This is a genomic window from Mucilaginibacter ximonensis (assembly GCF_042686265.1).
Lineage (GTDB): Bacteria > Bacteroidota > Bacteroidia > Sphingobacteriales > Sphingobacteriaceae > Mucilaginibacter > Mucilaginibacter ximonensis.
The window spans coordinates 115343-1038088 of the sequence record NZ_JBHUPD010000002.1 but is presented as its reverse complement, the minus strand read 5'-3'; the positions used below and the strand labels follow the sequence as shown (position 1 = coordinate 1038088).

Annotated in this window: 800 protein-coding genes, 7 tRNA genes, 1 pseudogene and 2 riboswitches (3 of these 810 cut by a window edge); of the genes and pseudogenes, 435 read left to right on the top strand and 373 right to left on the bottom strand. The window is 44.0% G+C overall.

Annotated features, from left to right (window positions below):
• Nucleotides 1-3, bottom strand: the start of a protein-coding gene (locus tag ACFS5N_RS12205) for a hypothetical protein (RefSeq protein ID WP_377185765.1). 1083 nt of this gene lie to the left of the window's left edge; 3 of the gene's 1086 nt are visible here — the first part of the coding sequence; it begins with the start codon at nucleotides 1-3; its stop codon lies off the left edge, out of view.
• On the bottom strand, nucleotides 1-604 hold the 5' portion of the coding sequence (locus tag ACFS5N_RS12200) for a DNA cytosine methyltransferase (RefSeq protein WP_377186549.1). Its footprint begins 20 nt before the window's first position; only the first 604 of its 624 coding nucleotides appear in the window; the start codon lies at nucleotides 602-604; its stop codon lies off the left edge, out of view. Before ACFS5N_RS12200 ends, ACFS5N_RS12205 begins: the two co-directional genes overlap by 23 nt.
• A 223-nt stretch (nucleotides 605-827) precedes the next feature.
• Complete coding sequence (locus ACFS5N_RS12195; RefSeq protein WP_377185763.1) at nucleotides 828-1577, bottom strand: DUF3667 domain-containing protein; 750 nt, start codon at nucleotides 1575-1577, stop codon at nucleotides 828-830.
• Between the two features lie 385 nt (nucleotides 1578-1962).
• Nucleotides 1963-2364, bottom strand: coding sequence for a winged helix-turn-helix transcriptional regulator (locus ACFS5N_RS12190; RefSeq protein ID WP_377185761.1), 402 nt, complete (start codon nucleotides 2362-2364; stop codon nucleotides 1963-1965).
• Between the two features lie 168 nt (nucleotides 2365-2532).
• Between ACFS5N_RS12190 and ACFS5N_RS12185 the strand changes: the two genes are divergently transcribed.
• The 7 genes from ACFS5N_RS12185 to ACFS5N_RS12155 all read left to right on the top strand — a co-directional run bounded on the left by ACFS5N_RS12185 (nucleotide 2533) and on the right by ACFS5N_RS12155 (nucleotide 9008).
• The gene (locus tag ACFS5N_RS12185) at nucleotides 2533-3573 is read left to right on the top strand and encodes an NADP-dependent oxidoreductase (protein ID WP_377185759.1); all 1041 of its coding nucleotides are present in this window, start codon (nucleotides 2533-2535) and stop codon (nucleotides 3571-3573) included.
• Nucleotides 3574-3577: 4 nt separating this feature from the next.
• Nucleotides 3578-4009, top strand: coding sequence for a nuclear transport factor 2 family protein (locus ACFS5N_RS12180; RefSeq protein WP_377185757.1), 432 nt, complete (start codon nucleotides 3578-3580; stop codon nucleotides 4007-4009).
• 14 nt (nucleotides 4010-4023) lie between these two features.
• On the top strand, nucleotides 4024-5007 hold the full coding sequence (locus tag ACFS5N_RS12175; RefSeq protein WP_377185755.1) for a helix-turn-helix transcriptional regulator: 984 nt from the start codon (nucleotides 4024-4026) through the stop codon (nucleotides 5005-5007).
• Nucleotides 5008-5104: 97 nt separating this feature from the next.
• Nucleotides 5105-6184, top strand: coding sequence for an alkene reductase (locus ACFS5N_RS12170; protein WP_377185753.1), 1080 nt, complete (start codon nucleotides 5105-5107; stop codon nucleotides 6182-6184).
• A gap of 64 nt (nucleotides 6185-6248) precedes the next feature.
• The gene (locus tag ACFS5N_RS12165; protein ID WP_377185751.1) at nucleotides 6249-7139 is read left to right on the top strand and encodes an NmrA family NAD(P)-binding protein; all 891 of its coding nucleotides are present in this window, start codon (nucleotides 6249-6251) and stop codon (nucleotides 7137-7139) included.
• A gap of 173 nt (nucleotides 7140-7312) precedes the next feature.
• Nucleotides 7313-8074 carry an SDR family NAD(P)-dependent oxidoreductase gene (locus ACFS5N_RS12160; protein WP_377185749.1) on the top strand — a complete coding sequence of 254 codons (762 nt, stop codon included), beginning with the start codon at nucleotides 7313-7315 and terminating at the stop codon, nucleotides 8072-8074.
• A gap of 73 nt (nucleotides 8075-8147) precedes the next feature.
• Complete coding sequence (locus ACFS5N_RS12155) at nucleotides 8148-9008, top strand: AraC family transcriptional regulator (protein WP_377185747.1); 861 nt, start codon at nucleotides 8148-8150, stop codon at nucleotides 9006-9008.
• Nucleotides 9009-9184: 176 nt separating this feature from the next.
• Here ACFS5N_RS12155 and ACFS5N_RS12150 read toward each other — a convergent pair whose 3' ends face one another.
• The 4 genes from ACFS5N_RS12150 to ACFS5N_RS12135 form a co-directional block, all read right to left on the bottom strand.
• Entirely contained in the window at nucleotides 9185-10111 is a 927-nt protein-coding gene (locus ACFS5N_RS12150; RefSeq protein ID WP_377185745.1) for a helix-turn-helix domain-containing protein, read from the bottom strand.
• 12 nt (nucleotides 10112-10123) lie between these two features.
• Entirely contained in the window at nucleotides 10124-11050 is a 927-nt protein-coding gene (locus tag ACFS5N_RS12145; protein ID WP_377185743.1) for an NAD(P)H-binding protein, read from the bottom strand.
• Nucleotides 11051-11941 carry an SDR family oxidoreductase gene (locus ACFS5N_RS12140; protein ID WP_377185741.1) on the bottom strand — a complete coding sequence of 297 codons (891 nt, stop codon included), beginning with the start codon at nucleotides 11939-11941 and terminating at the stop codon, nucleotides 11051-11053.
• Between the two features lie 263 nt (nucleotides 11942-12204).
• On the bottom strand, nucleotides 12205-12900 hold the full coding sequence (locus tag ACFS5N_RS12135) for an OmpW/AlkL family protein (RefSeq protein ID WP_377185739.1): 696 nt from the start codon (nucleotides 12898-12900) through the stop codon (nucleotides 12205-12207).
• 161 nt (nucleotides 12901-13061) lie between these two features.
• Here ACFS5N_RS12135 and ACFS5N_RS12130 point away from each other — a divergent pair, with 161 nt between their 5' ends.
• The 3 genes from ACFS5N_RS12130 to ACFS5N_RS12120 all read left to right on the top strand — a co-directional run bounded on the left by ACFS5N_RS12130 (nucleotide 13062) and on the right by ACFS5N_RS12120 (nucleotide 15595).
• Entirely contained in the window at nucleotides 13062-13694 is a 633-nt protein-coding gene (locus tag ACFS5N_RS12130) for a hypothetical protein (RefSeq protein ID WP_377185737.1), read from the top strand.
• A 90-nt stretch (nucleotides 13695-13784) separates the two neighbouring features.
• Complete coding sequence (locus tag ACFS5N_RS12125) at nucleotides 13785-14408, top strand: hypothetical protein (protein WP_377185735.1); 624 nt, start codon at nucleotides 13785-13787, stop codon at nucleotides 14406-14408.
• Between the two features lie 59 nt (nucleotides 14409-14467).
• Complete coding sequence (locus ACFS5N_RS12120) at nucleotides 14468-15595, top strand: glycerate kinase family protein (RefSeq protein ID WP_377185733.1); 1128 nt, start codon at nucleotides 14468-14470, stop codon at nucleotides 15593-15595.
• A 97-nt stretch (nucleotides 15596-15692) separates the two neighbouring features.
• On the opposite strand, the gene ACFS5N_RS12115 is transcribed toward ACFS5N_RS12120, so the two are convergent.
• Nucleotides 15693-16925 carry a hypothetical protein gene (locus ACFS5N_RS12115; protein ID WP_377185731.1) on the bottom strand — a complete coding sequence of 411 codons (1233 nt, stop codon included), beginning with the start codon at nucleotides 16923-16925 and terminating at the stop codon, nucleotides 15693-15695.
• Between the two features lie 39 nt (nucleotides 16926-16964).
• Nucleotides 16965-18476, bottom strand: a complete 1512-nt coding sequence (locus ACFS5N_RS12110) for an alpha-L-fucosidase (protein ID WP_377185729.1) — start codon at nucleotides 18474-18476, stop codon at nucleotides 16965-16967.
• A gap of 90 nt (nucleotides 18477-18566) precedes the next feature.
• On the opposite strand from ACFS5N_RS12110, the gene rlmF reads away from it, so the two are divergent.
• The 5 genes from rlmF (at nucleotide 18567) to infB (ending at nucleotide 24858) form a co-directional block, all read left to right on the top strand.
• The gene (rlmF, locus tag ACFS5N_RS12105; RefSeq protein ID WP_377185727.1) at nucleotides 18567-19529 is read left to right on the top strand and encodes a 23S rRNA (adenine(1618)-N(6))-methyltransferase RlmF; all 963 of its coding nucleotides are present in this window, start codon (nucleotides 18567-18569) and stop codon (nucleotides 19527-19529) included.
• Between the two features lie 54 nt (nucleotides 19530-19583).
• Nucleotides 19584-20006: a hypothetical protein gene (locus tag ACFS5N_RS12100; RefSeq protein WP_377185725.1), complete on the top strand. Its 423-nt coding sequence runs from the start codon at nucleotides 19584-19586 to the stop codon at nucleotides 20004-20006.
• Nucleotides 20007-20138: 132 nt separating this feature from the next.
• Entirely contained in the window at nucleotides 20139-20609 is a 471-nt protein-coding gene (locus tag ACFS5N_RS12095; protein ID WP_377185723.1) for a ribosome maturation factor RimP, read from the top strand.
• 1 nt (nucleotide 20610) lies between these two features.
• Nucleotides 20611-21846 carry a transcription termination factor NusA gene (gene nusA, locus ACFS5N_RS12090; protein ID WP_377185721.1) on the top strand — a complete coding sequence of 412 codons (1236 nt, stop codon included), beginning with the start codon at nucleotides 20611-20613 and terminating at the stop codon, nucleotides 21844-21846.
• A 63-nt stretch (nucleotides 21847-21909) separates the two neighbouring features.
• Complete coding sequence (gene infB / locus ACFS5N_RS12085; protein WP_377185719.1) at nucleotides 21910-24858, top strand: translation initiation factor IF-2; 2949 nt, start codon at nucleotides 21910-21912, stop codon at nucleotides 24856-24858.
• Nucleotides 24859-24946: 88 nt separating this feature from the next.
• Here the strand turns inward: infB and ACFS5N_RS12080 are convergent, their stop codons facing one another.
• The 3 genes from ACFS5N_RS12080 to ACFS5N_RS12070 form a co-directional block, all read right to left on the bottom strand.
• Nucleotides 24947-25621 carry a metal-dependent hydrolase gene (locus ACFS5N_RS12080; RefSeq protein ID WP_377185717.1) on the bottom strand — a complete coding sequence of 225 codons (675 nt, stop codon included), beginning with the start codon at nucleotides 25619-25621 and terminating at the stop codon, nucleotides 24947-24949.
• Between the two features lie 106 nt (nucleotides 25622-25727).
• Nucleotides 25728-26033, bottom strand: a complete 306-nt coding sequence (locus ACFS5N_RS12075) for a YbaB/EbfC family nucleoid-associated protein (RefSeq protein WP_377185715.1) — start codon at nucleotides 26031-26033, stop codon at nucleotides 25728-25730.
• A gap of 38 nt (nucleotides 26034-26071) precedes the next feature.
• A complete protein-coding gene (locus ACFS5N_RS12070) occupies nucleotides 26072-27397 on the bottom strand; it encodes a serine hydrolase domain-containing protein (RefSeq protein ID WP_377185713.1) in 1326 nt (441 codons plus the stop codon).
• Between the two features lie 141 nt (nucleotides 27398-27538).
• Between ACFS5N_RS12070 and ACFS5N_RS12065 the strand changes: the two genes are divergently transcribed.
• The 3 genes from ACFS5N_RS12065 (at nucleotide 27539) to ACFS5N_RS12055 (ending at nucleotide 30193) form a co-directional block, all read left to right on the top strand.
• Nucleotides 27539-28534 carry a tetratricopeptide repeat protein gene (locus tag ACFS5N_RS12065; RefSeq protein ID WP_377185711.1) on the top strand — a complete coding sequence of 332 codons (996 nt, stop codon included), beginning with the start codon at nucleotides 27539-27541 and terminating at the stop codon, nucleotides 28532-28534.
• A gap of 78 nt (nucleotides 28535-28612) precedes the next feature.
• The gene (locus ACFS5N_RS12060; protein WP_377185709.1) at nucleotides 28613-29491 is read left to right on the top strand and encodes a tetratricopeptide repeat protein; all 879 of its coding nucleotides are present in this window, start codon (nucleotides 28613-28615) and stop codon (nucleotides 29489-29491) included.
• 75 nt (nucleotides 29492-29566) lie between these two features.
• A complete protein-coding gene (locus tag ACFS5N_RS12055) occupies nucleotides 29567-30193 on the top strand; it encodes a CatA-like O-acetyltransferase (protein WP_377185707.1) in 627 nt (208 codons plus the stop codon).
• Nucleotides 30194-30280: 87 nt separating this feature from the next.
• Here the strand turns inward: ACFS5N_RS12055 and ACFS5N_RS12050 are convergent, their stop codons facing one another.
• From ACFS5N_RS12050 to ACFS5N_RS12030, 5 genes are all read right to left on the bottom strand, one after another.
• Nucleotides 30281-30790, bottom strand: a complete 510-nt coding sequence (locus ACFS5N_RS12050; protein WP_377185705.1) for a C40 family peptidase — start codon at nucleotides 30788-30790, stop codon at nucleotides 30281-30283.
• A gap of 223 nt (nucleotides 30791-31013) precedes the next feature.
• Nucleotides 31014-32096 carry an efflux RND transporter periplasmic adaptor subunit gene (locus tag ACFS5N_RS12045; protein WP_377185702.1) on the bottom strand — a complete coding sequence of 361 codons (1083 nt, stop codon included), beginning with the start codon at nucleotides 32094-32096 and terminating at the stop codon, nucleotides 31014-31016.
• 6 nt (nucleotides 32097-32102) lie between these two features.
• Complete coding sequence (locus ACFS5N_RS12040) at nucleotides 32103-35351, bottom strand: efflux RND transporter permease subunit (protein ID WP_377185700.1); 3249 nt, start codon at nucleotides 35349-35351, stop codon at nucleotides 32103-32105.
• Between the two features lie 7 nt (nucleotides 35352-35358).
• Complete coding sequence (locus ACFS5N_RS12035) at nucleotides 35359-36741, bottom strand: TolC family protein (protein ID WP_377185698.1); 1383 nt, start codon at nucleotides 36739-36741, stop codon at nucleotides 35359-35361.
• 97 nt (nucleotides 36742-36838) lie between these two features.
• Nucleotides 36839-37216, bottom strand: coding sequence for a hypothetical protein (locus ACFS5N_RS12030; RefSeq protein ID WP_377185696.1), 378 nt, complete (start codon nucleotides 37214-37216; stop codon nucleotides 36839-36841).
• Between the two features lie 149 nt (nucleotides 37217-37365).
• On the opposite strand from ACFS5N_RS12030, the gene ACFS5N_RS12025 reads away from it, so the two are divergent.
• Nucleotides 37366-37830 carry a DoxX family protein gene (locus tag ACFS5N_RS12025; protein WP_377185694.1) on the top strand — a complete coding sequence of 155 codons (465 nt, stop codon included), beginning with the start codon at nucleotides 37366-37368 and terminating at the stop codon, nucleotides 37828-37830.
• Here the strand turns inward: ACFS5N_RS12025 and ACFS5N_RS12020 are convergent.
• Nucleotides 37823-38593 (bottom strand): SDR family NAD(P)-dependent oxidoreductase, encoded by a 771-nt coding sequence (locus tag ACFS5N_RS12020; RefSeq protein WP_377185692.1) that lies wholly within the window; start codon nucleotides 38591-38593, stop codon nucleotides 37823-37825. The genes ACFS5N_RS12025 and ACFS5N_RS12020 overlap by 8 nt on opposite strands.
• 150 nt (nucleotides 38594-38743) lie before the next feature.
• On the opposite strand from ACFS5N_RS12020, the gene ACFS5N_RS12015 reads away from it, so the two are divergent.
• Nucleotides 38744-40300: a sulfatase family protein gene (locus tag ACFS5N_RS12015; RefSeq protein WP_377185690.1), complete on the top strand. Its 1557-nt coding sequence runs from the start codon at nucleotides 38744-38746 to the stop codon at nucleotides 40298-40300.
• Nucleotides 40301-40384: 84 nt separating this feature from the next.
• On the opposite strand, the gene ACFS5N_RS12010 is transcribed toward ACFS5N_RS12015, so the two are convergent.
• Nucleotides 40385-41632 carry a PQQ-dependent sugar dehydrogenase gene (locus ACFS5N_RS12010; protein ID WP_377185688.1) on the bottom strand — a complete coding sequence of 416 codons (1248 nt, stop codon included), beginning with the start codon at nucleotides 41630-41632 and terminating at the stop codon, nucleotides 40385-40387.
• Nucleotides 41633-41841: 209 nt separating this feature from the next.
• Nucleotides 41842-44274 carry an alpha-L-arabinofuranosidase C-terminal domain-containing protein gene (locus ACFS5N_RS12005; protein ID WP_377185686.1) on the bottom strand — a complete coding sequence of 811 codons (2433 nt, stop codon included), beginning with the start codon at nucleotides 44272-44274 and terminating at the stop codon, nucleotides 41842-41844.
• Between the two features lie 512 nt (nucleotides 44275-44786).
• Between ACFS5N_RS12005 and ACFS5N_RS12000 the strand changes: the two genes are divergently transcribed.
• From ACFS5N_RS12000 to ACFS5N_RS11975, 6 genes are all read left to right on the top strand, one after another.
• Nucleotides 44787-46829: a glycoside hydrolase family 127 protein gene (locus ACFS5N_RS12000; protein WP_377185684.1), complete on the top strand. Its 2043-nt coding sequence runs from the start codon at nucleotides 44787-44789 to the stop codon at nucleotides 46827-46829.
• A 176-nt stretch (nucleotides 46830-47005) separates the two neighbouring features.
• Nucleotides 47006-47869: an AraC family transcriptional regulator gene (locus tag ACFS5N_RS11995; protein ID WP_377185682.1), complete on the top strand. Its 864-nt coding sequence runs from the start codon at nucleotides 47006-47008 to the stop codon at nucleotides 47867-47869.
• A gap of 228 nt (nucleotides 47870-48097) precedes the next feature.
• Complete coding sequence (locus tag ACFS5N_RS11990) at nucleotides 48098-48526, top strand: CBS domain-containing protein (RefSeq protein WP_377185680.1); 429 nt, start codon at nucleotides 48098-48100, stop codon at nucleotides 48524-48526.
• 178 nt (nucleotides 48527-48704) lie between these two features.
• Nucleotides 48705-49946 carry a DEAD/DEAH box helicase gene (locus tag ACFS5N_RS11985; RefSeq protein ID WP_377186546.1) on the top strand — a complete coding sequence of 414 codons (1242 nt, stop codon included), beginning with the start codon at nucleotides 48705-48707 and terminating at the stop codon, nucleotides 49944-49946.
• A 2-nt stretch (nucleotides 49947-49948) separates the two neighbouring features.
• Nucleotides 49949-50941 (top strand): glycoside hydrolase family 43 protein, encoded by a 993-nt coding sequence (locus ACFS5N_RS11980; protein WP_377185678.1) that lies wholly within the window; start codon nucleotides 49949-49951, stop codon nucleotides 50939-50941.
• A 96-nt stretch (nucleotides 50942-51037) separates the two neighbouring features.
• Nucleotides 51038-51739, top strand: coding sequence for an alpha/beta family hydrolase (locus ACFS5N_RS11975; RefSeq protein WP_377185676.1), 702 nt, complete (start codon nucleotides 51038-51040; stop codon nucleotides 51737-51739).
• A gap of 55 nt (nucleotides 51740-51794) precedes the next feature.
• On the opposite strand, the gene ACFS5N_RS11970 is transcribed toward ACFS5N_RS11975, so the two are convergent.
• From ACFS5N_RS11970 to fumC, 4 genes are all read right to left on the bottom strand, one after another.
• On the bottom strand, nucleotides 51795-52235 hold the full coding sequence (locus ACFS5N_RS11970; protein WP_377185674.1) for a low molecular weight protein-tyrosine-phosphatase: 441 nt from the start codon (nucleotides 52233-52235) through the stop codon (nucleotides 51795-51797).
• 110 nt (nucleotides 52236-52345) lie between these two features.
• On the bottom strand, nucleotides 52346-53140 hold the full coding sequence (locus ACFS5N_RS11965; RefSeq protein WP_377185672.1) for a S1/P1 nuclease: 795 nt from the start codon (nucleotides 53138-53140) through the stop codon (nucleotides 52346-52348).
• 4 nt (nucleotides 53141-53144) lie between these two features.
• Nucleotides 53145-53645, bottom strand: a complete 501-nt coding sequence (locus ACFS5N_RS11960) for a fumarate hydratase (RefSeq protein WP_377185670.1) — start codon at nucleotides 53643-53645, stop codon at nucleotides 53145-53147.
• Between the two features lie 104 nt (nucleotides 53646-53749).
• Entirely contained in the window at nucleotides 53750-55147 is a 1398-nt protein-coding gene (gene fumC, locus ACFS5N_RS11955) for a class II fumarate hydratase (protein ID WP_377185668.1), read from the bottom strand.
• 214 nt (nucleotides 55148-55361) lie between these two features.
• Between fumC and ACFS5N_RS11950 the strand changes: the two genes are divergently transcribed.
• The 3 genes from ACFS5N_RS11950 to gap all read left to right on the top strand — a co-directional run bounded on the left by ACFS5N_RS11950 (nucleotide 55362) and on the right by gap (nucleotide 57965).
• Nucleotides 55362-55763, top strand: coding sequence for a hypothetical protein (locus ACFS5N_RS11950; protein ID WP_377185666.1), 402 nt, complete (start codon nucleotides 55362-55364; stop codon nucleotides 55761-55763).
• A 65-nt stretch (nucleotides 55764-55828) separates the two neighbouring features.
• Nucleotides 55829-56890 (top strand): GlxA family transcriptional regulator, encoded by a 1062-nt coding sequence (locus ACFS5N_RS11945; protein WP_377185664.1) that lies wholly within the window; start codon nucleotides 55829-55831, stop codon nucleotides 56888-56890.
• Nucleotides 56891-56987: 97 nt separating this feature from the next.
• A complete protein-coding gene (gap, locus tag ACFS5N_RS11940; RefSeq protein ID WP_377185661.1) occupies nucleotides 56988-57965 on the top strand; it encodes a type I glyceraldehyde-3-phosphate dehydrogenase in 978 nt (325 codons plus the stop codon).
• An 87-nt stretch (nucleotides 57966-58052) separates the two neighbouring features.
• Here the strand turns inward: gap and ACFS5N_RS11935 are convergent.
• Nucleotides 58053-58124: transfer RNA gene (locus ACFS5N_RS11935), tRNA-Cys, on the bottom strand.
• A gap of 220 nt (nucleotides 58125-58344) precedes the next feature.
• Between ACFS5N_RS11935 and ACFS5N_RS11930 the strand changes: the two genes are divergently transcribed.
• Complete coding sequence (locus ACFS5N_RS11930) at nucleotides 58345-59523, top strand: redoxin domain-containing protein (protein ID WP_377185659.1); 1179 nt, start codon at nucleotides 58345-58347, stop codon at nucleotides 59521-59523.
• A 153-nt stretch (nucleotides 59524-59676) separates the two neighbouring features.
• On the opposite strand, the gene ACFS5N_RS11925 is transcribed toward ACFS5N_RS11930, so the two are convergent.
• Complete coding sequence (locus ACFS5N_RS11925; protein WP_377185657.1) at nucleotides 59677-60279, bottom strand: peroxiredoxin; 603 nt, start codon at nucleotides 60277-60279, stop codon at nucleotides 59677-59679.
• A gap of 279 nt (nucleotides 60280-60558) precedes the next feature.
• Here ACFS5N_RS11925 and ACFS5N_RS11920 point away from each other — a divergent pair, with 279 nt between their 5' ends.
• Nucleotides 60559-60993 carry a VOC family protein gene (locus ACFS5N_RS11920; RefSeq protein ID WP_377185655.1) on the top strand — a complete coding sequence of 145 codons (435 nt, stop codon included), beginning with the start codon at nucleotides 60559-60561 and terminating at the stop codon, nucleotides 60991-60993.
• Between the two features lie 91 nt (nucleotides 60994-61084).
• Here ACFS5N_RS11920 and ACFS5N_RS11915 read toward each other — a convergent pair whose 3' ends face one another.
• Nucleotides 61085-63535 carry a TonB-dependent siderophore receptor gene (locus tag ACFS5N_RS11915; RefSeq protein WP_377185653.1) on the bottom strand — a complete coding sequence of 817 codons (2451 nt, stop codon included), beginning with the start codon at nucleotides 63533-63535 and terminating at the stop codon, nucleotides 61085-61087.
• Between the two features lie 325 nt (nucleotides 63536-63860).
• Here ACFS5N_RS11915 and ACFS5N_RS11910 point away from each other — a divergent pair, with 325 nt between their 5' ends.
• On the top strand, nucleotides 63861-65912 hold the full coding sequence (locus tag ACFS5N_RS11910) for a PAS domain-containing protein (protein ID WP_377185651.1): 2052 nt from the start codon (nucleotides 63861-63863) through the stop codon (nucleotides 65910-65912).
• A 37-nt stretch (nucleotides 65913-65949) separates the two neighbouring features.
• Here the strand turns inward: ACFS5N_RS11910 and ACFS5N_RS11905 are convergent, their stop codons facing one another.
• The gene (locus tag ACFS5N_RS11905) at nucleotides 65950-66924 is read right to left on the bottom strand and encodes a hypothetical protein (protein WP_377185649.1); all 975 of its coding nucleotides are present in this window, start codon (nucleotides 66922-66924) and stop codon (nucleotides 65950-65952) included.
• The gene (locus tag ACFS5N_RS11900) at nucleotides 66875-68050 is read right to left on the bottom strand and encodes a hypothetical protein (RefSeq protein WP_377185647.1); all 1176 of its coding nucleotides are present in this window, start codon (nucleotides 68048-68050) and stop codon (nucleotides 66875-66877) included. The genes ACFS5N_RS11905 and ACFS5N_RS11900 overlap by 50 nt, the downstream gene beginning before the upstream one ends.
• Before the next feature lie 175 nt (nucleotides 68051-68225).
• Here ACFS5N_RS11900 and ACFS5N_RS11895 point away from each other — a divergent pair, with 175 nt between their 5' ends.
• Together ACFS5N_RS11895 and ACFS5N_RS11890 are read left to right on the top strand one after the other, a co-directional pair.
• A complete protein-coding gene (locus ACFS5N_RS11895) occupies nucleotides 68226-68531 on the top strand; it encodes an ArsR/SmtB family transcription factor (RefSeq protein WP_377185645.1) in 306 nt (101 codons plus the stop codon).
• 49 nt (nucleotides 68532-68580) lie between these two features.
• Nucleotides 68581-69075, top strand: a complete 495-nt coding sequence (locus tag ACFS5N_RS11890; RefSeq protein WP_377185643.1) for an SRPBCC family protein — start codon at nucleotides 68581-68583, stop codon at nucleotides 69073-69075.
• 67 nt (nucleotides 69076-69142) lie between these two features.
• Here the strand turns inward: ACFS5N_RS11890 and ACFS5N_RS11885 are convergent, their stop codons facing one another.
• The 4 genes from ACFS5N_RS11885 to ACFS5N_RS11870 all read right to left on the bottom strand — a co-directional run bounded on the left by ACFS5N_RS11885 (nucleotide 69143) and on the right by ACFS5N_RS11870 (nucleotide 73578).
• A complete protein-coding gene (locus tag ACFS5N_RS11885) occupies nucleotides 69143-69607 on the bottom strand; it encodes a hypothetical protein (RefSeq protein WP_377185641.1) in 465 nt (154 codons plus the stop codon).
• A 37-nt stretch (nucleotides 69608-69644) separates the two neighbouring features.
• Nucleotides 69645-70904, bottom strand: a complete 1260-nt coding sequence (locus tag ACFS5N_RS11880; RefSeq protein WP_377185639.1) for an alpha/beta hydrolase — start codon at nucleotides 70902-70904, stop codon at nucleotides 69645-69647.
• 55 nt (nucleotides 70905-70959) lie between these two features.
• A complete protein-coding gene (locus ACFS5N_RS11875; protein WP_377185637.1) occupies nucleotides 70960-73113 on the bottom strand; it encodes an outer membrane beta-barrel protein in 2154 nt (717 codons plus the stop codon).
• A 108-nt stretch (nucleotides 73114-73221) separates the two neighbouring features.
• The gene (locus ACFS5N_RS11870) at nucleotides 73222-73578 is read right to left on the bottom strand and encodes a DUF6249 domain-containing protein (protein ID WP_377185635.1); all 357 of its coding nucleotides are present in this window, start codon (nucleotides 73576-73578) and stop codon (nucleotides 73222-73224) included.
• A 133-nt stretch (nucleotides 73579-73711) separates the two neighbouring features.
• Between ACFS5N_RS11870 and ACFS5N_RS11865 the strand changes: the two genes are divergently transcribed.
• Nucleotides 73712-74278, top strand: a complete 567-nt coding sequence (locus ACFS5N_RS11865) for an RNA polymerase sigma factor (RefSeq protein WP_377185633.1) — start codon at nucleotides 73712-73714, stop codon at nucleotides 74276-74278.
• The gene (locus ACFS5N_RS11860) at nucleotides 74265-74735 is read left to right on the top strand and encodes a hypothetical protein (protein WP_377185631.1); all 471 of its coding nucleotides are present in this window, start codon (nucleotides 74265-74267) and stop codon (nucleotides 74733-74735) included. Before ACFS5N_RS11865 ends, ACFS5N_RS11860 begins: the two co-directional genes overlap by 14 nt.
• 66 nt (nucleotides 74736-74801) lie before the next feature.
• On the opposite strand, the gene ACFS5N_RS11855 is transcribed toward ACFS5N_RS11860, so the two are convergent.
• The 3 genes from ACFS5N_RS11855 to ACFS5N_RS11845 all read right to left on the bottom strand — a co-directional run bounded on the left by ACFS5N_RS11855 (nucleotide 74802) and on the right by ACFS5N_RS11845 (nucleotide 78286).
• Nucleotides 74802-75947 (bottom strand): lactonase family protein, encoded by a 1146-nt coding sequence (locus ACFS5N_RS11855; RefSeq protein ID WP_377185629.1) that lies wholly within the window; start codon nucleotides 75945-75947, stop codon nucleotides 74802-74804.
• A gap of 72 nt (nucleotides 75948-76019) precedes the next feature.
• Nucleotides 76020-76715, bottom strand: coding sequence for an SGNH/GDSL hydrolase family protein (locus ACFS5N_RS11850; RefSeq protein WP_377185627.1), 696 nt, complete (start codon nucleotides 76713-76715; stop codon nucleotides 76020-76022).
• Nucleotides 76716-76957: 242 nt separating this feature from the next.
• Nucleotides 76958-78286, bottom strand: a complete 1329-nt coding sequence (locus ACFS5N_RS11845) for a hypothetical protein (protein ID WP_377185625.1) — start codon at nucleotides 78284-78286, stop codon at nucleotides 76958-76960.
• 233 nt (nucleotides 78287-78519) lie between these two features.
• On the opposite strand from ACFS5N_RS11845, the gene ACFS5N_RS11840 reads away from it, so the two are divergent.
• Nucleotides 78520-79869: a glucoamylase family protein gene (locus ACFS5N_RS11840; RefSeq protein ID WP_377185623.1), complete on the top strand. Its 1350-nt coding sequence runs from the start codon at nucleotides 78520-78522 to the stop codon at nucleotides 79867-79869.
• Between the two features lie 136 nt (nucleotides 79870-80005).
• Nucleotides 80006-82186, top strand: a complete 2181-nt coding sequence (locus ACFS5N_RS11835) for a hypothetical protein (RefSeq protein ID WP_377185621.1) — start codon at nucleotides 80006-80008, stop codon at nucleotides 82184-82186.
• A 51-nt stretch (nucleotides 82187-82237) separates the two neighbouring features.
• Here the strand turns inward: ACFS5N_RS11835 and ACFS5N_RS11830 are convergent, their stop codons facing one another.
• Nucleotides 82238-82912: a GNAT family N-acetyltransferase gene (locus ACFS5N_RS11830; RefSeq protein WP_377185619.1), complete on the bottom strand. Its 675-nt coding sequence runs from the start codon at nucleotides 82910-82912 to the stop codon at nucleotides 82238-82240.
• A gap of 90 nt (nucleotides 82913-83002) precedes the next feature.
• Between ACFS5N_RS11830 and ACFS5N_RS11825 the strand changes: the two genes are divergently transcribed.
• On the top strand, nucleotides 83003-83479 hold the full coding sequence (locus ACFS5N_RS11825; protein WP_377185617.1) for a hypothetical protein: 477 nt from the start codon (nucleotides 83003-83005) through the stop codon (nucleotides 83477-83479).
• A gap of 3 nt (nucleotides 83480-83482) precedes the next feature.
• Here the strand turns inward: ACFS5N_RS11825 and ACFS5N_RS11820 are convergent, their stop codons facing one another.
• Both ACFS5N_RS11820 and ACFS5N_RS11815 read right to left on the bottom strand, forming a co-directional pair.
• Nucleotides 83483-83638 (bottom strand): hypothetical protein, encoded by a 156-nt coding sequence (locus tag ACFS5N_RS11820; protein WP_377185615.1) that lies wholly within the window; start codon nucleotides 83636-83638, stop codon nucleotides 83483-83485.
• Between the two features lie 29 nt (nucleotides 83639-83667).
• Nucleotides 83668-85674, bottom strand: coding sequence for a PKD domain-containing protein (locus ACFS5N_RS11815; protein WP_377185613.1), 2007 nt, complete (start codon nucleotides 85672-85674; stop codon nucleotides 83668-83670).
• Nucleotides 85675-86046: 372 nt separating this feature from the next.
• Between ACFS5N_RS11815 and ACFS5N_RS11810 the strand changes: the two genes are divergently transcribed.
• From ACFS5N_RS11810 to ACFS5N_RS11800, 3 genes are all read left to right on the top strand, one after another.
• A complete protein-coding gene (locus ACFS5N_RS11810) occupies nucleotides 86047-86592 on the top strand; it encodes a peroxiredoxin (protein ID WP_377185611.1) in 546 nt (181 codons plus the stop codon).
• Nucleotides 86593-86657: 65 nt separating this feature from the next.
• Nucleotides 86658-87242, top strand: coding sequence for a carboxymuconolactone decarboxylase family protein (locus tag ACFS5N_RS11805; protein WP_377185609.1), 585 nt, complete (start codon nucleotides 86658-86660; stop codon nucleotides 87240-87242).
• A gap of 118 nt (nucleotides 87243-87360) precedes the next feature.
• Nucleotides 87361-87825, top strand: coding sequence for a response regulator (locus tag ACFS5N_RS11800; protein ID WP_377185607.1), 465 nt, complete (start codon nucleotides 87361-87363; stop codon nucleotides 87823-87825).
• On the opposite strand, the gene ACFS5N_RS11795 is transcribed toward ACFS5N_RS11800, so the two are convergent.
• From ACFS5N_RS11795 to ACFS5N_RS11775, 5 genes are all read right to left on the bottom strand, one after another.
• On the bottom strand, nucleotides 87822-88250 hold the full coding sequence (locus ACFS5N_RS11795; protein ID WP_377185605.1) for a response regulator: 429 nt from the start codon (nucleotides 88248-88250) through the stop codon (nucleotides 87822-87824). The genes ACFS5N_RS11800 and ACFS5N_RS11795 overlap by 4 nt on opposite strands.
• A 6-nt stretch (nucleotides 88251-88256) precedes the next feature.
• Nucleotides 88257-89342 carry a hybrid sensor histidine kinase/response regulator gene (locus ACFS5N_RS11790; RefSeq protein ID WP_377185603.1) on the bottom strand — a complete coding sequence of 362 codons (1086 nt, stop codon included), beginning with the start codon at nucleotides 89340-89342 and terminating at the stop codon, nucleotides 88257-88259.
• Nucleotides 89343-89410: 68 nt separating this feature from the next.
• Nucleotides 89411-91546 (bottom strand): sensor histidine kinase, encoded by a 2136-nt coding sequence (locus tag ACFS5N_RS11785; RefSeq protein ID WP_377185601.1) that lies wholly within the window; start codon nucleotides 91544-91546, stop codon nucleotides 89411-89413.
• A gap of 3 nt (nucleotides 91547-91549) precedes the next feature.
• Nucleotides 91550-92314, bottom strand: coding sequence for a methyltransferase domain-containing protein (locus tag ACFS5N_RS11780; RefSeq protein ID WP_377185599.1), 765 nt, complete (start codon nucleotides 92312-92314; stop codon nucleotides 91550-91552).
• Between the two features lie 14 nt (nucleotides 92315-92328).
• On the bottom strand, nucleotides 92329-93138 hold the full coding sequence (locus tag ACFS5N_RS11775; protein WP_377185597.1) for a hypothetical protein: 810 nt from the start codon (nucleotides 93136-93138) through the stop codon (nucleotides 92329-92331).
• A 403-nt stretch (nucleotides 93139-93541) separates the two neighbouring features.
• On the opposite strand from ACFS5N_RS11775, the gene ACFS5N_RS11770 reads away from it, so the two are divergent.
• From ACFS5N_RS11770 to ACFS5N_RS11760, 3 genes are all read left to right on the top strand, one after another.
• Nucleotides 93542-94672, top strand: a complete 1131-nt coding sequence (locus ACFS5N_RS11770; protein ID WP_377185595.1) for a hypothetical protein — start codon at nucleotides 93542-93544, stop codon at nucleotides 94670-94672.
• A gap of 9 nt (nucleotides 94673-94681) precedes the next feature.
• Nucleotides 94682-95254, top strand: a complete 573-nt coding sequence (locus tag ACFS5N_RS11765; RefSeq protein ID WP_377185593.1) for a Crp/Fnr family transcriptional regulator — start codon at nucleotides 94682-94684, stop codon at nucleotides 95252-95254.
• Nucleotides 95255-95326: 72 nt separating this feature from the next.
• Entirely contained in the window at nucleotides 95327-95773 is a 447-nt protein-coding gene (locus ACFS5N_RS11760) for a carboxymuconolactone decarboxylase family protein (RefSeq protein WP_377185591.1), read from the top strand.
• A gap of 70 nt (nucleotides 95774-95843) precedes the next feature.
• Here ACFS5N_RS11760 and ytxJ read toward each other — a convergent pair whose 3' ends face one another.
• The 3 genes from ytxJ to ACFS5N_RS11745 form a co-directional block, all read right to left on the bottom strand.
• A complete protein-coding gene (gene ytxJ, locus ACFS5N_RS11755) occupies nucleotides 95844-96173 on the bottom strand; it encodes a bacillithiol system redox-active protein YtxJ (protein ID WP_377185589.1) in 330 nt (109 codons plus the stop codon).
• 261 nt (nucleotides 96174-96434) lie between these two features.
• Complete coding sequence (ribH, locus tag ACFS5N_RS11750; protein ID WP_377185587.1) at nucleotides 96435-96929, bottom strand: 6,7-dimethyl-8-ribityllumazine synthase; 495 nt, start codon at nucleotides 96927-96929, stop codon at nucleotides 96435-96437.
• Between the two features lie 85 nt (nucleotides 96930-97014).
• Nucleotides 97015-97692 carry a tetratricopeptide repeat protein gene (locus ACFS5N_RS11745; protein ID WP_377185585.1) on the bottom strand — a complete coding sequence of 226 codons (678 nt, stop codon included), beginning with the start codon at nucleotides 97690-97692 and terminating at the stop codon, nucleotides 97015-97017.
• 142 nt (nucleotides 97693-97834) lie between these two features.
• Between ACFS5N_RS11745 and recF the strand changes: the two genes are divergently transcribed.
• Together recF and ACFS5N_RS11735 are read left to right on the top strand one after the other, a co-directional pair.
• The gene (gene recF / locus ACFS5N_RS11740) at nucleotides 97835-98935 is read left to right on the top strand and encodes a DNA replication/repair protein RecF (RefSeq protein ID WP_377185583.1); all 1101 of its coding nucleotides are present in this window, start codon (nucleotides 97835-97837) and stop codon (nucleotides 98933-98935) included.
• A complete protein-coding gene (locus ACFS5N_RS11735) occupies nucleotides 98928-99218 on the top strand; it encodes a DUF721 domain-containing protein (RefSeq protein ID WP_377185581.1) in 291 nt (96 codons plus the stop codon). Before recF ends, ACFS5N_RS11735 begins: the two co-directional genes overlap by 8 nt.
• Here ACFS5N_RS11735 and ACFS5N_RS11730 read toward each other — a convergent pair.
• A complete protein-coding gene (locus ACFS5N_RS11730; RefSeq protein ID WP_377185579.1) occupies nucleotides 99205-99402 on the bottom strand; it encodes a hypothetical protein in 198 nt (65 codons plus the stop codon). The genes ACFS5N_RS11735 and ACFS5N_RS11730 overlap by 14 nt on opposite strands.
• A 166-nt stretch (nucleotides 99403-99568) precedes the next feature.
• A complete protein-coding gene (locus ACFS5N_RS11725) occupies nucleotides 99569-99988 on the bottom strand; it encodes a nucleoside-diphosphate kinase (RefSeq protein ID WP_377185577.1) in 420 nt (139 codons plus the stop codon).
• 171 nt (nucleotides 99989-100159) lie between these two features.
• On the opposite strand from ACFS5N_RS11725, the gene ACFS5N_RS11720 reads away from it, so the two are divergent.
• Genes ACFS5N_RS11720 through ACFS5N_RS11710 form a run of 3 tightly spaced genes read left to right on the top strand, consistent with a single transcriptional unit; the run spans nucleotide 100160 to nucleotide 103189 of the window.
• Nucleotides 100160-101170: a DHH family phosphoesterase gene (locus tag ACFS5N_RS11720; protein ID WP_377185575.1), complete on the top strand. Its 1011-nt coding sequence runs from the start codon at nucleotides 100160-100162 to the stop codon at nucleotides 101168-101170.
• Between the two features lie 6 nt (nucleotides 101171-101176).
• Nucleotides 101177-102148 carry an FKBP-type peptidyl-prolyl cis-trans isomerase gene (locus tag ACFS5N_RS11715; RefSeq protein WP_377185573.1) on the top strand — a complete coding sequence of 324 codons (972 nt, stop codon included), beginning with the start codon at nucleotides 101177-101179 and terminating at the stop codon, nucleotides 102146-102148.
• Between the two features lie 57 nt (nucleotides 102149-102205).
• Nucleotides 102206-103189, top strand: coding sequence for an FKBP-type peptidyl-prolyl cis-trans isomerase (locus ACFS5N_RS11710; RefSeq protein ID WP_377185571.1), 984 nt, complete (start codon nucleotides 102206-102208; stop codon nucleotides 103187-103189).
• 73 nt (nucleotides 103190-103262) lie between these two features.
• Here ACFS5N_RS11710 and ACFS5N_RS11705 read toward each other — a convergent pair whose 3' ends face one another.
• Nucleotides 103263-103628 carry a response regulator gene (locus tag ACFS5N_RS11705; RefSeq protein ID WP_377185569.1) on the bottom strand — a complete coding sequence of 122 codons (366 nt, stop codon included), beginning with the start codon at nucleotides 103626-103628 and terminating at the stop codon, nucleotides 103263-103265.
• Nucleotides 103629-103749: 121 nt separating this feature from the next.
• The gene (locus ACFS5N_RS11700; protein ID WP_377185566.1) at nucleotides 103750-104151 is read right to left on the bottom strand and encodes an OsmC family protein; all 402 of its coding nucleotides are present in this window, start codon (nucleotides 104149-104151) and stop codon (nucleotides 103750-103752) included.
• Between the two features lie 153 nt (nucleotides 104152-104304).
• Here ACFS5N_RS11700 and lipA point away from each other — a divergent pair, with 153 nt between their 5' ends.
• The 3 genes from lipA to ACFS5N_RS11685 are packed head-to-tail and all read left to right on the top strand — an operon-like array spanning nucleotide 104305 to nucleotide 106591.
• Nucleotides 104305-105183, top strand: coding sequence for a lipoyl synthase (lipA, locus tag ACFS5N_RS11695; protein ID WP_377185563.1), 879 nt, complete (start codon nucleotides 104305-104307; stop codon nucleotides 105181-105183).
• A gap of 26 nt (nucleotides 105184-105209) precedes the next feature.
• A complete protein-coding gene (locus tag ACFS5N_RS11690; protein ID WP_377185560.1) occupies nucleotides 105210-105758 on the top strand; it encodes an RNA polymerase sigma factor in 549 nt (182 codons plus the stop codon).
• An 8-nt stretch (nucleotides 105759-105766) separates the two neighbouring features.
• Complete coding sequence (locus ACFS5N_RS11685) at nucleotides 105767-106591, top strand: anti-sigma factor (RefSeq protein ID WP_377185558.1); 825 nt, start codon at nucleotides 105767-105769, stop codon at nucleotides 106589-106591.
• Between the two features lie 153 nt (nucleotides 106592-106744).
• On the opposite strand, the gene ACFS5N_RS11680 is transcribed toward ACFS5N_RS11685, so the two are convergent.
• Nucleotides 106745-108250, bottom strand: a complete 1506-nt coding sequence (locus ACFS5N_RS11680; protein WP_377185556.1) for an NAD(P)H-hydrate dehydratase — start codon at nucleotides 108248-108250, stop codon at nucleotides 106745-106747.
• Between the two features lie 111 nt (nucleotides 108251-108361).
• Here ACFS5N_RS11680 and ACFS5N_RS11675 point away from each other — a divergent pair, with 111 nt between their 5' ends.
• Entirely contained in the window at nucleotides 108362-110773 is a 2412-nt protein-coding gene (locus ACFS5N_RS11675) for a prolyl oligopeptidase family serine peptidase (protein WP_377185553.1), read from the top strand.
• Between the two features lie 50 nt (nucleotides 110774-110823).
• Here ACFS5N_RS11675 and ACFS5N_RS11670 read toward each other — a convergent pair whose 3' ends face one another.
• The 4 genes from ACFS5N_RS11670 to ACFS5N_RS11655 are packed head-to-tail and all read right to left on the bottom strand — an operon-like array spanning nucleotide 110824 to nucleotide 118667.
• A complete protein-coding gene (locus ACFS5N_RS11670; protein ID WP_377185551.1) occupies nucleotides 110824-112245 on the bottom strand; it encodes a rubredoxin in 1422 nt (473 codons plus the stop codon).
• Nucleotides 112242-115763: a molybdopterin-dependent oxidoreductase gene (locus ACFS5N_RS11665; RefSeq protein WP_377185548.1), complete on the bottom strand. Its 3522-nt coding sequence runs from the start codon at nucleotides 115761-115763 to the stop codon at nucleotides 112242-112244. The genes ACFS5N_RS11670 and ACFS5N_RS11665 overlap by 4 nt, the downstream gene beginning before the upstream one ends.
• 56 nt (nucleotides 115764-115819) lie before the next feature.
• Nucleotides 115820-117112 carry a NarK family nitrate/nitrite MFS transporter gene (locus ACFS5N_RS11660; RefSeq protein WP_377185546.1) on the bottom strand — a complete coding sequence of 431 codons (1293 nt, stop codon included), beginning with the start codon at nucleotides 117110-117112 and terminating at the stop codon, nucleotides 115820-115822.
• 13 nt (nucleotides 117113-117125) lie between these two features.
• Nucleotides 117126-118667 carry an alginate export family protein gene (locus tag ACFS5N_RS11655; protein WP_377185544.1) on the bottom strand — a complete coding sequence of 514 codons (1542 nt, stop codon included), beginning with the start codon at nucleotides 118665-118667 and terminating at the stop codon, nucleotides 117126-117128.
• Nucleotides 118668-119114: 447 nt separating this feature from the next.
• Here ACFS5N_RS11655 and ACFS5N_RS11650 point away from each other — a divergent pair, with 447 nt between their 5' ends.
• Entirely contained in the window at nucleotides 119115-119807 is a 693-nt protein-coding gene (locus ACFS5N_RS11650; protein WP_377185542.1) for a Crp/Fnr family transcriptional regulator, read from the top strand.
• Here the strand turns inward: ACFS5N_RS11650 and nirD are convergent.
• Both nirD and nirB read right to left on the bottom strand, forming a co-directional pair.
• The gene (nirD, locus tag ACFS5N_RS11645; RefSeq protein WP_377185540.1) at nucleotides 119804-120148 is read right to left on the bottom strand and encodes a nitrite reductase small subunit NirD; all 345 of its coding nucleotides are present in this window, start codon (nucleotides 120146-120148) and stop codon (nucleotides 119804-119806) included. The genes ACFS5N_RS11650 and nirD overlap by 4 nt on opposite strands.
• Before the next feature lie 222 nt (nucleotides 120149-120370).
• Complete coding sequence (gene nirB, locus ACFS5N_RS11640) at nucleotides 120371-122863, bottom strand: nitrite reductase large subunit NirB (RefSeq protein ID WP_377185538.1); 2493 nt, start codon at nucleotides 122861-122863, stop codon at nucleotides 120371-120373.
• 279 nt (nucleotides 122864-123142) lie between these two features.
• On the opposite strand from nirB, the gene cobA reads away from it, so the two are divergent.
• From cobA to ACFS5N_RS11625, 3 genes are read left to right on the top strand one after another with little or no spacing between them, the layout of a single operon-like run.
• Nucleotides 123143-123871, top strand: coding sequence for a uroporphyrinogen-III C-methyltransferase (gene cobA, locus ACFS5N_RS11635; protein ID WP_377185536.1), 729 nt, complete (start codon nucleotides 123143-123145; stop codon nucleotides 123869-123871).
• A gap of 11 nt (nucleotides 123872-123882) precedes the next feature.
• Nucleotides 123883-124233, top strand: a complete 351-nt coding sequence (locus tag ACFS5N_RS11630; RefSeq protein ID WP_377185534.1) for a DUF7009 family protein — start codon at nucleotides 123883-123885, stop codon at nucleotides 124231-124233.
• Between the two features lie 13 nt (nucleotides 124234-124246).
• Entirely contained in the window at nucleotides 124247-125398 is a 1152-nt protein-coding gene (locus ACFS5N_RS11625) for a sialidase family protein (RefSeq protein ID WP_377185532.1), read from the top strand.
• A 93-nt stretch (nucleotides 125399-125491) separates the two neighbouring features.
• Here ACFS5N_RS11625 and ACFS5N_RS11620 read toward each other — a convergent pair whose 3' ends face one another.
• The 5 genes from ACFS5N_RS11620 to ACFS5N_RS11600 all read right to left on the bottom strand — a co-directional run bounded on the left by ACFS5N_RS11620 (nucleotide 125492) and on the right by ACFS5N_RS11600 (nucleotide 134287).
• Nucleotides 125492-126784, bottom strand: coding sequence for an FGGY-family carbohydrate kinase (locus ACFS5N_RS11620; RefSeq protein WP_377185531.1), 1293 nt, complete (start codon nucleotides 126782-126784; stop codon nucleotides 125492-125494).
• Nucleotides 126784-128052, bottom strand: coding sequence for an L-rhamnose isomerase (locus tag ACFS5N_RS11615; RefSeq protein ID WP_377185529.1), 1269 nt, complete (start codon nucleotides 128050-128052; stop codon nucleotides 126784-126786). The genes ACFS5N_RS11620 and ACFS5N_RS11615 overlap by 1 nt, the downstream gene beginning before the upstream one ends.
• Nucleotides 128053-128196: 144 nt before the next feature.
• Nucleotides 128197-130317 carry a bifunctional aldolase/short-chain dehydrogenase gene (locus ACFS5N_RS11610; protein ID WP_377185527.1) on the bottom strand — a complete coding sequence of 707 codons (2121 nt, stop codon included), beginning with the start codon at nucleotides 130315-130317 and terminating at the stop codon, nucleotides 128197-128199.
• A 134-nt stretch (nucleotides 130318-130451) separates the two neighbouring features.
• Entirely contained in the window at nucleotides 130452-131582 is a 1131-nt protein-coding gene (gene rhaT, locus ACFS5N_RS11605) for an L-rhamnose/proton symporter RhaT (RefSeq protein WP_377185525.1), read from the bottom strand.
• 11 nt (nucleotides 131583-131593) lie between these two features.
• Complete coding sequence (locus ACFS5N_RS11600; RefSeq protein WP_377185523.1) at nucleotides 131594-134287, bottom strand: glycoside hydrolase family 78 protein; 2694 nt, start codon at nucleotides 134285-134287, stop codon at nucleotides 131594-131596.
• A 243-nt stretch (nucleotides 134288-134530) separates the two neighbouring features.
• Here ACFS5N_RS11600 and ACFS5N_RS11595 point away from each other — a divergent pair, with 243 nt between their 5' ends.
• On the top strand, nucleotides 134531-135556 hold the full coding sequence (locus ACFS5N_RS11595; RefSeq protein ID WP_377185521.1) for a GntR family transcriptional regulator: 1026 nt from the start codon (nucleotides 134531-134533) through the stop codon (nucleotides 135554-135556).
• Between the two features lie 228 nt (nucleotides 135557-135784).
• Nucleotides 135785-137530 (top strand): PQQ-dependent sugar dehydrogenase, encoded by a 1746-nt coding sequence (locus ACFS5N_RS11590; RefSeq protein WP_377185519.1) that lies wholly within the window; start codon nucleotides 135785-135787, stop codon nucleotides 137528-137530.
• Between the two features lie 37 nt (nucleotides 137531-137567).
• Here the strand turns inward: ACFS5N_RS11590 and ACFS5N_RS11585 are convergent, their stop codons facing one another.
• Complete coding sequence (locus ACFS5N_RS11585) at nucleotides 137568-138122, bottom strand: RNA polymerase sigma-70 factor (protein ID WP_377185517.1); 555 nt, start codon at nucleotides 138120-138122, stop codon at nucleotides 137568-137570.
• Between the two features lie 132 nt (nucleotides 138123-138254).
• Here ACFS5N_RS11585 and ACFS5N_RS11580 point away from each other — a divergent pair, with 132 nt between their 5' ends.
• The 5 genes from ACFS5N_RS11580 to ACFS5N_RS11560 all read left to right on the top strand — a co-directional run bounded on the left by ACFS5N_RS11580 (nucleotide 138255) and on the right by ACFS5N_RS11560 (nucleotide 146753).
• Complete coding sequence (locus ACFS5N_RS11580) at nucleotides 138255-139343, top strand: FecR domain-containing protein (RefSeq protein ID WP_377185515.1); 1089 nt, start codon at nucleotides 138255-138257, stop codon at nucleotides 139341-139343.
• A gap of 200 nt (nucleotides 139344-139543) precedes the next feature.
• Nucleotides 139544-142915, top strand: coding sequence for a SusC/RagA family TonB-linked outer membrane protein (locus ACFS5N_RS11575; protein WP_377185513.1), 3372 nt, complete (start codon nucleotides 139544-139546; stop codon nucleotides 142913-142915).
• A gap of 18 nt (nucleotides 142916-142933) precedes the next feature.
• Nucleotides 142934-144442: a RagB/SusD family nutrient uptake outer membrane protein gene (locus ACFS5N_RS11570; RefSeq protein WP_377185511.1), complete on the top strand. Its 1509-nt coding sequence runs from the start codon at nucleotides 142934-142936 to the stop codon at nucleotides 144440-144442.
• Between the two features lie 20 nt (nucleotides 144443-144462).
• Nucleotides 144463-145515, top strand: coding sequence for a LamG domain-containing protein (locus tag ACFS5N_RS11565; protein WP_377185508.1), 1053 nt, complete (start codon nucleotides 144463-144465; stop codon nucleotides 145513-145515).
• Between the two features lie 86 nt (nucleotides 145516-145601).
• Nucleotides 145602-146753, top strand: a complete 1152-nt coding sequence (locus ACFS5N_RS11560; RefSeq protein ID WP_377185506.1) for a glycoside hydrolase family 130 protein — start codon at nucleotides 145602-145604, stop codon at nucleotides 146751-146753.
• Between the two features lie 47 nt (nucleotides 146754-146800).
• Here ACFS5N_RS11560 and ACFS5N_RS11555 read toward each other — a convergent pair whose 3' ends face one another.
• The 10 genes from ACFS5N_RS11555 to ACFS5N_RS11510 all read right to left on the bottom strand — a co-directional run bounded on the left by ACFS5N_RS11555 (nucleotide 146801) and on the right by ACFS5N_RS11510 (nucleotide 156005).
• Nucleotides 146801-147427 (bottom strand): hypothetical protein, encoded by a 627-nt coding sequence (locus ACFS5N_RS11555; protein WP_377185504.1) that lies wholly within the window; start codon nucleotides 147425-147427, stop codon nucleotides 146801-146803.
• A gap of 84 nt (nucleotides 147428-147511) precedes the next feature.
• Nucleotides 147512-147886: a DMT family transporter gene (locus tag ACFS5N_RS11550; RefSeq protein WP_377185502.1), complete on the bottom strand. Its 375-nt coding sequence runs from the start codon at nucleotides 147884-147886 to the stop codon at nucleotides 147512-147514.
• Nucleotides 147862-148749 carry a sterol desaturase family protein gene (locus ACFS5N_RS11545; RefSeq protein WP_377185500.1) on the bottom strand — a complete coding sequence of 296 codons (888 nt, stop codon included), beginning with the start codon at nucleotides 148747-148749 and terminating at the stop codon, nucleotides 147862-147864. The genes ACFS5N_RS11550 and ACFS5N_RS11545 overlap by 25 nt, the downstream gene beginning before the upstream one ends.
• A 2-nt stretch (nucleotides 148750-148751) precedes the next feature.
• Complete coding sequence (locus ACFS5N_RS11540; protein WP_377185498.1) at nucleotides 148752-150194, bottom strand: N-acetylneuraminate synthase family protein; 1443 nt, start codon at nucleotides 150192-150194, stop codon at nucleotides 148752-148754.
• Between the two features lie 12 nt (nucleotides 150195-150206).
• Nucleotides 150207-151010, bottom strand: a complete 804-nt coding sequence (locus ACFS5N_RS11535; RefSeq protein WP_377185495.1) for an SDR family oxidoreductase — start codon at nucleotides 151008-151010, stop codon at nucleotides 150207-150209.
• A complete protein-coding gene (locus tag ACFS5N_RS11530; RefSeq protein WP_377185493.1) occupies nucleotides 151010-152353 on the bottom strand; it encodes an aminotransferase class III-fold pyridoxal phosphate-dependent enzyme in 1344 nt (447 codons plus the stop codon). Before ACFS5N_RS11530 ends, ACFS5N_RS11535 begins: the two co-directional genes overlap by 1 nt.
• Nucleotide 152354: 1 nt before the next feature.
• Nucleotides 152355-153293 (bottom strand): transketolase family protein, encoded by a 939-nt coding sequence (locus tag ACFS5N_RS11525; RefSeq protein WP_377185491.1) that lies wholly within the window; start codon nucleotides 153291-153293, stop codon nucleotides 152355-152357.
• Nucleotides 153293-154141, bottom strand: a complete 849-nt coding sequence (locus ACFS5N_RS11520) for a transketolase (RefSeq protein ID WP_377185489.1) — start codon at nucleotides 154139-154141, stop codon at nucleotides 153293-153295. Before ACFS5N_RS11520 ends, ACFS5N_RS11525 begins: the two co-directional genes overlap by 1 nt.
• The gene (locus ACFS5N_RS11515) at nucleotides 154138-154962 is read right to left on the bottom strand and encodes a cytidylyltransferase domain-containing protein (protein WP_377185487.1); all 825 of its coding nucleotides are present in this window, start codon (nucleotides 154960-154962) and stop codon (nucleotides 154138-154140) included. Before ACFS5N_RS11515 ends, ACFS5N_RS11520 begins: the two co-directional genes overlap by 4 nt.
• On the bottom strand, nucleotides 154959-156005 hold the full coding sequence (locus ACFS5N_RS11510; protein WP_377185485.1) for a hypothetical protein: 1047 nt from the start codon (nucleotides 156003-156005) through the stop codon (nucleotides 154959-154961). The genes ACFS5N_RS11515 and ACFS5N_RS11510 overlap by 4 nt, the downstream gene beginning before the upstream one ends.
• A 302-nt stretch (nucleotides 156006-156307) precedes the next feature.
• Between ACFS5N_RS11510 and ACFS5N_RS11505 the strand changes: the two genes are divergently transcribed.
• Complete coding sequence (locus ACFS5N_RS11505) at nucleotides 156308-157591, top strand: sensor histidine kinase (protein WP_377185483.1); 1284 nt, start codon at nucleotides 156308-156310, stop codon at nucleotides 157589-157591.
• Nucleotides 157592-157685: 94 nt separating this feature from the next.
• Here ACFS5N_RS11505 and ACFS5N_RS11500 read toward each other — a convergent pair whose 3' ends face one another.
• Entirely contained in the window at nucleotides 157686-160004 is a 2319-nt protein-coding gene (locus tag ACFS5N_RS11500; protein WP_377185481.1) for a PVC-type heme-binding CxxCH protein, read from the bottom strand.
• Between the two features lie 239 nt (nucleotides 160005-160243).
• Between ACFS5N_RS11500 and ACFS5N_RS11495 the strand changes: the two genes are divergently transcribed.
• The 4 genes from ACFS5N_RS11495 (at nucleotide 160244) to ACFS5N_RS11480 (ending at nucleotide 165341) form a co-directional block, all read left to right on the top strand.
• Nucleotides 160244-162532 carry a GH92 family glycosyl hydrolase gene (locus ACFS5N_RS11495; protein WP_377185479.1) on the top strand — a complete coding sequence of 763 codons (2289 nt, stop codon included), beginning with the start codon at nucleotides 160244-160246 and terminating at the stop codon, nucleotides 162530-162532.
• A gap of 213 nt (nucleotides 162533-162745) precedes the next feature.
• Complete coding sequence (locus ACFS5N_RS11490) at nucleotides 162746-162940, top strand: hypothetical protein (protein ID WP_377185476.1); 195 nt, start codon at nucleotides 162746-162748, stop codon at nucleotides 162938-162940.
• Nucleotides 162941-163029: 89 nt separating this feature from the next.
• Nucleotides 163030-164040 (top strand): glycoside hydrolase family 43 protein, encoded by a 1011-nt coding sequence (locus ACFS5N_RS11485; protein WP_377185474.1) that lies wholly within the window; start codon nucleotides 163030-163032, stop codon nucleotides 164038-164040.
• Nucleotides 164041-164294: 254 nt separating this feature from the next.
• Nucleotides 164295-165341, top strand: coding sequence for a glycoside hydrolase family 43 protein (locus ACFS5N_RS11480; protein WP_377185472.1), 1047 nt, complete (start codon nucleotides 164295-164297; stop codon nucleotides 165339-165341).
• On the opposite strand, the gene ACFS5N_RS11475 is transcribed toward ACFS5N_RS11480, so the two are convergent.
• From ACFS5N_RS11475 to ACFS5N_RS11465, 3 genes are all read right to left on the bottom strand, one after another.
• Nucleotides 165338-165958, bottom strand: coding sequence for a helix-turn-helix domain-containing protein (locus ACFS5N_RS11475; RefSeq protein ID WP_377185470.1), 621 nt, complete (start codon nucleotides 165956-165958; stop codon nucleotides 165338-165340). The two genes, ACFS5N_RS11480 and ACFS5N_RS11475, sit on opposite strands and share 4 nt — an antisense overlap.
• A 705-nt stretch (nucleotides 165959-166663) precedes the next feature.
• Nucleotides 166664-168016 carry a hypothetical protein gene (locus ACFS5N_RS11470; RefSeq protein WP_377185468.1) on the bottom strand — a complete coding sequence of 451 codons (1353 nt, stop codon included), beginning with the start codon at nucleotides 168014-168016 and terminating at the stop codon, nucleotides 166664-166666.
• Nucleotides 168017-168066: 50 nt separating this feature from the next.
• Nucleotides 168067-170847: a TonB-dependent receptor gene (locus ACFS5N_RS11465; RefSeq protein WP_377185466.1), complete on the bottom strand. Its 2781-nt coding sequence runs from the start codon at nucleotides 170845-170847 to the stop codon at nucleotides 168067-168069.
• Nucleotides 170848-171030: 183 nt separating this feature from the next.
• Here ACFS5N_RS11465 and ACFS5N_RS11460 point away from each other — a divergent pair, with 183 nt between their 5' ends.
• Together ACFS5N_RS11460 and ACFS5N_RS11455 are read left to right on the top strand one after the other, a co-directional pair.
• Nucleotides 171031-171363 (top strand): ArsR/SmtB family transcription factor, encoded by a 333-nt coding sequence (locus tag ACFS5N_RS11460; RefSeq protein ID WP_377185464.1) that lies wholly within the window; start codon nucleotides 171031-171033, stop codon nucleotides 171361-171363.
• A gap of 111 nt (nucleotides 171364-171474) precedes the next feature.
• On the top strand, nucleotides 171475-171858 hold the full coding sequence (locus ACFS5N_RS11455; protein ID WP_377185462.1) for a hypothetical protein: 384 nt from the start codon (nucleotides 171475-171477) through the stop codon (nucleotides 171856-171858).
• A 13-nt stretch (nucleotides 171859-171871) separates the two neighbouring features.
• On the opposite strand, the gene ACFS5N_RS11450 is transcribed toward ACFS5N_RS11455, so the two are convergent.
• Complete coding sequence (locus tag ACFS5N_RS11450) at nucleotides 171872-172246, bottom strand: hypothetical protein (RefSeq protein WP_377185460.1); 375 nt, start codon at nucleotides 172244-172246, stop codon at nucleotides 171872-171874.
• 188 nt (nucleotides 172247-172434) lie between these two features.
• On the opposite strand from ACFS5N_RS11450, the gene ACFS5N_RS11445 reads away from it, so the two are divergent.
• From ACFS5N_RS11445 to ACFS5N_RS11425, 5 genes are all read left to right on the top strand, one after another.
• Nucleotides 172435-175023: a glycoside hydrolase family 38 C-terminal domain-containing protein gene (locus ACFS5N_RS11445; RefSeq protein ID WP_377185458.1), complete on the top strand. Its 2589-nt coding sequence runs from the start codon at nucleotides 172435-172437 to the stop codon at nucleotides 175021-175023.
• A 116-nt stretch (nucleotides 175024-175139) separates the two neighbouring features.
• A complete protein-coding gene (locus tag ACFS5N_RS11440) occupies nucleotides 175140-175922 on the top strand; it encodes a carboxylesterase family protein (RefSeq protein ID WP_377185456.1) in 783 nt (260 codons plus the stop codon).
• Between the two features lie 91 nt (nucleotides 175923-176013).
• A complete protein-coding gene (locus tag ACFS5N_RS11435) occupies nucleotides 176014-177522 on the top strand; it encodes a PAS domain-containing sensor histidine kinase (RefSeq protein WP_377185453.1) in 1509 nt (502 codons plus the stop codon).
• Between the two features lie 87 nt (nucleotides 177523-177609).
• Complete coding sequence (locus ACFS5N_RS11430; RefSeq protein WP_377185451.1) at nucleotides 177610-179439, top strand: glycoside hydrolase family 35 protein; 1830 nt, start codon at nucleotides 177610-177612, stop codon at nucleotides 179437-179439.
• A 7-nt stretch (nucleotides 179440-179446) separates the two neighbouring features.
• The gene (locus ACFS5N_RS11425; RefSeq protein WP_377185448.1) at nucleotides 179447-180976 is read left to right on the top strand and encodes a glycoside hydrolase; all 1530 of its coding nucleotides are present in this window, start codon (nucleotides 179447-179449) and stop codon (nucleotides 180974-180976) included.
• Between the two features lie 4 nt (nucleotides 180977-180980).
• Here ACFS5N_RS11425 and ACFS5N_RS11420 read toward each other — a convergent pair whose 3' ends face one another.
• Nucleotides 180981-182279, bottom strand: coding sequence for a hypothetical protein (locus tag ACFS5N_RS11420; RefSeq protein WP_377185446.1), 1299 nt, complete (start codon nucleotides 182277-182279; stop codon nucleotides 180981-180983).
• Nucleotides 182280-182389: 110 nt separating this feature from the next.
• Between ACFS5N_RS11420 and ACFS5N_RS11415 the strand changes: the two genes are divergently transcribed.
• Complete coding sequence (locus ACFS5N_RS11415) at nucleotides 182390-183130, top strand: YdcF family protein (RefSeq protein WP_377185444.1); 741 nt, start codon at nucleotides 182390-182392, stop codon at nucleotides 183128-183130.
• Between the two features lies 1 nt (nucleotide 183131).
• On the opposite strand, the gene ACFS5N_RS11410 is transcribed toward ACFS5N_RS11415, so the two are convergent.
• The 3 genes from ACFS5N_RS11410 to ACFS5N_RS11400 all read right to left on the bottom strand — a co-directional run bounded on the left by ACFS5N_RS11410 (nucleotide 183132) and on the right by ACFS5N_RS11400 (nucleotide 187491).
• On the bottom strand, nucleotides 183132-185138 hold the full coding sequence (locus ACFS5N_RS11410; RefSeq protein WP_377185442.1) for a KUP/HAK/KT family potassium transporter: 2007 nt from the start codon (nucleotides 185136-185138) through the stop codon (nucleotides 183132-183134).
• A 184-nt stretch (nucleotides 185139-185322) separates the two neighbouring features.
• Nucleotides 185323-186678: a sigma-54-dependent transcriptional regulator gene (locus ACFS5N_RS11405; protein WP_377185440.1), complete on the bottom strand. Its 1356-nt coding sequence runs from the start codon at nucleotides 186676-186678 to the stop codon at nucleotides 185323-185325.
• Nucleotides 186679-186771: 93 nt separating this feature from the next.
• Nucleotides 186772-187491: a 3-keto-disaccharide hydrolase gene (locus ACFS5N_RS11400; protein WP_377185438.1), complete on the bottom strand. Its 720-nt coding sequence runs from the start codon at nucleotides 187489-187491 to the stop codon at nucleotides 186772-186774.
• A 200-nt stretch (nucleotides 187492-187691) separates the two neighbouring features.
• On the opposite strand from ACFS5N_RS11400, the gene ACFS5N_RS11395 reads away from it, so the two are divergent.
• The 13 genes from ACFS5N_RS11395 (at nucleotide 187692) to cysM (ending at nucleotide 201033) form a co-directional block, all read left to right on the top strand.
• Nucleotides 187692-188876 (top strand): DUF5009 domain-containing protein, encoded by a 1185-nt coding sequence (locus tag ACFS5N_RS11395; RefSeq protein ID WP_377185436.1) that lies wholly within the window; start codon nucleotides 187692-187694, stop codon nucleotides 188874-188876.
• A 432-nt stretch (nucleotides 188877-189308) separates the two neighbouring features.
• Nucleotides 189309-189833, top strand: a complete 525-nt coding sequence (locus ACFS5N_RS11390; RefSeq protein ID WP_377185434.1) for a YceD family protein — start codon at nucleotides 189309-189311, stop codon at nucleotides 189831-189833.
• A gap of 16 nt (nucleotides 189834-189849) precedes the next feature.
• Nucleotides 189850-190038 (top strand): 50S ribosomal protein L32, encoded by a 189-nt coding sequence (gene rpmF / locus ACFS5N_RS11385; protein WP_345102741.1) that lies wholly within the window; start codon nucleotides 189850-189852, stop codon nucleotides 190036-190038.
• A 16-nt stretch (nucleotides 190039-190054) separates the two neighbouring features.
• Entirely contained in the window at nucleotides 190055-190990 is a 936-nt protein-coding gene (plsX, locus tag ACFS5N_RS11380) for a phosphate acyltransferase PlsX (RefSeq protein WP_377185432.1), read from the top strand.
• Nucleotides 190991-191002: 12 nt separating this feature from the next.
• Nucleotides 191003-191992 carry a beta-ketoacyl-ACP synthase III gene (locus ACFS5N_RS11375; RefSeq protein ID WP_377185430.1) on the top strand — a complete coding sequence of 330 codons (990 nt, stop codon included), beginning with the start codon at nucleotides 191003-191005 and terminating at the stop codon, nucleotides 191990-191992.
• A gap of 200 nt (nucleotides 191993-192192) precedes the next feature.
• Complete coding sequence (accB, locus tag ACFS5N_RS11370; RefSeq protein WP_377185428.1) at nucleotides 192193-192666, top strand: acetyl-CoA carboxylase biotin carboxyl carrier protein; 474 nt, start codon at nucleotides 192193-192195, stop codon at nucleotides 192664-192666.
• 150 nt (nucleotides 192667-192816) lie between these two features.
• Entirely contained in the window at nucleotides 192817-194151 is a 1335-nt protein-coding gene (accC, locus tag ACFS5N_RS11365) for an acetyl-CoA carboxylase biotin carboxylase subunit (RefSeq protein WP_377185426.1), read from the top strand.
• Between the two features lie 48 nt (nucleotides 194152-194199).
• Complete coding sequence (gene tatC / locus ACFS5N_RS11360) at nucleotides 194200-195054, top strand: twin-arginine translocase subunit TatC (protein WP_377185423.1); 855 nt, start codon at nucleotides 194200-194202, stop codon at nucleotides 195052-195054.
• Between the two features lie 23 nt (nucleotides 195055-195077).
• On the top strand, nucleotides 195078-195512 hold the full coding sequence (rpiB, locus tag ACFS5N_RS11355; protein WP_377185421.1) for a ribose 5-phosphate isomerase B: 435 nt from the start codon (nucleotides 195078-195080) through the stop codon (nucleotides 195510-195512).
• 90 nt (nucleotides 195513-195602) lie between these two features.
• Nucleotides 195603-196988 carry a LutB/LldF family L-lactate oxidation iron-sulfur protein gene (locus ACFS5N_RS11350; protein ID WP_377185419.1) on the top strand — a complete coding sequence of 462 codons (1386 nt, stop codon included), beginning with the start codon at nucleotides 195603-195605 and terminating at the stop codon, nucleotides 196986-196988.
• 276 nt (nucleotides 196989-197264) lie between these two features.
• Nucleotides 197265-199241: an alpha-ketoacid dehydrogenase subunit alpha/beta gene (locus tag ACFS5N_RS11345; RefSeq protein ID WP_377185417.1), complete on the top strand. Its 1977-nt coding sequence runs from the start codon at nucleotides 197265-197267 to the stop codon at nucleotides 199239-199241.
• 105 nt (nucleotides 199242-199346) lie between these two features.
• The gene (epsC, locus tag ACFS5N_RS11340) at nucleotides 199347-200159 is read left to right on the top strand and encodes a serine O-acetyltransferase EpsC (RefSeq protein WP_377185415.1); all 813 of its coding nucleotides are present in this window, start codon (nucleotides 199347-199349) and stop codon (nucleotides 200157-200159) included.
• Between the two features lies 1 nt (nucleotide 200160).
• On the top strand, nucleotides 200161-201033 hold the full coding sequence (gene cysM, locus ACFS5N_RS11335; RefSeq protein ID WP_377185413.1) for a cysteine synthase CysM: 873 nt from the start codon (nucleotides 200161-200163) through the stop codon (nucleotides 201031-201033).
• Nucleotides 201034-201246: 213 nt separating this feature from the next.
• On the opposite strand, the gene ACFS5N_RS11330 is transcribed toward cysM, so the two are convergent.
• From ACFS5N_RS11330 to ACFS5N_RS11320, 3 genes are all read right to left on the bottom strand, one after another.
• Entirely contained in the window at nucleotides 201247-203466 is a 2220-nt protein-coding gene (locus ACFS5N_RS11330) for a transferrin receptor-like dimerization domain-containing protein (protein ID WP_377185411.1), read from the bottom strand.
• Nucleotides 203467-203782: 316 nt separating this feature from the next.
• Entirely contained in the window at nucleotides 203783-204256 is a 474-nt protein-coding gene (locus ACFS5N_RS11325) for a ribonuclease H-like YkuK family protein (RefSeq protein WP_377185409.1), read from the bottom strand.
• A gap of 141 nt (nucleotides 204257-204397) precedes the next feature.
• Nucleotides 204398-204931: an OmpA family protein gene (locus tag ACFS5N_RS11320; RefSeq protein WP_377185407.1), complete on the bottom strand. Its 534-nt coding sequence runs from the start codon at nucleotides 204929-204931 to the stop codon at nucleotides 204398-204400.
• A gap of 201 nt (nucleotides 204932-205132) precedes the next feature.
• Here ACFS5N_RS11320 and ACFS5N_RS11315 point away from each other — a divergent pair, with 201 nt between their 5' ends.
• Entirely contained in the window at nucleotides 205133-205864 is a 732-nt protein-coding gene (locus ACFS5N_RS11315) for an FkbM family methyltransferase (RefSeq protein ID WP_377185405.1), read from the top strand.
• 245 nt (nucleotides 205865-206109) lie between these two features.
• Here ACFS5N_RS11315 and ACFS5N_RS11310 read toward each other — a convergent pair whose 3' ends face one another.
• From ACFS5N_RS11310 to ACFS5N_RS11290, 5 genes are read right to left on the bottom strand one after another with little or no spacing between them, the layout of a single operon-like run.
• The gene (locus ACFS5N_RS11310) at nucleotides 206110-206550 is read right to left on the bottom strand and encodes a Rieske 2Fe-2S domain-containing protein (RefSeq protein WP_377185402.1); all 441 of its coding nucleotides are present in this window, start codon (nucleotides 206548-206550) and stop codon (nucleotides 206110-206112) included.
• Between the two features lie 30 nt (nucleotides 206551-206580).
• Nucleotides 206581-207498, bottom strand: a complete 918-nt coding sequence (locus ACFS5N_RS11305) for a DUF5777 family beta-barrel protein (RefSeq protein WP_377185400.1) — start codon at nucleotides 207496-207498, stop codon at nucleotides 206581-206583.
• A 24-nt stretch (nucleotides 207499-207522) separates the two neighbouring features.
• Nucleotides 207523-208065 (bottom strand): YceI family protein, encoded by a 543-nt coding sequence (locus ACFS5N_RS11300; RefSeq protein ID WP_377185398.1) that lies wholly within the window; start codon nucleotides 208063-208065, stop codon nucleotides 207523-207525.
• A 3-nt stretch (nucleotides 208066-208068) separates the two neighbouring features.
• On the bottom strand, nucleotides 208069-209355 hold the full coding sequence (locus ACFS5N_RS11295; protein WP_377185396.1) for a hypothetical protein: 1287 nt from the start codon (nucleotides 209353-209355) through the stop codon (nucleotides 208069-208071).
• Complete coding sequence (locus ACFS5N_RS11290; RefSeq protein ID WP_377185394.1) at nucleotides 209352-209990, bottom strand: RNA polymerase sigma factor; 639 nt, start codon at nucleotides 209988-209990, stop codon at nucleotides 209352-209354. The genes ACFS5N_RS11295 and ACFS5N_RS11290 overlap by 4 nt, the downstream gene beginning before the upstream one ends.
• 296 nt (nucleotides 209991-210286) lie before the next feature.
• On the opposite strand from ACFS5N_RS11290, the gene ACFS5N_RS11285 reads away from it, so the two are divergent.
• Both ACFS5N_RS11285 and ACFS5N_RS11280 read left to right on the top strand, forming a co-directional pair.
• The gene (locus ACFS5N_RS11285; RefSeq protein WP_377185392.1) at nucleotides 210287-211111 is read left to right on the top strand and encodes a glycosyltransferase family 2 protein; all 825 of its coding nucleotides are present in this window, start codon (nucleotides 210287-210289) and stop codon (nucleotides 211109-211111) included.
• 4 nt (nucleotides 211112-211115) lie between these two features.
• Nucleotides 211116-212516, top strand: coding sequence for an oligosaccharide flippase family protein (locus ACFS5N_RS11280; protein ID WP_377185390.1), 1401 nt, complete (start codon nucleotides 211116-211118; stop codon nucleotides 212514-212516).
• 90 nt (nucleotides 212517-212606) lie between these two features.
• Here ACFS5N_RS11280 and ACFS5N_RS11275 read toward each other — a convergent pair whose 3' ends face one another.
• From ACFS5N_RS11275 to ACFS5N_RS11255, 5 genes are all read right to left on the bottom strand, one after another.
• A complete protein-coding gene (locus tag ACFS5N_RS11275; RefSeq protein WP_377185388.1) occupies nucleotides 212607-213236 on the bottom strand; it encodes an ABC transporter ATP-binding protein in 630 nt (209 codons plus the stop codon).
• 88 nt (nucleotides 213237-213324) lie between these two features.
• A complete protein-coding gene (gene lpxA, locus ACFS5N_RS11270) occupies nucleotides 213325-214110 on the bottom strand; it encodes an acyl-ACP--UDP-N-acetylglucosamine O-acyltransferase (RefSeq protein WP_377185386.1) in 786 nt (261 codons plus the stop codon).
• Nucleotides 214107-215519, bottom strand: coding sequence for a bifunctional UDP-3-O-[3-hydroxymyristoyl] N-acetylglucosamine deacetylase/3-hydroxyacyl-ACP dehydratase (locus tag ACFS5N_RS11265; RefSeq protein ID WP_377185384.1), 1413 nt, complete (start codon nucleotides 215517-215519; stop codon nucleotides 214107-214109). The genes lpxA and ACFS5N_RS11265 overlap by 4 nt, the downstream gene beginning before the upstream one ends.
• 86 nt (nucleotides 215520-215605) lie before the next feature.
• Nucleotides 215606-216643, bottom strand: coding sequence for a UDP-3-O-(3-hydroxymyristoyl)glucosamine N-acyltransferase (lpxD, locus tag ACFS5N_RS11260; protein WP_377185382.1), 1038 nt, complete (start codon nucleotides 216641-216643; stop codon nucleotides 215606-215608).
• Nucleotides 216644-216740: 97 nt separating this feature from the next.
• On the bottom strand, nucleotides 216741-217988 hold the full coding sequence (locus ACFS5N_RS11255; RefSeq protein ID WP_377185380.1) for an HD domain-containing protein: 1248 nt from the start codon (nucleotides 217986-217988) through the stop codon (nucleotides 216741-216743).
• Nucleotides 217989-218185: 197 nt separating this feature from the next.
• Here ACFS5N_RS11255 and porX point away from each other — a divergent pair, with 197 nt between their 5' ends.
• Nucleotides 218186-219739, top strand: coding sequence for a T9SS response regulator signal transducer PorX (porX, locus tag ACFS5N_RS11250; protein ID WP_377185378.1), 1554 nt, complete (start codon nucleotides 218186-218188; stop codon nucleotides 219737-219739).
• A gap of 115 nt (nucleotides 219740-219854) precedes the next feature.
• Here porX and ACFS5N_RS11245 read toward each other — a convergent pair whose 3' ends face one another.
• The gene (locus tag ACFS5N_RS11245) at nucleotides 219855-222329 is read right to left on the bottom strand and encodes a glycoside hydrolase family 95 protein (protein ID WP_377185375.1); all 2475 of its coding nucleotides are present in this window, start codon (nucleotides 222327-222329) and stop codon (nucleotides 219855-219857) included.
• A gap of 538 nt (nucleotides 222330-222867) precedes the next feature.
• On the opposite strand from ACFS5N_RS11245, the gene ACFS5N_RS11240 reads away from it, so the two are divergent.
• The 3 genes from ACFS5N_RS11240 (at nucleotide 222868) to ACFS5N_RS11230 (ending at nucleotide 226756) form a co-directional block, all read left to right on the top strand.
• Complete coding sequence (locus ACFS5N_RS11240) at nucleotides 222868-224583, top strand: IlvD/Edd family dehydratase (protein ID WP_377185373.1); 1716 nt, start codon at nucleotides 222868-222870, stop codon at nucleotides 224581-224583.
• Nucleotides 224584-224695: 112 nt separating this feature from the next.
• Nucleotides 224696-226012, top strand: a complete 1317-nt coding sequence (locus ACFS5N_RS11235) for a gluconate:H+ symporter (RefSeq protein WP_377185371.1) — start codon at nucleotides 224696-224698, stop codon at nucleotides 226010-226012.
• Between the two features lie 30 nt (nucleotides 226013-226042).
• The gene (locus ACFS5N_RS11230) at nucleotides 226043-226756 is read left to right on the top strand and encodes a 3-keto-disaccharide hydrolase (protein ID WP_377185369.1); all 714 of its coding nucleotides are present in this window, start codon (nucleotides 226043-226045) and stop codon (nucleotides 226754-226756) included.
• A gap of 143 nt (nucleotides 226757-226899) precedes the next feature.
• On the opposite strand, the gene ACFS5N_RS11225 is transcribed toward ACFS5N_RS11230, so the two are convergent.
• Nucleotides 226900-227724: an alpha/beta fold hydrolase gene (locus tag ACFS5N_RS11225; protein WP_377185367.1), complete on the bottom strand. Its 825-nt coding sequence runs from the start codon at nucleotides 227722-227724 to the stop codon at nucleotides 226900-226902.
• A 112-nt stretch (nucleotides 227725-227836) separates the two neighbouring features.
• Here ACFS5N_RS11225 and ACFS5N_RS11220 point away from each other — a divergent pair, with 112 nt between their 5' ends.
• Together ACFS5N_RS11220 and ACFS5N_RS11215 are read left to right on the top strand one after the other, a co-directional pair.
• The gene (locus ACFS5N_RS11220) at nucleotides 227837-229507 is read left to right on the top strand and encodes an ATP-binding cassette domain-containing protein (RefSeq protein ID WP_377185365.1); all 1671 of its coding nucleotides are present in this window, start codon (nucleotides 227837-227839) and stop codon (nucleotides 229505-229507) included.
• Nucleotides 229500-230579: a glycosyltransferase gene (locus tag ACFS5N_RS11215; RefSeq protein WP_377185363.1), complete on the top strand. Its 1080-nt coding sequence runs from the start codon at nucleotides 229500-229502 to the stop codon at nucleotides 230577-230579. The genes ACFS5N_RS11220 and ACFS5N_RS11215 overlap by 8 nt, the downstream gene beginning before the upstream one ends.
• On the opposite strand, the gene ACFS5N_RS11210 is transcribed toward ACFS5N_RS11215, so the two are convergent.
• From ACFS5N_RS11210 to ACFS5N_RS11200, 3 genes are read right to left on the bottom strand one after another with little or no spacing between them, the layout of a single operon-like run.
• Complete coding sequence (locus ACFS5N_RS11210) at nucleotides 230555-231652, bottom strand: glycosyltransferase family 4 protein (RefSeq protein WP_377185361.1); 1098 nt, start codon at nucleotides 231650-231652, stop codon at nucleotides 230555-230557. The genes ACFS5N_RS11215 and ACFS5N_RS11210 overlap by 25 nt on opposite strands.
• A 6-nt stretch (nucleotides 231653-231658) precedes the next feature.
• Nucleotides 231659-232777, bottom strand: a complete 1119-nt coding sequence (locus ACFS5N_RS11205; protein ID WP_377185359.1) for a hypothetical protein — start codon at nucleotides 232775-232777, stop codon at nucleotides 231659-231661.
• Entirely contained in the window at nucleotides 232764-233543 is a 780-nt protein-coding gene (locus tag ACFS5N_RS11200) for a class I SAM-dependent methyltransferase (RefSeq protein ID WP_377185357.1), read from the bottom strand. Before ACFS5N_RS11200 ends, ACFS5N_RS11205 begins: the two co-directional genes overlap by 14 nt.
• A gap of 209 nt (nucleotides 233544-233752) precedes the next feature.
• On the opposite strand from ACFS5N_RS11200, the gene ACFS5N_RS11195 reads away from it, so the two are divergent.
• The 5 genes from ACFS5N_RS11195 to ACFS5N_RS11175 are packed head-to-tail and all read left to right on the top strand — an operon-like array spanning nucleotide 233753 to nucleotide 239328.
• Nucleotides 233753-235255, top strand: a complete 1503-nt coding sequence (locus ACFS5N_RS11195) for a B12-binding domain-containing radical SAM protein (protein WP_377185355.1) — start codon at nucleotides 233753-233755, stop codon at nucleotides 235253-235255.
• Nucleotides 235256-235266: 11 nt separating this feature from the next.
• Entirely contained in the window at nucleotides 235267-236001 is a 735-nt protein-coding gene (locus ACFS5N_RS11190; RefSeq protein ID WP_377185353.1) for a class I SAM-dependent methyltransferase, read from the top strand.
• 1 nt (nucleotide 236002) lies between these two features.
• Nucleotides 236003-237040: a radical SAM protein gene (locus ACFS5N_RS11185; RefSeq protein ID WP_377185350.1), complete on the top strand. Its 1038-nt coding sequence runs from the start codon at nucleotides 236003-236005 to the stop codon at nucleotides 237038-237040.
• A gap of 3 nt (nucleotides 237041-237043) precedes the next feature.
• The gene (locus ACFS5N_RS11180) at nucleotides 237044-238507 is read left to right on the top strand and encodes a B12-binding domain-containing radical SAM protein (RefSeq protein ID WP_377185348.1); all 1464 of its coding nucleotides are present in this window, start codon (nucleotides 237044-237046) and stop codon (nucleotides 238505-238507) included.
• A complete protein-coding gene (locus tag ACFS5N_RS11175; RefSeq protein ID WP_377185346.1) occupies nucleotides 238507-239328 on the top strand; it encodes a class I SAM-dependent methyltransferase in 822 nt (273 codons plus the stop codon). The genes ACFS5N_RS11180 and ACFS5N_RS11175 overlap by 1 nt, the downstream gene beginning before the upstream one ends.
• 98 nt (nucleotides 239329-239426) lie before the next feature.
• On the opposite strand, the gene ACFS5N_RS11170 is transcribed toward ACFS5N_RS11175, so the two are convergent.
• From ACFS5N_RS11170 to ACFS5N_RS11160, 3 genes are all read right to left on the bottom strand, one after another.
• Nucleotides 239427-240350, bottom strand: a complete 924-nt coding sequence (locus ACFS5N_RS11170) for a nucleotidyltransferase domain-containing protein (RefSeq protein WP_377185344.1) — start codon at nucleotides 240348-240350, stop codon at nucleotides 239427-239429.
• Between the two features lie 145 nt (nucleotides 240351-240495).
• Nucleotides 240496-241077, bottom strand: a complete 582-nt coding sequence (gene ruvC, locus ACFS5N_RS11165) for a crossover junction endodeoxyribonuclease RuvC (RefSeq protein ID WP_377185342.1) — start codon at nucleotides 241075-241077, stop codon at nucleotides 240496-240498.
• A 146-nt stretch (nucleotides 241078-241223) separates the two neighbouring features.
• Nucleotides 241224-242135, bottom strand: coding sequence for a hypothetical protein (locus ACFS5N_RS11160; RefSeq protein WP_377185340.1), 912 nt, complete (start codon nucleotides 242133-242135; stop codon nucleotides 241224-241226).
• A 277-nt stretch (nucleotides 242136-242412) separates the two neighbouring features.
• Between ACFS5N_RS11160 and ACFS5N_RS11155 the strand changes: the two genes are divergently transcribed.
• The 3 genes from ACFS5N_RS11155 to ACFS5N_RS11145 are packed head-to-tail and all read left to right on the top strand — an operon-like array spanning nucleotide 242413 to nucleotide 244804.
• Nucleotides 242413-243999: a glycoside hydrolase family 10 protein gene (locus ACFS5N_RS11155; protein WP_377185338.1), complete on the top strand. Its 1587-nt coding sequence runs from the start codon at nucleotides 242413-242415 to the stop codon at nucleotides 243997-243999.
• Nucleotides 244000-244015: 16 nt separating this feature from the next.
• Nucleotides 244016-244474, top strand: a complete 459-nt coding sequence (dtd, locus tag ACFS5N_RS11150) for a D-aminoacyl-tRNA deacylase (protein ID WP_377185336.1) — start codon at nucleotides 244016-244018, stop codon at nucleotides 244472-244474.
• Nucleotides 244475-244477: 3 nt separating this feature from the next.
• Nucleotides 244478-244804, top strand: coding sequence for a nucleotide pyrophosphohydrolase (locus tag ACFS5N_RS11145; RefSeq protein ID WP_377185334.1), 327 nt, complete (start codon nucleotides 244478-244480; stop codon nucleotides 244802-244804).
• Nucleotides 244805-244903: 99 nt separating this feature from the next.
• Here ACFS5N_RS11145 and ACFS5N_RS11140 read toward each other — a convergent pair whose 3' ends face one another.
• From ACFS5N_RS11140 to ACFS5N_RS11095, 10 genes are all read right to left on the bottom strand, one after another.
• Nucleotides 244904-245644 (bottom strand): 2-phosphosulfolactate phosphatase, encoded by a 741-nt coding sequence (locus ACFS5N_RS11140; RefSeq protein ID WP_377185332.1) that lies wholly within the window; start codon nucleotides 245642-245644, stop codon nucleotides 244904-244906.
• 132 nt (nucleotides 245645-245776) lie between these two features.
• Nucleotides 245777-246859: a glycine cleavage system aminomethyltransferase GcvT gene (gene gcvT / locus ACFS5N_RS11135; protein WP_377185330.1), complete on the bottom strand. Its 1083-nt coding sequence runs from the start codon at nucleotides 246857-246859 to the stop codon at nucleotides 245777-245779.
• Between the two features lie 157 nt (nucleotides 246860-247016).
• Nucleotides 247017-248219 (bottom strand): glycosyltransferase family 4 protein, encoded by a 1203-nt coding sequence (locus tag ACFS5N_RS11130; RefSeq protein WP_377185328.1) that lies wholly within the window; start codon nucleotides 248217-248219, stop codon nucleotides 247017-247019.
• A gap of 86 nt (nucleotides 248220-248305) precedes the next feature.
• The gene (locus ACFS5N_RS11125) at nucleotides 248306-248914 is read right to left on the bottom strand and encodes a ribonuclease HII (RefSeq protein WP_377185326.1); all 609 of its coding nucleotides are present in this window, start codon (nucleotides 248912-248914) and stop codon (nucleotides 248306-248308) included.
• Between the two features lie 163 nt (nucleotides 248915-249077).
• Nucleotides 249078-250316 carry a PP2C family protein-serine/threonine phosphatase gene (locus tag ACFS5N_RS11120; RefSeq protein ID WP_377185324.1) on the bottom strand — a complete coding sequence of 413 codons (1239 nt, stop codon included), beginning with the start codon at nucleotides 250314-250316 and terminating at the stop codon, nucleotides 249078-249080.
• 42 nt (nucleotides 250317-250358) lie between these two features.
• Complete coding sequence (locus tag ACFS5N_RS11115) at nucleotides 250359-251468, bottom strand: ABC transporter permease (RefSeq protein WP_377185322.1); 1110 nt, start codon at nucleotides 251466-251468, stop codon at nucleotides 250359-250361.
• Between the two features lie 144 nt (nucleotides 251469-251612).
• Entirely contained in the window at nucleotides 251613-252743 is a 1131-nt protein-coding gene (locus ACFS5N_RS11110) for a glycosyltransferase family 2 protein (RefSeq protein WP_377185320.1), read from the bottom strand.
• Nucleotides 252727-253704 (bottom strand): hypothetical protein, encoded by a 978-nt coding sequence (locus ACFS5N_RS11105; RefSeq protein WP_377185318.1) that lies wholly within the window; start codon nucleotides 253702-253704, stop codon nucleotides 252727-252729. The genes ACFS5N_RS11110 and ACFS5N_RS11105 overlap by 17 nt, the downstream gene beginning before the upstream one ends.
• 104 nt (nucleotides 253705-253808) lie before the next feature.
• On the bottom strand, nucleotides 253809-256652 hold the full coding sequence (gene uvrA, locus ACFS5N_RS11100) for an excinuclease ABC subunit UvrA (protein ID WP_377185316.1): 2844 nt from the start codon (nucleotides 256650-256652) through the stop codon (nucleotides 253809-253811).
• 302 nt (nucleotides 256653-256954) lie between these two features.
• Complete coding sequence (locus tag ACFS5N_RS11095; RefSeq protein WP_377185314.1) at nucleotides 256955-257743, bottom strand: lytic transglycosylase domain-containing protein; 789 nt, start codon at nucleotides 257741-257743, stop codon at nucleotides 256955-256957.
• Between the two features lie 232 nt (nucleotides 257744-257975).
• Between ACFS5N_RS11095 and ACFS5N_RS11090 the strand changes: the two genes are divergently transcribed.
• Complete coding sequence (locus tag ACFS5N_RS11090; protein WP_377185312.1) at nucleotides 257976-259334, top strand: pseudouridine synthase; 1359 nt, start codon at nucleotides 257976-257978, stop codon at nucleotides 259332-259334.
• 79 nt (nucleotides 259335-259413) lie between these two features.
• Here ACFS5N_RS11090 and pdxA read toward each other — a convergent pair whose 3' ends face one another.
• On the bottom strand, nucleotides 259414-260466 hold the full coding sequence (gene pdxA / locus ACFS5N_RS11085; RefSeq protein WP_377185310.1) for a 4-hydroxythreonine-4-phosphate dehydrogenase PdxA: 1053 nt from the start codon (nucleotides 260464-260466) through the stop codon (nucleotides 259414-259416).
• A gap of 159 nt (nucleotides 260467-260625) precedes the next feature.
• Here pdxA and rsmA point away from each other — a divergent pair, with 159 nt between their 5' ends.
• The 5 genes from rsmA (at nucleotide 260626) to ACFS5N_RS11060 (ending at nucleotide 263757) form a co-directional block, all read left to right on the top strand.
• Nucleotides 260626-261408: a 16S rRNA (adenine(1518)-N(6)/adenine(1519)-N(6))-dimethyltransferase RsmA gene (gene rsmA, locus ACFS5N_RS11080; protein WP_377185308.1), complete on the top strand. Its 783-nt coding sequence runs from the start codon at nucleotides 260626-260628 to the stop codon at nucleotides 261406-261408.
• A 6-nt stretch (nucleotides 261409-261414) separates the two neighbouring features.
• Nucleotides 261415-261573, top strand: coding sequence for a hypothetical protein (locus ACFS5N_RS11075; protein WP_377185306.1), 159 nt, complete (start codon nucleotides 261415-261417; stop codon nucleotides 261571-261573).
• Complete coding sequence (locus tag ACFS5N_RS11070) at nucleotides 261570-262505, top strand: NAD(P)-dependent oxidoreductase (protein ID WP_377185304.1); 936 nt, start codon at nucleotides 261570-261572, stop codon at nucleotides 262503-262505. Before ACFS5N_RS11075 ends, ACFS5N_RS11070 begins: the two co-directional genes overlap by 4 nt.
• A gap of 282 nt (nucleotides 262506-262787) precedes the next feature.
• Nucleotides 262788-263261 carry a transcription elongation factor GreA gene (gene greA, locus ACFS5N_RS11065; RefSeq protein ID WP_377185302.1) on the top strand — a complete coding sequence of 158 codons (474 nt, stop codon included), beginning with the start codon at nucleotides 262788-262790 and terminating at the stop codon, nucleotides 263259-263261.
• A gap of 103 nt (nucleotides 263262-263364) precedes the next feature.
• Nucleotides 263365-263757 carry an HIT family protein gene (locus ACFS5N_RS11060; RefSeq protein WP_377185300.1) on the top strand — a complete coding sequence of 131 codons (393 nt, stop codon included), beginning with the start codon at nucleotides 263365-263367 and terminating at the stop codon, nucleotides 263755-263757.
• Nucleotides 263758-263803: 46 nt separating this feature from the next.
• On the opposite strand, the gene ACFS5N_RS11055 is transcribed toward ACFS5N_RS11060, so the two are convergent.
• From ACFS5N_RS11055 to ACFS5N_RS11035, 5 genes are read right to left on the bottom strand one after another with little or no spacing between them, the layout of a single operon-like run.
• Complete coding sequence (locus ACFS5N_RS11055; protein ID WP_377185298.1) at nucleotides 263804-265081, bottom strand: O-antigen ligase family protein; 1278 nt, start codon at nucleotides 265079-265081, stop codon at nucleotides 263804-263806.
• A complete protein-coding gene (locus ACFS5N_RS11050) occupies nucleotides 265062-266186 on the bottom strand; it encodes a DUF1972 domain-containing protein (protein WP_377185296.1) in 1125 nt (374 codons plus the stop codon). The genes ACFS5N_RS11055 and ACFS5N_RS11050 overlap by 20 nt, the downstream gene beginning before the upstream one ends.
• Nucleotides 266183-267265 (bottom strand): glycosyltransferase family 4 protein, encoded by a 1083-nt coding sequence (locus ACFS5N_RS11045; RefSeq protein ID WP_377185294.1) that lies wholly within the window; start codon nucleotides 267263-267265, stop codon nucleotides 266183-266185. The genes ACFS5N_RS11050 and ACFS5N_RS11045 overlap by 4 nt, the downstream gene beginning before the upstream one ends.
• Nucleotides 267265-268224 carry a glycosyltransferase family 2 protein gene (locus ACFS5N_RS11040; protein WP_377185292.1) on the bottom strand — a complete coding sequence of 320 codons (960 nt, stop codon included), beginning with the start codon at nucleotides 268222-268224 and terminating at the stop codon, nucleotides 267265-267267. Before ACFS5N_RS11040 ends, ACFS5N_RS11045 begins: the two co-directional genes overlap by 1 nt.
• 3 nt (nucleotides 268225-268227) lie before the next feature.
• On the bottom strand, nucleotides 268228-269877 hold the full coding sequence (locus ACFS5N_RS11035; RefSeq protein ID WP_377185290.1) for a hypothetical protein: 1650 nt from the start codon (nucleotides 269875-269877) through the stop codon (nucleotides 268228-268230).
• 320 nt (nucleotides 269878-270197) lie between these two features.
• Between ACFS5N_RS11035 and ACFS5N_RS11030 the strand changes: the two genes are divergently transcribed.
• Together ACFS5N_RS11030 and efp are read left to right on the top strand one after the other, a co-directional pair.
• The gene (locus ACFS5N_RS11030) at nucleotides 270198-271241 is read left to right on the top strand and encodes an NAD(P)-dependent alcohol dehydrogenase (protein ID WP_377185288.1); all 1044 of its coding nucleotides are present in this window, start codon (nucleotides 270198-270200) and stop codon (nucleotides 271239-271241) included.
• 270 nt (nucleotides 271242-271511) lie between these two features.
• Nucleotides 271512-272075, top strand: coding sequence for an elongation factor P (gene efp, locus ACFS5N_RS11025; protein WP_377185286.1), 564 nt, complete (start codon nucleotides 271512-271514; stop codon nucleotides 272073-272075).
• Nucleotides 272076-272302: 227 nt separating this feature from the next.
• Here efp and ACFS5N_RS11020 read toward each other — a convergent pair whose 3' ends face one another.
• From ACFS5N_RS11020 to ACFS5N_RS11010, 3 genes are all read right to left on the bottom strand, one after another.
• Complete coding sequence (locus ACFS5N_RS11020) at nucleotides 272303-273508, bottom strand: DUF1501 domain-containing protein (RefSeq protein ID WP_377185284.1); 1206 nt, start codon at nucleotides 273506-273508, stop codon at nucleotides 272303-272305.
• 169 nt (nucleotides 273509-273677) lie between these two features.
• Entirely contained in the window at nucleotides 273678-275066 is a 1389-nt protein-coding gene (locus tag ACFS5N_RS11015) for a DUF1800 domain-containing protein (RefSeq protein ID WP_377185282.1), read from the bottom strand.
• Nucleotides 275067-275078: 12 nt separating this feature from the next.
• Entirely contained in the window at nucleotides 275079-276458 is a 1380-nt protein-coding gene (locus ACFS5N_RS11010) for a DUF1800 domain-containing protein (RefSeq protein ID WP_377185280.1), read from the bottom strand.
• Nucleotides 276459-276549: 91 nt separating this feature from the next.
• On the opposite strand from ACFS5N_RS11010, the gene aat reads away from it, so the two are divergent.
• From aat to ACFS5N_RS10995, 3 genes are all read left to right on the top strand, one after another.
• Nucleotides 276550-277188 carry a leucyl/phenylalanyl-tRNA--protein transferase gene (gene aat, locus ACFS5N_RS11005; protein ID WP_377185278.1) on the top strand — a complete coding sequence of 213 codons (639 nt, stop codon included), beginning with the start codon at nucleotides 276550-276552 and terminating at the stop codon, nucleotides 277186-277188.
• 93 nt (nucleotides 277189-277281) lie between these two features.
• Nucleotides 277282-279147: a M61 family metallopeptidase gene (locus tag ACFS5N_RS11000; RefSeq protein ID WP_377185276.1), complete on the top strand. Its 1866-nt coding sequence runs from the start codon at nucleotides 277282-277284 to the stop codon at nucleotides 279145-279147.
• 6 nt (nucleotides 279148-279153) lie between these two features.
• The gene (locus ACFS5N_RS10995) at nucleotides 279154-280455 is read left to right on the top strand and encodes a M28 family metallopeptidase (RefSeq protein ID WP_377185274.1); all 1302 of its coding nucleotides are present in this window, start codon (nucleotides 279154-279156) and stop codon (nucleotides 280453-280455) included.
• Between the two features lie 49 nt (nucleotides 280456-280504).
• On the opposite strand, the gene ACFS5N_RS10990 is transcribed toward ACFS5N_RS10995, so the two are convergent.
• The 4 genes from ACFS5N_RS10990 to ACFS5N_RS10975 all read right to left on the bottom strand — a co-directional run bounded on the left by ACFS5N_RS10990 (nucleotide 280505) and on the right by ACFS5N_RS10975 (nucleotide 284604).
• Nucleotides 280505-280999: a GNAT family N-acetyltransferase gene (locus ACFS5N_RS10990; protein WP_377185272.1), complete on the bottom strand. Its 495-nt coding sequence runs from the start codon at nucleotides 280997-280999 to the stop codon at nucleotides 280505-280507.
• Nucleotides 281000-281040: 41 nt separating this feature from the next.
• Nucleotides 281041-281778, bottom strand: a complete 738-nt coding sequence (locus tag ACFS5N_RS10985; RefSeq protein ID WP_377185270.1) for an ABC transporter ATP-binding protein — start codon at nucleotides 281776-281778, stop codon at nucleotides 281041-281043.
• A gap of 2 nt (nucleotides 281779-281780) precedes the next feature.
• Nucleotides 281781-283259: a DUF5687 family protein gene (locus tag ACFS5N_RS10980; RefSeq protein WP_377185268.1), complete on the bottom strand. Its 1479-nt coding sequence runs from the start codon at nucleotides 283257-283259 to the stop codon at nucleotides 281781-281783.
• Between the two features lie 64 nt (nucleotides 283260-283323).
• On the bottom strand, nucleotides 283324-284604 hold the full coding sequence (locus tag ACFS5N_RS10975) for a replication-associated recombination protein A (RefSeq protein ID WP_377185266.1): 1281 nt from the start codon (nucleotides 284602-284604) through the stop codon (nucleotides 283324-283326).
• A 66-nt stretch (nucleotides 284605-284670) separates the two neighbouring features.
• On the opposite strand from ACFS5N_RS10975, the gene ACFS5N_RS10970 reads away from it, so the two are divergent.
• Nucleotides 284671-285306 carry a DNA-3-methyladenine glycosylase family protein gene (locus ACFS5N_RS10970; RefSeq protein ID WP_377185264.1) on the top strand — a complete coding sequence of 212 codons (636 nt, stop codon included), beginning with the start codon at nucleotides 284671-284673 and terminating at the stop codon, nucleotides 285304-285306.
• Between the two features lie 15 nt (nucleotides 285307-285321).
• Here ACFS5N_RS10970 and ACFS5N_RS10965 read toward each other — a convergent pair whose 3' ends face one another.
• Nucleotides 285322-286440 carry a DUF4407 domain-containing protein gene (locus ACFS5N_RS10965; protein WP_377185262.1) on the bottom strand — a complete coding sequence of 373 codons (1119 nt, stop codon included), beginning with the start codon at nucleotides 286438-286440 and terminating at the stop codon, nucleotides 285322-285324.
• 122 nt (nucleotides 286441-286562) lie between these two features.
• Here ACFS5N_RS10965 and ACFS5N_RS10960 point away from each other — a divergent pair, with 122 nt between their 5' ends.
• The 7 genes from ACFS5N_RS10960 (at nucleotide 286563) to ACFS5N_RS10930 (ending at nucleotide 292021) form a co-directional block, all read left to right on the top strand.
• Nucleotides 286563-286877: a rhodanese-like domain-containing protein gene (locus tag ACFS5N_RS10960; RefSeq protein WP_377185260.1), complete on the top strand. Its 315-nt coding sequence runs from the start codon at nucleotides 286563-286565 to the stop codon at nucleotides 286875-286877.
• A gap of 9 nt (nucleotides 286878-286886) precedes the next feature.
• On the top strand, nucleotides 286887-287072 hold the full coding sequence (locus ACFS5N_RS10955) for a DUF6358 family protein (RefSeq protein WP_377185258.1): 186 nt from the start codon (nucleotides 286887-286889) through the stop codon (nucleotides 287070-287072).
• A gap of 112 nt (nucleotides 287073-287184) precedes the next feature.
• Complete coding sequence (locus ACFS5N_RS10950; protein ID WP_377185256.1) at nucleotides 287185-288528, top strand: MFS transporter; 1344 nt, start codon at nucleotides 287185-287187, stop codon at nucleotides 288526-288528.
• 121 nt (nucleotides 288529-288649) lie between these two features.
• Nucleotides 288650-289375, top strand: a complete 726-nt coding sequence (locus tag ACFS5N_RS10945) for an L-lactate permease (protein WP_377185254.1) — start codon at nucleotides 288650-288652, stop codon at nucleotides 289373-289375.
• Nucleotides 289317-290405, top strand: a complete 1089-nt coding sequence (locus ACFS5N_RS10940) for an L-lactate permease (RefSeq protein ID WP_377185252.1) — start codon at nucleotides 289317-289319, stop codon at nucleotides 290403-290405. Before ACFS5N_RS10945 ends, ACFS5N_RS10940 begins: the two co-directional genes overlap by 59 nt.
• Before the next feature lie 2 nt (nucleotides 290406-290407).
• A complete protein-coding gene (locus ACFS5N_RS10935; RefSeq protein WP_377185250.1) occupies nucleotides 290408-291367 on the top strand; it encodes a D-2-hydroxyacid dehydrogenase in 960 nt (319 codons plus the stop codon).
• A gap of 72 nt (nucleotides 291368-291439) precedes the next feature.
• On the top strand, nucleotides 291440-292021 hold the full coding sequence (locus ACFS5N_RS10930; protein WP_377185248.1) for a DUF4142 domain-containing protein: 582 nt from the start codon (nucleotides 291440-291442) through the stop codon (nucleotides 292019-292021).
• Between the two features lie 359 nt (nucleotides 292022-292380).
• On the opposite strand, the gene ACFS5N_RS10925 is transcribed toward ACFS5N_RS10930, so the two are convergent.
• The 3 genes from ACFS5N_RS10925 to ACFS5N_RS10915 all read right to left on the bottom strand — a co-directional run bounded on the left by ACFS5N_RS10925 (nucleotide 292381) and on the right by ACFS5N_RS10915 (nucleotide 296622).
• Complete coding sequence (locus ACFS5N_RS10925) at nucleotides 292381-294594, bottom strand: ATP-binding protein (RefSeq protein WP_377185246.1); 2214 nt, start codon at nucleotides 294592-294594, stop codon at nucleotides 292381-292383.
• Nucleotides 294595-294746: 152 nt separating this feature from the next.
• Nucleotides 294747-295559 carry an MBL fold metallo-hydrolase gene (locus ACFS5N_RS10920; protein WP_377185244.1) on the bottom strand — a complete coding sequence of 271 codons (813 nt, stop codon included), beginning with the start codon at nucleotides 295557-295559 and terminating at the stop codon, nucleotides 294747-294749.
• 49 nt (nucleotides 295560-295608) lie between these two features.
• Nucleotides 295609-296622, bottom strand: a complete 1014-nt coding sequence (locus tag ACFS5N_RS10915) for a dipeptide epimerase (protein ID WP_377185242.1) — start codon at nucleotides 296620-296622, stop codon at nucleotides 295609-295611.
• 233 nt (nucleotides 296623-296855) lie between these two features.
• Here ACFS5N_RS10915 and ACFS5N_RS10910 point away from each other — a divergent pair, with 233 nt between their 5' ends.
• Nucleotides 296856-297845 (top strand): hypothetical protein, encoded by a 990-nt coding sequence (locus ACFS5N_RS10910; RefSeq protein ID WP_377185240.1) that lies wholly within the window; start codon nucleotides 296856-296858, stop codon nucleotides 297843-297845.
• Here the strand turns inward: ACFS5N_RS10910 and ACFS5N_RS10905 are convergent.
• Genes ACFS5N_RS10905 through ACFS5N_RS10890 form a run of 4 tightly spaced genes read right to left on the bottom strand, consistent with a single transcriptional unit; the run spans nucleotide 297814 to nucleotide 301310 of the window.
• On the bottom strand, nucleotides 297814-298446 hold the full coding sequence (locus ACFS5N_RS10905; protein ID WP_377185238.1) for a rhomboid family intramembrane serine protease: 633 nt from the start codon (nucleotides 298444-298446) through the stop codon (nucleotides 297814-297816). The genes ACFS5N_RS10910 and ACFS5N_RS10905 overlap by 32 nt on opposite strands.
• Nucleotides 298443-300188, bottom strand: coding sequence for a M14 family zinc carboxypeptidase (locus ACFS5N_RS10900; RefSeq protein ID WP_377185236.1), 1746 nt, complete (start codon nucleotides 300186-300188; stop codon nucleotides 298443-298445). The genes ACFS5N_RS10905 and ACFS5N_RS10900 overlap by 4 nt, the downstream gene beginning before the upstream one ends.
• Nucleotides 300189-300224: 36 nt before the next feature.
• The gene (locus ACFS5N_RS10895; RefSeq protein ID WP_377185234.1) at nucleotides 300225-300584 is read right to left on the bottom strand and encodes an MmcQ/YjbR family DNA-binding protein; all 360 of its coding nucleotides are present in this window, start codon (nucleotides 300582-300584) and stop codon (nucleotides 300225-300227) included.
• On the bottom strand, nucleotides 300585-301310 hold the full coding sequence (locus tag ACFS5N_RS10890; protein WP_377185232.1) for a hypothetical protein: 726 nt from the start codon (nucleotides 301308-301310) through the stop codon (nucleotides 300585-300587). It abuts the gene before it with no gap.
• A 70-nt stretch (nucleotides 301311-301380) separates the two neighbouring features.
• Between ACFS5N_RS10890 and pepT the strand changes: the two genes are divergently transcribed.
• Complete coding sequence (pepT, locus tag ACFS5N_RS10885) at nucleotides 301381-302634, top strand: peptidase T (protein ID WP_377185230.1); 1254 nt, start codon at nucleotides 301381-301383, stop codon at nucleotides 302632-302634.
• A 6-nt stretch (nucleotides 302635-302640) separates the two neighbouring features.
• Here pepT and ACFS5N_RS10880 read toward each other — a convergent pair whose 3' ends face one another.
• Nucleotides 302641-304227 carry a carboxypeptidase-like regulatory domain-containing protein gene (locus ACFS5N_RS10880; RefSeq protein ID WP_377185228.1) on the bottom strand — a complete coding sequence of 529 codons (1587 nt, stop codon included), beginning with the start codon at nucleotides 304225-304227 and terminating at the stop codon, nucleotides 302641-302643.
• Nucleotides 304217-304786 (bottom strand): RNA polymerase sigma factor, encoded by a 570-nt coding sequence (locus ACFS5N_RS10875; protein WP_377185226.1) that lies wholly within the window; start codon nucleotides 304784-304786, stop codon nucleotides 304217-304219. Before ACFS5N_RS10875 ends, ACFS5N_RS10880 begins: the two co-directional genes overlap by 11 nt.
• Before the next feature lie 96 nt (nucleotides 304787-304882).
• Here ACFS5N_RS10875 and ACFS5N_RS10870 point away from each other — a divergent pair, with 96 nt between their 5' ends.
• Complete coding sequence (locus tag ACFS5N_RS10870; RefSeq protein ID WP_377185224.1) at nucleotides 304883-306955, top strand: vWA domain-containing protein; 2073 nt, start codon at nucleotides 304883-304885, stop codon at nucleotides 306953-306955.
• A gap of 158 nt (nucleotides 306956-307113) precedes the next feature.
• Here ACFS5N_RS10870 and ACFS5N_RS10865 read toward each other — a convergent pair whose 3' ends face one another.
• The 3 genes from ACFS5N_RS10865 to ACFS5N_RS10855 all read right to left on the bottom strand — a co-directional run bounded on the left by ACFS5N_RS10865 (nucleotide 307114) and on the right by ACFS5N_RS10855 (nucleotide 310851).
• A complete protein-coding gene (locus ACFS5N_RS10865) occupies nucleotides 307114-307905 on the bottom strand; it encodes a succinate dehydrogenase/fumarate reductase iron-sulfur subunit (RefSeq protein ID WP_377185222.1) in 792 nt (263 codons plus the stop codon).
• A gap of 135 nt (nucleotides 307906-308040) precedes the next feature.
• Nucleotides 308041-309975 carry a fumarate reductase/succinate dehydrogenase flavoprotein subunit gene (locus ACFS5N_RS10860; RefSeq protein ID WP_377185220.1) on the bottom strand — a complete coding sequence of 645 codons (1935 nt, stop codon included), beginning with the start codon at nucleotides 309973-309975 and terminating at the stop codon, nucleotides 308041-308043.
• A 99-nt stretch (nucleotides 309976-310074) separates the two neighbouring features.
• Nucleotides 310075-310851 carry a succinate dehydrogenase cytochrome b subunit gene (locus ACFS5N_RS10855; RefSeq protein WP_377185218.1) on the bottom strand — a complete coding sequence of 259 codons (777 nt, stop codon included), beginning with the start codon at nucleotides 310849-310851 and terminating at the stop codon, nucleotides 310075-310077.
• 206 nt (nucleotides 310852-311057) lie between these two features.
• Between ACFS5N_RS10855 and ACFS5N_RS10850 the strand changes: the two genes are divergently transcribed.
• Both ACFS5N_RS10850 and ACFS5N_RS10845 read left to right on the top strand, forming a co-directional pair.
• The gene (locus ACFS5N_RS10850) at nucleotides 311058-312200 is read left to right on the top strand and encodes a TlpA family protein disulfide reductase (RefSeq protein ID WP_377185216.1); all 1143 of its coding nucleotides are present in this window, start codon (nucleotides 311058-311060) and stop codon (nucleotides 312198-312200) included.
• Between the two features lie 106 nt (nucleotides 312201-312306).
• Nucleotides 312307-313455 (top strand): TlpA family protein disulfide reductase, encoded by a 1149-nt coding sequence (locus tag ACFS5N_RS10845; RefSeq protein ID WP_377185214.1) that lies wholly within the window; start codon nucleotides 312307-312309, stop codon nucleotides 313453-313455.
• Here the strand turns inward: ACFS5N_RS10845 and pdeM are convergent.
• Both pdeM and ACFS5N_RS10835 read right to left on the bottom strand, forming a co-directional pair.
• Entirely contained in the window at nucleotides 313445-314110 is a 666-nt protein-coding gene (gene pdeM / locus ACFS5N_RS10840; protein WP_377185212.1) for a ligase-associated DNA damage response endonuclease PdeM, read from the bottom strand. The two genes, ACFS5N_RS10845 and pdeM, sit on opposite strands and share 11 nt — an antisense overlap.
• Nucleotides 314111-314221: 111 nt before the next feature.
• On the bottom strand, nucleotides 314222-314761 hold the full coding sequence (locus ACFS5N_RS10835; RefSeq protein ID WP_377185210.1) for an ExbD/TolR family protein: 540 nt from the start codon (nucleotides 314759-314761) through the stop codon (nucleotides 314222-314224).
• A gap of 265 nt (nucleotides 314762-315026) precedes the next feature.
• Between ACFS5N_RS10835 and ACFS5N_RS10830 the strand changes: the two genes are divergently transcribed.
• From ACFS5N_RS10830 to ACFS5N_RS10820, 3 genes are all read left to right on the top strand, one after another.
• On the top strand, nucleotides 315027-317516 hold the full coding sequence (locus ACFS5N_RS10830; RefSeq protein WP_377185208.1) for a S9 family peptidase: 2490 nt from the start codon (nucleotides 315027-315029) through the stop codon (nucleotides 317514-317516).
• Nucleotides 317517-317797: 281 nt separating this feature from the next.
• Nucleotides 317798-318508: a glycosyltransferase family 2 protein gene (locus ACFS5N_RS10825; RefSeq protein ID WP_377185206.1), complete on the top strand. Its 711-nt coding sequence runs from the start codon at nucleotides 317798-317800 to the stop codon at nucleotides 318506-318508.
• A gap of 3 nt (nucleotides 318509-318511) precedes the next feature.
• Nucleotides 318512-318856 carry a DUF2304 domain-containing protein gene (locus ACFS5N_RS10820; protein WP_377185204.1) on the top strand — a complete coding sequence of 115 codons (345 nt, stop codon included), beginning with the start codon at nucleotides 318512-318514 and terminating at the stop codon, nucleotides 318854-318856.
• Between the two features lie 107 nt (nucleotides 318857-318963).
• Here the strand turns inward: ACFS5N_RS10820 and ACFS5N_RS10815 are convergent, their stop codons facing one another.
• Entirely contained in the window at nucleotides 318964-319506 is a 543-nt protein-coding gene (locus ACFS5N_RS10815) for a hypothetical protein (RefSeq protein WP_377185202.1), read from the bottom strand.
• Nucleotides 319507-319740: 234 nt separating this feature from the next.
• Between ACFS5N_RS10815 and ACFS5N_RS10810 the strand changes: the two genes are divergently transcribed.
• Both ACFS5N_RS10810 and ACFS5N_RS10805 read left to right on the top strand, forming a co-directional pair.
• Complete coding sequence (locus ACFS5N_RS10810) at nucleotides 319741-321345, top strand: hypothetical protein (protein WP_377185200.1); 1605 nt, start codon at nucleotides 319741-319743, stop codon at nucleotides 321343-321345.
• A gap of 273 nt (nucleotides 321346-321618) precedes the next feature.
• Nucleotides 321619-321984, top strand: coding sequence for a response regulator (locus ACFS5N_RS10805; RefSeq protein ID WP_377185198.1), 366 nt, complete (start codon nucleotides 321619-321621; stop codon nucleotides 321982-321984).
• A 33-nt stretch (nucleotides 321985-322017) separates the two neighbouring features.
• Here ACFS5N_RS10805 and ACFS5N_RS10800 read toward each other — a convergent pair whose 3' ends face one another.
• From ACFS5N_RS10800 to ACFS5N_RS10785, 4 genes are read right to left on the bottom strand one after another with little or no spacing between them, the layout of a single operon-like run.
• Entirely contained in the window at nucleotides 322018-322524 is a 507-nt protein-coding gene (locus ACFS5N_RS10800) for a shikimate kinase (protein ID WP_377185196.1), read from the bottom strand.
• Nucleotides 322521-323579, bottom strand: a complete 1059-nt coding sequence (locus tag ACFS5N_RS10795; RefSeq protein ID WP_377185194.1) for an ABC transporter permease — start codon at nucleotides 323577-323579, stop codon at nucleotides 322521-322523. The genes ACFS5N_RS10800 and ACFS5N_RS10795 overlap by 4 nt, the downstream gene beginning before the upstream one ends.
• The gene (locus tag ACFS5N_RS10790) at nucleotides 323576-324727 is read right to left on the bottom strand and encodes a BT_3928 family protein (protein ID WP_377185192.1); all 1152 of its coding nucleotides are present in this window, start codon (nucleotides 324725-324727) and stop codon (nucleotides 323576-323578) included. Before ACFS5N_RS10790 ends, ACFS5N_RS10795 begins: the two co-directional genes overlap by 4 nt.
• Nucleotides 324724-325206: a DUF1599 domain-containing protein gene (locus ACFS5N_RS10785; RefSeq protein WP_377186543.1), complete on the bottom strand. Its 483-nt coding sequence runs from the start codon at nucleotides 325204-325206 to the stop codon at nucleotides 324724-324726. The genes ACFS5N_RS10790 and ACFS5N_RS10785 overlap by 4 nt, the downstream gene beginning before the upstream one ends.
• A gap of 135 nt (nucleotides 325207-325341) precedes the next feature.
• Between ACFS5N_RS10785 and folP the strand changes: the two genes are divergently transcribed.
• From folP to ACFS5N_RS10760, 5 genes are all read left to right on the top strand, one after another.
• Nucleotides 325342-326202 (top strand): dihydropteroate synthase, encoded by an 861-nt coding sequence (gene folP, locus ACFS5N_RS10780; protein WP_377185190.1) that lies wholly within the window; start codon nucleotides 325342-325344, stop codon nucleotides 326200-326202.
• 48 nt (nucleotides 326203-326250) lie between these two features.
• Complete coding sequence (locus tag ACFS5N_RS10775) at nucleotides 326251-327639, top strand: sulfatase-like hydrolase/transferase (RefSeq protein WP_377185188.1); 1389 nt, start codon at nucleotides 326251-326253, stop codon at nucleotides 327637-327639.
• Nucleotides 327640-327645: 6 nt separating this feature from the next.
• The gene (locus ACFS5N_RS10770; RefSeq protein ID WP_377185186.1) at nucleotides 327646-329088 is read left to right on the top strand and encodes a sulfatase family protein; all 1443 of its coding nucleotides are present in this window, start codon (nucleotides 327646-327648) and stop codon (nucleotides 329086-329088) included.
• A gap of 194 nt (nucleotides 329089-329282) precedes the next feature.
• Complete coding sequence (locus ACFS5N_RS10765) at nucleotides 329283-330998, top strand: arylsulfatase (RefSeq protein ID WP_377185184.1); 1716 nt, start codon at nucleotides 329283-329285, stop codon at nucleotides 330996-330998.
• Between the two features lie 122 nt (nucleotides 330999-331120).
• Nucleotides 331121-332155, top strand: coding sequence for a formylglycine-generating enzyme family protein (locus ACFS5N_RS10760; protein ID WP_377185182.1), 1035 nt, complete (start codon nucleotides 331121-331123; stop codon nucleotides 332153-332155).
• Here ACFS5N_RS10760 and ACFS5N_RS10755 read toward each other — a convergent pair.
• On the bottom strand, nucleotides 332152-332925 hold the full coding sequence (locus ACFS5N_RS10755; protein ID WP_377185180.1) for a TlpA family protein disulfide reductase: 774 nt from the start codon (nucleotides 332923-332925) through the stop codon (nucleotides 332152-332154). The genes ACFS5N_RS10760 and ACFS5N_RS10755 overlap by 4 nt on opposite strands.
• Before the next feature lie 144 nt (nucleotides 332926-333069).
• Between ACFS5N_RS10755 and ACFS5N_RS10750 the strand changes: the two genes are divergently transcribed.
• Nucleotides 333070-333465 (top strand): VOC family protein, encoded by a 396-nt coding sequence (locus ACFS5N_RS10750; RefSeq protein ID WP_377185178.1) that lies wholly within the window; start codon nucleotides 333070-333072, stop codon nucleotides 333463-333465.
• Nucleotides 333466-333736: 271 nt separating this feature from the next.
• Here ACFS5N_RS10750 and ACFS5N_RS10745 read toward each other — a convergent pair whose 3' ends face one another.
• Together ACFS5N_RS10745 and ACFS5N_RS10740 are read right to left on the bottom strand one after the other, a co-directional pair.
• Nucleotides 333737-333922 carry a hypothetical protein gene (locus tag ACFS5N_RS10745; protein ID WP_377185176.1) on the bottom strand — a complete coding sequence of 62 codons (186 nt, stop codon included), beginning with the start codon at nucleotides 333920-333922 and terminating at the stop codon, nucleotides 333737-333739.
• A gap of 153 nt (nucleotides 333923-334075) precedes the next feature.
• Nucleotides 334076-335449 (bottom strand): sensor histidine kinase, encoded by a 1374-nt coding sequence (locus ACFS5N_RS10740; RefSeq protein WP_377185174.1) that lies wholly within the window; start codon nucleotides 335447-335449, stop codon nucleotides 334076-334078.
• 119 nt (nucleotides 335450-335568) lie between these two features.
• Between ACFS5N_RS10740 and gpmA the strand changes: the two genes are divergently transcribed.
• Nucleotides 335569-336258 carry a 2,3-diphosphoglycerate-dependent phosphoglycerate mutase gene (gpmA, locus tag ACFS5N_RS10735; protein WP_377185172.1) on the top strand — a complete coding sequence of 230 codons (690 nt, stop codon included), beginning with the start codon at nucleotides 335569-335571 and terminating at the stop codon, nucleotides 336256-336258.
• Between the two features lie 130 nt (nucleotides 336259-336388).
• Entirely contained in the window at nucleotides 336389-337231 is an 843-nt protein-coding gene (locus ACFS5N_RS10730) for a universal stress protein (RefSeq protein WP_377185170.1), read from the top strand.
• A 46-nt stretch (nucleotides 337232-337277) separates the two neighbouring features.
• Here the strand turns inward: ACFS5N_RS10730 and ACFS5N_RS10725 are convergent, their stop codons facing one another.
• Both ACFS5N_RS10725 and ACFS5N_RS10720 read right to left on the bottom strand, forming a co-directional pair.
• Nucleotides 337278-337640 (bottom strand): response regulator transcription factor, encoded by a 363-nt coding sequence (locus ACFS5N_RS10725; RefSeq protein WP_377185168.1) that lies wholly within the window; start codon nucleotides 337638-337640, stop codon nucleotides 337278-337280.
• Complete coding sequence (locus tag ACFS5N_RS10720) at nucleotides 337609-338787, bottom strand: PAS domain-containing sensor histidine kinase (protein WP_377185166.1); 1179 nt, start codon at nucleotides 338785-338787, stop codon at nucleotides 337609-337611. The genes ACFS5N_RS10725 and ACFS5N_RS10720 overlap by 32 nt, the downstream gene beginning before the upstream one ends.
• Nucleotides 338788-339323: 536 nt before the next feature.
• Here ACFS5N_RS10720 and ACFS5N_RS10715 point away from each other — a divergent pair.
• The 7 genes from ACFS5N_RS10715 to ACFS5N_RS10685 all read left to right on the top strand — a co-directional run bounded on the left by ACFS5N_RS10715 (nucleotide 339324) and on the right by ACFS5N_RS10685 (nucleotide 343328).
• Entirely contained in the window at nucleotides 339324-340286 is a 963-nt protein-coding gene (locus tag ACFS5N_RS10715) for a hypothetical protein (protein WP_377185164.1), read from the top strand.
• Nucleotides 340253-340738, top strand: coding sequence for a sigma-70 family RNA polymerase sigma factor (locus ACFS5N_RS10710; RefSeq protein ID WP_377185162.1), 486 nt, complete (start codon nucleotides 340253-340255; stop codon nucleotides 340736-340738). The genes ACFS5N_RS10715 and ACFS5N_RS10710 overlap by 34 nt, the downstream gene beginning before the upstream one ends.
• A gap of 93 nt (nucleotides 340739-340831) precedes the next feature.
• Nucleotides 340832-341317 carry a hypothetical protein gene (locus tag ACFS5N_RS10705; protein ID WP_377185160.1) on the top strand — a complete coding sequence of 162 codons (486 nt, stop codon included), beginning with the start codon at nucleotides 340832-340834 and terminating at the stop codon, nucleotides 341315-341317.
• 2 nt (nucleotides 341318-341319) lie between these two features.
• Complete coding sequence (locus ACFS5N_RS10700) at nucleotides 341320-341808, top strand: hypothetical protein (protein ID WP_377185158.1); 489 nt, start codon at nucleotides 341320-341322, stop codon at nucleotides 341806-341808.
• A gap of 276 nt (nucleotides 341809-342084) precedes the next feature.
• Nucleotides 342085-342537 (top strand): pyridoxamine 5'-phosphate oxidase family protein, encoded by a 453-nt coding sequence (locus tag ACFS5N_RS10695; protein WP_377185156.1) that lies wholly within the window; start codon nucleotides 342085-342087, stop codon nucleotides 342535-342537.
• A gap of 103 nt (nucleotides 342538-342640) precedes the next feature.
• The gene (locus ACFS5N_RS10690; protein WP_377185154.1) at nucleotides 342641-342886 is read left to right on the top strand and encodes a hypothetical protein; all 246 of its coding nucleotides are present in this window, start codon (nucleotides 342641-342643) and stop codon (nucleotides 342884-342886) included.
• 28 nt (nucleotides 342887-342914) lie between these two features.
• Nucleotides 342915-343328, top strand: a complete 414-nt coding sequence (locus tag ACFS5N_RS10685; protein WP_377185152.1) for a hypothetical protein — start codon at nucleotides 342915-342917, stop codon at nucleotides 343326-343328.
• Nucleotides 343329-343404: 76 nt separating this feature from the next.
• Here the strand turns inward: ACFS5N_RS10685 and ACFS5N_RS10680 are convergent, their stop codons facing one another.
• Nucleotides 343405-345186 (bottom strand): hypothetical protein, encoded by a 1782-nt coding sequence (locus ACFS5N_RS10680; protein ID WP_377185150.1) that lies wholly within the window; start codon nucleotides 345184-345186, stop codon nucleotides 343405-343407.
• A 54-nt stretch (nucleotides 345187-345240) separates the two neighbouring features.
• The gene (locus tag ACFS5N_RS10675; RefSeq protein WP_377185148.1) at nucleotides 345241-346164 is read right to left on the bottom strand and encodes a DUF542 domain-containing protein; all 924 of its coding nucleotides are present in this window, start codon (nucleotides 346162-346164) and stop codon (nucleotides 345241-345243) included.
• A gap of 225 nt (nucleotides 346165-346389) precedes the next feature.
• Between ACFS5N_RS10675 and ACFS5N_RS10670 the strand changes: the two genes are divergently transcribed.
• The 8 genes from ACFS5N_RS10670 (at nucleotide 346390) to ACFS5N_RS10635 (ending at nucleotide 354736) form a co-directional block, all read left to right on the top strand.
• Nucleotides 346390-348774, top strand: coding sequence for a heavy metal translocating P-type ATPase (locus ACFS5N_RS10670; RefSeq protein ID WP_377185146.1), 2385 nt, complete (start codon nucleotides 346390-346392; stop codon nucleotides 348772-348774).
• Nucleotides 348771-348932 carry a cbb3-type cytochrome oxidase assembly protein CcoS gene (ccoS, locus tag ACFS5N_RS10665; RefSeq protein ID WP_377185144.1) on the top strand — a complete coding sequence of 54 codons (162 nt, stop codon included), beginning with the start codon at nucleotides 348771-348773 and terminating at the stop codon, nucleotides 348930-348932. The genes ACFS5N_RS10670 and ccoS overlap by 4 nt, the downstream gene beginning before the upstream one ends.
• Before the next feature lie 87 nt (nucleotides 348933-349019).
• On the top strand, nucleotides 349020-351146 hold the full coding sequence (gene ccoN / locus ACFS5N_RS10660; RefSeq protein WP_377185142.1) for a cytochrome-c oxidase, cbb3-type subunit I: 2127 nt from the start codon (nucleotides 349020-349022) through the stop codon (nucleotides 351144-351146).
• Nucleotides 351147-351152: 6 nt separating this feature from the next.
• Nucleotides 351153-351341, top strand: a complete 189-nt coding sequence (locus ACFS5N_RS10655; RefSeq protein ID WP_377185140.1) for a hypothetical protein — start codon at nucleotides 351153-351155, stop codon at nucleotides 351339-351341.
• A gap of 1 nt (nucleotide 351342) precedes the next feature.
• Entirely contained in the window at nucleotides 351343-352218 is an 876-nt protein-coding gene (locus ACFS5N_RS10650; RefSeq protein ID WP_377185138.1) for a cbb3-type cytochrome c oxidase N-terminal domain-containing protein, read from the top strand.
• 28 nt (nucleotides 352219-352246) lie between these two features.
• Nucleotides 352247-353623, top strand: a complete 1377-nt coding sequence (gene ccoG, locus ACFS5N_RS10645) for a cytochrome c oxidase accessory protein CcoG (protein ID WP_377185136.1) — start codon at nucleotides 352247-352249, stop codon at nucleotides 353621-353623.
• Between the two features lie 4 nt (nucleotides 353624-353627).
• Nucleotides 353628-354047, top strand: a complete 420-nt coding sequence (locus ACFS5N_RS10640) for a FixH family protein (RefSeq protein ID WP_377185134.1) — start codon at nucleotides 353628-353630, stop codon at nucleotides 354045-354047.
• Nucleotides 354044-354736 (top strand): sulfite exporter TauE/SafE family protein, encoded by a 693-nt coding sequence (locus tag ACFS5N_RS10635; protein WP_377185132.1) that lies wholly within the window; start codon nucleotides 354044-354046, stop codon nucleotides 354734-354736. The genes ACFS5N_RS10640 and ACFS5N_RS10635 overlap by 4 nt, the downstream gene beginning before the upstream one ends.
• 60 nt (nucleotides 354737-354796) lie before the next feature.
• Here the strand turns inward: ACFS5N_RS10635 and ACFS5N_RS10630 are convergent, their stop codons facing one another.
• Together ACFS5N_RS10630 and ACFS5N_RS10625 are read right to left on the bottom strand one after the other, a co-directional pair.
• Nucleotides 354797-355054 carry a hypothetical protein gene (locus ACFS5N_RS10630; RefSeq protein ID WP_377185130.1) on the bottom strand — a complete coding sequence of 86 codons (258 nt, stop codon included), beginning with the start codon at nucleotides 355052-355054 and terminating at the stop codon, nucleotides 354797-354799.
• An 18-nt stretch (nucleotides 355055-355072) separates the two neighbouring features.
• Nucleotides 355073-355513 carry an Hsp20/alpha crystallin family protein gene (locus ACFS5N_RS10625; RefSeq protein WP_377185128.1) on the bottom strand — a complete coding sequence of 147 codons (441 nt, stop codon included), beginning with the start codon at nucleotides 355511-355513 and terminating at the stop codon, nucleotides 355073-355075.
• A gap of 152 nt (nucleotides 355514-355665) precedes the next feature.
• Between ACFS5N_RS10625 and ACFS5N_RS10620 the strand changes: the two genes are divergently transcribed.
• The 3 genes from ACFS5N_RS10620 to ACFS5N_RS10610 are packed head-to-tail and all read left to right on the top strand — an operon-like array spanning nucleotide 355666 to nucleotide 356905.
• The gene (locus tag ACFS5N_RS10620; RefSeq protein WP_377185126.1) at nucleotides 355666-355827 is read left to right on the top strand and encodes a hypothetical protein; all 162 of its coding nucleotides are present in this window, start codon (nucleotides 355666-355668) and stop codon (nucleotides 355825-355827) included.
• A complete protein-coding gene (locus ACFS5N_RS10615; RefSeq protein WP_377185124.1) occupies nucleotides 355824-356672 on the top strand; it encodes a universal stress protein in 849 nt (282 codons plus the stop codon). Before ACFS5N_RS10620 ends, ACFS5N_RS10615 begins: the two co-directional genes overlap by 4 nt.
• An 11-nt stretch (nucleotides 356673-356683) precedes the next feature.
• Nucleotides 356684-356905, top strand: a complete 222-nt coding sequence (locus ACFS5N_RS10610; RefSeq protein WP_377185122.1) for an SHOCT domain-containing protein — start codon at nucleotides 356684-356686, stop codon at nucleotides 356903-356905.
• 62 nt (nucleotides 356906-356967) lie between these two features.
• Here ACFS5N_RS10610 and ACFS5N_RS10605 read toward each other — a convergent pair whose 3' ends face one another.
• The 3 genes from ACFS5N_RS10605 to ACFS5N_RS10595 form a co-directional block, all read right to left on the bottom strand.
• Complete coding sequence (locus tag ACFS5N_RS10605; RefSeq protein ID WP_377185120.1) at nucleotides 356968-357786, bottom strand: phosphatidate cytidylyltransferase; 819 nt, start codon at nucleotides 357784-357786, stop codon at nucleotides 356968-356970.
• Complete coding sequence (locus tag ACFS5N_RS10600) at nucleotides 357779-358645, bottom strand: universal stress protein (protein ID WP_377185118.1); 867 nt, start codon at nucleotides 358643-358645, stop codon at nucleotides 357779-357781. The genes ACFS5N_RS10605 and ACFS5N_RS10600 overlap by 8 nt, the downstream gene beginning before the upstream one ends.
• A gap of 72 nt (nucleotides 358646-358717) precedes the next feature.
• Nucleotides 358718-359467, bottom strand: a complete 750-nt coding sequence (locus ACFS5N_RS10595; protein WP_377185116.1) for an SDR family NAD(P)-dependent oxidoreductase — start codon at nucleotides 359465-359467, stop codon at nucleotides 358718-358720.
• A 43-nt stretch (nucleotides 359468-359510) separates the two neighbouring features.
• On the opposite strand from ACFS5N_RS10595, the gene ACFS5N_RS10590 reads away from it, so the two are divergent.
• From ACFS5N_RS10590 to ACFS5N_RS10575, 4 genes are all read left to right on the top strand, one after another.
• Complete coding sequence (locus tag ACFS5N_RS10590; RefSeq protein WP_377185114.1) at nucleotides 359511-359660, top strand: hypothetical protein; 150 nt, start codon at nucleotides 359511-359513, stop codon at nucleotides 359658-359660.
• A gap of 18 nt (nucleotides 359661-359678) precedes the next feature.
• The gene (locus ACFS5N_RS10585) at nucleotides 359679-361328 is read left to right on the top strand and encodes a L,D-transpeptidase family protein (RefSeq protein WP_377185112.1); all 1650 of its coding nucleotides are present in this window, start codon (nucleotides 359679-359681) and stop codon (nucleotides 361326-361328) included.
• A gap of 324 nt (nucleotides 361329-361652) precedes the next feature.
• The gene (locus tag ACFS5N_RS10580) at nucleotides 361653-362312 is read left to right on the top strand and encodes a hypothetical protein (protein WP_377185110.1); all 660 of its coding nucleotides are present in this window, start codon (nucleotides 361653-361655) and stop codon (nucleotides 362310-362312) included.
• A gap of 36 nt (nucleotides 362313-362348) precedes the next feature.
• On the top strand, nucleotides 362349-363017 hold the full coding sequence (locus tag ACFS5N_RS10575) for a BON domain-containing protein (protein ID WP_377185108.1): 669 nt from the start codon (nucleotides 362349-362351) through the stop codon (nucleotides 363015-363017).
• Between the two features lie 42 nt (nucleotides 363018-363059).
• On the opposite strand, the gene ACFS5N_RS10570 is transcribed toward ACFS5N_RS10575, so the two are convergent.
• On the bottom strand, nucleotides 363060-364535 hold the full coding sequence (locus tag ACFS5N_RS10570) for a hypothetical protein (protein WP_377185106.1): 1476 nt from the start codon (nucleotides 364533-364535) through the stop codon (nucleotides 363060-363062).
• A 210-nt stretch (nucleotides 364536-364745) separates the two neighbouring features.
• Between ACFS5N_RS10570 and ACFS5N_RS10565 the strand changes: the two genes are divergently transcribed.
• The 6 genes from ACFS5N_RS10565 to ACFS5N_RS10540 all read left to right on the top strand — a co-directional run bounded on the left by ACFS5N_RS10565 (nucleotide 364746) and on the right by ACFS5N_RS10540 (nucleotide 369475).
• Nucleotides 364746-365582 (top strand): universal stress protein, encoded by an 837-nt coding sequence (locus ACFS5N_RS10565; protein WP_377185104.1) that lies wholly within the window; start codon nucleotides 364746-364748, stop codon nucleotides 365580-365582.
• A 324-nt stretch (nucleotides 365583-365906) separates the two neighbouring features.
• On the top strand, nucleotides 365907-366338 hold the full coding sequence (locus ACFS5N_RS10560) for a thioredoxin family protein (protein ID WP_377185102.1): 432 nt from the start codon (nucleotides 365907-365909) through the stop codon (nucleotides 366336-366338).
• A complete protein-coding gene (locus tag ACFS5N_RS10555; RefSeq protein WP_377185100.1) occupies nucleotides 366325-367278 on the top strand; it encodes an FAD:protein FMN transferase in 954 nt (317 codons plus the stop codon). Before ACFS5N_RS10560 ends, ACFS5N_RS10555 begins: the two co-directional genes overlap by 14 nt.
• Before the next feature lie 4 nt (nucleotides 367279-367282).
• Nucleotides 367283-367510, top strand: coding sequence for a DUF4266 domain-containing protein (locus tag ACFS5N_RS10550; RefSeq protein ID WP_377185098.1), 228 nt, complete (start codon nucleotides 367283-367285; stop codon nucleotides 367508-367510).
• Nucleotides 367511-367526: 16 nt separating this feature from the next.
• The gene (locus ACFS5N_RS10545) at nucleotides 367527-368780 is read left to right on the top strand and encodes a DUF3570 domain-containing protein (protein WP_377185096.1); all 1254 of its coding nucleotides are present in this window, start codon (nucleotides 367527-367529) and stop codon (nucleotides 368778-368780) included.
• Between the two features lie 5 nt (nucleotides 368781-368785).
• A complete protein-coding gene (locus ACFS5N_RS10540) occupies nucleotides 368786-369475 on the top strand; it encodes a VIT1/CCC1 transporter family protein (RefSeq protein WP_377185093.1) in 690 nt (229 codons plus the stop codon).
• A 1-nt stretch (nucleotide 369476) separates the two neighbouring features.
• Here the strand turns inward: ACFS5N_RS10540 and ACFS5N_RS10535 are convergent, their stop codons facing one another.
• Nucleotides 369477-370148 carry a cytochrome b/b6 domain-containing protein gene (locus ACFS5N_RS10535; protein ID WP_377185091.1) on the bottom strand — a complete coding sequence of 224 codons (672 nt, stop codon included), beginning with the start codon at nucleotides 370146-370148 and terminating at the stop codon, nucleotides 369477-369479.
• A 115-nt stretch (nucleotides 370149-370263) separates the two neighbouring features.
• Between ACFS5N_RS10535 and ACFS5N_RS10530 the strand changes: the two genes are divergently transcribed.
• The 7 genes from ACFS5N_RS10530 to ACFS5N_RS10500 all read left to right on the top strand — a co-directional run bounded on the left by ACFS5N_RS10530 (nucleotide 370264) and on the right by ACFS5N_RS10500 (nucleotide 376860).
• Complete coding sequence (locus ACFS5N_RS10530; RefSeq protein WP_377185089.1) at nucleotides 370264-370941, top strand: response regulator transcription factor; 678 nt, start codon at nucleotides 370264-370266, stop codon at nucleotides 370939-370941.
• On the top strand, nucleotides 370938-372191 hold the full coding sequence (locus ACFS5N_RS10525) for a sensor histidine kinase (protein ID WP_377185086.1): 1254 nt from the start codon (nucleotides 370938-370940) through the stop codon (nucleotides 372189-372191). The genes ACFS5N_RS10530 and ACFS5N_RS10525 overlap by 4 nt, the downstream gene beginning before the upstream one ends.
• Before the next feature lie 87 nt (nucleotides 372192-372278).
• On the top strand, nucleotides 372279-373055 hold the full coding sequence (locus tag ACFS5N_RS10520) for a hypothetical protein (protein WP_377185084.1): 777 nt from the start codon (nucleotides 372279-372281) through the stop codon (nucleotides 373053-373055).
• A 93-nt stretch (nucleotides 373056-373148) separates the two neighbouring features.
• Entirely contained in the window at nucleotides 373149-373715 is a 567-nt protein-coding gene (locus ACFS5N_RS10515) for a DUF4142 domain-containing protein (RefSeq protein ID WP_377185082.1), read from the top strand.
• Nucleotides 373716-373816: 101 nt separating this feature from the next.
• Complete coding sequence (locus ACFS5N_RS10510) at nucleotides 373817-374683, top strand: universal stress protein (protein ID WP_377185080.1); 867 nt, start codon at nucleotides 373817-373819, stop codon at nucleotides 374681-374683.
• Nucleotides 374684-374853: 170 nt separating this feature from the next.
• Nucleotides 374854-375903 carry a response regulator gene (locus ACFS5N_RS10505; RefSeq protein ID WP_377185077.1) on the top strand — a complete coding sequence of 350 codons (1050 nt, stop codon included), beginning with the start codon at nucleotides 374854-374856 and terminating at the stop codon, nucleotides 375901-375903.
• 93 nt (nucleotides 375904-375996) lie between these two features.
• Nucleotides 375997-376860 (top strand): universal stress protein, encoded by an 864-nt coding sequence (locus tag ACFS5N_RS10500; protein WP_377185075.1) that lies wholly within the window; start codon nucleotides 375997-375999, stop codon nucleotides 376858-376860.
• A 30-nt stretch (nucleotides 376861-376890) separates the two neighbouring features.
• On the opposite strand, the gene ACFS5N_RS10495 is transcribed toward ACFS5N_RS10500, so the two are convergent.
• The 10 genes from ACFS5N_RS10495 to ACFS5N_RS10450 form a co-directional block, all read right to left on the bottom strand.
• Nucleotides 376891-377898 carry a zinc-dependent alcohol dehydrogenase family protein gene (locus tag ACFS5N_RS10495; protein ID WP_377185073.1) on the bottom strand — a complete coding sequence of 336 codons (1008 nt, stop codon included), beginning with the start codon at nucleotides 377896-377898 and terminating at the stop codon, nucleotides 376891-376893.
• 13 nt (nucleotides 377899-377911) lie between these two features.
• Nucleotides 377912-378793: a universal stress protein gene (locus ACFS5N_RS10490; protein WP_377185071.1), complete on the bottom strand. Its 882-nt coding sequence runs from the start codon at nucleotides 378791-378793 to the stop codon at nucleotides 377912-377914.
• 56 nt (nucleotides 378794-378849) lie between these two features.
• Nucleotides 378850-381405 (bottom strand): magnesium-translocating P-type ATPase, encoded by a 2556-nt coding sequence (gene mgtA, locus ACFS5N_RS10485; RefSeq protein WP_377185069.1) that lies wholly within the window; start codon nucleotides 381403-381405, stop codon nucleotides 378850-378852.
• 31 nt (nucleotides 381406-381436) lie between these two features.
• Nucleotides 381437-382261 carry a hypothetical protein gene (locus tag ACFS5N_RS10480; protein ID WP_377185067.1) on the bottom strand — a complete coding sequence of 275 codons (825 nt, stop codon included), beginning with the start codon at nucleotides 382259-382261 and terminating at the stop codon, nucleotides 381437-381439.
• Between the two features lie 83 nt (nucleotides 382262-382344).
• Entirely contained in the window at nucleotides 382345-383991 is a 1647-nt protein-coding gene (glgP, locus tag ACFS5N_RS10475) for an alpha-glucan family phosphorylase (RefSeq protein ID WP_377185065.1), read from the bottom strand.
• Entirely contained in the window at nucleotides 383992-384162 is a 171-nt protein-coding gene (locus tag ACFS5N_RS10470; protein ID WP_377185063.1) for a hypothetical protein, read from the bottom strand.
• Nucleotides 384163-384416: 254 nt separating this feature from the next.
• A complete protein-coding gene (locus ACFS5N_RS10465) occupies nucleotides 384417-385142 on the bottom strand; it encodes a YoaK family protein (RefSeq protein WP_377185061.1) in 726 nt (241 codons plus the stop codon).
• A 119-nt stretch (nucleotides 385143-385261) separates the two neighbouring features.
• Nucleotides 385262-385945: an ABC transporter ATP-binding protein gene (locus ACFS5N_RS10460; RefSeq protein ID WP_377185059.1), complete on the bottom strand. Its 684-nt coding sequence runs from the start codon at nucleotides 385943-385945 to the stop codon at nucleotides 385262-385264.
• A complete protein-coding gene (locus tag ACFS5N_RS10455; protein ID WP_377185057.1) occupies nucleotides 385942-387195 on the bottom strand; it encodes an ABC transporter permease in 1254 nt (417 codons plus the stop codon). The genes ACFS5N_RS10460 and ACFS5N_RS10455 overlap by 4 nt, the downstream gene beginning before the upstream one ends.
• A gap of 5 nt (nucleotides 387196-387200) precedes the next feature.
• On the bottom strand, nucleotides 387201-388298 hold the full coding sequence (locus ACFS5N_RS10450) for an efflux RND transporter periplasmic adaptor subunit (protein ID WP_377185055.1): 1098 nt from the start codon (nucleotides 388296-388298) through the stop codon (nucleotides 387201-387203).
• 106 nt (nucleotides 388299-388404) lie between these two features.
• Between ACFS5N_RS10450 and ACFS5N_RS10445 the strand changes: the two genes are divergently transcribed.
• Both ACFS5N_RS10445 and ACFS5N_RS10440 read left to right on the top strand, forming a co-directional pair.
• Entirely contained in the window at nucleotides 388405-389151 is a 747-nt protein-coding gene (locus ACFS5N_RS10445) for an LOG family protein (RefSeq protein ID WP_377185053.1), read from the top strand.
• Nucleotides 389152-389181: 30 nt separating this feature from the next.
• Nucleotides 389182-390246: a PAS domain-containing sensor histidine kinase gene (locus tag ACFS5N_RS10440; RefSeq protein ID WP_377185051.1), complete on the top strand. Its 1065-nt coding sequence runs from the start codon at nucleotides 389182-389184 to the stop codon at nucleotides 390244-390246.
• A 48-nt stretch (nucleotides 390247-390294) separates the two neighbouring features.
• On the opposite strand, the gene ACFS5N_RS10435 is transcribed toward ACFS5N_RS10440, so the two are convergent.
• On the bottom strand, nucleotides 390295-391563 hold the full coding sequence (locus tag ACFS5N_RS10435; RefSeq protein WP_377185049.1) for an NRAMP family divalent metal transporter: 1269 nt from the start codon (nucleotides 391561-391563) through the stop codon (nucleotides 390295-390297).
• 363 nt (nucleotides 391564-391926) lie between these two features.
• Between ACFS5N_RS10435 and ppsA the strand changes: the two genes are divergently transcribed.
• Both ppsA and ACFS5N_RS10425 read left to right on the top strand, forming a co-directional pair.
• Complete coding sequence (ppsA, locus tag ACFS5N_RS10430; protein ID WP_377185047.1) at nucleotides 391927-394326, top strand: phosphoenolpyruvate synthase; 2400 nt, start codon at nucleotides 391927-391929, stop codon at nucleotides 394324-394326.
• Nucleotides 394308-394880 (top strand): HdeD family acid-resistance protein, encoded by a 573-nt coding sequence (locus tag ACFS5N_RS10425; protein WP_377185045.1) that lies wholly within the window; start codon nucleotides 394308-394310, stop codon nucleotides 394878-394880. Before ppsA ends, ACFS5N_RS10425 begins: the two co-directional genes overlap by 19 nt.
• A 75-nt stretch (nucleotides 394881-394955) precedes the next feature.
• On the opposite strand, the gene ACFS5N_RS10420 is transcribed toward ACFS5N_RS10425, so the two are convergent.
• The 3 genes from ACFS5N_RS10420 to ACFS5N_RS10410 are packed head-to-tail and all read right to left on the bottom strand — an operon-like array spanning nucleotide 394956 to nucleotide 397465.
• Entirely contained in the window at nucleotides 394956-395948 is a 993-nt protein-coding gene (locus tag ACFS5N_RS10420; RefSeq protein WP_377185043.1) for an MlaD family protein, read from the bottom strand.
• Between the two features lie 4 nt (nucleotides 395949-395952).
• Nucleotides 395953-396690: an ABC transporter ATP-binding protein gene (locus tag ACFS5N_RS10415; protein ID WP_377185041.1), complete on the bottom strand. Its 738-nt coding sequence runs from the start codon at nucleotides 396688-396690 to the stop codon at nucleotides 395953-395955.
• A 4-nt stretch (nucleotides 396691-396694) separates the two neighbouring features.
• Nucleotides 396695-397465: an MlaE family ABC transporter permease gene (locus ACFS5N_RS10410; RefSeq protein WP_377185039.1), complete on the bottom strand. Its 771-nt coding sequence runs from the start codon at nucleotides 397463-397465 to the stop codon at nucleotides 396695-396697.
• Nucleotides 397466-397513: 48 nt separating this feature from the next.
• Between ACFS5N_RS10410 and ACFS5N_RS10405 the strand changes: the two genes are divergently transcribed.
• On the top strand, nucleotides 397514-397651 hold the full coding sequence (locus ACFS5N_RS10405; protein WP_377185037.1) for a hypothetical protein: 138 nt from the start codon (nucleotides 397514-397516) through the stop codon (nucleotides 397649-397651).
• Here ACFS5N_RS10405 and ACFS5N_RS10400 read toward each other — a convergent pair.
• On the bottom strand, nucleotides 397623-398003 hold the full coding sequence (locus tag ACFS5N_RS10400) for a hypothetical protein (protein WP_377185035.1): 381 nt from the start codon (nucleotides 398001-398003) through the stop codon (nucleotides 397623-397625). The genes ACFS5N_RS10405 and ACFS5N_RS10400 overlap by 29 nt on opposite strands.
• A gap of 115 nt (nucleotides 398004-398118) precedes the next feature.
• Between ACFS5N_RS10400 and ACFS5N_RS10395 the strand changes: the two genes are divergently transcribed.
• The 5 genes from ACFS5N_RS10395 (at nucleotide 398119) to hemN (ending at nucleotide 403652) form a co-directional block, all read left to right on the top strand.
• Nucleotides 398119-399420: a hypothetical protein gene (locus ACFS5N_RS10395; protein WP_377185033.1), complete on the top strand. Its 1302-nt coding sequence runs from the start codon at nucleotides 398119-398121 to the stop codon at nucleotides 399418-399420.
• A gap of 128 nt (nucleotides 399421-399548) precedes the next feature.
• Nucleotides 399549-400736, top strand: coding sequence for a PAS domain-containing sensor histidine kinase (locus tag ACFS5N_RS10390; RefSeq protein ID WP_377186540.1), 1188 nt, complete (start codon nucleotides 399549-399551; stop codon nucleotides 400734-400736).
• Complete coding sequence (locus ACFS5N_RS10385; protein WP_377185031.1) at nucleotides 400733-401785, top strand: response regulator; 1053 nt, start codon at nucleotides 400733-400735, stop codon at nucleotides 401783-401785. The genes ACFS5N_RS10390 and ACFS5N_RS10385 overlap by 4 nt, the downstream gene beginning before the upstream one ends.
• Before the next feature lie 82 nt (nucleotides 401786-401867).
• Nucleotides 401868-402278 (top strand): lactate dehydrogenase, encoded by a 411-nt coding sequence (locus ACFS5N_RS10380; RefSeq protein WP_377185029.1) that lies wholly within the window; start codon nucleotides 401868-401870, stop codon nucleotides 402276-402278.
• A 6-nt stretch (nucleotides 402279-402284) separates the two neighbouring features.
• Complete coding sequence (hemN, locus tag ACFS5N_RS10375) at nucleotides 402285-403652, top strand: oxygen-independent coproporphyrinogen III oxidase (protein ID WP_377185027.1); 1368 nt, start codon at nucleotides 402285-402287, stop codon at nucleotides 403650-403652.
• Nucleotides 403653-403728: 76 nt separating this feature from the next.
• Here the strand turns inward: hemN and ACFS5N_RS10370 are convergent, their stop codons facing one another.
• Nucleotides 403729-404121, bottom strand: coding sequence for an Arm DNA-binding domain-containing protein (locus tag ACFS5N_RS10370; protein ID WP_377185025.1), 393 nt, complete (start codon nucleotides 404119-404121; stop codon nucleotides 403729-403731).
• Nucleotides 404122-404371: 250 nt separating this feature from the next.
• Nucleotides 404372-404445, bottom strand: a tRNA-Asp gene (locus ACFS5N_RS10365).
• An 836-nt stretch (nucleotides 404446-405281) separates the two neighbouring features.
• On the opposite strand from ACFS5N_RS10365, the gene ACFS5N_RS10360 reads away from it, so the two are divergent.
• Together ACFS5N_RS10360 and ACFS5N_RS10355 are read left to right on the top strand one after the other, a co-directional pair.
• Nucleotides 405282-406421: an acyl-CoA dehydrogenase gene (locus tag ACFS5N_RS10360; protein ID WP_377185023.1), complete on the top strand. Its 1140-nt coding sequence runs from the start codon at nucleotides 405282-405284 to the stop codon at nucleotides 406419-406421.
• 45 nt (nucleotides 406422-406466) lie between these two features.
• Nucleotides 406467-407696 carry a peroxiredoxin family protein gene (locus tag ACFS5N_RS10355; protein ID WP_377185021.1) on the top strand — a complete coding sequence of 410 codons (1230 nt, stop codon included), beginning with the start codon at nucleotides 406467-406469 and terminating at the stop codon, nucleotides 407694-407696.
• 293 nt (nucleotides 407697-407989) lie between these two features.
• Here ACFS5N_RS10355 and ACFS5N_RS10350 read toward each other — a convergent pair whose 3' ends face one another.
• On the bottom strand, nucleotides 407990-408841 hold the full coding sequence (locus ACFS5N_RS10350; RefSeq protein ID WP_377185019.1) for a hypothetical protein: 852 nt from the start codon (nucleotides 408839-408841) through the stop codon (nucleotides 407990-407992).
• 239 nt (nucleotides 408842-409080) lie between these two features.
• Complete coding sequence (locus tag ACFS5N_RS10345; protein WP_377185017.1) at nucleotides 409081-409674, bottom strand: methyltransferase domain-containing protein; 594 nt, start codon at nucleotides 409672-409674, stop codon at nucleotides 409081-409083.
• A 55-nt stretch (nucleotides 409675-409729) separates the two neighbouring features.
• On the opposite strand from ACFS5N_RS10345, the gene ACFS5N_RS10340 reads away from it, so the two are divergent.
• From ACFS5N_RS10340 to ACFS5N_RS10325, 4 genes are all read left to right on the top strand, one after another.
• Nucleotides 409730-410515: a M90 family metallopeptidase gene (locus tag ACFS5N_RS10340; protein WP_377185015.1), complete on the top strand. Its 786-nt coding sequence runs from the start codon at nucleotides 409730-409732 to the stop codon at nucleotides 410513-410515.
• A 49-nt stretch (nucleotides 410516-410564) separates the two neighbouring features.
• Nucleotides 410565-411926 carry a sulfatase family protein gene (locus tag ACFS5N_RS10335; protein ID WP_377185013.1) on the top strand — a complete coding sequence of 454 codons (1362 nt, stop codon included), beginning with the start codon at nucleotides 410565-410567 and terminating at the stop codon, nucleotides 411924-411926.
• A gap of 434 nt (nucleotides 411927-412360) precedes the next feature.
• The gene (locus tag ACFS5N_RS10330; protein WP_377185011.1) at nucleotides 412361-413728 is read left to right on the top strand and encodes a Gfo/Idh/MocA family protein; all 1368 of its coding nucleotides are present in this window, start codon (nucleotides 412361-412363) and stop codon (nucleotides 413726-413728) included.
• Between the two features lie 126 nt (nucleotides 413729-413854).
• Nucleotides 413855-414892, top strand: a complete 1038-nt coding sequence (locus ACFS5N_RS10325) for a DUF6807 domain-containing protein (RefSeq protein WP_377185009.1) — start codon at nucleotides 413855-413857, stop codon at nucleotides 414890-414892.
• A gap of 16 nt (nucleotides 414893-414908) precedes the next feature.
• Here the strand turns inward: ACFS5N_RS10325 and ACFS5N_RS10320 are convergent, their stop codons facing one another.
• The 4 genes from ACFS5N_RS10320 to ACFS5N_RS10305 all read right to left on the bottom strand — a co-directional run bounded on the left by ACFS5N_RS10320 (nucleotide 414909) and on the right by ACFS5N_RS10305 (nucleotide 416828).
• Nucleotides 414909-415571: an NAD-dependent epimerase/dehydratase family protein gene (locus ACFS5N_RS10320; RefSeq protein ID WP_377185007.1), complete on the bottom strand. Its 663-nt coding sequence runs from the start codon at nucleotides 415569-415571 to the stop codon at nucleotides 414909-414911.
• Nucleotides 415572-415717: 146 nt separating this feature from the next.
• Nucleotides 415718-416170 (bottom strand): DUF1569 domain-containing protein, encoded by a 453-nt coding sequence (locus ACFS5N_RS10315; RefSeq protein WP_377185005.1) that lies wholly within the window; start codon nucleotides 416168-416170, stop codon nucleotides 415718-415720.
• A gap of 133 nt (nucleotides 416171-416303) precedes the next feature.
• Nucleotides 416304-416435: a hypothetical protein gene (locus ACFS5N_RS10310; RefSeq protein ID WP_377185003.1), complete on the bottom strand. Its 132-nt coding sequence runs from the start codon at nucleotides 416433-416435 to the stop codon at nucleotides 416304-416306.
• A 195-nt stretch (nucleotides 416436-416630) separates the two neighbouring features.
• The gene (locus ACFS5N_RS10305) at nucleotides 416631-416828 is read right to left on the bottom strand and encodes a hypothetical protein (RefSeq protein ID WP_377185001.1); all 198 of its coding nucleotides are present in this window, start codon (nucleotides 416826-416828) and stop codon (nucleotides 416631-416633) included.
• A 151-nt stretch (nucleotides 416829-416979) separates the two neighbouring features.
• Between ACFS5N_RS10305 and ACFS5N_RS10300 the strand changes: the two genes are divergently transcribed.
• Both ACFS5N_RS10300 and ACFS5N_RS10295 read left to right on the top strand, forming a co-directional pair.
• Entirely contained in the window at nucleotides 416980-418203 is a 1224-nt protein-coding gene (locus ACFS5N_RS10300) for a glycosyl hydrolase family 8 (protein WP_377184999.1), read from the top strand.
• Nucleotides 418204-418266: 63 nt separating this feature from the next.
• The gene (locus tag ACFS5N_RS10295) at nucleotides 418267-419145 is read left to right on the top strand and encodes a PfkB family carbohydrate kinase (RefSeq protein WP_377184997.1); all 879 of its coding nucleotides are present in this window, start codon (nucleotides 418267-418269) and stop codon (nucleotides 419143-419145) included.
• On the opposite strand, the gene ACFS5N_RS10290 is transcribed toward ACFS5N_RS10295, so the two are convergent.
• Nucleotides 419142-420440: a flavin monoamine oxidase family protein gene (locus ACFS5N_RS10290; RefSeq protein WP_377184995.1), complete on the bottom strand. Its 1299-nt coding sequence runs from the start codon at nucleotides 420438-420440 to the stop codon at nucleotides 419142-419144. The two genes, ACFS5N_RS10295 and ACFS5N_RS10290, sit on opposite strands and share 4 nt — an antisense overlap.
• Before the next feature lie 200 nt (nucleotides 420441-420640).
• Between ACFS5N_RS10290 and ACFS5N_RS10285 the strand changes: the two genes are divergently transcribed.
• From ACFS5N_RS10285 to ACFS5N_RS10270, 4 genes are all read left to right on the top strand, one after another.
• Nucleotides 420641-421075 carry a hypothetical protein gene (locus tag ACFS5N_RS10285; RefSeq protein WP_377184993.1) on the top strand — a complete coding sequence of 145 codons (435 nt, stop codon included), beginning with the start codon at nucleotides 420641-420643 and terminating at the stop codon, nucleotides 421073-421075.
• A 309-nt stretch (nucleotides 421076-421384) separates the two neighbouring features.
• The gene (locus ACFS5N_RS10280; RefSeq protein ID WP_377184991.1) at nucleotides 421385-422833 is read left to right on the top strand and encodes a circularly permuted type 2 ATP-grasp protein; all 1449 of its coding nucleotides are present in this window, start codon (nucleotides 421385-421387) and stop codon (nucleotides 422831-422833) included.
• Between the two features lie 155 nt (nucleotides 422834-422988).
• Nucleotides 422989-423921 (top strand): alpha-E domain-containing protein, encoded by a 933-nt coding sequence (locus ACFS5N_RS10275; protein WP_377184989.1) that lies wholly within the window; start codon nucleotides 422989-422991, stop codon nucleotides 423919-423921.
• Between the two features lie 47 nt (nucleotides 423922-423968).
• Complete coding sequence (locus ACFS5N_RS10270; protein ID WP_377184987.1) at nucleotides 423969-424946, top strand: transglutaminase family protein; 978 nt, start codon at nucleotides 423969-423971, stop codon at nucleotides 424944-424946.
• A gap of 8 nt (nucleotides 424947-424954) precedes the next feature.
• Here the strand turns inward: ACFS5N_RS10270 and ACFS5N_RS10265 are convergent, their stop codons facing one another.
• The 3 genes from ACFS5N_RS10265 to ACFS5N_RS10255 all read right to left on the bottom strand — a co-directional run bounded on the left by ACFS5N_RS10265 (nucleotide 424955) and on the right by ACFS5N_RS10255 (nucleotide 427137).
• Complete coding sequence (locus ACFS5N_RS10265; RefSeq protein WP_377184985.1) at nucleotides 424955-425455, bottom strand: TlpA family protein disulfide reductase; 501 nt, start codon at nucleotides 425453-425455, stop codon at nucleotides 424955-424957.
• Nucleotides 425456-425469: 14 nt separating this feature from the next.
• A complete protein-coding gene (locus tag ACFS5N_RS10260; RefSeq protein ID WP_377184983.1) occupies nucleotides 425470-426486 on the bottom strand; it encodes a Gfo/Idh/MocA family oxidoreductase in 1017 nt (338 codons plus the stop codon).
• A 75-nt stretch (nucleotides 426487-426561) separates the two neighbouring features.
• Nucleotides 426562-427137 (bottom strand): DUF4142 domain-containing protein, encoded by a 576-nt coding sequence (locus tag ACFS5N_RS10255; protein ID WP_377184982.1) that lies wholly within the window; start codon nucleotides 427135-427137, stop codon nucleotides 426562-426564.
• Between the two features lie 137 nt (nucleotides 427138-427274).
• Between ACFS5N_RS10255 and gcvH the strand changes: the two genes are divergently transcribed.
• Nucleotides 427275-427655: a glycine cleavage system protein GcvH gene (gene gcvH, locus ACFS5N_RS10250; protein ID WP_377184980.1), complete on the top strand. Its 381-nt coding sequence runs from the start codon at nucleotides 427275-427277 to the stop codon at nucleotides 427653-427655.
• Between the two features lie 149 nt (nucleotides 427656-427804).
• Nucleotides 427805-427960 (top strand): hypothetical protein, encoded by a 156-nt coding sequence (locus ACFS5N_RS10245; RefSeq protein ID WP_377184978.1) that lies wholly within the window; start codon nucleotides 427805-427807, stop codon nucleotides 427958-427960.
• A gap of 67 nt (nucleotides 427961-428027) precedes the next feature.
• Here ACFS5N_RS10245 and ACFS5N_RS10240 read toward each other — a convergent pair whose 3' ends face one another.
• Genes ACFS5N_RS10240 through ACFS5N_RS10220 form a run of 5 tightly spaced genes read right to left on the bottom strand, consistent with a single transcriptional unit; the run spans nucleotide 428028 to nucleotide 434112 of the window.
• On the bottom strand, nucleotides 428028-429017 hold the full coding sequence (locus ACFS5N_RS10240; RefSeq protein WP_377184976.1) for an L-histidine N(alpha)-methyltransferase: 990 nt from the start codon (nucleotides 429015-429017) through the stop codon (nucleotides 428028-428030).
• A 23-nt stretch (nucleotides 429018-429040) separates the two neighbouring features.
• Nucleotides 429041-430189 (bottom strand): ergothioneine biosynthesis protein EgtB, encoded by a 1149-nt coding sequence (gene egtB, locus ACFS5N_RS10235; protein WP_377184974.1) that lies wholly within the window; start codon nucleotides 430187-430189, stop codon nucleotides 429041-429043.
• Nucleotides 430190-430193: 4 nt separating this feature from the next.
• On the bottom strand, nucleotides 430194-431765 hold the full coding sequence (locus tag ACFS5N_RS10230) for an ABC transporter permease/substrate-binding protein (protein ID WP_377184972.1): 1572 nt from the start codon (nucleotides 431763-431765) through the stop codon (nucleotides 430194-430196).
• Nucleotides 431762-432721: an ABC transporter ATP-binding protein gene (locus ACFS5N_RS10225; RefSeq protein ID WP_377184970.1), complete on the bottom strand. Its 960-nt coding sequence runs from the start codon at nucleotides 432719-432721 to the stop codon at nucleotides 431762-431764. Before ACFS5N_RS10225 ends, ACFS5N_RS10230 begins: the two co-directional genes overlap by 4 nt.
• On the bottom strand, nucleotides 432721-434112 hold the full coding sequence (locus tag ACFS5N_RS10220; RefSeq protein WP_377184968.1) for a mercuric reductase: 1392 nt from the start codon (nucleotides 434110-434112) through the stop codon (nucleotides 432721-432723). The genes ACFS5N_RS10225 and ACFS5N_RS10220 overlap by 1 nt, the downstream gene beginning before the upstream one ends.
• Before the next feature lie 197 nt (nucleotides 434113-434309).
• Between ACFS5N_RS10220 and ACFS5N_RS10215 the strand changes: the two genes are divergently transcribed.
• A tRNA-Glu gene (locus ACFS5N_RS10215) sits at nucleotides 434310-434381 on the top strand.
• Nucleotides 434382-434488: 107 nt separating this feature from the next.
• Here ACFS5N_RS10215 and ACFS5N_RS10210 read toward each other — a convergent pair.
• Entirely contained in the window at nucleotides 434489-434995 is a 507-nt protein-coding gene (locus tag ACFS5N_RS10210) for a hypothetical protein (protein ID WP_377184966.1), read from the bottom strand.
• A gap of 278 nt (nucleotides 434996-435273) precedes the next feature.
• Here ACFS5N_RS10210 and ACFS5N_RS10205 point away from each other — a divergent pair, with 278 nt between their 5' ends.
• The 3 genes from ACFS5N_RS10205 to ACFS5N_RS10195 all read left to right on the top strand — a co-directional run bounded on the left by ACFS5N_RS10205 (nucleotide 435274) and on the right by ACFS5N_RS10195 (nucleotide 438981).
• On the top strand, nucleotides 435274-435660 hold the full coding sequence (locus tag ACFS5N_RS10205) for an HYC_CC_PP family protein (RefSeq protein ID WP_377184964.1): 387 nt from the start codon (nucleotides 435274-435276) through the stop codon (nucleotides 435658-435660).
• A 413-nt stretch (nucleotides 435661-436073) separates the two neighbouring features.
• Nucleotides 436074-438284, top strand: a complete 2211-nt coding sequence (locus ACFS5N_RS10200; RefSeq protein ID WP_377184962.1) for a transglycosylase domain-containing protein — start codon at nucleotides 436074-436076, stop codon at nucleotides 438282-438284.
• A gap of 67 nt (nucleotides 438285-438351) precedes the next feature.
• Nucleotides 438352-438981 (top strand): NAD(P)H-dependent oxidoreductase, encoded by a 630-nt coding sequence (locus tag ACFS5N_RS10195; protein ID WP_377184960.1) that lies wholly within the window; start codon nucleotides 438352-438354, stop codon nucleotides 438979-438981.
• Nucleotides 438982-439121: 140 nt separating this feature from the next.
• Here the strand turns inward: ACFS5N_RS10195 and ACFS5N_RS10190 are convergent, their stop codons facing one another.
• The gene (locus tag ACFS5N_RS10190; protein WP_377184958.1) at nucleotides 439122-439832 is read right to left on the bottom strand and encodes a LytR/AlgR family response regulator transcription factor; all 711 of its coding nucleotides are present in this window, start codon (nucleotides 439830-439832) and stop codon (nucleotides 439122-439124) included.
• 119 nt (nucleotides 439833-439951) lie between these two features.
• On the opposite strand from ACFS5N_RS10190, the gene ACFS5N_RS10185 reads away from it, so the two are divergent.
• The 3 genes from ACFS5N_RS10185 to ACFS5N_RS10175 all read left to right on the top strand — a co-directional run bounded on the left by ACFS5N_RS10185 (nucleotide 439952) and on the right by ACFS5N_RS10175 (nucleotide 444975).
• Nucleotides 439952-441064, top strand: coding sequence for a sensor histidine kinase (locus ACFS5N_RS10185; RefSeq protein WP_377184956.1), 1113 nt, complete (start codon nucleotides 439952-439954; stop codon nucleotides 441062-441064).
• Between the two features lie 119 nt (nucleotides 441065-441183).
• On the top strand, nucleotides 441184-442011 hold the full coding sequence (locus tag ACFS5N_RS10180; protein WP_377184954.1) for a hypothetical protein: 828 nt from the start codon (nucleotides 441184-441186) through the stop codon (nucleotides 442009-442011).
• A 27-nt stretch (nucleotides 442012-442038) separates the two neighbouring features.
• On the top strand, nucleotides 442039-444975 hold the full coding sequence (locus ACFS5N_RS10175; RefSeq protein ID WP_377184952.1) for a TonB-dependent receptor: 2937 nt from the start codon (nucleotides 442039-442041) through the stop codon (nucleotides 444973-444975).
• 50 nt (nucleotides 444976-445025) lie between these two features.
• Here ACFS5N_RS10175 and ACFS5N_RS10170 read toward each other — a convergent pair whose 3' ends face one another.
• The 3 genes from ACFS5N_RS10170 to ACFS5N_RS10160 all read right to left on the bottom strand — a co-directional run bounded on the left by ACFS5N_RS10170 (nucleotide 445026) and on the right by ACFS5N_RS10160 (nucleotide 447976).
• Nucleotides 445026-446753 carry a sensor histidine kinase gene (locus ACFS5N_RS10170; protein WP_377184950.1) on the bottom strand — a complete coding sequence of 576 codons (1728 nt, stop codon included), beginning with the start codon at nucleotides 446751-446753 and terminating at the stop codon, nucleotides 445026-445028.
• 86 nt (nucleotides 446754-446839) lie between these two features.
• A complete protein-coding gene (locus ACFS5N_RS10165; RefSeq protein ID WP_377184948.1) occupies nucleotides 446840-447493 on the bottom strand; it encodes a YceH family protein in 654 nt (217 codons plus the stop codon).
• Nucleotides 447494-447523: 30 nt separating this feature from the next.
• The gene (locus tag ACFS5N_RS10160) at nucleotides 447524-447976 is read right to left on the bottom strand and encodes a 3-oxoacyl-ACP synthase (protein WP_377184946.1); all 453 of its coding nucleotides are present in this window, start codon (nucleotides 447974-447976) and stop codon (nucleotides 447524-447526) included.
• 295 nt (nucleotides 447977-448271) lie between these two features.
• Here ACFS5N_RS10160 and ACFS5N_RS10155 point away from each other — a divergent pair, with 295 nt between their 5' ends.
• From ACFS5N_RS10155 to ruvX, 5 genes are all read left to right on the top strand, one after another.
• Complete coding sequence (locus ACFS5N_RS10155) at nucleotides 448272-448490, top strand: FeoA family protein (protein WP_377184944.1); 219 nt, start codon at nucleotides 448272-448274, stop codon at nucleotides 448488-448490.
• Complete coding sequence (feoB, locus tag ACFS5N_RS10150; RefSeq protein WP_377184942.1) at nucleotides 448491-450605, top strand: ferrous iron transport protein B; 2115 nt, start codon at nucleotides 448491-448493, stop codon at nucleotides 450603-450605.
• Between the two features lie 56 nt (nucleotides 450606-450661).
• A complete protein-coding gene (locus tag ACFS5N_RS10145; protein WP_377184940.1) occupies nucleotides 450662-451273 on the top strand; it encodes a SprT-like domain-containing protein in 612 nt (203 codons plus the stop codon).
• A gap of 421 nt (nucleotides 451274-451694) precedes the next feature.
• A complete protein-coding gene (locus tag ACFS5N_RS10140) occupies nucleotides 451695-452138 on the top strand; it encodes an Hsp20/alpha crystallin family protein (protein ID WP_377184938.1) in 444 nt (147 codons plus the stop codon).
• A 126-nt stretch (nucleotides 452139-452264) separates the two neighbouring features.
• The gene (ruvX, locus tag ACFS5N_RS10135) at nucleotides 452265-452672 is read left to right on the top strand and encodes a Holliday junction resolvase RuvX (protein ID WP_377184936.1); all 408 of its coding nucleotides are present in this window, start codon (nucleotides 452265-452267) and stop codon (nucleotides 452670-452672) included.
• A gap of 225 nt (nucleotides 452673-452897) precedes the next feature.
• Here the strand turns inward: ruvX and ACFS5N_RS10130 are convergent, their stop codons facing one another.
• Entirely contained in the window at nucleotides 452898-453269 is a 372-nt protein-coding gene (locus ACFS5N_RS10130) for a GxxExxY protein (protein ID WP_377184934.1), read from the bottom strand.
• 221 nt (nucleotides 453270-453490) lie between these two features.
• Nucleotides 453491-453982, bottom strand: a complete 492-nt coding sequence (locus ACFS5N_RS10125; protein WP_377184932.1) for a molybdopterin-dependent oxidoreductase — start codon at nucleotides 453980-453982, stop codon at nucleotides 453491-453493.
• 95 nt (nucleotides 453983-454077) lie between these two features.
• Between ACFS5N_RS10125 and ACFS5N_RS10120 the strand changes: the two genes are divergently transcribed.
• The 9 genes from ACFS5N_RS10120 (at nucleotide 454078) to ACFS5N_RS10080 (ending at nucleotide 463358) form a co-directional block, all read left to right on the top strand.
• Nucleotides 454078-454716 carry an O-methyltransferase gene (locus ACFS5N_RS10120; RefSeq protein ID WP_377184930.1) on the top strand — a complete coding sequence of 213 codons (639 nt, stop codon included), beginning with the start codon at nucleotides 454078-454080 and terminating at the stop codon, nucleotides 454714-454716.
• Between the two features lie 3 nt (nucleotides 454717-454719).
• Nucleotides 454720-455283: a glucosaminidase domain-containing protein gene (locus ACFS5N_RS10115; protein ID WP_377184928.1), complete on the top strand. Its 564-nt coding sequence runs from the start codon at nucleotides 454720-454722 to the stop codon at nucleotides 455281-455283.
• Nucleotides 455284-455299: 16 nt separating this feature from the next.
• Nucleotides 455300-456190, top strand: a complete 891-nt coding sequence (locus ACFS5N_RS10110) for a glucosaminidase domain-containing protein (RefSeq protein WP_377184926.1) — start codon at nucleotides 455300-455302, stop codon at nucleotides 456188-456190.
• 63 nt (nucleotides 456191-456253) lie between these two features.
• Nucleotides 456254-456994, top strand: coding sequence for a hypothetical protein (locus tag ACFS5N_RS10105; protein ID WP_377184924.1), 741 nt, complete (start codon nucleotides 456254-456256; stop codon nucleotides 456992-456994).
• 73 nt (nucleotides 456995-457067) lie between these two features.
• A complete protein-coding gene (locus tag ACFS5N_RS10100; protein ID WP_377184922.1) occupies nucleotides 457068-458093 on the top strand; it encodes a DUF3078 domain-containing protein in 1026 nt (341 codons plus the stop codon).
• Between the two features lie 96 nt (nucleotides 458094-458189).
• Nucleotides 458190-459515 carry a signal recognition particle protein gene (gene ffh, locus ACFS5N_RS10095; RefSeq protein WP_377184920.1) on the top strand — a complete coding sequence of 442 codons (1326 nt, stop codon included), beginning with the start codon at nucleotides 458190-458192 and terminating at the stop codon, nucleotides 459513-459515.
• Between the two features lie 106 nt (nucleotides 459516-459621).
• Nucleotides 459622-461205, top strand: a complete 1584-nt coding sequence (locus ACFS5N_RS10090; protein ID WP_377184918.1) for a M1 family metallopeptidase — start codon at nucleotides 459622-459624, stop codon at nucleotides 461203-461205.
• 5 nt (nucleotides 461206-461210) lie between these two features.
• Nucleotides 461211-461729, top strand: coding sequence for a GNAT family N-acetyltransferase (locus ACFS5N_RS10085; protein WP_377184916.1), 519 nt, complete (start codon nucleotides 461211-461213; stop codon nucleotides 461727-461729).
• A 90-nt stretch (nucleotides 461730-461819) separates the two neighbouring features.
• The gene (locus ACFS5N_RS10080) at nucleotides 461820-463358 is read left to right on the top strand and encodes a YifB family Mg chelatase-like AAA ATPase (protein WP_377184914.1); all 1539 of its coding nucleotides are present in this window, start codon (nucleotides 461820-461822) and stop codon (nucleotides 463356-463358) included.
• 127 nt (nucleotides 463359-463485) lie between these two features.
• On the opposite strand, the gene ACFS5N_RS10075 is transcribed toward ACFS5N_RS10080, so the two are convergent.
• The 7 genes from ACFS5N_RS10075 to ACFS5N_RS10045 all read right to left on the bottom strand — a co-directional run bounded on the left by ACFS5N_RS10075 (nucleotide 463486) and on the right by ACFS5N_RS10045 (nucleotide 470856).
• Complete coding sequence (locus ACFS5N_RS10075; RefSeq protein ID WP_377184912.1) at nucleotides 463486-464976, bottom strand: hypothetical protein; 1491 nt, start codon at nucleotides 464974-464976, stop codon at nucleotides 463486-463488.
• Between the two features lie 268 nt (nucleotides 464977-465244).
• Entirely contained in the window at nucleotides 465245-466060 is an 816-nt protein-coding gene (locus ACFS5N_RS10070; protein ID WP_377184910.1) for a hypothetical protein, read from the bottom strand.
• Between the two features lie 191 nt (nucleotides 466061-466251).
• Nucleotides 466252-467061 carry a hypothetical protein gene (locus ACFS5N_RS10065; RefSeq protein WP_377184908.1) on the bottom strand — a complete coding sequence of 270 codons (810 nt, stop codon included), beginning with the start codon at nucleotides 467059-467061 and terminating at the stop codon, nucleotides 466252-466254.
• Between the two features lie 48 nt (nucleotides 467062-467109).
• Nucleotides 467110-468108 (bottom strand): PorP/SprF family type IX secretion system membrane protein, encoded by a 999-nt coding sequence (locus tag ACFS5N_RS10060; RefSeq protein WP_377184906.1) that lies wholly within the window; start codon nucleotides 468106-468108, stop codon nucleotides 467110-467112.
• Nucleotides 468105-469073, bottom strand: a complete 969-nt coding sequence (locus tag ACFS5N_RS10055; protein ID WP_377184904.1) for a T9SS type B sorting domain-containing protein — start codon at nucleotides 469071-469073, stop codon at nucleotides 468105-468107. The genes ACFS5N_RS10060 and ACFS5N_RS10055 overlap by 4 nt, the downstream gene beginning before the upstream one ends.
• A 40-nt stretch (nucleotides 469074-469113) precedes the next feature.
• Nucleotides 469114-469821, bottom strand: coding sequence for a hypothetical protein (locus ACFS5N_RS10050; RefSeq protein ID WP_377184902.1), 708 nt, complete (start codon nucleotides 469819-469821; stop codon nucleotides 469114-469116).
• Nucleotides 469822-469842: 21 nt separating this feature from the next.
• Nucleotides 469843-470856: a hypothetical protein gene (locus ACFS5N_RS10045; protein ID WP_377184900.1), complete on the bottom strand. Its 1014-nt coding sequence runs from the start codon at nucleotides 470854-470856 to the stop codon at nucleotides 469843-469845.
• 471 nt (nucleotides 470857-471327) lie between these two features.
• Here ACFS5N_RS10045 and ACFS5N_RS10040 point away from each other — a divergent pair, with 471 nt between their 5' ends.
• From ACFS5N_RS10040 to rmuC, 7 genes are all read left to right on the top strand, one after another.
• Entirely contained in the window at nucleotides 471328-472656 is a 1329-nt protein-coding gene (locus tag ACFS5N_RS10040; protein ID WP_377184898.1) for an APC family permease, read from the top strand.
• A gap of 164 nt (nucleotides 472657-472820) precedes the next feature.
• Nucleotides 472821-473495 carry an OmpA family protein gene (locus tag ACFS5N_RS10035; RefSeq protein WP_377184896.1) on the top strand — a complete coding sequence of 225 codons (675 nt, stop codon included), beginning with the start codon at nucleotides 472821-472823 and terminating at the stop codon, nucleotides 473493-473495.
• Nucleotides 473496-473717: 222 nt separating this feature from the next.
• Nucleotides 473718-474863 carry a DNA polymerase III subunit gene (locus ACFS5N_RS10030; RefSeq protein WP_377184894.1) on the top strand — a complete coding sequence of 382 codons (1146 nt, stop codon included), beginning with the start codon at nucleotides 473718-473720 and terminating at the stop codon, nucleotides 474861-474863.
• A 3-nt stretch (nucleotides 474864-474866) separates the two neighbouring features.
• On the top strand, nucleotides 474867-476306 hold the full coding sequence (locus ACFS5N_RS10025; RefSeq protein ID WP_377184892.1) for a PSP1 domain-containing protein: 1440 nt from the start codon (nucleotides 474867-474869) through the stop codon (nucleotides 476304-476306).
• 3 nt (nucleotides 476307-476309) lie between these two features.
• Entirely contained in the window at nucleotides 476310-476792 is a 483-nt protein-coding gene (locus ACFS5N_RS10020; protein ID WP_377184890.1) for a gliding motility lipoprotein GldH, read from the top strand.
• A 47-nt stretch (nucleotides 476793-476839) separates the two neighbouring features.
• Nucleotides 476840-477100: a hypothetical protein gene (locus tag ACFS5N_RS10015; protein ID WP_377184888.1), complete on the top strand. Its 261-nt coding sequence runs from the start codon at nucleotides 476840-476842 to the stop codon at nucleotides 477098-477100.
• Nucleotides 477101-477224: 124 nt separating this feature from the next.
• A complete protein-coding gene (rmuC, locus tag ACFS5N_RS10010; RefSeq protein WP_377184886.1) occupies nucleotides 477225-478622 on the top strand; it encodes a DNA recombination protein RmuC in 1398 nt (465 codons plus the stop codon).
• A 63-nt stretch (nucleotides 478623-478685) separates the two neighbouring features.
• Here rmuC and ACFS5N_RS10005 read toward each other — a convergent pair whose 3' ends face one another.
• From ACFS5N_RS10005 to thiL, 3 genes are read right to left on the bottom strand one after another with little or no spacing between them, the layout of a single operon-like run.
• Entirely contained in the window at nucleotides 478686-479534 is an 849-nt protein-coding gene (locus tag ACFS5N_RS10005; RefSeq protein WP_377184884.1) for a hypothetical protein, read from the bottom strand.
• A 25-nt stretch (nucleotides 479535-479559) separates the two neighbouring features.
• Nucleotides 479560-480417 carry a hypothetical protein gene (locus tag ACFS5N_RS10000; protein WP_377184882.1) on the bottom strand — a complete coding sequence of 286 codons (858 nt, stop codon included), beginning with the start codon at nucleotides 480415-480417 and terminating at the stop codon, nucleotides 479560-479562.
• 17 nt (nucleotides 480418-480434) lie between these two features.
• On the bottom strand, nucleotides 480435-481499 hold the full coding sequence (thiL, locus tag ACFS5N_RS09995) for a thiamine-phosphate kinase (RefSeq protein ID WP_377184880.1): 1065 nt from the start codon (nucleotides 481497-481499) through the stop codon (nucleotides 480435-480437).
• A 344-nt stretch (nucleotides 481500-481843) separates the two neighbouring features.
• On the opposite strand from thiL, the gene ACFS5N_RS09990 reads away from it, so the two are divergent.
• Nucleotides 481844-483310 (top strand): DNA/RNA non-specific endonuclease, encoded by a 1467-nt coding sequence (locus ACFS5N_RS09990; protein WP_377184878.1) that lies wholly within the window; start codon nucleotides 481844-481846, stop codon nucleotides 483308-483310.
• A 356-nt stretch (nucleotides 483311-483666) separates the two neighbouring features.
• On the opposite strand, the gene nadA is transcribed toward ACFS5N_RS09990, so the two are convergent.
• Nucleotides 483667-484659, bottom strand: coding sequence for a quinolinate synthase NadA (nadA, locus tag ACFS5N_RS09985; protein WP_377184876.1), 993 nt, complete (start codon nucleotides 484657-484659; stop codon nucleotides 483667-483669).
• Between the two features lie 411 nt (nucleotides 484660-485070).
• Between nadA and nadB the strand changes: the two genes are divergently transcribed.
• Entirely contained in the window at nucleotides 485071-486663 is a 1593-nt protein-coding gene (nadB, locus tag ACFS5N_RS09980; protein WP_377184874.1) for an L-aspartate oxidase, read from the top strand.
• A gap of 101 nt (nucleotides 486664-486764) precedes the next feature.
• Here the strand turns inward: nadB and ACFS5N_RS09975 are convergent.
• The 3 genes from ACFS5N_RS09975 to ACFS5N_RS09965 all read right to left on the bottom strand — a co-directional run bounded on the left by ACFS5N_RS09975 (nucleotide 486765) and on the right by ACFS5N_RS09965 (nucleotide 487924).
• Nucleotides 486765-486837 (bottom strand) — tRNA-Gly (locus ACFS5N_RS09975).
• 7 nt (nucleotides 486838-486844) lie between these two features.
• Entirely contained in the window at nucleotides 486845-487345 is a 501-nt protein-coding gene (locus ACFS5N_RS09970; protein ID WP_377184872.1) for a hypothetical protein, read from the bottom strand.
• A gap of 15 nt (nucleotides 487346-487360) precedes the next feature.
• Nucleotides 487361-487924, bottom strand: coding sequence for a hypothetical protein (locus ACFS5N_RS09965; protein WP_377184870.1), 564 nt, complete (start codon nucleotides 487922-487924; stop codon nucleotides 487361-487363).
• 53 nt (nucleotides 487925-487977) lie between these two features.
• Here ACFS5N_RS09965 and ACFS5N_RS09960 point away from each other — a divergent pair, with 53 nt between their 5' ends.
• On the top strand, nucleotides 487978-488490 hold the full coding sequence (locus ACFS5N_RS09960; protein WP_377184868.1) for a gamma carbonic anhydrase family protein: 513 nt from the start codon (nucleotides 487978-487980) through the stop codon (nucleotides 488488-488490).
• Here the strand turns inward: ACFS5N_RS09960 and ACFS5N_RS09955 are convergent.
• The 5 genes from ACFS5N_RS09955 to ACFS5N_RS09940 all read right to left on the bottom strand — a co-directional run bounded on the left by ACFS5N_RS09955 (nucleotide 488480) and on the right by ACFS5N_RS09940 (nucleotide 494992).
• Nucleotides 488480-490126, bottom strand: coding sequence for an Ig-like domain-containing protein (locus ACFS5N_RS09955; protein WP_377184866.1), 1647 nt, complete (start codon nucleotides 490124-490126; stop codon nucleotides 488480-488482). The two genes, ACFS5N_RS09960 and ACFS5N_RS09955, sit on opposite strands and share 11 nt — an antisense overlap.
• A gap of 112 nt (nucleotides 490127-490238) precedes the next feature.
• Complete coding sequence (gene mnmG / locus ACFS5N_RS09950; RefSeq protein WP_377184864.1) at nucleotides 490239-492101, bottom strand: tRNA uridine-5-carboxymethylaminomethyl(34) synthesis enzyme MnmG; 1863 nt, start codon at nucleotides 492099-492101, stop codon at nucleotides 490239-490241.
• Between the two features lie 115 nt (nucleotides 492102-492216).
• On the bottom strand, nucleotides 492217-492456 hold the full coding sequence (locus tag ACFS5N_RS19690) for a CBU_0592 family membrane protein (protein WP_449289010.1): 240 nt from the start codon (nucleotides 492454-492456) through the stop codon (nucleotides 492217-492219).
• An 8-nt stretch (nucleotides 492457-492464) separates the two neighbouring features.
• Nucleotides 492465-494339, bottom strand: coding sequence for an ABC-F family ATP-binding cassette domain-containing protein (locus ACFS5N_RS09945; protein ID WP_377184862.1), 1875 nt, complete (start codon nucleotides 494337-494339; stop codon nucleotides 492465-492467).
• Nucleotides 494336-494992: an NAD(P)H-binding protein gene (locus ACFS5N_RS09940; protein ID WP_377184860.1), complete on the bottom strand. Its 657-nt coding sequence runs from the start codon at nucleotides 494990-494992 to the stop codon at nucleotides 494336-494338. The genes ACFS5N_RS09945 and ACFS5N_RS09940 overlap by 4 nt, the downstream gene beginning before the upstream one ends.
• A gap of 94 nt (nucleotides 494993-495086) precedes the next feature.
• Here ACFS5N_RS09940 and ACFS5N_RS09935 point away from each other — a divergent pair, with 94 nt between their 5' ends.
• From ACFS5N_RS09935 to ACFS5N_RS09920, 4 genes are all read left to right on the top strand, one after another.
• Complete coding sequence (locus ACFS5N_RS09935) at nucleotides 495087-495797, top strand: pirin family protein (RefSeq protein ID WP_377184858.1); 711 nt, start codon at nucleotides 495087-495089, stop codon at nucleotides 495795-495797.
• A gap of 85 nt (nucleotides 495798-495882) precedes the next feature.
• Nucleotides 495883-496662: an MlaE family ABC transporter permease gene (locus tag ACFS5N_RS09930; RefSeq protein ID WP_377184856.1), complete on the top strand. Its 780-nt coding sequence runs from the start codon at nucleotides 495883-495885 to the stop codon at nucleotides 496660-496662.
• 5 nt (nucleotides 496663-496667) lie between these two features.
• A complete protein-coding gene (locus ACFS5N_RS09925; RefSeq protein WP_377184854.1) occupies nucleotides 496668-497534 on the top strand; it encodes an ABC transporter ATP-binding protein in 867 nt (288 codons plus the stop codon).
• On the top strand, nucleotides 497531-498280 hold the full coding sequence (locus ACFS5N_RS09920) for an MlaD family protein (RefSeq protein WP_377184852.1): 750 nt from the start codon (nucleotides 497531-497533) through the stop codon (nucleotides 498278-498280). The genes ACFS5N_RS09925 and ACFS5N_RS09920 overlap by 4 nt, the downstream gene beginning before the upstream one ends.
• A 72-nt stretch (nucleotides 498281-498352) precedes the next feature.
• Here ACFS5N_RS09920 and ACFS5N_RS09915 read toward each other — a convergent pair whose 3' ends face one another.
• From ACFS5N_RS09915 to ACFS5N_RS09900, 4 genes are read right to left on the bottom strand one after another with little or no spacing between them, the layout of a single operon-like run.
• Nucleotides 498353-498865 (bottom strand): glutathione peroxidase, encoded by a 513-nt coding sequence (locus tag ACFS5N_RS09915; RefSeq protein WP_377184850.1) that lies wholly within the window; start codon nucleotides 498863-498865, stop codon nucleotides 498353-498355.
• 43 nt (nucleotides 498866-498908) lie between these two features.
• Nucleotides 498909-499340 carry an rRNA maturation RNase YbeY gene (gene ybeY / locus ACFS5N_RS09910; RefSeq protein WP_377184848.1) on the bottom strand — a complete coding sequence of 144 codons (432 nt, stop codon included), beginning with the start codon at nucleotides 499338-499340 and terminating at the stop codon, nucleotides 498909-498911.
• Complete coding sequence (locus tag ACFS5N_RS09905) at nucleotides 499340-499759, bottom strand: ATP-binding protein (RefSeq protein WP_377184846.1); 420 nt, start codon at nucleotides 499757-499759, stop codon at nucleotides 499340-499342. Before ACFS5N_RS09905 ends, ybeY begins: the two co-directional genes overlap by 1 nt.
• Nucleotides 499760-499761: 2 nt before the next feature.
• Complete coding sequence (locus ACFS5N_RS09900; protein WP_377184844.1) at nucleotides 499762-503118, bottom strand: DUF4175 family protein; 3357 nt, start codon at nucleotides 503116-503118, stop codon at nucleotides 499762-499764.
• Between the two features lie 336 nt (nucleotides 503119-503454).
• On the opposite strand from ACFS5N_RS09900, the gene ACFS5N_RS09895 reads away from it, so the two are divergent.
• The 4 genes from ACFS5N_RS09895 to ACFS5N_RS09880 all read left to right on the top strand — a co-directional run bounded on the left by ACFS5N_RS09895 (nucleotide 503455) and on the right by ACFS5N_RS09880 (nucleotide 507153).
• Nucleotides 503455-503883 carry a MarR family winged helix-turn-helix transcriptional regulator gene (locus tag ACFS5N_RS09895; protein WP_377184842.1) on the top strand — a complete coding sequence of 143 codons (429 nt, stop codon included), beginning with the start codon at nucleotides 503455-503457 and terminating at the stop codon, nucleotides 503881-503883.
• Between the two features lie 35 nt (nucleotides 503884-503918).
• A complete protein-coding gene (locus ACFS5N_RS09890) occupies nucleotides 503919-505187 on the top strand; it encodes an MFS transporter (protein ID WP_377184840.1) in 1269 nt (422 codons plus the stop codon).
• A 73-nt stretch (nucleotides 505188-505260) separates the two neighbouring features.
• Nucleotides 505261-505989, top strand: coding sequence for a hypothetical protein (locus tag ACFS5N_RS09885; RefSeq protein WP_377184838.1), 729 nt, complete (start codon nucleotides 505261-505263; stop codon nucleotides 505987-505989).
• An 852-nt stretch (nucleotides 505990-506841) separates the two neighbouring features.
• Nucleotides 506842-507153: a hypothetical protein gene (locus ACFS5N_RS09880; RefSeq protein ID WP_377184836.1), complete on the top strand. Its 312-nt coding sequence runs from the start codon at nucleotides 506842-506844 to the stop codon at nucleotides 507151-507153.
• Here ACFS5N_RS09880 and ACFS5N_RS09875 read toward each other — a convergent pair whose 3' ends face one another.
• Nucleotides 507154-508005, bottom strand: a complete 852-nt coding sequence (locus ACFS5N_RS09875; RefSeq protein WP_377184834.1) for a sugar phosphate isomerase/epimerase family protein — start codon at nucleotides 508003-508005, stop codon at nucleotides 507154-507156.
• Nucleotides 508006-508043: 38 nt separating this feature from the next.
• A complete protein-coding gene (locus ACFS5N_RS09870; RefSeq protein WP_377184832.1) occupies nucleotides 508044-510734 on the bottom strand; it encodes a PQQ-dependent sugar dehydrogenase in 2691 nt (896 codons plus the stop codon).
• Nucleotides 510735-511112: 378 nt separating this feature from the next.
• Here ACFS5N_RS09870 and ACFS5N_RS09865 point away from each other — a divergent pair, with 378 nt between their 5' ends.
• The 4 genes from ACFS5N_RS09865 (at nucleotide 511113) to ACFS5N_RS09850 (ending at nucleotide 516449) form a co-directional block, all read left to right on the top strand.
• The gene (locus tag ACFS5N_RS09865; RefSeq protein WP_377184830.1) at nucleotides 511113-513995 is read left to right on the top strand and encodes a glycosyl hydrolase; all 2883 of its coding nucleotides are present in this window, start codon (nucleotides 511113-511115) and stop codon (nucleotides 513993-513995) included.
• 101 nt (nucleotides 513996-514096) lie between these two features.
• Complete coding sequence (locus ACFS5N_RS09860; RefSeq protein WP_377184828.1) at nucleotides 514097-515056, top strand: glycosyl hydrolase; 960 nt, start codon at nucleotides 514097-514099, stop codon at nucleotides 515054-515056.
• A gap of 121 nt (nucleotides 515057-515177) precedes the next feature.
• Nucleotides 515178-516284, top strand: coding sequence for a PAS domain-containing sensor histidine kinase (locus ACFS5N_RS09855; protein ID WP_377184826.1), 1107 nt, complete (start codon nucleotides 515178-515180; stop codon nucleotides 516282-516284).
• Between the two features lie 90 nt (nucleotides 516285-516374).
• A tRNA-Val gene (locus tag ACFS5N_RS09850) sits at nucleotides 516375-516449 on the top strand.
• Nucleotides 516450-516579: 130 nt separating this feature from the next.
• On the opposite strand, the gene ACFS5N_RS09845 is transcribed toward ACFS5N_RS09850, so the two are convergent.
• From ACFS5N_RS09845 to ACFS5N_RS09830, 4 genes are all read right to left on the bottom strand, one after another.
• Complete coding sequence (locus tag ACFS5N_RS09845; protein WP_377184824.1) at nucleotides 516580-517869, bottom strand: hypothetical protein; 1290 nt, start codon at nucleotides 517867-517869, stop codon at nucleotides 516580-516582.
• Nucleotides 517870-517898: 29 nt separating this feature from the next.
• On the bottom strand, nucleotides 517899-519350 hold the full coding sequence (locus ACFS5N_RS09840; protein WP_377184822.1) for a hypothetical protein: 1452 nt from the start codon (nucleotides 519348-519350) through the stop codon (nucleotides 517899-517901).
• Between the two features lie 223 nt (nucleotides 519351-519573).
• Nucleotides 519574-520497, bottom strand: a complete 924-nt coding sequence (locus ACFS5N_RS09835; protein ID WP_377184820.1) for a DUF6624 domain-containing protein — start codon at nucleotides 520495-520497, stop codon at nucleotides 519574-519576.
• Between the two features lie 289 nt (nucleotides 520498-520786).
• Complete coding sequence (locus tag ACFS5N_RS09830) at nucleotides 520787-521974, bottom strand: hypothetical protein (protein WP_377184818.1); 1188 nt, start codon at nucleotides 521972-521974, stop codon at nucleotides 520787-520789.
• Between the two features lie 564 nt (nucleotides 521975-522538).
• On the opposite strand from ACFS5N_RS09830, the gene ACFS5N_RS09825 reads away from it, so the two are divergent.
• Nucleotides 522539-522955 (top strand): DUF3830 family protein, encoded by a 417-nt coding sequence (locus ACFS5N_RS09825; protein WP_377184816.1) that lies wholly within the window; start codon nucleotides 522539-522541, stop codon nucleotides 522953-522955.
• A gap of 82 nt (nucleotides 522956-523037) precedes the next feature.
• Here ACFS5N_RS09825 and ACFS5N_RS09820 read toward each other — a convergent pair whose 3' ends face one another.
• Nucleotides 523038-523439, bottom strand: coding sequence for a hypothetical protein (locus ACFS5N_RS09820; protein ID WP_377184814.1), 402 nt, complete (start codon nucleotides 523437-523439; stop codon nucleotides 523038-523040).
• A gap of 77 nt (nucleotides 523440-523516) precedes the next feature.
• Between ACFS5N_RS09820 and ACFS5N_RS09815 the strand changes: the two genes are divergently transcribed.
• The 3 genes from ACFS5N_RS09815 to ACFS5N_RS09805 are packed head-to-tail and all read left to right on the top strand — an operon-like array spanning nucleotide 523517 to nucleotide 525895.
• A complete protein-coding gene (locus tag ACFS5N_RS09815) occupies nucleotides 523517-524560 on the top strand; it encodes an acyltransferase family protein (RefSeq protein ID WP_377186537.1) in 1044 nt (347 codons plus the stop codon).
• Between the two features lie 29 nt (nucleotides 524561-524589).
• The gene (locus ACFS5N_RS09810; RefSeq protein ID WP_377184812.1) at nucleotides 524590-525465 is read left to right on the top strand and encodes an AraC family transcriptional regulator; all 876 of its coding nucleotides are present in this window, start codon (nucleotides 524590-524592) and stop codon (nucleotides 525463-525465) included.
• The gene (locus tag ACFS5N_RS09805; protein WP_377184810.1) at nucleotides 525458-525895 is read left to right on the top strand and encodes a DUF983 domain-containing protein; all 438 of its coding nucleotides are present in this window, start codon (nucleotides 525458-525460) and stop codon (nucleotides 525893-525895) included. Before ACFS5N_RS09810 ends, ACFS5N_RS09805 begins: the two co-directional genes overlap by 8 nt.
• Here the strand turns inward: ACFS5N_RS09805 and ACFS5N_RS09800 are convergent.
• Genes ACFS5N_RS09800 through ACFS5N_RS09790 form a run of 3 tightly spaced genes read right to left on the bottom strand, consistent with a single transcriptional unit; the run spans nucleotide 525890 to nucleotide 528109 of the window.
• A complete protein-coding gene (locus ACFS5N_RS09800) occupies nucleotides 525890-526675 on the bottom strand; it encodes a molybdopterin-dependent oxidoreductase (protein WP_377184806.1) in 786 nt (261 codons plus the stop codon). The genes ACFS5N_RS09805 and ACFS5N_RS09800 overlap by 6 nt on opposite strands.
• Nucleotides 526656-527348 carry a cytochrome b/b6 domain-containing protein gene (locus ACFS5N_RS09795; protein ID WP_377184804.1) on the bottom strand — a complete coding sequence of 231 codons (693 nt, stop codon included), beginning with the start codon at nucleotides 527346-527348 and terminating at the stop codon, nucleotides 526656-526658. The genes ACFS5N_RS09800 and ACFS5N_RS09795 overlap by 20 nt, the downstream gene beginning before the upstream one ends.
• A complete protein-coding gene (locus tag ACFS5N_RS09790; RefSeq protein ID WP_377184802.1) occupies nucleotides 527345-528109 on the bottom strand; it encodes a DUF1223 domain-containing protein in 765 nt (254 codons plus the stop codon). The genes ACFS5N_RS09795 and ACFS5N_RS09790 overlap by 4 nt, the downstream gene beginning before the upstream one ends.
• Nucleotides 528110-528238: 129 nt before the next feature.
• Between ACFS5N_RS09790 and ACFS5N_RS09785 the strand changes: the two genes are divergently transcribed.
• From ACFS5N_RS09785 to ACFS5N_RS09770, 4 genes are all read left to right on the top strand, one after another.
• Complete coding sequence (locus ACFS5N_RS09785; RefSeq protein ID WP_377184800.1) at nucleotides 528239-528814, top strand: sigma-70 family RNA polymerase sigma factor; 576 nt, start codon at nucleotides 528239-528241, stop codon at nucleotides 528812-528814.
• A gap of 1 nt (nucleotide 528815) precedes the next feature.
• Nucleotides 528816-529088 carry a hypothetical protein gene (locus tag ACFS5N_RS09780; protein WP_377184798.1) on the top strand — a complete coding sequence of 91 codons (273 nt, stop codon included), beginning with the start codon at nucleotides 528816-528818 and terminating at the stop codon, nucleotides 529086-529088.
• 66 nt (nucleotides 529089-529154) lie between these two features.
• A complete protein-coding gene (locus tag ACFS5N_RS09775; RefSeq protein WP_377184796.1) occupies nucleotides 529155-529364 on the top strand; it encodes a hypothetical protein in 210 nt (69 codons plus the stop codon).
• Between the two features lie 46 nt (nucleotides 529365-529410).
• Nucleotides 529411-529989: a peroxiredoxin-like family protein gene (locus tag ACFS5N_RS09770; protein WP_377184793.1), complete on the top strand. Its 579-nt coding sequence runs from the start codon at nucleotides 529411-529413 to the stop codon at nucleotides 529987-529989.
• 158 nt (nucleotides 529990-530147) lie between these two features.
• Here ACFS5N_RS09770 and ACFS5N_RS09765 read toward each other — a convergent pair.
• The 6 genes and pseudogenes from ACFS5N_RS09765 to ACFS5N_RS09740 all read right to left on the bottom strand — a co-directional run.
• Nucleotides 530148-530640 (bottom strand): annotated as a pseudogene (locus ACFS5N_RS09765) (ATP-binding cassette domain-containing protein); the annotation flags it as partial.
• A complete protein-coding gene (modB, locus tag ACFS5N_RS09760; protein WP_377184787.1) occupies nucleotides 530637-531308 on the bottom strand; it encodes a molybdate ABC transporter permease subunit in 672 nt (223 codons plus the stop codon). The gene modB and the pseudogene ACFS5N_RS09765, both read right to left, overlap by 4 nt.
• 15 nt (nucleotides 531309-531323) lie before the next feature.
• Complete coding sequence (gene modA, locus ACFS5N_RS09755) at nucleotides 531324-532103, bottom strand: molybdate ABC transporter substrate-binding protein (protein ID WP_377184784.1); 780 nt, start codon at nucleotides 532101-532103, stop codon at nucleotides 531324-531326.
• A 155-nt stretch (nucleotides 532104-532258) separates the two neighbouring features.
• Nucleotides 532259-533320 (bottom strand): DUF6515 family protein, encoded by a 1062-nt coding sequence (locus ACFS5N_RS09750; protein ID WP_377184781.1) that lies wholly within the window; start codon nucleotides 533318-533320, stop codon nucleotides 532259-532261.
• A 134-nt stretch (nucleotides 533321-533454) separates the two neighbouring features.
• Nucleotides 533455-534024 carry a thiamine pyrophosphokinase gene (locus ACFS5N_RS09745; RefSeq protein WP_377184778.1) on the bottom strand — a complete coding sequence of 190 codons (570 nt, stop codon included), beginning with the start codon at nucleotides 534022-534024 and terminating at the stop codon, nucleotides 533455-533457.
• 49 nt (nucleotides 534025-534073) lie between these two features.
• Nucleotides 534074-535147: a metallophosphoesterase gene (locus ACFS5N_RS09740; RefSeq protein WP_377184776.1), complete on the bottom strand. Its 1074-nt coding sequence runs from the start codon at nucleotides 535145-535147 to the stop codon at nucleotides 534074-534076.
• A gap of 411 nt (nucleotides 535148-535558) precedes the next feature.
• On the opposite strand from ACFS5N_RS09740, the gene ACFS5N_RS09735 reads away from it, so the two are divergent.
• Complete coding sequence (locus tag ACFS5N_RS09735; RefSeq protein WP_377184773.1) at nucleotides 535559-536629, top strand: PA0069 family radical SAM protein; 1071 nt, start codon at nucleotides 535559-535561, stop codon at nucleotides 536627-536629.
• Between the two features lie 90 nt (nucleotides 536630-536719).
• On the opposite strand, the gene ACFS5N_RS09730 is transcribed toward ACFS5N_RS09735, so the two are convergent.
• The 6 genes from ACFS5N_RS09730 to ACFS5N_RS09705 all read right to left on the bottom strand — a co-directional run bounded on the left by ACFS5N_RS09730 (nucleotide 536720) and on the right by ACFS5N_RS09705 (nucleotide 540678).
• Complete coding sequence (locus ACFS5N_RS09730) at nucleotides 536720-537118, bottom strand: ribosomal maturation YjgA family protein (protein ID WP_377184770.1); 399 nt, start codon at nucleotides 537116-537118, stop codon at nucleotides 536720-536722.
• Nucleotides 537119-537211: 93 nt separating this feature from the next.
• Nucleotides 537212-537961, bottom strand: coding sequence for a zinc ribbon domain-containing protein (locus tag ACFS5N_RS09725; RefSeq protein ID WP_377184768.1), 750 nt, complete (start codon nucleotides 537959-537961; stop codon nucleotides 537212-537214).
• Between the two features lie 189 nt (nucleotides 537962-538150).
• Nucleotides 538151-539248 (bottom strand): Nif3-like dinuclear metal center hexameric protein, encoded by a 1098-nt coding sequence (locus ACFS5N_RS09720; RefSeq protein ID WP_377184765.1) that lies wholly within the window; start codon nucleotides 539246-539248, stop codon nucleotides 538151-538153.
• Between the two features lie 169 nt (nucleotides 539249-539417).
• Complete coding sequence (locus ACFS5N_RS09715) at nucleotides 539418-539783, bottom strand: TM2 domain-containing protein (RefSeq protein WP_377184763.1); 366 nt, start codon at nucleotides 539781-539783, stop codon at nucleotides 539418-539420.
• A 189-nt stretch (nucleotides 539784-539972) separates the two neighbouring features.
• Nucleotides 539973-540275, bottom strand: a complete 303-nt coding sequence (locus tag ACFS5N_RS09710) for a DUF2752 domain-containing protein (protein WP_377184760.1) — start codon at nucleotides 540273-540275, stop codon at nucleotides 539973-539975.
• Nucleotides 540268-540678 carry a DUF4199 domain-containing protein gene (locus ACFS5N_RS09705; protein ID WP_377184757.1) on the bottom strand — a complete coding sequence of 137 codons (411 nt, stop codon included), beginning with the start codon at nucleotides 540676-540678 and terminating at the stop codon, nucleotides 540268-540270. The genes ACFS5N_RS09710 and ACFS5N_RS09705 overlap by 8 nt, the downstream gene beginning before the upstream one ends.
• Nucleotides 540679-540846: 168 nt before the next feature.
• Between ACFS5N_RS09705 and ACFS5N_RS09700 the strand changes: the two genes are divergently transcribed.
• Both ACFS5N_RS09700 and mfd read left to right on the top strand, forming a co-directional pair.
• Complete coding sequence (locus ACFS5N_RS09700; protein WP_377184754.1) at nucleotides 540847-541512, top strand: tetratricopeptide repeat protein; 666 nt, start codon at nucleotides 540847-540849, stop codon at nucleotides 541510-541512.
• A gap of 46 nt (nucleotides 541513-541558) precedes the next feature.
• The gene (gene mfd / locus ACFS5N_RS09695) at nucleotides 541559-544912 is read left to right on the top strand and encodes a transcription-repair coupling factor (RefSeq protein WP_377184751.1); all 3354 of its coding nucleotides are present in this window, start codon (nucleotides 541559-541561) and stop codon (nucleotides 544910-544912) included.
• A 122-nt stretch (nucleotides 544913-545034) separates the two neighbouring features.
• Here mfd and ACFS5N_RS09690 read toward each other — a convergent pair whose 3' ends face one another.
• Together ACFS5N_RS09690 and hpt are read right to left on the bottom strand one after the other, a co-directional pair.
• The gene (locus ACFS5N_RS09690) at nucleotides 545035-545367 is read right to left on the bottom strand and encodes a GIY-YIG nuclease family protein (protein ID WP_377184748.1); all 333 of its coding nucleotides are present in this window, start codon (nucleotides 545365-545367) and stop codon (nucleotides 545035-545037) included.
• 121 nt (nucleotides 545368-545488) lie between these two features.
• Nucleotides 545489-546028 carry a hypoxanthine phosphoribosyltransferase gene (gene hpt, locus ACFS5N_RS09685; RefSeq protein WP_377184745.1) on the bottom strand — a complete coding sequence of 180 codons (540 nt, stop codon included), beginning with the start codon at nucleotides 546026-546028 and terminating at the stop codon, nucleotides 545489-545491.
• A 122-nt stretch (nucleotides 546029-546150) separates the two neighbouring features.
• Between hpt and ACFS5N_RS09680 the strand changes: the two genes are divergently transcribed.
• Nucleotides 546151-547386: a M16 family metallopeptidase gene (locus ACFS5N_RS09680; protein ID WP_377184742.1), complete on the top strand. Its 1236-nt coding sequence runs from the start codon at nucleotides 546151-546153 to the stop codon at nucleotides 547384-547386.
• A 121-nt stretch (nucleotides 547387-547507) separates the two neighbouring features.
• Complete coding sequence (gene def / locus ACFS5N_RS09675) at nucleotides 547508-548080, top strand: peptide deformylase (RefSeq protein WP_377184740.1); 573 nt, start codon at nucleotides 547508-547510, stop codon at nucleotides 548078-548080.
• A gap of 106 nt (nucleotides 548081-548186) precedes the next feature.
• On the opposite strand, the gene ACFS5N_RS09670 is transcribed toward def, so the two are convergent.
• The 4 genes from ACFS5N_RS09670 to ACFS5N_RS09655 all read right to left on the bottom strand — a co-directional run bounded on the left by ACFS5N_RS09670 (nucleotide 548187) and on the right by ACFS5N_RS09655 (nucleotide 551157).
• Complete coding sequence (locus ACFS5N_RS09670; RefSeq protein ID WP_377184737.1) at nucleotides 548187-548819, bottom strand: hypothetical protein; 633 nt, start codon at nucleotides 548817-548819, stop codon at nucleotides 548187-548189.
• Between the two features lie 109 nt (nucleotides 548820-548928).
• Nucleotides 548929-549207, bottom strand: coding sequence for a NifU family protein (locus ACFS5N_RS09665; protein ID WP_377184735.1), 279 nt, complete (start codon nucleotides 549205-549207; stop codon nucleotides 548929-548931).
• 25 nt (nucleotides 549208-549232) lie between these two features.
• The gene (locus ACFS5N_RS09660) at nucleotides 549233-550321 is read right to left on the bottom strand and encodes an Mrp/NBP35 family ATP-binding protein (RefSeq protein WP_377184732.1); all 1089 of its coding nucleotides are present in this window, start codon (nucleotides 550319-550321) and stop codon (nucleotides 549233-549235) included.
• Between the two features lie 128 nt (nucleotides 550322-550449).
• Nucleotides 550450-551157, bottom strand: coding sequence for an FISUMP domain-containing protein (locus ACFS5N_RS09655; protein ID WP_377184730.1), 708 nt, complete (start codon nucleotides 551155-551157; stop codon nucleotides 550450-550452).
• Nucleotides 551158-551254: 97 nt separating this feature from the next.
• Here ACFS5N_RS09655 and ACFS5N_RS09650 point away from each other — a divergent pair, with 97 nt between their 5' ends.
• Nucleotides 551255-552325, top strand: coding sequence for a DUF5700 domain-containing putative Zn-dependent protease (locus tag ACFS5N_RS09650; protein ID WP_377184727.1), 1071 nt, complete (start codon nucleotides 551255-551257; stop codon nucleotides 552323-552325).
• Nucleotides 552326-552367: 42 nt separating this feature from the next.
• On the opposite strand, the gene ACFS5N_RS09645 is transcribed toward ACFS5N_RS09650, so the two are convergent.
• The 5 genes from ACFS5N_RS09645 to ACFS5N_RS09625 form a co-directional block, all read right to left on the bottom strand.
• Nucleotides 552368-552646 (bottom strand): hypothetical protein, encoded by a 279-nt coding sequence (locus ACFS5N_RS09645; protein WP_377184724.1) that lies wholly within the window; start codon nucleotides 552644-552646, stop codon nucleotides 552368-552370.
• A 51-nt stretch (nucleotides 552647-552697) separates the two neighbouring features.
• Nucleotides 552698-553471 carry an HNH endonuclease gene (locus ACFS5N_RS09640; RefSeq protein ID WP_377184721.1) on the bottom strand — a complete coding sequence of 258 codons (774 nt, stop codon included), beginning with the start codon at nucleotides 553469-553471 and terminating at the stop codon, nucleotides 552698-552700.
• A gap of 9 nt (nucleotides 553472-553480) precedes the next feature.
• On the bottom strand, nucleotides 553481-553633 hold the full coding sequence (locus tag ACFS5N_RS09635; protein ID WP_377184718.1) for a hypothetical protein: 153 nt from the start codon (nucleotides 553631-553633) through the stop codon (nucleotides 553481-553483).
• A gap of 65 nt (nucleotides 553634-553698) precedes the next feature.
• Nucleotides 553699-553962 (bottom strand): hypothetical protein, encoded by a 264-nt coding sequence (locus tag ACFS5N_RS09630; protein WP_377184716.1) that lies wholly within the window; start codon nucleotides 553960-553962, stop codon nucleotides 553699-553701.
• A gap of 120 nt (nucleotides 553963-554082) precedes the next feature.
• On the bottom strand, nucleotides 554083-554541 hold the full coding sequence (locus ACFS5N_RS09625) for a hypothetical protein (protein WP_377184714.1): 459 nt from the start codon (nucleotides 554539-554541) through the stop codon (nucleotides 554083-554085).
• A gap of 578 nt (nucleotides 554542-555119) precedes the next feature.
• Between ACFS5N_RS09625 and ACFS5N_RS09620 the strand changes: the two genes are divergently transcribed.
• Nucleotides 555120-555485: a hypothetical protein gene (locus ACFS5N_RS09620; RefSeq protein ID WP_377184711.1), complete on the top strand. Its 366-nt coding sequence runs from the start codon at nucleotides 555120-555122 to the stop codon at nucleotides 555483-555485.
• Between the two features lie 163 nt (nucleotides 555486-555648).
• On the opposite strand, the gene ACFS5N_RS09615 is transcribed toward ACFS5N_RS09620, so the two are convergent.
• The 5 genes from ACFS5N_RS09615 to ACFS5N_RS09595 all read right to left on the bottom strand — a co-directional run bounded on the left by ACFS5N_RS09615 (nucleotide 555649) and on the right by ACFS5N_RS09595 (nucleotide 562622).
• Complete coding sequence (locus tag ACFS5N_RS09615; RefSeq protein ID WP_377184709.1) at nucleotides 555649-556779, bottom strand: acyltransferase family protein; 1131 nt, start codon at nucleotides 556777-556779, stop codon at nucleotides 555649-555651.
• 428 nt (nucleotides 556780-557207) lie between these two features.
• Nucleotides 557208-558143 carry a hydrogen peroxide-inducible genes activator gene (locus tag ACFS5N_RS09610; RefSeq protein ID WP_377184706.1) on the bottom strand — a complete coding sequence of 312 codons (936 nt, stop codon included), beginning with the start codon at nucleotides 558141-558143 and terminating at the stop codon, nucleotides 557208-557210.
• Nucleotides 558144-558404: 261 nt separating this feature from the next.
• Nucleotides 558405-560240, bottom strand: coding sequence for a glutamine--fructose-6-phosphate transaminase (isomerizing) (glmS, locus tag ACFS5N_RS09605; RefSeq protein ID WP_377184703.1), 1836 nt, complete (start codon nucleotides 560238-560240; stop codon nucleotides 558405-558407).
• 132 nt (nucleotides 560241-560372) lie between these two features.
• Nucleotides 560373-561779 carry a DUF4270 family protein gene (locus ACFS5N_RS09600; RefSeq protein ID WP_377184700.1) on the bottom strand — a complete coding sequence of 469 codons (1407 nt, stop codon included), beginning with the start codon at nucleotides 561777-561779 and terminating at the stop codon, nucleotides 560373-560375.
• Nucleotides 561780-561797: 18 nt separating this feature from the next.
• Nucleotides 561798-562622, bottom strand: a complete 825-nt coding sequence (locus tag ACFS5N_RS09595) for a glycogen/starch synthase (protein WP_377184698.1) — start codon at nucleotides 562620-562622, stop codon at nucleotides 561798-561800.
• A 147-nt stretch (nucleotides 562623-562769) separates the two neighbouring features.
• Here ACFS5N_RS09595 and panC point away from each other — a divergent pair, with 147 nt between their 5' ends.
• Together panC and panD are read left to right on the top strand one after the other, a co-directional pair.
• Nucleotides 562770-563606 carry a pantoate--beta-alanine ligase gene (gene panC / locus ACFS5N_RS09590; protein WP_377184695.1) on the top strand — a complete coding sequence of 279 codons (837 nt, stop codon included), beginning with the start codon at nucleotides 562770-562772 and terminating at the stop codon, nucleotides 563604-563606.
• A 198-nt stretch (nucleotides 563607-563804) separates the two neighbouring features.
• Entirely contained in the window at nucleotides 563805-564155 is a 351-nt protein-coding gene (panD, locus tag ACFS5N_RS09585; RefSeq protein ID WP_377184692.1) for an aspartate 1-decarboxylase, read from the top strand.
• A 67-nt stretch (nucleotides 564156-564222) separates the two neighbouring features.
• On the opposite strand, the gene ACFS5N_RS09580 is transcribed toward panD, so the two are convergent.
• Nucleotides 564223-566592 (bottom strand): TonB-dependent receptor domain-containing protein, encoded by a 2370-nt coding sequence (locus tag ACFS5N_RS09580; RefSeq protein ID WP_377184689.1) that lies wholly within the window; start codon nucleotides 566590-566592, stop codon nucleotides 564223-564225.
• A 210-nt stretch (nucleotides 566593-566802) separates the two neighbouring features.
• On the opposite strand from ACFS5N_RS09580, the gene ACFS5N_RS09575 reads away from it, so the two are divergent.
• The 6 genes from ACFS5N_RS09575 (at nucleotide 566803) to carB (ending at nucleotide 574073) form a co-directional block, all read left to right on the top strand.
• Nucleotides 566803-567369: an RNA polymerase sigma factor gene (locus ACFS5N_RS09575; RefSeq protein ID WP_377184686.1), complete on the top strand. Its 567-nt coding sequence runs from the start codon at nucleotides 566803-566805 to the stop codon at nucleotides 567367-567369.
• Nucleotides 567366-568169, top strand: a complete 804-nt coding sequence (locus tag ACFS5N_RS09570) for a HEAT repeat domain-containing protein (protein ID WP_377184683.1) — start codon at nucleotides 567366-567368, stop codon at nucleotides 568167-568169. Before ACFS5N_RS09575 ends, ACFS5N_RS09570 begins: the two co-directional genes overlap by 4 nt.
• A gap of 11 nt (nucleotides 568170-568180) precedes the next feature.
• Nucleotides 568181-568984, top strand: coding sequence for a DUF4097 family beta strand repeat-containing protein (locus ACFS5N_RS09565; RefSeq protein ID WP_377184681.1), 804 nt, complete (start codon nucleotides 568181-568183; stop codon nucleotides 568982-568984).
• Nucleotides 568985-569203: 219 nt separating this feature from the next.
• Nucleotides 569204-570148: a TonB family protein gene (locus ACFS5N_RS09560; RefSeq protein WP_377184678.1), complete on the top strand. Its 945-nt coding sequence runs from the start codon at nucleotides 569204-569206 to the stop codon at nucleotides 570146-570148.
• A gap of 101 nt (nucleotides 570149-570249) precedes the next feature.
• Nucleotides 570250-570912 carry a DUF4397 domain-containing protein gene (locus ACFS5N_RS09555; RefSeq protein WP_377184675.1) on the top strand — a complete coding sequence of 221 codons (663 nt, stop codon included), beginning with the start codon at nucleotides 570250-570252 and terminating at the stop codon, nucleotides 570910-570912.
• A 341-nt stretch (nucleotides 570913-571253) separates the two neighbouring features.
• The gene (gene carB / locus ACFS5N_RS09550) at nucleotides 571254-574073 is read left to right on the top strand and encodes a carbamoyl-phosphate synthase large subunit (RefSeq protein ID WP_377184673.1); all 2820 of its coding nucleotides are present in this window, start codon (nucleotides 571254-571256) and stop codon (nucleotides 574071-574073) included.
• A gap of 67 nt (nucleotides 574074-574140) precedes the next feature.
• On the opposite strand, the gene ACFS5N_RS09545 is transcribed toward carB, so the two are convergent.
• The gene (locus tag ACFS5N_RS09545; RefSeq protein ID WP_377184670.1) at nucleotides 574141-574602 is read right to left on the bottom strand and encodes a DUF4920 domain-containing protein; all 462 of its coding nucleotides are present in this window, start codon (nucleotides 574600-574602) and stop codon (nucleotides 574141-574143) included.
• A 320-nt stretch (nucleotides 574603-574922) separates the two neighbouring features.
• On the opposite strand from ACFS5N_RS09545, the gene ACFS5N_RS09540 reads away from it, so the two are divergent.
• Nucleotides 574923-576317, top strand: coding sequence for a hypothetical protein (locus ACFS5N_RS09540; protein ID WP_377184667.1), 1395 nt, complete (start codon nucleotides 574923-574925; stop codon nucleotides 576315-576317).
• 97 nt (nucleotides 576318-576414) lie between these two features.
• Here ACFS5N_RS09540 and radA read toward each other — a convergent pair whose 3' ends face one another.
• Entirely contained in the window at nucleotides 576415-577857 is a 1443-nt protein-coding gene (gene radA, locus ACFS5N_RS09535; RefSeq protein WP_377184664.1) for a DNA repair protein RadA, read from the bottom strand.
• 219 nt (nucleotides 577858-578076) lie between these two features.
• Here radA and ACFS5N_RS09530 point away from each other — a divergent pair, with 219 nt between their 5' ends.
• Together ACFS5N_RS09530 and ACFS5N_RS09525 are read left to right on the top strand one after the other, a co-directional pair.
• Entirely contained in the window at nucleotides 578077-578802 is a 726-nt protein-coding gene (locus tag ACFS5N_RS09530; RefSeq protein ID WP_377184661.1) for a zinc metallopeptidase, read from the top strand.
• 60 nt (nucleotides 578803-578862) lie between these two features.
• Nucleotides 578863-580041, top strand: coding sequence for a YXWGXW repeat-containing protein (locus ACFS5N_RS09525; protein WP_377184659.1), 1179 nt, complete (start codon nucleotides 578863-578865; stop codon nucleotides 580039-580041).
• Between the two features lie 261 nt (nucleotides 580042-580302).
• Here ACFS5N_RS09525 and apaG read toward each other — a convergent pair whose 3' ends face one another.
• Both apaG and dusB read right to left on the bottom strand, forming a co-directional pair.
• Entirely contained in the window at nucleotides 580303-580689 is a 387-nt protein-coding gene (gene apaG, locus ACFS5N_RS09520) for a Co2+/Mg2+ efflux protein ApaG (protein WP_377184656.1), read from the bottom strand.
• Nucleotides 580690-580806: 117 nt separating this feature from the next.
• Nucleotides 580807-581817: a tRNA dihydrouridine synthase DusB gene (gene dusB / locus ACFS5N_RS09515; RefSeq protein ID WP_377184654.1), complete on the bottom strand. Its 1011-nt coding sequence runs from the start codon at nucleotides 581815-581817 to the stop codon at nucleotides 580807-580809.
• 42 nt (nucleotides 581818-581859) lie between these two features.
• On the opposite strand from dusB, the gene ACFS5N_RS09510 reads away from it, so the two are divergent.
• The 4 genes from ACFS5N_RS09510 to ACFS5N_RS09495 all read left to right on the top strand — a co-directional run bounded on the left by ACFS5N_RS09510 (nucleotide 581860) and on the right by ACFS5N_RS09495 (nucleotide 584608).
• Nucleotides 581860-582786, top strand: coding sequence for a CPBP family intramembrane glutamic endopeptidase (locus ACFS5N_RS09510; RefSeq protein ID WP_377184652.1), 927 nt, complete (start codon nucleotides 581860-581862; stop codon nucleotides 582784-582786).
• Entirely contained in the window at nucleotides 582786-582992 is a 207-nt protein-coding gene (locus tag ACFS5N_RS09505; RefSeq protein WP_377184650.1) for a hypothetical protein, read from the top strand. The genes ACFS5N_RS09510 and ACFS5N_RS09505 overlap by 1 nt, the downstream gene beginning before the upstream one ends.
• A gap of 3 nt (nucleotides 582993-582995) precedes the next feature.
• Nucleotides 582996-583805, top strand: coding sequence for a phosphatidate cytidylyltransferase (locus tag ACFS5N_RS09500; RefSeq protein ID WP_377184648.1), 810 nt, complete (start codon nucleotides 582996-582998; stop codon nucleotides 583803-583805).
• 140 nt (nucleotides 583806-583945) lie between these two features.
• Nucleotides 583946-584608, top strand: a complete 663-nt coding sequence (locus tag ACFS5N_RS09495; RefSeq protein ID WP_377186534.1) for a phosphatidylserine decarboxylase family protein — start codon at nucleotides 583946-583948, stop codon at nucleotides 584606-584608.
• A gap of 255 nt (nucleotides 584609-584863) precedes the next feature.
• On the opposite strand, the gene rplS is transcribed toward ACFS5N_RS09495, so the two are convergent.
• The 5 genes from rplS to ACFS5N_RS09470 all read right to left on the bottom strand — a co-directional run bounded on the left by rplS (nucleotide 584864) and on the right by ACFS5N_RS09470 (nucleotide 588054).
• Nucleotides 584864-585211 carry a 50S ribosomal protein L19 gene (gene rplS, locus ACFS5N_RS09490; protein ID WP_377184646.1) on the bottom strand — a complete coding sequence of 116 codons (348 nt, stop codon included), beginning with the start codon at nucleotides 585209-585211 and terminating at the stop codon, nucleotides 584864-584866.
• A 201-nt stretch (nucleotides 585212-585412) separates the two neighbouring features.
• Nucleotides 585413-586090 carry a tRNA (guanosine(37)-N1)-methyltransferase TrmD gene (trmD, locus tag ACFS5N_RS09485; protein WP_377184643.1) on the bottom strand — a complete coding sequence of 226 codons (678 nt, stop codon included), beginning with the start codon at nucleotides 586088-586090 and terminating at the stop codon, nucleotides 585413-585415.
• A 98-nt stretch (nucleotides 586091-586188) separates the two neighbouring features.
• Nucleotides 586189-586605 (bottom strand): VOC family protein, encoded by a 417-nt coding sequence (locus ACFS5N_RS09480; protein ID WP_377184641.1) that lies wholly within the window; start codon nucleotides 586603-586605, stop codon nucleotides 586189-586191.
• A gap of 129 nt (nucleotides 586606-586734) precedes the next feature.
• Entirely contained in the window at nucleotides 586735-587262 is a 528-nt protein-coding gene (rimM, locus tag ACFS5N_RS09475; protein WP_377184639.1) for a ribosome maturation factor RimM, read from the bottom strand.
• A 228-nt stretch (nucleotides 587263-587490) separates the two neighbouring features.
• A complete protein-coding gene (locus tag ACFS5N_RS09470) occupies nucleotides 587491-588054 on the bottom strand; it encodes a 30S ribosomal protein S16 (protein ID WP_377184637.1) in 564 nt (187 codons plus the stop codon).
• Nucleotides 588055-588205: 151 nt separating this feature from the next.
• Here ACFS5N_RS09470 and ACFS5N_RS09465 point away from each other — a divergent pair, with 151 nt between their 5' ends.
• A complete protein-coding gene (locus ACFS5N_RS09465; RefSeq protein WP_377184635.1) occupies nucleotides 588206-588490 on the top strand; it encodes a hypothetical protein in 285 nt (94 codons plus the stop codon).
• A 62-nt stretch (nucleotides 588491-588552) separates the two neighbouring features.
• Nucleotides 588553-589083, top strand: a complete 531-nt coding sequence (locus ACFS5N_RS09460) for a 5' nucleotidase, NT5C type (RefSeq protein ID WP_377184633.1) — start codon at nucleotides 588553-588555, stop codon at nucleotides 589081-589083.
• Nucleotides 589084-589267: 184 nt separating this feature from the next.
• On the opposite strand, the gene pfkA is transcribed toward ACFS5N_RS09460, so the two are convergent.
• From pfkA to ACFS5N_RS09435, 5 genes are all read right to left on the bottom strand, one after another.
• Nucleotides 589268-590254, bottom strand: coding sequence for a 6-phosphofructokinase (gene pfkA / locus ACFS5N_RS09455; protein WP_377184631.1), 987 nt, complete (start codon nucleotides 590252-590254; stop codon nucleotides 589268-589270).
• Between the two features lie 78 nt (nucleotides 590255-590332).
• A complete protein-coding gene (locus tag ACFS5N_RS09450; RefSeq protein ID WP_377184629.1) occupies nucleotides 590333-592042 on the bottom strand; it encodes a protein-disulfide reductase DsbD family protein in 1710 nt (569 codons plus the stop codon).
• A 17-nt stretch (nucleotides 592043-592059) separates the two neighbouring features.
• Nucleotides 592060-592512 carry a protein-disulfide reductase DsbD domain-containing protein gene (locus ACFS5N_RS09445; protein WP_377184627.1) on the bottom strand — a complete coding sequence of 151 codons (453 nt, stop codon included), beginning with the start codon at nucleotides 592510-592512 and terminating at the stop codon, nucleotides 592060-592062.
• 59 nt (nucleotides 592513-592571) lie between these two features.
• Nucleotides 592572-593024 carry a protein-disulfide reductase DsbD domain-containing protein gene (locus ACFS5N_RS09440; RefSeq protein WP_377184625.1) on the bottom strand — a complete coding sequence of 151 codons (453 nt, stop codon included), beginning with the start codon at nucleotides 593022-593024 and terminating at the stop codon, nucleotides 592572-592574.
• Nucleotides 593024-593797: a biotin--[acetyl-CoA-carboxylase] ligase gene (locus ACFS5N_RS09435; RefSeq protein WP_377184623.1), complete on the bottom strand. Its 774-nt coding sequence runs from the start codon at nucleotides 593795-593797 to the stop codon at nucleotides 593024-593026. The genes ACFS5N_RS09440 and ACFS5N_RS09435 overlap by 1 nt, the downstream gene beginning before the upstream one ends.
• A 54-nt stretch (nucleotides 593798-593851) precedes the next feature.
• On the opposite strand from ACFS5N_RS09435, the gene rsfS reads away from it, so the two are divergent.
• The 3 genes from rsfS to ACFS5N_RS09420 all read left to right on the top strand — a co-directional run bounded on the left by rsfS (nucleotide 593852) and on the right by ACFS5N_RS09420 (nucleotide 597133).
• Nucleotides 593852-594226: a ribosome silencing factor gene (gene rsfS / locus ACFS5N_RS09430; protein ID WP_377184621.1), complete on the top strand. Its 375-nt coding sequence runs from the start codon at nucleotides 593852-593854 to the stop codon at nucleotides 594224-594226.
• A gap of 43 nt (nucleotides 594227-594269) precedes the next feature.
• Nucleotides 594270-596387: an ATP-dependent zinc metalloprotease FtsH gene (ftsH, locus tag ACFS5N_RS09425; protein ID WP_377184619.1), complete on the top strand. Its 2118-nt coding sequence runs from the start codon at nucleotides 594270-594272 to the stop codon at nucleotides 596385-596387.
• Between the two features lie 107 nt (nucleotides 596388-596494).
• Entirely contained in the window at nucleotides 596495-597133 is a 639-nt protein-coding gene (locus ACFS5N_RS09420) for a LutC/YkgG family protein (protein ID WP_377184617.1), read from the top strand.
• Between the two features lie 129 nt (nucleotides 597134-597262).
• Here the strand turns inward: ACFS5N_RS09420 and ACFS5N_RS09415 are convergent, their stop codons facing one another.
• From ACFS5N_RS09415 to ACFS5N_RS09395, 5 genes are all read right to left on the bottom strand, one after another.
• Nucleotides 597263-598069, bottom strand: a complete 807-nt coding sequence (locus ACFS5N_RS09415) for a helix-turn-helix domain-containing protein (RefSeq protein ID WP_377184615.1) — start codon at nucleotides 598067-598069, stop codon at nucleotides 597263-597265.
• 119 nt (nucleotides 598070-598188) lie between these two features.
• Complete coding sequence (locus tag ACFS5N_RS09410) at nucleotides 598189-599067, bottom strand: oxidoreductase (protein WP_377184613.1); 879 nt, start codon at nucleotides 599065-599067, stop codon at nucleotides 598189-598191.
• Nucleotides 599068-599246: 179 nt separating this feature from the next.
• Nucleotides 599247-600797 carry an Rne/Rng family ribonuclease gene (locus tag ACFS5N_RS09405; protein ID WP_377184611.1) on the bottom strand — a complete coding sequence of 517 codons (1551 nt, stop codon included), beginning with the start codon at nucleotides 600795-600797 and terminating at the stop codon, nucleotides 599247-599249.
• Nucleotides 600798-601038: 241 nt separating this feature from the next.
• On the bottom strand, nucleotides 601039-601896 hold the full coding sequence (locus ACFS5N_RS09400; RefSeq protein WP_377184609.1) for a tetratricopeptide repeat protein: 858 nt from the start codon (nucleotides 601894-601896) through the stop codon (nucleotides 601039-601041).
• Between the two features lie 12 nt (nucleotides 601897-601908).
• A complete protein-coding gene (locus ACFS5N_RS09395) occupies nucleotides 601909-602208 on the bottom strand; it encodes an HU family DNA-binding protein (RefSeq protein WP_377184607.1) in 300 nt (99 codons plus the stop codon).
• Between the two features lie 176 nt (nucleotides 602209-602384).
• On the opposite strand from ACFS5N_RS09395, the gene mutY reads away from it, so the two are divergent.
• The 3 genes from mutY to ACFS5N_RS09380 all read left to right on the top strand — a co-directional run bounded on the left by mutY (nucleotide 602385) and on the right by ACFS5N_RS09380 (nucleotide 605544).
• Nucleotides 602385-603428: an A/G-specific adenine glycosylase gene (gene mutY / locus ACFS5N_RS09390; RefSeq protein ID WP_377184605.1), complete on the top strand. Its 1044-nt coding sequence runs from the start codon at nucleotides 602385-602387 to the stop codon at nucleotides 603426-603428.
• A gap of 35 nt (nucleotides 603429-603463) precedes the next feature.
• The gene (locus ACFS5N_RS09385) at nucleotides 603464-603871 is read left to right on the top strand and encodes a single-stranded DNA-binding protein (protein WP_377184603.1); all 408 of its coding nucleotides are present in this window, start codon (nucleotides 603464-603466) and stop codon (nucleotides 603869-603871) included.
• Nucleotides 603872-604011: 140 nt separating this feature from the next.
• On the top strand, nucleotides 604012-605544 hold the full coding sequence (locus ACFS5N_RS09380; protein ID WP_377184601.1) for a serine hydrolase: 1533 nt from the start codon (nucleotides 604012-604014) through the stop codon (nucleotides 605542-605544).
• Between the two features lie 105 nt (nucleotides 605545-605649).
• Here ACFS5N_RS09380 and ACFS5N_RS09375 read toward each other — a convergent pair whose 3' ends face one another.
• The 5 genes from ACFS5N_RS09375 to ACFS5N_RS09355 form a co-directional block, all read right to left on the bottom strand.
• Nucleotides 605650-606132: an FKBP-type peptidyl-prolyl cis-trans isomerase gene (locus tag ACFS5N_RS09375; protein ID WP_377184599.1), complete on the bottom strand. Its 483-nt coding sequence runs from the start codon at nucleotides 606130-606132 to the stop codon at nucleotides 605650-605652.
• A 36-nt stretch (nucleotides 606133-606168) separates the two neighbouring features.
• On the bottom strand, nucleotides 606169-606639 hold the full coding sequence (locus ACFS5N_RS09370) for an FKBP-type peptidyl-prolyl cis-trans isomerase (RefSeq protein WP_377184597.1): 471 nt from the start codon (nucleotides 606637-606639) through the stop codon (nucleotides 606169-606171).
• 144 nt (nucleotides 606640-606783) lie between these two features.
• Nucleotides 606784-608529: an aspartate--tRNA ligase gene (aspS, locus tag ACFS5N_RS09365; protein WP_377184595.1), complete on the bottom strand. Its 1746-nt coding sequence runs from the start codon at nucleotides 608527-608529 to the stop codon at nucleotides 606784-606786.
• Between the two features lie 131 nt (nucleotides 608530-608660).
• Nucleotides 608661-608954, bottom strand: a complete 294-nt coding sequence (locus ACFS5N_RS09360) for a type II toxin-antitoxin system RelE/ParE family toxin (RefSeq protein ID WP_377184593.1) — start codon at nucleotides 608952-608954, stop codon at nucleotides 608661-608663.
• Nucleotides 608939-609178, bottom strand: a complete 240-nt coding sequence (locus ACFS5N_RS09355; RefSeq protein WP_377184591.1) for a hypothetical protein — start codon at nucleotides 609176-609178, stop codon at nucleotides 608939-608941. The genes ACFS5N_RS09360 and ACFS5N_RS09355 overlap by 16 nt, the downstream gene beginning before the upstream one ends.
• Before the next feature lie 342 nt (nucleotides 609179-609520).
• On the opposite strand from ACFS5N_RS09355, the gene ACFS5N_RS09350 reads away from it, so the two are divergent.
• The 4 genes from ACFS5N_RS09350 to pafA all read left to right on the top strand — a co-directional run bounded on the left by ACFS5N_RS09350 (nucleotide 609521) and on the right by pafA (nucleotide 615694).
• Nucleotides 609521-611911 carry a TonB-dependent receptor gene (locus ACFS5N_RS09350; protein ID WP_377184589.1) on the top strand — a complete coding sequence of 797 codons (2391 nt, stop codon included), beginning with the start codon at nucleotides 609521-609523 and terminating at the stop codon, nucleotides 611909-611911.
• 143 nt (nucleotides 611912-612054) lie between these two features.
• Nucleotides 612055-612690, top strand: coding sequence for a nicotinamide riboside transporter PnuC (pnuC, locus tag ACFS5N_RS09345; protein ID WP_377184587.1), 636 nt, complete (start codon nucleotides 612055-612057; stop codon nucleotides 612688-612690).
• Nucleotides 612691-612693: 3 nt separating this feature from the next.
• On the top strand, nucleotides 612694-613803 hold the full coding sequence (locus tag ACFS5N_RS09340) for an acyl-CoA dehydrogenase (RefSeq protein WP_377184585.1): 1110 nt from the start codon (nucleotides 612694-612696) through the stop codon (nucleotides 613801-613803).
• Between the two features lie 229 nt (nucleotides 613804-614032).
• Nucleotides 614033-615694: an alkaline phosphatase PafA gene (gene pafA, locus ACFS5N_RS09335; protein ID WP_377184583.1), complete on the top strand. Its 1662-nt coding sequence runs from the start codon at nucleotides 614033-614035 to the stop codon at nucleotides 615692-615694.
• A gap of 13 nt (nucleotides 615695-615707) precedes the next feature.
• Here pafA and ACFS5N_RS09330 read toward each other — a convergent pair whose 3' ends face one another.
• Complete coding sequence (locus ACFS5N_RS09330; protein ID WP_377184581.1) at nucleotides 615708-617024, bottom strand: UDP-N-acetylmuramoyl-tripeptide--D-alanyl-D-alanine ligase; 1317 nt, start codon at nucleotides 617022-617024, stop codon at nucleotides 615708-615710.
• A gap of 234 nt (nucleotides 617025-617258) precedes the next feature.
• A complete protein-coding gene (gene recQ, locus ACFS5N_RS09325) occupies nucleotides 617259-619415 on the bottom strand; it encodes a DNA helicase RecQ (RefSeq protein WP_377184579.1) in 2157 nt (718 codons plus the stop codon).
• 434 nt (nucleotides 619416-619849) lie between these two features.
• Here recQ and ACFS5N_RS09320 point away from each other — a divergent pair, with 434 nt between their 5' ends.
• Nucleotides 619850-622384: a M14 metallopeptidase family protein gene (locus tag ACFS5N_RS09320; RefSeq protein WP_377184577.1), complete on the top strand. Its 2535-nt coding sequence runs from the start codon at nucleotides 619850-619852 to the stop codon at nucleotides 622382-622384.
• Between the two features lie 96 nt (nucleotides 622385-622480).
• On the opposite strand, the gene ACFS5N_RS09315 is transcribed toward ACFS5N_RS09320, so the two are convergent.
• From ACFS5N_RS09315 to ACFS5N_RS09305, 3 genes are all read right to left on the bottom strand, one after another.
• On the bottom strand, nucleotides 622481-624919 hold the full coding sequence (locus ACFS5N_RS09315; protein ID WP_377184575.1) for a TonB-dependent receptor domain-containing protein: 2439 nt from the start codon (nucleotides 624917-624919) through the stop codon (nucleotides 622481-622483).
• A gap of 378 nt (nucleotides 624920-625297) precedes the next feature.
• Nucleotides 625298-626935 carry a PspC domain-containing protein gene (locus ACFS5N_RS09310; RefSeq protein ID WP_377184573.1) on the bottom strand — a complete coding sequence of 546 codons (1638 nt, stop codon included), beginning with the start codon at nucleotides 626933-626935 and terminating at the stop codon, nucleotides 625298-625300.
• A gap of 25 nt (nucleotides 626936-626960) precedes the next feature.
• Nucleotides 626961-627293, bottom strand: coding sequence for a PadR family transcriptional regulator (locus tag ACFS5N_RS09305; RefSeq protein ID WP_377184571.1), 333 nt, complete (start codon nucleotides 627291-627293; stop codon nucleotides 626961-626963).
• A 186-nt stretch (nucleotides 627294-627479) separates the two neighbouring features.
• Between ACFS5N_RS09305 and ACFS5N_RS09300 the strand changes: the two genes are divergently transcribed.
• Together ACFS5N_RS09300 and ACFS5N_RS09295 are read left to right on the top strand one after the other, a co-directional pair.
• A complete protein-coding gene (locus tag ACFS5N_RS09300; protein WP_377184569.1) occupies nucleotides 627480-630713 on the top strand; it encodes a SusC/RagA family TonB-linked outer membrane protein in 3234 nt (1077 codons plus the stop codon).
• Nucleotides 630714-630735: 22 nt separating this feature from the next.
• Nucleotides 630736-632292: a RagB/SusD family nutrient uptake outer membrane protein gene (locus tag ACFS5N_RS09295; protein ID WP_377184567.1), complete on the top strand. Its 1557-nt coding sequence runs from the start codon at nucleotides 630736-630738 to the stop codon at nucleotides 632290-632292.
• 84 nt (nucleotides 632293-632376) lie between these two features.
• Here ACFS5N_RS09295 and ACFS5N_RS09290 read toward each other — a convergent pair whose 3' ends face one another.
• A complete protein-coding gene (locus tag ACFS5N_RS09290) occupies nucleotides 632377-633279 on the bottom strand; it encodes a S66 peptidase family protein (RefSeq protein ID WP_377184565.1) in 903 nt (300 codons plus the stop codon).
• Nucleotides 633280-633397: 118 nt separating this feature from the next.
• Between ACFS5N_RS09290 and metG the strand changes: the two genes are divergently transcribed.
• From metG to ACFS5N_RS09270, 4 genes are all read left to right on the top strand, one after another.
• A complete protein-coding gene (metG, locus tag ACFS5N_RS09285) occupies nucleotides 633398-635464 on the top strand; it encodes a methionine--tRNA ligase (RefSeq protein ID WP_377184563.1) in 2067 nt (688 codons plus the stop codon).
• Nucleotides 635465-635551: 87 nt separating this feature from the next.
• Nucleotides 635552-635623 (top strand) — tRNA-Arg (locus tag ACFS5N_RS09280).
• A 273-nt stretch (nucleotides 635624-635896) separates the two neighbouring features.
• Nucleotides 635897-636748: a helix-turn-helix domain-containing protein gene (locus tag ACFS5N_RS09275; protein ID WP_377184561.1), complete on the top strand. Its 852-nt coding sequence runs from the start codon at nucleotides 635897-635899 to the stop codon at nucleotides 636746-636748.
• A gap of 63 nt (nucleotides 636749-636811) precedes the next feature.
• A complete protein-coding gene (locus tag ACFS5N_RS09270) occupies nucleotides 636812-637648 on the top strand; it encodes an NAD-dependent epimerase/dehydratase family protein (protein WP_377184559.1) in 837 nt (278 codons plus the stop codon).
• A 106-nt stretch (nucleotides 637649-637754) separates the two neighbouring features.
• Here the strand turns inward: ACFS5N_RS09270 and ACFS5N_RS09265 are convergent, their stop codons facing one another.
• The 6 genes from ACFS5N_RS09265 to ACFS5N_RS09240 form a co-directional block, all read right to left on the bottom strand.
• The gene (locus ACFS5N_RS09265) at nucleotides 637755-638033 is read right to left on the bottom strand and encodes a hypothetical protein (protein ID WP_377184557.1); all 279 of its coding nucleotides are present in this window, start codon (nucleotides 638031-638033) and stop codon (nucleotides 637755-637757) included.
• A 253-nt stretch (nucleotides 638034-638286) separates the two neighbouring features.
• Nucleotides 638287-638733 carry a hypothetical protein gene (locus ACFS5N_RS09260; RefSeq protein WP_377184555.1) on the bottom strand — a complete coding sequence of 149 codons (447 nt, stop codon included), beginning with the start codon at nucleotides 638731-638733 and terminating at the stop codon, nucleotides 638287-638289.
• Nucleotides 638734-638744: 11 nt separating this feature from the next.
• Nucleotides 638745-640673, bottom strand: coding sequence for an RHS repeat-associated core domain-containing protein (locus ACFS5N_RS09255; protein ID WP_377184553.1), 1929 nt, complete (start codon nucleotides 640671-640673; stop codon nucleotides 638745-638747).
• A gap of 180 nt (nucleotides 640674-640853) precedes the next feature.
• Nucleotides 640854-641303, bottom strand: coding sequence for a hypothetical protein (locus ACFS5N_RS09250; protein WP_377184551.1), 450 nt, complete (start codon nucleotides 641301-641303; stop codon nucleotides 640854-640856).
• A gap of 1 nt (nucleotide 641304) precedes the next feature.
• On the bottom strand, nucleotides 641305-645012 hold the full coding sequence (locus tag ACFS5N_RS09245; protein ID WP_377184549.1) for a DUF6443 domain-containing protein: 3708 nt from the start codon (nucleotides 645010-645012) through the stop codon (nucleotides 641305-641307).
• Nucleotides 645013-645017: 5 nt separating this feature from the next.
• On the bottom strand, nucleotides 645018-650741 hold the full coding sequence (locus tag ACFS5N_RS09240) for a DUF5977 domain-containing protein (RefSeq protein WP_377184547.1): 5724 nt from the start codon (nucleotides 650739-650741) through the stop codon (nucleotides 645018-645020).
• 609 nt (nucleotides 650742-651350) lie between these two features.
• Between ACFS5N_RS09240 and ACFS5N_RS09235 the strand changes: the two genes are divergently transcribed.
• The gene (locus ACFS5N_RS09235; protein WP_377184545.1) at nucleotides 651351-651668 is read left to right on the top strand and encodes a hypothetical protein; all 318 of its coding nucleotides are present in this window, start codon (nucleotides 651351-651353) and stop codon (nucleotides 651666-651668) included.
• 1 nt (nucleotide 651669) lies between these two features.
• On the opposite strand, the gene ACFS5N_RS09230 is transcribed toward ACFS5N_RS09235, so the two are convergent.
• Entirely contained in the window at nucleotides 651670-652338 is a 669-nt protein-coding gene (locus tag ACFS5N_RS09230) for a DinB family protein (protein ID WP_377184543.1), read from the bottom strand.
• 123 nt (nucleotides 652339-652461) lie between these two features.
• Here ACFS5N_RS09230 and ACFS5N_RS09225 point away from each other — a divergent pair, with 123 nt between their 5' ends.
• The 3 genes from ACFS5N_RS09225 to map all read left to right on the top strand — a co-directional run bounded on the left by ACFS5N_RS09225 (nucleotide 652462) and on the right by map (nucleotide 654965).
• Complete coding sequence (locus tag ACFS5N_RS09225) at nucleotides 652462-653442, top strand: GlxA family transcriptional regulator (RefSeq protein ID WP_377184541.1); 981 nt, start codon at nucleotides 652462-652464, stop codon at nucleotides 653440-653442.
• A gap of 62 nt (nucleotides 653443-653504) precedes the next feature.
• A complete protein-coding gene (locus ACFS5N_RS09220; protein WP_377184539.1) occupies nucleotides 653505-654116 on the top strand; it encodes a trimeric intracellular cation channel family protein in 612 nt (203 codons plus the stop codon).
• A gap of 84 nt (nucleotides 654117-654200) precedes the next feature.
• On the top strand, nucleotides 654201-654965 hold the full coding sequence (gene map, locus ACFS5N_RS09215) for a type I methionyl aminopeptidase (RefSeq protein ID WP_377184537.1): 765 nt from the start codon (nucleotides 654201-654203) through the stop codon (nucleotides 654963-654965).
• A 3-nt stretch (nucleotides 654966-654968) separates the two neighbouring features.
• Here the strand turns inward: map and ACFS5N_RS09210 are convergent, their stop codons facing one another.
• The 3 genes from ACFS5N_RS09210 to ACFS5N_RS09200 are packed head-to-tail and all read right to left on the bottom strand — an operon-like array spanning nucleotide 654969 to nucleotide 658301.
• Entirely contained in the window at nucleotides 654969-657173 is a 2205-nt protein-coding gene (locus ACFS5N_RS09210) for a hypothetical protein (protein ID WP_377184535.1), read from the bottom strand.
• Nucleotides 657174-657182: 9 nt separating this feature from the next.
• On the bottom strand, nucleotides 657183-657791 hold the full coding sequence (locus ACFS5N_RS09205) for a hypothetical protein (RefSeq protein ID WP_377184533.1): 609 nt from the start codon (nucleotides 657789-657791) through the stop codon (nucleotides 657183-657185).
• 12 nt (nucleotides 657792-657803) lie between these two features.
• Nucleotides 657804-658301 (bottom strand): CinA family protein, encoded by a 498-nt coding sequence (locus ACFS5N_RS09200; RefSeq protein ID WP_377184531.1) that lies wholly within the window; start codon nucleotides 658299-658301, stop codon nucleotides 657804-657806.
• Nucleotides 658302-658478: 177 nt separating this feature from the next.
• Between ACFS5N_RS09200 and ACFS5N_RS09195 the strand changes: the two genes are divergently transcribed.
• The 16 genes from ACFS5N_RS09195 to ACFS5N_RS09120 all read left to right on the top strand — a co-directional run bounded on the left by ACFS5N_RS09195 (nucleotide 658479) and on the right by ACFS5N_RS09120 (nucleotide 670437).
• On the top strand, nucleotides 658479-659363 hold the full coding sequence (locus ACFS5N_RS09195; protein ID WP_377184529.1) for an isocitrate lyase/PEP mutase family protein: 885 nt from the start codon (nucleotides 658479-658481) through the stop codon (nucleotides 659361-659363).
• A gap of 96 nt (nucleotides 659364-659459) precedes the next feature.
• Nucleotides 659460-659834: a VOC family protein gene (locus ACFS5N_RS09190; protein ID WP_377184527.1), complete on the top strand. Its 375-nt coding sequence runs from the start codon at nucleotides 659460-659462 to the stop codon at nucleotides 659832-659834.
• Between the two features lie 14 nt (nucleotides 659835-659848).
• The gene (locus ACFS5N_RS09185) at nucleotides 659849-660661 is read left to right on the top strand and encodes a helix-turn-helix domain-containing protein (protein WP_377184525.1); all 813 of its coding nucleotides are present in this window, start codon (nucleotides 659849-659851) and stop codon (nucleotides 660659-660661) included.
• A 42-nt stretch (nucleotides 660662-660703) separates the two neighbouring features.
• The gene (locus tag ACFS5N_RS09180; protein ID WP_377184523.1) at nucleotides 660704-662227 is read left to right on the top strand and encodes an FAD-dependent monooxygenase; all 1524 of its coding nucleotides are present in this window, start codon (nucleotides 660704-660706) and stop codon (nucleotides 662225-662227) included.
• Nucleotides 662228-662318: 91 nt separating this feature from the next.
• Nucleotides 662319-663290, top strand: a complete 972-nt coding sequence (locus ACFS5N_RS09175) for an aldo/keto reductase (protein WP_377184521.1) — start codon at nucleotides 662319-662321, stop codon at nucleotides 663288-663290.
• A gap of 171 nt (nucleotides 663291-663461) precedes the next feature.
• Nucleotides 663462-664271: a helix-turn-helix domain-containing protein gene (locus ACFS5N_RS09170; protein ID WP_377184519.1), complete on the top strand. Its 810-nt coding sequence runs from the start codon at nucleotides 663462-663464 to the stop codon at nucleotides 664269-664271.
• A gap of 144 nt (nucleotides 664272-664415) precedes the next feature.
• Nucleotides 664416-664745 carry a metalloregulator ArsR/SmtB family transcription factor gene (locus ACFS5N_RS09165; RefSeq protein ID WP_377184517.1) on the top strand — a complete coding sequence of 110 codons (330 nt, stop codon included), beginning with the start codon at nucleotides 664416-664418 and terminating at the stop codon, nucleotides 664743-664745.
• A 3-nt stretch (nucleotides 664746-664748) separates the two neighbouring features.
• Nucleotides 664749-665216 (top strand): SRPBCC family protein, encoded by a 468-nt coding sequence (locus tag ACFS5N_RS09160; protein WP_377184515.1) that lies wholly within the window; start codon nucleotides 664749-664751, stop codon nucleotides 665214-665216.
• Nucleotides 665217-665222: 6 nt separating this feature from the next.
• A complete protein-coding gene (locus ACFS5N_RS09155) occupies nucleotides 665223-665606 on the top strand; it encodes a DoxX family protein (protein WP_377184513.1) in 384 nt (127 codons plus the stop codon).
• Nucleotides 665607-665624: 18 nt separating this feature from the next.
• Nucleotides 665625-666218 (top strand): YdeI/OmpD-associated family protein, encoded by a 594-nt coding sequence (locus tag ACFS5N_RS09150; protein WP_377184511.1) that lies wholly within the window; start codon nucleotides 665625-665627, stop codon nucleotides 666216-666218.
• Nucleotides 666219-666362: 144 nt separating this feature from the next.
• The gene (locus tag ACFS5N_RS09145) at nucleotides 666363-667004 is read left to right on the top strand and encodes a hypothetical protein (RefSeq protein WP_377184509.1); all 642 of its coding nucleotides are present in this window, start codon (nucleotides 666363-666365) and stop codon (nucleotides 667002-667004) included.
• Complete coding sequence (locus ACFS5N_RS09140; protein WP_377184507.1) at nucleotides 666991-667290, top strand: winged helix-turn-helix domain-containing protein; 300 nt, start codon at nucleotides 666991-666993, stop codon at nucleotides 667288-667290. The genes ACFS5N_RS09145 and ACFS5N_RS09140 overlap by 14 nt, the downstream gene beginning before the upstream one ends.
• A gap of 55 nt (nucleotides 667291-667345) precedes the next feature.
• On the top strand, nucleotides 667346-668719 hold the full coding sequence (creD, locus tag ACFS5N_RS09135) for a cell envelope integrity protein CreD (protein ID WP_377184505.1): 1374 nt from the start codon (nucleotides 667346-667348) through the stop codon (nucleotides 668717-668719).
• Nucleotides 668720-668729: 10 nt separating this feature from the next.
• On the top strand, nucleotides 668730-669188 hold the full coding sequence (locus ACFS5N_RS09130; protein ID WP_377184503.1) for a hypothetical protein: 459 nt from the start codon (nucleotides 668730-668732) through the stop codon (nucleotides 669186-669188).
• Between the two features lie 31 nt (nucleotides 669189-669219).
• The gene (locus ACFS5N_RS09125) at nucleotides 669220-669606 is read left to right on the top strand and encodes a ribosomal maturation YjgA family protein (protein ID WP_377184501.1); all 387 of its coding nucleotides are present in this window, start codon (nucleotides 669220-669222) and stop codon (nucleotides 669604-669606) included.
• Between the two features lie 3 nt (nucleotides 669607-669609).
• On the top strand, nucleotides 669610-670437 hold the full coding sequence (locus ACFS5N_RS09120; RefSeq protein ID WP_377184499.1) for an oxygenase MpaB family protein: 828 nt from the start codon (nucleotides 669610-669612) through the stop codon (nucleotides 670435-670437).
• Between the two features lie 3 nt (nucleotides 670438-670440).
• Here ACFS5N_RS09120 and ACFS5N_RS09115 read toward each other — a convergent pair whose 3' ends face one another.
• From ACFS5N_RS09115 to ACFS5N_RS09105, 3 genes are all read right to left on the bottom strand, one after another.
• Nucleotides 670441-672486 (bottom strand): tetratricopeptide repeat protein, encoded by a 2046-nt coding sequence (locus ACFS5N_RS09115; protein ID WP_377184497.1) that lies wholly within the window; start codon nucleotides 672484-672486, stop codon nucleotides 670441-670443.
• Between the two features lie 189 nt (nucleotides 672487-672675).
• The gene (locus ACFS5N_RS09110) at nucleotides 672676-674868 is read right to left on the bottom strand and encodes an alpha-galactosidase (protein ID WP_377184495.1); all 2193 of its coding nucleotides are present in this window, start codon (nucleotides 674866-674868) and stop codon (nucleotides 672676-672678) included.
• Nucleotides 674869-675089: 221 nt separating this feature from the next.
• On the bottom strand, nucleotides 675090-677429 hold the full coding sequence (locus ACFS5N_RS09105; protein ID WP_377184493.1) for a glycoside hydrolase family 95 protein: 2340 nt from the start codon (nucleotides 677427-677429) through the stop codon (nucleotides 675090-675092).
• 223 nt (nucleotides 677430-677652) lie between these two features.
• On the opposite strand from ACFS5N_RS09105, the gene ACFS5N_RS09100 reads away from it, so the two are divergent.
• Nucleotides 677653-678270, top strand: a complete 618-nt coding sequence (locus ACFS5N_RS09100) for an HAD family hydrolase (protein WP_377184491.1) — start codon at nucleotides 677653-677655, stop codon at nucleotides 678268-678270.
• 153 nt (nucleotides 678271-678423) lie between these two features.
• Here ACFS5N_RS09100 and ACFS5N_RS09095 read toward each other — a convergent pair whose 3' ends face one another.
• Nucleotides 678424-679140 (bottom strand): GntR family transcriptional regulator, encoded by a 717-nt coding sequence (locus ACFS5N_RS09095; RefSeq protein ID WP_377184489.1) that lies wholly within the window; start codon nucleotides 679138-679140, stop codon nucleotides 678424-678426.
• Between the two features lie 505 nt (nucleotides 679141-679645).
• Between ACFS5N_RS09095 and ACFS5N_RS09090 the strand changes: the two genes are divergently transcribed.
• From ACFS5N_RS09090 to ACFS5N_RS09030, 13 genes are all read left to right on the top strand, one after another.
• Nucleotides 679646-680476 carry a class I fructose-bisphosphate aldolase gene (locus ACFS5N_RS09090; protein WP_377184487.1) on the top strand — a complete coding sequence of 277 codons (831 nt, stop codon included), beginning with the start codon at nucleotides 679646-679648 and terminating at the stop codon, nucleotides 680474-680476.
• 34 nt (nucleotides 680477-680510) lie between these two features.
• On the top strand, nucleotides 680511-680681 hold the full coding sequence (locus ACFS5N_RS09085; protein WP_377184485.1) for a hypothetical protein: 171 nt from the start codon (nucleotides 680511-680513) through the stop codon (nucleotides 680679-680681).
• Between the two features lie 53 nt (nucleotides 680682-680734).
• The gene (locus ACFS5N_RS09080; RefSeq protein ID WP_377184483.1) at nucleotides 680735-681883 is read left to right on the top strand and encodes a Gfo/Idh/MocA family protein; all 1149 of its coding nucleotides are present in this window, start codon (nucleotides 680735-680737) and stop codon (nucleotides 681881-681883) included.
• Nucleotides 681880-682452 carry a D-lyxose/D-mannose family sugar isomerase gene (locus ACFS5N_RS09075; RefSeq protein WP_377184481.1) on the top strand — a complete coding sequence of 191 codons (573 nt, stop codon included), beginning with the start codon at nucleotides 681880-681882 and terminating at the stop codon, nucleotides 682450-682452. The genes ACFS5N_RS09080 and ACFS5N_RS09075 overlap by 4 nt, the downstream gene beginning before the upstream one ends.
• A gap of 3 nt (nucleotides 682453-682455) precedes the next feature.
• Complete coding sequence (locus ACFS5N_RS09070; RefSeq protein ID WP_377184479.1) at nucleotides 682456-683469, top strand: carbohydrate kinase family protein; 1014 nt, start codon at nucleotides 682456-682458, stop codon at nucleotides 683467-683469.
• A gap of 22 nt (nucleotides 683470-683491) precedes the next feature.
• Nucleotides 683492-686317 (top strand): FAD-binding and (Fe-S)-binding domain-containing protein, encoded by a 2826-nt coding sequence (locus tag ACFS5N_RS09065; protein ID WP_377184477.1) that lies wholly within the window; start codon nucleotides 683492-683494, stop codon nucleotides 686315-686317.
• 632 nt (nucleotides 686318-686949) lie between these two features.
• The gene (locus ACFS5N_RS09060) at nucleotides 686950-687627 is read left to right on the top strand and encodes a response regulator transcription factor (protein ID WP_377184475.1); all 678 of its coding nucleotides are present in this window, start codon (nucleotides 686950-686952) and stop codon (nucleotides 687625-687627) included.
• Nucleotides 687628-687633: 6 nt separating this feature from the next.
• On the top strand, nucleotides 687634-689004 hold the full coding sequence (locus ACFS5N_RS09055) for a sensor histidine kinase (RefSeq protein WP_377184473.1): 1371 nt from the start codon (nucleotides 687634-687636) through the stop codon (nucleotides 689002-689004).
• A 57-nt stretch (nucleotides 689005-689061) separates the two neighbouring features.
• Nucleotides 689062-690339: a TolC family protein gene (locus ACFS5N_RS09050; protein ID WP_377184471.1), complete on the top strand. Its 1278-nt coding sequence runs from the start codon at nucleotides 689062-689064 to the stop codon at nucleotides 690337-690339.
• Between the two features lie 24 nt (nucleotides 690340-690363).
• Nucleotides 690364-691467 (top strand): efflux RND transporter periplasmic adaptor subunit, encoded by a 1104-nt coding sequence (locus ACFS5N_RS09045; RefSeq protein ID WP_377184469.1) that lies wholly within the window; start codon nucleotides 690364-690366, stop codon nucleotides 691465-691467.
• A gap of 112 nt (nucleotides 691468-691579) precedes the next feature.
• Complete coding sequence (locus tag ACFS5N_RS09040; protein ID WP_377184467.1) at nucleotides 691580-694714, top strand: efflux RND transporter permease subunit; 3135 nt, start codon at nucleotides 691580-691582, stop codon at nucleotides 694712-694714.
• 118 nt (nucleotides 694715-694832) lie between these two features.
• Nucleotides 694833-696569, top strand: coding sequence for an arylsulfatase (locus ACFS5N_RS09035; protein ID WP_377184465.1), 1737 nt, complete (start codon nucleotides 694833-694835; stop codon nucleotides 696567-696569).
• Between the two features lie 734 nt (nucleotides 696570-697303).
• Complete coding sequence (locus ACFS5N_RS09030; protein WP_377184463.1) at nucleotides 697304-698074, top strand: reverse transcriptase family protein; 771 nt, start codon at nucleotides 697304-697306, stop codon at nucleotides 698072-698074.
• Nucleotides 698075-698116: 42 nt separating this feature from the next.
• Here ACFS5N_RS09030 and ACFS5N_RS09025 read toward each other — a convergent pair whose 3' ends face one another.
• Nucleotides 698117-698845, bottom strand: a complete 729-nt coding sequence (locus ACFS5N_RS09025; RefSeq protein ID WP_377184461.1) for a GntR family transcriptional regulator — start codon at nucleotides 698843-698845, stop codon at nucleotides 698117-698119.
• 171 nt (nucleotides 698846-699016) lie between these two features.
• Here ACFS5N_RS09025 and ACFS5N_RS09020 point away from each other — a divergent pair, with 171 nt between their 5' ends.
• The 3 genes from ACFS5N_RS09020 to ACFS5N_RS09010 are packed head-to-tail and all read left to right on the top strand — an operon-like array spanning nucleotide 699017 to nucleotide 704602.
• Nucleotides 699017-700837: a class I mannose-6-phosphate isomerase gene (locus ACFS5N_RS09020; protein ID WP_377184459.1), complete on the top strand. Its 1821-nt coding sequence runs from the start codon at nucleotides 699017-699019 to the stop codon at nucleotides 700835-700837.
• Between the two features lie 9 nt (nucleotides 700838-700846).
• A complete protein-coding gene (locus ACFS5N_RS09015; RefSeq protein ID WP_377184457.1) occupies nucleotides 700847-702241 on the top strand; it encodes a sugar porter family MFS transporter in 1395 nt (464 codons plus the stop codon).
• Nucleotides 702242-702247: 6 nt separating this feature from the next.
• Nucleotides 702248-704602, top strand: a complete 2355-nt coding sequence (locus ACFS5N_RS09010) for a GH92 family glycosyl hydrolase (RefSeq protein ID WP_377184455.1) — start codon at nucleotides 702248-702250, stop codon at nucleotides 704600-704602.
• Nucleotides 704603-704729: 127 nt separating this feature from the next.
• On the opposite strand, the gene ACFS5N_RS09005 is transcribed toward ACFS5N_RS09010, so the two are convergent.
• Nucleotides 704730-705308, bottom strand: a complete 579-nt coding sequence (locus ACFS5N_RS09005) for a DUF1543 domain-containing protein (protein ID WP_377184453.1) — start codon at nucleotides 705306-705308, stop codon at nucleotides 704730-704732.
• A 193-nt stretch (nucleotides 705309-705501) separates the two neighbouring features.
• Between ACFS5N_RS09005 and ACFS5N_RS09000 the strand changes: the two genes are divergently transcribed.
• Nucleotides 705502-707007, top strand: a complete 1506-nt coding sequence (locus ACFS5N_RS09000; RefSeq protein ID WP_377184451.1) for a glycoside hydrolase family 76 protein — start codon at nucleotides 705502-705504, stop codon at nucleotides 707005-707007.
• Between the two features lie 171 nt (nucleotides 707008-707178).
• Here ACFS5N_RS09000 and bshA read toward each other — a convergent pair whose 3' ends face one another.
• Entirely contained in the window at nucleotides 707179-708318 is a 1140-nt protein-coding gene (gene bshA, locus ACFS5N_RS08995; RefSeq protein WP_377184449.1) for an N-acetyl-alpha-D-glucosaminyl L-malate synthase BshA, read from the bottom strand.
• Between the two features lie 138 nt (nucleotides 708319-708456).
• Here bshA and ACFS5N_RS08990 point away from each other — a divergent pair, with 138 nt between their 5' ends.
• Nucleotides 708457-708879 carry a VOC family protein gene (locus tag ACFS5N_RS08990; protein ID WP_377184447.1) on the top strand — a complete coding sequence of 141 codons (423 nt, stop codon included), beginning with the start codon at nucleotides 708457-708459 and terminating at the stop codon, nucleotides 708877-708879.
• A gap of 131 nt (nucleotides 708880-709010) precedes the next feature.
• Here the strand turns inward: ACFS5N_RS08990 and ACFS5N_RS08985 are convergent, their stop codons facing one another.
• Both ACFS5N_RS08985 and ACFS5N_RS08980 read right to left on the bottom strand, forming a co-directional pair.
• The gene (locus ACFS5N_RS08985; RefSeq protein WP_377184445.1) at nucleotides 709011-710801 is read right to left on the bottom strand and encodes a serine hydrolase domain-containing protein; all 1791 of its coding nucleotides are present in this window, start codon (nucleotides 710799-710801) and stop codon (nucleotides 709011-709013) included.
• The gene (locus ACFS5N_RS08980) at nucleotides 710788-712419 is read right to left on the bottom strand and encodes an amidohydrolase (protein ID WP_377184443.1); all 1632 of its coding nucleotides are present in this window, start codon (nucleotides 712417-712419) and stop codon (nucleotides 710788-710790) included. Before ACFS5N_RS08980 ends, ACFS5N_RS08985 begins: the two co-directional genes overlap by 14 nt.
• A 230-nt stretch (nucleotides 712420-712649) precedes the next feature.
• Between ACFS5N_RS08980 and mutL the strand changes: the two genes are divergently transcribed.
• The 6 genes from mutL (at nucleotide 712650) to ACFS5N_RS08950 (ending at nucleotide 719830) form a co-directional block, all read left to right on the top strand.
• The gene (gene mutL, locus ACFS5N_RS08975) at nucleotides 712650-714545 is read left to right on the top strand and encodes a DNA mismatch repair endonuclease MutL (RefSeq protein WP_377184441.1); all 1896 of its coding nucleotides are present in this window, start codon (nucleotides 712650-712652) and stop codon (nucleotides 714543-714545) included.
• 29 nt (nucleotides 714546-714574) lie between these two features.
• The gene (locus tag ACFS5N_RS08970; RefSeq protein ID WP_377184439.1) at nucleotides 714575-715300 is read left to right on the top strand and encodes a rhomboid family intramembrane serine protease; all 726 of its coding nucleotides are present in this window, start codon (nucleotides 714575-714577) and stop codon (nucleotides 715298-715300) included.
• A gap of 16 nt (nucleotides 715301-715316) precedes the next feature.
• Nucleotides 715317-716183 (top strand): rhomboid family intramembrane serine protease, encoded by an 867-nt coding sequence (locus ACFS5N_RS08965; protein ID WP_377184437.1) that lies wholly within the window; start codon nucleotides 715317-715319, stop codon nucleotides 716181-716183.
• Nucleotides 716183-717301, top strand: coding sequence for an endonuclease/exonuclease/phosphatase family protein (locus ACFS5N_RS08960; protein WP_377184435.1), 1119 nt, complete (start codon nucleotides 716183-716185; stop codon nucleotides 717299-717301). Before ACFS5N_RS08965 ends, ACFS5N_RS08960 begins: the two co-directional genes overlap by 1 nt.
• Before the next feature lie 109 nt (nucleotides 717302-717410).
• Complete coding sequence (cysS, locus tag ACFS5N_RS08955) at nucleotides 717411-718871, top strand: cysteine--tRNA ligase (protein WP_377184433.1); 1461 nt, start codon at nucleotides 717411-717413, stop codon at nucleotides 718869-718871.
• A gap of 89 nt (nucleotides 718872-718960) precedes the next feature.
• Nucleotides 718961-719830: a DUF4440 domain-containing protein gene (locus ACFS5N_RS08950; protein ID WP_377184431.1), complete on the top strand. Its 870-nt coding sequence runs from the start codon at nucleotides 718961-718963 to the stop codon at nucleotides 719828-719830.
• 142 nt (nucleotides 719831-719972) lie between these two features.
• Here the strand turns inward: ACFS5N_RS08950 and ACFS5N_RS08945 are convergent, their stop codons facing one another.
• Together ACFS5N_RS08945 and ACFS5N_RS08940 are read right to left on the bottom strand one after the other, a co-directional pair.
• Nucleotides 719973-720935, bottom strand: a complete 963-nt coding sequence (locus ACFS5N_RS08945) for an AAA family ATPase (protein ID WP_377184429.1) — start codon at nucleotides 720933-720935, stop codon at nucleotides 719973-719975.
• Between the two features lie 15 nt (nucleotides 720936-720950).
• Complete coding sequence (locus tag ACFS5N_RS08940; RefSeq protein WP_377184427.1) at nucleotides 720951-722345, bottom strand: peptidylprolyl isomerase; 1395 nt, start codon at nucleotides 722343-722345, stop codon at nucleotides 720951-720953.
• A gap of 175 nt (nucleotides 722346-722520) precedes the next feature.
• Here ACFS5N_RS08940 and ACFS5N_RS08935 point away from each other — a divergent pair, with 175 nt between their 5' ends.
• Nucleotides 722521-723192, top strand: a complete 672-nt coding sequence (locus tag ACFS5N_RS08935) for a hypothetical protein (RefSeq protein ID WP_377184425.1) — start codon at nucleotides 722521-722523, stop codon at nucleotides 723190-723192.
• Nucleotides 723193-723194: 2 nt separating this feature from the next.
• Nucleotides 723195-723773 carry a non-canonical purine NTP diphosphatase gene (locus ACFS5N_RS08930; protein WP_377184423.1) on the top strand — a complete coding sequence of 193 codons (579 nt, stop codon included), beginning with the start codon at nucleotides 723195-723197 and terminating at the stop codon, nucleotides 723771-723773.
• Nucleotides 723774-723917: 144 nt separating this feature from the next.
• Here the strand turns inward: ACFS5N_RS08930 and ACFS5N_RS08925 are convergent, their stop codons facing one another.
• Complete coding sequence (locus ACFS5N_RS08925; RefSeq protein ID WP_377184421.1) at nucleotides 723918-726791, bottom strand: OstA-like protein; 2874 nt, start codon at nucleotides 726789-726791, stop codon at nucleotides 723918-723920.
• A 47-nt stretch (nucleotides 726792-726838) separates the two neighbouring features.
• Between ACFS5N_RS08925 and tilS the strand changes: the two genes are divergently transcribed.
• Together tilS and ACFS5N_RS08915 are read left to right on the top strand one after the other, a co-directional pair.
• On the top strand, nucleotides 726839-728176 hold the full coding sequence (gene tilS, locus ACFS5N_RS08920) for a tRNA lysidine(34) synthetase TilS (RefSeq protein ID WP_377184419.1): 1338 nt from the start codon (nucleotides 726839-726841) through the stop codon (nucleotides 728174-728176).
• A 1-nt stretch (nucleotide 728177) separates the two neighbouring features.
• Nucleotides 728178-728666: a hypothetical protein gene (locus tag ACFS5N_RS08915; protein ID WP_377184417.1), complete on the top strand. Its 489-nt coding sequence runs from the start codon at nucleotides 728178-728180 to the stop codon at nucleotides 728664-728666.
• Nucleotides 728667-728740: 74 nt separating this feature from the next.
• Here the strand turns inward: ACFS5N_RS08915 and ACFS5N_RS08910 are convergent, their stop codons facing one another.
• Complete coding sequence (locus ACFS5N_RS08910; RefSeq protein WP_377184415.1) at nucleotides 728741-729706, bottom strand: isopenicillin N synthase family dioxygenase; 966 nt, start codon at nucleotides 729704-729706, stop codon at nucleotides 728741-728743.
• A 52-nt stretch (nucleotides 729707-729758) separates the two neighbouring features.
• Between ACFS5N_RS08910 and ACFS5N_RS08905 the strand changes: the two genes are divergently transcribed.
• Together ACFS5N_RS08905 and ACFS5N_RS08900 are read left to right on the top strand one after the other, a co-directional pair.
• Nucleotides 729759-731246, top strand: coding sequence for a S41 family peptidase (locus tag ACFS5N_RS08905; RefSeq protein WP_377184413.1), 1488 nt, complete (start codon nucleotides 729759-729761; stop codon nucleotides 731244-731246).
• A gap of 115 nt (nucleotides 731247-731361) precedes the next feature.
• Nucleotides 731362-733212, top strand: coding sequence for a DUF6600 domain-containing protein (locus ACFS5N_RS08900; protein ID WP_377184411.1), 1851 nt, complete (start codon nucleotides 731362-731364; stop codon nucleotides 733210-733212).
• 567 nt (nucleotides 733213-733779) lie between these two features.
• Here ACFS5N_RS08900 and ACFS5N_RS08895 read toward each other — a convergent pair.
• The 7 genes from ACFS5N_RS08895 to ileS all read right to left on the bottom strand — a co-directional run bounded on the left by ACFS5N_RS08895 (nucleotide 733780) and on the right by ileS (nucleotide 741075).
• A complete protein-coding gene (locus tag ACFS5N_RS08895) occupies nucleotides 733780-734142 on the bottom strand; it encodes a hypothetical protein (RefSeq protein ID WP_377184409.1) in 363 nt (120 codons plus the stop codon).
• An 86-nt stretch (nucleotides 734143-734228) separates the two neighbouring features.
• A complete protein-coding gene (locus tag ACFS5N_RS08890) occupies nucleotides 734229-734390 on the bottom strand; it encodes a hypothetical protein (RefSeq protein WP_377184407.1) in 162 nt (53 codons plus the stop codon).
• Nucleotides 734391-734481: 91 nt separating this feature from the next.
• Nucleotides 734482-735789: an ammonium transporter gene (locus tag ACFS5N_RS08885; RefSeq protein ID WP_377184405.1), complete on the bottom strand. Its 1308-nt coding sequence runs from the start codon at nucleotides 735787-735789 to the stop codon at nucleotides 734482-734484.
• Between the two features lie 61 nt (nucleotides 735790-735850).
• Entirely contained in the window at nucleotides 735851-735997 is a 147-nt protein-coding gene (locus tag ACFS5N_RS08880) for a hypothetical protein (protein WP_377184403.1), read from the bottom strand.
• Between the two features lie 704 nt (nucleotides 735998-736701).
• Entirely contained in the window at nucleotides 736702-737307 is a 606-nt protein-coding gene (locus tag ACFS5N_RS08875) for a lipoprotein signal peptidase (protein ID WP_377184401.1), read from the bottom strand.
• Nucleotides 737308-737691: a TraR/DksA family transcriptional regulator gene (locus tag ACFS5N_RS08870; protein ID WP_345105510.1), complete on the bottom strand. Its 384-nt coding sequence runs from the start codon at nucleotides 737689-737691 to the stop codon at nucleotides 737308-737310.
• Nucleotides 737692-741075, bottom strand: a complete 3384-nt coding sequence (gene ileS / locus ACFS5N_RS08865; RefSeq protein WP_377184398.1) for an isoleucine--tRNA ligase — start codon at nucleotides 741073-741075, stop codon at nucleotides 737692-737694. It lies immediately after the preceding gene.
• Between the two features lie 282 nt (nucleotides 741076-741357).
• Here ileS and ACFS5N_RS08860 point away from each other — a divergent pair, with 282 nt between their 5' ends.
• The 3 genes from ACFS5N_RS08860 to recO all read left to right on the top strand — a co-directional run bounded on the left by ACFS5N_RS08860 (nucleotide 741358) and on the right by recO (nucleotide 744466).
• The gene (locus ACFS5N_RS08860) at nucleotides 741358-743259 is read left to right on the top strand and encodes a hypothetical protein (protein WP_377184396.1); all 1902 of its coding nucleotides are present in this window, start codon (nucleotides 741358-741360) and stop codon (nucleotides 743257-743259) included.
• 126 nt (nucleotides 743260-743385) lie between these two features.
• Entirely contained in the window at nucleotides 743386-743751 is a 366-nt protein-coding gene (locus ACFS5N_RS08855) for a diacylglycerol kinase (RefSeq protein WP_377184394.1), read from the top strand.
• Entirely contained in the window at nucleotides 743741-744466 is a 726-nt protein-coding gene (recO, locus tag ACFS5N_RS08850) for a DNA repair protein RecO (RefSeq protein WP_377184391.1), read from the top strand. The genes ACFS5N_RS08855 and recO overlap by 11 nt, the downstream gene beginning before the upstream one ends.
• Here recO and ACFS5N_RS08845 read toward each other — a convergent pair whose 3' ends face one another.
• The 5 genes from ACFS5N_RS08845 to recJ form a co-directional block, all read right to left on the bottom strand.
• The gene (locus ACFS5N_RS08845; protein WP_377184388.1) at nucleotides 744467-744718 is read right to left on the bottom strand and encodes a hypothetical protein; all 252 of its coding nucleotides are present in this window, start codon (nucleotides 744716-744718) and stop codon (nucleotides 744467-744469) included.
• Nucleotides 744719-744942: 224 nt separating this feature from the next.
• Nucleotides 744943-745536, bottom strand: a complete 594-nt coding sequence (locus ACFS5N_RS08840; protein WP_377184385.1) for a hypothetical protein — start codon at nucleotides 745534-745536, stop codon at nucleotides 744943-744945.
• Nucleotides 745537-745547: 11 nt separating this feature from the next.
• Nucleotides 745548-747068 carry a GH3 auxin-responsive promoter family protein gene (locus ACFS5N_RS08835; RefSeq protein WP_377184383.1) on the bottom strand — a complete coding sequence of 507 codons (1521 nt, stop codon included), beginning with the start codon at nucleotides 747066-747068 and terminating at the stop codon, nucleotides 745548-745550.
• 16 nt (nucleotides 747069-747084) lie between these two features.
• Nucleotides 747085-747843, bottom strand: a complete 759-nt coding sequence (lptB, locus tag ACFS5N_RS08830; protein ID WP_377184381.1) for an LPS export ABC transporter ATP-binding protein — start codon at nucleotides 747841-747843, stop codon at nucleotides 747085-747087.
• Between the two features lie 76 nt (nucleotides 747844-747919).
• On the bottom strand, nucleotides 747920-749620 hold the full coding sequence (gene recJ, locus ACFS5N_RS08825; RefSeq protein WP_377184378.1) for a single-stranded-DNA-specific exonuclease RecJ: 1701 nt from the start codon (nucleotides 749618-749620) through the stop codon (nucleotides 747920-747922).
• Nucleotides 749621-749807: 187 nt separating this feature from the next.
• On the opposite strand from recJ, the gene ACFS5N_RS08820 reads away from it, so the two are divergent.
• Nucleotides 749808-750578 carry an MBL fold metallo-hydrolase gene (locus ACFS5N_RS08820; RefSeq protein WP_377184376.1) on the top strand — a complete coding sequence of 257 codons (771 nt, stop codon included), beginning with the start codon at nucleotides 749808-749810 and terminating at the stop codon, nucleotides 750576-750578.
• A 192-nt stretch (nucleotides 750579-750770) separates the two neighbouring features.
• Here ACFS5N_RS08820 and ACFS5N_RS08815 read toward each other — a convergent pair whose 3' ends face one another.
• The gene (locus ACFS5N_RS08815; protein ID WP_377184373.1) at nucleotides 750771-751190 is read right to left on the bottom strand and encodes a response regulator; all 420 of its coding nucleotides are present in this window, start codon (nucleotides 751188-751190) and stop codon (nucleotides 750771-750773) included.
• 242 nt (nucleotides 751191-751432) lie between these two features.
• Between ACFS5N_RS08815 and ACFS5N_RS08810 the strand changes: the two genes are divergently transcribed.
• The 4 genes from ACFS5N_RS08810 (at nucleotide 751433) to ACFS5N_RS08795 (ending at nucleotide 756102) form a co-directional block, all read left to right on the top strand.
• Entirely contained in the window at nucleotides 751433-751867 is a 435-nt protein-coding gene (locus ACFS5N_RS08810) for a MerC domain-containing protein (protein ID WP_377184371.1), read from the top strand.
• Nucleotides 751868-751957: 90 nt separating this feature from the next.
• Complete coding sequence (locus ACFS5N_RS08805) at nucleotides 751958-752383, top strand: Fur family transcriptional regulator (protein WP_377184369.1); 426 nt, start codon at nucleotides 751958-751960, stop codon at nucleotides 752381-752383.
• Nucleotides 752384-752401: 18 nt separating this feature from the next.
• Nucleotides 752402-753226 carry an N-acetylmuramoyl-L-alanine amidase family protein gene (locus ACFS5N_RS08800; protein ID WP_377184367.1) on the top strand — a complete coding sequence of 275 codons (825 nt, stop codon included), beginning with the start codon at nucleotides 752402-752404 and terminating at the stop codon, nucleotides 753224-753226.
• An 80-nt stretch (nucleotides 753227-753306) separates the two neighbouring features.
• Nucleotides 753307-756102 (top strand): T9SS type B sorting domain-containing protein, encoded by a 2796-nt coding sequence (locus ACFS5N_RS08795; protein ID WP_377184365.1) that lies wholly within the window; start codon nucleotides 753307-753309, stop codon nucleotides 756100-756102.
• A gap of 265 nt (nucleotides 756103-756367) precedes the next feature.
• Here ACFS5N_RS08795 and ACFS5N_RS08790 read toward each other — a convergent pair whose 3' ends face one another.
• A complete protein-coding gene (locus ACFS5N_RS08790) occupies nucleotides 756368-757504 on the bottom strand; it encodes an FAD-dependent oxidoreductase (protein ID WP_377184363.1) in 1137 nt (378 codons plus the stop codon).
• 103 nt (nucleotides 757505-757607) lie between these two features.
• On the opposite strand from ACFS5N_RS08790, the gene ACFS5N_RS08785 reads away from it, so the two are divergent.
• The 10 genes from ACFS5N_RS08785 (at nucleotide 757608) to ACFS5N_RS08740 (ending at nucleotide 764636) form a co-directional block, all read left to right on the top strand.
• Nucleotides 757608-758030 (top strand): cobalamin B12-binding domain-containing protein, encoded by a 423-nt coding sequence (locus tag ACFS5N_RS08785; RefSeq protein ID WP_377184361.1) that lies wholly within the window; start codon nucleotides 757608-757610, stop codon nucleotides 758028-758030.
• Between the two features lie 10 nt (nucleotides 758031-758040).
• On the top strand, nucleotides 758041-758823 hold the full coding sequence (locus tag ACFS5N_RS08780; RefSeq protein WP_377184359.1) for an enoyl-CoA hydratase/isomerase family protein: 783 nt from the start codon (nucleotides 758041-758043) through the stop codon (nucleotides 758821-758823).
• 171 nt (nucleotides 758824-758994) lie between these two features.
• Nucleotides 758995-759576, top strand: coding sequence for an outer membrane beta-barrel protein (locus ACFS5N_RS08775; protein ID WP_377184357.1), 582 nt, complete (start codon nucleotides 758995-758997; stop codon nucleotides 759574-759576).
• Between the two features lie 235 nt (nucleotides 759577-759811).
• Nucleotides 759812-760435, top strand: coding sequence for an outer membrane beta-barrel protein (locus tag ACFS5N_RS08770; protein WP_377184355.1), 624 nt, complete (start codon nucleotides 759812-759814; stop codon nucleotides 760433-760435).
• A 146-nt stretch (nucleotides 760436-760581) separates the two neighbouring features.
• Nucleotides 760582-762030, top strand: a complete 1449-nt coding sequence (locus ACFS5N_RS08765) for a sigma-54-dependent transcriptional regulator (RefSeq protein WP_377184353.1) — start codon at nucleotides 760582-760584, stop codon at nucleotides 762028-762030.
• A gap of 6 nt (nucleotides 762031-762036) precedes the next feature.
• The gene (locus ACFS5N_RS08760; protein ID WP_377184351.1) at nucleotides 762037-762237 is read left to right on the top strand and encodes a hypothetical protein; all 201 of its coding nucleotides are present in this window, start codon (nucleotides 762037-762039) and stop codon (nucleotides 762235-762237) included.
• Nucleotides 762238-762287: 50 nt separating this feature from the next.
• Nucleotides 762288-763331: an AI-2E family transporter gene (locus ACFS5N_RS08755; RefSeq protein ID WP_377184349.1), complete on the top strand. Its 1044-nt coding sequence runs from the start codon at nucleotides 762288-762290 to the stop codon at nucleotides 763329-763331.
• A gap of 134 nt (nucleotides 763332-763465) precedes the next feature.
• Nucleotides 763466-763732: a YtxH domain-containing protein gene (locus ACFS5N_RS08750; protein WP_377184347.1), complete on the top strand. Its 267-nt coding sequence runs from the start codon at nucleotides 763466-763468 to the stop codon at nucleotides 763730-763732.
• A gap of 93 nt (nucleotides 763733-763825) precedes the next feature.
• Entirely contained in the window at nucleotides 763826-764203 is a 378-nt protein-coding gene (locus tag ACFS5N_RS08745; RefSeq protein WP_377184345.1) for a hypothetical protein, read from the top strand.
• Nucleotides 764184-764636 carry a hypothetical protein gene (locus ACFS5N_RS08740; protein ID WP_377184343.1) on the top strand — a complete coding sequence of 151 codons (453 nt, stop codon included), beginning with the start codon at nucleotides 764184-764186 and terminating at the stop codon, nucleotides 764634-764636. Before ACFS5N_RS08745 ends, ACFS5N_RS08740 begins: the two co-directional genes overlap by 20 nt.
• A gap of 123 nt (nucleotides 764637-764759) precedes the next feature.
• On the opposite strand, the gene ACFS5N_RS08735 is transcribed toward ACFS5N_RS08740, so the two are convergent.
• Both ACFS5N_RS08735 and ACFS5N_RS08730 read right to left on the bottom strand, forming a co-directional pair.
• Nucleotides 764760-765521: a phosphosulfolactate synthase gene (locus ACFS5N_RS08735; protein WP_377184341.1), complete on the bottom strand. Its 762-nt coding sequence runs from the start codon at nucleotides 765519-765521 to the stop codon at nucleotides 764760-764762.
• A gap of 92 nt (nucleotides 765522-765613) precedes the next feature.
• Nucleotides 765614-767017: a tetratricopeptide repeat protein gene (locus ACFS5N_RS08730; protein ID WP_377184339.1), complete on the bottom strand. Its 1404-nt coding sequence runs from the start codon at nucleotides 767015-767017 to the stop codon at nucleotides 765614-765616.
• 459 nt (nucleotides 767018-767476) lie between these two features.
• On the opposite strand from ACFS5N_RS08730, the gene ACFS5N_RS08725 reads away from it, so the two are divergent.
• On the top strand, nucleotides 767477-769114 hold the full coding sequence (locus tag ACFS5N_RS08725) for a S8 family serine peptidase (RefSeq protein ID WP_377184337.1): 1638 nt from the start codon (nucleotides 767477-767479) through the stop codon (nucleotides 769112-769114).
• A 490-nt stretch (nucleotides 769115-769604) separates the two neighbouring features.
• Here ACFS5N_RS08725 and ACFS5N_RS08720 read toward each other — a convergent pair whose 3' ends face one another.
• Nucleotides 769605-770753 (bottom strand): TlpA family protein disulfide reductase, encoded by a 1149-nt coding sequence (locus ACFS5N_RS08720; RefSeq protein ID WP_377184335.1) that lies wholly within the window; start codon nucleotides 770751-770753, stop codon nucleotides 769605-769607.
• 178 nt (nucleotides 770754-770931) lie between these two features.
• On the opposite strand from ACFS5N_RS08720, the gene ACFS5N_RS08715 reads away from it, so the two are divergent.
• The 36 genes from ACFS5N_RS08715 (at nucleotide 770932) to ACFS5N_RS08540 (ending at nucleotide 815407) form a co-directional block, all read left to right on the top strand.
• Nucleotides 770932-771915, top strand: coding sequence for a pyruvate dehydrogenase complex E1 component subunit beta (locus ACFS5N_RS08715; protein WP_377184333.1), 984 nt, complete (start codon nucleotides 770932-770934; stop codon nucleotides 771913-771915).
• A 205-nt stretch (nucleotides 771916-772120) separates the two neighbouring features.
• Nucleotides 772121-773224 (top strand): acyltransferase family protein, encoded by a 1104-nt coding sequence (locus ACFS5N_RS08710; RefSeq protein WP_377184331.1) that lies wholly within the window; start codon nucleotides 772121-772123, stop codon nucleotides 773222-773224.
• Between the two features lie 76 nt (nucleotides 773225-773300).
• A complete protein-coding gene (locus ACFS5N_RS08705; protein WP_377184329.1) occupies nucleotides 773301-774065 on the top strand; it encodes a GDSL-type esterase/lipase family protein in 765 nt (254 codons plus the stop codon).
• Between the two features lie 268 nt (nucleotides 774066-774333).
• Nucleotides 774334-774404, top strand: a riboswitch (Fluoride riboswitch).
• Nucleotides 774405-774458: 54 nt separating this feature from the next.
• Entirely contained in the window at nucleotides 774459-775844 is a 1386-nt protein-coding gene (locus tag ACFS5N_RS08700; protein ID WP_377184327.1) for a voltage-gated chloride channel family protein, read from the top strand.
• Between the two features lie 167 nt (nucleotides 775845-776011).
• On the top strand, nucleotides 776012-776389 hold the full coding sequence (locus ACFS5N_RS08695) for a transmembrane 220 family protein (protein ID WP_377184326.1): 378 nt from the start codon (nucleotides 776012-776014) through the stop codon (nucleotides 776387-776389).
• A gap of 10 nt (nucleotides 776390-776399) precedes the next feature.
• Nucleotides 776400-777230, top strand: coding sequence for an EboA domain-containing protein (locus ACFS5N_RS08690; RefSeq protein WP_377184324.1), 831 nt, complete (start codon nucleotides 776400-776402; stop codon nucleotides 777228-777230).
• 15 nt (nucleotides 777231-777245) lie between these two features.
• The gene (locus tag ACFS5N_RS08685; RefSeq protein ID WP_377184322.1) at nucleotides 777246-778232 is read left to right on the top strand and encodes a TatD family hydrolase; all 987 of its coding nucleotides are present in this window, start codon (nucleotides 777246-777248) and stop codon (nucleotides 778230-778232) included.
• 6 nt (nucleotides 778233-778238) lie between these two features.
• On the top strand, nucleotides 778239-779129 hold the full coding sequence (gene eboC, locus ACFS5N_RS08680) for a UbiA-like protein EboC (protein WP_377184320.1): 891 nt from the start codon (nucleotides 778239-778241) through the stop codon (nucleotides 779127-779129).
• A 597-nt stretch (nucleotides 779130-779726) separates the two neighbouring features.
• Complete coding sequence (locus tag ACFS5N_RS08675) at nucleotides 779727-780893, top strand: 3-dehydroquinate synthase (protein ID WP_377184318.1); 1167 nt, start codon at nucleotides 779727-779729, stop codon at nucleotides 780891-780893.
• A 449-nt stretch (nucleotides 780894-781342) separates the two neighbouring features.
• Nucleotides 781343-782545 carry a metabolite traffic protein EboE gene (gene eboE / locus ACFS5N_RS08670; protein WP_377184316.1) on the top strand — a complete coding sequence of 401 codons (1203 nt, stop codon included), beginning with the start codon at nucleotides 781343-781345 and terminating at the stop codon, nucleotides 782543-782545.
• 12 nt (nucleotides 782546-782557) lie between these two features.
• A complete protein-coding gene (locus ACFS5N_RS08665) occupies nucleotides 782558-783904 on the top strand; it encodes an alkaline phosphatase family protein (RefSeq protein ID WP_377184314.1) in 1347 nt (448 codons plus the stop codon).
• Nucleotides 783905-784064: 160 nt separating this feature from the next.
• The gene (locus ACFS5N_RS08660; RefSeq protein ID WP_377184312.1) at nucleotides 784065-785255 is read left to right on the top strand and encodes a DUF4932 domain-containing protein; all 1191 of its coding nucleotides are present in this window, start codon (nucleotides 784065-784067) and stop codon (nucleotides 785253-785255) included.
• A 386-nt stretch (nucleotides 785256-785641) separates the two neighbouring features.
• A complete protein-coding gene (locus ACFS5N_RS08655; protein ID WP_377184310.1) occupies nucleotides 785642-787780 on the top strand; it encodes a glycoside hydrolase family 31 protein in 2139 nt (712 codons plus the stop codon).
• 100 nt (nucleotides 787781-787880) lie between these two features.
• Complete coding sequence (locus ACFS5N_RS08650; protein WP_377184308.1) at nucleotides 787881-788681, top strand: polysaccharide biosynthesis/export family protein; 801 nt, start codon at nucleotides 787881-787883, stop codon at nucleotides 788679-788681.
• An 11-nt stretch (nucleotides 788682-788692) separates the two neighbouring features.
• Nucleotides 788693-791056: a GumC family protein gene (locus ACFS5N_RS08645; protein WP_377184306.1), complete on the top strand. Its 2364-nt coding sequence runs from the start codon at nucleotides 788693-788695 to the stop codon at nucleotides 791054-791056.
• A gap of 18 nt (nucleotides 791057-791074) precedes the next feature.
• Nucleotides 791075-792358, top strand: coding sequence for a nucleotide sugar dehydrogenase (locus tag ACFS5N_RS08640; protein WP_377184304.1), 1284 nt, complete (start codon nucleotides 791075-791077; stop codon nucleotides 792356-792358).
• On the top strand, nucleotides 792345-793355 hold the full coding sequence (locus tag ACFS5N_RS08635) for an SDR family oxidoreductase (protein WP_377184302.1): 1011 nt from the start codon (nucleotides 792345-792347) through the stop codon (nucleotides 793353-793355). Before ACFS5N_RS08640 ends, ACFS5N_RS08635 begins: the two co-directional genes overlap by 14 nt.
• Nucleotides 793356-793376: 21 nt before the next feature.
• A complete protein-coding gene (gene neuB, locus ACFS5N_RS08630) occupies nucleotides 793377-794396 on the top strand; it encodes an N-acetylneuraminate synthase (RefSeq protein ID WP_377184300.1) in 1020 nt (339 codons plus the stop codon).
• A gap of 88 nt (nucleotides 794397-794484) precedes the next feature.
• Complete coding sequence (locus ACFS5N_RS08625) at nucleotides 794485-795333, top strand: sugar phosphate isomerase/epimerase family protein (RefSeq protein ID WP_377184299.1); 849 nt, start codon at nucleotides 794485-794487, stop codon at nucleotides 795331-795333.
• Nucleotides 795323-796774: an aminotransferase class I/II-fold pyridoxal phosphate-dependent enzyme gene (locus ACFS5N_RS08620; RefSeq protein WP_377184298.1), complete on the top strand. Its 1452-nt coding sequence runs from the start codon at nucleotides 795323-795325 to the stop codon at nucleotides 796772-796774. The genes ACFS5N_RS08625 and ACFS5N_RS08620 overlap by 11 nt, the downstream gene beginning before the upstream one ends.
• A gap of 1 nt (nucleotide 796775) precedes the next feature.
• Complete coding sequence (locus ACFS5N_RS08615) at nucleotides 796776-797495, top strand: acylneuraminate cytidylyltransferase family protein (RefSeq protein WP_377184296.1); 720 nt, start codon at nucleotides 796776-796778, stop codon at nucleotides 797493-797495.
• Nucleotides 797496-797505: 10 nt separating this feature from the next.
• Entirely contained in the window at nucleotides 797506-798807 is a 1302-nt protein-coding gene (locus tag ACFS5N_RS08610; protein ID WP_377184294.1) for a glutamate-1-semialdehyde 2,1-aminomutase, read from the top strand.
• A 4-nt stretch (nucleotides 798808-798811) separates the two neighbouring features.
• Nucleotides 798812-799549, top strand: a complete 738-nt coding sequence (locus ACFS5N_RS08605) for an oxidoreductase (RefSeq protein WP_377184292.1) — start codon at nucleotides 798812-798814, stop codon at nucleotides 799547-799549.
• A gap of 7 nt (nucleotides 799550-799556) precedes the next feature.
• Nucleotides 799557-800966: a capsular polysaccharide export protein, LipB/KpsS family gene (locus ACFS5N_RS08600; protein WP_377184290.1), complete on the top strand. Its 1410-nt coding sequence runs from the start codon at nucleotides 799557-799559 to the stop codon at nucleotides 800964-800966.
• Complete coding sequence (locus ACFS5N_RS08595; protein WP_377184288.1) at nucleotides 800953-802347, top strand: oligosaccharide flippase family protein; 1395 nt, start codon at nucleotides 800953-800955, stop codon at nucleotides 802345-802347. The genes ACFS5N_RS08600 and ACFS5N_RS08595 overlap by 14 nt, the downstream gene beginning before the upstream one ends.
• Nucleotides 802348-802390: 43 nt before the next feature.
• A complete protein-coding gene (locus tag ACFS5N_RS08590) occupies nucleotides 802391-804124 on the top strand; it encodes an asparagine synthetase B family protein (protein ID WP_377184286.1) in 1734 nt (577 codons plus the stop codon).
• 20 nt (nucleotides 804125-804144) lie between these two features.
• Nucleotides 804145-804942 (top strand): glycosyltransferase, encoded by a 798-nt coding sequence (locus ACFS5N_RS08585; protein ID WP_377184284.1) that lies wholly within the window; start codon nucleotides 804145-804147, stop codon nucleotides 804940-804942.
• The gene (locus ACFS5N_RS08580) at nucleotides 804939-806096 is read left to right on the top strand and encodes a hypothetical protein (RefSeq protein WP_377184282.1); all 1158 of its coding nucleotides are present in this window, start codon (nucleotides 804939-804941) and stop codon (nucleotides 806094-806096) included. Before ACFS5N_RS08585 ends, ACFS5N_RS08580 begins: the two co-directional genes overlap by 4 nt.
• An 11-nt stretch (nucleotides 806097-806107) precedes the next feature.
• Entirely contained in the window at nucleotides 806108-807562 is a 1455-nt protein-coding gene (locus ACFS5N_RS08575; RefSeq protein WP_377184280.1) for a right-handed parallel beta-helix repeat-containing protein, read from the top strand.
• A gap of 16 nt (nucleotides 807563-807578) precedes the next feature.
• Nucleotides 807579-808745 carry a glycosyltransferase family 4 protein gene (locus tag ACFS5N_RS08570; RefSeq protein WP_377184278.1) on the top strand — a complete coding sequence of 389 codons (1167 nt, stop codon included), beginning with the start codon at nucleotides 807579-807581 and terminating at the stop codon, nucleotides 808743-808745.
• Nucleotides 808732-809343: a sugar transferase gene (locus ACFS5N_RS08565; protein ID WP_377184276.1), complete on the top strand. Its 612-nt coding sequence runs from the start codon at nucleotides 808732-808734 to the stop codon at nucleotides 809341-809343. The genes ACFS5N_RS08570 and ACFS5N_RS08565 overlap by 14 nt, the downstream gene beginning before the upstream one ends.
• A complete protein-coding gene (locus tag ACFS5N_RS08560) occupies nucleotides 809340-809954 on the top strand; it encodes an acetyltransferase (RefSeq protein WP_377184274.1) in 615 nt (204 codons plus the stop codon). The genes ACFS5N_RS08565 and ACFS5N_RS08560 overlap by 4 nt, the downstream gene beginning before the upstream one ends.
• On the top strand, nucleotides 809944-811086 hold the full coding sequence (locus ACFS5N_RS08555) for a DegT/DnrJ/EryC1/StrS family aminotransferase (protein WP_377184272.1): 1143 nt from the start codon (nucleotides 809944-809946) through the stop codon (nucleotides 811084-811086). The genes ACFS5N_RS08560 and ACFS5N_RS08555 overlap by 11 nt, the downstream gene beginning before the upstream one ends.
• Before the next feature lie 149 nt (nucleotides 811087-811235).
• Nucleotides 811236-813167: a polysaccharide biosynthesis protein gene (locus ACFS5N_RS08550; RefSeq protein ID WP_377184270.1), complete on the top strand. Its 1932-nt coding sequence runs from the start codon at nucleotides 811236-811238 to the stop codon at nucleotides 813165-813167.
• 241 nt (nucleotides 813168-813408) lie between these two features.
• Entirely contained in the window at nucleotides 813409-814833 is a 1425-nt protein-coding gene (locus tag ACFS5N_RS08545) for a glycoside hydrolase family 125 protein (RefSeq protein ID WP_377184268.1), read from the top strand.
• Nucleotides 814834-814906: 73 nt separating this feature from the next.
• Nucleotides 814907-815407, top strand: a complete 501-nt coding sequence (locus ACFS5N_RS08540; protein WP_377184266.1) for a hypothetical protein — start codon at nucleotides 814907-814909, stop codon at nucleotides 815405-815407.
• Between the two features lie 51 nt (nucleotides 815408-815458).
• Here the strand turns inward: ACFS5N_RS08540 and ACFS5N_RS08535 are convergent, their stop codons facing one another.
• A complete protein-coding gene (locus ACFS5N_RS08535; RefSeq protein ID WP_377184264.1) occupies nucleotides 815459-818200 on the bottom strand; it encodes a carboxypeptidase-like regulatory domain-containing protein in 2742 nt (913 codons plus the stop codon).
• 856 nt (nucleotides 818201-819056) lie between these two features.
• Between ACFS5N_RS08535 and ACFS5N_RS08530 the strand changes: the two genes are divergently transcribed.
• The 12 genes from ACFS5N_RS08530 to ACFS5N_RS08475 all read left to right on the top strand — a co-directional run bounded on the left by ACFS5N_RS08530 (nucleotide 819057) and on the right by ACFS5N_RS08475 (nucleotide 840480).
• Nucleotides 819057-822086, top strand: a complete 3030-nt coding sequence (locus ACFS5N_RS08530) for a SusC/RagA family TonB-linked outer membrane protein (RefSeq protein ID WP_377184262.1) — start codon at nucleotides 819057-819059, stop codon at nucleotides 822084-822086.
• Between the two features lie 49 nt (nucleotides 822087-822135).
• Nucleotides 822136-823722 (top strand): RagB/SusD family nutrient uptake outer membrane protein, encoded by a 1587-nt coding sequence (locus tag ACFS5N_RS08525; RefSeq protein WP_377184260.1) that lies wholly within the window; start codon nucleotides 822136-822138, stop codon nucleotides 823720-823722.
• Between the two features lie 21 nt (nucleotides 823723-823743).
• Complete coding sequence (locus ACFS5N_RS08520) at nucleotides 823744-825042, top strand: hypothetical protein (RefSeq protein ID WP_377184258.1); 1299 nt, start codon at nucleotides 823744-823746, stop codon at nucleotides 825040-825042.
• A gap of 5 nt (nucleotides 825043-825047) precedes the next feature.
• On the top strand, nucleotides 825048-826244 hold the full coding sequence (locus ACFS5N_RS08515) for a DUF5007 domain-containing protein (protein ID WP_377184256.1): 1197 nt from the start codon (nucleotides 825048-825050) through the stop codon (nucleotides 826242-826244).
• Nucleotides 826245-826271: 27 nt separating this feature from the next.
• Nucleotides 826272-829451 (top strand): SusC/RagA family TonB-linked outer membrane protein, encoded by a 3180-nt coding sequence (locus ACFS5N_RS08510; protein ID WP_377184254.1) that lies wholly within the window; start codon nucleotides 826272-826274, stop codon nucleotides 829449-829451.
• 22 nt (nucleotides 829452-829473) lie between these two features.
• A complete protein-coding gene (locus ACFS5N_RS08505) occupies nucleotides 829474-831105 on the top strand; it encodes a RagB/SusD family nutrient uptake outer membrane protein (protein ID WP_377184252.1) in 1632 nt (543 codons plus the stop codon).
• Between the two features lie 13 nt (nucleotides 831106-831118).
• Complete coding sequence (locus tag ACFS5N_RS08500; RefSeq protein ID WP_377184250.1) at nucleotides 831119-831934, top strand: fasciclin domain-containing protein; 816 nt, start codon at nucleotides 831119-831121, stop codon at nucleotides 831932-831934.
• Nucleotides 831935-831995: 61 nt separating this feature from the next.
• Nucleotides 831996-833615 (top strand): DUF5008 domain-containing protein, encoded by a 1620-nt coding sequence (locus ACFS5N_RS08495; protein ID WP_377184248.1) that lies wholly within the window; start codon nucleotides 831996-831998, stop codon nucleotides 833613-833615.
• 92 nt (nucleotides 833616-833707) lie between these two features.
• The gene (locus tag ACFS5N_RS08490) at nucleotides 833708-835573 is read left to right on the top strand and encodes a DUF4983 domain-containing protein (protein ID WP_377184246.1); all 1866 of its coding nucleotides are present in this window, start codon (nucleotides 833708-833710) and stop codon (nucleotides 835571-835573) included.
• A gap of 71 nt (nucleotides 835574-835644) precedes the next feature.
• Nucleotides 835645-837135, top strand: coding sequence for a hypothetical protein (locus tag ACFS5N_RS08485; RefSeq protein ID WP_377184244.1), 1491 nt, complete (start codon nucleotides 835645-835647; stop codon nucleotides 837133-837135).
• Between the two features lie 85 nt (nucleotides 837136-837220).
• Nucleotides 837221-838363 carry a PKD domain-containing protein gene (locus tag ACFS5N_RS08480; protein WP_377184242.1) on the top strand — a complete coding sequence of 381 codons (1143 nt, stop codon included), beginning with the start codon at nucleotides 837221-837223 and terminating at the stop codon, nucleotides 838361-838363.
• Nucleotides 838364-838896: 533 nt separating this feature from the next.
• The gene (locus ACFS5N_RS08475; protein ID WP_377184240.1) at nucleotides 838897-840480 is read left to right on the top strand and encodes a CotH kinase family protein; all 1584 of its coding nucleotides are present in this window, start codon (nucleotides 838897-838899) and stop codon (nucleotides 840478-840480) included.
• Between the two features lie 37 nt (nucleotides 840481-840517).
• On the opposite strand, the gene ACFS5N_RS08470 is transcribed toward ACFS5N_RS08475, so the two are convergent.
• The 9 genes from ACFS5N_RS08470 to ACFS5N_RS08430 all read right to left on the bottom strand — a co-directional run bounded on the left by ACFS5N_RS08470 (nucleotide 840518) and on the right by ACFS5N_RS08430 (nucleotide 856836).
• Nucleotides 840518-841963 (bottom strand): TolC family protein, encoded by a 1446-nt coding sequence (locus ACFS5N_RS08470; protein WP_377184238.1) that lies wholly within the window; start codon nucleotides 841961-841963, stop codon nucleotides 840518-840520.
• Nucleotides 841964-841965: 2 nt separating this feature from the next.
• Nucleotides 841966-842643 carry an ABC transporter ATP-binding protein gene (locus ACFS5N_RS08465; RefSeq protein ID WP_377184236.1) on the bottom strand — a complete coding sequence of 226 codons (678 nt, stop codon included), beginning with the start codon at nucleotides 842641-842643 and terminating at the stop codon, nucleotides 841966-841968.
• Between the two features lie 125 nt (nucleotides 842644-842768).
• Nucleotides 842769-845183, bottom strand: a complete 2415-nt coding sequence (locus ACFS5N_RS08460) for an ABC transporter permease (protein WP_377184234.1) — start codon at nucleotides 845181-845183, stop codon at nucleotides 842769-842771.
• A gap of 12 nt (nucleotides 845184-845195) precedes the next feature.
• Entirely contained in the window at nucleotides 845196-847619 is a 2424-nt protein-coding gene (locus ACFS5N_RS08455) for an ABC transporter permease (protein WP_377184232.1), read from the bottom strand.
• 15 nt (nucleotides 847620-847634) lie between these two features.
• Nucleotides 847635-850004, bottom strand: coding sequence for an ABC transporter permease (locus ACFS5N_RS08450; RefSeq protein WP_377184230.1), 2370 nt, complete (start codon nucleotides 850002-850004; stop codon nucleotides 847635-847637).
• A 12-nt stretch (nucleotides 850005-850016) separates the two neighbouring features.
• Complete coding sequence (locus ACFS5N_RS08445) at nucleotides 850017-852374, bottom strand: ABC transporter permease (RefSeq protein WP_377184228.1); 2358 nt, start codon at nucleotides 852372-852374, stop codon at nucleotides 850017-850019.
• A gap of 12 nt (nucleotides 852375-852386) precedes the next feature.
• The gene (locus ACFS5N_RS08440; RefSeq protein ID WP_377184226.1) at nucleotides 852387-854753 is read right to left on the bottom strand and encodes an ABC transporter permease; all 2367 of its coding nucleotides are present in this window, start codon (nucleotides 854751-854753) and stop codon (nucleotides 852387-852389) included.
• A gap of 110 nt (nucleotides 854754-854863) precedes the next feature.
• The gene (locus ACFS5N_RS08435) at nucleotides 854864-855541 is read right to left on the bottom strand and encodes an ABC transporter ATP-binding protein (protein WP_377184224.1); all 678 of its coding nucleotides are present in this window, start codon (nucleotides 855539-855541) and stop codon (nucleotides 854864-854866) included.
• A gap of 38 nt (nucleotides 855542-855579) precedes the next feature.
• Nucleotides 855580-856836 carry an efflux RND transporter periplasmic adaptor subunit gene (locus tag ACFS5N_RS08430; protein ID WP_377184222.1) on the bottom strand — a complete coding sequence of 419 codons (1257 nt, stop codon included), beginning with the start codon at nucleotides 856834-856836 and terminating at the stop codon, nucleotides 855580-855582.
• Between the two features lie 264 nt (nucleotides 856837-857100).
• Between ACFS5N_RS08430 and ACFS5N_RS08425 the strand changes: the two genes are divergently transcribed.
• The 4 genes from ACFS5N_RS08425 (at nucleotide 857101) to ACFS5N_RS08410 (ending at nucleotide 862396) form a co-directional block, all read left to right on the top strand.
• A complete protein-coding gene (locus tag ACFS5N_RS08425; RefSeq protein WP_377184220.1) occupies nucleotides 857101-858459 on the top strand; it encodes a sigma-54-dependent transcriptional regulator in 1359 nt (452 codons plus the stop codon).
• Nucleotides 858449-859789 carry a sensor histidine kinase gene (locus ACFS5N_RS08420; protein WP_377184218.1) on the top strand — a complete coding sequence of 447 codons (1341 nt, stop codon included), beginning with the start codon at nucleotides 858449-858451 and terminating at the stop codon, nucleotides 859787-859789. Before ACFS5N_RS08425 ends, ACFS5N_RS08420 begins: the two co-directional genes overlap by 11 nt.
• A 465-nt stretch (nucleotides 859790-860254) precedes the next feature.
• A complete protein-coding gene (locus ACFS5N_RS08415) occupies nucleotides 860255-861793 on the top strand; it encodes a carboxylesterase/lipase family protein (protein ID WP_377184216.1) in 1539 nt (512 codons plus the stop codon).
• A 114-nt stretch (nucleotides 861794-861907) separates the two neighbouring features.
• On the top strand, nucleotides 861908-862396 hold the full coding sequence (locus ACFS5N_RS08410; protein ID WP_377184214.1) for a DinB family protein: 489 nt from the start codon (nucleotides 861908-861910) through the stop codon (nucleotides 862394-862396).
• A gap of 308 nt (nucleotides 862397-862704) precedes the next feature.
• Here ACFS5N_RS08410 and ACFS5N_RS08405 read toward each other — a convergent pair whose 3' ends face one another.
• From ACFS5N_RS08405 to ACFS5N_RS08365, 9 genes are all read right to left on the bottom strand, one after another.
• Nucleotides 862705-865248, bottom strand: coding sequence for a family 20 glycosylhydrolase (locus ACFS5N_RS08405; protein ID WP_377184212.1), 2544 nt, complete (start codon nucleotides 865246-865248; stop codon nucleotides 862705-862707).
• 80 nt (nucleotides 865249-865328) lie between these two features.
• On the bottom strand, nucleotides 865329-867248 hold the full coding sequence (gene nagB, locus ACFS5N_RS08400; protein WP_377184210.1) for a glucosamine-6-phosphate deaminase: 1920 nt from the start codon (nucleotides 867246-867248) through the stop codon (nucleotides 865329-865331).
• Nucleotides 867249-867343: 95 nt separating this feature from the next.
• Nucleotides 867344-868957: a SusD/RagB family nutrient-binding outer membrane lipoprotein gene (locus ACFS5N_RS08395; RefSeq protein WP_377184208.1), complete on the bottom strand. Its 1614-nt coding sequence runs from the start codon at nucleotides 868955-868957 to the stop codon at nucleotides 867344-867346.
• Nucleotides 868958-868986: 29 nt separating this feature from the next.
• On the bottom strand, nucleotides 868987-872334 hold the full coding sequence (locus tag ACFS5N_RS08390) for a SusC/RagA family TonB-linked outer membrane protein (RefSeq protein WP_377184206.1): 3348 nt from the start codon (nucleotides 872332-872334) through the stop codon (nucleotides 868987-868989).
• 145 nt (nucleotides 872335-872479) lie between these two features.
• Nucleotides 872480-873466, bottom strand: coding sequence for a FecR family protein (locus ACFS5N_RS08385; protein ID WP_377184204.1), 987 nt, complete (start codon nucleotides 873464-873466; stop codon nucleotides 872480-872482).
• Between the two features lie 128 nt (nucleotides 873467-873594).
• Nucleotides 873595-874155, bottom strand: a complete 561-nt coding sequence (locus tag ACFS5N_RS08380) for a sigma-70 family RNA polymerase sigma factor (protein WP_377184202.1) — start codon at nucleotides 874153-874155, stop codon at nucleotides 873595-873597.
• Nucleotides 874156-874249: 94 nt separating this feature from the next.
• Entirely contained in the window at nucleotides 874250-875458 is a 1209-nt protein-coding gene (locus ACFS5N_RS08375) for a GDSL-type esterase/lipase family protein (RefSeq protein WP_377184200.1), read from the bottom strand.
• A 72-nt stretch (nucleotides 875459-875530) separates the two neighbouring features.
• Complete coding sequence (locus ACFS5N_RS08370; protein WP_377184198.1) at nucleotides 875531-875893, bottom strand: glyoxalase; 363 nt, start codon at nucleotides 875891-875893, stop codon at nucleotides 875531-875533.
• 113 nt (nucleotides 875894-876006) lie between these two features.
• Complete coding sequence (locus ACFS5N_RS08365; RefSeq protein WP_377184196.1) at nucleotides 876007-876672, bottom strand: FAD-binding oxidoreductase; 666 nt, start codon at nucleotides 876670-876672, stop codon at nucleotides 876007-876009.
• A gap of 151 nt (nucleotides 876673-876823) precedes the next feature.
• Between ACFS5N_RS08365 and ACFS5N_RS08360 the strand changes: the two genes are divergently transcribed.
• Both ACFS5N_RS08360 and ACFS5N_RS08355 read left to right on the top strand, forming a co-directional pair.
• The gene (locus tag ACFS5N_RS08360; protein ID WP_377184194.1) at nucleotides 876824-877843 is read left to right on the top strand and encodes an SDR family NAD(P)-dependent oxidoreductase; all 1020 of its coding nucleotides are present in this window, start codon (nucleotides 876824-876826) and stop codon (nucleotides 877841-877843) included.
• A 33-nt stretch (nucleotides 877844-877876) separates the two neighbouring features.
• Nucleotides 877877-878686: an AraC family transcriptional regulator gene (locus ACFS5N_RS08355; protein ID WP_377184192.1), complete on the top strand. Its 810-nt coding sequence runs from the start codon at nucleotides 877877-877879 to the stop codon at nucleotides 878684-878686.
• Nucleotides 878687-878690: 4 nt separating this feature from the next.
• Here the strand turns inward: ACFS5N_RS08355 and ACFS5N_RS08350 are convergent, their stop codons facing one another.
• The 3 genes from ACFS5N_RS08350 to ACFS5N_RS08340 are packed head-to-tail and all read right to left on the bottom strand — an operon-like array spanning nucleotide 878691 to nucleotide 880346.
• Entirely contained in the window at nucleotides 878691-879548 is an 858-nt protein-coding gene (locus tag ACFS5N_RS08350; RefSeq protein ID WP_377184190.1) for an alpha/beta fold hydrolase, read from the bottom strand.
• A gap of 11 nt (nucleotides 879549-879559) precedes the next feature.
• On the bottom strand, nucleotides 879560-880024 hold the full coding sequence (locus tag ACFS5N_RS08345) for an SRPBCC family protein (RefSeq protein ID WP_377184188.1): 465 nt from the start codon (nucleotides 880022-880024) through the stop codon (nucleotides 879560-879562).
• On the bottom strand, nucleotides 880005-880346 hold the full coding sequence (locus tag ACFS5N_RS08340) for an ArsR/SmtB family transcription factor (RefSeq protein ID WP_377184186.1): 342 nt from the start codon (nucleotides 880344-880346) through the stop codon (nucleotides 880005-880007). The genes ACFS5N_RS08345 and ACFS5N_RS08340 overlap by 20 nt, the downstream gene beginning before the upstream one ends.
• Before the next feature lie 164 nt (nucleotides 880347-880510).
• On the opposite strand from ACFS5N_RS08340, the gene ACFS5N_RS08335 reads away from it, so the two are divergent.
• The 3 genes from ACFS5N_RS08335 to ACFS5N_RS08325 all read left to right on the top strand — a co-directional run bounded on the left by ACFS5N_RS08335 (nucleotide 880511) and on the right by ACFS5N_RS08325 (nucleotide 884182).
• A complete protein-coding gene (locus tag ACFS5N_RS08335; RefSeq protein WP_377184184.1) occupies nucleotides 880511-880861 on the top strand; it encodes a VanZ family protein in 351 nt (116 codons plus the stop codon).
• Between the two features lie 295 nt (nucleotides 880862-881156).
• Complete coding sequence (locus ACFS5N_RS08330) at nucleotides 881157-882719, top strand: ATP-binding protein (RefSeq protein WP_377184182.1); 1563 nt, start codon at nucleotides 881157-881159, stop codon at nucleotides 882717-882719.
• 14 nt (nucleotides 882720-882733) lie between these two features.
• Nucleotides 882734-884182 carry a PAS domain-containing sensor histidine kinase gene (locus ACFS5N_RS08325; RefSeq protein ID WP_377184180.1) on the top strand — a complete coding sequence of 483 codons (1449 nt, stop codon included), beginning with the start codon at nucleotides 882734-882736 and terminating at the stop codon, nucleotides 884180-884182.
• 78 nt (nucleotides 884183-884260) lie between these two features.
• Here the strand turns inward: ACFS5N_RS08325 and ACFS5N_RS08320 are convergent.
• Nucleotides 884261-884348 (bottom strand) — tRNA-Ser (locus ACFS5N_RS08320).
• 356 nt (nucleotides 884349-884704) lie between these two features.
• On the opposite strand from ACFS5N_RS08320, the gene ACFS5N_RS08315 reads away from it, so the two are divergent.
• The 5 genes from ACFS5N_RS08315 to ACFS5N_RS08295 all read left to right on the top strand — a co-directional run bounded on the left by ACFS5N_RS08315 (nucleotide 884705) and on the right by ACFS5N_RS08295 (nucleotide 890079).
• A complete protein-coding gene (locus ACFS5N_RS08315) occupies nucleotides 884705-885676 on the top strand; it encodes a polyprenyl synthetase family protein (RefSeq protein WP_377184178.1) in 972 nt (323 codons plus the stop codon).
• Nucleotides 885676-886731: a TerC/Alx family metal homeostasis membrane protein gene (locus ACFS5N_RS08310; RefSeq protein WP_377184176.1), complete on the top strand. Its 1056-nt coding sequence runs from the start codon at nucleotides 885676-885678 to the stop codon at nucleotides 886729-886731. Before ACFS5N_RS08315 ends, ACFS5N_RS08310 begins: the two co-directional genes overlap by 1 nt.
• Nucleotides 886732-886736: 5 nt before the next feature.
• Nucleotides 886737-887216, top strand: a complete 480-nt coding sequence (locus ACFS5N_RS08305; protein ID WP_377184174.1) for a group II truncated hemoglobin — start codon at nucleotides 886737-886739, stop codon at nucleotides 887214-887216.
• A gap of 78 nt (nucleotides 887217-887294) precedes the next feature.
• Nucleotides 887295-888086 (top strand): diadenylate cyclase CdaA, encoded by a 792-nt coding sequence (cdaA, locus tag ACFS5N_RS08300; RefSeq protein ID WP_377184172.1) that lies wholly within the window; start codon nucleotides 887295-887297, stop codon nucleotides 888084-888086.
• Between the two features lie 679 nt (nucleotides 888087-888765).
• Nucleotides 888766-890079, top strand: a complete 1314-nt coding sequence (locus tag ACFS5N_RS08295) for a sugar MFS transporter (RefSeq protein WP_377184170.1) — start codon at nucleotides 888766-888768, stop codon at nucleotides 890077-890079.
• A 6-nt stretch (nucleotides 890080-890085) separates the two neighbouring features.
• On the opposite strand, the gene ACFS5N_RS08290 is transcribed toward ACFS5N_RS08295, so the two are convergent.
• Together ACFS5N_RS08290 and ACFS5N_RS08285 are read right to left on the bottom strand one after the other, a co-directional pair.
• A complete protein-coding gene (locus ACFS5N_RS08290; RefSeq protein ID WP_377184168.1) occupies nucleotides 890086-890442 on the bottom strand; it encodes a hypothetical protein in 357 nt (118 codons plus the stop codon).
• Between the two features lie 89 nt (nucleotides 890443-890531).
• On the bottom strand, nucleotides 890532-891752 hold the full coding sequence (locus tag ACFS5N_RS08285; protein ID WP_377184166.1) for a TlpA family protein disulfide reductase: 1221 nt from the start codon (nucleotides 891750-891752) through the stop codon (nucleotides 890532-890534).
• Nucleotides 891753-891925: 173 nt separating this feature from the next.
• Between ACFS5N_RS08285 and ACFS5N_RS08280 the strand changes: the two genes are divergently transcribed.
• Nucleotides 891926-892705: a 3-keto-disaccharide hydrolase gene (locus tag ACFS5N_RS08280; protein ID WP_377184164.1), complete on the top strand. Its 780-nt coding sequence runs from the start codon at nucleotides 891926-891928 to the stop codon at nucleotides 892703-892705.
• A gap of 315 nt (nucleotides 892706-893020) precedes the next feature.
• On the opposite strand, the gene ACFS5N_RS08275 is transcribed toward ACFS5N_RS08280, so the two are convergent.
• Both ACFS5N_RS08275 and ACFS5N_RS08270 read right to left on the bottom strand, forming a co-directional pair.
• On the bottom strand, nucleotides 893021-895510 hold the full coding sequence (locus ACFS5N_RS08275) for a M1 family aminopeptidase (protein WP_377184162.1): 2490 nt from the start codon (nucleotides 895508-895510) through the stop codon (nucleotides 893021-893023).
• A gap of 274 nt (nucleotides 895511-895784) precedes the next feature.
• Nucleotides 895785-896195 carry a BrxA/BrxB family bacilliredoxin gene (locus ACFS5N_RS08270; protein ID WP_377186531.1) on the bottom strand — a complete coding sequence of 137 codons (411 nt, stop codon included), beginning with the start codon at nucleotides 896193-896195 and terminating at the stop codon, nucleotides 895785-895787.
• Nucleotides 896196-896391: 196 nt separating this feature from the next.
• On the opposite strand from ACFS5N_RS08270, the gene ACFS5N_RS08265 reads away from it, so the two are divergent.
• The 3 genes from ACFS5N_RS08265 to metH all read left to right on the top strand — a co-directional run bounded on the left by ACFS5N_RS08265 (nucleotide 896392) and on the right by metH (nucleotide 901761).
• A complete protein-coding gene (locus ACFS5N_RS08265) occupies nucleotides 896392-897258 on the top strand; it encodes a M23 family metallopeptidase (protein ID WP_377184160.1) in 867 nt (288 codons plus the stop codon).
• Between the two features lie 9 nt (nucleotides 897259-897267).
• Nucleotides 897268-897648 (top strand): bactofilin family protein, encoded by a 381-nt coding sequence (locus tag ACFS5N_RS08260; RefSeq protein WP_377184158.1) that lies wholly within the window; start codon nucleotides 897268-897270, stop codon nucleotides 897646-897648.
• Nucleotides 897649-897770: 122 nt separating this feature from the next.
• Nucleotides 897771-897883, top strand: a riboswitch (SAM riboswitch).
• Between the two features lie 191 nt (nucleotides 897884-898074).
• On the top strand, nucleotides 898075-901761 hold the full coding sequence (gene metH / locus ACFS5N_RS08255) for a methionine synthase (protein WP_377184156.1): 3687 nt from the start codon (nucleotides 898075-898077) through the stop codon (nucleotides 901759-901761).
• Between the two features lie 116 nt (nucleotides 901762-901877).
• Here the strand turns inward: metH and ACFS5N_RS08250 are convergent, their stop codons facing one another.
• Nucleotides 901878-902261 carry a hypothetical protein gene (locus ACFS5N_RS08250; protein ID WP_377184154.1) on the bottom strand — a complete coding sequence of 128 codons (384 nt, stop codon included), beginning with the start codon at nucleotides 902259-902261 and terminating at the stop codon, nucleotides 901878-901880.
• Nucleotides 902262-902331: 70 nt separating this feature from the next.
• Between ACFS5N_RS08250 and ACFS5N_RS08245 the strand changes: the two genes are divergently transcribed.
• Entirely contained in the window at nucleotides 902332-903978 is a 1647-nt protein-coding gene (locus ACFS5N_RS08245) for a M28 family metallopeptidase (protein ID WP_377184152.1), read from the top strand.
• A 47-nt stretch (nucleotides 903979-904025) separates the two neighbouring features.
• Here the strand turns inward: ACFS5N_RS08245 and ACFS5N_RS08240 are convergent, their stop codons facing one another.
• The 6 genes from ACFS5N_RS08240 to ACFS5N_RS08215 form a co-directional block, all read right to left on the bottom strand.
• On the bottom strand, nucleotides 904026-904442 hold the full coding sequence (locus ACFS5N_RS08240; RefSeq protein ID WP_377184150.1) for a type II toxin-antitoxin system VapC family toxin: 417 nt from the start codon (nucleotides 904440-904442) through the stop codon (nucleotides 904026-904028).
• Entirely contained in the window at nucleotides 904432-904674 is a 243-nt protein-coding gene (locus tag ACFS5N_RS08235) for a DUF6364 family protein (protein WP_377184148.1), read from the bottom strand. Before ACFS5N_RS08235 ends, ACFS5N_RS08240 begins: the two co-directional genes overlap by 11 nt.
• Nucleotides 904675-904710: 36 nt before the next feature.
• Complete coding sequence (gene thrC, locus ACFS5N_RS08230) at nucleotides 904711-906021, bottom strand: threonine synthase (RefSeq protein WP_377184146.1); 1311 nt, start codon at nucleotides 906019-906021, stop codon at nucleotides 904711-904713.
• Between the two features lie 110 nt (nucleotides 906022-906131).
• The gene (locus ACFS5N_RS08225) at nucleotides 906132-907112 is read right to left on the bottom strand and encodes a homoserine kinase (RefSeq protein ID WP_377184144.1); all 981 of its coding nucleotides are present in this window, start codon (nucleotides 907110-907112) and stop codon (nucleotides 906132-906134) included.
• Between the two features lie 14 nt (nucleotides 907113-907126).
• Nucleotides 907127-909580, bottom strand: coding sequence for a bifunctional aspartate kinase/homoserine dehydrogenase I (gene thrA, locus ACFS5N_RS08220; protein ID WP_377184142.1), 2454 nt, complete (start codon nucleotides 909578-909580; stop codon nucleotides 907127-907129).
• A gap of 241 nt (nucleotides 909581-909821) precedes the next feature.
• Nucleotides 909822-910610, bottom strand: coding sequence for a carbon-nitrogen hydrolase family protein (locus tag ACFS5N_RS08215; protein ID WP_377184140.1), 789 nt, complete (start codon nucleotides 910608-910610; stop codon nucleotides 909822-909824).
• Nucleotides 910611-910702: 92 nt separating this feature from the next.
• Between ACFS5N_RS08215 and rsgA the strand changes: the two genes are divergently transcribed.
• Nucleotides 910703-911623, top strand: coding sequence for a ribosome small subunit-dependent GTPase A (gene rsgA, locus ACFS5N_RS08210; RefSeq protein ID WP_377184138.1), 921 nt, complete (start codon nucleotides 910703-910705; stop codon nucleotides 911621-911623).
• A 2-nt stretch (nucleotides 911624-911625) separates the two neighbouring features.
• Here rsgA and ACFS5N_RS08205 read toward each other — a convergent pair whose 3' ends face one another.
• Nucleotides 911626-912726 (bottom strand): SBBP repeat-containing protein, encoded by a 1101-nt coding sequence (locus tag ACFS5N_RS08205; protein WP_377184136.1) that lies wholly within the window; start codon nucleotides 912724-912726, stop codon nucleotides 911626-911628.
• A 125-nt stretch (nucleotides 912727-912851) separates the two neighbouring features.
• Between ACFS5N_RS08205 and ACFS5N_RS08200 the strand changes: the two genes are divergently transcribed.
• Nucleotides 912852-913841, top strand: coding sequence for a Kelch repeat-containing protein (locus tag ACFS5N_RS08200; protein ID WP_377184134.1), 990 nt, complete (start codon nucleotides 912852-912854; stop codon nucleotides 913839-913841).
• A 341-nt stretch (nucleotides 913842-914182) separates the two neighbouring features.
• Here the strand turns inward: ACFS5N_RS08200 and ACFS5N_RS08195 are convergent, their stop codons facing one another.
• The 5 genes from ACFS5N_RS08195 to ACFS5N_RS08175 all read right to left on the bottom strand — a co-directional run.
• On the bottom strand, nucleotides 914183-915802 hold the full coding sequence (locus tag ACFS5N_RS08195; protein WP_377184132.1) for an ATP-dependent DNA ligase: 1620 nt from the start codon (nucleotides 915800-915802) through the stop codon (nucleotides 914183-914185).
• Nucleotides 915799-916920, bottom strand: a complete 1122-nt coding sequence (locus ACFS5N_RS08190) for a ligase-associated DNA damage response exonuclease (protein WP_377184130.1) — start codon at nucleotides 916918-916920, stop codon at nucleotides 915799-915801. Before ACFS5N_RS08190 ends, ACFS5N_RS08195 begins: the two co-directional genes overlap by 4 nt.
• 220 nt (nucleotides 916921-917140) lie before the next feature.
• Nucleotides 917141-919279: a carboxy terminal-processing peptidase gene (locus tag ACFS5N_RS08185; RefSeq protein WP_377184128.1), complete on the bottom strand. Its 2139-nt coding sequence runs from the start codon at nucleotides 919277-919279 to the stop codon at nucleotides 917141-917143.
• A 198-nt stretch (nucleotides 919280-919477) separates the two neighbouring features.
• Nucleotides 919478-920092, bottom strand: coding sequence for a hypothetical protein (locus ACFS5N_RS08180; RefSeq protein ID WP_377184126.1), 615 nt, complete (start codon nucleotides 920090-920092; stop codon nucleotides 919478-919480).
• Nucleotides 920093-920201: 109 nt separating this feature from the next.
• Nucleotides 920202-922746, bottom strand: partial view of a sensor histidine kinase gene (locus tag ACFS5N_RS08175; RefSeq protein WP_377184124.1) — the 3' portion only. The gene runs 1169 nt beyond the window's last position; only the last 2545 of its 3714 coding nucleotides appear in the window; the start codon falls outside the window, past its right edge; the stop codon is at nucleotides 920202-920204.

Here is a 922746-nt window from a genome sequence, read left to right as displayed (position 1 = left end):
CATAGCTTTTTGAATTGCTTTTTTTTACGTTGTGCTCTAAGAAATCGTAAATATTTAAAGCCAGGCCCTTTGCCGCGACAAACGGAACTCCATTTCCTATCGTCTTAAACATATCAGTAAGTGAAATATTAGACGGAATAACAAAGTCTTTTGGTAAAGATTGTATAGCCAGGGCTTCTGCTACGGAGATTCGTCTTGCTTTATACGGGTGAAGATGTACTTCATTATTTCCGTATGCTGCGGTTGGTGAGTATCTCCAGCGGTGAAGTCTTTTATATGATTTTTTAAGATCATCGCCTTCCTGAATAGTCAAAAATTTATTCAGACCACTTCTTGGAGTAAAATAATGATTCCCGTTCGGATGATTAGTAACGTCATTCTGGTCAAACCAATGTTGGACTGTTAAGTCCTTTATAATTTCAGCCGGTGCTTCCTTTATAGCATCTTCGAGGAAAGTCTCAGCCTTTGGCCAATTGCCGGAAAAGATATCTTTTGCCTCGTAAAGTTTGTTATTATCCCAGTTGAAATTACTTAGTTCCTGTTCTTTACTTTTATCCTGACCGCTACCTTTTAAAATACTCTTATGGAAGCCGATCAAAATAATCCGTTGTCGCTCACATAAGTTCTGCCAGCCCTTATAGGGCTATATTCTGGCCTTCGGCCGCCAAAAACCATTCATATTTAAATAATATTTCCAATCAATTCTTGTACAATGGGGGTTTGCAAGCCAATTACCAAACAGCGGGATTGTTGTTGCTTTCCATACAATTAAACCCAAAAGCCAGGGTATGACCTTAGATAAGAGTGAAGAACTATTTTAAAATATTTTATTCGCCTATGCTATGCATAACAATAAAGAATAACAACGTGCGATAAACAAACACGATCAGCGCAAGCGTGGTGCAGCTCAAAATAGCTGCATGTAACCAACTTATCCACCACGCGCGCGCATAAACCTTTTTTAAAGCAAAGCCCAGGTAAAACAGGCAGACTAACAGCAATATCCCGCTAAAACCCGTTTCGGTATTTAGTACGGCGCTGCTGCGGGGGATGAACCTTAAAAGCGAAGCGATCCACGGAATAATGATCAGGAAGGCAATCAAAAAGGCATAGTAGTTGAGCGCAAAAATCAGATGCAGCGCGAAATAACGGGGCCGTGTCCATTGCAGACACCATAGCACCAGCGCGAATACCGGTACCATCACAATAAAATATTCTTTTTGCTCAAAATGCATGGCCGTATTAAACCGTTCGGCCAATACCTGTACCGACAAATGCAACTCAGCGCTTTTAGCCAGTATCTGTGGCCCAAAGCGCTCGCGATAAGCCTCCAAAGAATATTGGAAAATACCCCGGGCTTTAACGATAAAAAACAGGAAATTAAGGAACACGAATAAGGCAAAAGGGCGTACATAACGGGTTTGCCCGGGTTGTAAAGAAGCTACAGTCAGTTCGCCTGGTTTAAAAAGCAGCGCCGGCAGCGTTCTAAACACGCGGCTATCAAAATGCATCAGGTCATGCAGCGCCTCATGGGCTATGTTTTTGAGGCCAACGGGCTCTTTTTCAGGGTTAGTCATAGTTTAAAGATAATGATCAGACCACGTTCTTCAAAACCGCAAAACGAACCAATAACCAACCAAATAACAGTATAACGGCCGATAGCCCCACCACAACAGCTTAACTGCGGGTGGTATTGCCCACTGCGCTAAAAGACACTAATATTCGATCAGCAGTAAGGGATGAAAGAAATAAACCCACAAAACCGAACCCGACAGCGCAGCGGTAAATTTTATTTAAAGACTTGCCAGATCGTGTTGCAAAATAAAATACAACAGTGTCACGGTAAGGCTGATGCCAAAATGCCAGCCGCCATTGAATGGGTGCTACATGGATGGAACAGGTGCAAGCCGGCGATTTTTGATTAATGGAAAATAAACTCCGCCGGTAGCCACCCCAGTTAAATCACGCTTGCTGGTCTGTATTGCAGACCGTCCGGCAAATACTTGCAGTTCGTTCATCTTTTTGTATACCACTGCTATTCATCTCCAGTTCAATTTGTTTTTTTCCCCAATTATGTAAATGAGCGATGAAAGGTATCAGTTCCTGTCCGGTCTCGCTAAGCGAATACTCTACCTTAGGAGGAACTTCATGATACATCCGCCGGATAATCAATTTGTCCTGCTCAAGTTCGCGCAAGGTCTGCGTAAGCATCTTTGTAGTAATGTCAGGAAGCGTCCGGGTTAGTTCTCCGTATCGGAGTACTTTTTTCATGTCCAGATACCATAAAATACGGGCCTTGTATTTACCACCTATCCGTTTGAATGCATAATCCACAGCACATAGCTGGGTTTCATTCGTCACCATTTGATCATTTTTCATTTCTTGCAATTATGTAAACCACTGATAATTAGCAATAGATACTTTTTAGTATATAAGATACTAAAAAGTACATACTTGCCAAAAGTAGCTATTTATTCGACAATTGCATCATCATTAACAAGTCATTAATACGCAACAAAATTAAGTTAAACAATGAAAGAGTTATTAAATACAAAAATTCATGCCGAAGGCGTTATGAAAGCAGTAAGATTACATGAATTTGGCGGCCCTGAGGTACTTCGTTACGAGGATGCACCAATGCCGCAGCTAAAAGCCGGGGAAGTACTGGTAAAAGTTTATGCCTCAGCTCTTAACCCGCCCGACTGGTATCTGCGCGATGGATATCGTTCGCTGCCGCCGGAGTGGCAACCAAAAGGTGAGTTTCCAATGATTCTCGGCACTGATATTTCAGGCGTTGTAGCCGATGTGGCAGATAGTGTAAAAGATTTTAAAGTAGGCGATGAGGTTTATTCGATGGTCCGCTTTTTCAGCATCGGGGAAAGTAAGGGATATGCTCAATATGTGAGCGTACCTGTATCCGACCTTGCAATTAAACCTGCCGGTATTGACCACGTACACGCTGCCGGAGCGCCAATGTCGTTATTGACTGCCTGGCAATTTTTGGTGGAGGTTGGCCATGATCAGCCGAATCCATTACAACCTCATCCGCATGTTCCGGTCTCGTTAAAAGGCAAGACTGTGTTGGTAAATGGCGCCGCTGGCGGTGTGGGACACTTTGCGGTTCAGGTAGCTAAGCTTCACGGAGCCAAAGTAATAGGTGTAGCTGCCGGGCAGCATGAAACAATGGTACGAAACTTGGGTGCAGACGAATTTATTGATTATACGCAAGCACCTGCTGACGAATTTGTACAGAACATAGATTTGGTGGTGGATACCGTTGGCGGTGCGTCATCAGCTAGATTTTTAAAAACCTTAAAACGCGGTGGTGCATTGTTCCCGGTTTATCCGTTAGGTTTTGCGGGTTACGAGGAAGCAAAAAAACTCGGCATAACGGTATCATCAGTCCAAGTCCGCTCCAGCGGGGTACAACTTGCGCAGCTGGCTAAATTACTAAACGATGGAAGCATTAAGGTACTTATAGACAGCATATTCCCGCTGTCTCAAGCGCGCGAAGCACACGAGCGGGCCGCCAAAGGTCATATCCAGGGAAAGATTGTACTCACCGTAGCCTAAAATCATGAATATACAAGAACTATCAGATCGCCTCGAGCTTAGAGCATTGGTTGATCAAATTTCTATATTGGCAGATAAAAAGGATTTTTCTTCGCAGGTTGAGCGGTTTACCGAAGATGCCATTACGGAGATCACCGTTGATGGAGCCATCATTATGCAGCTGCAAGGGCGGCAAGCCATGGCCAATGCTTTCAAAGAGTTTAACAGAAATTTTGAGGTTGGTTTTCATCTCAACGGACAGCATACAGTTTTTATAGAGAACGACAATGCTGAGGGTACGTTGTACAGTCAAATAACAATGATCAGCATTAAAAACGGAGTCAAGGTTAAATCGACTATCGGGGCCATTTATCATGACCATTACATACGGGTAAATGGAAAGTGGTTTTTAAGTGCAAGGCGGGGAAATTTTGTTATTGCTGATGATGCCTTTTAAGTTTAACTTCGGTCATGATCTTCAGCTTTTCGTCCACACCCGATTTTGATTTTCTGACGCATTTCGCACGCCATCTTGGTGCAGCGGTGGAAAACAATTTATTGCAGATACCAGCTGCAATAGGCGAAGGTTATATACGTAAGCTGACCTTCGGGCCAGATTTTAAGGTCACCCTGCACCATTATACATTGAAAGAAGACCTGGTGATTAAACGCAACTCGTCCGGACTGGGGAATGAACTGATCACCATCTTTTTTTACAGCAATGAAGACGTGCTGGAGATCGCTTTTAACAACGGGCAGCAAGTGCGTTTTTCTGAACGGGAAGATGCCGCTATACAGGTTACTTCTAACGACCTGAATTCGACTATCCGTTTTCCCGCGGGGCATGCTGTTCATTACATTGTTATTGCCATCAAACCGGCCTATCTGAAAGTGCTGTTGAATATTAGTGAGCCTAACACGGTCATTCAAACCATTACGGACAATGGCAGCTCTTTTCTGTATTTTGAAAGCATGACGGCGGAAGCGAAGAACATGCTGAAGCACATGGCCGCAGTGAATATGCGGGACGATCTGAGCCACTTTTATATACAGGTTAAGATACAGGAACTAATTTATCTTTTATTCCGGCAATTGACCTTGCGCGAGAACACCCACCATTATAGTGTAAACAGCGCCGATGTAGAAAGATTGTTGTTTATCCGTAACGAATTATTAAAAGACTTGAGCGTTCCACCTGTCCTGAATGAACTGGCGCAGTTAGCGGCCATGAGCGAGACCAAACTCAAGCAGCTTTTTAAACAAACCTTCGGCGACACCGTCTACAATTATTTCCAGAGGGCCCGGATGGAAGAAGCCGCCTTTTTGTTAAAGCAAGGTAAACGTTCAGTTGCAGAGACCGGTTACGAACTGGGCTTTTCCAACCTCAGTCATTTCAGTCGCCTGTTTGAAAAGCATTACAGTATTACGCCCAAGCGCTACTCTACCCAAACCTAAATAACCTCTGCCGGATTGGACTGATTTTACGTCCTTTTGCGCTATTATCACCTGAGCATAAGTACCACCTTTGCTATGTCAATTAAAACATAGCAACATGAAAAAGTTATTTGAGCCATACAATAAAGGCAGTTTAAAATTAAAAAACCATGTGGTGATGGCGCCCATGACCCGCAGCCGCGCCATTAATAATGTGCCCAATGCATTAATGGCCACCTATTACAAACAACGCTCAGGCGCAGGGCTAATTATAACCGAAGGTACCTCCCCCAGCCCCGAAGGTTTAGGCTATCCGCGTATTCCCGGTATTTTCTCTGATGAACAGTTAGCGGGCTGGCAACTGGTAACAAATGCGGTACACGAAGGCGGCGCCAAAATATTTTTGCAACTGATGCATACCGGCCGTATCGGGCACAGCAGCAATTTGCCCCAAGGTTACCAACTGGTGGGTTTGTCAGACCTGAAAGCCGCCGGTGAAATTTATACCGAAACCGGTATGCAGGAATTTTCGGCTCCCCTTGCGCTTGACAAGCAAGGCATCGCCCGCATTATCGCCGATCACGTAAAAGCAGCGCAGAATGCTATAGCAGTCGGCTTTGATGGCGTAGAACTGCATGGCGCACACGGTTACCTGCTGGAGCAATCACTAAATCCGCTGGTGAATAACCGCACTGATAATTATGGCGGGTCGGTTGAAAACCGCAGCCGCCTGCTGCTGGAGATTACGCATCAAATTGCCGCCGTTATCGGTGCAGATAAAGTTGGCCTGCGTATTTCGCCCTACTTAACCTCTAACGATCTGCCGGCTTACGACAGTGCCGAAGTACACAATACTTACGTGTACCTGGCCCGGGAGATGAACCGCCTGGGTATTGCTTACCTGCACATTTCCAACAACCCCGGCATCCCTGAACAAACACATCGCGCTATTCGCGACGCATTCAAAAACACGATTATCTACTGTAACGGCTTTACGGCAGAAACCGCCGAAACGAAATTGCAGGGTGGTTCGGCAGACCTGATAGCTTTCGGCAGAAGTTTTTTAGCCAACCCCGATTTTATCGGGCGGCTGGAAAAAAAAGCGCCGCTAAACGACCTGGATTATAACACCCTTTATACACCGGGCGAAGCAGGTTACATCGACTACCCTGTATTAGAAGAATCATTCACTTTTTAAAACATACAACTATGAAACCGCCGGCTAAACTGGCAGCTTCATCACCACTTAAAACAATACAACAATGAAAATCACCACCACAGGGTCATTAGGTAATGTAGCCAAACCCTTAGTACAAAAACTGATCGCTGCCGGGCACGAAGTAACCGTGATCAGCACCAAAGCAGACAAAGCAAGCGAGATCGAAACTCTAGGCGCTAAAGCGGCCATTGGCTCTATCAGCGACACAACCTTTTTAACAGAAGCTTTCAAGGGCGCTGATGCCGTGTACACCATGATGCCGCCATCGATGGGGCCAGCCAACATGATCGAAAACATTGCTGCTGCCGGGAAAGCCTATGCCGACGCCATCAAAGCTGCCGGCGTAAAACGCGTCGTGATGTTAAGCAGCGTAGGCGCTGATGCGCCCGCAGGAACCGGCCCGGTTGGCGGCGTGCACCGCGTAGAGCAGATCTTTCAGGAACAGTTAACGGATGTTAATGTGACCGTTGTGCGTTCCGGCTTTTTCTACGTTAACTTTTTCAGGGACATTCCGCTGATCAGGACCAGGGGCATCTTCGGCAATAACTACAGCGGCGATGATAAAATCGGGTTTACGCACCATGACGATCTCTCTACAGCCATCGCTGCAGAATTGCAGCGCGAAGGGAACGGTTTTGAGGTAAAATATGTGGTAAGCGATGTATCAACCGGCAATCAACTTGCCTCATTGTTTGGCCGGGCCATTGGTAAGCCAGAATTAACCTGGACCGAGATACCCGACGAGCAATTGAAGCAAGGCATGTTATCTGCAGGATTGCCCCCAGAACTGGCCGGCTTGATCACCGAACTGGGCCAGGGAGTAAGAGCTGGTATTGTGATGAATGACTTCTTTGCCAAAGGCGGAGCAATAACCGGAAAGATCAAACTTGAACAATTCGCAGGCAATTTTAAAGCGGTCTATTTTAACAATTAAAGAACGGGCACAATGATGTTAACACCATAGTACACGCTGGAGAATCTGGAGCCTTAAGCGGCTCTGAAAACGCTGCCAGCACAGGTGCTTTGATTTAGTTACAAATCTCCTTGATTTGGTTAAAAGCATGCTGGCTGTAGTAATGACCTTTGTGTAAATAAATCATTAATTGTATGGAAAATAGAAATCACAATCAACTCATCGCACTGGTAACCGGCGCTAATCAAGGCGTCGGTAATGAAATAGCTAAGGCGCTGGCTGCAAACGGCTACCTTGTTTATCTGGGTTCTCGTAAACTGGCTAATGGAGAAAAGGCAGCTGCCGAGATCGGCAATAACGCCAAAGCAGTGCAGTTGGATGTTACCCGGCAAGAAAGTATTGATGCGGCGATAGCCAAAATAGCCGGTGAATATGGGCGCCTTGATCTGCTGGTGAATAATGCGGGCATCTCTCATGGCGGGCCTGCGCCCAAGGACCCGGAAGAATTGATGCGCACCGGCCGCGCCGTCAACGTATCTCTGGACGAAGTGCGGATCGTTTGGGAGACCAATGTATTCGGTGTGATTGCAGTAACCCAGACAGCATTACCTTTGCTACGAAAATCATCAGCGGCACGCATTGTTAATGTATCCAGCGGACTTGGCTCGCTGACCTGGATTTCGGACCCCGAATGCTGGGCACGGGAAAACTTTGGCATCGTTTATGCGGCTTCCAAAACCGCTTTAAATGCCGTTACCCTGGCTTTTGCCCTGGAGCTGGAAAAGGAAGGCATCAAGGTAAATGCGACCAGCCCCGGTTATACCGCTACCGCACTTAACAACTTCCACGGAACCGATAGCCTGGAGGTTGGCTCCCGCGAACCGATCCGCGTAGCACTTGAAACTGACGGGCCGACCGGCGGTTTTACCGGCCCGGATGGTAAACTACCCTGGTAATTACTTACTTTTAAAAATGAAAACGGAAAAGCCCAAAATTCCCAAACTCGAGTCTATTAATGAAATTCACCGAATGCTGGGCCTGCCTGGACCGAAGCATCCTCTGGTCACCTTATTTGATACACGTGATGAGCTTATCAATCTGAGCCGATTGCCGGTTAGTTATGTGACCACGCTCTATAAGATATCCTTTATCGAGAAACTGGGGGGCAAATTCAGGTATGGGCAGGGCTATTATGACTTTGATGAAGGAAGCATGGTCTTCACCGCGCCTAACCAAGTGGTAGGAAGCACTTCGATATACAAGGGAAATGAGGGTTATTCGTTGATATTTCATCAGGATTTTTTGCAGGGCTTTCCGCTTGCTGCCAAGATCAGACAGTATGGATTCTTTTCTTATTCGTCCAACGAGGCGCTGCACCTTTCTCAACAGGAAAGGGCCACCATTTCTGCTATTTTCAGAATTATCGAAGAAGAACTTAACAGCCGTATCGACGATTTCAGCCAGGAAGTGGTCATCGCCCAGATTGAGCTGCTGCTGACGTATGCCAAGCGCTTTTACAAGCGCCAGTTCCTAACCCGGTATGCAGCCACCAGCGACCTGCTTCAGCAGTTCGAAGCAGTACTTAAAAGTCATTTCCAAAACCATAATCCAGTTAATCATGGCCTGCTTACCGTACAGCGGCTGGCCGACCAATTGAATTATACGCCAAATTATCTGAGTGATATGCTGCGCTCGCTTACCGGGTTAAGCGCGCAGCAGCATATTCATATGCAGCTAATTGAAAAATCAAAGGAGTTACTGGCGACAACGACATTAAGCGTTAGCGAAGTGGCCTATCAATTGGGGTTTGAGCACCCGCAATCTTTTAGCCGTTTGTTTAAGATTAAGACGCAGTTGTCTCCGGCTCAGTTCCGTTCATCAATCAATTAGTATGTATTTCGGTTTGCTTTAGCGCTTTATTTAAAAAAAAGACAAATCAATCACCCCTGGAATTAAGGCAGTCTTTTAATTGACCGTCCCACACAAATCACTAATCCGCTTACATTAAAGCTATAAACCAAGTCAATTTAACACCCATGTCGCTGGCTGGGCTTAGCGAGCCGGCTTCAATTGAACGACTGCCTGAATTCAAGCGGCGACAGGCTGGTCTTGGTCTTAAAAAGTTTACTAAAAGACTGCAGGTGCTCAAACCCGAGCTCATAAGCTATCTCGCTTACCGAGAGGCTGGTCGTGGAAAGCTTTTCCTTAGCCAGTTCAATCAGTCTATGGTGCAGGTGCTGTTGCATATTTTGCCCCGTCAGCGTTTTGAGCAGGCTGCTGAGGTACCCCGGCGAAATATTCAACGTTTGGGCAATTTGCGTCACGCTGGGCAAGCCCTGCTTCGCTAAGGCGCCGCTGTTAAAATAATTACCCAGGTAGTCTTCCAGACGCGTTAGCAATTCATGGCCCGCTTTTTTACGGGTAATGAACTGCCGCTGATAAAACCGCTCAGAATAGGTAAGCAATAACTCCAATTGTGCTATGATTACGCTTTGGCTGAAACGATCAATAGCTGTGTTATACTCCTGTTCTATCTGGTCGACAATAGCGGTAAGCAGCCCTTCTTCTTTTTCAGAAAGATGCAGCGCTTCGTTCACTGAATAGCTAAAGAAATCGTATTGCTTAATATTTTTGGCGAGCGGTGTATTCCACAAAAAATCGGGGTGAACCAGGATCATCCAGCCTTCCAGCTTTTTCAAGTCCGCTGAATGCTCTACGCTTTCCACACCAAACAGTTGACCGGGCGACATAAAGAATAAAACGCCTTCATCAAAGTCGCTGGTTTGCTGACCGTAGCGGAATTTGATGTGCCGCATTTTTTTCATGGATATCCAGTAAAAGTCACCCACCAAACTGAAAGGTACTTCAGCAATCGGCAGGTTAATATTTTCCATGCGGACCACACTGATCAGCGGATGCGCCGGCTTAGGCAGGCCGGCCGCACGGTGATAGTCGCCGATGGTGCTGAAACGGAAAGGTGTCGAACTGCTCATGGTACAATGTACTTATTTTTGATGGTATACGCGGGCAAACTCCTGTGCAAAATCCGCGAGTTTGACCTTACCCATTTTCGGGTTATTGCGATGGAAATTTTCCAGCGGTTTACCGCTGTGCATGGCGGCCTGCATCTCCACCAAAGTTTCGGCCAGTTTTTCAGGCACTTTAGCCATTTTTAATCCTTGCAGCATGGCTTTATCGGTGAGCAATACCCATTTCAGCCAGGGCTTACCCACCGCTGTGCCGATAATCCGGGCTGCTTCATTACAGGTCAATTCCTCGCTGCCTACATAACGGATGGTGTTTTGTTCAGGCCTCAGCAACAGTTCTTCTGCCACTGCTTCGGCAATATCTTTGGGCGAAACGAAAATTATCCGGTCCTCCCCGCCACAATTCCCCATCAGCAGTCCGGTCTTCCCGGTTATCAACGCCCAAAGGCCGGAGTAACGCAGTGTAAGCAGTTTACCCATCAGGCCCCTTCCTTTGATCAGGTCGATATGCTGATAAAAGTTCGTGTAGAATGATCCGGGCCGCATGAAAGTGAGGGTGGCTTCCAGACCGTCAAAGTCGTGTTCCAGGTTTTCGCTTTTGATAAGGTCCGCCACCCAGCCACTCATCACCACCACACGCTTAACTTGGGTGGCTCTTAAAGCGTGCACGTAGTTCTTGGCCATCCGGCGCATATAATCGCCCAGGTCAGGCTCCGTAAAGCTGAGGGGAATCATGGCGTAGACCGCATCAGCACCTTGAAAGGTGAACCTCAGAAATTCATCGTCGGCAATGGAGCCAATAGCCGCAGAAGCTCCTAAGGCCTGAATGGCCGCCTGTTTATTCACATCACTGCTCACAACGGTTACGTCATGCCCCCGGGCTACTAATATTTCAGTAAGTGGTTTACTGATGTTGCCTAAAGAACCGGTTACAATAAACTTCATTTATTTAGTGTAAACGCCGTTTTCAATATCAGTTAATAAATATGGATGCGATGGCCGCCAGTTTAAGTGTTCCTGAGTCCACTTGCTTGAAGACGGGCAATCGATGGCGGCCATTTGGGCAAACCAGCTAAAATGCCCGGCTGCTTCTTCAGCGTTAATAGATTTAACCGGCAAGTTTAGTTGCTTACCGATGGCCTCGGCGATGCTTTTAACCGTAATACCTTCCTCGGTACTGGCATGGAAGCGCGCTCCAGGCGTAGCTTGCTCCAAAGCCAAACGATACAACAACGCCGCGTCCAGACGGTGACCGGCGTTCCAGCGGTTCTGGCCTTCGCCTATATATGCTGAGAAACCTTTTTCCCGCGCCAAATTCACCAGGATTGGAATAAAACCATGTTTATCCTCATCGCCATGTACCGAAGGCGGCAAACGCACAGTGGCGGCACGTACACCCGCAACTACAGCAGCTTGTGCGGCACGTTCTGAAGCACGGGGCCAGGCCGGATTAAAAGGTGATGGCATATCTTCGGTAGCCAGACTACCAGGATTTACTAACGCTGTTCCTGAAGTAACGATCAAAGGACGGTTTGAACCGGCCAGTATGTTGGCTATCGTTTCTATAGCCTTCTCATCGACAGCACAAACTTCCGCAAAGCGGCTGAAATCATGAATAAAACCGCAATGGATCACTCCTTCGCTTTCGGCTGCGCCCTGTCGAAGGCTATCCAGATCTTCCAGATCGCCGTAGTGAACTTCAGCCCCGGCCGCTTTTAATTTAACTGCGGACGCTTCAGAACGCGCCAGCCCCAGTACCTGATGGCCAGCCTTTAATAACTCCTGCACAACGGCAGTACCTACAAAGCCAGAGGCTCCGGTAACAAATACTTTCATATTAATTGCTTTATGAGATACAAAGAACCAAGGTAACGGGCAAAAAGATTTATCCAAATCCATGTTTGGCTTAGCCGAAATGATGATATAAAAGTTAGTCTGTGACGGCGCCTTTATAATCTTTAATTACATTCAACAGTGCTGATAGCCGGCGAGTTGATGCCGCACGGCCCGCCACGGTGCGTTATTAACCGATTGTTCAACAAACAAAAGCCCCCGTACCATCAAGGGTGCCGGGGGCTTTTGCTATTATATATCGGCCATTAACGCAGGCGCCAGCCAATGCCCACACCTATAAGCCAAGGGTTGATCTTAACATCAGCAGGAATGTTGGCTAGTGTAGATGCTAAGCCCGGATTATTAGCCGGCGTAAGGTTTGAAGCATCTACCTTTACATTTGTTTTCAGAAATATCTTTTTCAGGTCAATGTTAACGAACATTTTTTTGGTTATGTCCACATCAACACCGGCCTGGCTGGCAAAGGCAAATTTATTTTTGTAGTCTATACCATTAACTACCGGCCCTTTATTGGCGCTATAAAAAATAGTATAATTTGCTCCGGCCCCCAGGTAAGGTTTTATTACTTTGCTAACTGGGAAATGATACTGAAAGTCCAGGGTAGGCGGTAACAGCCACACGCTGCCCAGTTTCACATCGGCAGAGGCAGGTCCGCCAATTGGCGTAAGGTTAGAGCCCGTGGTGCTTACGTTATGCTTGGTAGTTCCTAGTATCAGTTCGGCCGAAAAGTTTTTGGCGATAAAATAAGTAAAATCAACTTCTGGAATAAGGGAGTTAGATAAACTGATACCACCGCCTATAACGCCGATGGTTGCGCTCTCTTGCGGAACGACACCTACGGCGCGAACACGGATGTCCCATTCGTTTTTTTCCTGGGCAATTGATTTCATAACTGGGATGGTTAACAGTAAAGCAAGAATGAATAATCGTAAAGTTTTCATATTTATTTAGAATTTTGTTGCCCAAAAGTATGTATGGCTTTACGCATCATTAATGACGTCAGGCAGGCTGTTTCATGATCGTTATCAGTTTGATATAACTACTTCCAGATATCTTAAAACAATTGTATATTTAATCTAAACCAATTAACTAATGCCTTGTCATGAAAAAAATCTTTGTTTTTGCAGTATTGCTATCTGTTTCGGCAGCGGTACATGCGCAATCTGCTGTTGATAGCACCGAAACAAAATTTAATAAACTTGTTGAGCAAACCGGTATGGTGTTTAATAAGCCAACCGGTTCACTTAGCACTCCCATCGTAAAAAACAGGCAGATCCATTATGATTATGCGGTTAACTATCCTGACAAAAACATGGAGGTGCGTTATACCATTGTGCCTATGGCAAACCGGGTGAAAGAATACCAGGAATTTCAAAAAAACCACGCACCCGGAAGCTCTATGATAGACCCTAACAAAATGCTTACAGGCTTAATTTACGCAACCATTATAAATGCAGGCGGCGGTATACCCGATTCTACTATCAGGGGCCGCATGTTTGCACCAACTGATGTAAAAAGAGAGTTTGGTGCAGATGCCGGAGGTTTTTTTATGGTATCAGTTAAAAACAATTCTTTCGGTACCGACTATAAATTTTGCAGCATGACTGCCTTACAAAAAGATAATGTGGCCAATGTTTACATTTTTTATTTATGTAACTCAATGAAAGAACTGTTTGATAATTACCAGGCTATAGGTCCACAAAATATTTACTATGCGCTAAAGTTCAAAGATTGACGTTATCAACAGGTTGTCATTAGCCAGGTTGCAACAATTAAAAATCCTTGTTATGTTAGCGCAATTAATTATAAACTTTAATGTTCTTCAATGAAAGTATTTAATGCTTTTATAGTACTGCTGCTTGTGGCTGCAACAACCCGTGCACAATCAAACAAACCGAAAGTTAATGCTGAATTTGGTAAAGCACTTAATGCCGCCGGCATGACTTTTATGGTGCCCAAGGGTTCAATACCTGCAGCTATTGTAAAAAATCAAGTCGCTTCTTACCAATATGCGGTTAAATATCCTTCACGCAGTTTAGAAATCCGTTACCTTGTTATGCCTAAGGCGGGAGTTGGCGTGTCCGTACAACCCAAACCTGTGACAAAAAATGGTCAGCCTGCGCCAACCGACGATCCTTTTGATACCTTTTGTTATAACCTGGCTATAAAAATTACCGGCGGCACAAAGGACCCCAAAATGCAAATAGGTGGCTTTGACCCCAAAGCAGCAAAAAAAGAGTTTAATGCCGACAAAGGCACCTATTGGATGATCCCTATCAATAACAATAACTTTGGCACCCCCTATAAATTTTGCAACATGGTAGCCTTGCGTAAAGACAACGGCGCTTACGCCTTTATCTTTTATCTGTCAAACTCATTGCAAGAAATAGTGAAGGCGTTTAACGAAGTAGGTCCTTATAATATTTACTACACACTGAAGTATAAATAGTCGCCAATTTTACCTCGGTTGCCTGATGTATCAATCAACCGGGCTTCAACAAATAGACTATGAATATCGTAATAGCACCAAACGCCTTTAAAAATGCACTTGATGCTAGAAGTGCTGCCGATGCTATTGCCGAAGGCCTGCTTAAAAGTAAACCTCATGCGCAATGTCGTATTTTTCCGGTTGCTGATGGCGGCGATGGCACCGGCGATTTATTGATTAAACACTTAAAGGGCGAGCGCATTGAAGCGCGGGCCCACGATGCACTGGGACGACCTATCACCACACACTTTGGTTTAGCAGATGCCGGTAAGACTGCCATTATCGAAATGGCTGATGCTTCAGGGTTAAGACAACTAAAACCCACCGAGCTTAATCCACTGAAAGCAAATAGCTATGGTACAGGCGAGCTGATAAAAGCAGCATTGCACAAGGGTGTAAAAAAAATCGTCATTGGTATGGGTGGTTCAGCAACAATTGATGGAGGCATAGGTATACTAAGTGCTTTGGGCATTAAGTTTATAAATACCAAAGGTGACGAACTGATGGCAACTCCCGGCACATTAGATGACCTGGTATATATTGATACTTCGGGTTTAGATAAATGTATTCAAAACTGCGAGATTGTGATTTTGTGCGATGTCGATAATCGATTATTGGGCAATAAGGGAGCTGCTGCAGTTTTCGGTCCGCAAAAAGGAGCCGCGTCCGGCGATTTGCCTAAGCTCGAAGGCTTTCTAACAAAGTTAGCCGACATTGCCCTGAAACAGACGGGCAAATATATGGCGGGTATCAAACATAGTGGCACAGCCGGCGGTGCCGCTGCCGCCATGTATGCCTTTTGCAATACCAAATTGGTTGCTGGGGCTGATACGTTTTTACAGCTAACCAACTTTAATGCAGCGCTCAAAGATGCCGATCTGGTAATAACTGGCGAAGGCAGTATTGATGAACAAACACTGGGTGGCAAAGCACCGGTGGCCGTCGCGATAGCTGCAAAACAAAAGGGTATTAAAGTTATCGGCGTCGCCGGCAATGTACCAACGCAACCAAATACCGGCCTGAATCAACTTTTCGACCAGCTTATCAATATCAACAAAACGCCGGTCGATTTGGAAACAGCGCTTAAAAACACCCGCCAAAACCTAATTTTAACGGCCGAACAGATCGGCAATGGGTTGGGCGGCTAATTAAGTGTGCTATTTGGTAGAGCGTGCGGGAAGATCTTGCCTATTATTATATACCTATTTGTTTGCGCTGCCTTAACTACAAGTTCTGTACCGGGCTTTAATTCAGCTTACTTTTATCATTGGCGGCCCAAATATCGCGGATAGTATCCTCATCACCCTGACCTTCAGGCACGGCAGTACTTTGATGATTTGCGTAGTACCAGCGTTTTTTGTCTATAGGCGATGTTGTTTGCCGACCTCCGGGCATCTCAACATGACCATTTGGGTCAGTTTTTTTTATCCAATCAAAAGCGTAATACAGCCATTGACGGCGGTAGGCTGCAGGCTGATGGGCAAACCAGCTAATCTCGTCATAACCCCAAACCCAGATATTTAAACCGGCGGCGTGTGCCTGGCTGGGTTGTTTGCTGACGCCGTAATTATCAAATTCAACCAGGTAAGGCAAATGCTCGCAGCTCCAGCCGCTCGGGGTTATACCTCCCTTGCTGCGCAGAAATAATGCATCGGTATGTCCAACTTCCAGCTTGGCTTCTTCGGGTTTGTCGGGAGTCTCTTCGATACGCAACGGAAATGCATGTACATCCATTAATAAATGGCCGTCTTTCACAAAGCCACCGCTTGGTACATGCGAGTCGCATATAACCATTTTGCGGCGGGCGTGTTTATGAGCATATTCGCGAATCAAACCCAGAACCTGCGCATAATGGTCCAGGTTCCTGTCGTTTTTGTTCATCAACTCTACCTGGCCAAAGTGCAAGCCCTCAATTCCTGCATCGATATATGATGCACCCAGGTAATAAAAAAACAACTTGGTTTCATTCCGACTTATATCAGGCACAGAACCGCGCCCCCATTGTCCTTTGAATTTGCCATCGGGATATAACATCAAATCGTAGTTAAAATTTCGATGTTCTACAGGTAAACTCAAGGCCCTGAAGGCCCAATCAGGTATGGCCAATTGATTTACCCGCGGCGTAACAATCTCAAAAATGCAGGCCTGTAAAATGATATCCGGATCTATATCATGAACCTTGATGGCTAGCTCTTTTTCTTTAATTAAATTCTGAGGGATATCAGCTTCCTGCCCCCACTGGCACACTGCACGGCCAATAAACTTAGCCCCTATATTTTTAATCATCCGTAAATTATCGTCAAAATTTCCCTGGCCCACCAAAAGGCTTTGCATAGTAATTGCCCTGTCGAGGTAGTTCTCTAACACATTGCGCGATATTGTGCCTTTGAATTTATAGTTGGGTTGCTTAGCAGCTGCTGTAGCTAATGCCGCTGTGCTGACTAAACAAAAGATGACGAATTTGGATAATTTCTTCATGTTCTTACATTATCTGATTTTGACGCCGATAAGCAGGCATTAATCCAACTCGATCTCAAAGCCTTGAACTGCCCAATCAGGAAATGTTGCCGGTTTACTAATCACCAATGCATCATCGGTTAATCTCCATTTTAATTTTTGCTTACTGCCCAGCAGGGATATTTTGGTTATCTTCTTATCATTTAGTTTAGCGTTTTTACCCAGCGAGGTGATACGGATATCGCCATCAGGTTTCGCCATACAAAATGCGTAAAGCTTGTTGCCTTTGGTTGTAAAACGGATGTCGGCAGACGTGAAAGGGCGCGTATCGCTTAAACCAGCAAACTGACCTTTTTTCATGTTTGATTTTACGGTCGACGGCCCTTCGCCATAAATTTTCCAGGGGCGGGTGCCATAAATGCCCGCACCGTTTTGCGGCATCCAACCGGCTATTTCATTCACTATTTTCAGCACATCGGGTTCCAGATCGCCCTCGGGTGTTTGCACAATATTGATTAACAAGTTGCCGTTTTTACTGACGATATCAACCAGCATTTGTATAATCTCGGTACCGGTTTTGTATTGCTGACCTGTTTGATAAAACCAATCGCCTATAGAGGTATCAGTTTGCCATGGGTATGGGTTAATACCCTCCTGAATACCGCGCTCCAGGTCTTCAACCCAGGCACCATTTGAGGTTTGTTTACACGTATAAATAGCTGTTAAATTGCCATTGTTGGCGGTTAAGTTACCATTATAATAATTAGCCACCATAGCCCTGCCGGTATCACCAAATGGGAAGCCGCTGTCAGAATATAGCAAGTCGGGGTGATAATTGTCAACCAGTTCCTTAATACAGCCATACCACTCTTTCGCCCATTCAGGGTTTTTACTTAGCCAGCCCCGGTCATCGGGTGCGGCTTTGGGGTGATACAGGTCGGCATATTGCGGTTCGGCCCCATCGTAAGGCACACCGGCATACTCGCCGGTTTTATCGGCTCCATGCGAAGGCTGGAACCAGGTATAGCTTGCGCCCAAATGCTCAGACACACCAAATTTCAAACCTTGTTTACGGGCTGCTTTTTCCCATAGTCCCACCACATCTTTATGTGGCCCCATGTTGTAGGCGTTCCATTTATGCAGGGCCGATTTCCACAAAAAGAAATTGTCATGATGCGTACCCATGCTCACAAAGTACTTGGCACCTGCTTTTTTATAAAGCGCCATCAGCTTATCGGGGTCCCATTTTTCAGCCTTCCAAAGCGGGATGATATCCTTATAACCAAATTTTGAAGGCGTGCCGTAATGCGCCACGTGCCATTTATTTTGACGGCTACCCTGCTCATACATATTGCGGGCGTACCAATCGCCCTGGCGCGGCACAGCCTGGGGGCCCCAATGCGCCCAGATACCAAACTTGGCATCTCTGAACCAGGTTGGGTACTGATATTGCTTCAACGATTCTTCGGTGGGTTTGTAAGGGCCGGCATTAATGGGCAGGTTTTGCGCTTGCGCGATAGACGCACCGATAGTTAGTGTGCCCCATAGCAGCAGTTTAACGTGGAGTTTCATATTGGGTTAATTGGTAATTTAAAGGTAGGGACAAAACATTATAAAATTCACCATAGTCGGAAAATTGTTATTTATACCGACCTTAGCGCCATGAAAGCAGAGCAGCCACAAAAACCAGCCGAAAAGGAAAACATGCACCCGCGCAATATTCACCGGGCGGGTTATGATTTTAAATTGCTATGTCGCATTAACAGCGAATTAAAGGATTTTTTGGGCATGAATAAGTTTGGTACCGAGTCGATTGATTTTAGCGACCCATTAGCGGTAAAAACGCTGAATAAAGCTTTGCTGAGGCAATATTACGGGGTGAGAGATTGGGATATCCCCGAAGGATATCTATGCCCCCCTATTCCGGGCCGGGCAGATTATTTGCATTACGCTGCCGATTTACTGGCCGAAACTAATGACGGAAATATCCCGAAAGGGAATTATATTGAAGTGCTTGACATTGGCGTCGGCGCCAATCTGGTATATCCGCTCATTGGTAACAGCGTTTATAATTGGAAATTTACAGGCTCGGACATTGACCCGGTTGCCTTACAAAATGCGAACAAGATATTGTCGGCCAATAAAGAATTTCAAAGCCGTATTACCCTCAGGATGCAACATGATTGGGGTAAAATATTTGCCGGTATCATTAAACCCGCCGAACGTTATGATTTGACTATGTGCAACCCGCCTTTCCATGCGTCGTTTAAAGACGCAAAGGAAGTAACTGCCAAAAAATGGAAGAAGTTGGGTGTGATGACTAAACCAACATTGTTGAATTTTGGCGGTCAAAAAAATGAGCTTTGTACAAAGGGCGGCGAAGCCGGCTTTCTTCGCCGTATGATTGAAGAAAGTGCCGGGTTTGGTAAACAAGTGCTGTGGTTTACCTCGTTGGTTTCAAAAAAAGAAACGCTGCCAACCGTTGAAAGCAGCCTGCGCTGGGTAAAGGCTACCGATGTACGTATCATCAGCATGGCGCAAGGACAGAAAAACTCGCGTATGGTTGCCTGGACATTTATGTCTAAAGATGAACAGCTGGCCTGGACGGCTGAGCGGTTTAAATAAACTTATATTCTGTCACCAGTCATTAATTTAATTACATTAATTATTTCAGGTTGCATGAGAAGATGGTGTATATATTTATCAGCATTAATTATGTTGGGTTGTGCTAAAAACAAGCATGCTATTTATACTATACACATCAGCCTGACGAATAATAACCGTTCCCTCAAAATAACAGGGGTTGATTCTGTAATACTAAATGATATCGATCGGGATACGGCTAAAAATTGGGAAAGTTTGTTTGCTATATCGCGCCTGCCGGCAGACACTGATCTGAAGGACTACCAGCCTACACAGCCCGGCAAATATCGGGTTAGCCAAGGCTCCGTGGTTTTTACGCCCGATACACCCTTTGTGAAACAGCAGGTTTACTTTCTGCGCTACTATAAGCACGGGGGCGATAAAGACATCTGGGATTATGTACGCAGAGGTACCAAACCGGGGCAATTGCGTTATACCGATTTGATTTTTAAGCCATAGCGTTTGGCTTTTTAAAAAATTTAGCTATATTTGCATCACTGAACACGAGGGAGGGGGCCATTTGCCCCCTCTTTTATTTACCGATATTTTCTGATCAGGAAATATTGGCAACAGAAAAAGCGAGGTTGAATAATGAATATCGAACAAAGAGTTGCTGAACTGGTAAGCGAAAAGATAGCCGAAATTGGCCGTCCGGACGTATTTCTGGTAAGTGCTAAAATGCGCAGCAATGGCAAATTGATCATCTTGATTGACGGCGATAAAGGGGTGGGCATTGACGAGTGCGTACAGATAAGCCGTTATGTAGGTTTTAAACTTGAAGAAGAGGACGCGGTTAAAACGGCTTATAACCTGGAGGTATCGTCGCCGGGTATTGATACCCCGTTGTTAAACCCTAGACAGTACACTAAAAACATTGGTCGCAACCTATCTATTAAAATGGCCGATGGCACCAAAAGAGAGGGTATACTTTCGGGTTTAACTGAAGACGCTATCCAGATTGAAGAAAAAATAAAAGAAAAAGGGAAAAAGGCTGAAATTATTGAAAGCATTATCCCGTTAGAGCAAATATCAGAAACTAAAGTTTTAATATCATTTAAGTAAAATGAGCAATATCAATTTAATTGATTCATTCCAGGAGTTTAAGGACTTCAAAAACATTGACCGCCCAACAATGATGAGCGTGCTGGAAGACGTTTTCAGAAGCATGATCCGTAAAAAATATGGAACTGATGAAAACTGCGATGTGATTGTGAACACAGATAACGGTGACTTGGAAATTTGGCGCACGCGTATCGTTATGGAAGATGGGTTTAGTGAGGATGATGACCTGGAAATTGAGCTGGCTGAAGCAAAAAAATATGATGAGGATCTGGAAGTGGGCGACGAGTTCATTGAGCAGATTACGTTAGAGAGCTTCGGCCGCCGCGCTATATTAGCAGCGCGCCAAACCCTGGTATCAAAAATCCTGGAGCTGGAGAAAGACGAGATCTTTAAGAAATATAAAGACCGTGTGGGTGAAATTGTTACGGGTGAGGTTTACCAGGTTTGGAAAAAAGAAACTTTGGTACTGGATGACGAAGGTAACGAGTTGTTGCTGCCGAAATCAGAACAGATACCGGCCGACTACTTTAAAAAAGGTGATAGCGTTAAAGCTATTGTTTACAAAGTGGATATGATGAACAGCAACCCTAAGATCATTATTTCTCGTACAGCGCCTGAGTTTTTACAGCGCTTATTTGAGCTGGAAGTGCCGGAGATCTTTGATGGTTTGATCACTATTAAAAAGATTGTTCGCGAGCCGGGTGAGCGTGCCAAAGTAGCTGTTGAATCGTACGATGACCGTATTGACCCGGTAGGCGCCTGCGTTGGTATGAAAGGTTCGCGTATTCATGGCATCGTTCGTGAATTGAAAAACGAAAACATCGATGTTATAAACTATACTAACAATACGCAGTTATATATTCAGCGTGCTTTATCGCCGGCTAAAATCACTTCAATTAAATTGGACGATGAGAAAAAAACAGCTGCGGTATACTTGAAACCAGATCAGGTGTCATTAGCTATTGGTCGCGGTGGACATAACATCAAACTGGCAGGTAAATTGACAGGTTACGAAATTGATGTTTATCGTGAAGCTGACGAGCATGATGAGGATGTGGATATTGAAGAATTCTCAGACGAGATTGATGGCTGGATAATCGACGAGTTTAAGCGCATTGGTTTGGATACAGCGAAATCAATTTTAGCGTTATCTGTAGGCGAATTGGTAAAACGTACCGATTTGGAAGAAGAAACCGTAAAAGAAGTTTTATCAATATTGCAGGCAGAATTTGAATAAAAAAAATTAAGCAAAATTAAAATCGTATTTTTGCATAAATAGCAAGGAAAGAAAATTTAATAAATGTCAGAAGACAAATCCATAAATTTAATTAAAGCTGCAAAAGAGCTGAACATTGGCACAGGTACAATTGTCGACTTTTTAGCTTCCAAAGGGTACAAGATTGATAAATCTCCGATGGCAAAGCTAAATGGAGAAATGTATGGTGTGCTATTGAAGGAGTATGCTGCCGATAAAAGCATAAAGGAAGAAGCTAAGCAAATCAGTATCGGTAAGATACGTAAAGATGAAGCTGCTTCTATTCCTGAGAAGCCGGTAGAGGCTCGTCGTTCAAGAGATTTCGAGAATGAAGAAATCCTGATAAAGAACGCCGGAAACTTTACTGCGCCGCCAGCGCCTGAAAAGCCGAAGCCTGCTCCCGTACCAGAACCTGAGAAGGCCGAAGAGAGCAGCGATGGTTTGCGTGGTGTGAAAATTGTAGGAAAAATTGACCTTAACAATTTAAATACTAAACCCGCTACTCCTCCTAAGGAAGAACCAAAGGCGCCAGAGCCGGCTGCACCAAAAGTTGAGGCCCCAAAGCCAGAAGCTAAAGCACCTGAACCGGTTGCCGAGGTTAAACCGGTTGCTGCGGTACCGACACCAGCACCTGTGCCTGAAGCGCCGAAAGTTGAAACGCCGAAAGCACCTGCTACCCCTCCGCCAGCCAACACAGCTAACGCTGAAGGCGACGAAAACGAAGAGGTAATCAGAGCCAGAGCGGAGCGCTTAAGCGGTCCAAACATTGTAGGTAAGATCACATTACCGGTTACGCCTAAACGTAACCCGGTAGCATCATCATCAAATACCAACAATGACCATAAGCGTAAACGTAAACGTAAAGACGGTACACCAGATGGTGGTAACACAGGCCAGCAACAGGGTGACAATCAACAAGCCGGTAATCAGCAAGGGGGCCAGCACGGCGGTAATCGTCAAGGTGGCGGAGGTTATCAGGGAAATCGCCCTAACAACAATCGCCCGGGCGGAGGTTATCAGGGAAATCGTCCTAACAATAACTTTAACAGAAATGCTCCGGCTACGCCAAAAGAGGAACCTTCTGAAAAAGATATACAAGACCAGATTAAGGCTACACTTGCCCGTTTAAGCGGTGCAGGTAAGTCGGGTAAATTTGCACAGCGCGCCAAATTACGTCGTCAAAAACGTGATGATGTAGCGGCAAGTGCAGAAGAGCTGGCAATGGAACAGGAAGCACAATCAAAAGTGCTTAAGGTTACCGAGTTTGTAACAGCGAACGAGTTAGCTTCGATGATGGATGTACAGGTTACGCAGGTTATTTCAACTTGTATGGCTTTGGGCATGTTCGTATCGATCAACCAGCGTTTGGATGCCGAAACATTGAGCATTGTTGCTGACGAGTTTGGTTACCAGGTTGAGTTTGTGAAACCACAGGATGAAGAAGCAAACTTAGACCAACCTGATGAGCCGGAAGACCTTAGACCTCGTGCGCCGATAGTTACCATCATGGGTCACGTTGACCACGGTAAAACCTCTTTGCTTGACTTTATTCGCAAAACCAATGTTATTGGTGGCGAGGCAGGTGGTATTACCCAGCACATTGGCGCTTATGAGGTGACTTTACCAGACAACAGAGGTAAAATAACATTCCTGGATACTCCGGGTCACGAAGCGTTTACTGCTATGCGTGCCAGAGGTGCCCAGGTAACAGATATTGTGATCATCGTGATAGCAGCGGACGATGCAGTGATGCCGCAAACCCGCGAGGCTATAAACCACGCACAGGCTGCGGGCGCTCCTATCATCTTTGCCTTTAACAAAATAGACAAACCGGGAGCAAACGCCGACAGAGTGCGCGAGCAATTAGCTGCTATGAACATTTTGGTTGAAGAATGGGGCGGTAAATACCAGAGTCAGGAAATATCAGCCAAAAGCGGCTTAAACGTTGATAAATTATTAGAGAAAATATTGTTAGAGGCCGAAATGCTTGAGCTGAAGGCTAATCCTAACAAACGCGCAGTAGGTACCGTTATTGAGGCTGCTTTAGATAAAGGGCGCGGTATTGTGACCACCATCCTGGTACAAGCAGGTACGCTACGTGTGGGCGATCCGATTTTGGCCGGTTGCTACAGTGGGCGTGTTAAGGCTTTAACCAATGAGCGCGGCATGCGTGTAGAGGCTGCCGGTCCATCAACACCGGTACAGGTGTTGGGTATGCAGGGTGCGCCTACTGCAGGCGATAAATTCAATGCCCTTGAAAGCGAGCCTGAAGCACGCGAAATTGCCAACAAACGCTTGCAATTGCAACGCGAGCAAGGTTTACGTACACAGAAACACATTACGCTTGATGAGATTGGCCGTCGTTTAGCGGTAGGTAACTTTAAGGAGCTGAATGTGATTGTAAAAGGTGACGTGGATGGTTCAATAGAGGCTCTATCAGACTCATTATTGAAACTGTCTACCGAGCAGATCCAGGTGAACATTATCTCTAAAGGCGTTGGTCAGATCTCTGAATCGGATGTGTTACTGGCTACAGCTTCCGACGCGATCATTATCGGCTTCCAGGTTCGTCCATCAAGCGGTGCACGTAAACTGGCCGAGGCTGAACAGATCGATATCCGTCTGTACTCAATTATCTATGACGCGATCAACGAGATCAAGGCTGCGATGGAAGGTATGTTGGCACCAGAGTTTGAAGAGAAGATTGTTGCAAATGTTGAAATACGTGAAACCTTCAAGATCAGCAAGGTGGGTACCATTGCAGGTTGTATGGTGTTAGACGGTAAGATTACCCGTAACAGCAAGATCCGCATTATCCGCGAAGGTGTGGTTATCCATACCGGTGAACTGGCTTCATTGAAACGTTATAAAGACGATGTTAAAGAAGTAAACGCGGGCTATGAGTGCGGTCTGAACATTCAAAACTTCAATAACATTGAAGTAGGCGACATTGTTGAAGCTTATGAAAATGTAGAAGTTAAGCGCAAGCTGTAACAGCTTTTTTAAACATAAAGAAGGCTCTCAGGATTTGTTCTTGAGAGCCTTTTGTTTTTGTTGTGAGTTGGATGATATTCTTTTTGTTTTACAATTCTATACTTTCCTCCAAAGCCAGCAACTTAATATTTACGCCTGCTTTTACAAACTTCTCTATTGATTCGTCCTTATTGATGGCTATAACCGGAAAGGTATCATAATGCACACCGATAACATTATTGCAATTAATAAATTTAGTGGCCTTGATAGCATCGTCAACACCCATGGTATAGTTGTCACCTATAGGAAGTATGGCCCAGTCAAGATTCTCGTCCTCCAGTAACTTCATGTCGTAAGTTAAGGCGGTATCGCCCGCAAAATAGATTTTTTTGCCGCCCGAGTAGATCACAAAGCCTGCCGGGTTACCACCCGCAGCCCCGTCAGGCATGGTGCTTGAGTGAATGGCATTCACCATTTTAACCCTGCCAAAATCAAAGTTAAAGCCACCGCCAATGTTCATACCATGTGCCTCAATATCGTGTTTGCCTAACCAGGTAGCAATCTCGGCTATGCAAATAACTTTCGCATTGCTGCTTTTTTGTATCGCGATTAAGTCGGCCACATGGTCGCCATGACCGTGGGATACCAAAATATAGTCGGGTTTTAAACTGTGAATATCGATATGCTTAGCCGCCGGATTTGGCGAGATAAAGGGATCGAATAATAATTTCTTCCCTTCAGTTTCAATCATAATGGTTGATTGGCCGTAGAATGTTAATTTCATATTTGCCCCCTCTAATCTCCCCCGGACGGGGAGACTTTTTAGTGATTTTATTTTAAACTTTTATTAAAGCCCTCCCTGCCGGGGAGGGTTTGGGTGGGGTCGCCGCTTATTGCCCAAACATGCCACCCAGATTACCAAACATCTGTTGGGTAACTGCCGCCATTTCGGCCTGGCTCACGTTTTCAGCCTGTTCAATAGCTTTATTTACTGCCAGCGCAACCAGCTCTTCAATCTCTTCGCGATCTGCTCTCTTAAAAAACTCCTCGTCGATGTTGATCGACTTGATAACCTTATTGCCGTTAGCTGTCACGCTGATCTTGCCACCCTCGGCGGTGCCGGTTACGGTAATGTTGTCCAGGCGCTGTTTAGCCTCGCCTGCCTTTTGTTGTGCTTCAAATAGTTTGTCGAACATGTTAACTCCTTTCCCTTTTACCAAACAGTATTTACAACTTAATGTTTATGTGCTTTGTGCTTTTTAACGTTGCTGTGTTTGGCAGCCGTTTTTTCCTTTTGCTTTTTAGCGGGTTTCTGGCTCTTTTTAGCCACAGGCGCTTGTGCCTGCTCGTCCTCTTCCTCACCGTCGCGGCCGTAAGCCCCTGCACGTATTACAGGCATGCCGGTCATTTTGAACAGATCATCAAGGTGCAGCAGGCTACCGTTGGTCATGTTATCTAACAATATAATTACAACGTCTTCCTTCATATCGCGCAAAAAATTGTGCCTGAAGCCGTGCCACCAACCGGTATGGTAGACCACCTTCTCGTTGGGCGCCTCAAACAAATGCCAGCCGTAACCGTAACCAAAATGACCGTTCTTTAACGGGACACGGTTGGTATAGGCCGAATCTTGCGTGGCCTGTTTAATGAGCAAGCCGGCGCGCAATGCACGGTCAAACAAGAAAAGATCGCCTACGGTACTGTAAATGCCTTTATCGCCGACAGGGCCGTCCAGGTAGTTCTGCGCTACCGAGTAGCGCCAGCTGTTACGATCATGTCCTAATACCTTGGTAGGTATCTTGTCGTAAGTAGCCTTGGAGTATACATTCGTATGCTTCATGCCCGCCGGCAAGAACACGTTCTGCATCATATAATCTGCATATGGCATATGCGCAACCTTCTCTATGATAGAGCCCAACACCATAAAGTTGGAGTTGTTGTAATGATAACCTTTATCAGGCACATTATAACGTGCAGGCTTGTATTGCGCCAGTAAATCCATCATTTGCTGGTTGGTGACACCTTTTTTCTGGTCGCGATGTTCTTTGCGAAAAATATCATCAATAGCATATACATAGTTGGGAAGGCCTGAGCGGTGCGTAAGCAACATACGGATAGTCACGCCATGATATGGGAAATTAGGAAAAAACTGCTGAACAGAATCGCTAAGGTGCAGCTTGCCGCGCTCCATTAACTGCAAAATAGCGGTCGAGGTCATAGTTTTGCTGATGGATGCCAGTTCAAATTGAGAGTTTAGCGTCAGGCTATCCTGGTTTGGGTAGTTGGCCCAACCAAAAGCGTTTTCGTAAACTATCTTTCCTTTTTTTGCCACCAATACGTTACCGTTAAACCCTGCAACTTTGTGCAGGCGTTGCATAAAAGCATCTATCTGTTTATCGGCATTTTTGGGGTTGTAGGCCAACAACGCTTTAGTATCTAACGGTTTGCTTTTTTCTGGCGGACTAAAGATCGAACCTCCTTTATCGCTGCCTGACGAACATGATGCCAGCATCAGCATTGAAACACTAAACGTTAGTAGACGTTGTTTTATAAAACTCATAAGCAAATAACTCTTTTGGGGTAAATGAACTGCGAAAATTGCAAAATATAAGCCTTGCTGAAAGTAAAGTTTTAAACATTTTTATTGTTTTAGTTAATAACCCTAACTATTTTTAAACAAACCTTTCAAACCAGTATAAATATGAAAACCTATCGCAGTTTAGCATTGATCATAATTTTATCGTTAAGCGTAAACGCACTATTTGCACAAAATAAACCATCGCATACAGACTCTTTGATGAAGGCAGGTATAGCGCTAACCGATGCAGGTAAATTTGCAGAAGCCGTGGCGATATATGATGAAGTGCTCAAGGCTTCGCCTGATTCCAAACCGGTGCTTTATGAAAAGGCGATAACGCTTAACATTATGGGAAAGCATGACGATGCGATAATTATTCTTGAAAAATTGCTTACCAGTATCAGTACGCCAAATGTGTACGCTGCACTTGGAGACGCTTACGATATGAAGGGTGATTTTGATAAAGCCACCAGCTACTACACCAAGGGTATCTCACTTTGGCCAAAAGACCGTAATCTCTGGCTAAATTTAAGCGTGTCATATTCACGACAGAAAAAGTATCCACAAGCACAAGCAGCGGCGGCAGAGGCAATAAAAGCAGATCCAAGGCATGCCCGGAGTTATCAAAACTATGCGGTTGCCGCCTACCTTCAGGGAAAAAATGCCGAGGCTTTGTTAGGCTTATCTAACTATTTGATGTTTGGCTCAAATAACCAGTCGTTAGGTGCTTGCAATGTTATCAAATCAATATTATATGCAAAACCAAATACCAATGCCGACCCTGTTGCCAAATTGGAGCAGGAGACAATTGCAGGCGCAGTTACAGTTGCCACTGCCGGCAAAACCGGCCTTGCACCAATTGATTCGTTAGTGTTGCAGTTAACAGCTTCTTATAAAGCAATACAGTCACAGGAAAATCAATTCGGATCATCATTCTTTGCCAGGTATTTCGGCGATTTTTTTGGCGCCATTGCAACTACAAATTATATGGATACCTATACTCGTTTTATAGCGGTAAGTTTATCACCACAAGACAACATCGCGTGGTTAAAAGCACACAACGATGATGTTAAAGCTTTTAACATTTGGCTAAATACTCAAAAAAGGCAAACCGAATAGACTTAAATACATGTAAGCACCCCTACTTAACAAACCTTATATTAGTCTGCCCGTTAATAAATAAGAGGATAAACACCTATGAAAACCACTTGCTTACTGCTTATTGCTGCTTTTAGTTTATTTTTTACAAACGGATCATTTGCCCAATCGGATGACCCGGCAGTTAATTATAAAGCCGCCCTGGAGCTGGTAAATAATAACAAAGGCGTCGATGGTATTCCTTATTTGCAAAAGGTTATCAAAACTAATTCAAATTACACTAATGCTGCCTATAGTTTGTTGGGAAGCATTTATGATAAAAGTAATGAACCGCAAAAAGCTATAGCAACCTATAAAGAGGGCTTGAAAGCTTTTCCGCAAGATCAAAACCTTAATTTTAACCTGGGGATAGCTTATTTTCGCGACAAACAATATGCGCAGGCCGAGCTTTCAGCAATCGAAGCTATCAAGATCGATCCAAAACATGCCAACAGTCAGCGTTTGTACGGACTGGTAACTTTTCACCAAAATAAACGTGCTAACGCGTTACTGGCCTTTTGTAATTTCTTGCTGCTTGATCCTAATAGCGACAAAAGTGATGAAGCAGTCACCAACATGAAAAGCATACTGAAAGGCGGCGTTTTAAAAGCCGATGGCGCGGCGAACAAACTTACTGCTGCCGATGTTAAAGAGAACGCCAAATTAAACGCTATTATAACAGCCAGTATAACATCAGGCAGAGCAAAAAAACTAAGCGGCGATGCGTTGCTGGAATATCAGCTTAAAACTATTTTTACCCAGGTAGGGCAATTGTCGGCTGCAAAAAGTAGTAAAAACTTTTTTGATACTTTTTATGCCGACTATTTTTATAAACTGGCTCAAAGTGGTAATGTGCCGCTGTTAGTGAAGATGATAAACACCAAAAGTACCGACCCGGCCTTAAGTAACTGGATAGCCGCTTTTGAGCACAAGTATTAGTCTGGCTCGCCTGATATATTCCAAAAACGATTGATGGTTGCTAAGCATTTTGTCTGCGAAAGCTAAAAAATACCGATGAAAAAACTTATCAATTTAAACGCCTGGAACCGTAAAGACCATTTTAACCTTTTCTCAAAATTTGAAGAACCGTTTTGGGGTGCGGTAATCTCGATCGATTGTACGCAAGGTTATAAAAACGCCAAGACCAAAAGTCAGTCGTTCTTTTTGTATTATTTGTACCGCGCCTTAAAAGCTGCTAACGAGGTCGAGAACTTTAGATACCGCATTATCAAAGGCGAAGTATATTTGTATGATCAGGTAAATGTGGCTACAACCGTTAACCGCCCCGACGAAACTTTTGGATTTGCTTATTTCAATTATTTTGAAGACGAACAGCAATTTATTGCACAAGCCAAAGCCGAAATGGAAAAAACAAGCCGCTCAACTGGTTTAATCCCTTCAGCAGAGGGAGCGAATGATATTCATTTTTCGGCGCTGCCATGGTTAGATTTTTCTTCGATATCGCATGCCCGTGCTTTTGGTTTCCCGGATAGCTGCCCTAAAATATCGTTCGGCAAAATAAAAACCGTACATGGCAAAAAGACGATGCCGGTTTCTGTACATGTACATCATGGACTGGCCGATGGCTACCATGTGGGCTTGTTTGTGGAACGGTTTCAGGCGCTGATGGATGAGGCATAATTAGAAGTTGGTGATCTAGAACTTAGTGACTTGCAAAGCGCATAAGATGTTTCGCTATGCTCAACATGACAAATTCGATAATTCCACCTACCGGCCGTCATCATTCTGCTTAAAAACGCGGATAGTTTTTACATAACGTGTGCTATAATAAGAATCATAGTATGATGTCTCGACAACGCCGTACGCTTTGCCGGATGTAGAGTGGATAAATTTTAATTTTTCGCCCGGCAAAGAGGATATAATGCCCATGTGGCCTACAACTTTCTCAGTGCTGTCGGTTCCGGTGAACAGAATCAGGTCGCCCCGTTTTGCATCTTTGATGTCAATGGGGTGATTTACAGGGGTAAAGTCGACCGACGTGCGTGGCACCGCAATATTAAAATGGTTGAATACATAAGTGACAAAGCCCGAACAGTCAAAACCCTTTTTAGGGTCAGACGAGCCATAGAGATAGGGTATGCCCTCTAGCGAACAGGCGAAAGTTACCAGTTCGTCGGGCGTAGTTTTGCCGGTGTTAATGTCGGTGATATGTTCTTGTGCATAGGTTTTGGGGCAAGATCTGCAGGGGTGTTGGCCGACTTGTGAGGGTGTTCGCAAGAAACAGCGGCCATAATGAATAAATAACAGATACCTATAATGCGCATATAAAAGGGCTATAAAAATCAGTTCCTTGTAAAAAGCATGTTTGGTGTGGTTTTGTTTGGCATTTAAAAAAGAGGTGTCACGCTGAGCTTGTCGAAGAGCTCAGTTTGACACCTTCCTTTTTATCATCAAAAATTAAGATAAAAAAGCCGCCCGGTACCACGCGGGCGGCCAACAATTACCGGATGGCATCGCCATCCTTCACCTCATCATTGGCATTGTTGAGAACTTTATCGCCCGGCTTTAAATCGCCGAACACTTCGGTCTCATCTTTTCCTACGAGACCTTCTTTTACATCAATAAGTTTAGCTTTGCCGTCAACAACGGTAACTACATAACGGCGCTCGGTTGAGCGGATTATCGCGCTGGTTGGCACCAGCAGCGATTTAGCGCCGGAGAGCATCGGGATTTTAACTTCGGCATACATACCTGGCTTTAGCTGGCCGTGATCATTGGTTACATCTATCTCGATTGCTTCTGAACGCATATCATTCAAACTATTTGCCGAGCGGCTGATTTTAGCCGAATGCGTAACGCCCGGCATGGCATTAAAGGTGAAAGAAACTTTTTGTTTCAGATCTACCTTGTCAACATAATCCTCAGGTATGGCTACTTCCAGACGCATTTTGTGGGTATCCTGAAGAATCAGCATAGGCTGGTCGGTTGATTTGCCCGGTGCCACCAATGCCCCCGGCGAAACATTACGCTGCGTTATAGTACCGTTAAAAGGCGCGTATACTCTTAAGTAACCCTGCATGGTTTTTACCGACTGTACGTTTGATTTTTCTGCTTGCGCAATGGCATTGTCGGCACGCATGCGGGCAGCGGCATTATCCAGCTCAAGCGGCGACACCGAGCCCGGCTCTGATGCCGCTTGTTTTAAACGATTGTACTTTTCTTTAGTAGCAGTAGCCGTTTCCTGGGCCTGCAAGTAGCGTGAATTGGCTGCCTGCAATTGCGATTCCATTTCCGGCGCTTCCAGCACTAACAGCAATTGGCCCTTGCTAACTTCGGACCCGCGGTCGACAAAAATTTCTTTTACAAAGCCGTTTACTTTAGGAAAAATGTTAACCTCATTAAATGGCGCCAGCTGGCCCGGCAGGCGTGCCGCGCTTGAGAGCGCCTTTTCGGTCACTATAGCCAGGTCGGCTTTTTGTTCTTTAGTGGTTTGTTTGTCGGTTAGGTCCACCGGTTTTTCATTGCCGCCGCACGCCGCCAAAAAACAGCTGAATAGGCTTAATATGATTAATTTACTTTTCATGTGTTTTTAAATAGTTGAGGGTTCAAGAATTTTTGTTTGTTCTTCGTCTGCCGGCATCAGGTCAGGCGACTCATAAGTGGTTTTCTCCTGTATCCAGGCAAATACCATCGGTAGGATAAATAAGGCTGCCAGGGTTGAAGCGAACAAACCTCCAATTACCGCCCGACCCAGCGGCGCAGACTGTTCACCGGCCTCGCCCAAGCCTGAGGCCATCGGGATCATACCGGCAATCATAGCCATACTGGTCATCAAAATGGGCCTTAGCCTTATAGCGGCGCTGGTAATAGCGGCGCGGGTAGAGTCTCTGTAATCTAACCTGAGCTTCTCGGCGTTGGTAACAATCAATATCGCATTAGCGACTGATACCCCAGTGGACATGATCATGCCCATATACGATTGAAGGTTAAGTGTTGACCCGGTGGCTAATAACATCAATAACGAGCCCAAAATTACCGCCGGCACCGTCGACAAAACTGTAAGCGATAATTTAAACGACTGGTAATTAGCCGCAAGTAACAAGAAGATCACCAATACCGCGAAACCTAAGCCGCTTTGCAGACTGCTCATAGTTTCGGTTAACAAAGTGCTCATGCCTTTCAGCTCGGCAACCAGGCCCTTTGGCGGGGTGCCCAGGCTTTTCATTACTTTCTGTACGTCGGCGGTTGCGGTACCCAAATCCTTTTTGTAAATATTTGCACTAACCGTCAGGAAACGTCGCGGGCCGCTGCGGTCATACTCGCCGGGAGCATAGGTGGTGGTAAAGGTGGCTACGTCGGCCAGGGTTGGCGTGCTTTGGCCTTTAAGTAGTGGTATTTCCTTAAGCTCGTCCATGGTATTCATGGTGTATTCGGGTATTTGCACCTGCACCTGGTAGGTATATTGCTTATCCTCATCAAGCCATTGATTTTTTTCGGTGAAACGGCTGGATGATGTGCTGGCTGTTACAGATCGGGCTATATCAGTTACATTGAGCCCAAATTGCGAGACTTTCTCTCTGTCTAATTTCACGGCAATAACCGGTATGCGCAAAGGTTGGGTAATTTGCACATCGCGCAGGTAGCTTATTTTTTTAAGACCTGCTACGGCGCGGTTAGCATAATCTTCAATCTGCTGCATGTTTTTTCCTGCAACCCGTATTTCAATAGGTGTGGCAGCGCCCTGGCTCATGATCTTTTCAGTCATATCAATAGGCTCAAAGGTGATGCGCAAGTCGGGCATTTCATGAGCGATGTTTTTGCGCAGCGCATCTTTCAGCTCGTCCATGTTGACATGGTAACTATCATCTAACTTAACCTGTAATACCGCCTCATGGGTGCCTGTATTAAAAATGTATAAGTTACTGCTGCCGTAGCTGCTTGGTATAATGCCAACATAGCCCGAGCTGATTTCGATATGATGATCAACCGTGCGGTCAATGATGTTTAGCACCTCTTTAAACTTATCTTCGGTACGTTCTAAACGGGTACCATCGGGCGCCTTGATACGGATAAGGAACTGCCCGTTATTTAACTTAGGCATCATGTCCTTGCCAATAATGGCAAACCCTATACCTGCCAGCAACACAACGCCAACTAAGTAAATTGGAATAATTAACTTCTTTCGCGGCATCCAACGCGTGATAATGCGCCTGAAACGCATTTTTATACGCTCGAAGAAGTCATTCTTTTCAGGTTCATCTTCTTCTTGTTGCATGTGATGATTAACCTGATCATGCTCCGGCCGGTCTAATGATTCGCCGGCGTGCGCATGCAATTTGCCGTGTTCATAATGCTGGTAGCGTTCGGCCTTGATCATCCAGTTACTCAATATAGGCACCAGTGTTTGTGCCAGAAAGTACGACACGATCATGGTTAAACCGATAGATAATGACAAAGGCAGGAACATGGCTTTGGGCACCCCGGTCATGAGGAATGAAGGCGCAAATACAGCCAGGATACACAGTAAGATCAATAACAACGGAAACGATATTTCCTCGCAGGCGTCATAAATGGCCAGCTTTTTAGACTTTCCCATTTCCAGATGCTGATGAATATTTTCAATCGTGACCGTCGCCTGGTCGACCAGGATACCGATAGCGAGGGCCAACCCGCTCAATGTCATGATGTTGATGGTTTGCCCAAAAGCTTTTAATAACATCACCCCCAATAAAATAGACACGGGGATAGTAATCACCACAATTAAGCTGCTGCGCAAATCGCGCAAAAATAATAGCACCATTAAACCCGTAAGCAAAGCGCCTAAGCCGCCCTCGGTCATCAAACTTTTTACGGCGTTAATTACCGCTATAGATTGGTCAAACTCGTACGATACCTTTACATCATCAGGTAATAAGCTTTGCATTTCGGCAAGCTTGCTTTTTAAACCCTGTACCACGGCCCAGGTAGAAGCATCAGCAGTTTTAACTACCGGGATGTACACGGAACGTTTACCGTTAATCAGGGCGTAATCGACGGTGATATCTGACGCATCGGCTACCCGGGCAACGTCTTTAACAAATACAGACACCCCATTTTTAGTTTTAATGGGGATATCGCCAAACTCGTCGGCTTTTTGTACCAGCGAGTTAATGGTAGTAGTAAACATCGTATTATCTATACGCAAGTTACCCGATGGCGACATGGCGTTGAATTTTGCCAGCGCTTCAACTACTTCATCAGGTGTTAAATCATAACTTCTTAACTTGGCCGGGTCTACGTTTACGGTTATTGATCTGGAGTTTGCACCAAATGGTGGTGGCGCCGACAGCCCCGGTACAGTGGCAAACATAGGCCTGATACGGGTTGCTGCCAGGTCATAAATCTCTTTTAAGCTACGTTTTGGGGCAGAAAGTACTAATTGTCCTACAGGCAATGAGGACGCATCATAACGCACTACCTGCGGAGGCAAAGCTCCCGGCGGGAAAAACTTCATGGCGCGGTTTACCTGCAACGCTACCTGCGCCTGGGCTTCGGCCATGTCTGTACTTTCATAAAAACTGATCTTGAGCATGGTTAGCCCCTGGATGTTTTTAGTAGTTATGCTTTTGATACCATTTACATACAAAAACTGATCTTGCAAACGGGTAGAAAAGAAACCCTCCATTTGCTGCGGCGACATACCGCCGTACGATTCTATTACATAAATGGTAGGCAGGTTTAGCTGTGGGAAAATATCTATAGGGATATTAAGAGCGCTTAAAACGGCAAATATTAAAAGGCTTAAGGTAATTACTACTACCGTTATTGGCCTTTTAAGCGCTGTTGAGACCATTGACATAGTTAAATTAATTTAAAAGGTTTAAAACTGATGGTAGTTGATTACCGGTGATAGCTTTTTGAAACAATGCGCTGGTATAAGCGTATCGGGCCTGTGCATAATCGGTTTCGGCACGGTACAGGATGTTTACCGCAGCGTTCAACTCAATAATGTCTGTTAACCCGCTCTTATAAAGCGATAGTTTTTGACGATAGCCTGCGGTAGCCGCTTTCAATTGGTCAGGAATTTCCTGTAGGCGCTGTCTGGCAGTATTCAGTTCAACATTGGCCTGGTTAATGCTTAGCTCGAGTAACGATTTTTGCTCGTTAAGCTGTTTTGAGGCATAGTCGGTTACTGTTTTCTGCGTACGAAGTTTAAGCTGTTTACGGCGCAGATCAAACAAGTTATAAGACACACCCACACCTACCAGGTAGTTATTACGGTCAAAACCCCAGCCGTTGGATAGCGGCCCAAATTTATCATTCTCTATACTTGAACCCCGGCCCCAGCCGGCAGCCTCTAAAAGGATTTTTGGATTGTATTGCTTGCGCACCAGATCCTCGCGTTGCAGGCTGTTTTGTACTACTGATTTGTAATAGTTAATGTAAGGATGATTGGCGGTGTCGGCGTTGATGAGCGCAGGCGCTCCTATATTGTCGCTTAGTTTATCGCCCATTAAAGTGTCGGGAACAATAGCCTGTGACGGTATACCGCTAATGGCCGAAAGCTGTAACTGAACCTGTTTAAACCGGTTGTCCAGCTCAATATAATTCAGCCTGGCTTTTGATAGTTCGGCCTCGGCAATACTGGTATCAACACCGGGGCGTATGCCACTTTTGGCTAACGACTGGATGGATTTTCTGATCTGGTCGTCACGCTGAATGGTACGGGCTTGTATCGCCAGAAAATCCTGCAACCGCATCAATTCCAAATAGCCGCCAATAGCATATGCCTGCAGGCGATATCTGGAGTTTTGAAAGTTATTTCTTTCAACAGCTACATCAGAGTTAGCCACTCGATTTTGAGCAGCATATGCGCCAAAGTTATAGGCCTCCCAATCAAACGATGCGATGCCCAGATTGGTTAGGGCTGAGCTGGTGTTATTTTGCGCCCTAACGCCGCTTGAGTTGGATGGTACAATACCAAAGCCAAAATAACCGCCGGCTACATTGTTATTGGTACCTACATCGGCCTGGTAATTTAACTTAAAGTTTGGCAGCCAGTTATTGCGTACCTCGTTGGCTTGCGCCAGTTTAATACTGATGGCTGCCGAGTCGGCCAGTAACGCAGGTGCTTTTTGGTCAACGGTATTTAGCAACACCTTTAAACTCAGGGGAGCGGGTTGCTGTGCATACACAGATATTGTAAAAAAGCACAATATCAGCATGCACTTATATTTTAGATAGTGCATTATTAATAGTTTAAAAAAAAATTAAAAATGATATAATCGGGCATGACCATGCCTGCCGGCATTCATGCTAAATGTGAGTAATCAGAAAAAAAGGAAATCAGATAGTCAATTTGCCGCCAAGCAAGTAGAGTGGTTGCGGCGGATGTAAACTACAGGTAATTGCCGCAAGGTCGCTATAGGTAAGCGTTTTTGACTGTCGGAAACGACTGGATAAAAAGATATTCAGGGCGCAAGCCAGTAACATGATTGTTGGTAACACCGGGGTTGCCAGTTTTTTGGCTATGGTGACCATACTGAATTCGCTGTCTTCAGACACCTCAAGTTTCCGTTTGGCAAATGATTTTACCAGGATATTTGGCTTGCGATGATGCAATACCCTGAAATAATGTTCATACCGTAAACTAAACCCTACAAATGGCTTAGCCACAAACATAAGCAGGGCTAAAAACATCAGGTATTTAATTTTATGGGGCATGTTGCGTTAACGTGTTTCTAACCCCAAAGTTGCTGATGATATGACGAATAATGTAGTTTGTAACGGAAAAATTGCATTCTTAGCGGCAAATCAAACCACTTTATCAAAAGCAACGTGTAAGGAATTTTGAAATAGCCCGTCAAAGCGGTATGACAAAACGATATCAACACTACGCACCGCTTTTGCTACGCCTTATTATTGGTTACGGTTTTATGGCTCATGGTTGGGTAAAGCTAAGCAGAGGGCCGGCCGGCCTTGAAAAGTTATTGACACTAACCCACGTCCCTTTTCCGCATATAAGCGCCTGGCTAGTGCCATTTGTTGAATTAATTGGCGGTTTAGCAATATTTACCGGCACTTTGGTAACCATAGTAAGCATTCCACTAATTTTAACTATGGTAGTAGCCATAGTAACCATAAGCTATAAATTTGGATTTAGCTCTGTAAACACTATCGGCTTGACCGCGCAGGGGCCTAAATTTGGTCCGCCGGGTTATGAGATCAACCTGCTGTATATAGCGGGTTTAATATCATTAATCTTATCGGGAGCCGGCGCCGGGTCTGTTGACTTGTGGCTAAGCAACCGTAAAAAAGCTGCAAAACAAATTACTTAATGCCGACAGGCAAAGTGCTTATGGCCGACCAGCCACCGTCTATCACAAGGCTTTGCCCGGTAATCTGCCTGGCTTCTTCAGACACCAGAAACAATACTGCATGAGCAATATCGCTTACATAAGACGGCCGGCCCATCGGGGTAATTTCAGACCAAACCCTTTCGTAGTCAGCTTCTAGCATGGTGCGTTCTGTAAGCGTAGCGCCGGGGGCAACGGTGTTTACATTTATTTTATACTGCGAAAGCTCAATAACCAGGTTTTTAGCCAGCATTTCTAAAGCTGCTTTGGTCATGGCATAACAAGCCAGGTCTTTCAAGGCCTGATGCCCAACTACTGATGATGTAAATAATATGGACCCGCCATTTGCTTGCAGCTTCATTTTGTTTGCTGCCGCTTGTGCCAAGAAGAATGTGCCACCCAGGTTAACTTGTAATACTTTATAGAATGACTCGGGCGAATAGGTAAAGAAATCGCCATATAGTGTGATACCGGCATTAGCTACGACTATATCCAGGCGCTGATAATCTGCTATTGCAGTATCAACCATATGGTTAATAAAATTGATGTTGCTGGAATCGCCGGCAAAGGCTATGCAGCTTTTTGAACCGGCCGAATTAATTTTTTGAGCTGCAGCGTTAGCCAGGTCGGCATCAACATCATTTAACAACACTATAGCCCCCTCAGCCACCAGTTGGCGGCAAACTTCAAAACCAATGCCTTGCCCGGCGCCAGTAACAATGGCAACTTTATCTTTAAATTTCATACAGCAGGTTTATAAAAATGTGGTCAAGAATTAAAATTCCATGGACCACCAAAGTAGAAAATTTCGTTCAAAACAAATCATTTTTTGTAGGTTAGTATTCATTTGTTGTATATACAACCGTCAATTTATTAACCTAATTAAATAATTACTATGCAAAAAGGGCACTTTATAGCTGCAATGTTTTACCTGTCGGTAATTTTTAGTGCCAATGCGCAAAACGCGCCTGTGCGTCAGTCAGATGGGTCACTAACACTCATACATATCCCCAATACCAAGCCACGCAATATTGTTTTTATTTTGGCCGATGATCATCGTTATGACGCTTTAGGTTTTTTGCATACGCAAGATTTTATCGAAACACCTAGCCTCGACCGCATAGCCCACGAAGGCGCTTACCTGCCCAACGCTTTTGTCAATAATTCGCTTTGCTCGCCATCAAGGGCGTCAATTTTGACAGGCTTATACTCGCATAAACATAAAGTTATTGATAACGAACATCCGGTATCGCCCGATCTGATTTTCTTCCCGCAGTATTTGCAGAAAGCAGGCTACCAAACCGCTATGGTGGGTAAATGGCATGCCGGAAACGACAGCGACGAGCCAAAGCGCGGATTTGATTACTGGTTATCATTTAAAGGGCAAGGCTCATATTTGCCCTCAAAGAACGGGCTTAACCTGAATGGCAAACATATAGCCCAAAAAGGCTATATAACCGATGAATTGACCGACTACGCGCTCGACTTTCTGAGTCATCGCGACAAAAAACGCCCCTTCATGCTTTACCTGGCTCATAAAGGGGTACATGCCGACTTTATTCCGGCCGACCGCGATAAAGGCCGCGCAGCTAAATACGAATTTAAGCCCCCCTTTACTATGGACTCTAAAAATGTACAGGGCGCACCAATGTGGGTACAGAACCAACGTAACTCATGGCACGGTGTCGATTTTCCTTACCATAGCGATCTGAACATTGGCGAGTACTATAAACGCTATGCCGAAACTTTGCATAGCGTAGATGAATCGGTAGGTAAGGTAATGGATTATTTGAAGAAGGAAGGTCTGCTGGAATCTACCCTCATTATTTATATGGGCGATAACGGCTTCCAGTTTGGCGAGCATGGTTTAATTGACAAGCGCACCGCCTACGAAGCTTCTATGCGTGTGCCGATGCTGGCTTACTGCCCTGAACTAATTAGACCGGGGACAGTAGTTAAACAGGTTGTAGCTAATATCGACGTAGCCCCAACCCTGCTTGAAGCTGCCGGATTGAAAGCTCCGGCATATATGGACGGCATGAGCTATTTACCATTGCTTGAAGGTAAAACGGTGGAAAACTGGCGCCAGGGCCTGTTATATGAATATTACTGGGAACGGTCTTTCCCGCAAACACCTGCCATGCACGCCTTGCGGAACGATCAATTTAAATATATACGGTATTACGGTATTTGGGATACCGACGAGCTTTACGATATACAGGCCGATCCGCTCGAGACCAAAAACCTGATACGCGACCCAAAATACGCTGCCACTGTAAAATCGATGAACAAGGAGCTTTTCCAAGCCTTGGAGGACACCAAAGGCATGTATATCCCGCTGACTAATGATGTAGGCGGGCAATCAAACCTGCGCAACAAATACGGCGCTCCTGAAGCCAGGTTTCCGGAATATTTGATTAAGGATATGAAGTCGGGAAAAAAGATTAAATGAATTTGTCATTCTGAGTGTAGCGAAGAATCTTATCAAAGCGTATAAGATCCTTCGCCATGCTCAGGATGACAGGTCGTGGATGGTTTATTGCTTATAAATAATCTTAAAAATAGTACCCTTCAAGTCATCGGCTACATAGAGTGCGCCATCAGGGCCTTGCGCCAAACCCATTGGGCGGTATTTAAGCGGACCTGTCGGATGAGCCAGGTCGCTGCCGGCGAAGTTATCGGCAAAAACCTCCCAGTTTGATGACAGCTTTCCATTAACCATCGGTATAAACGCCACTAAATAACCTTGTACCGGGTTAACCGAACGGCCATGCAACGCCACAAATGCTCCGTTTTTGTACCGTTTAGGAAACATGTTGCCGGTATAAAAAAGCAGGTCGTTTGGCGCCAGGTGACCCGGGAACGCAACCGCCGGATTGGCGTATTTGTCGGTTTGGGTTTTGCCGTCGCCGCCATACTCAGGTGATACCATTTTCTTTTGCTGTTCTTGGTCGTAATAAGCGTAAGGCCAGCCCGCGTCAGTACCCTGGTGGAGTTCATAAATGGTTTCGCCTGGTAATTCAGTCCATTTTGCAGGTGTGAAAAATGCGGGAGACAATTTGTCAAAACTACGTCCATGCTGCGTGGCAAATACGCTTTTGGTAGCAGGGTTATAGTCGATACCTACCGCGTTTTTGATGCCGGTAGCGTACCGCACGCCGTCGCCGAAATTTTGATTCAGCTTATCGGCTTTAAATTTCCATACCCCGGCAGCCGAGTCTAATATCGGGCAGCCCGGCATACCTTCGGCCGAGTTTTGCTGACGGCAGGCGTCAGACCACGAACCGATAGTTACAAACAGGTTATCCTGATCGTCTAACGCGATAGATTTTGAATTGTCACGCTGATGATCTACCAGGCCCTTAACAATAGTTTCAGGCTGATCTGGAGAAATTATCTCGTCATCAGCATTCAGTTTATAGCGGAACACGCCGGTATTTGAGGTTGAGTACAGGTAATGATCTTTGATCTTGATGCCGGTGCCCGGATAATCGGCAAAGGCCAGCTTTTTATCCAATTGACCGTCGTGGTTTACATCGCTCAGAAAATAAATACCCTTGCCGCCGCTGCGACGGGTAGAGTTCAGTTTGGCATAAATATCGCCCTTGCCGGTAACTACAATATGACGCAATGCGCCCAGTGAGTCGGCAACTATAGTGGCGGAGAAACCAGCAGGTAATTTAAGTTCGGCAGGTTTTGCGCCAGTCATTTTACTACCAACAAATGCGCTCAAACCAAGCATGGCAGCCATTACCCCGGCCGACCAAAGAATTTTTTTATTCATTTTAGTGATGATAAATAATTGATGACTGCCAAGATACGCATTAGGCGCAGCCAGTGGGTTATCTAACGGAATAGTTACAGCCCTGGTGACGGCATTTTGCAATTCCCTTTTGAAGGGATAGAGGGGGAGTGTCTTTTCGGTCGTTTAACACACCCCTGCAGCCGCACGCCCGCCATGCCCCCTCTCAAGAGGAGAATTTGGCCGGCGGTCTATTTTTCAAACCGTAAAATAGTATATGAGTTTGCCGCGAAGGTATATGTCAATGAATTTCCGCTGCACGGGATGATCGTTTCTTTGGTTGATATAGCCGTTGGATGCTCAGGCGTATTTTCCGCCTTTAAATCGCCTTTAAGTGTGTATACTTTAACTTTACCTGCACCTGCGAAGCCCTTCAAATCGACTTTAGTTGTCACTGCTTTGCCTTTAGTATTTACCGCATGCAGCACCAGGGTGTTGCCTTGCTCGTCGCGGGTGGCGGTGACGTCGAGGTCGCCCTCCACATTGGTTTCGACGCGTAATGGTTCGTGGTTTTTAGCAGCCATTTGTGTAGCATAAAACGGAGGCATGCCCCACACTTTCGATGGTGTAAAAAATATCTGACCCTGGTCCCAGCCATTGTCGTTTTGCCCTAGTGCCTGCAGGCCGTTGGCCGCGCATGAGGTGAGCACAAAATCGCCGTGCCGACGCACCGCGTTTAGGGTTGTGGCGTGCCCCAGCGCGCGTTGCAGGTTATGCAGCCCGCCATTCTCTTCAAAAATGGTGACTTTCATTTTAGTGTTCGGGTTCCATTTCAGAAACAGGTCTTTCATATTTTGCAGGTCGTGGTCAACCTTGGTGCCAGCGTCGGCATTGTCGGCATCGGTATGCAGGTCCCAATAGTCGGCGCGGCCGTCAATCGCTTTAAAAACCAGCTCCATGTTATCCAGCGAGCGTGGGCGCCACCAGGCGGCGCAGATGACCTTGATATCCGGATTGTTTTTGTGGATCACGTCGTACAGCAAATTAAAGCGCTCGGCGTAGTGTTGGTAGTCGTTTTTAAGGTCGCCCCAAATTACTTCCTCATTACCCAGCTCAATGTATTTTAAGCGATAAGGCGCCGGGTGACCGGCCTCGGCACGTTTCTTACCCCAAGAGGTATTTACACCGCCGGTAAGGTATTGCAGCATATCGGCAATATCCTCAGGTTTTTCTTCGACATTGATGGCAAAAGCCGGATCATAGCCTGCCGCATTGCAATAGTCTACAAACTCGGCTATACCGAAGCCGTTGCTGGTGTAGGGGTACCAGTGGCCCTCGTATATCGGGCGCTTATCGCGCGGACCAACCATGTTTTTCCATTTATAGTCGGGGGCGTTTACCATGGTACCGCCGTAGCGCACAAAGTTCAGGCCCTCTTCCTGCATTTTATGGGCAATATCGGCACGTAGTGGCTGGCCCTCAAATTGCGAGGCGCCGGTACTCATCAGCGTGGCCTGATCTATAGTCAATTTTCCCTTTTTATCGATAGAAATCGAAAAGCGCGCATGGGGGTCGGTAGCATTAGTAGTCAGCGTAAACGGATATTTTTTCCAGGCCGATGTTATGCCCTTAATTTGCTGTGCAGCACAGGTTTTGGTACCCGCTGCGTTTTGCAGGGCTATGGTAACCGGCCCTTTCAAGCCATTGGCCTTAAAGAATACCGAACCCTGAAATTTCTGACCTTGTTTAATACCAATGCCCCAACGGTTCAATCCTTTGTTAGCAATACCCACTTTGCCGGTGCCGCCAACAAACTCAACCACTTGCGCCTGCTTGCTATTGTAAGGATCATTCCTGTCCAACTCAAAATTAGCTTGCGCCGCTGGACTGACTACCGCATCCCAAACCTGGCTCACCTGCAATACAGGTTTACCTATAAAATCGCTTTTAATGGTCTCGGCGCCTTGCTTGATGGTCACATTTTTAAATGTCGCCCCTAAATGAAACGTACGCAGACCTATCTTACCGGTCAGCAATGGTCTGTCGGTATCAGTGTAAGTGAGCGCCGGACTAGATTCATTATTCAGATAGATGCTGAGCTGACCATCGTAAGCCTCAACCTTTAAATGTGTCCAAGCATCCTCGTCAAAACTAACTTTGGTTTCTTTCAATAATTTGAAATTATGAACGTGTTTACCTAGTACCAAAATTTGCCTGTCCGGGTTTAAGCTTACCTCGTAACCATCAAAATCGTCCAGTCCTTTTTGCTCGTGGCTAACCCGCATAATAAAGCCAGCATTATCGCCACGGCCTGTAAATTTAATATCGGCCTCAATGCTGCCGTTTTTCACAATAGGGTTCTCGCGGATTAGCTTATCACCATCACCGGCTTTTACCTCTATGCCGCCATCGACAGCGGTCCATTGGCCTCCTAATGTTTTCCAACCCTGATAGCTAATTGCGGGTGCAGGCTCCTCAAAACTTTCGCCATACAGGCGTTGATCGTACAAGCCCCCGTATATTTCATGGTTAACATCCTCAATACATGAACCGTACATTTTTGCCGGGATCTTGTTGAGCACTTTAGCGGCATCAACAGTGATTTTTGCCTGCTGTGCAGTTGCAGTTAATGCAAAAAGCGCCAGGCTGGCTGTACTGAGGGCTATACGGGTAAAAGGGTTCATACGTAAAGGTTTTATGTTTGAGGGCTTGTATCAAATATCGCCCAAAAATCTTTTATTGCCTAGCATGATGCTTGAACGCATTTGACCTGTTTTAGGTCGATTTTGACAAATGCGGAGTAATAGTTTAATTAGAAACATTCCATCGCGCGTCATTGCGAGGTACGAAGCAATCTCTGCGCGATAGTTACGCCTTGCACGACCTCTCACTGGTTGAAGTTTAGCGTAGCGTAACTTCGTCCCAACATGGCGCAAGCATACTGCTTGCAATGACTATGCGCCTCGCAAGTTGAAAACTTGCTGCATTTTAGGTCGAAGTTAAAAACTTCGACCAGCGTTGAGTGTAGAGATTGCTTCGTACCTCGCAATGACGAGTTAAAGAAAAATTCATCTAACCAAATCAACTCCGTACAAAAACAGGCCAAAATTGTGCAAAAACAGAATCGGCCAAAGTCGCAACTTAGCGTTGCGTAAAAGCGTATTGAAAAACCATCTGTTTAATAGTAAATCAATAAATGATCTCTATAAAAAAGCCATTAGTAGCGCTAGCCTTAAGTCAGCTGATATTTGCAGCGCAGCAAGGAGTAGCGCAACAGCATACTATAAAGCCTTTAACCCTGCAATCAGTTAAGGTAAATGATTCATTCTGGAGCCCCAAGATCAAGGTTTGGAACACCGTGACAGTATACGACGTGCTGGACAAGCTTGAAGGCAAGTACGAACCCGACCGCCCGGATATCAAGGCCGAGAAAGAAAAGCTAGGCCACACCCGCAATGCCTTTCGCAACTTTGACTTGGTAGCGCAGGGCAAAAGCAATATTAACCAGCATGATGGCCCGCCCTGGTATGACGGACTTGTTTACGAAACCATCCGCGGCGCGGCCGATATCCTGGCTGAATACCCCGACGCCAAACTGGAAAAGAAACTGGATGCCTACATTGACCGCATTGCCGCCGCGCAGGCTGTCGACAAAGATGGCTACCTGAATACTTATACCACCCTTACCCGTCCTAGCGAACGCTGGGGCATGAACGGCGGGCAAGACCGCTGGCAGCACGACGTTTATAATGCAGGTATGCTGGTTGATGCCGGTATACATTACTACAATGCCACCGGTAAAACCAGGTTACTAGCCGTTGGCGTAAAGCTGAGCAATTATATGTTTAAGGTGATGGGCCCGGCGCCTAAAAATAATGTGGTGCCCGGCCACGGCGGACCGGAAGAAATAGAGCTGCGTCTGTACCAGCTGTTTAAAAAACATCCGGAACTAAAAAGCAAGATGGATGTGCCGGTACATGAGCAGGATTATTTGACCCTGGCCAAATTTTGGATTGACGACCGTGGTAACCACGGCAATGCCGACGGCACCTACAAACGCGCCAGCGACGGCGCGTATAACCAGGATGCCATCCCGGTAGTACAACAACAAACCATTGAGGGCCACGCAGTGCGCGCTACTTTGCTGGCCAGTGGCGTTACGGCTACGGCTCTGGAGACTAAGGACCCGGCTTATATTGCCACCGTTAATCGCTATTGGGACAACATGGTGGGCAAGCGCATGTTTATTACCGGCGGCGAGGGCGCTATTGCCGACGACGAGCGTTTTGGCCCGAATTACTTTCTGCCTGAGCATGCTTACCTGGAAACCTGCGCCTCCATAGGTTCAGGCTTTTTTAGTGAGCAGATGAATGAGCTTGAGGCCGACGGTAAATACATGGACGAGTTTGAACGCGTGGCTTATAATAACCTGTTGTCGGGCGTGTCATTAAGCGGCGACCATTATTTTTATGAGAACCCTTTAATAGCTACCGACCATAACCGCTGGGCCTGGCATGATTGCCCTTGCTGCCCGCCTATGATATTGAAAATGGTATCGGCCCTGCCGCAGTATATTTACGGGTATAGTAACGATGGCAATGTTTACGTGAACCTTTTCATCAGCAGCGAAGGCAAGATCAAACTAAGCGGCAGCAACATCACCCTGAAACAAACTACCGCTTACCCTTGGAAAGGCAACAACCGTGTTGAAGTGATTACCGACAAAACAACAACTTTCACGATGAACGTGCGTATTCCGGGCTGGGCTGAAAAGAAAGAGAACCCGTTCGACCTTTACTCATCTGGCGTAAAGGGTAACGTGACACTTAAAGTTAACGGAAAGCTCATCGCACTGAATCAAACTAAAGGCTACGCCACCATAAACCGCACCTGGAAAAAAGGTGATGTGGTTGAGCTGAGCCTGCCGGTACAACCGCGCATAGTTTCGGTTAACGACTCGGTGCAGACCATTAAAGGCAAAATTGCGATTGCCGCCGGCCCCATAGTGTATGGTTTTGAGAATATTGATAACCCGGGCGTGCAGGACTATACCCTGAACCCTCAGGTTAAAATGACAATGAATTACCAACCCGACTTACTCAATGGGGTGAACATAATAACCGGCGAGACGGTGAATAAAGAAGGCAAGCCGGTTAAATTTACCGCGATACCTTTTTACAGCCTGGGTAATCGCAAACCAAGCACCACCTACCAGGTTTGGATGCCGGAGGGGAAGTAGGGGTTTGTTCTCTCTTTTGTCATCCTGAGCAAAGCGAAGGATCTTATATAAGCGATTAATGCGTGGCGTATAAGATTCTTCGCTTTACTCAGAATGACAACATTGTTTATTCCCCTTCCCATTATCCCCAAAAAATCACTAGCTTTAATCCGCATCCGTAATACGGCGCCGCAGCTATGAGAATTTTTCGCGAAAATATTGTAAGTCCCGACAACCTGTTTGTTGTGAAGGAGGAGCAATTTAAGTATAACGATTTTCCGTTCCATGTTCACCCAGAGTTTGAGATCATTCTGATTCTGGAAGGCTCGGGCCAGCGCATGGTGGGCGACAGCGTGACAGAATTCAGCGGCCCCGATCTGTGTATGTTCGGTGCCGACCTGCCCCATACTTTTTATACACGCGGACTGAGTAAAGATGAATCTATCAAGCAGATCGTCATCCAGTTTCATGAAAACTTTTTGGGCCCCGGCTTTTTTGACCGCAAGCATTTTAAGCAGATCAAGGATTTGCTTCAACGCTCATCGCAAGGTATAGTATTTGATGAGATGACGACAGCTGTAATAGCTCAGAAAATGCGCTCACTGGTTACCAAAAACCCCACCGAAACGGTGATTGGTTTACTCGACATCCTGAATATTTTATCTGTTGCTACTGGTTATTCGCTGCTTTCAAGCCCGGGCTTTTTGCATGGTTTGAATATGGAAGAATCAACGCGTATGAGTAAGGTATATGATTATATACTGGATAATTTTAGGCGCGATATCTCTTTGGATGAAGTGGCTTCAATAGCGTACCTGTCACCTTCGGCTTTTTGCCGGTATTTCAAAAAGTTTACCCGTAAAACACTGTCAGCGTTTTTAACCGACCTGCGTATTGGCTATGCCTGCAAACTGCTACAGCATAACAACCTGGGTATATCGCAGGTGAGCATGGATGCCGGTTTTAATAACGTATCGTACTTTAACCGGAAGTTCAAGGCTGTTAAGGGGCAGACGCCCATGGAGTATCAAAGACAGTTTTTGATTAAGCGGGCTAATTAATTTCTTTCCCAATCCCATTTATTGAGTTGTCATTCTGAGCAAAGCGAAGAATCTTATACGAGTTGCTAGTCGCTCATACAAGATTCTTCGCTTTGCTCAGAATGGCAAGACGGTTATATCCACACCCATAATTCACAAATGTTAATATAAATGCCTCATATCGAGGATTTTTTCATTTCTGAATGATTATATTTGATATAATCCGTTCACACTCAACCCTAAATTATTATGCGAAAAGTTTCAGATATGCTTGCCCGCAAAGGAGCCAATGTTGTTACTGTTGATGCCGCTACTTTAGTTTTAGACGCCTTAAGAATCATGGCCGACCGCAATATCGGCTCGATCGTGGTGACCGAAAATGACGCTTACGCCGGTATACTTACTGAAAGAGATTATGCCCGTAAGGTAATTCTTGAAGGGCGTTCGTCTGACCATACAACGGTTGGCGAGATTATGAGTACGAGTTTACCCAGGCTGCTGCCCGACAACACTGTTGATCATTGCATGCAGGTGATGAGTGAAGGGAAGATACGCTATTTGCCGGTATTTAATTATAATGAACTGGTTGGTATTATTTCCATGAGCGATGTGGTTACCGAAACCATCCTTTCGCATGTAGATACCATTGAGCAATTGAAGAGTTATATACAGTCGTAGCGTATTCGTTCACCTATTTGTCATCCCGACCAGCGGGAGAGATCTATACATATTCTTAGCATTTTAAGTACGAACTTATATATAGTTTTCCCGCTATCGCTCGAAAATGACAAGGTGGTTATTTGTGTGTTTTAACTAACACAACAATTTGCGTATCTTGTTCCGCAAATACACAGCATTGACATTTAACGATTTTAACTTTAACGACGAGCTAAGCGAAGGCATTTCAAGCATGGGGTATAGCACCCCGACACCCATACAGGGCATGGCCATCCCGCTTATTTTACAGGGGAAGGACCTGATAGCCTGCGCACAAACCGGCACTGGCAAAACCGCCGCCTTTTTACTGCCGATACTGGAAAAAGTGGGGCGCTCAGAAAAAAAACATACCAGCACCTTAATACTTACTCCAACCCGTGAGCTGGCACAACAGATCGACCAGCAGGTTGAAGGGTTGGCTTATTTTACCGGCATCAGCTCAATAGCCGTATTTGGCGGTGGCGACGGGCACGTTTATGAACAGCAGCGCCGTGGGATACAGAATAACGTCAACATCATCATAGCCACGCCGGGGCGTTTAATTGCCCATTTGACGTCGGGGGTATTAAAACTTAATCAGGTAGATTACCTGATACTTGACGAAGCCGACCGTATGCTTGACATGGGTTTTTATGACGACATTATGCGCATTGTGAGCTATCTGCCTAAAGAACGTCAAACCCTGCTTTTCTCAGCTACCATGCCGCCACGTATCCGTACGATGGCTAACAAAGTTTTGCATAATCCGGAGCAGATTAACATCGCCATATCAAAACCTGCCGAAGGGATAGACCAGCAAGTATATCGCCTGCATGATGCGCAAAAGACACCGCTGTTGCAGCATTTATTGAAAGATGGCAATTTTTTAAGTACTATCATTTTTGCCTCGCGCAAGGAAATTGTTAAATCGCTTTATAAGGAGTTAAAAGCCATCGGGCTGAAGACCGAGGCCTTCCACTCTGATCTGGAGCAACGGGAGCGCGAAGAGATTTTGCTTCGCTTTAAAAATAAACAGCTGCCTATTATTATTGGTACTGATGCTCTATCGCGTGGTATTGATGTGGAAGGGATTGACCTGGTGATTAATTATGATGTGCCTGCCGACGCTGAGGACTATGTGCACCGTATTGGCCGTACCGCCAGGGCTGCTACCACGGGCACTGCAATCACTTTTGTTAATCATCGCGATGAGCGAAGGATCAAAAATATTGAGTCTTTGATAGAGCGCAAGATAGCCCAGCACCCATTGCCTGAGCATTTGCTGAGCATTACCGAAGTAAAACACGAGAAGAAACCGGAGCAAAGACGCGACAACCATACCCGCAATAAAAAACGCGTCTGGAAAAAGAAAAAACCAACCAATAATAACAATAGCCAATAAATATGAGTATTAGTAAAACCTTAAAATTAGCAGCTGCTTTGGTGGCGCTGTCGGCAGGTGCGACCCTCGCGCAGAACGCTGCTAAGGTAACCTCAGGCAACCCGATTTTTCCGGGGTGGTATGCCGATCCTGAAGCAAAGATCTTTGGTAAAACTTATTGGGTTTACCCAACCTACTCGGCCAGGTATGAAGATCAGGTTTATTTGGATGCCTTTTCGTCAACAGATTTAGTGCATTGGACCAAACACCCCCATGTGGTAGATACTGCTGCGGTTAAATGGGCGCATAAAGCTATGTGGGCGCCTGCTGTTACTGAAAAGGATGGCAAATATTACATCTTCTTCGGCGCCAATGATATCCAGAACAACCAGGAGGTTGGCGGTATTGGCATTGCTGTTGCAAAAAAACCCGAAGGTCCTTTTAAAGATTATTTAGGTAAGCCGCTTATCGGCCAGTTTGTTAATGGGGCACAGCCTATTGATCAGTTTGTTTTTAAAGATGACGACGGCCAGTACTACATTGTTTACGGCGGCTGGCGCCATTGTAATATCGCCAAGTTAAACAAAGACTTTACAGGTGTTGAGCCTTTTGCCGACGGCGAAACCTATAAATCTATCACCCCGAAAGATTACGTTGAAGGCCCTGTAATGTTTAAACGTAAGGGCAAGTATTATTTGATGTGGAGCGAAGGCGGCTGGACAGGCCCTAATTATCGCGTGGCTTATGCCATAGGCGACTCGCCGACTGGCCCGTTTGAGCGAATAGATGTAATTTTAAAACAAGACCCGACTATTGCAACAGGTGCGGGCCACCACTCGGTGATCAATATCCCTAAAACTGACGAATGGTATATTGTTTATCACCGCCGGCCCTTAGGCGATCATGACGGTAACCATCGCGTTACTTGTATTGATAAAATGTATTTCGACGAGAACGGTCATATCCTGCCGGTTAAGATTACCAATGAAGGTGTGGCATCAAGGAAGATAAAATAGGGTGTTGGTATAAAAACAGCGACCAAAAAGCTTCTGTTGTATTTGTCCAAAAACTAAACGATGGAGATAATCTTTATCGCTTAGTCCTTTTATCTGATGAGGAAACCTAATACCAAAAATATTTTACTTGTAGTACAGCGCGATAACTTTAAAAAAGATATACCTTTTTTAAGTGGGCTCACTGATGAGTTTAAACGTTTGGGGTATGAAATACATTTGCATAAACCTGTTGCGCTGGGCTTGAGATCAATGCTTGATTCAAAGGGTAGATTTTATAAACTTCCGTTCCCGCTTAGGTTTCTATGTAAAACGTTTGTTTTTATAACCAAGCCTTCGCTATGGAAGCGTTGTTTTAAACGCCAATGGAGCGAAAGTCTACTTATTGCAGACAGATGCCGGCGACTTAAAAAGCACATTTCACGCTTTGGCAGCAATGTCAATCTGATAGTGCTGGCCAGATCGGCCGGCGCCCGAGTTAGTTCGCTTATTGCTAACGAAACCAATATAAATAAATTGATATGCCTCGGTTACCCTTTTAAACATCCAGAAAAGCCGGCCGAGATTGAAAGGTATCAACACTTGCCTTTTATAAAAGTGCCATTTTTGATAATACAGGGTACTGACGATGTTTACGGGGGAAGTGAAATAGAATCACTATATCATTTTGCGCCAAATACTTCAATTAAATTTATTGAAGCTTCGCATGAGTTTAAAATCACCCGCGACCAATTAAGTATTGTGCTGTATTATATTAACGACTTTATTTCGGTCGAAAAAATGGAGTCTGTTTATCCTTAATATTTACCAATTGACCAGGTGACTTACCCCTGAATGATGAAGTATAGCGAGAACACTACTTATTTTTTTGCTTTTCAATAAAAGCCTTACATCCATCCTCAATCAATTTAAATACCGGCTCGAACTGGCTATCATCATGGTACGGATCGGGCACAATCCTATCGCCCAACAGCAGGTTAACTTTATTCCGCTCATGTACATTGCGGGCCATTGCCAGCACGTTGCTTAAATTGCTCTTATCCATCACCAGGATATGGTCAAACTCATAAAAGTCTGTCTGCCTAAACAGGCGGCATACCTGTTTGCTGATATCAATGCCGTATTTATGCGCAACGCGTACCGAACGGCGATCTGGGCCTTCGCCTATGTGCCAGTTGCCGGTACCCGCCGAATCAATCTTCCAGTTTAAACCTTTTTTATCGGCCAGTTGCTGCATTATTCCCTCGGCCAGTGGCGAGCGGCAAATGTTGCCCAGGCAAACCATTAGTATTTTCATGGATGTAAGTTGATTGGGTTGAATGGCTGATTAAGTGAATGGTTTATTGAGTAACAAATAGCGGTTTATTGACCACTCACCCAATCAACTCAACCAACCATTCACCTATATTACCCAAATATCTCATTCAACAAGCCCGCTAAACGGATACCACCTTTAAGTAATTGCTCGTTCAAGATGTCAATATGGGTGAAATTATATTTGTAGTTCAGTGTGTCGCCTGGCTTTATTTCAGTATAGAACTGTTCAGCCAGTGTAGCCGACTCAAATACCCATTTGCTTACCGGCGCAGCTTGCCAGGCTTTAATTTGAGCAGTTGTTGGGTGGTCAATCGCTTTTACATATTCGGTATAGCTTAGTTCCTGAAAGTTGATCAGCTCAGTATCCCAAATCGAATGCAGGTTAGTTGGCTTGCTGAACCAGTTTACTTTAAAATCATTACCGCCTTTGTCGCTGGCATGTGCAGTATGCATTGGCTGGTGAATATCTTCAGTAATATGAATGAGCATGCGCAGGTACAGCAGCTTATTTTCTTTAGTGGTCGATGGCTTTTTTAGCTCCGCGATCAAAAACTCCAGCTTATTATAAGCATTTGGTTCGGTGTCGTGATTCAGGTACTCCGTCATCTCGGGGTAGCTCATCGGGCGCTCAAAATCAACAAAATGCCAGTTATACAGATAATTGTAAGCCGGGTCTGACTTGATGAAATCGGCCCAGTTGCTGGCCATAGCAATTGACTCAGTGCCCAGTATAGCTTTTACTGCGGCCAAAGCTTTTGGTGTTAAATGGTTTTCAGCAATCTGGCCAGAAATGCGGTGGCCATTAGTGCCCCAGGCCATGCTTTGCAGCGGTGCGTAAATAACTGCCACAGCGAGAGCTAATTTTTTTACAAAGTTAAATTTCATATAGCTATAATGGTTTGGGCGTGCAAGACGTCCGTTTAATTAAATGTAAATTAATAGGTATAACGTTTGATGTGCTTAAAAATTGAACTACTGAATCAGTTTTTTTACTCACTTTAAAAAACTCCTCGTACGGGCCCGAGCGGAAACAGCCTTTCTGTGGCTTCAAACTATAATCGGCATTACAAAAGTTACCGCGAATATGCAGCGTATCGTTACGCTGGCTGTAGGTACCCCGAATATACTCTTGCCAGTGCCCGCTAAGCATACAGCTGTCCATGCCTGCATTCACCTTACTATATTCGCTCAGCTCCATATAAACCGAGTCGCACGTAATTTTAAACCGATACAGCGAGTAACTGAGCAATTGCTTTTGTTTAGGCACACTGTCTTGTTTCCATTCGCCCTGCAAGTAAGATTCACCCCTACCCTGCAGGTTGGGGTTGGGCGAACAAGCGGCGGCTAATAAGTAAAAAATAAAAATTAAAAAGGCAAAATGCTTTTGCATTATCTAAACGATATTGTCATTCTGAGCATAGCGAAGAATCTTATACACTTTACTATATCGCTTATATAAGATTCTTCGCTATGCTCAGAATGACAAAGGGTTAATTATTTCAAACTACCAATCATATCTTCTGGCCGTACCCATTCGTCAAACTGCTCGTTGGTCAGATATCCCAGACTGATAGCCGCTTCGCGTAGCGACGAGCCGTTTTGCAGTGCGGTTTTAGCAATTTTGGCGGCTTTCTCGTAGCCAATGTGGGGGTTCAACGAGGTAACCAGCATCAGCGAATTCTCCAGGTGCTTTTTAATGCCCTCGTAGTTTGGCTCGATGCCTTTAGCGCAATGATCATTGAATGATACACAGGCATCGCCAATTAAGCGTGCCGACTGCAGAAAGTTTGCCGCCATAACCGGTTTAAAAACGTTCAGCTCGTAATGGCCGTTTGAGCCACCTATAGATATCGTCACATCGTTACCCATAACCTGCGCAGCCACCATGGTGACAGCCTCGTTTTGGGTTGGATTAACCTTACCTGGCATGATAGACGATCCGGGCTCATTATCCGGAATATGGATCTCGCCGATACCTGAACGCGGACCAGATGCCAGCATGCGGATATCGTTAGCAATTTTCATCAAAGAAACCGCTATCTGTTTCAGCGCGCCGTGCGACTCCACAATAGCATCGTGCGCAGCCAGGGCCTCAAATTTATTTTCGGCGGTGATAAACGGCAGCCCGGTAAATTTGGCTATGTATTCGGCAACCTTCACATCATACCCTTTTGGCGTGTTAATACCTGTACCTACAGCAGTACCACCCAAAGCCAGTTCAGAAAGGTGTGCCAATGTATTTCTTAAGGCTTTCAAGCCATGATCTAACTGTGATACATAACCAGAAAACTCCTGCCCTAAGGTTAACGGTGTAGCATCCATCAGGTGGGTGCGGCCTATTTTCACCACGCCTTTGAAAGCTTCGCTTTTTGCTTTCAGCGTGTCTCGCAGTTTTTCAACACCAGGAATGGTTACCTCAACCACCATTTTGTAAGCAGCAATGTGCATGGCAGTAGGGTAAGTATCGTTTGATGACTGCGATTTGTTAACGTCATCATTCGGGTGGATAAAGGTTTTGCCTTCGCCCAATTTATTACCGGCAATAACGTGTGCCCGGTTTGCCACCACCTCGTTAACGTTCATGTTTGATTGCGTGCCTGAGCCCGTTTGCCAGATCACCAGCGGAAACTCTGCGGCCAGTTCGCCAGCTAATATTTCGTCACACACCTGTGCTATCAAATCGCGTTTTTCGGCAGGTAAAACACCCAGGTCAGTATTGGTAAAAGCCGCAGCTTTTTTCAGATAAGCAAAGGCAGCAATGATCTCTTTGGGCATCGATGCCTCCGGACCAATTTTGAAGTTATTACGAGAGCGCTCGGTTTGTGCGCCCCAATATTTTTCGGCAGGTACCTGTACCTCGCCCATGGTATCGTGTTCGATTCTGAAACTCATGCTAATGCAGTATAATTTTAAGCCGCAAAGGTAGGGCTAAAACAAGTGCGATGCAGAATAATATTTAAAAAGTTACCAGCGATTAAGTGAATAACCAGCGCTGAATTGAATAATGAATTATGGAACACTTTCCATAAGTAAATCCAGAACCCTGTTATTAATGGCAACCACTGTAACAAACGCATCGTAATAAATGTCTAATCGTATTTATTAAATGAAAAAGCTGTTTATCCTCTCTATCACAACGCTTGCTATTGCAGGCAGTATCACCTCATGCAAAAAAGAAGGCGCACCCTCTAAATCATTAGACGCACGCACTGTAAAATTCAAACTTTATACCGACAAGGATTTTTCAGGCGACGAGCACAACATTACCTTTTCTATATTCATTAAAGACGGCAGCACGCATCTGTTTGATTCGACCTACGCCACGATGAAGATTAAGGATATCCCGAAGGCAGCTAATGCCATTATTACTCAAAAAACAATTCATGCCAGTAATAACACTTTGACCGTCGGCTTTATTTATGAGATACAAGGCATTGGCGTTTCGTGGCACCTTGATACACTTACCGCGGGCCAGAAAAGTAAAGTGGTCGATTACAATTTCCAATAGCATATGGCCCAAATTGTATAATTTATGTCCTTTGCGACAAGTTAGCATATTGCTAACTTTGATATATGAATCAGGATGTTGAACATCAGGACAATGGTAAAAAGCAGGTGGTCATTGTAGCCATGAGCGGCCAGATGTTGCTCAATTTTGCCGGCCCGGCTGATGTATTTACTACCGCAGGAAATATCCTTCAAAGTTTTGGTATTACCGACGGTTACGATGTGATGATCGTCTCGCCAACTTCTACAAAAAAGGTGGATACAAATATCGGTATCACCATAAATTGCCGGTTGTCTGTAACTGATATAAGCGGCCCTATTGATACATTGATCATCGCCGGGAATGATTTAAGGGAAGAAAGTCAACCTGCACTTGCTACATTTTATGATTGGTTAGTTACCCGAACCGAACATAATACCCGCCGCATTGCCTCAATTTGTGGAGGAGCCTTCGCGCTGGCGAAAGCCGGGATTTTAGATGGCCGCAGCGCAACTACCCATTGGGAGCGAAGTGAGAAACTGAGCAAAGCTTATCCGGCGGTGAAGGTTAATACCAATCCTTTTTTTACAAACGACGGGCATGTATATACATCGGCTGGTGTGTCGTCAGGCATAGATCTGGCTTTGGCCATGGTTGAAGAAGATTATACGAAAGACATCGCCATCCGGGTGGCCCGTAAACTGGTGTTTTATTTGAGCCGGCCGGGTTTTCAATCACAGTTTGGCGCCCTGCTGCCGTCTTATGAAAACGAGCACATCGGCCAGAAAACACAAAACTGGCTCAATGAGCATTTGCATGAAAAGTTGGATGTAGACCAGATAGCCGACCATATGAATATGAGTAAGCGCAATTTTACCCGTGTGTTTCATAAACAAACCGGTATGCCGCCTGCTAAGTTTGTAGAGAAGCTAAGGGTTGAAGCTGCGCGGAAACTTTTGGAAGATACCGATACACCTATTGAGCGCATAGCAGAGCAATGCGGTTTGGGTGGCCTGGTAACTATGCGCCGGATATTTTTACGCCACTTTATGACCACCCCTTCTGATTATCGCCGGGCTTTCAGAACCTCCCTCAAAGCAGCCGGTATGAACGAGTTGCTGGCGCCGAAACTGGCTAACACAGCCTAGCATTTTTTGATCAGTACGGAGCAAAACACCCGGTAAAGCCCCTGGTGTTAAGGATAGTCTATGTCTAAAAAATTAATAACCTATAAATTTTAACAATATGAAAATTGCAATTAATGGATTTGGCCGCATAGGTAGAATGACACTGCGCGCCTTACAAAATAAACCAAACGTAGAGGTGGTAGCCATCAACGACCTTACCGATATCCATACCCTGGTACACCTGCTTAAATACGACACCGCGCATAGTCGCTTCCCCGGTGAAGTATCTGCCGAAGGCGATAACATCATTGTAAACGGCAAAAGTATTAAACTCATCAGCGAAAGGGACCCTGAAAAACTGCCATGGGCAGCGTTAGGTGTTGAGCGTGTTATCGAATCGACAGGAAGGTTTACCGATAAAAATGCAGCCGAAGCACATTTACGGGCAGGGGCCCAAAAAGTATTGATCACGGCCCCGGCAACTGGCGGTGTAAAAACCATAGTTCATGGTGTAAACAATGAGCTTGTGGGCGCCGAACATATCTATTCGACTGCTTCATGTACCACCGGCAGCATTGCCCCGGTTTTGCAGGTACTGGACAAGGAGTATGGTATTGAATCGGGCTATATGGTTACCGTCCACGCCTTTACAGCCGACCAGAATTTGCAGGACGCCCCGCACCGCGACCTGCGCAGAGCGCGTGCTGCGGCTTATAACATTATTCCAACAACAACCGGCGCAGCCAAAGCAATAGGCGATGTATTGCCAAATTTAAAAGGTAAACTGGACGGCTACTCATACCGGGTTCCGGTTATAGATGGCTCTATTGTTGATCTTTCCATCAACCTGCAAAAAGAGGTATCCGCGACAGATATTAACTCAGTACTTAAAAAGTATGCTGCGGGCGCATTAAAAGGCGTGATGGAATATACTGAAGAGCCGTTAGTGTCGTCAGATATTTTGGGAAACACGCACTCGTCTATTGTTGATGGCAGTATGACCAAAGCCATTGGAAAAATGGTGAAAGTTGTGGCGTGGTATGATAATGAGGTAGGTATATCAAACCGTATCTCCGAATTGATATCAGAACTATAATAAAAGCGAAGCCCCTGATGGGCAGGGGCTCGCTAACCAATTATAAACCTAATTATGAGAGATGAGAAGTTCTAAGCATTAAGCCAGAGGTGTGAGAACGGATTCGAACCGTTGTATAAAGTTTTGCAGACTCTTGCCTCGCCACTCGGCCACTCCACCTGGTATTATATCCTATTACGTTAACCAAAACGTCATGATTAAAAATGATGCTTTTGCTTTCGTTTTTCCTTTGTGACGAAGCAAAAGTAAACAGGAAAAGTATAATTTCAAAATAAATCTATAAATTCTATAGATTTAATAGTTAATAAATATTTTTGCTGACAATGACCAGGTAAATTGCTATATTTACTTTCCTGTCACGTGATAATAATTGGCACTTATGAAAAGATACATCTTTACTGCCCTGTTGTTGGCCCCCGCCTTATTAAAGGCTCAAACGCTCAACTATATTATAAAGGGCAACGTTGCAAACGTAAATACTGCGGCAAAGGCTTTCCTGGTTTATCGTACAGATAAAGGCAACACCATTGACTCTGCTATGGTGCAGGGTGGTAAGTTTGAATTCAAAGGTTCTGTTGCTGACCCAACGAAAGCGACACTTTATCTGGCTCATAACGGCGAGTCGCTTAAAACTATCAGGAAACCCGATCAGCTGATGGTATACCTGGAGGAGGCAACAATAGATGTCAAGGCGAGTGATTCTGTTAAAAATGCAACAGTAACCGGTTCAGCGCTTAACAAAGCTAATCAGGAACTGGAAGCTACCGAGCGCCCATTTAATGATAAGATAAGGGCCATAGAGGCCGCATACATGGCGTTGCCCAAAGAGCAACGCACCGAGCAGGCCATGAACGACCTGGAAAAAAAAGAGAACAGCATTGAAGTTGAGCAAAAAGTTGCCTTAGCCAAATTCATCAAAAACCATCCTAACACTTTATTAAGCCTGGACGCTTTGGGTACTTATGGCGGTTATTTCCCTGAAGCCAGCCAGATTGGCCCCATGTTTAATTCTTTAAGCTCAAAGGTAAAAAACAGCAAGGCAGGTAAAGCGTACAACAAGTTGTTAAACAGCTGGAAATTGACAGCTTTGGGTGCAACTGCCCCCCAATTCAGCCAAAACGACAAGGACGGGAATGCTGTTAGCCTAGCTTCATTTAAAGGAAAATATGTATTGATTGATTTTTGGGCATCATGGTGCGGGCCCTGCCGCAGAGAAAATCCCAATGTAGTAAAAGCTTTTAACCGCTTTAAAGGTCAAAACTTCACCATTCTGGGAGTATCACTGGATAGCAAACGCGAAAACTGGCTAAAGGCTGTGGCAGACGACCATTTAGATTGGACACAGGTATCAGACCTTCAGTATTGGAAAAATGCAGTAGCTGCTCAGTACGGTGTACGTGCTATACCGCAAAATTTCTTGCTTGATCCAAATGGTAAAATCATTGCAAAAAATCTGTCGGGCGAGGCACTATCAGCTAAACTGGCCGAATTATTTCCAAATGTTGCCAATGTGAGTGGTGCAGAAAAAAAGGGCGGTCAAGCAGCCGGCGACAGGTAAAGAACTTCGGTACGCACCACAATATTAATAATTATACATTTTGTTGGGATATGGCCGCCTTACTATAAATGATGGTAAAAAGTGCTATAGAGCCGGATACAAATCTGCTAAACGGTGTACGTGCGCAACTCAAGTTGCATCCGGCTGTATAAATTATGCACCTTTAATAATTGCCAGTGCTTTTTCGACGTGGTCGGTAGGCGAAATGTGATCGGTTGCTGAAGAAAAAACCGCAGTGATTTTGCCGTCTTTTCCAATAACATAAGTAGTGCGGGGGATAAAACCATGGTTAAGTTCCATGCCGCGTACATCCTTCATTCCAAGCTTTGGGGGCGACATTATAAGGCCATAACTTTCGGCTATTTTCCCGGCCGCGTCTGATGCTACCGCAAACTTACCTGCACAATAATTCGGATCGGCAGAAAATGTATTCAGTCGCTGAATATCGTCGCCGGATACCCCGATAATCGTAGCGCCGGCAGCGGTAAATTTATCTTTTTGCTCGGCAAAAGCATGTGCCTCAGCATCGCATCCACCGGTGTAAGCCGAAGGGTAGAAATAAACTACGACGGGCCCTTTAGCCAATGCATTTTTTAAAGAAAATTTAAATTCGCTGCCGGCCAAACTGGCTTGTGCGCTAAATACCGGCGCTACATCTCCTTTTGACAGCATCTTAGACTGGGCAAAGCCGGGACGACCCGCCAGCACCGAAAAACCAAAAATTAAAAACGACAGGCAATGATATTTCTTTAACATAATGAGATTGTTTTGATTTAAAAACGTGTTTATACCAAAGCTACGACAGAAGTTGGTATTAGGTTTACTGTCATTAAAATTTTACTGCAATCAAACCTGCCCAGAAATGACCCAATATTTTCGACCGGAGCGTCAACTTAATTAAAAGCTGAATAGTCCGGTTAAAATTCAGAAAATATTTATAACCAATTGAAAGTGGCTACATTTCATTAATTTAGCTCTTGAACGATAAGCGCGGCTGACCAGATAAGCAGAAAATAAATCATTAAAACAATCATTATGAGAGCAATTAATCCATGGATCAATTTCAATGGCAATGCCGAAGAAGCATTCACTTTTTATAAAGCGGTTTTTGGCGGAGCGTTTACAAAGATCGTCCGTTTCAAAGATCTCGCGAGCGATGAGTTCCAGATCGCAGACGAAGATGCGAACAAGATCATGTACATAGCTTTGCCTATTGGAAAAAACAATGTTCTGGTTGCCAACGACATTCCAGGATTTATGGGCCGGGTAGATGAAAACGAAAATCGATCTAAAATATATGTCGCTACCGGAAGCCGTGAAGAAGCTGATCAAGTATTCGCAGGATTATCAGCCGGTGGCTCTGTCGAAGGGCCCATGGGCGATAGCCCCTGGGGCACCTATGCGGGCATGTTCAGAGATAAATACGGTATTGAATGGATTATAGAGTTTGATCCTGACTATCACGGGTAAGCGGAGTTAAATACCAAACGTCACCAGAAATTAAACAGCGAAGGCTATATCTTATTGAGATATAGCCTTCGCTGTTTTTAAAATCTATGAGTTAAAACTTATAGGCTAAAGTGGTTAGCAATTGTCTTGGCGGTATTGGTGTTATGCTATAATTATCATGTATCAGATAATTGAGCGTATTGGTTAAATTGGTTACGCTTACCAGCAATGATAGTTTTTTATAAGCGTATCCGCCGGTTACATCAAGCGTAGCGAAGCCGCCAACCGGTACTAAGCGGCTGTAAGTTTGCGATTGACCCACTGTATTGTTATATCCCGCAAGCCGCGAACCGGTATAAAATGCCGAGGCGCCGATTTTAAAGCCTTTAAGGGCATTATTACTAAAAGTGTAAAAGGCGGTTGCGTTGGCTGTACGTACTGGGTTTATAACCAATTGCTCGTTCAATATCGGCGATCCCTTTAAGCCTGAAGTTTTAGTATAGCGTGCGTGGTTATAGGCATAGCCAACAATAAAATAAAAATTCTTTGACAGGTTGGCAGTAACATCAATATCAAAACCATCGCTGGTTGTTTGCCCGTTTAATTGTTTAATGGTATTGTCGCTGTTAACAGTTCCGTCGGCTCTAAAAGGGGCAACTACAGCCAGGTTGCTATTAATAATTCGGTATACGCTTGCGTTGGCAACTACCTTGCCGTTAAACAATTCATTTTTTGTGCCTATCTCGTATTGGTTCACTAATGATGGTTTCAAACCCTGACCAGTGCTAACATCGGTACCGGTATTAGTGATAAAGTTGTTGCTATAGCTGGCATAAACAGATGTGGTTGGTATTGGCTGATATATCAATGATGCTTTCGGCGAGAATGCGCGGTCATACCGGGTAATAGCGGTGCCTGCTCCGGTTGCTTGCCTTAAAAGATATTGGATATTTGTTTGATTAGTTTGCTGCCATGACCAACGGATGCCCGCTAAAACTTTCAATTTGTCGGTAAGGCTAACCAGATCTTGCGCATACGCACCAAAACGATAAACAGGTGCGTGGGTGCGGGCAGTATCTACCGCGTTTGGTATATCGGTGCGTTGCACATATTTGTTTAAATCAATTGTGTTTATCTGATCATAAATATAATTGCTTATAGGGGTAGCGGCGTTGTTGATGCCGTAGGCGTTACTGATGTTGAGTATTTTGGTAACATCAGTACCAACTAACAATTGGTGCCGGATACTGCCGGTGGTAAACTTGCCGTTAAGGTTTATCTGGCCGGTATAATCATCCTCAGTAGTATTGGCACGGGCTAAACCGCGGCTCCATTCGCCGGCAGCACTAACCTTGTTTGGCAGGCTGGCCTGGTACGAATCAACTTGTGTACCCTGTGCTGACAGGATAGTATTAAGGCGCCAATCAGAATTAAACTGATGATTCAAAGTAACTATGCCCGAGAACTGGTTCATATGGGTATACGCCCATAAAGTATTGATGTATTGCGAGCGCGGAACCATAGTAGGGATAGTTTGCCCATTATTTAAAGAGCCGATACCAAAGTCGGGAGTAATGCTTTCACGCAGATAGTCGCCCTCGACCAATAAGGTGGTGTTTTTATCGAGATTGAACAGTAAGGACGGATTAACAAACTTGCGCTCGGTATAAACATGGTTGCGGTAGCTGCCATCGTTTTCATATACGCCGATAAGTCGGAATGCCACATTTTGGCTAAGCGGGCCATATAGATCAACCGACGGTTTGAACATATTATAGCTGCCATAACGCATAGAAACTTCACCACCGGCCTCAAACTTGGGTTTCTTTGTCACCATGTTGATGATCAAACCACTTGAAACGTTGCCGTATTCAAGAGCAGCTGTACCTTTCAATATTTCAATAGATTCTAAAGTGCTCGCTTCGGGGAAACCGGTGGTGTTCACTAATACGCCGTCTTTAAATATACTGCCGGCACCGCCGCCAATGCCTATGCTATAGCCGCGTGCCGAAAATGTTTCGCCCACGCCACCGCGGGTTTGGGTTAATGATACCCCGCTAACATTTTTAACCGCATCGCCCATGCGATTTATTTGCTGGTCTTGTATCACCTGATTGGTAACTAAACCTGTGCTTTGCGGCAAATCCAAAGCCCTGATACCGGCTTTGTCGGCTGTTAACGGCTCGTTTTTTTGTTGTCTGATAAAGTTGATAGTTACCTCGGTTAGCTGCGAAGCGTTCTCTTTCAACACAAATTCAACCAAGGTGGTTTTGCCCGGCTGAACGGTTACTTTTTTTTCTTGTTTCTCTGTGCCCACAAATGAAACACGCAACAGGTAAGTGCCCGGCTTTATGTTGCTGATGATAAAACTTCCATCATCTTTGGTAACCGTCGACCGGTTTAGTTCAGACAGGGCCACGGTTACCATTGCAGCTGGTTTGCCGTCTGAAGTGGTAACTATGCCTGATATTTTTCCGTTGGTGATATCATCGGCCTTAACAAAGCTGCAGGCTACCAGCATTAATAAAAATAATTTGACAGTGGTGAGGTATATGGTTTTCATTTTTTATTTAGATTAAGTCTAATTAAGCGCAAAAATAAAAATACAAATCTTAAATCAAACCATTATTTTAAATTATTCTAAATAAGGATTGGCGTCGAAGCTACAAGGCCTTTAAAAATGTGGAGATTTCTTTGTATCGAGGTAGATTTTACAGCACTACGATTAACATTTCGAAGCATTTGCAAAATTTAGTCCCATCTATCCTGCCCTATTTATTTGCTGGAGCTGATAAACATCGTGGGCCGGACATACTATTCAATGTAAAAGTTATGTATATTTATTTTAACAGATAAACCTCTGACGCTTACAAACCTGAATTGTTCTTATGAGCAGCATATTCCGGATACCTGATAAGGAAAAGAACTATCAAAGTTATATGGTCTTTGCATTGACCATTATTTGGTCGTTGGCTGCCGGTCTGGTCGTTATTATAGGTTTTTTCTACTTTCCATCATTATGGTCACGTTGGTTGATCTTGTTAAGTACCGCCATCATTATAGCCATAGCTAATCTCACTTTAAACTATTTTGGTTATCCCCGCACTGCCAGCTGGTCGCTTTGCACCATGCTTTGGCTCTATATTACGCTACCCTGCATCACCGCGGGCGGAATATTTGCCCCGGGTATCCTTTCGCAGACGGCCATAATTCTTACCGCAGGATTTTTACTGGGCCGGCGCGGCGGGTTGGCCATTGGATTGATAACTATAATGGCTGACCTGGCGCTCGCCTGGCTCGATGTGAAGGGACTGTTACCTGCAGCAGTAGTACGGCACGATCCGATAAGCCGCTGGATCAGCGCAATTATTCCCTTCGGGACCGTGATGGTTTTACAATATTATGCGATCGACAACCTGCGGTCGGGTCTGACTTCTATGCAGCGGGAGATCGTCAGGCGGAAACAAGCTGAAACCACAAAGGACGAAACCCTTCGCGAGCTTTCGGAGCGTAAAAACGAATTGCAGGATTATAAATATGCTTTAGATATCTCAGCAATTGTTGGTATTTCAGATGTAGACGGGAACTTTACCTATGTCAATGAAAATTTCTGTAAGGTGAGCAAATACACTGCTAACGAATTGGTTGGCCAGCCGCATACCATACTCTGGTCTGGGGTACACCCTCCGGAATACTTTACGGAGCTGGGTAATTCCATGCAGGCGGGCAAACCTTACCAGGGAGAGTTTTGTAATAGAGCAAAAGACGGCTCTTTATACTGGGTGGATTCTACGGTGGTACCGTTTTTGGATGACAAAGGCCAGGTTTATCAATACATTTCCATCAACCGGGACATTACTCAAAAGAAGGAAGCTGAAGAACTATTGCGGGCCAGCGAAGAACGTTACAAATCAATCATCACGGTTTCCAATACCGGTGCCTGGGAATATGACCACGAAACGCAACGGGTATGGTATAGCGCTCAATACTTTGCGATGCTGGGTTATGACGAGCCGGAAGGCGTTTGGGAAGATACAGAAAGCCTGTCCTGGGTTTCCCGGCTGCATCCGGAAGACCGTGAGCGTGCTGTCGGTATCTTCGATGATTTCCTCCAGGGTAACGCTACGGATATCTATGAAAACTTTTTCCGTATGCGCCACCAAAACGGCAGCTGGGTCTGGATCTTGTCGCGTGCGAAACGCCTGCAAGATAAAGACGGTGCGCTAACCAATATCTGTTTAGGTACTCATACCGATATCACCGAACGGGTTAAAGCGGAAGATAAAATAAGAGAAACCGAACATTTGGTTAAGAAGATCACCAGCCAGGTGCCTGGAAATACCTATATGTTTGAAATAGAAGAGAATGGTATTCCTAACATTCTGTTTGTTAACCGCGGGTCGGAAGAATTCAATTTCGCGGCTGATTTGAAGGATATTTCCAGCAATGCTAAAAAATTCTTAGAAGTTTGGCATCCCGATGACCGGGCACTTTTTACGGAGAAGATGAAGGAAGCGTACCGTACCGGGGCCAGTATAAGTTTCCAATACCGCGTTATTTTTAATGGTGTGGTTCGCTGGCGCTGGCTGCAGGCAGTACCTGAAAAAAATAAGGAGGGAAAAGTGATCTGGTATGGCGCCACGCGTGATGTCACAGACCTGGTGGATTATATCGCCTCGGCTGAACAGATTCTGTTTGACATTTCGCATGTGCTTCGCCGGCCTGTTTCTTCAATGCTCGCTATCACCACCCTTATCAGCGAAGGAGGCCTGGATCAGGATGAACTATTGCACTTTGTGCGCCAGTTACATCCGGTGGCGCTGGAAATGGACAAGTTTATGCTGGAGCTTAACCAGGTTTATGAACAAAAACGGCAAATTAATTCACTTAATGTTGATTTTCCTTCACTGGTAGACAAGCGGAATTCCTTGTTTAAATAAGGGCCTGCAATAATAGCTCAACATAATGAATTAAAAATTAATTCACCCAAACTGTCTGCGTAAATGCGCCATTGACTGCCGCGTCCCAAATTTCAAGACGAACCCATGTTTTATTTTTAAGATTAACCGGTATATGAAAGGTTTTCGAACCAAAGGCCGTGGTATTTTTAAGATTGATACGCTGCCGGTAAACCCCATTACCGTCGCCACTAACAATCTCTGCGAAGTTGAGCGGGAAGGTCCACCTAACCGTAAAATCTATTATTGATTTTGTAGTCGGTGTAACTTTAATAGTTGAGCCGGCATCAGCGCCATTCACTTTAAAATCCGGAATCAGCACCTCGCCGGTGGTTGAAAAGAAATTACCATTCTTGAGTACGTCCAGCACCGGCTGCCAGCCATTTTTAAAATCGGGCAGGGTGTTTAGTTTAAGGTAGTTTACATTGACGTGTGCATACATTTCATTCGCTTGGGTAATGCTGAAAATATCCGATTCGGCCAATACTTTTTTCTTTAGTCCCCAGTTGTTCATATCGTCCATTAAATCAAAAATACGTTTGCCCATACGCTCGGTCGACAGGTCGGCCGGAATGTTCTTCCAGGCAGCGCCATTAAAACGGTCTGATTTATAAAAAGCTTCATCCTTATAGGCATCAGGAAAACCGGTTGAGCCTTTGGTACGGGCATGTGCCGTCCAGGCCAGGCCGTTTTCATCTTGCAGTAATTTCAGCATTTCGTCTTTATTGCTAATGTGATAAACCTTACCGTAGCGGTTATCATCAGTTACATAAGGCTCCCCGGCTTTACGCGACATTACCCAATAAACCGGCTTCGGGAAAAACTCCAGCCAGTGCCCGCCAAAAAACTCATTGGGTTCTTCGCCCGGCAGCAACATAAAGTTTCCGTGCGATTCTTTTTCACATTCTTTAAACAGCGTATTCAATTCTTTCAGGCGCAGCTCGTCAGGCCCCCTCGGATGGCCCGTGCCGTGAAATTCGGGCCAGATGCACAATGTTTACACCCAGACCTTTAAATACACGCACATACTCAGGCTCTGCTTCAACCGGCTTATTTTCAAGCAGTACCGAAGTAACATACTCATTATGAAAATGGCTGGACATGGTTTTATAGCCCGGTAGCGGGATAAATTTGTCGTTGTGGGTAAAGGGCTTTACTTTTTCGAGCAACGCCTGCCCGTTACCGGCACCTATCATGCAGAAAAAGTTAAGCCGCTGCTTTGTTCCCGGCGGGGCATTAAACCAGGGAACGTAACGGTGGTCGCCATACAAATCCTGCCGGATACCGATACCGTAACCCGGCAACATTTTACGGTAGTTATTGCCGTACCAGGTAAATTTAAGGTTGAAAGCCTCGTCAAGCGGATAAAAATATTGATGCGGCGCGGGGAAAACAGCCAGGCTGCCTTTGGCCGTTTCGGCGATGATGGTACGGTATTTTACTTCGACGGCCCTGGCGGTATCTGCGGCACTTGATGTCGCCGTGGTAAACTCATCATTGGTTTTAGCCCAGCTCATTTTTATCCATTGGGGATTTTGACTAACGAGGCCGGCGTCATACAAAATAGCTGTGGAGTCGACCTGTGTCGCCATCACAGCAGCCACATTAAAAAGCGGACTACCGTTATAAAACGTAACTTCCAGATGCCCGCTGAAATTATGCGAGCTGATGCCATTGATACTCACTACCGTACGCGAACCATCACTTTTTACAGATGCCCGCCCTTTGTCAAAATTTACATTATAAGATTTGAAAGGCTTTTGCGGCACCCGGTCGAAAAATATATTCCAACCGTTTTGCGAGATCAGGTCGCGCTTGCCTATCGTGAGGATAAACTGGGGATCGAGCCCGCTTGCTACTTCTTTATATTTTCCGGAAGACGTTACCTGAATGCTTTTAAACAGCGGATTGCCCTTTGCCAGATCAAACACCACACGCCCATGCGCTGTACCACCCACCGGCCAGGTAAGTTCAACTATCGATGCCTTTTGAGCTACAGTGACACCATTTTTCTTATTCAATCCTTGCAGATCGACGCTTTGCGCAAATATCGCGTTAGCAAAAAATAAAGACGCAACAATAAATAAGCCGGTAGCTTTTACAGTTTTTAAAATAGGCATAGCGTTGTGGTTTACTGGGTTACTAAAAGTGCAATTTAATGTGCAGATATACAAACCGTTGATTCACCTTTTAAGGAAGCGAACAGGCGTCTTTTAAAATTTTGAGATTTTTTTGCCGAAAATTTGCGCAACCGAACAATTGCATATATATTTGCAATCACTCAGTTGCAAATATATGAGACGAGATATTTTTCAAGCCATAGCCGACCCCACCCGCAGAGCTATTTTAGCTTTGCTGGCTATTCATGCCATGACACCTAATGCCCTTGCCGAGCATTTTAACACCAGCCGCCAGGCAGTATCCAAACACATACAGATACTGGCAGAATGCGAAGCGGTGACCCAAAAGCAAAGCGGGCGGGAAATTTACTATCATGTTAATGCCAATAAAATGAAAGAAGTAGACCAATGGCTGGATACTTTCCGTAAGATATGGGAAGACCGGTTCGATCAGTTAGACGATTTGCTAAAAGATCTTTAAAAAACTAAATCACTCTAAAACAATCATCACCCTTAAAACAAGAAGTATCATGACTAATCAAACAGAAATTCTCAAAGACCTCGCTAACCGAAGGCTAAACATTACCCGGGCTTTTAACGCCCCGGTTGAAAAAGTATGGCGAGCCTGGACCGAAGCCGAACAATTAGACAAATGGTGGGCGCCAAAGCCCTGGAAAGCTATTACCAAAAGCATGAACTTTACACCCGGCGGCTTTTGGTTATATTGCATGGCCGGCCCCAACGGCGAAAAAGCCTGGTGCCGTGTAGATTTTAATACCGTTGCAGCCGGCGAAAGCTTTACGGCTACCGCAACTTTTTGCGACGAGAACGGCAACACCGATAAATCATTCCCTGCGATGCATTGGAATAATCTCTTCAGGCCAACCAACACGGGCTCTGAAGTAGTAATTGCGATATCATTTGACAACGATGAGGATCTGGAAAAGATCATTCAAATGGGTTTCGAGGCCGGCTTCAGCATGGGCTTAGGCAATCTGGACGAATTACTGGCCGAATCTATATAAGCTGCATTAAAGAAAAGCAGCTATGAGGCTGCTTTTCTTTATTTAAAGGTGCCCTTTTAACCCCGTATTAAAAGGGCCTGTAATATGGCCTGCTGGTTAAAGGAGAAAAAGCCCAGGGGATAGATAAAAAAATAATTACCAGGGCAATGGTATACCAAATGGCCCATGTTTTAAACTTTTGCTCGTCTGTAAGTTTACGTTTGGCTTTAGCAGAGCCGATGGTAATAAGTACAATAGCTATGAGCATCATAGTAATATGTTCCATTCCGAAAAAGCGAATGGAACGCTCATGGACCGCTGCTTTAAAATTATGCAGAAAATAATTTACTATGGGACTTATAAAGTACAGTACCAAACCCAGTACTAATTGCAGATGCGCGACTGTGGCCGACACGATACGGACAATGTTGTCTGTCCTGGAAAACGTCTTTTTAAGTATCCATCCGCGGTAAGCGCAAAATAAAGCTAAGGCAAGGCTTCCTAAAACCAGCCATCGGGTTAGGGAATGTAAGGCTAATAAGGTATTGTACATATTAACGCTGACGATTAGCCGCTCAAAATCTTTTAAATTATTTGATTGTTTTTATAAAATTTATCAAGGTCGGCATCAACTCAGGGTGCAGCGGCAAATCGCTTTTTAAATAAGTTTCGGCATTTTGCTTCCGGTCTTCAGGGCCAACTTTCATGATATGGCTCATGCCCTTAATTACCTGCACTTCGGCATCTTTTTTTCCGCTATTTAAACTATACGCGTCTGGCACGCCTACCTGTATATCGGTACTGCCCTGAACAATAAGCGTTGGCACGTTTACTTTACCAATTTCTTTTTGTGGATCATACTGAAAAAGAGAATGCATATAATTTTGTAGCGAAGCATCAAACAGGTTTTCAAAACCGGGATCTAATTTTTGTCTGATCTTTTGCCCAGCTTTAATACTGTCAATTATCAAAATGGCTTTACTATAAGCGGCCGGCGGGGCGTTAGCTTTTAATTGTTTTTTCAAAACTTCGTCCACCGGGAAACCGGCACCAGCCAGCGATATAAACCCATTTACCTTTTCGCGCTGACAGGCCAACATGCCAATTAATGAGCCTTCGCTATGACCGGCAATAATTACCTTTGAAAACCGGGTGTCCGCTTTTAAAAATTTGATGCAGGCCACGGCATCATTAACCATATCCTCAAAGGTGGTTTGAGACTGGCTTTTTGTCGACGTGCTTTGACTTATCATACGTTTATCATAACGCAGCGTAGCAATACCGGCTTTTTTAAAGGCTTCGGCCATCATCAAATAGGTGTTTGGCTTCATGTCAAGCGACATGGTGTTGCCATTACGGTCGGTTGGACCAGAGCCGGCAATAATCAATACTACCGGCATTTTTGCAGCGCCATCGGGAACTGTCAAGGTTCCTTTTAATTCAGCATCGGGCGTTTTTACGGTAACAGATCCCGGAGTTTCCCGTTTATCAACATTGGTGAAAAAGCCGGTCAATTTATTTTCCTTATTAAAGCTCAGATACAGCACAGGTCCCGACTTTTCGAAAACAGCGACGTAGCTGTCACCACCGTTTTCAGTAGGCTCATAGTACTCTTCGCTTACCAATTTGCCCAATGCACCTTTTAATTGTGATACCGCACTCGCTACCCCTAACATAGGCACTTTTGCTTTGCCAGCCGGGCTTAACAGGGTGTAAATGCTATCAGGCCTGTAAGCGTTATAATACTTTACAAATTTAGCTGCCTGAGCATTATTTACTGCATGGCTTTGCGCCGTGGCTGCAATTGCTGTTAGCTGAACAAACAAGGCTAATATTATTCTCTTCATCATTACTGCGGTAATATCCGACGACCAAGATAATAAATCGCGCTGTTAAAACTTACGGCTATCTGGCACCGTCATCATTATTAATACCACGCTTAGTTTTTTGCACCGCATTTTTTAGTTTGCCAAAGGTATAATTCAGGCTAAATGTAAAATTTCTGAAATAGCTTTGATCGGTTTGGGTTTGGGTAAAGCCGGCGCTGGTAGTTTGGGTTTGCGCATAGCGGTATTTGGTAAACGGATTACGTACCGCTGCCGAAAACACCAACTGGTTTTTAATGATCTGTTTATTAACGCTTAAGCCGGTATTTACCACACCGCTGCTAAAGCCTTGCAGCCCGGTAGGGTTTTTACCATTAATATCGACATTGACATTAGCACGCCAGCTGTCATCAAACGTGTATCCCAGGGTATTGTATATCCCTATGGTGTGTAAATGCACGGTCTTGATGGTACCATCTACCTGCCCGGTAACACTAAATATCATAATGTTACTGTTTATGCCGATGCTGAGCTGTTTGGTAAGAGGATAGTTAATGTTGATGAAATTGCCGAAGCCTTTAAAATCACCATTATTTTCGTAGGTGGTGTAGGTAATTTTCGTAGTCGGGTCATAATGCGATAACGGTAGGTCCAAGCCGCTGCCAAAATCGTAAAACACCCCCAGGTTTAAGTTTCCTTTGCCGGACAGGCTGTAGCCTATGCGCGTGTCAGAAATTTCCACCTGCTTTAAATCAGGGTTACCATAACTCTGAAAATTTGGATTAGAACGATCGACAAATGGATTGAGTTTGTAAAGCCCGGGGCGTTTTAACCGTTGCGAAAACCCGGCGTTAATGCTACTCAGTTTATTGATGGGGAAATTAAACGCGACAGATGGCAAAATATCCAGGTAGCGTTGGTGCGCCACTGTCGCGGTGGACACAAAATCAGCATCGGTAAAAGTTCTTTCGATGCGTAAGCCAGCCTTTACACTAAAAGCGTCGGTATTATATCCCCAGGTATTATAAGCCGCTAAAATATTTTGTTTGCTATTATATTGGTTTGATAAAACCGGATCATTTTCAAAACGATTCAAAGAGTCAACAAAAGCGCTATAATTAAAATCGCTTGTATTGTCTCTGAAGATGCCTTTAATACCCGCCTCAACGGTCCACCTTTTAAACCCTTCAACAAAATCAAGCTGTACGGTTTGCTCTGAGGCCGAGGTAACGTTTTCTTGATTGTAATCCGGGAATGTGTAACTGACCCGGTTAGCAGTTGTAATATTGGCCGCTGAGTTGTTGTTATACTTAAAGTAGCGATAAGAGAATGTAAGCAGTTTATTCTTGTTGTTTTTAAACCCAAGCTGGTAATTTACAGCCGCATCAAAGCCATTGCCACCCGAGCTGTTATTATTTTGCAGATGATAACCATTGATGACACCCCCGGGCCCCGTTAGCAAAGTTGTTTGATTACTTAAACCGCTGGCATTGCTGCCGCTAATATTGAAATTGCCGGAGATCAGGTTAAGTGAATCGATCTCATAACTCAGCTCAGTACCTGCATAACCATTCTTCCCGTGCGATTTGTTAACGCCCTCCTGGTCCAAAAAACTGGGACTGGCACCCGTAGTAGTGCGCTGCATGCCACTGGTGGTTTGCGGGTTATCATTCAAATTGCCCCCGCCAAAAGCCGAGATACCAAACTTACCGACCTTGGCCGAGAAGGAAGCACCAACGCCAGGCCCGCCGGGAAAGCGGGTGTTCAGGTTAACGGTACCGTTATAACCGTCTACCAGTTTTTTATTGGTGATGATATTAATGACACCACCCAACCCCTCAGCATCATATTTTGCAGGCGGTGTTGTATAAACCTCAATACGCAAAATGGTTGACGCCGGGATGCTTTTTAAAATGGTTTTAGGGTCGCGCTCCATCAGGCTGGAGGGTTTACCATTAATTAATATTTTATAGCTTGAATTACCCTTAAGCATGATGTTTTCGTTGGCGTCAACAGTAACGTACGGCACCTTGCGAAGCATTTCAAGCAGGTTGCTGGTTTTGCTTTCCGGGTCGGCCTGCATATCGTAGCTCACCCGGTCGGCCTCCTGCTTAATGGCCGATTTCCGGGCTTTTATTGATACTTCTTTCAGGTCTTGTTGCTGCCCAAAAACTAAGCTGCTGCAAATCATCAGCGGTAATAATAATATGGATTGAATACTAAGCTTTTTCATAAAATTTGGACAAAAGGATTCCCTTAAGCACCTGTAAGGCGCTTTTAGATAGCGTAAATAAATTTTTGTTTAATTAATGGCTGCAGGTTTGCAGCCGATGGGTGCAGATTATTCTTTGTTCAGGCCCTGTTTTCTGACGATAATATAGTTTAATATCAAACTCATTCCGCCGAAAAGGCAAACCATGGATACAATACTTACGCTGTGGCTCACCCCGTAATAGTTATACAATATCCAGCCCATAAAATACCCTACACCAAAACCTACCAGCAGCATACCGTATTTAAGCGATAGCAAACCATAATCTGGCCGACTAGTAGGACGGTTAAAAGGATTTTCGATGAGGTTACGGTCTAACATGGTCATACGTTCGCGGTGGCGGGTCATAAAAAAAACATATGCTATACCGAATATCGCGGCAAAGGCCGCTAGTGATACGATACAATCTCTGGTTACTTCTTGCATGATTTCTAAATTTAAAACCGCAACCATTTTTTGGCTGCTTGCTCATATGACCGTAAATTACATCATCTGGATACAAAATATTTAAAATAAATTTATTGTAACCAACCAAAGAGAAATTCACTCTCATTAGGCGATGGAATCTGCAGACGACCGGTATTATATCGAAAAAGTTAAAAATGGCGAATCGGCTTCGTATGCATTCCTTGTGAATAAATATAAGGATATGGTTTACAGCATCGGCCTTAAAATTTTACGCGATGCCGATGAGGCACAAGACCTGGCGCAGGAAAGTTTTATTAAAGCCTATCAACAGATCCATACGTTTCAGGGTAATTCCAAATTCTCGACCTGGCTGTATACCATCACTTACCGAACGGCGGTAACCCGCCTGAAAGAAAACAAGGTAAACACCATAACACTTAACGAGGAAACGCATGAAGTGCCCGACATGCTACCCGGCCAGTTTGAGCAACTGCACGCCAGGCAAATAAAACAACAGGTACAGGCAGCCATTCAAAAACTGCCCGAGGTTGATGCCGTACTCATAACATTATATTACATCAACGACCTACCCATTAAAGAGATCGAAGAGATTACCGGCCTCAGCAAAGCTAACGTCAAAATAAAACTACACCGGGCACGCAAACTATTAGAGAAAGATTTAAGTTATTTGTTGGAGGAAAAATATGAAGGCCGATAAAGACGAAAAACTAAAGGCCCTGCTTAAGCAAGCCGGCTCTGATAAACCCGCTGAACGCTTTACAGACTCTGTTATGCAAATAATCGAGGCTGACGCCGCACGCGAAGCAGCCTTACGGTCTGTCCTGAAACAACATTTTGCCGAAGGTCCTTCGTTTGATTTTACTGCTAATGTAATGCGGGGGCTTAATACACAACGCAAGCCGGTGGTTATCAAGCCGGTTATTTCAAAAAGGGCGTGGTATGCCATATGGGCGGTTTTAGCGGTAATGTTGATTGTGGCTTTTTTAGCGGGCGGGACAAATCAGCAAGCGGTGGTTGATAACAGTGAAATATCCCACCTGGTTAATCAATTGCAAACCGTATCGCCAACTGTGGTGTTAGCCTTTGTTTTGGCTGCTATATTATTATTGGGCGATTATTGGTTTAGCGAGCGAAGGAAAGCTGTTGTGAACTGACCCAAAAAACAAAAATGTCATTTCGACCGTTGGTAGAAATGACATTTGGGTATATTACAGTGGAGCTTATTCTACCGGCACCAATTTTAAACAAACCGCCGATGCCACATCAATAGCCTCACGGTTTTGCATTAAGCGCCCTGTTGCTTTATCAATACTGAAGACAAAGATTTTTTTACTTGTACCCACCAGTAAAAAATTACCTGTAGGATCAATAGCAAAATTGCGCGGGGTTTCACCGATAGTAGAATACCCGCCTCTGTAAACCAGCTTACCGGTTACCTGATCTATCGCAAAGCAAGCAATTTCATTAGCCGTGCCGCGGTTTGAGGCGTACAGGTAGCGCCCGTCAGGCGTTATGTGGATATCGGCTGCGCCGTTTGTGCCGATAAAAGATGGCGGCATCATGTTGATCACCTGAATTTCGGTTGCCTTTCCGTTGTTGTAAGCATAAACAGTAATTGTAGCCTTCATCTCCTGCACGTTGTACATAAACTTACCATCGTTAGAAAAAGTAGTATGGCGCGGCCCGCTGCCCGGAGCCGTACTTACAAAAGCCGGATCGGCGGGAGTTAATGAAGGTACTTTTGATGATTTATAGCGGTAAAAATTGATCTTATCCAAACCCAGGTCTGACACTACCAGATATTTTTCATCAGGCGATAAAAAAGCTGAGTGTACATGCGGCTCGCTTTGACGATCAGGGTTAGTACCCCTACCCACATCCTGTATAGTTTGGTTAGCCTGACCTAATGAGCCATCTTTATTTATCGGAAAAACCTGCAGGTTACCGCCGCCGTAGTTTGATACAAAAACGTTTTTCTGATCTTTATCTACGCTGATATGTGCCGGCGAACCCTTAGTTTTTTGCTGATTAATAAGATCGAGCTTGCCGGTTTGCTTGTCAAATTTAAACGCACTAACTCCCCCGGTACCATCGGGGTTATTTTCGTTTACGCAGTAAACAAACTTCCCATCGCCAGTAACGGTCAGGAATGACGGATTGCTGGTTTCAACCTCGTTCAGGTAGGCAGATTGCCCTCGCTCGGCATAAAAACGATATACATAAATGCCTTTGCTAGCCTTTTCATCGGCACCGGTATAGGTGCCAATTACCAGGTCAAAAACCTTCGGCCCTGTTTTAGCACCCTTTTTCTGAGCCGAAACAAACATCGGCGCAGCTAGTAACACAATCAATAATATTTTTTTCATAGTAATATAATTTTATAGCAATGATCCCTGTTCTTATAATCTTCGGGAAGGAGAAATTGCCTATTGTTAATCTTATTTAGCCGTTCCTTCCAGCCTCGCCACAATATAAGGCGCGATGATCTTTTTAGATGCTTCAACTCCCGGATGCAGGCCATCAGGCACCGCTTTAAGGTAAGCATCGCGGCCTTTATCCAGTAGCGCTTTCCAATGCGGATAATGATCTATCAATAACAAGCCGCGGGCTTTGGCCACCTCGCGGTACATCTGGTAATAATTAAGCAAATCAGGGCGTTGCTCACCGTGAACATCTAACGCTATATCCATCGTTTGTAATATCACCTCGCAGTCAGGGTTGTAAAGCTTAATACGGTCTATCATATAGTTCAGATTCAGCCTGGCCAGTTCTACGCTGGTTTTGTAATTCAAAAAAGCATCGTTCATGCCAAACTCAATTAACACTGCATCGGGCTTTTTGCTGATTACGCTGTCTTCCAAATGCTGTACGCCCCAGGTCGACCACATGGCGCTTTTAGCTGAATTAACGGTTGTTAAGTGATTATTGTATTTTTTATTAAGCGCATGAGTGACCGAATCAACCCAGGCATGACCGCCTGCTGCCGCTGTTAAACTGGTGCCATAGGTCACCAAAGTCTGTTGCTTTCCGGCAGCAAGATTTTTCACTAATCTGGACTGCGAACGCGCCGAAACTGAGATCGCCATCAGCACAATAAACAGCGAAAAGCTTTTTAATATCTTATTTTTCGGCATGAGTTGTTTTATCGGGTTCAATACAAATATGCGAATTTGTGATTCAAATGTACTTTTTACCGATTTATCTCAGACGTATTTTTCAGAATTAATACACAAATTTATTTACTAAGAATATTTAAAACTTTTAGGAATATTTATAACTTTATGTATTAGTTATCAATAAATTAATGGGCGAATTTGTTGACTTAACTAAACAGCAATGGGCTCTTTGCCTTGACGGGTAAAGAGCTTTTTACGTATTAAAACGACTCGTTCAGGTTAAGAAAGAAACCCCGATTACCATAGCGGCCAAAAGCATAGTCGAGCGCGAGGTTAGTACGGGTGGCCTTATTAAACAATACCCTAAAGCCGCCGCCATAACCGGGTTGAAATACCTGGAACAGCTTGGTTCCGTGCTCGTCGTTAGCGCTTTGCAGGCTGCCAAATACCACGCCGCTTATAAATTTGTTGGTCAATATCGGGAACCGAAACTCGGCTTCAGTATCATTAAACTGCGTGCCTTTAAAATATTGGGCTGTATAGCCACGGCCGCTTCTGAAGGCGCCGTCGCGGGCCGTGCCGGGTAGCTCAAGGTACGGGATATTACCACTAACCAAGTAAGACCCCCAGTTCCAGAATGCCAGTACCGTTTCAGGATTAACATCAGACAAACTGATGTATTTGCGCAGGTCGCTGGTTATTTGTACAGAGTTTTTGGTACTGCCCACCCAGGTTTGATTTACGCGGATGCCCGCATCAAAATAAACCCCTTTGTAGGCCCGGTTGGGGTTATCGCGGGTTGTATAAGCCACATTAAACAAGAAACCATTGGCCGAGTAATGATCTTGCGGGAAACCATGCTCTGTGTTATAAACCCCCGACGGGGTAGACATACCATTTGAGTCGCGTGCGTTTATGTTTCTTCTGATCTCAAATGACATTCCCGCACCTACAAAGAAGTTCTTACCAATGTTTTTATATACCTTTTCGCGAATGTTATAATAGTTTGAGTGAATAGCGTAACCTTTATGCGTGCCGTCGGCCAGTATTTTTTGCGTGGTTGTTCCGGTTGGGAAGGCCTGGCCTATCCCCAAACCAAAATCGGGCGATACCGTTTTTGCCGCCACAATATTGCCTTGAAAGTTCCATTTATTGCCCGGCGTAAATACGTTATGGTTCAGGTAGAAATAAATGATGCCCTTTGTAGTGATAGATGCCGACGTGGCAGCAACTGACAATAAAGTTTTAGGGTCATTGCCTAATCTGCGGCCTGCTACCGCTTTTATACCTAATTGCCCGCCGATGGTAGGGTTAGCCGCTACATTAGGCACTACGGTAATCCCGGAGCTTTTATGCAGGCTATCCGGCTTTTTATGCGGATGCAGGATGGCGTGGGTCAAGTCGCCAAAATCATATTGACCGCGTAAGTTGTCGACCGGTTTAATATTGAGTTTCTTTTCGCGGAGAGAATCGGCCTTTAAAGAATCGGCAGGTGCGCCCGCCTGGCTAAATGCCACAGCCGGAAATGCCAGCAACACAACCACCAGCAGGTGTTTTAAAAATTTATTATGGATTTTGTTAAAATGCATTATAATCGATTTATGACTAACCTGCCATATAGCCGGCTTTTGTCTCTTTTTATGCTTAGTAAGCAATATTTTGCGCTTTTTGTTTTAAGCACAATTTCAGTGAAATGTAAAACTGAAGAGATTTTGAAGTTGCAACCGCTATGACAATAACATCGACAACCAAACCTTTCGTTGCCTTTTTAATGCTTATTGTGTAAACTTGCATATACCAGTTGTATCCACATACGCAAACGATGAACTTCAAAATACCTGGCTTATTGGCTTGTGCTGCTGCCGTGCTTTTTTATGCAAAAACAAAGGCGCAAACACCAATACCTGCGGACATAACTATCCACAAAAACCTGACAGATAACCAACTGCTTGACCTGGTACAAAAACAAACCTTCAGGTATTTCTGGGATATGGCTAACCCCACCAGCGGCATGGCCTGCGAGCGCAGCACCGCCAGCCTAAACTTTGGCAATAATGTGGTGACTACAGGCGGCACTGGTTTTGGTATAATGGCAACGGTGGTAGCTGCCAACCGCAAGTTCATATCACGCAAAGAAGCAGCAGCGCATATACTCAAAATCGTCAACTTCCTCTCCCGGGCCGACCGTTTTCATGGAGCTTTCCCGCATTGGTTAAATGGCGCAACCGGCAGGGTTATTCCTTTTAGTAAAAAAGATGATGGGGCAGATATTGTAGAAACATCTTACCTGTTTCAAGGCCTGTTAGTAGCACAGCAGTATTTTAATGCCAACAACCCGACTGAAAAGCAACTGTGCGCCAAAATCAGGCAGTTATGGGGCGACGTTGAATGGGACTGGTTCACCCAGGGCAAAAATGTATTGTACTGGCACTGGAGCCCTGATTATAACTGGGATATGAACTTTGCCATACACGGCTGGAATGAATGCTTGATTACGTATGTCATGGCTGCCTGTTCGCCAACGCATAGTATTGAGAAATCTGTTTATACGCAGGGCTGGGCAGTAGGTAATACATTCATTAACGGAAAAACGTATTATGGTAAATATACGCTGCCTTTAGGGCCTGACTACGGCGGCCCCCTGTTTTGGACGCAGTATTCATTTACCGGGTTAAATCCGCGCGGTTTAAAAGATCAGTATGCCGATTACTGGCAGCAGTGCGTTAACCATACGTTGATTGACCGCGAGTATTGTATAGAAAATCCGCTTAAAAATAAAGGCTATGGCGCTAATTGCTGGGGCCTTACCGCAAGCGATAGCTGGAAAGGCTACTCGGGCCATTCACCTACCAATGATCTCGGCGTTATCTCACCGACAGCCGCGTTATCAGCATTTCCCTATGCACCAAAATATGCCATGGAAGCCATGCGCCATTTTTATGAAGACCTGGGCAATAAGCTGTGGGGAGAATATGGTTTTGCAGATGCCTTTAGCGAGCAGCATGACTGGTACGCTAAATCATACCTGGCGATAGATCAGGGACCAATCATTGTTATGATTGAAAACTATCGCAGCGGGTTGATCTGGAAGTTATTTATGAGCGATGCCGATGTTAAACGGGGATTAGTAAAATTAGGATTTAGCACATCCGCAGTAAAAAAGAAGTTTTAACCCGTCTGTAAAAATACTGTAGCACTACAAAGTCGATATTAAAACTTATTAACTTGCAAGCACCAATCAAACATAATAAACCAATAGTCAACGCATTTTCAGGCGGATATAAATGCCGCCAAAAAACATTAATAGCATGAAAAAAACCTTACTTCTGTTAAGTTTTATCAGCGCCGCAACGGCTGCTTTTGCGCAGGTTAAACCGGCGCCGGCATTGCCGCAAAAAACAGCTTTTCAAACAGGCAGCCCGTGGATACCGCAAATAGATGTTCGCTCTGATATGGCGATTGTTTATGGCACCAACGATAGACCTGACATGACGTTTGAACAGCGTGTACAGTCATGGCGTGACCATGGTTATCAAACCGCTTTCATGACCGGGATTGCCTGGGGCAATTATGCCGATTACTTTTTGGGTAAATGGGATGGCCAGAACCACCTCGACGTAGCACAGGTGGAGCAAAATGGCCAGCCTATTATGCACGGGCATAATATCCCCTATGTGGTGCCCGTTCCGTCATACATCGAGTACATGAAAACTGCAGTAATGAAACGTGTAATTGACGCAGGTATTAAAGAAATATTCCTGGAGGAGCCTGAGTTTTGGATGCGTGGTGGCTACAGCGTACACTTTAAAGAGGAGTGGCAAAAGTATTATAACTTCCCATGGAAGGCACAGGATGAAAGCCCGGAAAACACTTACCTGTCCAATAAGCTGAAATATCATTTATATTATGAAGCTATTAAACAGGTGTCGGACTATGCCAAGGCTTATGCTAAAAGCAAGGGTATTGATGTGAAGGTTTATATCGCCACACACTCATTGGTTAACTATTCTTCATGGAGGATTGTTAGTCCGGAGGCTAGTTTAGCATCGTTACCGGGTATAGATGGTTACATTGCCCAGGTATGGACAGGCACCGCACGCGAGGCGACTTATTTTAATGGCGATAGAAAAGAACGTGTATTTGAAAATGCATACTTAGAATACGGTTCGATGGTATCAATGACCGCCCCAACCAAACGCAAGCTGTTTTTCCTAACCGACCCGATTGAAGACGCACGTCGCGACTGGGCCGATTACAAACGAAACTATCAGGCTACTTTCACCGCTAAATTGCTGTACCCGGTAGTTGCTAATTATGAGGTTATGCCATGGCCAGAGCGCATTTACACCGGTAAATACAAAATGGCTAACAGCGATTCAAGCGTGTATATCCCTAAGTATTATTCAACACAGATGCAGATTATGGTGAACTCGCTGAACAGCATACCCGTATCTGCCAATAAAGTAAGTGGTGTAAATGGTATTGGCGTGCTTATGAGCAACTCGCTGATGTTCCAGCGCTTTCCTACGCATAACGGGTTTGAAGATCCGCAGTTTTCTATTTTTTACGGACAAACATTACCGCTGGTTAAACGCGGTGTGCCGGTACAAACCGTCCACATGGAAAACTTAGGTTATCCGGCTACTTTAAAAGATATCAAAGTGCTGGTGATGAGCTACTCTAATATGAAACCGGTTTCAGAACAAGTGCACGAGCAACTAGCCGCCTGGGTTAAAAAAGGCGGCGAGCTGATTTATATCGGCAAGGATGATGATCCATATCAATCAGTAATGGAGTGGTGGAACTCCAAAGGGAACAGTTATACAGCACCGTCGCAGCAATTGTTTAAACTGCTGGGTATCGATCAGCATAGCGGTACTAAAAAATATAAAGTTGGTTTAGGGCATGTATACGTAATGCGTGAAAACCCTAAAGACTTTGTGATGCAGGCTAACAATGATGGAAACTATCTTAATACAGTAAAAGAGGCTTACGAAACCGATGCCAAAGCGGGCAAGCTTGCATTTAAAAATAGCTTATACCTTGAACGGGGCCCGTATGACGTTATCGCGGTGCTGAATGAAAACCCGGATACCAAGCCCTACATCGTTAAAGGCCCGGTAATTGATCTGTTTGATCCGCAATTGCCGGTATTGGCTGAAAAAGTTGTCAACCCAGGCGAACAGTCATATTTGTTTGATGTTAAACGTGTGGCTAACAAATTAAAGCCCCAGGTGCTGGCGTCAGCTTCAAGGGTAACTAATGAGCAGCGGTTAACAGGCAGATACAACTTTGTGGCTAAAAGTCCGGTTAATACCCAAAATGCGATGCGTATTTTATTGCCCGCCGCAGTAAAAAATATCGTAGTGACCGATGCTAAGGGACAAGTTATAACCGATGTACAATCATCGTGGGACGCGTCTTCAAAAACGCTGTTCCTGGGTTATGCCAACAGCCCGGAGGGAATACATGTAAATATTAACTGGTAGAAGCTACTGTTTGGAAGTAGGGATTGGTAATTGGATAGTAACCACCAATCACTACTTTTTAATCACATTAAAGTTAACCTGGCTGCGTATTTCAAAACCAAGGTCTTTGTAAACGCCGATGGCTCGGTCGTTATCAGCCCTGACGTGTAAAAACGGGATGTTTCCTTCGGCTTTAATGCGGTTGATATGATAAGCCAAAAGCTGACGGGCATAGCCTTTACCGGTACAATCGGGGTGAGTACATACTGCGCTTATCTCAGCATAGGGTATGGGATTGATACGCTGGCCGGCCATGGCGGCTAATTTATCGCCCTCAAATATCCCTGCATAATGCCCAAAGTCAATAGTGCGCTGGGCAAACGGACCAGGGTTGGTTAGCGATGTTAGCTCTAGCATCTGAGGGATATGCTCATCAGTTAATTGCGTAACTATACGGGCATCAAAATCGAGGTTATCCCCCTTATAAATCATCTGGTAACCTGGTATTGTTGCCAGTACCTGCCACGGCGAGGGAATATCCGTTTCATTTATTGACACAAAAACAAAAGGGCCATCATGAGGCAAAAGCTTATAAAGTTCTATAAACTCCTGGACAGCGTTATTTTTCAGCCCTACAAATGGTGCAACTTCTTTACTAAAGTATTTAATTTGCGTATTGCCATTGCTCAGTTGTTGGTTACCTGTAGTTAAAGCATTAAATATAGGGTTGTCCAGTAGATGTTCCATCGACAGCAAACCTATAAAAAAAGAAATCTAATATATCTATCAGTAATGGCGACATTGAAATTTTACTATTTAATTACTGTTTAAACTATTATGAAATATTTGCCCCTTGCCTTAATTGCTTTATGCTTAGCAGCTTGTTCGTCGCCACAAAAAAAAGCCGGTAATGCTGACACTGTAAAAAAAGACACCGCCGCAGCAACTGCTGGCAAAGCACCTTCAATATCAACTCACAGTTTTATACACCATATAGGGCAAGATACTACCTTGATTGATTTCACTCTGATAAACGACCGGGCACAAGGTATAATGGATTGGATGCCGCACGATGGTACAGAGGGCCATAGCGGGGTAATACAGGGGACCTTAAAAAATGATACGATACATGCAGTATGGGGCTACGCCGTCGGCCGCTCAACCGATACTATGAGCGTAGAGCTTTTGTTTAAAGACTCAGCCGACTTGCGCCAAAAACCGTTGATCAAGAACGCGAAAACCGGTCGGCTGCAAACAGATGAAAACGCCGGCTTTACTATTCTTTATAAACCGGGCAGCCGCAAACATCGTTAAAAACTAATAAATGCGTTTATCGTAAATTTCGCGGAGGGCCAGGGCTAGTATCAAGCCAAATGCAACACCCAGGCCGTGGCGGTGCAGCACTATACCCGCCGCAAAGCCAAGTACAAAACCTATAACAGAAATAATATTCTTTTTACGCTTTATATCCACGCGGCAAAAGTAATAGAATAGTGTAAGTTTTATTTTATAATAGTTACACTGCCGGCCATTGCGCCGCGCCCGCTTTTAGGATTAATGACATAATAATAAACGCCGAACGGTAACTGCTTGCCCCACATTTTACCATCCCAGGGAACAGCGTAACCTACCGAAGTAAAAACGCGCGCACCATTACGATCATATACATCTACAGTTGCGTTTGGATAGCTATCAATATATTTTATTTCCCAGGTATCATTAATGCCGTCACCATTGGGTGTGAAAGCGCTTGGTATTACCGGCGTCTTGAGCACTGATATAGCCACCTGCGCTATTCCTGAACAGCCGCCCTTAGTTGTTACGGTCAGCGTGTAAGTAGTATTTACCTTTGGGCTGAATAATGGATTCAAAATATCAGGATTGCTTACACCTGTTGATGGCGACCAATTATAAGTTAAACTGTCACCGCTAACCTTTGGGTTTAGGCTGATGGGGCTCCCTTCTAAAGCTAGGGCATTTGATACCAAATTAATAGTTGGGCTTTTGTAAACCGATACGCTCATAGAATCAACATAGGTACAACCACTTGATGCCGTGAAAATATAATGGATTGTATGTTTGCCAATACCTGCAACCTGCGGATCAAACTGTCCGGTGAGCGATACGCCCGGTCCGCTAAATTCGCCGGTACCTGTATAGCCGTTTTTATTTTCGACAATTTGTTTGGCGCCCGACTCAATACAAACCGAATTTAATGGGGTTAAGCTAATGTGTGGATTGGCAAATACTTCAATATTGTCAGCTTGCGGAACCCGGCAGGTAGAGGTTTCGCCCGAAGACGCAAAAAGTACAATATGATAGGGCTTTGAAATTACCCCAGCAGGCAGGTTGTATAAATGTTTAAACTGATTATTGGCCGGTATCTGGTTGGCCGACCGGTAATAAACACTACTGGTGTTGGGTGCACCATTGGCGTCCCAAAATATTTCGACTTTAGTAATGTTTCCGAAGCTAACTGACGAGGTATTAGTAAGTGTTACGCTATCTGATGCGCAAAGCGGTTTACTTATGGTAAATCCAGGTGTTGGGTTATCCCCGTTTACCGTAAACAAATGCGTGGTGGTTGCTGAGCAACCCGAAGGAGAAGTTAACGTTAATGAAACGTTATACGTCCCTGTACCAGAATAATGATGCTTCGGGTTTTGCAGAGATGATGTTTGATCAGCAGCCAGAGCATATTGGTCGTCGAAATTCCATAAATAGCTGTAGCCGCCGTTGCCATTAGTATATGTTGTGGCGTCCATAAATTGGGCATATTGGTCGTCCTGGCAAACGTCGGGCAAAGTAAAGGCCGGCGTTGCCGCCGGTTGCACAATAATAGATTTTGTAGCTGCATCGCTGACACACGACGTGGAAGAAACTACTTGTAACGAAACAGTATATTTGCCAGCCGTTGTATAAATATGTTTTACCGGCCTGTTGTCAGGATAAGACACCTCAGAACTACCATCGCCAAAGCCCCATTTCCATTGTACTATGGTGCCATTTTGAATGCTTGAGCTATCTGTTAAAGTTACCTCCTGACCGGGGCAGCTTTGTGTCTGCATGCCAAATTTGGCCAAGAGTTTAGGGCTTACATTAACCTGGTGTTGAACTGTTGACTTATCGCCGCTTAGTGAGGTGACAGTCAATATTACCGCGTAATTGCCATAACCATTGTAAGTGTGCGTGGGATTTGATAGCCCCGATGTTTGCCCGTCGCCAAAATCCCACTCCCATTTAGTTATGGCGCCCTTTGGGGTGGATTGATCGGTAAAATTGACCGTTTTAGATATACAGCTTATGCTGTTGTCGATGGCTGCATCAAATTCAGCTACCGGCTGGTCAGTAATAAGTCCCGGCCCATTTAATACCGTCAAATAACTGTTGTGAACGGCTTTACCTGTTTTTGAACTTACCATTCGGGCATAGCCTTTATTGCCTACACCCATAAGCAAGCTTAAGAGTAATACCAGTAATGATATTGGCAGTTTAGGTAAATTTTTCACACTGTGAAGGGACATAACATTTATGGCTCAAGCCGTTTAAACAAGCGCTCGATGATGATTTAAGGTTATTATTTGCTATTGCAAGATATCCATATTGAAACATTAATATCTAATTAATAATACAGGCATCTTAATTTTTACAACTCTGCTTAAAAATAGGGGGCTGCTTTTAAACCTGCAATGCATTATAAGTATGATTTTATTTAACAACATTTTGAATATCAAATAACTATAAAAATAACTATCAGGCATTTATAAAACTTATTACATATAGTTGCTATTATAGATATTAACTATAGCACATCTATAATTATGATAAAGACTGTGTTTGTTTTACACTATATTTGCAACAGATTTAAACAATAAAACATTATGCTTACCATAGGACAAAAATTCCCATCATTCTCAAAAACTGCTGTAGTTAGCCTTGAAAAAGGTAAAGAATTTGAAACATTAACCTCTGATTATTTGGTTAACGACGATAACGTTTGGACAGTTATGTTTTGGTGGCCAAAAGACTTTACTTTTGTTTGCCCTACCGAAATAGCCGAGTTCAATAAAAGTTATGGCGAGTTCCGCGATCGCGAAACCCGTTTGATCGGCGCTTCAACCGACTCTGAGTTTGTGCACCTGGCCTGGAGAAACAATCATGACGACCTGCGTGATCTGAAATTCCCTATGCTGGCTGATACCTCAAAATCCTTGGCTGAAGAGCTGGGTATTTTGGAGCCGAACGAAAAAATTGCTTATCGTGCTACTTTCATTATCGATCCGCAAGGTGTCATCCGCTGGGTATCAGTTAACGACCTGAGCGTTGGCCGTAATGTAAAAGAAGTTATACGTGTGCTTGACGGTTTACAAACTGATGAGCTTTGCCCTTGTAACTGGGAAAAAGGCCAGGAAACTTTAAGCGTTTAATACATAAAAAATCCCCGGCCTAAACCGGGGATTTTTTTATAAATGATATTTACACTATACATATTATGAGCGAAAGCACTGAAACCATAAATGATTTTTTGCAAAGCCTGGGCCTGGCTACTGATTACCGAACTGCAAGCCTTTCATTATTAGAAAATGGCGAGTCGCGCTATTTACGCGACTTAAAATTAAATTTTACAAGCACGTTAACTTCTGAACAGCTAAGTACCAAAGAGTGCGGCTTGCTGGGCTTAAGCGTTGCCATAAACAACAATAACCTGCCGTTAACCAACTTTTATACTAAATATGCAGCCGAACAAGGCGCTACGGCCGAAGAAATTGCCGAGGCGGCTGCGTGCGCATCGTTACTTGCGTCGAACAATGTTTTTTACCGCTTCAGGCATTTTACACAAAAAGAAAAATACAGCCAGATACCCGCTCGTATACGCATGCAGATTATGATGAAACCCGTAACTGGTAAAGAGTTTTTTGAGCTGATGAGTCTCACTATATCTGCCGTAAACGGCTGCGAAATGTGTGTAAATGCGCATGAGGATTCATTAATAAAATTAGGCGCAACCGAAGAGCGTATTTTCGATGCAGTGCGTATAGCGTCCCTGGTTACATCAACCGGAAAAATTATATTCTAATTTTGTTTTTGTTGAAATTTATCACTAATTTGTAATAAATGGGGTTATTGCTTATCTAATGAAACGTAATGACCCTATTTTACGTTAACACAGCAATAAAATTAAGTGTCACCCTCAAATGGCCGACAAAAAGATAGCAGTATTGTATGTTGATGATGAAGAAAACAACTTGTTTTCTTTCAAGGCGGTATTTCGTATAAAATACCAGGTATATACCGCGATAAGTGGCGACGAAGCACTTAAAATTCTTGCTGAAAAACCTGTGCAGGTTATTATTACAGATCAGCGCATGCCCGCTATGACAGGCGTTGAGTTTCTGGAAAAAGTTATTCCTCTTTACCCCGATCCAATACGTTTGCTGCTTACCGGCTATGCCGACATGAATGCCGTGGTCGATGCGATTAATAAAGGCAAAATATTCCATTACCTCACTAAACCATGGAACGAGGACGAACTGGATATAGCTATTACCCGTGCTTACGATGCTTATTTAGAGAAGATAAGGCTGAAAGAAGAAAACGAAAAGCTGGGTGTATCAAATGATCAGCTGGAATTCTTATTAAGACAGAGGCTGCTTTCTTAGTTATCGTCAGGCATCGTTAAACCAAACTCAGCGCTTACTTTAGTTAATAATGACCGCAGACCGTCAACCGTAATAGGTTTGGTTATACGCGCTTTAAATGAACGGTATGAACCCATGCGGTTTATGTCAGATATCTCGATCGAAGAGGTTAGTGCTACGATATAGTATTTATCTTGCAAGGCCTGCTCAAGTTTTTCAAACTCCTCTATAAACTCAAAGCCATTCATCATCGGCATATGTATATCCAGGAATACGAGTACGATCTTGATGTTGGTATCGTGTTCGGCTTCTATAATATGTTGCAGGGCAGAAGATGCGTCCAGAAAGCTCTTAATTTTGTAGGCGCTGCTTACATTGCCAATCATTTTACGGGCGATAAAATGATCGAGTTCGGTATCATCAATAATTATGAATGATAAATGCATGTAAACTTATTTGCTCGGAATAATTACTTTAAATGTTGTTCCCTTGTTTAACACGGAGTTAACCTCAATTTGGCCGTTAAGTTTCAGTAAAGCGCTTTTAACGTTATATAAGCCAAAACCAGAACCCGCCTCCTGCGAACTGGCGCGATAAAACAAGTTAAAGATCTCGCCTAAATGATTCCCTAAGATACCGATGCCGGTATCGCTCACTGTAATTGTGGCAACGCCCTTGGCTACTTCAATGATCAGTTCGACCATTTTGGCATCGGTATTTTTGTTTTGATACTTAAAAGCGTTTGAAAGCAGATTGTTGAGAATGAGTTTCAATGGCACCGTATCACTTCTAAATGGCTCGCGCTGGTTAATGCTTACTTTGAAGTTGATATTGCTATTGCTGGCATTGATACGATAGATATCCTTAAATTCATCCACCATCTTCTGAAAGTCAACTTCAGTAATGCTCAATTCGCCGCGCTGAAGGCTGTAATAGTCATGCATACTTAAAATATAAGTATCAAGCTTCTTTAATGACTTCTCCATTAAAAAAAGCATCTCTTTCATCTCAGCGATATCGTGCATATCGCGCGCTACATCTATCGCACCTAAAATTCCTGATAACGGACCGCGAATATCATGACTAACGCTGTACGCAAACTTATCTAGCTCATTATAAGCACGCTGCAGTTCGTCATTTTTGATGGCCAGCATTGAATTGGCCTGATAAAATTTATTAGCTTCCTCTATAGCCGAGACAAGTTCAGCTTCCATCCACGGTTTCTTTACAAAACGAAAGATATTACCCCGGTTTATAGAGTCAATTACCGAGTCGATATCTGTATAGCCGGTTATCAGGATACGCATAGGAAGCGGATGGGTAGCGCGGATATCCTCGAAAAATTCGACACCGGTTTTACCAGGCATACGCTGATCGCAAAAAACAACCCTGATATCCGGATGCTTCTCCAGGTGCTCAAGCGCCGCCGGCACAGTTACTGCAGTAAAAACCTGATAATCCAGCCTTAAGGTTGCTTTAAAACCTGTCAGATTATCCATTTCATCGTCCAGATACAGTATTTTAATTTTCTCGGCCATTTTAATCAGTTTTATAATCGGTAATTGTGATTTGTCAAATTAGTTAGTCAAGGTGCTTTATACGCACATTAAGCAGCTTTAGTGTCATAAACTGCCGGAATTTTTAAAATAAATTCAGTACCCTTGCCAACTTCTGAGTTTACCAGAATTTGACCATTGTGCTTTCTGATAGTATTGTAGGCAATGCTCATGCCTAAGCCGGTACCTTCACCAACATCCTTAGTGGTAAAAAATGGCTCAAATATTTTTTTCATGGTCTGCTCACTCATACCAATGCCGTTGTCTTCAATTGATATTTCAACACTGTCGTTTACCAGCGCCGTGCTTACCTTAATTTCTCCGCCGCCTGCGTCACCAAATTTTTTATCGACAGCATACGCTGCGTTTGATATAATATTTAAAAATACCTGGTTAAGCTTACCTGCATAACACTCTACCAAAGGCAGCTCGCCATAGTTTCTGACAACCTTGGTTTTGTTACCGATAAGATTGTTGGCAATAACCAATGTCGATTCAAGGCCTTCATTTATATCGGCGCGCTTCAAATCGTCCTCATCAAGTCTGGAGAATATCTTCAATCCCTTAACAATTTCTGCCGTGCGTGATGCGCCTTCATAAATGCCTTTTATCAGGTGGCGAATCTCCATAACCAGATAGTCAAAGTCTATCTCCTCCTTATATTCATCAATTTGCTTTTTCTTTTCTTCAGGTGATGCGTCAGACTGGCTTACGTTTTCAACGGTGTTCATCACATCAAGTATCATTTCCACGTCGCGCTTAAGCGGATTGATGTTTGAAGTTACAAAATTGATCGGGTTATTGATCTCATGCGCTATGCCGGCAGTTAATTGACCCAGCGAAGCCATTTTTTCTGAATCAACCAATTGCGATTGAGCTTGCTTTAAATCTTCAAGCGACTGGTTTAACTCTTGTGTACGTTCAGTTACCTTGGTTTCTAATATAACGTTTTGCTCTCGGATGATCTGTTCGTTCTCCATCGCTCTCCGTAAAGCCTCAGCTTGCGACGCTTCTTTCTCGCGTTTTAAAATATTGATCCTGTCGGCCAAACCGAAGGATAGTAAAGCCATTTCAATAACCGTAGCGCCCTGCATGGAGTAGCTGGTAAATGTAGTATAAGGTAATACACCTGCGTCCTTAAGCGCAAATATTACCGCACCTATCAATAAACTTAGCCACGACAAGAACACAAACCGTGCAGGCCGGTAGCCGCCATACATTACAATAAGCGATACAATAATTAAACTAAATGCAAATAGCGTGGTAAACATTTGCATGAGTTTAAAGCCCAGTTGTATCTGCCCGGACAGGGTAACGACAAACGCAATAGCCATCAATACTATAATGGCAGAAAGCACCTTGTCAAACCTGCGTGCACGTATGCTTGTTGACAGAAATATCTTAGTAAATAATAAGGCGGCTATTGGCCCGATACAGGCAAACAAGATTACACTTTTTAACTCAAAGCCTGTTGCGCCCGGCCAGAGGTATTGGAATGTAAAGCCTTTGATACCGATTTGAACAAGACCTACAGAGGCCACATAGATCACATAGTACAGATAGCTCCTGTCTTTAACAGAAAAGTAGATGAACAAATTGTACAAAAACATGATCAGAATTGCACCTATAAACAATCCTGACAGTAAGTCTTCGCGACTCAGAACCTGCCATAAGGCCTCGGGCCTGTTCACTGAAATAGGTAAAATCAGTTGCTCTGCACTTTTTATACGCAAATAATAAGTTTTGCTGTTATTTTGAGGAATGTTAAGATCGAAGATATAATCTGGATGGTTATATCTTCGGGTATTAAAAGGCCTTACCTCGCCCATTAAACTTCCATGGTAAACGCCCTGGGCGTCAGGCTCAAAAAGTTCAACCTCATCCAGTATAGGATATGCGACATCAAGCAATAAACTCTTATTGGCCGATTTGTTATCAATGGTAAAACGTAACCATGTACTACAAGTTGAAAACCCTAGGTTAGGAACCTCTTTATCATATTTCTTAAAATCTGCCGATTTGATCACATCATTAATACCCTGTTCTTTGTTAGACTGCAAGATGTAGACGCTTTTGCCTATTAATGTGCGATTGGTGTTGTCATCAATCACCACCTGCGCGATAGCCTTAGAGCTAAATACTGCAAAGGCAATGAAAATCAACGTTTTATAGAAATACTTTCCCATTTTTTATTTAATACAGGTAGCAACCACCAGATTAATTGAGCATGCAAAGTAGCCCGCAGCGTCTGCTTCTTTTAACGCCCCGTAAAGCTCTTCAAATTCTTGTGGTGTAATAAAGCCATGTTCGGCGGTTTCCTGAATCATTTTTTCTATCCAAAGGTATTGGTTCGCATCCTCTAAACTAGTAAGAATAAAGGGATGTATTTCAAATTTAATGTCTTTGAAACCACTTTGTCTTAAATAATGTGTTAGTTTACGCGCAGCAAATCCATTGTTAATTTTAGTATCAGTAAGATATGCGGTTAGCTTTTTATGAATATCCATAAATGGAGTATAAAGCGCCAAACTATGCCAATCGGTTTCGATAATTACAAACGGACTGCCGGGTTTTAATATTCGGGCTATCTCATCGGCCACCCGCTGTGGTTCTTTTAAATGTTGAATAACCCGTTCTGTACGTAAGCCATCAATGCTCTCGCTGTCAAATGATAACGGATAAGCTTCTGAAAGGATAAATTCGACATTATTCAGATTTTTAGCGTCTGTACGGCCCTGCTCCAGCATAACCGGGTCATGATCAACACCAATAACTTTTACATTTTCGCCTACTATTTTTGCAATTTCTATTACGTCCTTACCTGCACCGCATCCAAGGTCAATAATGGCGCCGCTGTTTATTTTCTCAAAATAGGTGTATGAGGCTTCTTTGAGATTAACTAATAATCTTCTTGAATTTTGCAGATAGTTAATGTCGTAATGCTTTTCTGACATGGCTTTAGTATTGATTATAAAAAATTAATATCGCGTTCGTTAAGATCGGTTTGAACAAAATCCTGATTGGCTGATTGTATGTAATCTTGCAAATTCCATTTTTCCAGCTGTGGAACAGTTAATGCACAATGAATGGTAATTTTTTTTTGCTTTAGTTCTGTAATAGTCCAGCTATCGGGATTTTGGCGCATTTTCATGATCTCTTCGCGATCTTCCTGCTGTGCCAGGCTCATCTTATCCAAATCATTCAAAACCATAGCTGTGGCTATTAAATCAAGTTTAGGGTAGTAAAATGTGCCTTTATTGCCAATATTGCTTACCAGTTCCATTCCGCAATTTACTACTGGTTTAACGGTATAGGGTGCGCATAACGCAAATAGTGTTTTCAAACCAACTTGCGAGGCCAATGCCACACCTGTCCGAATAAGCAAGGGTGTGCCAATGCCGTAGCCCTGAAGTTCGGCCGAATTCCAAAGACCGCAAACCTCTCCGGTTCCGCGCCGGCTATATTCCCAAACCAATTTATGAATTGAAGGGTCAAGCAAACTAACTGCTTGCTCAATAGGTAGTGGCTCAGAGCCCCCCGATACATGTACGCGCGCGCCTCCAAAAACACGGCTACCGTCCATTGATTCTACAACGATTACAAAAACCGCGGGATTGGTTGTCCAGCCGTTTTTAGAGGAAGTGACCTTTTTAACCCCAATACTTGTTAATACATTAGTGTGTCCCTCAACAAATAATGCACAGGTATCGGGTTCATCAATGGCCCTAAAAGCTCTGAGGCGAACCTCAGGTATCGCTTTACTCAAATTTTCATCCATCCGTTGTTCTTGTTGTATAGCTTATCAACAATTAAAATATTAAAAAGGTAAGCCTTAAAACGGCAATTTAAATAACTATGTTACATCACAACCCGTTAAAAATCAAAGGTGTCAATCGTCTGACACGACAATCGATTGCTTATAGGTTTAATTACCGAAAAGTAATAAAATAATTCCTAAAAAGAATAATCTCGCAAAAACATTAAACAGGGAACATAATCGTCTATTTAATGCTTAAATAAAATATTGGGACGAGGGGCATTAAGTTAAGTATTAATTAATTCGCAAAAGCTATAATTTTAAAAAAATAAATTAAAAATATATTTTAAACAGCTATTATACCGCAAGTTGTAAATTTGCGTTATTGCCCTGATTGTTTTAAAGCAACCATAAGACACGTTAGATGAAGAAAAGTTACCCCAAAAACTATTATAAATTTTTAACATTTTTAATTGCTTGCTTTTTTGCAGCATCCTGTAAAAAGGATGCTCAAGTTGCGCCTAACAATGTTAATCCAGGTAGCACTACCAATTATGCTACTTTGGGATTGTATGAACAGATAAGCAGCACTAGTGGCGCCCGACGTATATTTATTGCATGCCCTCAATTGGGTGATGTGGTCACTAAAAACTATGGGCTGATATTTGACACCGGTTCAACCGGATTGACTATTGACGCTACTGACATTATTCCGGCCTCAATGATTACTGACAACGGCTTTCAGTTTACCGGAGACACCACCGTAGTAAGCGGTATAACCATTACTTCGCAAAAGATAGTTTTAAGCTATGGCGGTGTTGACGGGGCAATATCAGAGTACGGAAATCTGGCTTATGCTAAAGTAACGCTTGGCGACGGCCACGGGAACATTGTGACGCCACGCATACCTTTCTTTTTGTATTATAAAGTGGTTAATTTAACTACAGGAGCAAAATTAGCGTCCCACTCGGCCGACGTGTTTGGTGTAGGGCCGGGTGTTAGTGGTTCCAGCGCGCCTAGTCGCCTTATATCCAGTCCGCTTAGTTATTTTAGTTTGAATAGTGGCCAAACCAATGGATTTAGATTATCTGTACTGAATAGTAATAATTTTTTAAGCAGCGCTACTTATACTGATGCTTTACTACACATCGGGCTTACTTCTAACGACTTAAATTCATCTGGGTTTATTATGCACCCGCTTAGCTATAACGCAATAACCGGATATTCACCTAATATTCCATCAACGATAACTTATAACGGCAAAACAGTGTCAGGTACTATTTTATTTGATACCGGCACACCGGTTACTACCATTATTGAGGATCCATCGGCAGCCAGCAATTCAGCAGCATTGCCCACTAACAGCTCGGTGTCTATATCTACCTCGCAAGGGTTCAACTATAACTACACAACTACATCAAACTTCAACCTCACGCAGATTGAGAACCCGTCGTATACCAAAGATAACCGGACCGTGTTTAGTATCGATTTCTTTTTATCTAACGAATACCTGCTTGATTATGCCAACCATCGTATCGGTTTAAAAAATAACTAAGGTAAATTTATGTACAGTGTGCTGCTTGACCATATCCGCAGGTATATAACCTTAAATGATGATGAAGCTGCATTGATTTGTTCAAAACTGAAAATTACACCCGTTAAAAAGAAAGACTTCCTGTTATCGGCCGGGAAGGTGTGCCGGGCAAATTATTTTGTGAGCACAGGGCTGCTACGTTTATACTTCATTAATAAAAAAGAGCAGGAACAAATTACCCAGTTTGCTTTGCAGGGCTGGTGGATAACCGATTATGACAGTTTTGATAGTCAAAAAGCCTCGCGTTTTTATATACAGGCTGTTGAAGACACTGAGGTAATTGCCTGGAGTGCCGAGGTGCAGGAAGAGTTGATAAAAGATATTCCGCAGCTTGAACGGTATTTCCGTTTGGTATTACAGCGGGCTTACGCCGCCACACAGCGCCGCATTGAGTATATTTATTCTTACACCGACGAGGAACGTTATCGGCATTTTAGTAAACTGTTTCCAGAATTTTTGCAGCGCGTACCCCAATACATGCTGGCCTCATATCTGGGCTTTACTCCGCAATTTTTGAGCAAAATAAGAGCTAAGAAGGATTGATTTTCTTAATCTCGATTAACTTTTTCAATAGTGTTTACTGCCGACCTTTGGCTTATCAAAACACAAAATATCATGAACAAAAGAGTAAATATTTTGCAACTGGAGCCGGAAAGCTACAAAGCAATGTCAGGTCTTGAACAATATGTGACTAATAGCGGTATTGATAAGTTACATTATGAGCTGATCAAGCTTCGCGCATCGCAAATCAATGGGTGTGCCTATTGCCTTGATATGCATAGCCGCGACGCCCGAAAACTGGGCGAAACCGAGCAGCGTATTTATGTATTAAGCGCCTGGCGTGAAACTGACTTTTTCACACCCGAAGAACAGGCTATTCTCACGCTTACAGAAGAAGTGACTAATATTTCACATGGCGGGGTTTCAGATCAGACCTACCAGCAAGCCGCTGCATTTTTTGACGAGCATTACCTGGCCAAGATCATTATGGCGATAACTGTTATAAATGCATGGAACCGTATTGCTATCAGTACCCATATGAAACCTAAGAAGGTTGAGTAACGCTTCTTACCATTCAGAGCATAGCAAAGCGGCCGGCGCAATTGCGCCGGCCGCTTTGCTATATTTTTAATTAATTAATTTCTACCAAGGTGTCCTCGACAGATATCTCGCCGTGCGACTGGTCAAGTATGCATTCGCCGTCTTTGATCAACAGTAATTGCGGCGATTCATGATGTATATGGAATACTTCTGCTACCTGATTGGATAAATCGCGATATTGAATCAGGTCCAGAAAATAAAGTGGCATTTCTTTTGGCAGATCCTCCCAATCAAGCTCAAACCGGCGTTTGGCCATCATGCTGATTGAGCAACGGGTGCTGTGTTTGAAGATCAGGCTGTAGCCCGGCTTTTGTTTAAGTTCGTTAAGTTGTTGTGCCGATGTTAATTGTATCCACGTCATATATTACAAAGATAAAACCGGTTAACGGTTATTAGGTAATTACAACGTCAAACAATGATTTGTTTTGAGGATAGATGATTGAATTTTGTTAAAAAATGCAACCGGTTGATTATCTGCGGGCTCTTGGGGGATAAGAAGCATAAGCAGGACAAAGCCTGTTAGCGCATGAAGACAGCATGCTTCCTAGTGTTATTGCCAGCAACGTTATATATACAATCTTTCTCATACCCTAATATCTATAATATAACTCTTATACGCAAGTTAAGCTTCTAAAGTTTTAGCCAGTTCGGCCATTTTTATTGCTGTAAACGCAGCTTCATCACCTTTATTGCCATGCTTACCGCCGGCACGGTCAATAGCTTGCTGCTGATTATCGGTAGTTAATACACCAAAAATAACAGGTTTTGAGTATTTGACAGAGACATTGCTTATGCCGTTGGCTACCGCATTACAAATGAAATCAAAATGTCTTGTTTCTCCCTGTATAACGCAGCCCAGGCAAATAACTGCATCAAAACGACCGGTCTTTAGCAAAATATCAGCCCCCGATGTAAGCTCAAAGCTACCAGGAACGGGGTAGGTCTCAATATTACCGGCCGCTGCCCCGTTTGCAATTAAGCTGTTATAGGCCCCCTGGTACAAAGCATTGGTAATTTCGGCGTTCCATTCGGCTACCACAATACCGAAGCGGTAAGGCGCTGCCGAAGGAATCTCGCTTCCAGAAAAATCTGATAAATTTTTTAGATGTGTAGCCATTTGGAAGATTGGAGTTTAAAGATTAAAGATTAGAAAACACCAGTCGGTTATTCTAATCTTCAATCATTAATCTTTAGTAACTAGCTTACAGCTTCGCTTCTACGCGTGCAATGTACTCGTCAATATTTTGTGCTTCGGCGCTGTTAGGGTAATCAGTTTTGATAGATTTATAAGCGTCGACAGCAGATTTGTTATCGTTTTGAGCTTCGTAAACTAAACCTAATTTTTTCAGATATATCGGCGATAAGAAGCCGTTGCCTGCTTTGTCAGAAGCTTTTTTGAAATATGAAGCAGCATTGCTATAGTCTTTCAGTTCTACATAAGCATCGCCTGCATCGCCGAACGCTTCGGCAGCAACCATCACGTCATCGCCATGATAGTTGTTAAGGCTCTCTATCGCTTTGCGGTACTCACCTTTATTTAAATAAGCTACACCTAAGTAAAAAGATGCCAGGTTAGCAGCTTTGGTATTACTAAATTCCGAAACGATTTTTTCGAAACCAGGATAGCCGGCGTCACCTTTAATGGCTTTATCCCAATCTTTTGAAGCCCAGAATTGCTGAGCTACATACATTTGGTCGGCAGCTTTTTCTTCTCTTGGAGCTAAATATAATTTTTGGTAAAGCACATATACCAATATCATGGCCACTATAGCTGAACCTATAAATATCAGGCTTTTTTGATTCTCGCGTGTAAATTTACCCACCTGCGCAAAATTATCTGTATTGGCATGCGCTGTTGTATTCTCCTGGTTTTTCGACATTTCTATTCTAAATTAAAGTTTGCAAAACTACATTTTTTAAAAAGTTTTAGCAATAACATTTTTTTATAATAAGCCGACATTTTTTTAAATCAGCTATTGACGGTTAAAGCATAGGCTTTAATTACTAAATTTGAACTCGCTTATGTATTTAGAACGCCTGTCTGTAATTAACTTCAAGAACTATCAAGAGGCCGAACTCGTCCTTAGTGAGGGCGTGAATGCATTTTTGGGCAACAACGGCGCCGGCAAAACCAATTTACTGGATGCAATACACTACCTGTCGCTTTGTAAAAGTTATTTTAATCCCATTGATAGTCAGCAGATAAAACAAGGCGAAGATTTCTTCATTATTACCGGACAGTTTAACAAAAACGGAAATAATGAAGCGGTGGCATGCTCGGTGAAGCGTAACCAGAAGAAACAATTCAAGCGGAATAAAAAAGACTATCAGCGCCTGGCCGATCATATTGGCCTGTTGCCATTGGTAATGGTTTCGCCTTACGATATAAGTATTATCATTGACGGTAGTGAAGAGCGCCGCCGGTTTATTGACAACGTGATCTCACAAACCGATAATCAATACCTTGATGAACTGATTGCTTATAATAAAGTACTGGCCCAGCGAAACGCCTTTTTGAAGCAAATCGCCGATACCGGCAGGTATGACCCGGGATTACTTGAGGTGATTGACGATCAGCTGGCAGCATCTGGCAACCGTATTTTTGAAAAGCGCCGCGCTTTTATGGAGGTTTTTACGCCCATATTTAACAGGCACTATCAGTTTTTGAGCGATAACGCTGAGCATGTGGAGTTGCTGTATGAGTCGCAATTACTGAGCGAAGGCTTTGAAAATTTGCTTAAAAAAACGGTAGAGAAAGATAGGGCATTAGAGCGTACTACAATGGGCATTCATCGCGATGAGCTTCAATTTGCAGTTCATGGTATGCCAATGAAAAAATTCGGTTCGCAGGGGCAGCAAAAATCTTTCCTGATCGCGCTAAAGCTGGCCCAATACAGTTTCCTTGATCAACAAAAAGGGTTTAAGCCACTATTATTATTAGACGATATCTTTGATAAACTTGATGATAACCGTGTAACCAAATTGATGGAAATGGTATCAAACAATGATTTTGGCCAGGTATTTATCACCGATACCAGTGACGTGCGCGTACGTAATATTTTTGACGGGATGCAGGTACCTATCCGTATATTTAAAGTAAAGGGAGGCGAAATAAATGCGTAAAGCCAACGACAAATCTATCAAAGAAGCCATTGAGCAAATGATGCAGGTTTATAAGATTAAACGAAAGTTTGATGAGACCGCTATAATAGCGCACTGGCCTAATATAGTAGGCAAAGCCGTAGCCAGCCGAACCAAGGAGATCTTTGTATTGGACAAGAAATTATTCTTGCGTATTGAATCATCCGTAATAAAAAATGAGTTGATGATGATCCGTGATCAGATTATAGATCGTATCAATACAGAAGCAAATACTTTATTAATTCAGGAAGTTATCTTTCTCTAGCCCATCGCATAGTTGGCCTTTTATAAAGGTCATCGCGAATAATGGAATAAGCCAGCAAAGTTATACCCGGGGTCAGAAATGCCAGCTGCACCTCTGGCGGGTGGTGAATAAAAAACAAGGTATGAACCAGCACCACTACGCCCACAACGAGCACATACAGAAGTATTCTTAGGATCGGCTTCATAATGTCTAAGTTTAATGTTACTGTTAAATGGCAACTATCGGGCCACATATGATAACATTAGGATGTAAATGTAACAAAGAAACTATCAGATAACAAAAAAAGTTTCTAAAAAGCCCGCTAAAAACGAAACCTTTAGAAACTTTTTACGTAGAACTGAAGTTTTTATTTAAATGCGTTCAAAAGCAGAGAAAAAGAAATTTCCTTCGATTTCTGCATTTTCATCAGAGTCTGAGCCGTGAATAGCGTTTGCATCGATTGATTTCGCGAACAGATTACGTATAGTTCCAGGTTCAGCTTTAGTAGGATCGGTAGCGCCAATAAGCTTGCGAAAATCATCAATCGCATTGTCTTTCTCAAGTATTGCAGCTACAATGGGGCCTGAAGACATAAACGCAACCAGGTCATTATAAAAACCACGCTCTTTGTGAACAGCGTAAAATTCGCCCGCTTTTTCTGCACTTAAAGAAGTCTGTTTTAAAGCAATTATTTTAAAGCCGCTTTTAGTAATTTTATCTAAAATTGCACCGATGTGTCCGTTGGCAACGGCATCGGGTTTAATCATTGTAAAAGTTCTGTTACTTGCCATTTGTGTTGTTGATTTGGGGTTACAGCCGCAATAAAGCAGCCAAAAAATTACCCGTTTTGTAAAATATTTTGCAAAAGTAGGGTTTTAGCGCCACACCCTAAAGCTTTTTTAATTTAATTGTTAAGCTGTTACATTTATTTACATAGCTTTGCAACTCTTTTTTAAAAATAGATGTTGGATACAGCTGCGCTTAAAGACCTATTAGCCCACCCCAAGAAAATAGTAATCACCACGCACCATAAACCGGATGGCGATGCTATGGGTTCATCTTTAGGCTTATATAATTACCTGATACAGCAAGGGCACCACACCACGGTGATCACCCCGACCGACTATCCCGACTTTTTAAGCTGGATGCCGGGCAACCCCGAGGTAATTATATACAATGAAAAAACAGAACAAGCTGATGTTTTAATTGAAGATGCCGACATTGTATTTTGTCTTGACTTTAATAACCTGAGCCGCATTAATGAAATGGGCGAAAAGGTGCGCAAGTCTAAATCATATAAGATTATGATCGATCATCACCTCGAACCTGAGGATTTTGATGATTTTCGTCACTGGGATATTAATGCCTGTGCGGCCGCGCAGTTGGTTTACAGCTTTATTGTTGATGTTTTAGATAACAAAAAACTCATTAATAAAGATGTGGCCACTTGTCTGTATACAGGTATTATGACTGATTCAGGCTCATTCAGATTGCCAAATACAACCTCGGCAGTACATCGTGTAGTAGCCGACCTTATTGATGCCGGGGCTGTTAACTACCGCATACATGAGCTGGTTTACAATAGCGCATCTGAGAATCGCCTGCGTTTTTTGGGCCACTGCCTGCTAAACTGCCTTGAGGTATTGCCTGAGTTTAATACGGCAATTATTGTAGTAAGCAAACAAGATTTAGAAAAATATCACGTTAATACCGGCGATACTGAAGGCGTTGTGAACTATGCCTTGTCAATGGCAAGCATACGCCTGGCAGCCTTTATAGTTGAGCGTAAAGACCAGGTTAAACTTTCGTTACGATCAAAAGGCGATTTTCCTGCAAATGAGATTTGTAAATTGTATTTTAGCGGCGGCGGCCATAGAAATGCTGCCGGCGGACAATCTACTGCAAGTTTGCAAGATGTTGTAAATCAATTTAAAACAATTTTACCCGAATACAAAAAACTGTTAATTCAATAATTTAAAATGAAAAAAAATCTGATGTATTTAGCCCTTGCCACCATTGGGCTGGCAAGTTGTAATGGCGGATATAAGCAAGGAGATGGTGGTTTCTTATACAACTTTTACACCAGCAACTCCGGAACCAAAATAAAAACCGGCGACTTTTTGCTGGCTAACCTGATCATTAAAAACGATGCAGATTCTGTATTGATGAGCACTTACGATCAAGGTCGCCCAAGCCCGCTTGTTTTACCGAAATCTACTTACAAAGGCGACATTTTTGACGCGCTTACACTGTTTGCTGAAGGAGACAGCGCTTCAGTAAAATTACCTGCTGACAGTGTGTTTAAAAGAGGAGCTAAACCACCGGGCTTTAAAGGTAAATACTTAAACTATACCATTAAAGTGGTTAAAGTAATTCCTAAAGGTAAAATGACCGATCAGGAGTTCAACGAGGCGATCAATACGTATATGAAAGCGCAACTTGAAACTGAAAAAAATGCTGAACCAGCTAAAATCAAAAAATACATTGATGCCAGCGGTCAGAAATTCAATAAAACCGACTCAGGTTTGTACTATGTAATCACTAAACCAGGTGCAGGTGCAAATGTTGCTGTTGGCGATACTGCGGTTATCAATTACGTTGGTAAATTGCTTAACGGCAAGGTGTTTGATACCAGCATTAAAGCTGAAGGTATTAAAGCAAAATTAGGTAGCCTGGATCAGCGTCCGTTTACACCAATTCGTGTGGCTATCGGCCAGCACAAGGTTATCGCCGGCTGGGATCAAGGCATACAATTGTTAAATAAAGGCGCAAAGGCAACTATACTTGTGCCGTCTAGCTTGGGCTATGGCGCAGCAGGCGCAGGCCCTATCGCTCCTTTTACACCGGTTATTTTTGATCTTGAAGTGGTTGACATTGTTCATCCAAGAGCAGGTTCAGTAGTTCCGCCGCCACCAGCTGCAGCTCCTGCAGTTAGCTTCGGGAAAAAATAATTATAAAATAAAATTTATACAGCCTCTCTTTTTTACAAAAAGGGAGGCTTTTTAGTTATGAAAAGATATCTTTTAATTTTGTTGGCAGTAGCATTTGGCCTTAATGCCAATGCGCAGGCCGATTTTCAACGTACCGCAAAGGGTACAACTTATAAACTACTTAACCATAATGCCGGCGACCGCATCAGGGTGGGCGATATTGTAACCTTTAACGTAATTCAAAAAACCGATAAAGACTCGGTTCTTTACAGTAGTTATGCGGCTAACAAACCGGCTATGATTAAGGTTGAAGAAACCGGCGACATGATGGACATATTCCCGATGCTGACCTTACACGACAGCGTATTGGTGAAGGTACCTACCGACACTATCTTCAAAAATCAGGAAGCCTCACGTCCTCCTTTTTTCCCTAAAGGCAGTAGTTTATTGATTGTGTTGCATATTGAAAAAGTACAACCATTTGAAAGCTTCATGGCCGAGCGTAAGGCAGCTGAAGAGCGCCTCGCCACAGACGAAGTGGAGCGCGCCAACAAATACATCGCCGACAAAAAATTAAACCTGACCACCACAGCTTCAGGGTTAAAATATAAAGTCACCCAGGCGGGCACTAAACCCAAACCGGTTATAGGCGATACCGTGTACGTAAACTATGTTGGCCGTAACCTGGATGGTAAAATATTTGACAGTAGCTATGAAGCCATTGCTAAAGGCGCAGGTTTACAACAGCCGGGCCGCACTTATGAACCAATTAGCTTTACTTTAGGTACTGAAGGCATTATTCCGGGATGGCAAGAAGCTATTTTGCTTTTAAATGTCGGCAGCAAGGCAACGTTGGTTATTCCGTCAAAACTGGCTTATGGCGCAAATGGAGCCGGAGCCGACATACCTCCATACAGCACGTTGGTGTTTGATATTGAGTTAGTAAAAGCTGTGCATCCTAAAGGAGCAGCGTCAGCTAAAAAGCCAGCGACCAAAAAAATAGTCAAAAGGGCAACCACAACCGCAAAGAAGTCGGTCGGTAACTCCAGGAAGAAGCAATAAGTTAAAGGATTTTCAACAAGATGTTTAAGCGCCCTCGTGTTTGCGACGGGCGTTTTTTATGCAGTATTTTTTATTACGCCACCGAGCTGATCACACGCTCCAATTCGTCCAGATCGAACGGTTTCGCCAGGTAAGTTTCTGCACCGGCGTGATCGGCCAGCAATTGAATATCGCTGTTTGCCGAGAAATAAATAACAGGAATACGCTTCAGTCTTTCGTCTTTTTTCAGCGTTTGCGTGGCTATTATACCACCGCCGTCAGGTATCCAGTTATCCATTAATATTACATCAGGCATTATACCCGAAACACGTTCGGCTATTAAGTTGCAATCCGTAAAGGTATGTACCTCCCAGCCTTTCTCTTCTAAAATGTAATTGCAGATAGAGAGTATATCCTCGTCATCGTCAAATACAATGATTTTCCGTTTGCTGTCACTCATTATATAGTTGGTTCAAAAATAATTATTGGCGCGAAGCTATGTATAAACAGTAATCCCCCACAAAATGTTTTATTGAAAAACAATAAAAGCTTAACCCTTTCTTAATCTAACGATGAGACAACTACCAGCCAAAGTTTACCGTCTTGATCACGTCCGGATGTAAGCTTACCGCGACTGGGCAGCCTAATGCAGCTTTGGTTAGTATTTCCTGTTCTTTTTCAGCGTATGTTTTCGGGAACTTGAAGTTGATCACCACTTCGGCCACACGGCGCGGATTAGCAGCCATTATCTTAGTTACCTCGGCTTCCGTACCGTCCATGTTAATGGCATGAATACCGGCAGCTATGCCCATGGTAGTCAGCATGCACCCTGCTAATGACTCAGCCAGCAGATCGGTTGGCGAAAAGGCTTCGCCTTTACCTTTATTGTCGGTAGGCGCATCAGTAATAATTTTTGTCCCAGATTGTAAATGTGTCGCCTCGGTGCGCAAACCGCCCAGATAAGTGGTATGTATAGTTGCCATAATGCCTTCTAGCCCCCTACGGAGGAATTTTAAGTTAAATGAGTAACAAATTTAAAATCTTTCATTAACTTACTTGTATCAATTAACTGTAATATCTTTCTCAAAACTGTCAGCCTTTTTTGGGTTAGGCCGTTTTTACTTACTTTTGTTGTTATGATTGAATTGCCGGTAGTACCTGTTGAGCAGAAACCACGCAAGCCAGACTGGTTGAGAGTGAAGCTTCCTGTTGGAAAAGAGTATGCGCATGTGCGTAGTTTGGTTGATACGCATAAGCTTCACACTATTTGTGAGAGCGGCAATTGCCCTAATATGGGCGAGTGCTGGGGTGCAGGTACGGCCACCTTTATGATATTAGGTAACATCTGTACCCGCTCGTGCTCGTTCTGTGCGGTAGCAACCGGCAGGCCATTGGCTGTTGATACTGATGAGCCAAATCGTGTAGCTAATTCGGTTAAGCTAATGCAGGTAAAGCATTGCGTAATCACATCTGTTGACCGGGATGATTTGAAAGACGGGGGCTCAACCATTTGGGCCGAAACTATCAATGCTATTCGCAGGGAAAGCCCCGAAACAACTTTAGAAACTTTGCTGCCCGATTTTAGAGGCCAGTGGGATAACCTGGCCCGTGTGCTGGAAACCCGCCCGGAGGTTGTATCACATAACCTGGAAACCGTGCGCCGACTCACCCGCGAAGTACGCATACAGGCTAAGTACGACCGTAGCCTGGAAGCGTTGAAACATGTTTCAGAAGCCGGCTTGCGCACCAAGTCAGGTATTATGCTGGGTTTAGGTGAGAAAGAAGAAGATGTTTTGGAAGCTATGGACGATTTATTGTCGGCAGGGGTACACATCCTTACATTAGGGCAATATTTACAGCCAACTCGCAATCATCACCCGGTAGTTGATTGGATACATCCGGATCAGTTTGCTTTTTACAAACAAATTGGGTTAGAAAAGGGTTTTAGGTATGTTGAAAGCGGACCACTTGTTCGTTCTTCTTATCATGCTGAAAAACACCTGTTTGAAATTTGACATTTCCTTTTTATCTTCACCCACTAGTGAGTAAGAAAAAACTGACCCTTTCTGAAGACGAGCTGATTCTTGCATTAAGAAATCGCGAGAAAACGGCTATCGAGGCATTGTACGATATGTATTCGGCCTCACTTTTCGGTGTTATTTCGCGCATCGTAAACGACCAGGCAACTGCCGAAGATGTTCTGCAAGAAACCTTCGTAAAGATATGGCACTCTTTTTCGAGCTATAGTGCAGATAAAGGCCGCTTGTTTACCTGGATGGTGAATATAGCGCGAAACTTATCGATAGATAAATTAAGATCGAAAGATTTTAGGAACCACAGCAAAAACCAAGAGCTCGAAAATAACGTAACTTCCGTAGACGAACAAAGGAACACTGTTTACAAACCTGAGCTGGTGGGTATAAAAGAGCTCGTGCAAACCCTAAAGCCCGAACAAAAGTCTATCCTCGATTTGGTTTATTTTAAAGGTTACACGCATGTGGAAGCAGCTGACGAACTCGGCATTCCGCTGGGGACGATCAAAACCAGGTTACGAATGGCTATAATGGAACTCAGGAAGTATTTTAATTGAGCCGAAAAGTGGAAGACATCAAACAATTTATTGAATCGGGCATACTTGAACTTTATGTTTTAGGTGACGTATCGGCTGCCGAACGACGGGAGGTTGAGGCCATGATTCAAAAATATCCGGCGGTGAGGGCTGAAGTTGAGGAGATTGAGCGTGCGCTGGAGTCTTACGCAATGGATAACGCCATCGAGCCATCTGAAAAACAAAGAGCAAAAGTATTAAACAGTTTGGTGGTTAATCTTGCAGATGATAGAATTTTCACCAAAAAAGAAACCGTTACTGAGCCAACCGTTATTAGCATGAGGCCACCGGCCACTAATAATTTTTATAAATATGCCTTTGCCGCCAGCATAACGCTGTTTATAGCAAGCCTGGTGGTTATTTATAGCCTAAACAGTAAATTACAGGAAAAAACTCAGCAATTAATAGCGGCTAATGTGCAAAATCAACACATAGCGAAAACTGTAAATTACATGAATGAACAACTGGGGGTATTCAGAGACACCAGTTTTAAAATATTGCACCTAAAAGGCACTAAAAATCTACCGGACGGTAATATGGTAGTGGCCTGGAGTTCGGCCAAGAAAAAAGTCATGATCGATCTCAAGTCGTTGAATATGCCTGTTAACGACAAAGCCCATCAATACCAGCTGTGGGCATTGGTAGGCGGCAAACCTGTCGACTTAGGCGTATTCGATAAAGTTGAAGGCGATAGTTTGACGATGAAAGAAATGAAACCGATAGCTTTAGCTCAGGCCTTTGCCGTAACCCGTGAGCCAAGGGGTGGCAGCGTTAACCCAACCATGAGCGAGATGATGGTAATTGGTCAGTTTTAACAACAGATTTCAAAAATTTCTGATAAAAATCACTTAAGCTGTAACGAACAGCTATATGACGACGTCTTATAAGTACAAAATTAGAGTATTTGTTCTTTATAAGATCAGTTAATAAGTAGGAAAAACGGACGTATAATACTTGCGGCCGTTTTTTTATGCCATCAACTTTGCCATAGTTAAAGGCAGCTGCTGTGCCAGCCGGCCGGGCATGATCACATTCATCCGGTTGGGCATCGCAAGCTCATCGCCGGCTTTGCCGTGAATATAAACCCCAATAATACAAGCATCTGCCGGCGAATATTTTTGCGCTACCAATGCAGTCACAATGCCCGTTAAAACATCGCCCATGCCGCCTGTTGCCATCGCGGGGTTGCTGGTTGAGTTAAAATAAGCCTTTCCGTCAGGCGTCGCTACAATGGTATAGTCGTTTTTAAGTATGATGTTGATATTGCGCTTTTGTGCGTTTTCAAGAGCGCTTTGCAGTCGCTGCCACCAGTTGGCATGATCACCGAATAAACGGTCGAACTCTTTCATGTGCGGGGTGATAATACTGCCCGGGGGCACGCTATCCCAAAGGGTTGGATTAGCTGCTAGCAGGTTCAAGGCATCGGCATCAATTACCACCGGTTTTTTAAAATCCTCTAAAACTTCAGTTAGTAATTTCAACGCGTCATCATCCTTTCCCAAACCGGGGCCTATCCCTATGGTGTCAAACTTATCCCAGTCAATATTTGGTAGTTCATTTTCTTTACGAACAATAGCCATCACTTCGGGCTGATAAGTATTTAAAGCTGTTAGCCCACTTTCGGGTACACAAGCAGTAGTGAGGCCCGCCCCTGCATAGGCGCAGCCCGCCGAGCTTAATAAGGCAGCCCCCATGGTTTTAGCCTGCCCAGCGATGATAAGCGCGTGCCCATAAGTGCCCTTATTACTAAAGCGATGTCGGGGTTTTAACAATTTACGGATATCTTTCTCTTCCAGAAACTGATAAGGTGATTGCAGCGATTGTATAAACGCTTCATCCAACCCAATATTTACGGCTTCCCAGCACTTAATATGCGGCGCCGATTCTGGCAGCAGAAAATTGATTTTGGGCTGTTGAAAAGTGATGGCCAAATCTGCATGCATAACAGTTGCATTCGCAGGGATTTCGCCGTCGATGTAAAAACCGGTTGGTACGTCAACAGCTACTACCGTTTTATGCAGCTCATTGATAAAGTCAGCAAGGCGTTTATAATCGCCGGCCAAAGGTTTGTTAATACCGCTACCCAGCACGGCGTCTACAATAATATCAGCTTCTTCTGTCGGGAAGGGAGCGTCGGGTTTCAAGTCCCGTAAGTCAAGCCCCATATTCATAACACGGCTCAGGTTCACCTCAAAGTCGGGCGTCGCCTTTTCTGAGAAACGGACTACTTTAACATTGATGTTCAAATACTTGTGGTTATACAGCATACGGGCAATAGCCAGGCCGTCGCCGCCATTGTTGCCCGTGCCGCAATAAACAGCTATTTGCTGACTCCTATCCGGAAAATGATTCACAAACCAACCCACAAAAGCCTTTGAGGCCCGTTCCATCAAATTTAAAGAACTAATGGGTTCGTTAGCTATGGTATAAGCATCCGCTTCGCGAATTTGAGGGGCAGTGATTAGTGGCAGCATAGTTTATAAATTTAAGGTTTCAGCGTTTTGTTTTACAATAGTTTTTTTGACGATTTTACAGTAGCTGAATATTGCAGGCAAACAGTTAAATTGCGTTTACAATTCAGCAACATGAAACGCCTTTTAACTGCTCTCCTTATCCCGATCTGCACCGCAACGTACGCTCAGCAACTGGGAACCCTCAGTGTCGAAAAAATAATGCGCGACCCGAAATGGATAGGAGTAGCGCCCTCCAACTTCCGCTGGAGCGATGACAACAGGAAACTGTATTTTAATTGGAATCCTGACAATACTGATCGCGATGAGTTATTTGCCATTACCCCCTCCAATATCAAACCGGCAAAGGTAAGTATTGACGAGCAGCGTGCCTTTATCCCCGAAAATGGCGACTGGAATAAAAGCCGAACCACCAAACTGTATGAAAAGAATGGCGACCTGTTTATGCTGGATCTTAAAACCGGTAAAACTCGCAGGCTTACCAGCACCACAGAACGCGAAAGCAACCCCGCGTTCAACATCGACGGAAGCAAGGTAATCTTCACCAGGTCTGAAAATCTATATTCTTTAAATTTAAATACCGGCGAGTTAGTTCAGATCACCAATTTTACACATTCGGCCGCTAACGCGGCTATGGCGCAGTCAGGCGCTGGCCGTCGCAGCGGCGGCGCAAGAACCAGCCGCGAACCAATGCTCTCAGGCAACGAGCAGGACCGATGGTTAAAGGCTGAACAATTGGAGTTGTTTGATATCATTAAAGTAAGGGACAAAGACCGTAAGCTCGATTCAATCGAAAATAAAGAATTTGAATATAAAGGGTTAAAAGAAATTGGTTTAGGCGATCAGTTACTTAGCAGTGTTACACTTAGCCCGGATGGCCGTTTTGTAACTTATACATTGGTGAAATTAGCTACAGATGCCAAGCGCGTAAACGTACCAAACTACGTAACAGCCTCTGGCTATACCGAAGATATCCCCAACCGTACTAAAGTAGGTGCGGCGCAGAACAGTTACGAAGCTTATGTTTTTGATACCCGAAAAGATTCAGTTTACCGCATATCCACGGCTGGTATACCGGGCATTAAAGATATTCCCGCTTATTTTAAAGATTACCCCAAAGAGCTTGAACAATTTACCAAACGTAATGAAGACCGTAAACTAAATATTCGTGGCGTGCAATGGAGCCCGGATGGCAAGTATGCGGTGATGATGATCACAGCACAGGACAACAAAGACCGCTGGATCATGAAATTAGACCCAGCCACCGGCGGTCTGTCGCCGCTTGACCGGGAGCATAATGATGCCTGGGTTGGCGGCCCGGGGGCCTATGAGTTGGGCTGGCTTGATAATACCCATATCTATTTTGAAAGCGAAGATTCAGGTTATGCACATATTTATACCGCAGATGTAACCAACGGCAAAAAAAAGCAAATAACCAATGGCAAATGGGAGGTGCAGACCTTGCAGCTATCAAACGATAAAAAGACTTTTTACTTTACCGCCAACATTGAGCATCCAGGGATTACGCATTTTTACCGTATGCCGGTTACGGGCGGCGAACCGGTTAAGCTGACTACTATGAAAGGCACCAACGCCGTAACGCTATCGCCCGATGAAAAATGGCTGGCTATTGATTATGCATACACTAATAAACCGCATGAGCTTTACATCCAGGACAATAAACCGGGAGCCAAACCGGTGCAGGTAACTAATTCATTAACCGACGAATTCAAATCATACCGATGGCGCGACCCGCAGATGGTGACCTTCAAAAACCGCTATGGCAGTGATGTGTATGCACATTTGTATCTGCCTGCAAAGATAGACCCCGCCAAGCCGGCCGTTATTTTTGTACATGGCGCGGGCTATCTGCAAAATGTAACCTACGGCTGGAGCGATCATTATTTCCGCGAATACATGTTTAATAATATGCTGGCAGACAATGGTTATACTGTATTAGACATTGATTATTCAGGCAGTGCAGGCTACGGACGTGATTGGCGCACCGCCATTTACCGCCATATGGGCGGCAAAGACCTGACCGACCAGGTTGATGGCGTGAAAATGCTGGTTGATAAGTATGGCGTTAATCCTAAGCATGTAGGTATGTACGGCGGCTCATACGGTGGTTTTATGACTCTGATGGCCATGTTTACTGAGCCTGATGTTTTCGCTGCAGGTGCGGCTATCCGCTCGGTTACAGATTGGGCGCATTACAACCATGGCTATACATCTGATATTTTGAACGAGCCATTTACCGACGAGAAAGCATATCGGGCCAGCTCGCCCATTTATTTTGCTGACGGATTGAAAGGCAACTTGCTGATGCTGCATGGTATGATAGATCAAAATGTGAACTACCAGGATATCGTTCGTCTTAGCCAAAAGCTGATAGAGCTGCATAAAGAAAACTGGTCGCTGGCTTCATATCCGGTAGAGGATCATGGTTTTGTACAGCCCAGCAGTTGGACAGATGAGTATAAGCGGATTTACAAGCTATTTGAAGAAAACTTAAAAGGCAAATAGCCGCTATTAGTCGCTGTGTTGAAGTAAATTGAAAATAAGATAAAGATAGCTTAACCCATCACTAAACTAAACTCAGACATTGGCGCCTCGCAAACCGGGCAGCTATAATCTGCCAGCGATGTAAACGCTGTTCCTTTTTCAATGCCCTGAGCTGGGTCGCCGTACGCTTTGTCATAGCGGCTTAAGCAGCAATTACATTGATACAAGGTTGGGCGCTCCTGTTCGGCTGGCGCGTCGGGAAAGTTTATAACAGGAAGGGAATTGCTTTGCGCATCGTAAAAAGCATGGCATAACGCTATAAGGTGCTTACTCAAATCGCGCGGCCTTACTTGCTGGCGATATAAAACTTCATCCTTCAGGTTCGGGTTAAAATCGCGGGTATGTAAGATATCATACAAGCCGGCAGCGTGCTTGCGTAAAACAATCGAGCCTTGCAAGCCAGTCTTCGGCTGCGTTTTTATCGCGAAGCAAAGCTGATAGGTGCGCAAGTCGGCCTCTTCAAACTGACGGACCAACTGTTGTTTAAGCTCCAATCCCTCAGGGCAAATATCCTCGATCTGCCAGTTCAACTCATTGGCCGCATGGCGTACGTTTAAATGATATTTGCTTAGGATTAAACCCCACTGTGCGCGATCTGCCTGCTCAATGCCTTTAATAATGATAGACTTCCAGGGGGTGGTATAAATTTGCCCGATGCGGGTTTTAAGACAAAGCAAGCAGGCTTCCTTCAAAAAATCTAACGGAAATAATTCATTGCGCCGATAAATGCCCAGCCAATATTTGTTGCCGTATTTATTAAAACCCTCATAATACGGCAGGTAAAAATCGGGCAGTTTCAGTGTCTCGGTAATGGGTCTGAAAGCCAGACTTACACCTTTAGTCAACGTTTTATAAAACAAATTCGCGTCAATATCTGGCCGACCGTAATATAGCTGCCTCTGCTTCAAAATAATATCCTCAATAGCCTGCGCCAATACCGGGATATCTTCCGAATAAACCAATTCAGGCAAACAATACAATTGATCGGTCTTTGGAAACCGAACATAGGTGTACCAATAATTATTAGTAGCTGATGCTATGAAGTTGATATTTCCACTAAAAAAAGAAACCAAAGTCTGATTGCTGTCTACCAGGTTCACTTTTAGCGTCGGCTGGTGATCAAAGGCATCAAAAATATCTTTATAAACACCCTCGCGCAGCCAGCCGTCCGTATGGTTAAAAATGCTGTCGGCAACGTAACTGCTAATGATGTTTGGATACTGTTCGTCGTCAATCTCAAAGTTAATCTCCGTTTTCAGCATTTCCAGTTCCAGATCTTCTAACCTGTCGGCATCTATCTCGAAATATAGTTGTTGCCGGTTGCCAAAGCGAATAGCGACCGCGCTTACACTCTCTGCTATGAGCAATATCTCATACAAGTCGCCGGCGGAAATAAAACCGCCGGGAAGATTAACTTTGATCAGTTGTTTCATGCGCTTTTGGCTTCAGTTAGGGCGGCCAATGTTTCTTCTAAAATACGTTTCACCTCCGGGCGGCATGATCCGCAGCCCATGCCTGCACCGCTTTTGCTGCATAGCTCGGGCAGGGTATCGCAGCCGTCAGTAATTTTTTGGCGGATGTTTTCGCTGCCTACATTATTACAGCTACATACCAGTTTGCCTAATACCGGGTCGGGCTTATTGCCGCTGCGCAGCAATTGTAGGCGCTTTTCGCTCAACTCTGTTTGATTGGCAATCAAGTCTCGGTATTCCAAAAATTCATTCTTGTCGCCAATCAATATGGCGCCGACTAATCTATCCTGGGTGATAATACATTTTTTATAGTAACGCTTGGCCTTGTCAGTAAAAACAACCTCCTCATAATTATTATCATCAGGGCATTCAGACAAACCAATGCTGCACAAATCAAACCCATGAATCTTGATGATATTCATAAACAAGCTGCCTTTATAATAGGCCGCGATGTCGCCATTCATATAAGTAGCTACTACGTGCGCTTGTTGCTCGGCAGCGGCGGTAATTCCGTAAAGTGTGCCGTTAAATTCGGCTATCTCGCCAATGGCATAAATGTTCGGGTCGCTGGTTTGCAGGCGCTCGTTTACGATGACACCACGGCGGCATTCCAGTCCGCATTCCTTGGCCAGCTCATGGTTCGGCGTAGTGCCAATGGCCAGGATCATGGCGTCACAATTAATTTTGCGACCGCTTTTTAAACCGATGCCGGTCAGTTTCGACCGGCCATAAAACAGTTGTATCTCATCGTCATAATAAATATCACAACCCTGATCAACCATTTCCTCATGCAAAAGCTGGCTGCCCAATGCATCCAGTTGGCGGTTCAGGAATCTTGATGTACGCTGGATGATAGTTACCCTCTTACCTATTTCACGCAGCGAGGCTGCCATCTCCAGGCCCAATAAGCCACCACCCACAATTACTACATGGCCATCTGCCGGGATATGCTTTTTAAAGGCATCGGCATCATTGCGGTTACGCATAGTGAAAATACCCGGTAGCGAGGGCACGTGTTTGGGAACCGCCGCCCTGCTTCCCGTGGCAATCAACAAAACATCGTAAGGCGTTTTCACACCCCGCGAATCCGTTACATATTTATTAAAGCGGTCTATCTTTTCGACCCATACGCCGCGCAATAGCCTAATTTTATATTCAGGTTCTTCCTCGTCAGTCATTTTAACCAGTTGCTCCCAAGCCTGTTCGCCACTAATGTAGTCGGGCAGCATAACGCGGTTGTAGAAGGGGTAATTCTCTTTACTAAAGATGGTGATCTCATCGTCTTGGTTCAGCTCGCGGTATGATTTTACAAAACCGTAGGCCCCTGCCCCCGCGCCGATAACCACAATACGTTGAAAAGGCTTTTTAAACTTAGCAACTTGTACGGCACAATATTTAAAGTCGGGCTCTTTGGATATCGGGTCCACCAAATCGCTGGTTACATTATTGGCACGGTTCAAATCGCTGCCCAGAATCTTACCCCAGTGCATGGGCAAAAAGATCACGCCTTTTTTTATTTGTGCCGATATTTTGGCCTTAACTTGCACCGATCCGCGTCGCGAGGTAATAACGGTAACGTCGCCTTCTTTAATTTTTAATCGTTCCGCATCCGCGGGATGTATCTCGACAAAAGCTTCAGCATAATGCTGGTTGAGTTTGTTCACCTTGCCGGTTTTGCTCATGGTATGCCATTGGTCGCGAATACGACCTGTGGTCAAGATAAACGGATAGTCGCCATTCGGCTGTTCGCTGGTCAGCGCATCGGGTACGGCGTGTATACGGGCTTTTTGCGTCGGAGTATAAAATTTCCGGTCGGTAAACAAACGCGGCGTACCGCCAGGTGCGCTTTTCTTTTTATAAGGCCATTGCACCGTTTTGCGCTCCTTCAGTATCTCGTAACTTAATCCGCTGATGTCAATATTAGTCTTTGCGGTAAGCTTGGCGTGCTCTGCGTAAATGGCGGCGTTATCCTTAAAATCAAAGCCCTTATAGCCCATTTTACGCGCAAACCGACAAATGATCTCCGCATCGGGCAAAGCCTCGCCAGGAGCATCCAAAACCTTGTTCAGGTAACTAATTCTGCGCTCAGAATTGGTCATGGTGCCTTCCTTTTCGGCCCAGGCAGCGGCAGGTAATATCACATCGGCATATTCCAAGCATTGTGATTTGTTGGTAATCTCCTGCACCACCACAAATTTGGCTTTCTTCAACGCCTCCTCTACCAGCCGTACATTCGGCATACTGGTAAGCGGATTGGTACACATGATCCAGATAGCTTTTAACTTGCCATCATTCAGCGCCGCAAACATTTCTGTTGCTGATAAGCCCGGTTTTGGATTAATAGTCGTCCCGCCCCAAAACTTTTGTACTTCTTCGCGATGTACCGGATTACTCAGATCGCGGTGCGCAGGCAGCAAGTTAGCTAATCCACCCACCTCGCGGCCGCCCATAGCATTCGGTTGTCCGGTCAACGACAACGGGCCTGAACCCGGCTTACCAATGTGCCCGGTAATCAAATTCAGATTAATGAGGCTCAGGTTTTTGTTGACACCGATGGCGCTCTGGTTAAGCCCCATTGTCCACATCGAAATAAAACCTTTGGCCTCGCCTATATATTTTGCCGCCAGCATGATATCAGCTTCGCTTACACCACAAATGCGGGCGGCTTCATTAACCGTCTTTTCAAAAACCAATTTGCTGTACGCCTCAAAGCCCTCGGCATGGTTGGTTACAAAATCCAGGTCGATATCGCCATTCTCGATCAAAACACGACCGATAGCATGGTTCAACGTGATATCAGTACCCGGATTAATTTGAAGGTGCAAATCAGCAACGCTTACGGTATCCGTAGCGCGCGGATCGACCACTATAATTTTAACATTAGGGTTTGCGGCTTTGTGGGCCTCTACACGTCGCCATAAAATAGGATGGCACCAGGCCGGGTTGGCGCCGGTGACAAAAAAAAGATCGGCCAGCTCAATGTCCTCATAACAAAGCGGAACAGAATCCTCGCCTAAAGCGAGTTTATAAGCAGCTACAGCGCTGCTCATGCACAAGCGCGAGTTGGTATCGATATTATTACTGCCGATAAACCCTTTGAGGAGTTTATTCACGACATAATATTCCTCAGTCAGGCATTGCCCTGAGGCATAAAAAGCTACCGAGTCGGGGCCGTATTTATTAATGAAAGTTTTGAAGACCGCAGCGGTACGATTCAATGCTTCATCCCAACTCACACGCTGCATCGGCATGCTTTTGTTGTACCGCATCTGCGGATATAACAGGCGGTCGCTTTTGTCATTAACTGTATGGTGCAGGTTAAGACCTTTACTGCACAGCGCGCCCTTGTTTACAGGGTGATCTTTGTTACCCTGCAGGCTTACCGTGCCGTTTTTTTCTTTATTTAAAAGCACACCGCACCCAACCCCGCAGTAACAACAGGTGGTGCTTAATTGAGTATCGGTGTGCTTTCTTGGCATTTGTTTTATTCTTTGTTATTTAAACGATGTCCTTTCGACCAACGGGTTTTATTACTTTATACTGCTCCCGCTAATTTGCTATCAATAGCCGCCTCTTCGGTCGGTTGTTTTTGAAAGCGGGTAATTAATACAATCACAGAAACTGCAATAACTGTGTACCCGATGTAAGTAAATGCCTCTACATAAGTGATGGTTGACGACTTAAACAGGAAACCAAACAGCATGCCGCCCAGGTTACCACCTGCGCCAACAATACCGCTTACCAAACCCACATTTTTAGTATTGACGAAAGGCACAATACCATAAGTAGCACCGTTTGACATTTTCAGAAACAGCGCGAATGTCAGCATGCAGACAATAGCCATAACTAATGAACCGGCTTGTGCAAATAATATCAGGCCCGCGCCTTCCAGTAGCAGCACCCCGGCCAGTAAGAATCCCTTACCACGCATACCGAATTTTTTGCCCACTTTGTCAGAAGCAATACCGCCCAAAGCGCGGGCAAACAGGTTCATAAAGCCGAAGATGCCTGCCCAGAAACCGGCAGCGCTTTGCGTTAAATGGAAGGTATCTACAAAATGAAGAGAAGCGACATTATCAAAAGTTAGCTCCATACCAAAACACATGGCATAGGCCAACATGAGCGCCCAGATGCGCCAGTCGGCCAGTACGCTCCAGTCGGTTTTAGCGCCGGCTGTTTTTTTATGGCCTATTTCATCGTAATTGCCCTCCGGAGTATCTTTAGTGAATTTGTAGTACAGTAACGCAATAATCAGCATCATCACACCCGGTACGATCATGGCATAGCGCCAGGCTTCAGCTTTAGTGTAACCGAAGCCAACAATGGCTGCAAATATCAATGGCATTACCATGTTAGTTACGCCGCCGCCCAGGTTGCCCCAGCCACCGGTTACTGCGTTAGCGGTACCTTTAATATTAGGCGCAAACATCATGGAAGTATGAAATTGGGTTATCACAAACGAGGCTCCGATGATCCCTATCGCCAGGCGGAAAAGGATAAATGTGGTATAATCGTGCGCCAGGCCTACCAAAAACACAGGGATAGCGCCAACTAATAATAAGCGCACAGCGGTAATACGCGGGCCCCAGGTATCGCAAAGTTTACCTATTAACAAGCGGGCAATGATGGTAGCGGTTACCGATGCAATGATAGTATTACCTACCTGTGCTTTAGTTAAATGCAGCTCGGCGCGGATAGTTGGCATGAGCGGGGCCAAACCAAACCATCCGAAGAAACAAACAAAGAACATTAACCAGGTGATGTGAAAAGTGCGCATCTGCACGCCTTTCAACGAGAATATATTAAGTTTGGTGAGTTGATTTTTCATGATTTTGAAGATGTTATTTGTTCAAAAAATCAGGTTTGATATTTAGTTGCAGGTACGCCCAAAGCGGATGCAGCGAGGTAGTGTTGGGGGCAATGCCTTTTGCATATTCCATACTACGTGTGGCGGCCATATAACATATACCCAGGTCGACCATGGTAACTTTGCTCAGTTTATAGCTATTCGTGAGATCAAACTCGGTACCTATATACTTGTCAATAGTAGCGCCGGCTGTATTTTTCTGGTTGTTTTGCAGCATAAAATAATGCCCCGCCAGCTCGCTGCTAAAGCGAGTGTTGGCAGTTGTGTATTTAAATTTCAGGTAAGGGTCTGTCAAACCACCGGCAGGCGATCCGCTCGAAGCATAAAAGAAATCCATCAGTCCCCAAAACTTATGTGGTGTGCCATATAAAGGGTCGAAACGATGGTTAACGGTTGAGTTAGATGTAGCGTCTTTACCTGACAATACGTCCAGCCCTGCAGTGTATGCCCAGTTAATATCTTTATAAGCGACGGATGCGGTATAGGTATAGGCACTCAGTTTAGCGCCGTCGCGATCATGTCCACCCTGGTAGTAGTAGCCGGCAGTTGCCGCCCATTGGTTTTTATCACCAAAAACAGGGTTAACCAATAGGCCTGTAGTAATGCGTGTGTTTACACCTGTTTGATTATAACGACGGCCATATAAATAGCCGATATCAGTACCTGAGGTGTTTTTAACAGAGTCGATAATATATTTACCGAACTCGTCAGAAAGAAACAGACCTGATATTCTGGTTTTGCCAAACTTTCTAGCCGCATATAAATATTGCAATGACTTGTAATCGGCGGTGAGCCCGTTAGTGCCCGGTGGATTCAGGAATGATGGTGAGCCATTTTTGGCGCTTACACCTGAAGCATTTAATAATGGTATATATCCTGCAGGGGTATTCATTAAATTACCTTTACTGTCTTTGACAGTGGCGGGTACGTTGGCCGGTGTATAGAATGTGCCATTGTAACCAATAGCATCGGTGTTTTGGTTAAAGGCTGCGCCGAGGTCAACCTGCCAGCCTTGCTGTATCAGTTTGAAAACTATAGCGTCGTGGCGGCGGGCCTGTGTTATCCAGTCGGTCGCACCTAACAGGCGCTCGTCGTCGTATGATATTTCCTGGCGACCAACCTTAATTGCAAAGTAGTCAAATGGGGATACCTTGAAGCCCGTATCTTTTTTGTTAGACAGAACGATCTCTGCCCAAGCTTCGTGAACAGCTATTTTAGCGCCGTCTGCGGGGCTAATAGTTGAAGCATCCTGGCCCCATAACCTTACATCCTGAATGGAAGTTTGAAAAATAAGTCGGCTCGATTTGTAGTTGAAGTTGAGCCGCGTTCGCTGCCCGATAATGGCAGCGGCTTTTGCGCCAATGGGTTCTAAGGTGCCGTAGCCGTCCCGCAGTTCGCCCCGGGTACGTAGTTGCCCGGTTAATGAAAGCTGTGCATTTGCATTTTTTGTAAAAAAGCATGACGTGCACAATAGAATTACCGCAACAATGCGCAGATTTAATTCCTTTTTGTACATTTGAGTTGGTTTTTTTTGTTAAAGCGATTAAAACTGTCTGGCCTTGCCTGGGAATGCGACCTCCCGGCAAGGTTTTTTTATTTTACTACTGTCTGTTTCTCTCCATATTTACTTTTTTAAAAGTTTGCGACCTTTTTATTTGTAAATATATCTTATTTAATGTAAAAATTGAAGTTATACAGATATTTATATTGATTTTTATGATTTAATTAATCAATTATTTAATTTTTTAATAAAGTTTTAATTGAATATTTATATAAACCAAGTTAAATATGATTTTTATAAAAATTTACATGATGAATTTTATACAATTTTGAAAAAATGGTAAGTTTATATACACTTAGCAATAAAATTTTTCAATAAAAAATTGAAATCGTTAAAAATTTATGACCAAAGTCAATTTAAAATTGATTATTATTGTATAATTAACTGATCTTATTATCTCAAATGAAGAAAGTATCCATAATTGATAATGAAGAATCTTGTTTTTTGTGCAAAAATTGCCTCAAGGAATGGATTCCGGCGATATTAGCACACAAAAAGAACTATAAAGTAAAAAAAGGTGAGGTTATTTTCAGAGAAGGCGATCCTGTTAAGGGTGTTTACTTTGTAAATAGCGGCGTTGTAAAAGTGCATAAGCGCTGGGGCGCCGAAAAAGAACTGATTCTGCGTTTCGCTAGCGCGGGAATGATCTTTGGTCACCGGGCTTTGGGTGGTGATGGCATTTATACCATATCTGCCACTGCGATACAAGAGAGCATCATTGGCTTTGTGGATACGGACTTCTTTGAGACTACCTTAAGGGTAAATGCTGATTTTACCTACAAACTGGCTATGTTTTTAGCTTACGATTTACGGGTATCCGAACGCAAAACACGCAATCTGGCACACATGCCGGTTAAAGGCCGTGTGGCGGAAGCCCTGATCGATCTGAAAAATCAATTCGGGATATCCCCGAAAGGCTTTATTAACATTGAACTGAGCCGTCAGGATCTGGCTTCATTCTCAGGCGCTACCTACGAGACAGTATTTAGGGTGATTAATGAATTGGTTAACGATGGCCTGCTTGAAGTATCAGGCAAGAGTATAAAGATAGCCAATTACAATGCTTTGCTTAAACTTACCGAAGAAGCAGCCTAAAGGCTGATAAATACCATCCCTTCCTCCACTTTTATCCCATACGTTTTTATTGACAGCGCTTCGTCAGTCAGACATTCGCCGCTTAACAACGAAAATGTGTTTTTATGAAACGGGCAAGCCACCTTCGGTTCGCAGTTTTCGCCTGTGCTGCCAATCATTCCCCGAGACAAAACCATTTGCTGTTTATGCGGACATAAATTTTGCGTAGCAAACCACTCGCCACGGCGGGTAAAGTTGTATACAGCAATTTGCTCATCACCTAACTTAACACAAGCGCCGCCATTTTCGGGGATATCAATGGTGCGACAGGCCAATACCCAGTTATCTACTAATGCTTCCATGTTGAAAATTCTTTATTGTTATAACCTTTATTGATTGCCATTTCTCGCTATCCTCGAAATGACAATGGTTTTATGGATGAAACAAGAAAATGACTTTAGTCCAATTTCTTGTTTCATTTTGTTTCACTGTGTTTTTGTAATTATTTGCAATTCAATTACTTGATTGAAAATCCTGTTTCGCTTGTTTCATTTGATTCACATTCGCGTGAAACAAACCATCCGTTACCACGAGGCTTTTACCTGATCGCGCATAGGCTCGAACTTTACGGTCGGGTCCTTCTCTTCAGGTGCGTTCACAAAGTGACTAAAGCGCTTGCGTAATTCCGGGTCCTCAATTACTTCTTTCCATTCGCAGTGGTAGGTATTAACCAACGTTTGCATCTCTTCTTCCAGTTGTTCGCAAATACCCAGGCTATCATTGATCACTACGTTTTTAAGATAAGCCAGGCCGCCGTCCATTTTGTTTAGCCATGTTGCGGTGCGCGATAATGGCTCAGCTGTCTTGATGTAAAACATCAGGAACCTGTCCAGGTATTTTACCAATGTTTCTTTATCAATATCACTAGCAAATAGCTCTGCATGTTGCGGTTTTGAGCCACCATTGCCGCACACATACAGGTTCCAGCCTTTTTCAGTAGCAATGATGCCAAAGTCTTTTGATTTGGCCTCGGCGCATTCGCGGATACAGCCACTCACCCCGCCTTTTAGTTTATGCGGTGCGCGGATGCCTTTATATCTGTCTTCAATCTCGATGGCAAACGATACGCTATCATGCAAACCAAACCTGCACCAGGTGCTGCCCACACAGCTTTTAACGGTACGCAGGGCCTTGCCGTAAGCATGTCCGCTTTCAAAGCCTGCATCAATCAACTCTTCCCAAATAGCAGGCAAATCATTCAAATGTGCACCAAACATATCAATGCGCTGGCCGCCGGTTATTTTAGTATATAAATTATAACGTTTAGCAACCTGGCCGATAACGATCAGTTTATCGGGAGTGATCTCGCCGCCCGGTATGCGCGGCACTACCGAGTAGGTACCGCCTTTTTGTATGTTGGCCAAAAAGCGGTCGTTACTATCCTGGATAGTATCTTGTTTTACAATAACATCATTCCAAAGGCTCGACAAAATGCTGGCTACTGCAGGTTTGCAAACCTCGCAGCCGTCGCCGTGGCCAAAATGATCGAGCGCCAGGTCATAGTTTTTGATGTTATTGATCTTAAGCAGATCGTAAAGCTCCTGGCGCGAGTAGTCAAAATGTTCGCAAATAACATTTTTGATATACTGGCCATTTGCTTTCATGGTACCGGCAATCAAATCTTTAACCAACGGCACGCAGCCACCACAACCGGTACCAGCCTTGGTGCACTTCTTGATACCATTAATATCAGTAATACCTAAATCAGCAACCGAGGAGCAGATGGTTGCTTTGTTTACAGCCTCGCACGAGCAAATTAATGCATCGTCGGGCAAATTCATCACGCCGGCGCCTTCGCTTTCCGCACCGCCTCTGGCTCCAAGAATCAAGTCCTCGGGATTTGGGGGCAACACCAATTTATTATTGACGGTTTGCAGCAGCATGTTATAGGCGTCGGCGTCACCAATCAAAATGCCGCCTAACAGGTATTGACCGTCGGTGGTAATGTTAATGCGTTTATATATGCCTTTATGGGTATCTTCAAAAACAATGGTGCGGCAGTCGGGCTCCGTTATAAAAGCATCGCCAAAGCTGGCTACGTCAACACCAATAAGTTTAAGCTTGGTGCTCATGTCGAAGCTGTAAAACAGCTTGCTGCCGCCGGTAATTTGCGAAACAACCACGTCGGCCATTTCATAACCCGGCGCAACCAGGCCATAAATCATGCCTTCGTACAAAGCGCACTCGCCAATGGCGAAGATGTTTTCATCGCTGGTTTGCATTTTGTCATTAACCAGGATGCCGCCGCGGGTGCCCACTTCAAGTCCTGCCAGTTTAGCCAATTCGTCGCGCGGGCGGATGCCTGCGGATATTACCAGCATGTCTACAGGTAATGAAGTTTCATCATTAAAATGTAGTGCATCGATCTTGCCCTCGCCAGCAATATGCGAAGTGCTTTTATTTAAATGGACATTTAACCCAAGCGATTTTAGTTTGGATTTCAGCATCTCGCTGCCTGCTGAGTCAATTTGCCTTGGCATTAGTCGCGGAGCAAATTCAATAACATGGGTTTCTTCAATGCCTAGATCTATCAGTGCCTTTGCAGCCTCCAGTCCTAACAAACCGCCACCCATCACCGCGCCGGTTTTAGCTTTGGCGGCGTAGTCTTTGATCAGGTCGAGATCCTCAATTGTTCTGTATACAAAAACGCCATCTTTTTCAACGCCCGGAACATCCGGCACAAAAGCTGACGAGCCGGTGGCTAAAACCAGGTAATCATATTGTATACTTACACCTAAAAGGGATCGGACGGTTTTATTGCGGCGGTCTATCTCCTGGATTGGGTCACCCAGGCGCAGCATAATGCCTTGTTCGTCATACCATGAAAGGGTTGACATGGAAAGATCATCAGCTGTTTTGCCGTTAAAATATTCGCTAAGATGAACTCTGTCGTAAGCGTGGCGCGGCTCTTCACCAAAAACAATGATGTTGAAGCCTGACGTTTTGGATACAAGCTTTTCGCAAAACTTGTATCCAACCATGCCATTGCCAACTACAATAATGGTAGGTTTTGTCATGACGGTTATTTTTATGTTAAAGCGTTTTTTATTTCAGTAAATACATTAAAGCGCGACCAGAACTGTATTTACAATAGCAAGTTTAGATAAAAGAATTGAAAAATCAAATAATTTTCCTATTTTAGTCATACAAATCACAAACAAATCAAACTATAATTGATAAATAACATGATTTACATCAGTAAAAAATTAAAAATTGATAAAAAATCAACTTTACATTGAAAATTTACAAGGATTTCTATTTCAAAAGCACCTATTTTTAATAATATACTAAAAACAATGCCAGATACTTTAAAAAAACCGGTGTTATATGTTTTGGGAGCCGGCCCCGGCGACCCGGAATTGATAACTGTTAAAGGATATCGCCTTTTGCAGCAGGCAAAAGTGGTACTTTATGATAATTTGGCCAATAAAGACCTGCTTAATTTAACACCGAAGGAATGTGAGCATATATATGTTGGCAAACAACCGTATGGTACCTACACTACCCAGGACGAAATTCATAAACTCATTAAGTATTTCGCCTTTGAAAAAGGCAGCGTAATCAGGCTTAAGGGTGGCGATCCATTTATCTTCGGTCGTGGTTTTGAGGAAATATTGTTTGCACGCCAGCAAGGCATCGATACTTATTATATACCCGGCGTAACCAGTATGCAGGCGTCTGGCCTTGAAGATATTCCGCTTACGCACCGCGCAATCAGTGAGGGTATTTGGGTGGTAACGGGCACCAAAAAAGATGGATCGCTTTCCGGTGATTTAAAACTGGCCATGCAAAGCAACGCCACCGTAGTTATTTATATGGGGATGAAACAGCTGGCATCTATAGCGAGTACCTATATAGATGCGGGGCATGGCGACACACCTGCTTCTATTATTCAGCATGCCTCGCTTCCACAGCAAAAATCGGTTAAGGGAATGGTGAAAGACCTGGTTGCTATGGCTGACAGCAAACAATTAAAACATCCGGCTATTATAATTATAGGCGGTGTAACCAACCTGGCTGTTTAAACCAAAATCTTATGAAAATCAGAATCAAAGGCAATGCCATACGTTATCGACTAACTAAAAGCGATGTCAACCTGCTTTATAAAAACCTTGATTTACAGGACAGCACCAGTTTTGGCAATCGCAGCTTAATCTATCAGCTTAAGGCCGCAGAACAAAAAAGCCTGACTGCCTCATTTGTTGATGATACCATAACTGTAATTATTCCTTCTGAAAAACTGGATGAATTGGCTCAAACCGATAGGGTAGGTTTTGACGGTAATGACGGCACTTTATATATATTGGTAGAAAAAGATTTTCAATGCCTGGACGATGTAGCTGAAGATCAAAGCGACAATTATCCTAATCCATTGGCTGCAAAATAGGTATATTGCATTTATGAAAATGCATTGGTTTAAATACCTCTTAATACTTATAGCAATTGCCGGCACCACTGTTTACGCAGCGGGGCAGTCTGTCCAGCCATCAGAAAACACTCAACTCAACTACATCTATAAACCCGGCGATGCAGGCTATAGCTGTTTCCGCATACCGGCGATGATTGCAACTGAAAAAGGCTCATTGCTTGCCTTTGCTGAAGGCCGCAAGAATGACTGCGGCGACTCGGGCGACATAGATTTAGTATTACGGCGATCAGAAGATGGCGGTAAAACCTGGAGCCCCGTACAGGTAGTTTGGAGCGATTCGACTAATACATGCGGTAATCCGGTACCCATACAGGATATCAGTACAGGAAAGATCTGGCTTGTCAGTACCTGGAATAATGGCCAGGATCATGAAAAACAGATCCGCACGCAGACCGGCAGGGACGGCAGGCGGATTTTTATTTTATCGTCGGATGATGAGGGCCACTCATGGTCCAAACCCAAAGAGATCACCCAAGAAGTAAAATTACCTGATTGGACCTGGTACGCCACCGGGCCGTGTCACGGCTTGCAAATAGCGAATGGTAAATTTAAAGGCCGCCTGGTAGTGCCGGTAAATCATGTCGAGCTGCCGTCCAACAAGAATTTCGTACATATTATTTATTCTGACGATCACGGCGCAACCTGGAAATTAGGTAACAATACCCCACAAGATGGAACTAATGAAGTTACTGCGGCCGAACTAGCCGGCGGTAATATCATGCTCAATATCCGCAATGCTGATCGTAAGAAGCATACGCGACTGTATACCACCAGCACAGACGGTGGCCAAACCTGGGCCAACCTGCAAACAGATACCACACTGATAGAGCCTATTTGTCAAGGAAGCTTGCTTAACCTTTCGCCCTCAAAAAATAAAAATATACTGCTGTTTAGTAACCCGGCCGATGTAAAAAAGCGCGCTAATTTAACCCTGCGTGCCAGCCTTGACGATGGCAAAAGCTGGCCGTATAAGCAGGTGCTTTTCGCCGGCCCTTCGGCCTATAGTGATATCGCGATTTACAAGAAAAAGCAAGTAGCTTGCTTGTATGAGGCTGGAAATGCTAAAGCTTATGATGGGATTGCGTTTCAGGTGGTAGGATTGAAAGGTTTGCTGAAAAATTAGGAAGGGTGTCATGCTGAGCCCGTCGAAGCATGCGAGCAAAGGCCAATGCTCGCCCTTCGACAAGCTCAGGGTGACAGCTATCGTTGAATGGAATCAAACCGTATGGCTCGTCCCCGAATAATACTTCAACGTAATCAAATCATTAGGCACGGGCTTATTGTTCCAGTTACGATGGATAGCCAGGGCTGTGCCCATAGCAGTGGCCTGTGCCATTGAAGCGGCATATACTTCAATATCCGGAAAAGCAGCAGCTAATAAATGCATAAACACCGAGTTTTTGCTAAAACCCCCGTCTACGAAAATCCTCTTTACCGGAGCACCCTTTAGTACATAGCTGGTGGAGATTTTTTGTTTATCAACAAGTTGATGCATTAGTTCATAATAAGCTGCTATGTCATCGCCTGGTATATTCGGGTCGTACGGTATATTACGGTATTTGATCGCGTCCGTGTTAAATTTTTGGGCGATGGCTTTAATGCCCTGATCATATTCATGCCCGCTAAACAGCCGCGAGGCTTTCACTGGCTTACCTTTGTATTGAATATAGTTGAGGCAATCGTTTTTTAATTCCTCAATGGTTAGCGGCGATTGATTAAAAGGGTTTAAACTGATAGACCAGGTACCTGTTGAAAGCAATACAAACGGCTCATTAAAACTGGCTAAATAGGGTATTAAAGCCGCCGAGCTGTCATGCAAGCCAATACCGGCCTGATACCACCGCCCGTTATAATATGACGGGATCCTTTCATCCGCCGGAGCTATCGGGGCGAGTATTTTATCCAAACCTTCCTGCTTCACCCAGTAATGGTAGTCATTCTTTTCAAAGTCCCATAAAGCAGTGTGGCAGCCAATGCTGGTAAGATCAGAAAAGGCCTTTCCCGTAATCAGATAGCTCAGGTACTGCGGCAAGTGCAAAGCGTATTTAATCAGCTTAAACAGTTCTGGTTTTTGATGTTTAATGCGATACAATTGCAGGCCCGAGTTCAAACTCTCCAAAGCTGGCGATGCTGTTTTGAATGCTATCTCCGCCTCGTCACCGTAGGTATCATAAAACTTCTTTTTGATATCCTCGGGATAAGGCTTCAGGTAATTGTATAACGGCGCTATCGGGTTACCCGCTTCGTCTAGATAGACAAAACTAGCACCGTAAGCTGAGAAGTTAACCGACTTTACATCATATTGATCCAGGCGGCTAACTTCATTCAGCGCATCAAAAACAGCTTTTTTAAGCGCATCGAGATTTTCGCAGGCAAAACCATCCTCGTCAGTGATTTCATTGAATCGCGCCGAACGTTCAAAAACAATGTTATAGCTTTCGTCAAAAAGAAAAAGCTTCTTATTGGTTTTGCCGACGTCAAAAACCGCTATGACAGGTATGGGTTCCATTATAAACCGGTTGCCTGAGTTTTGTCGCCTCGTTGTTTAATTAAACTTTTGCGCACTTCCTGCTCGCGAAAAACCGCGATTGGATCAAGCGCACCACCCTCTCGCAAACGTGCCTCGGCAATAAGCGGGCGCACATCTGTACGATAAGCGGCTTGTAATGTCTCTTGCGCTTTGGCTACATCGTTATTTAATTGAGCATTTACCAACGCTTTGGTATCAACCAATAAAGCCTGGGCGTATGCAATCTTGATGGCTTCTACTGATTGTAACAGATCCTCGATCGGGTCCTTCACATTGTGCGAAGCATCGATCATCCAGCCTATACCATTGGCATGGCTCAAACCGCGCGCATCCATACCCTCAACCAGTTCATTAAAAATCAGGAACAGTTGGTACGGATTGATGCTGCCTACGGTAAGGTCGTCATCGCCATATTTTGAATCGTTGAAATGAAAGCCGGCCAGTTTTTCTTCCATTAACAGTAAAGAAACAATTTGCTCAATATTGGTATTGGGCAAATGATGGCCAAGGTCGACCAGCGTCAGGGCCTTTTTGCCCAGTTTAGAAGCAAGCAAATGCGACTGTCCCCAGTCGCCTATAGTAGTCGAGTAGAAATTAGGCTCGAAAGGTTTGTATTCAATCCACATTTTCCAATCATCCGGCAGGGCTTCATAAATTTGCTGCAAACTATCCAAAGTATTCTGAAATGCTTTGCGGAAATTTAGCTGCCCCGGAAAGTTTGATCCATCAGACAACCAAACCGATAGCGCATTCGAGCCTAGCTGCACACCGTACTTGATCACGTCGATATTATGCTGAATAGCCTGATCGCGCACCGCTTTATCAGTATGATGCAGCGAGCCAAATTTATAGCTCAGTTTCTGATCTTTCTGATCTTGAAAGGTATTGGAGTTTACTGCATCAAAGCGCAAGCCATATTGTGCTGCATGAGCTTTAATGGCCGATGCGTTTTCCGGAATGTCCCAAGGAATATGCAGCGAAATCGAATTGCTTGAGCGGTTCAAGGCATGAATAGTACCCACGTCGGTGATCTTTTCTTCTAACGTGCGCGGCTCGCCACCGCCGGAAAATCTGCCGAACCGTGTACCGCCGGTGCCTAAAGCCCAGCTGGGTATCGCGATATTGAATGCACGCAGTTTTTTCAAAACGTCGTCAAGATCCTTCACATCCTCGGCCACAAAATCAAACTTGCGTTTGTGCGTGGCTAAATGCTGCCGATTATATTCATCAATTTTATGTTGTTCCATAATGTTGGTGTTTTTAGTCCATAGTCGATAGACGATGGTTCATAGTTGTTATTAGTTCGCAGGCGATAGACGATAGTGCATGGTTGTAATTCATAGTCATCTTATCACTATGGTCCATGGACTATGGTCTATCGACTAAAAATATTATCGCACAAAGGCAGCGGCCACACCGCCATCCACATTTAATACATTGCCGGTCGATTTATTCAATAATCCACCAGCAAAAACGAAGCAGGCGTTAGCGATATCATCCGGAAGAATTGTTTCGTTTAATAAAGTGCGTTTGGCGTAGTAAGCCGGCAGTTCTTCAACGGTAATGCCATAAGCTTTTGCGCGCCCCTCGGCCCAACCACCGGCCCAAATGTTACTATCGCTGATCACAGCGTCGGGGTTAACCACATTGACACGAATTTTATCGCCTCCCAATTCAGCTGCGTTCAATCTGCTCAGATGCAGTTGTGCGGCTTTGGCGCTGCCGTAACCTGCGTTATTTGGTCCGCTTACCAATGCGTTCTTGCTGACGATGTTGATGATGTCGCCGCCGATATCCTGTTTTTTCATCACCGCGGTAGCCGCTTGTGTTACCATAAACTGACCTTTCACCAATACGTCATACAACAGGTCCCAATCTTTTTCGGTATGCCCGGCTATGTCTTTAGAAATTGACAGGCCGGCATTGTTCACAATCAAATCCACACCACCAAAAGCCAATGTAGCTTTGCCAATAGCGTCTGCAATCTGGTCGGCCTTGGTTACGTCCAGAATCGCGGTAGTGTAGGCGTCTTTACCAAACAGTTTTTTAAACTCTTCGCCGGCACCTTCTAAACGTTCGGCATTCATATCATTCAATACAACTACGGCACCCTCTTGCGCAAACTTTTTGGCGATAGCCTTGCCAATACCCCCCGCGCTGCCCGTAACCAAAGCAATACGACCCGACAAAGCTTTTGGCTTAGGCATACGTTGTAATTTGGCTTCTTCCAGCAACCAGTATTCAATATCAAATGCTTCCTGGCGAGGTAGCGAGGTGTATTCAGATATAGCCTCGGCGCCTTTCATCACATTGATGGCGTTAATGTAAAACTCGGCAGCTACACGGGCGGTTTGTTTGTCTTTAGCAAAGGTGAACATACCCACGCCTGGGTACAAAATCACCACCGGGTTAGCGTCGCGTATAGCCGGGCTGTTATCGTGTTTGTGGGTGTTATAATACTCAGTATACATGGCGCGGTACGCCTCAAAAGCAGGCTGCAAACGGATTTTTAAGGCCGTGGCGTCGCTTAAATCTTCGTCCTTACCTAAATCGAGAACCAGCGGACTGATCTTTGTCCGCAAAAAGTGGTCGGGACAACTGGTACCTAGTGGTGCCAGGCGGTAAAGATCATTCGAGTTGGTAAACTCCAAAACCCGGGTATCATCTGTAAAATGCCCGATCATGTTTTGTTTTGACGAGCAGAAACCGCGCAGTATCGGCGCTAAAGCTATGGCCTGTTTTTTACGGCCTTCTTCGTCCAGGCTTTCAATTCTGGCACCGCCGAAGATTGGCCCCTTTTTACCATAGTTTTGCTCCAAGTACCCGGCGCATTGCTCAATTACCTCCAATGTATTCACATAGCTTTCGTAAGCGGTATCGCCCCAGGTAAATAAACCGTGCGAACCCAGCATAATGCCGCGGATACCCGGATTAGCATCCAGGCAAGCTTTCAATTGTAAGCCCAGGTCAAAACCCGGACGCTGCCATTCTACCCAGCCAATTTTGCCGCCAAAAAGTTCTTCGGTTATTTTTTTACCATCTTTTGCTGCCGCGATAGCGATAGCTGCGTCGGGGTGCAGGTGGTCTATATGTTTAAACGGAAGGAATCCGTGCAGGGGTGTGTCAATAGACGGTGCTTTTGAAGCCAGATCATAAATGGTATGGTTAAACAATTCCACCATTTCGTCTTCATATTGCAGGTCTCGGTAAACGTTTTTGAGGTTACGCAATCTGTCAACATATAGTGCTGCCAAACCGCTTTTGGTTAACGTACCTATGTCGCCACCTGAACCTTTAATCCACATTACTTCGACTTCTTCGCCGGTAAGCGGGTCTTTCGCCATGGCTTTGCATGAGGTGTTGCCGCCACCGTAGTTGGTGAGGCGCAAATCGGCCCCTAACAGGTTTGAGCGATATATTAACAGCGCTACTTCATCACCGGCAAGCCTGGCAGCCGCCTCGTCATCCCATAAGTAGCTTACGTGCTTAAAATTTGTTTCTTTGACAGACATTGTTGTACTCTTTATATGTTGTTGTTGGTTATTTCATTACAAGTTTTAAAAGGGTGTCATGCTGAGGCTCTCGAAGCATGCGGGCAAAGGCCTTTACGCTCACCCTTCGAGAGCCTCAGGGTGACATCCTCTTTTTATTTCTTCAATTCCAGTTGTGCCGTAGGCTTCGCCTCTTTATCCTTCAAATTATTACCATAGCCCACTATAATTACTGATAGTATGATAGTTACTATACCGGCAATCAAAACACTCTTGGCCTTTTTGCTAACGCCTTGCCATTCCTTCAAAACCAAACCCCACATGTTAGCAATGAGGATGATGAAGGCCATGTGCAAGATCCACGAGCTGGCGCCGTTGCCCAACTTGCTCTCGCCCATGCCATAAAAGAAAAACTGCAGGAACCAGGTGGTACCCGCCAATGCCGAAAAAACGTAGTTTTTTAACAGGGGAGTTTTAGGGTTGGTATAATCGCCGAAGGTTTTGTTGCGGGCATTCAAAATCATGCACCAAACAAAGTTAGTGGTTAAACCGCCCCACAAAATCACCACATAGGTAACGTTGTTTTTGTACAGAAAATTTTGGCTAGGGTCGGTTATGTGGTGCGATAATCGCCAGGCGTTGTTAGCCGCATTAGCCATATCGGCACCGGCATCAATACCAAAAGCAAAGCAGGCACTCAATACACCGGATACGATGGCTACCGCGATACCCAGCCCGAATTTATAATCTTTATTGTCGACATTGGCATTGCCCTCTTTAGCCAGATCACGCTCTTTCAGGGTACCTGCACGTCCGCAGATAATGATGCCTATCACGCAGATCAATATCCCCAGTAAAACCAATTGGCCCCATTGGTGCGAAGCTAAAATACCGATGCTGTCCTTTCCCTCTTTTGGTGCAAATTCATAATAAACCGCCGGCACCAAAGCGCCAAAAACCGAGCATAAACCCAGGATGATGGTGCTACCTAAGGACACACCCAGATAGCGCACGCCCAGGCCGTAGGTCAAACCGCCAATGCCCCATAGTAAACCGAAGAAATAGGTTAATGCCAATATGCCGCCATTTGTTGCCGAAATGATATCGCCGAAATGCGGAATGGTTAACCAGGCGGCTATAGGCGGAACGATGAGCCACGAAAATAAACCGCCCACAATCCAGAAACTTTCCCAGGCCCAGCCTTTAACTTTTTTGTAGGGGATGTAAAAACTTCCGGACGCAAACCCGCCGATGAAGTGAAATATAACACCGAATATTACTTCCATTGTGTTTAGGTTTAGTTTGCTGTGGTGAAATGATAGGTGCCCGAGCCTACGTTAACCGCGGTGTAGCCTGCAATCTGATCGCCGGCCCTGGTTACTGCTTTGCCGCCCTCGGTAACTGCATTATCGGCTTTGGTTGGTACGTAGACAGTGGCGGTTGTATTAGCCGGAATGATAACATCCAGCACAAAATTGCCGTTTTCAACCTTCCAGTGCGAGCTGGCTTTGCCGTATGGGGTTTCATAATCAGCCCTTACGTCGGTTAAATTACCACCAACAGTTGGCTTTATAATGATACCTTTATAGCCCGGCTGTTCGGTTTTGGTATCGATACCAGCTACAGTGCGATACATCCAGTCGCCAATAGCACCGTAAGCATAATGATTGTAAGAGTTCATTGACGGCACTTCCAGTTCGCCGTCAGGCTTAATACCATCCCATCGCTCCCAGATAGTGGTTGCGCCCATTTTAATAGGGTATAACCATGATGGGTAATTCTCTTGTAATAACAATCTGAACGCTGCATCGGTATGGCCATATTTGCTCAGTACGTTACACAGGTAAGGCGTACCCAAAAAGCCGGTAGTTAAATGGTTGCCATAGCGGCGGATGTTATCAGCTAAACGGCCTGCCGCTTGCTCTCTCAAATTCTCAGGCAGCATATCAAACTGCAGCGCAAGTGCATAAGCAGTCTGTGTATCTGATGATATCAAGCCATTTGGCGTAACGTACTCTCGCATGTAGGCATCCTTCACATCGGCCAATAATTTAGTGTAGGTTTCTACATCTTCAGTTTTCCCTAACACTTTAGCCGCATTGATCACCAATTGCGTTGAGCAAGCATAAAAGCATTGCGCAATTAAATATTTACTGGTGATAGCGGCGGTGCCGTCGTTATCGTCGTTACGTGTGTAAAACAACCAGTCGCCAAAATGCCCGCCGGTGTTCCACAGATTGTTGTGGCTGCGGCTTTTCATAAATCCTACCCAGGCTTTCATGCTGTTGTATTGATTTTCGAGAATCTGTTTATCGCCATAGGCCAGGTACATGTTCCAGGGAATAATGGTTGTTGCATCACTCCAGCCTGCACTGCCGCCACCGCCGGTAGGATGCCCATTGTCAAAAGCATCAGGAATAACGTGTGGCAGGCTGCCATCAACAAACTGATCAACAGCTACATCTTTCAACCATTTGGTAAAGAAGGCATGCACGTTCATGTTAAAAGTCGCTGTGCGCGAAAAAACTTCTGCATCGCCGGTCCAGCCCAGGCGCTCGTCGCGCTGCGGGCAGTCGGTCGGGATATCCAGGAAGTTGCCTTTTTGTCCCCATTGAATATTGTGCTGCAGTTGGTTGATCATTGGGTTTGAGCAGCTGAAGGTTCCGGTAGGCGCCATATCCGAGTAAACGGCGGTTGCGGTAAAATCCTCCGGGTTAATATCGCCCGGATAACCCTCAATACGGATGAAACGGAAACCCTGCCAGGTAAACTGCGGTTCGAATATTTCTACGCCATTCCCGCTCAAAATAAAGGTATTTTGTGCCTTGGCATCGCGCAGGTTATCGGTATAAAAATTGCCAGCTTTATCCAATACCTCGGCGTGCGAGATCACAATTTTATCGCCTGCCTTGCCGCGCACATTAAACTTCACCCAACCCACCAGGTTCTGACCAAAGTCTATCACCTTTTCGCCCTTTGGCGTGGTGAATAGTTTGATGGCTTTAAAGGTTTCGTGTTTGCGTACCGGTTCGTTTTGAGTGGCAATCAGGTCGTCTTTTGGATAGTTACCTATAACGGCATTTTTCCAGCTGCTATCGTTAAAACCGGGCTTGCTCCAGCCCTTTTGTTCCATACGGGCGTCGGTGGTTGAACCCATATAGATCTCTGCATAACGCACCTCGCCGGTTGATGTTTTCCAACTATCGTCGGTAGCAACAACAGCCGTGCTGCCATCAGTGTAAGTGATATTGATCTGCATCAGCAAAGAAATATCCTTACCATAAATTTCATGGCGGGTACCAATACCATAAATACCGCGATACCAACCGCTGCCCAGACTCGCACCTACGGCATTTGCCCCCGGTTGCAGCAAGTCAGTCACATCATACGCCTGATATTGCAAGCGTTTATTATAGCTGGTATAACCGGGCGTTAAATAAGCATCGCCTACACGTTTGCCATTAATATGGGCCTCATACAAGCCATGTGCAGTAATATAGGCTGTAGCTGATCTTACTTTTTTGCTGACATTAAATCCTTTTCTGAATAAGGGGCTGGGTCTTGAAGCCTCTTCCTGTCCCGGGCCTATCCATTGCGCTTTCCAGTCATCGGGCTTTAATAAACCCATGCGAAACATCGCACTGCCCTCGGCCGACTTGCCGTGATTGTCCCAAACCTTTAGGGTCCAGCTATATTTCTCGCCTGCTTTTAAGGGGCTGCCCTTGTAGTAAATATAAAGGGATTGGTCGCTGTTTACCTTGCCTGACGACCAAACCACGTGCTTGTTATCGTCGGTAACTTTAATCTGGTAAGCGGTTTGCATTTCGTTACGGGTGGCTCCGGCATTCAACTGCCAGCCGAAACGAGGGGATTGAGCATCGATGCTTAGCGGGTTGACCAGGTTCTCGGTCATAAGCTTTTGCACCTTAACTTGCGCCATACTGATTTGTCCCGCAAACAGGCCAATAAATAAAAAGAAAGCTTTTCTCATTGTTTATTTAAAAAAGGATGTATAATTGGTTATGGCAAGTTAACAAAATTCAATTGGGTTAACTATCCCCTACTGTCCTAAGCTGAAGCGTTTCGTTGACAGTAGTTACAGCGAAGAATGACTTTCGCTTTTATAAAAATGTCATCTCGACTGAAAGGAGAGATCCATACACATGTTTTTGAATTACGCGTGTATAGATTTCTCGCTATCGCTCGAAATGACAAAGTTGTTTATGACTGCACAATGAAAAATTACCTAAAGGTCATTCAGATCGACGAGCATTCTATCACGCCAAAATATCTGCAGATATGCAACTCCATACTGCGCGGCATCGAGGATGGCTCGGTAGAGAAAGACGATATTCTGCCATCCATTAACGATTTGAGTATTGCCCTTGAAGTTGCCCGGAATACCATAGAGCGGGCTTATAAGGAACTGAAGAAATACAACGTTATTAACTCGGTAGCTGGCAAGGGATATTTTATTAGCAATGTCACGTTTGACCAGCCGGTAAAAGTGTTGTTGTTATTTAACAAATTGAGCAGCCATAAAAAGATCATTTACGATGCCTTTGCCGAAGTGTTGGGCAGCAACGCGGCAATTGACTTTTACATTTATAATAACGACTTCAACTTTTTCAAAAAGCTGTTAACCGGCAACATCGACCATTATTCCAAACTCATCATCATTCCGCATTTTATTGAAAATTCAAGCAGTGCCAGAGCGGTAATTGACCAGTTGCCAAAAGACAAGCTGATACTAATGGATAAATTGCTCGAAAACATCAGCGGCGAGTTTGGGGCGGTTTACGAGAATTTTGAAAAGGATATTTATAATGCGCTGTCACAACTGCTGGATAAGCTGAGCAAGTATCATACATTAAAAATCATTTTCCCCGAAAACAGTTACTATTCAAAAGAGATATTAACAGGCTTTGTCAACTTTTGCCGTCAGTATGCCTTTGAGTACGAAACCATCCATAAGCTTAAAAATGAAACCTTACAGCCCGGCACCGTCTATATTAATTTAATGGAGGACGACCTGGTTGAGCTGGTTGAAAAGATAATAAGCGATAAACTGAAAATTGGCCAGGACATTGGCGTGATATCCTACAACGAAACACCGCTTAAAAAGATAATTCTGAACGGTATTACTACCATATCCACAGATTTTAAAATGATGGGGGCTAAAGCTGCTGAGATGGCGCTGAATAATACCAAGGAGCATGTGGCCATTCCGTTTAAGGTGACGTTGAGGGATAGTTTATAAGACCTCTCCCCGGCCCTCTCCAAAGGAGAGGGGGAGAGGCCAGCAGGTTTAAAAATGAAGACCAAAATCAAACATAAATAAGAAGATAGGCCAGCGAGCGAGCGCACCCTCTCCTTTGGAGAGGGTCGGGGAGAGGTCTTTGTATCTAATTTGATACTTATCATTCAAAAACCCACACACTTATTTATATTAGTTGACGAAAGATCAACACCAATTAGATTAACCTTTATGAAGCGAAAAACAAGCGGTTTGTTATGGCCGGTGCCACGTTATGCGTTTACGGTGCTGGCGCTATTGGCCAGCGTCAATGTTTACGCGCAAAAAAAAACGGGGACCTACTCCACCGATAAAGCGATTATTGACAAAGGCGAGGCACTGTTTCAAAAAAATTGTACGGAGTGCCATAACTTCCGTCAGCGTGGTATTGGGCCTGATCTGGCGGGGGTAACCGGCGAGCAAACGTATACCTATTTGAGCCGTTTTATTAAAAATTCGCAATTGGTAATTAAAACTGGAAATAAGCATGCGGTAGCGCTTTTCAATGAATTTAATAAGGTGCCGATGCCCTCACATCTGCAATTTACCACTACTGATCTGAATGCCATTCTGTCGTTCATCAATACACATAAAAAGGTTGTAGCGGTTGAGCAAGACCTGGGCGATTTAGGCCCGAAGATAACCAACCCGCAACCCGAAAAAATTGCCAAAGCGGGCTTGACTTTAAAGTTAACTGAGTTTGCCACGGCGCCAGCTACATCAACAAAAAATCCGCTTACGCGAATTAACCAAACCTTTGTGCTGAAAGGGCCGGGAGGTGACCGTTTATTTATGCTTGACCTGCGTGGCAAGTTGTATGAAATTAAAAATAAACAGTTTACCACAGTAATGGATATGGCCAGGCTGAAGCCAGATTTTATCAGCGAACCGGGTCTGGCAACGGGTTGGGGCAGCTATGCTTTCCATCCTGAATTTTATAAAAACGGCTTATTATATACTACTCATACCGAAAGAAAAGGATCGGCCCCGGCTGACTTTGCTTACGCAGATTCCATCCCTGTGGCGCTGCAATGGATAGTGACCGAATGGAAAGTTAAAGACCCTAGCGCATCAACCTTCGAGGCCACACCGCGCGAATTGTTTCGGGTAAACATGCCGTCGCCTATGCATGGTATGCAGCAAATTACATTTAACCTGCAGGCTAAACCTGGTACAGCCGACTATGGTTTGCTTTATATCGATATTGGCGATGGGGGCTCGGCCGAGAACGGCTATTTACAGCTCTGCGATAATCCGACACAAATCCGGGCTTCGGTACTGCGCATTAATCCGGCAGGTCGCGATAGCAGGAATGGCAAATATGGCATTGTAAAGGCTAACACCTGGGCGCATGATGCAGACCAAAATACGCTGGGAGAGGTTTATGCCCGCGGTTTTCGAAACCCCAACCGTATAACCTGGGCGCCCGATGGCAAGGTGCTGGTGTCTGAGATCGGTTTTAATAACCAGGAAGAGATCAATATCCTGAAGCCCGGGCTGGATTACGGCTGGCCTTATCGCGAAGGCACGTTCAAGTTGGTTTTTGCGGGTAAGAAAAGCGGGATTTATAACCTGCCCGTGCATGATGATCCGAAATACACTTATCCGGTAGCCGAATACGATCATGACGAGGGTAATTCTATCTCGGGCGGATTTGTTTACACCGGTAATATCGCAATGTTAAAAGGCAAATACATTTTTGGCGACATTGTGAAAGGCCGTGTTTTTTTTGTGGATTATGCCGATTTAAAGCTGGGCAAGCAGTCGACTATTAAAGAATTCGATCTGCAATTTGGGGATCAGAAATCGACTTTTATTGATATGGTCAGGAACAAAAAGGCCGACATGCGCTTTGGTTTGGGCGAAAACGGTGTATTGTATATATGGGCAAAAACAGATGGCAAGATTTGGCAGGTAACTGACTGCGTGACTAACTGATCAAAACTCAGCGGTTTGCAAAGTGCGCCCCCCTGTGCTATTTGCTTCCGGCAGTATCTTTTATAGCCGCCGATATTTTTTTGAGTGCAATAATCAATTGATTTTCGACAGTTTTTACGGATATATTGAGCAAAGCCGCTACTTCTTTATATTTCATGCCATCCTCCTTAATAAGCTTGAATATTAGCTTACATTTAACAGGCAGGTTATTGATCAGGCCATCCAGCGCCTCTACCTTTTCTTTGCTGATAAGCACACTTTCCGGATCTACAGAACAGTAAGCAGCTTTGTCGTATAAAACCTCTTCGTCTACATAAACGCGATTGCGCTGGCTGCGCAAATAATTAAGTGACAGGTTTTTTACCGATACAAAAAGGTAGGTGTTCAAATTTTCAATTTCGTGGAAGGCGCTGCGTTTTTTCCAGAGGTTGATGAGTACGTCATGGACAATCTCTTCGGCAGCTTCGCGGCAATGCACCAGCGACACAGCAAAACGATACAGCTTTACAAAATATTCCCTATACAGTTCTTTAAAGACCTGCTCATCCTGCAAGGCAGCATGGTTCAATTCTTCATGAAGGATAATCTGCATAGGTACAGAAGGTTGTTTACAATGGTTTAATAAAGGTATGGTATTTAGTTTATAACCATTGCTCAAAAAAATCGTTTTAAAATATTTTTTTTCCTTTTGGGGGTATTGTGACTTTTCTGTGTCTTAAACCATATGACATCAGAAGAAAGGGCCTGGTTTTTAATTGCACGTTCGGTTTCGGGCGATATTACACCTCTCGAAGCAGAAGAACTTGATCATATTCTGGCGGCTCATCCTGAGCTGAAAGCAGAGTATGATCAGCTTATGCGTTTAAGATTAGATGCTCCGGTGGCTCCTTCTTTTGACGAACGCCAGGCTTTGGAACGCGGCCTGCACAAACTTGAACATGCGCTTGTAAATGAAGATCGCTCTATGGAACGCTTGTTGTTTAACCATGAGCCTGAACCATTGCATAGCCGCTATCCAAAATGGTGGATGGCTGCGGCGTCTATTGTTGCTTTGTTTGCTGTGGCGGCCATTATGATGCATTATCTAAAAAATCAAACCATAAATCATACTCAACAACAACTGGCTACTACTTACGGTAAACGTATCCATACGGTATTGCCTGATGGCACTTCGGTTTGGCTGAATGCCGGTTCAACTATTAAATATGCCGACAACCTGGTGGTTAACGGTAAGCGCGAAGTAACGCTAAACGGCGAGGCGTATTTTGACGTAAAACATGATACCGTACAACCGTTTATAGTACATGCCGGTAAAATGAGCGTAGTAGTATTAGGCACAGCCTTTAATGTACGCGCCTACCCCGGCGATACTTATATGGAAACCACCCTGATACGCGGTAAAGTGCAGATAATTAACGAGAACAAGCCTGCACAAAACATCGTGCTTTACCCTAACGAGAAAGTGGTACTGGCTACACATTCAGAGCTTACCCAAAAATTAAAACTTGCGGTGAAAACTGTCGCGCCTGCTGATTCGATGTCGACAGAGAAAATAACGCTGCCTGACGAGGCCATTACTGAAACCGGCTGGGTTAACAATAAGCTAAGCTTTAAAAACGAAAACTTTACCGATCTGTCGCAACAACTTGAACGCTGGTATAATGTACAGATCACCTTTGATAATGACACTTACATCACCAAAGAATTTACCGGAACATTCAAAAACCAATCCATTGACGAGGTAATGAGCGCCCTGCAAATTATCGAGCCGTTTCATTATAAACTGAAAAACAACCAAATACACATATGGTAACCAACCAATTAAACACAAAACTTAAAAGGAGAAGAAAGGAAGACACTGCATGACCTAAGAAAAAACTACAGCATATTAACCCCAAAAAATAAGGAAGTGCTGCAACACTTCCTCTGATAGTTGGGGTTAGCTCCTACAACCAAATATCTGACTGGATACCAGGCTTTTTAAGATTTTATTAACCTCAACAATTCAAAAGTATGAAAAAAACTTTAAGTTCTTTCATTGACCCTGCTATTGGCAAAAAACTACTATTGTTTGTGAAACTAACAACTCTATTTATACTGGTTGCTTTATTACATGTTTCGGCAGCTGTTCGTTCACAAGAGAAACTCAACCTAACCGTAAAGGACGTGAAGCTGGAGAAATTTCTTGACCTGCTCGAGAAAAAAAGCAGCTACACCTTTTTATATAGCAACGGGGCCGTGCGGGGTAACAGCGTAAGCATTGACGCTAAAGATGTTACCGTTCCGCAATTATTAGGCACAGCCTTGAAAAATACCGGCTTAGCCTTTCGTATTTTACAAAACAACCTCATTGTAATTACTAAATCATCGGCGCCTCCGGCGGCCGATCTTAATATTAAGGGCCACGTGGTAGATAGCAAAGGCGAGCCCTTACCTGGGGCAACCATCGCCATAAAAAACGGCGCTTCGATAACGCAAACCGACGTCAACGGCAACTTTACAGCTACCGTGCCCGACAATACCGTGCTCGTGGTAAGCTACATCGGCTACAAGACGCAGGAGGTGGAAACCGCCGGCCGGTCAGAAATTACGATTACTTTAATTGAAGACGCCGGTAACCTGAATGAGGTTATTGTAACCGGCTATGGCACCCAACGCAAAAAAGACCTGACAGGTGCCGTATCGGTAATCAGTACTAAAGATCTGGCAGGCATCCCTGTCGGTGGCGTGGCACAGATCATCCAGGGCAAAGCTGCGGGTGTTACGGTAACACAGAACACAGGCGCTCCCGGCGCCGGCATAGCCGTACAGGTGCGTGGCTTAAATACCATTAACGGTATCACTCCGCTTTATGTAGTTGACGGAGTACCCGTAACCGATGGCATCAGCCAGTTAGCGCCGGACGATATTGAAAATATCAATATATTGAAAGATGCGTCTTCGGCAGCCATTTATGGTGCGCGCGCCGCAGGTGGCGTGGTTATCATCACTACCAAACATGGTGCACAAGGCAAAGCCAAACTAAGTTTTAACGCTTATACGGGTGTACAGTCGGCTACACACTTAATAAAAATGGCCGATAATGCCCAGTATGTAAGCGCTTACAATACTGCAGCCAGGAATGACGGTCGCCCGATCATTTCTGATAGCTTAGCGCGCACACTATCTGATGTAAACTGGTTGAAAGAATTGTTAAGGCCAGCCCCCATAACCAATATCAATTTATCGGTAAGCGGTGGCAATGAAACATCAAACTATATTGTTTCGGGCAATGTATTTAGCCAGAATGGGTTAATCCAAAACTCATCTTACAGACGCTACAACCTGCGTACCGCTATTAACAGCAACCCTACCAAATACCTGAAGTTTGGAACCAACATCAATCTTAGCTATGAGAAAAACCGGCAAGTAGGCTCATCAGGCGATGGTTATACCGGTGCCGCCGCCAGCGTGGTTCGTTATGCTTTGTTCCGCACGCCGGGTACGCCGGTCTATGGTGCTAACGGACAATTTGTTGACCTGCCTAAACAAGATGCCGTATTGGGTAATTTTTTGGGCGACGGTATTAACCCTATCCAGTTAGCCGCAAATACCGATAACAATAACTATAACTATACCGTTTTAGGTAACGTTTTTGGAGAGTTAACGCCGGTAAAAAATCTGCGTATCCGATCAGATTTGGGTTTAGACCTGATATTTACCGATTACAAGCAATTTTACGGAACCTACGGCGCTGACAGGCATTTCAACACACCTTCGTCGCTGGCGCAATCGCACAATCAGAATCTGAATTATAACTGGACCAATACGGCCACTTACGATCTGAACCTGGATAAGCATGCGCTTACTTTCATTGCCGGTACAGAGATTATCCAGCGCCAAATGCAAGGCATCAGCGCTTCGCGTACCAATTATGTAAACCAGACCCCTCCTTTTCAATACCTGGACAACGGCGCTTTAACCGGCTTGCTTAACGGTGGCGGCGAAAGCTCACGTAGTTTGTCATCGTTTTTTGGCCGTATCAACTACCAGTACAACAACAAGTATTTAGCAAGTTTTAACTATCGTTGGGATGCTTCCTCAGTACTTGATCCACAAAATCGTTCCAAATCAGTTTACTCAGGTTCATTGGGCTGGCGCATTGATCAGGAAGACTTCATGAAGGATATCAAACCTATTTCAAGCTTAAAACTGCGTGTTGACGTTGGGCAGTTGGGTAATGAGCAATCTTTAGGCTATTATCCTTACCTGTCGCTTTTGGGCGGAACAAGCTTTTATCCGTTTAATGGCGTAACCAATCAGGGTTATACTATTAACTCCATCGGCAATCCTAAAATTACCTGGGAGGTTACTACGCAAGAAGATATAGGTTTAGATATTGGCCTATTCAATAACGCACTGCAGGTTACTGCCGATTATTATATTAAAAATACCAATAACGTGCTGTTGCCTTACCCAATGCCAAGCAGTGCGGGCCAGGCAAATGTACCCTTCATCAACGCCGGCAAGGTGCGCGATCAGGGTTTTGAACTGGACATTTCCTATCGTGGTAAAATTAATAACGATTGGAACTTTAGCTTAAACGGCAACCTGGCGACAGAGAAAAATACCGTGGTTTCGTTAGCAGATGCGCCTGTGATTAATGCCGGACGCATTGATAACAATATTTTTGCAACCCGTACAGCAGTTGGTCATCCAATCGGCTCGTTCTTCCTGTTACAACAGGAGGGTATATTCCAGAATGCCCAGCAGGTTTTCACGCATGCTTATCAGGGGCCAGGCATTCGCCCGGGCGACGTAATGTATAAAGATGTTAACGGTGATGGCGTTATTAACCAGGACGATCGTGTATACGCTGGTAGCGCCATTCCTAAGCTAACTTATGGCCTAACCGCCGCAGTGTCTTACAAAAACTTCGACCTGAGCGCGTTCTTCCAGGGTGTTTATGGCAATAAACTGTATGACCAGGTAAATACTGAGCTTGAAGGTTTCTACCGTCCGTTCAATATTACCGAGGCTACCGCAACACAAAGCTGGAGCGGGCCGGGCACAAGCAACTCGATGCCGTTGCTGTCATGGTCTGACGCAGCAAACAATAAGCAGGCCTCAACCCGCTTTTTGGAGAGCGGCTCATACCTGAAATTGAAAAACCTGCAGTTGGGTTACAAACTGGGTAAAGATGCGTTGAAAGTACTGGGCATGTCGTCTGTACGGATATTTGTAAGCGGGCAAAACCTGCTCACGTTTACCAAGTACAAAGGGCTTGATCCGGAGTTGTACACCAATGACAATAATGCGGGCGACGGTGTTAAAGCCGTAGGCATTGACTGGGGTACCTATCCATCGGCAAAAATTTTCACTGCCGGTATCAACGCTAATTTCTAACCTATAAACTACAGAAAAATGAAAGCAAAAAACAAATCATATATATTTCTGGCTGCCGCGTTGTTTGTAACCGTTATGGGTTGTAAAAAAATCCTGGATCAGCCGGTAAGAGGTCAGTATACCGATAAGGATTTTTTTACTAATGATGCCAACACCACACTGGCCGTTAATGCTGCTTACACTTCGGCAACCTTTACAGACGCGTCATCAAATGCGCTGTGGGTTTTAGGCGACGTTGCATCTGACGACGCCATTAAGGGCGGCAGCGCCGGCGACCAGGCCGATTTTCAATTGATCAACGATTTCAATATTAACCCTAATAACTCAGCTGTCGAAGCCGTATGGAAAAGATATTTTCAAGGGGTATTTACCTGTAACGTAGTTACCGACGGCTTGTCAGGCAATACACCCGGCATATCAGCTACAGTAAAGGCACAAGCTTTGGCACAAGCCAAATTTCTAAGAGCCTATTATTATTTTATACTGACAACTGCTTACGGTAACATCCCTTTGCACTTAAAAGTTGAAACACCGACCGAGGCTCAGAAACCGGTATCGACCCAGGCAGTCATTTACGCACAAATTGAGAAAGATTGCACCGAAGCAGCCGCCGACCTGCCAACCAGTTGGAGCGGTGCCGACTTAGGCCGTGCTACCAAAGGTGCTGCGCTGGCTCTGCTGGCAAAAACCTATCTGTTTGAACAGAAATGGGCATTAGCTGCGTCGACTGCAAAAGCAGTAGAAGATTTGAACGTGTACAGCCTGTTGCCAGTTTTTGCTGATAACTTCCGCGCAGCAACAAAAAACAATGCTGAAGCTGTGTTTACCGTATGGCACCAAAGCGGCCTGACACCATATCAGGGTAACAACCTGAACCAATGGTTTGCACCGCGTACCTTGAACGGCTACGGTTTCTTTTATCCAACCCAAAGTTTGGTTGACAATTTTGAGAAATCGCCGGGTGGCGTTGATGACCCGCGCTTGGATTATACCGTTGCCCGTGCCGGCCACCCTTACTTTGACAGTGCGTTTGACCCAACCTGGACCAGCACCGGTTATCTAAGCAAAAAGGATTGCCAACCGCTCTCTGAGATACCGGCAACTATAAAAGGCGACGGCAATCTGAACTATCCGGCAATTCGCTTTGCTGATGTGCTTTTGATTGAAGCCGAAGCTTTAAATGAATCGGGCAATAGCGCTGCTGCGTTAGTACCGCTCAATAAGGTTAGAAAACGTGCGCGCGAAAGCTATCTGTATGATAATACTTTGCCAGGTTTTGGTACTGTGCCGGCCGGCTTACTGCCCGATATTACCACAACCGATCAAGGGTCGCTACGCGATATCATTCGCAAGGAAAGACGCTCAGAACTGGCGCTTGAGTTCCATCGCTTCTTCGACGTTATACGTTATGGGCAGGCTTATGCGCAATCGGCTTTGTCTGATGTGCCGTTATTTAACTATAACAAAAATAAGTTTTTCCCGATACCGCAAAGCGAGCGGGATGCTAATCCAAAATTAGGTTTATAAACTTTTAAGTACAGTAAAAGATGAAAAGACTAACCCAATTGGTGGCAGCTGTCGCAATGCTGGCGGCTGTGATAATAATGGTTCAATCGTGTAAAAAGAACGATCAGGCACGCGATACCAATTCAGATAAAACAAAACTAAGCATGCAGATAGACTCGGCCAACATGCTGTATAACAGCGCTACAGAAGGCAAGCAGGCCGGCCAGTATGCTGTAGGCTCAAAAGCGACGTTAAAAATCGCTATTGACCTGGCTACGCAGGTTAAAGCCGGGGCATTTACCCAACAGGAAGTGAACAATGCGACGGCCAACCTGTCGCGTGCCGAAAGTGATTTCAAGGCTAAGCTGATACAGGACGTATCGCCAGAAAACCTGGTAGCTTACTGGAAATTTGACGGCGACGTTACCGATGCGTCAGGCAACGGCCACAATGGTACCTTAAAAACCAACTATATCGGTGCAACTGCCGCTACGGCTGTTGACGGAGCTACCCTGCCCGTGTTAACCACCGACCGCTACGGCGCTGCCAATAAAGCTTATGCTTTTGATAAAGGCGCTTATGTAGAGGTGCCTTATACTACTGCGCTGTATCCTGCTAATTTTTCCATCAGCGTTTGGGTAAAACCAACAGTAGCCAGCAACGGCAATTATATTTTTTCTGTCGATCATTACTTTGGTTATAAGTTCCAGCTACAGGGCAATAACTTTCCGTTCCTGACAGTATCTACCGATGCCGGTATCCACGACGTGGATGACAATCCGGGCGCGGTACAATTGAATACCTGGAGCCAGCTTATTGTTACTTACGGCGGCGGCAATATCACCTTCTACATTAACGGAAAACTGATAAAAACCGTTGTCACAACCGGTAATTTGATTCCGCCCAAAACTATTGTGAATGTTTGTATTGGTAATGAGCTGCCAAAATCGGCCTATAACTTGTTCGATAACTCTGACCCTAACTATTTCTGGGGGCCAAGTTACTTCCAGGGATCGCTGGATGATATACGCCTGTACAACAAAGTATTGAGCGCAACCGAGGTAAACTCGCTTTATGTGATGGAACAACCGTGAAACAATTGATTGATTAGTTTATAAAAAGGAATATAGCGTGCTGTAAAAAGCCGCTATATTTATTTTGTTTAAAACCTATTTACATTATGAGAAAAAACCGGATAAGTATTTGGGCAGCGGCCCTGCTGTTGATCTCGACAAGCAGCATTGCACAAAAAACTGAAAACAGGCTACCAGAATGGGCGCTGGGCGGCTTTGTACGCTCGGAGGCTATTGACCCTATCATATCGCCAAATAAAGACTCACGCTTTCTGGACCCCGTGAGCAAAAAAGAAGTTGCGTGGGAAGCCAATGACACTTTTAACCCCGGAGCGGCTATTAAAAATGGTAAGATCGTGGTGTTGTATCGTGCCGAGGATTTGTATGGTATCGGCATCGGCTTTCGTACGTCCAGGTTAGGTTATGCCGAAAGTGCCGACGCCATTCACTACACACGTCGCCCTAAACCGGTGTTATACCCGGATAATGATATTGCCAAAGCCTACGAATGGCCAGGCGGCTGCGAAGACCCCCGGGTAGCAGTAACTGCAAACGGCACTTATGTGGTATTTTATACCGAATGGAACCGCGATGTGCCGCGTTTAGGGGTTGCACATTCAAAAGATCTGATCCACTGGACCAAATACGGACCGATATTTAAAAAAGCTTATGGCGGTAAGTTTTTTAACATAGCCAGCAAATCGGCATCGATATTAACACAGGTGGTGAAGGGAAAACAAATTATTATTAAAACCCATGGCAAGTACTGGATGTATTGGGGCGAGCATCATGTGTATGCCGCTACCTCGACAGATCTGATCAACTGGGAACCCGTTGTTAATGATAAGGGCGGACTAAAGGAACTCATGTCGCCACGAAAAGGGTATTTTGATAGCGATTTGACAGAATGCGGTCCGCCGGCATTAATGACCGACAAGGGCATCATTCTGTTTTACAACGGTAAAAATAAAGGTGGCGAAGGTCGTGACAGTCGCTTCAACGCTAACTCTTATTGCGCAGGCCAGGCATTGTTCGATAAAAACGATCCCTCAAAAAACATAACCCGCCTTGATCTGCCATTTTTACGCCCGATGAAACCGTTTGAAAAAAGCGGCCAGTATGTAAATGGCACCGTGTTTATTGAAGGCATGGTTTATTTTAAAAAGAAATGGTACCTATATTACGGCTGCGCCGATTCAAGGGTAGCTGTTGCGGTTTATGACCCGGCACGCCCGTCGGCGCCTGACCCGGTGGAATAGTTAAGATAATTATCAAAAAGGGCCAGCTTGCATAAAGCTGGCCCTTTTTATTCGTCCTTTTCATTAAGCAAGTACCGCATCAGCTCGGGTAGCTCAATCTCTTCGGTACGGTTAATGTCTTTTTTCTGATTACCGAAAATATCGGTACTATGTTTAATAGAAAGCACTTCGCGACCTTCTTCGTCAGTAAATGTTTTGGTTGTATTTCCAAAAACATCTTCGCGCTCCTTTATCGTAAGGGTGGCCACACCGTCGCCGTTACGCACGGTGGTGGTTTTATTGCCGTTTATATCTTCTGTCCAGCTTATTGAGCCCAGGCTTTCGCCATTGCGGCCGGTAACTTCTTTGCGTTTATTCCCTAAAATATCGGTATCATATTTAACACGATAAATAACATAATTATCGCGGTCGAGGAAAGTGACCGTTTTATTGCCCATCAAATCTTCAGATGTTTTGATGGTACGTACCTGGTGGCCTTCATTGTTAACAACCGTTTTAACCGGGTGGCCAAAAATATCGCGCCCTATAGTTACCTCCGATTTAATATGGCCGTTATGGTCGCGATAAGTTTCGACAGTGTCGCCAAAAAAATTGGTGCTGCGTTCTATTGTTTGCGCTTTGGCCAAAGAGCCCGAAAGCAACGCCGCAAACAGCAGGTAACGTTTAATTTCCATAGGGGATTTTGTTGGAGTATCCCCGCTATGACACCAGCCATTACCGAAGGTTTAATTGCTTTCAAAAATTTACGATTGCCAGATTTATTTATCGGCGGCATAAAACTTCATGCCCAATATTCCGGTCATGATCATCAGCATAAAAAACACCTCTGCCCATGTGGTGCGCTGTTTTAAAAAGAAAACCTCGGTGAGTTTAATCAACACCAGCGTTACGGCAGTCCAGGCTGCATAAGCGGTAGCGGTAGGTAAACTTTTTATGGCCAGCGAAAAGAAGTAAACGTTACCTACTCCAAACACCACATAGCCCACAAATGGGAAGACAACCGGCAAACCGACTGATGGCAAAAAAGCTGTGGCCCAGCGGAGATTTTTAAGCGCACTAAAGGCCATGAACTTTACGCAAAAGGTCCAGGCGGTTTCAAAAGCGGCCGCTATGATGAGGTAGATCCAGGCCATTTTTTTGGTCTAATTTTAGAGATGATGCGCGGCCGAAGATTATAATACTTTTCAAACCATTTGTATTTGAGCAGAGACTGCTCGTTAAAACGCTTTACTGAGAAGGCATGCTGCAGGAAATAATCCCGTGGGAAATCATACGGCAGACCCCAGTTTTCGGGCTTGTCGCCGGGTGGGTGGCCGGGGTCGTAAACAGTGCCCAAAAGGTAATCCCACAGGGCAAACTTGGTAGAGAAATTGGCGTGGAACACCTCCTGGTAATTAGCATGGTGCCAAAGGTGCAGCTGCGGCGTGTTGATGATGTATCTCAACTTGCCCAACTTTACCCGCACATTGGCATGGATAAACATACCGAATATGGCGTCGAGCAAAGCTTTTATGGGTATCACTTCGGGTGCAGCGCCCAGCAAAATTATCGGTGCAAACTCAATGGTTTGGTTAATGATAATTTCGACGATGTGAGATCGCGAGCCTGCCAGAAAATCAATTTCCTTGCCCGAATGGTGCGCCTCATGCGTACGCCAAAATAGCTTGCTGGAGTGCTGGAAGCGATGAAAGAGGTAGATGTACAGATCGTGCGTAATCAGAAAGAAAAGCACCTGCACGGCTACCGGCCAACCCTTTATAAACTGGATGTTTGACAAGTCCAGGTGATGACTCAGCGGGGCAATGATGTAATCGAAGATCAAGATCTTCAAAAAATAGCTCTGGATGATGGTATACCAAACCAGGTCGACCCAAAAGCCTTCACGAAAAAAAGGTAATCCCTTTCGGCAAGGCCATATTCTTTCGCATGCGATGACAATGGCAACGCATGCAAATAAAATAATGGTTGTGATGGTGACTACCTTTTCCTGAGGCATTATTAGTTTAGCTGCGACTTCTCTATAAACTCGTCGCTGATATTTACGCGCAAGCGGCGCATCGGCGCAAGTTCTGATTCATATACCTTTTTGATGCCGTCGCCGGCGGCTATTTCCAGGTCGCGGATATCGCGCACCAGGCGCTGAAAACCCTGCGGTTCAACAGATGCTGCGTGGTCTGAACCCCACATGGCCCGGTCAAGCGTGAAATGACGTTCAACAAACGTCGCGCCCATTGCTACGGCTCCAACAGTGGTGCCTAAACCAGTCTCATGGCCTGAATAACCTATTGGGATACCGGGCAATTTATTGATTAGCGTTTCAATCATTTTCAGGTTCAGCTCTTCGGGCCTGCATGGATAGGCTGAGGTTGAGTGTGCCACAAACAGCGGATAGTTTGCATCAAACTGGTTAATGAACACCAGTGCAGCTTCGATCTCTTTCATGGTCGACATACCGGTTGACAACATCAGCGGCCGGCCGGTTTCCAATATTCTTTGGATCAAAGCAAAATCGGTCAATGAGGCTGAGGCCAATTTGTACATCACGGTATCAAACTGCTCCATGAAATCAACCGAAGGCACATCCCATGCCGAAACGAACCAGTCAATACCTACTTTTTTGCAGTATTGGTCGATAGTGGCATATTCGGCGATGCCAAACTCAGTTTTACGTTTGTAGTCGATGTAGCTCATACGACCCCAGGGGGTATCGCGCATAACTTCCCATTGGTCCTTTGGCACGCAGATCTCCGGCGTACGTTTCTGGAATTTTACCGCATCAACGTTAGCAGCAACGGCTTCGTCGATCAATTGCTTCGCGATCTCTAATGAACCATTATGATTGATACCAATCTCAGCAATCACATAGCATTTTTCGCCTTTACCAATACGACGACCGTTACTTAAGGTTATCACACCTGTTTTAGCCGAACTTAACTGCACGTATGAAGTTTTAGCCTCGATAATCAGCTCGGCAAATTCGCGGAAAGAACCGTCGCCGCCCTTGGTCTGGCAGGTGTAATCGGCTATAGCTTTGATTCCAGGGAGCGCATCGGCCGGGCAGGCGGTCAGGCCTACCAGCTTCATTACCGCTGCATCATTATAATCGTCGCCAATATAGGCTACTTCTTCGGCACTCAGGTCGTATTTGCGGATCAACGAGTCCAGAACAGATACCTTGTCTTTGATAAACAAATGCAGCTCTTCGATCTGTAATTTTTTAGCGCGGTTTACCAACGATGGCGATTTTTCGCCGGTTATGATTGCGGTCTCCACACCGGCTAGTTTGCGCAGGCGCTCAACGCCCATGCCGTCGCGTATATTGAATTTTTTAAGGTCTTCGCCCTGGTCGCCGTAATAAACGCCGCCGTCGGTTAATACACCATCGCAGTCGGTAATCAGTAATTTGATGCGTACTGCTTTTTGTTGCAAAATTTCTTTCATGGTTTTGAGGTTTTAAATAGCGGTCCATCCACCGTCAACCACCAGGTTGGCGCCGGTCATATAAGCAGAGGCGTCGCTGGCTAAAAAAACCAGTGCCCCCTGATAGTCGTTCGCTGCCGCCATACGGCCTAATAATGTTCTTGCTGAATAATTTTGTATAAAAAAGGCATCCTGCCCGTTCTCTACGCCGCCCGGCGACAGGGTATTGACCCTTACACCTTTTGCCCCCCAATAAGCAGCCAAAAAGCGCGTAAAATTGATTACCGCGCCTTTGGTGACGGGGTAGGCAGCCGACTTATAAAAGATCTGTTCGCCTTGCTCGTTCTTGTAGATACTTTGATCCGGACCAACCATGCCATAGGTTGAAGCCACGTTGATGATGCTGCCGCTGCGTTGTTTAGCCATGACATCGCCAAAAACCTGCGAACACAGAAACACACCGGTAATATTGACATCCAGCGAACGCTGAAAAACTTCGACCGGGTAATTTTCGAATGCTGAGAGATCCTTAGCCAAAGCCGGGTTCTCGAACATGTCGTTAATGGCGGCATTGTTAACCAAAATATCAATGGCATTATATCTGTCGATGATTATCGCGCGGGTGTTTTCAAGCGCAGCTTTATCGGTTACATCAAAGCCCAGGCCCAGGTGCTGCCCGCCCAATTGCGCGGCAAAGGCAATGGCTTTATCGCCATTTACATCAGCCACCACCACATTAGCGCCAGCGTTTGCCAGAGCCTCGCAATGTTTTTGGCCGATGAGCCCCAGCGCCCCGGTAACAATGGCGGTTTTTCCCGAAAGGTTAAATAGGTCCATTACAACGCCGATGCTTTGGGTTTGATGTTGTAGTTATTCACTTTTCTGAATACGGCTTCCAATACTTCGCCCTTCAGGTAGCTTTTTATATCGGCTGATTCAATGGCTTCTTTCACGACAGGCAACACATCGCGATAGGTTGATAATGTATATTCAATATCCTCGTCGCTATGGCTAAAGCACATGTTGTGGAAGCCTGCCCACAAAATGCCGCGTTTAATCATCTCCTGCTGCATCAAAGTTTTTACCTCCAGAGCGTTACCGGCATCGGGCGTAAAGGTTACCATGCTGCGGCAGTTAAAGCCTATGCAGCGGGTGTATTTGTCCATGCCCAATTCAATAGCCAGCTGATTGTAGCCGTCTTTTAATAAGGCACCTTTTTCATCTAAATATTGAGGGACATTATTATCAATTAACTGATTGATGGTAGCAATACAAGCCGCCAGCGATAAAGCCTCGCCACCAAAGGTGGTGTAGCTAAATACCTGCGAGTTGAAAAGTTCCATTACATCGGCACGGCCGGTTAACAGGGCTATCGGCATACCGTTGGCGCAGGCTTTTGAGTAAACTGCCAGATCAGGCTTTACGCCAAAATATTCCTGCGCGCCACCTACGGCAATACGAAAGCCGGTCCACATTTCGTCGAAGATCAGCAGCGTACCGTTTTCGCGGCAAACTTCGGCCAGCTCTTGCAGATAACCTGGCTTTGGCGCTTCAAAGATGAAAGGCTCTAAAATCAAAGCCGCCACGGTTTCGTCCAGCGCGGCTTTTACCGATTCGATATCGTTATACTCAAAAGTATAGGTCATTTCCTGTATAGCGTCCGGAATACCGGCATTACGACTAGTAATACCAATATACCAGTCATGCCAACCGTGGTAACCACAGCAAAACACTTTGTCGCGGCCGGTAAAGGCACGCGCAACGCGGATGGCAGCTGAACAAACATCAGCACCGGTCTTTGCTATTTTGACAGCTTCGGCATTGGGAATTACTTGTTGAATCAGTTCAGATAGTTCAACCTCTAACGGGTGCATTAAAGAGAAGGTGATACCGTCTTTTAATTGCTCGCGGATGGCCTGATCAACCGCCGGATAAGCGTATCCCAATGAAACCGGACCAATAGCTGCGTTAAAGTCGATATACTCGTTTCCGTCAGCATCCCAAACGTGGCTACCCTGACCCTTAACGAGGTATTTTGGTGCCACGCCATTAGTCCACTGACCGGGGCCTTTCGCCAAAGTCTGTGTTACAGGCTTTTGCACTTTAAGTGCGCGTTGATATAACTTGTCTGACTGTGTGATATCAGGATAGTTTTCGTTAAATTTTACGGTATTAGGCATATTAATCTTCTAGTTGAGGGTATAATAGTTGTGACGGATTTTTCCCTTTGGTAAGGTGGGCGAAAATGCGATCGGCAATTTGTTTGCCGGTAAAGCCTTCGTGCTGCAATACATCAGGCAGCAAACCCGGTCGAAACCATTTTTCGGACAGCGAGACCGGCAATACATCGGCAGTTTGCTGATGTTTCAACAGTACCTCGGCTACTATGGTATACAAACCACCGGTTACAAAATGATCTTCGACCACCACAACAGCCGTGCTTTTTGCAGCCTTTAAAATAACTTGCTCGTCGACCGGTTTCAGGCTGCGCATGTTGACCAAACCGATAGACAGACCTTCGGCTTTTAAAAGCTCAGTTGCTGCAAACGCCTGCTCAAATAGCAAACCGTAGGTGAGTATAGTCACATCAGCACCTTCGCAAATGGTTTCAGCTTGTCCCGGTGTGTATTCGCTGTGCTGATAAACCGGTTTGCGTATGTTGATGCGGGTATAAGCCGGAGCCGGCGAGCTCCAGATGCAGGGTAGCATTTTAATCAGATCGTCCTCGTCGGCAGGGGCATAAACCGTCATGTTGGGTATGCCGCGCAGCAGTGAAATATCCTCAATGGCCTGGTGCGTAGGGCCATTGGCGTCAGACAGTAAGCCAGGGATAAATCCGCTCAGTTTTACCGGAAGCGCAGGTATGCCCACATCCGTACGGATAAACTCAAAGGCGCGCATAGTCAGGAACGCGGCCAGCGCATGTACCACAGGGATACGTCCGCGAAGCGCCAAACCGGCCGCAGCGCCAATCATGGTTTGCTCAGTAATGCCGGTATCAATAAACCTTTTGCCTAAAATGGCCGGCAAGTTGCGTACCAGGGCCCGGTTTTCGGCAGTCATAACTACCACCTGCTCATTAGCCTGTGCGGTTTCGGTGAGTAATTCCTCGTAACTCATTATCTAACAATTAAGGTTTCAGAAGTAAGTTGGGTAGTTGTATCGCCATGCAGTTCAACCAGCAATTGTTCTACTTCTTCGGCAGAGAAATTGCAGAACCAGCGGTCAGCACGTTCCTGTATACTTGGCAAGCCTTTGCCCCGCACGGTATCGGCAACTACCACATTCAGGCGGTCCTTGCTGAATGGGAAGCGCGAAAAGGCGCGGTGCAGATCATCAAAATCATGGCCGTTAATGCGGGTAACTGCAGCCCCAAAAGCGGTAAATTTATTATGAATCGGTTCCAGCGGAATCAGGTCCTCGGTGCGCACATTGGCCTGGAAATGATTTCTGTCGATGACATACACCAGGTTATCCAGTTCATAAGCATTGGCTACCAACACAGCTTCCCAGCACGAGCCCTCGTTCAACTCGCCATCGCCCAAAATACAAACCACCTTGTTGCTGGCCTTGCGCATTTTCAGGTCCATGGCCACTCCTAAGGCCACCGAAGGCAGGTGCCCCAACGAGCCTGAGTGAAACTCAATACCCGGAATTTTGGTATTAGGGTGCCAGTAAATATGATCGTCAATACTCAGGTGATTAGCCAGACGCTCTTTTTCAAGGATACCTATTTCGGCCAGCGTGCCGTAAAGCGCAGGCACATCATGACCTTTTGATAGAAACAGGTAATCGCGGTCCGGATCGTCAAGGTTATCGGCAGTTATATTTAAAAAGTTGTTGTACAGGTAAACAATCAGGTCGACCGCCGACAGCGACGCACCAGTGAAGCAGCCGCCGCCGGTGGACATGCGGATAACATGCTCCCTGACGTTCAGCGCTTGTTGTTCAAGTAATTGCTTATTCATATCTTTTGCTTTAAAAGCTGTTTGGTTTGGTTGGCGTTTACTGTTTTTAATTCATCAAGGTGATGACGGTACCAGTTTACGCCGGTAAATTGCTGGTTGATGTGGCAGATCTCAGGTTTAGCCTCCAGAAGCGCCACGATATCCTCGCAGCTAAAAGCCGGATCAACCGGATACAACTCCTGATACACCCTGCTGATAAACAGGTAATCTTCCAGGTAATCTATGGTAAAACGGTGGCTCATGGAATAATCCTTCCCGGTTTCCCAGGCTACATTGGCAATTGCAAACTGATCCGGGTTTTCCCAGATGTAAGGGGTGGTATGTTCCAGCTCCATAGGTTTGGCGGCCTTGAGCCAAACCCTTTCCAGGCAGGCCATGGTCATTACCTCTACGTCATTACCATCGGGCCAGGTGGCGGGATGAAGGTTACTCACGAAGTCATACCGACCGTCGTTTTCGAAGAAAACATCAAGCACGCGATCGACAGCTTTGGGATCGATCAGCGGGCAGTCTGAAGGTATTTTTAATACCACATCGGCATTAAATAATTTGGCTGCCTGATAGTGGCGATCAAGTAAATTGTTCAGATCGCCCCGAAAGCAGTCTATTTGTAGACTCTTAGCTTCCTGTTCAATCAGGTCATCGTCGTCAGTTACCGAGGTGGCGATAACCAGTCGCGCCGCATATTTAATTTGCTGCAGGCGCTCAATCATCCGCGCCAGCAAACTTTTATCCAGCAAAGGCATCAACACCTTGCCCGGCAAACGGCTCGACGACATGCGCGCCTGTATTATGATAACGATATTGCGGTTGTTGCTCATGCTACGGCGAGTTCTGCTACTGATTCTTTGTTGGGGTTGCGCTCCGGCTCAATTACCGACAATGCAGCAGTATCCAAAATATGCTGACGGCAAATGGCCGCTATTTTTGCGGCCGACGATCCTCCGTTTTGTTCAGGCATGCGGCGACGCAATTCGGCCACATCAAACCAGGAATAAACTTTCTTACCCAGCACAATACCAGTATAAACTACGGTTGAGTATTGGGTAATGAGCTCACTGCAATTGGCTATCATTTCGTTAGTATTGCCACTATCAAAGACAAGCGTGCCCGCAGGTGCGTATTTTTCAATTTCGGCTTTGGCGCGTTGGGTATTTTCGTTAGGATGCAGTTTAAACAACAGCTGCCTGCCCACAGCTTTTTTTACCGCCTCTTTAATAAAGGCGGGGCGGTTTTCATATCTGAAGGTCTCACGCATATCGGTAGTTGCTACCATTACATAATCACGATGCGGAAAACTGTTCTTTTTAAATTTTTGGAGGTTATCATAATTGGGTATGCCGGTTACCACCAGTTTGTTATGATCAGTGCCGTTAGCCGCAAAATGCTCCAGGTAACCTTGCGACGCGGTGCAATAGATATCGCATATGTTCGAGGCACCGTTAAGCGAGGTATTGCCTGCCAGCCAGGCGGGTAAGCCCAACTTTTGTATCAAACGGGCAAACCGGGTAATCCTGTCGGTCATGCCTTCCTGTACCCAAATGGTTTTGTATTGGCGCATACGCTTAGGCACTACCATGTCTGAGCAGTATACCACCAGGTCATATTCATTCAGCTTAGCGCCGTAGTCGGTGTTTAGCCCATGCTCAATAAGGTATCTCTCGGTATTGGCCCTAAATTGACCCGCCAGAACGGTTCGGTCAAGTAAGCGGGTATGTTTGATCAAGAAATTAACGACCGGCGAGTCGGTAAATAATTGGCTGAACCAGCAATCAAAATCTTCCAGTTCAGCAGCGATCTGGTGCATTTGCGAGGTCTGGTTTAACGAGCCTGTGATGAATAAAATCTTCTTCTTACAATCCATAAATCTGACGGATTTTGCCAAACTTAAAGAATGCTTATTATCAGATTATGCGGGATTAATAAACTTCACGAACATTTAATACAGACGGAACTTTAGCTTAAAAAAGACGGCGCTAATGTTAAATTTAATTAAAACTAAACGCGCAGCGGCATTAAAATAATTTAAACGCCCTATGGGGATATGAGCAGCATAGGATTGATTATTATTGAATAACTTATTACAATAGCAAGCATGACATGCTCCAAGGTAATCTCACCATACTTATTTACGTATCTTAGCCATTAAGACAGCTTTTTGCTCGTATGATTAACCTCTTTAAAACTATTACCAATGTTTTCAGCTCGCGCTGGCGCCTGCTTATCGGCAAACCGTCCGACTTTGTTCTGGAAGCACGTGTTTTTCACTCTATTAGCCTCGGGATAGCTGTCCTTATAACCTGTTACATACCCTACGATGCTTTTGCAGGAATGTATATTGCGTCTGTTTCGTCTGCAGTAGTTGCAGCCTTTTTTGGGTATGAGTATTACCGTTCCCGCTTTATGAGGCGGCCGCACAGAAGCCTCGCTTTTGGCCTTTTCGGGCTGGTTATACTACCTGTTAATTATTTTGCCAACTCGGGTATCCAGGGGTCTACAGATTTGATGTGGCCGGTATACCTGCTCATGCTGCTTACCATCTGCCCTCTGCGCAATCAGCTGGGCTGGGTTGCTTCTTATTTAGTCATTTTCGGATTAGTTCATGTGGCCGAATATCAACATCCTGAATGGGTTCGTTATCCTTTCAGGCCCGGGCTTGGCCAGTTCACTGATCGTATCACGGCTTTTCCGATACCGGTATTGAGTATGGCTATCATCATCGGCTTATTTCGTCGTAGCTACGAAAAAGAAAGAAACACTGTAGCTCAACGCGATACTGAAAAAGGCCGCTTGCTTTCTATCCTTTCGCACGATCTGAGGACGCCTTTTATACAGGTAAAGCAATACCTCGAATTACTTGGTGAAAACAGTTTAACTCAGCAAGAGCGCATAGATATGGAACAATCACTCCGTGATTCTAATAATCAAACACTTGATCTGGTGACCAACTTATTGTATTGGTCGCGCTCACAATTAGATGGTTCTACAGTACATCTGGCTGAGTTACCGTTAGCAGATACAATTGATAACACGCTGGCCATGGCCCGGGTTACAGCCCGGAAAAAAGGTATTACACTCGAAACAAACATTGAACCCACTATCCGGGTACTTGCCGATGCAGATATGCTGCAACTGGTAGTTCGCAATTTGCTCCAGAATGCTATTAAATTCACCTCGGCAGGCGGAGTTATCAAGATAGCTGCTATTTTAACAGAAAACTGTTGCTGCCTCAGCATAAACGACACCGGAGGCGGCATGGAACCCGAACAATTGGCAACCCTATTTACCGGTACAGCTGCGCCTGCCCATGGTACCGCCAACGAAAAAGGTGTTGGTTTGGGCCTGCAGCTTTGCCACGAATTTATGGAACGGCAAGGCGGCACTATTAGCGTTGAAAGTGAAATAGGTAAAGGCTCGAAATTTAGCATCGAGCTGCCCATCGCGATATAATATTTCAATAATAAACCCTCTTTGCTTTTGGCAAAAGAGGGTTTATTATGAGGCGGCCTAACAACAAGTAACCGCTTATTTTGCGCGGCTTGCGCTAGTTCGTTTTAATATTTGGATTTTGCGTAGCCGGTTGCTGCAGTTCGTCAATTGTAAAGTTTTTTTGCCGTGATGCCAGTTTTGCACGCAACGCTTTTACATCGGCGGCATTAATTTTACTGCCTTTGTTTTGCCATGAGCGCCGTACAAAGTTCATTACCTGGGCCAGGTCGTCATCACTAAAATCTTTATTATCGGCAAAGCCCGGCATCTCGCCGCTTATTTCGGGAGCCTTGTACACATGGCCATTAATTTTTACCGGGCCTGTCAAACCTTTAAGCAAAATAGAAATCATGACGGTTTTATCACCGTTAACAATTTCTGATTTATTTAGCGGCGGGGCCAGCGCTGTTACACCGTTACCATCTTCGCCGTGACAGGTTTTACAAACGGTACCAAAAATAGCCACACCACGCGGGTAATATTTAGCCATCAGCGCGGGGTCGCTGTTTAATTTAGAATCCTCGATGGCGGCAACTACCCGGCCAATTCGCTTGTTAATTGCCAATGCGGTATCGGGCACAACTTTCAGCATTTCTTTTTGAAAAGCTTCTTCACGACCCTGAACGTTAGACACTATGGCATCGGCCACATAGTTGTTTTTGGGATATTTCTTAGCCAGGCTAAACAGAATAGCATCGCCCGCTTTACGGTCATATTTTTGAAGAGACGCGGTCACGAAACCTACGTAAGGTGCCTCGGTAGTGTCGTTGGCAGCTACCAGCTGCGACAGCACAGGCGTAAACCTGCTGTAGTTATCATTATTGATAATATTCGGCGCTACAGTTAAAGCCTGCATTCTGATCTTCCAATCAGCCGATTGCAACAGCGCCAATACCTGGTCTGCCTTTAATTCACCAAAACCTTCCAGCGTCCACAGTGCATGCGTAACAAGAAGCGGATTGCCTGATTTAAGCGCCTCGCGCAAAGCGGGTAAGGCTTGTTGTGGTTTGGTATCGACTAAAATACGCTGAGCCTCGTCGCGCACATAGCCGTTTGCATTGCCTAACAATGCAACCAATTTAACCGGATCGTCAGGGAAAGTGACATTAATCAGTTTCTTTCCTGCCGGATATATTTTATACAACCGGCCGCATGACAGTGGCTTGGTCAGATTTCGTTTGCCAATCTCGCCTGCAAGATAAGGTGTCAAATAGGTTTTATGCTGAATAATGCCGCGGTACATGTCGATCACATACAAAGCACCATCCGGGCCATTATATAAACTTACCGGGCGAAAACGTTCATCAACACTCGCTAAAAACTCGCGGTGCAGATAGGCTTCGCGGCCTTTTACCAAGTTACCTTTTTCGGCCAGTATATCGCGCTTGATCAGGTTACCCGCCGGTTCGGCCACGAAGGCGTTCATCTGGTAATCTGGCCCGAATAATCCGCCGCGATAAATCATAGGTCCGCAGGCTGCGGTGAAGTTTACCAGGCGCAGGCTGTCATCCAAAACACCTTTCATATAACCACGGTTCACACCCGTTGTAGGGCGAATAGGGAACGTACGATTATCAGCAACTGTACGCTCATTAAAACCTGCCAGACCCCGCTGGTTTTTATTTGTCAAGCCCAGGCTTGGCGGAAAGTAATCGCCCTGAAGATTAGTCGAGTTATCATTGGCATACATGCGCCCCTCGTCGTCCTGAGTTATACCCCATTGGCCTTTCTCGTGTGCCGGTTCAATCAGCCATTTCTCGCCCTGTTTACGATAGCGTTTTGGTGAATTGGCGTTGTATATCCAGTTATCAAGCGCGCGATACAAACCATTGGGCTGGTGCTCTACATTACCCCCGTCGGTATATTTGGCATCAACCAGGGTGCGCTTAACCACCTTGTCATTTTTAAGTTGATAGTAATAGAGGCGAGGCGGCTCGGCCACCAGGATACCATCTTCAATTAAACACAAGGCACGCGGCATTACCAGCGAGTCAATAATGATCTTACGATCATCATACACACCGTCTTTATTTTTATCACTTAGCAAAACAACTTTGCCTAAGGGTTCATTTTCGCCTTTGCCCGTGGTGTCGGGCATGTAGTCTTCCATTTCTATCACCCAGATACGATTGTACCGGTCGAAAGTCATGGCGACCGGTGTACTGATCAATGGCTCAGACGCGATTAGCTTAATAGCCATGCCCGGCTCCAGTTTCATTTTGCTGATCGATTCAGAGGCCGGCACAACGGGCGATGAATTTGGGTCGGCTTTTGGCGGATTGTTTGGCGACGTAGCCAGCATTTTATGAGCAGTGCACTGGTATAAACCAATAACAGCACCCAGCAAAAGGAGTATATAAGCGTACTTTTTCATTCAGGATAATTGGCAAAGTAAACAGCAAATTTGGTATGTACTTACTGATAAGATCAAAGTAAACCTTAATTTTTTAGAAAAACGTCGACATTTTAAAAACATTGAACCTGCTTTACAGGTCGGCATCGTTTGCGTAATAATTATTTTACTTTGCACGATGGGAATTTTACAGTGGTTGCGTTAGTTTATTTTAACGAAATTAGCCGCTCAATGTCATCCACATTTAACCAATTATACTGATGAAAAGATGGATATTTTGCGCGCTGGCCCTGGCCGGTGCATCGCAATTATCGGCACAAACCAAAACACCTGCCGACTATGTTGACCCATTTATAGGCGCCAGCACCAGCGCTGCTGATGCGCACGTGTTTCATGGGCTTGGCAAAACTTTTCCGGGTGCGGCTACACCATTCGGACTGGTGCAGGTTAGCCCCAACACCATAACCGGCGGCGACAACGGCCCGGGTTATAGCTACGAGATGAAATATATTGAAGGCTTTGCCTTTACCCAAATGAGCGGCATTGGCTGGTACGGCGATTTGGGTAATTTCCTGGTTACGCCAACCACCGGCCCGCTGCATGTAGTGGCCGGGCGTCATAAGGAACTAGCGGGATACAGATCGTTATACAGCAAAAAAGATGAAATAGCGCAGGCAGGATATTACGCCACTACACTTACCGACTATAATATTCGCGCCGAAATGACAGCGGCGCCACACAGCGGAATTATGCGTTTTACATTTCCGCAGAATAAGCAATCGCGTATACAAATTGACCTGGCGCGACGCGTTGGCGGCACATCTACCGAGCAATACATTAAGGTGGTGAACGACCATACCATTGCCGGCTGGATGAAGTGCCCGCCCGAAGGAGGAGGCTGGGGAGATGGTGACGGAAAGGCAAACTACACCGTTTACTTTTATGCCGAGTTTAGCAAACCTTTTAAAAACTACGGCGCCTGGTCGGCAGAGATACCCGATGGCATATCGCGCAAGCGCGAAAGCGTAACCAGCCTGAAATATGATTCGCTGATTGCAAAGGCGGCCATCATTTCAAAGTTCACCACACTGCAAGGCAAACACCTGGGTTTTTTTACTGATTTTGATACGAAGGATAAAGAAGTAGTGCTGCTTAAAAGCGGTATATCGTTTTCAAGCATGGAAGGTGCGCGCTTAAATTTGAATACCGAAATACCGGGTTGGGATTTCCAGGGCGTTCGCGCGAAGACCAAAGCAGCCTGGAACAAAAGCTTGTCTGAGATTAGCGTGAGCGGTGGTACTGAAGATCAGAAAAAGGTATTCTATACCGCGCTCTATCACACCATGATAGACCCGCGCGCCACTGCCGACGTAGACGGCACGTATATGGGGGGCGATATGAAACCTCATAAAACCGACAAGTTTGTAAAACGCTCGGTATTTAGTGGCTGGGATGTTTTCAGAAGCCAGTTTCCGCTGCAAACCATTATCAACCCTGATATCGTGAGCGATATGATCAATTCGCTCGTTGAGCTTGCCGACCAAAGCGGCAAGGAATACCTGGAGCGATGGGAGTTTCTAAACGCTTACTCCGGCTGTATGGTAGGTAACCCAGCGGTCCCCGTTATTGCAGACGCTTACATTAAAGGCATACGCAATTTTGATGAGCAAAAGGCTTATAAATATGCGCGCAACACAGTAGAAAAATTTGGCAACACGCCTGAGCGTAAGCAGATGGATATCTCGACCACCCTTGAATATGGCTTTGACGAATGGTGCCAATCGCAACTGGCTAAATGGCTCGGGCATCCGGACGATGTAAACCTGTACGCCGAGCGCGGGCAGACCTACAAAAAGATATGGGACCCTGAGAAAGGCTGGTTTCGGCCTAAAAAGGCCGATGGCACCTGGCAGCCGTGGCCAAAAACCGGCAGATTACAACAGGATTATGGCTCGGTTGAAAGTAACCCGTATCAACAAGGCTGGTTTGTGCCGCATGATATAGACGGGCTGGCCAACCTGATGGGCGGTAAAGACAAAATGATTGCCGATCTGAACTCATTTTTTGAGAATACACCCGATAATTTCAACTGGAACGACTACTACAATCAGGCCAATGAGCCTGTTCATTTAGTGCCGTTTATGTTTAACCGGTTGGGCACTCCATGGCTAACTCAAAAATGGGTACGTAAGATTTGCGCCAACGCCTACAAAACTGGCGTAGAAGGTTTGGTGGGTAATGAAGATGTGGGCCAGATGTCGGCCTGGTACGTGTTAGCGGCAAGCGGCCTGCATCAGGCTACGCCGGGCAACCCGCGATATGAATTATTTAGCCCTATGTTTAACCGGGTGGCCATTCGTGCCGGCGCTACCGGCAAAGTGTTTACCATCATCGCCAGAAATAATTCGCCGGCTAATGTTTATATACAATCGGCCACATTAAATGGTAAACCCTACAATAAATGCTTTATCAATCATGAGCAGATATTGGCCGGCGGCATCTTAACATTGGTAATGGGCCCGCAGCCCAATAAAAAATGGGGTATATAGCACACATGTACAGCGGGGGTAGGTTAAAGGTTTAGCAAAGCGTTTGGAGCCCCAAAATGATATTTAACCCTACCATTTTGGGGCGATGCTTGTCATCAGTAAAACATATTTTAAAATATAAAATACCTAAATACAACCAATTAAGCGTTTGTTGGTTACGCCTATCTTGTACAGGCACGAGTTTAGCCGGGCCGGTATTAAATTCAAGATAAAATGTTACTCACTACCTTAGAAATACTATTGCTGCTGGGCGCTATATTGCTGCCATTGGTACCGCGCAAGGCGAATAGCAAATTGAACCGTAAGCCTAAACAAGCAGCCAGGGCTGAACTGTCAGATTATGTAGTTACCGAAACCGGCCAGCTGGAAGAAATAGTAAGACCTCACAATAGTCCGTTATCGCAATAGTAACCCTTACAATTTGTATCGATAATAATACTTTTGCAGAGTAGGTCAACGGCATATTTTGTGTTTATTTGGGTTTCCAATTATTCATCATGAAAAAAGCACTCTTACTGGCCGCCTTTAGCCTGATTTTGAGCAGCGCTTTTGCGCAGACATTTACTAATCCGGTTTTGCCGGGCGGCGCCGATCCCTGGAACATCTATAAAGACGGCTACTATTATTACACCAACACAAGCGTACATAACCTGGTAATCTGGAAAACCAAAGATTTAACTGAACTGCGTTCGGCCGAGCGTAAAGTAATTTGGACCCCGCCGCCGGGTACCATGTATTCTAAAGAAATATGGGCGCCTGAGCTGCATTTTCTTCGCGGCAAGTGGTATATGTATTTTGCTGCCGATGACGGCAAGAATGACAATCACCGTATGTATGTGGTCGAAAACCCGTCGGCCGACCCTACGCAGGGCGAGTGGACCTTTAAGGGCCAGGTGGGCGACGAAACAAACCAATGGGCCATTGACGGTACGGTTTTCGAAAACAAAGGTCAGTTGTACATGCTATGGTCGGGCTGGGAAGGCAATAAAAACGGCATGCAAAGCATTTACATTGCTAAAATGAGTAATCCGTGGACCATAAGCGGCAAGCGCGTGCGGTTGTCAAGCCCGCAATATGACTGGGAGAATAACAGCGGCATTGGCGTGCGGGTTAATGAGGGCCCTGAGATACTGAAGCACAAAGACAAAATATTCCTGATCTACTCGGCCAGCGGCTGCTGGACAGACTTTTATGCCCTGGGGATGCTGAGCGCCTCTGCAAATGCCGATTTGATGGACTCACTGTCCTGGACCAAATCGCCGAAACCGGTGTTCTCCCAGAACCCCGAAAACCAGATCTACGCACCCGGCCATAACTCGTTCTTTAAATCGCCTGATGGGAAGGAAGACTGGATACTATATCATGCCAACAGCCACCCTGGCGATGGCTGCGGCGGCAAGCGGGCCCCGCGTATGCAAAAATTTACCTGGCGAAAAGATGGAACGCCCGATTTCGGCGTGCCCTTGAAAGACGGTGTGGAGATGCAGAAACCGTCGGGGAGTAAGTAAAAACGTCAGGTACTAAAACCGCCAAAGTGTTTCACAAAAAAGTGAAACACTTTGAAACACTAAAAACATACAAATAGCTGAATATCAGAGTTTTGACAAATAGCACTGAAACACTTTGAAACAGTAGTAATACTTTAGGCATATTGAACTAAACAGTTAAATAACAACACATTAAGCCATTTTAACCCAATTTGATTTTTTAGGGTGAAACACCTGAAGTGAAACACCCTATTTAAAATATTAAGCCATTCATCATGAAAAAAGTCCTCTTACTGGTAGCTTTCGGTGCCTTAACGCTAGCCAATGCACATGGCCAGGTAAATACCAATAAGGATGTTTGGATGTTAACCTATTTTCGCCAGCGGTATCCTACCAAAATAGAGATAAACGATAAGGGCCAGCCGGTAGAAATACCTCTGCCCAACCCTATGCTGGTGGCGCAAATGCACGTCGCATTATCAAACGACGGCAGGCATTGGACGCCCATTAATGACAACAAGCCTATATGGGACCAAAACATGCGCGACCAGTTTGTACACCGCTGCCCTGATGGTTTATGGCGGCTGGTAGCTACCGGCGGCGGCCGGGGCGCCGGCGATCGGAAACTGGTTGGCCCAAGCTGCTTGTATGCCAGCTCGAAAGACCTGATACACTGGCAGGTTGAGGGCCACCTGGCTTTGATGAAAGATGTTAAAGACGAAAACGGCCAGTTTGTAAAAAACATCTGGGCGCCGGAGTTTTTTTATGACGAAGCACAAAAGGACTATGTGCTGTTCTGGTCGTCAACCTTTAAGCCTGAGGGCTGGCAGGAAAGCCGGTTGTGGTTTTGCCGCACTAAGGACTGGAAAACTTTTACCCCAGCCAAAGTGCTGTATGCGCCCGGCTATTCGGTAATAGATGGCACTATGCTTAAGTATAAAGACACTTACTACCTCATCCACAAAGAAGAAGAATTTAGTCCGCGCACCGGCGAACGGCGGGCTATTCGTCTGGCTACCTCAAAAAATATTGAGGGCCCGTACACTGTTTATCAAGGCGCTTTAAACAATGGGCAAATAGCGCCTACTATCACTGAAGGGCCCAGTGTAATGGCCGATCCGATGCATCCGAAAGGCTGGCTGTTGTATTATGATTACCCCATGGCAGATGATTATGGGATATCGTCGTCGACCGACTTATACCACTGGACTATAGAAAAAGACGTGAAACTACCTGAAAACGCACGTCATGGAAGCCTCTCAAAGTTAACTAAAGCAGAAGCAAAAGCGCTGTTAGCTGCTTTTCCCAATAACAATAATTAATCGCGCAGGCTCTCTAAAGTTAGCTCATTGATCTTGTTTTGATAATAGAGCTGACGCAGTTCGGTGAGCGGGGCATTTAAGGCTTCGGCAAGCACGCACAGCTTTTCTGCACGTACCGGATGCTTATTAGTTTCTAATTTGCTAATCAGGGCGCGGTCCATCTGTATGCGTTCGGCTAGTTCTGCTTGCGAAAGACCTGCCGCTTTGCGCCGTTGGCGCACATATTGGCCAAAAGGCAGCATTTGTGTTGCAGGTTTTTTTACAAGGGGCTTTTTAACTTTAGGCGTTGAAGATACTTCCTGAACGTTTTGCCGAATGGGCTCGAACAAATTCAGGAAATATTTTGACATCTTAATAAACACCGGCTCATTTACTGAGTAAGTTATTTCGCGGTTTTGGGTTTGGCTGTTAAGTATTCCCAAATGCTTAAGTTCATTTACATGCTGGTTAACCGTAAGCAGATTATAAGGTATTTCGGCTAATTGCTCGCGTTTCACGGCATTACCGTTTTCAATAATATACCTGACAATGCAAATGCGTACAGGTAAAGCCAGTGCCTTAACAAAATTGGAAAGCGCCAGGTCATCAGGTAAAATATACGGGTTATTTGAGTTCATGGAGATTTAAAACAAACGCAGGTACGCTAACAGCACCGGCAATTAAACAGATGCGTTGAACGCTCTGAGTTGAAACATTAATTTAACTTTAGCATTAAATTCGGCTAAGGGCGCCGGTACATTGTTTCAAATTCGCCACATACAGAGCCAGCGCACCCGGGAGCGGGTTACAGCGCAATAATTGACATGCGGCCCTATGTTATAAACAGCTTTTTTATAGCTGCCGGGGAGGTAAAGAAAAACGAAATAAACAGCCGAAGCGATGCTGATTTTTTTGCTGACAGCCAGACGCGGGTGATGCAAAAATTTTTTTGCCAAAGGCGACTGTTTCTTTTCTAATATAGTAAGGCGGGTGTTTTTGTTAAACTGTGCGAGGGTTTTCTCATTAGAAAAAACCACATACCCGCATGAAAATACAAGGATGATCCATGCGAGGCTCAACACTACTACCCTACTAAAAAAAAGCCTGGTTAACATCAACCTGAATTTAATTTGCTGCAACAGATGATACCGTTTATAAATTCAAAAATACCCCGGCGGCGTTATGGCTACATTTAAGATTGATTAATTAATTGTTAAGGATAGTATTCTGATGATAATTAACACAATACCCGGCTTAACCATGGCCACCTGCACCAGTATAAATGCCAAAGCCCCCGAAAAAAACCGGGGGCTTTGGCATAAACAAAATTTTTAAAAAGATTATTACAAACCCGGAGCCTTAGTGGCGAAGTCGTAGCTTGTCCAGGCGAACGCTGATTTATCAGCACCGGTGTTAGCGGTGTCGTTGAATACCAGTTTAGCAAAATCAGTAAATACATATCCAGGGTAAGTACCGGTAGCATTAAAGTTTGCACCAGGAATAGGGCTGCTGGCAGATGTTGTTACACCGCTGGCACCAATAAAGCTCGGACCTGTGTAGTTCATGTCGATTTTCACGTCGGCAGCAAGAGCAGGGCCGGTACCATCGTTAAATTTAATCAAACCGTTTGTTGGATTGGCAGCTGTGGCAGCCCAAATAACTTTGGCATTGTTGATGGTTACTTTACAACCTGTACGGTAGGTAAAACCTGCACGAAGTGAATAAGCAGGGCTACCTGAAGTGCCCGAATCATTACCGTTTGCATTATAAACGCCCACAGAAAGATTGGTGAAAGTTGGGTTTGACAGATTAGTTGTAATAGCAGGAGTAGAAGCAAGGTCAGAGAAACCACCGTCGCCTTCCATCATACCAGAACCATTGGTAATGTCGGTAAATCCGGCTTCACGTACCTCGACAACGTTGGTGGCAGTACCATTCCAACCTAAGCACCAGTCAAAAGTATCATCGGCAGAGTTTACTACCAAAACGTTACTAACATTTACCGTACCGCCAAAAAATTCGATGTTGTCATCAGAACCGTCGTGCAACCAAAGGTTTTTAAGTATAGTGCCTGTGCCCTGTGCATATAAAGAGAGGTTGTTACCCTCTTTTGTAGCATTAATACGTGCACCTGCATAAGCAATTTCTACATACTCTAAATCGCCTGAGCCGTCAGCATTGTTGCTGCCGCCATAAAGTGCGTCACCAATCTCAGTTGTTTGTGTGTAAGAACCATCTCTGGTACCGGTAGCAGCATTTACAAGCGTAGCTTTACCGCACAAGAAAACGCCCATCCAGTCACCCGGTTTTTTGTTTGCAGAAACAAAGCGGATCGGCGCAGCAGCAGTGCCCACCGCGTTCAGTTTACCACCTTGATTTACTTCTACAGATATGCTGGTAGCAGCAGTTCCGGCCGGAGCAGTAGCCGTAACGGTAGTACCAGGGCTCATAGTTAATGTGGCGCCATCAACTATAATCAAACGCCCGGTAAGAGTGTAATTACCGGCAGGTAAAGTGAAACTGCCGTTTACTTTGCCTTGCAAGTTTTTGGCGTCAAAATCAGGATCTGTCAGCGATGAGATATAGCCGTCTTTTTTCCCGGTAGGAGTAGTACCACCGTCACCGTTGTTGTTGTCTTTCTTGCTACAAGACGTAAGCGCTACCGCAAATGCAGCTGCTAAAAACACTTTTTTCATGGTTTTTATTGTTTTAAAATTGATATTAAATACTTGTTTATGTTAAATGATTATAAATGCCAGCCAAGCCCTAAAAACAATGTTATACCTCTTTTATAGCTGCTTATCAGCACGTCGGTTGTTTTGCCGGTTACGTTTGATGTAGATTTCTGCGTTAGCTGAAACTTAGGGTCCAGGATGTTTCTTCCGCCAAGGCTTATTGTTAACTTAGATTTTTTCAAGCCAAAGCTGTTAATAAAATCAAGCGTAGGCACCGCTTTTTCAAGCACGTTTTCACGCCCGGTTGTTCCAACAGAAAATACTTTGTCGTAAGCGTAGTTAAATACCAGGGTCGATAAAAACGATGATTTATCGTTGTCCATGCTATAGCTCAAATCAGAGTTGATAAGCAAGGGAGAAGCGCCCTGCATTTTGCCCTTTGGGTTAGTAAACGTTGCCGATACAAGCCCGGTTGTTACGTCTGTCTGGTCTTCCTGGCTGTACAGGTAAGATGCGTTGAATCCGAAAGAGAGATCGCTGTTACCATTTTCGCGTTTAAAAGTGTACAGGGTTTTCCTTAATTCAACCTCTGCACCTGCAACATTAGCGTTTTTGGTATTGACATATGAGTAATCAAGCCCCGGTGTATTCATGATCATTCGCACAATGGGGTTTTGTATTTTCTTGTAAAAAGCGCCTACCGAAATAATTTCTTTTCTCGACAAATAATAGTCGTATTTCAAATCGGCATTATAATCGGTTGAAGGAACCAGATACGGGTTTCCGCGTTCATTGAAGTTAATGTCGTTGTACAGAAAATTTGCCATCTCCTTAAACTGCGGCATGGTGTAGGTTTCGCTTGCCGCAAAACGCACCGCGTTTTTGTCATTGATGCTGTATTTAATATTTAAGCTGGGCAACAAATAATTTTTGTCGATAAGCGATGGCGGTGTGGTCAAATCTGTTACCGTACTTGTAATGTTGGTGTTCCAGGTAATGGTTTGTTTTACATTTTCGTTCCGCAAACCAACCTGAAATATCAGGTTTTCGCTTGCAGGATAGAGTAACTGTGCGTAGCCGACCGCAATTTTGCGATGTCCGATATAAAACATCGGGTCTAAGTTGGTATTGTTCCACAAAGTGATCAGTTTAAACGCACCTGCGTTAAGGTTTTGCTGATTTAGTGCGGCGTCAGGGTTGTTCGGGTCGACGCTTAATCCGCTTTGCTGGTAATCAAACTCCGTAAAATTGAAAGTCCGGTCTGTCTTTCTGTAATTACCACCCAAAGTCAACACTACAGGCAAATTCGCTTCCGGGTTAAATGTGTAATTTACCTCTGCTTTAGCGCCCAGGTCATTTTCATCGAGTATAGAAAAAAAGCGATTGTTGTCTCCCGGCGAGTTTGCACTTAAAATGTAGCTTCCGGAGCTGGTCATGGCATAAGCATTGGTCTTTCTGTCAGGTTCGGTTCCGCGCAAAGTGCTGTATACGGCACCAATGTTTGCATTGATTTTACGGCTGAATTTATAGTCGGCCAATAATTGGTTAGAGAATAAATTGTTACTGTTATTTTGCTGACGAACGATGAGCGAGTTTTGTGCATCAGCCGAGCCCAGGTTGTCATTAATATCTTTGTTATATCCCAGGTAATTTCCTACAAACTGCGCATCGCTGTGAATAAAAAGCGAGTTCAGGGCAACGCTGCCTTTAGTGTGCCTGAATTTCACGTTCCCGAGCAAAGACTGGGTAGTTCTGTAATCGTAGCGCTTCACGTCCATAGCCTGCTGGTAATCGCCGGTGTTTGTAGCCTGCCCTATAAAGCCGGTTCTGTACGAATAATCGCTCATGTTGCTGGCTACACCGAATAATGAAAGCGTGTTTCTGCCTTTGCCTACATTAAATTTGCGGCCACCGGTAATATTGAAGTTTGTATTTATCGGCGTTAAAGCCTTCTCTGTTTGAAAACCCGATTTAAAGGTATACTGGTTCAAATCCGTAATCGGCGAATTTCTTCCGTTTTTAAGAAAACCAAAATAACTGAAAGCGCCGTCTGCAACCGCAAACCTGCTTACCGAAACGGCATTGGTGTTAACGCCGCCCTCTATATAAACACTGAAAAAACTGCGATCATCCAGTTCTTTTGAAGCAATATCAATGTTCGCTCCGGCATTATCGCCGTATATGGTTGCGCTGAACGTTTTATTGACATTGATGTTTTTGATGATATTGGACTGGAAAAAATCCAACGAAATATTTTTATACAGGGGGTCTTCTGACGGAAGCGGCAATCCGTTTAGCGATGTAGAGTTATACCTGTCGCCAAGCCCGCGAACAAATACGTTTTTGGCGCTTTCTAATTTAACAATCCCGGCAGTTTTGGTAACAGCAGTCGCAGCATTGGAGGCTCCTTTTTTAGCCATTTCCTGCGAACCGATGGCCTGTTTCATTTCGACAGACTTTTTCTGCTCTGCAAGCAAGGCGGTTTCTTTTTCACGACTTGCCTTTTGCTGCACTATCACTACTTCGCCCAGCTGCTTGCTTCCAGAGCGTAATGCTTTATCAATAACAAGCGTTTCACCGGCTTTTATAGTGACATTTTCCTCAACACTATCATATCCTACCAGGCTAAACAGCATGGTGTAAGTGCCCGGCGCTACACTGATGGTATATTTACCTTTTTCATCAGAAGCGATTGCCACCGTTGTGCCTTTTATTTTTACGCTCGCTAACGGCAAAACATGGTTTGAGGCCTGGTCTGTTACCGTGCCTGTTACAACGCCTTTGTTTTGTGCTAAAACCGCGGTTACATTTAAAATAATCAGGGGGAAGAGAAAAGCAAATCTTTTGAACATATGGTTATATTACCTTTGGCCAAAAGTATCCTCACCGAATTAAAACTATGTTAATTCAACGTTATCAAATCTAATAAATTAGATATTAATTATATAGTTAGATAATAAAGAATCTTTTAGCAGATTAGAAAATTCTAATACGGTGATTAAACACAAGCCATATATTAGCATCGTAAAAATCAGATGGCAATTCATAAGACAGATCAATTTAGTGTTACCGATCAGCAGATGTCTGCATTGGCCAAGGCAATGTCGCACCCTGCGCGCATTACAATATTGCGGATATTGTCAGAGCGCCAGCGCATGACCTGCGGCGAGATAGTAGATCAGCTGCCCCTGGCGCAGGCAACGGTATCGCACCATTTGAAAGACCTGGTTGACGTATCGTTACTCAACCTTATTCATGAAGGCAAGAAATCACTCTACGAGTTAAACTGGCGTACTTGGGAGTCTTTCACCAATGAATTTAACTTTTTGCTAAGCCTGCTCAATAACGAAGGCAAACACGCACACTAATTTGACTAAATGCGCCTGATTATCAGTGCACGCCGGCTCCAAACAAACGGAATACTGTAGCTGGTTTTTAGATTAATATTTTGCATATTCGCCGGCCTAAAGCTTATCCCTATGATAAAATCAACCTACATCGCAGATGTTGTAGATCTGTTATTAGACGGCGCTGAAGACGGTGCGGTATGCCGTCAGCAAATTGCCTTAATTTCTGATACGATTTATGGTTATACATCCAGCGGTGCGTTTGTATCATTCTCGCATCCTGACGATATTGACCAATATAAAAGTGCTAATGAAGACGGTATACTGAATGGTGTAAAAATCACCTCGCCTACGGCCGACTTTGAAGCTGAGGCTACCTTATATTTCCGCAAAGGCGTTGTTCACAACCTCGAAATTTCATGTGCCCGGGGCAATTATCCACGCCGCGATCTGACTGAATACACGCTGACCTATATTGACAATGATATACCGGGAAGGCAAATACCAAACATTTAACTTTAGAAATGCTTTATTGCGGCAACGAAAAATCCCAGGTATCACTTATTGAATAAGTCTCGGTTTGCGCTGTCCGGGCTATTACATACCACGAAAATGAAGTTTTATTTGGCAAAATAATCCAGTTATCATTAGTACCAGTGGTTTTTGTAATGATTAAGCCTGTAGATAAGTTTTTAATAATCAAATCATAAGTGTAGGCATTTTTAACCGTACTCCATTTAAATTCTGTGTACGTTTGACTATTTGGGAGACTATTTCCTCCAGTATAAATTTGATCTTTTGCAGGCAATATTAAAGTTGCAGCTAAAAGCTTATCTGTACTTTTATCCTTTTTGCATGCCGCAAATAAAATTATAATCCAGATTAGTAATATTGATGATTTCAATGGAATGTGATAGGAGATAATTTTTTTGTTTTTTGTCTCAAATATATAAAATTTCCATATAAAACAATTAAGTGTAACAATAACGCTTTCTATTTCCCCAGGTTAATTTAGTAAGTTAAATTTAACGCATCAATTGTATTTCGAGCGATGGGTCGGCCAATTAACACACATCCGCAAATAATAGCTGTATGCGCAAAATTAACCTGACTAAACGTACTATCGGGGCTGCTTTAGCTTTGTTTTTAGCTATTCCGGCCATGGCGCAGCAAACCGCCTATTTTATGGACGGATACCATGGCGGCGTTTGGGGTCATTATCCATCCAACTACACCAGCTTTATAACCGGGCAATTGCGGGCGCATGCTGACTGGAAGATAAACCTCGAAATTGAACCCGAAACCTGGGATATGGTTAAAACGAAAGATGAGGCCGGCTACGAGGCGCTTAAAGCTATGTTCGCCGACCAATCTATCGCGGGCAGAAGGGTTGAGTATGTAAACCCCGCCTATGGCCAAAGCTATTTATATAATATTAGTGGCGAAAGTATTATCCGCCAGTTTGCTTATGGTATGGAGATGGTAAGAAAACATTTCCCGTCGGCCGTATTTACCACCTATTCGTCAGAAGAACCCTGCTTCACCAGCGCCTTGCCGCAGATCCTGAAATCGTTCGGTTATAAATATGCTGTGCTTAAAAATCCGAATACGCTGTGGGGTGGCTATGCCCGAGCACACGGCGGCGAACTGGCAAACTGGATAGGCCCCGACGGTACCACGTTGGTTACGGTGCCGCGCTATACTATCGAGGCGTTAAAACCCGGCTCAACGTGGGAAACTATTGGCAACAATAATAACAAAGCATTTATTGATGCGGCTTTTGCCGCTGGCATAAAACACCCGGCGGCTTATACCTTGCAGGATGCCGGCTGGAAAGGCGGCCCGCTGATGGGCGACAAACAAGGCGGTTATCAGCCTACAGAGTACAGAACCTGGACAGACTATATCACCAACGTCTCTATAAAAACCCCGACCGGCAACTGGAAGTTCTCGCAGGAGGACGTACTTACCAGCCTGGTGTGGGGCTCACAAATATTACAGCGTATTGCACAGCAAGTTCGGGTATCTGAAAACAATTTGGTGAAAGCCGAAAAATTAGCCGCGATGGCTGCAGTTTATAAAGATTTTGTATGGCCCAAAGCGGCACTTGATGAAGGTTGGACACGCTTATTGTTATCACAACATCACGATTGCTGGATTGTGCCGTATAACGTAGGGCAAGGCAATACCTGGGCCGATAAAGTGGTAAAATGGACCGGCATCAGCAATCATAATGCCGATAGTATTATATCGGCCGCTACTGCGCTTCTTTCGGGCGGCTCAGGCAGCGGGCGGTATATTCGCGTGTTTAATACGCTGGGCGTGCAACGAAATGAAATGGTTACGCTAAACCTGCCGGTTGGGTTAGGCACTAACCTCAGCGTGTATAACAACAAAGAACATGAGGTACCAAGCCAACTAGTTAGCAACGGTAGTGGCGGACAGGCTATGCTGTTTAAAGCCGATGTGCCCTCAATGGGCTATGCTACCTATCGGGTTAAAAAACAAAAACCGGCGGTAGTTGCCGGCGCCAGCGTTATTACGCTACCTGATGGCAAATTAAGCGTTGAAACAGATTTGTATCGGGTTATTATAAACCCGGCAAAAGGCGGTACCATCCAAAGCCTAGTTGCCAAACAGCTAGGCAGCAAAGAATTTGCAGACCAAACCAACCCACGAAAATTCAATGAGCTGAGAGGCGATTTTTTTAAAGACGGAGGCTTCTATTCAAGTACCGAACGACCTGCCGCCGTTACGGTGGTTGAAAATGGGCCGGTACAGGTTAAATTGGAAGTTAGAGGCACGGTAGGCCACCATCCGTTTACGCAACTGCTAACTTTTACACAAGGGCAAAAACGTATCGATATACATTTAAAAATCGACTGGCAGGGCAATCCCGGTATCGGCAGCCCCAATGGGCAAACCGGTAAATATCAGGCAACTTCGCTCCAAAAAGCTTTTTATGATGACCGGCGTAAATTGCTGGCATTGTTCCCGCTGAATTTGAAAAACCAGAAGGTTTACAAAAACGCCCCTTTTGATGTAACCGAAAGCAAGTTGGATAATACTTTCTTTACCCGCTGGGATAGCATCAAAAACAATGTGGTTTTGAACTGGGTAGATGTAACGGATGCCAATAATACTTATGGCATGGCTTTGCTTACCGACCATACCACCAACTATACTCATAGCGAAAACTTTCCGCTTGGCTTAGACATTGCATACTCGGGCATAGGTTTGTGGGGACGTAACTATACATTGAAATATCCGACAGAAATGGATTATGCACTGATACCGCATGCCGGCAAGTGGGATAAAGCCTCGATATGGACAGAAAGCACGCGGTTTAACGAGCCGCTGTTGGCCACCTTAATGGATAAAGCCCCGGCAGCGGGCGTTTGGTCGCGCTCGATGATAGGTGCCATGGGGTCGGGGTTTGAAGTATCGTCGGTAGTTATGCAGGGCCATGACCTGCTGGTGCGCTTGTTTAATGCAGAGGGAAATGACCGGCCGAAGAAAATAACGTTGAATGCAAGGACAGATAAAGCCGGATTGATAGAATTAGATGGACGGCTAAAAGGGCAATTAACTTTAAGCCGGGAAAAAGCAGCCACCAGTTCGGTAAGCGTTGCCATGCCACGCTTTGGCATCCGAACCATAAAATTTACCAACGTCAAATAGACAAATACCAGGTAAATTCATTAAAAGCAGGCGGCACAGTAAATAATTTGATACGCAGGCTTTCTTAAATTAATAATAGCGTAGTTTTATATAAACCACACATTAAAACCGTTAGTATGAAACTTTTTACACACCTGTTGCGTGCGGCACTTTGCATTGTGCTTTGTTTATTAGCTACGGGAAGCTTTGCTCAGCGCGACCGTTTTTCGAAAAAAAGATTTATAGACAAGGCCGGCGACACGCTGCGTTATGAGGTGCTGGACCCTGATAGGGACACCTTACGCAGCACGCCTTTGGTAATATTTTTACACGGCAGCGGCGAACGCGGGCTGGATAATGAGGCACAATTAAAATGGGGAGTACAAGCCTTCGCTTCAGACTGGATGATGTCGCAGCACCCGGCACTGGTAATAGCGCCGCAATGCCCCCCGGGACAGCAGTGGGCCAATGTTGAACGTAACAAAAACAGCAATACAGGTAAGCTTAACGAAAAGCCAGGCAAACAAATGCAGGCCCTGCGCGAGCTGATAGATCAGCTTGTTAAAACACAACATATCGACCCAAAACGTATTTATATTACCGGCTTAAGTATGGGTGGCTTTGGCACTTTTGACGCCGTTGAACGTTATCCGGATCTGTTTGCTGCTGCATTGCCCGTTTGCGGCGGCGGCGACGCTTCAAAGATCAGTATTGCAGCTAAAATACCTATGTGGATCTGTGCCGGTGCTGACGACCCGACCGTGAACAACCAATACTCGGTAGACATGCTATTGGAGCTGCGTAAGGGCGGTGCGCGGCCTGGCTTCACGTTATATCCCGAAACCGGGCATTTATCATGGATAGCGGTTTACAGCGACCAGCATATCATGAACTGGTTATTTGCCCAGCACAAGCAATAAATAATAGATGATGTGTTTTTAGCAGGATAATCGAACTTTTGCCAATATTTTACGTTGTAATATAGATTCAAAAAATCTATATCAACCTGCTATGACCGAATCTGAACCTGCGGACAGAATTAAACGACTACCTGATAGTGAAGAACGCTTTCGCGCATTGGTTACGGCCACGTCGGATGTAGTGTATCGCATGAGTCCTGACTGGAGCATTATGCACCACCTGGAAAGCAGCGACGGCTTTTTATCAGACACGGGCGAACCTATTGCCGATTGGATTGACAAATACATTCACCAAACCGACCAGCAGACGGTTAAGGATGCCATTCGTCAAGCTATTATTAATAAAAGCATTTTTCAGTTAGAACATAGAGTTTTAGCGGCTGATGGCAGCATTGGCTGGACCTACTCGGTTGCTGTACCTTTATTAGACGAAAAAGGTGAGATCATTGAATGGTTTGGCTCTGCCCGGGACGTTACTGATCGTAAAAAGACCGAAGAAGCGCTTTTACACTCGCGCGGCGAAACGGAACAGCAAAAGAGGCTGAATGAGATTATAACCACAGCTACGCCAGACCTTGTTTACATGTTTGATCTGGATTATAAATTCACCTTTGTGAACCCGGCGCTGTTAACCATGTGGGGAAAAACCTGGGATGAAGCTGTAGGAAAAACCTTGCTTGAAAATGGCTATGAGCCCTGGCACGCCGAAATGCATGAACGCGAAATAGATGAGGTGGTGGCTACTAAAAAACCAATACGCGGCGAGGTGTCATTTCCGCATGCGGTGTTAGGCCGGCGTGTTTACGACTATATATTCACTCCCGTATTTAACGCACAGGGCGAGGTTGAATCTATAGCCGGCACTACCCGCGACATATCGGACATCAAAGAAAACGAGCAGCGCAAAAATGATTTCATCAGCATGGTGAGCCATGAGCTTAAAACACCGCTGACATCAGTAATAAGTTACGTACAGATATCAAAAAAACGTGCCGATCAAAGCAAGGACACCATAGCCGCAGGTATGCTGGAGCGCGCCGGTAAACAATTGAGCAAAATGACGCGCATGATCAACGGCTTTTTGAATGTATCGCGACTGGAATCGGGCCGTATACAAATAGATCATAAACCCTTTGATCTGGCTGTTTTAATGAAGGAAGTATATGAAGATACGCTGGCCACCATATTTAGTCATGCCTTTGAATTTGAACCTTGCCCGGAAACCTGGGTTAATGCCGACCGCGATAAAATAAACCAGGTTTTTACAAACCTTATCAGCAATGCCGTCAAATACTCTCCTACAGGCTCCACAGTGCATGTGGCTTGTGAAGTTATTGGTGGTAAAGCCAGGGTGAGCGTACGCGACGAAGGCATGGGTATAAACAAGGAAGACCTTCCAAGGTTATTTGAGCGCTATTACCGCGTTAAAGAAGCTGAAATTAACCATATTTCAGGCTTTGGCATTGGGTTGTACCTGTGCGCCGAACTTGTAAAACGCCATGGCGGCGATATCTGGGCCGAAAGCGAACCGGGACATGGCAGTACATTTTATTTCACACTGCCGGTGATGCAGGCAGGCGAGCAGCACGAAATGTTATAATCGCAGAATGCTTCGTATAATTTCCTGATAATATCCTGCTTGATAAAGCCTACATTTACGGTGATAAAACCCTTTATAACCTGTTTTATGTATTTTAAAAAGACTTTATTGCTATTGTTACTGGCATCGGTGCTTTTGAGCTATCAACCGGCATCGGCACAAGCTAAACATACTTTTGCGCTGGGCAACACGCAGTTTTTACTGGATGGCAAACCATTCCAGATGATTAGTGGCGAAATGCATTATCCCCGCGTACCGCGCGAGGCCTGGCGGGCCCGAATGAAAATGGCCAAAGCTATGGGCCTGAATACTATTGGCACTTACGTGTTTTGGAACGTGCATGAGCCCGAAAAAGGCAAGTTTGATTTTACCGGCGGCAGCGATGTTGCCGAGTTTGTAAGAATAGCGAAGGAAGAGGGCCTGTGGGTTATATTACGCCCCAGCCCCTACGTATGTGCCGAGTGGGAGTTTGGCGGCTACCCTTACTGGCTGCAAAATGAAAAAGGGCTTACCGTACGCAGCAAGGAGCCAAAATATCTGTCCGAGTACAAAAAATACATAATGGCAGTAGGCAAGCAACTGGCACCGCTGCAAATAAACCATGGCGGCAATATTTTGATGGTTCAGATTGAAAACGAGTATGGATCGTATTCGGACGATAAAGAATATCTGAAGATCAACGAACAGATGTTCAGGGAAGCCGGTTTTGATGGCCTTTTATATGATTGCGACCCGGCGCCCGACCTGGCCAAAGGGCACCTGGCTGGTTTATTGCCGGCAGTGAACGGCCTGGATAACCCACAACAGGTTAAAAAACTTATTAATGCCAATAACAATGGCAAAGGGCCATATTATATTGCTGAGTGGTACCCGGCATGGTTTGACTGGTGGGGAACGCAGCATCATACCGTACCGTCTGAACAGTATACCGGCAGATTAGATTCTGTACTGGCGGCAGGCATCTCTATAAATATGTATATGTTTCATGGCGGCACCACCCGGGGTTTCATGAACGGCGCCAATTACAACGATATAAGCCCTTACGAGCCGCAGATAAGCAGCTATGATTACGATGCACCTTTGGACGAAGCAGGCAATGCAACGCCCAAATTTATAGCTTTCAGAAATGTGATAGAGAAACATTTGCCGGCAGGCGTTAAGCTACCGGCGGTACCCGCGGCAAAACCGTCTATAGCGATTGCAGATATTAAGCTTAAACAGTCAGCCTCCGTTTTGAATAATTTGCCCGCGGCGAAAAGCAGCGTACACCCGTTAACTTTCGAGGATTTAAACCAGGCATATGGTTTTGTATTATACCGCAGCACGTTAACCGGCGGCAAAACAGGCCTGTTAAAATTAAACGGGTTGCGCGACTATGCTGTAGTTATGGTGAATGGCAAAACTGTGGGTACTTTAGACCGCAGGATAAAAAAAGACAGCCTCGAGTTAAAACTGCCGGCAGGCAAAGTACGCCTGGATATTTTAGTTGAGAATTTAGGCCGTATCAACTTTGGTAAATATTTGTTGCAAAACAAAAAAGGGATAACCGATAAGGTGACCTTTGAGGGCAAAGAGATTTTAAACTGGCAGATGTATAGTTTACCGTTTAAAGCGCCTGCTGTCATTAAATCGGCGGGAGCAGCCAACCAAACATCGCCGCAGATAAAACAGGGAACCTTTATGTTAAACAAGGTAGCCGACACCTACCTGGATATGCGTAAATGGGGTAAAGGGATGGTTTGGATAAACGGACATAATTTAGGCAGATATTGGAGCATAGGCCCGCAGCAAACTTTATACGTGCCTGCCGAGTGGCTAAAAAAAGGCGCCAACACCATCTGGATGGTGGAGCTGTTAAAGCCACAGGCTAATTTGGTTTCTGCATTGGATAAACCGATATTAAACCAGCTGCAATAATTATACAATGGTAAAGCGGGTTGTTAAGACTACTTTATTTGCCGCCGTTGGCTTGAACCTGGCAATGTCATGCTTTGCCCAAACCAAACAAATTAAACTAAGCATCAACCCAGCGAAAACCTACCAGACTATTGAAAACTTTGGTGCTTCGGATGCATGGGCCTGCCAGTTTGTGGGTAACTGGCCAGACGATAAGAAAAATAAAATAGCCGACCTGCTTTTCAGCAATGAAAATAATGCCGACGGCTCGCCCAAAGGCATCGGTTTGTCCATGTGGCGTTTTAACATAGGCGCGGGCAGTGCAGAGCAGGGCGAGAATAGCGGCATCAGGGATGAATGGCGCCGTGCCGAATCATTTTTAAATATTGACGGCACTTACAACTGGCAGAAACAAGCCGGACAGGTTTGGTTTTTAAAAGCCGCCAAACAGCGAAATGTACCACAGTTTTTGGGCTTTGCCAACAGCCCGCCGGTACAGCTTACCACTAATGGCAAAGCCTACGCAAGCCAGGGTAACGTTAATATTAGCCCCGAACATTATACTGAGTTTGCCACATACCTGGCTAAGGTGGTAAAAGGTTTGGAACTTACAACCAAGATTAAAATAAACTATATAAGCCCGGTAAATGAACCCCAATGGGACTGGAGCGATGGCGGTCAGGAAGGCTGCCCATACACCAACACGCAAATTGCGGACGTGGTAAAGGCCCTTAACAAAGTTTTCGTTGCTGATAACATCGACTCAAAGATTATTATCGGCGAGGCTGGCGAGATAGATTATTTATATACAAAAAGTAATAAGCCGGCCAAAGCCTATCAGATCAATGATTTCTTTAATTCCGCTTCACCAAATTATTTAGGCAACCTGGCAGCGGTTGCACACAGCATTTCCGGACATAGCTATTTTACGACCTCGCCAATGGCGAGATCCATTAAAATGCGGACGGCGTTGGCAGATAGCGTAGCCCGAATAAAAAACCTGAGCTTCTGGCAATCTGAATATTGTATATTGGGAGATAATGCCGGGGAGATTAATGGCAGTCGCCGGGACCTGGGCATTGACGCCGCTTTATATCTGGCCTCGGTGATCAGTACTGACCTGACTGTCGCAAATGCTTCAGCCTGGCAGTGGTGGACGGCGATATCAGCTTACAACTACAAAGACGGTCTCATCTACATCGACAAAAAAAAAACTGATGGCAATTTTTACACCAGCAAGATGCTGTGGGCGCTGGGTAATTACAGCCGGTTTGTAAAACCGGGAGCAGTACGGGTTGATGTAACTTTGCCGGACGATAACCTGCCACGGCCGTTACAGGTATTGGCTTTTAAACGTGGTAAAGATGCGGTATTGGTGATAGTTAATTCAAACACAGATGATGTAAATATTGCATTGGAAACCCAAGGCGCCAAAATAAAATTTGCAACCAGCTATACGACTTCTGCAAATGACGAGCTGAGGCCAGGCCCGGTAAAGGGTAATACCGTAAAGGTTAAAGCACGGTCGGTTATGACAGTAGTTGGGAAAGCGAAATAACAGTTTATTTCTGCTTCGCTGCCCAGGCTCTTAACTGGATAATAGCATCATACAAAACACCGGCTTCGCCTCTGAAACTGCCCGAGCCGCTTGGCGCACCCGTTTGCACATTATACCACTCAAAGAAACCTTTATTGGCTATAGTGCGATCTGTCATTGGCTTCAGGTCGTTGTAAGCTTGCTGGGCAAGGCCGTATTGAAGCAGGGCCTCAGGCATGCGGCCGCCAAACCAGGTCCAGTCGCCGCCATTTTGGTAGGTATAGGCAGCCATGTTTGGATATTGCTCTTTAGGGTAAGGCGGATATACCGTCAAGCCAATAGTGGCGTGAGGCGCTTTGGCCGCCGCGGCGAGCATTTGCCGGTTAATTGCTATAACTTCTGCTCTGGTATTAAATCCGGCCAAAATTGCGCAAACCGAACCGCCGGTATATAAAATCTCGCGCTCATTAAAGTCCTTAGTAAACGGGCTGCCATCCAGGTATAAATGTGGTATATACTTCTGCGCCCCGGCATCCCACAAATATTTACGAACATTAGCTTTCAGATTAGCAGCAACTGTTGCCCAATTTCGGCTGGTTTTATACGTTTTGGGCTTGATCTGCATAAAATCGTGTATCGCTATAGCAAACATGGCGTTGTCATAAATATCAATGGCCCACTTGGTTTTTTGATTAATGGCCACGCCCCAACCGGTTTCGGGCTGCACATCGCCCCAGTCGATAGTGGTGGCGCCGGTAACCATGCCATATTTGGCAGACCAACGGTCTTTCATGATATAGTTCAAAGCATCCTCCAACCGGCTAATCACCGACTTGCCGCCAATTTGCTCGTCCAGAATAGAAGCGTCGCCGGTAACATCAATATATTTAAACACCGCTTGCACCAATGATGATTCCTGATCGGTCTCAACGGTATTTTTGTGCGCCTCCCACCCTGGCAGCAGGTCGGAGTGGCGATAGTTATAGCCAACGTTAGCCTTTTTGCTTTCAACCACACCATCAACAATATTGCCGTCACTGCCCTGTATTTTAAAAAACATGAGCAGCGTAGCTTTCACTTCTTCTTTGGGGTGTGCTTTTAATGAGCCTTTTATAAAAGTGTTAAAATCGCGTATCCAAACCTCATTATAGGATGTCCCGGCCGAAAAGCCGGATAATAATTTGACAGCGCGCGCTTGTACGGTATCAAATGATGTGTTATGCAGGATGGCTCGTGCAAGTGCTTTGTTTTCTGCAGTTTGCGCATGGGCAGAAAGCCCAATAATCAAGCTGGCGAGGCCTATAAACAGATATTTTTTTCTCATAGCGCTTATAATGGTTATCGCGAATATACCCATAAAGTACATATGTATGTACATTTAGTTAACATTAAAACAACTCATAAATTGATATCTTAGCTTTAAATTAAGCTGCTATGTATTTTGTACTTTCAAAGGTCCTGTTGTTTTTTATACTGCCCATATGGTGGATCATTGCGTTTATTGTAATTGGCCTCATCGCTAAAAATAAGCGCACCAAAAAACGGTGGTTTATTGCAGCTGCAGTAATATTCTATCTGTTTTCAATCCCGCTGCTGATGAACGCTTTTCAAAATGCCTGGGATATAAGGACGCCGGTTAATCATAAAAAATACAGCTGCGTTATTGTTTTAGGTGGATTTTCGGGCGAGGGCGGCGAGGACGGCGGCCATTTCACTGATGCGTCTGACCGCTTTATACAGGGCCTTAAATTAATTACTACACACCAGGCATCGCACATTTTAATTTCAGGAGGTAGTGGCATGCTTAGCCCCGGTGCCTTTAGAGAAGGTGCGTACGTTAAAACTCAACTTGAAAAACTCAATATCCCGGACAGTTTAATATTGATTGAGAATAACTCAAAAAACACTTATGAAAATGCAAAGTTTACCAAAGTAATTTTGGACAAATCGGGGCTTAAGGGACCGTATTTACTGGTGACCTCTGCGTTTCATATGCGCCGCTCATTAATGTTATTTAAACATGCCGGATTAGAGGTTGACCCATACCCCTGCAATTTCCTCACCTATACCCCCCAATTGCTTATAGGCTACCTCCTCCCTGATGCAAATGTGCTAAGCCGCTGGGAAATCTACCTCAAAGAGGTGGTAGGCTACGTTGTAAATTACTTTAAATAATTTATAGATGAACTAACTCGGGTACCAGTTCGCCGGTACTGGGGTCGATACGCCTTAGGTTAACATTAGTAACCGGGTTTACTACCAGCGGTATTTTTTCTACGTGTATTTCACTGGTATCTAAACCAAAAGTCTTGGCGTCGCTTTGTGCAAGCTTTTTAATATTAAAGTAGCTGTTGAGTATAAAGCTTTCGGCTACGCTGAATATGTTATTGTACGATAAAAATTTCTCTAGAATCACAAACCTGAAATCAGATATCACGTTAAACTGGCTTAATGACGGGTATTTACTGGTAATGTCCAACTCGTTACGTCGCAACATATCTTCAATTACCTTACGGAACAACACATTCACTCTTGGTTGTATTCTGAAACCTAAACGGAAATCGACACGGATGATCTTGCCCTTTTCAATCTGGTCGACACTATATTCCATGGTAAACGGCTCATAAGTAGTATCAATGTGGATGAACCAATAGGTGTCGGCGCGTTTAGGACTACGGCTCATGATAGAATACATAATCTTTTCTTCTATCTGCCGGCTGTTGTTGGCCTTGGTTAAATAAATAAGCTGACCCGCATATTTGGCTATAGATTCATCTGCGCTTAAAGCGTTCAGCATCGGGATATAATCATTAATGCTTACAAAGTTCAGGAAACGGTTATTGATCTTACGCGCTTTATACCAAACGTACATGGTAAATATCAGCCCGCACTCAAACACCAGGAAGAACAAACGTTTCAAAATTTTAACCGCATTAACCACAAAGAAGCTAAATTCGACAGTAAGGAATACGCATAAAATAACGGTCACCAACCAAACCGGCCAATGCTTTACATAGCGCATAAAGTAATACATCAAAATGGTAGTCATGAGCATGGCAATGGTGATAGAGAAACCATAGGCCGCCGTCATGTGCTCAACAGTGCGAAAGTACAGCGTTACTGCTATACAGCCGAAACACAATATCCAGTTGATGCTTGGTATATAAATCTGCCCGCGAATGTTTGAGGGATATTTAATAGTAATGCGGGGCCAAAAATTCATGCTCACCGCTTCGCTGATCAACGTAAATGACCCGCTGATTAAGGCCTGGCTGGCAATAATTGTTGCCAAAGTAGCCAGCGCCACACAAGGTATCATCAACAATTCAGGATGCGGAACAATTTGGTAAAAAGGGTTAATTGCGCTGAAGTTAGTATGTTCGGGCTGTGTCAGCACCCATGCGCCCTGGCCAAAGTAGTTTAACAACAAGGCTGTTTTTACAAACAACCAGCTTACCTGGATATTTTTACGGCCGCAGTGACCTAGGTCAGAGTATAAGGCTTCGGCACCGGTTGTACACAAAAATACCGCGCCTAATAACCAGAAACCCTTAGGGTGATCCATCAATAGCCGGGCGCCATAATACGGATTAATAGCCTTAAAAATGCCCGGGTTGTGTATGATCTGGAGGAAACCAAAAACACCAATAGTTAAAAACCAAACCAACATAACCGGACCAAAAGATGTGCCCACTACCCTGGTACCAAACTGCTGAAAGAAAAAAAGCAGCAAAATAATGCCGGTAACAATGCCCATAATTAGCCAGCAACCCGGTATAAATGACGAAGCCAAAGCCGGCACATTGCTCAAACCCTCAATAGCTGAGGTAACAGATACCGGGGGCGTGATAATACCATCGGCCAATAAAGTACCGGCACCGATAATAGCCGGGATAGCCAGCCATTTGCCGTAACGGCGAACCAAGGCATATAACGAGAATATACCGCCCTCGCCTTTATTGTCGGCTTGGAGGGTGATGAAGATGTATTTAAAGGTAGTTTGCAGGGTAAGCGTCCAGAATATGCAGGACAATGAGCCCAGCACGAACGACTGATTAGCCGAGCCGCCCTCAATCAGCAGTGATTGAAAAACATATAAAGGCGATGTGCCGATATCGCCAAAAATAATTCCAAGAGTGATGAGTAAGCCGGCGGCCGAAACGGTTTTTAAGTGAGAGGTCATTAAGCAGTAAGGGGGATAATAGTATTAAACATTACCTGCCATTATGAAAAAGCCATGCCATAATGAAAGGGCAAGCACCTAACTGCTTAAATTATAGACAATTAACTTGTGTACTAAATACACTATACATGTGATAAGCCTATCATTTTGATAGGGTTTTATCAAAATGGAATTTTTGGAGCGGTTATTCTATACCGTATTCTTTCAGTTTACGATACAGGGTGGCTATACCGATATTTAAAAGCCGGGCGGCTTCGGCACGATTGCCCTGGGTGTGCGCCAGCGTACGTTTAATATGCTGCTGCTCCATGACTGAAAGGTCAAATGTAGATGCCTGGTTATAGTTGTTACCAGGCGATAACTTATCAAACTCGTAAGGTAAAACGTCGGCGTCAAGCTCTTTGCCATCGCAAAGAATCACGGCACGTTCAATGACATTTTTTAATTCGCGGATGTTGCCCGGCCAGTTATAGGCCTCCAATTTTTCGATAAACTCCGGCGTGTATCCATTAATATGTTTGCCTACTTTAATTGCAAATTGCTTAATAAAGCTTTCAGCAAGCGGGCCTATATCTTTTCGTCTGTCGCGCAGTGACGGTAATACAATTTGAAATACCGATAACCGGTAAAACAAATCAGACCTGAAACGCCCTTCATTAACCTCAACCTGCAGATCGCGATTGGTAGCGGCCAATATGCGCACATTTACCTGGGTGGCTTTGGTATCACCAATTTTAATGAACTGCTGCGATTCCAACACACGCAGTAGTTTGGCTTGCAGATCGTGATCCATTTCACCTATTTCGTCCAGAAAAATGGTACCCCCGCTGGCTTCTTCAAACAAACCCTTTTTATCTTTTATAGCCCCGGTAAATGAGCCGGCTTTGTGCCCAAACAATTCGCTTTCCAACAGTTCGCGGCTAAAGGCGCTGCAATTAATAGCTATAAAAGGTTTGTTATTGCGCAGGCTGGAGTAATGTATGGCTTCGGCAAAAACTTCCTTGCCGGTGCCAGTCTCGCCCAGCAATAAAACCGTCGTATCTGTAGCTGCAACTTTTTGGGCAAGTTTAATAGCGTTGGTAATACTTGGCGATGTGCCGATGATGCGTTCAAAACCAAATCTTCGGCTCAGTTTACTTTCCAGTTCAAGCACCCGGCGCTGCAATAAGGCTTTATCCATGGCTTTACTCACCAATGGTATAATTCTTTCGTTGTCATCGCCCTTGGTGATATAGTCGAACGCGCCGTTTTTGATGGCTGTTACCCCATCGTTTATCGTACCATAGGCGGTAAGCATAATAATCTCAACCGCTGGGTAGGCAGTTTTAATGGTTTTACTCAACTCAATGCCATTGGCATCGGGCAGCTTCACGTCGCACACTACAACATCAATGGTTTGGTTATCCAGCTGGCGCAACCCCTCCTTTGCGGTTGTAGCCTGAACAATGGTATAACCTTCCAGTTGCAGAATGCGGGCCAGCAATTGCCGCAGACGTTCTTCGTCATCAATAATTAAAAGTTTGCCGGCTGCTGAAGTCATGTTTTACAAATCTGGATAATTTAATTGTGATTATAAACAAAAAACCCGCTAAGCTATACGCTCAACGGGTTTATTATTTACACTAACGGTTAATTAGTCTTTAATTTCACGGATTTTAATGTTTTTCCAACCACTGGCGCCCGGGTGTTTTTGCACAGCGATGTGACCTTTCTGAACTTTCATAAATTCAGCAAAAAATGGGTCTTTAAATTTACTTGATGCAAGCGCTTTGTCCCACTCAGGGCTGCCAATTTGTACATCAACAGTTTTGGTACCGTTTAAGTAAAACTGCAAGTGACCTTTGTTTTGGATCAATCTTACCTGGTTCCAGCCGCCTGGTTCAACCGGATGCGATACGGTTGCGTCGCCCATCATGTCGTACAAGCAACCAGCCAGGTGATTTTGTTTTTTATTGTCGTCAGCACCAACATTGTCTAATACCTGCATCTCTGCACCGGTTTGGTAAGTAGCATGGTATTTAGGGCCTTCCTGTACGTCAAAAATAATACCGCTGTTACCACCCGGAGTAATTCTCCATTGTAGTTGCAGTTCGTAATTTTCATATACGCCATCAGTAACTAAGTCATCACCGGCACGGTCACGCTCACGGTTGTATTGAATTTGGCCGTCTTTAACAATCCAGTTAGCAGCAACAGTATCTCTGTTAAATGAGTGCCAGCCTTTAAGGTCTGTGCCATCAAACAGCAATTTCCAACCTTGTTTAATTTCTTTTTTAGTTAAAGTATTGTCTTGCGCTTTTACTGCTGTTGACAAAACCAGGCAGGCTGCAAAGCCTAATAATATTTTTTTCATATTTAATTTAAAAAATGGTTAGGGTAAAGCTACAATAATTTTCAGTGTTGATATATTTTTTGGAAAAATATCAGGTAAATAATGAGTTACAATTAACTTCCCTCAAATAACATCGATTGCACATACGTAAAGGTCTTTTTTAACAAAATTTAACACCTGCACCGCAAACATTTCATAGTTTGCGGCTATTAAATACCGTGATGAATAGTGAGCCGAGCCGGGTGCGGTCGATAGATGCCTTTCGCGCCGTCACCATGTTTTTAATGATTTTTGTGAATGATCTCGATGATGTGCCTAATACCCCTCAATGGATACATCACGCTAAAATGAATGCCGATGCCCTGGGACTTGCCGATACCATTTTCCCGGCTTTTTTGTTTATAGTAGGTTTATCAATACCCTTTGCCTTCCAAAACAGGATAAAGCGCGGCGACTATCATGCCCCATTCCGTATCATCATGCGCTCGTTCGCGCTGATTTTTATGGGCTTCTTTTTCTCCAATATCGACAGTTATAGCGAAGCCTACGGCGTATTGCCCAGGCCCGTTTGGGAAAGCTTGCTGGTGTTCAGTTTTTTCTTCATCTTCCTTAATTATACCAAAAACACGTCGGCCCTCAAGAAATATTTGCTGCAGGGCTTTGGCTGGGCGCTGCTTATCACGCTGTCGGTATTGTATAGAAGTAAGGACCCCGAGCACCATTGGCTGCACTTTACCTGGTGGGAAATTTTAGGACTGATAGGCTGGTCATACCTGGTATGTGCGCTTATTTACTACTATTCTAAAGGTATATTGTGGATCCAGGCCGCCGCCTGGATATTCTTCATGTTTTTTAATCTCGATTTCCATTTCGGCATGTTGCATTTTTTAGACCCGCTGCGCGACTATATATGGCTGTCGGGCAACGGCGCTATGCAGGCTTTTACCATGGCCGGGGTGTTTGTAGCCGTTTTATATATGCGCCTGCGTGAGAGCGGCGAGCTGCGCCTGTTATTAACAGGTATGCTGCTCATGGCCGTGATCTTGCTTAATCTGGGCTTTATTGTGCGGTATTTTAGCGGCGGCATATCTAAGGTGCGCGATACGCCATCATGGGTATTGATCTGTACCGCCATAAGCCTGGTGGTGTATGCTATATTTATATATGTAGTGGATTTTAAAAATAAGTTTAGCTGGTTCAAGATCATAAAACCGGCCGGCGACAATGCCTTTACCTGCTACATTGTGCCCGGCTTGTTTTATCCGTTGTTTGAAATGACCAATCTGCAATACCCCGGTATTATCAGCGAAGGAACAGGCGGGTTAATTAAATGTTTTGTATTTGCTTTCGCGATGGTGTGGTTAACGGGCCTGTTGGAAAAGGTAAATATTAAGTTGAAGATATAGCATCGACTACCTGGTGCTAGATATTAAAAGCGAAGGCTGGTGCGATTCCCTCCCAAGGGAGGGGCAGGGAGGGGTTTCTGAAATTGGTTAGGCACTAAACCCCTCCCTGCCATTGCGCTCAATGCCACCGCCCCCCTCCCAAGGGAGGGAATTAAACAGGTGGATCTCTCTTGCATAAAAAATTTAAACATTCTCTCTCCATTGTAATAGTTGACACGTACCTTTGCGCCCGGGAATTTAATTGTCTGCGATAAAGGAAGCGTTGTTTTGAGCATTGCGTTAGCAAACTATCTAACCGCTTGTTAAAGTAAAACACGCTAAGTGCTCTCAAAATCAGGTTCATGGTGTAAATAACATACCTAAAACGCATTTAAAAAAAACCTTTTTCGGTATTCGATTTTTTCCCTACATTTGCAGGCTAATTGTTGCTCATTGAAATCGCTACGAAATTATTCGATTCCTTTTTCCGGTTTATCGCTGGGAAAGCATCATTTTGATTTTGATGTTAAGGATGATTTTTTTGACGAGTTTGATTACTCGCTGGTAAAAAAAGCTGATTTGAAATGCGCTGTTGAGCTGGAAAAACAAGAAACTATGCTGATTCTTGATTTCCGTATCACCGGCACCATTCAGGCTACTTGTGATACCTGCCTGGCTGAATATCCCGAACAGGTGGACATTCGCGAACAGCAGATAGCCAAGTTTGCAAACGAGGAAATTGACGAGGATGACGAGATCGTCACCTTAAGCAAGAACGACCACGAGCTGGTACTTGCAGGTTTGATCTACGAATATATTAACGTTGCAGTGCCGTTTGTGGCTGGCTGCGGCGACGCGGGAAATACCCCGTATTGTGATAAAGAGATGCTCGATAGAATTAACAGCCTGTCGGGAGGTAATGAACAAAGTGATGATAGTGCAGACCCAAGGTGGGATGCATTGAAAAAAATTAAATAATAATAACTATAAGGTTATGCCACATCCAAAACGTAAAATATCAAAATCAAGAAGAGACAAGCGTAGAACTCATGACAAAGCTGTCGCTCCAACGTTAACTACTTGCAAAGTTACCGGTGCTGTGCACTTGCCTCACAGAGCTTATACTGTGGACGGTAACGTTTACTACAACGGTAAATTACTTATCGAAAAAGCAGTAGCTTAACAACTAATTTTCTAACATGAAGATTGGCTTAGATATTATGGGCGGAGATTACGCCCCCAAAGCGACTGTTTTAGGGGCTATCGAGGCTTACAAAGTATTACAAGGCCATAAACTGGTGCTTATAGGCGACAAAGAGGCGGCTATAGGCATTCTTCGTGAACACAACTTTGATCCGGACAACTTCGAGTACGTGCACACTACCGAAGTTATCGGCATGGGCGAACATCCCACCAAAGCGGTAGTTCAAAAAGCCGATTCAAGTATCAGCGTAGGTTTCAGAATGTTGAAAGAGGGGCAGATCGATGCTTTCTCATCAGCAGGCAATACCGGCGCCATGCTGGTTGGTTCCATGTTTAGTGTTAAAACCATCCCGGGCATTCTTCGCCCGGCCATTACTACCATAGTACCACGCCTCAACGGCGGTATCAACATTTTGTTAGATGTTGGAGCCAATGCTGATTGCAAACCTGAGGTACTGGTGCAGTTTGGCGTGCTGGGCAGCTTGATGGCCCAAAGCGTTTATGGTATTGAAAACCCTCGCGTAGCGCTGATGAACATCGGCGAAGAAGAAGAAAAGGGTAACCTGCTTTGTCAGGCCACTTATCCTTTAATGAAAGAAACATCCCAGTTTAACTTTATTGGTAATGCTGAAGGACGCGACCTTTTTGGGGACGCAGCCGATGTTTTTGTTTGCGATGGTTTTACCGGAAATATAATTTTGAAACTTGCTGAATCGTTCTATGTAATAACCCGCAAAAAAGGGTTAAAAGATGAATTTTTTGACAGGTTTAACTATGAGCAATACGGAGGCAGCCCAATTTTGGGAATAAATGCCCCTGTTGTTGTTGGCCACGGTATATCAAGCCCTGAAGCCATCAAAAATATGGTTCTTTTATCTAAAGATATGGTTGAAAGTGAACTTGTTGCGAAAGTGACAGAAGCCTTTCAATAAATAATTATAGCTATGAGTAAAATTACTGCAGCCATTACGGCTGTCAATGGTTATGTACCTGATTATGTGTTAACTAATCAGGAGCTATCTACCATGGTAGATACTAACGACGAGTGGATAACCACACGTACCGGTATCAAAGAACGCAGAATTTTAAAAGGCGAAGGGCTGGGCACATCAGACCTTGCCGCCCCTGCGGTTGAAGGCCTGCTGAAAAAACGCGGCATAGGCCCCGAAGAAATTGACCTGATTATTTTTTGTACTACTACCCCTGACATGCCTTTCCCGGCTACGGCTAACCTTTTTGCACACAAAATTGGTGCTGTTAATGCCTGGGGATTTGATATGCAAGCCGCCTGCTCAGGCTTTGTGTTTGGTTTAGCTACCGGCGCACAGTTTATTGAAACCGGTATGCACAAAAAAGTATTGGTAGTTGGCGCCGACAAAATGTCGTCAATTGTTGATTACCAGGACCGCGCCACCTGTATCATTTTTGGCGATGGCGCAGGCGCAGCGTTGCTTGAGCCAAACTACGAAGGCTATGGCATTAAAGATTCTATCCTGAAAAGCGACGGTTCGGGCATTCCGTTCCTGCATATGAAGGCAGGGGGCTCTGTTAAACCGGCCAGCCATGCTACTATTGACGCCCGCGAGCACTTTGCTTACCAGGAAGGTAAAACCGTATTTAAATTTGCGGTTACCAGCATGGCCGATGTTGCTGCCGATGTGATGGAGCGTAATAACCTGCAATCAGAAGATATTGCATGGTTAGTGCCGCACCAGGCTAACAAACGTATTATTGATGCTACTGCTGCACGTTGTGGCATAAGCGACGACAAAGTGATTGTTAACATTGAGCGTTATGGCAATACTACCAATGCCACCATACCTTTGTGTTTATGGGAGTGGGAAAGCAAATTTAAAAAAGGCGACAACCTGATCCTGGCAGCTTTTGGCGGCGGCTTTACCTGGGGATCAATGTACCTTAAATGGGCTTATTAATTTGATGTGCAGGTGTACGGATATGCGGATGTGCGAATGAATTGATTTTCTTTTTGTTAGTGCGTTAAAAATAAAAACCATACCATACATTACACGTTAAACCATAATAGCCATCTGCATATCTGCAGATTTGCACATTATAACATTATAACTAACTTAGATTAATACATATTATCCAATAAACCCTATAATCTGCAATAATGGATATTAAACAAATACAGGATCTTATCCGCTTTGTTTCCAAATCGGGAGTAAACGAAGTATCGATCGAGCAAAAAGATTTTAAGATTACTATTAAAACCGCTCAGGAGCCAACTGTAGTTCACGCTACTATTCCGAGCGCTGCGCCTGTGGCTGCAGCACCGGTTCAGGCCCTGCCTGCTGCCGCGCCTGCCGCTGCTACCCCCGCTGCTCCGGCTGCCGATACATCAAACTATATTACTATCAAGTCGCCAATGATCGGTACATTCTACCGATCTGCCGGCCCTGATAAACCGATGTTTGTAAACGTAGGCGACGAGGTGTCAACCGGCTCAGTAGTTTGCATCATTGAAGCCATGAAATTATTCAACGAGATCGAATCAGAAGTATCAGGCCGTATAGTAAAAATATTGGTTGATAACGCTTCGCCGGTTGAATATGACCAACCGTTATTTTTAGTAGAACCTATGTAACAGTGAATAGTAATTGGTTGATTAGGTGAGTAGTTGCCTGTCAATTGATTAATATCACTCAACTTAGTATTTAAAGTTTGTGGTTAATTAAGAGAGTATTAAAACTCAATCACTTAATCAACTCAATCAACCCAATCAACTTTAAAAAACATGTTTAAAAAAATATTAATAGCTAACCGTGGAGAGATTGCCTTACGCATTATCCGTACCTGTAAAGAAATGGGTATTAAAACGGTTGCTGTATATTCTACTGCCGACCGCGATAGTCTTCACGTTCGCTTTGCTGACGAGGCTGTTTGTATTGGCCCGCCGGCAAGTAAAGATTCTTATTTAAATATTCCTAATTTAATATCAGCTGCCGAGCTAACCAATGCCGACGCCATCCATCCGGGGTATGGTTTCTTGTCAGAAAATGCAAAGTTCTCAGCTATCTGCGCCGAATACGGTATCAAATTTATTGGTGCTACAGCCGATCAGATTAACTCAATGGGTGATAAAGCTTCGGCCAAAGACACCATGAAAAAAGCCGGCGTACCAATTGTACCGGGTTCTGATGGTTTGTTAGAGAGCGTAAAAGAAGGTATCGCGATAGCTAAAAAAATCGGTTATCCTGTAATCCTTAAAGCTACTGCCGGTGGTGGTGGCCGCGGTATGCGTATTGTTTGGAAAGACGAGGAGTTTGAAAATGCCTGGGATTCGGCACGTGCCGAATCGGGTGCTGCATTTGGTAATGATGGCATGTACTTGGAGAAATATGTTCAGGACCCGCGTCACATTGAGATACAGGTAGTAGGCGACCAGTATGGTAAAGTTTGTCACCTGTCTGAACGCGATTGCTCTATCCAGCGTCGTCACCAAAAACTGGTTGAAGAGGCTCCATCGCCTTTCATGACCGAGAAACTGCGTAAAAAAATGGGCGAGGCTGCTATTAAAGGCGCCAAAGCCGTAAAATACGAAGGCGCTGGCACCGTAGAGTTTTTGGTTGATAAGGACCGCAACTTTTACTTCATGGAAATGAATACCCGTATCCAGGTGGAGCACCCGGTTACTGAAGAAGTGATCAACTTTGACCTGATCAAAGAACAAATTAAAGTTGCCGCCGGCATTCCTATCTCAGGTAAAAACTACGAGCCAACAATGCACGCTATTGAGTGTCGTATCAATGCCGAGGATCCGTTTAACAACTTCCGTCCATCGCCGGGTAAAATAACCAACTTCCACTCGCCGGGTGGTCACGGTGTACGTGTAGATACACACGTTTACAGCGGCTATACCATACCGCCAAACTACGACTCAATGATTGCTAAGGTTATATGCGTGGCTCAAACCCGCGAAGAAGCTTTAAGCACTATGGAGCGCGCTTTAGGCGAGTTTATTATTGAAGGTATTAAAACTACTATACCTTTCCACTTAAAACTATTGAAAGATCCAAACTTCCGTGCCGGTAATTTTACCACCAAGTTCATGGAAACGTTTGAGTATTAATACAGACCTGTTAATTTCCGTGAGTCAAGCTCTCCCGGAACTATTTCAATGAGCGACGAAAAGAACTTAGTAAAAGCGATAAGAGAGAAGGGGAAAAACCTTGAAGCCGAAATGTCATTCTTTGACCACCTGGAGGCTTTAAGATGGCATTTGATACGCGCTGCTATAGCCGTCGTTGTTTTTGCACTGGTAGCTTTCCTGAACTACCGCTTTATTTTCAAAAACTTTATTATGGGGCCGTTTAGCCCCGATTTCTGGACTTACCGCATGATGTGTAAGCTGGGCGAAGGTTTTTGTATCACCAAGTTCAATGCCGAGATCATTAACACCGATGTTGCCGGGCAATTTATGTTGCAGATCAACTCGTCAGTGCTTATCGGTATTATACTGAGTGTGCCTTACATTTTGTGGGAGATATGGCGCTTTATTAAACCTGCACTTTTAGAGAAGGAAAGGAAAGCAGCCAGCGGTTTTGTATTTTGGGCATCGTTGCTGTTCATTATCGGTATTCTGTTTGGTTATTATGTAATTGCGCCCGAGTCGATTGCCTTCTTAGCCAACTATAACGTAAGCGATACCATCAAAAACGAGTTTACGGTAAGTTCATACTTGTCTATGGTAGCAACTATTACGCTTATCATCGGTATTGTATTTGAGCTCCCTATATTCATCTATATCCTGGCGTCGATTGGTATTTTGACTGGTACTTTCATGAAAAGAACCCGCCGCTATGCGGTAGTTATTTTATTGATCGTAGGTGCTATCATTTCGCCGTCGCCAGATTTTATGACCACCATGATTGCTACCCTGCCACTATTTGTTTTGTATGAAGTAGGCATAGTAGTAGCTTCGGTAGTTGAAAAACGCCGTGCCAAAGAACACGACGAACTGATGAAATCGTAAACCAATTATCATCACCCAATAAAATGATTGAAGGATTAAAAATTGCTATCGGTGCTGACCATGCAGGTTTTGAGCTCAAAAACACATTGCTTACTTTTCTGGGTGAGAATGTGAAAGATTTTGGCACGTTCTCAAAAGACTCATGCGATTACACTGATTTTGCGCATCCCGTTGCTACCGCTGTTGAAAACGGTGAGTTTGATTATGGTATACTGATTTGCGGCAGTGCTAACGGCGTGGCTATTGCAGCCAACAAGCACCAGGGTATCCGCGCGGCGTTGTGTTATAACGAAGCGGTAACCGAGCCTGCCCGCAGCCATACGGATGCTAATGTACTTTGCATTCCGTCAAACTTTGTGACTGTTGATCAGGCTAAAAAGATTTGCGAGATATTTTTCAGCACCGAATTTGAAGGCGGCCGCCATGCGCGCCGTGTCGGTAAGATAGCTTGTGCTTAATTTGTAAGCAATATTGACATAATATTCAAAAAAAGCGGCAGGAAAACACCCTGCCGCTTTTTTTATGGTGTAAATTCATAAATTAGCAGCATGACTAGTATCGCTGAGGAATTTCTGACCGACTCAGAAAATAAATCATTTGATATCGACCACCGTCGCATCATCAACTACAATATCAATAAGTACGATACTGCGGTTGACCGCGGCTTGTCGCGCATTATTAACCTGGAAAACGCCAAACGCCGTGGCCACGTATTAAAGTGGAAAATGATGGAGAACCTGGATAAGATATTACCCGAGTTCGAGGCAAATTTCCAAAAACGCGGCGGCAAGGTGATCTGGGCTAACGACGCCGAGGAAGCCAATCGCGAGATACTAAACATCATTCAAAAAGCCGGAGCCAAAATGATCGTTAAATCGAAGTCAATGGTAACCGAGGAAATCGAACTGAACGAGTACCTCGAGCACAACAACGTTGAATCGATTGAAACAGACTTAGGCGAATATATTGTGCAATTATTAGGGCAAAAGCCTTATCACATTGTAACACCGGCCATGCACCTTTCAAAAGAGGACATTGCCAAACTATTTAACGAAAAATTTGGCACCCCGCTTGATTATACACCAGAGCAACTTACCCAAAAAGCCCGCGAACTGCTGCGCGAAAAATATGTAACTGCCGAAGTTGGCATAACCGGCGGTAACTTTTTAATTGCTGATACCGGCAGCATAGCACTATCTGAAAATGAAGGCAATGCCCGCTTAAGCACATCGTTCCCACGGATACACATTGCGGTGGTGGGTATAGAGAAAATTATCCCCTCGCTAACTGATCTTGATTTATACTGGCCCATGCTGGCAACACATGGTACAGGCCAGAATTTAACTGTATACAACACTGTGCTTAGCGGCCCGCGCCAACCCGGCGAGACCGATGGCCCGGAAGAAATGTACGTGGTATTGCTTGACAACGGCCGTACCAATTTGCTTGCTCAAAAAGAACAGCGCCAGGGCTTGTACTGCATTCGTTGCGGTGCTTGCTTAAATGGCTGCCCGGTTTATAAAAACGTAGGCGGTCATACTTACGGTACACCATATAGCGGCCCAATAGGTTCTATCATTACCCCGCACTTAAAAGGCATGGAAAACTTTAAGCACCTGAGCTACGCTTCAAGCCTTTGCGGTAAATGTACCGAGGTTTGCCCGGTTAAGATAGATATACATAAAATGCTGCTGCTTAACCGCCGTGATGCTGTAAATGAGGGTTATGTACCGACTGCTGAAAAATGGGGCTGGTTTGCCTGGAAAAAGGGTATGCTGAGCCGTAAGCTCGAAGATTTTTTGAGCGGTAATACCAAAAACAAATTGTTAAGAACCTTCTTCAAAAAAAGCTGGGGACATTATAAGGCGATGCCGCACGTCGCGCCAAAATCATTTGCTGAACAGTGGAAAGACCAGCATAAGAATCAGAGCTAAGAAAGATATTTCTATTTTCTATAGCGTCATCGCGAGCGAGGTACGAGCGTGGCGATCTCCGGATAATCGGAAGGCCGCTCGCCTACAGATCGCCACGCTACGCTCGCGATGACGTGACGGAGTTTGTTTAGGTTTCTTTGCTATAGTCTGAAATAGCAAGTTTTTGACCTAAAATCCACCTTTCAGATTTTGCATCCGCAATTATCTTCCTTAAATTAGGTGCCCCCCGACCGACAACAGTTCAGGGCGCACATAAGATTCACTTTAGTTGGGTACATGATTTTTGACCGGAAAAACCTGGACGATAATGCATTAATAGCAATCTACAAAAAGTTGCTGTATCCGCGTGTTGTAGAGGAAAAAATGCTGATTCTGCTCAGACAGGGCCGCATTGGCAAATGGTTTTCCGGTATTGGTCAGGAAGCTATCGCTGTGGGCGCTGCCCTGGCCATGCATCCCGACGAATATATCCTGCCCATGCACCGCAACCTGGGTGTATTTACCACCCGCGGCGTACCTTTTAACCGATTAATGGGCCAGTGGACAGGCAAGGCATCAGGTTTTACCAAGGGGCGCGACCGCTCATTTCATTTTGGCACGCAAGAGCATAAGATCATCGGGATGATATCGCACCTGGGCCCTCAGATGGCTTTGGCCGATGGTATTGCATTAGCCGATGTGTTGAGCAAAAATAAAAAAGCAACCTTAGTTTTTACCGGTGAGGGCGGCACCAGCGAAGGCGACTTCCACGAAGCCGTAAACATTGCCGCAGTATGGAACCTGCCGGTTATCTTTTTGATTGAAAACAACGCTTATGCATTGTCTACCCCAACGCATGAACAATATCGCGCCAAAAAACTGGTTGACAAAGCCATTGGCTACGGCATTGAGGGCAGGCAGTTAAATGGCAACAACATACTGGAAATGTATTATGCCATTAGTGAAATAGCACACAGTATACGCCAGCGGCCACGGCCGGTTTTAGTAGAGTGTAAAACCTTCCGCATTCGCGGCCACGAGGAAGCATCCGGCACTAAATATGTACCGCCCGAGCTGATAGCCGAATGGCAGGACCGGGACCCGGTACGTAGTTTCGAGAATTACCTGATAAGCCAGGGGGCGTTACGGCCCGAATGGATTCCGTTTTTGCGCGACGAGATTTTAAAAGAGATTGACCCGGTGATAGACAAGGTGCTGATGGAAAAAGATATCCGGCCGAATGTATTTACCGAACTGGGTGATGTCTATAAACCCTTTACCAGGCCATCGTTTAAGCTATCGCCTAAATCACAAGTGATCAGGTACATTGATGCGCTGCGCGATGGCTTATTGCTATCAATGGAACGCTACCCCAACCTGGTACTCATGGGGCAGGATATTGCCGAATATGGCGGCGTATTTAAAGTCACCGAGAACTTTCATGAGTTTTTTGGCAAGGAGCGCGTACGCAATACCCCGCTGTGCGAGTCGGGGGTTATTGGTGCAGCTATGGGCTTGTCACTAAATGGTTATAAAGCTGTTGTGGAGATGCAGTTTGCCGATTTTGTAAGCAGCGGCTTTACCCAGGTGGTCAATAACCTGGCTAAAACGCATTATCGCTGGGGGCAAAATGTGGACGTGGTGATCAGGATGCCTACAGGTGCAGGTACCGCAGGCGGGCCGTTCCATTCGCAGAGCAACGAGGCCTGGTTTACTAAAACTCCGGGCTTAAAGGTGGTTTACCCTGCCTTTCCGGCTGATGCAAAGGGGCTCATGATGTCGGCCATTGCCGACCCTAACCCGGTAATGTATTTTGAGCATAAATACCTGTACCGGAACCTTACCGGCGAAGTACCCGACGGCGAAATTTTTGTAGAAATAGGCAAGGCACGCGTTGTTAAAAAAGGCACACAGGCCACTATCATAGCCTACGGCTATGCTGTGCACTGGGCACTGGAATATCTGAGCAATCACCCTGAACTATCCATCGAAATTATAGACCTGCGAAGCTTACAGCCCTGGGATTGCGCAACCGTAATGGCCAGCGTGAAGAAAACCAACCGCGCCCTGGTGCTGCACGAGGATACCTTGACCAGTGGCTTCGGCGCCGAAGTAGCCGCTACCATCAGTGAAAAATGTTTCAAAGAACTGGCGGCCCCGGTAATGCGCTGCGCAAGCCTGGATACGCCGGTACCTATGGATAAAGGCCTGGAAAGTCAGTTTTTGGGTAAATCGCGACTAGAGAAAGTAATGCAGCAGCTGCTGGCATATTAAATTTTTCATGCCTTTTTAAAATCTATCAAAAAGATAGTTTTTACATACAAACAACATTTTTTTGTCTAAACTTGCAGTACACCAAATAATTGTGGGCGTATTGCAATGAATGACGAATTTTTCCGGCAGATTTTAAACAAACAGCAACTAGCTGAGGCTGTGCCTTCAAACAAGGAGATCACCGCCTGGGCCATGGAGGTAATTCGTTTGTTGTTTCCTGAGCAATCAAAAAAAGTATTTTTATCGGTTGGTCAGCTTAAGGATGAGTTTGCCAAACTGGAGCAGGAGTTATCGCACATTATGGATGCAACAAAAGCCTGTTGCGAGGGTAATAATCCAAAGCGTGCGCAAAACTTTTTTAATTCATTACCAGAGCTGTATCGTATTCTGAATACCGATATTGAAGCCATATTTAATGGCGACCCGGCCGCACGCAGCGAGTTTGAGGTAATACGCACTTATCCCGGTTTTTTTGCCATCTCATTTTATCGTTTGGCGCATAGTTTATATGTCAATGATGTGCCGCTGATACCACGGATACTGACCGAGTATGCGCATTCAAAAACCGGTATTGATATACACCCGGCAGCCGATATCGATGAATATTTTTACATAGACCATGGCACCGGCATTGTGATTGGCGAAACCACCCGCATTGGTAAAAATGTAAAACTATACCAGGGTGTAACTTTAGGTGCGCTGAGCGTAGCTAAATACATGGCTAACACCAAACGCCACCCAACGGTTGAGGATAATGTGGTTATTTACTCTGGCGCTACCATTTTAGGTGGCGAAACAGTTGTTGGGCATGACAGCGTGATAGGCGGTAATGTTTGGTTAACCAAAAGCGTAGAGCCCCACTCGAGGGTTTTCCATGCGCCAACCGTAAAGGTTTTAAAAAAGAGCGAAGAGAACTAAAATGGCAACATTAATTGAGCTGATAGGTAATACGCCGCTGGTTGAAATACAAAGATTAAACCCCAACCCTAAGGTTAAAATATACGGCAAACTAGAGGGTAACAACCCCGGTGGTAGTGTAAAAGACCGTGCGGCGCTAAACATGATCAGAAGCGCTTTAGAGCGCGGCGATATTAAACCCGGCAGTAAGCTCATTGAAGCTACCAGCGGCAATACCGGTATTGCGTTAGCAATGATAGCCAGCCTTTACGGTATTGAAATTGAATTGGCCCTGCCTTCAAACTCAACCCAGGAGCGCGTGCTCACCATGGAAGCCTTCGGCGCCAAAGTGACCTTGCTGGACGGTATTGAAGCCTGCCGGGACTATGCCGAAGACAAAGCTGCCAATCAGGGTTACTTCATACTGAACCAATTTGCCAACCACGACAATTACATGGCCCATTACAAAACTACCGGCCCTGAAATTTGGCGTGATACCGACCGTAAGATTACCCACTTTGTAAGTGCCATGGGTACTACCGGTACTATCATGGGCTGCTCAAAATATTTAAAAGAAGTAAATCCGGATATTCAGATTGTAGGCTGCCAGCCTACCGAGGGTTCATCCATCCCCGGAATACGCCGCTGGCCGCAGGAATATCTGCCCAAAATATTCGACCCTTCAAGAGTTGACCGGGTGATGGACATTGCCGAGGCCGATGCAACTGCCATGGCCCGCCGCTTTGCCCGCGAAGAAGGCGTTTTTGCCGGTATGAGCAGCGGCGGCGCACTATTTGCCGCGATTGAGCTGGCTAAAGAGCTGAAAGAAGGTGTTATTGTATTTATCTGCTGCGACAGAGGCGATAGGTACTTGAGTAGTAATTTGTTTGGGTAAGCAAGATTACAGAATTGATGAGATAAGGCAGGGTTTTTTCTTTGCCGTTTCACTGGTTTCATACGTGTATAAATACGACACAGAAAACGCGGCCCTATAGGGTCGCGTTTTCATTTTTGTTACGGGTGTCACCCTGAGCTAGTCGAAGGGCAAGCGCTGGCCTTCGCCCTTATGCTTCGACAGGCTCAGCATGACACCCGTTCTTTATAGGCGCTACATTGCCGCTTTATCCAAATAAACCGCCAAAGCATTAATACTTGCTGCGACGGCGGCAATCTGCTCCTTCGCTTCTTCCCAGTTTCTTTGTTCTATCGCTTCGCGGATGCCTGGCATGGTTTTTACCCCGTAGCCTGTATAAAAGCCCGGTGCATAAATGCTGTGCTTGTACCATGGGCGGCGCGGCAGGCCATTCGGCGACAGCAACTGCTGTTCGGCTTTGTAAACCGTTTCATTTAACATTTTATGGTCTGCTGCCAATGCTGGTGCGGCGGCCGTTTTATCAGCCAGTTTAGCTGCACTGGCTTTCAATGCCAGTAGCGATGTATTCAATGGTGTAAAATCAATCGCAGGTACTTCTGCTTTGGCTATCGGGGCATCCATATGCTTGGTTGGATCGGCCGATAATTGGTAGGCGTTGGTTTTGAGCAGTTGATTTTGCTGAGCGGTTGTCTCGCGCATATTGTTTGCCAACTCCACCAGTTCTTTACGATAACCATCCAGTGTGGTATACAGGTTCCTGAAATCAAACGGCAATACATCAGCATCTGCCATTCTTAAAACCGCATGACCGACAGTTTTAGCCAGCACCCCGCTGTAAACCGAGCCGGGGTCTTTAAATTTATTATAATCGGCATACGAGTCGAAAATAGAATGATACTCGCCGCCCGGGCCTTCACCGCCATAACCAATATCCAACGTAGGCACGCCGGCATGCTGCAGGAAGGACGAAAAGTCTGAACCAGACCCCAGAGCCTCGATCGGAGCAATCTTGCGCTCCATGATCTCTTTGCGGGCCTTTACCGAACCGGCGGTTACCAGTTCATGCGCTTTGGCGCGGTCGCCCACCGTTGCTTTTGTTTCAGGGTCAATCACGCTTTGCGAAACCTCGCCCATAAAGCTTTCCAAAGCATGCGAGCCTCCCGCGTGATAAAATCCTCTTGATATATCATCCGAGTTAATATAAACCACCGCTTTTTGCTGCAGCTCCCTGTCATGATCCTCCACAAACTCGGTCGACCCTAACAGGCCCGGCTCCTCTCCGTCCCAGGCGCAGTACACGATGCTACGTTTGGGTTTCCAGCCGCTTTTTACCAGGTCGCCAATGGCTTTGGCTTCATCAAGCATAGCGGTTTGACCGCTTAGCGGGTCGTCTGCCCCATTAACCCAGGCATCGTGATGATTACCGCGCATTACCCACTCGTCAGGATAAGTAGAACCTTTTATTTTGGCGATCACATCATACGCGGGCACCAGATTCCAGTTAAATTCCAGCTTCAAGTGTACAGTTGATTTCCCTGGACCAACATGGTAAGTAAAAGGCAAGGCTCCGCGCCATTCGGCAGGTGCTACCGGCCCGTCAAGCGATTGCAGCAACGGTTGCGCATCTTTATAGCTTATAGGCAGTACGGGTATTTTTAATATGGTGGTAGCATCTTTACGGTCCAGTCGCTGCGCCTTGTCTGTAGCACCCACGCCGGGTGTCAGCGGGTCTCCGGGATAGATCACCATATCCATCACCGAGCCTCGTTGTACGCCGGTTTCATTTTTATAAGCGCCTTTGGGGTAAACATCTCCCGCAAAGTAGCCATCGTCTTTAGGGTCTGAGTAAATGATACAGCCAATTGCCCCATGCTCAAAAGCAACCTTAGGCTTAATGCCGCGCCATGATTTGCCGTATTTGGCAATCACAATCTTCCCCTTCACATCAATGCCCATCGCGGCCAGCATGTCATAATCATCAGGCAAGCCATAGTTTACAAACACCAGCTGGCCGGTAACGTCGCCATCGGCACTCCACGCGTTATAAGTAGGCAACTGCCCATCCTGGTTTGAGGTTGGGTCCTCAGCCAGCGGGTTTTCCTTCAGGCTTGCTGTAAACGGCGTCGGGCCGGTCATTTCCAGCAGGCGGGTTTTCGGCGTCGGGAACAACACTTTATAAGTTTGTATATGGGCATCAAAGCCGTACGATTTAAACTTAGCCAAAATCTTGTCTGCAACCACTTTACCACCAGGCGAACCGATATGGTGCGGATAAGCCGACAGATCCTTCAAAGCCGCGCTGATACGGTCGGCACTGATGGCGTCGTCAAACTTTTGTTCGGTTTGCAATTGTTTAGCTGATGTTGCAGGGGTGAAACCCATCAATGGTTTTTGCTGGGCCTGGGTGCAGACAGTGGCCATGGAGAGGGCGCTGAAGGCAAGGATTTTCTTCATGAGATAACAGATCAGTTGTTGTGCGCCATTAAGATAGTAAGATTTAAGGGGATGCGCAAGAAGCGTACAGCAACAAGTATTTGTCATTTCGACTAAAGGGAGAAATCTATACATATGCTTAGCAAGCATAAATACTCGTGTATAGATTTCTCGCGATGCTCGAAATGACAGACTTGATTAATCATAAAACGGCTTGATTAGGGGTGACGACGTCTTCTCCGGCAAAATCGGGGCTTACCGGGCAGCCTCTTGTTTAGGGGCAAGAGTTTAAGAACGCCTGCGCTATTAGTAGTTTATAGCGGGCTATCCGATGGCTTTATTGAACCATCTTGTTGGCGCAGCATGAGCTGGCAAAGGCTTCGGGTTTGGCTTTAAACACAAATCCCATGCTTAAAATGTAACCCATTGCTTCATGCAGCGCCTGGTTTGATTTAAACATAGGATTGGTGTTAATATCAGCGTGTACCTCCAGATCGACATCATACAGGTCGAGCAAATCGCAAAGTTTGTAGGATATGTCGATCGACTTTTGTACCTCGGTAAGCATACGCTCCTTGATACTCATTTTTTGAGAGCTGCGCTCCTGGTGAATGTACATAAAGCCGCCGCGGCCCTCGCGTAAAAAAACAATAACAGTAGCAAAATCAATTACCGCGCCTTTTACCTGCGAGTCGGTGCCGATGCAAACTTTGAGCTTATTGCCCGCAAGGGTTTCGCGCTCAATAGCACTTTCAACTTCGGTCATAATAGGCGACTGGATGACTTCTCCGCTAAATTTTCTCCATGTCATAAAGTACGTTTTTAGTAGCTGGTGAATACCTATATCTAAAGATAAAGCACAACACGCCATAAAAACGTTACCTTACGATGATTTATTTGTTAACATTGCCCTATATATCAACAGGTTAACCAACAAATAAAGCCATAGGCCCTACAGCTTTTTGATCTCAACGCGGCGATTCTTCACACGGCCGGCCTCAGTGCTGTTATCGGCAATAGGTTTTTTGTCGCCATAGCCTTTAACAACCAGATTGTCGGCACTTACGCCCGAGTTTACCAGGTATGTTTTTACAGAGGTTGCTCTTTCAACAGACAATGCCATATTATGCGCGTCTGTACCTTCGGCAGATGCGTGGCCGTTTAGCACAAATTTTACTGAGGCGTCTTTCTTCATTTCGGCAGCAGCCTTATCAAGGCGTGGATACGATTCTGTTTTCAGAATGCCTGAGTTAAATTCAAATTGTATGTTGGCAAAGTTGTAATCTGGTTTTTCAGGAACGGGGGCAAGCGCAGGGGCCGCAGCCGGGGCTTCTTGTTTTGGAGCCGGGGCAGGTGCTGGTGCCGGGGTTTCGGTTTCAACAGGGGCTGCTGCAACCGGTTTTGGTTTTTTAGCCTTACAGGCGTTTAATAAAATTACAGTTGATAATACAGAAACAGATAAAGAAAAAACTTTTAGAAATTTCATAATTGTTGTGGATTGTTTAGTTTAAAACGAGGTTTGGGAATGGATATTGTAAATAATACACGGTTAGTTAATTGGCGGCTAAGATATTTTAATAATGTTTGAAGCTATAGACAACGTTATCAACAAATAAACATTTTGAGGCAATTGATGAAATAGTTTATATTGAGCCCGTATTACTTGAATGACTCAACCAACAACAAAGTGAGATTACGAACCAGAATAAAATTAATATTGCAAAACCTGCTAGGGTTTGAGAATTACCAGTTTTATGCCTCCAGGTTTATTATAAACCGCTTACGCTCAATTGAAGTAGAAGCTGATTTTGTACGTTTTTTAGATTTGATACCCGCTGGTGGGCTGATACTTGATGTGGGTGCAAATTTTGGGGTCATGACGGTTTCACTTGCAAAAAAAGCCGGCACTGGTAAAGTTTATTCGTTTGAACCTATACCTGAAAACTCGAGGGTGATAAAACGACTGTTGAAGCATTATAAATTAAACAACGTCACGCTGTATGAATGTGCCGTAGGCGATAAATCGGGCGAATTAAAAATGGTAGTGCCTGTTATTGATCACGATAAAATACCTGGGCTTAGCCACGTGGTTGATGATAACAACAATGATGAGGGCGAGTTTTTTACCGTGCCTGTAAAGCGTCTTGATGATATACCCGAACTTAAACAGGCAGATAATATAGGCGCAATAAAAATGGACGTTGAGAATTTTGAGTTTGAAGCGTTAACCGGTGCTAAAGAGTTATTGCTTAAACATAAACCTATTATATTTTGCGAGATCTGGAATACCGAAAAAAGCAAGGCCACCTTTAATTTTCTGAAGAACGAAATTGGCTATACCATTAATGTATTGGTAGATGGCAAATTGGTTCCGTATACCAACCAGGACGCGTTGAACTATTTTATGATTGCTCCATAGTACGGCTTTGGATTTGGGAAAGTTTAACCTCTGCCTGCCGAACACATCAAAATTTGCGGTTGCTGCAACAGATAGTGAGCTTCCCTAAATAAATTCAACAGAGCGCTGCCGGGTCGGCCCATTTATTAACGTCACCGGCGGTTAAGAGAAGGTATCGTACTTACTACGGTGGATCGTCGTAATTCAGACCGATATTAAGATATACACCACGGTTAGCGCTACACCCCTCTCTTTAATGACAAACCTTATACCGTAACCGTTAACGTAGTCCCGCTTACTACTACGGTATATTCTTTCAGCGAGCGCGTGGCCGGGCCCTGTAATAAAGCACCGGTTTTGCTGAATTCGCTACCGTGGGCCGGGCAAATAAATATACCCTGACTGTTATTGTAGTTTATTGAATTACCCTCGTGCGTGCAGGCCACCTGCACCGCGGTAAATGAACTGACGGTGTTGCCACTGGCTAAGCGCACAATAATAATACCGTTGCTAACCGTCTGGTCGCCTACATTCTTGATAGATGAGTTTAAATCCAACGTAACAGTAGTTCCTGCCGCCGGGGCATTGTTATTGCTGCCCGAAGGGCCCGGGCTACCGCTTTTACTGCAAGATACCAGTCCGCAGCCCATACCACATGCAGCGAGTGTGCCTATACCCAGCTTCGCTAAAAATTCGTGACGTTCCATATTATAAATCGGGGTTAGCTATATTTTTAATTATTCTTTCATTTTTTTGTGACTGCCATTAAAGTCAAACATACGCGAAATGGTAAATCCAATACGGTACTGACCTCTTGAATAACGTTGTTGCGAACGTGCCAGCATATTCATCTCAGAAATTGAATTTGCGTTGGTAATATTCACGGTAAACACGTGGCCCCCGGTCTCAACCTCATAGCCGAAGCCCAGCGGATCCTGGAAATCGTAGGTATTTTTTCTAAAATCAGAAAAAGGATGCGCATAATCAACAATAAAACCGGTATGGTTTGTTAATTTAATGCGTGCAGCGGCCTGCAAAGCAAAAAAGGATTGCTCGGTATTAGCCGGACTAATTGGGAACGCCGTATTTTGACGCAGGTAGGTGGGCGACACCTGTAATGATAAGGCTCCGTTAAAGCTATGGGCAATTATAGCCTGCGCTAAATAGGACATACGGCTGCTCATAGTGGTAAAAGTTGACTGTTGATACGGCTGTACACCCGCCTCGCCCAATAAAGTTACAGCCAGTGGCGAGCTGCCATCAGATGTTTGGTGCACAAGCGCGTATTTCAGCTCAAGCTGTATAAGCTGGCCAATAGTGCTACGACCCAGGTCAACGTTAAAATTGTCGCTCACGCCATATTCAAATCCAAAAAACACATCATTAACACGGTCAATACCAAAAGCGGTTTGCCCGCCGCCATTTGAGCCGGCAATGTCGCCGAAACGGTGGATGATCTGGAAGTTAAACTCATTTTTTTTAACCATCTCAGTAGTTTGAGACAGCACTAAGCGGGTTGATTTAAAAATAGCTACCGGTACCGGTTTCTCGTCCTTGCTCATGGCGCTCATTAAAGAATCAGCTGCCGATTTTTGCTGCGCCTTTGCACCAACAGTTAGTGCAAATAAGGCTACGATTAAGAGGTGTTTTTTCATTGTCGTGAGATAATTGTATGTTATTTATTTGGTTGCCGTATACGTGGCGGTAACGTTCATTTTTATGCTTTCGGCAATATTGTGAAATACCAGGCGCGGTATCTCGATGTGATGATCGGCGCACTTAACCATAAATTCTGATTTCATGGTGACCACGCCGTTACTCACAGTAATGGTGCCCGGGATGGTACGATTCTGGCTTACATTGTGCACGTTAAGCACGCCAATGGCTGTAACCTGGTAGGTACCGTCCTTGCTCAGATCAGGATGTTCCTGGATCTTGCCTTTAAAGGTGGCATGCGGGTACTTATCGCTTTCCAAGTAATCGCTGTTAAAATGCTCCTGCATTAACGATTTACGAAACTTGAAGGTATTGATGGCTACACTAAAAACCAGATCGCCGGTAGCTGCATTATAGACCGACTGGCCAGAACTGGTTTTGGCCGAAATATCCTCGATTGGGGCGCTTGAGAACAAGCTTATTTCGGCATTTTTACACATGTAGAGTCCCTGTCCCGTCTGGAATATGCTCATCCAGGCGAGTAAAATAATACTGATATGTTTCATGTTTTACTTAGGTTTTGTTAGCGAATTGATGTTCCAATTTAGTCCTACCGCTACCCCGAAGGTTTGCACTTTCACCTGGCTGTAACCAATATCAGACAACGGCAGCTTTAGATACGGTGTCACACTCAGACCGATATTTGACGCTACTTTGCGTTCATAACTTGCCTGCAGGTTCATGATGCTGAAAAAGTACTTGCCTTTTCCTTTTACGGTGTACGATGTCGGGCCCGGATACGGGTCGTTACCATAATCATAAGCATAACTTTCATGCATCATAATATATGATGATATGCCTGTACCGATACTAATCTTGTTAAGCGATTTATTATACAGCTGATAACCGATATTTATCGGGATATCCAACACCCTACAATCAGCAGTTACACTTTGCGGGTTTGTTTTAAACTGGTAAGCCGTATGGTAACTGCTAAACGGCAACGAGTATGGCTTGGTTGAATATGTGGCGCCCGTACTGGCGCTAAACCTATTCAAGCCAACGGTAAACAATAAGCCTACGTTGGTACCCGAGCTGGTGGAGTTAAATGACCCAACGCCATTAACCTCCGGCGCAGCCAAAAATCCCAGAGTATACTGCGGTCTGAAACCAGTGCCCGCTGTTGTAGCTTTTATCTTTGGTTTTGGCAATACAATAGCCACCGCATCAATACCCGTTTTGCTTTGTCTGCTCAGCTCAGGCGTGCTTACGCCCTGCGTTTGGTCGATAGTTACTGCATCGGCTTTAACCGGCACCATAGCCAGATAAGGTTTAGCTGTATCAACCGCAGTCAGGTTGTTATTAAACGCAGGTGCATTCAATTGCTGTTTTTTAACCAGCTGCGGCGTAGCAGTACTGCCATTAGCTTTATTAGCGCCAGCTAAATACTGTTGTTGAGCCTTAGTTTGTTGCGTAGTTGTTTTCTCAATAGCTGCTGTGTTTGCGGGTTTAACAGTTGTTGCAATGCGGGTTTCGGTTTGGCCGGCTGTCGCTGCTTGTTGTGGCTGCACAGTTACGGCAGGCGCCTCTGTTTTTGTTGTTTTGTTGGTAGCTACCTGTTGTGTTTGCTGCACGGCAGTACCGGCTTGAGGTTTAAAAATCCACCAGCCAATAAATGCCAGCAATACCGCTGCAACGCTGCCTAAAATTGGCAACCAGAAAACTTTCCCCCCGCGCTTACCTTCATCAAGCATGTTCTCGAAGTTATCCCAATCGCCTTCTCTGAACGCCGGTTCATTCGCCGGGTCCTCGAGAGCGCTCCTGAAGATATCATCTATGCTCTTTTCCTTTTTCATTCTCTAATACCTTTGTTACTATAAAATACCGGCGAAACAGGAGCCCCATTCATGGCCACTACCGGATTAAAACTTACGCCATTAGCATAGTTACCTGACGAGTCAGCGTCAAGGATCATCTGCTTTAATTTTTGCCGGGCCTTAAACAAATTTGATTTTGAGGTACCAATGTTGATATTCAGCATTTCAGCAATTTCTTCGTGCGAGTACCCGTCAATCGCAAACAGGTTAAATACCGTGCGATAGCCTTGCGGTAACTTTTGCACCATCGCCAGCAGGTCGGCATAATTTAGATTATTGTCTGTCGCTACGCTGGCATCATGCAGGTGTTCGGCTTTCTCCAAATCTTCGGCATAGGCCATCTTGAGGTTTGCCCGGTAGTAATCAATAGAAACATTAGTCATGATGCGCCCCAGCCAGGCTTTAAACGGCCTGGATGGATCGTACGATTCTATCTTGGTAAAAACCTTCAAAAAACCCTGATTCATCACCTCTGCAGCCTCGTCCCTGTCGCCGGCATATCGCAAACAGATAGCCATAGAGAAGCCGTAGAATGCTTTGTAAAGCATTTTCTGACATTTCCTGTCCTGTTTCAAACAGCCTTTAATCAGTTGGTGTAACTCTTGTTCGCCCATTTGGGTTATTAAATCGTTGTTGCCTTGGGTGATAAACCTCCGTTAATTATTTGCATCACGAAGATTGCGCAATAAAGGTTGCCCCGTATGATAAATTTATTTAAAAAAATTGAAATACCCCTCCTCCAGATCTCCACTAACGCAAACTTTCTTGTTATTGTGGTGCATGTTTGAGTCCGGCCACCTTGTCAGGATACAGACAGGGCTTTTTTACGACTTCAAGGCAACCTTTTGTTAACAGGGACCGTGTTCCTTGTAATCAACCTGTGGTCGACAACGAATAAAGAGATATTACGATGGTTCCATTATCGGTAGTTATTATAACCAGAAACGAAGCTGAAACAATAGCTGAATGTATTGCAGCAGCGAAACTCATCACCGACGATATTATTATCATAGATAATTACAGTACCGATGAGACCTGCAGTATTGCGTTAAGCGAAGACTGCCGCCTTTACCAGTGCCCATGGGAGGGCTACGGCGCTAATAAAAATAAAGGCATCGCGCTGGCTAAATATGATTGGATTTTAAGTGTGGATGCCGATGAAATTGCCGACCTGGAACTGGTGCTGTCGCTACACACCCTCAAGCTGAACGACCCCACCATGGTTTACGATATTCGCTTTAAATCATACTTTGGCAAAAAGCTGATACGCTATGGCGCCTGGGGCCGCGACCACCATATCCGGCTGTTTAACCGCACGCGTGTAAAATGGTCTGAGTCGTATGTTCACGAAACCCTGCAGCTACCCGTCGGCACCCAAATACAGCACCTCGACGGCTATGTACACCATTACTCGGTTAAAGACGGGCGCGAGTGTTATGCTAAAGCGCTTTTCTATGCCCAATTAAGTGCAGGCAAGTACCTGCAAAGTGGTAAAAAAGTAAACCTGGTTAACTTATATCTGTCGCCTGTATTTAGTTTTATCAAAAGCTATATTTTATTCGGCGGCTTTCTGGACGGTAAAGAGGGGCTGGTTATCGCCCAGATTACTTACAAAAATAAGTGGTTAAAATATCGTTATCTGCTCAGACTGGAAGGCAGTAAATTAAAAAATAAATACTCAAAAACCCCGGCACCAAAAGCGGAGCCAGGACTGGCGGTAGAATACTCACATTAAGCTCATGCCAGCCACAGGTCATTTAAAAAACTTCTCGGCTAATGTGCTGCAACTGGTGGCCAATAACATTTTCGGCCTGTTAATTTTTTACCTGCTTTCAACCACTCTGAGCAAAGCAGATTTTGGCGAATTAAACTTAGCGCTGGCTATTTTACTGGCGGCTTTTAATATCCTGTCATGCGGTATTGATCAACTTATTATCAAAAAAATAGCGACTTACCAAGACCGCGAATCTGCACTTTCGCTTTACATCATTCACACCCTCATTACCGGCCTTGTTTTTTATGGTTTACTGGCAATAGGATATCTGCTTGTTCCAAACGCTACCATTTACCAACTCTTGCTGCTCGTTGGCATCGGTAAGTTCATGATCTATCTTTCCACCCCATTTAAACAAGCCGCCAACGGACTGGAAAATTTCAAGTTAATGGCCTGGCAGTCGGTAATCTCCAATTTTGCACGATGTGCCGGTTTATTAGTTTGCTTTTTGCTGCATTGGCTCAATTTGACGATAGCGATAGCTATTTTTATAACCGGCGATTTTTTAGAGTTTACAATTGGCTTGATCTTATTCAAGCGTTCGGCCGGCATTCGTATAAATATTAAATGGAACAAGGTGGCTTACTTTGCCCTGCTAAAAGAGGCCCTGCCCCAAATTGGGGTGGTCATCATCACTTCGTCACTAGCGCGGTTTGACTGGATCTTTATTGGCTTCATGCTATCGGCCGCAAAACTGGCAGAATATAGCTTTGCCTATAAGGTGTTTGAAATTGCTTTGTTGCCGCTGTCGGCCATCTCGCCGCTCCTAATCCCGCGCTTTACTAAAATGTTTAAGCAGGGTGATGTTGACATAGCAGGCATGAAATTACTGATCAGGACAGAAGCTATTATCGCCGGTCTGTCAATACTGCTCATCAATATCTATTGGGCGCCAATTATTGATTGGATAACCCATAACAAATACGGGGCGGTCAATCAGCATACCATATTTCTCCTCTCCCTTTGCCTACCGTTCTTCTATCTCGAAAACTTGTTGTGGACGATAGCATTTGCACAAGGCCGTTTAAAAATGATACTAAATGCATTTATAGTAACGCTTGTGGTAAATATTGCGGGCGATGTAATATTGATTCCGCTTTATCAAAACGAGGGGGCTGCGGTGGCCTTCCTGCTGGCTTGCGTGACGCAGGTAGGTTTTTATTTGAGTAAAAACAATATTGCTACGCTAGGTAAGGTATGGCAACCCGTTGCCTTATGTACTTTTGGTGCGGTCGCAGCCGGATTTACAGCGCGCTTAATAACCGGCGATGGTTGGTTGGCGATCCCGGTTTCTTTGATTTTTTATGGCGGATTGCTGATTACCGGTCAGGTTATTTCTAATACCCCCGTGTCATTTCGACGGTAGAGAGAAATCTTATACGAGCGGTTTTGACAAGGCTTATAAGATTTCTCCTCGTGCCTCGTCGAAATGACATATCTTTATGAGTTACGACTTCTAAATCTTATAATCGGTAATACTCAACCTATGTTCGCAAAAACTATACTCATGCTCCTGGTTTGAACAGATTACAGTGAGGCGGCCGGCGGCAAACTGCTGTACTAAGCTCAAATACCATTCAACCCCTTGGGCATCCAGGTTTGACGTAGGTTCGTCAAGCATTAAAACCGGGGTATCGGCACAAAAAGCCAGCGCCAGCTTCAAGCGCTGTTTCATGCCGGATGAAAAATATTTAATCAGCTTATTAGCATTCCCGGGTAAATTTAACAGCTCAATGATAGCAACTTTGTCCAGGCCCGGTTTATAATTTTTAAACCTGAAATGGAAGTCTATCATCTCATTTAAAGAAAACTCTTCAATAAGCTCCAGGTACGGCGCGGCAAGGCTTAAGTATTTGAATACATCGCTTACTTCAATTTTGGTACCCTCCCTGGTGTACTCAATCTCCCCTATAGAAGGGCCTAAACTACCATTCAAAACAGAAAGTAGCGTAGATTTTCCCGAGCCGTTGGACCCTAGGATGGCGTAGCTACACCCCTGGCTAAACGTATAATCAACCCCTCTGAAAATCCAGTCGCGGTTAAAGCGGCGGCCGATGTTTTTAAGGGTGATTGTGAAATTTGTCATTGGGTCATTAGCGTCATCAAGTCATTGGTGTCATTAGGTCATTACTTAATAAAATGACCCAATGACTTAATGCCTCAATGACAATAAATTATGAATTACCAAACCCCTTCATGATACCACGTTGCGAGCTTGATACGAAGTTAATGATCTCATCGCGTTCAACGGTTGGGTTAAATTCAGCCTCGATGATATCAAGCGCTTTGGTAATGTTGTATTTTTTCAGGAAGATAACGCGGTAAATTTCCTGTATCTCGGCAATCTTTTCGTTAGTAAAACCCCGGCGACGTAAACCTACCGAGTTAATGCCGATATAAGACACCGGCTCACGCCCAGCCTTAGTATATGGTGGTATGTCTTTACGCACCAATGACCCGCCTGATATCATACTGTGCGCACCAATTTCAACAAATTGGTGTACCAATGAACCACCACCGATGAAAGCAAAGTCGTACACATTAATATGACCGGCTAATTGTACCGAGTTGGCTACAATCACATTATCGCCAATAATACAATCGTGCGCTACGTGTACGTAGGCCATCAGCAAGCAATTGCTGCCAATGGTAGTTGTATTTTTGTCAAGAGCGGTACCGCGGTTAAGGGTTACGCATTCGCGGATTACCGTATTATCGCCAACGGTTACCGTACTTGGCTCACCTTTGTACTTCAAATCCTGCGGCGGGGCCGAAACAACGGCACCCGGAAAAATACGGCAGTTCTTCCCAATACGCGCACCATCCATAATGACCGAGTTTGAGCCTATCCAAGTACCTTCGCCAATCTCAACGTCTTTGTGAATGGTCACAAATGGCTCAATCACTACGTTATCGGCTATTTTGGCCTGCGGATGTATGTATGCTAAAGGCTGGATCATGCTTCTTCAGTTTTTGTTTGTTTTACAATTTGTGCCATTAACTCGGCCTCAACAACCACACGCTCACCAACCATACCCACACCTTTCATTTGGGCAATGCCACGGCGGATAGGTGCAATCAGATTACAATGGAAAATTATGGTATCTCCCGGCACCACTTTGTCTTTAAAGCGGGCATTCTCAATTTTCAGGAACAAGGTAATGTAATTCTCCGGGTCAGGCACTGTATTTAGTACCAGGATACCGCCGGTTTGCGCCATAGCCTCAATCTGCAATACACCCGGAAATAGAGGCGTACCCGGAAAATGGCCCTGAAATATGCCTTCATTCATGGTCACATTTTTCAAACCTACTACATGGCTTTTGGTCAGCTCCAGGATCTTGTCGATCATCAGCATCGGGTAGCGGTGCGGTAATATCTTCATGATCTGTTCGGTATCATAAACCGGCTTCATGGTTGGGTCATACACCTTAAAGTGCTTGCGGCTGCGCTCTTTTTTAATGAGCGTTTTTATTTTTTTAGCAAAAGCTACGTTTGCCGCGTGGCCCGGCCTTGCTGCCATAATATGGCCGCGCAATGGTACGCCTACTAAAGCCAGGTCGCCTATCATATCCAGCAACTTATGGCGTGCAGGCTCGTTCTGGTGGCGCAGCTCTATATTATTCAGGATACCCTGAGGGGCAACTTTAATATCTTTACGGTTAAATAATTTAGCCAGGTGGTTCAGTTCTTCCTCGTCAACGTCCTTGTCAACCACCACAATGGCATTGTTCAGGTCGCCCCCCTTAATCAAGTCGTGCTTTAATAGCATTTCCAGCTCGTGTAAAAAGCAAAAGGTTCGGCAAGAGGCAATATTGTCAACAAACTCAGTGATTGATGATATACTGGCATGCTGGCTACCTAAAACCTGCGAGTTGTAATCAACCATACAGGTAAAACGATAGTCGTCATCCAAAGGCATAGCAACCATTTCAACCTTACGGTCGGGCTCTGAATAGTGAATGTTGTAAGGAATGTGATAATATTCACGATCTGCATCTTGCTCTACAGTACCTGTCTGTCTTAAAACCTCAACAAATTGTATTGAGCTGCCGTCCATGATCGGCGTTTCAGGGCCGTCCATATCAATCAGCACATTATCAATCTCCAAACCAACTAAAGCTGCTAAAACGTGCTCAATAGTGCTTACGCTGGCGCCATTTTGCGAGATCGTGGTACCACGTGAGGTATCAGTAACATTATCAACATCGGCATCAATAATCGGTTGTCCCGGCACGTCAACTCGTCTGAATTTGTAACCGTGGTTTTCCGGTGCCGGATTAAAGGTCAGCGTTACCTTCTCGCCCGTATGCAAGCCCGAACCTGAAATAGAAACGGGCGCCTTAATAGTTCTTTGTTTAATGTTCATTTATTATTTTGTCATTGGTCATCGAGTCATCAGTCATTTTTGTTGGTCCAGATTTAAAAAACTAATGACCAATGACTATTGACTAATTAACCATTTTTCAATTCTTTGATGATCTTTTCGAGTTCGTAAACTTTCTTGTCCAGTTCGGGCAGTTGCTTTAGTTTGGCATGAGCTCTAAGGTAATCTTTATAAGGCATATACGGCGTACCGCCCCAAGCCTGGCCCTCTGTTTTAATTGAGCTGTTTATGCCGGTTTTTGCTGATAACTGTGTTTTATTGGCGATGGTTAAGTGCCCGGCAATACCAACCTGCCCGGCAATCATTACGTTGTTACCAATTTTGGTACTGCCTGATATACCCGTCTGCCCGGCAATAACCGTATCGGTGCCCACTTCAACATTGTGGGCTATTTGCACCAGGTTATCAATCTTGGCACCCTTGCGGATGATAGTCGAACCCATTGTAGCCCTGTCAATGGTCGTATTTGATCCAACCTCGACATCTTCCTCTAAAATAACATTACCTATCTGGGCAATTTTTTTGTAAGTACCATCTGCTGATGGTGCGAAGCCAAAACCGTCGCTGCCAATAACCGCGCCTGAGTGCACAATAACGTTATTGCCCAGTACACAATCGAAGTATACCTTAACCCCGGCAAACAGGGTTACATTGTTACCTAATGTTGCGTTGTCGCCGACATAACTGTTAGGGTAGATCTTGCATTTGTCGCCAACCTTTGCGCCCGGACCAATATAGGCAAAAGCGCCTATGTAAACATTTTCACCAACTTGCGCGGTAGGGTGGATAAAGCTAGGTTGCTCAATGCCGCTTTTATCCAGTCGGATGGTGTTATATGCATCTAACAGTACAGAAAAGGCACTATAAGCGTCTTCAACACGTATTAACGTCGATTTAACCGCTCCTGACAGCACCTGCGTGTTGTTTACTATAACAATTGATGCATTGGTTGTATAAAGATATTGCTCATACTTAGGGTTGGCCAGAAAAGACAGGGAGCCTTCGCCTGCTTCCTCTATTTTGGCGAGGGTACTAACCGCTGCCTCAGGATTTCCCTCGACGGTTCCGTTAAGTAATGAAGCTATTTGCTGTGCCGTAAATTGCATTGGCGCAAATTTAATGTTAAAATTATATTATTAGTGATTAGTGATTGGTTAATTAGAGATTAGTGCTTCCTGATTGTTACGAACAGTCAACAAACCCTCAATCGTTAGCCTCACTGATCTCAGCTCTCAAGTCCTTGCTATAGCAGATGATATACTTCTCGACTGTTTTAGCCAGGGCCTGCAGGTTCGAATAATCGCTGGCTGTTGCAATATCTGTAACGTTGCCGTTTTTCATTAGTATACCGATGTTCTCGTTATCTAAACGATAGGCATTGTTTTGGATAGAATCTGTAAATACAAAATAGCGCACCTCATCTTGTTTAATGCCATACTTTTGCACAGCTATGTTACCCAGCTTTTCAACCAACTGATCATCTGCAGGCTCATTAGTTATTTCGACCTGAAAAAGCTTGCGGTTCACAAAATTTTTGCACAGCAGCGCCAGTACAAAATCATCTGCAGAAGCCCAAACCTTTACAGCCGACAGGATATCAGTATCGTCCAGATGCGTAAATATTTCAAGGTGCCCGTCTTTAACAAACTCGTCGTGTGTTAAGGTGCGATGCAGAAAATGAGCAAGCGCCGGTGTAGCAAACAGTTCCTTTCCACCTAAAACCAATGAGCGGGCCCGCTCCAGTATTTTAACCAGTAGTTGCTCGGCTGCTATTACCGTTTTGTGCAGGTAAACCTGCCAGTACATTAACCTGCGGGCTATCAAAAATTTCTCAACCGAGTAAATGCCCTTTTCTTCAATAACAATATGATCATTCTTTACATTCAGCATTTTGATGATGCGATCATAACTTACCACGCCCTCGGATACCCCGGTAAAGAAACTGTCGCGGTTCAGATAATCCAGCCGGTCCATATCCAATTGGCTCGATACCAGTTCATGCAAGAATTTTTTCGGATAGGTGTTTCTGAATACGCTAATGGCTTTGCTTAGCTTACCTTTAAACTCCTCATTCAGCTTATTCATCAGCATAATCGAGATATCCTCGTGCGATACACCTTTAACAATAGTATGCTCCAATGCATGCGAGAATGGGCCGTGGCCAATATCATGCAATAAGATAGCTATAGTCAGGGCTTCTTCCTCTTCAGCTGTGATTTCATGGCCTTTAGCGCGCAACGTTTCAATGCTCATGCGCATCAGGTGCATGGCGCCCAGGGCATGGTGAAAGCGTGTATGCAGGGCGCCGGGATATACCAAATGGGTCATACCCAATTGCTTGATATAACGCAGGCGCTGAAAGTAGGGATGCTCGATCAGGTCGAACACCAACTCGGTTGGAATACTGATGAATCCGTAAACCGGGTCGTTTATTATTTTCTTTTTATTCAATGTGCCGTTTATACGCTGCAAAAGTCAGAAATTATGGCATAGGTTGCACCACCTAATTGTTAATTTTTGTTAATACTGTGCCATAAAGCGTAACAAATAACTGCCTTTGGGGTTATATGCCTATGTTTGGTGTAAATTGTGCTATAACAGCCTGAATTACTGAACTACTTTTTATTTATAGAATACTACAACATATTATGCAGGATACTAACATATTATGGGCTGATGATGAAATTGACCTGTTAAAACCACATATACTTTTCCTGAACGAAAAGGGCTATAAAGTGACAACTGTTACCAATGGCAACGATGCCGTTGAGGCGTTTAAAAACGGCTACTTCGACCTGGTTTTCCTGGATGAGAATATGCCGGGTCTAACCGGTATTGAAACATTGGCACAGATCAAAAACATCAATAACGATGTGCCTATTGTGATGATCACCAAAAATGAGGAAGAATACCTGATGGAAGATGCCATCGGCTCAAAAATTGGCGATTACCTGATTAAGCCGGTACATCCGAAACAGATCCTGTCGACCATCAAAAAACTAATTGAGAATAAACGCCTGGTGACCGAAAAAACCACTATGGCCTATCAGCAGGATTTCAGGAACCTGGGCATCACGCTTAACGATAATCTCGATTTCCAGGAGTGGGGCGATGTTTATAAAAAACTGATATACTGGGAGCTTGAGCTACAGCAGCTGGAAGATGCCGGTATGCACGAAATATTAACGCTGCAAAAAGCCGAGGCCAACATGCAGTTCTGCAAGTTCGTAGAGAAGAACTATCTTAATTGGTTAAAGAACCCCGAAAACGCACCCACTATTTCACCTCAGCTATTTAAAAAGAAGGTGTTTCCCAAACTCGAGGCAAATGTGCCGGTTTTCTTTATACTGATTGATAATTTGCGTTACGATCAGTTTAAGATCATTAACCCAATTATATCACAATATTTTAAGCTCGAGGAAGAAGATAGCTACTACAGCATCCTGCCTACGGCTACCCAATATGCCCGTAACGCTATTTTTTCGGGACTGATGCCACTGGAAATGGAGAAACGCTTTCCCGGCATGTGGCAAAATGACGAGGATGAGGGCGGCAAAAACCTGTATGAGGCCGATTTTGTGGCCGATCAGATCAGTCGCGTTTACCGTAAGGACATCAAGCACTCATATCACAAGATTCTGAACCTTGACGAGGGCCGTGCGCTGAACGATTCGGTAAGCAACCTCATGAAGAATGACCTGAACATTGTTGTCTATAACTTCGTTGATATGCTGTCGCATGCGCGTACCGATATGCAGATGATCCGTGAGCTGGCCAGTGATGATGCCGCTTATCGCTCATTAACGCTGTCGTGGTTTGAACATTCGCCTTTATTCGATCTGTTGAAATTCCTGGCTAATAAACAGGTTCGTGTGATTATCACCACCGATCACGGCACTATTCGTGTTAAAAAACCAAGCAAGATCATCGGCGACCGTAACACCAACACCAACCTGCGTTACAAACAGGGCCGCAACCTTAATTTTAACGCTAAGGACGTATTCCACATCCGCAATCCGCACGATGCAATGCTGCCTAAATTGCACGTAAGCTCAAGCTTTGTATTTGCTAAGGAGGACACCTACTTTGTATATCCAAACAACTACAATCACTTTGTAAATTTCTATAACGAAACTTTCCAGCATGGCGGTATTTCGCTCGAGGAAATGATTATCCCGGTGATTACCTATGGGCCCAAATAACATTAATAGGATAAAACAAAAAGGCTCGCTGATTAGCGAGCCTTTTTGTTTTATCCATTAGTTGACTGTCTGGCGGTAGAGACGCGATGCTTCGCGTCTCAAATCATACATTCATTTAAACACCCACCAAAGTATATGTCTTGCCCGCAACAGTACCAAAATCATACAACAAAGTCGCTTTCTCACCAGTTGGTTTCAACTGCGCTTTTTCGGAAATGATCGGCTTAGCTGTTTCTTCATTCTGGTAGAAGAAATTGCTGTTAGCGCCTTTGGCGGTTTTGATAGCTCCACCTACCAGCTTTATACTATTGGGTACACGCAGGCGACAATTACCACCTAAAGTCGACTTGATTTTTACTTCACTTAACTTACCATTGGCCCATTTCATACTTACAATTTCAAAACCACCGCGTGCGCGCAGGCCACTTATGCTGCCGGTAGGCCACGCATCTGGCAGGGCCGGTAAAAGGTTAAGCGCCCCGTCATCGCTTTGCATCAGCATTTCGCAAATACCGGCTGTGCAGCCAAAGTTACCGTCAATCTGGAACGGGGGGTGCGCATCAAACAGGTTGGGATAGGTGCCGCCGCCATTGTTGGAAACACCATGATTCTTGCCCACCGGCGTCAGTTGGTTTTGAATAAGTTTATAAGCATGATTGCCGTCCAGCAACCTGGCCCAAAAGTTTACCTTCCACCCCATCGACCAGCCGGTTGATACATCGGTACGGAAAATCAGCGACGTACGTGCGGCATCAAACAACTCAGGCGTACGGTAAGGCGAGATCTGGTTGCTTGGATATAAACCATAAAGGTGCGATATATGCCGGTTATGATCGTTCGGGCTATCCAGGTCATGCAACCACTCCTGCAATTGGCCGTACTGGCCAATATGCATAGGCGGCAGCCGGTCGCGGGCAGCTTTTAGCCTGGCTGCAAAGGCCTGATCTATGCCCAGAATTTTAGCCGATGCTATCACCTCGTTAAAAATATCAAACACAATCTGGTTATCCATGGTAACACCGGCATCGATAGATACATTGCCATATGCCTGTGGGTTATTCTCCGGCGACATGGACGGCGATATCACCAGCCAATGATGCTCAGGTTCTTCGATCAGGTCTTCCAGATAAAACTGAGCGACGCCCCGTAATGCGGGGTAAACGGTTTTCAGATAGTTTTTGTCGCCGCTATACATATATCTGTCCCAAAGCTGGGTGCTCAGCCACGCACCGCCCGAAGGCCACAGCCCCCAGTAAATACCATCCACAATACCGTTGCTGCGCCATATGTCGGTATTATGATGCGTAACCCAGCCGCCTACGCCGTACATGTCTTTGGCAGTTTGGCGGCCGGTTTCTGAAAGATCTTTTACCATTTGCACCAAAGGTTCGTGCATCTCGGCCAGGTTGGTTTCCTCGGCCGGCCAGTAGTTCATTTCGGTATTGATGTTAATGGTGTATTTGCTGCCCCACGGCGGGCTCATTTCTTTGTTCCAGATGCCCTGCAGATTGGCCGGCTGGCCGCCCGGTTGCGATGAGGAGATCAGCAGATATCGCCCAAACTGAAAATATAGCTCCACTAATTGCGGGTCGGTACCAGTAGCGAAATCGGCCACACGCTGGTCGGTTGGTTTCTTGGCGGCCTCGGTGCTGCCCAGGTCAAGCTTAACGCGGTTAAAGAATTTTTGGTAAGCGGCAATGTGCCTGCTTACCAGTATAGTGTAAGGTACAGGCCAGGCTTTGTTCAAATATGCATTGGCACGGGCGGCTTCATCCGCACTTACATCGTTATATTTTACAAAGCTGGTAGCCATGGAGATGAATAGCGTAGCACTGTTAGCTTTGCTGATGTTGACCGAGGTGTCAGACGCTGCCATAGTGCCCCCATCCAGCTTTACTTTTATCAATGCCTGGAATTTATCTTCGCCTTTAACGCCATCCCTGTCGCCGGAAATACCTGATAGTTCCAGTTCATTATTACCCCTGGTTACAATTTTTGATTTCTGCGGACTGGACATTGCTGCCGAAAAAGTTAAACTGCCCGGTTTGCTGGCCGTTAAATGCACCACTATAACCTGGTCGGTATTTGATGCAAATACTTCGCGTTTGTAAGTCACGCCGTTTACCGTATAGCTGGTAGTAGCGATAGCTTTGGTCAAATCAAGATCGCGATAGTAGTCTTGAAAATTTTCATGACCCGGAAAGTTTAGATATAAATTACCCACTGGCTGATAACACATGCCGTTATTGCGGTTGGTTTTCATGGTTTTGGTAGCCAGGTCGGCGGCTTCTTTGTGCTTGTTTTCAAAGATCAGCTTCCTTATCTCAGGCAAGGCGGCCAATGAGGTCGGGCTGTCGTTACGGCTAGGGCCGCCGCTCCATAGCGAGGTTTCATTAAGCTGAATGGTTTCGCGGCCGGGGTTGCCGTACACCATGCCGGCTATGCGGCCATTGCCAACAGGCATTGCGCGCTCCCATACCGGGTCCGACGGCTGGTTATACCAAAGCTTTAAATCGTTTTTTTGCTGTGCAAACAATTGGGTAGCCGCGCCTGCAAGCGCAAACACCAAAAGGTTCTTCTTCAGAATCATGGCAAATTTGGTTTATCGTTTAGATAGTCCTAAACTTTCAACCAAGGTAATCAATAAAATATAAAAATTGCAATCGATTGCAATTGTAATCAGATAAATACATTTTCCATAATAAGTTTGTATTGAATGCCGATGCGGGGAGGTCATAAAACAAATAAACCGGAGCAGCTTTTTCAGCTACACCGGTTATTAACCAACTCAAACTAAATAAATGTAGTGCCAACCCCCTAATTAGCCTACCATTAGTAGTTGCATTTGGTGATATGGTTAAGGTTAATTGAAGGTAAAAATTATATTGACGAAATTTGTTGTTCATTTTGTTCACATTTTTAAAACGATATATCTGATTGATATTTAGAAGCTTATGACTATACGGCATATAATAAGCGAAACTTATTGTTCAGGTAAACTTTGTTTGATGAGCTATTATCCGTTATATATTTTTTAGCGCTTTATTTAAAGATTTACTACTTTGCATATCATACACCAATTCATAACTATATCGGTGCCTAAGTAAGCGCCGGCTCATCATTATAATATGTCTAAATTTCGAAGTGCAGACTGGTTTGGTAAAAAAGATAAGATGGGCTTTATATACCGTAGCTGGATGAAAAACCAGGGCATGCCTGAGGATATGTTCGACGGCCGCCCGGTTATCGGTATCTGCAATACCTGGTCTGAGCTTACCCCTTGCAATGCCCACTTGCGCGATATTGCCGAAAGTGTACGGCGCGGCGTATTGGAAGCCGGTGGTTTCCCTGTCGAGTTCCCTATCATGTCGCTTGGCGAAACACTGTTAAAACCCACCGCCATGCTCTTCAGAAACCTGGCCAGCATGGACACCGAAGAGTCTATCCGCGGTAACCCTATTGATGGCGTGGTGCTGCTTACGGGTTGCGATAAAACTACGCCTTCCACCTTAATGGGCGCAGCCAGCGTAGACCTTCCAACTATTGTTGTACAAGGCGGACCGATGCTGAACGGCAAATATAAAGGACACGATATAGGTTCAGGCACCAACGTGTGGACCTTTACCGACGACCTTAAAACCGGCAAAATGAGTTATGCCGAATTTACTGAAGCCGAAAGCTGCATGTCCCGCAGTCCCGGCCACTGCATGACCATGGGGACGGCTTCGACGATGGCTTGTATGGTTGAGTCGCTGGGTATGTCATTGAGCGGCAGCGCGGCTATTCCGGCTGTTGATTCGAGGCGTAAGCGCATCGCGCAGCTATCAGGCCGCCGCATTGTGGAAATGGTTAAGGAAGATTTGAAAATGTCAAAGATCCTTACCCGCGCCGCTTTTGAGAATGCTATAAAAGTAAACGCTGCTGTTGGCGGCTCATCCAATTTTGTGATACACCTTACCGCCATTGCCGGCCGCATGGGCGTACCTCTGGATATTGAAGATTTTGATAAGCTGGGCAGTAAAATGCCGCTGCTGGTTAACCTGATGCCGTCGGGCAAGTTCCTGATGGAAGATTTTTATTATGCGGGTGGTTTGCCTGCAGTACTCAAACAAATGAGTAGCGAGCTGGATATGGACGCGCTGACGGTTACCGGTAAATCGCACAAAGAAAATATTGCCGATACCGGCACCATCTATAACGAAGCAGTAATTTATAATTATAACCAACCTATTATTGAGCAAGCCGGCATTGCTGTATTAAAGGGTAATCTGGCTTTAAATGGCGCGGTTATCAAACCATCGGCAGCAACACCCGGCCTGATGCAGCATCGTGGCCGTGCCGTAGTGTTTGAAAATATTGAAGACTACCACGCCCGTGTTGATGACCCTGATCTGGATATTGATGAAACCTGCGTAATGGTGCTGAAATGTGTAGGGCCGGTAGGTTACCCGGGCATGCCCGAGGTTGGCAACATGACACTGCCCAAAAAGATCCTGGCTAAAGGTGTTACGGATATGGTGCGCATATCTGACGGCCGCATGAGCGGCACAGCCTTCGGGACAGTGATTTTGCATGTGTCTCCAGAGTCGGCCATTGGCGGTAATCTGGGCCTGGTACAGAACGGCGACATGATCAAGCTGGATGTGCATAACCGTCTGATAGAATTGGAGGTATCTGACCAAGAACTGGCCGAGCGCCGTAAAAATTGGGTGGCGCCGCCGCAGGCTTCAAACCGGGGATACGTAAACTTATATATAAACCACGTTCAACAAGCCGACAAGGGCGCTGATCTTGATTTTCTGGTAGGGAAATCGGGCAGCGATGTGCCGAGAGATTCGCATTAAAATATAAGACTAAATATGTCATCTCGAGCATAGCGAGAGATCTATACACGTGCAAATCAAAGTATGTGTATAGATTTCTCGCTATGCTCGAAATGACAAACGTTATCAAACTATGGTAATCCTCATCCTTCTTCTCTGCATCATTACGCTCATTTTGCTCATTACCTGGGCAAAGCTCAATACTTTTTTAAGTTTCCTGGTGATATCATTGATGGCGGCGCTATTGCTGGGTATGCCGCTAAATAAAATCGTCCCCACCATAAATAAGGGTTTGGGCGATATGCTGGGCTCATTGGTAATTGTAATTGCACTGGGCTCCATGCTTGGTAAACTGGTTGGTGTAAGCGGTGCTGCGCAAAAAATAGCCAGCTCAATGCGCAACGCCTTTGGCGAAAAGTACATTACCTGGGCTATGTGTTTAACCGGCTTTATTGTGGGTATACCGCTTTTTTATAATGTAGGCTTTTTTTTACTGATACCCATCATCTTTTCGGTAGGCAACCGGTACAATTTGCCTTTGGTTTATGTGGGCATACCCATGTTGGCCTCGCTGTCGGTAATGCATGGCTTTTTACCGCCGCATCCGTCGCCCATGGCCTTACAGATACAGTTTCATGCAGACATTGTGAAGGTGTTCGTTTACGGTGTCATTATTGCGGTACCGACAATCATTATTGCCGGCCCGCTGTTTGCCCGTACGCTACGCAACATGAAAACAAACTCGGTTATAGCCATGGCCGTACAGGATATTCAGGAAGATAAATTGCCGGGCTTATGGAACAGTATACTGTCGTCGCTTTTGCCGGTGATATTGATTGGTGTGAGCAGCCTTGCTATTAAACTGGTTGGTGCCGATACTACTATAGGCCGCGTGGCAGCTTTTCTGGGCGATGCTAATGTCGCCATGATGGAGACCATCGCTATCGCCACTTATACTTTGGGCGTTCGGCAGGGGATGAAACTCACCGAGGTAATGAACGTTTATGCCGACGCCATCCGCGAGGTATCTATGATCCTGCTCATCATCGGCAGCGCCGGTATTTTGAAACAGATATTTTTAGACAGCGGCGCCAACGCGCAGATTGCTACTATTCTGCAAGGGCTGCACTTGCCGCCTTTAGTACTAGGCTGGATAATTGCAGCTATTTTACGTTTGTGCTTAGGCTCGGCTACTGTAGCAGGCCTCACGGCGGCAGGCATTATTTACCCATTGATGCAACAAACCGGCGCCAACCCTAATTTGATGGTGCTTTCAGTAGGCGCCGGCAGTTTATTCTGCTCGCATGTTAACGACACCTCATTTTGGGTTACCATGGAATACTTTGGCCTGAGCATGAAACAAACCTTCCTCTCATGGTCGCTGATGGAGACCCTGGTTTCTGTAACAGGTTTGATAGGTGTGCTGATACTGAATACAATAGTGCGGTAATTTGATATCTTTGAGTAGACCAATAAAACCATGAAAAAACTTATTTTAACCTTTGCGCTGGCTGTTGTTATATGCCCCGCCTTCAGCCAAAAAACAAAAGACAATACATTAACTAAAAAAGAGGCCGCCCAGCATTGGAAACTGCTGTTTGACGGCACCACCACCAGCGGGTGGACAAAAGCGGACGGCTCGGCGGTAACCGCAGCACCCGGTGCCTGGGAAATTGACAACGGCGCCCTAACCCTTAAAAAAGGCGCAAATGGTGGCGACATTTATACGGCCGACGAATATGGCGACTTTGAGTTTACCGCCGATTTTAATATTGAACCGGGAACCAATACCGGTATCAAATACTTCTGCCATAAATACGACAAGGGCGGCAACCTGGGCTGCGAGTTTCAAATCATTGACGATGTTAACGGCGAGGACAATAAACAGGCCAATCACTTGCTGGGATCATTATACGATGTGCTGGCGCCTGTAGAAGCCAACAAAAAAGTAAACCCTCCAGGCCAGTGGAATACCATCCGCATAGTAGCTAAGGGCAAAAACGTACAGCACTGGGTAAACGGCAAAAAAGTATTGGAATATAGCCGCGGCAGCGACGAATATCTTGCCGGCATAGCTAAAAGTAAATTCAGCAAAGTTGAGCCGGTATTTGGCATGGTTGAAAAAGGTCGCATCCAATTACAAGATCACCACGGACCGGTTGCATTTAAAAACATTAAGGTAAGGGTACTTTAAAAAGAAAAAGGCTTATGATTATAAGCCTTTTTCTTTTTACCAACACATAGGGTGTCATACTGCGCAAGTTGAAGCTTGCGCGCAGGGCTGCTGAAATGCAAGCCACGAGTGACAGCCCATTTTATAGGGATTAAAACATATCACTATCCACGCTTCTTAAATGGCTTACTAAAAAAGTCGTCCACCAGACGATTAAACTCGTCGCTGTGTTCGATAAGCGTAGCATGGCCCGAGTTAGGTACAATCCATAATTGCGCGTTTGGGATATTTTGGTAAATATCTACGGTGTGATGTACCGGTATCAAATCATGATCGCCGCCGATAATGAGCGAAGGCGCTTTAATAGCCCGCAAAGCAAGCAAGGGGATATTAGGCTGATTAAAATCAAGCATAAATATTTTATAGGTATTTCTCGCAGCGGCGTCTTTTAGTGGCAGGCGTTTTTGCCATTTGGCGTAATCAACCTGCTCGCCTTTCCAGTAAGAGGGTATCAACCCGGTTGAATCAGGCCAAAGGTTTGCGCCGGTCGAAGCCAGCTTAATTACTTTATCAGGATGCCGCATGGCCAGAACCAATGCATTGATGGCCCCATCGCTCCAGCCCAAAACATAAGCTGAATCAATGTGCATGGTGGTGAGCAGCGCATCAAAATCATCGGCCATCATCTCAAAGCTAAGCGAATCCTGGTCGTCTTTAGTACGGCCGTGGGCACGGCTGTCAACCGCTATTACTCTATATTTTTGGGCGAAGTAAGGGATGGTCTTACTAAAGGCGGCCATACTGCCGCCGTTGCCGTGAATCAGCAACAAGGGTTTGCCACTGCCATAAACTTCGGTGTACATTTTAATGCCCCGCACATCATAAAACTTGCCCGCTGTATCATTGTGCCCGTATGGGACGGGGTTACTTTGTGCGAAAGCCTTAACAATAAATAACGTCAGTAACAGTACAAGGGATGTTTTTTTCATGCAAGGTTGTTATTTGTTTGATAAAGTTAATAATCTTTTAGCAGGAATAAACCGCAGCAGGGGCAACGCATAGGGCGCACTACACGTATTCGCTAAAAAGTTAACAATACGCTTGAAAAAGATTATCAACGGCATACTGGCTATCCTTGAACCCCGCGAAAAAATGAGGCTTATACAGCTCATTTTTGCCGACCTGATCATGGGTATTCTGGACGTCGTTTTTTTAGGCGGAATGTTAGTCGTCATCAACTTCTATTTAAAAAATCAGGAGCCAGCAGTGCTGTCGTTTCTGCCATCTGCTTTGCTAAACCGCAATTCGCTTTTATTTGTAGGTATGTTTCTTGTGCTTTTCGGGCTCAAGAACTGGATAGGTTACCGCAACACCAGCGCACAACAAATTTTTTTTTACGGTATTGCTTCGCGATTATCTGAGCGTAACATCCGCACTTACTTAAAAGATGATTACCTGCGTTTTATTCATACCGACTCATCAGTGCTTATTCGCCGCATCAGCAATCAACCTATTGAGTTTAGCAACTACATTCTAACCAATGTGCAACAGGTAGTTTCACAGGCGATATTGATTTTAGCCACCATGGCCGGCGTGCTGCTTTGGCACCCAAGCCTGTTTTTTATGCTGCTGTTGCTCTTGTTGCCCCCGGTGATATTGCTGGCTAATTTTATCCGGAATAAGCTTAAGGTAATCCGCCATGATAACCGCGCGGTAAGCCAGAAGGTAATTCAGCATTTAAAAGAATCATTAGACGGCTACATCGAGAGCAATGTTTATCGTAAAGACGACTTTTTTGTAGAGCGATACCATCAACAGCAATTACACCTTAATAACAATATCGCCACACAACAAACGCTGCAGGGATTAACCTCAAGGTTAGTTGAGGTTTTTGCCATTTTAGGTTTTTTTGTGCTCATAGCTATCAATAAATTTTCGTCGGGCACACCTGCGGTGAGTTTGCTCACCATAGGTGTATTTATGGCTGCAAGCTATAAGATCATCCCCGGTCTTATCAAGATACTGAATAGTACCAGTCAGATTAAAACCTATTCCTTTAATATTGACGATCTGCAGCCCGTGGCTAATCAAATCCCTATTGTTGATGAAAAACAGCGCCTGCAATCAATTGTATTTGACCGCGTTAAATTCAGATACGACAAGCCCTACGTTTTAAACAACCTGAGCTTTGAAATTAATTGCGGCGATTTTGTGGGATTATCATCCGCATCCGGTAAAGGCAAGACTACAGCTATACAACTAATGCTGGGTTTTTTAAAACATCATAAAGGGCATATTCTGTTTAACCATTCGCGGACCAACTGGATAAAACGGCAAGAGTTTTTAAGCCGCATATCGTACGTTAAACAACAGGCATTTATCATCAATGATACGCTGGCCAAGAACATTGTGCTGTCCGACGAATTATATGATAGTCATAAACTTAACGAAGTAATCAGTTTTTGTGGATTGGGCGATTTGCTGCTGACTTATGAAAATGGTGTCAATGATTTCATCCGCGAAAATGGTAAAAACATAAGCGGCGGTCAGCGGCAGCGTTTAATGCTGGCGCGGGCGTTATATCATGATTTTGACCTGCTGGTGTTAGACGAGGCTTTTTCTGAGATGGACGAGCAATCAGAAAGGGAGATTCTTGGTCGCTTAAAACAGCTTACCCGCCAGGGCAAAATGATCATTCTTATAACACACAATACCGCAAGCCTTGATTTTTGCGACAAAGTAATAACTCCAGAAATAGCTGCCTATGCGTAGCACGCTCATAATACTGACTCCAGGTTTCCCCGAAAACGAGGCTGATACCACCTGCCTGCCCGACAGGCAGATTTTTATCCGTGTGCTGCGCGATACTTACCCGCATCTGAATATTATTGTGCTGTCGTTTCAGTATCCGTTTCAATCGCGCGAGTATTATTGGGACGGGGTGCGGATAATTGCTTTGGGCGGCAAAGGTAAAAGCGGTTTACCAAGGCGTGTTGTCTGGTTTAGGGCCTATCAGCAACTAAAGCAGCTGAATAAAGACAATGAGGTTATCGGCCTGCTGAGTTTTTGGCTGGATGAATGCGCCTTTATTGCCCATATGTTTGCCAAAAAACACGGGTTGCAAAATTACGCCTGGATGTTAGGCCAGGACGCCCGCGCGGGCAACCGGTATGTAAGCCGGATAGTTAATAAAGACGGCAGCAATCTGATCGCACTGTCGCAGTTTTTGATCGACCAGTTTGAAAAAAACTACGGAATAACTGCACAACATTTGGTGGCCAGCGGTATCAACCCCGCCATGTTTGATACCGAAGTGAAAGAACGGGATATCGATATTTTAGGTGCCGGTTTTTTGATCCCTTTAAAGCAGTATCATTTGTTTATTGAAGCAGTTAAGATAGTTAAACAAAGCCTGCCAAATGTGCGCGTGGTACTTTGTGGCAAAGGCCCTGAGTTAAACAATCTGCTGGCCCTGGCGGCGCAATACGGTTTACAAAACAATATCGAATTTAAAGGTGAAATATCGCATGCGGAAATGCTGGTTATGATGCAACAGGCCAAAGTATTTTTGCATCCTTCCAGCTATGAGGGCTTCGGTACCGTATTACTGGAGGCCTTGTATGCCGGCGCTCATGTTATCTCTTTTTTAAAGCCAATGAAAAAATCTTTCAGGCATCATTATGTGGTTGCTGATGCTGAGGAGATGGGCAAAACTGCGCTTGATATTTTGATGGACGAAAGCCGCGATCACGAACCGGTGTTGGTACAAAGTGTTACCCAAATGGCGCATGATATTATGGCCTTATATCAGCCGGTACTTCATAACGAAGACGCCACGGCATGAATTTTTTGAGCGATAGCTTCAAAAGATAAATTTGATTTAAAGTAGGCCAGCGCATTTTCGCGCTGCGCATTCAAATCAAGTTCCTGGCTTTTGTTCAGACACAGTAGCAATTCATCTTCTTTTCCCGGCGAAAACAGCAGCCCGATTTTACCACTATCGGTGATCATTATGAAAGAAGGTATATCAGAAACTATCGGCACACATCCGCAGGACAAAGCCTCACACAAAGCCGTCCCGCTACCTTCATAATAAGAGGCCGCCACAAAAAAATCAGCACTGTTAAACCAATATTGCATGTCATCATGGGGGAGCTTGCCAATCAGTTTTACAGCGTCAGGGTTTGGCGATTCACGTAGCAACTTTTTTATTTCCGTAAGCAGTTCTTCAGTATGATAGAGCATATAAAGGCACGCCTTAGTATTTACCTCAGCAAATTTTATAAAAGCTTTTACCACGGTAAGGGGGTCTTTATTTGCGTCCAGCCGCCCTACCCACAAATAAACCATGTCTGCATCGACACCTGTTTTTGCCCGCGCGATTTGCTTATCTGTCTGATAAAATACTGATGAAAGCTCCATCACCTCGTGGATTTTTTTTGGTGATGCAATATTGCCCTTCGCCACCCAATCCAATCCCATGGTTGTTGATGCAAACAGGTAGGCATCTACCCATTTATCGGCCAGGCGCTGCAAAACTTTACGCATGCCGACAGCTGGTTTCTCTGCATGGTTTTGTACAATGATTTTGACTTGATTTGGTAAAACCAGGCGCAGCTGAACAACCTGCAGCGGGTGATTAAAGCTATGAACCAGCACCACATCAGGCTTAAGGCTTTTGATGAATCGGTGAAGTTTATAAGGAAACAATTCCTGCTCATCGCTACAACTCACAAAATGGTAGTTGACGCCGTTCTCTATAAGTTCTCCTTCATAGTTTATTTGCGCCACGTGTGTCACCTTGCTATGCAAAGCCAGCGCTTCCAGCACACCACCATATGGCCGTACCCGCTGTAACCAGGGGTGCGGCAAACTGTAGCTGCCATCGCGTTGATAGATCAGTGAAACATAATGCATATCAAATCAGCCGGATATGGGGAATGCTGCCCCGGGATAATAAGTTTTGATTTGTTTGATCAAAGCTGGCAGATTTCCGTCGACATATTTAAAACTTCCGTCGATCTCTAGCTCACTAAAATTGCTCAAATCACGATGCTTCAATTGATCGAATAAAGAAGCGTCAAATAAACGGATATGACCATGATGAACTACTAAAAGGATATCAGCCGGGTCGGTGTCAAAATAAGCGTCAAATGGGCTTGTATCGGCTTTGCGTTTGGCAACCACAATCGTTCCGTCATCGTCTGCATGATTAGCCCGGCACAGCACGCCACCCAGGTAAATAGAGCTGTACAATTCGGCATCCGTCAGCATTTGGGTTTTGCGGGCCAGGCGTATATGGTCCCAAATGTTCCAATTGCCGGTTAGGGTTGAATCGGTACCAAAAAGTATTGTTGTATGTTTTTTAAGCTGATCGATTTTAGCGGTCCTGTTAAACAAAAAGTAGTTAGACTCGGGGCACCAAACCAGCGCCTCAAAGTTTTTGGCTTGCTCTTCAGTCATAGCAATGCCGTGAATGCCGATGAGTTTTTTTTTGAGTAAATTCCAATAGCATAACTGGTTGATCTCTTTGTTAGATAGCTCATCCTGCCCCTCACCGATATGGATCATTACCGCCCGGCTTTTAAACGGATTATTAAGCTTTAATTTCCATCGTTTTTCAAATTGTACCGAGTGGATGCTGTGCCCTTGCAGAACAGTTATTGGCGGATTGTTGAGGGCTAAATGTTCACCGTGGTTAATAACTGTAGTTACCCCGCAAAGCAGGTTTTTAAATATCCCCCAGCTTGTTCTCAAATGCAGGGGTACTTTTAATACCGCCGCAATCTCTGCTTTGTAGTTAGCGTGAATGTAATTACCCCACTCGGTGTAGTTATTATAGATGCGGTCGCCCAGTTGCGGGAAAAGATTAAAATCCAGATGATCATGCGAGTTTACCAGGCCCCGGAAAGCCAATGCGCCACCCATATCCAGCTGTAACGCGCCAACCGTACTGCCGGCAGACGGCGACCTGTTATTGCTGCTTAGCTGGATATTGGTGGGGCCGTTACCTGTTATGGTAGTAACGTTATTCAGTATCATAGCCCCGGGTTAAATGAATGCCGTAAATGATACGTGCATCCTTAAATTTTTCATAAACGTGCAGGGCATTTTGTTGCTCGTAATAGTGTTTTACTGATTCATCAATGGTTTTTTCGAGCTTGTTAACTGATTTAAAACCATGACTTTGCAGTATACGCTCAACGTCGTACACATAATGAACAAAATTTTGGATGGATATACTTCCATTGTCGTGCCTGAAAGTGCGTTTGCCGCCGTGTGCCAATGCGTTGGGATGAAAATCGGTAATGATAATCTCTGCCTTTGGCTTAACCATGCGACACCACGCATTTAATGCCTCTTCGAGGTTTTCAATATGGGCCACCGTTAGTGTAGATATCACTACATCATAACTGGCATCAGCAATATCTTTAAATAAATTATCGGCGATCTGTTGCGTTTTCGCCCCGGGGAATTTCTGTTCCAGGCGACGAAGCATACCCGCCGATACATCAAAGCCCGTTAAGCTTTCCGGCTGCCCCGCAAACAATTTGGGCCAGTGACGGCCAGTGCCACAACCAATATCGGCTATTTGTTTGCCTTTAACGTCGATTGCCGAGAGCAGGCAGCCAAATACTTCCTCGTCCATATCCAGCATTAAATTGCCGGGTTGTACATCATAGTTCCCGGCCCAGATATCATAAGCCTCGGCCGATCCTTTTTCAATTAACGGATTACTGTTTATGACCTTTTTGAAGGCCGATACCAGGCCGCTGAACGGATTGCCGGTTGCTATGGCTGTACTCATGACAAAATGGAGCTTTTAATAATTATCATATAGATTAATTACGATTGATAAGTGCATCAGGTTGCCTTAACGATTTTTTCAAAAACACGGGCAACCTTTATTTTCTGCGCGGCGTAACTCTGTTGATAATTGTGTAATTGTAGAATTAGTTTCTCTTTAATGGTGATGGGTTGCAGGGCCCATTGCCATTATTCATCTGCCCTTAGCCTATGAATAAGATATTATTGTTTAACCCCAAAAGCGCTAACGCCAAATACCGGATACCCAACTCCATCATGAATATTGCGGCCTCTGTGGAGGGTAGGTATGATTGGGTGATTGTAGACGGTAATTGCGAAGCCGACCCGGTGCAAAAGATAATGGGCTATGTAGATACCGGCGAGTACAAGTACCTGGGCTTTTCGGTAATGCCTGGCCCGCAGTTAAAGCAGGCAATCGCCGCTGCCAGTGCGGTAAAACATAAATATCCACATGTCAAAATGATTTGGGGCGGATATTTTCCTTCAAATCAACCTGAATCTGTTTTGTACTCGCATTTGGTAGATTTTATTATCAATGGTCCCGGCGACAATGCTTTTCCGAACCTGATTGATGCGCTGGAAAATAACAAGCCATACGAGTTTATTAAAAACCTGATTTACCAGGGGACGGATGGGCGCATTGTAAAAACGGTGAAAGAGGATCTGATTGATCAGGATTCGTTACCGCCATTACCTTACGATAAGCTGAATACCATGTACCCCATACCCAGGTTTTTGGGCAAAACATATCTGGGCGAAAAAACATTAGCTTATCATTCCAGCATTGGCTGCCCGTTTACCTGCTCATTCTGCGCGGTGGTGCCAATTTATGAGGCCAGATGGAAAGGCAAATCGGCGCAAAATATTTATAAGGATGTAAAATATATTAAGGACAAATGGGGAGCTACAGCTATTGAATTCCACGACAACAACTTTTTTGTATCCGAAAAACGTGCCGTTGAGTTCGCCAAACTCATTGAGCCCGAAAATATGACCTGGTGGGGGATGGCCCGTATTGATACTATGAGCAAGTTTAAGGATTCATCGCTTGAAGCTATCCGTCGCGGTGGCTGCAAAATCATATTCTTCGGTGCCGAAAGTGGGAACGACAGCATTCTGGAGCAGATGGACAAGGGCGGCACGCAAACGGGAAAACAAATCCTTGAATTTGCCGGGCGACTGAAGAAGTTCGACATCATCCCTGAATACTCATTTGTATTGGGCACACCGGCGCCGACGCCCGAAAAGGTAATGGCGCAGATTGATTTTGAGATAGATTTTATCAAAAAGGTAAAGGCCATTAACCCAAAAACAGAGATCATTATTTATACCTATAGCCCGGTGCCTACTGAGGGTTCAGAAATGTACAAACAGGTACTGGAGAGCGGCTTTAAATTCCCGCAAACGCTGGAGGATTGGATAAGCCCCGCCTGGGAGAATTTTGATTTACGCAAGAACCCGCTAACCCCATGGTTAACTGCCGAAATGATAGACAAGATCAGAGATTTTGAAGTGGTACTTAACGGCGTTTTCCCTACGGAAACCGATATCCGCCTGAATAGCCTGAAACGCGCGGCCATTAAAGCCATATCGACCTTTCGTTACAAGATCAACTTTCATAAATATCCATACGAGATTAAATTATTACAACGCATGTGGAAGTATCGCCAGCCCGAGATACAGGGGTTTTAATTCATTGAACAGTGAGCATCAGTGCACAACATAAGGCCATCACACATCAAAAACCGCGCATACCGGATTTTGAGGAACTGTACAGCGCCGTGCGTACATACGAACAAAAAATGTACACTGACGCGCAGCTGGCGGCACTGCCTGATTTTAGCATACACTCAAAAGAATGGGAGATACGCAGGCGTTCAAGTAACCGCTTGCTGACCTATTTGGCAAGGAAGCGCCGGTTTTTGAAAATACTTGAGGTAGGTTGCGGCAATGGCTGGTTATCGGCAAAAATGGCCGGTTTGCCCAAAACTTATGTCACCGGGCTGGATGTGAATATGGCCGAGATTAACCAAGCCAGCCGGGTTTTCAAAATACCCAACCTTGACTTTACGTACGACACCTTTAACGAAAATACTTTTGATAAAGAGCGTTTTGACGTAATTGTATTCGCCGCCTCGCTGCAATATTTTTCGTCGGTAGTATCGGTGTTGCGGCAGGCTGAACGTTTGCTGAACCGCGGTGGCGAGATTCACATCATCGATACGCCATTTTATGATGCCGACGCAGCTGCCAGCGCAGCCGAGCGTTGCCGTAACTATTACAAAGACATGGGTATCCCTGAAATGGCCGATCATTATTTCCATCACTCCATCAGCGAGTTTTGGGGTTTTAAATACAAGATTATGTTCGACCCGACGAGTTTGCTGAACAGGCTGTTTAAAAAAGATCCTTTCTATTGGGTCGTTATTACCAAATGATATGCAATCAATAGCACACACCTACAAGCGTTACCTCACGCTGCAAACGCATCGCATATCGGCATTGCCGGTAGTGATACTAATGCCGCATAGCGCCTGTAACTGCCGTTGCGTAATGTGCGATATCTGGAAAGACAACAAAAACCTTAAACAGTTAACGCCGCAGCATATTAGCGGCTTGCTAAGTTCGCTCAAAGATTTTGGCACAAGGCAGGTGGTGATGTCGGGAGGTGAGGCGCTGCTGAATGCCAACTTCTTTGAGCTTTGTAAAATGCTGAAGCAACAAGGCATTAAAGTGAGCCTGCTTAGCACCGGCCTTTCACTAAAAAATAATGCCGACGACCTGTTAAGGTGGGTGGACGATATCGTGATCTCGCTGGATGGAGACGAACCGATGCATGATGCCATCCGCAATATCCCCAATGCCTTTAAAAAGCTGAAGGAGGGTGTTGAGCATTTGAAAACGTTGAACCCGGCTTACAGAATTACAGCGCGTACCGTAATTCATCGCATCAATTTCAGGAACTGGCCCAATATCATCGCGGCAGCCAAACAAATGGGTATCGACCAGATCAGCTTTTTACCGGCCGATGTAAGCAGCCATGCCTTTAACCGCCAAACCGCCTGGGCCGAACCGCGCCAGCATGAAGTAATGCTTAGCGAAGGTGAACTGCCCGAATTGCAGCAGGTGGTGAATCAGGTATTAGGCAATATCGCCGATTTTGAAAATCGCTACATTGCCGAATCGTCGGAAAAAATTCAGGACATCTACAAGTACTACGCAGCTTTTTACAAGCTGAATCCTTTCCCCTATAAAAAATGCAATGCGCCGTGGGTATCCACTGTAATTGAGGCAGATGGCAGCGTGCGGCCTTGCTTTTTTCATGACACGATAGGCAATATACACCAAAACTCATTAACTGAGATATTAAATACCAACCAGGCGATAGACTTTAGGCGCAAGCTCAATATGGGCACAAACAGCACTTGCGTAAAGTGCGTTTGCACGCTTAACCTTTCGCCGCGGGCTACTTTATAGGATATGAATAAAATACTGTTTTCACATTCCTACTTTTTACGGTTCGACCCCAAACAGTGGTCGATAGGGCAGCCTTATGCGCCCTTAGGTACGCTTTACGCGGCCTCACTCATGCGAAAACACGACTACAACGTATCGCTATTTGACACCATGTTTGTTGCCACCCCAAAAGAGATAGAGCCGGTGCTTGACGATACCCGGCCCGACTTCTTTGTATTGTATGACGATGGTTTTAACTACCTCACCAAAATGTGCCTTACCAATATGCGCGAAGCAGCCTTTGATATGTTCAGGATGGCGAAAGCGCGGGGTTGCAAGGTCATCGTCTCCAGCTCAGACTCGACCGACCGCTATGAGGAATATCTGAAAGCGGGCGCCGACTATGTTTTAATAGGCGAGGCTGAGCATACTTTACTGGAGCTTTGTAATCATATCCAGTCCGGCAGTACGAATATTACCCAAATAGCGGGTGTTTCTTATTTAGGTGCCGACGGCCGCCCACAGAAAACCATATCACGCCCGGTGCTTAAAGATCTGGATACCCTGCCATTACCCGCCTGGGATTTAGTGGATATAGAACCCTACCGCGATAGCTGGCTAAAAAATGCGGGATACTTCTCCATCAATATGGGTACCACCCGTGGGTGCCCGTTTAAGTGCAATTGGTGCGCCAAGCCTATTTACGGTAACAGGTATAATTCGCGCAGTCCGCAGAATGTGGTTGATGAGCTGAAATTATTAAAAGAGCGTTTCCCAGTTGATCATATCTGGTTTTGCGATGATATCTTCGGACTGAAACCCGGCTGGGTAATAGAGTTTGCCGAACTGGTAAAAAAAGAAAATCTGCGAACCCGGTTCAAGATACAATCGCGTGCCGATTTGCTGATTGAGGAAGACCTGGTACAAGCCCTGGCCGATGCCGGGTGCGAAAACGTGTGGATTGGCGCCGAAAGCGGCTCGCAAAAAATACTGGATGCGATGGATAAGGGTACTACGATTGACCAGATCCGCATTGCAACACGAAACATGAAAAAGGCAGGTATACAACCCTCGTTCTTTATTCAGTTTGGTTACCCGGGCGAGGATAAAGCCGATATTGAAAAAACCATAGCCATGATCAATGAATTATTGCCGTTTGAAATTGGCATTTCGGTATCGTACCCGCTGCCCGGCACCGTATTTTACGACCGTGTAAAAGCCGAATTGAAAAAGAAAACCAACTGGACCGACTCGGACGAAATGGCGCTGATGTTCAGTAACACTTTCCCTGCCGGTTTTTATAAACAGTTACACAAGTACGTCCACAAAAATTATCATAAACATCTGGCTAAAAACAGCCTAGCCAAATTGTTTAAAGAGCCGCAGCATGCTACTGCCAACAGCCTGAAAAAAGCCCTGTCAGTACTTTATTATACCCCGGCTGCTTTTATTGAGCGATTAAAACTAAATCAACTGGAAAAAGCCTGATGCAAACCCTTGCCCCGCATATCAACGAGCAAAAGGCCGCCGAAGCATTTTCGGCCCAGTCGGCCATTTTTGATGAGATCTACTCCTCAAATACCATCGTGAACTATAAGCGTGAGCGGGTGAGGGCACATGTGCTGAAGTATTTAAAACCTAACTCATCCATTCTGGAACTAAATGCAGGCACTGGTGAGGATGCTACTTATTTCGCTAGCCTGGGTCACAAGGTGCACGCTACCGATATCGCCGAAGGCATGCAACAAAAACTACGTGAAAAAGCGGCGCAGTACGGTTTAAGCAATTTAATATCGACAGAAATTTGCTCATTTACACATCTGGCTGAACTTAAAAGCCGAGGCCCATATGAGCAGATATTCTCCAACTTTGCCGGCCTGAATTGTACCGGCGAGCTGGACAAAGTACTGCGCTCGCTCCCTGATTTGCTGACTGATGATGGCGTAGCTACACTGGTTATCCTGCCCAGGTTTTGCCTGTGGGAGTCATTGCTGCTTTTTAAAGGGTTGTTTAAAACGGCCACCCGCCGCTGGTTTAGTAAAAATGGCGTGAGGGCACATGTTGAGGGGACACATTTTACCTGCTGGTATTATGATCCGCAGTACGTGATAGAACAGGTTAAGGGTAAGATGGATGTCTTGTCTATTGAAGGGCTGTGTACCATTGTGCCGCCATCGTATATCGAGCATTTTGCAGCGCGTTATCCTAAGGCTTATCGCTTTTTGATGAAATGGGAGGGAAAGCTGAGATTTAACAGGTTTTGGAGAAGGGTTGGCGATTATTATATAATTTCGTTGAGGAAGAAGTAACAAATTTCATATTATTTGTCATCCTGAACGTAGTGAAGGATCTTATGCGCTTTGATAAGATGCTTCGCGTTGCTCAGCATGACAAATTCTATAAATATTCAATTCGCTAGCAAATCGCCCTGCGGCTCAATCATTACTTGCGATATCCGTTTTTCATACTGCCCCAGCAACCTTGCCTGGAAATTTCCCGGGTCAGGCTTGGCGAAGTGTTTCCCCGTTTCCATGGCCATTACAGCTCCTTTGGAATTTGTTTTTTTCTGTTCAGTTTTTTTGCGCCAGCGGCCCGAGGTGATGTTCATTAGTAAGGTGTCAATTAAATTACCCAGGCGGTTATTGAGACACTTTTCAAATACCGTCTTAAATATGGATGGCTTCAACGGCTTGGCAGACGAAATACGCATAATCTTATTAGGCAAATATTCGCGGGTCCAGCTATTGGCGGTGTAAAACTGTTCAATCACGGTATCGCCCTGCAACGGAATCAGTGTTACCACTTCAATGGCGGTATAAATGTTTTTTTCGCGAATTTCCAGTTGCTCTTCATCGATGTAATAATTCATGCAGAAGTAATCTTGCTTACCAACCAGAAAAGTTAACTTTTTGAAGACGTGCATTATCGTCCGTGCTATCCACAGCCTGTTTTTGGCGGTGATGATAAACAGATCGATGTCTGAGTTTTCATCAGCATAATTCTTAGACAGTGAACCTGAAACAGCGATACCACGCACGTAAGGAAAACGAATCAGCCAGTCGCCAATTTTATGGGCAATTTTAACAAGCTCAGCCGCCTTTTGATTGCCGTTAAAACGACGCGTCACTAATGAATAATCGTTTTTGAGCGAGTACAAATTGCCAAACTGGTAAACAGATTGGTGGGCAACCAAATATCTTAGCGCCAAATCAAAGTCAGATTGATGGTATCGGTTTTTTAAAAACACGAATATTTCACCGCTGGTGAGTGGGTATTTGAAGATGTCGAAATACGCCAGTGTTGCTAAAATATTTTCTTTTACCTCGTACACGTCTGATAGTTATGGGCATCAATTACTATCATGACGAAGTGCTTTGGCATTAGGTTGCCATTGCGCAAAATAAATTTGATACGGTAGGTGGATTAAGTGATTGAATTAAGAACCATCAAATCATGATCGTCGTTCAATCGTGAAATTATTTCACAATGCGTTTGGCATTGTCTTTTACAAATGTATCCCAGCCCGAGTAACTTTTTCTTGAGGCTCCACCCTTTGCGGCCGGTACTTTTTGAAATGAGTGGCAAACAGCCACTGCAAGTCCGTCAGTAGCGTCAAGAAACTCTGGTGTTTCTTTAAAACTGAGCAGGCGCTGCATCATAGCGGCCACCTGTTCTTTGGTAGCATTACCATTGCCGGTGATGGATTGTTTGATTTTACGCGGAGCATATTCGGCAACATCAATATTTCTGGATAATGCTGCTGCAATGGCCATACCCTGAGCACGGCCCAATTTTAACATAACCTGTATGTTTTTTCCGTAGAACGGCGCTTCAATAGCCAGGCAATCCGGGTTATAATTATCTATGAGGGCTACCGTTTTTTCAAAGATACGCTGCAGCTTAAGCATATGATCGTCAAGCTGCTCCATTTTAACCACGCCAAGGCTAATAAGCTCGATTTTTGTACCGGTTTCTTTAACCAGTCCGTAGCCCATAACCTGGGTGCCGGGGTCAATGCCTAAAATTATACGTTCTTTGTTGTTGGATAATTGCTGCATGAATTTATAACCTGCTGTTTTTTAAGCATACAGAAGTTTGTGTGTACCCAGTTATCATTCAACTATGGTGTGCATAAAAATAACCTATTGTTTGGGTAAAAAAAAAGCGGCCTTGAAAAAAGCCGCTTTCTTGTTGTTTCTGTCTGTTATTTAAATGTCACACTTGTTTTACCCATGGTAAAACCGTCTGAATATAATAATACGGTATAAGTGCCTTTTTGGAACGGTTGATCATAAACCCAATCAACTGTATACACTACGCCATTGTCTTCATAATCAATTGATGTTTTGTAGGTCGATTGCAGGTCCTGCCCATCTGCAGTAAAAGTGCCGCTATCAGTACCGGTGATCAGGTTGCCAATCGGATCAATGATCCGGATGTAAACATCATGCGATCCTTTAGTAGCAATGGCATTACTGGCCACCGTGAAATTGATTTTTAACTTGTTAACATTTTTGGCTTTGGTTTCGTCAACCTCTTTACCGTTCTTTTTAACTTTATACCCCACTACGCTGGCGGTAGCAGTTTTAAGTGCAGAGCCCACCTTTACTTTGTTATCCAGATCCTGATTTTGTTTTTCAAGGGTGGTTGCCTTTTCGCTAACGGTGGTCAGGTTGCTTTTTAGGGTGTCTCTTTCATTGCTTAAAGAAACATTCTCTTTCTTCAACTCCTCAATATCCGCAGTATATTTAGTTACGAAGTAGCGTAGTTGTTTTACATCTTCTTGCGCCTTGCTCAGCTCGGCTGCGGTTAAGGTACCTTTTGCCAGTTCGCTTCTAAGTACTCTGATCTTAGCGCGCAATGAATCGTTTTTGGCTTGCAGGTCTTTAGTCATCTTTGTCTTACCTGCATTTACTTGTTCTATCTGTGCTTCCAGGCTATCAAGTTCGGTTTGTAAGCGGGTTTTCTCGTCGCTTTGTATAATAATTCGTTGATCTGAATTATTTTTCTTCATGTACAAATACACGTCAGTGCCTAATAAAGCCACGATAACGACCACTAAGAAATAAATGACGTTCGAATTCTTTTTCGGCTCTTGTGTCGATTGGTTCTCCATAAAAATTACTCGTTTGGTGCTAAAATAACAGTTAAATTTTATCGGCCACCGGCGCGAAATAGCTGTAGTTTGGGCCCGAATTTAACTATTGTTAACTATTTACTATACGTAATAATGAAATTTTTATGATAATGTTTTTTTAAAAAACGTTAAATAATTGGCTTTGCGGCTTTAAAAATAGGCACAAGATAAATAATACGCAACAATTATGTATCATAATAAACTGTCGTAATAAGGAGTTTATATCTTTGCACTTCTTGTATAAAATCCCTTTTAAATGTATCAATTACGCCTGTTTATATATCTAATACTATTATTAATTGCTACCAATGCCAATGCCCAACCGCTTGTTGACACCGTAAAACTTAGCGCTGCCGATAGTGTGGCATTAAAAAAATTACAGGAGGACCCAAAGCGCGAATTTCGTGGAGTATGGGTAGCAACAGTGGGTAATATTGACTGGCCGCAACCGCGCTCAACTGTTGAGCAGCAAAAACAGCAATTGATCAATATTCTGGATTTTCATCAGCGCAACGGCTTAAATGCTGTGGTGTTTCAGGTACGCCCGGCGGCAGACGCCTTTTATGCCAAAGGGTGCGAACCATGGTCAAAATGGTTGATGGGTAAACAAGGGCAGGCACCGGTGCCATTTTACGACCCGCTTGAATTTGCTATTACCGAGGCACACAAACGCGGCATGGAACTACATGCCTGGATAAACCCGTACCGTGCTACTACCGATGCCAACTACGGTGCGTTAAGTGCCGACCATATCACGCGACAAAATCCCGGGTGGTTTTTTACCTATGGCGGATTGAAAACCTTTAACCCAGGTTTGCCTGAAGTGCGCGAATATATTACGCGGATAGTTTTAGATATCGTTGAAAATTATGATGTGGACGGCATTCATATGGACGATTATTTTTACCCGTATCAAATAGCCGGGCAAAAAATAAATGACGCGACTACCTTTCAACAATATGGGGCCGATTTTAGCGATATACGCGATTGGCGCCGTGACAATGTAAACAAGCTCATTAAAATGCTGAGCGATAGTATTCACGCTCACAAGCCAAGGGTAAAATTTGGTGTCAGTCCGTTTGGTATATGGGCTAATAAATCGCAAAATCCCGAAGGTTCAGATACCCGCGGCGGCGACTCATATTATGAACTATATGCCGATTCGCGTAAATGGGTGCAGGAAGGTTGGGTAGACTATATTAACCCCCAAATGTATTGGCCCATTGGCGACCGCCTGGTGCCCTTTGATAAACTACTACCCTGGTGGAGTAATAACACCTACAATCGCCATTTATATGTTGGACAGGCTCCTTACCGTATGTACGAACGCCGGCAAAGTGGCTATTTAAACCCGGCTGAACTGCCTAACGAGATCAAGTTACTACGCACCAACCCAAGGGTACAGGGAAGCGTTTACTTTAGCTCGCAATCGCTGGTTAATAATAAGGAGGGGTTTGCCGATTCTTTGAGGCTTACCTATTATAAACATCCGGCTCTGCCGCCGCCAATGTTGTGGCTAGATTCAGTGCCACCAAATGTGCCGATGAATGTCAGGGCGGCCATTATGCCTGGTACCACAAAAGTGCAGGTTAGCTGGGCAGAACCGGTAGAAGCGAAGGACCTTGAAGCAGCTTATGGTTATGTGGTTTACCGTTTTGAAGGAACCGAAAAAATCGACATTTCGACTCCTGATCATATCATACATGTACAGTACGACCCGACGACCTCATTTGTAGATACTACCGCACAACGCGGCAAAACTTACCTGTACCTGGTCACGGCCATCGATAGAACAAAAAACGAAAGCGACCGCAGTCCCGCTATTGCAGTAACCATACCTTAATTGTTATATTGCCGCTATGAGAGCCGTAATACAACGTGTAACCAGTGCCTGTTGCAAAGTAAACGATAACATAACCGGCGAGATAGCGCAGGGTTTTTTGGTTTTGCTGGGCATTGAGGATGCCGACACTGATGATGATTTACAATGGCTGGCGCAAAAAATTGCAGGTCTTCGGGTGTTTAGCGATGAAGAAGGATTGATGAACAAGGCCCTGGCCGATGTTGACGGAAGTATCCTGCTGATATCGCAATTCACGCTGTTTGCACAAACAAAAAAGGGAAACCGGCCTTCATTCATCCGCGCAGCAAAGCCTGATAAAGCTATACCGCTTTATGAAAAGATGATCAGTACCCTTGAATTGCTTACTGGTAAAAAAACGGCGACCGGCATTTTTGGCGCCGACATGCAGATCAGCTTGTTAAATGACGGACCGGTTACCATCATTATGGACACCAAAGACAAAGACAATCATTAAGCCATGACTATAGAAGAAGCACAGCGACTGGTTGACAACTGGATAAATACTACCGGCATACGCTATTTTAATGAACTAACCAATACCGCCATTTTAATGGAAGAGGTTGGCGAGGTAGCACGTATCATGGCGCGTCAATACGGCGAGCAATCCTTCAAAAAATCAGACCATGAAGTTAACCTGGCCGATGAGATGGCCGACGTATTGTTTGTATTGATTTGCCTGGCTAATCAAACAGGCATTAATCTTACCGAAGCTCTGGAAAAAAATCTGGTCAAGAAAAGCATCCGCGATGCCGACAGGCATCAGAATAATGAGAAGCTGAAGTAGTAGTTACCCGGCGTCAGAAAGCGTTGTCATGCTGAGCTAGTCGAAGCATAGCGGGTAAAGGCCTTCGCTCGCCCTTCGACGGGCTCAGGGTGACACCATTTACTGGGCTAACCTCACCAGCCGCTCACCTTCCAAAACCGGGATAGCGGTTGTTAAATCAACTTTTAAACAAAACTCAATGTCCGCCTCGATACCCAGTTTCTTGAGGCGTTCGCTGTGCGACGTTTTTTTGAGGTATTGATTGAGGTCGTCTTTAGCTAATTTAAAAAGATCATTGGCGGCAATAGCCGGGTCATCCAGCCTAAAACCGGCATCTTTTAATTGTTCAACTACCGCACCGGCAAAAAGGGTGTCCTCCAGGTTAAAGTTATTTTTCCAGCCTGAGCAAACCAGCAAAATGTTTTCATTTTGTTGTTTAAGCCAGCTACAAACAGAAGTTAAATTTATAAATGCGCCGATCACTATTTTTTTTGCTGCACGCGATAAATGCAAGGCGTGCGTGCCATTGGTAGTGGTTAATACAATGGTTTTGCCTTCAACTTTATCTTGGGTATAAGAAAATGGCGAGTTCCCAAAATCAAACCCTGCAACAACTTCGCCGTTTCGCTCGGCCGCCAGCAGGTAGTCAAAGCCTTTTTCAAGGTAAGCGCTGCATTCTTCAACCTGCGATACCGGGATAATGGCCTCGGCGCCGTTTTCAATGCCATAACAAATAGAGGTGGTAGCACGAAAAATATCAATTACCACAACAATATAATCCTGTACGTTATACAGCGGTATCAATGCCGGTGTAAGGCAAACTTCGAGGCGGGGCAGGGTTGATGGTATGTTTTGTTTCATTACTGATTTCATTCCTCAATTAAAAATATTGTCATTTCGACGAGGAACAAGGAGAAATCTATACATCGCTTAGATTGGGTGTGGATAGATTTCTCGCTATGCTTGAAATGACAGCTCTTGTACAGAATGAGTTTACGCTTTATAAAAAGGTGGCTTCACAACCTTTGCTTTAACGGCATTGTCCCGAATTTTTACAAATATCTCGGTACCCTCCTTGGCAAATTCGGTTTTTACATAACCCAGGCCAATAGCTTTTTGCAGTGATGGCGATTGGGTGCCAGAGGTCACTTTGCCAATATTGTTGCCTTCGGCATCAACAATTTCATAATCATGCCGCGGGATGCCACGGTCTATCATTTCAAAACCAACTAATTTTTGGTTAACGCCCGCCGCTTTCTGATCGGCCAGCGCTGTTGAGTTGGTGAATTCTTTATTAAATTTAGTTACCCAACCCAAACCGGCTTCGAGCGGCGAGGTTTTATCATCAATATCATTACCGTACAAGCAAAAACCCATCTCCAGACGCAGCGTATCGCGTGCGCCCAAACCAATCGGCTTGATACCGAAAGCATCGCCGGCTTTAAACACTGCATCCCAAAGTGCTTGTGCATGTTCGTTATCTACATATAATTCAAAGCCACCGGCTCCTGTATAGCCTGTTGCCGATACTAAAACATTGTCAATACCCGCAAATGTCCCTTTTTTAAACGAATAATATTCCATTGAGCCTAAGTCGATATCCGTCAGAGTTTGCAACGCTTCGGCAGCTTTTGGGCCCTGTACCGCTAACAATGATGTACGGTCTGAAATATCTTTCATAGATACGCCTTCTGTATTGAACTGGCTAATCCAGTTCCAGTCTTTTTCAATATTTGATGCGTTTACTACCAGCATATAGGTTTGCTCATCAAGTCGGTAAACCAGCAGATCGTCAACAATACCACCATCGTTGTTGGGCAGGCATGAGTATTGCACTTTGCCATCATATAACTTTGAGGCGTCATTGCTGGTAACACGCTGAATCAAATCAAGCGCTTTATCGCCTTTTAATATAAATTCGCCCATGTGGCTTACATCAAAAACGCCTACGGCTTTACGCACGGTTTCGTGTTCGGCATTAATACCTGCATATTGCACGGGCATGTTATAGCCTGCAAAAGGCACCATCTTGGCGCCAAGATTGATATGTGTTTGTGTAAGCGCTGTGTTTTTCATTACTGAATGTTTTAAACCGGGACAAAATTTATTGTAATCGCATGATATGATTACAATAGTGGTACAAAATTTTATTTGGCCTAAAGGTAGTAAAAATGCAACAGGCCGCGCATTTTATTAGCGATATTTTTAGCAATCAGCTATAATTTGAGGATTATTATTTGCAACAATTTTGATAAAAAGTCACCAAATTTTTAATAACCACATTAATGTCATGCTCCTTTTCGGCGAGCAAACGGGCGTTTTTGCCTAGCTGAATACAAAATTCCTCATCGCGAATACATTGTTGGATGGCATCATAAAACTCATCGCGATTGTTAGCTATCATGATGTCGTGCCTGTCGGTAAAATTAATACCCTCGGCACCTAAAGAGGTCGAGATGATACATTTTTGCATGGCCATGCCTTCTACAATTTTAACCCGCATACCGCCGCTTGATAACAGTGGCACGATCATAATCGACTTACTATTTACAAATTCGAGGGCATCATCCACTTCGCCTTGTATAAATATCTTGCCCAAGGCTTCATAATCATCAAAACGTTCAGGTATATCGTTCCCGGCCACATACAACTTCACGGGCAAGTCGCCACTGGTTATATCGCCTATAAACGATTCCAGGAACCACTCCATACCCTCACGGTTTGGCAGCCAATCCAGCGAACCTAAAAAGAACAGGCTCGGAAACTCAGTTTTACTGATATCGGGCTTGTACTTTTCCAGTCGCAAGCCAACAGGCAATATTTCAATAGGCACTTTAATGCCATATTCAAGCAGGGTTTCTTTGTCCTGCCGTGTAAATACGGTAATAGCGTCAAACATGTCTAATCTTAGCCGCTCATAGTTTTTAATACGGCGGGCGTGCATGCGCAGGTATGACTTTTTAAACGGATCGATTTTTTGCTGTGACAATCGCCACCAGATCTGATTTTCAAGGTTGTGTGCCCGGTAAATAAGCCTGGCTTTTGATGCCTTACGCACTGCAGGCATATACAGCGATACAAATAAGCCCTCAAACTGGATGATATCGTAATTGTTAGTACGTACCTCGCGTAGCAACAAGGTTTCAAATTCGGGGTCGTAATAACGGTCGATATTAAATGATGTTTTTTTGAACAAATTCAGGGCCACACCCAAAATGGTAACCGTGGTGTCTATATCATAAGCCCGGTAGTTGATTTTGCCCATTAAATCCTCATCGGGCAGGTTGCTTTCGTGGCTGTTGCGCTTAGCGTTAAGGGCAACCAGCGAAACGTCATGCCCTTCATTGACCAATCCCTTGATAGTATTGGTCACCACGATAGCATATCCACCATTTTGTGGAAACGGAACGCGATGGCTTAGTATAAGGATTTTCAACAGACAAACGGATTTTACCAAAAATAACATTCTGCACTTACAGTAGCAAGGTACTGTTTAGCCGGGAGGATAATATTAAAGTAATATTATAATACCTGAACAAGCAGCCCATCTTCTTCAAAACTTACGCTAAATGAGCGGCGGTGGTAGGGCGTGTAGCCATTTTTGAGGATGCTTTTGCGGTGTTTTAAGGTGCCGTAGCCTTTGTTATTGTGCCAATCGTACTCCGGGTGCTCAGCTGCTATCTGCTTCATGTAATCGTCGCGATAGGTTTTGGCCAGGATAGATGCAGCTGCAATACTTAAATATTTACTGTCGCCTTTTACTACACAAGCATGCGGTATTTTATGATGTTTGTTAAAACGATTGCCATCAATAATTAAAAACTCAGGCTGCAGGTGTAATTTTTCAACAGCGCGGTGCATAGCCAGGAATGAGGCATTTAAAATGTTGATTTCATCTATCTCCATGTTATCGGCCCAGGCCACAGCATAAGCTATTGCGCGTTCCTCTATTTCGGCACGTAAGGTATATCGTAAATCTTCAGCAATTTGTTTAGAATCGTTTAACAACTCATGCTCAAAATCATGGGGCAAAATAACAGCAGCGGCAAACACGGGGCCCGCCAGGCAACCACGACCGGCCTCGTCGCAACCCGCTTCTAATAGTTCATGCTGATATCTGGCTAATAACATTGACTTTTAAACGATAATTACAAAGCTATTATTTTGATAAACGGGTTTTTTAAGGAGTTATCAACACACCCCTAGCTGCCTCTCCAAAGCAGAGAAGCTTTTAAAGAGTCGAATAATAAAATGCTAATTATCCCTCTCCTTTGGAGAGGGCCGGGGAGAGGTCTTAAAATATCCTCAAGGTCAAGATTGTAATGTCGTCAATGGGCTTACCCTTGATGCCGATATTCAAATGATCCATTAACGATTGATTAAATCTATCGGGCGATAGGTCACCGTTATCAGCAATAAAATCTATCAAGGCTTCTTCGTCCCAAACCTTGTCGCCGTAAGGCTCAAAGTCAAGCAAGCCATCGGTATAATTTACCAGCAAGGTGCCCGGCTCAATATCTATTTCGCCTTCATTTAAAAACGGCAGCTGGTCAAACGCGCCGATCATGGTAGTACCCAGTTTGAGCTGGATAACCTGGCCTTCTGAATATAATACAGTAGCATTATGGCCGGCATTAATATAATTGAGTTTGCGTGTTTTTTCGTTGTATTTGGCAATGAAGAGTGTTATAAAACGCTCGCCCTGGGTATTGGAAATTACCTTTTTGTTAAGGCGATCGATAATGTTAGTCAAATCGTCTTCTACCGCAGCCCAGGCGTGCAAGCTGGCTTGAAAGTTAGCCATCAGCAAGGCAGCTGATACGCCCTTGCCCGACACGTCGGCAATGCACCACAAAAACTCATGGTCATTAAGGCGAATAAAATCATAATAATCGCCGCCAATGTTTTGGTGAGGCAAATATTTGGCGCCAATCTCCACACTTTCATCCTTGTGTACGCGCAAGGGAATAAGCATATTCTGCACTTCGGCAGCCAGCTCCATTTCACGTTGCAAACGCTCGGCCTGCAGGCGCTCACGAAATAACTTTTTATTCTCCAGCGCCACTACCACCACGTTGATCATTGTCTGAATAAAGTTCAGATCATTATTCAACATTTCGCCAGAGGTATTGAAATCGCCGATCAGCGCAAAGGCCAAAGCTTTGCTTTTATGGTAGATGGGAATAAAGTAATCGTATTTTTTTAAGATGGGATCCTGGTTTCCGGCCAGCGATTCGGGCGATTTAATTTTATGGAGCGACAGGCATGCTTTGTTCAAGGTACCCACCGGCTCAAATTCGCCGCCGTATTTAGATATACAGGCATAGTTACCGTCCTTCTCGATCAGGAATCTGAAAGTGCCCACCTGCAGGTAGTTTTGCAAGATCACTTCGAGCATCTGTATCAATACAGGCGTCGCTGCGTTCTTATTTATAGCGCGAGTCACCTCCAATAAGGAGTTCAACTCTGACTGCCTTTTTAACAGTAGCCGGATTAGTTCGTCCTCGCCTGACGAGGGTACATTGTTCTGCATTATTGGGTCTCGGAGAGACCAAATTAGAGAAAAAAAATAAAATTAAAGACGGGTACTTGCCGATTTTATATCAAAAGCATCGCGCAAACCCACTGTCACCAGGTTAAATGCGTAGACTATCAGCATGATAGCTAATCCGGGAGTTATAGACAAGTAGGCCGAATCCATGATGATATACCCGTAATGTTCTTTGATCATGCTGCCCCAGGTGGGCATAGGGGGTTGTGCACCAAACCCCAGGAAGCTTAAACCGGCTTCAAGCAAAATAGCCGAGGCAAAGTTTGAAGCCGCCATTACCAAAATAGGCCCTGCTATATTTGGTAAAATATGCTTACCGATAATTCGGAAATTGTTGTAACCTAAAGATCGCGCAGCTTCAATATATTCAGCTTGTTTAATGCTGATCACCTGGCCGCGCACCAATCGCGCAACCTCAACCCACATGGATAGTCCTACGGCTACATAAATTTGCCACAAGCCTTTTCCTAACGCAAATGAAATAGCAATAACCAGGAGCAAAGCCGGCAAAGCCCACAAAATATTCATTAACCAGCTTAAAACACCATCTATCCAACCACCAAAATAACCAGCCACTGCGCCAACCGTAACACCAATAAATAAACTGATCAATACTGCCATTAAGCCAACGGATAGCGAGATACGCGCACCCAAAATCAGACGGCTTAACATGTCGCGGCCGTATACATCGGTGCCCAGCCAAAATGTTTTATGTATAATATATGATGAGAGCCGTTGATTGATCTGTGCCGAAGGCAACTTGTAGCTTTTAACCTCGGGCTTATCTTCGTCACCAATATATTCAGCAACGGTAATGCTGTCGCCGGTTATTTTGTAGTTTTTTATGGGGATGTCCTGATAAGGTGCCGGTTGCCCATACAGCATTTTATTGAACCAGTTAAGCGTATCTACATGCTCAGTTTTATTAAGCCGCAGCATCATGAAAGTGGCTCCGGGTTTTTTGATACCGAGCTGGATTGTTTGGCTGTTAGCCTGCGGAGTAGAATCTGGCATGATCAGATAACCTAACACCGCCACCACCACACAAAGCGCAATAAACCACATTGCGGCGAGCGCAAATTTATTGCGTTTAAAAGCACTCCAGGTGCGTTGTGTGGGGGTTAAATCTGCCAAGCAATTAGTATTTGGCTAAAGATAATACGATTGCGGAATTTATTGAATGTTCTGGACTTAAGTTGACATGATTTAAACACGATTGCACGATGCAACTCGATTTCGGCATTACCGTCCCTGCTAAATCATTACTTAAGTTACGTATTATTTAACCAATCTGCCCTTCCACTGATATTTGCGACTTGGCCCCATCAATCCAACATAGGCCATATAAATAACATGTAACGGCGCAACAATCAGGTATAAACGCAATAGTTTGGTACGATTAAAGAAATTGCATATCGGAAATAAGTAAATTACCTCTATAAAACATTTCAATACAAATTGTACTAAGAAGATATCCAGAAAACTATGGCTAAAAATACCTAATATTAAGTTCAGCAACATCGACATATTAAAAAACCAGATGAGCAGCGCAAAACCCACTACCTTTTTGTCTTTATACCTGGTTGACTTGGATGCCCAGCGACGACGCTGCCGTAAAAACGATTTCAGGGAATGCTTGGCGTGGGTGTAAACTATGGCATTTCTGTTATTTAAAAACCCAATTTTGCCGGGGAAATATTCAGTTACTTTTTGCAGTAATAACTCATCATCACCTGAAGCCAGTTCGTCAATACCATTAAAGCCGCCCACGTTATAAAAAATATCTTTGCGGTAAGCCAGGTTAGCGCCGTTGCAGGTCCACGCACGTTTGTTGCCTATAAACGAGGCGCCAACGCCTATCAAAAAAGAAAACTCAAGCGATTGTAAACGCTCAAATAACGATTGCTCCTCAAAATAACCTACCGGCGATGAGATCATAACTGGTTGCTCGGCTTCAAAGTAGCCAACGATTGTTGATAGCCATTTCTTGCCCATGCGGCAGTCAGCATCAGTAGCAACCATTAAATCGCCGGTTGACATTGCAATAGCTTTTGAAATAGCTTTCTTCTTGTATGAGTTTAGCGGTTCGGCTTCGTTGAGTTGCAGTAGCGTTACGCCGCGGTCGGCGTAGCTGGCAATTATTTGGGCCGTATCATCAGTAGAGTGGTCATCAACAATAATAATTTCGGTAAGTTCCTTCGGATAATCCTGCGCCAGAATATCTTCGATAGTTAAATGAATCCGCTCCGCTTCATTACGCGCGGCAATCATGATGGTGACTTTTGTATTAAGGTCAACCGTTTTAATTTGCGGGCGCTTCAAGCTAAACCATCCTTTAATAAGATAAAATACCAGCAGCAGGTAACCAGCTGTAAGCAATGCACAAATTGAACTATAGATTACGATCAAAGAATTTTAAGTTAAAGATAAAAACGGAGCCTAAAATAGCGGGAATAATTAAATTAATAAGCCAGATAGAAGTAAAAGCCGCTATTACTGCAATCTGCGGTGCGTTTACGTAAGCAAAAAGGGTTGCTGATGCCGTAGCACGAACCGGCACATCCAGCAAATCAAGCGATGGCAAAGCCGACTGTATAAAAAATACCATAAAAACCAGCAACATTACCTCAACAAGCGGAATTTGGGGTATCAACAAGTGAATAACCAAATAGTATTGTAATGAAAATATAAAAAACCGTGTCAGGCAAAACCACATAATCTTTAACAGTTCGGCAAACTGATATGCGGCCATGATGTCAAAAAACCGGTGATACTTGCGTAAAAACGATATGCTGTTTAACAACTTCACTAACCATTTGATGTTAAAAAACGCTATGGCAAAAAATATCATAAACACCACTGCGATAATTGTAATGAGAACGAGAAGCCACCAACTTAAATGTAAAAAGGTAAAACAAAACCAAATGAACGCCGCGGCGCCTAAAATGTTGGTGATTACCATCTGGCCGAAAGAGCCCACCGCCATTGCGAATACACCGTGGATGCGCTTTCGTGGTGGCAAAAACATTACACGGCCGCCATATTCGCCTATACGGTTGGGCGTAAATATGGCCCAGGTTAACCCGCAAAAAACCCCCTCTATACATTTCCACAGGCTGATTTTAACCAATTTTTGAGTAAGATACCGCCATTTAAAACACTCGACCAGCCAGTTAGCAAACATCAATAATACCACGGCCGACATAACTATGATAACCTGTTGATGCCTTAAATGCTGTATGGCTATCTGAAACTCTTTGAGATTGTTGCCCTTAACCAGGTACTGATGATAAATAAACAAAAATGCCAGTACAAGTATCACCGCTTTAAGCAGATATGAGAAAAACTTTTTGGCGACAGATGTTAACAACAGGAGTAAAATTTGTGCAATGTTACAAAAAAACCGGGCAAGCGTTTGCCTGCCCGGTGTAACTATACAAAATAGATAATATTATTGTTTTAAGCCGCGACTTATTACAGCCCCATCTCCTTTTTCAAAAATTGGCCCGTAAAGCTGTTCTTCACCTTGCACAAACCTTCAGGAGTGCCATTGTAGAGAATAGTACCACCCCCTGAGCCGCCTTCAGGCCCCAGGTCAATTACGTGGTCAACCACCTTAACTACGTCTAGATTGTGTTCAATAACCAGTACGGTATTGCCTTTATCAACCAATTGATAAAGTACGCCCAGTAAAACATTGATGTCTTCAAAGTGTAAACCGGTTGTTGGTTCATCGAGGATGTAAAAGGTATTACCGGTATCTTTTTTAGAAAGCTCGGTAGCCAGTTTAACCCGCTGCGCTTCGCCGCCTGATAGCGTGGTTGACGATTGCCCCAGGGTGATATAACCCAGGCCTACATCCAACAAAGTCTTTACCTTGCGGTAGATAGATGGGATATGCTCAAAAAACGGCACAGCGTCTTCAATACTCATATCCAGCACGTCGCTTATAGATTTGCCTTTATAGCGCACCTCCAGTGTCTCCCGGTTATAACGACGGCCCCCGCATTCCTCGCAAGGTACCTGAACGTCAGGCAGGAAATTCATTTCAATAACTTTCATCCCGGCGCCCTGGCATGTCTCGCAACGCCCGCCTTTTACGTTGAACGAGAAGCGGCCCGGCTTATAGCCCCGTATCTTAGACTCAGGCAATGCCACATACAGGTTACGGATATCTGAAAACACCCCGGTATAGGTAGCCGGGTTTGATCGCGGTGTACGGCCAATTGGTGTCTGGTCAATCTCTATTACTTTGTCGATATGCTCCAGGCCCTCTATTTTTTCGTAAGGCAGCGGTTGCTTTTTGGCTCTGAAAAAGTGATGATTCAAAATTGGGTATAAAGTCTCCGTAATTAAACTTGACTTACCACTTCCGGACACCCCGGTTATACCTATTAACTTACCTAAAGGAAACTCAACACTTACTTTCTTTAAATTATGTCCCGTCGCTTTTTTGAGCGACAGCACTTTGCCATTACCCTCGCGGCGTTTTTTGGGAATCTCGATTTCCTTTTTACCGTTGATGTACGATGTGGTCAACGTAGTATGCGCCATCAACTCTTTTGGAGTACCCTGAGCTACCACCGATCCGCCATGTACACCCGCCGCCGGACCCATATCTATCACATGGTCGGCTTCCAGGATCATGTCCTTATCGTGCTCCACCACCAAAACGGTATTACCTAAATCGCGCAGGTTTTTCAGGGCATTGATCAGTCGCTCGTTGTCGCGCTGGTGCAAGCCAATGCTCGGCTCGTCCAGGATGTACATTACGTTCATCAGTTGCGAACCAATCTGCGTAGCTAAACGGATACGCTGCGCCTCGCCGCCCGAAAGGGTTTTCGCAGTACGGTCTAGCGTCAGGTAGCTCAAGCCCACATCCATCAAAAACACAATGCGGGCACGTATTTCTTTCAGTATTTCTTTGGCGATGACGTTCTGCCGCTCGCTCAATCTTTCTTCCAGGTTCTCGAACCAGTCTTGCAGGGTACGGATATCCATACAAGCCAGCTCGAATATATTTTTACCGTCGACTTTAAAATTCAGCGACTCCTTTTTCAACCGTGCACCATTGCAAACGGGGCAGGTTTTAAGTACGCGATAGTTTTCCATATCGTCCATACCCTCGTCGCCGCGGCGTTCCTGCTGCTCTTCGAGCATGCGGATGATGCCATCAAAGGTAATCTGGTAGTTCTGGACGTTCCATTTATTATATTCGACAGAAACGGTTACCATTTCCTGCGTACCATTCAAAATGATATTCAGTTTGTCTTTCTCCAGCTTATCCAGCGGGGTGGATAATGAAAAGTCATATTTCTTAGCCAGCGCCTTCAATACCTGAAAAATCCAGGTTTCGCGATATTCGCCCAGCGGAGCCAGGCCGCCGTTCAATATGCTCAGTTTTGGGTTTGGGATAACAGAAGCTTCATCTACCTCAAAAATATACCCTAAACCGTTACATTTCTCGCAGGCGCCATAAGGCGAGTTGAACGAGAATGTATTTGGTTGCGGTTCATCGTATGAGATGCCCGAAACCGGGTCCATCAGGTATTTACTAAAGTAGGATACATTGTTATCCTTATCGGCAATACGGATAATGCCTTTGGCTATTTTCAGTGCCGACTGGATAGAGGTATATAGCCGCTTGCTGTTATCTTCGTTGATTTGCAAACGGTCGACAACAATATCGATATCGTGAATTTTGTAGCGATCAAGCTGCATTTTAGGTTCAACATCGGCTATAGCCCCGTCTACCCAAACTTTAAGATAACCCTGTTTGCGAATTTGTTCGAATAGTTCGCGATAATGACCTTTACGGGCCTTTACTACCGGCGCCAGGATATTTACCGGCTCATCTTTAAACTTTTCGGTAATTGTTTTCAGGATCTGGTCCTCACTCATGCGCTCCATCTTCTCGCCGGTTACGTACGAGTAGGCATCGCCGGTACGGGCGTATAGCAAACGCATAAAGTCATATATCTCTGTAATAGTTCCTACCGTCGACCGCGGGTTTTTGCTGGTTGTTTTTTGCTCAATGGCGATAACCGGGCTCAGGCCTGAAACTTTATCTACATCGGGGCGTTCCATACCGCCCATAAACTGTCGCGAATAGGCCGAAAATGTTTCCATATACCGGCGTTGACCTTCGGCATAAATGGTATCAAACGCCAGCGACGATTTACCACTGCCGCTCAATCCGGTAATTACCACCAGCTGGTTACGCGGAAAAGAAACATCAATGTTTTTTAAATTATGTACCCGCGCGCCGTAAACTTCAACTTCACTTTGTTCGCCCAGATCTATATGTTTTTCGCTCATGTAATTTAATTAGTGATTGAGTGGATGAGTAATTGAGTGAATGATTTTTCTGTCTGATTTATTGTGTTCTGTCATTTCGACCGACGGGGGAAATCTTATACGATTATCATGCCGAAGCGCTTCGTGAGCTCCAATAAGATTTTCTATCTGTTAAAATGACGACGCGGACTGGAATCATTCACTCGATCACTCATTCACTAATTCGCTCATTCCAAAAGCCCAAAGGTAATTAAAAAAGCCCGATTCTGCAGGTGTGCAGATCGGGCTTAAAGTGCTCCGTTATAAAATTTTACCCTTACATGTTAGTTGTAAGCGATAAATGATTTTGGCTGTAAATAAGCGTAGTAATTATCGTAACCATATTTTCGTGGGTGATCAATAACCGCTTTCATGGCAATTAAATTATACACGTAACTACCGGTTTCGCGGTTTAGTTTCATTTTGTAATAATTGTCCTCATTTTGTTTTCTGATGGCTTTTGCCAGCTTGATCGAACCATTGTTATAAGCGGCTGCCGCCAGGGTCCAGCTGTTAAACTCCTGATGCAGGTCGCGGATATAGCGACAGGCAGCAATGGTAGCTTTACGCAGGTTAAGGCGCTCATCAGTATTGTGGTTAACCTTTAAGCCATAAGTACGGGCAGTACCAGGCATAAACTGCCACACGCCTGCTGCGCCTCTTATTGATGTTCCTTCTTTCAAGCCAGATTCAACCAGTGGCAAGTACTTAAAATCAAGCGGGATACCATAGGCTTTTAAAATAGGCTCAATGATCGGGAAGATCTTGTCGGCCTTAATTTGTAAAATGTGCGATTGAATTTTTTTGTAAGAATGTTTACTCAGTGTATACTCCATTTTATGGTACACCCTGTTGCTTACAGGTAATGTTTCGTTGGCAAAGCTATACTCGGTTTTATCAGTGGCACCATTATTGATATTGATATATGAAACAAATCTGGTGTTATTCGCGGCCGCAACAGGGGCCGGTTTTACAAAGTTAACGCTGTAAATGTTTAGCTTTAAAATGACTGCCAGCACAAGGATTACGGAGCACGTAAAACGGTGTTTTTTAATCATTTTTACTCTATTCATAGAACTATCCATTTTGGTAAATGTTGTACAAAGGTACGGTGTATGAGTCAGATTGTCAAACATTTACCACCCCCTTAGTGTTTTGAGAATTTTAAAAAAGTCCAAAAATCGGCCTTTAAAGGTGTTTAAACGCTGTTTTTGAACCGGTAAAAAAAGTTGAGATTTTAAGCGTACGGATGCCTAAAAACCGTACCTTTGCCCCTCACGCTGCGAAAGCGCTAATTAAAAAACTATGGTATTTAAAAGACCAGAAAACAACCGCGACGACCGCCCTAAACGAGGCGCCGGCGCATCAAGAAATGGTGACAGCAAAAGATCATCGTCACCCCGCGGAAAAGATTCAAAAGATGCGGATAAACCCTACAACAAAACGTCCGGAAAAAGATACGGTAGTGGCCCGGGTGCTGAACGCAGTTCTTTTTCATCCGGCGCAGCCGATAAAAAAGGCTTCGCACCGCGCAAGCCGTACAGCGGACGCCCAACCGATAGCGACGATAAGCCAAAAAGAAATTACGGTGAACAAGCCGGTGCAAGAGGTGGTAAAAGTAAACCATACTCTGGCCGCCCGGGCTTTGACAGCGACCGCCCGAAAAAGAGTTTTGGCGACGATCGCCCGAAAAGAAGCTTTGATAGCGACGCTCCGAAAGACCGCAAATTTGCCGGAAAGCCAGATGGCGATTTTAAGAGAGCCGGCAGCGACTTTAAAAAACGCGAAGGCGACTATAAAAGAACAGGTACCGATTTTAAGAAACGTGATGACGAAAGGTCATTCCGCAAAACTTATGACAAGCCGGCCAGAGAGTTTCGTAACGACGACGCTCCGAAAAAGCCAACACTTCGCCCTAAAAAATCAAGCCCAAAGAAAGAAGACGACGGCCTGATCCGTCTGAATCGTTATATAGCCAATGCCGGTATTTGCTCGCGCCGTAAGGCCGACGAATTGATTACTGCCGGAGTTGTATCAGTAAATGGTGTAATCGTAAACGAGCTGGGCCTTAAAGTTGATCCGGCCAAAGACGAAATTCGCTACAATGGCGAAACCCTGAAGCGCGAAAAAAATGTTTACGTGCTGCTTAACAAGCCGAAAGACTATATTACCACAACCGACGATCCGCAGGAGCGCCGCACCGTGATGCACCTGGTTGAAAAAGCCAGCCGCGAGCGTATTTATCCTATCGGCCGTTTAGACCGCAATACAACCGGTTTGCTGCTCATGACCAATGATGGCGACCTGGCCGACAAACTTTCACATCCGCGCAGCAATGTTACTAAGATATATCAGGTTGAACTGAGCAAAAGCCTTTCGCAAGGCGATTTAAACAAACTACAGTTTGGTGTTGAGCTTGAAGACGGTGTGATAAAACCCGACTCGGTACAATATGTAACCGGTGGTACTAAAAAAGAGATTGGTGTACAAATACACAGCGGTAAAAACCGCATTGTACGCCGTATGTTTGAGCACCTGGGTTATGAGGTAGTGAAGCTGGACCGTGTAGTTTACGCTAACCTCACCAAAAAAGATCTTCCCCGCGGCCGCTGGCGCTATCTCGACGAAAAAGAGATCATCCAGCTAAAGCATTTGATTAAATAAAAAAGGCCCTGCGGTTGCAGGGCCTTTTTTATTTAATACATCACCGGATAACTGCTGCCGACAAAACCTACCGGAGCTATTAATCTCTATCGCGCTGCAGCTTGGTAAACTGTAGCGGGTTCTCGCTCAGTATAGCACCCTCTTTGCGGTTACGTGCAATATGCAAGGCGGTAAACAACGCCTCGCGGAATGATATCTCAGAAGCCTGGTTTTTACCGGCGATATCGTAAGCGGTACCATGATCTGGCGAAGTGCGTACAAATTTCAGTCCCGCAGTAAAATTAACGCCCGACTCAAAAGCAATCTGCTTGAACGGGATTAAGCCCTGATCGTGGTACATGGCCAGTACAGCATCAAACTGCATGTAGCTGGCGTTAGCAAAAAAGCCGTCGGCCGGGTAGGGACCAAAAGCCAGGATGTCGTTAGCCCGCGCTTCGTCAATGGCCGGTATTATCACATCTTGTTCTTCGTGACCAATCAGTCCGTTATCGCTGGCATGCGGGTTCAGCCCCAATACCGCAATCTTTGGTTTACGGATCCAGAAATCCTGCTTCAAGCTATTATTCATCAGCTTTAGCTTAGCCAGTATTTTTTCAGTAGTTATACTTTGTGATACCTGGTTAACCGGGATATGACCGGTGACCACGCCCACGCGCAAAGTATCGCTCACCAAAAACATTAACGACTCTGCAGCACCGTCACGGTCTTGCAAATACTCGGTGTGGCCAGGAAAATTAAAGTCTTCGCTCTGGATAGTATCTTTATTGATCGGCGCCGTCACCAGGGCGTCAATGTCGCCATTAATCAGGTCGGCAGTTGCCCGTTCAAGCGACGAAAAAGCAAATTTACCAACTTCTTTATTGGGCAATCCCGGCTCAATTTTCACATCCTCTTCCCAGCAATTTATCATGTTGGCACGTTTGTGCTGCGCTTTTGACGGATGATCGATTACGTTAAAGTTAAGCTCGCTTACCTCAGTTACCCGGCGGTAAAACGAAGCCACTTTGGTATGCCCGTAAACAATGGGCGTGCAATAGTTATAGATCATGCTATCGGCAAGGGTTTTGATAATGATCTCAAGTCCGATACCATTTACATCGCCTATACTAATGCCTATTTTAAGTTTATCCATATTATTTTTTGATGATTACACCGATGCTTTTTTATGGCACGATGGTTCCTTTTACCTTTCACCTTTTAGCTTTTACCTTATAAACTAAAAGATTTTAGGCTCAGAGTTCCTGATTAAAGAACAAATATGCCGTAATTTGCTCAAATATTTATTTTAATAATGACATTAGTAAGGGCAAAAAAACATCTGGGGCAACATTTTCTGACCGATAAAAACATTGCTACCAGGATAGTTGACAGCCTGCGCCCCGAAGGCCGCTTTAAGCAGGTGCTTGAGGTGGGGCCCGGCATGGGCATCCTGTCGGATGTTTTGCTGGAACGCCCGAATTACGAAGTTTCGCTGATTGATATCGACACCGAATCGTACGATTTCCTGAAAAAGAAATATCCCGCCCTGGGCGACCGCCTTATTAATGCCGATTTCCTGGAGCTTGATTTTGCGGCGCGATTTAACGGCCCGCTGGCTATAATTGGCAATTTCCCTTACAATATTTCTTCGCAGATACTTTTTAAAGTGCTTGACAACCGTCAGCAGGTGGTTGAGGTTGTTGGCATGTTTCAAAAAGAAGTGGCCGAGCGTTGCGCCGCCAAAGCGGGAAGCAAAGAATACGGCATACTGAGTGTGTTTTTGCAGGCCTATTATAAAGTTGAATATCTGTTCACGGTGAAGGCCGGAGTGTTTAATCCGCCACCCAAGGTCTTGTCGGCAGTAATACGCTTAACGCGTAATGAAACCAGTCAGCTGGATTGCGACGAAAAACTATTTTGGCAGGTGGTAAAGGCCGGATTTAACCAGCGCCGCAAAACTTTGCGTAATGCACTGTCATCGGTAATCCCTAAAGATAAAATGGTGAGCGACGAGCCGCTGTTAGAGCTGCGTGCAGAGCGATTGACGGTGGCTGATTTTGTGAAGATTACACAGCAGGTGAGCGCTAATAGGTAAGCACGAATGGAAACAAAAGATTTAAAAGACTTTTACAACAAACTGCCCCAACACGTCAAAGACGGTATTGAGCAGGGGTTACAAGACATCGAAAACGGCAATTTATACGACCATGAAGAAGTAATGGAAGCTGCCAGAATAAAATATAGTTTAATAAGTAAATGAACAACAATATCCTCATCGTCGACGACATACACCCTATATTTATTGAACAAGTTGAAGCCCTGGGCTACAAATGCGATTATCAGCCAACCATTAAACTGGCCGAAGCCTTAGAGATTATTGGTAATTATGCCGGGCTGGTTATCCGCTCAAAGTTTAATGTAGATAAGCCGTTGATTGACGCGGCAACCAACCTGCGTTTTGTATGCCGCGCCGGTGCCGGTATGGATAACATAGACGAAGCTTACGCCGCCGAAAAGAAACTGACATTGATCAATGCATCCGAAGGTAACATGGACGCTGTAGGCGAACATGCGGTAGGTATGCTGCTGTCGCTTATGAACCATTTTAATACGGCAGACGCCGAGATACGCAACGGAGAGTGGAAACGGGAAGCCAACCGCGGCTTTGAGTTGAAAGGCAAAACGGTGGGCATTATAGGGTATGGTTTTATGGGTAAAAGCTTTGCTAAAAAGCTTTCAGGTTTTGAGGTTGAAGTGATTGCTTACGATAAATATAAAACCGGCTTTAGCGACCGCTATGCCCGCGAAGTGAGCATGGAAGAAATAGTGAAACATAGCGACGTATTGAGCGTTCACGTCCCCCTTACCAAAGAAACTAACGGACTAATTGACGACGAACTGCTGTTCCACTTTAAAAAGCCGATTTTCTTTATTAATACCTCGCGGGGTAAAGTAGCCAAAGTGCGTGCAGTGCTCAACGCTATCCGCGATGGTAAAATATTAGGCGCGGGGCTTGATGTGCTGGAAACCGAAAAATTCCCGGCTTTGGCCGAGCAGGAATGGTTCGATGACCTGAAACGTTCAGGTAAAGTATTACTCACCCCGCACGTTGCCGGCTGGACGTTTGACTCGTACCGTAAAATCAGCGAGGTGATGGCGGGGAAACTCGCGGCTGCGAGTTTAGTCGAATAAGTAATTGGTTGATTAGAGATTAGGTTGTGATATAGCTCATTAATCTCTAATTAACCAACCTCCAATCACTAAATTTCAATCTCCAATTTTTTGCAGGGGCGCAACAAAAATTTGGAGATTAAAATTTAAATAGCTTATCTTCGTTTTACACAAAACAAGACTATAAGGGCAAGCCTCTATAGTCTTGTTTGTTTTTAAAGTCATCACGTCCTTCTATAAAAGGGAGGGCGGTTTTTTTTTGACAATAATCTAAGGACATAAAAAGAATTTAAATAGTGAGTTATGGCAGAGGTAGCATACTTTACCAAAGAAGGTTTAGAAAAATTAAAACAAGAGTTACAAGAGTTAAAAACAACCGGCCGCGCTAATATATCAAAGGCCATTGCTGAGGCACGCGACAAAGGCGACCTTTCTGAAAATGCCGAGTACGATGCTGCAAAAGAAGCACAGGGCTTGCACGAAGCCAAAATAGCGCAGATACAGGAAACTCTGGCTACGGCGCGTTTGTTAGACGAATCGAAGATAGATACTTCCAAGGTATTGGCGCTTTCTATAGTTAAGATCAAAAATGTAAAAAACGGTGCTGTAATGACCTACCAACTGGTAGCTGAAACAGAAGCCGATATGAAGTCGGGTAAGATATCTGTTACCTCGCCTATTGCCAAAGGCCTGCTGGGGAAAAAAGTAGGCGAGATTGCCGAAATTACCGTCCCGGCCGGTAAAATGGAGTTTGAAGTATTGGAAATTTCGCGATAGTTCGAAATTTCAGAGATTAGTGATCAGAGACCAGAGATTATTATCTTTGGTCTCTGATCATTTAACAGCTCACCTAATCTACTAACCCCTAATCTCTAACTACATGTCAAGTATCTTCTCAAAAATCATAGCCGGCGACATCCCATCCTATAAAATAGCCGAGGACGAAAACTACTATGCCTTTCTGGATATTTTCCCGTTGGTTGAGGGACATACTTTGGTAGTGCCAAAAAAAGAAGTTGACAAGCTGTTTGACCTTGATGACGAGACTTACGCTGGCTTGATGATGTTTGCTAAAAAGGTAGCGGCAGGTATTGAGAAAGCCATTCCCTGTAACCGGATAGGTGTAACGGTAATTGGTTTAGAAGTGCCTCATGCTCATGTGCACCTGATTCCGCTTAATGGTATGGGCGATATGAACTTTGCCAACCCGAAGCTGAAATTTACACCTGAAGAGTTTCGGGTTACTGCCGATAAAATTAAGGCCTGTTTGTAATCGCTCTAAAAGGAGACACAAAATATTGTGTCTCTACAAATCGCGGTCAGGCGAGAGACGCAACATTTTGCGTCTCTCGCCTGACGCGGTCTACCGGCCATCCCGAATAAAAGAAAAACGAAAAGAAGAACGCGTAAAATATCACGCCTTTATCCACATCCAGCAAGTTCTCGACAAAGGAAACAGCGGTTATCAGCACCATAAAGCTAAAAAAGAGCAGGTCCTTGTTCTTCAATGCCTGCCTGAAGCCAAAGGTCAGCGTCGCCAGGTAAATTGATAATCCCCAAATTCCGGACTTTAGCCAAAAACTCAGGTATTGGTTATGTGCATTTAAATAGTTTATAAACGAGTTATAATATCGTCTTGTATAGAAATCATCATGTAATAACGCTAATTCTGAACCTGCGCCATAGCCTATTGCCGGCGATTTTTCGATTAACCCAAAAGCAGAGCGCCAGCGGTCAAGCCGCGAGTCAAAACGTTGGTTTTTGGTAGTTAAAGCCAGGTCATAACTCAGCGCCGATACATAACGGGTGCGTAATGATTTGGTGGCAAATATACCCGCCAAAGCAATAATCGACACAGAAGAGGCTACCATTATAAAACCCAAGCGCTTTTTACCCTTTAACAAAAACAAAGGCACTGCTACAATGATTAAAATCACCGTTGGTACAAAAACCGATTTGGAGGAGAGCTGCACCAGTCCTGCCAGTAAAATCGAGCTGCACAAAATCTCGAATAATCGCCAGTTTCTATTGTGTTCTTTAAGAATGGCAGACAGCATGAATATTAAGGCAATAGCCACCTGTAACGAAAAAAACGTGGCGTGCATGTCAATCGGCAAAGCAAAGTTATGGTTAGTAAACGCCGAACTTAACAGGTAAGACATCGGCAGGCCATAATAGCTAATGTTACGCAGCGCATCAAGGTATAAAAAGCAAATTACCAGCGTACAAACTACCGAAAAACCAAACAGCAATTGGTCGCGGTATCTCCGGACGTTGAAAGACGTCAGGCAAAACAACAACGGGAACAGTAATATGGTTATGTGTTTACCCCACTCATTAAACGCCTGCGGGCGGTTTACAGCATAGATGGTGCTCACCATCGTCACCAAAAAAACCGATTGCAGCGCCAGGTTATTCAGCGTGAAAACAGGTTTGACCGCCTTAAAGTTTAGCTGTATCAGCGTATGCAGACAAAAACTGATGAGAATAAGGTGGCTGTAAAAAAAATCAAACGGCAGGCTGGCTAAAAATGCCAGCAGGTGGTAATAGCTGATCCTGGTTGCGGTCGACGCTTCTTTAAGAAATAATCTTTCCATTGTTAAAGTCCAGGTAACACTCCATAGCGTATTGCTCATAACCGTCGACAACGCTTTCCCAGCTAAACAGGTTCTTTATTTTTTGTACATTGTTACTCACCATCAGTTTTTCTGTATCGCGGCGCTGTACGGTTTCAACCAGCTCCTTAACTTCGGCAGGGCTTGAGAAGTAATAGGCATCTTTACTTAATACCGCCTGGTTAAACGGGTTGTTATGGGCCGCAATCAATGCCTCGCTGGCCATGGCTTCTAATAACGACGGGTTGGTACCGCCCACGCTATGGCCATGAAAATACAGGTACGAGTTATTTTGTAAAGCACGTACTTTGGCGGTGTCATAAATAGACCCTTTAAACTCAATACGGCTATCGTTTTTAAATTTATGGGCAATATATTTACCAAAGCGATTATCGGTACTACCCAATACCTGGAAAGGTTTCTCTGAGTTACTTTGGTTATAGCCTTCCAAAATCGTCTCAATATTATTCTCAGGCTCCATGCGGGCCATCAGCAAAAAGTAGTCTTCTTTCCGGGCCTCATGCGGGGTAATCTGCTCACGCTCGGCAGGCGTAATGGTATCGGCGCCATAAGGAATATACCGGCTGTTTACAGCATATTTACGCGCCAGGTACTGCTTGATCACCATGGAGTCTGACACATAATATTGGCTGTACTTTACTGCCAGCCTCTCGGCATATTTCAGGAAGTTTTGTACCGGTTTGGAGTACTTGCTGCGCTTCCATTCCAGCCCGTCCATATTGGTGATAATGGCGCTGTTTTTTGGATACATACTCCCCCAAACAGAACTGCTGGTGTAACCCATCACAATAATCACATCAAAATTGCGCTTGCGGGCATCGCGAATGCAGTTAAGATCATACACAAACTGCCCGGCCGGGCCCAAAAAATACTCGGGATCATAGCAGTGGATAATGCTGACACCGTTCCAGTTATCATCCTTATACGGATGGTTATGCGAGTTATAAACCGACACCTCGTGCCCGCGCCTCACCAGCCCGGTTGATACGTATTCTGAAATATGCTCAAACCCGCCGTAATGGTTGGGTATGCCGCGGGTTCCTAAAATGGCTATCCTGAGTTTCATAAGCTTTGTACTATTTGCTGATACGCGGCTAAGGTGCAATTGGCTGCCTGGGCCCAGGTGTATTTTTGTAAAATTTTTTCGCGCAAATTTGGCTTATGCCCGGCCGCACAGGCTTGCTCTATAGCTTTTCTGATACTGTGAGCATCCGCCGGGTCGGCATAAAAAGCATCGTCTCCAAAATACTCACGGGTATCGCCTTTATCAGTGATTACTACATTGCATCCCATAGCCGCTGCTTCTAACGAACTGAGGCCGGTAGTCTCGAACCAACTGGGCAGTACATGTACACCAGCCCGGCTGTAATAATCCACCAATTCGGGCTGGGGTAAATGGTCAATAAATTCAATATTTGCTGCTGCGATGTTTCGGCATTCATAGTAATAACCGGCCTGATTAGGGCTATGGTTGCCAATAAGGATTAACTTAAACCGCGTATTATTTAAGGCCCTGATCAGGTTCAATTGGTTCTTGATACCCTCTATCCTCGCTACACAGATCACCAGGTTATTGTCGCGCTCAGCATTGCCATCGTACTGAAACAACTGCGGGTCGATACCATTTGGCACTACCTGATATTTTACATCACAAGGGTAAGCTTTCATTAGCCGGCGATATTCGGACCGAGAATTTGGCAGTATCATTTGCGCACGATCAAGGATGTGTAAAATACTCCTGCGCTGCCCGCGCCACAGGTAAGACGGACTGGTTAACGTATCTTTTCCTAACACGCAGCGGGCAATAGTTTTAACATACTCAACCCCGTCCGGTGATAAATGACCCAATAACCGCCCGAGGCCGTCACGATGCTGCTGATCGTATTCACTATAATCAACCAAAATAGTTGATACTACATAAGGCTTTTTCGCTTTACGGATATGAAACAAAATATCAGCCGGCCTGATGATGTTGAAAAAGTGCAGCAAATCATACAGCTGATATTGAATAGTCTCGCTGCTTAGTTTGATATCTACGCAAACGCCCAATTCAGTCAGCTGCCTGGCTGTTTGCACCGCTTGTACCGTGTCGCCACCCGGGACGGTATACAAGGTTGACCGCGATATGATGGCTACACGCAGCATTACAGTCGGTTAGGGCTAAATTTGTGCAACCAGGTAACAAAGCCTTCGGGGAAATAGCTTAGCGCATAAAGCAGGTAGTTTTCAAGCCGCAGGGGATATATTTGAATGGCCCTATTAAAATGTACGCGAGCTTTTTCTGGCTGATGGTTATTGATTAAATATTTCTTACCGCACAGCGCATTATAAGCCGCCTCTTTAATATGCCGCACATCCTGATCTTTGATGATGGCCAACAGCTCGTTACCCTCGGCGGCGGTAATGGTGCCGCGGAGTACGATCTCGCGCTTTAACTCACGAAACCTGCGTCCGCGCCATTTTTCGTCAATAGTTACTGATGTTGAGTTAAGGCGATATTTGATGAGCGGTTCGGTAAGGTTACACAGCCGGCCCGAACCGGCCAATGCCGTCCATAGCAAATAATCCTCAAAATTATGAGCGTGGCCCGGGTAGCCGCCAGCTTCAATCACGGCATCCTTACGGTACATTACCGTTGGATGCACAAAAGGGCAATAAAAATAAAGCTTATCAATAATCTGTTCATGCGAGTAGGCTATACAATGAAAATCGAACAGAAAATCGCCATTTTCTAAAATATATTTAGCTTCGCTTCCTACCAGGATATAATCCGGGTTATCCTGCAAAAAACGGATCTGCTTTTCAAGGCGATAAGGGTAGCAAATATCGTCGGCATCAAAACGGGCTATGTATGGTGCACGTGCATGTTTAAGTCCGGTATTCAACGCCTCGGCAACCCCCCGGTTGGCCTGGTTAATAACCACAATACGCTCGTCAGTAAAAGTGTTGATAAGCTCGGGTGTGTTATCTGTCGAACCATCATTTACTATCAGCAGCTCAAAGTCTGCAAATGTTTGCTGCAATACCGAACTAATAGCTTCCTCAATAAAGCGCGCTGCATTATAGGCGGGCATTAAAACGGTTATAGCGGGTGTCTTAGTCATATTCTATACAGATCTTTGAGCAATCAGGTGCTCGCTCTCTTTGATATTCAAAAACATCATCAGCTCAAAAAACACTATCACCGATAGCTGTTCGAACCAGTAATCAATCAAAAAAATAAACACCACAAACAACAGCAACGGGATGCCATAAGTAAGCAGCTTGTATTTTCTGGCAAAAAATCCGGCATAAAAAACAAGCAATGCCAGCAGCCCCAATAAACCATATTCAGACAGCAGCTGGTCATATACTGAAAACGGACTGTTAGCGAGCGAATGCGAAGCCGCTGAGCGGGTAAAAAAACTCAGGTAAACGTCAAGATGATTATGCAGAAAATCAGTATTGATATAAACGAATTTTTTTGGATACCCGCCGGTGAACCTTAAGCCTGTAGCCCTGAAGGCCAGTTTTGACGAAAAATTGCCGATGCCGGCCCCGGTCAATACTTTAGCCGGATGCGTTTTTAAATAATTGAAAGTTTGCTTAAACCCAATAATTTTACCCGGCATGGTTGACGGCCGGGGCTCACTGGTAAGCGGCAGATCGGCGCAGTGCAGCCAGGCAAAATCAACCAGCTGTTTTTGCTCGGGGGGTGTAGTGGTAAGCCATTGGTACTGGGGTGCATTCAAATCGGCCGCGGGCTTTTCTATCCGTCCGGCACCAATAGTCGTGACGCCTTTGGGCAGCGGCTCGCGCCGGGTTTGATTGGCTGACAACCCCGCAATGCTGTCCAGGTACAGTGTTGCACGCTTGACGCGCTTTTCATCAAAGGTTAAAATGCTGTCGGGCTTTAATGTTATAGGCGTATGGTCATATTGCGGCCATGGCGAAACAATCTGCTTTTTATAAAAGGCGGTTTTCACCACATTTTGCACGTAGTCGCTGTTTTGGGGCGATACTTTTGCCATAAATAAAAACAGCATGGCGGCACACACCACAATGATGCTTTTTTGATCTCGCGTACTGTTAAATACAAATAGGAACGCCAGTACCGCCAGGGTAAACACATTGGTAAAATTACTGGCCGTCAGCAGCATTACGGCCATGCAAACCAAAGTCATACCCATGTTTTTTTTGATGATGAAATACATCACGCCGAAAGCGTTCAACACGGCATTGGTAGTCGAGGTATCAAAAGTTATCCCTTTAATAAAGTCGCCGGTACTGATAAAATATTTCTGGTACTGACCCTGATAAGTGTAGGGGTTTAAGGCATGTGTCTCTAAGATAATGCAGCCGATGTTTGCCAGCGACGCCGCAGTATTGATCACAAAAAACAGCAGGATGGTTTGGTGGATTATCTCGTGGCTATTCCGCTCGACAGCCAATTTTATTTGATGCACAGCCAGAATGCAAAACACCCAAAACATAATCCCTGTCAGGAAAACCAGGTTGTAGTTCAAATCGGTATATCGGCCGTTAATGAGAAAGCCGATTATCCCTATGACAATAATAAACGGATAAAATAAGGGTAGCCTTGAACCTTTAAGTTTAAAGCCAAACTTAAAATCAAAATTGAGCAGGTAAATAAGGGCTAATGCCGGTATTTTAACGGCCATTTTTACATCAAGAAACAGCAGCAAAAAAAGCAGCAGCTTCCAATCGGCATAGCCTCTCCATTTTTGGAAATTAATAGCAGATAACAGTCGGCTCATGTAATGCACCGGTTGGGCTTAAGAGCTTGATGCCGGCGTTGAGATTACGTGGGGAGTTGGGATGTGGTTGCCTTGCTTTGTCAATATAGCGCGTTCATGTTTGCAATAGCGACTCACCCGGTTGTAGCTTCGCTCGACCACCCTCTCTGCTGCGCAAAGAGGGTCGACAAGTGAAACGATGTCCGGGTGAGTCAAGCGTCGCTCATCCGTGAGTTAACCTTCCCTTAACCAAATTATTGCAATCAGCTTACAATTGGCCGAAGACATTCCCCTTAATTATACTCTACCTTTGCGTCAACTACAAACAAACCACACCACTTATGATACCAGTAAAAGGATATGCGGCTCAAACGCCAACAACCGACCTTGCTCCATGGAATTTTGAAAGACGCGAAGTAGGCCCGCACGACGTACAGTTTGACATTTTATACTGCGGTGTTTGCCACTCAGACCTTCACCAGATAAAAAATGACTGGTTTGAAGGTATTTTCCCGATGGTTCCGGGTCACGAAATTGTAGGCCGCGTAGTGAAAGTGGGAGACCATGTAACTAAATTTAAAGTAGGCGACTTAGCCGGTACCGGCTGTTTGGTTGACTCATGCCGTGTTTGCGACAACTGTAAGCAAGACCTGGAGCAATATTGCTTAAACGGCTGTTCATTCACTTACAACAGTGTTGAACAGGATAAAAAAACGCCGACCTATGGTGGCTATTCAAACAGCATTGTAGTACATGAGGACTTCACGCTGCACATATCTGATAAAGTTGATCTGGCTGCTACCGCGCCATTGCTGTGCGCGGGTATTACCACCTATTCGCCGCTAAGGCACTGGAAGGTTGGCAAGGGCCATAAACTGGCGGTTTTAGGTTTAGGCGGATTAGGCCACATGGCGGTTAAGTTTGGGGTTGCCTTTGGCGCCGATGTTACCGTACTAAGCACATCACCAAATAAAAAAGCCGATGCAGAGAAACTTGGAGCACATCACTTTGTGGTAACTACCGACCCTGAACAGCTGGCCGCAGCACAAGGCAGTTTTGATTTTATTTTAGATACGGTTTCTGCTCCGCATGATTTTAATGCGTATCTTAACTTATTGAAAACAGATGGCACCATGATTTGCGTAGGTGTACCTGCCGCCCCGGCCAGTATCGCTGCGTTCAGTATTATTGGCGGTCGTAAAAGTTTGGCAGGTTCATCAATTGGCGGCATAGCCGAAACTCAGGAAATGCTTGATTTTTGTGCCGAGCACAATATTGTGTCTGATATTGAGATGATTGATATTAAAGACATCCATAAGGCTTACGAGCGCATGCTGAAAGGCGATGTGCGTTACCGTTTTGTGATTGACATAGCGACGCTGTAAGACGGTCGACAGTTATTTTCAAATTGTCATGCCGAGCATAGCGAAGCATCTTATTAAAGCGATTATAGCAAAGCGTATAAGATCCTTCACCTACGTTCAGGATGATAAAAAGAAAAACAAAGAGCTGTCATCGAAATAAAAAACTAATATTAATACCCACCGGGATTTAAGCCGAAAGCAGTATATCGCTTTCGGCTTTATACTTTTGGCTTAAAGCTCAAATTTGCAAGTTTGCGCATAAGTGGCTAAGTTTGCGCCTCATTAAAAGTTATGGCAAAAGCATCAGATATAAAAAATGGCAACATTCTTCGCTTTAACGGAGAACTTGTTCAGGTAGAAGAATTTATACACCGTACACCGGGCAACCTGCGTGCATTTTATCAGGCACGTATGCGTAACGTTAAAACCGGCAAATTGGTTGAATACCGTTTCCGTACTGACGAGGAGGTTGATATTGCCCGCGTTGAAACCAACGATTACCAGTATTTATATGAAGATGGCGATGCTTTGGTGATAATGGATAATACCACTTACGATCAGCACAATGTACCAAAATCATTATTCGGCCCGGCGGTAAAGTTTCTGAAAGAAGGCATGAATGTAATTGTTGCTTTTGAAAGTGAAGAACCAATCATGGGTTCAATTCCGCAGTCGGCCGAGTTAGAGATTACTTATACCGAGCCAGCGGTAAAAGGTGATACTTCAAGCGGCGCCTTGAAAAAAGCCACCGTTGAAACTGGCGCCGAAATAAACGTACCATTGTTCATCAACATTGGCGACAAAGTAAAAGTTGATACAACCAGCGGCTCATACGTTGAGCGTGTTAAAGGATAATAAATTAAGTTCGTTTTAATTTATAAAGCAAACGCCTCCCGGTTTATCGTGGAGGCGTTTGTGATTTTATACCTTCCCTATTCCGGACATCCACCTTGTCATCCTGAGCAAAGCGAAGGATCTTATACGATTGATAAGTCGCTTTAATAAGATCCTTCGCTTTGCTCAGGATGACAAATTATTCAATGCAGGTGTTTCACAAAAAAGTGAAACACCTGCATTGGCTTTTATACACTAATCAGGTCCAGCCCAGCAAAATTCTTATTGAGCACCTGGCTGTTGTTTACATCCAGCCATTTATCAAGCAGTGTAGCATAAATATCGCGGAAGTCGACCTGGTATTTCAAATCACCGTTGTCAAGCGTAGTCAAATCAGGCGAATCATTAAATATGCCCTGTTTTTTTAACTTACCGCCAAATACAAACACGTTGTTGGCTGTGCCATGGTCGGTACCATTACTTGCATTTTGCTCAACCCGGCGCCCAAACTCAGAGAAAGTCATCACCAGGGTGTCGTCAAGTTTACCAGTAGCCTTCAAATCTTTGATAAATGCAGCAACCGCATCACCATAGATTTTTAACTGCCTGCCTTGTTGCGCCTGCTGGCCAACGTGGGTGTCGAATCCGCTCAGCGACACGTAGTATACCCGCGTATCCAAACCTGAATTAATGAACTTAGACACGTTTTTTAATTGATAACCCAGTTGCGTATTGGGGTACTCGGCAGTTACGTTATAGGTCTTTGAGGTTTTCTGTATATAATCCGCTGATGAATAGGTTTCGATCATCGTTTTATACAAATAGCCCAGATTATCCTCATTCAGGTTGGCGGTGCCGTGGTCGTGCACCAGGTCCTTAAAAAATGGTTCGCGTGTAGTCTGGTATAACTTATTCGGATCCTGCACCGCGATGCCTTTCATGCTGTTACCCTTCATAGCCAGCGATAAGGTGTCATCAACCTCGATAGCGGTGTATGGATTTTTGCAGGTTTGGCAGTTGGAGTCCAGGTAACGGCCTATCCAACCGGTACTTAAAAACTGGTTGGAATCACTGGCCGTTTGCCAGATATCCATCGACCGGAAGTGCGACCTGTCCGGGTTTGGATAGCCCACAGAATTGATGATTGACATCCAACCCTGGTCATAAAGCTCCTTCAAGGCAGACAGATTGGGGTTTAAACCCTGCATATCGGTCAACGTAACAATATCGGGTTTATTAATGGCGATAGTCTTTCGTTTTTGATAGTAAATATCGTTACCGTAAGGTATCACGGTATTCAAGCCATCATTACCGCCGGATAGCTGTATGATCACCAAATTTTTGTGCCCCGTTAAATCGCCCTTTGCAATTGCCTCTAACGGTTTCAAAAAGGCCGGCACCAAAAACGCGCCCGACACTAATGCGGTATTTTTTAAAAAATCTCTACGTTCCATCGCTGTTATAATTAGTGAATGAGTGATAGCGTGAATGAGCGAGTTATTAGCTTAACTCAAACACCGATTATCCTTCATTCAATTCATAATTCTTTTATTTATTCATTTAAACCTTATCCCAATCAAAACATTCGCTCAATCAATCATTCACTCACTCGTTCATTAAGCCTTAGCAAAGCTGATACTCCGGCGTCGAAGTAATTTGTATTGCCAGCGTTTTAATATCGCCCGGTTGCTTTACCTCATCAATAACCGTTTTGTCTAACTCGGGCTCCAAAAGAAAGCGGGCCATTTCTTCGTGACTGATGTCCTTTGGCAACTCCTTTAAAAACTTGTCCCAATCAGGCGTTGCCTGTACACGTTTAATCACATTAAGTTGTTGCTTGCGCTGTGCCGCCAGGTAAGCCTCATCTTCGGGAGTAGCTTTGCCAGTAAAGTCTATCAGCCCGGCATTCAATATGGTTGATGGAATCTTCATGCGGTACATCAATGATGAGCTGTCTATCCAACTGCGCCCTCCCGGCCAGCCTGCCACGTTTGGCGGTCTGAATAATACCTGCCCCAGCGTACGCTGAAACTGCATCAGCACATCCGGGTTTTGGTAATTGATGTAAAACTGACGATTCAATCCCACCAAAAACTCAACCGGCGATTTTACCAGGTTACCTATATTTTTTTCATCATAAAACCAATCTGCCTGGAAAACGAATTTTAGAAGCGGTGTTATCTCGTAGTTGTTTTTGTAAAACACATCAGCCATTTCAGCTATGTGCGCGTCGTCTGGCACCTCATTAACCAAGTAACGGTAAAGTTTGGTGCAGATAAATGTCGCCGTTTGTTTATTACTGACGATGATGTTGATAATGTCCTCGCCGCAAAAATTGGCTGTCTGGCCCAAAAAGGTCTTTATACCATTATCGTGTACGTACTGGTTAAAACGGAAAGCACCATCTTTTCCATTATAGGCCCAGCCGGTAAACGAGCGCGCAGATTCTTTAATGTCCTGCTCTGTATAATGGCCGCGGCCCAATGTAAAAAGCTCCATCAGCTCCCGCGCGAAGTTTTCGTTTGGGTGATTCTTTTGGTTTTGCTGGTTATTTAAAAATTGCAGCATGGCGGGCGTTTGCGAAACCTGCAGCAGCATGGTCTTGAAATTACCTAAAGCATTTGCCCGCTCAATGTTATTAAGTTCCTGTTCGTAGTAAGAGTTACCTACATTACAGGCAAAATGATTATGCCAAAACAGGGTCATCTTTTCACGCAGCTGTGCATCGGTAGTGCTCATTTGCTTGATCCAGGCGTCATTCAGGGCTTTCTCCTGTTTATTACGATCCTGGTTCAGCATACGCTTCTCGTCGTCAGTCAGATCTTTGAAAGGTTTTGGCCGCAGATCGATATTCTCTGTAACGGCCGCAATGGGCTGTACTTTTTCTGAAGCTTTAAAAAGCTTGCGTACACTCTTCTTGATCGACCAGTTTTCTTTATCGTGCAGGTCCTCAAACGTAATGCCGAAGCCCGCCCTGGCGTACAAATGCTTTATCTGTTTTGAGTTATTCATAATTACCACCTCCTAAGCCAGTTGATACTCTGGCGATGAAACCAGTTCTATCACCATTGCTTTAATATCGGCCGCGCTGTTTATACTATGAGTAAGCGCAGCACTAATCTTTGGTTCTAACATGAACTGTGCTATGCTTGTTTTACTTAAGCTTTTCGGGATACTGCTTAAAAACTTATCCCAATCGGGCCTGGTTTGTACCCGCAAGTGGACGTTTTCCTGTTGGTTATGCTGCGTCGCCAAAAATGCTTCGTCTTCCGGATCGGCTTTGCCGGTAAAGTCAATCACACCACCGTTTAAAACGGTTGATGGTATTTTGATACGATACATCAATGACGAACTGTCAATCCAATTACGCCCTCCCGGCCATCCCGCCACGTTTGGCGGGTGAAACAAAACCTGCCCCAATACACGCTGAAACTGCATGATCACTGCCGGGCGGTCATAATCGATACTAAACTGCCGGTTTAAGCCCACAATAAGCTCTATAGGCGATTTTACAAGGTTACCGATGTTCTTATCATCATAAAACCAATCGGCGTTAAACACATACTCTAATAAAGGTTTTATCTCATAATTGGCATTGTAAAACACATCGGCCATGGCGTTAACATGCGCCGGGTCTGGTGTTTCGTTTACCAAATATTTGTACAGTTTATTACTGACGAAGTATGCTGTCTGTTTTTTTTCGAATATGATATTAATAATGTCATCGCCGGTAAAATTGCCGGTTTGACCCATGAAGGTTTTCGGCCCATCGTCATGCGCAGCACGACGAAAACGAAATTCCCCGTCTTTATCATATCCCCAACCCGTGAAAGCCCTGGCCGATTCTTTGATGTCCTGCTCCGTGTAATGACCTCGCCCTATGGTAAATAGCTCCATCAGCTCGCGTGCAAAATTTTCATTAGGATGCCCTTTAAGATTTTGCTGATTATTCAAAAATTGCAGCATAGCGGGAGCCTTACTCACTTCAACACACATAGTCTTAAAATTACCTAAAGCATTACGGCGTTGTATATCCAGCATTTGCTGGTCGTACATACTTTGGCGGGCACGGCAGGCAAAATGGTTATTCCAGAACAAAGCCATTTTTTCGCGTAATTGTCCTTTGGCGGTACCCATATAGTCTACCCAGGCCAGGTTTAGCTGGCGTTCCTGCTGCCGCTGTTTTTGGGCTGCCATCTTACGGGCCCCAGGGTCGCCTTTTACGGCCATCACATAATCAAAATTTTCTTTAATAGGTGTTATGGGCTGATAATCTGCAGAATCTTTAAACAGGCTTGCCACAGCCTCTCCTGTAGATAAATGCGCTGCAGCTTTAAGGTCTTCAAAACTCATCCCGAAGCCTGCCCTCGACACTAAATGTTTGATTTGCTTCAAATTGGCCATGTGCGGTAGTGTTAAAACCTTATTGACAAGCAATTTAACAAATAGTTTAAAGCTGCAGATTTAAATAAGATTAAAATTAAATTTGGCGCAGATGATATTCAGGCTCGATGAACGTTTAATTTTCCCAGACCCCGCGCTGGCTGAACCGGATGGCCTGCTGGCCGTAGGCGGCGATCTGTCGGCCGGGCGATTGCTGTTAGCCTATGACGAAGGCATTTTCCCATGGTATAGTGATGATTCGCCCATACTTTGGTTTTCGCCGCACGAAAGATTCGTGTTATTTCCGACAGAACTGAATATTTCGTCAAGTATGCGCCGGGTACTAAATTCAAACCGTTTTAAAGTAACGGTTGACACCTGCTTTGCCGACGTAATTGAGGCCTGCTCGGCAGTGCCGCGCAAAGGCCAGGACGGTACATGGATAACCGCAGATATGAAAGCTGCTTATATTAACCTTCATCAACTGGGGCACGCTCATTCAATCGAAATTTGGCAAGGCAATGATTTGGTGGGCGGCATGTATGGTGTTGCTGTAGGCGGCGTTTTTTGTGGCGAAAGCATGTTCAGTAAAGTCAGCAATGCATCAAAGGTGGCGCTCATTAGCCTCATTCAATCAGGTAAATATAAGTTGCTGGATTGCCAGGCACATTCTGACCACCTCGAATCAATGGGTGCCCGGATGATAAGCCATATAGAATATATTGAAATTTTACGGGCTAACAGGTATTGATCAGCTTGTATTGAACCGCTTTTTGCCCTTTCAACTAACAGGATATTTTTGTTGAGCAGATTAATTTGTATTTTGAGCACAATTACTGATCTGATGAAAAAACAATTCCTTGCCGCCGCTTTTGCCTTAGCTATGGCAGGCGCCAATGCGCAAAGCGCTCAACAAGCCATTAACTACGCTATTACTTTTCCAAACGCACAGCACCACGAGGCTGAAATAGCCATGACCATTCCGGCTGCACCTGCCGGTGCACTGGAGCTGCATATGAGCCGCTCGTCGGCAGGCAGATATGCTACGCATGAGTTTGGTAAAAACGTTTATAATGTAAAGGCGATGAGTGCCGATGGCAAACCGCTTGATGTTAAGCAAATTGCCGGCGATGTGTACCAGATAGCTAACCACGGCGCTACTGTAAAAGTAAGCTATACCCTTTATGCCGATTGGACAGATGGCACTTACGCCGGTATTGACAGAAGCCATGCACATTTAAATATGCCGGCGGTAATTATGTGGTTAGCCGGTGCCGATAAACGCCCGATACATATCGACTTTGCGGATGTAAAACACCACGAATGGCTGATTGCTACGCAGTTAAAGCATGAAAATGGCACCGTTTACTCGGCGCCCAATCTGCAATATTTGATGGACAGCCCAACCGAACTATCGAACTTTAAGGAAACGCATTGGGACGTCAAAAATACAAACGGTAAATCTGAACGTATTAACCTTACCATTCACTCTAACGACGAACAGGCCACAATAGATAATTTTGGTAAGATGGTACAAACGGTGGTATTGGAAGAGAAGGCCGTGTTTGGCGAACTGCCCGTTTACGACTATGGTGAATATACTTTTCTGGATGATGTTTATCCTACTAATGCCGGCGATGGTATGGAGCACCGAAACTCTACGTGCATAGTTGATCAAAACGAGAAAGTGGCCGGTAATGAAGTAGATTTATTAAGCACATTTGCGCACGAGTATTTTCATAGCTGGAACGTAAAACGTATCCGTCCAAAAGCATTGGAGCCCTTTAACTTTACCCATGCCGACATGAGCAATGAGCTTTGGTTTGCCGAAGGATTTACTCAGTATTATGGCGAATTGTTGCTGGTTCGTTCTGGTTTTCATAATGTAGATGAATACGGGAATACCTTGTCGGGCTTAGTAAATGCAATCTTAAATACTCCCGGGGCAGCCAAATATCCGGCGACTGAAATGAGCCGCAAAGCTGTATTTACCGATGCCGGTATAGCTATCGACCCAACAAACTATCAGAATAATTTTACTACTTACTATTATTACGGCGGAGCCATAGCCCTGGCGCTTGACCTGCGCCTGCGCAGCGAATTTAATTTAACGCTTGATGATTTTATGCGTACCGTATGGCTTACCCGCGGCAAGGTAATGAAACCGTATACCGTTGCCGACTTGCAGACCGATTTAGGGACCGTAACCAAAAGCCCGAAATTTGCTGCTGAATTTTTTGACAAATACATAACCGGTATTGAAAAAAACAATTATGAGGCACTATTGGCCAAGGCTGGCCTGGTGTTGCGTAAACGCGCAGCAGGTAAACCATGGATAGGTTTACCGCCACTTATTACAGGCGGCCGTATGGCTACTGTACATGGTTTAGGTGCCGGATATCCTGTTGTTATTACACCATCGATGTTTTCGCCGGTTTACAAGGCGGGTGTAGATGCCGGCGACGTAATTACGGAAATTGATGGAAAAAAGGTTAACGACGCGGCCACTATAAATACAATAATCGCTGATAAAAAGCCGGGGGATAAAGTGTCTATAGTATTTAATAGCCGTAGCGGAACGCATTCCGGGAGCTTATTAATCGAAGAAAACCCGGCCTTAGAGATTGTTACTTTCGAGAAAGCCGGCCTGGCGCCATCGGCCGACCAAAAAGCTTTCCGCAATTCATGGTTATCATCAAAAGTAAAATAGAAGCATATGAAAAAGATTTTTATAGCAGGTATATTATTGGCGGCATCATCCACAGGTTTTGCGCAGGATGTAGATAAGCTGATCAGCAAAGATTATGTGACCAAGGTTATTAAAACACTTTCGGCTGATGATATGCAGGGCCGCGGCACTTTTACACCGGGCATTGAAAAAGCCGCGCAGTTTATTGAGGGCGAATATAAATCCATTGGTCTTAAACCAATGGAGGGGCAAACCGGCTACCGCCAGAATTTCACCATGGTGCGCACCACGCCGGTAAACTCGGCAGTAAGCGTTAACGGAACAGTCGTAGCTCCTGAAAAAGTAGCTATCATTTCAGCAACATCATTCAACTGGTCAAAACCCGAGGATGCCCAAATTTCTAAAGTAACTGCGGATATGGATTTTGCTAAAGAATACCGTTCTTTCTTGGGCAAAGGCAATGGCCAGATTGTATTCGTCGACCCGAAATTCGAAGAGTTTTTTAAACGCCTGCAACGCTATACCCGCAGCCGGACGGCTTTTAAGGATGCACCGCCAACGCCCCCGGTAGTATTCATTTTAGGCAATTACGATGCCGTGAACTCATTCAATATCGTCAATCAGGTAAAAAGCGAGGAGCTGCCCTTGTTTAACATTGCAGGTATCATCCCTGGTAAAAGCAAACCCAATGAGTACGTGGTTTTCTCGGGTCATTATGACCACCTGGGCATTTTAAAAGGCGCCGAGGTAATGCAGGGCGATAGCATTGCCAATGGTGCAGATGATGATGCTTCGGGCACTACAGCAGTGATCACCCTGGCTAAATATTTCAAAAAGCTGAATAACAACGAGCGCACATTGATATTTGTAGCTTTTACTGCTGAAGAGATCGGTGAATACGGCTCAGCTTACTTTGCCAAAACCGTAGACCCGGATAAAGTGGTGGCTATGTTTAATATCGAGATGATAGGCAAGCCGTCTAAATGGGGAACCAACTCGGCGTTTATTACCGGTTTTGAGCGATCAAACTTTGGCACTATACTGCAAAACAACCTGACGCAAACCAAATTCAAGTTTTACCCTGACCCATACCCCGACCAAAATTTGTTTTACCGTAGCGATAATGCTTCGCTGGCTGAAGTAGGCGTACCGGCGCACACTATATCTACTGATCAGATTGACAGCGACAAACTCTACCATACCGTAAAAGATGAACTAAGTTCGCTGGATGTAGACAACATCACGGCCACTATTAAAGCGATTGCGCTAAGTTCGAGGACAATTGTGTCAGGACAGGACACACCGACCAGGGTGCCGAAGGTTAAGTAGCACTCCGACTGTCATACCGTCCGTCAGCCGACGGATGGTATGACTTAAATTACAACTCCTTCCGCATGATATAATCGTTCAACACATATTTGTTAAACGGTATATCAATCTCATAAGCAATCACAAAGCCCATTTTCTGATAAAACCCAAGTGCCGGGTTTTGACGATGCACATTCAGCTCAAGTGCTTTAGCTCCCAGAGCTTTCACCTTATCAAAAATGGCATGCAGGAAAGTTTTGCCGATGCCCTTACCCTGGGTGGCCGGCAGGCTGTACAGCTTATGCAGACGATAAACATCCGTATCTTTTTCATGGGGCGAATAGGCTGCAAAAGCCAGTGGCGTTTCGCCTTCGCTAAGTAGTAAAAAGGTTTGTTCGCCGGCAGCTATCTGTTTAGTCAGGGCTTCTGTCGAATACCGGTCGCCCAACATAAACTCAATCTGATCTGTGCTTAAAATAGGCGAGTATGTTGGCCACCATATTTCGTGGGCCAGTTGTTTTATTGTCTCAACGTCGTCAATCGTTGCTTCTCGTATGGTATACATGGAAAATCCTATCCTGATCAACCAATCTTAATCACTAACCTTTAATGATTTTCTTCAGGGTCGATATTTACCGACGCCTCAACTTCACCAATGGCAAAATAGCTTTCCAATTCATCCAACGTTGATGAGTTGGTAGCCATGTCTTTAATGATCTTGCCTTTTTCCATTAGCAGGATACGGTCGCAAACATCAGTAATGTGATTCAGATCGTGACTTGATACAATGGTAGTAACCCCTTTGGCTGTTTGCTCTTTGATCAGATTTTTAAGGCGAAACTGTGTAGTAGGGTCAATGTTAGCAAAAGGCTCATCCAGCATAAACAATTCGGGCTGTTGCAGCAGGCAGGAAACAATGCCTACTTTAGCCTGATTACCTTTTGACAAATCGCGAATGTATTTGCCGCGGTTCAATATTTCCCCGTTAAAAAAGTCGGCATATTGGCTTAGAAAATCATCTACATGAGCACGTGATTGCTGGTGCAACCCACCAATAAAGTAAAAGTATTCTTCAGGCGTCAGGTAGTCAATCAAAAAACCTTCGTCAAGGTAGGCACCTGTGTAGTCTTTCCATTTTTCACCACCGGCTACGGGCTCTCCGTTTAAGGTAACCGTACCGGTATCCGGCCGTATCAGATCGAGTATCATCCGAAACAGGGTGGTTTTACCAGCGCCATTATTTCCTACCAGGCCAATGCTTTCGCCTCTGTTTATCGTTAACTCGGGGATGTTAACTACAATAACACCGCTATATGCCTTTTTAAGGTTATTTACTTGTATCATTCTTATTTGTTTCTAAAGCCTTCTAAAATGGAAAATTTACGTTTGTGAAAATCAGCTTCCAGAAATTTCATCCAGAAGCCGCGGGTTAAAATACCAGCCAGGCCAATAGCGCCCAGAACGGTTAAAGCCACTTCTTGCAGCCCCAGCCATTTTAATGGCAGATAAATAATAAACGGCGGCACCATTAATACCAGTGACAATATCCATTGCGACGCGCCAACGCCTTCCCAGTTGAATGATGCGCCTTTGCTCAAATCAATACGGCGCGCGTTTCGGTTAGCAAAATAAAGTACAATAGTGGCGGTTACACCCATATTCCACAAATACATCATTAAATGGATCACCAATATCCTCCAGCCAAAATAGGCATAAGGCGTGGTCAGGATAAATGCAGTGGTGGCCGCAACGCTAAACATTAAGTATTTGGCTTTCAGGAAATCGTTGAAGCTGATCTTGCTAACCATCAACCCGTCAAAATGCGCGGCCTGCCAGCTATACATAAACTGGCCGTAGTTGATGATAAAAATGCCGGTCATAAACATCCCCGCAAAAACTTTAATGCCATCGCTGCTTTTAAATGCCGGGTTAGTATAAAAAAGCAAACCGTAAAACATAAACATTAATGACATTACCAGAGCTGATCGTGGCCGTTTATTACGCAGGATAAGCTTAACTTCGTTAGCTACCAAATCGCCAACCGAACCAAAACTACTTAACAGCGGTATTTCGGTGCTGCTTTTAAACTTATCCTTTTTAGCGCTTAGCTCTTCAAGATACAGGTTTTGTTTAAGGTAAGTGAAGTTAACATAAAACATCACCGCGCCTAAAAGTAAAGGCAGTACCGACAGCGCCGGGTATTTTAAAACATTCCCAAAAAACAGGTATGATATATTGCGAATAGAATACAGGCGCCATTCCAAATCGCCCATGATCAATAAGATCATCACGGCGCTGATTGTCAAAAATATCCAGCCATTTAGGTTTGATTTACGTTTAATGTATAGCGCCAGGTAATTGTTAAACACCGATAAACCAAAAATGGCCACTATAAAACTAAACGCCGCCAAACCACCCGACTGAGGTAGCAAACTTCTGAAAATATATGGCCAGAACAGCAGGAAGGGCCACAGGTTAAATACTGAAAATAAACCGGTGAGCGTTAAGTAGCCTACAATAGTATTACGCTTGATAGGCAATTGCAAATACGGCTGTACCCTAAGCGTTGGCAGCTCCTGCAGTTGTATCCTCGAAAATAGTTCAAAGAAAAAGTATACCAGCATAAAGCCGCAAAAAGAGTAGATAACGGCGTCATGCGGGAAAACTTTTTTCAGTATCGGCCCCATAAAGAACCCGGCAGCCACCACATACAGCATCAGCAGTAAAATAATAAGCGCCATGAAGATGCGCAACGCCAGACCTCTGCCTGCATTTTTTGAGCGCCAAAAGGCTTTTAACTCGTGTTTAAGGAAAGTTTTTATCATACGCAACCGATATAAGGTTAAGTCAATATCGGAATTATTAACTAAAGATTACAACCTGGGGCGATTAATATTTATACCGGTTACCCCAAAGTTTTTTTAGTTTCTCTTTTGACTCATGCTCCCGCGGGTTGTTACCGGGTTCGTAAATTTTTGTTCCGCGGATGGCCTCGGGCAGAAAATCCTGGTCGACAAAATTATTATCGTGGCTGTGGGCGTATTTGTAGTCTTTGCCGTAGCCTATGTTTTTCATAAGTTTAGTTGGGGCATTACGCAAATGCAGGGGTACCGGCAGGTCGCCGGTTTGTTTAACCAGGCTCATAGCCGCGCCGATAGCCGTGGTTGCCGAGTTGCTTTTGGCTGACGTAGCCAGGTAAATAGCCGTTTGCGACAGGATCAGTTGTGACTCGGGCATCCCGATTACATTTACCGAATTAAAACAAGCTTGCGCCAGTAACAAGGCATTGGGGTTTGCATTGCCTATATCCTCAGATGACAGGATCAGCATCCGGCGCGCAATAAACAGCGGATCTTCGCCGCCGGCAATCATTCGCGCCAGCCAATAAACTGCGCCATTGGGGTCGCTGCCCCGCATAGATTTGATAAAGGCCGATATGATATCATAGTGTTGTTCGCCGGCTTTGTCGTACAGGGCCATATTTTGCTGTACATGGTCAAGCACTATTTTGTTATTGATAGAAATACTTTTACCGCCCAGTGCATTCACCAGCAGCTCGAAAATATTGAGCAGCTTTCGGGCATCGCCGCCCGAGAGACGCAATAGTGCTTCATACTCTTTAATTTCAATCTTTTTTTCTTTCAGGATGACGTCATCCTCCATAGCATTTTGCAACAGGCTGATCAGATCGCTCTCGTCCAGGTGCTGTAAAATATAAACCTGGCACCGCGACAGCAAAGCCGAGATTACTTCAAAGGATGGGTTTTCAGTAGTAGCGCCTATTAAAGTCACAATACCGCGCTCAACGGCGCCCAACAATGAATCCTGCTGCGATTTCGAGAAACGATGGATCTCATCAATAAACAATACGGGAAGGTTGTTACCGTCTTCTTTTAACCGCGATGCGGTTTCAATCACCTCGCGTACATCCTTAACACCCGAGTTAATGGCACTGAGCGAAAAAAAGGGCCTGTCTAATGTTTGCGAGATGATATAAGCCAATGTAGTTTTACCTACACCGGGCGGCCCCCAAAACAACATTGATGGCAAATTACCCGACTCGATAGCTTTACGCAGCACCGCGCCTTTGCCCACCAGGTGTTTCTGGCCAACATACTCGTCAAGATTTTTGGGGCGCATGCGCTCGGCTAAAGGCGGCAAATTGTTCATGTAGTAAAAATCTGAAAAGCCAACGGCAAATCCTAAATATTTTAGTAATTTTAAGATAACAATTGTATGATTAACAAGTTTGCTGAATCCAACTTCAAAGCAATTTGCGACGAGTTAAGCGCCCGCGACACCGACCTTAAATGGGTAATTGATACGTACGGCTATCCACCTATGTGGTCGCGCCCCAATAACTTCGATTCGCTGGTGCATATTATTCTGGAGCAGCAGGTATCACTGGCATCGGCATTAGCGGCCCTTTACAAGCTGCGCGAACGGCTGCAGGAAATAACCCCGACGCGTGTGCTATTATTAACTGACGAAGAATTTAAAGCTTGTTATTGCAGCCGGCAAAAGACGGCCTACATCAAATATCTTGCAGAAGCAATTGTAAACGGAGACATCAATCTCGAACATTTTGCAGAGATGCCGGACGAGGAAATACGCATTAAGCTGACAGCACTAAAAGGCATTGGCAATTGGACAGTAGATATTTACCTGATGTTTGTACTGCACCGGGCAGGTTATTTCCCCATTGGCGACCTGGCGCAGGTTAACGCCTTAAAACGATTAAAAAACCTACCCGCCTTAGCCACACGAGCGGATATGATCGCGGTAGCAGAACATTGGAGCCCTTATCGTACAGTTGCATCAATGATACTGTGGCATTTTTATTTGTCAACGCCCAGAAAATTTAAGCGATAGTTTATTAGTATCCGTCTAATCGTAGCGGTGCCGGTCGCGGTCATGGCCGGTGCGGTTGCTGAGCGTGCTGCGTCGCCGTTTTATGTCTTCATCTACATGATCTTTGTAGACGCTGTCAATCACCTCAATATCGCGCTCCTTATCACGGTCGGCATAATACACGTTAGCTTCGTAGGTTTTGGCCATTGCCACATCATACGGTCCTTTTGGCGACATTAACTTCACAAACACGGGCAAACATTCAAACAAGATAAACAGGTAGCCTATAAATGATATCGCCAGGTATGTGTCCAGGTCGCGCGTCCCGTTTTCATTATAGGTAAGCTGCCCCAGGGCCCAGTTACGGTCGGCAAAACCGGCCACTTTAGCCAGGCTGTCCAGTTGGTGGTCGCTAAACATCTTCATATCGTTTACACCTTCAAAACTTTTGCGTTTTTCCAGGTAAGCATCCATATTGTCAGCGTTATTGGTCACTAACTTTAGCCGGTCTTCTTTTTCCTGTAATACCTGCTGTTTTTGTTTGGCATAAGTACCATAACCCACAATACCGGAGGTTTGACTGTTTTTTTCGCCAAAAACTTCTTCATTTAATTGAGTACGTGAACGGTTGATGTCTTTTTCAAGCGAGTCTTTTTCCTTTTTCAGATCGGCCATTTTGCTTAGCTCCATGGTATACTTCTGGTTATAGGTTTTTTGCAGCGTATCTATCTTGCTGTGCTGGCCCTTCAGGTAGGCCGATTTTAATTTCTGGCGAATTTCTTTATCGAATATTTTAAGCTCCAGCGGCCTTGATATTACTACGCCTATCATAATAGCCAGTAAAATACGTGGCGACGCCTGTAAGATCTGCTGGTTGGTACTGCCTTCTTTGTTAATACTTGATACTATGTATCGGTCCATATTAAAAATGGCAGTACCCCAAAGCAAACCAAACAATATGGCAAAACCTACGGCAAAAGCATCGCCGTTAAATACAAAATACATGGCGTAGCCGCCAGAAAGCGAAGCAAAAAGAGCAGTAAAAAATATAGTGGCACCTATACCTACATATTTATTATGCTCGATAGGATACTTTTTTAGTGTATCAATGTGTGCGCCCGAACAGAACCAGAAAAACCGGGTTACCTTATCCATTTATAGTGTCGTGATCTGATAAAACAAATATGAAACGCCCTAAGGCCCTAATTGTTACAAAATAGAGACGTAATTATTACATATAAGCCCTACATTTGACACACAATCAATATTAAATTATCATGCAAGAGATAACGGTACAGGAACTTAAAGAAAAATTGGATAACAAAGAAGACTTCCAACTGATTGACGTTAGAGAAGATTTTGAGTACGAAACCTCAAATATTGGCGGCCAACTGATACCACTTGGCGGCATTGTAATTGAGGCCGACAAAATAAGCAAAGACAAGCCTGTAGTAATTATGTGCCGCAGCGGTAAACGCAGCGCCGCAGCCATTGCTCAGCTAGAAGCATTGGGTTATACCAACCTGTCAAACCTGCAAGGCGGCATTTTAGCCTGGGCGTCAGAGATTGACCCTGATATGCAAGTTTATTAATCTGCCACAATGAAGAAAAAGATTTTTCTGAATTCGTTTTTTACACTCTGCCTGTTTGCCTGCCTTATTTTGGCGTGGACAGGGTTTAACAACAAAAACTACGGATTTTTAGCAGCAGGTATTGTAGGGGCGATATTATTTGGCGTGCTCAAAGCACGCCTTATTAAAGACGTCAGGAATACCATGCGGCCCTGACAAATATTTAAAAAGCCCGGCACGCTCATCGTTCCGGGCTTTTTTATTGCTTACAGGTACAACCATTTTATCAAAAATGCATTTATCTCTTATCAGTATATTGCAATAAGAGATGTCCGTAAAAAAATTTCCGTTCAATAAACAACTGGCTTATACCTGCGGGATGATAGGCTGGAGCATGATGACCAATACTATTATTGTCATGCTGCCTTATTTCTATCTGCCACCTTCAAACTCGGGCCTTATTCAGTATGTACCTCAACTTTTGCTATTCGGGGTTTTTAACATTCTGTCAATTATAGCAGCCTCCGGGCGTTTTGTTGACGCCCTATTTGACCCATTTATTGCCTCACAAAGCGACAAAAGCACTAACAAGAGCGGGCGACGTATTCCGTTTATGAAATGGGCCATTTTGCCGGCCATGTTGTTTTTTTGCCTTACATTTTGCCCGTTAGTAAACGGCCCAAGCATGTACAACGCTACCTGGCTCGCTGTTAGCACCATCTTTTTTTTCATGGGTGCTACCACCTACATTATTCCCTATAACGCCTTGTTGCCTGAGCTTACTGATACCGCGGCCGAAAAAGTGCGGTTAGCTTCCTTTCAACAAGTAGGCTTTATCATAGGCATAATCTTCTCGGCCTGTATAAACAATTTTGCCGATCTGTTACAGAAGTTTGTCCACATTACTGAGCGCGATACGGCCTTACAATATACCATCTGGGCTATGAGTATAATAGCGGGAATATGCATGCTGATACCTGTATTATTTATCAACGAAAAAAAATACTCCGACAGCAAGCCGTCGCGCCTTAAATTACTGCCGGCCATCAAGAAAACATTTAGTAACGACAATTTTAAGTACTACCTGGTATCTGACTTTTCATATTATATGGCGCTTAGTATCATATCAAGCGGGTTGTTGTATTTTGTGAAAGTACTGCTGCACCTGCCCGAGTCGCGCGGTGGAGAACTGATGGGAGCAATGGTATTGTTTTCACTGGTTTTTTATCCGCTAATTAATTATTTATCGAAAAAAATCGGCAAGAAACCCATCGTGCTGTTCTCCTTTGCCTTATTAAGCTTAATTTTTATAGCGATATTTTTCCTGGGGAAATTTCCATTCCCACCTATTGTACAGGCGTATATGCTGGTGCTGTCGGCATCTATACCCCTGGCTTCGCTTGGCATACTTCCCAACGCCATTCTTGCCGAAATAGCCCAGCGCGATGCCGACCAAACCGGCGAAAACCGCGAAGGGATGTTTTTTGCGGTAAAGTACCTTTTCGTAAAACTTGGACAAACGCTCGGCATAGCGCTATTTGCTTTCCTGACCGTATACGGTAAAGACCCCGGTCATGATTTTGGTTTGCGGCTAAACGGTATTTGCGGATGCGTTTTATGTGTAATGGCATTTGTCGTATTTAGCAGGTTTAAAGAATTAAGGCGGGGGTAAAACTCTTCCTTAAAGATACAGGGAACAACTTTTATATTGCACAAGGTAAACTACTGCTGCAACCGCCTCTCTTTAAGATTATTCCAAAAAATATTCTAAATTTATCTGCAACCAATTCTGCATGGCCTGGATTCAACCTGTCGACCCATTACATAATCTGGCGCTATCGGCCCTTGTTGCGCTGATACCCGTATTGGTTATATTTTGGGCACTAATTATCAAAAAAACCAAAGGCTATAAAGCCAGCCTGATGGCTTGTGCTGCTGCTTTTGTAATTGCGGTAACCGTTTTCCGGATGCCGTTAAAACTTGCGGCGCTATCAGTAACCAACGGGGCCATTTATGGTTTCTTTCCTATCTGCTGGATCGTAATCAGCGCGGTATTTTTGTTTAACCTGGCAGTAAAGAGCGGTAAGTTCGAGATCATCAAACACTCTATGGCGGCTATCACCGCCGACAGGCGATTGCAAGCTATACTTATTGCATTTTCTTTTGGCGCATTTTTGGAGGGAACCGCAGGCTTTGGTGCGCCGGTGGCTATTACCGCGGCTATGCTGGTTGGCTTAGGGTTTGACCCAATGTATGCTACCGGTATTTGCCTGGTTGCCAATACTGTTCCGGTAGCGTTTGGTTCGGTAGGGATACCTATCGCGGTATCATCGCAGGTTTCGGGTTTAGCCGAAATGCAGATCTCGCAGATGATCGGCAGAACATTGCCCTTGTTGTCGTTCATTACGCCATTATATCTGGTAGCACTTATGGCTGGTTTAAAAAAAAACTTTAGAAGTGTTGCCCGCCATTTTGATTTCGGGTGGCTCATTTGCCTTACTCCAGTTTTTGACGGCTAATTTTGTAGGCCCCGCTTTGCCGGATATTATAGCGGGCATAGGTTCTATAATTTGTTTGGTGACATTTTTAAAGTTTTGGAAGCCCCAAAATAGCTGGCGCTTTGCCGGAGAAAATACTGCGATCAAAGAGGTGACAGAACGATATACCGCAAATCAGGTTATTACCGCATGGTCGCCTTTTTTGTTTTTAACTATAATTATCTTAACCTGGGGAATCCCATCTGTAAAAAACCTTTTGAATACATATGGGCAGCTGCAATTTGCATTTCCGGGTCTTAATAATACCATTGCCGATCATAAAGGAGTCGCGATTGCTCATATTTTTAAGTTCAATTATCTCTCGGCTGCGGGTACCGCTGTATTTTTGGCCGGCCTGGCAGCCGTTCAGGTAATTGGCCTCAGCTATCGTGACGCGTCCGTCGTCTTTCGCGATACAATTAAGCAACTCAAATTCCCTATAATTACCATCATGTCCGTACTCGGTTTTGCTTATCTGGTAAATGATTCGGGTATAACTACCACAATTGCTTTATTGCTGGCTAACACCGGGCCGGTGTTTCCGTTCTTCGCACCTATATTGGGCTGGCTGGGTGTTTTCATCACCGGATCGGACACTGCCTCAAACGCGCTTTTTTCAAAATTACAATATGTTACTGCCCAAAATATTAACGTAGCCCCTGTAGTTACCGTTGCGGCTAATTGCTCAGGCGGCGTAGTCGGAAAGATGATCTCTCCTCAATCTATCGCAGTAGCGGCGGCGGCAGGTCATCTGGTGGGCAAAGAGTCTGCATTATTCAGATTTACGGTGAAGCATAGTTTTATTTTGCTGCTGGTTATCAGTTTATTGGTTTTAGGGCAAGCCTATTGGTTAAAAGAGATCATTCCCTTGCCCCCCGCAAGTAAAATAAATGGCGTAACTTTAAATTCGGGTGTGCCCGGCTATATCTGGTTACTCACAACAGTTATTATTCTGATTGTCATTGTCACCACTATCAAGATCAACAGCAAAAAGGCAAACCCACACGTTTAATTATGAAAATTGTAGTTTTAGACGGTTATACGTTAAATCCCGGCGATTTGTCGTGGGATGCATTGAACAAATTAGGCGATGTCAAGATATATGAGCGTACACCTTACGAGCAGATTGTTGAGCGCTGCCGTGGTGCCGAAGCGGTGCTAACCAACAAAACGCCATTGGACGCTGCTGCCCTCTACCAGTTACCAGACCTAAAGTATGTGGGCGTGCTGGCCACTGGCTATAACATTGTCGATACAGCAGCTTGCCAACAAAAAGGCGTGCCGGTAACTAATGTGCCCGGCTATGGCACTAACGCTGTGGCACAATTTGTTTTCGCTTTTATGCTGGAGCTTGCGTTACATGTGCAAAAGCATAGCGACGCCGTATTAGCAGGCAAATGGAGTAAATCCGCCGATTTCTGTTTTTGGGATTATCCGCTAATTGAGTTGGCGGGAAAAACCCTGGGCATAATCGGTTTTGGTACGATTGGGCAAAAAGTGGCCGACATAGCTGCTGCCTTTGATATGCAGGTTATTGCGCAAAGCCGTACCCAAACTGATCAATCTCAGCGAAAAAACTTTAAATGGGTTTCTTTGGATGAGTTGCTGGCTACGTCAGATTTCATCAGCATCCACAGCCCTTTAACGCCGCAAACACAAGGGCTGATCAATGCTGATAATCTGCGTAAAATGAAGCCCGCAGCTTTCCTGATCAATACTTCACGCGGTCCGATTGTTAACGATGCCGATTTGGCCGATGCGTTGAATAATGACGTTATTGCCGGCGCGGGTATTGATGTGCTGTCTCAGGAGCCGCCACCTGCAAATAATCCGATCTTTAAAGCAAAAAATTGCATCATAACACCGCATATTGCCTGGGCAGCTCAAGAAGCCCGCGCCCGTTTAATGGATGTAGTGGTTAGTAACCTGAAAGCTTTCATTGAGGGGAAAGCGGTAAATGTCGTAAATGCCTAAAATTCAAATTTCTGAAACATAATATTTCCTGAACGGTTTATTTAAAAAGCAAAAATTAAACCTATGGAAATTATGAAAAAACTAAGTTATGTAATGATGCTTGCGGCCGCCGGGATGGTATTTCAGGCCTGCCACAGCAATACTAAAGACAGCACAGCGGCTGCCGATAGTGTAAACAAAGTAAAAGATACTACAACAACTGCAGCTACCGGTATAGCTGTGGTAGCAGACGATGCCAAATTCGCTGTGGATGCCGCGAACGGCGGTATGACTGAGGTTGAACTTAGCAAGCTGGCCACCACCAAAGCCACCAATGCTGACGTGAAGAAATTTGCCGACATGATGATTATGGATCATACTGCGGCGGGTGAGCAATTGAAAGCAATAGCCAAAACAAAAAATATCACCCTGCCTGATTCAGTAAATGCCGATTCAAAAAAGGCAATTGCCGATCTGTCCAAAAAATCAGGTCCTGACTTTGATAAGGCTTACGTTGACAAAATGGTCTCTGATCATAAATCAACTGTTGATATGTTTGAAAGCGCTTCAAAAAACCTGAAAGATCCAGATCTGAAAGCATTTGTTGACAAAACTCTGCCAACCATTAAAGGTCACCTGAACAATATCCAAAAAATCAAAGCCGGCATGAAATAAGCCGCAAAGAAATATCTTTTAATAATAAAAAAGCACACCCCGCAGCAAACCTTGGGTGTGCTTTTTTATTAAGACGAAATTAAGTCGGCAATAATTGGAAAACTATTTAATTTGGGTATTAAAAGTTTGGCAGAATAAGATTTCGAAAAATTAAAAATAAATTATTTTAAAATTTATTCTAGTTAGTACATAGGATTTTATATTTTTGTGAAACTTGTTACAATCGGACTAAACCAATTCGTTCTTTATGAGAATAATGAGATCAGTTAATTTTAGGGAGAAGTTTTAGCGGACTTCTCCTTTTTTAACGCTCATGTTTTCATAACGACCGGACAGACTGCCAACCCCCACCACTAATCTCATAAGGAAATGACGCTTACCAAAGCATCATAAAGCTTGTCTGTTTCTACAGGTTTTCTTAAAAATCCGTTAAAGTATGAATGATATTCGCTCTGATATTCGGCAGTTACGTCGGCGGTTAAGGCAAAAATGGGCGTTTTGTAATTTACGTTTGTATTGTCTGTAATGATGGTTTTAGTAGCCTGAAAGCCGTCCATCTCAGGCATATGAATATCCATCAATATAAAATCAAATGGCTTTTGTTTCGATTTGGCAACGGCCTCCAGCCCGTCTTTGGCCAGCTCCACACTCAGTTTCCAGTTTTTTAATAACTTGCCTATAACCATGGCATTGATCACGTTATCCTCGGCTAATAAAACCGAACGGCCCACTAAGGTATCGTCATATTTAGATTGAATTTTATCAGGCTTGCCGGAACGTTTGAGCCGGATTTCAAAATAAAAGCTTGAACCCAAGCCCTCCTTACTCTTTACGTACACATCGCTGTTATACAGCTGTATTAGCTTTTTTACAATGGCCAGGCCTAAACCCGAGCCCCCCTGCTTACGCGTGCGGATGGATTGCGGCTGAGAAAAGCTTTCAAAAATTTCTTCCAGATGCGCCTCTGGGATGCCTATACCGGTATCATTGACAGTGAAGCGTAAGGTATCCTCATCCGCCGATGATGCTTTCTTTTCTACCAGTAAATCTACCTTGCCGAAATAGGTGAACTTAATGGCATTGGTTATCAGGTTACCCAGTATCTGTGCCATCTTGTTTTCGTCCATTTGGTACGAATCGGCAATGCCTTCATCAATAACTAAATTAAGCTCCAATCCTTTTTCGTTCGCTAAGCTATCATAGGTCTTTTTAATATTGTCCAGCAACTGTATTAAATTGGCCGGGCGCATCTCAAGCGTAGTTTTCCCTGCATCCAGCTTAGTAAAGTCTAAAATGTCGTTAATAAGCATTAACAAACTATTGGAAGCAAAGCGCAGGGCATGAATCATCTCCTGCTCTTCAGGATCAGTACGGTCGGCCAATAACGATGATATGGTAATCACGGCATTCAGCGGTGTGCGTATCTCGTGGCTCATGGTTGAGAGGAACTCCTGCTTTACCTGTGCAGACTGTTCGGCAACATTTTTCTTTTCGAGAATTTCAGCCTTTTCAAGCTGTAACTGGGCTTCCTTTTTAACAGCCTCCATTTTATTAATGAGCTCGTAGTTTTCAATAACTTTCACAGTTTGGGTATTGATCACACTTTCACGCTCTTTCATGTGCAACTCAAGGTATTTGAGCGCATTTACCGGGTCGTTTTCCAGCTTGTATATCTCGTACAACAAATGGTAGCACTCAAATTTAACCATCGACAGCTGGTACTCAGTACTAAAATCAAGGCCTTTTTTTATCTCGACTTTGGCTCGATCCAATTCACCCATAGCCACATATAACGATGCCAGCTTGCGATAGGCCATGCCCAAACCCAGGGTTTCACCCATTTCAAGGTGAATTTTAATAGCTTCTTTAAAATCCGCTTCAGCTTCGCCGAATTTTTTTTGAGCCATATATACTTTGCCGCGGCCGTAGTAGGCAAATGCAATACCCCGCACATCACCGGTTTGCTTTTTAAGTTCAATGGAGCGCTCAATAAGTTGCAACGCTTTCTCTATATTACCCTGTTTAAGATAAATACCTGAAAGCGGGTTGTAAGCGTTTGATTTAAGATCAAAATCGCCGACGGTTTTTGCAGATGTTATAGAATCTTCATAAGCAATCACGGCATTTTTCTCATCGCCCAGGTACTCATAAATAGTGCCCAGCGATTTAAAGGAACGTGCCAGATTATGATGATCATTATATTTGCGGTATGTGGTAATACAATCAACCAGATTTACCAGCCCCAGGTGATAATTAGTTGTTTTATAGTATACACCGGCAATATTGTATTTAGCATCTGCTATACCCTTGTCATCAGCCAGTTTCTCGTACAATACAATGGCCTTGTTAGACATTCTCACTGCCTGCTCATATTCGCCGGTAATCATGGCGAACAGCGCGAAATGGCTTAAGCTTTTGGCAATCAAGCCAGGGTCATTTATGTTTTCAGCAAGGGTGAGTGCGTTTTGTGCCAGTTCAATACTGCGTTTCAGGTTATGGGTCCGGCAGGCATAAGCGTCGTCTAATAACGACAAGATCTGCGCTTTGTGATTATGCTGCGGGTTTAGCTCCATACCTACATTACGGCCAATTAGCCGCTGGGGTTTATTTTACTTAAATAACTAAGGGAATAAATGGTATAATACTAAAAGTACAACTAATTTAAATAAATGTTCTAACTCAAAGTAAATTATTATAACAATTAAGATACCAAAACCGATAAGGCTTAAAACAGGCTGGTTTGCAGGTTTACCAGTGGAGCATTTGTTACTATAGTATCGCCGCTGATATGGTACAATGCCGATTCGCGGTATCGCGAAGCTACCACAATCTCAGTTTTACCGGCGTGGGTACTAAACAGATTATAAACCAACTCTGGGTCGTTATTGTCTTTTGATAAGTGTGACAGAAACAAATGGCTCATGTAAGAAGGCTTGTAATGCATAAACAAAGCCAGCGCCTGTTTATTGGACAAGTGCCCTTTGCCTCCGCGGATACGGCGCTTTAAATGATAAGGGTATCGCCCCCGCTCCAGCATCTCCTCATCATAATTAGCCTCCAGAAATGCGGCATGACATTGTTGGAAATGCTGTACCAGGTTTTCGCAAACGGCGCCAAGATCTGTAAACACACCCACCTTTATACCTGCATAAGCAATAGTAAAACTATGCGGGTGTGCAGCGTCATGTATTTTCAAAAACGGGGTAACCGTTAGTTCACCAATATTTATTGGACTTTCGGCTATAAAATCTACTGCTGCCTCAAACGTAAGGTCGCCGTTAAGCCTGGTTAGTGACGTAATATAAACCGGCAGCTTGTATTTTTTTGCTAAAACAGCTACGCCGCGTATATGGTCTGAATGCTCATGTGATATAAAAATAGCCTTCACTTTACGCATGGTGAGCCCCAGGCGAGCCATACGCGTCTCGGTTTCTTTACAGGATATGCCTACATCAACCAACACAGCCTCCTCGTTGTTACCTACATAGTAACAATTTCCATTACTGCCAGAATTTAAGGAGGCTACAAACAAAGACATTTTACAAAGTAACCGGTTTTGCACCGATGATAAAAGTTTAACTCTAAATTTATTTTAGCTGTAATCCTAAACCGGGCGCCATGCTTAACTGATATTTTCCATCAATCAACGTTGGCATTTGGTATGGGTTATTCGTGGTTAAAAACGGGCCATCGATATCCGCCCAATCGCATTGCGGAGCAAGCGCTGCCGCCGCCAGCGAGGCGCAGCTGGTTTCGCTCATGCAGCCTATCAGTATCTTCATACCCAGTTTGAGGGCCTTATTGATCATCTGCCTGGCTTCGTACATACCGGCGCTCTTCATAAGCTTCACATTAATACCATGATAAACTCCAAAGGCTTTCTCCACATCTGCCAAACGCTGCACCGCCTCATCGCCAATAATAGGCAGCGGGCTATTTGCTGTCAGCCAGGCATTCCCCTCAATATCCGTCTTTGCCATCGGCTGCTCAATTAACACAACACCCTGCTCCTGCAGCCAGTAAATCATATCCAGGCTTTGCGCGCGGTCTGTCCAGCCCTGGTTAGCGTCTACGTAAACCGGCACGTCCGTTACCGAGCGGATAATTTGAATCAGCTCCTTATCATTATCGCGCCCCAGCTTTACTTTAATTGCTTTGAAACCGGCAGCTTCCTTTATCTTTTGCAGCACCACTTCGGGCGTATCAATCCCAATGGTATAACTGGTTGGAGGCATTAAATTTAGATTACTACCCAAAATCTCCCAGCAAGGTTTAGCTAACACTTTCCCTTCCAGATCGTGCAGGGCAATATCAATAGCCGCTTTAATAGCAGGATTACCTGGCGCCAAACTGTCCAGGTAATCAACTATCGCCGCAAAATCAAAAGGAAGTTTAAGTTGGCTCAGGTCAACGCGACTTAAAAATGCGGTCGCACTTTCATAGCTTTCGCCCATGTATGGCACCATTGAAGCCTCGCCGTAACCTGTATATCCCCCATGTTCCAGTTGCACCAGCATAACCGGCGTGAACGTACGCGAGAATTTAGCAATAGTGAAAGGGTGGCGCAGCGCCAGTTCGAAGGGTTGATAAGTCAGCTTCATGTTATAATCCAAAAGCTAAAATACTCTTTTTAAAATGATGGTTATCTTTGACGCCATAAAAGTATAACGGTGAGGACTCACTCCGACATTGCTGCGCTCGTCGACCCTCTCTTCCGCGGGCGGGACAGAAGATTGCGAAAAAAGAAAAACAGACCCTCTTTCCGCCGCAGGCGAAGAGAGGGTGGTCTGGCGAAGCGCAGGCCGGGCGAGTCTACGCGTTCAATAAATACAATATGCCAGTAACACCATACGAGCCCTTTAAGGGGGCCAACTTTAGTAATAAATACTGTTTCCTGACCGGAGCAACGCTTAACAGCCCTGAAGAAACCATCCAGGTTTTTCCGCAATGGCTAATGAGCATGTACGAATTGGAAGAAAAGCCCTTTAAAATGCTTGATGAAAGTATGGCTACCTATAAAGATATCAAAATGCCCTGCTCGGCGGCGGTAAATGAGGCATATCTGGAACCATTAGAGAATGAAATTGCGCAAGCTTTCAACTCGGGCTATGATGCTTTAAAAGCTGTAGACGAACTGAAACTTTTCCAATGGGCGGGCAAATTGTTGTACGGGATTATTTTCAATGAGATACAAGCCGGCATACGCCAGCAACATGCGGCAGGCGAGGAGTTTAATATCTCGCAGTCTATCATCCATAAATTTAGCAACCTGCACCTGATGCTGCAAACGCTGAATCTGCCCATCATTTTGGATGATTTTACACCTTACAGCGTCTTTTTATTTAGGGTGGATAATAACGACCAGGAGTTTGGCTATCGCGATGAGATCAATACACTGACCTTTTCATTACGCATCAAAGATTTCGGACTGATCATCTGTTTCCAGGACAACGGCTCAAACAAGCAATATCACAAAGAGATTTTAAATAAAATAGGGAACAATACGCTGCACCCCATACAGTTTGAAGAGTTTAGCGGGCGGGTGTTTTACTCGGCCTATTTGTTTAACCGTTTGCCTGAGTACACTCTGCTACCGGTTAATGAAGAACTTTATATTGAAGCCGAACCGCTGCGCGGAATGAGCAGCAAACCGCTGTTTGACGACTGGCTCAACAAAATATACGGTCAGGTGCTTGAAAACTTCTGGAAAAACTGGGGCTTTTTGTTGCTCGAAATCATCAAAAACCCCGAAGAGCCTATGAGCTTTTTATTTGATGCCGATGGTAACTTTATCAATGCAGCAACGATCGCACTCCCTCGCTAACCTGGTGTATAAACATGGGTGCAACACCGGGGTTTAAAATGAGCGTGATGCCTATGCCGCAGAATGCGCCGAATAAGTGCGCATCATGGTTGATATTGTCGCGCGCATGTTTTGAGGCAAAGTGGCAATAAACCAGATAAATCACGCCAAAGACAATAGCGGGTATTTGAAACGGCAAAGGCAAGATCAGCATCATAGCCATTGGGGCGTACATAATAAAGCTGAACACCACCGCGCTGATGGCGCCCGATGCACCGAGACTGTAATAGTTCCAATCATTTTTATGTTTAACAAGCGATGGCAGGTCACTAACTATCAGGCTAACCACATACAATAGCCCAAACTGCCAGTGCCCGATGATCTGTTCAAGCATAAAAGCGAAGCTGTAAAATGATATCATGTTAAATGCCAGGTGCATGTAATCATGATGAATAAGACCGCTGGTAATGAAGGTATGAACTTTCTCCCTGCGATAAACGCTGTAAGGATGAAACATCATTTTACCAAACCAATCAGGGTTACTGAAGGCCATGATAGAAGTAAACAACGTTATAGCAAATATAAAACAGGCAATAGGCGCCTGGTGCAGTATTTCAATCATTTCAAGTCGAGTTTAGCGTCCGTTAACAAACGGGCTACCGGGTAACGAAGATAGGTTTTTTCGAAATAGGGCGAATTGCGATACACGAAATTTAACTGCGCCGATGCACTTTTAGCCAATACAGGGTCCTTGGCCCTGGCATCTTCCAGTTTTTGACGTAGTTCGGGCTGTTTCTTCAGTAGCCCGGCAGCTACATCCTCAAACACATAAGCCGAATAGTATTCCTTTTCGTCAAATATCGAATCAAAAAAGTTCCAGGCAAAGTAGGAGTCCACGCCCTGCGGCTCCAGCGTCTCCACAATAAAACGGTTAAGCGGCTGGTTAACGTAAACCACATAATCGCCGGCATAAAACTTAATTTTCATATCTGCAGGGTTAAGCTTAACATTACTGTGCAGATAATGTCCCTCGTAAGGCCTGTTAGGTGTCTTTGAATCGGCGATATAATACATCTGCACATCCAAGGTCGTATCATGAGCTAAAGGGCGCATAGCCACTTTGTTAAGTTTATATAGCTCGATCACCTTACCCCAGGCCTGCGGAATAATGTAAGCTACCGGCTTCTCGACGCTTATCGTCGGTAAATAATTATCATAGTATTTGATAGGCTTGGTGTACGGCTTGCTGCGGTCGTAATACAGGCGGGGCATTCCGCTCACTTCGCTGGTTTTATAGCCCGCTGTAAAACCGTTGAACATCAGTGTGTCGTAATGCTGCATATCAGGTTTCCAGCCTAAAGCGAAAGTTTTTTGAGCGCTTACTTGGGCATCCGCTTTGGCTTTAACTTCGCCTATCAGTTTGGCGTCGCGCTCCACAATATCAACAAGGGCCTGCATAAAATCATAGGTCGCGTAAACGCGTTTGTCAAATGCTTTAAGCATGTGCGTTTCGGTAATATAGCTGATAATGTTATGTTGCGATGTATAGCCGGTGGCAAAACGCGGTGTTTCTAAAAAGCTTACAATGCCAGAGTCGGGCGTGTTATCCTCAGCCTCAACATAAGGCGTCATCTCAAAGCCGCTCTTCTTCATGCGGCGGTATAGCTCAGGCGATAATTTCTCAGATGTATACTTAGCCAGCGTTGGGTTTTGTTTGTCTTTTTGCGTCTCGATCAGCGTCATCACATATTGGTAATCAGCGCCGTCGCTGGTATGGTTGTCTAAAAAAACTTCAGGCTGCCAGGTGTTGATGATGGTTTCAAGCGCCCAGGTATTGCGGCTATCGGCTTTAATAAAATCCCGGTTTAGGTCCAGGTTGCGCGAGTTACCACGAAAACCGTATGAGGTTGGTCCGTTTTGATTAATGCGGCTTACGCCCCGGTTAAAACTACCGTCGATGTTGTATAATGCGACAATACAGATCACTACATCTTTAGGCAGGCCTCTCTTTTTTAGTAAATCGCGGGCAAACATCATACTGGCGTCAATGCCCTCCGGCTCGCCGGGGTGAATGCCGTTGTTAATAAGCAATACGCGTTTATGTTGTTTTTTGGCTGCCGCCGGATCAAAGATCCTGTCTCTCGACAAAACCACCAGCGTCAATGGCTTGCCAATATCAGTAATGCCATAGTTGATTAGTTTCATCTGCGAATTAGTTTTCGCCAATGCTGTATAATAGCTGATAACCTGGCTGTAAGTAGCCGTATAATTTTTATCCTTACTTAACTCAAAAGGGGTTAACTGGGCCCGGGCCATACTAACAGAAAAGCAGGCGGCTAAACCGAGCATCATTTTTTTCATCATACCAAACGGGCAAAAACAGATGGTTAAGATAGCGAATTATTCAGACGCGGTATTGATCTCGGCCTGGGTTTTTTTAGGCAGCCCCTTTACCACCTCACTGTACGAGTGGTCAATCATATCGAGTAGCTGCCGGCGGGTAAGGGTGCCGTCCATATATACAGTGTTCCACATTTTTTTGTTCATGTGGTAGCCCGGCTGCACTTCCGGGTGGCGCTCACGCAGTTCCTGGGCCAGTTCAGGGTCGCACTTTACGTTGAAGCGATTAGCTTCTTCCAGGCCTATCAGCAAAAACAACTTACCGGCAACTTTAAAAACCAGCGTTTCTTCTCCAAAGGGAAACCCCTCGGTTACGGCCGGTTTTTGCAGGCAATAATCGCGCAGTTCTTCAATATTCACTTAATTAATTCTTTTGGTATAAGGAACAGAATCGCCAAAATTAACTTTCAGCCCCACCTGCAGCAAACCATATTGATCGGGCGAGTTGTTTTTGAAAACACTAGGCGGGTCTCTGTACCCATCAAGTTCCTCATTAAAGGTAATGGTATGTACATATTGTATATTGAGCCCGATGAACGGCTCGCCATAAGTATTATAAATTTTAAATTCGTACCCAAAACGGATAGGCACTGCAAAACTAAGGCTTTTGTCTTTGCCGGGGTAACGGTAAGTAAGCAGCGGGTATTGATAAGTTACCAGGTTATAGCGCTGTATAAATTTCATATTATTAGCAATAACCCCAAAGCCGGTGCCTATATAAAAATCTTTAACAATGCTGCCAAATACACTACCCTCATAATCTAATATTTCACCCAACGAATAATCGCCGTGAACAAAAACAGCTTTATACTGATTGTCAAACTGGCGCTTACTCGGGTCGGTAACGATACTGCCGCCCGATAGGTCGCCTGTTTGAACTTCAAGCCCCAGCGGTACGTAAGGTGTTAGGTTATAATAAACAGCCGCACCAAATGACTTGCCCTGATTGGCTTGTCTCAGATCGACAAAAGGGCGATTTACTCCACCAAAAACGCCAAGGCCCCAATGCGAGTAATTGTAACTATCCTGGGCATTTGCTGTGGCTACGGCAATAACTAACGTGATAAAAAGTATAAGCTTTCTCAAAAATTAAATATTAAGCAATCCCTACAAGTGTTACTTTAGTTAAATATATTGAAATAACGTTGTAAATATAATGAACTTTAATTTGACTACCGATTTTACTGTTACAGAGCGCTTTTTGCGTTACGTAAGTATAGATACGCAATCAGACCCGGCCTCGAAAACGCAGCCTTCAACCGCAAAACAAAAAAACCTGGGCAACTTGTTAGTTAAAGAGCTTTTAGAAATGGGCGTTGCCGATGCTCACCTGGACGAGTTTGGCTATGTTTATGCCACCGTGCCGGCCAATACCGCTAAACCCAATATCCCGGTGATTTGCTTTTGCTCACATATGGACACCTCGCCCGACTGCAGCGGCGAAAATGTTAAACCCATTATCCACAAAAATTATGATGGGTCTGACCTGGTTTTACCCGATGACCAGACGCAGGTACTACGTATACATGAGCATCCTGATTTAAAAAACCAGCTGGGTAATGACATCATCACAGCGAGCGGCACTACTTTGCTGGGAGCTGATAATAAAGCCGGAGTAGCCGAAATCATGGATGCCTGTTATCAGCTGATCAATAATCCACAAATTAAGCATGGCAATATCAGAATATTGTTTACACCTGATGAAGAAATTGGCAGAGGCGTAGATAAAGTTGATATTAAAAAACTGGGTGCTTATGCAGGTTATACCATCGATGGTGAAAGCGCCGGCAATATGGAGAACGAAACCTTTAGCGCGGATGGCGCCCGGCTAATCATTAACGGCGTAAGCTCGCACCCCGGCTTTGCCAAAGGTAAGATGGAGAGCGCTATTAAAATAGCCGCTATTATTGTTGCTATGTTGCCCTTTGACAAGTCGCCGGAAAATACGGAGGGCATGGAAGGCTTTATACATCCTGTAGGCATAAACGGCCATGTAGAGCAAGCCACCATTGATTTCATTCTCCGCGATTTTGAGGCAGAAAATCTGGAAAGATATGCCAATGAGCTTCGCCGTATTGCTGATGAAGTTTTGGAGGATTTTCCCGGCTCTACATACGAATTGAAAGTGAGCGAACAGTACCGTAACATGAAACAAAAGCTTGACGAGCATCCGGAAATTGTAGCGTACGGTATGGAAGCTATCAATCGCGCAGGCATGAACGCTAAGCTATGCAGCATCCGCGGCGGTACCGACGGCTCGCGATTATCATTCATGGGCCTGCCTTGCCCCAATATTTTTGCCGGCGAGCACGCTTTTCATGGCAAGCAAGAGTGGGTATCAGTTCAAGACATGCAAAAAGCTGTAATGACCATTTTGCACCTGAGCGCTATTTGGGAAGAAAATGCTTAACCAGGCTTACTTAAGATTATTGCATTTATTAAACTCGTACCAGTGCAGCCAGCGCTCTTTGTTTTGGGCAAACACTTTTAAATCGGCATAGCCATAAGCGGTTTTGTCGGCTGTTATAGTGGTTGGGGCTCGTTTGGCGATAAACTTCAGGGCGCGTAAAAACCTGCCGTCCCGTACGGTAGTAACCGAGTCGCCGTTGGCATGCTCGGTTACATACCGCTCTGCAATGGCTATTTTACTAAAGAAACGTTTTTTAAATCTTAAGTTCTCCTTGCACTCTTTACCCGTTATAATATATGATGCGCCGGTAGTTTGGTCGCGTGTGCGTTTAACGTAGCCGCGTATACTTACCTCGGCCAGTGCCTGTGAACCGGGTTTTAGCTTAACATCAAGCTTTGATTGCCCGGGTTTCACCATGATATTTTGCGCCTGATATCCCAAACCTGTAACCAGCATAGCGGTATCCCGGTTAACCAGGACATGATACCTGCCATTAGCATCGGTAGTGGTTGTAGCGGCGTTTGCACCGTGAATGGTAACACCAGCTAAAGGCTTACCCGCCGTATCGGTTATTTTACCTGATATTAGATGGTCAGATAAGTCCGGAGCGGCTGATAACCCTTTGATATTAACCGAGCCGCGCATACCAGGTGCACCGATATTGTTTTGAATATTTAACCCGGCTACTTTGCCCTGTAATAATTGTTCCTGTGTACCTACCGGATTGTCCTGAACCTCTTTGCTGGTAATAATATAACTATCGTTTTTAGGCCGGTTTATTTTAACATAACCTCTTATTACGGAGTCGGGCGGTATCTTAGCCTGTACTTTGCCAAAATAATCGTCCCCGTTAATACGCGGGTTTTTGCTTGACCTGGCAACTGCCAGGTTGGTATTAAGATATCTGGCTGCATTGGTGTCTTTGCCCTTGTGTAAATTAGCATTGCCATAGACGCCTTTAGTTTGATTAATTGAAGCCGATTGATAAGCGTAATCCTGTTTAACCTGAGCTTTTTCCAGCTCCTGTAACGACCTGTTTTTCAAAGCCGATTTAACATCGCCACCCACTTCTCTTACGGCAACCAAATTATTTTTTGCAGGGCCGCTGTTATTGGTATCAATCGGTTTAATTTCTGTTTTTGACGATGATTGAATATATGCCGGATGATTTTTGGCCAAGTGTTCGACACTATCAACCGGTTTCTTTATAAGACCAGGGGCCGATGTTTTAACCTGGTTTTTAATAACCGGCGTTTGATGTTTAACGTTCGAAAAGTTATGGATAGGTTGTTGGGTAGGTGTTTCAAATAGCCAGTAACCACCTATTAATAACAGTAAACAAGCCGCGATTGGTAAAACACGCCACAATAAAACATTACGTTCTTTTTTCTTTACAACGCGATTGGCCAAACGGGTTTTTAGCTCGTCCAAGTTGGCGCTTTGATCAGTACCGATGATTTCAAAACCGTCAAGTGCATCCATCAAAAACGGGTCGTCCTGGGTGTTACGCTCCAGCTCATACATGGCCCGCGCGTCAAGCTTACCCTTCAGGTAGTTGTTAATTTGCGATATGTCGTTTCTATTAGTGCTCACGGTTCTTCTCCAAACATATTTTTAAGTTGCGTTTACCATTCTGGATATAGCTTTTCACCTCATTCAGCGTATATCCGGTGTCGTCGGCTATTTCTTTATAGCATTTCTCGTCAATGTAAAATAGTTGTATGCTTAATTTCTGCGCCGTGGGTAATTTCTCCTTACACCGCTCCAACTGCTGTATGTCGCCCTCTTTTTCTTCATAATGATGCGCCTCGTCAGCAAATTCCATAAAATCGGGCATTGATTCTGTTTGCAGCTTTTTGCCGGCACGCAGTTGCATCAAACAAAAATTACGGCACACCACGTGCAGCCAGCTTTTAAAGTTTTTTACCTCGTGGCGGCGGGCTTTATCAATCAGCTCCTCAAATAGTTGCATTACGGCGTCTTTGCTCTGCTCTTCGTCACGCAAATATTTCAGACAGACTCCATAAATCAGGTGCATGTATTTTTCATAAAGGGTAGCCAGGGTGCCAAGGTTGCCCGTTTGCTTATACTCCAGCAACAGCCGGTCGTCGGTCAGGTCAATAAGGTTAGACTGGCTTTTTAAGAAGTTCATGCAGTGCAAACAAAATAATTTTTTTCGACGATTTATGGAAATCATACTAATGATGCATCATACTCCCAAAATCCATAAATCTTTAAAAAATAAATTATGAAAAGGTATTTGATTTTGCTGGCAGCGCTTATAAGTGTTTGCGGCATAGCAACATCGGCCACAAAAACAGCCGCAGTAATTAACAGCAAACCAATTAAATATGTAACGGTTAAAGGTACCGTAACCGACACGGCAAACAACCCCATAAACGGTGTAAGTGTTGGCATAGCAGGCAAAACTTTTGCGCGCACCGCATTTAATGGTTGCTATACCATCAGGGTCAAAGACGGCGAGGCACTTACTTTTGTAGCCATAGGTTATATCAATCAAACCATTAAACTTAAACACGGGCAATCAGAGCTTAATGTTTGCATGCACAGCTACACCCAGCCATTAAACGAGGTTGTAGTTCGCGGCTACATTAAACGCTCCCGTGACCAAACTACCGGCGCCTCATACATCATCACCGGCAAAGAAGTTCAGGATAACCCGGTGGCAACCGTGCCGCAGTTATTGCAGGGCAAAGTAGCAGGCTTGAATATTCGTAATAATACAGGTGCGCCAGGTGTGCGAGGCACCGCTAATATCAGAGGGATGTCCGTTAGCCCGGTTTATGGAAAATCGGCATCTGTTAACCAGGTACAAGGCTTGCGATATCCATCTTCATACGCCTTTTCGATGCCATCTAACGAATCGTATGTGGAGCTTAATGAAAACTCATTTTATAACCCATTAGAAAACCCGCTGTCAACCTTTTCTACCGATGTTGACGCGGCATCATACGCCAACGTGCGCCGCTTTATTAACAATGGCCAGCTGCCGCCTAAAGACGCTGTACGTATTGAAGAACTAATCAATTATTTTAAATATAACCTGCCTGAACCTGACCATGGCGACCCGGTGGCTATTCAAACTGAATTGGCAACCGCCCCGTGGAACCCTAAACATCAGCTGGTAAACATCGGCCTGAAAGCCAAAAATGTTGAAGCTGATAAACTGCCGCCATCTAACCTGGTGTTTTTAATTGATGTTTCAGGGTCAATGATGGAACCTAACAAGTTGCCACTGGTAAAAACATCGCTCAAAATGCTGGTGGACCAGTTAAGGCCAATTGATAACGTGGCTATTGTGACCTATGCGGGTTATGTAAGTACTCCGCTTGAATCTACTAAGGCCAACGACAAACAAAAGATCAAGGACGCTATTGACGGACTAGGTGCCGGCGGCAGTACCGCCGGGGCCGCAGGCATTCTAATGGCCTATAAAATTGCCAGGGACAACTTTATTAAGCATGGCAACAACCGCATTATTTTAGCTACCGACGGCGATTTTAATGTAGGCCCGTCAAGCGATAAAGACATAGAGCAAATTATAGCCGAAGAAAGCAAAAGCAAAGTGAGCCTGTCAATATTGGGCTTTGGCATGGGTAATTTTAAAGACAGTAAAATGGAACTGCTGGCTGATAAGGGACATGGTAATTATGCCTATATTGATAACATTACCGAAGCCACCAAAGCAATGGTGAACGAATTTGGCGGTACATTATTTACCGTTGCTAAGGACGTAAAGTTGCAGGTGGAGTTTAACCCCGCTAAAGTTCAAGCCTATCGATTGCTGGGTTATGAGGACAGATTAATGGCTAAGGAAGATTTTAACAACGACAATAAAATGGGCGGCGATATGGGCGTGGGCCATACGGTAACCGCACTTTATGAAATTATTCCGGCTGGTTTAAAAGATGATGATATGATGGGCAGTGTCGATCCGTTGAAATATCAGAAAACGACCGAAAACAAAGCTATCAACAACTCGCCAGAGATTATGACCATTAAATTCAGGTACAAAAATCCGGAGTCTGACAGAAGCAAAATGGAGCAGGTTGCGGTTGCCGGCGGGGCGATGCAAACTGACAAAGCGTCGGATGACTTCAGATTTGCTGCCGCCGTAGCTGAGTTTGGCCTGTTGCTGCGCGATTCGCAATACAAGCAAAATGCCAAATACGAGCAGGTGATCGCGTTAGCAAAAAGCGCAAAAGGTAAGGACGATGAAGGCTACCGCGCCGAGTTTATCCGTTTGGCTGAAAGTGCGATGAATATGGCCAAGAGTGGGACGGTGAGTGCGGCTAGATAGTTGGAACGCCTACGAGTCATCCTAAACTTGTGACCCTGGGGTTATAATAAAGGCCCGGATGATCGTCCGGGCCTTTTATTTGCAGAGACGCGATGCTTCACGTCTTAAACATTATGCACATGAGACGCGAAGCATCGCGTCCCTACAATAAATATATTTTATGCAGCACCGCCACCATCATGTTCAATGGCCTGTTCTCTGAACAGTTTCGCGCTGAAAAAGTCGTTATTCATGCGGCTAATGTTGGTCAGCGTGATTTCTTTAGGGCACTCGGCCTCGCAGGCGCCTGTGTTGGTACAGCTGCCAAAGCCTTCGGCGTCCATTTGCGCCACCATTGCTTGTACGCGGCTCCAGCGTTCTGGCTGACCTTGCGGCAACATACCTAGTTGTGATATTTTAGCCGAAGTAAACAGCATAGCCGAAGCATTTTTGCAAGCGGCCACACATGCCCCGCAACCAATACAGGTAGCCGAGTTGAAAGCCTCGTCGGCAATAACTTTCGGGATTGGTATTACGTTGGCATCGGGTACACCACCGGTATTAACCGATACGTAACCACCGGCCTGCTGTATACGGTCAAAAGCAGAGCGATCAACCGCCAAATCTTTGATAACCGGGAAGGCCGCCGCACGCCATGGTTCGATAATAATGGTCTCGCCATCATGGAAGCTGCGCATATGCAGCTGGCAGGTGGTAATAGCACGTTTCGGTCCGTGAGGACGGCCATTAATGTATAATGAGCACATACCGCAAATGCCTTCGCGGCAGTCGTGATCAAAATGGATCGGCTCTTCGCCCTTTTTGGTCAAACTTTCGTTCACCACGTCAAGCATTTCCAGAAATGACATATCAGGCGAGATATTCTCAGCCTTGTAAGTCACCATTTTACCGCTGCTGTTAGCATCTTTTTGACGCCATACTTTCAGCGTCAGGTTCATATTTCCACTCATGTGTTTTAAGTTTTGAGTTGATTGGGTTGATTAAGTGAGTGGTTGTACACTTTACCTACCTGGTCAACTATTCACATATTATGTTTTGAGGCGATGGGATAACCTATTAGCTTAATCAACCCAATCAACCATTCCCTATTTATAACTTCTTTGCGAAGGATGAACAAATTCAAAGTTCAACGCTTCCTTGTGCAACTCTTCAGGTTGGTTATCGCCTTTATATTCCCAGGCGCCTACAAAGGCATAAACCTCGTCATTACGCAGGGCTTCACCTTCTTCAGTTTGCGATTCAAGGCGGAAGTGGCCACCGCATGATTCATTACGCATTAATGCATCATCAACCATGAGCTCGCCCAGTTCCAGGAAGTCGGCCACGCGGCCGGCTCTTTCCAATGAGTTGTTTACTTCGTCGTTTGCACCAACTACCAAAGCATTTTTCCAGAAATCTTCGCGCAGCTCTCTGATCAGGCCTTTAGCTTTAGTTAATCCTTCAGCGGTGCGGGCCATACCACAGTATTCCCACATAATGTGGCCCAGATCGCGATGGTATTCATTAACCGTTTTGGTGCCTTTAAGCGCCAATAGCTTTTCTATACGATCAGTTACGTCCTTCTTAGTTTGTGCGAACGCCGGATGATTTGTATCAACCGGTTTTGGGCCGATAGTAGCCAGATAATCGCCGATAGTGTATGGGATTACGAAGTAACCGTCGGCCAAACCCTGCATCAGGGCCGAAGCACCCAGGCGGTTAGCCCCGTGGTCTGAGAAGTTACACTCGCCCAAAGCATACAAGCCTGGTATATTGGTGCTCAGGTTATAGTCAACCCAAAGGCCGCCCATAGTATAATGTACCGCAGGGTAAATGCGCATGGGTTGGGTATAAGGGTCCTCATTGGTAATTTGATAATACATATCAAAAAGGTTGCCATACTTAGCCGATACAGTTTCTTTACCCAGGCGTTTAATCGCGTCAGCAAAATCCAAAAATACAGCGATACCTGAACCACCCACACCTCTGCCATCGTCAACCATTTCTTTGGCGTTACGTGAAGCCACGTCGCGCGGAACAAGGTTGCCGAATGACGGGTATTTACGCTCCAGAAAGTAATCTCTGTCAGCCTCAGCCACCTGCGCAGCAGTTAGCTGTTTAGTACGCAGTTTTTCTGCAACTTCCTTAGTTTTTGGCGCCCAAACACGTCCGTCATTACGTAACGACTCAGACATCAATGTCAATTTAGACTGATGGTCGCCAGTTACGGGGATACAGGTTGGGTGAATTTGGGTATAACAAGGGTTTGCAAAGAAAGCCCCGCGTTTGTGCGCGCGCCAGGCGGCCGTAACGTTTGATCCGATTGCATTGGTTGACAAATAGAATACGTTACCATACCCACCTGTACAAAGCAATACCGCATGGCCGCTGTGTGTTTCAATTTGCCCGTTAACCAGGTTACGGGTAACGATACCTTTTGCATGGCCGTCGATAGTCACCACGTCAAGCAACTCGGTACGTGTATACATTTTTACTTTGCCTTTGTGTATCTGACGGTTCAGGGCAGAATAAGCGCCTAATAATAATTGTTGCCCCGTTTGGCCCCGTGCATAAAATGTACGCGACACCTGCGAACCACCGAATGAACGGTTATCCAGCAAGCCGCCATACTCGCGGGCAAAAGGTACGCCCTGCGCCACGCATTGGTCTATAATGTTTACTGATACCTCAGCCAGGCGATAAACATTGGCTTCGCGGGCGCGATAGTCGCCCCCTTTAATAGTATCATAAAATAAACGGTAAACGCTGTCGCCGTCATTCTGATAATTTTTGGCAGCATTAATACCACCCTGTGCAGCGATAGAGTGTGCACGACGCGGGCTATCCTGAAAGCAAAATGCCTTAACGTTATAACCTAGCTCGGCCAGCGATGCTGCAGCCGACGCACCTGCCAAACCGGTACCCACCACAATGATGTCGTACTTACGTTTGTTGGCCGGGTTTACCAGCTTTAAGTTAAATTTATGCTTGCTCCATTTTTCGGCTAATGGGCCCTGCGGAATTTTAGCATCTAAACTCATTCTTATTTACGATTTTAGAATTTAGAGTTACGATTTAGAGATTTTTGAATTGACCGGCAATTCGTAATCCGTAAATCGTAATTCGTAAATCAATTTCAATTATCTACAGAAAAAATATACAATTGGCATCAGCGCAAATCCTACCGGAATAATCACGGCAAAAAGCCAGGTACCAATAAACTTAACAACCGGGCTGTATTTACGATGCGTCCAGCCCAGGGTTTGGAATGCACTCTGGAAACCATGCAGTAAATGGTATGATAAAGCAATCATTGCAATTACATAAATAATCACATACCAAATGTTATGAAAGCTGTTTGAAACTACAGCATGCAGATCTTTTACGCGGATGATCTCATGACCAAACTCATTAGTAACAGAGTGTTCAAAATCCGGGGTTTTAGGTGTATAGTCCATCGCCAGCGTTTCGTTGGTTGACAGATCTGTACTATACTGTTTAAAGCCTACGCTGTGTGTAAACTTGTATTTATACCAGAAGTCGCCCATGTGCACCACGATAAAGAAAAACAGGATAGCACCCAGCAGCCCCATATTTTTTGATGACCACGATGCCGGCGACTTTGGCTCAGAAGCGTATCTTACCGGGCGTGCTTTGCGGTTTTTAATGGTTAATATCAAACCATACAAAGCGTGTAACAGGATGCAGAAGTACAGCAGGTAGGCTATAACCTCAATAGGCGGAAAATGTGTCAGAAAGTTGGCATACACATTAAAGCCAAAACCTTCGTCGTCTTTAAAAAGAAACAGGTTACCCGCCAAGTGTACTATAATAAATGTACACAAAAACAAGCCTGTTAAAGCCATAAGCAGCTTCTTGCCCAGCGATGAGTTTAAGGTTTGTTTAAATTCGCTCATTATTTTAAAGTAAATGAAATTTCAGGCAAAAGTATCTATTAAAAGCCAAAAGATATAAATGGTTTCGGGTAATTGGCTGTCAATTGGTTATTTAGAAACAGTCTAAAAAAAATTCATATTCCTGTAAATTTTATTGTGGTTTTTGCACCTGCTTGTAAATGTGCTAATTTAGCAACCCAGAATAGCTGCAACTATTTAAAAATAACATGAAAAACTTCAACCTGATTTTACTTATCACCATATTTTTTGCCTCATGCAAAAGCAGCCAGGGTAATTTTACCATTACCGGCACTGCGCCGGGGGTTTTGTATGGCAACCTGCTCATTAAAGACCTGGCAGGCAACACCATGATTAGCTCAAGTATTGATAACGGTAAATTCAATATCAAAGATTATATCCGTGTCCCGGGGTTTTATAAAATGCAATACTCGTTCAAAGAAACCAAGGGCACAATGCGCGAGGTTGAGCTTTACCTTGAACAAGGAGACTATAATATAAAGATTGACCCGACAAAAATTAACGATTACCCGCAAGTTACTTCCTCATCGCAACTGCAAACCCAGCTATCTGAATATAATGCCATTAATGACACATTCAGGCATCAGTCCCGCGAAAAGGTATTGGCAATTAATAAACAGATCAAAGAGATCAATGACGCCGAAATCAAAACGATGGATCAGTTAAGCTCTATAAATAAATTGCAAAGCGAAGAAATGAAGTTTAATCAAAATGATGGTTTTCCGGCGTTTAAGGCTTTCATGGATAAATATCCCGACAACAGCATTGCGGCCCACATCATGAAATCGCTTGATTATCAAAACGATCCGGTTACTTATTATAAAATTTTCAGAGAATTCAGTTCGGCCGCCAAAAGCACAGATGATGGTAAAGAACTGGAAAGCAAGTTAAGTACGCTAAGCCAATTGGCGCCCGGCAGCCCAGCTCCTGATATAGCCGGCAATACCCCGGATGGCAAATCACTGAACTTTAAAGCACTGGACAGAAAGCTTATTCTGCTTGATTTTTGGCGTTCAAGCAATGGCTCAAGCAGAGATAATCATGCGCAAATCATTGCTCAGCTATTGCCCTTAACTAACAAGGGGCTGGGTGTTGTAAGCGTTTCATTTGATACCGATAAAGACAAATGGCTGGATGCTATTAAAAGAGACCGCATGAACTGGCCCCAGGTATCTGACCTGAAAGGCGATGACTCAGCTAACGGACCAACCTGGGGCATTAAAAGCATCCCGGCATATTACCTTATTGACGGGCAAGGCAAGATAGTGGCCCGCATCGCCGAGTTTGCAGATGTGCCTGATGCAGTAAACCAATATTTGAATAAGCATTAATCATACTATATTAAATTTATTTGTCATTTCAACCAAATAGAGAAAAGGCAACATTCGTTATTCCATAATTTATCTTTAATTTGGTGATACAATTTGCCTTATCACCATGAAATATTTTTACCTGCTACTAATTGCGCTGGTCTTCGCCAGTTGCTCCAATAATCAACTAAAAATTACCGGGACTACAGACGGGCTAGAGGAGGTTACCATGAGCTTAAAAGACGGCTCGGGCCAAACATTAACCGCGGTCAATGCCAAAGACGGCCGGTTTGAGCTGGAATGTAACCTAAACGGTGACGATTACGGTACGCTGACCTTATCACGCCCCGGGAAACCCGATATAATTACAGACCTTTATCTTGAACCCGGCGAGTATACAGTTGCTTATAATAGTGCCGATGTAGCCACAGCCGGTCAGGAAAAGTATCCTAAAATAGTATCTACATCAGCCATACAAAATCAGCTATCGGCTTATCATGCTACATATGAGCATATGGCTAAAGTGGCCGGGCGAAAAATAAGAGAGCTGGATGCTAAATATGTGCAAGAGCGAAAATCAAAGATTTGGGATGATAGCCTTACGGCCCTGGCCACTAAAACCGAAAAAGAACGGACCAAATTGCTGGATGTGGGCAGAATGGCTTTGGCTGACTTTGTTTCTAAAAACCCGGACAATCAAATTGCGGTACATATATTTCAGGATCTGAACTACGAGGCCGATCCGGTAGGTTATTACGTGCTTTTTTTGCAGTTAAGCCGTGAGCAGCAAAAAAGCGAAGAAGGTAAAGGCATTGGCGTAAAACTAAACGCCCTTATACACCTGGTGCCGGGTGCGCTGGCCCCCACCATCGTTGGGACAATGCCAGACGGCAAAAAACTCGACTTGAAAACGATGCATAAAAAGCTTATCCTGGTTGAGTTTTGGCGCGCCGCAAATTACCAAAGCCGCTTAAACCATCAGGAAATGATCAAGAAGCCCTGGAAAGCTTTTACCGATGGCCAACTTGGAATAACTAGTATTTCCTTCGACAAAAAACGCGATTGGTGGCTCGGCTCAATGCGCGACGACAAATTGACCTGGCCACAGGTGTCTGACCTGAAAGGTACCGACTCGCCAAACTTTGATAACTGGGCCATTAGCAGTTTCCCGGTTTATTATTTGTTAGATGGGAATGGCCGTATTGTGGAGCCCGATCTGCAATTTTCAGAGATACCTTTAGTTGTCGACCGGCATTTGAAAGCGGCTAAGCTATAGCCATTACCTTGTCTTTTAAAACGGCGAAAATCTTATCCGTCTCCAGGCTGCGTATAGCCACGCGGCCCGTAAACCGCCCAAACGATGGCAAAATAGCCTGACGTTTACCAAAAGCAAAACAAGGCAGGGTCAAGCTTTGCCGCCCCTTGCCGCGCAGGTTCACACCGGGATGTATGTGCCCGCAAAACACATAGCCATCTAGTTTTTCTAACTTCTCATCAGGTTGCGGGTGGTGCAGCATTAAAAACGGACCCATGGCCAGTTCATGATGTAGCTCGACATTGAGTTGCAGGTAATGGTCGTCGTGCACAATGTCATGGTTTCCGCGTATTAAAATAATCTGTAGTTTGGGGAACTGCAACCGCCAAAGCCTGAACCATTCCCAATCGGCATTCATATCGCTATGAAAAAGATCACCTAAAAATATGATTTTTTCAGGGCGGTGTTCATGGATCAGGTCAGACAGCACCGCCAGATCATCCTGCTCCATATCGCGCGGAACGGCAATACCCGCCTTTCTGAAATGGCCCACTTTACCTAAATGAACGTCGGCTGCTATCAAGGCTTTCTCCTCTTTCCAAAAAATCGCCTTTTGTGGTAATAATAAAAGATCTTGATTCAGTAAATTAAAAGGAGTAGCCGCACGCATCATCATAATGGGTACAAAACTACTAAAATGCGGAGATTATTGTGAGAGATCATCAGAACGTAGGTGAGGCCTCTTATAATCCTCTTTATAAGAGGCCTCACCTACGTTTAGCTCAAATCACTCCTCTATATGATCTCGCTTTAACAAATTCACTTCGTCCGGCGTAATATCTACCAAAGCGCGCTTCTGTATGTTAGCAATGTTAAGCTCATCCATTATACCTACAATATTAGCATAATTGGAGTGTGCCCCTGCTTTAATCAGTACAATCATATCCTCTCCATTAGAGGCTTGCTTAACGCGCTCGCTTTGCGCTAACAGCGCTTTGCGGATACCATCTTTACCAAACCCATCTACCACAGGTGTGCTTAACGGTTTAGCCGGCGAACCCATAAACCATTCCAGTTTGTCTTTGGCACCAATTAGCACCGTCATAGTACGGCTTTCTGGCACGGGCATGGTATGATCGCCCTCTTTGTCGGGCATTACCAGGTCCATGGTTTTAGGCTTTTGCAGGGTAGTTGTAAGAATAAAAAAAGTAATCAGTAAAAATGCCAGATCAACCATGGCGGTTAAATCTACACGGATAGATTTTTTATTGGTTTTGGTCCTGGTGCCTTTTTCGGCGGCAGCAGGTTTAGCATCTAGTTCTGCCATAATTTTAGGTTTTGTGCCTTGCGGCTGATGAGCAATTAGGGTTCTTTAATTATTAAACGCAATATAGTTGCATTTGTTGCAGTTTTCAAAAAATATTTTTTTCGATGGTTCCCCTCTCGAGAGTAATCGCCCATCAAAAGGGGATTACGTGATCGGTGTCAATTGTAACAACACTCATACAAAACCAGCACTAAATAGCACTTGCTTTTTTATAAATTAGGCTGCAATTTTTGCTCAACTGATCTCAACATCGCTATTTAGTTTTATGAAACACTTTTATTTATCAGCGCTGGCTGTATTGTGCATAATGCAGGCCAAAGCGCAAACGCCTGTTGCAGCCCAGGCAAAAGGCAATTACCAACTAGCTTCTAAATTTTCGGCCGATAAAATCAAGAAAATGGTTTTTTCGCAGTCGGTTGACGCGCATTGGTTAAAGCTGAGCAATCGTTTTTGGTATGTATATGAAACCAGTGAAAACAAAAACTGGTACATTGTCGACCCAGCGGTGCATTCTAAGAAAAAAATCTTCGATAACGACAAATTGGCCGCAGCCATTACGGTTATTGTAAAAGACCCCTTTGATGCTCAACACCTGCCCATTCAAAACCTGAAATTTACTAAAGACGAAAAGTCTATTCAATTTGAGCTGGTTAGCACCATTGACCAGATAAAAAAAGATCGCAAAGACAAAAAAGCAGCCGACTCGCTTGAAAAGAAGACTTTCTATTTCATCTACAACCTCGAAAACGGCAAACTCGCCGAGTTGAAAGATTACGTCAAAGTAAAACCAAAACCAGTTTGGGCATCAATAGCGCCCGATAGCTCGGCCGTAGTTTTCTCTAAAAATTTCAACTTGTGGTGGATGGATAAAGAGAACTACAAAAAAGCCATCAAAGGCGAAAACGACAGCACCATTGTCGAACATCAACTAACTAAAGAAGGAATAGAGTTTTACAGTTTTGGCGCAGGCCGCAGCGACGACGATGATAATGGCGACAAAGCTAAAAACCGTAAGAAAAGAAGACCTGCCGGTATTGTTTGGTCGCCCGACTCCAGACATTTTGCCATGGAGCGTGTGGATGAGCGTAAGGTGAAAGACCTATGGGTGATCAACAGCATTGCTGATCCTCGCCCCACGCTGGAAACCTACAAATACCATTTGCCAGGCGAAAAAGAATCGCCATTGAATGAAATGGTATTGTTTGACTTTACCGCCAAAACTTACAAAAAGCTAAATACTGCCTTGTTTAAAGACGAGGATCTGGGCATTTGGGGGGCGCCGCAGCTGGCTAAGAATCGCGACGACGAGTTTCGCCCTTCAGTTTGGTTGGGTACTAATAGCAAGTTCTATTTCTACCGCACCTCACGCGACTTAAAACGCATTGACGTTTGCAGTGTCGATATTAATACCGGCGTTGTAAACGTGCAGGCGCAAGAACGCTTAAATACCTATGTGGAGATTGCAACACCGGGATTGATTAACGGCGGCAAGGAGCTGGTTGAGTGGAGTGAGCGCGATGGCTGGGCACATTTTTATTTGTATGATGATAAAGGCAACGTCAAAAACCAGATCACATCGGGCTCCTTCCATTGTGATGATATTGTGAAAATTGATGAGAAAGCACGCGTTCTATATTTCACCGCATCGGGCCGTGAGCCCGGCGAAAATCCGTACTACACTCACCTTTACCGTGTAAACCTGGATGGCAGCGGATTAAAACTGCTGGATGCCGGCAATTTTAACCACACCGCCAGCATGAACGATGCGCCCAGCTATTTTGTAGATAATTACTCCAGAGTAAACACTGCACCAAAATCTGCGCTGTTTGACAACAGTGGCCGTAAGATTATGGACCTGGAAACTACCGATCTGGGCAACCTGATGGCCGCAGGCTATAAATTCCCTGAGCCGTTTAAAGTAAAGGCAGACGACGGCCGCACAGACCTGTACGGTGTAATGTATAAACCCTACGACTTTGACCCGAATAAAAAATACCCGATCATTGAGTATGTATACCCGGGGCCGCAAACCGAGGCAGTTAACTTCTCCTTTACGTCAAGCATGAATTATGTTGACCGTTTGGCACAGCTTGGCTTTATCGTGGTTAGCGTGGGAAACCGCGGTGGCAGCCCTGAGCGTTCAAAATGGTATCATAACTACGGCTACGGCAACCTGCGCGACTACGGCCTGGCCGATAAAAAAGCCGCTGTTGAGCAATTGGCGGACCGCTTCCCGTTTATAGATATTACTAAAGTAGGTATTACGGGTCATTCGGGGGGTGGTTTTATGAGCTGCGCCGCTATGCTGGTTTACCCGGATTTTTTTAAAGTAGCCGTGTCTGAATCTGGCAATCATGACAATAGCGTATACAACCGCTGGTGGAGCGAAAAGCACAATGGCGTAAAAGAAGTAGTGACCGCCAAAGGCGATACCACTTTCCAATATACTATCGACAAAAACCCTGACATAGCTAAAAACCTGAAAGGTAACCTGATGCTGTCAACCGGAGATATTGATAACAACGTAAATCCGGCCAACACCATCCGTGTGATCAACGCACTGATCAAAGCCAACAAACGTTTTGAGTATGTGCTATTGCCAGGCCAGCGCCATGCTTACGGCGACATGACCGAATATTTCTTCTGGCGCAAAGCGGATTATTTTGTTCAGCACTTACTGGGCGATTACTCACAGCCGGTTGATATTTTGGAAATGGATAGAGAGATTGAGATGAATGGCAAGAGAGGGAGATAAATAACCTGCATTCTCCGCTTGTCATTTCGACCAACAGGAGAAATCTATACACACGCAAGTCTAAGCAATGTATAGATTTCTCACTTCGTTCGAAATGACAGCATCATAAAAAGGCAGCCTCTTGGCTGCCTTTTTATCCCACCACGTCATCGAGCGTAGTGTGACGATCTTCGGATAGGCGGAATAGTAGATCGCCACGCTCGTAACTCGTTCGCGATGACGTGAGGGGGAGAGTTGTGGCCAGCTCATATTTTACTACTTTTACTGTTACACAAATCTCAATGGCTCAAAAGCTCCTCATCATACTCCCCTGCTATAACGAGCAGGCGTCACTGCCTGTTTTGCTGACGGAGTTGAAGGCGCTCAACCTGCCGGGATATGATATCACGCCACTGGTAGTGAATGATTGCTCGAATGATGATACCGTCGCTGTTGCCCGTCAACAAGGTACAAAAGTGCTTGATCTGCCCGTTAACCTGGGCATTGGAGGCGCTGTACAAAGCGGATTACTTTATGCCGCCAGCAATAATATTGGGCTGGCCATACAAATGGATGGCGACGGGCAACATCCGCCTAAAGAATTAATTAAACTGCTTAACTGTCGCGAAGCAACAGGCGCTAACCTGGTGATTGGCTCGAGATTTATTGAGAAACAAGGTTTTCAATCGTCATTTACCCGGCGTTTGGGTATCGGCTATTTTTATTGGTTAAATAAGTTTTTTACCGGTCGGCGCATATACGATAGTACCTCAGGATACCGGTTGTTTGATCACAAAGCCATCGCGTTAGCTGCCGATTATTACCCTGATGACTATCCCGAACCCGAGTCGCTGGTGTACTTTGCAAAAGCGGGATTAACTATTCAGGAAACACCGGTAATTATGGCCGGCCGGGCGGGCGGGCAGTCATCTATCCGTAATCTTACTTCTTTGTATTATTGTATAAAAGTGACTATCGCCATGCTGTTTTCGGCGATACGTAGCATTCATTAAATTATGGCACGTATACAAATCATTACAATTATTACCAGTTTATTGTTCCTGGCATATATCGCCAGGCTTATTGTTAAAGGCAAACTGCGCGAGGAGTACAGCATTGTTTGGTGCGTTTGTACGCTGATTCTGGTAATTTTTTCCTTTTGGCGCAGCGGACTGGAGGTGATGTCTAAACTATTTGGTGTATATGAAGCCCCCAACCTGGTTTTCACGGCCTGCATTTTTGCCATGCTGATTTACCTGCTGCATCTTAGCGTGGTAGCGTCAAAACTGCACAAGCAAAACAAGCAACTGGCTCAGGACATTGCTTTGTTGAAAGAGAAGGTTTATGGTAAAGACGAATAAATGACTGTTTTGTAGAGACGCGAGGCTTCGCGTCTAACGTGGGTAGTTTTAACATAGGTGTATAAAAAGACGCGAAGCATCGCATCTCTACGGTACCATTGTCTTACCTAATCTTTTACCCCATCAACAATCAACGAAGTATAACCCAGTTTACCATTTTGGTTGCGTGTGTCATATCGGCGCGAGCGTCTGATGTGGCCGCCATCGTCTGTCCAATCAACGTAATGGAACTGGCCATTTTCATCCCAGTATTCCAACAGTTCTACGCGGAAGCCGGCCTTTTCAAGGCGGCTTTTCATCACGTCATAAGTGTATAGTATTTTATGATCATCGGCCCCTATGCCGGTGCCGCCAACACGAACCCATTCTATGTATTCTTTGTCAGGATTGTTACCGTCGGGCACTGCAATGCGCAATCTGCCACCCTTGGCCAGCCAATCATAACAATTTTGGTTTGACAGGCGGGTCTCCTCGTCGGGTATATGTTCCCAAACATGCTCGGCCATGATGTTGGTGAGCTGATTTTTTTCGCCGAAAAGACGCTGCCAGTCAGATGCTTTACTGGCATCAAGGGCATCATATTCAGATAACATCCACTCGGAGCCCGAATTTACCTTCGACGCGCCAATAGCCAGCTTTCTCTTTTTCATCAAACGAAAGTTGAACCAAATATTTAATGACCCTTTTAATCGTAACAAAAGATGCTTTATCATACAGGAATGATACTTTATTTAGTTGCAAATTTGCAGCTTCAATTATAGGCATTTTAAGCGGATTATTCAGCGCCTGCAACCAGACACTTAAATTTTGAGACACCTGTTGGCAGAAGGTTAACCATTAGTATATTTGTGGCCAAGCCGGCCTTATAATCGCCTCTTATCTAAATGCTTAAACAACACCTGTCCAGATACTTGCTATTAGCCACATGGCTAATTATCAGCCTGCCGGCCTGCCGGCGAGATAGCGACTCTTTAACTGAAAGTAAAAATCAGAACAGCCTGCAGATAAAGGCGCTGATAGTAAAAGCAAGGCAAGCTGAAAATGGCAATAACGATACACTCAAAAAAATCGTCAATCAGCTATATAAACTCAGCGCACAGACCGGCAATAAAGAGGGTTTTGTTTGGGCCGAGATGATGGACGCAGATTACTACTGGCAAAATGCTGACCACAAACGCGCTATGCAAATGGCCATGTTATGTTTAGCCGATGCGGAGAAATATCATATTAAAGAGGTTAATATCCAGGTATATGGCACCATAGCTAATTTATTTAAAGAAACCGGCCAGTATCCGCAGGCATTTAAAAATGCCGATCTGGGCCTTAATCTTGCTACGGTTAACAAAGACACCGCCCATATTATAGCGTTGTTAGGTTTAAAAGCCATGTTTACCCGGTCCTGGCATTTATACAATCACCAACCCGGTCCGGATAGCAGCATCTATTTGAATTTGGCGGCGCTGCAAATTGCCGAATCCAACCCCCGGCAAGCCAAAATGTGTACCCGGTTTTACGATAATATCTGCCAGTATTATAAAGATCAGAAAGACTATCAAAAAGCTTTTTACTACGGCAACAAAGGCGTTGAAAACGCCCTTAAGTTTAAACAGCAACGATCGCTCACTTACTCCTATGCCTGGCTGGGACAGTCATATTATTTTAACGGTGACCATGTAAAGGGCATTGACTACATGAATAAAGCGCTTCAAACAGCCCTTAATTTAAAAGAGCCGTACCGCGTAATGGAGATACACGGGCATATGTATGATTGCTATTTATCAACCGGCGATTATAAAAGTGCGCTTATGCATTATCGGCGTATGTGGACCATGCGAGACTCGCTAAAAGTACTGGACAATGCCAATAAGCTTACCGAACTTCAAGCTAAATATGATACCGTTAAGAAAGATAAGCAAATAAACGAACTTAACGCCAAAGCGCTGCAACGAGGCGCCATGGTAGTGATTTTGACATTGTTGATTGCCATTGTAGTGCTTTTTTACAACAAGGAGCGCAAGAGCAAAGAACTTATAGCGTCTGAAAAGCGCAGAGTTGACGAAGAGCTTAAAAATGCCGGGCTCGAACTGCAATATTTTACCGAAAATATGCGACAGAAAAACGAAATCATCGAAGAGTTTAAAGCCGAAATTGAACAATTGCAAATACAACACATTTCCGTCGCCGACAGGGAAGGCCTTGATACCCTGATCAACGCCCATATCATGACTGCCGATAATTGGGATAGCTTCCGCAAATTATTCGGTAAAGTACATGCCGGGTTTTTCGACAACATCAAAAAGCGATATCCAAATCTTACCGCCAGCGATGCGCGTATTCTGTCTTTGATTAAGCTTGAGCTTAGTAATAATGAAATGGCTAATATGCTGGGGATAACCATTGAGGGTATCAAGAAATCAAAACAGCGCCTGCGTAAAAAAATGGAGCTGGGTAAGGATGACAGCCTCGAGGAGATTGTAGCGGGGATGTGACTAAAGAAGTTATTATCAGGAGCGGCATAGAAGACATGCTCTCTGATGCGCAGTGAAGGATTTAGCACCCAAACATAACGCATGTCCACGATTCTTAACAGAAAACAAGGCGATTGTCCACCTTTTTACTGCTTTTATTTGTCCATCATTTGTCCCCCTGTGAGCGTACAGGCATCAACTAAAAGTATTTAACTTTACTTTTAGTTAACCATAGGCGATATCCCTAACAATGCCATTACAGGCGCGTCTATGGTAAAACCAACCGGCTTTACTATGAAACTAAAAATTTATATCGTCGAAGATTCCCCTATCATCGCGGCTGCCCTTAAAAAGATGGTCACAGTTATGGGACATTCGGTGGCCGGGATAGCTGCATCATACGAAGATGCGATTACTGAAATAATGAAAATGGACATTGATACCGTGATAACGGATATTATGCTGGCCGGACAAAAAAACGGAGTTGATTTAGGGGCCTACGTGAAAGAGCATCTGAATGTGCCGGTTATCTACCAGTCGTCCATTACCGACGCGCACCTGATACTCAGGGCCATGTCGACCGAGCCGCTGGCTTATCTTATTAAACCAGTGACCCGGATGGAACTCACTAACGCGCTGTTAAGCGTAGACGCTGCCTGATTAGCCCTAATAATATATTATTTTCCAACTCTTTTAGCTGGCTGATGAAATCACGTCGGCCAGCATTTCTACAGACATATCGATGCCATTCACGATATGTGTGGCCCGTTTATAAAAGCCCTCGCGCTCGGCAAGTTTTTCAGCAATAAAAGCCACCAGTTCATCACCATGTTTGCCGGCTATGAGCGGCCGGGTAGTTTTGCCCTTGTCCAGGCGCTCGGCCAGCGTTTTGGGTGTTAGTTGGATATATAAGGTTTGGCCATGCGCGTTCATCCAGTCGAGGTTGTCAAAAAAGCAAGGCAAGCCGCCGCCGGTTGATATAATGGCATTCTCGGGGTAGTCGGTTTCTTTTAAAACCTGCGATTCGAGCAAACGGAAAGCGTCCTGCCCGTGCTGTTCGAAATATTCGGCAATGCTCATGCCCGCCTTGGCCTCCAGGATATGGTCAAGGTCCAAAAACTCATAGCCTAAATGGTTGGCCAGCTTGCGGCTCCAGGTGGTTTTACCGCAGCCCATAAATCCTATAAAGAAAACTTTCATTTTAATTTTACCCGCGGGTCAATCCAAACATAAACGACATCAACCAAAATATTGATCACTACAAATATAAAGGCTATAAATAAAATGGCGCCCATCACTACCGGGAAGTCTGACATTTCCAAAGCATTGACGGTGGTTTTACCGAGCCCGTTATAGCCGAATATATACTCCACAAAAAATGAACCGGCCAGCAGCGAAGCAAACCAGGTGGCAATAGCAGTTATTACCGGATTAAGCGCATTCTTTAAAGCATGGCGATAAATAATGGTGTGTTCGCTCAGGCCCTTGGCCCGGGCTGTACGGATATAGTCCTGCCCCAAAACATCAAGCATGGCATTACGCGTGAGCTGCACAATAATAGCCAGCGGCCTGAAGCCCAAAGTCACCATAGGCAACAGCAGATTTTTCCAGATAATAACCTGGCCTTTAAACGGGTCATAACTATACAAACTACCCGACATATTGAGGCCGGTGTATTTGCTTAAAACAAAACCAAATATCCAGGCGATGATGATGCCCGCAAAGAATGACGGCGCTGAGATACCCAGCGTTGAAAAAGCCAGTGCTGAGCGATCTATCCAGGTATCTTTATTAATAGCGCTCGCTATCCCCAAAAACACCCCGATCACGATGGCAAACAGCATAGCCGTTGTAGCCAGGATAAGAGTATTGGGTACCACCTCCATAAGCAGCGACGCGACACCTTTACTGGTTTGATATGACCGGCGCAGGTAGGGCCACTTCAACGCCAGTACTTTCTGATTTGAAATGTGCATTAACGACACATAACGGTACTTTTGGCGCTCCTGAGGTGTATTTAAGTGAATACCAAGTGGCGATAAATCGTTGATGTAATATAGAAACTGTACCGGTACGGGCTTATCAAGTCCAAATTCTTTGCGTACCGCCTGCAGCGACTGTACATCGGCGCGCTGGCCTTGGGTCATGCGGGCCGGGTCAACCGGCAGGATGTTAAAAAGGAAGAAAACTACTACCACAATCCCCAGCATTACTGCCGAGCCATAAAGGAACTTGCGGATGAGGTAGCTGATCATTTTTGCTGAAAATAATCTTTCACCATGTGGTCATAATCAGGCACGGTATGGTAATGCCATTTGTTGACAATGGTGCCGTTTTTGATTAACATGATACCGGGATTTGAACGCACCATTTCTTTTAACGGCACTCCGTCAGCATAAAACACCTCACTGATTAAGTGATATTTAGCAACAAAAGCCGCCGCTTCCGCCGGCGATGCCGACGTCAATAAAATAGTACGGGTATTGAAATTTGTAGTAAGGTTAGTGGCCAGGGCGTTGAGCCGGTTAATGGCTGCGCCGTCGGTTTTTTTCAAATCGTAAGCTACAATCCAAAGGCTATAAAATGGGTTAGATAACAGCTCATTGGTGTAATCGTTACGCTGAGCGTCGCTGATTTGCAGGTCAACTATCTTGGGGGTAAAGCCTTTTTTAACCAGCTTACTTTCAGGGTCGCCAACCACCTCCCAGTTATTATCCTTCCAGATATTGCTGCTCAGGTACTCTTTGTCTGTCATATCCCTGGCCTCGCCGGTTTTTTTGTTTTTGAGGTGGTAAGTTAGCTCAAACTGATCGGGCAAGGCTCCCGGCGGGGTTTTCATTTCGTCAGGAATATTCGCACCGACCTTGTAAGGTAAAAAGTCGATAAAAGGTGCAAAACTATAGGTAAAAAAGCCCAAACCCACTGATATTGCTATCGAAGCCAGGAACAAGCGCTCGCCGGTTTTAGGTGCAAACAGCGGCTTGATATGTTCTTTATTTTTAAAGATGACAATGATCAATAATAATAACACAAGGTCTTTACCAAATGATTGCCAAGGCGTTAGTGGTATAGCATCGCCAAAGCAACCGCAGGTTTGTACCACCTTAAATGCTGCCGAGTAAAAGGTCAGAAAGGCAAAGAAAACTATGAGTAATAATAAGCCCCACGCAACCTGTTTGGCACGCACGCCTATCACCAAAGCAAAGCCCAGAATAATCTCCATCGCACAAAGCAGAATGGAAAAACATACGGCCAGGTCATTCAAAAACATGATATGAAAAACCTCGAAATACTCTTCAAGCTTATAAGAAAAACCCAGCGGGTCGTTAATCTTTATAAGCCCCGAAAAGATAAAGAGCAGCCCTACAAATATCCGGCAAAACCAAAGCAGCCCGTTTTTCATTTCACACCTAATTTAATCAACGCAAATACCGAATAGTTCAAAATATCCTGGTAGTTAGCTTTAATCCCTTCAGAGGCAAGGGTAATGCCTTCGTTATCTTCAATCTGCTTTACACGCAATAACTTCATTAATATCAGGTCGGTTAATGAGCTGATGCGCATATCACGCCAGGCCTCGCCATAGTCATGGTTTTTGGCAAACATCAGTTCCTGGGTTTCTTTCACTTTTTCGTTAAACAATTGCTCCACATGAGCAGGCGACAGTTCGACAGGCGTATCAGCGGCGCACTCCAGCTGCATCATAGCTATAACACAGTAATTTACTATGCCGATGTACTCGCCGGTGATATCCTCACCAACTTTCGAGATCTTTTTCTCCTCCAGCGTACGGATACGCTGGGCTTTGATAAAAATCTGATCGGTAATTGACGCCAGGCGCAAAATGCGCCAGGCGGTACCATAATCATGGGTTTTTTTCATGAAAAGGTCCTTGCAAACATTAATTACTGCGTCGTATTCGGCTGCTGTGTTATTCAAGAATTAAAGATTAATAGTTGTAAATTTGACCTGTTAAATTTTGCACACATGCTGAAGTAAAAAGATCAGCACAGATGAATGGCTAAAGATACATTTTTTCATACAAAGGCAACGCTAAATGCGCGGGGTAAACTCATTGATCTGAGCGTACCTAAGGTTATGGGCATCATCAACCTCACGCCCGACTCGTTTTACGCCGGCAGCCGAAAAAATGCTGTGGACGAAGCCCTTGCACAAGCCGAAAAAATGCTGGCTGAAGGGGCCGATTTTCTTGATTTAGGCGCCTATTCATCACGCCCAAACGCTGATGATATTTCTGTACAGGAAGAAACAGACCGATTGTTACCTGTAGTCGAAGCCATCGTTCAAAAATTTCCTGAAGCCGTTTTATCTATAGATACTTTCAGAAGCAAAGTCGCCGAGACGGCTATACAAGCCGGAGCACATATCATCAATGATATTTCAGGCGGGCAATTGGATGAAGCCATGTTTGAAACCGTCGCGAAGCTAAAAGTACCATACATACTGATGCACATGAAAGGCAACCCAAAAACAATGAACCAATTAGCGGTTTATGACGATGTTTTTGGCGAAGTGTACGATTATTTTGCCGATAAATATCAGCGGTTAAAAAAGCTGGGCGCGACTGATGTTGTGCTCGATCCCGGCTTTGGTTTTGCTAAAACGCATCCGCAGGGTTATACTTTATTGAACCGGCTGGAAGAATTTCACGCTCTTCAACTGCCCCTGCTGGTTGGTGTATCGCGCAAGCGGATGATCTATGCCCAATTGGATACTACAGCCGAAGAGGCACTGAATGGAACTACCGTATTAAACACCGTTGCCATAACCAAAGGCGCAAGTATATTGCGCGTGCACGATGTAACACCTGCGATACAAGCCGTTAAATTGCTGCAATGTTTGCGTAACAATAGCTAACTTAGCCAAACGCCTAAGGCAAAGCCTTTAATAAACCTTCTTGACGCTATGAGAAAACTAAGTCTGTACGGTGGGCTGATAATGGCCTGTGCTGCTTTTATTGTTTCGGCAGGGTTTAAACCCACCCGCGTAAAAACGCCTGCACCCCAGCATCCTAATATTATTATTATTTTAACTGACGATATGGGTTACAGCGACGTAGGCTGTTTTGGCGGCACATTTGTACCTACGCCAAATATTGACCGTATTGCTGCCGCCGGACGAAAGTTTACGCAATATTACAGTGCCGCACCTATCTGTTCGCCGTCAAGGGTTGGTATGCTAACAGGTATGAACCCCGCACGCTGGAACTTTTCAACGTTCCTGGATAATCGTAAACATAATAAGGCTGCCGAACAGGCCGACTGGCTCGACCCGAAAGCGCCATCCATTGCCCGTTTTTTCAAAAACGCCGGCTATGCAACCGGTCACTTTGGTAAATGGCATATGGGAGGCGGCCGCGATGTTAAAAATGCGCCGGGTTTTGAGCAGTATGGTTTTGATGAACATAACAGTACTTACGAAAGCCCCGACCCCGATCCGCTATTGACGGCTACCGACTGGATCTGGTCGAACAAAGACAGTATTAAGAGATGGGATCGGACAAAATATTTTGTGGACAAGACCCTGGATTTTATGGAGCGCCATAAAGGCCAGCCTTGTTTTGTAAACTTGTGGCCCGACGATGTGCATACTCCCTGGGTGCCCCGCGTGGAACATGAGTATACCGGCAAGTTTCCGATGAATCCCGAGGAAGAAGCCGCTTTCAAACTAGTATTAAAGGAATATGACGTGCAGATTGGTCGCCTGTTAGATGGCTTGAAAGCTATGGGGCTTGATAAAAACACGATTGTAATATTTACCAGCGACAATGGTCCGTTGCCAAGTTTTAGGGGTAGCCGGGCTATGGGCCTGCGCGGTTCGAAGCTTTCCTTATATGAAGGCGGCACCCGCATGCCGTTCATTATCAGCTGGCCGGGACGTGTCCCTGCGGGGACCGTTGACGAAAGCTCGGAGCTCTGCTCGATCGACCTGATGCCAACGCTTACCAAATTTGCCGGCATTAAACTACCAGCCAGCTACAAAGGCGACGGGATTGACCGCGGCGATGTGCTGCTTGGCAAGCCGTCATTAAGAGGCAAAGACCTGTTTTGGGAATATGGGCGCAATGCTACGGCATTTAACTATCCGCGCCCTATTGATAAAAGTCCGAATCTGGCTGTTCGCTCGGGCGAATGGAAATTGTTAATGAATGCTGATGGCACGGATATTCAACTTTATGATTTACTGAAAGACAGAAAAGAGTCAAACAACCTGGCCGCGCAGGAGCCCCAAAAAGTTGACGACCTAAAGGCTAAACTAATGGCCTGGTGGCAAACCATCCCGCATTTAAAATAACAGGGCATGAACAAATTTAAGCTATATACTTCATTACTGGCCGCCGGTGCAGCGACTGTAGGGTTGTTAAGCTGGACCCACAAACAGCCAAAAAAGGTCCAATCAAAGAAGCCGAACATTGTATTCATCATGGCCGACGATTTGACCATGACGGATATCGGACCTTATGGTAGCACGCAGGTGCATACGCCCAATATGGACAAGTTAGCCTCAGACGGCATGTGCCTGGATAATATGTTCAACATGGTGCCGGTTTGTTCGCCTACACGGCAGTCTATACTAACCGGACTAGGGCCGGTGCGCAGCGGGGCATACCCAAACCATACCATGATTTACAAAGGCATTAAAACCTTACCGGTATATCTGCAGCAATTAGGCTATAACACGGCTATCATTGGTAAGCGGCACTATGCACCCGATGAATCATATCCCTTTGATTTTTTAGGTGGACGAGAGGACGATAACGGCCAGGGTATTGATGTCGATCTAAGCAAAGCCGAAGATTGGCTGAAAATCAAAGCCTCAAGCGGTAAGCCTTTTTATTTGATGTTTACCAGCAACCAGCCGCACGAACCGTATACCCGTGGCAACCAGGCAGCTTACGATCCGGCGAAAGTCAAACTGGGGCCCAACATGGTGGACACCAAATTAACGCGCAAGCGCATGGCGAAATATTTTGCCGAGATTACTTATTTGGATAGTTTGATTGGCGTTTGCCTGAATATTATTGATCGTACCGGACAAAAAGATAACACGGTGATTATGTTTGCTACCGAACAGGGTAACTCGTTTCCATTCTCTAAGTGGACCTTGTATGATCAGGGGTTGCATTCGGGTTTTATTGCCAAATGGCCGGGCAAGATCAAGCCGGGCACCCGCAATCCGGCTATGTCTGAGTATATCGACATTTTGCCAACCATGATAGACATCGCCGGAGGCGATCCAACCAAAATAAACACCGGCTCAAAGGATGGTAACGGCAACATGGGTTTTGATGGCATGAGTTTCAAAAAGGTATTATTAGGCCAGGAAAACCACCTGCGTGACTATGTTTTTGCCGAGGAAACCACCCGTGGTATTATCCAGGGTAGCGATGCTTATGCTATTCGCTCGGCGCGAGATAATCATTACCTGTACATCCATAATCTGAATTATACCGGGAAATTTAAAAACACAGTAGTAAGGATGCCTTTCTTTAAAGAGTGGCAGGAGGCTAACCCAACCCGCTCCGATTTTTACCAGGTGCGCCCCGAGGAAGAATTGTACGATATTGTAAATGACCCGTATGATCTCAACAATTTAGCCGCCGATCAGAAATACGCATCGATCAAGGCTAGCCTAAAAGGCAAGCTGGAAGCATTCATGCACCAACAAAACGATAAAGGAATCGAGACTGAAATGCAAGCATTAACACGTCAGCCTAAAAATAGCGAGGGAAATAATGACTAGGGAATAGTAAAAGCGCAAAAGAGTGAGGTGTCACCCTGAGGCACTCGAAGGGTGAGCGAAAGCCAGACGCCTTTTTGCTAGCGCTCATGCTTCGAGTGCCTCAGCATGACACCCTTTTTTAGGTGTGCTTAGATGACAAACTTTAAATGTTTGACGAATAAATAATAAATTTAGACCCACGACAAACTTATACCATGAGATATAATAAGCTGTTTGTAACGCTACCCCTCGTGGGTGCTGCACTTGCCGGCATTTTGGCCTGGAAGGTTAAATCAAAGCCGGCTAAAGCTGCGCCGCCGCGCCCAAACATCATTGTTATATTGGCCGATGATATGGGCTTCAGCGACCCGGGGTGTTTTGGTGGCGAGATCAACACACCCAACATAAATTACCTGGCACAAAACGGTATCCGTTTCACTAATTTTTATAATACCTCTCGCTGCTGCCCTACACGTGCTTCATTACTTACAGGTTTATATAACCACCAGGCCGGTATTGGCAAAATGACCGATGCCGAAGATGAACCTGGCTACCTGGGACACATCACTACCAATGCCGTTACCCTGGCCGAGGTTTTGAAAACAGCGGGTTATCATACCGCCATGTCGGGCAAATGGCATGTGTCGAACACTAACGGACAGCCCAATCCCAAAGAACAGCTGGCCTGGTTAGATCATCATAAAGAATATCCCGAGTTTTCACCTATCGATCAATACCCTACCAGCCGCGGATTCGAGAAATATTTTGGCACCATTTGGGGTGTGGTTGATTATTTTGACCCGTTTAGTTTAGTGAGTGGCACCAAGCCTATCACATCAGTACCAAAAAATTATTATCATAGCGATGCTATTAACGATACGGCTGTAACTTATATTAAAGAGTATGCCAGGCAAAAGCAGCCCTTCTTTTTATATGTGGCCGAAAATGCGCCGCATTGGCCGCTAATGGCTAAGCCGCAAGATATCGCCAAATATAAAGACACCTATAAAGGCGGCTGGGATGCCATCCGCGAGGCACGGTATCAAAAAATGATCAAACTCGGCCTCGTCGACCCAAAAACAACCAAACTTTCAGAGCGCTGGCACAGCGACCTGAAATGGGAAAACAACCCTGACAAAGATTGGGACGCACAGGCTATGGCTGTTCACGCTGCTATGGTTGATTGTATGGATCAGGGTATAGGCAGAATTATCGCTGCTTTGAAACAAACTGGTCAGCTGGATAATACCTTAATTGTTTTCCTGTCAGACAATGGCGCGAGCGCCGAAAGCGCCGCGGGGTATGGGCCAGGCTTCGACCGCCCGAGCGAGACGCGCGACGGCCGCAAGATTGATTATTCAACTAAAAAAGATAATATACCAGGATCGGAAACCGTATACGCATCTATTGGGGAACGCTGGGCAAATGTGGCCAATACACCATACCGTTTGTGGAAAGCGGAATCGTACGAAGGTGGGCTGCATACACCCATGATTGCTTTTTGGCCAAAAGGTATCACCGCGCCTAAAGGCAGCTTTAGCAAACAAGTAGGGCATGTAATGGATTTTATGACCACTTTTGCAGAGTTGGCCGGCGCCAAATACCCTAAAACATATAAGGGCCATGATATTCCGCCTACGCCGGGCGTTAGTTTAGTGCCGGCTTTTAAAGGTCATGCAATGGTCGGCCATACCGAGTTATTCAATGAACATTTCCAGGCTCGCTATGTGCGCGAGGGCGATTGGAAAATGGTGTCGACCAATGACCATAACTGGCATTTATTTAACCTGGCCGATGACCGCACAGAAACCATTGACCTGAAAGCGCAATATCCTGACAAGGTAAAACAAATGGATAGCCTATGGCAAAACTGGGCACATACACACAACGTGTTGCCTAAGCCAAGAGCAAAAAAAAATAGTTCAAATTAATAAAGAAACGGATGCCAAAAGGGAGATCGATATTTCTAGTGGGGGCAGCTTTGTTAGCCAGTATTACAGCGTGTAAGCAAAAAGCTAATACACCTGCTGCACAGATAAAAAAACCGGCAGCAATGAATAAATCCGCCGTGTGTTGCGAGTCGAATATACCGGCGCGTTTCCCGGGGCTGTCTGGTCCGGGTAGCGGCAACCTTAAAACTATCGGCGATCATTCGCATAAAGGGATGGTTTGGATAAAAGGCGGCACCTTCGGTATGGGCGGCGACAACAAACAAGCCGGACCTGACGAATACCCCAAACACAAGGTTACTGTAACCGGGTTTTGGATGGACGCTACCGAAGTGACCAACGCTGAGTTTGCCCAATTTATAAAAGCTACCGGCTACATTACCACGGCAGAGCGCAAACCCGATTGGGAAGAATTGAAAAAGCAAGTCCCTCCCGGTACGCCAAAACCTGATGAAAGCTTGCTGGTACCGGCGTCGCTGATCTTCAATCAACCTTCGCACCCGGTTAATCTGAATGATTACAGCCAGTGGTGGAGCTGGGAAAAGGGTGCGGACTGGAAACATCCGCACGGACCTAAATCAAACATCACAGGTAAAGAAAACTACCCGGTAGTACATGTGTCATGGTATGATGCTGTGGCCTATTGTAAATGGGCCAACAAACGACTGCCTACCGAAGCCGAATGGGAGTGGGCCGCGCGGGGTGGATTGAGCGATGAGATTTATCCCTGGGGTAACGAGCCGGTAGATGCCGGGCAGCCAAAAGCCAACACCTGGCAAGGCGATTTTCCGAATAAAAACACCTTGAAAGATAAATTCTTTTTTGCCGCGCCTGTAGGTTCGTTTAAGCCAAATGGCTATGGGCTTTATGATATGGCCGGTAACGTATGGGAATGGTGCTCAGATTATTACCGCAGCGACTATTACCAAGCCATCAATAAACCTCAGGGCGTTACCAATCCGAAAGGCCCTGCCGATAGCTATGATCCGGATGAGCCTTATGCTAAAAAGCGTGTGATACGTGGTGGATCTTTCTTGTGTAATGACAGTTATTGCTCAGGTTATCGTGTTGCCCGCCGGATGAAAAGTACCGAGGATAGCGGCATGGAGCATTTGGGCTTCAGAGCGGTACAGGATTAAATACCCGCTAGCCGGCCAACCGCTTCAATCATTACGTCGGGTTCGTTGGTCCGTTTAACAATCTTGCCATCTCTGTTAATGATCCAATGAGTGGGATACATATTGGTGTTGAGTTTCTGTTCTATATAAGTTTCAGGCACTGATGCGATAGCATATTTAAAGCCCTTGCGTTTGTTAAACTTTATCAGGCTGGCTTTTGAGTCGAAAGCGATACTTACAAAAAGGATATCTTTTCTATTACGATATTTATCTACAACAGTATTTAACTCTGGCATCTCCAAATTGCAGGCCTGGCACCGTATAAACCACGATTTGAGTACCAATATTTTGCCTTTTGTATTGGCGTTGGTATAGACGTTACCGTTAAGATCGGTAAACTTAAATGCCGGGAATTTCCTGCCTTCGCATTTATAATGGTCTAGCTCATAGCCTGCAAATTGCGCAGTGATATCGGCGACTTCTTTGTCATAGTGCCCCTTAAATGGATATAACTTGTATGCCCAGGAGCCTGGAGCCGAGGTTAAATGCAGCGGCAGATATTTAGCCGACGTTAATGCTTCCAGAAACTGTAGTTTACTTATTTTTTTATTGTGCTCGTTGTAAGCGGTGAAATCTTCGGACAGGCGGACATGATCGCGGTTATAATACGAAAAGTTGGTTCCAAGTTGCATCACAGTCGAAGGATCAACCTGCGGGCGACCGGGCTTTTGTGCAGCAGCGCTCCAAACTAAGGCGAATGATAAAATGAATACTAAAAAACGACTTCTCATAGGCATGCCTGGACAGACGGGTTCGGTTAATTATAAATATACTTTACCGGGTTGACATAACAAATTATTTTCACGCTGATTTTTACTGTTGACATAGGGTTGTCATTACCGCACTTCAACTTTGCCTAATAAAACCCACGCTATATGCAATTTACTTCAGTAAGAATCATTAGCCAGATAATCGACCCAATGGTTGAATTTTATCAAAACGTTATCGGTATACCGGCAGTTATTTACACACCCGACTTTGCCGAGATAAAAACCCCGCTATCAACTTTAGCCATAGGCAGCGTCAATACGCTGGCTTTTTTTGGCGATGAAAATATGGCGCAACCAGGTACAAACAGGTCGGCTATTATTGAGTTTATGGTAGATGACGTCGATGCCAAATACCAGCAAATTAAAGATTTTGTTAAAAATAACCTGGTGCAAGAGCCTACCACCATGCCCTGGGGTAACCGCTCGTTACTTTTCCGCGATCCTGACGGCAATCTGATTAATTTTTTTACACCCCAGGCCAGGCCGCAACCGCAGAGTTAATCATTTATAAAATGATTTTATCAGTCATATTCATTAGTTTTTATTTAAAATGGAAAGACTAATGAGTTTACCACTTTTGTTTAAAGTTGTAGGTTTTGTTTTTGGCTATGAACGGCCAATACGATAAAAGGTACGATTACAACGAAAGCACACGTAACGCCTGAGCGGCAACCACCATAAAAACGTCTTAACGAACAGGCCACGCGGTATCCGGGCGTCACAATGAGCGTGACACTTACGGCAAACCGGTAACGGGCGCGCGTGCTCAGTGTTATGCAAAACGGCCGCCATGTTTATAATTTAACAGTTCGAGCACCTTGTAAAGAACCAGGGCGGGCCAGAAAACAGCTTTGAAAAAGCCCAGGACACCGCCCCAAAAGGTAGTTGAATGTTGTATAAAGTAAACTAAAGCGCCTAAAAAAGCTATTCCGTAAATAGCACAGGTTTGATTTCTCATTTTCTTAAATTGTTCGTTCATGTCGTAGTTATTTGGCCCCGGTAGCAATATAAAATTGCCCTTAATCTTCATAAATCTACATGACATTCGTCACCAATCTAGCTGATGCTTCTCAATTGCCTTTATGCCATTTCCGTCTTAAGGAGGATGTAGCTATTGAGTTACCGGAAAAGTCATCGTAAAACAAGTTTCTTCATAAGGCACACTTGAAAACTCAAGGGAACCGTTCATTAAGTGCACATAGCGTTTAACAATGTTTAGCCCGAGCCCGGCACCGGCAATTTGGCCGGTATTATTAACGCGGTAAAAAATCGTGGACAACTTCTTTTGATCTTCGTCAGCAATCCCAACGCCATTATCTTTAACACTGATTACCACACGGTTTGGAGTAACTTCCGTTTTGAGCCAGATGCAGGCTTCATCGCCGGCATATTTAATCGCGTTAGATAATAAACCGCTTACCGACTTCTCAATAAGCGTGCGATCAAGCTTTACCACCTGCGGTTTAGTCGGCAAAACATAAATAAGTTGCTGCCGGGCTTTAGCCATTACATTATAAGCTGCAATGATTTCCTCACAAACTGCAACCAAATCAAAATAGGTGAATTCGGCCCTTACCAATCCTTCTTCCAGTTTTTCCAGAGAAAGAAAATCCTCGAGGATACACTCCAGACTATGCACTACTTGCTTAATTTTTGTAACATGTTTCATCACCTGCTCCTTTTCATCGCGCTGCATATACCGCTCAATCAGCGTAGCCGACAATAGTACTGAACTGAGTGGAGTTCGAAACTCATGCGATGCCAGGGTAACAAAGCTACTCTTTAATTGGTTCAATTCATGTTCTTCCTGGTAAGCCCTGATCCGGTTTTTTAGTTCAGTAAGTATCACATAGATCAGCCAGGATACAATCAGCAGAATCAGTAACGATCCGATCACCACAATAATTTGCGTTTGCCTGCCAGACAGTTTATATGCATTTTCTCTATCAAATAAAAGAGCCTCTTCATCTTGCTTAATACGTGTCAGTGATGCTTTGATTTTGCTGATTTCGGAACGTAATTGCCGGCTGTCTTTGTTAGCGTATGAGCCCAGGCTATCAATTTGCCGGCTTAGTAAATCAATGTCGTGTAATTGCAAACTATTGTCTTTAACTAATGCGGTCAAATTACTGATCTGCCGCTTTAGGTTTTCACGCTCGCTAATTTTGAACCAAGCAGCCGTCGCGCGATCAGGCGTACTCATATAATTGCCGGGCAACAGGGTCTGGTTGAAATACATGTTTATCGAGTCCGTTTTCCTCAATACATTATAAGTATGTTCTACCCATTTTTCCAGCTTTTGCTGCCGGTTCAATGCCTCGTATGATACTATGCCAACTACCATGACCAGTAAAATTGACGTTGCACAACCGAGATAAAATAACAGCCGGAAGCCTTTCAGCATTTTTGGCGACAGCTTCTTTTCTGGAATCCATTGACCCTCATTTAAAGAGCTTTGGCTGGGGCGACCTGAGGGAGAATTCATTCTGTTTATATTTAACCCCAAGGATAGGGCAATTGTAAGCCGCGAAAAATGACCTGAAACACCTTTTAGGCAAATATTAGACACAGTGATACCGCTGGCACCTGCTTAGGTTTGTATCTATGCAAAAGCTGGTTTTATTACGTCACGGTGAAAGTTTATGGAACAAAGAAAATCGGTTCACCGGCTGGACGGATATCGACTTGTCTGAAGATGGGTTTCGCCAGTCTGAACAAGCAGGCAGGTTGTTTAAAAAACACGGATTTGAATTCGATATAGGTTTTACATCTGTTCTGAAACGCTCCATCAAAACGCTGCATGTTGTTTTAGACCAAATGGATATGCTTTGGATACCGGTACAGAAATCCTGGCGGCTTAATGAACGTTTTTATGGCGCATTACAGGGTCTTAACAAAGAGGCTATAACACAGCAGTATGGCGAAGAGCAAGTGCATAAATGGAGGCGCGATCCGCATGAGCATCCGCCGGCAATTAACGAGACCGATGAACGTTTTCCGGGGCATTACTTACGGTATTATGACCTTACCTATCGGGAATTGCCTTTAACCGAAAACCTGAGTGAGACGATGGACAGGGTATTGCCTTTCTGGCACGAGGCAATTGTACCGGCTTTGCGGCAAAATCAAAAGGTAATTATTTGCGCCCATGGCAACAGCCTGCGGGCATTGATACAATATATTGAAAATTTAAGTGACGAAGCGGTAACCAGCCTGGATATCCCCACCGCTATTCCCTTGATATATGAACTGGATGAAAAATTGGATTGTATTAAGCATTATTACCTCTCATAAACTTAAGTCACAATTCAACCTTGGTTTGCAGAATAAGTGCTTAACATCAGTTTTTTTGCTATCCCCCGTCAATTTATCTGCTGCCTCACCTTGTTAAATTGGCAATATTATTTCATATCAATTAATTATTATGGAAACCATATTAATTGCTACCGACTTTTCAAAATCTGCCGAAAATGCGACGATCTATGGTTTAACACTTGCAAAAGCGCTGAAATTGGATTGCAAACTTTTTCACGCTGATAACGACGCAGCTGATGAGCCCGCATCTAATGGCCAACTATCTAGGCTGGTAAAGCGGTTGACAAAAAAAGACACACAACCGGTGGAAGGTAAATTTACCCCGCTGATCAAATTTACTTCGCACACTGGCCCGCTCGCTGAAGTGGCCAACGCATTGTCTGAAGAAAGATCAGCCGCGATGATTATTTTAGGTACCAGCGGAGCGGGTGAGCAACGATCAGCGTTCTCAGGCAGGGGGAGCAGGCAATTGATTGCCGGCTCTAAAGTGCCGTTATTATTAGTACCTCCGGTTGCTCAAAAACATCTGCCTCAAACGATTGCTTTAGTTACATCATTAAATGAAGCCGATATTCCCGTAGTATATTCTGTGGCCACATTGGCCCTTGACTTGCATGCAGAAATCATCATCGTTCATATCGATTCGGGTAGCGGCGATCACGAAACCCATAAAAATCAGCTGCATAAATTTTTAGAAAAGGTGCGCGAAGAAATCCGTTTTACCGCTTTTTCTTACCGCAATATAGAAAGCAAGAACATTGCGTCTGAATTGAGCCGTTTTACCGCCGAGTCGCTAACCGGTATGCTGGCGATGAGCCATGGCAGGTACCAGCAGCTTGAATCCTTATTAAAAGAAGAAAACACTTATGTAATGGAAATGGCGCGCCAATTACGTATACCTTTATTAATCTATCCTAATCGCCCAGGGAAATCAGGCTATCCTGTTTATTAAACCCAGGTAGTATGTTACTACTTCATCGTTAGCTTTATTAAACAGCTCATTTTAAAGATTGCCTGATAGCTTCAAAAAGCTCTTCGGGTTCAAAGGGTTTCCGAATGTAGCCACTGGCACCCATTTCCAAGCCTGCCGCTACTTCTTTTTTTTCTGCACTCGCGGTTAAAAATATAAAAGGAATGGCCCTGGTGGCCGGCGCGGCCTGCAAGCCTGCAAATACTTCATAGCCATTAGCCTCAGGCATCATAATATCGCAAAGGATAAGGTCGGGCAGGTGTTGACTGGCCAAAGTCAAACCTGTCTTTCCGTTTAATGCAAAAATGACATTATAACCTTCAAGTTCCAGCAACTCGCAGGTGTTTTCACGAATGTCGTTATTGTCTTCTATCAGTAAGATCGTTCTCATAAACTTGGTTTAGCGAAAATTCAACCATAAAAGTTGTCCCGCGGTTAGGTTCACTGATAAAACTGATATGCCCCTTCAATAACTCTACATATTGCTTTACAATCGTCAAACCGAGCCCGGTGCCCTGAATATTGGTGGCATTTTTTGCCCTGTAAAATTTGCTGAACAAATTATTTTGTTCTTCTGGCGGAATGCCTATGCCTTCATCCCTAACCTTGATAATTACTTTTCGGGCATTGGTTCTAGCATCAATGTCTAAATAAACCGTTTGTTGATCTGCCGAATACTTGATAGCGTTTGATAGCAGGTTAAGTAAAATATTCCGCAGGATCTTTTTGTCCTCATTGATATAGCGAATGCCATCGTATTTAAACCGGATTTGCTGCCCTGGTTTAAGCATGCCGCCAACCTCTTCTATAATGTCTTCGGCAAAGTCGTAAAGATCAAACGCTTCTTTTTCTATCTCCACTTTGCCCTGTTCGACTTTGTCCAGCGACAAAAATTCATCAAGTATTATGGTGAGATTTTTTACCGATGCCCGTATACGGCCAATATGCCGTTGGCGTTTATCTTGCTGCTCTGCCTTGTCATAAGATTCGGCCAATGTTAAACTTGACAAGATGGCGCTTAAAGGTGTACGAAATTCATGAGATGCCATAGCGACAAAACGTGATTTCATATCATTGAGCTCTTTTTCGCGTTCAAGTGATCGGGTAAGCTCAAGCGTACGTTCTTTTACCTTTGATTCAAGTTCGTCGTTGAATCGTTGTCGCTCAGTAATATCGGTGATAAAAGCAACAGCTAAGTTTTCGTCAAATAATCGATAATGCCCCAGACTTATCTCTACCGGAAATTGACTGCCATCTTTTTTACGGGCAAATAAATTTAACCCATAGCCCATGGGGCGCGCTTTAGGCCGCTTAAAATAGCCCTCCCTGTAATTAACATGATTTTCGCGAAATACTTCAGGTATCAGTATTTCAACAAGCCGACCGGTTAGCTCGGCTTTTTCATAACCAAATAATTTCTCGACGCATGGGTTGGACAATTCAATCCTTCCCCCGCTGCTAATCACCAAGATGCCAACAGTTGCATATTGAAATAAAGCCTTGAAGCCGGCTTCATTTTCAAGAGATAAGGCACTCATCTCATTCATAATACAAGGATAAAATGCGATGTTCAGCAGTGTGATGATAAAGTTAGAAAAATTATTCCTAATAGTGGTAAAACAATTTGTACGATTATTTAAGCCATGAGGTTACGCTTTTCCTGTTTTATAGTCAGATCGCCTTATTGGGGAAAAATAAAAAAAGCAGTAAGCCAATGATGGTCAATATTGCAAATACGATTAAAACTATAAATAGCCAATGATGACGGCTCCAGACCGACGACTTTCTTTTCGCGATCATACTACGTATCAAATTCCGCATTAACTGCGGGCCCGGGCGTTGATGCGCGCCTTAAACCGGGCTTGCCAGCTGCAGATGCGAAGATCATTGCAAGTCGGCTACGGTATTGAATTGGCACATATTACCGATGTGCTATAAAAACGGGAAGACTATTGAGTTTCAGCACCAGGTCGGCAGTATTTGTTCTGAACAAATTTGACACCCAGCTGCGCCCATATGCTCCATAACCAAAAAGGCATTGGCCTGGCGCACGCAATAGTCAAATAATTCGTCTTTGGTCTATTATGCAGGTGCATCAGTTGGGGTGCTGGCCATCACGCTGTCCTTATTCTTCGCCAATCGTGTAGTCTTTTCGAGGTTAGAAGCTACGCGAGCCTCATTACGTACGGCAGATCGAAAAAAAAATAATTTTTTGCGGGATTTGCCTGATAAAAGGAACCTACTTCAAAAGCAAAGTAAAATGAATGAACGACCATACAGCGAAAGACTACAAATTTTGGCTAAGCAATATTTGCGCGGGGAGTTAAATCCGAAAGAACAGCAAGAGGTTGACGAATGGTTTTTGAGTGATGAGGGTGCTGATTTCCTAAAAAGTGAAATGAGTAAAGACGAATACAGCAAACTGCTTCTCAGGCGCATTCATAAGCAAGCAGGCATCCGAAAAATTGCTACGCGCCCAAAACGAATTTATCTTCGCGTTGCGGTTGCTGCTTCGCTTATACTAGCAACCACGTTAGGCACTTACATTGCCCTCAACAAAACTCCCATTAAACAACAGGATCATGAACTCGCAGCAACCCAGATAAAACCTGGTGGGGCCAAGGCAACATTGATACTGGCTAATGGCAAAAGCGTAACATTAATGTCCCGCAACCCTGGATTGCTTGCCAGGCAGGGTAATGTACAAGTCTACAAAAATCAGAACGGCAGCCTGAGCTACGCAACAGATAGAGGTGATATTGCAAAGGCGGCAACATTATACAACATGGTTACTACTCCTCGTGGCGGGAAATATAGCTTAACCCTTTCAGACGGCACGATCGCCATTCTTGATGCAGCCTCCTCGATCCGGTTCCCGGTTTCATTCGACAAGGAAAGAAATGTTACCATTACGGGGCAGGTGTATTTTGAGGTCATACATAATGCTGCCAGACCTTCGATGATTCAAAATTACTGGAGGACAGTAATACGAATGCATTTGACGTGCTCTACAATCGTTATTGGGACCGGGTATTAAGTTTGGCATATCGAAAAACCGGCGACCGTATGGAAGCCGAGAATATTGTTCAGGATGTTTTTGTTTCACTTTGGAAAAGGAGGGAAAGCCTGAGAATAAAGGGAGACTTTTCCCACTATCTTTTTGTTTCTGTAAAGTATAGGGTCTTGAAAGTGTTGGCTAAACAATCGGCCGTGCGTTCGGTTAGCCTGGATATGGCCACTGAGATTTTGGACGATTCTACACAACAATATCTGGATTTTGAAGAGATTCGCGAACGGCTTGAAGTGCTTGTAGGTAAACTACCGGTAAAGAGCCGGTTGGTTTATCAAATGAAAAACGAAGACAAATCTTACAAAGAAATTGCTGCCGAACTCAAAATATCGGAAAAGGCTGTAGATGCTCATTTGTTGCGCGCGCGGAGAAAGCTACGAGTGGAACTTGGCAGTTTTTTAGGCAGTTTCTTACTTTAACCTCACCTTCAGAAAACGTTCGATCGAGAATCATTAGCGTAAAATTTCATAAACAAAAACGCTTCCCGCCCGTTAAAAAATTTACTAAACGCTATGAAACGATTATTGTCTGTTCCGATATTCGCAATTTTATCCTTGTCAGTAATACTACTATCATCCTGTCATACCAAAACTAAGCCGGCAGAAAATGCTGCCAAATCTGCTCCCAATATCAAGGCTCCTCAGCGTGTGCCGGATTCACTAGCTGGCATTGTCGGCAACTACCGGTGCAAATGCCAAACCGGTAATAACTACATTGAACTAACTGTTGAAAAAGTAAATGACGGTTTTAACGCTAAAGTTTCTTACTTCCCGGACAAATTTAAAGCAAGTGGCGTTTTAAAACCTGATACCAACAATTTTGACCCTGATTTCCGGGCATGGTCATTTACCACCGGTAAGGACATTTACGGTTTTCAGTTTTCACGAACCCAGGATAATAAATGGCATTTGGTAATGATTAATGAAGACTATAAAAAAGTATTTAAAGAATGCAGTGACGCTAAAGTAATCGTTTTTGAAAGCACAAATAATCTATAATTATGCAATATAAATTAATATTAGTCTTTTTAATATTTTGCCTGCCTATAGGCTTAAAAGCTCAAAAATCGAAACCGTTTCCGTATATCATAAGCCAAGCTGACGTTCCTGCCGGCTTTTTCCCCGCCGGACCTTTTACTAAAGAAGAAAAAGCAACATCTTTATCGGCTAACCAGGGGTTGGTTACTGATAAAAAATTGATCAGCACGATATATGATCACGCAAATATTGCAGCAATCCAAAAAATATATGCCGCAGTCTTTGTTCCAAAGGTGCATGCCGAAGATGCCTTGGAATGCTATGTTATAGAATATAAATCCCAGGCTATCCTAAACCAGGAACAGGCAAAGCAGACTCGACAAAGCGGCAGCCGGTTTCTTAAAAAAGACCGATATCTCTTTATTGTATGGTCCGATGGTTATTATGCAGCTGTTAATACCACGGCACAAAATTTAATAAAAAAATGGGCGCTAACTGATATATCTAAGTAGCTCATTACCAGGTTGATGGTTGTTTAAGGCAGATCAATCCAATAGCGTATAAAAATCATGAAAAATTGGGCGAAACTCATTTAAAGCCACTAAGTTACGCGTCAATACGATTGCGCCATGCTTGGATGCTACATAGGCCGGTATACCCGCAAACTACCCGCCCGGCTATATGAGCATTGTTAACAAAAGTGATTAAAATCACTTTTTAGATAGTTTTCCATCATCCTTCACTGCTTAAGGCGGCTGTATTTTTACAACGAATTAAAAATCAGAGCTATGTTAGGAAAATTGAGCGAAATGGAGATAGACCGCCTGTTGAAAGAGCAGGTAGTGGGCAGAATTGCCTGTCAATCAAACGGGGAGATTTACCTGGTGCCCATTAATTACGTTTACCGTGACGGTTACGTTTACGGGCATTCAGCCGAGGGAAAGAAAATACGCATGATGCGTGAGAATCCGCATGTATGCTTTGAAGTCGATGAAATCAATAGCATATTCCAATGGAAAAGTGTAATTGCCAACGGTAAGTACGAAGAGATAACCGACTTTGACGAAAAACAGCAAGCCATGCAGGGTATTATTCATCGCATTATGCCACTGGTGACCAGTGCCGAAGGGCATCCTTCACATGGTATAACAGAAAAGGACAGCGATGTGGGGACTTTAGTAGAGTTAGTGGTTTATCGAATTAAGCTGGAAGAAATAACCGGACGTTTCGAACAAGGGTAAGAAGTGTCAGAAATATAACAGGCTATCTATATCAGCACTTTTAGTGCCTGATATCATTTTTCAAACTAACATTCCGGATAACTTTAGGCATTAGTCACACCTCATGATTTCGTTACGGTATAATTTTAAGCACCCCTTTAAAGGCAATGTTATTTTGCGTAAAACAGGTTTTGCGCAAGGCTGGCGCCAGACGATGTCTTTTGACAGTGGTAGCGAAAATGACTTCGATATCCATTTGCAAGTTAACGAGGACGGGGATTACCAGGTTATTCTGAACTGGGAGTTTGAAGGTCGTTCGTTTTCGCACGAATCAGATATAACTGTAAAAAACGGGCAATTGATTTTTTAACAGCTTATTACATTTTAATCATAAAAACATGAACTATTCATCACCCGATAGCGAACTGGAGGCAGAGCTCCAGGAGATATACCTTCAGGCCAGCCATTGGTTAAATGACATTTCGTTTTTAGAAACAGAAACACAGTTTTTCCGAAATGTTATCGACCGCTATCCATCTGCTCCGGGCGCAGATATGCGCAGCGATGAATTTAAGGCTAAAATTGAAGCTCAGTACCAACGGCTCGAATCTTTAAAAGCGAAAATCCCCAATTTTTTGTCGTTTGTTGAGCCTTTTATTGGCGATTTAAAAAAGCCAATGGATATGGATTTTCTTAACCGATACAATACATTGCACCTGGAGTTGATCAGTCTGTTCAACAGCTACCGTTTAACCAAAAGCGAGTTGTTTCAGTATACAGAGTCTCTGATGGCGCCTAAAAATCCCGCATAAATTTTCCTGCTATACCAAAACCTGGTTTTAAAAAGACAGGCAGCATAGTTAAGCTATGCTGCTTGTCTTTGCCATATTAGATACTGATCTCGGCCAGTTGGGCTTCTGAACTTGCCAATTGGCTGACCCAATCCTGAAGAGACAACGACGTTTGGCCTGCAGAATAGCTGAAGAGTGTTTGATAATAGGCGATACCCTCTATTAGTTGTGATTTGAATTTGGCTAATTGCTTTTTCTTCTTATCGTTTATTTCTCTTAATTGTGATTGAAGATCGCGCTGCAGATATTCAATATAAAGATTCAATTCTTTGATGAACATGTGCGGGCGTTTGATCTTTTCAAGCAAGTCTGTTGCGCCGTAAATGTGTCGCACCATTTCGTCGAGGCTATAGCTCCGCGAAAAATAGGCCAGGTTAGGGCCCGGACAAATAGCCACTGCTTTATTTTCGCGCGGCTTTAAAATGTCATATTTGATGTAGGCCGAAGCACATAAACCCTCGCACAGGCAAACTTTTTCTACTACGGTTTGCCGCGCCTTTTCGTATTCGTCTTCTGCAAGGCCGCCGGTGGCTAATTCTTTTAACTTCAGACGCTGGTATTGGCGCGAGGCGGTGCAAATGGGCGTTTCGGTAAATTCGGTATTGGTACACAGATACTTCTTGGTGCATGGGCTGCCGGGACGATCATTTAGCAGCCGTTTTAAACGTAGAGATTCTGCAGTACTTTTTTTAAAGTTATTAAACAATATGCCCAAAGGTGATGCCCCGCTTACATAATAGTCTGCTTCAGACGCAGATTCAAGATCATGCAGTGTTTCGTTATCAACATTCGTAACTTCAGGTACCAGTAAAAATGGGCTACCCCAGCCTGTTGCGTCTACCTGGTAGTGATCAAACAGGAACTGATTTTCTGACGCTGTGCCAATACCACCCTGTACACTTAATTTTTGGGCAGGCTGATAGTCGCACCTGAAACCTTTTTCCTCAACGGCCGTGCGGTAAACACTAAATAGCTCGGCTACCATTTCATTTCGTTTTTGTTTAAACTCTTCCAGGATAGGCCCTAACAGAAACCCTTCGGTGGCAAAAGCGTGGCCGCCACAGTTCAGGCCGGATTCTATCCTAAATTCAGAAACCCAAAGGCCTTTTTTAGCGAGAAATTTAGCTTGTATAAAAGCAGAACGGAAATCGCTTACTTTTAATATGATTTTTTTATTGAACTGGCCGTCTGTTGACGGGTAGAAATCTTCAAAAGATTCCAGGTAACTGTATAAGCGGGGGTTCATACCTGCAGATAAAATCACAGAAGACTTAAGCCGGCTGCCGGCAAAGCCACGTAAAGCGGCTAGTGCATCCGTATTTTGATCGCCGGTAAATTCGCCGTCAGCCGTAAAGTTCATTTTGTCAACCTTAGACATGATATTGACATCGATTGCGCCCGCAACCATTTCACTTTTCAACCATTTTTGAAAGTATTTTTTCTGACTTCCTTCGGGGAAATCACACATCAGGTCGTAGCCCTGTTTAAGTCGGCTGCGCTCGGGCAACAATTCAAAGTACCGGCATAAATCGTTTCCTGATTCAAATGGCATTGCTTTAAGCGCTTCAAATTGTTTTTCTACCAGGCTGAGAATAAAATTCAGATATTTTGTAATGCGTCTTGCCCGGGCATCTGTTTCATTTTTGCCAATCGGCGTATAAGGCTCCCCATTTAACTGCGCGTGATATTGACGCATGCGCTCTATTAATTCATCGTCAACGATAGATATCGTAGATGTGATGCCATAGCGGGCGACCTTTAACGGTGTGTCTATAGAATAACCTAATCCTAACACAGGTATGTGAAATGTATGACTCATATTTTATTTTACTTAGAATGCTTTTGATACTGAGTTATTTGGCTCGCCACTCGATTACATATTTCCTGACAAGAGCACTTTAGGAAACAATATGTTGTTTTCTAAGTGAAAATGTAGTAATGCATCTTTTTCATAATCGGCTAAAAGCTTATAAAGGATTTTACAGGCACTTGAGGTGTAAACAGGCGCCGTATAGTGGTTGGTTAACAGGCGAATTTGCCTCAGTTTGTTCACGATATCCTTGCCTTCGGTCAAAATAGCGTCGTTAAGCCGGCGGGCTTCTTCATTTAAATCTTTTTCCTCCCCAACAAGCTTCGCCCCGGCCAGCGTCTGGATAGCCGGAAAATACGCTTTCTCCTGTGTTTCGACATGATGTTCGAATAGTTTTCCCACGGACGAAAATATTTCCGCGACATTTTTGATCTCCGGATGCCGGCTGCTATTTGACGCTGCAACTTTGAATGCCATATCAGTTATAAATGCCGTTTGCGTTATTACGAAATTATGATGGATCTGGCTAATGTACTTGCTCAGCAAAGTCAGATTCCAGCCCTGGTAATTCAATCGCCCTTCGGCAGGGAGCTGATCAACGGCTTTCCATTGTTGTAAAATTTCTTTTATGGCACCTTCCTGTCCGCCAAGTGCTTGTGATAAGGTTCTGTTGCCACCACAGCTGAAATCTACATCATATTCTATCAGTGCCTGAGATTTGCGGTAATCGCGGGCAACGATCGCGCCGATGGTTTCCGTGTCGCTTTCCGGCGATCGTTTAATTATTTTAATCATCCATTTTTCCGGCCCCTGTTCCATAGGCTCCCAGTCAAAATTAAGGCCGCGCTGATTCGACAGCAGGTGGTAATAAGCCGTTAAGTTTGCATCATTAGCCAGCATAAAGCTTTGTCCCGGCTTTAATGCATCATATTTTTCTATAAGGGCAGCATTTTTAAAAACAGGTGCAACAGCACTTATATCTAGCATCTCCGTATTTCTGTTAACATTAATCCCGCAAAGCTAATGCGTAGCTAATACTCAATAAATGACCGTCGTCATAAACAAACTATTACTGCCAAATTTTATTCGATGCCAAGAGGTATTATTTAAAAAACATTCAACAAAAAAATGACGGATATCATTTTTTTTCAGGTCTAACCATCATTCTGGAGCTAAAGCCGATAGCAGACTTTTGAATAAAAAAAAGAAAATATGCCCGAAATCGAAACGCCGGTCAAAACCCATTGTTACCATTGCGGCGAAGAATGCCATACCACCGATTATCAAAATGATGGCCGGCAATTTTGCTGTCAAGGCTGCCAGAGTGTTTATACGATACTTTCAGGTGCCGGCTTGTGCAGCTATTATCAATATAATGACCACCCCGGCACCACCCGGGCCCGGACCGACAAACGTTTCGATTATCTGAGTGACCCGGCTATTATGGCTGAGTTGTTAGATTATGCCGACGACCATATACAGATCATTACGCTGTATATCCCGCAAATACATTGTAGTTCATGCTTATGGTTGCTGGAACAATTAAACAGGTTTAGTCCGGCTATTTACTATTCGCGGGTCGACTTCCTGAAAAAGCAGCTGATCGTCCGTTATGATGCTGAAAAATTCACGCTTCAGCAGTTGGTTGAATTATTGAATGATATTGGCTATGAGCCCTTGATTAGTTTGCAGGATATTATCAAAAAGCAAAATAAGGCTGTAAAAGGCAATCTGGTTCAAAAGATAGCCGTTGCCGGTTTTTGTTTTGGCAATGTAATGCTGCTGAGCTTCCCTGAGTATTTCGGATTGGCTGAAGTTGAGCAGTCTTTTAAACATTTCTTCGGCTGGTTGAATGTATTGTTTAGCCTGCCTGTAGTGTTTTACAGCGGCCGCGATTATTTTATTTCGGCCTGGCACAACTTGAAAAACCGGGTGTTGAATATCGACTTTCCGCTGGCGCTGGGGATTGCCGTATTGTTTTTGCGGACTACAGTTGAAGTTGTTACCCATACGGGCGCCGGTTTTGCAGATACACTATGCGGACTGGTTTTCTTTTTGCTGGTTGGCAAATTTGTACAGCAAAAAACGTATCATCATATTTCTTTTGAGCGGGATTACCGGTCATTTTTTCCGGTGGCAGTGCAAGTTGTTGTCGACGGAAAGGAAAAGCCCCTGCCCCTATCAGAAATTAAAACTGGGCACCGCATGGTGATCCGGCACAACGAGATCATTCCGGCAGACGCCATTTTACTAAAAGGAGAAGCCCTGATTGATTTTAGTTTTGTAACTGGGGAAGCAGTACCGGTGAATAAGACCCTTGGAGAGATTGTTTATGCCGGAGGCCGGCAAACCGGCGAAGCCATAGAGCTGGAGGTGGTAAAAGCGGTGTCGCAAAGTTACCTTACTCAACTTTGGAATAATGAGGCTTTTACCCGCAAGCAGGATAACCGGATCAAGACTTTTAACGAACGCGTTAGCAAATATTTTACCATTGTACTGGTTACTATCGCCCTGGTTTCGTTAATAGCCTGGTTGCCGTTTGATTACCGCCGCGGGATCAATGCCTTTACCGCAGTGCTTATTGTGGCTTGTCCCTGTGCGCTGGCATTAAGCACGCCTTTCACCATGTCTGCGGTGTTAAGCATTTTCGACAGGAACCTGTTTTATCTGAAAAACACGGCTGTGGTAGAGCAATTAGCCAACATCGATACCATAGTGATGGACAAGACTGGTACGATCACTACAGGCAGTAAGAACGTTGATCTTGAAGCGAGTTTAAATAGTGACCAACGCCGGCTAATCTATACCGCCTGTGCAAATTCCATCCACCCCCTCAGCCGGATGATTTGCCAGTATTTGGGCGACCTGGAAAAAAATAACGTGACAGATTACCGGGAGGTCCCCGGAGAAGGTATCATGGCTATCATAGATGGGCACCGGGTGCTGGTTGGAAATAGTAAGTTGATTTTCAGACAAACGCAGGACAAACATCTGACCACGCGGGTACACCTGATGATCGACGGACATTATGTAGGGCATTTTGGTTTTTACCATGAATATCGGCAAGGAATGAAACAAGTTGCTGAACTGGCCCCCCCTTACGGGCTTTATCTCTTGTCTGGCGATCAGGACCATGAACGGACAGAACTGCTTGCTTATTTCACTGATAAGCATATGTTTTTTGAGCAGTCGCCACAGCAGAAGTTGGACCATATTAAAACCCTGCAGCAGCAAGGCCATCAGGTAATGATGCTAGGCGATGGTTTGAATGACGCTGGTGCATTGATGCAAAGCAATTTGGGCATAGCTGTTACAGATAATGTAAACAATTTCTCGCCGGGTAGTGACGCGATTCTGGACGGGCATTCTTTTCATAAAATACCCGCGTTTTTACGCTTTTCTAAAGATGCAGTGGGAATAATTCATTGCTCCTTTTTTATCTCGCTAACCTATAATCTGGTAGGGCTTAGTTATGCGGTTAGCGGAACGCTATCGCCCCTGGTTGCGGCAGTTTTAATGCCGTTAAGTACCGCTACTATTATTTCATTTACAACGCTTGCAACACATTTTATGGCAAAAAGGAGGAATTTATTATGAGTATTATTTATCTGCTGATTGGTTGCAGCGTACTGCTGGCACTGATTTTTTTGGGTGCTTTTTTTTGGGCACAACGCAGTGGCCAGCATGACGATCTGTACACGCCATCCATAAGGATACTACTGGATGATGAAAATGAATCTTCAAATAAAAAATGATTCTTGTCACCATTCCAACCAATTACAATCATTCTGTAATTATCGGCCCCGCAATAGTTTTACACCCATAAACAGCAAATATATTTTATGCAGCCTGAAAAATTTTACTACGACAACAAGATCGTCCGCAACTTCGGTATCGCAACCGTAGTTTGGGGTATTATCGGTATGACGGTTGGCTTAATCGCAGCTATCCAGTTGTACCACCCGGGTGCTAACATGCACAATCAATTTACCACATTTGGCAGGATACGGCCGCTACATACAAATGCCGTGATTTTTGCATTTGTAGGTAATGCCATATTTATGGGCGTTTATTATTCCCTGCAACGCCTGCTCAAAGCGCGTATGTTCAGCGACTGGCTGAGTAACATCCACTTCTGGGGCTGGCAATTGATCATTGTTTCGGCGGTAATTACCTTACCGTTGGGTTTAACTACGTCTCATGAATATGCCGAATTAGAATGGCCCATTGATATTGCCATAACTATTATATGGGTGGTTTTTGGATGGAACATGTTTGGCACGATTTTCAAACGCCGCGAGCGCCATTTATATGTGGCTATCTGGTTCTATATCGCAACGTTTGTTACCATAGCCGTACTGCACATTGTTAATTCATTTGAATTACCTGTTTCTGCATTTAAAAGCTACATGGTTTATGCCGGGGTTCAAGATGCGCTGGTGCAATGGTGGTATGGGCATAATGCGGTGGCCTTTTTTCTCACCACGCCCTATTTGGGCATGATGTATTATTTCCTGCCTAAAATGGCAAACCGCCCAATCTATTCATACAAACTAAGTATCCTGCACTTTTGGGCGCTTATATTTATTTATATCTGGGCCGGGCCTCACCACTTATTATACACCACGCTGCCGGGCTGGGCGCAATCATTAGGTGTCGCCTTTTCAGTAATGCTTATTGCACCAAGCTGGGGCGGAATGATTAATGGTTTATTGACGCTGCGTGGCGCCTGGGACAAAGTGCGCGATGATGTTATCCTGAAATTTATGGTGGTGGGTTTGACTGCTTACGGCATGGCCACTTTTGAGGGCCCCATGTTATCGTTAAAACAAATCAATAGTATTGCCCACTTCAGCGACTGGATCATTGCTCACGTGCATGTGGGTGCCTTAGGCTGGAACGGCTTTTTAACTTTTGCCATTTTATACTGGCTAATTCCGCGCATTTATAAAACAGAGCTTTATTCTAAAAAGCTGGCATCGTTTCATTTCTGGATTGGTACGCTGGGTATTATCTTTTATGCTGTGCCGATGTATTGGGCCGGCTTTACCCAAAGCCTGATGCTTAAAGAGTTTACAAGCGAGGGTATGTTAAAATATCCAAACTTTTTGGAAACAACTTTACGTATCATCCCAATGCACGTAATGCGTTCTGTTGGTGGCGGCATTTATCTGTTAGGCGTAATTGTGATGGCGTACAACCTGATACGGACCGCTAAACAGGGCAGCCTGGTGGCTAATGAACCCGCACAAGCGCTGCCGCTTGAGCCAATACATACAGTTGCCAAAGAGGCAGCCTGGCACCGCAGGCTTGAACGCAAACCTATACAGTTTATGGTAGCGGCCCTGGTTGTAATATTGATTGGTTCGGTGATTGAACTGATGCCGACGCTGACTATTTCGTCAAATATCCCGACGATTGCCAGCGTCAAACCTTACACGCCGTTGGAATTACAGGGACGCGATCTTTATATCCGCGAGGGTTGTTCTAACTGCCATTCGCAAACGGTAAGGCCGTTCCGCTCAGAGACCGAGCGTTATGGCGAATACAGCAAAGCCGGCGAGTTTGTTTATGATCACCCTTTCCTGTGGGGATCTAAACGTACCGGCCCCGATCTGGCCCGTGAGGGTGGAAAATACGGCAACGCCTGGCATTATAATCACCTGATGGATCCACGCTTAATGTCGCCGGGCAGTATCATGCCTGAATATGGTTGGCTACTTACTCAAAAACTGGACACCAGTACAACAGCCGCTAAAATAAGGGCAATGCAAACTTTAGGGGTGCCATATCCCAAAGGTTATGATAAGGTAGCAAATGCCGATCTCGAAAAACAAGCTAAGGGAATCGCAGACAACTTAAGCATTGACCACATTAAGGTTAAAAAAGATAAAGAGATCGTTGCCATTATTGCATATCTGCAAAGACTCGGAACTGACATCAAGGCCAATAATACTGCTAAAAACTAAATTATCATGTTTAAACAATTTACTGAAAACATATCCGGGCATGAGGTATACCTACTGTCTTCACTGGGCATATTCCTGGTATTTTTTATCGTGGTTACCGTATTGCTGATACGGCTCAGAAAAGCACATGTTCAATATATGAGTGATTTACCGCTGGAAGATGGCAGCGAAATTCAACCTTCAAATCTTTCTTAATATGAAGAAGCTACTTATTATTCCAATGCTGTTCCTGGCGTTCCAAAGCGCCAGTGCGCAAGATGACAGCCTTATCAGCGACGAAATGAAGAACTATATAGCCTACGGCGCCATCGCGGTGATGCTGATAGTGTTCATAATTGCGTTGCTGGTTTTAATGCGGGCATTTAAAGTTATTTCACAAACTGTTTTGCGGTTACAGGGATATTCGCCGGAAGATATCTATAAAATAGAACATCCCGCTAAAAAGGAAAAATTGGCCCCGGCTGCAAAGGACAATAAAAAGCTATTGAAACTGCTGTCGCTAAAACCGATGTCAGAAGAAAAAAGCATCTTGATTGAACATGACTATGATGGTATCCAGGAGCTCGACAACCCCACACCAGCCTGGTTTATGTGGCTTTTTTACGTTACAATAACTTTCGCGGTATGTTATCTGCTTATCTACCATGTTTTTGGCATTGGTCAGTTGCAATACGATGAGTATAAGACCGAGGTGGCGCAGGCAGAGATCGCCAAAAAGGAATATCTAAGCAAAGCCGCTAACCGCGTAGACGAAAATACGGTGAAGCTGGTTAATGACCCTGCTGTATTAGCTTCGGGCAAGGCTATTTTTAAACAAAATTGCGCGCCATGCCACGGTGAAAATGCACAAGGAAATGTGGGCCCTAATTTAACCGACGAGTACTGGTTACACGGTGGTACCATCAATAATGTTTTTAAAACTATTGAATACGGCGTGCCGGCAAAGGGAATGCCTACCTGGGAAAAACAACTATCACCAAAACAAATTGCAGATGTTGCCAACTATGTCAAATCTTTAAAAGGAAGTAACCCGGCCAACCCGAAAGCTCCACAAGGACAAAAAGAAGTATAAGCAGAACAAACTAGCCTAAAATTAAACGATGATGAGCGGATTATTAGCAGCGAAGGAAACAGGTGAACGGAAGTGGATTTACCCGCTCATACGCAAAGGTGTTTATTATAAATGGCGTTCGGCCATCAGCTATGTATATCTGATATTCTTTTTTGCAGGTCCTTTTATCCGCATTGGCGGGCAGCCTTTGTTACTGCTCAATTTTATGGAGCGGCACTTTGTGATATTGGGTCAGGTTTTTTGGCCGCAGGATATTTTCCTGTTTATGCTGGCGTCGCTGGTGTTCCTGGTTTGTGTGGTTTTATTCACCATCGCATTTGGTCGCATTTTTTGCGGCTGGATTTGCCCGCAAACCATTTTTATGGAGATGGTTTTCCGGAAAATTGAAGAATGGATTGAAGGTGACGCGCATCAAAGAAAGAAACGCGACGCAGGTCCCTGGACTAATGCAAAAATCGGCAGGAAGATTGCCAAACACGTCGCTTTTATCCTGGTGTCTTTTTTAATCGCCAATACCTTCCTGGCCTATTTGATTGGTAGCGAAAACCTGCTGAAAATTATAACCGAGCCGATAACGCACCACGCCATTGGGTTTGCCAGTATTTGGGTATTTACCATTGTGTTTTATCTGGTTTATAGCCAGGTTAGAGAGATTGTATGCACGGTGATCTGTCCATATGGACGCCTGCAAACAGTGCTGATTGATGAGCACACACTTGTGGTTGCATATAACGATGTCCGGGGCGAGCCAAGAGGTAAACTTCAGAAAAATGCTGATCCCGATATTCCCAAAGGAGACTGTGTAGACTGTGGGCTGTGTGTGTCTGTATGCCCTACCGGGATAGATATTCGAAAAGGTACGCAGCTTGAATGTATAAACTGTACTGCTTGTATTGATGTGTGCGATGAGGTAATGGGCAAGATCAATAAACCCAAAAGCCTGATTGGGTTTTATTCTGAAAATATGGTCAGGGTTAAAGAAAAACCATCTTTCACGCTACGTATGAAGGGCTACGCAGCCGTTATAACAGTGATGATTGGCGTGCTCTGCTATTTCATTTTTACCCGGAGTGATATGGATATGACTGTTATGCGGGGCGCCGGTATGCTTTATCAGGAACAGCCCGGAGGATATATCAGTAATATTTACAACGCAGAGATTGTAAATAAAACCAACGTAGATGCAGCGGTGGCTATTAGGGCCGACGACCCGGCAATTAAAATTAAATACATACAGGCGCCAGGCAAGGTAGCTAAAGGCGGAATGGCTAAAGCTATGTTTTTTATTGAGGTACCAGCCTCACATCTGCACGCGGCAAAAACAGATATTAACCTGCAGCTTTACAACGGGAAGCAATTAAAACAAACTATCAGTACCACTTTTGTTGGGCCTGTTAACGATTGAAGATATGAACTGGGGAAAAGGATTAATTACGGGCATGGCTATTTTCATGCTTTTTATATTGAGTATGTGCTTTTATATGTTCCGCATACCGGCAGATGAATATGACCATCAGTATTACGAAAAAGGATTGAGCTTTAATGCAGATTTTGCCAAAGAGCAACAAGTTTTAAAAGACCACGCCCAGCCGCAAATATTGTTGGATGGGGAAATAGTAAATGTCAGCTTTACGGGGCCGGCCTTCGGGACAGCAAAATTTATCCGGCCGTCAAGCGCTGCCCAGGATAAAAGTTTCGCTATTGAAACCGGCAATCAAACTTTGGCAAAGCTACCGGTTAGCGGTTTGGCAAAGGGCCGCTGGCATTTGTTGCTGCAGTGGCAAAGCGGTAAAAAACAATACCTGTATCAGCAGGAGTTGAATTTATGATGTCTGCAAACCAAATAGCTTTTTATATAGGCCTTTTTGGTAGTGTTCATTGCATCGGCATGTGCGGGCCCCTGGCTTTTGCCATCCCCGGTTTGCGTAACCGAGGATGGCTTTTGATTGCCGATAAATTCATTTACAACGTCGGACGTTTGCTTAGCTATACTTTGCTGGGTTACCTTATCGGTTTGCTTGGCAGGCAATTGTGGCTTGCCGGACTACAGCAAGGTGTTAGCATCATTAGCGGCCTGCTCATTATCCTTGCCGGATTCGCTCGTCTGTTCAAAATCAAACTCAGTCAAAATAGTTTCCTTGCCGGCGCAGTGTTGCCTGTGCAGCGCACAATAAGCTATGGGCTTAGCCACCAGTGGGGGCATTTTTTTATAGGCATGCTAAATGGGTTTTTGCCCTGCGGTTTCGTTTATCTGGCACTGGTAGGCGCCGTCAATACGTCGTCGCCCATTGCTTCCGCACAATATATGTTCTGGTTCGGAGCAGGCACCTTCCCCCTCATGCTTATAGCCGCTATTGGTTCAAGTTATATCGGCCCGGTTTTTCGCCGCCGCATCAACAAGGGCATGCCCTTGTTAATGATTTGCCTGGGATGTTGGTTTTTACTCCGCGGTTTGAGTCTAAATATCCCTTATTTAAGCCCTGCTAAACAGCAACAGGGTGTGGCTATTTGTCATTGATACCTCGCTCGGTGCAAACAATGTAGCACATATATCCGACGTTAGTTTCTCCTGGTTTTATCATGTTTTGCGGATAAAGTAAGCTTCCTGTGAGCAGAGGTTTAGCTGGTTTTTAGCATCACTTAGCTCAGGCAACAGGTAGGTAAATTGTTTAATGGAAAACAACGCAGACGAACTGCCGTCAAAAGCGAATAAGACCTTGTTGATAGGTTGGGTATGATGTGGCGCAATAATTACCGGACATTCTGCACTATTTAAGATTTTATTATCAGAGTTATTAGCTTTAAGAATAGCCCCCTCACGAGCAAAAGGGGGCATGAGTTGCATTTAATTGGGTTAACTTACAGCGATTTGCTTCGTTGAAGAGCTTTTTATCTTCCCGTTAAATGGAATATTGACCTTAAGTATGCCATCTTCATATTTAGCAGAAACCTTTTCTTTATTGGCTTCTTCCGGAAGTGTAAAACTTCTGCTAAATGATGCATAATTATATTCATGACGGGTATACTTGTCGCCTTTTTCTTCTTTGCTGTCTTCTTTTTCGCTGCTTATTGTTAACACATTATCGTCTACATCAATCTTGAAGTCGCTTTTCTTTAGTCCGGGAGCCGAAAGTGACAGTTGATAATGGTCCTTGTTCTCGATAATGTTTACTGCCGGAACAGTCATTTCCCGTTTAAAAAAGTGGCCGTCAAACAGCTCGCTCCAGGGTTTGAAAAGCTCCTCAAATACTGCAGGCACTTTTTCATTGAATTTGGTTACACTTTGATTTTTCATGATAATAATAATTATAAATAAATTTTAATCAAATATAAAGTCACAACTCACTGTAAATCAAAGACGGCAGTCACGTAGCTGGATGATATAAATCAATACTAATCCTGCAACCAATCATTTATCCGGGCAAGAACATCAGCTAATTTTAGCCTATGAACAACAGCTCGAAAACAAGCAGCAACCCAGGGAAGCTCCTGAAAACTGAATACCCGTTGTGCGAAAAAGACGAACAGGCGTGGCAGTTTGAAAAAAATCGAAAACTGCAGGTAAATGCACTGCGAATATGGCGCACCTTAAAAAAGAAATTGAAATGAAAAAATTGTTGGTACTCACAGACTTTTCAGCCAATGCGGCGCATGCAGAGGCTGCCGCCCTACAGCTTTCGGCAAAACTTAATGCTGATATTACATTATATCATATACTGCCCTACATACCCATGATCTTAAGTAACAGCGCAGGGCCTTTAATGACCGAATCAACGGATATACTTTTTGAAGACAGCATAGAACACTTGAATAAAGAGGCTAATGAGTTGCGTCAACTTTGCGATAAGATAACCGGCTGTCATACGCGTATAGATTGCCTGAGTGGCGATGGCAGCCTGGCCGATAACGTTCGTGAAATGAGTGGAGCTATAGATATGGTAATTATGGGCGGCAGATCAGGAAGCGCTATCAGCCATTTACTGGCCGGTAGCGAAACATCCGCAGTGATTAGTAAGGCACGCAAACCGGTTTTTGTAATTCCGGCGGGAGCAAACTGGGACATACCTAAAAAAGTTGTCTTCGCAACCAATTTCCAGGCGGCCGACCTTGCAGCGATGGACTTTTTGCTGAGTCTGGCCGAAGCACTTAATTTTCAGCTGGACATTATTCATATATCCCGCCCCGACGAAGTAATTACCGAAATAGGCCCGGAGATTGCCTTTCGCAAGTACCTGGCACATCGCGGGCTGAGTTGTGTACGGATTTTCAGCGAAGACATGCAACCGGCTTTACAGCAATATTGCCAGGAACACGATGTTGAATTACTTGCAATGACACATCAGCATCATTCTTTTATCTCCAAACTTTTTGGCCACAGCGAATCAAAAGCAGTTATAGCTCACCAGCAAGTGGCCGCGCTGATATTTCCACCTGATTTTAATCAATCACTTTAAATTTTTTAACCATGACACATTTTTTTGTAAACTATTATTACTGGGGCATGCACCTGATCTGGTGGTTCCTTTGGATCTGTTTATTAATCTGGATATTTGCGACCCCATACGATATTCCGGGACAGCGCACCCGAAAAGATTCTCCGCTGGATATTTTAAAAAAACGTTTTGCGTCGGGCGAGATTACTAAAGAAGAGTATTACGAACAAAAAAGTATTCTGGAGAAGGACTGAATAAATTCTTTAAATATTCAGATACGGACATTAGGCTAAAGCTGTACAGCAAGCTGGGCCATTCAGCGCCAAATAATAGTTAGATAAATTAAAATAAACGGCGCTGCCCCAAGCAAACTGTCAAACCGGTCCAGTACACCGCCATGCCCCGGCAGTATTGTGCCGGTGTCTTTAACCCTCACGCTTCGTTTCAGCATGGATTTGACAAGGTCGCCATAGGTCCCAAAAACGATGACGATCAAAGCAAGAGTTTCCCATTGCGAAACAGATAACAGGTTGACGTATCGGGACAGGACGTATGCCGTAATTAAAGCAGCGAAAGCTCCCCCCAAACTTCCTTCCCAGGTTTTATGGGGAGATATCCGCTGAAACAACGGGTGTTTACCAAACAAGTTTCCGCTGAGGTAGGCGCCGGTATCACCCGACCATAGCAACAAAAAAATGCCTGCCGGAATCTGGAAATGATACACGCCGCCCGCCTGCAGCAGGAAAGGCGGTACCAGAAAAAAACAAAGCGGTAAACTAATATATATTATACCCAAAAAGGTGTTAGCTAACCCTTGAAATGGCTTGGCTCTTCCCTGGTAAAGCGCAATAATAAAAATGCTAAAAGCAATTGGCAAATTGACAAGCAACCATTTCCAACTCATACCACTGCTTACCATGAGGCTGGAAAATATCAATGAGGCAGATAATATATATACCGCTATTTTGACTGGCCGGTTAGGTGAGGTCTCCAGCATTCGGTAAAACTCATGCAAGCCAAGCAGATTAATCAGCAGCAATAAACCTGCAAAACAGAACGCGCCCAGCCAAACAGCCGTCAGCACAACTACAATCAAGCCAATGCCGGTTAAAGTACGCTTTGTAAAATTACTCATGACGTGCAGTAATTTCAGGAAAGATTAACAATGGAGTTTTGCCTTCCACCAGAAAATCTTTTAACGGATTTTGGTTAAACATGTGGTACCAGAACGGATGCTTACGATAACGCAGTGCGATCAAATCAGCATGCTTTTCTGAACTTACCTTTTCAAGGGCATCAAATGTCTTTGATGCCCTTGTATTTGTGTATTCAATTTGCGGATACAACCTGCTCAGCCTTTCGCTAAAAGCAGAAGAACGCCTTTCTTCAGCAAAATCTGGTATAAGAACGGGCGGTGATACATGCCCAACAGTAAGGCGAGTTTTAAGACGCGCAGAAATGCCAACCAGTTCGCTAATCGCCGGTTCATCTTCGGCTTCAAGATCAGTAGCAAATAAAATATGCCGGATGCCTGGCCTCTCCCCATCTGCGGGCACCGCAAAAACCGGGCAGCGTACCTGTTGCAACACATCCCAGACGTCGCCTTTAAACAGCACATCGCCATAAGATTTTTCGGATATGCCCATTATGATGAATAAGCTTTTTTTCCGATGTGCCAATGCGGCAGTACGGTCTGCAAGCTGGCCTTCGAGCGCAATTGGACGAACAACCGGGCGCAGCCCTGAAGACACTGCTAATTTGATGTTTTCCAATCGTCTTACTTCATCATTAAGTTTACCCATACTTTCGTGCCGTTTCTGCGCTGCTGTAATTTCCGGCAAAACCAGGTTACCTACCCGAGGTAAATACGGCGTAATAGGATATACGTTTACCAACCAAGCCTCTGCCCCTAACTGCGTTGCGATAACCAGCGCCAACTCTGCAGCGCACCTGGCGGCTGCAGAGAAATCCGTTAGTACTATAATACTTTTCATTTAACTAAGTTCGGGATGATACAAGTCTGATGACATGACGCCGGTCATTTACAGGTATGCCGCATATCGTTATTATTGCGCCAGATAACCGCCATCTACATTATAATATGAACCGGTAACAAACGAGGCCTTGTCTGAGTTTAACCATAACGACAGCTCAGCCACTTCTTCAGGGTTTCCCAGCCGGCCCATCGGATGCAGCGCTTTCAATATATTAAGCGTATTTTCATCCAGGGCGTTTAATAGTGGTGTGCGGATATAACCAGGACCAATAGCATTAATGCGTACGCCCTTATCGGCATATTCAAGCGCCGCCGCCTCTGTCAATCCAATTACACCATGTTTGGCGGCTACATAAGCCGGCGAGCCCTTCGTGCCAACCTTACCCAATATAGAGGCCATATTTACAATACTCCCACCCCCGGAATTGATAATGGCTGGGATCTGGTAATGCATGCCATAAAATACACCCGACAGGTTAATATTGATCACTTTATTCCATCCCTCTAGCGGGTAATCGGCCACCGCGGCTAACTGGCCGCCAATACCTGCATTATTCACCGCTATGTGCAAAGCGCCGAAGTGTTGTAATGACTGCTTTACAAGGTTTTCATGCGCTGCGGGTAAAGATGTATCCGCCTGGATAAAGACCGCCTCTGCCCCTTTAGCTTTGATTTCGGCCAAAACTGATTCACCGCCTTCTGTGTTGATGTCCGAAAGCACAACCTTCGCACCCTCTGCCGCATACAATAGAGCGATTGCCCTGCCTATACCTGAACTCGCGCCGGTGATTAGCGCCACCTTGTCTGCTAAATTTTTCATTCGTCTGTTCTTTTTGCTATAGCGAAGATAGGCCGGGAGTTTTATGGCAGAAATGACCTTGATCATTTGCTTTGGTGATGAACAGATGCTTTCCAAAAACAGCGATCATTTTTCATATGGACCAGAACGGCCACTTTTAACTATGAAAAAACCAATATCGCCCGATAAAGAAAAAACTGCCGCTCGGCATTAAATTATGCACGTTCAATCAATGAGAAAAAATATTAAAAAGATGGTACAAAAATCAGACAATAGCCTGAGGGCAGTTACCTTTTTTCTGCTAGTGCTTTTATCATCATCTGCCTGCAGTCAGCAACATCCTGCAAAAACCAACAAGGCAGATACGCTTGATCAAAAGTGGGATCAAACCATACCGGGCAGTTTCAGTGGTCAAACCCAGGCTACTTTTGACAGCACCCGGGTCAATAGGTTTTTACGAATTTATCCGGCGTTCAAGCCTTATACGCAGGCGATACAAATCTTTTATCGTCACCGGCATTATGCCTATGCCTGGTTTGAGCATGGTCGGCTCATTGAACAAGCTTCCAATTTGGTTAATCGCATGCTCAATCTAAAATTGGAAGGACTAAACAAACACGCACCGTATGAGCGACAGCTCGATTCATTAATGTTTGCCGGCAATACGCTTGAAACGACGACGGAGCTTGAATTAATGCTGACGGCGCAATATTTCGTATTTGCCAAACTTGCGTGGACCGGCCAGGACGAGGCGTTCAGCCGTGCGGCAGATTGGAATTTGCCGCGCAAAAAGATCAATTATGAACAATATCTGGACACTTTAACCGGCAGGCCGGCAACAGATCTTAGCAACAGCGGCCCGGTTTACCGTCAATACGAACTTTTACGCCAATACCTGGCCAAATACCAACTTTTGGCAACTCAAAATTGGCCCATCATCCGTTTATCTGCTAACCTCCAGCCCGGAGCCAGGTCATACCTTGTTCATGAAATTAAGATTCGGCTTTGGCAGCTGGAAGATTTTTACGGAGATACCACAAGTTTACTTTATGATGCCAGCCTGAAAAAAGCAATTGCCCGCTTTCAGGAACGGCATGGACTATCGGCCGACGGATTACTAAACAAAGCAACCTTGACAGAACTAAATATCCCTATTAAGCAACGTGTCGATCAATTAATTGTAAATATGGAGCGCAGCCGATGGCTGCCTGTAAAACTTGAAACAGATTACCTCGCAGTAAATATTCCTGAATTTAAACTTCATGTTTATCATGGCGATAGCCTACTTTGGAGTTGTAATGCCGTAGTGGGTAAAACAATGAACAGGACCACGGTATTTTATGGGGAACTCAAACAAATTGTTTTTTGCCCTTACTGGAACGTGCCACCGGGCATACTTCGTAATGAAGTGTTGCCAGCCATAAAGCGGCAGCCAGATTATCTGGCAACGCATCATATGGAAGTTACGGGCTATAATGACGGCCTGCCTCAAATCAGGCAAAAACCCGGCCCGGATAACCCATTGGGATTGATCAAGTTTCTTTTTCCCAATAGTTATAATATTTATTTACATGACACACCGTCCAAATCACTGTTCAACGAAAACCAGCGAGCCTTCAGCCATGGTTGTATACGCATCAGTGAGCCGGCGCGGCTGGCGGCTTTTTTATTAAAGGATCGGCCTGACTGGTCGTCAGACAAAATCAATAACTACATGCATGCGGGTATCGAAAGATCCATTAACCTTCGTAAGGCTACGCCGGTGTTTATTGTTTACTTCACCGCTTTTGTCGATCGTTCCGGGCGGTTGAATTTTCGAAAGGATATTTATAAGCTCGATACGCTCCTGCTTCAAGCCTTACTCATTGCCGGGAGGGAGTGATTTGGTCATACCCATTATTAACCACCGTCATTTTAAAGCTATAACAGCGTGTTTAGTTTATAAAAATATTGGAATCTGTAAATCGCTGGGGCAGGTTGACAATAGACATTGTTAATAATAAAAATCGGAGCCGGACTTTGCCGGCTCCGCAATACAACCAATGCTGCATTTGGCTGAAACAGGATTAGTATCCATCCATCAGTTAATCAAAAGTAAGTTATAATTAATGCTGCCGGAATGATCCGAATCAGCGATCTCCCTGATCTGGATCACGCTCGCCCCGCCGTTTCGGGTTAATTTTATTACAAATTAAAACTGTCTGTCATGAAGTCCATCAAACATTTAAAAAAGTCCGCTGTCGGTGGGTCGCTGCTTAGCCTGGCGCTTGTTCTGCTCGCTCTTGCGATTACACTAAACGGACTAAATACCGGGCAAGTATTGACCCGCCAAATTAGCACACAAGTTAAAACCCGTGAACGGCTACGCGATTTATCCAGATCAATGGGGCAACTGGACCTCCTGCATCTCCGTTACAGGACCACCGGCCTGGCGGTATTTCAGGTAGGTTGCGATCAAATTACAGATAGTGTTGCAAAACAACTGAATGATTTGCACTCGCTGATAAAGAATGATCCTTCCAAAACAAAACAACTACAATTGGTTATTGCAGGTATAGATACCGTTCAACGTTACTGGCGTTCTGCCGACGATCATGCTGTAAAAATTAATGCTCAGCAAACCGCATTAAAAGAGGAACAAAGGCTCGATGTAGTCAGATCAGCTATTGCAGATTTCGACGAATTGGCGCGTTTACAGTTAAAAAACTTACAACAGCGGCAGGATAGCACTTTTATGCAGCTGCGCTTCTGGCTTATCCTCCTGGAAATACTGATTGCGGTCATTTTGTTGATCGTCAGCTTGCAATCCGGACTGACCAGAATCAGCACACCAGGTGCCCCAAGTCATGGCAGCCTGCACGAATAAGCGTTTCCTTTGTTTAACAAATTAAATAAAGAGCATATGAAAACAGATGTTGAAATCCAAAAAGACGTAATGGCCGAGCTTAAATGGCAGCCATTCCTGCATGCGGCAGAAATTGGGGTGAGTGTCAAAAATGGGGTGGTGACCCTTTCGGGACAAGTAGATACTTATGGCAAAAAATTAGCCGCCGAAAATGCAGCCAAAAAAGTAGCTGGTGTAAAAGCGATAGCCGAAGATATTCAAGTTGGCGTATCGCCTGCGTACCGTAAAACGGATGCTGAGATTGCTGAGGCCGTTCTGAACGTCTTAAAATGGCATACGGCAATCCCTGACGACCGTATAAAAGTAAAGGTAGAAGACGGAATGGTTAAATTGGAAGGCGAAGTGGAATGGGCATTCCAGCGTGCCAGCGCTACAACTGCCATACAAAATCTCAATGGCGTACGCATGGTAAGTAACCTGATTACCGTGCGCCCAAAAATAAACGCAGACGACCTGGAAAGAAAGATCAGTGCAGCTTTTCACCGCAACGCAACAATAGATGCCGCCAACATCCAAGTATCGGTTGCAGGAAACAGAGTTACCCTGACGGGCAAAGTACGCTCATTCGCAGAAAAAGATGAAGCCGCAGATGCTGTATGGGCCGCTCCGGGTGTTTTCGGCCTGGATAACAAATTAACCATTGAGGAACCTGAACTGGTATTTTAAGCTTGCACAATAGGGCTGCAGTTATCGCCATAATTGCAGCCTTTATGCCGGCCCTCCCGGCTGGTCGTCAAGCTTTGCAGTTATTTCGCGAATGCTCTGATCAAGATCTGTTGCAGCGCAAAGTAAATAAGGCTCTGCTTCAACATAAGTGGTATAATGATTTTCGGCATGTTTTATCGTGTCAACAATACCTAGAATATTAGCGACATGCCTTCTTAAATGGTGTGAGTTTAAATAAGACAGCTCATTTTTTTGTGTCTCAAACAATAGGCGTTCAATATGGCGTTTTTGCCGGATGCTGCGGTAGAGGATTGCTCCGGCTATCAATATCAAGCCAATTGTAACTACACTGAAGATCAGCCATAAGCGTTCGCGTTTAAACCCTTCTTCGCGTAAAAGATAACCACTTTCCAAGTCATCCAATTTAAGGCGCGTAGCGATAGTATCTACTTCGGCCAATCGGACGAGTTGATGCTTTGCCATTTGCAATGCCGCATCAAAGCGCTGTACTGCCAGATCTTTCTCTTGTTTGATCATGGCGATACGTGCCAGCATTTCATAAATTGATAAAGTTACTTCCGGATGATTTCGCTGAAATGTATCTGCGATTAACTGCCTGCCAATTGCACGGGCAGAATCAAGTTGACCGGCATGGTAAAAAGCATCAGCCTGATTTTTTTTATCTGCGACATCGTAGTAATAGCGTTTATCCTTTTTTAATCCAGCCAGGTAAAGCAATGCCTGTTTGTACTGTCCGCGAAGTAGTTGTAAGGTGTATAAACTGCGCTGTTGATAGGTGTATAGCCTGTCGCTTTTAAACCGCATGGCGCACAATTGGCGGCTATACTCAGCAAGCGAATCAACTTGCCGCATTTGAAAATAATTCTCGGCCTTATTGACGCGGATCATCATCACGAAATTTGGTTCATGCAGCCTTTCGTCCGTTAGCAGGCGCTGCGCCTCATCCAGGAAATGCAGCGACTGGCTATGTAATTTGTTTTGGTAATATATATCTGAGATATTAATATCAATTAACACTTGCAGATACGGATCATTAAGTTGGATAGCTTCATGCCGTGCCAGACGAAAGCTATTGATCGCTTCTGTTGTCTTTCCCTGCAAAGTTTGTATAAAAGCAAGCTGCGTAAAACAGGTATATAATAAGTACTGATCGTCGGCCTGTGAAGCGAGGTTGATACTCTTTACTAATATTTTTTCGGCGGCGATATACTTTTTGAGCTCCATGAGATACATAGTCTCTACCAATAATTTAACGGCCTCAACATCAGTTGTAGGATATCTGCTCAGTAAGCTATCGATCTGGTGTTTTGCAAAATTTAAATTACCGGCCGGCCGGCCAGTAAAGTAATACCGGACAGAAAGTACCAGGCGCTTATGTTGGTTACTATCTTTTTGTCGCAAAATAGTTAGTATGCTATCGGCGCTGACATGATCTGATGCCCGGGACCAGTTGCAATAAAGCAGCAATAAAAAGATCAGAATAACTTTCTTTTTCATAAGTATAACGCTAACGAGTCTATGTATTGCAAATTAAAAATCATTTTCTTAAAAGTTAAAGGAATGGGTGGTTATTAGAAAATCCCTTGCTATTTGTTACAGTTCAAATAAATTGAAGATACGATGTCGCACATCACAAAATCTTTTGACGGGCGTCATCATGTATTATTTATACACTGATACATTTGCTAAACAGTTAATTATAGCCAAATGAAAAAGATCATAGCAGCCTTTGACGGCCTGAAATTCTCCGCAGCAACGCTTAACTACGCAATTGAAATTGCTGCCCGGAACAAATCCATTTTAACCGGCGTATTCCTGGAAGACCTTCTTTACCATAGTTTTAATCTTTTTGATATGGTTGGCAGCCATGGCGTATCCCAGGCTAAATTGAACCGCCTGATTAAAAAAGATCAGGATACCCGGCAACAGGCCGTCGCATTATTTGAAAAAATCTGCAATAAAAAATCAGTTGATTATCTGGTGCATCAAGACAAAAGTTTTGCGATTACCGACCTGATTAAAGAAAGCGTTTACGCCGACCTCACCATCATCGGGGCTGCTGAAACGCTGAATCATTATGAGCAGCCTAAACCTACACCTTTTGTGAAAGAATTGCTGGCGGGCGCACAAAGCCCGGTACTGGTAGTACCAGCGACGCACCAGCCAATAGAAAGGATTGTTATGCTTTATGACGGGCACCCATCTTCAGTATTTGCCCTCAAAATGTTTACTTACCTGTTTTCCTGGACTGTTAAGTATCCTATTGAAATAGTTTATGCCGCAGAAAAAAAATTGGCGTTGTTGCCAGAAAGTAACCTAGTGGGCGAGTATATACGTTGCCATTTTGACGATCCGGTGTTTACCGAACTCACAGGAGAACCAGAAGAGGCCCTCATCGCGCATCTGAAGCAAGCTTCGCCGGGGACTGTAGTAATCATGGGGGCCTATGGTCGCGGAGCAGTTTCACGAATGTTCAGCAGCAGCATGGCCAACAGGCTAATGGAAACATTAGATCTGCCTTTGTTTATTGCACACAACAGGTAACCTGTCAGCTATTTTTTACTACTGTTCAGCAAGTGGTGCTAACCAGCGGCGCTATATCATTAGTCAGTTGCTAATGCTGCGCTTCATGGGCAGTAATCCACGAGGAGCTCGCCTGATACAGGTATCTGCTTATTGCCATCACCTGAAAGCACCGTCGAATTCTGTAGAAATACTGAAGTCGATTTTGACAATAAAATTGCAGCTGCATCCCTCATTTTCATCACAACTACAGATTTGAACAATAACATTGTAGCAATCATTTCTTATTAGAGTAAGTTCGGAAATAACGACGACGGCTAAAATCCATCGGTAATAAAACATGATATGAAACTTTTGCTGTTTACCCTCCTATATCTGCAAATTGCGGTAACCTGGTCAGGGAATTTTAACGCAGCTTCGGACGAGGCGGCCAAATCACATAAACTCATTTTGGTCAATTTTTCCGGCTCTGACTGGTGCGGGCCGTGTATTCGGTTACGTAAAGAAATTCTGGAAACTGCCAGCTTTACCGATTATGCATCACAGCATCTGCTATTGGTACGCGCCGATTTCCCCCGGCAAAAGAAAAATCAGCTAAGCAGGGAGCAGGTGAAGTTGAACGAAACGCTGGCCGACCGCTATAACCCTGACGGGAAATTTCCTTATACTTTGCTTATTGACGAACATGGCAAGGTACTAAAGGCATGGGATGGTTATCCTAATGAAACGCCCGATCAGTTTGTCAATCAAATAAAGGCTTACGATGCCGCACATTGAAAACGCAACGCAGCTGCTGGTACACAAGCGTGTGCTGAAATTGATGGGCAACCGGTTTGAAATAAGTGTGGTTTGCGACGATACCTACCGGGCTAATCAATGTATTGATTCGGCAATAGCAGAAATTAGCCGGATAGAAAAATTGCTGACTACCTTCAGCGATGATAGCCAAACCAACCAAATTAATGCAAATGCAGGTATAGCTCCCGTAAAGGTGGATGAAGAGGTTTATCAACTGATTGCCAGGTCACTTAAAATATCTGAACTGACACAGGGCGCTTTTGATATTACTTATGGCTCGATTGACAAGAGGCTCTGGAACTTTGACCAGCAAATGCAAGCTCTGCCTGACCCAGCAACAGCAAAAAAAGCGGTCAGGCTGATTAATTATAAAAATGTGCTGCTGAATGAGGAAGAGACCACCGTTTTTTTACGTGAAAAAGGAATGCGGATAGGGTTTGGGGGTATTGGCAAAGGATATGCTGCCGAACGCGCCAGGATTGTGCTGCAAAACGCAGGTATTACAAGCGGTATCGTTAATGCAGCCGGCGACCTGGTAACCTGGGGAACCCAACCTGATGGCAAACCCTGGACGATTGCGATAGCCGATCCGGATCAATGCAATACGCCATTCTCTACCATGGACATCAGCAACATGGCAATAGCTACCTCCGGAAATTATGCCAAGTTTGCCATTATCGACGGTAAAAAATATTCTCATACCATTGACCCCAAGACAGGTTTACCTGTCAGCGGCATAAAAAGCGTCAGCATCATTTGCCCTAATGCAGAATTTGCCGACGCGATGGCCACTCCGGTGACTGTAATGGGTGTACGCGTTGGCCTGAATCTGATCAATCAGCTGCAACACGTCGCCTGTATCATTATAGATGACCATAATCAACTTTACACTTCCAATAATATCAACGTTAAAAACTGATCCTATGAAAAAACATCCCCTTGCATTGGTCATAATACTGGCGCTTATCACAACTGCCGGTTTAACTTCCTGTGTATCTGTCAAAGCATATCAAAAAAACCGGCTTAACGATACCGAAATGGATTTGGCAGCCCGAAAATCACAAAAATTTGAACAGAGCTTTCAACTGTACCGCGAAGCTGGATCAGGGGCTAACGGCGGTAAAAGCGGCGGTGGTTGCGGTTGTAATTAAGATAGACTAGATAACTATGAGGAAAATATATACCTGCATTGCCGCGCTCTATCTAGGAATTGCCGCGTCGCACGCACAAACCAAACCAGCCAGAGATTCCAGCAACTACGAAGCCCGTAAGTTAAAGGTAGACGAGGTGAATATTATATCTGCCTATTATCACCAAAACGGAAATAATTCGGCAGTTACGGGTGGCATCGGTTCTGAGAAATTAACTGATTTCGCCAATACATTTGACCTGCAATTGTCAAAATACGGTATCGGCGGCAAAAAGCACACATTTGCTTTTGAATTGGGCGTAGATCATTATACCTCTGCCTCGTCCGATAAGATCGACCCAAATACCATTTCGTCAGCTTCAATGCATGATACAAGGGTTTATCCCTCGCTCAACTGGACAGTATCCGATGACAAAACCGGTCGTGCGTTTGGACTGACAGCTTCATATTCGCACGAATTTGACTACCAATCTTTCGGGGGCGGATTGAACCTTACTTTACTTTCTAAAAACAAGAATACCCAGTTTGATTTTAAGGCTCAGGCTTTTTTAGATACCTGGAAAGTTATTTTACCAGTGGAGCTCCGCCCCCTGGGCTATGGGTCTGGATCTGAACATGAAGACAGACGCCCTGTTGACCACCGGCCCCGAAATTCATTCAGTACATCATTTTCATTGTCGCAAGTACTCACGCAGCGCCTGCAAATGGCGCTGATAGTGGAGCCTTCATATCAGAAAGGCTTACTGGCTACCGAATATCAACGGGTGTTTTTCAATAGCAATTTCGCCACAGGCGTAGGCCCAACCAATAGTATTTTTAATGAGCGTATAGAAAATCTGCCTGGCAGTCGTTATAAACTTCCAATAGCTGTAAGACTAAATTATTTCCTTGACGACCATTTTATAATCCGGACATTCTATCGTTATTATACAGATAACTGGGGTATCAGGGCTCATACCGCCGAACTGGAGATACCTGTCAAGCTAACTTCATTTGTCTCGATTAGCCCTTACTACCGTTTTAACCATCAACAGGGTACACGTTATTTTGCGCCTTACGGACAACACAGCCCAACTGAGATTTATTATACCAGCGACTATGATCTTTCGACGTTAAACAGTAATTTCATTGGTGGGAACATCCGGCTGTCGCCGCCAAATGGTGTGTTTGGCTGGCAGCATTTTAACTCGTTAGAGATAAGAGCCGGGCACTATATGCGTTCTACCGGCTTAAATTCTAACATTGTAACTTTAGCGATGAAATTTAAATAACAACTATGCACGCTGAAAATCATGTAACAAGTTCAGAAACCATCAGAGATATCGTAATTGGTATGTCTGATGGTTTGACCGTTCCTTTCGCGCTGGCCGCAGGATTAAGCGGGGCAATCAGTTCGTCGACCCTGGTAGTGACGGCGGGTATCGCTGAAATCGTAGCCGGTTCCATTGCCATGGGCCTGGGCGGTTACCTGGCCGGCAAAACTGAGGCAGATCATTATAACTCTGAATTGAAACGCGAGTATGACGAAGTAGAGCGCGTTCCAGAGCAGGAGAAGATAGAGGTAAAAGAGGTTTTTGCCGAATTTGGTTTGTCGGAGGCACTACAGCAGCAAATTGCAGATGAAATGGCTAAGGATAAAAAGAAATGGGTAGATTTTATGATGCGCTATGAATTAGGATTAGAAGAACCTAACGCCAACCGCGCTACTAAAAGCGCTATCACTATCGGGTTGTCCTATATTGTTGGCGGCATCATACCCTTGTCTCCATATATCTTTATCGACCACGCACACGTAGCCTTAGGCTATTCATGCATTGTTACGTTAATTTGCCTGTTTGTATTCGGTTATTTTAAAAGTAAAATGACGGGCCAGCCGGCATTAAGCGGAGCCCTCAAAGTGGTTGTGATTGGTGCGCTGGCAGCCGGTGCGGCGTTTATGATGGCTAAGCTTATTAATGGTAAATAAACTATGGCCTACCTCCATTTATCATATCTGAAATTATGCCCGGGCTGTCCTTGCGTTCGGCTAAAAACACACCAGCAAGGTGAACAGCGATAAACGCCAGCACCAGATACATGCAAAAACTATGTACTTCTTTAACACTGTGACGAATGGCCTTAAACGGGGCCAGCAAATCCTCAAAAGCCAGAAATAGCCCGGTAATTACCATCACACCCAGCAAGACATAGAACATTGCGTAAAGGCTCTTGACCACCAATTCATGACGGGCTAATTCGCGGTTTTTCTTAGTGACCTCAAATTGATGATATGCCGAACGGAGCCTGCGCAAAAATTTCTGATCGGCAAGTTGAAATGCCTCCAGAACCAGGCGGAACAGGAACAAACCTGCAAGTACATATCCAATATACGTGTGTATTTCCCATACTTTGTCTTCTAATGCGTGCCCTATACTACCTGCCTGCCGGGCTGTAACCGTTACATTACTTTTTGCAAATTCAGCCTGAACCACCGGGGCGACAACGCTGCGATCATTTAAGGTAGCGTTGATTAATACCGTAAGCAACGAGCCGCTTATCGTTAGCGCACTTGCCCAATGCCAGAAACGCAAACCTGCGGAGTTTTTCTTGATTTGGTCAGGATGTTCGATGTTTTTTCGGGTAGGGTCTATAACGGTCATAAAAATTCTATTTAATACAGTGGAAATTAGCGGTTAATTTAGGAGAAAATCTGAAGCAAATGCTGCCACTTCAGATTTTCTCCATTTTATCTGTTTATTTTTATTAAAAAAAGTATTGAAGCTACTGGTTATTGAAGACGAACAAAGTTTGCGGCAAAACATTACAGATTATCTGAACGCTGACGGCAATATCTGCGAAAGCTGCGACAACCTGCAAGAAGCTTTGCGTAAACTTGCTGACTATCATTACGATTGCGTATTGCTGGATATAGGCCTGCCTGACGGCGATGGCTTTGCAGTGCTTGAATATTTGAAAGCGCAGGGTAAAATGGAAGCGGTATTGATCATTTCTGCGCGCAATTCGCTGGATGACAGGCTAAGCGGATTAAATTTAGGTGCTGATGATTATCTGACCAAACCCTTTCACCTGGCCGAGTTAAAAGCCAGGCTTATGGCGGTGTTTCGGCGCAAAGCTCTTAATACCAATAGTAAATTGGTGTTTAACGAAATCGTTATTGATGTTTTAGGCAGATCTGTTTATGTAAATAACGAGCCCATTATTCTCACTAAAAAAGAATACGACATGCTGCTTTATTTTTTGGCTAACAAGGGGCGCATTATTTCAAAAAATGCTATAGCAGAGCATCTATGGGGCGATGAGATGGACCTGCATGATAATTTTGATTTTATTTATACCCATATCAAAAATCTCCGCAAAAAACTTGTAGATGCCGGTGCCAGGGATTATGTAAAATCCATATACGGGGTTGGCTACAAATTCATTGCGCCATGAAGCTTTCGGCACATTATACAAAAGCTAGTATGCTTATCAGTCTGGCGGTTCTGTTTTCCGGAGCTGTCATTTATTTTTTTGCAATCAACTATATCGCTAATGTTCAGCTGGACAAAAACTTGTCGCAGGCGCTCAATGAGGCAGAAGATTATGTTAGGTCAACTGCTTCACAACCTCAGCAATATGACCTCGATAAGGACCATGCCATATTTACAAAAACAGAACAGCAGGTTTTTAGGCGCAGGTATTTTGATACGGTTTATCACAATTTTAAAGAAAACCGAACCGAAGCCGGCCGGGCTGTAGAGGACATAGTCAAAGCTGCCGATAATAAACACTATAAGGTAGTTATAACCATATCCAGGGAGAGCACACGCTCATTGGTAGAAGTGATTAGTTTGATCACCCTCGTTTTAATTGTCGGATTGTTGCTTGTTTTGTTTATCACTAACAAATATGTTTTAAATGGCCTTTGGAAACCCTTTTATGTCACCCTTAGCCAAATCAAGTCATTCGACGTAACGGGCAATAACCCGCTTTTATTTAAAAGCAGTGAAGTAGACGAGTTCAGCGAGCTAAATGCTGCTATTCACGAAATGTCTGTCCGCGTGAAAGCGGAATACGGAAATTTAAAGCTTTTTACCGAAAATGCTTCACATGAGTTGATGACTCCACTGGCGGTTGTAACTACCAAATTAGACACTTTAATACAAGACGAAACTTTACGGCCAGACCAGTTGGAGCAAATTAATGACATTTATAAATCGATCAGTAAATCGACACGCCTCAATCAGGCCTTATTGCTGTTGATTAAATTGGACAATGAATTAATTAGAGACGACGAGCCGGTAAATCTGAAAGAGGTGATTGCCGAAAAGATCCAGCAGTTTCAGGAAGTGGCCAAATCCAAAGAGCTTGTTATCGACTATCAACTGACAGATAAACAGATCTGTGCCAGTAAATACCTGGTTGATATTTTGTTAAACAATCTGTTCAGCAATTCAATCCGGCACAATGAACGGCACGGCCAGATCAAAATTGAATTGGACGATGAAAAATTGGTAATCAAAAATACCGGCCAGCCGATAAAACTGAATAGTGAACAAATGTTTGAGCGTTTTCAAAAAAGCAAACAGTCAAGCGGGATGGGGCTGGGGCTGGCTTTGGTAGAAAATATCTGCAGGCAATATGGCTTTAATATCAGGCATGACTATGCCGAAGGCTGGCATAGTTTCACCATCACGTTCTGATTGGCCAGGTGCCATCGGTATTTCTCCAGATTGTCTTCAGAATTGCCCGTTAGCTTCGATTATATCTTTTCCTTTAGCTATTTGAAGATGCCGCCCTTATCTGTCAAGAAATTCTGCCTGTTGTTGTTCACTGCTTTATGTGCCCTTAGTGTAAAAGCACAGGACAATTATGAAATCCAGGTGTATGGTTCCCCAACCGTTGAAAAAGACCATACTATGCTTGAACTGCATAGTAATTTCACGATTAACGGCAGTAAATTCAGCTCGGGCACGGAGTTACCCTCCAATCATGTGGTGCATGAAACTATAGAACTTACGCATGGCTGGTCAACCTGGTTCGAGACAGGTTTTTATATTTTTACTTCGATAGGAAATGATGGCCGTACCGCCTATGTAGGATCGCATATCCGGCCGCGCGTAGCTGCGCCTGAGGAATGGCACTGGCCTGTCGGCGTGAGCTTATCCACAGAGTTTGGATATCAAAAGGCGGCCTTTGATGCTAACACCTGCTCGCTGGAGATCAGGCCTATCGTTGATAAGACCTGGAACAAATTATACCTGGCTATCAACCCCACGCTGGACAAAAGCTTTGCAGGCCCTGACGCAAATACCGGGCTTATTTTTTCGCCAAATGTTAAAGGCAGTTATGAATTAAGCAAACTACTTGCGCTGGGCTTAGAATACTATGGCAGCACCGGTCCCTTCTTTCATTACTATACCTACCAACAGCAAGAACATCAATTGTTTGCAGCGGGTGATTTCAATTTCGGGCCAAATTGGGAATGTAATGCCGGTATTGGTTACGGATTTACCTCTGCTACCGACAAACTAATTGTTAAATTGATCCTGGGGCGCCGATTTTAGGTATCTGTTGCGTGTGCGGGCAAAAATTACAATAACGTAGGCTATACTTAGCTGGCATATTTTTTGACTGTTTTCAATAAAAATATCAAGATTATGCTGCGGAAAGAATTACTCATTTTGTGCCTGATATCAGTTATAGCAGGTGCATGCCATCAAACTCATGACAGCGAAAAAATGGCTGATCACCAAAATAATCAAAAAGCTGACCGTGACACATCACTTAAAAATATTGAACCGGATAGCAAGTTTGTTGTAAAAGCAACCAGTGGTGTAACTATGGAGACCGAACTAGGTTCATATGCTGCAAAAAACGCTGTTACTCCCGGAGTAAGAAACTTTGGCCAGACCATGGTAACCGACCACACTAAGGATAAGGAAGAGCTTGCCAGGCTTGCTTCGAAAAAAAACATTACTATCCCCGCTCAAACAGGCGCAGATTTCCAGAAACACATAAACGAAATTACCAGTAAACAAGGGTTAGCGTTTGATAAAGCCTATATTAGTTTTATGGTAGACGATCATAAAGAAGACATCAGTGAGTTTGAAAAAGAAGCCAAAGATGGAAAAGATCAGGAAATTAAAACCTTTGCTGCCAAAGGGGTGCCCATACTTCAACATCATCTTCAAATGGCGGAGGATTTAAATACTAAATTGAAGTGAGTATTGAGTAGATTATGCTATACCGTGATCACTATCATCCGCTGAGGTGATATAGCGCAGTCAGGTTGCGACGGCAATCAGTGAACTTTAAATCAAAAAAGATGAAAAGAATACTGGTTGCAACGGATTTGACCGCAAATGCAGAACATGCGGTGGTTTATGCCTATAAATTAGCACAAAGTTTAGGTGCAAAACTATATATCTGTCATTCCCTTAATGTACCGGCCGAAATTCCGCAGAGCGGGACGGTAGCGTGGCCCCAGGAAGTTTATGACGACATGGACCGGGACAGTAAAACTGAGCTCAGCAAATTAAAGCACAAATTAACTGCAGCCGGCGCCCCGGACACTTTTACGCCTGAAATTATCTGCGTACAGGGAACGGGGGTAGTAACAGATGTCGTTAATGCAGAAGCTGCCCGGCACAAAGCCGACCTGATAGTCCTTGGCACTCATGGCAATGATCGTCTGGGGACCTTGCTCATAGGTAATCACAGCCGCAAAATGATTGAAGCAGCAACTTGCCCGCTCCTGTTGGTACCCGATGGCAGCGTATTTCGCCCCATTAAAAAAATAGCATTTGGGAGTGATTTTAAACACGCGGAACTGGAGCTTAATGCTATTAGCCGCCTGGTTACACTTGCAAAGACACTAAATGCAGAACTTGTGTTGGCTCATATTCAAAAAAGCAATGAAGACGCAGCAGGCAACTCGATTATCAAGGAACTGTTAACCGAGTTGGTGCGCAATCACGGCCACCAGCAGGTGAGTGTAAAGGTGGTTAAAAGCGAACATATTGCGCGGGGGCTGGTATGGCTCGCACGTAACACACATATTGACCTACTTGCTATGGTTCATAAACGCCATAACTTTCTTGTAGAATTGCTGCATGGCAGCCGCACACAACAGCTTGCCGCTCAAACACCGGTTCCGCTATTGGTATTTAACGCCCATCAATACGAGTCTTGATATAGATGTTAAGCCATACTCGATTAACCGGTTTGAGATCAGGCAGTATAGCCGCGCTATGCTAAAAAAGTAACGAGTATCATAAATTCATATGACGCCGATACTGGATTCAGGGTTAAGCCCAAGAGATATTTGTGATAAATATCATTGACGTTCAGTTAATAGCAACCATGAAAAAGATCCTTATCATCGAAGACAATAGCGATATCCGTGAAAGCACTGCCGAGATTCTTGAATTGAGCAATTATCAGGTACTTAAAGCTGAAAACGGGAAAATAGGTGTAGACCTGGCGGTTAGTCAGCGGCCCGACCTTATTTTATGTGATATTATGATGCCGGAACTGGACGGATATGGCGTTCTGTACCTGTTAAGTAAAAACCCCGAAACCGCCGCCATAGCCTTCATATTCTTAACGGCTAAGGCTGAAAGGCTTGATCTGCGTAAAGGGATGGAAATGGGCGCCGATGATTATTTGACCAAGCCTTTTGATGATATGGAGCTATTACATGCTATTGAATGCCGTTTACAAAAACAGGAGAAACTGGCCAATTATTATAGTCGTTCTTTGTTCAACCTGGAACGGTTAGCTACAGGACAACTACGTGGAAGCGCCGAGCTAAAGCTTTTAATTGCCGGGCGTAAGGTCAGGCAGATCAAAAAGAAACAAGTACTTTATTATGAAGGCGACGAACCTCAGGGCATTTACCTGGTATTGGAGGGCGTAGTTAAAACATTTAAACTAACTGAAGATGGCCGCGAGCTAATGACCGGCCTCTACAAAAATGAGGATTATGTCGGTATCAACGGCCTGCTGATAGCCGACACCCAAGCAGAAACGGCCGAAGCATTAGAAGATTCGGCGGTATGCCTGCTACCTAAAGAGATGATTATAAATCTGCTTACCCGCTATCCGGATATCAGCCAGCAATTTCTGAAAACATTAGCCAATGATATTCGGGCGAAAGAAGAGCAACTTTTGCAATTTGCTTACCAGTCGGTACGCAAAAGAATGTCGCAGGTATTGTTACGCTTGCAAATACAATTTGCTCCGGTTGAAGAATTTAAGATATCGCGTGACGAACTGGCGGCTATGTCCGGCATGGCAACTGAGACTGTAAGCCGAACCTTAACGGATTTTAAGGATGAAGGCCTGATTGAAAGAAAGGGCAGCCAAATCAAGATATTGGATACAGTACGTCTCCAAAAAATGAAAAATTGATCTCCTGCTTGCTATCAGGCCATTTGCTGACAGCGGTCATATTTTATAAAGGTCGCTGCATCTATCTTTACTTTATTAATACGTAAAAATATCATGAAAAAGATCCTGGTACTTACTGATTTTAGCGAAAACGCCCGCCGGGCCGCCGAGGTAGCGGTAACCCTTGCCGGTAAATTACATGCCAACATTATATTATTTAATACATATATCAGCGAGCCGGTAATGTCTGAATATGGAGGCACACCCTGGCCGGCCGAGCAACTACTGTGGGCCGACGAAAGCAAGGAAAAATTGAAGCTTTTGAAAAAAGATCTTGAACAACTCGTCCGCCAACTGCCCGCAGGCGACCATCATCCTGGTATTGATCAACGCCATGATATCGGCAACCTGGGCAAACAAGTAAAAAACCTTTTGCAGCAGGAACAGATAGAGTTAATTGTTATGGGTGCACGAACAGGCAGCACATGGGAGCACTTGCTGATAGGTAGCGAAACTTCGGCCGTTATAGAGCATACAAACCGCCCGGTACTTATTATTCCTCAAAGCCGGCCGATGAGAAAATTACAGAAGGTAACCTTAGCTACAGATTTTGACCAGGCTGATCAAAAAGCAGTGCATTATCTTACTCACCTGGGGCGCGTATTTGGTTTTAGCCTGGATATTGTCCATGTTTCATTATGGGGCGATAAGCCAGTGCACGATTCATTAAAAACCGCATTTAAATACCAGGTAGCCAAGTATAATTTTCAGGCAATTAATTACCTGGAGGTGGGTGGAAAAGATCTGGTAAAACGCTTGAACCACTTGTGTGCCGCAAACAAAAGCGACTTGCTGATACTGGTGCACGATCATCATAATTGGTTTAACCGCTTGCTGAAACAAAATCAAGCCCAGGCTTTGCTGGATGATCAACAGTTGTCGGTAATGATCATTCCGGCTACTATTGCCGATAAATAGCAAATAGCGGCAGTAGATCCAAAACTGTCGCTATTTTTCATCCATTACTAATACCGCAGCTCCTTTAAGCTGTCCTTTACGCAGTTGCTGAAGGGCCTCATTGGCCTCACTCAATTTAAAAATAGTTGTTTGCGTTTTTACCGGAGATAGCTCCAATTGTTTGAAAAATGCCAGCCCGTCCTCGCGGGTAAGATTTGCTACGGAGCAAACAGAGCGCTCACCCCACAAAATCGAATAAGGAAAAGCTGGAATATCACTCATATGAATGCCCCCGCATATCACTTGCCCTCCTTTATTAATATCTTTCAAGGCCTTAGGCACAAGTTCGCCGGAAGGGGCTAATATAATGGCAGCGTCAAGCAGTTCTGGTGGCGTGTCGAGGCTACTACCGGCCCAGCCGGCTCCCATCCTGATTGCAAACAATTGCGCTTCTGTATCGCCGTCACGCGTAAAAGCAAAAATTTGTTTATGTTGCGCCCTAGCTATCTGTGTTAGAATATGCGCAGCTGCGCCGAATCCGTAAAGCCCCACTTTAACCGCTTTTTGACTAAGCATGCGGTATGAGCGAAAGCCAATGAGACCTGCACATAGGAGCGGTGCAGCCGGGGCACCCTGATAACCTGCAGGCATTAAAAAACAGGACCTTGCGTTAGCAACCATATATTCTGCATAACCGCCATCAAGCGTATAACCGGTAAAACATGCATTGTCACACAAGTTCTCCTGGCCAGACAAACAAAAACGACACTTTCCGCAGGTGTAACCTAACCAGGGAACGCCCACGACGTCGCCAGTATTAAAACCAGTTGCTTCGCTGCCGCAGCCGATTACAGAAGCAACTACTTCATGGCCCAGAACCAGCGGCAACTTGGGAGCCGCCAACTCCCCGTCAACGATATGTAGGTCTGTACGGCAGACGCCGCAAGCAATTACCCGCAATAATAACTGGCACGGCCCGGGTTGTGGAATTGGTATTTGCCTATAAACCAGCGGCTGACCCGGCCGATCCAGCAACATCGCGTTCATTTGACCTTCCATAACAGCATTCTATTCAAAAACAAACATCGTGTGCATCTGGCGGGAACACCAGTAATGGGATATCGATGTGTTTTGCGAGGCGCTGGGTGTGACTGCCTTTAAGTAGCTGCTCAAATACCGGATGCGGACGGTGTACCATCGCCAGCATATCAATCAAACCATGCTCACTCAGCCAATCAAGGCCGTGGTCAACGTCTATACTTTTTATATGACGATAATAAATCTTATTGTAATTGGCCTTTGAGGTTACTTCGCTCAGAAACCGGTCAACCAGATGTTGATGCGCAGCCGGGTCATACTTAGCATCAGTTACATGAGCAATCAGAATCTCGGCGCTAAAAGGACGAGCCAAACTGACCAGTGAATGGATGAGTTCAATATCGCTACTGCTCAGGTCGGTAGCAAAGGCAATTTTTCGTAACTGATAAGTACTTGGGCGATTAGGAATCAGCATCACCGGAAATGTGGCCTTGTCAATCAGTTCCCGGCTGTTGCTTCCTAATAGCAGGCGATGCAGTTGTCCGGCTCCCGACATACCCATAACTACCAATGGAGAACGAAAATGGTCAACCAGATTGCGTGTCATTGTAGTCACGTCGCCCATTTCGGCCGTACAAGAAATACGGCTTATGTAATCGCGCGCCGACGTGGTAGCAATATTTACCAATTCCAGCTGATGGCGTAATTTATCCAGCTCTGTTTCGCTATCGTGCTTAACCTGTTCATAGTCATCGAGTGGCCAGGCAGATTGCGCGGCGGCCCGAGCCTCTGCAGGCACCTTGAATGCATGGATAAGTTGCAGATCAGCCTTCAGGTGGTGAGCCAAATATAAACCATAGCGCGCAGCATGTGTCGCAGTTTCAGAAAAATCAGTTGGTATGAGAATGGTTTTCATCAGATTTGTTTTGATTTAAATTTGCACAAATGGGCCGGCCTTTATAGTGACGAGCATCATACCTGCCCGTGAGATTGGGCAAATGGAACGTATCTTTTATTGATATGGGTATATACCCTGCGATAAAACCAATGTTTAAGCAATTCAGCAGTGAACATATATGCAGCGATCAGCACGGTTGTCCAACCGTACAAGGCCAGCGGCAATGGCGCGAAGCCAAACCACATGGCGAGCGGGGAAACCGGGATAAGGCAAATCATAACGACAACAGCACTACTTGCGGCCAGCAAGGCATTACCAGGCAGGCTGCGAAAAAATGCTTTTTGCGTACGCACTACCAATACAATTAACACCGCCGAAATGACGGACTCCGTAAACCAGCCAGTTTGAAACACCCGTTCGTCGGCATGAAAAATAAGGATGAGACACGCAAAGGTCAAGTAATCAAACACAGAGCTGAGCAATCCGAAAGTAATCATAAACCGCCGAATAAATGTCATATCCCAGCGTTGCGGAGCGCTAAGCTGCGTTGCATCTACTTTATCGCTGGCAATGGCCATTTCAGGAAAATCTGTGAGGAGGTTGGTGAGCAGCACCTGCTTGGGTAATAAAGGCAGAAATGGCAAGAAAAGTGAAGCTCCGGCCATACTAAACATATTACCAAAATTGGCGCTGGTGGCCATAAAAACATATTTCATGGTATTGGCAAAGGTTTTGCGGCCCTCTTCAACTCCATCTAATAGCACTTTTAATCCGCCGTTAAGCAGAACTATATCGGCCGCTTCCTTGGCAACATCAACTGCAGTGTTGACCGACACACCCACGTCGGCCGCGTGTAGTGCCGGTGCATCATTGATACCATCGCCCATAAAACCAACTACGTATCCTGCTTTTTTCAATAACAGAATGATCCGCTCCTTTTGGTTGGGTTCAACCTCGGCGAAAACGTCAGTACGCGGGGCGGCATGTAATAAGGCCGATTGGCTCATTTGACGCATTTGGCTACCGGTTAGTATCCGGTTATCAGTTAAGCCCAATGAATCGGCGAGATGCTGTGCTATCAAAGCGTTATCGCCAGTAATGATTTTTAGACGGACTCCGGCTGCCTGTAATCGTAAAAGCGTGGCAGCACTGTCTGGTTTAAGCGGATCAAACAATGTAATAAAGCCCAAGAAGGTCATCCCCGACTCATCATCACGGTTGATCTTGTGCTGGTCGGGGATTATCTTATAAGCTAACCCCAGGGTTCGGTATCCGTTTTGGCTTAACGCGCGGTAACGCTCCATCAACCCTGATTTTAACTCAGCAGTAACCGGTACAACCTTATCGCCGCTTTGCAGATTAGTGCATATCTCCAGAATGGAGGTAAAGGCACCTTTAGTAATTAATTGGCTCTCGCCTGATTCATGAACCTGGATGCTCAATCGCTTGCGAAAAAAATCGTAAGGAATTTCTGCCACTGCCGGTGGACGGTCGTCTTTACCGGAGTAAGCATTACAAATGGCCTCGTCTATGGGGTTATGAAAACCCTGTTGCAACCCTGCATTTAACCAGGCGTATCGTAAAACGTTGTCACTGGGCTTTCCGTCACTGTCAAGTGCATCTTTTAATACAACCTTTCCCGCGGTGATTGTGCCCGTCTTATCTGTACAGAGCACATTCATGCTGCCGAAATTCTCAATGGCCGAAAGTCTTTTAACAATAACCTGCTTTTTGGCCATTTTTTGTGCGCCTGTAGCCAGGTTAACACTAATTATTGCGGGCAGCAACTGAGGCGTGAGCCCTACCGCCAGCGCCAGGGAAAATAAAAAAGAGTCAAGCACCGGTTTATGCAACCAAACGTTCAGGGCAAAAATGATAATGACCAACAATAAAGTTAATTCCATAAGGAGGTAGCCAAACTTGCGGATACCCCTTTCAAAATCCGTTTCAGGTATGGCGTTTTGCAGCCGTTCAGAAAGTTTACCAAATTCGGTGGCTACACCCGTATAGATTACCAGGGCGCTCGCAGTTCCGCTGACTACGTGGCTACCCATAAATAAGGCATTTGACCTTTTGGCTATCGGCGTGTCTGCAGCTACTGCGCCACAGGACTTTTCGACAGGAAAAGTTTCGCCGGTAAACGCCGCCTCGTCAACAAAAAGCGCTGCCGAAGACAGAAGCAGGCTATCTGCCGGAATTATATCACCGGCCGATAATTGAATAACGTCTCCGGGCACGACAGCCGTCACCGGCAACGTTACCGGCTTGCCATCGCGCATTACTGAGCAATTGAGCTGCACCATCCTTAGCAAACCTTTTACGGCTTGAGCAGCGCCTTTCTCCTGCCAAAAGCCCAGCAAGCCACTTAACAGCACAATTCCAAGAATAATACCTGCGTCGGCGGTATCTTTTAAGCCCGCGGCTAACAGCGATGCTATGATCAGCAGAATAGTGACAGGGCTTTTAAATTGAGCCAGGAACAAGAGCAAGCCCCGGCTTTTTATGTTTGATTTCAGGGTGTTTGGCCCATACTTATCCAACCGCGCCCTGGCTTCAAGATCAGTAAGGCCTTCGGCATTAGTACCAAGTTGGCTAAATGCCTTAGATACATCCAGGGCCCAAAAGAGCATTGGCGCTTTTGGTTTTGTTGTCAACATCGGCTCAGAGAGGAAAAAATAACAATGGGATACCCAAATCTTCGGGTAATTTGTCGGTCAAACGGTCGCCGATAATCTCTTTAAAATGATATCGCCTGTTAACCAATACAAAAAGGTCGCTGTGCAAACCATTAATCAGCACATCAGTCGCCTTGTGAATATCGGGGTCCCTGATATTATTAAACGTTAGTGAACAGGCGGGTAACTGACGCACTATATCTGCAAATAAACCCAGCCCATAACTTTCAGCAATTGGCGGCAAGCCATTTTTGCTGAAATGAGCAAGAGAAAGACCCGCTTTAGAAGCTATAGCCCAATTGGCCAGATAACGCATAATATTTACCTGGCAATATCTAACATCGGCCATATAAGTGATGCGGCGAATAGGATGAGTCGCCCAGCCCTCAGGCACCAACAACAGCGGGCAACGCAGCCGGTCAAGAAGACTTTGAAAATCAAGCGACGCCTGGCCAGCAGGCATTTGGCCGCAGCCCCGGATGATTAACCAGCAATTGGTGCGCAGCGCCAGCTCAGCCATGCCAGCTGCATCTGTAAGTTTCAGCGAAGTTGCAGAGATCGATGGTTGATAGCCGTGGCGCCCTTCGTTAACGTACTGCAGCATGCGTACTAATCTATTGGTTTCAGTTTGCGTATCTCTGACGGCTGCAGTGCGTAAGCCGGCCAGCATCTTTACAGCAGATGTTTTACGTTCGTTGTAAGTTTGCACAATCAAGATTTCAGCTTGCATATCCCCCGCTATCTGAAATGCCATTTTTGCCGCCGCGTCTACGGCGGTGGAGCCGTCATTAATGAGAATGATTTTTTTCATAACCTTGATCGCCATTTTAGGTAAAGTTGGCAAACCGGGGCCGCCAAAAACATGATCTCAGTCATCAAGCTTCATGAGCCTGCTCATCCGTAAAGATCCTGGTAATACTGACTGGCCAGACGATCGCTGTCGAAAGCCGGACAAATGTCTTCAAAAGCCGTGGCCACTATTTTGGCCCATGCTTCGGGTTTTTCATAATACATTGGCAATACGTGTTGATTGAGGATTTCCAGCAAAGCTTTATTTTCCCATTGATCCTTCTCAGCTTCAGTGAGGTGTTGAGGCGCGGTTGGGATACAAAAACAATTGATCTGATCGCGGGCAAATTCCGGAACCCAGCCATCGGGAATAGTCACGTTGACAGTTCCATTCATAGCTGCGGTCATCCCGCTGGTACCCGATGCTTCATGATATAATCTTGGTGTATTCAGCCACACATCCGCGCCACGTTTTAAAGTGGCCGAGAGTTGCAATTCATAGCCGGTTAAAACTGCGCAGTTCGCAAAATCACGGGTACGATCAATCAACCGGTTAAACTGGGCCTTACCAATTTCATCGCCGGGATAGGGTTTCCCCGCCCAGATTAACTGTACCGGAAATTTTGTCTGTGAAACCAATTGAACAAATCCGGCCCAATCTTCCATTAGCAATTCAGCGCGTTTGTAGCCGGCGAAACGTCGAGCCCAAACGATAGTTAATACATCCTCGCGAAACAATTTGCCGCATTGATCTGCCACTATGCCTAACAAATTGCGTTTTAATATTTTTTTACGGGTTGTGAATTCCCCGGTGTTTTTCGCCCGTAAGGCTTCGCCTATCTGGCTATCGGCCCAATAGGCTTCATTTTGTGCATTGGTAATGGCGATAATAGGGCAAATCCCCGCGTTATTACTCCACATCTGCCGGGCCACCTGTGCGTGAAGTTGTGAAACGCCATTGGCTTTGCGGGCAAATTTGAGTGCGGCAACTGTATAATTAAATTGGTCGCCACTTAACTGGAGCAAATCCCTTACTTGCGCCCCGTTTAAATGATAAAAAAAAGACATCGTATCCAGCAATGCAAAACTGTGCGCTTCATTTCCTGCCATTTCGGGTGTATGTGTTGTAAAGACCACCCGCTTTTTTACATCTTCAAGATTCTTGAATTTGTCATATAAATAAAAATTCAAGGCTACTGCATGACCTTCATTCATGTGATATACGTCCGGCGTTAGCCCCAGGATGTCCAGTAGCGTAGCGCCACCAATTCCTAAAACAATGCTTTGCGCAATGCGGGTCGCTTCGTTCGAGTCGTACAACCGATAGGTGATAGACCGGGATAAGCCATCATTTTCGGGGATATCCGTAGTTAGTAAAAAAAGCGGCGCGCAGTTAAAAGTCGACGGTGGCAGCAAGTAGGCCCTGACATAAACAGGAGCCTGGTGGACCGTAACTGTAAAAGTGACACCGATATCTTTCAAAAAAGAATAATTTTTCTCCATAAACATCGGTACCATGTGGTTGCTTGTGTCACGAACCTGGTCGTAGTAGCCATATTTCCAGAGCAACCCAATCGCTATGACATTCTGCTGCAAATGATGGGCGCTACGCAGGTGCGAGCCTGCCAGGAAACCCAAACCACCCGCATATATCTTAAGTGATTGATCGATTGCATATTCCATAGAAAAATAAGCAACCGCAGTACGGTAAGTTTCTGCTGGTGTATAGCCGAATAATTCCGTTTTATTCATTTAATGCCTTTCGTTATTTATTTTGGTTAGCTCAACTTGCAGCCTTTGAGGTATTGGCCGGCAACCGCAATTTTGCTGATGTTCCAGGTGCCAGGCTATCCGCTGTTCCAGGCTTGGGTTTGCGGGCATAGGGTGCGCCTTATGCCAGCTCTTATTTATCTTTTTCATCATTTTGTTAAACTGAAATGTATAGCTGACGCTGTTAGCGTATTGCCGAGACATGAGTCGGCTCCAATATAAACGCGTCTTTTGTTGTTATCCCTGGACGAAATTATCACTTCATTACAGGTGAAAACATGACCGCGCGCATCAGCACAGGTGATTTGCGAGCGCTTTTGAGAAAGATATCTATAGATGATCTCTGGTCGCCTGTTTGCCGTAGTTATCAGCGATGCCGCTTTTCGCTACGTTACAGCTATTATGCGTTATGAACGTATTTTGTGCCGGATGACCTGCTTAACCCGAATGCGGAAATAATCATAAAATAAAACAACCAGCAATAAGGCCGGGGGGACATAAAATGCCTTGAACCGGATATTTAAAAAAGTTAAACCGCCAATTAAGCCGCCCAGCAAAAAGAATATAATAATTGTCAGTCTAAGCAAAATACGGCGCTTATGCACCGCGCTCAGCTTATTACCAGACAGTAATGCTCCCGAAAGGTCGATACCAAGATCTGTAAACATGCCGGTTAAATGAGTGGTACGCACCACAGAGCCCGATATCATGGACACCAACGCATTTTGCATGCCCATAGCAAAAAGCAAGCTACCGGCAAAATATTCTGTCTCTGGCAGAGTGTGGCGATATTGCGGACCGAAGATTGCAACCAATAATATCAGTATAATAATTATAACAACCGGCGCTGTATAGGCGAATGACCGGTCGCGGCCAACCTTGCCGATATACAGGCTAGATGCAAAGGCCCCGGCAAGAAATAGCAACAGCCACAAAGCCACCATACGTACAGAGCGCCACTGCCCGGTACTAAGGTTTACCGCAAGCAAAGCGGCATGCCCGGTTACATTTGTTGTCAACACGGCGAAACCCATAAACCCCGCGGCGTTGATAAAGCCCGCATTAAGGCATAACAGGATTGCAAGTCGCAAGTTATGCGCAAAGCTTCTTCGTTCACCGGTGTGTCGCAGCATGTTTAAAATTATAAAAAATTAATCAATCAATAGTCTGCCCGATGGGCATCTGGCCTGTTATTATGGTTAATAATATGGTTTAATAGCCAGAATGGCATCTGTCAGCAACATTGCCGATATCAGATATTTGGAGAAATAATATGACCATCTTTCATCTCGATAACCCGGTCGGCATGCTTGGCAAAATCAAGATCATGTGTCACAGCCACAACAGCGATATTTTTTTCGTGAGCCAGGCGGCTAAAGATATCGAATACCAATTTGGTATTACCACTGTCCAGATTCCCTGTGGGCTCATCGGCCATGACAATCATGGGGTCATTAATCAACGCCCGTGCAATAGCAATCCGCTGTTGCTGCCCGCCGGAAAGCTTCCCTGAAATTTTATGAGCGAAGGGTTCCATTTCCAGTTGCCGCAATTGCTGTAATGCCCTATCTTCGATCTCGGTTTTACTCCATCGGCCCAATTTCATAGCCGGAAGCATCACGTTTTCCAGGGCAGTGAATTCAGGCAGTAAAAAATGGAATTGAAAAACAAAGCCGATGTGCTTGTTCCTGAAAACTGCCAGTTCGTTCTGAGATAGTCCGGTAACCCGTTCGCCATTAATCGTAATTAAACCGGTATAGTCGGTATCCAGGGTGCTGAGCAGGTAAAGCAGGGTTGATTTACCACAGCCAGACTTACCGATAATTGGCACAAATTCGCCCCGATTGATGCTGAAAGAGATATCCTGCAGTACCCGGAACTCCTCGGGTTCATGAAAATATTTGTTTACTTTTTCGGCGACTAATGCTTCGTTCATCCTCTTAATATTATTACCGGGTCAATTTTTGCAGCCTTGAGCGACGGTATTAGTCCAGCTGCGAGTGGGGTGATAAAGCCGAATAACAAGCCAAAAAAATAATGCGCCGGCTCAAAGGCTACAGGGAAATATTTAAGTGCAACATAATCATTAGGCGGAAACGGAACTTTAGATAAGGCATAAGCCAGCAGAAAGCCAAGCAGCATCCCGCTGAGCGCTCCCAACAGTCCAATAAATACCGATTGACTTAAAAAAATCTGCAAGATGTCGCGACCGGCAAACCCCTGCGCCTTTAAAATAGCTATATCTTTCATCTTATTATTGATGGTCATACTCATGATGTTATATATGCCGAAGCCCGCAACAATCAACAGCGTCACGCTAACTACATAGGTTAGCGTATCTCTGACCAGGTTTGACGTCTTTACCGAAGCATTGGCCGCCTCCCAATCATCCGCTTTATATCCATATTTCCTGGCTAAGGCAGCTGCTTCCGGGGTAGCACGGCCATGGTCATGCAGCTTTATGCTGATATCGGTGATATAACTTTTATCCCTACCCAACAGTTGCTGCCCGCTGGCCAGTGTCACATAACTGCGCACGTTATCAATGGCGCTAATGCCGATGCGAAACAAACCAACTACCCTGAAACGCAGTAAAGTACCATTGGGGGTAGCCAGGCTTACCAGATCGCCCAGGCGCACATTTAACTTTCCTGCCAGGCCACTGCCCATTAAAATGCCTTTATCTGCAGACAGGAGATTTTCTGGCTTGCCGCTCACCATTTTATCTTTGAGTGCAAACATCTGCGCCTCGTCCTTGATATTTACCCCATTAATATTACCGTTAATTTGCACCGGGCCATAATTATAAAACACCAGGGTGCTTACCATAGGCGAAATCCCCATAACCTCCGGATCTTTTCGAAGCCCGGCCATTATGCCGGCCGCGTTTTTTAAATTGAGTTTAATTTGACGTGGTTTGGGATGCGCGACGCTGATCATTACCGGCTGGCCTTTAAAGTAATCGCTTGCTACCGAAAAACGAAAGTCGGTGCTGATGTCATTATACAGGTGTACATCCGGAGTAAACGACAGCATGGTACTTTCCATAAATTGATTTACACCAATCATAAAACTAATCATCAATATAAACATGGCTATGCCAAACGTAACACCCAGCATAGCAACAAGCGTTTGTTTTTTGCCGGCCATCAGGTGTCTTTTTGCGATGAGAAGATTAACAGACATCTTAGCTATTGATTTAAGGGAGCAACGATTGCTGTATGTGGGGTGACACCATGGGTAATTTCTACTTCGTCGACAGTGCGCAGGCCGGTTTTTACCGGCTTGGTAATAACCCGGCCATTTTCACGCACATAGATACTGTCGCCGGGCAGAAGCATTGTCACTGGTATTGTCAGACAGTTATTTTTTTTCGCTATGACAATGTTGGCTTCAACAGAGCTGTGAATGTAAACCGGGTCAGCCCCGCCGGTAAACAGAGCGTCAACCTGGAAGGTTTGGTCAGCTTCGTTCATCACCGGATAGATCCGGCTTACCTTTGCCTGGTAAATACGCTCGCCGCTGGCGTCTGTCTTTAACAAAACCAGCTGATCAGTTTTAATTTGACTAATGTCCTCCTGGTCCACCGACAAGCGGATGATCCGCCTCCCCGACCTGCCCAAAAGCGCTACAGGTTCATTCATTTTAACCGCTTCTCCCTGCTCTTTTAATAACTGGTATACGGTGCCACTGCTTTCGGCACGAATAAAGTAGTTTTCGAGCTCAGTCCTGGAGCCTGCCGCCAGGCTTTGTGCATTTTTCATGGTCACCTGCAGGTCGTTCATGGTAGACCGGTATTTTTCGCGGGCCGACCTTTTCTGATTGTAGGAAAGCTCATACTGCGTACGCGCATTATCCAGGTTCATTTTAGTGCCGATGTTTTGCGCCCATAGGTTTTCATAACGCTTATATAGCAGCGAGTCATTGCTAAATTTCAGATCAGCATTTTGTACCGCTATTTTAAGGTCACTCAAAACACGTGAGTTTACCGAGACGTTCTCTCTGGCATTAAGCAAGGTGGTGCTGGCCGCTTCCATTTTTGCGGATGGTGCGGTATGGCGCAATATATAGATAACTTGTCCTTTATGTACCTGGTCACCTTCGCGCACCGCCTTACGGACGATCGTACCCGAAACCAGGGCACCAACGGTATATTCACTATCAGCCATGACTTTGCCTGAAGCATAAACTGTTTGCACAATTGCTATGCGTCTGGGATAGGTAATGCGCTGTTTTTTACAGGCAATGAGCGAGATCAAACTCAGTAATAGCAATAACTTTTTTAACATAACTACAAATAATAAGGCTTGCAAGCTGCTTTTGTAAAAATGGCGCTGGCAGCCCTATCATAGAATGATCAAGATCAATTTTTCTGTTGTTATTGGTCAGTAAAGCATGAAAAAGTACCATCGATATTTGAACATGAATGAATCTGAAATTGTCTTTCTGAGCGGACCGCAGTCGCGCTGGAAAGAGCTAAAGTTTGCTTTTAAGACCCTGCGGGAAATGATTGTCGGTTTCAGGGCACTGCATTTTATTGGGCCCTGTATCACCGTCTTTGGCTCTGCCCGGTTTAAAGAAGACCACCCGTATTATGCATTGACAAGAGAAGCGGCAACCGCTTTCGCCCGGCTGGGGTTCACAATCCTAACCGGTGGTGGCCCCGGGTTAATGGAAGCGGCCAACCGCGGCGCCAAAGACGTAGGCGGCCGGTCTGTAGGCTGCAACATTCAGTTGCCGGTAGAACAGTCTCCAAACCCCTACCTGGACAAATGGATCAAGCTGGAACATTTTTTTGTACGGAAAATTCTGCTTGTCAAATATTCTTACGCTTTTGTTGTGATGCCCGGAGGCTTTGGCACTCTTGACGAATACTTCGAGGCACTAACATTAATACAGACCCGTAAGATCCAGGATTTTCCGATCATTATTTTAGGCAAATCATATCATCAGGAATTAATGGCGCATATTGAGTTTATGCAAAAGGAAGCCACTATTGGCCCGGCAGATACGCGACTGTTTCTGGTAACAGACAGTATTGAAGAGGCAGTACAGTTAATTATAGAGAAAAGCATCAAACCATTCGGTTTGCGGCCCAAAAAGGACATCAAACCGTTTAGCTTTCTTTTTGAACATCGTTGACATTGTTCACCATACCTTAATCTTTTCACAATGAACAGAACAACAATGCTTGAAACTTTATTTGACGGTGCGTCCGAAGGCCTTATGGTGGCCGATAGCGAGGGAATTATCCAGCTGGCCAACCCCGCTTTCTGGACGCTGTTTGGCCTGGATCTCCAAAACAGGGGCGGTATTAGCATTGGCCAATTGCTTGATACAGAAAACACCCATCAGCTCCTGGCAAACCTTGTTGAGCGCGAGTTATCCGGGCGAAAAAAAGATGGTAATTTGTTCCCACTATTGCTATCCCTGGTTAAAGTAGTGGATAATGGTAAGGTTTACTATACGGGGCACGTACATGACCTGAGCGCGGAAAAGAGCAATGCAAATTCATTAGCCAAAGAGCAACACATGGGCAGGCTGAAAAGCCGGCTCGTTTCTATGGCCTCTCATGAGTTCCGCTCACCATTAAGCCAAATTCAGCTTTCCGCTTCTCTGGTAGAACGTTATTACCAGCGACTTGATGAGGACAAGATAATGGGGCATCTGAAAAAAATACGCATGGCCGTTAATGACATGACTGATACGCTTGACGATTTCCTATCCCTTGAGCGTATTGACGCAGGAATTTTCCAGCCGGAATTAAGATCATTCGACCTGGGCATTTTAGCAGAGGAGGTTTGTACCCAGATGCAGCCTATCGCCGGGGGCCTTGAATTGATTTACCAGCCTGGCGGGAAAGAGCAAATCATATTTTCTGACCGCAACCTACTAAAACATTGCGCTATTAACCTGTTATCCAACGCCATAAAATATTCGGCAGAGCCCGGTAAGATAATACTCAAAACCGATGTCAGTGCTGAAGGTTATACCCTGTCGGTTAGCGACAGGGGGATGGGTATACCCGCAAACGAACAACGAAAACTTTTCGAGCCTTTTTTCAGAGCCTCTAATGCAGCAGAAGTATCCGGAACCGGATTGGGTTTGCACATTGTTCAAAATTATGTGCACCAGTTGCATGGCCAAATCACTGTAAAAAGCAAGGAAAACAAAGGAACAACCTTTAACTTGTCTTTTCCTTTATTAATGCCTCAAACGTCAGCACCGCATATCTGAAGCACGACGGATAAATTGAGATCTGGCTGATCCTTATTCATTCCTTGTTTACGAGTAAAATTCCAGGTAAAGCATAGCTATTGCGGCAGATGCCATAACTACAAAGGTTAACCAGCCCAAAATGTTAGACCATCGCCCGTTAACTTCATTGCCCATTACAACCCGGTTATTGCTGATATGTAAAACAACCAAAATAATGACGGGAGCTGTTAGTCCGTATAAGATGGCCGCATAAAGCAACCCTTGTACAGGATTTACGCCAACCAGATTTAACAATACCCCAATAACCAAAGAGAGAATAATAACGCCATAGAAGGGTTTTGCCTGGAAAAACTTTTTATCAAGCCCCTGTTTCCAACCAAATGTTTCTGCAAACATATATGACAAAGAGCCGCTAAGAACCGGAATGGCCAAAAAACCTGTACCGATGATACCGATAGAAAACAACCAATAGGCCATGTCGCCTGCAATAGGCCGCAATGCTGCCGCTGCCTGCTCCACTGTCTGGATACTTTTCACCCCATGCGGGTGAAGCACACTGCCGCAGGTAAGGATGATAAAGAACATCACTATGTTTGAAAATAGCATTCCGCTATCCACATCCCCGCGCATTTTGGTAATCATTCGTTTATCAACAACCAGCGTACCTCCTTGCTGTCGTATGTCTTCCGCCTCCATAGTGGCCTGCCAAAAGAAAAGATATGGCGATATCGTTGTTCCCAATATCGCAACAAGCGCATTAATATAATCTTTACTCCAGGTAATTTGAGGAATAAAAGTAGATTTCAATACCGCTTTCCAGTCGACAGCAGTAAAAAACGGCACCGCTATATAAACCAAAAGTGTAATGCAAAACCATTTCAATATACCCGCCACTTTTTGATATGGAAAAATAATAATAGCCGCAAGTATAAGCCCTGTAAAGATGATGCTGAAGGCAAATGACGGCACCTTTGGTACAATCAGATTTGCCGCTGCACCCATTCCGGCAATGTCCGCACCGATGTTCAGAATTATCGCCGGAAAAGAAAAAATGATCATCACCCAAAGCGTCCATTTTGGATAGTGGTTCCTTAGGTTTGAGGTAAGGCCTTTTGTCGTAACCAGGCCAATACGCGCGCACATCTCCTGAATGGCCGCCATAAGAGGGAAAGTTACCAGGGCGGTCCAGAGCGCAGCAAAACCAAATTGAGCGCCAACCTGTGAGTACGTAGCAATACCGGAAGGGTCGTCATCACTGGAACCAGTTACCAATCCCGGACCCAAGGTCTTCAGGCCTGCAGTTACTTTTTGTAAAAGCTTTTTTGAGCGTTTCATACCCATACTCACATATATAAAGCTGAATATATCTTTATCCCTTCAAATATAAACTTATAAAACACAAGTTATGCGCCCGCAAATTAAACTTTAATAAGCCCAAACAAGGTCGGTCACCCGGCTTTTCCAATACAGCATATTGGTGTTGCCGACGATCAGGTAAATTCATGACGCCCGTCATGTGCATTGGTCTGTCAGTTAACGACCTTCGGTATTAAAAAAACATGTTTTTATTGAAAAACAAGGAGCTGGCGCTGTATCTGACGACAGACCATCAGTGTTTATCATCGGCGCGGTCATGGTTGCCAATGGTGGATGAACCGCTTACTGATCTGTAATCAATTTAACATTAGACAAACCGACATGGAACAATATATCAAAAAATTCAGGGATATCAGCCTCGGGCATATAGCGGAGGTTGGCGGCAAGAATGCGTCAATCGGCGAAATGTTCACCCATTTAGTACCTAAAGGTATTTTTGTGCCTGATGGGTTTGCAGTAACCGCTGCCGCTTACCGGTATTTTCTGAGCAGCAACCATTTGCAGTTGCCTCTGAAAAAGCTTATGCAGGAGCTGGACCGAAAAGAATTTGCCAATTTAGCTGAGGTTGGTCAAAAAGCACGTACATTAATTATGGATGCCCCGATGCCAACCGACCTGCAACTGGCCATAGCTGACGCATATGATTATGCGTTTAACTTTCAGGAGCAGGCCGTTGCTGTGCGCAGCAGCGCCACCGCGGAAGACCTGCCCGACGCCAGCTTTGCAGGTCAGCACGAATCCTATTTAAACATTAAAGGGCATCAACCTGTAGTTGAAGCCGTAAAACAATGTTTTGCTTCATTATATACAGACCGGGCCATCAAGTACCGTGAAGATAAAGGATTTGCCCATGATAAAGTCTACTTATCGGTTGGGGTACAGGAAATGGTGCGGGCCGACCAGGGTTGCTCTGGTGTGGGCTTTACACTTGAACCAGAAAGCGGCTTCAGAGACGTCATCCAAATTTCGGGCGTGTGGGGACTAGGGGAAAACATGGTTCAGGGTACGGTAGTGCCGGATGAATATTTGATTTTCAAGCCTACCCTGCGTTTGCAAAAAGAGGCAATTATTCAAAAAACACTGGGAAGCAAAAGTAAAATGCTCGTTTATCCTCAGGACGAGGATGAGTCGCACGACACCATAAATATGGATACGCCCTGGGAGCTTCGCGAAAAATTTGTGCTGGACGATTCGGATATTTTGAAGCTTGGGGCGTGGGCTTTATTAATAGAAACACATTATCAAAAGCCCATGGATTTCGAATGGGCAAAAGACGGGCACAGCGGCCGGCTTTATCTGATACAGGCACGGCCTGAAACCGTTCATAGTCAAGACAAAAAATTACTGGTTAAAACATGCCGGATTGCCGAGCGCGGTGAGTTGATTACCAGCGGGGCCGCCGTGGGACATCAAATAACCAGCGGCACAGCGAGATTATTAAGTTCGGCGGCCGAGATCAGCAAACTGCGGCCCGGAGATATCCTGGTTACTGATACTACCAGCCCGGATTGGGACCCTGTATTGAAAAAAGTAGCCGGTATTGTTACCAACAAAGGCGGACGGACCAGCCACGCAGCTATTATAGCGCGCGAACTGGGTGCTGTAGCTGTTGTAGGCACAGAGAACGCAACTTTTAATATCAGAGATGGTGAGGTGATAACCCTTAGCTGCGCCGAAGGAAAAACCGGCAACGTTTATCGGGGAAAGCTTAACTGGACAGAAATTGTTACTAATGTGGCTTCAATTCGGTTACCGCAAAAACCAAAAGCTCAATTAATAGTTGCCGATCCTGAACAGGCGTTTGAATTATCTTTCTTTCCCAATCACGGCGTCGGTTTAATGCGCCTGGAGTTTATCATCACCCGCAAAGTGCGGGTGCACCCAATGGCATTAGCGCATTTTGACCAGGTAACTGATGAAACTGACCGGATCAGGATACAAAATCTGACTAATAATTATCCGAAAAAAGAAGATTATTTTATAGACCAGCTTGCACAGGGCGTAGGTACAATAGCCGCTGCATTTTACCCTAAAGAAGTAATTGTTCGCATGAGCGATTTCAAAACTAATGAATATGCCGGCTTGCTGGGCGGCAAATATTTTGAACCCAAAGAAGAGAATCCGATGATCGGTTTCCGGGGAGCCTCCAGATATGATCATGAACGCTACCGCGACGGTTTCCGGCTGGAATGTGAAGCTATGAAAAGGGTACGGGAAAATATGGGACTGACCAATGTCAAGCTCATGATACCATTTTGCCGCACTATTGCCGAAGGTAAACGTGTCCTTGAGCTTATGGCCAAAAACGGCTTAAAACAAGGTATTGATGGGCTGGAGATATTGGTGATGGCCGAAATTCCGAGCAATGTATTGCTGGCTGAGGAGTTTGCCAAACTATTTGACGGCTTTTCAATCGGTTCCAATGACCTGACTCAATTAACCCTCGGTATCGATCGCGATTGCGCACTTATTGCCAATGAGTTTGATGAGCAGGACCCGGCCAGCCTGCAGCTCATCCGGATGATGATTGAAAAAGCAAACCATCTGCATAAACATATCGGACTGTGTGGTCAGGCCGCCAGCGATTCGGAAACTTTTGCGCGTCTTCTTGTTGAAACAGGCATTGACAGCATTGCCTTTAATCCCGATGCGCTTCTTAACGGAATCAATAATATTAACCGCGTTTTAGCTCATCAAAAAACATGTCAGCCTTCGGTTTAAAAAATAATGTAACGCCAGATATCAGGCATTGGTGGTTGTTTCCGCTAAGTGGCTTAGTTTTGATAGCGCTGGGCATCTGGATATTTACCGGGCAGATGATTGCTTATCTCTCAATCTCGCTCATGTTTGCCATTGCAATTCTTGCAACGGGATTCATGGAATTGACATTTGTGATATTCACCAAACTTGCTTCCGGTTTTACCAGGAGGGCTCTACTTGGCGCTTTCATAGATCTTTTTATAGGCATCTATCTTTGGTTTTACCCGCTCATCTCGCTTATCGTAGTCCCGGTGGCTCTGGCTCTCTGGCTCATCCTGCGGGGGATATTAGCTATTACCAGTGCCTGGCACCTGCGCAGGCAAAATCAGGAGGGCTGGAAGTGGTTGTTAGTCTGCGGGGCACTTATCCTGCTTACGGGCATTATTTTGCTCGCTGATATGATCTGGGGAACTGAAGATATCATTTTACATACTGGAGCCGGGTTTCTTGTTGCCGGCTTATTTCGGGTTTATCTTGGGTATAGATTGCGCAGTTTTAAAGTAACTCGTACGTGAAAATAAAAGTTACCCAAGGCAGCGGGAGGGGTATTTGTTGCTTGTGATCATTAAACCTCAGAAATTTATAGTCTATCAAGGTTTTACTGCTGAGCTCGCAGTCTTCTTTTTGGCCTGATCTTTAAAATACCCTCTGAAAAGGAAGTTATGTTTTAATGCCTCCATATTCTGATTAAAGCCGTCCGTTCCCTGCTCGATGTTTTTCAGACTCTGCCTGATGTGACCCGCCGTAGTTGAATCTCTCAGTAATAAATGCAAAGTGCCTTTCCCTCCAGCCAGGTCATTATTAATTTGGCTCACAAGTCCGTCCAGGTCAACTGCCATCTTTTGGGTTTTAGCCGTTGCCTGCCGAATATTTATCATAGCTGTACGCAAGTTAGTGGTCATGCCCGTATCGCTTAATAGCGCCCCGGCTAAACCCTTACCGCCTCTTACGTCAAGCACCACTTTGTTAAGGTTTCCTGCAAAGTGGCTTGCCTGGTAAGCCGTACGGTCTATATTTTTAAGCGCCGACTTTAAACTGTTGCCGATAGACGGATCATCAAGCAACGCCATCAGTTTACTTTGGTTAATATGTAATACTGAGATTTTCAGCGCTTCTGAAATACCTGCAATGTTTTGATTGGTCCGGGATAATGTTTGTAGCATCTCATCTGTATTGACTACCTGCCTGGCAGAAAGCAGATCTCCGTCGTTTACCAACGGAAAATTACCTGTTGCCGGCGTAATATTCACAATTTTATTGCCCATTAGTCCTTCAGTACCTATAGAGGCTACAGCACGCTGATGGATATGTGGCCTTATCGCTTTATCTATCAGCAGCGTTACTTCAATTGTTGTATCATTGATGAGTGACATGGAACTAACAGTTCCCGCCTGGATTCCTGCATATAGCACGTTATTCCCTTCAAGAAGGCCATTGAGGTTTGTAAAGCGTGCACGCAGTTTAAATTTAGTGCCAAAAATATGCTGATTCTTACCAATAAAATAAAAGGAAAGGATGAGCGCAAATAAACCAGTCAGAATAAATGCGCCTAATTTTAAATTATTAATGCTTTGCTTGCTCATGTATCTATTCAAAAAATTGTCTCACTTGCGGATCGTCAGCGTTTTTAAGGTCGCTGTAGCTACCTTCTGTATATACCCGGCCATCCAATAGCAGCGCCACATGGTCTGCCGTATTTTTTACGCAGTGCATATCATGTGTAATAATGATTGATGCGGTATGAAATTTTTTTTGCAACTGCACAATCAGGTGGTCTATCTCCCGGGCCGTAACCGGGTCTAGACCGGTAGTTGGCTCATCATACAGAATGATGTCGGGCTGCAGGATCATAGTACGAGCCAGCGCTACCCGTTTTAGCATACCGCCCGAAAGCTCTGACGGCATCATATCCACGGTATGTGGCAGGCCTACGTTTTCCAAGGCGTCCATCACCAGCCGGTCTACCTCTGCCTGGGTTTGATTCAAGCGGTGACGCCTGAGCGGAAATTCCAGATTCTCTCTAACCGTCATAGAATCATAAAGCGCGTTCCCCTGAAAGAGAAACCCTATTCGCACCCTTACCTCGTCAAGTTCTTCTTCACTTAGGTCGGGGATATCCTTTCCAAAAACCTTTATCCGGCCGCGATCAGGCTTTAGCAAGCCGATGATACATTTAATAAGCACAGACTTGCCCGAGCCTGACTTGCCGAGCACCACAACATTTTCATTGGCGTGAACGGTGAGGCTGAAATCCTTCAGTACCTTATTTTTACCGAAACCTTTATAAAGGTGTTCAACAATAATAACGGGTTCTCTGGCTTCCATATCTTCAATTTAATCCAAGGACGTCTGTTAACTGAACAGCCAGCAGGTCGATAATAAAAACAACTACTGAGGCTAATACTACCGCTGAATTAGCCGAATTACCTACACCACGGGTACCCTTACTGGAAAAGTAACCTTTATAGCTACCTATAACACCAACTGCAAAACCAAAAAAGAAAGTTTTGATCACAGCGGGCAACACGTCTCCAAAACTTAAACTGGCAAACACCTGGTCAAAAAACAATTGGAAACTGGTTACCGAGCGAATGTTGACCCCTATATAAGCCCCAATGAGCGATATTGCGTCTGCAAGTATTGTAAGCACCGGCAGCATTAAGGTGCATGCCAATACTCGTGTAGCTACCAGATATTTAAACGGATTAGTTCCGCTCACTTCCATTGCATCGATCTGCTCGGTCACGCGCATAGAACCCAGTTCGGCGCCAATGCTGCTGGCAACCTTGCCTGCAAAAATTAACGCAGTAATTACCGGGCCGATTTCGCGGACGATGGCAATACCTACCATAACCGGAAGTTGAGATTGTACCCCGTATTCGACAAGGCTGGGTCGTAACTGCATTGTCAGTACCAAACCCATGATAAATCCTGTCAGCCCGACAAGTGTTAAAGACTGGTAGCCGATAATGTAGCACTGTGCTAAAAATTCACGGAACTCATAACGCGGTTTTAGTCCGGCGGAGAAGAACCGCCCCGTGAACCGCCCGATCAAGCCGGTTTGCTCCAGGAAAGAAGTGATATCCTTACTTAATGCCATATGTGGTGCTTTACGTCATAAAATTAGCGGAGCAGAATACATCGCTCTATGACGCCCGGCATCTATGTGAGTGATGAGGATCATGCTTTGCAAACCGTTCAAAACAGGCGCGATCCAGGGTTTCGCGGTGGTTTGGATGTGCCGGTGTCTTTCATGACTACATCCATTCCGCAGCGAAACGATTAAAATCTTGTCGGAGTGTCTTAAACAATTGCTCCTCCTGCTCATAATCAACACCAATCTGTTCGGCTGCTTCGACTGTCGCCTGTTGAATATAATTTTCAGATTGCTTCAATTCAGCAGTTACCTGATCGAGGTTCACCCTGATGCGGTGTTTCAACTGATCGATCTGATTACGATGAATGATCAATTGATTCTGAAAATGCTCGATACGCTCAGAAACCTCATGCCCGGTATTGTCGCCGGCAATTTCATCCAGCCTTTCCTGTAGAAAAGTTATTTCTATTTCATAAAACTCCAACCCGCGCAGGCAGGCATGATGTGAGAATGTTAAATGTTTGATACTTGTCTTTTTCATGCTGCAAGTTTAATAGGACGCTCCTCGGTAAAAAATGACTTGAGGCATTTTCAGCATTGATGACCATCATTGGATCAACACCTTAAATAACGGTTTTTTGTTAAAAAAACTAAAGATGAATACCATTTATCATTGGCTAAAAACGATCTGGCGACTTAAGGCATATATTATATTGCTTTTATTGTCGACACATTATAGTACAATTGTGGCTGCCCAACCAGATACCGCGCTTGCCAGCCAGATACGGATGGAGTTACAATCAAGAAAAACCTTGCCTTTGTATTTCCCCAAATCCGTCAAAAGATTTTACACCAGCCGTAATTTTAAGCCGGTTTGGCTAATTAGTGAAAAAGGCGAGGCGGGGCACGCCTGGCAAGCAATGGTAATGCTTGACTGTGTATTACAGTATGGACTTTCACATGCCGATTACCATCCTGATGAATTAAACTATGGCGTTTTACATGATATTTTGCAACAACAAGGTAAGGTAAGCTTAGAGCAACAGTCGCGCTTTGAAATCATGCTGACCGACGCGATGCTGACACTGATGGTACATTTACATTACGGGAAGCTCAATCCTGAACTACCTGCCACCAAGATAGATGCCGGCTACGGCGACATGCGAATGGAAGCCGTTTTAACGCAGGCGGTAAGACAACCGAATATTGAGGCAACATTATTAGCCGTTCAGCCCAAAGGAGAAGCTTATACAGAGATGCAACATTGGATGCACAAGTGGAAAGGCCAATATCTTGATGATTGCTACGAGATACCAGAGGCGAATGTTAGAAAAGTTGCCATTAATATGGAAAGGCTGCGCTGGGCAGCAATAGGCGCAGGTAAGTACATGCAGGTTAACATACCCTCGTTCAGGCTGTCTTTATTTCTGCCTGATAAGACATATCAATTTAAAGTGGTTACCGGCAAGCCCAGTACGCCCACTCCATTATTGCACAGCAGGGTAGGTGCTATTGATATGCAGGCCAAAATGATATGGCCAGATCAGCTTCAAACGGTCACGCTGGTTCCGCAAAATACCGAAAGCTCAATGCTCAGATTCGCGTTTTCAAGCCGGTATAAGGTGGCACTGACAGAGATAAAAGAAACTAACTGGTTTAATCAAAAGCAACGAGCCTTAACCACGGGAGACATAGGCGTTGAAAAAGCTGAAAGGCTGGCTATGTTGCTTTTACAAGCAGATCATCAGCAAAATAAAACAATGGCGCTGCGTCAGGGTCGTTTAACCGGCAGTGCCGTATCGGTTAAATTACGTGTACCCATTCCTATAAAAGTCACCTACATTACCTGTTGGTTCCAGGATGCACAATTAATGACCTATCCCGATATTTATCAATTGGATAATCAGTTGGAGCAAGCCATTTATCATGAACGTCCTAAAAAATTGTCAGAGCGCTGAAATTCCAATTAGTAATCTTCACTACCTAACACTCGAAAATAAAAAGTGACCCGGATCACTTTTTATCCTGAATTTTATTACATTTTGTCTTCGTTATAATAACCATATTTGTGATTAAAATCACCCATATGGAAAATGCGGCGCTACTTAAAGCAATTATTGACAACGCTATTGATGGCATTATCACAATAGATGGGCGCGGTATTGTAGAAACTATAAATCCTTCGGCTTGTAAACTTTTCCTGTATGCTCCTGAAGAAGTTATTGGAAATAACATTTCGATGCTCATGCCAACGCCTTATAAAGAAAATCATGACCATTATATCGGGCGTTACCAGCAAACACGCGAAGCGCACATCATTGGCATTGGCCGCGAGGTAACGGGGCTTCGAAAAGACGGAACAATGTTCCCTTTTCGCCTGGCGGTGAGCGAGGTACAGTTTGCCGAGCGTAAGATTTTCACCGGGTTTATCCATGACCTGTCACGCGAAAAAGAAGCCGAGGAACAGTTAAGAGATTATGCCGCCCATTTGGAAGACCTGGTAGAAAGCCGCACCGCGTCTTTAAAAGAATCTGTAATGGCTCTTGAGCAGGCCAAAGAAGAGGTAAGTTCTTCGCTGGTTAAAGAAAAAGAACTGGGATCATTGAAAAGCCGGTTTGTATCCATGGCCTCGCACGAATTCCGCACACCTCTTAGTGCTATTCAATTGTCTGCGGCACTGATCGAAAAATATGCGCAGCCGTATGACAATGACAACATCCGGAAGCATGTGAGTAAGATAAAAGGGTCTGTTGGTATCCTCACCGGCATCTTAAATGACTTCCTGTCGCTTGAGAAATTGGAGGCCGGTAAAATAGACGCGGTGTGCAGTCCCTTCAACCTGGTTACGTTTGCTGAAGAGATTACAGATGAGCTGCAACTGGTGGCTAAACAAAATCAGCATATCATTTATCAGCATACCGGCACAGCCAATATCGTTAATCTTGACCAAAATTTGCTAAGGCATTGTGTCACCAATCTGATTGGCAACGCTATCAAATACTCAGGCGAAAACACCTTTATAGAATTTAATACCGAGATAGCTCCCGGACAGTGCGTAATTAATATCCGGGATAATGGCATCGGCATTCCTGAAACCGACCAGAAGCATTTATTTGAAGCCTTTTTTCGGGCGCATAATACTGGCAATATACCCGGAACAGGCCTGGGCTTGAATATCGTTGCCCGTTACGCCCATTTGATGAATGGCCGGATTGATTTTAAAAGTGATGTCAACCAGGGCACATCATTCACCATCACATTTCAAACTGTATGAAAAAGAAAGTATTGATCATCGAGGATAACGACGATATCCGCGAAAATGTAGTTGAGATTCTCCAACTAGCCGATTATGAGGTAACCGCGGCAAATAATGGAAAAACAGGGGTAGAGCTTGCGCAGCAACATTTGCCTGACGTAATTCTTTGCGATATTATGATGCCCGAATTAGACGGCTACGGCGTGCTTTACATGCTAAACAAAAGCGCCGAAACCGCTGCTATTCCTTTTATCTTCCTGACCGCTAAAGCTGAAAAAGTAGACCTTAGGAAAGGAATGGAAAAGGGTGCAGACGACTATCTAACCAAGCCATTTGACGATATGGATTTGCTGAACGCTATTGAGATGCGCTTAAAGAAAAAGGCTTTCCAGAAAGAATTTTATAGTAACTCGCTCGACCGGCTGAATACGCTGATTGGCAGGAACGAGGGCTTAACCGAACTGAAAAAAATTATCCAGGAACGTAAAAGCCGTCAGTTTAAAAAGAATCAGGTTATTTATTATGATGGCGATCATGGCACCGGAATTTATCTTGTTATTAGTGGAAAAGTAAAAACCATACGCCTTGCAGAGGATGGACGGGAACTTATGACAGGTATTTTTGGGAGCGATGAATACCTTGGAGTAAATGCCCTGCTTTCTAACGAGCCGTATAGCGACACCGCCACAGCGCTGGAAGATAGTGTAGTTTGTCTTATCCCCAAAGACCAATTGGAGCGCTTACTTTTTCGTTACCCCGATGTTGCCCGTGAATTTATCAAGTTACTGGCTAACAATATCAGAGTAAAAGAAGAGCAGTTAATACAACTTGCATATCACTCGGTAAGGAAACGCATGGCCGAAGCAATGTTGCGACTGCTTAAGCAGCCAACTCTTGTCAATGAAAGTTTTAAAATAACCCGTGAGGATCTGGCTGCTATGGCCGGCATGGCTACCGAGACCGTAAGCCGTACTTTATCTGATTTTAAAGAAGAAGGCTTGATAGATAAAAAAGGCAGCACAATTACCATTTTAGATGCCAACAGATTGGCAAAGATGAAAAACTGATAAAGGTCATTTTTCTTCCTGACTAAACGCATCCCTCCTGTCTAGGAGGCTCCCTACCTTTGCTTAAAAACATTAGAAGCGGATGAAAGTAATAGCGTATAGTATCACCCCTACGGAAAAAGAATACCTGGCAAAAGCCAATCAAAAAAAACACGACATCACGCTGATTTCAAACCCGCTGGGGATGGAGACGGTGGCCTATGCGGCTGGGAAAGATGCCGTAATTATATGGAATCATGATGATGTATCAGCTGCAATCATAGACCAGCTGGCCGCTTTGAATGTTCGTTTTATCATCACCGGATCAATAGAAACAAATCATATAGATAAAACTGTTGCGGCAAAATATGGCATTAAACTATCTAATGTTTCTACCGGATCACCCCAGGAAATTGCCGACCAACTCATTCAAAATCTTGATTTATATCAGCAAAACAAATGCTTAGGCGATGCTTGCGTTTGCGCCAAAAGCTGCAGGGCCGCAAAAAATTAAAAATACATGATGGATCAATACCAGCATCTTGTCGGCAAATATAATATACCGGCCCCGCGCTACACCAGTTATCCTACCATGCCTTATTGGGAAGCCCAGAGCTTCACCGGGGAAAGTTGGAAAAAAACTGTTAAACAAGCTTTTGATGAAAGTAATCAAGTGTCTGGCATCAGCCTGTATATTCATCTGCCATTTTGCGAAAACCTGTGTACCTATTGCGGTTGCAACACGCGCATTACTAAAAATCATGGTGTTGAAAAACCTTATGTCGATGCCGTATTAAAAGAGTGGGCAATGTATAAAGCGGTTATTGATGATCAGCCGGTTATCCGGGAGATTCATCTGGGTGGCGGGACACCTACTTTTTTCAGCCCTGAAAACCTGGGCCAACTTATTGCCGGCCTGCTGGAAGGTTGCAAAAAACACCCTGAAGCAGAGTTTAGCTTTGAGGCTCATCCAGCAAATACAACATCGGCCCATTTACAAACTTTGTACAACCATGGTTTCCGCCGGCTGAGCCTAGGCATTCAGGATTTCGACCCGAAGGTGCAATTCATCATCAACCGACATCAAACCTTTGAACAGGTACTTGCAGTTACTGAAGAAGCGCGGCGTATTGGATATACGTCTATTAACTATGATTTAATCTACGGGTTGCCTTTGCAAAATCTGGAAGGCCTGGTTAATACAATGAACATGGTTAGCGATTTGAAACCCGAGCGCATTGCCTTTTATAGTTATGCGCACGTGCCCTGGGTTAAGCCCGGACAACGACATTTTACTGAAGCCGACCTACCGGCACCTGAATTAAAAAGCAAGTTGCATGATACCGGCCGGAGCTTATTAACCAGCTATGGCTATCAGGAAATAGGCATGGATCACTTTGCATTGCCCGGCGATGAATTGCTTAAAGCGGCAGAACAGGGTACTTTGCACCGAAATTTTATGGGATATACACACCAGCACACGCAACTGCTTATTGGACTTGGTGTATCTTCCATCAGCGACTCCTGGTACGGATTTGCTCAAAACGTAAAAACGGTAGAAGAATACCTGGCTAAAACCTCGGCTGCTGAGTTTCCATTACTAAAAGGACACATTTTATCTGTAGAAGACCTTTTATTGCGTCGTCACATCCTTGATATCATGTGCAAGGGAGAGGCCCGCTGGGAAGCGTCGGGAGAGGCCCCGGTAATACAAGCGGCATTGGAACGGCTTAGGGCGCTGGAAGACGACGGCTTAGTGAGCGTGCTCGACACCGGCCTGTTGGTTACCGATTTAGGCGCGCGCTTTTTGCGCAATATTTGCCTGTGCCTGGATGCACGCCTCTGGGCCGCCCAGCCAACAACGCAACTGTTTAGTATGGCTGTGTAGCCTTACTGCCCAAGCTTATTATGACATCTGAAGCAATATAATAGATGGCTTAATGCCTTTTTTTTATTTCAGATCTTTATAATTTTAAATAATTGGCGGTAATAGGCCAAGATCCTAGCAGGTGTAAACCATGCTTGAAGCAATAGCCAAAGCAATTTTTTGATGCCGCGTCGCCCATAGCGGCAATAATGTTACGATTATTTAGATACAAAGTTGGATTTGGTGCTTCAAAGCCAGACACCAACATAACTTGTAGGGTGTCGAGATAAGCGTTTAGGGTGCGAATATCTTCTTTGGTGCCGATAGCACGGCCAACTTGTACATTCCAGCGAGAAGGTTCGCAAGTTTTACCTGTTGAAGCTTCTGCTCTTTGGCCGTCAACAGTAAACCGCAGATAAATGGCTACGGGGTCATTTTTGTAGGTAGAGCGCTTCTTTAAATAAAAAAGCAGATTGATGTTAGTTCTCATTACAAATGAATTAAATAGTGAAACAAAATTGATTATTCCATCATTTGCAATCAAGATGCTCACTCGCTGAACATCTTATAAATCAGTTACTTATCGTGCTGTTGGTGAGCATTTTTTCAGCTTTAATATGCTCACCGAATTGCTCACCTTTTTTATGCTAAAACATGCATAACTTGGTTTTTTCGGTAAACAAAAAAGCCTGTAAATCGATGATTTACAGGCTTTTAGGCAATTTTGACATTGTTTTCTGCGGAATGGACGGGACTCGAACCCGCGACCCCATGCGTGACAGGCATGTATTCTAACCAGCTGAACTACCACTCCTCCCGTTTGGGAATGCAAATATACGCTTCGTTTTATTCTTAACAAGATATTTTTTCAAAAAAGTTTTAAGTAGCAAATAATCACTCTATTATATTTTAGCTCCGCTTAGAATTAGCTATATGTATAGGCAATGGTCTCGAGCTGGATTGTCCGCAAAAACAAACAGACGTTGTCTAAAAAAACAGAATTATGTGGCTTTTTTGACACACAACTATTTCGTTTTTAATAAATGCCCCTGAAAAACCCCGACAAAGAGACGTCAAAGTAATAGCAAACTTTGCGCAAAGTTTCTATCCGGATATCTATTTTACCGGATTCAAGGCGTGCGATATTAATATTTGTATCAGAATAAAATTTCTCTTGGGTAACCTGGTTTTGCCTGCGTAATCGCTTTATTTGAAGCGAAATTTTGCGTTTAAAGGCATTATCAGAATTATCAAGATATTCAAAATCAGTTAACAGCATAGCAATTTGGTAATTGTAAGGTTACGTATAAAATTATGCTTTTTGTTTCTTTCCTGCTAAGATAAAATAAAATTAGAAAATTTTTATTTTCAAAAACTGACGAATAAGTAGTTGCCAGTCCGCTTAGATGGCAATACATTTGTTCTATACAAACCGGCCCTGCGTTTACCTATGAAAAAATAATCGCTCGTACGGCCATTTGATAGTGAATTCTCAGACACCCAAGCTGAGGTTTTTTGTTCTTTGTTTTGGGTTTAATCAATAGTTTAAATTAATTAGGGGAAAGGGAGCTTCAAAAGAGCTCTCTTTTTTTTTGCCCGGCATTTGCTATGCGTGCATAATAAACTATCTTTACTATTTAACCTGTAAATATGCTTTTCCAATTATCTGAAGAACACTTAATGATACGCCAGGCTGCTCGTGACTTTGCTCAAAATGAACTTAAACCAGGTGTGATAGGCCGCGATGAGCATCAAAAGTTTCCGGCGGAGCAAATTAAAATGATGGGCGAATTGGGTTTTATGGGAATGATGGTATCGCCAAAATATGGCGGAAGCGGTCTTGATGCCATATCATACGTACTGGTTATGGAAGAGCTTTCTAAAATCGACGCTTCGGCATCGGTAGTCATGTCTGTCAACAACTCACTGGTATGCTACGGGCTGGAAAAATATGGCAGCGAAGCGCAAAAGCAGCAATACCTCATCCCTTTGGCTAAGGGCGACGTTATTGGAGCATTCTGCCTTTCTGAGCCCGAAGCCGGCTCTGACGCCACAGCGCTGTCGACCACCGCCATTGATATGGGCGATCACTATTTATTAAATGGCACTAAAAATTGGATCACCAGCGGTAACTCAGCCACTACCTTTTTGGTCATTGCGCAAACAGATACTAACAAAAGGCATAATGGCATTAATGCACTGATTGTAGAGAAAGGTATGCCGGGTTTTACCGTCGGCGCTAAAGAAAATAAAATGGGTATACGTGGCTCAGATACGCACTCACTGCACTTTAATGACGTAAAAGTGCCGAAGGAAAATCGTATTGGCGACGAGGGTTTTGGCTTTAAGTTCGCTATGCGTGTTTTGGAGGGCGGACGTATTGGTATTGCTGCTCAGGCATTAGGTATTGCCTCAGGCGCGTACGAATTGGCGCTAAATTATGCTAAGGAGCGTAAAGCTTTTGGCAAACCTATAGCCGATTTGCAGGCTATTCAATTTAAGCTTGCTGATATGGCCACAAATATCGAAGCCGCGCGATTACTTTGTTTAAAAGCCGCCTGGTTAAAAGACAACGATCAGCCATATGCGCATGCCAGCTCAATGGCTAAGCTTTTTGCCTCTGAAACCGCCATGAAAGTTACTACGGAAGCCGTACAAATTCATGGTGGTTATGGCTATGTAAAAGAATATCATGTAGAACGACTGATGCGCGATGCCAAGATAACCCAGATCTACGAGGGTACCTCAGAAATTCAACGCATTGTCATATCGCGCTCGGTGCTGAAATAAGTCGGGCAGATTTGCTTAATTTTGATCAACATCAAATTTTTAGAGATGAATATCAGATATTTTCTGGCATTGGCGACGCTGGCTATGACCTACCATACCGCAAATGCACAGACCCCATTAAAACCCGGCGTATGGCGCGGCGCAACCAAAACCGCAACCGGTATTGAAATACCATTTAATTTTGAAGTGACTAACACCGGCGCCAAAACGCAAATAGCTATTATTAACGGTTCTGAACGCTTTAAAGTAACCGACGTAAAATACAAGGGCGATTCGGTATTTATACATATGCCGCTATTTGATTCAGAATTCAGGTTAAAGCATAAGGGGGGTAACCTAACCGGGCACTGGATCAAAAATATAGGCGTAAAACTGGTAGCGATGGATTTTGAAGCGACCCCTAACACCACATGGCGCTTTAAAATACCTCAAAAACCTGCGGCTAATATTACGGGCCGTTGGTCGGTACCATTTGTGGACGAAGGGAAGACCGACTTAACCGTAGGTGAATTTAAACAGGTGGGCGCCAAAGTAACCGGCACTTTCCTGTCAACCACCGGCGACTACCGTTTCCTGGAAGGCGTGGTCTCAGGAAATGATCTGTCTTTATCGGCCTTTGATGGCGGGCACGACTACCTGTTCACCGGCAAAATTGTTGGCGACAAGATAGTTGATGGCAAGTTCTACGCCGGCTTAACCAGTGTTGAAACCTGGAGCGGCGTCAAAGATGCCAATGCTAAATTGCCTGATGCCTATTCGCTTACCGAATTGAAACCCGGCTATAAAAAACTGGCCTTTACTTTCAATGACCTGAGCGGTAAAAAGGTATCGCTTACTGACGCCCGCTTTAAAAACAAGGTGGTTATTGTGCAGATATTAGGCTCATGGTGCCCTAATTGTATGGATGAAACCAATTACCTGGTTGACTATTACAAACGCTTCCATCCAAAAGGCGTTGAAGTAGTGGGATTGGCTTACGAGCGCACCAAAGACTTTGCAAATTCACAACGTACGGTTAAGCAATTGAAATCGCGCTTCAATATCCCTTATCCATTATTAATTACAGGCTATACCCCGTCAAACGGCGACCCGGCCAAAAGCCTGCCTATGCTGGCTAAAGTGGTTGGTTTCCCTACTACCATCATCATCGACAAAAAAGGAGACGTTCGCAAAATACACACCGGCTTTAGCGGCCCGGGTACCGGCGAGCACTACAAAGAATTTATAGCCGAATTTGAAAAGCTAACTACCAATTTGTTAGCAGAGCGCAGCTAGTGCAGGTGTTTCACTAAAAAGTGAAACACTTTGAAACACCAATTTGTGTTATTGACCTGATAGTCAATTTATTAGCAAATTGCAGTGAAACACTTTGGAACAGCAGCAATGGTTTAACTACCCACTGTTAAACTGATGTTAAACAACGCTTTATGCTATTTTTAGCTATTTAGGCCGAAAGGGGGTGAAACACCTGGTTGGAACAGCATTATGGAAAAAACATATCATAAATGATTAAAAAAACAAAGGCCCGGAACCCCCGGGCCTTTGTTTTGTCTGAGACCAAGGGAGCGCTACAGTCTGATCAAATAATTATACGCCGAGCCTTTGTATTTATAGGCGATGCTGAACGAACTATCGTTCATGCTGGCCAGTTGAAATTTGAATACATTCTTTTCTCCTTTCAAATTTCCTTCTATCATGGTTACACCATTCTCGTTGCTGATATTACTGATGGTGAATGCTTTATCTGAAGCCTCTACCTGTACATCGGCGTCGCTGGCGTCAAGCTCAAAACGGGTGTACGTAATAAAGTCTTTTTTGTCGCCGATTAGTTTTTTGAAGGCTTCGTTATCCGGCACCTGGTTAGAATAGGCTATGCCGGTAAGATTAGTCTCTGTGGGCGAACCGCTTTGATAGTATCCGCCATACTTATTTCCCTCGGTACGCTGATTTGTCAGCAAAATGATATTAGCGCCAAACATAGCCGCCTGTATTTTTAGTTTACGATAAGCCCTGTCTTTAACGCGCTCCTGGCTTGAATAAACAGTAGTGCCTTTAGCTTTCGAGCTTACATCGCTTAGCTTATATAAACCTTTAACCTCGCCTTCCAACGATGTCATGGTGACGTTTTCAAAGTCCATTACCTTGGTTACCGGCTTGTAAGAAGTCGATTCTGCAAAAGTTTGCACGCGGCCATTTTTAAAAACGATTTTTTGAACCGTGTTTTTATAAACACTGTTTACTACCTCTTCGCCGGGGAAGATGTATTTAACCGCATCGGGCGTAATTTCTTTTACCGTGCAGGCTATTTTTTGATTGTTGGAATAAACGGTGTCAACTTGTGCGTGGGCAGACAGGACGCCTAGCTGAAACAGGGCCATTAGCGCAATGCCCTTTTTTAGATTTTTAAGGTTCGGTAACATGTTTTACGGGTGTTTAGAACCAAATATATACCCGGCAGGTTAAGCCAATGTTACCTCAAATAAATTGACAATGTAGAGACGCAATATTTTGCGTCTTGGCGCGCGTTCTATGAAAAAAACGCCGGATGTCACCCTGAGGCTCTCGAAGGGCGTGTATCGGGCTTACCATGCGTTCAGGCCTTTGCCCTCATGCTTCGACGGGCTCAGCATGACACCCTGTTAACTGTCCAATAACAAGGTCAATCCCTATACACAAACACTGTAAAATCCTCCCGGTCATAATCATCCTTCAAAACCACATGGTCGCTCAGCGTTTGGCAAAAGGCAACAATATCATCCGGGTCATAAGCAGACAGCATGTCGCCGCGTGATATAAATCGCAATAAATTAAAACCCAATCCGCATCGCGACAGCTGAAATAAATGACTGATGGCCCTATAGATATAATCGGGCTCGGAGGTAGCATAATTAAGCGAGCCGCTGGCCAAAACATAATCTGCCTGCGGCAAAACGGTCGACATGAAACTAACTGCCCAGAAATTGGCTTTGGGCGATATGATCCTGTCGCGCGCCTCGTCTATCATTTCGGGGATAAAGTCGACACCTACATAGCTCGTCAGGTCGGGATAGCGGGTCATCAGGAAATTAAACAGATCGCCGGTGCCGCACCCTGCTTCTAAAACAGAGCGGCCATTCAGGTCGGCAATATTCATCAAGGCATCAAAACGTACCAGCTGGCTGCGTTTGTCACGCCAGCCAAGCGAGATATTGCTATCCGGCCCGAAGCGGGCCAGCATTTCACGGTGATATTTAAATACCCTTGATGAGTCCATTATCCAAATTTACGGCGATGTAAACTTATCTGCATAAAAATCTGTTTATTTAAACATGTATTTTGTCATCGTCGTTCCTATACTGATCATTTTAGCCGTGATCATCTTTCGTAAAAAAAGCAAGCCCGATCTGTCGCTTACTCATTTGCAATCTCTGCAACCATCGCTCAAAAAACTGCTGGACAGCCATATCGACTACTACCACCGCTTAACACCACGTGATAAAAAACGTTTCGAATCGCAGGTAGCCGGCTTCTTGAACTATGTACGCCTGGAAGGCGTCGGGACAGAAATTTCTGATCTGGATAGAATCATGATCGCCTCGGCCGCCATTATCCCCATTTTTGGTTTGGGCGAATGGGAGTACGGTAACCTTACCAGCGTGATTCTTTATCCGGATACGTTCGATCATAAATACCGGTTTGAAGGGAATGAGCGCAGCATTCAAGGCATGGTAGGCTCGGGCTATATGAACGGACAGATGATACTGTCGCGGCCGTCTTTGGAAAAAGGGTTTTCGCCTATGTCAGGCAAAGAAAATACCGCTATACACGAGTTTGTGCACCTGGTTGACAAGTCGGACGGCGCAACCGACGGTGTGCCCGAAAACCTGATAGCACATGAATATGCCTTACCCTGGCTTAAACTGATGCACCAGGAAATGCATCGCATTGAAAAAGGCCATTCAGATATTAACCCCTATGCGTTAACTAATGAGGCTGAGTTTCTGGCGGTAGCGTCCGAATACTTTTTTGAGAAGCCAGATCAGTTTAAAACCAAACACCCCGAGCTATACGCACAATTAAGTAACATCTTTAGGCAAAAACCGGCAAATAGTTAATCTATAGCCTATAAATCATTATGTTAGCTGTGCTATTATAAACCATTTCATGAAAAAAATATTTATAACTGCCATTTTGCTGGCTGCAGCTGGTTTTGGTTTAACTGCTTATACCAAAAAGCAGGCCCCCAAACGCCCAAATGTTATTGTTATTTATACTGATGATCAGGGTTATGCCGACTTGAACATTTATGGCTCAAAAGATCTGCAGACACCCAACATGGATGCTTTGGCCCGCGGCGGTGTACGCTTCATGAACTTTTATGCAGCTGCGCCTATATGCTCGCCTTCGCGTGCCTCATTATTAACCGGCAGATACCCGCAACGAGCCGGCTTGCCGGTAATGGCCTCGTCAAAAGAAGGCGGCGATTTGAGTATGCCCGGTTCGCAATATACTATGGGCGAGTTGTTTAAAGATGCGGGTTACAAAACGGCGCACATAGGCAAATGGCACGTAGGCTATACCAAAGATACCGAGCCAAACGCACAGGGTTTTGACTACTCGTTTGGTTTTATGGGCGGATGTATTGACAACTACTCCCACTTTTTTTACTGGGACGGACCTAATCGCCATGACCTTTGGCGCAACGGCACCGAGATATACGAGCCGGGCAAATTCTTTGCCGACATGATGGTTGACGAGGCCGCTAAGTTTATGGCCGAAAATAAAAACGGTCCGTTTTTTATGTATTGGGCCATTAATAATCCGCACTACCCGCTGCAAGGCAAAAAGAAGTGGCTTGACTATTATAAAAATCTGCCATCTCCCCGCGATAAATATGCCGCCAGTATTTCTACCATGGACGAAAACATCGGCGCTTTGTTAAAGAAAGTAGATGAGCTGGGCCTGCGCGATAATACGATTATCGTTTTCCAGTCGGACCAGGGCTTTTCGCGCGAGGATCGCACCTTTGGTGGCGGCGGCTCGGCCGGGCAATACCGTGGTTCAAAATTTAGCTTATTTGAGGGCGGCGTTCGCGTACCGGCGTTCATCAGCTGGCCAAAACATATCGACGCCAATGGTGTACGTAACCAGGTGGCCACCAATATCGACTGGTACCCTACACTGGCCGAGTATTGCGGCATCAAACTACCTTCAAGAAAATTAGACGGTGTGAGTTTAGTGCCGATCATTAAATCGACCGAAGCTAAAACAGAACACCCGGTGTTTAACTGGCAAAGCGGCGGCGGCAAAAACAACCCGCAATGGTCTGTGTTGGATGGCGATTGGAAACTGATGCACAATCCGTTCGAAGCACAAAAAGAAGAGTTGAACGCGCAAGGCTATTTCCTGGTGAACCTGAAAGACGACCCCTCAGAGCGCCATAACATAGCCGACCAGCACGCTGACATTGTGCAGCGATTGGAGGCTATACATAAGAGTTGGATTGAGGAGGTGTTTAATCAGTAGACAACTTCTGCAAATTTTGTCATCCTGAGCATAGCGAAGGATCTTATGCGCTTTGCCAGGCCGCTTTGATAAGATTCTTCGCTATGCGTAAAGAGGGTTTAAAATTAAAGTCAAGGCCACGAGCGATTCCCTCCCTTGGGAGGGGCAGGGAGGGGTTTCTACGATTAGCTAAGCGACGAAACCCCTCCCCGCCTTTACACTCAGGCTACCGCACCCCTCCCGAGGGAGGGATTTAAAAAACCGCGTATCTGAAAACCCCCTTTACTCGCAGCGCAGCAAAGTCGGGTGAGCCCTGCGGAGCGATTCATCTTCCGCAATCGTGTGCACACTTTTTAAAACATACCTATAGCTGTTTCATTTATTTTAACTGATATTTGAGTAAAGCCGGTTAAACCAAGCCGGCTATTGACCAATTACCTTTTAATAAAATCCTTATGGAAGAATCTCGTCGTACCTTCATTAAGCAGGCATCGTTGGCCGGTGCCGGATTGATGTTTACCAGCGGCCTTAGCGCCAAGAATTATAAACGCGTTATGGGCGCCAACGACAGGGTGCGTGTGGGCGTTGTCGGTTTTTCTGACAGGCATAAAAGCTCGCACATGCCCTGCTTTATGAATCATTATAAAGAGCTGAATTTTGAGGTTGTAGCCGTTTCTGACATCTGGAACCGCCGCCGCGAAGAGGGCGCCGCAGCCTGGAAACAGAAAATGCAGAACGACGTAAAGGCTTACCGCAATAACGAGGAGCTTTACGGCAGCAAAACTGTCGACGCAGTATTTGTCAGCACAGCCGATTTCCAGCACGCGCGTCACTGCGCTGAAGCTGTCCATGCCGGTTGCGATGCTTACGTTGAGAAACCATTTGCCGAAACGATGGAGGATGCCCGTCTGGCGCTGAAAGCCGTGAAGGATACCGGTAAAATCGTTCAGATAGGGTCGCAGCGCCGTAGTGGTGCCAACTATCATGCAGCTGACGAGTTTATTAAGTCAGGTAAGTTTGGCCCGATTACGATGGTTGAACTAACCTGGAACGTAAACCAACCTGGTCGTTGGAGACGTCCTGAACTTTTAGGTTTACTTAAAGAGCAGGATACCGATTGGAAACGATTTATCATGAATCGCCCTTATGAGGCGTTCGACCCGAGAAAATACCTGGAGTTCCGTTTATTCTGGCCATACTCATCGGGCCTGGTTGGCCAATGGATGAGCCACCAGATTGACACCGTACACTGGTTTAGCGGCCTCAAACATCCGCGCAGTGTAACTGCAAACGGCGGCATTTATATGTGGAAAGACGGTCGCCGCAACTGGGATACGCTAATGGCTGTGTTTGATTACGGACCAGAGAATGACCCTAAATCGGGCTTCCAGGTAACGTTCGGTTCGCGCATGCACAACGGGGCTGATGACCCGTCAGAGATTTACTACTCAAACGGCGGCGAGCTGAATCTGATCACTAACGAAATATCGCCTAAAGGCGGTCTGCACGAAAAAGAAGCAGCGGCCATGGGTATGAAAGCAAACCTGTTGCCTAAATTAAGCCTGGCCAATACCGAAAAGGTAGTAACATCGGCCAATACCGGCGGCGACATACTTACCTCAAACCACGTACGCAACTGGATGGAGTGCGTGCGCAGCCGCAAAACACCAAACGCCCCGGTTGAGGCGGGTTACAGTCACGCCATAGCCAACATTATGGCTAACGCGGCAATACACACCGGTTATAAAGCCACTTTTGACGAAGCTACACAAGAGGTTATGGCAAACGGCAAAGTATTTAAGTGGGGCGAGATAAAGGCGTAGAATTCTTTAATAATAAGCTAATGTCATTTCGACCAACGGGAGAAATCTATGCACGTGCAATTCTAAGCAGTGTATAGATTTCTCCCTGCGCTCGAAATGACAAGAATAAATAAGGCAGACTTAACCATGAACAGCAAACTACTAACCCTCGGCATACTGATAACAGGCACAACAGCGGCCATTGCGCAAAAAGCACAAACCGTAACGGTTACCCCATCGGCCAACCATAAAAAAGTTGACATTATGATCGGCGGCAAACCCTTTACCAGTTTTTTGTATCCCGACACATTGGAAAAACCTGTTCTTTACCCTATTCGCGATGCGGCGGGAACAGTAGTGACGCGCAGTTTTCCGTTAGATAAACGTGAGGGCGACCCAACCGATCACCCACACCATATTGGCCTTTGGTTTAATTATGAAAACCTTAACGGATTGGATTTCTGGAACAACAGCTATGCTATCCCCGCATCCAAAAAAGCACAGTACGGCTGGATCAGAACTGAGGAAGTTACTGAAACCAAAAGCGGCGCCACCGGTGTGCTGGCCTATAAAGCCAACTGGACCAATCAGGCTAAGCAAATCATCCTGAAAGAAAACACCCGGTTTGAGTTTAGCGGCACGGCCGGTCAGCGCATTATCGACCGTATTACCACGCTAACCGCCGATCAGGATGCCAAATTTACCGACGCCAAGGATGGTATGCTGGGCCTGCGCCTGGTACATGAGCTGCAAATGCCAGCCAAAGAAGATCAAAAATTTACTGATAACAAAGGCATTGTAACCGTAGTAAAGGGGGGCACCGACAAACTGGCCAACGGCAACTACTTAACCAGTGCCGGTAAAACCGGCGACGATGCCTGGAGTACACGGGGTGTTTGGTGTAAAGTTTATGGTAAAATTGGCGCCGATTCGGTAAGCATCGCTATCATTGATCATCCTAAAAACCCTAACTACCCAACCTTTTGGCATGCGCGTGGCTACGGCCTGTTTGCCGCTAACCCTCTGGGCGAAAAGATTTTTACCAATGGTAAATCTGAAAAGATGCTGACGTTGAAAAAGGGCGAGTCAGTTACGTTTAAATACCGTATTGTGATCAATAATGGTACGCAAACTTTATCAGCAGCTGCTTTAAATAAAGAGGCTGCCAACTTCGCCAAAAAATAAGAAATCAGAGGGGTTATTATTCCCTTGACGCTTCGCGTATGTCAGCTATTTCCAGTATTGGTTTGTTGTAGCCCTTTGTGACGCAGTTAATCATAGCCTGGCCCACCTGGTGCAGGGTTAAGGTTGATTTAGGCGCCAGGAAATTCACCACCGGATATAACCACATAAACCAGCGATAAGTCCCGTTCAGGCTAATTTGGCCGTCCACAGGTTTCATAATGCCGGGGCGAAAGGCGTAAGCTTTTTTATACGGCAGTCTGAACAACGCATTTTCGGTACGTCCTTTTACCCTTGCCCACATAGTTGAGCCTTTTTCAGTACTGTCGGTATGGCTGCCCGAAACGTATGTAAATATTATATTGGGGTTTAGCTTCGCGATAGTTTCGGCAAAACTGAGCGTGACATCGTACGTAAGGCGTGTATACTCGTCTTCTTTCTTACCTACAGATGTAACACCGGCGCAAAAAAAGCAGGCATCATAGCCCACCAGATGGTCGGCTACCGCGCTAAGGTTCATAAAATCAGGCACAATAAGTTCTGATAGTTTGGGATGCGTGCCCTCGTAATGCTTGCGGTTAACTATAAGTACTTTTTCAACATCCGGGCTTTGCAGGCAATGTAGCATTACACCTTCGCCAACCATCCCGGTAGCACCTGTTATGATAACTTTTATTCCCATGGCAAATTGTGATTGATCTGTATTTTTTATGGTAGACGATTATGAATATAAAACATTTTAAATCACTTTGTTTTATTGTGCGACTTTTTGCAGGGCTTATATTTACAGCCGTTACATGCGCCTGGGCTATTTAAGGTATTAAACCACTAAACACCAAACTGGGTAAGGTGATGATCAAGATGCTTATAAAATAGCACGTTCCATTCACCGGCAGTCAACTTGCCAAACGAATGTGATGGCTTTTTATGAAAATATTCTTGACCCAACTGCAAGGTTTGGTTAAGATGGCTAAGCAGTCGCGTTTTCTCCAGCTCAAAATTTCTGGCATCGCCTATCATAAAAGCTGGCGCGGTACGCTCGTTGTGCTTGTAGGGTTGTGGGCCAACCACTTTGTTTTTTACCAATAACTTTAACAGCAGGCGTGTAAAGGCATTTGGCCGGGGGTGTTTATCTGTAAAAACCATCTCATAGCTTACATTAACATGGGCCAGCATTTGCGCTACACTCATTTTACCCCAAAGCGCCTGGCTCTCTGGCGTTAGTTTGTTAATGCGGTAGATCAACTCTACAACATCGGCAGGGTTAAATACACTTTTCATGCAAGATGGTTTACAAATTAAAGATGGCGATTTTTAACTAATGCTCAAAAATTAACCCATAAAAAAGGCCCGGAAGTGATTACTTCTGAGCCTTCGGGGCATTTCAATAGTTACAATTAGGGGTTGTATATCTTCAAGACTCTTTGGCCGTAGCTTCGCGTGCAATTACCGATGCTGTAAAAGCGAATAAGCACACCAGCATCAATATACCTTCATACACAGTTCTACTGGCTTTATCGTCGTTATTAATTGTTAATATCACCATCGTTGTTAACACAATCAGGCATATTGCCAAAATTGTTGTTATAGTTGAGTACTTTGTTTCCACCTTCTCAGTCAGTTAATCTGATTTAACTATTACAACAGCGGTGCCAGAACTTTTTATGGTTAAAATTTACCAAAGCAACCCGGTTAAACGTGGTGCGTTGTGGATATTTGAGGAAGAATTGTAACACGCGCGTTACAATTCTTCATTTTGCACCTCACCGCCAAAGCTGCGCATTATAGATATGGCAATAGACAGAAGGCAAACCGTTAAAACCGTAGCTGCTAATATATTGCGCGTGTGCTCATCATCCATAAAATTCATCGTTATAAGTGTTATTACTACCAATGATAATATCACCCAGGCCGGATCGAAGCTAATTCGCTTTTTCATAATTTTTCCACTTGTGATATGAGTTACACAAATACACGGCCAGCCGTCAACTAAGTTCAACCGGCTAAAACACAGCGCCCTGGTTGTTGACCTACGCCCTTATAAATGGGAAATAATACCCCGACCCGTCTGAAAATCGTAACTTTGAAACGTGAGCTTAAAGGTTTGTCTTTTAATGGTGATGATATTGCTGACAGCGCGTATAAACGCACAGCCACCGCTTAAACCATATCCTCAGCACGTACGATACTTTGCCGGCGTTATTAGGCCCAATCATATTAGCCAACAAGCGCTTGACCGAACAGTTACCAGGTTTTACGACAAGTGGAAATTGCGCTATATCAAAAATGTGCCCGGTAAGCTGCAAAGCTTTGTTTGGTTTGAGGGCAAGGGCGGCAAGCAATGTGTTTCTGAAGGGCAGGGTTACGGTATGGTAATAATGGTATTAATGGCCGGGCATGATCCGCAGGCTAAAGTAACTTATGATAACTTATGGCGATACGTACGCGCGCATCCGGGTAACCGCAGTAAATACCTGATGGCCTGGGCCCAAAAAAATAACGGGCAAGACCTGGACAGAACCACAGCCAGCGACGGCGACATGGATATTGCGTACTCTTTGCTGCTGGCCGCCAAACAATGGGGGAATAACGGCTCGATCAATTATCTGAAAGAAGCCCGGGCCACTATTAACGAGATTATGCGCTTCGAAGTGAACCCCAAAACCTGGACGATTTTATTGGGCGAAGGGCTTGATGACGACAGTGGGGATTGGTTTGCTACACGCACCTCTGATTTTATGCCGGCGCATTTCAAAGCTTTTCAGCAAGCTACAGGAGACATACGATGGAAGAAAGTTATTGATGCCGAATACCGGCTTTTTAGCTTTATGCAAAACGCCTATAGCCCTGACGCCGGCTTGCTGCCTGACTTTATCGTCCATACCAATAAAACGCCTAAGCCGGCCCAAGCCAATTTCCTGGAGAGCCGGTACGATGGCCAATACAACTATAACGCTTGCCGCGATCCATGGCGCATCGGTACAGATTATATCTTGAATGGCGATGTTCGAGCAAGAAATATCGTCAGTAAAATAAACAGCTGGGTACGGCAAACTACAAACAATGATACTTACAACCTGTCTGCCGGTTATACACTGCAAGGGAACGATATTGAACACCGGTATTTTGAAGCGCTGAGCTTTATTGCGCCCTTTGGTGTGTCGGCTATGGTGAATGTTAAAAATCAGGCCTGGTTAAATAAAGTGTGGGTATACCTAACCGGCTTCAAAATAAAAGACTATGATTATTATGATAACAGCATCAAGCTACTGGATATGATCATCATGTCTGGAAATTATTGGAGTCCCGCCTAAATCACAGTATATATGTTACAAATTGAATGCATACGATAATACAAATTCAGTATCTTGCACCCCATGTTTGATATTTGTTGCGTAGGCCATATTACTTCTGATAAAATTGTTAACACCCGCGGTACCATGCATATGCCCGGTGGCACGGCGCTCTATTTCTCGTGCGCTGTAAATAAGCTTGATGTAAAATATGTTTTGGTGACAGCCCTGGCCGATGCAGAGATGGAATATGTAAGCTATCTGCGCGACAAGAATATCGAAGTACGTGTTCAGCCCAGCAAACACACCGTAGTGTTCGAGAACATTTATGGCGAAAACCAGGACGAGCGCACTCAAAATGTTTTGGCTATAGCAGATGCTTTCACCATGGATCAGTTGCAGGATGTGGAGGCAGGCGTTTACCATCTGGGTCCGTTGCTGGCCGGTGATTTCAGTACAGACTTTATCAAAACACTATCAGCCAAGGGCCGGATGGCCCTGGATGTGCAGGGTTACCTGCGAAAGGTGGTAAACCAGAAGGTTTACCTAACCGACTGGCCGGAAAAGAAAAATGCGCTTCAATACATAGACATAGTAAAAGCCGACGTTGCCGAATTAGCCGCCCTGTCGGGCCGCGATACGGTGGAAGACGGCGCTAAATTTCTATTAGATTTAGGTGTTAAGGAAGCGGTAATCACCAATGGCAGCCTTGGTTCTATGATCTATACAGCCGAGAGTTATCATCGTATACCAGCCTATCACCCTGAATTAGTAGTTGACGCTACCGGCTGTGGCGATACTTATATGGCAGGCTATCTGTTTAAGCGTATTAAACACGGTGCAACCGTAAAAGAGTCGGGCGAATTTGCTGCCGCGATGGCAGGACTAAAAACTATGTCGCCGGGACCGTTTGTAGGCTCTGAAGAAGATGTAATGCACTTCATGCGGCAGAGAACAAACTAATTTCCGATAATTTTCTGAGCAGCTTCTTGTCCGCTGGTTAGGGCCGCTTCTACTGTGCCCATTGCGGGTCCATCATATAAATATTCGCCTGCAAAATAGATGGTATTATCTACAGGTTCGCTTAAAATTTTGCGGGCGCTGGCCGATGGAACCATGTCATAAGCATATGAGCCTTGCGTGTATGGGTCGGCTGTCCAGTTAGCGCAGTTAAAGGCTACCAGTTTTTCGCGCAGCTCTTCTACACCCTTCCTGAAAATATTGGCCAGCGATTGCAACGCCAGTTCCAGCATTTCTTCATCGCTTGCATGTTGCTTCGCAATAGCCGGAGGGCCGCCCAACCAGCCGGTTAGCACCAGAGTGCGCCGCGGGTTCTGTGTCCACCAGGTCGGTATTGCCTCATCCGAGAGCAGGAAGCTCATTTCGCGCGGATCTTTTCCAACAAGTGCAGCCACATCGTCGCCCTCCCAAAATGGCTTATTAAATTCCAGCAGCAGTTTAATAATTGCGCCAAAGCCAATCTGCTTAAATGCCTCCTGGTATTTAGGCAACGATGGATGAAATGTTATGGCGCCTTCGCCCGATGTGGCCTTTAACACCCCTAATGGCATGGCTATAATCAGATTATGCGCGTAATAAATTTCGCCAGCGGCTGTAGTTACCTTAACTTTTCCTGATTCATGATAGATATCAGTAACGGCCGAGTTCAAAAATATCTCTCCAGCCCTGGCCCTGCATTCGTCCGTTAAAAAATTTATCATAGTTGAATAACCGCCTTTAACGCGGTGCTGGGCATCATCGTCTTCATTTTGCCACTCCCTGCGCAGGGCAAAAGCACTGGCGTTGCCCGTGTCGGCCGAATCATAGCCAGCTACAAACCGCTTTACCGCATTACGCAGGGCTTCATGCTCATAGCCCCCAAATTCACGCTGCAAAAACGCTTCAATGCTGCAGTCTTCCTGTAACAGATTCAGGCGATCCATCAGCAGGCCCCAGTCGGGCGTAGCCTCCTCGGTAAACCTGCCATTAGCGAACCGCCACATCTCGCCCGATGCCGGTTCGGTTTGAATACCCGCTGTTTGAAGCAGGCCAAGCGTTACCGGCAAATCGCCATGAATAAACTCGGCGCCTTGCTCGGCTTCCTTAAAGAAAAGCTGATTTTGGAATGTGTTGATACGGCCCCCCAGCCGCTCGCGGGCCTCAAGTACCATTACACGCCGGCCCGCTGCCGAAAGTTTATAAGCAGCCATCAGCCCGGCGGCGCCAGCACCAATTATTAATACATCGCAGTTTTTCATGGTTTATGCAGGTAAAACAGGTGAGCCGCAAAGATAGTTTGAAAAGGCGCTAATTAAATTTGGCACGGGGATTACCGGCTTGTTTAAAAATATAACCAAACCGAAACCAACAAACGTTGATAATCTTAATTGATTAAGATTTTGAAATACTGGTTAATATTCTTATATTGTTTAAATCATTAACTAAATCTTTTTACATCATGAAAAATCCAAAAATTTTACTGGGGCTTTTGCCATTATTGGCTTTGTTTTTAATTATTGGTTCAGGTTTTACTAAGAACAAACCTATCGCCTCAAAAAAAACTACTACCAAAAACGTAAAAGCTAAAAAAATTGTCGATTATCAAATAATAGACAGCAGAGGTTATCTTTGCGCGAATCATCCGTCTCTCAAGGACACTTTGTCAATAAGTCCTGCACTCCCTTCCGGATCGTCTGTAACGTGGACAACCTACGACTGCAACCTCAGCGGTTCAATGGGTAATAATCCGGCTACCATAACCGGATTAACAGCAGTAGCGTTTGCAAATCCATTTTTATCAATAACCGATGCGACAATAGATGCTACAGTTAGCATACCTGGTCAAGGGACTGTTGGTTTAGAAATCGTTATTCCTGTGAACACTTGCCCTTGATATTGAGCAAAGACTTGAATTTTCCTTACAAATAACCCGACCTATGGCGGGTTATTTTTTTATGCGATGATGGCCAAACTTGTAGTGAATGAAATATAACATTATCAGATTCGATTTGTTATTCTTGCAATTGATGATTAAAAGACATCAAAAACCACCATTAACATTTAATTATTACTAAATTTTTATAAACACGCAAAGAAAATTACAAATTATTCAAAAAAACTTGCAAATAATTTAAAAGTGTTCATATATTACATCAATCTTATCAAAACAAGCGATAAGATTTAATTTTAACCTGAAAATTCAATGCAAGAGTCGGCATATTTTGATAAATACAACCCTATAAACGGGGTTTGGGACGAGATGTACGGACCCGATTCTAATGTTCGCGATCATTATCGCAAAGTAATTGAATATATTTCAAGAGAGAGTGCCGAAGATCTGAACAAAAAGGAGGACCTGGCTAAGCGGCTTTTTATGAGCCAGGGCATTACGTTTACCGTTTATAATAGTGGCGAGGGGATTGAAAAAATCTTTCCGTTTGATATTATTCCGCGTATTATTACCGCTGCCGAGTGGGCCTTTGTAGAAAAGGGTATCAAACAAAGGCTTACAGCGCTTAATCTGTTTTTAAAGGATATCTATCACAACCAGTTTATTATTAAAGATGGTGTGGTGCCGATAGATATTATTTACTCTTGCCCGCACTTTTTGCGGGAAATGTATCAGCTACAGGTACCTTATGATATTTATATACACATTTCAGGCATCGATTTAATACGCGATCATGACGGTACTTTTTATGTGCTGGAAGATAACCTGCGAACACCTTCAGGAGTAAGCTATATGCTGGAGAACCGGGAAATTACCAAACGCTTATTTCCTGATCTGCTGCCGCAATGCGGGGTACGCAGTGTTACGGAATACCCATCTATTCTTCACAAAAACCTGATGGCCCTGTCGCCCAGGCAGATTGCCAACCCAACCATAGTATTGTTAAGCCCGGGCATTTATAACTCCGCTTATTTTGAACACACTACACTGGCCCGCTTGATGGGTGTTGAATTGGTTGAGGGGCGCGATCTGGTGGTAAACAATCATAAAGTTTACATGAAAACTACCGTGGGCCTTCAGCAGGTAGATGTAATTTACCGCAGGGTTGACGATGAGTATCTTGACCCGCTGGTATTTAACCCGTCAAGTATGCTGGGTGTTGCCGGTATTATGGGGGCTTATCGCAAAGGCAACGTCGCAATAGTAAATGCCATAGGCAATGGCGTGGCCGATGACAAAGCCATATATACCTATGTGCCCGAAATGATTAAATACTATCTGAACGAAGAGCCCATACTAAAAAACGTGCCCACCTACCAATTAGGAAATGACGACGAGCGCGAGCACGTTTTCAAAAATCTGAATAAAATGGTTGTGAAACGCACCAACGGCAGCGGTGGCTACGGCATGTTGATGGGACACGCCGCGTCAGAAGAGGAGATTGACGATTATAAAAAAGAGATAATTAAAGAACCGCGCAGCTTCATTGCCCAGCCAACTATCAGTTTGTCGGCAGCGCCATGTTATATGCAGGGCGAATTACAGCCCAGGCGTATTGACCTGCGCCCATATGCCCTTTACGGGCCCGATGGTATCGAGATCGTCCCGGGGGGATTAACCAGGGTTGCGCTCAAGGAAGGTTCGCTGGTAGTGAACAGTTCGCAAGGCGGGGGCAGTAAGGATACGTGGGTTTTGGCGTAGATAGATGTGCAGATATGCAAATGCGCGTATGTGCTGATGAATGATTAAATAATATCGAACACCGAATATTGAATGATGAATAATGAAGTAGATGGTTGCTATCTAAATTTCGAAATTCGATATTCAGCATTGGGTGTTCATGATTCAAATAGCTAATGTTAAGTAGAGTAGCAGCAAGTTTATATTGGTTAAGCCGTTACATTGAACGTAGCGACGGTATGTTGCGGATGCTGAAGATTAATTACGCTTCGTCGCAGGATGCTATACATGAGTTTACCTGGGAGCCCGTGGTCAGGATCTTTGCAGGTAACGACGAGGAGGGCGAAACCCTGGGCAATGATAGCCGCGCGGTATTAAAATATATGGTGATGGGCAAAAACAACACCAACTCTGTTTTAAATATCATCACGCTGGCGCGCGAGAATGCCCGAAGCGTACAGGAGCATATTACCAAAGACCTGTGGCAATGCCTTAATGAATATTACCATACCGTAAAAGATCCCAAATTAGAACGCGCATTGCAACGCGAGGACCCTATAAGTGTACTCGATGTGCTTATTAAACAGGTTATGCTTTATTACGGTACTGTGGAGATTACGATGGAACGCGGCGAGGGCCGAAGTTTTATGAACATTGGCAAATACCTGGAGCGCGCGATACAGTCGGTAGATATTTTGGATACCAAATTTGGCTCAATCAATGAGAACCCGGATTTATTAACGGATACTACTTACTGGAAACACCTGCTCCTTTCGCTGGGCGGATATGAACTTTACCTGAAAACCTATCGTGAAGGCTTTGAGGCAGAAAATGTATTGGAGCAGGTGGTATTAAATAATGATTTCCCGCGATCAGTAATTTATTCGGTAAACAATATTCAGCGTTATTTTGAGCGATTAAAGAATGAAACCAACCTGGAAGATTTCAGGGATATGACTTTTAAGATTGGCCGCCTGCAAAGCCGTATTAAATACAGCTCTGTAAAAACCATACGCCAGGAGGGCTTACCTGAGTTTTTAACACAGATACGCAGCGAGCTTTATGGTATTGCCAATGCGCTGAATGAACATTATTTTGCAAATAGTTAGCCCCACCCAAACCCTCCCCTGTAGGGAGGGCTAAAATATTCACTAAAATGCCTGAATTTGAGATACAACATATAACGCGTTACGTCTACGATGCACCTGCGCGCGACAGCGCCAATCAGATTATCTTGTTCCCTATCAAGGACGAGTATCAGGATGTATTAAAGCAGGAAATCACCGTTACCGGTAACCCGATAATAGATAGACATATCGACTACTACGGTAACGAGGTAGGCAGCTTTACCTATGCTTTACCGCATACTGAATTGGTTATCAAGTCAAAAATTTTGGTAAGTACAAAACATAGGCCTTTCCCCATCAATGACATTTTCCCGGCACAGCAATGGGAAGATTTGAAGCCGCTGCAATACATGGTGCCGTACATTGACTTTTTACGCCAGGAATATTTTGAGGGGGCAGATGAGCTAAAACAACTGGTTGAAGATTTAAAGGGCACTGCCGACACGCCTTACCAGGTTGCATTACGCTTTTGTGAATATGTTTACAAAAATTTCAATTACATCAAAGGGGTAACATCTGTTGAGACAACACTCACCGAAATATGGAAATTAAAAGCCGGCGTTTGCCAGGACTTTGCCCATATTCTTACAGAAATGCTGCGTTTAATAAGAATCCCGGCACGTTATGTAAGCGGCTATATCTGTACTGACAAAAACGGCATGCGTGGCGAAGGTGCCACCCATGCGTGGGCCGAAGCTTATATTCCTGATTATGGCTGGCTCGGTATTGATCCAACCAACAACATCATCGCCAATGAGAATCATATCCGCCTGGCGGTGGGTCGCAATTTTATGGATTGCTCGCCGGTTAAAGGAGTATACAAAGGCTCCTCCGGTCACCGGCTGGAAGTTTCAGTGGTAATGGACGATGATAAAGTTATCGTTAAAGAGGATGTGGTTACCGAGGTACCCTATGCGGTTATCAAACCGGCCGTTGATCATGTCGCCAAAAACAGTTACCAGCGCCACCTGGAAATGATACAAATGCAGCAACAGCAGCAACAATAGTTTAGCTGTTAACTTTTAGCTGCCTTAACAGCGGCAATAAGCGTATCTATTTTTTCGGGTGCTTTACGGAAAGCTTTTGACAGTTTGCCATCTGCGTTAAAAACAGCAATGTAAGGAGTTGTCTGTATCCCGTAGTATTTTTGGATCAGGTAACTGTAACCCTCAGTACCTACAATAATATTAGGATATTTTTTAAGATTAAATTCTTTAACAAAGCTCTTAATAGCGCGAATGTCGTAATTGTTTGACCAGGTAATCATCAGGATCTGTGCGTCGCCAAACTGTTTCATTTTTTCGCGCATTTCCATTGTCAGGTGCTGGCAATGCGGGCAATCGGGCGAAAAATAGATCAGCACGGTGCGCTTGTGCTTTAAATTTGCAGGCGTGGCCCAGGTGCTATCCGTTTTTAAAATTTTGTAGCCCGGTATAGCAGCGCCCGGTTTTTCATTTTGTGCATTGCAGCTTAAAACAACTATTATAAAGCTAAAAAATAAGATCAATTTCTTCATATCTCGTATTGCTATCAGGCTTCCAGCATTTCCATCTGCCAGGCCATTTGTTCTTCTGTTATCGGATATAACGCGTTTTCACGTATTGCATGATACACCGCGTAAAATAATTTAAAATATTCTCCTCTTAACGACGGCATAAACTCTATGCTTTTCTCGCCGTCAACGCCAACGGTTACCAATTTCCCTTCCATGCCGGCCGGTTCAACACCGTAAGCTTCATCGGTTGGAAGCATGCCCCGGTTTAGTTGCTCCTCCTGTACATCGCAGCGGTATTTGCTATAGCTGCCAATACTGCCATGCGCCACAAAGGCCGGCAACTGGTCGGGTATCAGTAAGCCCGAAGTTAGGTATACCACTAAACCGGCAGGGTATGTGAGGCGGTAATTCACATAGTCAGGCACTTCAGAAAGTTCGCGCTGAATGGTAGTCAGCTTTTCAAAACTAAGCGGCTTACCAAACAGATAAATGGCCTGATCAATTAAATGCGGACCAAGTTCATATACGATACCATTTATTGGGGTGTCTTTGGTTTCTTTAAACGGCTTTGGGTTAAGTTGTGGTTTGTAGCGATCATACCGCAAAGTAACCTCGGTCAGTTTACCCAGGCGCCCACTATCAATTACCGCTTTGAGCGACATAAAGTCACTGTCCCAACGGCGGTTCTGGTAGCAAAATACTTTTTTTCCTACTGAACGCGCTACATCAAATAGCTCCTGTATCTCGGCAACATTACCCGCGGCCGGTTTTTCAATCAGCACGTGTTTACCGGCATTAAGCGCTTGTTTGGCAAAATCAAAATGGGTAAAATTGGGCGTATTGACAATGATGAGCTCAATTTCGCTGTCAGCTAAAATCTCATCAACAGAATTATAGCTCACTATATCCGGATAATGCTCAGCCATTTTTTTCTGATTACGCTCAACCACTGCTTTCATTTTAAACTGAGGGTTGGTGCTCAGAAATGGGGCATGAAACACACGGCCCGACATGCCGTAAGCCAATAAGCCGGTAACTATAGGTGATGCCATGTTAATGTATTGCTGTGCCAAATTAGGTGTTTAACAAGGCTTATGCAAAAAATAGGCTGAAATATATCGGCATGATTATTTTAATGTCGAATTTATTGCATCAATCAAATCCAGGTGACGTTTAACGGTCATTAAATGACGGTTGGCGAAGGCTTTGATCTGCGGGTCGTAAGCATAATTGGCAGTATGCTCAAACTGAGCGATTGCGTTACGATAATCAGCGCTCATTTTTTCCAGGTAGGCGCGGTCAAAATCTTTACCGGTTTTTTGCGCAAGCTGATTAACAGGGCCCTGATTGTTCCAGCTGATGGAATCAGGAAGCGTTATTTTTTTTAGTTTAGCCAGCGAGTCCAGTCGTTGCCGGCCTTTGGTAAGATCCTTTACCATCATCGCTCCAAAATTTTTAACCCTTTTGTCTGACCCTTTTTGTTTGGCCATATTGCCAATTTTAATTTCAATGAGGCAAGCCTCGGCCATATCGGTTATAAATTTAACATCGTCGCCACCTATGCGTATGTCTGAGTTTTTTGACGTGTCTTGTGAGGTTGTCGCTGCGGTATCATCGTTGTCCTGATTATCGGTATTGCTATGGCATGCCTGTAGCAGGCAGCTTGCAAAGAGTGCAATCAAGAGCAGCAATTTCTTATTCATAACCGGGCGTTTAATAATTGGTAACAAATCCTGTTCCGATGTTGGAAGCAAGTTTTACTAAAAATACTAATTGTTAGCTGATATATGCCATGATGCGCAAACTTTTATTATTTTTGACTAATTAAAATTAACGATATATGAACTTTCCTGCTGAACTGAAATACACAAAAGACCACGAATGGGTTAAATTAGATGGTAACGTTGCTACCATAGGTATTACTGAATTTGCCCAGGGCGAATTAGGTGATATTGTTTATGTAGACATTAACACCGTTGGTAAAGAAGTAGGTAAAGAACAAGTATTTGGTACCGTTGAGGCGGTTAAAACCGTGTCTGACCTGTTTATGCCGGTTACCGGTACCGTTACAGAGGTTAACAAGGCTCTGGACAGCCAGCCTGAACTGGTAAACTCTGACCCGTTTGGCGAAGGCTGGATGGTAAAAGTTACCGTAGCTAACCCATCTGATGTTGACGGCTTATTATCTGCCGATGACTATAAGGCTTTGGTTGGCGCTTAATCATAACCAATCCGCTAAAAATATAAAGGCTCACCGTTTGGTGAGCCTTATTGGTTTAATAACATTTTACGTTGCAGATACGTTTAAAAACCAACCGGTGTTTGCCGATAAAGTTTGTATCTTAGTTATGAATTGGGGCTGTGAAAAATATGATCAAAACTAAATTTATTCTGGTTGGCCTTGGGCTACTGTTGAGCGCAACATCATGCGGTATCTTTAAAAAAGACTGTGGCTGCCCGCATTTTGGCAAAATAAAAGCTCCGGCAAAAACCAATCAAGCTCCGGTAGTTTACGCCGCGCGATAAGAAGTATTCAAAGAAAATATAAGGTGTCACCCTGAGGCACTCCCTTTTTATCCTGTTTTAATATAATTTATTCAGCCACCCAAATTGTATCCACAAACCATTTTTTGCTGTCAAACAACCTGTCGGTTGGTTTAAAGCCGGTGTTAGCAGCCATCTGGTCGGTTTGCATTACCGTGAATTTCTGAGATATCTCCATGTAGATATACTCGTCTTTAATAAAGCGCACGGTCTCTTTGCCAATATTTACCAACTGGTCTTTTAAACTGATCAGGTAGCTTTTGCAGGCACCGGTCTCCGGGTCGTACATAGCATAATGATCAAACTGCTCAATGTTAAAATTGCCTTCAAGCTCGCGGTTAATACGCTCCAGCAAATTAAGGTTAAATCGTTTGGTGATTCCTTTTGAATCGTTATAGGCCCTGAGAATGGTTTCTGGATTTTTTTTCAGGTCGAAACCAATCAGTGCCATATCCCCCGGCGATAAATGTTTACGCAATTCGGCACAAAAAGCAGTTGCCTCGGCCACCGGCATGTTACCAATATTGCCGCCCATAAACAATACCACCTTGCGGCGTTTAGATAATGATGCCGCTTTTTTCAGCATATCAAAATACTCGCCGTTAAGGCCCGTCATTCTTAGCCCCGGAATAGCCAAAGGAAGTTTTACCGTTAAGTAGTTAATGGTATTGGTAGATATATCTATTGGCAGGTAAGTAAAGTCCATCTTTTCCTGCTGTAAATGCCTTAGCAGATATGATGATTTTGTTGCGTCGCCTGCGCCCAACTCTATCAAATCAAAAGGGTCACCATCGCCAATTACCGCTTTGGCCAATTCAGGTGTTTTATTGGCAAATATGTCCAGCTCACAATTGGTTGGATAATATTCAGGACAATCCATCAGTTCCTGAAAAATCTTGTCGCCTACAGCATCATAAAAATATTTTGACTGTAAGCGCTTTGGCGTGGAGCGCAGGCCCTTGATAACATCTGTATAAAACGTATCTGTTTTACTTTTAGATGCCGCCACTGGTTTGGTTTGGACAGCAGGTTGGTTCATTATAAGTAAATGGTTTGGATAAATTACTTAGCAAGCCTTATGCCAGTAAATTGCCAGCGCAGGCCGGTTTGGAAAAAATTACGATAAGTTAATCTGCTATGCCCGGGCGGCGTTACTTCTGACGCCCCGCGCAACACTTTTTGGTTAACCATAAATTTGCCATTATACTCGCCAATGGCGCCGGCGGCTTTGGTAAACCCGGGATAGGGCAGGTATGAACTTTCGGTCCACTCCCAGGCCTTGCCCCATTCAAATTTTGGTGCAGCAGCTTCCCACTCAAATTCGGTTGGCAGGCGCAGACCCTTCCAGCTGGCATAAGCATAGGCTTCGTAATAGCTGATATGGCAAACCGGCTCATGTATTTTCAATGGCTCTAACCCGTGGTAGGTATATACATGCCATTCATCGTCAATTAAGTGCCAATACATTGGCGACTCCACCTTGTTATTTTTCACCCAATCCCAACCCTCGGCATGCCAGTGGCGAAAATCATGATAACCACCGGCCTGTATAAATTCCAGATACGCCGCATTGGTTACCAAATTGGGGCTAATTTCATAAGCATTCAGATATACTTTATGTCGATTAAGCTCGTTGTCAAAACAAAACCCATCGCCTTCAAACCCTATTTCGTAAACGCCTTCATCCATTTTAATAAAATCAGCGTCACTATGGTTTACCTTGGGCGATATATAATTTCTATCATAGGCCGGGAAAAGCGGGTTATGCCCCAGGATGTACTTGATATCAGTATATAGCAGCTCCTGATGTTGCTCCTCATGGTTTAAACCCAACACAATAAGTTCGCGAATTTGTGCCGATGGCTCTTTACATAAAAACTCGGTCATGGCATCGTCCACATATTCGCGGTAGCGATAAATGTCGATTACCGTTGGCCGGCTCAAATTACCTCGGTCTGTACGGATTACACGGTTGCCCACAGCTTCGTAATAGCTATTAAAGACGTAGTTATAGTTTGGGTCGAAATCCTGGTAACCCATAAAGTACGGCTTCAGAATAAACGTCTCAAAAAACCAGGTGGTATGGCCAATGTGCCATTTCGGCGGACTGACATCAACCACAGGCTGCACCACATAGTCCTCGGTTTGCAAATGGCTGCAAATAGCCTCGGTATGCTTTCTGACTTTAAAATAACGGTCTAATAACTCCATTGGTTTATTTGGTTTCCAGGTATTGTTTTAAATCGGATATAGTTTTAACACCCAATTGAGCAGCTTGTTTTCTGCGCATCATCAAAGCATAAGCATTGTTAAACCCAATAGGTTGTAGCCATTTAATCTGGTATCGTTTCTCAAACTCGGCCTTTACATAATTATAGGTCTTTTGCTTGTCGCCGGTTACTTCATCAATTTGCCGTTGCGCTGGTTGCAAAATAGCCAGCAGGCCCGTGCCGGTGTATTCTGGATACAGATCGATCTGGTTATTGGTCATGGCATCGAAACAAATTTTAGTGCCCCCCAGGCCGGTTTTGGTAGCCACATCGTAGTCTGTGTAACCTTTTATCAGCATACTATACATACTGGCCAGAATATACTGCTCGCCAAATATTTTGGAGCCGATGCGTACTGTGCCTGCATGCCCTTCGCGCGACGGTTTAAGTAGATTGTGTGCCACCAGGAAATCTTTTGCCACCCGTTCAGGGCTTTGGTGAAGATAGTCGGTGCGATAGTTTAAGTCGGTCATGACACTATCATTTATTTTGCCGGCCAGTAAATTGAGTGTCGGCTCCAGTTGCGGGAATTTTTTTAAGGCATCCTCGCGTACTATGGGCGCCGCGTAATATGGCGGGAAGATCTTTTTATCATCGTCCAAAACCACCAGGTCATAGGCTTTCAGGCGGCCGTCGGTTGAGTAGCCGCTAATGACGTCAAGTTCTTTCTCAAAGGCTGCTTTATACATCACCGCATCGCTGATTACGATCGTATGTATTTTTAATCCGTATTTGCTGCGCAGGCCCAGGTTACCATCCTGCCTGCCCATAAACTCGGGCGTAAAACCTGCTGTCAGCTTGCTGCCATAGGCTGATGGAATAAAATAAAAGCAAGCCATAAGTACCACAATAACCGGCAGCACTTTGGCGGCAACCTTTAGCTTTTTAAGATTTAGATGCTGTAGCATTGACAGCAAAAAATCAAACAAAACAGCCAGCAAAGCTGCAGGGATAGCTCCCGCCAAAATCATATTAGTATTGTTGAGCGATATCCCGCCAAATATAAATTCACCTAAACCGCCGGCAGCGATGTACGATGCCAGCGTAGCCACACCTACATTGATTACCGTTGCTGTGCGGACGCCGGCTAAAATAACGGGCATAGCCAACGGCAATTCAACTTTAAAGAGCAATTGCCATTTGTTCATCCCCATGGCTATAGCAGCCTCTTTAACGCTACTATCAACGCCTGTAACGCCCGTAAACGTATTTCTGATAATAGGCAGCAGCGCATATAACAAAAGCGCTACAATAGCAGGCTTTGGGCCAATGCCCAAAACCGGTATCATAAACCCCAAAAGCGCAATGCTCGGTATGGTTTGTAATACACCCGCTACACCCAGTACCGGCCCCGAAAAGGCTTTTCTGCGCGCAATGAAAATCCCCAAAGGTAAACCAATCAGCACGGCGATGATCAGCGAGATAAACGTCAACCCGATATGCTGCAGCGTTTGCGTTAACAGCTTATCGCTTTGCTGTGCCATGAACTGCCAGAGGTTTAGTTGCTGCTCATTCATGTGCTTTGCTGTTTTTTATACTGATAAAATGCCGACATCAGGTCTTCAAAACTAAGTCTGCCCACCTCTTTATGTTGTGCATCATGTACAGATATATATTCTGACCGAGTAAATTTCAATTGCTCTAATAAAAACCACAAACTTGAATCGTTCGGCAATACTTTACCCCGTAATTCAAAAGTTCCTCCGTCGGCCGATGAAGGCAGAGGAGGTTTAATCGCCTTAAACTCCAACTGCAACCTTTGCTCTTTCAAAAAATCCTTAACGAAACTATTAGCCGGTTTAAACAGCAGTTCGGCCGGCGAACCGTTTTGAACAATTTTGCCTTTGTCCATCAAACAGATGCTATCGCCCAGTTCAAAAGCTTCCTGCACATCGTGCGTTACCATGATGATGGTTTTGCGCTTCAATTCGTCAAGGTCTTTAAATTCCTGTTGAATTTTGGAGCGCGTTACGGTATCTAGCGCGCCAAAGGGTTCGTCCATTAACAAAACCGGTGGATTGGTAACCAAGGCCCTGGCAAGGCCCACGCGTTGCTGCTGGCCGCCGCTTAGCTCGTTGGGGTAAGCGCTCAGGTGTTTCTTATCCAGGTGCAATTTTTCTAATAATTCGCTAACGCGATGTTTGATCTGCTTTTCGTCCCAGTTTAAAAGCCTGGCTACTATAGCAATGTTTTCGGCGACGGTATAATGCGGAAACAGCCCGTTATTTTGCAGGACATAGCCAATGCCCCGTCGCAGCATTTCAGGCTGCTGGTCCAGGATGTTTTTGCCGTTGATGAACACCTTGCCCTTATCAGGCTCAATAAGCCGGTTAATCATTTTAAGCGTCGTGGTTTTGCCGCATCCGCTGGTTCCCAGCAAAATGAGGTTTTCGCCTTCGGCAACTTCAAATGAAATATTGTCGACCGCCTTAGTTTTACCGAACGATTTGCCTAAATGCTCAACCTTGATCATTAGTCTTCAACACGCATAAATAAATTATTGAGCGACTCGGAATACAGCGGGTGCGCAAACACACAATACCTGATTCTGTCGTAGGTGATGCCGCCCTCCATTGCCATTTGCAGTACCGACATGATCTCGCCGCCCTCCTGGCCCAGAATAGCCGCACCCAGTATTTTTTTAGTTTTACGGTCGACAACGGCTTTCATGAAGCCCCGGGTATCACCAGTCTCTACAGCCCGGGCCACATGGGCCATTGGCAATTTGGCAACTATATAGTCTAAGCCCTGTTCTTTAGCCTCATGCTCGCTGATACCGATGCGCCCCAATTGCGGATCAGTGAACATGCAATAGGGTAGTGGCCTGTCGTTAGTATTATAATTATGTTTTTCTATGAGATTTCTATAGACGATGGTATAGTCATTATAAGAAATATGCGTAAAGGCAGGGCCGCCTTTTACATCGCCCAAAGCATAAATTCCCTTAACATTAGTTTCAAGCTTGCTATTTACTTTGATATAGCCTTTCTCATCCGTTTTAACCCCGGCTTTGGCTAAATTCAGCGTGTCGCTGTTTGGCACCCTGCCGGCAGCAACCAGCACATGACTGAACTTTTCTTTCTTTTCGTGTCCGGCATTTTTGATAGTGGCTATAATCTTGCCTTTTTTGTTTTGCTTAAATTTTACCGCTTGTGAGCCAGTTTGTACATTGATATTCTCCAGTTCGAGGAGCTTTCGCATCTCGGCACAGATATCCTCATCCTCACGCGGTACCAATCTTGCCGATCGTTCCAAAACAGTTACTTTGCTGCCAAACCGGCGAAACATCTGCCCAAATTCCAAACCAATATAATTGCCGCCCAGCACCAATAGATTGTCCGGCACTTTATCCAGCTCTAAAATAGAAGTTGAAGTAAGGTAATCTATATCCTGCAAGCCCTCAATGTCCGGAATAAATGTACGGGCGCCCACGTTCAGGAAAATCCACTCGGCTTTTAGCAGCCTGGTGCCGCCGTCATTTAATCGTACAGTAATAGTTTTAACATCAGTAAATTCGGCTTCGCCAAATATCAGCTCCAGATTAGGCGTTTCTTCGGCCGCCTTGGTACTGCCCTTGCGGGCGTTGATCACAATATCGTCCTTGCGCTTTTTAATTAGGCCCAGATCCACTTTATAGCTTTTGATCTTGACACCTAAGGCAGCGCTGCTTGCCGCCATGTAAGCCGCCTTTGCCGAGGCTACCCAGGTTTTGGTTGGCGTACAACCATCATTTACGCAGGTGCCGCCAACCCAACGCCGCTCTATCAAGATGGTTTTTTTGCCGGCATTAGCCAGCTTTTTGGCTAAGGGAAGTCCGGCCTGGCCGGCGCCTATAACTATGGCATCATACTGTTTTGGCTTCATGCAGAGGCTTGGATGTTATTATAAAGATATGTGGTTATTTAATAGGATTATAATAACATACACAGGTTTTTGTTTGCTTTTTGCGCAGCGGATCAGTCTTCAAAAAAACGGCAGAATTTTTTTTTAAACTTTTTTTTAGTTTTAATTCTATTCGTATATCTTTGCAGTCCCAAAATAAGGGAAACCATTTAACAAATGGCCCGTTCGTCTAGGGGTTAGGACAGGAGATTTTCATTCTTCAAACAGGGGTTCGATTCCCCTACGGGCTACAAAGCCGCTCTACGAAAGTAGGGCGGCTTTTTTTTGTTAGAAGAGTTTACAACCGGCTTCTTGCATTAAATGCCTTTTAACCTCGACCGCCTGATCCCGTCGTGGTTTATTGTTTAAGAATGGTCAATGTTTCCATCATCTCATTTACAATTAACCCGGCCTTAGTAAAGTCGCTTTCAGTAAATATAGGCGCGTTAATAGTCAAAATATTATCTCCAACAATTGTTGAGGCGAATAATTGGATTTTAACTTGTTTGGCTACGTTGACCGGCACGCTGCCAACCTTGAAATACCAAATAAACCATCCCTTTGATTTAGTTATAACCCACTGATTGTTGGGGTTTATTAATTCAGTATGCAAGTCATTTTTAAAATAATCTAACTCATATTCGGCGTAAGCCTGCAGGACATTTTTTTGACTATTTATATTTTGTAAGTCTGTAGCATTTCTATACCCGCTAACTTTTAATGGGGTAACTTGAATGGTTTGATCATCAACAGATAAAATATTTTGCGACTGGATAGCCAACGCATGCTTCAGCTCAAATTTGACTAATATCGTTGCGCTTGAGCAAACGAGTTCAGTCAAATCCCCCGATTTCGATATAAGCAATTTGCTTTCAACCGGCGAATATGAAATCTGCCCTTCTACTTTGTTGGTAGCAAATAATCCTGCTATAATAATTATTAAAAAGATTCTCATAGAATACTAATAACCGATATGACTAATATACTTCAAAGTACAATAAGCATTTCATTTTTAGTGAAATTTAACCGGTCAATTAGATCATCCTCAAAAGGGTTAATAGCCCGCGTCTGGACAGCGTATGGTTTTTCTTTTCAATTAACACGGCTCTTGTATTTTAAAATCCTAACAATTAGCTTTGTAACATGATGAAACGCTTCTCAGCAATGTTTACCGTCAAGGTGTATTTAATTACAGCCCTGGCTTTTGCGCTTCATTTACATTTTTGCGGTAAGGTTTTCGCGGGGGTTACGGTTAACGGACCAACAAAAACCTGCTCGGTGCCTATGGCATCAAAAAAATGTTGTAAGGAGAAACAAGTCGATGTAAAGATCAAAGACTCTCATCAAACCGAGTCGCCTTCGCTGATGAAGAAGCTGTTTGGCTTTGAGATCTCTAAAATTCCTTTTGGCGACTATGTTTTGTCGGCACAGCAGGCCTTGCTTGACAAGCTGAATGCAACGCCACCTCCTCCTTCGCCGTCATCGGGCAAAGAGGCACAGTATATCAAAAACTGTAGCCTCCATATTTGATAAACTTATCGTCTTTTAAATTTCGCACCTGCAGTTAAGCTGCCCGGCGCGTTTATTTTTACGATTTATTTTTATCACAAATGAACCCTTTATTAGTTACCACTACCGCTATATTTCTGGCTGCCGCGATGTCTGTATAGGCGCAGCAAGCCAAATCTGATACCACGAAACCCAAAAAGCATACACATGATGAACGGCGACGACGTGATGGCTCGGCGCCTTTGAGCTTACAGGTTTATCTGCGCATTAGCGCGTCGATGTTAAAGATGGATGGTATGATGAAAATGTAAGGCGATATTGGACAGCCCTTATCATCAAAATAAAAGGCGGCGCATCTGCGTTAAATAAACATTTTAGCACTCCTGACGTTTGTAACCTTACAAATTAGTTTAGTTTTGGATAAAAATTTGTTGATGCGCCGCCTTAATCCTAAATATATCCGCATAGCGGTAATAGTTGCTGTTTCTTTAATAGTTGTGTTGCTTATTAGCGGATACATTGCGTTTTCAAAGCGCGAAGCCATTTTACAACATGAAATTGTCAAGGCTAAAGCGCTGGCTAAAAAGAAGTATAACCTTGACCTGCAAATTGGCTCGGCGCATTTTACCGGCTTAACCACGGTTACTTGTACTGATATCGTTATCGTTCCTGAAAACAGGGATAGTTTATTAAACATTAAACATTTTGACGTAAGTATTAAACTGTTTCCCTTGTTGTTCGGCAACGTCAAACTGGCTAATGTCGACCTGCTGAACGGGCACCTGAACCTGACTGATATTAAGGGTGTCAAAAACTTTGATTTTTTGTTTAAAAAGAAGGCAGACACCACACAAACCCATACTAAAGTCGATCTGAGCGAACTGTCGAATAACCTGATCAGGCAGGTTTTATATAAAATACCAGATAACCTGCTGGTCAATAATTTTCTGATATCATTTAAGAACGATAGCACTCAATTAAAGCTATTAACCCAAACCGCCCGTATAGATGGCGGCCGGCTGACATCTACCATAAAACTAAATGATACCGTGGCAACCTGGCATCTCTCAGGCACCATGCACCCAAGCGAAAAACAAATCGATATTAAGTTGTATGCAGATAATGGTAAGGTCGAGGTTCCGTTTATCAGCAAACGTTTTAATGCAAAGGTCAATTTCGATAATATTACTATTAAGCTTAACAATGTTAAGCATAGCAGCGGCGAAACCCGGATTGAAACCTACTGCAGCGCACACAACCTATTAATTAACCAGCCGGGGCTTGCTGCTAATGATATTGTGATACCCGATGGGTCGGTAGAAGCCAACTTTTATGTGGGGCCAAATTATATATCGCTGGATAGCTCTTCGGTTATTCACCTTAAAAAGCTGAGTGCACATCCGTTCATTAAATACACGCTTAACCCCACCAAGATCTATGAACTTAAAGTATCTACAGGTTGGCAAAATGCACAAGATCTGTTTGATTCATTTCCTAACGGGATGTTTGAGTCATTGTCGGGCATTAAAGTGGCCGGGAAGCTTAATTATTCGGCTAACTTTTTCCTGAATAAAAGCCAGCCCGACAGCTTGCAGGTTGATTCAAGAATGGACAAAAGCGCTGATTTTAAGATTATTGCCTACGGCAAAACCGATCTGAGCAAACTTAACCGCCCTTTTCTTTATACCCCGTACGAAAAAGACAAACCCATGCCTTCGCATATGATCGGGCCTTCAAACCCCGACTATACTCCGCTTGAAGACATATCGCCCTATCTACGCAACGCGGTGATGACGGCCGAAGACCCTACCTTTTATAAAAATCACGGTTTCGTGGAAAAGGCCATTCGCCAGTCTATCATAACCGATATCAAAAAGCACCAGTTTAAGCGTGGCGGTAGTACCATTTCTATGCAATTGGTCAAAAACTCGTTCCTTACACGTAAAAAGACCCTGAGCCGTAAAATCGAGGAAATATTAATTGTTTGGCTGATTGAGAACAACAATATCATGACCAAAGATCGCATGTTGGAGGTTTATTTTAACATTATAGAATGGGGCCCGGGTATTTATGGTATTGCGGAGGCGGCTCGTTATTATTTTGGCAAAACGCCCGCTGAGCTTAATCTGGGGGAAAGTATTTATTTGGCCAGCATTGTGCCGCACCCCAAAACCGGGTTATATGCTTTCCTGCCTGATGGCAGCTTGCGCCCGGGACTGGAAAACTATTTTAACTCACTTGGCCGAATGATGATGGGTAAAGGATTTGTGCAGGCTGACAGCAGCTCATACGGATTCTATACCGTTAGGTTAAAAGAAAGCCTGCGCCGCCGCGTTGCTCCGGTTGATTCGGCAGCAGCCAGTCGTATTTTAAACTCCCCGGTTGATGATGAAATCGACTCTGCAATCCCGGTTATTGACGAACCCGTTGTCGAGAAAAAACCGAATTTCTTTCAGCGTTTATTTGGTAAAAAAGATACTACGGCTCAAAAAACCGACCAGATGCTTAAGGACGAGCAGGAGCAGCGCATTAATGCTATTGACCCAACAGGCAAGACCGGTAAAGAGATACGCCAGGAGAAACGCGCTATAAAAGACGATATCAAAGCCAAGCGTAAAGCGCTAAAAGAACAGGGGAAATTGTAATTACCCTGTGATGACATATATAAATGTTTAAACATCTAATTTTGTCTTGAAATTAGATGTTCAAGTCATGTCATTACTAGATAAATTAAACTGGCGCTACGCCACCAAAAAATTCGACGAAACCAAAAAGGTTAGTCAGGAACAGTTAAACAGCTTACTACACGCCGTACAATTATCGCCTTCATCAGCCGGGTTACAGGCTTATCGCATAATCGTAGTTAGCGATCCTGAAATTAAAGCGCGGCTGCGTGAGGCCTCTTATGGCCAACAGCAATTAACTACATCTTCGCATGTATTGGTATTTGCAGCCGAGACCGGCCTGGACGGCGAGTATGTAAAAAATTATATTGACCGTATTGCCCAGGTTCGTGGCGTAGACCGCTCAACCCTCGAACTTTTTGAAAACAATATAAAAAACAGCGTAAACAGCCGTACTGAAGAAGACAAAATCAACTGGAATAAAAAACAAGCTTACATTGCCTTAGGTGTTTTGATAAGCGCCGCTGCTGATTTGGGTATTGATGCCACTGGTATGGAAGGCTTTGATGCTGCTAAGTACGATGAAATTTTAGGGTTGAAAGAAAAGGGATTAACTACCGCTGTAATTGCGCCAATTGGTTTCCGCGCAGAGGACGATCATTTTAGCAAGGCGGCAAAAGTACGCAGACCTTTAGATGAATTGATTATCCAGATGTAATCTTCTAGGGATGTGATCCCGTTTTCATGTAAAATAGGTTTAGGTTTGATTAAACGGTGCAGCTGAAAGGTTGCATCGTTTTTTTGTTTGCCAAATTTTGTCACCGCGAGCGTGGCAATCGCAAGCACAACGGTATGAGATTAATCTAATCGTCCCGTCATTCTGTCAATCACATCCTTGTAACTATCACTAAACGGCACTTCAACATCAGCCACTTTTACACGGCCTTTTCGAATAGAATGCACATGATCCAGGTTTACGATGTACGATTTGTGAATTCTGAAAAAATCGTCAACCGGCAACTGGCTCTCTAATGATTTGATAGTTACACGCGATATAATAGGCCTGAGCGCGTTGCTCAGATAAATCTTTACGTAATCTTTCAAGCCCTCAATGTACATAATATCCTCGTGGTTAACTTTAATCAGGTTATAGTCAGCATACAGGAAAATGTATTTACGACGCTTGTCTGCGTCAGGGCTTGCAACGCGTTTGCTTTGCTCATAAATGGCTTTAGCCTTATTACACGCTTTCAGGAAACGCTCAACGGCCACGGGTTTGAGCAAATAATCAATTACGTCCAATTCAAACCCATCCAATGCAAATTGGTCGTACGCTGTTACAAAAATAATGAGCGGTTTATTGGCCAGACTTTTTACAAACTGCAGGCCGTTAACACCTGGCATCTGGATGTCGCAAAATACCAGGTCAATGGTTTGCTGCTGCAGGGCCTCCATAGCCGGTATAGCCGATTGATAACTGCCTACCAGATCCAGCCCCTCAACCATCCGGATATTATCTTCCAGCAACTCAAGCGCCAGCGGTTCGTCGTCAATTATGATGCAGTTCATACATTGGTTTATACAATAATAGCTATTAATTGTCACAAACAATTCGCTATTCGTCGCAACAATATGGTGTTTTGTCTCATAGATGTTACATTTTGGTGTTTTCTGATTTTATTTGTGTCATGAAAAAACTGATCAGTAGCCGGTTGTTTTTGATAGCAATGCCTTTTGTAGTATGGCTGTTGCTGCTGGTGCTACCCTTCATCTTAGGAATTGACAGCAGCAACAACCCACCGAGTGCAGAACACGCCCGTATTATTACGAATGTGATGATTAGCTACACCCTGTTGCTTTGCCTGTTTTACATTCACACATACATTGTTTACCCAATTTGGGATAAAAATATAGCCCTTTATGTAACGGTGCTATTGTTTTTGCTGGTGGGTTATTGGTTTTGCTGGCATATGCTGCATATTGACGGCCCGCACCCTGGCCGATTTGCGCGTCGTATGCCAATGGGTGACACCCTAAATAACCGCGAGTTCGGTCCCCCATTCCGTCCGTGGCACCCACGCCGTAATTTCCGCAATCCGTTTAGCCTGACGCCCATATTATCATCACTAGTAGCAATACTTTGTAGTTTTTGTTACCGCGTCATATTAGACAACCGTGCCAGGCAACAAATGGACAAAGAGCGCGAAAATATCGGCCTGCAATCTGAACTAACATTTTTACGCTCGCAGATTAGTCCGCATTTTATGTTCAATGTACTGAATAATTTAGTGTCGCTGGCCCGCAAAAAGTCTGATCAACTGGAACCCTCGCTTATCAGTCTGTCGCAACTAATGCGCTATATGCTCTACGAGAGCGACGACAATCGCGTATTGCTGAGCAAAGAAGTTGAGTACCTGAAAAGTTATATCAACCTGCAAATGCTGCGATACGGCAATAACGTCAAAGTAAACCTGGAAACCCATGGCGCGCTGGATCTGCTTACGATTGAGCCCATGTTATTAATCCCGTTTGTTGAAAACGCGTTTAAGCATGGTATCGGCATGATCGACAATCCGGTTATTAATATTTTTGTTTCGGTGGATGAAGCCAAAAGTGAACTAAATTTCAGAGTTGGCAATAGTATTAGTCCGCAGGACGTTTCTAAGGACAACAATTCGGGTATAGGCATTGCCAATGTCCGGCGGCGGCTGGCAATTTTATACCCGGACAAGCACGAGCTTCGCATTACTGATGCAGATAATAACTTTACAGTTAACCTTTACATTGCACTAACCCGGTAACTTTGTAAACAGCCCAATTTCAAAGTTAGCTGGTCGCACTAATCCGTAAATTTGTCGCTACAATCATTGCGGTGGTATACTTTATTTTTATCATTGATGATCAATTACTAACCTTGTTCATGCCTTATCAAAATCTGGCTGCATTTTATTTGTTTTTTGGAATGAAAAAGCTTTCCCTTTTAACTGTTTTATTCATGCTGGCCCGCACTTGTATTTTTGCACAGGCATTTGACCCCAAAAAACTCGAATCGGTACAGAAGGAAAGTGTATTTGCGCCTTCGCCAGTTAAGATTGACGGTAAGCTTAATGAGTGGAACAATAATTTTAAAGCTTATAACCGCAACACGCGCCTGCTCTACATTTTATCGAATGATGAAAAAAACATGTACCTGGTGGTTAAGTCGACCGATTTTACGACCAAGGCAAAGATTATAGCCGGCGGAGTTGATTTAATAGTAAATACTGAAGGTAAGAAAAAAGATAAAGATGCGCCAAGTGTAACTTTTCCGGTTATTGAACATCCGGAGCGCCTGGGTGGCAATATCAGTGAGCGTTTTGAGAACCGGAATGCCGGCGTAGATACGGAATTGATGAACCAACTGCACCAGCGGACCATCATTGCTGCCAAACAGATCAGGGTACTGAATATAAAGCCGATTACCGACACACTGATATCAATTTATAATACAGACGGTATTAAAACCGCCTTGAATTTTGATACCGACGGCGGACTGACACTTGAGATGTCTATACCCCTAAAGTACTTTAATCTTACGCCAGAAAGCACTAAAGAAATGGCTTACCATATTGTACTGAACGGCTTTCAGCCTGAATGGGGTGGCGGCCCGTCAGGCCCGGGCGGTAATGGCGGACCAAACACATTGAACATGTTTGATTTAATGACACCGAGCGATTTTTGGGGCAAATATTCTCTGGCAAAAAAATAAACACCCCACCTTAATCATAGTAAAAACATGAAGAGATTATTGCTTGTATCATTCATCATTTTATCGGCAGCTCAGGTATGGGCGCAAAGGGGTAATTTTGGGGAGGGCGGAGAAGACCAGGGAGGAAACCGCGTTCGTGGCAACCGCGGTAATCAACCCAACACTACTGTGGCGCCGCCGCTGGCCAGACGCGAGGTGAGCGGTATCATTAAAGATGAAACCGGCCAAACCGTTATAGGCGCTACGGTAACCCTTAAGTCAAAGTCAGATACCATCAACGTTATAACCAATAACGATGGCATATTTGTAATGCATAATGTTAAACAAAACGTGTTTAATATTACAGTTACCAGCATAGGCTACAAAAACTTTGTTTCTAAATATGCTTTCAGTGATGCAAAAAAAAACCTGGTACTTGACCCAATTACGCTAAAAACCTCAAACAACGTTTTAAACACCGTAAATATTAACGGAACCCCTAGCGTAACTTATAAAGAAGATACCGTGGAGTACCGCGCCAGCGATTATAAGGTACGCGCAAATGCGACACTTGATGAGCTGTTAAAGAAAATGGAAGGCATGGAAGTTGGCACAGACGGCACCTTAACGCATCAGGGTCAGCAAGTAACCAAAGCTAAGTTAAACGGTAAAGAATACGCCGGCGGCGATGTAGCACAGGCTATCCAAAATTTACCTGCAGATATTATCGAAAAAGTACAGATTGTTGACGACTACGGCGACCAGGCCGCTCGTACCGGTATTAAAGACGGAGACCCGCAAAAGATATTGAACGTAACAACCAAGGCCGACCGCTCAGTAGGTACAACGGGCCGTGCAATAGGGCAATATGGAAGCGCCGGGCGGTATAATGGTCAGCTATTTGTTCAGCGCCTTAATGCTAACGAACAGTTGGGCCTTATTGGCAACCTGCGTAATACTGTATTAGGTGTGCAATCAACCGGCGTGCAGGGCGGCGCAAATAATGACGGCAGTGGCGGCAGCGCCGTTGGCCGTGGTGGTGGCGGTGGAAATGCTCCAAGCGGTGGTACCACACGCTCTGGCTCACCATCATTTAACTATCGCGACCAGTGGAGCAAAAAAATTCAGGTAGTGGGCAGTTATGCCTATAACTTCAGAGACAACAATGCTTTTAATGAAAGCTATGGCCGCAGCTATGTTACAAACGGCCCGTTCAAAAGAAACAGCACCTCTGAAAACGACAGCAAATCGCATAACCTGCGTTTTGAGATGGATATTAATTTAGATAGCGCCAATTATTTACAGATCACTCCAAATTATAGTTACAGCAGTTCAACGTCCACGAACTCATCATTTCAGGATGCATCCAATTATTATTTACCTACAAAACCTGGAGACACCAGCGTTTTTGAACACCGGGTTGATAATGGCACCAATTCTTCGCTTAACTCAAGCACTAATTATGGCATCACCGCGTTTTACCTGCATTTGTTTAAAAAACCTAAGCGTAACTTTTCGTTACAGTTGGCTTATAATTACTCCCAATCAAAAGCAGACGGCCAACAAAACACCTCTTACAAATATTACGCCGACACAACGCTTAATATCCCGTTGCCGCTAAAAGACTCAATTGCACACAACGTTACTAACAGGGTTAATGAAACAAAGAGTCTCCAGGCTATCATGACTTATGTTGAACCACTAAGCACCAAGTCATTACTGGAGTTTAGTACTAACTGGAGCCGTCGTGAAAACACAGCTAATTCTATGGTTTCTGTTTATGATAAAGATAATAATTTAATACCCGCGCCAAACCTAAGCAGTGTTTATGATTATACGGTAACGGATGCCCGTGCAACGGTCGACTACCGGTTTGTTGATAAAAAACTTAATGTTTCGGTCGGCGCGTCGGCTGTGCCTTTTTATCTGGAGGGCACAAAGCTAAATGCAGCGCTGGGTACAAATGCCTCGTCTTCTATCAGCAACTTCAGGGTCATTCCTGCGTTTCGTTTTGCTTATTCATGGTCGCGGACAGAAAGGTTTACCTTAACTTATAGCGGCAGCAATCAAGAGCCAAGCTTTACCGAAATACAACCGTTTACAGATATATCTAACCCGGGCCATATTATTGTAGGTAATCCTGATCTGAAGCCGTCGTTCACAAATTCATTGAATGCGCAATACAACAATTACTTTGCTAACTCAAAGTTCAATCTGTCGTTTGGTGTAGTTGCAAGTGCGGTTGATAACGCCATTGTTGAAAATAACAGCAACCCGCTGGTTGGTGTACGCAAGGTAAATGAGACGCAATATTTAAATGTTGACGGAACAAAGTCTGTTGTCGGCCGGTATTCAATCTCCAAGCAGTCAGAAAACCGGGCAGTGAACCTGGCATTAAACGGAAACATCTCTTATTCTTACGCTCCGGTGATGCTTGAGAGCGTCCTTTATCATCAGACAACCTGGAGATTTGATGAACGTTTTGGCCCCCGCATAACCCCTTCTGATGATTTTGAGATTAATCCATTTGTTGGATATGACATAGCACGATACTTTACTTCTTTGCCGCAAACATCAGCTAATGCAAACCTAAATAACCCACAAGTTACTACAACCTCATTAGGGTTACAGGGCCGTATGTATTTCTTTAAAACCTGGCAAATTAATTATGATGCCACCAAAAGGTATATCACCGGCATTAACAGCGGCAATACAACTCCGTTGGTAATAAATGCCGGCTTTGAAAAGGAGTTCCTGGAAAAACGCAATCTGGTATTTACTTTCAACGTATACGATTTGCTGCACCAAAACAACTACCAGCAAAAAATTGTAAACGCGCAGGGCGAAACCAATACCATATCAAACACTCTGAGCCGCTACTTTATGGTTGGATTGCGATTGAACCTGCAAAAATGGAGCGGAACGCCGCAGCGTAATGGCCGGGCTATGCAGCGCCGCGGCGACGGTAGCTTTATTTACAACTAAACTTGTTGGTTAGCGTGTTAAATACCAGGAAGATTGCCGAATGACAGATATTATGATTCCGGATCAAGCGGCAAAGTGAAATAAAAACTACTTCCCTGGCCCTGGTTGCTTTCAACCCAAATGGTGCCGCCGTTTTTTTCTATAAAATCTTTGCAAAGCAATAACCCCAAACCGGTGCCTTGCTCATTGGTTGTGCCCCGGGTAGTAAAATTATAGTTGCCAAAAAGTTTTTCAAGATTTTCCGCGGCTATACCTACCCCGGTATCCGAGATCCAGACGGTCGCCATATTTTTCTTAATGCAGGCATCGACGGTTATTTTATCGCCGGCGCGGCAAAATTTAATGGCATTTGATATCAGGTTACGCAAAACGCCCTGCACCATATCCATATCGGCATAAACCATTACCGGTACGTGGATATTGCTGTTTAGACTGACGCCTTTATCGTTAGCTGTTTGGCTAAAGTTGTTAATGAGATAAGTTACATTATCTTTAATATCAAAGTGTACGGCATTAATAACAGTACCCTCTAACTGGCTTTTAGACCATTGCAACAAATTTTCTACCAGGCCTGATGTATAACCTATGTTTTTAGTGAGCGTAGGTAAATAGCTTTTAAACTCTTCGTCAGTCACCATACCACCGCTGGCCATGCTTAAAATATCCATCAGGCTAAGCAATGGCGATCGTAAATCGTGCGAGATAATCGAAAACAAGCGGTCTTTGAGCTTATTAAGCTCCTCCAGCTTTTTTTCATTTTGCTTGCGTTCGGTAATATCACGAAACACCATTATTTTACCACTATAAATGGTTTGACGCTCAAAAAGCGAAGTTAGCGTGACGGAAAAAATGCGCCCATCATTCAATGTAATCTCAATGCGGCTGTTTTCCTGGTTGTGAACCGTGTTGTTTAATTCAATTAACTCCGGAAAAAGAAGCGCTGTTGTTGCACCGATAACATTGCCATTATAGGGTAATATCTTACGCATTTGCGGATTAAGGTCTACCACGCGGCTTTGCGCATCGAGTACTAAAACGCCTTCTTGTAAAGCATCTACAATTTTGCCCCGCGCTATAGGCACAACGTCAAATAATTTAAATCCTAAAAGCCCTACCGCTATAATTAAAGAAGAGGCAATAAAGGCAAACGGTGTCAGGTCAAGATGCCCAAACGGCCTCAGATTAAGCAAATACGTGACATTGACCAACCAGGGAATAAAAGCTCCGAATAAAATAATCCGGTTTTGCTTTTTGATAAACTCATCTGCCTTACGAAAACGATCAATGATCATATACATGCCCCAGCCCAGCATGGAATAAAAATAAACCGTATGTATTTTGTACCAGATGCCCGGAGTAAAAGCCAGCAGCGGGAAGGGTCCGGAAATGTCTGCCCGGGCTGTAGCATAATGTAAGTGGTGCCAGTTGTTGGTCCAAACCAATAAAAGCGTGACTACCGGCTCAATTAATAACAAGAAATAAATGCGCGGCGTGAGCCATTGCTCGCGCCCGGTGAAATTGATTACAAAGATAATCCATAAAGTAGGAGCTCCGGCTACGCCCAGATATTCAAAATCGGTCCAGAATAACATTTGGCTAATGGTATCTGACGACAGTTCGAAACCGTACGTAACGGCCCATATACCAATGCTAAGCATTACGTATCCAAAACACCTTACCGCTTTACTTATTCGCCTTAAAATTGCCAATGACATACCTATCGTGACAAATCCGCTTAGAATAAGGGTAATCGCAAATAAATTATCAGGAAAATGCATTGTTCAGGCCTTAGATTATACGTATTTAACCTACACTATAACCCCACAACTTTTGCGAATATAAACAAGGTGGCAGGGTGTTTTGTTTATCCGTTCAGCTCCTTCATCAACTTGTCAAAAGCTTCTCTTAGTTCGGCAAGTTCTTGCTCCACTCTCGCCAGGCGTGTTTCTAAGCCGCTGCCCGGGCGGGGTGTTGATTGGTCATCATCGTCGTCCGCGCTTATTTCGGGCTCGCCTGCTAAAAGATGTGCATAACGGGCTTCTTTTTGTCCCGGTCTCTTCGGTAATTGCAGCACAAATGGCGTTTCTTCTGTGGCAAGCTTCTCCAGCATTTCCTGCACCTCTTCAATAGACTCAAACTCATATAATCTGCCTGCATTTGTGTTGATTTCACCGGGCGTTTGAGCTCCGCGTAGCATTAACAAACACATTATGGCCAGTTCAGCCGGAATAAGTGGGTAAACAATAGCAAAGTTGTGTTTGTATTTGATAGCGCGGCTTGAACCGCCGGTAGCAGTTGATACCAACCCGCGCCGCTTTAATGTGTTAAGGGCCTCTATCACCGTTTCGTCATCATAATTAACTACTGGTTTACGCGAGGTTTTTTGGTTGCAAGCCAGTGTTATAGCATTCACGGTCATGGGGTAATAGTCGGGCGTAGCGCGGCTTTTTTCTATAAGCGATCCAAGTACGCGCAATTCAACAGCATCAAGTATGGGCAGAGCTTCAGGCATATTCATTTCAGGTTTTAATTGATTAGATTGGTGAACTTATAAAATACTTTCAATTTTATAAACTTTCCCGTTCAAATTAAATTCACCCCCCGCTTTTAATCCCTTCATTTTAACGCCTATTGGCGACGCCGATGAAATAGCCATATATGTTTCGCCTTCGGCGGATATAGCCCCTGCGCTTATAGACACATAAAACTTAGCCGCATTAGTAATAACCACACTACCTGTTTCAACACTATCATTTTTTAAGGCCGGGTTAATATGGCTCAGGGCCACTTTTAATTTATTGGCCTCATTGAGCTGGGCCATATTCCGGTCCGTTTCCTGTTGCGCCATTTCACGCCCGGTTTCATATTTATCGCCGGCGCTGCTTTTTGTATCATCCTGCGATGCCTGCTGCGCGGCCTCTATGCCTTGCTGTGCAGCATCCATTCGTTGTTGCACATAGTTAAGGCATTGCTGATATAGTTGTTTTTTAAGCTGATTCACTGGGTATTATGGTTAAAAAAACAAGGCAAAACAAAAGCCCCCGCACACTCGCTGCTTGGGGGCTTTCAACCTAAACCTTATCACATTGTAAGCGTGAGCTTACAGATAATACACAAAGAACGTTATTTTTTGGCAAAAGGATGTATATACATGCAATTTTTTTTCATACCTGTGTAATAATTACAATAAGCACACGCTAAAAAACCGCATTTAAATCATATTAAAGAAAATAAAATCAGCTTATTTGGATTTATTATAAATAGCAATTACCTTTGAGGTGTTAATAAATTTAAAGATGAAGCTTTCACAACTTCAAGTAGGTCAAAAAGGTATAGTAAAAGAATTTACTGATTTAGAAATGTCAGTAAAGTTGATGGAAATGGGCTGTTTGCCTGGCGAAGAGATCAGGGTTGACCGTATCGCTCCGCTTGGCGACCCGATAGCTATCAACGTATCGGGATACCAGTTAAGCCTGCGTAAACGCGAAGCCTCTACGATCATTTTGTATAAATAATTGAAAGCCGATATAAGAGTTGCACTTGTTGGGAATCCAAACACCGGTAAATCAACGCTCTTTAACGTTTTAACCGGGTTAAACCAAAAGATAGGGAATTTTCCCGGGGTTACGGTTGATAAAAAGGTAGGCTACGCCAAACTTCCTGATGGCCGTACGGCCGAAATTGTCGACTTACCCGGCACCTACAGCTTATATCCAAAAAGCCAGGACGAATCCATAGTTTTCTCTGTATTGGCCGATAAAGCCAATGGTTTGAACCCAGACCTGGTTGTTGTCATTCTTGACGCATCAAGCCTTAAAAGAAATTTACTGCTCTATACTCAAGTTGCCGATCTGAAGATACCCGTAATAGCGGCTCTGAACATGATGGATCTGGCCAAAAAAACCGGCATTGAAATTAATGTCGACCTGCTGGCCAAAAATTTGGGCGTACCTGTGGTGCCTATTGCAGCACGAAAACAAATAGGTATTGACGATTTAAAACAGGTTATTGCTAATGCCAACAAAGTGGCTATGCAGGCTGATAGCATTGAGGTCAGATCCATTGCCCCGCAATTAATTGAAAGCATCAGTAAGGAGCTGCAAATTAATAATCCTTACTATGCGCTGCAGCTGGCCCATCAGCACGAAACCCTTAAATTTTTGTCGCCAGCGCAGTCAGACCGTATTGAAGCACTTGAAAAAGAACACAATTTCCATTCACAAAAGGCGCAAGGCAGTGAGACCATTGCCCGTTATAGTTATATCAACGAGCTGCTGTACGACACAGTAAAAATCCCGGCAACGGCCCAGGATGAAACCCTGAGCAACAAGATTGATAAGATATTAACCCACAAGGTTTTTGGCTTTATCATTTTCTTTGCCATCCTTATCTTTATGTTCCAGGCGATATTCTCCTGGGCCTCGTATCCAATGAGTCTTATCGAGGATTCCTTCGTCTGGATACAAAACCAACTGCACCAGATTTTACCCGCCGGCCCGGCAACTAGTCTGCTGGTTGATGGGGTGATTGCCGGTTTAAGCGGTGTGATGGTGTTTATTCCGCAGATAGCCATTCTGTTTGCTTTTATCTCGATTTTAGAAGATACCGGCTATATGTCCCGCGTTACGTTTATGATGGATAAGCTGATGCGCAAGGTGGGGCTAAACGGTAAATCAGTAGTGCCGTTAATTGGCGGCTTTGCCTGTGCCGTGCCATCCATCATGAGCACGCGTACCATCGAAAATTGGAAGGACCGCATGATCACCATCATGGTGACACCTTTGGTAACGTGCTCGGCACGCCTGCCCGTTTATACGTTATTGATTGCCCTTGTAGTACCTAATAAAAATGTCTGGTGGGTATTTAACCTGCAGGGTCTGGCTTTAACCGGGATGTATATATTCAGCCTGGTTTCGGCAGTACTGGTGGCCTGGGTATTTAAGTTTATATTGAAGGCGAGGGAGCGCGGCTACTTCATTATGGAGCTGCCGGTTTACCGAATGCCGCGCTGGAAGAATGTTGCCTTTTCGATGTATGAGCGTTCAAAATCATTTGTGCTGCAGGCAGGCAAAGTGATTATTGCAGTTTCTATCGTACTGTGGGTGCTGGCGTCTTACGCACCGGGCGATAGGTTTGCCCGCATTGATGCTAAATACAAAAATCCGCAAATTACTAAAGGCATAGCGCAGGACCAGATTGACCGCGATATAGCAACAGAAAAACTTGAAAGCTCTTATGCCGGCGTATTGGGTCATACCATTGAGCCGGTTATCCGCCCCTTGGGTTTCGACTGGAAGATCGGTATAGCTTTGATCACCTCATTTGCGGCCCGCGAGGTTTTTGTGGGCACAATGGCCACCATTTACAGCGTAAACGGCGATGCAGACAACATCCAATCTGTTCAGGAAAAAATGCACCAGGCAAAAAACACGCAAACAGGCCAACCAGTATTTACCTTGGCTGTAGCTTTTTCGCTGATGATGTTCTACGCCTTTGCCATGCAGTGCGCCAGCACTGTGGCCGTGGTGTATCGCGAAACTAAAAACTGGCGCTGGCCGGCTATTCAGTTTGCTTACATGACCGTGTTAGCTTATACAGTTAGTTTTATTACTTATCATTTATTGAAGTAAAAGCTTTAGTGTTTCTGCTTTACGCTTAAAGAACTATCTTTGAATAGAGGTAAGAATTGGATAAAGTAAAAGTATTAGAAAAGTATCTTCCGCCTGAGGCCGCGCCGCTTATTGGCCGTTGGATAGATTACTTTAAGTGTGAGTTCAAGATCTCGCGTAATCGCGGCACTAAATTTGGCGACTATAGGGCCCCATATCAGGGCAAGGGCCACCGCATCTCTGTTAATTTTGATTTAAACCCTTATGCTTTCCTGGTAACTACCGTGCATGAGTTTGCGCACCTGCACACCTGGAATGAGCATAAACATAAGGTAAAACCCCATGGGGCCGAATGGAAGAACAACTTCAAAAAGATGATGCAGCCCTTCTTTGAGAAAGAGGTGTTCCCTCCTGATGTAAAGCATGCCATTATAAGCTATTTGAACAATCCGGCTGCTTCAAGCTGCTCTGATTTGACGTTGTACCGCTCGCTGCGCAAATACGACGCACCAAAAGAAGACGTTCACACCGTTGAAAAACTGCCCATGCATGCCCTTTTTAAACTCAAAGACGGTCGCATCTTCCGGCTTGAGGAAAAACTGCGTAAGCGCTATAAATGTACCGAGCTGGCCACCCGTCGGGTTTATTTGTTTAGCCCGGTTGCCGAGGTAGAGGTTATTAAAGACTAGCATCAAAGTGTTTCAGAAAAATATGAAACACTTTGAAACACCTTTTTGTCATAATCTGCTAATAATCAACCGAATAACAAAATCGGGTGAAACACTTTGAAACAGTAGTAAAGGTTGAGGAAAACGCTGTAACTGGCTGTTATGATGTTAATTAAGTGTTTTTTGCCGAATTTTGAAAAAGTGAGTGAAACACCTTGTGATGAAACACCTTTTTAAAGCTGATTCAGGATAAGTCAACCGATAAAATGACATTTTCACAGTTTGGCTGATATGCTGCCGGCGAAATTTTGACAGCGCATGCTGAAATTTTTTCAGTTTTTCGGCATTGGCACACCACTTGATTATTTGCTGTTGAACGCGCGTTCTTTTATTTAATTAATAGCATTTGTAATATTCATTAAGCAATTAAGGAGGAAGACCTATGACATTGGTTAAATTCAATCCAGACAAACTTAATAACCGTTCATTATTGCCAGGCTTTAATGACGTTTTTGATTCTATTTTTAACGATACTTTCTTTAGCGATCGCATGACCAGTCGTGTGCCTGCTGCTAACATCAGCGAAAGCGAAGACCATTTCCATATTGAGCTTGCGGCACCCGGACTGAAAAAAGAGGATTTTAAAATAAACCTCGACCGCAATGTTTTAAATATTAGTGTTGAAAGCCAAAACGAGCAAAATAACACGCAAAAAAATTACAGCAAACGCGAATATAGCTATAGCTCCTGGGTGCGCTCATTTACGCTGCCTGAGAGTGCAAACGCCGAACAAATTGAGGCTGCCTACACCGATGGTATATTGATTGTAGATATAGCGAAACGCGAAGAAGCAAAAGCCGTACGCCGGCAAATTGAAATTAAATAACCCTGGTTTATAATTGTAATAATGCAAGCCGCCTCCTGTTTATGAGGCGGCTTTTTTTATGGGCTGTGTTTAATTTACCCTTATCTTTACAGTTATGAACATCATTTCACAAACCCCGGTGCTGCTATGCGCGTAATGGCTTTCGACTACGGCACCAAACGCATTGGCGTAGCAGTGACAGATCCTTTACAGATTATTGCAACCGGTTTGGATACGGTACATCCTAACCAGATTATTGATTTCCTGAAGCGCTATATGCAAACCGAGCAGATAGAGCGCTTTGTTGTGGGCGAACCGAAACAGATGGACAACACGCCCTCACAATCAGCCATACACGTTAAGGGTTTTGTGAATTTGCTTAAAAAAACGTTCCCAGACGTCCCCATTGAAATGCTGGATGAACGATTTACTTCAAAAATGGCATCGGCAACTATTGCCCAAAGCGGTATGGGTAAAAAGGCAAGGCAGAGTAAGGCGTTGGTGGATAATATATCGGCAGTGATATTGTTACAGGGGTGGATGTCTAAACCTTGATTTTGAGGATTTAAGGATTGCCTTGAAAGATTTTACGTGTTATCGATTTATCAGGAAATCCAATAATTTTCTAAACCTTGATTCGTGGGATTTAGGGATGGCCTTGATTTGGGTTAGGTTGTTTAGATGAATAGTCTGACTTTGATTTTGGGTTAACGGGTGATCGCTTTCTCTAATTATTTAAATTTCATAATCAAGGCGATCCTTAAATCCTCAAAATCAAGGTCAGATTTTATTATTATGAACGCGTTTAAATTGAAGGCTTCTGGAGCCGAAGTTTATCAATAAACCTATATCCATTTTGTACGCTTCCAGATAATTCATGGCTTGTGCTAAATGAACATCTTCTAAGTTTATTAGGGCTTTTAATTCGACCATTATTAGGTTTTCAACAAAAAAATCAACACGACGGGTGCCGACATCTATGTTATCATAGTAAATGGACATTTCTAACTCACGTGCAAATTTTAGCCCTTGTTTTTCCATCTCAATTGCCAGGCATCGCTGATAAATTACTTCTTGAAATCCATTACCCATTGATGCATGTACTTTCATTGCGCAACCAATAATTTTTTCTGTCAGTTCTTTATGCTTCATGTGACAACTAAACTATGGAATTTCCTTATTAATCGACAACGGGATTTACTGATTAATCGATAAGGCATAATTCTTTCAAGGCAATCCTTAAATCCTCAAAATCAAGGTTTAGACAATTATCCCTTTACAAAAAAATCAAGGCAATCCTTAAATCCTCAAAATCAAGGTTTAGACAACTACCCCCTTTACAAAAAATCAAAGTAATCCCTAAATCCCACGAATCAAGGTTTCAGACTCATCACTTTCAAACCCACTACTTGCCTCACGCATCTCGCCGGCTTTTTCTCAGCCTGCACAATAATTCTGAAAGGGCCTTCGCCTTGCGGCAGGGGGTGGCCATCCACAGTATCAGCTAAAATGATCATGCGGTCGGTATAGTTTTTATCAAGCTCGGCCAGGGCAAAGGCTACTTCGTAATTGTCCGCAGCATTAACCAAAACGCATTTGGTAAGGTTGCGGCCTTTTAAAGCATCCTCCATAGGTACCCCGGCTTTTTTCAGAATGTCTGACAGGATCACTCCGGTATAAGTATGATCTGTTTTGCCATCCTTGTCTTTACGGGTCACGGTTACCTGTTTAAATTGATGCAGGGTTGTGCCATCAAGGCTGAGTGGGGTGTTCACCTCGCCGGTAACTTGTACGGTTTGCGACCACGCGGCAAATGGCGCTATAATTAAGCCGAGAAGGGCTATTTTGGTTAATAGATTTTTCATAAATTTATGCGGCTTAGCTGCCTCGAAAGTAGGCAATTTATAGCTGCCAGACCGGGCGAAAACTCCATTTATTTTAAAATGCCTACCTTTGCGCCATGGAAATTTTGCCAGACGACTTACAAGCGTACCTGAATAACCATTGCGAACCCGAGCCAGAAGCCCTGCAGTTTATTAATCGCGAGACCTACCTGAAGGTGCTAAAACCTAACATGCTATCGGGGCATTACCAGGGGCGATTGTTGAGTATGCTGAGCAAAATGATACAGCCCCGGCGCATTCTGGAAATTGGCACCTTTACCGGTTATGCCACCATTTGCCTGGCCGAAGGGCTTACTGAAGACGGTTTGATCCATACCATCGAAGTAAACACCGAGATGGAAGAAATGCTTAAAAAGCACTTCTCGCTAACAAGTGTTGAAAAAAAAATCGTCCCGCATTTTGGGCCTGCAGAGCAGGTAATGGCCGATTTACAGACAGAAGTGTTTGATTTAGTGTTCATTGATGCGGATAAAAAGAATAATTTACTTTACTTTGAAAAGATTTTAAATCAAGTCAGATCCGGAGGGATTATAATAATTGACAATGTTTTGTGGAAAGGGAAGGTATACGGGACCGAAAAAGATGCCGATACCGAGAGTTTTCGCAAACTAAATGACAGCATAGCTGTTGACACCAGAGTTGAAAAACTCATACTACCGGTGCGCGACGGCATATTGCTCATCAGGAAAAAATAAATTATGAAGAAAACCTTACTGATTTTAACGCTGCTTATTTCGTCAGTTAGCGCGTTTGCACAAAAAAACTCTTCACAATCGTACATCGAACAGTTCAAAGATAATGCCATACAAATTATGCATGAAACGGGTATCCCCGCCAGCATTATTTTAGGCGTAGCTATGCATGAGTCAGGCAATGGCAACAGCAGCATAGCCCAGCATTTAAATAACCAGTTTGGCGTTAAGGGCGGCGGTGGCGCCGTATACTATAAAAATCAGAAGAAAGTAAGATCGGCCTACAAAAAGTACGATTCTATCCTTGACTCGTTCGAGGACTTTGCCCGCATCATTACCGAGCGCCAGCAGCTGGGCCGTATATCTGACCAGCTTTCGCAATATGATTATGTGAAATGGGTTAAAGGCATCCAGAGAAGCGGCTATGCCAGCAGCAAAAAATGGGCATCGCAAGTTTTGGGCATCATTCGCAAATATCAGTTAAACGACCTTGATAAAACACCGGCCGAACAAGCGCAAACCGCCCAGGTTACTGCAGCTCCAGCCGACGCAGCCGATTTAAAGAAATAAAGCTTATTTTGGCAGCATGATCAATGCAAACCCTCGTGCTATTGCCTTATGGCAAATCATAAGCTGCTTTTTTGTTACCGTATTATTATTGTCATCGTGCTCGGCACACCGCCGGGCTATTAGCAAGGCGCCGGGTGTTAATCTCATTTCAAACACGGAAGCCAGCAGAAATAACGACGCCATCAAAAAAGAGCGTAAAGACATCATTGCAGCTTACGTGCCTTATACGGCAAGCTCTTACATAGACAGATTTAAAACCATTGCCATACAAGAAATGAATTTGAATGGCATACCTGCAAGTATTACGCTGGCGCAGGGTCTGTTTGAGTCGGGCAACGGTAACGGCGACCTGGCCAAGATAGCCAACAACCACTTTGGCATAAAATGCACCAGCGACTGGCATGGCCGTAGTTATTATAAAGATGACGACTTGGTGAACGATTGTTTTCGGGTATATGACAACCCCGAAGATTCATACCGCGACCATTCTAATTTTTTAAAGCGAAAGCGTTATGCTGCGCTATTTGAGCTGGATAAGAACGACTACAAAGGCTGGGCCTATGGCCTGAAACAAGCCGGCTATGCCACCAACCCCAAATATCCCGACCTGATCATCGGCATCATTGAAAAATATCACCTTGACCAGTATGATCGCCCGGAAAGCGAAACCCAGAAAATTAAACGCGAGGACCGGGTGCTTGCGCAGATTAACCAAAACATCGGTAAAGCTGTAAAAGATTCGTTAATACAAAACACCCCACCTGCCAAATTGTATACAATTAAAACCGGCGACACACTATACAACATCTCCAGGCGTTTTGGTTTAACGGTTGATGAGCTTAAGGCTTTAAACAATATGGCCGATAATACTATTAAAATAGGCCAAACACTGGTGATTGCAAAGTAACCGTCGTTAAATATTGTTAAAAACTTCGCCGCAACGCAAGCATTAGTGTAGTTTTATCTGTTAATGAAATTCGCGTTAATTGTTTTATTGTGTTTGATCTGCACACGCGTGCCTGCCCAGGATAAGCTTTCGGGGATTATATTTGATACCGATAGTAAAGACCGCCTGTCGCGGGTAAATATTACCAATTCCAGTAAAGGTTTTTTTGTGTTTGATAATGTTAACGGCGCTTTTGAGGTAGATGCTAAAATTGGCGATAAAATTATTTTTACTGCGCCCGATCATCATCCCGACACTGTCATTGTACGCAACTATACGCCAATTGCGGTTTATTTAAAAAGCACCTCCATACATCTGAAACCGGTAAACATCGTTGAAAAAAAACTGGACCCGCAGTCAATGCTGGATGCAAAGAAAAGAGATTACAGCAAAGCTTACGGCCACCTGGCTGATAAAGACTTTCTGAATATGGCGCCCGGCATAGGCGTTGGTTTAGGTATTGACGCTATCTGGAACGCATTTAGCCGCGAGGGGCGCAATGCAGCACACCTGCGCGAAACAATTGAAAATGATTACAAACAAGATGTTATTGATTCGCGTTTTAATAGTGCGTTTGTTGGACGGGTTACCGGGCTGACAGGCGAGCGGCTAAAGGATTTTATGAAAAAATATCGCCCGGGTTATTACTTTTTGGAAAGCGCCAGCGATTATGAATTGATTAATTCCATCCGGACAAATTACAGGCGCTATATGCGCAACCCGGCGGCTCATACATTAATACCGCTGGACTCATTAAAAAAATAAATTTGCTGCCATTAAACCTTATGGCTTAATTGCTATCTGATTTAAAGGGAAAAATGTGTTTCTTTGTCTGTCTATGTTAAAAAACATACCTGGATACCTGCTATTGGCTTTATTGTCGCTTTTGTCGATCTCAGCATCAGCGCAAAATACTGACACTGTTAAAAAAAACGATGTTAAAATTGACACTGCCCTGCTAAACAGGTATCATATCGACCCGCCTAAAAACGCGTTGCCTGTACGTAACCGGGTTATTCAAATTAAGCCGGAACTTATACCTGTAACCATGCTTGATTACCATATAAGCTACTGGCGAAAATGGATTACGCTGGGTATCAACTTTAATCAATCATCATTTAGTAATAACTACGCTGCCGGCGGCGCAAACGCAATAGCAGTAGGCGGTAACTTTGAATATAAATCTGAATATCGCAAAGGAACACTTGACTATGTTACCGATTTACAAATGCGCTATGCCAAAGCCAAAAATAAAGGCCAGGCAGCAAGAAAATCTGACGACTGGCTATTCTTTGACAACAAGATAGCTACCCAAATGTCAAAAAGCTGGTTCTTTTTCGGCTCGGTAACCTTTCAGTCGCAATTTGACAATGGTTATAACTATAACAGCGACGGCTCTTTGACGCTGAACTCGCAGTTTATGGCTCCTGGTTACCTGACAGAATCTGTCGGTTTTGAATATAAGCCAAAGCCCTGGTTTGACTTACGTATAGGTACGGGTACAGCGCGCCAGACGTTTATGGTTAACGATACCCTTTATATCCACAATGGCGGCAATAATTATGGTGTGCCGCAGGGCAAAAAATTCTATAACGACCTGGCGTTTCAAATGGTTCAAACAACCGATGCATTTTTGGACAAGCGACACTCGTTGCGTCTTTCTGAGCGCTATGCGCTGTTTGTGCCTTATCAAAAAAATGTTAAATTCATATCGCATCGTGTTGATGCGACCTTGTACGCGCAGGTAACCCGCATGGTTAACGTATCGTTTAATACCACGTTTATTTATGACCGAAGCTCCCGGCCCGATCCGCAGGCCTCGGAGGGCTTAGCACTGGGGCTGATTTACCGCTTTCCGTATTAGTAAAACCGCTTAATTTTCTCTTTAAAGCGCTTAAGGCATAATTGGTACAAAATCATACCTTTGTAACCTCAAATAATTAATTACAAAAGATATCTCATGTTTGAAAATCTTTCGGATAAACTCGACAGGGCGTTTAAAGTTCTGAAGGGTCAGGGTACCATTACAGAAATAAACGTGGCCGAAACCATGAAGGAGATTAGAAAAGCCCTTCTTGACGCCGACGTTAACTATAAAACTGCCAAAACATTTACTGATGATGTAAAGCAAAAAGCTATTGGTGCAAATGTACTCACAGCCGTTTCACCAGGCCAGTTGCTTACCAAGCTCATGAACGACGAGCTGGCTGCGCTGATGGGTGGCACTACTTCTGAGCTTAACGTTTCGGCATCGCCAACCATTATTTTAATTGCAGGCTTAAACGGTGCGGGTAAAACTACATTTACCGGCAAGCTGGCAAACTTTCTTAAAACGCAGAAAAACAAAAAACCATTATTGGTTGCCGATGATATTTACCGTCCTGCTGCTATAGACCAACTGGAGGTTTTAGGCGGGCAGATAGGTGTGCCAGTTTATACTAACCGCGACTCGAAAGACCCGGTTGCTATTGCTAAAGAAGGCATTGCGCAGGCCAAACAAAATGGCAATAACGTCGTGATTATTGACACCGCAGGACGCTTAGCTATTGACGAAGCCATGATGGTGGAGATTGAGCAGGTTAAAGCAGCTATTAATCCGCATGAGATATTGTTTGTGGTTGATTCAATGACCGGCCAGGACGCGGTAAACACCGCCAAGGTATTCAATGATCGCCTGGATTTTACCGGTGTTGTGTTGACTAAATTGGATGGTGACACCCGGGGTGGTGCAGCGCTTTCCATCAAATCAGTAGTTAACAAACCGATCAAATTTATCGGTACCGGCGAGAAAATGGAAGCTATTGACGTTTTCCACCCGGACCGTATGGCCTCACGTATCCTGGGCATGGGCGACGTGGTGTCGTTGGTGGAGCGTGCGCAAATGCAGTTTGACGAGAAAGAAGCTGCCGAGCTGCAAAAAAAGATCCGCAAAAATAAATTTGACTTTAACGACTTTTATAACCAGATACAGCAGATCAAAAAAATGGGTAACATGAAAGATCTGATGGGTATGATACCGGGTGTGGGTAAGATGATGAAGGATGTCGACGTTCCGGATGACGCCTTTAAAGGCATCGAGGCCATTATTAACTCTATGACCAAGGCCGAAAAAGAAAATCCGGACCTGATTAACCCAAGTCGCCGCAACCGTATATCAAAAGGTTCGGGGCGCGATATCCAGGAGGTAAACCGCCTCATTAAGCAATTTGAGGATATGCGCAAAGTAATGAAGCAAATGAGCAACCCGGCAGCCATGGCTGCCATGATGAAACGGATGCCGAGATAATATAGCAAAGCGACTTTCGGGTCGCTTTTTTGTTTACTGCGTAGTAGGATATCGTTTCCGTTTCTAAACAAATTAGCTTATTATTACATGAAGATAGTTAATTGCCATGAAGAAACTGAGGTTATACTTTTTTGCCGGATGCGCACTGTTTACACTGTCTGCCAGGGCTCAGGCTCCTGATGCACCAATTGATGTTCTGCACTACGGCTTCAACATCGTACTTAACGACGCCAACAACAATATCAAAGGCAAAGCTGATGTCACAGTTAAGTTTTTAAAATCGCCGGGCAAGTTTAAGATTAACCTGGTAAAGAAAAAACCAAACGGCACCGGCATGACCGTAAGCCGGGTAGTTGAAAACGGCAAAGCAGTGCGCTTTAAGCAGGATAGCGATGCTGTTAACATTTATACTTCCGCAAAAACAAATTCCCGCAAAACCTACAACATTTATTACCAGGGCATCCCTGCCGACGGGCTCATTATATCGACCAATAAATTTGGTAAACGTACTTTTTTTGGCGACAACTGGCCCAACCGCGCACATAATTGGCTGCCCTGTGTAGATGAACCCGCCGACAAGGCCTCGGTAGATTTTATGGTAACCGCTCCCGATCATTACCAGGTTATTGCCAACGGCCTGAAAACAGGCGAGAGCGTATTGCCGGGTCAACTCATAAAAACCCATTGGTCTGAGACGGCCCAACTACCCACTAAAGTAATGGTAATCGGGGTCGCCGATTTTGCAGTAGACCACCCCAGGGACGTAAGCGACATACCGGTTTATACCTATGTTTTTCCTGAAAGCGCTAACGTAGGCTTTAAAAGCTATGCTGTAGCCGGCGAGATCTTGCCTTTTTATATGGATAAAATTGGCCCGTATGCCTATAAGAAATTAGCCAACGTGCAATCTAAAACCATTTTTGGCGGTATGGAAAACGCCAGCTGTATTTTTTATTTTGAAGACTCGCCATATTCAAAGGGCATTGAGGAGCTGATGGCCCATGAGATTGCCCACCAATGGTTTGGCGATGCCGTAAGCGAAAAAGATTTTCATCACCTTTGGCTAAGCGAGGGATTTGCCACCTATTTAACCAACTATTACCTGGAAAGCAAATATGGCATTGACACGCTTAAAAAACGTTTAACGGCCGACCGAGCCAAGATCATCAGCTTTGAAAAACGACGGTTTACACCCGTTGTGGATACTACGGTAAAAGCCGATTACATGCCACTGCTTAATGCCAACAGTTACGAAAAAGGCAGCTGGGTACTGCACATGCTGCGCCGCAAAATTGGTGATGGCGCATTTTGGAAAGGGCTGAATACCTATTACCTTAAATACCAGGGGGCAAACGCCAATACTGAAGATTTTCGCCAGGTAATGGAGGGAATCAGCGGGCAAAATCTCAAACCATTCTTTCACCAATGGCTTAATACCGCAGGGCACCCTGACTTAGCCGTAAAATGGACTTACGACCCCAAAACGCGCATTGTTGATATCTCTGTTGATCAGAAGCAAGTTCCGTTATATACGTTCCCGCTTGAGGTAGAAATAGACGGAGATTTACACACTATTGATATGACCGGCAAATCAGCCACTGTACACATTGCCGCAGGAAAGAAAACGCCGGTGGTAGTGGTTGACCCCAATGTAAATTTACTGGCGAGCTATACGGTTAATGCAGGTTGACCGTCATGAATGATCTGCAAATACAAAAAGTTAAAATAGGAGAAGTCGAACAACTGCGCGATATCAGTGTCAGCACGTTTACTGAAACCTTTGCCTCCGTTAACAGCGCCCAGAATATGGCAAACTACCTGGCCAACAACTTATCCAAACAAAAATTAGCGGACGAACTAAATACCACCGGGTCTGAATTTTACTTTGCTATTCTGAACCAGCAAATCATCGGCTACCTTAAAATAAATACGGGCAAGGCGCAAACAGAGCTAAAAGAAGCCAACAGCCTGGAAATTGAGCGCATATACATTAGTAAGGAATATCACGGTAAAAAAGCCGGGCAGTTTTTATATGAAAGTGCAGTACAAATTGCAGCAGAAAAAAGCGCAGACTATATATGGCTTGGCGTTTGGGAACATAACCGGCGCGCCATCAGCTTTTACCGAAAAAATGGCTTTGTTGAATTTGATAAGCACTCTTTTATGCTGGGAGACGATGAGCAGACAGATATTATGATGCGGAAAGCATTGTAATAATTAATAACGCTTGCGGCAGATAAATGTTTCTCATTTCAGCACTCAAAAAATTTCCATAACTTTCGCGCTTATCAAACTTTATCATCAGTGCTTGTTAAAACCTTTGGGAGCGCCGTTTACGGCATCGAGGCCATCACCATAACAGTAGGAGTTAATATAGCAGCGGGCACTAAATATTTTATTGTCGGCCTGCCTGATATTGCAGTAAAAGAAAGCTATTTCCGCATTGAATCTGCCCTGAAAAATTGCGGTTTCAGGATGCCGCGTCAGCAAGTGGTTGTCAACATGGCTCCCGCTGATATTAAAAAAGAAGGCTCGTCTTATGACCTCACTATAGCCACGGCTGTTTTAGCTGCCTCTGGGCAAATAGAAGCCGAAGAGCTGGATAAATACCTCATTATGGGCGAATTGTCGCTGGACGGCGGCTTGCAACCCATTAAAGGCGCCCTGCCAATTGCCATACAAGCGCGTAAGGATGGTTTTAAAGGATTCATCCTGCCTAAACAAAACGCGCGGGAGGCCGCCATTGTTAATGATCTGGAAGTTTATGGCGTTGAAAGCATCAAAGAGGTGGCCGGTTTTTTTAATGGCGATGTGGCATTGCAGCCCCAAATGGTTAACACCCGCGAAGAGTTTTACAACAGCCTGAGCAATTACGACAGCGATTTTAGCGAGGTAAAGGGCCAGGAAAATATTAAACGTGCTTTAGAAATAGCGGCAGCCGGCGGCCATAATGTGATATTGATCGGCCCGCCGGGAGCTGGCAAAACCATGCTTGCCCGGCGTCTTCCTTCGATACTACCGCCCTTAAGTTTGTACGAAGCTTTGGAGACCACCAAGATCCACTCTGTCGCGGGCAAGCTGTCTACTGCCGATGCTTTGATTACCGTCAGGCCTTTCCGATCGCCGCACCATACCATATCTGACGTGGCACTTGTGGGCGGCGGGGGCAACCCTCAGCCGGGTGAGATATCGTTGGCACATAATGGGGTGTTGTTTCTGGATGAATTGCCAGAGTTTAAGCGCAGCGCTTTAGAAGTAATGCGTCAGCCGCTCGAAGAGCGCCGTGTCAGCATATCAAGGGCAAAATTTACCGTAGATTATCCGAGCAGTTTTATGCTGGTGGCATCGATGAACCCATGCCCTTGCGGCTACTACAATCACCCCGAAAAAGAATGCGTTTGCCCGCCAGGCACGGTACAAAAATATATGAGCAAAATCTCCGGTCCGCTGTTGGACAGGATAGACCTTCATGTAGAAGTTACGCCCGTTAATTTTAATGAGTTGGCAGACGACCGGCCGGCAGAGCAAAGCGAATCGATTCGTGCCCGCGTTATCAACGCCCGCGAGCGGCAGCAACAGCGTTTTGGTGATAAAACCGACTTACATGCCAACGCCCAAATGTCCTCTAAAATGGTGCGCGATGTTTGTAAGATCAGTGAGGCGGGGCAAGCTTTATTGAAACGCGCTATGGAAAAACTGGGATTATCAGCCCGCGCTTACGACCGTATCCTGAAAGTGGCCCGAACCATAGCCGACCTGGGAGGCAGCGAAAATATTGAAATTGAGCACTTGGCCGAAGCTATACAGTTTCGCAGCCTGGACCGCGAGGGCTGGGCCGGCTAAAGGCTGTATGTTTTTTACAGTGCTGAGATATTACCCACAAATATTTGCATTTCGCTTTAAGTCGCAATCAAATAAGAGCTAACGAAAAAGCTCAGACAAATTTGTCTGAGCTTTTAACAAACACTTATTAATACGTATTCTGCTGCATTAACACATCAAACTTGCTTCCGGTTAACCCTTTAGGGTTCATATAAGGCAGGTAAAAACTGTTGTTAAACCAAAGTGCTGCCGGGCCATTTGGATAAGCTTTTCCGTCGATTTTCTTTTTTGATAAACGGTACATTTTATCCCATTGGCCAGAACCCAGATCAAGTACGCCATACAGTGCATTGATGTTGTTCATGCCGCTAATATCTGCCGCAGTAACTATCAACTTATTGTTTTGTACATAAAAACTAAATGGTAATCGTTTGGCAATACTTATTCCCTTTGAAGGGAAAAGCTGCTGAAACTTTAAGCCTAAAGACGCATCGTAAGCGTTAATTACGATTGTATTCTCAACCAGGTAACTGGTGTAAGAGCTAACCATTGACGCCTGCGTGGTAGTTGAGGCAACGGCCAGCATTAATGTGCCGTTAACCTCCTGAAAGCCCCTTACATCCAGCGTTTTCAATGAACCCAGGTCAGGGCTATTTATTTTTTTATTCGGTTTAGCAAACGCTTTTTCCAGATTCTTACGGTGGTCTGAGTTAAATGTCTCGGTTATATTATTTTTCTTACCGGTAGCCACATCTACATTGCCAACCCAAAGCGTGCTTTTGTTATCGTCATCTAAAAAGAAAAAGGCACAGTTAATGAGGTTACGGTTTGACTCGGATACAGCAAAACTCAGATTTGGCGAGCGGTCAAAAAATCCATCAGGAATTGAAATATCCAGTTTGGCAATTTTGGGTTGGCCCTTCCCGTTCTCGTAGCGGTAAATATTGATATAGTTATCAATAAGCCACCCTATAAACACATCGCCTTTGCTGTTTATGGCCCAGTCAAGGCATATGCCGTTAGGGTCAAAAAAAGGTTTAAGGCGATTTACTTCGTTTAACTTTTCATCAAACTGTATAAAGTTCATGTCCTGTGTCTGACGATACTCTTTTTGATATCTGGATGCCGAGAACAGCGCGAATAAGCCCGGCGCAGCTACATGCATACCGCGCGCAAAGCTGCTTTGACGAGTGCCCAAGCCATAAAACTCATCCTTATCAATTAATATCTGCGGGAAGATTACGTAATCAGGCGAACCCTGAAATATCGTTTTCTCTACCACCTTATCGCCGGTTTTAGGGTCGAGCAGGGTAGCATTGTAGGTATTGCTTTGGCCGCCTTTCATAGCCGAGTAATCTGTGGCGGCTATGGCTATTATTTTGCCTTTAAACTTTGCTATAGCCATGGCGTATCCGTTAATGGAGGTGTGCCAAACGGTATTCAGGTTTTCGTCAATAGCCATAACATCAAATGTTTCGTAATCTGCATTAATGGCGACAATGTTGATGTTATCGTTTAGACGAAATGATTGAATGTCTTTAATTTTTTGAGCGAAGTCCGGGTAAACAACGGCGTCGTCCTGTGCGAAAGACAAAACGGGCAATAAAAACATTGCTAGTGCAATGAGCGTTTTTTTCATGAATGAGCGTGATAAGGTGATTTTAACTACAGATTGGCGTTAAGTGCGAATCTGCCCTAAAAATAATAAAATATCTGAAAGGCTTAGTCCGTTGTTTACTCCGCTTTTGCGATTATATTGGTTTTCACCAATTTTTACAGCCCATGTTTAAATTCAGAAGCCTGGCAACATTGCTTTACTATCGCCAAGAATCCGGATGAAACCAAAAGAGCCGCCTGTTTTCACAGAGCGGCTCTTTTTATAATAAGAATTCAGTTAATAAATATCCTTAGTTAAATATCGGAGTCTGGTCATATGTGATCAGATCAAAAGCGTATTTCTGCGTTTTGCCTTTGTAAGTAATAAACAGCGTGGCTTTATTATTCCCCAGGAAAGTCATTGTGCCGCTAAATGAACCACGGAAAGTTTTTACACCGGTAACTTTTTCTGAAAGGCTGGCGCTAAAAGCAACTGTGCCTGAAATAATACCAGCCCCGGTGGTATTTACTTTAACATCGGTAAAAGTATATTCGGTATGATTGTTTTTGGTGTCGGTTACGGCACCGCTCTGATTTAGCACTTTTTCCACAAAGTTATTACCCATTGTGCCGTGCATGCTAACTAAGCTGTAGTCGTCTGCCGCTTTGTTCACTATGTAGTTTTGAGCAATCAGGTATTTGTTTAAAAACAACGTGCCTTTATCTGTATAAGTTACCGAGTCTGTCAAAACATAACCATCGAGTGTACCGGCGCTGCAGGTATAAATGAATTTGTACTTGCTATCCACATTTTTAGTGGTGTCGAAAACCTGATAGGTAAAGTTATCGGTAGTATCTATTACATAGCCACAATATGGCTCTGTACCGTTAACCCTCAAACGGCTTGATTTACTACTGCTTGGGGCTTTTATACCATCGCCTAATTTTGCACCTCCGTAAGCGCCGCTGAAAGACTTAGCAAATGAAATTCCAATTTGCTTCGCTGCTGTTGCAACGTCTATTTCGCCATCGGCTGGGGTTGCCGGCGCTACGCCATTTTTCTTACAGCCAGCAAATATAACAACAGCCGCAAAAATGGTTAAGGTTACTTTAAAAGTTAGTTTCATATTGTTAGTTTATGGAATAATCGTCCCGCTATTCAAAACTGTTCAAAATCAATGCCACCGCGCTGCTATACCTGAAAGTAAACACAATGGTTTTAACAGTATAAGCAATGTTGAATATTGGGGATAAATATCCACAAAAAATGGGGAATTCAAAAACCAACTTAAACCTTTTAGCTCTATTAATCAATAATTTAACCCTGAGTTACTGAACCAGTGAGCATATTAACTATAAAAACATACCCACTGCTGCCATCCGACACGTGCAAAGTAACTTTTGACATATGTCCGCCTAAAAACTGTATCGATCCGGTGATACCATCATTTACGTCATAGATACTGTCTTTATATTGAAAGGTCCCACTGATTGCGGCCGAACCGGCTATTACATCTGCCGTACCGGTACTAATATCCACCATTACACCTTGCAGTGTATAATAGCTATCCATGTAATTGTATTGCAAGCCGGTTTTGGTATTGACGCCAGTATGTGCTGAAAACGAAATTGAACCTTCAACCGAAGATGTTTTATAGGTCGCGTCGGCCGCTTTTACCTGGTAAAGCTGGATAAGTTTGTAAACGCCCTTGTATTGGTCTTTGGTAATGGTATTGATCACCGTATCCTGCAGGGTGTAGCTGTTAAGGATATTATTGTCACAACCATAAGTAAACCTGTAGCGGGTATAATATTGTTTTAAACTATCAGCCACTGTTTCAGAAGCCGAATAAGTGGTATCAATAGTAAGCCCGCAATAAGGGTTTATACTATTGATGTGCGGTCCCTTTTTACCGGGTATTACTGCAGATGGTGCTTTGATACCCTCATTGATATCTGCGCCTCCATACTGACCCGATAACGAGCGATATAAATTCACGGCCAGTTGCCGGCTAAAATCGGCCGGGTTAAACGGGCTCCTGGAAGGCGCGGTTCCACTTTTTTTACATGCCGTATAAACAAGGCTCATGCCCAAAAATAAACACACATATTTTATTGTAGTTTTCATGGTGCTAATCGCTTAATTATCTTAATCAACAATTCGTATCTGTTTACATTAGAAATAACATTTTTTCAACTGGTCATTAAATCGCGATCGCACGCTGTTACCATTCTTAATGGTAAACGCAACCGATATTTCATGCGAGCCATATCCCAGCGTGCTCAGCTTGTTTAATGAGTAGTCAAAAGCGTATCCTATTCTTAAATTATCTGAAGCAAAAAACTCTATGGTAGCCACCGCCGCGCTTGAGGTTGGCAATCCCTTTTGCAAATTAGGTTTGTTGTATAGTGGTATTGCTGTCCTGTAAGTTGCACCCAGCCAAATCCTTTCACTCATTAACAAAAAGGTGTTGATGTCCATGCTGGTTGGCGCCGTTGGCGTATCCTTAATAAGGATGGACGGTTTAAATTTGGTGGCATCGTTCAGTTCAAATATGCCGCCCATGGTAAAATACTCATGCGGTTTTGGTATGGGCACGCCCAGAGAAGACGCAGTTGATGCCGGGTGTGTATACTGAGGCAGCAAATTATCAACGGAAGCACCAATAAACCAATCATCGTTAGTATACAAAAAACCCACGCGCGCATCGGGCGATAAGAAACTGTGATAACCGGTAGGGATATAGCTGTCGCCGGTTTGCACCGCGTTTAATTTATTACCATCAATGCCCGACTGGATAATGCCCACACCTATACCAAAAGCCAACCGCGAATCCTCATCATCGCCAATCTGGATGCGGTATGAGTAGTTAGTGTAAGCGGCTATGCTGTTTTGCGCGCCAACCTGGTCGCGCTGCAACATCAGCCCCAGCCCAACGGCATCATTAGCTACAGCACCGTCAATAGATACCGAGGCCGTAGTTGGCGCACCCGGCAAGCCTGTCCATTGCGAGCGAAAAAAGCTGTTCACAAAAAAATCGCTTTTATAACCGGCATAGGCCGGGTTAATATATAATTGGTTAAAAATATACTGGCTAAACTGCGCATCTTGTTGAGCTTGTGCAGTAAAGAAACTAGCTACTGAAACAAAAAGCAAGAGTAATCGCTTCATCATATCCTTGTTCTTAAAAGGGTTAAATAGCCTTTGTAAGTATCCCATACGCCGGCTTTATTTTTGGCACGCAGCACGTAGAAGTAAGTCCCTTCTACCAGGCCCGAACCGTCCCAGTCATTCTTATAATTTGTTTTTTGATACACCACGTTACCCCAACGGTTAATAATGGTCAGCTCGTTATCAGAGTATGTTTCCAAACCCGGCACCACGAACGTATCATTAACCCCATCGCCGTTAGGTGTAAATACATTTGATATCACCAGCGGGTACACCTGTTGCACGGTTTGGTCGACATTATTGGCTAGTACCGGGTCAATTTGTTTCCCCTTAATGTTCACTACACTTTGCACCATGCCCGGCGTTAATACTTTTACGGTTAGCACCAGCCTGGTTGGGTCGTTCTGCTTGATTTGGCTGATGCTCCAGGTTATTGTACGGGTTGCCATATCATATTTTACAACATCGCCGGTGCCGGGCTGCGGTAAATAAACCAGGTTTTCAGGCAGTACGTAGCGTACGGTAATGTCTGTACCGGTTATCGGGCTTTTGTTGTTCGCCTCAAGCACGTAAGTATAACTGTCGCCCGGCGCGGCATGCATATTTGACGATGCAATGGTTACCGCAAGGTCAACTACCGTATCTGGGTTTACCGGCGGTGTAGTAACCGGGTTAACTATTACCTTTACCGGATCTGAAACCGATGAGGGACATCCGCCCGAATTAAAAGCAACAACCGAATACATACCGGCAACCGTAGCCGTGTAATCTTTATTAACAGCGCCGTCTATCCTCACACCTTCTTTATACCATTGATAGGCTGCCGCGTTAATGGAGCTTGCGTGCAGAACAATAGATGCCCCCTCGCTGATCGTATAAGTAACATCGCCACCCTGGTTTGACCAGGTTTTTGAATATCCTTTACTTGTGTTGATCAACAATGCGCACAGTACTATTATTCTGCACAACAGCTTCATTGATATCGCCCAGCCCCGCCTCTGTTAATAATTAGTTAGCAGTAATGGAAGGCTTGGTTGGCAGCGGCGTAATGGTAATGTCTTTTGTAGCATTAGCTGCGCAAGACGAATTCAGTGCATAAGTAACCGTTACACCATAAGTTGTAGTACCTACGGTAGTTAAACCGGTTGCTGTATAGGTACTTGATGTTGCGCCTGAAATGTTCACGCCGTCTTTAGTCCACTGATAGTTTAACACATAACCGGTTGCCGGAGTTACGTTGGCAGTTAATACGGCCTGGCTGCCTGCTTCAGCACAAACAGAGCTGGTTGGCGAGGTTACGGTTACGCTTAACGGCGGCAATACGTATATTTTAAATACGTCAGAGATTGGCGAAGTACAACCATTAGCATTCTCGGTAACTACCTGGTATTCATAATAGCCCGCACTGGTTGACACCTCAGTGTAGGTGCGGCCGGTAATAGTGGTAACTTCCTGCTTGTTACCGTTGGCATCAATTTTATACCAGTGGTATTTGGCAAAGTCAACACCATTGTCTTGCGGGGCCGACATTGAGATTGTTGAACCTGCGCACAATACTTTCGCTACGTCAGTAGCATTGGTTGGCGGAGGTGTAGTAGCGTCGCTCGGACCTGAAGCAACCTGGGCAGATGCTGTTGTGCTGATCATCAGTAACAGAAAAGCCAGCATTGAAGTGATGGTTAGGATACGTTGTTTCATTTTGTAATAATTATTCATGTATATATTGTTTATGGTTATTTACGATGGCGATATGCCCGGTTTTACCGGGTTTGGTATGATGTTTACCGTTGTTTGTACCGCTGCAGATGTGCAGCCGGTTAGCTTATTCTGTTCTGTTATGGTATAGGTTCCGCTTTGACTAATGGCGCCTGTGTTGGTGATTACGGTACCACTGCTGTTTTTAACTACATAGGTGTAAGTAGTGGGATCATAACCTACAATAGCCTTGGTGATATCATAGGTGCCGCAGGCACTATTGGGCCCGGTTAAGCTGAGTACCGGCAGTGGGTTAAGCACCACGTGAATATTTTTGCGATATACAGGCGCAAAAACAATGTCATCAACCGCAAAGTCATTACCACTGGCAGCTATATTTTGGTTTACAAGGGCAATGGGCAGTGAACCGCTATTGCTGCCAGAGTTCCAGGTGGTAGTAAAATATTGCCATACACCAGTGGTTGTCGAGGCCTGTATGGTTGACCCGAGCGGGACGCCGTTTATGGAAAACTGCAATTGTGCAGGGGCTTGCGGATTAACCGACGCCACCCATACTGAAAACACGTAATCTGTATTAGCTTGCACGGTGATGTTCTCTGTCCAAACGGTAACGTTTGCTGTTGAAGCCCCGTTTACAATCAGCATATTGCCTGTGCCGGTGGTATGGTCGCCCATTGATACAAAATTGGTGTGCAGGTTATTGGGGTTACTGTTGATAGAATAAGTGCCTTCAAGACTCAAAATCCCACAGCAACAGTTATTACATCCGCTGGTTTTATACGTATAAGAACTGGTAAATCCGCGGGTACCAGACGAGGTATTCGTAAAGTCGCCATTAGCCACTGCGTTGGTACCCGTAACCTGCCACCAGTAATCGCCAGAGCTGGTAACGTTTAAAGAAGTATTGGTGCTGCCGTCATTCCAGATCAGGTTGCTGTATCCGGAAACGGTTGAAGAAGTTAACGTGGTGCTGCTGCCGCAAACCTTTACGGTATCGGCCGAAACCGCATACATAAATATGCGCGATGCTCTCATCCCGCTAAAGGACAAACCTATTATCCCTAACAGGACAAAGCAAAGCAATACATTTACTTTTTGGGTGAACATTTCGCGTCTAAATCAACCGTGTTTAATTAACAGGTAAGCCTTTTTACGCAAAGCGGCTTTAATGTGTTACAACAGTTAAAAAAACCGCACCCAATGTTTCGTTTAATGAATAAAAATTATGTTGACATGCGGCTAGCGTTTTGGTTAACTTAACAGCTGCTTAATACACAACCGCTTACAAGGCATTGATAATAAGGCATTTGTTCCGTTTTGCTTTTTAACAGACATTACCAATATGTTTGGATAACCAGCTTTGTAAAAAGTTTTTTACGATGAAAAGCTGAAAGTTTGTTTGCCCCGGAATTTAACTAATGGTTTAAGCGATTGTAGAATTAGTTGTAAAACTATCGCAAGTTGGTGTTGAAGCAATTCGCTACAAAACAATATTTTTACACCAGCATGTCAACATCCAGATACCTAAAAAAAATTCGCCCGATACAATTAATAGCGGTTATATTTTTTACCGTCTCAGGTGGTCCGTACGGGCTGGAGCCATTGCTGGACTATGCCGGCCAGCATGGCGCCTTATTGGTATTGCTAATAACTCCGATATTATGGGATCTACCCGCTATTTTTACTGTACTTGAGCTCAACAGCATGATGCCCGTAACCGGCGGTTATTACAAATGGGTTAAATATGCCCTAGGCGTTCGCTGGGGGTTTTATGAAGGATGGTGGACCTGGCTCTATACTTTTGTCGATTTAGCCATTTACCCGGTTTTGTTTGTAGAATACGCTTCATTTTTCTTCCCCGGTCTGCAAGCGTATAAAATACCGGTATGCCTTGTAATTATATGGGCATCTGCAGGCTTAAACATTTTGGGCATTGTGCCCGTAGGGCGGGTATCGCTGTTTTTGGGGGCGGCCGTGCTTACGCCGTTCCTGATTCTATTTGGTTTATTCTTTTTTCATCATAGCGGCGGGTTGTTTATTCCGTCGCCCTCGTTAAAACAGGTGGCATTTCCTTCGTTGGGAATGGCCCTATACACGGTAATGTGGAACTGTCTGGGCTGGGACAATACAACGACGTATGCGGAGGAGGTGGAGAATCCGGTAAAATCGTACCTGACGTCTACCTTAATTGCCTTTGCAATGGTCATTGTGATTTATTTCCTGGTGATATGGTTAGCTCAACTTTCCGGAATCAGCCCGGCTGTTTTGACAGAGAAAGGATTTCCGGCCCTTGGCGAATTAATTGGCGGCCATTGGCTGGGGGCGTTAATTGCGCTTGGCGGTATGGCCAGCACATTAGGCATTTATGCAGCGGTGCTGCTTTCTGTATCGCGCGTGCCGCAGGTGATGTCTGAGGATAGCCTTTTGCCCGCCCGTCTCAATAAATTACACACTCGTTTTCAAACACCTTATGTATCTATCATCATTTGCTCAGTAATAGTGAGCCTGATGATATTGTGGACATTTGCAGATCTGCTTATCATCGACGTTACCGTTTACGGCGCCGGTTTATCCTTAGAATATATTTCGCTCATCAAACTTCGGCGCACGCAGCCTCAGATGCAACGTCCGTTTAAAATACCACTCAATACCACCGGTTTGTGCCTGGCTTTGACCTTGCCGGCAGTTGTTTATTTTGCGGCATTAGGCGGCGCTTTCTCATCATCGGCAGAAACCATAAAACCGGCCTTGTTTGCTTTAACCGCACTGGCAAGTGCCGAGCTGGCCTGGCAGATATTGCGCTTCAGTATACGTAAAAACAAAGTGGTGTACTAAAAATTAGGCGGCCATTTGCCTGCTGTTTAATGCGCCCTTTTCCTTCATATTAAAAAATTGTCTTACCGGTTGTTGTTTTTTTACTTTTCGGCGATTGCCACATTTGGTTGTTATCTTGGCATCTGCTTTGTCATATTATCATCAAAATACACACGATAACGTTTATGAAAACAACAGGAATTAAGAGCGGCGTGATTGCAGTCGGTTTAGCCCTAAGTATTTTAGGCACGGGTTGCAATTCACTAAATAAAACACAAAAAGGCGCCGCCATCGGGGCAGGCGCCGGCGGTACAATTGGCGCTTTAATTGGCCATAGTGCCGGTAACACCGCCTTAGGTGCAATTATTGGTGGCGCTGTGGGTGGTACTGCAGGAGCTTTAATCGGTCATAAAATGGATAAACAAGCAGCCGAAATTAAGCAAACCGTACCCGGCGCCACAGTAGTCAGGCAAGGAGAAGGGATCTTAGTAAAATTTGACTCGGGCATTTTGTTTGATGTCGACAAAACAGATCTTAAGGCCGCAGCCAGATCAAACCTGGATAAATTGGCCGCCTCTTTGCAAAACAACCCGCAAACAAACATTACTATCATAGGCCATACAGATACCACGGGCACTGCCGATCATAACATGGATTTGTCTATACGCAGGGCACAAGCTGTAAAATCCTACTTAACGGCCGACAACGTAAGCGGCTCGCGTTTAACCACAATGGGTAAAGGCTCGACAGAGCCGATAGCCAGCAACGCCACCGCATCAGGCAGGGCGCAAAACCGCCGTGTAGAGATTGTAATTGTAGCTAACGACCAAATGAAGCAGCAAGCATCGCAAGGCCAATAATATTTTCACACCTATATAGTTTTGCAAAACCCCTGTTTTTTTAACCGGGGTTTTGTTTTTTGGGATCACCAGCGCCGCTAAATCTCCCCTGGTAGGTAAGGCTTCTGACTTTTTATATAGGTCTCCTTTACAGCGAGGGTTCAAGAGGGCATAATATTGTAAAAAATATACGTCGGCGGGCCATTTGTGCCATATCTCAAATCAAATTGCTAATTTGCACCAATGCAGTTTAAACAGATAGTTGGGCAAGCCGCCGTAAAACAGCGGTTAATTAACACGGTGAAAGAAAACCGGGTTAGCCACGCGCAATTATTTTTAGGCCCCGAGGGATCAGGAAGTTTAGCATTGGCGATTGCCTATGCACAGTACCTTTCTTGTTTAGATCAGCAGCCTGAAGATTCTTGCGGCGAGTGTTCATCATGCCGTAAATACCAGAAACTGGCGCACCCCGATCTGCATTTTTCCTATCCTTTTTTCGCAAAGCATAAAGACGATACGGCAATAACATTCATTGACCATTGGCGCGAAGCCTTGTTGGCAACACCATATCTTAGCCTGGATATCTGGCGCAGTTACCTGGATGCCGAGAATAAGCAAGCTAACATTAACATTGCAGAGTGTCACCAGATTATTAAAAAACTGAGCTTTAAACCATTTGAATCTGAATATAAAATTCTGATTTTGTGGCTGCCTGAATACCTGGATAAAGAAGGAAACTCGCTTTTAAAGATCATCGAAGAGCCACAGCCCAACACATTGTTTTTGCTCGTGGCTCAAAATCAGGACCAGATACTGAATACTATTTTGTCGCGCACACAACTGGTTAAAGTGCCTGCGCTGACTTATGATGATATTTATAACGAGCTTATCATCAATTACAACCAAACTGAAAAAGCGGCAGCCGAGCTGGCCTATCTGAGTAATGGTAATTTTACCGATGCTGTGCTGATGATGCAGCAGGACGACAAAAGTTATCACAGCCTGTTTGTGCAATGGCTGCGCCTCTGCTTTGGGAACAAAGGCATTGAAATGGTAAGCTTTGTTGACCAATTATCAAAAATGGGCCGCGAGAACCAAAAGAATTTTTTGCGCTATGGTATCAGCTTTGTGCGCGAGTGCTGCCTGCTGATAGCCGGAGCCGGCGAGTTGGTGCATTTACCTGCCGGCGAACTGGATACTGCACAAAAATTGAGCAGCATCATGAATATTGAAATGAACCAGGCTATAATAGCCGAACTGGAAAAGGCCCACTATCATGTAGAGCGAAATGCAAATCCAAAAATTTTATTTTTAGATGTATCTTTACAAATTATGGGTTTTTTAAAACTTAAATCAAGCCCGCAAGGGAATCAATATATATCAAACTAAATTATGGGATGTGGAAGTTGTTCAACCGGTGGCGGATGCGCACCGGCAGGCTGCAAAAGTAATGGCTCATGCCTTACCAACGGTTGCAGTAAATTAGACGTTTACGATTGGCTGTCGCAAATGGATATGCCTGTAAATTATAAACCTTTTAACATCGTTGAAATAAAATTTAAAGGCTCCCGTAAAGAGTTTTTTCTAAATAACGATAACTTATACATAGAAAATGGCGATCTGGTGGTGGTGGAAACCGCTACCGGTGGTTATGACATTGGTCACGTATCATTAACCGGCGAATTGGTGCGCATGCAGCTAACCCGCCGCCGGGTTAAGGAAGAAGACGTGCTGAAAAAAATCTATCGCCGCGCCACGCCGGCAGATGTGGACAAATGGAAAGCCGCCAAAGACATGGAATGGGAAACCATGCACAGCGCGCGCAAGCTGGCGTTAAGCCTAAACCTGTCCATGAAATTAAGCGATGTTGATTATCAGGCCGACAAAACCAAGGCGACATTTTACTATACAGCCGAGGGCAGGGTAGATTTTCGTGAGCTGATCAAAAAAATGGCAGAGAGTTTCCGCATCCGTATTGAGATGCGCCAGATAGGCATGCGCCAGGAGGCCAGCCGTTTGGGCGGCATTGGTTCGTGCGGCAGGGAGCTTTGCTGCTCAACCTGGTTAACTGATTTTAAAACCGTATCGACATCGGCGGCACGTTATCAAAACCTATCATTAAACACGTTGAAACTTGCCGGCCAGTGCGGTAAATTGAAATGTTGTTTAAATTATGAGCTGGATACTTATATGGATGCGCTGAAGCACATTCCCGATAATGTAAACGTGCTAAAAACCAAAAAAGGCGACGCCCGTTTGCAAAAGACAGACATATTTAAAAAGCAAATGTGGTTTAGTTACCCTGGCGAGGAGTCATGGATACCTGTACCGCTGGAAAGGGTGCGCGAGATCCAGAAGCTGAATAAAGAAGGTGTCTTCCCTGAAGACCTGGTGATTTTTACTGACGACGAAGAGGACGAAATTCCGGCAAAAGCGCTTGATTATGAAAATGTAGTTGGTCAGGATAGCTTAACCCGTTTAGATGAGCGAAATCGTAAGAAAAACAAGAATCGCAATAAAAACAAACAGAGCGGCGGACAGCCACAGCAACAGGGCGCACGACCACAAAATGCCGGGCCCAAACCGCCGCGCCCGGAAAGCGGTGCTGCTCCTGTAAAACAAAGCGGCGGGCAGCAACAAAAACCACAGCAGCAGCAACAGCGCCATAAAGGCGAGGGTAGCCCGCAACAGCCAAATGGCGGCCCACAAGGCCAACCACGAGGAGAGGGGGCACAAGGCAACGGCAACCGTAATCGCAATAGAAACAGAAACCGCAAACGAGGTAACGGTGGCGAAGGAAAACAAGGTGGCGGCGAACCGGCGAATCAATAAGTCATGAAAAGCACGCTGAAATATTTATTCGCGGTTTTATTAACAGGTACGACGATGTTATGGTCGGGTTGTTCTGACCCAGCGGCGGTTATTGACCAAAATACCGAATTAACCAATAATAACTGGGCTTATAATAATAAGATTACGGGGGTTGTTAAAATTGACGACGAGCAGCGGGCCTATAACTTGTACCTGAACCTGCGCGTTACAGCCGATTATCGTTATTCGAACATCTTCGTACTGGTACATCAAACCGGCCCCGATCATAAAATCCAGACAACCCGACTTGAATTTAAACTGGCTAACCCAGATGGCGAATGGCTGGGCGAGGGCTCTGGCAATTTATATAGTTTCCAGATACCATTCAGGCAAAAGTATAAATTCCCGGGCAAGGGCACTTATACTTTTCAGATAGAGCAAAATATGCGCGACAATCCGCTCAAAGAAGTAAGCGACGTAGGCCTACGCGTAGAAAAAGCGCAATAGTTAAAACCTGCGCGCACCCTGATTGTTACTTCGACAAATTTGTTGACATGAAAAAGTTAGGCGTCACTCTTATCATCTCTGCGTTAACATTATGCATCGCCTGTAACAGCGCCCAAAAGAAAACGGGCGACGACAAGCCGGATACCGGTTCCAACCATGGATCGTCCGGAGCATCTGATACCATCAATGGCTCGGCAGCTCCTTTCGCGCAATCAACCGCCGGGACGGATACCAGCACAGATGGGCACGATGTAGATGACCCGCTTGTGGACACCACACACACCAAGCCAGCTAAGAAAAAGCATTAAGAAACTCCTAATCAAAATTTCGTCACGTTACGCTCACGATTACGTGGACGTGAATCTTCCTGTTAAATTTTTTTAGCATACTAAATTTTTCCCTACCTTCGTTTTTGCTAATATTTTTATCAAAATGATTGTAGCCGTCTTAGTTGCCAGTCTGGTTATTCTGTTAATTTCTGTATTGTTGTTTTTGAAAAAGCCAGCTGCTGCCGACGGAGTATCCGCGGAAGAGTTTGCACGTTTAAAAAATGAGAATACATCCCTTAACATAGCGTTGGCTAAGGCTGAAGAACGCGCATTGAACTTTGGTTTAGAGCGCGACAAAGCCGACCGCCTGTTACAGGACGAGCGCGAACGCTATGATGCTGCGGTTGCCGATTTAAATCAGCAATTAGTTGCTGAAAAAAACAGGATGGCCAAAGCCGAAGAGGCTTTCAAGGCTCAGCGTGAACGTTTGAGTGAGCAGGAACAAACCATACAAGATATCCAGCAAAAATTTCAGAAAGAGTTTGAAAACGTAGCAGAGAAACTGCTGAAAGAAAAATCAAAAGAGTTTATTGACGTTAACCGCAATAACCTGGATACCATCCTGAGCCCGCTGAAAGAAAATCTGAAAGCATTTGAGGATAAGGTTGACAAAGTATATAACATGGAGGCTGCAGACCGTAACACCATGAAAGGGGTGATCAGCCAATTGATGGAGCAGAACCGCCAAATCAGCGACGATGCGCAAAACCTTACCAAGGCCTTAAAAGGCGACAATAAAAAACAAGGCAATTGGGGCGAGGTGATCCTGGAGCGGGTGTTAGAACGCTCCGGCTTAATTAAGGATCAGGAGTATCGCCTGCAGGCAAGTGTTACCGGTGGAGACGGCTCGCGTTTTCAGCCGGATGTAATTATTGACCTGCCTGATGGCAAACATTTAATTGTCGATTCAAAGGTATCATTAACAGCCTATGAGCAGTTGGTTAACTGTGAGACAGAAGATGATCGGAAGCTGTTTTCTAAAGCCCATGTCGAGTCAATCCGCAGCCATGTTAATAATCTTAGCTCAAAAAACTATCATGGCTTAGACGGGCTTAATTCGCCTGATTTTGTAATGCTATTTATCCCCATCGAAGCTTCGTTTAGTTTTGCGGTGCAGATAGATGCCGAAATTTTTAGTTATGCCTGGGAGAGGCAGGTTGTAATTGTTAGTCCGTCTACCTTACTGGCAACCCTGCGCACCGTGGCCAGTATCTGGAAACAGGAGCGCCAAAACCGCAACGTAATGGAAATAGCGCGGCTTAGCGGCTCGATGTATGACAAATTTGTTGGGTTTGTAAACGATATGGAGAGCATCGGCAAAAACATTAAACAAAGCCAGGCCGCCTATGACAATGCGTTGAACAAACTATCAGACGGCAATGGCAACCTTACCAAAACAGCCGAGCGTATTAAAAACCTGGGCGCCAAAACCAGCAAACAACTCGACCAAAAATACCTGGACGTTGCAGATGCCGACGAATTGCCGCAAGTGACGGAATAAATATCTCAATAAAAAAAGCTTGATCGATAATATCGATCAAGCTTTTTTTATCTGGTAACAAATTTAATTTGCGCTTATGGCTACCGCGGTGTCGTATTTCATTTTCATGTCCATATGCATATTCATGGTACTCATTAACATATCCATATGCATATCAAAATCGCCGGTCTGGCTAACCGCATAGTTTTTATCAATCAGATAAACCATTTTACCTAAGCCTTGTCCGTCGCCTTTTAAACTCATGCCGCTACCTGCCGCTTTTAAATCGGCAATATCCATGTTCATTTTCATCGCCATATCAAAAAAGGCCTGGTTGCCTTTAACGGCCGTTAACTTATAAGTGCATTTCATATTCATTTCTGAATTTTGGCCCATGAGCGGCATATTGAATGGCACGTCTTGAGTAAACGAATCGCCTACAGCCATTGCTTTATCCGGAAATTTGATCTGATCCATCAATTTATTGATCATCTCCTTTGCTGCTTTTTGCGTTTGCGGGTCGGTACTTGCCATAGTATCAATATGCATTTTACCATCGGCCGAGCATTTGCCTTTGATCAGCACGCCTGTTTTGATGCTTGAGGGCATCGGCTGTTCCATGTTATTCATGCTCGCTTTAGCATAAACCGAATCATATTGCATCTCGTACGGAAAACTGCCGTCAGCTTCTTTAACACCTGTTTTTGTATTTAACCCCTGAAACATTTTCATTTTAAAACTCATACCATCAGGTGGCATATTTGCAACTTTTGCCAGGCTGTCAGGCAGCTTCATTTTCATATCCATGTCGATGTTATTGGTCATCTTATAGGTATGTTTCGGCAAAAACCTGATTTTGAAGGGTACCGTTTTTTGGGCACTGGCTATGCCGCTGATTAAAATAACAGCCAGTAAAATTGTAATCTTTTTCATTGTGATAAGGTTTGATTATTGAGTTTTAATTTGCGTTGATTTTAGCTTTGTAGGATACCGCAGCTACGGCATTAATATCCATATTCATGGTGCCCATAGTCATGTTCATTTGAGTAGTAAGGTTATCTGTCTTTGAAACGGCAAAACCGTTTGCTATATCATAAACCATTGTTCCTTTACCGGTACCGCTGGTTTTAACATCGGCTTTTCTGCCGCCTTTTTGTGCGTTTATATTAGTTACAATCACTTCTTTGGTGTTAAAGAAAGCCAGGTTGCCTTGAATGCCTTTCAAGGTGTAGGTAACCGTAGTTTTAATGTCGACATTTTTACCGCCGTTGGCCATGTTAAATGGTTTATCCTGCGTGAAGCTTTCGCCCACCCGCATAGCGCGCGCCGGAAATTGAATCTGGTCGCCAAATTTATTAAGCATATTCACAATGGCTTTGGTAGTTTTTTCGTCTGCGGTAACAAAAGTTATCGTTTCGGTGTGCATTTTACCGTCGGCGGTAATAGTACCCTGGCTTCGGGCTCCTTTTACGGGGTTGTTTTGCGGGCCGGGCTGCTCTTTACCGTTAATTGTATTTTTCGACAAAAAGCTATTTACGGTAATAATGAACGGGAATGTCCCCTTAGCATCCGGTGCGCCGGTAGCAATGGTATAAGACATGGTTACATTGCCCTTGTTTTCAAATTTTTGTGCCTGGCCTCCTTTGGGCATGGCGTTACCCTGGCCAAGGGTATTTATACGCGAGTCGATATTGGTAAATCCTTCAACCGTGTAAGTGTGCTTCGGCAATAACCTGAATTTAAAAGGTATTTTGTTCTGGGCGTTTGCGGCTATTACTGACAATAATATCGCGGCAGCAAAAATTGATTTTTTCATTTATTTCGCGGTTATATTTAAGAGTTGGTTTGATCGCTATTATTTGTTGGGAAAGCGTTCCAGCCTTGCGCTGTGATTGGATGCACATTTCCCGATTTTGAAATAAGGTTATAACCCGATGCCGGTTCAGTAATGTGGCCTATGATACTAATATCCATTTTAAATTTTATTTTTTCGTAATCGGCTTGCTTAACGGTGAATAATAATTCATAATCTTCGCCGCCACTTAATGCGCAAACCGTAGGGTCAAGGCCAAATTCGCGGGCAGTTTCATAGGTCATCGGGTCAATGGGTATTTTTTCCTCGTACAAGCTGCAGCCTTTATTACTTTGTTTACAGATGTGCAAAATTTCTGAGGCCAGGCCATCAGAAACATCAATCATTGAAGTTGGTTTTACATCAATATCTTTCAGCAGCTCCACAATATCGCGTCGCGCCTCTGGTTTTAACTGGCGCTCTACAATGTAATCCTTACCTTCTAAATCGGGCTGAATGTTTGGATTTTCCAGATAAACCAGTTTTTCGCGCTCCAGTAATTGCAAGCCTACATAAGCACCACCCAAATCGCCTGATACACAAATCAGGTCGCCTTCCTGTGCGCCATCGCGATAGGTAATATCTTCCGGGTTGGCATACCCCATAGAGGTTACACTTATTACCAGTCCCTGTTTGGACGCCGTAGTATCGCCGCCAACCACATCAACTCCATATTTTTCGCAGGCTATGTAAATGCCTTCATAAATTTCTTCAATAGCCTCGATAGGAAAGCGGCTCGATAAACCGATAGACACCGTAACCTGTGTAGCAATGGCATTCATGGCATAAATATCACTCAAATTAACTTGCACCGCTTTATAACCCAGGTGTTTCAATGGGGTATAAGCCAGGTCAAAATGAATGCCTTCCAACAACATATCGGTTGATACCAGCACTTTTTTACCCTGTGGATCAAGAACGGCGGCATCATCACCTACACCTTTGAGCGTACTTTTTTGTACCAGCTGAATGTTTTTGGTTAAATGGTTAATCAGGCCAAACTCGCCCAGGGCTTCTATATTGGTTTTTTCTTTATTGTCAAACATAGTTAGATGATTACATCGATTTTTAGATTTGATTGCACCGATTTTGTTACGACTACCCGGATCATCCTAAATCAGTGTAATCACAAAATAAATCTGTTAAATCATTTTTCCCACAAAAATACAAAAGCCCGGTTCATTTTTGGGTAAATCGCTATAAAACAATCAACCTCTATTATTTGCCTTACAGATTGGCCTATGTATCTTTGTTTGGCACTAGTTACCAAGGCGTTTTAACTACAAGTTACTTAAGCTGCCGTGTAACATTTTAATTATTTTTAATGGTGGTTTAAATTGTTAATGCATAATTAACACAGGTTAACGATATTTACCAAAAATTTTAACTGATGAAATTAAGAAAACTACTTATGTACGCAGCTTTTGCGACAGTTATAACTGTTGCGGGTTGTAAGAAAAGCGACACCAGCGCACCACCTACCGGTACAACCGGTACTACAGGAACAACCGGCACTACAGGTACCACACAGCCAACACCTTATACCATTACCGAAAACTTTGAAGCAGGCAGCAAAACAGGTTACAGTGCCGCCGACGTTATTTTATATACCGGTTCATGGAACCTTAACAATGCACTGATCGGAACTCTGTCTGCTGATGTTAAAAATGGAAACTGGTCTGTGAGATCAAAAGTTGGCGATATCCACATGAATTTTGACATTAACGGCTTAAAAAGCCTGGTGATCAGCCACGCTAAATATGGAACTGATGCAAATTCAACCTGGCAATTATTAATGTCTACGGATGCCGGCAAAACTTACACCCAGGTAGGCTCAGACATTCAGGAAACTAACGCTACCACGTTCAAAACCGATACTTTCAAAATTACCGTAACCGGTAAAGTCAGATTCGAGATCAAAAACACAACGACAAATACCTCCTCACGCGTCAATTTTGATGACATCACTTTCATTGGTACAGGCGACCCGGGTATTAGCCTTGGCGTTCCGGACACAAACCCGGTTGACACCGCCGGGACAAAAAGTACGGCTGCCCGCGGCGTTACCGTAGGTGCCGATGCTCCACCGGCAAGCGGCGATAATAGTAACTTGCTGTTAGGTAACCCTTCAGATGCTTTGGCTACTTTAGCGGCCAATACCAATTACCTGTTAAACCAGGGCTACTACGTTGAATCATATAACAGTGTACGCGACGAACCAAACTGGGTTAGCTGGCATCTTGACAAAAGCAATTGTACCAATGCAACTTCGCGTTTAGATAACTTTGCTGCCTTTAACGGTCTAGACCCCACCTGGTTTGCTGTACAAAGCAACAGCTACAGCGGCTCTGGCTTTGACCGTGGTCATAACTGTCCGTCGGCCGACCGTACCAGTTCAGTTGATGCCAACTCATCTACCTTTCTGATGACCAATATGATCCCTCAGGCGCCACAGAATAATCAACAAACCTGGGCCGGCTTAGAAAATTATCTGCGCGACCAGGTATTTGCAGGCAATGAGGTTTACATCATTATGGGCAGCTACGGTACAGGCGGTGTTGGTTCAATAAGCGCTAACGGCACTGTTAACAAATTGACCAGCGGAGTTAATGTACCAAGCAATGTATGGAAAATAGCCGTTATACTGCCTGTTGGCGACGGTGACGTGTCGCGTATTAGTGCGTCGACTCGTGTTATTGCTATAAACACGCCCAATATCAATAGCATTAACACCGACTGGAAAACATATATTACATCGGTAAACAGTATTGAAACGGCTACAGGCTATCATTTCTTCACTGCTTTACCCTCAGGTGTTCAGGCTTCTTTAAAAGCTAAAATAGACGCCGGCAATTAATATCATTTTACAATAGGGTCGAAGCCCCCCAAAATTTTGAAAAGGCCCGTTGATAAAGACTATCACGGGCCTTTTTTTTATATCCGGCGTTAATGCTAAAAAACTAGTATCTATGTTGGCCAGATCTCAACAGCTCCAATCAAAGTGGCTCATAAGGCTGATAGTCTAGGTCAAGGTAAACTAAAATTCAGCGCAACCTGAACCATAAATACGGCCGAAGGCCGGAAATTTTTTTATAAAAAATGGCCCGTTTGCTAAACGCAGCATCTGTTCTATTTGCATAAAAAAGAGACGCAAAAGTATCGCGTCTCTACAATTTAATATTATTAATGCGCTGTTTTTAAAGTGTGGGAACCTTAAAGCCCCAGCTTGGCAGATATATCCAGCATTCTTTCAATAGGCTTTACTGCTTTTTCAATAATATCTGCCGGAACGGTTACTTCAGGCATTTCATTTTTAAGGCATAAATAAAGCTTCTCCAGCGTGTTGCGTTTCATGTGAGGACAATCATTACATGCGCAATTATTATTCGGCGGAGCGGGTATAAACACTTTACCCGGGTTATCTTTCTCCATCTGGTGAATAATACCCGGCTCTGTAGCTACAATAAATTCTGTAGCATCGCTTTTGGTAGCATATTTAAGGATACCGGTTGTTGAACCAATGTAATCGGCCAGCTCCAATATTACATCTTCACATTCAGGATGAGCTAAAATCCTGGCATCAGGGTGACGCTCTTTTAATTTGGTTATTTTTTCTCTTGAAAAAATCTCGTGCACCATACAGGCGCCATTCCATAACACCAAATCTCTCCCGGTTTTCTTAGCTACATAAGCACCCAGGTTTTTATCCGGGCCGAAAATGATTTTTTGATCTGCCGGTAAACTTTCCACTATCTGTACAGCATTGCTGGATGTACAAACAATATCACTTAAAGCTTTTAACTCGGCAGTACAATTTACATAGGTTATAACCAGGTGATCAGGGTATTGCTCTTTAAACTTTTTAAACAAGTGGGGCGGGCAGCTGTCGGCCAATGAGCAACCTGCTTTTACGTCTGGCAGGAGTACCTTTTTTGTGGGTGATAATATCTTGGCTGTTTCGGCCATGAAGTGCACACCGGCGAAAACAATAACATCGGCATCGGTTTTTGCGGCTTGTTGTGATAATCCCAAACTGTCGCCAATATAGTCTGCAACATCTTGTATGTCGCCTTCCTGGTAATAGTGAGCCAATATAACCGCATTTTTTTCTTTTTTGAGTTTTTCAATTTCATCAAAAAGGTCAAGTGTCGGGTCGATATATTCATCGACATAACCTTTCAAATTTATTTCTTCGAAGATATCCATTTCAACAATTCAATTAATAACAACTATTTTAATTTAAATAAAGAAACTATTGTTATTAGGGTGTTAGTTATGTGTAAAAGTTGGTAGACGTTTTTGTAGCTTAAATGTTTTATTAGTTACTTATTAACAGCTTTTCCTATATCCGTATTTTATAATTATGCTGATTATTAGGAGGCTGTGTTAATCAAGTTTTATTTTAAAAAGTTATTTGTTAATATTTTCTGAGTATTTGTAATGTTAGTTTCGATGTTAAACTGCCGCAAAAGTCGCTCAAAAATTGTTACTATTATCACTCAGAAGTAAGGTTATCCACTAAAAAAATACTTGTTAGCTTTTTGCTTACACAAAATTAACATCTTTGAACGCTATTATTAACAGACAAATTAATTTTACACATCTAATACGAAAAACATGTCCAAATCTGTGGATTTTCTGGTAGTGGGTTCCGGCATAGCTGGATTAAGTTTTGCACTTAAAGCTGCAAATCATGGTAAGGTACTGATAGTTACAAAGTCAAATGAAGACGAATCTAACACTAAGTATGCTCAGGGCGGTGTGGCCGTGGTTGTGGATAAAAAAGAAGATTCGTTTGAAAAACATATCAACGACACTTTAATAGCAGGCGATGGATTGTGTGATAAGGAAGTTGTGGAAATTGTGGTAAAAGAAGGACCCGATCGCATTAATGAAATTATAGACTACGGAACCAGTTTCGACAAGACTAACGAAGGCTTGTATGACCTGGCTAAAGAAGGTGGTCACTCTGAATTTAGAGTATTGCATTATAAAGATATTACCGGTTTTGAAATTGAAAGGGCTTTGTTAGAGCAAATTCACCAGAACCCAAACATTGAAATACTGACCCATTATTTTGCGGTAGATTTGATAACGCAGCATCATCTTGGCGTTTTTGTTGATAAGTCGTCTACGGATATTACTTGTTATGGTATCTACGCTTTAAATACCCATACAGGCAACGTTGAAAAGATATTGTCAAAAGTTACCGTGATGGCATCTGGCGGTGCCGGCCATATTTATTCGGTTACTACTAATCCTACCATTGCCACCGGGGACGGCGTGGCGATGGTTTATCGGGCTAAAGGAAAAGTAAGGAATATGGAATTTATTCAGTTTCACCCGACCGCTTTATATAATCCGGGTGATTATCCTTCATTCTTAATTTCAGAAGCGGTCCGTGGTTTTGGTGGCGTGTTGAAGCGTACCAATGGCGAGGAGTTTATGTATGAATATGATGAACGCGGATCATTGGCGCCCAGAGATATTGTTGCCCGTGCCATTGATGCAGAAATAAAAAAATCCGGAGAGGATTATGTTTATCTGGATATTCGTCATCGCAGTAAAAAAGATATATTGAAACACTTCCCTAATATTTATGCTAAATGCCTGGATATAGGTATTGACCTTACTAAAGACATGATACCGGTTGCGCCCGCTTGTCATTATATGTGTGGTGGCGTAATGGTTGATCATGATGGTCGTTCATCAATCAGACAGTTATATGCATGTGGCGAGTGTTCATCAACCGGTTTACATGGCGCTAACCGTCTGGCTTCAAATTCATTATTAGAGGCCCTGGTTTTTGCACACCGTATTTACAAAAATGCTATTAGCCGGTTTGACGGTATTGTAGTTCCTGATAATATTCCGGATTGGGATGAGCATGGTGTAAAGTTGTCCAACGAAGATATCCTGGTTACCCACAATGTACGCGAAATGCAAAAGATAATGAGCGATTATGTGGGCATTGTCCGGTCAGATTTCAGGTTGGAACGGGCTATGCGCCGGCTAGGTTTATTATATGAAGAAACTGAATCGTTCTATAAACAAACCAAATTATCGGTGAAGCTCTGCGAACTGCGTAATTTGATACAAGTTTCTTACATCGTTGTAAAATCCGCCATGATGCGTAAGGAAAGCAGAGGCTTGCATTATACTACAGATTATCCTGAGCATCAGGCTATTTTAGAGGATACGGTGTTTTAACACCCCTCTAAATCTTCCGCCGGTTGGCGGAGAGACTTTAAGTTATACTCGAACAACCCTATAGTAAAAGCCCTCTCCTTTGGGGAGGTTGGGTGGGGTCGAGCGAAAAACGGGATTTGAACCCGCGACCTTCAGTTTGGGAAACTGATGCTCTACCAACTGAGCTATTTTCGCTTAAAGTTTAATTCGTACTGTCGGTAATTATGTTTATGATAGGTTGTTTCGTATCTTCATAATTTTCAACGGTTACAGATTTGATGCCTGCCAAATCAAAATAAATCTTATTTGGGTTTGGTATCTCTATCTTATTGACATAAATTGGTAAGTGGCGATTACGTTGTTTTACATGATATTTCTTTAAAAGGTCCTTAGTTAAAAGCAATACGCTACGATCGTATAAAGTTATATGAATTACACCATTTTTTCCTCTATTACCAAATGTTTCTGAGCTTTTACTGTCTTTCCATACCTCCATGCTTTGTATGGATCTTTGAGATATTGTTGATAGATACGCTGTAAATACTCCGTCCAAATAAATATCTGGATGACCTTTTACACTTAGTATATAAATAGGGCTAACATCAAGGTGTTCCTCTTTCCAGGCTGAATTTAAATTAACCTGAGCCGTGCTTTTTAGAATAAGGCACAGGCAAAAAATTATAGTTGTAAAGTATTTTTTCATTAGCTAAGAACCTAGTTACTTCATCATTCTGTCAAACCTATAATCTGTTAACTGAAATTGATCAAACACTTTATCTGCTTGTCGTTTAACTGGCGGTGTTTTAGTATTTATACTGATGAATTGCGGCTTACCATGTTTATCATTCATTACCCATATTGACTTTATTTTACTAGCAGAGAAATATAAATCATATGGATTATCGAGTGTGATATTATCCAGTTTAACAGGTAGTCGCTGGTTCTTTTTCGCTACATGAAATTTATCTAATAGAGCATGGGTGTTAAATGTATTCGTGGTTTTCATTATTGCAAGGATAATGACACCTTTGCTGCCCTTTTCACCATAATATTTTAAAGCTTGTTCACCTTTAATTACATTTATTTCGGCTATATCTGAATCTGCCAATACCCGTGTAGCCTGTTCAAAAGGTATTTCCTTATGACCAGGGTCAGGTAACTTTATCAGTACCAACGGTTTTTGTTTTTCAAAAGTAGGCCGTTTTATGGTTTCGAACTGTTGCGCACAGCAGTTTGAGCTGCAGCCTATTGCCAATATAAAAATTAATAATATGTTTTTCATTTAGGTTAGGTTAAGTAGTATATCTAAATTAGTAAAAAATATGTAAAAGCAATATGCCTGTTATTCTGCCTGTTAAAGATAAAAGCCCAAGCTGGGGCGAAGATTGTTTTATAGCTGAAAATGCCACTATAGTGGGGGATGTTGTTATGGGCGATAAATGTTCAGTTTGGTTTAACGCCGTTATTAGAGGCGATGTCAATTATATAAGAATCGGTAATAACTCCAATATTCAGGATGGTGTTGTAATTCACTGTACTTATAATGGCGCGGCTACTGATATTGGTAATTATGTATCTATAGGCCATAATGCTTTGGTACATGGTTGTACGTTAAAAGATCATAGCCTGGTAGGTATGGGCGCCATAGTAATGGACAATGCGGTTGTCGAAGAATATGTTATTATAGGTGCAGGTTCAGTGGTTTTAGAACGCACTATTTGCGAGTCAGGCTATCTTTATGCAGGCAGTCCAGCCAGGAAAATTAAACCGCTAACAGAAGAGCAGCGAAGTATGTTAGACAGACTACCCGACAATTACCTCTTGTATTCGGGCTGGTTTAAGGCGTAACTATTTCACGTGGAACATCTATGGTCTCTTCGGTATCCCAATTGGGTCTTAATATAAATGTTTTATCATATACCCAGATGTTTTCTGGCTGACGATTTTCTTTGATGCTTCCTGAATCCCATTTTCCATTTTTATTATCATCGTAAATAACTCGTAATGAGAATTTTCCGACATAAATATTGCGATAGTTCAAAACAGTTTTCTTGGTGATAACATCGCTTCTGATAGGGTTACCCTGCTCATTTAAAAGTTCCACCACGTAGCTTTTTGTTGGCTCAGGTACGTTGATGGTAAGTGCCAGATTAGTGAATGATTCAGGTTTGGCGATAGTAAATTTCTTTAGCTGTCTTTTGTTTTTGTCGCCATATATGTCGGTTAAGGCATTGGCTTCTAATATAATTTGATAGGCTGCTTTTTGTTTAAATGGATATTTAATATTCAGGGATTTGCCGGCTACGCCTGTGTCCTTGGTCATGGTAAATTTTACCAGGTTAGAATCTTCTTTCAATGATACAGAACCCGGTTCAAAAGAATCTATAGGTATATTGGTATAAAGCTTAAGATCGGCGCCTGGCCTTAGTTCACTAAGGTTATTCAGATTGTACCTAGCCGAAATAGTACGCGTAAATGTTTCCTTTAAACCTTTGCGCAGGTAAGTAGTATCTGCGGGTTTGCCGTTTTCAAAAAAAGCAAACCGCACTGAATCAAAGTTCATATTGGGCGAGTAAATGCTCACCGTATCTTTTGTTTTACTGAAGTCTACAATCTTTTGGCCATCCAGATTGTCAGGATAAACAATCTTTACCGTTGGTTTAATTAGCGGCCGGTTAAAAATAAAGCGCATCGAACCGTCATTTTGAAACTGCTTTTCGACAAAGCGCATTTTAGTTGGTGTTTGTTTAAACAACTTTAATGCGATGGTGGAAGTATCATGGGTAAAGTTGATGACATGTGTAGAGAAAGCTATCAGCTCATCGTCGCTGTTATAGACTTTATCCGGCGCTTTTTCTTTCAGCGCATAAATTTTATAAACGCCTTCCTTTAGGTTGGATATCTTAAAATTACCCGATGAATCGGTACTGGTATAAATACTTGGTTTCTTTTTTCCAAACAACAGCGAGTCTTGCTTTAAAGTGAAAATCATTACCGTTGCATCTTTTTCCGGTTTTTGTGTTTCATTGTTCGTTACATTCCCAGCCATACTTAGAGAGTCTATATGATTGCCGGTTGAAAACACATAGGTAAAATTTTTAAGAATGTTATTTTCATTCACGTCACCGATTGCCTTACCAAAATTTATCACATAAGTAGTGTTTTTTTGCAGCGTGTCTTTTAGGTCAATGATCAGGCTTTTGGAGCGGATTTTATATTCCGGAATTTTTTCAGGTACCGGGAACATGGTGACTTCCTGGTACTGGTTGTTCAATTTAAAATACTCGTCAAAATCAAGGCGAATTTCTTTTGCATTAAAATTGTGCGTCAAATTAGCCGGTGTGGCCTTTAATAATTTTGGCGGATCGACGTCTTTGGGCCCACCTTGAGGTCTTTGTTGTACAGCACAGCCATATACTAATAAAGTGAGTAAAGCAAACAGAAAAATTTGGGTTGAAAACAGCCTTTTTTTATTTGACGTCATTTTTAAGCGATTTAAGACACTTTTTATTTTTTACGAAGATTATCATTTGAAAATTAAAAAAGTGTCTTAAATATAAATTTTTATAATTAATTGATTTACAGTTATTTATATACTATTTAGTAATATGGACCATCAAAACTGAAATATCAGATGGCGATACCCCTGAAATTCTTGACGCTTGTCCCAATGTACGCGGTTTGATCTTCATCAACTTTTCCCGGGCTTCTTTTGATAGTGATTGCATCTGGTGATAATTAAAATCAGGATTGATCTCCTTATCTTCCATTTTTTTCATGCGCTCAACGATGTCCATTTCCTTTTCAAAATAACTCTCGTATTTGATTTTTATTTCAGCCTGCTCAATTGTTTCTGTATCAAATTTTGAAAGATAGGTTTTAAAGTCATCGCTTACTCTGGTCAAATCATGAATATTTACCTGAGGCCTGCTGATCAAATTAAAAGCCCTGGCTGCCTGTGTCACAGGGCTGGTACCTAATTCTTCTAATAAAGGATTTGCATCAGCTATATCGATGGAATGATTACGGGTATAAGCTACAATCTCATCCGAATTTTTGATCTTATCATTTACCTTATCCATACGCTCATCGCTAATCAATCCCAGTTCATGGCCAATAGGAGACAGGCGTATATCAGCATTGTCCTGACGCAATAACAAACGGTGCTCAGCTCTTGAAGTGAACATACGATAGGGTTCTTCGGTGCCTTTGGTTACCAGGTCATCAATCAAAACGCCGATATATGATTCTGATCTTTTCATAATCAGCTCATGTTTATCTTTCAGTTTTTGATGTGCGTTGATACCTGCAATGAATCCTTGTGACGCTGCTTCTTCGTATCCGGTAGTACCATTTATCTGCCCGGCAAAGTATAAATTGCTGATCAGTTTAGTTTCTAAAGTTAAGCTCAATTGAGTAGGTGGGAAGTAATCGTACTCTATAGCATAACCCGGGCGGAACATCTTTGCATTTTCAAAACCTGGTATTTGGGTCAATGCTTTATACTGCACATCTTCAGGTAAAGAGGTTGAAAAACCATTTACATAAATCTCAACAGTATTTAATCCTTCCGGTTCGACAAAAATCTGATGACGGTCGCGCTCTGCAAAACGGTTAATTTTATCTTCAATTGAAGGGCAATAACGTGGGCCCAGGCCTTTAATCCTGCCTGTAAACATTGGCGATTTCTCGAATCCTTCCTTTAAAGTTTCATGAACTTTAGTGTTGGTATAAGTAATCCAACAGCAGCGTTGTTCTTGTATTTGTTCAACTTCGGTATATGAAAAGCGCCCACGAATCTCGTCTCCCCATTGTTCTTCCATCAAACTGTAGTTTAAGCTGCGGCCGTCAATACGGGGTGGTGTACCGGTTTTCATACGTCCGGCTTCAAAGCCAAGCGTTACTAACTGCTCTGTAATTCCACTACTAGCTTTTTCTGCCATACGGCCGCCACCAAACTTTTTTTCGCCTATATGAATAATACCATTCATAAACGTACCATTAGTTAATACCACCGCATCAGCGGCTATCTCCATCCCTAATGAAGTACGCACACCTTTTATAGCATTTCCTTCAATCAGTAGCGAACTTACCGTATCCTGCCAGAAATCAACGTTTGGGGTTCTTTCTAGCGCTAAGCGCCACTCTTCAGCAAAGCGCATACGGTCGCTTTGAGCCCGTGGAGACCACATTGCAGGGCCTTTGGACTGATTTAACATCCTAAATTGTATGGAAGATTTGTCAGTAATGATGCCAGAATATCCTCCTATAGCGTCAATTTCCCGTACTATCTGGCCCTTAGCTACACCTCCCATTGCCGGGTTGCAGCTCATTTGAGCAATAGTGCCCATATTCATAGTGATCAGCAAAACAGACGAGCCTAAATTAGCTGCCGCCGCTGCCGCCTCGCAACCTGCATGGCCTGCGCCTACTACTATGATATCATATTTTTTAAACATCTTAACCTCCATGTTCCACGTGGAACACTATACTTTCACAATTGTATATTTTGAGCGTTCCACGTGGAACGTTGTATTTATTTATATAGCTTACGAATATTTAAACTTCGTGAGCTTATGTTCCACGTGGAACTTTAAAGAAAGACAATATTGCGAACGATGCCCAAATAGCCTCAAGTACCACAAAAGGGTAGAAGCTGATCAGGTACGATGAATAACAGCATAGCCCGGCTCCCAGAAAATTCATGAAGCAATAGGGCCTGCTATTAGCCGATAATTTCTTATATAAATTTAGCAAGAAAGCTATTAATAGAATAATTACGCCTATTGATGCTATAATGTCTGATATTTTCATTCCCTTTCTTAGGCTTCTTTAAGTTCAGCCAATTCCATCCAACGCATACTTTTGTCATCAAGCTGTTTGCTCAGTTTGGCTATTTTATCGGCAGTATCAATAATTTCATCGTTATCCAACCCCGCATTTAATTCGTCATTCAGTGCCTTAATCTGTATTTCAAGGTCGGCTATTTCTTTCTCCAAACCATCAAACTCCTTTTGCTCCTTATAGCTCAATTTATTTTTAGCAGAAGTCGAAGAGTGCGCCGCTGGTACAGGGGCAGGGTTATTTTTAGCATTTTTCTCCTGTTGCTTTTGTTCCTCCAGCTCTACACGGTATGACGAATAGTTACCATTAAATATGCGCACGTGACCTTTTTCTTCAACAATGAATAATTGATCGGTTAGTTTATCCAGCAAATAACGGTCGTGCGATACAATCATTAGTACACCTGGGTAAGTGGTCAAAAACTCTTCCAATACATTCAGTGTATCGATATCCAAATCATTAGTGGGCTCATCCAGGATCAAAAAGTTTGGATTCTTGATCAGGATGCTCATCAACTGCAAACGTTTCTTTTCGCCACCGCTTAGTTTAGATACAAAGCCATATTGTTTATTAGGTGGAAACAAAAACAACGTCAGCAACGCAGAGGCCGAGATAGTCTTGCCATCGGCCATGGTAATAAATTCAGCAACATTCTTCACCACATCAATTACACGCTCATCTTCCTTAAAAGTGATGCCTGACTGATGAAAATAGCCGATTACTGTAGTTTCACCGGTCTCTATCTTTCCGCTATCTGGCTGCAGATTGCCTGTGATCATATTTAGTAAGGTAGACTTACCACTTCCGTTCTTGCCGGCTAAGCCAACCCTGTCGCCCTTTTTAAATACATAACTAAAATGGTCAGTAAAAGTGCGACCGTTAAAAGCTTTGCTGATATCATGCAGCTCCATGATCTTATTACCCTGGCGTGCCGTTTTAACGCTTAGCTCAACTTGCTGCTTAGGACCGCCATTCTTGGTTTTTGCTTCCAGATCATAATAGGCATCAATACGAGCTTTTGATTTGGTACCACGGGCCTGAGGCTGGCGGCGCATCCACTCCAACTCTTTCTTTAAAAGGTTTGAATTTTTCTGAAAGGTAGCCGCGTCCGATGCTTCCTGTTCTGCTTTTCTTTCCAGGTAGTAAGCATAGTTGCCTACGTAGGGGATGATCTTTCCTTTATCAATCTCCAGGATCTCGTTACAAACATTGTCCAGAAAATAACGATCATGTGTCACCATCAGGATAGTTTTTGAACCTTCAGTCAGTAACTTTTCCAGCCATTCAATAGTATCAATATCTAAATGGTTGGTGGGCTCGTCCAAAATGTACATCTCGGGGTCGTCTATAAGTAGTTTAGCCAAAGCCAGACGTTTTTTTTGCCCGCCAGATAGTGTAGTAATTGGTTGATTGAGGTGGTGAATATCTAGTCGGCCCAAAATGGTTTTGATTTTATATTCATATTCCCAGGCATCAACCTCGCTTAACTCGTTCATCACGGCATCAAGCGCCATGGTATTGTCCGGATCATTTTCCAGCAATTCTTCATACTTACGAATGGCTTGCTGCTGGGCATTATCTTTATGAAAGATGTAATCGCTGATAGTAACAGCATCCTTAAAGTTGGGATCCTGCTCCAGGTAGCCTACACGCAGATCTTTGGTTTGTACCACCTTTCCTTCGGTAGGCAAAAATTTGCCTGACAATAATTTTAACAAGGTTGACTTACCTGCGCCGTTTACACCAACTAAGGCAACACGGCGGCCTTTGTTTATACCCAGGGTAAGGTTTTTAAACAGCCAATGGTCATGAAATGAATGACCCAGATTTTCGACAGAAATATAAGTGCTCACGCTCTTTTCTTTATTTGATCAGATGTATATGTAAATACACCCTTTTTATTTTTTAACGATTGTTTATATATAGCTTTAGCAACATCTAGTGCTTCTATCGCTTTGTATTTCTTTAATCTTCCCACTAAAAGCACACCGAATATTTTCATCATGAAAACGGCTATGCTTTCCAATATCCGTGGCTTTTTTCTGTGACCTATAAGTACCGAGGGCTGATAAATAAACAAGGCCTCAACACCAACCTTTTTCAAATCTTCTTCTGTATCGCCTTTAATTTTTGTATAAAAATTTGATGAGCCGGCCCTTGCACCCATAGCGGATATATAGTGAAACTGGCTGACGCTATTGCGCACCGCTATTTCAGCCAATCGTACCGGGTAATCATGATCAATCTTACGGTAATCATTCAGATCAGGTGTATCGCGTTTGGTAGTACCCAGGCAGCAAAATATCACATCGCCTTTCAACTCATTTTCATACTCAGCTATATTGTCAAATTCAACGACGATTTGTTGTAACTTAGTGTTAGTCACCTTTATTTTTTTCCGGCCAATGCTTAAAACCTTATCGTAATCTGACTGGGCCAGCAGTATATTTAACAATTTACTGCCAATTAGTCCGCTTGCTCCAACAATTATCGCCGTCTTTGTCATTAAAAACCCTTAAGTTTTGGCAAAAATACATAATAATAAATTATGGAATAAATATTGTATGTTTAAACATGTAATTTAAACGGGAGTATCAAACATGAAATCAATTTTTTATCCTGCCAACGAGCGGGGCACAGCAAACCACGGATGGTTGAAAGCTAATTTTTCATTCAGTTTTGCAGGCTACTATGATCCTAATAAAATTCACTTTGGTGCCTTAAGGGTATTGAATGATGATGTTATTGATGGCGGTACAGGTTTTGGAACCCATCCGCACGATAATATGGAAATCATTACCATTCCAATCAGTGGCGCTTTAGAGCATAAAGATAGTATGGGCAATGTTGGTATAATCCGTTCTGGCGAAGTTCAGGTAATGAGCGCCGGTACCGGGGTGCAGCACTCAGAATATAATCATTCTAAAACAGAAGCAGCCAATACTTTGCAGATATGGGTTTTTCCTAAGATCAGAAATATACAACCGCGTTATGATCAGCGCGATTTTAAAGACAAATTTAAAATCAATGAATTTACTACGTTGGTAACCGGCGACAAAAATGTAGATGCTTTGTGGATCAATCAGGATGCAACATTCTCGCTGGGCGATTTTAAAGCCGGAAACAGCACTACGTACAACTTAAAACTGGCCGGCAACGGAGCCTATGTTTTTGTTTTAGAGGGCTCTGTAAAAATAGCTGACCAGATACTAAACAAAAAAGACGCGCTTGGTGTTTATGATACCAGTTCAATTACTATTGATACCCAAGCAAATAGCCGAGTACTGATCATTGACGTGCCGATGCAATAATAATTTTCCTGCCGGGGATCGAAATAATTGAATGTTAAAACAATTAGGTAGCTCCTGGTTGTTAGTACATCAAATTAAACAACCCATGGCAGAAGAAATCACCATACCAGCCTGGAAAAAATGGCTGGAAGGCATAGGCGAACAGGTTACATTTTTTACCCGCTTCTTCAAAAATATTTTTGTTGGCGGCTTTGAGTGGTCTGAATTTGTACGCCAATGCTACGAAATTGGCTACCGGTCATTTATGCTGGTAGGTATTACCTCCTTCATCATGGGTGTGGTTTTAATTTTGCAATTAAGGCCCACCCTTGTTGCTTTTGGGGCTGCTGCAATGCTGCCTAAAACGCTTGCGGTTTCTTTCGTCCGTGAAATAGGCCCCGTGATCATCGCTATTATCTGCGCGGGTAAAATAGCCTCAAGTATAGGTGCCGAGCTGGGCAGTATGAAAGTAACCGAACAGCTGGACGCCATGGATGTGTCGGGCGCCAACCCACTGCAATACCTGGTAGTGACGCGCATACTGGCTTGTACTTTAATGGTACCGCTGCTCTCTGTTTTAGGCGATGTAATTGGACTGATAGGCGGTTTTCTGGCGCTTAATCTGAGCGACCACATGAGCCTGTCACTCTATGCTACCAAAATAATCGCTTCATTGGATTACACCGACTTTGTACCTGCCTTTGTAAAAACCATATTTTTTGGTCTGGCTATTGGCTTTGTGGGTTGTTATAAAGGTTTCCATTCTTCACGTGGAACAGAAAGCGTGGGCCTGGCAGCCAATTCGGCCGTAGTTACCGCCTCACTATGGATTTTCGTAATAGACGCTATTGCTGTCCAGCTTACCAGTTTGTTGTTTTATAATTAATCGTCATGGAAGAGAAAGACCAGAAACAACAGACCAAAAACAGCACGACCACGTCAGCTGTAAAGCCGGATAAAGGGCATCATCCTGAAAAACCATCAGCCAATAGGCAATCTTCCGAAAAATCGTCAGATACCAATGAAGTGGTGATAGAGATTAAACATCTCAAGAAATCCTTTGGCTCAAAAGATGTGCTGAAAGATATCAATCTTACCGTTCGTCGCGGCGAAAACGTCGTGGTGCTGGGTAAGTCAGGTCAGGGTAAGTCCGTCACTATTCAATGCATCGTTGGTATGTTAATGCCTGATGGCGGCACTTTGAAAGTATTTGGCGAGGAGGTCTGCGACCTTAATGAAAAAGAACTGAAAGAACTGCGCATCAAAATCGGCTTTTTGTTTCAGAGCGGCGCCCTGTACGATTCAATGACCGTGCGCGAAAACCTTGAATTCCCGCTCACCCGTGTGTTAAAGCTAAAAGACCAGGCCGAGATCGATAAACGGGTAAAAGAGGTGCTGGAGGGCGTTGGATTGGCTGATGCGGCCGATAAAATGCCGTCTGATCTTTCTGGCGGGATGCGCAAACGCGCAGGCCTGGCCCGTACGCTCATAGTTCATCCGGAAATTATGCTTTATGATGAACCGACCACCGGTTTAGACCCGATCACCTCGCGCGAGATCAGTGAACTGATCCTCTCTATGCAGAAAAAGTATAAAACAACATCTATCATTATCACCCATGATATGGAATGCGCCCGTATCACTTCAGATCGGGTAGTGATCATGAACGATGGCGAATATATAGAAGAAGGCACGTTTGATGGCCTTCAAAAATCAAAAAACGAATTAGTTAAATCATTTTTTAAAGATATCTCATGAAAACTACCTCATCCCAGAAAACTAAGATCGGCCTGTTTACCTTTATAGGTTTGCTGGTTATCATAGCTGCCGTATTCTTTATCGGCAACAAGAAAAATCTGTTTAGCGCTACATTTAAGGTAAGCGGCCAGTTTAATAATGTTAACGGATTGCAGGTGGGTAATAATGTTCGGTTTGCCGGTATTAATGTTGGGGTAGTTAATGATATCGACATTGTGAACGACACTACTGTAAAAGTAACATTAACTATTAACGATGACGTTAAAAAATTCATAAAAAGAGATGCCCGTATGAGTATAGGGAGCGACGGACTAATGGGCGATAAACTGGTAGTACTAATGCCTGGCGGTGCCAATACCGCCGCCACCGTTAATGACGGCGACCAGATTAAAGCCGTTAACCCGGTTGATATGGATAAGATTGTGTCAAAATTTACCAAGATAGCGGATAATGCAGGGTCATTAATTGACAACCTGAGCCAGATCATGGCTAAAGTAAATCATGGCCAGGGTAGCTTGGGCCGATTACTGAACAACGACAAAATGGCCCGTGAGATGGAAAGTACGGTAAGCCAGGCTAAGGCTACTATTAAAAACGTTCATAAAACAACCACTACTTTAAACGAGGATTTAAAAGCCGCTCAACATAACTTCCTGTTAAAAGGCTTCTTTAAAAAGAAACAAAAAGCCGAAAAAGCACGTCAGGATTCTATTAAGAAGGCGCAGGAAAAGGCCAGGAAAAACTAATGGTTGATATACCAACAACAAAGAAAAAGCCATTCGCTATTAACGAATGGCTTTTTCTTTTTTTAAACGGCTTTATAAGTTGCTGGTAATTTTTGGATCCATTGGTGTTACTGCCGAGCGGAAGCGGTGAATCAATTTACCGTTTTCGTCTAACAAAAACTTCTCAAAGTTCCATTTAATTTCGCCCGTAAAATCAGGGTTTTCAGCTTCGGTCAAGTATTTAAACAGCGGGGCTATATCGTCGCCCTTAACACTTACTTTAGTGCTCATTGGGAAAGTAACCTTATATAGGTCTGAGCAAAAAGTTTTAATTTCAGAATCAGTGCCCGGCTCCTGGCCGCCAAAGTTGTTAGCCGGGAAACCTACAACTACCAATTTGTCTTTGTAAGTCTCGGCCAGTTGCTCTAAGGCTGCGTATTGTGGTGTAAAGCCACATTTTGAAGCCGTGTTTACCACCAGGATTTTTTTGCCCTTGTATTTGGCCAGGCTAAAGTTTTTGCCGTCAATGGTTTTTAGTTTAAAATCATAAACAGAGGCGGTTTTGGTTACAAACAAAAGCGCCAAGCAAATAGCTAATATTTTCATGTTGTTTTAATTTAGTTTAACTGTGAGTTTATCAAAAGTAAAACTACCCAATAAATTGACGCTTAGCCAAATAGTAATCTTCTTTTTCTGTCATTTTTTTCTTGTCGCCGGCCGTTTTGTCTTTATAACCCAATAAATGCAGCGCGCCGTGAATAATTACGCGGTGTAGCTCGTCTGTTTCAGAAACATTAAACTTGCTTGCATTTTCTTTTATCCTGGGGATAGAGATGAAAATATCACTCACAATAACGCCATTCTGTTCAGAGTTATCAAAGGTTACTATATCGGTATAAGTGTCATGATCCAGATATTGCTGATTGATCTGGAGCAGATAATCGTCCGAACAAAAGATATAGTTAAGTTCGCCCAGTTTAAAACCTTCGGCTATGATGGTGTTTTTTACCCAAGCCTTTACCTTGGTTTTATCCTTTAACTTGTAGGTTATATCTTCTTCAAAAAACTGGATAGCCGGCATTAAAATTTAAATAGCAGTTCAACCTCGTTACCCTTGCTGTTAAATACGCATTGGTCTGCCAGGTGTTTTACAATGAATACACCACGGCCGGTTAAGTTTTCCAGGTTCTCTTCGGCAGTTGGGTCTGGCAGGTTGTTATAGTCAAAACCCTCACCTTCATCAGTAATTGTCCAGCTAGCGCGTTTTGGGTCTACTTCAACATTGACGATAACTTTTTTTTCAGGGTCGAGTTTATTACCATGAACAATGGCATTGGTTACCACCTCATTAAGGCAAGTCATCATATTTGCGAAAATATCGTCAGCAACCTGGTATTTGTCAGCAATTTCCTCTATCAAATTTTCCAATAACGTAATACTCTCGCGCTTAGAGGGCAGCTGTAAAGTATATAAGTCGGTTGCTTGAATGGGTGCTTCCATATTTATTTGGCATTAAGTTGATCAAAATACGATTTTATTTTTTGCTTATAGTACAAATTAAGTGTAGGGGGCACGGTTTTAATTTGTTCAGTCTGTTTTCCTTTAGCCTGCTGGTAGTCTTGCAGTGCTTTGATGAAACCAGGCGGCATATCTTTCCCTGCGTTGCTCTCCCTTTGCTTATCCTGTTCTCGTTCCTGCTCTGCTTTCTCGGCCTCCAGTAATCGCGTATGGATTTCCTGTTGGCGTTTAATAGCATCGTCAGTTATTTTCCTGTTTACGATATCTTTTTCAGTTTGTTCCATTTGGCGGGATATTTTATCCGCATCTTTAACACCGGCCCCGCCGTTTTTGCTTTCTTCATTATTTAATTGCTGCAAAGATTCGCGAATCTGTTGCTGCTCGCGAGCCATTTTTGCTAATTGCTCGCTCATTTGATTGCGGGCGCTTTGGCCCATAGGCGCCCCTCCCTGCTTTTGCATCTGCTCGCGCATTTTCTGCATATTCTGGCTCAGCTTTTCTTCCATTTGCCGCAATTGTGAAACAGACATTTGCTTGCTTTTACCGCCCTTACCGTTTTTTTGCTGGTTCATCTTGTCCTGCAGCTGCGAAAGTGCATCGGCCAGCATTAAAGCCAGGTTATTCATTGAGGTCATGGCATACTGCTGGTTACGATTGGCTTCGGCCGTACGGCGCTCGCCCAAATTATCCAGGGCCTGATCAATTTGTGTGTTTATGGTGCTTATTTCACGGTTTACGGTCGACTGGATTTGCGGAATACGCTTACTCAGCGAAAATAAGCTATCCTCGGCGGTTTTTAAATTATCCTTTATATTTTTTTGCGTTTGAGCGGCACTTACATATTGCGGGTCTTGCGGGCTCATGCTACGCAGCTGCTGCATTACTTTTTCCTGCCCGAATGAGCTATTCACCAAACTTTTTAAAAGCTCACGCAGTTGTTTAGCGTCAACCTCGGTTTGTTTATTATCCTCTTCTTGCTGGTCCTGCTCCATTTTTTGCGCCATTTGCTGCATTTGCTTAGCCGCGTTTTGCTGCGATTGCGAAGCTTTTGATTTGTTATTTTTTGATAACTGGTCGGCGCTTTCCTGCATTTGGTTCTGGATATTGTTTTCCTGTTGCTGCGGGTTTTGATAATCTTGCTTACCCTCCGAGTTTTCCAGGTCCTTCAAATTCTTTTTAATATCCTCAAACTCCTTGTTCAGGTTTTCCTGCTGTTGCTTTAATCGATCGGCCTGGTCTTTACTTTCCTGCTGATCTTGGTCGTTTGGTTTTTGTTGATCTGCCTGCTTGCTCTCGTCAGAAAGGTTTTGTTGCTTTTCGGCCAATTTTTTAAGCTGATTGATGTTTTGATTCAATTTCTGATCAAACTCAAGCTTTTTATATAATTGCAGCATGCGGTCAAGCTCTTTTTTGAGCGACCTGTTGTCCATCTGCATTTTAGAAACCTCGTCGCGCGTCCCTTCTTTTTGCTGGTCGTTCATTAATTGCTGCAAGCGTTGCAGCAGTTCTTTGGTTTTTGGGTCGAGCACGTTGTTGAGCAAATTCTCAATCTGCTTTTGCTCTTCCAGCAACTCTTTGTTCTGCTGCTCGTTTTCGCGACGGTTGTATAGATTTTTCTTATTGTCTTCCTGTATCTGTTTTACCAGGTCGTCCAGGTCCTTGCGTTTTTGCATCAGGTCTTCCACCTGTTTCTTTTCATCAAAAGACAACGAAGACTTATTCAACAGCGTTTGCTCCATTTTTTTGGAATCGCGCTCTATCTGATCGGCCATTTTTATGGCCGATTGCATTTTTTGTTTAACGCCGGTAGTGCCGGCATTCAACTCATCGCGCAACTGGTTTTCATCAGGCATATGCAATGTGCGCTCAGGCGTACGGGCTCTTTGCGGACCATTAATCTCATCATTATCGGCCACCTCAAAAAAGTATGTCACCTGGTTGCCGGGTTTAATACCCATCTCTTTCAGGTTCCAGAAGTAAAAGAAATCAGACAGCGGCTGAGTCAGATCGGCTTTGAGCGGTTTAACGATTTCTTTGCCACCTGCGCCCGGCGCACCAACGCGATAATGAAAAGTGAGGGACGAAAACCCATGATCATCCTGAATTTTTCCGTTAAAGTAAAAAGCCAGGCGACTCACCGAATCGGGCTTTTCATCTACATTGATGGTTGGCGGTTGGTCGGCAATGACATTAATATGGTATGATGCCGAATCGCTTTGCGAAACAAATTTGTTTTGCGGTATCAGCGTATAAACTGATGGTTTCAAAACTTGCTCGGCATGCTCAAATACCTCGTCGCCAGCCGGTAATAATTTATGCACCTGATCATTCATGCTGAACGACAATGCGCTGGTGTTTTGGGTGTGAAACAGCCATTTTACGGTTGTCCCTGCAGGTATGGTCAGGTCACCGGCATTGGCCAGTGTTTCGTTATGTTTATGCAGATAAGCCGGATATTTCAACTCGACATCAAAATGAAGCAAAGAAGGGCGCAGGTTAACCTTAATTTCATAAGGTTGCGAAACGAAGCCATTACCCACCAGTTTGAAGGTAGTATTTTGTTGCAGATTGGTAAACTGATAATGAAAGCGGGTAACATTGTCTTTATCCAGCTTAAATTCAGTACCGGCCAGTTGAATGTAAACTTCGTTAGGTAATTGATTGCCGGTAAGTTTGAGGTCTAGTTTTAAATCCTGGCCCTGAACAGCCGATAAGTTATTATTGAGCAACACAAACTGAAACGGCGCAACCGGAGCAAAATATTCATTATGGCGCACAATGCGTTTGGTACTCTCGGTCAAAACAGAGGGTGCTGCCAGGCCAATCACCACAATAACCGCCGCCGGGACCAATATCCATTTTAAATATTTTTTATTGTCCTTAATGTTAATGGCCGATGGAAACCTAACCGGGCGCAGGTTCGCGATGCGCTGATCTATACTCGCCTCAATTAATGCGCGATGACGCTCATCCTCGGCCGCCAGTTTTTTGAGTTGAAGCGTGTTGAGCAGCTTATCGTTAATATCAGCGAAATGTTTGCCAATAATGGCAGCGGCTTCATCGTGCGTCAGCGTTTTACCTAATTGCAGTAACGACAAAACCGGAGGGACAATAAGCCAGATGAACAGTCCGAGGTTAAGTAAGATAAACCCGTAAAACAAGCCACCCCTGAAAAATGAATTGAAATTGCCGAAATATTCACTTAGTGCAATAATTACATACGCAGAAAACAATCCCGCACCCAAAAAGATAAGCCCCCGCAGCAATTGGTTGAGGTAGTACTTTTTGATAAGGGTGTTGATCTTACCGATCAGCACGTTATAACTTTCTGCAGATGACATAGGTGTTGTAAAAATACCGCTATTAAGTGTTTAAACTACAAAAGCCCCGGTAAATTATCTTTAACGGGTATTATCCTGAGTCTAATATAACTAAAAAGATAATCCGCCTTAAATACTTATCATCAAAAATGGCTAATTATTGGCACACAAGTAATTGTAACATAGTGTTTTGCGTTTTATATGGATTTGTGCATGGTGGCTTGGAATAAACTACCTTCGCCAAACCCGGCTATGCCACTATTGGAATTACCCCAGAAATTATTTACCCAAAGATGATATTTTACTAAAATTCCAGCCCTATATTTGTAAGGTAAACTTATTAGTTTATCTGAGTATATGGAAAATTTGGAATTTGTATCAGAATTGCGCACAACGGTGGGGCGCTTGATCAAAAAACTAAGAAAGGAATCAAGCACAGCCGAGCTGTTGTCGCTTACCGAGCGGTCGACCATGGGTTTACTTTATCAAAACAAGTCTATGCTTCCCAGCGAGCTGGCTGCATCAGAGAAGATCACCAATCAGTCGATGTCGGACATTTTGAAGCACTTGCTCGACTTGGGATTTATTACCCGTACCGCATCTGAACAAGATAAACGAAAAGTGCACATCAGCCTATCTGCCGAGGGCGAAAAGACATTATTACAAATGCGCAACGAACGCGACCAATGGCTAACCCAAGCCATAACAGCTACTTGCAATGCACACGAACAAGAATTATTAAAAAAATCAATCAGCATCCTTACCAAAATTGTTGAGTTTGAATAGGAGCTGGTTTTGAGCGCGATTTAGAGGAGAAAGAAATGGATATTACTACCTTCAAAGCATTCAGAAGCCGTAACTACCGGCTTTATTTTACCGGACAATCTATATCATTGATTGGCACCTGGATGCAAAAAACCGCTGTAAGCTGGGTTATTTATACGCTTACACACTCAACCTTTATGCTGGGGCTTACACTTTTTGCAAGCCAGTTTCCGTCATTTTTATTTTCGCTTGTGGGCGGGGTGGTGTCAGATCGGTATAATCGTTTTCGCGTATTGCTGGCTACACAGGTAGCGTCAATGTTGCAAGCGGTATTACTGGCTTGTCTTATCCTGGCTAATCATTACCAGGTTTGGGAAATATTGGGCTTGAGTGTATTACTGGGTATCATCAACGCTTTTGACGTGCCGGCAAGGCAGTCGCTTGTTTACGAGATGGTGGCCGATAAAAGCGACCTTCCAAATGCATTGGCCCTTAATTCGTCTATGGTAAACCTGTCGCGGTTGATCGGGCCGGCTATAGCAGGCATAATTCTCGAAGCCTTGGGCGATGGCGCCTGTTTTGTAGGTAACGCACTAAGTTTTGTGGCGGTAATTGCTTCATTACTGATGATGCGGTTACCTAAATATGAGGCCAAACCGCACACAAAGAATGTATTTGGCGAGTTGAAGGAGGGTTTTTCTTATTTAAAAAAGACACCTTCAATATCTTTTATTTTAATAATGCTGGCGCTGATCAGTTTAACGGTGCTGCCTTACTCTACCCTCATACCATACTATGCCCGCGACGTATTTCACGGCACCGCACAGACATTTGGCGTGATAGACAGTTTTATTGGATTAGGCGCTTTTTCAGGAGCGATATTCCTGGCTTCGCAAAAAACGGGAGCCAATTTGAAAAAGATACTGTTCATTAACACCATAATTTTTGGCGGCGGATTATTGCTTTTTTCGCACGAGCATAATTATTACCTCGCGCTACTGTTTGTAACTATCGCGGGCTTTGGCATGATGTCGCAAATTACGGTGAGTAATACGCTGATTCAAACTACGGTAGACCCTAATATGCGCGGCCGGGTAATCAGCTTTTACGCTATGGCATTTTTTGGTATGCAGCCTTTGGGCGGGTTGTTAATTGGCGCTATATCTAAATGGATAGGTACGCCCGACACATTAATGTGCGAAGGTTTTGCCGCCCTGCTGGTTGCTGCATTGCACTGGCGCTACCTGCGCCGTGAAAAGAAGCTAAAGGCCAGGCGTCAAAAACCTGTTGTAGATGCTACCATAGTCCAGGCGGCACAGGCTTAATTAAGTGGACGTTAAAATATGTTAAACTAAACAGCCCGGAAGGTATTTAGTACTAATTTGGCAAAAGCGTAACATGAATAAATTAAAATATATAGCAACAATGTTTTTCGGCGTGCTGCTTTTTGGGCAGGCCGGCGCACAAGACTTGTTAAAGGGCCGCGTGCAGGAGCTTAAAAATGAGGTACTGCTGCCGGGTATTAAAATTGAAAACAGTACACAGCACCAAACGGTTTATTCTGACACTAAGGGAAACTTCGTGATCCGGGCAAAAAAAGGCGATGTGCTTTATTTTACCGGTATGAGCTACATACCTGACACCGTTTATGTAGCCGATATGAAATACCTGGTGGTTTCGCTGGTGCTGCGTCAAAACGAATTGAAAGAAGTAAGCGTAAAAAACAGCGAGCTCAGGCTAGGTAAACTTAGCGCCACACCTGAGACGGGGCCACTGGGCAGCAGGACGGTGGTATATCAACCCAATGGCGGCTTAAAAGTTAAGCTATTTGATTCGCACAGTAATGAGAAAAAACGCGAGAAGCTGGCGAGGTTGGAACAAGAAAGCGAGCAATATCAGCAAATAAAGGCCGTGTTTAATGAAGAGACTGTAAAAAACTATATCCCGCTTAGCGGACAGGAGCTCAAAAACTTTGTGATTAAATACACGCCAGATAGTAAAACCTTCTTCAGCGATAAGTTCAACATGGCGGCTTATATCAATGAAAACTATAAAGCCTTCATGAAGATACCTGAAGAAAAAAGAAAATCGACAACCTATTTCCAGCTCAACGGCTCGGATAACTGATACCCAATACCTATGAATGAACAAAGGCGTCCTGAGATAACCGGGACGCCTTGTTCATTTATATATGTATTAATTAGGGACAATAAATTTAAAGATTTTTTAGGTTTTAAAAAAGGGCCGAAATACTCTCGCAGTTTTCGACCCTACATCTACCTATGAAAAACAGTCCTTTGAGTGGACTGATTATACATAGACAAAATGCCTGCCAATGCCGCCCTGGTGTTTGCTTATAGCTAAAACTATTGCCCTATAAGGAAGCGTGTAATTAACCACGAAGAAAAAATTCCCCAATGCGGGATTTGTTTTCTCAGAATGTTGCTTAATGGTTTAAAAGTAATAGCTTGAGAAAAGTGTTGTTTCCTGAAAATAAGTGAAGCCGAAAAGCTAAGCGACAAATAATAGCAAAGCCCCGTTTTAATAAACGGGGCCTGCTCATTATATATAGTTACTAATTAGGGGCAAATTTCAAAACCGTAGTTTTTCAGGTTTTTAAAAAAGGGCCGAAATACTCTCGCAGTTTTTCGACCCTACATCTACCTATGAAAAACAACCCTTGGGAGGGCTGTTAATATATAGACAAACACCTTGCCAATTGTAACATTGGTGTTACACTAAGCTGGATCGAGTATAATGCTTGCTATCGGGGAATTAACTTTGGAGAAAACCTTCCCCATTCAGAGCGAAAATTTCTCAGATTTTTTCTGAAAGGTTAATTGAGGCAACCCGCGAAGTATCGGACTGTTACCGTAGTTAAAAGATAATGCCAAAGCCGTAATACCGGGCATTTAATTATTTTGCCTAACCCAGTAAAAACTTCAAACCATAAGCTAACACCATTGTTAACAAGATAATATGGAGTACAACGTATATCTGTTAGCCACCGATCCGAACAACCCTTGCCGAGACGTTATTCACTCACGCGATACTGAGCTGAAAATACGGGTGTATTGTTTGGATGCAGACAGCTTTGTGCCCGATACTAATGAAATTCAGTTATACGGTTATGCCAACGGCAAGTTGTACGCCTTTGAAACGATAGATATATCGGCCGAAGATGCGTTGGATGTAGTAGGAGCTATTCAGTGGTATGCCGACTATATCGACTATCCGGATATGGAAATATTGCCCGAGGACCCTCGCCCCGGGCAAAGTGTAGCTATGTAATTATACGTTAACCTTAGACAGGTAATCCATATTAATTTTCATACTTGCAGTTGGCGATCCGGCCGGATACTCTTCCTGTTCAATAAAATAATATTCAAGGCCCGCCTTTTTAGCTTGTTTAAATATACCGGCAATATCCAGTTTACCATTGCCAAACTCAACGCTGTTTCTACCTTTCATATCCTTTAAATGCCATAGTTTGAAGCGGCCCTCATAATCGGCAAAGTATTTCAATGGGTCATAGCCCGCAGCAACAACCCAGCCCAGGTCCATTTCCATAGTAACCAATTCAGGGTCAGTATTTACCAGCAGAATATCGTACAATACATTTCCCTGATCTTTTTTAAATTCAAAATCGTGGTTATGGTAACCGAATTTTAAACCGGCAGCCTGGCACTCTTCGCCGGCTTTATTGAAACGCTCAGCAACTTTTTGGTAGTTCTCCATGGTATCGCCGGCAAAGGGTAATGATGAGCAAACCAAATACTCCTGACCGGCCTCTGCAGCCTGCTCAATGGTTTTTTGCCAGTTAGCGTCAATGCCAGTGTGCGCACTGCGTAACGTCATGCCCAGGTCTTTACAGGTTTGTTTCATTTCTTTAGGCGTTAAACCGTAATATAAACCTTTACCGCTTGAGGCCGATTCAACTTGTTTTATACCCAGGTCGGCAATGGTTTTCAAAGTCCCCTGCGGGTCTTTCATCATCTCATCGCGGAAAGTGTACAGTTGTATGCCCGTGTCGCTGATTACTTTTTTTGGCGCAAATTTGGCAGCCGCTTTAAATGACGGCAGCAATACTGCTCCCGCAGCCATTACCCCCATGTTTTTCAAAAAATCCCTACGCTTTGTCATTGTGTTATAGTGTTGAGTGTGTGTATATGTGTAGACGGTTAATTACTATCCAAAAATTGAATGCTGCTAAACTGAATAGGTGCACCGCTAAATACAAAGTACAAATCGGTTATACCTACACCGGGCGGCAGCACTGCCTTAACTTTATCTGGCCCGTAAGTACCTGCGTACTTAGCCAGCAATTTGCCTTGCGGCGAGCCGGCATGTATTTCAACGGTGCCGGCAACCTCGCTGTTACCGCGGGTGCCAAGCACTATCTGCTTAATGCCGGTCAAATCAATATGGCTGAAACGCATCCAGGCGCCATCAGCTTTTGCAGAGGCGACCGTACTGTCGCCGTTAAATGTAATGTCATGAAACTCGGTTACCGCCTTTACCGGCATCACCGGGGCATGCAGTATTACCGTATTTTCACCGGTTTGTGCAGGCAGGCCCCTGGCGCCGCGGTCGGTATAAGCGGCACGCAGTATAAAGCTACCATCAGCGTTTTTCGTCGTTGCAGGGATGCTGGTGGTATAGCTGCCGCTAACCGGTAATGATTTAGCAGTAGGCTTAGGGTAAGCCAAACTCAACACATATTTCACAATGGCTTTGGCGTCGCCGTCTGCAAGCGCAGGGTGTGCAGGCATCATCGCGTCGCCCCAGTTGCCTGAGCCGCCAGATATAATTTTCTTTGCTAAACGATCAGGAGCTCCCGGATCGCCTTTGTATTTAATGGCCACCTGCGTAAATGCAGGGCCTAAAACTTTTTCAGTAACCGAGTGGCAGGCCTTGCAATCGTTCTTAGCTATCAAAGCCATGCCCGCAGCATATTCGGCATTGGCATCAACCGCGCCTTGTTTTGAGGCAATGGCTGTCATGTTATAGCCTTCAGACAAATAGTTCGCGCTAACCGATACCCGCGATGCAGGGATGCGTTTATTAGCCAAGCTACCGTCCTCTTTATCATTTACACTCACACTGTATTGAATGGTTTTGCCCGGAAAGAAAAAGCTTGAGTTGCCACCGGTAATATTGAATTTAACCACCGGGGTTTCGTTACCCGCATTAATTTGTACGGTTTTGCTGTTTTTAGCGCCATGTACATCGGTAACCGTCAATAATGCTTTGTAAACGCCGGGCATATTCAGTTTTACCGTCGGATTTGCTTGCGCGATGGTTTTGAAAGGCGCGCCGTTGCGGGAGATCTTCCAGCTATAAGCCAGTTTATCACCGTCGGCATCCTTGGTTCCTTTCGATGACAGCTTAACCGTCATCGGCGCAGCGCCTGCGGTTTTATCAACCGATGCCTGAACCTCTGGCTTGCGGTTTCCGCCGTTATATTCAATGCGGATCAGCTCAGCTTCAGGATTATCTTTAAAGTAACCATTGCCATATTCCAATACATATAAGTCGCCGCTTGGGCCAAATTTCATATCAATTGGTCCGCGCAGTTTAAAGTTAGGCAGAAAACGCTCCATGCCCGCATAGTTACCGTCCTTATCAATGGATACTACATTGATCCAGCCACGCACCCAATCGGTAATAAACCATTTGCCCTCATAGTACGAAGGGAACGGGCGCGGGGCGCCAATAAAGTCATCAGCATGAAAAATTGGTCCGCCCACGGCGCTGTCGCCGCCGCTTTCCAGCAACGGGAATTTAGTGCTTTGTTGTTTTGAATAATAAATAAATGCCGGAGTAGCCGGTGGCAAATCAACCAAACCTGTATTGTTTGGCGATGTGTTTTTGGGGTGAGCCGCATTAAACCACTCGCCCGATTTCTTGGTTTCGAAGTTATAATGATTGTAGGCCAGATTATCGGCCACAAAATACGGCCAGCCATAAAAGCCCGGTTTTTTAGCCTGGTTAAACTCGTCGTATGATTGCGGCCCGCGATTTTTAAAATCATCCTCGCTGCCGTCCGGGCCTACCTCGCCCCAATATAACCAACCGGTTTTGCTGTCAATAGTTGGGCGCCATGGGTTACGGTTACCCATTGTATAAATTTCAGGTCGTGTTTTGGGTGTTCCCGGCGGGAAAAGGTTCCCTTTCGGTATACTGTAGCCGCCGTTTGGCTCGGGGTGTATTCTCAATATCTTACCACGTAAGTCATTGGTATTTGATGCACCTTTCTGCGAGTCCTCTGCCGACATGCCCGGGCGCTCATCCAGCGGCGAGAAACCGTCAGACGCGCGCGAGAACGTATTGTCGCCGGTAGTTAAGTACAAATTTCCTTTTTTATCGAAGGTCATACCTCCGCCAACATGGCAGCATTCATAGCGCTGCACCACCACATCAAGCAGGTGTTTACGGGTTGATATATTAAGCGGGCCTTTGCCATCCCAGGTATATCGGTCTAATGAGTTCTTGGGGTCATTGCCGGCCGGCGACATATAAATGTAAATCCAGTGGTTTTTTTCAAAATCCGGATCCAGAATAACGCCCTGCAAGCCGTCTTCAGCCTCGCTAACCTCGCCGGTTTGGCTCACATATTTAGTGCTTACCGCAAACTCATGAATCACCGAGGTTTTTTGCGTAACCGGATCGTACAACTTCAGTTTGCCTTTGCGCTCGGCGTAGATAACCTTACCGTCTTTAAGCACCTGGAATTGCATGGGTTCCTGCACGTCCTGTGCCAGTACCACTTTGGTAAAACGGTTGTCGTCCGGCTTTACTGTTGATTGAGCCGAAGCAGATAAAAGTACGGTGGCTGTTAATAAGCCTGTTAGAAAAATACGTCTACGCATAATTTCGTTGTTAAGATAGCAATGAAAGCTGGTTTTTGTTGAGAATAAATCTGTTATCTAGCCGATTTTTTACAAAAGCTTAAATTTGTTACATAAATCCGACAATTAACAGACATAATTGGCCCTGCAAACATATTTAAAATTATGCGGATGAGGGGGGAGGATGTGTAATTGTGCGGATATGCAAATGTGCAATTGGATCGGAATTTATCGTTTCCGGCGTGTTATGGTGAGCCAGGCGTGCAATCTCCCCGGTATCTTGGTAAATCGTCACCCGCTTCCCGTTATAATCGCAATGTTACATTGGCCGCCGAATGATTTAAATATTTTACCTTAAGTTTGAGTAAGCCTTATATAAACCAAGCATCTGGAGTAAACATGAATAAAAAGCAATTATTAATTGCCGCTGCTGCCTTTTTTTGTGCCGGCCATGCCTTGTCGCAGGTGCCAAAAAACATTAACGCCACATCAAACCAGCCCGACCCGGTTATGGATGCTCATTTTAAAAACCCGCCGCAGGGCGCAAGGCCCTGGGTGTTCTGGATGTGGCTAAGGGTTGATGCCGACGAAAAAGCGATAACCGCCGACCTGGAAGAGATGCACAAAAAAGGAATAGAAGGGGCCATTCTTTATGAAAGTGGTACCGGTTATGAGCCAGCCTCTATGACGGCCAATATGGTTTTAGAGGGAAAAAAATATGTAATTAAACCCGCTGCGGATTTAAAAGGCGCTGCACAATTACCCTTACCCCAACCCATCATTAAACCCTGGAGCAGCAGGGTGCGTGAGTTGTTCAGGTATGCCGCTAAAGAAGCTAACCGTATCGGGATAAAGTTTGTACTAAGCGTTGGGCTTGCGGGCACCTCGGGGCCCATTGATCCGGAATACGGGCAACAGGAGCTGATCTGGTCTGAGAAGGATGTTATTGGCGGGCAGCTGATCAATGAGCAACTACCTGAGGCCTCTAAAAACGTATTGGCAACGCATAATTCTTTAGCAGCTCAAGCGGCAGATTACAAAAAGAAACTCGCCACAATGCCAGCGGTAGTTAAAAGCGAATTTAATCGGCACGAAATAGCCGTACTGGCTGTTCCCGATGAGCCTGGCGCCAGAGTATCACAGGTAATCAATATCTCTGATAAACTGCATGACGATGGTAAGCTGCAATGGCTCGCTCCGCCAGGTAGATGGAAAATTATGCGCTTTGCTTACCGCCCAACCGGGCGCCATGACGTTTGGGGATATTTTACCGATAGCATGAGCGCTGAAGCGCTGGATACTACCTGGAATACTACAGTAGGCAAAATGCTTAAAGAGATGTCGCCCGATGAGCGAAAGGGTTTGTACGGCGTTGAGGATGATAGCTGGGAGGGCGGCGAAACTACCTGGACCAAACTTTTCGCGCAAAAATTTAAGGCGCTTCGAGGCTATGACCTGATATCCTGGCTGCCTGCTATAGCCGGAGTTACTTTAAACGATACTACGCAAACAGATGGCATGCGCCGCGATTATTACCGCACCATTGCCGACCTGATTGCCACCAATCACTATGACCACCTGCGCGAACTGGCCAACAAAAACGGCTTGGTTTGCTATGCCGAAGCCGCCGGACCCAATACCGCACAACTGGACAACCTCAAAAACTCAAACGCCGTAAATATGGCCATGGGCGAGTTCTGGATTCCGTCGGTACACCGCCCCTCGCCCGAGCGCAGGTTTTTGTTGCGTAATACTGCTACGGCAAACCATGTTTATGGTAAGCGGGTAACCGCTTGCGAAGCTTTTACATCGGTTGGCCCGCATTGGGAGGAAAGCTTTTTCGACCTTAAAAATGTCGCCGACCAGGCTTTTTGCGATGGTTTAAATCAGGTTGTGTTTCATAACTTCAGTCAGTCGCTGGTTTTAAATGCCAAACCCAACTATGTGTACTTCGCCGGGACACACTACAGCCGTAATGTAACCTGGTGGGACGAAACCCCCGCTTTTAACGCCTATGTGGGGCGATGCTCGTACATGCTGCAGCAGGGCCTTTTTGTAGCCGATGCGCTGTACTATACCGGCGACGGTATTGGCCACGGCGAGCAAATGAAATCAACCCCGGCTTTGCCGGCCCCAGGCTACGATCACGACAATTGTAACCTCGACGTGCTGTTGCATCGCGTTAGCGTAAAAAACGGGCGCCTGGTTTTGCCCGATGGTATGAGTTACAAAATGCTGGTGCTGCCCAACCAGCCAAAGATTGCATACCAGGCCCTGCAAAAAATTGCCGCGCTGGTAAATGGCGGAGCGGTAGTTGTCGGCCCGCGGCCTGAAGGCCTGACCGGACTTGTTTTAAACGCAGCTGAAAAAGAAAAGTCAAGAAAAGTGATTGCTGAGTTATGGTCAGGTTCGGGTAAGCGTCATGTTATCAGCAACAAAAGTGCATCAGAAGTGCTTACAAGCATCAATTTACGGCCTGACTTTGAATACATCGGTTTGAGCGGCGCCGGGGAGATTGACTGGATACATCGCCGCGTTGGCAACGACGATATATACTTTGTAGCCAGCCGTTGGGACACTCCGGAAAAGCTTAATGCAACTTTCCGCGTAAGCGGAAAACAGCCCGAACTGTGGGACCCGGTAACAGGCGAAATACGCCCGGCCAAAGCATTTACCCAAAGCCATGGCCGCACCACCGTGCCGCTGGAGTTTGACCCGCGCGGATCTGTATTCGTAGTTTTCAGAAAAGCCATACCTGTAAATGTAATTGGCTCATCAATAGCGAATTACCCGGGATATAATATCTTGGAAAATATATCAGGCAGCTGGGGCTTACACTTTGACCCCAAATGGGGAGGGCCGGCAAATATGGTAATTGATTCACTAAAGGACTGGACAAAATTTGACGACTATAACATCAAACATTACTCTGGAACAGCTATTTACAATAGAACATTTAATATAACTAAAGCCGATGCCGGCAAAAAACTATACCTGAACCTGGGAGAGGTGCATGAAGAAGCTGTAGTAAAACTAAACGGCGTGGAGCTAGGGGTGGTGTGGACCAAACCAGCACGGATAGATATCAGTAAAGCCATACATGCAGGCTATAACAAACTGGAAGTGAAAGTAGTTAACCTATGGCCCAACCGTTTAATTGGCGACGAGCCACTGCCACAGGAGAAACGGTTTACGCTGACCAATATTCATAAATTTAGTAAAGATACGCCGTTATTTCCGTCCGGGCTTATTGGCCCGGTGAGCTTAGATGTGGCGCGGTAAGTTAATAAACAGATCATACCTTTGAGCGGACCATGTGTAAGGCCCTGAAAATTTGCCTGTGTTTTATGTTTTTCTGCGGGTTAAATACATCTGCGCAGCAAATGGAATTGTCTAACCCCAACGCCTCACGCGAGGCCAAAGCCCTGTATTGCTACCTGAAGGCCATGTACGGGCATAAAATGCTGGCCGGGCAAATGACATCAAATTGGGGGTTTGACGAGTTGAAATATTTACATGACTCGGTTGGCAAACAACCGGCCATTCGCGGCATGGACTTTATCGACAGCAGTAAAAATCAAAACGAAGTTAAGTTTGCCAAGCGGTGGTGGCGCAAAGGGGGTATCCCAACCATTATGTGGCATTGGGGTGCACCAGCTAAAGGAAATGGCTATGAGAACGCAAAAAAAGTGGTAGATATTGATAAGGTTTTTGAATATGGAACGCCGGAGAACACAGCGTTTTGGAAAGAGCTGGACGAAAAGGCCAAACTCCTTGAAAAGTTGAAGCGCAAGCATATCCCTGTGCTGTGGCGCCCATTTCATGAACTTAACGGCGATTGGTTTTGGTGGGGAAAGGACGGCTCGCAACAATTTAAAAAGCTTTGGATAACCATGTATAACTATTATGTGCACGAAAAGCATCTGGATAACCTGATATGGGTGCTTTGTTATGCAGATAGGCCCAATAGCGCATGGTACCCCGGCAGGCAATATGTGGATATCGCCGGTGCAGATACTTATCAAACCGAAGAAAACGTTCCGCGAGCGGCTATGTATAATGGCGTGAAGGCTATTGTAGGCGATGTGATGCCGATACCTATGCATGAATGCGGAATACCGCCCGATCCGGAAAAATCATTTGCTGATGATGTAAAATGGTCATGGTTTATGGAATGGCATACTGATTATCTTAAAAAGGTACCTGTTAAATACCTGCGAAAAGTTTACAGCAGCGATCTGGTAATTACACTGGATAAAGTTCCTGATATTATGAAAATATATGGCGAACGAAAGCCATCGTTTTGGCATAGGCTTAAAAGGTTTTTCGGCCAATTATTTTAGGTGAAAGCATCACCAACACGGCCGCCGGATAACGGTATATTGAAACAATAAAATCAATAAACCGTACAAATTTATGTATAATAGCTTTGCGATTGCTTACCTGTTAATATCCAAGTTATAGATGACGGTGCTGAAAGATACCCCTAATGAGCATTTCGACCTGGGATTATTTTTTGATCTCTCGGCCGATTTGCTGTGTATAGCCGGCTATGACGGTTATTTCAGAAAGATCAATCCTGCTGTATCCGGTTTGCTGGGATATAGCGCCGAAGAACTGTTTTCAAGACCAATAGCTGATTTTATTCACCCGGACGATAAGTTAAATACCGCTGTTAATAGAGAAAACCTGACAGAAAGCGGTATACCGCTGTTAAACTTTGAAAACCGGTATCTAACTAAAGCTGGAGAGGTAGTATGGCTTTCCTGGACTTCAATGCCGGTGGACAGCGAGCAAGTTGTTTATGCCATCGCCAAAAACATCACCCACAAAAAGAAACAGGAGGCAGACCGAAACCGGCTGATCAAGAATCTTACGGAGATTAACAGTGACCTAAAAAAACTAAACTATACTACGTCTCATGATCTGCGGGCGCCGGTGGCTAACTTACTGGCTGTTTTTGATCTGCTGGATAACAGCAAAAATAAAGAAAACGAAATGGAGCAGTTTATTGGCCATCTGCGCGCCGCAACCAATAACCTGAAAACGACATTGGACAGATATGTTGATGCCTTGGTTGAAAAGACAACACCAACCATCACTCTGCATGAATTGGACATACAGCTTGTTTTGAAGAATGTATTGCAATCGTTGCAATCATTAATCAGCGGATCAAGGACTAATATTGAGATTGATTTTGCAGCATTTAATCATATCAGGTTTAATGAAAACCATTTGGAAAGTGTTTTTTTAAACCTGATAACTAATGCCATTAAATATGCCAAACCTGGCGAAGCGCCGCAAATTTCTATTAGTACGCAGCTGGTAGGCGGCGTTAAGCAACTTAAGTTTGCCGACAAAGGTATTGGCTTTGACCTGGAAAAAGTAAAAGACAAATTATTTGGTTTGCACCAAAAGTTTCACAACAATAAAGACGGCAAGGGGATTGGTTTATACCTTATTTACAATCACATTTCAAGTCAGGGCGGGAGCATAGATGTTAAAAGTAAAGTTAACGAAGGGACGGAATTTACGATATCATTTAACCCAATGTCAGGGACGGAGCATTAAAATTAGTCTGATAATCAGGCAAAAAAATATTATTTCAATTTTATTTTGCGAAATAAAATCAGAGGTCTATATTTGCAGTCCCAAAACAAAGGGAGCATAGCTCAGCTGGTTCAGAGCATCTGCCTTACAAGCAGAGGGTCACAGGTTCGAATCCTGTTGCTCCCACAAGATAGAAAGCTCTTAGATAAGTTCTAAGGGCTTTTTTGTTTATAGGGGTCTTTAAGATACAGTGATTATTAGGTCTAATACAGCGTAATGACCTCGTATTGTTCGCACAAATGATGCAACAGTTGAATCAGCCAATCCACGCACTATTTAGAAAATCTGAATAAAACGATGCTTGCATAAAAACAGCCAAACTATAATAGAGTACAAAATAATTATTTAAAAACGGATAATATTTTAAAAGATAAAACACAAGAAAAAAGAGCGAATAGAAACAAAGCACATTTAAATTAAAATGCTGGTAGACCCCCGTAAAAAAAAAGCCAAAAAGCGTTAACAAAATTAATATGACACCTTCTTTTAATTTGGGAGAAAACCCTTGATATAAATAAATTACAAATATTAGTGTGAAGGGAGTACACATCACATGTCTATTTATACTCCATATGGATGTAGATTTGCCTAAGTTAAAACTAAACGAAGTATCGAGTATAGTAACACCAGCTATGTATAAAGCTGAAAATAACACAGACTGATTAACTGCAGATAATAGCAGTGGTTTTTTCTTTGTTATATGGGCCAAAACCCACCGAACGATAAAAAATATCGCCAGAACACCACAAGTAAATGCAATGCCATCTAATCCGAGCACTCTATTTGCCGCAATAGTTGTCAATGGAAATTGCGGTATAATCCAGTGTCTTCTCCAATATTTTTGAAGTTCAATGAAATAAAACCATTTACCATCATTACGGGCCATATAAACTCCTGCTAAAAAAAGGCCTCCTAGACTGGCCCAGAGTTTATAAACCGTTTGTAAAAACCGCAATCGAAGTGTTTTTTTGGAGCCGTAATTAAGCAACTCACACAAAATTATAGCCGGAACGAAAATTACACAAACTGACCTGGTTAATGCTGCTCCAAACAAGCCAATGCACAATAGCCATATAGAGTCTTTTTTATACCCGGTTACAATTAAGGTACAAAAAAGAAAAAACAATGACTCCGAATACGGAACCGCAAAAAATATAAAAGAAGGAAATGAAAGTAGTAATAATATTATATTATGATGCAGCTTTTGCTCTTTTAGAAGAAAGGCAAGTGAAAAGCAAAATATAATCAAGTTAAAAACGCTTATTAACAAAATATCTAAGCCAGTTAGTCGCCAAACTAGCGGAAACAGAGGGAAAAACGCCAAGTTACTCGCGCTATCTTGCGTATATAAATACCCAAATTCTTTTATGGTGTAATACCAATAGGCGTCACAACGAATTAAATTGTTAGGAGTAGGCGCTACATATTTGGATTGATAAAAAACATGTAAAAAACCATAAACCGTCAAAACTATTGCAACATGAAAAATAATTGTGGTAAAGGCCCTGTTTTTCTTGGATGTCAAAAATTGCGTGATTGAATACATGCGATTGTTAGGATAAGGTTTTTAAGTTTCTAGTTTTTGGGCATTACTTCAAATAAAAGCAACGAGTGGTTCTCGTATCCGGTAAAAGTTTTAATATAGCATATCCAGTCAGGAATACCAGTCTCAAGTTTATTTAGTTTATAAGGTTCAAACAAAAAAGTGTAATAACTAATCTGGTCTGCCTGGATAACCACTAAGGTTTTAACATTATTATCAAATTGAATGGGGGTGAATAAGTTGAGTGGTTGATCATCTACATTTTTATCAAAATAAAAATGTTGCTTGATGGGTATAGGCTGGTATGGGTTAGCCCCCTTAGTGGTAAGCAATACAACTTTTCTATTACTATAGTCATTATGAATTTTTTGTGTGATGTTAGCTCTGCCCTCATCATCGGCCGGCGATAACATAATCATTAACAATGCAACGCAATTTTCAAAAATCAACATAACCGAAACAAGAGCACTCCACTTAAACGTAGTTTTGAAAAGGCTAAAACCACCTAGCGTTTGAAGGCTCAGAACCATAGTTAGCGGAATGAAGTTAACTATAGGAAATAAAAATCTTAATTCTTTGTGTGGAACTATTAAATGAACTATTAAAAAGGGAAGTAACACCCAACTTATGAAGTTGCGATTATTAACAATCAACTGAATACATAAGCATACCCAGATCAATAATCCTAAGGGTATTGTTGCTGCACCGGTGCTTTCTGTTAAATAAAAGTACCATGGAGACCTGCCATAACCCGAAGCAACGTCATTAACCACATTGGCTATATAATAATTAACAAAAGTTGCAGTAAGCTGCCCATAATACCAATAGTCGATTACAAATCCTAAAGTTAGTACTGCTATTCCCCCAAGCAATAATTTGCAAATATTCGATAATCTGCTTTGATAAATAAAAATAATCCATAATATCAATCCCAGAGACATAAAAGCCGTCTGAAATCTGAAAAGAAAGCTCAACCCCAACAACGCCCCCGTTAAAATAAACTTATACTTTAAGTTTGACAGTAAAATAGCCAGGCCAAGTATAAAAGTTAAACCGGCGTATGACTCTGAAGAAAATCGAGCATTGATAAAAGGCAAAAACCATAAAAAATAAGACAATAAATTATACCAAATTTTAAAGTCGGGTTTTATTAAAAAATCTGTTTGCTTTATAAAGTAACTAATTATTAAAACAGCCAATATGGCTGTAAGAAACCTTAAACCCATCATAGACACATAAGGGTCAGTTACATTGAAAGCTTTTGCTACGGACAAAAAGAGATAAGCTATTAAAGGCTGTATCGCGGGCCTTATTTTAGCCTTATACTCCCAGGCCAGATCTGACGGCTTATTTTCTCCGGATTTTAATTCTGCAAATTCAATCAACTGATAGTGTTCGTCGTAATAATAAAATCCATTGTTAAAAACAGCACTAATAGTGTAAATAAAAAACGCTGCTAACAATATTGCTTTACGTGTAAACATCGGTTGGTAATTAATTGAGCCAGGATAAATATCAATTCAACAAATATTTATCGTGCTTTTTATGTGATGGGTTGGTTTTTTAAACTTTTTGGAATTGACCACAAGCATGTTTTACTCTACCTATACAGTAATTAGCAATCAGCAACTGTTATTGCTTGTAACATCCATGCTAACAATCAACTCCGCATTTTTGAAATCGTAGCTATATTATTGAAAAATATTGCTATTTACTGTTTTCCGGATAATTGATATCGAAATAGTTCAAGTATTGTTTTAAAGGGATTAAGCCTAAGGTTGCACGTAAAGAATCAACTTTTGCTTCGTCTTTTATAGGTGCATATTTATATGCGCCATATTTTCCGGTTGTTTTATCTTTTTCTTTGTAAACCTGTGTGCCGTAAATTTGATACCCATATTTATCAACGCTTATTCTATCTGTCATCAATGCAAACCATTCTTTGCTGGCTTCATTTTTAGCCACCGCCTCTGCTAACATGTTCAGATATTTTTCTTGAACTTGTAAACTGGCGTGCTGTAGTACTAAAAATGCGCCGTTTGCCGATGCCGGGCCAACCATTGTATAAGTAGGCCAGCCATATTGACTGATTATTTTTTCTACCTCGACCAAATCCTCTTCATCATGAAAGAATTTTTTATCTTTTTTCTTTAATCCCATCCCCCGGCCTTGTTGGTCATTAAGATAGATATGAAATAACTTTACCGCCAATTGTTTGTCTGTTACTTTTGGATACATTGACAGATAAATTGAGTCGACGGATTGCGTTATTTTTTTCCAGCAATCATCGCTTCTAAATGGCTCAAAGTCTGTATCGGTCATAATAAAAAGCATCAAACCTCGTCCGCTTTTTAAGCATCTATTTAAATAATAACATACATTTTGAGCATCGTTTTTAGCAGCATAACAAATTGCTAAATTGTAATAAGCTGTGGTTGTTTTTGTAGTAGTTGCAGAAGCTAGCTGCCTTTTTAGCTCTTCGATCTTAATATCTGTTTGATTTCTTGCATTTAGCGTATCGACAAATAACATCTCCTTCCCTATCTTATCATAAGGCGGTATTATTTGTGATTTGGCATAACTGCTCAATAACAAAAACAGCACTAATATAAATAAGGTGTTTTTTTTCATTTGCGAAAATCAGTTAGGGGTGACGTAAGCCACCCCCAACGATAGTTTTGTTTACTTCTTGACTCTTAAAATCAATTCTATAGTTACTATATACATTACAATCAACGCAATGCCTGTGTATATTTCTTGCAAAAAAGACACATTCCAATATTTACTTGCTATTAATATACCAGCCAATAAACATAACTCAGGAAGTATTCCTATAATTCCTTTTTGAGTTCTTGAAATGTAAACTCTCAGTACAATAGACAATTGAAAGAAAAACAAAATTATTAAACAAAAAATCATATTAATGTCCTATGCTGTCCCAAATTGTATCCCATCCTGCTGTAGTCATGGAATCACCAACTCCGGTGCCCGCACCCCATAAAAGAGTTGCGCTACCAACGGTTACGACTGCACCTTCCGGGTCTGCTACAATCCCAACTGTTCCCCCAGCGGCATTCCAACCTGCTACAGCACCGGCTTCTCCCCCTGTTATAGCACCCTGTATATCGGCTTTTACAGTGTCTTCGCCATGTTTTGACCACCAATCAGAAATTCCATCCACAATCCCTTGAATATCAATGCCGTCATCTTCCGCTTCGTCGGCATAGTCAGGATAGATATCAACTTCGCTTAATTCCGGAACATAATAAATGGTGTCAGCATCTAAAGTACGTAAACTGTTTGTTCTTGCAGTACCAATATTCTTCTTAAAATATAGATAATTTAGCTGAAAATTACTATACTTAGCCAAAACGGTAGGGTATTGCATTGCAAAATACCATTTTCTGTAGTTTTTAAACCAATATTGATAGGAAGCAAATCCCACACTTGTTGCGGCATATACTTCGTTGGCCTCTCCATTACTCAACATCTTTGAAGCATTATTATTTATTTTTTCTAATTCCACTTTCAGTTGTAACATTGAATTTTGTTTAAATTTTGTAGATAAAGCAACTGTAATTTGGTTTAGTAAGGTTTGTAATGCATTTGAACCTTTACCGCTCTCATCTAAACTCAATATTGATTTTTTTGGTCCTTTTTCATTAACATGTACTCTGTTCTGCGCATATTTAACAAAAGAGGGCCCCATTATACGGTAAGACTTTGCAGTTGTAGGATTAGTAGCGAAAAATTTTTCAAGAGCATTTTTTAATACAGCATCATAATCGAACTTATTAGAAGACATAAGGCCTGCGGGACTTATTCTAACGGAACTTGTGTGAGCCCTAAGTTCAGTTGCCAGCGTGTTAAAAACAGAATCCAATCCAGCATTGTGGAGTTGGCCCAGTTGTTTAAAGCCCTCTGGTACGTTATTTAGGGTAATGTAACCGGGCAAACTGGTCAAAAGTGTACTTTTAAGTTGAATATTGTCATTGTAAGACGAAGAAGAAGTTTTCTTACATGCATTTACTAGGATAGCCAGAACAGCTGTACTAGTTAGTATTGTTAAAAGCACTAAAGAATTAAGCTTTTTAAAGTTAGGTTTCATAATTTGTTGTTTTTAAATGTAAGGTTTAAGGTTTTTGATTTTTAGTTTTTGAGAAAAATCTAATCCCATTTACGGAAGGACACTTTGTCCTTTCTCATAATTAAATTTTATTTTACATCATAAGTGGTTAATGGGTTAGGTTATAAATTATTGACTAAATAAATAGTACGTAGGTTAATAAAAATATACATATAGCAGAATACAGGTACAATGTATTAAGCGGTAGAAAAAACAAGAAGAACTGGCGACTATCCAATTTCGATATTAAAAAAAAATCAAGGAATGGTTTATTGTTGCGATAAATTGCTTTTAGGTTATTTTTAATTTATGATTAAGTTTAGTTGATATAATATTAGGAACTAAAAATGAAGAATGCAATGTTTTTAAAAAAAAAGTAGTAGCAAAGGCTTAATATCTAATTAGTTAGATGTTAAATGGCGGCTTGTAGGTGCTTATGAGGTGTTAGTTATAAGTTAAAGAAAAATTGTCAAGTAGAAAAGAATGATTATTATAAAGCAAAGTTAGGATGAAGTGTTTTAACTATTTAAAAGCTACTTTGCAGTTATGAACGGTTTTATTTTGAGAACTCCGGAAGAGCAAATTATCCGCTTTGAATTTTATGTTGACGACGCAACAGCCACATGCAAGGCTTTTGAAGCGTTGTTGCCTTTTTCCCGCAAATTTATGCATGCGCGGGTTTCCGGACAGGAAATCTGGATTGACGATGCTGCGCCACTGGATGTGATTCAGGAAAATGCTTCGGTTTTTACCGAGCCTGGCGAGGTAGTATATGGTCCTCAAAATGCCCGGCGTACAAAAACAGTAAACTGCATGGGTATTTACTATGGCGAAGGCCGCGGATTAGACGCTTGCAATATTTTCGCAAAAGTTTTTGATGAGGATAAAGAAAAGCTGAAAGTCCTTGGCGAAAGTATCTGGAAAGGTGGCATGAAAGCGTTAAGATTTGAACCGATGCTTTAAGTATCGTGTTTCTCTGCCAACAGGAGAGGATTATATCTAAGCCAAGTACGTCGGTTTTCTCACTTGAGCTAAACACATCGCGTTAGCTAAAAAACACCACTTTAAACAATAAGGGAACTATGATTAAGCCAATAGATATTAAAGCATAATTTCTGAAGACATTGCTGTTTCTTTGTTTTTGTGCTATAGTTTGGTATTGGTTATTTGAAAAAATCAGCAGATAATTCAATATTATAAAAGGCAGGACATAAGTAATAATCACAGATATGCCCGTATTGTAGCCGGTTGTATAAAAAATATGCACAGGAAATAGTAAAAGTAAATGGTTATTAAGGGCGTGCAGCAGTAAAAATAATGTCAGCAGATTAACGCCCATTAATATGGAGATAGAAATTAATGGCATCAATTTCCAGCCGTTATTTTCGGCCTTGTTTTTCTTTGCCTGGTTAATGGCATCTGCCCATATTTTGTAGTACAGGTTCATAAAGGTATAACCGCAACGGTTATAAATGGTTTGTGCGATTTATCTGGTGTCTGCATGCCTGTATTTTGAACAGTTTTATGTATGTTCATGCCGAACCCCAAATGGACAAACAAAAAATATTACCCCAGGTCGTTTTTTTAAGGGCCTTAGCCTCGCTTGGTGTCTGTGTTTTTCATCTAACTTTCGCTCAACCAATCTTTTCTGATTCGAGTGTTTTTAAACAACTTTTTCTATATGGGTGGTATGGCGTGCAAATGTTCTTTATCATATCGGGTTTTATTATATGCTACTCGATGCCTGAAGATTATCAGCTTAAAGACTTTAAAACATTTATTGTAAAGAGAATCGTTAGGATCGATCCGCCTTATATTATCTGTATTCTGCTTATTTTATTCCTGCTTTTTATATCGGCGCCATTTAACCACGTGCCTTTCCATTTTTCGTTTTTGAACTTTCTGTATCATTTGGGATATCTGAATAACTTTAAACTGGGTGAATACTACAGCCCTGTTTTCTGGACGCTGGGCATCGAGTTTCAGTTTTATATTTTGATAGGGGTAATCTTTTGGTTCATCAAAAAATCGGCCTTGAACCTGGTTATAGGTATAGCCTTTCTTTTGGGCATTTCCTTTATACCTACGCAAAACACCATGCTGGTGCTGTATTCTTTGCCGTTGTTTTGTTTGGGAATGGCCGCAAACTTTTATTTATACGATCAAAAAATTAATACGCCGACATATCTTGGTGTGATAGCTGTTTGCTTTGTACTAATTTTTATAAAAAGCATACCCATTTTTTGGTGTTGCGTTTTTACCATGATGGTGATCCATTTCTGGAAAAACGACAACATGATCATTCGGTTTTTTTCGAGGATATCTTATTCGTTATACCTCACTCATTCGGTAATCGGTGTAAGGGTTATCAACCTTGGCTTGCGTTTTTGCCATACTACTGTAACCAAACACCTGTTATTTGTGGTAGCGCTAATAGTTACTATAGCATTTGCATGGTTGTTTGAAATTGTTGTTGAAAAACCATTTATGCGTATGGCGAAAAGTATTCACTACAAAAGGCCACAATCGGTAAATAGTACCATAAGTGCCATAAACAATACCATTTAAGGCGCGGGATACTTCTTATCTTTGTAGTAATGAAAGCGGCCATCCCTATATATGATATTTGCAGCCTGACTCAACGTCAGGATGATTTGCTCATCAGCCGCTTTGCGTCCTATTTAAAAAGCCACCGTAATTTGCACCTGGCGCATAAACATTCGTTTTATCACCTGGTTTTTTTTACCAAAGGCGACGGTTCACAAACTATAGACTTCCAGCAAGTTTCTGTAAAACCCTTCCAGATTTATTTCATGATCCCTGGCCAGGTACATAAATGGGCGTTTGAAGGGGAGGTAGATGGCTACATAATTAATTTTTCAGTGCCTTTCTTCCAGTCATTTTTACTAAAGGCTAATTATCTGGAAGAATTTCCGTTTTTCACAGGCATTGTAGACGACTCGGTTATCGATATCCCAGAGAGTGCGCAAGCCCAGGTAATAAATCTGTTTGAACAACTGATCTGCGAAACGGAAGAACCGAAGCCGCTGGCCGACGACATGGTGCGCGCCCTGCTGCTGCAGTTGTTCATAACCGTTGCCCGTACAGGAATAGCTACCGTAAATAAGGCCATACCGCATTATAACTACACGTTACTGCGCAGCTTTCAAAAGCTCATTGAAAAGAATTATACCGCCTTACGTTTACCTAAAGAATATGCCGAGCTGTTGTATATTACCCCCAATCATTTAAACGCTTTATGTAATGATGTATTGGGGATGTCTGCCGGCGAAGTTATCCGTAACCGGATTGCTCTCGAAGCAAAACGCCTGCTCATTAATAATGATTTGACGGTTTTAGAAATAGCTAATCAGCTCAACTTTACCGACAACTCTTACTTTACCAAGTTTTTTAAAAAACAAGCAGGTACTACGCCCGAAGAATTCAGAAAAATAACCAATAGTCATGAATAGTTCCACCATAAAACCAATAGCCATGCCAACCTCACAACTATCAGCAGCCCTCCATGCCAAATGTCCAAAATGCCGCAGAGGCGACATGTTCGCCAACAGCGGATATAATCTTTTTTCGCAAAAAATGAATAAGGCCTGCCCGCACTGTGGCTTCACGTTTGAGATTGAGCCGGGGTACTTTTATGTAGCCATGTTTGTGAGCTACGCCTTTAACGTTGCCGAGATGGTAACTATGGCTGTAGGTATTTATATACTAACCGGCAGCCATAATCCCTGGGCATATGTAATAGCCTTGTTGGGGGTGTCGGTTTTACTATCGCCTTTTAACTTTAAATTTTCGCGGGTAGTACTCCTGTATTGGTTAACCCCGGGTGTGCATTATGATCCAGACCGAGATCGCGATGATTATAAAAGACCAGGAAGCTTATAATCCGGAATAATAATCATACCCCTGCTCGGCCCAATAGTCGTGCGGACGGTTGTTGCTGAAAGTTATGGTGCCGATACGTTTTAGGTTTTTAATACCATATTTAGTTGGAATGATAAGCCGCAGCGGAGCGCCGTTTTCTAAAGGCAGTGGCTTTTCATTTACCTCATAGGCCATAATGGTTTGGGGGTGTATAGCGCTGGGCATATCTATCCCCACATAATAGGTTTTATCGGGAGTTTCCATGCCGACATATTGCAGCTGCGTTTGGTCTTGCAGCTTATAGTGATTCAAAAAATCAATAAATTTTATACCACCCCAGTGCGATATCTGGTCCCAACCCTCAACACATTTAAAATCATAAACAATTTCGGTTTTAGGCAGTGTTTTGAGTTCGTCTAAACCAATGCTAAGTGTTTCGCCGTTTTGTTTTTTTACTTCAAGCTTCCAGTTGGCTATGTCAAATTGTTTATCGGCCTCAATACCGATGTCGCTGTTTACCCTTACGTTTTTTGCGGCCCGGTCTTTTGAGTAGGTTTTAACCAGGTGATTTTCGTTATACAGCAGCCGGCGCACGGCCAACTCGGTTTTGTTTAAGGCCCGGCGCAAGGGCACGCGCTGACCGCCGGTAATAGCCGTAACCTCTTCGGGCGAATGATAAAGCCAGCGCCAACCCAAAACACCGGTAACGGCGGCTGCGCCAAATACGCCGAAAGATATAAACGTGCGGCGATTGATTTTTTGCTGAACAGTAAGCGGCTGTTTAATTTTTTTCTGCTTCATCTGCCTTTTTAATTTTTGGCCCGGTCTCTAAAACCTCAAAGCCTGTTATTGCCGAACTAAAGTTTTTCCACCCGGCCAGGAAAACCTGAACTATGTGAATGACAAAGAAAAATACATAACCCAACGTCAATACAAAATGAATAATGCGTGCCGAATGGTAACCACCACACAGCCAGGTTAAATAATAACACTGCACGGGTTTATAAATGGCAAGGCCGCTGATAACCGAGCCGATACCCATTACAATGATCATAGTGTAGGCGATACGTTGCGCTGCGTTATACTTTTTTTGAGGCGGCGCCATTTTGCGGATATGCAGATCGTGCAGCAAAACCAGCCAGGCTTCTTTAAACGACCGCCGGTTTGGCACCAATTCACGCCACTCGCCCGATATCAGCGTATACAAAATATAAAACACGCCATTAAGAATAAAGAACCACATAAACAGAAAGTGAAAGGCCATACCTTCTGACAGGCGATGCGTTATATTAAAATAGCGGTAAAACCAGTCAGGGAAAAATTTAAAAAATGTGTGCCCGAATAAGGTGATGCTGTATTCGTCGTTGGCCCAGTAGATAAGCATGCCGCTCCATATCATGATGCTGAGCATCGGAAAATTTACCCAATGGCACCAGCGCATAGCCAGCGAGTGTTTTTCTTTGATCTGTTTCATAAGGCGGCCGGTATAGCTTGTTTAGTAGCAGCTGTAATTTGGCCGTTTGATAAATCCTGGAGCAGCACAATCACCTCGAAATTCTGATTGCCGGAAATCGACGGCAAAGTCAATGTGCCCGCACCTGTGGCATTTGAGCCAAGAGCCTGGCGCTGCAGTTGCCGTACAATTTGCACATGCGATAGCGTATGGCCGCCATTTTCGCCGCTTTTAACTTTTGTTTGCGCTGATTTTTGCACCAATGCCAAAACCACTTCGCTATATTTAGGCGCTGCGCTGACGGTATAAGTGACCGCAATTTTAGAACCTGTGTTTTTTAAGGCGGTTAAATTTATTTGTGCCGATGATGATTTCCCCAATCCATTAATAATCGAATTGCGCAAGTTTCCTTCCTGCGAGCCAACAAACTCTTTCTGCCCATTAACTACAATTTGCGGCGTGTAAACTGATGGAATATGCAGTGTTTTTGCATAAGCCTCTTGCCGTTGCGAATACGCGGCATCACTAAAAACATCTTTCCAACCAAGCCGGTTCCAATAGTCGACATGGTAGGCCAAAATATAAACCGGCTCATTTTGATATTGCTTTTGAACTTTGGCCACCAGCTCGTCAGCGGGCGGGCAGCTCGAGCAGCCTTCAGAGGTAAAGAGTTCCACCACGACAAAGCCTTTGCCTGCCGGGTATGGTTTGCCGGCAAAGGCATTAAAAATTAAACCGGAGAGGCATATTGCTGATAAAATAATTACTCGAACGTGTTTCATAACTTAATTGTATATGAGGTATGTACGCAATTGGTCGGGGCAATAGACGTTCCCTTACAATAAATTTAATAATTTTAATTTCGTTTGTAAGGTTTTGTGTTTGTTTACGACTAACAGGTGTTTACAACAATGTCAAATCAAGTATTAGTTCCTCATACCCTTAACCCCCATGCGTGGGTTAATAACCATGCCGACTATCTCTATGCCTACGCGTTGGGCCGCATTAATGATGCCGACGAAGCGCGCGACCTGGTGCAGGAGGTTTTTTTAGCCGCGCTTGAAAAAGCTGAGCGTTTTGAAGGCCGTAGCACAGAGCGCACCTGGTTGACAGCTATTCTGAAAAATAAGATCATCGATATTTATCGCAAACGTTCGTCGGGGCTAAGGAAGCCTGAAAAAACAGAGGATAAGGATTACGAGGATTTTTTTCACGAAGACGGGCACTGGCGGGAGGAACATTGGCCTAAAGCCTGGGGCGTTGAAGATCACGATCCGCTGCATAACAAGGAGTTTAACCAGGTGCTTCACCAATGTATGCAGAAGCTACCGGCACTTTGGCTTGCTGTTTTTACTATGAAGCATATGGAAGATGAGTCGTCAGAGAATATATGCGAGCGATTAAAGGTAACGTCCGCTAATTTCTGGGTGATTATTCATAGGGCTAAATTGAACCTGAGGGCTTGCCTTCAAAAAAACTGGATATAAGATGGGACCGATAAAGAAAATTCAATATAACTGCCGCAAAGCCACATTGCTGATAGAAAAAAAACTGATAAGTAGCTTAAGTTTTCGCGAAAAGGTAGAGCTGCGTATCCATTTGGCCGGCTGTTCGGTTTGCCGCACTTTTGAACATCAAAGCGGTATTATCAATAAAATGGTAAAGCAAATGATCCATAGTGGCCATGAGCCCGTTAAGCTTGATGATGACTTTAAACAGGATCTTCAGCACCGCATTGAAGAAGAATTAAATAAAAATTGATTGTATCTGTAAGGTTTGGTTTTGGTATACGACAAATCCCACAAAAACATATTAAAACCAATCAAGATGAAAACAATTTCAAGAACCCTGATCGCCGCGGCGATATTAGCAACACTTTCTTTTAATCTGCAAGCTGCTACCGTTAAACCGTCAATGGTTGATACCGGCAAAATGTCAAAAATGGACAAAAAGATGGATAAGAAAATGAGCAAAAAAATGGCGCCGAAAAAAATGGCCAAAGACACCGGCAAAATGAAAAAGATGTCAAAAATGTAATCACGTCGTTCGTCCGTTATTATGATTTTTGGAAACCCCAAACCGAATGAAAAAACTATTAATATTAACCTTTTTTATATTTAGCTCGGCAACATTATTTGCGCAGGCCGGATTAAAAAAAGGCGAACAAGCACCATCGTTCACAGCTGTGGACAATAATGGCAAAGAGCTGAATTTAAAAGCTTTGTTGAAAAAGTACAAAGCCGTGGTGCTGCTTTTTTATCGCGGACAATGGTGCCCTTACTGTAACAAGCATTTACAACAATTGCAAGACTCTTTACAAACGCTTACCGGTAAAGGGGCTTATGTAATTGGCGTTACGCCTGAAACGGGTGAGAACATCAACAAAACCGTAGCTAAAACACACGCGTCTTTCTCTATAATTCAGGATAAGGATTATAAGATCATGAAAGCGTATGATGTGAACTATGTGTTAGATGCCAATACGGTGACGGCCTACAAAAAGTACGGTATTGATCTGGATCAGAACAATGGCAACACCGACCATATGCTACCTGTGCCGGCTACCTATGTGATAGACAAAAGCGGCAAACTGGTTTTTGTACATTTCGACAAAGATTACCGAAATCGTGCTTCTGTAAAAAGTATTGCAGAGGCCATCTAAACAAACAAGCGCCCCGGCTACCCCGGGGCGCTTTTATTCGATGTACAATTCACCATCCGTCAAACCATCCAGCTCTTGCGGGTTGTGGCTTACAATAAGTACAGTCGCGCCTAGTTCTTTAAACAAGGGTTTCAATTGGCCTATCAATTCTGTTTTCATATGCAGATCAAGTGCCGAAAAGGGTTCATCCATCAATATCAACTTCGGTTTAATAGCCAATGCGCGCAAAATAGCCAGGCGTTGCTGCTGTCCGCCTGATAAATGGATCGGTTTATGATCTGTTAACGTATCCAGTTTTCCCAGCTTTAATAACCGGTTTATCCAGGCCCGATCTTTTGTAGCGTAAGCCAGATGTTCAGCAACTGTCATGTTCGGAAACAGTGCATAATCCTGAAACACAAAGCCCGGCATACGTTTTTGTGGAGTAAGGTTGATTTCCGCCGATGTGTCCAACCAAACCAATCCATCAACAGTAATTTTACCCTGTTCGGGCGTTATTAAGCCTGCAATGATTTTCAGGAATGTGGTTTTGCCGGCACCCGATGGCCCGTGTATTTTGGTGATGCTGCCGGTATCAAACCCATCCGCAATTTTGAGCACATGCTGCCCCTTGTAAACTTTGAGCTTTTTCTCTATCGCTACGCTGATCATTCCAGGGGAGATTTAGCCTGATATTTATTAAATACAAATACGCTCATCACCATTCCAAATGTGATGGCAAACAATATCAGCGAGTAGTTATTAGCGGATGCATAATCCATCTGTTCAACCGAATCATAAACGGCTATAGACGCAACGCGGGTAACATTGGGGATATTGCCACCAATCATCAGCACCACACCAAATTCGCCAAGGGTATGGGCAAAAGTTAAAACAGCTGCGGTAATTAACGATGGTTTGATATTGGGCACCAGGACGCTTTTAAAAGTTTCCCAGCGCGATTTTCCTAGCGTGTATGAAGCTTGACCCAACGAAGCCGGTAGTTGCTGCAGGGCTGATTTAATGGGGCCAACCATAAAAGGCATACTATAAATAAATGACGCCAGCACCAACCCCTTAAATGAAAATACAAACTGGATATCAAACGCATCATGCAGCCATTTGCCCAGCCCATGCTGCGGACTAAAAGCCAGCAGCAAATAAAAACCAAGGACTGATGGCGGCAAAACCAGCGGCATGGTGATCAATCCCTCAATAATAGTTTTGAAAAACGCCCGCCCTGTTGACAGCCACCACGCCAAAGGTAGCCCGACAAGAAACAACAACGATGTGGTTATTGTTGCCAGTTTAAGCGTAAGCCAAATTGGGGACAGGTCCATCAATAATGGGTTGGTTTAAAAGCGATAGCCATATTGCTTAAATATCTTTTTAGCATCAGGGCCCAAAAGGTAATTATAAAACTTTTCGGCTTGGGCGTTTGCTGCTGCCCGTTTCAATATTACCACACCTTGTTTTATCGGCGCATATTCTTTCGGGTCAATGATTTTCCAGTATAAAAGGGTTTTATTAGCCGGATCTTTCACCAGCGCCTGGCTGGTAAAACCCACATCTACCACCCCCGTGCTAACGTATGTGTTTACCTGCGATATGCTTTCGCCCCAAACCATTTTGCTATGCACGTTGTCCAGAATGCCTTTTTTCTGCAAAACCTCGCTGGCTGCAGCGCCATATGGAGCTACAGCCGGATTTGCTATCGCGATTTTTTGGATACGGGGAGTAAGCAAGGTACGTTCCCAGTTTTCAAAGCCTATGTTTTTGGTACTGCAGATAATCAGGCTGCCATAGGCATAAACAACCGGGGCTTTTGTTGCAAAGCCATCTTTATATAAAGACTCAGGGAAGCGCATATCTGCCGATAAAAAAATATCATATGGTGCACCGTTTTTAATTTGCGCCACCAGTTTGCCTGATGAACCAACAATGGGCTCGATATCAATACCGGTACGCTGCTTAAAATCTTTTTGCAGTACGGTAATCACCGATTGCAAATTGGCAGCCGCGGCCACCTTTAGCGCCTGCGCAAACGATGCGGCGCAAAGCAACAGATTAAAGAATATGGTCAGGGCTAAAAGTTTGATATTTCGGGCAAAAATGTTTCTTAAATCCATTTTCATGAGCTTGTGGTGTAAAGATAAAACGATTTATCAGAAACAATAGTGCCACAAGTCGGGTACTTTGAGGCTGCCTGCTATAGCTGCAGAAATGTTAGCCAACAAAAAGGGCGAAAGTTTAATAAACCCTCGCCCTAATTTTATATATAGTCTGCTTTTTAATTTCCGGGTTGATCTTCAGGCGTACCCACAATTTTAAATACTTTATCGCCATTGGTGTCTACGGCATCCTGGAAGTAATAACCTTCCTGCGACTCATAATATTTCTGGCCGTTCAAACGAATGATACGGCAACCCTGAGGCAGGCTGTCCACCAGGTCGCCCACCTGCGGAAGATCGTCTTGCGAACCCGCGCTGCCTCCGTCATCAACATTCAGTTCGCCATCTTTACCGGCAATCTGGTAAACCAGGGTACCGTCGTCGCGGGTTACCGGCTGATAATAAACGCCGTTCAGCTCATAGTACTGCATGCCGTTTATAACTATTGATTGCGCATTTGTCGGTAATTTTTCAATCGTTGCACCAATAGGTGGCTCAACTACGGTGTAGTTGTTGTCGTCCATTTGGCGGTAGTACAAGCCATCGCTGTAATAGTACTGGTATGGGCCAAAATAAAACGGATAATAGTTGCGTGGCAAAATACTGATGCTAAAACCTAAACGTGGTGTATAATAAGTTCGGTAATAACCCTGGTTGCGATAGTAAAAACCACGCGGAGCCGGCGAAACATAGTTTCGGCCAAAACGTAAACCGGGATAACTGCGATAACCATTTCTGTAAGTGTTACCGTAACCACGAGGCGCATAAGGACGCGATGAACCTAAAGTAGGATAACGCCGCGGACCTTGCCCCGGTTGGCTAAACTCTGGCATCGTCTGGTGTTGCGCACCACGCGGCTGGCTTGCTGTTGGAGCCGAATTTGGGCGCTGGCCGCCATACGCGTTAGTTTGCGCGCCGCGCTGCATTTGGGGCGGCGGCGTACTGCGCTGAACCTGTTGCTGCGGTTGCGGATTACTGCGTTGCACTTGCGGTTGTGACGGTTGTGGAGCCGGACGCGAAGGCGCTGGAGGAGGAGTAGAGCCGCCACCACTGTTGCCGCCGGATGAACTGCCGCCCGTGCTGTGTTCGCCACCGCGTTGTGCATAAGCTGGAATGCTAAGACCTGCGCCTAACAGCGAGATCAAACTAATTCCGATTAGGTTTTTATATATCTTTTTCATGTCTCAAGTGGTATTGTACCTGTGTTGGTTTGTTTATCTTGTTAGACTGCTAAATGTACAAACGGTTTAATCAGTTTATTATAACGTTTAGCAGTAGCTTCAAGTATAATTAATATTACTTTAAGCGGGTGCTTTTACAGGCTTTCAGCTATAAATAAAAGTTTATTGTCAAAAGTAAGGCTAAAAAAGCCATCGGCCGCAGTCTTAAAAATATTTTGGTCGGTTTTTACCAGGCCTTTTGTTTCCAGGTTTTCAGGGTTCGATATGATCTCAATGATATCGCCGGCCGGCTTCCACTTGCTGAAACCCGATTCAATGCCATATATTTTTTTTTGACGGCAAAAAACCACCAGCGTAATATTTTGCATATATGGCAGATAATCATCAAGCACAAACTCGGCAGTTACTATGTTAACTGCCGGATAATTCTTGTCAACCAAATAGTCAAATGCAGCAACGCTTGCTGGCTTGCCATTGCTTTTAAGATATCTGATATCTGACTGTATATCGGCTGCTGCATCATCGCCCACAATCCAGTCTATCTTGATACCGAAAGCATTGAGCTGCTCGGCCACGAGCGGAGTAGTAAAAACGGTTGGGCTCCATTCTAATAACTGGCCCAATTGCTCATCGTCAAAGCCATTTAAGCTTAACAGCAACAAAGCTGGTTCCTGTTTTTCTCTGACGATATGGTGCGATGACATAAAATATTTTTTATGGGGTCGAAATTACATAATCGTCCGGCTAAAAAGATCAGCCTAACTTCAAATCTTTAAGCCGGGCTTCTTCGAGAACCAGCCTTATGCTCTTTTTTTGGTGATATTCCCATTTAATAAGGCGGATACACTCATCAGAAATTTCTATGCCGGTTATATCGCCATCGTCAAAACAACAACACCCACTGTTAAAATAGGTATCCAGATAACCCTTAAAATCTGGCTGCGAGGTTTTTAGATGCAGCCTGTCAATGCGTGCCTGTATGGCCCCGGCTTCTTTGCCTTTTGCGTTCTCCAGCTTTTCGTAAAGGATTTCAAGCTCTGTTAATGATCGAAACACCGGCTGGTGCGTGTGCCCGGTTATCAGCAAAGTGTTTTTGCGCCCGGCGCTCCATTCATACATAATGCGGTTATGGTCAGTCTTTAAGGTGTCGTTATTTGCAGGCGTATTAGGGTTAATGCACAGGTAAGCCTGAAACGGCGCCCAGATATCGCTCACAAACCATTTGCTGAACCAGTTGCCGTCGCTCTGCAAATCTCCCTGGTGGCCATGGGTCATGTAAATAGCCAGTTTTTGGTCACCAATGGTTGTTTGCAATATTGCTCCCTCATAAACCTTAAGCTGTTGACCATAAATCTGCGCCAGGCTTACCATGGCCAAGGGGTCATTGTCCCAATACAGGTCGTGGTTGCCAAAAATTTTAATGAAAGCTTCACGATCCAGAAAGCGTCTTTCAGCTTCGAAGGTGCGTTTGTTGTGCTTTTTTACGGTGAGAAACAGGTTTTCCCAAAGCTCCTCGCTATCGCCCAGATTAATGTAGAAGAAATTTCGTTTGTTGTAATAATCCAGCGCTGCCAGATAATTATTGGCCGCTTTGGCGAAAATGTCCGAACCATCACGAGCGCCTTTGTGCTGGTCTGAAAGGATGATAAAGCGATCTTTCGCCGCGTCAAATTCAATAATCCGCCCGCGCTTGCCCGGGTTTTGAGTAATGTTTTTATAGAGAGCTGAAAGCGCTTTATCAACCCGCTGTTTATTTGGCCTTGACGACCATTTATTGGCGAGCGCAATTACTGGTTTAGTAAGCAGGCGTTGCAAAAATTTGCGCATGCTTAATTAACAGCGGCAAGGTGGTTTTGTGTGGGATGGATGATGAGTTTTAAAAATGGCGCGGCGAGGACTCACCCCCGACATCGCTACGCTCGTCGACCCTCTCTTCGCCTTTGGCGGAAAGCGGGTTGGTTTCAAGAAGCAATGGGCTTGTGCGATTCCCTCCCCTGGGGAGGGTAGGGAGGGGTTTCTACGCCATGCTTAACGGCGAAACCCCTCCCCGCCATTGCGCTCATGGCCCGCCGCACCCCTCCCAAGGGAGGGAGCTTTGCCTGTCATAACCCTCTTTGCGCAGTAGACAGGGTGGTCCATCCGTCAGCTGGCGAAGTAGACCGGGTGGGTCCTCAACCGTTGTGCAAAATGAATGCCTACACCCCTTGACTTTTGCTAAAAATATTAGCAAATTTGCGTATGAGTCATCAGGAAAATCCGGGGTTTTTTAAGGGAAGAGGAGCGCAGGTAAATACCGACAACAAATTCCTGCAGCGTAAATATGTATTAGATCACATTGAAGGGCTTGACGAGCCGCTGCTTGAAAATACTACGACGCAACTGTTTATTGAAACACCAAAAAAGATTGTCAGCGAGTCAAACAGCCCCGATCTGAGCCATATGTATTCCATTAACCCTTACCAGGGTTGCGAGCATGGTTGTATTTACTGTTACGCGCGCAACTCGCACGAATACTATGGCTTTAGCGCCGGACTGGATTTCGAGCGCAAGATCATCGTTAAAGAAAACGCAGCCGAACTGCTCGAGAAGTATTTCAATAAAAAGAACTATCAGCCGGTTGCCATTCTGTTATCGGGCAACACCGATTGTTATCAGCCCATTGAGCGTAAGCTCAAAATAACCCGCAGCCTTCTGGAAGTATTTTTGAAATACCGTAACCCGGTGAGCATCATCACCAAAAACAATGTAATATTACGTGACATGGATATCATCAGCGAGTTGGCTAAGTTGAACCTGGTTCATGTAAACGTGTCCATTACCTCGCTAAATGAGTCGCTGCGGCAAAAGCTTGAACCACGCACAGTAACAGCAAGCGGCAGGTTAGGCGTGATCCAGCGGATGTCTGAAAATGGTGTACCGGTGCGGGTAATGGCTGCGCCGATCATCCCCGGATTAAACAGCAATGAAATCCCGGATATTATCAAAGCTGCAGCAGATCGTGGTGCCCTGTCTGCGGGATTTACCATTGTGCGGCTAAACGGCAGCATAGGCGAGATATTTACCGACTGGGTGTACAAAGCCTTTCCCGACCGGGCAGAAAAGGTACTAAACATGATCAGGCAGGTACATGGCGGCAATTTAAATGACAGCCAGTTCGGCCGCCGTATGAGCGGCGAAGGGCAGATAGCACAATCTATTCATCAATTATACCGCATGGCCTGCAACCGTTTTTTGGCCGACAGAGATATGCCGCCGCATGACTATAGTTTGTTTACGCCAAGAAATGGTAAGCAGACGAGTTTGTTTTGAAAGTTTCCGCTACATCTCCCGCGGTAGGGGATTTTGATATTAGCATATATAAGTCCTCCCTACCGGGGAGGATTTAGGTGGGGCTGATAATTAAGCCACCTCCGGATACATGGTTGTAACCAGTTTACGCAGCGAAAGCTCAACCAATACACCCAAACCTACACCAATAGTGTAGCTGGCAATATCGCCCCAGTTAAAGGTTTCGCCCAGCATTACTTTGCCAAAAAAGGTTTGGCGCAGGTTGTCAATCCAAGGTGCATGGTAAAGCTGACTAAACTCTGTAGCCCAGGTATAAATAATACTGGCAATAACAGTAAATGGTAGTGGCTTTTGAATGAAAAGGAGCTTAATCAGCAAAAAAACCGCCAGGCCCCAAAGGATATCGCCAACAAACAACGGGACAACAGAGGGCGATTGTTCGCGGGAGATCAATCCGGCAATGGCCGTAACAATAAGGATAAATAAATAAATTAACCTGGCTTTAAGCATGGCTAAATATAGCAGAGATTTAAAGAAGTTTAAAGAAGCAGGCATAAAAAAAGCGCTTTCAGAGCGCTTTTTTTATATCGTATGCCTAATAAATTAAGCGTGTGCAGTCTCTGCTTCTAAAGCCATTTGCTCATCGATCAGGATACGGCCGCAATGCTCGCAAACAATAATTTTTTTGCGCTGACGGATATCAGACTGACGCTGAGGCGGGATCTGGTTAAAACAACCTGAACAAGAATCGCGTTGGATAGTTACTACAGCTAAACCGTTTTTAGCGTTTTTACGCAGGCGGGTGTAGGCAACCAATAAACGCTCGTCAATATTTTTAACAGCAGCATCAGCCAGAGCAACCAACTCATTCTCATCTTTTTCGGTCTCGGCAGTGATGGTATCCAGCTCTTCTTTTTTAGCATCCAAATCGCTTTTGCGACCATCAAGATCTGCAACTGCTTTTTCATAAACCTGGGTTTTTGATGCGATCTCGAAACCAAATTCACGAATTTTTTTCTCGCTTACCTGTATATCCAAACCTTGAATCTCAATCTCTTTTGAGATAGCATCGTATTCGCGGTTGTTTTTTACTTCGTTTAGTTGCGCTTCGTATTTTTTTATGTTGGCCTGAGCGTCTTTGATCAGGTTTTTACGGGTAACAATGTCATCCTCCAGATCATCAAGCTCGCTTTTAATTTTTTGTATACGAGTTTCTAAACCGGCAACATCGTCTTCTAAGTCGGCAACCTCCATAGGTAGCTCGCCTCTTACTTGTCTGATTCTGTCAATTTTAGTGTGGATGGTTTGTAGGTCGTATAACGCTTTAAGCTTTTGTTCTACGGTTTGTTCCATTATGTGAGGGATTTATACTGTTTGTTTTTTTAATAAACGGATGGCAAAGATACAAAAAAATTAAAATATTTTATAATGCAAATGTAATTTGCTGTTTTACAGACCCCTCTTAATCTCTCCAAAGGGGAGAGACCAGCAAGGAGCGTTTTAAAGCCCTCTCCGCCAGCTGGCGGAAGGGTTGGGAGGGGGTCACATAAAATACTTCACCGGATTTGTATTCACACTCGTCAATCGCAAAGGCAAATCAGCGAAACGCTTACGAATCATATCATGAAGCAATTGCTGGGTAAACTGCTCACTTTCAAAGTGTCCGATGTCAGCAATGATGATCTTGCCATCGGCATCAAAAAACTCGTGGTATTTATAGTCGGCAGTAATAAAAATATCAGCCCCGGCGCCAATAGCATGCTTAAGCAGGAACCCGCCCGAGCCACCGCATACAGCTACCTTTTTGATAGGCTTACCGGTAAGCGCGGTATGACGTATCACCTGTGCATGCATTTTTTCTTTAAGGTGATATAAAAACTCTTCGGCATCCATAGGCTGTTCAAGCTCACCCACCATGCCAGAGCCTACTTGCTGGTGCTGGTTGGTAAGTGCGTACAGATCGTAAGCAACTTCCTCGTACGGGTGCGCCAGCATGAGCGCCATTAATATTTTACTTTCCAGGTTTGCCGTATAAACGGTTTCAATGCGGGTTTCACGCTCGGTGTGACGCACGCCGGGTTCACCAACGTAGGGGTCGCTGTCTTCGTTGCCTTTAAAGGTGCCGGTACCATCGGTATTAAAACTGCATTCGCTGTAATTACCTATGTTGCCCGCCCCTGCATGGAAAAGCGCATTACGCACCTGGTCAACATGGCTTATAGGCACATAAGTAACCAGTTTTTTAAGGATGCCGTGTTTAGGAGATAAGATGCGCGGGTTTTCTAAACCCAAAATTTCGCAGATACGGGCATTTACGCCCGGCAACACGCTATCCAGGTTGGTATGAATGGCGAACAGCGCAATATTATGTTTAATTGCTTTTTCGACAACACGCTCTACGTAAGTTTTGCCGTTAAAGCGCTTCAAGCCCTTAAAAACTATAGGATGATGCGATATAATAACCTGGCAATTAGTCGCAATTGCTTCGTCCACCACCGCCTCAATACAATCCAGCGAGATCAATACCTGGTGAATTTCCTGATCAGGGTGGCCCACGATAAGGCCCGCGTTATCATAATCTTCCTGATAAGCAAGGGGGGCAATGGTTTCGAGGTAAGCGGTAAGTTGCGATAGTTTCATGATAAATGATTACACCGATTTTTTTAAGTGTGTTACACTGATAGTTTGATGATGCCGATGTGCTATAAAAGTAACCAAAACCCCTAAACGCGCAAAGACGCAAATGTCTTTTGCGTCTCCACTCTCGTAATATATGATAGATCGGGGCGACTTAGCCCCTACGTAAGGCTTAGTAGCTAAACTTTACAATGTTAAAGCACTCGAACGCCATTTTCTGATTGTATTCTAAAGTAAGGCGTTTGTAGCCAACCAGGTCGACAATGGTACCGATCAGGCACAGTCCGCCGGTAAAGAAATATAACAGCCCCATGCCTATCTGGCCCAGCATAAAGCGTTGTACACCGGCCACGCAGCCAAAACCAAGCAGGGTGTAAATCAACACTTCTTGCGGTGTACGGCGTTTGCTGGCGTACATCATAAAGAAATGTTTCTTTTGCTCATCGTTTAAACCGGCGTTGCCTTGTTGTAACATGCTTAACTCTTCGGCAGTGATACCTGAAAGGGTCATATAAGGGTTTGTGTTTTGGAAGTCCATGACGTTTAGTTTTTAGTGATTGCTTATTGTTTATGATCCAAAACTAATATACAATACAAAACCAGCCTACACAAAACAGGCCGGAAACCTCAACAACTCGGTAAGCTGTGGAAATATGGCGGTGAATGCCCCCCTCTAAATCTCCCCCGGAAGGGGAGACTTATTAGTGACTCGTATTTACCTGTGATGTTATAAGAAAGTCTCCCCTTCCGGGGGAGATTTAGAGGGGGCCGATAGTGTTATTATCCTATACCCAATAATCACCAGCGCCGGCACCCCAAACCAATGCGCATGCCAGGAGTTAGCAATGTTGCCATGTAACAGCCACGATATAGCATGACCAATGCCGCAGCCCGGGCACCACGTTATGCCCATTAGCTTTAACGGACATAACGTGTAATGCGACTCCAGGGAAGGATCGGCTACTGCCAGCGCTATGAGGGCAGCGACCCAGAAAATAAGTTCGAAGTTTTTCTTTAAGAAGTTAATCAATTTTGTTCGACTTGTTGGCCCATACCAAAGATACACCTAAGGCAGATAATAAACCAACTAATAAAGCGCCAAACATGCGGCCCGAGAAAGCCATAAAGTTGCCGCCATTGGGTTGTATATAATTGATATACGCAATCGCCACAAATACGGCTAATATGCCGCCAAACAATAATATTTTGAAACTTTGTATCAACGCTTCTAAAAAGCCCATCTGGCCTTTACATTCGTTATCGCGGTAACTTTTTATACCCAGTAATAAACCAATAACGGGTATTAAAATAGATAAGTACTCAAAGGGGGCGGTTTTATCGTTATAAGTATCATAACCCAGGGCGTGGGTAATAAATAGCCAGGCTGCGCTTAGCAAGCCAATTACAAAACCCCATATTAATGCATTTTTCATCTTATTAAGTATTAGGTTACAAGTTGTGCGTTTAATTTAAATACCGTTGTCAGGTTGTTTAAACTATCATAAAAAGTAGTGAGAGCTTGATTTTGTTTTGCTCTCGCGATTTTTTTAATATAAATCGCATCGAAATAAAACGCTCATTTATATAAATTAGGCATCAATATGAAAAGACTTTTAGTACTGTTTTGGTTGTCCCTGCCACTATGCTTAATGGCGCAGAGCGATAGCACCGATAATAAAGCGCATGAAACAGCATCAAGCCAGGCAGACGAGTATACCTACCTTATCAGGGCGAATGATAATATTGAAAAAGGCGACCTTAAATCGGCCGGTATCAATATAGAAAAGGCATTCGCCATAAACCCAAACAGCGCCGACGCGCATAATACCCGCGGCCTGTTGGAAACGCACTTGCACCTTTACAAGGGGGCATTAGCAGATTTTTCGGAGGCCATTAAACTGCAAGGCCCCAAAGGCGGCCCTAACCTTTGGAAGGCTTATAACAACCGGGGTTACTGCCAGAGCCAGCTGCACGACTATGCCGGTGCTTATGCCGATTACGAAAAAGCCCTGTCGTTTAACCCCAACAGTGCAATGGCTAATTTAAATATGGGCAACCTCAATATTGATCTGAAGCACTATAATAAAGCTATCCTTTATTATACCAACGCCCTTGTGGCCGACGAGAAATTTGGCAAAGCCTACAATAACCGCGGACTGGCCAAATATCTCACTGGCGATAAAAAAGGCGGCTGTGCCGATTTGAATAAAGCTTTGCAATTGGGTTATGCCGAAGCCAAACAAAACCTTATTAACTATTGTAAATAAGATGGCGTTTAAATAAAACCGCCTTTTTAGCTATCTTTGCACCGTTTTGAACATCCGTGATATATTAGACAGATATAAAGCTGATGACAGGATAAAGGCGCTTGCTACCGCACTCAATGCGTCTAAAAATCCGAGAGTACAGCTTCGTGGTTTGGTTGGATCTGGCGATGCAACCGTGGCGATAGCTTTGTACTTTTTGCAGCATAAGCACATGGTTTTTGTGCTCCCTGAGCGTGAAGAGGCCGGCTATTTCCAGGCCGACCTGGAAAACCTGACCGGTAAAGAGGTGCTGCTTTTCCCATCGTCATACCGTAAACCTTTTGAGTTTACCCAGCCCGACAGCAGCAATGTTTTGGCCCGTGCAGAGGTTTTGAACGAACTGAACCACTCTACTGAGTTTGGGCAGCTTATCGTAACGTACCCCGAGGCTCTGGCCGAAAAGGTGATCGACCGAGCATCGCTGGAAAAAAACACGCTAGAAATATCAGTAGGTAATAAACTAAGCATTGATTTTATCAACGAGTTTCTGGTGGATTATGATTTTGAGCGCGTCGATTTTGTGTATGAGCCAGGACAGTTTTCTATCCGCGGCGGCATTGTCGATATTTTCTCATTTTCGCATGATTTGCCTTACCGCGTTGAGTTTTTTGGCGACATTATCGAATCCATCCGAACGTTTGAGATCGAGAGCCAGCTATCGGTCGAGCAGGTTAAGAGCATCACCATTGTACCCAATGTACAATCTAAATTCCTGACTGAAAACAATATCTCGTTACTCGAATATATCGACGCTGATACCCAGGTATGGATCAAAGACGTACAGTTTACTTTCGATGTCATTCAAACCGGTTTCAAAAAAGCTACGCAATTGTGGAACGCGCTATCTGCCGAGGATAAAAACAAAAACCCGGAGTGGATTGATCCCAAATTTGGTTTTACTGACGAAAAACTGATTGCCGACCAGCTGCATGATTTTGCCGTTGTTGAATTTGGTAAACAGTTTTTTTATACGGCCGGCCACGCCATCAGCTTTGATATGCGCCCGCAGCCTTCGTTCAATAAAGACTTTACGCTGCTTATCCACAACTTTAAAAATAACGAAGCCGATAAGATCGAGAATTTTATTCTCACAGATTCGGCCCGTCAGGTTGAGCGGCTTTATGCTATTCTGGACGACCTGGATAAATCGGTGAAATTTACGCCGATCAATATCTCCATCCGCGAAGGTTTTATTGACCGTGAGCAGCAATTGGCTTGTTATACCGATCACCAGATATTTGATCGTTACTATAAATACAAACTGAAAAAAGGTTACCAGCGCTCGCAGGCTATCACGCTAAAAGAATTGCGTGAGCTTAAGCCCGGCGATTTTGTAACCCATATAGACCACGGCATAGGCAAATATGCCGGTTTGGAAAAAGTAGAGGTTGCAGGCAAACAGCAGGAGATGATCCGCCTGATTTATGCGGATAACGATTTGTTGTATGTCAACATCAACTCGCTTAACCGCATCTCCAAATACAGCGGCAAAGAGGGTACCGTACCCAAAATGAACAAGCTGGGTACCGATGCCTGGGACAAGCTCAAAAAAACCACAAAAAAAAAAGTTAAAGACATAGCCCGCGATCTGATTAAGCTTTATGCTTTGCGTAAGGCGCAGGAGGGTAATGCTTTTTCTCCGGATAGTTATTTACAGACCGAGTTAGAGGCTTCATTCATTTATGAAGATACTCCCGACCAGGAAAAAGCTACTGCCGACTTTAAACGCGACATGGAATCGCCGCACCCTATGGACCGCCTCATTTGCGGCGACGTGGGTTTTGGTAAAACCGAAGTGGCCGTTCGTGCGGCTTTCAAAGCCGTAGCCGACAGTAAACAAGTGGCCATCCTGGTGCCGACCACCATCCTGGCCGCGCAGCACTTCAAAACATTCAGCGACCGACTTAAGGGCTTCCCCTGCAATATAGATTACGTTAACCGTTTCAAATCGACCAAACAAATCAAGGATACTTTAGAGAAACTAAAGGAGGGTAAGGTAGATATTATCATTGGTACGCACCGCCTGGTAAGCAAGGACGTTAAGTTTAAGGACCTGGGCCTGATGATTATTGACGAGGAGCAGAAATTTGGCGTAAGCACCAAAGAGAAGCTGAAGCAAATGCGCGCCAATGTGGATACGCTTACGCTTACGGCTACGCCTATCCCACGTACGCTGCATTTCTCATTAATGGGCGCACGCGATTTGTCCATCATATCAACGCCGCCGCCAAACCGACAGCCGGTAGTTACCGAGCTGCATGTGTTTAACGATAAACTGATCAAAGAAGCAGTTAGCTACGAGATAGAGCGCGGCGGGCAGGTTTTCTTTATCCATAACCGGGTGCAGGATTTGCCGCAACTGGGCGGCATGATTCATAAACTGGTGCCGGGTGCCCGGGTGGGTATAGCCCATGGTCAGCTGGAAGGCGATGCTTTGGAAGACGTGATGCTGAAGTTTGTGAACCATGAGTATGATGTATTGGTGGCGACAACCATTATCGAGGCTGGTCTGGACATTCCGAATGCCAATACCATCATCATTAACCATGCCCACATGTTTGGCCTGAGCGATTTGCACCAGATGCGTGGTCGTGTTGGGCGTAGTAATAAAAAGGCATTTTGTTATCTGCTGAGTCCGCCGCTTTCAACGCTTACTAACGAGGCACGTAAACGCTTAAGCGCTATCGAAGAATTTAGCGACCTGGGCAGCGGTTTCAACGTCGCTATGCGCGATTTAGACATCCGCGGCAGCGGTAACCTGCTGGGCGCCGAGCAAAGTGGTTTTATAGCCGAGATAGGCTTTGAAATGTATCATAAGATTCTGGACGAAGCCATCCACGAGCTGAAAGACGAAGAATTTAAGGGCCTTTTCCCTGAGGACAAACCTCGCTCATACATCACCTTCACTCAGGTTGATACCGACCTGGAAATACTCATCCCGAATGAGTATGTAACCAGTTTGTCTGAACGTTATAACCTGTACTCCGAGCTGTCCAAGCTCGAAAACGAAGCCGAGCTGCAAGCTTTCCAGCAACAGCTGATAGACCGTTTTGGCCCGATACCAAAGCCCGTTGAAGATATGCTGAACACCATGCGCTTGCAATGGCTGGGTAAAGCTATCGGTTTCGAAAAGATCTCGCTGAAAAAAGGCGTACTGCGGGGCTACTTTATCGCTAACCAAAAATCGCCATATTTTGAGACGCAGCAGTTCCGCAATGTGCTCAACTACATGCAAGCCAACCCTCGCCGAACCAGTTTAAAAGAAGTGAAAAACACCTTGCGCCTTGGTATTGAGGATGTGCAGAGCATTGATGACGCGGTAGCGTTGTTGAGTGAGATGGTGGAGGAGCCAGTGGCATAGCTTACTCAAACAACTTTATCCCTTCATTTTCTGACCGCCTTGTCATCCTGAGCGTAGCGAAGGATCTTATGCGCGCGATAAGTAACGTAAGTCTGTCAGTTTGATAGAATCCTTCGCGATGCTCAGGATGACAAGGCGGTTAGTTTTGGCGGCCATTCCGTAATATCACCATTCAAAAATCGCCAGGTAGGATTATCTGATTCTATAAGTTTAATTTTCTTTTCGCGAAGCCATCCTTTTATCTCCTTTTCTCTTTCGATGGCATGCTCTATATATTGATGGCGTTCAAACCAAACTAAATAATAACATTTATATTTAGTAGTAAAGGTTGATTTTTGGTTGTTTCCAAAATAGTGTTCAGTTAAACGTCGCTCAATGTTATTTGTGACACCAACATACAATATTTTCTTACTGGTATTGGTTAGGATATATGTATAATAATTGTGCTGTTTCATTTATGATTTGTCATCCTGAGCATAGCGAAGGATCTTATGCGCGCGATATGTAACGCCAGCCTGTCAGTTTGATAAGATCCTTCGCGATGCTCAGGATGACAAGCGGAGAGAAGTGTGGGTACTACACCACCCTTTTATAAATCCCATTCAAATTCCTCCCCATCTCCATATAATCCAAACCGTAGCCCACAACAAACTCGTTAGGTATCTGGAAGGCTACATGTTTTAACTCTTCGACGGCATATTCAACCGCATCAGGTTTTAACAGCAGCGCACAAACGGTGATAGAAGCCGGTTTACGGTGATTTAGTTTGGCAACTAAGTAGTCGAGCGTATTGCCGGTGTCTACAATGTCCTCAACCAGGATGACATGGCGGTTGGTAATGTCGGTCATTAAGTCAAAGTCATCGCGGATGCGGCGGGTGCTGCTTACGCCGCCGTGGTAGGAGGATAGCTTGGTAAAAGCCACCTCGCAAGGTACGGTGATCTCTTTGAGCAAGTCGGCCATGAACATAAAGCAGCCGTTGAGCACCCCTACAAACACGGGAGCTTTGTCGGCGTAGTCTTTGTTTAAGTCGGCAGCAATTTCTTTAATACGGGCTTGAATGGCGTCGGCAGCAATAAGCGGCTCAAATGTTAAATCGGCAATTTTTATGTTCATGGTGAGGCTAAGATAATGTGATTGAATAACATCGCAAAGTAATAATCGTGCCCGTCCGCAATCTCGCTAAAACGCGGACAAGCCTGACAAAACGATTTTCCCTATCTTTATCCCCTCAAACAATGGAATATCAGCTTCATACCCTCGCTAACGGCATTCGGATAATGTATAAATATGCGCCCTCATCGGTGTCGCACGCCTGTATACTGATCAATGCCGGCTCACGCGATGAGCTGCCGGGTAAGGAGGGTTTGGCGCATTTTATTGAGCATTTGCTGTTTAAAGAAACCGAGCGCCGCAGCACCACGCAGATCCTGAATCGCCTGGAGCTGGTGGGCGCCGATCTGAATGCTTACACCACGAAAGAATATACCTGCATTCATGCATCTTTCCTGAACCCGTACCTGGAGCGTACTATTGATTTGTTTGAGGATATTGTTTTCCACTCGACATTCCCTGAGGATGAATTGGAAAAAGAGCGCGGCGTTATCCAGGATGAGATAGCCTCATACCTCGACCAGCCCGAAGAAGCTATTATGGACGATTTTGAGGAGCTGCTGTTCAAAGATCATCCGATAGGGAAAAATATCCTTGGTACCAACGAAACGGTGGAAAAAATGAGTCGCGATGACATGCAGCAATTCATCGCCGCAAATTATAATACCAACGAGATCATCTTCGCTGTTACAGGCGAGTATGATTTTAACAAGGTAAGCAAACTGGGCGAGAAATATTTTGGTGCTATTGCGGCTAACTATACCTCAAAACACCGCGTAACGCCCGGCGTTGCTACGGTTGGTAAGCACATCGTACACAAGCCCATCTCGCAAACGCATTGTGTTATTGGTAATACGGCATACGCTTCATCGCACAAAAACAAAACCGGGCTGCTGCTGCTTAACAACTTGCTGGGTGGCATGGGTATGAGCAACAGGTTAAACCTGGAGATCCGCGAGAAGCATGGCATTGCCTACACCATCGAATCAAACTACACCGCATTTACCGACACCGGCATATTTTCCATCTATTTTGGTACCGATACGGAGAAGGCCGACAAAGCCGCGCGACTGATACACAAAGAACTGAAAAAGCTGCGCGAGCAAAAGTTGGGCACCCTGCAATTGCACCAAAACAAGCAAAAGTTTATAGGCCAGATAGCCCTTGCCGAAGAAAACCGCATGAGCCTCATTATATCAATGGCTAAAAGTTTAGTCGATTTTAACCAGGTAGATACCTTGCCGCAACTGTTTGAGAAGATCAACAACGTTACAGCATCGCAATTGCTGGAGATAAGCAACGAAATATTTAACGAAAGCAAGATGATGACCCTGCTGTTTGAGCCGGGTGTCAGAGATTAGTTAATCAGAGCATAGTGATTGGTTGAACCTTGAATCTTTATACTTTGTCATTTATAATCGATATTATCGACTAAAAAACCAAGAGTTTTATCCCCCCAAAATAAAAGCGTATTTTTGCACCATGAAATTACCTATAGTAGCCTACGGCGATCCGGTTTTAAGACGCAAAGCAACAGCCATTGAACCTGCAGAATATCCGCACATTAAACAGCTGTGCGAGGACATGTTTGAAACCATGTATGCTGCGCGCGGTGTTGGCCTGGCTGCGCCGCAGGTAGGTTTATCTATGCGCTTATTTGTGATTGACGCCACCCCGTTTGATGACGACGAGCCGGAGCTAAAAGATTTCAAGAAAGTGTTTATCAATGCCTGCATTGAGGAAGAAAGCGGCGAGGAATGGACCTTTAACGAAGGCTGCCTGAGTATCCCCGATATCCGTGAAGATGTAAGCCGTAAAGCAACCATCAGGATATCCTACTACGACGAAAACTGGCATCACCACGAAGAAACCTTTTCTGGTATGGCTGCCCGTATTATACAGCACGAATACGACCATATTGAAGGTAAATTGTTTACCGATAAGCTGAGCCCCCTGCGCAAGCGCCTGCTGGAAAAACGCCTTAACGACATTTCAAGAGGCATTGTAAACGTGGATTATAAAATGAAATTCCCGGCCGTTAAAAAAGGACGCTAGTTGAGTCTGAAGTCTTGAATCGGGAGTTCTGAGTCTTTTTTATTTTTAAGAATAAAACTATGGCTCCGAGCTTAAGACTTTTTACTCAAGACGCTCTGCTCAGGACTTAATTAGAAGCATTAGATTTATCGCCGGCTGCTATATCCCTGATCAGGCTACCCCAGGCAAAAGGGTTTAGCAAAGGGTTGGTGATAGAATGTGAGTTCACAATATTGTTATGCATTTCCTGCGCATTCACGCTTTCATAAACCGTATGCGGGTAGTAGGCGCCCGCCTCTTTAATAGCTTTCGGATTTAAGTTTTTACGGATGATCTCATAATCGTCGTCAGCAATTTTCATCGCCAGGAAATCTTTCCTAAACTCGTCAGTAGTGGCCCAGGGGAATACCCTTACAGCAGGCAGGTTAACAATTTGCGGTTTAAGCGATACGGTAGTTACCATACTGCGGTTGTTTATATTGGCCGGTACCACCACAGTCACCGGGAAATAACCAACGCTGGTAAACTGCAGGGTGTCGCGCTCGTGCGCAACAAATGAAAAATATCCCTGGTAATCGCTCACAAAGAGCTGTTGGCCGGTGCTCACATTTTTTATACTTACGTACGGAACAATAACCACCTTTTTAGTACTGTCGGCATTGCGGGTAATACCACTGTACTGCACCAGCGGCCGCTCGGTTTGCTGCGCAAAAACCGATGCGGTGCATAATAGCAATAGTAAGCTAAAAAGGTATTTCATGGTGCCGTTTTATTCTATAATTACCTTGAACGGATAAAAATAGTTTTTAGTTTTTAAACCCGGTAGTATTGCCGTTACGCAAAGGGCGTATTTAACAATACTTAACAAATTAACGCATGTTTTCAGGCAAAACAGCGTTTGGGTCGTCCATATCGGTTAAGTTAACGGCCTCAACGGCAGTAATCTCTGGCACGGCTTTTTGTATAGCGCCTTCAATGCCTGCTTTAAGGGTCATGATACTCATGGGGCATGAGCCGCACGAGCCCAGTAACTTTAACTTAACCACATTATCGGGTGTAATCTCCTCTACCGATACATTGCCGCCGTCTGTTTCCAGGTAGGGGCGTATGCTATCTAACGCTGCTTCAACCCTTTCTAATAAACTCATTTTTATAGATTTATAAGTAAAGTTATTAATTATTTATAACATTTCCAGATAATACCTGCGCATTGTTGATAGACACCTGCTGCGCCACCCGGTTAGCCATTTCGGTAAAAGCATTAACCATCAGCTCGTGCTCGTCGCTCAATACAATAGGTTTACCCGCATCCCCGCTATCGCTTATACCTTTAATCAGCGGAATTTCGCCCAGGAAAGGTACCTCCAGCTGTTCGGCCAGTTTTTTGCCACCGCCCTGGCCAAAAATATAATACTTGTTTTCAGGCAGCTCGGCCGGGGTAAAGTAGGCCATGTTCTCCACAATGCCCAGCAATGGCACATTAATGCTTTCCATCAAAAACATACCGATACCTTTTTTAGCATCAGCCAGCGCTACGGCCTGCGGGGTGGTTACAATAACCGCACCCGTAACCGGGAACGTTTGAGTAATGGTGATATGGATATCGCCGGTACCCGGTGGCAGGTCGACTACCAGATAGTCAAGCTCGCCCCAGTCGGCATCATTAAATAGCTGCTTAACGGCGGTCGACACCATTGGTCCGCGCCATGGCACGGGCTGATTCGGGTCGGTAAAGAAACCTATCGACAGCAGCTTGATACCATATTTCTCAATAGGTTCGATACGTGTTTTGCCGTCAACCTGGCTGGCTGCCGGGCGGGCGCCTTCCAGCCCGAACATAATCGGGATGCTTGGTCCGTAAATATCGGCATCAATCAAACCCACCTTAGCGCCGCTTTTGGCCAGCCCCAAAGCCAGGTTAACCGACACCGTGCTTTTGCCCACACCGCCTTTGCCTGAGGCTACCGCTATAATGTTTTTTACCCCCGGCACGCCGGTATTTTTCTGCGTGGTAACGCGCGAGGTCATGTTGATAGACACCTCAATATCCTTGCTGATAAAATGGCCGATAGCATTGCGGCAGGCATTTTCAATCAAAGCCTTCAGGGGGCAGGCCGGCGTTGTCAGGATAACCGAAAAGCTGAGCTTGTTGCCCTCAATTGCAATATCCTGAATCATGTTCAAAGTCACCAGGTCCTTTTTCAGATCGGGCTCCTCAACATTGCTCAGTGCCTGCAGTACTTGTTCTTTAGTAAAAGTCATAACGTTACGTTGAGCAAAATTACTAAATCAAGCGGGTTGGTTTGTCATGGTAATGATAATTTGGCTCGGTTGATTCATTAGTTCAATAGTGCGGTGAGGCATCGCGGCAACATTAAACTAGGCAAACCTCAATTATCCTTCACAAACCTGATAGAATATTTAAGCCCCTTCATAAGGGTTGTTAATGAGGTGTCTACATCAATGTAATATTCGTAAGTTACATACGGTGTCTGAACCATATCCTCAATTGCCAGATCTATCATTTTGTTCGTCCGGGTAGTTTCGGGCGTGTTTGGAATGGTATTATTGCACCAAAAATGAGCTCCGCGGCCATAATCTAAAAAGCCGGTGCTTGAGTAAAACCGGTTAGGGGTATAATAGCCTGCCGGAAACGCGTTGAAGCCCAATTCGTTTGTATTCACACCATAATACCATCCGGTAGCTGATCTGAATTTAAGCGCGATTGATCTGGTAGCAATGGGCGGATCTCCGGTACCGCCGCCAAAGGCAACCAGCTTCATCGCGTCCGTGTCTGCCGGTAGGCGCCAACCGGTTGGTAGCGGCACAGCCCGCGCCTCAGCCAGGGTATATAGTTTACCATAACGAAAATCGGTAGATGTTGCATTGTTTGGAAAAACACCGCCCGGGCCATTGTAGTTTTCACTAGTCCAGCGTTTGTTGCCTATTACTACAGTGCTGTAAGCTGCGCCATTAATGGTAACGCCGTCAATAATTTGATGTGAATTGTCATCAGAAGATTTAGGAGTGGAGTCTTTTTTTGAACAGGACATTAATGCCAGGCAGGCAAGAAATAAAAATGAAGTGCTTTTGAACATGAAAAGGTTTTGTATGTAAGATATAAAAGTACAAATATCCGGATTGTTTAAGGTACAATGCCCGATAAAAACTTAAATTTTGGCTATTTTGCACCATATGAAATCCTTGCTTATCGTACTGCTGCTCACGCTTTCTGTTCCTGTTTTTGCGCAACATTTTACCGACTCCACCTGCGCCCGCTATTTTGAGTTTACTGATAAACTACGCAAAGGCGATACCATCAGTAAAGCCGACTGGCATAATTTTGTACAGGATAAGGCCATACAGGTTTACATGGCCGACCAGGGCCTGGGCGACGCCTATTTTGAAGCTTACCGAAAAACCATGCAGTTTGTTTACAAGCCGGGTAACGAGGCCAAAGTACAGGCCCGGGTTAAAGACTCGCTCAATAACTGGCTGGTTTACATCATTTACCAATATAAAAAATATGAACCGGGTATGCGGGCTTACCTTAAACGCATTGAGGCTAAGCCCGATGCTTATTTTGCCGTTTGCTATAAATACGCCTACACCGCGCTGCCCAAAAACGCGCAAAAAAAGATACCGCAGGAAGCTTTTTCCATTATACCGCTGCACAACGATGCCCATGCCGAGCAAGGCCGGGTTGTATTCACGCTGTTATGCGCATACCTGAATGATATGAACCGCTTTGGCGCGCTTGGCGGCCACGAAATGCACCATGTGCTGAGGCCGCAACCCGATATAAACCCCGAAAAGCAGGATATCAACGTAATCAGCGCCACCTACCGCGTGCTTAACGAGGGCAGCGCCGACATGGTCGACAAAAAGTATATGAGCGACACGGCCCGCGCCCTGCTGCCATCGCAACGGTATTTTACCGAGTTTTTTAACGATGCCAAACGCGTGCTGCCCCACATGGACACGCTGCTGCGGGACACCACCGGCAAATACAAGGTGTGGGATTATTTTAAACCCAGCGAATACAGCAACGGCCACGTACCCGGCACCTACATGAGCTACTATATTGAAAAAAATGGCCTCAAAGCCAAACTACTCCAACACCTCGACGATCCGTTTTATTTCTTTATCATTTACAACCAGGCCGCTAAAAGAGACCGCAGTAAACCATTTGTGTTTTCGGACGCGGCTATGGCGCATTTAGAGGCGTTGGAGCGGAAGTATTTTGGGAGAGGGAAACGTCGGTAGCCACTTTACCAACACGTTATTGCGAGCGGAGCGTAGCAATCGCTACACGATAGGTATCCAACAATTTATTTCTTGGTCCGTAAATTCAATACTTTCAAATTCATGCCATTTGGGATCAGTATTAGGGTTAAAGCAATCGAAGAACAAATCAGGTACCTGCCATTCGTTTGTGTAAAACCATTGCTCATCAATTAGTTTAGCTTTGATTATACCCTCGATCTCCTCAAGTGTTTTGTTTGCAGGCGCAGCTATAATTACATAGCCATAGTTTTTATAGTTGCTGCTATCGCGATAGAGATAAGAAAATTTGAGGTTTGGCATTCGCTAAGATAACTTAGGATGAAATGCCGGTCAATCGGATATAAGTGAACTTTAGACTTTAAAACGCTGGTTATGGACTTTCAAAAATTCCACATCTGGCGAAAATTTCTTAGGTTCAATCAGAGGCTTTCCGTCATAAGCGATAAAGTTTTGCCGGATGCTTTCAATATCTTTACCCTTAAAAAGGCGCGGCGAAATTTTAATGGTTAAATCCTCTGTCACGGTTATTAATCCGCAATCAAAAGCCTTGTCATGCAATGTATTTAAAGCTAGTCCATTTTTAGGATTAAGGCGGTTCCCCGCATCCGCACTCCACGGTAAAATATGGCTTGCTACAATCAATTCGGGAATATCAATACCGGTAATGCAGCATTGATTATTAAAATTGGTGAGTACAATTTTTCTAAATAACGATTGATTTAGGCGGACTTTAACTAACCGCTGCCTTTCTTGCCCTTCAACATCTTTAAGGTTATCAAGGTCTATATTGTTTAGCTTTTCAATAGTGGTCTTTTTCTTTTGGGCAAGCAGTTTTTCGGCCTCGATAAACTCCTCATCCCAGTTTTGCATGTATTCGTGCCATATCTGCCTGTCGAGCTTGCTGACATTTTCCAAGCCCTTGATTCCGCGTTCGCGAAGCTTGGGGTCTAAGCTGGCAAAGTTTCCCAACTTGCGGGCTATGGAAGCCGGCGTTCGGCCAATGAGTTGAGCCAATTCAATGACCTGCGGATTACTGGCGTGCATCTTACCGAAAGGAATTTTGCAATACAAGTTAATTGCTAAAGTTGCTTCCTCGCGGGTCCATAAACTTTGGCCTTCTTTCATGGTGACAGGTTATTCTACCTCTAAAAATACATGTTTGCAATTGATATTTAAGCATTCGCTTACAAACAGGCGTAGGTTGGTGTGGTAGAAATCGGCAGTGATATCAGTTCGGGTTCCGCAGATGGGACAGGTTGTGGGTTGGTCGGTGATGAGGTAGAACATAGGCGAAGCTATAAAATGTTTTATGACTTGCAATCGGATATAAGTAAACGTTGATTTCTTCGCCCCTAATTACAGCTCTTCATACCATGAGCAAAGTCCTTTAATATCAAAGATATTAGCGCTACACCGCACCCTATTGCTAGAGTTAAAAAGCCGACCCGGAGCATTTTGTTTCGCCTTTTTGGAACTGCGAAACTTGTCTCTCCAAAATTTTTTAGATATACAACACCTTCAGGTTTATTGACTGGACTATTTAGATACATAAATAGTGTTCCAACAAATTGAAGAATCAGTGCTAAAGCATCAGCTATTTTTATTATAATGTCCATATTAAAAATGAAATATATTCATCTTAACGCTATTGCGAGGAACTAAGCGTTCTCTAAATATAATAATGATAGTGTTGGGGTGAAATGCGATAGAGGTCGAAAGATTCAAAGAGGTATATATTAAAACCTAATTTCAAATGTTTCTTTAATTTGTCCCCGATCGATCATGTCAATAACTTTCAGACAAGCATGTTTAAAATCTATAAATAGATCTTCTGCTATAAAAATTATTCGATCTTTCCATTCGCTTAAATTTTTATGGCCGCTACTTGCTTCACTTAAGGCAATTTTGAACCCAGGGATAGTTACATGGTTCATTCCACATCTTAATTGGCTATATAAATCGAATGATTTATCTAAAAAAGGCTCATATTGCGGGGGAAATAACTTCCTAATAGCACTTTCAAATCTTTTTCTACTTCGATTAGAGGCATGTAGATTGTTAATTTCCTGATCAATACAGCCTCCCAAAAATTCGATGCCAGAACAAATCAATATAAACGACAACCATTTATGATGTTCGACAACGTCTCCGATTTCATTTATTAAAACGTGATTGATAAACTCCTTTTGTGTCATATCTAACTTATCTAAGCCCTTATTTTTAAAAATTGGCAGTTTTTCTTTAGGATAACCTAATAAAGGTAGATGAAATTACTCCAAGATAGGATGTTATCTAGTAAGATTTTGTAAAGTTAGTCAAATGCGAGTGTTGTCGTTTATGGTTTGATTTTATCCTGTGTTGGTCCTCTTGCCCCTACAAGCGTCCAGCTTTTGGTAATGAACTTCCCTTAACGGAATGCCCTGTATAGAGATTGCTTCGTTCCTCGCAATGACGTGGTGGTGAAATAAAGCCTCATACTAGCCCCCAAACCCATGCATAAGAATCTTAGGCGTGTTTCACCCCAACTGTTTCACCCCAAATTTTTAAAAATCCATAAAATGCTTTAAGGCGTTAGCCACAAGCCAGTTACCCAATCCATCTAAACTATTACTACTGTTTCAAAGTGTTTCACGCTGTTTTATTAAATGGCTGTAAATCAATTAAATGACGCAAAATGGTGTTTCAAAGTGTTTCATATTTTAAGTGAAACACCTCAGCGTTAAGAAGCTGTGTCGACCTCAAACAAAATGCGCCCCTCAAGCCTTTATCCTGCATGATAACAGTAATCGGAATATTTGCAGACCCTGCACTGGCCGAGCAGGCGGCCGACTATCTGCTGGCCAACTTCTTTGAGCGCGAAAACGTAGACGTCCATACCGATAGCGAAGGCGAGGCCGAAACCGACCGGGTGGGCGAGTTCTTCACGCATCTGTATGATGATGTCGACGCCGCCAGTCATTACGCCTCGCTGGCACGCCAGGGTACGGTCATCACCGTCCACGCGGCCTCAACCCGCGAGGCCCAGGAAGCCGTCGACGTATTTAACAACCACGGCGCCGCCGAGGTAAATGCCGACGAGGGCCGGAGCCTTACGGTTGAGCAGGTGGTGCCTGATGAAAGGCGACTTAAAGGTCATTAAGTCATTGTGTCATCAGGTCATTGGGACTAGCGCGTTTGTCATGCTGAGCCCGTCGAAGCATTGGCGGCAAAGGCCTGCGCTCGCCCTTCGACAAGCTCAGGGTGACAGGCCAAAAAAAGACTCAATGACGCGAAGCAAATGACCAATGGCGGCGCAACGCGCGTCAAACCCTCAAAAATATTTTGTGCCTATAAAGCACATACAAAAACAGCCACTTTATCAGCAGATAGGTCACGGCGGCAGCTACGGCATTCCACGGGTTGCCAATAAGCTGGAACAGCCAGTTAAAAAAAGCAGTGTTGGTATGGTTCCAGTCGATAAAGTGGGTTGACATGTAGATGAGTATCGAGTTCATACCGATCACCTTGAAAAAGAAGGCCCATTTGTTGTGCCCCTTAACATCGATGATATAGTAGAATAGCGCCATCAGCAGTAAGCTAATACCGCCCACATTAAGCACAAATGAGCTTGTCCACAGGTTTTTGTTAACCGGGAAATCCAAATTCCATATCCAGGCCAGCACCAAAAACACCACCCCGACAACAACCATACGTGTTACCTTTTTCATTTGGCTCAGTCCTGTTTTTTTGAGGGTGATGCCCGTAAGTATGCCCAATATACCGGTACTGATGGCCGGTATGGTCGAGAAAATACCCTCAGGGTCATGAATACCCAGGTACAATTTGCCGGGCAGTAGGCAGCGGTCTACATACGAAGCAAAGTTGCCCTGCATGGTCAGGTCGCCCGCATGAAAGCCGGGCGCCGACAAAAACTTCAAGATGAGCCAGTAAGCAATAATAAAAAACCAGAACCAGAATATCTGCCAGCGCTCGGCTGCATACAGGTAAATAATAGCAGCAAACATATAGGCCATACCAATGCGGCCCAGTACCGAGCCAAAGCGTACTTGGGCGATGGGCTGTATGTTAAGCCCGTTATTATAAATAATGCCGAATATCACCAATATAATCCCCCGTTTAACCACCCGCCAAAGCAGTTTGCTGCGCGAGGTGCCATTCTCCAAAGCCCGGCCCACCGAAAACGGCACCGACACCCCGGCCATGAACAAGAACATGGGGAAAATAAGGTCGTAAAAATGGAAGCCGTTCCAGGCCGGATGGTCAAGCTGTATGGCGGCCCATTCAAATGCCGGCCAGTGCGTAACACGGGCTATTTTTTTAACTATCGGTTCAAGACCCATGATCCAAACCATATCGAAGCCACGCAGGGCATCGAGCGATTGCAGTCGGGTGCGTGTTTGCTGAATATCGTCAGCCTGTACTGTTGCAGCCATAGTTTAATTGGTTAAGGAAAGAATTGTTGCTACAAGATAGGGGTTTATTGGGTAAAATCAATAGGGTTTTAGGAGGGGGGTTAGATAAGTTTTATGTAGTACGTTGGACGTTTTACGTTTTTGGGGTTGAATGTTGAATTTTGGATAATGAAGTGTTTTGGGCGTTTCCGCCGGATGGCGGACCGGGCTTTCCGCTCATACGCCTTTTGGCCTTAGGCGCAAGGCCGGTATCCGCTGCAATCCCTAACGCGGGGAACTCACTCGGTCTACGCTTCGCTGGACCACCCTCTCTTCGCCTACAGCGGAAAGAGGGTTTCGTAAAACAGCCCTCTTTACCGCTTGCCTAAGAGAGGGCCGACGAGCGAAGCTATGTCGGGGTGAGTCTCCGCTGACAGGTAAAACGTCCAACGTACCACGTATAACGTCCCTCAAAACTCCATCACGTCCTTTTTCTTTTTAGTTTTCATCCGCTTGGGCACAAAATCCAGGATCTCATTCTTCAGTGCTTCAATCATGCGGCGTTTGAGGTGGTTACGCGGAATCACCACACTAATCTCCCTTGCCGGCTCCGGCGATTTGAAATAGCGAACCCTGTCAAGCTGTTTGTCGCTCAGATCGGTAAGAGCCAGTTCTGGCAATATTGTGGCGCCATTGTTTTGGTCGACCATACGTTTCAGGGTCTCTACACTACCGGTGTTATACTCAAAATGCTGAAAGCCCTGCGTTGATTTACGTCGCTGGCAAATGTTGAGCACCTGCTCGCGCATGCAATGGCCCTCGTTCAGAACCCATATCTCTTCCATATCAATATCATCGGGGCTTATGCTTTTCTTTTTGTAAAGCTTGCTATGCTTCGAGGCATAGGCTACAAAGTTTTCATAAAAAACCGGTATTTCGGTTAGTGAGCTTTCGTGTAACGGGGTTGATAGTATGCCGCAGTCTATCATACCCAGTTTTAATTGCTGAATAATTTGCTCGGTAGTTTGCTCCCAAACAATAAGTTTTACCTGCGGATATTTCCCAATGAATCCGCTCAATATTTTGGGTAATATGTAGGGCGAAACGGTTGGGATAATACCCACCTTAAGCTCGCCCGAAAGTTCTTTCTGACGGTCGGAGATGATCTCTTTGATCTTTTCGCTTTCAGCCAGTAAAATGCGTGCCTGGTTTATAATATCTATGCCAATCTCTGTTGGCGTAACCGGCTGGCGCGAGCGGTCAAACAGTTTTACACCGAGGTTTTCTTCCAGCTTCTGTATTTGCATACTCAGCGTTGGCTGGGTTACAAAACATTTTTCGGCAGCGACGACAAAGCTGCGGTAGGTATCAACAGCTACCAGGTATTCTAATTGTACTATGGTCATATAGTGATATAGATATATACTATACCAAGGTAGAAATTTTATTGGATTTGTTTATGTGTGGGTTGGCGCGTAATTAATCCCTCTTCGTCATCGTGAGCGAGGTACGAGTGTGACGATCTTCAGATAGGCGGGAATAGCCGAACCCGGAGATTGCCACGCTACGCTCGCAATGACGCGGAGGGAGTGGTATGAAACAGTAAAGCCGCTTATAAACTAAGCGGCTTTACTATAAAATCATGATCTATCGACCACGAAAAAAATTTATTCAACCGTTACCGATTTAGCCAGGTTTCGTGGCTGATCAACATTACAGCCCCGCATTACCGCAATGTGGTAAGCCAAAAACTGTAGCGGGATAGTGGCCAGTAAGGGCACAAAGGCGTCATCTGTCTGTGGTATCTCAATTACATACTCGGCCATGTCGCGCACCTGGGTATCGCCTTCGGTAACAATAGCAATAACGTGGCCGCCGCGGGCTTTTACTTCTTGTATATTGCTCACTACTTTCTCGTACGATGCATTTTTGGTTGCGATGAATACCACCGGCAAGTCCGCGTCAATTAAGGCGATAGGGCCGTGTTTCATTTCGGCAGCAGGGTAGCCTTCGGCGTGTATGTATGATATCTCTTTAAGCTTTAAAGCGCCCTCTAAGGCCACCGGGAATGAGCTGCCTCTGCCCAGGAACAAACAGTTGTTCGAATCTTTAAAACGGGCAGCAATGCTTTCAACGTGCTCGTTGCACTGCAGGGTTCGGTCAACCAGGTTTGGGATCTCGTTCAGCTCAGTCAGATACTCAATTAATCTGCTTTGCGATAAGGTGCCGCGTTGTTGTGCAATGTAGAAGGCAATCAGCGTTAATACGGTAACCTGGGCAGTAAATGCTTTGGTTGATGCTACGCCAATCTCCGGGCCGGCGTGTGTATAAACACCTGCGTCGGTAATACGAGGGATGGAAGCGCCAACCACGTTGCAAATACCAAAAATGGTTGCACCACGTTCTTTGGCCAGCTCTAAGGCAGCCATGGTATCAGCAGTCTCGCCCGATTGTGAAATGGCGATAACGATATCTTTTTCGGTGATGATTGGGTTGCGGTATCTGAACTCAGATGCATACTCCACCTCAACCGGCACACGGCCATACTCTTCGATCAGGTATTCGCCCACCAAACCGGCGTGCCATGAGGTACCGCAGGCAACAATGATAATACGGTCGACGTTTTTCAGTTTGCTCGAGTACTCCTCTAAACCACCCAACTGTATCTTACCCAGCGACGGATAGATACGACCCCGCAGGCAATCGCGGATTGAACGAGCCTGCTCATAAATTTCTTTGAGCATGAAATGATCATAGCCGCCTTTTTCAAGGGCTTCTAATTTCATGTCCAGCTCGTGGATATATGGTGTCTGGATAGTATTGTCAATATTTTTGATTAGCAGCTCGTCGCGTTTTACCTGGGCAATTTCATTATCATTTAAGTAGATAACATTTTTGGTATACTCCACAATCGGAGTGGCGTCAGATGCAATGAAATATTCGCCTTTGCCAACACCGATAACCATCGGGCTGCCTTTGCGGGCTGCTATCAGTTCGTCAGGCTCATCAGCACTCATAATAACGATAGCGTAGGCGCCAATAACTTTATTCAGCGTAATGCGCACGGCTTCATACAAGTCAAGGCCGGTTTCTTTTTGGATATCTTCGACAAGGTGAATTAAAACCTCTGTGTCGGTATCACTTTTAAAAACGTGGCCCTTAGCCAAAAGCGTTTCTTTGATGTTGGCATAATTTTCAATAATACCGTTATGAATGATAGTCAACTTACGGTCGCCTGAAGAATGCGGGTGTGAGTTTCTGTCACTGGGAGCGCCGTGAGTGGCCCAACGGGTGTGCCCCATACCTATAGAGCCTTTCAGGTTAACATCTTTTACAAAGTTTTCAAGGTCGCTAACCTTGCCGGCTTTTTTATAAACCTTCAGGTCTTTGTCATAAAGCGCTATACCGGCGCTGTCATAACCCCGGTATTCAAGGCGGTGAAGGCCTTTTATAATAATCGGATAAGCGTCTCTATAGCCTATGTAGCCTACAATTCCACACATAAGAATGATTGATGTTGATGATGATTAATGTTTTAACAAAAATAAGTAGCTGTATGTTAATAACAAGAGCAATTAGTGTTATTTAAACTAATTGCTCTTGTTTTGAATAATATAGAGAAGAAACGGTTGTATTTACCTGACAACCTTAGTATAAAACAGGTTAAGTTTAATGCGATAAGGCGACGAGGTATCGTAGCCTACTGCAACGGTACGCCCGGCAACCTGCGCAGTTGGGGCAACGGATACCGAGGTCGTCGGGATAACCGGGGATATAAAGGCGCCGTAATCGGTAGTTACACCACGTATCAGGTCAGAAATATAACCGGTGATCAGGAAGTGATAGTCCTGCTGCTGATTATAATAAAAACCATCTGTTTTTGCCGAATCAAAATAGCGCGGGTCGCCCTGTGCCTGATCCTGTATTAATATCGGCTGATGTGCTATATCCCATCGGTATAAACCCAGCTTTGGAAGTGGTGCAAACGGAATCGTCGAACCCGGCTGTGCAGTCACCACCAGTTCAGCACGGTTAATTATTACATCGTTGCCTACGGTTTTAAGAATGTTTTTCAGGTAAGGGAAATTGATCCGGCTTTTTAAGCCACCTAAACCCTGAAGATAAATTACCTTTTGGTTCTCCGTGCTGGCAAGCGCAGCTTTTATGGTTGCCGACGGAGTATGTCTGATTTCGGCGGCGTGTAAAAAGCTTGGTATGCTGATAATTCCGGTATCAATAACAGTACCATTGGTATTGCGGTAGTAAACCTGTATGGCGGCAGCCGAATCTAGTGACATCATAAAAGTACCACCGGGGCCCGATTGGTCCTGCGCAAGTGTTACATACAAGCCTTTCACATTGTTTTTAAACACCAGGTTTGAGTTTAGCTGAACCGCAGGCGCATTAAAAAGGATCTTGTTTACAAAAGCTGTACTGATAGGGATACGTAACTGAGGCGGTACCTTAATTGCTGTGTCAGGGCCCCCCGCAACCGGGTTAACTATTTTAATACTGTCAGCAATTCTTGAAAAGAATGATTTGGTACCCAGTAATGTCGATTTATCAACAGCCCAGTTTTGGCTGCTGTAATAGGCATGGCCCGGGTAGATCCGTTCGCCCAGCTGGTAAACATTGGCTTTGTATCTTGACGCCAGCGAGTCGCCAAAAAAGGCATTTGGCGAATAGCGCATAACCAAAACGGCCGAATCAAGCACCATAGTACCATAAGGCACAGTGTAAGTCGCGGTACCATCAGACGATAGCGTACCCGGCAGGTTAAGATCCATTACCAGGTTTGATTCGGTAGTACCAAACAAGGGGTCCTTAAAAAAACCCAGTGGAGTTTGCGACAGTCCGTTGGTAACCAAAGTGCCTTGACCGGTAGAGTCGGTATGCACCATAATGGTTGATGTATCTATCAGGTTACCCTGAATTTGATTTGACGATATAACGCCCAAACCAATAGTATCCTGGTTTTTACATCCGTTCAAAATAAAAAGACTTATCAACAGGGTTAATAAGTCTAGTCTTATAAATTTCATATTTCGATCTCTCAATGCTTATACAACGTTAGCCAATTCTTCGTTGGCAATTTCGTCGTAAAAATTGTAATAATTTTCGAAATCTGCAGTAGAATTAAATTCAAGCACCGGTTTTTGGCTGTTTTTAACATTATTTAACACATCTGCATCAATGGTCTCGCTGGCCAGTACAATGGCGTCGCTATATTGAATAGCGCCTGCATACAATGCAGCGTCGTTACCCTCTTTATAGGCTTTGGTGTGTTCTTCCGTCATGTTGCTCATCACTGCCTTTTGGGCAAAATCAGCATTCAGCGCACCGTTAAACCCTTTTTCATAAATAGAGTAAACTATTTTTGAGTGTTTAAAGGTCGGGTCGTCTTTATAAGTGGTTTTCAGGTAAGCTGGTACCAATGCGCTCATCCAGCCATGGCAGTGGATGACGTCTGGCGCCCAGCCTAATTTTTTTACCGTTTCTAATGCACCTTTGCAAAAGAAGATCATACGCTCATCATTGTCGGCGTAAAACTTGCCATCCTTATCCTCAAAAACATGTTTGCGTTGGAAATACTCTTCGTTATCCAAAAAGTAAACCTGCATACGTGCAGCCGGGATAGATGCAACTTTTATGATCAGCGGGTTATCGTTATCATTAATAATAATATTCATGCCCGATAGCCTGATCACTTCATGAAGTCTGTTCCTGCGCTCATTGATATTGCCGAAACGGGGCATAAGGATACGAATTTCGTAACCCTTGTCCTGCATCGCCTGCGGTAGCTGGCGCGTTATTTCAGAAATTTTAGAGAGTTCAAGGAAAGGTGACATTTCATGAGTTATAAACAAAAGCTTAGATTTACCCATCTCCTAATCAGAATTAAATTTGTAATATCTCAAAAAATTTGAGTTTGCAAATATAAGCATTATATATGAAGTATCAATCAATTATACAAGTAGTTTTGGTATTTTTGTATCAATTGTGCAACTTCGCCCACTTTTTGCAATATCATTTTGAAAAATTTCACTCAAAAGGCCGACCTGCAGCAGCACCTGGGCAATTTAAAAGCCGCAGGCGCTGTAATAACGTTTGTGCCTACTATGGGGGCGCTGCACCAGGGGCACCTGTCGCTTATTGAGCAGGCAAAGCAACTGGGCGACGTGGTAGTGTGCAGCATATTTGTTAACCCTACCCAGTTTAACGACCCGAAAGATCTCGAAATATACCCGCGGCCAATACAGGCCGACATGCAAAAACTGGATGCAGCCGGTTGCGATATTTTATTTAACCCCGAGGTGAACGAAATGTATGCCGGCAATGAGAAATGGCATTTAAACCTGGGACCCATAGAGGGGGTGCTGGAAGGCACATTCAGGCCCGGACACTATCAGGGTGTTACGCAGGTGGTGTATAAACTATTTAATATTGTTAAGCCTGACATAGCCTTGTTTGGCCAGAAAGATTACCAGCAGTTTTTAGTAATCAGTAAAATGGTTGAGCTGTTGAATATGCCGGTTAAACTGGTTATGTGCCCTATTGTCCGCGAAACGGATGGCCTGGCTATGAGTTCAAGAAATATTCATTTAACACCCGGCGACCGTAAACACGCGCTTATCCTTTCAAAAACATTAAACAAGGTAAAGCAAAACTTTGACCCAGAAAAAATAGCAGAACTAAAAAGCCAGGCTGAGCAAGACATAGCAGCCGAGCCGGACACCGTTTTGGCTTATTTTGAAATAGCCGACGGCGAAACCTTGCTGCCGGCCAGCAAAAACACCGGCAATGTTGTTGCCCTGGTAGCTGCAACCGTTGGCAAGACACGATTGATAGATAATGTGGTGATTAAATAAAGATTAGTTATTGAAGATTACAGATTGGTTGAAAAAGAGTTCCGGGCGAACATGCAATGTTTGGATGGGCTACATATGATATCATGTCAACCCCAATCTTAATAACCAGCTTTTAATCTCCGAACTTTAAATATCCATAGCAAAGTCAACTAATCTTCAATCTTTATTCTTTAATAACTAAAACACTAACTTTGCCCCATGATTATTGAGATATTAAAATCAAAGATTCACAGAGCCCGTGTTACACAGGCCGAGTTAAACTATGTGGGTAGTATAACTATTGATGAGGATTTGATGGATGCGGCAAATATTATTGCCAACGAGAAAGTGCAGATAGTAAACAATAACAATGGCGCCCGTTTTGAAACCTATGTTATAAAGGGTGAGCGTGGCAGCGGTACCATTTGTTTAAACGGCGCAACCGCCAGGTTAGCGCAGGTTGGCGACATTGTAATCATTATGTCGTACGGTTATATGGAGCAGGATGAGGCGCGTAACTATCAGCCGATATTGGTATTTCCTGACCCGGATAATAAGCTTTTAAAGTAGCAGATATTCTGTAAGCCCATAACTGACTAACCGTGTGATCAGTCATGGGCTTAATTATCAGATCAGATTAATTCTGAGCCCTTCTTTTTTCATCAAACGATACGTTTTTGTTATTGCCTGAAACTTTGGTTCTGCCAAATAAATAGGTAAGGCTGGCATAAAATAGATTATAATTATAATCCATCTTGTCCATCTGTATAAATGTGCTATAGCGCATATCATATTTGGGAACCGAACCACGAAAATAAGTGGGGCTGATGATCAAATTATTGTTAAGCAGCTTTAATCGCGCCCCGGTTCTGAAATTGCGTTGGGCATAGGTGTAAGTATTTCCACTGGTTGAAGGCAGGTTTTGACCGTAATATACAAAAAAGCTTAGTAGCTTGTTAATGTTAAAACTATTATTAACGTTAAACGATGCAGACAGCCCGCTTTGATTATGAATATCGGCTATGGTTGATTTTGCAGATGAATAGAAAAACGAAGCCGAGTTGCTGGTTTCCCACCACTTAAACAATACTTTGTTAAAAGAGGCATAGGCTCCCATATTATCCTGCGTCATAAAGTTACCCCTTATACTGCGTATAAACGCACTGTCGACTTTAGTAACAGATGAAATTTGGTTGCTGGTATGCTGCGTAAATACGGTGAACGAAAACAGTCCCTTATACAGGTAATTCAGTTCGAAATTGTTACTAAATGAAGGCAGGAGCGAAGGGTTGCCGGCTATTGAAGTATAGATATTGGTGTAGTAAACAAAGGGGTTTAAGGAGTTAAGACTAGGTCGGTTTACCCTTCTGGAATAGTTTACAGAAAAAGTGTTATCGCCGTCGGCTTTATAAACCAGGTAAGCAGTTGGGAACAACCCGCCGTAATTACGTTTGTCGCGCCGGTTTAAGGTGGGCGAGTAGCCATTCATCATGGTATATTCATAACGCAGCCCTGTCTTTGCCGACCATTTTTTGGATAACTCAGACTCCATGCTATAATAAGCTGCTAAATTGCCTTCGGTATAATTGAAATCGTTACTGCGGGTGCTGTCCAGTAAAAAGTTGTTATGCACGCCATTATAGTAAGCCACACTTGCCTTGTTGTTATAGGTTGCAAACTTGGCGCCTGTTTCTATTTTGGCCCATTTGTATGGCAATGTTAAGTCTGATTGAATGGACCAGATATTGTATTTAGAATAACTGTTGTTCTGAACGGCTGCATAGGTTTTGTCAGACTGAGAAACAAAATCATTGGTCATATCGGGTTTGTTGCTGAATAAGTTCACTGAACTGCTTAGTTTCTTACCGGTCGAATCCAGTTTTAAATCATGATATAAATTTAGCGTCTGGTTAAATACTGGTCTTGCTAACAGGCCGTTGGTACTCAAAACAGAGTCGACGGTGTTGCCGGTAACAAAGCGATAGTTATTACTAAAGCGAGTATTCGACTGATTGTCAGAAATATTATAAATAAACCCGATGTTGTTGTGCTTATCTAATTCATAGTCTATACTTAAGCCGCCTTGCCAGGCAGGCGAGTTACCCAAACGCTGCTCATCACTCAGGATTTTATGGAGTTGCCCTGTTATATTGTTTACCTCATTGTTAGTACTATAAAAATGCGACTGGCTGAAATTAAAAGAGCTGCTCACTTTTTTCGACCGGTAAAAAAGACTCAGGCTATTGGCATAAGATGTATTGGCGTTTTGGTAATAAGTTGAACTTACAGAACCGCGCCAGCCTAAAGCCTCGTTTTTCTTTAAAATGATATTTATCAGCCCGCCATTTCCCTGGGCCTCGTATTTTGCAGGCGGGGTAGTAATGATCTCTATTTTCTCTACATTTTGGGCCCGCAAAGTTTTCAGGTAGCTGGTAAGTTGGGTTCCGCTCAGGTAAACAATTTTGTCATTGATCATGACAGCCATACCGCCTTTACCAGGCATTGAAATACCACCATCTTCAGTTACCGTTAAAAGAGGCGCCATTTGCAAAGCATCAAAAAGCGAAGAGCCACTTGCAGATATGGTATTGTTAATGTTAAATATCAGGCGGTCAACCTTTCGCTCCAAAATAGGGGCCTTATTGGTAATAGAAACTTCTTGTAATGTATTTGCTTGTTTATTAAGTATAATATCGGCCAGTTTAACAGCCTCCCCGTTAAACTTGATGTTTTTTAACCATTGTGTTTGGTAGCCAACGCATGATAACTTAATGTTGAAGTGGCCGTTATTTAAATAGGCAATATTGAAGTACCCGTCTTTATCGCTCATGCCATATTTTACAACGGCAGAATCGGTTGCTTTTAAAACAGTTATACTGACGTTTTCAATTCCTTTGCCTCCGGCTTCCGTAATCTTGCCGGATATAGTTTGTGCATGGCTTTGATAAATAATACTTAAAAATAAAATAAATGCTAAAACGGCCGATTTGTAAATAAGTGCTTTCATTTAGGTCTTTATGGGTTTTGTGATTGTAGACCACGCTATAAAAAAAAGGTTACACAAATTCAATCAGCATCAATAAATCGACTTTATTAGTGGGATTTTGACAATGCAACGGCCGTGATATTTTGGTGTCAAAAAAAATGAATATTTTCAGTAACCATTTTTGTATGGCGCGGTCTACAATCATGTAAGGGCAAAAAACACTAAACCGGCTTGAATAAAATAGACGACAATAGTTTAATGCTACTGGTAAAAGCCGGTGATCTGGACAGGATGAGCGTGCTCTTTGAGCGGCATTCCCGTTCGTTATACGGCTTCCTGTTTCATATGACGGGCCGGCGCGACGTAAGTGAAGACCTGGCGCAAAACGTATTTTACCGGATGCTGAAATACCGGCAAGGCTTTACCGTTAACAGCCATTTTAGCGGTTGGATGTACCATATTGCCCGTAACGAATTGAAAGACCATTTTAAAAAACGAGGCGCTGCCGCACAGTATGATCAGCTTGACGACCACGAAGAACGCATAGGCGACGGACTGTTGTTAGATGAGCATTTAGAGAAAAAAGAAGCGCGGCGGGGTTTAGCTAAAGCCATGCTGAAGTTAAATGAACAGGATAGGGAGATATTAATATTGAGCCGTTTCCAGGAACTGAAATATGCCGAGATAGGCGACATCATCGGCATAACGCCCGGAGCAGTCAAGGTGAGGATATACAGGGCGATGCAAGAACTCAAACAGATCTATCTGAAAATAGAACATAAAACAGGAATACGATGAAATGTGAGCACTACAGGGAGATGTTTTTAGATCAAAAACATGGTATGCTCGGCGAGGCTGAACAAGCCGCCTTGCAGCAGCATTTGAATAGTTGTGCTGCTTGTCGCGAAGAGTTGGCGGCAGTACAATTGATCTGGAATAAATTGGGAGAAATAGCAATGCCGGAGCCATCTGAAAAAATGGAGCTGAAGTTTCATGCCATGCTCAATGATTTTAAGCAGGCCGCCTCTGAACCCGGTAAATTAACAAGCTGGAAAGAACGCGTTAAACAGCTTTGGCAATTGCAATACCGTATGCCCCTGGCTTATGCTATACTAGCAGTGGTATTGGGCATTGGCGCGACCTTGTTGTTGCAAAGCAATAGTCGCCAGCAGCAGCAATTACAAGCCATGCAAACCCAGTTGCACGAATTAAAACAAACCATGATGCTGGCGATGTTGGATAACCCTCTGGCTTCAGAAAGAATAAAAGCCGTGAGTTATACCAGCGATATCAAACAGCCTGATAAAATGGTAATAGAAGCGCTGCTGGAAACCTTAAATAACGACCCCAACGTCAATGTCAGATTAAGTACGCTGGAAGCCTTATCGCAAATGGGTAATTATCCCGAAGTGCGGTCGGGCTTGATACAAAGCATAACCACGCAAGACTCGCCCCTGGTGCAAACAACTATTGCCGATGTGATGCTGAAACTACAGGAAAAACGGGCCGTACACCCGTTTAAGGAGCTATTAAAACAAAAGGATCTGGATGAAGTAGTGCGCCAAAAGATTAAAACAACGATAGGCAAACTCATTTAAAAACCATTAAAATGAAAGTATTGAAGTTTACAGGCCTCGTCCTGTTGATAATATGGGGTACTGCCCGCGTAATGGCGCAGGCACCCATGCGTGTAAAGTTGAGTAACCCGGCTAAGCCCTATAAGCTTAACGTCGAACTGGTGCTTGGCACCATCAGGATAAGCGCTTACTCAGGTAAGGAAATTTTGATAGATGCAGATGTACAGCCGCCTGAAAAAAGCCAGGAGGCCGCTCCGGCCGGGATGAAGCGACTAAGCAAACCGGAGGCCACGTCGCTTACAGCACAAGAAAATAATAACGAGGTAAATGTTAGCGACCGCTCTGGCAAATTGGTGAATCTTACTATCAAAGTGCCGGCAAATGCAGCCAGCATCAGGCTAAAAACTACCAGGGGCGATATTAATGTAGACGATATCAGCTCGGCGTTTGAAATTCAAAGCAATGTAGGCGCTATCAATGTATTGAACGTTTCGGGTTCGGTTGTGGCTAATACAGACCGGGGTAAGCTGTTAGTGACCTTCAAGGCCATCGACCCCAAAGCAGCTATGGCCTTTAGTACATTTGTTGGCGATGTCGATATAACTTTCCCGGCTGGTTTAAGGGCCAATTTAAAGATCAAAACGGAAGTTGGACAAGCGTTCAGCGACTTCGATATGGCCGACGACCCATCGCATTCAAAGCCAGCCCCAAGCGAAAAAAATGGTAAATACCAGCTTACGAATGATGGCTGGATCTACGGAAAAGTTGCCGGCGGCGGGCCAGAAATATTGCTTAAAAACACGCGTGGTAATATCTATATTCACAGGGCGAAGTAAAAAACTACGGCGCTATCAGCAACTAATTTAATTTATAACGGCATAGATCAGGAGTCGCGTTATCAACCGGTATTACTGGGTTATTAAATTATTTTTGACCCGATAATTTAATCTATAATTTTGCAATTTGCCGAAACACGAATTGTAAAAATAAAAACCCACACACACATAACCTGATCTTTCATGAAATGCCTATTTACTCTTTGCTTTTGTTTAGTAATGTTTTGCGCAGTTGCGCAGAAACATCAAAAACTGTACTACCGTAAATTTGACGGTACTTACCTTGTAAGTAAAGAAGGTGCCGATTACATGCAGGTTATTCAGGAGCCTGATGCCGGGTCAAAGTTTTATAATGTTATCAATGTTTATCCCGATAGTAATCGCATGTTTATAGGAACGGCCTCGTCAATAGTGCCTTTAAGGCTGGAGGGGCCGGGCATGTTGTACTATCATAGTGGTAAAAAGAAAGAGCTGCTTACTTATAAAAGCGGTCAGCCCGAGGGTCTTGCCTACGATTTTTATGAGAATGGAAAACTATCAGCCATGCTTAATTATCCGCCGGTTGGCAGTAAGGACAACCGGGTAAAACTGATCAGCTATTTTGATCAAAATGGTAACGCTTTGGTAACCGACGGCAATGGCTATTACAGCGATACTTACAAAGGTACCTTCGAAGAAGGGAAGATGGTAGACGGTTACAGAAGCGGAGATTGGAAAGGGAATGATGATGGCGGCGGGATTACCTTTATAGAAACGTACGAAAAAGGCAATTTGATCACCGGCACGTCGACCGATAAAGACGGGAATAAACATACCTATCAAAAACGGAATATCAATGCCACTTACGCCTATGGGATGGATAGGTTCAGGGATATATTACGAAGGCGCGTTAGGTATAAAGACGAAGACGTTAATAATAACAACAGGGGGATGGTATTAGTTGCGTTTACGGTCACTAAAGAGGGTCAGTTAGAAAATTTGCACGTTTTACATGGTATAGATAAATCTATGGATAACGAGGTTTTGCGTGTGGTTAAAGAAACTGCCGGTAAGTGGAAACCAGCTGTTCGATATGGCATACCTATCACAACTGATGTAAGTTTCCCGCTGAATTTTGTAATAAACGTGGAAGAGATAATGGATTTTGATCCTTTCGGTTTGTAGCCCTATAAAGTGTTAAATTAACTGATCGAAATAATTTAATCTATAATTTCGCGTTTTGCCTCAAAAGCCAAATTGTCAATCAGCTATTAAAGAAAAACCGTATGATGAAAAAATTACTTATTTTATGTTTGGGCGGCACCGTTTTACTAAGCGCTTGTGTTAAAAAGAAAAACGAGGCAACCGGTACCACCCATGTGCGTTTTGTAAATGCCATTAGTAACTCCTACACACAGGATGTTTATGTTGATGGTGCACTTGTTTATGGCGGTAAATTGTCAGAGGGCGCCGTGTCGCCGTATATTGATTATACCGCTGGTGTAAGCAATATAGGCATAGCCAATACCGGGACTACATATGCTAACATTTCATATAGCTACGGTACAACCATTGGCGAGTATTCCACCGTTTTCTTTTTTCAGGACTTTAACCACGTGTTGGTATCAGGTGGTATCAGAGACTATATGGATGCTCCGCCTGCGGGTAAAGCGCGGGTGCGCTTTGTAAACCTTGACAACTATTCGCAAACCTCATTTACCATGAGTGTTGTTGGAGGCGCAAACCTGTTTCAGTCGTTAGTTTTTGCTACAGCATCTCCATATTACGACGTTGATCCGGGGGCTAAATTTACGGCAACGGCCACAGGTGTGGTAAACCCGGTAACTATCGATATTGCACCGGTAGCCGGTAAAATTTATACTATTTGGATCAGCGCTACCTCAACAACCGATTTGCAGGCGCATGCCTTTATCCAAAACTATTTTTAATTTAAATAAGTATACCCTAAAATTGCCCGACAGTTACATTGCAGATGCGCTTGACTAACAAGCATATTCGCGATGTAGCGGCCGGGCATTTTAATTTAAATATGCTTTAAAAAGCGCGTTCTTAAAGCCAAATTTACTTTTTAAAAAAAAGCACAAAAAATAGCCACATTAATTCTATCTTTGCACCCCGACGCTGGGGTCGGAACACCCGCTAACAGCGCATAGTATTTAGTAGCTCAAGGTTGATAGTCCAGAGTCGAAAGTCCAGAGTCAAAAAGACTCGAGACTCGGATCTCAAGGCTTAAGACTCCAGAGCTCAGGACTCAAGACTTAAAAACACTATGCCAAAAGACACCTCCATTAAACACATCCTGATTATCGGTTCTGGTCCTATTATTATTGGTCAGGCCTGCGAGTTTGATTATGCCGGTTCACAAGCATCTTTGTCATTAAAAGACGAAGGCATCACGGTATCAATCATCAACAGTAACCCGGCAACCATTATGACAGACAATGTCATTGCTGATCATGTTTACCTGTTGCCGCTTACCTGCGAGAGCATTGAACAGATTTTAATCGAACAAAAAATAGACGCAGTACTGCCTACCATGGGTGGCCAGACAGCGTTAAACCTTTGTATAGAGGCAGACGAGCGCGGGCTTTGGAAAAAGTATGGCGTTAAGATAATAGGTGTCGATATAGCTGCCATAGAGAAAACAGAGAACCGCGAAGCGTTTCGACAGCTTATGGTTGATATAGGCGTAGGTGTTGCCAAATCAAAAATAGCCAACTCATTTCTTGAAGGTAAAGAGGCCGCACAAGAAATTGGTTTCCCGCTGGTTATTCGCCCAAGCTACACGCTGGGCGGTAAAGGCGCCGGTTTCGTGCATAAAAAAGAAGACTTTGATGCAGCCCTTAGCCGTGGCTTGCAGGCATCGCCAACCCACGAGGTTTTGGTGGAGCAGGCGGTGTTGGGCTGGAAAGAATATGAGCTGGAGTTGCTGCGCGATGGTAATGACAACGTGATCATCATCTGCTCGATTGAAAACTTTGACCCGATGGGTATCCACACCGGCGACTCGATCACGGTAGCCCCCGCCATGACCCTGAGCGACCGCTGCTACCAGGAAATGCGTAATCAAGCTATTAAGATGATGCGCGCCATTGGTAACTTTGCCGGCGGCTGTAATGTGCAGTTCTCGGTTAACCCGGCAAACGAGGACATTATCGCCATTGAGATCAATCCGCGTGTATCGCGTTCATCAGCATTAGCATCAAAAGCTACAGGTTACCCAATTGCAAAAATTGCGGCTAAACTGGCTATCGGTTACAACCTCGACGAAATTGAAAATCAGATCACCAAAACCACATCGGCTTACTTTGAGCCAACGCTGGACTATGTGATTGTTAAAATACCTCGCTGGAATTTTGATAAATTCAAAGGCGCCAACCGCGAGTTAGGCCTGCAAATGAAATCGGTAGGTGAGGTTATGGGTATTGGCCGCAGCTTTATCGAAGCGTTGCAAAAGGCTTGTCAGAGCCTGGAGATCGGCCGTGCCGGCTTAGGCGCTGATGGTAAGCAAAACCGCAATCTGGAAGAGATCATGCACAGCCTGGAACACCCAAGCTGGGACAGGTTATTCCACATCTATGACGCCATGAGTTTAGGCGTACCGATGGAGTCAATCCGCAAAGCAACTAAAATTGATCGCTGGTTCCTGAACCAGATCCAGGACATTGTGAACCTGGAAACAGAATTGCGCAGATACTCTGTAGGTAATATCCCTGAAGACTTTTTGTATACCTTGAAACAAAAAGGTTTCTCAGACGCGCAGATTGCTTACATTCTGCATAACAATACTACTGAAGAAGATGTTTACCAGCGCCGTAAAGAGTTAGGCATACACCGCGTTTACAAAATGGTAGATACCTGCGCGGCTGAGTTCCCGGCAAAAACGCCGTACTACTACTCAACCTACGAGGGTGAAAATGAGTCAATAGTATCTGATAGGAAAAAGATCATTGTATTAGGCTCGGGCCCTAATCGTATTGGCCAGGGTATTGAGTTTGACTATAGTTGCGTGCACGGCTTATTAGCGGCTAAAGAGGCCGGTTTCGAAGCCATTATGGTTAACTGTAACCCTGAAACGGTATCAACCGACTTTAACATGGCCGATAAGCTGTACTTTGAGCCGGTATTCTGGGAGCACGTACGCGAGATCATCGAGCTGGAAAAACCTTATGGGGTTATCGTACAATTGGGTGGCCAGACCGCATTGAAGATGGCTGAGAAAATGCATGAGCATGGCATCCGTATCATCGGTACCTCATTCAATGACATGGACATTGCCGAAGATCGCGGGCGCTTCTCTGACCTGTTGAAAGATCTGGGTATCCCTTATCCAAAATATGGTGTAGCTGAGAGTGCAGAAGAGGCACTGGTAGTAGCTAATCAGGTAGGTTATCCGGTATTGGTACGTCCTAGTTACGTACTGGGCGGGCAGGGCATGAGCATTGTTATTAACGACGAAGATCTGGAAAAAGCGGTAGTTAGTTTGTTAAAAAATCTGCCGGGCAACCGCGTATTGATTGATCACTTTTTGGACCGTGCCTCTGAGGCCGAGTCTGACTCGATCTGCGATGGCGAGGATGTACACATCATTGGTTTGATGGAACATATTGAGCCTGCAGGTATTCACTCGGGCGACTCGTACTCAGTGCTGCCACCATTTGACCTGTCTGAAGGTGTGATCAAAAAGATGGAAGAGTACACGGCTAAAATTGCCAGAGCGCTGAACGTTAAGGGGTTGCTGAATATTCAGTTCGCAATTAAAAACGAAGAGGTGTATGTGATCGAAGCAAATCCGCGTGCTTCGCGTACGGTGCCTTTCATCGCCAAAGCATATGATGTGCCTTACATCAACATAGCGGCTAAAGTAATGCTGGGTGTTAACAAACTGAAAGACTTCAATATTGTGCGCAAACCAAAGGGTTATGCTATCAAAGAACCTGTGTTCTCTTTTGATAAGTTCCCGGACGTAAATAAGGAATTAGGCCCTGAAATGAAATCAACCGGCGAGGCGATTCGTTTTATCCCAGATCTGGAAGACCCATATTTCAGACACTTGTACAAAGAGAAATCAATGTACTTGAGCAAATAGGCTTTAAAGCTAAAAAATAGAAAGACCAAAGCATTATCGCTTGGGTCTTTCTATTTTAACCCCATGCTTATTTATCTACCATCAGCCCCGTAACCTCAAAAGTCAACTTCCTTTTCGGATCTACTTTTACCCGGTGCTGCTTTTTCCCTGAAACTGCATCGCCTGCAAAATGCTGCATGTCGTCGGCCAAAAACTGCTTTGCGGCCACACCTTCAGCTATAATGGTTTTGCCTTTAAGGGCTTTAGGGGTATTAATTCCGATGTTTTTAAAATGGGCAGCAATGATACTTCCATTACCTGCATCGATATTGAACCAACCGCCTTTGGTTTTGATTACGTTAAGTACCTTGCCGCGAATGGTGGTACTGATGCGCGTTTTTTTCGCCATGAAAGCCTCTAAGTGAGTAGCCCCGATAACTTCGGTAGTTGAGGGTTTGCTGCCGAAAACAGTGCCGTGCGGCAAGGGGATATGCTGAGCAAAGGCATTTGCAGAGAGACTGATTAATAATATCAAAAAGCAATTTTTCATAGGAGTAAGCTTATCCCTATGCAACAAGATTGTTCAGGCTTGGTTTTTAAAAGCTATACTAATAGCCTGGGTTAGCCGTTTTTAACCCGGCATTATGTTAATAATTGTTAAATAAGGGGCTGTTTACCTTTAACAGAGGCTAAATAAGCCCGAATGAAATTATATTTAAAAATTATTTATCAGCCTGTAGATGGCTTTAATTGCAGATTAATTTTAAAGCTGTAATAAACAACTATCTTTGCGGCTGCATAAATGTTTGATATCGACGTCGCAATGAGCAGGCGTTGGGGCAAATACACGTGAAACAGAATATTAAGCACATGAAAAAATCGCTACAAAGCTCTTTTTTAGTAATAACCTTATGCTTGGCCTCTATAACAGCTATTGTTGGCTGTAAGGGTAAAGGCGCAAGTTTAGCTATACCTACGGTTGAAATAAGCCAGGTTGTAACCGGACTAAAATCAACCACCGTTACTGTTTATGGACGAAATACGGTGGCCAACATTATTACTGAAAATGGTATTTGCTTTAGCGCAACTAACAAAACGCCTACTATTTCTGACATTAAAAAAACCGATACAGTAGGCGCCAGATGGGATATCAACTTTACAGCCCTGGTTCCGGGACAAACCTATTATTTCAGAGCGTATGCTACCAACGATGCCGGCACTGGCTATAGCGATGTGCTTACGGTAACCATGCCAGCTACTGATGCTGTGCCTACCGGTACGGTAACTACTTTTGCCGGCAGCATAAGCGGCGCCAATGGTTATGCTGAAGGTATTGGTGCGGCCGCTTTGTTTGACGGTCCTCAAAATATTTCTTATAATCCTCAAAACAGCTTATTGTATGTAAGCGATACTTATAATAATGCTATCAGAACCATTACTACAAGTGCTGCCACAGCTACTTTAAACGTATCACCCGTGGGTTATGCAGATGGTGCGCTGAACCAGGCAAGGTTTTATGGCCCCCGTGGCATTGCTTTTGATGCGACAGGAAACGCATATGTAGCCGACTTAGGCAATAACGTTATCCGCAAAATCTCAACCGGCGGTGTGGTAAGCACTTTAGCAGGAAACACCATCCCGGGCTATATTAATGATGTCGCAACTAAAGCAGAATTTTTTAACCCTACAGCAACTGTTGCCGACGCATCGGGTAACGTTTACGTAGCCGACCGTAGTAATAACGTCATCCGTAAAATTACACCAGACGGTGTAGTAAGCCATTTTTCGGGCTACCAGGCACCCGCTGGTTATTCGCAACATACGCTACCGGGCTACGTAGATGGCGATGCCAATACGTCTTATTATAATTATCCCGTTGCACTTGCAATGGATGCCGCAGGCAGCATCTATGTAGCCGACAATAAAAACAATGCTATTCGCCTGGTAAACTCAAAAGGAGAGGCAACTACCTTTGCGGGTGGCCTCAACTATCCAAAAATTATTGGCAGCCCAACCAGTATAGCTTTTGACGCACAGGGAAATATGTTTATCGTCGACAGTAATGGCCGTATACTTGAAATTACCAATAAAAAGGTATTATATGTGATCGCAGGTGCAGCAGGCACCAGCGGATTGCAGGATGGCGTCGGGGCTGCTGCACGTTTCAGCAATCCACAATCAATCGCTATTGATTCACAGGGTAATCTTTACGTTGCCGATTATAACAATAACGTGATCCGTAAGATTACGGTAGCCGTGCAGTAAGACCTCACCCAACCCTCCCCCAAGGGGAGGGCTTCAAAAAGCTTATTTAGCTATGGTGTTTGAAAGTCTCCCCTTGGGGGAGATTTAGAGGGGTGTGTTACCCAAACAGCAATCCAAAAAAATCTTCAATATTAGCTACCATCTTAATGTCGATGGTGTAACGCGAAAGGTCCATGCGCTTTTTATCTTGTGCCGCCGATGGCATATTGTATTTGGAGATATAAATCTGTTCAAATCCCAGTTTCTGCGCCTCGGCAATGCGCTGCTCTACTCGATTTACGGCTCGTATCTCGCCAGATAAACCGATCTCGCCTGCAAAACAGGTTTTAAATGGTATAGGTATATTCTGGTACGATGATATAATGGCAGCTGCAAGTCCCAGGTCAATAGCCGGGTCTTCAACCTTAAGGCCGCCGGTAATGTTCAAAAAAACGTCTTGTGCGCCAAGTTTAAAGCCGCAGCGTTTCTCCAATACAGCAAGCAGCATACTCATGCGTTTGGCGTCAAAGCCATTAGCATTACGTTGCGGTGTGCCATAAACAGATGTGCTTACCAAAGCCTGCGTCTCAATCAGCATAGGGCGCATGCCTTCAAGCGTAGCTGATATAGCAATACCGCTCAATGCCTCATCGCGTTGTGATAACAATATTTCTGAAGGGTTGGATACTTCGCGCAGGCCTTCGCCCATCATTTCATAAATCCCTAACTCTGATGCCGAGCCAAAGCGATTCTTCACCGTCCGCAGAATGCGGTAAACATGGTGTCTGTCGCCCTCAAACTGTAAAACAGTGTCAACCATGTGCTCCAATATTTTAGGGCCCGCAATGGACCCGTCTTTAGTGATATGGCCAATCAGGAATACCGGTGTTGCTGTCTCCTTGGCAAAACGCAGCAACTCGGCGGTACATTCGCGCACCTGAGATACACTTCCCGGCGTCGACTCAATATGCGATGAATGCAAAGTCTGTATCGAATCAATGATCACCAGGTCAGGTTCCAGTTCCTCTATCTGTTTAAAGATATTTTGGGTAGATGTTTCGGTAAGAATAAAACAACCCCTACTCTCTCCGCTGCCCGGGTTTTTTACTTTTGAATTTTGACTTTTTACTTCGGTGATCCGCTCAGCCCGCATTTTGATCTGCTTATCGCTTTCCTCGCCCGATACATAAAGCACACGTATGTTCGGCATCGTCAAAGCCAGTTGCAGCATGAGGGTTGATTTACCAATACCCGGCTCGCCCCCAATTAGCACTAACGATCCCGCAACAATGCCGCCACCCAGCACACGGTTAAATTCTTTGTCGGGAGTAAGCAAGCGGTCTTCTTCGGTAAAAGTAATGTTGGCTACCTCTACCGGTTTATTGGCACGTTGAGTGCTGGTGGTATTGCTCACTTTCCACGTAGGGACAGACTTTTGATCTTTTTCTATAATCTCTTCGACAAAGGTGTTCCATTGCTGGCATGATGGGCACTTACCCAGCCATTTGGGTGATTCAAACCCGCAACTTTGACAGAAATACGCAATCTTACTTTTGGCCATGCTATTTGTTCTGCACCTATGCAGATATACAAATGTGCAGATTTAATTGCGCCCCGCAAAGTTGTTTGCTAATTTAATTAGTATTTAGGGTGCGAAGTTGACGGTTTTTTATCACACGGCCTGCATAAATGTCAGGTAACATCTGAAACAAAGGGCTTTTATAGACGTCCAAACACTTGGAATACTTTTTGAAATATTGTTTTAAATAAATTTTCTCAAATGAATCATTTAGCTCTGATTATAGGACACGGAATGGGCTCGGCATGGTTGTTAATGGCGGTAGTTGCCGTTATTAGCTTAATTGTGCAATGGCGCTTTAAAAGCAAGTTTAACCAATATGCGCAGATGCCGTTAACTTCAGGCATGTCTGGCCAGGAAGTGGCCGAGCGAATGCTGCGTGATAATGGAATTTATAATGTACAGGTAATTTCTGTCGAAGGCCAGTTAACCGATCATTACAATCCCGAAACCCGCACAGTAAATTTAAGTCCGGACGTGTATTACAGCCGTAGCGTAGCTGCCGCTGCTGTAGCCGCGCACGAGTGCGGGCATGCTGTGCAGCACGCAGCCGGTTATAGCTGGTTGAGTTTGCGTACTACTATGGTGCCTATTACTAACGCTGCATCAACGCTGATACAATTTACTTTGTTTATTGGTGTAATGCTGTTGTTTTTTGCGCATAGTGGTATTGTTTTGGCCATAGGCGTTGCCGGTTTGGCTATTGTAACTATGTTTGCTTTTGTTACTTTGCCCGTTGAGTTTGATGCGAGTAGACGCGCTTTGGCCTGGTTAAATAATAATTACAACGTGATGCAAACCAACCAGGAGCATGAACAGGCTAAAGATGCTTTATGGTGGGCCGCGATGACATATGTGGTTGCCGCTTTAGGTTCATTAGCAACGCTACTTTATTATGCTTCCATGCTGAGCAATCGCAGAAACTAAGGCAGCCGATTAAACATTTTGCTCAAATAACTGTCTGTCATTATTATAAAACAGAAAGTTATGAAAAGCATATTCAAAATATTTTTACTGCTGGGTGTTACCCTGTTGGTTTCGCCTGCGGCAGAGGCCCAGGTAAGTGTGGGCATACATGTAAACATAGCTCCGCCAGCGTTGCCTGTTTATGAGCAGCCTGAATGTCCGGTGGATGGCTGGTTATGGCAGCCCGGTTATTGGGCTTATGACCCTGTTGATGGGTATTACTGGGTACCGGGTGTATGGGTAGCCCCACCTGAGCCAGGTGTAGTCTGGACCCCGTGCTATTGGGGTTTTGATGATGGCGTTTATGTTTTCCACCGCGGTTATTGGGGCCCGCATGTAGGGTTTTACGGCGGTATCAATTATGGCTATGGCTACCCGGGATATGGTTTTTATGGCGGTATGTGGAGTGGCCGGGTATTCAGATACAATACAGCTGTTTTCAGAGTAAACCGCACAGTGGTGCGCAATGTTTATGTTAACCGCGTTACAGTTAGGCCGACAGCCAGCCGGGCCAGCTTTAATGGTCGTGGTGGTGTGATGGCGCAGCCTCGTCCTGAAGACCGCCGCGCTATGAATGAACGCCACTTTCAACCAACACATACCCAGATCGCGCATCAGCAAAATGCGGGTCATAACCCGGCACAACGCTTCTCAGCCAATCACGGCCGCCCGTCAATGCCTGTCATGAGCCGGCCAGGTAATCATGCTATAAGTTCACCTATGAGTCGCCAGGGTGTAAACCATGGCAACCCGGCGCAGAACCATAATAATCCTGGATTTAACCGTAATCCAGCGCAAAATCATAATCCTGCCGAAAATCATAAGCCTGGCAGCTTTAACCGGGGTACGCCGCAAATTAACCGCAGCAACCCCTCACACATGGATATGAATCGTGCGCAGCATATGGCGCCTCAGCGCCAGCAGCCACAACGTATGGAGCAACATAATATGCCGCAACAGCGCCATCAGTTTCAACCACAGCGAATGGAACCGCGCAGTATGCCACAGCAACATATGGAACAACCAAGGCAGGTGCCGCAGCAACAGCACATGATGCAACCGCAACGCATGCCGCAGCCTCAGCATATGGGCGGTGGTGGTTTTGGCGGCGGCATGCCTCATCCTGGCGGTAACCCTGGCGGCGGCGGTGGTGGTCACTTCGGTGGAGGTGGCGGCCATGGCGGCGGTCATCGCCCGTAATAATCGCTGAAATTAAGGATGTCATAGTGGGCCGTCTAAGCATGGTGGGCAGACTAACGCTCGCCCTTCGACAAGCTCAGGGTGACACCCTCTTTTACACCTTGTCATGTTGAGCATCGCGAAACATCTTATACGAGCGATATGCAAAGCGTATAAGATCCTTCACTACGTTCAGGATGACAAGTCTAATAAAAACGTAAAACAAAGAAGCCCGGCTAAAACTAACCGGGCTTCTTTATTATCTTATTATATCGTCAAAAATTAATTCATCCTGTACGGAGCAATTAAGTAAAACTCAGGGATATGTACCTCAAACATAGCGTTATCCAGCAGGCGCATCATGTGGTATTCGCCTTTCATGCTGCCCATATCGGTTTTAAGGTTGCAGCCTGACACATATTCATGCGAGCTGCCCGGTTCAATAACGGGTTGCAGGCCAACTACGCCTTCGCCCTCTACTTCGCGCTTAGCACCGTTTGAATCAAATATATACCAGTGGCGGCTCATCAGTCGTACTGCGTAGTCGCTCATATTCTCAATTGTAACCCTATAGGCAAACATAAAATGGTCGTTCGCCGGGTTTGAATATTCGGGCTGATAAATGGTGTCAACCGATACCTTTACTCCATCTGTTATATATGTAACCATGACAAGTATTCGCGTTAAATAAATTGATAGAATCAGCTAATCAAAAACTAAGCCATATTGCCGGCCTATTTTTAGGCAATATAGAGCATCTTACGTAAAAAGCAAAAAAACTAAATGTTAAATTGCTACAGTAGATACGGAATCGTAAAACCTTGGGTTGTGTTCCAGCTCGTGCAAAATTTCCTGTAACTCCTCAAAAGTACCTGCAGTCACCAGCCTGGTGCGGTATTCCTTAAAGTCGGGCGTGCCTTTAAAATAGTTGGTGTAGTGCCTCCGCATCTCAAAAACGCCTGTTTTTGGCCCTTTCCACTCTATTGATTTGATGAGGTGTGTACGGCAGGCATCAATACGTTCGGCAAAAGTTGGCTTAGCTAAATGCTCGCCGGTTTCAAAGTAATGTTTGATTTCGCGGAATATCCATGGGTAGCCAATGGCTGCCCTGCCAATCATCATGCCATCCACGCCATATTCCAGTCGCCAGGCTGCCGCTTTTTCAGGCGAATCGATATCGCCATTACCGAAAATGGGGATTTTAATCAACGGATTCTTTTTGATGTTCCTGATTAAGGTCCAGTCGGCCTGGCCTTTATACATCTGCGCACGTGTACGGCCGTGTATGGTCAGTGCTTTAATGCCTACGTCTTGCAGGCGCATAGCCACCTCTTCAACGTTTTTGGTATTATCGTCCCAGCCCAGGCGGGTTTTAACCGTTACCGGCAAATGCGTAGCCTCAACAACCGCTTTGGTCATAGCCACCATTTTGTCGATATCCTGCAATAAGCTGGCACCGGCACCACGGCAAGCCACGTTTTTTACCGGGCAGCCATAGTTAATGTCAATCAAGTCCGGGTTGGCTTTGGTTGATATTTCAGAGGCTTCGCGCATGTGCTCAATGTCACTCCCAAAGATCTGGATGCCTATAGGGCGTTCATATTCAAAAATGTCCAGCTTTTTCAAGCTTTTCGCTGCATCACGTATCAATCCCTCCGACGAGATAAACTCGGTATACATCATATCCGCACCGTGTTGTTTGCATACATACCGAAAGGGTGGATCACTCACATCCTCCATCGGCGCCAACAACAGCGGGAACTCCCCTAAATCAATATTTCCTATTTGTACCGACATGGCTTATCTTTAAGCGCTACAAAAATACGAAAATTACGCCAAATGACAGAAAGTGCTATCAAACAACAACATCCATTAACGCAGCTCATTATTTTTATCGGTATTACCTTTGCCATTATTGGGGGGGGATATTTGCTTGGCGCTGCGATAGTTGTGGCGGTTTATGGTGTGGATGCGCTTATGAAGATAGCTCAGCTAAATCTCGACGATCCGAACGCGGCTAGTGGTTTATGGATTTTGCAGATCGTTAGCACAACTATTCCTATTTTCCTGGCCTCATTTATTTTCGCAAAGTTTATAGCTAAAAATACCGCCGAATATTTGCGCACCTCGTTCAAATTTCCATGGTTTTTATTGGTGGTGATATTTTGTTTAATGCTGGTATCAAGCCCTATGATGGAAGCGTTGAGCAACATTAACCAAAAACTACGATTACCCGGTTTTTTGGCCGGTCTGCAAAAGTGGATGCGCGATACCGAGGATAACGCCCAAAAGCTGACCGAGATACTGCTGCAAATGAAATCGGTAGGCAGTATGCTGGCAAAGCTTACGGTTGTAGGTTTGCTTACGGCCATTGTTGAAGAGTTTATGTTTAGAGGGGTTATACAAACTATCCTGCTTAAATGGACAAAGAACCCGCACGCAGCCGTATGGATAGCGGCCGCCTTGTTCAGCGCCTTTCACCTGGAGTTTTTTGGCTTTTTACCACGATTGTTGCTGGGCGTGCTGTTTGGCTATTTTGTTGTGTGGAGCGGTAGTATATGGCCGGCAGTTTGGGGGCACTTTATCAATAATGGTACCGCCGTTGTGGTAAGCTACCTTTTTCAAAACCAGATGATCGACGTTAACCCCGACGATACACATATTTTTAATAAACTGGCCTATCTGTTTAGCCTGATAATTATGCTACTTTTGCTGTATCTGTGCCGCAATATCGCAACGGGCAAAATGAAGTCGCCCTTTAAATAATGGAAAAAAACTGGATCAAATTTTTCTCCTCGTCTGATTTTTACCGCTCTGAACTGGTAAAGCAGGTGCTTTGTGAGAATGAAATTGATGCCGTTTTATTAAACAAACAAGCTTCTTCGCATCGTGATTTTGGCGATGTCGAAGTTTATATACACCAACAGGATTTTGGCAACGCAATTGAAGTCATGATCCTGACCCAATTATAATATATGAAAACTCGCGCCATAACCGGCTTTTTCTTTATCATCGTGATGCTGGCTTCAGTGCTTATTAATGGCTATGTATTCGGTGTGTTTTATTTATTACTGAGCGGCCTGGCGTTGTTGGAGTTTTACCGGCTGGTTAAAAAAGCAGGCATTAACCCGGACGTGATGACCGGCGTACTTAACGGTGCATTTATTTATGTTGTATTTGCATTGATATCAGTTGATGGCGATTACCATAAACTCATCTTTTTGTTGCCGATAACACTGAGCTTTATTTCAATACAGGAGCTGTTTAAAAAAAACAATGCGCCCTTTACCAATATTGCTTACACCTACATGGGTATTATTTTTACCATTATCCCTTTTACGTTCTTCTACGCACTGGCTTATCTTAACGGGCCGGCGGCTAACCTGCATTACCCAATGGCATTCCTTTTAATGCTTTGGGCCAATGATACCGGCGCCTACCTGGTGGGCAGTAAACTTGGCCGCACTAAATTGTTTGAAAGACATTCGCCTAAAAAAACGTGGGAGGGGCTAATTGGTGGTATTATCATAACCGCTTTGGCGGCCTACATTATCAGCATCTATTTTACCGAACTTTCAGTTACGCAATGGATCTGGATTGGTGTACTTATAAGCTGCTTTGGAACAGTTGGCGATTTGATAGAATCAATGTTTAAACGCAGCATTGATGTTAAAGACTCGGGCGGTATTCTGCCTGGTCACGGCGGGTTGCTTGACCGGTTTGATGGCCTGCTTCTTGCTGCACCGGTTGTATATGCCTATTTATACTTCATTACAAATGCTTAATTTTGTTAAATGAAGCCATCTCTGCTATGTAAACAACAATAGCACATATATAGCTTCATTACATTAAAAGAAAACTGCGAAGCATTGATGAGTGCCGCTAAAAAACAAATAATAAACGAATAATTATACGAATGAAAAAAATGACTTTCCATAAAGAGGGATACACATCCCTGGCGTTGTGCATCTTATTTATCTTTGTTTTAAACGCGGCAATACAGTTTTACTGGCCAGATTATACAGTGTTAAAATGGATAGTCTATATTTTATCATTTATACTGTTTGTAATCATTGTTCAGTTTTTCCGTAACCCGCATTTTGACATTGAAATTGACGAAAATACCGTTTTGTGCCCTGCTGATGGAAAAGTAGTAGTAATTGAAGAAACAACCGAGACGGAATTTTTAAAAGACAAACGTATTCAGATCTCGGTATTTATGTCGCCGGTTAACGTACACGTAAACCGTAATCCCATAAGTGGCGTTGTTAAATATTTTAAATATCACCCGGGCAAATATTTGGTAGCCTGGCACCCAAAGTCATCAACCGAAAATGAGCGTACGACTATAGTTACCGAAAATGCTAACGGCACCCCGGTGTTATTCAGGCAGATAGCCGGTGCGTTGGCCCGCCGTATTGTGTGGTATGTAAAAGAAGGCGATAAAGTGACGCAGGGCGACCAGTTTGGTTTCATCAAGTTTGGTTCGCGGGTAGATGTATTCCTGCCTTTAGGTTCAAAAATTAATGTAGAGATAGGTGAGGTGGTTAAAGGGGGACGTACCGTACTGGCCGAGCTGCCGGCGTAATCGAAAATAGATATTGATGGGAAAGGCCGATGTAGAAATACATCGGCCTTTCCTTTTTTAAAGTTTGCCATTCTGCATAGCGAAGAATCTTATACGCCGCGGTAAGATGCTTGGCGAGCCGCCCATTAAAAAAGCGCCATTGCGAGCATCGTGAGAATATAAATAGTGCCGGCTAGATGTGCTTGAACAGAAAACTAAAGCATAAAAAAAGCCTTCCTGTTGTGCAGGAAGGCTTTTTTTATATGTTGGTGATAATTACACTCTTTTTGATTTGATACGGGCTGCTTTACCGGTAAGGGCACGCAGGTAGTAAAGTTTAGAGCGACGTACTTTACCAACGCTGTTAACTTCAACTTTCTCAATGTTTGGTGAGTTAGCAGGGAAAATACGCTCAACACCAATACCGTTTGAAACTTTACGTACTGTAAATGTTTCAGAAACGCCTGTGCTGTTGCGTTGAATACATACACCCTGGTAAACCTGAATACGTTCTTTGTTACCTTCTCTGATTTTATAATGTACGCTTACAGTATCGCCAGCTTTGAACGCAGGAAACTGGTTAACCTTTACTGTTTGCTCTTCTACAAATTTTACTAAATCCATGATTTTAAGCTCTAAATGCGATTTTTAACCCGTAAAAATCGGATTGCAATTATAGGGATAATTTTTGAATTATAAAAACCGAATTTAAAAATTTCAACATTTAGTTTTTTATTAACAAGTTTTGCCTGTTTTGGGTTCATTTGGCTCATTGGGTGAATACTCGAGCTAACTAATAACCTAATTAACTTGAGCAACACATAGCTAATCGTCCAACAGGTCGGGCCTGCGTTGTTTTGTGCGTGCAACCGCCTGCTCAAAGCGCCATTTTTCAATCTCGCCGGCGTGCCCGCTCAATAAAACGTCCGGAACTTTATGTCCGTTCCAGTCGGCCGGGCGGGTGTAAACCGGGGCGTCCAGCAGCCCGTCCTGGAAAGAATCAGACAGGGCAGAAGTTTCGTCCGATAATACGCCTGGGATTAATCTTACCACCGCATCAACCACAATAGCCGCAGGCAGTTCACCGCCCGACAGCACGTAGTCGCCTACAGAAATTTCTTTAGTCACAAAAATATCGCGAATGCGCTGATCGATGCCTTTATAGTGTCCACAAAGAATAATGATATTTTTCTTGATGGACAATTGATTAGCCATCGGCTGATTTAAAGTTTCGCCATCAGGTGTCATAAAGATTACCTCATCATAGTCGCGTTCAGCTTTAAGGGCCGCTATACATTTGGCGAAGGGTTCAATATTCATTACCATGCCACTGCCGCCGCCGTAAGGATAATCATCCACACTTTTTTGTTTGCCTGTAGAATAATCGCGCAGGTTATGAACGTGTATCTCAGCCAGTCCTTTTTTTTGTGCACGCAGCAAAATGGAGTGGGCAAAAGGGCTTTCCAGCAAACCGGGCAATACGGTAACGATATCAAAACGCATGGGGCAAATTTAGTTATTTTTGATAGAAGCAAGAGTTAAGAGCCAAGAATCAAGATCGATGAGAATTAATCTTGTGTCTTACGTCTTGATTCCTAACTCTAATATCGCCAATCTGGCGACGCGGGTATTTCGCATTGTATCACCCAGCGATGGCCGAATGGGTCTTGCAGTTCGCCCTGACGATAGCCGTATTCATAATCAGTTACGGCAGATATGACACTTGCGCCTGCAGCGACAGCCTGATCGAATACCGCGTATACATCGGCAGTAAAAAGACCAATAACTACAGTAGTACCCTTGTTGGCATCAGGACTAACCTTGTGCGGATGTTGCGGCATCATTTCGTGAAGATGAAACTTCTGACCGTCAATTTCAAACTCGGCGACATGGATGCTGCCATCGTCATTCAACAATCGGAAGTTTTCTGTGGCGCCGAAAGCGGTTTTATAGAAATCGATATTAGTGGTGCCGCGATTAAGTGTTAAAAGCGGAGCAAATGCAGTTTGGGTTTCCATCGAATACTAAGATAATCTTTTAAATAGATCATGCCGAACTTGTTTCGGCATCCCATGAGAAAGCAATTGTGTTACTTAGCAAGTGTAATGCTGAAACAAATTCAGCATTACAAATAGTGATTAGAAAATCTATCCCAGATAAATATCTAACAACCCCTCCGGTAAATCAACATACAGTATCTCTTTAACCTGATCAATGCCGGTTATGATATCCTCATTGAGCGGAAACATCACTTCAACGCCCTTGTAAGTAACCGTTGCTAATATTTGCTGCGGATATTCGTTGATCTCGGTAATCACGCCCAGTTCGCCCTCGTCTTCGTCAATGGCCGTAAAACCTTCCAGGTCAAATAAGGTAAAATCCTCTTCGCTTTTTGCGGGTTTGAGCTTGTTGGGCAGGTAAACGTCTTTTCTGGCTAATGCCGATGCTTTTTCTACCGTATCGACATCCTCCAGATACAAATAAGCCTGGTTGTTATGATCGTTGTATTTGATAGATTTTACAAAAAACGGAGCCAGCTTGCCGGCTATTTCCACAAAAATAGCGTTGAAAGCAATATCTTCCAGCCCGTCGAAATCAACATACAATTGCATTTCGCCTTTCAGTCCCTTTGTTTTTAATATGCTGCCTATACGGAAACAGTCCTGGATTTTCATTTGGAAAGTGTTTTAATCTACACACCTCGTTGTCATTTCGAACGTAGTGAGAAATCTATACACAGAACGGCATAACGTGTGTATAGATTTCTCGCTTCGCTCGAAATGACAACCCGGTAATATAGGTATTGGGGTTCTTATAAACAACAATGGCGAAGAACCCGCAGGTGCTTCGCCATGTAAATTGTCTTGATTCCTGGTTCTTGAATCTTGATTCTAAAACCTGAATTATTCAGCGCTATCGGCTGGGGTTTCAGTAGCTTCAGCAGCAGGTGCTTCTTCGCCTTCAGCAACCACCGGAGCAGCTTCTTCTTCAACAACTTCCTCTGCAGGAGGTGTGTTTTTAGCAGCAATAGCAGCAGCTTTGTCCTGATTTTTCTTAGCCTCAGCCTCTAAAGCAGCTTTGCGCGTTGCTTGTTTAGCAGATGATAAGTCGGCTTTTTTGCCGGTAATTTTGCCATCTTTCTGCTCTAACCATGCAGCAAATTTAGCGTCAGCTTGTTCTTGAGTTAAAGCGCCTTTTTTAACCCCACCTTGTAAGTGTTTTTTGTAAAGTACGCCTTTGTAAGAAAGGATAGCACGACAAGTGTCAGTTGGTTGGGCGCCATTGTCAACCCAGGTAACTGCTTTGTCAAAGTTAATGTCAATTGTAGCAGGGTTAGTGTTTGGGTTGTAAGAACCTAAACGCTCGATAAAACGACCATCACGTGGTGCACGAGAGTCTGCTACTACGATGTAATAAAAAGGACGGCCCTTTTTACCATGTCTTTGCAATCTGATTTTAGTTGCCATTTTTTAATTTTTATGTGTTCAACATTCCCCCGGAGTTGTTTTCAGCGGGGATGCAAAAGTATGAAAAATAATTAATTAAAAAAATATCATCCTGATTTAAGCCATGTTATCTATTTTAGTCGATGTAAAACATTATCACAATTATTCTAAAATGATCAAAAAATTTAAATCGGCAGTATGCCTTGTGCTTGCTGCGTCTGTTCTGTCAAGCTGCGCTACCGTTTTTGGTGGCCGCGTAAATGCCTACCAACGTACAAAACCCACTGCCGGACAACAACAACGCCGCATACGCGCCGGAGCCATGGTGGCCGACATTTTGCTTTTCTGGCCGGGTTTAATCGTTGATTTTGCAACCTGCGCCATCTACAAGCCAACGCCTGCTCCTTTACCGGCCGACGCCACGCAGCCCGCACCGATTGCCGTAAAAACCCGGTAAAAAATTAACGCCTCTTAATATTTAAGGGGCGTTTTCTTTTTTATTAAACCTAAATTTGCGCCATGAATAATAAGTTAAGCATAGCTATTGACATGGACGAGGTTATTGCCGACCCCATTGATAAATTTATAACCATTTACCAGCAGGAACACGGCTTCAACTATACGCTGGATCAAATGCATGGTAAAGAATTTGGCGAACTGCTGCCACCCGAAATGACCCACACCCTGCGTGAGTATATTAACCGCAAAGGTTTTTTCCGCGATCTGAAAGTGATACCAGACAGCCAGGAGGTAATTGCTGAGCTGAATAAAAAATACGAAGTATTCATTGTATCTGCAGCTACCGAATTTCCGCTGTCATTAGAAGATAAACAAGCCTGGCTGGCCGATTATTTCCCTTTTATCGAGTGGACAAATATTGTTTTCTGCGGATATAAGATTGTTAATACCGATATCATGATCGACGACCGCATTAAAAACTTTACCCGTTTTAACGGGCGCAAATTGCTGTTCAGCTCGCCGCATAATTTGCTGCTGACTGATTATGAGCGTGTGAATAACTGGAAGGAAGTGGCGGAGAAGTTGCTGTAGTAAATTTACTGTTTTGTCATGTTGAGCATAGCGAAACATCTTATGCGCTTTGCTTACAGCTTATATAAGATTCTTCGCTATGCTCAGAATGACAATCGGGTTAAAACGAGAAAAGCCTGCGAAACTCGCAGGCTTTTCTCGTTTTAAAGACTCAAGACTTACGGCTCGAGGCTCAAAACTCATCTTACAACGACAACATCTCCACAATCCTGGTAAATTCAGCATTTACGTCCAAATGGTGTTTTACTGATTGGCTGAACTGTGTGAAAGTAATATCATTATGAATCAGGCCCACCATTTCTCCGGTGCGGCCCTTAATCAGGGCCTCAACTGCAGCTACGCCCAGTAAGCTGGCCAGCACACGGTCCATGCAAGTTGGTTTACCACCGCGTTGAATATGGCCCAGTATTGATACGCGAATATCATAGCTGGGGTAACGTTCTTTTAAAGCATCGCCTATCTGGAATGCGCTGCCTGGCTCGTGGCCTTCGGCAACCATAATAATTCTTGATGTTTTATCTCTAAGCTTAACGCCGCGATCTAAACGGTCATACAGCGCTTCAAGGTTTGATTTGGTTTCAGGTACCATTACAGATTCTGCGCCAACACCAATCCCGGTACGCAGGGCTATCATGCCCGAGTCGGCACCCATTACCTCGACAATAAATAAACGATCGTGCGATTCTGCAGTTTCCCGGATCTTGTCAACAGCCTCAATAACAGTATTGATAGCAGTGTCGTAACCAACGGTAAAGTCAGATCCGCGCAGGTCATTATCAATAGTACAGGGTACAGCAATAGCCTTAATATCCGGATGTTCTTCAGTAAACTCTTTAACCCCTTTAATGGTGCCATTTCCACCTAATGCTATCAAAGCATCGATGCCGTGCTTTTGTAGCGTTGCATAGGCCTTATTACGACCCTCGACTGTCTTGAACTCTTCGCTGCGGCTGGCTTTTAAAATGGTGCCGCCACGCTGAATAATATTTGATGCCGATTTGGTAGTAAGAGGCTGAATGTCATCATTGATCATCCCTTCGAAACCGCGGAGTATACCGGCAACTTCAACGCCGTTAAAAATAGCCGTGCGTATTACGGCCCTAATGGCTGCGTTCATGCCGGGCGCGTCGCTGCCTGACGTAAAAAGTCCAATTTTTTTGATCTGGGTCATTAGCTTATAATATAGGCAGGTTTATGCAAAACCTGATTTAGCAAGCGTATAACGAAAACGATTGCGGCGCAAATTTAGTTATTTTTTGGCTTGTTGATAAGCCGAAATACCGCTTTCTAGAAATTTCAGATAACTCTCTACATTATAATTAGCCGGCGATGGTTGTATGGTGGCGCCGGTTTTATCGGTCATCATATTGCCGTCGCTGTCCAATAACACATAGAAAGGCTGCGAGTTAGCATTAAAGCGCGATGCTTCCAGGTCGCTCCATTTGCCTCCAAGGGTCGTGATCTTTTTACCGCTGTAGGTCGACGTAAATTGTTCTGATGGCTCAAGCTCGGCCTTATCATCAACCACCAGCTGCAGCAACACAAAATCATTTTTAAGGTGGTTGAATACACGCGGGTCTGTCCAGACATCGGCCTCCATCTGGCGGCAATTTACGCAGTTAAACCCCGTAAAATCAATCATAATAGGTTTATGCAGTTCTTTAGATACTTGCAACGCCTGGTCATAATCATACCACGCATCCAGCCCGCGGGTTGCTATACGGGTATAGTTAGCGGCATATTTTTTTGTTAATGACGATGTTTTGGCAGGCGTACTCGCTGTGGTGTTGCCTCCCGGTGTTTGCGAAAGGTCAAATTCCTGCGTGGCAATCGGCGGTAAAAAGGCGCTCAGCGGCTTCAAAGGCGCGCCCCATAAGCCGGGAATCATATAAACCGTAAAAGCAAAGATGATAGTCGCCATAAAAAAGCGCGGGACAGATACATAGTCTACATCGCTATCATGCGAAAACTTGATCTTTCCTAACAGGTATAGCCCCAGCAGTATACCCAATGCAATCCATATCGACAGGAAAATATCGCGGTTAAACCAGTTCCAATGGTAAGCCAGGTCTACGTTTGATAAAAATTTCAATGCAAACGCAATCTCCAGGAAACCTAAACAAACCTTTACGGTATTTAACCAACCGCCCGATTTGGGCAGTGATTTTAATGCCGACGGAAACAAGGCAAATGCCGTAAAAGGCAAAGCCAAAGCCGCCGAGAAACCGGCCATACCTATTGCCGGGCCTAATCGGTCGCCTTTTGAGGCGGCTTCAACCAGCAGGGTGCCAATGATGGGGCCTGTACACGAGAAGGATACCACTACCAGGGTAGCAGCCATAAAGAAAATCCCGGCAATGCCACCTTTGTCAGCATTAGCATCGAGTTTATTACCTAGTGAGCTTGGCAGGGTGATCTCGAAGGCTCCCAGAAACGAGATACCAAAAACAACCAGCAGCAGGAAGAAGAATATATTGAAAATGCCGTTGGTTGCCAGGGCATTCAGCGCGTCAGAACCAAACAGCCCTGAGATAATCAGGCCCAAACCAACGTATATAATAATGATTGACAGCCCGTAAAGTAAAGATTGCCCGATACCCTTGGCCCTTGATCCTGATTTTTTGGTGAAAAAACTCACGGTTAACGGCAGCAGCGGGTAAATACAAGGCATGATCACCGCGGCCAGGCCACCTAAAAAACCGGCTATAAAGATCTGCCAAAGCGTTTTCGGTTTATCTGTAGCCGGTTTGCTTATTGTTGCTTTTGCAACTTTAGCTTTTTCGGTATGCTGGGCTTTTTTGCGCAAAGCAATACTGTCGGCAGCAGTTGGTATACTGGTAAAGCTTACGCCGCTGGTGTCCTGTGCTTTAGCAGGTTGCGTATTTATAGCTATACCTGTAGCAATCACAAGGCAAATCAAAAATACCCACCTTAAAAAACTTTTCGGAGCTGCTGTCATCGTCATTCAAAAAAAAATTATTTAGCAATAGGGATGTTAAAGTTTACATCGTCTGGTGGCAGACATTTTGAATCGTTGCAAGTCATATACTCTAACGATCCCTTTATAGCCGCAACCTTTGCTGATTTTAGCTTGATTTTTTGCTGAAAGATTACTTCTTTTTCAAAAAAGCTCACATCCATGCTGAATGCTTTTTCATAACGGGTTATCGGTTTAGGCTCAGTAGCCGGGCCAATTAAAGTGTAGTCTTTTGATTTTGCGAAAGTAAACGATGTCTTGATGGGTCCGCCGTCTTTAACGTGTTGCGAGTAGATGTGCCAGCCATCGTCAATAGTTGCTTTTAAAAAAACAGTTACTTCAGTAGGGCTGGTTTTTTTAGCTGCGTAAGCCCATTTTACCGGGGTTACAATTTGAGCGAAAGCGCCGGCTGATAAAAATAAGGCGGCAAATATTGCTAGTGCTTTTTTCATGGTTGTTTGTTTAAATTTCTATTTTTTTAAGGTAACAGTTGTTTCGATACCATCAATTTTTATTTACCCAAAGGGATGCTAAAATTTACGTCCTCGGGTTGTCTGCATTTTAAATCGTTACAGGTCATGTACTCTAATGTGCCCGTTACCGCGGCAACTTTAGCCAATTTTAACTTTATCTTTTGTTGGAAGATCACTTCGCGGTCAAAAAAGCCCACTTCCATTTTAAAGTTTTTATCGTAGTGGGTAACTGCTTTGGGTTCAACAGTGGGCCCAACCGGTGTATAGTCTTTTGATTTAGCAAAGGTGAATGATGTTTTGATCGGTCCGCCATCTTTAACATGCTGCGAGTAGATATGCCAGCCGTCGTCCATAGTAGCTTTCAAGAAAACGGTAACCTCAGTTGGTCCGGTCTTCTTAGCAGCATAGGCCCATTTTACGGGGTTAACAATTTGAGCATAAGCACCGATGCTTAAAAATAATGCGGCAGATATTGCTAATGCTTTTTTCATCACTGTTTGTTTAAAAACTCTATTTCTTTAAGGTTGTAAGTTGATTCTGTATCATTATGCTTTACTATGAGCAGGCCGTTGTCTTTAACGCCGGCTATTATGCCGGTAAATTCTTGGTCCGATGCTTTGAAACGTTTTTTTTCATTGAACCAGTATAGTCGTGATAAATAAGTATCCCTTACAACATTTACTTTGCCGGCTTTCAATTTTAAGTACCACGCTTCAATGTTGTTGCAAATGTCAGCTAATATATCGGTAACATTGTTTTCTTTCTGTAATATCTGCTTTACTGATGTTGCGTTGACAGCCTCATCCGGGAATTTTTCCTGATTAATGTTGATACCAATGCCAACAATAGAATTTTTAATGCGGCTGCCCTGCAGTAAATTTTCTATGAGCATGCCCCCGAGCTTCTTGTCGCCGTAGTATATATCGTTGGGCCACTTTATTTTAAGGTGTTCGCCCAATAGCGGACGCAGTGCATCATAAACGCCCATACTGATGGCGCGGTTCAGGTCAAACTGGTTGGCAACGTCCAAAAAATGAGGTTGCAAAAGCAGGCTGAATGTAAGGTTTTTGCCTGGTTCGGCATGCCATTTATTGTTCAGCTGGCCGCGCCCCGCGTATTGCGACTCTGCCATAATGACCGTTCCCTCGGGCACTGGCTTGGAATTTGTCAATAGGTTTTTAAGGAAATTGTTGGTTGAGTCGACCTCTTTTAGTGTCAGTAAATTTTGTCCAACAAATAATCCTGAAAATATGTTATTTTGCAATGTTATATTTATAATAATGCTATACTCAAAAACGTTCAAAACTAATTCTTTTTGATGGTAAAAAATAAAGCGACCAGTGAATCAGCTTATATTTCTGAATTAGCCATACATGGCATACAGGAAAAAAAAGGAAATGACATCGTCAGATTAGACCTTCGTAATATCCACAGTTCGGTGACGGATTATTTTGTAATATGCAACGCCGATTCATCCACTCAAGTCAAAGCTATTGCTAACAGCATCGAAGAAGAAATTTACAAAGCCCTTAAACAGGAGCCATGGCGCAAAGAGGGCCTGGAATATGCCGAGTGGATACTCCTTGATTACATAGACGTAGTGATACACGTTTTCAGAACAGACAAACGCGAGTTTTACGGCGTAGAAGATTTGTGGGGAGATGCCGAGATAAAGAGCTATAAAAGCGCCTAGCTTATAGCCAAAATTTTTAATTACACGAGAGATTATACAACAAATGGAAGACAAGAAATTGGATAAGCCAAAACCAATAAGAAAAATATCTAACAAACGAATAGCCCCCAAACCTCCTAAATTTAACTTTATGTGGTTGTACGCAGTTGCAATAGCTGTGTTTGTTGGGGTGGCTTATTTTTCGGGCAGTAACGGGGGGCAGCAAATTGACTTTAAGCGTTTTGAAACAGAAATGCTGAAACCCGGCGATGTAGACTATGTTGAGGCTTACAAAAACGGCGACTACCTGGTAGCCGAAGTTCATATTAAAAAAGACAGTTTAAAAAAACCCCAATATGCTGATGTTGTAAAACAACAGCATGCCTTTGGCGTAAATGCTGCCGACCCTCAGTATACTTTCACCGATGCATCTTTTGAGAGCCTGAAGCAATCAATTGCCAATGCGCAGAAAGATGTTCCTGATTCGCAAAAGATATCGGTTAAATATGTACCGCATGACAGCCTGTTATCAAACGGACTGGTTCAGTGTGTTATCATGATTGTGGTATTTGCGGTGATGCTGATGTTCATTATGCGTCGTATGGGCGGTGGCGCTGGCGGCGGTCCGGGCGGTCAGATATTTAACATTGGTAAATCAAAAGCTACACTTTTTGATAAAGAGGCGCAAGTGTCTGTAACCTTTAATGATGTAGCCGGTTTAGAAGAGGCTAAGCAGGAGGTTATGGAAATAGTTGATTTCCTTAAAAACCCTAAAAAATACACTAACCTGGGCGGTAAAATTCCGAAAGGTGCATTATTAGTAGGGTCGCCGGGTACCGGTAAAACCTTACTGGCAAAAGCTGTAGCAGGCGAGGCGCAGGTACCATTCTTCTCGCTGTCAGGTTCTGATTTTGTGGAGATGTTTGTGGGTGTGGGTGCGTCGCGTGTGCGTGACTTGTTTCGCCAGGCTAAAGATAAAGCGCCATGTATCATCTTTATTGACGAGATTGATGCCATCGGTCGTGCGCGTGGTAAAAACAATATCGTAGGCGGTAATGATGAGCGCGAGAATACACTGAACCAATTATTGGTTGAAATGGACGGTTTTGGTACCGACTCAGGCATTATCATTCTTGCTGCTACCAATCGTCCGGATGTGTTAGACTCAGCTTTATTGCGTCCCGGTCGTTTTGACAGACAGGTGTCAATTGACAAACCTGATTTGATTGGCCGCGAACAAATATTTAAAGTACACTTAAAACCTGTTAAACTGGCTGAGGGCGTAGATGCTAAAAAATTGTCGGCACAAACCCCGGGCTTTGCCGGTGCCGAGATAGCTAACGTATGTAACGAGGCTGCGCTGATCGCCGCGCGACGTAACAAAGAAGCGGTAGATATGCAGGATTTCCAGGATGCTATAGACCGCGTAATTGGTGGTTTGGAGAAAAAGAATAAAATTATATCACCCGAAGAAAAACGTATCGTAGCCTACCACGAAGCCGGGCACGCTATTGCAGGCTGGTTCCTGGAGCATGCCGATCCGTTGGTTAAAGTATCTATCGTTCCGCGTGGTGTAGCAGCTTTGGGTTATGCGCAATATCTGCCTAAAGAGCAATTCTTATACACCATAGAGCAGCTGGAGGACGGTATGTGTATGACTATGGGTGGCCGTGTTGCCGAGGATATTACTTTCGGCAAGATCTCCACCGGTGCGCAAAACGACTTAGAGCGTATCACTAAACTATCATACGCCATGGTTACTATTTATGGTATGAATGATAAAGTTGGTAATGTGTCGTTTAATGACACGCAAGGCGAATACCAGTTTAACAAACCATACTCTGAAAAAACATCAGAACTGATAGATTCAGAAGTTCGCGCCCAGATTAATGCTGTATACGCGCGTACCAAGCAGTTATTGCTGGATAAACGCGAGGGATTGATCAAACTGGCTGAAAAGCTGCTGGAGAAAGAAATTTTGTTCCAGTCTGACCTGGAAGAGATTTTGGGTAAACGGCCTTTTGAACACCGGACTACTTATGACGAGTTTGTGAATGGTGTTGACGCTCCCGGAGCCGGTCAGGAAGCTGCCGCTCAAGGCTTACAGCACGAAGGTGTGGTTGATCATTCAGGCACATTTGAAAGAAACCCGGAAGAAAAAGAAGCCAATCAAGGCGAATAATAAATTCGAAAATACTTCCAAAGTCCTTAGCTTAAAGTTTTTTAACTTATTGCTAAGGACTTTTTTATTTTATACTATTTTTGACCCTGGCTCAATAAACCAATACTATGCGAGATATTACTACTCCTAAAGAAAAGCTGTTGAAGAAGATACGTCAGGCGCTGTTAGAAAAAAGGGACAACCCATACCCTAACCTGGAGAACCTGCCTATGTATCCGCCAGCGCCTGAGAACCTGGACGTAATGTTTGCAGAGGAATTTACGGGCGTAATGGGGCAATTTGCTTTTTGTGAGGATGAGGTGCAGTTTATTGAGACATTGCTGGAACTGGCTGAAAAACGCAACTGGCGCAAAATATACTGCTGGGAGCCTAAATTGCAGGAGGTGTTGAATCGCTACGAATACCCCTTTTTTGAGACCGACAAAGACTTTACGCAGGCCGAGGTGGGTTTAACCCTATGCGAAGCCCTGGTGGCCCGTAATGGCTCCATTATGGTGTCAAGCGGGCAGGCCGCGGGCCGGCGATTAAATATTTATCCTGAAGTACACATCGTGCTGGCTTATACCTCGCAATTAGTGCCCGACCTGAAAGATGGTTTCGCGCTGATCAAAAAGAAATATAATGGCAACGTACCGTCCATGATATCAAATATCACCGGCCCAAGCCGTACCGCCGATATTGAGAAGATGCTCGTGTTAGGCGCACATGGTCCTAAGGAGTTGTTTGTGTTTTTGTTGGAAGGGTAAACTTAATCGCGGGCCTGTCACCCTGAGCCCGTCGAAGGGCGAGCGAGGGCCTTTACGCGCGTGCTTCGACAAGCTCAGCATGACACACGGTTGTAATTACTTCGCCATTGTTAGTACTATCACCGACAACTACATCCTCGACGGTGCAATCCCAAACGCTTTCTTAAATGCGAACGAGAAATGCGACAGATCTTTAAAGCCTACCTCCATGTACACATCTGAAGATCTCCAGCCTTTTTCTTTGATCAGGTAATGCGCGTCATCTAGTCGTTTTTGCTGTAGCCAGCGGTTAGGAGAGGTATGATAGATTTTTTCAAAATCGCGCTTGAAGGTAGCCAGGCTGCGGCCGGTTAAATAAGCAAACCTGCTAATATCCACATTGTACTTATAATTCTTATTCATGAAAGCCTCGAGATCAATCTTACCTGGCTCGGCGAAATCAAACAGAACATTTTTAAGTTGCGGATTTGTTTGCAAAAGAATCATCACTGCTTCTTTTACTTTCAGCTCGGTTAGCAGCGGGTCGATTTCCTGACCTGCTTTCAAATAGGGTTTCAGTGATTCAATAAAACCGGTTAACAGCTCATTAGGCTCGAGGGTTAAAATAGCATCGCCGTTAAAAGGCTCGTCAGCATGCAGGTTCAACTCCTGGCTCATGCGCTGTAAAGTGTTTTTGTCCAGCCGGATGGAAAGCGACATAAACTCGCCGCCGTCAGCAGGCGGTTGCTTAACAAACTTACAAAGTTGGTTCTTGCGGAAAAACCTGAAATCGCCAGCCTGGTATGGATAGCTTTTATCGCCCACATACATGATTTGGCTACCCGAAAACACAAAGCCAAACACATGCTGGGCAATAAACTGTTCACCCTCGCGGCTGGTATGCGCATAGCAGGAGTAAAGAATGCGTTGATCTGCTGAAAGTGTTTGTGTAGGCATAGTGCTAAGGTAGTTAATTATAAGACTAAAAGGACTGTCACCCTGAGCCTGTCGAAGGGCGTGCGGTGGCCTTTGCCCGCGTGCTTCGACAAGCTCGGCATGACAGCCTTGATTTGCTGTTACTTCTTTAGAAAACTCTTCACAAAATCGCTGTTTGCATGCTGTGCCGAGTCTTGATGATCTGTAGATAAACTCACCGGCAGCCATTTTTCCATTTCGTAATTACGCACTTCGTCTGCGTGTTTTAGCAAAGCTATGGCTTCGCTACCCAGTACTAAATGCACCGGCGGTTCAGGATTATTTGCCAGATCGATCATGACTTTGGCCGCTTTTTCAGGATCGCCGACCGGCACAAAACCGCCCCCTTTGAAATAAGCTGTGCGTTTACCCACAGTTTCTTCATAGCCTTCAACGTCAGTCGCATAGGTCATGGATGCGCCGGCCCAGTCAGTGCGGAAGCCGCCGGGCTCCACACTGGTTACATAGATACCCAGGGGAGCTACCTCTTTAGCCAGGGCTTCGCTAAATCCGCCCAAGCCAAACTTGGCTGCCTGGTATATGCTCAGTCCGGCATTTCCGACGCGCCCGCCTACCGAGCTGATCTGCAGGATGCGTCCCGAACGCTGTTTACGCATATGTGGCAATACGACTCGGGTTATTTGTATCGGGGCATATAAGTTAGTTTCCAGTTGGCTGCGTACCTGGTCGTCGGTAAAAGCTTCGGCAGCGCCGATTATACCAAAGCCGGCATTGTTTACCAATACATCAATACGGCCAAAGGTATCAATGGCATAAACTACTGCTTCATTGATTTTGTCGTAATCGGTTACGTCTAATGTTATAGGATGAACCCGGTCGGGGTATTTTTTAACCAAATCATTTAATGTATCGATATTACGGACGGTAGCCACTACTTTGTTACCAGCTGCCAGCGCGGCCTCGGTGAGGCTGCGTCCTAATCCACGGGAGGCGCCTGTGATGAACCAAATTTTTTCCATTTGTTTTTTACGTTTGTTGAAGACAAAGGTAAGAACGGCTTAATGCCATCGTTTTGTTGTGCAGCTCAATTTGATTTGTTGTACGGCTCAATACAGATGCTAATTTACCGTCACCTTATAAACGCAAAAGAGCGGCTACATCCCGTAGCCGCTCTTTTGCGTTCATTGTAATTCTACTATTACAGTTTAATTTCTTCGTCTTTTGATGAAAAAAAGCGAAACTCGGTGATCTGGTAAGCCGGGTTGCTTTTTACTTTGATCCATTGCCCGTATTTAAAGAACCATTTTATTTGGCGGGTAATAAAACCCTGCTTAATATAGGCTTCAATATACGGGTGCACGCAAAGCGTAATGCCTTTTTCGTTTTGCTCGGTGATCACATAGTTAAAGTTGTTTTCAATATCGTCAAGCAACAAAATACTTGGCCTGATAGTGCCGGTGCCATGGCAGGCTGGGCAAACCTCAGTAGTAACTATGTTCATTTCGGGCCTTACACGCTGGCGGGTTATTTGTACCAGCCCAAATTTGCTTGGAGGCAAGATGGTGTGTTTAGCACGGTCAAGCGACATTTCGGCACGCAGGTAATCAAATAGCTCCTTGCGGTTGGTTGGTTTGTGCATGTCAATGAAATCAATCACTACAATGCCACCCATATCGCGTAAGCGCAGCTGACGGGCAATTTCGCGTGCCGCCTCTTTGTTTACCTGAAAGGCGTTTTCTTCCTGGTTTTCTTTGTTGGCTGTGCGGTTGCCGCTGTTTACGTCAATAACGTGCAGCGCCTCGGTGTGCTCAATAACTAAATAAGCGCCACCAGCCAGGTTAACCGTTTTACCAAAGGCTCCTTTTATCTGTTTATCAACACCAAAATGTTCAAACAAAGGCTCCTTATGTTTGTGCATACGCACAATACTTTCCAGATCAGGAGAAATGTCTTTTACATACTGTTTAACCTCTTCATACAGCGTATTATCATTCAGATAAATATGCTGAAAGTCGGGGTTTAAAATGTCACGAAGAATGGTTGAGGTACGTCCAATCTCACCTAAAACCTTTTTACCCGGCTCAACGTGAGGCAGGCGGGTAATAAATGATTCCCATTTTGATATCAGGTCTAAAAGGTCTTTTTGCATCTCTGCAACACCTTTGCCCTCTGACACCGTACGGATAATAACACCAAAGTTTTTAGGCTTAATGCTCTCGACGATTTTGCGCAGGCGGGTACGTTCTGTGTTACTTTTTATCTTTTTAGATATCGAGATAACCTCAGAAAACGGCACCAGAACAACGTATCGTCCGGCTATAGATAGGTCTGAACTTAAGCGAGGGCCTTTGGTTGATATAGGCTCCTTAGCTATTTGAACAGGAATAAGCTGGTTTTTGCTTAATATCTCAGAGATCTTTCCTCCCTTGCTGATATCTTCTTCCAGCTTAAAGTTATCTAAAAGCGTCGATTGGTAACTTCCACCACGCACTTGCTTGGTTAGTTTTAGCAGGCTTTGCACCTGCGGACCAAGATCAAGATAATGCAAAAATGCATCCTTCTCGTAACCTACATCAACAAAAGCGGCATTAAGCCCGGGCATTATCTTTTTAATACGGCCCAGGTAAATATCACCAACAGTGTAATTATTGCTTACCTGTTCTTTGTGTAGCTCAACGAGTTGTTTATCCTGTAATAATGCAATAGTAGCCCCGTTAGGGGATGAATCGATAATTAATTCTTTTATCAACTGCTACTCCATTTCTTTAACGGTGGCCCGGCTGCTATAACCGGGACCGAATTTTCATACTATAGGGGGTAAAAACAAATACTGTATCGCCCTATAATTGGCGAAAAGAAGTAAGATGCTAAAAAGCAGCGCTTATTTCTTTTTGTGTCTGTTTTTTCTTAAACGCTTTTTGCGTTTATGAGTAGCCATTTTGTGTCTTTTACGTTTTTTACCGCTTGGCATAATAATAATTTTTTAAATGTTAATTGTTTTTTAATTCCTTGATATACTGGTCGATGCGTTGGCCGAAAACCGGGTTGGGCATCATTTGTTTGCATTTTTCGTAAGCTGCAATAGCTTCTGGTTTACGGCCTAGCTGTTTATAGGTTTCGGCCAAATAAAAGTATGACTCAAAATCCGGCTTCTTTGCAATTACCGTTTTGAAGCGCTCAATCGCTTTGTCAAACTGGCCCGATTTCATAGAAAACAAACCTAGGTTGAGGTTGGCGTTAACGTTCTCAGGGTCTTGCGCTACAACCTCACGCAACAGGGCTATACCTTGCATCGGGCTGGCTCCGCCATTTACATCGGCAACGCCTAAGCCGGTTTTGGCATCTAAGCTTTGTGGCTTAAGTTTCAGTGCGTTTGTAAAAGCCTCTACCGCTCCTGAAATATAAGCCGGTGTTAAGGCTGTATCCTGCGAAATTTTAAATGCATCGTTATACCGGTTGCCGGCAGTTAACCATGCATCAAAGCTATTATTGCTTTTAGCAACAGCCGTATAATAAAAAGCTGCCGGCGCGGGTTGATCTACATCGTCCCAGGCAGCAGCTAGTTGTTTATTAAGCGATAGCTTTTCAGCATCGCTTGATGCTTTTTTTAACTGATTCTCTAAACCTTCTATTTTAACGGTCAGTTGCGAACCAATAGCTGCTTTTGCGGGTGCAGATACGGTTTCTACAGTTACGTTTACATTTGACGCCGGCCTGGCTGCCATTTTTGCGGCAGCCGGAGCGGTGTCATGTGTTTGGCTCGGCTTAATGCCTTTTACCGGTAATGAATACAAATAGCCCATTACAGCCAATACGGCCACAGCTACGACTATTTGTTTTTTATTCATAATGGATTTCCCTTATTTTACTTTAGCAGCTTTGTTGCCTGTTTTTACTTTCTCAACAAAAGTTTTAGCAGGTTTAAAGCTTGGTACAAAGTGCTCAGGTATAATTATAGCAGTATTTTTAGAGATGTTACGGGCAGTTTTTTTAGCTCTCTTTTTTACGACAAAACTTCCAAAACCTCTTACATAAACATTCTCGCCGCCAACCATTGAGTTTTTAATAACTTTAAAAAACGCCTCAACTGTCTCCTGTACATCAACTTTCTCAATACCAGTTTTCGATGCGATCTCAGTTATAATTTCTGCTTTAGTCATATCTGATTTTCCTTAATTTATTTGTAATTACTTAACTTATTTGGGGTTGCAAAAGTATTGCTTTATATCGAAAGATTGAAATAATACCCGGTTTTTTTTTCGATAGCATAAAAAGAACTACACTAACCTTACAATAGCCATTCAATTAAGCACTTAATAGCCTAATTTTGCAAGTAATGACTTTTTCTGATGAACTTGTAAATTGGTACAACCAAAACAAGCGCGACCTGCCCTGGCGACACACCACCGATGCCTACATAATATGGCTGTCTGAAATTATTTTACAGCAAACCCGCGTTGAGCAGGGCCTGCCTTATTTTTACCGTTTCGTTGAGAAATACCCTACCGTTACTGATTTTGCTGCCGCAAATGAAACGGAGATACTGAAACTATGGCAGGGGCTGGGCTATTATTCGCGGGGAAGAAATATGTTGAAAACCGCCCAGATGGTGCAGCAGTTATACGCTGGTAAATTCCCGACTAAATACAGCGAGCTTATTAAACTAAAAGGAATTGGCGAGTACACAGCCTCGGCTATCGCCTCGTTTTCGTCTAATGAGCCAAAAGCTGTAGTTGACGGCAATGTGTATCGCGTCATTGCCAGGTACCTTGGCATTTTCGAGCCGATTAACAGCACGCAAGGTAAAAAACTGTTTCAGGAAGCAGCAGACGATTTTCTTAATAAGAAAAATTCGGCAATCCATAATCAGGCCATAATGGAGTTTGGAGCGATGCTTTGCAAACCCCGGAATCCGGCCTGCGGAATCTGCCCGGTAAGGCTTAATTGCTATGCTTTTAAGCATAATGCAACTGCTGTACTGCCCGTTAAGTTAAAAACCGTTAAGATAAAAGAGCGTTATTTCAACTATTTCCTGTATACCGATGGCGAAAACATTCTGATGAACAAACGCGACGACCGGGATATCTGGGCAAATATGTATGATCTGCCAATGATAGAGACCAGCGAATTGATGTCTGTCGATGAATTAGTTTCTTATCCTGAGACAGTTAAGTACTTTGGCGAGTATCTGGAAATAGCTCAGGCATCTGATGTTAAAAAACACATTTTAACCCATCAAAAACTTTTTATCCGTTTTATTACTTTAATTAAACAACCTGTGAGAATAAGCCCAAATTGGGTTTTCATAAAAGTAGAAAATCTAAAATCGCTGCCTCTTTCTAAAGTAATTTTTATATTTTTAGATAATTTTTTAAATTAGAAATAAACATGTACTTTAGCCGTACAATTTAAACAATGTCTGGAATTAATAAAGTTATACTTGTGGGTCATTTAGGTAAAGACCCTGAAATTCGTCAGTTAGAAGGTGGGGTATCTGTTGCCAGTTTTCCACTGGCTACTTCAGAAACTTTTAGCAAGGATGGTAAAAAGGTAGAACAAACTGAGTGGCATAACATAGTATTGTGGCGTAGCCTTGCAGATGTAGCTGCTAAGTTTCTTCAAAAAGGAAAACTGGTTTATATTGAAGGCAAATTGCGCACCCGCTCATTTGAAGACAAAGAGGGCGTAAAGAAATATACTACCGAAGTGGTGGCGGAAAACTTCACCATGCTGGGCCGTAAAACTGATTTTGAAGCCGAAAGTTTCCCGCGGGTAAAGGTAGCCGAAGATTTACCTCCGGATGCTGAAGATATTAATTTTTAAAGTCCCCTAATTCTTAAGATTGAACCTGAAGCCATGCCATTAAATTGGATGGCTTTTTTGTTTTCACAACATAATCTCCGGGTTTGATTAACGTTTATGTAGTATCTTAGCCCCAAACCTGTAATCTAAATTAATTGCGGATGAAAAAGCGCTTTCTGTACCTGTTTTGCTTTGTTTTGTTTGTAAACCTTGCCAATGCCCAGGGCGTAGACAGAACATCATTTATAAAAGACAGCATAGATGTATACGTTAACCGCGCGCTGACCAATTGGCGCATTCCCGGCGCGGCAGTATGCATTATTAAAGACAATAAAATTGTGCTGATGAAAGGTTACGGCGTAAAAGAGCTGGGCATTCCCGAAAAAGTAGACGAGAATACGCTTTTCATGATTGGCAGTAATACCAAAGCATTTACCGCCACCGCCATGGCCATGTTGCAAGAGCAAAAAAAACTTTCGCTGGATGACAATGTGAGTAAATATCTGTCCTGGTTCAAACTTGAAAACAAAGATGCCGGCAATCAGGTAATCATTCGGGATTTGCTTTGTCATAGACTGGGTTTTAAGACCTTTCAGGGCGACTTTACCTTTTATAACAGCAATCTTACCCGCGAGCAGGTTATCGGCCGATTGGCACAGATGAAAGCCACCTATCCGTTTCGCACCAAATGGGGCTACACCAATTCAGCTTTTTTAACTGCCGGTGAGATTATTCCTAAAGCCGACGGTAAGACCTGGGAAGCCTATTTAAGAGATAACATATTTGCACCCCTGGGCATGAACAATACTTTGGCTTTAACAGCTGATATGCCTAAAGCGCTTAACCGTACTGTTCCGCATACGTTGGTTGACGAACGCTTGAGTGCGGTGCCTTACGGACAACTGGATAATATGGCCCCGGCCATGAGCATATGCTCGTCTGTCAATGACATGAGCAAATGGGTAATGGCTCAACTTAATAACGGAAAAGTTGGTGCAAGGCAGGTTATTCCAGAAGGAGCGATACTGGCAACACGCCAGCCGCAGGATTACGTAGGAAGCATACGACACATTAACGGAGAAACTAATTATGAACTGTATAGTTTAGGCTGGTTTTTGCAGGATTATGCCGGTCATCGTATTGTGATGCACGACGGCGGGGTTACGGGCTATGTATCATCGGTAACGCTGGTTCCTCAAGATCACCTGGGCATCGTGATTTTAACTAATACTGATGCAAACTCATTTTTTGAGGCGTTGCGTTGGGAAATTATGGATGCTTACTTTAAACTTCCTTATCAGGATTATAGCGATAAATACCTTGCAGCTTTTAAGGCTGATATGTCTGCTCAGCAAAAAATCATTAAAAAGCTACGCGATTCGGTGCTGATGAATTTACAACCGGCGCAGCCTATCAATGCCTATTTAGGCAGGTACCATAATGAATTATATGGCGATATGACCATCACCGAGGGCGAAGGCAACGTTTTAGAAGGGCGCTTTGAGCATCACCCTAAAATGTTTGTGAAAATGCAACCGGTAGGTGGTAATCGTTTTTTTGCTACGTTTTCTGATCCTATCTACGGCAAAACGGTATTCCCGTTTAGCACGCAAGGCGGCCGGATAAGCGGTGTCCGCGTAAAAGTAGACGATTTTGTCGAGCAGGATCCTTACGAGTTTAAGAAGGTGAACTAGGAGACTAATAATAACGTGACCATTCACACTGTTAAACGTACCTGTGGGTAGGTACCTTTGGTCTCAAATAAGAACAAAGGGGTAAATAAATAAGTTAATGGGTGCTTAATTAGAAAAGCCCTGAAGCGTAATATGATAAATTACACAGGTGTTAGAAGCTATTTTTCCGTCAGGGCTACCTGTGTTTCCAAAAGCTAAACCAGACGGTACATACAACGTAATAGTACCACCTTTGGCTATAAATGGTATCCCTATTCGCCATGCCTCAATATCAATATTTGATAACTGGAAGTAATAACTTGGTTGTGATTCAACCTGCGAATCGTCTAAAAGATCGGTGGTATAATTAATTACCACACTTGACGAAGAGGTTGGGTGGGCGCCGGTACCTAAAGTGTCGATATGATAGTATAAACCTGACGGATCTTTAGTAACATTGGTGATCTGATTTAACAGAAAATAATTTTGTATGGCCTGGTCATCAATTATAGCTTGTTTTGCAGTATTGAATGGCGAAACAATGATTTTTCTGCATGAAGAAAAAACAACAGCTGTGCAAGCAACAAATAATAATAAGTATTTTTTCATTTTCCCAATTTTCATAAAACGCAACAGTTGCTTAGCTTAATTAGTTCCGATACCGTCAAGGTCAATTGTGTAAACCAATACCGAATTACCGGGGATACCGTTTGAAGCGCCATAGCCGTAAGCCTGGTTAGACGGTATAATTAACGACACACGGCCGCCGGTGCCAATTTTAAGAATGCCAACCTGCATGCCGGTTATAAAAGTGTTTAATTTTGCCTGCGCGCCTGTAACGGTGCTAATTGATAACCCGTTAAGATACTTGTAACTATATGTTAGTTTTACAGTTGACAGCGCAGTAGGCTTAGGGTCAGTACCCGGGTTAACAATGTTATAGTAAACTCCGGTTTTGTCGTCCTTGGTAAAAGTTAAGTTATTGGCCTTTATGTACGCCTGTATTTTCTGATCATCAATAACCGACTGATTTTGCTCCAGCGTATTGGTGTCGATTTTGGTACAAGCCGACAAACCGGCAATTAACAGAAGTATCAGGAATAAATATCTTTTCATGCTTTTTGTATGCAACAATACTTAAATAAAACAGGATGCCTTAAATTTTAACATTTTTTAGCATTTCACTGCAAAGCTACCAATTAAGCGCCGTATAGCGTAGCGATAACGTTAAACAACTTGAACTATTATCTCCGCCGGTAGTTAAACCGTTGTTTTAATTTTCAACTCGTCTAACTGCGCATCTGCTATAGTTGATGGCGAATCGATCATGACATCTCGGCCCGAGTTGTTTTTTGGGAAGGCAATCACGTCGCGAATTGAGTCCAGTCCGGCGAAAATAGAGCATAAACGGTCAAAACCAAAGGCAATACCACCATGTGGCGGAGCTCCATACTCAAACGCATCCATCAGGAACCCAAATTGTTTTTGCGCCTCTTCTTTACTAAAGCCCAGGTGCTTGAACATCAATGCTTGCAAATCGCGATCATGAATACGGATAGAGCCACCGCCAATTTCAGTGCCGTTAATAACCAGGTCATAGGCGTTTGCACGAACCTCGCCCGGTACAGTATCCAGTTTTTCAATATCTTCAGGCTTTGGCGAAGTGAACGGGTGGTGCATAGCATGATAACGCTCGGTGTCTTCGTCCCACTCCAACAATGGGAAGTCCACTACCCAAAGTGGCGCATAAATGTTTTTATCGCGTAAGCCTAAACGTGTTCCCATTTCCAGGCGCAGCTCATTCAATTGTTTACGTACTTTGTCGGCGGTGCCGGCTAATACCAGCATCAAGTCGCCTTTTTCGGCCCCGAAAGCTGCCGCCCAGTTAGTCAGATCATCCTCACTAAAGAATTTATCAACTGACGATTTCAATGTACCGTCGGCGGTATAACGGCAATATATCATACCCGTAGCGCCAATTTGCGGGCGCTTTAGCCACTCAATCAGCTCGTCCAGTTGCTTGCGGGTGTATTCGGCGCAGCCTTTGGCGTTTATACCGACAACCAGTTCGGCATTGTCAAATACGCCGAATCCTTTGCCTTTTACCACGTCATTCAGTTCAACAAACTCCATCCCGAAACGTACGTCAGGTTTGTCTGAACCATACAAGCGCATCGCATCTGCATATTGCATACGCGGGAAATCGTCAAACTCAATACCTTTTACGGTTTTAAACAGATGACGGGTCAGGCCTTCAAAGATATTCAGGATATCTTCCTGGGTAATGAAGGACATCTCGCAGTCTATCTGGGTAAACTCAGGCTGGCGGTCGGCTCGTAAATCTTCGTCGCGGAAACATTTCACGATCTGGAAATAACGGTCGAAACCGCTCACCATCAGCAGTTGCTTAAAGGTTTGCGGCGATTGCGGCAGGGCATAAAACTCGCCCGGGTTCATGCGGCTTGGCACTACGAAATCGCGGGCGCCCTCTGGGGTTGACTTAATCAGTACCGGGGTCTCAACCTCTATAAAATTAAGCCCGTCTAAATATTTACGAATTTCCTGGGCCATTTTGTGGCGCAGTACCAGGTTGTTTCTTATCGGATTACGACGTAAGTCAAGATAACGGTATTTAGCACGCAACTCTTCTCCGCCGTCAGTTTCATCCTCAATTAAAAACGGCGGAATTTTAGCCGCATTTAAAACTTCAATATCAGCAACGGCAATCTCAATCTCGCCGGTAGGGATCTTTAAATTTTTATTAGTACGCTCAATAACCGTTCCGCTCACCTTAATCACAAATTCGCGGCCCAGTGTACGGGCAGTATCGCGCAAAGCAGCATCGGTATCGACGTTAAGCACCAGTTGGGTTAATCCGTAGCGGTCGCGCACATCAATAAAAGTTGTGCCGCCCAAATCGCGCGATTTTTGTACCCATCCGCATAAAGTTACGGTTTGGCCTAAATTATTGATATTAAGTTCGCCGCAAGTGTGTGTTCTTAACATAGTACAGTTTTTGGTAAAGTTCGCAAAAGTAATGTTTTGAGCTGAAAGGAGAAAGGCTAAAGGTAAAAGGTTTGTGGCAGGAGAAACTATAGCTTTTGCGCTAATGTGTAAGAGCAGTAAATGGCGTCTAACTATAGTTTGAGTTTGTTAGGATCTCTGCGGCTGTCCCAAATAGTAATGATTTCTATATAATCATCCATTATCAGATAAAAGATCAAATATTCACGCACAATGATAAATCTAACATTATCGCGTGAAGCCGCCTTGCCGAGAAGTGGTTCATTTGGCAAGAGATTAATGTAATCAAGAAACTCTCGGCTTAGTTTTAAACTGTAGGTTTTAGATTTATTTCGGTTTGCCCAATATTCTAAGATGGCGAATTGCTCCCGTCGGGCGCGGGTTGACCACTTTATTTTTTTAGCCACTCCTCTATTTCTTTGGTAACGTCTTCGTGAGATATCCATTGGCCATTAGCTATTTGCTGTAAGCCATCCTCAATGGCTGCAATTTGCTCTGCGTTCAACGGATAAACACCATTTTCATGTTCCATCTCTAACTCAATATTCCTTGAAATGCTGGCCAACGTTTTCTCGTCGTCAATACTATCGATCTGAGCCCGTATTTTTTCTTTTAACTCTATTACAGTCATAACACCTCCTGTATCAAATTTACAAATAAGGTTGCATTTATAAAACAAAACCTATATTTGCCCTCATAATTCTCAAGGGGTGCCTTGTTTTGGGAAAGCAAAATATCGCTGCAGCATATTTTACCAAACTGAAAGACAGGCTGAGATCAAACCCATTGTTTGAGTACAAGTTTAAAGTCTATAGTCCAGAGTCCAGTCGACTCAGAACTTTAGGCTTCCGACTCAGAACTCAAACATGCACCTGATCCGGGTAATGCCGGCGTAGGGAGAGGTAATAAGTTAAGTGTACTGTGCATTGTACCCTGGTGTACAGATGGTTTAACGTTTTATTAAACACATCAATTGAAAAATTTATTTACGGCATTAATTGCCCTGCTGTTGCCGTTCGTGGCAGCGGCCCAATTCTCTGTTTCGGGAAGAATTACAGACCAGCAAACCGGCGAATCATTGCCCGGCGCAACCGTCACCATTCAAAATTTAGCCATTAGCACCATAAGCAATGCTGGTGGCAAATACACTTTTAAAAATTTAAAAAGCGGCAATTATACTATCGCTGTAAGCTATTTAGGCTACAAAAGTGAGGTTAAAACTATTGCGGTTGATGCTAATAACACATCAGACTTTAGCTTGAACCGCAGTGCGAATGTTACTGAAGAGGTAACAGTGAGCGCAACCCGTGCATCAGCCAATTCACCTACGGCGTTCACTAATTTAACCAAAAAGGATTTCGATAAAAACAACACCGGCCGCGGTTTTGAATATCTGCTGGAGCAAACGCCGTCGACGGTAGTTACGTCAAATGCCGGGGCCGGTGTAGGTTATACCAGCATCCGCGTTCGCGGATCTGATCCAACCCGCATTAACGTTACGCTGAACGGTATTCCGATGAATGACGCCGAAGATCAGGGTGTGTATTTTGTCGATCTGCCCGATCTGGCTTCATCGGTCGACAACATACAAATACAACGTGGTGTGGGTACCTCCACCAACGGCGCGGGTGCGTTTGGTGCTAGCATCAACATTCAAACCACCACACGCCGCGATAGCGCTTATGCCGAATACAATGGTTCGGCCGGTTCATATGGTACAGTTAAGCACACCTTTAATTTAGGTACTGGTTTACTGGGCGGGCATTTTACGTTTGATGGCCGGTTATCAAATATGTATTCAGATGGTTATATTGAGCGTTCTGCCTCAAAGCTAAACTCTTACTTTTTAAGTGGGGCTTATTATGGCAAAACCAGCGTGCTACGCTTAAATGTTTTTGGCGGATATGAACAAACGCACCAGGCCTGGGATGGTGTGCCTCAGGACAGCGTGCTAAAAGGCGACCGCCGGTATAATGAATTAGGTTATATTAACGCTACAGGTAAATACTATCCAAACCAGACTGATAATTACAACCAGAAATATTACCAGTTGCTGTATAATCAGCAAATCACACCACTGTTTTCTTTTAGCGGGGCGCTGCACTACACACGCGGCTATGGTTATTATGAAGAGTACAGAAATGATGACCAGTTGAGCGATTATGGCGTAACGCCGGTTACCGTGGGCGGCACAACCATTACCTCGACCGATCTGGTACGCCGACTTTGGTTAGATAACGATTTTTATGGCGCCACCTATAACTTTAACTACAAACCGTCAAACAAGCTTGATTTGACCCTGGGCGGTGCTTATAACGAATACAAGGGGCGCCACTATAATAACATTGAATGGACGCAGCAAAGTACCAGCATTCAGCCTGATTATGAATATTCGCGCAATACCGCCAAGAAAACCGACTTCAACGTTTTTGCGCGGGCCGAGTATCATTTAGGCGATGTTTTGTTGTATGGCGATATGCAGATTCGTCATATTGGATACTCATTCCTGGGTTTCGACCAGAATTTGAATAATGTACAGCAGCAGGTTGGTTTAAATTTTTATAATCCGAAAGCGGGTGTTACCTACCAGCTAACCGATAATAGCAACGTCTATGCATCTATCGCGGTAGGCAATCATGAACCTAACCGCAGCGATTTTGTGAACTCGTCGCCAAGCAGCCGCCCTAGGGCCGAGAACCTTAAAGATCTGGAAGTAGGCTACCGCACCCGGCAGTCAAATTTTTCAGCAGGCATTAATGGCTTTTACATGCTGTATAAAAATCAACTGGTGTTAACCGGAGCTTTGGACGACGTAGGTGAGGCTATCCGTACCAACATTAAAGACAGCTATCGCGCAGGCATTGAGCTGGATGGCAAAGTCCGCATAGCACAGCCTTTAACTTGGGCGGCTACTGCTACCCTAAGCACTAACAAAGTGAAAAACTTTAACCAGGTATTGTTTGACGAAAACAACAAGCCGGTAAATTTTAATTATAGCAAGACAGACATTGCCTATTCGCCAAACTTTGTGGGCTCAAGCACTATCAGCTATCAGCCCTGCAACCATGCTGAAATTGCATTTATCAGCAAGTATGTAAGTCAGCAGTATCTGGATAACACCTCATCAACCGATCGCACTTTGCCGCATTATTTTGTGAACGATGTACGACTGAACTATAATTTCAGCATCAAAGGCGTTAAAAATATTGGCATCGGGCTGTTGGTTAACAACGTGTTCAGCGCTAAATACCAGTCGGACGGCGCAACGTATCCATATGTTGATGGCGGCAAAGTTGCTACTTACAACTACTGGTTTGCACAGGCGCCAATTAACTTTTTGGCATCGTTGAATGTGAAGTTTTAATTGAAATAAATTAACTACGCTTTGTCATTTCGACGAGGAACGAGGAGAAATCTATACACGGAAATACAGGCCTTGCTTAGCATGTGTATAGATTTTTTCTCCTCTTGGTCGAAATGACATATTCTTTTAAATCACCAATAGTTATGACGGTTTTACATCAATGGCTGCAACTTTTTATGCAACAGGCTGGCGAAACCACGCTTTGGGAATGGACAGCGGTAATACTGGGCATTGCCGAGGTGCTATTTGCCAAGATTAACAATATCTGGCTTTATCCTACCGGCATTGCCGGCACTATTATCGGCATCTACGTGTTGCTGATGGCAGGGCTGTATGCCGAATCGGCATTAAACATTTACTACATTGTGATGAGCGTTTATGGCTGGGTACATTGGATAAAACGCAAAAATGCGCCTCCGGTAAAAATAAGCTGGGCAACCCGCCGCGAATGGGTGATTACCTTGTTGATCGTTGTGGTAGGCTGGGTAATATTTTACATCGCACTCAAAAAATTTACTACTTCCAACGTACCCGCCTGGGATGCCTGGGTATCGTCGACCGCATGGGCGGGCATGTGGCTGCTGGCGCGTCGCAAAATGGAGAACTGGATATTGCTGAATATATCTAACCTGTTTGCCATACCGCTGCTGTGTTATAAGCACCTCATTATGTTTGCCGCGTTAACGCTGGTTTTATTTATTGTGGCCATTTTCGGATTTATCCACTGGCGCACGATATGGAAAAAAGAAAACCGGGCCACCCCGGCTTTAGACCCCTGATCTATGGAAAATCAATTAAAACATCCCTCGGCATTTATTACTGCCGATGACGTCAATATCATCAGAAAACATGCCGCCGAAGCTGAGCAGCTAGGCTTATTGCACCCGGAGCAATTAGACATTGTTTACCGCGAAGGTTGGTTCAAATTATTGATACCTGATACCTATACCGGCAAGCAGATAACCCTGTCAAACCTGGTACGCCTGCAAGAGGCTATCAGCTGGACCGACGGCAGCATGGGCTGGACCGTCACGCTATGCAGCGGAGCCGGCTGGTTTGGCGGTTTTATCAATGTCGAACTATCCCAACAAATATTCGGCAACCCCTACGTTTGCCTGGCAGGCAGTGGTGCGGTGCACGGCACTGCTGAAATTATTGATAACGGTTATCGCATTAGCGGATTCTGGAAATATGCCAGCGGCATCCATCACGCTACTCATATCACGGCTAACTGCGCTATTATGCAAAACGGTAAACCTGTTCTGGATGAAGACGGCGCGCAGTTGGTGCGGCCATTTATCTTCGACAAAAAAGACATCACACCGGTACCGGCCTGGAAATATGTAGGCATGATAGCAACCGGCAGCGATGCCTTTGAAATTAAAAACCTGCTGGTAGCCAAAGATCGAGCTTTCCGGATCGATCCGGCGACAGCGGTTATTGATGCACCTTTGTATTGTTACCCGTTTTTGCAATTGGCTGAGGCAACATTGGCGGTCAACCTTTCAGGCATCGCCATGCACTTTATGGACCTGTGTGCCGATATTTTTAATGAGCGCGTGAATCATCCGAGGTTAACACCACCGCAAAAAATCACACTGATTGATACCCTTGCCCTGGCAAATAAAGAAATGGAGGATTTACGCCGCCCGTTTTTTGAAGCGGTAGATATTTCATGGAATGACATCGAAAAAAATTATAACGTAAGCGATGCTAACCTGGCTGAAGTAAGTATTACCAGCCGCAAACTGGCTATTTCGGCCCGCGAGATCGTCGACAGGCTTTATCCGCTTTGCGGATTGGTGGCAGCCGGAGCGGATACCGAGATCAATCGGGCCTGGAGAGATTTGCATACTGCTAGTCAACACGCTTTGTTGACTTTTCCGGCATAGTAATCCATAGCGATGAGTATGAACCCCATCGCTATTCTTCCCGATTGTCATTCTGAGCGGAGCGAAGAATCTTATTTAAGCGATTATAAGCATGGCGTATAAGATTCTTCGCTCCGCTCAGAATGACAAATTAATCAAGTAGCTTAATTTAACACAAACTTCACCGAAATTTATATTTGATAGCAGATATTTGACCTTTTGTTCGTCATCAACCCAAATATATAAAACGATGAAATTTAAACCCCTTTTCTTCCTCCTTACAGCGGCAGTGCTGTCAGCAAACGCCCAAACCAAAAAGAAAGTCGAACTAAATAGTTTGGCCCGACCGAAGCTGGTAGTGGGCATAGTGGTCGACCAAATGCGTTGGGATTATCTATACCGTTATTATGATCGTTACAGTACAGGCGGATTTAAAAGATTATTGAACGAGGGTTTTAGCTGCGAGAATGCCAGTATCGACTATATACCAACAGTAACCGCCGCAGGCCATACCTGTATTTATACCGGTTCGGTACCGTCAATTCATGGTATTGCGGGTAATGATTTTGTGATCCAGGCTACCGGTAAACAAATTTATTGTACTGAAGATTCAACCGTGCAAACGGTAGGCAGTACTTCGGCCGCCGGAAAAATGTCCCCGCGTAACTTGCTGGTTACCACGATTACGGACGAGCTGCGCCTGGCTACCAATTTCCGCTCAAAAGTTATCGGTATTGCATTAAAAGACCGTGGCGGTATTTTACCTGCCGGGCACACCGCCAATGCGGCCTACTGGTTTGACGACAAAAGCGGCAACTGGATAACCAGCACCTATTACATGAACGAGCTGCCGCAATGGGTAAAAGATTTTAACGCGCGCAGATTGGCTGAGTCCTATTTAAAGAAAGACTGGAATACGCTATATCCACTAAACACTTATGTACAAAGTACCGCAGATAACAATCGCTACGAAGGGAAATTTAAAGGCGCCGATGCACCAACCATGCCGGTTAAAACATCGGCTTTATATAATGGCAATTTAGGCATGATCCGCAGTACTCCTTATGGCGATACTTTTACATTAGACCTGGCAACTGCGGCTGTTAATGCCGAAATGCTGGGTCAGCGTGGTATTACTGATTTTTTAGCGGTTAGCCTTTCATCTACCGATTATGTGGGCCATCAATATGGCGTTAATGCTATCGAGACGGAAGATACTTACCTGCGCCTGGACCAGGACCTGTCTAAGTTTTTAACCTTCCTCGATAGTAAAGTAGGTAGGGGTAATTACACGGTTTTCCTGACGGCCGATCACGGTGCCGCACACAATTCAACTTTTCTGAAAGATCATAATATACCGGCAGGCAACTGGGACGATGCTGCCTGTCTGCGCAGTTTAAACAAAGTTTTGTCTGAAAAATACAAAACCGAAAAACTGATCATCAACCTGGATAACTACCAGGTCAATCTTAATAATACTGTTATCCGCAAAGCCAATATCAGTACAGACGAAGTGAAGACAGATTGTATAAACTATCTCCAAAAACAACCTGAAATAGCGTACGTAGTCGATATGCAAAAAGTGTCTGCAGCCAGTATTCCTGACGAGTTGAAACAACGCATTACCAATGGCTACAATATGGCCAATAGCGGCGCTATACAAATCATCCTGAAACCGGCTTACTATACCGGGCACGGTTCAGGCGACGGCGGCCCAACAGGTACTACTCACGGTACATGGAACCCGTATGATGCACACATACCGATGGTGTTTATGGGCTGGGGCGTAAAACACGGCTCAACGACCCGCGAAACACACATGACGGATATTACGCCAACGCTGTCTGCGCTCCTGCATATACAGGTGCCTAACGGTTCTATAGGGCACCCGGTGGCAGAGGTGTTGAAGTAAGATCTAACCGGCGTTAAAATAATTCAACCAATCGCTCTAAGGCCATGCCTCTGGACCCTTTGATCAGTATGGTTGAGTTTTTAATTGGCGATGCTTTCAGCGCGGCAATGGCATCTTCGGCGGTCTCAAAAAAACTTGCTGTTTTGCCTTCGGCGATGGCTTTTTGTGCCGAAAATTCATGGCCGATGAAAATGCGCTCATCAACAGGGGTGGACAGCGCTTTTTCAATAATGCCTTTATGTTCGGCAGCAGCTTCGGCGCCCATTTCAAACATATCGCCCAAAATCAAAGCTTTTCGGTTTGCCGTTATTTTACCAATGTTTTCAATGGCTACGGCCATGCTGCTTGGGTTGGCGTTATAATAATCGCAGATCAATGTATTGGTAGCCGTTTGCACTACCTGCGAGCGGTTGTTTTTTGGTTGATAAGCCTCTACACCGGCGTTGATCTCGCTAGCCGGCATTTTGAAATACAAACCTAGGCTGATGGCCGCTAAAATATTATCCAGGTTATAGGCCCCGGTAAGCTGCGTTTTAACCGTGTAGTCTTCGCCTGTGGTATTGTTGGTCCAGCTGAGCGACACCAGCGGTGCATTCTCGGTAATTTTACCGCTTACCAGGTCATCCAGCTGGTTTCCATAAAATACAGGCGGAGTGGTGAACTTACGCGCCCCCTGCATCGACATCAGGATAGGATTATCGCTGTTGATGAAGGCCACGCCGTTATGGCTTGCCAAAAAGTCATACAGCTCACCTTTGGCTATCTTAACGCCCTCAACACTGCCAAAACCCTCCAGGTGAGCCTTGCCTACATTGGTGATTAAGCCGTGCGTAGGCTGCGAGATACTGCATAACAGCTCTATCTCCTTGATATGGTTGGCGCCCATCTCAATCACCGCCATTTCATGCTCGCTGGTAATACCCAAAATGGTAAGCGGTACACCAATATGATTATTCAGATTCCCTTGGGTAGCCACGGTATTAAAATGCTGCGACAGCACGGCGTTAATCAATTCTTTGGTAGTAGTTTTACCGTTGGTTCCGGTCAGGCCCACAACCGGTATAGTCAGTTGGCGCCGGTGATGCCGGGCCAGGTCCTGCAGGGCGGTCAGTACATCATCAACCAACAAACATTTGTCGCTGCTGTGGTATTGCGGGTTATCAATCACGGCATAAGCGGCACCGGCCTCCAGCGCCTGCTGTGCGAAGGTGTTGGCGTCAAACTTTTCGCCCTTTAGCGCGAAAAAGATGCAGCCGGGCGTAATCTTGCGTGTATCGGTAGTGATTACCGGGTGTTGCTGGTAGATGGCGTATAATTGTTCGGTAGTCATTTATTAATGAGTGATTGAGTGAATTAGCAAATGTTTTCTTTTTTGTCATTCTGAGCAAAAGCGAAGAATCTTATCGCGGCGATAAGCGTGGCGTATAAGATCTTTCACTACGTTCAAGATGACAGTTTTATACCCGGGCTGTCACCCTGAGCTTGTCGAAGGGCGAGCGTTGGCTAACCCAAATGCTTCGACAAGCTCAGCATGACAGCCCTTTTGTCTTTCTATTAACCAAAATTATTCATTTCTGTTCATCCAGGCTAGTACCGCTTTAATTTCGCCATAACTGTAATCGGCCCCCAGCACTTCTTTAAGCGGAGCCAGCCGCTCTGCTCCATAGCTTTCAACAGCATCTTTTATTGCCGGTATTTTTACTTCGGGCACCATCGCCAGCACATCCAGTTCGCCCAGCGCTACAAAATGAGCCAAATGACTTTCGATAGTGGTGACGCTTAGACCGCGCTCGGCGGCAATATCTGCAATGCTTTTATTTTGTCTGAACAACAGTAAGCTATCACGTTTTGTATCAGCACTGCGTGATGTGGCAGGTTTCTCTGTCTTTGGTTTGCGCTCACGCTTATGGCCTTTCAGGTTGATCTTTGAGCTTAAACCATGCTCTGCGGTGTAGGTAGTTATAGGCAACAGGAACTCGCGGCCGTAACGGGCCAGTTTCACGTCGCCGAAGCCTGAAATTAATCGCAGTTCATTTAAGTTTTGCGGCAGATAGGTGGCCATTTCAATTAAAGCAACGTCCGAAAGGATCAGGTATGCAGGTACATTCTCCAGCACTGCAATGTCGCGACGGACGGTTTTTAGCCTTTCCAATAGCTCGTTTTCAAATGGCAGTTCTTCGGTCGCAAGCGTTTCAATAGTTTGAGTTGCAATAAGCTCTACTTTTTCCTGCCCTTTTAGTACGGCTTCGCTTTTGGCGGTGAGTTGCAATACCGGGTATTCGCCGTCCGAAAATTGCAGGTAGCCAAGCGCCGCCAATTCGCGCAGATAGCGCTGCCAGTCGGCTTTGCTTACGTTGGCGCCCACGCCGTAGGTTTTTAATTCTTTATGTTCCGGACGGATCTTTTCATTTTTTGATCCGCGCAAGAAATCGATCACATAGCCCGCGCCAAAACGCTCTTTTAAACGCGATACTGCTGACAGTGCTTTTTGAGCTATTAGCGTCCCGTCAAATTTGGTGATCTCGCTCAGGCAGATATCGCAATTTCCACAATGATCTGGCGCCGGCTCGTCAAAATAGTTAAGCAAGTATTTGCGGCGGCAAGTGGGTAATGCGGCATATCTGGCCATATCATCCAACTTTTGCAGCATAATCTGTGTTTGCTCAGCATCACCTTCAACTGCTACAAAACCTTTAAGTTTAATTACATCGCCCGGCGAATAAAACAGCAGTGCAGAAGATGCCAGTCCGTCACGCCCTGCGCGCCCGGTTTCCTGGTAATAACCCTCAATGTTTTTGGGCAGATCCATGTGCACCACATAGCGTACGTTGGATTTGTTGATACCCATGCCGAAAGCAACGGTGGCTACCATGATCTTCACCTCATCTCGCAAAAAAGCTTCCTGGTTTTTGGCTTTGGTCCCGTTGTCCAGGCCGGCGTGGTAGGCGTCGGCCGCGTAACCGCGGGCACGCAGGCTATCGGCTAATGATTCAGTTGATTTTCGGGACAGGCAATAGATTATGCCCGACTCATCTTTTCGCTCATTCAAAAAATCCAGTAACTGGTCAAAACTGTTGCGCTTGGGGTTTACCCGGTACGTTATGTTGGCACGATTGAAGGAAGATACAAAAATAGCTGGACTTTTCAGGTCCAGTTTATCAAGAATGTCCTGGCGGGTCTGTTTGTCGGCTGTTGCCGTTAAGGCAATGACGGGGATGTTGGGGAAATGATCTTTCAATCCCGCCAGCATCAGATATTCCGGACGGAAATCATGGCCCCAGTGCGAGATACAGTGCGCCTCATCAATAGCTATTTGTGAAACCGGCACGGGTAGCGATCGTAAAAAATCAACCAGTTTGCTGCCGCTGCCAAACAACCGTTCGGGGGCCAGATACAATAGTTTGATATGGTTTTTATTGAGCTTCGCGATGATCTCATTCTGCTCGCCCGTGCTTTGTGACGAATTTAAGAAGGCTGCCGGTATTCCGGCCAGGTTCAAAGCATCTACCTGGTCCTTCATCAGCGCTATCAGCGGTGAAATGACAATGGTTAATCCCTCCAGTAAAACAGCCGGTAACTGGTAACATAATGATTTACCGCCACCCGTCGGCATCAACGCCATAACATCACCTCCGCTTAAAACGGTATTGATAATGGCTTCCTGCTCATGCCTGAACTCGCTGTATCCAAAATATTTTTGCAGGGCCTGGGTTGGAGTCATGTTTTTAATGTGCAGATATGCAAATGTGAAGATATTATTTGGTGTGCGGATGTGCAATGTTCAAAAAATACCGGCGCGTTATCGCTAGCGTAGCGTGGCGATCTCTGAATAGGGGCCGGAGATCGTCACGCTCGTTCCTTGCTTATGATGACGCGGCAGGGAAAGAGGTACAAAATATGAATTTGCTGTTTCACAAAAGGTGTTTCACTGTTAAAAAGCGAAAACTGCCAAAATGATATAGTTGGCTAAGCAACAATAGATTGTGCGTTTTATCTTAAGCTTTTGTACTGTTTCAAAGTGTTTCACTCTGTTTTAACAAGTTGCTGACTAATAGCTATTTATACAAAAAAGGTGTTTCAAAGTGTTTCATGTTTTTGGTGAAACAGTTGAGTGATATTATAAGACATTAGCAAAATGCTTATCTTCACTTTTGTATGATTAAAAAATTACTGATCTCATTTTCATGTTGTATAGTGGCTATTTCTGCCATGGCGCAGAAGCTCCAGTCGCCGTCTGAGTTTTTAGGGTATGAGCTGGGTACGCAGTTTACGTATCATTACCGTATTGCCGAATACTTTAAATATGTCGCTGCCGAATCGAAGAACGTCAAGCTGGTGACTTACGGCTCAACCAACGAGGGCCGGCCGCTTATGGTGATGTTCATCGCATCTGACGAAAACATAGGGCGGTTGGAAGACATCCGCAAAAACAACCTGGCACTGGCAGGCATGTCGCCAAGCCGGTCGTTCGCAACAAATACGCAACCCGTAGCCGAAGGAAGTACGGTCAACGCCCCGGTTATCGTGTGGCTAAGCTATAACGTACATGGTAATGAACCTGCCTCGAGCGAGGCCGCCATGCAGACCCTATATGACCTGGTAAATCCGGATAATGCCGAAACCAAAGGCTGGCTTAAAAATACCGTTGTGGCTATTGATCCTTGCCTCAATCCAGACGGCCGCGAACGCTACGTGAACTTTTATAACTCTGTAAGAGGTGCTGAGCCTAATGCTGATCCCGGATCGCGCGAGCACTCAGAGAACTGGCCGGGCGGCCGGGTAAACCACTATTATTTTGACCTGAACCGCGACTGGGCCTGGCAAACCCAAAAAGAAACGCAGGCGCGCGTGGGCTATTTCAATATTTGGCTGCCGCAGGTACATGTCGATTTTCATGAGCAGGGATATAATGCACCTTACTATTTTGCCCCGGCCGCCGAGCCTTTTCATAAAGATGTGACCATTTGGCAAAAGGAGTTTCAAACTACCATCGGCAAAAACAATGCTAAGTATTTTGATAAGAACGGATGGTTGTATTTTACCAAGGAAGAGTTTGATCTGCTGTACCCTTCGTACGGCGATACTTACCCGATTTACAATGGATCTATCGGTATGACCTATGAACAGGGCGGTATTGGCGCAGGTTTGGCGGTTACTACGCACACCGGCAATGTGCTTACATTAAAAGACCGCATAGCCCATCATCATGCTACGGGTTTAAGCACCATCGAAATTGCGTCGGCAAACGCCGCGAAAGCCGTAGCAGAATTTAAAAGCTATTATGATAAAAGCCGAACCAACCCAACCGGCGAGTATAAAACTTATGTCATTAAAAATGATAACCAGGATAAGTTAACCGCGCTCACTGATCTGTTTAGCCGAAATGGTATACAGGCTCGCTACGGCATCAGCACCCGCGCGACAGGTTATAATTATATCACAAAAAAAACCGAGGCTTTTAATGTAGAGCCGAACGATCTGGTGATCAGCGCATATCAACCCAAGTCGGTATTAATGCATGTGCTGATGGAGCCTAAAACGTTCATTGCCGACTCAAACACTTATGACATTACCGCCTGGGCGTTGCCGTATGTTTACGGATTGAAAGCTTACGGCGTAAAAGAGCAGCTTAAACCTGATCAGCATAACCCGGCCGTTGATGTAAAGCTTTCCCCGCCGCCTGCCCAGCCTGCAGGGTCAGGGCATCCGTATGCCTATGTGGCTGGCTGGCAATCGGCTAATGATGTGAAGTTCTTGTCGGCACTCTTAAAAAAAGGCATTAAGGTGCGTTATGCCGAAACGCCATTTGAGGCCGCCGGGAAGAAATTTGGTGCGGGTTCACTGATCATTACCCGCGCCGGGAATGAGGCCGGTAATTTTGATGCGGATGTGGTTAATATCGCATCCAACTGCGACCGGCAGCTTACGCCGCTGGCTACCGGCTTTGTGGACAAGGGCGTTGATTTGGGTTCGGGCTCGGTACATTATTTAAAAGCGCCTAAAGTGATGTTGGTTAGTGGCGAAAGCACCTCATCGGCTAATATGGGTGAGATCTGGCAGTTTTTTGAGCAACAGATCAATTACCCGATTACGCTGGTTAATTATAAAGACCTGGGCGGAGTTAAACTGGGCGATTTTGATGTGATTATATTCCCGGATGGCAATTATGATGATTATCCTTCAGACAAATTGCAAACCTGGATTAATGACGGTGGTAAGCTTATCGCCCTGGGCGATGCCGTGTCGCAGTTGGAAGGCAAAAAAGGCTTTGTAATCAAGAAAAAGGAGGTCGACTCGACCAAGATCAAACCATCGCAAAAACAATACGCCGACCGTAATCGCCTGGCTATAGAAAGTTACGTGCCGGGCGCCATTTATAAAATCGACCTGGATAACACCCATCCGTTGGCATTTGGATATCCTAACTACTACTTTACACTAAAACTTAGCGACGACATGTATAAATTGATGGACGACGGTAACTGGAATGTAGGTACGTTAAAAAAAGACAGCTATGTAGCGGGCTTCGTTGGTGAAAAGAGCCTGGCCCGGTTAAAGGATGGCTTGCTGCTTGGCGTACAGCCTATGGGCCGGGGTTCGGTAATTTATATAGCTGACGATCCGCTGTTCCGCAGCTTTTGGGAAGGTGGTAAATTATTGTTTGGCAATGCGGTGTTTATGGTGCAGTAGCCGCCCCTGCTAAATCTCCCCCAAGGGGGAGACTTTCAAACGTCTTGGTTTTTATTTAAAGCCCTCTCCGTCAGCCGACGGAAGGGTTGGGAGGGCTTAATGCCCAACCCTGTTACTTTCTTCTTCTGCCCCTGTACGGTGCTCGCGCTGCCTGATTTTAGCGTTGCCGAAATTATAGGTAGCCGTTAGTCTGAACACGCGGCTGTCATTTTTTTGGCGAATGGCGAAATCATTGCCCAGCTGATGGCTGTCGATGTCGTTGCGACGCATGTTAAATATATCGTCCACGCCGAATTTTACATTAAACTTTTTTTCGTCAAAGCTTTTGCTTAATGCAGCGCTTATGCTTTGCTGGCGGTGTATGTCGTATATTCCCATCGTCATGGGCGAGTTGTAGTAATACTGTATCTCGCCTTTAATAGTGCCAAATACCAGGTTCTGTGTCGTTTTAAATACAAAGCCGGTGCTTTTGTTATCAATGCTGCCGCCGTTTACGTTGTCGGCTTTAATCTCGCCCCTAAAGCCGTTAAAGTTAGCGTTACCTGTCCACCACTTGGTTATAGTGTACGGGGCAAAAATGTTCAGATTATAATTATTTTGAACAGCCAAATTCAGGTTGGTCTGGAAGCTTTTATTGCCCTGGGTTAAAATAATCTCCATATTAACATCAGTAGTGTGGCTGTAGCCCAGGCTTACGTCTATGGTTTTATCGTATACATATCCTAATTCAAAATTGTTAGTGTATTGCGGCTTCAAAAAGGCATTGCCCTGTTCAAAAGTGTATGGGTCAAGGTAATAAACAAACGGATTTAGCTGGCTGTAATTCGGGCGGTCAATACGGCGGCTGTATGAAAACGTCATTTCATTCTTGCTATCGAGCGTTTGATTCAGGAACAGGCTCGGGAAAAAGTTCAGGTAACTTCTGTCGACAGGAGTACTGCCAATAAGGTTACCGTTTGATTGCGTATACTCGGCGCGTAAACCTACCTGTACTGAGCCGGTTTGATATTGCTTGTTCAGGTTTAAATAGCCTGCGCTTATTTTTTCAGTATAAATAAAATGATTAGATAAAGAGGTGTCGTTTACAAAGGCCGATCCGTCATATTTTTGGGCACGCAGGTCATTGTCGGTTTTAACATCCGAAAACTTAGCGCCGGTTTCAAGCTTTACGGTTTTAGATAAAGGTTTTGCATAATCAACCTTGGCCGAGTGGATATCAATAACGGATGGCGATTGGTTACGTGTTAACTGCGGTGCGCGTTGCGGGTTGCCATTTGCCAAAAAATAATTGGTTACATAATTGGCATTGCTGTTATTGTTAAATTTTGAATAGTCAAGGTCAATGCTCAGGCTTTGCCCCAATGTATCTATCTGCCAGCGGTCGTTCAGGTTAACGGCGATATTGGTAAACTTCTGGTCGATGGTTGAATTGGTATTCAGTGATGAATCGATAGTTGTTCTGTTGGCGGTGATGTTGGTATGGCTGTAATTTAAATCATTCTCTTTATTACTGTTACCGCTTACTACAAAGCCGACGGTGTTTTTCTTACTCACGTCTAAATCGACACCTAATCTGAAATTGTTGTAATGATAGTTTTGCGGCATTTGGGTTGACTGAATAAAATAGTTATCAGTATTATTAACCACAGTCTTGCGGTCGATATCAATAACGCGGTGACTGGGGATATCGCCGCGGCTCAACGAACCAAATACATTCAGATTGCCCTCTTTATGATTAATGTTTAAATTCTGACTGTTGCGGATGCTGTTGGCCCGTGCTACGGCAGCTGTAAGGTTGCCGTTGGTGCCGCTCTGTTTGTTTTTTTTCAGTTTGATGTTTATAATGCCTGAGTTGCCCGCTGCGTCATATTTGGCTGATGGATTAGTAATGATCTCAATAGATGATACTGTATTGCCGTCGGTTGAGCGCAGCAGGGTAGCCAGTTGTTGCGCCGACAGATAGGTTAGTTTATCATTAATCATTACCGTTACGCCTTGCTTGCCTTTAAGGCTAATATTGTCATCCTTGTCAATGGTAACGCCCGGAGCGCGCTCTAGTATTTCCATAGCATTATTACCAGCCGATAAAATACTGTTCTCCACATTCATTACAGTGCGGTCAATTTTACGTTCAATCAGCGGTTTGGTCGACGTAACGGTAACTGTGCCCAGTGTTTTACTGGCCGTGCCCATTTTAATATCGCCCATGGCAAAAAACTGTTTACTTTGTTCAACAGTAAATGGGCCTGTAATGGCTTTAGTGTAACCGATGTTGGTCGCCTTAATAATATATATACCAGGTTTTACATTTTCAAAAGTGTAAAGGCCTGTTTCATCGGTCAGCGTGCCTTTTACTACGGTTGAGTCGCCGGCTTTTAAAAGGCTGACAGTCGCATAGTCCACAGGTGCGGTCTGTTCATTAATTAGTTTGCCAACAATTTTTGTCCCGGTTGGCGTTACCTGTGCAAATGCGCTTGTAAAACCTGCTACTACCAGCAGCAGGGCGTAATATATAGTGCAGATTGTAGTTTTCATGGTAGTTTTAGTTTAGGCAATAAAGTGCCCTGTAAAAGATTTTGGTCTTTTTTAGCTTTCTTTAATCAAAAATTAACGTTGTTTTACCGGGTGCACCGGTTGTTTGTCATAGCAATAGTTTCAGGGCTGTGGCAAATTATTTCTATTAAGATGCACGAAACGCTAAATAGGTTACAGATTATTTTAAATTTTTCAGAGCAGGAATAAAAGCTTGTATAATATAGGTATAGCTAATAAGTGCGGACGTTATTGAGGAAGTGTCTCTTAAAACAGATTGCCGGCTTTTGTGAGCAAAAGAAAGGTTTAGATAGAAAGCAAGTATAAGCCCGCCAAATAGCGGCAGACTTATACTCTTTATAAAAACAGCAAACGCCTTCACTATTTTTTCTGGATGATGGTTTTTGCGGTATCTGCTTTTTGGGCGGTTACCAGGGTATCGACCTTGCAGGTTAAACCGTTAGGCGTCATGATAAATGACGCATTGGGTGCATCTGGCTTTTTGTTAATGTCGCGACATTGGTAAATGTCAACATCCCGCAAAAAGTCATTCATGCTATTGTCTACAACTACCAAAGCATCGGCGGGCACTTTTAGCGTAAGTTCAATTTCCTGATCGCGCCATGGTGCATTGTCCAATCGCTGCAAATAACGGTCGAACGTTAATAAGGTGTCCTGCTGAGAAAACACATATTTGGTGCTGCGCGCGTTAATCAATGCGTCCTCGTAATTGCGGCCTTTGGCTTTGTAGGTTTCAACCAGAACCGGTTGGGCAACATCGCTTTTCTCAATACGCAGCGACATGTTATTTGCCCTAAAATCTTCATAGGTATTAGCATTGGTTATTACCATATCCTTAAACTTTGATTTTATATCCAGGCGCAGGCTATCATCGTGCGTAAAGTATCTCACATCATTCAACTTTAAGTAGTAGATGTTTTTTGAGGGCTTTGCTAAATTAACAGTCTGGTTAAAACTGGCTTCGTCGCGAAAGTTGGCCGCAAGTTTGGTTCCATAAAAAATGGTTACCCCTACGGCAAATAACCAGCCTATAAATATAACCGAGCCAACGTTTTTGTCAATGCCAGATGTGTTGAATATAGCCTTTAATGTTAACAGGAAAATAAACAGCAGAGGGATGAATGCCACAAAAAAGCCAGCGATGTATAAGCGGTTTGCATATTCAAACGTCATAACGCTAAACGGAAAAATATGTGAACCCGGGTCTATCCAGATAGTGAGCGTTGCCAGCGCGGCAACAAGCCCGATAGCGCCGGCAATACAGGCTAACAATATAGCTACACCTATTATTTTAATAAGCACTTTACCGGCACCTTTAAAAAATACACTCAGGTGGTAAATAAACTCGCTCACAAAATCTCTAAACTTATAAACCAACGGCCTGGCCCCTGCATGCATACTACTAAATTGATTGCCTACTGCTTTTAGCTCTTCTTCCAGGTTATTTTTAAACCCCTGCAAGTTCAGCTTTTCGCCCTTCATTGCCATACGGTCGGCACGGGTAACTGCTTTAGGTATAACTATCCATAATATAATGTATAGAAATATACCGGTGCCAAAAAATGCTACGGCAATAGCAAAGGCTAAACGTATCCAAATAGTTTTTACGCCAAAGTAATTTCCCAGGCCGGCGCATACGCCGCCAAGCAGATGGTCGTCTGGGTCGCGGAATAAGGTACGCGAGCCACTATTATTATAGGCATAGTGTGGAGCGCCTTCTTCGCCATTTTCAGCATTTTCAAAATCCTGCACACTACCCATCTGTTCGATTATTGTTTTTACGTCCTGCTCAACAATAACCTGTCGCTCACTGTTGGCCAGTGTTTCTGCAAACATTTCGGCAATGCGGTTCTCAATGTCTGTGGTAATTTCATGGCTATCCGCCGAGTTTATGAAATGACGTTTTACATCCGTCATGTAATTTTTAAGTATCTCGTAGGCATCTTCTTCGATATGGAAGACGGTGCCGTTTATATTGATGATGATTGTTTTGTTCATGATGTGATTTTTTTAGGGGATTGTATTATTTCTTTTTTCCGGTTGCGGTTTGTACTGCGAAGGCTAATTCCTGCCATGTTTTGTCGAGCTGCTCAAGCACTTTACGGCCCTCTTCTGACAGTGCATAATACTTACGCGGGGGGCCGGATGTTGATTCAACCCAATTATAAGTTAGCAACCCGTTGTTTTTTAAGCGGGTTAAAAGCGGATATAAAGTGCCCTCAACAACAAGCAGTTGCGCCTTTTTAAGCTCGGCAATTATATCAGAGGCGTAGGTTTCATCGCGCGAGATGATGGAGAGTATACAGTACTCGAGTATACCTTTACGCATTTGTGTTTGAGTGTTTTCTGCTATCATGATACAAAGATATATGTAAAAGAATGTATTATGCAATACATAGTACTAAAAAAATTAAAAATTATGAATGCGGCAAAAAATATTTTTAAAAAACTTTGGTTTTTTGTTGAATTTATTTGCGTTTTTGATACCTGTACACTACTTTTATAATTAATTAACTATTAACTGATCTTATTATTAACAAACATGAAAAAACTTCTACTAGTAAGTTTGTGTTTCTTGGTGTTATGCGTAACACAGGTATTTGCACAAAACCGTACTATTACTGGTACGGTTAGTGGCCAGGAAGACGGCCAACCCATCCCGGGAGTTACAGTAAAAATCAAAGGAACCAATGTTGGAGTTCCTACCGACGTAAACGGTAAGTACTCAATCAATGCACCGGCAGGTTCAACGCTTGTATTTTCTTTCGTATCCTACCTGTCGCAGGAGGTTGCTGTGGGTGACAGGAGCGTTATTAACGTTTCATTGGCCCAGGATAACAAGCAATTGAATGAAGTGCTTGTTATTGGTTACGGCCAAACTACCAAACAGGCTTACGTAGGTTCTGCGCAATCTGTAAGTGGTGAAGAGCTGGAGAAAAAGCGCGTAGATAACGTTACACAGGCATTAGCGGGTGAAGTAGCGGGTGTGCGTGTGGTTAATACCAGCGGACAGCCTGGTACTGTAGCCACTGTACGTGTACGTGGTTTCGGTTCAATCAACGGTAACCGCGATCCTCTGTATGTATTAGACGGTGTTCCGTTTAATGGCGACCTTAACTCGATCAACCCAGACGATGTAGAGTCAACCACTGTATTAAAAGATGCGACTGCAACTGCAATTTACGGTTCTCGTGGTTCTGCTGGTGTAATCCTGATCACCACTAAAAGCGGCAAAAACAAAAAACCTTATGTTGAAGCTAACGTAAACTTTGGTACCAACAAAAACCTCATCCCGCGTTACAATGTAATCACTTCGCCAGAGCAATATGTTGGTTTAGCTTGGGAAGGTTTATATAACCAGGCTCGTGCTCAAGGCGCGGCTGATCCTGTTGCTACTGCAAACGCAAACTTATTTGACGTTGACGCAGGTGGTTTCGATGCTTCTTACAACATCTGGAACTTAGCAGGTAACGTACTTGTTGATCCGGCAACCCGTATGGTAAAATCTAGTGCAGTGCGTAAATATACTCCGGAAAAATGGGCTGACTACGCCTTTCAATCGGCCGCTCGTACCGAAGCTAACGTAAGCTTAGGCGGTGGTACCGATAAAGGCGGCTATTTTATGTCATTAGGTTATGAGGATAGCAAAGGTTATTCAATTGCGTCCGACTTTCAACGTTTGACAGGTCGTTTAAACCTGAATAGCCAAATCAAGCCTTGGTTAGAAGCAAAAATGACTTCAAATTTTGCACATTCTAAGCAAAATGTTGGTGGTCAAACCAGCGACTCCGGTAGTATCTTCTGGTTTGTTGATAACATGCCTCCTATTTATGGCTTGTTCCTAAGGGATGCTAACGGCAACAAAGTTACTGACCCGATTTTCGGCGGCTATCAATATGATTATGGCGAAAACAACCGTGGTTTTGCCGGCTTAACCAACTCTATAGCCGATACTAAATACAATACTAACAGAAACGATAAAAATGAATTTAGTGGCAGCGCTGCTTTAAACGCTACTATTATTCCTGGTTTAACTTTTGAAAACAATTTTGGTTTTCAATACTATGATCAGTTGAATACTCAAAGAACCAATAAATATTATGGTTCTGCTGCTTCACAGCACGGTTCAATTTTCTTAGACAGAGATATCGTTACTAACTGGGACCTGACTGACCTGGTTCGCTACAGAAAATCATTTGGTGATCATAACTTCGAAGCTTTTGCTGCTCACGAAGCAACCCGCTGGGCTCATAACAACCAACAGGATTATAAATATAATTTGGTGTTAAATGATTCCGAGTCATTGAATAATGCAGTTGTTAGTACTCCGGCTTCATCATACACTGAGGCAAATGCTCTTGAAAGCTATTTCGGCCAGATCGATTATAACTATAAAGAAAAATATTTCTTGCTAGGTACTATCAGAAGAGACGGTAGCTCTAAATTTGTAAATCAAAAATGGGGTACTTTCGGTTCAGTTGGTGCGGGCTGGTTAATCTCTTCTGAAGATTTCATGAAAGATCAAACCATCTTCCGTTCCTTAAAATTAAAAGCCAGCTACGGTATTATTGGTGATATTGGCGGTGTTGGTAACTATGCCGGTTACACCACTTCGACTATCGCTAATAGTAATGATAACATTTCATTGTCTGCACCTACTCCTGGTAATCCTAACTTAACCTGGGAGTCTTCAAAATCATTCAATGCAGGTGTTGAATTTGAAGTTGGTAACTACTTAAGCGGTACTGTTGAGTACTACATAAAAAATGCAAGAAACCAGATATTCAATGTTAGAACCCCTATATCTGATGGCTATGCTACTTTAACCAAAAACGCAGGTGGTTTAAGAAACTCTGGTCTTGAATTTGACTTAACCGGTCATATCCTTAGAACCAAAGACTATCACGTAGATTTGAATGTTAATGGCGAGATCCTGAAAAACAAAATCACCAAAATGCCTATTGATCCTTCAACAGGTAAACAACAAACTATTAGTCCTCAAGGTAACTATGGCTGGTCTGTTGGTCATTCAATCTATGACTACTACATCAGAAAAGCCACAGGTGTTAATCCGGCCGACGGTAAACAAACCTGGGATGCATACTATGTGGATCTTAATGGCGATGGCCAGGCAAAATCGGGAGCTATTGAAACCGGTGCAGGTGAGTATGTGACTAATTTAACAGCGTACTTAGCAGCGCACCCTGAAAATGCTAGCAAGATTAAAGAAACTACTACAGAAACATTTACCAATGCTGCTTTACAATATACTGGTCAATCAGCTATTCCAAGTGTTCGTGGCGGTATCAACCTGACTGCTGGTTATAAAGGATTTGATGTATCAGTTCAGTTTATTTATAGCTTAGGTGGTTACGGATATGATTCTGCTTACCAAAGCTTAATGGCGAACGGTACGACTGGTAACAACAACTGGTCAACTGATATCTTGAAAAGATGGCAAAATCCTGGCGACAAAACTGACGTGCCAAGATTGTCAAACAACTATGATGTTAACTCAACAAGCACATCAACCCGTTGGTTAATTAAAGCAAATTATCTGCAGTTAAATAACGTTCGCCTAAGCTACACCTTCGGTAAAGGTATGACCAGCAAATGGGGCGTGAGCAACTTAGGTATATTTGTTTCTGGAGACAACCTATGGCTAGCAAGTGCGCGTAAAGGTTATAACCCTAACATTGCAGATAATGGTGTAACCAGCCAATATAACTATGCTCCGTTGTCAACTTTATCAGCAGGCTTAAACGTGAAGTTTTAATTTCTAAACAGAGATATAAGTGATGAAAAATTTTAAATTATATATCAGCGCACTTGCTGTGATGGCATTTGCAACTAGCTGTAAAAAATCGTTCCTGGACGAGCAGCCGAACCAGGTTGTAACAACGGTACAGGAATCGGCCGAGGTTAAGAAAGACCCATCGTTGCTTGACGCCCGTATTTCAGGTCTTTATACTACTATGTACGAAGACGGCACTGGTGGTACCACTAACCATGATGACTTTGGTCAAAAAGGTTATGATATTTATTCAGATATGTTGTCGGGTGACATGGCGCTTAGCGCATTAACCTACGGCTGGTATGGTGGTATTGAAAAACGTACAGATACCAAGAATGCCGTTGCTAATGGCGATTACGAACCTTGGCGTTATTACTACAGAGTAATTTATGCTGCCAACACCGTTATAGACATTTTAGGCGGTAACAATGCAACGCTGAGCAATTCTGACCTTAAACACTATATGGGTCAGGCTAAAGCAATGCGTGCCTATGCATACTTTTACTTAGCGAACCTGTATCAATACAACGGTTATGGTGATGGTACTGAAAAAGTGTTGCCTATATTAACCAGCGCTACAGATGATAGCAAGCCAGCTAGTACGTCTGCCCAGGTTTATACCCAAATTATCGGAGATTTAAATGACGCAATTACATTATTGGGTGATTACACCCGCCCAGATAAAGGCCACATTGATGTTAACGTTGCTAAAGGTTTATTAGCTTACGCTTTAGCGGCAAGAGGAACCAATGCTGATTTACAACAAGTAGAAACTTTAACTTCTGACGTATTGGCGAAATATCCCTTAACGACAGCTCAGCAGGTTGTTTCTAACTTTACAGGGGCTAATTCTGCAACTAATGCCGGTTCTGGTTTCAATAACTTGGCTACACCAAGCTGGATATGGGGTGCTGACATTACTTTGTCAAGCGGCCTTGACTTGGTATCTTGGTGGGGTCAAGTTGACGTATTTACCTACAGTTATGCTTGGGTAGGCGATGCTAAAGTTATTGACCAGAATTTGTTAGCCGCTATGAAAGATACACAACATAGTGGTGTTGGTGGTGTTACTCCGGATATCAGACAATATCAATTTGTTAGCAATAGCCGTGGTTTAATTCCAATCAACAAATTCTTTGACCCGGGACGTACAATTGGTGGTCAGCGTAACATTACAACAGACTATATTTACATGCGTGCCGATGAGATGGAATTGTTGAATGCTGAGGCTCACGTGCGTTTAGGCGATGATCCGGGTGCAAGAACAGCTTTAAAAGCGTTATTAGCTAACAGATACCTTACATCTGCTGGTTATGCTTACATAGACGGACTGAGCGGAAGTGCTTTAGCTAATGAAGTTTATCTGCAAACCCGTATGGAGCTATGGGGTGAAGGTAAATCATACTTATCGTTAAAGCGTAATAAGTTGAGCGTTACCAAAGGGCCTAACCATAAGTTAACACTGGATCAAATTGGTGTGACAATTCCTTACAATGATCCTGGAATTACTTTCGTTACGCCATCTGCTGAGTACTTGTATAACTCGAATCTTCACAAATAATAAGTAAGATACAATTGATTAGTAAAAAGGGGGCCTGTTTATCAGGCACCCCTTTTTAGTTTATGACAGAAATTTCGATATAGGTTACCGGGTGTAACTAATCTCAACTGTTTCTGTATTTACGACCATATGGATATCTCGCCCCAATATTAGCGCACGATTATCAGGAACATGCCCCGCCGGGAAATCAAAACAAACCGGATAACCATAGCCTTTAACTACATCTATCACAATCTCGGCAACCGTTTGGCCAAAAGGAATGTCATTGTCTTTAATCTCTGTAAATCCACCTACAATGAGCCCGGCCAGGTTTTTCAATTTCCCCGCCCGGTCAAGCGTTCTGATCATGCGGTCAATCGCGTACAGGTACTCGCCTACATCTTCTATGAATAATATTTTGCCGTCATATTTAAAATCGGACACTGAGCCCGTAGCGGCGACCAATAAACTTAAATTACCGCCAACAAGTACACCTTCAGCTTCGCCGGCTATAAATTTGTCGTGGGGTTTATAACGGTAAGACACCTCATGCCCAAACAAGATGCTTTTAAGCGTTTGCAGCGACTTTGTCGAAGCGTCTGGAATGTTTATAGGCATTTGCCCATGGATGGTTTGGAGGCCGTAGTTAGCCCATAAATGAGCATGTATCAAAGTAATGTCGCTAAAGCCGACTAACCATTTTGGAGCACGTTTTAATGGCTCAAAATTCACCCCGTCAATCATCCGGATGGTGCCGTAGCCGCCCCGGGCCGCAATAATGGCCTTAATGCTGTCGTCCTCGATAAAACGTTGCATATCGGCTGCCCGCATATCGTCATCGCCCGCAAACTGATGATAACTGGCATTAACTGTATCGCCCAATACCACCACCAGGCCCCACGATTCAAGCAAAGTAATAGCATCTGTCATGGGCTTTGGCAGTTTCTTTGCGGGGCAGGTAATGGCAATTTTATCGCCTTTTTTAAGATAGGGTGGCGTTATACTCATGTCAAAATTTGAGGCTGGTGTCGCTTAAATCTTTTGTTTTGAACTATCTGGGTAGTTGTTACCAAACATCCTCAACAAAATAATTTATCTTTGCCAAACTATAAAAATACTGTAATAATTGGAACCAAAAAATTATAAACGATATACTGTAACCGCTGCATTGCCCTATGCCAACGGCCCCAAGCACCTGGGGCATCTGGCCGGCGCATACATCCCCGCCGATTTATATGTGCGATATCAGCGCCTTAAAAACCGCGACGTGGTTTTTGTTTGCGGTAGCGACGAGCACGGTACCGCCATTGCCAATCAGGCCATGAAAGAGCATACCACGCCACAGGCTATTATCGACAAATATCATGAGTTAAACAAAAACTCATTTGCGCAGATGGGTATATCATTTGATATTTATCATCGCACCAGTGCACCTATACACCACCAAACCGCTCAGGACTTTTTTACTAACCTTAACAACAAGCACATTTTTGTTGAGAAGGAAGAGGAGCAGTACTATGACGAACACGCCAAAGCTTTCCTGGCCGACCGGTATATTGTAGGCACCTGCCCAAACTGTGGTAATGAAAACGCTTATGGCGACCAGTGCGAGAAATGTGGCACCTCATTAAGTCCCGCAGAGCTTATTAATCCACGATCGACGCTAAGTGGCAACAAGCCCGTACTAAAACCAACCAAACACTGGTATTTACCTTTGGATAAGTACGAAGGCTGGTTGAAAGAATGGATATTAAAAGGTCATGCCAAAGACTGGCGGACTACTGTTTACGGACAGTGCAAAAGCTGGATTGATGGCGGCCTGCACCCTCGCGCTGTAACCCGCGACCTTGACTGGGGAATTAAGGTACCTGTTGAAGGAGCAGATGGAAAAGTTTTGTACGTTTGGTTTGACGCGCCAATTGGTTATATATCTGCCACCAAACAATGGGCCATTGACCATGGTAAAGATTGGGAGCCATACTGGAAAGATCAGGATACCAAGCTGGTACATTTTATAGGTAAGGACAATATTGTTTTCCACTGTATTGTGTTCCCGGTGATGCTTAAAGTGCATGGCGATTATGTACTGCCCGAAAACGTTCCGGCCAACGAGTTCATGAATCTGGAAGGCGATAAGATGAGTACCAGCCGCGGCTGGAGCATCGAAATGCATGAGTACCTGGAGGACCTTCCGGGTAAAGTTGACGAGCTGCGCTATTACCTTACCGCGATAGCGCCTGAAACCAGCGACAGCGAGTTTACCTGGAAAGACTACCGAGACCGTGTAAATAACGAGTTAGTGGCCATATTAGGTAATTTTGTTAACCGTGTGATGATATTGATGCACAAGTTTTACGAAGGTAAAATTGAGGCAACAACCGACACCATAAACTTTACCGATAAAGCACTAAGTGAAGCGGTTGGCGGGTATTACGATGAGATGGAGGCGAGTTTTGAGGCCTACAAATTCAGACAGGCTCAACAAAACATGATGGAGATTGCCCGCCTGGGTAACCGCTACCTGACCGAAAAAGAACCCTGGAAAACCATTAAAACTAACCCTGACGAGGCTAAGGATGCCTTGCACAACTGTGTGGTGCTGATAGGCCATTTGGCTGCCTGCCTGCAGCCTTTTCTGCCGGGCACCGCCAAAAAGATCTTTGGGATGTTGAACTGGCCTAAGGAGACCGTAGCATTTGACGAGGAGATTGTGTTTGCTAACGGCCATCAGCTAAACCCGGCTGCGTTGTTATTTGAAAAAATTGAAGATGAACTGATTGAGCGGCAAGTTCAAAAATTGATAGACAAAAAAACTGCTATTGAGGGCCCGGCCAAAAGTGCGGAGCAACCGGTAACCCCGGCGAAGGAAAATATCAACTACGACCAGTTCTCTGCTATGGATATTCGAATAGGGACTATCCTGGCTGCCGAGAAGGTTGCGAAAACTAAAAAGCTTTTAAAATTGACTATTGATACCGGTATTGACCAGCGCACGGTAGTATCTGGCATTGCTGAACATTTCGAGCCCGAAGGTATCATCGGACAGCAGGTAAGCATTTTGGTAAATCTGGAGCCCAGAGAAATTAAGGGTATACTGTCGCAAGGTATGATACTCATGGCTGAAAATGCCGAGGGAAAGCTGACATTTGCTGCCCCGTTACATTGGATGCCTAACGGCTCTACGGTACGGTAATTAAATTTAAAGAATAAACATGAACCGGCGTCGACTAAAAAGCACGTCGGTTTTTTGTATATATTTGCCAAGTTTAAATTAAGATCAGGCCCCGTAGTTCAACGGATAGAATAGAAGTTTCCTAAACTTTAGATATGGGTTCGATTCCCGTCGGGGCTACTTAAAGAGGCACACTTTCGAGTGTGCCTTCATTTTTTTATATCAATACGCGTTTGATAACTGGATGCTTATAACAGAACCGGGTATAGTTCGACAAATTCCTGACAGCTTTTTATGGGTTATTTATAAGTCGAAGAGGTTAGATTTTAGTCAAAGGCCAACTATTCTTTAGTTCGGCATTTCCTTTAGGTTAGCTATATCTAATTTTAGATTTTAATATTCTTTTACTATTGTTCATCACATTGCCAGGTTTGATTTTGTTAACTTTGTGGCATGACAGATGAAATCCCGGGTGTAAATATGGACGACCTGCGGCTGAAAGGCTTCCGAGTACATGCCATGCAGGCCTCGCAGGAACTCCCGCTGCGCCGCGGCAGGCGCGACTTTTATAAAATGGGCCTGGTTAACGGCGATCTGACCGTCCAATATGGCGGGGAATTGCTGGAGCTCAAGGGCACTGTGTTGTTCTTCGTCAACCCCAAAGTGCCGCATTCGGTGGTTAGCCGCGTAAACCGTACAAGCGGATACGCCTGCCTGTTTACCGAAGCTTTTATGAACAGCCGCGAACTGCAGGATTCGCCACTGTTCCGTGCCGGCGACAAACCCGTCATCCCACTCGACGCTGCACAGGCCGCTTTCATGGATAGCATCTTCCGCAAAATGCTGGCGGTTTACCAGGAAGACTATCCTTATAAAAGCGACCTCATCCGCAATTGCATTTCCCTTATCCTGCACGAAGCCTTGCGTATCCAGCCGCCTAAACAGGCCACGGCTTTTCAAAACGGCGCGGGCAGGGTGACGCATTTGTTTCTGGACTTGCTGGAAAGACAGTTCCCGATCGAGCGGCCGAATGAGCCGCTGCGGCTGCGGAACCCACAGCAATTTGCAGACAGGCTATCCCTGCACGTCAATTACCTGAACCGTGCGGTCAAATCAGTCACGGGCAAGCCAACCTCGGCCCACATAGCCGCGCGCATCGCCGCCGAAGCCAAAGCGCTTTTGCAGCACACCGACTGGAGTGTGGCAGATATAGCTTATGCACTGGGTTTTGAATACCCGGCCTATTTCAATAATTATTTCAAGCGGCTCACCGGTGTCACGCCCAATGCATTCCGTAAGGTTTGAAATTCATAGTTTTTGGTTTGATTATCGATTGTACGCACGAGCCGTTTCGGGCAATTTTGTGCTATGAAAATACTAGTAACAGGCGCAACAGGAAAAGTCGGCAGCCGCCTGGTGCCGCGTCTTTTAGCCAAGGGCTATGATGTCACCATTTTAATACGCGATGCAGCCAAAGCACTAGCCGGTACCCGGGTGGTCGTCGGCGATTTATATGAACCTTCTACACTGCCCGCGGCAGTAGCTGGCATGGATGCCGTGATTCACCTGGCAGCGTTATTCCGCACTTTTACGGATAACGAGGGTATTATCAAAACCAATCATTCTGGTACAGTCGCTTTGGCCCAGGCTGCGCTGGACGCCGGTGTAAAACGCTTTGTTTTTGCCAGTACCGGCAACGTTTACCATGCCGGCTATGGTCATCCCGCCAAAGAAACCGATCATGTCGATATCAACGACCCGGGTGCCTATGCGGCCAGTAAGATCGCCGCTGAACAGGAATTGCTGCAACTGCACCCTGACGTAAGAATCTTACGTTTAGGCTTTGTTTACGGCGACCGCGACCCGCACATCGAAGAGATCATGCCAGTTCTCAAGCAGTGGAAACGACACCCAGGGTACAGGATGCATATGGTCCACCACCTGGATGTCGCGCAGGGCTTACTGATCCTGCTGCAACAGGAGGGGTTGAACGGCGAGATCTTCAATATCGCCGACGATGCGCCCATCAGTTTGTATGAATTGGCCGATTCTGTGGGAAAGGCGGCGGAAACTTTTGACACGGAGCCCGGCCCCTTGAACGATGCCTTCGAAGGGGTGGTGGATAGCTCCAAGCTACGCAGCCGCACCGGTTTCCGGCCGCTGGTGCCAAGTTATTACGTGGCGCGTGATATGGACCTGTTGTAAGTCGCAATATGACACGGAGTTAAAATGCCAGAATCGCAGCCGGTTCCTTTTCATGAATGAGCATATGCAAACAGGATTTCCGAAGGGTATTCCCAGCGGAAATCCTTCATTGGTTAGTAGCGTAACCCTGCCCGTCGGTAGTAACACCCGGTTTACCCGAAGCCTCGATCTTGTTGCGCCAGGTCATGCCCGAGATATTGCCGTTATACTGCGGCGTAGCGCCCGACAGCGGCGAGGTCTCATAATACGTGATCGATTCGCCAAACAGCGCATTGGGGTCGGTTTGCGTGATACCGTCGTTGGTGAGCGTGCCATTGTTGATATTGGTGACCCAGCCTTTGATGTTATACGGGCGTTCCCGCCGACCGGCGGTCGTGCTTTTCACTCATACGCCTGCAGGCCTTAGGCGCATTGGCCGGTATCCGTCGCAATCACTAACGCGGCTGGCCTGTTGTTTTGTGTCACGTGAGAGTGAAACAGATGAAATAAGAAAAATGACTTTTATGCCTTTTGCCGATTGGTATAAGTTAACAAAGCCAGTATTGTACCGGCTTTGTTAACTTATTAAACGCAGACGAGCTGAAATAACAAAGCGAGCCTGCTTGCGGTAGAAAGGCTACTTAAGTTGAGACGTTTCACTAACTTTTTATTTCAATTTTAAAAATCAGATCGTCAAAATCATCGTCCGGATAACCATCATTGCAATAATAGGTTCTTATGTCGTCTTCAACTTCTACATGCAAGGCACCACCATTGTGCCAGTAATGAAGCATACCATCTTCTGTTTCCCATACATTATAGATAATTAGCGTTTTATCTTTTGAATTTACGCTCAATTCAAACTCAGCAGGCGCCGTATCCTCCCAAAACACTACTTTGTTCTCGGCTGTTTTATTATTTACTTCGAAGTGGCCTTTCGTCTTTAAAATCAAACCTTGTTTCCATATGCTATCCGTAGCTAAAAAAAATATTTTAATTTTTACTTGACCAAAAATCAAATTGATTTTATCTATCATTTTAATTTCCTTACCGTTATAAGTAATTGGCTGTCCTTTAGATGCCATAAATAATTCTTCAAATCCCATTGCTCATTATTTTAATGTCTAAATATATCTATCGCTCGGTGTTCATCAGGCCACAACTTGATAAATTCAAATAATCCTCCTTTTCTTTGCGGTATAGGAGAATGATGCAATTCCATACTTTCCAGAATTCCTGTCTCTGGATTAAATCTTTGAGGTGCTAAGCCCTTTTGCATTCTCGCAACATTTCCTTCAGAATAACTACCCGTATTTAATAATGCCTCATTTTTCCAAAAACGTTGTCTCACAGTACTCCAACCTGGAATCTTTCCCCGCGATGTTAGGTTGGTAATAGGATCACCAACTTTCCAGCCTCGCGTTTCCACCACACCATGATCAGCAACATTCTCCGCCACAGCTTTAAGTTCAGTTGCATCACCTAAAGTTACGATATTCGTGGCTGTACCGACAAAGGCGCGTTGTATTTCTCTTGGGGCTGCAAAGTTCCCGTTTATGTGCCTTACCTCGCCAAATGGCCAAAAGATCGATCTAGTAGTGACATAGGCATCATCAGCCGCGTCATAAATTGTTCTATTAATCAGGTTGGAGCTTCTGAAACGATCGGTTATCCCCGGCTGCCATTGTGTGACTGTGGAATTTTGCGGAGCCGGTATGCCAATATGCGGTTTGGGCATAGAGGTCCAGTCCTGTACGGCTACCACCGTGTTTCTGATGTCGAAGGCCTTTGCAGCTTTTTTTCCTTGGAAGAAACCTGATAAAAGGCCCAAACCCCAACCTGTTGGATAAGCAGCGCCTGTGCTACCGCTGCTAAAGCTTCCGGTAGGGCCGCTCCATTTTGATGGATTTAGCGAACCCCCGTTCGGCTGCATCCCGTCAGGGTCAATTAAATTCATCGGGTTATTCTCCACATACCCATAAGGCGTTTCATCTTCAAAACTCACCGCCAACGGGTCCATCGACATCCACCTTGCAAACTTTGGATAATACTGCCTGGCCCCAAAGTCATAGGTGTTCAGGTCGAGCTCAGACTGCAGCTCCTTGCCACTATACTGGTATAAATCAACCGGCGAGATGGCATAGTTTATGGTCGTATCGCCCATGGTCTCACCAAACGGATAATAATTTTGCACCTGGCTAAGGTTAACCGTGCCGTTATGCTCCACCCTGAAGTTTACCCGGTTATTGAAAAGGTGATCCTGAAGGTTATATTCGTATTTATAACCACCGACACCTGTATTTACGATTCTACCTTCTGCCATGGCTACACTTTCTATCTTGCCGTCTGTAGCAAGGGAGGTGGTGGCCGTTACCTCAGCATCTTCAATGTAATGCCTTTGGCTGGTTACTGTGCCGCCTACTATCAGTTGTTTGTAGAGCTTATTACCCGCGGCATCATAGGTAAACACCAGTTTGCTGCTGCCTTTATAAACGGTATCCACCAAATCCAGGTAGTTATAATGCAGGGTAATACCGTTATAGGTATCGGCCGTCATATTGCCATTACCGTCATAGCTGAATGTCCCCATTACCGGGTGCAGCACATTATCATAAATGCTGGTTAGCTGATTACCATAGGTGCCGTACGTATAAAACAGGCTATTGAGCGCAAAGCCGTTTTTATCGCTGCGGTCGAGGCGGTTGATGTTGCCCATCTCGTCGTAGCCGGTCACTTGTTCCTTAAACGCGTTGCTGGCGTTTGGGCTAAAGCTGCTGCCGCTTTGGGTATAGTAGTCAGCTTCGGTGAGCCGGTTTACATTGTCGTAGTCGATAGTATAACCCTGCCCGCCGGTAGTAACACCCGGTTTACCCGAGGCCTCAATCTTGTTGCGCCAGGTCATGCCCGAGATATTGCCGTTGTACTGAGGCGTAGCGCCCGACAGCGGCGAGGTCTCATAATAGGTGATCGATTCGCCAAACAAGGCATTAGGGTCGGTTTGCGTGATGCCGTCGTTGGTGAGTGTGCCGTTGTTGATATTGGTCACCCAACCTTTGATGTTATACGGGCGTTCCCGCCGACCAGCGGGCCGTGCTTTCCACTCATACGCCTTCAGGCCTTACGCGCATAGGCCGGTATCCGTTGCAATCACTAACGCGGCTGGCTGCAAATCACAAGCGTGGTGCTTGAGATATAGTATGGGTCATCTTTTCCTCGATATCTTATTCTAATTCAAGATATTTTGCAAATCTATTTTGAGTTGCTCGATATTTGTATCGAGTTTTTTTTTCTTTACGACATTTTCAAGTAAATCTAACTTCTGCAAAATGGATTGCTTTAAAAAGATGCAACGAACCTCTTCTGATTTACTGAAAAAATTTTCATTGTCTACTATAATTGGAATACCGATTGACTTTTCATTTTTACGGTACGACTCTATGTCTTTTATGCTATTTAATTCAATTAACGTTGGTTTTACGTAAAATTGAAGCAATATCAACCTCAAATCGTCACCATAATCCACATATTTAAGCTTTTTTAGTTTCGCGTCAACTTTATTTGCGCCCCATATGTAAGGACTAAACGTTTTATCTAAATCAGCAAAGTCTTCTTCAATTAAATTTGGATCAAACCCAATTTTCATAAAACAACGGAAAATGCTATCATTAACTTCCATCTTAGTGCATATTTTTATTTAGTGTTCCTCGTAAAATTTTATTTTGTTCAAACTCCCATAACCATGCTTGAAGCCGATTTGGAAATTGCTTAATCGGAATCATTTTTTTATCTATCAAGAATGCTTTCGTGTATCTGCCTTCCGGAAGTATTTTAGAAGTAATGCCATTCTTTAAAAAAGCACCATCTGCGGAATATAATTTGTATCCCCATGTTGGTCGCAAACTTTTCAAAGAATTACCATGTACTGCCGCTTCTTGTGAAGCAACCTTCTCACTTGTTTCAACAGCCCCATATTCTGCAAAACTTTCAGCAGCTTCCTTAAGCGCATAACCACTTTTGCCTATCGGTATAAAACCTGCAGCTGTCATCGCAAAAGACATTTGCATTTCTCTTGGCGTAGCAGACACACCATTTAGGTGCCTTATCTCACTGCCCGGCCAGAATATCGATCTTGTAGCCACCCAGGCATCATCAAATATACCATAAGTAATGCTACCTACAACAGGTACACTTTTCCATCTATCATAAACATTGGGCTGCCATTGAGAAACGGTTGCTTGTCTGATAAAATTTCCCTGTGCTTTTGCAAAACCGGCATTTAGTTTTTGATCAGAAACTGTAGCTCCGCCAGAAAAAGTGTGAAACGCGTTAATACCCTGATAAACACCATTTGCTGCGGCTGCTCCAAAACCGAACGCACCGCCACCACTTGAACCAGCTTTACCGCTGCTAAAGCTTCCGGTAGGGCCGCTCCATTTTGATGGATTTAGCGAACCCCCGTTCGGCTGCATCCCGTCAGGGTCAATTAAATTCATCGGGTTATTCTCCACATACCCATAAGGCGTTTCATCTTCAAAACTCACCGCCAACGGGTCCATCGACATCCACCTTGCAAACTTTGGATAATACTGCCTGGCCCCAAAGTCATAGGTGTTCAGGTCGAGCTCAGACTGCAGCTCCTTGCCACTATACTGGTATAAATCAACCGGCGAGATGGCATAGTTTATGGTCGTATCGCCCATGGTCTCACCAAACGGATAATAGTTCTGCACCTGGCTCAGGTTAACCGTGCCGTTATGCTCCACCCTGAAGTTTACCCGGTTATTGAAAAGATGATCCTGCAGGTTATATTCGTATTTATAGCCTTGTGCGCCTGTGTTTACTACCCGGCCCTCGTCCATCGCTACACTTTCTATCTTGCCGTCTGTAGCAAGGGAGGTGGTGGCCGTTACCTCAGCATCTTCAATGTAATGCCTTTGGCTGGTTACTGTGCCGCCTACTATCAGTTGTTTATAAAGCTTATTGCCCGCGGCATCATAGGTAAACACCAGTTTGCTGCTGCCTTTGTAAACGGTATCCACCAAATCCAGGTAGTTATAATGCAGGGTAATACCGTTATAGGTATCGGTGAGCATATTGCCATTGCCATCATAGCTGAATGTCCCCATTACCGGGTGCAGCACATTATCATAAATGCTGGTTAGCTGATTACCGTAGGTGCCGTACGTATAAAACAGGCTATTGAGCGCAAAGCCGCCTTTATCGCTGCGGTCGAGGCGGTTGATGTTGCCCATCTCGTCGTAGCCGGTTACTTGTTCCTTAAACGCATTGATGCCGCTTGGGCTAAAGCTGCTGCCGCTTTGGGTATAGTAGTCAGCTTCGGTGAGCCGGTTTACATTGTCGTAATCAATGGTATAACCCTGTCCGCCGGTAGTGACACCCGGTTTACCCGAGGCCTCAATCTTGTTGCGCCAGGTCATGCCCGAGATATTGCCGTTATACTGAGGCGTAGCGCCCGATAGCGGCGAGGTTTCATAATAGGTGATCGACTCGCCGAACAGCGCATTAGGGTCGGTTTGGGTGATGCCGTCGTTGGTGAGCGTGCCGTTGTTGATATTGGTGACCCAGCCTTTGATGTTATACCTGAACTCCTGCGACTGCGCAAATATATTACCGATAGCCGCCAAGTAGGTGTCGGTGCCACTGGCCGTATAACTAAATCCGGGTTTCAGTAATACGCTATCGGTAGCTATATCCTGTTTGGTGCCGGTTACGGTGCTGTTCTCGGTGATCACCGCTGCCGTTGCAGGTAGTGCACCTACCGGAACAATGCCCCGGGCATGCAAGCCCTCGGTAACTTTCTGACTGATCTCATTATACACATTATGCGATATATCCACCTCGGCCGCGCCGCGGAAACTTTCGTAGGTATCCATCAGGCGATTGAGGTGATCGTACACGTAACGGTCCTTCACGTCTACTACAGTATCCTGCAATGGCGTGATGATACGCTGGCTGCCTGTTAGCTGGCCCACAAAGTTGTATTGGTTATTTACCACGTCCACATGGCCCAGGTGGTTGTCGCCAATTTGCTGAATGAGGCGGTTCTGCTTGTCGTAATAGTTTACCGTGGTTAGCCATTGGTTACTGCTGCCCAGCACATAAACCGTGCTGCCGGTAAGCATCCCCATCGTTCGCAGTGTGGGGCTGGTGCCATAGGTATTTGTTTGAAAAGGCTTACTAACCGCTTCAGGAAACGAATAATCGTCGTAGTAAAACTGTGTGTACGGCGTGGTCGATGAAGTAGGGAATGCATTATTGGTATAGCCGGTGCCCGGTTGCCAGGTTTCCCAAAGCGTAGGGAAGCTATTGTCGCAATAAGCCTGCAGGGCCTTGCGGGTGGTAATGGTGTCATTGGTATAAATGCCCGTTTGCACCATGCGGCCCTCGGCATCATATTTCATATATACCCATTGGTTTTTGACGCGCATATTTGAGTCTTGCGACAGTACGGGTTGGTCGCTGCGGTTGTAGACGGTATACACCCAGCCTTTTTCAGGGTCCTTTTTTTGGATTACCCGGCCCAGTGAGTCGTAATTGAACCGGTACACCGCGCTGGTAAAATTATCCTCGCGCTTGGATATCGGGGTAAATATGTAACCCAACTGACCCAGATCATTATAATAATAATCGGTACTGTAGTAAGCGGTTGGCGCATCCAGTTGCGTGCGGGTTACCGTGCGGCCCTGGCGGTCTTTCCACACGGCCAGCCTGTGTCCGTTCTCGTCAGTAACAATAGTTTTGGTTAGGGTACCGGTGTTAAAGGTGTCTTGAAAAACACCGGCACTATCTATCGTATAACTATAAATACCATCGTTATCGGTATTAACCTGGTAACTCGCCCTCACGCTGTGTCCCGTACCGGGTTGAGAAACGGCGCCCACCTCCCCCTGTTCAATAACCCGGCCCAGTGGCGAGGTTTCATAAACACTTTGTGCAAAAGGCTGGGTATCGGTAGGTATTTTAGGCGCACCGGGTGCCGCCGGACTATAAAAATTAATTGCCGAAGTTGTCGCTCCGCTCCTGAAAGTACCCTGATTTGAGCTGTTGGTACTTTGGTCGGCATAAGGTAAATAGCTTTTTACCGGTCGGCCCATATTGTCGTAGGTAATGGGTACAATTATATCCTTTAAACCGGGCGAACCCTGTACCTGGATATTCTGCATGGCACGGCCCAACCCGTCGCTATATTGAATATTTACCGCTTGCCGCTGTATGGGTATGGTATCGAGCTTTGAGGTGTCTTTAACCGGTATTTGCGGTATACGCGTGCGCAAATAATTGGTGCCCCTGGTTTGCGCTAAACCTGCATAACTATTACCCAGTAACAGCGCCATGCAAATTGAAAGTCTTTTCAGTTTTTTCATGGCTGTTATTGTTTAGGGAAGGTTATTTTGCGGATGACGTAGTTTCCATAATCCGCAATATATAGGGTACTGGCGGCATCGATGGCAATACCCATGGCTTGACCGAACAAGGCGTGTGACAAAACACCATCCTTATAACCCCAAATAAATCTGGCAACAGTAGTCACGACCCCATTTGGTGTGACCTTTCTTATAGAACTCTCTCCAACAGGAAAGTCTTCTTCTGCAACATACAGATTACCGTCAGCACTCAAAACCATGTCTGTAATAAATGAAAATTTAGCTCCTGAGCCAACGCCATCTTGATACCCGTCGACTAAACCACCAGCTAATGTTGAAACAGTACCGGCGTCAATTTTACGAATACAATAATTGTCTGCCACATAAATGGTACCTGCTGAATTGATAGCGACAGCATTTACATTTAAAAACTCTGCGGAATCCACCGGACCATTGATTTGTCCTCGGATACCACTGCCAGCAATTGTTGAAACTAAGCCACCGGGTGTGATCTTCCGTACCCTATAGTTGCCGTTATCGGCTGCGTATATATTCCCTGAATTGTCCAGCCCAATACCATAGACGCCATTAAATTTAGCGGCTGATCCTTGGCCGTCTGCATAGCCAGCACTACTACCAGCCAAAGTGGTCACATTGCCTGTCGGGGTTATCTTCTTTATTTTGGAATTACCAAAATCTGATACGAAGATATTGCCCGCTATATCGGCTTTCAAACCTACAACATCATCAAACCGGGCAGCTTTTCCTTGTCCATCAACATCGCCAGACTCCGGACTGCCAGCAAAAGTAGAAACTATACCATCAGGAGTTACTTTTCGGATATAATTAGAAAATTCCAATCCGTCTGGTACATATAGATTGCCATTTTGATCCACTGTAATATAAAATAAATCGTAAAACTCCGCTTGCCCAGCGTTGCCATCTACATAACCCGAGCTTCCATTCCCCGCTACGGTAGTTACCATTGGCTCATTAACATAACAGGTTCCATTCGCATTGGCATAAGCCTGCCCGCGTATCCGGGCAAGCGAGTTGGCATAATCCTGCGAAACGGTCGAGCTGTCGGTATGTGCCGGCACGGTATAACTAACCGCAGAGCCCGGGCCGTTAGGGCAATCATTTTTGATAAAACCGGTTTGCGCGGTGTTGTAATACCAGGTGTTGCAGGCGCTGGGATCTGGCAATGGCGCCAGGTAATAGTTGCCTGCCGTGTTGGCTTCGGTATAGCCGTCAGCGACGCCATTAAGCAGCCGCTTACGGTTTGCAAATGCCAGCCTGTTTAATGCGCTATAGACGACACTGCTTATGCTGATATTCCGCACATTGTTGGGCCCATATCCGCCCAAAGGGGGCGATATAACCATTGAGCTTTGACCTTTATAAAAAGGCGTGGTATAGGTGGCTGTTGTGCCGTCTGTAAAGCTCAACGTATATGTTACTGTAGCATCGTGTGTTGCCGCGCTGCCTGTGCGCACGAGCGTTGCGGTGAGCGCATAAAACTGAGGTATGTAGTTAATGCTTGCACTATAGTCGGACACATTGGGCGAGCCGGGATCAGCGGTGCCGGTTATACATGTTGGGTCAATGCCCACAAAAGAGGTATCCACATAGCTGCAGTTGCCATTCAGGTTGGCATAAGCCTGGCCGGCAGCCCGGGCCATCGAGTCAGCTTTGGCCTGAGACGATGCCGTGTACAAACCTGCCGCTACTGTATAATCAACAATTGACCCGCTACCGGTTGTGCAATCATTTTTAGCAAAGCCGGTTTGGGCTTTATTGGTAAAAAGCGTTGGGCAGCCAGTGGTGCTTACTACCGGCGGTATATAAGGGCCTATTCCGCCGGTTGTTGTATTGGCTTCGGTATAATTATCGCGTACCCGTTTGCGATTGGTGAATTTTTGATAAGCCGCCGCGTAATCATCAGATAAATTAATTACCGTATCAATAGCGACACTTTTAACCGACTGCGACGTTTTGCCTATCAGCGGCAATCCTAATGACGATGACAAATCGCCAGGTTTAATCATGGTAGAAGTGGTATAGTCGGTATTGTCAGAAAAAGTAACGGTAAAGTTTACTTTCGCCATATATCCGGCTTCCACTGATTTTCTGTTTAAGTTGCAGATAAGATTACCGTAGCTGTTTGCCGCAATTGCCGAGTAATTTGTAGTGTCCGGAACAATGCCGGTTTGGTCTGAATAACATACGGGGTCAATGCCCACCCAAACATCCTGGGGCTGCCCGCAGGCCAGCGCCGCTACATTTGAATAGGTGTATTTTTTTAGAATATTAAATTGGTCGTCGCGTTCGGTAATAATACGTAGCAGATGGTCATATTCGTAGGTATTAACCTTGTCGTCGGGCGAGTTTGTGGAAGACACGCCAACTTGTGGCGTTACCGTGGTAGTACTCATGTGTGCACCCTGTGGGTATAGTCTTACCTCGTCAATCAACCCGCTGCCCGACAAGCTTACGGTAGCGCTGCTAGCCAGGGTGATCCTGTCCATATAAAAATTCCAGCCATTACCGTCGCTTTCGCCGTTCACAATTGCTACATCTGTCGATGTGCCTGAAATCGTTGGCTTCGTCCCCTGCGTCCATAAAGAAATAACGTAGGTTCCGGCCGGTATAATGCTATGTGTAGACAAATCACCTGCACTGAGCTGATAGCGCACCTTCCCGGTTTTAGCAAGGCCGGACGAGTCTCGTCCGGACGATGTGAATGACCAGTATTGCTGGTCGTTAGTTTCAAAACTGGTGTAAGCAACTTTGTCAATTGTAGCATTGGTAACTTTAGCAATCGGCACGTCCTGATTATAGCCCCAAATAATGCTTGAAGAAGGCTCGCCATAGTTTTGCGATTGGATCAAGTCGCTTTTATTATTATAAACCTGGTAAAAGGCTTTTGCGGTATAACTACTGTCAATATGGTAGGGCTGATTGGTGCCGTTGATAATGCCTTTTAACTGATTAGAGAACTTAAATTTATTCAGGGGAATAGGATTTGCTGCATTTACCGTAAAAGTAGTATCCGGCAAACCTAAACCACCCGTTTTGAATCTGTTTACTACACCGCCGGTAACATAGGTTCCTAACAAATCAGCCCTACCTGTTTTTCTCTCCAAAGTGTTAACCTGTTCAACGGGCGCGGCTAACATATAATGATGTGTCATGTCATCTAAAAATGTAGTCCCTGCGGCATAATCCATTGGATAAGTTATATAATTGGTCAACAGATTACCGTCGCTCCGTAAGGTACTTTGCGACCGCATTAATGTTGGATAGTTAGGCTCCCAGCTATAATTAGTTGAATTGGTTATAGCATTACCGTTGTTGGTCTGGTCAAACAGTTGTGTATTTGTTTGGGTGAGCTGAATATTTTCTGCGTTTTCATTATAGATCCCGACGTTATAGGTAATAACCTGCAACGATCCGTCTGCCAAAGTTGCGTAACCGTTTACAGATGGCCTTTGTCCGGTCACTGAACTTACCCTGTTACTTATCTGGTAAGTATTAGCAGTTGAACTTACTAAATTGTTATTGCTGTCAAACAACAGGCTTCTTTTTAACAGGCCTCTTTCAAAATCAAAGGATGTAGCTGGTGGATATGAACCTGAATTACCGTAAGTAGCTTTAACAGGCTGAGCCAGACAGTTTAAAATAACACTACTTGTGCTATCGGGATACTCTTGCTGGCTGGTATAATAATTTACCGTCTTGCCGCCATCGCCATTGACTACCTCAACCTGACTATAGGTGACACTCGCGCCGTTGATATCAAACATGTTGTTTAATGGAGCCGACGAATAAGCAAAGGGCGGGCTATCATAGTGATACTTTACGGTGCGATGAAAAAGGAAGGCAATAGCATCGCCCACGGCCGGGGCCAGCAAACTTATACCTATATCAATAGCTAAACCAACAGGGTTTGTAATCCCGGCAATGGTTAAAGCCACACTTACTGCATTTGATATGATTGATATCGGTTTTTTTAAATTATTGAGCTCATAACTTAGCAAACTCGGTATAGGCTTTACAACGGTGCCAGCCTGATAATTAGTTATGCCTTGTATGTAGTAGGGCTTGGTATTGTATATCATACCACTGGGTGTACCATCGTCCAGCAGATACAAATATTGTTTAGTGATCGGTACTACCTGCCCCAGGCTATCGTTTTCTATAACATAACGTATGCGAAGCCCGCCGCCGACGCTTGTTTTGCCATCGTACTGATATTTATTTATTTCGTAAACGAAATTGGTATAGCCTCCATTTAAATTTCTGATGCGCGTTAGCATATCGGCTTGCATTCTTACCGAATCAGACCTTCTCTCATCAAAACCATCATCATAATTGCCATTTACGGTGGTAAGGTTAACCGGAGGGAAGCTACCTCTTTGATTTAACGTAGTATAATAACCCCAATGATCAAACTCATTTGATCTTCTGGAGGGAAGTATGGCCTGTTGGTTATAGCTAAAGAAATAGATTTGCTTCACCTCTTCGCTTCTTCCCTGCAGGTTTATACAATCCAGTCTAAGCCTTTTTGAATCAGGGTCAGCCGGATTAGCCGGGCTTGGGCTTAAGAAATAGCTTTCATTAAAAGTATACGTTTTAAGCGGGGTAGCGCTATCATATATATTATAAATTTTTATCTGATTGAGGGCCTGCCCGCCCAGCAAATCCTCCCTGGGGATATATGAGAATGTAACGGAGCCCATGTCATTCTCGATAGAACTTAGAAACTTGGCGCTCAAGACTTCAACAATTGTACTTACATCGGTACTTTCAATATCTTCAGCCGAGACATTGTCTGTATGCCGTACGTGGCTTGAAAAAATGCCGGTTCGCCTGTCTATACAGTCGTGATGAATTTTATAGGTAACAATATTCCGATACAAAGTATCGACCTGATTTGGCCCGGACGTATACTTGAAGTTAACGGTTTCTTTACCATCCGGCGATATGACCCTGGTAAGATACCAGGTGGATATATAAGTAATGGCTTTACTAAAGGGTTGCCCTTTAATGTTGGTGATTGTCAGCTCTCTTGATGAGGTATCAGCTCCGAAAACATAGGTCGTTCCGGTAAAGTCCTTTAATATCCAGGCATTCTGCGTGGAGTCTGCGCTATTATGTATGGGGTGCTTAACTACTCTGATACCCTGATCTGGCAAATATTGAGCGTGGCCCAATGTGTCGACTACGAGTTTGCCGGCATGTCCCATAAAATTAAAATAAAATATATCAGGCTCGCCATCTACCTTATTGTTAATAACGGCGTTTAAATAGGCCGAGTCAATGCTGCTCGAATAGATCCTTTTACCATTATATTGGTAGCCTTGCGAAGCTTCGTCAGGAAGACCGCGCATAATCCGCGTAATTACTCCCCCGGCGTTTAGTACAAATCCTAACCCAACATTACTGGCAATATCTTGTACTTTGATACCTGAGCCGTGGTAGCTTAAAGTAATGGGCACACTAATTTGTCTTCCCGCTAATTGATCAATAGGGAGCGCGACAGATGCAATACCTGTATGTTCATCAACCGGAACGTTTGCATACTGCAATAATGCCGTTGCATTTGCTGAGGGTGGTGAATAGGTCGAACTTCCGTTGACAAATTGACCTAATTGTGCAAAGCACACAACATGCTGTAAAAATAGGATTACAAAAACCAGGGCGGTCTTATTCAGAGGATTATTCATTCGATAAGGTTTAGCAATAACAAATATCGGTTAAGCAGGCACTGCTATTGTACCGATCGATTTTTGTGCTTGAGCTATTTTTATTGCTCGGGATTTAAGCGGTTGTTCTTCTGCTCTTGATAGCAATTTATTCAGATACTATTACCTGATGTATCGACAGAGACGATGACTGACACGTCATGTCTGAAAGCGATAACGCTAAGACTCTTAAATAACAGAGCAGGCTGAGCTTTCCAGATTAAAACAACTTCGAATTGCATCGATAAAATATAAGAAAACGAATAATTGAAAACACAGCCAGGAGCGCCATATGGGTTTTTTCATGATAAGGTTGGTTAAATGTGACATATAAAGTTAACTAACAACTTTAAAAAATCAAACCATAATGTGAAATGTTATTTCTTACGATTGATTTAGGGGCGATTTAGAATAGGTAAGGCTAAATATAACTCAAAGCCGCTTCCGGAAATCCCCGGGGGACTTTGTATTTGACGAATATTTTACCCGAGCAGTGGGCGCTGTTAGCCAGATGCCCGGGCGTATCGTTTGGGTTTTGTAGTTTAGCTAAATTTGCAAAATGCACCTACACTGCAGACTTTGATAATACCGATGAAAACTTTAGCAGAATTTAAACAGACACTAAATTTGGATGAACCGGTTAGCGGACTATCTGACCAATTAAAAAGCCTCTGGTTTGACGGCAAAGGCGATTGGCATAAAGCGCATAACCAAGTTGATCATTTGACAGATCAGTCATCGGCCTGGGTGCATGCTTATCTGCACCGCAAAGAGGGCGATATCTGGAATGCTGATTACTGGTATAGCCGGGCAAGACAATCCAGACCTAATGTGTCATTAGAGCGCGAGTGGGAGCGATTGGTGGTGCATTTCCTGGATAATGACCGGTTAGGTTTGACGCGTGTTTAAACTATTTTTTAGGAAAATGCGGGTCGGCCTTCACCTCTGCAATTTGCTGTGTATGCCGATTACTGTGACCTGCAATAAGCAAGATGTATTGATAAGTGTCGTAGGTACCTACCGGTAGTACAACTACATGGTTACGCAGATCTTCTTTGGTGTTTTTAACAAAGGCGATTAGCTTCTCCCGGTTCTCCTTAAATCCGGCAAGGGCCTCGTCCAAAGTTTTGTATGGAGAGTTGGCCGGTTCAATGGCTGAAAATGTTTTTGTTTTATGCGACCGATCCTCAACGGCTTCAACCAGGGCCTTGTCGGTTATTTTAATATCAGCTCTTTTTTCGGGGTTTGTAGGCTGTTTTAATGTTGGCTGCGCCATTGCCCAAAGCTCGTTTTCGGCCGCCGCGATGTGTTTAACACATTCAAGTATGCTCCATCTATCGGGTGCCGGTTTGAAATTTAACTGATCATTGCTCAAACCCTTCACGGCGTTAAATACACCGGTTTCGGTCTCTTTTAGAAAGTTGATGGCATATTCTCTTTCTTTAATTGTAAGCTGAATGGGTTGTGTTGTAGCTGGCATTGCTTTTTCTTTTATCGCGATTGTATTGACTTGCTGAGCATTACTTTGATAAGCATTGAAACTCAGAAAGGCAAATAGCATCCATATTGTTTTTTTCATGCTGATTGGTTTCACAGCTACAAAGATATTGGCCAAATAAAAACGGTAGTGGTGGGTAATTTAGACATTCTTGCGGGTTGATTTGGACACGTATAAAGTTTTATCTTTACCAAAAGCCATGTCATGAAACACCTCACCATCCTGGTGCCCGAGGGCGAAAACAATTTGAGCAGCATAGTGGGCACGTATAAGATATTTAGCCGGGCAAACGCTTGCCGTAATGCTGCCGGTAAAGCGGAAATTTTTAAAATTGAACTGGCCGGTGTATCTGACGAAGTGAGCTTTCACGGAGGGCTTTTCACGGCGCGTCCGCATACACATATTGATAACATCCAGAATACCGACCTGGTAATTGTCCCGTCGCTGAGCCATAATTATCTGCATACTACCAATCTTAATGGTGAAATCATTGAATGGATAGGCCGGCAATACCGCAACGGCGCCGAGTTAGCCAGTATTTGTACCGGGGCCTACCTGCTGGCAGCCGCGGGTTTGCTTGACGGTAAAATTTGCTCGACACATTGGTCCACAGCCGAACAGTTAAAGCAGCTATACCCAAAAGTTAATGTACAAACGGATAAACTGATTACCGACGAACAGGGAATTTATACCAACGGAGGTGGCTATTCATTCCTGAACCTGGTATTATATCTTATTGAAAAGTACTATGACCGCGAGACCGCCATTTTTTGCTCTAAAGTATTCCAGATCGAGCTGGACAGGGACAGCCAGTCGGAGTTTATTATATTTAAGGGGCAGCGTAGCCATAACGACGAGCTGGTAAAAAAAGCACAGGAGTATCTGGAAAATGCACTTACAGACAAATTATCAGTCGAACGTCTCGCTGCCAGCTTCGCCATTGGCAGGCGCAATTTTGACCGCAGGTTTATTAAGGCAACAGGCAATACTCCTGTCGAATATGCGCAGCGGGTAAGGATAGAGGCCGCGAAAAAGGCTTTTGAAACCACCAGGAAAAACGTTAATGAAGTGATGTATGACGTTGGTTATGCCGATATGAAAGCTTTCCGCGAGGTTTTTCGTCGAATTACAGGCATGTCGCCTTTAGATTATCGTAACCGGTATAATAAAGACGCTGCGGCTTAAATACTGGTAGTGCAGCCGGTGCTTTTTAACATTTCTTGACTAAATTCGCTTCATCAATTGTGATGACCTCTATTGCAACGTTTACATCGGTTATTGAAACACTCGGGATAATAGCTTTTGCTATGTCGGGCGTGTTTGCTGCACTTGCAAAGAAGCTCGATATGTTTGGTGTATTGGTGATTGCTTTTGTTACGTCAGTTGGCGGGGGTACCGTGCGCGATATGTTGATTGGCGCCACACCCGTAGCCTGGTTAAAGGATACGCATACTTTGTCGATAATTCTGATAACGGTTGTTATAACATTACTACTGCGTAAACGCATCGGCAATTTTCAGCGCACATTGATGGTATTTGACGCATTAGGTTTAGGGCTGTTTACCGTTATTGGCATTCAAAAAGGTATAGCCTACGGGTTGAGCCCGGGGGTATGCGTAGCCTTAGGAACTATAACCGGTTGTTTTGGTGGCGTAGTTCGTGATATTTTGCTCAACCACATACCCGCGTTATTTCATGTAAAGGAATTGTACGCTACTACTTGTATTGCCGGTGGCACGGTTTATTTCCTGACTACGGGCGCATTGGGTCCCGAGGCCGCCCAGGTTATAGCAGCCTCAGTAGTGAGTTCGTTCAGGATTATTTCTTATTTACGAAAATGGCATTTGCCAAGTTTGTGAGTGTTTGTAAGAGTATAATCTGACATTGACCTAACCTTATGCAACACATTAATCATTAATTTTGCATCGTTAAAAAATACAGCCATGTCAATATCCACAGAAAACGAAAGAATAGGTATGCTGTTGGCCAGTAATGCGGTGGCTATCACGCTAAAAAAAATGCGTGAGTATGCCAGGCCCGGTATCTCAACCAAAGAGCTTGACGAATATGGTGGCCAATTGTTAACTGAACTGGGCGCAAAATCTGCACCCAAACTAACCTATAATTTTCCGGGATATACCTGCATCAGCGTTAACGAAGAAGCTGCACATGGCATTCCAGCGGCTGATAAAATTTTAAAAGAAGGCGATCTGGTAAATATTGATGTTTCGGCCGAATTAAACGGGTTTTGGGCAGACAACGGCGGCTCGTTTGTTTTGGGCGAAGATATTCACGGCCATGGTAAATTGGTTGAGGCATCTAAAGAAATCCTTAAAAAAGCCATTGGTAATATTAAAGGCGGAGTGCGCATTTCAGAGATTGGCCGGTTAATAGAGAGCGAAGCCAAAAAAGCGGGTTATACCGTAATTAAAAACCTTACTGGCCATGGGGTTGGCCGAAGCCTGCACGAAGAACCGCACGAAATTGCCAACTATTGCGACCGCTATAATACCCAGCGTTTTAAAAAGAACTCGGTTGTAGCTATTGAGACTTTTATCTCAACCAGATCAACCATTGCAGATACCGAAGCCGACGGCTGGACCCTAACCGGTAATAGGGGCGGCTTTGTGGCTCAGCATGAGCATACCATCATGGTAACTGGCGGCGAACCGGTGATATTTACCGCGCAGAACGGTATCTGGGATTAACTATTACCAGTCAATTTTAATTTTCTGATTGCCAGCAAGTACATATTCAACGTGGCCGCCGGTAATCGGCTTGCCTTTTAACAGATCGGTTGAACGGCCGGTATTAACTTTAAACTGAGGTAGTTTTTTACGCCCGGTTTTAACTATGATTACCCGGCCCTCCGTTCTGCCATCGCCGGCTAACTGAAAGGTAACAGGCTTTTTCTTGGTGGCTGTAAAACCATTTACCGGGTAGTCGCAAAATATCATAAATTCTTCGCCGGCTACTTGCATGTAATGTCGGGGCAATATGCCAAAAGCGTTACCCGCACCATAAACTTCCTGACCAACCTGGCCTGATTTCTGCCAGCCATCCTGCAAGTCTTCCAGCGCTATGTACAGGTCAGGTGCAACTTCGCCTATTTTTGGCTTTTCCTGCAGCATCTCCTTTTGCAGCATTGGCGGGTAGTAGTAAGCAGCGCGCTCAACCAGGTATTTAATATATTCAGCAACCAGCAATCTCACCGATGGCAAAATATCCAGCCCTTCGGCATGTCGCAGATAATCATGAAGGGCGCAGAACACCTCCTGTTCCTCATAAACGGCGGTATAAGGCGCATCATTAAGCGGGTACAGCGCAAAAAATCCGGGTACTGCTTTCATATAACCATAGTTAATATCCCATAAGCGTACATTTTTAAAGATATTAGCCAGGCATAGATAGCTAAGGTCGAGATATTCGTTGTTACCGGTGACTTTAAAAAGCCTTAGCAGGGCTCCTGCAGAAAATGCCGTATTATTAGCCTGATACATCAGGTTAAAGCCCAGGCCGCTTAATTTTTTCGCCGATTTTTCTGCTTCTGCCAGATAGCGTTTCTCGCCTGTAAGTTCATAGGCCTGCAACATTACATGAGCATATAATCCGGGAACATCGTGTTCGCCGCCGGCACCTTCAGCTGTTTCTGCTTTAACAATCTCAAGCGTATCCATTTTGTAAAAAACCGGCCAGTTATAATTGAACTGATGCGCTACCTTAATAGAGAAATCAAGCGAATCCAGAAATAGTTGCTTTGCCTCCTCGTCGCCTTTTAATGCTAATCGCGATAAGTTTAATAGGGGGTGATGCAAATACCATGAATCCATGATCATGGGTTTCTTTTGCTCTTCTTCTTCTTCCAATTGGTCGGCAACCTTCGGGTGCCAGCGCATAACTGTTTTTAATTTTTCATTGTAAAAGGCGGGTAAGCCAGCTTTAATAGTGTTAATTACATCCAGTTCCTGGCCATTCCACTCTTTATAATCTATTAAGGGCAATAAAACGGCCAGCTGAACCATAATTTCAGGCGGTGTTTTAAAATCGCAGAAATAAGCATTAAAGTAATGGTCTTTGCCCACTTGCGACCAGCATCCCGGGCTGTTCAGCAAGTCATTTAAGCCCTTGTCCAATATTTCGGGCCAGTTGCGGTAGGAGGTGCCAGGTTTAGGCAATTGCAGATAAAGCTCTGCCAGCATATTAAATAGTTGCTGCGTTAGCCCGGCCTCCGTTTTGGCAATATCGGTACTTATAGCTACATAAGCGTCGTTTATTATGGTGGCTTTACCTGCCGGCAAAGGGTTATTAATAGCGGGGGGCAGCGAGAAGCCCAGCTCGGGCCATTCGCCACCCACGGTATCGCCTGCCGAGGTTTGTGTTAGCTGGCAATAATCGCCCAGGGCTGTTAAGTTTTGCAGGTAAAAAACGGCCAGCGGTTCGGGCTTATTGATCTTGAAGTATAAGTGACCTGAACGCGTCCCGAGCTGCTTCACGAAAACCTCGCCTTCCGTGTTTTCAGGATCGGCTTTTTTTCCGGGGATTAAAATGTCACGTGGCCAAAATGGAACAGTCATATCTGCAGAAGGGGCCAGGGTGGTGGTGTAATGGAGTATGGGTAAAGAGCCCTCAATAACCGCTACCGTAACTTCAAACTCGCCGATAACCGAGCGTAGCCTTATGATGAATTTGCCATCCTCATCATGGCAACCGTCCATTTGCAGGCCGCCTCCTGGGGCATAGGCTGCTCTAAAGGCAATGGCGCCGTGTTTGGCCCAGGTAACCTCAATCCACAGCGAGTCGGCGGCTAATCGGCCGATAAAATTAAATTGCTGTACCTGAGCTTTAAATAATTCAGGAAGTACCGGGTCGCCAAAAGTTGCGGCGGCGGCTTTGGTCCAGGACGATACACTATACATTTGTCCTCCTTATTCTAAAAAACCTTTTACTAATTTTTTCCATTGCGGGCCCGCCAGGCCAATTCTAGCGCTTAGTGCGACAACGGTATTCCTGACCTTATCGTGTAAGCCGACATTTGAATTATTTGGCGTTTCATTGCGTCCGTGCACCGCAGCGGAAACGGTTTTGCCCTTACGTTTAACTATTAAGGTATTGGTAGAAACATCTTTATAAAAATGAGCTATTTCGGCATCTGCTTTTCGCGGGTCTGGAATAGGTCTTACCAGCATGGCTACATATTCTTCAATTGCGTGTTCATCTTCAAAAGCCTCCATGCGCTCAATCATTACCCACTCCAAACCATCCCCGGCATCTGAGCCCGGTGCGGGCAGGTTGATGCTAAATAAAGCGCCCTCCTGTGCAAAGCCATCGGCCTCAATGCCCTCATTGTTGGTCAGTGAAAAAACTGCCGAGCCAACGCCGGCATATTGATGCCACTCGTTAACCAGTAACAGCCTGCGAGCGGCTTTTTTGAAGTTTTCGTGAGCTTCTTTAATAGTTGAGTAATCGCGACTCTCCATAAAATCGGTTGCTCTGCCGGTTTGCTGGGTTGCTATGATATCTTCAGGACGCTTCATATTTAACATTATTTAAACAGGCTCTTTGTTTGGAAATGGTTCAAGAGCTGTGATGATCAAATCGGCTGCAGCTCTTATAGTTTTGGCTATGATACGCTCGCAATCGCCCGAAAAAACTTTGCGTTCCCTGTGCAGTGTGCTATTGACCATTGCCGAAATAAACATAGTGCCCACCGGCTTATCGGGTGTTTCGCTGCCGCCGGGAGTGGTTAAACCGGTTACCGCTACGTGAATATCGGCTGGTATTAGTTGAGGCAGCCGCCGGGCCAGCTCATCAGTTACCTCCTGCGATTCGGGCGTAAAACGTTCAATCGTCTCGTGCGGTACCCCAAGCAAGCTTTCTTTCAACGAAGCATCGTAACAGGTAATGCCGCCTTTCAAAACCTTCCCCGACTGTTCGGTCAAGGCAAATTCAGAGCATAGCCAGCCTGCGGTTGCGCTTTCTGCAAACGCTATCGTCATGCCTTTGTCGGCCATAAGCTTGCTACACAACTCAATTTTTCGCTCCATGACTTTATAAACAGATAACACAACTTGTGGTTTTGTAATAACAGGCTTAAACGCTTCTTTATCGTACGTTTAGGTATTTATCGCAGCGTTTTGCGTCAAATCGCGGTTTTTCGGTTTGTTAAAACATCTGGCGGCAAAATTTAATTATAACAAAGGTGTTTATTAAATAGGTTAACCATGAAACATACAATCACCCAACGCAAAAGCTGGAAAGCTATGTTAGCTGATGCCGATAAACCGGTACAACTACCGGTAGCACATGACGCCTTAACCGCGCGGCTGATTGAGCTGGCCGGATTTGACGCCTACCAGATTGGCGGCTATGCACTATCGGGTGCAACACATGCTATTCCGGATGTCGACCTGGAAAAGTTTGGTGAGAAAAAGATATCGGCCGACTGGATCATTCAGGCTTCGCCGCTACCGGTTTTGGTGGATATTGATGATGGCTATGGAGATGTAAAAAATGTAACCCGAACTATTCAGGAATATCTCAAATTGGGCGCTTCGGCCATATTTATGGAAGATCAGCAACCGCCCAAAAAGTGCGGCCATATGGATGACAAAAAAGTTATCGAGCCCGAGGTTATGGTGCAAAAGATCAAAGCTGCTATTGCGGCCCGCGGTCAAAACGAACTGTTTATACTAGCCCGTACCGATGCCATTGACCCGGAAGGCTTGGAAAATGCTATTGACCGCGCTAAGGCTTATCTGGATGCGGGGGCTGACGGCATATACCTGGAAGGTCCTAAAACCATTGAGCAGGTTGAAAAAATTGGCAAAGCGCTTAAGGGCGTGCCCCTGGCTACAAGTATTTTGGAGAATGGAGGCAAAACGCCCTGGATATCGCCCAAAGATCTGAAAGAGATGGGCTATTCTATGATTTTGTATCCAACAACGGTTATTTTTCAGGTGGTTCATCATATACAACGGGCGTTGGAGCACTTAAAAGTGGGTAAGCCTATAAGTAGCGCATCTGTTAACATGGATGAATTTATGAAGGTGGTTGATTTACCGTATTGGCAAAGTATTGAAGAAAAATTTGAGGGGAAAGATTTATAACGGTCAGGTTTGGTTTTTCTGAAATTTACCGGATAGATGATCTTTTATTTTTGCCTATAAATTCGTAACCTTGATTACAGTAAAAACCATTTGACTATGAAAAAAGTAACCGGTATCGGCGGCATTTTCTTTAAGTGCGACGACACAGCAAAAATGAAAGATTGGTATGCCAAAAATCTCGGCATTGAGTCGGGCGCTTATGGCGGCGGTTTTGCATGGCTCGAAAAAGATGATCCGACGCAGGAGGGTTATACAGCCTGGAACACTTTCCCGGCAAATACCAAATACTTTGATCCCTCAAAAAAAGAATTCATGATCAATTACCGGGTAGCCGACCTGGAAGCGCTGGTTGAACAACTGAAACAAGAGGGTGTAACCATAGTTGATGACATAGCCACTTACGATTACGGCAAGTTTGTGCATATTCTTGACCCTGAGGGTAATGCTATTGAGCTTTGGGAGCCGATGTAAGATCAATCCTTTTTATGCATCGCGAATTTGAGTCGCCGGAACAGCTGCGCGATACCATAAGATGTTTTTGGTACGATAGGCCTGAACTGCTGGAGGGCGAAGAATGCTTCGAGGTTCAGCCTGATGGCTATGCCGAGATTATTTTTTACTTCGGTAAACTTTACCGAAGGACGCAAAACGGCGAGTTCCAATCGCTGCCATCACCATTTATGATGGGTTTGCTTAACCACCCGGCAGTTTTTTATACCGGCGGTGAGCTCGAGATCATCGGGGTACGCTGTTTTCCATGGACGGTATTTGATCTGTTAGGTCTACCATCAGAAAGTGGTGGGGTACACACCTTTGAGCATCCTATTGCCCAACTACAACCTGTATTGAATGACTTGATCCGGTCAGGAAACATCCCTGAAGTTATCGCGCAGCTGAAACAGTATTTTTTAAACGTACGCTCACATATTGCTGCCGATAGTATGCTTTTTAAAGCCGGGGCTGCAATGCGCAAAGCCAATGGCACATTGCCAGTGAGCGAGATCGCTGAGGCTGCTCATGCAACCGTACGCACGCTTGAAAGAAACTTCAAGCAATCTTCAGGGCATACCATTAAAGATGTGTCGGTATTGATACGCTTTGAGCAGGTGCGTAACCAATTATGGCATCAGCCAAATACTAACTTGGCAGGCCTGGCACATGAGCTGGGTTATACCGATCAATCGCACCTGAGCCGAGAGTTTAAACGCTATAGCGGTACTACGCCTGCAGCTTTTGCCCGCAAAGCCAGAAAAGGCAAACCCCTGGACGACGATTTTGTCGCATTTATACAATCCTAACTTACTGCGGCTGCTCATTTTTGTGCATCAAATCATTCAATAATGACCACTGCACAAAACCACAAATTATATGATGTAATTATAGCCGGGGCAGGCCCCGTCGGGCTGTTTTTAGCTTGCGAACTGGCCTTAGCCAAATGCTCTGTATTAATACTGGAGAAAGCCGATGATGTAAACTCGCCATTAAAAGCACGCCCCTTCGGTATCCGCGGATTATCATCGCTTTCTATCGAGTCGCTTCACCGCCGGGGGATGTACGACGATCTGGAACTGCATAAAACTTTTAAGAACCCGCATCAACATGCTGGTGAAGGCGCTCAGCGCCAGGTAGGGCACTTTGCGGGCATCCCGCTACTCGCGGGTAATATTGACCAATCGCAATGGAAGCACCGTCTGCCAAGCTCCACTGAACCAAGTTTAATGTCTGAAATGCGCGAATTGGAAAACATTTTTACGTGCAGGGCAAAAGCGTTGGGTGTGGAGATTGGCTTTGGCTTGCCCATTACCGGTTTCGAGCAAATTGGAGATTTTGTTACTGTTCAGTCGGCCGACCAAACGTTTTGCAGCAAATGGCTGGTTGGTTGCGACGGTAGCCGCAGCGTTGTTCGCAAGCTGGGCGGCTTTGAATTTGCCGGTACAGAGCCTGAGTTTACCGGCTATACCACCATGGTTGATATTGCCGACCCTGAAAAACTGAAACCTGGCCGCAATGTCACCGGGCGGGGCATGTACCTGCAATCGCAGCCGGGTTATGTTACGATACAGGATTTTGATAGTGGCGCATTTCATAACTCCGGCCAAGACATCACACTTGAGCATGTGCAGTCGGTTCTGCGACGAATATCAGACACCGATGTTACCATTACAGCCCTACGCGCCGCCACTACCTGGACCGACCGCGCGCGTCAGGCTACAACCTACCGCAACGGCCGCGTGTTTTTAGCCGGCGATGCTGCCCACATCCATTCGCCGTTGGGCGGACAGGGCCTGAACCTGGGTTTGGGCGATGCCATGAACCTGGGCTGGAAGCTTGCCGCCACCATCCACCATAAAGCTCCTGAAGGATTACTGGATACCTATTTTGCCGAACGCTACCCGTTGGGTATGCAGGTGCTCGACTGGTCGCGCGCTCAAGTGGAGGTGATGAAGCCCAACGCATCTGCCCGCGCACTCAACGCCATTATGCGCGACTTGGCGAATACCCGCGATGGCGCTACTTATTTTGCAAGCCGGGTGTGGGGTATTTACACACATTATGATCTGGGTAACTGTCATCCGTTATCAGGCTATAGTGTGTCTAATTTTGAGTTTGAAGATGGTACCACCATTGGCGAGTTAATGCACGACGGACGCGGTGTTCTGCTTGATTTTAATGGCGATGAATCGCTCGGGAAATTGGCGGCTGAATATGGAGATCAGTTAAAGTATGTTTCAGGTCCTGCTAAAGATCAACTAGGTTTAAGCGTGCTCCTGATTCGCCCTGATGGCATCATTGCCTGGGCTAATGTGGGTAATACGAATATTAATGAGCTGAAAGCCTCGGCCAATCGCTGGTTTATTTCCTGAGCCACCTAAGCAAGTAAATTGAGCCATACGCGAAAGCATCATTGCTGCAAACACCTGCATCTTTGTATCGTTAAACATAAAAACAATTATTATGACAACGATAAAAAAAATACCGCTGGGTAAAGGCGGACCAATGGTTTCAAAATTGGGACTGGGCTGTATGCGCATGTCGCCGGTTTGGGGCCAGGGCGGTAACGACGAGCAAGAAAGTATTGCCACTATACAGGAGGCGCTCGACAAGGGCATCAACTTTTTAAATACCGGCGATTTTTATGGTGCGGGCCATAATGAGCTACTGGTAGGTAAAGCCATTAAGGGCCGCCGCGACGATGCATTTATCAGCGTAAAATTTGGGGCGATATTTCATAATGGCCAATGGCTGGGGTTGGATCTTCGCCCCGTCGCCATTAAAAATTTTATCAATTACTCACTTGTGCGTTTGGGGATAGAGACTATCGATCTGTATCAACCATGTCGCATGGACAACAGTGTGCCTATTGAAGATATTATTGGCACCGTGGCCGATTTAATTAAAGAAGGCAAGGTGCGCCATGTAGGTGTCTCCGAGATCACGGCCGACCAGCTGCGCAAAGCAAACGAGGTTTACCCGGTAAGTGCTTTAGAAATTGGCTATTCGCTGGCCGACCGCCAGGTCGAAGCCGACCTGCTGCCGACTGCCGAAGAGTTAGGAATAAGCGTAGTTGCCTTTGCCAACACTGCCGAAGGTTTATTAACCGGCGATATGAAAGCCCCATTACCTACCGGCAGCTATCTTAATCATTTCTCGCGTTTTCAGGGCGATAACCTGATCAAAAATCTGGAAAAGGTGGAAGTATTAAAACAAATGGCTGCCGATAAGGGCTACACCCCAACTCAACTGGCCATAGCTTGGGTAAACGCACAGGGCAATCATATTATGTCGCTGGTAAGCATGAGCCGCCGGTCGCGCCTGCCTGAAAATATGGCGGCAATGGATATTCAGTTTACACCCGATGAGCTAAATACGTTGAATACCGAATTTGCCCCGGGCGCTATTTTAGGTGGTACTTATTTGCAGCGGTAAACAACACGGGATAACCCGAACCCTCTCACCACCACGTCATCGCGAGCGTAGCATGGCGATCTCTGAGCGGGCGACCAGAGATCGTCACGCTCGTCCTCGCTCATCATGACGTAGCGGTTATGTTTGACTTTAATACTATTGCGGCAGCAAAGAATCTTATATCTTTACCTGGTGATTAATCCACACGAAATAATTCCGGGAGTTTTATTTAATTCATATCACGCCAGCGTGCGCAAGGATAAGGTGTGTTTTTTAGAGCACGACACCCTTGTGCTTCAGGTTTCGGGGCAGTTTGATTTTGAGTCGGCAACGCAAAAAATATCCATGCAAAAGGGTGGAATGATACTCATTGGGAAAAACCAGCTGGCGCAGCTTACCAAGACTCCTCTCGGAGGCGAAGATTACCAAACCATCATCATTTGTCTGAAAGAAGACCTGCTCAGAAGTATTGCATTAGAACAAAAGATTGAGCCGCAGGAGAAATATGCCGGGCCACGTAACGTTTTGATACCTGCGAATGATTTTTTGCATGGGTATTTCCAATCGGTAATACCTTATGTACATAACCCGGCCCAAGCCATTACTGCTGAAATGGGTATTCTGAAAGTTAAAGAAGGCGTAAAGCTATTGCTGCATACCATGCCCGAGCTGAGCCGTTTTTTATTCGATTTTTCAGAACCACATAAAATTGATCTGGAACGGTTTATGACCAGTAATTTTCATTTCAATATCCCGGTCGAAAAATTTGCCCAGCTTACAGGCCGCAGCCTGGCCGCGTTTAAACGCGACTTTCGTAAAACGTTTGGTGCGGCCCCGAGGCAGTGGTTGCAGGAAAGAAGATTAGCAGAGGCGCGGCACCTTATCGAAAAACACCAAAAGCCATCGGCAATTTATTTGGATCTGGGTTTTGAAAGTTTGTCGCATTTCTCGCACGCGTTCAAGAAAAAGTTTGGCAAAACTCCTACCGAATGGGCAGCCTGAATAAGTAATATATTTTATTCGGCAGGTATATTTCTGGCCGTATAAGGTAATTAAAAAAAGCGTGTGCAGCCTGTACACGCTTTTTTAACAAAAATTTGTGTAGTTAAATAGCTACATATATATTTGTAGTCAAATAGCTACGCGATGAATTTAAGACGAGACGTATTTCAAGCCCTTGCCGACCCCACCCGCCGGGCCATATTGACGCTGGTAACTACGCAGGCATTGACTGCAGGGGCCATCGCGGCAAATTTTGATACCGCCCGGCCAACGGTTTCCAAACATTTGCAAATACTAACCGAGTGCCAGCTACTGCAGCAGGAGCAGCAGGGCCGTGAAATTTATTATCATATTAATGCCAAAGGAATGAAAGAGGTGGCCGATTTTATCGAGCCTTTTCGCCGAATGTGGGATGACCGCTTTAACAAGCTGGAAAGCGTCATGAAACAATATCAAGCCAAAAACCAGAAATAATTTATGGAACTAAAAACCAAAGTACGTGCCGAAGACGGCCGGCAGGATCTAACCATCTCCCGAGAGTTTGATTTGCCTGTGGACTTGCTTTTTAAAGCTTATGTAGAAGCCGAGTTTTTAGAGCAATGGATGGGCACCAAAGTGCTGAAGCTGGAAAGTAAAAAACACGGCAGTTATGAGTTTGAAACACATAACCCGCAGGCGCAGATAACCTTGCGCATGAGCGGTACTATTCATGACCTGGTGGATAACCAAAAGATCATCCGCACGTTTGAGATGGCCGGAGCGCCTTACGGCGTGCAGCTGGAAGTTTATGAGTTTGAAGCTTTGACAGATGGTACCAGCAAACTGAATATGCATGTTATCTACGAGTCGGGCATGCAACGCGACCAGTTGTTGAAAATGCCATTCAGGCCAGGCATCAATATGGCGCATAATCGTTTGGAAGAAATTGTTGGTAAGCTAAAATAAAGCATCATGAACAAAGGAAAATTGATTATCTACTGGGTTGCTACCGCTTTGTTATCGGTAGGCATGTTGGGCAGTGGCATCGCACAGCTAATGCGTGCCAAAGAAATGGTAAGCATATTAACACACCTGGGCTATCCGCTTTATTTAATGTCGATATTAGGAACCTGGAAAATTTTGGGCGTTATTGCTATACTGGTGCCGGGGTTTAAACTGCTCAAAGAGTGGGCCTATGCGGGTTTGTTTTTTACGATGACAGGCGCCCTGGTGTCGCATTTAATAATGGGCGACAGCGGGAAGGCGATTATGGGCCCGGCGGCGCAAACAATTTTTATTGTACTATCCTGGTATTGTCGCCCGGCTAACCGAAAGATTGATATAGCGAAGTTGTAGAACAAACAAATTTAAGTTATGGCAGAAGGAAAAATTAATCCAAAAGCTGATTTCTTTTTCGAAAAGGAAGAACGCTGGCAAACCGAAGTTGAAAAACTGCGCCTTATTTGTTTGGATGCAGGTTTGGAAGAAGAGGTAAAATGGGGCTGCCCATGCTACATGCTTGAAGGCAAAAATATTGTGCTGATACATACTTTTAAAGCGTATTGCGCGCTATTGTTTTTTAAAGGCGCTTTGCTGACTGATACTGAAGGTATCCTGATACAACAGACAGAAAACGTGCAGGTAGGCCGCCAAATGCGTTTTACCGGAATGCATGAGCTTATCGATCGGCAAGCTGTCATCAAAGCTTATATTGTTGAAGCAATTGATGTTGAGCGAAAAGGCCTGAAGATTGAAATGAAAAAGACAACCGACTTTGCGATGCCTGACGAGTTTAAATATCGGCTTGATCATTTCCCGGCATTGAAGTCGGCTTTCGAAGCGCTTACTCCGGGCAGGCAGCGTGCTTATTTACTGCATTTTGCGCAAGCTAAACAAAGCAAAACGCGTGAGGCCCGTATTGAAAAATACATTCCGAAAATTTTGGAAGGTAAAGGAATAGACGATTAGTATATTTCGCTATTAACGCAAGCGCAGGTTTCAAACTTAGGCATTCGAATTATTCGCAATAGTCCTCGCTTTAAAACTTTTTTTATCAAATCTCTTGCAGATATCTCGATTTATTCCAAACTTTGAAATACAAAGTACTTTATAATGGAGAATAAAGACATTTACGACGACATCAGTTCCATTAAAAATATCATGGAGCGGTCGACTAAGTTTATCTCGCTGGCCGGCATGGCAGGGGTTATGGCCGGAATTTATGCGCTGATAGGCGCGGGGATAGCTTACGCTCTCATTCCTGACTACGCGGCTGCTTCTGTTGCCGGCAATGATGTTTATAACGCCACGGCAGTTGGTTTGGGTGTGGATTTAACGCTGTTTGGTGTTGCTATGGCTGTGTTAATTTTGTCGGTTGGTACAGCTATTCTTTTATCGGCCCGTAAGGCTCGTCGGCATAATCAAACCATCTGGAACCAAAGCAGCCGCACGCTAATTAACGCCGGTTTGTTGCCATTGGTAACCGGCGGCTGTTTTGCTTTTATTTTGTATATCCAACATCAATATAGTACTATTGCGCCCGCTTGCCTGGTGTTTTACGGCCTTGCTCTGGTAGCCGCCTCTAAACATACCTATGGCGACGTAAAATGGCTTGGTTTGCTTGATATTGTGTTGGGTTTGCTGTCGCTGATGCAACCGGGTTATGGCCTTTATTTCTGGGCTTTGGGTTTTGGCGTGCTCCACATTTTGTATGGCGCAATTATGTACTTTAAATACGACCGTGTTAACGCTTAATAATTTTGATAAAGCATTTGAGAACCGCATACGCTTGCAGGTAATGAGTGTGCTGGTAGCTAATGAGAGTTATGATTTTAACTCGCTTAAGGAGCTGCTGGCAACTACCGACGGTAACCTGGCATCGCATCTTAAAGCTTTGGAAAAGGAGGACTACATATCGGTGAACAAATCATTTTTGGGCCGTAAGCCTAATACTAAATATAGCGCCACATCCAAAGGAACTGCCGCCTTTAAAAAACACTTGGAAGCATTAGAAAATTTAATTAAACAACAAAAAAACTGATATTTTTTTAACTATTAACTTTGAAATTCAAAGTACTTTTAATTCAAAAACAAACATGGAAACACAAGAAAAACCAAACCAAATTACAGCCTGGCTCAGGGAGTCGGTATCGTTTAAACTGGTATTTATTGGCATGCTTACCCTGGTGCTGCTAATACCCTCGTCAATGATCAGCAGCCTCATCGCCGAGCGTGCGACGCGACGGGAGGAGGTGATCTCCAATATATCCTACAATTTTGCCGGTAAGCAACTTATTAAAGGCCCGGTGCTGGTAATACCTTACAAAGACCATATTGAAGTACCTGATGGTACCGGTAAAACCCGCATACAACCGGTTGAACGTAAGCTTTTTTTACTGCCCGAGCAGTTATCTGTCAAAGCTGGTTTAAGTACTGATGTTATTCACAAAGGCATGTTTTCGGCAGTGGTATATAAAACACAGGTTAAGCTTTCGGGAAATTTTGCCAAGGCTAACCTTCAAAACCTGGGCATAACGGCCGACCAGCTGTTGCCTGCCAAAGCCTTTGTAACTTTTAGCGTGTCTGACCTGAAAGGGCTTAAAACAAACCCAAGCCTCACTTTAGGGTCGCAAACCTTTGCAGCCGCACCATCGGCAGGGAACGAGTCTGCTTTTAGTAACGGCTTGCAGGCCCCGGCCCCCAACGCAGGCGACATAGCCAATACCAGCCTGCCTTTTAGTTGTAAGCTCGATTTGAATGGCACCGACGGACTTAGCTTTTTACAGCTGGGAAAAACTACCGACGTGGAATTGAGCGGCAATTGGGGCACCCCTAATTTTGATGGCCGTTTCTTACCAGATACACGACAGGTTAAAGACAAAAATTTCAGCGCGCGGTGGCACGTGCTTTATTACAACAGCCCTTTCCCGCAGCAATGGATTGACAGCGCCAGTGTAATGAACAACGTAGCCAAGCAGGCCGATGCCACTTTCGGCGTAAACCTGCGGCTGCCGGTTGACGATTACCAGGAAACCACCCGGGCCAATAAGTATGCGGTGTTGGTTATAGTACTTACGTTTGTATCGCTTTTTTTAACCGAGTTGATCACTAAGCGCCGCATCCACTCGTTCAATTATGTGCTGATAGGCGCTGCCATGATTATTTTTTATACATTGCTGCTTTCCTTCTCTGAACAAATTGGGTTTAACTGGGCCTACCTGGTGGCGGCTTTGGCAACAGTTAGCTTAATCACTACGTTTATCGCTTCGTTGTTAAAGAACCGGTCGGCGGCTTTTTCTTTTGCAGGAATACTTTCAGTATTCTATGGCTTTATCTATATCATTATTCAACTGGAAGATTTTGCCTTGCTGGCCGGTAGTGTGGCCTTGTTTGTGATCGTCGCCGTACTGATGTACTTTTCAAGAAAGATCAATTGGGACAGGGCGGATTATAGCGTGGAGGCGGTTTAGCATTATTGTCATGAACACTTATTTCAATTCAGAAAAATTCAGGCATGTAATGCTGTACATGAGCGTTGGTTTATATGCTGTTTCTATAATTACACCCAGTTTATTTGGTAATGCGTTTATTTCTGTAGCCGCAGTGATTTTTTTATTTACTGGGTTTATTGACCTTTTAAGCCAAGATTTTTTATTGGGAATATTTTGGCTGGCGAGCCCGCTTTTATTTATAGCGTGGTATCAGTACCGGCGAAAACCTGTATTATCCTTAATCTGCGCTGCCGGGTCTTTGATTTGCTGTTGCACTGGCTTAGTGTTTTTTATTCAATCTGGCTTTTACAATTTCACTAACGATTTAGAAATTCTATTGATCTATTTTCTTGGTTTATTCAGCATCGCAATTATGCTGGTCGCTGCAATAAACCAATATCTTACTCAACGAAAACTAGCTTTAACAAATAAAAGCCGAGAAAGTTAAAATTATCGGCTTTGCGACTAAAATTTATAATATGCGCTTTAATTTCAAGTATCTCATCGCCACTGTTATTCTGTTCCTGATTGAGCTGTTCATTGGATTTTATATGCACGATGATATTGTCCGCCCATTTGTGGGCGATCTGCTGGTCGTCATCTTCATCTATTGTTTTGTGATGAGTTTCTTTAAAATAAACAGCCTCATAACAGCGCTGGGTACGTTGTTTTTTGCTTACGCCACGGAAATCTCGCAATACTATCATCTGGTTAATATGCTGGGTTGGGGCGGTTCTAAATTTGCGCGCATCATCATGGGTACCTCCTTTTCGTGGATAGATATGCTGATGTATACTGCGGGCATTAGTTTGGTAGTTATTATAGAAACGCTGTCGGGCAAACCGGTATGCTTAGTGAGGGCTTAGATTATGGAATATTTTACAGCAGAAAATTCAATAGTCAGAAAAATATGGGGGCGGCCTGATAGCGTGCTGTTTATTTTTGCAGGGGCAGCCGCCGAGTTTGCGCTCAATAAGGCGGTCGACTGGTTGTATTTTACCGGCAAGCTTCCGGCCGACCCGCTGGGCCGGTTGTTTTCGACGGTGGTGTATTCGCGCAAAATCATTTTCTCGCCGCTGAATGATGCCTATCAATATATCGACCAGATCACGGCTATACATAAAGGTGTTGAGCAAAACCGTGGCATGCAAATTCCTGACTGGGCTTATCGCGACGTATTGTTTATGCTGATATGGTATTCCATACACGCTTATGAGGTATTATATGAAAAGCTTTCCACTGCGGAAGAAGAGGAGGTTTTTGATGTGTTTTATCGCGTAGGCAAACGCATGGGTTTAAAAGACATGCCGCTTAACTATCAGCAATGGCAGCGTGCTCACCGCGTTCATTTAGCAAACGACCTTGTTTGCAGCGAATTCACTGCCGACCTATATCGCCAATATAAGAAGCACTTAGGCGGCGCCCGGTATTTGTTATTAAAACGCGTGCAGGCTTTAATAGTGCCTGCATGCGTTAAACAAATGCTTGGGTTAAAATCGCCGGGCATATTGAGGCCCCTGTTGACGGGATACAAACTTGGCAGGCGACGGGGCATGGCACAATGGATAGTTGAACGTTTGCTGCCCGCGCAATACACACCGCAATTGCGGCAAATAAGAACTGGGTTTAGGCGCTCTATTAAACCCCTGCCTGCCCCTCCCAATGGAGGGAATCGCACGCGCCGTCCCGCCTTTTAGATATTAATGTCCGTGTCTCTCCGCCTCAGCTAAGTTGTTTTTCAGCAACTGATTATTCGGTTCAAGCGCCAGGCCTTTTTGGGCGGCGGCGATGGCATTATCCCATTGCCTAAGTTTATTATAAGAGGCGCAGATGTTATTATAAGCAGGTACAAAATTGGGTTTAAGTAGCAGCGCGTGGTTGCAGGCATTGATACAATCCTGAAATCGCCCCGCGTTGTAATACTCCAAACTCAGTGTTAAATATTTATCTGCCGCAGGCGATTTTTTTACCGCGTCAGCCTCAATGTCTAAATTACTTTTTCGGGAGATTGCCGCTTGCAGGTAGCTTTTAGTATCGGTGTTATCAGGTTCAAGTTGCAGGGTAGTTTGGGCCATGTTTTTTAGCTTGTCCCACTGCCCGGTATTTTGGTAGGCCTCCATTAATTGAGCCCGGGCAAAGGTATTGGCAGGCGACAGACTGATAGCCGTAAGCAACTTGGGTATTGCATCCCCATATTGGCCGCGGCTATTCAAAAATCGTCCATAATAACTGTAAGCATCCGGGTAATTGCTGCCATAAGCTACGCCTTGCTCAAAATAATTTTTCGCCTCCTCGTCATGCCCGGTAGCTGCTTTCAGGATACCGAGGTTAACGTAAACACTGAAATAGGTTGGCAACAGTTTACGGGCCCGCTGGTAGTAAACTTCGGCGGTAACATAATCGCCCTGAGCCATTTTGCTGAGGCCATAGTTCATCAGCCCGCGACCATTGTTCGGGCTTTTAATGGTGACGTCGTGCCATAGACTGTCCTCGTCATACCAAACCTCATTACGTTGCCAGGTGCCGTAGGCGTAGGTAGCCAATAGCAGGGCCAGTATGGTTGTAAATACTATTTTGTGGTTGGGCATATGCTGGCGTACCCAGGGAGCGCATTGCTGAGCCAATAAGGCAACGGTCCAGCTCACACTGACGAGTAACCCCACAAACGGGAAAAACATCCGGTGGTCATTTAAAACCTCGGCCAGTGGGATAATGCTTGATGTAGGCAGCAGGGCCAAAAAGAACCAGACGATGCCAAAGCTGATGGGCCTTGATATTTTCTTTTGAGAGGTAATGAAAGCAATGACGATCATCGTCAACACAAATACCATCCCTGCGGCAAAACGCCAGTCGTGTATACTTGGTAATAAGGTCCAGTCTGAGTCGGCACTGAGCTGCGTGGGTACAAAAAACATCTGGAAATAATGAGCAATGACAATAGGCTGCGTAATCAAATATTGTATCGGCGATGTCCCCCCGGGTTGCCAGGTTTTAGGCGTCATTTTATCAATGAACAAGTACATCAATCCACAGACAACAAACGCCGGTACTGATTTTAAAATGGCCCTGAACACCTGTTTATATTTTGATGGCTTGAAAACGTCCACCAAACCCAAACCTTCCTCAAAAAACAACAGGTAAACCAAAAACATCGGCGCAAACATTACTGATGGTGGTTTAGCCAAAGCGCCTACTATCACCGGCAGCAAATACAGATAATACTTACGGCATCGCACCGAATACTGATACAAAACAAAAGCCATTACCACCCCAAAAGTCGACTGAATATCGGCCCTTGCAATGACGTAATTAACGGTTTCGGCTATCGCCGGATGTAAGAGGTAAAACGTGCCGGCAATAAGCGCTATGGTAGTGTTGCGCTCGTCATCATTAACAGTAATGTTAAAAATGCGAGCCATGAATTTTACCATCAGCCAGCCCTGTGCTAAAAAAAGCAGAAAGGTAGACAAGTGGAAAAAGAAAAGGTAATAGTCATGCCCTAACCAATAATCAAAAGCTAAAGAAGTGGTAGTAACCGGCCGGTACGACTGATTTTGAGGTAGGGTACTGCTGGTGCTCCCATCCTTAAAAAACAGCGGTATATTGCCGATGTTGCGAATGTAAGCGTTATTTTGAATGGTGTGCGAGTCGTCAAAATGAAAGCCGTTTTGAAAATGGTTTGCGTAGGTGATGGCGCACAGCATCATCATCAATAAAATACCATACCGCAAAAGCTGTTTTTTCACCGCGGGAAGTTATTAAAGATTTGGGGGATTTTTTCATTTTGTCATCCTGAGCAAGGCGAAGGATCTTATTAAAGCGTATAAGATGTTTCGCTACGCTCAACATGACAGCAGAGGCAAACAAAAAAGGACAGACAAAAGTCCATCCCTCCGTAGAGACGCGATACTTCGCGTCTCTCTGTGTTTTTTTCATTACACCGCCTCAATCATCAGCACCACACTACTGCGGCCCGAGTTTACATGCGGGTTTATGCCAATCTTCATCAAAAAATCGCCTGAATAGATTTGATTTTCATTAATGCCCGATTTTGTGCCTGGATACAGGTTAGTTTCTTTGATTTTGTATTGCTTAGCCGGGTCCAGGCCTTTCAGGCGTATAGGCGCTTTGCTGCCTTCGTCATAACGGTAATTTACCAGGTAGTTGAACATCACTGCCGACGTTTTGGCCTCATTAACATAAGCTACTGATGCTACCGGATTTTCGCGCGGGTCAAGCAATCTATACTGATCGCCATGCCATACGATATCTTTAAAGCCGTTAAAGTTTTTCACGGCATCCTGCACAAACTTCAGGTCGTTTTCAGGTAGTTTGCTGATCACGATGTCAAAGCCCAGTTTACCCATTGAAGCTACGTCGACACGGTATTTAACAGGCAGCTTGCTCCAGTCGGTTACGTGGTTTGAGCTGCTAATGGCCGGGTAGAAGTAAGAGTATTCCCATTGAATAAACACACGCTCCAGCGGATCGGTATTGTCGCTAGGCCAAAACTCTGTAAAGTATTGCAGCGCGTTATAATCAACACGGCCGCCGCCGCCCGAACACAGCATCATAGGCACTTTAGGATATTTAGCGCGGATGCGCGACAATACCTTGTATAAACCCCGCATATAATCTACATAAAACTGCGACTGGTCTTTCTTCAAATAAGCCGAGTAAGCATTGTAGATCACCGCATTGCAATCCCATTTAATATAAGCCAGGTCGGGATTTTTGGTAAACAGGCCATCCAGAATGCCAAATACAAAGTCCTGCACAGCCGGGTTAGCCAGATCAAGCACGAGCTGATTACGGAAATAATACTCGTCGCGTTTAGGTTGCTTGATCACCCAATCCGGGTGTTTCTCGTACAGCTCACTCTTAGGGTTCACCATCTCCGGCTCAACCCAGATGCCGAATTTCACACCGTTATCAGTAGCGCCTTTAACCAGCGAGGCAATGCCATTAGGCAGCTTGGTTTTGGTTTCCTGCCAGTCGCCAAGGCCCGAGTGGTCGCCGTTGCGAGGGTATTTGTTGCCGAACCAGCCATCGTCTAACAAAAACATATCAACACCTAACTTTTTGGTATCTTTTAGTAACGCCGCCAATTTGGTTTCGTCAAAATCAAAATAGGTACTTTCCCAGTTGTTGAGTAGCGTTAAACGATTGCCATTGCCGTCAAGCAATTTATAATTACGTGCCCAGTGCTGCAATTTGCGACTGGCATCGCCTTTACCATTACGCGATAACACCGATAAAAATGGCGGGGTAGTAAAACTTTCCCCGGCTTTTAGCTGGTAGGCCGATGCATAGTTGTTAATACCTGAAATAACGCGCAGGTTATTCTCCGGGTCCAATTCCAGGTCGGTGCGATAATTGCCGCTCCACTCGATAGAACCGTACATTACCGTGCCCTCGTCCTCAGTAGCCGGTTTATCCATCGATACCATAAACACCGGCGGCTGAAACAAATCGGCACGGGTGCCTAATTTACTGTCCAAAGTTTTGATGCCGTGGGTAAGTTGCGATGTTTCCGGTCGCATCTCTTTAGCCCAGTCGCCGTGATATTGCGTAAGGTAAAATGAGCCGGCTTTCAGGTACAAATTGGCCGATGCAAACTTGTTCAGCACCAAAGTGCCCTTTTCGCCATTGCGGATGGTACTCCACTGCTCAATTACGTCATCTTTAAAATATGATTTATAGTAAAGCGTAACCTCTGTATTGTATACATTGTCTTTCAACACCAGTGTCAACAGGCTCACATCATCGCTCACTTTGTCAACCTTATGGCTCACATATTTTAAATCGAGCGACTGGTTGCCATCGGCATGTGTTACTGCGATGGCCGGCTCCAATAGGTTGCGCGATCCTGCCGGGGTATATACCGATGCCATCTGGCCGGTATAATCGTTGTCCTTGCCAACAGCGGGGGCTATGTGGTTATATTCCTTGCTGTCGGCCAGTTTAGGGCCAAAGTATACGGTGTTTACATCGTGGTTGTTATTGGCCTCAAGCACCAGCGCGTTGTTGGCGGTTTCTATAGGGATAATTACTGATTGTGCCTTTGCGCTATTTTTCAGCGCCAGCACAGCCAGCGGTAGCAAAAAAAGAGATGATCTAAATTTCATGGTTCAATATATTGGTTGCCGGCATTTCGGCGCAAGTGTTCGAAAGAATAAAAGGGTGTCATGCTGAGGCACTCGAAGCATGCGGGGAAAGGCCTTTCCGCTCACCCTTCGAGTGCCTCAGGGTGACACCCACCCATTATCGTTGTAAAAATATGTTTTAAATAAAGTTTTCGGAATATTTATAGTATTCCGGCATGCATATTTAAGCAATTGCTTTAAAATTACGATAAACTTTTGCGGCTATTCACAATTGCAAATTTACCGTTTACCTTAATTTTTACTTTTTTAGCCTGCGGCGATGTGATTTGATAACTGATTATCTTGCCATCTTTCCAGGCAAAGTCAACCGTAAAATTGCCGCGGGCTTTCAGGCCTTTCACACTGCCCTGCGCTTTCCAAGCATCTGGAATGGCTGGTAGCAAATTAATGTAGCCCTCGTGGCTTTGTATCAGCATTTCGGCAATACCCGCTTCGGCGCCAAAATTACCGTCAATTTGAAACGGCGGCCCGGCAGATAACAAATTCGGGTAAATACCGCCGCCTGCGCTATAATTAATACCTGTCGACGTAACCGGTTTCATCAACTCATGAAACAATTTGAAAGCTCGATTACCATCATGCAACCTCGCCCAAAACAACTGCTTGTAAGCTATCGACCAGCTCGGTCCGTCATCACCACGTACATTTAGGGTTTTGCGGGCGGCTTCGGCCAGTTCAGGCGTGCCGTCGGCAGTAATTTCTGATGCCGGGTAAACGCCATATAGGTGAGACACATGCCGATGTGTAGGCTCGGTTTCGGCATAATCTTCCAGCCACTCCTGTATACGGCCATCTTTGCTGATAATGCCTGCCGGTGGAATTTCAGTAAGTCGCTTTTTTAACTGCGCCCTGAAATCGGCATCAATACCCAATGTCTCCGAAGCGGTGATAACATTAGCAAAAAGCTCACGCATTATCTGGTTGTCTATTGTTGCGCCGATACAGATACTGGCGTGGCGGCCGCTGCCGTCAGGCATCATAAAACTATTCTCGGGCGATGACGAGGGTGCTGTTACCATATAGCCCGATTTCGGATCCTTAACCAAAATACTGTTATAAAACTGCGCCGAACCTTTCAGGATCGGGTAAATGCCTTTCAGATAAGCTTTGTCGTCAGTAAAAGCGTAATGATCCCACAGATTACTGCACAACCAGCCCGAGCCGGCTTTGGTTACACCCCACGAGGCGCTCTCGCCCGGCTCGGTCCAGCCCCAGACGTTGGTAATCACGTGGGCCACCCAGCCATCGGCATTGTAGTAGGCTTTGGCGGTGCGTTCGCCGGGTTTTACCAGTCCGCGCACCAACTCAACCAGTGGCAGGTTTAACTCTGACAGGTTTGAAACCTCAACCGGGAAGTGGTTCATCTGCACGTTCACATCCAAGTGATAATCGCCGTTCCAGGGCGTATGGGTTTGGTCGGCCCAAAGCCCCTGCAGGTTTGGAGGCAGCAGGCCCACGCGGGTGCTGCAAATATTCAGATAGCGGCCAAACTGGTAGAATAATACCGGCAGCAATTTATCGGCATCAGGATTGTTGTGAAAGCTTAGGAGGCGCTGGTCGGTAGTTACATCATCTACAGCTTTGCCCAAATCAATCTGTACACGGTTAAACAGTTTCTGGAATTTAGCTACATGCTCTTTTTTTAACTGTTCGTAAGGTTTAAGCATAGCGGCGCTTAGATTTTTTGCCATAAGGGCTTTAAAGTTCACGTCGCGAAAATCAGTGGTGGCCGACAGGTAAATAATTACCGAGGTCGCATTCCTGATCACCAGTTTATCGTCATTGGCAGAAAGGGAGCCGCCGTTCAATTTTACTTTGGCATTGGCAATGTATTGCATGCCCTTACCATCGGTGCCATTATCCAGTCGCCCTTCCATTTGCAGGGTGTTGTTTTTAACCGAGGTAACAAAACGCTCCGGGCGGTCCAGGCCGATGCTTAGGTTCAGTTTGCCAGGCTGATCGGCTGTTAGCCGTATTACATCCACATCGCCGCTAAAGCTGGTAAAATATTCGCGGGTGTAGGTGGTGCTACCCACTTTATAAGTTGCCGTCGCGATAGCGTTATTTAGCGATAACCGGCGACGGTAATTGCTATAAGCAGAGGCATCGGCACCGCCATAATCAAATTTTAAATTCAAATTGCCCAGGATTTGGAAACAGCCCCATTGCTTGCCGCCCGAGCCAGGCCCTTTGCACACAAAGTCTTTGTCGATGAGGTTTTGCGCCTCTACATTTTTGCCGGCCAGTAGCAGGGCTTTTATTTCGGGCAGTTTCTTGTAGGCGTCGTAATTGTTGGCATCCTGCGGTGAGCCTGACCATAACGTAATGTCGTTTAAAGTGATCTTGTCGTCAATAATACCGCTGGTGGGCATCATGCCCAACCGGCCATTACCCAGCGGTAAAGTTTGCTCCCAATTAGCAGCGGGCTTGCCGTAATGCAATTGCAACAGTTTTTGGGCATATGAAAAGTCAAAGAGCATAAGAAGCAAGGCGGCCAGCACAAAAGTCTTTTTTGATGTCATTGGTGATAAATTCGAGACTAGATTTATAACAGATAGCGTGGTTTATTACGCCAGATAAAAATAAGCAAATCGACAGCCCCAATAATTAAACGAAATTGTCTAAATACTAAATGTTTTGTGCCCATTGCCGACAAGATCAGTGAATTTGCGGCTAACCGGCACTTATTTTATTACCGGCGTTTACGTTTATAAAACTTAAGGCATTTCTCTACCTTTGCAGCCTATGGAATTGACATCACCAACCAAATATGAAAAACTAGTGGCCCGTAGCGACAAAGGCTATAAGGCATTTTTATATGATTGCGACGGCACCCTTGCCGACAATATGAAAGCACACGCGCTCACTTATATTAAAGTGGCTGCCGATCAGGGCGTGGCTATCGACGGAGCAATTATAGACGAATTGGCCGGCTGGCCGGTGCCTGCCGTTGTCAGGGAAATTAATAAACGCTATGGTTCAAACATGGACCCCGAGGAGTTTGCCGAAATACGTCAAAAATTATATCACGACGAATATATTGCCAAAATAACACCGGTTGAACACGTGGTTGATCACCTGAAGGCCCACTATGGCAAAGTTAAAATTGCGGTAGTGTCAGGCGGATCACGCGAAGCGGTAGAAAAAACCTTAAACGTTTTGGGAATTGCCGATTTAGTGGAGACCTTAGTTTGTGCCGGCGAAACTCCGCATGGCAAACCCGCACCCGACCCTTTTTTGGCGGCGGCTATCAAACTGGGTGTCGAGCCGAAAGATTGCCTGGTATTTGAGGATGGTGACCCCGGCGTTCAATCGGCTATGGCTGCCGGTATGGATTGGGTACGTATCGATCAGCTGGATTAAAAACCAGCGAGTTAAAAAGAGATTGTCATTTCGACCAACGGGAGAAATCTATACACGCGCTCAAGCTATCGTGTATAGATTTCTCGCTATGCTCGAAATGACATAGTTTGTTAATAAAATCACGCTAAACATTTTCGAAGCTAGTACTTCAAATTAAAAACTATCTTGCAAAAAATTTTCTTCGGTATTACAATATAAAGACGAGTAGATACGCACGCGATTATTATTAGTTTGCAGGCGGCGTTTCATATGTACTACCGGGTGAGTTGTTTTTATGTTTAACAGATGGCTGATGTTTTTATCGGCATGAATGGCCCATATTTTTTGCTCGCCTTCTTTTACTTCAATTTTGTAGTGCTCTTTCAAGATCTTGAAAAGCGATTTGTTTTCGAGGCTGCGCGATGAGAAATGCGGCAGATCTACATTGGTTATATGTGTTTCTTCGTATAAAACCGGCGTGTTGTTGATAAAGCGCAGGCGCGAAAAAAATATACAGCCCTTTTCTTGCTCATCCTCACTCAACTCAAAAAAGAAATCTTCGGGCCAATCTGTTTTTATTGGTTTTCGCAGGATGGTGGTAGTTAATTTACGATCGCCTATGTTAGCAGTAACACCGCTTAATGAAAGTATGCCTAAACCACTTTTAGGTTCAGACACAATACTGCCTTTACCATGTTTACGGGTAATAAAACCCATATTGGTTAAAGCCGACAACGCCTGGCGAATGGTAACACGCGTAGTGTCATACATCTTGCACAAGTCGTTTTCAGACGGCAGCAGATCGCCCTTTTTATACTCGCCTTTTTCAATTTGCGATTTAAGGTCGTCAATGATCTTTTTGTATAGGTGAATAACTTCTTTTTTACTCATAGATTTAGGCGGATCAATTACAAATGTAATAAAATGTTGGTTTGACGCAACGTGTGCTGGTGTTTAAAAACCGCAACCAGTACTTGTATATACAAGGTAAACTTTTTATGTTTGCTTGTAAACCAATTAGTACAGCCCTAGCTATATTAACAATTAAACTTAAACATAGACCACGTGCCGGGCGTTTTATACAATCGTATTCCATTTGGTTGTAAATAATTTATTAGATCAGCGCAAAACACTGTTGCCTTATGTTTGACCCTGTGAGCGGCGATTACCAGTTGGGTACGCCTTTGTTTAAAAAAAGTTTACCGTCAATGGGTTCAGAAAATCCGATCAGGCTATTTATATTAGATACGTAAACTTAAACGGCGCTCATTATAAACTAAATACTATTGCCTGCAAGGCTATAGCCAAGGGCGGTATTAAGGATATTTATCTAACAGTAAGTCATAAATAACAACAACATGTATATACAAGTTGTGAAAACATCTATATTTGAAATATGAAAACCTACAGATTGAACAGATTATTTAATGGCCGCTCGGGCAATTGCTTTGACGTGGCTATTGATCACGGATTCTTTAACGAATATGCGTTTTTAAACGGTATTGAAAATATAAAAAAGGCGGTGGATGTTTTGGTAGATGCCGCTCCGGATGCGATACAGCTAACCGTTGGGCAGGCGCAATACCTGCAATCAATCCCGGGCCGCCAAAAACCATCACTGGTTCTGCGTACCGACGTGGCTAACGTGTATGGTAAGGAGCTGCCGAGAGCGCTGTTTAGCCGCATGATTGAAAACCCGGTAGAGCAGGCTGTTCGTTTGGATGCTACCTGTGTGGTGGTAAACCTGTTCAGCATTCCCGGCGAGCCTGAGGTGGCGGACCAGTGCATCAACAACATCCTGAAAATAAAACCGGTGTGCGAGCAATATGCCATGCCGCTGATGATTGAACCCTTGGTTTTTCGCCCTAATAAAGAAGCCGGGGGGTATATGGTTGATGGCGATCCGTCAAAAATTATCCCGCTGGTGCGCCAGGGTGTTGAACTGGGCGCTGATATTATCAAAGCTGACCCAACCGACGACGTAACCCAATATCACCGTGTAGTAGAGACAGCAGGCAACATACCGGTACTGGTGCGTGGCGGCGGTAAAGCCAGCGACGAAGAAATTATGCAGCGTACCTATGGCCTGATGCAGCAAGGTGTTAAGGGCATTGTGTATGGCCGTAATGTAATACAGCACGCCAACCCTGCCGGCATGACCAAAGCCCTGATGGCCCTGGTACATGACGGTGCAAAGCCGGCTGATGTAATGCATCTTTTGAAGTAATAAAAACGAAATTGGATAATACTTATAAAAGTCTATGAAGATTATTGGCGGAATTATTCTAATAGTTATCGGTCTATATCTCACGGCAATTAGAATTAAAGCGATTAAAAACCGCGAACAGGACACATTGGGTGGTGGTGTGAAATTATTGATTATAGGTGTAGGACTTATAATAGGCGGAATCATAACAATAGTAAGCCATTAACTGATGAAAGTATTCGAAACGTTGTTGAGACAAATAAAACTTACATTTTAACTATGAAAACAATCAACATAGGTATTATAGGCGGCGGACTAATGGGCCGCGAAGCGGCCAGCGCTTTTGGTCGCTGGTTTGCGCTGAATGATTTCCCGGCCCGCGTGGAGCTGAAAGCCGTTTGCGATTTGAATCCGCAGGTATTGGAGTGGTATAAAAACATTTCGTCTGTGGATTTGCTGACCGCCGATTATAAAGAATTATTAAAGCGTGATGATATAGACGTTGTCTATGTCGCCCTGCCACATAATTTGCATAAGGATTTTTATATTGAAGTTTTGGAAGCCGGTAAAGATTTGCTGGCCGAAAAACCTTTTGGTATCGATCTGGAAGCTGCTTTGGCTATTCGCGATAAGGGCGAAGAGCTTGGCCGCTTTGTACGTTGCAGTTCTGAGATGCCTTTCTTGCCTGGTCCGCAGCGCGTTATGGAAGAAGTTAAATCCGGTCGCCTGGGTGAGATCATCGAGGTTAAAGCCGGATTTCTGCACTCAAGCGATATCGACCCTAATAAACCGATAAACTGGAAGCGCCAGGTTAAATACTGCGGCGAAATTGGTGTAATGGGCGACCTGGGTATGCACGTATTACACGTGCCGTTGCGTTTAGGTTGGAAACCGGAACTTGTTTATGCCAACCTGCAAAAAATAATAGAGCAACGCCCTGATGGTAAAGGCGGCATAGCCGTTTGCGATACCTGGAACAATGCGACCTTGAACACACAAGTCACCATTGACGGCAAACAGGTGCCGATGCTGCTGGAAATGAAACGTATTGCACCGGGCGAAACCAATACCTGGTACATCGAGATATTTGGCACCAAAGGCGGCGTAAAATACAGTACTAAGGACACTAAAGCGCTATGGACCTTCCGCATTGATGGCGACCAGTACTGGCAGCGTACCGACCTGGGCTTTAAAGGCGTGCCGTTCCCGGTTATAACCGGTGGCATTTTCGAGCCGGGCTTTGCCGATTGCTTTATGCAGATGCTGGCTGGTTACGTAGCTGAGCGCGAAGGGTTTTTGAATGGCCGCTTTGGTTGCGTTACCCCTGACGAGGCTGTGGCCAGCCATTATGTGTTTGACGCGGCTTTAAAATCGTTCGCTAATCAATCGGTAGAAAAAATAGAATACAACCAAAACCAACCGGCATGAAAAGGTCAGAGATCAACCAGGCAATTGTAACCTCGGGCGCATTTTTTAAACGGGGTGGCTGGACACTGCCGCCCCACCCCCGCTGGGATGTAACCGACTTTGGCTTAGGCGACTTTAAAAAGTATGGTTTGGTGCTGATTAACCTGGCCGAGGAGGCCGAGTATTGCGAGAAGCTGATGTACGCTGCCAAAGGGCAAACCACGCCATCGCATACCCATAAAAAAAAGAAAGAAGATATAATTTGCCGTACCGGCGAGCTGGTGATACGCCTTTGGGCTAATGACCCGGTGCATGAGGTGGGGCAGGGTGTTTTCCAGATGAAAGTTAATGGCGGGTTTAGGGATTTCAGATCGGGCGATGAATTGCATCTGAGATCGGGCGAGCGGGTAACCATAGAGCCGGGTATCTGGCATGAGTTTTTCCCGGCGTCGGACGAGTGTATCATCGGCGAAGTATCCACCGCTAATGACGACGTGAACGACAACTTTTTCTCTGACCCGAATATAGGCCGTTATGCCGAGATTGATGAGGACGAGGCGCCGATGGTTAAACTGTTAAGCGACAAATAAGCCATGAGAAACGGTATTTTGGTTGGCGGCAACTGGATCATGGATCAGGTAAAACTGATTGATGCTTTCCCTGAGGAAGAAAAGCTGGTAAACATATTTACCGAGAGCAGTTGTAACGGCGGCTCGGCTTATAACGTCATCATGGGTTTGGTAAAGCTCCAGGCCAATTTCCCGCTAAGCGGCGTAGGTTTGGTGGGCGATGACGAGAAAGGCGAACGCATCATCAGTCATTGCCAAAGCCTGGGCATTAATACCCGGCAAATTCGCAAAACCGATAAAGCACATACTTCATACACCGATGTGATGAGTGTAAAAAGTACCGGTAAGCGTACCTTCTTTCATCAGCGCGGCGCTAACGCTTTGCTGGATATTGAGCATTTTAATTTTTCTGCTTCGCAGGATAAGATTTTTCATTTGGGCTACCTGTTGCTGTTGGACAAGCTCGACATTATCGAGGCCGATGGCAGCACCCGTGGCAGTAAGGTTTTAAAAAACGCCAAAGCTGCCGGACTGATCACTACGGTAGATATTGTAAGCGAAAGGTCTGACAGGTTTAAAGAGGTTATTCCGCCCTCGCTGCCCTATATTGACTACCTGTTTGTAAACGAATATGAAGCCGGTAAAATTACCGGAATTGATACAGCCATGGACGGCAACATCATCCTGAAGAGATGTTACGAAGCTGCCCATCGTATTATTGAAATGGGGGTAAAAAAATGGGTTATCCTGCATTTCCCTACAGGCGTTATTGCCGTAAGTAAAGACGGCCAAACCCATTACCAGCCCAGCATCAACATGCCTGCCGAAAAAATAGCCGGAGCTTCAGGCGCGGGCGATGCTTTTGCCGCCGGAGTGCTGACCGGCATACATAACGATAAGGATATTACCGAGTGCCTTAACCTCGGTGTTTGTGCCGCTGCCTCAAGTTTATTTGAACCAACTTCGTCTGATGGTATTTTACCTTCGGCAGAATGTCTTAAATTAGCACAGCTTTTTGGATACCGGGAAGCTGTATAAACCTAAAAAACAACCCTGTATTGTGGATCAAAAGATCGGAGACTTATTGGGGGCGATATTGCCCGCCGAACGGATAAAAACAGACCTTATCGACCTGGTGTCATCAGCCTCTGATGCGGGGTTTTACTATCTGCGTCCGCGGGCGGTAGTGTTGCCGGTGTCAGAGGCAGAGGTAATTGATCTGCTGGCCTTTTCAAAGAAACATAACGTTCCTGTTGTTTTCAGAACGGCAGGTACCAGCCTTTCCGGGCAATCCATCACCGATGGTATTTTAGTCGACCTGAGCCAGCACTGGAATAAAGTAATTATTGAAAATAACGGCGAATTGGTTAGAGTAAAACCAGGAGCTATCGGGGCCAACGTCAACACCTTTCTTAAACCATATCAGCGCAAAATTGGTCCCGATCCGGCGAGTATTAATGCGGCCATGATGGGCGGCATTATCTCTAACAATGCCAGTGGTATGTGCTGCGGCGTGAGCAAGAACTCATATCACACCGTAAAACACCTCACTTTTATCTTACCTGATGGCAAACGCTATAATACTGAATACCCTGCCGATTATGAGCGTTTTAAAACAGAGTCGGCATCAGTCTACCATAAACTGAAAGAACTGCGCGAAGTAATTCTGAACGATCAGATTATTTACAATAAGATCCGCCAAAAATATCAAACCAAAAACACTGTCGGTTATTCTGTAAACGCGTTCATTGATTTTAAGGAGCCGATGGACATCATGGCGCGTTTATTAATTGGTGCAGAAGGTACTTTAGGTTTTATTGCCGAAGCAGTTCTGCAAACTGTACCCGACTACCCGGAGAAACTAACCGGCATGCTTTACTTCAGCGATATTTACATGGCATGCCAGGCTATACGCCCGTTAATTAATACCGGAGCGGCTGCGGTTGAGTTGATGGATAGAGCCTCGCTGAAATCTATAGAAGACATGGCGGGTATGCCTGCGGTGATCAAAACTTTGCCAGAAAATGCCGCCGCCTTGCTGGTTGAATTTCAAGGTAATACACAGGATGAATTGCAGCAGCAAATGGATGCTTTTTTGGCTATTACCCCTGAACTATCGCTTTTGCAACCCGCCGAGTTTACGGCAATACCTGCCGAGCAGGCCGCCTTCTGGAAAGTTCGTAAGGGTATGTTCCCGGCTGTAGGTGCGGTCAGAGCCAGCGGCACTTCGGTGATATTGGAAGATGTGGCTTTCCCTGTAGATAGCCTGGGCGATGCAATTACAGATTTGCAGGATATGTTCAGGAAACACAGCTACGATAGGGCTATTATTTTTGGCCATGCAAAAGACGGCAATATCCACTTCGTGGTAACACAGGCATTTGATACCCCTGCCGAGGTAGAGCGCTATCAGGTCTTTCTACAAGATGTAGTCGACCTGGTGATCAAAAAATATAATGGTGCGCTTAAAGCCGAACACGGCACCGGCCGCAACATGGCTCCCTTTGTAGAAACCGAGTGGGGTGGCGAGATCTACCTGATCATGAAGGCGGTCAAAGAAATAGTCGACCCGCATAATCTTGTCAACCCGGGAGTAATTATTAATGCAGATAAGCAGGCTCATATCAAAAATCTGAAAGAACTGCCGCAGGTTGAAGAAGAGGTGGACCGCTGTATAGAGTGTGGTTTTTGTGAACATAAATGCCCGAGCCGCGATATAACCCTTACACCACGCAAGCGGATTGTGGTGCGCCGCGAGCTGCGTAAGTTAAAAGACAAAGGCTATGCGCCGCAGTATAAAGAGCTGCTGCATCAGTATCAATATGAGGGATTAGATACCTGCGCCGTCGACGGCTTGTGTGCTACCGCTTGCCCGGTTGATATTAACACCGGCGATTTGGTAAAACGCCTGCGCAGGGAAAATCATTCGGTTACGGCGAATAATCTGGCCTTGTTTACGGCACGCCGGTTTAGATTGGTTTATAGTATGGTTTGTTGCGCACTTAAAGCCGGAGTCTTAATTAACCGCCTGTTTGGCGAAAGCGCAATGGTTAAGTTAACTAAAGGCCTGCGTAAAATTATCCCGGCATTCCCGCTATGGTCAAACCAGTTGAAGGCAGCCAAGCCTATACCTGGTAATTTATATAACACCACTTACAGCCGCTCGGTGGTGTATTTTCCGGCCTGTATATCGCGCGCCATGGGCGAGCCTACAGTTGGGCAAAAAGGCGTAATGCAAACGTTTATGGATGTATCGGCCAAGGCGCGCATCAATGTTATCATACCGCAGGACATCCAGAAAAATTGCTGCGGGCAGATTTATTCGTCCAAAGGGTTCAAAGATGCGCATGCGTTCATGGCAAACTCCACCATCGGTAAATTATGGGAAGTTACTGCAGGCGGTAAGCTCCCGGTAATTTTAGATGTTACCTCATGCACCCAAACGCTCACGCACTGCCGTGGTATGTTGTCCAAAGAAAATAAAGCTAAATTTGATAGGCTCACCATCATTGACAGCATTACCTATATACATGATTTTGTAATGCCCCAGATCAGGGTACTAAATAAAAAAAGCAACATCGTACTGCACCCGGTATGTTCGTTACAAAAAATGCCGGGGTTGGAAACTCAATTCACAAAAATTGCCCGTCATTTTGCAGAAAACGTAGACGTTCCGGTTTTTGCAGGTTGTTGCGGCATGGCAGGCGACAGGGGTTTTCTGCATCCGGAGCTAACACACTCGGCAACCTGGCCAGAGGCTAAAGAAATTGGAGACCGTGAATTTGATGGCTATTATTCGTCCTCAAAAACCTGTGAGATTGCTTTGTCTGATGCGGTAGGAAAAAATTACCGGTCTATTTTGATGTTGGTAGATGAGTGTTCGTGAGGGTGCTACGCTTTAGTGTGCTAATTAGCTTGTCGCTTTTATAGCGCTCAATAGCCGCTAAGGCTTTTTTCTTTTCCTTGATGAAAAGAAACAAAAATCAAGTCATCTGTGACGCTTCTTTGCGCACATGGGCCTTCCCTGCAAATCAGGTAAAACCGGGGCAGGGGCCTGTTGCTCCAATTGTCGCACTAGCTCACCGCTTCAGGCAACATTCCCGACAGCCCTCCGACCGCACAAGGCCATCATTGTTTTACCTGCTTTCGCCCGAAGCTGCACAGCTGACGGGGCACCGCTCTTTTTATTTAATCCGTGAAATAACGTATTCAAAAAAAGCGCGAAGGCCTGTCAGGGCGCGCGGCCGGGAGTCTGGCCCTCGGGAGGTGGAAGCGGTCGTCCTGACTTGATTATTCACAGGTGTTTATTTTCGGCGTGAATGAGATCGCTACGCTAAGTATTTGGTTACTTTTCATCTAAGGAAAAGTAACTAGGCCCTACCGCGGCCATGAGCGGGTACCGAAGCGATAAGAATAAACGCTCGCTATGTTCAAAATAACAAAAAGACTGTCATTTCCCGACATTAAAATAATCTAAGCCGCTGTATACTACTTTAAAACTATATTTGTTTATACGATATGGCTCAAATTTTTTTAATTGAAGACGAGGAACGGGTGTCGGCACTGGTGAAGAAAACACTGGAGGAAGGCCATCATACTGTTGACATAGCTGCCGATGGCGCTGAGGCGATAAAACGCTTTGCCAATAAACCCTATGACCTGATTATTCTTGACCTGATGCTGCCTTATCTGAACGGCATGGAGGTTTGTCGTCATATCCGGCAAAAAAACAAAACTATGCCTATTTTAATGCTCACGGCGCTAAACAGCGTAGACGATAAGGTTAACGGACTCAATACCGGTGCTGACGATTATTTGGTTAAACCGTTTCATCTTAAGGAACTGCAGGCGCGTATTGACGCACTGCTGCGCCGTAATGCTGCCGATTCGTCGCCGATTATCACCCAGGGAAATATCGTACTTAACGTTGCTAATAATACGGCAGAACGTGAGGGTAAAAAAGTTATCCTCACCACCAAAGAGTGCGCCCTGCTGGAGTTGTTGATGCATAATAATGACAAAATATTATCGCGCCAAACTATTGCAGAAAAAGTTTGGGGCATAAACTTTGATACAGGCACCAACGTGGTTGACGTGTATGTAAACTATCTGCGCAATAAAATTGACAAGGGCTTTGCCGAAAAATACATCCAGACGGTTATAGGCAAAGGTTATATATTTAAAACTGAACAGTAGCGGATAGTGAAAATAAAGGATAGGCTTTCGCTTTATTTTACGCTGGTTGGCTCGGGCATTTTGCTCGTTGTAATGATATCGCTATATATATCGGTTTACACCATCGTCCATAATGATTTTTACCGCCACTTATATGACCGTGCCAATATAGCTGCGCAGCTTTATTTAAAGGCCGACGAACTTAGCCCCGATTCATTGGTAAAAATACAGGCCCGCTATGCCCGTAACCTGCACGGCGAGGTTACCCGTTTTTATGACGATAAGAACAGCGCCGCCTTTATACGCGATGACGAGCAGTACTGGAACTTTAAAGTGATTGAAGCCGTACGTAAACAAAATCATCTTGAATATGCCAGTAAACGGGCGCAGATAGTAGGCATTTATGTGAAGGACAACCAGGGCAACTTCGTGATCCTGGTGTCGGCAATTGACGAGACCGGCAGCCGGCAACTGGCATCTATCCGCGAAGCAATGATCATTGTGTTTTTGATTGTCGCGGCCACCTTGTTTTTGGTGAGCCGCTGGCTCGCACAAAGTACCTTGATGCCTATTAAAAACGTAGTGCGGCAAATGCAGCTCATCAAATCTACTAATCTGCATTTGCGGGTAGATGAAGGGAAGGGTAAAGATGAAATAAGCGAACTGGCTGCCAACTTTAACCGGTTGCTTGAGCACCTGGAAAATGCCTTCTCGCTGCAACGCACCTATGTAGCCAATGCCTCGCACGAGCTGCGGACGCCCATAACCACCATTATTGGCGAAACCGAGCTGGCCCTGCAAAAAAATATGCCGCCCGAGGAAAATAAAAGGATATTACAACTCATACTTGAAGAATCAGAACGTTTGCGAGACACTATAACCGGGCTTATGGAGTTGGCGCAGGTAGATATGGATTTTACCATTGCTCACCAAAGCCCGGTGCGCATTGACGAATTGCTGTGGGAACTGGAAAACTATTGGAGTAATAAAATACGCCCCGGAGCATTGTTAATAAACATTGAGCATATGCCCGAAAATGAAGCCATGCTCACCATCCCGGCAAACCACCAGTTACTTTTTATTGCCTTGAATAATTTGATTGGCAATGCTTTTAAATTCTCTAACCAGCAACCTGTTGAATGTAATTTTTATGCGGACGAAAAGCTCGTCAGGATGGAGATCAGGGATACAGGTATAGGTATCCCAGCCCAGGATATTGATTTGGTTTTTAACTCGTTTTACCGGGCTAATAATAGCCGAAACTTTGCAGGTAGCGGCATAGGTTTATACGTCACCCAAAAAATCATCCAGCTGTTTAACGGCTCGCTAACAGTAAAATCTGTTGAAAACCAGGGCACCTGTATGACGGTCACTTTCTTGCAACAGGCGCAATTCTAATGTCATTCTAATTTATTCGATAATAGGTGCCGATAACTTTGGGGCTTTATAATGGTTATGCGTCTTATTGTCGTTTTATTAGTAGTACCCCTATTAATTTCTACATCAGTTGTGCGGGTTTATGCACAAACTGATACACTAAAGTTAAATTTTCAGGCCGCAGAAAAACAGTTTCTGGACAACAACCTGCAACTGCTGGCCCAGAAGTACAATATCGAGTCGAACAAAGCGCTGATAGCGCAGGCTAAGCTTTGGGATAACCCGGTGCTGAGTACCGATCAGAATATTTATGACGGAGGCAGCAAGAAGTTCTTTTACCATAACAACAGCCTTAACCAGGGCCAGGTGTTTGTGCAATTGAGCCAGGTTTTCCAGACCGCCGGAAAGCGCGGCAAGCAGGTGGAGGTTGCCAAAGACAACGCCCAGGTGCAGGAAGCAGCCTTTAACGACTTGATGCGTAACCTGCGCTACAATTTACAGCTTGACTTTGGTCAGCTAGCTGCATTGATTGAGCAGGATAAGGTGTATAACCTTGAAATATCGACAGCTACAAACCTGGTTAACGGTATTCAGAAATCGTATGACGCAGGCAATACGTCGATGAAGGATCTGATACGGCTGAAAGCCTTGTTATTTGGCTTACAGAACGACAGAATAGAAAACAGCAAGCAGATCAACGACCTGCAAACAGAACTCAAAACTCTTTTAGGCACAAAAGAGACAAATTATATTACCCCTATTTTAGCTGATCAACAAAGTCAACCGGTCAAGCTGGATATTCCAGCTTTGATCGGCCTGGCTGAAAACAACCGGGCTGATTATCTTCAAAACAAATATCAGCTTAATTCGGCCACGCACGATCTGGCCTACCAAAAGGCCTTAGCTGCGCCCGACATTACCGTAGGGGTATCTTATGATCAAAACAGCAGCTATGCACGCAATTACTATGGTTTGCAAATTGGGTTGCCGCTGCCTTTTTTTAACCGCAATCAGGGTAACATCAAATCGGCCGAGTACACGCTGAAAAGCCAGGAAAGTACAGTAAGAGATAATGACGCCCGTTTAAAAAATGAGGTAGTTGCCGCTGTTAAACAATACGAGCTTACCCAGGAGTTATTTACTACCCAGCAGTCAGAGTTTAATGAACAGTACGACAAGCTTTTTAATGCTATGATGAAAAGCTTTAAAGACCGACAGATAGGTTTGATTGAGTTTGTTGATTTCTTTGATACTTACAAAGACACCAAGCTAAAGATCATCCAGCAACAAAATAACCTGCAAAAGGCCATTGCCGACTTAAATTTTGCTACCGGCACTACGGTAATTAAGCCCTGATACTATAAACCCCTTGAATTACAAATGATGATGAAAAGAGAAACGATTTTGATTGGTCTTGGCGGCCTGATGTTTTTGGCAGCCTGCAAGCCCAAAACCGTGGATGCCCCTGAAAGCAAACAGGTATGTATAACCGATTCGCTGCAAAAAATGATCACGATAGATACGGCCAAAACCAGCACCATGAAGGACGAGCTTAATCTGTCTGGCGAGGTATCAAGCGATGATAATAATGTGGTAAAAGTGTTCCCTTTTTCAAGCGGCCAGGTAATATCGGTTAAAGTATCCTTAGGCGATAAGGTTGAAAAGGGCCAGGTTTTGGCCGTAATGCGCAGCGCCGATGTTGCCGGTAATTATACCGACTTATCTTCAACCCAGTCAGACGTAGCGGTAGCTAAACGCCAGCTGGATCAGGCCGAGTCGTTGTACAAAAACGGTATATCGAGCGAGCGCGATTATACGGAGGCAAAAGAAAACTATAATAAAGCAATAGCTGCCAGGCGTAAGGTTGAAACCCAGCTGGCTATTAATGGCGGGGGCAACACCAGCGCCAGTGGCAGTTTGGTTATCAAGGCGCCTGAGAGCGGGTATATCATCGAGAAAAATATTACTGCCGGCAGCTTTATACGTCAGGATAACTCAGGCAGTATGTTCACTATATCCAATATGCAGGATGTGTGGATCTGGGCTAATGTGTTTGAGTCAGATATAAGTAAGGTAAAAGTGGGTTACAACGCCAGGGTAACCACACTGGCATACCCCGGTAAGGTGTTTATAGGTAAGGTTAACGAAATAAGCTCAGTGCTTGACCCTGATAACAAGGTGATGAAAATAAAAATAGTGCTGCCAAACCCGGGTAATTTACTTAAGCCCGAAATGTTTACAAATGTGGTGATCACCAATACAGAAAATCAGCAGGCTGTATCTGTACCTGCCAAAGCGGTGGTGTTTGACAGCAGCAAAAACTACGTGGTAGTTTACAATGGTAAGTGCGACTTGAAAGTGCGCGAGGTTAATGTCATTAAAACGGTTGATGATGTGTCCTATATCGGTTCAGGCTTACAGCCCGGCGATAAGGTGATCTCCAAGAACCAGTTGTTATTGTATGATGCCCTAACGGGCGATTAAGTCGGTGAGTGGTGAGTAGAGAATGGTGAGTGGTTGCAGATCGCTCACTAATGCTATTCACAAACAAGACCAACCGCTCGCAACTCACTACTTAACTATTCACTAACCAAACATGAATAAATTCATTAAAAATATAATCTACTTCTCACTAAAGCACCGTTATTTTGTGTTTTTTATGACCGCCATTTTGGTGGGCATAGGTGTGTGGAGTTATACCAATACCCCAATTGAAACCTTCCCTGACGTAACCAATACGCAGATTATTATTATTGCTCAATGGCCCGGTCGCAGCGCCGAGGAGGTGGAAAAGATGATCACCATTCCTATGGAAACGGTGCTGAACTCGGTGCAAAAGAAATCAAATCTGCGCACCACATCTGCCTTTGGTTTATCGTACACCCGCATTATTTTTGATGACGATGTAGACGATTCATTTGCCCGCCAGCAGGTATTGAGCCGCCTGGCTAACGTTGATCTGCCTGATGGCGTGAAGCCTGAAATTGAGCCTCCTTATGGGCCTACAGGCGAGATATACCGGTATACGCTGAAAAGCAGAACTAAATCATTACATGAACTTACCGCTATTCAGGACTGGGTGCTTGACCGCCAGTTTAAATCAGTCCCGGGCGTTGCCGATGTAAATAGCTTTGGCGGCGAAGAAAAATCGTACGAGGTAAGTGTTAACCCCGCGTTGCTGCAAAAGTATGGCTTAACCTCGCTTGACGTTTACAACGCTATCAATCGTAGCAACATCAATGTCGGCGGTGATGTAATTACCAAAAACGACCAGGCTTATGTAGTACGTGGTATCGGCCTAATCAACAACGTTGAGGAGATGAAAAACATCATCATCAAAAACGTTAACAATGTGCCTATTTTAGCCAAAGATGTTGCCGATGTGCATGAAGCCGGTTTGCCGCGCCTGGGTCAGGTTGGCCGCGATAAACATAACGATGTGCTTGAAGGTATTGTGGTGATGCGTAAAGGCGAAAATCCGGCCGAGGTACTGAAACGAATCCGCGATAAGGTAGCCGATCTGAATAACAACATTTTGCCGAAAGATGTTAAGATAGACACTTTTTATGACAGAACCAGTTTGATGGATTTCTGTACTGAAACTGTTATTCATAACCTTTGCGAAGGGATTATCCTGGTAACGGTAATTGTGTTTCTGTTCATGGCCGACTGGCGCACTACCCTCACCGTAGCTATTATAATCCCGTTATCATTACTCTTTGCTTTTATTTGTTTGCGGTTAAAGGGCATGAGCGCCAACCTGCTTTCAATGGGTGCCGTAGACTTTGGTATCATTATAGACGGTGCTGTGGTAATGGTCGAGGGTATTTTTGTGGCGCTTGATCACAAAGCTCATGAGGTAGGCATGGAGAAATTTAACAAGCTGGCAAAATTGGGCTTGTTTAAAAATGTGGGTGCAGAGATGGGTAAGGCTATCTTTTTTTCAAAGCTCATTATACTTACCTGTTTAGTGCCCATTTTTGCGTTCCAGAAAGTAGAGGGCAAAATGTTCTCGCCATTGGCCTATACCTTAGGCTTTGCCTTGCTGGGGGCCTTAATTTTTACGCTGACGCTGGTGCCGGCATTATCCAGTATCTTGCTCAATAAAAATGTAAAAGAAAAACATAATGTGGTGGTCTTATTCTTCGAACGGGGAATACGCCGTATGTTTAACTTTACCTACCATAACCAAAAGCTGAGTTTGCTGGTGTCTGTTGCCTTTATGGCGTTGACGTTTATGTCGGCTAAATTGTTGGGTACAGAATTCTTGCCTCAGTTAAATGAAGGTGCGCTTTGGGTTACTGCCCAGTTACCCATGAGCACATCGCTGGAGAGTGCTGTTAATTTAACCGATAAAATGCGCGGCATGTTGTCCACCTTTCCCGAGGTACGCCAAACACTTTCGCAGGTAGGGCGAACAAATGATGGTACAGACCCTAAGGGATTCTTTAACGTACAGATCCAGGTTGATTTGTACCAGAAAAAAGATTGGAAGCGCCATATAACTCAAGAGCAGTTGATTGCCCAGATGGACAAAAAGCTGAGTCAGTTTCCTGGTGTGATTTATAACTACTCGCAGCCTATTATTGATAACGTTGCTGAAGCCGTAGCGGGTGTGCCGGCATCAATGGCAGTGAAAATATTTGGCTCAGACTTTACGGTGCTTGATCATAAAGCAGATGAAGTGATGAAGGTGTTGGGGAAAGTGAAAGGTGTTGAAGACCTGGGTATATTACGCAACCTGGGTCAGCCTGAGTTTAGAATTGAACTTGACCAGCGCAAAATGGCGCTTTATGGTGTAGCTACCGCCGATGCGAATGCCGTTATTGAGATGGCTATCGGCGGTAAGGCCGCCTCAGAATTATACGAGGGCGAACGCAGATTTGATATTCGGGTACGTTACCTGAAAGAATACCGCGACACCCAAAGCAAGATAGAGAACCTGATGGTACCCACCATGAATGGGTCAAAAATTGCTATCAAAGAAATTGCAGACATACGCACCTTAACCGGTCCCGCATTTATATACCGAGATAATAACATGCGTTACATCGCCGTGAAATTTTCTGTTCGCGGGCGTGACCTTGGCAGTACCATCGCCGAAGCTCAACAAAAAGTTGGCGCGGCTGTAAAACTTGACCAAGGGTATAGCTTTACCTGGAATGGCGAGTTTGAAAATCAAATCCGTGCGTCGAATACTTTAGCTCGCGTAGTACCAATTTGTTTGCTGGTGATCTTCCTGATATTGTTCGTCACCTTTGGTAATGTTAAAGACGCCACTCTGGTTATTATGAACGTGCCGTTTGCTTTGATAGGTGGTATTTTGGCCTTGCATATTACAGGCGTTAACTTTAGTATATCGGCGGGTATTGGTTTCATCGCGTTGTTTGGCGTGTGTATCCAGAACGGGGTAATCCTGATATCCGTATTCAAGAAAAACCTTGAAGAACATATGCCATTGGATAAGGCCATCCTGGATGGTGTTATATCGCGCGTAAGGCCAGTAGTGATGACCGCCTTGATGGCTGCTATCGGTTTGATGCCGGCTGCAATATCAACCGGTATCGGCAGCGAAACACAAAAGCCGCTGGCTATTGTGGTAATCGGCGGTCTGATCACCTCGACCATACTAACCTTATTGATATTGCCGGTTATTTATGCCTTAGTGCACAAAATCTTGCATAAACGCGAAAATGTTAAGCTGCTTAAAAAAATAGGCGCTGTAAATTAAGATACTTTATTTTAGATTTAGTAATCAGTCTAGCCCCAAATCGAAAGATTGGGGCTTTTACATTTGATGAGTTTAATTAATATCTTAGTAATCGGTAACCAATTATCCCCACAGCCTTATGAAGCATTTTAAATTTATATCGATAGCCGTATTGGCTTTGGTTGTTGTTATTGGCTGGAAAGAAACTACACCCAAATCTGCCACTAAAAAGGCAGCACCAAAACGCCCAAACATCATTGTGATCCTGGCGGATGACATGGGTTACTCTGACCTGGGTTGCTATGGCGGCGAAGCGGCTACCCCAAATTTAAATATGCTGGCTAAAGAGGGATTACGTTATACCCAGTTTTATAACGTAGCCAGATGTTGCCCCTCGCGTGCTTCATTGATGACCGGGCTAGACCCGCATCAGGCCGGTATGGGTTGGATGACTACCGACGATTTTAAACTACCCGGCTACCGCGGCGATTTAAGCCATAATGTGGTTACCATTGCAGAGGTGTTGAAGGCTGCAGGTTACGGCACCTACATGACCGGCAAGTGGCACCTAAACTTTGACCCCAAACCTTGGATGGGAAAAGAAAACTGGCCGCTGCAACGTGGTTTTGACCATTACTACGGCACCATACTAGGCGCCGCCAACTATTACGATCCCGGCTATCTGGCCCGCGATAATAAATTAGTAAACACCACTAATGATCCTGAGTATCACCCCGAACATTATTATTTTACTAACGCGATATCAGACAACTCAGTTAAATTTATAAAGGAGCGAGATAAAAGCAAGCCTATGTTTATGTACGTGGCATACACTGCTGCTCACTGGCCAATGCAGGCCCCGCCCGAAGAGATTGCTAAATACAAAGGCCGTTTTGATAAAGGTTATGAAGAGCTGCGTAAAGAGCGCCTGGAACGTGAGAAAAAACTGGGTGTAGTTAAAGCTGACGAAGAGTTGTCGCCATTCAATGGACCTTCATGGGCCAACGAGCCAAACAAACCGGCTATGCTGCGCCGTATGGAAACTTATGCTGCGATGATCGATATTATGGATCAGGGCATCGGCCGTATCATCAAACAATTGAAAGAGGAACACATGTATGATAATACGCTAATCTTCTTTTTGCAGGACAATGGCGCTTGTGCCGAGATCATCGGTAATACACCTGTAGTGAAACCTATCGCGCCGAACCCTAACCATGTGCGTAAACTAGGCCCTGACTCGCTGATCTATTCCAACAAACCGGTTACTACCCGCGAGGGTAAATTGGTAATGGAAGGGCACGATGTAATGGCTGGTCCGGCAGATACTTATGTGTCTTACATGCAAGGCTGGGCCAATGTATCGACCACGCCGCTGCGTAAGTTTAAGCATTATGTGCACGAGGGCGGTATTTCAACCCCGCTTATTGTTCACTGGCCGGCCGGCCTGAAAGCCCGCGGCGAGTTCCGCGATCAGGTGGGTCATGAAATGGATATTATGCCAACGATCCTCGATGTCACCCATACGCCTTTCCCTAAAACCTACAATGGTCACAATATTATCCCGATTGAGGGCAAAAGCCTTGTGCCTAGTTTCACCAACCAGCCAATAAACCGCGAGGCCATATGCTGGGATCATGAAATGAACAAAGCCGTGCGGATGGGCAAATGGAAACTGGTAAGCGAGGCCGAACTGATGAGGGGTATGAAATACAAATCATCGCCATGGGAGTTATACGATATCTCTGTGGACCGCTCAGAAATGCACGACGTTGCTGCCCAACACCCCGACCTGGTTAAAAAGATGAATGATATCTGGGAGGCCTATGCCATCCGCTGCCAGGTGCTGCCATCGCCCTGGACGAAGGTGGAATAGGTGATGTGGATGATCTAGTCTTTTTGTCATGTTGAGCGAAGCGAAACATCTTATGCGCCTTGCTTTTCGCTTAAATAAGATCTTTCGCTTTCGCTCAGGGTAACACCCCCCTTTTCTATGCTGAAAGAACACAGTATAACAGCCTGCATATAATTTGTCATTGCAAGCGTACATGGCAATCGCACGCGTTCAGGCTTTTTAATCTCCACATTTTTTAGCGTTAAAATATAGCAAATAATGTTGATAAAAATACACAACTAATTGATTGTTAATATTTTAAATTTTAATTTTCTCAAAGCCTTACTATTATTGTATTGTCGCTCTTTGTCAATCTGTTTTACTTGGTCACCAAATTTTAATGCCTAATGGCTTTTAATCGCTGCCCCTACGGGGGGCAGCGAAAATTAATAAACTACTTATACCGGGTCGCTGTTTTTGATCGCACATGGTACCAGCATAGTTTCTACGGCCTGGAGATGGACTCCAGGAAGCAATCAAAGTACTATGACAAAAAGAAAACAGATGCGTAGGCAGTTAAATGCTTTCTACACAAAGAATGAAAAGCAATTTTCAAAAACAGGACAGCTTTTATTGAAGTCGATAATTTTTATCCTGACAACAAGAAAAGGAAAATTTTTAAATGCACTTGGCGTAAAATTATTCAAGCGGCTATTTGAAATGTTTAACTGAGCCAGACCCGGTTTATTTTTAAAGTTTATTCAATAAGTTTTACTATGAACCAACCATTATTTAGAGCAGTAAATGCTAATCCGCCGGGATTTTACAGTGAAAGAGAACAGCCCAAAATCAAATTTGGCGAAGAGCAGATTGACGAAAAGGGCAAAACTAAAATGCGGTGTATAACAAAACCCATTTATACACTTAAGCAGTATCAAAGACTAATAAATGAATATTTAAAGAGCATAGAACTTCCGGATTCAATGTTTGGCGGAATAGCCGGCACAAACAATTTCTTTAACGCTTATGAACACAGAAACAGCACACATTTTCTGACTATCGATCTAAAAAATTTCTTCGGAAATATTTCTAATAATCGCGTTCACCAAACATTAATCAGGAAAGGATTAACCTGGGAGCAAGCAAGATTTATAACCAGGCTCACTACGTTGAATAACGGTTTACCACAAGGAGCGCCAACTTCTACAACTTTAGCAAACATTGTTTTTTCAGACACCGCATTACAACTGGAAAAGTTTTGCAAATCGCACAATATCGTATTCACGGTTTTTGTGGATGATTTAACATTTTCGTCTGCTAAAGATTTCAAACATCTTAATCAGCAAATATTGCAAATCATCAGCGATAACAAGTTTCTGATTAATCAAAAGAAAATCCATTATCGAAAATATCACTGCGAAATAACGGGTCTTTTTGTTATGAAAGGAAAAATATCGTTACCCAAAAATCTATTAAATCTCGATACAAAACCTGGCAGAAAAGCTTACATTGATCATATTAAAATGCTTATTGATCTATACTGTTGAAGCAGTTTAAAACGATGCATTGTGTCTATACGCTAAACAGTCCTATCGTAAACTCTCCACCGTATAAACAAAACTATCCGCCTTATAAAAGCCTAAGTTATACTCAATAGGGCGCTCGCCGTGGTCATACACAAAGCGTTTTCTGAATAATACCGGGCTACCCACAGAGATGTGCAATTTATCCGCTATAAACTCATCGGCAGCTATCGCGCTGATCTCTTCTTTGGATAGGGTGGCTACCACCGAATGCTCGTGCTCCAGCATTTCGTAAAGCGGTTGAGTGAAATCCTCTTCGCCGGTGAGGCCTACGCGGGGGTGAAAGTAAGAAACGAAGTATACAAACGGGCCTTCGGGTTTACCACGCAGCTTTTCCATTTTGAGCACTTTACGCTCGGATTTTATTTCGAAAAAGTCGGCTATTTCTTCGTCGGGGTGCACCCAGGATATGTTGCTTTCGAAATTTTTGATGGTGATACCGCGCAGTTTCATCTCTTGCGAGAAACTGAGCCAGTTGTTCGACTTACTGCTAACTACACTTTTGGCTACCTTGGTACCCGTGCGTTTGCGGCGAACCAGCAATCCCTCAAAAACCAATTTGTTAATAGCCTGCCGCAGCGTTGAGCGGGAAATGGCCAGTTTCTTGGCCAGCTCAATTTCGTTCGGGAAAACTTTGCCATTTTGGTATACCTCCTCCTCAATCATCTGGCGCAAAAGCTGTTCGGCCTGGGCGTGCAGTGGAACGGGGCTTTTATGATCGATGGTATAGCGCATAGCAAATATTTTGCAATTATAAGTGTTTTACAGGCTTGTAAGTTATCCAAATTAATTTATATGTTTGTACATAACCACATATAACCTGTTTTTATAAAATTTTCCTGCATTAAATCATCACCTGGGAAAAAATAAAGGCAAATAATATGTACATACATTTAAACATTTAAAATGAATAATACTAATACAGCTTCGTCATCAAACAATCAAGCTCGACAGGCCGCGCCGTTGCGTAAAACCACGCAATATTTAATGCCCGATACGCTGCCCGACTTTAATGATGGCGAAGTTTATAATATTTACCCCGTAACCAAACTGCCCGACGGCAATATCTTTAATGGCTATGAATCACTGGCCCACTACATCGCGCAGCAAAAAACGGTAGTGATTGACGGTTTTGGCGGCGTATGGTGGCACCTGGTTAAAGATAACCTGCAGGCAGAGTTTGATAAAATGGGCTTGACGGCTAATATCATCGAGACCTCAAAATTTCTGAAACCATCTGCCGAAATTGACAAACTGGTTGAACCTTTCCTGGGTACGCCGACATCTGTCTGGGGTACCAGGTGCACTTTGCAATTAGAGGATTTATACAAGCTCGACGAACTAAAAGCCAAACATCCGGTCAAGGCCCTGGATATAAATATTGTAGTGGGTACCGGTGCGGCTCTGGCCGGATGGGATGCGCCGGTTATTTATATCGATGTCCCGAAAAACGAGATACAATTCAGAATGCGTGCCGCGACGGTGACCAACCTGGGCAGCCAGCAGATACAAGAGCCCGCGCAAATGTACAAGCGCTTTTACTTTGTTGATTGGGTGTTATGCAATGCCCATAAAAAAGCGCTGCTCAATAAAATTGATGTGATTGCCGACGGCCAGTGGCCTGATACTATTACGTGGATGTACCGTGACAGCTTTTTAGCGGGCTTGAACAAAATGAGCCAATCGGTTATTCGTGTGCGGCCATGGTTTGAGCCCGGCGCCTGGGGCGGGCAGTGGATAAAAGAGCATATTCCGGGTTTAAACAAGCAAGCGGTTAATTATGCCTGGTCGTTTGAGCTTATTGTGCCTGAAAATGGGCTGATCTTTAAAAGCGGAGATAACGTTTTAGAGGTGTCGTTTGATTTTGTGATGTTTAACAATAACCGCGAAGTTTTGGGAAAGCATGCGGAAAGGTTTGAGGATGAATTTCCAATACGGTTTGACTTTTTGGATACTTATGATGGCGGTAACCTGTCTATTCAGTGCCATCCGCATTTAAAATATATTCACGATAATTTTGGCGAGACCATCACGCAGGATGAAACCTATTACATACTCGATTGCAAGCCGAATGAGGCTACGGTGTATCTGGGTTTTCAGGAAAACATCAATCCTGCCGAATTTAAAGAGGCGTTGATTGGCAGTCAGCAAAACAACGTTGAGCTGCAAATAACCGACTATGTACAGGCACATGCGGCCAAAAAGCATGATCTGTTTTTGATCCCCAGCGGGACAATTCACAGCGCCGGCGCCAATAACCTGGTATTAGAGATCAGTGCCACGCCATACATCTTCACCTTTAAAATGTACGACTGGCTGCGCCTGGACCTTGACGGCAATCCGCGGCCTATTAATATCGACCATGCCTTTAACAATCTGGTGTTCGACCGTAAAGGCGACAAGGTTCAGCAGGAATTGATATCAAAACCTTCAGTAATTGAGCAAGGAGAAGGTTACGAGCTGATACACTTGCCAACCCATGCCGGGCATTTTTATGATGTACACCGTTTTGATTTTTATAAACAGGTAAGCGCCACAACCGACGGCACCTGCCATGTAATGATGCTGGTTGAAGGCGATGCCGTTTTACTGGAAACCGCCGACGGCACCAAACACAAATTTGCCTATGCCGAAACTTTTGTCATCCCGGCAGCGGCCCAGAGCTATACCCTAACTAATCTGGGCGCTAACAAAGCCCGCGTTGTCAAAGCATTTTTAAAAGACTAACAAACACATATGACCACAACAAAACAAAGCAGCACTTACCTGTACCTGGTTTGCCTGGTAGCCGCCCTGGGTGGCTTTTTATTTGGTTTCGACACGGCCGTGATATCCGGCACCGTGAGTTTAGTAAAAAAGGATTTTAACCTGGATGTGGTGAACGAGGGTTGGTTTGTGAGCTGTGCGCTGCTGGGTTGCATCATAGGCGTGAGCATATCAGGTAAGCTGAGCGATAAGTATGGCCGCAAGCTCATTATGATCCTCTCGGCGGTATTGTTCCTGGCCTCTGCAGTGGGTTGTACGGTGGTAAGTTCATTTGGGCAGCTCATAGCTTTTCGTTTGATAGGCGGTTTGGGCATTGGTGTGGCGTCAATGGTATCGCCGCTGTATATTTCAGAATTTTCGCCATCACGCTACCGCGGTATGATGGTTTCGCTTTACCAGTTAGCGTTGACTATTGGTATCGTCATCTCCTACTTTAGTAACGCCTACCTGGCGGCCCATACTGCCGATACCTTTAGCAGTGCGGGCATGCAAAAAATATTCTCGACCGAGGTGTGGCGTGCTATGCTGGGTTTAGGGGTTTTCCCTTCGGGGATTTTTCTGCTGTCGCTGTTTTTGGTGCCCGAGTCGCCGCGCTGGTTATTAATGCAGGGGCAGGAGGCTAAAGCCAAAAATATCCTCATAAAAATTGACGGCCCGCAGGCCGCCGCTCGGGAGATAGCTGCCGTAAAACAAACCGGTGATAGTGAAAGCAACCTGAAAGAATTATTTAAACCCGTTTATCGCCGTGCTTTGTGGATTGGTTTGCTATTGCCTTTCCTGTCGCAAGTTTGTGGTATTAACGCCGTGATCTATTACGGCCCTAAAATATTGGAGCAGGCCGGTTTTACACTGAACAATGCTTTGGGTGGCCAGGTAACTATTGGCCTGGTAAATGTGGTATTCACCTTTGTCGCCATTTTTACGGTGGATAAATGGGGACGTCGTCCGCTGTTGTTTGTAGGAATAGGCGGGGCTGTTTTTGCTTTGCTGGTGATAGGCATATTGTTTGCCGCGGGCATAACTACTGGTCCGTGGATATTGATCTTTATTTTGCTGTTTATCTCTTGCTTCGCTTTTTCGTTCGGTCCGGTTTGCTGGGTTGTTATTGGCGAGATATTTCCAAATGCCATTCGCGGAAAGGCGATGGCCCTGGCAACGCTTTCATTATGGGTTGCCAACTTTTTAGTCGGACAATTAACGCCGCTGATGCTGGAAGACCTGGGCTCGTCCGTAACGTTTTGGCTGTTCGCCATCTGTTGCTCGCCGGCGCTTTATATTACCTGGAAACTAATACCTGAAACGAAGGGGCGTTCTTTAGAAAATATAGACAATTACTGGAAAGAAACTTATAACGCTGCTAACTAACCCATCATGAAAACAGCTATCAGATACAGCTTTGCTATCGCGATATTATCGCTATGCGCTATCAAACTGCAGGCACAAGACATTTTAAGCTATGTAGACCCAAACATTGGTACAGCACACAGTCGCTGGTTTTTTTATACCCCGGCAGCAGTACCTTATGGCATGGCTAAACTAGCGCCATCAACCAACGGGCATTATGGCAATGCCAGTGGCTGGGAAGCGGTGGGTTATGATACCCGCCATAATTCTATCGAGGGTTTTGTTCATTTCCATGAATGGCAGGTCGGCGGCGTAGCCGTAATGCCGGCCACCGGCGAGCTCAAAGTAAAACCCGGCGAACTGGACAAACCCGGCAGTGGTTACCGTTCGCATTTCGATCGTAAAAATCAAATTGCGCAACCCGGTTATTATAAAGTTTTGCTAGATGATTATAATATTACTGCCGAGCTTACTGCCACTAAACATGTAGGCTTTCATCGTTACACATTTCCAAAAAATGACCGGTCACGTATTATTTTCGACATTGGCAATACCCAGGGCGAAAGCGGTGCTGTGCGCGATGCAGGTGTAAAAATGCTGGATGCCACACACTTTGAAGGTTATGTAATTACCTATCCTAAGTATGTAAAAAAATATGATCCTGATGGCGAGGTGCGTATGTACTTTTATGGCGAGATGAGTAAGGCGCCGCAATCAGTTGGCTCATTTAATGCCGGGGGGATCAAAGAAAACTCAAGTGAGGGAAAAGGCAAGGGCGCGGGCTTGTTTCTGAATTATAGAACGCAAGCTGGTGAAGCCATTGAATTAAAAGTAGGCTTATCCTATACATCAACTGCAAATGCCAAGCTAAACCTGCAAGCGGAAGCGGCTGGTTTAACATTCGACAAAGCCAAACAGCAGGCCCAGGCTACCTGGCGTGCCGAATTGAGTAAAATGCTGGTACAAACGCCAGATCGCGAAGCTAAAGTGAAATTCTACACCGGTTTATTTCATGGTCTGCTGGGTCGCGGTATTGCTAACGACGTAAACGGCTCTTTCCCGCATCATGACGGCACTATAGGTGTGCTGCCTAAAGATAAATACGGCCGCTTTAGCTATAATTTTTACAACACTGATGCTATATGGGGCGCGTATTGGAACCTTACCCAGCTTTGGGCCTTATCATACCCAAGCCACTATAACGACTATGTACATACTGAACTTGAGATATACAAAGAGCGTGGCTGGTTTGGCGACGGCATTGCCAACAGCAATTTTGTATCGGGTGTAGGCACTAACATGGTAGGCTTGGCCATTACCGGCGCTTACCAGGTAGGTATTCGCGACTATGACGTGAACCTGGCTTATCAGGCTATCCGGGCCAATGAGCTGTCTGGCAAAAATCGCAAGGAGGGTTCAGGTAAAATGGATGTCGAGGCTTTTGTCAAATATGGATATTCGCCATACCTGGATGCGGATAAAACAGATTCGGCAGGTTCACACTTTTCGGTATCGCATACGCTTGAATATAGTTTTAGCGCATTTGCGGCTGCGCAGATGGCTAAACGGATGGATAAGCCGGATGATTATAAAATGCTCATTAAAAACTCAAATGGCTGGCGGTATGTATTTGATAAAGACAAGAAGCTGATGCATCCCAAATATGCCAATGGCACCTTCATCGACAAGTTTGATCCGACCGAAGCCTGGAGGGGTTTTCAGGAAGGAAATGCAATTCAGTACACCTACTTTGTACCGCAAAACCCTAAGGGTTTGATAGACGCAGTTGGCAAAGACGAGTTCAACACCCGCCTGAACGAGATTTTTGAAGCGTCAGAAAAAGACGGTTTCAGCGGTGGTAAAACCATCAATGCTTTTGCAGGTATTAAGTCACTGTATAACCATGGTAACCAACCTTGTTTACATACCAGCTGGTTATTCAACTTCTCAGGCAAACCCTGGTATACACAGCGTTGGACCCGTGCTATCTGCGACGAGTTTTACGGCGTAGAACCTATACACGGGTACGGTTACGGCCAGGATGAAGACCAGGGGCAGTTAGGATCGTGGTATGTCATGGCCTCGCTGGGTCTTTTTGATGTAAAAGGCTTTTCAGACTTTCGCCCGATTGTTGAGCTGAGCAGCCCAGTGTTTACCAACGCCAACATCACTTTAGGCGACGGCAAAAAACTCATCATTCAAACCATCAATAACTCAAAAGAGAACGTTTATATCCAGTCGGCAAGTTTTAACGGCAAACCGTTGCTCAATTGCTGGCTCTATCGTGATCAGTTAATGAAGGGGGGTAAACTGGTGTTTAAAATGGGTAGCAAGCCTAATCAGAATTGGGGCGTAAAGGTGCCGCCGCCGTCGGTGCAGTAACCGAAATTTATATCCACTTGTCATTCTGAGCAAAGCGAAGAATCTTATTATGCGACTGGTAAAGCGTGTAAGATTCTTCGCTTTGAAGAATGACAATATGAAAAGAGGGTGACACCCTTTCTTTTTTTTACAACTTATCCAACCTAAAATACCCCAAATGCACTTCATCTTCCGGTAAACCTTCAGCTGGCGTGATCCTGATCTGATATTTAGCTTTTTGCGCAGATGGTAACATTTCGGGGATGCTGTAAATATCGTCCACATCTATACCGTATTTATCGTCGACGTGGGCATTGGCGTCTTTGTTGCCATTGATGCTATTGGTTTTGAAGAATACGGTCTGTCTGGCGTCCTTAATAGCCTGTGCGCGATCGGTTTTTACGCTGAGGATGACATGATGCTGCTCTTCCAGCCGACCGGCAACATATCCGCCCAGATTAATAAAAAAAAGCTTTTCGGGCTGATTGGCTAGGCTTTCATCTTTAGATACAATCTCAATTTTATAATCGTCCACATGGTTCACCTCGCGATAACCGTCAATGTGCAGATTGCTGGCTGCGCCGCGCCAAAAGGCTTTGATATCGGGTATCAACTCTTTGAGCGAAGCAGCTATTCCGAAGAAGAAATCGTGCTGCTCAATGTGACGTCCACGCGCTTTTGAGCCGAGCAGGAGCATGTATAATTTTAATGCTTGTTGGTTCATCATAAAAATGTTCCGTACTCAGCCGGATGAATTGTGCCTGCAATGAGGCCTTGTTACCATGTAAAACGCCAGCAGGCTGAACTATGTTTTATGCAATCGTTTGCTATGTAACATCTTCAAAACATAGCCATAAAAATGTTTTTTTATGGACAATATTGTACAACAGACACTTAATCACCAATAAATTATTCCCCTGATGAAGAAATTTTACTTAAGCACTTTTGCTATAATAGTATTGCTGGCAAGCAGTACCATTAGTTTTGCGCAAACCGGCGGTATTACCCCGGGCGCTATTTATTCATTACGCTCAAAGGCCAGCAACAAAATGCTGGATGTAGCTAATGCATCGGTGGACAACGGTGCGGCGGTTGACTGCTGGACAGACACCCATTCGGATGCCGAGCGCTGGGTGGTGACCCTGGTAAAAAAGAATACATATACACTTACTAATGTAGGCAGCGGTAAATTCCTGCATGCCACGGCTTCACCCGCCGATTCGGTAGCTATCGATCAAAATGATGGCAACGGCAATGATACCAAATGGATGATCACCAAAGCTAATGGCGCTTACATTTTGCAATCAGCCGTTAACCCTAAATTTGCCTTAAGCCTAAGCGGCGGTAACACAGCTGACGGTGCTAAAGTAAACCTTTCGACGATGACTAAAAGCGCAGCACAAACCTGGATATTCCGCAAGGAGACGCCGCAGGATGTTGCACCAACGCGGGCTATTGCCACCAAAGCCTTTGACGACTGGTATAATGCTTATAAAATCGAAGAGCACAAAGGCTTTTGGGATCAGGCTGAAATGATGGAGACTGTTCTGGATGCCTACGAAGTAACCAGGGATCCAAAATACAAAGACAAATTTGCCACGCTGTATGCCAACTTCATTAAAAACCATAAAGAAGACTGGATGTACAATAACTATAACGATGACATAACGTGGGCGGTATTATTCTGCGTCCGCGGATATTTGCTTACCGGTAACAAAACCTACCTTGAAAAAGGCAAAGACCAGTACGATAAAATGTGGAAACGTGCCTTCAACTATAAATATGGCGGCGGTTTGCTATGGTTCCAGGGCAAAACTTCAAAAAATGCCTGTATTGAAGGTCCGGCGGCCGTTGCTGCCTGCTACCTGGCCGAAGCTACCGGTGACAGCACTTATTATGATAAAGCCATCCAACTGTATAGCTGGTCAAAGATTTACCTGTTAAATATGGCTACCGGAAAGGTAAAAGACAATATTGATATTAACCGCCGTACCGGGTTAATCAGATCAAGCAATATTAGCTTTACGTATAATGAAGGTACTTTTTTGGGTGCGGCTACTATGTTGTACAAACACACCAAAGAGGCCAGCTATTTGGAGGAGGCCAAAAAGATAGCCCAGTTTAGCCGCGATAGCATTTACAGCGGCAAAGTGATGAACAACGAGGACAGCGGCGGCGATCTGCCGGGCTTTAAAGGCATATTTATGCGCTACGCCCGTAAATACACCCAGGAGACCGGCAATACTGATTTGGTAGAATGGCTTGACCTGAATGCCAAAGTAGCCTACAACAACCGAAATAGCCGCGGTATCACGCAAACTAAATGGGCAACCCGTAACATTGAAGAAGAACCAAAACTAAAAAGCAGCTTCGGCCCGTCGACAGCGATATCGTTATACTTTAATACGCTGCCATTGAAAAAGTAAAAACAGATCAACTGGTAATAGTTAGCCGCTGCGGTAGGGAGTTCTGGGCGGCTTTTTTGTTGCTGAAATTATTATCAACCTGTCATCCTGAGTGTAACGAAGGATCTTAAACGTTTTACTAATCGCTTTTATAAGATCCTTCGCCATGCTTAGGATGACAAAGTAATATAATTAATTAGCCTGCTTGCTCTTCTCAATCACCTCAGCATAATAGGCCTCATAAACAGGCAATATCTTAGCCAGATCAAATTGTTTGGCACGAGCAAGTGCATTTTCTTTAAAGGTAGCCAGGCGCGCCTCGTCGCTCAGGATATAGATGGCCGCTTCAGCCATGCCCTTTACATCGCCTATGTCTTTCAGGAAGCCGGTTACGCCGTCGACATTCAGTTCAGGCAAACCACCGGCATTTGAGCTTACTACCGGTACTTTACAGGCCATGGCCTCCAAAGCAGCGAGGCCAAAACTTTCTGTTTGCGATGGCATCAGGAACAGATCAGATACCGAAAGGATTTCTTCAATGGCATCCTGTTTACCCAGGAAGCGCACATCATCGCTTACGCCTAGGTCGCGGCACAATTGTTCGCATTCGCTGCGTTCGCCTCCATCGCCCACCATTAATAGTTTTGAAGGAATCTTGGCGCGTATCTTAGCAAAGATCTTCACCACATCGTTAGTGCGTTTTACTTTGCGAAAGTTAGAGGTATGAATCAATATTTTTTCGCCTTCAGGCGCAATAGCTCTTTTAAAATGATCCTTTGCCTGGAGGTTAAAGCGTTTAAGGTCGATAAAGTTAGGGATAACACGAATATCATTTTCGATATCAAAAAACTCGAAAGTATCCTTACGCAGATTTTCAGAAACTGCCGTAACACCGTCTGATTTATTGATGGAGAAGGTAACTACCGGTTTATAGGTACGGTCTTTACCCACTAATGTGATGTCTGTACCGTGCAGTGTGGTCACTACCGGGATATAAATACCATAAGTTAGCAATATTTGCTTAGCCATAAATGCAGCCGACGCGTGCGGAATGGCATAATGTACATGCAGCACATCCAGCTTCTCAAAGCGTACAACGTCTACCAGCCTGCTGGCCAGGGCCAGCTCATACGGCGGATAATCAAACAGCGGATATTTGGATACCGAAACTTCGTGGTAAAAAAGGTTTTCAGAAAAAAAATCTAAACGGGCAGGTTGGTTATAGGTGATAAAATGTACCTGGTGGCCATTGTCGGCCAGGGCCTTGCCCAGCTCGGTTGCTACAACACCGCTACCGCCGAAGGTTGGGTAACAGACAATTCCGATTTTCATTAGACGTGGTTTGGTGTAATATTTATTTATGCAAGTTTAACAGCAAATAACCGTATAAGTGTTTGCATTGTGTAATATTAATTTAAGCAGGATAACACTAGCGTAGCTTTTTACCGTTATTTATAAATACCTTAATATATGGAAACAGCAATTAACCTGGAGATAAAAGCCATACAGCATATAGGCATACCGGTAACCAATGTGGTTATTTCGGCACTGTTTTACAGCAAGCTTGGTTTTTCAAATGTAATGGAAAGACACTTTGACCATAACGGCGCGCAAGGAACCTGTATCATGATGAAACGTGGCGACATAATCATTGAGCTGTATCAAATGCCCGCCGAAGTTTTACCTGAAATTGCAGTCCGTAAAGACGGGCATATTGACCATGTAGCTTTTGACGTGGCCGATATTGACGAGGCCTTTGACATCATAAAACAGGGTGGTTTTGATATTATTGAGCCCGAGCCTGTGTTTTTGCAGTTCTGGGAAAAAGGATGTAAATATTTCAACATTACCGGGCCCGACGGCGAGCGTTTGGAATTTAACCAGGTACTTTGATTAAAATGCTATAACATAAAACCTGACGTCATTTCGACCAACGGGAGAAATCTATACACAGATAGGATTAGCGTGTGTATAGATTTCTCGCTATGCTCGAAATGACAAATTTGTTTTTTAAAAGTCGACCACTAAATTCCCTTAGCTATAGCTTTATACACCACATCCTGTATGCGCGGGCGTATATTCAGGCTGCCCAGCTTACTGCTTACTTTGGGATAGCAGCGATTTGACAGGAAAATATATATTAGGTTGTACTTCGGGTCGACCCATACACAGGTGCCGGTGTAGCCCGTATGACCGTAAGACTCGGGTGAGGCCAGTTCTGATGGATAATGGTGTTCAGGGATTGGGTCCCAGCGGTCAAAACCTAAGCCCCGGCGGCTTACTGCCGACTGCTTGGCGGTAAACAGGTCGACCGTTTCAGGCTTAAAGAAAATATCGCCGCCGTAAGTTCCCTTGTTCAAAATCATCTGGTACAGTATAGCCAGGTCGTTTGCGTCAGCAAAAACGCCGGCGTGTCCCGCAACGCCGCCCATCATGGCCGCGGTAGGGTCGTTCACGTAGCCGATGAGTACCGATTTGCGAAATTCCTCTTCATCCTCCGAAGGAATAATTCTGTCAGGCTGAAAGCGGTACAGCGGTAAAAAGCCTGCCGTTTGCAGCGCCAGGCGATGATAGAATTGCCCGATATACTGGTTTAACGGCGTTTTGGTAACGTTCTCAATAGCCTGCTGCATAAAGATCATACTCAGATCGCTATACACATACTGCCCTCTCGTTTTAAGCGGCGAGTTGAGCATGGCCGGCACCATGATATCGGTATAATAGTTTTTACGCAGGTAATAGCCGTTGTTTACCTTAACCGGGTAAGCGGCAGATGAATCAGTGCTGTGATCTGCCGGTTTTATGCGGTCAAAACCGGGAATGTCGGGGATCAATCCAGCCTGATGCGCTAAAATTTCGCGCAGCTTCAGGCCGGCTTTATTGGTGTTTTTGGTAACGGGCCAATAGTTGGCAATGGTTGAGTCGAGGTTCAGTTTACCCTCGTCATACAACTGCATAGTTGCCATGGTAGTAGCCGATATTTTGGTCATGGATGCGATGTCAAAAATATCAGTGATTTTATCAGCTGCATCGGCCGAGTAGGTATGGTAACCATAGGCCTTGTTAAAAATCACCTTGCCGTCTTTCGCCACTAAAACCACACAGCCAGGTGTGGCATGCGCGTCCAGGGCTTCTTTGGCTATTTTATCAATGTCCTGCAGGTTAGTACCTGCAATACCCACTGCCTCGGGTACAGAATATTCTAAACGGATTTTTTCAGTAACATAACCCATACCTGAGCGGTAACGTGCGCTGATATTGGATGATAGTTTCTGACTAAGGGCTACGCCGCCAAATATGGCCTGGGCAGCAAATTGCGCTGCAACCTCATTTGTTTTTTCAGAATAGATGATAGGCGCCGTAACATCATTTAGTTTATCCAGGCCTTTTTCTTTGCCAAAATAAGCCACAACAACATTTTTCTTTTTTTGATTATCGGTAATAAGCCTGATCAAAGCGGGGTTGCTTAAATCAGTTTCATTAGCTTGTATAATAAGTGTGTTGTATTGGTTCAAGTCAAAAGCACTGCGGGCGCTGCGGCTGGTCAGATCAATCGGGGTAACCAGCGTGTATTTGTTTAACAAGCTGTCGAACGCGTTTGCATTGGTGTTTAAACAATGAATGCTGGCTATTTTTAAGTTGCCGATGTTGCGCAGCGGAACCAGGTAGGTTTCGTTATTCAATAACACGGTAGATTTCTCAACCGCTTTTTCTTCTTTTAAAAAAGCCGGACCGGAGTTTTGTGCACATGCAGAATTTGATAAGGTAAATGCCAGTAGAATTATAATTAAGCAATTCAGCTTATTTTCTTTCATATACTTTTTCTCCGTTGATATAGGTTTTTAATACTTTGATATTGGGCAGGGCGGCATTTCCGGCCTTCATCAGGTCCTGGTCGGTTATCACAAAGTCGGCGTACTTGCCCACCTCAATGCTGCCTTTTTCTTTTTCTTCAAAATTGGCTTTTGCCGCCCAGATGGTCATGCCGCGCAGCGCCTCTTCTCGGGTTAGGGCGTTTTCCATCTGGAATCCCTGTGCAGGTAAGCCTTTCAGGTCCTTTCGCACCACGGCGGCATAAAAGGTATACATGGGGTTAATGTTTTCCACCGGGAAATCAGTACCCAGCGGAAGCCAGCCGTTTTGCTCTAAAAGCTGTTTGTAAGCATAAGCTGTCTTTATACGCTTAGGTCCGAGGCGCTGTCCGGCCCAGTTCATATCAGAAGTAGCGTGCGTGGGTTGTACTGACGGAATGATGTTGTACTCGCCGAACAATTTGATATCCGCGGGCGATAAAACCTGCGCATGCTCAATGCGCCAGCGGCGATCGTTCTTGCCTCTGAGTACACTCGCATAAATTTTCAGCATTACGCGATTCGCCGAGTCGCCTATAGCGTGAGTGGCCATCTGGAAACCTTTGGCGGCTATCATTTTAGCTACTTCTTCAAAGTGTTTTTGCGGAGCACGTAAAAACCCATTCCATTTGGCTTGGTCTGTGTAAGGCTCAAGCAAACAAGCCCCACGCGAGCCCAGCGCACCATCTGCGTAAACCTTAAACCCACGCACATTGAGCCCCGGCGTTTTAAATACGCCGCGTTTAAACAGGTAATCGTAGTTTTCCTGGCGGTCAGACAGCAGCACATACATGCGCATTTTCAATGAGCCGCGATGCTGCAGTTCGGCAATAGTATTCACCATAGTGTATGGCAGGCCGCAATCGTCAACCGTTGTTAAGCCCACGGCTACACAGTTATGCTGGGCAGCCAAAAGTGCACTGGTAATCAAGGTATCTGAGGGGTCGGGTACTTTACGGGTGATAATGCCTATTGCATTATCCAGCAAAACACCCGTCAGTTTGCCGTTTACGGTTTCAATTTCGCCACCGGCGATATTTTGGCCCGGCTTAATGCCGGCTATGTTCAATGCAGCCTGGTTCACTATGGCGCCATGGCCGTCTACACGGTTCAAAATAACCGGGCGCACGGGGAACAACTGGTCAAGTTTGGCCTTGTCAGGAAACTTATGATCGGCCCACAGGTTTTGGTCCCATCCGTTACCTATAACCCAGCCTTCGGGATTGCGTTCGGCGTAGGCTTTTACGGTATCCAGCACCTGTTGCCAGCTTTTTAGCCCTTTTAGGTCTACCTGCTTTAAGCCAAGTCCATATTCTAAAAAGTGCGCATGTGCGTCAATAAAGCCCGGATAAATGGCTTTGCCTTTGGCGTCCATCACCTCGCGGGCCAGATATTTTTCGGTGAGTGTGCTTGAGTCGCCTACAGCTACTATCCTGCCATTGTCAACCACGAGCGTGTTGGCTACAGTAAAAGCGCTGTCCACCGTATAAACTACGGCGTTTTTTACCAGTAGGTCAGCATTGTATTCTTTTTGCTTGCACGCTGTTACAAAGACTAACAGCAGGGGCCACAGTTTCTTCATGCGGTAGATATGATCGTCAAATATAGGTATATACAACTGTCACTTCATAAAGTTGGGGCGTATCTTAAAAATTACTGATCGGACGGAGTCTCACAGAAACAAACACCGAATTAAAAAATTATAAAACAGGACATGCACATGATGAGTTGGGAGGCATAACTCTCCCTTTAAATGCCTAATTTAGCAGCGCAAAAGATTCGCCGGTTTGGCGGAGAAGGGAAATACTATAAATGTCAGATATAATTCAGCTTTTACCAGATTCAGTTGCTAACCAAATCGCCGCGGGCGAGGTGGTGCAGCGACCCGCATCTGCTGTTAAAGAGCTGATTGAAAATGCAATTGATGCCGGCGCCGATAAAATACAACTCATTGTAAAGGATGCCGGTAAAGCTTTGATACAAGTAATTGATAATGGCTGCGGAATGAGCGGTACCGACGCACGCATGTGCTTTGAGCGCCACGCCACCTCTAAAATAAAAAAAGCTGAGGACCTCTTTGCCATCCGTACGATGGGTTTCAGGGGCGAGGCGATGGCATCTATTGCCGCAGTGGCACAGGTTGAGCTGAAAACGCGCCGTCATGAAGATGAGCTGGGTAGCCAGATTTTTGTCGACGGGTCAGAAGTGATTAAGCAGGAACCATGTTCAACCGCTGCCGGTACATCTGTTTGTGTTAAAAACCTGTTCTATAACATACCGGCAAGGCGTAACTTTTTGAAGAGCAACCCGGTAGAGATGCGTCATATTATTGACGAGTTTCAGCGCGTGGCGTTAGCGCACCCTGAGATATTTTTCTCACTGCATCACGATGGGCAAGAGGTTTACCACCTGCCTGCCAGCGCTTTAAAGCAACGCATTGTTCACCTGTTCGGTAATAACTATAACCAGCGCCTTGTACCGGTTGAAGAAGATACCACCATCATTAACCTACGGGGTTTTGTTGGCAAGCCTGAGTTTGCCAAACGTACCCGTGGTGAGCAGTTCTTTTTTGTAAACAACCGTTTCATTAAAGACCCATACCTGAACCACGCCGTGCTGACTGCCTTTGAGGAGATATTGCCCGAGGATACTTACCCGTTATATGTGTTGTTTATTGATATCGACCCTGCAAAAATTGATATCAATGTACATCCTACAAAAACTGAAATAAAGTACCAGGACGAGAAGGCTATTTACGCCATTATCCGCTCGGCGGTGAAACGTTCGCTGGGCAGATATAACATAACACCCAGTTTGGATTTCGACCAGGAGAACAGTATCGGGCACCTCATCACCCCAAAACCATTTGAGGAGATAATAGCGCCGTCAATTGCTTTTAATCCTGATTTTAATCCTTTCGCTAAAACTGATCGGGAGCTGCCCTTTGAGAAGCAACAGACCGGCAGTAGCAGCTATGGCGGCGGAGGCGGTAGTGCATACAGTGACCGTGGTGGCCGCACTAATCCAATCCCTCAAAACTGGGAAAAATTGTACGAAATAGCGAAACGCGATGAACCGGTGCAAGCGCAATTACATGCCGAGGAAAGTGTTTCAGTTAATGAGCAGGATATAGCCAAATCAAGCGATAAACAGTTTTTTCAGGTTCATAACCGTTTTATCATGTCGCAGATCAAGTCGGGTTTTATGCTGATTGATCAGCAGGCGGCACATGAGCGTATTTTGTATGAGCGTTTTTTACATCAGCTGCAGAATCATGCCGGTGTTAGTCAGCAAAGCTTGTTTCCACAATCGCTCACACTAAACGGGGCCGATTTTGAGTTATTGAGAGAGCTTATGCCCGACATTCGGGCGCTGGGTTTTGATATTCGCGAATTTGGCAAAAACACGGTAGTTGTAGAAGGCATACCGGCCGACCTAAACAATGTTGGCGAGCACGAGTTATTAGAACATTTGCTGGAGGGTTTTAAAAACAACCAAAGCATTTTAAAGCTGGATAAGCGCGACAACCTGGCCCGCTCGCTGGCCCGCAATGCAGCTACTAAAGCTGGTACCAGGCTGTCATCCGAAGAGATGAACCAGCTTACAGATCAGCTTTTTGCCTGCCAGATGCCTAATGTGGCGCTGAACGGCAAACCTGTAATTAGTACTTTTACGTTAAACGAATTATTAGAGCGGTTTGAAAAATAAAATCCGCAGCAAAAAATATTTAAACATACATGCAAACGCCTTTTTCAAACCTGCCTCCGGTTTTAAAAAACCTTTTAATCATCAATATTCTCGTTTTCTGTGCCTCCCTGTTTTACAGTCATGGCTTTTCGGGCAATACCGACCCGGTGGGTGAGCATTTTGGTGCATACTATTTTAATTCGCCACTGTTTAAGCCGTGGCAGCTTATAACCTATATGTTTGTGCATGGCGGCTGGGAGCATATCATCTTCAATATGTTTGCGCTGTACTCGTTTGGCGCCATAATGGAGTACCAGATGACTTCGCCGCGTTTTTTGGCCTTTTATTTTATTTGTGGCATTGGTGGTGTGGTTTTGCAACTGGCGGTTTATGCTTTCCAGGTGCACGCTATAACAGGCAGCCTTAACATTGTGTCGCCCGAGCTGCAGTCATCTTATTTGCAATACGGGCAGGAGGCAGGCATTAAGCTCTACAGTATCTTTTATTCGCCGCTGGTAGGTGCATCGGCTGCGGTGTGCGGTGTGCTAGTAGCATTCGGGTTAATTTATCCCAACGCCGAGTTAATGATGCTGTTTATTCCGGTACCCATCAAAGCAAAATACATTATTTCGGTGTATTTATTGGTAGAGCTGTTTGCGGGTTTCGGGCGCTTTAGCGGTGACAATGTTGCACACTTTGCACACATTGGCGGGGCTATACTGGGCTTTATAATGGTTAAGCTTTGGAAGCTGCAAGGCCCGCGTAATTTTATATAAAGCATTTTATTTGACTATGAGTTTCTGGCAAAATATCTATTACAAAGTGTTTAAATCAGGCAGTAAATTGTACCTGCTCATTGGCATTAATGTAATTGTATTTTTGGTGATAAACGTACCTGCTCAGATAGAAGAGTGGGTATCGCACACAGATTACATCGCTGCGCTTAGCTACGGCTATTTAACATTGCCATCTTACCTGCCGCGTTTGCTCACTCACTTCTGGACGCCGCTTACCTACATGTTTATGCATGCAGATTTTTTTCATCTGTTGTTTAATATGTTGTGGCTGTATTGGATGGGGCAAATTTTTGAGGAGTTTTTGGGCGACAGGCGCATACTGGGCTTATACCTTTTAGGAGGTTTAGCGGGCGCTTTGTTTTTTGTAGGCAGCTATAATTTGTTACCAATGTTTACCCGAAACGGTATTTATCTGGAAGCTACGGTGGTTGGCGCTTCGGCCGGGGTGATGGCGATAATTGCCGGTGCAGCTACTATTACACCAAATTATGAGATCATGCTTTTTGGCATATTGCCTGTTAAGCTAAAATGGATCGCCATTTTTTATGTTGTGACGGGCTTTTGGGGCATAAACGGGCCGAATGCCGGCGGTGAGATTGCTCACCTTGGCGGTGCGCTGATGGGTTTTGTCTATGTCAGACAATTACAAAAGGGTAAAGATTTGATTAGCGGTATTGCCGGTTTGTTTAAATTTAAAAAACGCTCAAAGCTAAAAGTTGCCTCAACTAATCGTAATATTGTGAATGAAGACATGCCGCGTCAGGAAGAGATTGACCGCATCCTGGATAAAATATCCAAAACCGGTTACGAAAACCTGAGCAAGCAGGAAAAAGATACACTGTTTCGAGCCAGCAAAAAATAATGAAGGCAAAGAAAAAAGGCAAACTACCGCTGATTGACAGGATATTTTTATGGATAAACTTTGGTTTATGCCTTGCTCTGCTGCTTGCCTATCTGGCTCCGGTAACAGATCCGCGTAAAGTTTGGATTATTGCCTTTTTCGGCCTGGCCTACCCGCCAATATTATTCGCCAATTTATTGATGATACTTTACTGGGCGCTGCGTAGAAGCCGGTTGGCGCTTATATCAATAATCGCCATCGCTTGCGGATTTGGCGTTTTGAAAAATAACATCGGTTTCCACCCGGGTAACCGCGATCCGCTTAAATCTTCCGATACGAATATGATCAGGATGATGACCTATAATGTGCACAGCTTTAAAAAATATGGCTCTGCCAATGATGTCTCTACCCGTAATGATATTCTGGCGATTATATCGGCTAAACAACCTGACGTTATTGGTATTGAAGAATACTATACGCGCAAAAAGGGACGTTTTGCTATGACTGATTCCATTAAAAAAATCATCGGTTCAGATAATTACGACGTTCAGAATTTTTCAGGAAACGAAAACGATGTGGAAGGTATGGCCATTTTTTCAAAATGGCCCATAATTGCAAAAGGCATTATTATGCTGGCGCCAACATTTAGCGGTAACCAATGTATTTATGCCGACATTAAAAAAGGTACCCGGATATTCAGATTATATAGTGTGCACCTGCAATCCATAAATTTTGACCCTGAAGATTACCGGTATATTGACACCATAACCAAAAGCGGCAAACCGGATATCGGCTCAACTAAACGACTGGGCGGCAAATTAAAAAAAGCTTTTTTGAAACGCGCCGAGCAGGTTGAACTGGTTAAAGCGCACGCCAGTAAATGCCCATATCCGTTTATTATAGCGGGCGATTTTAATGACACGCCCACATCCTTTGCAGTAAACCAAATGGAAAAAGGCATGAAAAATGCTTTCCATGAAAAAGGGTTCGGCCTGGGGCGTACTTACAACGGCGATTTTCCGAATTACCAGATCGATTATATCATGGCCTCCAAACAGTTTGATGTAACCAGCTATACCATTATCGAAAAAAAACTGTCAGATCACTTTCCGGTTTATGCTGATTTGATGTTGAGATAGCGTTGGGTAGGTGAATAGTTGGTCATAGGAATCTAAAAACCATTCACTCAATCAACTTAATCAACCATTCTCAAATAACTTAAATCCTAAAAATCGTAAGTTTGCCATCATGCAACAAAATTTATTTGTTTACAATACTTTATCCCGCAAAAAAGAAAAATTTGAGCCGCTAAACGCGCCGCATGTCGGTATGTATGTTTGTGGTCCTACTGTTTACAGTGATGTTCACCTGGGCAATTGCCGAACCTATATATCTTTCGATCTGATTTTTCGTTACCTTACGCATATTGGCTACAAGGTGCGTTATGTACGTAATATAACCGACGCCGGGCACTTGGAGGGCGATGCCGATCAGGGCGAGGACAAGATCTCAAAAAAAGCCAAGCTGTCCCAGTTGGAGCCGATGGAGATTGTACAAAAATATACTGTCGGATTTAGGGAGGTGATGCAAGTATTCAATACCCTGCCGCCAAGCATTGAGCCTACGGCTACCGGACACATCATTGAGCAGATTGAGCTGATTAAAGTGATGCTGGATCGCGGTTTTGCTTACGAGGTGGATGGTTCGGTTTATTTTGATGTCGAGAAATACAACAGTTCGCACGATTATGGTGCGCTAAACGGCCGTAACTTAGAAGATCTTTTAAACAATACCCGGGTTTTAGGCGGCCAGGACGATAAAAAAGGCAAACTTGATTTTGCGCTTTGGATAAAAGCCAAACCTGAACATTTGCAGCACTGGCCGTCGCCATGGAGCATAGGCTTCCCCGGCTGGCATTTGGAGTGCTCGGCCATGAGTCATAAATACCTGGGCGATCAGTTTGATATTCACGGGGGCGGTATTGACCTGGTACCTACGCACCATACCAACGAAATAGCTCAAAATATAGCTTGTTGCGATAAAAACCCTGCCCGCTACTGGATACACACCAACATGCTGACAGTTAATGGGCAAAAAATGTCTAAATCATTAGGCAACAGCTTTTTACCACATGAATTGTTTACCGGTCAGCACTCTATCCTTGATCGTGGCTATAGCCCTATGACAGTTCGCTTTTTTATTTTACAGGCGCATTACCGCAGTACACTTGACTTTGGTAACGAAGCCATGGAGGCTTCAGACAAAGGGTTTAAGCGCCTCATGAACGCGGTTACTTTACTGGATGGCTTGAAAGCCTCGGCAACCACTGACGTTGACTTAGCCCCTCTGCAACAAAAATGTTACGAGGCTATGAATGACGATTTTAACAGCCCTGTTTTAATAGCCGAATTGTTTGAGGCTACGCGTATTATCAACTCTGTTCATGACGGCAAGATGAAGATAGACGCAGCCAATCTTGAAGTTTTAAAAAACATCATCCAAACTTTTGTGTTTGATGTGTTGGGTTTAAAAAACGAACAAGCTGCTAATGATGACCTGCCTAAAGTAATGGAGCTGGTGGTTAATTTACGTAACGAAGCCAAGCAAAATCGCGATTACGCTACCTCTGACAAAATAAGAAATGGCTTGCAACAAATAGGCTTTCAGCTAAAAGACAGCAAGGAAGGCACTAACTGGAGCAAAATTTAATTGAACTATTGGCGTTATAGAAAAATATAAAATTAATCTTTAACTGCACTGCATATACATTAATCAAACATTCTCCTAACTCACACAAAATGAAAAAAATCGCACTGGCTACCCTTTCTTTTATTTGTTATAGCATTGTGTCGCTGGCCCAAACTGGCCCGGCGCAGGTAAGTAAAGTAATTGATGCCGAGGATGCTTTTAATAAACTGGTTGCCCGTAAAGGTATTAAAGCCGGCTTTTTAGCTGTTGCCGATCCTGAAGGCATTGTGTTTAAACCAAAAATTGTTAAGATAACAGATTTTTACGAAGGCGTTGAAAAACAGCCGGGCACATTACAGTGGACGCCTAAAATAGCGCGTATATCTTATGACGGCGACCTGGCCTTTACCGCCGGCCCCTACGTTTACCAAAACGGCAAAACCGACGATGACAAAGTATATGGCGATTACGTTTCAGTTTGGCATGATGACGGTGAAGGCCATTTGAAACTGCTGATTGATTTGGGCATACAGCATCCTGAGGCAGAAAAAGAAGCTACCACTGATTTTAAAGGCCCTGATGCTTCTAAAAAGCCGGTTAAGAATAAAGATCCGTTCAACGGTAAAAACATTATCATTGCTACTGATAAAACATTAAACCAGGCATTGACCCTTTCTTCGTTAGGCGCTTATAAAGAGTTTTTAAGCCCCGAAGGGCGTTATTATTTCCCGGGTTTTGAGCCAATGATGGGCAGCGACCAGGTATTAAAATTCCTGAATAACGAGGCGATATCCATCTCTGCTGAGACTATCAGCGCGGGCCGTTCAACCAGCAATGATTTGGCTTACAGCTATGGCCGTGCCCGTATTAAAAAGGGCGAAATTGTAGCCAATTACAATTATGTGCGCATCTGGGAACTTGACCCCAATAAACACACCTGGAATATCCTGCTGGAGGTTTTCTCGGCGATTGAGAATTGATCTTTCTGAAGATTGGTTATTGAAGATTGGTTGAATAGCGACCAACCTGGTAAAAAGAAAAGCGGCTTATTTCGTAAGCCGCTTTTCTTTTTATAAAGTTTTTAGAGTCCTAATCTTTAATCTTCAATAACCAATCTTTGAATTAGAATAGTTGCTCAATAATATCATCGGTTGATAACCCTTCAGCCTCGGCGTGGTAGCTGCGCACAATACGATGGCTTAAAATAGGTTTGGCTACAGCCTGTAAATCTTCAATATCAGGAGAGTATTTGCCATTGATCACAGCGTGGCATTTGGCGCCTAATATCAGAAACTGTGATGCCCGAGGGCCCGCACCCCAGTTAAGAAGGCGTTTTACGTTTGGTGCAGCTAATTCGCCGTCTGGGCGGGTTTTGGCCACCAGGCGTACAGCATATTCCAATACATTGTCGGTCACTGGTATATTTCTAACCAGTTGCTGGAAATAAATGATCTGCTCGGCATTTAAAACTTTCTTTACCGACTGGTTAAGTGAGCCGGTAGTGTTTTTCACTATATCCAGCTCTTCTTTAAAAGAAGGGTAATTTAATGACACCTTAAACATAAAGCGGTCAAGCTGCGCTTCGGGCAAAGGATAGGTACCTTCCTGCTCAATTGGGTTTTGGGTGGCCAGTACAAAGAAAGGCTTCGCTAATTTATGCGTAACACCGGCAGCGGTTACCGCTTTTTCCTGCATGGCCTCTAATAAAGCGGCCTGTGTTTTTGGGGGTGTCCGGTTTATCTCGTCAGCCAGAATAATGTTGGAAAACACCGGACCTGGGATGAATTTAAAATTTCTGTCTTCGCCCAAAATCTCTGAGCCAATAATATCTGAAGGCATCAGGTCAGGCGTGAATTGTATGCGGTTAAAATCCAGATCTAAAACCTCCGACACGGTTTGTACCAGCAAGGTTTTAGCTAGTCCGGGTACACCAACCAGCAAACAATGCCCATTGCTGAAAATAGATATCAGCACAAACTTTACCACCTCATCCTGGCCTACAATTACGTTGCTTATTTCGCTGCGTATTTTTTGGTAGGCTTGTTTTAAAGCATCAGCTGCTTCTACTTCAGATTGGTGTTGCATAAAGTTATTTTAAGATTATTTTGCCTGGCTGCTAACCGTTGGCTGTGCTGCCGCATCTACCGAAGCCCAGTTTTTTAATATCGGGCATCCTTCCTGAAATTGCGGGTCAATTCTAATGTAGGTTTCTTTTCTCTTTTTAGCAAACCAGTCGGCTATGGTTCTGTTAACTTTATCGCTGGTAGCAAAATCTTTGATCTTGGCAAAATCTTGTTCAAGGTTAGCTTTATGCGCATCAACTACCGATTTTAAATAGAATATGCGGTAGCTTTTTTTACCTTGCCTGTCAGTAAACAGCACCGGTTTTGAAATACCGCCCACTTTCATGGTATCAATTACGGCTTCAACCTGTGGGTCCAATTTGTTGGTTGGGATATAGCTGGTGCGGCTGTCGACGCCGTCTGCGTTCATCAGCAGGCCACCATTGTATTTGGTTTCTTTATTATCTGAATAGAACGAGGCTGCACTGGCAAAAAAGTCGACTTTGCGGTTTTTGTCAAGCAAATTATAAATGGTATCGGCCCGGCCTTTTGCCCTGTCTAAACTTTCGGGTGTAATTGGTGGCGATATCAAAATATGGCGGGTATGTACCTGTTCGCCGCGGCGCTCCAATACCTGTAAAAAGAAAAAGCCATAATCAGGCGACTCAAACACCGGCGATAGCTCGCCTGCTTTTAATTTAAACGCCCAGCCTGTAAACTCCTTTACGTACATGTTACGGTCAATAAAGCCGTCGTCGCCGCCTTGAGGGGCTGTGCCCGGGTCTTGGGAGTAAGCTGTGGCCAAAGCGCCAAAATCGTCACCTTTTTTAACGCGGTCAAGCAATTCCTGTGCTTTTTCGCGATAAACATCTTTTTCAGCTTTATTTAGTTTTGGTTCAAAAACAATCTCTGCAACCTCAACCTCTTTGTTAAAGGTTGGCAGGCTGTCTTTGGGTAGTTTCCTGAAATAATCTCTGACATCCTGCGGTGTGGTGTTTAATTTTTCGGTAATGTGGGCGCGCATTTTTTGTGCGATCAGCATCTCACGCACCTCCGGCCTAATCTCTTCTTTGTACTGTAGGACAGAACGTCCCAGAAATTGCTCCAGACGGTCTTGTCCCCCAGCCTGCCGAACGGAATAACGTACACGGCGATCAATCTCTGCATCAATATCGTCATCTTTAACCTCTATACTGTCAATAGCGGCTTGCTGCACCAATATTTTAGTTGCTATTTGGTCTTGTACCAACTGGCATTTGTTAGTATTTGCACCCTGATACAATGCCTGGGCATTCATGCCCTCAATGTCCGACTGCAATACAATGCTATTACCAATTACAGCAACAATTTTATCCAAAGGTATTTTGCGCTGCGCGTTGGCAACGCTGGTAAACAACACTAAACCTAAAACTACAAACCCAAACTTTCTCATTTAATCTGCTTAAAATATACTACGGCAATAACCCGTAAAAACGCCCGAATTTCGGTAAAATTTATCAATATATAACTGTAAACCCCAGCCTTTTAATATCCAGGATTTTATATTTATGCGAATATGCCAATAAAGCATCAAACACTTTAACTATTTTTGGTTAAAATTTGTTAAAGTGAAGGCAGAAAACGCGGCAGCATTAAAATACATTTTTCAGGAAGAGCTTTATATTTTGCCGGGCGAAGAGTCATTTAACCGGCCGGATTTAACACAAACTTTTGTTGACTCTGCACCTATGACTGAACGGGTTGCCAAAACAGTAGCCGAACCCGTGGCTACATCTGCCCCTATTACCGAAGCTGCAACCCTTATTCAGCCGGTTACCGCGCCTGGCCCGGTTATTCCTAAAATAGAGCCTGCGTCAAATCCTCAACCTACAACAGAGCACTTAGTACAAACGCCCGCTGCCTTGTTTAATTACCTGGGTTCAAATAAAAAGGCATTTTTAATTTTTACGTATTATGCTGATCAGGATTTTATGCATGATGAGCATTTAGCTGCCTTGCAAAATATCCTGAAACGTAAAGATATTGAATTAGAAGATGTTGCTATACTTAACCTGGCTAAAAGTATAAATGGCAAATGGGCAGAGATATATCGGTTTTTTGCACCCAAAAAGGTACTGGTATTAGGTAAAGAAGCCATCCCCGAAGGGTTAAACGTGCCTGCCCTCAATACGCTTAAGGTAGCCCCGACTGCTTCATTACTGTACAGTTTTAGTTTTGATGAAATGATGAGCAGTACCGATAATAAAAGGGCTTTTTGGGAACAAATGAAAAACCTGTAAATATGCAACAACTGGTATTTGCCACCAATAATGCACATAAACTGGAAGAGGTTGCGGCCAAACTGGCCGGACGCATTGAGCTGCTGAGCCTGAATGATATTAATTGTCATGACGATATTGAAGAAACCGGCGCAACCTTTACCGAAAATGCATCCATCAAAAGCAGGCACATTTATTATAAATACAACCTCAATTGCTTTGGCGACGACAGCGGACTGGAAATTGATGCACTGGGCGGTGAGCCTGGCGTTTTTTCGGCCCGCTATGCAGGTGTTCATGGCGACCATGCAGCCAACATTGCTAAAGTTTTAGCCAACATGAGCGATATCCCTAACCGCAAGGCGCGTTTCCGTACCGTGATTTCGCTGATGTGGAACGGCATGGAGTATTTCTTTGCCGGGGCGGTTGAAGGTACTATTCGCACGGCGCCAAGCGGCAATGGCGGCTTTGGTTACGACCCTATTTTTCAACCCGATGGCTACGAGGTTACTTTTGCCGAGATGTCGCTCGAAGAGAAAAACAACATTAGCCACCGTGCCATAGCTGTTGAGAGACTTATCGAGTTTTTGAAAACGGTTTAAAATGCTCCATATTCTTGCAAGCTAAAGAATATGTCATTTCGAGCATAGCGAGAAATCTTATACGTGCTATCTGGAAAAACGTCTAAGATTTCTCCTCGTACCTCGTCGAAATGACATGCATATTGGCTAAAACACTCTTACTCCCTACTTCGGCGGTGCAGGCTTCTTAAGCCTTGTAGTATCTCTGCGACTACTATCTCTTGTTGATTTAATAGCAGTACTCACGCTATCGCGTGGCGCGGTTGATTTTGACGCAGGCTGATTTGCCGGTTTAAGCATTTGTGGAGCAATGCCTGGTTTGGTGGTCGCGGATTTTAGTAGCGTTGGTTTCTTAGTCAAGCTATCCGCTTTAGCGCCGCTTGATTTCAGGTTCAGGCTATCTTTTTTAGCTGTTACAGCGCTGGTGTCAACATCACTCTTAATGTTGGCGGTATCGATGGCTGTCTTTGTGGCGCCCGGCTTTTTAACTACAGCCTTTCCCTTATTGCCGCCGGTTTTGGCCGGTACTTTTCCGGTGGATTTAGTTTTCACCGCACGGTGAGACAGGATAGATTCTTTAGATGCTGGTCGGTCTTTTGGTTTCCAGATAAATCCTTTTAATATCCTGTCCTCATCTTTTGCCTTGCCTATCGGGATGCCGCGGGCTGTATATTTCTCAGAGAATGAGGCGCTACTGATATCGCCGTTTACAAAGTCGAACCGCGCCTTACCGCTTTGGGTTCGGGACATATCGGTCACGGTGTTTTTAACCGAATCGCGCTTGAAATAAATAGTCTCGGCATTACCGATGATAGTAAAGGAGTTTAGCTTGCCGTTTTTAAATGTACCGTGCATAAACTTTCCGCCCGCCTGGTTAAAGTGCGTCGAGTCGTTTTTTTCGATATTGACGATGAATGCCGCCGGGAACATATCCAGGTTGTCCAGCTTCTTGTTTTTCATCTGCAAGTTTATGGTATCGCCCGATAACTGCGAGTTTTGCGTCCAGATCATCGGTTTATTATACATGCGGATAGTGGAGTCAAGGCTTGAATAAAACATTGAATCGGCCTTGGCCTGTAAGTCAGACTTGAAAATCTTGGCATTGTTATATACGCTGATGATGCGCATACGCGTGGTATCTGGTATTTCTTTCGATTTACGTAATGCCTCTAACGAATCGGCCTTTTGTTTTATTCTCAGTGAATCGGCCGCCGTTAATTTTGGCGCGGATATTTTTGTTTTGTCAGATGCTGGTTTAGCGGCGGCAGTAGTCGCAACCGGAGGAGCGACGGATTTTGATGCAGACGATTTTGACCTTGACAATATCACCTTGGGATACATAAATACCCTAAAGTTTGTATCACGTTTAAGTTGTGGTATTTCAAACGGCTTTTGCGCAGTATCAATTGCAATCGAGAATGGTTTTTGCCTGATGTATTTTACCGGTTTTGTATAATCTGTATTGTCAATGTCATTAACTTTTTTTACCGGCGCGACCACTGATTTAGCCGTAGTATCCGGGTGTGCTAACTCATATTGGCGCTGTTTCAGCAACTTATAATCTTTATAGGTGATCATTTTTGTTTTAAACGTATCACCGGCCATAAATAAAGAGTCGTAACGGATGTTAGGCCTTTTTACCTCCGCCTTTTCCTTTACCGTATCCTGAAATTTGTAAACAATAGGGCCTAACTTTGGTATAGTTTTTTCTGCAAAAACAGGAGCCGGGTTTTTAACCGCCGGAGCCCCCGGCACAACCACGGCCGCTTTTTTAGTTGGCGTCGCCGCTTTAATTTGTGATGCCTTTTTGTTGGTCAGATTGGTTTTATTTGCTGCCGGCAACTGCTTGATAACCGAATCTTTGACGCCCTGCAGGGTAAGCTGCTTATTGGCGGCATTCTTTTTAAAGATAGAATCACGCACACTTTTAAGCGTGAGGTTTTTGTTGACAAGGGCGCCGGCGTTTTTTTGAAAAGATTTAGTTAAGCTATCAGTGGCAACCTTATTGCGCTTAAGCAGAGAATCGGTCACAGGCCTTGTGCCGGTTATCTTTTTTATACTTGGGTCTGTGGCAACTTTGGTTACACTATCGGTTTTACCCGCCTTTATATTAGTGGCCGCCTTTAATGAATCGGTTGGTTTTGCCGTTGAAGTACTATCTTCAGTAACAAAAATCATATAGGCGTTCTCTGTTACTACAGCCAGATCATTGGTCTTAAAATATTCACCAAAATCACCTTTAATGGTTATGCGCTGTTCGGTATCAGTAAAGGTAACATGCTTTACCGCGCGCCCATAACCTTTTAAACGGTCGTAAAACAAGCTATCGCCTTTTAATGATTTGCTTTGGCTGGTGTACAGGTTTTTTTTGCCGAAAGCAGCCTGCTTCAACACGGTATTATAGGTGCCGTTTTCAGTATAAAGATTGTCTTTGTCTTTTCCCTTAATAATGGTTGGGCCGTAAAAATAGTTAATCCGCGTACCTGAGTTATAGCGCATGGTGTCGGTATTAATCACCGCATCCGGCGTTTTACATACTACATCATACCTGAAATAGGCATCGCGGGTAAAAGCAAAGTAATAGCCGTTTTTACTGGTTAGCGTATTGTCTTTATTTACCAGCTTCCCACCGTCAACGTAAGTGCCAATACGGGTGGCGGTATTGTAAGTAAAATTGTTGGTAGTAAGCGTAGCATCTTTATCAACCATCATTACATGGTCGGTAAGCACGGCTACCTTAGTATTGCCATTGTAGTTGAGCTTGTCTGAGTAAATATGAACGGTGTCGCCCTGGTTGATGATGACATGTCCAAAAGCATCAACCATATTCAGGTCGGGATAAAAATACGCGCTGTCTGATGTTAGGGTGGAGTAGTCTTGTTTAAATACGCCATTGTGTACCCGTATGGTGCGGCTACCGTTTGGGTTGGTTATCGAGTTTAAAGAGGTGGAACTAACCAGGTTAACCCTCGATTTTTTTTGGCCCAGAACTGACAAAGTCGCCAGTAAAAAAAAGAAACTTAAGACGTATTTATTCACTACTGCAAAATTAGTTTTTTGTCGGGCTTATTAAATTAATAATTTTGATGATGCTGCCGATTAAAAAATTCACCGATTTTATTGATCAAAACCGCCTTTTTGACCACAAGGGCGCTGTTTTGGCGGCTGTTAGCGGCGGCATGGACTCGGTTTTGATGGTGCATTTATTAAAAGCCGCTGGTTATAAACTAGCCATTGCGCATTGTAATTTTCAATTACGCGGCGACGAAGCGCTGGCCGACCAGGCTTTTGTAAAGGCATTGGCTCATCAAAATAATATTCCGTTTTATACCATCAATTTTAATACCCGGGAGTATGCCGCGCAAAATAAAATGTCGATTCAAATGGCTGCCCGCGAGCTGCGTTACAACTGGTTTGAACAGCTGCGCGAACAACATCAATACGCCGCAATTGCCCTGGCGCATCACCAAAACGACGCAATTGAAACAATATTGTTAAACCTGGTACGCGGTACGGGTATAGCCGGCCTGCATGGTATTTTACCTAAAAACGGTTGGCTGGTAAGGCCATTGTTGTGCTTTACCCGCAATGAAATTGAAAATCTTATCAAAGATAACGGCTTTACCTACGTTGAGGACAGCTCAAACGCCTCTACCAAATATGCGCGCAATAAGTTGCGCCACGAAGTAATACCAAAGCTGCGCGAATTAAATCCTTCGCTTGAAAATACTTTTCAGAATAACCTGGAGCGATTTAAAGATCTGGAGACGTTGCTTGAATTGCGCACGGAAGAATTGGCGGCCAAATTGCTGAGCCGGGCCGGCGATGAAACCCACATCGCGATAGCTGAAGTAAAAAAACTAAATCCGCAACGTTTATTACTGTATAAACTGCTGCAGCCCTACGGGTTTAATGAGGCCGTAGTTAACGATATAATTTCAGCATTGGATAAGCATTCGGGACGAGTGTTTGAGTCGCCAACGCATCAGTTGTTGCTGGACCGGGATAAACTGATCATCACATCGACAGACAAAAATGCACCCGAAACGATTAACATAGCAGAAGATGATACATTAGTACATTTTGGTAGTTATCTGCTCAATATCCTGCATGACGATGCCCCCGTTATTATTAAAGATAATCCCATGGCGGTTTCTGTTGATGCTGTAAAGCTTATCTTCCCTTTAACCATACGTAGCTGGCAGCAAAGCGACGTTTTTTATCCTATCGGGATGAAAACGCGCAAAAAACTAAGCGATTTTTTTATTGGATTAAAAGTGCCTGTACACCAAAAAACACAAATCCCCTTGTTAATTAACGGCAATGGCGAAATTATTTGGGTAGGCGGCTACCGGCCCGACGACCGATATAAAGTAACTGAAAACACCAAAAAAGTAATTATCTTCGAATTGTTTAAAGTATAAGATGAGCGAAAAAATAGTTTTTACCGAAAAGCAGTACCTGGGCCGTGAATTTACTCCGTTGTGTATACGCCTGGTACTGGCTATTTTTTGCTTTGCTGTTTATGCTTTTACCGACCCCAACGATAAAACCGGCGACCTGCTGGCTGTGGTAGGCTTTGCAATTTTGATCATCTCGATCATTATGGGTTTTTTGCCGCATTTCAGAACCCGTGTTGAAAATAAAAGCGTGGTACTGAACGGCCTTTGGACAACCCGCCTGGTAAAAATCGATCTGAATGGAATTGTAAAAGCCGAGGTTGCACCTTACAGCCGCTACTTTTTGAATAACCCGGTTTACAACCTGCATTCTAAAGGCACTATCCGCTTTTTTGCCGGAGGGCGCGACGCGGTGCACCTTACAGATCGTGACGGACTGGTTTACATCGTTGGCTCGCAACATCCATATGAGTTGCTTCGGGCTGTAAAGGCGGAAATTGGCGGCAAACTGTAAACGTTAATAAACGCCCATAAAAAAAGCGATGGATTTTCAAACCCATCGCTTTTTTTATTTTGAACCTGTTGGTTTTATTTCTTCAAACCAATTTCGCGCAAACGCTCGTCCAGGTATTCGCCCGCGGTGATGTCTGTATATAGTTTTGGATGCTCAGCATCGATGGTTGATGGTAGCGAGGTCAAATCCATGTCAGATTTTGGATGCAGGAAGAAAGGTACCGAAAAGCGCGAAAACTTCATTAGCTCGCGCGGCGGGTTAACCACACGGTGAGTGGTTGATTTTAATTTGTTGTTGGTTAAACGTTGCAGCATATCGCCTACGTTAACTACCAAATCTTCGCCATGAGCTTTTACCGGGTACCATTCGTTGCTGCGGGTTAGTACTTCCAGGCCGTCGGCGCTGGCGCCAATAAGCAGGGTAATCAGGTTAATATCCTCATGCGCTCCGGCGCGTACTGCATCGGCAGGTACAGCATCCGGGTTCTCGATAGGGAAATAGTGCAGCGTACGCAAAATGGAATTGCCATTGTTAACCTTGTCGTCAAAGTAGTTTTCGTCCAGCCCTAAATAAACTGCAATAGCGCGTAGCAGTTGTTTGCCTATACCTTCAAGTTTTTTGTAGATCTCTAAAGTAACCTCGTTAAACTTTGGTAATTCTTTTACTTTAATATTTTCCGGATACTCGGCTTTCAATTTGTCGTCGCCCTCAACGGTCTGGCCAATTTGCCAAAACTCTTTCAGGTCGGGTGTTTTAAAACCTTTGGCGGTTTCCTTGCCTTTACCGGTATAGCCGCGCTGGCCCGCCAGCTCAGGTATCTCGTAAGCTTTCTTTTGTTCTTCGGGTAAAGCAAACAACGCTTTAACCTGGGTATATAGCTCGTCAATTAACTCCTTGCTTAGGCCGTGGTTGGTGATAGTAACAAAGCCGGTTTCATTAAAAGCCTTGCCAATATCGTCCGAAAATTGCTTGCGCTCGGCGGCGCTGCCATTGGTGTAACTGTTAAGATCGAGACGTGGAATATTTACTTCTGTGCTCATAGTGTGTAATGATAAGATGTAAAATTATCGAAATAAATATAGTTTAGTATAAATGGTGGAAAAGTTTGTTAGCGATTTTGTGTCTATATTTAGTCCGCTTATGAAACGAGCCTGTATCCTTATCCTTTTTTTATGCCGTATTGGCCTGTGTAACGCCCAGGATACCGTAAAAAGCGTCTTTACCAAATACTACACGGTTAACCAATTAAAGTCAGACTTTGTTTTTTTCAGAACTGCTTTAGAGGTTATCCATCCCAGTCTGTATCGGTATCATCCTAAAGATTCTGTCGATAGTTATTTTAATCAGTCATTCGCCGGGCTTAACCACCCGATGAACGAGCTGGAGTATTGGAAGATTCTTGCAAAAATTATAGGTAAAATAGGTTCAGGGCATACCTCTTTATACCTGAGCGATGCTGCGCGCAGGCAATATGCTATAACTACACACAACTTTTTACCTGCGGATTTTTACTTGCAAAATGGCCACCTATTTATCAGAAATCGATTCAGGCAGACTGATACAGCACTAAAAAAAGGTGCCGAAGTATTGGCAATAAACAATATACCTGGCCCTGAAATTGTGAAACAGATGCGAAGCTATGTGTCTGGCGATGGCTACAATAATGCTTTTAAAGACCGCAGGATTGCTGTCGATTTTAACCATATGTACAACCTGCTTAATGGCGATGACTTTCAGTATTTTTTTGTGTTGAGCGATAGGGGCAAGGTTCAGCATACGCTGGTAAAGGCTGCCCGGATATTTATATCGTCTCACGGTGCTACGGGCCCGAATATCGATCCTAATATTAAATTCCCTGAAGATATGCCGGGTACGGCGGTCATAACCATACCCAATTTCGAGTATTTGAAAGAATATGAGCGCCTGCATGCGAGTTTTTTTAAAGAGATTAAGGACCGCAAGATTGCTAACCTGATCATCGATTTACGCAATAATCCGGGTGGGCAGATACCCATTATTAACGATTTGATGGGGTATGTGATGACCAAAAACTACCAAATTGGTTTGTCTGACGAAAATTACGTAGAGTCTGGACGGATTGAGTATTTGGGAAAGAAAAGCCAGAATAATGAGCTCAGTGTTTCAGATATTGAAAATGTGGGCCATAGTTTACACCAAAACCAGTTCAAGGTTAATCAACTTCAATTTATACGGACCCGCGCATTCAAAGGCAACCTTTATTTGCTGGTTAATGAAGGATCTTTCTCGGCGGCAGTGATGTTTTCTACAGCAGTTAAAAACCAACGTGATTGTTTTATTGTTGGACAAGAGACCGGCAACAGTGGTTATGGTAGTGATGCCGGGGTAAAAACCATCACCTTGCCTGAAACGCATATTAAACTAAATTTGCCCGTAACCTGGTATTTTTTAGCCGGGCATGATAAAAAGAATACCGGCCAGGGCTTAATACCCGATGTGCTGATACCCGCCCCCATAACCCCAAGCTTTAATTTTAAAGATGATGCGGTTATGGATGCCGTAAAAGCGCATATAAAAAATACCGCCAATAAAGCTAATTAACGGGCTACGGCAGGCTATTTGTAAAACATTTATCGAAACTAAACGATTTAACATTTATTTAGTCGAAATAATAAATACTAAAACCAAACCTACACAGCGTTAAATATAATTGATTATGAGAATTTTAAATAAAATATGGGGAATAAGCTTACTGGTTATGATACTGGTGGTTGCGGCCCCACGCACAAGTTTGGCGCAGGACGAAGCTATTACCGAGCAGGATTTTTACGACGCGCTATCGCCTTACGGCACCTGGGTATATGACAATACCTATGGGGATGTTTGGTTGCCCGATGTTGATGAAGACTTCAGGCCATACCAAACCGCAGGCTATTGGGTAATGACAGAGTATGGTAACACTTGGGTTTCAGACTACCCATGGGGATGGGCAACCTTTCACTACGGCCAATGGCGTTTTGACGATTACTACGGTTGGGAATGGATACCGGGTTATGAATGGGCTCCGGCCTGGGTAAGCTGGCGCTCTGGCGGCGGCTACTATGGCTGGGCGCCGCTATCGCCTGATATTGATTTCAACATGTCATTCGGCAGCGGCAATTATGATGCTTATTGGGCATTTGCGCCGGCGGCATATATGTACAGCCCATCGTTATACAACTATTATGTGCCCCGTTATCGCGCAGTTACTTATATTAAACGTACGCGTATAATTAACAACGTGTTTGTACGCAACGGTCGTAGTTACATAGGCGGTCCGCGCGCCTCAGATATTGAAAGATACACACATCATCGCCCAACAGTTTACAGAGTTACCGATGCCAACCGGCCGGGAGGTATCACTGTGGGTTCAAGAACTGTAAGTATTTTCAGGCCGCGTATCAGTAAATCGCCTATGGCCAAACCGCAATTGGTGGTTGATGCTCAAACTTACCGTCAACAAAACCCAACAGAGCGTATAGCCCGTGGGGCTGGTAGCTTAACTTTTAGCCGGGATAATGCTGAGAAGCTGGCGCAGCGTGCGCGTAACCAAAATGCCAACCGAGGTATAGTACGCTCAGATAATCAACCTGTGCAGCAAGGTGGCCAGCAGGCGATGCCGTCGCAAGGGCGCCGTCCGCAGCCAAGTGTTACACCCGCTCCGGCACAACAAGGTAACGCTATCCCGGCTCGTGGTAATACCAACACCACACAACCTGTACAACAAAACAATAATGGCCAGCAACAAACACCGTATCGCGGCCGTCCTGAAAACAGGCCTAATATAGCGCCTCAACGCGGGCAAAACAATGCGGCCAACCAACAGCAACAAGCTATACAGCAGCAGGCGGTACAACAACAACAGGCTACGCAGGAACAAGCCGCGCAACAACAGGCTAACCAACAGCAAGCTCAACAACAGCGTCGTGCGCAGTTTGATCGTCAAAGACAACAACAGCCCGTGCAGCAACAGCAAACCCAGCAGCAACAAGCAGCTCAACAACAAGCTGAGCAACAGCGCCGCGCACAGTTTGAACAGCAACGACAACAGCAGGCCGTGCAACAACAACAGGCCGCGCAACAGCAGCAAGCCCAACAACAACGCCAGGCACAATTTGAGCAACGCCAGGCACAGCAACAGGCCGAGCAGCAAAGACAACAACAGGCGGCTCAGCAGGCTGCACAACGTCAGGCACAACAACAGGCCGAGCAGCAAAGGCAACAGCAAGCGGCCCAGCAGGCTGCGCAACGCCAGGCACAGCAACAGGCCGAGCAGCAAAGACAACAACAGGCGGCTCAGCAGGCTGCACAACGTCAGGCACAACAACAGGCCGAGCAGCAAAGGCAACAGCAAGCGGCCCAGCAGGCTGCGCAACGCCAGGCACAACAACAGGCCGAGCAGCAAAGACAACAACAGGCGGCTCAGCAGGCTGCGCAACGCCAGGCACAGCAACAGGCCGAGCAGCAAAAACAACAGCAGCAGCAGCAACAACAGCAACAACACAGGCGCCCGCCTGGCGGCCGCTAATGGCGGTAATATAAATTTGATAATGTGAAAAAAGCCCGCTCCTGAATTAACAGGTGGCGGGCTCTCACATTTAACCGATCAACAACAAACGATTAAGGTTTTTAATAACTTATCAGGTAGTGCAGGGCACCGTGCGCCGGTGAGGCGCCGTATTCAGTAATAGTTCAAATTTTTTATGTAAATTAAGCTGGTTTACAGTTTTAATTATAACTTTTAATAAAGGCCGGTCCCCCCTTAGGACCAGCCTTATCCTGCTATGGTAAAATCTTTATTAACCGGTGGTTTTGATTCAGCATCGGTGAAGGGTCAGCGTTTACAAAATGTGCACGTATGTTAGCGTTTTGTTGTAGCAATCAATCAAATCGAAATGTGTGCTTGTAAGGCTGGCCCAATAAAGACTATCGAGAAGGCTTGATTAAAAATTATCGGGTGCCGTAACCGCTTGCTTACAAAGCAATTGGTGATGATTGATGGGGGTAATCCGTCAGTTGCATAATGCACTTATCCCATTTGGGCTAAATGACATCAAAAACAATTCAAAATAAACTAACAGAAACCCTTTGGCTGCTACCAAAAGACATGGAAAGGAAACAGAAAGTCTGCGTTTTGAAGCGTATATCTGTGGTTGTTATATCCTGAGAAATAATTGAAATACCTGATGCAGGTATTGGTAGTTGGCGTAGCCAGATAAGCTGTAAAAACCGGGCTGTTAGTTTTATGAACCTGGCGAATAAATTCCTGATTGCCGGCTATAAGGTTAAACTTAATAAGCGGAGTAGCCGGCTGGTTATTAGCCGAATGCAGCTTGATGACTTTGGCATTATTATCGTTTACAGCAGCCGGAACCGGTGCTGCCTTGGCGCAAAAGAAAGCGCAGCAAAGTAACATCAGCCCAGATAGCTTTAAGATATGTTTTAAGTCAAATCTCATTAAACGATAATGTTAACATCTAATAAGTTAAATGTAAGAAAACTATTTGTTGTTTGCCCAATAATCTTCTTTTTTTCATTGTTTGTTTAATATTCTTCAATCTCGCCGTCTTTGTTTACAACATATTGGGCGCTTATTTTGGCCTTGTCAGGCCGGCGGTATTTTAATTTCTTTTTGGTTGATGGCCCTTTGGCCGCCAGTATCAAAAAGCCTAACAGGGCTGTAATTTCAAGTATCGCTAAACTCATTGATCCTCCTTTTTCGTTATTCGGTTTTAAGGGGGATTAACAAGTCCGGCTGCAAGTGTCGCTTCACAGCCGGACTGTGAGAAATAAATGATTACAGCTCCTCGTCGTGCTGGCTGATGTCCAGACCTGCCGTTTCTTCTTCAGGTGTTACACGCAGGGTGCTTATCATATCGGTTACTTTTAAAAGAACGAATGAGCCAACAAAGGCAAAAGCTGATACCGCAACCAAGGCTATCAGGTGTTTTACAAACAGGCTGGTTTCGCCAAAAAACAAACCGTTAGCGCCTGCACTATTAACGCTTTTTGTAGCGAAAATACCGGTTAGCAACATACCCATCATACCGCCAACACCGTGACAAGGGAATACGTCCAGTGTATCATCAATTTCGGTTTTGCTTCTCCAGATCACTACCAGATTACTCACCACCGCGGCAACTATACCTACAATCAGCGATTGGCCGACAGTAACAAAACCTGCAGCTGGTGTAATAGCTACCAGGCCCACAACCGCGCCGATACAAGCGCCCAGTGCCGATGGTTTTTTACCTCTTAATATATCAAAGAATACCCAGGCCATTGCCGCCGCTGCCGATGCTGTAGTAGTTGTACCCAAAGCAGTAGCCGCCAGCTCGTTTGCGCCCAATGCCGAACCTGCATTGAAACCAAACCAACCGAACCATAATAAACCTGTGCCCAGAATAACGTAGCTGATACGAGCCGGTACGTGCGACTCAGGGATTTCATTACGTTTTTTAAGGTATAGGGCCGATGCCAAAGCCGCCCAGCCGGCCGACATGTGTACTACGGTACCACCGGCAAAGTCAAGCACGCCCATTTTGAAGAAAATGCCTTCAGGGTGCCAGGTGGCATGAGCTAATGGTGCATAGATAAATATGATGAACAGTGTAATGAAAATGAGGTAGGAGTTAAAGCGGATACGCTCTGCAAATGCACCGGTGATTAACGCCGGGGTAATCACCGCAAACTTTAACTGAAACATGGCAAACAAAATCACTGGTATGGTGCCGCCCAGCCAGGCTACACCCAGTGTGTTTTGCATCATAAAGAACGAGCCCGGGTTACCAATGATACCAGCGCCGCCAACGTCTTTACCAAACGCTAAGCTAAAGCCAAATACCACCCAAATAATGGTGATCAGGCCCATACATACGAAGCTTTGCAGCATGGTTGAGATAACGTTCTTTTTGCTAACCATACCGCCGTAAAAGAAGGCCAGGCCAGGCGTCATTAATAATACCAATGCGGTAGAGATAAGCATCCAGGCAATGTCAGCGCCGTTATAAGTGGTTGCGGCCGGGCTTGCTGCGCTGGCGCCGGGAAAGGCAAACGCCAGGATGACTACAATAATGAGGATTCCAAAGGGTACAAATTTTTTCATAATAAAAATTGTTACGTGTTTGATTAGTTTATAAGTGAGTGTTGATTGCGAAATTCAGGACTTAGGCGCGCAGCAAAAAGGGGTTGCGGCTCTCGCCGGCATTAGGCGCCAATGCAATAAAATGTCCAAATGGATTTACGTGTACCTGTGCTGATGCGCCAGATAACACCCCGGTTAAGGGTTTTTGAAGGAAGTTTTGAAAAATCATAGTTTATCAGGTTAAGTAAAATTTAGTTGGATGGTTTTTGAGTTTTTGCTCAAAAAATCTAACAAAACGTTAAAAAATCTATAAAGAACGCTATGATTTGATCGATTGCTTTTGCTAAATTAATAATACTATTTAAAAATCCTATATAAATTGATAAAATAATAACCAAATATTGATAATTATTGATTTTTAAGGTGTATTTATTCAAATTTGGCCAACGTAATTTTAAATAATTATAGTTTTTTGATGTTTAATTGGGCAATAGTTGGACTTGTTTTAATAATAGTTGGGTTATTGCCGAATAACTGGAATTAAATATTAATTATCGGTGGTAAAAGATAGGATTTGCAAGAAAATAAATCATTTATCACGCCATTGTTGGAAATTTACATTTCTTAGCAATACGATATCATTCAGAATCTATTCAATTCCCTCCCCTGGGAGGGGTGCGGTTGGCTATGCGTAACGGCAGGGAGGGGTTCGCCGACAATATCATATGAACCCCTCCCTGACACTCCCTTGGGAGGGAATCGCACTGGTCGAGCTCCTTTCGCCATTATAATTTTGTCATGCTAGCGATAGCGAAGTATGCTTAACGGCAGATGCTTCGTTCCTCAGCATGACAAATCGGGAATGGTGAAACGAAAAAGCCGTCCCAATAGTTTGGGGACGGCTTTTTATATCTACAAGAAATAAACTTCAAATTATTCTTCTACCATCTCGCTATTTGGAGCTGCCGGCTCGGGTATTTCTTGTTTAAAATAGTGTTTCTGGAATATCAGTATCAGAATAACGCCTACTGATATAGAAGCATCGGCCAGGTTGAACACCGGGCGGAAGAACACAAAATCCTCGCCACCCCAAATAGGGAACCATTTTGGAAAATCGCCGGATATTAGCGGGAAATAGAACATGTCAATCACGCGGCCATGCAATAAAGGCGCATAATGAAATATCACCCCATAAAAAGTAGAGTCGATAATATTACCTACTGCGCCGGCCAGTATCAGTGCGCCGTTCATGATCAAACCACGGTGGTATTTGTGTTTGATAAGGTAGGTGATGCCATAACCAATACCAACAACGGCTAAAATGCGAAATAGCGTAAGGGCAAGCTTACCCCAGTCGCCACCTAGCTCCATGCCAAAAGCCATGCCGTTGTTTTCAGTATAATGCAGCATACCGCGTTCGCCCAGAAATTTAATTTCCTGGCCCTGGTACATATGTGCATGTACCCAAAGTTTGATAGCCTGATCGGCAATTATTATTAATAAAGCAGTTAAAAAAGGTTTTATGTAAACAGCCTTCATTTATTGCTTTAATTTAGCCTCCATAGTAAGGGTAGTGTGCGGCACAGCGCGTAAACGTTCTTTAGGAATCAGTTTACCGGTTTCGCGGCATATGCCATACGTTTTATTTTCAATGCGTACCAAAGCAGCTTCTAATTGTTCAATAAACTTTTTTTGACGGGCAGCTAACTGGTTAATCTGCTCTTTCTCTAAAGTTGCAGAACCGTCTTCAAGCGTTTTGTAAGTACCGGCTGTATCATCAGTACCGTTAGCATTTGGAGCACTTAGCGACGAGGCTAAAGCGTTCAATTCTTCTTTAGCACTGTTTAATTTGTCTAACAATAATTCTTTAAATTCTTTTAACTCAGAGTCGCTATATCTGGTTTTTTCGTTTTCTACTTTCATTTAAACTTTTTTTATAGCAATAATTATTTCATTATCATCAATTGTGGTGGTTTCACCCTCATTTAGCTGATTATCAATGTCTATACTATCGGCCAAAATTTCGGCGCAAATATAGGATAAATTGTTATTGAGCGCGCGGCTTATAGTTTTACTATCTGATAGTCTTACAGTTATCCTGTCGGTAACTTCAAAGCCATTGTTTTTGCGTAGATTTTGTATGCGGTTAATTAACTCGCGTGATATTCCTTCCTCCTTTAATTCGTCGGTTATGGTAACATCTAAAGCCACGGTTAGTTTTCCTAAATTTGCAACCTGCCATCCCGGAACGTCCTCGGCGATGATCTCAACGTCGCTGGTCAATATAGTATATTTATCGTCAAGTATCGATATTGAACCTTCGTCTTCCAGTTGTGCAATTTGCTCTTGCGTGAAATTGTTGATCACATCTGCAACCGTTTTCATATCCTTACCCACTTTAGCGCCCAGGGCCTTAAAGTTTGGTTTGATCTTCTTCTTGATGAAACCGGCCGTATCGGTAATGTATTCGATATCTTTAATGTTGGTTTCAGACAGGATCAGTTCCTTCACCTGGTCAACCTGTTGCTCAAATTCTTTATCCAGAATAGGTAATAAAATTTTGCTCAATGGCTGGCGCACGTTGATGCCCACCTTTTTACGCAGCGATAATACCAGTGACGATATATCCTGCGCCAATTGCATCCGTTCTTCCAGCGCCTCATTCACCAAGGCGGCGGTATAGTCCGGGAAGTTAGCCAGGTGAACCGATTCAAACGGTTCTTTTTGAGTGATGCTGTTAAGGTCGGTATACAAACGCTCGGCAAAGAATGGCGCAATAGGCGACATCAGCTTCGCGATGGTAGTTAAACAGGTATACAGCGTTTGGTACGCCGACAATTTATCTTCTGAGTCATCTGATTTCCAGAAGCGGCGGCGGCTTAAACGGACAAACCAGTTACTTAGGTTCACGTCCACAAAATCCTGGATAGCGCGGGCCGCCTTGGTAGGCTCAAAATCCGCATAAAACGCGTCGACCTCTTTGCTCAGGGTGTTTAGTAACGATATGATCCAGCGGTCAATTTCCGGCCGATCCTGGATCGGAATATCCGGCTCACTGTAGGTAAACTTGTCGATGTTGGCATACATCACAAAGAAAGTGTAGGTGTTATACAAGGTGCCGAAAAATTTACGGCGAACCTCATCAATGCCATCTACATTAAATTTCAGGTTGTCCCAAGGCGCAGCGTTGCTGATCATGTACCAGCGTGGGGCATCGGCGCCAAACTGCTCAATGGTTTCAAACGGATCGACACCATTGCCCAAACGTTTCGACATTTTGTTGCCGTTTTTATCAAGCACCAAACCGTTCGAGATGACGTTTTTAAACGATATGCCTTTGTTGCCAACCTTTTCGTTCACGGCTTTAATCTCATCGCTGGTTTCGCTCAGCATTACGGCTATAGCGTGCAGCGTAAAGAACCAGCCACGCGTTTGGTCTACACCCTCGGCAATGAAATCGGCCGGGTAGGCGTTGGCAAACTCTTCCTTATTTTCAAAAGGGAAGTGCCATTGTGCGTAAGGCATAGCGCCGCTGTCAAACCAAACGTCAATCAGGTCAGGCTCGCGGTACATGGGTTTGCCGGTTGATGATACCAGCACCACATCGTCTACATAAGGGCGGTGCATATCTTCCAACACAAAACCCTGAGGCATCAAACCTGCGGCGATTGCTTTTTCGATCTCTTTGTTCAGTTCAGCAATTGAACCGATGCAAAGCTCCTCTTTACCATCCTCGTCGCGCCAGATAGGTAGCGGGGTGCCCCAGTAGCGTGAGCGCGACAGGTTCCAGTCCACCAGATTCTCCAGCCAGTTACCAAAACGGCCGGTACCGGTCGACTCTGGTTTCCAGTTGATGGTTTTGTTCAGCTCCACCATTTTATCCTTCAAGGCAGTGGTGCGGATGAACCAGCTATCCAACGGATAGTATAAAATTGGCTCATCACTGCGCCATGAGTGCGGGTAACTGTGTTCGTATTTCTTAACGTCGAAAGCTTTGTTCTCGGTTTTTAGTTTGATCGAGATCAATACGTCGGTCGGTTTAAAATCCGATACGGCGCGTTCTTCGGCGGTGTAATATTCTTCTTTCACATAGCGGCCGGCAAAGTCGGTCACCTCATTTACAAAGCGGCCCTGACGGTCAACCAGCGGAACATCTTTGCCATTCTCGTCTTTCACTAAAACGGCAGGTACGCCGGCCTCTTTGGCTACTCTAAAGTCATCGCCACCAAAAGTAGGGGCAATATGAACGATACCAGTACCATCCTCGGTAGTCACAAAATCACCCGGGATAACGCGGAAACCATTTGCGGCCAGATCGTCGTTGGTTACGTAAGGCAACAGTTGCTCGTAATTAACGCCAACTAACTGAGCACCAGTGTAAGTGTCCTTTATTTCCCATGGGATGACCTTGTCGCCGCCTTTGTAATCGGCAAATGATGCACCCTGGCCATCGGCTTTAAACAGTTTACCAACCAAATCTTTCGCCAAAATAACGCTGATTGGCTCGTAAGTGTATGGGTTAAAGGTGGCAATCTTTACGTATTGAATCTTCTCGCCAACAGCTAAAGCGCTATTAGATGGTAAGGTCCAGGGGGTAGTCGTCCAGGCCAGGATGAACAGATCGGTATCAATGTTATCAAACAAAAATGCCGATTTATCATCGCGCTTAACTTTAAATTGCGCGGTGATGGTGGTATCCTTCACCATTTTATAGGTGCCGGGCTGGTTAAGCTCGTGCGAGCTCAGGCCGGTGCCCGATTTTGGCGAGTAGGGCTGAATAGTATAACCTTTATACAATAAGTCCTTATCATACAACTGCTTTAATATCCACCAAAGCGACTCGATATATTCGTTTTTGTAAGTAATGTATGGGTTTTCCAGGTCGACCCAATAGCCCATTTTTTCGGTCAGGTCGTTCCAGATATCGGTATAGCGCATTACCTCTTTGCGGCAAGCGTCGTTATAATCTTTAACAGATATTTTTTTGCCGATATCGTCCTTGGTGATGCCCAGGGCTTTCTCAACAGCCAGCTCAATAGGCAAGCCGTGGGTATCCCAGCCGCCTTTACGTTTTACCTGGAAACCTTTAAGGGTTTTGTAACGGCAAAAAATGTCTTTAATGGCACGCGCCATTACGTGGTGAATGCCCGGCATGCCGTTGGCGCTTGGCGGGCCTTCATAAAATGTATATGGTTTGCTGGCAGGGCGACTGCTGATGCTTTTTTCAAAGATGTTATTCTGCTTCCAAAACTCCAGGATGTCTTTACCCGTCTGCGATAAATTTAACTGCTTGTATTCCTTGTACATTAATCTTTTACCCCTTAAATTTTAGAGGTTGCAAAAATAGGTATTTTAGAATGAAAAATGTGCATGATAAGGCGATTTTGTGACACAGGGGAAACGGTGTATTGAACGATTCTCCGGTGGTGTCATGCTGAGGCTCTCGAAGCATGAGGGCAAAGGCCCGCGCTCACCCTTCGAGAGCCTCAGGGTGACACCCGTTAGTATAAGCGTACTATACGCAGACTTGTTAATCCAATCTCCTCACTTTTCCCTAAATTTACCATCGCCACAAAATCTAACCAACCTATGATGAAACACCCGATAACCCTTTACATACTCGTTTTAGCAATCCTTGCGCCGTGCGTAGCCACGGCTCAAACTGCCAATAATTTCAAAGTTACCGACCGCTTTTTCGGCGTGCATTTTGATTTTCATGCCAACCCGGACACCCGCGGCATCGGTAAGACATTAAAGGCAGAAGATGTTGATTTCATGCTGGATAAGGTGCATCCCGACTATATACAGGTAGACACCAAGGGCCATCCCGGTATTTCAAGTTACCCAACCAAAGTTGGCGTGGCTGCGCCGGATATTTTGCTCGATCCGCTTAAGCTTTTCCGCGAGGAAACAGCCAAAAGGGGCATAGGGTTATTCTCTCATTTTTCAGGCATATTGGATGCGCAAGCCGTCAAAGACCATCCCGACTGGGCGCGCATCAACGGTGGTGGCGATAAGGATAAGGGTGCAACCTCAATCTTTGGGAATTATGCTGCTGATTATTTTATTCCGCAGATTAATGAGCTGAGCAGCAAATACCACATTAATGGGGTTTGGGTTGACGGCGAATGCTGGGCCTTGCAGCCCGATTACTCGGACGCGGCCATAGCCGCCTATACCCGGGCGACGGGAAAAACAGATATCCCGCACCGCCGCAAAGATGATGGTTATCTCGACTATGTGCAGTTTACCCGCCGGGCATTTCATCAGTATTTAACGCATTATATCAATGCAGTGCATAAGTTTAACCCTAACCTGATCGTCACCAGCAACTGGTCGTTTTCTTCATTTATGCCGGGCAAGGTAGATGCGCCGGTTGATTATCTGTCGGGCGATTTTACAAGCGATGCCGTGGCCGATGTTGATTTTGAGTCGCGCGTACTGGCTCCGCAGGGTAAGCCCTGGGACTTGATGTGCTGGGGCTTTATGAGCGATAAAAATGGTAAAGGTTTTTATTGGAAAAGTGCCCGCCACCTTGACCAAAAAGCTGCCTTGGTATTGTCGCAGGGCGGTGGCTACCAGATCTATACCCCGCAGCATCGGGATGCCTCTTTGCCTATGGAAACCGTGCCGATGCTGACCGAGGTTTCTAAATTTTGCCATGATCGTAAGATCTATACTTACAACTCAACGCCCGTACCGCAGGTAGCTTTGCTGTTGTCTGCTTTTGGGCACTATAATGAGTCGCCGGGCGTATTTGAGAATGCGCAGGGGGGCAATAACAATGTCAAGGGCACTTTAGAGCTGCTGCTCGATTCAAAATACAGTGTACAGGTTTTGCAGGAGCATCATCTTAAAAACAATTTAGCGCAATACCCCCTATTGGTGATCACCGAATGGCGCCAGTTGCAGCCTGAGTTTATTGCCGAGATTGAACAATACGTACGCGATGGCGGCAAGGTGCTGGCTATTGGCGATAATCATTTGTTTGGCAAATATCTACAGGGCGCTTTGCCGGTTAAAAGCAATGCGGGTTTATCCATCAGCAAGCAAAATTATGGTAAAGGCGCTATAGCCTGTATCACAGATACCTTTGCCATGAGCGGTATTTCTTTAAGATACCTGAACACCCGCGATGAAAATTTGCGTGCCGCAGTAAATCAAGTGGTTCAAGAGCTTTTCCCACAACCAAAGGTTGAGGTTAACAGTGATAGTAAAGTTCATATCACCCTCAACAAAAAAGATAACAATCTGATGTTGCACCTGGTAAACGTGGGCGACCATTTTGATACCAATGCCGATAATACTTTGAAGTTTAATCTGCCTGCCATCACTACGCCAATTAGCGTAACGCTGGCTACAGGCAAAAGGCCAAAAGCTGTTATACTGCAGCCGGATGGTAAGAAATTGCCCTTTACTTATGCGGCTGGCAAGATAAAATTTGCGGTGCCGGGCTTGGATGTTTATTCGATTGTGCAGGTGATTAATTAGCCTGTCGCTCGGTTTGAGACGCAACATATTGCGTCTCTACGTTATCGGTATTTGTAGAGACGCGATGCTTCGCGTCTCCTCGTTTTACAAGCACGCGGTTCATTTTCTTTTCCCTAAATTTGATCAATGAAAAAATTCATCCGGGGTTTTGGCTATGCCTTTAACGGACTGGCGCATGCCGCAAAAACACAGCTCAATTTCAGGGTGCACCTGGTGGCGGCGTTGGTAGCCGTATACGCCGGTTATGCCCTGCACATTGCTACCGGCGAATGGCTGTGGATTGGCTTTTGTATTGCCCTGGTATTGATGGCCGAGCTGCTCAATACCGCGCTGGAGTTTTTAACCAACCTGGTATCGCCAGAATGGAACAAAACAGCCGGCCATGTGAAGGATATGGGTGCAGCTGCGGTTTTGGTAGCTGCTTTGTTTGCACTGCTTACCGGTGCAGTGATTTTTGTACCTAAAATAATGTTGCTTATTCATGCTGCATAAAACCCGGGGCATTGTTTTAAAAACTACCGACTATGGCGAAAGCAGCGTCATCGTTCAGATATTTACTGAAAAGCTGGGCCTTCAATCATACATCATAAATGGGGTGAAAAAGCCGAAGGCAAAAATTAGCCGCAATATGTTACAGCCGCTGCATTTGCTTGATCTGGTAGTTTACCATAAGGGTACGGGTGGGGTTCAGCGAATTTCGGAACTGAAAACTTCGCCGGTTTTACAAAGCATACCTTACGACGTGATCAAAAGCAGCATGGCTATATTTTTGAACGAGGTGCTGTATAAATCCATTCGCCAGCAAACGGAGGACCCGCATTTGTTTGATTTTGTGTTCAGCGCAATTGAGTGGTTAGATCACCAAGGCGCAGGCCTGGCCAATTTTCACCTGCTTTTTTTGACGCAGCTTACGCGCTACCTGGGTTTTTATCCGGATAAGTATCTTTATGACACAGCTGATTATTTTGATTTGAAAGACGGGGTGTTTAAGCGGTATAAGCCTGAAGGATTGCTTTACCTTTCGCCGCCGCATACGCAGAATTTTAGCCGGTTGCTGGCTTGCAATTTTGAGAACCTGCCCGGCCTAAAGTTTGGTAATGAAGACCGGCGTTATCTTTTGGGAAAAATATTGGAATATTATGCACTGCACGTTGAGGGTTTCGGCAATATCCGCTCGCATGAAATTCTGGAAGAAGTGCTGAGCTGATTAAGCGTTCAGCCCAAGCACTTTCTTTTTGATAAATTCGATAGATGAATCGGGTAGTTGTGCGCCGCCGGTTTGAGTAAGGGTGTTGTCGCTATTAATCTTTAAGTCGGCGCTCAGGTTTTCGTCAATAGTGACATGCAACATGTCATGCTCCTTCACTACGTCGCAGTTAAGATCTCTGCCTGAATAGTTTATTTCAAATTGATATTTACCGTCGTTTGCTGCGGGTTTGGTGTCTTTAGGCTCAATCATGGTATGTGTTTTTATTTAATAACACCGTAACCGGGCCGATGTTTTTTGGATTTGGCCTTTGGGGATTGCAAATCCCCTGAAATAAAGTCCGGATTGCAATCCGGACTAAAATTAAAGTAAGGGGTGTCACCTTGAGGCTCTCGAAGGGTGAGCGCAGGGAATGAACCCATTTCCAGGCCTTTGCCCTCATGCTTCGAGAGCCTCAGCATGACACCCTTTTTTATTTACCAGTTCCTAAACAAGCGCACAATCTTCACCACATCTTCCCGCTCTTTGTTATCCGCGCAAAACTGGGCAAAAAACTCGGGGGCGTAATAATATAAATATCTTACTTTTTTAGGCGTAGCTATCCAGATACGGTATTCGGGGCCATCTTCAATAGAATGATCTACAACGTCTCGGTTGCCGTTTTTCGCTTCTTCGGTTTCGTTGCATTTGGGTAGCCCGCTGTTATCGTCAGGGACAGTAAAAAGGTGTGCCGCCGCCAATGAGGTTATCATAGCGTCTGCCTGTGCATCGGTAGTTTCAAGGGGTTTTAATGAAGGCTCGTCGACCGATAGCGGCACGTTTGCTACGGGCATACTGCCCGTCATTTTTTGCCAGTGCCCGCCTTTTAACAGCAGTACATTAAATATTAATTTATGTGCGATGTTATCGTAAGCCCGGCAAGCTATCATCATGTCATAATTTTTGACCGACGTAATAGGGTTATCGCTAAGCAATGCGTTAGCTTTGAACTGCTGAACTACGGCGTGTTGCGCAAAGGTGTAATTTATCAGCAAGGTGACCGATAAAATAATCATGAACAGGTTTTTCATATAAGGGTGTATTAGCTAACTAATTCAGCCACCTTTAAGATGGAATCAACATACTCGCGGTTATTAGCTAGCCGCGGCACTTTATTTTGGCCGCCCAGCTTGCCTTTCTCCTTCATCCAGCTAAAGAACGTGCCATCCGGTAGTTTTCGTACAACGGGCCGGCGTAACGCCATATCTTTAAATCGTTTAGCGTCGTAATCTGAGTTTATGCGGCGCAGGGTTTCGTCCAGTATGTCTATAAAGCGCTCAAATTCATTAGGGCTTTGTTCAAACTCTATGAGCCATTCGTGCGCGCCGCATTCATCGCTGCTAAAGTAAACAGGAGCGGCGGTATAATCCCGAATTACAGCCCCTGTTTGGTTGCAGGCTTCTTCGAGGGCGCGTTCAGCATTGTCTATAATTACTTCTTCGCCAAAGGCATTAATAAAATGTTTGGTACGGCCGGTTATTTGTATGCGATAAGGTGCCAACGAAGTAAAGCGAATGGTGTCGCCAATTAAATACCGCCATAAGCCGGCATTGGTGCTGATAACCAGTGCGTAGTTTTTGCCAATCTCCACTTCATCTAATGTCAGTGTCTGCGGATTTTCATCGTGCAAATTCTCTACCGGTAAAAACTCGTAGAAAATGCCATAATCCAGCATCAAAAGCATTTCGCCCGGCTCAACAGTATCCTGTATGCCGAAGAACCCTTCAGAGGCGTTATAGTTTTCCAGGTAATACATGTCATCGCTCGGTATCAGTTTTTTAAATTGGTCGCGATAGGGACTGAAATTTACCGCGCCATGAAAGTACATCTCCAGGTTTGGCCAAACTTCTAACAGGTTGTTTTTTCCGGTGATTTCGAGGATGCGCTTGCAAAGCACCAGGTTCCAGGTAGGTACTCCGCTTAGGCTGGTAACGTTTACATCTTTAGTGGCATGAGCCATCTTCTCAATCTTTTCCTCAAAATTCTCCAGTAAGGCAATGTCCAGATGAGGTGTGCGATGAAATTCGGCCCACAGCGGCAGGTTCTTCATAATCACGGCCGACAAATCGCCAAATGAAGTATCCGGGCTTAACTGGCTTATCTGGTGGCTGCCTCCAATGGTAAGTATCTTTCCGGTAAACATACGTGCATCCGGGCGATTGTTGAAGTAGATGGTAAGCAGGTCCTTGCCGCCTTTAAAGTGGCATTCTTCCAGGGCTTCTTCACTTACGGGGATGAACTTGCTACGGTCGTTAGTCGTGCCGGACGATTTGGCAAACCATCGGATTTCTGAAGGCCACAGCACATTTTGCTCGCCTTTGAGCATGCGTTCAATGTAAGGCTTAAGCGTATCGTAAGTTTGTATAGGGACGCGTTCTTTAAACTCGTTAAGTGTGGTGATGCTTTTATAGCCGTATTTTTTACCCCACTCGGTGTTTTCTGAGCATGATATCAATTGTTCGAACCATTCTTCCTGCACCTCATTAGGGTACTTCATAAAAAGTTCTATCTGATGGATACGCTTTTTCATGAACCAGGTAAAAACGGAGTTAAAAATTGTCATACGCAGCCGGTATTTACTAAGACTGTTTCTCGCCTGTGGCCGAGAATGTTTTTCTTTTTAAAACAAAGTTGGCACCCAGGTATACTTTACGCACCAGTTCATCTTCAGCCAGCACCTCGGGCACGCCCGATTTCAATATTTTGCCTTCAAACAACAAATAAGCCCTATCTGTGATAGAAAGGGTTTCCTGCACGTTGTGGTCGGTAATTAAAATACCGATGTTGCGGTGACGCAATTTAGCCACCATGGCTTGTATCTCCTCAACGGCAATTGGGTCTACACCCGCAAAAGGTTCGTCCAGCAAAATAAAATTAGGCTCGGCGGCCAAAGCGCGGGCAATCTCGGTACGGCGACGCTCACCACCCGACAGTAGGTCGCCGCGGTTGCGGCGCACTTTATGCAGGCTAAACTCGTCTATCAGGGTTTCCAGCTTTTCTTCCTGCTGTTCTTTACTCATCTTGCCCATTTCCAGTATGGCCTTGATGTTATCCTCAACGGTTAGCTTACGAAAAACCGAAGCTTCCTGAGCCAGGTAACCGATACCTTTTTGTGCGCGACGATACATGGGATCGGTAGTGATTTCTTCATCATCGAGAAAGATCTTGCCCTCGTTAGGTTTTATCAAACCCACTATCATATAAAACGATGTGGTTTTACCCGCGCCGTTAGGCCCAAGCAAACCCACAATTTCGCCCTGCGATACATCAAACGATACATCGTTAACAACAGTACGCTGTTTGTATTTTTTTACTAAATGCTCTGCCCGTAGATTCATTTTTTGGTTGTACGTATTACGTTATATGTGTTTTTTGATTATGATTAATAAACGCCTTGAACGTATAACGTAAAACTTAAAGCGTTTTTATTCCCTTTATATTCAACTGAATGGAACGTTTGTCGCGCCATACATTTTCTTCAATAGCGTAGCAAATGTCAAAAGGTTCATCCTTTTTAATTTGCGACAGTTGTTCGCCCTGGCCAAAGGCAATGCAATCAAACATGGCCGAGCCCGGCTGCATCACCGTCATTTTTATGTGGTTTTGGCCAACCAGTACAGGCGTGCCACAAACGTATACATTTTTAGTCAGGAACACAGGGGCCATATTTTCTGGCCCGAATGGTGCAAACTGGTTCAGAATTCTGAAAAATTTCGACTCAATCTGATCTAAACGCAATTCTGCGTCAATTTGTATTTGCTGCACCAATTGTTCGGCAGTAATGGTCGAGCTCACTACCTCCTCAAACTTATCTATAAAAGCCGCTACGTTTTCGGGTTGCATGGTTAAACCTGCGGCATATTTGTGCCCGCCGAATTGTATCAGCAAGTCACTGCATCCGCATAAAGCCTCATACAGGTCATATCCCAAAACCGAGCGCGCTGAACCGGCCACATGCCCATTTGAACGGGTAAGCACAACAGTCGGGCGATAATATTTTTCTGTTAATCGTGAAGCGACAATGCCAATAACGCCCTTGTGCCAGTTTTCATTAAATACTACTGTCGATTTACGGTCGATCATTACCTGGCTTTCTGAGATCATGCCCAAAGCTTCGTCGGTGATCTGCAAATCGTGGCCTTTGCGTTCTGTATTATGCACGTTGATGAGTTCGCCTTTGGTTTGAGCTGCGCTTTCATCGCAGGATATTAAAAGCTCAACCGCATGCTTGGCATCGTCGATGCGCCCGGCTGCGTTAATCCGCGGACCAAGTAAAAAGACAATGTCTGATATCGTATAGCTGATATTTTTACCCGCAACGCCCATCAGGGTTTTAAGCCCGATGCAAGGGTCGGTATTCAGTTTTTGTAACCCAAAGTAAGCCAGCGTACGGTTTTCGCCCACAATAGGTACGATATCGCAGGCCACGCTAACGGCAACCAGGTCATAATATTTAGCGACGTCTTCAAAGGGCAAGCCATTTTTTTCGGCATAAGCCTGGGCCAGTTTAAAGCCAATGCCACAACCTGAAAGTTCTTTAAACGGATAGCCGCAGTCTTTACGTTTGGGGTCGAGCACGGCAACTGCCTCTGGCAATACATCGCCCGGCGTGTGGTGATCGCAAATTATAAAATCTATGCCCAGCTCGTTGGCATAAGCTATTTTATCTACTGATTTGATGCCGCAGTCGAGCGCGATAATTAAGGTAAAGCCATTGGCGGCGGCATAGTCAATGCCCTGAGTAGATATGCCATAACCTTCTTTATAGCGGTCGGGTATGTAATACTCGATATTGCCATGGTGATTTTTAAAGAAGCTGTAAACCACAGCCACGGCGGTGGTTCCGTCCACGTCATAGTCGCCATAAATCATCATTTTTTCGCCTGTGGCGATGGCTGTTTCAATGCGTTCAATAGCTTTCTCCATATCCTGCATCAGGAATGGGTCGTGCAGATGGCGCTCGTCGGGTCTGAAAAAATGGCGGGCCTGCTCAAAGGTTTTAACCCCGCGCTGTATGAGTAAAGTGCTTAGAACGGGGTCAATATTGAGATCGGTGGCTAATTGGTTTATTTCATCAATTGCCGGAACATCCCTTATCGCCCATCGTTTATTCATATCTTTGCAGCTTATAACGAGTAAATATAGTGAATGTGCATATATGCAGATGTGCAAATGTGCAGATTGTTGATTAAGATAATGATAGAGTTACCTGCAAGAGTAAAAATAATCTGCACATCTTCATACATCTGCGCATCCACAAAGCATTTGGGCATCTGCATATTTACACATTCGCACATTTGACATGAAAATTTTCGCATTAGGTGAGGGCTCTTATTCGGTAGATGCAACTAAGAAATTTATTCCATTTGATCCTCAGATCCATAACTTTCGTGAAAGGCCGGGGTCATTATTCATACATGTTAACCCGTTTTTGATTCAAACGGCTACAGACCTGATCGTGCTGGATTGCGGCCTGGGCTATAAAGACACGCGCGACGAGCTGATATTGCACCAGCACATCCGCAACGCAGGTTTTGACCCGGAGGATGTTACCCTGGTGCTTATGTCTCATCTGCACTATGATCACTCCGGAGGTTTGGTAGTTGAGCGTAATGGCAAACTCGAGCCAAGTTTCCCGGCGGCCGAGCACGTGATACAACGAGGGGAGTGGGAGACGGCTTTCAGCGGTAAATCATCATCATACCATAAAGAGATATTTGAAACGTTGCAACGCTCGGCGCATATTACTTATGTAGAGGGCACCGGGGATTTTAAACCGGGCATTCGTTATGAGCTTTCAGGCGGGCATTGTCAGTATCACCAGGTTTTTTGGCTGGAAGACGGCGAGAATAAAGTGTTTTTTGGTGGCGATGAATTGCCCGAGCCTGAGCAGTTGATCCGCCGTTTTAAAGCCAAGTACGATTTCGACCCGCAAAAAGCTATGGAATTGCGTGACCACTACGGCAAAATAGCTGCCGATGAGGGGTGGACCTGCCTGTTTTATCATGCTAAGTCGACCGCGGTTGGAAACATTAGCTATAATGGGGATCATTTTTTGATTACACCAGCGTAAGTTTATTTTCCCGATTGTCATCCTGAGCGGCAGCGAAGGATCTTATGCCGCCGTTCATGTCGCTGGTATAAGATTTTTCACTTCGTTCAAGAGAATAGGTTTTCACTACGGTCAGAATGGCAATTTTTAAAAAAGAAACGAGCGATGAGTTTCAAACCCATCGCTCGTTTCTTTTTATATTGCATTAGCTAATCAATTGGCTGCGTTAGCTTCAAACATTTCTTTAATCTTCTCTACGCTCAGGGGTTTTGAAATAAAGTTCTTGACCAGCGGGTATGAGCGGGCTTTGTTAATATCGTTACTAAAAACCGACGACGAGATGATATAAATTTTGCTTTTGCCTTCGGGATCAATGTTCAGCCGTTTGTATTCGTCCAAAAATTCCCAGCCATTCATAATAGGCATATTGATATCCAGCAAGATAAAGTCGGGCAGCAATGATGGGTCGTGTTTTTGAATATTTAGCAGCTCATCAATAGCAAACCTCCCGTTTAAGCAGGCGGATATGGCAGTGTTGTCAACAGCTTTTTTTATTAGTTTAATAGAGATGAAATTATTTATCTCATCGTCGTCAACTAATAAAATGCTTACTGGTTTGCTTTCAGTGTTCATATGTAGAGCTTATACGGCTAAAATTTCAAAAGGTTATATTCCTGTATGTTGTAAACATCGCAAAAAGCAAAAGTGTTTTATTTCACATGAATATACAAGTATTTTTAGACAAACATTAGCCTAAATATTAATAAAATAATAAAAAAGCAGTTTGATTGCCTTTAGAGAAATATAGTGTCAGCCTAGTATAATATTTAAAAAAATAAAATGCAATTTTGTTGCATCTGACTATATTTGCAGTGATGACTTCAAAAAAGCTTGGCTCAAAATTAGATCATATTGGCATCACGGCCTCTACACTTTGTGCAATCCATTGCGCTGTAGTGCCCGTTATACTCACTTTTTTGCCGCTGGCGGGTATCGGTTTCCTGGCTACACCGCTATTTGAGTGGACTATGATTGGGCTGGCATTGCTGCTGGGGGTGATGTCCATTCTTTTATCGTATGTGCGTACGCACAGGCGCACTTTGCCGTTATTAATGTTAGTAGCAGGTTTTGCTGCTGTTGTGTTAGGGCACATTTATTTAAGGGGATGGATAGAGGCGGTAGTAGTGCCGCTTGGAGGGCTGACAATTGCCGCGGCGCATTTTGTAAATTTTAAATATGTGGGTAGCTGCAAAGCCGGCGATCATCATTTTCTCCATTTACCCCATCGTCATCATACTAAGCGTAGCTAGCCTGGTAAATGCTTTAAACCGGGTTTAAAGCTTATTAAATTGTAAAACAAATTCGCTAAATCTTAGTAATTTTGTAAAGTAATTCTTTAAATGAGGCATAATCAACATTTTGAACATCTCTTAAAAAGGCATCAGCTTAAACGTACTGAGGCCCGGTTAAGGGTGCTTGAGCTTTTGGTGAATAAAAAAACTGCAACCTCGCAGCCTGATCTGGAAAGCGTGATCGCCGATGTCGACCGCGTTACGCTGTATCGTATTTTAAATGCGTTTGAAGAAAAAGGCATTATCCATAAAGTGTTCGACTTAAATGGTACGGCTAACTATGCCATTTGCTCGTCAGACTGCGATGAGCACTATCACCACGATGAGCACCTGCATTTTAACTGTACTAATTGCAAAAACGTGTATTGTTTAGACGAGATGGATATGCCGCCTATTGTTTTACCGGCGGGCTTTAAATTAGAAAAACTAAGTTTTAGCGCAACCGGGCTATGCCCAAAATGTGCTAATAAATAACATCTTGCTATTGGTTGAATGAACAAAACTTTTACCCACTTACCGCTTATTGCTCTGAATAGCTTTTTGCTGTCGTTAGTTTTCTCACTTTGTTCGTTTACCAGTCCTCAAGATAGTGCGGCCACCAGCGGCTACCGCTTTAAAACCGTAGTAATTGATGCCGGCCATGGTGGCAAAGACCCGGGTACGCATGGTTTGCATTCTAACGAGAAAACCGTCGCTTTACAAATCGCTAAAAAACTAAGGGCTGCCATACAAGATCAAATGCCGGGCGTTCATACCGTAATGACACGTGCCGACGATACTTTTATTCCTTTGAATACGCGTTCTGAAATAGCTAATGAGCATCATGGTAATTTGTTTATCTCTATCCACTGCAATTCATCGCCCGAGGGTACGGGCTACAGCGACCATAAGCAAAAAGGTACTATGATGCTGGTTTATGGTTTTCACAGGGTAAAGGAGCAGTTGGAGGCCATTCGCGAAAACTCGGCTATTTACCAGGAAAAAGACTACAAAACCAGATACCAGAGCTACGACGAAAACGACCCGGTTAATCGCATATTAATGAACGCCTATATGCAGAAATATCGCCAGCACAGTATATTTTTTGGCGATTTGCTGAACGAGGAGTTTAAAGACAAAGGCCGCACAACCATCGGCGTAAAAGAGCAGGGCATCCTGGTGCTGGCCCACAGCGCTATGCCTGCGGTGATGATAGAGACCGGCTTTATCAATAACCCCACTGACGAGGATTACCTGACCTCAGAAGAGGGGCAGAATGAAATTGTGCAGGTGATTATTAAAGCGCTGAAACGGTATAAGGTTAAAACTGGCGGTTAGTAAGATATCTTTGTTATTAAAGGGCCAACTACAACTCATTTTTATTATCTTTAATTTACCTGGCTTATGTGCATAGTAAGATGCGGAGTAGTTGCTTAACCATAACCTTTAAAACAATCCCGGGGATTATTATAATTCTTTGGGTAATATCACAGTTAATTTCTTTTTCTGCATTTGCCCAGGCTCCTAACGTTAGTTATTCAACTCCTCAAACTTACAAGCTCCATTATACCATAGTACCCTTGCAACCTGTTAATACCGGCGGGCCTATACCTGTAGCTAACAATGAAGTTATTACCGTTGCTACTACTCCCGGCGTAACCGGAGGAGTAGCAGTTGACGCCGCAAATGGCTTATTATATGTTAGTGACCAGAGTTATAATAAAATATACAAAGTTGATTTGGCAACAGGTGCTAGCTCTGTTTTTGCCGGTACAGGAGCTGCCGGATCAACTGATGGTCCTGGTAACGTAGCGACCTTCAATCAACCCGGCGCTCTTTTAAGAGACGCTGCAGGGAACATTTATATTTCAGATCAGGGTAGTAATATCATCAGAAAAATTACCCCGACGGGCGTAGTGAGCACCTTGGCAGGAAGTGGCATTGCGGGATATGCTGACGGGCCAAGTGCTTCGGCTAGTTTTAAAATCCCTTGCGGGTTAACCATTGATGCAGCAGGAAACGTTTATGTGGCCGATAAGGGGAACGACTGCATTCGAAAAATAGCGCCCGCTGGAGTGGTGACAACAGTAGCCTCTGGTATTGCTGCGCCAACGGGTGTAGATATAGATGCCGGCGGTAATTTGTATGTAAGCGAGCAAGCCACCGGAAAAATCAAAAAAGTATCTGTAAACGGTACCATTGGTGTAGTTGCTTTCGGTATGGGTGCTATTTGCGAATTAAGGGTAGATGCGTCAGGCTATATTTTTATTTCAGATCAAAGCAGCAATGCTGTAAAAAAGTTCTCGCCAACTATTGGTGCAAATACGACACTGGAAGGTGCTATTACCGGCCCTGTTGGCTTAGCTATAGATGGCTTAGGCAACATTTATGTAACTACAGGCGACAATAGTGTTTTAAAAATATCAATTGGTGGATACACCATTGATAAAGCCTTACCTACGGGGTTAACTTTTGACAGCAAGACCGGGATAATTAGCGGCACCCCAACCGAAACATCGCCACTCACAGATTACAGTATTACCGCCTATAACGCTATAGGTGTCAGTATCACAACAATAAATTTAGAGGTGATTGATGATGGTCAGCAACCGTCCATAATAACCATGCCTCCGTTTAACACCAATAACCTGGTGGGCAATTTACTTGATCCGGGTGCTACCAGCACCAATACACAAACACCTATAACTTATACCAGCAGCGATCCGTCAATTGCATCAATTACAGCTGATGGCAAAATTGAAATTCACAACGGTGGTGTTGTTAAGATTACAGCCAACCAGGCCGGCAATGCGGTTTATAGCCCGGCGCAACCTGTAACCGGCACACTTACTATCACGATAGGTCAAACACTCAATTTTCCGGCCTTAGTCGACAGAACACCTTGTTCCAGTGATTTTGAACTTAACGTAACCAGCAAAGACCCCGGCTACGGTATACCACTTTCTAATATACCTATAACCTATGCCAGTAGTGATCCGTCGGTAGCAACGGTGTCGGCTACCGGCATGGTTCATATCCTAAAAGCGGGCACGGCGCAAATAACGGCCAATCAGGCGGCGGGTGGGTTTTATACTGCTGCCGCCCCGGTAACGCAGGTTCTCCATATCGTTACAGATGAAGTGCCTTCCTTTAATGTAAGTAGTACACCAAATAATATTTGTGAAAGCACGGCGGTTACTTTTACAGCCAATGTCCATAACCTTGCCAATCTTATCAATCCAAGCTATCAATGGCAGGTAAACAATAACAATGTAGGAACCAACAATTATCAGTACATATCGGCGGTAAACAACGGGGATGTTGTAACATGTATAGTTACTAATAATACCAGTTGCCCGGTAAGTGCGTCATCAGCTACCTTGCCTATTGCAGTAACACCCATCATTAATCTTGCTACCAGCGTTACGCAAATACCAGTTCCGCCTGTTTGCCAGGGCGCAAATATCAAATTTGTGGCCAAAACTACCAACAACATAACCAGTGTTAACTATCAATGGCAGGTTAACGGAATTAATGTCGGTACAAATGATAGCACCTATACCGCCAATAACTTTAACGACGGCGATAAAATAACCTGCACCGCTACTGATGCCGTAAGCAGGTTTTGCGCGACACCGTCAACATCATCGCCAATTACAGTTAATATTTTGCCGCCTGCCAACATCAATGCTTCGGTTATGGTCCAGGCATCAGGTAATAATGTCTATGCAGGCACGGCAGTAACTTTTACAGCCGTAGTTTCAAATATGACAGGCTCCATAAGTTACCAATGGCAGGTAAATGGTAAAAATTCGGGTAGCAACAGCAATAGTTTTACAACAACTGCCTTAAATAATGGCGATGCGGTAATTTGTATCGCCAGTTCGTCGGTACAATGTACGGTACCTGTTACCAGCAACTCCATTACTGAAACTATTTTGCCGCCCCTGCAAATTATTGCGCCTAATACGTTTACACCTAATGGTGATGGTATAAACGATCTGTGGATTATAGCCGGATTAAATACCTATCCAAATAGTACAGTAACAGTTTATAACAGGTATGGCATGCGGCTTTATTTTTCTAAAGGGTATATCAAGCCCTGGGACGGCACTGACAACGGAAAGGAGTTGCCTGTCGGAACCTATTATTATATCATTGATCTTGATCAGCATAAGCCTAAAGTAACCGGCTATGTGGCTATAGTCAGGTAGCCTTTATGATTTGATTATGAAAATCGCAACGAAATTAACTGAATTAACAGAATTGTTAATTACTGCGCAAGGTGTGCAAAATTTATATGTTAAAATTAGTTAAATCAGCCACGAAAATTAACGATAGTGTTAACATGCGTTTTATCTTTGTGCTAATTGTTACCTATCGAACCAAACCAATTGTTCTTTATGATAAGTTAATGAGTCAGTTAATACAAAAAAGAGGATCTACAGGACCCTCTTTTTTGCTTTATAACTAATTGCATTAGCTAACTATTGCAGCCATAAACCCAATAGCTTCAGCCGAGTGCAAGGCAGCAGTCGATTCCATAGTAATTTGCGCCATTTCAGAAGCACGCTTGCGCATCAGGCTCTCATAAGCGGCAATAGCATCATGAGTGTTTAAATAATTATCGTTTAATAAACAGTTGCTTAGCTCAACGGCATCCAGCATGGCCATGTTTACGCCTTCGCCGGCAAATGGCGGCATCAGGTGCGCCGCATCGCCCAGCATGGTGAGGTTAGGCTGTGCTTCCCAGCTTTGGTCGAAAGGCATGCAGTATAAGGGCCGGGGGATGAAACTTCCGCTTGCGTTTTCAAATAACTCCAGCCAAACGCCATCCCAGCCCGCATAAGCTTGTTTAAACCAAGCCAGTACTTGTGCCTTGTCAGTAAAGTCGATACCGCTGGTTTTAACCCAATCTTCATCACATTTAAAGCTTGGGTAAAACACCAGGCTGCCATCGCCTTTTGAACTTACAATTAAACTTTGGCTGTTGCCAAAGGCAAATATCTTACCATCATTTAAAAGCTTATGAATCTTCGGGCAATTTTTCTTTGATTCATAAACCGCGCCCTCAATAGCCGTAACGCCAGAGTAAAACGGTTTGATATCAGTAAGATACTTGCGCAACTTTGAATTGGCGCCATCGGCAGCAATAACTAAGTCGGCAAAAGCTTCAGACCCATTTTTAAAATCAAGTTTCCAAATACCGTTTTGCTGTGTCATCCCGATGAAATGGCTGTCCCAGGTTACGGTGCCGGGTTTAAGGGAATCGAGCAATATTTTTTGCAAAGGACCTCGGTCGATTTCCGGACGTGAGCGATCATTATTGCCTGTTTCCTCAATAATCGAGTTGGCTTTCCAGTCCATCAGGTGCATCTTATCGGCCCCCGGGCGGTAGTTGGCTTCAAATGCGGCCATTAAGCCAGCTTCGCGCAGGGCGCGCAATCCTGATTCTTCATGTAAGTCTAATGTAGCGCCTTTAGGGCGGGCGTGCTCGTGGGCATCGCGTTCATATACGCTAACATCGGCACCGGCTTGCTGCAGCAGTCGCGCCAGGGTTAAACCGCCCGGTCCGCCACCCACAATGGCTACTTTTTTGTCTTCTAGATTTTTCATGTCTTACGGTGGTTAATTAGGTAGACGAGCATGGCGCCAAAACATTTTAAATATATTGTAGATTTCCAAATTGCTATATTGCATTCTTTAATGTTGCTTTAAAATGACCGCCAAAGAGTTTAATCGCCCTGTACGTGTTTTAGTTGCCAAGGTTGGGCTTGACGGGCATGACCGTGGGGCCCGTATCATAGCCACTTCGCTGCGTGACGCCGGGATGGAGGTTATTTATACCGGCTTGCGCCAAACAGCCGAAATGGTTGTAAACACCGCGTTGCAGGAAGATGTAGATGCAATAGGCATTTCTATTTTGTCGGGCGCGCATATGACGGTTTTTCCCAAGATCATCGACCTGATGAAACAAAAGCAAATGGACGACGTATTGCTAACCGGTGGCGGCATTATTCCTGAGGATGATGTAGCGCAGCTGAAAAAGCTGGGTGTGGGCGCACTATTCCCTCCTGGCACTAATACCCACGACATTGTAAAATACATTACCGCTTGGGTGCATCAACACCGTAATTTTTAATATTTGCTGTATGGTATACCAAAATCTGCTTGTTGAAACGCATGGTCCGGTTCAATATATTATCATTAATCGCGAAAGCAAACTAAATGCGCTCAATAGAGACACCCTTTTTGAGCTGCACATAGCTTTGGGCGACGCTTTGCATAATAAAGAAGTTGGCGGCGTTATACTAACCGGAGCCGGTCCAAAAGCCTTTGTCGCCGGAGCAGATATTGCAGAATTTCAAGGATTGGACGTTGATGCTGCCCGCAATCTGGCGCACGAAAATCAGCGGAATATTTTTGATGTTATCGAGAACTTTAGTAAGCCGGTTATTGCTGCTATAAATGGCTTTGCGTTGGGTGGTGGCTTAGAGCTGGCAATGGCCTGTCATATCCGCATTGCGTCTGACAACGCAAAGATGGGTTTGCCTGAAGTTACCTTGGGATTAATACCGGGCTATGGCGGCACGCAGCGATTAACCAAACTCATAGGCAAAACTAAGGCCATGGAAATGATCCTGACTGCCGAGATGATCAGCGCTAACGAAGCCCTTAGCCTGGGTTTGGTAAACCACGTAGTGATCCAGGAGCGGCTGGCACAACTTGCAGAGGAAATATTATTAAAAATTTTAAAAAACGCACCTTTAGCCCTGGCTGGCGCAATAGCCTCAGTAAATGCTGCTGCCGATGCCACAGTTAATGGCTTTGATACTGAGATAGTTGAATTTGCCAAATGCTTTGCCACTAACGATTTAAAAGAAGGTATTTCAGCCTTTCTCGGCAAACGCAAACCGAATTTCAAAGGCGAATAAATCCCGTTTATTACAGTTTGTTGACTAAAATACCAAAAAGGTCAAAAAATAAATCGTTGTTAATCAATCGATTGAATAAAAGTGACATTTGGATGAAAAATTATATAGGTTTTGTGATGTTAATTTGTGCCGTGTTTAAACAAAAGCACATTATTATTAATACATACCACTATGAAAAGTACATTAAAAATCACAGCACTTGTTTTAGCCTTTGCAAGTTTAAGCTTAGGCGCTAAAGCACAAACCAAATCTACATCTACAACAGCAGACGGTATCCGTTACAGCATTGGCGTTGACGCAGGCATACCAACAGGCAATTTATCTGATAGCTATAACTGGAACCTGGGCGGTTCATTGCAAGTTGATATCCCGGTTGCAAAGCAATTGTTTGTTACTGTTAATGCAGGTTACAACAATTTATTTGCTAAAGATGTAACCGTAGGCGATATTGTTAAATCTGGTACTAACATTCAATTATTGCCGGTAAAAGCAGGTTTAAAATACTTCGTTGCAGGTAGTTTTTACGTACAAGGCGAAGCTGGCGCAACCTTTTTGCTTAATAAATCAGATTTAGTTGGCGTAAACAATTCTACCGTGTTTACTTACGCTCCGCAAGTTGGTTACCAATTTCCGCTGGGTGGTCAAAGCTTCTTAGATGCAGGTGTACGTTTTGAAAACACCACCAAACTAAACAGCAATCTTGATGATAGCAAGCTGCACTTCGTTAGCTTACGAGTAGCATACGGATTCTAACAAATTTACCCTACAACTACCTAATAATCAGGAAAAGCGCTGCCGGTATCGGCGGCGCTTTTTTTATTTGCAGTAGCTTGATATCAAAAATTAACATTTTTTTACATCTATTTATAGCGTGTAATTGCGCGGGGATATTAGTTTTGCACAAGTTTATCATAATCTGATATATTGCGATGGGTTATACGTTGTTAACGCTTTGTGCGTTTAACACATTATCTTTAAGAAAATTAATATGAAAATCACCTTTAAGGCTCTTGTTTACGTTGTTTTATTTACCTGTTTTTGTTCGGCCGCAAAAGCACAGATCATTATTCCGGATAGTGTGCGTATTGGTTTGGGCATTAACGTGGCATCAACCGTAGGCAACAGTTTTGGCGTAGGCGTAAATACTTCCCTGGGGAGCGATGCCAAGTCTGCCTACAATTACGGTGGTGGCCTAACGGCACATATAGATGTTCCTATCTTTTCGTCAATGTATGTTACGGCTTCAGCAGGATATATCAGCTTTTTAAAATCAGGCAATGCATCTAAAAGTCAGCAGGCAATTGAAGGCGTAAAAACGCCCGATTTTAACACCATACCTTTAAAGTTAGGCTATAAATTCATCATAGGTAACAGGTTTTATATAAATGCCGAAGCCGGGGAAACTTTATTGGCCAACAAAAAAGACCTGTATGCACCTTACGGTAATTCATTTACGTGGTCGCCCTCAATTGGTTTGTTAATGCCATTTAAAAAACACCATCACCAATACATTGACGCTAATTTCAGGTACGAGAGTACTGAAGGTTTTTACTACGACAATGTCCGTAACAATTTCTGGTCGTTGCGCGTAGCTTATATGTTTAATTTATAGCTGTAGGCTATAAATTTGCTTGGCGGCACTGGCGGCGTTCAAAAAAAATTAAGTTAAATAGCCTAAACACTTGCAAAAATGCGTTGGTATATAGCATTTTTGTGTAACTTACATATTAATAAGCCGCCGGATAATAGAATTGCTGTATGAAAAAAATCCTCATCATCGATGATGAAGTAAATGTCGCCGTATTACTTTCCAAATTTTTAACACGCAACGGATTTAACGTAACTACTGCTTCAAGTGGCAGTAGCGGTATTGAGCATCTGAAAAATGAAGAATTTGATCTGGTGCTGTGCGATTACCGTTTGGAGGATACTGACGGCCGCGAAATGCTGCGTCTGATAAAAACCGAGTACCCAACCACGGGTGTAATTATTATTACCGGATACTCTGATATTAAGATGGCTGTCGAGCTGATCAAGATGGGCGCTTACGACTATATCAGCAAACCACTTTACCCGGACGAAATATTAAATACCATAACTAAAGCTATTGAAACCCGCCAGGCATTGATGGAGGCTGCCGACGCACCCGCACCGGTTGCCAGCGCTAAAGCGATAAAAAAGCAAGCGGTATCCTCAAACGATGTAGTTGTTGGTACCAGCCGCGCATCAAAAGAGCTTTTCAGGCAAATTGAACTGGTTGCACCCACTAATTACAGTGTGATTATTTTAGGCGAAAGTGGCGCAGGTAAAGAAGAAGTGGCAAAAAGCATTCACATGCATAGCCACCGAAGCAGCCAGCCATTTATTGCAATGGACTGCGGTTCATTAACTAAAGAATTGGCTGCAAGTGAATTCTTTGGCCACGAAAAAGGATCATTTACCGGCGCGTTTGCTACTAAAATAGGCCACTTTGAAATGGCCAATGGCGGCACCTTGTTTTTGGACGAGGTAGGTAATTTGTCCTACGAAATTCAAGCCGCCCTGCTGCGTACTGTGCAAGAGCGTAAAGTGAAACGTATAGGCAGCACCAAGGAGATTGATCTGGATGTACGCATTATTGTAGCAACTAACGAAAACCTGGTTGATGCTATTAACAAGGGCCGTTTCAGGGAGGATTTATACCACCGGTTTAACGAATTTGGCATTTACCTGCCCCCGCTGCGCGAACGTGGGGCTGACATTATGTTGCTGGCCGAACATTTTTTACGTTTAGCTAATCAGGAATTAGGGAGAAATGTAACACAGTTCTCGGCAGAGGTGATAGAGTGTTTTATGAACTACCGCTGGCCGGGCAATGTACGCGAGTTGAAAAATATTGTTCGCCGTGCAACGCTGATCAGCGAGGGTAGTGAGATCTCAATTAAATCATTACCGCTGGAGATATCAAACTATAAACTACCTGTTTTTGATCATGGCAACCAGTCAAATTACGGTCAGTCAAGCTTTCAGCAGCAACAGCCCCAACAAGATAGGCCCGAACAGAAAGAGCAGCGCCACGACCTTAAAAATGCCGCTTTAGAGGCTGAATACGAAACTATTTTACGAGTGCTGCGCGAGGTTAATTTTAACAAAACCAAAGCTGCCGAGATATTAAAGATAGACCGCAAAACCTTATACAATAAAATGAAGGCCATCAACCTAAAATAATAGCTGATGAGTGCAGATAAAGGTTTGGATGCAGAAACGTTTAAAATGTTGCGTCACGATATCAAGAATCAGTTGTCAAACATTCATCTGGCTTTAGATACGTTAAAGTACGAGGTTGCTGAGCCATCTGAGGACTTTTTATACTGCCTGGAGTCTGTTTTTACCAGCGCAGCTAAAATAAACGAGCTTATAAACGCCGCCGAATAAAACTATTTGCGTTTTTGTTGTTTATAGTATCGTTACACACAATGCCATAAATGTCAATTTTTAATTATAAGCAGCGTAATAATATTATACTGGTAAGCATTATTGTGCTTGGCTGCTTCATATTATACGCGCTGAGTAGTTTGTTTAGTGCAATATTAGGAGCTATTGTATTGTTTACCATTTTCAGGCCTTTTTTTCTATATCTGACCGAAAAAAGAGAATGGAACCGCCCGCTGGCTGCATTGCTTATTATATTTATTTCACTTGTGGTTATTGTATTACCCTTTACCGCTATAAGTTTTATGGTGATAGGTAAAATAGCCAACATCAATACCAGTGATCTGCACATACAGCAATGGATGGTCAAGATTGACAATTTTGCGCTCACTACTTTCAAGCAACCCAATTTTGCTGAAAATACAATGCAAAAGCTGGGTACTTATGTTACTGACCTTTTTCCCTCGTTGATAGGTAGCGCCGCTAATATTATCTTGACACTGCTGGTACTTTACTTTTTGCTGTACTTTATGTTTGTGCAAATCAAAGAGTTTGAGGCCACTATGCTGCGCTATGCGCCGTTTAGAGAACAATATGCCATTAAATTTGCGCAGGCCCTGCGTAATTCAACCTATTCAAACGTATTGGGGCAAGGTATTATAGCTTTGGTACAGGGTGCCTTATTAGCCAACGGATTTTGGATTTTTGGCATTCCTGATCCTATATTTTGGGGAGTAATAGGCGCTTTTATTTCTTTTTTACCGGTGGTAGGAGCGCCAACGCTTTCTATCCCGGCTGCGCTGTTTTTGTTTGCCAATAATCAGACGCTGCAGGGCATACTGCTATTAGCTTACGGGTTACTCTTTATTGGCAATATTGATAATGTGTTACGGATGATCATTAACAAACGGGTAGCCAATACACATCCCTTAATTTCAGTAATAGGTGTATTTATTGGCTTGCCTTTATTTGGTATATTGGGGCTGGTTTTTGGTCCGCTATTGCTATCCTACTTTCTGTTGCTGGTTGAGATCTACGAAACTAACCGCATGGCAGCCGAAAGGCTGGATCGTTTACAATCGGGCGCCGATAGTTAAATTTCTGTGAACAATTGCCTTTTTGGCACGTTAAGAATTAATCAAGACTGATACAAATGTTTGATTAGTTATATTTGAACAGATAATTAATCGTTTTATAAACCATAAATGTTCAACATTAAAACTTACATAATATGAATGATAACACTAAAGTAGTTGTTGCCCTGCTGGCGGGGTTAGCAGCAGGCGCGGCGCTTGGAATTTTATTTGCTCCGGATAAAGGCGATGAAACCCGCGATAAATTAGCTGAATCGTTAAAAAACCTGGGCGACTCAATCAAAGAAACAGCAGCAGCCGAAATTGATAATCTGGTTGGCTTAAAAGATAAGGTGGTTGAAAATATTAAAACCAAAATAAAAGGTGCCGAAGAAGAATATCAGGACGATCTGGAACACGCATAAATTTAGTCCGGAGCCTTTAGTCTGAAGTCTTGAGTCTGTAAAAGGATAACCCAGGACTTCAGGCTCAGGGCTTAAAGACTCAAACCCTACCTCATGGAAGAAGCTAAAAAAGAAGAACAGCAACAACCTGTACTTGACCAGCTTAAGGATTATGCCGAAATAAAGCTTAAACTGGCCAAGTATAAGGCTATTGACAGCGGCTCTACAATTTTTGCCAGCTTAATAGCCGACGTTGCAGTAGCTATAACTATGTTGCTGGCATTTGTTTTTGCCAGTTTTACACTTGCGTTCTACCTGGCAGAAGTGTTTCAGTCTGACTGGAAAGGCTTTGGCGCAACGGCTATTTTATACTTGCTGATTGCATTAATTGTTAAGTTTAACAAAGCCGGGTTTGAAAAACCCTTAGCCAATGCATTTGTGATGAAGTTCTTTAAAAATAAACAAGAAAATAATGATAGACCTGCCAATTAATAATCACGCCGATCTAAAAAACGAGATATACCGTTTGCAGGGCCTTGAGCGCGAAAAAGGCTTGGAGCTCAAAGCTCGCTTTAGCGGGCCGGGGGCTATATTTCATACTATTTTCTCGCTATTTGGCAGGCACGAGCAAACTGACGAGAAAGACGGCGGTATATTTAAGCAGGACTTTTTAGGCGTGCTATCGCGATTTGCATTGCCGTTTGCATTGAATAAAACATTATTCAGAAACTCCAACTTTATTATTAAGGCCATTGTTGGTCTTATTTCTCAAAAAGCCTCACACTATATCTCTGAAGATTCGGTTGAATCTGTGTGGGATAAAGCCAAGGGATTGTTTAGTAAGGTTACGCACCTGTTTGATAAGTCAGAAAAAAAAGAAAAGGCCCCGTCTTTTAAAAAGATCAAGAAGGAAGGTGAAGCTTAATATAAAATAGTATTTCATGCTGAACTTGTTTCAGCATCCCACATACTAAATAATTCGGCAAACCCTTCTACTGGGCTGCCGATCCGTCGGCTGACGGACGGCACGACGTAAGTGGTAGCTGTTCTACAATCCCAAAAAATGGTCAAAAGTATCGCTGCGGATACCCAAACGAAGTGTTTCCAGCGGTATTACATCGGCAGGAGCAATGTTACCTATATTAACATTGGCGCCTATTAATTGAATAAACCAAACCTGTTGTGCTTTTTGCGGCGCTTCCCAGATAATAGTGCCTTCGGGTATTTGGGTCAGAATTTCGTCTACCAGGCCTTGACGAACTTCTCCTGAATCGCGGTAAATACCTACGTTGCCGCTTTCGCGGGCTTCGGCAATAACCTTCCATGAACCGGCTTCAATTTCGGCTTTCATCAGCTGTATCCATTTGTAAGGTGCAAAGATCTTTTGCACGTCTTTAGAGCCAACCTCAGATATTACGGTAACCTGCTGCGACAGTTTGCTGATGTACGCGCATTTCTCGGCGTGCTCTATGGTAATCGAGCCGTCTGATACTTCGGCGTGTTCAAGCTTGTATTTATCCAGTACACGGCGATAGTCGTCAAACTGTCCGCGGATGATCATGGCCTCAAATAAAGTGCCGCCAAAATATACAGGGATGCCGGCGTCCTGATATAATTTTATTTTTTGATCGAGATTTGGAGTAACGTATGAAGTTGCCCAGCCCAGTTTTACAATATCAGTATAACTGCCGGATACTTCCAGAAAATCTTCCACCTGCCTTAAGCTAAGGCCCTTATCCATAACCATGGTGATGCCTTTATCACGAGGTTTTTGCGTACGCTCGGGAAGATTGTTGATGGTATAATTCATAAGAAAAGAAACGCGTATTAAAACGGCTATAAAAGTGTTAAAAAAAAGCTAAAACCTGAAATGGTTTTAGCTTTTTTAACAATCGCTTAATATTACTTCGAGTATCTGTTAATGATATCCAGTATTATTTTGTTTTCCTGTAGCTGGGGTAAGTAATCAAACAGGATATAATGTTTCTCCGGGTCAGTACCCAGAGCAAGTTCAAGATAGTTCAGCGCTTCATTGTATTCGCCTTTGGCAAACAGGTAAGCTACCATGCGGTAATACAGCTCAGCAGCTTCGGGGTTGTTCTTGATGGCCTCAGATATGATCTCGATAGCGCTTTCTAAACGCTGGTCTTCATACATAATTGACGAATAATCCAGCCAGGCGTCCACATCCAGCGGATTTAACTCGACCACTTTTTCGTAAGCGTCTTCGGCCTCCTTCATGTGGCCCAGTTTGTACTCGGCATCGGCAATGGCAAACCAGTAATCGGCATTGCTTAAGTCAAGGTCAAGCGCCTTTCTATAAAAGTGTAAAGCTTCAAAATAACGTTCTTCAAAATCAAGTGTAACACCAATTCCAAACCAGGCATCGGCCAGTTTGGGGTCCATTTTTACTGATTTTTTGTAAAAAGCACGGGCATCGTCCATTTGCTCCAGTTTCTCATAGCATTCGCCGATAGCGCAATAAGTATCCGCATTTGGTTGTTCGTACTCAAACGTATGGCGATATACGTCAATAGCCTCTGCATATTTCTCAAGGTTAACCAGCGCATTGCCTTTGTTAAAATAAGCTGATGCAAAGCTGTCTTTAATTAATATCGCATAATCGTAAGCATCGATAGCTTTTTCAAACAGCCCTAATTTAGTAAATGCGTTGCCCAGGTTATACCATGCCGCATAGCTGTAGGGCTCATTGTCAATATAAGCCTGATAAAACTGTACGCTTTCTTCCTGGTTGTCCAGCACGTCGTAGCAAAAAGCGAGCTCGTACAGGGCATCCTGGTTTTCCATGTTTTGCTGTAAGCAAAGTTTCAGATAAGTAATGGATGTTTCATAGTCGCCCATATTTTGGTAAACGTAGGCTATATGCAGTAAAATTTCGTCGGTTTCTTCGGCAAGGTCAAGGGCTTTTTCGTAATTCTCTAAAGCCTCTGTGTAGCGCTCCATACTCTCAAACATATTACCGCGAATAATATAAATATCAGCATCCGAAGCCTCCAGCATGGCCGCCTTGTCCAGCGCAGCAAAAGCCGCAGTTGTACGGTTGGTAATGGCCAGTAACTGCGCCTGCTTAATTAAAAATATCGCAGCAAACGGATGTTGATTGGCGGCGTATTCCGCCACCTGTAAAGCCCTGGCTGGGTCGTTTTTTTCGATGTAATAATCGATAATGTTCTCAAACGCCTGGGCATCAAAAAAGTACTGGTCGTGATTCCTGATCATCTCCTCGTACCGTTCTACCGAGAATTTTGGGTCTTCGGTAAAACCAAATTCAAATTCGTCTTCCATTCATTAGAGTTTAAGAACATTGGTTCAACCATCATTCATTACTATGACGATTAAACTTTAGCTGAGTTTAAATTACTAGTAAAAAGTACCCTAATGGCAATTAAGTTTTCAACATACAAACATTTTTAACATCAAAAAATGCAATGCGCTGATTATGAATGCAAAGCATTAAAAGGCGTGAGGTGAGTTGATATTTTATTGCCTTTAAGGATCTTTTACCTTTGAGTAATAACAAAGTTAAGCATTGTTTAAGGGTATCCTACCAGGTTTGCCACACAATTTACATCCAGACTACAAAACTGCTGTGGCTAACCTAAAATAATAGCAGTTGTAACAAAGAGGCTGTTCCGGCGTTCTTAATCTCACGCTGTTATTGGCGAGGCCGGGACCTCCCTCTCCGTTGGAGAGGGTTGGGCAGAGGTCTTACTTTTTTGATTATATTACACAAAATTTAAATACATGAATAATTTTCGCAATTACTTGTTCGGCCCGGCGCTTGCGGGCGCAATGTTGTTTAGCCTAAACGTATCAGCACAAACCGCACCTGCTGCCGACCTGCCCAAAAACTGGCACCAATTGGATCTTAAAGCCGACGGCTACTACGGTATCAGCCTTAATAACGCGTATAACTTTTTAAAAGGTAAGAAAAGTAAAACTGTGGTTGTGGCTACTATTGACAGCGGTATTGACACCAACCAAACCGACTTGAAAAGTATCCTTTGGGTAAATCCTAAAGAGATACCCAATAATGGTAAAGATGACGATAAAGACGGATTGGTAGACGATGTTCACGGCTGGGATTTTTTAGGTGGCCCCGGCGGTAAAGTTGATTATACCGAAACTACCGAAGAGGTGCGTGAATATAATCGCCTTAAACCTAAATATGAAAATGTAACTACCGCACCTGCCGGCAGCGAGAAAGAATTTGCTTACTGGCAAAAAGTTAAAGCGCAGCATGATGAAACCGTAGGCAAATCAAGCACCGAACTGGGCCAATTGAGCCCGATGATGAATGCGCTGATGGCTACCAGCGGCTACATTAAACGCGAGCTGAAGCTCAGCTCAACCCAAACATTTACCAGGGCAGATCTGGATAAGATATCATCGACTAATGATACTATTACCCAAAGTAAAGGCCTTTGGCAGCAAATGTTTATGCAGGTTGACGGTGATAACAGTAAAGTGATTAAAGAATTTAGCGAGTACCTTGCTAAATTAAATAATGACGTTAACCCTGATTTAAGCGCGCGGAAAAACATTGTGGGCGATAACCCGGATGTACAGGATGGCAAACCTTATGGTAATAACGTGTTGACTAATCCTGATGCATCGCACGGTACCGGTGTTGCCGGTTTAATTGGCGCAGTACGCGGTAACGGTTATGGTATTGATGGTGTGGCCGACAATGTACGCATTATGAGCATTAAAGCCGTACCTAATGGCGACGAGTATGACAAAGATATTGCCAATGCCATCCGCTTTGCGGTTGACCATGGCGCTAAAGTGGTGAACATGAGCTTCGGCAAAAAAATATCGCCACACAAAGAATGGGTTGATGCTGCCTTTAAATATGCTGCCGACCATGATGTGTTGCTGGTACAAGCATCTGGCAACGATGGGCAGGACGTTGATGCTAAACCTGAATTCCCGAATGACCGCTTTGCCGATGGCTCGCAAACTGATGGCGACAACGTGATCTCGGTAGGTGCCTCAAGCGCTAAGGTAGGTGACGACCTGGCTGCTTCATTCAGCAATTATGGTAAAAATACTGTTGACGTATTTGCACCGGGAGTTAAGGTGACATCTATCGACTTGAATGCAGAGTTTAATACCGCCGATGGTACCAGTTTTGCCTCACCAATTACGGCAGGTATAGCGGCCTTGGTTTTGGAATACTATCCAAACCTGAGCGCTAAGCAACTGAAACAGGTTATCCTGCAATCTGCCACACCAACCAGCGGTGTGACAGTGGTAAAACCAGGCAGCAAAGACGAAAAGGTTGATTTTACTACTTTAAGCAAAACCGGCGGCATTGTAAACGCTTACAACGCGGTACAAATAGCCTCAAAATTAAAGGGCGAGCGGAAGGATAAGTAAAAAGTAAAAATTCAAAAGTAAAAATCAAAAGGCCTTTCCGATTGGAGAGGCCTTTTTTTGTTATCACCGATACATTCTAATAAACTTGTCATTCTGAGCGATAGCGAAGAATCTTATCAAAATGACAGGTAAAGCGCATAAGATTCTTCGCTATCGCTCAGAATGACAACGGATTTTGAATAGATAATTCAAAGGGGCCTTTTTGGTTCTGCACACTACGTCATCGTGAGCGAGGAACGAGTGAGGCGATCTCATGTTAGTCCGGATTTGTAATCCGGACTGTATGGGGCGATCTCATGTTAGTCCGGATTTGTAATCCGGACTGTATGGGTTGGGATTTGCAATCCCATTTAAGCATAACGCATAGCGGATTGCAAATCCGCATGAACGTAGTCCGGGATTATAAATCCGGACTAACATAAACCTCGTAAGCATCGACTATCAAATCAGATAACGGCAGTAAAAATAAAGTGAGTTTATACATAAGTATTTATCTCAGCGCCTCGATACTTGCACTTACTTCGCGCTCAAAATCGTCAGAATAGCCATCGCCAGACCAATCGATTTCGCCCTTTTTGTTGATGAGGTAAAAAGTTGGCGCAGCACTTACATGGTAGGCTTTTGCTAGTGCGCGACCGTTTACATAGATTGGATTTTTAAGATTATTTTTTTTGATGAATTCAGCGACGGCTTCTTTACTGTCTGAAAAATTTACCGATACAATGACCACATCGGTACCCTCATATTTTTTGTGCAATTTTTCAAGCGAAGGCAGGGCCAATACACAGGCACCGCAGGCATTAAAGGTAAAATCCATCAAAACTACTTTGCCTTTTAAGTCGGCCAGTGAGAGTATTTTTCCTTCGGTCGATTTCAGGGTCCATTGTGGCGCCGCGACACCTTTTTCCAGCCTTTCCTGCCGTTTTGCAGGCGGCTTAAAACCTTTTGGGATGATAAAGCTGACAGGGTTGGTTGCTGTTGTGTTTGATATGTGTATATTGGTATAGTCAGACGAAACAATCATTGTCATGACGCCACCTTTTACACCGCCCTTTTCTATAGTGCCTCTTATCTCATTTCTTGCTGCTAATGGCAAATAGCTTTTTTTATTAATGAAGACGTGGAACCTGTAAAATGAGCCGTTTAACGTATCCTTTGATGCTATCCGAATATGATAACACCATTGCTTGCCAATTACACTATCAGAGAGTTTTTGATAGATGTAATGATCATCGCGCTTAGTTAAGCACTTTTCTATGCTCGACATCATGGTGTTTAACGATGCCGGTGGTAAGGCCTTTTTACGATCCGGAGAAAGTTCATAGACGCTGTCGGCGTAATTTATTTCTACCTGCTGGTTGCCATTGTCAAAATAGCTGATCTTTCCGCTTGGTAAATACAGGTCGCTGTGATAAAACTGGTAGGTACCGTCGGCTTGCCGGTTATATAATTGAGTGACTATTTTATTGTTAAAACTGCTTCCAAACTCCTCGCCGGTTTCAGTGGCTGTGTAGCTGATGTTTTTAGCCGAGTTGATCTTATCAACAGCTTTCTGAACAATTTCCCGCTGAGCTTTTGCTGTAAAAGCAGTTAGCAGGCATAAAACTAAAGCCGAAGATTTGAGGAATGATCTGTTCATAATAAGGTTTTGCTGAAACAAATATAACCCCGGTTGTTTATAAAAGCTAATGCTGCGCTGGTTTTAACATTTGTCCATCAATTGTAACATAAAACATTACACTTGGGCACAATTGCAAATCACACATTAGTGCTTATATTTGCGCCTGCTAAAGGCATCATTTATTTAAAACGTAACGATGAGAGAAATACAATTCAGAGAAGCGCTTCGCGAAGCAATGCAGGAAGAAATGCGCGCCGACGAAAATATCTACCTGATGGGCGAAGAGGTTGCCGAGTATAACGGCGCCTACAAAGTAAGCCAGGGTATGTTAGACGAGTTTGGAGCTAAACGTGTTATTGATACGCCTATCTCTGAGTTGGGCTTTGCAGGCATCGGTATCGGTTCAGCTATGAACGGCTTGAAACCAATCATTGAGTTCATGACCTTTAACTTCTCGCTGGTTGCTATCGACCAGGTGATCAACGGCGCTGCCAAGATCATGTCAATGAGCGGTGGCCAGTTTTCGGTGCCAATCGTTTTTCGCGGCCCAACCGGTAACGCAGGTATGCTAAGCTCACAGCACAGCCAGTGCTTTGAGAACTGGTATGCAAACTGCCCCGGCCTGAAAGTTGTTGTGCCATCAAACCCTGCCGATGCTAAAGGTTTGCTGAAATCGGCCATAAAAGATCCTGATCCGGTTATTTTCATGGAATCGGAGTTAATGTATGGCGACAAAGGCGAGGTGCCTGAAGAAACCTACTATATCGAGATTGGTAAAGCTGCAGTAACCAAACAAGGTACAGACGTTACCCTGGTAGGTTTCGGTAAGATCATGAAAGTGGTTAACGCTGCTGCTGCCGAATTGGAAAAAGAAGGCATCAGCGCTGAGGTAATCGATCTGCGCACTGTGCGTCCTATTGATTATGCTACCGTTATCGAGTCGGTAAAGAAAACCAACCGTTTAGTATTGGTTGAAGAAAGCTGGCCGCTGGGTTCAATTGCAACCGAGATTGCTTTCAAAGTACAGAAAGATGCTTTTGATTACCTTGATGCGCCGATCCTGCGTATTATGGGTGGCGACGTTCCGCTTCCTTACGCTCCAACTTTGATCCAGGAATACCTGCCAAATGCCGAGCGCGTTGTTAAAGCAGTGAAAGAAGTAATGTACGTTACTAAGTAATTAGTACTAACTATATTTGAAAAGCCTCGCAATAGCGGGGCTTTTTTGTTTATATTTCCATTCCTTACAAACTCATAGTCTCCAGACGCGCACATTTTCAATTCAAACTTGCTTGTTTATCGAAATTGATTAGTTTTGATGATTGAGAGACAACAAGAAATACTTCTCAATATTCTAGTAAGCACCTAATTAATATCGAATAAATATGGAAAAACCTAAAATTCATTACTATTGGTTGGATTTGTTTAGGGGTTTGGCTGCGTTAGTGGTTGTTATGATGCATTGCCGTGCATTAATGTTTGTTGAATTTGGTTTACTACCGCCATCCAACAAGACTATGTTTACTAAGATGTTTTATCTGTTTACGAGACTCGGACATCAAGCCGTTATGGTTTTCTTCGTTCTTAGTGGGTTTCTGGTGGGCGGAAAACTAATACAGAGATTGAAAGAAGGAACGTTTGATCTTCGATCATACACAATAGATAGGACGGTACGTATCTTCCTGCCACTTACAAGCGCTATTATATTAATTTTCATTTCTAACACAATAACAGGTCAAAAATACGGCATTATTGATTATTTCGGCAATCTGTTATCGTTGCAAGACATACTAGTAACAAGAGTAAGTGGCCCACTATGGTCTTTAGCTTATGAGGTTTGGTTTTATATATTAATGGGAGCCATAGCGTGGTGCTTCATTACGTCAAAAATGACGTACAAATATGCTTCGGCACTTATTTTATTTATTTGCTTCTTGATTTTTTCTTATAGCCTTAGATCAGTATATCTTTTTATTTGGCTGCTGGGAGCTATATCCTTTTTGTTTGGTAAGAAAAACAATGTCATCAAGTTTTCAGGAATAGTATTATTGATTTTAAGCGTGGGCGCGTTTGAGTTATATGGGCATGATAAAACTCTAAATGCTTACAAAGAAAATCATGTAGAGATAATTGAACTTTCAATTGGATTAGCAGTATGTATTTTGGCTCAACAGGTTGTTTTTAGCCAGCCTAAGCGTAAACTTTCAATAGCGATAGACGGCTTAGGAACTAAGCTTGCTAATTTTTCATATACATTATATTTGACACATGTGCCAATAGCCGAATTGCTGGTTTATGAAGGCTTTCCCAAAAACAAATCTGTAAACGCGCGATCTATTTTTAATTATACGGGAGGAATTGTTATTGCCTTAATAGGTGCATATGTACTTTATTGGTTATTTGAAAAAAGAACTAAATATGTAAAAAATAAAATCAACCAATTACTTGATCGAAAAAAACATATTCTGGAAGAAGCATTGATAGATTAATTTGTATTGATAGCAATTTTAAGACTGATCGAAATAGCGGTGATAGTTATTACATTGGAAAAGCAATTAGCCATCTATGAAAATTAATAAATCTTTGTTATTTATAGCCGTATTCCTGTTCAGCAGCTTTACCATCTTCAAAGACAAAAAGGATCTGAATATCGTTTTCATTGGCGATAGCATAACCTATGGTGCAGGTTTGCCAGATAGAGATACCCAGGCCCCACCGGTTATTTGCGCTAAGTATTTGCAAGCTGAGGGTGGCTTTGGTAAAGTTGATTTCTCCAACCAGGGCCATAGTGGTTATACCACGCTCGACTGGCTGCCGGGTACCAAAGCTTTTGTTGATGCCGAAGCGGCGGCTAAGGCATTTGCCAATCAAAACACACAACTTATCTTTTCCATTAAAATAGGCACCAATGACAGCGCGATGCACGGCACCCACGGTGCGCCCGTATCAGTAGTCGATTACCGCGCCAACCTGATGGCGATCATAGATAAGTTGTTAAAAGACTTCCCGAACAGCAAGGTGGTAATCGAACATCCCATCTGGTACAGCCCGAATACTTATAATGGTTCGATGTATCTGCAGGAAGGTTTGACCCGTTTGCAAACGTATATCCCGGTGATAGACGACCTGGCCGCAAATTATAAAGACACCAACCCCGGCCGTGTATTTATCGGCGATACCAAAGCATTCAACTATTTCAAAAAGAATGCAGAGACCGATTTTCAGCATGAGCAGGGCCGCCAGGGTATTTTTTACCTGCACCCAAATCAAAAAGGTGCCGTAGCGTTGGGTAATTATTGGGGGAAGGCGATTGCGAAAGTGATAAAATAATAAATCTTTTTCACCACCACGTCATTGCGAGGAACGAAGCAATCTCTGCACATGCTAATCAGCTGAGCAAGGTTTGACTATCGCGCAAAGATTGCCACGCTTCGCTCAGCAATGACAAAACAATTATTTGCGCAGGGCTTGTCGCCCTGAGCTCGTCGAAGGGCGAGCATTGGCCTTTGCCCGCTGATGCTTCGACGAGCTCAGTATGACAATGCTCTTTTTGAAATTATCCTTAACAATCCCAACACAAATCCCTAACTTAGCCGCGTACTAAAACGGAAATGGTGTCTTCCGTATCCAACCGCAGCCGACCGGCTCGCTGATGGCGCCTACGAAAGCTGATAACAAGCAGTGAGTAGCTGCTACATTTTAATTTTTGTAGGACATTTCATCATGAGAAATACATTCTTTAAGTCTACCCAATTTCAAACCCTCAGGCATTTAATCCGCTGGACAGCGATAACCGTTCCTATTGCTTTTGTCATAGGCTGTATGATCACGCTGTTTCTGTGGCTGCTAAATCTGGCTATCAATTACCGGTTCGCGCATCAGTGGATATTATACTTTTTGCCTTTGGCTGGTATAGGCATCTACTTTTCATATAAATGGTGGGGCGGCAGAGCTGCCGGTGGTAACAATCTCATAATGGATGAGATACACAACCCCGGCGGGGGCGTGCCAAGGGCTATGGCTCCGCTTATTTTGATCACTACGGTTGTTACCCAATTATTTGGGGGCTCGGTAGGGCGTGAGGGCACCGCCGTGCAGATAGGCGGCAGTATATCGCAAATGTTTAGCAAATGGTTCGGTTTATCTCCTGAAGATAACCGGGTGATTTTAACTGCGGGTATAGCCGCTGGTTTTGGGGCTGTATTCGGTACGCCGCTTACGGGTGCTATCTTTGCTATGGAGGTGCTCACCATCGGTCGTATTCAGTACACCGCACTTATTCCATGTTTGGTGGCCGCTATCGTAGGCGATGTTACCGTTCTTTCCTGGGGTGTGCATCATGAGACATATCATATTGCTATTGTTCCGCAGGGAAGCAATATTCTTTCTGTTTACTTACCGTTAGACATAACGCTTTTAGGCAAGGTTATTATCGCCTCTATAGCGTTTGGCCTAACAAGCTATTTGTTTGCGGAAGCCGTGCATGGCGTTAAAACCGTTTTTAATCGTTTTGTTGAGCAAAAGTGGCTCATCCCGTTTTTAGGCGGGTTAGTTGTAATTACGCTTACGCTGATAATCGGCAAGCCCGACTATTTGGGTTTGGGTGTAAAAGAGCCGTATCCCGGTGCCATTACCATATCTTCGGCATTTAACCCCGGCGGCGCCCATCCCATGAGTTGGCTTTGGAAAACTATTTATACCACGTTAACGCTTGGAACGGGCTTTAAAGGCGGCGAAGTTACCCCCTTGTTTTATATTGGCTCAACACTGGGCAATACCCTGTCAACCCTGATGAATGCCCCTGTAAGCTTGTTTGCCGCACTGGGTTTCATAGCTGTTTTTGCCGGTGCTACCAATACGCCTTTGGCCAGTACCATTATGGGTATTGAGCTGTTTGGCAGCGAGTATGCGCTGTTTTTTGCAGTGGCTTGTTTTACGGCTTATCTGTTCAGCGGCGAATCGGGTATTTATAGTTCGCAGCGCATAGCCGTACCTAAAATATTTGATGACGAAGCCGAACCCACCGAGAGCATTGCCGAGGCCGAGCACAGGCGGCAAAAATACATGCGTAAAAAGATTGCCAAATATCGCGTTAGCAAAAAGAAATAGTTTACCAACTCAATACCCTGGCTGATAATCCGCCACTCGTAATGGCTTTTTTACACTCGCCTTGCATTTTATTGCTATAATTGCGCGTTGGTATAGTAATTTTACAAAATATGATGGCCGTCATATGCCGTCCTGTAAACCTGCTATATCTTTATAAAATATAGACCATGATTTTATTCATCATTATTAACGCAATTTTCTGTCTGTCTTTTCTGGGCTTTGCTTATTTAAATTTAAACGACATTGACTGGTACCTTTGGGTGCCTATTTACGTAGCAGTTGCCGCTTGTTGCGGACTGGCCTGTTTCGGTATTTATTACCCCAGGATTTACATGTTCCTGACCGGCTTTTACCTGGTATATGCGGTAAAGCTGTTTTTTGCCAAAGACGGCGTGCGCGACTGGATAGTTAAATACCGCCGCCCAAGCCTGGTTGAAACCATGCAGGCCGAAAAGCCGTTTATTGAAATGACCCGCGAGTTTTTTGGTCTGCTGATTATCTCGGCCGCGCTTATCATTGATTATGTTGTCGTGACCCACCTATAATACCGTCGCCATGACAAATATTAAATCTACCTTAAAAGACATATTACAGGCCAACACTACCCCCGACGTTTTTACCTGGATAGAGGAAGGCCGCCCCTTAAACAGCGTGTTTATGCTGCTGCCACGCAAAACCGGCAAAGCCGCTTTAAGTATTACTCAGGAGCAAAGTGAGGCAATTAATACTGCCATCCCCGGTTTTTCTGTGGATAACTGGACGGTTGATCATCTGGGTCGCGCTTACTTGCTGGCAAAGCTTGATAGTACCCATAAAGACGAATATTTCCGTAAAATAGAAAGCTTGTTTATGGCTGCCGAAATGGCCGAGCAGGTAGCGCTGTATTCAAGCCTGCCGCTGCTGGCGCACCCTGAGCTTTGGGTTAAACGTTGCGCTGAAGGCATCCGCAGTAATATAGGTATTGTGCTGGAAGCTATCATGTACAGTAACCCATATCCTTCACAAAACTTGGAACAAGCCGCTTGGAACCAATTGGTGCTGAAAGCTTTTTTTACAGATAAGGATATTAATAAAATTGTCGGTATTGACAAGCTGGCAAATAAAGACCTGGCCTATATCATTAGCGACTACGCGCACGAGCGCTGGGCTGCGGGCCGCGAGCTTAACCCGCAAATGTGGCGATTAGTGGGCCCTTTTATCGACGATAAGTTATTTGAAGACATTAAGCGCCTGTTTGACAATGGTAAGTTAACTGACCACCGCGCAGGTGCGCTGGCTATTACTACCTCAAACTACGCACCTGCAAAAGCGTTATTAAATAAATACCCCGAGCTTGAAAGAGCTATAGCAAATAATGAATTAAGCTGGGATGACATCGCCGGCTAAAAAATAGAGAAAGATATGTGTTGTACCCACTCGTTTGAAGAAGTTAAGCATGAGCCGCTATCACCGCCGGTTAGTCTGGACGGTATTAAGGGCATGAAGTTTTTTGACCCACATGTGCACATGACCTCGCGCACCACCGACGACTACCAGGCCATGGCCGATGCCGGTGTGGTAGCGCTGATAGAGCCGGCTTTTTGGCTAGGCCAGCCGCGCACAGGTTTAGATAGTTTTCGCGACTATTACAGCAGTTTGGTGGGCTGGGAGCGCTTCCGCTCGTCGCAGTTTGGTATTAAGCATTACTGCACCATCGGCCTGAACAGCCGCGAAGCTAATAATGAAGCGCTGGCCGAGCAGGTGATGGAGATGTTGCCTTTATTTATCTACAAAGAAGGCGTAGTAGGCATAGGCGAAATTGGTTTTGACGACCAAACCGCTGCCGAAGAAAAATATTACCGCGCGCAGTTAGAGCTGGCTAAAGAATCAGGCCTGCCGGTTCAGATACACACCCCGCACCGCGATAAAAAAGGTGGTACCCGTCGAAGCATGGATATCGCTATCGAGCATGGTTTGGACCCCTACAAAGTTATTGTCGATCATAACAATGAAGAGACGGTTAAAGAAGTATTAGATCGCGGCTTTTGGGCGGCGTTTACCATTTATCCTTTCACTAAAATGGGTAATGAGCGTATGGTGGAGATTGCCAAACAATACGGCTCAGAGCGCATCATGGTTAATTCGGCTGCCGACTGGGGCATTAGCGACCCGCTGGCTGTCCCTAAAACCGCTGCGCTGATGAAGATTCGTGGTATCAGCGATAAAGATATTGAACTGATTACTTACCGCAACGCTATAACTGCCTTTGCCCAAAGCGGACAGATTGATGAAGCCGACTTTGGCATTGTGAGCGGTAATATCGACCAAAGCCAAAAATTTGAAGGTAATACCATTTTACGCGGCGGCCAGCAACCTCGTATTGATAAATCGTCTATCATTATTAGCTAACGCGATATGGCACGTAAATTAACCGTTTATTTAAGGCTGATGCGCCCGGCAAACATTGTCACTTCGGTGGCCGATGTGCTGGCGGGTATTGCCATAGCCGGTTATTTTTACCATCTGACATTTAACGCTATCAGTTTTTACCCGGTTATATTGCTTTGCCTTTCCACCATAGGTTTGTACGGCGGCGGTATTGTATTTAACGATGTTTTCGACGCGGAGCTCGACAAAGTTGAGCGACCTGAACGCGCCATCCCCAGTGGATTGGTTAGCTTGCGCGAAGCGACCTTTCTAGGTATATTTTTATTGTTATGGGGGATAGGCTTTGCGTTCTCCTACAGTAATCACGCCGGAGTCTTAGCTGTCGCTATTGCTTTTGCGGCGCTGTTGTACAATAAGGTGAGTAAACATTACGCCTTTGTTGGTCCGCTTAATATGGGTATTTGCCGGGGGCTGAACTTGCTGCTCGGCATCAGTATTTCGGTACCCATGCTGATGGACTATTATTACCTGGCTGCGGTGCCAGTTATTTATATTTTCTCCATCACCATGATTAGCCAGGGCGAGGTACACGGGGGCAGTAAGCGCAATTTGTATATCGGCGGGCTGCTGTACGCAGTTGTGCTTTTAACCATTGCTTATTTTATCGTTATACAGGGTAGATCAGAAGCGTTTATATTTCTGTTACCTTTTACATTTCTGATCTATCAGCCGCTTTGGTTTGCTATTAAAAATCCTATTGGTCCCAATATCGGTAAAGCCGTTAAAGCGGGTGTAATTTCATTGATATTGATGGATGCGGCCTGGGCCGCTTCATTTGGCGCTTTTTGGGCCGCAATATTCATTGCCTGTTTGCTGCCGGTGTCGAGGCAGTTTGCTAAGGTGTTTGCGGTAACGTAACAGATTGTTTACTTTTCTGTTGGCGAGCGCTCATTCGCCGCTGAGGCTTTGTTCTTTTGCTTGATCAAAAGAACCAAAAATCAAGTCAGCTGTGATGCCTCTTTGCGCTCATGGCCTTTACCCTGCAAAGCACGTAAAATCTGGGCAGGGGGCTGTTGCCCCAATTTGTCGCACGAGCCTGCGCTTCAGGCAACATTCCCGACAGCCCAGCAGCCGCACATGTCCAGCATCGTTTTACCTGCTTTCGCCCGAAGCTGCACAGCTGACACTAATGCACAAATTAAGCATAGTGCTAAAGTAGAGAGAAAAAAAGAGCGTAAAGGCCTGCCAATCCACCGGGCCGGGAGTATGGCCTGTGCGGCTGAAGCGATTGGATTGGCTTGATTTTTTGGTCCTTTTTCATCTAAGGAAAAAGGACTAGGCCCTCCCGCGGCCATGAGCGGGTAAGACATGTGTAAATCAAATCGTTTTTCGCAGTAATAGACAGGACGGTTGCATGTGGGTATTAATCCCTTTCTAATCCAACCTCAATATTTCCGTCAAATTTTGTTTACGTAATCGTATTTAAATTAATGTTTTAGATATTCGCTTTTTGATATGGAATATTTACAGCAGTCGTTTAGTGTGAGGTTTGAATACAAGACCTTTTTTACCTCGGGTCTTTTTGAGTTGTCAAACACGGGTTTTAATGATTTTATCGCGGCCGATTCAACATCAGCCTCGATAAAAAAAATATTATTTGTGGTTGATCAGGACGTGTTGAAGGCAAATCCAAAACTGGCTGATCAAATTCGCCGGTATTTTTCCATTCATAAAGCCGCCCAGTTAATTCCCGAAATTATTGCCATGCCGGGGGGCGAGTTGATTAAAAACGACGAGGGCTTTTTTAGCCGCGTATTGCAAATCATTAACCAATACAACATCGACCGGCACAGTTATGTAGCTGCCATTGGTGGTGGTTCAATTCTGGACATGGTGGGTTATGCCGCTGCTGTGGCCCATCGCGGTGTAAAGCATATCCGCATACCAACTACGGTGCTGTCGCAGAACGACTCGGGCGTGGGTGTGAAAAACAGCATCAACTATTTCGGCAAAAAGAATTTCCTGGGGACGTTTGTGCCGCCGGTTGCTGTTTTTAATGACGATCAGTTTCTCTTGACTTTAAGCGACCGCGATTATCGGTCAGGCATTGCTGAAGCTATCAAGGTTTCGCTGATTAAAGACGCCGCGTTTTTTGAATGGCTCGAGGCAAATGCCGATGCCCTGGTGGCCCGCGACATGCCGACTATGAAGTATCTCATTAAACGTTGCGCCGAGCTGCATTTGAATCATATCGCCGGCCTGGATCCGTTTGAAAAAGGCTCATCGCGCCCGTTGGATTTTGGCCATTGGAGTGCCCATAAACTGGAGCAGTTAACTAACTTTAAGGTGCTGCACGGCGAGGCTGTGGCAATGGGTATTGCACTGGATACGGTTTACTCAAATCTTTCCGGCCGCATATCAGTTGATGAAGCTAACCGCGTTGTGAACCTTATTAAGAAAATCGGCTTCGAAATTACACATCCATTATTGGAAGTAACCGGCGATGACAGCCCGATACTGATAGGCCTCCAGGAGTTTCGTGAACATTTGGGCGGCGAGCTGACTATTATGCTTTTGGAACGCATTGGCGTGGGTATTGAAGTGCATGAAATGGACGCGCAGTTGATCAAGAAAGCCGGCGAGATATTGAAGAATGAGCATGCTGCGTTGAGTGCAGTGTAAAGATTAAAATAGAAAGATGTCATTTCGACCAACAGAGAAATCTATACACACGCTGAGCATGGCGTAAATGCATGTGTATAGATTTCTCGTTATCACTCGAAATGACATGTTTTTAATGCGTAGGCATTAATACTATCTACCTTAAGTTAGTCCGGATTTGTAATCCGGATTAGATGAGTGGCGGATTTGTAATCCGCGTAATAGGGGATTACAAATCCCCGCGACAGGGGGTCACGGATTATAAATCCGGACCAACATTATGAGGAGCTAAATATAAAGTGTCATTTCGAGTGATAACGAGAAATCTATACACGGGCAATTCACAACTATTTGCGCGAGCACGGATTTCTCCCTTTGGTTGAAATAACATGCTTGTTTTATATCTACCAACTATGAAAAACCAATGGCTGCCGCTACCAATCAGCAGTCATTAAACCAAAAACCGTTGTATGCAAACATCAACCGGACATTTAACTTACTGTACCAACATTCATCCCGGCGAGAACTGGCCGGCGCATTTCGAGGCGCTGAAAAAGAATTTCTCGGGGATAAAACAACAATTATCGCCTGATGCACCTATGGGCATCGGCCTCCGCTTGTCGCACGTGGCCAGCCTGGAGCTGGATAAACTGAGTAACCTGGCCGAATTTAAACAGTGGCTTAAGGAAAACAATGCCTATGTGTTTACCATGAACGGTTTCCCGTACGGCGAGTTTCACCATACTGTGGTGAAGGACCAGGTACATGCCCCCGACTGGACAACCAATCGCCGCGTCGATTATACCCTGCGTATGTTCCGCATTCTGTCAACCTTATTGCCAAAAGGCATGGATGGGGGTATTTCAACATCGCCGTTAAGTTATCGCCACTGGTATAACTCGGCCGACGAACTGCAGGAAGCTACCAGCCTGGCTACCCATAACATTTTACAGGTTGCCGCTGCGCTGATTAAAAAATATCGCGAAAGCGGTGTTATTATGCACCTGGATATTGAGCCCGAACCGGATGGTATTTTGGAAACCGGCGAGGAGTTTATCGGCTGGTATGAGCAGGTATTGCTGCCAATGGGCCGCCCTTTCATAGCTAAACAATTTGATGTGGATGAGGACGAAGCCGAGAACCTGATTAAGCAGCATGTTATGCTGTGTTACGATGTTTGCCACTTTGCTATTGGTTATGAGCAGCATCAGCAAGTACTTGATACGCTGGCTGAGAAAGGGATTGAGGTGGGTAAAATACAAATCAGTGCTGCACTGAAAGCAGATTTGCCAAAGGATGCCGATCGTGAAGAGATACGCGCAGCGTTTGACCGTTTTGACGAGCCGACCTATCTGCACCAGGTAGTTGCTAAGAAAGTGACCGGCCATGTAAAGCGTTATCCCGATTTGCCGGAAGCTTTGGCCGATATAGAAAACCCATTGATTGAGCAGTGGCGCGCACATTTTCATGTACCGATATTTACTGAAGAATATGGTTTAGTGCAGTCAACACAGTCAGACATTGTAGATGTACTGCGCATTCAGAAAGCAAACTCGTTCACTAACCATCTGGAGGTAGAGACCTATACTTGGGGAGTACTGCCTGACGCTAAGAAATTACCCATTAATGATTCTATTGCCCGCGAACTGAACTGGGTGAAAGATCAACTATAAAATATACAGATCATGAAGAAAACGGTTGTTATTGATGTTGTCGGCTTATCAAAATCGGTAATTGGTGAGCACACGCCGTTCCTGCAAAAATATATAGCCCAAAGGCACTTAACCACTATCGAACCTGTGCTGCCTGCGGTGACTACTTCTGTACAGTCAACCTACCTAACCGGCAAATGGCCTGCTGACAACGGTATTGTAGGCAATGGTTGGTATGACCGCGTGGACTCAGAAGTGAAATTCTGGAAGCAATCCAACAAGCTGGTTATCGGCGATAAGATCTGGGATAAAGCTAAAAAGGAAGATCCGTCATTCACCAGCGCCAATATGTTTTGGTGGTATAATATGTATTCAACCGCCGATTACTCGGTAACCCCCCGGCCCCAATACCTGGCCGATGGGCGCAAACAGCCCGATTGCTATTCGCAGCCGGCAGAACTGCGTGACGTTTTACAGGAAAGGTTAGGGCAGTTCCCACTGTTTCAGTTCTGGGGACCGGGTGCCAACATCAAATCAACCCAGTGGATAGCTGACGCTTCGATGATCAACGATGAGCTGCATAACCCGACATTAACCACGATATACCTGCCGCATCTGGATTATTGTTTGCAAAAATTTGGTCCCGACTTGGCGAAAATTACGCCTGAGCTTAAAGAGATAGATGGAGTGATTGAACAGCTGGTTACCTTCTATCAAAAGAAAGATGCCGAGATCATTATTCTGTCTGAATATGGTATAGCGCCGGTTAGCCGGCCAATACATTTAAACCGCTTGTTTCGTGAAAATGGCTTGTTGGGTATCCGGGTTGAGAATGGGCTCGAATTGCTGGATGCAGGCGCTTCAAAAGCCTTTGCCGTGGCCGATCATCAGATAGCGCACATCTATATTAATGACCCATCGGTAACTGAAAAAGTAACGGCATTGCTTAAAAATGTAAAGGGAGTTGAGCTGGTGCTAGATCGCGCAGCACAAAAAGCACATCATATAGACCATGAGCGCGCCGGCGATATTGTAGTTGTAGCCGACGAGAAAAGCTGGTTTACCTATTACTTCTGGCTGGATGATGCTAAGGCGCCGGATTATGCCCGTTGTGTGGATATACATAAAAAGCCCGGTTATGATCCCGTAGAAATGTTCATGACTTCAAAAGCACGTGCAGCTTATAAACTGGCCCGTAAACTGGCGGGTTTCAGGTATGTTATGGATGTCATCCCATTGGATGCTACTTTAATAAAGGGCTCGCATGGCCGCACCAATATACCTGATGAGTATAAAGCCGTGTTGATTACCGATAATGCGGAGAAGAATGTGCAACCAACGGATGTGTTTGATATTATCTGGAAGAGCTTGCGTAAATAGTATCTTGACGGTGTCAGCTAAGATGCCATCTATAAACAGATATATTTGGTAGCGCCACCTACTATATAAGAATTTTTGCGCCGGCTAACGCTCTCTAAATTTATGTGACCTTTTCTGATAATCTTGCGTCTTGCTGATACTAACCTCAATTTGACCGAGCATGAAAAGAATTATCGTCATTATCCTTCTTTCCGTCCAATCGTTTGCCTATGGGCAATACCACGTTAATCTGAACGACAAGGTCGTAATCGGCACCCACACCAACCTCGAAACTTATTTTTTTATGGAACGGCTCTGCGTGCAACATATAAATAACTTTGTTTTTGATTTGAAGGATGCCAGTTATTCACACCAACCTATAGTTGATTTTGCTTTTAAACGCTTTAAGCCATTTGTTAATACCGCTTTGGTGACAAAAACATCGGCCTTATTAAAGCGGTTGCGTGATAGTTTGTACGATAACGGCCCGTTGCTCAATTACCTGGTAAATCAAAAAGCATTTCCGGCCAGCGGCCCTGCATTTGCTGGGATGATGGCTGAGAATAATAAGCTTGATAACACCAAATTATTTGCCGAAATAACAGATAGCCTGAGGAGCTTTTATGTGCAAGCCAAAGTATCGGGTTTTTTGAAAGAGAATGCCGCTTTTTATGGAGGGGCTATCAAAGAGGTTCAAAAAGATGTTGATCTGCCCGCATTTGCGGGACTTGAAAAGTGGTTTGGTCAGCAATTCCCTCAATATCGACTGTACCTGTGCCCATCAATGCCCATTACTGCCGGCGAGGACAGCTATCGAGGTTTCGGCGCCCGGATCGCGTCACCTAAAGGGTTAATACCGGTTATGATCATGAGTACAGACAGGGTGTTGCCTGCTCAGTCTCCCTTAACTGCTTACCGCCACTTTGGGTATGATAACCCGGTAATTACACAAATGCTTACTAAGCATGAAATGGCGCATACGTTTGTTAATCCTTTATTGGATAAATATGCCAAAGAAATAGCCCGTGATACGGCCTTATTTACCCGGGCCCTAAGTGCAGTGCAGTCGCCTAATTATATTAATAACTGGCAGATATGTGTTATTGAGCACCTGGTACGTTTATCAGAAATAAGGGTTGCCGTAGCTATGGGCGATATTAAAATGGCTGATAAACTACGCAAAATTCATATAGGGGAGTATAAATGTATACTATTGCCTTTGCTGGAAAAACATATTATAGCCTATGAGCGAAACCGGAAATCCTATCCGCGTTTTAAGGCTTACCTGCCTGAGCTTTTGGCTTACATGCACACGCTTACGCCCCAAGTAGTTAACAAACAGGTCGAGCTGTATAAAAATTACGCTGATTAAATGGCATTTCTGCCATGTCACTCGGAGTTGATAATCATCTAATCGCCTGGGCAGTTATCTATTTCAGGACAGGTCAGGCAAATAAGCTGTTTCATTTTTAGTGTTTCACTCCATCTGCTCAAAAAATGTCAAAATAGCTTAGTTTGCTCATTAACAATTGTTTATGTTGCTCACCTAAACCTTTTGTACTGTTTCAAAGTGTTTCACTGCTTTGGTGTAATTGTTTGATATTCAGTAATATAGCTAAAAATGGTGTTTCAAAGTGTTTCATTATTTAGTGAAACACTTTGCCAGCTTTGGCTCCTTCATTTCTTGGGGCGCCTTGTCCAACCGGTTTGTTTATTTCGCCATTTCGTGTAACTTACGGGCTCCAATTGTAGTTAATAATGCGTAAGTTTTCCTTTCAAATTATCGTGCTGTCGTTGTGCCTGGCTACAACTGTAAACGCACAGCAAATCAAAGAAATAGCACCCGGTGTAACCCGTGTAACTGTAGGTGAGGTTGATCGGTTTTCACCCTATAACCTGCTTCAGCCAAAGCCGCAGGTTGATGGTATGAGCAAACTACCGGCTGCCGGTGCCATAGTAGACCCGAAAAGCATCCGTGTGGAGCTTACCAGCCGCGGCGCCGTTGTGCACATCCCTTTAGGAGACGAAGAAGAGCTATATGGTTTCGGGTTGCAAATGAACTCGTTCAAACAGCGTGGGCTACGCAGAAAGCCGATAGTAAACGATAACCCTCTGAACAACGTAGGATATACCCATGCACCTACTACTTTTTACTTATCGACCAAAGGTTATGGTATTTTCATCAACACATCGCGCTATACCACTTTTTACTGCGGCACCCACAAGCAGCTTTCAGGCAACAAGGATGTAAATACCGGTGCAGGCAGTGGCGGCAACTCTGTCGCTGATTTATATAGCAAGTCCAACACCAACTCGGGCGAGGTAATTGTTGACATTCCGGGCGCCAGGGGCGGGGATGTGTTCATCTTTAATGGCCCGACATTAAAAACGGCCTTACAGCGCTATAACCTGTTTAGCGGAGGTGGGGCCATGCCTGCAATATGGGGCCTTGGTATACAATACCGTATGAAAGCCGACAGCAAGCAACCCGATGTCTACAAAATGGCGGCCTACTTCCGCGATAACCATATTCCGGTTGACGTTTTTGGCCTGGAGCCCAAATGGCAAACTGCATCTTACTCCTGCTCCTATGTCTGGAGCCCGGAGTATTTTCCGACGCCCCAGGAGCTTATAGACCGCATGAAAGCCGAGGGTATTAAACTGAACTTATGGGAGCATGCCTACACCTCGCCAGCTTCGCCAATATACGGAGCGCTGGCATCTGCTTCGGGCGACTATAAAGTTTGGAACGGCCTGGTACCCGATTTTGCCGGAGTAGCAGCGCCTAAGATCTTTGCCGACTATCATAAACAAACTTTTGTGGACAAAGGTATCTCAGCCTTTAAAATGGATGAGTGCGATAATTCCAATATAGGTACCGGCGGTGCCGTGTGGTGTTTCCCTGAACTATCTCAGTTTCCATCCGGCATTGATGGCGAGCAAATGCATCAATTGTTTGGCTCCCTGTATTTCAAAACCATGTATGATAATTACAAAAAAGCCAACCGCCGTTCATATTTTAATATCCGGTCGCTTTATGATTTTGCATCATCGTTTCCGGCCTCTCTGTACAGCGACACTTACGAGCACAAAGAATATATCCGCATGATTAGCAATGCCGGTTTTTCTGGTTTGTTATGGTCGCCCGAGGTTAGGGAGTCAGCTAACCTTCCAGAGCTATTCAGGCGTACGCAAACAGCTATTTTGTCGTCTCAAACAGTGTTTAACAGTTGGTATTTAAAAAACCCGCCATGGTTACAGATCAACATTGATAAAAACAATCGGGGCGAATTGTTGTTTAACGCCAGGGAAATCGAATCAAAGATCAAGACCCTGCTGAATTTCAGGATGAGTTTTATTCCTTATTTGTATACAGCCTTCGCTAAATATAACCATGAAGGCATACCGCCATTCAGAGCTTTAGTGGTTGATTATCCCGAAGACAAAGCAACTTATAACGTTTGGAATGAATATATGATAGGCGATAATGTACTGGCCGCTCCACTCATTGATAGTGCGTCGTCCCGAAAAGTATATTTGCCTAAAGGCAACTGGTTTGATTATAATACCAATAAGGTATATGTCGGCGGGCAATCATATACCATTGAAACCGGGCTGGATCAAATACCTATTTTTATTAAGGAGGGAACTATATTGCCTATTGCCAAACCGGTTGAACACGTGGAATCGGATACAAAATTTGAGATTACTTGTTACGTATATGGACCGGGAAATGCAAGTGCCTCGTTATTTGAAGATGACGGCGTGACCTTTGATTTTGAGGGCGGTCAAAGTAATGAGCTGACTTTATCTTGGCAAAATGGAAAGGGTAGGATTAGCCGGAAAGGTAATTTTAAGCCCGAAAAGTTTATCATTAAACGTTGGGTAAAAATATAATATTACCTCAAGGTTAAATATTGTTACGTAGGTGACCAATAAGGTATAATTAATAAGTTAATTTGGAAAAAAAGACTACTTTTACGGCTGCTTTAAAAAAATGAAAAGAATATTATTACGAAATCTGTTTTTTTGTTTTCTTGGGGGAGTTTTTTTAAGCTCCTGTATTAGTAAGAAACAAATAGCATATTTTCAAAAAGCTCAGGGCGAACATGATACAATTAGTGTTGCACAAGCTTATGTTCCAAAAATACAAGCTGGTGATATATTATCTATTACTGTGAGTTCGCTTAACTCAATGGCCAGTAGCTTTTTCAACCCTTTTTCAAATACTACTTCTGATAATGCCACCAACTCCACATTGAACGGGATACCGGCTGTCAGTAACGCAACTGGATTTTTAGTAGACACGGCTGGAATGGTTGAGTTACCTTTGGTAGGCGCAATCAAAATTGCCGGACTTACTACGTCTTCTGCACGGGATGTTATTAAGGCTCGGTTAAATGTGTACTTGAAAGAACCAACCGTTAATGTAAGGTTCCTTAATTATAAAATATCCGTAATGGGCGAAGTTGCACACCCCTCAGTTTATGTTATCCCGAACGAACGAATTACGCTACCTGAAGCTTTAAGTATGGCTGGCGACTTAACTATATACGCCATGCGTAATAACGTTATGATAATTCGTGATGTAAACGGCAAAAAGGAATTTGGGCATGTAAACCTGACTGGTCGTGATTTGTATGACTCTCCATATTATTATTTACATGCAAATGATGTGGTTTATGTAGAGCCTAATAGAGCAAAAAGGCAGCAAATTGAACCTGTATTTAAAATATTGCCTGTCGTTTTAAGCGCTGTGTCGGTACTAATGATAGTTATTTATTATTCAAGGCGCTAATATCCATTTATATGAATATTGAAGATATCGAGAATTTAGTTAGCAAGGAAGAGAAGGGGGCAGATTTTAGAGAGATATTAATTAGGTACTTATATTATTGGAAATGGATACTGCTTTCCCTTGTAGTATTTTTGATTCTAGGGTATGTTTACATAAAAACCACCACCCCGTTATATCAAATAGAAACTGATCTGCTAATAAAGCAGGATAAAAACAATTCAAGCTCGGGCGCTGAAGACGATGTCTTAAAAAGTTTAAACCTTTTCTCAACAAACAAGATCATCGACAATGAGATACAGATTTTAAAATCGTATTCATTATTTGAAAAGGTAGTCAAAGATCTTGATCTGGATGTTTCGTACTATATAAATGGCAGCGCTCGTAAATACCCCTTATATGAAAATGCTTCACTGCCGTTTCGTATAAAGCTATTAAGCCCTAATTCAAATAGTTATGGTGAATTTCTAAAACTTGTACCTCTAAGTTCAACTGTTGTTGAGTTGAATGGCAAAAAAGTTCCGGTCGACCGACCGATTCAAACTGCCTGGGGCACTATTATAATTTCACCTAATCGGAGTCACAATATCTATCTTAATAAAGAAATAGATGTGAAATTTAATCGTTTAGGAGATTTTTTTCAAGAATATAGCAAGATATTGGCAATCAATCCCGCCAGTAAAGACGCAACTGTTCTGATTATTACTTATCAGGATGCGATACCAAAAAGAGGCGAAGATATATTAAATGCTCTTGTTAAAGAGTATAACAACGCTGCAATCGAGGACAAAAACAAAGTGATTGCGAGTACATTATTTTTTATAGAAGACCGTCTTAAAAAGTTGTCTGAAGAATTGGGCTCTGCCGAAAATAAGGTTGAAGATTATAAATCAAAAAACCGTATTACGGATATCAGCGCGCAATCACAAATATTTTTGCAAAGTGTACAACAAAATGATGCTGACTTGGGCAAATTGAAAATTCAAATCAGCGTTTTGCGCAATCTGCTTAATTACATCAGCGCGGATAATGAACAAGGCAAATTACCATCAATGTTGGGCATTGAAGACCCGACACTGTTAGGCCTTGTCACGCAGTTGGCAGACACTAAACTCAAGAGAGAAAGTTTGTTACAGACAGTGCCCAAGACAAACCCACTTGTTACCTCGCTTGATGATCAGATCAACTCTCTCAAAAATAATATAACTCAATCAGTGAAAAATCTGGAGTCAGCATTATTGATCACCCAACAGCAGTTATCGTCAAAAAATCGTCGGTTTGAATCAGTTATCGGCGAAGTGCCTTCTAAAGAGCGCGGGTTAATAGATGTAATGCGCCAGCAAGATATTAAGAACACTTTATTCACTTTTCTGCTTCAAAAAAGAGAGGAACAGGAATTGTCTTTAGCGTCAAATTTGGCCGATAGCCGTACTGTGGATCCAGCCAGGAGTACCTCGCACCCTGTTAAGCCGGTTAAACAAGTGGTTATGCTGATTTTTTTTATGCTGGGATTTTTAATGCCTCTTATTATCATTTATTTGAGAAGCTTAATTAATAACCGGGTTACTAAACGATCTGATATTGAAAAAATTACCAACGCTCCAATTCTCGCTGAAATTGCTCAATCTGAGGAGTCAAGTCAGCTTATAGTGGTTGAAAAGCCGAGATCTATGGTTGCTGAACAAATAAGAGCCTTCAGAACAAATTTGGAATTTGTCAGCTCGGAAGTAAAAAATAAAACTTTATTGTTTACGTCGAGTGTGAGTGGCGAGGGCAAATCATTTGTCTCTCTTAATCTAGGGGCTAGTATAGCTATGTCGGGAAAAAAAGTGGTAATTTTAGAGCTAGACTTACGTAAGCCTAAACTTCACTTATCATTAAATATTCATAACGATAAGGGATTGTCTAATTATCTGATTGACACTGCAAACTATGAAGATATTTTAAAGGAAATTCCGCAGCAACCCAACTACTATATTATAACTAGCGGGCCAATTCCACCTAACCCGGCCGAGTTGTTGCTTAACGGCAGGATAGACGATTTATTTGCAAGGCTGCGTAATGAATTTGATTATGTGATCATTGATGCGCCGCCGGTAGGTTTGGTTACAGACGCGCAAATACTGTCAAAATTTGCTCACGTAACAGCCTTTATTATCAGGCATAATTATACTTTAAAAAATCAAATATACCGTATTGACGAGCTTTATAAAGGTAAAAAGTTTGCCAATATTAGTTTAGTGTTTAATGCGATTGATTACAATTCGAGCTATGGTTATGGCTATGGTTATGGCTATGGTTATGGCCATGGTTATGCAGGCGGTTATTATACGGAGGATAAGCCGCGTAAAAGCTTTTTTCCAAAATTTAAAAAATAGTTAAACGGTAATTCTGTAATGGATACTAAACTTACAATAATCGGCTTGGGTTATGTTGGTCTACCCCTGGCTGCCGAATTTGGCCGGTATTATGCCGCAGTTGGATTCGATATCAATGAAAACCGTATTAGTGAATTGAAAAATGGTTATGACCGTACCTTTGAAGTATCCGAAGATTTGCTTAAACCCGTGCTGAAATTTAATAACGACAGCGAAGCCGGACTTTTTTTTACTAATGAGATCAATGAACTTAAGGACAGCAATTTTTACATAATTACGGTACCTACACCTGTTGATAAAAACAACCGTCCTGATTTGACGCCGCTGTACAAAGCCAGCCAAACAGTAGGTAAGGTTTTAAAAGCCGGTGATATAGTTGTTTATGAATCTACTGTTTATCCTGGAGTTACAGAGGATGAATGTGTGCCGGTTTTGGAAAGAGAGTCTGGGTTGAAATTCAATATAGATTTTTTTGCCGGATATTCTCCGGAAAGAATTAATCCTGGCGATAAAGAGCATACCGTTACTAAAATACTTAAGATTACATCAGGCTCTACTCCCGAAGCAGCAGAAAGGGTGGATAAGGTTTATAAATCAATTATAACGGCGGGTACCTACAAGGCCCCGTCAATCAAAGTAGCTGAGGCTGCAAAGGTAATTGAAAACTCACAGCGAGATATTAATATAGCTTTTGTAAATGAGTTAGCTAAGATATTTAATCGTTTAAATATTGATACTGACGAGGTGTTGAAGGCTGCGGGTACCAAATGGAATTTCTTAAAGTTTAAACCGGGCTTGGTGGGTGGACATTGTATAGGGGTTGATCCTTATTATTTGGCACAAAAGGCACAAGAGACCGGATATCACCCAGAAATAATATTAGCTGGGCGCCGATTGAATGATGGTATGGGTGAGTATATCGCACATGAGCTGGTTAAACTTATGTTAAAAAAGGACATTCCGGTAAAAAATGCCGAGCTATTAGTATTGGGGGTAACCTTTAAAGAAAATTGCCCCGACGTAAGAAATACTAGAGTTGTAGACATACTGAACACGCTAAAAGAATATAATATTAATATATCGATATACGACCCTTGGGCAGAACCAGCGGAAGTAGCGCACGAATATGGCTGGATATCAGCAAAGGAACTGGTTGCCGGAAAGAAATATGACGCTGTGATATTGGCCGTGGGACACGTGGAATTTGCTGAGCTGGATGTTGCGTCATTATGTAAAGACAACTGTGCGATATATGATGTTAAAGGTGTTTTACCCCAATGGTTAGTTGATGCTCGATTATAATATGTACGAAATTGCCTTTCACAACGAAAATATCCAAAACAGTTCTTTTTTAATAACTGGGGGTGCTGGTTTTATAGGATCAAATATTGTACGCTATCTATTAAAATATGGCGCTAAAGAGGTGCGGGTTTTAGATAATTTTTCAACAGGTTCACTAGCTAATATCGAAGAGTTTAAATCTGACAAGGCATTCCGGCTTATAGAGGGCGATATACGCGATATTAAAACTTGTAGAAAGGCTGTACAAGATATAGATTATGTAAGCCATCAGGCCGCACTCGGCTCTGTGCCGCGGTCAATTAATGACCCCGTTACTACCAATGATGTTAACATCAGCGGATTTCTGAATATGCTAGTTGCTGCTAAGGATGCTGGCGTAAATCGGTTTGTGTACGCTGCAAGCTCAAGTACTTATGGCGACCATCCGGGTTTGCCAAAAGTTGAAGATAAGATAGGTAATCCGTTGTCTCCTTATGCGGTAACTAAATATGTTAATGAGTTATATGCATCTGTTTTCTCGCGTACCTACGGTTATCATACCATCGGTCTGCGATATTTCAATGTATATGGCCCGCGCCAAAATCCAAACGGTCCTTATGCTGCGGTAATACCTCTTTTTATACAGGCTGCTTTAAAAGGTAAGCCGGCTTATATTAATGGTGATGGAGAGACTAGTCGCGACTTTACCTTTATAGAAAATGCAGTTCAGGCAAATATAAAATCACTACTTTTGCCTGAGATTTCAGAACACCAGGTAATTAACATAGCCTGCGGGGAAAGAACTACGCTAAACCAATTGTGGAATGCCATTTGTGATTGTTTGAAACTAGATTTACCTGCGATTTATCAAATAGAACGGGCCGGAGATGTTAAGCATAGCCTAGCTGATATTTCAAAAGCTAATACACTCATCGGATACAAGCCGTCGGTGTTTCTACCCGATGGCATAGAACGTACCATTGTCTGGTACCGTGAGAATTTAAAGAGTATACAATAGTTTAAGTTTAATAAGGTCAGTATGCTACACAAGCCAGTTTATATCATCGCCGAGGCAGGCGTTAATCATAATGGTAATATTGATATTGCATTAGAGTTGATTGATCGCGCCAAAGAAGTTGGCGCAGATTGCATTAAGTTTCAAACATTTAAGGCAGATCAAATTGTCACAAACGATTCACCCAAAGCCAATTATCAACTAAAAGTTACAGATAAATCAGAGTCTCAGTTTCAAATGCTTAAAAAACTTGAGCTTGATCTTAATGCATATATATCATTGATACAGCGGTGTAAAGAAAAGGATATTGCATTTTTATCAACTCCATATAACAAAGAAGACGCAGATTTTTTGGAAGCGCTGGATGTTACCGGGTTTAAAATAGCATCAGGCCAACTTACCGAATTGCCTTTTTTGAAATACGTGGCTCAAAAAAATAAAACGATGATAATTTCGACTGGAATGGCAAATATGGCTGAAGTTTTTCTGGCTGTTGAGGCTATCAGAAGTACCGGAAATAATGATATTATCGTGCTGCAATGTACCACAAATTATCCATCGGCAATTGAAGATGCTAACCTATTGGCAATGCAGAGTATTAAAGCTGCATGCAAAGTAGCTGTTGGTTATTCAGACCACGTAAATAATAATTATGCATGTTTTGCTTCAGTTGCAATGGGTGCCGAAGTTGTCGAAAAGCATTTTACATTGGATAAAAATATGGAAGGGCCTGATCATACGTCATCATTAAACCCGGTAGAATTTAAAGAATTGATAACAGGGATAAGGCAGATTGAAAAAGCGATGGGAACGGGTTTGAAAGTGCCTTCTGCAGCAGAAATTGATAACAGCTATGGTATGAAACGCAGTCTTGTGCTATTACAAGACGCACCTGCCGGTACTGTTTTAAATGAAGGTATGATTGGGTTTAAACGACCTTTTAATGGGCTTTCTCCCAATATGCTAGATAAAGTAGTTGGAAAAGCCTTAGCCGTAGATATGAAAAAAGATCAGGCGCTTCAATTTAATTCTATAAACTGGTAAGTTATATATATATTATATTATTATATTTAATTATTTAAATTTTAGTTGATTAATAACCAGCTTTTAGAGAAAAAAACAATACCGGGTGATGGGAGATATTTACATAAGTACCCTAGCATTTAAAAATTACACTATTGAGGAAATAACAAAAATAGCAAAAAACGAAGGTCTGTCTATTGAATTTAGTTCAAGCTTTGCTTATGATGCTAATTTGGTTTCAGGTTATAAAAAATCTGATATTAACAAAATGGTCCATAATTATTTCCCTGTTCCAGAAGTGCCTTTTGTACTCAATTTGGCTAGTGCTGACGAAAATATTAGAGCGGCATCGGTTAAACACTGTATAGAAAATATTTATCTGACCAAAGCCTCGGCTGCTCCATTTTTTGCCGCTCATGCAGGCTTTTGCGTTGATCCGAAGCCCGAAGAGTTGGGCAAAAAGATAGATTATAGGACCGAGTTTAATAAACAGGAACATCTGCAAATTTTTACGCAATCATTAACCGAAATATTGATGGTTGCTGAAAAAGCTGAGGTTAAGTTTTGCTTTGAAAATAATGTTATTACCAAATTTAATATGCATGGTAACATCAATCCGCTATTATGTTGCGAAAGCTCAGAAGTTATTGCCGTTATTCGGCAACTTAACCATCCAAATTTGGGCTTTTTGTTAGATACGGCCCATTTAAAGGTAAGTTGCAATACATTGGGAATTGACAGAGACGAGCAGATAAAGCAATTGAAGCCTTACATAACGGCGATACATCATAGCGACAACGATGGCCTCACTGACACTAACAATAAAATAGACAATCAATACTGGTTTTTAAAACATCAAAAGGGATTTGCAAATATTCCGCAGGTAATAGAAGTAAAAAACCTAAGTGTGCCTGAAATAAAGGAGCAAATTAGTTTATTACAAAATTATGGACATTAAAGAATTATCTATACACAATCAGGATACTATTAAAAAAGCCCTCCAAGTTTTAGACAAGACTGGTTTAGGAGTGATTTTTATTCAGGATGTTGATGGTAAATTGGTTGGCTTATTAACAGATGGAGATATAAGGCGTGCTTTAATAGGCGATGCTCAATTAAATTCTCCGGTTGAATTGGCAATGAACAGAAACTTTACATCTTTGCCTGTCGAAACGGAAAACAAAGTAATTCTTGATAACTTAACCAGCAAAGTAAAGATTATCCCTCTTACTGATGCAAACGGGATTTTAGTTGATTACGCCTCGATTAATCGTTTGCGACGTATATCCGTGGCATCTCCGGTGTTAAACGGCAATGAGTTGCTGTATATTACAGATTGTGTAAAAACTAACTGGATATCGTCGCAGGGTAAATACGTCAGGGCATTTGAAAACTCGTTTGAAAAATATCACGGCGGCCGTAAATCTTTAGCTGTAAGTAACGGCACGGTAGCACTTCACTTGGCACTGGATGCCTTAGGTATTACTAAGGGCGACGAGGTTCTGGTTGCGGATTTTACCTTTGCTGCCTCGGTAAACGCAATTATTTATACTGGTGCAACACCGGTTTTGGTTGATATTGAAAAGGATACCTGGAATATAGATGTAAAAAAAATAGAACAATACATCACGCCAAATACAAGGGCTATTATGCCTGTTCATATTTATGGGCACCCCTGCAATATGGATGCTATAGTTGAAATAGCCAAACGACATAATTTATTAATTATTGAAGATTGTGCCGAAGCTTTAGGAAGTTTATATGCTGGTAAGCCAGTTGGTACCTATTGTGATGCCGCAACTTATAGTTTTTTCGGTAATAAAACCATAACTACAGGAGAAGGTGGTATGGTTGTATTTAAGGACGAAAGAGTAGCAGAGCGCGCAGCCGTTTTAAGAGATCATGGCATGGAGAAAAACAGGCGTTATTGGCACACTGAAGTTGGTTACAATTACCGGTTGACCAACTTGCAGGCAGCTGTTGGGGTTGGGCAGTTTGAACGATTAGACGAATTTGTAGTAGCTAAACGGGTAAATGCCGATACCTATAGCAAGGCATTTGCCGATGTGCCTTATTTTCAGCTACCGATTGAAAGGGACGACTCGTTTAATTCTTTCTGGATGTACACGCTTTTAGTTAACGAATCAGCACCATTTACGCGTGATGATCTTATTCATCACCTAAACTTAAAAGGTATAGAAACCAGGCCGGTGTTTTTCCCAATTCATCAAATGCCGCCATATGTTAATTTTGGTAAACCAGAGGAGCTAACCGTTTCAAAGTGGGTTTCCGCTCATGGTCTTAGTTTGCCATCATCAGTAAATTTAACTACGACTGAACTTATGTATATTTGTCAGACTATAAATTCTTTTGTGGCCGATTTTAAGGCAGTTGTTTAATATGCGGGGGATAGAAAGTAAAGTTCTTTGGATAGTAACAGCCAGATCTGGATCTAAATCTATACCTGACAAAAACATAAAGAAATTAGGTGGCAAGCCTTTATTAGCCTACCGCATTTTGACGGCTATAGAATTGTCTGGTAAAGACCAAGTCTGGCTGTCAACAGATAGCGTTGAATATGCAGAAATCGGAGCCTCATTTGGCGCAACCGTGCCTTTTTTAAGACCGAAGGACCTGTCGACAGATAGTGCATCTTCAATGGATGTAATATTGCACGGAATGAAACATGCCGAAGGCCTGGGTCTTGTTTTTGAATATATAGGGATGCTTGAACCAACATCGCCGTTTATTGATAGCGAAACATTAAAAAGCGCGCTTGAATTTTTAGCGGCGGATACCAAAGCCGAGGCCGTGGTGGCGGTTAAGCACACGCATCCAAATACTTTTTTCATACAAAATGATGCTCCGTATCTTGACGAGTTGGCACATAGGTTTAATAATTCAGCCGGTTTAAGGCGACAGGATTTTAAAGACGAAATAACGCCTAGTGGAGGGTTTTATATTAGCAAATGGGATGCCTTTAAGCGAAATAAAACCTTTTATACCACCAAGACACTCGCTTTTAAAGTACCTAAAAACGCCGAGCTTGAAATAGACGAGCCAATGGATTGGCTATGGGCGGAGTTTTTAATTAGTAAAGGTGTTACACCAATAGCGTAATATATTTAAAATGGATAATAACTGGTACCGCGAACAACTACATGCTTTAATACCGGGCGGAGCTCATACTTACTCACGAGGTGATGATCAGTTTCCGTCAAATGCACCTGCAATACTGGAGCGGGGCGAAGGCGCGTATGTTTTTAGTCCTGATGGACGGAAGTTTCTTGATTATGGCATGGGTTTGCGTTCGGTAAACATTGGTTATGGCGATAAAGAGGTGGCGGATGCATGTTATCATGAAATTTTAAAGGGTAACAACCTTACACGGGCTTCTATCACAGAGCTGAATGCTGCAGCCTTGCTGGTTGACTTAATACCATCTGTTGAAATGGTTAAGTTTGCCAAACACGGTTCGGTAGTAACATCTGCGGCGGTAAAACTGGCTAGGGCTTATACCGGAAAAAAATATGTATTAGTGCCGGCTCAGCAGCCATTCTTTTCATACGATGACTGGTTTATCGGGTCGACAGTTATGACACGTGGCATTCCTGATGAAATGAGTAGCTTAACGCTCAAATTTGATTATAATGATTTAGAATCTGTAGCTAAGTTAATGGAGATCTATAAAGGCCAGGTTGCTGCGGTAATAATGGAGGCATCTACAACTGAACCTCCTAAAGAAGGCTTTTTGCAAGGTATACAATCGTTATGTAAGGCAAATGATGCGGTTTTTATAATTGATGAAATGATAACTGGTTTTAGGTGGCATTTGCAAGGAGCACAAGCCTTTTATAATATCGAACCAGACCTTTGCACTTTTGGTAAAGCTATGGCAAATGGCTTCGCAGTAGCCGCCTTGGCGGGTAAGCGCGACATCATGAAATTGGGCAGTATTTTAGAAGAAGGTAGAGAACGTGTGTTTTTAACCTCAACAACCCATGGTGCAGAAATGGGTTCATTGGGGGCCTTTATTAAAACAATTGAAATACTGAAAAGAGACAACGTAATTGATCACCTGTGGTCATACGGCCAAAAACTTATTGCGGGTATAACAGACATTGCAAATGAACAGGGCATTGCTGATCAATTCAAAATTAGCGGTTACCCTTGTTCGCCGGCGTACACAACCTTTGACGAAACCGGGAATATTTCACTTGCTTACAGAACCCTTTTTTCGCAAGAAATGGTTAGAAATGGTGTTTTGATGCCGTGGATAGCGTTATCTTACGCGCACAAAGACACCGAACTTGATCAAACACTATCTGCAGCTTACAGCGCTTTATCTGTTTACAAAAAAGCCCTGGAGGGTGGTATGGATAAATACCTTACATCACCTGTAATTAAACCAGTATTCCGTAAATACAATTAATTATATGTTTTCAGTAGTTGGTAAAGTTATAGTAATAACTGGTAGTAGTGGTTTATTGGGGCAGGATATAGTTAATACACTTCGTAAAGAAGGTGCTATAGTCATAGGTGTGGATTTGCATTTCTATAATCAGACAGAACATGATTTTATTATCGATATTACAGATGAGGAATCTATAAAAAAAGCGGTAACTGATATTGTCAATAAATATGGCCGCATAGACGGTTGGGTAAACAATGCTTACCCTCGAACAGCAGATTGGGGGAATAAATTAGAAGATGTGTCGGCCCTATCGTGGAAAGCTAATGTAGATATGCACCTTAACGGTTATTTCAACTGCTGTCAGATTGTGTTAAATCAAATGAAGCAGCAGGGTTTTGGTTCTTTAATTAATATGTCATCAATTTACGGGATTGTAGGGCCTGATTTTTCTGTGTATGACGGTACCGAAATGACTATGCCGGTTGCTTATTCTGCTATAAAGGGAGGCCTTATAACTTTAACAAAATATCTTGCCTCATATTTTGGGCCAAGTCAGGTTAGGGTAAATAGCGTTTCGCCAGGCGGCGTATTTAACAATCAACCGGCGTCCTTTGTCGAAAACTATAATAAAAAAGTTCCACTGCGCCGCTTAGGTACTTCGCAGGATGTTGTTGCTTCTATCTATTTTCTGTTATCAGACGAGGCTAATTACATTACAGGACACAATTTAGTTGTCGATGGTGGTTGGACTGCTATATAGTTTGCAAATGAAAGTATATTATTATTTCTCTGTTAACGATTTGTTTTTTGCTGAAGCAAGCAAAGCTATTTTGCAAACAAATAATGCGGTTGAATTTTCTGGCCTTGCGAGCGGCAAAAGGAGCTTTCTTACCAATGGGCCTTTTAAATCAATATCATATTTATCTGAGCTTAATTACACCACAGCCGAAATCGACTACTTGTATCTGGCATCAGTGGAAAAAAAATATAGTATCTGTATCTCGGATCTGATAAACATGGAAAGGCATTTCTGGAAATTTCCAAAAAAACAAAGAATTGCTTATGCTCAGGAAATTATACGATGTATTGAGCGAGATTACGAAAACATAGGGTTTGACATGATCTTTGCCGAAGGACTTGATGATTTTGCGAGTTTCTTTCTGTATGCATTTGGTAAGGTGTTAAATATTCCATTCTACTATTTTGTTTATGCCCGGATGGGCAACGCAGTATTCTTAACTAACCGTACTGATACTGGGCCGGTAAATTTGGAAATTTTGTTTAAAAAAGCAGTGGCGGAATATAGTGTCTTTATTAATCAATTTGAAGAAACGAAAAAATATATAACAGAGTATATTGCCAACAAAAGACAGCCATATTATGTTTCCCAAAGCTCAATGCTTTACAGGGCTTTTTCGATAGAAGATATTCAAACTACATTGAAGAGTTTTGCCAAAACATTTCAGGATAATAAATCTTTTAATGCTTCCGGACATCCGCTAACATTCCCTCTTAAACGGCTAGCAAAGATCAAAAATAAAGTACAGTACAATAGTTTTCTTAAAACCCGATTTGTCGATTATACACAACTGAAAGCACAGGGTATTAATTATTTTATTTATCCCTTACATTTTCATCCTGAGGCGGCAACTTTAATACAGGGTCGATGGATTAATAACCAGCAAGCTATTATTGAAATGTTCTCAAAAGCATTACCAGCCAATGTTGCATTAATTGTAAAAGAACATACAGTGTCCGTTGGGCGCCGTCCAATTGAATTTTACAAAGAGATAGAAAAACTGCATAATGTTTATTTCGTGCCCGAGAAAACCGCGGTTTATGAACTCATAGAAAACAGCGTTGGAATTGTAACTATATCATCGTCGATGGGCCTCGAGGCCATAATGCTTGGCAAACCAGTAGTGACTTTTGGCGATGTACATTACAACGTTTTATCGGATGTGATCAAAGCCGTTGATATTTCTAATATGCCTGAATATGTTGAAATGGCATTAAACTTTAAGGGCTATGATGAGGCTGAGTATTGGTCATTTTTTAGAGTTGTGACTGAGAATTGCTACAACATGGCTGGATATTCCCCGCACAAATTCACGCCAGAAAATGTAGATACTTTTAGACGGATGTTGGAAAACATAATGGACGATGTCAACATCTAAAATATTTTTATGGAATACCATAATGAATTTATTGGCAAGCCCCGTACGTCTGGGCTTGAATATCTATCTCGCATCATGCTTATTACCTAAAGATTTTGGTGCTGTAGTGATACCGTTAGTTATTATTTCTCTATCTGACGTACTTATTGATGCAGGCTTTAAAGCATCTTTAATTCAAAAATCTACCTTAAAAAACTCTCATTGCTCAACTATTTTTTTTTCTAATTTACTGGCATCGGTAGGTTTGTTTCTGTTTTTTTTGTTGTTGGCCTTTCCCTTACAATCGTATTTTCAAATACCTAATCTGGCAGTATTAATTATTATAGCTTCGTTCTCATTAATCATTAGATCTTTAGGCATGGTAACAGAAGCCCGATTACAAATTAGGGGTAAGTATGGACAATTGATTTTCACTGAGTCGTTATCCTATTTCGTAGCTTATGGTGTCGGTATTTATTTGGCAAAAAAAGGTTACGGACCCTTTAGCCTTATAATTATGTCATTGCTTAGTGAAATTGGCTACAACTTGGGCATGTATAAAATAGAAAAATTTGTACCTAGTTTTAAATTAGTTTCGAAAAAACTTCTAGCTCTGCATTGGAGAATGGGTAAAAATTTATTTGGCCAGGGCTTGTTAGAAACGTTCTCAAATAAAGTTGATGAAATTATATTAGGCAAATTTATTAACATTAATAAATTAGGCACGTACAGTAAGGGGCGGGAGTATTCTAACACGCTTGGTGTTGTTGGGTCTAAGTTTTTTGCGCGCCCATGGTTTTCTGTCATGTCTAAGCATTCATTAAACAAGCAGTTTTTTGTTAATCGTTACCGTTTTGCCTATTTAATACTTGTAACGTCAGGCTTTTGCTTAATAGCAGGAAACTACTTATTAGGTGGGCCTTTTATTATACATGTAATGGGCAGACAATGGGTCGGACTGGTGTATCCATTTAAGTTTTTTATGATATCGACCGCGATGTATTATCTCATAACATTTAATAAATACACGGTTTTAGCTTTAGGGAAGCCCGAGGTTAACTTTAGGATAGAAAGTATGTATTCTATGTTCAGAATAACGATGTTGATATGCATATTTTTGTTTTTTCAACGAAGTGCGGTTTTAATTTATCTCTTAATTAGTACTGATGTATTGTCACGGTTACTGATGGTTACGGTACAGTCATATTCGCTAAGCAAAATCCTATACCACGATTTGAAATTGTTTGTAAATGGGGCTATGCTTTTGGTAATTATAACAGGAGTTTTATCGCTGATACAAAATATAAGTTACATATACCTTGGGGTTTACCTGGTGAGCGTACTAGTTATAATGTCGTATGTGATGTATAAGAATTATAAAATTGCATTGAATAAAGCTTAGGCGGTCAATCTAGAGGTTAATATACGCTGTAAACAGATCATGTATGTGCGGGATACTTTATTGTAAGTTAAAATCAGAAGATTACGATACCCAGAATTTTAAGGTGGTTTTTGATGCTGCGCTTAAAAAAATGCATTATCGCGGGCCAGATGCTTTTAAGGTATCGGTTCACGGATCTCTTTTTTTCGGACATGTGAGGTTAAGTATTGTTGACCCTAAAGCCAGTTCTGATCAGCCGTATGAGGATGACGAGCATCTGATGATCTTTAATGGAGAAATCTACAACCACAAAGAGATTGATCCAAAATCTCAATCAGATACGCGCACGCTGTTTACACAGATGAAAAATGGCGGCAACCCTTTCTCAAAATTACGCGGCATGTTTGCGTTTGGTATGTACAATAAGCAAACTCAACACATTGTTTTTTATAGAGATTTTTTTGGCGAAAAACCTTTATACTATTATGTAGATAAAGAAATAGAGGTTGTGTCTTCTACCTTAAAATCAATACTTGAGATACTGAAGGCGTTAAATAAAAAGCCTGAATTAAACAAGGCGGCTATCAACGACGATTTTTTATGGTTTGGCTTTATCAGAGAGCCTAAAACCATTTGGAACAATATTTTTGCTGTACCACCAGGGCATCAATTAGAATTTTTTAACGATAGCCCCCAATTTAAGCCTTTAAAGTTCAATTTAGCTGATCAGAATGATTGGACACAGTCAACCTACTTAGCTAATGCGTTATCAAGTACTGACGTTGAGGGTGCGTTGCTGTTAAGCGAAGGTATAGATTCGACGTTTTTATTGACTAAAGCCATTGAAAATAGTTTTCCATTAAAAATAGGAATATACAAGGCAAATGACCCTAAAATAGATGAATCGGCAAAAGCGCTTCAAAACATTGCGAAGATTAAAGCCAACCCGCAGCATTATCCTGTTACTGTTTTAGAAAACAACGTCGGTGTAATTGATATCGACGAATATGGAAAAATATTAGAGCAGCCAAGTTCAGACGGATTGCAATTATTCAATTTGCTTAAGTATCTCCGCAATAGTCACCCGGGCTTAAAACTGGTTTATACAGGGCTAGGTGGTGACGAACTGTTTGGCGGATATCCTACTTTTTACAATTTCAAAAAAATAAATCTGCTAATCAAATTGCCACTGGTGGAATATTTTTTACCGGCCTTAAAGCGCTTTAAAACCGGTAAAAGAATTGTATGTGAGTGGAATTATGATACATATGCTTTTTTGTATAGATTAAATTATCCAGCATTTAAGCTTCTTAACGGCACACATGCCCAGCTAATTTCGTCATACCAGTCATTCAAGCAAACACTTGCAGTTACCCCGGTAGAAATTAATGATAAAGCGCAGAAGATTAGTGCATATGCCATCAAACGATCCGAAACTTTTGATTATGCCCGTAACCAATTGCTTAGAGATAATGACAATATTTCAATGTACCTCGGTTTTGAATCAAGAAGCCCGTTATTAAACGCAGATTGGTACAACCAAAACCCGGATAAGAAACTAAAATTAAAAAATGCCCTTATAAGCAAATGGGGCATAAGCTTTAATAAGAAAAAAGGATTTACATTGGATGAGCGTGATGCTAAAGCGTACTATAAAAATTATATTATCGATCACCAAGTATTCTTAAATCAAATTTTGGATGATTTGTCTATTCCTGTGCTTAATAACCTGTCCGTTAATAGATTAAGGGCTTTATCTGTCTTGGCAAGTTGGGTAAAGCACAATGCCGATAATTAATAATATGCAGCTAAACATATATGGAAACAGATATTTATATAAGCGTTATCACCACGATCAAAAATGTTGACACGTTGTTAGCAGAAACGCTTAAATCTGTATTTAATCAAACCTATCTCAACTATGAGCATATCATCGTTGACGATGGGTCAACAGACGATAGTATTGCAATTATTAAAGACTTTCAGAGACATTATCCATCAAACAAGATAAGGTTAATACAAACGTCAGGGATAGGTAGAGCCGCTGCTTTAAATTTGGGAGTAAAAAATGCCAGCGGAGCATGGGTTGCTATAATTGACGGCGATGATTTATGGCACCCTGAAAAATTAAAAATTCAGGCTGATTGTATAAATGAAGATATTGATGTGTTATGCACTGACGCGATATTGTTCACAAGTTCGGCCGAGATTAATTATAAACCCATAGCAGCAATAACGTTTTCAGACATCAAACTTGAGAAGCTGCTTTATGCAAATAGAATATCTCACTCAACCGTAATGTTAAGAAAAGATATTTGCGATTACGATCCAAATAGAATATCACAACTTGATTATGACCTTTGGCTCAGGTTAGCAAAGCAAGGTAAGCGTTTGTGTAAAATAAATGAACCTTTGGGTTTTCATCGCATTCATGAGGCTCAGTCTTTTGAAAGCAAGCAAGGTAAGGCCTACAAATGGCGCTCATTCAAGTTAAAGTTACATTATGGATTTATAACCGGCAACGTAGCAGCCATAGGATATAATTTAACCAAATTGGCTTTTGATATGCTTTTTCCTCGCAAATTACGTCTAACTATTAGAAAGATTTTCAAATGAAGAAGTTTTTGATCATAATAGTTTATGTGTATATTATAACATGCCCGTTTTATGTATTTGAGAGCGGGTTACCGCAGCCTTCAGACTTTATAATATCAATAGGCTGTTTCGGGCTGTTTGTTTCCGGGCAAATGTCGTCACTTTTCAAATTAAAGGTTATAAAACGACTATTTCAATTTATAGGCTTATCATCTATTATCAATATTATATATTGGTTGGTCTACACCTCGCAAGGTGTGGAAAATAAGTTTTTTTTACCAATATTATTTTATGTGTTTGACTCGTTTGTTTTTTGTGCTTTGGTGTACGTTTTAAATAAAAATTTTGAAAAAGTGGCGTCGCATTTAGCCTTGGCAATCATTATATCACTTTCTATTCAGGCAATTTTGGCACTTGCTCATATTGGCACCGGGCGTGGATCACTTTATTTCAATAATCCCAATCAATTAGGCTATTACGCATTAACCTCACTGACTGTTTTCGCCTGTTTACCAAGTGTTTACAGGTCGAATAAGCTAATGACTATGGCGGTGCTTATATTATCCTCATACCTAATACTATATTCGGGCTCGCGTGCGGCGTTGCTAGGAGTGATTTTGCTAGGATCAATTATCTTTGTTAAAGAAGGATTTAAGGTAGATGCCTCGTCGATTGCCTTTATCATTCTGGTTATTGGTGCTGGTTGGTATTTTTTTAATAGAAATGATTTTGTTGACGCACAAATCAAATCTATTCAGGACAGGCAGGAGTCGAAATCGTCTCAAGGGGTTTCTGAATTTGAAGTGCGAGGTTATGACAGGTTCTATCTAGCCCCTGAATATGTTTTATATGGAGCGGGCGAGGGCAAGTATGATCGGTTTCACTCTTATCATAGTTTGGAGATGCACTCAGGGCCGGGCACCATTCTGTTTTCATATGGAGTGTTAGGCTTTTATTTATTTTTTAGTTTTGTGGCTATTGTTATAAAGCGCGATCTTTTTAACAATAGCTTATTAATAGCGCCCGTAATATTGTATAATTTTACTCATCAAGGCTTTAGAGAATCGTTATTTTGGATACTTCTAGCTTGCATTTTTATGGTGTCTAGTAAACAATATGTAAAAGATGTGTTTTTAAAAGTAAGAAAGCACGGGCACTTTGAGTTTCTTAAATAAATTATCTACCGATGAAAATATTCATAAACGCATTTATAGCAATTGGTTTTTTGCTGTGTGGTAGCGAGTGTATGGCGCAAAACATACCGACTACCGTTATTAACGCCAGGATATTTGGTATTAAAGGCGATGGATCTGATGAAACGTCTAAATTTCGAAACGCCATAAACGCTTTAGCAACCAGGGGAGGAGGCACCTTGTATATTCCGAAGGGTATCTATTACGTTTCTGCGATATCACAGTCGGCAGGGATAATTGTTGGGCCAAATACAAGGATCAAAGGCGATGGTATCAATCAAACTATATTAAAAAGAATAAATAATGATGTTAAATTTTCTAGAATAATAGTTATCAAAGATGCCTCAAATGTTTCAGTCGAAGATATAACTATTGATGGGAATAAAGACAATCAGGACCAATCGTTTGAACAGCAGCACAACATATTTTGCCAACGTGCAGCCAACCTTAAGTTTAATAATGTAGAATACAAGAATACGGTCGGCGACGGTTTATATTTTTCAATTGGCAGCCGTAACGTAATTATAAGTAACTGCATTTTTAACAATATTACCCGGGTGGGCATTAACTGTACAAATCTTGATAGTGCGCTTATTACAGGCTGTAATTTTGAGAACATTATTACTAACGGCATCAAAATAGAAAAGAACCAGGTGCTCACAAGTTCGCCATCAAGAAATATCTTAGTAACAGAGAGTTTCTTTTCGGCTAAAAACCTTCAAAATGGCGCAGCAGGCATCAATATCAATGGCTTATCCGGAGATTTGGTTGATAATTTTAAAATTGTTAAGAATAAATTTAAAAAAATTGATTTTTGTGTTACCGGTTTAAGATATGTGGACGATGTACTTGTTGAAGACAACATAGCCGATAGTGTAAAGTCACTTTGCCGCTCTCTATCGTACTCATTGGGAGTAGGGTTTGGTTCAGGCTCAATAACGGTACAAAACAATAAAATTAGTAGTGGTTTAGGCGATAGAAAAACTGATAATATGGTCTTTGCTTTTTACTATTTCAAAAATGTCCTGGTTAAAGACAATACTTTTGTTGAAAGCAAGTACAGCCCTTATTCTCTTATAATAGTTTGTATTGAAGATCAAAATATTGAGTTTGTAAATAATTCTATTATCTCATCAGGCACCGTCCGGGCAATAGTTTTAAATAAATGCAATAACATAAATTTTAACGCCAACTATTTTAAAATTAACTCAAGTAAAAATGTAATTGAGATAACAGATGATCCTAACATTCATTTAAAATCTTTAAATGTAGTGAATAACACGTTTGATGGAAACTATAAAAATATACTGTCAGACCCAAATGCATCTTTACAAAAAGCAACATCAACTTCACCTGTTATAAATTATTTTAATAATAAAAAACTTAATAACGCGGCTACCAATGTTTTAAACGTTCCAGCCCAAATGTTAAGACTGCAAAAAAGATAAGCCGCCATTATTACCTATGGTTAAATTAGTTAGGATAACTACAGTCCCAATATCGCTGGATAAGCTATTACAAGGGCAACTTAAATATATGCGCGGCAATGGCTTTGACGTGAAAATGATAAGTTCTTGGGATGAAAAGCTGCCGTTAATTGCAGAAAGAGAAACAAGTGGTTACGTTGCTATAAATATGAAAAGGGCAATATCTCCCTTTGATGATATTATATCGTTGATTAAACTTATCAAAACCTTAAAAAAGTTAAAGCCCGATATAGTACACACCCATACGCCCAAAGCAGGGCTATTAGGCATGTGCGCAGCTTGGCTGGTAAAAACACCTATACGGTTACATACAGTAGCCGGTTTACCATTAATGGAGACAACCGGCGTTAAACGAAATATATTAGAGGCTGCAGAAAGGTGGACTTATCGCTTCGCCAATAAAGTATATCCAAACTCAAAAAACCTACAGCAATTTATTCTCGATAACCGTTTTTGTAGTGCCAGTAAACTTAAGGTAATTGGTAACGGCAGTAGCAATGGTATTAATACAGAAAATTTTAAATTAACAGATAGTGTTGTTGAGCAAGCCCGACAATTAAAAAGTAAGCTTTTAATAGGCGAACAAGATTTTGTATTTACTTTTGTTGGCAGGTTGGTAAAAGACAAAGGGATTGAAGAACTGGTTCAGTCGTTTTCAGTTATCAATAAGAAACACCCCAAAACACGGTTATTGCTTGTCGGCCCCTTTGAGCCAGAACTTGACCCGTTATCTAATGACTGCTTAATAAAGATTCAAAGCAACAAGACAATTATAAATGCAGGTTTTCAAAATGACATAAAACCTTACCTGGCTATAAGTAGTGCTTTAGTATTTCCGAGTTATCGCGAAGGATTTCCAAACGTACCTATGCAGGCAGGATGTTTTAACTTGCCTGCAATTGTAACCAATATTAACGGTTGTAATGAGATTATAAACCAGGGCGAAAACGGACTTATTATCCCGCCCAAAAATATAGAAGCTTTGACGGATGCTATGGAAAGATTATTTACTGATAAGCTGCTATACAATAAAATGAAAATCAATGCTCGTAAAATGATAGTTGATCGCTATGAGCAAACTTATTTTTGGTCATTATTACTTAAGGAATATCAGCAACATTTAAAGCAACATGGTATATCGTGAAATAGTTAAGCCTGCGATTGACTTAATGGCGTCGTTAACGGCTTTTATTATTTTGTCGCCTATATTTTTAGTGGTATTAATCACTCTTTGTATCGCTAATCAAGGTTCTCCTTTTTTCTTTCAATCCCGGCCCGGTAGGAACGCCCGAATTTTCAGGATCATAAAGTTTAAAACAATGAATGATCGTAAAGATGCTGATGGCAATCTACTGCCTGACGACAAACGCCTAACAGTGATAGGGAAATTTGTTCGCAGTACATCTTTGGATGAAATACCACAATTGTTAAATGTAATCAAAGGCGATATGAGCCTGATTGGCCCACGGCCTTTACTGGTGGAATATTTACCTTTATATAACGAGCACCAAGCTCGGAGACATGAAGTTAAGCCTGGCATAACGGGTTGGGCACAAGTTAATGGCAGGAACGCAATTAGTTGGGAAAACAAATTTGATTATGATGTTTGGTATGTTGACCACGTAAATATAAATTTAGATATCAGGATTTTGTGGATGACTATTTTAAAAGTGTTTAAGTCTGAAGGTATCAACCAGCAAGGCCATGTAACTATGGAAAAATTTAAAGGTTCTATAAAATGATTTATATATATGGTGCCGGCGGCCACGCTAAGGTAGTTGCTGAAATTCTTGAGTTGCGCGGTTTGGCAATTGCCGGTTTTATTGATGTAAACTCCAAAACAGATACTCTTTTAGGTTATCCCGTTTACGACGAGAGTTTAAGTTTAATTGGAAGTAGCCCACAACTTATTATTGGTGTTGGGAGCAATATTATCAGAAAGCGAATTTCAGAAAGTCTTACAGGTACGTTTATAAGCGCAATACACCCCTCTGCTAATATTTCAACAAGGTCTCAAATTGAAACTGGTACAGCTGTGATGCCTGGCGCATCAATTAATAGTGATGTTATTGTAGGAAGACACTGTATTATTAACACCAATTGTTCAATAGATCATGACTGTGTGCTAGGGGCTTATGTTCATGTTTCGCCAGGTGTGGCCTTGGCTGGTAATGTCACCGTAGGCAACGGAGTCCATATCGGAATCGGCTCAAGTATTATTCAGGGGATAAAAATAGGCAAATGGGCGACTATTGGGGCCGGAGCGGTGATTATCAAAGACGTTCCTGATTACGCTGTTGTGGTTGGCAATCCCGGTAAAATTATTAAATACAATAAAATTGATGAACAATAAAATATACCTTTCAAGCCCTCACATGGGCGGGCAGGAAATCTCTTTTGTAAAAGAGGCATTTGATACTAACTGGATAGCACCTTTAGGCCCCAATGTGAATAATTTTGAACATGACCTTGAGCAATATACAGGCGCTAAGTATGCGGCTGCTTTAAGTTCGGGGACATCAGCTATTCACCTTGCGCTTATCATGTTAGGGGTTGAGGCAGGCGATGAGGTTATTTGTCAAAGTTTTACTTTTTCTGCATCTGCCAACCCAATAGCATACCAGCTTGCAACGCCGATATTTATTGACAGTGAGCCCGATACCTGGAATATGGATCCCCACTTGCTCGAAAATGCTATAAAAGACCGTTTATCAAAAGGTAAAAAGCCGAAAGCTATTATCCCCGTGCATCTATATGGTATGCCTGCAAAAATGGAGGCTATAGTGGCTATTGCCGAAAGATATGGTATTCCGATCATAGAGGACGCTGCTGAGGCCTTGGGTGCTTCAATAAACGGGAAAGCTGCCGGTACTTTTGGCACTATGGGTATATTGTCTTTTAATGGTAATAAAATAATTACAACAAGCGGGGGCGGGGCGTTAATATCAAACCAAAAAGAATATATAGACCAGGCAAGGTTTCTAGCTACTCAAGCTCGGGACGCTGCGCCGCATTACCAGCATTCTCAAATAGGATATAATTATCGAATGAGCAATATCAGCGCGGGCATTGGCCGAGGTCAAATGATGGTATTAAATAATCATATTGAAAAGCGCCGTGCTATATATGAAAACTATTTAAAAAAAATCGCCCTATTACCTGGCATCAGCTTTTTGAAAGAGCCGGAGGGTTACAGAAGCAATAGGTGGCTTACTACTATTTTAGTCGATCCTGAAAAAACTAATGGTGTTACACGCGAAACAATTCGCCTGGCACTTGAGCGGGATAATATTGAAAGTCGACCTTTATGGAAGCCGATGCATTTGCAGCCGGTTTTTGCAGATAGTCCGTCTTATCTGAATGGTGTAAGCGAGAAATTATTTAGGGATGGACTTTGCCTGCCATCCGGATCAAATATGAGCAGTGAAGAACAAGATAGGGTGGTAAATATTATTTATAGTTTTTTTAATCAGGTAGTTGCTTAAATTTGAAACTTATTGAATTACTTTTTGTTGTTAGCTTGCGTTAGCTAGATAATAGGATGATTTTTAGCACTATACCTATTAGCAGGTAGATATATTATTAAAAATATCTCTACCTTTACGCCGAATTAGTGAGTAACACATCGTAATCTATGAAGAAGTTTTTACTATTTGATAAAGTAGTACCACGTTGGATGATAATGGTTTTAGACCTTTTTATCATCACTTGGTCTTTTACTACTGCTTACTTTATAGTTCATCGTTTTGAGTTCTACAATATTCTACGTGGCTACTTTTTTATTTATACCGGCCTTTACGTAGCTATTTCAGCAGGGGTGATGTTCTCTATGCGTATCCATTCGGGGCTGATACGCTATTCAAATACGCGCGATATGCTGCGTATTTTTGCTGCTACCTTTATAAGCACGCTTGTCTACTCTATAGTAGCTAATTTTTGGGTGGTACCTGCCTTTAAAACGGATATCTTCTCACTTAACTTAATACTGCTTGTAAATTTTTCTTTATCAAGTACCTTGTTAATTTTATTAAGAGCTGCTGCAAAAAGCATTTATCATTACATTCTTAACTATTCGGCAGAAAAGAAAACAGCTGTTGTTATTTATGGCTCTGATAATAATGCCATCCTGATTAAGCAGGCTTTAGTGAACGCGCAATCTAATTTTTCGGTTATTGGTTTTGTCGATTATAATACTGATAAAATTAATAAGGAAATAAGCGGTGTTATGATATATAACATCAGTAAGCTTAGTTATATTAAGCAGAAATACAAGGTTGAAAAATTGATCGTTGTAAATAACCATCTCGACGAAAAGGAAAAAAAGGTTGCATTGGAAGCGTGTTTGGCCCTTGGCATACAAGTTTTAACTGTGCCCCCTTCTGATCAATGGATATACGGTAAACTAACATTAAATCAGTTAAAGGATCTGAAAATTGAGGATCTTTTGCAACGCAAGCCTATCAAAATTGATACTACTGGTATATCGAAAGATATTGCCGGAAAACGTGTGTTAATTACTGGAGCCGCAGGCTCAATAGGCTCGGAAATAGTTAAACAGGTGCTCCAATATAAACCTGAGTTAGTGATATTGTGCGATCAGGCTGAATCACCGCTGCATGAAATCCAACTGGAGGTTGAAGAAAAATTTCCTAATATAGCTACTAAAATATTTATCGGCGATGTTAGAAGCTATCGCCGTATGTATAAATTGTTCAGCGACTATTATCCTGAGGTAGTTTATCACGCGGCAGCTTATAAGCATGTACCAATGATGGAGGAAAATCCGTCAGTGGCAGTGAAAGCGAACGTTTTAGGCACAAAAAATATAGCCGACCTTGCCATGGAGTTTGGCAGCCGTAAGTTTGTAATGGTATCCACCGATAAGGCGGTTAATCCGTCGAACGTCATGGGAGCATCTAAGCGTATCGCTGAAATTTATATCCAATCTTTGAGAAACAGCAACCGCAATATTTCTGGAACAGCATTTATTACCACCCGTTTTGGTAATGTATTGGGTTCAAACGGGTCTGTTATTCCGCGTTTTCAGTCGCAAATACAAAAGGGGGGGCCTATAACGGTAACACATCCCGAAATCATTCGCTATTTCATGACCATCCCCGAAGCAGTTCAACTGGTTTTGGAAGCGGGTACCATGGGTTCAGGAGGCGAGATATTTACGTTTGACATGGGTGAGCCGGTAAAAATAGTTGACCTGGCAACTAAAATGATTAAGCTGGCCGGGCTGCAGCCGGACAAGGATATTAAAATAGTATTTACCGGATTAAGGCCGGGCGAGAAACTATATGAAGAGTTGTTAAATGATGGCGAAAGTACACTACCAACTCATAATGAGAAAATCAATATTGCTAAAGTTATCACCTACCCGTACCAGGAAGTAACAAATAATATAAAAGCATTGTTAGAGATATCTGATCAGGACGACGAAGTAGCAATCGTAAATAAGATGAAGGAAATAGTTCCTGAGTTTATAAGTAAAAACTCAAAATATGAGCTGCTTGATGTTGGAGTAAGCCTCGAGTCAGAAAAAGATACCGTATTACAATAAGCCCTTTCAAATAGCTAAACAAAAACCTGCGCACAGCAGGTTTTTTTGTTTAGCCCCGCAAATTATAATTTGTTTAAATGCTATAAAGTTTATAGTATTGAGAAGATTTTACACTGTGAAACGGGTAAAACTCTTGCAAAAATTAGTAAACCATAATCTTTAAATAAGGGCTTAATTTCATAAACCGTTTGGCTGCAGTCGGGCGGTTTATATGGTGCCTGTTTTATTTAAAACAAATAATATGCAAAGAAGATCATTCATCAAAAATGGCGGCTTGTTAGGCGCTACCTTAATGCTTACCAAATTGCCGTCATTTGCTGCTGATATTGCTGCCGATGTGGCTTATCCGGTAGTGAGAACAACTAAAAGAAACTTTACAAGCACCGCAATTGAACGTGCTATTACTGAATTTGATAAAAACGTAAAGGACAGAGAACTAGCCTGGTTGTTCAATAACTGCTTCCCTAATACGCTGGATACTACCGTAACCTTTACCGAAAAAGACGGTAAACCTGATACCTATGTGATCACTGGTGATATTGATGCCATGTGGTTACGCGACAGTAGTGCACAGGTTTACCCTTATCTTCACTTTATAAAGGAGGATAAAAAACTTCAACAACTGGTTGCCGGTGTTATCAATCACCAGGTTGGTTGCGTGCTTAAAGACCCTTACGCCAACGCTTTTTATGACGATCCTGATAAAGTTGGCGAGTGGGCGAAAGATGAGACCAGAATGCAACCGGGCATCCATGAGCGTAAATGGGAGATAGACTCATTGTGCTACCCGATACGCCTGGCTTATAAGTACTGGAAAACAACAGGTAATAATACCCCTTTTGATGCCCGCTGGAAATCGGCTATCGAGCTTACATTAAAGACATTTAAAGAGCAGCAGCGTAAAACCAGCCAGGGGCCATATAGCTTCCAACGTAAAACCGCATGGGCCACTGATGGTGTGCCGATGAACGGTTACGGCTACCCGGTTAAACCCAATGGCTTAATCTGCTCAGCCTTCCGCCCTAGCGACGACGCCACCATTTATATGTATCTGGTACCATCAAATTTCTTTGCAGTGGTTAGTTTGAGGCATGCTGCAGAGATGGTAAGCGCTATCAGTAAAGATGCTGCACTGGCAGCCCAGCTTAGCGCTTTGGCTCTTGAAGTGGAGAATGCATTAAAGAAAAATGCTATCATAACTCATCCGGTTTATGGTAAAATATATGCTTACGAGGTAAACGGATACGGCAGCTATAATTTAATGGATGATGCCAATGTGCCAAGCTTATTAGGTTTACCATACCTGGATGCTGTATCAGTTACTGACCCGATCTATCAAAATACCCGCCGTTTATTACTGTCTTCAAATAATCCTTTCTTTTTCAAAGGATCGGCAGGCGAGGGTATTGGCGGCCCGCATGCCGGCAGAGATATGATCTGGCCTTTGGGTATTATTATGCGCGGTTTAACCAGTACCAGCGATGCTGAGATCAAAAAATGTATCGCATTACTAAAAAATAGTAATGCAGGTACGGGCTTTATGCATGAGTCGTTCCATAAAAATGATGTGAAACATTTTAGCCGCCCGTGGTTTGCATGGGCAAATACCTTATTTGGCGAATTTTTGTGGGAAACCTACAAAAGCAAGCCGCAATTATTGGCTTAAGCAATTGCTTCTATATAGATGGCTGCCGGATCCCCCCGGCAGCCATTGTTGTTTACCTGCAAATTAAGATGCTATGAAGGTGCTGATTTTTGGTCCGTCAGGATCTGGAAAAACTTATGTAGCGAAAGCTTTACAGCATGCTGGTATTAATGCTTTTGACGATGCCGACATCGATGGCTTATCAAGCTGGTATGACCAAAGCGGGCAAAAGGTGCCTGAGCCGGCTACCGCCGGCGAAGCTGCGGAAAGGCGGCTTGCATTTTTATGGAGTAAGAAAGCGCTGAAGCGATTTATTGATCAGTTTGATGATATCTACGTCTTTGGTGGATCGGGAAACGTGTGGAGTGTATTTGAGCTGTTTGACCGGGTGTATTTTTTGGATATAAATCCTGAACTGCAAAAGCAGCGCCTCATGAGCCCCGATAGGCCCACGCCTTTAATGGATATTGATGATGATGATGGCTTTGTAATATGGGGAGCCTGGTTTAAGCAAATGGCCAAAGAAAAAGGGATCCCTTTTATTAACGCCGATCAAACTCCTGAGCAGATATTCCAGATCATTAGTCAGCCATAAAAAGAACCCCCACAACATTTCGTTGTGGGGGGGCTTTTTATGGGCTCGCAGTTATTTTACCGTATAGCGGTACACCTGCCGACCGAGTTCTCCGGCAGCGTCAATCCCTTCAATTATAACTTTATAAGTTCCCGGGCCGTCGGCGCTGTAAAAATTAAATGAGGTTTGTCCTTGTTCGTCGGTTTTTAAATATGGGTTCCAGTAAACTGTGGTGCGCATATCTGGCATTTTGTCGTTAATCCCCGGTTTATATTTTGGCGAATAGAAATCTTGCACCTTGTTATAACCCTTGGGCGTGATATTAACTATGCTAGGGTTATACTGCCGGCGAGATGTACCTAATTTGGTTAAAATAAGCACGTAACCGGCTTCGTTTTTGCCGAGCATGTTTTTGACCGCCATGTTATGCCTTACTACTTCTATTTTTGCCACATCTTCAGGCATAATGCTACCATCCAGAATGGTCGATATCTCGTCATCGTTAAAAGCCATCCGGCCGTCTATAATCATGCCCAGGTTTTGGTGGGCAACCATATCATATAAAACCGAGCCCGTTTTGCCTTGTTCAATGCTTACACCCTGTAGACGGGCTTGCAGGCACATAGCCAGGTTCACACAGTTGGCAGCGTCGTCTTCAGGGAAGGTAATGACCTGGTCGGCCGATGCTTCATCTATTTTATACATTCCCTGCGGTTTAATATTGGCGTCTTGTTTAGACCGGTAAGCCGCTATCCGTACTTCTTTTAACCGCCTTACCTTATTAAGGTCCCCGCTTTTCTCGTAAGCATCATCCTGTTTTTTTGCAGATTCTAAATAAGCTTTTAAGGTCGCGTTAATGTTAGTACTAACGTCAGCAAGATTCTTGTTTTTGGTGACTCTCATTTTCGATAAAGTATCCAAAGTGATAATAGTATTTTCGCTTCGGTTGGCCAAACGCGCCTGTATAGCAAACTTGATGCTGTCTTTTACAAGAACAGGCCTGAAGGCAAACCGTCCGTTTGCGTCGGTTGTTGTGTCAAGAAACATTTTTCCGCGTAGCGAAACCATCGTTACGTGGGCATTGGCAGCCGGCTTTTTGCCGAGTGTGGTTACCGTTCCTGATACAACTGTGCCCAATTTTTCTGCTGCAAAAATTGGTTTGCTGCCGTTGCCGGCAAGAACTTCTTTCCAGGAAAATCTGCTATAACCCTGAGTTAACATTAAGTTGTCAAGCGCCTTATCAACGTCCTCGCCCTCATTGGCAAAGTAATAGTTGGGCTTTTCTATATACCCTTTCAAATCAGATGATAACAAAATGTTTGAAAAAATTGTGGTCTCTGCGTTTTGATCAAATGGCACGTTGGTTTCGTCGATCACGGATACTGAAAAGTTGCCACCTAGTGCAGCTTTTCCTTTACTGTCCTGTGCATTTAGCGTAAAACTGATGGGTTCTTTACTGCTGTAGCTGTTTTTGGCAGATTTTAAATTCAGCTTCATCATGTCGTTGGTTTTGATGAAGGCGACACGTTCATTCAAAGGTTCGCCGGCGGCAGTAAAAATGGTAAATTGGGCGATGCCCGACGGGAAGAGCTTTTTCTCAAGCCATACAGAGGTAATTGCCTTGCTTATTTTAATCGGCGAGGCAACGATAACTTCGCCATTGGTTTGTCCTACAAAGTTAAGTGTTGGAGTAGCGCTTAATTGAGTTGGTGAAGCGTATATTCTTACCAGCAAGCTATCTTTATTTGGCTGAGTTATACCTAAGATAAAGCCGTCATTTGTTGCTTCGGGCAAAGGGACTTTTTTTGTAGTTGCGTCAGGAAAAGTAATTTCTGCAGTGTAATGTTTGCCGCTTTCTGGTTTCATAAGGAAGCTGCCCATGCCGGCATGTAACGATTCAAACTCAGCTACCTGATTGTTAGCTTCATCAAGTACTCTTCCTTTCACATCGATACCCAAGCCGTCAACCCCGATGGCTTTGAAAGCTACCCGCGATGGGAGACCAGTTATCATGCTACCGCTTTCCGGAAAAAATTGAACATCGCTTTGCGATAAGATCGCTTTGATCGGAAAATCGCGGGTAACTGCATGGTTGTGCTTATCGTCAAGAATGGTTCTGATATAAGCGCCGGATAACGGATTTTTTTTAGCGTTATTTATCTCAATCGATAGATTGCCTAAAGCATCTGTTTGTCCAATTTTGGTATCAACCACTACCTTATCGATAACCACCTGATATTTCACCTTTTTATCGGCGAATGCCCGGCCATCTGCATCCGTATAAGTTAGCAAAGCTGTTAGCGTTACCTTATTATCTACCATTTTATATTGGTAATTAGCTTTGGTAATTATGCCATCGTTAACATCGCCCACGGTGAATGTTTTATCGAAGAAGTATTCTGGCCCAGTGTTACGCATCCATTGGGTATATGCTCTTACCCGATAGCTTCCAGGTTGCAGGTCGTCGCCCAAAATAAAATCTCCTATAAACATGCCGGTGGTAACCGGCAGCTTTAAGGTACGCACCAGAGAGTCATTCTCTGTAATCAAATCGACATACACAGCATGGCTTAATGCAGATAGCTGATGCCTGCTGCCTATAGTTAAATATCCTTTGAACCAGATAGTATCGCCTACAGCGTAATAGGGCTTATCCATATGCAGGTAAACTTTTTCCTGCGGATTGGTGTCGGCCCATTTTTGCAAAGCAGCTACCAGTTTATCGATAGGGTCGTCAGATTTGGGGATGAATGAAAATAATAAGGCAATTGAACACAAAAGGCTCAGTTTAATAAAGAATTTCTTTGATCTCATATAAGGTAAGGAGTAAGGTTTATTTGTTTAGGGGAAAGTTAGGATAAAAAAAGTTAAATTTTTGTTATCTCAAATTATTTGTAAAAGAAATGATTTAAAATTTTAAAATAAAAGATGTATCAAAGACGATACATGTGCTAATAGAAGGTGTTTTTTTTAATTAGTTGATTATCATTGTTTTATGATTTTATCTCAATAAAGATATGTTGCAGTAATTTTAATGTGGTTAAACGCTATATTAATAATTATGCAAAGTCGATAACCCTAAACAAAAATGTGGAAAACCTACGCGTCGCATAGTAGATTATTGCATGTTAACGACCAATTTTTTGATCGGTTTTTAGGTCACTTTCCTGCTCAAAATCACGGTTTTATATACTTAAACTGCCTTTTAATATGGTGTACTTAGAAAAAGCAGAATATTTTAAAATTAATTTTGAACATATTAAATTTTTATTTGTATCATTGTCAAAGTGAATAGTCACCCGCAGTGAGAATCGGGTTTTTCACAACCAATAAAATAAACACCAATTACTATTATTGCCCTAACAATCAATTTATTTACTATTATAAACCAGCTATGATCGAAACTTTACAAAAAACCCTTGGAGCAAATCCCTCCGGCGCTTCATGCCCCCAATTTCGAAAAGATCGACTGACGTGCGTCAGTACGGATTTTTAGGAATTTGACGGGCGCTGGCGATCCAGACGATTTTTATCGGTATTTCTATATCTGCGCTACGATATTGACCCTCAGAGAGGATTGATGATCAAGGCGTTGGGTATTTAAATATATTCCATTACAACAATCAATTAATAACCAGTTTTTTAATCAGTTAATACTTAATTATCTGTTATGCGCATTATTGCAATTATAACTTTCCTGGGTGTGTTATGTACAACTACGTACTCTTTTGGCGATTCAGCCATGCCTGCACGTGTCTCAAATCACACCAAAACAAAAGGAAGTATCCTACTAAGGGGTACTGCCAGAGTGGGACGCGATACTACTCGTAAGGATACGACAAAAATGGATTCGAATGTGGCCATTAAGCCGCCTAAGAATGCAATCGGAAGAAGACTTGAGTCTAAAACCAATGAGCTTGATCCGGTGACGTTATCTACGTTCCCAGCAATTTCCCTGCAACAATACTTAAAAGGTAATGCTGCGGGTGTTTTCGTTAATGAGCAAAGCGGTGAGCCGGGAACAATCCAGAACATGTTTATCCATGGTACCTCGCAACCGCTACTGTCTGCGCGCGATGCTTATGCAACGCAGCCTTTGGTGGTACTTGATGGTGTGCCTTTGATAGGCGATCATCCTTACGCTTTTGATATTCAACAATATCAGTATAACAGGATTGGCCCTGCTACTAATTTGTTGTCTATTATCAACATGCCAAACATTGAGTCAATCAGAGTACTGAAAGGTCTTGACGCTACCGCTGTTTATGGCCCGAAAGGCGCGAACGGCGTTATTGTTATTACCAGCAAAGGTGCCTCTTTAAAAAGAAGAATTACTTTTGATAGCTACGGCGGTGTAGTAACTCCAAATGCGGTAACTACAATTAATGGTGCGTTTGAAAATAAATTCAGACAGCAGTTTTATAAAAAATATGCTGCTAACGGCGCTTTCTCTCAGGATGATAACTACCCGTTATTCTTGAGCGACTCTTTGAATAATGCTTTCTATGGCCCGTCAAACTGGAATGATATTTACTACAAAAGCATGGGCATTTACAGCGTAAATGCTAGTATCAGCGGTGGCGATGAAAGAGCAAACTTTAATTTCCAGTTAGGAGACACTAAAAGCGGCGGTGTTGGCGACAATACCAGCATGGATCGTTATAATGCACGTTTCTTGCTGAACATGAAGCCATTGAACTGGTTTACTTTTAGTGCTGTAGTTAATGCTAATCATATGCTGCGCGATCGTAATAAAAACATCCGCGACAGGTTGGCTCAGGTAAACTATCTTCCGGATTTGAGTACTCCAATTGCGCCAAACAAAGCTAATTACGCTAACTACCTGGCTCAATTTAACAATGGTTTTGACGATAATAAAACTAACGTTGTAAACGGTTACGCTAAATTTGCAATTGACTTAGGTAAATTCAAATTCGTTACTACTTATAACGTAGACTATAACGAAGGCTACCGCGATATTTTTTATCCGAAAACATTACTGCAAACTACAAATTACGCATCAAACTACTTTGGCTACAATGATCGTACTACCATCGATAACGTAGCTACTTATGAGTGGGCTCCAAATGCGGATAATAAATTTGAATTTACTGGTGGCTATGACATTCAGTATGACTTTTCAAGATATAGTTATGCGTATGCCTACAAAGGAAGTAATGATTTTATCAAGTTAAACTTGTTAAATTCAGATCCGAACAATAGCAATTATCTTACTCCAACTGTATTTCAACCACAATTGGTTTACAAATTCCTGGACCACACCAAAGCCAATATGATGAGTGTTTATGGTAAGGTTGACTATTTGTTGAAAGATAAATATACTTTTTCTGTTACCTTAAGAGGTGATGGATCTTCAACTCAACAGCCTGATAGCCGCTGGTACTATTCGCCGGTGTTTGGTGCAGGTTGGGATATGAAAAAAGAATTCCTTGCTGATAACAATAGCGTATCTGAATTAAGACTACACGCAAGCGCTGGCAGAATGGGTAGATATGAAAACTTTGATAACTACTCTCAAGGTCCGCAATACACTGCGTTTATCGGCTTCTCAGGTAACCTTATCACTCCTGGATATGACGGTTTGGCTACATTAACCAGACCATATACCGCAGGTTACGTGCCTTATGGTTTAAAATGGGCTTATTCAGACCAAGCTAACCTGGGTATTGACGCTAGCTTCTTAAATAATCGTTTAGCTATCAGCGTTGACGGCTACTACAAACACGACAAAAACATGTTATTGGGCGTTCCTTCAGCAGCTGAATACGGTTATACTTCAGTTATCCAAAACGGAATGGCTATTCGTAACACAGGTTTTGACGCGACGGTTACAGGTGTCATTTTCCCTTCAACAAATAAATTCTCTTGGACTACCAGCATTAACATGAACTTTAACCGTAACACTTTAACAGCGTTACCTGGTGGTTTAAAACAAGTTGTTATCAACGATGCTAATGGTAACGCCAGATTGCTTCAAGTTGGTAAATCAGTTGATAGCTACTGGTTGTTAACCAACAACGGTATATATAATACTGATGCTGAAGTACCATCTGTAAACGGTAAGGTAATGACTTATAACGGTATCACTATGAAAACAGGTGATCCGAAATGGGCTGACATCAACGGCGATAATCAAATCACCGATGCTGACAGACAATTAAAAGGCCATGCGTTGCCAACTGTTGCTGGCGGCTGGTCAAACACTTTCGGTTATCAAAAATGGACATTGCGTCTTGATTTTTACTACAACTTAGGTCGTCAATTATTGAATCAGCAAATGGCAAACAGATTTGATTTTTACAACAACGAAGGTTTGAACAACATCAACTCAGTAAAAGAAATCACTTATTGGGAAAAAAGAGGCGATTATTCAAAATATCCAATCTACAACCCGGCAAGTGCAGTTGCTCCATATCAAGCTAATCAAGACCTGTTCTTAGAGAATGCAAATTTTGTTAAGCTGCGTACTTTACAAATTGGTTATGACTTAACTGATATTATGAAGAAAAAAGCTTCAAATGTTAACAGGTTCTATGTGTACGGTAGCGTAAACAACGTATTTACATTAACTAAATACACAGGCCAAGATCCTGAACTGGCTGATTACACCGGTTACGATACAGGCTACGGAATACAAATCCCAAGAACATACACATTAGGAGTTAAGGTTGATTTTTAATTCATAGTCGGAGACAAACAATATTGAATACCGTTAAAACAGAGATGAAATGAAAAAAATAATTTTGCTGAGTCTTATCTTTCTTACCGTTATTGCAAATAGCTGTAAGAAGACATTAGATGTGACCTCATCACGTGTTGTAAGTGAGACCAACTATTGGAATACATTAGAGGATGCCCGCGCTGGTATCATGGGTGTATACGGTTTAACAAGGGCTGCACTTGCCGAAAATAATGGTCACTGGATATACGGAGACGTGCGCATGGGGAATTTTGCGAGTCCGCTTCGTCAGGATCTTAAAGCAGTTATTGCTAACAACCTTAATGCGTCTTATCCAGTAATTAATGATTTATCAAACTGGAGAAGATTCTATGCGGTAATTAACGCTGCTAATACTTTTATCGAACGTATCGGTGAGGTTAAAGCTAAAGATCCGAGATATACTTCAAATAATATGACTGTGGATCTTGCACAAGTTCATTTCTTGAGAGCTTTTACTTACTTCTACATGGTTAGAATTTGGGGCGACGTTCCATTGATCTTAAGCTCACGTGACGGAACTTTTGAAAACCGTGCCAGAACTGATCAAAACGCGATACTTACCTGGGCACAATCAGAAATGGAAGCGGCTGCGCTTGATTTGCCTTATTCTTATAGCGAAAATGACTTACAACAGCCTGGTTTATATTATAACCAATCATCAAGCAGATGGAGCGGCGCGTTAGTTACTAAATTAGGTGCTTATGCAATGCTTGGCCACGTTGCTGCATGGCAAGGTAAATATGTTGATGTCATCAGATATACCTCAAAGGTGCTGAATGAGTATAACACTAAATCTGATTTAAGCTATACCAGTACTAATACTTTAGACGAGTTTAATGGACTGTTTTACACCAATCCTAATGGAAATAATGACAATCAGTTATTTGCATTTGGTTTTATTTGGGCTAACCAGGACGCGTCATTTACCGGTAACATAGAGTCATTAACTTTAGCTGCTCCGGTGGTAAATAAAAATATCCCTGATATTTATGTACCTAAAGATTCCATCTTATCTATATTCAAAGAAACTAACGATGCGCGTTTCAATATAGACACCACCGGTACTGTGCATTCTGATGCGATCAATGGAACAACTAAAGGCTATTTCTCTAATTTCCTTGGCAAATATCCAATCTTCGCTAAAATTAAAATTATTCAAGGTGGTATTAATGATCCGTCGTTCAGGATTTTTTCGAGCGCTATTATTTTAACTCGTTTAGAGGATGTTACCTTGTTACGGGCTGAAGCTTATGCTGTAATTGGAGAAAACGCGTTAGCAACAACCGATCTAAACCGTGTTAGACAATTGAGATACAATGTCGATCAGAATGGTTTGACTAATAGCAGTGCTTCTGATTATGTGGCTTATAATCCAAACATTCATGGTACCTTAATAGAGGCAATATTTAAAGAGCGCCAAAAGGAGTTCATGGGTGAAGGCGACCATTTTTATGACAGAGTTAGATACGAGAAGATTAAACAAAACAATCCGGCGTTTTTGGCTCTGATCAATAACGGTGGTATTTACTGGCCTATATCTCGCGATCTATTATCGCAGAATCCTAAGTTAACCCAGAATTCATATTGGAAGTAATAACAGAAAGAGCATAGAGACATGAAAAGATCAATTTTATTCGGAAAATATCTAATAGCAATAGTTGTTGCTGTGACGATATTTCAAACTGGATGTAAACGCGAAAAAGGTATGCATGACGCAACACCTCCAGTAAATACTACCAATTTGACTACTTACGATTATTTGAAAAGCAAATCGGGTATTTACGACTCGTTGTTAATGCTTGTCGATAAGTTTAAAGGCATGAAGCAAATATTAACCAGTGACTCGGTTACTTTATTTGCTCCGTCAAATTCAAGCTTCCAGTTAGCGGTTCAAAACTTAAACGATCTGCGTAAAGCTCGCGGCCAAAACCCAATTTATCTGAGCCAGTTGGCTGCAGGTTCTGCAGGTATTACCGGTTCCAAAAACATCGAATTAGCAAAACGTGACAGTGCTGCGTTAGATACATTAGTATCCATGTATATTATAAAGGGATGGTATGTAGCCGCTGATTTCGCGATAGGTGATGGCCAAACTGTGTTATCAGTACGTGGTGACTATAAAATGCACGGCCAACGTATATTTGCTGATGCCGAAGGTTTTCAAAACGGTGGCGTGGAGGCAATTGAATATGCTGACACTAAAAGAAGCTTATTTGTTGCAAAATGGTCTAAAACGCAAACTACTTCAGTTAACATCAAAACAAAGAATGGTTACGTACACTTGCTGAGAACGGATCACGTGTTTGGTTTTGATGAATACGTAGCCCGTATGACTTTCGTTCCGCCTCCGCCGGTTGCCTGGAACTTAAAAACCGACTTATTATTCCCATACTGGCCACCTGCTTCAAACTACTATGATGGCCAGGTATCAGCTGGTGAGGTTTTCAAGAAGGCGCTTGATGGTTCTGTATTAACTAAGTTTATTTCAAACGTGAATGCCGGTAGTAACTATTATCCAACTATGTACTGGTTCCCTAGGGATTCTGTAGGAAAAACCCGTGCTGCGGTTTGTAATAGTTATACAATGACAACAGCTAATGACTCTAAATTATATCGTGACCGCGATCCTAGAGCGTTCAAAATTGAAGCAACATTGGATCCTGCACCATGGCAATTAAGGGCAACGCCGTTGTTTAATGACATTTATCAGCCAAACCCTAACGCTGTTTGGGTACAATTAGATGTTCGTCAGGATCAGGATTGGACTACTAACTATCAACAAAAAACATTTGATTTCACTAATAACGTAGCTTACACAGGGTACCGTTTGGTGATATTGCAGGTGGGTACAGGTAGTTCAAGCCAAACGCTGTTCCAGATATCTGAATGGACAATGAACTATAGGTCTAATTAATCAAGATGAAGAAAAAGTTTAAAGTAAACAACGTTATGCAAAACACAATAAAATATAAGGTTTTTGTATTGTTAACAGCAACGGTTGCTTTTTCTGCAGGTTGTAGGAAACTTTACAACCTGCCGGATGAGAAGCAATACCTGAGTACAAATGCTGATTATGTCCAAAAGAGCTTTCAATCAGGCCTAATATTAGGAAGAACTAATATTTTGGGTGGGGGGAATATATTCAACTCTGATAACTCAACGTTCCCAATTACCTTTACTATCACAAATCCAAGATTTGGCGATGGCCGCGACGCCAGCGATATGTTAGCTGTTAAGCCAACTTTGGTTTGGACAGGCGAGTATACCGGAAAAGAGACAAGCTTAGCTCAAATTGAGGCTAAAAGACACCTTGAAAATCATCCGATGCTGGAAACGAGAGGAAATGGTGACATTGTTCTATGGTATACAGCCAACAAAAATAATATCAAACCTGCCGATTCTATAGTATACCCACAAGATCAGCGTTTCTTTGATGTTAAAATTACAAATAGCGGTGGTAGCAGAACGATCAGAAATTTATCAATTACCCCTAGTATTGATCAACCGTACTACCCTACAGCCGACTATAACATCATTACAGGAAAGCCGAATACGACAACGCCGGGTGGTCATACCTTGGTGTATAATTATCCTGATGCACTTAGCGGTATAAGAGGCGAAACTACCAACCAGTTTATGACCGACCCTCACAATCAAAATACTGGTTTGGTTTATTTGTATATAAGGAAATTCACCGATAAACCTGGTGATCCGACTAACACAGCTGCAGTAGGCCACAGATTACGGATCAAAGTATTAGATAAAGATTCTGTAGCAATTGATCCAACTAAATGGAACACTACTAAATGGCAGGACCAAATTCATGGATTCAAGAAAGATGGAACTCCAGGCGGCGATGTTTATCATGATTATGTAGAATATAATGTGGCTTACCCTATTCCGTTAGCCAAAATACCAACCAAGTTTACGGCTGGCGGTGTGGCTAACTTAACAGGTGGCGATATGGCTCAAATTAATTTGACTTATAGCCGCGTGGGTTATGGTGCCGTAACAGAGGTAGGAAGGATTACGCAGAATTTCCAGATTTGGGAAACGGGGGACTGGGAAATCGTATTCCATTTCAAGACAGTTAACCCTAAGTTTGAGAACGATTAGAACCCTAATGACTAAAACTAATATACAATGAGAAAACAAATTATTTGGCCGTTCATCTTTTTCTGCTGCTTATTTCTTTGCCAGAATCTGATAGCACAAACTAGAAAGGTAACGGTGAAAGGTACCGTTACGGATAAAGCAACCAAAGAGCCAATGACAGGTACTACTGTAGCTGTTGATGGCAAGGGTGTAGCACAAGTTGACTTAGATGGTAAATATTCGGTAGTTGTTGAAGATGGGGCAACACTTACTTTTTCTATCGTAGGTTATACATCACAAAGTATTAAATTAAAACCTGGTCAGGTCTTATTAAATGTTGCACTAGAAGCTAGCAGCAAAACGATTGATGAGACGGTAATCCGTGGTTACGTAAAACGTACCCGTGATCAAACAACCGGTGCTTCTTACATTATTACCGGTAAAGAGGTTCAGGATAACCCTGTAGGTAACGTTGAACAGTTGCTGCAAGGTAAAGTTGCCGGTTTGAACATTCAAAATAACACAGGTGCTCCTGGTTTACGTGGTACTGTTAACATTCGTGGTCTTTCTACGATATCAACAACCGGATCAGGGGATAACACTTTCTTGCAACCAACCTCACCTTTGTACATTATCGATGGTATTCCGTTGACAGCCGACCAAGCCTCTCAATACGGTTTTGATCAACAGGGTTCTGGTGTTAGCCCACTATCTTTGATTCCTCAGGAAGATATCGCCAGCATGGAGGTATTGAAGGATGCGACTGCAACAGCGTTATATGGTTCAAGGGGTGCTTACGGTGTAATTTTGATTACTACTGTCCGTGGTAAATCTAAAATTCCGCAAGTAAGATTAACATCAAACTATTATGTATCAAAAGTTCCAAAGTTACGTTCAACTTTAGGTGGTAACTCCGAACGTCAATTCAGAATTTCTCAAATCAATCAATATGCAATAAACTACGACAAATATCAATTAACTAATACTCCTTTTCTGGCAGATAGTTTGAACGCGTTCTACAACAACTCAACTAACTGGCAGTCTATTTACTACTCAGATCAGTTTAACACAACTCAAAACGTTGAGTTAGACGGTGGTGACGATAGATTTAACTACAAGGCCAACTTAAAGTATTTCTCTCAAACCGGTCTGGTTGCAAACACCGGTTTTGAAAACTACAGCTTAGACATGAATATGCAGTTTAAGCCGTCTACCAAATTGGGTTTCTTTGGTGCTGTTAGAGCAACAGTAGGTAAAATCAGAACAGGTAGCGGTACCGGGGTATTGCAAAATATAGTTGCAAACAGCGTTAATAACTCTTCACTGAGCCCGGGCCCATCTTTCTTGTTAGCTACCAGCGATGTATTGTCTACACTGGATATCAGAAAGAGCGCAGGTCCAAAAGAAGTTAGCGTTAATATGAACGCCAATTATGAATTGATACCTGGCTTGCAATTACAAACATCTGGTAACTACGATTATACTATTGACAATACAGATTCATTCTTGCCAGCTGCGGCAAACGCTCAGTATGCTCAGATTGATAATGAATATCAATATACCTCAGTATTGTATAACCGTAATAACATTTCTTACACCAAATCATTAGGTCAGCACAACTTGTTCCTGAACGTTTTTGATGAGGTTTATGTTACTAACTTCCAGGCTAACTATACCCGTATCTATGGTACCCCGAACGATCAGTACGAAGGTCCAACCGGATATGATGGTGCCTTAACCAAAGGTGGTGGTGTATTGAATACCTTCCAAAACTTAAGAACGGCCGCACTTGCTGCTGCATTCACTTATGATTATAAGAAGAAATATATCGTTGACCTTACTTACCGTTTAGATGGTTCGTCAGCTAACGGTCCTGCAGACCCTTATACCAAAAACCCGTCTGTAGGTTTTAAATGGAATATCACTAAGGAGGATTGGGTTCTTAACAAAACTTCTAAATGGTTAGATTATGCTGACTTGCGTATAACTGCTGGTCAGAACATTTACCCGGTAGGTGCTTTGCAAGATATTTATGGTAAATACAATCCTAATGGTTTTTATAACAACCTTCCTCGTGTAGGTATTGATTTTGGCGAGGTTCCTAACCCATACCTGAAATCTAAAAACGTACTTCAATACAACTTAGGTTTTGACGCAGGTTTGTTTAACGGTAAAGTTGACCTGATCTTTGATACTTACTACAGAGCTGTATCTAACGATTTGTTTTCAAGTGTTTTACCTAACATATTGGGTTTTGGTACTTACGTAAGTAACGATGCTTCAATTACCAACTATGGCTACGAGTTGTCGATCACTACACACCCACTACGCAAAAGTAGCAAAGTACAATGGACATTAATGGTGAATGGTGCTTTGAACTACGACGTTTTGGTTAAGTTGCCACCTCAATATAATGGTCAGTATATCGACATCAACACGAATGGTGGTGTAAACTCACTATACGTAGGTGGTCAGTTCCTTGCAAAACGTGTGGGTAGAAACTCACTGTCAAACTATTTGTTCACCAACAATGGCGTTTATGCAACTACAGCTGATGTTCCTGTTGATCCAGTTACAGGTATCAGACTAAGAAATCAGACTAAATCAGGTGGTCCTCAATACTCTTACCAAGGTGGTGACGCAAGATTAGTTGACTATAACCATGATTATGTAATTGATAATAGAGACCGTCAAGTTAGCGGTAATACTCAGCCGTTATTAACAGGTGGTGTTAGCAATACTCTTAGTTATAAATCATTCTCATTGAACATTTATTCATCTTATACAGCAGTACGTTCAGTTATTAACGCCTCTTTAGCTCAACGCTTATTACAATTGAGCGATCCTTATGGAAAAAGTGCTGTTCCGACAGCAACTGACCTGAACATTTGGACAGGAAACGGCGACGCGAGCGCCAGATATGCAAACGTATATAACTTCGAACATGAAAAGTATATGAATAACTTTAGATCTGAGCAGACATTGTTCCAGGAAAGTGGTAGCTATTTCAAAATTAACCAGGTTACCTTAGCTTATATTTTGCCTAAAAACTTTGTTAAACGTATTGGTTTGAATAACATCAGAACTTACTTATCTGCAAGTAACCTGGCGGTATTTACACCATACTCAGGTCCTAACGTTGAAAACGTGAACGCTTTAGGTAAAGACGTTAACGGAGCTTATCCAAATCCACGTATTTATACCTTTGGTTTTAACGTTACATTTTAATTCAATTTAGAAGAGATAAGATATGAAAAAGATTATTATTGGCTTATTGATAGTGATGGTCGCATCACAATATAGCTGTAAGAAATTTCTCAACATCACGCCTATTAATATGCTAACTGGTAATAACTATTACCAGTCGGCTAACGATGTTGAGACGAACTTAAATGACATGTACGGCTCGCTGTTTGATAAATATAACCAAACCAATACAGCCGGTGGTACCGGCGAGTTTCGGTCGGGCGAGGTGATACCTTCAAGCAATACCGTAGGTACCAGACAATTGCGCTATGATGCCGGCCTGCTTGGTGGTCATACAAGAACAGTTGCTTTCTCAGGTACTACCCAAGGTTTCCAAACTATCCCGAACACAATCGTGAACGACCGTTTATTGTTGCTGGCTTTGAATAACAGTTATAATGGTGTGAACAACCAATATCGTTTTTGGAACCTCACCCATTGGGATGAGTATTATAAAATTATTCAGCAAGCTAACATATTGGTTGACAAGTTGAATGCAGGTATACCGGGGGTAACAGGCAGCCAGCAGAAATCATATATAGAAGAAGCTAAGTTTATTCGTTGCTATGCTTACTTCTTTATGGTTAGATTATATGGTGACGTAGCTTATTATACAACTCCTTACCAAAAAGACCCTCTACCGAGAATGAATATGGTTACGGTGGTTAATAACTGTATAGCCGATTTGAATCCTGGCAGAGCAGATATGACCTGGGCTGTAAGTAACCCGTCTTTAAGAGGTGTACGTGCCTCAAGAGGTGCTGTTACTGGTTTGTTAATGGCTATGAATATGTGGAATGCTGGATTTGATCCGGCCAATAAAGCCAAATACTATCAGACTACAGAAACGCTTGGACAAGAATTAGATGCCAGCAATGCATTTGTTTTAGTACCGGTAAGCGACTGGAATACTGTAACCAAAGGGCGCTCGCAAGAAAGCTTGTTCGAGTTGTTTGCAACTGTTAGTTACAACAACTCTTCTCAGGTGTTTCAATACGCTCAATTTGGTGAGTCTTTTATCCACTTCCCTTACAGATTGCCAGAGTATGATAACCGTACAAGCCCTTGTGTATTTACCGCGGCTTATATGAATAAATTGTACCCTGATCAAACAGATCAAAGGTTAACTACTTGGTTTGATGATCCTTTCAACCAAAATGCGGAAACTTTCCAGATGAAAAAATTTGCCGGTAATACGTTTATTGATGCAAGTAACCCTTTAAATACAGCTATTCCGGACGCGACGTTTTTAATTATGCGTTATGCAGATGCTTTGTTATATGAAGCAGAAGCGGCCGCACAGCTGAATCATCATGAAATTGCACTTAAAGCTTTAAACGCTGTAAGAGGTCGATGGGCCGCTGCAGAATATCCATCTCAAACAGATGTTGATACTCAAGCCGGCTTACTTGATGCTATTTTTTGGGAGCGTGCAAAAGAGTTGATGGGCGAAGGCGATCGTTATTTTGACTTGGTTCGTACCAAAAGAATCATGAACAAACAATATACTGATAACCCGCTTACGCTGGATAAATTCTCAAGAGGCGGCTGGACATGGCCGATTGACGCATCTGCTTTAAATAGTAACCCGTATATGACACTAAATACATACTGGGTAGGAAGTGGTATCCAATAATTTAATTATGAGCATGAAAACTATTATCAGAAAATACATTGTACCGGTAATCTGTTCAGCGATGCTGATCGTAACGGTGTCATCTTGTTCAAAAGACAAGTATTATAAAGATGGGGGGCTGGCAAACCCTAATTTCAACGGAACTATGCTTCAATACCTGCAGTCAAGGCCGCAGTTTGACAGCTTGGTTCAGGTAATCAAAATTGCGGGTATGGAGGATGTTTTTTCAAAGGAAAACATCACTTTCTTTGCCCCAACAGATGAAGTTATTCGCAGAACCATTGGTCAAGTGTTTTCCAATGACCCAATGCTGTTTAACTATCCTAGCTTGAATGTGCAGTTGTATAACTTGCATAAAGATACCATTAAAACGCTTTCAGACATATCTCCTGATATTTGGAAAAAATATTTAATGCGCTATCTGTTTAAAGGCACTTATTATCTTAAAGATTATCCTCAACTGGATTTTAACTTGCGACCATTATATCCAGGTGGCTATTATTCAGGTTACAATGGTGATTTGGCTAATATTGGTGTGGTATTTTTTACTGCAAATACCGTGAAATACTCCGGCTATCGTCAGTTGTGTATTGCAAGTATAACCGACCCCTCTAACCCGCAGAACTTTTACTACGGTGCGGCGGCTGTTGCTTCGTCTGATATACACCCTACCAACGGTATAGTTCATACTTTGGCAGTCTGGTATCCGGGTGTTGGAGACCCTTCAGTAAATCCGAATACTACCGGTGAGATGCATTTTGCCGAGAATATGGAGGATTTATTTGGCATGTCTTCCGATTTTTTAACCGAGGTTATTTTAAGTAGATAGGACTATAGGTAAAGGAATAAATTCCTATTTTAATGCAAGTTTTGAAATTTAAATAAAAGATATGAAACTTAGATATACAGGTTTATTGGCAATCGCAGCCGCTTTGCTTGTCAGCAGCTGTAAAAAACCACAGCAGATTTTTAACAATCCATATGCTGACGCGAAAGCCCCGCTGGGTATCTCAACAGATCCTCAGCAAATCCCGCAGCCTGCGTCAGGCGCTCCTGGTACACCAGTAACAATTACTGCTACGGGTTTGGAGCAATACAAGGATAAACTATTGTTTTTGTTCAACGGCCAAAAAGCCCAGATCCAAAAAATTACTTCTACCAGCATTACGGTGATAGTTCCTGCTTCTGCAAGTTCGGGCATTACGTCGTTTAGTGTAGACGGCCAATTGGTTTTCGGCCCTCGTTTTACAGTAATAGGTAAAGTTAATTTAGACCCTACTTATAACAACCCTGTAGGTACCGATGGGCCGGTTGTAAAAGCGTATCCAATACCAAACTCAACCCAAATGATTATTATGGGTGCGTTTCAGAATTATGCAAATGCGGGTACAATTGTTAAAACCAACCGTATTGTTAGAGTATTTGCTGATGGTTCTTGGGACCGTTCATTCCAGGTGGGTGCGGGTGCAAACTCTACGGTTTATGATATAGCCCAGGTTGGTCCTTATTACTATGTAGTTGGCGATTTCTCCTCATTTGCTCAACAAAGCGGCAACATACAGCGTATTGCAAAAATTCAAACCAATGGTTTGGTTGATACCATGCAGGTTACTACATATTTGTTGAAAACCAAATATGTTCCTACTTTCAACATTGGTTTCGCCGGCGGTACTGCCAGTTCAGTACATGCGGTGGGTTCAAACAAAATGATAGTCACCGGTAACTTTACTTACACTACCAAACGTAATTATTCGGCTAATACCTACGATGCTAAAGACAGTACCATTGTAGACAGTACCATTGTTCGTCAATTGGCGCAGGTTAATGTTGACGGTACCCTGGATAGTAACTGGCGGTTCGATAAAACTAAACAAGGCTATAAATTCCACATAGGTGCCAGCTGGACCGGTCCAAACGGTCCTATTGCTCCTACTATCATGGATGCAAATAATAAATTGCTTGTTTATGGCCGCTTCACCAGCTTTGATGATCAACCTGCAAATGCCATGATCAGACTTAACGTTGTTGACGGTAAGCCAGATCAGACTTTTAACATTGGTTCTGGCCCTGATCAAAACCTTATTGCCTGGGTAAGCTATAACGCCGTTTTAAATAAATATTTAGTGGTTGGTGCTTTCAGTAAATTTAATGGGGTGGCAAGTCAATATATCGTTCGTTTAAATTATGACGGCAGTGTTGATGGTACTTTCACACCTAAAGTATTTAATGGTGGCATACCTAATTTTGCTAAATTGTTAGATGATGGATTAGCGGTTGTTAGCGGATCTTTCAGATCATATGATGGTGTAATTCGTAACGGTTTCGCTGTCCTTAATTCAAGCGGTGGATTGGCAGATTTATACAACAATACCGGTAACGTAAATGGCGTTATTGAAGACGTTTATGAAACTAGATCAGCCGATAATAAGCGTGCTTTGTTAATCATGGGATCGTTCTCATTGTTTGACAATCAAGTAAAAAATAATATTGTTAGGGTTACATTTGAATAATAATAATATTGTTACATTTGTATTAAGTTATTGTGCTGCAAGAGTATAAATAACCCGTTATAAACCGAACGAACTTAATTTAGATATAAAATATGAAAAATTTTAAGACCAAATTATTTGGTGCATCACTTTTTCTATTGGCTTTTGCTTCGTCATGTAAACATGACTATGGCAAGATAGTACCGCCATCTCCTGTTGATCCAGGTGGTAATGGTAGTATAACGGCCAAAACACCAAAAGTGTTATACATCATCGCGGATGGGGCGAGAGGTGTATCTGTTAGAGATGCTAATATCCCTAACCTTAGTAGCCTTATTCCACACGCTATTTACAGCTGGAATTCGTTAGCTGATACCATTAATACTGATGCCTCTAACTGGGCCGATATGATTACTGGTGTTAAAAAGGAAAAGCATAATGTGTTAACTGAAAATTTTGCTAACAACGCGCTTGCAACTTATCCTCCTATTTATGATAGAATTAAATCGGTAAGACCCACATTCCGTTCTGCGGTTTTTGCAACTTCTTCTGCGTTTAAGAATAACCTTACTGACACTTCGGTAGCTGTAAGAGAACTTTTAAGCAGTGATGATGCTTTGACAACCCGTATGACTAATTTCTTACAAACCGATGATGCTCAATTAGTAGTTGGCGAATTTGGGGCTATTGAAGCTGCCGGTAAAACTTCAGGATTTGATGACTCATACCCTGCTTACAAAGCTGCTATTGAGAAATTTGATACACAGGTTGGTACTATTTTATCGGCTCTTAAAGCGAGACCGACTTATGCTAAAGAAAGCTGGATGATTGTTGTTACATCAAACAAGGGTGGTATGTTTACTTTGCCTCCGGCTCAGAATGACAAAACCATCTTTAGCAACACCAATATCAACACGTTTACTATCATGGCTGCTGATACTTACAATCAGACCTTTTTAGCTAAACCATTTTTAGGTAATAGTTATACAGGTAATTCAATCAGGTTCTTAGGCGATCCGCAAAAAGGTACTGGTCAGGTAAGCCCACAGTTATCTCCATTTTTTAACTTTGGTGATACTTCTGGTTTTACCATATCTGTGAAGATCAAAAAACATAAAAATCCCGTTAACACATCAAGGGGCGATTATTACTACCAATGGCCAGGCTTTATGGGTAAACGCGGTGCCAGCATCAGCGACCCTACTCCACAAACCGGTTGGGGCGGTAGCGGCAACCCTGGATGGGATTTTTGCCTGTTCCAAAATGGATGGAGATTCTTCATATCTGGAAAGGGCAGCTTCGCCAACGGGCGTGAGATTGGTGGTCTTAACTTTACCGGCGACAGCTGGCATGATTTGACCGCAGTTGTTGAAAGAAAACCTGACGGCAGTAAAGTAGTAAGAGTTTATACTGACGGTGTGATGGGTATTGGTAATAATGGTGGCGGCGCTATTCCTGCGGTTCTTACCACCTATCAAACAACTCCGATAACTTTAGCTACTACTGGTACAGATGTTAATGTTGACAATAATTCAGTATTACGCGTAGGTTATACTCCGGGTGAGATTGATGGTGATACCCAGACTGGTTTCGGTAAAATTGATGTAGAGCTTAAAGAGTTGAAAATATTTAAAGCTGCTATTCCTGATGCAATTGTTACAGAGTACGCTTGCGATCAGAAAATCGACCAAAGCCATCCGTATTACAAATATTTAATTGGCTACTGGCCGATGGACGAAGGTTCTGGTACAACACTTGCAGATAAAGGCCCGCTTGGTGCTAACTTAAACTTAAACCAAGCACAAACAAATGGCTATCAATGGCAGTCTTTCTCAGATTTAATCTGTTCGCCAGTTGCAAGCAACCTGGCACTGCTGGTTCCTAAAAATTCAGACATCCCTACCCAGATATTGAGCTGGCTTAATGTGCCTCGTCAAACATCTTGGTCATTGGATGGCAAAGTTTGGATCACCAACTAATAAAAAAATAGTAAGAGCTGGTTATAAAGCTGGCTCTTACATTAAAAATATTATTAATTTCAAATAAAGAAATGAAAAGAATTTTTACTCCTTTACAAATAGCATTTATCGGATTAATAGCTATTTGTACTGCATCTTGCCAGCGTGAAAAGTTGGCTGATGTTGTAAAAGATCAAACATTTACAACTGTAAATGCATCTTTACCTAGCCGGATAGATGTGCCTCAAGATAAAAATTACACAATAGACGGTGCCGCTCTTACGGTGCCTGCAACTATTAATTTTTCATCGGCAACTACTGAAGCTTTTACCATCAATTTAGCAACTAACACAGATACTGTAGCTAGTTTAATAAACACCGGTGTTTTAGCGCCTGGTACAGTAGCATTCACAACGGGATCTGCGGCAGTAGTTCCTCAAATTACTGTTCCAGCAGGAGTTACTTCCGTGACGTTTAACGTCGTGGTTAGCCGTTCTGCTCTTGAAATTGGTTTCGGTAAAACATTGGCGGCAGTTATTAAGGCAACCGCACCTACAAAAGGTAATAAAATTTTAAGCGGTAAAGGTGCTATGATTTTTACTGTTAAAACATCAGACGTTATCACTGCTGCTTCAATTCATGATATATCGTGGGGAGTCCCTAACAAAGTTGTTGACCTTGACGTAGCCGCAAATTCAAGTTATTATAATGTAGGTTCGCTATATATTACCGTATCTATTCCGGTTAAATTAAATGGCGACCCTGGCGCTCAGGTTAATGTCGGCGTTCAATCTGCTCCGGATAGCGTAACTGCCGGTATCAATAGCGGCGCATTACCTACATCGGTATTATATCCTGATTCAAAAGTTTCAATTACTAATCCTACTGTTACTATTCAGGGAGGCACTAACTCAGCGTCATTAACATTTAATGTTAAAATTAATGAACTTTTGGCGGTACAACCTTTGCCTGCCGCCCCATCAACCAAGTATCCTACTATAGCGCTTAAAATTGTAAGCTCTACTAAATACTTGGTTACTACTACCAGAATCAATACAGTGTATGTAGTAATGGATCCTAACCATTTCAGACCATACAATGGTTCGCCGTTCCTGGTTAAAGGTGCGATAAATGCGGTTTCTGATCCTATCTACATGGCTTATTATGATTTTGGCGGCGAAGGTGTTGCTTATCACGTTGGTACCACCAAAAATGGTGACGGCTCTTGGAGACCTTCTGATTACGTTAGTGTTGTAGGTGACTACACCCCAAGATCAACTATTGGTTGGAACAGCAGCGGTCAGTGGATATCATATAGTATCAATGTTCAGGCAAGTGGTAACTATCAATTAAATACTTTGATGGGTACTACTTCTACAAGTGCTACTTACTCGGTATTCATTGATGGTGTACGTTATAACCAGACACCTTATCCTGTTGCCAAAACAGGTTCTTCTAACTACAATAACCAGGGGCCTAATCTTACCACAATCCAGCTTACTGCCGGTTATCACATTATTAAATACTATTGGGATAACGCTGCGTATGATGTACGTGGTTTTATATTCACCCGGCTTAACTAATAATAAATCGGGTAGCTAAATGTTACCCGATTTACTTGACTAATAAATTAAATTAAACCCTAATTATATTTAAACTATTGGTATTATGAAAAAATTATCAAACCGTTTTGGACTATTATTTTGTATGGGAGGACTGGTGTTGGCTTCTTGTTCAAAAAAGGTTACAACCGTAACACCAGATCCACCTGTAATTAACCCGATTGCTGACTATACTGTCACTCCGGATCCCACCGATGGCTTTACCTTCAAGTTCAACAACCTTTCAAAAAATTACGATAAGAGTAAAATCGAGTGGCGTTTTGGCGACGATACATTAAATACAACTGAAAGCCCATCGCATACTTTCCTTGCAACCGGTAAATATGTAACTGACTTAAAAATTTATTCAAGTACAGGTACCTATTCACATAAGTATACTAACATCAATATCATCCCTGATAGCGTACTTAAAATTTCTGCCGTTAAAACTGGGACACCATTTGAACTGGCTTTATCGGCGAATTTCAAAGGAACTATTAAATCTATTCTTTGGACATTTAATGATGTTGATCCGTCAACAAGCAATACTACAACTGTTAAATATACTACCCCTTCTGTTACCAGAAAATTTATTTATGGTAGTTTTAACAGCTTTAGCGTAACAGTTACTTCAGATAAAGGCTCAACTGTAACTGTTTCTAGTAACATTACAACTGATGGTATTGTTACCGACATTACTCAGTCTCGTATCAATTACGACTCAACTAATCACAACTTAGTTCAGGGCCCTAACGAAGATTACCCTAAATTAATTGACGGTAACCCTAGTACTAAATTTGGTTATTATTCAGCGTTCCCGGTTCCTGAGATTTTCTGGTTACAATTTGCTGCACCGGTTACTGTTAAATTGTATGCTATTGAAAACGGTAATGACTCTGACAGTAATCGTGACCCTAGCGAATGGGTTATTGAGGGTTCAAACGACTCAACCAACGGTGTATCTACCGGTATATGGGATATACTGGATCACAGAAATGCCAACAGCACAGATCCGGCTACGATGATGACTCCTATAACAGGTAAAGGTTTCGCCGATTACTTAAGTGCAATAGGCCAGTCAGCTACCAGGTACAAAAGATTCTTCTATTATCCGATAGCTAACCCGAAACCGTATACTTATTACAGATGGAGAATTATCAGCACATTCAAAACTGCATTCCAGATTGAGGAGTTGAGATTCTACAAATAATATTACTTAAAGCAAAACACAAAGGGCATTTTTCTTAATGAAAAATGCCCTTTGTGTTTTATAACGATTTGTTTGAGATTTTAAGAGCATTACTATTGACGGAGACACAGCGTCGGTTAAGCAACACTCCCCCAATTATTTATCTAGCCCACTATGCTATTTAATCCGTTTTAAATATGATGGTGCATTTAATTTATAGCAATTCAATTGTCCCCAATTTGAAAATGCTAAACGTGTCAAAGTAACGTTTTTGTGCCAAATGCGCCGGCACCGATTTACTGATTAAATTTGTGTCTGATAATATTTATCATCCCCCGATTAATAAATTTCTTGTGTAAAAGGCTTAATTACAATGAAGTCTTTTTAATCTGTCTTTAATCTTTGATAATAGGAGATTGCTCACCTTAACACGGGAATCAAAGCTTTTGATTTATAATACTTATGCTGTGTATGAACAAAACGCAGTGTTGGGCTTCTAATATGAATAGGTTACTAATACAAGCTTGTCGTCAAAAAATGAAATACCGAACCTTATGAAACCATCTTACTTAATTTACTTATCTGTTTTTACTGTGTTGGTATTTGCCGGGTGCAAAAAGAACGATAGTAACCAAAATAGTGGAAAAACCACGGTTAACAACGGAAACGGAAAATCAACCCCTACACTGCCTCAAGGCGCTGCTCAGTTGCTTAACTTCAAAATTAACGGAGCTTCTTGCGCCTTTGATTCGTTAAGTGTATCTTATTATTACCCCGTTGCCGTGGGTACATCCTTAACCGGTTATACTGTTAATTACGATACTACGGCAACAGCTGCAGTTTATATAAATAATGTACAGATCAAAAATGGCGGGGTGATGAACTCATCGATAACTGCTAATGATGAGTTGACCATCAGAGCTGTAAATGCGCTTAATGAAACAAGCACCTATCACCTCGTTATCACCGGCATGCCGATTGTGACGCTGACATGTAACAGCGAAATTGCCGACGATGATGTTAACGCGAAGTTTGACCTGGTTAACCCGGACTATCAGGCTGAACATAGTCAATTAGAGATTACTTCAAACATTCAGATTGCTATACGTGGCGGTGTCTCGCGTGATTATCCCAAAAAGAACTATAAAGTACATACCGTCGACGCATCAAATAACGATATTGACGTTTCGCTTTTAGGCTTACGTCACGATAATAGCTGGATATTGGATGCCATGTATATTGACCAGGCCCGTATGCGCAATCGCGTTTGCACCGATCTTTGGAATACTTTTAATAACGTTCCATACCTGGATAAGGAGCCGACTGCTTTAAATGGCACTCGCGGATATATGACCGAGGTGTTTTTAAATGGAAAGTACCACGGTATTTATTGTTTAACGGAAAAACTTGACCGTAAGCAATTACAAATTAAAAAACAATATGGAGATATGTATAAGGCCGATTTCTGGACCAGCGAAACGGCATTTCAAGGCATATCCGCTTATGACAATACAGCCGCAACCTGGGGAGGGTGGGAGTTAGAATATCCTGAACTTGGCGACAGCCCGGCGCCGGATTGGGGATATTTATATAACGAAGTGAATTTCATTGCTAACTCAACCGATGCCGACTTTGCTACCCAGATAGCATCCAGGGTAGATATCAACAATATAGTCGACTATTTTATTTTTATCAATGTACTTAATGCTCCGGATAACGAGAATAAGAATACTTTTTTTAGTTTTTATGATATCCGCAGCGCTGGTTATTTCTTTTATTCTCCTTGGGATCTGGACGGAACCATCGGTAGAAATGCAGGCGGCGGCATGTTGGCGAATCAGATAATTGGCCCGGCTAATAATAATCTGTTTGCCCGATTAATGAATTTAAATGCCGCAAATTTTAATGGACTCGTCAAAGCCCGCTGGGCACAATTAAAAGACAACCAATTGAGCAAAGCAGCCGTTGCATCGCGTATTGAAGTGTACAGGAAGTTATTAAACGGTACAAATGCATTCGCTCGTGAGCGTCAGGTTTGGGATAATATTACGCAAGACTTAAATGTTGAAGCCGCTTACATGACCAATTGGTACAGCACGCAATATGACCAATTTGACAATTATGTAAAGAGTCTGTAATGAAAATTGCGTGTATACAAGTAAAGGTCATTTTTGTCTAAAGGGATAATTTACCCTGATAGTAATCTAATATTTTGGTGCGGGTAAGATAATCATAACGCGCGTTGATTAGATTTACCCTTGCCCGGTCTAAGTTGCCCTTTACAATAATAAAATCAACTGAAGTAATAGCGCCTGCCTCAAAGCGTATTTCGGCAATGCGGTATGATTCGGTATAAGCATCAACTTGTTTTTGCAGTAGTTGATAACGGTCATACGCCCCGGTCATATTAGCATAAGCCTGATCAACATTAACTTTGAGCTGTACCTGATTGGTTTGCTCAGTATATCGTTGGGTTTGTAAGTTTATCTTAGCCAGTTTCACCTTGTTACGATTCTGGAAATAGTTCAGGATAGGGACATTCAACCCCAGGCTAATCACTGTGCTGTAATTATTTCTGAACTGCTCGCCATAGTTTATGTTTTGGTTAGTATAATTAGGCTGCGTAGTGTAAACTGCCTGGCGCCCACCGCCCGGTACCTGAATAAATTGATTGGTAGCCACTACGGTCGAGTCGGTAAATACAGAGCGTTGGGCGGCGCTTGAGTAGCTAGTACTCAACCCACCCGAAAGCGAAAGTGTAGGCAATAAATTACCCCGGGCCACCTGAAGGCTTTTCTCAGCGCTTTGACGCCTTAAAATACCAGCTTTAATCAGCGCGAAATTATTTAATGAGGTATGATAAACATCCTCGGCTGATTGTGTGTAAGGTGTGGTAGTAGCATCGGTAGCCTGGCGTTGAAAGCGGATATCTTTGCGATAATTTACGTTCATGATCTGCAGCAGATTTAATTTGGCTACAGCTAATGAGTTTTGCGCGTTGATTACGCCAATCTGGTCATTAGCCAGCTGGCCCTTGAGGTCATAAAGTGTAGCTGGAGCAACAGCTCCGTCTTTATTTAAAGTCTCTGTGCGCTCTTCTTGCTTTTGGGTGGTTAAAGCCTGCGTTTGGGCTTGTGATAATTGATCCTCGCTGCTTAAAACCCCTAAATAAGCAATGATAAGGTTTAGTGTGATATCATTTTTAGCCTGCTCAAAATCCATTTGTCCGGCCTGGTAAGCCAATGCGGTTTGGCGAATGCTATTTTGCAGCGTCAACCCGCTTGATAAGATCAAACTGCCCGATAAGTTATAGTTAGCCGAGGTAATAGGCTGATTCAAATAACCGTTAGTAAACGGGTTCAAACTGCGGCCCTCGCTCCAGCTATGGTTAACCGAGCCGTTAATGGCCGGCAACAGGTTTTCGCGGGCCTGCTGCCAGTAAATTTTGCCGGCCTCCATTTGTGCTTCAGTTTGTTTAATCTGTAAGTTATTTTTTATGCCTATATCAATGCATTGTTGCAATGAAAGCAAGGTGTCGGTCATTATCTGTTGCGCGTTTGCCACGTCAGTAGCCAATACCATGGCCACAACTATTAATAACCGTTTTAAAAACTGATTCATCTTTAAATATTTTGTGATGACTCGATACGGCCGTCCAATAAATTAATAATGCGGGTACCGTATGCTGCATTCTTCTCAGAGTGAGTTACCTGTATAATGGTCATGCCCTCTTCTTTATTCAGTTTTCTGAACAGCTCCATAATTTCGTCGCCTTGTTTTGAGTTAAGGTTACCCGTAGGTTCATCGGCCAATAGCAATTTGGGGGTTACTATAAGCGCCCGGGCTATACCCACCAATTGCTGTTGCCCGCCTGACAGCTGTGAAGGAAACAAATCCTTTTTTCCGACAATCTGAAAACGATCCAGCATATCGGCTACCAAAGCTTTTCGCTCGGCGTTTTTAATATCGTGGTAAAGTAGTGGGGTTTCAATGTTTTCGTAAACTGTAAGCTCATCAATTAAATGATAAGCCTGAAATACAAAACCAATATTCGCCTTGTAAAGGGCCTGCCGCTGCTTTTCTTTAAGTTGATGGACAGGCTCATTCAGGAAGTAATGATAACCTTCCGACGGCTCATCCAGCATACCGATAATATTAAGAAGGGTTGATTTCCCCGAACCGGATGGACCCATAATAGACACAAACTCTCCGGCGTCAACATCCAGATCAATGTTTTGCAGAATGCTGGTTTTAAGGCTTCCGGCTTTATAATGTTTAGATATATTTTTGAGTGATAACATGATGCCAGTATATAAATTAGTGTACCAATTGTTTAAGTTGCTGTTTTACAGTGGTTTTTTTGATTGTTGTTGATTGTCTGTCGTTCGCTACTGTACGCCGGTTGTCCGGTTTTGATACAGCGGCCTTATTCGCTCCGTAAGCTTTTAACCGGGTTGGCAACAGCCGCTTTAACCGATTGAAAGCTAATAGTAATTAAAGCAATGAAAACAGACAAGGCTGCTGTTAGTACAAATACACTTACATGAATATCAATGCGGTAAGCAAAACTTTCAAGCCAGGTATGCATAGCGTACCACGCCAACGGCCAGGCCAGCAAGTTGGCAATCAATACCAGCTTTATAAAGTGCCCCGATAGTAACAGCACAATGTTTTGTACCGATGCACCCAAAACCTTACGTACGCCTATCTCCTTAGTCCGCTGCTCGGCCGAATACGAGGCCAGGCCAAACAAACCCAGGCATGATATAATTATTGCCAACCCGGCCAAAATGCCCACAATCTTGCTTACCTGGTTATCGGCTTTATAAACATCATTAAAATGGTCGTCCAAAAACTGGTATTCAAAGGGGCGGTCAGGAAAGTTCTTATCCCATACCGATTTGATATGAGCTATCGCTTCACTGGCATGATCGCCATTTATTTTAACAGACATTTGGCTAAAGCCTGAATTACGTGTGTTGATAATGAACAATGTCTCGACTTTATAATGCAGCGAATTAAAGTTGAAATTTTTGGCAATGCCAGTGATAACACCTAACGAGTCGTGCCCGAAGTGTTGCCCTATCAAAGCCGATGTTAGTGTGTTTTTTGGCATGTCTTTTAATAATTCGTGCGCCAATTGCTCATTTATGATATACTCGTGCCCATCGCCTGGCCTGTCGGTTGAGAAGTCGCTGCCCTCGGCTATTTTTATATTAAACAACTTCAGATAGTTATTATCCACAACCAGTTGCGTTAACCCTAAATCTTTAGCAGGGCCGTTTGAGGGCCTGAAGGTTACACCCGTTTGGTCAAGGTGGCTGCCCAATACATCCTGCGCAGCAGTAACATCTTTAATTAAAGCATTTGACATGAGCTGCTGCTTAAGCAATTCATACTTATCATCTGTATTGCCATTTAACGGTACGGTCACTATTTGTTCGCGCGTAAAGCCCGGATCTTGTTTTTGCATAAAATGCAACTGCTTGACAACAAACACAGTGGCTATCATCAAAAATACTGCGCTGGTAAATTGTCCCACCACCAGTATGTTTCTGAAGCTACCTTTGTTTTTACCTGTCTCTACACTGCCTTTTAGTACTTTAACCGGCTGGAAGGATGACAGGTATATGGCCGGATAGATACCTGAGATTATACCTACCGCCACTGTAAACCCGAAAATAGCAACGGCTTGTGCTGGGTGATAGAAGAGGTTCAGGCTTAGCTCGCGGTCGCTCAACTGGTTAATATAGGGTAGTGATGCCCAAACCAGCACCAAACTTATAGCCATTGCAATAAGCGCAAGCATAACTGTTTCGCCTAAAAATTGTATAGCCAGCTCATGTCGCCCGGCACCTATTGATTTTCGTACACCTACTTCTTTGGCCCGTTCGGCTGAACGCGCGGTTGAAAGGTTCATGAAATTGATACAGGCTATACCTAATACGATAAGCGCTATGACGGCGAACAGGTTGGTAGATTTTTGATCGAATTTGCGAAAGTTGAGGTAATCTAACCCAACATCAGCTGTACCGCCGTGGTTTTCTTTAAGCGTTGTAAAAAACAGTTGGTATTGCTGGTTAATATCGTCGCGGCGCGAGTATTTGGTTAAGTAAGCGGGCATTTTGCTTTCAAACTGCTTGATGTTTGTACCTGGTTGCAGTTCTAGGTAGGTGTTCATCCAGTTGCGCCCCCAATTGCCCATCAGGTCTGAAAGCTTGAAGTCGCTACTCATGGAATATATCGCGTCAAATTGTATTTGAGAGTTTTTTGGCGCGTCTTGAACAACCCCCGTAATGGTGAAGTTGACAGTATCGCCCTTGTTATTACCAAAATGAGTTATCACTTTACCTACCGGATTTTCATCGCCAAAAAATGCTTTGGCAGTACTTTGAGCCAGTAAAATATTATTGGGGTTTTGGAGCGCTGTTTTACGGTCGCCACTCAATAATTTAAAATCAAATAGCTGTAAAAAGGTTGAGTCAACAGCCAGCGCCTGCGGCAGGTACAGTTTATTGTGTCTGAAAGTAAGTGCATATTTATTGCGCCATCTAACCCGGCTAAAATTTTTCACCTGCGGAAACTCATGTTTTAAAGTAGGCCCCATAGGCGCCATGCTCAGTGCCACCTTTTGAGCTGCCATACCCGGAAAGGTTTGCACCTCATTTAAACGATAGATGTTTTTTGTATGAAAGTTATCGAAGCTTTTCTCATAAAATACAAATAGCATGATCACGATACAGGCAGCCATGCCCACTGCCAGCCCGACAATATTTAATGCCGAGAATACCTTATTCTTCCAAAGGTTTCTCCAGGCGGTTTTGATATAATTCTTTAACATGACAGGTTGATTTTATTCGCTTCTTAAACTCTTAACCGGTGTGGCCAAGGCAGCTTTTACTGCTTTGTAGCCTACAGTAAGCCAGGCAACTGCTATTGATGAGACTATCGCTAAAAAGAAAACACCCATTGATAGCGGTATTCGGAATACAAAATTTTGCAGCCAGCTGTTCATCATATAATAAGCAACCGGTGAAGAAATGATAAAAGATAAAATAATAAGCGCCATAAACTCTTTTGAAAACAGGTAGACTATGCTGCCTGTTGATGCGCCCAAAACTTTGCGTACGCCAACTTCTTTGGTACGCTGCATTACCATAAACGATACCAGTCCATATAAGCCCAGGCATGATATAAAAATGGCTATCATGGCAAATATTTTATATACCAGCGCCAATTGATTTTCCTGCATATAAAATTCGGCTATATTTTGGTCGAGAAAGTAGCCATTGTAGGCGTATTCAGGGAAAGTACGCTGCCATTGTTTTTGAACTGAAGCAACAGTGCCGGCAAAGTTTTTAGTAGTTAATTTAACCCCGGTCATACCTTCTTGTGTTTTGTTTTGAAGAATTACAATCGGCTTTACCGCATCGCGCAGCGTATTGGTTTTAAAGTCTTCAACAACGCCTACAATAGGTTTCCAGGGGCCACTGCCCAGCTTGACAGTTTTACCAATCATTGCATTATAATTACGTATGCCCACTTTTTGGGCAAAGGTTTCGTTTACCACGTAACCATTTGCGGTGTCGGCTTGAGCATACCCGCCACCCGCTTTAAAACGCAGACCGAAAGTTTTGAAATAGGCTGCGTCGGCAAACTTGAGGGCTGTTTGCAGGTTTTTATCCTCCGAAGAGCCGTCAAATGAAAAGTTGGTCGTCCAGTTGTTTTGTGACGATGGCTGGTCGGCCATAAAACTCACATCCTTTACCCCTGGTATTTGCAATAACCGCGCTTTGAAACCCTCAATTTTTTGTATACTAACGCTATCTGTACTACCAGGGATAATAAGTAAGGCATCCTTGTTAAATCCCAGGTCGGCAGCGTTAACAAAATTCATTTGCCTTACCGCCACTATAGTACCGATGATTAATAACTGCGAAATAGCAAACTGCGTAACCACCAGCACCCGGCGTAAAGGCACGCCGCCAACAGAGGCAGCACTGATCTTATTCTTTAAAGCCAGCGCAGGTTTAAAGCCTGATACCACCAATGCCGGGTAAATACCCGACAGTAAAATAATAACTATAGTTGCCGCCCCTAAAAACAGTAATGAACTTAAGCTAAGCAAGCTGATATTATCAGGTACGCTGGCAATATTTTTTAAATAAGGCAGCGTTAGCTTTGCCAGCCCAATGGCAATGACGGTTGCAAATAAAACAATCAGCGTAGTTTCGCCCAGCGACTGTTTGATGAGCTCAAGCCGGCTGCTGCCTAATACCTTGCGTATACCCACCTCTTTTGATCGCCCTACAGATTGTGCCGTCGACAAATTAATGAAGTTAATAGATGCCATCACAATTATTAGCACCGCAATTAACGACAAGGTACGTATGGTAGCTTTGTTGGTGAGGTGATCGCCCAGGCTGTTGCCAAATTGGGTATTGTAATGTAAATCAGAAAGTGGTTGCAGGAAATGCAGTTTTTTATCGGTTATGCGGCCGCCATAGTGCTTTGTTGTAAACGTTTTTAACCGGGCATTAAGCGCGGCAACCGAAGTGTTGGCCGGCGGCATCATAAATACCTGCAGGTTACTGCTGATGATGTTCCAGGAGTCGTCAGAATTATATTCGCGCAGATGCGATTTTAAGGTTGGAAATGATACCAGTACTTTCAACTGAAAATCGCTGTTTGCGGGCGAGTCGTCAATAATCCCGGCAACTTTCAACGTAATACGGTTATCCATTTTCAAAATACGGCCCTGAGCGCTACGCCAGTCGCCAAAGTATTTTTCAGCGGTACTTTTACTGAGTACCACCATATTTGGTTTGCCTAATACCGATGCATCGCCATTGAGCCATTTATAGCTAAATATTTCAAAAAACTGTGGCTGTATAAACATTATCCCCAGGCTCTCTAAAAACTTTTTATCGTCGGCATTAACATTGCCTGCAGTGGATGGCACGGTGATCTGGCTACCATAGGTTGTATTTAGGGCCGCAAATTTTGAATCCGGAAAGTCAGCACGCAAAGCATCGCCCATGGGGTAGGCGCTGCCTTCAGTATAAATAATGCCTTCTCCAAAATCCTGCTGCAAAACAACGCGGTATATGTTTTTATAATTGGGTTGAAACTTTTCATAGCTCAACTCAAACTGCACTACTACAAATATGAGCAGGCAAGCCGCTACGCCTATGGCCAGCCCGGCAACGTTTATTGCCGAATAGGCTTTATGACGCCTAATATTGCGCCAGGCTATTTTGAAATAATTTTTGATCATAAATATTGATATCTATTATTCGCTTCTTAAACTCTTAACCGGGTTTGCCAGTGCCGCTTTTATAGCCTGAAAACTAATGGTAATCAGTGCAATTAGCAGTGCGGCAAAACCGGCCAACGGAATAATTGTCCAGCTTAGGTTAACCTGATAAGCGTATCCCTGTAGCCATTTATTCATAGCGTACCAAGCTATAGGGCCAGCAATAATCAGGGATATAACTACCAATAGCAAGAACTCTTTTGATAACATAGTTGTGATATTTAGCACGCTGGCTCCTAAAACTTTGCGTATGCCTATCTCTTTTACTTTTATCTGTGCCGTATAGGTAGCCAGGCCGAATAATCCCAGGCACGAAATAAATATGGCTATGCAGGCAAAAATGCTGAACAAAGCGTTGGTACTTTGCTCGGTTCTGTACAGACTGTTAAAATCAGCATCCAAAAATTTGTACTCAAAGGGCGGGTCGCCGTGGTTGTATCGATCATAAATTCTTTTTGCAATGCCAACTGCAGCTGATGCATCTTTGCCGGTTGTGCGGATAAACAGTGTGCCACCTCTTTCCTGGTATTGAAAAATGGCCGGCTCAATGGCTTGTCTTAATGAGGCAAAATGGAAGTCTTTCACTACGCCGATGATAATTCCATCAGTTTGCCACAGATGAAAGCGTTTGCCAATAGGGTTTTTTATGCCTGTACGACGTATAGCAGCTTCATTTAAAATAAAGTGAGCGCTATCGGCTTTGGTGCCGCTAAAGTTACTACCGGCTGCAAATTGCACCTTAAGCACATTCAACATGTCTTTATCTACCGAAAAAGGGTTGATGATCATACTATCATCAGTAGGCTTTCCGTCCCAATCGGTATCAGTAGTAGTGCCGTCGCTGCTAATTAAGGTAGAGCCTGCGGCAGCCCCCAGTATCTCAGGGTGAGTTGATAACTCAGCCTTGATAGCATCCTGGTGCTTATACATATTGTCGGTAATATTGAGGCTGAAAACATGATCGCGGTCGTAACCTATTTGTGTGGTTTGTATATAATTGAGCTGGCGGTTAATAACCAGTGTGCCAATAATAAGCCCAATAGAAAAAGCAAACTGCGATACTACCAAAACTTTCCTGAAGCCGCCATTGCTGGCGCCTGAGCTTCTGGCTCTAAGCGCCTCAATTGGTTGGAACGACGAAAGCAGCACCGCCGGATAAATACTGGATGCTATAAGAGTAGTAATTGTAGTTAATCCAATTACTTTCCAAACACCGGCACTTAACAAATCAAAATGCATCTCTTTACCTGCAATACGGTTGTAAAGTGGCATAACGGCGTAGATCAGTGCAAACGCCAAGATCATCGCGATAGCGAAACACAAAGCGGTTTCAAATACAAACTGAAAGAACAGATCTTTACGCTCGGCGCCAATAATCTTACGCACACTTACCTCCTTACTGCGCAGCACAGACCGGGCCGTAGATAGGTTAACATAGTTGATGCAGGCAATCAGCAAGATCAATATTGCAACAATGGTAAATATTTTAACAGTCTGTGCACCTGCCGATGAACCGTTAGGGTTATACAAATGCACATCAGACAGCGGTTGTAATTGATATACACCATCAGTAGGTTTAATACCTTTATGCAGCGCCATATGTAGGCTGGTTAGCTTATTGGCTACGGTTGTTGTTGACACATTGGGTTTAATAAGCAGGTAAGTCTGCGCATAATAATCGCCCCAGTCTTCGTCCATGCTTTTCCACATGTCTTTAGGATTATACTCCTGCTTTTTAAGATTGGTGGAGAATAGCATACCCGCCTGTATCGACGAGTTAACAGGCAAGTCGGCCATTACGCCCGATACCGTGAAAAGATCATTATTATTAGCTTTCAAAACCTTACCGAGAGGTTCGGCATCGCCAAAATATTTTTTTGCTTCGCTTTCAGACAAGATCACTGACTGGGCGTTAGGGAATGGCTTTTTTGGGTCGCCTTTTAAAAGTTTATAATCGAATACAGAAAAGAAAGAATCGTCAACAAATTTCATGGGTACCGTTACCCTTAAACCCTTGTTTTTGTAGGTAAACTTGCTGTAGTGCCAGGCATCTATAACCCTCACGGCGTTTTCAACCCCGGGCACTTGCCTCTGCGCGTAAAAAGCTACCGGAGGTTGAGTGCTGCCCCAAACTTGTTTACTGGCCCCAGCACCAATACTGGCGTTTACCTTATAAATACGGTCAATTTTGGTGTTGAACTTATCGTAGCTGTTTTCATCCTGCACCCAAAGCAAAATGAGCAAACCCACGCCCAAACCTACTGTGAGCCCAATAATATTAATGGCGCTGTATAACTTTTTATTGATGATATTGCGCCAGGCGATTTTGATATAATTCTTTAACATAAGGGTAAGGGTTTATTCGCTTCTTAAACTTTTAACAGGATTGGCTAGTGCAGCTTTTATGGTTTGATGCGCCGTGGTTAGTGCCGCTATAGCCAACGATGCCGAAATAGACACCAGGAATATAGTCGGACCGATACTGATGTGGTAAGCAAAGTTTTGCAACCACTTATGCATCATGAAATATCCCAATGGCGCCGCAATTAAAAAAGCAATAGCAATTAATACCACAAACTCGCGGGTAAATAAACCGACTATGCTGGACAGTGGTGCACCTAGCACCTTGCGTATACCTACCTCTTTAGTGCGTTGCGATGCGGCAAAAGCAATTAGCCCGTATAAGCCCAGGCAGCCTATTAAAATGGCAATGCCCGAGAACAATTGAAATGCGGTGTAAACCTTTTGCTCCTGGGTGTACATAGCGGCAATATGATCATCAATAAACTCGTACTTAAACAGTCTGTCAGGAAACAGGGTGCTCCAGGTTTTGTTAATAGCTGCAATAGTTGCGGGCATATTGTCAGGCCGCAGTTTGATGCTGGCCACAAAGAACCGGTCAGGGTTATACTCCAGTACACAGGCTCTTCTTTTTTTATGTTTTGATTCGCTTTGAAAATCCTTAACTACGCCAATAACCGTGGCCACCTGCCCGCTTACATTGATACGTTGGTTAATAAATTTTTGCGGGTCCTGAACTCCCAGATCGTGCATCAGGGTTTCATTGACCACCACTTTTTGGACCGTATCAGTAGGCGCTTTTTTGCCGATTTTTTGACCGGCAAGCATGGTTAGCTGGAACATGTCGATATATTTTTCGTCGATGAATTTAATTTCGGTAACGTTATCTTTCGGATAGCCCAAAGCAGGTGCCGAGAAAGGCGCCCATTGGTCGTTGTATGAAGGCGACCCTGAATTAATGCTTGCCTCTTTTATCCCTGGCATATTCACCAATTGCTGTCGGAAAACATCCTGTTTGTCTTTGCCGAATACATTGACGGATATTACCGCGTCTTTATTAAAGCCAAGGTCTTGGTTGCGGAAAAAATCCATTTGGGTGGCAACAATCAGTGTTCCTACAATCAACACCTGCGAAATGGCAAACTGCATCACCACTAACCCTTTGCGCAAGGTTAATCCACGCACGGAACTGCTCGAATTACTCTTAAATGAATCAACAGGTTGAAAGGCCGATTGTACAAAGGCAGGATAAAGCCCGGCGCATAAAATCACCACAATGGTTATAGCGCCTATCCATCCTAAAACCTGGGGTTCCAATATCTCGGCGGGCGAAATATTGATTGACATCCAGCTATTGGCATTTGATAAAAACAAAGCGCAAATGCCTACCCCCAATAGTACCGATATAAGCACCATAATGGTAATCTCGCTCATAAACTGACCGATTAATTGCTCTCTTTGCGCGCCCAGTACTTTGCGTACCCCAACTTCTTTAGCTCGTTTAATAGCACGTGCAGTTGCCAGGTTAATAAAATTGATACAGGCTGTAATGATGATTAGAAGCGCCACGCCGATTAAAGCAAAATAGGTGTCTTTTGAAGTAGGGGTAACGATGTTATTGATATAGCGCTGATCGAAGTGAACATCGCGCAGCGGCTGTAAAGGCAGTTGAACTGTAGCATCTACCTCTTTGCCCCACACATTTTTCAAATAACCCGGAATCAGCTTTTCTAAAGTGTGTATCGAATAGTTTTTTGGCAGTACGATATAGGCGTAAGCGCCGCCTGAAATGCTCCAAAAGTACTTACCCATATCTGCAAATTGCTGCTTGAAGGTATTGTACGACACGATAAGGCTTAACGGTAAGCTGGTATTAGCCGGTGGGTCTTTAATAATGCCGGTTACCTTAGCGGTCTTGTCGCCAAATACCAATACCTGCCCCATGGCGTTGCCATGCGGAAAATATTTTTTAGCCAGGCTTTCGGTGAGTACTGCGCTATTGGGATCAGACAAAGCAGTGTTATGATCGCCGGCCAGCCACTGGTAGTCGAAAACTTTATCAAGTTCGCTGTCGCCTATTACCATGTTTTTTTCAGCATACAGGTTGCTGCCTATTTTGATATCTACATTCTTTTGATAAAAAACGCTGGTAGCGTGTTCTAACTGCGGGAAGTAGGTACGCATGGTAGGGATGAGGCCCATCGATACATTGGCATTATAATCCAACGCATGTAATGTCACACGGTAGGTTCGATCGGCCTTGTCACCGTTATCATAACCCAGCTCGTTGCGTACAATCAGAAAAAGCGCCAGGCAAGCCGCAACGCCAAGTGTCAGCCCGAAAATATTTAAAAAGGTAAAGCCCAGGTTTCGGCTGATGTTGCGCCAGGCTATTTTGAAATAATTTTTGATCATGATGACAGTTTTTTATTCGTTTCGTAAACTTTTAACCGGATTAGCCAGTGCAGCCTTGATAGATTGAAAACTGATGGTAATGAATGCAATTACAACAGCGGTAAACCCTGCCAGGCCAATTACCCACCACGGTAAAGAGGTACGATAGGCGTAGGCCATCAGCCATTTATTCATAAAATACCACGCAGCAGGCGATGCGATAGCAAAAGCCAGAATTACCAGCAACAAAAAATCTTTTGAAAGCATGGCCGTGATATTGGCTACGCTGGCGCCAAGCACCTTGCGTATCCCAATCTCTTTCACCTTAACCTGAGCGGTATAGGTAGCCAGGCCAAACAAGCCCAGGCACGAAATGAAAATAGCTATGCAGGCAAAAACGTTGAATAGCTTGGCAGTTTGCGTTTCTGACTTGTACAGGTAGTTATAATCGTCATCAAGGAAATGGTATTCAAAAGGGAAACCGGCGTTGTATTTTTTCCAGAGCTTTGCTACTGCTGCTATGGCAGCCGGGGCATCTTTGCCGGTAGTTTTAACAAGCATTTGCCACGAGCTTTTGCGGTATAAAAAAATTGAAGGCTCAATGGGTTGCTTTGCTGATGCAAAATGGAAATCCTTAACTACGCCGATGATCTTGCCGTTCACATTATAAATCTTAAATCTTTTACCAACCGGATTCTTTATGCTGGCTAACTTTACGGCAGTTTCGTTTAATATAAAATTGGCGGTATCGGCTTTTGAGCCGGTGAAGCCTTCGCCGCTGGCTAGCTTAAGCTTCATCACCTTCATAAAATCCTGGTCCATATTAAACGAGTAAATCAACAAGCTTAATGAAGGGTCCTTGCCGTCCCAGTCGGTGCCGGTAGTGCTGCCGGCGCTGGTTACTACGCTACCGTTGCCCGAGGTTACTCCTGTTATAGATGGTTGTTGCAACAGTTCGGCTTTAACGGCCTCATAATGATCTTGCATGGAGCGTAATTGCACCGAAAAAATATGCTCTTTGTTATAGCCGGTATCCATCCGGTTAATAAAGTTTAGCTGTTTGTTAATAACAATAGTGCCTATGATAAGGCCTATCGAAAACGCAAACTGACAAACCACCAATACTTTGCGAAATGTAGCATTGCCCGCACCTGACACTTTTCCTTTCAGTGCATTAATAGGTTCAAATGAAGATAACAGCAACGCCGGATAAACGCTAGCAGCAATCAAGGTAGTTGTAATAGTCAGACCTATAACCTTCCATACATCGGCATTTAAAAGGTTAAACTGCATGTTTTTGCCTGATAGGCTGTTGTACAATGGCATCACCGCATAAATGGTTGCCAGCGCCAGCAGCAGCGCAATCGAAAAACATAAAATGGTTTCGATCACAAATTGCATGAATAGATGCTTTCGCTCTGCGCCAACAACCTTGCGTATACTTACCTCCTTTGAGCGTAATATGGCCAGAGCCGTTGAAAGGTTAACATAATTAATGCAGGCTATCAATAAGATTAACAGGGCAACAATGGCAAATATCTTGACAATCTGTATACCTGCCGAGGTTCCGTCCGGGTTATATAAATGGATGTCGGCCAGGGGCTGCAAATCAAATGCGCCCTCGGTAGGTTTCATCCCGGCATAATTGGTCCTGTGTATCTGCGTTAACTTACGCTCAATGGCACTGATGGAAGCATTAGGACTTACCAATAAATAAGTTTTAGCATAAAAGTTGCCCCAATCGTTATCCATTTGGTGATAGGGGTTGTTTGCATATTCTTTTTTGCGAAGGTTGATAGAAAACAGCATATCGGCGTGTATGCTCGAATTGGCAGGGAAATCAGCCAATATACCCGAAACCACAAAAGGTGTTTTTGAGTCGGCTTTTAGCACTTTGCCAATTGGGTCGGCATCACCAAAAAAACGTTTAGCGGTGCTTTCCGTGATAATTACTGACGCAGCGTCGGGGAAAGGCTTGTTAAGATTGCCTTTAAGCAGGTGGTAGTCAAATATTTTGAAGAAGCTGTCGTCAACAAACGACAGACTTCCATAATCTTGTTTCAGGTTTTTATCCTGGTAGTTAAAAATAGAATAGTTGTAATTAGTTATGATACGTACCGCATTTAGCACACCCGGTACTTCTTTTAGCGCATAAGCAGCAACCGGACCTGGTGATACACCCCAAATCTGTTTTGTCGATCCCGAACCCACCTCGCCATTTACTTGATAAATTTGAGCCGCTTTTGAATTGAACCTGTCATAGCTTAATTCATCTTTCACCCAAAGCAGTATTAGCAAGCCCACCGCCAAACCAACGGTAAGGCCAACTATGTTAATGGCGCTGTAAAATTTTCTGTTAACTAAATTTCTCCAGGCTATTTTGAAATAATTTTTGATCATGGCAGGTCGCTTGGTTTAAAAACCGACCAGGATGCTCTTTCCCCAAAAAGAGGGAAAGAGGTCCGGCCGCACTTAACTAACTAATTGTAAAAAAAGAGGTATAGGTATAATTATATCATAATATTCTCCATCACGGTCTGCCCGTCAAGCAGCCGTATAATGCGATGGCTGTAGCGGGCATCGTGCTCAGAGTGGGTTACCATGATGATGGTAGTACCTTGCTCATTCAGGTCGGTTAATAGTTCCATAACCTCGTTACCGTTGCTTGAATCCAGGTTACCGGTGGGCTCATCAGCCAAAATTAGTTTAGGGTTGTTAACCACCGCCCGGGCCACCGCCACACGCTGTTGCTGACCGCCCGATAACTGTTGCGGATAGTGATTGCGACGGTGCATGATCTGCATTTTGTCCAAAACCTTCTCTACTCGGCCAACACGCTCTGAAGCCGGTACACCGGTATAGATGAGCGGCAGCTCCACGTTTTCAAAAACGGTAAGTTCGTCAATAAGGTTAAAGCTTTGGAAAACAAAACCGATGTTATGCTTGCGCAGGTCGGCGCGTTTACGCTCGTTAAAGCCAGCTACTTCAATGCCGTTAAACAGGTAGCTTCCGCCATCAGGATCGTCCAATAAGCCCAATATGTTCAATAAGGTCGACTTGCCACAGCCTGAAGGCCCCATGATGGCTACAAACTCGCCCTCTTTAACCTCAATCGACAATTTGTTCAAGGCGATGGTTTCCACCTCCTCGGTACGATAAAATTTTTCCAGATCAGTGATCTTTATCATTTGCTCCTCCTGCCCTTAAGGGCGTTTAATTATGGGGTTTAGTTTTTATTTAATATTAGTTCCTGTATGTCGCCAAAGGTTTCATAGCTTGATGTAATTACTTTGTCGCCCGGCTTTAATCCGCCTAAAATTTCGTAATTATCACTGCTTTGTCTGCCCATTTGTATGTCAACTTTGTAAGCTGTTTTTCCGTCTTCGCTCAGTTTAAATACCCAATTGCCGCCGGTTTTTTCAATAAAGCCACCCTTAGGCAAAAGCACCTGTTGCGATGCGTCGCTTAAAGCCAGCAGTATCTGCAAGGTTTGCCCGCGGCGTATGCCTTTAGGCACTTCGCCCACAAATTGCATATCTACCTGAAATTTTGCGTTGGCTATTTGGGGGAATACTTTTTTAATAACCAGTGTATAAGTTTTGCCGGCAAAGTCAAAGGTGCCTTTAAGGCCGTTGTATACCTGCGGCAAATAATGCTCGTCAATGTCAACCCGCACTTTATACCCTGTCAAAACGTCTATCTGGCCCAGGCGTTCGCCTTTGTTTTTGTTCTGGCCCACTTCAGAGTCCATTGAACTTAACTGGCCATCGCGCGGGGCCACCACGGTTAGGTCAGACACCTTTTTGCGCATCAGGTCGAGCGTATTTTTCATTTGCGCATACTGCTCCTGTGCCTGTATGTTTTGTTGTTTAACCAAAGCGGTGTCCTGTTTTAAAATACGCTGGGTCAGTCTTTTTCTGTTAAGCTGATATTCGTATGCGTTAACTGCAGCCTGGTACTCTTGCTGGCCTATGGCTTTTTGGTCAAACAAATGTTTGTCGAGCTTATAAACGCGTTCGGCTTCTTTAAAAGCGTTGTCTACATCGGCCATCTGGTTCAGTTTATTGATGGTGTTTGATGTGGCGTTGTTTTGCGAGATCTGCATCTGGGTTTGAGCAGCATAAACGGCAGTCTCCTGGTTAGCCAGGTTTAGTTCCAGATCGGTGTTGGATAGTTTCAAAATCTTGTCGCCTTTTTTCAGGTTGGCGCCGTCTTCAACATATACGGCTTCAACCAGTCCGCCTTCAACCGCGTCAAGATATATCGTAGTTATTGGCATAACCGAGCCGTTAACCGGTACGGTAACCTGGAAGGGGCCTTTGGTAACCGTGCTTATAGTAAGGCGTTCGGTATCAACAGAAAGCTTGCTCTTGCCTGAGGTAAAATAAATGCTGCCGCCTATTAACAGTACAAGGCAGGTTATGCCGCCTATGGTTAAAAGGCGTTTGGTACTCCACTTTTTCTTTTCAATTTTTCTATCCACGATATATTAGTTCAGATTCAATTATTCAAGGTATGCCAATACAACAACGTGCCACAATATAAACTACTGTAAATCAAATAAATGATGCTTGGTTTTTAATTTTTTTCGTACGTTTCTGACACATCATGTGTTCGGTTTTGATACAATGTTTTCAGGGGTTATGGCTTCAAAAAATTGTTTTACAGTTGATTACGTTTTATGGTTAAATTATTGACAGATGCCAACTCAATATAATATTATATTTAATCGTATTTTCACAATTGTATGTTACTGAAAAAAGCCACCGTTTTAATTGTTGATGACGATCTGGACGTGCTTACGGCTGTAAAACTATTGCTCAAAACAGAAGCGCAGGACGTAATTACCGAAAAGAATCCTGAAAATCTGCACAGCCTGCTGCAGCGCAACCAAGTCGACATTATTTTACTGGATATGAACTTTAACAGTGCCATTAACACGGGTAACGAGGGTTTGTACTGGCTACGCAAGGTACGCGAATGGAAGCCGGACGCCTGTGTGATCATGATCACCGCCTACGGCGATATCGACCTGGCGGTTAGATCGCTGAAAGAAGGTGCGTCCGACTTTATGGTAAAACCCTGGCACAATGACAAGTTAATAGAGATAATAAAGGATCTGCTCGATAAAAAGGATGCCGATAAATCTGCCAAAGCTTCATCGCCAAAAGGTAGTGCCAGCTCGACCACGCTGCACGGCGAGTCGCAGTTAATGCAGGATGTATTTTTGAAAGTAAATAAGATTGCCCCTACAGATGCCAATATTTTGATATTGGGCGAAAACGGAACCGGCAAGGACCTCATTGCAAAGGCTATACATGAGCGCTCGCTAAGAGCAAACAAGCCCTTTATAAAGGTGGATGTAGGCTCACTAACGGAAACACTGTTTGAAAGCGAACTCTTTGGACACAAAAAAGGCGCGTTTACAGATGCGCGCGAGGATCGGTCCGGACGTTTTGAAGATGCCAACGGCGGTACCTTGTTTTTGGATGAGATAGGTAATATCTCATTACGTCAGCAGGCAAAACTGCTCACGGTGCTCCAAAACCGCCAGGTAACGCGCTTAGGCAGTAATAAACCGGTGGATATTGACATACGCTTAATTTGCGCCACTAACCTGCCTTTGCAGGAGCTGGCTAATGATGATCGCTTCAGGAAAGATTTGATCTATCGTATTAACACGGTTGAAGTGACCATGCCGCCGTTACGCAAACGGGGCGGTGATATTGAATTGTTAGCAAAGCATTTCGCCGGAATATACGCCACTAAATATTTAAAACCCGCTATTAGCTTTGATGGCAGCGCGCTGCAAAAATTAAACAGCTATCATTACCCGGGCAACGTGCGGGAGCTGCAATACACCATGGAGCGCGCCATAATTATGGCGGATAATAATGTGCTTTCAGCAAATGATTTGATTTTCTCATCTATTGAAAACTCTTCGGCCGCGCCTGAGCCCGTGGATGATATGCCGCTGAGCATGCTTGAAAAAACTACTATCCTGCGCGTCATCGAGAAACATAACGGCAATATAACCCGGGCTGCTAAAGAGCTGGGCCTAACCCGTACCGCTCTTTACCGCCGATTAAGCAAATATGAGATTTAAAGGTTTTGAAGTACGCATCATTCTGCGAATAGCTTTGTTGTTTTTGACATTGTTGGGCGTGAGCTTTGTGATTGTAACGCAACAATACATATACCTGCTTATTGGCATACCGCTAACTGGTTTTGAGTTGTCCGATTTGCTGCGTTACCAAAAAAAGGCTCATACTGAGGTTCAGCAATTTGCCGAGTCGGTACACTATCGCGATTTTTCAAGACACTTTGACGTAGGCCGCGCGCCGACCGAGCTAAAGCCGTTACGCAAGGGTTTTAACGATATCAATACTACTTTTAAAGAGATAAGCCGCGAGCGCGAAACGCAATATCATTATCTGCAGAAGATACTGGAACTGGTGGATACGGGTATTCTCTCGTATGAGGAAGAGACCGGCAAAATTGGCTGGCTGAATGAGTCTTTTAAAAAAATCTTCGGTATTCCTTATTTAAAAACCATCGAGTCGTTACAAAAGCGCGACGAGGTTTTGTATAACGAGGCCATGAAGCTGAAGCCCGGCGACAGCAAGGTGGTGACTATGCAACGTAACAAGCAACTCATTAAAATTTTGCTGACGGTAAGCGTCATCCGTAGCGATGATAAAATGTACCGGCTGCTGGCCTTCCAAAACATTAGCGAAGCGCTGGACGAAACAGAATCAAAAGCGTGGCAAAAGCTGTTAAATGTTATGACGCATGAGATCATGAACTCGGTTGCTCCGATATCTTCATTAGCCGACACACTCAAAAATCGCCTTAAAACCTACGGTGCCGAAAATGCCGGAAATGCCGATCTGGATGATCTGGAACTGGGTATAGACACCATTAAACGCCGCAGCGAGGGCCTGCTTAAATTCACTGAAAGCTATCGTAATCTCAACAAAATAACCCGCCTCGACCTCAAAAAGGTACTGGTGCGCGACCTGTTTGAAAATCTGACCAGCCTGATGCAACCAACCCTGGCCGCCAAAAATATTGAGCTAAACGTAGTGCTGCGCGATATGCAAATGGTTATTAATGTGGATGTGAATTTGGTTGAGCAGGTGCTCATTAATTTACTGGTTAATGCTATTGAAGCCGTAAAGGATCGGCCAGACCCTGCCATTACCTTAAGTGCTGAACTGTCCGCCAACAACAAACCCATTCTCAAAATTGCCGATAATGGTGTTGGGATGCCACTTGAGCTTATTGATAAAATATTTATACCTTTCTTTAGTACACGTAAATCGGGCAGCGGTATTGGTTTAAGTTTATGTAAGCAGATCATGATGCTGCATAAAGGCAACATACAAGTGCAATCGGTCGAGGGTGAGGGGTCGGTGTTTATTTTGTTGTTTTAATCATAAGGTGCAATGGCCCGTGCGATTCCCTCCCCCGGGAGGGTAGGGAAGGGTTTCTACGATTGGCTTGTTGGCTAAACCCCTCCCTGCCTTTGTGCTTATGGCCGCCGCACCCCTCCCAAGAGTAATACCCATCATTAGACAATACAAGGAGTAATGGTAGTGCGATTCCCTCCCCTGGGAGGGGCAGGGAGGGGTTTAGCAGCTTTAACCCCTTCCTCCTCCTTCCCCGAGGGGAGGGAATCGCTCGTGTCCAACGCTTTTTGTAAACAGGCAGAGTCATTAGTATTGCTACTTGTCTATTCATGGGCTATTATTCTCCCAGGGGAGGGAATTGAATTGATCACCCCAGAACTAAATATAAACCTGCTGTCAAGGTTTTTACTACTAATTATATTACATCTATCTTCATTTCAATCCCCACAAATGCTAAATTTGTTATAACCGATATCAACCCTAACAACCATGAAGAAAATATTTTTAGCTGCACTAGGCTTATTGGCTATGGCTGCGAACGCGCAAAACCCGCAGATAAAAACCGTAAACGGTACATTGGAAGGTATTACAGAAGCCAGCGGTGTCGTGTCTTATAAAGGCATCCCGTTTGCGCAGCCGCCCGTTGGTAATTTGCGATGGAAAGAGCCCCAGTCCCCCAATAACTGGACCGGTGTGCGCAAAGCCGACCATTTCGGTCCGCAGGCTATGCAGCGCTATATTTACAGCGATATGCAGTTCAGGAGCGATGGTAAAAGCGAAGACTGCCTGTACCTGAATGTATGGACGCCACCAAACGCAAAAGGACAAAAACTGGCCGTACTGGTTTATTTTTATGGGGGCGGATTTCAAGCCGGCGACGGTTCTGAGTATCGGTACGATGGCGAGGCGCTGGCCAAAAAGGGAATCATAACTGTTACTGTAAACTATCGCCTGGGTATCTTTGGTTTTATGGCGCATCCTGAGTTAACCGCCGAATCCGCACATCATGCCTCGGGCAATTACGGACTGATGGACCAACATGCTGCGCTGGTTTGGGTAAATAAAAACATAGTAGCTTTTGGCGGGGACCCATCAAAAGTTACTATAGCCGGCGAATCGGCCGGATCAATGTCTGTGTGCGGGCAGGTAGCATCGCCACTATCCAAAGGTTTATTCAGAGCCGCCATTGGTGAAAGCGGTGCATTACTGGGTAACCTTTCGCCTGCACCGTTATCAGTGGCCGAGCAAAACGGAGTCAGATTTGCAACCGCAGTACATGCCCAATCGATTGCTGAACTACGCAATGCGCCGGCCGATAGTTTATTGAAATGGTCGAGCCGCATGGGTTTTGGCTGCGACGTTGACGGTTACTTTTTACCTCAGGCGCCGCAGGCCATTTTTAATGCCGGTAAGCAAATGGATGTAGCGCTGTTGGCGGGCTGGAACTCGGCCGAAGGCGGCCCGAATAGTATTTTGGGTAAATCAGAACCCACTGTAGATAACTACAAAGCAGCTATACAAAAAATGTATAACGACCGGGCAAATGATATCCTGGAGGCCTATCCCGCAGCGACAGATGCGGACGTAGTGCAAGCCGCCACCAACCTGGCGTCGGACAGATTTATTGCTTACGCGACATGGAAATTTGTTGACATGCAAAGTAAGACGGCCCACAAGCCGGTTTATCGTTATTTCTTTAATAAACGCCGCCCTATCATGGCTAACGCACCGGCCGGAACGATCGATCAATCTCCCGGTGCGGTACATTCTGCAGAAATTGAATATGCATTGGGCAATCTTCCGACCAATAAGGTTTACGCCTGGGGGCCGGATGATTTCAAAACTTCAGAAATCATGCAAAATTTCTTTGTCAATTTTGTAAAAACCGGTAATCCCAATGGCGCTGGTGTCCCAAAATGGGATACGGTGAAAGACGGTAAATTCATGGTGATTAACCAGGATGCCGGTCAGCAGCCAATTAGTGATGCCAAAAGATATGCGGTAATGGATTCGTTTTTTAATAAGTAGTTGGCGGTGTTGTCACCAAACAAGCGTATTGGCCCGCAATGTTTACTTTAAAACGATATTTAAGTAAAGCCCAAGACCTATTTTTACCGCCAGCAATTAATAAAACTGTAAACCATGACACACGATCAATTATTTATAAAAATGGCTATTGATAGCTGGAACGGGCAAGTGACCGCAACCTCGAAACTACTGGATCAATTAAGCGATGAGCAGTTGCAAGAACAGGTGGCGCCGGGTAAAAACCGGGGTATTTACCTGCTGGGGCATTTAGTTTCGGTGCATGACAAAATGCTGTCGCTTTTACTTTTAGGCGAAGAGCTGTATCCTGAACTGTACCCGGTCTTTGTGCAATCGCCCGATGGAGCAGTTGCTGGATTGCCTGTTACTATAGCCCAACTACGCCAGCAATGGACCCAGGTAAACGCCAAATTGGCTGAACAATTCGCGCAATTATCAGCAGAAGATTGGTTTGGCCGCCACGCCAATATTTCGGCTGAAGATTGGGCAAAAGAACCGCATCGTAACCGCCTGAATGTATTGCTTAGCCGAACCAATCACTTAAGCAATCACCGCGGCCAGTTGGCTTTGTTGGTTAAGAAATAATATTGTTGTTGCCGGTTGGTGAATAGCACTGGCAACGACAATTGCGTCTGCAGTAAAAAACATCTTTGTCATTCAGAGACCGTAGCAAAGACCTCCAAAGTGTTTCACCAAAGGTGTTTCACTCATTTTTTGCCTGATTTCTAAATATCGTTTAAAGCTCTTAAGCTCAATTACTTACCGCTTTTAATTTAAAGTTTTACTACTGTTTCAAAGTGTTTCACCCTGTTTTGTTAATCGCCTAACAGTCAGTTGTTTAATGCTAAATGGTGTTTCAAAGTGTTTCATATTTTCATGAAACACTTTGTAGATTATTGCACAACTGCCACTTTGCTTGAGCGGCCGATGGCATCAAAGGCTGCCGCCTTAACTGTAATGCCGGCTTTTAGGGGCTGCGTGTATGCCGGGCTGTTAACAGTCGGCGTTTTACCGTTGGTGGTGTAGCGTATGGTTAGTCCGGGAAATTGGGTATTAATTGAAACCTGCCCGTCTTTAACCATGACGCCCGGCATAGGTATACGGTAGTTAAAACCGCCTGCATAATAGCTTAATCTGGGAAGTTCACGCTTACCCAATATGTTCGCAAAACGCGACCAGGCCTCGTTATATAGCTGTTTACTTCGGGTGCTGTCGGGCACTGTTGCCCACTCGGGGTTTTTGGCCCAGGCACGCTCAGCCAAGCCCAACAGTTTAGGCAACAGCATGTATTCCATGCGCTGCGGGCTGTTCACCGTCTCGGCCCACAAGGCACCTTGCAGCCCGACGATGTTGTTGGTTCCTGAAGGCGTCAAACGTTCCTTGTTTGCAAAAAAGCTTGGCGGCAATGTCTCCCCTAAGCGGCCTTTGGTGGTGTTTTTATAATAATCGTTGGGAATGAAATTGAATGCCTTATCCACATCGGCATAGCCGCCCCAATAATAGCCGGCCTCGTCAAAGGCTTTATAGTAGGCCATATCAAAATACAGGTTACTCACCGGCGACAGGATAACTTTATAACCCTGATTAGCCAGGTGGTAAGGCAGATCTTCGGCACCCCAGCCAATTACGTTGTTCCAAACTTCGAGATGAACGTCTTTGCCCAGCAGGTCATTATTAATGATACTGGTTTTTTTGCCGTTTTGGGTTACTTTGCGCGAACTTACCTCTTCCCACGCAGTTAAATACAGATGATGAGCCTGCAGCATATGATTAATCTTGCCATAGTAATAAGGCCACAGGTCGTCTGCATTTTTAACAGTGGTATCTGTCTTCATTAAGCTCATTAAGGCAGGCGATTTCTCCCAGACGCCTGCAGGTACCTCGTCGCCACCAAAATGGATGGACCTGAGTGGTGCGCCGGCTTCGGCATACATCTTTTCAATTTCGGTAGTCACTGTCTCCATAAATTTATAGGCCGATGGCAGGGCCACGTTAATCACGTTGTCATCATAGTATTGTACCGATGTATATTTCGAACTGTCCTGCAAATCGCGCAGCAAGTACTCGCCAGCCTTAGCCGGCTGATTTAGTTTGATATAATAAGCATATCGCGCGTCCATAGCTTTAATGGCCGCCCGCGCGTGGCCCGGGCTTTCAATTTCCGGGATTATGGCGACATGTCTCTGTGTCGCATATTTCAATATCTCAATGAAATCGGCCTTGCTGTAATGGCCGGTACCTGCAGTATTGGTTAAAAACGGACCAGAACCCAGGGCCGGGTGCAGGTTTTTGCTTTCATTAATACTATGTGCGCGTCTTGAACCAACGGCTGTTAACTCGGGTAAAGCCGGGATTTGCAGTCGCCAGCCTTCATCATCAGTTAAATGGAAATGCAGCACGTTGAGCTTGTACAGGCTCATTACGTCCAGTAGTTTCAGTATTTCGCTTTTGGGTTGAAAATTGCGCGCTACGTCCAGCATAAAAGCCCGGTAGCCAAACCGGGGTTTATCAGCAACTGTTACACCGGTAACCGGGATGTTTTTTTGCGGATGGTTCCATGCCGAGGCTGGCAGCAGGGTTTTGAGTGACTGTATGCCATAAAAAATCCCAACACCTGATGAGGCCGAAATGGTTATGTTTTGTGCGTCAACTTTTAACTCGTAGGCCTCGGCCTCCATTGGTTTGCTAACCAACTTAATTTGGTCGGTTGATGTTGAAGCAGGCGTTAACAGTTTAGCCAACTCTGATTTCAATAAGGCGGCTTCAGCACTGAAAGCCGGGTCTGCAATTACCTTAACACCGCCGGTTAAATTAAAAGTCATGCCGGTAGTTTGATAGCTTTCCGGGGTTGGGAAAACCCTGGTCAGATTATCAGCCGGTACGTTAGTGATATTTTGGTTCCAGTTGTAAACCATTTGCGGGGTGGTCATGGTTACCTGGTCTGTTGGTTGGCGCATGTATTGTTTGGGCTGGGTAGATGGCACCAAATAGGATTTAGCAAGCGGGTGGCCAATGGCCGGAGCATTATCCCAAACTAAATAAAAACCTTGCGGCGTATCTGAAACGCTGCTGAGCCAGTACATGCGCACCATTTCAATCCGCAGACTGCTATGTGCCTTTATGCCTTTAAAATTTGCGCCCGGCGATAGGTAATACAGGTCGCCGTTAACATGGGTATAATCTATGTCGCCGGTCAGTGTACCGGGTATCATGGGTTGTGTCGAATTATAATATAATCGCCAGCCTTTTGCGGGTAATGGCAAGCTGCCGGTGCTGATGGTAAGCGCAGCATGGGTTTGTGTTTTATTTTGGTAATAGTTTTCCAGCGTTTCCCATTTAAGGTTCAGCGTCGAGGCCAGGTCGGTAGCTTTTTTTTGTGCAAAAGCCACATCCGATAGTAAAACCATAAATAACAAAAGGCGCGATAGATGCTTCATAACTTAAGGGCAATTGATGGAAAGATAAGATAATAGAACAACACCATCAAACACGATGGTGTTGTTCAGTGTGAGAAAAATTAGAAAGGGTAGCGTACAAAAGCTTCCATAGCCGCATATTCAGCCAAACCAAGACGATCGTATGCCAAAGCTGTTTCGCGGTTACGTTCTTCTGCCCGTACCCAAAATTCGCGGGCGTCCTCGCCCGGGAAGACCGGTCTGTCTTTTTGAGATTGATGTTTAAATATGGCGTTGCGTTTGCGTACAACTTCTTGCGGCGATAGTGGTACGGCCATTTCAATTTCGTATGTCGGGAACTCGTGCCAGGCGCCGCGATACATCCACAGCCAGCAGTCTTTTACCCATGCCTCGGTCATTTTAAGGCGATTAAGCGCTTCCAGAATAATATTAAAACATACAACATGCGTACCATGCGGATCGGCAAAATCGCCGGCGGCAAAGATTTGTTGAGGTTGTACCTGTTGCAGCAGATCCATGGTCAACTTAATATCCTCTTCGCCGACGGAGTTTTTGCGTGTCTTGCCGGTTTCATAAAATGGCAGCGCCATAAAATGGATATGATCGTCGTGCAAGCCCGCATAGCGCGCACCCGATATTGCCTCGCTTTTGCGTATAAAACCTTTTACATTACGTATAGCCTGCGTATCAATTTCATTAGGCAGTTTGCGGGCAAAAAACTGGCGCATCTCGTTGTAAATTGATTTCAGCTTGCTGTTATCCTCGCCGATACTTTCACTAAAATCAACGGCAAATTCCATGTATCGTAATACATCATCATCCCAAACGGCCGTATTGCCAGAGGTTTGGTACGCTACATGTACATCATGGCCCTGGTCAACCAGGCGAATGAAGGTGCCCCCCATTGAAATTACATCGTCATCGGGGTGGGGCGAAAATATAATTACCTTTTTAACTGCGGGCTCTGCACGCTCGGGGCGCCGGCGGTCGTCCGAGCCGGGTTTACCACCGGGCCAGCCGGTGATGGTTTGCTGCGCCTGGTTAAATATGTCGATATTAATGTTATAAGCCGGGCCCTGCTGCACGGCCAGCTGTGCCATGCCATGATTATTATAATCTTCCTCGGTTAATTTGAGTATAGGCTTGCTTACTTTTTCGGCCAGCCATATTACTGCTTTCTTTTTAAGGGCGTTGGTCCACTCGCAATCCTTAACCAGCCATGGGGTATCAAAACGGGTAAGCGCAGAAGCCGCTCCCTGGTCTACAATAAACTCAACATTGTCTGATAATTGTAGATAAGTCGCCGGTACTTCTCCCGAAATTTCGCCTTCGACAGCTTTTTTGATGATCGGCGCCTTTTTTTCGTTCCACGCCATCAGGATAATTTCGCGAGCCTTAAAAATGGTACCTATACCCATAGTGATAGCTTTGGTGGGTACATTTTCCTTGCCGCCAAAATCGCGCGCAGCGTCACCGCGGGTAAGGTCATCAAGCGTAACCAGGCGGGTGCCAGAGTTTGGTGCCGAACCCGGTTCATTAAAGCCAATGTGCCCGGTACGGCCAATGCCCAATAACTGCAAGTCAAGTCCGCCCAATTCTGTAATCTTGCGTTCATATGCCAGGCAAAACTGGGCAACATCGGGCTGCGACAGTGTACCGTCAGCTATGTGTATATTTTTTTTGTCGATATCAATATGGTTGAACAAGTTTTCGTTCATAAAGGTCACATAGCTTTGAGCCGATGTGGGCAACATGGGGTAATACTCGTCCAGATTGAAGGTTATGACGTTTTTAAAGCTTAAACCTTCTTGCCGGTGCATCCGCACCAGTTCGGCATATACTTTTATGGGTGTAACGCCGGTTGCCAGGCCTAAAACGGTTGGCTCATTGTTTTTTTGCTTACTGATGATAAGCTCAGCTATGCGTTTGGCAACTGTTACAGATGCGGTTTGTTGGTCAGGATAAACCGTGACCGGCAGTTTTTCAAAACGGGTCTCCTCTAATAGATTTAAACGGGCCATAGTATTTCAGGGCAAATAAATTCTTTATTTGTTGTAAGATAAAAGGAAGGAAAAAATCCCCGCCGAGAAACGAGCGGGGATCCATCAATCAAACATCAGTTGGCATCCCACCATACGCGAGACGTCAACAAGTCGCCACCAGGTACCGCATTATGCGCTGCATTGTAATTTGCGGTATTGGTTCCGGCCTCTGTAACCGGGTAAGGGAAACGGCGCGGAATAGTGCCTCCGGTATTATTGCCTGGATAGTTAACAGGAGTAAGTGCGGGGAAACCCGTTCTTCTCCAGTTTGACCAGGCTTCGTAAAAATCAAACATGGTGCAATTTAAGGCCCAGTACTGGGTATTGATCATTTGTAGGCCATTTGCCTGCACGTAAGGATGTGCTGTCATATAAGTTTCTGCATCAGTTGATGAAACTGCGGCACTGGCATCATATTCACCCAAATAAGTCATTGATGCAACCACACCATCATGGTAATGTTGCGCAGCGCTGCCGCCCAGGCCGAAGCGCTCTGCGGCGTCTGCCCACAGCAGTTCTGATTCTGCGTAGGTGAGCACAAATGTAGGTCCGTCGCGTTTAATCAGGGCAGGCGCTGGCGATGAATAATCAGTAAATGCGGTAAAGCTTGGATCCTGACGGATATCCTGGGCAGCAACGCCGCTTAAATCTTTACCGTTAGGCATTCCTTTTTGCGCTATAGCAGTTGAGTTTGCTCCAGGATTTTGTGCCTTAGAGTTTTCGTCTGTATACAAATTGGTAACCGCTACTTTTGACAAACGCGGGTCATTATTACTTTTCAGGAAATTAATGAAGGTTTGTGACCACCGGGTGTAAAAATTCTCCTGGCCACCATCGCCCAATAGTATCTGGCTGTTACGGTTTATGGTATTACGGCCGCCTGTTGCGTCGCCTTTAAAAAATGCGTCATCGGCATTGCTGGCCATGGTATTGCCAACAGCTTTTTGCACATAGCTTTTTGCCGTAGCAGCGTCAACCTTGCTTAAGCGCATAGCCATACGCAGCATCAGTGTGTAACCAAATTTTTTCCATTTGGCGATATCGCCATTGTAGTATTTATCGCCTATCGGTTTGTCGCCATTAGGGTCTAAAGCCGCGGTAGCTTCTGATAACTCTTTCAGCATATCATTATAAATAGCCTGCTGCTTATCATAAACCGGGAAATAGTTTTTGTCATAATAACCCAAACCGGCTTGAGAGTATGGTACATCACCATACAGGTCGGTAATACGTTCCATAATCAGCGCGCGCATAATACGCGCTATTTGGTGCAGGTTTTTGTACTGCGGCTTGTCTGCGGTAGATTGAATTACGTCGACAATAGGTCTAACCTGTTCAGGGTAAGCGCCGTCGCCCCCTGTTGGCGGACCGCCGGCAAATCCCCAATAGGCCGCTGTATAATTGGCATTTAATATGTATTTATCGCCGGCCCAATAGCTAATAACGGTAGAAAAACCCTGAATCATGGTAGAACAATAAATGAGATTGGCCCGCCAGGTATCATAGCTAAAATCGGCACTGCCAGAGTAACCTAATTGAGCAGCAGTTAACTCGTAGTTAGGATCAAAATTATTTTGATTATATGTTGCCGGATTAGTATTTATTTTCTCAAATTCTTTTCTGCAGCCCGTTGCCGAAAGCATTACTACAACCAAGGCAAGTGCAGCGTATATAAATATCTTTTTCATCTTTTTTAAAGATTAGTAGTTGTGGATAATTAAAACTTAACACTCAGGTTTAAACCATAGGTACGTGTAGCCGGAACGCCACCTAACTCCAAGCCTTCGGCTTGAGTAGTATAATCAGATTCCGGGTCGACGTTGTCAGTTCTTTTCATGATATAGAACAGGTTGCGCGCTACAATGCTAAGTGTCATATTTTTGATAGCTCCATGCGCCATATTCACAGGAAAGTTATAGCCCAACATAGCCTGGCGCATTTTAATGAAGGTTGCATCCTGTACAAATAAACTTGATACGTTGTTGGCGAGTGTGCCATAGTAGGTAGAGGCATTGGTGCCTAATGTTTCGCGATTAGCCAACGTTGCCTTATGTAAACCTAATACATAACCATAGTAGTCGGTTGCCGAGAATATCTTACCTCCAAATTTCCCATCTATCAATAACGATAAATTGAAACGTTTATAGTTAAATTCGTTGTTCCAACCGGCAACCCATTTTGCATAGGCAGAACCGTATGCTTTTAAATCGCCTTGTACCGGTATGCCGGCCGCGTCTTTGACAATATTACCTGCAGCGTCGCGCTTATAATCAAGGGCCATAATCTGGTTTACAGGTTTGCCAACAATGTCTTGTACAAAGGCATTGCCCGTGCGCGATGTGCCAACAGGTAATGTAGTTTGACCGTTGGCCAATGCTAATACTTTGTTGTCGTTGATTGATCCATTAAAGGACGTGGTCCATTTAAAATCGCCAATTTTTAAAGGAACAGCAGTAATTAATGCCTCAACGCCACGGTTTCGCAGCTTACCTATATTTAAGACAGCTCCACCGTATCCGGATGTGATAGAGGCTGGCGCAAATAAAATTTCGTCTGTTGAATTTTTATTGTACCAGGTTAAATCTAAACTAATGCGATCATTAAAAAAGCGCATTTCGGTACCTATCTCAAGTTCTGTAGCTAATGAAGCTACCAGGCTGCTGTTGGGCACATTAATGTTAGATATAACGCCAATCGGACTACCATTTACTGCGCCGTTAAACGCATAGGCCAGTTGAGTTTGATATGGGTCGGTAGCTTGACCAACCTGTGCAAAACCAACCCGAAGTTTGCCAAAGCTTAACCAGTCATTTTTTACAAATTCAGAAAATACAAATGATCCGGTAACTGAAGGATACAGTTTATTTAAAGGGTTTTTCGTGCCCGGGGTAGCAAGCATTGAATACCAATCATTGCGTAATGAACCCGTTAAGTATAAATAATCTTTATAGTCGAGCTCTAACGTTCCGTATGCCGATAAAATTTCTTTATCTGACGGCGTATAGGTTAAGGGATTTAGCTGGGCAATGTTGGTAATAACATAGGTATTCGGTACTATAAAATTATTACCCGACATGGTAAATAACTCTGATTTAGTGCGCCGGTAGCTTCCACCTATATTAGGTATTAAGCTAAATTCGCTTATTTTAAAGGTTTTGCCAAACAATACGTCGGTATTTAAATCAGAAAAATTGGTGGTGGTTTCGCCCATGGATCCGAAAGGCCGGTAAGCAGTACCAGTAGGAACTACCGTAGTAAACCGGTCATTGTATGCATCTCTGGCTGCCCGCGCCTGCATAAAATACCCGCTATCAAAATTATACCGCAGCGTTGCCGACGAGATCAAACGTTGGCGTTTGGTATCGTTAATAAACTTGTCAGCGGCAAACCAGGGGTTTGTTGCAAAAGTGTTTCCAGAATAACCATATTCGCTACCATCGGCATTTGTAGCTTTTTTTAATGTGAGTACATCTAAACTTGTAGGTAGTAATGCAACGTTAAAGTTTGAGTTACCGGGGCCGTCATTTAAAAAAGGGCGGTTATGAGCTTGCTCCAGTATGTAGTTTACCCTTGCGTCAATTGTGAAATTTTTGGTGATATTATAATTGCCGGTAAAATTGAAGGTTTGTCTGTTTAACCCAGAATTTGGCGTTATTGCATGGTTTGCCAGATCGCTTGCAGATAAGCGAATCGAGCCGCCTTCAAAACTTCGGTTGAGCGCTATTGTGTTTGTAGCAGTTGTGCCGGTGCGGTAAAAATTTTTGATATTATTTTGTTGTGCGATATACGGACGTGCAATGCCGTCAAATTGTATCACATTTGAGCCGTCCAGCTTTCCACCCCAGCTTGACTGGCCAGATTGGTAAGCACTTAATTTATCAGCTGGTTTTACACCATTTGCACCCTGACCGTAAACATATTGCCAATCGGTTGAATTGATGGCTTGTTCGGCCACAAAATTTGAGTTAAATTCAATGCCATTACCTTTACCGCTTTTGGTAGTGATTAAGATAACACCGGCTTTACCCCTATAACCATATAGTGCCGAAGCTGCCGCTCCTTTCAAAACCGATATAGTTTCAATATCGTCCGGATTTATGTTTCCTATGGCATCACCTAAATCGGGCACGTTATCATATTGTGAACCCAAAGCGCTGTTAGGCGTATTTTCCATCGGTACGCCATTAATTACATATAACGGCTGTGAGGTTTGAGTTAAGCTGGATACACCGCGAATAATAACATTTGATGACGAACCTGGCCCGCCAGCCGTTGGCGTTATATTTACACCTGCAACTTTGCCTTCTAACGAGTTCATTACGTTGGGCTCCCGCGCTTGTGTGAGGGCGTCGCCTTTAATCTCTGTAACAGAGTAGCCCAGTGCTTTGCGTTCTTTTTTGATACCCAAGGCGGTTACTACAACCTCGCTTAGTTGTTTAGAGTCTTCATCTAATACTACAGTTATTGACGGAGCAGAAACCGTAACATCTTTCGATATATATCCCAGATAAGTAAAACTCAGCACATCGCCTATATTGGCCTGCAAACTAAATTGCCCGTTAACATTTGTGGTAGTGCCGTTGGTGGTGCCTTTTATCATAACCGAAACCCCGATTAATGGCTGTCCGGTGGCGTCTCTAACAATACCGTTAATAGTGATCGCAGCAGCATTGCCCGCGTCGGTTTTAGCTGTGGTTAATGCCGGCATGCTGTTTTGCGACTGTGCAACACCAATAAAATTGCCCACCATTTTAAATTGTAGTTGCGTTTGCTGTTGCAATTGACTAAGCACAGCCGCCAGCGGAGTTTGTTTTACATGCAGCGTGAGTGAAGGAAGGTTGTTCAATATCTGCGCATCATAAACAAAGGTTACACTGGCCTGTTGCTCAATGCGTTTAAATACTTGTTTAACACTTTCTTTGTCCACATTCAGGTTCATGTCCTGGGCGCGGGTACCCTTTGCCGCTAACAATGCGGTACAACAAACTTGTATTCCAATTATGATTGTAGTAATGCGCATGCATTTTCGAAGTATGGGCAATAGATTGCCGTAAAAATTCTTCATATTTGTAATGGTTTAAAATTTCTTATTAAACTGAGCCGATGCTGGTTATGGGTCTCAAGCATGTATCCAGCCGGCTAAACTTATTCCGGGGGCATTCTAATGTCTCCGGTTTTTCTTTTCATAGCTGCTATGAAAAGAACAGGGCTTATTTTACTACGATTGTACTGTCATTGGCCATTTTATAGTTAAAGTGTTTAGTAAATTTTAAAATCTCCATAATGGTGTCCAGGCGTTGATTGCCCAGCTTGATAGAGATGCGTTCGTTTAGCAGATCTTTATTTTCAACCGTAATTTTGGTATTGTATTTTTTCTCGATAGCCTTGAATACATTGTTCAGATTTTCCTGATCAAACACCAGCACGTCTTTGCACCATAGGTTTACCACGGTTTCGCGTACCGGTTCTTTGATCATGTATTTAGTTGCCGGGTCGACGATTACTTCTTCGCGCTGTGTCAGGAAGATGGCCGGTTTTTCAGGCTGGCTCGGTACTGTAATGCCAACCTTGCCAGTAACTACGCTCACTTTTGTAGTACCTTCGCGTTTATAGGCGCGCACATCAAATGAAGTACCCAATACGGTGACATTTACATTTTTTGTTTTGACGATGAATGGCTTATTGTCCATATGCGTAACATCAAAAAACGCACGGCCTTCCAGCAATTCAACCTCACGTATTTTAGCACTAAATCGCTTCGGGTATTTAAATACAGAGCCCGCATTAAGCCACACTTTAGTGCCATCAGGCAGAGTAATGTGGATCACCTTGTTTACCGGTGCATTTACCAGATGCTTATCAACAGTATCTTGTTTTTCTTCGGCCGGGCGCAAGATCAGGAAACCTATTAACAGCACAGCCGCAACCGATGCCACTTGAAGCCATAAACGGCGTGTCCGGCCGGTGTTAGGTATAGCCGGTTCGGGCTCATTCTTCTCGGCCATAATACGCGTTTGCAGGTCGCGGAAAATGCGTTGCTTTACATCGTCTTCTGACTCAGGCTCGGCCGTATTAACGGTCTCAACCCAACCGTCGTTTGTTTCATCATACCACTGATGCAGCTTTTGCTTTTCTTCATCAGATGCTGTCCCGGCAAAATATTTTTGCGCCAGCCTTTTTAATTCATTTGTACTCATTCTGGACTATCTAACCCTATTTTATACTATAGAGGCCAGTAAGCGCCAAATACCCTCGGTGTAAAATGAAAATTTTTAAAATAAATGCAAATCTGTCAGAAAATGAGGCAAATGCGCTTGGATATTTATCAGAAGAAAAAAATACTTACCGCATTACCCAGGTTGGTACGTATAACACGCAACGCTTTAGTGAGGTGCCCTTCGGCAGTTTTTTGGGAGATATTAAGTTGCTCGGCAACATCGGCAAGTGATTGGTCGTGCAGTTTGTTGTAAACAAATACCAGTCGGCATTTTTCAGGCAGTTTGTTGGAAAGCTGGGTAATGATCTCAAGCAGCAGTTTGTTGTCGATATCCGTTTCAGCAGCGGCTTCGGCTGTGATCATGCCGATGATATTTTCGTGCTCTTTGGTGCGTTTGTCTTTGGATATAAATCTATAAACCGCATACCGGGTCATCGCCCCCATATAACTTTTAAGCGATTGGATATTCAAGCTGGCGCGTTTCTTCCACAACATCAAAAAAACCTCCTGAACAATCTCCTCGGCTGCGTCGGCATCTTTGAGCAGGCGATGCGCCTGGATGTATAATTTGTTCCAATACCGGTTATAAATTTCCGTGAACGCGGGCTCGCTATCTGCTCTAAGAAGCGCAGTCAGCTCGTCGTCTTCAAGTAAATGAATATTGTTCACAGCTAATTATTTTAAACGAATATAACATAAAATTAACGAACAAAATGTTTGCCTGTTAATTTTATATTACAACTAATCAGCTATTTAACTATGGTTAGTTATTAACCAAAAAATGGACAATGCGGCAAGCGGTACCTGTACTTGTTGTATTTTTTTGATTGCTCACACTTAACTTTAAAGTATGATGGCCGTTTTTTAAGCCACTATCAAACAGTACATACCAAGGCAGGTGAATGAAAGTGCTCCACTGCGTAAAAAGGTCGATGTGCTTAACAGCGCCGCCGTCAATTGAGTAATCAACAACGCCTGCATCAGCGCCCGAAATTATAGCCATACCGACGGCGTTGCCTTTAAATTTTAAGGTTAAAACAGATCCGGGTTGGGTACTTACTAACATCGGCACGTTTACAAATCCGGGGCGGGTATCCAGTTTATCAGATGGTGTCCAGTTAGGGCTTAGCGCCCAGCCATCGCCAAGCTTTGCCTTGGTGATGTCCAGGTAACTGCCCTTGGTAAAACTATTGCGGTTAAGCATACTGATCTCTGAGAGACGATGTTTAACAGGTTTGACAATCGGCTTTTTATCTGGACTTAGCTCATTTGCCAGCAAGCTCTTTATCGCCTCAAAATATAAACGCTGACCAAATGGCGCAGGGTGCAGGTCTTTAAAATCTTTTTCCCAGTTAAATTCATTATTGGCCAGTTTGTCTGCAACGGCTTTAGCTAAATTGACAGATGGTAGTTGATAATGATCAGCAATTAATTCATGATTGGTTACTGCTGTAGGTATGCCCCCTCTTTTATAGATTTCAGTTTTATCCGGATCGGCAAATTCCATCATAATTATATCCATATATGGATTACTTTTTAACGAGTGCCTTACAATACCCTCCAGGCATTTTACCTGCGTGACACTATCGGTACCATTTACCTGGTCGTTTACGGCGGCCTCTACAAATAACAGGTCGACTTTGCCAGTATCCAAAACATCGCGCTGTAGCCTGAAAGCATGCGGCAGGCTACCCAATGAAGGAATCCCGGCTGCGATGAACTTGAACTTGGTTTGCGGGAAATGTTCCTGCAAATAACTGCATACCATTTGCCGCCAGCCCGGGTTAAAAGTTATAGATCCACCTAAAAATGCCACAGTAACCTGCTTTTGCGCGTTAATGTTAAATCGGGTATTTGCCAACCCGCCACGGGCTTTGATAAAGTTGCTGAAGGGTATCGGTGTTACTTGTGCTGCTGCCTGTACATATATAAAAGCAATGAACAATAAGGCAGCAAATAATCTTTTCGTCATCACATAATTGGTTTGCGGCTGTTAAGATCGGTTTATTTGGGTAGTTCCGATTTACGGTTTTTGGCAACTTACTCAATTAAACTGACCAAAATGCCACAGTATGCCTGATGGGTCATGCAGGAAGCATTCTTTGCCCCAGTCAAGCACCCTTATAGGGGTTAATTTGACCCCTTCATATTTTTCAGGAAGGTTTAGGTCAAGAAGCAGGTTCCAGTATTGCTTAACATCGTCAACCTCTAAAAAAATCATGGTATTATCTATCCAGTCCTTCACGTCGGCATTCTGCAGGTAAAACGCTAACTGTCCAACTCTAAAAACGGACATATCCGCATTTAATATTGTCTCTTTAAAACCCAGATCACGGTAAAAACTTCGTGATATTTTAAAGTCTTTGGCGCCTATAAAGGGCCTGATTGATTTAACACCATTTTGCATAATATTTGGAGCGGCTTATATATACTAATTAACTGATAATTAAACGTAAAAGCAAAAAAAGATTGGCTCAAAATTGAACCAATCTTGCGGGCATATATTATGGGGGTTGTTTACTATTGTTCTATGACAATTTTATCCTCGTCGAGACGGAGCTCTTTGAGCATATTAACAATATCGGCGGTAAACTTATCCGGGCCGCAAACATAGTAGTACCTGTCGTCGGCACCGGTAAATTGAGCCAGTAGCTCTTTGTTAATATATTTTTTGTGGCCGCCCGGTTTTGAGTCGCTCAAAATATTAATGAATCGATCGTGCAACATGGCCTTCAATTCATCTTTCAGGATAATATCATTCTCGGTATGATTAGCAAAAAGTAGAGTACACTTATTAAGGTCGCCTGTTTTTTGGATGGATCTGAATATGGCTAAAAATGGTGTAATACCAGCGCCGCCGGCAATAAATATGCCCGGGCCTTTATAGTTTATCGTTCCAAAAACCTCGTGCAGTATCAACTCTTCGCCAGGCTTTAAGTCGCCCAACTTTGCAGTCACGCCATCGTGGTCTTTATAAATCTTGATCACAAATTCAAGATAGTCGGCATCAGTCAATGAAGTAAAAGTAAATGGCCGCAGTTCTTCTGCCTGCCCCGGTTTATTGATGGAAACATCAGTAGCCTGGCCTGGCACATAAGTAAAGTTTTCAGGTTTTTCAACTACAAAATGTCTTACGTTATGGGTGAGGTAGTTCGCAGATAATATTTTGACAGTGTGCTTTTCCATGATTTAAGGATCGTCATTAATAACGAATGACAACGAAAGGATGTTTGAAAATACAGGCGTGGCATTCTGAGCAAAGCAAAATTGACATTTTAAACAAAACGGACCGTTTAATATCGCTATAACTTTGTTTAAAAATCCAAATTCGAAAAAAATGGCACAGAACAATTATAACGGCGCGTTACAAAAGCCAATTAATTCAGGCTTTGACGCAAAATCAACGGCAAGCGAGGTAATTCAAGGTATCGACCTGAATGGTAAAGTCGCCATTATAACCGGTGGGTATGCGGGCATCGGTTTAGAAACTACCCGTGTGCTTTCGTCGGCAGGGGCAACAGTTATTGTTCCGGCCCGCGATATGGCGAAGGCAAGCAAAAATTTAGAAGGCATCGTCAATGTCGAGATAGAAATTATGGATCTGACGGACCCGGCTTCGATTGATGCTTTTGCCGAAAAATTCCTGGCATCAAATCGTCCGCTAAATATTTTGATCAACAACGCAGGCATTATGTGGGTGCCGCTGCGCAGAGACCATCGCGGATTTGAATCGCAACTGGCGACAAATCACCTGGGGCATTTTCAGCTTACGGCACGTTTATGGCCGGCGCTTAAAAAGGCAGAAGGCTCAAGGGTGGTAAATGTTTCATCCTTTGGCCACCAGATAGCACCTTTTGATTTTGAGGACCCAAACTTTGAAAACAGGGAGTACGAAACCTTGCAAGGTTACGGACAGTCGAAAACTGCTAATAACTTGTTTGCGGTGGAATTGGATGTACGCGGGCAGGATCTTGGCGTGCGCGCTTATTCTTTGCACCCGGGCTCGGTAAATGGTACAGATCTAGGCCGCGAGGCGCCGATGGCTCTTTTTCAGCAAATGGGTACACATGACGCCGAGGGTAATATCTATCCCGAAGTTACCCAAAAGTTAAAAACAACTGAACAAGGGGCAGCTACCAATGTTTGGTGTGCTACAAGTGCGCAGCTGGATCATATCGGGGGTGTTTATTGTGAGGATGCGGATATTGCCGAGTTAGATGAAGGCAATATTGAGCACCGCTACGATGAACCATCGACGTTGCGCGGCGTCCGGCCTTATTCGGTTAATGGCAAAAATGCCCGCAAACTCTGGACGCTGAGCGAGCAGATGACCGGCATTGATTTCCCGGCTAAATAATTGGTTAAACCCTTTTCTCTGTATCTTTAAAAAATGGAAACCGAAGATTACCATATCGTCTACCTCACGCCCGACCTGAAGCGCTCAACCTTTGAAGGAAAAGAAATGCGTAAAGAAGTGGTATTTGAACACCACATGTTAATTTGGCTGATATCGGGCCAAAGCAAAATTACTTTGGCCGACGCTGTGCATGAGTTTAAAGGAGGTGATATTTTTCTGATCCCGCGTAATAAACTGGCTGCAATAACCACCAGCTCTGTACAAGGAGAGCCTTACCGGGCTGTCGCTATGTATTTTACGCCCGAGCGACTTAAGGCGTTTTATAAAAAGCACAAACCATACAGAGCACCCTCGCCGTTGGATAAGGTACGCGTGTTTACCAGACACCCGCTATTGGAGAGCTGCATGGTATCACTGGTTCCGTATTTTGATCTGACAGAGAAGCTGCCTGAAGATATCGCAGCGCTAAAAATTGAAGAGGCCATCAACATTCTGCGCACCATCGACCCGGAACTGGACGGTATGTTATCAAGCTTTGAAAGGCCCGGTAAGATAAATCTGGGCGATTTTATGGGCAAGCATTTTATGTTCAATATGTCCCTGGAAAAATTTGGATACCTGACTGGCCGCAGTCTCTCGACATTTAACCGCGACTTCAGAAAGATATTTAATACCACCCCGCAACGCTGGCTAACTGACCAGCGTCTGGAACTGGCCCACTTTCAATTGGCCGAGAAAAAAAGAAAGCCGGTCGATGTGTATATCGAAGCCGGCTTTGAGAATCTTTCGCATTTCTCGTACGCGTTTAAAAAGCGTTTTGGATATGCTCCTTCTGAAGTTTAGCGTATTATTTGTCGAGGAAACTTTGTAACAGCAAAGCCGAACCCGCAATCATTTTGGCATCAGGATGCGGTGTGCAAATCTCGCCAAAAAAAGCGCCATGCGGGCCAGGCAAAATCATGGCATGCGCATGCGGAATAAGCCTTGCCAGCTCAAAAGTATGCTCAGGTTTGATCACGTCCTGGTCTGAAGAAATGACAAGTGTGGGAGCTTTAATATGTTTCAAATCGCCGTCGGGCCAGTCGTGAAAAGTTTTCATACGTCCAACATCGCGGTTAAACATATTTTGCAGGCCTTTTTTATCGCCTTTGTTAAATTTTAGATAGCCATCTTGCAAAGGTTTAGGCATGCTGGCCAGTTTGGCGCCATCAAATCCTTTAAAGAAACCGTCAATTAAACCACCGCGCTTAGTAGCTGCTGATATAGCAATGATTTTATTAACCACCTGCGGATGGCGTATCGCGATCTGTAAAGCTGTACTGCCACCATTGCTAAAGCCTAGAATATTGGCCTTCGGTATATGCAGATATTTAAGCAGCTCCGCCACGTCGTCCGCATCCTGTATAAATGATTCTGATTTAGGCCTGTCGGTGGTACGGCCATGGGCTTGCAGTTCGACAGCAATAATTTTGTAATGCTGAGCCATGAGGGGTAATAGTTTGCTAAAACTGGTCTCAATAGTTGAACCGCCACCGTGAATCATTACCAGTGGGATAGCGCCCGAACCATGAATCTCATAATACATTTGTATACCGTTAACCGGTGCATGGCCAGATGTTGGGAGCACTGATTTTGAAGCCTGTTGCGCTGTGGCGGGCATCACCGCAAATAATGAAAGTAGTGATATTAAAAATTGCTGTTTCATAGTCAGGGTGTTTATGATTTCATACTGTTGAGATACTCCTGTAATTTTACGACGTTTTGTTTCAAACCTTGGTCTGCCTTGAACACTTTCACAGTTTGTATAAACTCTTCTTTAGTGTCAAACAGCATTCGCCACGTTAAAAAAGTTTGTTCGCCGCGGTCTTCAAATGTTATAGTCCCCATAAAATGCGGCGCACTTTCATGCCAGTAACTTATTTTTTGTTGGGGGATGATTTCTTTAAAAATGCTACGGTTTTTATAGTCGATACCATCCGGGCCGTGCAGCACCAGGTGCCATTCGCCTTCGGGGCGCAGTTCCATTTTGCTAATAGTGCAAGTAAAGCCATCTGGTCCCCACCAGTTACATATATGTTCGGGATTGGACCAAGCCTCCCAAACCAGTTCAACCGGGGCATCCAGCAATTTGGTGATCAGTAATTCACGATCGGTTATGTTGTTATCTGTTATGTCTTTCATTTTTTTCTTTTTTTAGCGTCTGTAAGTATCGGTTCAGTTTATCGAGTTTGTCTTCATAATGCTTGCGGTATTTACCTACCCATTCATCCACCTCGCTTAAAGCATCCAGTTTGGCCTCGCAGATCTGTTCGCGGCCTTCGCGTTTCATTTTCACTAAGCCACAGTCGGCCAAAATTTTTACGTGGAGTGATATGGCCTGACGGGTCATTTCAAACTGATGCGCAATGGCATTCATATTATGCGGCTGATTGGCCAGCATATCTACAATGGCCCTGCGGGTAGGGTCGGCTATGGCCTGGTAAACGTCTCTGCGTGCTTTCATTCTATATATGCAAGTAAGTGCTTGCAAATATAAAGGCAAGTATTTGCTTGCGCAAGTGTTTTTTGTTTTTTTTTGTCTTTAGGCAGTTTTAGCGGTTTAAATTTTAAGTCTAAAAATAATGATACCTTTATTTGCAAAGCTTCTGATTTTAAGTAAATTAGATTATGCAACGCCGAGCCTTTATCGCAACTTTTATTTTAATTGTTATTTTTATCATCATTCAGGAGTTGAAGTTCAGGCACTATCTGTTTGAGGAGCATTCGCCTATTGCGGGTTGCCTGCCCAATTTTACCGCAGCACTTCTTTTTATATTTGGTTATGGGCTCATTAAGTATCCATTAACCATGCGGCAAACTATGTGGTCGGCTGTTTTTGCTGTGATGGGACTAGTACTATATGAGTTTGCACAAATATGGATGCCGGGCCGCGTATTTGACTGGAATGATATCATTGCATCCGTTGTGGGCGGACTGGTTGCCGTGGGTATAGTTTATTTAATAAAAGATATTCATTAGCCCGGCTATTCAATAGTTTCCTTCAATCGTTGCTATGGGTTAAGCTTTTGTTCCCAAAGGCGCACAGTTTCGTGCGTGTTAATTGACAGTTAAAATTTACGCAGTAAACGCGGCAATACGCGCCAGTTTAGCCATCGCCAAAAAGTTTTATTTATAGCTAATTTTTCTTACTCAAAGTTTATATTAGTGCGAATTTCGAAACAAAGCCAATCTATAATTCTAAAATCTGTAACAAATTAAATAAGTGTTTCGTTTAAAAACGTTAATGCTATAACATTATATAATCCCCCTAATTATGAACCAGATTAATACCTCCGTGCTAATAATTGATGATGAAGAAATGGTGCGCGACAATATCGAAGACATTTTAGTACCGCGGTCATCATTTGAAGATCAGGAAACCCTAAACGACGCTTTCAACATCTTATTCGATGCGCCGAAACCCTTGCTGACAACACGCACTCCGAGTATTCCGGCCTTTAGTGTTGACAAAGCATCTAATGGCATGGAGGGTTTAAAAATGGTTAAAAAAGCCGTTGAAGGTGGGCACCCTTATGCCGTTATTTTATTGGATATGCGCATGCCTGGCTGGAGCGGATTGGAAACAGCCATTGAGATAAGGAAGTATGACATCAAAGCTGAAATTATATTTATTACCGCTTATAGCGATTGCTCGATCGATGAAATCATTGAGCAGGCGGGCGAAAATGTTGGCTATCACTGTAAACCGTACGCCCCGGAAGAAATTATACAGTTAGCTACAAAAGCGGTTACTGATTATAACAAGCTGCGTAACCTTGAAAAGTTAATTGAATCTATCGCATCAATAGGGCTTGACAAAAATCAGCTCAACTCATTGTTAAAAAATATCCTTGATCAGCTTGCCGGTTCGTTAGATACCGATATGGCTTTAATAGGCAAACTTCATGCAGATTTTACTTACGAAAAAATATTGTCTATCGGCGCATTAACAGAAAAGCTAAATGTCGACGAGCTGATTTCAAGAGTAAAAAGTGTCGATTTGCAACAAGACGAGGTTATACAGATTGATGAGCTTATCCTTGCGCGAATGGATAAATATTCGGTGTTCGCAATATTAAAAAAACAAGGGAAGCTTAAAACGGAAAAGATGTATCTGTTAAAGCTGTTTGTGCAAAATGCGGCACAAGCTATCAGGAACGCTGAGTTAAATGAGAAGCTTTTACAAAAGGAAAAATTGTCTACCGTAGGCCAGGTTATCGGCATGGTAATGCATGATCTGAGAACACCCATAAAAAACATAAAGCTGATAACAAGCATGATGAGACATGATGCTGATGACAGCGATCTGATAGACCTGATAGATCAGTCTGCCGAACAGGCTTCTGAAATTTTTGATGATTTTTTAGATTTTATTAATAATAAGCCTATTACAAAATTACCTATCACCCTGAATAAAGTTGTTGCCGAAGCTATTACGCTCGCAGAAGGCCGGGACGGCATGTCATCCACTCATATAAATGTAGATATCGCCGGAGAAATTATAATATGTGCAGATGAAAGTAAATTGAGAAGGGTAATAAGTAACCTGGTTAATAATGCCATAGATGTATTACGTGATCATAAAATAACCGGCGGTTATATCTACATCTCTGCCCAAAAGGTTGGTGATTCTGTTACGCTTTCCATATCAGATAATGGCCCCGGCATACCTGCTGAAATTATCAACACGCTATTTGATCCTTTTGTTACCAAGTGCAAAGCAGGCGGTACCGGGCTGGGGCTTGCCATAGTTAAACAATATGTTGAGGCTCACGGCGGATCGATCGCCGTTAAGAATCAGCCAGGTGCGACATTTACCATAAGTCTTCCTTTATAAAATCAACTACTGTTATGAACGAAAATAACTTGGCAGAAAAGTTGATAAAGGGTGCGGCTGCTGTGTCAAACCAACAGCCTGAACTTGACGTCGACTCACCTTTTGGCCAGCAAAATTTATTTCGTCTGCTAATTGAAAATCTGCCTGATCAAATTTATTTGAAAGATGCTCAGAGCCGGTTTATTTTATGCAACACGCCGGTGGCGCTAAACGGAGGTTTTAAGTCACCAAGTGAGCTTATTGGAAAAACCGATTTTGATTGTCATCCGGACGAAGCTGCTCAATTTTTTGAAGATGAACAGCAACTTATGCGTCTGGACCGCTCTCTGATTAACCACGAAGAGCAATTTGTGAACGCAGAAACCAATGAAATAAAATGGAATTTAACAACCAAGATACCCGTTAAAGACCACCGGGGTGTTGTGATTGGTTTACTTGGTATAAACCGTGATATCACCGAAATGAAAAATGCGTTACGCGAGCGTGAAGAAATATTGAAAGATATGGCACAGCGTAATCAAGAGCTTGAAGAATCGGCCAGATTACTTTATGAGCAGTCTGTAGCGCTTAATGCGCAAACAGAAGATTTAAAAAGATTGAACGAACAGCTTACTCAGCAAAAAGAGGCCGAATTAGAAAAAGCTATAGCTCAGGGTAAATTTGAAATCGCATCTGAAGTATTGCACGATATAGGCAATGCCTTAGTAGGTTTTGGTGCGCATCTTAACCGTATAAACCGCGTAATGGATAAAAATGTGACCGGTGCCCTAAAAAATCTGTGCTTGTTTGTAAAAGCTCAGGAAGCTGCAATTGCCCCATCAATAGGCACCGACAAAGCACACGCACTTGTTACTATAACGGATAGCCTTACAAAAACACAGACAGAAACACATGACGAAATAAACACCGCCGTTCATGAACTTTTAAGTATCGTTACGCATATACAGGATATTTTAAATATTCAAAGGCAATTTGTAAAAGGCCGCGAAGGTACGATGGAAAGAAAACCCGTCGATCTTGCTTATATTATTGATGATTGCCGGGCTATGTTAACTGCCTCCATGGAAAAAAAGGGAATTCAACTTAAAATAAATATACAGCCGGGGAACCACGTGGTTAAAGGTGACAAAACCAAACTCATGCAGGTGATGCTCAATGTTTTAAAAAATAGCATAGAAGCCATTGACCTCGCTGCTCGGGAAAAATATATAACCATAACATTGAGAACGATTGACACCGGAGCCGAGCTGAAAGTTATAGATAACGGGGCCGGCTTCGATCAGGAAACGGCCGGCAACTTATTTAAAAGAGGGTTTACTACAAAAGAAAGCGGAACGGGTTTAGGGCTTTACAACTGCAAAGTGATTATCGAAAGTCATTCGGGTACGTTTGAAATTAAAAGCGATGGGCTTGGGACTGGCGCCTCTACCATAATGAAATTTAACAACCAAAAGCAGGCGTAAAATCAAATTCTAAATCCTGAACAGGCTATTGTTAAGCATATATTAATTCCGATCTTTTAATTACTTAAAAGAAATTTGCGGAGAGGGAGGGATTCGAACCCTCGATACGCTTTTGACGTATACACACTTTCCAGGCGTGCTCTTTCGACCACTCAGACACCTCTCCGTATTTTGGTTTTGTTCAATGCTTCATTAGCTACCGGGTTTTGCAACCTGCACGCTTTAATTCATTGAAAAAAACAGCCTGCAAATGTAAAATAATATTGCATGTCATCACATAAAAAAAAAACGGAACACTTTTCAGCATCCCGCTTTTACAAAAAATAACCAAAAACTATAATACCACTTTGTCACAGCCTTGCTGTAACTTTCATGTGTGTATATTATAGAGTGTATAATATGCCCGATGGTTTAATTATGATCAAAATTTATACAGGGCAATGCAGATAAAGTTTTTTTGGCTTATGTTTGTTGCCGTTAGCCAAACAGGCAGTTTGGCTCAGTAAAACGCTATCTATTTTAATGCTGAGCATCAACGAGATCAAACAACCCATTGCTGCCGATATTGACGTTTTTGAAGAGCGCTTTAAGGCCTCTATGCGTAGCTCAGTACCTTTGCTTGACCGTATTACCCACTATATCGTAAAACGTAAAGGCAAGCAAATACGCCCCATGTTCGTATTTTTTTCGGCGAGCCTTTGTGGCGGTATAAATGAGGCTACCCACCGTGGAGCGGCCCTGGTTGAGCTATTGCATACCGCTACTTTAGTACATGACGACGTCGTAGACAATTCTTATCAGCGCCGCGGATTTTTCTCAATCAATGCCTTATGGAAAAACAAGATAGCTGTTTTGGTGGGTGATTACCTGTTGTCGAAAGGTTTATTGCTATCCATTGATAATGGCGATTTCGCGTTGCTCAAGATCGTATCAGAAGCAGTAAAGCAGATGAGTGAGGGCGAATTACTACAGATGGAAAAAGCCCGCCGTATGGATATAGGCGAACCTGTTTATTATGATGTTATCCGTCAAAAAACAGCATCGCTCATTGCAGCTTGCTGCGCATGTGGCGCCGCCTCGGCCGGTGCAGATGACGCAACTATCGAAAAAATGCGATTATTTGGCGAAAAAATCGGCATAGCGTTTCAGATTAAGGACGATATGTTTGATTTTGGCACGGATGATGTTGGCAAACCCCTGGGGATAGATATTAAAGAAAAAAAAGTAACATTACCGCTCATCTACGCGCTAAACAATTGTGCGGCCGACGAGAAAAAGCATATCATTAACCTGGTGAAAAATCATAATGACGATCTTGAAAAGATTGGCGTCATCATTAGTTTTGTGAACCGGACGGGTGGGTTGCAATATGCCGAAACCCAAATGAAGAAATACCGCGACGAGGCTTTTGAGATACTTAATTCATTCCCCGATGGCAGCGCACGGCAAGGCCTTGAGCAATTGGTAAGATACACAACAGAACGCAACAAATAGTGACAAACGAACTTTTATTTATAGCAGCTTTCCTGGTTTTCATCTTTATTATGATGGCTGCCGATCTGGGCCTTTTTGGTAAGTCAGATAAGCCGGTGAGCCTTAAGCAGGCCGGCTTTATGAGTGCCGTCTGGGTGGTTTTCGCCCTTGGTTTTTATCTGCTGATATTGAACTATGGTCATCTCCTGCATCACATTGACAGTTTTTCTGCTTTGCAGGAAATTAACATTCGGCATTTACATCAATTAAAGTTAAACCCGAATGATTTTCAGGGAAGTTTGAACCTATATCAAAAAAACCTGGGTTTAGAATTCCTTACGGGCTATGTGGTAGAATATGCGCTGTCGGTGGATAATATCTTTGTCATGGTGCTGATATTTACTGCTTTTGGCGTGCAGTCAAAATACTACCACAAGGTTTTGCTTTGGGGCATTATCGGCGCTGTGGTGATGCGCTTTCTGTTCATCTTTGTGGGTGCGGCGCTGATTGAGCGGTTCCATTGGGTGCTTTACCTGTTTGGGGCATTCCTGGTTTATACCGGCGTTAGCATGTTCATTAACCGTAACCAGGAAGAAAGCATCGACACTGAAAATCACCGGGTAGTTAAACTTGCCTCGAAATACTTTTCGGTTACCCCTAAATTTCAGGGCAATAAATTTTTTGTGACGATCAACAAAAAGAAGTTTATCACGCCTTTGTTTTTGGTATTGCTTATTATTGAGGTTACTGACCTGGTTTTTGCTGTCGATTCTATACCGGCTATCTTCTCTGTAACCAAAGATCCCTACATTGTATTTTTCTCTAATATTTTTGCCATTATGGGGCTGCGCTCCATGTTCTTTTTGCTGGTAAATATTATCGACAAGTTTCATTACCTTAAAGTTGGGCTGGCTGTATTACTGGCCTTTATCGGCCTTAAAATGTTGCTGGCAAACTATGTCGAGCATATAGGTTTAACTACCGGCCGCTCGCTGTTAATTATTTTAGGTATATTGGTTATAAGTGTTGTGGCCTCGTTGCTTTTCCCGAAAAAGCACGAAGCGAGAAAAACATAATCAGGATGGAAAGTAACAAACCGACTGTGCCGACGCTATATGACTGGGCCGGTGGTATGCCCGCCTTTGTTACGCTTTTTGATCAGTTTTATGACAAAGTTCTGGCTGACGATATTCTGGAGCCCGTATTTAAACACATGTCGGCCGAGCACAGATTGCATGTTGCCCACTTTGTGGCCGAAGTTTTAGGCGGGCCTAAGATATATAGCGAATCTGAAGGCAGCCATTTTAAGATGATCCAAAAGCATCTGTCAAAGCATCTTAGTGAGGCACACCGCAAACGCTGGATGGAGCTGTTATTACAAACCGCCGATGAATTGCAATTACCTGATGATCCTGAATTTCGATCGGCTTTTTTAGCTTACCTGGAATGGGGAACCCGTATTGCCGTTATCAATTCAGATATGGCCGAAACTAATGAGCCGGCAGACGCGCCAATGCCTAAATGGGGTTGGGGCGTTCCCGGCGGCCCGTACATCCCATAAATACCATTTGGATGTAAAGAGTAGTTCTATCTCAAAACTCGTATCCCAAATCTCGCAGCTAAATATTAACTTAGTTGCATGCACAGTTTAGATCTTAGTCTGTTTAAAATCACCCCCATTAACATACTGGATATACTGCTGGTTACTTTTCTGATATACCAGTTGTATAACCTGATACGCGGCACCATTGCTGTTAACATTTTATTGGGCATGGCGGTAATCTACTCGCTTTATTTTGTGGTGAAATTGCTGCAGATGCAATTGCTTACCGAAATATTGGGGTACTTTAAGGATGTTGCTGTAATTATTATAGTGGTGGTATTTCAGCAAGAGATACGGCGGTTTTTACTTTTAGTAGGTAAGAGCGCCTCGTTACAACGCAACAAAGCCTGGTGGCGATATTTTTTTGGTAAGGCGCAGGCCGAAAAAAACAACTACGCCCGCATTAAACCTATTATTGATGCCTGTAAATCGCTTAAACAAACCCGTACTGGTGCTTTAATTGTTTTTGCCAAGTACTATGACGAGCAGTTTTACCAGAACAGCTGCGAGGTAGTAGACGCCAAAATATCAAAACGATTATTGGAAAGTATTTTTCAAAAAACCAGCCCGCTGCATGACGGAGCCGTCGTTATCGCCGAGAACAAGATCAAATCGGCCAGCTGCATTTTGCCTTTAACCGATAAAGTCGACCTGCCGCCGCAGTTTGGTTTGCGCCACCGTGCCGGCATTGGCGTAACTGAGGCTAACGAAGCTACTGCCATTATTGTATCTGAAGAAACCGGCGAGATATCTTACGCTAAACAAGGTAAGGTTAAAATGAATATCAGCTTTGCCGAACTGGAGAAGTTGCTGAATAAAGATTTTTAGTGTCTGGTGCTTTTTGCACTCATTGATGAGCCTCCATTATTTATAGATCGTCCCGCTCAATTGCCGTGGGTTGGCTTTATTCTTTTCCTTGATGAAAAGAACCAAATACTTAGCGCAGCGATCTCATTCACACCAACAAATAAATAACTCGTGAATAAATCAAGCCAATCCAATCGCTTCTGCCGCACAGGCCATACTCCCGGCCCGGTGGATTGGCAGGCCTTTACGCTCTTTTTTAATTCATAATTTGGGTATAAGGTTCAGTGTGTGGTATTGTCAGCTGTGCAGCTTCAGGCGAAAGCAGGTAAAACAATGGTGGCCAAGTGTGGCTGCTGGGCTGTCGGGAATGTTGGCTGAAGCGATGGCATGGCGCGTAGAGGCGCAACAGGCCCCTGCCCAGGTTTTACTTGCTTTGCAGGGCAATGGCCTTAGAGCGCAAAGAAGTGTCACAGATGACTTGACTTTTGGTTCTTTTGGTCAAGCAAAAGAACAAAGCCAACCCGCGGCGATTGAGCGGAATGATCTGCACAAACAGGGATGCTCCACAAATATGTGAAAAGAGCCACACTCTACTCGCAATGCGTTATAATAAGATCTCATTATTAAAATACTTAGTGTTAATTATACACCATTATTCAATTTTCACTATCTTCCGGAAAATTAAAATAAAGTTATTGCAATGAGCGCCACCAGTACCACAACTGCCGCAAAAAGCGGTAAGAGTATAAGTCCAATTTATATTATAGGGGCCCTGTTTTTTGTTTTCGGATTTGTAACCTGGCTCAACTCGGTTTTAATTCCGTACCTTAAAATAGCCTGCCAGCTTAATAACTTCGAGTCGTACCTGGTAGCCTTTGCTTTTTATATTGCGTACCTGGTTATGGCAATTCCGTCGGCCTGGGTTTTAAAGAAAACCGGTTTTAAAAATGGGATGGCTGTGGGCCTGCTCATTATGGGTGTTGGTGCTTTAATCTTTGTGCCGGCAGCGGTAACCCGCACCTATGCACTATTTTTAACCGGGTTATTTGTACAAGGCACCGGTTTAGCTATTCTGCAAACAGCCTCTAACCCTTATATCACCATTCTGGGTCCAATTGAAAGCGCGGCCAAACGTATCAGCATTATGGGTATTTTTAATAAGGTGGCTGGCTCTTTGGCTCCCATAATTTTAGGAGCCGTTACCTTAAAAGATGCCGATACGCTGCAAAAAAAATTATTAACCCTAAGTATTGCAGATAAACAGGCAGAACTCAACGCTTTGGCCCATCGTGTAATATTGCCGTATCTCATCATATTGGCCGTTTTGGTTGTTCTGGCTGTGCTCATTTATTTTTCATCACTGCCCGAAATTGACACCGAAAAAGATGGTCCGGCCGATAAGACGCCTTCCGCTACAGCCAAAACCAGTATATTCCAATTTCCGCATTTGTTAGTAGGAGCATTGGCGCTCTTTCTTTACGTAGGCGTTGAAGTTATGGCCGGCGACTCGGTGATCAGCTATGGCGCAAGCCAGGGTATTGAGCTGTCATCGGCAAAATTCTTCACCACCTGTACTTTGGTAGGCATGATACTGGGCTACATAGCAGGCATCATTGCCATACCCCAATTTATATCGCAGGAAAAGGCGTTAAGGATGTCGGCTGTCATCGGTATCCTGTTTTCGTTGTGCGCTATATTTACTACGGGTGTACAGTCGGTATTATTTATTTCCTTGCTGGGTTTAGCCAATGCCTTAATGTGGCCTGCTTTATGGCCGCTGGCTATAAAAGGCCTGGGCAAGTTCACCAAAATCGGCTCGTCATTCCTCATTATGGGCATATCTGGCGGAGCCCTCATACCGCTACTGTACGGATTTATTGTGGATAAACTGACAAACGCCGGGCAGCCGAAAAGCATGGCAGCCACGCACGGTTACTGGGTTATGGTACCTTGTTATGTGGTAATATTATACTTTGCTACTGCCGGACATAAACTAAAATCGGGCAAAGTATAACATCGTTCAGGGCTGTGCGGTATTAGCAATTGAGTTTTCCTTATCTATAGACTTTTTACCAACGATAGGCATATTGTAAGCAGTTCTGTCGGTCCTTATAATAGGCATTGCCTTATCTGTGTTTGCCGGTTTGGCTATAGGCATGTGATCGGTTACTTCAACGGCTACTAATTGATGGACGTCTGTTGACTTAGATTTAGCTTCTGGCTGCGACGTCAAAGGGTTACCTAATGATAACTGTTTATCAAACGACTGCTGCCAGGCCGGTACTTTCTGCGATGGTAATAATTTATCTGTAGTTTGCTGTGCCTTGGCTGCCGATACTAAGCCCACGATACTCAAAGTCAGGATAAGTGCTTTCATGTTTTTGGGTTGATATACCAAATTAGGCTGTATGATGGTGAATTCCTAGTGATTTAACGTTTTTAACATTTAGGTGGCCTGTGGCGCATTTAATTTAATGTGCTCAGTACTTGGGGCAGCCTGTCTGCATCAGAATGCTCAAGATCGCTTTTATATAATAGCTTGCCTGTTTTATCTATTAAAAACAACATCGGGATTGCACTTACCTGGTAAAGCTCACGCATGGTCTTGTCCTCATCCTGATAATGGAACCAGGTCATGTGTTCTTTTTTGATTACCTCTTTCATTGCTTTTGAATTGATGTCGTCGCTTATACCGATGATGGCCAATTTTTCGGGGGGATATTTTTTACGGATATCTTTGATAAAAGGCATTTCGGCCATACACGGCGCGCACCAGGTGGCCCAAAAATCAAGCAACACATATTTGCCTTTAAATTGATTGAGGTTGATCTTTTTGCCGTCGATGGTTTTAAGGGTAAAGATAGGTGCGTCATCGCCCGTCTTTATCGGGATACCATGTATCCTGTCCTCAAATTTTTTGATCATCCATTTGCCTTCAACACTGTTGGTGAACTTAGTCGGGAATGTGTTTCTGTAAAAATCAAGCTGTTGTTGCAGATGTGCTTTGTCGCCATCAAAACCGCTAACGTCGGCAACGCGATTGTTAAAATACCAGAATGAAAAATAATCGTTACGATAGGTTTTCATCCAATCCATATCTAACTGCTGAAAGTGCTTCATAAAGCCGGCAAACACTTTTTTTAGCGAATCGCTCTTGTAAAATTCTGTGTTTTGTTTCAGGAAAAGATCGGCTTCGGCATTCTCTTTCGGGTCAGAATATTTTTTCATAAAGGCCACACGGTGCGCCCAGCTTTTATTTACAACCGAATCTTCGGTGGGTATTGCATTTTTTAAGTTAGTGTAGCTTAGTAAATGTTCCTCGTTTGGTATGTGCTTTACCGTAAATGATGCCGGTTTATCGCTAATCAAAAACTCAAAACGATAGCCATGCTTAGCCGAATCAAGATAGTTGACGGTAAATGAGGCCATCTCTGAATAAAATTCACGGCGGATTACAACCACCCTTTTGCCGGTCAAAGTATCAGGTAGTAAAATATTATTCTTGCCATCATAATATTGAAACCATACTCTTTTGGGGTCGATGGTACTATCAAGCGTTAAGGTAATGTCGAAATTTTTGGGTGTGTTAATGATTTTTACTTTTAGCGGTCTGTCGATGGTCCGCTGTGCGTTCGCGATGCCGGCAATCAGCACCGCGATAGTAAACATGAAAACTGTTTTAGACATAGCAGGTAGTAGGGCTGTAAGGTTATATTTGACAGTGCAAATTACATGCACCCGGTGCCTGATCCTAAATATTTAACTTTTTTAACACTTGATTATTAAAGTGTTAAAATTTGCAAAATAAAAAATGCAGACGCTATCTTGCAGTATATTTCTGCCATAAACCTGTTATCTCAATGAAGAATACTATTGCATTCTGCAGCAAAATAATTGTTTTTGCGCTCATGGTTTTTAGCGCTCTTTCTGTAAGAGGCCAAGCCGTTAATACTCTTTCGGCGGCCGAAAAAGCTGATGGCTGGAAACTGCTTTTTGATGGCAAGACTTTAAGCGGCTGGCGCAGTTACTATCCCGAAGATAACCCGGCGAAAGGCTGGAGCATTGAAAACGGCTGCCTCAAAAACTCCAAAGGCACCGGCCGCCCACGCACCGGCGGTGGCGATTTGATGACTGATGAAAAATTCACTGATTTTGAGTTGCGCTTTGAGTGGGCTATCGCTCAGGGTGGCAATAGTGGTGTTTACTATTTCTTTCAGGAACGCCAAAATAATCCCGGCACAAAAATGTATATGGGCGATGACGGCACCAGCCCGGTTGGTTTCGAGTACCAACTGGTTGACGATGAGCGGCACCCTGATGTGTTGCAAAATGGTCCGCTTCACGCTACCGGTTCATTATATTTTCTCATAGCTCCCAACGACGCTAAAAAGCTAAAGCCCGCGGGTGAGTTTAATGAGTCGCGCATTATTGTACAGGGCAATCATGTGGAACATTGGCTAAACGGTGCAAAAATTGTAAGTTATGATTTAGGTAGCGACGAGCTGAAAGCGGCCGTTGCCCGGAGTAAATATAAAAATGTCCCGGGCTTTGCAGTTAAGACACCCACCCGCATCCTGCTGCAAGATCACGGCGATGTCGTGCAGTTCAGGAATATGAAGATTAGGGTGTCAAGAAATTGAAGCTCTATGAAACAATAAAATGACTTTTAATAAGGTGTTTCATGCCAGGCTGTTTCACTCAAAAAGCAACAAGCACATTAAAATAGTTTAAATACTTATAATATAGATATTTACAAAAACTATCTAAACTATTACTACTGTTTCAAAGTGTTTCACTATTTTTAGTTAACTAACTTACTAACAGATATTTATCATAAAAAGGTGTTTCAAAGTGTTTCACTTTTAAGTGAAACAAAACAATATAAGCCGGTTGTCATCAAACAAAAAAAGGGAGACCATCACGGCCTCCCTTTCTAATAGCTAAATATTTAACAATTAACTGCCAATTTCAGCAACTGCTTTGTCAACAGCCTCGGCTGACGCGGTATCGCCCATGGCGGTGCGTTTCTCCTTGATTTGCTGCAGCATTACTTTCAGCGGAGCGGCAACACCATACATTTTGTATTTAATGGCGGTTTCTTTAATTGCAGTGATGCCTTGCTGAGCATATTCTGGTCTTTTAACGTTACCAGTCATTGCAGCAAACTCTCTGATCATGTTAAATTTACCCTGAATCTCTGCCTCGGTGAATTTGTTGTAAACAAACGGCCACTCGGCGTCGCTTCCGCTGGTTGCATAAACGTGTATCAAGGCTAAAGTTAGTGCGCCTTTATTGTCTTTCTCAAAAGCTTTGGCCTGGCTAACGGCAGTTTGTGGGTCTTGCAGTGCGATAGCTGTTAAAGCAGCGCCTTGTACCGCGTACGATTCGCTTTTTAACGCTTCTTTAAAAGTTGGCAGCATACCTGACGCTTTCAACTGACCTAACACCGTAATAGCTGCCGCGCGAACCAATGTATTCGGATCGTTTTGCGCTAACGACATCAGTACAGGCTGAGCGGCGTTGCGCACATCGTCATTACCCATATTCAAGCCTTTAATAGCTTTAATACGCAGGCCGTAGTATTTGTCCTTCAGCGCCGCAATCATCACTTTGCGGGCGCCGGCGTCGCCTTGTTCAGACGTAGCCCGGTCAATAGCTTCAAAACGGTCAAGGTACAACGGTGCGTTGAAATATTGAAATACGTATTCGTCCAATGTTTTGGCATCGCGTTTTTCGGCTAATAAAACTTTATCGCCGTCAACATTAACCAGGTCGGGTTTTGTAGCCGATGTAAAGGTTAACGTGTCGGCTTTATCGTTCATCCAAACGTTATGACGTACTTTTTTACCTCCCGCATAAATGTCAATAGCCATAGGCAATATAAAGGCATTGCCATCCTGAGTTTGCTCTAAATAAACTGTCTCTTTTTTAGCAGCAGCATCATAAGCATAGCTGATCTTTAACTTAGGGTTGCCATGGCCGTAATACCATTGGTTAAAGAACCAGTTGAGGTCGCGGCCGCTGGCGTCTTCTAAGGCAAGACGTAATTGCTGTGCTTCGCCTGGTTTAAAGGCGTTTGTTTTCAGGTATATGTTTAAGCCTTTATAAAAAGCATCCTTACCTAAATAATTACGCAGCATATTCAAAATGCGGCCACCTTTTTGATAGGTCACAGCGTCAAACACATCTTCTTTATCGTCGTAATGGAAACGCACCAGGTCTTTGGTTTTGTTAGCCGGGTTAGCCAGGTAGTTTTGCATAGCTACGTAGCTGTGGGCGTCGGCTTCGTCCTGGCCGTATTTATGCTCGGCCCAAAGCATCTCACTAAAATCGGCAAACGACTCATTGACGGTCAAATTGCTCCAGCTTTCGGCAGTAACCAAGTCGCCGAACCATTGGTGAAACAACTCATGTGCAATAGTGCTGCGGCCGGCGTCATAGTTTGCATCAATTAGCTCGCGGTGGGTTAGCTGCACGTACTCTCCATGCAGGGTGGCCGAGGTGTTTTCCATAGCGCCGCTCACATAGTCGCGTACCACAATTTGCGAATATTTGTACCATGGGAAATCAACACCCAGGGTTTTTGAGTAAAACTCGATCAGCTCGGGTGTCTGACCGAAGATTTCTTTGGCATAAGGCGCATATTTGGGCTCCAGGTAGTAGTTGACCTCTTTGTTGCGCCATTTGTCTTTATAGATCTTGAAATCGCCCACAGCCATCATAAACAGGTATGGCGAATGCGGTAGTTCCTGTTTCCAGACATCGGTACGGGTGCCATCGCCGTTTACTTTTTGCGAAGCAAGGCGACCGTTTGATAGCGTAACGTATTTAGCGGGTACGGTCATGGCTATCTCGTCGGTGGTTTTTTGTTCTGACTTGTCAATTGTCGGGAACCAGCATGATGAGCTTTCGGTTTCGCCTTGCGTCCAGATCTGGGTTGGCTTGTCCTTTTCAATACCGTCAGGGTTGATGAAGTACAAACCCTTAGCATCGTTTATAGCCGCGCTGCCTTTAACGTGCAGCTCGTTAGGTTTTGAGGTATAGTCGATGTATACTGTATAGTTTTCGTTATTATGATAAACTTTATCCAGCGTAATGGCCAGGCTCAGGCTATCCTGATATTGATATTTTAGCGGAATGTTTTTGCCATTTTTAACAATGGATATGTTTTTGATATCCATGCCTTTGGCGTCCAGGCGAAGCGTATCGGTAGGGTAGAAGTGGGGTTTCAATGTAACCCATTCTTTGCCATACAGGTAGCGTTTTTTGTAATCAAAACGTACATCAAGCTTGGTGTGTATCAAATCATTGATACGGGTTGGCGTAGCGCGGTAAATCTTCATTTCCGGGCTCTCGGCTTTTTTGGGTGCCTGGGCCATTGCCGGGCCCACGCCTGCGACAATAACCATCCCGGCAATAAGGCCAGATAAAGTGGTTTTTTTCATATGGGAATATTCAATCAGTTATTAAGCGAATGTAGTGGTTTTTGGCTAAAAACTGTAAGACGCCTTTGGTGGGATTTTGTTACGGCTGATGATCAATTTTAGCACCGGCTGTCATCCTGAACGCAGTAAACAATCTTATGAAAGCGATTAGCTCGACATGGCGTATAAGATCCTTCATTACATTCAGGATGACAATCCACAAAAAAAGCCCGCAAAAAGCGGGCTTTCTTATTTCTAGAAGATAGTCAACTAATCTCTAATCACTAATCTCTAACTAGCAATACTGCTCAAATGCACCGATCAAATTATCAGCAATCATTTGTGCAGGGCGGCCTTCAATTTGGTGACGCTCGATCATGTGTACCAATTTGCCGTCTTTAAATAAAGCCATAGCCGGCGATGATGGTGGGTAAGGCAACATGTAGTTACGTGCAGTGTCAACCGCATCTTTTTCCATACCTGCAAAAACGGTTACCAGTTTGTCAGGGTGTTTGCCGTTTTGGGCAGCCATGCGTGCAGCAGGGCGGGCGTTAGCCGCAGCGCAGCCGCAAACAGAGTTTACCATCACAAACACGGTGCCTTCGCTCTCGATAGCGTTTTTTACGGCATCGGCGTCTTTCAACTCTTCAAAACCAACGCGGGTAAGTTCTTCGCGCATTGGGGTTACTAAATATTCTGGATACATCATATGGTGTGTATTAATTCTAAAATTAAATTGTCTGCAAAAATAATAAATCGACAACAACACTGTTTTAAAATTCGTAATAATAACATCTTGCTGACAAAGGGCAATACAAACTAAACAATCAATTGTTTTAAAATTAATATTGTTTGTTAGACGCCTTTTTTTAAATTGCAAGCCCCTAATTGTTAAGTCATAAATGAAAGTTAAGCAAAAAGACGTTAGTACCATTGTTATCTTAAATAAAAACAAACAGGGTACTAAAACCATCCAGATACGTACGCGCCACCTCGCCCATTTAAAATATTATGCAATTGGTTTAGTTGGCATGATTGCACTTTTAGTAGGTTCAATATTTTTATTACGTAACAATATACAGCAACAAGAACAAGAGAAGCAATTGTTGCTTAAACAAATTGTAAGTTTAAAAGGCCAGATTCCGGTTGAACTGCAAAAGCAAAGCGAAAAGCTGACAGCCCAGACCTATATCCAGGCGATAGAATCAAAACTTAAAAATATTAACGATTATCTTCGAAAACGCGGATTACGCGGCTTTTCGACCAAGGCGGTTGGCGGAGACGCTAATGCAGCTACCGGTAAACTAACTGATAAAGAAGTTTACATGGCGTATAACGATTACCTTACCCATGTAGTTAACGCTGTTGCATTTACGCCGATGGGCTACCCCAAGATAAGCTCCATGACTTCAAGCTTTGGTTTTCGAAGCGATCCGTTCAATAGTGAGCACGCTGAGTTTCATCCGGGCATTGATTTTAGGGGCGAACGGGGCGATGCGGCCCGTGTTACAGCTAACGGCCGCGTGGTATCTACCGGGTGGATGGGTGGTTACGGTAACTGTGTGCGCGTGGCTCATTCAAATGGTTACGAAACCTTATACGGGCACTTATCACGTATAACCTGCCGTGTTGGGCAGCAGGTATCTGTGGGTGATAAAATAGGCGAGATTGGCTCGACAGGGCGCTCAACCGGTAATCACTTGCATTATGAAGTACGTAAAGACGGAAAGCCTGTAAATCCGGTTAAATTTCTCACCCTTAATAATTGATCACAACCGATGGGCGTTTTTTCGAAGAAAGATAAAGCAGCTTTAGATTTCCACGCGATAGCTACACTTATAAGCGCGGATTGTGTTGTAGGCGGCAGCTTAACCGCCCCGGCAGTGGCACGTATTGACGGACAGATAGATGGAGACGTACAGGTAGCTGAAGGCCTGATTTTGGGCGAAAAGGGCCTGATAACCGGCAACGTAGTCACTAAAGAAATGGTGGTTTACGGTACCGTACAGGGCAATATCACGGTAGAATCGCTTGAAATTAAGGCCACCGGCGACATTGCTACGGTAACTTTATTGGTTGAAGCCGGAGGTGTTTACAATGGCCATTTAACCATGCAGGCCGCAGGTGTTAAGCAAATAAAACAGCTGGCCAACGCATAGCCTCAGCCCAGCCCCCTCGGAAGAGCAGGTTAAAATATCAATCAAAAAGTCTCCGCTACCGGGGGAGATTTAGAGGGCCGAATGTGACTTGTTTATTACTAACTTTTTGCGCAACTTTGCGCTGCTTATAGAGAAAGACGGAGGGATTGGACCCGGCGATGTCTTAGCAACCTGTAGCTTTACAAGGTGCTACATTCTACTCATTCTGCAAGCTGGCAGATGAGACGGATAAGTGAAAGTCAATAACACAACCGATTTTCTTTATAAGGCTCTTTTAGATGTGAGATATGAAATGTGAGATATGGGACCGCATTTGGTTTCTTATTCCATGTTTTTATTAAGCTTCTACAAGTGTTAATTGCAGATTGGATGGCGATTACGAGAATTTCATCTCATATCTCACATCTCATATCTCACATCTCAACAATGAATATAAAAGACGAATTAAAAAAGCGCATTCTTATTATTGACGGTGCAATGGGTACCATGATCCAGCGGTACCAATTAACTGAAAAGGATTTTCGCGGGGAGCGATTTAAAGATCATCCTACCGACCTGCAGGGTAATAATGACCTGCTGAATATAACCCGCCCGGATGTGATCAAGGCTATCCATGCCGAATACCTTAATGCCGGGGCCGATATCATTGAAACCAACACCTTCAGCACCCAGGTTATATCACTGGCTGATTATAAAATGGAGGAGTTGGCTTATGAACTGAGCTATGAGGGTGCACGGTTAGCGCGCGAGGTAGCAAATGAATTTACAGCTAAGGAACCACATAAGCCACGCTTCGTGGCCGGTGCCGTGGGTCCGACAAATCGTACTGCTTCTTTATCCCCCGATGTGAATGACCCAGGCTATCGCGCTGTTACGTTCGATGATCTGGCCAATGCTTATTACGACCAGATACGTGGTTTGGTTGACGGCGGTGCGGATTTACTGCTGATTGAAACCATTTTTGATACACTAAACGCAAAAGCAGCGCTGTTTGCTGCAGACAGATATGCCCAGGAATCCGGCAAGCACTTGCCGATTATGATATCAGGTACCATTACTGATGCTTCGGGGCGCACCCTTTCAGGGCAGACCGTGGAGGCGTTCTGGAACTCGGTACGTCACGCCAACTTACTGTCGGTTGGTTTGAATTGTGCTTTAGGCGCCCGCGAAATGCGTCCGCACATTCAGGAGCTCTCTGAAAAAGCCGATGTATTTATCTCGGCCTATCCTAACGCCGGTTTGCCTAATGAGTTTGGTCAGTACGACGAAACCCCGCACGAAACCGCTCACCAGATTGATGATTTTATGCAGGCCGGACTGGTGAACATTGTTGGTGGCTGCTGCGGCACCACGCCCGACCATATCCGTTGCATGGCCGAGCGCGCTGTCAAATATTCGCCGCGTTTGGTGCCCGAGGTTGAGCCCCACATGCGTTTAAGCGGTTTAGAAGCGGTAACCATTACACCCGAAAGCATTTTTGTGAATGTGGGTGAGCGTACCAATATTACCGGTTCGCCAAAGTTTTCGAAACTGATTTTGGCCGAGAACTACGAAGAGGCCCTGACTGTGGCCCGCCAGCAGGTAGAAGGTGGCGCCCAGGTAATTGATATCAATATGGACGAGGGGATGATCGACTCTGAAGCCGTAATGGTGAAGTTTTTGAACCTGGTAGCGTCTGAGCCGGATATCGCTAAACTGCCTATCATGATCGACTCGTCAAAGTGGTCGGTTATTGAAGCCGGTTTAAAATGTATACAAGGTAAAGGCATCGTGAACTCTATCTCCCTGAAAGAAGGCGAGGACAAGTTTAAAGAATATGCCCGCAAAATATTAAGCTATGGCGCCGCAACCGTGGTTATGGCTTTTGACGAGACCGGTCAGGCCGACTCGCTCGAGCGCCGTATTGAGATCTGTAAACGGTCGTACGACATCCTGGTGAATGAAGTTGGTTTTCCACCGCAGGATATCATCTTCGACCCAAATATCCTTACTGTAGCGACTGGTCTGGAAGAACACAATAACTACGCAGTTGACTTTATTGAAGCTACTCGCTGGATCAAACAAAACTTACCGCACGCCAAGGTAAGCGGTGGTGTGAGTAATATTTCCTTTTCGTTCCGTGGTAATAACGTGGTGCGCGAGGCTATGCACTCGGCTTTCCTGTTTCATGCCATCAAAGCAGGTATGGATATGGGTATCGTAAACGCCGGTATGCTCGAGGTTTATGAAGAGATTGACAAGCAGTTGCTTGAACTGGTAGAGGATGTGTTGTTGAACCGTCGCCCTGATGCTACCGAGCGTTTGGTGGAGTATGCCGACACCGTGAAAAGCAAGGGTAAAGAGGTAGTGCGTGATGAAGAATGGCGCAAAGGCCCTGTTACCGAGCGCTTATCGCATGCCTTGGTAAAAGGCATCATTGAGTACCTGGATGCCGATGTGGAAGAAGCGCGTCAGCAATATCCTCGCCCGCTGGATGTGATTGAGGGCCCGCTTATGGATGGGATGAATATTGTGGGCGACTTGTTTGGTGCCGGTAAAATGTTCCTGCCGCAGGTGGTAAAATCGGCCCGGGTAATGAAAAAAGCCGTGGCTTACCTGCTGCCATTCATCGAAGCTGAAAAGGCAAAAATGATAGCTGAAGGCGGCGACGCTAGCGCTAGTCGGGCCAATGCCGGTAAAGTATTAATGGCAACTGTAAAGGGCGATGTACATGATATCGGCAAAAACATTGTAGGTGTGGTACTGGCTTGTAATAACTTTGAAGTTATTGATTTGGGCGTGATGGTACCTGCTCAAAAGATCATAGACGAAGCTAAGAAACAACAGGTAGATATTATTGGCCTGAGCGGATTGATCACGCCGTCGCTGGACGAGATGGTTCACTTTGCCAAGGAGATGGAGCGCGAAGGCTTCACTATTCCGCTGATTGTGGGCGGGGCAACCACTTCACGTATTCACGCCGCGGTTAAAATCGCACCTAATTACTCTGGTCCGGCCATACACGTGCTGGACGCATCGCGCAGCGTGACCGTATGCAGCAACCTGATGAACAAAGAAGGCCGCGACGAATACATCCAGGGCATAAAAGATGAATATGCCAAAGCCCGGGAGGCCCACGCCAATAAAAAGTCTGATAAGCGCTTTGTCACCATTGAGCAGGCCCGTGCTGATAAATTCAGGATAGATCTGGATAAAGTGGCGCCAAAGCCCGCCTTTACCGGCACTAAGGTATTTGAAGCATTTCCACTGGCCGAGCTGGTTCCGTATATCGACTGGACGCCGTTTTTCCATACCTGGGAACTGCGGGGCAGTTATCCAAAGATATTTGAAGATAAATTTGTGGGCGATGAGGCAAAGAAGTTATTCGACGATGCACAGAAATTACTGAAAGAGATTGTAGACAATAACTTGTTGCAGGCAAACGGCGTAATTGGTTTCTGGCCGGCCAATACCGTTGGCGACGATATTGAGTTGTATACTGATGAAACCCGCACGCAAGTGCTTACCCGTATTCATACCCTTAGACAGCAATCAGAAAAAGTAAAAGGCGAGCCGTATTATGCCTTAGCAGATTTTGTTGCCGAAAAGGAAAGTGGAGTTAAGGACTACTTTGGTGGTTTTGCGGTAACCACAGGTATAGGCTGCGACGAGTTGGTAGCTAAGTACGAGCAGGATCACGACGATTATAACAGCATCATGGCCAAAGCAATTGCCGACCGCCTGGCTGAAGCCTTTGCCGAAAAAATGCATGAGCTGGTACGTAAAGAATACTGGGGTTATGCTGCTAACGAAGATCTGACCAACGAAGAATTGGTAAAAGAGGAATACCAGGGCATCCGCCCGGCACCGGGTTATCCGGCCTGCCCCGAGCATACTGAAAAGATTACCCTTTTTGATCTGCTCAAAGCGGAGGACAATGCCCATATGCACTTGACTGAAAGCCTCGCGATGATGCCAGCTGCGTCGGTAAGTGGTTTTTACTTTGCGCACCCGCAATCAAGGTATTTTGGCCTGAATAAAATCAGCAAAGATCAGATTGAGGATTATGCAAAGCGTAAAAATATGTCGGTAGAAACGGTTGAGCGCTGGTTGGGGCCGAATTTGAATTATTAACCCCCCAGCCCCCTAAAGGGGGAGAAATAAAACGAAACGATAAAGCCCTTTGGTAATCCAAAGGGCTTTATCGTTTAAATATCGTAATAGATCGTTCCCCCTTGAGGAGGTGAGGGTTATTTTTTCTTCTCCGGGTCAGTATGATCATAAACTTCAGTACGCACCACTACCGAGTCTTTATTAAAATAAAGGATCAGATTTTTTTTATGTATAGGTGCCTTGCGGCCAAATTCATAACTATTATCCAGTATCTGATAGGTAAACTTTAAAGAGTCGCGGCGCTGCGGGCTGCCCAGCGAGTCAATCACCTGACGATAGTTTAAACCTTTAATATGATGATTTTGCAGCAAGTCTTCCAATATCTCATTGCGTAACGGGAAGTCCAGTCCGTCGCCATAGTGCCAATTGGCGCGGGTAAACTTATTGTGTTTACAACCGGTAAACGTTGCAAGCGCCAATAAACAAGCCAGTGCCTGTAGCGATAATTTCTTGGTCATCATACTAATATTACAGGGCAAAGCTACTAAAGCGAGCGCGTAAATTCATATATTCGTTCAAATCAAAATTAACATGATCTTCAAATTTACTCAACGCTTGCTGTTAGCCGGTGTGGCTTTAACGGCTTTTTCATGTACTCAAAATAAAGCCGTCGACGAGCGGGACGGGCTTTCGGCTTTTAATAAGGATAGCCTGGCCAGTCATATTATCACGCTTTCATCTGACGAATACAAGGGCCGCCGCCCATTTACCGAAGGCGAAACCAAAACCATCGCTTACTTACAAAATACCTACAAGCGCTTTGGCTTAGAGCCGGGCAATGGCAATAGTTACTTGCAGGATGTACCGATGGTGGAGATTACCCCAAAAACCGTATCGCCGTTAAAAGTAACCTCCCCGAAAGGAAGTTTTGAACTTAAAAATATCCAGGACTTTGTCATGTGGACCGAGCGTACCGACACCGTGCAAAACTTTAATAACGATGATGTTGTTTTTGCCGGCTTTGGCGTGGTAGCGCCTGAATATAAATGGGATGATTATGCCGGTTTGGATGTTAAAGGTAAAATTGTGATGGTGTTGGTGAATGATCCGGGTTTTGAAACCAGTGATACCACCATGTTTAAAGGCAAAACCATGACCTACTATGGCCGCTGGACCTACAAGTACGAAGAGGCTGCCCGTCAGGGTGCCAAAGGTTGTATCATTGTTCATAGTACTGCTGCGGCTTCGTATCCTTTCCAGGTAGTACAAACCTCAAACGGTGGTGTAAAGTTGCATTTGGATAAAAGAGCGAGCCATCAATATCAACTGGCCCTGCAGGGCTGGGTCACACATGACAATGCAGTTAAAATATTACAGGCCGGCGGTAAAGATACCAGCGTATTGCATACGGCCAATAACCGTGGCTTTAAAGGATTTAACACCGGCGTGAAGCTAAGCGAAACACTGACCACCAAAGTGGTTTTCAATAAATCACACAATGTGGTAGCCAAAATTACCGGCACCAAACGTCCTGATGAATACATTATTTATACAGCTCACTGGGATCATTTGGGTGTAGGTAAACCTGATGCCAAAGGCGATAGCATTTATAATGGGGCGTTGGATAATGCCAGTGGTACTGCTGCGGTATTGGAAATTGCCCGTGCCTTTAAAGCTTTAAAAACCCCGCCTGAAAGAACGATAGTTTTCCTATCGGTAACAGCCGAGGAGCAAGGTTTACTGGGTTCTGAATACTATGCCGAAAATCCAATCTATCCGGCTGATAAAACAGTAGCCAATATTAATGTCGATGGCATCAACAACATCGGTAAAACCAAAGACGTTAGTATAGCCGGCAGCGGCCAGTCTGAACTGGAAGATTACCTCAAAGCCGAACTGGCCAAATCGGGCCGCTATCTGGCGCCTGAGACGCATCCTGAGGCTGGCCACTATTTTCGTTCAGATCACTTCAGTTTTGCCAAGATCGGTGTACCGTCTATCACAATAGGTGGCGGTGTGGATGTAGTTGGCAAAGGGAAAGACTATGGTAAAAAAATGGACGATCAATATACCGCCATCCGCTACCATCAGCCTGCCGACCAGTACGATAGCACCTGGAATCTGGACGGTGGTTTAGAAGATACCGAACTGTTTTTCCAGATAGGTAAACGCCTGGCTTTTGAAACCACTTTCCCCCAATGGAAAGAAGGGTCTGAGTTTAAGAAATTGAGGAAGTAAAAGTTATCCTGACAACAGAAAAGGCTGCCAATTGGCAGCCTTTTCTGTTATAGCAGATTTAAAAAATCTTTGGAACTATAAACGGGTAAGTTGGGTATAGCCGATTTCTGTAAGCCTTTATCCTCTGAAATGAAGAAATCAATTTTATGATGTAAAGCTGTATAATATTGTAAGGCATCTTCAATATCAGTCATTTTTGAATTTAGCGCATTGATTGTTATAGCATGAGTGCAGTCAATTACCTGAATATCGGTTAATAATTGAAGCAATAATTGTTTTGCCTTATCTGTTCCGTAAGCTTTAGTTAACCAATAACTGGTTATATGAACTATTGATGGTGTAATAAATGCTTGAACTTCGCCGTCAATAATGAGTTGGATAAGTTGCTTTGACACGGCATAATTATCTCTTTTTAAAGAGAAATCAAGAAGCAAGTTTGCATCAACAAAAATTTTAGAAGCCATGTTTTGTTGACTGCTGTTCGTAATATGCTTTCTTCAAGTCCAAATTTTTATCAATAGCGGGGGCTTCTAACCCCTCAATCATATCTATAATATTGATTTTTTGAGCGGGACGAACAATCTTAGTGAAATATTCCTCAACCAAATCAGAAACGCTGGTCTGCTTTTTTTTAGCATAAGCTTTTACCTGTTTGATCAATTCTTTTTCTATTGTCAAATTAACATGCGTTTTCATAATAGCAAATATACGTATATATTTTAAAAGTGCGCATTATGCATTCCTCAACAGATAATCCTTAAACGCTTCAAAATCTTTACTCAGAGCCGTTACCTGTTTTTCTTTTTGCTGCAAATCTGCAACTTGCGCAGGTATCTCGATATGCTCAGCAATTTCCGCCGGGAAAACATCCGGGAATTTGCAGGGATGGGCGGTAGACAGGAAAATGCCGGCAGTATTAGCCAGGTGTTGATCTTGCTGATAATCTTTAAGTGCCTGCCAGGCTATGGCAGTGTGCGGACAAGCCACATATTTGTAACGGTCATAAATGGCTTTAATAGCCGCCGATGTTTCTTCATCATTAAAACTATAACCGCTTATTTCATGGTTAAGTAACGACGGGTTTTCTTTAAACATATCGGCAATACGCATCCAGTTGCTCGGGTTACCCACATCCATCGCGTTTGATAGTGTGGCTACCGATGGTTTTGCTTCATAAATGCCGGTCTTTAAAAACTGCGGAACGGTATCATTCGCATTAGTAGCGGCGATAAAATGCTGTACCGGCAAACCCATTTTCCACGCCATTATGCCTGCACCAATATTGCCGAAGTTGCCGCTGGGCACCGAGAATACAATTTTATCCTTGCCTAATTTCAAAGCCTGGGCATAGGCATTGAAATAATAAAAAGTCTGCGGAATTAAACGTGCAATATTAATTGAGTTAGCCGATGTTAAGCGATATTTTGCATTCAGCTCTGCGTCGGTAAATGCTCGTTTAACCAGTGCCTGGCAATCATCAAAAGTGCCGTCAATTTCTAATGCGCGGATGTTTTGTCCGTTGGTGGTTAGCTGCAGTTCCTGAATGTCGCTTACTTTTCCTTTTGGGAAGAGGATGGTTACGCGGGTATTCGGCACTCCTAAAAAGCCGAGGGCTACTGCGCCTCCGGTATCGCCTGATGTAGCAACCAGCACATCCAGTTGCTTTTCGCCTTCCTGCAAAAAGTAGCTCATGATGCGGCTCATAAAGCGTGCGCCAAAGTCTTTAAACGCCAACGACGGCCCGTGGAAAAGCTCCAGTACAAAAACATCTTCCTCTAACTGCACTATTGGTGCATAAAAGTTAATGGCGTCATGAATAATGGCTTGCAGACCATCTGCCGGAATATCATCGCCCAATAAGTTTTGGGCTACATGGAAAGCAATCTCAGGCAGCGAATAGCTGTCCAGGTTATTGATAAACTTGTCGTCCAGGCGCGGAATAGAAACTGGCATATAAAGGCCTTTATCCTGCGGCATGCTGTTAAAAACGGCGTCCTTAAAACTCACGCGCGATTCGGTATTGTTGGTACTGTAAAATTTCATATCACTCCTCTAAATCTTCCGCCGATTGGCGGAGAGACTTATAATTTATTAATTGTTGTCGTTCAAATGTTGTTATTCAAAGCCTCCCCTTTGGGGAGGTTGGAGGGGTGTTACCCCAGCACCCTCGGCCCGGCATCGTTTATCGGCGACACATAGGCGTTTGAGCCAATCTTGATGCCAGTTAAATGCTGCTGCAGTTTTTGGGTGATGATATGGGCGGTTTGCTCATCGCGGGTAAAGGCGAATACAGATGGGCCCGATCCTGAAATACCAAAGCTCACGGCTCCTAATTCCATGGCCATTTCGCGCATTTTGTGAAAATCGGGTATCAGCATAGAGCGTACCGGTTCCACCAAAACGTCCTGCATACTTCGGCCAATCAGGTCAATATCGTTCATAAATAAACCGCTGATCAGTCCGGCGATATTGCCCCATTGGGTCACGGCATCTTTCATACTGATTTTATTGCGGATGATCTGTCGCGCCTCGCGGGTAGGTACATCTACATCCGGAAAAACAATAGCGCAATACAAATCTTTCGGATGCGGCAGCCTGACAACGTCAAGGGGCTCATAGCTGCGAATCAGCACAAAACCGCCAAACAATGCCGGCGCTACGTTGTCGGCATGCCCGTGGCCGCAGGCCATTTCCTCGCCTTTCATGGCAAATGGCAGTTGATTAATCGGGTCGCTGGTGTCGCCTAATAAAGTTTTTGCGGCAAATAAACCTGCAACCGTACTGGCTGAGCTTGAACCCAGGCCGCTACCAATTGGCATTTTTTTATGTAGTTCGATGTCAAGCCCCAAATCGGTACGTCCAGCACTTTCCAGGTAATGCTTAACGCTTACGCTCACGGTATTTTTAGCCGGATCGAGCGGTAGTCGTCCATCGTCGCCGGTAATTTTGCTTATCGTGATGCCGGGTTTGTCAGTAACGCGCATGATCACTTCATCGCCGGGCGCGTTAACCGCAAAACCCAGAACATCGAACCCGCAAACTACGTTGGCTACAGTCGCCGGGGCGAAAACTTTTATGCTTGTGCCGACTTTTAAATCATCGGCAGCTATTATTTCTTGTATGTTATTTTCCATGTTTTTTAAGTCGATTAATTAGCGCCCACATTGATTAAATCGGCAAACACACCAGCGGCAGTAACCTCGGCGCCAGCACCAGGGCCTTTTACCACCAGCGGCCGCTCTTTGTACCTGTCTGTAGTGAAAGAGATGATATTATCGCTGCCAGACAGCATATAGAAGGGGTGGTTTTCATCAACCATTTGCAAGGTGATAGATGCTTTACCATCTTCAAGTTTACCTATGTAGCGCAGTACTTTATTTTCCGCTTCCGCGCGATTTTTAATTTCGGCGAAAAATGCATCTTCATCTTTCAGTGTCTGATAAAAATCTTCGACAGTGGCTGCATCCAAACTGCTTTGAGGCAACATGCTTTCAATTATCACATCCGAAGATTCCAGCGCATAACCCGCATCGCGTGCCAGGATGAGCATCTTACGCATAAAATCGGTTCCACGCAGGTCATCACGCGGGTCGGGTTCGGTATAGCCTTTATCCTGAGCCAGTTTCACGGTGTCGTGGAAGTTGGCATCACCTTTAAAATTATTGAACAGAAAAGAAATAGTTCCTGAAAGTATAGCCTCGATCTTTTGCACACGGTCGCCACTGTTCATCAGGTCTTTCAGCGTGCGGATAATCGGCAGGCCGGCACCGACGTTGGTTTCGTAAAAAAAATCAACACCATGTTGCCGCGCCGCGTCTCTGAATGTTTTGTACTGCTGGTATGAGCCCGAGTTGCCTATTTTATTACAGGTTACAATGGATATGGTCGACTTTAAAACATCTTCATAAAACTCAATTGGCTTAGCGCTGGCGGTGTTGTCAATAAATACGCAGTTAGGCAGGTTCATGCTTTTCATCTTGTTGATGAAAGCCGGAAGATCAGCCTTTTCCGGCGATTGATTTAACTCTTCTTCCCACTTAGCCAATGATACACCATCAGTATTAAACAGCATTTTACGGGTATTGCTAATGCCTACAATCTTTACCTGTATGCCATTGTTTTCCTGTAGGAATTCAGTATGTCCGTTCAATTGGTTAAATAATGTCTTGCCAATATTGCCGGTACCCAGGCAAAAGGCATGCAGGGTTTTGGTTAGCTGCACAAAGAAGGCATCGTGCACCGCATTTAAGGCTTTCGCCAAATCATTTGCCGATACGATCACCGAAATATTGTATTCTGACGAACCTTGCGCAATAGCGCGCACATTGACACCATTACGGCCCAGCGCATGGAACAGTTTGCCCGATACACCCGGCGTTTCTTTCATGTTTTCGCCTACAACGGCTAGTATGGCCAGGTCTTTTTCTATCTCTACGTGCTCAAGTTTTTTAGCTAGTAATTCCAGCTCAAACTCATGCTCAATAACACGGCGTGCGCGCTCTGTGTCGCCCGGCGAAACGGCGAAAGTAATGCTGTGCTCTGAAGATGACTGAGTGATTAAAATAACATTGATCTGCTCGCGGGCCAGCAGCGAGAACAGCCTACCGCTAAAGCCAGATTTACCCACCATGCCGCTGCCCTCAACATTCAGAATACTGATGTTATTGATAGACGATATACCCTTAATAGCCAGGTTTGATGGCGCACAGTGGTGTTTGATCACAGTCCCTGCAAAATCGGGCTCGAAAGTGTTTTTAATGACGATAGGGATCTTTTTTAAAAAGGCCGGGATCATGGTCGGCGGATAGATTACCTTAGCACCGAAATAGGATAGTTCCATGGCTTCGGTATAAGTTAACTCAGGCAATGAAAATGCTTTTTTCACCATGCGCGGGTCGGCAGTCATCATGCCGTTAACGTCGGTCCATATCTGTATTTCGGCGGCATTTAATGCTGCGCCAAAAATTGCTGCAGTATAGTCGCTGCCGCCACGGCCCAGCGTAGTGATCTGGCCCTCGTTATTACTGGCAATAAACCCGGTAACAAATAAGGTTTTGTCTTTATTCTCCTGGTACAAGCCGCGAATCAGTTGCTCGCTCAATTCGGTATTTACCTTGGCCTGGCCAAATGAGCTATCGGTTTTAATTACGGTTGATGTATCGACAAAAGCTGCCGGAAAGTATTGTGCGGCAATCTTGCTGATCATAAAGGCCGAACAGCGCTCGCCGTAGCTAACAATCAGGTCACGGGTTTTGGCGGTAAGTTCGCGCAGGGTCAATACGCCCTGCAATAGCTCTTCCAATACCTTAAAATTAATAAGTAAGCCGGTAACAGCAGGGTTTTGGTTCTTAATTTCAAGTAAAGCTTTCACCACGCCGATGTGGCGTTTTTCCAACTCGGATAGTTGTTGAGCAAAATCATTGCCGCTGGCAGCGTCTTCTGCCAAAGCAATAAGTGTGTTGGTTACGCCACTCATGGCCGATAATACTACTACCGGTTTGTCGGAGCCAGATTGTTTAACCTCTTCTTTGAGGATGTTTAACAGGGTTTGAATACTTTGAACCGAACCTACGGATGTTCCGCCAAATTTTAGGATCTTCATTACTGGGCTATTTAAAACAAAAGCGCCTTCCTCTGTGTGGAGGAAGGCGCTCATGTGGTTTATTTTTTATGTCTTTACACCATACGCTTATCTTCCTCCGTGGCTGTTGCCGGTGGTTGTAATCGTTGTGGTGGTTGTGTTTTTAATTATCATTGTTTTATGGCAGCAAATTAAATACTTAGTTTTTGAAATAACAAGAATAAAATTTTATTTTTTATATAATCTACAGATTTTATCAGCTTTACTGGTAAAGTTCGCTTTTAAATCGCTTTGCCAGTAAGCCGGTGGCTTGTTCTAAATCAATGTCTATCACCAAAACACCCGGCTCGCGATAAGGCTGCCAGGCAAGGCATTCGCCAGCCGGATGGATAACCGACGATGCGCAATCAGGATACTGAAAACAATAATTGACGCTGGCAAAGTAAATAGTGTTCTCTCTTGATCGCATCATCATTGCTTTCTCATAGTACGGGTTATCTGCTGCGCCCCAGTCGGTGGGCGAGGCGCCGCCTCTATTGCTGCCGGAGCAATGGGGGTGGAATACTATTTTAGCATCGCGCACTGCGGCCCATCGGGTTAGCTCTGGGTATCTAAAACCTTCATGGCATATAACCACGCCAAACTTTACACCATTTACCTCAAATAGTTTTCGCATTGTGCCGGGTGTCCAAATGTCGTCTTCACTGGGGTCCAGCTGGGTTTTAGGTTGATAATCCTGTAGTTCGCCATTGGCGGATATTACCCAGGCTACATTTTGATAGCCGTCGGACGAGTACCAGTCCATAGGCAGAATAATGGCAATTTGATTATCGGCAGCAATTTGACGCGCCTTTGCTAGAGCGGCTTGCAATTGTTGTGGTGTAGCCTTTTCAATATTAAATTCGGGATACGGATAGCCGGGGATAAACGACTCGGGAAAGCAAATGATCTCTGCTTTTTGCGCCGATGCTTCTTTCGCTAATTTTTCGAGTGATTGCAGGCCGTCGGCAATCGAGGTGGGGAACAGTGGCGATGCGAGTGCGATTTTCATGCGGGTATTGTTGTTGTCTAAAGGTCAGGTTTTTTGTAGAGAAGTGGTATTTTATTCGTCATCAATTTAATTTTTACCTTTGTAGTTCACACATGCAGGGATTAGTCACAAAATCAACCGGAAGCTGGTACCAGGTGCAAACACCCGATGGCAAGCGGTATGATTGCCGTATCAAAGGGAAATTCAGGATCAAGGGCATTGTAACCACCAATCCCATAGCCGTCGGCGACGAGGTTGATTTTGAAGTGGAACCCGACCAGCAAACTGCCGTAATCACCAACCTGCATCCCCGCAAAAACTACATCATTCGTAAATCTATCAACCTCTCTAAACAAGGGCAGATTATAGCGGCTAACCTTGATCAGGCGCTGTTGGTGGTCACTTTGGCATCACCGCGCACTTCATTAGGTTTTATTGACCGTTTTTTGGTGACAGCCGAGGCTTATGATATACCTGCCAAATTGGTATTTAATAAGTTAGATCTGTTTAGTGATGAAGGCCTGGAAATATTAGCCGATTATAAAGCGGTTTATGAAAACATTGGCTATCCATGCTATGAAGTCTCAGCATTGGTTGGTACCAATATCAACCAGGTGCAGGAGTTATTAAAAGATAAAATAACGCTGATATCGGGCCACTCGGGTGTGGGGAAATCAAGCCTGATCAACGCCTTGTTACCCGACCTTGAACTGCGTACCAGCGAAGTTTCTGAATGGAGCGACAAAGGCACCCACACAACCACCTTTGCCGAAATGTTTGAGACACCGCAAGGCGGTTTCATTATTGACACTCCGGGCATACGCGAACTGGGAATCATCGACATTGAAAAAGCAGAACTAAGCCATTTCTTCCCTGAAATGCGCGAGCGTATGCATAACTGTAAGTTTAACAACTGCCAGCATATTAATGAGCCAGGCTGCGCCGTGCTTGCCGCGCTTGAACGCGGCGAGATTGAGCCATCACGCTATGATAGTTATTTGAGTATTTATCATGGTAATGATACCAGGGCTTGATCTTAATAATGCTGATCTACATACAGTCCGCTAAATACTGAAGTCTGACCGTCTGTAACAAGATATTTTATTGATGATGTGCCATCCCAAAGCCTACCGTATCTTTGTGTGCCTGCAAGGAGCGATCCGGTTATAAATATATGCGTGTCAACAAGGGCAATATCGTTCAGTTCCGAGCCGCCCGAAAAATCCACCTGTACACCATTTACCCAATAATATGCCTTATCATACCCAAAATAAGTATCATCCTCGCCCGATCCTACCATATAAAAATCATTGCCTTTAGTTACAATGGCATTAGCATAAGCCCATTTGGTGGTTTTTGGAAGCGTGGTCATTACATCATTTTTCCAATAAACGGCGGTAGCATTTGAGCCGGGATTTAGCGTGCCGCATACATATATATTTGAGTTATCATCAATTGCTATACCTGTTGCTTCAGCGTTGGCGCCAAGGGCGTGTACAACCCCGTTTTTCCAGTAGCATGCAAATTCTTTGTTGTTTGCATCGGTGTATGAACCGGTGATATAAATGTCATTTCCTTTAACCAGTATCCGGGTTGCGCTGCCATTGTTGGTCAGTACGGTCTTTGCCTTGTTTCTCCAAAAAACACCCTGGTATAAGCCCGGGGCGCGTATGTTACCGACACAAAGTATGTCGTCGCCTTGTACGGTAATATCATTAGCTATTGAATTGTATTCAGTATGATCGGTTAAAGAAACGGCGGACTCAAAATTTTTCCAATAAACGGCATAAATATCCTTAGTAACGGTCTCATATCCACAGATATAGGTATTGCCTTTTGAAACCCAGATATTTGAAGCCGCAGACAGCGTATTAGATAAAGGCGTAAGGATACCATTTTTCCATAACTCAGCGTGGTTAACATCTGTTTGGTTTTTGTTAATATACCCGACATAATAAATGTCCGTTTGTAGAGTACCGCTTGTGCCGGTAGTACCAGTCGTACCCGTAGTGCCGGTTGTACCGGTAGTTCCAGTGGTGCCGTTTGACCCCTGATTGGGCACGGGCGCGGATTTTTTGCAAGATAACAAGCAGGCAAATAATAGCCCTGTGAAAGTTAAACAGGTAAAGGTTTTCATTGGTTTATAATTTGGGTTTACACTAATGTAGTGATTTTTAATGTATTGCCGCAAATATTTATTTTAGGTTAACAAACCAAATACCCCACGAAATGGTTGCTGTTTATAACCCATATATGCTTATAATGAAAAAACTGATGATCGCCTTGCCTTTGCTGTTAATTACATTGGCCGCCTTTTACCGCATGGATAATGGCCAGTGGGCGCTGGTTACGTCAACTAATACACCGCCGTCGCGTAACGAATGTGGGTTTGCTGCTGTTGATGGTAAATTATACCTGGTAGGCGGCGATGCAACGGCACAACCGGTCGAGATCTATGATCCGTCGACGTCAAGCTGGACAAAAGGAGCCACCGCCCCTTCAATTATGCACCACTTTCAGGCAGTAGATTTCGGTGATAAGGTTTATGTGCTCGATGCTTTTTCAGACCGAAACTATCCTAATCAGGTGCCTTTGGCTAATGCTTATGCCTACGACACCAAAACTGACAACTGGCAGCAACTGGCCGGTTTACCCGAGGGCCGCCGCAGGGGCGGGGCTGGTGCTGCGGTTTATAAAGGGAAACTGTACCTGGTTTGTGGCATTTTGCACGGTCACCACGATGGTACTAACGGGTTGTTTGACGAGTACGACCCCAAAACCAACAGCTGGAAAAGTTTGCCCGATGCGCCCCACATTCGGGATCATAGCATGGCTGTTGTGGTAAACGATAAACTCTATGCTGTTGGCGGGCGTAATACCAGTCTGCACGACCCTAACAACTTTATGTCGTTTTTTGATAAGGTGGTTTTGGATGTGGATTGCTACAACTTTAAAACCGGCAAATGGAGTACGCTGGCTGCTAAACTACCTAAAGGTACGGGTGGCGGCAACTGTGTGAACCTGGACGGTAAGATATTTTACATAGGCGGCGAGCGGGCTACGGCCACCACACCCAACGGCCCCCAAAAAGACGTTTACTATATCGACCCCGAAACTGATACCGAATGGAAAGCTGCCCCAAGCCTGAACAAACCCCGCAATGGCGTGGGCGCAGCGGTTTATAATCATCAGATTTACATTGCAGGCGGTGCCAGTGGTGATATTGGTTTGGAAAGGTTTGGGTGGAAATAGATTGCATGGTGTTCCACTTAAAATATGAAACACTTTGAAACAGTTATTTTTGTAACTTATTTATAATCAAGTTTTTGTCAAAATGAGTGAACCACTTTGGAACAGTAGTAATACTTTGAGTGGGTGATTTTAAGTGCTTGATATGAAGTTGTTTATATTGTTTTGTGCTGTTTTTGCTTTTTGTAGTGAAACACCTAAAATGGAACATGCATAAGATTCTTATGTATAATTAGTTTCTCGTTCGTGATATCGAATTTATTTATTTTGTCATGCTGAGGTACGAAGCATCTGCCGGCTAGCTGAACGCGCAGATCCTTCGCTATTGCTGCGGATGACAAAAGTCAATCTCCAAGCAGCGCTTTCAAATTATCCAAAGTATCGGCCTCTTCTTTAGGTTTATCATGCCGCCAGCGCAGTATGCGCGGAAAGCGCAGCGCTATGCCCGATTTATGCCGCGTTGAACGGTTAATGCCTTCAAAACCTATCTCAAAAACCAGTTCAGGTTTTACCGTACGTACCGGGCCAAATTTTTCGAGCGTGTTGCGTTTTACAAAATAGTCTACCTTGTTTATCTCGGCATCAGTAAGGCCCGAGTAGGCTTTGGCAAATGGTACCAGCTTGTCGCCATCCCAAACGGCAAAGGTGTAGTCGGTGTACAGATCGGCGCGGCGGCCGTGCCCTTTTTGTGCGTAAATCATTACGGCGTCTACCGACAGCGGGTCTATCTTCCACTTCCACCAGTCGCCGCGCTTGCGGCCAACCTGGTAGGTGGCGCTTTTGCGTTTCAGCATTATCCCTTCGGCAATCATGGCCCGTGATTGTTCGCGGATGGTAGCCAGTTCATCCCAGCTTTCAAATTTTATCAAGGCCGATATACGGAATGTTTCAGGATAATTAGTAGCCGATTGTAATTGTTCCAGTATCTCCCGGCGTTCACTTTGTGTTTTATTGCGGATATCTTCGCCGGCACATTCCAAACAATCGTAAGCAATTAAAGCTACCGGGCTTTCTTCCAATATCTTCTTACTTAAATTTTTACGGCCAATGCGGGTTTGCAACACGTTAAAGGGCATTGGCTGCCCGTTTTGAAAGCTCAGTATTTCACCATCCAGCACGGTTCCATCGGGCAGGTCACTTAAAGACGGATGCAGCTCCGGGAACTTTTCCGTCGCCAAATCCTCGCCCCGGCTCCAGATAAATAGCTTACCCTCACGTTTAATAAGTTGGGCACGTATGCCATCCCATTTCCATTCAGCCTGCCAATCTGAGGCGTCGCCCAGGGCGCTTTTCAGGTCATCTGCCGACTTTTGTTTTTCTGACGTCTCTTGTATCGGGTAAGCCAAAAAGAAAGGGTAGGGGCGCGATATATCGTCTGCTGCCCCTTGTTCCTGTACAAGTTGGTCGTACGTGTAAGTTTCCGGCATCCAATTACCCATTATGCGATGGGTCAATGTTGCCGCATCTAATCCTGTAATGTCGGCCAGCGCTTTAATCACCAGGTTTTGTGATACGCCCACGCGGAAACTGCCTGTGAGCAGTTTGTTGAACACAAAACACTCCTGTGTATCCAGCACGTTCCATGATTCAATGAGCCAGAGCTTGCGTTCTTCTTCAGATTTTGCACTCAGTTCATTCAGCTCGCCTATCCAATCGGTAAGTGTTTTATCATTGGTGCTGTTGGCATTCTGCGGCATAAGCAAGGCCATGGTTTCGGCTAGATCGCCCACCACTTGGTAGCTTTCTTCAAATAGCCATATAGGTATATTGGTAATCTCTGTAGCCCAGGTGCGTACCTGGGTTGCGTTGATAACGCGTTTTGGCTTGCGCCCGGTAAACAGCGCCAGCATATGCATTTTATCTGTATCGGGTACACTGTTAAAATAGTCCTTTAAAACCTTAACCTTTTCGTTGGTTTTGTTGGTTTCGTCAAGCGAGGTGAAGAGTTGAGCGAAGGCTTTCATAAAAATAGTCCCCCAGCCCCCTCTAAATCTCCTCCGGCAGGGGAGACTTTTTGATTTTCAATATTTTTATTTGAGGCGAAGGCATCATAAAACTCCTCCCCATCCGGGGGAGGTTGGGAGGGGGCTCCCTCATCATCGCCATAAAGTGTGTGCACTTCATGCGCATCAAAGCCAATTTCATTTAAGTAACGGGTAAAGCTGGCTGTGTAGCCATGCGTCAGGTAAACTTTTTCGCAGCCGGTAGCATCTATGGCGCTGATAAGGCCATCCCAGTCGGCGTGGTCAGAAAGTATAAAGCCGCGATCAGCAGCCCGGCGTCGTTTTGCGCCCCGGATAGCCATCCAGCCCGAACAATATCCAAAACTGTAAGGTTGAAATTTACGCATCCAGGGTGTGCCTACAGATGATGGCGGCGCCAGGATAATGCCTTTGCGTACTTCGTCTTTTGGGGTGTCGATAGTAATGCGATGGGTGGGATTTAGAATTACGCCGTTTCGACGCAAAGCCTCGTTAGTATTCTCAATTACGCCATGGGTATATACCTTGCCGATGGACAGGTCAAGATTTTGCAAAATACGCTGCGCCTTACCCAACGAGTAGCCTACAATTACCGTCGCCAGCCCATTGTTTACATTGCTGCGCCACCAATTATTTACATCCTCAAAAATTTGTGCCTGCGGCTTCCATTGGTACACCGGCATACCGAAGGTACACTCAGATATAAAATGATGACAACGTACCGGTTCAAATGGTGTCGAAATACCATCGTCCTCTGTTTTATAATCGCCGGATACTACCCATATCTCCCCTTTATATTCAACCCTTATTTGCGCCGAACCGATAACATGTCCGGCAGGGTAAAGCGTTACACTTACACCGTTTTTCATGACCCTTTCGCCATACTCGACTGTTTGCAGTTGTATCTCGCCGAGGCGGTAATATAAAACCTCGCGCGACAGATGGTGGGCCAGATAATGTTTGTGCCCCCAATAAGCATGGTCGGCATGCGCATGGGTAATCACGGCATCGTCCACCGGTTTCCAGGGATCTATATAGAATTTGCCCTGATCGCAATAAATGCCTTTTTCAGTAAACTCAAGCAGTGGTTTTCTGGCCATGTTTAATAAACCGCTGGACTAAGAATTGGTTTGAGCTTGTGTTGCAGAGGCTTCACCTCCACGTCATGCCGAATTTATTTCGGCATCCCTCGCGCTAAGTTGCGAAACCAATAGCCGCGCGTTTACCTTGCAGATGGGATGCCGAAATAAATTCGGCATGACGTAAAACAAAAAACCCTGGCACGAGGGCCAGGGTTTTTGTTTTACGTTATTCAACTGCTTAATAACCCGGAGTAGCTATTTTAGTAAGCTTGGTGTCGCTGTTAATAAAGTCTATCAAAATTTGACCGGCTTCCAGTTTCAGCGGATCAAGATCTTCATTTTTAGGTTTAGCTTCGCCTTTTTTCAAAGGTTTATAACCCAGCGCTACACGCAGGTTGTTGTCGCGGGCAAGGGTTCTGGCCTCGTCGTCGTCGCGTTGTTTTTTAAGCTGCTGCTCGTTTAGGGTCACGCTTTTTTCTTTTTCGCTTTTGCGATAGTCGGCAATGGTTTGCTCAAAGGCTTTATAAGCCGCACTGTTGGCAACGCGCTGCTCGTGCATTTTTCTGAGCGACGGTATTACTGACGACAGATCGGCAACTTTAGTATAATCGCTTTTGGCAATCACGTCAAAAGGTAAAGCGGACGGATCGGTGTCCTCACCATATTTATCCAACGGAATTAATGACGGGAACTGAATATCAGGGATAACCCCTTTATGCTGGGTTGAGTTACCACTAATGCGGTAAAATTTAGCTATGGTTAAGTTTAACTGACCATATTGGCTTTCGCTGCCGGTTGATGTTGTTTTTTTAGGGCCTGTGGTTAAGCCTAGTTTTTCTGCAACCGAAGGAGTTATAATTTTATCCAGATCAATCTCACTTTGCACGGTACCTTTACCGTAGGTGTTTGTGCCGATGATTAAACCACGGCCATAATCCTGTATTGCACCTGCGAAAATTTCAGATGCCGATGCGCTGAAGCGGTCAGTCATTACTGCCATAGGGCCGGTGTAGGCAATTGACGGGTCTTCGTCTTTATTTACGTCAATTTGGTCTTGGGTATCCCTAACCTGAACTACCGGGCCAGTTTTAATAAACAAACCGGTAAGGGAGATAGCCTCATTTAATGAGCCACCCCCGTTTTCGCGCAAGTCGACAATAATGCCGTCAACACCTGCTTTTTTCAGGGTGTCCAGCACTAAACGCATATCGCGGGTAGTGCTTTGGTAATTAGGGTCGCCGGCGCGGGCAGCGTTAAAATCGGCATAAAAAGCCGGCACGTTAATGACGCCTATTTTGTAGGTTTTGCCGTTGCTGTTATAGGTTTTAATCTCTTGTTTAACCAATTGGTCTTTCAATACAATTTTGTCGCGCACCAGTTCAATTACTTTTGGCTGGTCTGAAACGGCTTTGCCCTGAGGCAATATTTTTAGCTTTACTACGGTGCCTTTGGTACCGCGGATAAGCTTGATTGCATTATCAATTCTCCAACCAATAATATCCTGAAACTCGCCGTCCTTACCTTGTGCTACAGCCAAAATCCGGTCGCCCGCATTAATCTGGTGGCTCTTATCGGCCGGGCCGCCGGCTACTACCGATTGGATGGTTACGTACTCATTTTTGGTTTGCAGTGTTGCGCCAATACCTTGCAGCGACCTTGACATCTCCATATTAAACTGCGCAGCATTAAACGGGTCGAAATAGTTGGTATGCGGATCGATGGCGTTGGTAAAATCGTCCATAAAGATCTGGAATACGTCATTACCGTTTAACTTGCCGTTTTGTGTCAACAGGTCCTGGTAACGTTTTTTAAGTTTCTCTTTGTCTTTGGCGACATCCTTGTCGGCCAATACCAAATTCAACAGATCATATTTAACACGTTTGGTCCACTCTTTATCCATCTCAGCTTGCGTGGCTACCCATGGCAGGTCAGTCCTATCGTAAGTAAAAGACTCTTTTTCGCTAAAGTCGAAGTTGTTGTTCAACTGTGCTATTGAGTATTTGATGCGCTCCTGATATCTTTTTTGGAACACGTTAAAGATGTAGTAAACATCATTCAGGTTACCGTTTTTGATATCGTCGCTTAAAGAGTTTTTGTACTTGTTAAAATCCTGTATATCTGAGGCTAAAAGATACGTATGGGTTTCGTCTAAACTTTTCAGGTACCGGTCAAATATCACTGCCGATAAAGAATCATTCAGTTGGACTTTTTTATAGTTATATGAGGTAATAAACTTGGCTACGGTTTTGCAAACCAGGCTTTGCTGTTCGGTAGGCTCCAGATTATTTGAGCCCGGCACTTTAATAATTGGTGCAGGAGTAGCGTGACAAGCCAGGGTGGCCCCCACGGCAAGCACAAAATAAAATCTTTTAAACATATCTTTTACTAACGTTAATTCGGGTGTTTTGGTAGGGTACATCAATACTTGTGCCTATTATAAATTGCTAATGTAAAAAAAGAGATGTCAAGTTAAGCATCTCTTTATATAAGACTAGTTACAAGTAACAATATTACAATAATGTTTTACTGTTTTATTATTTCGATAAGTATTTTACGTAATTGTTATAAACCAGGCTTAGTTTACAACAGTTTTGGCATTGGCGGCTTCAACCGCCTCTGCATAACGCAGTTCGGCCTTAACAGCTACAATTTTATTGGTTTGCAGAAATTTTATCTTTTTGTTTACCAAAGCAACGTCAGTCTGCATCCCTTTTGATACAGCCAGGTCATGTGCTTCCAGTAAATCGGCCATAGCCAGCGTCAGTTCACCTATAGATACTTTGATATCTGTTAACAGATAAAGGTTATCCAGTACGTGGCGGGCATTACCGGCTTGTTTAGCTATATTGTTGCTTTGCAGCAAATACCATTTGGCTTCAGAAAAACGATTTTGCTTCAGGTACAAAATTGCCAGATCAGTAAAATTATAACTGGCCTGGTCATAAATTCTGAAACGCATGTTATGTTTGGCTTCTTTCAAAATCGACGCTTCTTCAATCTCAAGGTCGTACACAGAACGCGGTATTTTTACTACTTCAAGCTTTGCCGGCGGATTATCTTTAATTTGTATCTGGTAGCTGACAGGAGCAAGGCTAAGCACTTCAGGAGCTGGTTTGTGCTTGCGTTTCCAGAATTGGGCCGATGCTGATAAACTTAAGGTAACGAAGACTAAAAAAAGAAAAAATCTCATCAATATTTATTGCTTAATTAATTAAGTCCTCTGTTAACGATATCTTTCAGCGTTTATTATACTGCCAATTTATGTATTTATCTTGAGGTTAACAAATGTGTCGCAAAATTTAAATTGCAGCGGGCAGGCTCAGGAAGAAAGTAGTGCCCTGGCCGGCAACGGTTTCAAACCAAACCTTGCCCCCGGCGTTCTCAACCGAGTTTTTTACAAAAGCCAAACCCAAACCAGTACCTGAACTTTTGGTGGTAAAGTTAGGTTCAAATATCTTTTCGCGCATACCCTCAGGTATGCCGTTGCCGTTATCTTTCACCGCTATACTGATGTTTTTTTCGTCGGTTTCGTAAGTGATGTCCAGTAAGCCAAGCCGGTCGGCAGGGGTTGCTTCAATAGCATTTTTAAGCAGGTTGTTAAAGCAGCGCAGTAACTGGTCCCTGTCGGCTACCACAAAAAAGGGCTCATCAGGCACCTGGTAGTTTATGGTAAAGTTTTCGGTTTGCTTAAATATGGTAACAGCCTGATTAATCACTTCAAATATATTGAAGCGTTCCATACGTGTATCCGGCATTTTAGCAAAGGCCGAAAACTCAGAGGCTATCTGTGATAAACTTTCAATCTGCTCTACAAACGACTTGCTGAAACGTTCAAACTTCTGGTCAAATTTGGCGTCTTTCTCGCGCCATGATTTCTCCAGCAACTGCAAGCCCAATTTTAAAGGCGTAAGCGGATTTTTGATCTCATGCGCTACCTGCTTGGCCATTTCGCGCCAGGCACTCTCCCGCTCAGATTGTGCCAGCCGCGCGGCACTGGCTTCAAGTGCTGAGATCATTTTGTTGTACTCTTTTATCAGCGCACCTATCTCATCGTCACGATCCCATTTAATGGGCTCATTCTTTTTGCCATAAATTGTTTTGCTTAAACTCTGCTGGATAAAATTCAACGGATTGGTTATCTGTCTGGCAATGATAACGGCGAGCAAACCTATCGCAATAAAAATAATAGCATAGATATTGATCATGAAGTTTAACAACGAGCCGATACGCTCTTTATAATCGGCCTGGTTAGAGAAATAGGGCAGTTGTAAAAAGGCTACGGTTTCGCCTTTGCTGCGTATGGGCGCATAAACGGTTTTATAGTTTAATCCGCCTATCATTTCATCATTTACAATTTCAGACCGCTTTTCTACGCACAGGTTAATATAGGCCTTGGCATTCATGCGTTTGGCAATGAGGTTATCATCATAAATACGTGGCTGCGTAGTAATGAGCAACGAGCCGTGACTGTCAAATAATACCAGATCAGACGAATAAGAGGCTGCAATGGCGTCAAATTTCAGCTGACTTTGCTCATTAATGTGGGTCATGTATTTATCAAACATGCCGTTCTCAAAAGCATCGGTTATCTTAATAATACGGTCACGTATCATGTTGTCCTGCTGGGTCTGATACTCGGTACTTATGGAAATGTAAGTAACTACGCCTACCAATATCAGTGTAATCACTACCGCAAACACCATTGAAAACTGGATGCGGGTTTTGTACATCAGTTTACCCAGCGTGATCTTAAGCCCCCATTTTATTTTGTTGTTGGTAATGGTCAGGATCTTAATACGCAGCCAGGCCCAGCTTGCTGCAAATACAACCACACTGAACAGCAAGAGTATTACAAAAAAGAAAGTAACAGAAGTAATGCTGTATAAAAATGATGGTTCCTTTTTACTTACAACTATAACATTCCGTTCAGACGGCTTGTAAATAAGATGGTCGTAAATAATGTTGGGGCGGTACCAGGATCCGCTTTCGGTTTCGCTGGTTCTATGATTAAATGTTTTAACCGGATAGGCATAGGCTATGCGCACTAACCTGTAAATATAGCTGCCGCTCTGCGCCACCAGTTTGTTATCTGAATAAAACGCGTACGAGTAATTTTTAAAATCATCGCGGTCACGCAGGCGCCCGTCAATTAATAACTCAGGGAAATAGTTCGTTGTCTGCAGCGCTTTTGATTTTAGCTCAATAACTATAGATCCCCAGTTTTTATCGCCTTTTGCTATAGGGATAATGCCAAAATAATTCTGGAACCCAAATGACTCGCCCCAGTTTTCGCGATAAAAATAATTAGACACCTTAAGTGAGCCAAGCATCACCATGTCCTTATAGGCCGAAAGCGGATTGTCCTGGTCGGCCGATAGCGGGCGTTCATGGGCGTTATACGCGTGTACTTTAAAATCATATTTAGAAAGGTAACCGTCAAAATACAATTTTTGTAAACGGTTTTGCAGGTAGTCGGCGTTGTGTATGGTGTCTGCGAAATAGTTTATAATAAATGGGTTGTTGGCAATCTGCCGTTCTACTTTTTTCAACAGGTAGTCAGCCACAGAGTCTGTCGGGTTCTCTAATTTATGCACCAGGGCCTTACGGCTTTCTTTTTCTTTTTGATCTGCAAAGTGACTCAGGCTCATGGATGCTATCACGGCGCAGATCAGCAATACGCCGGCAAACATAAAAGTAGTTGGCTTGCCGTTGTTATAATGGTAGCTGTAACCGCGCATTACCACAATTAGCCCCCATAAAATGTAATAGGTTATTATTTCTTGTCTTACAATACTGAAATAACAGGTAGCCGTAATTACAGCAATGATCAGTAAAATGAGCTGA

What these genes read in the sequence shown, in the direction of transcription:
- ACFS5N_RS12195 (WP_377185763.1), bottom strand. Translation starts at nt 1,577, where the DNA reads ATGACTAACCCTGAAAAAGAGCCCGTTGGCCTCAAAAACATAGCCCAT.
- ACFS5N_RS12190 (WP_377185761.1), bottom strand. Translation starts at nt 2,364, where the DNA reads ATGGTGACGAATGAAACCCAGCTATGTGCTGTGGATTATGCATTCAAA.
- ACFS5N_RS12185 (WP_377185759.1), top strand. Translation starts at nt 2,533, where the DNA reads ATGAAAGAGTTATTAAATACAAAAATTCATGCCGAAGGCGTTATGAAA.
- ACFS5N_RS12180 (WP_377185757.1), top strand. Translation starts at nt 3,578, where the DNA reads ATGAATATACAAGAACTATCAGATCGCCTCGAGCTTAGAGCATTGGTT.
- ACFS5N_RS12175 (WP_377185755.1), top strand. Translation starts at nt 4,024, where the DNA reads ATGATCTTCAGCTTTTCGTCCACACCCGATTTTGATTTTCTGACGCAT.
- ACFS5N_RS12170 (WP_377185753.1), top strand. Translation starts at nt 5,105, where the DNA reads ATGAAAAAGTTATTTGAGCCATACAATAAAGGCAGTTTAAAATTAAAA.
- ACFS5N_RS12165 (WP_377185751.1), top strand. Translation starts at nt 6,249, where the DNA reads ATGAAAATCACCACCACAGGGTCATTAGGTAATGTAGCCAAACCCTTA.
- ACFS5N_RS12160 (WP_377185749.1), top strand. Translation starts at nt 7,313, where the DNA reads ATGGAAAATAGAAATCACAATCAACTCATCGCACTGGTAACCGGCGCT.
- ACFS5N_RS12155 (WP_377185747.1), top strand. Translation starts at nt 8,148, where the DNA reads ATGCTGGGCCTGCCTGGACCGAAGCATCCTCTGGTCACCTTATTTGAT.
- ACFS5N_RS12150 (WP_377185745.1), bottom strand. Translation starts at nt 10,111, where the DNA reads ATGAGCAGTTCGACACCTTTCCGTTTCAGCACCATCGGCGACTATCAC.
- ACFS5N_RS12145 (WP_377185743.1), bottom strand. Translation starts at nt 11,050, where the DNA reads ATGAAGTTTATTGTAACCGGTTCTTTAGGCAACATCAGTAAACCACTT.
- ACFS5N_RS12140 (WP_377185741.1), bottom strand. Translation starts at nt 11,941, where the DNA reads ATGAAAGTATTTGTTACCGGAGCCTCTGGCTTTGTAGGTACTGCCGTT.
- ACFS5N_RS12135 (WP_377185739.1), bottom strand. Translation starts at nt 12,900, where the DNA reads ATGAAAACTTTACGATTATTCATTCTTGCTTTACTGTTAACCATCCCA.
- ACFS5N_RS12130 (WP_377185737.1), top strand. Translation starts at nt 13,062, where the DNA reads ATGAAAAAAATCTTTGTTTTTGCAGTATTGCTATCTGTTTCGGCAGCG.
- ACFS5N_RS12125 (WP_377185735.1), top strand. Translation starts at nt 13,785, where the DNA reads ATGAAAGTATTTAATGCTTTTATAGTACTGCTGCTTGTGGCTGCAACA.
- ACFS5N_RS12120 (WP_377185733.1), top strand. Translation starts at nt 14,468, where the DNA reads ATGAATATCGTAATAGCACCAAACGCCTTTAAAAATGCACTTGATGCT.
- ACFS5N_RS12115 (WP_377185731.1), bottom strand. Translation starts at nt 16,925, where the DNA reads ATGAAGAAATTATCCAAATTCGTCATCTTTTGTTTAGTCAGCACAGCG.
- ACFS5N_RS12110 (WP_377185729.1), bottom strand. Translation starts at nt 18,476, where the DNA reads ATGAAACTCCACGTTAAACTGCTGCTATGGGGCACACTAACTATCGGT.
- rlmF (WP_377185727.1), top strand. Translation starts at nt 18,567, where the DNA reads ATGAAAGCAGAGCAGCCACAAAAACCAGCCGAAAAGGAAAACATGCAC.
- ACFS5N_RS12100 (WP_377185725.1), top strand. Translation starts at nt 19,584, where the DNA reads ATGAGAAGATGGTGTATATATTTATCAGCATTAATTATGTTGGGTTGT.
- ACFS5N_RS12095 (WP_377185723.1), top strand. Translation starts at nt 20,139, where the DNA reads ATGAATATCGAACAAAGAGTTGCTGAACTGGTAAGCGAAAAGATAGCC.
- nusA (WP_377185721.1), top strand. Translation starts at nt 20,611, where the DNA reads ATGAGCAATATCAATTTAATTGATTCATTCCAGGAGTTTAAGGACTTC.
- infB (WP_377185719.1), top strand. Translation starts at nt 21,910, where the DNA reads ATGTCAGAAGACAAATCCATAAATTTAATTAAAGCTGCAAAAGAGCTG.
- ACFS5N_RS12080 (WP_377185717.1), bottom strand. Translation starts at nt 25,621, where the DNA reads ATGAAATTAACATTCTACGGCCAATCAACCATTATGATTGAAACTGAA.
- ACFS5N_RS12075 (WP_377185715.1), bottom strand. Translation starts at nt 26,033, where the DNA reads ATGTTCGACAAACTATTTGAAGCACAACAAAAGGCAGGCGAGGCTAAA.
- ACFS5N_RS12070 (WP_377185713.1), bottom strand. Translation starts at nt 27,397, where the DNA reads ATGAGTTTTATAAAACAACGTCTACTAACGTTTAGTGTTTCAATGCTG.
- ACFS5N_RS12065 (WP_377185711.1), top strand. Translation starts at nt 27,539, where the DNA reads ATGAAAACCTATCGCAGTTTAGCATTGATCATAATTTTATCGTTAAGC.
- ACFS5N_RS12060 (WP_377185709.1), top strand. Translation starts at nt 28,613, where the DNA reads ATGAAAACCACTTGCTTACTGCTTATTGCTGCTTTTAGTTTATTTTTT.
- ACFS5N_RS12055 (WP_377185707.1), top strand. Translation starts at nt 29,567, where the DNA reads ATGAAAAAACTTATCAATTTAAACGCCTGGAACCGTAAAGACCATTTT.
- ACFS5N_RS12045 (WP_377185702.1), bottom strand. Translation starts at nt 32,096, where the DNA reads ATGAAAAGTAAATTAATCATATTAAGCCTATTCAGCTGTTTTTTGGCG.
- ACFS5N_RS12040 (WP_377185700.1), bottom strand. Translation starts at nt 35,351, where the DNA reads ATGTCAATGGTCTCAACAGCGCTTAAAAGGCCAATAACGGTAGTAGTA.
- ACFS5N_RS12035 (WP_377185698.1), bottom strand. Translation starts at nt 36,741, where the DNA reads ATGCACTATCTAAAATATAAGTGCATGCTGATATTGTGCTTTTTTACA.
- ACFS5N_RS12030 (WP_377185696.1), bottom strand. Translation starts at nt 37,216, where the DNA reads ATGCCCCATAAAATTAAATACCTGATGTTTTTAGCCCTGCTTATGTTT.
- ACFS5N_RS12025 (WP_377185694.1), top strand. Translation starts at nt 37,366, where the DNA reads ATGACAAAACGATATCAACACTACGCACCGCTTTTGCTACGCCTTATT.
- ACFS5N_RS12020 (WP_377185692.1), bottom strand. Translation starts at nt 38,593, where the DNA reads ATGAAATTTAAAGATAAAGTTGCCATTGTTACTGGCGCCGGGCAAGGC.
- ACFS5N_RS12015 (WP_377185690.1), top strand. Translation starts at nt 38,744, where the DNA reads ATGCAAAAAGGGCACTTTATAGCTGCAATGTTTTACCTGTCGGTAATT.
- ACFS5N_RS12010 (WP_377185688.1), bottom strand. Translation starts at nt 41,632, where the DNA reads ATGAATAAAAAAATTCTTTGGTCGGCCGGGGTAATGGCTGCCATGCTT.
- ACFS5N_RS12005 (WP_377185686.1), bottom strand. Translation starts at nt 44,274, where the DNA reads ATGAACCCTTTTACCCGTATAGCCCTCAGTACAGCCAGCCTGGCGCTT.
- ACFS5N_RS12000 (WP_377185684.1), top strand. Translation starts at nt 44,787, where the DNA reads ATGATCTCTATAAAAAAGCCATTAGTAGCGCTAGCCTTAAGTCAGCTG.
- ACFS5N_RS11995 (WP_377185682.1), top strand. Translation starts at nt 47,006, where the DNA reads ATGAGAATTTTTCGCGAAAATATTGTAAGTCCCGACAACCTGTTTGTT.
- ACFS5N_RS11990 (WP_377185680.1), top strand. Translation starts at nt 48,098, where the DNA reads ATGCGAAAAGTTTCAGATATGCTTGCCCGCAAAGGAGCCAATGTTGTT.
- ACFS5N_RS11980 (WP_377185678.1), top strand. Translation starts at nt 49,949, where the DNA reads ATGAGTATTAGTAAAACCTTAAAATTAGCAGCTGCTTTGGTGGCGCTG.
- ACFS5N_RS11975 (WP_377185676.1), top strand. Translation starts at nt 51,038, where the DNA reads ATGAGGAAACCTAATACCAAAAATATTTTACTTGTAGTACAGCGCGAT.
- ACFS5N_RS11970 (WP_377185674.1), bottom strand. Translation starts at nt 52,235, where the DNA reads ATGAAAATACTAATGGTTTGCCTGGGCAACATTTGCCGCTCGCCACTG.
- ACFS5N_RS11965 (WP_377185672.1), bottom strand. Translation starts at nt 53,140, where the DNA reads ATGAAATTTAACTTTGTAAAAAAATTAGCTCTCGCTGTGGCAGTTATT.
- ACFS5N_RS11960 (WP_377185670.1), bottom strand. Translation starts at nt 53,645, where the DNA reads ATGCAAAAGCATTTTGCCTTTTTAATTTTTATTTTTTACTTATTAGCC.
- fumC (WP_377185668.1), bottom strand. Translation starts at nt 55,147, where the DNA reads ATGAGTTTCAGAATCGAACACGATACCATGGGCGAGGTACAGGTACCT.
- ACFS5N_RS11950 (WP_377185666.1), top strand. Translation starts at nt 55,362, where the DNA reads ATGAAAAAGCTGTTTATCCTCTCTATCACAACGCTTGCTATTGCAGGC.
- ACFS5N_RS11945 (WP_377185664.1), top strand. Translation starts at nt 55,829, where the DNA reads ATGAATCAGGATGTTGAACATCAGGACAATGGTAAAAAGCAGGTGGTC.
- gap (WP_377185661.1), top strand. Translation starts at nt 56,988, where the DNA reads ATGAAAATTGCAATTAATGGATTTGGCCGCATAGGTAGAATGACACTG.
- ACFS5N_RS11930 (WP_377185659.1), top strand. Translation starts at nt 58,345, where the DNA reads ATGAAAAGATACATCTTTACTGCCCTGTTGTTGGCCCCCGCCTTATTA.
- ACFS5N_RS11925 (WP_377185657.1), bottom strand. Translation starts at nt 60,279, where the DNA reads ATGTTAAAGAAATATCATTGCCTGTCGTTTTTAATTTTTGGTTTTTCG.
- ACFS5N_RS11920 (WP_377185655.1), top strand. Translation starts at nt 60,559, where the DNA reads ATGAGAGCAATTAATCCATGGATCAATTTCAATGGCAATGCCGAAGAA.
- ACFS5N_RS11915 (WP_377185653.1), bottom strand. Translation starts at nt 63,535, where the DNA reads ATGAAAACCATATACCTCACCACTGTCAAATTATTTTTATTAATGCTG.
- ACFS5N_RS11910 (WP_377185651.1), top strand. Translation starts at nt 63,861, where the DNA reads ATGAGCAGCATATTCCGGATACCTGATAAGGAAAAGAACTATCAAAGT.
- ACFS5N_RS11900 (WP_377185647.1), bottom strand. Translation starts at nt 68,050, where the DNA reads ATGCCTATTTTAAAAACTGTAAAAGCTACCGGCTTATTTATTGTTGCG.
- ACFS5N_RS11895 (WP_377185645.1), top strand. Translation starts at nt 68,226, where the DNA reads ATGAGACGAGATATTTTTCAAGCCATAGCCGACCCCACCCGCAGAGCT.
- ACFS5N_RS11890 (WP_377185643.1), top strand. Translation starts at nt 68,581, where the DNA reads ATGACTAATCAAACAGAAATTCTCAAAGACCTCGCTAACCGAAGGCTA.
- ACFS5N_RS11885 (WP_377185641.1), bottom strand. Translation starts at nt 69,607, where the DNA reads ATGTACAATACCTTATTAGCCTTACATTCCCTAACCCGATGGCTGGTT.
- ACFS5N_RS11880 (WP_377185639.1), bottom strand. Translation starts at nt 70,904, where the DNA reads ATGATGAAGAGAATAATATTAGCCTTGTTTGTTCAGCTAACAGCAATT.
- ACFS5N_RS11875 (WP_377185637.1), bottom strand. Translation starts at nt 73,113, where the DNA reads ATGAAAAAGCTTAGTATTCAATCCATATTATTATTACCGCTGATGATT.
- ACFS5N_RS11870 (WP_377185635.1), bottom strand. Translation starts at nt 73,578, where the DNA reads ATGCAAGAAGTAACCAGAGATTGTATCGTATCACTAGCGGCCTTTGCC.
- ACFS5N_RS11865 (WP_377185633.1), top strand. Translation starts at nt 73,712, where the DNA reads ATGGAATCTGCAGACGACCGGTATTATATCGAAAAAGTTAAAAATGGC.
- ACFS5N_RS11860 (WP_377185631.1), top strand. Translation starts at nt 74,265, where the DNA reads ATGAAGGCCGATAAAGACGAAAAACTAAAGGCCCTGCTTAAGCAAGCC.
- ACFS5N_RS11855 (WP_377185629.1), bottom strand. Translation starts at nt 75,947, where the DNA reads ATGAAAAAAATATTATTGATTGTGTTACTAGCTGCGCCGATGTTTGTT.
- ACFS5N_RS11850 (WP_377185627.1), bottom strand. Translation starts at nt 76,715, where the DNA reads ATGCCGAAAAATAAGATATTAAAAAGCTTTTCGCTGTTTATTGTGCTG.
- ACFS5N_RS11845 (WP_377185625.1), bottom strand. Translation starts at nt 78,286, where the DNA reads ATGCATTTTAACAAAATCCATAATAAATTTTTAAAACACCTGCTGGTG.
- ACFS5N_RS11840 (WP_377185623.1), top strand. Translation starts at nt 78,520, where the DNA reads ATGAACTTCAAAATACCTGGCTTATTGGCTTGTGCTGCTGCCGTGCTT.
- ACFS5N_RS11835 (WP_377185621.1), top strand. Translation starts at nt 80,006, where the DNA reads ATGAAAAAAACCTTACTTCTGTTAAGTTTTATCAGCGCCGCAACGGCT.
- ACFS5N_RS11830 (WP_377185619.1), bottom strand. Translation starts at nt 82,912, where the DNA reads ATGGAACATCTACTGGACAACCCTATATTTAATGCTTTAACTACAGGT.
- ACFS5N_RS11825 (WP_377185617.1), top strand. Translation starts at nt 83,003, where the DNA reads ATGAAATATTTGCCCCTTGCCTTAATTGCTTTATGCTTAGCAGCTTGT.
- ACFS5N_RS11810 (WP_377185611.1), top strand. Translation starts at nt 86,047, where the DNA reads ATGCTTACCATAGGACAAAAATTCCCATCATTCTCAAAAACTGCTGTA.
- ACFS5N_RS11805 (WP_377185609.1), top strand. Translation starts at nt 86,658, where the DNA reads ATGAGCGAAAGCACTGAAACCATAAATGATTTTTTGCAAAGCCTGGGC.
- ACFS5N_RS11800 (WP_377185607.1), top strand. Translation starts at nt 87,361, where the DNA reads ATGGCCGACAAAAAGATAGCAGTATTGTATGTTGATGATGAAGAAAAC.
- ACFS5N_RS11795 (WP_377185605.1), bottom strand. Translation starts at nt 88,250, where the DNA reads ATGCATTTATCATTCATAATTATTGATGATACCGAACTCGATCATTTT.
- ACFS5N_RS11790 (WP_377185603.1), bottom strand. Translation starts at nt 89,342, where the DNA reads ATGGCCGAGAAAATTAAAATACTGTATCTGGACGATGAAATGGATAAT.
- ACFS5N_RS11785 (WP_377185601.1), bottom strand. Translation starts at nt 91,546, where the DNA reads ATGGGAAAGTATTTCTATAAAACGTTGATTTTCATTGCCTTTGCAGTA.
- ACFS5N_RS11780 (WP_377185599.1), bottom strand. Translation starts at nt 92,314, where the DNA reads ATGTCAGAAAAGCATTACGACATTAACTATCTGCAAAATTCAAGAAGA.
- ACFS5N_RS11775 (WP_377185597.1), bottom strand. Translation starts at nt 93,138, where the DNA reads ATGGATGAAAATTTGAGTAAAGCGATACCTGAGGTTCGCCTCAGAGCT.
- ACFS5N_RS11770 (WP_377185595.1), top strand. Translation starts at nt 93,542, where the DNA reads ATGAAGAAAAGTTACCCCAAAAACTATTATAAATTTTTAACATTTTTA.
- ACFS5N_RS11765 (WP_377185593.1), top strand. Translation starts at nt 94,682, where the DNA reads ATGTACAGTGTGCTGCTTGACCATATCCGCAGGTATATAACCTTAAAT.
- ACFS5N_RS11760 (WP_377185591.1), top strand. Translation starts at nt 95,327, where the DNA reads ATGAACAAAAGAGTAAATATTTTGCAACTGGAGCCGGAAAGCTACAAA.
- ytxJ (WP_377185589.1), bottom strand. Translation starts at nt 96,173, where the DNA reads ATGACGTGGATACAATTAACATCGGCACAACAACTTAACGAACTTAAA.
- ribH (WP_377185587.1), bottom strand. Translation starts at nt 96,929, where the DNA reads ATGGCTACACATCTAAAAAATTTATCAGATTTTTCTGGAAGCGAGATT.
- ACFS5N_RS11745 (WP_377185585.1), bottom strand. Translation starts at nt 97,692, where the DNA reads ATGTCGAAAAACCAGGAGAATACAACAGCGCATGCCAATACAGATAAT.
- recF (WP_377185583.1), top strand. Translation starts at nt 97,835, where the DNA reads ATGTATTTAGAACGCCTGTCTGTAATTAACTTCAAGAACTATCAAGAG.
- ACFS5N_RS11735 (WP_377185581.1), top strand. Translation starts at nt 98,928, where the DNA reads ATGCGTAAAGCCAACGACAAATCTATCAAAGAAGCCATTGAGCAAATG.
- ACFS5N_RS11730 (WP_377185579.1), bottom strand. Translation starts at nt 99,402, where the DNA reads ATGAAGCCGATCCTAAGAATACTTCTGTATGTGCTCGTTGTGGGCGTA.
- ACFS5N_RS11725 (WP_377185577.1), bottom strand. Translation starts at nt 99,988, where the DNA reads ATGGCAAGTAACAGAACTTTTACAATGATTAAACCCGATGCCGTTGCC.
- ACFS5N_RS11720 (WP_377185575.1), top strand. Translation starts at nt 100,160, where the DNA reads ATGTTGGATACAGCTGCGCTTAAAGACCTATTAGCCCACCCCAAGAAA.
- ACFS5N_RS11715 (WP_377185573.1), top strand. Translation starts at nt 101,177, where the DNA reads ATGAAAAAAAATCTGATGTATTTAGCCCTTGCCACCATTGGGCTGGCA.
- ACFS5N_RS11710 (WP_377185571.1), top strand. Translation starts at nt 102,206, where the DNA reads ATGAAAAGATATCTTTTAATTTTGTTGGCAGTAGCATTTGGCCTTAAT.
- ACFS5N_RS11705 (WP_377185569.1), bottom strand. Translation starts at nt 103,628, where the DNA reads ATGAGTGACAGCAAACGGAAAATCATTGTATTTGACGATGACGAGGAT.
- ACFS5N_RS11700 (WP_377185566.1), bottom strand. Translation starts at nt 104,151, where the DNA reads ATGGCAACTATACATACCACTTATCTGGGCGGTTTGCGCACCGAGGCG.
- lipA (WP_377185563.1), top strand. Translation starts at nt 104,305, where the DNA reads ATGATTGAATTGCCGGTAGTACCTGTTGAGCAGAAACCACGCAAGCCA.
- ACFS5N_RS11680 (WP_377185556.1), bottom strand. Translation starts at nt 108,250, where the DNA reads ATGCTGCCACTAATCACTGCCCCTCAAATTCGCGAAGCGGATGCTTAT.
- ACFS5N_RS11675 (WP_377185553.1), top strand. Translation starts at nt 108,362, where the DNA reads ATGAAACGCCTTTTAACTGCTCTCCTTATCCCGATCTGCACCGCAACG.
- ACFS5N_RS11670 (WP_377185551.1), bottom strand. Translation starts at nt 112,245, where the DNA reads ATGAAACAACTGATCAAAGTTAATCTTCCCGGCGGTTTTATTTCCGCC.
- ACFS5N_RS11665 (WP_377185548.1), bottom strand. Translation starts at nt 115,763, where the DNA reads ATGCCAAGAAAGCACACCGATACTCAATTAAGCACCACCTGTTGTTAC.
- ACFS5N_RS11660 (WP_377185546.1), bottom strand. Translation starts at nt 117,112, where the DNA reads ATGAAAAATCAACTCACCAAACTTAATATATTCTCGTTGAAAGGCGTG.
- ACFS5N_RS11655 (WP_377185544.1), bottom strand. Translation starts at nt 118,667, where the DNA reads ATGTACAAAAAGGAATTAAATCTGCGCATTGTTGCGGTAATTCTATTG.
- ACFS5N_RS11650 (WP_377185542.1), top strand. Translation starts at nt 119,115, where the DNA reads ATGAAGAAAGTATCCATAATTGATAATGAAGAATCTTGTTTTTTGTGC.
- nirD (WP_377185540.1), bottom strand. Translation starts at nt 120,148, where the DNA reads ATGGAAGCATTAGTAGATAACTGGGTATTGGCCTGTCGCACCATTGAT.
- nirB (WP_377185538.1), bottom strand. Translation starts at nt 122,863, where the DNA reads ATGACAAAACCTACCATTATTGTAGTTGGCAATGGCATGGTTGGATAC.
- cobA (WP_377185536.1), top strand. Translation starts at nt 123,143, where the DNA reads ATGCCAGATACTTTAAAAAAACCGGTGTTATATGTTTTGGGAGCCGGC.
- ACFS5N_RS11630 (WP_377185534.1), top strand. Translation starts at nt 123,883, where the DNA reads ATGAAAATCAGAATCAAAGGCAATGCCATACGTTATCGACTAACTAAA.
- ACFS5N_RS11625 (WP_377185532.1), top strand. Translation starts at nt 124,247, where the DNA reads ATGAAAATGCATTGGTTTAAATACCTCTTAATACTTATAGCAATTGCC.
- ACFS5N_RS11620 (WP_377185531.1), bottom strand. Translation starts at nt 126,784, where the DNA reads ATGGAACCCATACCTGTCATAGCGGTTTTTGACGTCGGCAAAACCAAT.
- ACFS5N_RS11615 (WP_377185529.1), bottom strand. Translation starts at nt 128,052, where the DNA reads ATGGAACAACATAAAATTGATGAATATAATCGGCAGCATTTAGCCACG.
- ACFS5N_RS11610 (WP_377185527.1), bottom strand. Translation starts at nt 130,317, where the DNA reads ATGTCTGTCAAAGAAACAAATTTTAAGCACGTAAGCTACTTATGGGAT.
- rhaT (WP_377185525.1), bottom strand. Translation starts at nt 131,582, where the DNA reads ATGGAAGTAATATTCGGTGTTATATTTCACTTCATCGGCGGGTTTGCG.
- ACFS5N_RS11600 (WP_377185523.1), bottom strand. Translation starts at nt 134,287, where the DNA reads ATGAGAAAAGCTTTCTTTTTATTTATTGGCCTGTTTGCGGGACAAATC.
- ACFS5N_RS11595 (WP_377185521.1), top strand. Translation starts at nt 134,531, where the DNA reads ATGAAAAATTACCTAAAGGTCATTCAGATCGACGAGCATTCTATCACG.
- ACFS5N_RS11590 (WP_377185519.1), top strand. Translation starts at nt 135,785, where the DNA reads ATGAAGCGAAAAACAAGCGGTTTGTTATGGCCGGTGCCACGTTATGCG.
- ACFS5N_RS11585 (WP_377185517.1), bottom strand. Translation starts at nt 138,122, where the DNA reads ATGCAGATTATCCTTCATGAAGAATTGAACCATGCTGCCTTGCAGGAT.
- ACFS5N_RS11580 (WP_377185515.1), top strand. Translation starts at nt 138,255, where the DNA reads ATGACATCAGAAGAAAGGGCCTGGTTTTTAATTGCACGTTCGGTTTCG.
- ACFS5N_RS11575 (WP_377185513.1), top strand. Translation starts at nt 139,544, where the DNA reads ATGAAAAAAACTTTAAGTTCTTTCATTGACCCTGCTATTGGCAAAAAA.
- ACFS5N_RS11570 (WP_377185511.1), top strand. Translation starts at nt 142,934, where the DNA reads ATGAAAGCAAAAAACAAATCATATATATTTCTGGCTGCCGCGTTGTTT.
- ACFS5N_RS11565 (WP_377185508.1), top strand. Translation starts at nt 144,463, where the DNA reads ATGAAAAGACTAACCCAATTGGTGGCAGCTGTCGCAATGCTGGCGGCT.
- ACFS5N_RS11560 (WP_377185506.1), top strand. Translation starts at nt 145,602, where the DNA reads ATGAGAAAAAACCGGATAAGTATTTGGGCAGCGGCCCTGCTGTTGATC.
- ACFS5N_RS11555 (WP_377185504.1), bottom strand. Translation starts at nt 147,427, where the DNA reads ATGGAAATTAAACGTTACCTGCTGTTTGCGGCGTTGCTTTCGGGCTCT.
- ACFS5N_RS11550 (WP_377185502.1), bottom strand. Translation starts at nt 147,886, where the DNA reads ATGGCCTGGATCTACCTCATCATAGCGGCCGCTTTTGAAACCGCCTGG.
- ACFS5N_RS11545 (WP_377185500.1), bottom strand. Translation starts at nt 148,749, where the DNA reads ATGCCTCAGGAAAAGGTAGTCACCATCACAACCATTATTTTATTTGCA.
- ACFS5N_RS11540 (WP_377185498.1), bottom strand. Translation starts at nt 150,194, where the DNA reads ATGAAAGAAATTTTGCAACAAAAAGCAGTACGCATCAAATTACTGATT.
- ACFS5N_RS11535 (WP_377185495.1), bottom strand. Translation starts at nt 151,010, where the DNA reads ATGGACCTATTTAACCTTTCGGGAAAAACCGCCATTGTTACCGGGGCG.
- ACFS5N_RS11530 (WP_377185493.1), bottom strand. Translation starts at nt 152,353, where the DNA reads ATGCCTAATACCGTAAAATTTAACGAAAACTATCCTGATATCACACAG.
- ACFS5N_RS11525 (WP_377185491.1), bottom strand. Translation starts at nt 153,293, where the DNA reads ATGAGTTACGAGGAATTACTCACCGAAACCGCACAGGCTAATGAGCAG.
- ACFS5N_RS11520 (WP_377185489.1), bottom strand. Translation starts at nt 154,141, where the DNA reads ATGAATAAGCAATTACTTGAACAACAAGCGCTGAACGTCAGGGAGCAT.
- ACFS5N_RS11515 (WP_377185487.1), bottom strand. Translation starts at nt 154,962, where the DNA reads ATGAGCAACAACCGCAATATCGTTATCATAATACAGGCGCGCATGTCG.
- ACFS5N_RS11510 (WP_377185485.1), bottom strand. Translation starts at nt 156,005, where the DNA reads ATGGATTGTAAGAAGAAGATTTTATTCATCACAGGCTCGTTAAACCAG.
- ACFS5N_RS11505 (WP_377185483.1), top strand. Translation starts at nt 156,308, where the DNA reads ATGATTAACCTCTTTAAAACTATTACCAATGTTTTCAGCTCGCGCTGG.
- ACFS5N_RS11500 (WP_377185481.1), bottom strand. Translation starts at nt 160,004, where the DNA reads ATGAAAAAGTACGCTTATATACTCCTTTTGCTGGGTGCTGTTATTGGT.
- ACFS5N_RS11495 (WP_377185479.1), top strand. Translation starts at nt 160,244, where the DNA reads ATGAAAAGATGGATATTTTGCGCGCTGGCCCTGGCCGGTGCATCGCAA.
- ACFS5N_RS11490 (WP_377185476.1), top strand. Translation starts at nt 162,746, where the DNA reads ATGTTACTCACTACCTTAGAAATACTATTGCTGCTGGGCGCTATATTG.
- ACFS5N_RS11485 (WP_377185474.1), top strand. Translation starts at nt 163,030, where the DNA reads ATGAAAAAAGCACTCTTACTGGCCGCCTTTAGCCTGATTTTGAGCAGC.
- ACFS5N_RS11480 (WP_377185472.1), top strand. Translation starts at nt 164,295, where the DNA reads ATGAAAAAAGTCCTCTTACTGGTAGCTTTCGGTGCCTTAACGCTAGCC.
- ACFS5N_RS11475 (WP_377185470.1), bottom strand. Translation starts at nt 165,958, where the DNA reads ATGAACTCAAATAACCCGTATATTTTACCTGATGACCTGGCGCTTTCC.
- ACFS5N_RS11470 (WP_377185468.1), bottom strand. Translation starts at nt 168,016, where the DNA reads ATGAAAAAAGTGTTTTTAGCAGCTGCATTTGCGGTAGCGCTTACGTCT.
- ACFS5N_RS11465 (WP_377185466.1), bottom strand. Translation starts at nt 170,847, where the DNA reads ATGTTCAAAAGATTTGCTTTTCTCTTCCCCCTGATTATTTTAAATGTA.
- ACFS5N_RS11460 (WP_377185464.1), top strand. Translation starts at nt 171,031, where the DNA reads ATGGCAATTCATAAGACAGATCAATTTAGTGTTACCGATCAGCAGATG.
- ACFS5N_RS11455 (WP_377185462.1), top strand. Translation starts at nt 171,475, where the DNA reads ATGATAAAATCAACCTACATCGCAGATGTTGTAGATCTGTTATTAGAC.
- ACFS5N_RS11445 (WP_377185458.1), top strand. Translation starts at nt 172,435, where the DNA reads ATGCGCAAAATTAACCTGACTAAACGTACTATCGGGGCTGCTTTAGCT.
- ACFS5N_RS11440 (WP_377185456.1), top strand. Translation starts at nt 175,140, where the DNA reads ATGAAACTTTTTACACACCTGTTGCGTGCGGCACTTTGCATTGTGCTT.
- ACFS5N_RS11435 (WP_377185453.1), top strand. Translation starts at nt 176,014, where the DNA reads ATGACCGAATCTGAACCTGCGGACAGAATTAAACGACTACCTGATAGT.
- ACFS5N_RS11430 (WP_377185451.1), top strand. Translation starts at nt 177,610, where the DNA reads ATGTATTTTAAAAAGACTTTATTGCTATTGTTACTGGCATCGGTGCTT.
- ACFS5N_RS11425 (WP_377185448.1), top strand. Translation starts at nt 179,447, where the DNA reads ATGGTAAAGCGGGTTGTTAAGACTACTTTATTTGCCGCCGTTGGCTTG.
- ACFS5N_RS11420 (WP_377185446.1), bottom strand. Translation starts at nt 182,279, where the DNA reads ATGAGAAAAAAATATCTGTTTATAGGCCTCGCCAGCTTGATTATTGGG.
- ACFS5N_RS11415 (WP_377185444.1), top strand. Translation starts at nt 182,390, where the DNA reads ATGTATTTTGTACTTTCAAAGGTCCTGTTGTTTTTTATACTGCCCATA.
- ACFS5N_RS11410 (WP_377185442.1), bottom strand. Translation starts at nt 185,138, where the DNA reads ATGACCTCTCACTTAAAAACCGTTTCGGCCGCCGGCTTACTCATCACT.
- ACFS5N_RS11405 (WP_377185440.1), bottom strand. Translation starts at nt 186,678, where the DNA reads ATGACTTCAGCAGCCGGCAAACTTTTAATTATTGATGACGAAGAACGT.
- ACFS5N_RS11400 (WP_377185438.1), bottom strand. Translation starts at nt 187,491, where the DNA reads ATGAAAAAAATATTATTAGGCTTTGCAGCCTGCCTGGTTTTGTCAACA.
- ACFS5N_RS11395 (WP_377185436.1), top strand. Translation starts at nt 187,692, where the DNA reads ATGAATAGTGAGCCGAGCCGGGTGCGGTCGATAGATGCCTTTCGCGCC.
- rpmF (WP_345102741.1), top strand. Translation starts at nt 189,850, where the DNA reads ATGCCACATCCAAAACGTAAAATATCAAAATCAAGAAGAGACAAGCGT.
- plsX (WP_377185432.1), top strand. Translation starts at nt 190,055, where the DNA reads ATGAAGATTGGCTTAGATATTATGGGCGGAGATTACGCCCCCAAAGCG.
- ACFS5N_RS11375 (WP_377185430.1), top strand. Translation starts at nt 191,003, where the DNA reads ATGAGTAAAATTACTGCAGCCATTACGGCTGTCAATGGTTATGTACCT.
- accB (WP_377185428.1), top strand. Translation starts at nt 192,193, where the DNA reads ATGGATATTAAACAAATACAGGATCTTATCCGCTTTGTTTCCAAATCG.
- accC (WP_377185426.1), top strand. Translation starts at nt 192,817, where the DNA reads ATGTTTAAAAAAATATTAATAGCTAACCGTGGAGAGATTGCCTTACGC.
- tatC (WP_377185423.1), top strand. Translation starts at nt 194,200, where the DNA reads ATGAGCGACGAAAAGAACTTAGTAAAAGCGATAAGAGAGAAGGGGAAA.
- rpiB (WP_377185421.1), top strand. Translation starts at nt 195,078, where the DNA reads ATGATTGAAGGATTAAAAATTGCTATCGGTGCTGACCATGCAGGTTTT.
- ACFS5N_RS11350 (WP_377185419.1), top strand. Translation starts at nt 195,603, where the DNA reads ATGACTAGTATCGCTGAGGAATTTCTGACCGACTCAGAAAATAAATCA.
- ACFS5N_RS11345 (WP_377185417.1), top strand. Translation starts at nt 197,265, where the DNA reads ATGATTTTTGACCGGAAAAACCTGGACGATAATGCATTAATAGCAATC.
- epsC (WP_377185415.1), top strand. Translation starts at nt 199,347, where the DNA reads ATGAATGACGAATTTTTCCGGCAGATTTTAAACAAACAGCAACTAGCT.
- cysM (WP_377185413.1), top strand. Translation starts at nt 200,161, where the DNA reads ATGGCAACATTAATTGAGCTGATAGGTAATACGCCGCTGGTTGAAATA.
- ACFS5N_RS11330 (WP_377185411.1), bottom strand. Translation starts at nt 203,466, where the DNA reads ATGAAGAAAATCCTTGCCTTCAGCGCCCTCTCCATGGCCACTGTCTGC.
- ACFS5N_RS11325 (WP_377185409.1), bottom strand. Translation starts at nt 204,256, where the DNA reads ATGACATGGAGAAAATTTAGCGGAGAAGTCATCCAGTCGCCTATTATG.
- ACFS5N_RS11320 (WP_377185407.1), bottom strand. Translation starts at nt 204,931, where the DNA reads ATGAAATTTCTAAAAGTTTTTTCTTTATCTGTTTCTGTATTATCAACT.
- ACFS5N_RS11310 (WP_377185402.1), bottom strand. Translation starts at nt 206,550, where the DNA reads ATGGAACGTCACGAATTTTTAGCGAAGCTGGGTATAGGCACACTCGCT.
- ACFS5N_RS11305 (WP_377185400.1), bottom strand. Translation starts at nt 207,498, where the DNA reads ATGAAAAAACACCTCTTAATCGTAGCCTTATTTGCACTAACTGTTGGT.
- ACFS5N_RS11300 (WP_377185398.1), bottom strand. Translation starts at nt 208,065, where the DNA reads ATGAAACATATCAGTATTATTTTACTCGCCTGGATGAGCATATTCCAG.
- ACFS5N_RS11295 (WP_377185396.1), bottom strand. Translation starts at nt 209,355, where the DNA reads ATGAAAAAGGAAAAGAGCATAGATGATATCTTCAGGAGCGCTCTCGAG.
- ACFS5N_RS11290 (WP_377185394.1), bottom strand. Translation starts at nt 209,990, where the DNA reads ATGGGCGAACAAGAGTTACACCAACTGATTAAAGGCTGTTTGAAACAG.
- ACFS5N_RS11285 (WP_377185392.1), top strand. Translation starts at nt 210,287, where the DNA reads ATGGTTCCATTATCGGTAGTTATTATAACCAGAAACGAAGCTGAAACA.
- ACFS5N_RS11280 (WP_377185390.1), top strand. Translation starts at nt 211,116, where the DNA reads ATGCCAGCCACAGGTCATTTAAAAAACTTCTCGGCTAATGTGCTGCAA.
- ACFS5N_RS11275 (WP_377185388.1), bottom strand. Translation starts at nt 213,236, where the DNA reads ATGACAAATTTCACAATCACCCTTAAAAACATCGGCCGCCGCTTTAAC.
- lpxA (WP_377185386.1), bottom strand. Translation starts at nt 214,110, where the DNA reads ATGATCCAGCCTTTAGCATACATACATCCGCAGGCCAAAATAGCCGAT.
- ACFS5N_RS11265 (WP_377185384.1), bottom strand. Translation starts at nt 215,519, where the DNA reads ATGAACATTAAACAAAGAACTATTAAGGCGCCCGTTTCTATTTCAGGT.
- lpxD (WP_377185382.1), bottom strand. Translation starts at nt 216,643, where the DNA reads ATGCAATTTACGGCACAGCAAATAGCTTCATTACTTAACGGAACCGTC.
- porX (WP_377185378.1), top strand. Translation starts at nt 218,186, where the DNA reads ATGCAGGATACTAACATATTATGGGCTGATGATGAAATTGACCTGTTA.
- ACFS5N_RS11245 (WP_377185375.1), bottom strand. Translation starts at nt 222,329, where the DNA reads ATGATTCTGAAGAAGAACCTTTTGGTGTTTGCGCTTGCAGGCGCGGCT.
- ACFS5N_RS11240 (WP_377185373.1), top strand. Translation starts at nt 222,868, where the DNA reads ATGTCTAAATTTCGAAGTGCAGACTGGTTTGGTAAAAAAGATAAGATG.
- ACFS5N_RS11235 (WP_377185371.1), top strand. Translation starts at nt 224,696, where the DNA reads ATGGTAATCCTCATCCTTCTTCTCTGCATCATTACGCTCATTTTGCTC.
- ACFS5N_RS11230 (WP_377185369.1), top strand. Translation starts at nt 226,043, where the DNA reads ATGAAAAAACTTATTTTAACCTTTGCGCTGGCTGTTGTTATATGCCCC.
- ACFS5N_RS11225 (WP_377185367.1), bottom strand. Translation starts at nt 227,724, where the DNA reads ATGAAAAAAACATCCCTTGTACTGTTACTGACGTTATTTATTGTTAAG.
- ACFS5N_RS11215 (WP_377185363.1), top strand. Translation starts at nt 229,500, where the DNA reads ATGCGTAGCACGCTCATAATACTGACTCCAGGTTTCCCCGAAAACGAG.
- ACFS5N_RS11210 (WP_377185361.1), bottom strand. Translation starts at nt 231,652, where the DNA reads ATGCATTATGTTTCACTGATCTATCAACGCGATGGCAGCTACAGTTTG.
- ACFS5N_RS11205 (WP_377185359.1), bottom strand. Translation starts at nt 232,777, where the DNA reads ATGATACTGAATAACGTTACTACCATAACAGGTAACGGCCCCACCAAT.
- ACFS5N_RS11200 (WP_377185357.1), bottom strand. Translation starts at nt 233,543, where the DNA reads ATGAGTACAGCCATAGCAACCGGCAATCCGTTCAGCGGCCTGGTATCG.
- ACFS5N_RS11195 (WP_377185355.1), top strand. Translation starts at nt 233,753, where the DNA reads ATGAATAAGATATTATTGTTTAACCCCAAAAGCGCTAACGCCAAATAC.
- ACFS5N_RS11185 (WP_377185350.1), top strand. Translation starts at nt 236,003, where the DNA reads ATGCAATCAATAGCACACACCTACAAGCGTTACCTCACGCTGCAAACG.
- ACFS5N_RS11180 (WP_377185348.1), top strand. Translation starts at nt 237,044, where the DNA reads ATGAATAAAATACTGTTTTCACATTCCTACTTTTTACGGTTCGACCCC.
- ACFS5N_RS11175 (WP_377185346.1), top strand. Translation starts at nt 238,507, where the DNA reads ATGCAAACCCTTGCCCCGCATATCAACGAGCAAAAGGCCGCCGAAGCA.
- ruvC (WP_377185342.1), bottom strand. Translation starts at nt 241,077, where the DNA reads ATGCAGCAATTATCCAACAACAAAGAACGTATAATTTTAGGCATTGAC.
- ACFS5N_RS11160 (WP_377185340.1), bottom strand. Translation starts at nt 242,135, where the DNA reads ATGGAGAACCAATCGACACAAGAGCCGAAAAAGAATTCGAACGTCATT.
- ACFS5N_RS11155 (WP_377185338.1), top strand. Translation starts at nt 242,413, where the DNA reads ATGTATCAATTACGCCTGTTTATATATCTAATACTATTATTAATTGCT.
- dtd (WP_377185336.1), top strand. Translation starts at nt 244,016, where the DNA reads ATGAGAGCCGTAATACAACGTGTAACCAGTGCCTGTTGCAAAGTAAAC.
- ACFS5N_RS11145 (WP_377185334.1), top strand. Translation starts at nt 244,478, where the DNA reads ATGACTATAGAAGAAGCACAGCGACTGGTTGACAACTGGATAAATACT.
- ACFS5N_RS11140 (WP_377185332.1), bottom strand. Translation starts at nt 245,644, where the DNA reads ATGAAACAAAACATACCATCAACCCTGCCCCGCCTCGAAGTTTGCCTT.
- gcvT (WP_377185330.1), bottom strand. Translation starts at nt 246,859, where the DNA reads ATGAAAAACACAGCGCTTACACAAACACATATCAATCTTGGCGCCAAG.
- ACFS5N_RS11125 (WP_377185326.1), bottom strand. Translation starts at nt 248,914, where the DNA reads ATGTTATTAGCCAGATATCAGCATGAACTATTAGAAGCGGGTTGCGAC.
- ACFS5N_RS11120 (WP_377185324.1), bottom strand. Translation starts at nt 250,316, where the DNA reads ATGCAGAACAATGTACCCTCGTCAGGCGAGGACGAACTAATCCGGCTA.
- uvrA (WP_377185316.1), bottom strand. Translation starts at nt 256,652, where the DNA reads ATGAGCGAAAAACATATAGATCTGGGCGAACAAAGTGAAGTTGAAGTT.
- ACFS5N_RS11095 (WP_377185314.1), bottom strand. Translation starts at nt 257,743, where the DNA reads ATGAATAGAGTAAAAATGATTAAAAAACACCGTTTTACGTGCTCCGTA.
- ACFS5N_RS11090 (WP_377185312.1), top strand. Translation starts at nt 257,976, where the DNA reads ATGGTATTTAAAAGACCAGAAAACAACCGCGACGACCGCCCTAAACGA.
- pdxA (WP_377185310.1), bottom strand. Translation starts at nt 260,466, where the DNA reads ATGGATAAACTTAAAATAGGCATTAGTATAGGCGATGTAAATGGTATC.
- rsmA (WP_377185308.1), top strand. Translation starts at nt 260,626, where the DNA reads ATGACATTAGTAAGGGCAAAAAAACATCTGGGGCAACATTTTCTGACC.
- ACFS5N_RS11075 (WP_377185306.1), top strand. Translation starts at nt 261,415, where the DNA reads ATGGAAACAAAAGATTTAAAAGACTTTTACAACAAACTGCCCCAACAC.
- ACFS5N_RS11070 (WP_377185304.1), top strand. Translation starts at nt 261,570, where the DNA reads ATGAACAACAATATCCTCATCGTCGACGACATACACCCTATATTTATT.
- greA (WP_377185302.1), top strand. Translation starts at nt 262,788, where the DNA reads ATGGCAGAGGTAGCATACTTTACCAAAGAAGGTTTAGAAAAATTAAAA.
- ACFS5N_RS11060 (WP_377185300.1), top strand. Translation starts at nt 263,365, where the DNA reads ATGTCAAGTATCTTCTCAAAAATCATAGCCGGCGACATCCCATCCTAT.
- ACFS5N_RS11055 (WP_377185298.1), bottom strand. Translation starts at nt 265,081, where the DNA reads ATGGAAAGATTATTTCTTAAAGAAGCGTCGACCGCAACCAGGATCAGC.
- ACFS5N_RS11050 (WP_377185296.1), bottom strand. Translation starts at nt 266,186, where the DNA reads ATGAAACTCAGGATAGCCATTTTAGGAACCCGCGGCATACCCAACCAT.
- ACFS5N_RS11045 (WP_377185294.1), bottom strand. Translation starts at nt 267,265, where the DNA reads ATGCTGCGTGTAGCCATCATATCGCGGTCAACCTTGTATACCGTCCCG.
- ACFS5N_RS11040 (WP_377185292.1), bottom strand. Translation starts at nt 268,224, where the DNA reads ATGACTAAGACACCCGCTATAACCGTTTTAATGCCCGCCTATAATGCA.
- ACFS5N_RS11035 (WP_377185290.1), bottom strand. Translation starts at nt 269,877, where the DNA reads ATGAGCCGACTGTTATCTGCTATTAATTTCCAAAAATGGAGAGGCTAT.
- ACFS5N_RS11030 (WP_377185288.1), top strand. Translation starts at nt 270,198, where the DNA reads ATGATACCAGTAAAAGGATATGCGGCTCAAACGCCAACAACCGACCTT.
- efp (WP_377185286.1), top strand. Translation starts at nt 271,512, where the DNA reads ATGGCAAAAGCATCAGATATAAAAAATGGCAACATTCTTCGCTTTAAC.
- ACFS5N_RS11020 (WP_377185284.1), bottom strand. Translation starts at nt 273,508, where the DNA reads ATGGAACGTAGAGATTTTTTAAAAAATACCGCATTAGTGTCGGGCGCG.
- ACFS5N_RS11015 (WP_377185282.1), bottom strand. Translation starts at nt 275,066, where the DNA reads ATGAATAACTCAAAACAGATAAAGCATTTGTACGCCAGGGCGGGCTTC.
- ACFS5N_RS11010 (WP_377185280.1), bottom strand. Translation starts at nt 276,458, where the DNA reads ATGGCCAATTTGAAGCAAATCAAACATTTAGTGTCGAGGGCAGGCTTC.
- aat (WP_377185278.1), top strand. Translation starts at nt 276,550, where the DNA reads ATGATATTCAGGCTCGATGAACGTTTAATTTTCCCAGACCCCGCGCTG.
- ACFS5N_RS11000 (WP_377185276.1), top strand. Translation starts at nt 277,282, where the DNA reads ATGAAAAAACAATTCCTTGCCGCCGCTTTTGCCTTAGCTATGGCAGGC.
- ACFS5N_RS10995 (WP_377185274.1), top strand. Translation starts at nt 279,154, where the DNA reads ATGAAAAAGATTTTTATAGCAGGTATATTATTGGCGGCATCATCCACA.
- ACFS5N_RS10990 (WP_377185272.1), bottom strand. Translation starts at nt 280,999, where the DNA reads ATGTATACCATACGAGAAGCAACGATTGACGACGTTGAGACAATAAAA.
- ACFS5N_RS10985 (WP_377185270.1), bottom strand. Translation starts at nt 281,778, where the DNA reads ATGATACAAGTAAATAACCTTAAAAAGGCATATAGCGGTGTTATTGTA.
- ACFS5N_RS10980 (WP_377185268.1), bottom strand. Translation starts at nt 283,259, where the DNA reads ATGATAAAAACTTTCCTTAAACACGAGTTAAAAGCCTTTTGGCGCTCA.
- ACFS5N_RS10975 (WP_377185266.1), bottom strand. Translation starts at nt 284,604, where the DNA reads ATGAACAATTTGCCGCCTTTAGCCGAGCGCATGCGCCCCAAAAATCTT.
- ACFS5N_RS10970 (WP_377185264.1), top strand. Translation starts at nt 284,671, where the DNA reads ATGATTAACAAGTTTGCTGAATCCAACTTCAAAGCAATTTGCGACGAG.
- ACFS5N_RS10965 (WP_377185262.1), bottom strand. Translation starts at nt 286,440, where the DNA reads ATGGATAAGGTAACCCGGTTTTTCTGGTTCTGTTCGGGCGCACACATT.
- ACFS5N_RS10960 (WP_377185260.1), top strand. Translation starts at nt 286,563, where the DNA reads ATGCAAGAGATAACGGTACAGGAACTTAAAGAAAAATTGGATAACAAA.
- ACFS5N_RS10955 (WP_377185258.1), top strand. Translation starts at nt 286,887, where the DNA reads ATGAAGAAAAAGATTTTTCTGAATTCGTTTTTTACACTCTGCCTGTTT.
- ACFS5N_RS10950 (WP_377185256.1), top strand. Translation starts at nt 287,185, where the DNA reads ATGTCCGTAAAAAAATTTCCGTTCAATAAACAACTGGCTTATACCTGC.
- ACFS5N_RS10945 (WP_377185254.1), top strand. Translation starts at nt 288,650, where the DNA reads ATGGCCTGGATTCAACCTGTCGACCCATTACATAATCTGGCGCTATCG.
- ACFS5N_RS10935 (WP_377185250.1), top strand. Translation starts at nt 290,408, where the DNA reads ATGAAAATTGTAGTTTTAGACGGTTATACGTTAAATCCCGGCGATTTG.
- ACFS5N_RS10930 (WP_377185248.1), top strand. Translation starts at nt 291,440, where the DNA reads ATGAAAAAACTAAGTTATGTAATGATGCTTGCGGCCGCCGGGATGGTA.
- ACFS5N_RS10925 (WP_377185246.1), bottom strand. Translation starts at nt 294,594, where the DNA reads ATGGAGCTAAACCCGCAGCATAATCACAAAGCGCAGATCTTGTCGTTA.
- ACFS5N_RS10920 (WP_377185244.1), bottom strand. Translation starts at nt 295,559, where the DNA reads ATGTCTTTGTTTGTAGCCTCCTTAAATTCTGGCAGTAATGGAAATTGT.
- ACFS5N_RS10915 (WP_377185242.1), bottom strand. Translation starts at nt 296,622, where the DNA reads ATGAAGCTGACTTATCAACCCTTCGAACTGGCGCTGCGCCACCCTTTC.
- ACFS5N_RS10910 (WP_377185240.1), top strand. Translation starts at nt 296,856, where the DNA reads ATGCCAGTAACACCATACGAGCCCTTTAAGGGGGCCAACTTTAGTAAT.
- ACFS5N_RS10905 (WP_377185238.1), bottom strand. Translation starts at nt 298,446, where the DNA reads ATGATTGAAATACTGCACCAGGCGCCTATTGCCTGTTTTATATTTGCT.
- ACFS5N_RS10900 (WP_377185236.1), bottom strand. Translation starts at nt 300,188, where the DNA reads ATGATGAAAAAAATGATGCTCGGTTTAGCCGCCTGCTTTTCTGTTAGT.
- pepT (WP_377185230.1), top strand. Translation starts at nt 301,381, where the DNA reads ATGAACTTTAATTTGACTACCGATTTTACTGTTACAGAGCGCTTTTTG.
- ACFS5N_RS10875 (WP_377185226.1), bottom strand. Translation starts at nt 304,786, where the DNA reads ATGAACTTCTTAAAAAGCCAGTCTAACCTTATTGACCTGACCGACGAC.
- ACFS5N_RS10870 (WP_377185224.1), top strand. Translation starts at nt 304,883, where the DNA reads ATGAAAAGGTATTTGATTTTGCTGGCAGCGCTTATAAGTGTTTGCGGC.
- ACFS5N_RS10865 (WP_377185222.1), bottom strand. Translation starts at nt 307,905, where the DNA reads ATGAGTGGAAATATGAACCTGACGCTGAAAGTATGGCGTCAAAAAGAT.
- ACFS5N_RS10860 (WP_377185220.1), bottom strand. Translation starts at nt 309,975, where the DNA reads ATGAGTTTAGATGCTAAAATTCCGCAGGGCCCATTAGCCGAAAAATGG.
- ACFS5N_RS10855 (WP_377185218.1), bottom strand. Translation starts at nt 310,851, where the DNA reads ATGAGCGAATTTAAACAAACCTTAAACTCATCGCTGGGCAAGAAGCTG.
- ACFS5N_RS10850 (WP_377185216.1), top strand. Translation starts at nt 311,058, where the DNA reads ATGAAAAACTTCAACCTGATTTTACTTATCACCATATTTTTTGCCTCA.
- ACFS5N_RS10845 (WP_377185214.1), top strand. Translation starts at nt 312,307, where the DNA reads ATGAAATATTTTTACCTGCTACTAATTGCGCTGGTCTTCGCCAGTTGC.
- pdeM (WP_377185212.1), bottom strand. Translation starts at nt 314,110, where the DNA reads ATGATGATGCGTGCGGCTACTCCTTTTAATTTACTGAATCAAGATCTT.
- ACFS5N_RS10835 (WP_377185210.1), bottom strand. Translation starts at nt 314,761, where the DNA reads ATGGCAGAACTAGATGCTAAACCTGCTGCCGCCGAAAAAGGCACCAGG.
- ACFS5N_RS10830 (WP_377185208.1), top strand. Translation starts at nt 315,027, where the DNA reads ATGAAACACTTTTATTTATCAGCGCTGGCTGTATTGTGCATAATGCAG.
- ACFS5N_RS10825 (WP_377185206.1), top strand. Translation starts at nt 317,798, where the DNA reads ATGGCTCAAAAGCTCCTCATCATACTCCCCTGCTATAACGAGCAGGCG.
- ACFS5N_RS10820 (WP_377185204.1), top strand. Translation starts at nt 318,512, where the DNA reads ATGGCACGTATACAAATCATTACAATTATTACCAGTTTATTGTTCCTG.
- ACFS5N_RS10815 (WP_377185202.1), bottom strand. Translation starts at nt 319,506, where the DNA reads ATGAAAAAGAGAAAGCTGGCTATTGGCGCGTCGAAGGTAAATTCGGGC.
- ACFS5N_RS10810 (WP_377185200.1), top strand. Translation starts at nt 319,741, where the DNA reads ATGCTTAAACAACACCTGTCCAGATACTTGCTATTAGCCACATGGCTA.
- ACFS5N_RS10805 (WP_377185198.1), top strand. Translation starts at nt 321,619, where the DNA reads ATGAAACTAAAAATTTATATCGTCGAAGATTCCCCTATCATCGCGGCT.
- ACFS5N_RS10800 (WP_377185196.1), bottom strand. Translation starts at nt 322,524, where the DNA reads ATGAAAGTTTTCTTTATAGGATTTATGGGCTGCGGTAAAACCACCTGG.
- ACFS5N_RS10795 (WP_377185194.1), bottom strand. Translation starts at nt 323,579, where the DNA reads ATGATCAGCTACCTCATCCGCAAGTTCCTTTATGGCTCGGCAGTAATG.
- ACFS5N_RS10790 (WP_377185192.1), bottom strand. Translation starts at nt 324,727, where the DNA reads ATGAAAAACGGGCTGCTTTGGTTTTGCCGGATATTTGTAGGGCTGCTC.
- ACFS5N_RS10785 (WP_377186543.1), bottom strand. Translation starts at nt 325,206, where the DNA reads ATGAAAAAAACCCATGATTATGGTACCGCCTGGCGCATTTTGCGCCTG.
- folP (WP_377185190.1), top strand. Translation starts at nt 325,342, where the DNA reads ATGGCTAAAGATACATTTTTTCATACAAAGGCAACGCTAAATGCGCGG.
- ACFS5N_RS10775 (WP_377185188.1), top strand. Translation starts at nt 326,251, where the DNA reads ATGAGAAAACTAAGTCTGTACGGTGGGCTGATAATGGCCTGTGCTGCT.
- ACFS5N_RS10770 (WP_377185186.1), top strand. Translation starts at nt 327,646, where the DNA reads ATGAACAAATTTAAGCTATATACTTCATTACTGGCCGCCGGTGCAGCG.
- ACFS5N_RS10765 (WP_377185184.1), top strand. Translation starts at nt 329,283, where the DNA reads ATGAGATATAATAAGCTGTTTGTAACGCTACCCCTCGTGGGTGCTGCA.
- ACFS5N_RS10760 (WP_377185182.1), top strand. Translation starts at nt 331,121, where the DNA reads ATGAATAAATCCGCCGTGTGTTGCGAGTCGAATATACCGGCGCGTTTC.
- ACFS5N_RS10755 (WP_377185180.1), bottom strand. Translation starts at nt 332,925, where the DNA reads ATGAGAAGTCGTTTTTTAGTATTCATTTTATCATTCGCCTTAGTTTGG.
- ACFS5N_RS10750 (WP_377185178.1), top strand. Translation starts at nt 333,070, where the DNA reads ATGCAATTTACTTCAGTAAGAATCATTAGCCAGATAATCGACCCAATG.
- ACFS5N_RS10745 (WP_377185176.1), bottom strand. Translation starts at nt 333,922, where the DNA reads ATGAGAAATCAAACCTGTGCTATTTACGGAATAGCTTTTTTAGGCGCT.
- ACFS5N_RS10740 (WP_377185174.1), bottom strand. Translation starts at nt 335,449, where the DNA reads ATGAATTCTCCCTCAGGTCGCCCCAGCCAAAGCTCTTTAAATGAGGGT.
- gpmA (WP_377185172.1), top strand. Translation starts at nt 335,569, where the DNA reads ATGCAAAAGCTGGTTTTATTACGTCACGGTGAAAGTTTATGGAACAAA.
- ACFS5N_RS10730 (WP_377185170.1), top strand. Translation starts at nt 336,389, where the DNA reads ATGGAAACCATATTAATTGCTACCGACTTTTCAAAATCTGCCGAAAAT.
- ACFS5N_RS10725 (WP_377185168.1), bottom strand. Translation starts at nt 337,640, where the DNA reads ATGAGAACGATCTTACTGATAGAAGACAATAACGACATTCGTGAAAAC.
- ACFS5N_RS10720 (WP_377185166.1), bottom strand. Translation starts at nt 338,787, where the DNA reads ATGAGTGCCTTATCTCTTGAAAATGAAGCCGGCTTCAAGGCTTTATTT.
- ACFS5N_RS10705 (WP_377185160.1), top strand. Translation starts at nt 340,832, where the DNA reads ATGAAACGATTATTGTCTGTTCCGATATTCGCAATTTTATCCTTGTCA.
- ACFS5N_RS10700 (WP_377185158.1), top strand. Translation starts at nt 341,320, where the DNA reads ATGCAATATAAATTAATATTAGTCTTTTTAATATTTTGCCTGCCTATA.
- ACFS5N_RS10695 (WP_377185156.1), top strand. Translation starts at nt 342,085, where the DNA reads ATGTTAGGAAAATTGAGCGAAATGGAGATAGACCGCCTGTTGAAAGAG.
- ACFS5N_RS10690 (WP_377185154.1), top strand. Translation starts at nt 342,641, where the DNA reads ATGATTTCGTTACGGTATAATTTTAAGCACCCCTTTAAAGGCAATGTT.
- ACFS5N_RS10685 (WP_377185152.1), top strand. Translation starts at nt 342,915, where the DNA reads ATGAACTATTCATCACCCGATAGCGAACTGGAGGCAGAGCTCCAGGAG.
- ACFS5N_RS10680 (WP_377185150.1), bottom strand. Translation starts at nt 345,186, where the DNA reads ATGAGTCATACATTTCACATACCTGTGTTAGGATTAGGTTATTCTATA.
- ACFS5N_RS10675 (WP_377185148.1), bottom strand. Translation starts at nt 346,164, where the DNA reads ATGCTAGATATAAGTGCTGTTGCACCTGTTTTTAAAAATGCTGCCCTT.
- ACFS5N_RS10670 (WP_377185146.1), top strand. Translation starts at nt 346,390, where the DNA reads ATGCCCGAAATCGAAACGCCGGTCAAAACCCATTGTTACCATTGCGGC.
- ccoS (WP_377185144.1), top strand. Translation starts at nt 348,771, where the DNA reads ATGAGTATTATTTATCTGCTGATTGGTTGCAGCGTACTGCTGGCACTG.
- ccoN (WP_377185142.1), top strand. Translation starts at nt 349,020, where the DNA reads ATGCAGCCTGAAAAATTTTACTACGACAACAAGATCGTCCGCAACTTC.
- ACFS5N_RS10655 (WP_377185140.1), top strand. Translation starts at nt 351,153, where the DNA reads ATGTTTAAACAATTTACTGAAAACATATCCGGGCATGAGGTATACCTA.
- ACFS5N_RS10650 (WP_377185138.1), top strand. Translation starts at nt 351,343, where the DNA reads ATGAAGAAGCTACTTATTATTCCAATGCTGTTCCTGGCGTTCCAAAGC.
- ccoG (WP_377185136.1), top strand. Translation starts at nt 352,247, where the DNA reads ATGATGAGCGGATTATTAGCAGCGAAGGAAACAGGTGAACGGAAGTGG.
- ACFS5N_RS10640 (WP_377185134.1), top strand. Translation starts at nt 353,628, where the DNA reads ATGAACTGGGGAAAAGGATTAATTACGGGCATGGCTATTTTCATGCTT.
- ACFS5N_RS10635 (WP_377185132.1), top strand. Translation starts at nt 354,044, where the DNA reads ATGATGTCTGCAAACCAAATAGCTTTTTATATAGGCCTTTTTGGTAGT.
- ACFS5N_RS10630 (WP_377185130.1), bottom strand. Translation starts at nt 355,054, where the DNA reads ATGCCCCCTTTTGCTCGTGAGGGGGCTATTCTTAAAGCTAATAACTCT.
- ACFS5N_RS10625 (WP_377185128.1), bottom strand. Translation starts at nt 355,513, where the DNA reads ATGAAAAATCAAAGTGTAACCAAATTCAATGAAAAAGTGCCTGCAGTA.
- ACFS5N_RS10620 (WP_377185126.1), top strand. Translation starts at nt 355,666, where the DNA reads ATGAACAACAGCTCGAAAACAAGCAGCAACCCAGGGAAGCTCCTGAAA.
- ACFS5N_RS10615 (WP_377185124.1), top strand. Translation starts at nt 355,824, where the DNA reads ATGAAAAAATTGTTGGTACTCACAGACTTTTCAGCCAATGCGGCGCAT.
- ACFS5N_RS10610 (WP_377185122.1), top strand. Translation starts at nt 356,684, where the DNA reads ATGACACATTTTTTTGTAAACTATTATTACTGGGGCATGCACCTGATC.
- ACFS5N_RS10605 (WP_377185120.1), bottom strand. Translation starts at nt 357,786, where the DNA reads ATGAGTAATTTTACAAAGCGTACTTTAACCGGCATTGGCTTGATTGTA.
- ACFS5N_RS10600 (WP_377185118.1), bottom strand. Translation starts at nt 358,645, where the DNA reads ATGAAAAGTATTATAGTACTAACGGATTTCTCTGCAGCCGCCAGGTGC.
- ACFS5N_RS10595 (WP_377185116.1), bottom strand. Translation starts at nt 359,467, where the DNA reads ATGAAAAATTTAGCAGACAAGGTGGCGCTAATCACCGGCGCGAGTTCA.
- ACFS5N_RS10590 (WP_377185114.1), top strand. Translation starts at nt 359,511, where the DNA reads ATGGCAGAAATGACCTTGATCATTTGCTTTGGTGATGAACAGATGCTT.
- ACFS5N_RS10585 (WP_377185112.1), top strand. Translation starts at nt 359,679, where the DNA reads ATGAGAAAAAATATTAAAAAGATGGTACAAAAATCAGACAATAGCCTG.
- ACFS5N_RS10580 (WP_377185110.1), top strand. Translation starts at nt 361,653, where the DNA reads ATGAAGTCCATCAAACATTTAAAAAAGTCCGCTGTCGGTGGGTCGCTG.
- ACFS5N_RS10575 (WP_377185108.1), top strand. Translation starts at nt 362,349, where the DNA reads ATGAAAACAGATGTTGAAATCCAAAAAGACGTAATGGCCGAGCTTAAA.
- ACFS5N_RS10570 (WP_377185106.1), bottom strand. Translation starts at nt 364,535, where the DNA reads ATGAAAAAGAAAGTTATTCTGATCTTTTTATTGCTGCTTTATTGCAAC.
- ACFS5N_RS10565 (WP_377185104.1), top strand. Translation starts at nt 364,746, where the DNA reads ATGAAAAAGATCATAGCAGCCTTTGACGGCCTGAAATTCTCCGCAGCA.
- ACFS5N_RS10560 (WP_377185102.1), top strand. Translation starts at nt 365,907, where the DNA reads ATGAAACTTTTGCTGTTTACCCTCCTATATCTGCAAATTGCGGTAACC.
- ACFS5N_RS10555 (WP_377185100.1), top strand. Translation starts at nt 366,325, where the DNA reads ATGCCGCACATTGAAAACGCAACGCAGCTGCTGGTACACAAGCGTGTG.
- ACFS5N_RS10550 (WP_377185098.1), top strand. Translation starts at nt 367,283, where the DNA reads ATGAAAAAACATCCCCTTGCATTGGTCATAATACTGGCGCTTATCACA.
- ACFS5N_RS10545 (WP_377185096.1), top strand. Translation starts at nt 367,527, where the DNA reads ATGAGGAAAATATATACCTGCATTGCCGCGCTCTATCTAGGAATTGCC.
- ACFS5N_RS10540 (WP_377185093.1), top strand. Translation starts at nt 368,786, where the DNA reads ATGCACGCTGAAAATCATGTAACAAGTTCAGAAACCATCAGAGATATC.
- ACFS5N_RS10535 (WP_377185091.1), bottom strand. Translation starts at nt 370,148, where the DNA reads ATGACCGTTATAGACCCTACCCGAAAAAACATCGAACATCCTGACCAA.
- ACFS5N_RS10525 (WP_377185086.1), top strand. Translation starts at nt 370,938, where the DNA reads ATGAAGCTTTCGGCACATTATACAAAAGCTAGTATGCTTATCAGTCTG.
- ACFS5N_RS10520 (WP_377185084.1), top strand. Translation starts at nt 372,279, where the DNA reads ATGCCGCCCTTATCTGTCAAGAAATTCTGCCTGTTGTTGTTCACTGCT.
- ACFS5N_RS10515 (WP_377185082.1), top strand. Translation starts at nt 373,149, where the DNA reads ATGCTGCGGAAAGAATTACTCATTTTGTGCCTGATATCAGTTATAGCA.
- ACFS5N_RS10510 (WP_377185080.1), top strand. Translation starts at nt 373,817, where the DNA reads ATGAAAAGAATACTGGTTGCAACGGATTTGACCGCAAATGCAGAACAT.
- ACFS5N_RS10505 (WP_377185077.1), top strand. Translation starts at nt 374,854, where the DNA reads ATGAAAAAGATCCTTATCATCGAAGACAATAGCGATATCCGTGAAAGC.
- ACFS5N_RS10500 (WP_377185075.1), top strand. Translation starts at nt 375,997, where the DNA reads ATGAAAAAGATCCTGGTACTTACTGATTTTAGCGAAAACGCCCGCCGG.
- ACFS5N_RS10495 (WP_377185073.1), bottom strand. Translation starts at nt 377,898, where the DNA reads ATGGAAGGTCAAATGAACGCGATGTTGCTGGATCGGCCGGGTCAGCCG.
- ACFS5N_RS10490 (WP_377185071.1), bottom strand. Translation starts at nt 378,793, where the DNA reads ATGAAAACCATTCTCATACCAACTGATTTTTCTGAAACTGCGACACAT.
- mgtA (WP_377185069.1), bottom strand. Translation starts at nt 381,405, where the DNA reads ATGCTCTTTTGGGCCCTGGATGTATCTAAGGCATTTAGCCAACTTGGT.
- ACFS5N_RS10480 (WP_377185067.1), bottom strand. Translation starts at nt 382,261, where the DNA reads ATGAAAAAAATCATTCTCATTAATGACGGCTCCACCGCCGTAGACGCG.
- glgP (WP_377185065.1), bottom strand. Translation starts at nt 383,991, where the DNA reads ATGAATAAAACGGAATTATTCGGCTATACACCAGCAGAAACTTACCGT.
- ACFS5N_RS10470 (WP_377185063.1), bottom strand. Translation starts at nt 384,162, where the DNA reads ATGATGAAAAAGATAAATAAGAGCTGGCATAAGGCGCACCCTATGCCC.
- ACFS5N_RS10465 (WP_377185061.1), bottom strand. Translation starts at nt 385,142, where the DNA reads ATGCTGCGACACACCGGTGAACGAAGAAGCTTTGCGCATAACTTGCGA.
- ACFS5N_RS10460 (WP_377185059.1), bottom strand. Translation starts at nt 385,945, where the DNA reads ATGAACGAAGCATTAGTCGCCGAAAAAGTAAACAAATATTTTCATGAA.
- ACFS5N_RS10455 (WP_377185057.1), bottom strand. Translation starts at nt 387,195, where the DNA reads ATGTCTGTTAATCTTCTCATCGCAAAAAGACACCTGATGGCCGGCAAA.
- ACFS5N_RS10450 (WP_377185055.1), bottom strand. Translation starts at nt 388,298, where the DNA reads ATGTTAAAAAAGTTATTGCTATTACTGAGTTTGATCTCGCTCATTGCC.
- ACFS5N_RS10445 (WP_377185053.1), top strand. Translation starts at nt 388,405, where the DNA reads ATGAAAAAGTACCATCGATATTTGAACATGAATGAATCTGAAATTGTC.
- ACFS5N_RS10440 (WP_377185051.1), top strand. Translation starts at nt 389,182, where the DNA reads ATGAACAGAACAACAATGCTTGAAACTTTATTTGACGGTGCGTCCGAA.
- ACFS5N_RS10435 (WP_377185049.1), bottom strand. Translation starts at nt 391,563, where the DNA reads ATGAAACGCTCAAAAAAGCTTTTACAAAAAGTAACTGCAGGCCTGAAG.
- ppsA (WP_377185047.1), top strand. Translation starts at nt 391,927, where the DNA reads ATGGAACAATATATCAAAAAATTCAGGGATATCAGCCTCGGGCATATA.
- ACFS5N_RS10425 (WP_377185045.1), top strand. Translation starts at nt 394,308, where the DNA reads ATGTCAGCCTTCGGTTTAAAAAATAATGTAACGCCAGATATCAGGCAT.
- ACFS5N_RS10420 (WP_377185043.1), bottom strand. Translation starts at nt 395,948, where the DNA reads ATGAGCAAGCAAAGCATTAATAATTTAAAATTAGGCGCATTTATTCTG.
- ACFS5N_RS10415 (WP_377185041.1), bottom strand. Translation starts at nt 396,690, where the DNA reads ATGGAAGCCAGAGAACCCGTTATTATTGTTGAACACCTTTATAAAGGT.
- ACFS5N_RS10410 (WP_377185039.1), bottom strand. Translation starts at nt 397,465, where the DNA reads ATGGCATTAAGTAAGGATATCACTTCTTTCCTGGAGCAAACCGGCTTG.
- ACFS5N_RS10405 (WP_377185037.1), top strand. Translation starts at nt 397,514, where the DNA reads ATGACGCCCGGCATCTATGTGAGTGATGAGGATCATGCTTTGCAAACC.
- ACFS5N_RS10400 (WP_377185035.1), bottom strand. Translation starts at nt 398,003, where the DNA reads ATGAAAAAGACAAGTATCAAACATTTAACATTCTCACATCATGCCTGC.
- ACFS5N_RS10395 (WP_377185033.1), top strand. Translation starts at nt 398,119, where the DNA reads ATGAATACCATTTATCATTGGCTAAAAACGATCTGGCGACTTAAGGCA.
- ACFS5N_RS10390 (WP_377186540.1), top strand. Translation starts at nt 399,549, where the DNA reads ATGGAAAATGCGGCGCTACTTAAAGCAATTATTGACAACGCTATTGAT.
- ACFS5N_RS10385 (WP_377185031.1), top strand. Translation starts at nt 400,733, where the DNA reads ATGAAAAAGAAAGTATTGATCATCGAGGATAACGACGATATCCGCGAA.
- ACFS5N_RS10380 (WP_377185029.1), top strand. Translation starts at nt 401,868, where the DNA reads ATGAAAGTAATAGCGTATAGTATCACCCCTACGGAAAAAGAATACCTG.
- hemN (WP_377185027.1), top strand. Translation starts at nt 402,285, where the DNA reads ATGATGGATCAATACCAGCATCTTGTCGGCAAATATAATATACCGGCC.
- ACFS5N_RS10370 (WP_377185025.1), bottom strand. Translation starts at nt 404,121, where the DNA reads ATGAGAACTAACATCAATCTGCTTTTTTATTTAAAGAAGCGCTCTACC.
- ACFS5N_RS10360 (WP_377185023.1), top strand. Translation starts at nt 405,282, where the DNA reads ATGCTTTTCCAATTATCTGAAGAACACTTAATGATACGCCAGGCTGCT.
- ACFS5N_RS10355 (WP_377185021.1), top strand. Translation starts at nt 406,467, where the DNA reads ATGAATATCAGATATTTTCTGGCATTGGCGACGCTGGCTATGACCTAC.
- ACFS5N_RS10350 (WP_377185019.1), bottom strand. Translation starts at nt 408,841, where the DNA reads ATGTTACCGAACCTTAAAAATCTAAAAAAGGGCATTGCGCTAATGGCC.
- ACFS5N_RS10345 (WP_377185017.1), bottom strand. Translation starts at nt 409,674, where the DNA reads ATGGACTCATCAAGGGTATTTAAATATCACCGTGAAATGCTGGCCCGC.
- ACFS5N_RS10340 (WP_377185015.1), top strand. Translation starts at nt 409,730, where the DNA reads ATGTATTTTGTCATCGTCGTTCCTATACTGATCATTTTAGCCGTGATC.
- ACFS5N_RS10335 (WP_377185013.1), top strand. Translation starts at nt 410,565, where the DNA reads ATGAAAAAAATATTTATAACTGCCATTTTGCTGGCTGCAGCTGGTTTT.
- ACFS5N_RS10330 (WP_377185011.1), top strand. Translation starts at nt 412,361, where the DNA reads ATGGAAGAATCTCGTCGTACCTTCATTAAGCAGGCATCGTTGGCCGGT.
- ACFS5N_RS10325 (WP_377185009.1), top strand. Translation starts at nt 413,855, where the DNA reads ATGAACAGCAAACTACTAACCCTCGGCATACTGATAACAGGCACAACA.
- ACFS5N_RS10320 (WP_377185007.1), bottom strand. Translation starts at nt 415,571, where the DNA reads ATGGGAATAAAAGTTATCATAACAGGTGCTACCGGGATGGTTGGCGAA.
- ACFS5N_RS10315 (WP_377185005.1), bottom strand. Translation starts at nt 416,170, where the DNA reads ATGAAAAGTGTATTTAACCCTGCCGATGTTGTAGAGTTGATCTACCGC.
- ACFS5N_RS10310 (WP_377185003.1), bottom strand. Translation starts at nt 416,435, where the DNA reads ATGGTGATATTAACAATTAATAACGACGATAAAGCCAGTAGAACTGTG.
- ACFS5N_RS10305 (WP_377185001.1), bottom strand. Translation starts at nt 416,828, where the DNA reads ATGAAAAAGCGAATTAGCTTCGATCCGGCCTGGGTGATATTATCATTG.
- ACFS5N_RS10295 (WP_377184997.1), top strand. Translation starts at nt 418,267, where the DNA reads ATGTTTGATATTTGTTGCGTAGGCCATATTACTTCTGATAAAATTGTT.
- ACFS5N_RS10290 (WP_377184995.1), bottom strand. Translation starts at nt 420,440, where the DNA reads ATGAAAAACTGCGATGTATTAATAATTGGTGCTGGCGCCGCCGGGCTG.
- ACFS5N_RS10285 (WP_377184993.1), top strand. Translation starts at nt 420,641, where the DNA reads ATGAAAAATCCAAAAATTTTACTGGGGCTTTTGCCATTATTGGCTTTG.
- ACFS5N_RS10280 (WP_377184991.1), top strand. Translation starts at nt 421,385, where the DNA reads ATGCAAGAGTCGGCATATTTTGATAAATACAACCCTATAAACGGGGTT.
- ACFS5N_RS10275 (WP_377184989.1), top strand. Translation starts at nt 422,989, where the DNA reads ATGTTAAGTAGAGTAGCAGCAAGTTTATATTGGTTAAGCCGTTACATT.
- ACFS5N_RS10270 (WP_377184987.1), top strand. Translation starts at nt 423,969, where the DNA reads ATGCCTGAATTTGAGATACAACATATAACGCGTTACGTCTACGATGCA.
- ACFS5N_RS10265 (WP_377184985.1), bottom strand. Translation starts at nt 425,455, where the DNA reads ATGAAGAAATTGATCTTATTTTTTAGCTTTATAATAGTTGTTTTAAGC.
- ACFS5N_RS10260 (WP_377184983.1), bottom strand. Translation starts at nt 426,486, where the DNA reads ATGGCATCACCTATAGTTACCGGCTTATTGGCTTACGGCATGTCGGGC.
- ACFS5N_RS10255 (WP_377184982.1), bottom strand. Translation starts at nt 427,137, where the DNA reads ATGAATAAGAAATTGCTGCTCTTGATTGCACTCTTTGCAAGCTGCCTG.
- gcvH (WP_377184980.1), top strand. Translation starts at nt 427,275, where the DNA reads ATGAACTTTCCTGCTGAACTGAAATACACAAAAGACCACGAATGGGTT.
- ACFS5N_RS10245 (WP_377184978.1), top strand. Translation starts at nt 427,805, where the DNA reads ATGATCAAAACTAAATTTATTCTGGTTGGCCTTGGGCTACTGTTGAGC.
- ACFS5N_RS10240 (WP_377184976.1), bottom strand. Translation starts at nt 429,017, where the DNA reads ATGAACCAACCTGCTGTCCAAACCAAACCAGTGGCGGCATCTAAAAGT.
- egtB (WP_377184974.1), bottom strand. Translation starts at nt 430,189, where the DNA reads ATGGAGTTATTAGACCGTTATTTTAAAGTCAGAAAGCATACCGAGGCT.
- ACFS5N_RS10230 (WP_377184972.1), bottom strand. Translation starts at nt 431,765, where the DNA reads ATGAATGAGCAGCAACTAAACCTCTGGCAGTTCATGGCACAGCAAAGC.
- ACFS5N_RS10225 (WP_377184970.1), bottom strand. Translation starts at nt 432,721, where the DNA reads ATGATCAAGGTTGAGCATTTAGGCAAATCGTTCGGTAAAACTAAGGCG.
- ACFS5N_RS10220 (WP_377184968.1), bottom strand. Translation starts at nt 434,112, where the DNA reads ATGAAGCCAAAACAGTATGATGCCATAGTTATAGGCGCCGGCCAGGCC.
- ACFS5N_RS10205 (WP_377184964.1), top strand. Translation starts at nt 435,274, where the DNA reads ATGATGAAACGCTTCTCAGCAATGTTTACCGTCAAGGTGTATTTAATT.
- ACFS5N_RS10200 (WP_377184962.1), top strand. Translation starts at nt 436,074, where the DNA reads ATGCGCCGCCTTAATCCTAAATATATCCGCATAGCGGTAATAGTTGCT.
- ACFS5N_RS10195 (WP_377184960.1), top strand. Translation starts at nt 438,352, where the DNA reads ATGTCATTACTAGATAAATTAAACTGGCGCTACGCCACCAAAAAATTC.
- ACFS5N_RS10190 (WP_377184958.1), bottom strand. Translation starts at nt 439,832, where the DNA reads ATGAACTGCATCATAATTGACGACGAACCGCTGGCGCTTGAGTTGCTG.
- ACFS5N_RS10185 (WP_377184956.1), top strand. Translation starts at nt 439,952, where the DNA reads ATGAAAAAACTGATCAGTAGCCGGTTGTTTTTGATAGCAATGCCTTTT.
- ACFS5N_RS10180 (WP_377184954.1), top strand. Translation starts at nt 441,184, where the DNA reads ATGCCTTATCAAAATCTGGCTGCATTTTATTTGTTTTTTGGAATGAAA.
- ACFS5N_RS10175 (WP_377184952.1), top strand. Translation starts at nt 442,039, where the DNA reads ATGAAGAGATTATTGCTTGTATCATTCATCATTTTATCGGCAGCTCAG.
- ACFS5N_RS10170 (WP_377184950.1), bottom strand. Translation starts at nt 446,753, where the DNA reads ATGCATTTTCCTGATAATTTATTTGCGATTACCCTTATTCTAAGCGGA.
- ACFS5N_RS10165 (WP_377184948.1), bottom strand. Translation starts at nt 447,493, where the DNA reads ATGAATATGCCTGAAGCTCTGCCCATACTTGATGCTGTTGAATTGCGC.
- ACFS5N_RS10155 (WP_377184944.1), top strand. Translation starts at nt 448,272, where the DNA reads ATGAAGCTTTCACAACTTCAAGTAGGTCAAAAAGGTATAGTAAAAGAA.
- ACFS5N_RS10140 (WP_377184938.1), top strand. Translation starts at nt 451,695, where the DNA reads ATGACATTGGTTAAATTCAATCCAGACAAACTTAATAACCGTTCATTA.
- ruvX (WP_377184936.1), top strand. Translation starts at nt 452,265, where the DNA reads ATGCGCGTAATGGCTTTCGACTACGGCACCAAACGCATTGGCGTAGCA.
- ACFS5N_RS10130 (WP_377184934.1), bottom strand. Translation starts at nt 453,269, where the DNA reads ATGAAGCATAAAGAACTGACAGAAAAAATTATTGGTTGCGCAATGAAA.
- ACFS5N_RS10125 (WP_377184932.1), bottom strand. Translation starts at nt 453,982, where the DNA reads ATGAAAAATCTATTAACCAAAATAGCCCTTCTCGGCTTAATTATAGCG.
- ACFS5N_RS10120 (WP_377184930.1), top strand. Translation starts at nt 454,078, where the DNA reads ATGGAAATTTTGCCAGACGACTTACAAGCGTACCTGAATAACCATTGC.
- ACFS5N_RS10115 (WP_377184928.1), top strand. Translation starts at nt 454,720, where the DNA reads ATGAAGAAAACCTTACTGATTTTAACGCTGCTTATTTCGTCAGTTAGC.
- ACFS5N_RS10110 (WP_377184926.1), top strand. Translation starts at nt 455,300, where the DNA reads ATGATCAATGCAAACCCTCGTGCTATTGCCTTATGGCAAATCATAAGC.
- ACFS5N_RS10105 (WP_377184924.1), top strand. Translation starts at nt 456,254, where the DNA reads ATGAAATTCGCGTTAATTGTTTTATTGTGTTTGATCTGCACACGCGTG.
- ACFS5N_RS10100 (WP_377184922.1), top strand. Translation starts at nt 457,068, where the DNA reads ATGTTAAAAAACATACCTGGATACCTGCTATTGGCTTTATTGTCGCTT.
- ffh (WP_377184920.1), top strand. Translation starts at nt 458,190, where the DNA reads ATGTTTGAAAATCTTTCGGATAAACTCGACAGGGCGTTTAAAGTTCTG.
- ACFS5N_RS10090 (WP_377184918.1), top strand. Translation starts at nt 459,622, where the DNA reads ATGAAGAAACTGAGGTTATACTTTTTTGCCGGATGCGCACTGTTTACA.
- ACFS5N_RS10085 (WP_377184916.1), top strand. Translation starts at nt 461,211, where the DNA reads ATGAATGATCTGCAAATACAAAAAGTTAAAATAGGAGAAGTCGAACAA.
- ACFS5N_RS10075 (WP_377184912.1), bottom strand. Translation starts at nt 464,976, where the DNA reads ATGAAAAAAACGCTCATTGCACTAGCAATGTTTTTATTGCCCGTTTTG.
- ACFS5N_RS10070 (WP_377184910.1), bottom strand. Translation starts at nt 466,060, where the DNA reads ATGAAACTAACTTTTAAAGTAACCTTAACCATTTTTGCGGCTGTTGTT.
- ACFS5N_RS10065 (WP_377184908.1), bottom strand. Translation starts at nt 467,061, where the DNA reads ATGAAAACTACAATAAAATATGTGTGTTTATTTTTGGGCATGAGCCTT.
- ACFS5N_RS10060 (WP_377184906.1), bottom strand. Translation starts at nt 468,108, where the DNA reads ATGATGAAGCGATTACTCTTGCTTTTTGTTTCAGTAGCTAGTTTCTTT.
- ACFS5N_RS10050 (WP_377184902.1), bottom strand. Translation starts at nt 469,821, where the DNA reads ATGAATAATTATTACAAAATGAAACAACGTATCCTAACCATCACTTCA.
- ACFS5N_RS10045 (WP_377184900.1), bottom strand. Translation starts at nt 470,856, where the DNA reads ATGAGAGCATCGCGCATATTTATGTATGCGGTTTCGGCCGATACCGTA.
- ACFS5N_RS10040 (WP_377184898.1), top strand. Translation starts at nt 471,328, where the DNA reads ATGTCAACATCCAGATACCTAAAAAAAATTCGCCCGATACAATTAATA.
- ACFS5N_RS10035 (WP_377184896.1), top strand. Translation starts at nt 472,821, where the DNA reads ATGAAAACAACAGGAATTAAGAGCGGCGTGATTGCAGTCGGTTTAGCC.
- ACFS5N_RS10030 (WP_377184894.1), top strand. Translation starts at nt 473,718, where the DNA reads ATGCAGTTTAAACAGATAGTTGGGCAAGCCGCCGTAAAACAGCGGTTA.
- ACFS5N_RS10025 (WP_377184892.1), top strand. Translation starts at nt 474,867, where the DNA reads ATGGGATGTGGAAGTTGTTCAACCGGTGGCGGATGCGCACCGGCAGGC.
- ACFS5N_RS10020 (WP_377184890.1), top strand. Translation starts at nt 476,310, where the DNA reads ATGAAAAGCACGCTGAAATATTTATTCGCGGTTTTATTAACAGGTACG.
- ACFS5N_RS10015 (WP_377184888.1), top strand. Translation starts at nt 476,840, where the DNA reads ATGAAAAAGTTAGGCGTCACTCTTATCATCTCTGCGTTAACATTATGC.
- rmuC (WP_377184886.1), top strand. Translation starts at nt 477,225, where the DNA reads ATGATTGTAGCCGTCTTAGTTGCCAGTCTGGTTATTCTGTTAATTTCT.
- ACFS5N_RS10005 (WP_377184884.1), bottom strand. Translation starts at nt 479,534, where the DNA reads ATGAAAAAGATTACAATTTTACTGGCTGTTATTTTAATCAGCGGCATA.
- ACFS5N_RS10000 (WP_377184882.1), bottom strand. Translation starts at nt 480,417, where the DNA reads ATGAAAAAATCAATTTTTGCTGCCGCGATATTATTGTCAGTAATAGCC.
- thiL (WP_377184880.1), bottom strand. Translation starts at nt 481,499, where the DNA reads ATGTTTGACAATAAAGAAAAAACCAATATAGAAGCCCTGGGCGAGTTT.
- ACFS5N_RS09990 (WP_377184878.1), top strand. Translation starts at nt 481,844, where the DNA reads ATGAAATTAAGAAAACTACTTATGTACGCAGCTTTTGCGACAGTTATA.
- nadA (WP_377184876.1), bottom strand. Translation starts at nt 484,659, where the DNA reads ATGGATATCTTCGAAGAAATAAATTTGAAAGGTTATGTCGATGAATAT.
- nadB (WP_377184874.1), top strand. Translation starts at nt 485,071, where the DNA reads ATGTCCAAATCTGTGGATTTTCTGGTAGTGGGTTCCGGCATAGCTGGA.
- ACFS5N_RS09970 (WP_377184872.1), bottom strand. Translation starts at nt 487,345, where the DNA reads ATGAAAAAATACTTTACAACTATAATTTTTTGCCTGTGCCTTATTCTA.
- ACFS5N_RS09965 (WP_377184870.1), bottom strand. Translation starts at nt 487,924, where the DNA reads ATGAAAAACATATTATTAATTTTTATATTGGCAATAGGCTGCAGCTCA.
- ACFS5N_RS09960 (WP_377184868.1), top strand. Translation starts at nt 487,978, where the DNA reads ATGCCTGTTATTCTGCCTGTTAAAGATAAAAGCCCAAGCTGGGGCGAA.
- ACFS5N_RS09955 (WP_377184866.1), bottom strand. Translation starts at nt 490,126, where the DNA reads ATGACGTCAAATAAAAAAAGGCTGTTTTCAACCCAAATTTTTCTGTTT.
- mnmG (WP_377184864.1), bottom strand. Translation starts at nt 492,101, where the DNA reads ATGTTTAAAAAATATGATATCATAGTAGTAGGCGCAGGCCATGCAGGT.
- ACFS5N_RS19690 (WP_449289010.1), bottom strand. Translation starts at nt 492,456, where the DNA reads ATGAAAATATCAGACATTATAGCATCAATAGGCGTAATTATTCTATTA.
- ACFS5N_RS09940 (WP_377184860.1), bottom strand. Translation starts at nt 494,992, where the DNA reads ATGACAAAGACGGCGATAATTGTTGGAGCAAGCGGACTAATTGGCAGT.
- ACFS5N_RS09935 (WP_377184858.1), top strand. Translation starts at nt 495,087, where the DNA reads ATGAAATCAATTTTTTATCCTGCCAACGAGCGGGGCACAGCAAACCAC.
- ACFS5N_RS09930 (WP_377184856.1), top strand. Translation starts at nt 495,883, where the DNA reads ATGGCAGAAGAAATCACCATACCAGCCTGGAAAAAATGGCTGGAAGGC.
- ACFS5N_RS09925 (WP_377184854.1), top strand. Translation starts at nt 496,668, where the DNA reads ATGGAAGAGAAAGACCAGAAACAACAGACCAAAAACAGCACGACCACG.
- ACFS5N_RS09920 (WP_377184852.1), top strand. Translation starts at nt 497,531, where the DNA reads ATGAAAACTACCTCATCCCAGAAAACTAAGATCGGCCTGTTTACCTTT.
- ACFS5N_RS09915 (WP_377184850.1), bottom strand. Translation starts at nt 498,865, where the DNA reads ATGAAAATATTAGCTATTTGCTTGGCGCTTTTGTTTGTAACCAAAACC.
- ybeY (WP_377184848.1), bottom strand. Translation starts at nt 499,340, where the DNA reads ATGCCGGCTATCCAGTTTTTTGAAGAAGATATAACCTACAAGTTAAAG.
- ACFS5N_RS09905 (WP_377184846.1), bottom strand. Translation starts at nt 499,759, where the DNA reads ATGGAAGCACCCATTCAAGCAACCGACTTATATACTTTACAGCTGCCC.
- ACFS5N_RS09900 (WP_377184844.1), bottom strand. Translation starts at nt 503,118, where the DNA reads ATGTCATCTGCAGAAAGTTATAACGTGCTGATCGGTAAGATCAACACC.
- ACFS5N_RS09895 (WP_377184842.1), top strand. Translation starts at nt 503,455, where the DNA reads ATGGAAAATTTGGAATTTGTATCAGAATTGCGCACAACGGTGGGGCGC.
- ACFS5N_RS09890 (WP_377184840.1), top strand. Translation starts at nt 503,919, where the DNA reads ATGGATATTACTACCTTCAAAGCATTCAGAAGCCGTAACTACCGGCTT.
- ACFS5N_RS09885 (WP_377184838.1), top strand. Translation starts at nt 505,261, where the DNA reads ATGAATAAATTAAAATATATAGCAACAATGTTTTTCGGCGTGCTGCTT.
- ACFS5N_RS09880 (WP_377184836.1), top strand. Translation starts at nt 506,842, where the DNA reads ATGGAGTACAACGTATATCTGTTAGCCACCGATCCGAACAACCCTTGC.
- ACFS5N_RS09875 (WP_377184834.1), bottom strand. Translation starts at nt 508,005, where the DNA reads ATGACAAAGCGTAGGGATTTTTTGAAAAACATGGGGGTAATGGCTGCG.
- ACFS5N_RS09870 (WP_377184832.1), bottom strand. Translation starts at nt 510,734, where the DNA reads ATGCGTAGACGTATTTTTCTAACAGGCTTATTAACAGCCACCGTACTT.
- ACFS5N_RS09865 (WP_377184830.1), top strand. Translation starts at nt 511,113, where the DNA reads ATGAATAAAAAGCAATTATTAATTGCCGCTGCTGCCTTTTTTTGTGCC.
- ACFS5N_RS09860 (WP_377184828.1), top strand. Translation starts at nt 514,097, where the DNA reads ATGGAATTGTCTAACCCCAACGCCTCACGCGAGGCCAAAGCCCTGTAT.
- ACFS5N_RS09855 (WP_377184826.1), top strand. Translation starts at nt 515,178, where the DNA reads ATGACGGTGCTGAAAGATACCCCTAATGAGCATTTCGACCTGGGATTA.
- ACFS5N_RS09845 (WP_377184824.1), bottom strand. Translation starts at nt 517,869, where the DNA reads ATGTATTCAATCACGCAATTTTTGACATCCAAGAAAAACAGGGCCTTT.
- ACFS5N_RS09840 (WP_377184822.1), bottom strand. Translation starts at nt 519,350, where the DNA reads ATGTTTACACGTAAAGCAATATTGTTAGCAGCGTTTTTTATTTACACT.
- ACFS5N_RS09835 (WP_377184820.1), bottom strand. Translation starts at nt 520,497, where the DNA reads ATGAAAAAAAACACCTTATTTATATTAGTGCTGTTTTTGTTATTGAGC.
- ACFS5N_RS09830 (WP_377184818.1), bottom strand. Translation starts at nt 521,974, where the DNA reads ATGAAACCTAACTTTAAAAAGCTTAATTCTTTAGTGCTTTTAACAATA.
- ACFS5N_RS09825 (WP_377184816.1), top strand. Translation starts at nt 522,539, where the DNA reads ATGAACGGTTTTATTTTGAGAACTCCGGAAGAGCAAATTATCCGCTTT.
- ACFS5N_RS09820 (WP_377184814.1), bottom strand. Translation starts at nt 523,439, where the DNA reads ATGAACCTGTACTACAAAATATGGGCAGATGCCATTAACCAGGCAAAG.
- ACFS5N_RS09815 (WP_377186537.1), top strand. Translation starts at nt 523,517, where the DNA reads ATGTATGTTCATGCCGAACCCCAAATGGACAAACAAAAAATATTACCC.
- ACFS5N_RS09810 (WP_377184812.1), top strand. Translation starts at nt 524,590, where the DNA reads ATGAAAGCGGCCATCCCTATATATGATATTTGCAGCCTGACTCAACGT.
- ACFS5N_RS09805 (WP_377184810.1), top strand. Translation starts at nt 525,458, where the DNA reads ATGAATAGTTCCACCATAAAACCAATAGCCATGCCAACCTCACAACTA.
- ACFS5N_RS09800 (WP_377184806.1), bottom strand. Translation starts at nt 526,675, where the DNA reads ATGAAGCAGAAAAAAATTAAACAGCCGCTTACTGTTCAGCAAAAAATC.
- ACFS5N_RS09795 (WP_377184804.1), bottom strand. Translation starts at nt 527,348, where the DNA reads ATGAAACAGATCAAAGAAAAACACTCGCTGGCTATGCGCTGGTGCCAT.
- ACFS5N_RS09790 (WP_377184802.1), bottom strand. Translation starts at nt 528,109, where the DNA reads ATGAAACACGTTCGAGTAATTATTTTATCAGCAATATGCCTCTCCGGT.
- ACFS5N_RS09785 (WP_377184800.1), top strand. Translation starts at nt 528,239, where the DNA reads ATGTCAAATCAAGTATTAGTTCCTCATACCCTTAACCCCCATGCGTGG.
- ACFS5N_RS09780 (WP_377184798.1), top strand. Translation starts at nt 528,816, where the DNA reads ATGGGACCGATAAAGAAAATTCAATATAACTGCCGCAAAGCCACATTG.
- ACFS5N_RS09775 (WP_377184796.1), top strand. Translation starts at nt 529,155, where the DNA reads ATGAAAACAATTTCAAGAACCCTGATCGCCGCGGCGATATTAGCAACA.
- ACFS5N_RS09770 (WP_377184793.1), top strand. Translation starts at nt 529,411, where the DNA reads ATGAAAAAACTATTAATATTAACCTTTTTTATATTTAGCTCGGCAACA.
- modB (WP_377184787.1), bottom strand. Translation starts at nt 531,308, where the DNA reads ATGGACCTGTCCCCAATTTGGCTTACGCTTAAACTGGCAACAATAACC.
- modA (WP_377184784.1), bottom strand. Translation starts at nt 532,103, where the DNA reads ATGAAAATGGATTTAAGAAACATTTTTGCCCGAAATATCAAACTTTTA.
- ACFS5N_RS09750 (WP_377184781.1), bottom strand. Translation starts at nt 533,320, where the DNA reads ATGAAAAAGATATATAAAAACCTAATCGGAATTAGTTTGATCTCGCTG.
- ACFS5N_RS09745 (WP_377184778.1), bottom strand. Translation starts at nt 534,024, where the DNA reads ATGTCATCGCACCATATCGTCAGAGAAAAACAGGAACCAGCTTTGTTG.
- ACFS5N_RS09740 (WP_377184776.1), bottom strand. Translation starts at nt 535,147, where the DNA reads ATGCGCAAATTTTTGCAACGCCTGCTTACTAAACCAGTAATTGCGCTC.
- ACFS5N_RS09735 (WP_377184773.1), top strand. Translation starts at nt 535,559, where the DNA reads ATGAGTCATCAGGAAAATCCGGGGTTTTTTAAGGGAAGAGGAGCGCAG.
- ACFS5N_RS09730 (WP_377184770.1), bottom strand. Translation starts at nt 537,118, where the DNA reads ATGCTTAAAGCCAGGTTAATTTATTTATTTATCCTTATTGTTACGGCC.
- ACFS5N_RS09725 (WP_377184768.1), bottom strand. Translation starts at nt 537,961, where the DNA reads ATGGAACAAACCGTAGAACAAAAGCTTAAAGCGTTATACGACCTACAA.
- ACFS5N_RS09720 (WP_377184765.1), bottom strand. Translation starts at nt 539,248, where the DNA reads ATGAAACTATCGCAACTTACCGCTTACCTCGAAACCATTGCCCCCCTT.
- ACFS5N_RS09715 (WP_377184763.1), bottom strand. Translation starts at nt 539,783, where the DNA reads ATGGACTTCCAAAACACAAACCCTTATATGACCCTTTCAGGTATCACT.
- ACFS5N_RS09705 (WP_377184757.1), bottom strand. Translation starts at nt 540,678, where the DNA reads ATGAAAAATGCATTAATATGGGGTTTTGTAATTGGCTTGCTAAGCGCA.
- ACFS5N_RS09700 (WP_377184754.1), top strand. Translation starts at nt 540,847, where the DNA reads ATGAAAAGACTTTTAGTACTGTTTTGGTTGTCCCTGCCACTATGCTTA.
- ACFS5N_RS09690 (WP_377184748.1), bottom strand. Translation starts at nt 545,367, where the DNA reads ATGAAACAGCACAATTATTATACATATATCCTAACCAATACCAGTAAG.
- hpt (WP_377184745.1), bottom strand. Translation starts at nt 546,028, where the DNA reads ATGAACATAAAAATTGCCGATTTAACATTTGAGCCGCTTATTGCTGCC.
- ACFS5N_RS09680 (WP_377184742.1), top strand. Translation starts at nt 546,151, where the DNA reads ATGGAATATCAGCTTCATACCCTCGCTAACGGCATTCGGATAATGTAT.
- def (WP_377184740.1), top strand. Translation starts at nt 547,508, where the DNA reads ATGAAATTACCTATAGTAGCCTACGGCGATCCGGTTTTAAGACGCAAA.
- ACFS5N_RS09670 (WP_377184737.1), bottom strand. Translation starts at nt 548,819, where the DNA reads ATGAAATACCTTTTTAGCTTACTATTGCTATTATGCACCGCATCGGTT.
- ACFS5N_RS09665 (WP_377184735.1), bottom strand. Translation starts at nt 549,207, where the DNA reads ATGAGTTTATTAGAAAGGGTTGAAGCAGCGTTAGATAGCATACGCCCC.
- ACFS5N_RS09660 (WP_377184732.1), bottom strand. Translation starts at nt 550,321, where the DNA reads ATGACTTTTACTAAAGAACAAGTACTGCAGGCACTGAGCAATGTTGAG.
- ACFS5N_RS09655 (WP_377184730.1), bottom strand. Translation starts at nt 551,157, where the DNA reads ATGTTCAAAAGCACTTCATTTTTATTTCTTGCCTGCCTGGCATTAATG.
- ACFS5N_RS09650 (WP_377184727.1), top strand. Translation starts at nt 551,255, where the DNA reads ATGAAATCCTTGCTTATCGTACTGCTGCTCACGCTTTCTGTTCCTGTT.
- ACFS5N_RS09645 (WP_377184724.1), bottom strand. Translation starts at nt 552,646, where the DNA reads ATGCCAAACCTCAAATTTTCTTATCTCTATCGCGATAGCAGCAACTAT.
- ACFS5N_RS09640 (WP_377184721.1), bottom strand. Translation starts at nt 553,471, where the DNA reads ATGAAAGAAGGCCAAAGTTTATGGACCCGCGAGGAAGCAACTTTAGCA.
- ACFS5N_RS09635 (WP_377184718.1), bottom strand. Translation starts at nt 553,633, where the DNA reads ATGTTCTACCTCATCACCGACCAACCCACAACCTGTCCCATCTGCGGA.
- ACFS5N_RS09630 (WP_377184716.1), bottom strand. Translation starts at nt 553,962, where the DNA reads ATGGACATTATAATAAAAATAGCTGATGCTTTAGCACTGATTCTTCAA.
- ACFS5N_RS09625 (WP_377184714.1), bottom strand. Translation starts at nt 554,541, where the DNA reads ATGACACAAAAGGAGTTTATCAATCACGTTTTAATAAATGAAATCGGA.
- ACFS5N_RS09620 (WP_377184711.1), top strand. Translation starts at nt 555,120, where the DNA reads ATGATAACAGTAATCGGAATATTTGCAGACCCTGCACTGGCCGAGCAG.
- ACFS5N_RS09615 (WP_377184709.1), bottom strand. Translation starts at nt 556,779, where the DNA reads ATGGCTGCAACAGTACAGGCTGACGATATTCAGCAAACACGCACCCGA.
- ACFS5N_RS09610 (WP_377184706.1), bottom strand. Translation starts at nt 558,143, where the DNA reads ATGACCATAGTACAATTAGAATACCTGGTAGCTGTTGATACCTACCGC.
- glmS (WP_377184703.1), bottom strand. Translation starts at nt 560,240, where the DNA reads ATGTGTGGAATTGTAGGCTACATAGGCTATAGAGACGCTTATCCGATT.
- ACFS5N_RS09600 (WP_377184700.1), bottom strand. Translation starts at nt 561,779, where the DNA reads ATGAAATTTATAAGACTAGACTTATTAACCCTGTTGATAAGTCTTTTT.
- ACFS5N_RS09595 (WP_377184698.1), bottom strand. Translation starts at nt 562,622, where the DNA reads ATGGGTAAATCTAAGCTTTTGTTTATAACTCATGAAATGTCACCTTTC.
- panD (WP_377184692.1), top strand. Translation starts at nt 563,805, where the DNA reads ATGATTATTGAGATATTAAAATCAAAGATTCACAGAGCCCGTGTTACA.
- ACFS5N_RS09580 (WP_377184689.1), bottom strand. Translation starts at nt 566,592, where the DNA reads ATGAAAGCACTTATTTACAAATCGGCCGTTTTAGCATTTATTTTATTT.
- ACFS5N_RS09570 (WP_377184683.1), top strand. Translation starts at nt 567,366, where the DNA reads ATGAAATGTGAGCACTACAGGGAGATGTTTTTAGATCAAAAACATGGT.
- ACFS5N_RS09565 (WP_377184681.1), top strand. Translation starts at nt 568,181, where the DNA reads ATGAAAGTATTGAAGTTTACAGGCCTCGTCCTGTTGATAATATGGGGT.
- ACFS5N_RS09560 (WP_377184678.1), top strand. Translation starts at nt 569,204, where the DNA reads ATGTTTTGCGCAGTTGCGCAGAAACATCAAAAACTGTACTACCGTAAA.
- ACFS5N_RS09555 (WP_377184675.1), top strand. Translation starts at nt 570,250, where the DNA reads ATGATGAAAAAATTACTTATTTTATGTTTGGGCGGCACCGTTTTACTA.
- carB (WP_377184673.1), top strand. Translation starts at nt 571,254, where the DNA reads ATGCCAAAAGACACCTCCATTAAACACATCCTGATTATCGGTTCTGGT.
- ACFS5N_RS09545 (WP_377184670.1), bottom strand. Translation starts at nt 574,602, where the DNA reads ATGAAAAATTGCTTTTTGATATTATTAATCAGTCTCTCTGCAAATGCC.
- ACFS5N_RS09540 (WP_377184667.1), top strand. Translation starts at nt 574,923, where the DNA reads ATGAAAAAATCGCTACAAAGCTCTTTTTTAGTAATAACCTTATGCTTG.
- radA (WP_377184664.1), bottom strand. Translation starts at nt 577,857, where the DNA reads ATGGCCAAAAGTAAGATTGCGTATTTCTGTCAAAGTTGCGGGTTTGAA.
- ACFS5N_RS09530 (WP_377184661.1), top strand. Translation starts at nt 578,077, where the DNA reads ATGAATCATTTAGCTCTGATTATAGGACACGGAATGGGCTCGGCATGG.
- ACFS5N_RS09525 (WP_377184659.1), top strand. Translation starts at nt 578,863, where the DNA reads ATGAAAAGCATATTCAAAATATTTTTACTGCTGGGTGTTACCCTGTTG.
- apaG (WP_377184656.1), bottom strand. Translation starts at nt 580,689, where the DNA reads ATGGTTACATATATAACAGATGGAGTAAAGGTATCGGTTGACACCATT.
- dusB (WP_377184654.1), bottom strand. Translation starts at nt 581,817, where the DNA reads ATGTCGGTACAAATAGGAAATATTGATTTAGGGGAGTTCCCGCTGTTG.
- ACFS5N_RS09510 (WP_377184652.1), top strand. Translation starts at nt 581,860, where the DNA reads ATGACAGAAAGTGCTATCAAACAACAACATCCATTAACGCAGCTCATT.
- ACFS5N_RS09505 (WP_377184650.1), top strand. Translation starts at nt 582,786, where the DNA reads ATGGAAAAAAACTGGATCAAATTTTTCTCCTCGTCTGATTTTTACCGC.
- ACFS5N_RS09500 (WP_377184648.1), top strand. Translation starts at nt 582,996, where the DNA reads ATGAAAACTCGCGCCATAACCGGCTTTTTCTTTATCATCGTGATGCTG.
- ACFS5N_RS09495 (WP_377186534.1), top strand. Translation starts at nt 583,946, where the DNA reads ATGACTTTCCATAAAGAGGGATACACATCCCTGGCGTTGTGCATCTTA.
- rplS (WP_377184646.1), bottom strand. Translation starts at nt 585,211, where the DNA reads ATGGATTTAGTAAAATTTGTAGAAGAGCAAACAGTAAAGGTTAACCAG.
- trmD (WP_377184643.1), bottom strand. Translation starts at nt 586,090, where the DNA reads ATGCGTTTTGATATCGTTACCGTATTGCCCGGTTTGCTGGAAAGCCCT.
- ACFS5N_RS09480 (WP_377184641.1), bottom strand. Translation starts at nt 586,605, where the DNA reads ATGGAAACCCAAACTGCATTTGCTCCGCTTTTAACACTTAATCGCGGC.
- rimM (WP_377184639.1), bottom strand. Translation starts at nt 587,262, where the DNA reads ATGAAAATCCAGGACTGTTTCCGTATAGGCAGCATATTAAAAACAAAG.
- ACFS5N_RS09470 (WP_377184637.1), bottom strand. Translation starts at nt 588,054, where the DNA reads ATGGCAACTAAAATCAGATTGCAAAGACATGGTAAAAAGGGCCGTCCT.
- ACFS5N_RS09465 (WP_377184635.1), top strand. Translation starts at nt 588,206, where the DNA reads ATGATCAAAAAATTTAAATCGGCAGTATGCCTTGTGCTTGCTGCGTCT.
- ACFS5N_RS09460 (WP_377184633.1), top strand. Translation starts at nt 588,553, where the DNA reads ATGAATAATAAGTTAAGCATAGCTATTGACATGGACGAGGTTATTGCC.
- pfkA (WP_377184631.1), bottom strand. Translation starts at nt 590,254, where the DNA reads ATGACCCAGATCAAAAAAATTGGACTTTTTACGTCAGGCAGCGACGCG.
- ACFS5N_RS09450 (WP_377184629.1), bottom strand. Translation starts at nt 592,042, where the DNA reads ATGACAGCAGCTCCGAAAAGTTTTTTAAGGTGGGTATTTTTGATTTGC.
- ACFS5N_RS09445 (WP_377184627.1), bottom strand. Translation starts at nt 592,512, where the DNA reads ATGAAAAAAGCACTAGCAATATTTGCCGCCTTATTTTTATCAGCCGGC.
- ACFS5N_RS09440 (WP_377184625.1), bottom strand. Translation starts at nt 593,024, where the DNA reads ATGAAAAAAGCATTAGCAATATCTGCCGCATTATTTTTAAGCATCGGT.
- rsfS (WP_377184621.1), top strand. Translation starts at nt 593,852, where the DNA reads ATGGTAAAAAATAAAGCGACCAGTGAATCAGCTTATATTTCTGAATTA.
- ftsH (WP_377184619.1), top strand. Translation starts at nt 594,270, where the DNA reads ATGGAAGACAAGAAATTGGATAAGCCAAAACCAATAAGAAAAATATCT.
- ACFS5N_RS09420 (WP_377184617.1), top strand. Translation starts at nt 596,495, where the DNA reads ATGCGAGATATTACTACTCCTAAAGAAAAGCTGTTGAAGAAGATACGT.
- ACFS5N_RS09415 (WP_377184615.1), bottom strand. Translation starts at nt 598,069, where the DNA reads ATGCCTACACAAACACTTTCAGCAGATCAACGCATTCTTTACTCCTGC.
- ACFS5N_RS09410 (WP_377184613.1), bottom strand. Translation starts at nt 599,067, where the DNA reads ATGGAAAAAATTTGGTTCATCACAGGCGCCTCCCGTGGATTAGGACGC.
- ACFS5N_RS09400 (WP_377184609.1), bottom strand. Translation starts at nt 601,896, where the DNA reads ATGAATAAAAAACAAATAGTCGTAGCTGTGGCCGTATTGGCTGTAATG.
- ACFS5N_RS09395 (WP_377184607.1), bottom strand. Translation starts at nt 602,208, where the DNA reads ATGACTAAAGCAGAAATTATAACTGAGATCGCATCGAAAACTGGTATT.
- mutY (WP_377184605.1), top strand. Translation starts at nt 602,385, where the DNA reads ATGACTTTTTCTGATGAACTTGTAAATTGGTACAACCAAAACAAGCGC.
- ACFS5N_RS09385 (WP_377184603.1), top strand. Translation starts at nt 603,464, where the DNA reads ATGTCTGGAATTAATAAAGTTATACTTGTGGGTCATTTAGGTAAAGAC.
- ACFS5N_RS09380 (WP_377184601.1), top strand. Translation starts at nt 604,012, where the DNA reads ATGAAAAAGCGCTTTCTGTACCTGTTTTGCTTTGTTTTGTTTGTAAAC.
- ACFS5N_RS09375 (WP_377184599.1), bottom strand. Translation starts at nt 606,132, where the DNA reads ATGAAAAAATACTTATTATTATTTGTTGCTTGCACAGCTGTTGTTTTT.
- ACFS5N_RS09370 (WP_377184597.1), bottom strand. Translation starts at nt 606,639, where the DNA reads ATGAAAAGATATTTATTCCTGATACTTCTGTTAATTGCCGGTTTGTCG.
- aspS (WP_377184595.1), bottom strand. Translation starts at nt 608,529, where the DNA reads ATGTTAAGAACACACACTTGCGGCGAACTTAATATCAATAATTTAGGC.
- ACFS5N_RS09355 (WP_377184591.1), bottom strand. Translation starts at nt 609,178, where the DNA reads ATGACTGTAATAGAGTTAAAAGAAAAAATACGGGCTCAGATCGATAGT.
- pnuC (WP_377184587.1), top strand. Translation starts at nt 612,055, where the DNA reads ATGACGGTTTTACATCAATGGCTGCAACTTTTTATGCAACAGGCTGGC.
- ACFS5N_RS09340 (WP_377184585.1), top strand. Translation starts at nt 612,694, where the DNA reads ATGGAAAATCAATTAAAACATCCCTCGGCATTTATTACTGCCGATGAC.
- pafA (WP_377184583.1), top strand. Translation starts at nt 614,033, where the DNA reads ATGAAATTTAAACCCCTTTTCTTCCTCCTTACAGCGGCAGTGCTGTCA.
- ACFS5N_RS09330 (WP_377184581.1), bottom strand. Translation starts at nt 617,024, where the DNA reads ATGACTACCGAACAATTATACGCCATCTACCAGCAACACCCGGTAATC.
- recQ (WP_377184579.1), bottom strand. Translation starts at nt 619,415, where the DNA reads ATGACTCCAACCCAGGCCCTGCAAAAATATTTTGGATACAGCGAGTTC.
- ACFS5N_RS09320 (WP_377184577.1), top strand. Translation starts at nt 619,850, where the DNA reads ATGATTAAAAAATTACTGATCTCATTTTCATGTTGTATAGTGGCTATT.
- ACFS5N_RS09315 (WP_377184575.1), bottom strand. Translation starts at nt 624,919, where the DNA reads ATGAAAACTACAATCTGCACTATATATTACGCCCTGCTGCTGGTAGTA.
- ACFS5N_RS09310 (WP_377184573.1), bottom strand. Translation starts at nt 626,935, where the DNA reads ATGAACAAAACAATCATCATCAATATAAACGGCACCGTCTTCCATATC.
- ACFS5N_RS09305 (WP_377184571.1), bottom strand. Translation starts at nt 627,293, where the DNA reads ATGATAGCAGAAAACACTCAAACACAAATGCGTAAAGGTATACTCGAG.
- ACFS5N_RS09300 (WP_377184569.1), top strand. Translation starts at nt 627,480, where the DNA reads ATGAAAAAACTTCTACTAGTAAGTTTGTGTTTCTTGGTGTTATGCGTA.
- ACFS5N_RS09295 (WP_377184567.1), top strand. Translation starts at nt 630,736, where the DNA reads ATGAAAAATTTTAAATTATATATCAGCGCACTTGCTGTGATGGCATTT.
- ACFS5N_RS09290 (WP_377184565.1), bottom strand. Translation starts at nt 633,279, where the DNA reads ATGAGTATAACGCCACCCTATCTTAAAAAAGGCGATAAAATTGCCATT.
- ACFS5N_RS09275 (WP_377184561.1), top strand. Translation starts at nt 635,897, where the DNA reads ATGACAGATGAAATCCCGGGTGTAAATATGGACGACCTGCGGCTGAAA.
- ACFS5N_RS09270 (WP_377184559.1), top strand. Translation starts at nt 636,812, where the DNA reads ATGAAAATACTAGTAACAGGCGCAACAGGAAAAGTCGGCAGCCGCCTG.
- ACFS5N_RS09260 (WP_377184555.1), bottom strand. Translation starts at nt 638,733, where the DNA reads ATGGGATTTGAAGAATTATTTATGGCATCTAAAGGACAGCCAATTACT.
- ACFS5N_RS09250 (WP_377184551.1), bottom strand. Translation starts at nt 641,303, where the DNA reads ATGGAAGTTAATGATAGCATTTTCCGTTGTTTTATGAAAATTGGGTTT.
- ACFS5N_RS09245 (WP_377184549.1), bottom strand. Translation starts at nt 645,012, where the DNA reads ATGAAAAAACTGAAAAGACTTTCAATTTGCATGGCGCTGTTACTGGGT.
- ACFS5N_RS09240 (WP_377184547.1), bottom strand. Translation starts at nt 650,741, where the DNA reads ATGAATAATCCTCTGAATAAGACCGCCCTGGTTTTTGTAATCCTATTT.
- ACFS5N_RS09235 (WP_377184545.1), top strand. Translation starts at nt 651,351, where the DNA reads ATGAAAACTTTAGCAGAATTTAAACAGACACTAAATTTGGATGAACCG.
- ACFS5N_RS09230 (WP_377184543.1), bottom strand. Translation starts at nt 652,338, where the DNA reads ATGAAAAAAACAATATGGATGCTATTTGCCTTTCTGAGTTTCAATGCT.
- ACFS5N_RS09225 (WP_377184541.1), top strand. Translation starts at nt 652,462, where the DNA reads ATGAAACACCTCACCATCCTGGTGCCCGAGGGCGAAAACAATTTGAGC.
- ACFS5N_RS09220 (WP_377184539.1), top strand. Translation starts at nt 653,505, where the DNA reads ATGACCTCTATTGCAACGTTTACATCGGTTATTGAAACACTCGGGATA.
- map (WP_377184537.1), top strand. Translation starts at nt 654,201, where the DNA reads ATGTCAATATCCACAGAAAACGAAAGAATAGGTATGCTGTTGGCCAGT.
- ACFS5N_RS09210 (WP_377184535.1), bottom strand. Translation starts at nt 657,173, where the DNA reads ATGTATAGTGTATCGTCCTGGACCAAAGCCGCCGCCGCAACTTTTGGC.
- ACFS5N_RS09205 (WP_377184533.1), bottom strand. Translation starts at nt 657,791, where the DNA reads ATGAAGCGTCCTGAAGATATCATAGCAACCCAGCAAACCGGCAGAGCA.
- ACFS5N_RS09200 (WP_377184531.1), bottom strand. Translation starts at nt 658,301, where the DNA reads ATGGAGCGAAAAATTGAGTTGTGTAGCAAGCTTATGGCCGACAAAGGC.
- ACFS5N_RS09195 (WP_377184529.1), top strand. Translation starts at nt 658,479, where the DNA reads ATGAAACATACAATCACCCAACGCAAAAGCTGGAAAGCTATGTTAGCT.
- ACFS5N_RS09190 (WP_377184527.1), top strand. Translation starts at nt 659,460, where the DNA reads ATGAAAAAAGTAACCGGTATCGGCGGCATTTTCTTTAAGTGCGACGAC.
- ACFS5N_RS09185 (WP_377184525.1), top strand. Translation starts at nt 659,849, where the DNA reads ATGCATCGCGAATTTGAGTCGCCGGAACAGCTGCGCGATACCATAAGA.
- ACFS5N_RS09180 (WP_377184523.1), top strand. Translation starts at nt 660,704, where the DNA reads ATGACCACTGCACAAAACCACAAATTATATGATGTAATTATAGCCGGG.
- ACFS5N_RS09175 (WP_377184521.1), top strand. Translation starts at nt 662,319, where the DNA reads ATGACAACGATAAAAAAAATACCGCTGGGTAAAGGCGGACCAATGGTT.
- ACFS5N_RS09165 (WP_377184517.1), top strand. Translation starts at nt 664,416, where the DNA reads ATGAATTTAAGACGAGACGTATTTCAAGCCCTTGCCGACCCCACCCGC.
- ACFS5N_RS09160 (WP_377184515.1), top strand. Translation starts at nt 664,749, where the DNA reads ATGGAACTAAAAACCAAAGTACGTGCCGAAGACGGCCGGCAGGATCTA.
- ACFS5N_RS09155 (WP_377184513.1), top strand. Translation starts at nt 665,223, where the DNA reads ATGAACAAAGGAAAATTGATTATCTACTGGGTTGCTACCGCTTTGTTA.
- ACFS5N_RS09150 (WP_377184511.1), top strand. Translation starts at nt 665,625, where the DNA reads ATGGCAGAAGGAAAAATTAATCCAAAAGCTGATTTCTTTTTCGAAAAG.
- ACFS5N_RS09145 (WP_377184509.1), top strand. Translation starts at nt 666,363, where the DNA reads ATGGAGAATAAAGACATTTACGACGACATCAGTTCCATTAAAAATATC.
- creD (WP_377184505.1), top strand. Translation starts at nt 667,346, where the DNA reads ATGGAAACACAAGAAAAACCAAACCAAATTACAGCCTGGCTCAGGGAG.
- ACFS5N_RS09130 (WP_377184503.1), top strand. Translation starts at nt 668,730, where the DNA reads ATGAACACTTATTTCAATTCAGAAAAATTCAGGCATGTAATGCTGTAC.
- ACFS5N_RS09125 (WP_377184501.1), top strand. Translation starts at nt 669,220, where the DNA reads ATGCGCTTTAATTTCAAGTATCTCATCGCCACTGTTATTCTGTTCCTG.
- ACFS5N_RS09120 (WP_377184499.1), top strand. Translation starts at nt 669,610, where the DNA reads ATGGAATATTTTACAGCAGAAAATTCAATAGTCAGAAAAATATGGGGG.
- ACFS5N_RS09110 (WP_377184495.1), bottom strand. Translation starts at nt 674,868, where the DNA reads ATGAAATTTAGATCATCTCTTTTTTTGCTACCGCTGGCTGTGCTGGCG.
- ACFS5N_RS09105 (WP_377184493.1), bottom strand. Translation starts at nt 677,429, where the DNA reads ATGACATCAAAAAAGACTTTTGTGCTGGCCGCCTTGCTTCTTATGCTC.
- ACFS5N_RS09100 (WP_377184491.1), top strand. Translation starts at nt 677,653, where the DNA reads ATGGAATTGACATCACCAACCAAATATGAAAAACTAGTGGCCCGTAGC.
- ACFS5N_RS09095 (WP_377184489.1), bottom strand. Translation starts at nt 679,140, where the DNA reads ATGAGTAAAAAAGAAGTTATTCACCTATACAAAAAGATCATTGACGAC.
- ACFS5N_RS09090 (WP_377184487.1), top strand. Translation starts at nt 679,646, where the DNA reads ATGAAAACCTACAGATTGAACAGATTATTTAATGGCCGCTCGGGCAAT.
- ACFS5N_RS09085 (WP_377184485.1), top strand. Translation starts at nt 680,511, where the DNA reads ATGAAGATTATTGGCGGAATTATTCTAATAGTTATCGGTCTATATCTC.
- ACFS5N_RS09080 (WP_377184483.1), top strand. Translation starts at nt 680,735, where the DNA reads ATGAAAACAATCAACATAGGTATTATAGGCGGCGGACTAATGGGCCGC.
- ACFS5N_RS09075 (WP_377184481.1), top strand. Translation starts at nt 681,880, where the DNA reads ATGAAAAGGTCAGAGATCAACCAGGCAATTGTAACCTCGGGCGCATTT.
- ACFS5N_RS09070 (WP_377184479.1), top strand. Translation starts at nt 682,456, where the DNA reads ATGAGAAACGGTATTTTGGTTGGCGGCAACTGGATCATGGATCAGGTA.
- ACFS5N_RS09060 (WP_377184475.1), top strand. Translation starts at nt 686,950, where the DNA reads ATGGCTCAAATTTTTTTAATTGAAGACGAGGAACGGGTGTCGGCACTG.
- ACFS5N_RS09050 (WP_377184471.1), top strand. Translation starts at nt 689,062, where the DNA reads ATGCGTCTTATTGTCGTTTTATTAGTAGTACCCCTATTAATTTCTACA.
- ACFS5N_RS09045 (WP_377184469.1), top strand. Translation starts at nt 690,364, where the DNA reads ATGATGATGAAAAGAGAAACGATTTTGATTGGTCTTGGCGGCCTGATG.
- ACFS5N_RS09040 (WP_377184467.1), top strand. Translation starts at nt 691,580, where the DNA reads ATGAATAAATTCATTAAAAATATAATCTACTTCTCACTAAAGCACCGT.
- ACFS5N_RS09035 (WP_377184465.1), top strand. Translation starts at nt 694,833, where the DNA reads ATGAAGCATTTTAAATTTATATCGATAGCCGTATTGGCTTTGGTTGTT.
- ACFS5N_RS09030 (WP_377184463.1), top strand. Translation starts at nt 697,304, where the DNA reads ATGAACCAACCATTATTTAGAGCAGTAAATGCTAATCCGCCGGGATTT.
- ACFS5N_RS09025 (WP_377184461.1), bottom strand. Translation starts at nt 698,845, where the DNA reads ATGCGCTATACCATCGATCATAAAAGCCCCGTTCCACTGCACGCCCAG.
- ACFS5N_RS09020 (WP_377184459.1), top strand. Translation starts at nt 699,017, where the DNA reads ATGAATAATACTAATACAGCTTCGTCATCAAACAATCAAGCTCGACAG.
- ACFS5N_RS09015 (WP_377184457.1), top strand. Translation starts at nt 700,847, where the DNA reads ATGACCACAACAAAACAAAGCAGCACTTACCTGTACCTGGTTTGCCTG.
- ACFS5N_RS09010 (WP_377184455.1), top strand. Translation starts at nt 702,248, where the DNA reads ATGAAAACAGCTATCAGATACAGCTTTGCTATCGCGATATTATCGCTA.
- ACFS5N_RS09005 (WP_377184453.1), bottom strand. Translation starts at nt 705,308, where the DNA reads ATGATGAACCAACAAGCATTAAAATTATACATGCTCCTGCTCGGCTCA.
- ACFS5N_RS09000 (WP_377184451.1), top strand. Translation starts at nt 705,502, where the DNA reads ATGAAGAAATTTTACTTAAGCACTTTTGCTATAATAGTATTGCTGGCA.
- bshA (WP_377184449.1), bottom strand. Translation starts at nt 708,318, where the DNA reads ATGAAAATCGGAATTGTCTGTTACCCAACCTTCGGCGGTAGCGGTGTT.
- ACFS5N_RS08990 (WP_377184447.1), top strand. Translation starts at nt 708,457, where the DNA reads ATGGAAACAGCAATTAACCTGGAGATAAAAGCCATACAGCATATAGGC.
- ACFS5N_RS08985 (WP_377184445.1), bottom strand. Translation starts at nt 710,801, where the DNA reads ATGAAAGAAAATAAGCTGAATTGCTTAATTATAATTCTACTGGCATTT.
- ACFS5N_RS08980 (WP_377184443.1), bottom strand. Translation starts at nt 712,419, where the DNA reads ATGAAGAAACTGTGGCCCCTGCTGTTAGTCTTTGTAACAGCGTGCAAG.
- mutL (WP_377184441.1), top strand. Translation starts at nt 712,650, where the DNA reads ATGTCAGATATAATTCAGCTTTTACCAGATTCAGTTGCTAACCAAATC.
- ACFS5N_RS08970 (WP_377184439.1), top strand. Translation starts at nt 714,575, where the DNA reads ATGCAAACGCCTTTTTCAAACCTGCCTCCGGTTTTAAAAAACCTTTTA.
- ACFS5N_RS08965 (WP_377184437.1), top strand. Translation starts at nt 715,317, where the DNA reads ATGAGTTTCTGGCAAAATATCTATTACAAAGTGTTTAAATCAGGCAGT.
- ACFS5N_RS08960 (WP_377184435.1), top strand. Translation starts at nt 716,183, where the DNA reads ATGAAGGCAAAGAAAAAAGGCAAACTACCGCTGATTGACAGGATATTT.
- cysS (WP_377184433.1), top strand. Translation starts at nt 717,411, where the DNA reads ATGCAACAAAATTTATTTGTTTACAATACTTTATCCCGCAAAAAAGAA.
- ACFS5N_RS08950 (WP_377184431.1), top strand. Translation starts at nt 718,961, where the DNA reads ATGAAAAAAATCGCACTGGCTACCCTTTCTTTTATTTGTTATAGCATT.
- ACFS5N_RS08945 (WP_377184429.1), bottom strand. Translation starts at nt 720,935, where the DNA reads ATGCAACACCAATCTGAAGTAGAAGCAGCTGATGCTTTAAAACAAGCC.
- ACFS5N_RS08940 (WP_377184427.1), bottom strand. Translation starts at nt 722,345, where the DNA reads ATGAGAAAGTTTGGGTTTGTAGTTTTAGGTTTAGTGTTGTTTACCAGC.
- ACFS5N_RS08930 (WP_377184423.1), top strand. Translation starts at nt 723,195, where the DNA reads ATGCAACAACTGGTATTTGCCACCAATAATGCACATAAACTGGAAGAG.
- tilS (WP_377184419.1), top strand. Translation starts at nt 726,839, where the DNA reads ATGATGCTGCCGATTAAAAAATTCACCGATTTTATTGATCAAAACCGC.
- ACFS5N_RS08915 (WP_377184417.1), top strand. Translation starts at nt 728,178, where the DNA reads ATGAGCGAAAAAATAGTTTTTACCGAAAAGCAGTACCTGGGCCGTGAA.
- ACFS5N_RS08910 (WP_377184415.1), bottom strand. Translation starts at nt 729,706, where the DNA reads ATGAGCACAGAAGTAAATATTCCACGTCTCGATCTTAACAGTTACACC.
- ACFS5N_RS08905 (WP_377184413.1), top strand. Translation starts at nt 729,759, where the DNA reads ATGGTGGAAAAGTTTGTTAGCGATTTTGTGTCTATATTTAGTCCGCTT.
- ACFS5N_RS08900 (WP_377184411.1), top strand. Translation starts at nt 731,362, where the DNA reads ATGAGAATTTTAAATAAAATATGGGGAATAAGCTTACTGGTTATGATA.
- ACFS5N_RS08895 (WP_377184409.1), bottom strand. Translation starts at nt 734,142, where the DNA reads ATGAGATTTGACTTAAAACATATCTTAAAGCTATCTGGGCTGATGTTA.
- ACFS5N_RS08890 (WP_377184407.1), bottom strand. Translation starts at nt 734,390, where the DNA reads ATGAGTTTAGCGATACTTGAAATTACAGCCCTGTTAGGCTTTTTGATA.
- ACFS5N_RS08885 (WP_377184405.1), bottom strand. Translation starts at nt 735,789, where the DNA reads ATGAAAAAATTTGTACCCTTTGGAATCCTCATTATTGTAGTCATCCTG.
- ACFS5N_RS08880 (WP_377184403.1), bottom strand. Translation starts at nt 735,997, where the DNA reads ATGATTTTTCAAAACTTCCTTCAAAAACCCTTAACCGGGGTGTTATCT.
- ACFS5N_RS08875 (WP_377184401.1), bottom strand. Translation starts at nt 737,307, where the DNA reads ATGAAGGCTGTTTACATAAAACCTTTTTTAACTGCTTTATTAATAATA.
- ACFS5N_RS08870 (WP_345105510.1), bottom strand. Translation starts at nt 737,691, where the DNA reads ATGAAAGTAGAAAACGAAAAAACCAGATATAGCGACTCTGAGTTAAAA.
- ileS (WP_377184398.1), bottom strand. Translation starts at nt 741,075, where the DNA reads ATGTACAAGGAATACAAGCAGTTAAATTTATCGCAGACGGGTAAAGAC.
- ACFS5N_RS08860 (WP_377184396.1), top strand. Translation starts at nt 741,358, where the DNA reads ATGATGAAACACCCGATAACCCTTTACATACTCGTTTTAGCAATCCTT.
- ACFS5N_RS08855 (WP_377184394.1), top strand. Translation starts at nt 743,386, where the DNA reads ATGAAAAAATTCATCCGGGGTTTTGGCTATGCCTTTAACGGACTGGCG.
- recO (WP_377184391.1), top strand. Translation starts at nt 743,741, where the DNA reads ATGCTGCATAAAACCCGGGGCATTGTTTTAAAAACTACCGACTATGGC.
- ACFS5N_RS08845 (WP_377184388.1), bottom strand. Translation starts at nt 744,718, where the DNA reads ATGATTGAGCCTAAAGACACCAAACCCGCAGCAAACGACGGTAAATAT.
- ACFS5N_RS08840 (WP_377184385.1), bottom strand. Translation starts at nt 745,536, where the DNA reads ATGAAAAACCTGTTCATGATTATTTTATCGGTCACCTTGCTGATAAAT.
- ACFS5N_RS08835 (WP_377184383.1), bottom strand. Translation starts at nt 747,068, where the DNA reads ATGACAATTTTTAACTCCGTTTTTACCTGGTTCATGAAAAAGCGTATC.
- lptB (WP_377184381.1), bottom strand. Translation starts at nt 747,843, where the DNA reads ATGAATCTACGGGCAGAGCATTTAGTAAAAAAATACAAACAGCGTACT.
- recJ (WP_377184378.1), bottom strand. Translation starts at nt 749,620, where the DNA reads ATGAATAAACGATGGGCGATAAGGGATGTTCCGGCAATTGATGAAATA.
- ACFS5N_RS08820 (WP_377184376.1), top strand. Translation starts at nt 749,808, where the DNA reads ATGAAAATTTTCGCATTAGGTGAGGGCTCTTATTCGGTAGATGCAACT.
- ACFS5N_RS08815 (WP_377184373.1), bottom strand. Translation starts at nt 751,190, where the DNA reads ATGAACACTGAAAGCAAACCAGTAAGCATTTTATTAGTTGACGACGAT.
- ACFS5N_RS08810 (WP_377184371.1), top strand. Translation starts at nt 751,433, where the DNA reads ATGACTTCAAAAAAGCTTGGCTCAAAATTAGATCATATTGGCATCACG.
- ACFS5N_RS08805 (WP_377184369.1), top strand. Translation starts at nt 751,958, where the DNA reads ATGAGGCATAATCAACATTTTGAACATCTCTTAAAAAGGCATCAGCTT.
- ACFS5N_RS08800 (WP_377184367.1), top strand. Translation starts at nt 752,402, where the DNA reads ATGAACAAAACTTTTACCCACTTACCGCTTATTGCTCTGAATAGCTTT.
- ACFS5N_RS08795 (WP_377184365.1), top strand. Translation starts at nt 753,307, where the DNA reads ATGCGGAGTAGTTGCTTAACCATAACCTTTAAAACAATCCCGGGGATT.
- ACFS5N_RS08790 (WP_377184363.1), bottom strand. Translation starts at nt 757,504, where the DNA reads ATGAAAAATCTAGAAGACAAAAAAGTAGCCATTGTGGGTGGCGGACCG.
- ACFS5N_RS08785 (WP_377184361.1), top strand. Translation starts at nt 757,608, where the DNA reads ATGACCGCCAAAGAGTTTAATCGCCCTGTACGTGTTTTAGTTGCCAAG.
- ACFS5N_RS08780 (WP_377184359.1), top strand. Translation starts at nt 758,041, where the DNA reads ATGGTATACCAAAATCTGCTTGTTGAAACGCATGGTCCGGTTCAATAT.
- ACFS5N_RS08775 (WP_377184357.1), top strand. Translation starts at nt 758,995, where the DNA reads ATGAAAAGTACATTAAAAATCACAGCACTTGTTTTAGCCTTTGCAAGT.
- ACFS5N_RS08770 (WP_377184355.1), top strand. Translation starts at nt 759,812, where the DNA reads ATGAAAATCACCTTTAAGGCTCTTGTTTACGTTGTTTTATTTACCTGT.
- ACFS5N_RS08765 (WP_377184353.1), top strand. Translation starts at nt 760,582, where the DNA reads ATGAAAAAAATCCTCATCATCGATGATGAAGTAAATGTCGCCGTATTA.
- ACFS5N_RS08760 (WP_377184351.1), top strand. Translation starts at nt 762,037, where the DNA reads ATGAGTGCAGATAAAGGTTTGGATGCAGAAACGTTTAAAATGTTGCGT.
- ACFS5N_RS08755 (WP_377184349.1), top strand. Translation starts at nt 762,288, where the DNA reads ATGTCAATTTTTAATTATAAGCAGCGTAATAATATTATACTGGTAAGC.
- ACFS5N_RS08750 (WP_377184347.1), top strand. Translation starts at nt 763,466, where the DNA reads ATGAATGATAACACTAAAGTAGTTGTTGCCCTGCTGGCGGGGTTAGCA.
- ACFS5N_RS08745 (WP_377184345.1), top strand. Translation starts at nt 763,826, where the DNA reads ATGGAAGAAGCTAAAAAAGAAGAACAGCAACAACCTGTACTTGACCAG.
- ACFS5N_RS08740 (WP_377184343.1), top strand. Translation starts at nt 764,184, where the DNA reads ATGATAGACCTGCCAATTAATAATCACGCCGATCTAAAAAACGAGATA.
- ACFS5N_RS08735 (WP_377184341.1), bottom strand. Translation starts at nt 765,521, where the DNA reads ATGAATTATACCATCAACAATCTTCCCGAGCGTACGCAAAAACCTCGT.
- ACFS5N_RS08730 (WP_377184339.1), bottom strand. Translation starts at nt 767,017, where the DNA reads ATGGAAGACGAATTTGAATTTGGTTTTACCGAAGACCCAAAATTCTCG.
- ACFS5N_RS08725 (WP_377184337.1), top strand. Translation starts at nt 767,477, where the DNA reads ATGAATAATTTTCGCAATTACTTGTTCGGCCCGGCGCTTGCGGGCGCA.
- ACFS5N_RS08720 (WP_377184335.1), bottom strand. Translation starts at nt 770,753, where the DNA reads ATGAACAGATCATTCCTCAAATCTTCGGCTTTAGTTTTATGCCTGCTA.
- ACFS5N_RS08715 (WP_377184333.1), top strand. Translation starts at nt 770,932, where the DNA reads ATGAGAGAAATACAATTCAGAGAAGCGCTTCGCGAAGCAATGCAGGAA.
- ACFS5N_RS08710 (WP_377184331.1), top strand. Translation starts at nt 772,121, where the DNA reads ATGGAAAAACCTAAAATTCATTACTATTGGTTGGATTTGTTTAGGGGT.
- ACFS5N_RS08705 (WP_377184329.1), top strand. Translation starts at nt 773,301, where the DNA reads ATGAAAATTAATAAATCTTTGTTATTTATAGCCGTATTCCTGTTCAGC.
- ACFS5N_RS08700 (WP_377184327.1), top strand. Translation starts at nt 774,459, where the DNA reads ATGAGAAATACATTCTTTAAGTCTACCCAATTTCAAACCCTCAGGCAT.
- ACFS5N_RS08695 (WP_377184326.1), top strand. Translation starts at nt 776,012, where the DNA reads ATGATTTTATTCATCATTATTAACGCAATTTTCTGTCTGTCTTTTCTG.
- ACFS5N_RS08690 (WP_377184324.1), top strand. Translation starts at nt 776,400, where the DNA reads ATGACAAATATTAAATCTACCTTAAAAGACATATTACAGGCCAACACT.
- ACFS5N_RS08685 (WP_377184322.1), top strand. Translation starts at nt 777,246, where the DNA reads ATGTGTTGTACCCACTCGTTTGAAGAAGTTAAGCATGAGCCGCTATCA.
- eboC (WP_377184320.1), top strand. Translation starts at nt 778,239, where the DNA reads ATGGCACGTAAATTAACCGTTTATTTAAGGCTGATGCGCCCGGCAAAC.
- ACFS5N_RS08675 (WP_377184318.1), top strand. Translation starts at nt 779,727, where the DNA reads ATGGAATATTTACAGCAGTCGTTTAGTGTGAGGTTTGAATACAAGACC.
- eboE (WP_377184316.1), top strand. Translation starts at nt 781,343, where the DNA reads ATGCAAACATCAACCGGACATTTAACTTACTGTACCAACATTCATCCC.
- ACFS5N_RS08665 (WP_377184314.1), top strand. Translation starts at nt 782,558, where the DNA reads ATGAAGAAAACGGTTGTTATTGATGTTGTCGGCTTATCAAAATCGGTA.
- ACFS5N_RS08660 (WP_377184312.1), top strand. Translation starts at nt 784,065, where the DNA reads ATGAAAAGAATTATCGTCATTATCCTTCTTTCCGTCCAATCGTTTGCC.
- ACFS5N_RS08655 (WP_377184310.1), top strand. Translation starts at nt 785,642, where the DNA reads ATGCGTAAGTTTTCCTTTCAAATTATCGTGCTGTCGTTGTGCCTGGCT.
- ACFS5N_RS08650 (WP_377184308.1), top strand. Translation starts at nt 787,881, where the DNA reads ATGAAAAGAATATTATTACGAAATCTGTTTTTTTGTTTTCTTGGGGGA.
- ACFS5N_RS08645 (WP_377184306.1), top strand. Translation starts at nt 788,693, where the DNA reads ATGAATATTGAAGATATCGAGAATTTAGTTAGCAAGGAAGAGAAGGGG.
- ACFS5N_RS08640 (WP_377184304.1), top strand. Translation starts at nt 791,075, where the DNA reads ATGGATACTAAACTTACAATAATCGGCTTGGGTTATGTTGGTCTACCC.
- ACFS5N_RS08635 (WP_377184302.1), top strand. Translation starts at nt 792,345, where the DNA reads ATGCTCGATTATAATATGTACGAAATTGCCTTTCACAACGAAAATATC.
- neuB (WP_377184300.1), top strand. Translation starts at nt 793,377, where the DNA reads ATGCTACACAAGCCAGTTTATATCATCGCCGAGGCAGGCGTTAATCAT.
- ACFS5N_RS08625 (WP_377184299.1), top strand. Translation starts at nt 794,485, where the DNA reads ATGGGAGATATTTACATAAGTACCCTAGCATTTAAAAATTACACTATT.
- ACFS5N_RS08620 (WP_377184298.1), top strand. Translation starts at nt 795,323, where the DNA reads ATGGACATTAAAGAATTATCTATACACAATCAGGATACTATTAAAAAA.
- ACFS5N_RS08615 (WP_377184296.1), top strand. Translation starts at nt 796,776, where the DNA reads ATGCGGGGGATAGAAAGTAAAGTTCTTTGGATAGTAACAGCCAGATCT.
- ACFS5N_RS08610 (WP_377184294.1), top strand. Translation starts at nt 797,506, where the DNA reads ATGGATAATAACTGGTACCGCGAACAACTACATGCTTTAATACCGGGC.
- ACFS5N_RS08605 (WP_377184292.1), top strand. Translation starts at nt 798,812, where the DNA reads ATGTTTTCAGTAGTTGGTAAAGTTATAGTAATAACTGGTAGTAGTGGT.
- ACFS5N_RS08600 (WP_377184290.1), top strand. Translation starts at nt 799,557, where the DNA reads ATGAAAGTATATTATTATTTCTCTGTTAACGATTTGTTTTTTGCTGAA.
- ACFS5N_RS08595 (WP_377184288.1), top strand. Translation starts at nt 800,953, where the DNA reads ATGTCAACATCTAAAATATTTTTATGGAATACCATAATGAATTTATTG.
- ACFS5N_RS08590 (WP_377184286.1), top strand. Translation starts at nt 802,391, where the DNA reads ATGTGCGGGATACTTTATTGTAAGTTAAAATCAGAAGATTACGATACC.
- ACFS5N_RS08585 (WP_377184284.1), top strand. Translation starts at nt 804,145, where the DNA reads ATGGAAACAGATATTTATATAAGCGTTATCACCACGATCAAAAATGTT.
- ACFS5N_RS08580 (WP_377184282.1), top strand. Translation starts at nt 804,939, where the DNA reads ATGAAGAAGTTTTTGATCATAATAGTTTATGTGTATATTATAACATGC.
- ACFS5N_RS08575 (WP_377184280.1), top strand. Translation starts at nt 806,108, where the DNA reads ATGAAAATATTCATAAACGCATTTATAGCAATTGGTTTTTTGCTGTGT.
- ACFS5N_RS08570 (WP_377184278.1), top strand. Translation starts at nt 807,579, where the DNA reads ATGGTTAAATTAGTTAGGATAACTACAGTCCCAATATCGCTGGATAAG.
- ACFS5N_RS08565 (WP_377184276.1), top strand. Translation starts at nt 808,732, where the DNA reads ATGGTATATCGTGAAATAGTTAAGCCTGCGATTGACTTAATGGCGTCG.
- ACFS5N_RS08560 (WP_377184274.1), top strand. Translation starts at nt 809,340, where the DNA reads ATGATTTATATATATGGTGCCGGCGGCCACGCTAAGGTAGTTGCTGAA.
- ACFS5N_RS08555 (WP_377184272.1), top strand. Translation starts at nt 809,944, where the DNA reads ATGAACAATAAAATATACCTTTCAAGCCCTCACATGGGCGGGCAGGAA.
- ACFS5N_RS08550 (WP_377184270.1), top strand. Translation starts at nt 811,236, where the DNA reads ATGAAGAAGTTTTTACTATTTGATAAAGTAGTACCACGTTGGATGATA.
- ACFS5N_RS08545 (WP_377184268.1), top strand. Translation starts at nt 813,409, where the DNA reads ATGCAAAGAAGATCATTCATCAAAAATGGCGGCTTGTTAGGCGCTACC.
- ACFS5N_RS08540 (WP_377184266.1), top strand. Translation starts at nt 814,907, where the DNA reads ATGAAGGTGCTGATTTTTGGTCCGTCAGGATCTGGAAAAACTTATGTA.
- ACFS5N_RS08535 (WP_377184264.1), bottom strand. Translation starts at nt 818,200, where the DNA reads ATGAGATCAAAGAAATTCTTTATTAAACTGAGCCTTTTGTGTTCAATT.
- ACFS5N_RS08530 (WP_377184262.1), top strand. Translation starts at nt 819,057, where the DNA reads ATGCGCATTATTGCAATTATAACTTTCCTGGGTGTGTTATGTACAACT.
- ACFS5N_RS08525 (WP_377184260.1), top strand. Translation starts at nt 822,136, where the DNA reads ATGAAAAAAATAATTTTGCTGAGTCTTATCTTTCTTACCGTTATTGCA.
- ACFS5N_RS08520 (WP_377184258.1), top strand. Translation starts at nt 823,744, where the DNA reads ATGAAAAGATCAATTTTATTCGGAAAATATCTAATAGCAATAGTTGTT.
- ACFS5N_RS08515 (WP_377184256.1), top strand. Translation starts at nt 825,048, where the DNA reads ATGAAGAAAAAGTTTAAAGTAAACAACGTTATGCAAAACACAATAAAA.
- ACFS5N_RS08510 (WP_377184254.1), top strand. Translation starts at nt 826,272, where the DNA reads ATGAGAAAACAAATTATTTGGCCGTTCATCTTTTTCTGCTGCTTATTT.
- ACFS5N_RS08505 (WP_377184252.1), top strand. Translation starts at nt 829,474, where the DNA reads ATGAAAAAGATTATTATTGGCTTATTGATAGTGATGGTCGCATCACAA.
- ACFS5N_RS08500 (WP_377184250.1), top strand. Translation starts at nt 831,119, where the DNA reads ATGAAAACTATTATCAGAAAATACATTGTACCGGTAATCTGTTCAGCG.
- ACFS5N_RS08495 (WP_377184248.1), top strand. Translation starts at nt 831,996, where the DNA reads ATGAAACTTAGATATACAGGTTTATTGGCAATCGCAGCCGCTTTGCTT.
- ACFS5N_RS08490 (WP_377184246.1), top strand. Translation starts at nt 833,708, where the DNA reads ATGAAAAATTTTAAGACCAAATTATTTGGTGCATCACTTTTTCTATTG.
- ACFS5N_RS08485 (WP_377184244.1), top strand. Translation starts at nt 835,645, where the DNA reads ATGAAAAGAATTTTTACTCCTTTACAAATAGCATTTATCGGATTAATA.
- ACFS5N_RS08480 (WP_377184242.1), top strand. Translation starts at nt 837,221, where the DNA reads ATGAAAAAATTATCAAACCGTTTTGGACTATTATTTTGTATGGGAGGA.
- ACFS5N_RS08475 (WP_377184240.1), top strand. Translation starts at nt 838,897, where the DNA reads ATGAAACCATCTTACTTAATTTACTTATCTGTTTTTACTGTGTTGGTA.
- ACFS5N_RS08470 (WP_377184238.1), bottom strand. Translation starts at nt 841,963, where the DNA reads ATGAATCAGTTTTTAAAACGGTTATTAATAGTTGTGGCCATGGTATTG.
- ACFS5N_RS08465 (WP_377184236.1), bottom strand. Translation starts at nt 842,643, where the DNA reads ATGTTATCACTCAAAAATATATCTAAACATTATAAAGCCGGAAGCCTT.
- ACFS5N_RS08460 (WP_377184234.1), bottom strand. Translation starts at nt 845,183, where the DNA reads ATGTTAAAGAATTATATCAAAACCGCCTGGAGAAACCTTTGGAAGAAT.
- ACFS5N_RS08455 (WP_377184232.1), bottom strand. Translation starts at nt 847,619, where the DNA reads ATGATCAAAAATTATTTCAAAATAGCCTGGCGCAATATTAGGCGTCAT.
- ACFS5N_RS08450 (WP_377184230.1), bottom strand. Translation starts at nt 850,004, where the DNA reads ATGTTAAAGAATTATATCAAAATCGCCTGGCGCAATATCATCAATAAA.
- ACFS5N_RS08445 (WP_377184228.1), bottom strand. Translation starts at nt 852,374, where the DNA reads ATGATCAAAAATTATTTCAAAATAGCCTGGCGCAACATCAGCCGAAAC.
- ACFS5N_RS08440 (WP_377184226.1), bottom strand. Translation starts at nt 854,753, where the DNA reads ATGATCAAAAATTATTTCAAAATAGCCTGGAGAAATTTAGTTAACAGA.
- ACFS5N_RS08435 (WP_377184224.1), bottom strand. Translation starts at nt 855,541, where the DNA reads ATGATAAAGATCACTGATCTGGAAAAATTTTATCGTACCGAGGAGGTG.
- ACFS5N_RS08425 (WP_377184220.1), top strand. Translation starts at nt 857,101, where the DNA reads ATGTTACTGAAAAAAGCCACCGTTTTAATTGTTGATGACGATCTGGAC.
- ACFS5N_RS08420 (WP_377184218.1), top strand. Translation starts at nt 858,449, where the DNA reads ATGAGATTTAAAGGTTTTGAAGTACGCATCATTCTGCGAATAGCTTTG.
- ACFS5N_RS08415 (WP_377184216.1), top strand. Translation starts at nt 860,255, where the DNA reads ATGAAGAAAATATTTTTAGCTGCACTAGGCTTATTGGCTATGGCTGCG.
- ACFS5N_RS08410 (WP_377184214.1), top strand. Translation starts at nt 861,908, where the DNA reads ATGACACACGATCAATTATTTATAAAAATGGCTATTGATAGCTGGAAC.
- ACFS5N_RS08405 (WP_377184212.1), bottom strand. Translation starts at nt 865,248, where the DNA reads ATGAAGCATCTATCGCGCCTTTTGTTATTTATGGTTTTACTATCGGAT.
- nagB (WP_377184210.1), bottom strand. Translation starts at nt 867,248, where the DNA reads ATGGCCCGTTTAAATCTATTAGAGGAGACCCGTTTTGAAAAACTGCCG.
- ACFS5N_RS08395 (WP_377184208.1), bottom strand. Translation starts at nt 868,957, where the DNA reads ATGAAAAAGATATTTATATACGCTGCACTTGCCTTGGTTGTAGTAATG.
- ACFS5N_RS08390 (WP_377184206.1), bottom strand. Translation starts at nt 872,334, where the DNA reads ATGAAGAATTTTTACGGCAATCTATTGCCCATACTTCGAAAATGCATG.
- ACFS5N_RS08385 (WP_377184204.1), bottom strand. Translation starts at nt 873,466, where the DNA reads ATGAGTACAAATGAATTAAAAAGGCTGGCGCAAAAATATTTTGCCGGG.
- ACFS5N_RS08375 (WP_377184200.1), bottom strand. Translation starts at nt 875,458, where the DNA reads ATGACGAAAAGATTATTTGCTGCCTTATTGTTCATTGCTTTTATATAT.
- ACFS5N_RS08370 (WP_377184198.1), bottom strand. Translation starts at nt 875,893, where the DNA reads ATGCAAAATGGTGTTAAATCAATCAGGCCCTTTATAGGCGCCAAAGAC.
- ACFS5N_RS08365 (WP_377184196.1), bottom strand. Translation starts at nt 876,672, where the DNA reads ATGGAAAAGCACACTGTCAAAATATTATCTGCGAACTACCTCACCCAT.
- ACFS5N_RS08360 (WP_377184194.1), top strand. Translation starts at nt 876,824, where the DNA reads ATGGCACAGAACAATTATAACGGCGCGTTACAAAAGCCAATTAATTCA.
- ACFS5N_RS08355 (WP_377184192.1), top strand. Translation starts at nt 877,877, where the DNA reads ATGGAAACCGAAGATTACCATATCGTCTACCTCACGCCCGACCTGAAG.
- ACFS5N_RS08350 (WP_377184190.1), bottom strand. Translation starts at nt 879,548, where the DNA reads ATGAAACAGCAATTTTTAATATCACTACTTTCATTATTTGCGGTGATG.
- ACFS5N_RS08345 (WP_377184188.1), bottom strand. Translation starts at nt 880,024, where the DNA reads ATGAAAGACATAACAGATAACAACATAACCGATCGTGAATTACTGATC.
- ACFS5N_RS08340 (WP_377184186.1), bottom strand. Translation starts at nt 880,346, where the DNA reads ATGAAAGCACGCAGAGACGTTTACCAGGCCATAGCCGACCCTACCCGC.
- ACFS5N_RS08335 (WP_377184184.1), top strand. Translation starts at nt 880,511, where the DNA reads ATGCAACGCCGAGCCTTTATCGCAACTTTTATTTTAATTGTTATTTTT.
- ACFS5N_RS08330 (WP_377184182.1), top strand. Translation starts at nt 881,157, where the DNA reads ATGAACCAGATTAATACCTCCGTGCTAATAATTGATGATGAAGAAATG.
- ACFS5N_RS08325 (WP_377184180.1), top strand. Translation starts at nt 882,734, where the DNA reads ATGAACGAAAATAACTTGGCAGAAAAGTTGATAAAGGGTGCGGCTGCT.
- ACFS5N_RS08315 (WP_377184178.1), top strand. Translation starts at nt 884,705, where the DNA reads ATGCTGAGCATCAACGAGATCAAACAACCCATTGCTGCCGATATTGAC.
- ACFS5N_RS08305 (WP_377184174.1), top strand. Translation starts at nt 886,737, where the DNA reads ATGGAAAGTAACAAACCGACTGTGCCGACGCTATATGACTGGGCCGGT.
- cdaA (WP_377184172.1), top strand. Translation starts at nt 887,295, where the DNA reads ATGCACAGTTTAGATCTTAGTCTGTTTAAAATCACCCCCATTAACATA.
- ACFS5N_RS08295 (WP_377184170.1), top strand. Translation starts at nt 888,766, where the DNA reads ATGAGCGCCACCAGTACCACAACTGCCGCAAAAAGCGGTAAGAGTATA.
- ACFS5N_RS08290 (WP_377184168.1), bottom strand. Translation starts at nt 890,442, where the DNA reads ATGAAAGCACTTATCCTGACTTTGAGTATCGTGGGCTTAGTATCGGCA.
- ACFS5N_RS08285 (WP_377184166.1), bottom strand. Translation starts at nt 891,752, where the DNA reads ATGTCTAAAACAGTTTTCATGTTTACTATCGCGGTGCTGATTGCCGGC.
- ACFS5N_RS08280 (WP_377184164.1), top strand. Translation starts at nt 891,926, where the DNA reads ATGAAGAATACTATTGCATTCTGCAGCAAAATAATTGTTTTTGCGCTC.
- ACFS5N_RS08275 (WP_377184162.1), bottom strand. Translation starts at nt 895,510, where the DNA reads ATGAAAAAAACCACTTTATCTGGCCTTATTGCCGGGATGGTTATTGTC.
- ACFS5N_RS08270 (WP_377186531.1), bottom strand. Translation starts at nt 896,195, where the DNA reads ATGTATCCAGAATATTTAGTAACCCCAATGCGCGAAGAACTTACCCGC.
- ACFS5N_RS08265 (WP_377184160.1), top strand. Translation starts at nt 896,392, where the DNA reads ATGAAAGTTAAGCAAAAAGACGTTAGTACCATTGTTATCTTAAATAAA.
- ACFS5N_RS08260 (WP_377184158.1), top strand. Translation starts at nt 897,268, where the DNA reads ATGGGCGTTTTTTCGAAGAAAGATAAAGCAGCTTTAGATTTCCACGCG.
- metH (WP_377184156.1), top strand. Translation starts at nt 898,075, where the DNA reads ATGAATATAAAAGACGAATTAAAAAAGCGCATTCTTATTATTGACGGT.
- ACFS5N_RS08250 (WP_377184154.1), bottom strand. Translation starts at nt 902,261, where the DNA reads ATGATGACCAAGAAATTATCGCTACAGGCACTGGCTTGTTTATTGGCG.
- ACFS5N_RS08245 (WP_377184152.1), top strand. Translation starts at nt 902,332, where the DNA reads ATGATCTTCAAATTTACTCAACGCTTGCTGTTAGCCGGTGTGGCTTTA.
- ACFS5N_RS08240 (WP_377184150.1), bottom strand. Translation starts at nt 904,442, where the DNA reads ATGGCTTCTAAAATTTTTGTTGATGCAAACTTGCTTCTTGATTTCTCT.
- ACFS5N_RS08235 (WP_377184148.1), bottom strand. Translation starts at nt 904,674, where the DNA reads ATGAAAACGCATGTTAATTTGACAATAGAAAAAGAATTGATCAAACAG.
- thrC (WP_377184146.1), bottom strand. Translation starts at nt 906,021, where the DNA reads ATGAAATTTTACAGTACCAACAATACCGAATCGCGCGTGAGTTTTAAG.
- ACFS5N_RS08225 (WP_377184144.1), bottom strand. Translation starts at nt 907,112, where the DNA reads ATGGAAAATAACATACAAGAAATAATAGCTGCCGATGATTTAAAAGTC.
- thrA (WP_377184142.1), bottom strand. Translation starts at nt 909,580, where the DNA reads ATGAAGATCCTAAAATTTGGCGGAACATCCGTAGGTTCGGTTCAAAGT.
- ACFS5N_RS08215 (WP_377184140.1), bottom strand. Translation starts at nt 910,610, where the DNA reads ATGAAAATCGCACTCGCATCGCCACTGTTCCCCACCTCGATTGCCGAC.
- rsgA (WP_377184138.1), top strand. Translation starts at nt 910,703, where the DNA reads ATGCAGGGATTAGTCACAAAATCAACCGGAAGCTGGTACCAGGTGCAA.
- ACFS5N_RS08205 (WP_377184136.1), bottom strand. Translation starts at nt 912,726, where the DNA reads ATGAAAACCTTTACCTGTTTAACTTTCACAGGGCTATTATTTGCCTGC.
- ACFS5N_RS08200 (WP_377184134.1), top strand. Translation starts at nt 912,852, where the DNA reads ATGAAAAAACTGATGATCGCCTTGCCTTTGCTGTTAATTACATTGGCC.
- ACFS5N_RS08195 (WP_377184132.1), bottom strand. Translation starts at nt 915,802, where the DNA reads ATGAAAGCCTTCGCTCAACTCTTCACCTCGCTTGACGAAACCAACAAA.
- ACFS5N_RS08190 (WP_377184130.1), bottom strand. Translation starts at nt 916,920, where the DNA reads ATGGCCAGAAAACCACTGCTTGAGTTTACTGAAAAAGGCATTTATTGC.
- ACFS5N_RS08185 (WP_377184128.1), bottom strand. Translation starts at nt 919,279, where the DNA reads ATGTTTAAAAGATTTTATTTTGTGCTTGCCGTGGGGGCCACCCTGGCT.
- ACFS5N_RS08180 (WP_377184126.1), bottom strand. Translation starts at nt 920,092, where the DNA reads ATGAGATTTTTTCTTTTTTTAGTCTTCGTTACCTTAAGTTTATCAGCA.